This window comes from Flavobacterium sp. KACC 22763, assembly GCF_028736155.1.
GTDB lineage: Bacteria > Bacteroidota > Bacteroidia > Flavobacteriales > Flavobacteriaceae > Flavobacterium.
In genome coordinates this window covers 403,700-1,326,445 of the sequence record NZ_CP117879.1, presented here as the reverse complement: position 1 = coordinate 1,326,445, position 922,746 = coordinate 403,700, and the positions used below count along the sequence as shown (strand labels likewise).

Sequence of the window (922,746 nt, the reverse complement as noted above, 5' to 3'; positions counted from 1 at the left end):
ATCAGCATGCAGGAATGTGTGTAGATAATACAGAAACGCTTCAGGAAGCAAAAATGCTGGCTAGAGAATTAGAAGATGATATTGAAGATCGTATCAAACGTTATTCTAAATGTTTGAGCCAATGTAGTAAAAACTACCGCGAATGGCTGGTTGACGATTACAAACAAAGATTAACTTTATTAATCGGTAAAAAGTATCGTGAGAAAATCATGAATGAGCCGGATTGATAATTTAAAGTTTTATTTGTTTCAGGTTTCATGTTTCAAGTTGTTGGAATCTAAAACAGTATTATAATTTATAAAGGAGAAATAGCATTTCATAGTAAATGTAATTTCTCCTTTCAACTTATTAAGTTTTTGGTGTAACTTGAAACCTGAAACTTAACCCGAGGCAGAATGCCGAACGGGCGAAGCAAACAAAATTAAAGAACATGTCTAAACCATTCTCAACATTAGGAATTTCAGCTCCAATTTTAAAAGCTTTAAGCGAATTAAACATTGTTGAACCAACAGAAATTCAACAAAAAACAATTCCGTTATTTTTGGACGAAACCCGTGATATTGTTGGTTTAGCCAAGACAGGAACCGGAAAAACAGCTGCTTTTGGATTGCCTTTATTAAAATTGGTAAATGCAGAATCGACAACAGTTCAAGCCGTAATTTTAGTTCCAACAAGAGAACTGGGACAGCAGATTTTCAGAAATTTAGAAAGTTTTTCAAAATATATTGCGAATATATCTATTGCTTCAATTTGCGGAGGAACTCCAATAAAACCGCAAATAGAAAGATTAAAAGAAGGCGCTCAAATCGTTGTGGCAACGCCAGGTCGTTTAATTGATTTGATTCAGCGAAAAGCTATTGACATTAAAAAAGCTGAATATTTAGTTTTAGATGAAGCTGACGAAATGGTGGCGATTCTTAAAGAAAGTTTAGACGAAATTATCGCTGAATTGCCTAAAAAGCACCGCACATTATTGTTCTCGGCAACACTTCCTGGAACGATAAAACAGCTGATTCAGAATTATTTGAATAAAAATGCAGTTCAAATAAGCGCCAATATGGAAACTGTTGGTAATGAAGGAATTGATCACGAATATATTGTGGTTGATCCTATTGAAAAACTAGAAGTTTTAATGCATTTCTTGAACTCAAGAGATGGCGAAAGAGGTATTATTTTCTGTAAAACCAAAGCTGCTGTAAATAAATTAGCCAAAAATCTGGCAATTAACAAATTCTCTTCGGGAGCACTTCACGGAAGTTTGACACAAGGTATTCGTGACCGAATTATGGAGCAGTTTCGTGAAGGTCATATTAATATCTTGGTTGCTACCGATTTGGCTGCGAGAGGAATCGATGTAAAAGAAATCTCGTATGTCATTAATTATCATTTGCCTGACACTTACGAAAATTATGTGCACCGAAGTGGAAGAACCGCAAGGGCAGGAGCAAAAGGGCTTTCTTTAACAGTATTACAGCAAGAAGAAGTCTTTGAAATTGCTGATTTTGAAAGAGAGTTAGGAATTAAATTTTCTGAGTTTAAAAAACCTTCAGCGGCAAGTGTAGAAGAAAATAATATGCTTTTGTGGGCGAGACAAATCTTTAAAACAAAACCAAATCACGAACTTTCTGCAGATTTAAAAACGAAAGTAAAAACAGTTTTTCATCATTTAACGAAAGACGAACTAATCGAGAAATTAATGGCAAGTTATGTCTTACAGAACAAAATCGATATAGTTGAAAAAACAGTTAAAAAATTCAAAAAGTAATAAATATGACAATTGTCATTGCATATTAAAGTTGTATATTTATAAGGAATTATTTTATAATCCTACTTAATACAACATATATGAAAATAGTCATTATTGGAGGTGGGTTTGCAGGAATTAATCTTGCAAAAGAACTTGTAAATCAGCCTCAAATACAAGTAACACTTGTCGACAAGAATAATTATAACTTTTTTCCACCACTTATATATCAAGTTGCCACGGCATTTTTAGAACCTTCGAGCATTAGTTACCCTTTTAGAAAATTCTTTGCCGGTAAAAAAAATCTTAGTTTTCGTTTAGGCGAATTATTATCAGTTTCTCCAGCAGAAAAGAAAATCACGTTAAGCAATGGAGAGTTAGAATACGATTACCTTGTTTTTGCTACTGGCGCAGAAACGAGTTATTTTGGTATGGAAAACGTGATGAAAAACGCCATTCCGATGAAAACTTTAAATGATGCCATCGTAATGCGTAATACATTGCTTAAAAATCTTGAAAAAGCTGCTATTTGCAAAGATATTCGCAAACGTCGTAAATTATTAACGATTGTTGTCGCTGGAGGTGGACCAACTGGAGTTGAAGTTTCGGGAATGTTTGCCGAAATGAGAAAAAATATTCTATTAAAAGAATATCCGGAATTGGAAACCTCTGCGAGTAATGTTTACTTAGTCGATGGAGGAGATGCTCTATTGGCACCAATGAGCAAAGAATCGCAAAAAGATACTCTCGAAGCCCTTACAAAACTTGGTGTTGTTGTTAAATTGCACACTCGTGTTGTTGATTATGTTGATGATACGGTACATTTTGAAAACGGAGAAACTATAAAAACCAAAAATTTAATCTGGGCTGCAGGAGTTTCTGCCAAAATTTTCGAAGGAATGCCAAAGGAAAGTTACGGACGCGGCCGTAGAATGGCAACCGATGAATTCAACAAAGTAAATGGTGTTGACAATATTTATGCAATTGGTGACACAGCGATTTCTTCAGGAGATAAAAATTTCCCAGACGGACACCCGCAAGTGGCGCAAGTAGCTATTCAGCAAGGTTTAAATCTGGCTAAGAATTTTAAAGCCATGGTTGTCAATAAACCTCTTAAACCTTTTGCTTACAAAGATAAAGGATCAATGGCAATTATCGGAAAAGCAAAAGCTGTTGTAGATTTGCCAAGTCCAAAATGGCATTTTAAAGGTTTCTTCGCTTGGATTATTTGGCTATTCATTCACTTAATTTCGCTGATAACTTATAGAAACAGATTAAATACTTTCTGGAATTGGATGGTAGCATATTTCGCAAAAGATCAATCGCTTAGAATGATTATTCGTCCAGATAAAAAGACACAAAACTAAATTATAGAAATTCCAATTTTGAAATTCCAAATTCCAAAGCTGGAAAGCTTTAAATACTAAAAAAGGCAAAAAACACTTGTTTTTTGCCTTTTTTATTTTTCAACAAATTGGAATTTGGAATTTTAAAAATTTAAAAATTAACCATTTATTCCGCTGTAGTTGGGTCTATTATTCCTGTAACCTGATTTACTGAGTTGGCAGGAAAACCTCCTAATTTTGCGTGTTCATAAACCATTTCTTCATTTGGTGCTATATAAATGCAATACAATTTATCATTTGTAATATAGCTGTTTACCCATTGAATTTGAGTTCCTAGTTGATTAAGTACACCGCAGGAAGCCTGCGAAATACTTTTTAATTGATCAGATGTAAGTTTACCAGCATTTGGGATTTCTCTTTCAATAACATATTTAGGCATAATCTTTAGAAATTTATTCCTACTCATGTGGCTTTTCGGTTTCGCCCCGTTTTTAAAATGGTTTCTGGATTCCATTCCATTTTATGTCCTATAAAATTACAGAAATAAAACCGCAAAATCAATTATTACGTTTTGATTTTTAATCACTTACAATCTATATCAATGAACAGAAGCAATGCTGTCTTCTGCGGATAATTCTACTTTTTGTTTGATAAAACGTTTTCCTATATTTAAAATTATAAATGCCGTAATAGTTGTAGTCGTCATAATAACTACCATTGGAGTCACAGAATTTTTTACAAAAACACCAACTGCAAACGAAGCCAAAGCACCAATTCCAAGCTGAATTGCACCCATTAATGCCGAAGCGCTTCCAGTATTTTTAGCAAAAGGAGCGAGCGTTAATCCAGCAGTATTTGGATTTGAAATTCCTAAGCAAGCCAAGAATAAGAATAACATTCCGATAGTTTGATACAATCCTAAAAGATCATTTAAAGCCAAAATCAAGAATATAATACTGATTATAGATTGAGAAATTAAAGCGCCGAAAATCATCTGTTCGCTTGAAAATCGTTTTAACAGCATAGAATTTAACTGACTAGATCCAATAAAACTAACTGACATAAGGGCAAAAATCCATCCGTACGTTTTAGCATCGACTTTATAAATATCCATAAAAACAAGTGGAGAAGCTGCTACATAAGAAAATAATCCAGAGAAAGCGACAGCGCCTGTAAACGCATACGTATAAAACTGAGGCTCTTTTAAAACTAAAAGAAAATTAGATAAAATCGGTTTTGGCTTCAACGATATCGAAGTATCAGGTTTATATGTATTTGGAAGCCCAAATTGTGAAGCGGCCAAGATCACGATTCCCATACACATTAGTATAAAAAAGACAGCATGCCAGCCTAAATCTTCGGTAACATAACCGCCAATAGTAGGTGCCAGCATTGGAGAAAGCCCAACAACGAGCATTAAAAGAGAAAATACTTTTGGAATATCTTTTACAGGAAATAAATCACGAACCATAGCTACCGAAGCAACTGTAGCAGCGCAGCTTCCAATAGCCTGAATAAAACGAAGCATTATAAAAGCATCAATATCAGCAACATAAATGCATCCTAAAGAAGCGAGAATATAGATCAAAAGCCCAATAAATAAAGGTTTTTTACGTCCGAAACGGTCTAATAAAGGTCCATAAAGCAATTGTCCGGCAGAAATTCCGATAAAATAACTGGATAAACTCATAGAAACTTTTGCTGCAGAAGTATTTAGATCCTTTGCAATTCCTGAGAAACCAGGCAAATACATATCGATTGAAAAAGGACCAAGAGCTGTTAAAGAACCTAATATTAGAATCAGCTGAATATATTTTTTTGTTGTCATTATCTTAAAAAGTGGCTTATAATTTTCTGCAAAGGTAAAGATTTCATATCTTGTAGTATAACTTGATAAAGTTTATAACAATAAATTAAAGTAATTGCCAACATTATTTAGTGTTACTATTTATTAATCTTTAAATTAAAATTATGAAAAAGTACCTTTTATTAGCAGCAGTTTTATTCACAACGATTTCATTTGCTCAAACGATTACATCCAAACAAGAAGAAGCCAGTGTTGAGCAATATGAACTCTTAAAAAAAGTAAACCAGTATTATCCAGACATTACATTGAGCAAATCGGTTACCAATTTTTATGCTGATGGAAAAATTATCGATTCTCAGCAAGATTTTGATTTAAGAGGCACAAAATTTTCAAGTTACAAATTAGGTATCGAGCCAGGAAACAAAAAAGTAAAATTTGATTATACATCTAGTGAAGCTGGTCATGTATATGGCGAGGTTACCATTTTTAACGGGAATGCTTTACGAACTACGTTTAACGAAAAAAACAATCAAATTGATGTATCATTAAATGGAAAATCGGTTTATTTGAAAAAATTATAGATTTTGAAGAATTTAGAAAAAGCATCGCAAATTTGTGATGCTTTTTTGATTTATATTTGGTTCAGATTTTAATAAAACAAACTACAATGAAAAAATTTCTTTTCCTGGCATTTTTAATTTCCATGCAAGCATTCTCACAGCAAAACAAATTCTCAGGAACTTGGGGAAGCCAAAAATGCAAAGACTGTAAGAAAGAATATATTTTTAGAATTACGATAGCTCAGTCAAATTATAAGATTTTTGGAACCGCAGAAGTTACAAGCGAACACAAAGATTTAAATTCTGGAATTTTGGAAGTTACCGGACATGTTTATCCGCACGGCGATAAAGCGCAAATAAAATTAAAAGACAAAGACGGTATTTCGTCCAGCGCAGTTTTATTTGTAAAAGATGACGTAATTCAGTTTACAAAAAATGGTGGAGGCGATATTGTACCAAAAGAGATGATTTTGAATAAATTATATGAATAAGCCCCTTTTTAGGGTTATCTCAATTTGACCTATAATTTATACAAAGTTCTACTAAATCTACATTTTACTCCTTTTTTAAACTAAAAGCGAAACATTTTCTTACGTCATAGACTTATTTCTCACCAAAAATAAGATTCTATGAACCAAAGACAATTATTGCAATCGCAAACCGAATTCGATTGCAAATACCAAGAATTTTTAATAAAAGTTCAGTTAATGAACCATAATAAAAAATTCTGTATTCGAAATTTTACAAGAACAGTTTCACCGTTCTTTAAAACAATCCAACTTAATAGCTTATTCTTTCTTCGCTTTAAGGGAACAAAAAACTCCATAAAACTTCAATTGTTACCGCTTACGTGTAATGATATGTATGTTTTAGAAATTACTTCTGCAAAACATCGAACTAAGGTGTTTACATTTTGTGTGAGGTCTCACAAACATTTGCTTGAAAAATTAATTAAACACGACTTAGTATAATGGTCGAGTTTTTAAAACCTTTCGTTCCAGTTGATTATCAATTGAATGAAAAAGCGTTTTATCATTACCTTAAAACGCTTAACCAAAAGGAGTATCGAAATAATTTTATCATTCTCACTACTTATGAGAAAGGCCTGTCGCTTGTTGTCTATCACCAAAAGACAACAGATGTAAATTATTATCGCTGGGCAGATGTTAAAAGTCAAATTGATATTTATTACAACAAACCAAATCCAATTTTTCAGCAATTAGAATTACAATTTTAAAATTCCTCAAAGTCAAAAAAAGTTGCCGTTGGGTATAACGGCAACTAACTCACCCAAAACTATCAATAAACCATGATTTCATATAAAGAGCGTCACCAATCAAGAAGGCGACAAAAAAACATACAGTCCAAGAAAGTTCTTGTAAATATTGATTATTTGATTATCAATTTAGAGGGTCAACCGTTTGGTGACTTCTCCGAAGATTCTGATTTTAAAATGCATCAGTATGATTATGGAACAAAAATTTTTCAAAATAGAAGCGATGTATATTATAAAGATGAAAAAATCGGACAATATCTTGCATCTCCAAGAAGTGCAATAATAAATGAGAATTTGGCTCAATTCCAGTTTGAAAATCATTTATTCTACACAAAAACATTAAACGAATTAAAAACCATTTTAGATAAATTTTGCGATGAAACCAACAATTACTTTAAAGCCGTTAACAGACTTGATATATGTTTTGATAGATGTGACAAAGACCATACTTACCGTGACTTGTATAATAATATTAATAGAGGTCGATACCTTATTTCGGGGCGTCCTAAAAATATTCAAGCGTATTTTGAAACTTATAAAGGCACTTCTTTGCTTAATGGTTTTCAAATTGGTAAACGTACGAGCGAAAAACTTATAAGATGCTACAACAAAACCCTGTCACTACAATTAACAGAAAAACCATATATAAATAATTACTACAAAGCCAATGATTTTGTAAATGAGAACATTTGGCGTTTTGAGTATCAATTAAATGCTTCTTTTTTTAGAGGTCTACAAGAACATAGTAAACTCAATAAGGAAGTTACTCAGGCTATGACTTGGAATATTTTTGATAAAAATATGCTTCTTGAATTAACTCAAATTGCAAACAGAGGCTTCTTTGAACTTAAGGAAAATACTGGGAAAAGTCAAATCAATAAAGAGAAAACAATTGAATTTTTTGATTTCAAAAAGATTCAAAATGAAGTTTGCAAATATGCCCCAATAGTCAACAAAAAACCAAAAATAGACCTTTCTACAACTACTATCAAAAAGCGCCTTGCGAAAAGTTTGTTTAGAGAATACTACTCTAATAACCAAGAAGTAAGCTACATCGTTGCGTTAAATTTATTGTTAGAAGACAATGATTTGACTACAGATAAAAAATTGCTGACTTGGTTTAATAACAAATTCAGATTCTATCTACACGAGTTTAGAAACAAAGAAAAGATTAAAAATGATTTTGATTTTAAATTATTCGAAGAACAACAACTTTTATTTCTATAAGCCATGAAAACAAATAATACAAGCCAAAAAGTTTCTAAAACTCAGTTAATGTACATTCTCGAAGTAAGCTATCCAACTGCAAGAAAAGAATATCAAACTATTATCGATTCATTACAATTGAAACGTAAATATTTGACCATTTCTGATCTTATACAGTATGGTATTTTGTAAAAAAATAGAAAAAGATAGAAACAAATGAAAAATTATAGAAACGCTGAAAATTAAGCCATTGTAATCTTTGCAATGTAAAATTTAAACAATTAAAAAAATAAATTATGAAAATTGCATCGATTACAGGCGTTTCTAAAAGCCCTGAAATTTTAGTAACTAAATCTATTGGAAGCCTCGTTTTAGCATTGACTTTAAAACCAAGTCTTTTGGCAGATGAAAAAATTACAATTTACATTGAGAGAGGTAACGGCTCAAATGTCATTTTGGCAAATAAAGTAAAATTGAAAGATTTTATTTTGGCAAGTACTTACGGTAATGAAAGTATTCAAAGTCAAGCTGACGCATCTTATGCACGTAACACAATCGCACTTTGTGAATTATCTGAAAATGGTTCTATCTATTTAGCTGAAAAAGAATCAATCAAAATTCAATTGGAAGATTTAGATACTGACGAAACTTATGATTTGTATGGTATCGAAGAACCTTTGCAAAGCAATTTGGTTTATCATTTCGAGCAAAAAACTGTAGGGTCTGAAGAGTTTAACAAAAAAGTTGATGTCTCAGGATTCGATTTAGCAATCGTTACATTAAACGATACAATCAGCGACATTTCTTATCATTTCTCAAATGGTCAGGTTGTTAAATATCTTCCATTTGAATTGCTTACAATGTCTCGTGATTTAGACCCAATTCAAGCAATCGAAAGTGATGGAAAGGTTATTCAAAATCTTTCAGGAAGATTGTCTTTACCACTCGTAGAAGTTAACGCAATCGAAATCAACAAATCACAAGGTGAAATCGTGAATTTTGTTGTTCGTCAACTTAAAAACGTTCAGTAATATGGGATTCTTTAAAAAAATCGGGCAGTCCATTAAAAAAAATGTCTCGTTTAAAAACTTGGTAAAAGTAGCTACTACTGCTGTTGGTTTTGTTCCAGGCGTTGGTGGAATTGCTCAAACAGTAATCGGAAAGGTTACTGACGCTGTGGAAGCAAAAAAAATGGCTAAAGAAGCAGAAGCACAAGGTAAACAAGCGGAAGCAGATTATTGGAATGCTCAAACAAAAGCTTTAGAACAAAGTACGGCTAATACTGTTGGAGCTGTCGCAGGAGCAGGAGCAAATTTATTTGGTAAATCTGTGGTAGAGGGTGCTTATAATGGCCTCGATCAAGGTTTAAAAACTGGCGTTGCAAATGTTGGTGTTAGCGTTGTTGACATGACAATTTCAGGTTGGTTTAAAAAACATTGGAAATGGATTGCAGGAGTAGGAGCGGTAGTACTTGCTTTTATCCTGTGGAAAGTTTTCGGTCAGAAAAAAACAGGTACCAGACGTGCAAGAAGGTAAAAGAAATTACTATCGGATTTACTTAATAGTTTTTATAGTCGATTCGATAGTGATTATCCTAAAGAAAATTTCAGAAATAATTTTAATCATTAAAAATATACTTTATGGCTTATAATAATAGCTATCAAAATAGAGGTTATAGCAGTAATCGTTACAGTAACAACAACGGTTATCAAAGACAGCAGAAACCTAAAACTAAAAAATCAGGCGCAAAATTCACCAAATACACTCCACAAAGTGGTGCTAATGCTGGACAAGAACAGTATCTAACTACTGGTTGGAAAGTTTCAAATCGAGAATTAATCAGTATAAAAGCTGTAACAACCTCAAAAAGTCAATTATCTGAAAAAGGTTGGTTTGGCTCTGTAGCTGTGACATTTACAAATACTAAAACGGGTTCTCAGGCTTTTCATTGGGGAACAATGCAAAAAAGTACTGGTAAAGTAGTTGTTGATTCAATGGCATTTGTCATTAACCCAAAAGCAAAAAATGGCGGATACGCTGGAACTTTTTTAAGCAAATAAAAGATGTTCAGGTTTTTATTAAAGTTTCTACCCCTGATACTTCATGAGGGGGTAGATATGCTTAAAGAGCATTTAGAGAGAAAAAAGGAACAAAAGAAAATCATTAAAAACATTCAAAACAATGAATAAATTAAAAGGTGTTATTTCGGTTATTGGGATAATTGTTAAATACTCAGCTGTAGTTATGGCAATTATTAAAGGTGTTCAAGTCGTTTATGATGAATTGCAAAAACTTGATTTATCAGGCGATAAAAATGATACTAAACAATTAAAAGAAGAATCAGATGCGTAGTTTTTTAGGTCAAAAAAATTTATCTCGTGGTTTAAGAAATAATAATCCGGGTAATCTTATCATAACTCCATCTGCTTGGCAAGGAAAGATTGAAAAATCTAAAAATACCGATGGTCATTTTGAGCAGTTTAAAGAATTAAAGTACGGAATCAGAGCCATGTTGAAAGACATTATAAATGACATTTCAAAAGGTAAAAACACAATTCGTCTTTTAATTTCAGAGTATGCACCAGTTATTGAGAACAATACTGCGTTATATATTGATTTTATCTCAAAAAAAACTGGAATTGGCAAAGATGAAAAAATTCAAAATGTTGATTCATTATTTCTTATATCAATTGCCCGTGCAATTATGGAATATGAAAACGGTAAAGAATATGCTGATTTAATCTATGATTCGGACATTGACGATGCTATTGACATTTTAGGTGACATTAATTTAAAAGGTGTTACTGTGACAACTAAGCGAAGATTCAAATTCAATTATTTGATTATTCCCGTACTGCTTTTTTTTTATACTGTTTTAACCGTTATCGTTACAGTCTAAACAAACGAAAAACAAGAAGATAATTAACAATTTAAAAATATTATTATGTTACAAAAAGTAAAAGATTTCTACGCAAATAACAAAAAATTAGTTCTTATCGTTGGTGGTGCAATTGTTGTATTTATCGGCTTTAGACTTCTAAAAAAGAAGTAATGAATAGAACTCCTAAAACCTCTGAAAGCCAAGCCCCAAAAGTTTGGCTTTTAGACTTCTTAGAAAGATACTGGATCATCGTTTTGGCAATTATTTTCGGTTATCCTTTTATTAAAAGGTACATAGACGATCAAAAAGCAAACTACGCTTTAAATGATGCTGATAATGAAAAAGCAATGACAAGAGTAATTGCTGAAAATCCTGTAACACTTCAAGAAGCGTTATTAAAAATTACTACTCGAACAGAAGTTCATGATATAGCTAGAAGCATTGCAGTAGCATTTGGTACACATATCCAAACTGGCGATTCAAGTTTTTGGGACAAATTAAATCCTAAAGGATGGACTGAAAATGATTCAGAAGCATATCAACAACTTGCAAGAATTAAACAGCCTGCAACCGTAGAACTTGTTTCCAGATGCTACTACTTATTTACTCGTAGAGATTTAAGAAAAGATGTTCGTGAATTACTTGATTCAGAATACAAGAAAAAACTAACCTTATTTTAAAAAAATGAATTACATACAATACATAGATGATACCTACGCAGTTAAGGTTAAAGAAATTCCTTTCGACTATGAACAGGGATATGCTGTAAAAGAAATTCAAACACCATTTTTTATACTGGCATTATATGTTGATAATAAAAGAGTTACAGGTGTTCAATTTAACAATTACGATAGTTTACCAATGCTTGCAGTAATTAACGATTTAAGCAATATAGACTTGAATGTAATCCCCGAAAATCATTTTGCATTAGCTTATACAGAAATATATCTAAGTGTTCCTTATAGTAATGGCTCAGCATTAGAAATTTCAAACTTTAATGATTTTCAGAAAAAACCTCTTAGATATCTAAAAGAGTATGATTTACCACAATTTCGTATAGATGGCAGGTTTTCACAGGGGTCAGGCTATCAAGTAGATACTAGAGTTTATTCTTTTTTAAGATTTGGAACTATTCAAGGAGATAATAAATTTTATACTCTTGGAATTGACACATATAGAAATTCTACCCACGTAGATAATTTAGAATTTCAAGGTGAAAACCCGAATTATATCAAAAATGGTTATGATCTAGTAACATCTTTTCCAGTTCAAAACAACGGCAGTATAGTTCAATTCGGCGATTATTATGTAAAATTGACAACTTCAAAAACTGCATATCCTTACGGTTTACAGATTTGGATTTTTACAGATATTAGAACTAATGAATTTTGGCTTTTGGTCAATTATATCGAAAACGGTACAAGTATTATTAAAAAAGGTGAGTTCGATATTTCTACATTTGTTTGCGTTAACGGTGGTTTCAAAATCAAAAACTTACTTCAAGATGTAGAAGTTCAAATAAGTAAAGTTTATGGCTAATACTACGCCAACACCTTACAGCTGTACAGTTTTTCATAAAGATAAAAATGTAGCTCCTATAAAAATAGAATACTGCAAATCAATATTTTATTTACATAACTGGCTTAGAAAAGTTGGTTTTGACTACCATTATATTAATGTGTATCATCGAAAAACAGGTAGGTACTTGTCTAGACAATACTTTGATGAATTTATTAAAGATAAGCCTTTGTATTGATTTACAAAGGCTTATTTACTATAATTACGAAAAAATAAATTAATTACAGAAAATAAATTCTAATATAGCTTTACCACAATTAGGAAAAAAAAAATTAACTACAGAAAGTATAAATCCTAATACCGCTAATATTGGAGTTACAATTTTTGTAAAAATTTCAAATTTGTTTATAACATGCGCTTTATAAAAACCATTAGTTGTTATTTTAATGATCCCAACTGTAGTAATTTTTACCGTATTATAATCTGGATCTTTTGTAGTATTGGATTCTATTAAACTTTCATTCTCAAGGTATTTTAATAGGCTTTTTATATAATCTGATTTATTTAAAGCTTTTAGACCATGCGCCATATACTCTGTTACATCTTTAGTTTCATCTATTTCAGAATTAGTATTAAAAACATTTGCCATAAGTTCCTTTACTTTTACATCTTGACCATGGTAATGCAAAAGATATTTTAAAATTTTGTCTAAATCTTTAAATTGATTGTCATTCATAATGTTTTAATAAAATTTATTTATTCAAACTAATATAATTATTTATTCTTTTATAGCACTGCACAAAGTATAATTAAAATTATTGGCATTATATTTGAAAACTTTTAACACGTTTAATCTTAATCAAAATACCATGAAAAAAATTACTCTTTTATTTTTTTTAACGATTGCAATTTCAGTTCATTCTCAGGAAAAGAAATTTACAAGGTCTGTTCCCGAAAAATTAACTAGTGAGCAATTATCATTTATTAAATTAGTCAACAAATATTATCCTGAATTTTCTATTCCAAAAAATATTATTAATATATATGATGAGGAAAAGAATATTGCTGAAAGCTATTTGGAATATCCAACAGCACCAAATCAATGTGATGATTATGTAATAACTGTGCAATCTGATAATACAAGATTAGATTATGAATTTGACTATGGAGCAGGAAATGGAAACGCGGTATTTAGAGGTTCAATTTATGTTGTTGGAAATGACGTATATAAAGTTGATATTGCAACAAAAGGAAAGAGCAAGAATTTTTTTCAATTATTTAAGAACGGTAAAGAAGTTTTTAACGAAAATCCCTATAAAAGTTTGAATTAATTGTTAATCTAAAAGTTAATAGAAAATATGGAAATTACAGAAAATTTAGATCATTTAAAAAGTGTTACTTTTGAATACGCTCAACAGGAAAGACATAGATTAGTAGAAAAATACGGTATACAATATAGCAAAAGAAATAAGATACAAGGAATTTATATAGTTCCTGCAATAGTTAGTGAATTGCTACAATATCAACAAGATTTTGAAAATAAAAACTTCGATGATGAAATTGCTAAACAATATTCATCAAATAATAGATACACGTTATTTTGGAAAGAAATAGAATAATAGTTCAAATAATTAAACCCCAAAATATCGGGGTTTTTTTATGTTCAAATTTTTCTTTTATAAATACTTGCATAATTCAGTGAAAGTGTCTAACATTACAAAAGCAAAGTCAAATGACTGAGAAAACAAACAAAGCTTTAAAAATCAATAAATTAGAAGTTTTAAAGTGTATATATTGTGAACTATAATTTATATTATGTAAAATAGAAAATTTGAGAAACTACCTTATAAATCTTCTGTATGATATTAAAATGAAAATGTTTCTAAATATTGGAAATTTAGCTTCCTTACTTCTATACTTTATAACGAAACAATTTTGTTTTAAAAAATGGAAATTTCAAAACTCGTATAAATACGCTGTACGATTTTAATTTTAAAAAAATTTTCAAATATTGAAAAATTGACAGACTTGATTTATGCATACATCATCAATTAGAATATTTTTATTCAAAACTCAAATTGATCATAAATGCGCTGTATGATTTTAAAATTATCTTTTTTTCAAATATTAAAAATTCAAGCTGTTTGATTTAGGAACTTATGCATCAACTTAGCCATTTTTTCACTAAATTGAAATCGATTATAATTGCGCTATATAATTTTTAAAAAAAAATATTTTCAAATATCGCAAAATCATCAAGCATGTTTTTGGGCATTTAGTTTTTAATAAATGAAATGTCTTTTTTCAAAATCAGAAATATTCAAATTTTGAAAACATAAATTCTTTTTAAAGTCTTATTGCTATTATCTTTTAACATTTCTTTAAAATAATTAGTTTCTGCTAAAGATACTTTCATTGTAAGACTTTATTTTACTATTTTTACATTCGATACTTTAAAAATAAATTATCACTTATATGAATACAGTTGCTGAGCATATTGCAGATTTTTTAAAAGAATACAAACCGTTTGATAATTTAACCTTCCAGGAATTATCGGATATTGCCACGAATATTCGTGTCATCAATTTAGAAAAGCATGCGGTACTATTTCAAAATAACGATCCGCTTCATGAAAGTTTTTATGTTGTAGCTTCTGGTGTCATTAATCTAACTACTATTGCAGACGCCGAAGAAACCATTATAAATAAATGTCATGAAGGTGATATTTTTGGTTTACGCCCGTTTTTTGCTAAAAACAACTACATGATGACGGCTAAAGCACGTGAAGAAAGCATTATTTATGCTATTCCTATCGCTGTTTTCAGACCTTTTGTTGCTAATAATTCTGATGTATTGAACTTTCTATTGGAAAGTTTTGCTGTAAATTCACGTCATACAAAAGATAGTGTTAGCTCTAATGGCAAGCTAGTTTCTGACAGTGACTACATTGATCAGCAGACAGAAATGCAATACATTCAGTCACTTAACTATAATAATTCGCCTCTAACTACTCAGGCAAGCTCTATAATTAAAGATGTCGCGATTTTAATGACAGATTCAATGGTAGACAATATCATAATCTGCGGCGAGAAAAATCATCCAATTGGTATTGTTACCAATGCCGATTTATCATCAAAAATTGCAACAGGACGCTATCCTATTAGTGAAACCATTGACAAAATTATGTCGTCTCCTGTTGTTACGGTTTTAGAAAATGTCTCTTTGGCAGAAGCACAATTGCTAATGCTCAAACATAACGTAACTCACTTATGTGTAACTAAAGATGGCACGAGTAAATCTGTTGTAAAAGGAATTATTTCTGAACACGATCTTATTGTTGCTCAAGCTAGTAACCCAGGTGTGTTAATTAAAGAAATTAAGCGTTCGCAGCTTCCAAAAGATTTAAAACAAATACGCGATCGTCTATCTGATTTGATTCAGAATTCGATTCAAAAAAATATTCCAATCTCGCATGTCAGCAATATTGCAAGTGAGATTAATCTAGCAATTATAAAAAGAGCAGTAGAACTAGCAATTTTAGATTTAGGCTCCCCTCCTGCACGTTTTGCTTGGTTAAGCATTGGCAGTCAAGGGCGTAAGGAGCAGTTGTTGCTTACAGATCAGGATAGTATTTTAATTTTTGAAGATGTTACTCCTGAAAAATATAGAGAAGTAAAAGATTATTTCTTAAGATTAGCAAAACGCGCTACTTCTATATTAGAAAAAGTAGGTTATGATTATTGTCCAAACGGGCACATGGCAAGCAATATGCTTTGGTGTAAATCATTGAGTGACTGGACAAAACAATACAACAGCTGGATGAATACTCCAGGTGAAAATAGTAATGATTTGAGCAGCATTTTCTTTGATTATGAAATTGTTTTTGGAGAACCAAAAATTGAAGAAGCAATAGAAAACGTGATTTTCAAAAATGCCGTCAACAATACTTTATTCTTTGATTTCTTAGGAAATGATGCTTTAAAAAGAAATTCTCCTTTAAGTTTCTTCAAGAAGTTTATAACTGAAGAAGATGGTCCAAATAAAGATAAATTTGATATCAAAACCAGAGCTTTGATGCCTTTGATTGACGGAGCACGTTTATTAATACTAAATGCCAATATAAAAGGAATCCAGAATACTTATCTAAGATTCAAACAATTAGCTATTACAGATTCTAAAAATGCTGAAATTTATTTAAGCTGTGCAGAAGCTTTCTTGACACTTTCTAAATTTAGAACTGTTGAAGGATTAAAAAATGACGACTCTGGCCAATATATTAATTTAAGAGAAATGTCAAAATCTGACAAAGAGAAATTAAAAAATGCATTATCCCCAATGAAAGATCTGGAGGAACTTATTAAGAGTAAATTTCAATTGACACAATTCTCATAAAATATGCTAGACTGGCTGAAAAATATCAATAAAGACTATCCAGATTTCTGGAAAGACTATTTAACTAAATTCGAAACTAAACCTAACAAGTTTGTTGTATTATCAACTGAAACTTCTGGCTTAAATCCGGATAAGGATGTTGTATTATCACTTGGAGCCTTTTCAGTTATAGATGATAGCATTGTTATTAAAGAAAATTTTGAAACAGTCTTACTGCAGTACAAGTATCTTCAAGACAACGGACTTTCTAATGAATTCATCATTGAAAGCAAAATGATGAAAATGCCTGAACCTGATGCACTTGAGGCGTTTGTGAATTTTATTGGAAATTCTATTTTGGTTGGGCATCATATCAACTTTGATATTGAAATGCTAAACGCAGCTCTCGAGCGCCTAAATTGTGGAAGACTAAAAAATGAAGCTTTGGATGTTGATGTAATGTACAGAAAATTGACTGATATAAATGACAAACAATTTTCTCTTGATGATTTATGCGGAATTTATAAAATTCCAAAAAGTGATCGCAACTCTTCTTCTGAGGATGCTTATAGAATTGGACTTCTTTTCTTAAAATTGAAATCTCGATTGGGAATTAAATAAATTAAAAAAATAATCAATTTTTAAAATACCAAATTCCAATAAATATCATATAAAAAATGCCTTTTAATAATTTAAGAGGCATTTTTTATCAATAGAAGCTTTTAACAGAAAATTATAAGCTCATTCATTTTTCAAATTAAGTAAATCAGTAATTTTATGATAGAAATATTTATAAAGTTTGAACCATGAAAAATTTATTACTTATACTGCTATTACTATTTTCAGGATCAACAGTTTTCGCACAAGATCAAGATCCCTCTTCTAAACGCATTCTAGGAAATTGGTATTCAAATGCAAACCGAAATACAAAATGGAGTTTTACTCAAGATGGAAAAGTTTATAATTATGTAAACAACCAAATGAAAGTAATGTATAAATATACGATCTCAAACAGTTGCCAAAATTTTTCAGATGACACCACTGAATTTGTGACCTTTAGAGATAAAGATGGGAATGAGTTTTGTTTTAGAATAAATGGAATTAATGAAAATAAAAATGGAATTCTGTCACTTACAAACTTAAGCAATATGGAACAACTCACATTTATAAATGATGCAATTTTAAAAAAAACACAACAGCAATAAATGCCATAAAAAAAGCCTCTTATAAAATAGAGGCTTTTTTATGTTTATTTCAATTAAGAAATTCTATCCTTAATAATTTCGTCTACAATTTCTGGATTTAATAATGTTGAAGTATCACCAAAATTAGAATTATCTCCTTCTGCTATTTTACGTAAAATTCTACGCATAATTTTTCCAGAACGAGTTTTTGGCAAACCAGAAACGAATTGAATTTTATCCAATTTTGCAATTGGCCCGATGTGATCAGAAATATACTGATTAATCTCTTTACTCAAATTCGTCCTATCTCTAACTTCTCCCGTTTCTTTCAAAATAACATAACCATATAAGGCGTTTCCTTTAATGTCATGTGGGAATCCAACAATAGCAGATTCTGCTACAGCTGGGTGTTCGTTGATAGCATCTTCAATAGGTGCAGTTCCTAAATTATGACCAGAAACAATTACAACGTCATCTACTCTACCTGTAATTCTGTAGTAACCTACTTCATCTCTTAAAGCTCCGTCTCCTGTAAAATATTTTCCTGGGAAAGCAGAAAAATAGGTGTCTTTATAACGCTGATGGTCTCCCCAGATAGTTCTAGCAATTCCAGGCCAAGGAAATTTAATACATAAACTACCAACTACTTGGTTTCCTTCAATTTCATTACGTTTTTCATCCATCAGAACTGGCTGAATTCCAGGCAATGGCAACGTAGCATAAGTTGGTTTTGTTGGTGTTACAAAAGCAATTGGCGAAATCATGATTCCTCCAGTTTCTGTCTGCCACCAAGTATCTACAACTGGACATCTCTTATCTCCTACGTGGTCATTAAACCAGTGCCAAGCTTCTTCGTTGATTGGCTCTCCAACAGACCCAATAACTTTAAGTGATTTAAGAGGATATTTTTGAATATAATCTAAACTTTCTTTTGCTAATGAACGGATTGCTGTTGGCGCAGTATAGAATTGTGTAATTTTATGTTTTTCGATAATATCCCAAAAACGGCTAAAATCTGGGTAAGAAGGAACACCTTCAAAAATTACGGTTGTAGCTCCATTCAATAATGGTCCGTACAATATATAAGAGTGACCTGTAATCCATCCGATGTCTGCTGTACACCAGAAAATATCATTGTCTTCGTAATTGAAAACATTTTTAAAAGTATACGCAGTATAAACCATGTAACCAGCAGTCGTATGAACCATTCCTTTTGGTTTTCCTGTTGATCCTGAAGTATATAAAATAAACAAAGGATCTTCAGCATCCATAATTTCAGCAACACTATTGTCTAGAGCTGCATCTAATAATGGCTGCAACCAAATATCACGACCATCTTTCATTTTAACACTAGTATTTGTTCTTTTTGCAACTAATACTTTTGTAACAGAAGGGCAAGTTTCTAGAGCTTCGTCTACAATTCCTTTAAGATCGATTGTTTTGTTTCCTCTATAACCTCCGTCTGATGTAATTACCATTTTACACTCGCAATCGTTAATTCTTGCAGAAACTGCAGAAGCAGAAAATCCAGCAAAAATAACTGAGTGAATTGCTCCAATTCTAGCACAAGCTAAAACAGAAACAGCCAATTCTGGAATCATTGGCAAATAAATGCAAACTCTGTCTCCTTTGCGAACACCTTGCTCGCGAAGAACGTTTGCCATTTTTGAAACTCGCTCGTATAATTCATTATACGATATATGTAAAGCCTCTTCAGAAGGATCATTCGGTTCAAAAATAATAGCCGTCTTCTCTCCTCTTTTGCTTAAATGTCTATCAATACAGTTTTTGGTAATGTTAACCTTAGCATCTGTAAACCATTTTACTTCTGCTTCAGCCATATTAAAATCAACAACTTTTTCCCATTGCTGGTACCATGTAAAATTCTCCTCAGCTATTTTTCCCCAAAATTTTCTTGGCTCTCTTATTGACTTATTGTAATGTTTAAAGTATTGTTCTAAATTTTCAATTTTGTAATAGCTCATCGTTTGTTGAATTTTTTTATAAATGTATTAAATCTGAACGTATCCGTGAAATAATTTAATTCATAAATTTTATTAAAAAGAAATATTTATTTAATAAAATATGATAATTATCTGAAATTATTTTAAAACTTTAATTTCTATTATTACTTAAGGGCAAAAAAGGCATAATAAATAGATATTATGCCTTTTTTAATTTAACAAATTTCAATAACAATTAATTTTGTAACCGCACTGCGTGACTTTTTTCTATTTTGAAAATAGCAGCATCTTTATTAATTAAAACAGAAATTTCAACAAGTATATTTTTCTTCAAAATATACCCCATTTTAGGGATCCGCTTCACTTAACTTACTCACTCTCTGAAGTTAAGTGAATGCAATATGCATCTATATCTTTTTTCTTAATAAGTGCTTACTAATTCAAAATATTACAAATCATTGATACAGTGCAAATTCCGCAGAAAGAAATCTGTTCTGCGGAAGTTCCCAAATTTTATTATCCAATTTTTTTCATTGCTGTCATAGACTCTCTCAACCAAGCTCCTACTTCTTCGATAGGATGTTGACGAATTTCTCTGTTTACAGCGATAAGTACTGCATTATCTACTCCGTTTGAAGTTGAAAATGGCTTACCAATAATATTAGTTTCTACTTTTTTCATGAATTCAGTCAATAATGGCTTACAAGCATGATCAAATAAGTAACATCCGTATTCTGCAGTATCAGAAATTACACGGTTCATTTCGAATAATTTCTTTCTTGCGATTGTGTTTGCAATTAATGGCAATTCGTGTAATGACTCATAGTAAGCAGATTCTTCAATGATTCCAGCTTCTGTCATTGTTTCGAAAGCTAACTCAACACCAGCTTTTACCATTGCAATCATTAATACTCCATTGTCAAAATATTCTTGCTCTGAGATTGGAGCTTCTTGTGGAGCTGTTTTTTCGAAGTTAGTTTCTCCTGTCGCAGCTCTCCATTTCAATAAGTTAACATCATCATTAGCCCAGTCAATCATCATAGTTCTAGAGAATTCTCCAGAAATGATATCGTCTTGGTGTTTTTGGAATAATGGACGCATGATATCTTTCAATTCTTCAGCCAATTCGTAAGCTTCAATTTTAGAAGGATTATTTAAACGATCCATCATATTTGTAATACCACCGTGTTTCAAAGCCTCAGTGATAGTTTCCCATCCGTATTGGATTAATTTAGAAGCGTATGCAGCATCGATTCCTTTTTCAACCATTTTATCGAAACATAAAATAGATCCTGTTTGCAATAAACCACAAAGAATAGTTTGCTCACCCATTAAATCTGATTTTACTTCAGCTACGAAAGATGATCTTAGAACTCCAGCTCTATGTCCTCCAGTTGCTACAGCGTAAGCTTTTGCCTGATCTAAACCAAATCCGTTTGGATCATTTTCTGGGTGAACAGCGATAAGAGTTGGAACTCCAAATCCTCTTTTGTACTCTTCACGTACCTCAGAACCTGGACATTTAGGAGCACACATAACAACAGTGATGTCTTTACGAATCTGCATTCCTTCTTCTACAATGTTGAATCCGTGAGAGTAAGACAAAGTAGATCCCTGTTTCATTAATGGCATAATAGCAGTTACCACAGCAGTGTGTTGTTTGTCTGGTGTAAGGTTACAAACTAAATCTGCAGTTGGAATCAATTCTTCGTAAGTTCCTACTTTGAAACCATTTTCAGTTGCATTTTTATAAGAAGCTCTTTTTTCTGCAATTGCATCTGCACGCAATGCATAAGAAATGTCTAAACCAGAATCTCTCATGTTTAAACCTTGATTCAAACCTTGTGCTCCACAACCCACAATTACAACTTTTTTTCCAGCCAATGCTGCAATTCCGTCTGCAAATTCTGATTGCTCCATAAATTCGCAAACTCCTAATTGTTCTAATTGTAATCTAAGTGGTAATGTATTGAAATAATTTGCCATTTTTGTTTTAATATTTAATGAAATGAAATTTAATATTGATTATATATAACTAAGATTTTATTATTTAAAGGATTCTAATAATGTAGAAATCTCCATTTTTTGTTTAGAAACCGATATTCTTCCCGAACGTACAAACTGCATAATTCCGTATGGTTTGAACTTTTGGTATAATTCTTCAATTTCAGAACGTCTTCCTGATTTTGAAATCACAAAGAAATCACGAGAAACTGTCACAATTGTAGACTGGCTTTCTTTGATGATATTCTGAATTTGTTTTTCGTCAAACAACAAACTTGAAGCTATTTTAAACAAAGCATTTTCTAAGAAAATAGTCTCTTCATCTGTATGATAAAATGCTTTTATTACTTCAATTTGTTTTTCAATTTGGCCTACAATATTCTGAACCCATTTTTCAGTTGTATTTACTACAATGATAAATCTTGAAACATTCTCTATTTCTGATTCTGAAACATTTAGACTTAATATATTAATGTGACGCTTTAAGAATATTCCAGATATTCTATTTAATAAACCCACATTATTTTCTGAATATACCGATATGGTAAATGTTTTATCTTCCATGTTGTTTTTTAGTTTTATTTGTTTCAGGTTTCAAGTTTCAAGTTCTGATGAGAACATGGAACATGAAACTTGAAACCTGAAACTTTTTCCTTAACTTAATCTAATTTCTGATACACAAGCTCCTGTTGGAATCATTGGGAAAACGTTGTTTTCTTTTTCGACTACAACTTCTAAGAAATATGAATCTTTTGAAGCCAGCATCTCAGCGACCGCCGCGTCTAAATCTTCACGTTGTGTAACTTTTTTAGATTTGATATGGTATCCTTCAGCAATGGCAATGAAATTTGGATTTATCATTTTTGTTGAAGCATATCTGTTATCAAAGAATAATTCTTGCCATTGGCGAACCATTCCTAAGAATTCGTTGTTTAAAACCACAATCTTTACTGGAACTTCTGTTTGGAAGATTGTTCCAAGCTCCTGAATTGTCATCTGGAAGCCTCCATCACCAATAATCGCTACTACTTCACGTTCTGGTTTTCCCATTTTTGCTCCAATTGCAGCAGGCAATGCGAATCCCATAGTTCCTAAACCTCCCGAAGTAATATTACTTTTTGTCGAATTGAATTTAGCATAACGGCAAGCAAACATTTGATGCTGACCAACATCTGAAACAATGATTGCGTCTCCTTTTGAATGTTTGTTGATCATTTCGATAGTTTCTCCCATCGAAATTCCTTTACCGTTTGTTGGATTTAATTCTTCTTTTATTACGGAATCAAATTCAACTTTGCTTAATTCTTTGAATTCATTATGCCAAGCATCATGAGATTTTGCATCTAATAATGGTAGTAAAGCAGCTAAAGATTCTTTTACATCTCCTAAAACAGCAATTTCTGTTTTCACGTTTTTATCAACCTCTGCAGGATCAATTTCGAAGTGAACTACTTTTGCCTGTTTAGCATAAGTGCTTAATTTTCCTGTAACACGGTCGTCAAAACGCATTCCGAAAGCAATTAAAACATCACATTCGTTTGTTAGTAAATTTGGCGCATAATTTCCGTGCATTCCAAGCATACCAACATTCAAAGGATGGTCTGTCGGCAATGCTGATAAACCTAAAATTGTCCATGCTGCTGGAATTCCAGATTTTTCAACAACTGCTTTAAACTCAGCTTCTGCCTGACCCAAAATAACTCCTTGTCCAAAAACAATAAACGGTTTTTTTGCACTATTAATTAAAGCTGCAGCCTCAGCAACTTTATCTAAATTTAATTTCGGAACCGGAACATAGCTTCTAATTCCTGTACATTTTTCATAACTAAAATCTAACTCATCAAACTGAGCATTTTTAGTAATATCAACCAATACAGGCCCTGGGCGTCCAGAACGAGCAATATAAAATGCTTTTGCAATGATTTCAGGAATTTGAGACGCTTCAGTTACCTGAAAATTCCATTTTGTTACCGGAGTTGAAATTCCGATAATATCTGTTTCCTGAAATGCATCAGACCCTAATAAGTGTCTTCCAACTTGACCTGTAATACAAACCAATGGAGTTGAATCAATTTGAGCATCTGCAATACCAGTTACTAAGTTTGTAGCTCCTGGACCAGAAGTAGCAATTGCTACCCCAACTTTTCCTGTAGCTCTTGCATAACCTTGAGCTGCATGCGTTGCACCTTGTTCGTGACGTACTAAAACATGGTGCAATTGATCTTGAAATTTATATAATTCGTCGTAAACTGGCATTATAGCTCCACCTGGATAACCATAAATTAAATCTACTCCTTCTGCTAATAAACATCTTATAACGGCTTCTGCCCCTGATATTTTCATAGTATATTTTTTTTATCAATTTCAATGTTGCTGAAATTGATTTTTGATTTTTTTATAATTAATTATCGGTTACACATCCTGTAGATGCACTAGAAACCGACTTAGCGTATTTAAGTAAAACCCCTCTGTCAACTTTTAAAGCTGGCTTAACCCAAGCTGCTTTTCTTGCTGCAAATTCTTCGTCAGATATCTTCAGGTCGATTGTATTTTTCACAGCATCGATGGCAATTAAATCTCCATCTTTTACTAGTGCAATACCACCACCATCATATGCTTCTGGTGTAACGTGACCTACCACGAAACCGTGCGAACCGCCCGAGAATCTACCGTCTGTGATTAGTGCACAACTGCTTCCTAATCCAGCTCCAATAATCGCAGATGTAGGCTTCAGCATTTCAGGCATTCCCGGACCACCTTTTGGCCCACAACCTCTAATGACGACTACATTACCTGGTTTAATTTTTCCGGCTTGAAGACCTGGAATTACTTCAAATTCACCTTCAAATACAACAGCTGGACCTTCGAAATATTCTCCTTCTTTTCCGCTGATTTTTGCTACAGCACCTTCAGATGCAAGATTTCCGTATAAAACTTGGATATTCCCTGTTGGTTTTAATGCTTTTTGAATTTCATGAATAACTTCTTGTCCGTCTTGCAAATCTGGAGTTGAAGCTAAATTTTCAGCCACTGTTTTTCCTGTTACAGTTAAACAATCTCCGTGAATAAGTCCAACTTTCAATAAGTATTTCATAACTGCTGGAATACCTCCCACTTCGTGAATGTCTTCCATCATGTACTTACCACTTGGTTTCATGTCTGCCAATACTGGTGTTCTATCATTAATTGCTTGAAAATCATCTAAAGTAATTGTGATTCCAACTGAGTGAGCCATTGCGATTAAGTGCATAACCGCATTTGTAGAACCTCCTAAAACGGCTACAATTGTAATAGCGTTTTCGAAAGCCTTACGAGTCATAATATCTCTTGGCTTAATATCTTTTTCTAATAATATTTTGATTGCTTTTCCAGCTTCAAGACATTCGTCTCTTTTTTCCTGACTTAAAGCAGGGTTAGAAGAACTATAAGGCAAACTCATTCCTAATGCTTCAATTGCAGAAGACATTGTATTTGCAGTATACATACCACCACAAGCACCTGCTCCCGGACAAGCATTTTGGATAACACCTTTAAAATCTTCTGGAGTGATTTCCCCTTTTACTTTTTTTCCTAAAGCTTCAAAAGCAGAAACAATATTAAGAGATTCTCCTTTCCATTTTCCAGAGTGAATAGAACCACCGTAGATCATCATTGACGGACGGTTTAATCTTCCCATTGCGATTAATGCTCCAGGCATATTTTTGTCGCAACCAGGAATTGCAATAATACTATCATACCATTGCGCTCCAGCAACAGTTTCGATAGAATCTGCAATTACATCACGAGAAACTAGTGAGTAACGCATACCTTCAGTTCCGTTAGAAATACCGTCACTGACACCAATGGTATTAAAAATAAGTCCGACAAGATCTGCATCCCAAACACCTTTTTTAACATCTTTTGCTAAATCGTTCAAGTGCATGTTACAAGTGTTACCATCGTAACCCATGCTCACAATACCAACTTGTGCTTTTTTTAAATCTTCTTCAGTTAAACCAATTCCGTACAACATAGCTTGTGCCGCAGGCTGTGTTTGATCTTGTGTGATGGTCTTGCTGTACTTATTTAATTCCATTATTGTTTATATTAATTTTTAATTTTTATTCAAAAAAAAAACCTTCCAGTATTTGGAAGGTTTGTAATATAGTCTTTCAATTATATTTATAACATTCCCGATGCAGATGTGTGAATCACATTGACAACAACGACAGAAGTAATAATAATTGAGATTTGCATCATTTATTTTTTAGTGTTACAAAAGTAAAAAAACTTCTGGAAGTAAAAAAATAAAATCTCAACATTTACAATACTTCTTGTGATTATCTTCACATTTTAACAAAAAATATTAAACAATTGTAGATTGTCCAATACTTACATTATCATTATTAAAATACAGCAAATCGTCTTTGCTGAAAATAAAATTAGAAACGAACTCTCCTACTTCGTTAGTTCCGAATTTTGAATCTGGTTTCAAATCAACTGTAACTACTTTGTATTCAATTGCTTTTTCTACCGCTTTATAGATTACATGAGCTTCTTTCGTTAATCCAAAATGCTCTAATAAAAGCGCCGCCGCTAAAATCGAAGCAATCGGATTGGCAATGTTTTTTCCTTTTGCCTGCGGATATGATCCGTGAATTGGCTCAAACAAAGCGTTTTTCTCTCCTAAAGATACCGATGGCAATAAACCAATAGATCCTGTAATCACACTTGCTTCATCAGATAAAATATCTCCGAACAAATTTTCAGTCAAAATGACATCAAACTGTTTTGGATTTAAGATTAACTGCATTGCTGCATTATCGACAAATAAGAAATCAAGCTTAACATCTGGATAATTTTCGCTCACTTTCTGAACTACTTTTCTCCACAATCTTGAAGTCTCCAAAACATTTGCTTTGTCTACCATCGTTAGCTTTTTGCGTCGTTTTTGTGCCGATTGAAAAGCTAAATGTGCAATTCTGGTAATTTCTTCTTCTGAATATTCACATAAATCCGAAGCATGTGTTCCTTCTTCATTAAGTGTTTTTGTTCCAAAATAAGCTCCACCAGTTAATTCTCTAAAAATGGTGAAATCTGCTCCTTCAATAATTTCTCTTTTTAAAGGAGAAGATTCAATTAAGGCTTTATAAGGTTTTATAGGGCGAATATTAGCAAACAAGCCTAATTCTTTTCGCAGTTTCAACAATCCTTGTTCCGGACGAACCTTTGCATTTGGGTTGTTATCATACTTAGGATCTCCAATTGCGCCAAGCAAAACTGCATCTGTATTTAAGCACAGATTTAGAGTTTGTTCCGGCAACGGATTTCCTGTTTTATCGATAGCAACCGCTCCCATCAGCGCTTCTTCAAAAACAAATTCATGATTATACACTTCGCCAATGGCGTACAAAGCTTTCTTAGCCTGTAATATTACTTCAGGTCCAATTCCGTCTCCTGGTAAAACTGCAATTTTTAAATTCATAATCTCTCGCTATTTATGTCTTTAAATCCTTATTGTTCCTAGTTTATTTTTTAAATATTAACCTCTATTTTAGAAGCTTCTATAATTTGGTGGATATCTGCGTCTACAACTTCTTTTTTAATATCAGCGAATTTCAAGAATTCGATGTAAACGATATCCAATTGTACTTTTGTCAATTCGTAACCTACTTTTTTAGCACGGTAAGCCAAAGCAGCTCTTCCGCTTCTAGCTGTTAGGATGATTGAAGATTCATTTACGCCTACATCTAACGGATCCATGATTTCATAAGTAGCTCTGTTTTTGATTACACCATCTTGGTGAATTCCAGAACTGTGTGCAAAAGCATTTGCCCCTACGATTGCCTTATTTGGCTGCACAATCATACCCATACTTTCAGAAACTAAACGGCTCATTTCGTTTAATTCTCTTGTATTAATGTTTGTGTCTAAGTTTAAGTAAGGATGCTGTTTGAAAATCATTACCACTTCTTCAAGTGCTGTGTTTCCAGCTCTTTCACCAATACCATTAATAGTACATTCTATTTGTCTTGCTCCATTTATAGCTCCTGCGATTGAGTTTGCAGTTGCCATTCCTAAATCATTATGACAGTGACATGAAAGGATTACGTTTTCAATTCCTTTTACGTTTTCTTTTAAGTATTTAATTTTTGCTCCGTATTCTTCTGGAAGACAATATCCAGTAGTATCAGGAATGTTTAATACTGTAGCTCCAGATTTAATAACTTCTTCACAAACTTTTGCAAGGAAAGCATTGTCTGTTCTACCAGCATCTTCAGCGTAGAATTCAACATCTTCTACATAAGATTTAGCATGTGATACAGCAAATTTTGCTCTTGCAATAATATCTTCAGGCGTAGTTTGTAATTTGTGGAGTATATGAGATTCCGAAGTTCCGATTCCAGTATGGATTCTAGGTTTCTTAGCATGCTTTAAAGCAGCTGCAGCAACATCAATGTCGTTTTTTACGGCTCTTGTTAGTCCGCAGACGGTTGCATTTTCTACAATTTTACAAATCTCAGAGACCGATAAAAAATCGCCTGGACTTGACACAGGAAAGCCAGCTTCGATAATGTCAACTCCCATTTTGTCTAGTCGTTCTGCGATAACTAATTTTTGCTTAGTATCTAACTTACATCCTGGAACTTGTTCACCATCTCGCAAAGTGGTGTCAAAAATTTGAACTTTCTCTCTATTCATATTCATTAATTTAATGTAATTTCACATCTTGATAACAAATATATATTGTACTATTACAGTACGAAATTCATTTTAATGAAATTATACTGTTTATAAAACGATTTATACTTCATTAACTTACTTATAATCAATAAGTTATATTATTATTTTTTACAATGGCTAACCATCAAAAAGATTTCTTATTTGTTCTAATCAAATCACTTTCAAAATCAGAAAAAAGGCAGTTTAAAATTTTTGCAAGCCGATTAGAGACGAGTTCAAACACAAAATTTATCGAATTATTCAATATTTTAGATAAATCTGAAGTTTACGATGAAAAACTCATTCTGAAGAGTGGTGTTATCCAAAAAGTACAGTTATCTAACTTAAAATCATACTTATACAAACAGATCTTAGTGAGTATAAGATTAAATATTCCCAGCCAGAATATTCGTTATCAGCTACGTGAACAAATGGATTTTGCTGTTATTCTTTATAATAAAGGATTATACAAGCAGAGTTTAAAAATATTGGACAAAACAAAACAGCAGGCTCTTGAGAATGATGAAAAATATATGGCGTATGAAATTGTAGAATTCGAAAAATTAATCGAATCGCAATATATTACACGAAGTATTCAAGGCCGTGCTGACGAATTGGTTATTCAAGCCAAAGAATTAAATTACAGAAATACAATTTCAAGCAAATTGTCTAATTTATCGCTTCAGCTATACGGAATCATGCTAAAAACAGGTTACGTAAAAAATGATGAAGAATACAGATATATTGATGATTACTTCAATAAGCATATTTCTAAACTTGATGAGAGCAAGTTTGGTTTCCGCGAAAAATACTGGTTTTACAATGCCAATCTTTGGCGAAGCTTTTTAGTACAAGATTTTTTGGCGAGCTACAAATTTGCCTATAAATGGGTGCAGCTTTTTTATGATAATCCAAATATGATTTATCTGAATCCTGTATTTTTCTTAAAAGGAAATCACTATTTCTTAGAATCGCTTTATATGCTAAAATATACATCGAATTTCAAGAAATACCTAAATCTTCTGGAAGAAACCATTACAGATCCTAAATTTCCTGCAAATGATAATATTGCCTCTTTGTCATTTCTTTACGTTTATAACAACAAGTTAAATCTTCATATTTTAGAAGGTACTTTTGCAGAAAGCGAATATCTGATTCCTGAAATTCTAGAAAAACTGAAACTTCACAGCGAACATTTAGACGAACATCACGAAATGTTATTCTTCTATAAGTTTGCTTCTATTTATTTCGGAAACGAAAAATATAATGAGTGCATCAATTATCTGGATAAAATCATCAACAATAAAAACTTGACAATGCGCGAAGATTTAATGTGTTTTGCGAGATTATTGTCGCTTATTGCACATTATGAGCTTGGGAAAGATTATTATTTGGAGAATCATTTAAAAAGCACTTATAAGTTCTTATTGAAAATGAACGACTTGCATGAAGTCCAAAAAGAAATCATCAAGTTTTTAAGAAATTTAAATAACTTCTACCCTGCTGATATTAAAAAGGAATTCAAGAAAATGCACACTCGTTTTGTAGAGCTAGAAAAGAACACATACGAAAAAAGAGCTTTCTTATACTTAGATATTATTTCATGGTTGGAAAGTAAAATTGAAAACAGAAAAATTGCTGATATTATTAAGGAGAAAGCGAAATTGAATAATCGCTAAGATTAAATTTCAATAAAGAAATTCCAAATTCCAATAAAAAAGCACTGAAAACAACAAACCCGACAGGTTTTTAAAACCTGTCGGGTTTTAGAATCAAAAAAATCCCAAACTCCAACGAAATTGGAATTTGGGATTTTTTATATTGAAAATTAAAAGAATTTATTCGACTATATTAGATGTTGTTACATAGAAATCTTTATCTACTTCAAGTTTTCTGTCTTCATTATCTGTTTTCACAGATTGCCACTCTGTTGTTGGTTTTAGCCAAGTTTCAACACCGTTTAATTTTACTCTTACTGGCATATCAAACTTAGAAACACAGTTTGTCCAATGGTATCCGAAAGTTCCATTTTTAAATATGTATTCAAAAACCGGAATTTGAGTTGTAGTTAAATATTGTGCAAAAACTCTGTTGAAGTTAATTCCAGACTGCTCGTTAATATAATCTTGAATCTGTTTTCCGGTAACTGTCTGATGATAAAAAGTTTTATTCATACCTCTTAAAATCGATTTCCATTTAGCATCATCATTGATTACCTGACGAATCATATGAAGCATTGAAGCTCCTTTTGGATACATATCGCCAGAACCTTCATTATTTACATCATAATGTCCGATAATTGGCTTATCATTTTGAATATTTTTTCTGCACCCAATTACATATTCTGCTCCAGCATCTTTTCCGTAATAATACTCCACAAAAAGACTTTCAGAATAATTGGTAAAACTCTCGTGAACCCACATATCAGCAATATCTTTGTAGGTAATATTATTAGCGTACCATTCGTGACCAGATTCATGAATGATGATAAAGTCAAACTTTAATCCCCAGCCTGTACCGCTTAAATCACGTCCTAAATAACCGTTTTTATATTGGTTTCCGTATGTAACAGAACTTTGGTGCTCCATTCCTAAATACGGAACTTCAACCAATTTATAACTGTCTTCGTAGAACGGATAAGGCCCGAACCAGTTCTCAAAAGCTTTCAACATTCTCGGAGCATCTTTAAACTGCTCTTTTGCCAAAGCAAGATTATCTTTTAAAACATAATAATTACAGTCTAAATTTCCTTTTTCGCCTTTAAATACTTCTGAAAAATTAACGTAATCACCAATATTGATATTTACACCGTAGTTGTTGATAGGATTTGAAACGTACCAGTTGAAAGTTTTTGTTCCGTCTTTTTCTTTTTTAACGCTTTTTAATCTTCCGTTAGAAACCTCAGTTAAATCTCCAGGAACATTTACACTGATTAACATGTTTTCTACTTCATCATACATATGATCTTTACACGGCCACCAAACACTCGCGCCTAAACCTTGACAAGATGTAGCAATAAAATCTTTTCCGTTTTTATCTTTTTTCCAAGAAAAACCACCGTCCCATGGTGCTCTAACAGCTTCTTTAGGTTTTCCGTTAAACGAAATTTTAATCTCTTTTGTATCTCCAACTTTTTGCTTTTCATTTAAAGTAATAAAAAACGCATTTCCGTCTCTTTCAAATTTTAATTCTTTTCCATTCTGCGTTACTTTGGTAATGTTCATTGGTTGCTGCAAATCGATCTGCATACGGTTGTTTTCTGTCAAAACAGTATAACGAACTGTATTAAAACCTGAAATTGATTTTTCTTTCGGATTTACTTTTACATCAAGGTGATAATATTTTAAATCCCACCAAGCTCTTTCTTTTGTAATGCTTCCGCGTAAAGTATCCTGATGTGTAAAAACGGTTTCTGACTTACTTAAAAGTCCCTGAGCATTGGCAGTAAAACCAACCAAAAAGGCGAAAACTACGCCACCAAAGTATTTTTTCATTATTTTAGAATTTGAAATAATTAGGTAATTAAACCAGCTTAATCTTCAACAAATGTAAACATTCGAATTAAGTTTTTTAAAAAATTATCATTTCAATACAAATAAACAATATTCAAATTCATTATTCTTCTCTATTTTAGTACTTTCAAAATTTTAGATTTCATAATATGAGATTAACTACACTTGTTTTCTATTTAATTATAATGCTTTCGACAGTTGCCAATGCACAAACCATTCCTGTTCATAAAACAAATAAGCAAATAATAATTGACGGAAACTTATCTGATTGGAACGAACCATTTCTAGGTCCTTTTGTAATTCATAATTCTGGAGAAAAAGCATTGCAAAATACTTTTGTTTCACTTTCGTGGAATGATGAAAACTTATTCTTAGCCTATAAATGCAATGATTCTCAAATTATTGGAACATCACAAAAAAGAGACTCTCAGATATATAATACCGATGATTTAGTTGAAATTTTTCTCGATCCAGATGGAGACAGCCAGAATTATATTGAAATTGGAGTAAATGCATTCTCTACAAATTACGATTTACTTTTAAAATGTATTTCACCAGAATGCGGCGGCTGGAATACGTCAATGGACTTTGATATTAAAGGCCTAGAATCTGTGAGTAAAATAACTTCCGAAGGATATATTGTAGAAATTAAAATTCCGTTTTCTAGTCTTGAGAAAATTAAGAATGGTGGTTTTATAAAGCCAAAAATCGGAACGAAATGGAAAGGAAACGCTTTTAGAATTGATTACGGTAACACAACCGAATATCTTGCTTTACAGCCTTATAAGAGCTCAAAATTTGGATTCCATCAGCCTGAAGAATTTGCAGTTTTTGAATTTGTCGATTAATTATATAACGGGGAAAAATTGTACTTCTGTTGGCTTATAATACTCCGCGTCATCAACTAAAAACTTAAAAGCCGTATTCGTTTTTGTTATTTTATAAACTTCAAAAATTGATTTATTGCGTACGAAATTTATATTTTGATAAAACCTATCATTAAAATTTCCATAAAATGTATAGGTTTCCAAAAACATAGAAATCCCTTTCTTTAGAATTGTCGGGTTTAAAAATGCTTTAGGCAAGAATATATCAAGAAAGGTATTGTTATCTACATACAACTCTCCAGTGCTTTCATTAATTGGATAAAAATTCCCATATGGAGATCTTTCCAAAAACAAAATCATTCTCTGTCCTTTTTTTAGTTCTTTATTTCGGGGATCACATAGCCACTCTTTCCAGATTGCTACATTAATTTTTGAGTTCGATTTCCCTTTTATAAATTGACTTACAGTGAACTCATATTCATTTTTAGAAACTTTAGAAATAGTTCCATCAACAATCAAAACGGCTTTAGAGATAACCAATGAATATGGCATTACATCTTTCTTAAAGCCATAGTTTAAATTCGGAACCAAAAACAAAAACAAGTATACAGCTAATCGCATAAATTATTATTTAACACTAAAATAATAATTTTCTTTGTCATTTCGACCGAAGGGAGAAATCACACTTGTAAATCGATAAAGATTGAAGACATTCTTTGGGGAATTTCTAGTGTGGTTTCTCCCTTCGGTCGAAATGACAAGCTTATGTTATTTCTGACGTTTCTTTAAAACTTCAACAACATCATTCAATTGATATCCTTTTGCTTGAAGCAGAATTAAATAATGAAAAAGTAAATCCGCGCTTTCGCTAAGAAACAAATCATCATTATTATCTTTAGCTTCAATTACCACTTCTACTGCTTCTTCACCTACTTTTTGCGCAATTTTATTGATTCCTTTTTCGAATAAAGAAGCCACATAACTTTTCTCAGAATCAGCATTTTCTCTTCTAGTTTTGATCGTGTTTTCTAATTGTGAAATAAAACCATAATTTGCATCATTCGGTTCTTGCCAACATGTATCTGCGCCTGTATGACAAGTTGGTCCTACAGGTTTTGCTTGAATTAAAAGTGTATCTCCGTCACAGTCATTTTTAATACTTACTAAGTTCAAAAAGTTGCCACTCTCCTCACCTTTTGTCCAAAGTCTTTGTTTTGAACGGCTGAAAAAAGTTACTTTCTGCGTTTCTATTGTTTTTTGAAGCGATTCTTCGTTCATATAACCCAGCATCAAAACATTTTTTGTTTCTGAATCTTGGATTATTGCCGGAATTAATCCGTGTGCGCTTTTGATATCGATGTCCATGTCTATTTTAGATTTTAGATTTCAGATTTTAGATTCTAAGAACTGAAAATTTATTTTTTTTGATTTTTTGATATTGCTATTGATTGGAATTTGGCGCTTCAAAAATTGGAATTTTACAACCTTACTTCTATATTGTTATTTCTTAATTCTTGTTTTAAAGCTTTGATTTCGATTTCTTTAAAATGAAAAACACTCGCTGCTAATGCTGCATCGGCTTTTCCTTTTTGAAATGAATCAACGAAATGCTGTATGTTTCCTGCGCCTCCAGAAGCGATTATTGGAATATTTACTAATTCTGAAAGTTTCGCCAAAGCCTCATTTGCAAAACCGTTTTTAGTTCCATCATTATCCATTGAAGTGAAAAGAATTTCTCCTGCACCACGTTCTGCCACTTCAACAGCCCAATCAAACAGATTCAATTCAGTTGGCACTTTACCCCCAACTAAATGCACAATCCATTGTCCGTCAATTTGTTTAGCATCAATTGCTACAACAACGCACTGACTTCCAAATTTCTGAGCCAAATCATTAATCAATTGCGGATTTTTTACTGCAGATGAATTGATCGAAACTTTATCGGCTCCATTATTCAGCAGAATATCAACATCTTCTACAGATGAAATTCCGCCGCCAACTGTAAACGGAATATTGATTTTTTCTGCAACGCTTCGCACCATATTTACCAGTGTTTTACGTCTTTCTTCAGTTGCCGAAATATCAAGAAAAACCAATTCGTCTGCACCTTCAGCTGAGTAAATTTCAGCCAACTCCACAGGATCGCCTGCATCACGCAAGTCCACGAAATTAACGCCTTTTACGGTTCTTCCGTTTTTTATATCTAAGCAAGGTATGATTCTTTTTGCTAACATTTTTTTAATGTGTTAATTAGATAATTAGTCAATTAGATAATTACTTCACGTACTGTGCAAATTATCTAATTATCAAATTTTCTCATTTTCTAATTATAAAATCCTCTAATTGTTTCAAACTGATTCTCCCTTCGTAAATTGCTTTTCCGATAATTGTTCCTTCGCAACCTAATTCGGCTAGTTTTGGTAATTCGTCGAAAGTTGAAATTCCGCCAGAAGCAATTAATTTTATGCCGCCAGCTTCTGCTAAAATTTTGCTGTATAAATCAAAACTTGGACCTTGCAGCATTCCATCTTTCGCAATATCGGTGCAAATGACATATTGAATTCCTTTTGATTGATAATCCTGAATAAACGGAACCAAATCTTCATTTGATTCTTCTAACCAGCCAGAAACTGCGATTTTTTCGTCCTTCGCATCAGCGCCAAGAATAATTTTCTCGGAACCATATTCTGAAATCCATTTTTCGAAAATAGCTCTGTTTTTTACTGCAATACTTCCACCAGTTATTTGGTTTGCACCGTTTTCAAAAGCAATTCTCAAATCATCATCCGATTTTAATCCTCCACCGAAATCAATTTTTAAGCTGGTTTGCGTTGCAATCTGTTCTAAGATCTTATAATTGACAATCTTGCTTGATTTTGCACCGTCAAGATCCACTAAATGAAGATATTCAATTCCGTGCGCTTCAAATGATTTTGCCACTTCAAGCGGATTCTCATTGTAAATTATTTTGGTATCATAATCACCTTTGGACAAACGAACGCATTTTCCTTCAATGATGTCTATGGCTGGTATTATTCGCATTTAATTTTAGATTTTAGATTTTAGTCCCGATAGCTATCGGGATGATATTTTGATTGTTATTGATTTTTGAACTTTCAAATTGGAATTTGGGATTTAAGAAATTGGCATTTTTAGAAAATTGCCTAGAATTTTCTCTCCTACATCTCCGCTTTTTTCTGGGTGAAATTGAGTTCCATAAAAATTATCTTTTTGTAATGCCGATGCATACTCAATGCCGTAATTGGTTGTTGCGATAGATTCTGCACAATTTGGAGCATAAAAACTATGAACCAGATACATGAATTCATTTTCAGAAATATCTTTGAACAAATCGGTTTTTAAATCATAAATCTGATTCCAACCCATTTGCGGCACTTTTACGTTGTTTGAAAATTTCAAAACATCAACATCAAAAATCCCTAAACCTTGCGTATTTCCTTCTTCAGTCTTATTGCACATCAACTGCATTCCCAGACAAATTCCTAAGACAGGCTGTTTCAATTGTGGAATCAAACCATCTAAACCGCTTTCACGAAGTTTAGCCATCGCCGAGCTCGCCTCTCCCACGCCAGGAAAAATCACTTTATCAGCCGATTTAATTTCTTCTGGATTATTACTCAGAACAGCTTTGAAACCCAATCTTTCAATAGCAAACATAATGCTCTGAATATTTCCTGCTCCGTAATTTATAATTACTATTTTCATTTGTTTTTTGTTTGTTTTGTTTCAGGTTTCAGGTTTCAAGTTACTCAACAAAACGTGAAACCTGAAACCTGAAACTTGAAGCAAATTTTAAAGCATTCCCTTCGTTGAAGGCAAAATCATTTTTTCGGTATCTCTTTTTACGGCTACTTTTATGGCTTTCGCGAAAGCTTTAAAAATGGCCTCGATTTTATGATGTTCGTTGATTCCTTCTGCTTTGATATTTAAGTTCGCTTTTGCTCCGTCTGTAAACGATTTAAAGAAGTGATAAAACATTTCAGTCGGCATTTTTCCAACCATTTCACGTTTGAATTCGGTTTCCCAAATCAGCCAGTTTCTTCCACCAAAGTCAATTGCAGCTTGCGCTAAACAATCGTCCATTGGAAGGCAGAATCCGTAACGCTCGATTCCTAATTTATTTCCTAACGCTTTCGCAAAAACTTCCCCCAAAGCAATTGCTGTATCTTCGATGGTATGGTGTTCATCTACTTCTAAATCACCTTTTACGGTAATTTCCAAATCCATTTGACCGTGACGTGAAATTTGATCTAACATGTGGTCAAAAAAGGCAATTCCGGTGTCGATTTTACTTTTTCCGGTTCCATCAAGATTTAGATTGATATAAATATCGGTTTCGTTTGTTTTACGAGTAATTGAAGCCGAACGAGCTTCTAATTTTAAGAACTCATAGATTTTCTTCCAATCCATTGTTTGTAAAACAATTGTTCCGTTCAATTCTTCACGTTTTGATGAAATCTCATTGCTTCCAATTCCATCTGTATCGTTCATAAAAATGGCTTTTGCGCCTAGATTTTTAGCCAATTCCACATCTGTTAAACGGTCACCTAAAACAAAAGAATTTTCTAAATCATATTCTGGATTGTTCAAATATTTAGTCAACATTCCCGTTCTTGGCTTTCTTGTTGGTGCATTTTCCTCTGGAAAAGTTCTGTCTACAAAGATTTCATCAAAAACAACTCCTTCGTTTTCAAAAGCTTTTAAGATGAAATTCTGCGTTGGCCAAAACGTATCTTCAGGAAAACTTTCTGTTCCTAGTCCGTCTTGATTCGTTACCATTGCTAATTCATAATCTAATTCGTTAGCAATCTTAGCCAAATATTGAAATGCTTTCGGATAAAATTCTAATTTATCCAAGCTATCTAATTGATAATTTTCAGGTTCTAAAACAATCGTTCCGTCACGATCTATAAAAAGTACTTTTTTCATATTTTATGTATTTTGCCACAGATTAAAAGAATTAAAATGATTTTTCTTTTGCCACGAATTTGCTTCGCCTATTCGCTTTCGCTCGGGTCACAAATTTCACTAATTCAATTCGTATAAATTCGTGTAAATTCGTGGCAAAAAAATCATACAAACAGAATAAAAAAATCATTTTAATCTGTATAATCTGTGGCTAATATTTTTAGTTCAACAATTTTAATTCTCTAATTACAACTGCATTTTCTTCTTTTGTTCCAATTGTAAAACGAAGACAATTTTCGCATAAAGGCTGTGTTGTTCTATTGCGAATAACGATTCCCTTCTCAATTAATTGATCATATCTTTTGTTAGCGTCATCTACTTTTGCTAAGATAAAATTGGCTTCAGTTGGATATACTTTTTCTACAAAACCTACTTCAAGCAAAACTTTAAGTAATTCTTCTCTTTGTTCAATAATAGAAGCTATTTCTTGTTTTATTTTATCCGAATCTTTTAAACGTTCTTTCGCTCTTTGCTGCGTTAGTTCGTTTACGTTGTAAGGCGGTTTTATTTTATTCAAAATAGAAATTACTTCTTCAGAAGCATAACAAATCCCTAAACGAATTCCAGCCAAACCATAGGCTTTAGAAAGTGTTTGTGTAATAACCAAATTTGGATATTCGTCAATCTCCGTCAGCCAGCTTTCTTTCTCCGAGAAATCAATATAAGCTTCATCAATAACAACTAGGCCTTTGAAATTTTGAAGCAGTTTAACTACGCTTTCATCTGAAAATGAATTCCCTGTCGGATTGTTTGGCGAACATAAAAAGATGATTTTTGTATTCTCATCAACCACTTCTAAAATCTTCTCAACCTGTGGCTGAAAATCAGTAGTCAATAAAACTTCTCTGTTTTCAACAGCATTAATATTCGCTAAGACACCATACATTCCGTACGTTGGAGGCAACGAAATAATATTATCTTTATTAGGCTCGCAAAAAGCTCTAAAAAGCAAGTCTAAAACTTCATCACTTCCGTTTCCTAACAGAATCTGACTTTGTTTTACTAAATTATTCTTAGCTAAAATAGCCTTAACCGAATTCTGTTGTGGGTCTGGATAGCGATTTACTCCATTTTGAAATGGATTTTCATTGGCATCCAGAAAAATCATTTCGGCTGTGTCAAAATCTTCAAACTCGTCTCTCGCAGAAGAATATGGCTTTAAAGATTTTACGTTTTCACGTGTTATTGTATTTATATCGAAAGTACTCATTGTTTTTATTTTTTTTTTAGAGAGGAAAGAATCAAGATAAAAGAACAAAGACTTAAATCTTGGCTCTTGTCTCTTTCTTCTTTTTACCTTAACGAATTTAATCTCAGCGTCACAGCATTTTTATGTGCTTGTAATCCTTCGGCTTCGGCCATCAATTCTATTGCTTTTCCAATGTTCTGAATTCCCTTTTCTGAAATTTTTTGGAAGGTCATCGATTTCATAAAACTATCCAGATTTACACCACTATAATTCTTCGCATAACCATTTGTCGGCAAAGTATGGTTAGTTCCCGATGCGTAATCACCAGCACTTTCTGGAGTATAATTTCCGATAAAGACGGAACCTGCATTTACAATTCCGTTGCAATAGAAATCATCATATTCTGAGCAGATTATAAAGTGCTCTGGTCCATATTCATTGATTAAATCTAAAGCAATCTGATCATTTTCAACATAAATTAATTTTGAATTTTCAATCGCTTTTTCAGCAATGGCTTTTCTGGGAAGCAATTCCAATTGTGATTGAACTTCTTTTTCTACTTCTGCAATTAGTTTTTTGGAAGTCGAAACTAAAATCACTTGACTATCTGTTCCGTGTTCTGCCTGAGACAATAAATCTGAAGCTACAAAAGCTGGAACAGCAGTATTATCGGCAACGATTAGCAATTCAGAAGGGCCTGCAGGCATATCAATAGCCACACCAAACTGAGTAGCCAATTGTTTTGCTACAGTAACAAATTGATTGCCTGGTCCGAAAATCTTATATACTTTCGGAATTGACTGTGTTCCAAAAGTCATTCCTGCAACAGCTTGAATACCGCCAACTTTTAGAATTTTAGTTACTCCGCATAAATTTGCAGCATATAAAATTGCCGGATTAATTTTTCCTTTTTTATCTGGCGGAGAGCATAACACAATTTCTTTACAGCCAGCAATTTCTGCTGGAACTGCCAACATTAAAACAGTCGAAAACAAAGGTGCTGTTCCTCCTGGAATATATAAACCAATTTTTTGAATCGGTCTTTTTTCCTGCCAACAGTTTACTCCTTCTATAGTTTCAACAGAAACACGATCTGTTTTTTGAGCACTGTGAAATTTATAAATATTGTCTTTTGCTAATTCAATAGCTTCTTTCAGTTCAGTTGGAATCAAACTAATCGCCTCCTCAATTTCTTTTTGAGAGACTTCATAATTTTCTAACGAAATACCGTCAAAAATCGAAGTATATTTTGCAACAGCTTCATCTCCTTTTCTTTGAACTTCTTTGAAGATTTCTTTTACTGTAAGCTCAATGTCATCAACAGTCTTAGTCGGTCTTTTTAATATTTCTGACCAGATCTCTGGTTTTGGATTGTCTATTTTATTCATAATATTTTCAATATTAAATTCCAAATCTCTAAAATTCCAAATTCCAATTCTTTATTCTAAAAATTAACGATAAGTTTGGAATTTGAAATTTAAAAATTGAAATTTCTTTTATAGTACCATTTTCTCAATTGGACAAACTAAAATCCCCTCTGCCCCTACTTCTTTCAACTGGTCAATTACGTCCCAAAAAGTATCTTTGTCGATTACGGAGTGAACACTGCTCCAGCCTTCTTGCGCTAATGGAAGAACTGTTAAACTTCTCAAAACTGGAAGGATTTTTCCAACGGCTTCAATTTTATCGTTTGGAACGTTCATTAGGATATATTTTGAATTTCTAGCTCGCAAAACAGCTTGGATTCTAAATTTTAAAGTATCAATATGTTTTTGGATTTCTGGAGAAACCTTTGGAGAAACAGCTAAAACTGCCTCACTTTTTAAAATAACTTCAACTTCCTTTAAGTTATTTTTGAATAATGTGCTTCCGCTTGAAACAATATCAACAATTGCATCTGCAAGACCAATATTTGGGGCAATTTCTACAGAACCAGAGATTTGGTGTATATCTACAGTTATACCAAATTTATTAAAATATTCTGTTACTGTATTCGGATAAGAAGTAGCAATTCGAAGATTCGCTAGATCTTGTACAGAATTGTATTCAAAGGTTTTAGGAACAGCTACAGAAACTTTACATTTTGAAAATCCTAATTTTTGAACCACTTCGATTCCTTTTCCTTTTTCTACTAAAAGATTATCGCCAACAATGGCTAGATCAACAACTCCGTCAATTAAATATTGAGGAATATCTGAATTTCTCAGGTATAAAACTTCAAGAGGAAAATTTGAAGCTTCAGCTTTCAGCTGGTCGATACCGTTGTTTATTGAAATGCCACAGTCTTTTAGGATTTGAATGCTGTCTTCGTTTAAACGACCAGATTTTTGAATTGCAATTTTTAAAGTACTCATTTTTTAGTTGTTTGTTGGATTAATAGTTTGAGTACAAAGAGAGCTTAAATTAAAAAACCCGTTTGATGTACTCAAACGGGTTTTAAAATATGATGATTTACACGCATATCATTAACACATCGCTTGAGAGCAATAATGTAAATGATGATGATGTAATTGAATTGAAATCATGATTTGTTTTGTTTTTACTTCTTTGATTCGGTTGCAAATATACTAGATAAAATATTTAAAAAGCAATTTTTATTTTAACTTAACGATAGTTTATTGTTAAAAATCATTGCAGACGGCAATATGACTAATAATTTTAAAATTACTTTAACGAATTATCATATTCATCAAAAACCAATAGTACTTTAGTGCCTACCCCAATTTCACTTTCAATTTTAAACTTAATTTTAAGCAAATCTGTCATTCTTTTCACAATAAACAATCCAAGACCAGTTCCTTTAATTTCTGAATGACTTAGCGAATCTGATCTGAAAAAAGGATTTAAAATTGACTCAAGATCTTTTTTGGCAATTCCTATTCCATGATCCAAAATATTACAGATAATTTTCTGATTTTCTCTCGATAATGAAATTCTAACTTCACTGTCAGGTTTTGAATATTTTACCGCATTTGAAATTATATTTCGCAGAATTGTTACTGTTAAATAATTATCTGAGTAAATACAAAATTCTTCTGACGCTTCTAAAACTACATTTATTCCTCCTGATTTAATTTTCTCTGTATTTAACTTCAGAACGTCTAAAACAACAGCATTTAAGTAGACATTTTCTTTAAGAATATTCTGTTTTTGGTTCTCAAAACGAGCCATCATAAGTAACTGATCCACTAGAGAATTTAAGTGATCAACCTCATTAATACAATAGTTAATTTTCTCTTCGTATTCCTTATTATCTCGAGGTTTACGTATAAGCACTTCAAGTGTTCCTTTAATAACCGTAAGAGGTGTTCTTAGCTCATGAGAAGCATCAGAAGTAAATTGTTTTTCACGTTCAATAGCATCTTCAATACGGTTCAACAAATTATTAATGGTTTTAGAAAGCGTAAATAATTCATCTCTTGTTTTTGGCAATGGAATACGCGCTTTCAGATTGTCTTTCGTAATAATCTTAGCAGTCTGAATGATATTATTTATGGGTTTAATGCTTCGACCCGCATAAAATCTAGCCAAGAAAAACAATATCAGCAAAATGATGGGAAAAGTAATCAATAAAGCATCCATAAGATTATCTAAAACTTTTGAAGAATCTGACAGCGACATCGCAATAATCAAATAACCAACTTTTTTAGACTGCACATGGAGCGGAACCTGAATTTGACGAATTTTATTTCCTAATAGATGAGTATCAAAAGGATGGAAATCCTCTTTTTTTTGATAAAAAACAAGTTTCTCATTTTTTAAATTGGGAGATTTTTCGATAATCTGTTTGTTCAAATTTAAAAACTGAACAAAAATTGGATTTACGTCAACCGAATTATGTTCTCTTTCCTCCCATTCTTCGGCATCCATAAAGATTACAACACCTTTTTCTATTCTTAGTTCCTTAAAATGGTCTTGAACTTCTATGTTCAAATTTTCATCAATGTGATTATAAACGGTCAGTTTTACAATAAAATAAATGGCAGAAAAGACCACCAAAACTAGCAGTCCCGTTCCTACAATATAGTTTAATGCTATTCTGTTTTTAAAAGATAATGATGTCATTTGCTAATCATTGGCAATATATCCAATGCCTCGGATGGTTTTAATATAGTCTTCTTCAATTTTAAGGTTCAGTTTTTTTCGAATTGCATTCATAAAGACATCTATAACGCCAGTATCATACTCAAAACTAATCTCCCACACGTCTCTTAAAATCTGGTTTCTAGTGCAGACTTTTCCTTTATGCTGAATTAGGTATGCTAATAGCTCAAACTCTCGCTGGGTTAACGAAATTTCTTCGTCTCCTTTCAATACAATATGTCTAGATAAGTCCATTGTAATGTTTCCCAGTGTTAGAGTCTCAGTTTGTTTTTTATTTCTAAAATGAACTTTAATTCGCTCCACCAATTCCTCAAAACTGAAAGGTTTTTTAATATAATCGTTTGCACCGGCTTTCAGACCTTCAATAGTTTCTTGAACCGTGTCTTTTGCCGTCAAAAAAATGATTGGAGTCTCTTGATCTTTAACTCTAATAGCTTTGCACAAATCAAGACCATTAATCTTTGGCAACATCCAATCTAAAAGAATTAAGTCAAATTTTTGTTCCTGAACGAGTTCAAACCCTTTAGAACCATCAGCAGCAGTAGTTATTTGATATCCCTCTTCTTGCAACCCTTGTTTTAGAAATTGAACAATTCCTACTTCGTCTTCAACTATTAAAATATGCATTTATCGTATCTGATTAAATTTGAATTTCATTTTTGCCATTCAAAGATAGATAATTTAGCTCTCAGAAAGAATCCAACCCATCAATAAATAAAGAAAACCAGTGTCTTAAGCAAACTTTAAGTTAATGTTAAGTAAGGTAAAAGTCGAACTTAATCTGGCATTAATCATTCGAAATTAATTTTGTAAAAAAATAAGTCCGATGAATTTTTACAAAAAACTTTCTCCTTTTTACAACCTTGCTTTACTGTACTTTATAGTGAGTTTTACGCTTAGAATAGTATTGCTATTTCATCCTATTACCCAAAGTTCATTTACATTTGCAGAGAGCCTAAAAATATTTTCATTTGGTTTACTATCAGACTCTTTTGTATTTGTACTAGCTTCGGGCTTTTTGTGGCTTTACCTTATTTTTATTTCCAATTCAAAATACAACAAGCCTTACGGGTATATTATACTAGCAGGTTTTATGGCGCTTTTACTTTATATCGCCTCAGGGAAAAGCATTTTTGATGAATATGGCGGTGCTTTACCCAAAATCGTTTTGATTTTTGTTTCGTTAAAAACACTTTTGTTTGCACTTTTTCTTTTTCTTCCAAAACATAGAGATAAAATCAGGTTTTGGCTTTTTGCATTTGTGATCTTTTTATACGTTTTTGTTATTCTTCAGAATGCATTAAGTGAATTTTTCTTCTGGAATGAGTTTGGTGTAAAATACAACTTCATAGCTGTCAATTACTTGATTTACACCAATGAAGTTATCGGAAACATTATGCAGTCCTATCCAGTAATTCCGATATTTTCAGCTTTATTCATCATTACAGCAATCATCACTTATTTTATTATCAAGAAATCAAGAAATTATATTGATGAAATTCCAAGTTTTAGTGAGAAAATAAAAATTACAGCTCTTTATGCAGTACTATTTTTTGTGTCTTTAGTAGCTGTACCAGGATTAGCCAAAACAGAAAACTCTAAAAACGTCTTTGTTAATGAGTTACAATCTAACGGAATCTATAAATTCTATCTAGCTTTCCAGAATAACAAATTGGATTATTTTAAATTTTATAAAACAATTCCAAACGAAGAAGCATTTGCTCTGTTAAAGAAAGATTTCCCTTCTATATCTGGAAAAAACACATTACGAGAAATAAAAGAAGATTCTCTAGAACAGCATAAAAATGTGGTATTAATTACGATTGAAAGCTTAAGTGCTGATTTCATGAAAGTATATGGAAACGAACAAAACATTACGCCATTTTTAGACAGTCTTGCACAAAAAAGTTTACTCTTTACAAATATTTACGCCGCAGGAAATCGTACAGTTCGTGGACTTGAAGCTGTTACTTTATGTTTGCCTCCAACTGCTGGTGAAAGTGTTGTAAAAAGAGAAGACAATAAGAATAAATTCTCAACTGGATCAGTTTTCCTTAAAAAGGGCTACAATGTTAAATTTATGTACGGTGGCGATGCTTTTTTTGATAACATGCAGGACTTTTATACAGGAAACGGTTATCAGATTATGGACAAATCGAGTTTTGCTGAAAACGAAGTCACTTTTTCTAATGTTTGGGGAGTTTGCGATGAAGACATGTACAACAAAGCAATCAAAGTTATGAATGCTGAAGCCAAACAAAACAAACCTTTTTTCAATCATATTATGACCGTAAGTAATCACAGACCTTTTACTTACCCTAATAACAAAATTGATATTCCTGGAAATATTAAATCTCGCGATGGAGGTGTGAAATATACAGATTATGCACTTAAACAATTCTTTAATCAAGCCTCAAAACAGCCTTGGTTTAAAAATACAGTTTTTGTAATTATAGCTGATCATTGTGCTTCGAGTGCTGGAAAAACAGAACTTCCGTTAGACAAATACAGAATTCCTGCTTTAATATATTCGCCAGACATGAAGCCAGAAAAATTCAACAAACTAATGTCGCAGATTGATATTATGCCAACATTATTCGGACTTCTTAATTTTGACTACGAAAGCAAATTTTTTGGACAAGACGTATTCAAACCAAGTTATCAGCCAAGAGCTTTTATAGCAACTTATCAGGATCTGGGTTTAATAAAAGACAATGTTTTGACGATTTTGTCTCCAAAACAACAGATAAAGCAGTTTCAATTAAAACTTAATGAGAAAGCTGGAATTTCTCCTGAATTTCAAATTCATTACGATGAGATTCCGCTTAAAACTGAAAACAAGAATTTACTAGATGAAACTATCTCTTATTATCAATCAGCATCTTACGTCTTGAAAGAGAAAGAATATCAGTTTAAAGATTTAACGAATAAGAATAAAAAGTTATACGCAAACGTTCGTTAACTAAAGAACAAAAAAAAGCCTCAAATTCTTTAAGATTTGAGGCTTTTTCTTTTAGGCCGCTGCTCAATTTGAAACATAAAACCATAAAACTTGAAACAGAACATTAGTCATTTTGATTCTTCATTCCAAATAAATCTCCTTTTTGGTATAATTTTAAATCATCCTGCAAAAATTGATAATTTCTTTGTGTAACAGCTGGTGAATCTAAATCGCTTAGATCAGGTTTACCTGCATTTACCCAAGCAGTATACCAAAAACTTGCCGTTGCCGCAATTGCTTTTCTCATTTGGCTTTCAACCATTCCGTTCAATTGTTCGTGTAATTTTTTAGCATATTCATCAGAGAATTTAGAAGTATTGTATTTCGTTTTTGCGATTTTACCTTCTGCGTCCATTTCAAAAACTTTATTCTCTGGAGTTTCTACTCTCAGTTTTTTATCAATATCCAATAAAGGTTGCGCTAAGGTATGAGTGTTATTAATCATATCCCAGATTGCCTTGTGAACATTAGCATAATACTGTGCTTCAGGAACATTTAATTTGTAGTTCTTAACGAATAATTCTGGCAATCTGCTTTCCCAAAGAGAATGAATTCCTTTTTGGTCAGTCAATTGTCCGTCGTGATTTTTTGAAGTATGTAAAGGCATGTGAGCATCACCAACATAATGGCCTAAATCTGCTGCAAGAAATAAGATTTCTGCTCTATTTTTTTCTTTAAAAGCTTTAGTCAACTTTGTCATCATATCTTCAATATACCAAGGCAAAATTCCATTATCGCTTAAAAATTTAGCATCATATTTTTGTTTTGCTTCTTCTAATGTCTGTGGATAAGTGTCAGCAGGGCCGAAGTTTTCCATGTCAAAATAATGTCTTTGACCTTCTTCTTTATAATTTAAAGCATACTTACGGATATCTGGAACCGAAGCTTCTTGTGTAATAAAATCAATGTGATTGTAAAAAAAGATCTGTAATTGTTTTGGTAAAGCCATTACAGCAGCTTTGTTAATACGCTCATGGCCTACATTTCCCCATGACAACATAATAAACCCAATAACTAAAGCTCCGAAAGCGATTAGTTTTGGTCTCATTTGGATTTTCTTCATTTGTTTTTTTTATTAGAGGGAGCAAATTTAGCTTTAATTAAAGAATACGCAAAAAATACTGTAATTAAGATTTACTAAATTTAGATATTTGAGATTTTTCGCTCTAAAAGCACTATAAGTTCATATTAACAATATTTTTCTTTGTAAGTTTGTTTCAGTATTAAATCTTACCTATGCGCCATACTTTTCTTATTGCTGCTTGTTTTTTATCTAGCATTTGCTTTGCTCAAGAAATTGAATTAAACCCAGGCAAAGTAAACGACACAATTTTAAATCAAAAAAGAACTTTAAAAATAGCCGAACCTTTTAAAGCAAAAAAGGTAATGTGGGCGCTTTTTCCTGGCACAGAATATGGCAAACGCGACGGAAGCGGCTTCATTAGCTGGATCTGTAAAACATGTACGCCTTCTCCTTTTACTGATGTAAACGGTGTTGAAGGCGATCAGTTATTTCCATACACAGAAGGTGTTGCAACGAGACTTTTAGCCAATATTGACTATTCAAATTCAAAAGGCAATCAATTTAAAATATTGGCTTTTAATCATTCTGTCCATGATGAAGACGGACTTCAGACAGGACGTTTTTCTGGAGGATTGCTTGGTTTGGCAAAATTTGCAAAAAATGGCAATTCTTGGGACATGAGATCTTTTCAGCCTGCTGTTGCTGCTTTTGGCTCTTTTGCACAATGTCCAACTCCAAAATTGGTTGAGATTGGGGAAGATCAGTTTGCTTTTACATTATTGCATGTTAATGGCGGCGCAGGCGGCCCTTTTGAAGGATGGCTGTATCTGGTCGCTGGTTTTGATGGAAAATATCAGCCTATAATGGAAGTGAACGATTATCAGCTTACCAACGTTCAAAGCATAGAATGGTCTGGAACTTACACCGTTGTAAATGATAATACAAAAAAGCATTTTAGAGATATTATCATCAAAACAAAGGGATCTTTCAATAAAGCATTAAAAGCTCAAGATGAGTTTGAAACCAATGTTCCTGAAGAAATTGCTGCAATGGCAAAAACTAAAAAATCATTTAATTTTGAGATTGAAAGACGTTTTGCTTTCAAAGGAAAATTTTACAAAATGATTGATAAACCAATTGTAAAATTCTCCAATGTAAAGTAATATAGTTAAAAAACGTTGAGTATAGTTTTACCGCAAAGAGCGCAAAGTTTATTTGCATAAAATTTTGAATAAAACGCAAAGTTCGCAAAGCTTTGCACAAAAAACTTTGTGCTCTTTGCGTAATTCTTTGCGCTCTTTGCGGTTAAAAATATTAGCCTAAATAAAGAATTGATACTAAAGCCAAAACGGCTATAAAAATCCAAAGAAAAACACCTTGCAATAAAGGCTTTACTCCTACTGTTTTTAAAGTTGCAAAATTTAAAGTTGCTCCAATCAAGAACAAAGTTACCGTTAAACCAATTTTTGCAATTCCAACAAGATGACCAGTAAAAATGGCTGTTGACGGAACATAAGTATTCACCAGCATTGCTATAACAAACAAACCTATAAAGTAAGGAATTTTGATTTTTGAATTCTTGCTTTTAAAAAGAAAAGCGGTCAAGATTGAAATTGGGATAATCCATAAAGCTCTCGCCAATTTTACTGTTGTAGCAACTTGCAATGCTTCTGCTCCATATTTATTTGCCGCACCAACTACAGAGCTGGTATCATGAATTGCAATGGCACACCATAACCCAAAATCTTTTTGCGACAAATCTAATTGATGTCCGATGAATGGAAAAACAAATAATGCTATAGAATTCAGTATAAAAATAACTCCGAGAGCAATTGAAGTTTGATTTTCGTTTGATTTGATTACTGGCGAAATTGCCGCAATAGCACTTCCACCGCAGATCGCTGTTCCACAAGAAATTAAGTGAGACGTTTTTCTTTCTGTTTTAAGCCACTTTCCTAACAGTAATCCGAAAAGCAAGGTGCTAAAGATTGAAAAAACAGTTAAAACAAATCCTTCTTTTCCTGCTGAAACTGCGCTGTTGGCGTTCATTCCGAATCCTAAACCAACAACCGAAAACTGCAATAAAAATGTAATAGCTTTATGATTGAATTCTACAAATGGATTCCCGAAAAGATTCACAATTAAAACGCCTAATAAAAGCGCAATTGGCGGAGAAATGATCGAAAATAAACATAAAAGAATTACAGCCAGAAAAAGTACTTGCTGTAAAGATTGATTAATTTCAAATAATTGTGCTGTGGTTTGTTCTTTTGTTTTCAAAATAAATGGGTATTGATATTATATTGCAAAGTTCCGCCGTTTATATTGAAAACGCCAATCGTAAATTACAATTGGCTATAACTTCAAGTTATAATGATTTGCTAAATTTTGAATAAATAGTTCTGATAACGAATCTGATTTTCCTTGCAAAGTGGCTATGTAAAAATATCTTTCTATAGACAACTTCTCTACATCTAAAACAATCAATTCTTTATTTTTCAACTCCTTACTCACAGCATGAATAGACATAAAAGCAAAACAATCTGAGTTTAATAAATATGATTTTATGCTTTCTGTACTTCCAAGCTGCATTTCAATTTGTAGATCTGAAAATTTTAAACCTGCTTTTTTCAAGGCAAATTCTATAACTTCAAGTGTTCCAGATCCACGTTCTCGAGTTATGAATTTCATTGATTTTAAATCGCTTACCGAAATTTCGTTTTTCTTGACAAAAGGATTTTTGCTATTGCAAACCAAAACCAATTCGTCTTTTAAAAACGGAATGTATTTTATCGATTGATTTTTAGAATGCCCTTCTACAATTCCAATTTCGATTTCTTTATTGATTAAGGCGTTTTCAATTTGTTCTGTATTTCCATTCAGTAAATTGACTTTTATATCTTTTTGTTTTTGATGAAAACTAGCCAAAACTGGAGAAATAATATATTGCGAAATAGTTGTGCTCGCTCCTAACCTAAGCAAACCTTGACGTTCTGCATTAAACGAACTCATTTCAAAATCTATTTCGCGGTAAATATCAAAAATACTTTTAGTATATTTTAGAAGAATTTTTCCTGCGGGAGTTAAAGCGATTTTAGAACCGTTTCGTTCAAAAAGTTTGGTTTTATACGTTTCTTCTAGTTCTTGGATATGTTTGGAAACTGCTGGCTGCGTAATATACAATTCTGTTGCCGCTTTAGTAAAATTAAGGCGGAGCGCAACGGTGTAAAAAACTTTTAGCCTGAAGTCCATAACTATTGTTTGTTTTGTTTCATGTTTAAAGTTTCAAGTTATTGAAAAACTTTGAACCTTCGTCTCAATTCAACCTTTTTTTTTTATTATGCAACCTTATTGTATAGTCCCTACGGGACAATTTTACTTTGTGGTCGTTTTTTCTACCGATCTTAAACTCCTAACGGAGTTTTTGTTTCATAAATATTATTATAAACAATCTTTATTTTATCATATTGAAATTCATAAAACAGTTTTTGTTCAGCAAAATAATTAGCAAAATTCTAAAGATAAAAATCTCGTAGAGATTCAATAACGGTAACAGCTCTTAAGATATTGACCACATTTGTCCCATAGGGACTTTACATGATGAATTATAAAAGCCCATTATACTTTCTAACGAACCATTCAATTGTTAATAAAGCAACAATCAAAATCAATAACCAAACCCAATCAATAATTGGAGTTTTACTTGAGATGTTTTTCTCAATTGATTTGTATTCTTTACTCTCTAAAAGCATATTAATCAAATGATCAGATTGATTTTCGAAGAACGCTTTTCCGCCAGTCTGCTGAGCTAATTGCTGCAATTTAATTACATCAGGATTTACGAATTGTTTCTCAATATCAAAATCTAAAATTTCAAAATGACTTGCGTATGAAGTATTTGAATTTAATTCTTTTACTGTAAAGTTATATTTTCCTGCTGGAAGCCCTTCCAAATTAGCTGAGAAAGAATTACTTCCTTTTAGTAAATCATAATTTTTAGTTTGTTTGGTGGCTGCATTTACAACACTGATTGTAAGTCTGGCTTTTTCGTCAAACTCATAATTTTTATTGAAATATTGCGCGTTGATGATAATTTCTTCTCCAGAATTATAAAAACTTTCGTGCGTTACCACTAAAGATTTCTTTGAAGTCGATGATGCTAAATATTGAACTATTTTATCAATAAAAACATCATACTTTTCAAATGACTGATTGTCAACATGACTTTGTAAACGCCATTTCCAGCTATTTTCTCCTAAAAGAAAAGCGGTTCTTTTTCCTTGATTTTCGGCGAAAGCCAATAATGGAGCATTTGTAGAAACGTTTCTAATTTTTGACGAAAGCAAAACAGACACGTTTCCGTTTGTACTTATATTTCCGAACGGATTTTGTAAAGGTGGAAAATTTTCAAAACCAATATCGTCAATTGCAAACAGATTAAAATCAGAATGGAATTCATTAAGAAAATCTTCTCGCTGATTACTCATTTTAAAAATCAGATTGTTTTGCTGCTGATTTAGAAAATTGAAATCGGTATTGTTTCCTGTTATAATAAAGGTATTTGTTCCTTTTAATTTATTGTTGTCAAATATCGGTTTGAAAGCCGTTGTTGGCTGATACAAAACCAAAACAGAAGCATCTTGTAAGTCGTTAATTTGATTTGGTTTAACTAATATCACTTTACGCTGTGCATTAACCTCGATCGAACGTTTTAAAGAGGCAATATCCGGATGATTTATAGCCGAAACAATAGCAATTGTTGATTTCTGGTCAATAATTTCAACTGCAAAATTTTTGATATTGTTGTAACTGTTTTTTTCTTTTGCCGAAGATTGAATACTGGCTTTATAAATCTGCAATCCAACTTTATCTGCTGGCAATAGCAAGTTTAAAGAAGCTGTTTTTTTTGATGGTGAAAACGAAAGTTTTTCTTTTGCTACAACCGTATTTCCTTGTGAAATGGTAAATTCTGCATTGGCAGTTTTGTCGCCGGCGTATTGCAGAAAAACTTCAACAGGAAATTTATTTTTATGAAAAGCGTATTTGTTTACGTTAAGCTGATTGATTTTTAAATCAAAAAAAGTGGTTGTATCTCCCACAACCAAAGGATAAACTTTATTGACAGGATCGAATCTATACACATAGTCGTTTCCTGTAGTTTGATTTCCGTCTGTAATAATTACGGTTGGAAAAATCAGATTTTTGTTGATGCTTTTTAAACTCTTTGCCGCTTCGTCTAAATTGGTTTGATTTCCTTTAAAATCAAATTTATCTGAAGTTCTAAAATCGTTATCAAACTGATAAGACTGAATTTCGAACTTCTCTTTTAAAGCTGGATTTGAAACTAGTTTTTGATATAATTCGACTGCTTTTTTATCTGATTTTAAAGCAGCAATAGAACTAGAATTGTCTACCACAATTGCCAAAGGCGTTTTGGTAATCTCTAATGAGTTTTTAGAAATGATCGGATTAATCAATAATACCAATAATCCGAAAATGGCTAAAAAACGTAAAAAAGCCAAAAGTATCATCACATTGGATTTACTTTTGGCTTTGAAAAAATATTGAAAGTACGATAAACCACCAGCAATTACTAAAGAAAGCAATAATAAAAGAATCGTGTTTGTCGTCATATTTGTTTTTAGTTTATGGTTTTTAGTTTAAAGTTTATGGTTGTGAACTATAAACAACAAACCATCAACAATCAACTTATTAAGTAAGCATTCCTCCGCAAACATTAAGAACTTGTCCTGTAATGTATCCGCTCATGTCAGAAGCAAGGAATAAACAAGCATTTGCTACATCTTCAGGAGTTCCTCCGCGTTTCAACGGAATACCTTCTCTCCATCCTTTTACTACATCTTCGCTTAATTTTGCAGTCATTTCAGTTTCGATAAAACCTGGAGCAATTGCATTGCAACGAATGTTACGAGAACCTAACTCAAGAGCTACAGATTTAGTAAATCCGATTGCACCAGCTTTAGAAGCTGCGTAGTTTGTTTGACCTGCGTTTCCAGAAACTCCAACAACAGAACTAATATTAATGATAGATCCTGCTCTTTGTTTCAAGAAAGTTTTCTGAATCGCTTTTGTCATATTAAAAACCGACTTCAAGTTTACATCAATTACTTGGTCAAAATCTGCCTCAGACATACGCATTAATAGGTTGTCTTTTGTAATTCCGGCATTGTTGATTAAGATATCTACAGTTCCAAAATCTGCTAAAACAGCATCAACAAAGGTTTGAGCTTCGTTAAAATCTGCTGCGTTAGATTGGTATCCTTTTGCTTTAACTCCTAAACTATTTAATTCTGCTTCTAAAGCTTCTGCAGATGCTGCAGATGAGCTGTATGTAAAAGCAACGTTTGCTCCATGTTTAGCAAAAACTTCAGCAATTCCTTTTCCAATTCCACGGCTTGCACCAGTAATAATTGCAACTTTTCCTTCTAGTAATTTCATATTAAGGTATTCGTTTTATTTTTTGAATTACAAATATAGATTATTTGAGCATTTAATAAAATTTGTAATCCAAAAATTGGCTTAAGAATTTTAGATGCTGCTAAAACAAAAAAAACAGCTCATAAAAATGAGCTGTTCCCCCCAAAATAAAAAAACAAAACTAAAAACGTTTAAATGCGATTTTGCATTGCTTGATTCTATTCTTCTTTTTCTTCTCTATTCTCCTTAATTTTATCAATGACTATACAGCCAATCGCGACTATTATAGATACATATAAATAAGGCCTTAAGTATTCATAGTAATATTCATTTATAATCAAAAGACCTATTCCCCAAAAGAATATTGCAATTGTTGCTGGTGTCAATATTTTTTTAACCATACTATCTATATAATGAAAAGTTAGATTGTTTAATTCAGAAATTATGTTTGATAAAAAACAGAACTAAAAAGTTTAAATGTGATTTTGTTTCGTCACATAAAATATAAGAATCATGACTACCGCCATAATTAGCATTCTGAAAATCGAAGATCTAAATTCTTTTGTTTCTTCTGCTTTATCCTTTTTCCATTGTTTGATAAGATTCCAAATCATAAAAGGGAAAATCACAAGTATGGAGATATACAAATAGTAGCGAACGTATTCGTAGTAATATTGATTTATAAGTAAAAGAATAGTCCCCCATAAGAAAATTGCAATAGTCGCTGGTGTCAATATTTTTTTTATCATAATATTCATTAATAAAAGTTAGATTGTTTAATTCAGAAATTATGTTTGGTAAAAGCAGCTCAAAAAATGAGCTGCTTTCTGAAATAAAAATTATTCTTAACTAATTATTGGAACGCATATGTAGTAATTCTAAAACTGCTTGATGCACCGGCAAAAGTGTAGATTGTGTTAGAGAAACTTATTCTGAAGTTTTCTCTAGTAACATATAAACCTTTAGGATCCATCAATTTGTCATCAAGATTTTTAACCAAAGGATCTGCTGCAATCACTGCAGTTCCGTTATGCCATAATGAATGTTTTAGAATAATAGTTTTATTAACAGCATCTTCGGTAACAGTTGCTCTATGATATACGGTTGCTTTTCCTCCTGTAAAACTGTACATGATGTCTACAGTACGATTATTAAAGAAAGTAAATTGTACTCTGTTTACTTTTGCTGCTGATGCACTATTAATTTCATTTAATAAATAATTGCACAATTGCGAGTTTGTAGGCGCGTTTACTAGATTTACCGCAATATAGCCATAAGCTGTAGATGGAGCTCCAGCTGCTGGCAACGTCACTTTATAATCATCTGTAAGTCTTGGCGGTGCATTTGTATACATAATTGTAGCCTTAACCCCGTCTTTTCCAGTAGCAACAAAAGTATTTGTAGCACTGTCGTAAGCAAAGTCGGTAAGTTTTTGTCCTTTAACCTCTAAAGGAAGTTTTGAATAAGCTCCAATAGGATTAAATGAGAACGCAAGGTCATAACTCGTATTAACAGCTGGATCTAAAGAATATCCTGTACCAAAACGAGCACTAGCGTTATAACTAAAATCATAATTTTTAGTAGCTGTACCATCATTTATTGCTAATATTCTAAATAATGGGCTATACATATCACCTGTAATGGCTTTAATAATTGGAACGTTTCCTGGCAAATCAGCCCAATCTTTTGGTGTAGCTTTTACAAAACGAAGAAAGTGGCTATTTCTATTTGTTCTAAAGATAATGTCACCATTTTTTTGTCCATAGTAATAAAACTGAAAATCTCCTAAATACCCTTTTGCAAGAAGTGCTGCAGTTGGATAATTACTCGCATCTGATAAAAGGTGGATTCTATTTTGTGTACTAAAAACTAAACTCACAGTACTTCCTACTTGAAGATCGTACTGGCTTTGGTACGTTTTTGTGTCAATCTGACCATCTTTACCTGTGAAATCTGATGCCATATCTACTTTCATATTTGGCAAAAATTTAAACAAATGTGTCCATCCTCCTAATTGTGTACTATCAGTATAATAAACTGCTTTCCAACCATCTGCTGATGAAAGCAATAAATCGTTTAATTCCTTTTGACGTCCACTCAATCGATCAGTAGCATTTTGATCAAATTTTGCATCTACTTCTGGGCTAGAACATGATCCCAAAAGCAAAGCTGCAAAAGCGATCGTTAGGCACTTATATATATGTTTTACTTTCATAATATTGAATTTTATAAAAATTTATTGTCCTTAATTATTTATTACAGCATCTGTATTCTTTTGAGCTTCATCTCTTAATGCGTAAAAGTCTATATTGAAAGAATCTTTATAATATTTAACTACCAAAGCTTCTTTTGCTTTAATATTAGCTTTTGCAGTAGCGTCTGTTATACTTGCTAAAATGGCATCATATTCCGCTTTAGAACTTGTTAAGATTGTAGCAGCAGTTTCTGCGAAATCTTCGTATATGTTTAATCTCGCATAACTTGTAATAAAACCTAAAGATCTAGAAGTCGCAGTTGCTTCATTATACCATGTAGTGGTATATCCAGAAGGTGTCAATTTTGCCCAAGCTTGCTCATCAAAAGGTTTAGTTTGGTTTAAAATATGTACGTATTCATGCTGAATGGTATGAATAAATTGTGTTACGCTAGATCTGCTTTTTTTATTAAGATTATCAACCTGAAAAAGAGACACTCTTTGACCCGCTTCTGCAAGTCCAAGCGTTACAGTACCGTTTGTATTTAAGTTTACCCCACCAACAAGAACAAATTCTCTTGGAGCAATTTTTTTAACAAAATCCTTTCCTCCAATAGTGCTATAACTATCAATCCAGATTTTCTTTACAACTTCCATTGCAGGCTGCACTTTAGCTCCCTGTGGAGGATATAAATATCTATTTTCGTCTACTAAATTCTGGTTCCATTCGTAATACACATTGATATTGTATGGACTTAAGAAGTTTGCACCAATCCAATTGTCTAATTCTGTTTTTTGTGGTGTAGAAAAATCTAACTGGCTTTCTTTTGGCTGATCTTCGTGTGCACATGACGCAAGCAATAAGGCGCCTGCTATAACTACTGTTTTATATGTTTTGAATATCTTCATAATACTTTCTAATTAAAAATTTACCTAGGATTTTTTTCAATACCATTATCTGAAGCTCTAAGCGGTATTTGCAACGCTCTTCTTTTATCATCTTTTTCCAAGATGTTGTTTTTTACCACTTTTCCAAATTCAAGAGTATTATGCGTCACAACAAGATTAAATCGTTTGATATCAAACCATCTAAGACCTTCGCGGATAAAATCTCTTCTTCTTGCTTCGGCAATTGCTTTGATATACGATTTCTGAAGATCTGTTAATGCATAAAATGGCGTAAACTCATCTGCAATCGGCGGATATTTAGCAGTAACAATAGCTTCATTTAATATATCTGTTGCTGCATTGTATCCTGAAGTTCTAGTTCCTAAGAAATAACCTAATTCTGTATTCACTTCAGCAATTCTATTTTTCATCACCAATGCTTCAATACGGTTCAAATACATTTCATCATTACTAAATAATACAGAACCAGTGTAAGGCTCACCTGTACGAGATGTTAAATTCGTGAATTTAAAATACTCATATAGCTTCGGAACAAATACGTTTGTACCTCCAAAATACTGGCCGTTTGCTCTAATTAAATTAGGTTTTGCCCACATATTCGTTTGTGTCCCTAAGATTTCATCAGATCTATTTCCAGGAAGCGCAAATCTGTACGCTGCTGATCTGTTTGCAATTGAGTTTGGATACGCTACCAATAAATTAGTTTCTTGTTCAACTCTTGAATATTCAATTGGCATTTGAGCAAAAGCTACTGCATTAAAAGCTGTATAGTTTCTAATTTTTGTTGGTTTAGAACCAAGTCCTTCAGAATATTCTAATACCTTATCCCAATCTCCTTTTATTAAGTAAAAACGGCAAGCAAATGCTTTTGCAGCATCTACATTAAAGTGATATTTTGGCTCTTTATATTCACTTGTGATGTATTTCATTCCTTCATTGATATCTTGCTCAATAAAATCAAATACTTCTTTTACACTATTACGTTTATATTTAACCAATAATTCCGTTTCTGGCTTTGTTATATATGGAACTCCTAAATCTGTCGCCGCAGTAGCAGGATTATAACGATTTGCCCATAATGAAACTAGCATAAAATGATTGTAAGCTCTTGCTATTAAAGCTTCTCCTTTTAACGGATTAAGAGTCTCTTTGCCTCCAAGCTTTTCTATAGCCTCTAAAGCCTGATTCGCAGCAGCAATTGCCTCGTAAGATGACATCCAAAATGCGTTTTCACTATCAGTTCCAATTTGACTCTGCATTTCCCAGTTGAAGCTCTCCTCGTTAATTATGCTTACAGATTGTAATGATTCAGTATCAAAAACGTTATCTGACATTACTTCTGCAATCGGAAAGTATGATCTGTCTGGATAAGCAGTAACTAATAATTCTGATATTTTTTCTGGAGTATCTATCTGTGTTCTATTATCTGGCACTTCTGAAAGAAAATCGTCGCAACTGCTAATAGTAACCAGTAATAATAATGACAGTGCTATTTTTATATTTTTCATAATCAATTTAGTATTAGAATGAAATATTAATTGCAAAAGTATATTGTGCCGTAATTGGGAAAGCTACCCCTCCTGTGTTACGGAACTCAGGATCTTGTCCGTTTAATTTTTTATCTGAATAAATCAGCCAAGGATTAACCGCAGAACCTTTCAAGGTGAAAGTTGACAATCCTAATTTTCTCTTATAATCGCTTGGGAATTCCCAGCTTAAAGAGATGTTTTTTAAACGTACGAAATCACCGCTTGCAATTCTAACATCAGAGTAATTGTAAGTATTATAAGCAATCTGTAAGTCGCTTGCTCCATAATTTCTATTCATTAATTTGTCTGCAATAACAGGAACATTAGTATAATTTTCGTCTCCCGGATTAATCCATCTGTTTGCAAAATCTTTTGTAAATACTGTCTGATCTGTATACTTGTTGCTATACACAGGGTTTAATCTTACTTTGTTTCCTCCAGATCCAACAACAAATACATAAAGTGACCAGTTTTTGTATGTGAATGTGTTAGCAAAACCAATAGATTTGTTAGGCTCTACAGATCCTTCATATTTCAAATATTTAGTTACGTCATTAGTATCTTGGAAATTAGCATCTGTTATATTGTTTTCTGCTCCGTCTTGCAAAATAAAAGTTGGAAGACCTTCATTATTTAAACCTGTAAATTGGTAAGAATATAATGAGTTTCTAGGATGCCCTACTGTGTTTCCTCCGTTTGTAGCAATCAAATCAAATACAGCTGGTTTGTTAGCCAATTTTGTAATTTTTTGATCATAAACAGAGAAGTTTACTGTAGTAGACCATTTAAAATCTTTTGAAACAATGTTTTGAGTTGTAAAACCAACTTCAAGACCTTTAGTTTCCATATCTGCGTTATTACCTTGTTTAATAGACTCTCCGCCTACTCCAGATGTAATTACGTAATCGATCAAGTCGAATGCTTTACGACGATAAACATCTGTTGTAAACTGTACTCTATTTCTAAACATTCCAAGATCTACCCCAATATTTGTTTCATATTGTTTTTCCCAAGTCAAATCTTTATTCTGTAAATCTTCTATACGAATTGCATTTTCTCTATCTCCAACAGCAAAACGGTCTGTGATAAAGCTTTTATAAATTGCCAATGAGTTTGTTGCCGGCCCAGCAGTTGCTGTTAAACCATAAGAAGCTCTAAGTGCCAATGTATTAATAGGCTCAACATCTTTCATGAAGTTTTCCTCTTTAATATTCCACTTACCACTCACAGTATAAGTTGGCAACCATCTAGAAGAACCAACATCTCCTTGTCTATTCGAACCGTCATAACGACCTGTTAAAGAAGCTGTATAACGACGATCATAAGTATATCCTACTTTACCAAAGAAACCAACAGTACGCTCTCTTTCTGCTCCAAACTCATAGTAAGAGTTTCCTTCATTTACTAATTTTTCAATCAATTTAGGATCAACAAAAGAAGTAAGTCCTTTTTCGAACTGAATACCAGCCGCAGTAAAATTGTCATTATTTCTATCTACAGATCTAAACTCTGTACCAACAAATGCTTCTAATTCATGTTTTTCATTAAATGTATTTCTGTATGTAACACTATTTCTAACATTGTAAGAAGTCATATCATTAGTAAACTTTCTTAAGAATCCACCATTTGGCAATACTGAAACTTTAGGCGCTGTTAAATCATTTGGATTTTGATATAAAAACACGTTATCTTTCTGAATCTGAGTATTCAAAGTTGCACCAACTCCCGCATTGTACGCTCCCACTACGTTAGAATCTTCGTAGATTTTGTGTTCTCTTGAAGTATTAGCATAACGTGCTGATGCTGTTAGGTTATAAGATAAATTTTTATTGATTTTATAATCTAAATCAGCTTGAAAACGAATATCATTTACTTTAATATCTAAAGTGTTATTTTCCAATTCGTTAAGAATATTCATTGGCGCCCAGTTATTTTGGTAATATTCTAGGTTTCCATTATCATCGTAAGGTCTTAACGTTCTACTTGTACTCAATACATAATTAAATGGGTTGATATCAAAATCTCTAGTTACTTTACCAAAAACAAGATCATTCTTGCTATCGTAAGCACCTGGAGCTTCCTGATCACGCATCGATCCTAAAGTCGATAACGTAATATTTAACTTGTCGTTAATGTAGAATGTCCCTTTAATGTTAGCTGATAGCTGTTTTACATTATCTGCCACTGTCCATCCTGGATCTGTATAATAACCTAGAGAAGCATAAAAAGTATTGTTTTTTCCTCCGCCAGAAAAACTTAAAGAGTGATTTTGAGTAATTGAAGGTCTAAATAAAACTTTAAACCAATCTGTATTTGCTAACTCATATTTTTTCAAAAATTGATTAATGTATGGCTGCTCATTTCTAACTCCAAATTGTCCGTTAGAACTATCATATAAATTAATCTGTTTTGCCAAAATTCCATAAACTCCACTAAATCTTGCTGTTAATGAAGAACTTTGATCTAAATATCCTTTTGTTCTCATTTCTTGGAAAACACTCATAGATTCTTGAGAATTTAAGATATCAAACTGAGTATAGCTTGGCACCGTTCTAACCGTATTTTCTACAGAATAGTTAATTTTTAAAGGAGAATCTCTACGTCCTTGCTTTGTAGTAACAACTACAACCCCATTTAACGATCTTGAACCATAGATTGAGGTAGCAGACGCATCTTTAAGAATTTCAATACTTTGAATGTCATTTGCATTTAAACCTGCAACTGCAGAACTTAATAATGTAGCAGAGTTTCCAGATGCTAAATCTGCAAATGTTACATTGATAATATCTTCTTGAACCACACCATCAATAACCCATAAAGGTTTTGTATCACCAAAAATAGAAGAAGATCCACGAACTGTAATCTTTGGAGTAGCACCAAAAGATCCTGTTACGTTTTGCACAGTAACCCCCGCAGCTTTACCTTCAATCATTCTACTTACGTCTACAACACCATCAACTTTTAACTCAGCACCAGAAATTTTACTGATTGCTCCAGTAAATGTTCTTTTTGACGTTTTCTCATATCCTGTAGTAACTACAACTTCTTTAAGATTTTGTCCTGCCTCAGTTAAAACTACAGTTGGCGTAGGATTATTAATTCCGATTTCTTTTGTCTCCATACCCACATAAGAAATAACCAAACGATCTACATTTGCAGGCATTTCGATAGAGAAATTTCCATCAAAATCTGTCAATACAGCAGTTTTCGTTCCTTTTGCCATTACAGTAGCTCCTGGAAGAGGCGACCCACTTTGATCTGTAACTTTTCCTTTGATGATTGGTCCGAAAGTCAAGATTTCAAACAAAGAATCGTGATTATTTGCGTTAGAAAAAGAAACAGCACTTTTTTGAAGCACAATCTGATTACTCACTTCAGAAAAAGTAATATTAAAAGGAACCAATACTCTGCTCAAAATACTAGCCAGAGTTTCTTGATTTGCTTCTATACTTACTTTCTCTCCAAGCTGAGGAAGTCTTGAGTTATAAGAAAATTTTACATGAGCAGACTTTTCGATTTTCGATAAAGCATTGTCTAAAGTTAGATTATCAACTGTAATCGTGACTTTAGTATCTAGTTTTTTCTGCCCATTTACATTATTTGCGAGAGTAACACTTGAAAACACAAGCGCTAACACAAACTGAAACAGCGTTATTTTCATGATTTGGTGAAGTAATCGTTGCTTGACAACAGGTTTTTTCATAATTTTGGTTTGTTTTGATTAATACTATTCGAGTGTATTTTAAGAAACATCATAAATTGCCCTTTACAGAGAGTAATTTATTCAGATTTAAGTGTCGTTAATGTTACAGCATTCTCGGCACTTTTTTTATGTATTAGTTTTTTACATAGGCAGTTATAAATTATTTTTTAGTTTTTAATTAGTTTAATTTTGGTTTTATTTTATTTCGATTTTTAATTTAATTAAGAATTCTAGTTACAGCCAGAACTCGTAATTACAATTTGATTTCCATTCATTTCGTAATTAGTATCATTACCGATACTTTTACAAATTATTTTCAATTTTTCGGCAAGCGGCTGATCGCTCAATGAAGTAGTTAATCGGCAATCTTTCAATTTTTCATGTGGAAAATCAATATCTACCAAATAAGCCTGCTCTATAGTTTCAAGAATTTGTGCTACAGGAATGTCATTAAATTCAAAGCTTAACTGTTCGATATTCCTAACACTGCTAACTAAAATTGGATCTTGAGTAATATTAGTTATTTTATTAAAAACTAATTCTTTACGAGCAAAACGCAATGCCTGATTAGGAAGAAGAACAATTTCCTTGTTTTCAACATCATGAACTAAATTGTTAGATTTTACCTTAACTTTACCGGTGCGAACAAGAACTTCGACATTTTGCTGGTCTGGATAAGCCTTTATCCTAAAGCTTGTTCCAACAACGCGAGTTACAATTTCGTTAGCATAAACAAAAAAAGGCTTTTTAGGATTTTTACTAATTTCAAAGAAACCTTCGCCGGATAAATACACCTTTCTTTCGTTTCCGGTAAAGATTTTAGGGTAACTTAATTTACTGTTGGGCTGTAATAAAACCGAACTTCCATCAGATAAAGTAACTATCTGTGATTTCTCAGAATTGTTGGTTTGTTCTACCAAACCTTCATCATTATCCTGAATAAGTTCGTTATAAGTAACTATATTATCAGTAGTTATTATATTCATTTTAAAAAACCATACGGAAAATACCCCAACCAAAACAGCTGCCGCAACGCCGCTAATCCAGTATCTTTGTATTTTTAGTTTTTTAATTTTTGAAGTCTCTTGAGAAAGTTCTTCTCTATGTTCAATTTTACGCCAAGTTTCTTTTAAGGCTTCATGAACATCATTTGAAGACAAATGAGATTCTGGAACTCGCATTGCCAAAAGTACAAGTCTAGCATCTTCGACAAGTTTGGCTCTTTGCAGATTTTCCAAAGTCCATTCTTCCCAGCCTTGCTCATCAACTTTAGATAAAATCCATAATTGAAAAGATTCATCAGCTAGAAAGTCTTCTATTTCGATATAATTGTTACGTTTTTGCATCTTACTATTAAGGTTACAAAAACATAGAGGACAGTTTTTTTATTATATACTCACCTATTTAAGATTTTTTTTTAATTTTTTCTTAAATTTTTAAAAAACCCCTGAAGATATAAGGACTAGAAGCGGAATACTGCCTTTCCATTCCTTGCGAAGATTTAATAAACCGCGATGAAGAAGATTGCTTGCAGACTGATAATTCACCTCCAATAAATCGGCAATTTGATCTACGCTTAAACCTTGGTGATAACGTAAATACAATGCTTCTTTCTGGCGTCCAGGTAAATCATTTAATAGTTTATTTAAAAGAAGAACACGTTCGGCTGTGACTTCGTCTTCAACCAAATCATTTTCTATAGAAAAGTCAAAAAGGAACTCTAAAACATCGGTAGTTGTAGTTTTTCTAAAAACATGATCTCTTTCATGCAAACGAGCAATTCTCTTTCTAACGCTTGAAAGTAAATATGCCTTAACTACAACATTATCTTGAAGAGAATCTCGGTAAAGCCAAATATCAGCAAAAACATCTTGAATACAATCTTGCACCTTTTCAGCATATGGACAAAGCGAATTGCCGTAACTGATTAGGTCTCTATAATACTTTTCAAAAAGTAAAGAGAAAGATTTCTCATTACCATTTTTCAAATTATTCCATAGAATAAAATCATCTAAAACTTTGTTTTTTAAAATTTGGCTCATACAAAATACTTTGGGCAAAAAATCCAATTATTTACAATTACTTTAAAAGAAGATTTACTGCAAGAGATTAAAATTGTGATGTAAAAATTTAGTTTAAAAGACTCGTCTAGGATTCATAAACAAACTTTAATTTAACAAAAATTAAACAAGTATTTTACATTCCACAAGACTTTAGCTACTTCAGAAAGAACTAAATTTTAACATTATTTTTTGTTTTTGTGTGATAAATATAGAAAAGCAAATGATTAAAACCCAATAATCCTCTAAAATTTGCTTATTTTTTCAAATTCATCAGTATTTACCCTACTTTTTTGGTCAAACTTAAAATTTACTATAATTTAAATTTTAATTAACAGAATTGATCTGAACAATTCTATTTCTTATATATCAATATTTTTCTTTTCTCTCTAAAAAAAACCAAAGCTATTTTAACGTTCAATTTCATTATTTAAAATAAAAAAGCCTTACTTTTTTTTTTAAGTAAGGCTAACTATTCAATATTTTTTATTGCTTAAAAAGCTACATTCCATCTTGGCAATTTACCATTTTCATCTAAGAAGTTTTGTAAAACCTGTCCTTCTACAGCAGTTGGAATTGCTTTTACATCTCCAGCAAAAGTTTCGTACCAAACTACTTCTAACGCCTCAATATTCTCTAACTTCATTTGAGCTGGCCAAGAATATTTTCTTCCTGTTTTAGCAAATTGATGTCCGTTTACGATTTTGTCGTAAAGTCCACCATTTTTACTTTTTAAAGTTCCGTCATTTTGAACAGTTCCTGTAGAACCAACCATGATTAATTCTTTTTCTCCACCTTCAACAGCATATACAATAAAGACACCTGCACTTCCTTCTGGAGCGTTGCAAGCCTCTTCTAAACTATCATTTACAGTAAAAGTAAAACTGTTTGTTGCCTTAAATTTCTCTAATTCTTTGTACATATTTCTTTTTAAGCTTCTAAGATACTGAGGTTCTAAGATGCTAAGTTTTTTTTTATTTACGCCTCAGCTTTTAAAATGTAAAAAAGTCTCAACAGGATATTGAGACTTTTTTGGGAATTTGTTATTTTGAGACTTGAAGATTATCCAAGTACTTCTTTTACTTTTTTACCAATTTCAGCTGGTGAATCAACAACGTGAATTCCGTTGTCTCTCATGATTTGCTTTTTAGCAGCAGCTGTATCATCAGAACCACCAACGATTGCACCTGCGTGACCCATTGTTCTACCTGCAGGAGCAGTTTCTCCAGCGATAAAACCAATAACTGGTTTACGGTTACCATCAGCTTTAACCCATCTTGCAGCATCTGCTTCAAGTTGACCACCGATTTCACCAATCATGATGATAGCTTCAGTCTCTGGATCATTCATTAATAATTCAACAGCTTCTTTAGTTGTAGTTCCAATGATTGGGTCTCCACCAATTCCGATAGCTGTAGTGATACCTAAACCTTGTTTTACAACTTGGTCAGCAGCTTCGTAAGTTAAAGTTCCTGATTTAGAAACGATACCAACTGTACCTTTTTTGAAAACGAAACCTGGCATAATACCAACTTTAGCTTCACCTGGAGTAATTACACCTGGACAGTTTGGACCAATTAATCTTGAATTTCTTTCTTTAACATAATTATTTGCTTTAATCATATCTGCTACAGGAATTCCTTCTGTAATAGCAATAATTACTTTAATTCCAGCATCAGCAGCTTCCATAATTGCATCAGCAGCAAAAGCTGGCGGAACAAAAATGATAGAAGTATCAGCACCAGCTTGGTCAACAGCATCTTTTACTGTATTAAAAACTGGACGATCTAAATGGCTAGTACCACCTTTTCCTGGAGTAACACCTCCAACAACATTAGTACCGTACTCAATCATTTGAGAAGCATGGAAAGTACCTTCGCTTCCTGTAAATCCCTGAACAATTATTTTGGAATCTTTATTAACTAAAACACTCATGATATATATTTTATGTAGTTTTTAAATTTGTGTTGCAAAAATAAGGTTTTGTAATGTATTTTGACTCTTTTATTGTCAAAAAAATATTAAGAAAATTGACTCATTTGATAACCTCTATAAAGTTTATCATCTTTTATTTGCCAAATGGTTGCAAAATGTGCTAAAAGCATCTCTTCTCTCGGATTCTCGATCGTTTTTACAAAATGAGAGTAACGCACTGATACTAAATCATCTTCGCTAATAATATGGCTAATTCTCACCTTAGAACGCACATAAGCACGGCTAAGCTCGTTGGCCATTTCAATTATCGAATCATAATCCATCTGAATAAAACCTTTACTGCTGTTCCATTCAAGCGTAACGTCAGGATGCAGATATGTTTTTAAAATTTCGCTATCAATTAAGGCATCTGACTTATAAAATTTCTGAACAAATTCTTTAATAGACATATTACTTCAATTTACTTAAAATTTCAGGAATCTTTTTGATATTGGCTAATTGTTTCAATTTTTCTCTCGATTCTTCAATTGGAGTACCAAAATACGATTTTCCACCTTCAACCGATTTAGTCACACCAGTTTGTCCCATTACAACTGCTTTTGCTCCAATTGTAATACCACTTGTTGTTCCTACTTGTCCCCACAGCGTTACTTCATCTTCAATAATCACACATCCAGCGATCCCTGTTTGCGAAGCAATTAAGCATTTTTTACCTATTACAGTATCATGCCCAACATGCACTTGATTATCTAATTTAGAACCTGCACCAATAGTTGTATCGCCTGTAACACCTTTATCAATTGTACATAAAGCACCAATACCGACATTATCTTCAATGACAACTCTTCCGCCAGAAACTAATTGATCAAAGCCTTCTGGACGTTTTTTATAATAAAAAGCATCAGCTCCTAGAATAGTTCCAGCATGTATAATTACATTGTCTCCAATTACAGTATGATCGTAGATAGAAACATTAGAATGTATCAAGCAGTTCTTACCAATTTTAACATTATTACCAACAAAAGTATTTGGTTGAATTACCGTTCCCTCTCCTATTTCTGCAGAAGAAGCAATGGCAACATTAGCAAATTGGAATGGTTTAAAATGTTTCGTAAGAATATTGAAATCTCTAAACGGATCATCAGAGATTAAAAGCGCTTTACCTTCTGGGCATTCCACTTCTTTGTTTATCAAAACAATTGTCGCAGCCGATTGTAAAGCTTTGTCATAGTATTTTGGATGGTCAACAAAAACAATATCTCCAGGCTCTACAACGTGTATCTCGTTCATGCCTAAAACTTGAAAGTCTTTGTCTCCGATAAATTTGCAATTAAGCAAATTAGCAATTTCTTGTAAAGAATGACTCTTTGGAAATTTCATATAGTATAATTAGAAAACTTGTAAATTAGAAAATGAGTCAATTAGAATGTGAATATACAAAATTATGTCGATTCACTTATTATCTAATTGACTCATTGTCAAATTATCTTAATTAAAATAACTATTCTTTAACACGCTCCATGTATGAACCTGAAGCTGTATCAATTTTAATTTTATCTCCTTCATTGATAAACAAAGGAACGTTGATGTTTGCACCAGTTTCTACTGTAGCATTTTTTGTTGCGTTTGTAGCTGTATTTCCTTTTACGCCTGGCTCAGCGTACGTAACTTCAAGAATTACAGATGCTGGCATATCAACAGATAAAGGTAAATCTGTTTCTGTATTGATTTGTACCATTACGTTTGTTCCTTCTTTTAATAAATCTGGAGCATCCAAAATGTTTTTGTTTAAAGAAATCTGCTCAAACGTTTCAGCATTCATGAAGTGAAACTCGTCACCTTCTGGATATAAATATTGAAATGTATGTGTTTCAACACGAATAACGTCAATTTTATGACCTGCTGAGAAAGTATTATCTAATACTTTACCAGAAGTTAAACTTTTCAATTTTGTTCTTACGAAAGCTGGACCTTTTCCAGGCTTTACGTGAAGAAATTCAATAATTTTATAGATATCGTGATTAAATTTAATACACAATCCGTTTCTAATATCTGATGTAGATGCCATTTGTATTTTTTTATTTTAGATTTTAGAATGTAGATTTTAGATTCTAGACAAAGAATCAATCTTCATTTTTATTGTTATTTGTTATCTGTATCGTTTAGAAATCTAAAATCAGAAATCTAAACTCTAAAATTAATAGTTTCCTGAATAACCTTTCATAATTCCTCGAGAAGAATTTCTAATAAAATCTAGAATTTCATCTCTTTCTGGAGTCGCTTCCATTTCCGCTTCAATGATACTCAAAGCTTGAGTTGTATTATAATTCTTTTGGTATAAAATTCTGTAGATTTCCTGAATTTCTCTAATTTTTTCAGTTGTAAACCCTCTTCTTCTTAAACCAACAGAATTAATTCCAACATAAGATAATGGCTCTTTTGCCGCTTTTGTAAATGGAGGAACGTCTTTTCTAACCAAAGATCCTCCAGAAATCATAGCATGATCTCCAATATGAATAAACTGGTGAATCGCCGCTAAACCTCCAATAACTGCATGATTTCCAACAACTACGTGTCCAGCTAATGCAACACCATTTACAATAATTGCATTGTTTCCAATCTCACAGTCGTGTGCAATATGCGCATATGCCATTACTAAACAATTGTTTCCAATTACAGTCTGACCTGAAGCTATTGTTCCTCTATTTATAGTTACGCATTCTCTAATTGTACAATTATCACCGATAATTGCTAGAGAATCCTCACCTCCGAATTTTAAATCTTGTGGCACCGCAGAAATTACAGCTCCTGGAAAAATGTTACAATTTTTTCCAATTCGAGCACCTTCCATAATGGTCACGTTTGAACCAATCCAAGTACCATCACCAATAACAACATTATTGTGAATTGTTGTAAATGGCTCTATTACAACGTTTTTAGCGATTTTCGCGCCTGGATGAACATATGCTAATGGTTGATTCATCTGTATGTTTTATATTTTTAATTAAAATATTCTAATTTGAAGCAACAAACCTAAACAATAAATTTGATAATTTATTATTGTTTTCTTGCTATTTGTGCCATTAATTCTGCTTCAGTAACTAATTTACCATTTGCATAAGCGTTTGCTTGCATATGACAAATTCCTCTTCTGATAGGAGATATTAACTCACATTTAAAGATTAAAGTGTCTCCCGGTAACACTTTGTGTTTAAATTTAACATTGTCAATTTTCATGAAATATGTTAAATAGTTTTCAGGATCTGGAACAGTGCTTAATACTAGAATCCCTCCTGTTTGTGCCATTGCTTCTACAATTAATACACCAGGCATAACTGGAGCTTCTGGAAAGTGACCAACAAAGAAGTTCTCATTCATAGTAACATTTTTCAATCCTACTACGTGACGATCAGACATTTCGATAATTCTGTCAATCAACAAGAATGGAGGTCTGTGAGGCAACATAGACATGATTTTATGAATATCCATCAATGGTTCTTGATGTAAATCATAAGTAGGAACATGATTTCTCTGCTCTATTTTAATAATCTTAGCCAGTTTTTTAGCAAATTGAGTATTTACAAAGTGTCCTGGTTTGTTAGCAATAATTTTACCTTGAATACGAACTCCAATAAGAGATAAATCTCCAATAACATCAAGTAGTTTGTGTCTTGCGGCTTCGTTTGGATAATGCAAAGTTAAATTATCTAAAACACCGTTTGGTTTTACAGATATTTCTTCTTTCCCAAATGCTTTCTTCAAGTTTGCCATTGTAGACTCAGAGATTTCTTTATCTACATATACAATTGCATTGTTTAAATCTCCACCTTTAATAAGTCCGTGCTCCAACAATGATTCTAATTCATGTAGGAAGCTGAAAGTTCTAGAACTTGCAATTTCAGATTTAAAATCAGCTAAGCTTTTAAGAGTAGCATTTTGAGTACCTAAAACTTTTGTACCAAAATCTACCATTGTTGTAACCTGATATTCATCGCTTGGCATTACAAGAATTTCGCTTCCTGTTGCTTCGTCTGTAAAAGAGATTACTTCTTTTACTACGTAAACATTACGTTGCGCGTCTTGTTCTTCAATACCAGCGTTTTCAATAGCTTCAACAAAATATTTTGATGAACCATCCATAATTGGAAGTTCAGAGGCATTCAATTCAATAATAATATTATCCAAATCGCAGCCAACTACTGCAGCCAAAACGTGTTCTGGTGTTTGAATTTTCACACCAAGTTTCTCAAGATTTGTACCTCTTTGAGTATTAACAACATAATTAGCATCAGCCTCAATGACTGGTTGACCTTGCAAATCTACTCTTACAAAAGTGAAACCATTATTAACGGGTGCAGGTTTAAAAGTCATTGTAACTTCTTTTCCAGTGTGTAAACCAACTCCTGTTAGTGAAATTTCATTTTTGATGGTCTTCTGTTTAACCATTATTTCCATTTTTTGGGTTTATTATTTGTTTCTTTAATTCTTCAACTTCGGCCACAATTTTAGGCAGATTCTTAAAATGAACGTACGATTTATTAAAATCTGTATATCCAAGAGATGGAGTTCCTTGTAAAACTTCATCATCTTTAATGTTTCTGGCTACACCTGATTGGGCTTGAAGCCTAACATTATTTCCTATTGTTAAGTGACCTGCAATACCTACCTGCCCACCAATCATACAGTTTTCACCAATTTTTGTAGAACCCGCAACACCACTTTGAGCCGCTATTACCGTATTTTTTCCTATTTCTACATTATGGGCAATCTGAATCTGATTGTCTAACTTAACTCCTTTTCTAATTATTGTAGAACCAAGAGTTGCTCTGTCAATTGTAGTATTAGCACCAATATCTACATTATCTTCAATAATAACATTTCCAATCTGAGGTACTTTGCTATATTCTCCGTTTTCGTTTGGAGCAAATCCAAAACCATCTGCGCCTATAATAACACCAGAATGAACCGTGCAATTATTACCAATTACGGTTTCAGAATAAATTTTAGCACCTGCAAAAATGAACACATTATCGCCAATAACAACATTATCGCCAATAAAGCTATTTGGGTAAATTTTCACATTATTACCTAATACTACATTTTGCCCGATATAACTAAAACTCCCTAAATATAGATTCTCACCATATTTCGTTCCTTCAGACATATAGGACTGAGGCTCGATACCGTTTTTGTTTAATTTTACCTGATTATAAAAATGTAAAAGTTTAGAAAACGCCGCATAGGCATCTTCTACCTTTATAAGTGTAGTACTAATTTCCTGTTCCGGAATAAAGCTATCATTAACAATTGTTACTGTCGCTTTTGTAGTATATATATAATTGATATACTTAGGGTTAGCCAAAAAAGTAAGAGAACCTTCCTCTCCTTCTTCGATTTTAGAAAGCTTAGAAACTTCTGCATTGGGATTCCCAACAACTTCTCCTTCTAAAATTCCTGCTATTTGTTCTGCTGTAAATTTCATCGCGACAAAAATATAAAAAATAGATTTTAAATGTTAATTTTATATAAGTTGTTTTGGAAAACAGATATAATATTTTGTTACCAATTTAGATAACGATTTCAAATTCAGCTGGTCAGAAGCTTCAACAACATCTTCAATTGTTTTATCTTTTTTCAAAATACGAATTGGTTCTGCTTCTTTACTATACGCCTGATTTTTTATTTTACCTCTAAAAATAAAATAACCAGCGTCTACAGCCGAAATTTGATGCGCTTCTGCAAACTCTTCTTTTAAAGATTGTGATTCTTCCATCGGAATTTTTTCTGCGCTAAGCTTAATTTTCAATAAATCTCTATTGATAATCATTTTACTTAATGTAGAAAGTATAAAATCACTATGCTTCTGCCAAGCTTTTAGAGCGCTTATAATATCAAAATCATCTAACTGGGAGAATAAGTCTAATTTCTCAGCATCAAAATCTTCGAGCGTAATTTTATTCTGCATGAAATACATCAACGGTTCACTACAAGGCAGTTTAATACCTTTTAAAGTCAGTTCTTTTGCTCTTTTCAGCACCTTCATTAAAATTAATTCAGCTACTAAACTTGTTTTATGCAAATAAGCTTGCCAATACATCAACCTTCTCGAAAGCAGGAATTTCTCAACAGAATAAATTCCTTTTTCTTCAATTACCAATACATCGTTTTCTACATTCATCATCTGAATCAATCGCTCAGAATTTACATTTCCTTCCGCAACACCAGTATAAAAACTATCACGTTTTAAGTAGTCCATTCTATCCATATCCAACTGACTTGAAATCAATTGAAGCATAAATTTTCTATGGTATTCTCCTTTAAAAACCTGAATTGCCAAACTTAATCTTCCGTCAAACTCTTCATTCAGCTGATTCATAAACAATAGCGAAATAGCTTCATGATGCACATCTTCAACAATACTCTTTTCCATGGCATGCGAAAATGGTCCGTGTCCTATATCATGAAGCAAAATTGCGATCAAAAGCGCATTTTCTTCTTCTTCAGAAATAACAACATCTTTAAAGCGAAGTGTATCAATTGCCTTCTTCATCAAATGCATGCATCCTAAAGCATGATGAAAACGCGTATGATTAGCTCCTGGATATACCAAATACGACAATCCCATTTGAGAAATTCTACGAAGACGCTGAAAATACGGATGCTGAATTAAATCGTAAACCAACGCATTCGGAATCGTTATAAAACCATATATAGGATCGTTGAATATTTTAAGTTTGTTGATCTGAGTCACTATTGAGTTATTTTTTAGGTCAACAAATATAAGTAAATAACTATAAAGAGATTGGTGTTTTTTATTTAAAAATCATAATCTAAATTGCTATGATTATCAATAAAATACATCTAAAAATGTTAAAATTCAAATTAAAATCATGCCTAAACTTTGGTAATTTTATACTATTTTTAATACTTTTTAAGTTCTATAACTTTAAATTGCAGTAAAATTAAATTGATTTATGGATAAGATAAAAATACTTTGGGTCGACGATGAAATCGATCTTCTAAAGCCACACATATTATTTCTAGAAAAAAAGAATTACCAAGTTACGACTTGCAATAACGGACTCGATGCGATTGCCTTATTTGAAGAAGATAATTTTGATATTGTTTTTTTGGATGAAAACATGCCCGGAATGAGCGGATTGGAAACACTTTCTGAAATGAAAGAAAAAAAATCTGCTATTCCGATGATTATGATTACCAAGAGCGAGGAAGAATATATTATGGAAGAAGCCATTGGTTCTAAAATCGCTGATTATTTGATTAAGCCAGTAAATCCGAATCAGATTCTGTTGAGTTTGAAGAAAAATCTGGATGATTCGAGATTGATTACAGAAAAAACAACTTTAGATTATCAGAAAGAATTCAGAAAAATTTCCATGGAATTAGCAATGGTTAATTCTTATGAAGACTGGATTGAGCTGTATAAAAAATTGCTTTTTTGGGAATTAAAACTAGAAGACATCAATGATACAGCGATGATCGAAATTCTAGAATCTCAAAAAGTTGAAGCCAATTCGCAATTCGGAAAATATATTGAAAGAAATTATGAAGATTGGTTTGCACCAAAAGCAGACAAACCTATTCAATCAAATACTTTATTTAAAGAATTAGTAGTTCCTGAACTTAAAAAGAAAGACAAACCGATTCTTTTTGTTGTCATTGATAATCTGCGTTACGACCAATGGAAAGCTTTCGAAGGTGTAATTTCAAATTATTACAAACTAGAAAAAGAGGTTCCGTACTACTCTATTCTTCCAACTGCCACACAATATGCAAGAAATGCGATTTTTTCTGGTTTAATGCCTTTAGAAATGGAAAAACAGTTTCCTGAATATTGGAAAAATGATGTTGAAGACGGCGGAAAAAACCTTTATGAAGCAGAATTTTTATCGGCTCAACTGAAACGTTTAGGTTTAAATATTAAAGAAGATTATTTTAAAATCACCAATTATGCTGGAGGAAAAAAACTAGCAGAAAACTTCAAAGCTCTAAAAGGAAACGATCTGGTAACCGTTGTTTACAACTTCGTTGATATGCTTTCGCATGCGAAAACCGAAATGGAAGTGGTAAAAGAATTAGCTTCTGATGATAAAGCGTATCGTTCTCTAACATTAAGCTGGTTTAAAAATTCTCCTTTACTAGAGATTATTCAACAGGCGCAGCTTTTAGGTTTCAAATTGATTTTAACAACAGATCACGGAACTATTAATGTAAAAAATCCGTCGAAAGTTGTGGGAGATAAAAATACAAGTCTGAATCTGCGTTACAAAACTGGTCGCAGCTTGACTTACGAACAGAAAGATGTATATGTAGTTAAGGAACCAAAAACAATTGGTTTACCAGCCATAAATATGAGCAGCTCGTTTATTTTTGCCAAAAATGATTTTTTCTTGGCGTATGTAAACAACTACAATCATTATGTGAGCTATTACAAAAACACATATCAGCACGGAGGAATTTCTTTAGAAGAAATGATTATTCCATTTCTGGTATTTAACCCGAAATAAGAGTTTTCAGTTTCCAGCAGTGAATACAATTAAATAAAATATTTTTTGCCACAGATTTCACAGATTATCACTGATTAAAAAATCCTTTTTAATCTTTTAATCTGTGGCAATAAAAATAATTCGCGAAAATTTGCGAAATTCGTGGCAAAAATACACACAGCAATGAACATCGTTTTTTCATTAGATCAAATTCAAGAAGTTGCGGAGCAGATTATAGCTTCAAATCCTAATAAAATTATCCTTTTTAATGGAGAAATGGGAGTTGGAAAAACCACCCTAATCAAACAGTTATGCAAAAGCCTAGGAATTACTGACGCAACTAGCAGTCCAACTTTTTCTTTAGTAAACGAATATCAAATTCCAAACGGAAAAAAAGTCTATCATTTTGACTTTTACAGAATAAAACAAGAAACCGAAGCACTAGATATGGGAGTTGATGATTACCTATACTCTGGAAATTGGTGTTTTATTGAATGGTCTGAAAAAATTGCAAATTTGATTCCTGAAGAACATTCTACTATAAATATCGGATTGCTTTCTGACGGGAAAAGAGAATTGAAATTGATTTAAGATTATTTTAAAACAGTATCATTGAAGAAAAAATTACTTATTTTATTTGCCACTATCTTTGGTTTAATTGCACTTTTTTTTCTCTTTCTTTTAGGTATAACGACAGATTTTTTATCAGATGAAGTGGAAGCTTCTAAAATTGAAAAATGTAAAGAGATTGTTAGTATTATTGATCGAAATAGTAAATTTATCAATGACAGCCTTAGCATCGATGCCCCTGCAGATGGAAAGTGCATAAGGTATTACATTAAAAATAGCAATGACATTAACAATCTGTTTTCAAAGATTAAAACTTCCGACAAACAGAAACTTAAGCAATTGATTGATAGTAAATTTTGTGAATATATTGAAATTGGCGAGGCAGAAAATTGTATTATGTTTTGTATAAAAACATCGATACATAATTACAAAATTGTGGGAGCATATAAAAAAATGTTCATAATCTACGAAAAGAAACCTGAATGCAATTGCAAGGACAATCCTATTGGAGATCCAAATTACCCAGATTATGTAAAGACATTATCAAAAAATTGGTACCAGACAAAAGTAAATGTACCCAAGCGATATTTTGGGTGTTAAACAGAATCTTTAACATTCGGCTTGTAGTATTAGCACAATTTTTACACTATTTCTAAAACTTTTTACGTAATTTGTACTCTTAATTTTTTGCACTATCCATGTCAATCACGTTAACTCCATTTACAAAACAACAATTAATACCGCAGGAAGAAAAACTTGAGGTTGGTCGTTTTAAAAGAGAACTTTTTATAGGAATCCCTAAAGAAACAAGTTATCAAGAACGTCGTATCTGTCTTACGCCTGATGCAGTCGCTTCCTTAACTTATGAAGGGCATCGCGTCATGATAGAATCTGGTGCTGGAGAAAGTTCGAGTTATAGTGATAAAGAATATGCTGATGCCGGTGCAGAAATCACAAAAGATGCCAAAAGAGTTTTTGGCTGTCCGTTTCTATTAAAAGTAGAACCGCCAACTTTAACTGAAATCGAAATGATCAATCCAGAAACGGTTATTATTTCTGCTATTCAGCTAAAAACCAAAAAGAAAGAATACTTCGAAGCTTTAGCAAAAAAGAAAATCACCGCCTTAGCTTTTGAATATATAAAAGACGAAGACGGTTCTTATCCAGCAGTAAAATCTTTAAGCGAAATTGCCGGAACTGCTTCTATTTTAATTGCAGCCGAATTAATGATTACAAACGAGTTCGGAAAAGGGCTCTTATTCGGAAACATTATGGGCGTTCCTCCTACTGAGGTTGTAATTATTGGCGCTGGAACTGTTGGCGAATTTGCTGCTAAAACCGCAATTGGATTAGGAGCAAACGTAAAAGTTTTTGATAATTCGATTACAAAATTACGTCGTTTACAAAACAATTTAAATCAAAGAATTTTCACTTCTACCATACAGCAAAAAGGTTTATTAAAAGCTTTAAGACGCTGTGATGTAGCAATTGGCGCCATGCGCGGAAAAGAACGTTGTCCGATTGTGGTAAATGAAACAATGGTTGAACACATGAAAAAAGGTGCTGTAATTGTTGATGTCAGCATTGATACAGGTGGCTGTTTTGAAACTTCAGAAGTTACTACTCATGAAAAACCAACCTTTATAAAAAACAATGTTTTGCACTATTGTGTGCCAAACATTCCTTCACGATATTCCAAAACCGCCTCATTATCAATTAGTAACATCTTAACACCTTATCTGCATCAGATAGCCGAAGATGGTGGTATTGAAAGTGCCATTCGATGCAACAAAAGCCTCAAAAACGGAATTTATCTTTATCACGGAATCTTAACAAATAAAGCAATTGGCGATTGGTTCGATTTACCAGATAACGATATTAATTTACTTGTATTCTAAAGGAACTTTAATGTACCTTTGCAAAAATTTTATTTCATGAAGTTCGTACACCGTTTTGCATATTACCTGATTGGTCTCGTTATGGGATGTTTTATTGTATCAGGATTTTTTATCGGAAAAGACACCCGATGCAATTATTTTCCAAATGCCAGAGTTTTAAACAATCTTAGAACAAAACCTTTTCAATATTCTCCAAAAGCTGTTCAGACTTTAAACGAAAAATGGGTTGATACAGCAGATATCAAAAACACATTAACTTACGGTGATGTCGATTTTGACCAAAGTAACGTTCCATTCAACAAAGGAAAATTGTATATCATTGAAGGAAAAACAGTAAAAAATCAAGAAATTATTCTAAAAGTGGTGAATTACGAAAACAAAGCCGTTTTAGAAGAAATTGTAAAAAAATAAAAAGAAACCCAATAACATTAAAACAAGTTATTGGGTTTTCTTTTATAAAAACATTTCTCGCAAAGTCACAAAGACACAAAATTTCACCGTTTGCCACTTAGTAACTCAGAACATTGGCAACTTAAAAAAACTACCATTCAATTTCTTTTAATCCTTTAGATTTTAAAAAATTATTTGTTTGGCTAAAATGTTTATTTCCAAACCATTTCCCTTGATTGGCACTCATTGGCGATGGATGACCTGATTCTAAAATATAATGTTTTGATCGATCGATTTTTAATCCTTTTTTCTGAGCAAAACTTCCCCACAAAAGAAAAACAACATTTTCTTTCTGATCAGAAATAGCTTTAATAACAGCATCGGTAAATAAATTCCATTTTAAATGTTTATGACTATTTGGACTATCTTTACGAACTGTCAAAGAAGCATTAAGAAGTAAAACACCTTGCTGAGCCCATTTTTCAAGATTACCAGAAGTTGGCATAAAAATCGAATCAAAATCAGTGTTTATTTCTCTAAAAATATTTCGCAATGAAGGCGGTATTTTAATATCATCATTTACAGAAAAGCTTAATCCATTGGCTTCTCCTTCTCCATGATAAGGATCTTGACCAATAATAACAACCTTTACAGCATCAAAACTGCAATTGTTAAATGCTGAAAAAATCAACTCTGTAGGAGGGTAACAAGTATGCGTTTTATATTCAACATCAAGCGCTGTCATTAATTCCTGAAAATACGGTTTCTCTATTTCATCTTTTAAAACACCTTGCCAGTCTTGAGCTAAATTAATTTTCATTTTACAAATTTTATTACAAATAAAGCAAAGTTTTATTCAAACTACCAATTATTAGTGCCATTTAATTTTTAAAACTTTGTAACTTTGAAATCTTTACAACTTACGATATATAATGATATCTATTACAGAAAAAACATTACAAGATTTACAATTCCCAACGGTACTTGAAACCATTTCTGATGGTTGCAATACCGATATTGGAAAAGAAAAGGCTTTACAAATAAAACCATTTAGAGATAAGGAAGAACTTATGCAATCTCTGATGCAGACATCAGAGTATGTGTCTTCTTTCCAAAATAATAACGCCATTCCGAATCACGGATTTGACGCCATAACGCACGAAATTAAATTTCTTGCCATCGAAGACAGTTTTCTTGAAGTAGGAAGTTTTAGAAAAATCGCTAATCTTTCTGCTACAACAAATGTCTTATTAAATTTCCTTAAAAAATTCGACGATTATTATCCAAACTTAAACGCGAGGGCTTCAAGAGTAGAATTAACCAAAGACATTATAACTGCAATTGATGCCATTGTAGATAAATACGGAGAAATAAAAGACAATGCTTCTCCTGCCCTTTCTGGAATTCGCAAGAACATGAACCTGGTTCGCGGAAAAGTGAATCAAAGTTTTGGTGTAGCTCTAACTCAGTACAATAGTTTAGGATATTTGGACGACATCAAAGAAAGCTTTGTGCAAAACCGTAGAGTTTTGGCAGTTCTAGCGATGTATCGTCGTAAAGTAAAAGGTTCTATTTTAGGAAGCTCAAAAACTGGAAGCATTGCTTATATCGAACCTGAAGCTACTTTGAAATATTCGAGAGAATTAGCCAACTTAGAATACGAAGAGAAAGAAGAAATTACAAGAATTTTAAAAAATCTATCAAACGTAATTCGTCCTTATCTTCTTTTATTAATTGAATATCAAGATTTTTTAAGCGATATTGATGTTGTTGCAGGTAAAGCAAAATATGCTAATCGTATCAATGCAATCTTGCCAACAATTACAGAAGAAAGAAGATTATTCTTTAGAGAAGCATATCATCCTATTTTATATTTAAACAACAAACAGAAAAAAGAAGTTACGCATCCGCAAACCATTGAGTTAAAACAAGAAAACAGAATTATTGTAATTTCTGGACCAAATGCTGGAGGAAAAACCATTTCATTAAAAACGGTAGGACTATTACAATTAATGCTTCAATCTGGAATTTTGATTCCAGTTCACGAAAGAAGCGAAACTTTCTTGTTTGACAGAATCTTAACTGATATTGGAGATAATCAATCTATTGAAAATCATTTAAGTACATATAGTTATAGATTAAAAAACATGAATTACTTTTTAAAGAAATGTAATAAAAAAACCATGTTTTTAATCGATGAGTTTGGAACAGGTTCTGATCCTGAACTTGGAGGAGCTTTGGCTGAAATTTTCTTGGAAGAATTTTATCATCGTGAAGCTTTCGGTATTATTACGACGCATTATTCTAATTTAAAAATTCTGGCAAACGAATTGCCTTATGCGACAAATGCCAATATGATGTTCGATGAAAAATCTCTTGAACCCATGTATAAATTAGCTTTGGGTCAAGCAGGAAGTTCTTTTACTTTTGAGGTAGCTCAAAAAAATGGAATTCCGTTTGGATTAATTAATCGTGCGAAAAAGAAAATTGAAGTCGGAAAAGTTCGTTTTGATAAAACCATTGCTACTCTTCAAAAAGAACGTTCGAAGTTGGAAAAAACTTCTTTGAATTTAAAAGAAGAAGAAACTCGTGCTCGTGAAGAAAGTAAAAAGATGGAAAACATCAATACTAGAATCCAACAGAAATTAGAAAGCTATCAGGAATTGTACGACAGTAATCAAAAGATAATTTATATTGGACAAAAAATTGATGATATAGCCGAGAAGTATTTCAACAACAAAAATAAAAAAGAACTAATTGGTGAGTTTTTGAAAATTGTTGAAATTGAAAATTCGAAACGAAAAAAAGCAACTCCAAAAGAAGTCAAAGCAAAAGTTGAAAAACAAAAAGAAGTTTTGGCTGAAGTACAAGTGAAAGTTGAGGAAATTCGAAAAGAGAAAAAAGAGAAAAAACTAAAACCTGTTGTCGAAAAACCAAAACCAATCTTAAAAGTTGGTGACCGAGTAAGAATGCTTGACGGAAGATCTGTTGGAAGTATCGATTCGATCGAAAAAAACAAAGCAACTGTCAATTATGGTATTTTTACTTCGAAAGTAAATCTCGATGAACTAGAATTGGTAGAAGCTGTCAAAAAATAATTTTTCTCAGTCCAAAAAACAATAGCTTTTGAGTCTTTAAAAATGGTTAAAAAATATCAAAATTAAAATAAGCCGATTTAAGAAACGATTTTCGTTTTCGCATAAAATCACATCGCTATTTTTCAAAAACTCAATTAAAACAATTTATGTAAGTCGTTTTTAATTAATAGAATTTATCAAATAAGAAAAACAAATAACCAATATCTATAAATAATAAAAAACTTACAAATTATATTTTCGCTAGTTTTGTCATTGCGAGGAACGAAGCAATCACACTAAGTATGGTTGCTCTTCAAATTAACAAAACTTAAAAAAGAAAATATGAAACCAGGATTTGTATATATTATAACAAACAAATATCAAACAGTCGTGTATGTTGGAGTAACATCAAATCTTCCCAAAAGAATCTTAGAACATAAAAACAAAAAATATCCTAAATCATTTTCAGCAAAATACAATCTCAACATTCTAGTTTACTACGAACAATTTCAATGGATTGAGGATGCAATTGCAAGGGAAAAACAAATAAAGGCGGGATCTAGAGAAGCTAAAAATAATTTAATCCGTTCTATAAATCCAAAATGGGAAGATCTATTTGATGAAATTGAAAATATAATGACTATATAACAATAAAATTGTAATGGAAAAACATCGTGAGATTGCTTCGTACCTCGCAATGACTGCAAAAAACAAAAAAATAGTTCTTTTTGACGGAGTTTGTAACCTGTGCAGTTCTGCTGTACAATTTATTATAAACCATGACAAAAAAGACATTTTCAGATTTGTTTCATTGCAATCAGATTTGGGTGTTTTAATCTGTAAACATTTGGGAATCAGCTTTTCTAAAATGGACAGCATTATTTTGTATGATCCAAAAACAGCTTACTTTTATAAATCTTCAGCGATTATTGAAATTGCTAAAAATTTTGGAGGACTTTGGAAACTGACTCCGATTTTTAGAATTGTACCCATTTTTATCAGCGATAGAATTTATGATTATGTTGCAAAGAACAGATACAATTGGTATGGAAAGAAAGAAAGCTGCATGATTCCAACTCCGGAGTTGAAAGCTAAATTTCTTTAAGAAAAATGACAAATAAAACAGAAAAACCTAATAAAAACAAGAATCCCAAATTCACTTAAATTGGAATTTGGGATTTTTTATATTTAAAAATTTCAGACTCTTATCTGATTAATTTTCTGTATTTAATACGTTTTGGGGTTAAGTCATTACCTAGACGTTTCTTTTTGTTTTCTTCGTATTCAGTAAAACTTCCTTCAAAGAAATAAACTTCAGAATCTCCTTCAAAAGCTAAAATGTGTGTACAAATTCTATCCAAGAACCATCTGTCGTGAGAAATAATTACAGCACAACCAGCAAAATTCTCCAAACCTTCTTCAAGTGCACGAAGTGTATTTACGTCAAGGTCATTCGTAGGCTCATCCAGTAAAAGCACGTTTCCTTCTTCTTTCAATGTCATTGCTAAGTGTAAACGGTTACGTTCTCCACCTGAAAGCATTGAAACTTTTTTGTTTTGCTCTCCACCACCAAAGTTGAAACGTGATAAGTAAGCTCTCGAGTTAACTTGCTTTCCCCCCATCATAATCAATTCCTGACCATCGGCAAAATTCTCCCAGATTGATTTATTCGGATCAATGTTCGCGTGTGACTGATCTACGTAAGCAATTTTTACTGTGTCTCCAACTGAAAATTCCCCGCTGTCAGTAGCTTGCTCTCCCATAATCATTTTGAAAATAGTCGATTTACCAGCACCGTTTGGCCCAATAATTCCAACAATACCAGCTTGTGGCAAAGTAAAATTCAAATTGTCATACAATAATTTATCGCCAAAAGCTTTAGCAACATTTTTAGCTTCAATAACATTTGTTCCTAAACGAGGACCATTTGGAATATAAATCTCTAGTTTCTCATCCAATTGTTTTTGATCTTCATTCAATAATTTGTCGTAGTTCTGTAAACGCGCTTTTTGTTTTGTCTGGCGACCTTTTGCTCCTTGACGAACCCACTCCAACTCACGCTCTAAAGTTTTTCTACGTTTAGAAGCCACTTTTTCTTCTTGAGCCAAACGGTTTGATTTTTGATCCAACCAAGAAGAATAATTTCCTTTCCATGGAATACCTTCTCCTCTATCCAACTCAAGAATCCAGCCTGCCACATTATCTAAGAAATAACGGTCGTGCGTTACAGCAATTACAGTTCCTGAATATTGCGCTAAGTGCTGCTCTAACCATAAAACCGACTCAGCATCAAGGTGGTTGGTAGGCTCATCTAGTAACAATACATCTGGCTGTTGCAATAGCAAACGGCATAAAGCTACACGACGACGCTCTCCTCCTGAAAGGTTTTTAATTGGCGTATCACCTTCAGGCGTACGCAATGCATCCATTGCGATTTCTAATTTAGTATCGATTTCCCAAGCACCAAGAGCATCAATTTTATCTTGCAATGCTGCTTGACGGTCCATCAATTTATCCATTTTATCTGGATCTGAGTAATTTTCTTCAAGACCAAACAAATCATTAATTTGATTGTACTCTTCTAAAACTGCCATCGTTTCTGCAGCTCCTTCACGAACAATTTCGATAACTGTTTTAGAATCATCAAGAATTGGCTCTTGCTCCAAGTATCCAACCGTATAGCCTGGTTGAAAAACTACATCTCCCTGATAATTTTTATCAACTCCTGCAATAATTTTTAAAAGTGAAGATTTTCCAGAACCGTTAAGTCCTAAAATACCAATCTTAGCACCATAAAAGAAACTAAGGTAAATATTCTTAAGAACTGGTTTGTCTGCTCCTTGATAGGTTTTACTCAATTTCTGCATTGAGAAAATTACTTTCTTATCGTCTGACATATTATGTTATTATTTTTTGTTTATTGTTTTTTGTTTATTGTTTATTGTTGAATCACTTGAATTTAAGCCCCTTGAACTCACAATTTCTTAAATAATTCATCATTGCTCCTATCTTATTTTTTTCTATTTGAGCCATTTCATTTAATTTCAAGTGCTGCTCTTCTGAAATCAATTTTTTATCAAAAGCTCTGTAAGATTGTGATTTTACTTCTCCTGCTGAACCCTTTGCAATACTTAAAAATTGTAAAAATTCTCTGTTCCCATTTCTTTCAAAACCTTCTGCTATATTATCCATTATTGATCCTGAACTTCGATCGATTTGGTCTTTGAGTGAATAATTTGTTTTTAAAATTGTAGTCTGAATCAATAATTCGACATATTGGCATAATTCTCTGGCTTTTTGCCAAATTTCTAAATCTTCAAACCTATTTATTTTTGCCATAACAACAAACTATAAACTATAAATTACAAAACACTTTAAACTCTTCCTTTTAAAGCATTGAACACCCAGGCATTTGCAAAAAAACCAACTCCAACAGCAGCAAATCCCCAGCCTGAAACATCACTGTACCTAAAGATTCCAAGACCTATAAGCAACAATCCCATAAGCACCATTATTAAAGTAGCCCATCCTAAAATGGTATTTTTATTCATTCCCATAGTTTTATAAATATTTTAATGCAAGATTTTTAGAAAGGCAAATATCGTGAATTTTAACGGCTTAATTAAAAATTTTATACAGCATTTCTTTTAACAAATCAGATTGAGGTAAAGCATTAGCTCCCACACCTTTACTCTTAACATCAATATCACGTAAAGCACCAACAATTTGACTTACTTTTCGCATTGGATAATTTTTTACAGCCAAATCATACTCTTTTAAGAAATACGGATTAACTCCGAGCGCTGTTGCCACATTTTTAGCGCTTTTATCTTTTAACCCATGATATTTTAAAAGCTGAACAAAAAAACCAAATACCAAACCAGTCGTCATAACCAAAGGATATTCTTTTGGATTGTGAGCAAAATTTTCTGCTATCTTATACGCTTTCAACTGATTGCGTTCTCCAATTGCTTTTCTGAGTTCAAAAACATTGTAATCTTTACTAAAACCAATATTTTCTTCAATATGTTCCGCCGTAATCATGGTTCCTTGAGGTAAAATAATCTGCAGTTTTTCAAGCTCGTTATTAATTTTACTCAAATCTGTACCTAAAAACTCAACCAACATGGCATTAGCTTTAGGATCAATAGTATATTTTTTTCCAGCCAAAACACGTTTGATCCAATCTCCTACTTGATTTTCGTATAGTTTTTTACTCTCGTAAACAACACCTTTCTGAGCTAATAATTTGGTAACCTTTTTACGTTTATCAAGTGTTTTATATTTATAGCAAAAAACCAAAACGGTTGTTTGCATAGGATTATCTACATAAGATTCAATTTTATCAATTGTTCTGGATAAATCCTGCGCTTCTTTCACTATAACAACTTGACGTTCAGCCATCATAGGATAGCGCTTGGCCGTTGAAATAATATCATCTACAGAAACATCTCTTCCGTATAAAACTGTCTGATTAAAACCTTTCTCTTCTTCAGCTAATACATTCTGTTCAATGTATTCAGACAATTTATCTATATAATAAGGCTCTTCGCCCATTAAAAAATAAATCGGTTTTATATCTCCGGCTTTTATATCATTAACAATTTTTACTACTTCGTCCATTCAATCTTTTGTTTCACGTTTAAAGTTTCAAGTTCTGCTTCAAAACTTGAAACTTTAAACTTGAAACCTGAAACTATTTTTTATTTTTGCTTTATGCTTAAACTAAATTTCCCAGCTTACACTTTCCGATTCAAAAATAGCGAAAATAAAGTGTCTATTTTTGATGAAATCAGGAAAAAATTTATAATTCTCACGCCAGAAGAATGGGTTCGTCAACATGTAGTTCATTTTTTGATGCATGAAAAAAAATATCCAAAATCACTTATTAACGTAGAGAAAGTTTTAACTGTCAACGGATTACGAAAACGATACGATGTAGTAGTATTTAACTCAGATGGCTCTATACATATATTAGTAGAGTGTAAAGCACCTGAAGTTAAAATCTCGCAGGCAACTTTTGATCAAATTGCCCGTTACAATATGACAATGCAGGCACGGTTTTTGAATGTCACAAACGGACTGAACCACTTTTATTGTCAAATGGATTTTGAAAACGAACGATATGAGTTTTTAAGAAACCTTCCTGACTATAAAGAAAACCATTAACAAAGAATAAATAATTAAGTACTTTTGGATAAAATAGCAGTTGTCATTTTAAATTGGAACGGAGTAAAATTGCTGGAGCAATTTTTACCATCTGTTATTCAGTTTTCAGAAGGAGCAACAATTTACGTTGCTGATAATGACTCTACGGATAACTCTGTAGAATTCGTCCAACAAAATTTCCCTACGGTTAAAATTGTAAAAAACACAGGCAATCATGGTTTTGCAAAAGGCTATAATGATGCCCTACAACATATAGATGCAGAAATTTACGCTTTAGTAAATTCAGATATCGAAGTTACCCAGAACTGGCTTAAACCCATTCTTGAAACTTTCGAAAAAGAAAAACAAACCGCCATTATTCAGCCAAAAATTCTTGATTTTAAGAATAAGGAATATTTTGAATATGCTGGAGCTGCGGGTGGTTTTATTGATAAATATGGTTTTCCTTTCTGCAGAGGAAGAGTATTTGAAACCATCGAAAAAGATAACGGACAATATGATGATAACATTGAATTGTTCTGGGCTTCTGGCGCTTGCTTCTTTATAAGAAAAAAAGTCTATCACGAATTAGGAGGTTTTGACGAAAGCTTCTTTGCACATCAAGAAGAAATAGATTTATGCTGGAGAGCTGCAAATGAAGGACATATTATAAAATACAATTCTCAATCTGTTGTTTACCATGTTGGTGGTGCAACACTACAACAAGGGAATCCTAAGAAAACGTATTTGAATTTTAGAAATTCATTATTAATGATGGTCAAAAATCTGCCAAAAAGAGGATTATTCTGGGTGATATTCTTCCGTATGGTTTTAGATGGTATTGCTGGCATCCGTTTTCTTACACAAGGCAAGTTTGCCCATACTTTTGCCATTTTAAAAGCACATTTTTCATTTTATTGCTTATCTTTAAAATATCTCGGGAAACGAAAAGATTTTCAAATTCAGCAATACTATATGGTAAAAAGTGTCGTTTTCCTTTACTATATAAGAAAATTGGCCTTATTTAAAGAAATCTTTAACAGTATTCAAAATATTAAAAACTAAATTTGTAATTCAAGTCTAATTAAAATTAAATTTATGAGAAAAATAGTTATCGCACTATCAGTATTAATGGCTCTAACATCATGTGTTTCTAAAAAGAAATATGCTGAGTTGGAAGCTAAAAACAAAGAAACTCAAGATTTGTTAAACTCATGTACTGTAAAATTAAATACGTGCTTAGAAGAAAAAGCTGGATTAGCTGCTACAGCTGAAAGCTACAAACAACATAATCAAGATTTAATCAATAGTTCTAAAGATTTAACTATCTTAACTACTAAAGGTGCTGAAAACCTTGAAAAATCTCTTGAAAGTTTAAAAGAAAAAGATTTGAAAATCTCTAGACTTCAAGATGCTTTAACTAAAAAAGACAGTGTAACTTTAGCATTAGTTACAAGCTTGAAAGGCGCTGTAGGTATCAATGATCCAGACATCGAAATCAATGTTGAAAAAGGAGTTGTATTTATCTCTATCGCTGATAAATTATTATTCAAAAGCGGAAGCTACGACGTAAGTGATAAAGCTAAATCTGTATTAGCTAAAGTTGCTAAAGTTGTAAACGACAAACCTGATTTTGAGTGTATGGTTGAAGGACACACAGATGACGTTCCTTACAAAAGCAACGGAATTATCTTAGACAACTGGGATTTAAGTGTTAAACGTTCTACTTCTATCGTTCGTGTATTAACAAACGACCTTGGAGTTAACCCAGCTAAATTAATTGCTGCTGGTAGAAGCTCTTACGTACCATTAGTTGCTAATGATTCTGCTGAGAACAAAGCTCGTAACAGAAGAACTCGTATCGTAGTTATGCCAAAAATCGATCAATTCTATGATATGATTGAAAAAGAGATGAAAAAACAAGCGAAATAATTCTTGTTTTACATACTATAAAAACAGAAAAAGCAGGTCGTTTGACCTGCTTTTTGCTTTTGTATTCTTATTTTTTTTAACGCAAATTAAGAATAACATTATTTTTAAGTAACTAACTAAATTTTAACATAATAAAGTTACTCATTATTTTTTGCATTTTACGCTTTTAGTGTATTTTTTTACAAAATATCAATATCACCCTTACCTTCTCTTACTATAATTGGCTCATGTTCAGAAAGATCTATAATTGTTGACCCCACATTATCTCCATAGCCACCATCTATTACCATATCAACCAAATGCTGCCATTTTTCAAAAATCAATTCTGGATCTGTAGTGTATTCTATTACATCATCATCATCTCGAATAGAAGTCGAAACTACAGGATTTCCTAACTGGCGAACAATTTCTAAAATAATATTATTATCAGGAACACGAATACCAACAGTGGTTTTCTTTTTAAACTCTTTTGGCAAATTATTATTTCCTGGCAAAATGAAAGTATAAGGCCCAGGTAGTGCCCTTTTTAATATCTTAAACGTAGATGTATCGATCTGGCGTACATAATCTGACAGATTACTTAAGTCGTGACAGATAAAAGAGAAATTGGCTTTCTCTAACTTTACTCCCTTTATTTTTGCAATTTTTTCTAATGCACGCGAATTGGTAATATCACAACCTAAACCATAAACAGTATCTGTTGGATAAATTACCAAACCTCCATTCTGAAGCACTTTTACAACTTTTGCAATTGCAGCTTCACTAGGTTTATCTGGGTATATTTTTATAAATTCTGCCATGATTTTTTAGTTTATTTTGTTTCAAGTTTCAGGTTTCAGGTTTCAGATTGCTTCTTATAACGTGAAACCTGAAACTTGAAACATATTTTTTTATCCTACGACATCTAATTTAGCAAATCTTAACAACAATTTCTTGATTCCGCCCACTTCAAATTTAATTTCTGCTTTTCTGTCTGCTCCAACACCTTCAAGATTAATCACTTCACCTTTCCCAAAACGTTCATGCATAACGACATTTCCAACAGTCAGTTTACTGTCAAATAAATTCGAATTCCCATTACTTGGCGCATTTCCAGAAACTGGTTTAAGTTTTCTGATATTTAAATCAGGCTTTGGACTATTGTCTGTAATATGCTTTGGAGGAGTTCCGCCAACAGGTTTGTTTAATCTTAATTTTGACTTGTCTACATCGCCAAAAATATCACCATCAATTGGAGATTTATAGCGATAATTGGTTTCTGCAGGTGTTAAATATTCTAAATACTGATCTTCAATTTCTTCAATAAAACGAGATGGTTCACTATCTGTTAGTTTTCCCCAACGGTAACGAGACTGAGCATAAGTCAAATAAGCCTGATGTTCTGCACGAGTTAACGCTACATAAAATAATCGACGCTCTTCTTCTAGCTCACTTCTTGTACTCATACTCATGGCACTCGGAAACAAATCTTCTTCCATTCCCACCACAAATACGTGCGGAAACTCCAATCCTTTTGCTAAGTGAATAGTCATCAAAGCAACACGATCTTCATCATTCGTATCTTTATCCAAATCTGTTGCCAGAGCTACATCTTCCATAAATTCAGAAAGCGCACCTCTTGCTCCGTCAATTTCTCTCTGTCCTTCAGTAAAATCTTTAATACCGTTTAAAAGCTCTTCGATATTCTGAATCTTTGCCATTCCTTCAGGAGTTGCATCTTTCTTTAATTCCTGAACCAAACCAGTTTTCTTTGCAACGTGATCTGTCAAATAAAAAGCATCCTGATTTTGATCAATAACCTGAAAACTCTGAATCATTGTCACAAAATCTTTCAGCTTATTTTTAGTACCAGCATTCAGCTTCAAATCGATTTTATCGATATTGACCATTACTTCCCAAATCGAACGTTTGTAATGATTTGCCGCAATCGTTAGTTTTTCAACCGTTGTATCTCCAATTCCACGAGCTGGATAATTGATCACACGAATCAAAGCTTCTTCATCTTTTGGATTCAGAACCAAACGCAAATAGCATAAAACGTCTTTAATCTCTTTACGCTGATAGAATGACAATCCGCCATAAATTCTATACGGAATATCACGTTTTCTCAACGCGTCCTCCATAGCACGCGACTGCGCGTTGGTTCTATATAAAATCGCAAAAGCCCCATTATGAAGCTGATTCTGCATTTTCTGTTCAAAAATCGTGCTTGCTACAAAACGGCCTTCTTCGGCATCTGTCAAACTTCGGTGCACTTTTATTCTCGGACCAAACTCATTGGCCGTCCAAACTACTTTATCCAGCTTGGTTTTATTATGCTCCATAACCGTATTTGCCGCTTCCACAATATTACGTGTCGAGCGGTAATTCTGCTCTAAACGATACATTACTACCCCTTCATAATCTTTCTGGAAATTCAAAATGTTATTGATATTCGCTCCACGGAAAGCATAAATACTCTGCGCATCATCTCCAACCACACAAATATTCTGAAATTTATCAGACAAAGCCCTAACAATCAAATACTGAGAATGGTTCGTATCTTGGTACTCATCAACCAGAATGTAGCGGAAACGATTTTGATATTTTGCCAAAACCTCTGGAAAACGAGTCAATAATTCGTTGGTTTTCAACAACAAATCATCAAAATCCATTGCTCCGGCTTTAAAACAGCGCTCCACATATTGCTGATAGATTTCTCCCAATCTAGGCTTTTTGGCCATTGCATCGGCCTCCTGCAATTCAGGATTATTAAAGTACGCTTTTACCGTAATCAAGCTATTCTTATAACTTGATATACGTCCTAAAACCTGTTTTGGTTTATAAATATCACGATCCAGCTGCATTTCTTTGATAATCGAAGAAATTAGACGCGCCGAATCCTGAGAATCGTAAATGGTAAAATTGGAAGGATATCCTAAAAGTTCAGATTCTGCACGAAGAATACGAGCAAATATCGAGTGAAAAGTTCCCATCCAAAGATTCTTAGCTTCAGAGGCTCCTACAATATCCGAAATTCTATGCTTCATTTCTCTTGCCGCTTTATTGGTAAAAGTCAGCGACAAAATATTAAATGCATCAATTCCCTGATGCATCAAATAAGCAATTCTAATCGTCAAAACACGGGTCTTTCCCGAACCTGCACCAGCAATAATAATCATTGGCCCGTCTTTTTGTAAAACAGGCGCTCTCTGCGCTTCGTTGAGCTGGTCAATATATTTCTGCATGTAATTTATCTCCTTTTAGGCAAAAATAAGAATTTAAAGAGAAAGTTCCTAAGATACTGAGACGCTAAGGTTCTAAGTTTTTTTTTGAAGCCAAGCAATTGGCATTTTATTAAACATGGTTTCCCGCTTTCGGCTATATCTCTCCGCTCCGCTACGAGGATACCGCCTCAATCGGGGCTAAATTCAAACATTCTTTTTGAGAAGTTAAGCTACTAAGTTTCTGAGATTCTAAGTTTTTTTCACTCAAAAGAGAGAAAACACAGAATCTCAGCATCTTAGAACCTTAGTAACTTACTTAAAAAACACATCATAAGCAAAACGAATCAGTGTTCCTACAACCACAATTAAAAAGAAAATTCTAATAAATCCGTTGCCTTTATTGATTGCTAGTTTTGCGCCAAGCCAACCTCCTAGTCCGTTGCTGATTGCCATTGGAATTGCGATTGCCCAAATAATTTTCCCTTTAATGATAAACAAGCAAATCGAACCAAAATTGGTTGCTAGATTTACCATTTTAGCATTCGCGGAAGCGTGAAGAAAATCGAAACCTAGAAGCGCTATAAAAGCAACTACAAAGAAACTTCCTGTTCCGGGACCGATAAAACCATCATAGAATCCAACAATTATGCTAATGACAACTGCATACATAATTTGAGTTGCAGCAGAATGATCTTTTGCAACATGCTGTCCGAAATTTTTCTTGGCATAAGTATATACAAACAGCAAAGATAAAACCACCAATAAAAGCGGTTTCATAAAATCGTTGCTTACAAGAGTTAAAATCGTAGATCCCAAAAATGCTGACGGAACTGCCAAACACATCATAATAATCAAGAGTTTCCACTGAATTACTACTTTCTTCAAATATTGAAAAGCGGCAAAAGCGGTTCCGCTAAAAGCTGGAATTTTTAAAGTTCCAACTACTGTAGAAACTGGAAGATTTGGTAGTAAAATCAATCCCATTGGTGTCTGGATTAATCCGCCGCCGCCAACAATTGCATCAATAAAACCAGCAGCAAAAGCCGCTAAACAAAGAAAAAGTATTATGTATGAATCCATTAAGAATATATTTCGGTCTCAGTAAAAAACAAGTTGCAAAAGTACAGCTTCCTTTTTGTTTATTCCCATAAATTTAAAGTTGATTTTTGATCAAAAAGTATATTTTTGCTTAAAAATTATTTAAATGGATTTCAACAAAATAATAGAACTTGCGAGTTATACTTTACCAGCCTTAGTTACAGGAGTTGTAGCGTATCGTTTCTTTGAGCTACACATTAAAAACAACGATAGAAAACGTGCTTTTTTACTAAACAAACAAGCTCATAAAGAATCTCTTCCTGTACGTTTACAAGCATACGAGCGTATGACTTTGTTCTTAGAACGTATTAATTTGACCAAATTGTTAATTAGAATTGCTCCTATTTCGCAAAACAAAAATGATTACGAAAATTACTTAATTGACCTAATCGAGCAGGAATTTGAACACAATCTGACACAGCAGATTTATATGTCTGAAGAATGTTGGACAATCATTACAACTGCAAAAAATGCAACAATCCAAATGATTCGTAAAGCGGCTATGAGCGACAAAGTAGAAAATGCAGATAAACTTCGCGAAGTAATCTTAAATGATTTGTTAGAAAAACAATCGCCTAGTAATGCTGCTTTAAGTTTTATTAAAAGTGAAGTTGCAGAACTTTGGTATTAAATATTATGGCAGATTTTAGATTTAGAACATCCAATCTAAAATCTAAAATCTGCAATCTAAAATCTTAAATCAATATCTTATTATCGCTCATAACTTCCGATTTATTCTGAGCATATTCATAACCTTGCTTCCACCATTCTTTCATTACCTCTTTATTAAAAATCAAAGCATTATCGGTTAATTTTATGGGAGTGTAATATAAATTTAATTTTACATTCTTATTATTTGCCATAAGTTTTCCTATAGCGATATCATGTTTTTCTACTTGATCTAAAGCAATTCGGAACAAATCGATCATTAATGAGAATGGATTCTTTCCAATTACTGTTTTTGTTGTATTCACTTCCGTTTCAAGTACAATTACGTCTATTTCAGTAGCTCCTCTGTTGATTGCTTCACGAATTGGAACCAAGCTTGAAAATCCACCATCGCCATATTCGCAGTTGTTCTTTTCAACCAAACTCATAAAAGGAACATAATTGCTGGATATCCAAGACCATTCGCAAAATTCCTCGTATGTACAGTCTTTTACCGATTTATATTCAGATTCGTTTTTGGTAAAATTGGTAACCGTAACAATAACATCGGTTTTTAGCTTTTTGAGTTTATTAAAATCTGAAAGAGAAAAATTATTCTGAATATACTTTTTCAATCCTTTACTTTCTCCAAAAGTTCTCTTCCCTTTAAAAAACTGACGCAATACATTAAAGTGATTTATAGTTACAATATCAACTCCATCTTTCGTCTTTACCACAAACGGACAAATATTAAAAATGCTCGACATGGTAACATTGGTATAAACAGAATGGATTTTTTTGATATGACCTAGAGCTAAATGCGGAATCAATAAACTTCCTGTAGAAGTTCCTAAAAACAAGTCATATTCGTGTTTTTTTTCTTCTATCAAATATTGGGCAACACCGCCAGCAAATGCGCCTTTACTGCCACCACCTGAAATAACCAATGCTCTCATAAATTGTAATGTAGGTTTTGTTTTTTTGGGATACTTTTTTAAGACTTAATAAGAGGAAAGAAGCAAGAAGAAAGATATTCTGAGATATTGACTCTTGGTTCTTGCTTCTTTTATCTATCTACTCTAATATTTACTCTTTCAACAAACGATTCAATTGGAACTGTTCATCGGGTGTCAAATTAGGCAAAATTCTATTAAAAGAAGCACGCATTTCAGGATTTTTTAACAGAAGTCTTATTGTATCTCTTCCAAATTTCGAAAATTGCCACATGTGATGTGTTGTAGCTCCAACCAAATTACTCAAAACCTGATCGTTAATAATTTTAAAAGCAATCAATTTTTCTAGCGCATTTTGTCGTGTTGTAGCTTCGTATTTTGTTGAGGAAAATGCAATCAGTTCGTTTACTAAAGCGTCTTGCTCGTTAGTATAGTTTGGCGTTGACAAAGCAAGAGAAAGCCATAAAGTCCTTAGATTATAATCGTTGAAGCCAATCCAGTTTTTAGATTTATCCAGATATTCTGTTCTATGGTTAGGGAAATTTCTCCAAAGCCAATAAAGCGCTATTTCTTGCGTCTGATATGATTTATCATCCAAAAGCGTTTCGTAATTTGCTCTAAACTCTTCTGGAATCTGTGTTAAAGAACCAGCCAGATTCTGGCGTACTTTTATATTATTGGTTTGCAATGCTAAAAGCAAAAGAGCTTTTTTGTCTTCATACTTTTCATTTTCCAATTGATCAACAACAGCTTCTTTTACCGATTGATACACATCTGATTCTAAAGTACTTTTTAAAACATCCGCCTTTTCGGATAATGGCGTTTTTTTCAATTTATCGATTTCCAATCGTTTTTGAATCGTTTTGTTTTTGCTCAATAATGCATTTGCAGTCGGTGTATCAAAAGCTGTAGATTCCAACCAAGTTTTCTGAAATTTCTCCAAATCAAAATCAGAAACTTTTTTAATTTCATCGAAGAAATTCTGTGTGTTTACGGTTTGATAAGCATATTTATTCAGATAACTTTTTATTGCTTTTTTGAATGCTTTATCGCCAATTGATTCGTGCAAAACAAACAATGCCCAAGCTCCTTTTTCATAAAATGTAAGCGAACTCGCTTTTGCATTTAAAACTGGAATCGTATCCGTACGAGATGCAAATTTAATCTGCTGTGCCGTATCGTATAATTTCGAATAAAAATAATCTTCTCCATAAATGTCTTTTTCCGCCAATAATGCAAAATAGGTTGCAAATCCTTCTTGTAGCCAATGATGCGTACTGCTTTCGGCGGTAATAAGATCTCCAAACCAATGATGTGCCAACTCATGCGCGTCTACATTGGTATAATTTCGGTCACAAAAACCAATTGAATCTACTACATAGCGGGTTGCAAAAAGAGTCGAAGTTGTATTTTCCATTCCAGCATACAAAAAGTCTCTTACCGGAATCTGTCTGTTTATTTTCCATGGATATTTTACACCAATTTCTTTCTCAAGGAAGTCAAAAATGCGTTTCGAATATCGATAAGTTGGCTCAAAACGATCTGCATCTTTGGGTTCGTAATAATATTCTAACGGAACTCTGCTTTTAGATTTAAATTCTTTTTTATCAAATTTCCCAATAGCCAGCATCAATAAATACGAACTCATCGGTTTTTCCATTTCAAACTGCCAGTGATTTAAGCTTCCGTTTACTATTTTTTCTTTTAAAACTCCATTAGAAACTACCTGATAATCCTTATCGAAAGAAATTCCTAAGTTGAAAATCAGTTTTTCATTTACATCATCAAAACTCGGAAACCAATTGCTAGTGTATCTTCCTTGCCCCTGTGTCCAGATTTGCACTTCGTCATTGCCCATGTCAACAAAATACAGCGCTTGCTTTGGTTTTGCTGTATAATTGAATGTCAAATGATTTTGTCCTTTTTTAAAAGGAAAAACCAATTTTAGTTCTTTGCTAGTATTGATAAACATGATTTCATTTTCATTGATTTTTACATTCGAAAATTCCATGTTTTTAGCGTCAAGCAAAATCGTATCAGTTTCTTTCAATACCTCAAATTGAAAATCAACAGTTCCAGAAATTAGTTTGTCTTTTGGACTTACAGACAATTGTCCTGAAACCGATTTAAAGTCAACATGTTGTGTTTGCTGCGCAAATAGAAAACTGGTGAATAATAAAAGAATGTATTTCATTGAAACGAATGTTAAAGGCAAATTCCCAAAGTTACAAAGGTTTCCTTTACAAATAGAACGAATTTTGTAAGTTTACCATATAAAACAACCAAATCGTGTTTACACCCCAAAAAGCCTTATTTAACTGGAGCAGCGGAAAAGATTCTGCTCTTGCCTTATATAAAACATTACAAAATAATGATTTTCAAATTGAATGTTTGCTGACCAGCGTAAACCAGCAATATCAACGCATTTCTATGCACGGAATTCGTGTTGAATTATTAGAAGAGCAAGCTGAAAGCATCGGAATTCCACTAAAAATTCTAGAAGTGCCCGAAATGCCAACAATGGAAGTTTACGAAAAAGTGATGACTGAAACTTTAACTGAAATAAAGCAAAATGGTATAACGCATTCTATTTTTGGAGATATTTTTCTGGAAGATTTACGTCAATACCGTGAAAACCAATTGGCAAAGATTGGACTAACCGGCGTTTTCCCTATTTGGAAAATCCCAACTCAAGATTTAATTCAAGAATTTATTTCATTGGGTTTCAAAACCATTGTGGTTTGTGTCAACGAAAAGTATTTGGATAAAAGTTTTGTCGGCAGAATAATCGATCAGGATTTTATAAATGATTTACCAGAAAATGTTGATGTTTGCGGTGAAAACGGTGAATTTCACACCTTTACTTTTGATGGTCCAATATTTTCCAAACCTATTAATTTTGAAATTGGCGAAATTGTTTATAGAAAATATGAAAAGCCCAAAAAACAAGATTCATCAAATACAGCCTGCGATACAAATGATGAAACTGCCTTCGATTTTGGATTCTGGTATTGTGATTTAATTAAAAAATAAATGAAATTTTTCTTTAAATTAGTTTTACTAATCCTAGTTTCGTTTTCTCTTCAAAGCTGTTTAGTCAGCAGATGCGAGAGACCTCAAATAACAGGATATATTTATGATGCCGAAACAAAACTGCCTATTGCAAATTGTAAAGTTGGAGAAGTTTTAAGTCAGTCAAACGGTTATTTTTCATTAAAAGAAAAACGGTATCACCAATTTACCTTTTTGGGTTTTGAAGCGCCAACTTTGGCTGTAAATGAAATCGTTGAAAAAGAAAATTATGTATCTCAAAACATACAATTCATGCAGCCGTTTGGCGGTGGAATGAAAAAAGGGGCTTTTCATAATGCAGATACTATTTATATCAAGAAAAACATTTTAAAAACAAACTGATTATGGATTTAAAAGAAAATGATGAAGTAAAAAAAGTAGTTTTCTTTTTGAAAGAAATTGGAATTGATATTATCGAAAAAGAGCTTGGAGATACTTTTTTACCTGGATTGGACTTAGGTCCTGACTGCATTTATATCGATTATAATAAATTATTATATCCTGGCGATATTTTGCATGAAGCTGGGCATCTCGCTGTAACGGTTCCAGCGGAAAGAAAATTAGTTGGTACAGCGGAAATTCCCCAAGACTGGCCAACTCAAGGCGACGAAATTGCGACGCTTTTATGGTCTTACGCAGCGCTGCATCATTTACAGCTTTCACCTGAATTTGTATTTCATCCACATGGTTATAAAGGCAATTCTGAGTGGTTTATTTCAAATTTTACTTCAGGAAATTATATGGGTTTGCCTCTTTTAGAATGGATGGGATTATGTCTAGGAAACGAAAAAGCCGAAAAAGAACAAAAAATGCCTTTTCCAGCTATGCAAAAATGGATTCGAGATTAATATTAAGTCGATTGATCAACCAACGTTTTCAAGAACCATTTGTTCTCTTTTAATTCAAAGACATAATCAATATAAATTCCGTTATCAAGTCCGCGCTGTTCAAGAGTGGCTTTGTTTTTCTTTACTAATAATGTGCGTTTTAAATACTTCTCATCAGCTTTATTATTAAGATGAAGAACTTTATATCCTTCTTTTGCCATTGTATAATCTGATAATTCAAAATCGTCATTGTTCGCTTTGTATTTTAGAGGAAAAATAACTCTGCTGATTTGAAATTTAGTATCTGAATTGAACTTCTTAAAAAATTCATTAAAATCTTCTGAAGTCGCTTTTGAGGTTTGAGCCAGAGTCACTGAGCTTAACCCTAAAAGGAACATTATAAAAAAGCATTTTTTCATTATTCATTATACATTTTAAGCAAGTTGGTAACCGTATTCCAGTTTCGAATTGTTGCTGTTACATTTAATTTTTTTTCAATATATTTTTGGTCAAAACGGGTTTTTCCGGCACCAATATCATATTTTATAAAAATTCTATTTTCATCAATGCTGGCTTCATCTGGTTTGAACTGGCTAATTTTCAAATCGTTTATATTTTCTTTTTTCAATGTCGTTGAAACGAAAGCCACATAGAGTTTTTTCGTATCGATATCCTTTTCTTTCAAGAAGGGATTATTGGCAAAACACGATTCCAAGTTTTCTTTGGTAATCATCACGACAGGAACTTCGTGACCAAAAACTTTAAAGATTTCCTGTTTGATCATAAAACCAACTTTCGAAGCATCTTCTTCACTATCCACAAAAACATTCCCAGATTGCAGATAGGTTCTTATATTTTGAAAACCAAGATTCTCCAGCATTGCTTTCAAAGCTTCCATTTTCATCATATTATGCCCAGAAACATTGATTCCGCGTAAAAGCGCTAAATGTGTTTTCATTTTTTCTATTTTTTTTCAAAGATAAAAAACACTATTCATCTTCTTCACTGATTTCAATGCCAAACTTTACTAAAAAGTCGTTAAACTTTTGTTTATATTTTCTTTGCGTCTCTTCTACAATTTCATCCGCTTCTTCGTTGGTTTCTACTGCATTGAGATTAAATTCTTCTTTTACCCATTCACGAAATTCTTCTTTATTTTCGCTTTCTTCATAATATTCTTCGTCTTGATAAAAATAAGCTTTATCAAAATCAACAGAAATTTCGGTGTCCAAAGTCAGAAGCTGAATTAATTTTTGAGTGCTTTCTGCTACGACGTGAACTCCGCCTTCATCTCCAAAAACAACTATAGGGCAATTGTTCAAATCATTATCGATAATCCAATACGCATAAGAGCTCCCTGAACCGTTTGCACCTGCAAATTCGATAAAACTATTATAAAATTCTTCCTCTTCAGACCATGTTTTTATACCCGTTTTTTCTTCCGTTATAGTTAGTCCAAAACATTCCGAATACGTTTCTACTCCATACTCCTGTTCAAATTCATACAGTTTTACCAAATCTTCTGGTAGTTTGTAATTACCAAATTGAGAAGCATATTCTTCCAATGAAAATCTATTACTATAACCGGCATATTCTGTTTCATCTTCTTCGTCATCCTCCTCAACAACTTCAGCCGTCAATATTTCAAAAGTTTTCATGACAGCATTTTTTACGCAGAAAAATTCAATTCCTGGAGCGTTTTCGTCATTCATCCATTGGTATTTCGGATCTCCATTTTCATCTAGATATTCCAAAATAATCATGATTTCTTGATCTTCATGACACCATAAAGCACGCATTCTGATATTAAAACCATTCGAAATTTCTTCTGAAATCTGACTGTATTTCTTCCCTTCATAATCAAAAGGAATAAACAAACAAGTTGCTCCCGAGATATGTCTAACGATTTTTCCGTTTTCTTTTAGCTCTTCGGTTTCAGACAAAACTTCGACCATATTAATAAACTGATTTCGGAAATCAGCATACATGTACTTTTCTTTTTTATCGTAATCTAAGATTGAAAGTCCTTCTTTAAAAACATCTAAATAATTATTGCCTAATATTTCTTCGTTATAATCTGAAATTTCAATAAAAGAATCTTCAACAATATCAGACAGTTTATGGGTTGAAGGCAGATAGTTCTCAACGGTTATGATAGATCCGTCAGTATCTTGTACACTACTGCAAATTAGAATATCAGGTCTATTGGCACTGATAACTGCCTGAACATCTGTAAAACGTTCAAAATGAAACAGCATATCGTCGCTATAAATAAGCCATGCTGTAAGGTCACCTTTTACAAAAAGTTCTCCGTGATTGTATTCGCCAGCAAGTGTGTCGCATTGCAGGCCTCCGCCTAAATAATAAACACTTCCGAACAAATTAATATTGACTGTTGTGGTTTTTCCTAAAACGATCAAAGCAGGAGAATTATCAGTATCGTATGAGCTGATAAGCTTTGAAACTGTTAGATTTCCTTTAAAAATAAAACCTAAAATAAAAATATCAGGATGTTCTTCGGTACTGAAATCCATCTCAAATAAATCCATTTCAACATCATTCTCTGCTAACAGAAATATTGGATTTTCTTCGTAATCAGGAAAACGCCAAGTATCTTCAAAAACATTATAGACTTTATTATTGTTGAAATCGGTAAGATCTCCGATGATCTTATGCGCTTCGTGTCGGTTAATTACTTTAAAAGTAATTCCAGAAAATACCATTGTTTCAAAAGGAACTTTTTCTTCTTTAATCATAATTTGAGGCTTATAATTTAAATGTTTTAACAAATCTAATAATTATCTTTTTTTATTAAAATAATACTGATTGTAAAAGAAAAACTCCGTCAAAAAACGGAGCTTCAAAAAATCTGAATTAGTAAGCATTCAAAAAATTATTCCTTTTTATCATATACTAGCCTTGGACCATCGCATATAGTCCACGTTCCATACAATTTTCCGAAACTATTAATGATATATAAGTTTTCTTTTTTCTTAGAAGTGCAAGATGCCACTATATCGCTCTCTGCAGTATAACTTAGTTCAAACTGAGTTTGATCTGTCGTTTTCACTACAGAATACGTTCCTGAAATGGTTGTAATTTTACCATCTTTCTTTCTTGTTTTAGAGAATGTATTATTAGAATTAAAAGTATACGATTCCTCCCATTCTAAAATATATACCGAATTTGCTGCGGGATTACTGTTGCCCATTGCTGTAAGGATCCATTTTCCGTGATAGCTTTCGGTTGGTTTATTTTCATTGTCATCATTAGAACAAGAAACAAGCGAAATAAACAATACTATTAAAAGTCCAATTTTCTTCATTTTTATAGTTTTTAATGGTTAATTATTATTAAGATTTTACTTTCTTAAAATGGTTGCGTCTTCAATTTACAATTTTACGATAAGTTAACATTCAAGCACTTGAAAACAACAAATCATTTTCAAAATTCCCAATTAAAATCTATCTTCGCTTTCTAAAGATAAATGAACCAAGAAGCAAGAAATATTGAATATATTTTGTCTTTTTTCTTTCTTCTCGGTTCTTTTATCCTTGACTATATCAAAATCTAAATCTTCGAATGTCTAATAATCTTTTTGAAACTCCAATTGAATACTTAAAAGGTGTTGGTCCAAGCCGTGGTCAGCTGCTTCGCAAGGAATTGGGCATTCATAAATATGGAGATTTAGTCAATCTTTTTCCGAATCGATATATTGACAGAACGCGCTATTACAAGATTAATGAATTGCAGAATACGGGTTCTGAAGTTCAGATAATTGGTAAAATAATCAACATTAAAACGGTTGAATTTGCTAAAAACAAAAAGCGACTTGTAGCCAGTTTTGTTGATGAAACGGGACAAATTGATTTGAACTGGTTTCAAGGACATAAATGGATCCGCGAAAGTTTAAAACTCAATGAACCTTTGGTAATTTTTGGAAAATGTTCGCTGTATGGAAGCCAGTTTAGTATGGCGCATCCCGAAATTGAATTATTAAGCGAACACGAAAGAAGTTTGCGTTCCGCCATGCAGCCTGTTTACCCTTCAACAGAAGCTTTGGCCAACAAAGGCATTTCTAACCGAACGATTAATAAATTAATGGAACAGCTTTTCTTAGAAACACAAGCGTTGTTTACAGAAACTTTTCCGCCATTTTTAATCGAAGAACTGAAGCTGATTCCGAAACGTGCCGCATTATTCAATATTCATTTTCCGAAAAGCGCTGCCATTTTAGCGAAAGCGCAATTCAGACTAAAGTTTGAAGAACTGTTCTTTATTCAGTTGCAGTTAATCACTAAAAACCTTATTCGAAAACATAAAATAAAAGGGCATCCATTTGATAAAGTGGGCGAACTTTTTAATGAATTTTACAAAAACCATCTTCCTTTTGATTTAACGAATGCTCAAAAAAGAGTAATTAAAGAAATCAGAACCGATATGGGAAGCAATGCTCAAATGAATCGTCTTCTTCAAGGTGATGTGGGTTCTGGAAAAACAATTGTGGCTTTTATGAGCATGCTTTTGGCTATTGATAATGGCTTTCAAGCTTGTTTAATGGCGCCAACAGAAATCTTGGCCAATCAGCATTTTCTAGGTTTATCTGAATTTGCTAAAACCTTAAATATCAACATTCGGATATTAACGGGTTCTACTAAAACTTCTGAAAGAAAAATTATTCACGAAGAATTGGAAAGCGGAGAACTTAAAATTTTGATCGGAACTCACGCTTTACTGGAAGATAAAGTGCAGTTTCAGAATTTAGGTTTGGCTGTAATTGATGAACAGCATCGTTTTGGTGTAGAGCAAAGATCAAAATTGTGGAAGAAAAATGATATTCCGCCACACGTTTTAGTGATGACCGCCACTCCTATTCCGAGAACTTTGGCTATGAGCTTATACGGTGATTTGGATATTTCTGTTATTGATGAATTGCCTCCTGGAAGGAAACCAATTCAAACTGTGCATCGTTATGATACCAATCGTTTGAAGGTATGGAAATTCCTTCGTGATGAAATTGCAAAAGGTAGACAGATTTATATAGTTTATCCGTTGATTCAAGAATCGGAAAAAATGGATTATAAGGATTTAATGGACGGTTACGAAAGTATTTCTCGTGATTTTCCGCTTCCGCAATATTCTATTTCTATTCTTCATGGAAAAATGAAACCTGCAGATAAAGATTCCGAAATGAAGCGTTTCTCTGAAGGAAAAACTAATATCATGGTTGCCACAACTGTAATTGAAGTTGGTGTAAACGTGCCAAATGCCAGTGTAATGATTATAGAAAGTGCCGAAAGATTTGGACTTTCGCAACTGCATCAGCTGCGCGGACGTGTGGGTCGTGGCGCCGAACAAAGTTATTGTATTTTAATGACGGGGCATAAATTAAGCTCCGACAGCAAAACCAGAATGGAAACCATGGTTCAGACCAATGATGGTTTCGAAATTGCCGAGGTTGACCTTAAACTACGTGGTCCAGGCGACTTAATGGGAACACAGCAAAGCGGTGTTTTAAACCTGCAAATTGCAGATATTGTAAAAGACAGGGAAATTTTATCTCTAGCAAGAAATTACGCTATGAAAATCTTAAAAGAAGATTCGGCTCTACAAAAACCTGAGCATGCCATTTTAAGAAACATCTTCATAGAGTTGACTAAGAAAAAGAATATTTGGAATTATATTAGTTAAGGTGCAAAGGTACAGAGATACAAAGGCTCAAAGGTTTTGAAGGTTCTAGTTTAAACTTTGAACCTTTACTCCTTTGAGCCTTTGAACCTAAAATAAAAAAACTCCATTGCGTCCTTAATTTTATCATTCAGGTGATTTAGTTTTGCTGGGGGACAAATTTAAAGGGGATGAATATTTTTCCGGACACAATGAAGTATAGAGTCAATTATTTCTTTTTCACATCATTCTTTTTTTCAAAAATACCGCTGAACAAACCTTTGCTAATTTTGTTTTTATCATCTTTTCCAGTTGCAATCAAATGATCGATATATTCCATATAAGTCTTCTTTCTTTCTTCTAGAAAACCTACCAAATACTCTTCAGATGCGTGCATACCGCTAGTTTCTTCAATCTGCAAAAGTTTCTTGTACAAAGGTTCGATAAATTTTACAATAATCTCATTCGGAACCGATTTTCTGGTGCCAAAATAACCTACAATCTCACCATCTGTATCGGCAATGATTTTAAAATCGGTTACAACCCAGTAATAACGCCCAGTTTTGGCCATGTTCTTTATAATAACATGAATATTTTCGCTGGATTTAATACTGTCCCATAAAAATTTAAAAATAACCTTAGGCATATCCGGATGGCGAACTATATTGTGAGGCTGGCCGACAAGCTCAAATTCATCATAACCAGAAACATCTATAAAGTCTTCATTAGCATATAAAATGGTTCCTTTTTTATCAGTTTTACTTAGCAGTACTTTATTCTTATTCCAATCCACTTCTCTATCAGAAGGTGTCGGACGGTGCAATCTGGTATCCATAACTTTTACATTTAAATTAATTTACAATTCAATAAGTATAAAATGAATCCTTTAAACCATTTTTAATTTGACTCGATCTCCAAGACAAGGAGAATATTTCTGATTTTGCGAAAAACTGTTTCCAGTTCATTTTCCAGCCATTCAGGAATCTCATTATTAACCGCAAGATTAAGCTGGCGAATATCATTCATAATCTGAATTAGCTTTTTATACTGAAAATCAAGATCGTAAACATGTGAACTAGTTTGGTAATTTTTAAAAATCTCTTTTACCTCTCTTTCAAAATCAGATTGGACTTTAATTTTTTCAATCGAATCTAATGTTATGCTTTCATTCAAAAAATCTTCAATTATTTTTTTAAGATTATGCAGCGTAGGGACTGCAGTTGGTAAATCATACTTAAACATACAATTGGTTTAAAAAATATTAGTTTTGTTTTTGGGGGCTTGGTCTAAATTCTAACTCTTGCTGTTTGTCGATTTCACATGGATATCATTGACTAGATCATCAATTTTTTTAGCACTTTCTCTCATCATTTCAAGATAAGTAAGCAATTTATCATTATCTGTATGCCCTTTTGAGACATCAATAAGCTTTAAAACTGAATTGACAGGTAATTTCAAATCTAAAGTTGTTCTATGAATAAAATCATTATAGTCTTTTGTAGCCGACATTGAGCTGTACTTTGCAGAAGCCAATTTCATGTTTTCCAATTCATATTCGTCTGAAATTTTTGAGATGTGATTCTCGCTGTGCTCTTTAAAGTAATACGCCCAATAGCCGTTCATAAAAAATACTACAGCTGCCAAAACGGTATGGATGATCAAAGTTTCAAGATCAAAATTTACTTGAGAGAAATAAACCTGAAGGCCGTTTGCATCATTATAAATGTAATTTTGAAGATAAGCTAGTCCCGCGTGGTGCAGTACAACCAGCAAAGTAAGCGGAATTTGAAGTTTCCAGTTCTGATAAATAATCAAAATCGTACTGGCAATAAATACAGTAAAATGCATTTCGAACATTCCGTGCATTTGATAAATGTACTGTGCCATAAAAATAGCCAGAACAATAGATAGGACATACTGGTAAAATTTAGAATTTTTCATAAAAAATTTTGCCGAGTAGTACAAAAGAAGATTCAGCGTTCCAACGCCAACACCAATTTCAAAAGTATCGTATTTAAAAGACAGTCCGATACCCAAAAGAAAATATACTGCAAGTACATAATTGATAATTGTATCTGATTTTTGTGTCATTGTAGACATAAAACTGTGCAGATAATCTTGTTCGTTTAAGCTAGCTTTTGCTTTCATAGGTTAATAGATTTTGGTTTTTGGAAAATAGTTATTTAGTACATTTTGGTAATGAACATCCGTAAGCTCTTAGAGCTAAAGCATTAAAAGAAGGATTATCTTTTCTGCTAAGGAGAGAATCGATCGCCATTTGAGCATAATTACTTGAAGCATCCGTACAATATCTTGTTTTATTGTAATTGCCTCGATAGTACAAATTATGCGACTGATCTAGTAAAACTGCCTGAGGTGTTGAAATAACACCACAATTTTTAGCTATTGATTCATCAAAATAAACAGGAATTTTAGCGTCAAACTTTTGCTGAATTTCATCAATAGTAAAATTTTTCTGTTTGTTTAACACTACAATTTTAAAATTTATCTGATCTCCATACTTTTTTATCAAACTGCTAACATGTGGCACATTAAACCGCGAACAAGGACATTCGGGATTAAAAAAATGTATAAAAATAGGTTTATTATCAAATGCGCAACATGGGCCAAGTTCTACTTGAGATCCCATCGCAATAGCGTGATAATTTTTTGGAATAGGTGTTGGAAGACTGTATTTAAACTCGTTCTGCCAAAACAGATAACCAATTGAAAGAAGTAAAAATGTAAACCATAAACCTAGAAGTAATTTTTTCTTCATAAATTATTTTTTTTTATTATTCAACAACAAAAGAATAAACACTTGTTAACATAATTATTCATTATATATAACCAAACCCAAAAAAAACAACTTCTACATAGGGATTTTAACATAAATAACAAACACAACCGTTAGCTTTTATGCAAAATCTTTTCATTTTGTTTAACATATCAATGATACGAATAAAATCGATAAAGCGCAAAAAAAATCAGACAAATTGCTTAAAATTTTCTCTCTTCATAGAGAGAGTCTGCATTTGCGCAATATCGAAAACGGACTTCCTATTCAAGTTTTTTTATTTTCTATAGAAAAAATTAATATTCAATTAAACCTTTTCTCCAGCATGTAGTCTAAATGCCAACCTTTGTACATACAAATGTTAAATAAAAGCTAACAGCTTTCGATTTCATAGCAAAAAGTTAAATTTGTAAGCTTGCTAAAAACACAAAACCTAAAATCTATATTCACCTCAATTTTATGAAAGTAAAACATCTCATTTACACCCTTTTAATTATTACAATTGGAGGCTTCATTACCTATAGAATTATTTCTAACAAGGGTAAAAACGACGACTCTAAAAAATTTAACGATAAGAAATCTCCAACAACTGTTAACGGACTTGTAATAAAAACAGCAACTTTTGACAATAATTTAGCATTATCTGGATCTATTGAAGCAAATGAACAAGTCGAAATTCATAGTGAGGTTTCTGGAATTGTGGAAGGCATATTCTTTAACGAAGGTACAAACGTAACAAAAGGGCAAGTACTTTTAAAAGTAAATGATATTGAACTAAAAGCACAGTTAAGACAAGCTGTAACTAGAGAAGATTTAGCTGCCGAAAATGCAAGAAGAGCAAAATTACTGCTACAAAAAGAAGCCATTAGCCAGGAAGAAGCAGATGTGGCAAAAGCCGACCTTGCTTCTGCTCAAGCGCAAAGCCAATTAATTAGAGCTCAAATTTCTAAAACATCAGTAAGAGCGCCGTTTTCTGGAAAAATTGGTTTACGCAACATTTCTCCAGGAACTTACATCACTCCTACTGTTTTGGTAGCAAAACTGGTAAACACCAGCAAATTAAAAATTACTTTTTCGATTCCAGAAAAATACGCATCAGAAGTAAAATCGGGATCGGTAATCGATTTTAAGGTTTCTGGATCAGACAAAACTTATAATGCAAAAATCTATGCTATAGAACCAGAAGTTGCCGTTGCAACACGTACACTTCAGATTCGTGCACTTGCTGATAATAATGATGGAAAACTTTTTCCTGGAACTTTTGCAGACGTCAAACTACCTTTAAATATTATTAAAGATGCGATAGTTGTTCCTTCTCAGGCAATTATTCCAATTCAAGACGGTAAAAAAGTTTTTATCGCTAATAACGGACAGGCAAAAGAAGTGATGGTTGATGCAACAACAAGAACAGATTCTTCTATTCTAATTTTATCAGGATTAAAACCAGGAGACACTTTAATTACAAGTGGTGTTATGTCTTTAAAAGATGAAGCTCCGATTAAAGTTAAAGTAAAATAATTCAAAGTTATGAGTTTTGGGTTATGAATTATGAGTTTTAAAAACTCTTAGTTCTAAAATCTGAAGTCTAAAATCTAAAATTACAAATGAGTTTATCAACTACAAGTATTAGAAGACCTGTTTTAACAATAGTACTGAATCTATTAATTATCTTATTCGGTTTTATTGGTTATACTTTTCTAGGCGTTAGAGAATTTCCCTCTATTGACCCTGCTCAGGTATCCATTCGTACTAATTATACAGGTGCCAATGCCGATATTATTGAATCGCAAATTACAGAACCTCTTGAAAAAGCAGTAAATGCAATTGACGGAATTAGAAATATTACTTCATCTAGTAACCAAGGAAGCAGTAATATCACTATAGAATTTAATCTTGACAAAGACTTAGAAGAAGCAGCAAATGACGTTCGTGACAAAGTTTCGCAAGCCATTAGAAGCTTACCGCAAGATATTGACGCTGCTCCAGTTGTATCTAAAGCCGATGCAGATAGTGAGGCGATTATTTCGATGACTGTTCAAAGTGACACTAGAAGTTCATTAGAATTGAGTGATTACGCAGAGAACGTTATTTCGCAAAGATTAGAAACAATTCCTGGCGTAAGTGCTGTTCAGATCTGGGGACAAAAACGTTACGCAATGCGTTTATGGATTGATCCAGCAAAACTTTCTGCTTATGGATGTACAGTTTCAGATGTTCGTACGGCATTAAACTCACAAAATGTCGAATTGCCTTCTGGAAAACTTACAGGAGACAATACTGAATTAACAGTAAAAACAGTTGGAAATCTTTCTAAACCAGAAGAATTCAACAATATTATTATTCGTACAGATGGTGATAAAATTGTTCGTTTAAGTGATATCGGAGGAGCAGAATTAGGACCAGAAAACTTAGAAACAAAATTAAGTCAATCTGGACTTCCGTTAATTGGTCTTGCTATCGTTCCGATGCCTGGAGCAAATTATTTAGATATTTCAGCTGAGTTTTATAAAAAATATGAAGCTTTAAAGAAAGACCTTCCAAAAGACATTAAACTTAATATTGCACTTGATAATACCATTTTCGTAAAGAAATCAGTACTTGAAGTGGCTGAAACTTTAGGAATTTCAATCATTCTGGTTATCATTATTATTTATCTGTTTTTTAGAGACTGGGCTATTGCTTTCAGACCTTTAATTGATATTCCGGTTTCTTTGATTGCTACTTTCTTTATTATGTGGCTTTTTGGATTCTCTATCAACGTTTTAACCTTATTAGCTATCGTACTGGCAACAGGTCTTGTAGTTGATGATGGAATTGTGGTAACAGAAAATATCTTCAAAAAAGTTGAAGAAGGCATGACGCCTATTGAAGCTGCAATTAAGGGTTCTAATGAGATCTTTTATGCCGTAATTTCGATTTCAGTAACATTGGCTGCAGTATTCTTGCCTGTAATTTTCTTAGAAGGTTTCGTTGGACGACTCTTTAGGGAATTTGGGGTAGTAATTGGAGCTGCAGTATTAATTTCTGCCTTTGTATCATTGACATTAACTCCTATGTTAAATGCTTATTTAATGAAAGGCGGCGAGCAGAAAAAATCGAAGTTTTACATTAAAACTGAGCCTTTCTTTGAAAAAATGAATAGCAGTTATGCCGAAGCGCTGACAAATTTTATGGATAGAAAATGGATCAGTTTCCCTATCCTTATTGCTTGTTTTGGATTAATTTATTTATTCTTCACTATTCTTCCAAAAGAAACCGCTCCTTATGATGACCGAAGCGCTGTAACCATGCGTATGACGACTCCTGAAGGTTCTTCCTATGAATATACCGATAAATTTATGCAGGAGATTTCAAGACTAATAGATGACTCTATTCCAGAGAAAAAAGTTAGTTTGGTTATTACTTCGCCAGGATTCAGTTCAAACTCTGTAAACAGCGGATTGGTGCGACTTACTCTAAAAGATGTTGACGAAAGAAAAAAATCTCAGAAAGAGATTGCTGACGAATTAACTAAATGGACAAAACAATATCCAAATGCTAAAACTTCTGTAACACAGCAGCCAACAATTGCCGTAAACAGACGTGGCGGTCTGCCAATTCAATATATTATTCAGGCACCTAATTTTGATAAACTGAGAGAAAAAATTCCTCTTTTTATGAATGAAGTTGGAAAAAGTGATGTGTTTTCTACAACAGACGTAAACCTGAAATTTAATAAACCTGAAATTAATGTTAGTATTGACCGTGCAAAGGCAGAAAGTTTAGGAATTTCTATTCTTGATATTGCACAGACTTTACAGCTTTCTTTAAGTGGTCAGCGTTTTGGCTATTTCATTAAAAACGGAAAACAATATCAGGTAATTGGACAGTTTGACCAAAAAGACAGATCGAAACCTTTGGATTTGACTTCTATGTTTGTAAAAAACAAAAATGGAGAATTGATTCAGATGGATAACGTTGTAAGCGTTTACGAACAAAGTAATCCACCGCAATTGTATCACAATAACAGATATATGTCTGCGACCGTATCTGCTGGTTTAGCACCTGGAAAAAGCTTAGGAGAAGGTATCGAAGAAATGGACCGAATTAAGGCTAAAGTTTTAGATGAAAGTTTCACTACAGATTTAGCTGGAGAATCAAGAGATTTCGTAGAAAGTAGTTCTAATACTTCTTTTGCTTTCGGATTGGCTTTACTATTGATCTTCTTAATTCTAGCAGCGCAATTTGAAAGTTTCATTGATCCGTTTATCATCATTCTAACGGTTCCGATGGCTGTTGCGGGAGCATTATTCTCATTGTGGCTATTCAACCAAACTTGGAATATTTTCAGCCAGATTGGTACCGTAATGCTGATTGGTCTGGTAACCAAAAACGGTATTTTGATTGTAGAATTTGCCAATCAGTTGCGAGAACAGGGCAAACCTAAACTAGAAGCTATTTTAGAAGCTTCAGAAGCGCGTTTACGCCCAATTTTAATGACGAGTTTAGCCATTGCTTTAGGAGCGCTTCCAATTGCAATGTCACTTGGTGCTGCATCAACAAGTAGAATTGGTATGGGAGTTGTAATTGTAGGAGGAACTATATTTTCATTAGCATTAACGCTTTTTGTAATTCCTGCAATATATTTTATGTGGTCAAGAGCAAGAAAACATTATCCAGAATTTGATCATATCGAAGAATACGAGAGAGAAAGCATTAAATAGAAACCAGAACATAATGTTTGGTTAAAGAAAACGAATATGAATATCAAAAAAATATACTGTACAGTACTTATCCTGCTTTTTTGTGCAATTCAGACAAAAGCACAGGAAGTCCTTACTATTGAACAAGCTATGAGCATAGCTTTGGAGAATAATTTTGAGATTAAAATTGCTAAAAACAATTCCAAAATAAACGAAACAAATGTTACTATTGGAAATGCAGGAATGCTGCCTACAGCAACGGCAAATATTACTGACAACAACAGCATCACAAATTCTACACAAGTAAGACAAGACGGAACATCTACTTCCTTAGATAATGCCAAAAATAACAGTTTAACTTATGGCGTAAGTTTAGGTTGGACTGTTTTTGACGGAATGAAAATGTTTGCTAAACTGGATCAGTTAAAGGAGCTTCAAAAATTAGGCGATGCAGAACTTAAAAGAACTATTTTACTTAAAATTGCTCAAGTAAATTCTGCTTATTACGATTTAGTTTTACAACAGCAGCAGTTGGCTGCATTAGATACAACAATCGTAATTTCGAATCAGCGTTTAACTTTGGCTAAAAACCGTTTCAGTATTGGAAAAGCTTCAAAATTGGAGGTTTTAAACGCACAGGTCGATTTAAACTCAGATCAAGTGGCTTTGTTAAGACAAAAGGAATCTTATGCTAATGGCAAAATTTTATTGAACCAATATTTAGCGCGTGATCCAAAAATTGATTTCAAGGTTACAGACGAAGTAAAAGTGGACAATAAATTGGTGTTGGCTGATTTAATGGATTTAGCCCAAAAACAAAATCCAGGTCTAGAGACGCAAATTATCAATAAACGCATAGCCGAATTACAATTGAAACAGGTAAAAGCAGACCGCTACCCTACTTTAAGACTTACTTCGGGATATAATTTCTCTGAAAGCCAATCTAGTTTAGGTTTTACCAGTGAGACTTCTTCAAGAGGTTTAAATTATGGTTTTAATGCTTCTATGAACATATTTGATGGTTTCAATCAGCATCGAAATGAAAAAGTAGCCAAACTGCAGATTGAAAATTCGCAGATTGCCATAGAACAGCAAAACACGATTCTAAATACACAATTAAGCACCGCTTTTCAAACGTATTTAACCAATCTAGAGCTAATTGATTTAGAAGAAAACAATGAGGCTATCGCTAGACAGAATTTAGAAATCACACTAGACAAATTTAAAATTGGAACCATCACAACACTTGATTTTAGAACTGCTCAGCTAAATTATGTTAATGCAAAAGTACGTTACAGCAACGCACAGTACGAAGCAAAACTATCTGAAATCGCTCTAAAAGAATTAGCAGGAAATATTAATTTTTAATTCACTTACCTGTAAATAATTTCAACACATAGAAACATAGTCTTAGAACTTTAAAAAAAGGCGTTTCACTTACTTTAAAAAACATAGCTATATGTATTTATGTAAGTGAAACGCCTTTAATCGTTAGTCGAATTATGTTTCCATTTGTTGAAATATTTTTTTCCATTTTACGTTCAAAAGGTGATTTTTACTTTAAATTTGTTTCAAAACACGCTTCAATGATCACATACAATACCAAAGACTGGTTTACGTTTATTTTTCATTTTCATAAATCGGATACTGTTCGAAAACTGTTTACGATTATGATTGCAATTGGAATCTACGCAACCATAGTATGTTATCTCGAACTTCAATATTTTAAAGTAACCAAAAACGATTACATCCACAACATTCCAATGATGCACGGAATGCTTGGATTCGTTATTTCGCTTTTGCTTGTTTTTAGAACCAATACAGCTTATGACAGATGGTGGGAAGGACGCAAACTTTGGGGCGGACTAGTAAATAATAGCCGTAATCTAGCCATAAAACTTTCTGCGATTTTAAAAGATGAAAATGACAGAAAGTTTTTTAGAAAATTCATTCCCATGTATGCTGATATTCTGAATCAACACTTAAAAGATGAAGATACCAGCAAACAGCTTTTTGAAGATGTTGATTTGGAAATTGACCATCATAAACACAAACCAAATCAGTTAAAAAGAATCATGTATCATAAAATCAATGATTTGTATGATGCAGGAAAAATAACGGGAGAGCAGCTCATTACTTTAAATGATGAATTAGTTGCTTTTACAGATATCTGTGGCGCTTGCGAACGTATCAAAAATACGCCTATTCCCTACTCTTACAGCGCTTTTATAAAGAAATTCATCTTCTTTTACACCATGACGCTTCCGTTTGGATATTCTGTAAGTTTAGGTTATCTGGTAGCTCCTGTAGTGGTTTTCATATTTTATGTGTTGGCTAGCTTAGAGCTAATTGCCGAAGAAATTGAAGATCCGTTTGGAAATGACGAGAATGATCTTCCAACAAGAAAAATATCCGAAAACATCAAAAAACATGTGGAAGAACTGATTTAACAAAACGTTAAATCTGCCGTTTATATTTTTATTTTCATTAAATTTAGAGTCTTCACCAAAAAATAAATTTAATGAACAATCAACGATTTTTAGTCAATCCGCTTCAATTATCGCAAGAGAAATCATTAAAAACTCTTGTAGAAAACAGAACTATTTACAATCTTAATAATTGCGAATTAAATCTATTTGAAACTTACGAATCGACACATAAAGTTCCTTTGAAATTTAATGATTTGGTGGTCACCAGCATGCTGAGAGGCAAGAAAATAATGCATCTTTTTGATGATCCTGAATTTGTTTATCTTCCTGGCGAAACAGTTATTGTGCCATCAAATGTAGAAATGAAAATTGATTTTCCTGAAGCTTCAAAAAACAATCCTACACAATGTTTAGCATTGGCTATTGATCAGGATAAAATTGCAGAGATTCTAAACTTCCTAAACGAACAATATCCGAAGGAAGGAACCAATATGTACTGGCAGCTAAATTACCAGAACTATTTCTTTTACAATAATGTAGAAATGGCTGCAACAATCAATAAACTCATAAAGGAATGCATGAGCACATCGATTACTAAAGATATTTTTGCCGATTTGACTTTAAAAGAATTATTAATCAGAATTATTCAGACCCAAACAGTTAAATCTATTGACGAAGGAAAATTTTTAGATGCCAATAATCCAATAAAAGAAGTCACAGAATACATCAAAAAAAATCTGAAAGAAGATATCAGCTTAAAATCATTGAGTGAAAAAGCGTGTATGAGCACCACTTCTTTCTATCGTTTCTTTAAGCGTGAACTCGGAATGAGTCCGATTGAATATATTTTGAATGAGAAAATAAAATGCGCCAAAAATCTTTTGAAAAATCCAACATTGCAGATCAATGAAGTTTGTTATTTGGCTGGCTTTGAAGATGCCAATTACTTTATCAGATTATTTAAAAAACACGAGGGAATTACACCGAAACAGTATCAGTTACTTTATATCAATTAAGATACTAAGGTTCTAAGATGCTAAGATTCTAAGTTTTTCAACTTGAAACCTGAAACCTGAAACAAAAAACTCATTCAATCCTTGTAACCGGCTCTAGATTCAACTCCTCTTCTGGCGTGAAAATGCGGTATTCTATTTGAAAAGTCTTTTTTAGCGGAGTTTCTAATGAAAAACCTCCTACACCAAATGCATCAATTACTGTTAGCGTAAAATGAGCATGTTTCCAATATTCAAATAAATCTTTGTCGACCCAAAATTCGGTATGTTCAACAGTTCCTATGCAAACATCTCCAGTTCGCTGATAATAACCGCCTTTTTCAAAACATTGGGGTTGAGTGCCCTCACAGCATCCGCCAGCTTGATAAAACATTAGGTCGCCGTGTTTTTCCTTTAAAACTTTTATCAGTTCAATTGCTTTTTCAGTTGCATCAATTCGTTTAATCATCGCTTTCAAAATTAAAAAAAGCAGCAAATTCAATTAAGAATTTACTGCTTCAACATAAACCACCTATTTATGATTGTGCTATATCCAGCACTATTCTACCTTCTATTTCACCTTTTTTCATTTTGTCAAAAACATTGTTAATGTCTTCCAGTTTTGTAGGCGTTACAGTAGCTTTGACTTTTCCATCAACGGCAAATTCAATTGCTTCTTTCATATCTTTTCGAGTTCCGACAATAGAACCCCTAATGGTGATTCTATTTAAAACAGTATCGAAAATAGACAAATCAAAATTGCCTGGAGGAAGTCCGTTTAATGCCATTGTACCTTTTCTTCTCAATGTTTCAAGACCTTGCTTGAAAGCAATTGGAGAAACTGCGGTAACCAACGCCCCATGCATTCCACCGACTTCTTTCTTTAAGAATTCTCCAGGATTTTGATTTTTTGCATTCACCACCAAATCGGCGCCTAATTTTTTTGCCAGTTCCAATTTATCATCTCCAATATCAATTGCGGCCACATTCATTCCCATAGCTTTTGCATATTGTACAGCAACATGCCCTAAACCTCCAATTCCAGAAATTGCTACCCATTCGCCAGGTTTCACCTCAGTTTCTTTTAACCCTTTGTAAACTGTAACGCCAGCACATAAAATCGGAGCCATTTCGATAAAATTCACGTTAGAAGGTAAAATTCCAACATATCTGGCATCTGCAATTACATATTCTGCAAATCCGCCATCTACGCTGTAACCTCCATTCTGCTGGCTTTCGCATAAGGTTTCCCAACCCGTAATGCAATGATCACAACCACCACATGCACTATACAGCCAAGGCACACCAACAGCGTCTCCCTCTTTTACATTTTTTACTTCTGGTCCTACTGCAACAACATATCCGACAGCTTCATGTCCTGGAATTAATGGCATTTTAGGTTTAACCGGCCAATCGCCTTCTACAGCATGTAAATCGGTGTGACACACTCCGCTTGCAATTACTTTTACAAGAATTTCATTTCTACCTGGGCGTTTTACTTCGACTTCTTCAATTTTCAGAAGAGAACCAAATTCTCTAACGACCGCAGCTTTCATTGTTTTTGGAAGCATAATTCTATGATTTTAAGAGAATAGAAAACTTATGGCTTTCTATTCTCAAGTTTATATTCTCTTTAGAAGAATCCCAATTTCTTTTTATCGTAAGAAATCAGCATGTTTTTGGTTTGGCGATACTGACTCAGCATCATTTTATGGTTTTCACGACCAATTCCAGATTGTTTGTAGCCTCCAAACGGAGCGCCAGCAGGATAAGAATGATATTGATTAATCCAAACACGACCTGACTGAATTGCTCTAGGAACCTGATAAATTTCATGAGCATCGCGTGTCCAAACTCCAGCGCCTAAACCATACATGGTATCATTGGCAATTTCGATCGCTTCTTCGGTAGTTTTGAAAGTGGTAACCGCTAAAACAGGCCCGAAAATCTCTTCTTGGAAAATTCTCATTTTGTTGTGACCTTTAAACAGTGTTGGTTTAATATAATAACCACCTTCTAAATCTCCGCCCAATTTATTTTCATCACCTCCAGTCAGCAATTCTGCACCTTCTTCTTTTCCTAGTTTGATATAGGACATGATTTTTTCTTTCTGAACAATCGAAGTCTGAGCGCCAATCATAGTTGATTTATCTAACGGATTTCCAACAATAATGGCCTCGGTTCTTTCAATTACTTTTTTGATAAACTTGTCGTAAATATCTTCGTGAATTAATAATCTAGAAGGACAAGTACATATTTCGCCTTGATTTAAAGCGAATAATACCGCACCTTCTACAGCTTTGTCAAAGAAATCATCGTCATGATCTGCTACTGAAGGGAAGAAAATATTTGGAGATTTTCCGCCCAATTCTAATGTTACCGGAATAATATTTTCTGTGGCATATTGCATCACCAAACGCCCTGTCGTAGTAGAACCTGTAAATGCAGCTTTAGACACTTTTTTATTGGTTACTAACGGACGTCCTAATTCGGCTCCAAATCCGTTTACAATATTTAAAACACCTGGAGGAAGAATATCGCCAATTAATTCCATTAAAACCATTATAGAAATTGGCGTGCTTTCTGCTGGTTTCAAGACAATTGTATTTCCAGCCGCAAGAGCTGGAGCAATTTTCCAGACTGCCATTAAAATTGGGAAATTCCACGGAATAATCTGAGCCACAACACCAAGAGGTTCGCTCAAAGCGATTGAAACCGTCTGTGAATCTAGTTCAGAAATCGCACTTTCTTCTGCGCGAATTACACCGGCAAAGTATCTAAAGTGATCAATAGCTAACGGAATATCTGCCGCAAGTGTTTCGCGGATTGGTTTTCCGTTGTCTACCGTTTCAACTGCTGCAATATATTCTAAATTGTCTTCAATTTTTTGTGCAATCTTATTTAGTAAAATGCTTCTTTCAGTTACAGAAGTTTTTCCCCACGTTTTAAATGCTTCATAAGCAGTATCAACAGCCAATTCTAAGTCTTCTTTACCAGAATGCGCTGCTTTTGTAAATACTTTTCCATCAATAGGAGAAACTACATCAAAGTATTCTCCTGTAATTGGCGCTACAAATTTTCCACCTATATAGTTATCGTATTTTGCCTTAAATTCAGGTCTTTTTACTGCGGTACTCATAATATTCTTTTTTGATTTACTCCAAATTTAGTTTCATAAAAAGAAAAAGAATAGCATTATTCATTCATCTTGTAGCACAAAAATTACACATTCAGTTTTTTTAATCTTTTATACTAATCATTTATCAAAATTTTAATCTAAAATTTGCTAAATAATTAGTAGGCAGCATTTTTCGGTCAATTAAAAACAACTAGAAAAAACTACTCAATTTTTTCCTACTCCAACGCGCAATCCTTATATTTGTAACCTCATACAAAGAATTAAAGAACTACAATGAAAATATCTTACAACTGGTTAAAACAATTTATTAAAACAGATTGGACATCTGAGCAGACTTCTGAATTACTAACAGATTTAGGTTTAGAAGTTGAAGTTGTTGAAAAATACGAATCTATTAAAGGAGGTTTGGCAGGCGTTGTTGTTGGACACGTTTTGACATGCGAAAAACATCCTGATGCTGATAGATTGAAAGTTACTACAGTTAATATTGGTTTAGAAGCTCCCGTACAAATTGTGTGTGGCGCTGCAAACGTGGCTGCAGGACAAAAAGTGCCAGTTGCTACTATTGGAACCGTTTTATACGATAAAGAGGGTGCAGAATTTACCATTAAAAAAGGAAAAATTCGCGGACAGGAAAGTCACGGAATGATCTGTGCTGAAGATGAATTAGGTTTAGGAACTAGCCACGACGGAATTATGGTTTTGGCAGAAGATTTGGTTCCTGGAACTCCTGCTTCTGAAGTTTTCCAAATTGCAAATGATGAGGTTTTCGAAATCGGATTGACGCCAAACCGTGCCGATGCCATGAGCCATTTTGGAACTGCACGTGATTTAAGAGCAGGAATGCTACAACGTGGTGTAAACGTAGAATTGATTACGCCTTCTGTAAGCAATTTCAGAGTGGACATGCGTACGCTGAAAATTGACGTAAATGTTGAAGACAATCATTTAGCTCCGAGATACTGTGGTGTAACTATTTCTGGAATTTCTGTACATGAATCTCCAAGCTGGCTACAAGACCGTTTAAAAGCAATCGGATTAACTCCAAAAAATAATATTGTTGACGTTACGAATTATGTTCTTCATGAATTAGGACAGCCTTTACATGCTTTTGATGCTGCAAAAATCAACGGTAAAATAATTGTAAAGACAGTTGCTGAAGGAACTAAATTTGTTACTCTTGACGATGTTGAAAGAACGCTTCATAAAGAAGACTTAATGATTTGTGACGAAAAAGGTCCATTATGTATTGCTGGAGTTTTCGGAGGTAAAAAATCTGGAGTTACTGAAGGCACAACATCTATTTTCTTAGAAAGTGCTTATTTTGACCCTGTAAGCATTCGTAAAACGGCAAAAAGACATCAATTAAGTACTGACGCTTCTTTTAGATTTGAAAGAGGAATTGACCCAACGATTACAGAATATGCTTTGAAACGTGCAGCACTTCTAATTCAAGAAGTTGCCGGTGGAAAAATCACTTCTGATGTTGTTGAAGTTTATCCTAAAAAAGTGGAAGATTTCTCTGTTTTATTGAATTTCAGCCATGTTTCTAAAATCATCGGACAGGAAATTTCGAAAGATACCATCAAAAAGATTCTTGTTTCTTTAGACATTAAAGTAAACAGTGTTTCTGATACTGGTTTAGGTTTAACAATTCCTGCATACCGTGTAGATGTTCAGCGTGAAATTGACGTAATAGAAGAAATCCTGAGAGTTTACGGATACAACAATATTAACTTCTCTAAGAAATTTAATGCTACTGTAGCCAATTCGCCAAGAACAGAAGATTACAAAGTGCAAAACGTAATTGCTTCTCAATTGAATTCTCAAGGCTTTCACGAAATGATGGCTAATTCATTGACAACTGCGGCTTACGCGAAATTATCTGCTTCATTAAAAGAAGAACACAATGTATCGATGTTGAATCCGTTGAGTAGTGACTTAGCGACACTTCGCCAGTCTTTGTTGTTTTCTGGTTTAGAAGCGGTTTCATACAACATTAATAGAAAAAATTCGGATTTAAAATTATTTGAGTTCGGAAAAACATACCATAAGTATCTAAACGGATACGAAGAGCACAAACACCTTTCTTTATTAGTTTCCGGAAACAGAAACAAGGAAAGCTGGACAAGTCCGCAAAAAACAACAGATTTCTTCTTGTTGAAGGGATATGTAAAGGCGATTTTATCTCGTTTAGGAATTGAAAAAATTTCAAACGCACCTGTTCAATCAGATATTTATTCTGAAGGAACTGCAATTACTTACAATAATGATATTTTGGTTGAAATGGGCGTTATTAAAAAGCCTATTTTAAAGCATTTCGGTATTAAACAAGATGTTTATTACGCTGATTTTAACTGGGATTTGGTTCTAAAAATCATTACAGGAAAAATCAAATACACTGAAATCCCTAAATATCCAGAAGTTCGTAGAGATTTAGCTTTATTAATTGATCAAAGCACAACTTATGAAAGCATCTTCAATTTGGCTAAACAAACGGAAAAAACGCTTTTAAAAGATGTTAATTTATTTGACGTTTATCAAGGAGACAAATTGCCAGAAGGAAAAAAATCGTATGCTTTGAGTTTTACTATTCAAGACAATACGAAAACTTTAACTGACGCTCAAATCGACAAAATCATGTCTAAATTACAGCAGACATTTGAAACGGAACTTGGAGCAAGTTTAAGATAGATTATTTCAAATTCTAAAATATAAAACCCGACAGGTCTAAGATTTGTCGGGTTTATTTTTTGTTTCAAGTTTCAGGTTTCAGGTTTCAGGTTTCAGGTTGATATACTTTGAGTGTAGTTTTACCGCAAAGAGCGCTAAGATTTACGCAAAGATTCGCAAAGGTTTAATCTTAATAATTATCAATTTTTAATTTTTAATTCTTAAGCATATTTCTGATACGCTCTCATCAGCTTTTCATCGTATTTATTGGTTTTATAAGCTGGTCCGTTGTATTTTAGGGCAAACGAAGCCCAATTTTTATTTCGTAGCAATCCGATCAAATTATTCTTCTCAAGAAATCGTCCAAAAGCTTTGAGATGTTCCCCTTCATTCTGATTCATTTTATCTACAAACTCATCAATACTGCTATACCCTATAGAAACTGCATTAAAGCCCATAATTTGAAAAAGTCCCCAAGAAGCTGAACAATTTGCCGCATCAGCTATTTTTTTGTCTGAGCCAAGCTTCTTTGCCTTTTCTAAGCGTACGTATTCGGCTGTTCCACCAACATAATACTTCTTAGTATAATTTTCAAACAAAATATCCTGTGTATTTGCATTAACAAAAGTCTTCGGATCGATATTTCTTTTCTTCAATTCATTCCAAAAAATATGTCCTTCAAATAAAATTTTCGGACGTCCATCAATTAAAAAACCTTTTCCGTTGCTTTCAACTTCGTTAACCGCTTTTACAACTGCGAGTTCTAACTTAAACTGATTCGAAAAGTCGATTAAATCCTGTTCAGATAGCAATTTACTACTTGTCGACAAACCATTTTTGCTTTTTTCTAAAAGCGTCGACCAAGTTTTAAACCCCACTACTCCATCAACCACAAGACTGTTTTTCAACTGAAAATCCTTGATTGCTTTATCTGTTTCTTTTCCGAAATAATCGGAAACAATTACACTGTATTTTAATTTTGCCAAAAGCTCATTTAAGTAATAAACTTCAGGAGATTTTGTACCTGCTTTTATGGTTCTCATTATTTTATGTTTTTGGTTTTACTTGATGTTTGAAGAAATCAAGGAGATCATTTTGTCAAAATAATTGACTTTGTAGAAATCAGAATATTATTGTTCGCAGTACTTTTTGCAATAAAACTGAACAATATAAGGGTCGAGAATTTAGATTTTGATTGCAAAACAATCTAACTAAACTTAGAACTGATAATGGCCGTGATATAATCTCAAAAAAATAATTATTTAAGAAACTACCTTTTGAATGTCTGTTTTTTATCTCAAAACTGGCGATGTAAAATTATATTTTTATAAAATACTACACAACAGTACTTTAACCCGATTTTTTAGATAATTTTACTAAACAAAAAAGGGTATATTTCCCCTTGTCGAAATTTTCTGTTTCAGATAATTTTGTCCTGTAAACAAACTCAAAAAACTGTTAACTAAACATTTAAACCAATTAACAATAAAAAACTATGAAAAATCCACCTGCAAAACCTAGTCAATTGATTACAAAAGAATTTGCCAAACAATTAAATGCAAATTACAACAATAAAAGAGCTTCTCTTAGAGCTGGGATAGAGGAAAAAGAAGATGCTAATGCCATTTGGTATTCTCTAGAAGAATTAGAAAACTACATTCATTATATAAAAACTAATGGCGCAAAAGACGGTTACAATGTTGATGGAATCCGTTTTTATTTTGGAGTTTATCCTGAGGATGAAAAACATGGAGAAAAAGCAGGAATGACTACTTTGTTTCTGGTTCCAACAGGAAAAAAAGCAGAAAATAATACACAAGTACAAGGTTTTGCTTTAATGCAAGAAGCTTCTTCAGACCTACAAGACATTGAACCAATGAATTATGGAAACATTGGAAGACCACCAAGCCTAATTTACTAAAAAAAATATGTTCGAATTTTTAAGATCTTATATCATTTATTTGGCTTTATTGTCAGGAACTATTGGTTTGTTTGCATTACCAAAACTTCCTAGCAATAAAGCTAAATTTTTAGTACTTTTAATCTGGTTTTCTGTTGTAATAGAAATTGTAGGCTATTATTTTACCCAATGGACGGGTTTGCTGAATTTTCACGTTTATAATTTCTACATGTTTGCCAGCCTCTCTGCCTATATTTTACTTTTAAGAGCCCTACTTACTAAAAAAGATCACAGAATTTCGGCTGTTCTTTTTTTAATTCTGTTTATTGTTTCCTTTTTCTTAAATATTTTATATTTCAAAGAAGACATCAACCGTTCTTTTACCTATAGTTTTGCAATTGGTGTATTATTAGTTTTAATATTATCCTGCCTTTACCTGATCGAGATATTCAACTCAGAAAAAATATTGAATTTTAAAAAATCGGTTTTTTTCTGGTACATTCTAGGCATACTCGTTTTTCATGTTCCTTTTACACCTTTTATGCTGGCTATCAATTGGTTTTTAATAAAACAAGACGATTCTGTATTTAGCTTGGTCGTCTTTATTTTAAATTTTCTGGCGCATAGCTGTTTTATAATCGGATTTATATGGAGCGAAAAGAAATACAACTATTAGTTATTTCCCTGGGTATTGTTTTCTTTACCCTAATCGTTATTTTGCTCGTTATTTTCTTCTATTTTTTAAAGAAAAAAAATAAGTTTTTAGTCGAAAAAATGGAAGCTGATTTGTATTTCCAATCCGAATTGGTCAAAACAAGGATTGAGATAAAGGATCAAACTTTATGCGAAATCAGCAAGGAATTACACGATAATATTGGACAGATTATTTCGGTTGCTATTATGCAGCTCAATATCTGTATTAGCAGCAAGGATGTCCAAATGAACGAACTTAAAGATTTAAAAGCTCTACTCGCAAAATCTTTAGACGAATTACGAATTCTTTCTAGAATCATAAACAAAGACAATCTACTTCAAAATAACTTTCTTGAAGCTATTCAGCAGGATTTTGAAAGGATTAAAAAGCTCAAAAAGATTAAATTCAATTTTAGCCAAATTGGAGCAGTTCCCACAATAAACAAAGAACATGAACTCATTATTTACAGAATTTTCCAAGAAGCGCTTCATAACAGTTTAAAACATTCCAGAAGCGATTTATTTGATGTTCATATCGAAACTACTGATTCTCTTTTTATGTTGAAACTAAAAGACTTCGGAATTGGATATGACCTCGAAAAGTCAAATTCAGGAATCGGATTAAACAATATGAAATTAAGAGCCAAACTTATTGGCGCCGAATTAATTCTAAACTCAGACAGCACCGGAACCAGTGTAACTATCGAATATCCTTTACCCCTAAACCATGAAGACTAACTCTAAAAGAAAAATAATAATTGTAGACGATCATTTACTTTTTTCCCAGTCTCTTGAATTGCTGATTAAAAGTTTTGGCGATTATGAAGTTATAGAACGTTTTGAAAACGGAAAAGTTTTTATAGACTTTCTTGAAGAAAATAATTCCAATGAAACCGATCTTGTTCTGTTGGATGTCAATATGCCTGTCCTTGACGGATTAAGCACTATGCAATGGCTTAAAGACAACAGACCTGACCTAAAAGTAATTGCTTTGTCTGTAAATGACGACGAAGAAATTATAATTAAGATGATTACAAACGGAGCAAAAGGCTACCTACTGAAAGATACTTCGCCCGAGATATTCAAAGAAGCAATTGAATGCGTCATCGAAAAGGGTTTTTATTTTACCGAACTCGTTTCTGGAATGCTGATTAATAAAGTTAACAGCGATAACAAAAAGATCTGTCTAAAAGAAAAAGAGATTGTTTTTATCAAACATGCCTGCACTGAAATGACGTATAAAGAAATTGCATCAGAAATGTGTTTGAGCCCTAAAACCATTGACGGCTATAGAGAATCACTTTTTGATAAACTGGAAATAAAAACCCGAATCGGACTAGTACTTTATGCCATTAAGCATAAAATTGTTTTTGTTTAATACGTTAACGCTGCAAAAACAGGATATGCCGCAATTTTTTCTCTTCCGTTAAGGAAAGTCAGTTCCATCAGGAAATTGCATTGTACAATTTCGCCACCTAGTTTCTCTACTAATTCGCAAACTGCTTTAGCTGTCCCACCAGTAGCCAATACATCGTCATGAATTAAAACACGATCTCCTTTTTTGATGGCATCTGTATGCATTTCCAAGCTATCAGTTCCGTATTCTAACTCGTAGGAAGCCGAAATTGTATCAAACGGAAGCTTTTTGGGTTTCCTTACTGGAACAAATCCAGCATTTAATTCTTGAGCAAGCAACATTCCGAAGAAAAAACCACGTGATTCTGCACCGACAACCTTATCTATTTTTTGATTTTCTAAAGAGTTTACCAAAATTCTTAAGCAATTTGTTCGCGCTTCAGGGTTAATAAGCAAAGGTGTGATATCTTTAAATAAAATTCCTTCTTTTGGAAATCCCTGAATATCACGTATATAATTTTCTATCTTCATTTTTTTTAAATTTTCTGTTATTTTTTGCTTGTATATGTCACTTTTATGTCTATCTTTGCACCCGCAATAAGCAATCAACAAAGCTACAAAAAAATAGCTAATTGATAACAAAAAGGCCTCGTGGCGCAACTGAATAGCGCATCTGATTACGGCTCAGAAGGTTACAGGTTTGAATCCTGTCGAGGTCACAAAGCCAAATGGCGCCAATTGAAGACAATTGGCGCCATTTTTTTTTTAAACATAATTGCTGATGGACCGCAAGCTGAAAATTGATTTATTTCTATAGTCCGCCGATTAAAAATAAACCAAAAAAAAAAAAAAAAATCTGATCTTTTTTTTAATTTTGAATAAACCAACTGTTAAAATGAAGAAAATAGTATTTATGCTAATGCTTGTCTTTAGCGCGGCCGCATTCTCCCAAACCTCAAAAGAGCTGCTGGGCAAATGGAAACTTGTAAAACAGACAAAAAATGGACAGGTGACCCAGCCTGAGGATACCTATCAGGTATTTATGGACAATAATGTCTTCCAAGGGATCGCAGGGGATAAAACAAGAAAAGGCAAATGGAAACTGTCCAAAGACAATCAGTTTCTCACCATCAGCATCAGCGTGGTATCGGTCAGATTCAAAATCCTCTATTTTGACGCAGACAAAAGAACCATAAGCAGCCCCGAGCTAGGCACACTGGAATATGAAAAGGCAAACTGATGCATTTATGGTGAATTGCAAGAACTGTAACCACTCGTTCACCGGCAGATTCTGCAGCAACTGCGGACAGCCGGCCGACACCCACAAGATCAACCTGCACTTTCTTTGGCATGATATACAGCACGGCCTTTTCCATTTTGACAAAGGCGTTTTCTATACTGTCAAAGAGCTCTTCACAAGACCCGGGCACAGCATCAGGGAGTTTATTGAGGGCAGAAGAGTGAACCACTTCAAGCCCGTTTCAATGGTGATCCTTCTTGCGACCCTATACGGGCTGCTTTACCATCATTACGGCATCAATCTCTTTGTGCCGAGAACAGAAGACTCGAAAGAACTGTCTGAATATATCAACCATTGGACATCCAATCATTATTCGTGGTATACACTGGCCACCATCCCCCTATTCAGTCTGGGGACCTATATAAGCTTTAAAAGCCAGAAGTACAATTATTTTGAGTATCTGGTCTTAAATACCTTTAAAGCATCCCAGAGGCTGGTGCTCCATCTCGTAACTTTCCCCCTTCTGGTGTACTGCAATGGCAAGCCATCTTTGGATACCCTAATATATGCCTACTATGCTGCGGATCTATTTTTAATCTACTGGACCAATTTCCAGTTTTTCAATAAAATGGGCTGGTGGAAAGTATTGCTGCTATCCATTTGCAGCCACCTGATCATGGTATTCACCCTGATTTTAATTTTAACATCCATTATACTTATAATTTCCTAAACATTTTAAAACCATGAAAAACTTAACTATTCTCTTTGCCGTTCTGGCCCTGTCTTTTTCCAATGCCAATGCCCAAAAAATCAAAGATGGGGAAACCGTTGACCTAAACGGCCTGTCTGTAACATTCAGCATCACCAATAAAGAGTCCGTGACTGTAGGGGGCAAAAATTTTGAGCGCTATAAGGTAAGCGCCAATCTTGTCAATAATTCTGACAAAAGCTTCAACATCCGTATGAACACTTTCCCTCAGGTCACATCCAATGCCGGCCTTGTGGAATTGGACTGCATCAACGCGACAGGCGCGAAATTGACCTCAAAGAAAATTGAGCTCAAATTAAAAGCGCACAATGTAAGCACCACATACTGGTATTATAATAAAGAGGGCAAATACGTAAGCGGCGTGCTGCCTGTAATTGCAGGCTATTATTTAGATCCGGGAGACAGCGTAAATAACACCGCGATTTTTATTGTTCCTCAGGGAGAGGCACCTGATGTGACGCTTCGCAAACTTTAAAAAAACTCTGGCTGAGGTATAGATTTTAAAACTATATCTGGCAAGGAAAAAGTTAACAATAAATTAAACGAATGCTTTAAACCGGCGGTTTAAAGCTTTTTTTTATATTTAACCGAATGTGCACATTCGCCAATTTTTGATGCGCATGAAGAATATGAAGTTTTTATTTGTATTTTTCTAATCATTAGCACCGGTCTAGCATTCCATCATGCCTCACTGAAGCTTTTCAGCGCTTTGCTACTGAATGGGATTGCTTTTGTGCCGCATAAGCCTAAATTTTATAAAGCAATTCACAAAGCCAAAGAAAGACAATTCTTGCCTTAAGCTCAACAATCTTTTCAAATCCTCCATAAAATTTGTAAATTTATATATCAGTTTAATACAATAAATCAATTGAGTTTTTATAATTTTTTGCATCAATCCCCAACAGGACATCTAAACCAAATTCATAACGCCAATGAAAGACAGACACTACATATAGAAGGCCAATTTCTTCAAATCATCCAAAAATGATGTTGTAATTTGTCCTGTCCCCGTCACTACTAAAAAAACGTTAAAACCTATGTTTTAACGTTTTTTTTATGCTTTTTACCATGTTTTAACACGTTTTAACTTACTTTAGTAGACGGTTTAGACATCCTGTTGAGGTGACTACTCAGGATTTAAACCAAACTTAACACACTGATTTATAGTTACAAAAACATTTAACTTATCTTTACATTAAGAATAATTTAACATAAGAAAACTAAATTATGAATTATAGAGATGAGCAATACAAGGGGAAAATTTCTCCGGAAAAGGCACAAAGAATGCTTAAAAAAGAAGGAATGAATGTAACAGTTGAGCTTGCCGAAGAAATATTATATTTTCTTCGGAAGGTGGCTAATATACAAATACAACATTTTTTAGAAAAAAATGATAAAAAGAAAAAGGGATGATTACAAAACTATAAATCATATCTTTTTGTATCTTAAAAAGTTAAAACAGATTTATAAAATCAGAAAAAAGCCTGAAAGCGGAAAAACCGAAGTTCCTTCGGTTTTTCCGCTTATAATCCTTCTGACCTTAAAATTATCCATCACCTTATTCTATCTTCATTCCATGATTGTTGTTGTCTTTCAGGAACTGCTTTAGCTCAGGGTGCATTCCCGAAACTTTATTATCGATGTATTCCTGTATAAAAGGAGCGATTTCGTACTGGCAGTCCTCCGGAGGGTCCATTCCCATATCAAGATAGTCTTCAATATCCCCAGAACACAATAGGGCGGATTCCACCATCGAAATCGTAATTAGAAAAAAGGTTAATATATACGAAATCCTTGTATTGACATTTCCAAGATAAATATCCAACTGTGCATTGCTTGATCGTATCAGATTATGCTGGGAGAACTGCCTTCCATTATTGTGGACATAATTATTAAGCTTCCCTGTCAAAACCTTCCAGTAGCCCTGAAGGTTATAACCTGTCAGCACCTCCTTGATATTCTCATTCTGTTCAAGGACATTCATGTAATTCTTAAAACTTAATTTTCCCCTCACTCCCGCAGGGGCTTCCACAACTTTGTTGGTCAGCCATGCCTCGACAGCCTTTTCGTCATCGGTCATTACCTGATTAAATTCCAAAGATGAAAAACCTTCCACAAACGCCTCCAGATCATCCATTTTGAAATTATCAAGGGAATCTTGGGTAAAAGGTTTTCTTTGGTTCACAACCGCCAGCGTATAAACATAAAGCAGCAGGTCATCCCTTAATCTTCTTACTAAAGTATTGGCATCGGCAAAACTCCCAATGGAACAGCACAATTTGATGCTTCTTAGCGTCTGTACCGAATTCTCAATTACATGGCCACTGACATTTAGAAGCTCTTTATCGGTTATCAATGAAATTATTCTTCCGCTGAAGCTCAATAGATTTGAGAAATTTTCAAGAAAATCAGCATTGCTGTCATACTCTTTTTCAAATTTTTTAAAAGTCTCCGTTTCAATCATGGGAAGCTCGCCTTGATAATGAATTTTCATTTTTAAAGTTGTTTTTGATTAGTATAAATCCCACCAAAGAATAACACCTGCTTTCCGATTACCCTAAATAGAGTTCGGTACGCTAAAAAGCGTCTTACCCTGTATGCCAAGTAATTATCAAATTTAGGTATTATTTTGATTCAAAGATATTCAGCAGCTGCGCAGTTATTTTGCGCAGTAAGTCAAAATAAAAAATAAACACATTTAAGAAAATTTTCATATTCAAATTTGCTTTAATTAAATTTTATATCGTAATATTGCAATATAAATATAAAACGATGGGAGCAACAAAAACAGATCACTTTACAAAAAGCCAGAATGAGCTGGCTGTTCTAGCCAAAGCGTTAGGCCATCCTGCGCGTATCGCTATTATGGAATATTTATTAAAAGTGGATGCCTGCATCTGCGGAGATATTGTAAACGAACTTCCCCTTTCACAGCCGACAGTTTCACAACACTTGAAGGAATTGAAAAATGCAGGGCTGATAAAAGGAAACATTGAAGGAAATTCCATCTGCTATTGCATCAATGAGCCTGGACTTGAAAAGATAAAAGGTTTCTTTCAGCACATATCAGATCATTTGGCAAAGAAGAGAAGCGAATGCTGTTAATCTATAAAAATATGGAAATCAGAAAACTTTCAGACAAACACTGGGATCAGGTAAAAATAATCTACCAAAAAGGAATAGATACCGGCAATGCCACTTTCCAGACCAGCGCCCCTTCATGGGAAGACTGGGATCAGTCACATCTTACCTCTTGCCGAGTTGTGATGCAGGAAGATGGTAATGTAATTGGTTGGGCTGCCCTTACCCCTGTTTCTTCACGCTGCGTTTATGCAGGCGTTGCAGAAGTGAGCGTATATGTGGATCCAGCACATTCAGGAAAAGGAGTCGGGCTTACCCTTTTAAATGAACTTGTCCGACAGAGCGAAACAGAAGGAATCTGGACGCTTCAGGCAGGAATCTTTCCTGAGAACACGGCAAGTCTCCGTATCCATGAAAAAGCAGGTTTCAGGATACTTGGAACAAGGGAGAAAATCGGAAAACAAAATGGTATCTGGAGAGATACTGCGCTTCTTGAAAGAAGAAGCTCCGTTATTAATTAATAAAAATATAGTTTAACTAAATATAAAAAATTATGAAACTTTCAGAAATTAAAGAAGTGCTTAAAACAGTAGAAGCTGTAAATTTTGAACTGCCGGACGGCACATTTGTACCGGAATATTTTCACGTAACTGAAGTAGGCTTGGTTACCAAAAACTTCATCGACTGCGGAGGAACAGTAAGAAAAGAAACAGTTGTAAACTTCCAGCTTTGGGATGCCAATGACTACGAGCACAGGCTTAAACCTCAGAAACTGATCCACATCATTGAGCTTTCAGAAAAAGTATTGGGAATTGAAGACCATGAAATTGAAGTGGAGTACCAGAACACTACTATCGGCAAATACGATTTGGATTTTAACGGTAAAAACTTCACTCTACTTAACAAACAGACAGCCTGCCTTGCTCAGGAGCAGTGCGGTATTCCATCAGACAAGCCTAAAGTAAAATTATCTCAGTTAAATACTGACAATGCTAATTCATGCACTCCGGGCGGAGGATGCTGCTAATCAATAAACAGATAATCAATAACCCTTTACAGCCAAAAAAGTATGTTATATCCACAAATTGAGAATACCGTCAAATCATTTGATTTTAAGCAGATCTCCGAAGATCGCAAAGCAGTACTGCAGCCATTAATCGACTTCATTCAGACTAAAGTGGACAGTAATCTGGAAACCAGACTAAACCTAATCTGCACGCATAATTCCAGAAGAAGCCACTTATCGCAGGTTTGGGCGCAGACTGCGGCTGCCTATTACGGCATCAAAAACGTATCATGCTATTCAGGAGGAACAGAGGCTACCGCCCTTTTCCCAATGGCAGCGGAGACTTTGAAGGATTCAGGATTCAATATCAAAACGCTTTCAGAGGGATCAAACCCGGTTTATTCCATAAAATATTCAGCGGATGAGCTTCCAGTCGTAGGCTTTTCCAAAACCTATGATGATGATTTCAATCCTGAAAGCGGATTTGCCGCAATAATGACCTGCTCGCAGGCTGACGGCGGATGCCCGTTTATAGCAGGCGCAGAGAAAAGAATTCCGATTACCTTTGAAGATCCAAAAATTTCTGACGGAACGCCTCAGCAGAAAGAAACTTACCTGGAGCGCAGCCTGCAGATTGGAACTGAAATGTTTTACGTATTCTCACAAATAAAAAAATAAAATGTCAGCAAATAACTGTGCACCAGTCGTCGGACGCAAAAAGTTAAGCTTCCTTGACCGCTTCTTGACCCTTTGGATTTTCCTTGCCATGGCTATAGGAGTGGCAGTAGGATACTTTATTCCTTCAAGCGGAGATTTCATCAATTCTTTCTCCAGCGGAACAACAAACATTCCATTGGCAATAGGGCTTATCCTGATGATGTATCCGCCTCTGGCAAAAGTAAAATACGAACAGATGGGACAGGTTTTCAAAAACACTAAAGTCTTGGGCGCATCTTTATTCCTGAATTGGATTGTAGGACCTGTCTTAATGTTTTTATTGGCGCTACTGTTTTTGAACGGATATCCTGAATACATGATTGGGGTGATCCTGATCGGTCTGGCACGTTGTATCGCAATGGTAGTGGTATGGAACGATCTTGCCGATGGAAACCGTGAATATGCAGCAGGACTTATCGCCCTTAACAGTATTTTTCAGGTACTCCTTTACAGTGTATACGCTTACATTTTCATAACCATCCTTCCTCCCTATTTTGGATATGATGGTTTTGAAGTCAATATCAGCATTGCGCAGATTGCCGAGAGCGTCGGTATCTATCTAGGTATTCCTTTTGCTCTGGGAATCATAAGCCGTTATGCTTTGATAGCCCTAAAAGGTTCTGAATGGTTCGAAACTAAGTATGTGCCTTTTATCTCGCCGATTACTCTTATTTCATTGCTCTTTACAATTATTGTAATGTTCAGCCTGAAAGGGGAACTTATTGTTCAGATCCCTATGGACGTAGTGCGTATTGCAATACCGCTTGTCATATACTTTACTTTGATGTTTGTCATCAGTTTCTTTATCGGCAAATATTTTGGAGCTGACTATTCAAAGGCAACATCTATAGCATTTACAGCCACCGGCAATAATTTTGAACTTGCTATTGCCGTAGCAATCGGCGTGTTTGGAATAAACAGCGGTCAGGCTTTCGCAGGAGTTATTGGTCCTCTGGTAGAAGTGCCTGCTCTTATCGCATTAGTTAACCTTGCATTCTGGTTCAGAAAAAGATTTTATTTAAATCAGGCTTCGAGTCAATAAATGAATCTAAAAACAGGATATGAATGGAAAGCTTTAATTTGTTTTTAAAGAGCATTGCTCCTATCAGCGATCAGGAATTTGAAAATTACAGTCCGTATTTCAAAATAAGGACATTAGCCCGAAACAGTTATTTTGCTCAAATTGGTAAAATCTCACATGAAGCGGCTTTTATTAAAAAGGGGCTGCTGAGAACTTACTATATAAATGAAAAATCCGAAGAAGTGACTTCGTGCTTCTGTTCAGAAAATAATTTGACAACTTCCTACAAGAGCTTTATTTCACAGCAGCCTTCGGAACTTTCCATTCAGGCCGTAGAAGATACTGAACTTATAACAATCAGTTACAATGACCTGCAGATTCTCTATCAAAAAAGTCCTCTTTGGCAGAATATCGGAAGGACAATTGCCGAGCGGCAGTACATGGTAATGGAACAGTATGCAAGTGTTTTGTGCAATGAAAGCGCAAAGGAAAAATACATGCGTATGCTTAAGGAACAGCCCGCAGTTGTAAACAAGGCTTCAGTAAATGATATTGCAAGCTATCTAGGGATAACCCGCAGGACTTTGAGCAGAATAAGAAATGAGATAGCACAAAAATAGAGGACATTTGTCCTTAGTTTTAATTATGCTTCCCCATAGTTTTGCTTTTATAATCAATTAAAAATAAAATGGAAACAGCAATTATCATTTCATCCTTCTTTCTTGTTCTTTTTGCGGTCTTGGCCTTATATGATGGCTTCTATCTGCATATTTTCAAATACCAGCTTCACAATCGGGAAGAAAGTAAAACCGAGCACATTACCCATACATTCAGAGCTGTTTTCTTTCCGGCAATCCTTTATTTTTTATTCTTGAAACAAAATAATCATACGGCTTTTGTAATAGGCTTAACCATTGTCCTTTTAGACATACTGGTGCTTGGGTATGACGCTTTTATAGAAAAGGACAGCAGGCAGTTTATGGGAGGGCTTCCTCGCTGGGAATATATTGTTCATTTATTCGTAAATGGGTTTCATTTTGCGTCAATTGCGGTTTACCTCTCCATCAGACTTACTTTTCAAAATGGGGAAATAATGATTTCTAATACCAATCAATCTCCAGGCTACTTTAATTTGTTAATTGTAAATCTTTTACCGGGAGCTATCGTAATGGCGATTCTTCATGTTTTCTTATGCATGCCAAAAACAGCCCCTATCTGGAATAATTTCAGAGGCAAAATCAATTGTTGTTAATCCCGCTTTCTTCAAAAGCAGAACAAAAAAACTATGAGTTTGGAAATAAATACTATTCACAATCAGTTTTATATCATTTTGGGCAAATATATTAAGGCACGTATAAATGATACGGGCGATGCATCTGATGTTTTGCAGGAAGTTTTTATTAAGATAAACGAGAATTTAGGATCACTGACTGAAGAAAGTAAATTAAAAAGCTGGATTTTCACGATCACAAGAAATTCCATTATTGACTATTACCGAAAAAATTCCAATCATAAGAAATCAGAACTGACCGAATGTATGATGCAAAAAATAATGCATGAAACAGATTTTGATACTTCAGAAAGTCTGGACTGTTGTCTAATGAAATTCATTGAGCGGCTGCCGGAAGACTATCGGGATATTATCATGGATAGCGAAATCCATGGAATTAAACAGAAAAACTTAACAGAAAAATACAGCCTTGCCTACCCTTCCATACGATCTAGAGTGCAGAGAGGCAGATCCAAATTAAAGGAAATGCTTCTGGATTGCTGCAGTATTGAATTAGACCGCCGTGGAAATGTTATGAATGTTACGTCTAAAAAATCATGCAGCGGAGGAAAATGCTGATATCACCAAATCATTTTTGGAAACTTCATATATAAAAATTCAGGCTGTTAGAAAAAAAATCATCAAAGTCTGCATCATTTTTAGATTAGTACGTCTTAAGTAGTATTAATCATTAAAAATTAAAATTATGAAAAACAAAATGTACCTTACTCTTGCAGCATTGGTATTGTCTGCTGGAAGTATCTTCGCTTATGCGAACTTATCAAAAACTGATGCAAAGAAAAACTGCACTGAAAAATGTTCTACGCATTGCTGTAATGACGATTCTGGAACTTGTGCTCCGAAAGATTGCAAAAAGTAATATTTCACGTTACTACTTAAAAGACAACTCAAAAAGTTGTCTTTTTTTATGCGCAGGAATCATTCATAAATTTAATTCAAATGTTTTGTATTTTAGCATTTGCTTAAATAAGCAAATGATATATATTTGCATTATGGAAGATATAACTTGTATACGACAACAGGCAGATATAAAACAAATAGTCCGCTGTAAAGACAGAGTGCTAGAACTCAATGACTCTTTTGATTATTTATCCAATGGGCTTGAATTGGCTGGTAATAATGTGAGATTAAGAATTCTCTTTTTACTTTATGAAGAAAAACAGCTCTGTGTATGTGACATAAGTGATATTCTTGACATGAGTATTTCTTCAATTTCGCAGCATTTACGAAAACTAAAAGACAGAAAACTTATTGAAACTAAACGGGAAGCGCAAACCATTTTTTATTCATTGGCAAACGAATATGAAAAAATGCTAAAACCTTTCTTCGAAATTTTAGAAAAAATATGAAAACAGAGAATAAAATAATTGGAGCTGGATTTTTTACAGCAATAGCTGCTTCATTGTGCTGTATTACTCCCATATTAGCACTCGTTGCCGGAACAAGCGGGATTGCATCTGCTTTTTCATGGCTTGAGCCAATGAGACCTTATTTCATCGGCCTGACTGTTTTAATTATTGTTTTCTCTTGGTATCAAAAGCTGAAAACTAAAAAGCAGTTAGACTGTAACTGCGATACACAAGAAAAATCAAAATTCGTTAATTCTAAAATGTTTTTAGTAATTATCACCCTATTTGCAGCCCTTTTGCTTTCGTTTCCTTACTATTCAAATATTTTTTATTCAAATACAGAAAAGAAAATCTTAGTCTCCAATAAAACCAGCAGCCAAAAAGCTGAGTTTACAATTAGCGGAATGACTTGTGCCAGCTGTGAAAAACATGTGAATCACGAAGTGAATAAATTGATTGGAATAATAAATTCAAATGTAAATTATACTAATGGTAACGCAATTGTAGAATTTGATAATTCCAAAACTAGTATTAATGAAATTGAAAAAGCAATAAATTCAACAGGCTATACAGTAACTAACAAAAAATTAAAATGAAAATCGTTCTACAATCAATAATAACCTGCCCCCTTTGCTCCCACAGTAAAGAAGAAACTATGCCAACTGATGCATGCCAATTTTTTTACGAATGTGAGAACTGCAAACAAACTCTTAAACCAAATCAAGGTGATTGCTGTGTATATTGCAGTTATGGAACTGTGCCATGTCCACCAATTCAGCAAGATAAAAAATGTTGCTAAATTGAATAATTTCTAATGGACAGTAGATTATCATGCACAAATTTTGATTAGAAAATTTTAAGAATAATAATTTAAATTTACTGATGACATTTTTTTTTCACTCTCTTCAACTTAAATCTATAAGTTATTATGAAAGAAATCACATCTATTACTGAATTAACGATTTTTAACATTTAACCCTTACGATACATACAAACCGTTTCTCAACAAACTTTTAAAATAATTATCTTACAAATTCACTTGAAAATAAGCTAATTTCTTTAAATCGTTCATAGAATGATTTGTAAATTGTGAACTAAACGTCACCACATAGCCAAATAGCACCAATTGAAGACAATTGGTGCTATTTTTTTATTGTTTTTAATCAAATTATCAACCTATCTACGATGCATTTTATATTAAGGCATCAGAACTAAAAATAAAACCAAGCGGCCAATGCGATACCATGTAATTGTGCAAGTATCGCTTGCACAATTGAAAAATCAGTGCAAGGCTCAGAAAGGTTCTGCCGTATCTTCTATTTCAAAAAGAAAACCTCTACTTTCAGGAGAATAACTTGTCGAATCAGCATTGAATTGCCAATGATTTTTTAATGCAACAATTGGGTTGGACTATCAGTTCTCAAAAGAAGAAACAGGACTTCATAGCGGCCCTAGCCCCGATAGCAGTGAAAATCCTTTTGTGTCGGGGTTTGGCACAAAAGATTGAAAGGTATAGCGGGAAGAGCTCCTAAAAAACATTTAAGCATACCTACACTAATTTAAATAGCATTTCAATAGCTCCATCTTCGATTACTGCTTGCTGCTTAATCAGGCAAAAAAACAATTAATTCCAGTTTTTAATTTCCTATATCTATTTGGAAAGATTCAATTCGTTTTTAAAGAAACTATCAATTTCAAAAAATAGATGGCAGCTATTCGGTATTAATGATTTTCCTTCGGTGTCAAGTAATAGAAATTCTGGAGCGTAATCAGTATAATAATTTTCTGCGACGGTCTTTTTACTGTTTGGAAGTCCTGACAAATTATACCAAGTCATTTTTTCTTCTTCAACTGCTTGTTTCCATTTTTGAAAATCAGTGTCAATACTTAAATAAACGATGCTGACTTTATCTCCATATCGCTGTTCTATATTTTTTGCAAATTTGATCTCATACCTGCACGACTCGCAATCACTTGACCAGAAAACAACTAGCACGTATTTTTTGCCATTTAAAACCGATTTAAAATCATATGCAACCCCATTCACATCAAACCAATTAAAGCTTGTTGCAAATTCACCTTTTTGCAGCATTTTTATTTTACTTAGGTATTTTTTTATGGCAGCATAACTTCCAGAATTTTTCAATTCATCAGAAAACAATTCGATCATGCTAGCGATATCATCCGTTTGCAAACTTCCTCTTTGAAAATAAACGGCCTGCAATACACTGTAACTATCAGGATGTTTTTTAATAAAATCTTTATTTACATAGTGATAATTTAAATCATGTGTATTCAACCAACTGTACAACTTGTGCTCTTTTAAACCTATAGAGGAAACTTGAACATAAGGCATTCCAAGCCACTCGGGATAGGTACAACTGAGTTTTATATCCTCGTTTCCAACTAAAAACTCTCCATCATAGCCATACTCCTCAGAAAGCGCTGCGTCTTTGACTGCAAGATCAGTTATTTCTTCATTATTTTTTAACAGCACAATAGTTGTCATTCTTGTTTCCGGTACAGAAAAATGATACTCAAATTTCCCTCCTATAGCCTTTATGGTATCAATTGTCTCGACAGAATCTCCAAATTCTGCATAGCCTGTCATTTTTATTACGACATGATCAAAATAATTTTTAATTGGAGAAAGGTCAGCCGTTATTTTTCCTTCTCTCTTATTTGCAAATGACTTAAAAGAAAAAAAAGGCAATATTAAAATTAGTATTACTATATTTTTAATTTTCATAATATATTTATTGTGACAAAGTGTTAATTCAAAAACTAAAAAATTCGTAAATTTCTTACTTAATAAGTTATTTATTTACAATTTGAGCTATAATTAGCGATTCCATCTTTCCGCCAGTTAAAATGAGGAACTATATTTTTGTCCGTTTGAATACATTTAAGGTTGGGATTAAAATAGGCATGAAAATTCAGGTTTTGATTGTTTCCATTACTAATATTCAAACTCGTAAGTGAATTTGAGTTGCAATAGAGCGCATATATTTTCGGGTTTTGCGAAATATCCAAACTAACCAACTGATTGTTTGAACAAGTCAAACTGAGCAATAATGGATTTTGGCTTACATCAAGGGCAACCAACTTGTTGCTATAACAAACCAATTCGTTTAATGGAGCGTTGGATACATTTAATTTAAGCAGCTGATTTTTATAGCAGCTCAAGTACGTTAAATTTATATTTTTTGAGACATCAAGAGAGTTCAGTTTATTTTCGTCTAAATACGCTTTATTCAAAGCAATATTTTTGCTTAAATCCAAGTTGGTCAATGGCGTATTCATACAAACTAAATAACTCAAATAAATATTATGTGTTAGATCTAACTTGTTCAATGGATTATTACTACAAGAAAAATTCGACAAATAAAGATTTGCCGAAAGATCTATATCTGTTATTTGATTTTCAGAACATCCGAATGACATCAAATTAATATTATGTGATAAATCTAATGTCTTTAACTGATTGGTATTGCAGTAAAAATTAGCTAAAACTATATTTCTGCTTATATCTAAGGAAATTAATTTATTTTTTCCGCATCGCAATTCACGCAAACTTATATTTTTAGAAACATCTAGTTCATCTAATTGATTTCTCTCACAACTTAAAGATGTCAATTTCACACTTTGCTTTAAATCTAATGCAGTTATCCTGTTATTTGAACAATTCAAAGATATCAGAGCTTCATTTCTGCTAATATTCAATATGGTTAATTTGTTTTCTTCACAATTCAAAGTGGTTAATGCCAAATTATCAGATAAATCCAACTTGGTTAGCTTATTTTCTAAACAAATTAGTTTCTTTAATGAAACAAAATCATTTATACCGGTTAAATCTTTTATATCACGATTTCTAAGATGAAGTTCCGTTACTTTTGCAATATCAGCAGTAAGAACTTTTCCGTCTGGTACACCATCATCATAACCAGAATCCCTTAAAGCTTTTTCAAAATTAATATCAGGAATTAATGTGTATTTATTTGCATCTTGAGCCAAGATTGTATGGAAAAAAGGCAAAATAAATGAGAATACAGTAAAATAAATTCTCTGTTTTTTACTCTTTTTTGATGAATAGCTATTTGTAATTAACAACCTTTTTATTTTTTAAAATTAGTAAATTTTGTCTGACAACCTTTATTTCTTTTTTACTAAACTTAATAAATAAGAAATCCTATCTGTATAATATTTGGCATTTTTTTGATAAAAGATTCTGGCATCGAGTTTTAAAGCAGAATCATTATCCCACACAAATTTACCAGGATGCTTCACTTGAAACTCCTTCATGGTCTTTGCAAAATAATAATATGTTGTCTCTTTCCATTCCGCTTGTTTTTTTTCAAATGCTGCTCTTTCTTCTTCAGTTCTATTTCCATAAACAATTTCTAAAACAGCATTAAAAACTTCTGTTTCCCAGAACTGAAGTTCATGATAGTATTCTTTTCTGCAATTTAACTCTTCCTTGCTATTGGCTTTAATGCATTCATTAAGTTCTTTTTCAGCGGTTGGCAAAGGATCCGTAATATTTTGGCTAAAACAAGTTGTTAATGTTAAAATAAAAAATAAAATAAATTTCGAAGTCATTATTACAGTCAGTTTTTTTACAAATTTTGGTTTTGCAATTATAATAAAAACGAAGTTAGGAATTTTATCAACTGACAAAGAATCACTAATTGCCTTTTCTCTTAAATTAAGTCTACTGAGATAATTGTAACCATTTGTTTTTTTGCCCAATTATACTTGATTTCTTTTTGCTATAAATTTTCCATGTGTCTATTTTTAAATAAACAATTATCTTAGAATATTTATCTACGAATTATTTTGGAATTAAACAGATTTTTACATCAATCCCCAACAGGACATCTAAACCAAATTTACATAGCCAATGGAAGACAGACACTACATATAGTAAGCCAATCTCTTCAAATCATCCAAAAATGATGTTGTAATTTGTCCTGTCCCCGTCACTACTAAAAAAACGTTAAAACGTATGTTTTAGCGTTTTTTTTATGCTTTTTATTACATTTTAACACGTTTTACCTCACTTAAATTGACGGTTTAGACATCCTGTAGAGGTGACTAGTCAGGATTTAAACCAAACTTAACATACTGATTTACAAGTACAAAAACATTTAACTTATCTTTATATTAAGAATAATTTAACACTAAAAAACTAAATTATGAATTATAGAGATGAGCAAAACAAGGGAAAAATATCTCCAGAAAAAGCACAGAAAATGCTTAAAAAGGAAGGAATGAGTGTTACAGTTGAGCAGGCAGAAGAAATATTATATTTTCTTAGAAAGCTGGCTAATATGCATATGCAACATTATTTAGAGAAAAATACGAATAAGAAAAAGACAAATGATTAAAATTAAATCTCCACAAAACAATACCTGCCCACAATAAATTAAAAGAAAAAGCCACTGTTATAAAACAGCGACTTTTTAAATTATACCCAATTGACATCACTTTTCCTCACAAAAAAATGGCTTTTACATCCAATTTTTCTCCAAATTGATGGATAAATATCAATTAAACCTTTTTTATCAATAATATAGCTCCATTTAGGGCTTGCATCTGGCAACAAATTCAAAATTATTTTAGCTTTGCATCCACACGGACACTGAAAAGCTAAAGATTCAGGCAAATTACCATCTTGAACTATAAAAATAATACCTTCTACAATTTCATCTGGAGTATCATCAGCAAATTGGATTTTAAATTTTGCAGCATCTACAAAATTTGTAATATTGCATATATGCACCCAATAGGAACTAAATGTTGCAAAGATGCATCTCAAAAACATTATGATTTTTTTCATCACAATCCGGTTAATCTTAAAAAAGGCTTGTAATCTCCTCTACCGACCCACTTTTGAGCAGCAACATCTTGTTCAAAATTACTTTCAGCTTCATTAATAATACAGCCACCAGTATAATCCATCGTTATTTTAGCATAATTTTCCGGATCATCATCCTTAAATAAATGCAGGCGATTCAGTAATTCATTCACAGCCATGGCACTTATTTGCATGTTGATACTAATTACTGCAGGACGGTCAACATTTGCATTATGGACATAACCTTGCTTTAGTTGATCTTCAAAATCCGTCGGATTCTGGCGCTTTAAATTTTCGCTATACAGCCTCTCCTGTGTATACAATCTACGGCTAAATAATGTCGAACATCCAGGTTTAATAAAATGAACACTTGCTGTTATTCCTTTTATACCTCCTTTTCCGTCAGCGTCAAGACGTACTCCTAGATCAAAGAAAGGTATCAAATAAAAATTGGTCAGCTGCGCTATTAAATGTCTGCCATCTACACTGTCTACACATCCAAAAATAACATCACTCGTAATGAGCTCGTCCAATGCTTCGCGACTCTCGTAGAGATTAACACTATAGGTAACAACTTTAGTACCCAAATCCATTCTGTGAATAGTCTCAGCTAGCACTTCTGTTTTAAACCTAGAAGCGTCTGCATCCTGCTTGGTGGTATTTAAAATCCTGTTAAGATTCTTCCTTTCGACGGTATCAGGATCAACAATAACAATAGTCCCCACTCCTAAGCGAACCAACTGTTCAATTGTAGGGCTCCCAGTTCCAGAACATCCAACAATACCAACTTTCATTTTTTTCAGTTGATTGTAGGTAGCCTCACCAAATGCCTGTCTTGTGCGTATCGAAAAATCATCCAGTTCTACTGTACTGTTGTCAAAAATGCGGATCGAATCTCCAGCAACTGAAATCTTATCAAATGCGAAAGTTGCCATCGCTGGAGTAAAAACCCTGCCAAAAACCTGACCATCAGGCACCATAACTGCTGATCCATGCACGCCATCATGATCGCACCAGCCAAAAACGGATTGAAACAACTCACCATCGGACTGATCATCGGTATCAGAAAACTGCATATAACCGCCAGGATGGCTGTGAATCTTCAAAATAGCTAGATTCTCTTTTTCCGCACGTTCTAAAAAGGGAATAATCCTTTGGGTTCTCCAATGTACAAATTCAGGTTCACGTTCACATTCATCATAAGGTATGAGTTCTATCTGATGAGTGAGCAGAATGGATACACCATCTCTTTCATACCTTCCACATAAAGCTACCGCAACAGCCTCTTTCCCGTCTCCGGGAAAAAGATGTTGCTGTAGGCTTTTATAATGCTCACCAGCAATTCTAAGCTGATATAGCATGACCTGGTCTTTTTATGAATTCATTTTCCAGCCAAAAATCCGCCAGAGGAACATGGGTGCTCAAATTATCAACTTGCGGCCTCCATGGATTTGCAGGGGTACGATGTCTTGACCACTGCTGATAAGACTTTCCGTCCAATGCATGCGGTGTCAGCGCACCAATTGGCTTGCCATCTACCCTGCTTAAAGCAGGAAAAAAATAAACCATATCAAGACCTGCCGTTGGATATCCGCCGACCATCCTGATTCCCATAGATGCAGTGGCTACATTATAACCTTCCGGAATTGGATAATTATGAATTAACACCCAGTTTTCCTGTCCTAATTTAGCCGTTTCAAAAGGTAATTTCAGACCAGAAAGAAATGCCTGATCTTCGTCAAGCAGATCAAATTCAAAACGCAACTTTCTTGGCTCGCCTTCGGTTTGATCCAGTGGAATAGTTTTAAATTTTTCAATTCCAGGATCTGTAAAACAAACCTTCTGGTCATTTGCAATGGTCACAACGCTGCCATCTTTAAATTTCTGACGCAGCTGAAATCTATCAGGAGGAGTTTTATTAGTTAGCAACAATATCTCTCTACCGGTTAAACAAGCATCGTCAACCACATATGGCTCACGATCGATGCTTATTCTGTACTTGCAGTCTGGAGGTACAGGTTGTCCATTGTGGCAATGCTCGTGGACATCGATGATTTCAACTTCGTAAGATACAAACCTTGCACCGTTTTTTATCGCTACCTTATGCTCACGATCGTTTTTATACCCAATTTCAATTTCCCCCTCACGCTGTACTAGATAAAAGTCTTTTACTACTTTTCCTGCAGCTGCAAGGATTTTGTTCGGTGTCATAAATGATTCTGAAACCTGCACTGCGGCATCATCAACATAGATGATTAATTTGTCATAGGGTCTGGAGTAAAAGCCTTCCAAACCAGGTGCTCTTAAATCAATGATTTCTGAAAGTTGAATAGGCTCAAAACCATTTTCATTGACCTTAATTAGAAGTTCATAATCTTCTACTGGAACCAATCCGGCTCTTTGAAGGATTTGCATTCCAGTGATTTTTGAATCTTGAGATTCAAAGTTTTTATCGTTTAATCTATATTCTTGTGACATAGTCTTTACGTTTTAGTCTTTCGACATTAATAAAAAATACAAAAAGTAATCTCCATAGATTCTGTAGTAAAGGAGTATGTTTTATTTTACTACAGTGCAAAATCTTCGGGATTACTTGTACAGTTTAAATAAACGTTTAACTTTGTAACCACGAGATAAGAGGTTGACCTAGGTGATAAGCCTGTCAATGAGAAGTCCGTCAAAACTTTATTTCCTCGTAATGTAGCCCAGCGCCGGTGCAAACGGTTCTGGGTTTTTTCTTTTATCAGCTCTTTTTATTTAATTGTTATCATTATTTATTCGTAATTCTAGTTCCTGCCTTATTTTCACATTACCATGGATAAAACTAAAATTATTAAGTAATAATTTTAAAAGTTTACTCTGCAAATATATAAAAATCTAAATATATCAAGCAAGTATTTTTTATAAATTTAGATTTAGATTAGAATTTTGCTTGGTATATTAAGCAAATAATGTATATTTGCAAAAAAAACAATGATGAGTTCACTAGGAGCATCTTTAAAAGATGCAAGAAAAAATGTAGGGCTTACATTGAGACAAGTAGAAGAAATGACAGATATTTCTAATGCTTATCTTAGCCAGCTAGAAAATGATAAGATTAAAAACCCATCAGTTAATATCTTATCAAAACTATCATCTTTATATAAAGTGTCCCTAAAAACACTTCTTTCAAATGCAAAAATGATAGATAAGAAAGAAGCCCACCAAGAAGAAATTAATTTAAGCTTTGCTCAAAAAATAGCTTTTCGAGCAGAAGACCTAACGGAAGAAGAAAGAAATGATGTTTTAAAATATTTAGAATTTATTAAATCACGTAAAAGTAATATATGATAGATGATTTTACTCGTAAAGAAATTGAAAAAATATCACATAATATTTTAAAAGAAAGTAAATCTTTCGATATCTTCCCTACACCAGTAGACAAAATTTTATCATATTCCGATTTTGCGCTTGATAACAAAATAGACTTACAGAATATTGACGATTCTTTTTTTGACTCATTCAAAGAAAAACTAGTTGATCCTTCCAAAAAAGCCCTAATGCATGCTCTTTCGAAAATAAAAGGTTTTTTCTATCGAGAAGAGAAAACTATATACATTGATGCAGAGCTTGATAAAAATCTTGGCAAAAAGAATTTTGTAAAATTACATGAAATTGGTCATGGTGTTTTGTCATGGCAAAATGAAATCATCTTAGCTTTAGATAACGATGAAACTTTAAGTGAAGAGTATGATGAACAATTTGAAGCAGAAGCTAACTATTTCGCATCATTAACACTATTTCAACATGATCGATTTCTAGAAGAGTGCGAAAAGTTAAGTTTAGGACTAGGAGCTGTTATGGCAATAAGTAAAAAATTTGGCGCATCTGTACATTCCTCATTTAGAAATTATGTTCTACAATCAAAAAACAGATGTGCTTTACTTGTTTTAAACCATCCAGTAAATAAAAATGGTTTTGTAAATACATTGACTACGAGAGATTTATTTTACTCAAAAAAATTCCTAGAAGAGTTTGGTGAACTACAACTTCCAGATGAATTTGGATTTAAATGGTCTTTTGTTCAAGACTTTAAGTTTAAAAAGAAATTTCATGAAAATGGCGTAATTTCTTTAAACACAAAAGAAGGAGAAGACCTAAAAGCAAGCTATCATTTCTTTAATAATACTTATAACAGTTTTGTGTTTTTTTTTCCAAAAGGTGAAAAAAATAGAGCTAGAACTAAAATAATTTTACAATAATTTTTTTATCTGTTCTATTACATCTGTCATAATATATTATAAAAGAAGACCGTCACAGTCTTCTTTTATATTCAAGAAGCAGGATTTATCTGCTAAATTTTAATGATAATATGACACTGGCGCAAGCTTAATTTCCCCCTGTATAATCAGTTATACAAAACACTATAATTGTTAGCTAAAATTGCTGGTATTGGGCATATCACTTCATTCCTGCAATTTTATTCCTCTTCATGTTCCCTTAGTTTTTCCATAAATTCTGCATTCATTTCTCTAGTCTTTTCATCCACTTTCGCTTTTGAAATTGTTTGGATCATCCCTGAAACAGAATTTAGAATAACAGCATCACTTGCATTATTTCGAAGTTGATCCAATATTACATACGCATCAATAACTGAAGCATGCTTGCAGTTCGCCTTTAAGGAAGAAATCATTACCTTATCAGGGAATTTTTCTAATTGTTGGTCCGTGTATGCAGATTCCAAGTTTTTCATTTCGCTGATTAACTCAGCCCTCGATAACGATGCTAATTTCTCTTCGACTGTTTTCAAATATTCTTCCAGCCATTCATTGATATCATTTCCTAATTCTATTCTATCCATTGTATTTATTTATTATTCTTTAATTTAGCTTGATGTACTTCTTTTTTGAACTTCGGTCATTTTCTCTTTAATGGATTCTTTAAGTTCTTTAACCGCATCGTAGAAGCCTGTCCCTTTCATTAGCTTAAAAACCTCTTCTTTTAATGAATCGAGGTATTTCCCTTTGAGGGAATATTGAAACTTGTCCTTATTCTCCGACTGTTCATATACATCATAAACGATTGCTGTGTAGTTGCTTATCAAACTCTGGAGCTCACCTAAAAATTCTTGATTTTTGGTAATAATATCGTAATAAATATGCTGCAGCTCCCTTTCGATAAACTGTATGAAGTCCCTGTTTAAACCATACTTTCTCCTTATTAAGGAGGTTATTCCCAGAAAGGACATGATATCTCCCCTTCCACCACACTTTTGCTGCATACAAAAACAATCCTCAAAGCCAACATCAGCATCCTTTAGGAATTCTTTTAAATACAACGTTTGAAAAACACAGCCTGAAATCAGCCCCAGCAGCGCAAATGAAGTTTTATCATCATCCTGCAGCAAAACATCATATTGGATCGAAGGAAGCATCCTTACTCCTCCCTCCCATTTATGCTTGGAAATTGCAATTGCATGATAATTCGCCCACAGGTCATCAACTAAAAAATCAGGACTGTATTCAATTTCTATAAGGTCTACACATAGATGTCCTGTCTCATGCCATAAAAGACGTTCTAAATCAGTTCTAATTTCCATTTGATGATCTTTAAAGTTACTAATATAGGAATTTTACACAGGCAATCTCTAAAATATACCAAACTAACAACTTTACAAGCAACGTAGAGAAAAGAAAAGAACGGCAATCTCCATTATCAATTTTTTCTTATGCAGCATAATTGAGAGGGATTACATTTGTGCCACAAAACCTAAATAGCATAAAGTAATTCATAGAGCCAAAGAAAGACAATCCTTCCTTAACTTAAAACATTCTTCTAAAATCCTCCATAAATTTTGTAAATTTATATATTAGCTTAATGCGATGAACCAATTGAGTTTGTATAATTTTTGCATCAATCCCCAACAGGACATCTAAACCAAATTTACACAGCCAATGAAAGACAGACATTACATGTAGTAAGCCAATTTCTTCAAATCTTCCAAAAATGATGTTGTAATTTGTCCTGTCGAGGTCACTTAAGGAGACAACTATCAAATAGTTGTCTCTTTTTTTATGCCCTAATGTGTGGATTTTTCAAGCCTATACAACCTAACATTCTATGGTTAGATTTTTTCACAAGAAATTCTTAGTCTGTTTGAAATAAACAGTCTTAAAGTGGTGCTATCAGAGATTTAATCGAAGCTGAACGATGGTTCGAAATCCCGTTAAGGATATAGTTTTTTTCTCTTTTGGTTTATCATATTTTTTTGATATTAAATACAATAATTCCAAAATAATTTCAGCTACCTTCTCATCTACCTGAATGCCGTTTTTGGAAAGAATAATAACGGCTTTTTCTACTGAAACATTGTTCTCGATGAAATTCATCTTAAAAGGTGAAAATTTAAATCAGTAAAATGTATCCATTTTACCTTGATCTGTATCATTCACATGAATAATCAATTTTCTAATTTTGCATTATCTTAATCCAAGACTGTCATGGAAAAAAAAATATTGGACATATCTGAATTTACAAAATATCTTAATTTAAAGAGCATCAAAAATGAAGATCTTCATATTGCAAATTTTCAAAATGAAGAAAACGTTCTCCTAAAATCAGAGGCCGTTACAATCGATTTTTACCTTTTAGCCATAAAGCCGCCATTTGATAAAAATCTGGTTCAGCAGGAACTGCTGGAAGATCAGTCGAATTCTTATATGTATGTGGACTGCCCGCACAACTCCATAGGATGGGATATTGCTCCCCCTTCTTCAGGATATGCCATAATGGTAAGTGGCAAATATTTGAGTAAGATGGCTAAAAATTATAATTTCACCCATTATGACAGCCATCACGAAGCATTATTTCTAACCAAAGAAGAAGAAGCATTATTGTGGGATCTTTATAAAAAAGCATACAATGAATTTTCAAAGCAATATTATTCTAAAGATATTATCATTTCCTACATTACTCTTATACTAACTTATACACAGGCCTTTTATGACCGCCAGTTTGATACGAGAAGCAAGATCTATCATAAGGTAATTTCGGATTTCAACAATCACTTAGAAGATTTTTTCAATCAAGAAGACAGTATTGCGGGATTGCCGTCAGTGGCTTATTTTGCGCAGAAATCAAACTTATCTCCCAATTATTTTGGTGACCTGATCAAGCACTTTACAGGAAGTTCTCCAAGTGAACACATTCAGGATTTTGTTGTCCGATTGGCAAAAGACAAACTAAGTAATACAAACCTTTCTGTAAGCGAAATTTCATATAGTCTGGGATTTGACTATCCAAATTATTTTGCCCGCTTTTTTCGCAAGAAAACGGGACTTTCACCTAAAGTATTCCGTAATCAATAAGAAGAGAAATCATTTATACCCAAAAGCAGCTTAACGGCTGCTTTTTTTATTCTTGAAAATGAGAATCAGTAAAATGTATCTGTTTTTGAGTATTCTGTCTACGTTTTGAGCTTCTGTACCGATGTAACTTTGTATCAATGAAAAAGTTATATAAACTAAACAAATAGAAATCATGTCACAGAAAAAAGTAAGCTTCAAAAACAGCAACAATGGAAATATCTCAATGTCAGCTGTAATTAATTTTCCGGAAGGATTTAATGAAACCAAAAAGCATACTGCTATTGTAGTTTCACATCCAGGAGGCGGTGTAAAAGAACAGACCTCAGGTTTGTATGCTAAAAAACTTTCAGAAATGGGATTTCTTACCATTGCCTACGATGCTTCCTATCAGGGAGAAAGTACTGGGGAACCACGCCAATTGGAAAATCCATACATCCGTACAGAAGATGTAAGCGCCGTAATTGACTATTTAACTACATTGCCTTATGTAGATCAGCAGAATATTGGCGCTATGGGTATTTGTGCTGGTGCGGGATATACTGCCAACGCAGCAATCAATGACCATCGCATTAAAGCTGTTGGTATGGTAAGCGCAGTTAATATCGGATCTATGTTTCGCAATGGCTGGGAAAACAATGTAAAAGATGCTGATGCCCTTCCTTATCTTATTGCGGGTTCAAATGCCAGAACAAATGATGCAAGCGGTGCTGCCATTGCCACAATGCCTTTGGCTCCAATGAAAGAAGAAGATGCTCCAAATGCTGAATTAAGAGGCGCTTGGGAATATTATCACACTCCGCGATGCCAATATCCTACTGCTCCGGGTTTTGCCACTGCAAGAAGTCTTTCCCAAATCATTTCTTATGATGCTTACAACAAAGCCGAAGCTTTTTTTACACAACCTTTGCTTGCTGTAGTTGGAAGCAACGCTGGGAGTGCATGGATGAGCGATGACTTGCTTCATCGCGCAGCATCTGCAGATAAAACCAAATATATTGTAAAAGGTGCAGATCATATGGATCTTTATGATAAACAGAGTTATGTAAACGAAGCTGCTCTTGAACTTTCGGCATTCTTCAAAAAGAACCTTATTTAATTTCTAAATAAAAATTAGTTTAATATTAAAAATTAATCAAAATGAAAAAATCGGTAAGATTTAATGCAATGTATTGGGACATAGCGGCAGACTTATTGTTCCCTCCAAATTTTGACGAAAACAAAAAATACCCTGCCATCATTAGCACACACCCTATTGGTAGCTGTAAAGAGCAGACTTCAGGAAATGTATACGGGCAGGCATTTGCCGATGCAGGTTTTGTAGTATTGGTGCCAGATGCATCTTTTCAAGGTGAAAGCGGCGGTGAATTAAGATATTTAGAAGATCCTTCTTTTCGTGTAGAAGATTACAGCTATGCTTGTGACTACCTGGTAACATTACCTTTTGTAGATGAAAAACGTATTGGTGTTTTAGGCATCTGTGGTGCTGGCGGTTACTCCATCAATGCAACTATGAAAGAAAGACGCATCAAAGCCGTGGCAACAGTTACCGGTGCCAACTATGGCCGTGTAATGCGCGAATTTGGAGATCCTATCGCAAACCTTGAAGCAATTGCAGAACAAAGAACTGCAGAAGCTAGAGGTGCAACTTTAAGAGTAGACCAAGGCCTTTATCCTACCTATGAAATGGCAAAAGAACTTAACGCCGATATTGACCTTTTAGAAGCAACTGAATACTACCGTACTTCTCGTGGTCAAAGTGAAAACGGTGTAAACAAAACCCTGTTTTCTCACAATGCGGCCGCTCTGACATGGGACGCCTATAATCTTGCAGAAAAATTACTAACACAGCCATTATTGGTAATTGTGGGCAGAAAATCAGGAGCGTTTGGAGCTTACAGAGATGGTTTTGAAATAATTCGCCGTGCCGCTTCAACTAAAAAAGAATTGGTAGTTGTTGATGGTTGGTCACACTATGATTTATATGACAAACCCAAACCAGTCAAAATTGCGTTAGACAAATTGATTCCGTTCTACAAGGAAAACCTTTAATTTATTGAATTTGCAAAAGCCGAAACTTTTTCGGCTTTGCTTCTTAAAAACGTCTTATGGAAACAAAAAATATTTTAATACTAGGTGCCGGTGGAGCTATTGCTCAGCATGTTATAAAGTTCCTGAAAAATGATAACAAATTAAATCTTACGCTTTTTGCAAGAGATAAAGGCCAATTAGAAAATTTCCTTGATAACAAGATAAGTATTGTTACAGGTGATGTCATGAATGATGAACAGCTTAATAATGTGCTCAAAGGCCAAGATATAGTATATGCAAACCTGTCGGGAGAAGTAGATAAAATGGCTGCGAAAATTATTTCAGCTATGCAGCATAACAGTGTATCCAGACTCATTTTTGTGACTTCACTTGGCATCTACAATGAAATTCCTGGTGAATTTGGGAAATGGAACAATCGAATGATTGGCTCTGAATTGGTCAGATACAGAAATGCAGCAGATATAATCGAATCGAGTGAAGTCAATTATACAATTATCCGTCCTTCATGGCTAACCAATAAAGATGAAATCGAATTTGAGACTACACAAAAAGGAGAACCTTTTCTTGGTACTGAAGTTGCGAGAAAAGCGGTTGCCAGATATATTTCTGATATAATTGAAAATCCTGAAAAAGATGTAAACGCTAGTGTAGGTCTTAACAAACCAGGCGTGTATGGAAATAAACCCGATTTTTATTAATTTAAAATGAAAAAACAAAAACAGTAATGTTTACAAAAGAAATAAATCAATTTTTAACGTTTAACCCTTACTGTACATGCAAACCGTTTTAGAATTAAAATTCGAAATAATTATCTTACAAATTAAGAGAAAAATAGGCCAATTTCTTTAAATCGTTCATAAAATGGTTTGTAAATTGTTCAGTAAGGTCACTAAAAGAGACAAGTAGTTAATAGTTGTCTCTTTTTTTATGCTCTAATGTGTAGATTTTTCAAGCCTTCACAGCATAATATTTGTGGTTCGATTTTTTTACAAGAAATTCTTAGTCTGTTTGAAATAAACAGTCTTAAAGTGGCGCTATCAGATATTTAATCGAAGCTGAACGATGGTTCGAAATCCTGCTAAGGATATACATTATCCTAATTCCATTTTCACAATTATCTTTTATACAGAAAAAAGTCAAATTTAAATTATTGAAAATTTAATTTCTTCCCAACCTTTTAAACCAAATCGACATCTATAATTAAAAGACACATATTTAATTCTCGTGAATATGACATTTTTAAAAAGTCATTTTTTATTTTTATACTTTTAACTACCGTTTTTTACAATAAATAAAATCAAAGCTATAAAACCAAAATTTATATCATGGGAAAAACAATCTTGTTCATCTTATTTTTTATCACTTCAATATCCTTCGCACAAACAAAGGTAATAGCGCACAAAAGCCATAGTGGTTCTAAAAGTACATTTTCAAAAGCGTACAAGAAAAATTTGTTTGATATTAGAAATTCTAACTTTGGATTACCTACACATCACATTGTAATTTTAGACACTGTTATTGCTATAGACAAGTCTCGTTCCATATTAAAAATGAGGGTATCAATTGATGAGTATACAGAACAACAAAGACGTAATTATAAAAACTTAGATAATTATAAAAATTTAGGTAACTCAAACTTTAGATATAAAACTACAGTAATAAGTGATAGTTTATTTAACAAAAATAACTCCGTGGACTATATAAAACTTGCCCCTGCATACAGGTACCCAATCTATTTTGTGAATCCTATTGGAAGTGTAGTTTTTATAGGTTTTAAAAAACCTTTTTAATGAAAAGAATTGAAAATTTCATTTACCAAACATTGGTATTGTTCTCTTTTTTAGGAATTGTATTTATTCCCTTTTCTTTCCAGTATCTTAATATCCAATCTGTAACAACCAAACTTTTATTTCAGAATTTGATAGTCAATACGGTTACAAAAATGGAAAATATTACTATTTCAAATCCTGAAATTACGTCAGATTCAACGACACTTTATGGTCTATTTTTTGTTTTATTATTTCTGTCGTCAACTTTTACAATAGTATTTTCACTTTTTAATTTTTGGAGAATCCATAAAAATCAAATTAATAAGGTATTCCAAATCGTTTTAACCTATTATTTGGGCTGTGTAATGCTCAAATATGGTTTTGACAAAATCTTTAAAGTCCAGTTTTATTTTCCAGAACCTAATATACTTTATACTCCATTAGGAATGCTTGATAAAGACATTTTGTTTTGGAGCACAATGGGAACTTCTTACAGTTACAATATTTTCATGGGTTTAATGGAAGTTATTCCAGCCTTGATGCTGTTTTATAATAAAACCAGAATTCTTGGTCTTTTTATTCTTTTGGGGGTCTTAATGAATGTCGTTTTTATCAATTTTGGTTTCGACATTTCAGTAAAGTTGTATTCAATGTTCTTACTCCTGATTTGTTTTTTATTGCTTGTCCCGAATTTGAAAAAAATAATTCTTTTTTTTACATCAAACCAATCAATGAACTTATCACATTTTAAAGGCTCGGATATAATCACTTCAAAATCTGCGAGAATCATTATAAAAACATTAATTGTCTTTTTTATTTTTACGGAATCTCTTTTTCCATACATTCAAAACCAAAATTTCAAGAACGATAATACTATTCAAAATCCGCTTCATGGTGCATATGAAGTTATGAAAGTGGAAAAGAATGAAGCGAAGCAAAATTCTGTAAATTTGGAAATAAAACGCATTTTCATACATCGAGATAATTATATTATTTTTCAATATACAGATGATACTATGGAAGATTTTTATTTAGAAATTAATGAAACCAAAAATCAATTCATACTAACTAATTACAATGGTGAAAAAATAAAGTCGAATTACAAGTACCTTGAAAATTTAAAAACATTAACCATTTATTCTCCAGAATTAGGCATAAACATTTATTCTAAATCACTCCCTTGGAAAAAAATGCCATTATTACAGCCTCTTTTTCATTGGACAGTTGATGAAATTCGTTAAAACTAAAAAACTTCAATGAATGTTGAATAAATATCTATATATGAAAAAAAAGAAACTTTTTTTATCCTAATTCTATTTTCGCAATTATCCTTTGCACAAAACAGAATAGTTTATGGAGTAGTTAGAGATAGCACTGGACTTGGCTTGCGACGTATTCTTATCACTTTATGATAGTCACAATTTCTTTAAATCCTTTTGCCTGCGCATGCTGTAGCGGAGTTACTCCATCATGGTCAGGTATATCCATTCTTGATCCTGCATCTTTTAGAATCTGAACAATCTGCTGGTATTTTAAGCTTCCGTCTCCCAGCACGATAGCCTCCATTAAAGCAGTCCAACCTAAACGATTAACATGATCGATCGGAAAGTTCTTAGTATTGGCAAGTAATCTAACCGTTTCTACATGACCACGTTCGCATGCGGGTATAAGTGCCGAACCGTTGTAGCGATTGAAGATATCGAAGCGTGCACCATTGTTCAAAAATAAGCGTACCAGTTCTGTCTGTCCGCTTGCACCTGCATACAAAAATGGGCTGTCCCTGTTTTCTGCCTGCTGATTCACATCTGCCTTATGTTTTACTAATATCTTTGCCATTTCTGTCTGCTTACCCATTGTTGCAATTAGCAACAGAGAGCGCTTATTATTATCAACAGCATTTACATTTGCTCCATTTTCTAAAGCTTTCGCAACCCCAGAAATATCATTCTGATGTACTAGCTGCAGAATATCTTTTTGCATAATTTCATTTTTTTTAAAGGCCCAAACCGGCTGACAAGAACCAATAGGCATTATTAGTATTAATAAAACAATTATAGTTTTTTTCATAAACAGATAAATTAGAAAACGATATTCCCTTTGTAAATCAGAGATTTTATTGGCGATATGCGAGAAACTGCTTCTGCAGAACAGCTGGCATCGACAAGTATCAGATCGGCATCATCACCTTCTTTTGGCCATTGCTGCACACCTTTGTCATCTAACGGAATAGATCCTGCTGTTGCCAACTTGAGCATTCTAGACAATCCGAATTCAGAAACCTGTCCGTATAATTGCGCCGCTAGATTGGCTTTCTGCAATACGCTTCCGGTTCCCATAGTGCTCCAATAATCTACAATACTATCATTTCCTGTCATAACATTTACTCCGTGTTTTAATAATGTTGGAATCGGCATAATCGCCCCGCCAAAAGGTATTGTAGAAATAATCCCCACTTGTGCAGCAGCCAACTGTTCTGCAATTGCTTCCTGTTTGACTTTATCTAAAGTAGCAAGAGCAAAGGCATGGCTGACAAAGGTTTTTCCTTTTAGAACAGGGTTTTCATTCACTTTATTAATTAAGTATTCTATAGTATCAAGACCGGATTTTCCTGATTCATGCAAGTGGATGTCAATTCCTTTATTGTTGTCCAGAGCAAGCTGAATCGTGGTATCCATTGTTTTTTGAATTGAACCATCCACATTTGTAGGATCTAAGCCTCCTATAAAATCAATATCCATTTTTGCAGCTTCCTTCATATAAGGAAGTGAGTCTGTATAGTACAAACCGTGTTGCGGAAAAGCTACCAGCTCCGCTCCAAAACTATTCTTTTTGTTTGCCAGTGCAATTTGAAGATTTTTAAGTGAATCCAGTTTAGATGTTGGCTCAATATTGACATGGCTGCGGGCAAATCCTGTTCCGTGCGACTGCAATAATTCTATAAGTTTTTCAGCCTTATATGTAGAGTTTTTCAGCATATCAGGCAATGTTTTCTGCTCCAGTGCAATCATTCCCTTTATTCCTCCAGAACGACGTACTGCACGCCATTTTTCAGCATACAGCGTTTTGTCCAAATGAATGTGCATGTCTCTAAAAGACGGCAACATTAGCATTCCTTTAGCATCTATTGCTTCCTTACCAGTTACGTTAGAGCTAATTTTCTTTATTTTACCATTCTGAATTTCTACAGAAAAAAGCCCTGTTTTAGTTCCCACAACTTCTTCTCCTTCAAATTCAAAACCAGTTTCCAGACGAACATTTTTCAAAACATAAGAATTTCCCAATGCTGTTGTTTGATCTTTCTGCAAATGACTATTTTGCCCTTGTAGTATTGATGGCATAAAGGCAATACCTGCCAAACCTAATCCAGAACTCTTTAGAAAATCTTTACGTGAAATACCTCGCTTCTCCATATTCATTTTTATTTAATTAGGGGCTTTCTTTATTTTAACAAAAAAACAAGATAGCGTTTTTCAAATGTACAGATTTGCAAACCAGAAAACTTGCATGATTCCTACGGCAACTTGAAGAATTTATCTTTTTTTACGAAATTCAGTTGGTGATATTCCTGTATGGCTTTTAAAAAAATTAGAGAAGTAAGCATGGTCTACAAAACCCAGCTCAAAAGCAATTTGTTTTATGGATAAATCGGCACTTTCCAGTAATCTTTTAGCTTCTGTTTCTACACGCTGCTGTATAAGTTGTGTAGCAGATATTTTAAGATGCTTTTTACAGAGGACATTCAAGTAATTAGCAGAAATATTTAGCTTGGCAGCATAAAATGCTACAGATTTCTCCTGCTTGAAGAATTCATCTATGAGCATATTGAAAGCCGCTAATCGAGAATTGGACTGATACACTTTAAATTCAGTAAAAGCATATTCTGCTTCTCTACTAATAATGGATGCTATAACTGCTGCACGCGCATTAATCAGATAGGTCAGGAAATTTGAGCGTTTCAGCTCATTTTTGATTGCATCAAATTCATAATGTAACAGTTCAAAAGCAGTTTGAGATAATTGTATAACGGGATGATTCTGGTAATTGGTAAAAGAAAATCTAAAATATGGCGCGAATCTTTCAAAAAAAGTTCGTTCAATCATAAGCTGATAACCTACTGTTCCTTCCTTTATGTCCCATTTGTGCATCTGTCCTGGAAATAATACATGAACCTGATAATCACTAATAGGATAATCTATAGAATCGATAGAATGAACTCCATTTGCCTTTTCGAATAAACTGATAGTAAAGAAATCATGTGAATGAGGTTTTTCAATAATTCTTGCTCCATGTAGATCATTAAATAAAATCTCTACATTGCCTGCGAATTGGTCATCTCTAAATTCCTGTATACCGATCACCGATACAGAATGGTTTCTTTCAGATTTATCCATAATAAAAAAGTGAATTTCTTGTGAAGCTTTTTACATAAAGAAATCAGCTAAAAGGCATTAAATAAACAGCGAAATTTATAAAAAAACAATAAAAGTATAAATTCCTTCCTAGACTACTAATTATGATTTGCTCTTTTATCACTTTTAAGACTTTATTGGCTTTACACAAAAAACGTCTCTATATTATCTATAATTTTATTATAATTAGAATTCCAGCTAGCAGAAAATAGCTTAAATTAGTGCTTCATTTTTTAGCTGCATATCTGATTTTAAGACTAATTATAATCCCATATTATGACCCACGCATTTGCATCTGCAGCTAATAGCACAAAATTAGGTTTCAATGAAAAACAACCCTAAATTAATTAGTAATTATGAGTACAAGAAGTTCTTTCTTCCAGATATATCTACTCACAATCTATTTAATAATTCGAATGTACAATTGTATCGAATTGAAAAATATTTAAAGAAAATCGTAATTCCTGTTAACCCTTATCAAACCACTTTTAACTTTCTGATTTTTGTTACCAAAGGATACGTAAAACAGCAGTTGGAAACATCTGTTTTTGAAATCAATGCTAATCAAGCGCTTAGTATTAAACAAGGAAATTTTACGGCAACATTAGAACTTTCAGATGATGTTGAAGGCTTTTTTGTTATCTATGAGAATGAGGTCATTACTGAAATTTCATTAACAACAGGAGACTTAAACTTCTTTTACACTTCGCCTTTCTCTATTTTAAACCCTAATAAAATTAACTGGCTTATTCGTTTATTTGAATTGCTGGAAGAAGAATTAAACCAAGCTGAACATATTAATGCAATCACTACATCACTTCTTCAATCTGCATTATTAAAAATTATACGAACAGAAAACACTACGAACAAATCACTCAGCCGTGCAAGTTTTATCTCTTTTCAGTTTAGAGAATTGGTGCAAAAAAATCACATTGAGCATAAAAACATTGATTTTTATTCTAATGTACTAAAAATATCAGATAATTATTTGAACAAATGTGTTAAAGAAACCACAGGAAAGGCACCAAAACAATGGATAAACGAAATTACAATTCAACACAGCCAAATTCTTTTGCAAGATAATTCGAAAGAAATAGCAGAAATAGCATTTGAATTGCATTTTCAATCTCCTTCGTATTTTTCTCGCATGTTTAAAAAAGTGACAGGAGAGTCACCTTCTGAATATCGATCACAATTTTTAAAACATTAAAATTTACAATTCTTTCAAAAAAACGAAAACGCTTAAACAGGATGTTTAAAAATCCTGTTATAAGCGTTTTTTGTCTAAAAAAGACTCTACTTAAAAAATACAATTTTTAATTAAGCTGGCGTGCCTTCGCTGTTAGAAACTACAGCATCAATTTGGATTAAAGCATTCAAAGGAATTTCTGAAACTCCAATTACCGTTCTTGCTGGCAAATCTCCATTGAAAAATGAAGTATAGATTTCGTTTACAGCAGTAATATCAGCCACATTTTTAAGCTGAATGTTTATTTTAACAATGTCATCCATTTTGTGATCAATGCTTTCTACAATTGCTTTGATATTGTTTAAACATTGTACAGCTTGCTCTTTAATTCCACCGCTCACTATTTGATTGTTTTCTGAAACCAAAGGCAATTGACCCGAAATATGATTGTAATGTGAATAAGCAACTGTGTGTGAATATGGAACTTTTGGTGCATTTTCTGTGCTATTTGCTTCAATTACTAGAAAACGTGCATCTTCTGGAAGTTGGGGAGGTGTTCCGTCACCATGTGAGACTGCAGTATCAATCTGCACCAAAGCACCCATTGGCAAAGCAGAAGCACTAACAATTGTTCTAGCCGGAACATAGTTTGGGAAGAATTTTGCTAAAACTTCGTTTACAACTTCAGCATCTGAAATGTTCTTAAGAAAAATTGTAGTTTTAACCACATCGTTCATAACATGTCCAATGCTTTCTAAAATAGCTTTAATATTTTCTAAACATTGTTCTGCTTGCTCTTTTACACCACCCTCAACAATTTTACCAGATTGTGGATCAATAGGCAATTGAGCTGAAATATTACTATAGTGCGAAAAAGCTACGTTATGGGCGTGTATGCTCTTTGGTGCGTTTTCTGTATTTCTAGTTACTTTAACTAATTCCAAAGCTTTTTGCGGAGTTGTTCCCTCGCCGTTTGAGATAAGAGTATCTATCTGAATTAAAGCTCCTTCTAATGGCAAAGCATCTACGGCAACCGTTGTACGAGTTGGAAGATTGCTTTTGAAGAATGTTTTGTATACTTCGTCTACTGCTTCTATATCAGAAATATTCTTTAAGAAAATAGTTAGTTTTACAGCATCATCCATAACATGACCGATGCTTTCTACAATTGCTTGGATATTTGTCAAACATTGTTTTGCCTGTTCTTTAATATCGCCACTAACAATCTCTCCAGTTTTAGGATCGATAGGCAATTGTGCTGAAAAATTGTTGTAATGAGAAAACGCTACTGTTTGCGTTGAAAATGGGCTTTTTGGCGCATTTTCTGAGTTTCTCGAGTTCTTTTTAATTTCGCTCATAATTTGTTTGTTTTTCTGTTTTAATTATTACTTTTTTTATGGACTAATGAGTTGAGTGATATTGAATAAGATTTAATTTTAACACATAGACACATAGCTTTTTACTCCTTCTTTTAAGTTCACAGAAAAAGCAAGCTTTAACACATAGCTCTATGCGCCTTGAAATTAGTGAAACACCTTTTTTAACTTTACAAAAACTATGTTTCTATGTGTTTAAAATAATTTCACAAAATGTTTTAAGCACTAAGTTTTTCTAGTGGTTTATTATGCTCCGAAAGGATTTTTCCAAATTATATCTACGGCTAAATAATTCACGTCTGAAATATCAAATCCTTTACCAATAAGGTTATACATATAACCTACATCGAAAATAAATGGAATTTCATGTGGAGTAAGTGAGTAGTAAAGTGTGAGTCGGCTTTCTTTATAATCAAATTTTGACCATTCCTTCTCGGGCTCATTTTCTTTGCTTATTGCAAAAAGAACTTCGGCTCCGCCTATAATATGATGTGTTTTAGTGCTTCCTAAATCTAGGCTTAGTTGTGTTTTGAGGCGAGTACGTAACTGAAAATTTTCTTCGGTATTACTAAAATCAGGATTGAAAAATTTTCTAAATTCCTGTCTTATTGTATTTTTCCATTTCAGTCCGTTGCCTTCTGTGATATAAGAATAGCGTCCGTATAATCTAAATTCCTGTTCAATTGCAGGATTCAATTCTTCATAAGGCGCTTCAGAGTCATAATTATTGGATCGTCTATAACTTAACGCATACGAGTATTCCCAATTCTTGCTGTATCGATTGGAAATTTCCTCGTTTATTACCAGAATAGCCATTTTAGAAAATGGATTGTTCTCATCTGGACTACTCTTTAATCCATAACCTATATAAGTTGTCGATTCTTTCTGTTTAAGTGAATCTAAAGACTGTCTGATGCCAAAGGCAAACCAAGCTGCGTTTTTTCCTTCTCCTAAGCCTGGTGGACTTAACTGTGCGTATGTTTTACTAAATGTGACCACAAAAATGACCACTGCCAATAGCAATTTGCTTTTTGCAGACACGTTTTTCATATTTTCTAAAGTTTAAAATTTGTAGCTTATTCCGGCTTTTACAGCGAAAGGAGTTCCGGGAGTAAAACATAATTCTGATACTGAACTAGCTTCGTCTCTAAGTCTGGTTTCTGTTTCAAATTGCGCTTCATTCCATTTGGTATTAAATATGTTTTGAAACTGCATGTTTACTTCCCACTTTCTTTTTCCATAAGCCAAGACAAGATCATTAACGAAATAGCCTCGTGTTCTTACCGAATTATCTTCTATGGCAGGTCTAGAATCCATATAGCGGTATCTTAAATTTGCAGAAAACCCTGATGGAAGTTTTACTGCCACGCCTCCAGTACTGGTAAGAGTTGGTACTAACGGAATATAATCTTCTCCTTTTGGCTCATCAATAAAACGGGCATGGGCATAATTAAGGTCTCCGTCTAAATAAAGCCAAGAAATAGGCTGATATCTCAAACTCAAATCAAAACCCAAACGACGTGTTTTTCCTGACGGCTCTACCACTGCTTCGTCTCCAACATATACAAATTCCTGTTGCAAATACATGTGCCAGATCGCCGGCTGAATAATCATATTGGCAGTTGGACGAAGAATAACTCCAAGATCACTTCCAAAAGAGTACGGAAGAATGTCTTTTCCATCTTGCGCTACAACAACTCTTACGTCGTTGGAATGAAATCCAAAACCAGACTTAATATACCATTGCACATTTTGGTTCTGTGTATACGAAATATTCAATTTTGGACTTATTCTAGCCGCCGAAGCCTCTTTTGCAGCAGGTAAACTAGCAAGTCGATCATGAAGACTAAACGTAAAATAGTCTAACCTTACCGATGGATTGATGAGCCATTTCCCTACTCTATAATCAAGTGAAGTATAACCATGAACATTGACTTCTGTAGCAGATCCATCAGATAATCTATCTAACAATAAATCACGCTGATAGACATGATTTAATTGTAAGTCCTTGATATCATCAAAACGAAATCCCGCTCCTGATGTCCAAGTCATGTTGCTATTTTCAAATGCAAATCTTCGGACATACTTATTTTCAAGTCCATAAATAGAACGATTATCAGTTTGCTGAATCTCGTCTCCGTAAACAGGATCATTTAGAAAAAAAGTAAAATTTGAAAACAGATTAAAATTATATTTAGAATAGAATAAATTGCTTGAAAACTCTTCATTCTCATTGGCTAAGTATTTATAATTTATAGCAAGGTTTGTTCTCGAAGTCCTTCCGCCTTCAGTTGGATCTATAGATCCCCACCTGCTTATAATTCCTTCTTCTACTGCTCTTTCTGGAATCTGTCCCGAAGCATTCCAGTTTGAAGTAAAAGTAGATCCTAAAATAGAGATGTATTGTTTTTCATCAATCCACTGGCTGTACTTCGCCAAAAAATTAACGCGTGTAAAATCCTGTTTGACATCAAACGGTCCGTCTGTATAATTGAATTCTCCAGCAACATAAAAACTCTTATCCTTGTTGTTTTTATCTAAAAGATTAAGCATTGTAACCGCTCGCATCGTATTAAACGAACCTCCTTCAATTTTGAAAAGATTATTGTCCAATCTGTCAAAAGTGCTAAAATTGACGTAGCCTGAAGTATTAAAATCTCCTTTATCTGCATAATAAGATCCTTTACCAAAATCGATATCTTTGATTGTTTCTGGAATCAGAAAATGCAAATCGGCATATCCCTGTCCATGTGCATGTGAGACTATGTTTACTGGCATTCCGTCAGCCATAACGCTGATATCGGTTCCATGATCATTATCAAAACCTCGCAAAAATATTTGTTCTGCTTTACCGCCTCCGGCATGCTGGGCAATAAATAATCCTGGAACTTTTCGTAATAGATCCTGTGCAGAATTTACAGGTGACATTTTTAAATCGACTTTCATTATTTGTTTTCTGAAGTCGATATTACTAATTACTATTTTGCTCAGATGCACTGTATCTGCTTCTGATTTGTTTACTTCTATTTTTTTTGCTTCTGGCTTATTTACTTCTTGAGCAAATCCATTCTGCACCGCTAACAATACTATTACAATTGCTGTAAAAAGTTTGTTTCTCATTATTATTAATTTTCTTCTACAATTACCGTTTTACTTTCAAAACGGCCTACTATTTTTTTAAGGAAAACAATTACCCACATCGATAAAACAAATGGAAACGTAAGTGTAATCCATCCGTTATGCATCATAAAAATGTCAAAGTATGTTGCTATTACTACTGAAAGCAATACATATAATCCATCTCTTGGTTTTGTTCCGCTGCATGCAATTCCGCATAAAACAGCGTTGAAACTAAACATTCCATCTTCTATTAATTTTACAGAATCTTGATCAAAATGTGCAATCGCCGCTGCAATTACCGCCGCTAGAAATCCGTATAAAGCTGCTGTAGGGTTGTTGAGAAAAACCCCAATAAAAAACAGCAAACCTGCGGCAATAGTTCCTTGAAAAATCACTTCACTATAAGCATGTGCTGCTACTGCAAAATCTTCAAGTTCCTTCATCTCTACATTAACTGCAGGAATTCTTGCAACCGCTAATCCAAAGTGCTGAATACTCAAAACAGCAATTACCGTGATGACAATAAAAGGAAAGGTGAAAAAGGGAATCTTTTTACGAATAGAAAATTCCATTAGCAATGTGCTTAGTACAGATCCTAAAACAAGTAAAAACCATATTAACAGACTGGTTTCAAAGAAGAAAACTAATCCTACTCCGACTAACGTTGCATTAAATCCGTATAAACCTGCTTTTATATTTTCGTCACTGAAATTGCAAATTTTTGCTGTCGCAGTACCGATTATAGAACTCAGCAAAGCTGCAACTCCCATCAGGATAGAATCATAAGATATCGCAATTAAAAATAATAATCCTGTCCAAGCACTTTCTTGAAGCATGATTTGTCCAATGCCTTTAAGCACTGTTTCTACTATTGATTTTATTTTTTTCATTTGTGTTATTACTTCTAGAAATAAAAATTATTTGAATTACCAGCCTAAAAAAACCATCCCGACGCCACATGCTAAAACTACTGCTCCACTAATTGCTGGGGTATAACGCTCGAGTTTTTCTGTTTTGAAAAAAGAATATCCATATACCCCTAAAAGCACCATACCAAGCATAGTCAAAACAGTGCTTAATGTAAAAACACCAATGATTGTAGAAATTTCGCCAACAGAACGTTTCAAACCTGAATAGAACAATAAAGGAATTAGCGGTTCGCTTGGCCCCATTACAAAAATGGCAAACAAAACCAAAGGCGTTACTTTAACTCGATTCGTAGGCATAACTACTTCTCCATGTTTATGCGAAAACACAAATACATCTTCTCCCATTACGTCAAAATGTTTGTGCGCTTTGTTTTTGTAAGCAGCCCAAAGCCCATAGACAAGATAAATTGCACCAAATAACAGCAGTGCCCAGCTTGCAACATTGCCTCTAAAATCTTGGAAAAATGTTATTTTATTGATTTGCCATCCTAAAAAAACTCCAATAAATCCTAAAACTACCGAACTCAGAATATGTCCGAAACCGCAAACTATTGTAAGCATAATGGTCTTAGAAATGCTCCACTTTCTCGATCTGGATAAAACAATAAATGGCAAATAATGATCGGGACCCGAAGCCGTATGAAAAAAGCTGATGCTTATCGCTGTAATTGATAATGCTATTAAATTTGAATTCATAATCTGCTTAAATTTGTATTACTGCTTTTTCTTCCCAAAGCACATCCTGCACTTTTCTAAAGAAATCAAACATTTGCTCTCCTCCATTTCCTAGAATTCTAATGACAAAACCATTTGATTCTAATTCACTGATTCCAAATGCTACGTTTTCCAATCCTTCCAATTCTTTAAAAAAGAATTCGATATTCTCCTTCACATCCTCATTCCTTGTGTTTAGATAAACAAAAGTTCCTTGATGGGTAAAGCCTTCGAGCAAACCCATCGCGGCTAAGGGCATAATATCTGGTCTTAAGAGAACATTGTCTTTTAAAACCAGTCTATCGTGATGATAAACCTCTAAAAGGTTTTGAAAATGAGCATATTTAAAAGTTTCTCCGTGATGTTTACGTCCACAGGTAATAATTTCGCTAATCGTCAAATCACAGTCATCTTCAATGTAAATCTTATTATGACTTTTAAATGTTGAATCTTCATGAGGCACCACAGGGTGAGGAACATACGAAAAAGATGTTCCTTTTTCCATTGTGACATTCATGATTTGCGAAGCACTACCCTCCATATTAAACAATCGCTGATAGGATTGTGACTGCAATTGCAAACGAGCATTTTCTTTTACATTCACTTGAATATCGTAAACGTCACCGCTTAAAATTCCAGGTGATGAACTCATAATCATCAAATACGAAGCTCCATCAGATTTGTACTGTCCGACAGGCATAATCCTGAAGGGCTGTGTCACGTACGCATCTCTTAAAAATGATTCCCCATCCCTTTCTTCTATTTCTATTTTTAGGGTACTTACCATTTGATTAACGAACTAAATTTGGTTCTTCGATATCTTCTAGCAATGCATATTTCTTGATCCAGCCAATAACTTCATCAATTCCTTCTGTAGATCTAAGATTTGAAAATACAAACGGTGCCCCTTTTCTCATTCTACGTGCATCGTTTTCCATTACCTCTAAACTCGCTCCAACATAAGGCGCTAAGTCAATTTTATTAATCAAAAGCAAATCTGATCTTGTAATACCAGGTCCGCCTTTACGAGGGATTTTTTCTCCTTCTGCAACGTCAATTACGAAAATTGTCACATCGGCTAAATCTGGCGAGAAGGTTGCTGAAAGGTTATCTCCACCGCTTTCAATTAGAATTAATTCGATATCTGGAAAGCGCGAAACCAATTCATCTACTGCTTCCAAATTCATACTCGCATCTTCGCGAATCGCTGTGTGAGGGCAACCTCCAGTCTCTACTCCAATGATTTTTTCTTTTGGTAAAAGACTATTTTTTACCATAAATTCGGCATCTTCCTTTGTATAGATGTCATTGGTGATTACGCCTAAATTATAATCGTTTAGCATTTTTCGGCTCAAACGTTCTAACAATGCAGTTTTTCCTGATCCAACAGGTCCTGCCACTCCTACTTTTACATATTTTCTAGTTTCCATTTTCTTTTTGTTTTTCTTTCTTCTTTCTTCTTTTCTCTTTGTTACGACATGTACAATCTTGAATAAAGTCTCTCGTGCTGCATACATCGAATATCAAAAGCCATGCTGCAAAGACCTACAAGTTCCCTGTCTATTGTTAAGGTTTCTTTTGCTAATTTTTTAAGCAGTGGTTGCAATTCGAATAAAACATCTTGCCCATCTAATTGTCCTAGAGGCACCAGTTTAACCGAATTGGTAATCATTCCGATCGCGGCATTGTAATAGAATGCAAACAAAGCTTCGTCTAGTGGAATTTCCAGTAACTGCGCGTACAATCCAAAAGCGATGCAATAATGTGCTGTTGCTTCTTTATTGGCAATTGCTTGTTCATAATCGTTAATAAGATCAAAAGCTTTTTGTCTTCTAAAAATCTTAATTAATCGAATTCCCAGTTTCTGACTTGCCTCTCGTATTTCGCGTGGACTCTTTAAAGCACTGCATTCTTGATCTAGTTTTATTATGGTTTCCAAATCATTATTTGCAGCCGCTACATAAGCTAATTTCAAGAAAGATGCATCATTGTATTTAATATTATACATTAACATGTTTGACACAAACTCTTTTGCAGAAGCCACAGAATTTACCGCTTCATCCTGAACGTAAGTCTCCAATCCGTTAGAGTGTGTGTATCCTCCAATTGGCAAAGTCGGATCTGCCAGATGGAGAAGGCTTCCTAAATAAGTGTTTTCTATATTAGTCATTTGAAGAAGCCATGTTTAGGATTTTTGTAAAAAGAGACGAATTTCCGTGACCATGTGGCGCTACATTTGATTTTAGCAAATGCAAGAGCTTTATCTCCTGTTTTTCTGGTTTGTAACCACTCGCTTCGAGCCATCTAAACATTGGCATTTCAAAAGGCATCATAATCTGATCATTCTGAATGAATAACGGAAGATGTTTATTTCCAATTTCATAACAGATCGTACCCATTTCTAATAAAGACGAAGGTGTCATTACAATCGCTTCACAAGGTTTAATGTTTACAACAATCGCTTTTTTATCATCTTGATAAAGAATATCATCTTGATTCAATCGCTGTCCTTCCTGAATAAACTTAATCGCAATTTCAACTCCTGAATTTGTTCGCTTGCGCTGAATTCTCTTGGTAGTTTCAAACCACTCTATTTCCAGAAGATCTATCTCAAGACCTTCAATTGAATGTGTTTTTGTATTACCTATTATCTGTTGTATAATCATTATTTCGATTTTTTAAGGGAAATGTTTTTTGAAACTCCTAATCCGAATGTTGATCCATTTATTCCAGCAACAAATGTTCGATTGCTTGTTTTATTTGCATCATTTCCTGTAGTATTTTCATATGATAATTCACAGAATTTCGCTTTTAGTGCCCATCCATGACCAAGAAGTACGGCAACAATTGGGTATACTCTTCCCAGATAACCGTTATAGCTATAAGATCCTGGAGTATTCATAAGCGTATTTCCCCATACATAATGCGCGTCAGCCTGAGCGATGATGGCAAAATGATCTCCAATATTCCAAGAGTCACTGTAAAAAGGACCGATTTCGTGTTTAGAGTCGGTAAGATTTCCTGCTGCGTTTTTCTCTTGATCAAAAGCAAAATTCATCCCTGCAACAACGTGATCATTAAAAAAATATCCTACTCCGATTGGGTTTGCACCAAAACTGCTACCCGTATTATTATTGTCTTTATAAGTTAAAGAACCATAAAGCATTAAAGATCCTTTCTGTGCATGAACCGTTGTTAAAGACGTACATACTAAGAGAAGAATTAAACCCAAATTAATTTTCCAACTATTCATAAATTCTTTTTTTGTGTTTTTATTCTATTCTTACTGCAACAAACTAAATTGTCGCAGTAAGAAGTAGAATAACAGTTATTAATTAAAACAAATAGTATAATTGTGCTAATGGAAGTTTATCCACAGGTTCGCAAGTGATTTTTTCTCCATCGATTGTCACGGTATAGTTTTCAGCATTTACCATGATTTCTGGAGTTGCGTTGTTATGAATCATATCAGCCTTGCCAATATTTCTGCAATTTGAAACTGCTAGTAATTTCTTTTCCAAACCATATTCTTCGGCAATATTATTATTGATACCTGCCTGAGAAACAAAGGTGAAAACTGTTTTAGTTAAAGCTTTACCATAAGCTCCAAACATATTACGCATAATAATAGGTTGCGGTGTTGGAATAGAAGCATTAGCATCCCCCATTTTGCTTGCGGCAATAAAACCTCCTTTTACGATAATTTCTGGCTTAACTCCAAATAATGAAGGTTTCCAAATTACCAAGTCAGCAATTTTGCCTGCTTCTATTGATCCAACATAATTAGAAATTCCGTGCGCAATTGCAGGGTTGATAGTATATTTAGACACATATCTCTTTGCGCGATAGTTGTCATTTTTGTTTGCTGCATCTTCAGCCAAATATCCTTTCTGTTTCTTCATCTTATCGGCTGTTTGCCATGTACGAGTAATTACCTCTCCTACACGTCCCATAGCTTGAGAATCAGAACTCATGATACTAAATACTCCCATATCTTGAAGCACATCTTCTGCCGCAATAGTTTCAGGACGAATACGTGAATCGGCAAAAGCCACATCTTCTGGAATTTTTGGACTCAAGTGATGACAAACCATTAACATATCTAAGTGCTCATCTATAGTATTTGTCGTATAAGGTCTAGTTGGATTTGTAGATGCTGGCAATACATTCGGATACATTGCTGCCTTGATAATATCTGGTGCGTGGCCACCTCCTGCTCCTTCTGTATGGAAGGTATGAATAACACGTCCTGCAATAGCATTCATAGTATCTTCAAGAAATCCTCCTTCATTAAGTGTATCAGTATGAATGGCTACTTGCACATCATATTTGTCAGCCACTTTCAAAGAAGCATCAATTACAGCTGGAGTTGCTCCCCAATCTTCATGGATTTTTACTCCCAATGCTCCTGCTTCAATTTGTTCTTCAATTGGAGCTTCTGTAGCGACATTCCCTTTTCCGAAGAAACCAACATTTACAGGAAATGCTTCTGCGGCTTGTAACATTCTTTTAATATTATGTTTTCCTGGAGTAACCGTTGTCGCATTTGTTCCGTCAGCAGGCCCAGTTCCACCACCAATCATAGTAGTAACTCCACTATACAAAGCTGTTTCTATTTGTGTAGGGCTGATAAAGTGAATATGCGTGTCAATCCCTCCTGCTGTAACGATATACCCATGTCCACCATGAACTTCTGTTGAAGCTCCGATAATCATACCAGGAGTGATATTGTCCATAGTATCTGGATTTCCTGCTCTACCAACACCAACAATTTTTCCATCTTTAATACCAATATCCCCTTTTACAATTCCCCAGTGGTCAATAATTGTAGCACCAGTAATTACAAAATCGAGAACACCTTCATCACGCAAAGCTGTTGAAGATTGACACATCCCGTCTCTAACGGTTTTTCCTCCTCCAAATTTTGCTTCGTCTCCATAAGAGCAGAAATCTTTTTCAATTTCTATAATAATATCTGTATCTCCTAAACGTATTTGATCTCCTACGGTTGGGCCAAAAATACTTGTATAATTTTTTCTAGTTACTTCTAAACTCATGATTTCACATTTTTAAATTCGCCCTCTTTTAAACGTTCTAATGCAACAGCTTTGTTGTGCGGAGATAAGTCTCCATCTACTAAATTGTTGTGTCCAAAAAGACGTTGGTTTCCGCCAAACTCAGTCAGTTCAACTTCTTTCTCTTCTCCTGGTTCAAATCTTACTGCTGTACTGGCAATAATGTTTAATCGCATTCCAAATGCCTTTTCTCTGTCAAATGACATCATTCTATTCACTTCAAAAAAGTGAAAATGTGAACCTACCTGGATTGGTCTGTCTCCAGTATTGGTAACTTTTATGGTTAACGTTTCACGGCTATCATTACAAATAATAGTGCTATCTTTTAATATAATTTCTCCTGGAATCATCGCAGTATTTTTTAAGTTTATCGCACAGGATTGTGCACAGTTACTAATTTGGTGCCATCTGGAAATGTTGCTTCAATCTGAATATCATGAATCATTTCTGCAACACCATCCATTACATCTTCTTTGCGAAGCAGTGTCGCGCCATATTGCATCAATTCAGCTACCGTCTTTCCATCTCGTGCGCGTTCCATTAATTCACTGCTGATAAGAGCAATGGTTTCAGGATAATTTAATTTTAAGCCACGGGCTTTTCTCTTTTGAGCAAGTTCGCCAGCTGTATGCAGCATTAGCTTCTCAATTTCTCTTGGTGTTAAATGCATAATAAAATATTTTGGGTTATGTATATAGAGTTCCGCACAACTGATCTCTTGTTTTAGATCAATAATGTTTTCTTTAAATAATAAACATGGATTAGATAAGGCAATAACTGCCCTGTCCAATATAGAATAATCTATATGGATAAGTATGAAGGTGCATTTTTTACGATAAGATACATCTGTTATCTACTGCAAAATGTGGTATCCTACTTATAGATAATAAGTCTAGACTAAAATTTAGGCATAATTCTTCACTCTAGGTAAAAATCTACATTTTACCATGAACATAATATGCTAAATCCAATTAAGCAGTAAGCAATAAGAATTAAAAAATAATTAAATGTGGATTTTCAAGCTGTGAAATAGGATATTTCGTGACGTGTTTCTAAAAGGAGTTATGTTTCGTTCCCATAATCCTTGACTGTTCAATTTTATATTTTCTACATAAATAGAACAGTCCTCTTTTAAGTTTTTGAAATTTAAATCTAGCGGAGATGCTGGCAAAGAACTGTTAGATTTCTCCGTTTCAGAAGTATTCTCTAATAATACGAATTTTAACTCATCTGAATCTGAAAGTGCTTTATTAATTACAGTATTATTGGTAGTTAGCGCCTCAAGAACTGCTTCAGTTCCTGTGTGAGTATTTATTCTATTTACAATGCGGTTGCTGTAACTATTTGGGATAGTTAAAAAGCAAATTTGTAAAAAAATAATATAAGCTAACTTCATCGGGAAGATTTCAATTACTAAAGGATTATTCCTTGTATAATGGCAAATTTAGCAGTGTTGAAACACAATTGAGTAGCACAAATCTTGACTTTTCTTTTCCAAATTTCCCAATAACAAAAATTTAACACTTTTTCTTGTTTAATGATTTTGCTAATGAACCTTTATTTTGGAAACGTAATTTCTAAATACTTTTCAAAGAGCTTAAGCAAATGCCAAATTAAGGTTTATCCAATACACTTCTACCCCATCAAAAACACAAAAAAACTCAAAACCAGTATATTAACTGAATAAAAAAGGGGGATTTTCCCCTTTTTTGGTACATATGCATTTATCTAATTTAGTCGAATCTTAAAAGCACTATTAGAAGCCTGATTTCTAATTGCATTCTTCGCCCAGAATCTTATCTCTTCCAATAAATTTCATTTAGTATTTATAATAATTTTTATCAAAAGATGATTTTTGAAGTAATACAAATAATTACAGAACAAGTAAACAACTATCTCGAGGAAATTGGGTTGGACAAATCTGTTGTACCTGAGAATATTGCTTTTTTAGAATCTCAAAATGATGATATTACAGATGCATTAAAAAATGCTGTGGCGCTTACGATAATCAATTTAGATGAAGAAGCTACTTTAAAAAACTTCCCAAATCATATTATTGAAAATACGAAGACTATATATAAAAACAGTATTATCAATTTAAATCTCTTTATACTCTTTAGCGCCAATAGAGACAAGTATATCAACTCTCTTAAGGATATTTCAAAAATTATTGAATTTTTTCAGGGGAAAAAACTTTTTACCCAAGCCAATACCATCTTTAACAGAAACAGTAGCGCCATGAGCAATGTAGATAACTTTAGATTTACGGTTGAGCTCTACACGCCCACTTTTGAAGAATTAAATTATATCTGGGGAACACTTGGCGGAAAACAGCTTCCGTCGGCCTTATATAAAGTCAGCATGATCCAAATTGAACGCAACATTGCACAAGCAGAAGGAGAACTTATTGGTGAATTTACAGGTATAACTAAAAAGAAAGAACAGTCATGAGTTATTCTTCTACATATGGATTGTTGTTTCAAGTGACGTTTCTTCATAATTATTTTTTGAATAACGGAGAAGAAATTTTCACTAGTATGACTGATGATAAAAAAGAAAAAATGCTCCAGCAATTTAATGCAGATGCATTTATAGCCATAACGCCAACTTTAGAAACCATCACTGTACTCAAAAACTACAAAATGGTATTCAAAAAAAACAAAACAGGTTTTGGAGTATACATTAAATTAAAAGATGAATTGGACCCATTTATTAAAGTCCCTGACAATCTGAACCTAACGTTTTTAATTAACATTAATGATTATCAGTTTGAAAATTATACTAATCTTGATTTTGCTCTTACTCAAGCATATCTCTTCAGTAATGTAAAACCATTGACTGAACCCGTTTCATTTAAATATCTTCCAAAAATAAGTGACAACAAACTTATTTCAAACGCCTATTTGGTATCTGAAAAAACCACTGCCGATTTAATCTCGACACTGCAGCCGTCAGAACAGCAAAATGTCTTTGGAATTATTTCGCTTTCCGCTAAAGGTGACAACAGCTCAGAAAACATTATAGACGATTCGGATAAAATGTTAAGTCCGAATTTTAAAATTCATTTTGATAACCGAAAAACGTTTTGGAGATACATCAACCGTAAAGCAAAAACCGAAATTAAAACCAAGACCGCAAAACCATTAACACGATCTGGTTTTGTAGAGATTGACCCTATTAACGATTTGGATCCTTCGCAACCGGCAGAAAGTCAATATCCAAATCCGTCTGTAAAATCAATAACAAAAATCGATAGTGATTACTATTCAGAAATATTTATTTAATAATTAAAAAACAAATCAATTATGGCAACAACTTACAAAACGCCTGGAGTATATGTTGAGGAAATCGTAAAGTTTCCCCCTTCTGTTGCCCAGGTAGAAACTGCGATTCCATGCTTTATTGGCTATACTGAAAAAGCCATGAACAAGATTAATGGAGATTTGAAATTGAAACCGACAAGAATAACATCTCTTTTAGAATATGAACGCTTTTTTGGCTTTGCAAAACCAGAGACAACAATTAGTGTAACCATAAATGATGTTGCAACAGAGAATGGAGATACAAGATCTATTGTTGTGGATCAGCCAACTTCAAAACAGCCTTTTTTAATGTATTATTCTTTGCAGCTGTTCTTTGCAAATGGAGGTGGTCCTTGCTACATTATTTCGGTTGGGCGTTATGGAAATGATTTAGATGAAGAAGACGCTCCAGTCACAACAATCAATAGCATTGCTAAATTGGCTGAAGGATTGGCAGAATTAGAAAAGGTAGACGAACCAACTCTAATTCTATTTCCTGACGCGACAAAAGTAAGCGGAATAGATAAAGCTAATTTCTACGGATTGTACAATAGCGCATTATTGCAATGTCAAAATCTTCAGGATAGATTTACCTTAATAGACACTTTAAGTTATGATGAATCAAGTCCAACAGATCCAAATATAGATGATTTAAGAGGTGTAATTAGTGCTGAAAAAGACACTATTAAATACGGAGCAGCATATTATCCGCACTTAGAAACCATCTTGGACTATGCGTTTGACAGCAGTAAAATTGTACTAAAACATTACTCTTATACAGCAAAAGCGTATGATCAAATCGCTGTGGGACTAGAACCAATTGAAAATGCAACTACAGGAATTGATGCAACTGTTGCGAAATTGGTTGACGTTACCACTACTCCTGGAGATATTTCTGGACAAATAAGCGATTTATTTTTGCAAATGTACAGTGGCGGCGCAACTGGTTTTAATTTAGCCGTAACCTTTGAAAGCGACCCTGCGAAAAAAACAGCTTTCCTAGAAAAACTGAATGTTCTGCTTACTTCTTTAGAAAGTTTGTCTCTTTTGAGAAATTCGCTAAACGACGAAGCAAATGCTGCAATCAGTACGATATCTGATGAAGATATGGTTATTGCAAATAACATCACAAGTGCTTTGACTACATTTAATTCGAATTTTACGGCTGCAGATAAAATTGATTCCGTATATAAAAATCTGAAAGCGTTAAAGAAAAAAATACAGGACGAGAACGCAACGGCAAAACTGCTTAAAATTGTATCAACTGATCCTGTAAGTTTTGATAAAGAATTAAAAAAACTTGTAGAATACGATCCCTTTACTAGTCAAACGGGAATTACGGTATCTAAAAATACTTTTTCTCCTATTAAGGCAAACCTTCTTACACTATTAGATGCTATTAAATCTGTTAGCGGAAAAGATGTCAACAATGGAGCATTAAACGGAAGAAAATTAAGTACTTTAGAAACTATCGACAATGTGACTTTCAACAAAATCCTTACTGAAATCTATAATCTGCCAATAACACTTCCGCCAAGCTCTGCTATTGCAGGAATATATGCCAGAGTCGATAGAGACCGAGGCGTATGGAAAGCTCCTGCAAATGTAAGTTTGAACTATGTCATAAAACCAACAGTTAAAATAACAAATACCATTCAGGACAACTTAAATGTTGATACTGTCGCAGGTAAATCTATCAACGCTATCAGAACATTTACCGGTAAAGGAACCTTGGTTTGGGGGTCAAGAACCTTAGCCGGTAACGATAGTGAATGGCGTTATGTGCCTGTTCGCCGCTTCTTCAATATGGCAGAAGAATCTATTAAAAAAGCAACCGAACAGTTTGTTTTTGAACCTAACGATGCCAATACTTGGATCAGAGTAAGAGCTATGATTGAGAATTTCTTAATTCTTCAATGGAGAGCTGGAGCTTTGGCTGGGGCAAAACCAGAACAAGCATTTTATGTAAGAATTGGTCTGGGACAAACCATGTCTGCTATGGATATTTTAGACGGCAAAATGATTATCGAAATTGGTATGGCAGTAGTTCGTCCAGCTGAGTTTATCATTCTTCGTTTCTCTCACAAAATGCAGGAATCTTAATTAAAACATCATTAAAAAATATAAATCATGAGTTATCCGTTATCAAAGTTTCATTTCTCAGTTGACTGGGGTGGAACAAAAATAGGCTTTACAGAAGTTTCCGGATTAGATGTAGAAACTGAAGTTATTGAGTACCGTCAGGGCGCTAGTCCAGAGTACAGCAAAATTAAGATGCCAGGTATGCAAAAGTTCTCTAACATTACGATGAAAAGAGGAACTTTCAAAAGCGATAATGAATACTACGCTTGGTGGAATACGGTAAAACTAAATACCATCGAAAGAAGAGATATTACCATCAAATTGCTTAACGAAGAGCACGAACCAGTGATTACTTGGAAAGTAAAAAATGCGTGGCCAACAAAAGTGCAATCAACCGATTTAAAAGCCGATGGAAACGAAGTAGCCATTGAATCTATTGAATTGGTTCACGAAGGTTTATCTATTCAAAATGACTAATCATGGCTAATTATTACCCACCCGTAGGCTTTCATTTTCTAGTTGAATTTGATCAACTGGGCACAAAAGAAAAAGACCATCAATTTCAGTCAGTATCAGGACTTTCTGTAGATCTTGAAACAGAAGAATTTGTTGAGGGTGGAGAAAACAGATTCAAACACAAGCTTCCTGTAAAGACCAAATATCCCAATTTGGTTTTAAAAAGAGGAATTCTTATTGACTCTGAAGTAATTGAATGGTGCAGAAAAGCAATTGAAAATTTCGAATTTAAGCCCGTTGATTTAACGGTAAAGCTCTTAAATCAAGATCACGAGCCGTTAATGCACTGGAAAGTGGTACATGCTTATCCAGTAAAATGGGCTGTTGAAGATTTCAGTGCTTTGGAAAGCAAAATTGTTGTTGAAAGCTTTGAGCTTGCTTATAATCATTTCACCCTTCATAAAAAATAATGTAGCCATGCCAATTGAAATCAAAGAACTTCACATTAAAATAAATGTGAACGAAAGTCCAAGTTCGGGTGCAAAACCAGCTTCATCATCATCTTCTTCTTCTACAGAAAAAGATAGTGTAGCTGAATGTGTCGAACAAGTAATGAAGATTATTGAACGAAAAAAAGAACGCTGATATGACGACAACTGGTGAATTAAAAAAACTGAAGATTATTGCCTATAGCGATCCACAATTCAATAGTCCGATTTCAGATATTGAAGAGTTCATTACTTTGATGAATCCTGAAAAATACACTTTTCATTACAGAATAGAACAAGATACAACCCAAGCCGCTGGAACGAGCAGTCCTGCACCAAGATTTACAGCGATTGCTCCAGAGGAATTAGAATTGGATTTTGTTTTTGATCGAACTGGTGTTATTGCCGGCAAAGAAAGTACTGAAAATGGTGTTATTGAAGACATTGAGCATTTTAGAAAAGTAATTTTAGAATATAATGGCACAGAACATAAGCCAAACTATTTAAAAATTGCTTGGGGAAGTCTGCTTTTTAAAGGATCTCTCACCGAAATGACCATAGAATATAAACTTTTCAGGCCAGATGGAACGCCCATTAGAGCCATTGCAAAAGGTAAATTCAAAGGGGTTGTTGAAGATGAGCTAAGAGCAAAACAGCAGAACAATCAATCTCCTGATTTAACACACACTAGAACTGTAAAAGCAGGCGATACGCTTCCGCTAATGTCATTTAAAATCTACGGCGATTCAAAATATTATCTCGAAGTGGCAAGAGCCAACAAGCTCATCAATTTCAGAAAATTAAAAATTGGTCAAAAAATATTTTTCCCTCCTCTACAAAAACAACAATAGATGAACAATTCTGATGTCATACAAACCAGTAAAAGTGCCGATTTAGTAACGCACAAATTACTCATTGAGGGAACTGAGCTGTCTGGTGTTTACCAAGTAATGAGCATTGTAGTTCATAATGAGGTAAACAGAATACCTATGGCGCAGATTATTTTGACCGATGGAGATGCTGCGGCACGAGATTTTAAACTAAGCAACGAAGATTTACTTATTCCAGGAAAAAAGATTGAAATCAAAGCGGGCTATCACAGTGACGAAGAAACTATTTACAAAGGAATTGTTGTAAAACATTCCATAAAAATAAAAGACAAATCGTCCTTGTTGATTGTAGAATGTAAAGACGAAGCCGTAAAAATGACTATCGGAAGAAAAAGCAAATACTTTTATGACGTTAAAGACAGTGATGCTTTTGAAGACATTATTGGCACTTACGGATTGCAAAAAGATGTGGAAAGCACAAATTATAGCCACAAAGAGTTAGTGCAATATAATACATCCGATTGGGATTTTATTGTTTCTCGAGCACAGGCTAATGGAAAATTATGTTTTGTTGAAAATGGAAAAGTCTCGGTTAAAAAGCCAGATTTAGCTTCAGAATCAGTTGAAACGGTTGCTTTTGGCGCTACGATGCTAGATTTTGATGCTGAGATTGATGCTAGAAATCAGTTTGCCAAAGTTTCATCTTACAGCTGGAATGCATCCAATCAGGAATTACTAGAAATTGAAGCTAAAGATCCTAGCGTAAGTCTAAACGGAAATTTATCTGCTTCTGATTTATCCGATATCGTAAAGCTCGAAAATTTAGAATTACGTCACGGCGGTCACGTTACCGATACCGAATTGCAAGATTGGGCCGATGCTAAATTATTATTTCAACAGCTGTCAAAAGTTCGCGGAAGAGTAAAATTTCAAGGCATTCCCGCAGTAAAACCCAATACTATTATCACGCTTGAAGGTGTTGGAGATCGTTTTAACGGCAAAGCTTACATAACTGGAGTTTTCCATGAAATAGCAAACGGTAATTGGACTGTAAATGTGCAGTTTGGATTAAATCCTGAATGGTTCTCTGAAACGTATGATGTCAATACGCCATCAGCTTCTGGAATAATTCCGTCCATAAAAGGATTGCATATTGGCATTGTAACCCAACTTCAAGACGATCCCGATGGCGAAGACCGAATTTTGGTCAAAATCCCAATCATCAATAACGAAGAACAGGGAATTTGGTGCAGAGTCGCAGCTTTAGACGCAGGTGACAACAGAGGTACATTTTTTAGGCCAGAAATTGAAGACGAAGTAATTATTGGCTTCATCAATGAAGATCCGAATGATGCGATTGTTTTAGGAATGCTCCACAGCAGCGCAAAACCCGCTCCATTAAAAGCATCTGATGATAACCATCAAAAAGGGATTTTCACAAGAAGCGAAATGAAAGTGCTTTTTGATGATGATAAAAAATCGATTGCCATTGAAACTCCCGCAGGTAAAAAAATAACGCTCGACGAAGACAAAGGATCTATAGTTGTTGAAGATGAAAATTCGAATGTAATTACAATTGACAGCGCAGGAATAAAAATGGAAAGTGCAGGCGATATTTCGATAAAAGCAACAGGCGATGTAAAAATTGAAGGCACCAATGTCAACCTAAAAGCAACCGCCCAATTTAAAGCCGAAGGAAGTGCTGGCGCAGAAATGTCATCGGCTGCCGTAGCGATTGTAAAAGGTAGCATCGTACAGATTAACTAGGTCATCTTCTGTCTTCTATTACAAAATACTTAAACAAAAAGGTTAACTATAAAAAATAAGTAGTTATGGGAGCACCAGCAGCAAGAATTAACGATATGCATGTTTGCCCAATGGTAACTGGAACTGTACCTCATGTTGGTGGACCAATATTACCGCCAGGCTCACCAACAGTACTCATAGGCGGTCAGCCAGCCGCCTGTCTGGGAGATATGATAGTTTGTACAGGTCCTCCGGATAGTATTATTGCGGGCTCAGCCACAGTGCTAATTGGAGGAAAACCAGCCGCAAGAATGGGAGATTCAACTGCGCATGGAGGCACAATTGTATTAGGATGTCCAACCGTTTTAATAGGCTGATTATGGAAAATAAAGAAGCTTTTTTAGGTACTGGATGGAGTTTTCCGCCAGAGTTCAAGAAGAACAGTAAAGCAGTCGTAATGACGTCTGACGAGGCAGATATTAAAAGCAGTCTGGAGATATTGCTTTCTACCAAAATCGGCGAACGCATTATGTTGCCCAGATACGGATGCAATATGGACGAATTGCTTTTTGAAACATTAGACAGAACACTCAAAACCTATGTTTCAGAACTTATAAAAACGGCGATTTTATATTACGAACCGCGAATTGATGTTGAAAAAATCGATATCGCGCAAAGTGATGATTTAGAAGGAGAATTATTAGTCATAATCGATTATAGAATAAGAAGTACGAATTCAAGAAGCAATCTTGTTTTTCCTTTTTACAAAGAAGAAGGCACTAATGTTTAAAAGTTTATAAGCTATGAGCACCAACGGCAGCCAAATAGACAATGTTATTTTTAAAAGAAATGGAGTTAATCAGGAAGAACGCTTTAGTGATGCATTAGAGCCTAGCAACCTGAAACTTCATGATTTTACTATTGAAGACTGGCTGTTATTTGCTTATAATTTTGCAAAAGAAGTCAACTTTTTCGATACAAATAACGATAAAAAACCAGAAGGCAACTGGCAGGAGCTTTTCAATTATTTCGGCTTTTCAAAAGATAATCTTCCAAATGGCAGCATCCCGCAAAGAACAGATGAAAGATATGGCTATTTAAAAGAAAACATCACCAAAACATTATCAGCCGCCCATATCAATCAAGACCTTACTCCTCACCTAACCTTGTTTGTGTGTTTTTTAAAATTATTAGAATTATCTCAAAACAAACTTAATGGCATTACCAAAAAACATTTAGATTTTTTCTATAAAGACATACTTCAAATTCAAAAACTTCCTGCAAAAGCAGACAAAGTCAATATCATTTTTGAATTGGCAAAAAAAGTCGCCGAAGAAAAAATTGCTGTAAACACAGAACTCGACGCTGGAAAAGATCCTGACGGCAAAAAACTAATTTACAAAACCACAGAAGAATTTATTGCCAATAAAGCCCATATAGCGTATTTAAAAAGTGTATATAATGACATTAAGTTGGGGGAAATTAAATACAGCGAAATAGCCAATTCTTTAGACGGAAAAGGCGAACCTTTAAAAGAAGATTCTCCTTATTGGTTTCCTTTTGGATATACTTCTAAAGAAGAGAAATATCCAAAACTAGACGATGCTAAACTTGGTTTTGCAATAGCTTCGGAATTATTTAATCTTAAAGAAGGCGACAGAAATATTGACATCACAATTGATTTTGATGAGGTTTTAACTTTTCATGATCTATTGGACACAACTGATCTTTTGAAAAATATCAGCATTCTATATAGCGGTAAAAAGGGATGGATTGGAGATATTAAGCTTAGCTCAGACATCTCTTTTAAAAATGTGAGTCAATATACGAGCATTAGCAGCAACCAATTAAAATTGGTTTTTAAGATACCAAAAGATAGTCCCGCAATTGTTAACTACGATCAGAAGGTTTTAGGTGAATTTTTCTCGACAGAACTGCCTGTAATTCGATTTTTAATTAATACGCGAGATAAAAAAGGCCATACTCTTTTTAGAAGTCTAGTTACAAAACCAATAGCAGGCATTACGGCAAAAGTTGAGGTTAAGGATGTAAAATCACTTATCTTAGAAAGTGACACTGGAGCACTTAATGCGGCAAAACCCTTTTACCCTTTTACAACCCAACCCGAAAAAAACAGTTCGTTTATCATAAACTATCCTGAAATCTTTTCTAAAAATTGGACAGACGCCCATATTAACATAAAGTGGAAAAACACTCCTTTATCATTTGTAACTCATTATGCCGCTTACAAAAATAGTTTCCTTGAAACCATAAGCAAACAAAGTTTTCTTGATGCTTTTTTCCCAAAGGAGATCGTTAAAAAAATGACGGATGCCAAACAGCCAGAAGATGGAATTGCAGAAAAAAACAATTCCGACATAAAAGCTCCTGTAGAGATTAATGAGGAAATAGAAGCTGTTGACGAAATACCTGAACCGCCTGAAATAGAACCTGATGCTGGAATTGTTATCGAGAACTACTTTAAAGCAACCTTATCTGTTTTAGATAAAGAAGTTTGGGACGAACAAGATGAAACAGTCAATTTATTTGACGCTGATGATGAAGAAGATAATGCATTCGAATCGAATATCTATGTAAAAGGCGATTATGACCCTGGGAAAAGCGGACCTATACGATTGACCTTAAATCAGTCATTTTTGCATTCGTTATTTCCAAAAATATATACTTTGGCCATAATGAATGTGGCGGACGAGCCAACAACACCTATTCCAAATGAGCCTTACACACCTGTTGTAGAAAGTATCAGTCTGGATTATTCTGCTGAGGAAAGCATTTATTTTCCTGAAGAAAGCACTGATTTTACTCTTTCTGCCTACGAGTCTAACCGAATAAAACTATTTCACGAAGCGCCTTTTGGCCAACAGGAAGAGCATTCTTATTTGAAACAGCAAGCCATCTATAAAGAAATCTTAGATCCTTCTACTCCAATAACTAATTGTCTGGTTCCTGATTATTGCAATGGAGGCGAATTTTATGTAGGCTTTCAAGATGCCGAAATATCGCAGCAAATTTCATTATTATTTCAAATATTAGAAGGAAGCGAAAACACCAGCGTTGACACTTTTACAGGAACACAAAAGGTAGAATGGTACATATTATGCGATAATTATTGGAAAAATCTTGATAAGGATATTTTAGCAAATGGTATCGATAACTTTTTAAAATCGGGTATCGTAAAATTTAGCATTCCAAAACAGGCAACTAATGACAATACGCTGTTTCCTGCCAATACCATTTGGATCAAAGCAAAAATGCACAAAGATTACGATGCCGTTTGCAAAGTCATCGATGTAAAAACTCAAGTTGTTACCGCGCAATTTTTTGACAACAACAATAATTTAGCGCATTTAGAAAGTACATTACCTGCGAAAACAATATCTAAATTAATTACCAGAGTTCCGCAAATTAAAAGCATTGAACAGCCATTTAATTCATTTGATGGAAAACCATTAGAGTCAGATCCCTCCTATTATCTGCGTGTAAGCGAGCGCTTGCGCCACAAAAATAGAGCAATAACACTTTGGGATTATGAGCATCTTATTTTACAGGAATTCCCAAGTGTCTTTAAAGTAAAATGCCTTAATCATACTTTTATTTCGGGTACAAAAACCTCTTTTTTAGCTCCTGGAAAAGTAACACTGGTCGTAATTCCAGACATCGTAGACAAAAATGTATTTGATATTTATGAGCCAAGAGTAAGCACGGCGACTTTAAACAGCATTGAGAGTTTTATTAATTCTAAAAATTCAATGTTAGTTTCGGCAAAAGTCATTAATCCTGATTATGAAAAAGTTATAGTAAAACTGAAGGTAAAGTTTTATCCAGAATACGATGAGAATTTTTATAAAAAACAGCTTAATGAAGATCTTATAAAATTTCTATCTCCTTGGGCCTTTGATACCTCAAAACAAATCATATTCGGAGTTGAACTACAGCGCAGTGTTGTTATAGAATATATCGAAAATTTATATTACGTAGACTTTTTATCTATGCTAGAAATGGCAATATACATTGATAAAACAAATAAAGAAGAACCTAAAACATTAGAAGATACAGATAAAAATGATACCAAAGCTTATCTATTAGATTTTCAAACCACATTATCGCCTTCAAGTCCAAAAAACATTTTAGTCTCTGTTAAAAACCACATTATCAGCACCGATATAGATACTTGCAAAAAAATAACCCCACAAGAACCTGAAAAATGTCAATACTAAACCCACATATCACTATTTCTAAAAAATCAGCATCAGAAGACGATTTGGATTTCTTTTATTTAAGAAAAAAAGGAATCGAATATATCGAGTCTTTTGGCAGTAAATTTTGGACTGATTTTAACGAGCATGATCCAGGTATCACGATGCTAGAGATGCTTTCTTATGCCATTTCAGATCTTGGCATGAGACTTAATCTTCCTATAGAAAATATATTAGCATCTGACGATAGTAATAAAGGCATTCCAAAACAGTTTTTTAAAGCTTCAGAAGTATTATCATCAAGTCCGGTAACACAAAATGATTACCGAAAACTATTTATAGATATAGAAGGCGTTCGAAACTGCTGGCTCGCCAAACATGAGAAAAAAGTGTATGTGGACTGCAAAAAAAATCAGCTTTCTTATGATTTTAAAGATTATGAAAATCTACCAGATAACTTAAGAAAAACTTTTGAACTAAATGGTTTGTATGATTTGTATGTAGATTTTGAAAGTTCAAAACTCGCAGATATAGAAGCTGTTAAAGAAAAAATTAAAAAACAGTATCATGCTAACAGAAACCTTTGCGAAGATCTGGTGGACATCAAAAAAGTAGTTGACTATCCTATAAAAATATGTGCTGATATTGAAGTAAATACAGAAGCCGATGAGGAACTGGTTCATGCGAATGTTCTTCATGCCCTTGAAAGTTATTTATCTACAACTGTCAATTTTTATTCACTAAAGCAAATGATTGATAAAGGATATTCGACTTTGGAGATTTTTGATGGCCCTTCTTTAGAAAACGGTTTTATTGACACAAAAGAATTGCTCAAAGCCGATTTGAGAAACGAAGTCCGTCTTTCAGACATTATTAGAATAATTATGTCGGTGCCAGATGTAATCTTAATAAAAGATATTTCTTTAGGAAACTGCGGTGGTGATGATCTTGAAAACAAATGGCTTATCTGCCTTAAACCTTATCAAAAACCTGTTATCTGTGTCAAAAGTGTTTTCAACTACAACAAAGGATTATTGCCTCTTAACATCAATCAGGCGAAGGTAAAAAAATATTTAGACGCTATAAAAGCAGAAAAAGACAAAGCCACAACCAACGCCAGCCAGAATAAAGAATTAGAAATACCAAATGGCGAATATCTCAATACTGATTTTTATACCACCATACAAAATGATTTTCCTGAAACGTATGGCATTGGAGAAGTTGGCCTTCCAACGAGAGCCTCTGTCGAACGTAAATCTAAAGCCAAACAATTAAAAGGCTATCTCCTATTTTTTGATCAGATATTAGGAAGTTATTTTAAACAATTAGGTCAGGTAAGCGAATTGCTTTCTGTCAGCGGGAATTTGACTCGAACTCTCTTTACTCAAGTAGTTAAAGATATTGAAGGAGCAAATGACATTGTAGACGGATATGATAGTTACACTGACGATAGCATTACAGAACTGCTTTTTGACCAGCAAGACAATAATATCGAACGAAGAAATAAAATATTAGATCATCTATTATCTCGTTTTGCAGAGAATTTCTCAGAATATGTTTTTGTCAATAAAACCATTTACGGCAACACGGCAGATCAAGTGGTATTGCGCGACAAAGAAAACTTTTTGAAAGATTATAAAGTCGTAAGCAAAGATCGAGGCAATGCTTTTGATTATTATAAACAGCCTATTGCCGATTTATGGAATACAAATAATGTTTCAGGAGCAGAAAAAAGGATTTCGAGACTTATTGGTATCAAAGATTACAGCCGCAGGAATCTTTCCAATTCGTTTGTCCAGATGTACAACTTTATTGATACAGACAATCAATCGGTTTATAGATGGCGAATTGTCGATACAAATAATGAAATTGTACTTTCTTCAACCGCAGAATACTTTGACACCTCTGCTGCAAATAAAGAGCTTTATTTTGCTGTATTACAAATTATTCAGACTCGTGAATATAAAATAAAAGAGGCTTTTAAAAACGGTACTGTAAAAGATTTAGCTATTATCGATAATATTTTAATTCAGCAGTCAGATGCAGGAAAATATTCTTATGATATTATCAATCCAGCCATACCCATTAAAGACAAGAAAAATCCGGATCGCATTATTGCCCGCAGATTTGAATACTATACTAATCTGGCAGATTTAGAAAAATCGATTCTGGACTTGATTCAATTCATGAAAGAAGATTTTACCGAAGAAGGAATGTTTTTGGTCGAACACATGATGTTGCGTCCAGATGTAAACCAGACCACAGTAAATCCAGATACTTTCATGCCAATCTGTGCCGAAGAGTGTGGCGATTGCGAACCTATAGATCCTTACTCCTACCGCGTGAGCGTAGTACTGCCAGGATATACATTGCGATTTGCCAATACCGATTTTAGAAATTATATAGAAAAAATAATAAAAGAAGAATTGCCTGCTCATGTTCTGGCAAAGGTATGTTGGATTGGATATAGGGAAAAAGATGTAAAAGACCCCACAGAAAACCAGTTGGTTCAATTTGAAAAAACATACAAAGAATATTTAATCGCAAAAACCGATTTGAATCAAGAACAGCCAGAACCTCAATTAATCAGTTTTATTAAATCACTAACCAGTCTCGACAATGTTTACCCAACAGGACGACTGTTTGACTGCAGTGATGAAAACGAGCGATTGTCTGATAAAATTATACTAGGAAAAACGAATTTAGGATCACTATAAAAACTATTGCCATGTCAGCAAAACTTTCAACAATAACAACACAATACCGACGATTTACAAAAAATCAGGTACTTACAGAAGGAAACCTTAATGAGGTTGTAGATTTTTTTGACGACCAGGATCGCCTCTCCCGCGTTTACCTGAGTGGCGTTGGTATAGTTTGCGGACTTTATCCTGCTTATGATGAGGGTCAAAAAAACATTTCAATAACACAAGGAACTGGCATAACTACAGATGGTGATCTTTTTAAGTTATATCAGGCAGATGTATTGGGAAACAAAAAAATCGATTTTGATTCAAAAACCTATACGCACTGCAAAGTTTATGACAATACAAAAGCGGCGTATAAACCTTTTTTCTACGGAGGCGTAAACCAACAATTGCCTCTTTTTGAACTCTTGACAGAAGAACAGCAAAAAAAAGAAAAAGACCCCAATTTTGCTTTAGCAGAATTTACCGCAAATACCAAATTTGAGCTTAATGAGGCTGTAATTCTTTTGTATCTGGAGTCTTATGAAAAAGAATCAGACCTTTGCGTAAGCCTTTCTTGCGATAATCAGGGATTGGAAATTGTGGGCAATTATAAAGTTTTAATTGTTAGTAAAGACGTTGCCACAAAAATAATGAATTATGACAGTATGATTGGTAAAATCAATTATATCAATTTATACCATACATTACCAGATCTAAAATCAAACAGAATTGTACTAAAAAAAGAAGATTTTGTTCATCTTGAAGCATTAAAACAAACTTTTATAAAAGGGATTTTCAAAAACAATGTTGTTAAAAATCTACAGGAAGGCTATAATAAGCTGCTAACAGGCTTAAATATGCCAATCGTTTTAGAGTCTATTCAAAAAAAGATAACCGAACTATTTAATTTTGATGGAGATCTAGTACTTTCATCAGATTTTCAATATCGATATGATCTGCTAAATGATCTTGTTGACACCTACAATGAAACCAGAGCACTTTTACTCGACATAGAGGATAGTTATTGTTATCCTGATATTAATGCGTTTCCAAAACACTTAATGCTAGGCGAACTAATAAAAACAGAACCTTGTTTTGAATTTCGTCATGCTTTTTACAAATCGCCTTTGCTTACAGGAGAAAATCTTACCACTTGCAATGATTGCCTTGCAGATGAGAGCGCTCCTGTTATAGATTCAAAAGAAAAGAAAAAAATAAAAGCGGACGAAATAAAAGCAGATGAGATAAAAGTATGTTATGGCGAAAACACAGCCAGACAAAGAATGTACAGTCTTATTCTGAGAAGTACGGAATTACTAGAAAATTACAATGCATCGTATGATTATATAAAAATTACACCTTCTCTGCAATTGGGCAAATTAGGCAAAAAAGCCATTCCTTTTTACAATAATGTGAACAATTCGCTTATTAAAGCTTGGGATTTTGATAAAACCATTTTAGGGTTAGAAAAAAACAATGTTAGTTACCACGATGATCTATTGAATACCCAAAAACCGCTCGAAATACAGCTCGATAGTGACTTTTATAGAATTGAAGGTCATCAGGGATGCAATTACAAAGAAGCATTAAAAGCAATACAGCAAATTAGGCTAGATAATGGCCTAGGGTTCAATATAATGATATTGGCAGTAAATACTAATGAATTGGATAAAACCATTCAAAATTTCACCGAGTATTATCTTAACAAAAATCATGGTTACGAGCATAAAGCGGGTGTAATTCCAGGAGGCACATTTATAATGATTTATCTGGAAGAAAAAGTGCCCAATTACGATTATTACAAGATCCGCAGATCCTCTTTAACTAGAGATTTTGAAAAATTTAAAGAAAACATTCCAATTTTAAATCCAATTGTTGCCGATTTTTCTCTGCCTTATTTGTGCTGTGACGAAAACAACATAAGCCTGAGTTTGCCTGTAGATAAAATTTGTTTTGACAGCAAAACACCTCCTCTACCTTTTAAAGTATCTCCGTCGGGAGGTTTTGTAAAAGCTAATGTTGGACCTGATCAAAACGGAGGAATAGCCGTAAACGAATATGGCGCACTTGTTTTTGATCCAAATTTAGTCAGTAAAGAGTTAATTGGCCAGCCGATAACCTTTACAGTCAACAATTTTGATACGGATTGTAAGATCACCATTTTCGAAAAACCAGAATTCGATTTTACAGCTGTTCCTTCAAAATCTCCGGGAGCTGACGAAACCGAAGTCACTTTTACCATAACTGGTGAAAATATCGAAGGAAACAAATATACTTGGGACTTTGGAGACAAAACCGATTGGATTACAGATGATAAAACCGAAATAAAACACACCTACAAGTATAATAGCGAATCGCAAAAGGAATTCACATTTGATGTCACACTCTATGCAGACAATGGCAATTGCGATTTTAAAGTCACTCATCCTGTCACTTTTGAAATTCCAGATCCAAAAGTACTGGTTGATGGCAAATTAGTAAACGAAATATCTTTTTGCCGAAACGATAAACCTGTGGAGCTTACTCTAGAACCTAATATAAAAGGAGCACAAATTTTAGGAGAAGGAGTTCAAGTTACATTCGGAGAAAAATATATGTTTACACCAAGCGAGGTATCTAAGGATGTCCAAATCGTAACCATTTTTATAGACGATAAACCGTCCAATCTTACTATTACACTTTTAGAACTGCCTATTGCTAATTTTAGTTACAATGTAGATCCTACAACTGGAATTCTAACCCTAAACAACAATTCTCAAAATGCTGCGACCTATACTTGGCATATTGACAAGGAAGTAATTGTAACAGATAAAAAAGATCCAATATCACGACAAACTTCGATGTATAATGAATCTTCCATCTCTGTTTTATTAATTGCCGAAGGCAATTGTGGTTCGGTTACTGATGGTCCAAGGTTAATTGAAATTAGAAAACCGGTTGAAGGAAATAAATGTCTTGATACTGCTGATTTATTTTTAAACAACTCACTTGTAACAATTTACAATTTAAAAGAAATTGCTATAGCAAATAAATTCAATAGAGAAACTAATCGCTTAATTTCTGAAACGGAAAACAGATTTGTCGAAGTTCAAAAAAATATTGAGAGCTACATTGCTGGTAAATTAAATGATAATTTGTCTGAATTATTCACACAAGAAAACTTCAATTTAATATCGGCAGTTGTTGGCTCTGCCATTAAACTTCAAAATCCAGAACTAATTGCTGCGGTACAAACGCTTATATCGCTAAATACCTCATTGTTTTACACCATTTTGAGATGTCAAGATCCAGAAACGCTTAAAGCATCAGAAAAACAGATTATCCCAATAGAAATACTTTTCAATAATTTATTTAAAAGTTTTGTCGAAATAAAATTCAACAGCGATAAAGACGGAACATTGAAAGAGTTTTTGACAAGCATGCTGAAGGTATTTCCGAAAATCAATTTTATTATATCTTCTTTAAACCTACAAATAGAAGCTCTTACAGCTAATGCAAAACTTAAATAAACATATCATCAATAAAGTATTCCTTGAGATAAATACCAATTCTAAAGAAAAAGGATATTATCTCAAGGACAATATTGATGCGTTTTTGCAAAAAGAAGTATTCGCGCTTTTAGAAAATTATTTTACTGAAGTGGACTCCAAAAATCCTTTATACAGCATACAATTAGACAAACTCAATCTTGACATTGCTATAAATCAAAACTTAGATTTTGAAGATTTCAAAAAGCAGATTCTAAAAAAAATCACTACACAAGTCGAAGAAATTTTTGAAACAGAAGAAAAAAACATCGAAGGGTACAAACTCATTAAACCACAAGAAAAAGAAATAGAAAGCTTCTTTCATTTTCTAGAAACTGGCACGAATACTTGGTGGACAACTTTAGATAATAACTTCAAAATAGTTGAAGATAAAACAATTAACAAAATTATAAATGAAGAAAATTTCTTTTTCAAGTGGATAAATGCAATTCAAAAACCAATTGTGAGAACACGATTTATCAAACAATTTAGCGACAGCCAAATTGCAAACATTATTAAAAAAGGAGTATTACTCAAAAAAAACAGCACCGATAGCAGACCAAAAATAATCTCGATTAACGCCATACAAAAACACATTGAAACCTGTATTGCCAAAAATCAACTGATTCCAAATCAAAGATTCTTGATATGGGAAATAGTTCTTTTAAACCTTTTGGAGGCAAACAACACTAATAATTCAATTGTCAAGCAAAAACTTACTGAATTGATTTTAAGTGTATTTGAATTTCATAAAAAGAATCACTTTTTGCAACATAGAGAACTTCTAGTAAAGGAAATTGAAAATCAGATAGAAAACCAAAACGAATTGGAATTACTGGCTCATCTTGATGTTATTATTTCTATTATCGAAAAAAAACTAGACCTCATTATTTTAAAAGAAAAAGAAACAGAATTAAATACTCCCTCAAATAATCAAGTAACTATAAAAACTGACACAGAGTTAAAAAATGCAACAGAAACAGAAAATAGAATAAAAATCGAAAATGCGACGAAAGCTGAAAGTGAAACAGAAATAGAAAATGCAAAAAAAACAGAAAATCTAACAGAAGTAGAAAACGATACAAAAACAGAATCAGAAAGAAATCAGGAAAACAATGAAAATCTATCGCAAGACCAGAGTTCGATTTTGTTTAAAAGCAAAGATGCAACTATTAGCGATAGTGATAAAAATATCGAAACCCAGTCAAACAAATCAAAAGAAGAAATTAATGATAATCATGAAAAAGCAATTGACAAAAAGGATTCTGCTTTAGAGAAAGAAAAAGGTAAAAACGAGAACCGATTTGATGACAATGATAGTATTAGCGAATCTTATGTTGACAATGCGGGTTTAGTATTGATTCATCCTTTTTTGAAATCCCTTTTTGAAAATTGCAGACTGCTCGATAAAGACAATACTATAAATAATCCCGAAGTTGCCGCGCACCTCTTGCATTATGTAGCCACGGGAAAAGAACAGGATTATGAAAATGCTATGATTTTCGAAAAGTTTTTATGCAATATTCCGATTGCAGAACCTATTGAAAGAAACATTGTGCTCTCTGAAGAAATGAAAAAAGAAGCAGCCACAATGCTGCAAGCCGTGTTGAGCAATTGGGATATTATGAAAAAATCTTCGGCAGAATTGCTTCAAAACGAATTTTTACAGCGTCCCGGAAAACTGAATATTAACGGAGACGAAAGCCCTGTAATTACTATGGAGCGAAAAACACAAGATGTTTTACTGGACAAATTAAGCTGGAATTTGAGCATTATAAAATTGGCTTGGAAAAAACGAATCATATATGTGAACTGGTAAATATGAGAAAATGAATAGGGATGCTGATACGATCGGATATTCTCATTTTTTTGGAATGAAAAAATATGACAAATATGTTGTTGATGAAATTGAACTTCGACTCTCTAAAATATTTCCGTATTGGTACAAGCAAATAAAAAATGCATTAGAGAAAGAAGGTGTTATCGCAAATAAACCGCAGTTTGCTTATTGAAACAAATAAGTATTTCAAAATGATAAAATAACAATCATGAGAGAATTTGAACAAAAGAAAATAGCCAATCACTCCCCTTCTACTTTTTTTGGACCAAAAGTTCAAAAGAAACTAACTACGGGCGCTGTAGGAGATAAATATGAAGTTGAAGCCGACAATGTAGCCGATAAAGTAGTGAACAAACGCAAAACTGGAGGTTTATTGCAATCCCGAAGTGAAGAAGCCGTACAGCAAAAACCTATTGCCGAAAGCATTTCAACAGTTCAAAAAAAGGACTTGGCACAGGAACAGCCTCTGCAAAAAAAGGGAGAAAAAGAAGAGGATAAAAAAGTCCAAAAGAAATCGGATAAGGAAGAAGACAAAAAAGTACAGAAAAAAGGCGAAAAAGAGGAAGACAAAAAAGTACAAAAGAAATCGGATAAGGAAGAAGACAAAAAAGTACAGAAAAAAGGCGAAAAAGAGGAAGACAAAAAGGTGCAAAAGAAATCGGAAAAAGAAGAAGATAAAAAAGTACAGAAAAAGGGAGAAAAAGAAGAAGACAAGAAAGTTCAAAAGAAATCTGACAAGGAAGAAGATAAAAAAGTGCAGAAAAAATGCGCTGAATGTGAAAACGAAGATAAAAAAGCTCAGAAAAAAGAAGAAAAATCAGTTCAAGCAAAACTAAAGGAATCGAATTCTGTAAATGAAAACGTTGAGAACAATCTCAACAGCTCAAAAGGCGGAGGCAGCGCCATGGACAAAAACACAAAGCGCGAAATGGAATCTGGCTTTGGAGCCGATTTTAGCGGTGTAAACATCCATACCGACAGCAAAGCCGTTCAAATGAGCGAAGAACTGGGTGCACAAGCTTTCACACATGGTAACGATGTTTATTTCAATAAAGGAAAATACAATCCAAATTCCAAAGAAGGCAAACATCTGCTCGCACATGAACTCACACATACAATTCAGCAGACTGGATCTAAACAAAAATCAAGAACAATACAAAAATCATCTATAGAAAACCATCCGGAAGATTTACAAGCAGAGAGACCCGAAAACCCACAGTTTAAAGGCAATCCTCCGTTAGAAAAAGCCAATGATAATCAGATGCTTATTTCTACTGGACAAAAAGGGCAATATGTTTCAGAATTGCAGCAAGGTCTAATGAAAGCAGGTCAGAGTTTGCCCAAATTTGGAGCGGACGGCGATTTTGGAAGTGAAACACGAAATGCGGTAATAGGCTTTCAAGCAGAAAATGGTCTGAATAAAATTGACGGTATTGTAGGGCCGGAAACTATAGGAGCTTTAGACAATAAGCTGGTAGGACAAAAAGGCGGTGATAGCAATTGTTGCGGAGAAGCATTTCAACTACCGCAAAATAATAACGATTTTAATATCAATGATTCCGTTATGTCTTCCTCAACTTTTTGCTCAAAAGGCAATTTTAAAATAACCTCTACAGCAAATTGGGTTACTCCACATAATGCAAAACATTACAATATATTATTGACTGCCATACAAGGCGGAACAATACATAAAACTGGAAGAAGATATGATGTTGGAAGAACAGAAACACAATCATTTGCTGTAAAAACCAAAGATTGCATCTTCTTTAAAGTAGAAGTTCAAGTAATTAATCCTGGAGGTAGTCCAAATTTAAAAGGAAGTTTCAATGTAACCAATTAGAGATGCCAGCATTAAAGCAAATATCAAAATCAAATTCTCCGCACTCCGCGTCACATCATGACAAGGGGAAAGAATCTTTTTTTGGTGTTCAGGCAAAATTAAATATAGGGAAATCTAACGATAAATTTGAAGTAGAAGCCGACAGAGTCGCAGACCACGTAGTGGCCAATAAACAAACGCCAAAAGCAGAATCTTTCTTTTCGCCATCGCCAGTAGTGCAAAAGAAATTGGCGCGCAATGTTCAAAAGCAAGAAGAAAAAAATAAAGAAATACAGCGAAAAACTGGACCTCAAACCATAACACCTGTTGTACAGCTCAAAACGGATTTAATCCAAAACAAACTCGATTCTAGAGTAACCGAAAAACGAGAAGCTAATCCTGCTTTTTCTGGATCAAAATCATTAATTCAGCGCAAGCTAGAAGATAAAGTCCAGAAAAAAGAAGAAACTGTTCAGAATAAAAAAGAAGTTAAAAAACCAGAAACGGTTTCAAAAAGCACTCCATCAATCAAACCTTTAATTCAAAATAAAGGTGAAGAGGAAAATGTACAGCAGAAAAAAGAAGAAGAAAAACAAAACTCAGACGAAGAAAAACAACTGCAAAAAAGTGCGGCTGGCGATGCCAATCCCACCGATAATTCAAACATAGAATCCAAATTAAACAGCAGTAAAGGCGGAGGCTCTCCTCTATCCGGAAAAGTAAAAACCGAAATGGAATCTGGTATTGGAGCCGATTTCAGCAATGTCCGCATACATAATGATTCTAATGCTGTTCAAATGAATAAGCAATTGGGCGCTCAGGCTTTTGCAACTGGAAACAATATTTATTTTAACGAAGGAAAATACAATCCGAATTCAAAAGAAGGCAAACATTTACTTGCCCACGAATTAACGCATACCGTACAGCAGGGAGCGGCAATTAGAAAAAAACCTGAACCCATCTCCCCTGCTCCAGAAATGGTTCAAGAGTCATTACTATCCTTCGCGATTCCAGGTTTTGTAAAAAACAACGTTAGACATATTCCAGGTTATACGCTGCTTACAGTTGTAGCAGGTTACGACCCTCTGAATGATGTAAATGTCGAAAGAAATGCCATCAATCTTATTGAAGGATTTATGGGATTAATTCCGTTTGGGACAGCCATATTCGATAAATTGCAAGAATATGGTATTATTGATCGTGTTTTTGCTTGGGTCAACAGTCGTTTGAGCGAATTGGGTCTCAGCATGGATGCGTTACTTAAACTCGTTCAAGACGCGTGGGATGAATCTTCGGTTACAACTTTCATAGATGTTGTTAGAACTAAATTTAATGACTTAGTAAATCGAGTAACTACTTTTGCAACTTCGCTTGTTGATCAAATTATAACTTGGATAAAAGAAGCGCTGATTGATGTTGCAGAACCATTGTTAGCCGAAAACAAAGCGTATGCATTAATCAAAAAAATAATCAAATTTGATCCCTTACGCAATGTAGCAGTTACTGCCACAACAGTCGAAATATTAGAAGATTTCTTAATACTAATTGACAAGCAGACTGAGCTTGAGCAAATGCGCGAAAAAGGCACGCTGCAAAAAACCGCCGATTGGCTTGATACGCAAGTTGGAACTTTCGATTCTTTGTTAAGCGAACTTGGCGGACTCATAACTGCCGCTTGGAATGCTATTCAACCTTCAAATCTAGCCAATATTGGAGATAATCTCTCTGCACTTGCCGATCAGGCTGGAGATTTTTTACAAAGAGTTTGGGATTTTGCTTCAGGGGTTGCCCAAAAAGTACTAGAGCTTGTTAAAGATTCCTTATTAGCATGGTTGTCCTCTCAAGCCGCTACCGTAAGAGGTTATTCGCTTGTTAAAGTGATTATTGGTAAAGATCCTTTTACACAGGAAGTTGTGCCTCGCACAGTTCCAAATATGATAAGAGGTTTTATGAGCCTTATGGATGGCGGTGAAGAACAATATGCACAAATGGTAGAGTCTGGTGCAATAGCCAGAATTGCAGGCCAAATTGAAGCTGCTGTAGAGACGCTAAACATGACGCCACAGTCTATTATACAGCTCTTTACTGATATTTGGGATTCTATGACTATAGATGATCTCATTCATCCGATAGATGCTTTCATTAGAATCATTGAGAAATTTGGAGAACCTATAGGCCGACTAATTGCTTTTGTGGCAGAAATTGTCCGAATAGTTATTATGGCTATTCTCGAAATCATGAATTTCCCATTTGATCTCATCGGAAATATTATTACTAGAGCCTTAGAAGCTATTGATGACATTAAGAAAGATCCAATCGGTTTCTTGAAAAATATACTGCGAGCGCTTAAACAAGGATTTGTACAGTTCTTTGACAATATCGTCACCCACTTAATCAATGGTGTAACAGGCTGGCTAATGAGCGAATTAAAAGATGCCAATATTCCTGTACTTACTGATTTCTCTTTACGTGGTGTCATTACCTGGATATTAGAAGTGCTGAATATCTCAATGGAAAGAATCTGGGAAAAACTAGCCGCACATCCTCGCATTGGCCCTGCGAGAGTAGCTAGAATACGCAGTATGATTAATACGCTTGAAGGTATTTGGACATTTATCAAAGATGTTCAAGAACGCGGTATGGCGGCCATTTGGGACAAAATACAAGAACAGCTTAGCAATTTATGGAATACCGTTCTCGATGCCGTGAAAAACTTTGTCATGGAACGTATTGTCAATAGAATTACAGCCAGACTTTTAAGCATGTTAGATCCAACTGGAATCATGGCGGTAATAAACGGTGCAATGGCATTCTTTAATGCAATTCAAAGTTTTATCAAATACTTGCGTGAAATGCTCGAAGTGGTCAATTCGTTTGTCAATGGTGTAGCCGATTTAGCTCGAGGAAATGTCGCCACAGCAGCAGATTATCTAGAAAGAACCATGGGACAAGCTATGCCTGTCGTGATAGGTTTCTTAGCAAATCAAGTTGGTTTAACAGGTATTGGAGCAAGAATTGGCGAAATGCTAATTGCTGTTCGTCAAATGGTTGATGAGGCGTTGACTTGGTTGGTAAACAGAGCTGTAGATACAGGAATGGCATTGTTGGACAGAGCTATGGCAATGGGTGCAAGTGTAAGAGATGCTATTTTGGGATGGCTCGGAATAAGAAAAGAATTTGTTGCTGATAATGGCGAAAATCATACTCTATATTTTACTGGAGATGAAAATGCTCCTGTTTTAACCATAGCCAGTAATCCAACAGCATTTGCAACATTTATAGCTTCAGTTAATGTTGGTGATGATCCTGTGAAAACAAATTCTAAAGCTCAAGCCTTAATTATTGCTGGTCAAATTGATGCTAAAAAGAGAGAATCTGTTGCTGCACCAACTCCTGCGCAAGAAAATGCAAATAGCGAAAGAAAAAAACGAGAACTTGAGGCCTTACTAAACCAACTAAGTAACCATGCAAAATCTCTTTTTGGTGTATCAGATGCTGAATTACCCGAATCTGTAATTGATCAACAACAAGAAAGCAAAGGCGGTGATATTGTTGCTAAAAAAATGATCGCATCCATACTTACAAAAAAAGGTCCTGAAGGCTCAGAACCTACACAAAGAAGTCATGCTTTTTATGACAAACTTGCCAAACGCAAAAATGGAGGAAGTAGTTATTACATTAGAGGTCATTTATTAAATCATAATACACATGGCCCTGGAACATGGGAAAATATGACTCCATTGTCAAGAGAAGGAAACAGTGCACATGAAGGATCTGTTGAGTCACTTGTTAAAGCAGCTGTTCAATCAGGAGCAATAGTTTTTTACTCTGTCGAACCAAAAAATTATATTGGAAATTTAAGTACGCCAAATGATGCAGATCCTACAATTAAAGAAATTAGAGAAGCAGAACAGTTTGTACCGAGAACTTTAGATTGTAAAGCTGTATTACTTGAAAAAAATGGAAATAATTATACTGAAAAAGCTGGAGGTAATATTGCTACACTTTCTGTAAATAATCCAGTTGATACAAATATTAATTCATACGAAATAAGCACTACAAGCAGAGCAAGAGTTAGCATAATAAATAGTTCAATAAATGATTTAGTAAACAATACCGTTGGAATTAGAAGCGAAACGATGACTGCTATCCAAAACAAAGCAAAAACCATTGCAAATCTTAGATTGTATAATCAAATAAAAGACGAATTTCCTGATACACCTGAAAATGCAGTTATTAGAGCTGCTATTAACTCACTTCAAGCATTATCAAATGTCGTTATTAATTAAAAGAATAGACCCATGGAAAATATTTTTAACAAAATAGATTTAACCTTTCTAGAAATTAGCCAAAACGAAAAAATAAATAAACAAAAACAGGATTTTAATTCTTCTGCAAATAATGACCTCCTATTAGAAGGACAAAAAGTAGGCTTAGATCATAACACATTATCTTTTTTTAAAGAATCAAATGGGTATGAGATGAGTTGGGAAAAAGATTCTCAAAGCAATATTTTGGGAAAAATTAATATTTTAAAATTAGAGTACATTTTAAAAGGTATAAAAAGTAATTACCCTAGCTTATCAGATGAGGATCCTCTTTATAATTTCCATCCTATTGATCAATTTACAGATGAAGCTCATTGCGGTATTTTTATAAACAGCATCGCTAATAATCGAATGTTCTTTCACAGAGATGGAGAATCTGAAACTATTGATTTAATGATTGATTTTAATGCTTACATGGAGTTAGCATTAGAAGCAAGAGGATTTTTTTATTGGCAAAAATATATCATTGAAAAATTATATGATATTTCAAGTCCAGAAAGTGAAAGTTTTAAAAAACAGATGCCTGAAATATTTAGTGATTTTAAACTTGAAAGTTTTGATAATAAATATGAAAGCTTGAAACTTAAATAAAAAACACTCTTCTAAAAAAAGTCTTTAGGTTATAAAAAAAGAATATGCTAAAAAAGAAAAAATGATATACCCTCTATTAGTGAAACATAATAAAAACTGGAGAGGTTGTTTAGACAATAATTTTAAAACATTTAAAAAACATTAATCATGCAAAAAACATTCTACCAAAAAGAGCTGCTTCTTAAAGCAACACAACAAAGAAACGGAGCAAATAACAACAAGAAAGATGTCGAAAAAATTCAGTCTTGGCTTAATTTATTTGCTGCGCAGAATCCTGGTTCGGGAACGGCAACGGATATTGATGGAGATTTTGGTCCTGCGACTGAAAAAGCAGTATTTAATTTTCAGAAATTCAATGGTTTGCCTCAAAACGGAAATGTAGACCAAAGCTTGTTCGACAAATTGGCATCTCCGCTTAAAAAAGCTTTTGAAAGTCCAATATCTGGAAATAATCTGAGAGAATTGATTCTGAACACAGCCAAAAATCATCTTAAAAACCAACCTCTGGAGCTGGTTATAAACAACCAAAGCAATACAGGACCGTGGGTTCGAAGCTATATGGATGGACACGAAGGAACCGAATGGTTTTGGTGTATGGGTTTCGTTCAGTCCATTATTGATCAGGCGGCTTCTATTCAGGGAAAAAACTTTAAAAACCTAATGCCACTGACTTATAGCTGCGATACTGTTGGAACAACGGGTCTTCAGAAAAAAATACTAACACGTTATCAAACTGCCAGAACCAATTCGGCTTTGATAAAACCCGGAGATATATTTCTTCTTCAAAAAACGCCAAACGACTGGATTCATACCGGAATTGTAACTGCGGTTCATGCCGACACCATTGAGACTATTGAAGGCAACACTAATTCTGGCGGTTCTAATAACGGAAATGCTGTAATGGATAAAATCAGAAATTACAAACAATCTAAACTTGATTTTTTCTCAATTGACTCATTAGCATAGCAAATGGAAAATGTATTTACATATCTTAAAAACCAATTCGTATTTCAGCTTGATACTCTTTTTCACGTCGAAAATCCGACGGAAAAACCTGTTTTGAATCAGCTGGATGCGAATGGTTTTATTGACGAATTTATCATCGAAAATAATCTCTCAGAAATTGATATTCTTATTTTGGGATTGTCTCTAGTTCCGCATTTGAAGCCCGATTTTTTGAGTTCGATTATTGCAGAATATTTACCAAATGGCGGTGAACTGCCTGAGTTTGGCGGAATAAAAACTAAAAATCATCGCGGCATTCTGCCAACCGGTGAAACGGCTCAGTTTTTAATTGCTGGAAATGATCTCGAAAACCGAATTTCATTCTATAATTACTTGCACAATCAATCTTTTTTATACAAAAAGAGCATTGTTAAAGTGGAATCTGTTCCAAATGGCGAACCTAAACTAAGCGGTCTGTTGGTTTTAGAAGATGAATACATTGAAAAATTCATAACTGGAAAAATCCTAAAACCACAATTGAGCAGTATTTTCCCTGCGCAACTGATAGAAACGCAATTAGATTGGGAGGATTTGGTTTTGAATTCCAATACTTTAAACCAAATAAAAGAGATAGAAACTTGGCTTAAATTCAACGATATTCTGCTTCACGAATGGAATATGAAAGCCAAAATAAAACCCGGTTTTAGAGTTATGTTTTACGGCGCGCCTGGAACGGGAAAAACACTTACGGCTTCACTTTTAGGAAAATACACGCACAGAGATGTGTATAGAATAGATTTGTCTATGGTGATTTCAAAATATATTGGCGAAACCGAAAAAAATCTTTCTTCTCTTTTTGACAAAGCCACTGATAAAGATTGGATTCTGTTTTTTGATGAAGCCGATGCCGTTTTCGGAAAAAGAACCAATGTGCGAGATGCGCACGATAAATATGCCAATCAGGAAGTTTCGTATTTGCTACAGCGAATCGAAAACCATCCTGGATTAGTGATTTTGGCTTCTAACTTTAAAACCAATATTGATAGTGCTTTTACCCGTAGATTTCAATCTATAATCGAGTTTGAAGTGCCTTCTTATGGCGAACGTTTGAAATTGTGGCAAAATAATCTGCCAAAAGGAATTAAAATTGCTGAAGATGTAAACCTCCAAGAACTTTCAAAAAAATACGACATTACGGGAGCAAATATTGTCAACATTATTCAATATGCCTGTCTGCGAACTTTAGAAGATCAAAACAAAAGCATCAACTTAAATCATCTGCTACAGGGAATTAAAAAAGAATATGCAAAAGAGGGAAAAATGATGTAACTGAATAGGATTTAAAACAATATCGAAAGACCTTTGGTATATTTAAGAAACAGATCGACTGCAACCAGAATAATGATTACTAATATAAAAGCTATGAAAATTGCAATTCTTTCGGCCTTTTTGTCAAACTCAAAAGTTTTGGGATTAATAAAATTAGAAGTATAAACTACTGGAGAAATTTTCAAATGTGGACAAAATAAAGTAGCACCCTGCAGAAAATGAGCAATTAGCTCATATTTATTTTTTGGCACATAAGACAATCCATTTTCAGCTGTAGAAAAATGAATGGGAACTTTTACACCCTCTTTAAAACCAAAAATGTATGCTGGTGAATATTTTGTTCCTACTTTTCGATCAATATCATTTACATAACTTTCTCCACTCCTACCCAGTTCCTTGTACAAAATACTTTTAACTGTCCCATCATATTGATAATGGTGTACACCGTGCTGATCTACAGAAATCAAAATGACTTTTTTTTGCCTCTGTCGCAAATAATTTTTGTAAAGAGCCCAAATACCCCAAAACAGCAAAGGGAAATATATAAAATTGAAAATCATTTCTTCGTTTGACAAACGGCTATTATACTCCAACTGAAGGCTCAAAGGAATTCCAACAAATAAAACAAGCATCGCGATGCATAAAAGTCCAAACAGCATATAAATTGCTACAGTAGCTGCTGTATTGCGTTCAGAAGATATTTTTGGAAAGTTTTCTTTGCTGTAAATCATTAAGTTCTCAATACTAAAAAATGAATTATGTAAGATTTTACCGTTTTGTCAAATTAAAACAGAATAAATCAAAAAATAAAATTAAAGTATATTTTTTTTTAGCACGCAAGAATTTAAAAGGAAAGAAGCATGAAAGGCGTTCTATATATCATTTGTCCAATTAATTCTATTTACTTTTTATATAGAAAAAATGTTATTTTTATATTAAATCTATGTAGAAATGCCATGAAAAAAATATTACTATTGCCTTGTGTTTACTTGTTTCTATCTGCTGAATCTTATACTCCTTTTTTCAGTAGTCAGTACGCTAAAGAGTCTAGTGCCTATAAAGTGCAGGAAATTCCAGGAAAAATTGAATGCGAGTTTTATGACCTTGGCGGACAAGGAATAGCTTACTTTGATCAAGACAGTATCAATAACGGAAGTGGGAAACTTAATCCTGTAAATGGAAATCCTCTGAATGAATTCAGAATTAATGAAGGCGTTGATATTTCATATACAAAACCAGATAACATTGATGTTACTCCTTATAGCAAGGTTCCTGTAAAACTTGAACACTTTTATGTTGGTTGGACGCAGCCTGCTGAATGGATCAACTACACGGTTCAGGTAAAAAAGACTGGCAAATACAAAATAGGACTTCTCTACACTGCCAATGGAGATGGCGCAATCTCTTTTGATGTCAATGGAAAAGATGCTACCGGAAAGATGAAAATAACCTCTACGCATGACGATAAAGATCCTGTAGCATGGAGACAGTGGCATCATTGGAACAGTCAAGATAATATTGGAAGTATAACCCTTGAGAAAGGAAAACAGCTTCTCACATTGCATATTGTAGAAAACGGAAACATGAATTTAGATTATATCACTTTTACGCCTTATTAGTGTTTTTTCAGAACCCTTTGTTTTTTTTTAGTAAATATCGCATTTAAACATTGCTAATGTCAAAAATTGTAAACTTTCAATTCTTGACTGGCATTAAGTAAATAATGCACTACTTTTCACTATTTACTCTTTACTCTTTACCCTTTACTCTTTACCCTTTACTCTTTACCCTTTACTCTTTACCCTTTACTCTTTACCCTTTACTCTTTACTCTTTACTCTTTACTCTTTACTCTTTACTCTTTACTCTTTACTCTTTACTCTTTACTCTTTACTCTTTACTCTTTACTCTTTACTCTTTACTCTTTACTCTTTACTCTTTACTCTTTACTCTTTACTCTTTACTCTTTACTCTTTACTCTTTACTCTTCACTCTTCACTCTTTCTAAGCAACTATTTCAAATCAAGTATTTCTACCTAAACCCAGTTTATTCTATCTTCCTATATTAGTTTCATAAAATAATCGTCATTCTTAATTCTCTTATAAAAACATTATGAGTAATTTCTATCTTACTGCCCTATTACCAATACAAAAAGATTATCCTTTTCATGTTTTGCCTAATAGAAATTTTCTTCCATTTAATGGAATACCTATGTACCAGTATATGATTGAAAAATTACTGAAATTTACTCAATTTGAAAGTATCGTAATTAACACCGATTCAGATGAAGTTAAAGAATATTGCAAATGGAACGGCAGATTAAGAATAATTGACCGACCAAAATCATTAATTGGCGAGGACGTAAAATCAGATCTGATAACGGCTCATACTCTTGAGAAAATTTCGGGCGAACATTTTATCGAGTTTCAAAGTTTTAATCCTTTAGTAACAAATTATACCTTAGATAGTTTCATCAAACAATATATGGATCAAATCGTGGTTGGAGAATACTTTGATTCAGTTTTTAGTATACAGCGTTACGAGTTGAGAAATTATGATCTCGAAAAAAGGGAAATGAATGATGAATTTCAATTTTCAATAATCGAAAATGGAATTCTTCATGGTTTTACCCGTACTTCTTTTCGCAAACATGGAAAAAAGATTGGAAAAGTGGCTACAGCATTCGAAGTAAAAGAAATTGAAAATACACTTCTGGATTCGGATGCTAATTATGAATTAGCCAAGCTGGTTTTTGCTAATCAGGATAAATTTCCTGCTGTTTTTCATAGCGGTATTTAGTGAGAGCACCGCTATGAAACTGCTATCTATCAAAACCAGTCGGTTCTTTTTTTATGTGTGTAATAATTTTAAACTAAATACTATTTTTCCAATTATTTCTTAGATTGCCAAAATCTATCTTTCCCTTCTGCAATCCATTCTAGAGATTGTAAAATTCTTTTATTTCTAGTTTCATCTGTTTTTGCATCTGCAATCCAAATAATATAGTTTTTACGGAATGACGGCGATTTGCTTTCAAAAATTTCAGTCGCTTTAACATCCTTTTTTAAGGCATCTACAAATTCTTTAGGAGCCACCACTTCTGCCGTAGATTTTTCTTTTACCGGTTTGGGTTTAGCAGTTCCATTTTCATTAAAAACCATTGCCTCTTTGATGTATGCAGTTAATTTTTCTTTGCTTGGCAATTCAGACAAATCCTTAATCTTGTCCATATAGCCAAACTTTTTACCTGCTTTTACACTTGCCTGAATCTCCGCGTCTTTCATCAATTCAGCTTTATACAAACTAAAAGAGCAATGCTGTTTAAAACCGCCCATCATAACTAAATGATCACCTTTATAAGAATAATGTGGTGTTCCCCATTTTATATTTTCTTCTGCTTCGGGACAAGCACTAAAAATTACCTCTCGCAAATGATTTAAAATAGGTTTGGCAAAATCAGCCATTTTCGCAATGTAAGCCGTAACGTCTTTGTTATAATTTTCCATTGATTGAACTATTTAATTCGTTATAAAATTTCAAACTTTTTCAACACTAATATACTCTAATACAAATTGATACTGCATTATTTTTTCGAAGATATGACAAATCTAATTAAACGAACCTAATTCTTAAAACGCCATAAAAAAAATCCCATTTCATTAGAAACGGGATTTTCATAAACTACTTATTTTTTGGTTTTATAAACTTTATAAAATATAAAAAGAATACCCAACCAGATAGGAATTAATTCCACAGATAGCTTCATATCCGTCATCCACATGATGGATAAAATACCCAATAAAAATACGAAACAGATGTAATTACTTATTGGATAAAATATTGAGGCAAACTGAGTTTTTACATTTTCCCTGTCTTTTGCACGTCTAAATTGAAGATGCGTGTACGAAATCATAACCCAGTTAATAACCAAGCAAGACACTACTAAAGACATTAAAATACTAAAAGCCTCTTCTGGCATTACTTTATTGATTAAAATACAAATCGCTGCAAAACATGAAGAAATTAAAATGGCATTAACCGGCACTGAGTGTTTGTTCAGTTTCTTTAAAAACTTTGGAGCGCTACCTTGATCTGCTAAACCAAATAACATACGTGAATTGCTGTATACACTACTATTATAAACCGATAAAGCAGCAGTTAATACAATAAGATTAAGCACATTAGCTATAAGACGTGTAAAGTATATTTTGCTGCCAAACAGCTCAAATTCCATTCCGTTTAGATTCTGAAAAACCATTACAAACGGACTGCTGTCTGTAGTAATTTGTCTCCAAGGCGATAAAGCAAATAAAATTACCAATGCTCCAACATAAAATATAAGAATTCTATAAATAACCTGATTGGTTGCTTTTGGAATGTTTTTTTCTGGATTTTCTGCCTCAGCAGCGGTAATTCCTATTAGTTCTAAACCTCCAAAAGAGAACATAATTAGCGCCATTGCCGATAATAAACCTTGAAAACTGCCATTTGCTGTTTTTTCAAAGAAACCTTTTGGAAAGAAACCGCCATCGTTATATAAATTATGAATCGTAGCGTGCTCTCCTCCTGTTCCACTTATAAGCAAATAAGTACCAAAAAGAATCATAGCAATAATCGCTACTACTTTTATGATAGAAAACCAAAATTCAGTTTCTCCGTACACTTTTACAGAAGCAAAATTTAAAGCATTAATAACCAGAAAGAAAAACAAACTGGTTGCCCAAAGCGGAATTTCAGGCCACCAAAACTGCACATAAACCCCAATGGCTGTAAGTTCAGCCATACTAACTAAAATGTATAAAATCCAATAATTCCAACCTGATGCAAAACCTGCAAAAGAACCACAATATTTATAGGCAAAATAGCTAAAGCTTCCTGATACAGGCTCTTCAACAACCATTTCACCAAGCTGTCTCATAATAAAAAAGGCGATAATTCCAGCAATTGCATATCCTAAGATAACAGATGGACCTGCTAATACAGCCGCTGGGCCAATACCTAAGAAAAGACCTGTTCCTATTGATCCGCCAAGGGCAATTAATTGAATATGGCGGTTAGTTAGTCCGCGTTTAAGCTGGTTGTCTCCTGCGGCTTCATGATTTTTTTCCACAAATTCGGTTTTAAAGGATTTAAATGTTTTTCAGAAATCTATAATCAGCGAAGATAGGTTAAAAAAGGAATCGTACAAAACCATACTCAAAATTGTATGCTAGTTATAAATTGGCGAGCAGCTTCAAAGCTTCAAAAAAACAGTAAGAAATATCGGGAGTTTCATTATATTTATAATATATTTTTATTTCCATAAGACACTAAGCGCTTAAATTTCAACTCGTTCAAAATCACTATCGCATTAATATAAAATTATCTATGTCTTACAATATACCTGAACATCTCAAAGGACTTAACGATAACGAAGTAACCCTTTCAAGAAAAAAATACGGTTACAACCAAATAGACAATGCCGATAAAAATACGTGGCTAGAGCTTCTTATAAATATATTCAAAGAGCCAATGCTTGTTCTGCTGTTTGCTATTTCAATTATTTATCTTGCCATAGGAGATTATGGCGAGGCTCTTTTTATGTTTCTGGCCATTGCCACGGTTGCCGCCATTTCGTTATATCAGGATAATCGCAGCCGAAAAGCTTTAGAAGCATTAGAAAAACTCAATGAACCTTTAAGCAAGGTTATTCGCAATGCAAAAATTATTGAGATTCCGACTCACGAAATTACCGTTGGCGACCTTTGCATTGTTGAAGAAGGAAAGATGATTAATGCTGATGGTGAAATTATGCATAGCAATGATTTTTCTGTTAATGAGTCCTCTCTTACTGGCGAAAGTCTCTCTGTTTTTAAAAGCAGCGAAAGTGATGATAACAAGGTTTACAGCGGAACTTTAGCCGTTTCAGGATTAGCTGTAATCAAAGTCGAAAAAATAGGAAAAGAAACCCGTTTGGGCAAAATAGGCGTTTCTATTTCAGAAATAAAAGAAGAAACATCTCCTTTACAGCTTCAGATAGGACGGTTTGTCAAAGGAATGGCCATTGTGGGTATTATTGTGTTTGCAATGGTTTGCATCATTAGCTTTTATCATACGCGTAGCCTTCTGGACAGTCTGCTCAACGGACTTACACTGGCAATGTCTGTTTTGCCAGAAGAAATTCCCGTAGCTTTTTCGACCTTTATGGCATTGGGCGCTTGGAAGCTCATGCGTGAAGGCATTATTGTCAAACGAAGCAGCATAGTCGAAACATTGGGCAGTACAACAGTTATATGTACCGATAAAACTGGGACTATAACCGAAAATACGATGCAGCTCAAACATATCTACAATTTCGCTTCGGATAAAATTTTAGATGAAGACGATTTTAGCAATCCCGATCTCTCGACAATTATTGACTATGCCATGTGGAGCAGCGAGCCCGTACCATTTGATCCCATGGAAAAAACCTTGCATCGTTTGTATGAAAAGTCTAGAAAAGACGACCGACGCAAAGATTTTCAAATGATACACGAATATCCTCTTGAAGGCAAACCTCCAATGATGACGCATCTTTTTGAAAATACAGAAAAGGAACGCATTATAGCGGCAAAAGGTGCGCCTGAAGCTATTCTGAATGTTTCGACACTTAGCGAAAATGAAAAAAATAAAGTCCGCGATATTATTAAGAATCTTGGCAGTCAAGGATTTCGAATTTTAGGTGTGGCCAGATCCCATTTTGAAAGCAATAATTTTCCAGAAAAGCAGCAGGATTTCAAGTTTGATTTTCTTGGACTGGTAGTTTTCTATGATCCTCCAAAAAAAGGTATTCAAGAAGTTTTTAGCCATATTTATGATGCGGGAATCAAAGTAAAAGTAATTACGGGAGATAATGTCGATACCACCAGAAGCATAGCCTTACAAGCAGGAATAAAACAGACTTCTGAAGCTATTGAAGGCAAAGATATTATGGAATTTTCGGAAGAACAGCTTCTACAAGCAGCCGAAGAAAAAGTACTTTTTACAAGAATGTTTCCTGATGCCAAACTCGCTGTCGTAAATGCGCTGAAAAAACAAGGTGAAGTCGTTGCCATGCTTGGAGATGGCGTAAACGATTCGCCAGCTCTGAAAGCCGCTCATATAGGCGTTGCAATGGGAAGTAAAGGAACCGAAATCGCCAAAGCTGCCGCCGCGTTGGTAATTACCAATGATGATCTGGACAAACTAATTGTCGGAATTGCTTCTGGCAGAAGAATTTATGCCAATATCAAAAAAGCGGTTCAATATATCATTTCCATTCATATCCCTATTATTCTAACGGTTTCACTTCCATTGCTTTTAGGATGGGTATTTCCGCAGATATTTACTCCTGTTCACGTTATCTTTTTAGAACTGGTTATGGGTCCCACCTGCTCCATTGTGTATGAAAATGAGCCTATGGAACGCAATACCATGCAAAACAAACCGAGAAAAATGACCGATACTTTTCTTAATTGGAAAGAACTCTCTATCAGCATTATTCAAGGAGTATTGATAACAGCTGGCGTTCTCTTTGTTTATCAGCATACGGTTCAAAATGGCGGCAATGAAGAAAAAACCAGAGCAATGGTTTTCAGCACCTTAATTTTTGCTAATATTTTATTGAGCTTAACAAACCGCTCTTTTCATTACAGTCTTTTTGAAAGCTTTAAAAATAGAAACATTCTTTTTCCTATCGTCAGTTTTTCAACGCTCATCATGCTGTCAGCCATTTTATATGTCAATCCTTTCTCTGATTTTTTCCATCTCACTGGACTTACTATAAGAGAATTAGGATTAGCTGCTGGAATTGCTTCCCTATCTGTTTTATGGTTTGAAGGGTATAAATTCATTAAAAGAACTTCACGAAGAAAAAATTGAGTTGTACGAACGTATGTTGAAGGAGATAGATAAAATGAATGCAAGATTTAGAAATTGATAAATAAGCAATTATAAAAGCATAATTAATTTTAAAAAAGAGACTTTGAGGTCTCTTTTTTTGTTTTCGAACATTATTTTGCTTGTACAAAGTTCAGAAGATTCTTCTCAAAAACCTAATAGCCTGAAAACAAATAAGTTAATATTAGCAAGAAAATGATTATTTTCTACTAAATGTTAAATTGTAGTTTTTTCTTATTTTATCATTAAAAAATGTAAGAAAAATACATATATTTAAACCAAAATATATCTTACATACTTTCATGATTATTGGCAAAATTTTAGACAATTGGGGTGCGGTTAAACACTTTACTTACAAGATACAAAAAGGAGACACTCCTATTTCTGTAGCAGATAAGCTTGAAATAACACTCGACGAACTTAGGCATTATCATAACTTCAATTGCATTGAAGATCGCGATGTGATAAATGCTGATTTTCCAAGTCATTTAGAATTCCTTCTTTTAAAACCAAAAAAACAGGAATCGGATAATGAACAAGAAAATGCAAAGCCTATAAAAGTAATTTTTGATAATGGATTCAAAATACCTTTTCATAAAGTAAGAGGTAAAAATAGCTACATGGTGCTTCAGACAATTGAGAACGATAATATTTTACAAACCATAAAATGTAAACTAAGTGTAGAATATATCAAAAAAGATAAAAATGGATATTCTTTATTTGAAATTGATAGAGTATCTAAAGTATTTTTAAATAGTGCACAAACTGATGCCATAACCGATATTCTAGCAGAAAAAGTATCAAGTGTTCTATACCCACTACTAATTGTTGTTAATCCAGAAGGTAAATGGATCGATATCCATAATTTTTATGATATAAGCGAACGATGGGCAGCAAAAAGAAAAAGTATCCTAGAAAAAAATGAGGGCGAAGCTATAAACAAATATTTAAATGCTCTCGATTCTATACTAAATGAAGAAGAAAACCTACTTCAAAATTTATCCGATGATTGGTTTTTAAAAGTCTTCTTTAATGGAATCCATACTGCTTATACTTCAGATTTATCTATCATAACAGAGACAGATTTTGCCATTACACCTAAAAATGGTACTGTAATATTTAGCGTAACGCAAAAAATTGATGAGTATCTAAATGATGCAAATATGGTAGTTATTGAAAAAAAGGGCACATTGGCAAATACAGCAAAAGAAGACGCTCTTAGAAAAAATAATTTTTCTGGCAAATACCACTCCATTTACCATTTGAATCCAAATACCTATACCATCGAAAGCGCAAGCTTAGAATGTGATATCATTGGTGACTTTACAAAAAAAGCAACAGTCAAAATCTACAATCTCAATGACAAAAAAATTACAGCATCTGAGCAAAATCATGATTTTTTTGTAGGTGAAACGATAAAAAAAGAAAGCTTTTTTAAGGATCTATTTAAACTCCATTAATTAAAATAAGAGAAGATTATGAGCGAGAAACACATTGTTGTAAACGGTGCAATGCTAAAATGTAAGTTTAGCGTAGAGCCCAAACTTGATAAATTAAAAGTAAAAACGCAAAGTAAACATTATGCAAACGATAAAGATGGCAGTGCAAAACTTATAGCGACAGATAAAGAGATAGGTCAAACTCTAGAAAAAAATACTTTCGGCAAATGTAAAATGCAACCGAAAGGAAACGGAGATTATTTACCATGCCATGCGACAATTACCAAATGGAGTGGCTTTTATGAAAAAATAACCTTGTCAAATAATGGCAAAGCACTACTAGAAGACAGTAAAGCGACTTGTCCTATTGGCGGACCAGATTGTATTAAAGTTAAAAATCACGGGCAAATAGCTGAACCTAGTGAGCAAAACTTCATCAATGCGAATCCCGATGTACATAATCTAATAAATCCGATGTTTAATATGGGAGAATTTCAAAACGAATTAAACGGAATACCTGAAGCTAAAAAATAATAGTGATGAAATTTTATATCAAAGGTGATTCAAGGCCTATAATTGGCAAAAGTGTTTATTCGTTAATGTATACAAAGACGGCTAACGATCAAGCGAAAAAAGGAGTGCAATTGTATGTAAATGAAAAAGATGATAACCATAAAGAAGTAGATGGCTCTAAAATTGTAAAACAGCATTGGACACTTTTAAAAAACGGAAAACTGTTTTTAGATTTAGGCAGCGATGGCAGAGTTACTTTTAGTCAGGCAAGCATAGGAATCAATTACACAATTGCCGTTACTTTTACCGATATTCATGGAGCAAAAGATACTGCAAAACTGAATGTTACACCAGTTGCAGGAACGCCAAGCATAGAAGATCTTAAGTGGCAAGATCAATTTTATCGTGACCTAGACGGTAAAGCGATTGGTTATTCAGACAATGTTCGTTTGTTTATTCACACATTAAATATTCCAGTTGGAGACAGACTTCAAGTAACCATTTGGGAAGACGAAGGCATGGATGGACATGGTAATAATTCTCGAAATATGGGAACCTATACTACATCTCCTGTTGATAAATATGGAAAAGCAGAACTATACTTTAACAACATAAAAGTATATCAAAAAATACTGAACGATAAAGATTATAGAGATGAAAACGAACATGAATTTTATGCTCAAGTTAAGTATATAGGCAAAATTGACACTATACAAGACGCCATACAGCTTAAGATTATAAATGATCTCAAGAAAACAATTGAACCTCCTAAAAACAATAGTGTTGCAAAAGTTGCTGTTCCTGATAAGCAAAAGAAACCTGAGGAGAAAGTAGGTGTAAAAGTAACAGTTAATGTGTTTTTTGATGGTACTTTAAATAATATGAAAAATACTGAAGCCAGATTAGCTTATGAAAAGAAGAGAAAAGGAATACTATTAACTCCTAAAGAAGAAATAGCTGCAAAAGCTTTTGAGGATAATGATGAGAATGAAAGCAGTTATGATAACTACTATTCTAACATTGCGATTTTACACAACATAAACATTGCAGAAAACAGTGAGAATAAAGTAAAAGTTTACATTGAAGGAGAAGGTACGAGGGATCATGATAAAGATGATTTTTATGGATATGCTTTTGGAAGCGGTGATAAATCAGGAATTCCTGTTAAAGTAAACAAAGCTTTTATGGAGATAAAGAAAAAAATTGACAAACTCAAAGCTGATAAATTTATAAAAGAAAACCAATTTGTTAATGAAATAGATCTAACTGTTTTTGGTTTCAGTCGTGGCGCTGCTGCCGCAAGAAATTTTATATCACAAAGACGAAAGCTACAGGATATGTATGATCTAGAATCTAGCAAATTTAAAATACAATTTGTTGGGCTATTTGACACTGTTTCCTCCTATTCCGAAAGTTTTTCAACTTCGCCTAATTTTAACAATGACATACAAGAGTTAAATTTAAAATTAGAAGGAAATATTAAAAAAGTGATACATATTACCGCATCTGATGAATATCGTGAAAACTTTTCTCTTACCAACATAAAAAGCTCTATTGATGCTGGAATTGGCTATGAGCTTTCTATTCCTGGTGTTCATAGTGACATTGGCGGAGGTTACGCCGAAATTGAAAAGGAAATAAGAAAACTACATTTAGAAAAGGGCTTTGATAACATAAAAGAAACTTTAATAAAAGAAGGCTGGTATGAAAAAGAACAAATTGTAACCACAACAACTTCAAAAAAGGGAGTTTCATTTACTACACATATGGCAACTAGGAGAATACCTCTATCCTATCAATTTATCCCGCTTTCTATAATGGTTAAGCTTGCTGAAAATTATAAAATGATGTTTGATAACTCGCTAATGCAAAAAGGCAAAAAGGAGACTTACAAAGTCCCTGAAGACCTCGAAGAAGCAAAGAATTTGTTATTAAATTATGCAATTACAAATGATGGAGCACATAGTAAAACAGTAACGTTTAAAAATGAAAAATTGCATTTTATACGAAATAAATACCTTCATCGATCAACTTGTGATAGCTATGGAAAAGGAGGCAGATATGAAGACGGAAAGCCTTATAGAAAAAAAATTGATGGATAAATATAAACGAAATTTAAACAAAATGTCAGATCAAAATAAAAACAAAATATTATCAATATTCTTAATTGTATTCATTTCATTTTTATCCTACTTATTTTATCCTGATTATCTTGGTTATTCTTATAGATTAATACTAGTAATTCCTGTTCTAACTATCCTACTGGCAATCTATGCCTACATCCATGGATTTAAACGATTAATAACAAAAATAATATTCATACTCCTTATACTGACAAGTATTACAATACTATCAATAGCCTGGTATACGTACCTATTCATCAAAGGTATGAAGCCAAATTAAATTAATATTATGAAGATAAACAGTTTAAATAAATTGTATTTATTGATAGCGATAGTACTATCGCTACTACTACTTTCTAGATTAGGATATGACTTATGGAAAGAAAAAGAAATACCATTAACATATTATTTTTTAAATACAGAAAAACAAAAAGAAATGCTTACAAAAATAGAAAAATTTGAATGGCTAGCCGAAACAAGTGCCGATGAAACTTGTCCTGTAGAGGTTGTCTATGGTAGTTTTATTTTATCTGATAACACCACTGCATGGATACCAAGCGAACAATATCTAAACGATAGTTGGGGAGCTAGTAGCAGCGGTACTATGGTAGTTGGTGATGATAAAAAGAAAGTTCCAGAACGCATGCAAATAACTTGGTTTTCGTATGCTGAAAATAAGTTTTTTGCAGGTGATTTTGCATTGCCTCAAAAAAAAATGTACGATATCTTTAAAAAAGATTATGGAACTACAATGGGTATGGACGGTGTAGAATATAAAAATGAATATAATACACTAACCGTCGCCTTTGCTCCAGAAGGTTTGGTCACTTTATGGATTGGCGGGATTGGTAATAAAGAAATTGGAACATATCAAGGACATGAAACCTTTGACATTGAATGGGGTGATTTCAGTAAAAATTTAGATAGAAAGGAAGTCATAAAAAACTATCAAAAAGATATGCCTCTATTTGTTCAGGAAGAAATAGCCAATAATAAAATAAGCAATACTTATTTCAAAAATCGTCTTAAAAGATACAATTATAAAATTGGCACTAATAGAAAAGATTTTAGAATTTATGATTATGATATTCTTTTCATGAACAATGAAGTTATCAGTAATACTAATACTGGTTTAGAATTCCTTACTGACACCACAAATGGAAAAGCTGTACCTATAAGTTTTGTGATTTTTGTACAAGATCAATTTTCAAGACAATTTGAAGTTCGTATTTGGGTTGATTTACTCGACGGTAAAACAACTCATGAAAATGACTATTTAAAAAATCTAGAGAAACGTAATTTCAACAATCAATTAATGGAGCGCTTTAAAAAATTTTTCGATAAAAATGAAAATGTTGAGTTGTATATTAAATTCAATAAAGAAATTATAAAAAGCAGCATCAAAAAACCAGTCTATTCGGGGAAAATTTATTTAAAATCCCCAACTTCAGAAGTTGAAATACCAAACTCAAAAGTGGAAGTTTATGATGCCGAATAAACAAAATTCTGTTCTGCTTCAACTAATAAAGATCGAAAACCTAAAAGAAAAGTTATCGACGAGTAATCTTTTCAAACTAATTAATATTCACACTATACAACAAACCTATCTAAATAATGAAAAATAATATAATAAAACATCTAATACTTAGATTAGTCATTCCTGTCTTTTTATTATATCTAATATCGATATTCGGGGATGCTAATTATAGAGGTTTACAACAGATTTTTTTCTTTTCATTTGTTTCAAGTTTAACATTTTTTATATTTAACATATTTATAATAAAGGAAACTATATTTTTTCATCGACAGAAAAACCTAACATTAAGAAATATTAATATTGGTTTATTAATATTTTCTATTCCTTTTTTTGTTTTCATGGCAATTGTAAGCGTCGCAATGATTAATTTTTAATATTCGTGAATAACGAAGCATGTAAATAATGCAGAATAAAGTTGAAAATCCCATTTCCAATAAATGGGATTTTTTTATGCTTTTTTTGTAATCTTGATATTTTATTCTGTTAAAGCATCAATCAGATTTCTTTTCTTGATTTTCTCTACTCCCCTTTCTCTTATGAGTTCTGCTGCATCGAGCATTTTTATTACATGAATATAAGGCGTCGTTAAATCAGGGTCAGAATCTGCGGAATGTGGAGATAGCGAAAGCTCTAAGATTTGATATAAAAAAGATTCAAACTCTTCTAGCGTTCTTTCAGTAAATGCTTTTTGAAATACTATAAAAGGATTCTCGTATTCTTCTTTTGTTAGTGAAGAAAGATGAAAAACGGTTTCAGATCGCAGAGAATCTTTTATTATCCATTTTTTGCTTTTCTCTTTCAGACAGCAGCAAATTTTGAGGAAAGATTTGATAACAGTATACAAAACAAAAACATCTGAAGGATTGTCTTGTTTGCAGACTTTTGTTTTATAGCTGTAAAGTACCGCTTCGCTTAAACTCTGTTTGTAGTAATCGAGATGTGCAAAAGTAAAAAAGGCATCGATTGCCTTAAACGGATTTCCCGCTGCATATCCTGCCCAAAAGCTCGTTTCGAAAGTTGTTTTATTCTTTTTCATGGCTTATAGATTTAAAATTCTAAAGCGAAATTCTGTTCTTTCTAAAGGATAATCTATCCCAAATACAGATATAATATTCTTACAAAATAATTCTTCTTTGAAATATTTTTTTATCTTTGAAACTCATGATTTTTAGCCCAAATGGCTTTATCTTTGAATCTTCAGAAAACCAATATTCATTATGGAACAGAAAATACATCAGGGAAGAAACGTAAAACGTTTTAGAGAAATGCTTAACATAAAGCAGGAAGCTTTGGCTTATGATCTGGGCGAAGACTGGAACCAAAAGAAAATTTCTATGCTCGAGCAAAAAGATGTAATTGAAGAAAACCTACTAAAACAAATCTCAGCGGTATTGAAAATTCCTGTTGAAGCTTTTCAGAATTTTGATGAGGAACAAGCGATTAATATTATTTCTAATACTTTTCATGAAGGAGCAATAGCAGTTGGTAACAATTCTGGACATGTAAGTACTACTGTTAATCCTATTGATCAATTAATTAAACTTCATGAAGAAAAAATTGAGTTGTACGAACGTATGTTGAAGGAGAAAGATGAAATGATGGTTAGGTTGGAGAAATTGATTGGGAAATAAATTATTTTATAGTGATATATAATTAAAAAAGAGACTTTTAAAGTCTCTTTTCTGTTTTATAATATAGACATCGTATAAATATAAAATTGGGTGTATTATTCTAAAACCTAGAAATTAATTCAACAATACTTTTAGTTTACCTATTTCATTTCCTGCCTTCAATTGTATTTTTTTGTATTCTTCTGTAATTTGATCCTGACTTCTATTAGCAATAAAAAACAACAATTCAGATATTTTAAATAATATATTCTTTAATTCATTATTAGATATACTATTTATCATTATCCAATTTTCTAGTGCTGGTTTAGAAAGTCCTGATAATTGCATTTTAAAGCTCTTACTATTGACTATTTTTAAAACCTGTCTCTGCAAGTCCACCCTGCTGTTAAATTCTGCATTCATAACTTGTAAATATTTTGTCGAACCATTTTTCAATTGCATCGACTTGTTTAATAAACAAAGATAATTCAATCTCATCAATTTTATAGCTAATTCCTCGAGTAGAACTTATTCTTGCCATCATTAATAAATTTTTTATTTTATTGTCTAATATCAATGGAAAGTCATTAAGCTTTTCAAATGAATTTCTACTGAAAATCGGTTTTTCATAGCGCTCAAGAGAATAACATGTTGCAAAATTTCTCAATGCTAAAAATACCATTGCTAAATCAAAAACCAATGATAACTTATCCGATTGAATTGATTTTATACTATCCTGAAATAATTTGTAAAATTTATGCAAATCCAAAGAACAATTTTTATACGAATTGGGAATTTTTAGCTCTTTTAAAAAATCAACCCCATCAGAGTAAACAAGTTTTGACTCATAATGCAAATGCCAAGCAAAAGGGTTACCTTCACGGTACATTTCTTCAATTCTTGTAGGTGTATATAAAGAATATTTTTCTAAATCGATAAAATTCAATGTGTCATCTGTTATTAACAATAAATCAGTATCTGAGTACTGATCAATCTCTCCTCTTACAATTGAACCAAATATATATATATTTTTCATCGTCTATTGTATTTCTTAGTAATAATAGACATTAGTAAAGCAAAACTAACTAATCTCAAAATTGTAAGAGGTAATAAGATATAATTAGAGTATTCAAAATTTTCAACTTTTAAACCAAAATAAACAGATGGTATATTTACAAATAAGGTTTCCAAAAATTCAAGAAAACCATATTTACTTTCACTTGTAAAAACTTCAACAACACTTAACGCTAAAAAAACAATAAAATTAAAGCGAATTAATCTGCGTAAACTTTCTCCATTACCCCAGATAAAATCTAAAAAGTGAACTTTAGTCCACTTGTATAACTGTTTCATTCGCTTTTCAAATCCTCCAAATTTAATTGAATAATGTGGATCACCTGAAGACCAACTAGATCTCAAATGTCCTAATGTAGCTTGGAGTTCAACCGTAACTGCTTTAGATGCCTTAATATAATCACCTATAGAAGCATAATTTAACTTCAATGATCTTGCAAATCTAAATCTTAAGTTATCCCATTTAGGAGCGCATTCAAAGATTTCATAATCAACAAATGTTTTTTCAAAAGTTACATAATCAAAATTACAGTCTCTGAAATATGAACCTTGCAGATTACTATTTGAAAATTTTGCTCCTTCAAATTTACAATTTATAAATCTGCAGTCCTTCAAATAGCAGTTATCAAATATTGTTTTGGAAAAATCAATGTTTTTAAAAATAAAATCGGTAGCTACAGCTCTAACAAATAGATAATTAGAATATTTTAAATCTTCAATATAATAATATCTTTTGCCTTCAATAGTATCAAAATCTGTATTATAAAATTTAACATCTTTTCTCTCTATCCTACCAGTATGCATTAAACTTTTCTCTGATTTTTCGAATATAGATGTTAATTTTGCAATCTTTTCATCATCCTTTTCCTTTCCACTGTTAAGATATAGAGATTTTATTTGATTTTCTAAATCAGGATTTTTTGTACTTCGGCTATCTTGCATTTAATTTTTCCTTAATTAAAACATTAGTAAATCATCTTCTAAAAAACAAAATGATAAAAAATTAGATCCAAAATTAATCATAAAAAAAATCTAATCAGAAATAAAAACTAAATTAATTCCCACATTTTTACTACTGAATATATTATTTCTCCCAACCGGCTCGAAAAGAACTTTATTACTATCTTCATTAATTTATTGTAAATTAGTTTTTAAAAAACTAATTTACAATAAATTAATATTTTCATAAATTCTAAAAATAAATGGAAAATCAGAACAAACTTGATTGGAAAACCTATGAATTTATCACAAAATATATTTACGAAACATTAGGACAAAAGTATAATATCAATATTGAAGGATACGGACATAACTGTAAAATTAAAGGTAAATCAGGAGTAGAACATCAGATTGATGTATTAACTTCAGAGACAGACAATACTGGCACGTATCGAACTGCAATAGAATGTAAATATTGGAATAAAAAAGTTACCAAAGAAACCGTAATGAAGCTTTTAGCAATTATTAATGATACTGATATAGAAAGAGGAATTATAGTATCTAAAAGTGGTTATACTCCAGATGCTCAACAATTTGCTAAGTACTGTAACATATTAATTGTTCATCTAAGAGAAACTGGCGAAGAGGATAACGAATTACAAAAAGAATTTCATCTCTTTGATCTAAGAGTAAATATTAAAATGAATATCAAAAGTCCAGAAGTAATTAATATTATTGCAAAGGATTTAGATAATAATGTAATAGAGGTAAATGAAAACTACCAATATCATATTTTGATCGAGCAAGCTAATGGAAAAAGAACAAGATTGTTTGATGAAATAATGGTATTCAAAGAATATATAAATAAGCAGAAACCTTTTAAAACAGTGACTAAAACGTATGAATACGAAAATTCAAACCTACGCTTTCAAGACAGTATACAAAAAATAAAAAGTATTACTTACACAGGCTTATTAACTGTTCAGGATAAAAGTCAAAATAGCACATTTTCAATTGTAGATAATGTATGGCTAATAATGAAAAAAATTTTCGAAGAACAAACCTTTATTATTTCTGAAAGTGGATTGATTGCTCAATATTTGGGTAAAACAGAATAATATCAAGTTGGAGTATTTATTATAAAAACAATAAATTTACCCATAAAAAAACCAGTGAAATCAACTTCACTGGTTTTCTAATCATTTTATATAAATCATCATCCATTTAAAGATGAGTTATAGAACAGGTTTATTTTGTAATGCCAAACATCATGACCAATCTATCGTTTAGATAAAAATTAAGAGTTTGGTCTGCTACATCAAAACGTAGATCTTTATTGTTTAAATAAGACAATATTTTTTGCTCTGTTTTATTTCCTTCTTCACCAATACATGCCATTGCTGTAACTGCTACTTTATCAAAAGAAATAGTATCACCACTAGTTTCATAAGTTCCAGCAAAATTGTTGCAACCTGTATTTCCGCTTACTTTCTTTCCTGCTGGATCAAACTTAATTGAAGCTTTTCCGTAATCTTGCCCAACATTTTCTAGTGCAATTAGTTTCCAATTGTTTTTTGCAATAAAAGCCCACAGTTGGTCTTGAGTTGGAATCGAGAATTCCATAACCACTTTGTTCTTAGTATTTTTAAACTGTACTGTATTGTTTTTCTTTACAATTTTGAACTTTTTATTGGTTATTGCAGCGCTAAATTCTTGTTCCAATTTCATGCTTTCTTTGTCACAAGCCATCAAAGTTCCCATAGGAGAATTGGTCTTAATTTGATTCTTTGAAGAAAGCTTCGTGTATTTTACGTTGAAATTATTACATCCATTTTTACCGCTTATTGTACCAGTTTCATCGTTAATGGTGATAAATGCTTTTCCGCTGTTTATCTTTTTTCCGTTTAACTGGGTTAAAATCATTTTGGTATTATAAATTCCTTTTTCCTTATTTACAGGCGTTTTAGAAATGATGCTTTTCAGTTTATACTCGTACGCAGAAGCATCAGCTGGAATAGGTTCTGGTCTTTTTGTTCTTGTTACCAATAACTCATATCGATTTCCTTTTTCAAAATTAAAACCTTCAATATGATTATAAAATAACTGCCATTCTTTGTCATTGTCATACTTTACCTGTAGACATTCCATTGGGCCAACACCCGTACATGGCACTTTACTTTCTTTTACAAACATTTTTAAACTTTCCTGACCATATGTAAATGTTGATAATAACACTACTACAAAAACATACATACATTTAAATCTTTTCATTTATTTTAATTTTTTTAGAACACCGATTAAGCGCTCTGATTATTCAATGATTTTTTTGCAGGCAGGAATTGTGCCACTTTAAAATTAAGAATGCTTTTAACTTTTTTTTATCAGCACCGAATTCCATTTTTTCTTTAACAATTAATCTATTACAATACTGGCAATCAGCTTGTTTATCAAATATAACAAAAATTCTTCTTTTTGTTATATTTAACATTGTTTTTGTAGTATTTTTAGCTTATTAAAATTTAACTGCCACGATGGATAATAGTACTGCCTTTTGAATTAGGCCTAAAGAAAATAAAAAATAGTTGCTTAAGATTTAAGCGCACCAGATCGAGAGGAAAGACTAGAAAGCAATTCTAAAGGCTCTACATAATGTGGATTTTTGCTGATTTTTCCGTCCTTAATCACATACGGATGCGTAAGCAATATATCTGTAAGCGCCTTTTGGCTGAAACTGCTGATATCGTACATACAAATTAGTGAAACCGGATGTTGTGGCGTAAGCAGATTCAGTTTGGCTTCATACTCTAAAAGTTCATCAGTTCCTGGCAGGTTTTTGAGGGCCCAAACCATATCTCCACACGCTCTTACACTATCATAACCCGCTCTTGATGCCGACAATAAAGTCTGTTCGAGCATGGCATACATTTTATCTGCAGCAAATTTACCGCCATTGATATAAGTATTTTCAGAAGCTAGCACTTCCAATTGACCGATTGAGAGTTTCTCGGCAATAGAGATTCCGTTATCTGCCAGACAGCGGCAATGTTCGCTATGGCGGTTTCCTTCAAGGATGTTTATGACTTTATCATTGCTATCTAAACCTTCCAAAATATAAGGAATGATCACTTCATATTGCTGTTCTCTAGAATCGAAAAAACCGCAAATGTGCATTGGAGCCGACAATGATTCTCCACATACCGAAAAAGACGTCTGTTTGTTCATGTATCAAATATACGCAATTAGTGTTCATCAACAAATCAACAGCAATCGATATTCGCCATCATTTTCTACAGGTGCTCTATGTACACAAGGCAAAACTTCTTGTTTTGGGTGATCTACTGCCAAGCGCCAAAGATGTCCTAGTCCTAAATTAGTAGGTTCTGCATCTTCATGAAGCTGATAATGCAGATCAAAAAGTTTAATTTCTAAAAGCTATATAATGCATTCTTTTATAATGAATGCAAAAATAAACTTCTAGTTATTTAAAAATATTCATCTTCTCATCATAAACAGAACTTGTTATATTTAAAAAATTTAAAACACTGTGAAAAACATGGTTTTGTGATAATGTTTTATTAGTCTTAAGCTGCTTGGAATTATCAGATACCCAGACAATAAAAGGAATTTCATATTGTTCCTTTGGCGCAAAACTTATTGGTACTCCGTGCATGTACAGATTTTTCTCTCCTAAGGATTCCCCATGGTCTGAAACAAAAATCATAGCACTTTTATACTCTTTTAATTGTTTTAAATCTTCAATTACATTAGATAGAATATAATCTGTATAAACAATCGTATTATCATAAGCATTCAGTAGTTCTTCTCGCGAGCATTTTCCGAGTTCTACACTGTTGCAGACCGGTTTAAAAGTTTCAAACGCAGGCGGGTATTTCTTGCTATAGGTAGGTCCATGACTGGTGCTAGTATGCAATACTATTAATATTTTATTTTTTTTACTGGCCAATATCTGCTCTTTTAATCCACTCAAAAGAACTTCGTCATAATTAAATTCTTCGCCTTTGTAATTCTTTTTTAAAATATCTCTATTTTGATATTTCTCTATATGCACCGGAGGTTCTCCCCAGTTTGTTGTTCTCCAAACCACATCTACATTATTTCTATAGAGATAATTGGGCAGGATTTCATATAAATCATCAGAATTGGTGTGTTCCAGAATACATTTTACACCAGCGGTGGTGTATGTAGCACAGGAATTGGCATTAAAATGAAATAAATTTGGTATTTTGGAAAGAAGCGGATTGGTATTTTTCTTGTAACCGTACAACGAAAAATTCTCACTTCTTGCTGATTCTCCAATAACTAAAACAACTACTGCTTTCTGATTATCTTTAATTATGGCATTTGGCAGTAAAATTTCCTTTTCGTTCTTTTTGTATTTATGAATATAAAAAAGTGCTGTATTTACCGAATAACACCACGGCATTGCAAGACCTCCTAACTGTTTGGAGTTTTTATCTATCCAAAGCCAATTGCTTGCGTTGGCAAATACCAAAACGCCAATAAACAATAAAGTTAAAGAAGACAGTGTTAAGAATTTCCTGAAAGTAGCATTTATAATATCAACTTTAATGATATAAATACCTGGAAGAATGCCCAAAAAGATTATATGTACAATCAATTTAAAAGAGAAAAAACTACTGGACTCTTCATAATTGGTATTTAAAACATTACCAATCATGCTTTCATCTATGATAACACTATAAGTATTTACAAAATAAGTTGCAATTGCATTAATTATAAAGAATAAAACCAATAAAGTTTTTCCAACATATTTTGAAATAGAAAACAGTAAATAAAAAACAAAAGCATTTAAAACAAGCATCAGAATTATCAGACTTGCTATCAAAATTACACCATTAAAGCTTTTATAATCAACATTATTAAAGACGTAAGTATAAAAAGGCAAATGAAAGAATATAAAATTCAGACAACTCATTAATAAAACAAAATGAGTTATTTTTAAGCTACTTTTTGACATAGACGATTTTAGTTTCATAGAGCGAAATAGTAGTAATTTTATAAAGTGAAACAGCTAAACGAATAAATGCTAAATAAAAGATGCCTAAATCTTCTTTTATTATTTTATTGATGAGGCAAACACCGCAAATCAGAAACAACACTACGAATATCGGATAATATTTTTTATTATTAATCCAAGTGAATATTTTATATTCTCGGCTTATAAAAATCGTTGACAATCTCAAAACACATCCCATAATTCCTCCTAATATAACATCCCGCGGATAATGTGCCTCCACTCCCACTCTAGGAATACCAAGAAACAATCCTATCCTCAAAGTAAAAAAACATAAAATTTTCAATTTCAAATTTTGAAACATAAAGGCAAAAAAAATCTAACGAAGGACAATAGAAAGATTTATGATCTGAGGTATAAATGGGAAAATGAATTATAAAAAAAAGCTAAAAACGTAAGTTTTAGCTTTTTTTCCTTTATAATTTTATTTAATTAGTTCTGACTCTTAGTCAAAACTTTCCTCAACGTATTGTATCAACAATATCTTCAACAAATCAACAACAATCTATATTCGCCATCATTTTCTACAGGCGCTCTATGAACACAAGGCAAAACTTCTTGTTTTGGGTGATCTACTGCCAAGCGCCAAAGATGTCCTAATCCTAAATTAATAGGTTTTGCATCTTCATGAAGCTGATAATGCAGATCAAAGTAATTTTCTTTTAAAAAGTCTTCAAATTCCTCTTCTGCTCCATCATGCAGTTCTTTTAGCTTTTCTCTAATTTCAGGAATTAAGATTTTTTGTTCTGCTTGCGAATTAGCCACAATATCACTTGCCGCTCCGTGATAGGTGCATAAAAAAGTATCTGTTGCAATGGGCGAACGATCAACATGAAACGAATATACATCGGTCGAAATGAAATCAAATTCATCATCTCGTTCGTAACATTTCAGTAAATTAAGAGAAGGTGAAGCTCCAAAATCGGCTAATAATTGCAAATCGTTTAAGATTATTTCTCTAGCTATACTTCCTTTTTCTGAAAGTTGAAGCGCGATTAAATCCTCGGGAGAAACTTCGGTTATATTTTCTTTTAAAGACAGCTTGTTTACAATTTCCTTAAAATCGCCATCCAAATTTCTGTGCCAGCATAAGGCATTCATTTCTCCTTTGAAATTGGTATGCACTAGTCCAGAAAAAGTAGACACTACTCCTATTTGGCTATTATCAGAAAACGTATTGCTCATAGTAAACATAAGAAGCTACTGGCTTCAGACCTTACAAAATTATGCAATAGTAGGCAGTTGAAAAATATTTTAAACAGATCTTTTTGAGATAATATGCTGCTATTACTGCACTTTTCTTACTATTGAAATGCAACGAGCAAATAATACAACCGCAATTGATACTACTAAAACGGGTACGATAGAAAGTAAAATTGTATAGAAAAATTCTCTTTGAAAAATGTCAATACTCCATGAAGATTTGCGGTCAACAAAAATGGCGTAATTCAATAAAACCCAAATAGGAATTAAAACAATCATCTCAATTACGCTTTTTAAATAGATTTTTTTAATGAAAGAAAATACCAAAAACACTATTGTTAAGAAAATGGCTGTCAGTATAGACATTAAATACACATTTTCAACAAAAGAACAATCTAAAAAACCCAATGATATTCTTTCAGAAAAATTTCCCATAGACCAGCAAATCTCCATAAAAGTAATTGTAAAAAGTATTGCCCCCAACAATACTTTTTTCTTTAAACACCGAATGGTTTCATTCGGCATAATTTAGAGATATGTTTTATTCTTAAGCGGACTATTGTCATTCGTAAGCAAATCATTTGCAATCTGCACCATTCCGCTGTTGTTTGCTCCGCCCCAAACCGCTCTTCCAAAAATATAGCTCGTGGTATATTCTTTCCAAGTAGTACAGTATTTTTTCAAATCGGTATGGCATTTTTCTAAATATTCTTTCAGTTCATTTTCTGAAAGATAGCCCAAGTCATAACAGCAGCGTGCTAAAAAAGCGCCTCTTCCATAGTTCCAGCCACTGTCTTTGATCTTTCTTATTTGAGAAAAATCTGTGATAATGTTTTGTTCTATTAGTTCTGGAACAATATCATTTAGTGTTCTAAATAGCTCTATGTAATGTTCAAACAAGCCTTTTTCTTTTGGCAGGTTAGATTTTAAAACCTCAACATAATTTTCTCTATCCTCAAATGCTCTGTAAACAATTTCCATATTTACGTCTTGGTTTCTATCGTGCAGATTTTGAAGCGCTTCAATCGCTTGATCTCTGTTATATATTCCCCAGTAATCTCCGGTTAAGGTAACAATATCAGATCTGTTTAAACCCGTTTCATAAGAATTCAAATAGGCCGATTGCTGTTCTGCATACATGGAACCAACAAGCAAGTGGTCTAATAAATAACCTCTTACAGCGTTTTGGTTATTTAATTTTATACTTTGAAATGAATTTAAAATTTTTGAAAAGAATCCCATAACTCTTTATGCTACTTTTAAATTAGGCTTTCTGTTTTGTAAAATCGAGACAAATCTTTCGCCTACTACTTGATATTTGGCTCTCGTTTCCAATTGTTTTTTCAAGTTTAGCATATCTTCTGGAGCAGTTACATAATTAAGTCTATCATGAATTTCAAGCGATAATGGACTTCCGTCAATATAAAAAGTAATGATATGTGTTTTTGGCAAATATTCTTCTGAAGATTTAGAATAAACACCCAATTGCGATTTCAAAACGCCTCCATGTTCAAGTTTAGCATCTTCAATTCTGAAATTATCAAAAATAATATGTTCGTCCAATTCACCTACCGTATTGGTTGTAAAGAAATGCAAATCATTTCCGCTCAATACCCAAAAACAATCTGTTTCTACTCTTCTCAGTTTTACGCCAATTGTAGATAATGCAACATTTTTGAGACCATCAGTTACGATTTCCTGAACTTTGCTGCTTGTAGATTGAGGTACAGATGCAGAAGTAAAGGCGTCTATAGATTTGCCTTTCATCCAATGTTTTAATTGTGAAAAATCATTAGCCAATAATTCTTGCTTGTATTGGTCATATTTTGTTCGTTCAAAATTTAAATCAATTTCTCCTTTTGCAGTATTATGCTTCTTATTCACATAAATCATAAAAACTACTCCTGCAATTACCAATACAACTGGAATTAAAAATAATGTGCTCATGCTTTTTTTGTTTGATTAATTTGGTTTTAAATACTTGTTGGTTTTTACCATGTTGCTTAACAGCAAAGCGATATTAGAACACAAATTTTAGAAAAAAGAAAATGAGAATTTAATCAGATATAAATTCGCCTGAAATGATTGAATATCCGTAAATACATTTTATAAATCCGTTTTTTGATGTTCGTTTTTGACGAGCATTTTTTATCAGTTCGAATGATTGGAGCATAAAAAAAACTCTAAATCAAGATTTAGAGTTTTTTAGACGTTTTATTCGATATATTTAACTCATATCGATGAAAAATATTAATTTGATTTAAGACCAAGATTAGTATAATCCCAAGCTCTATCACCTGAAATCATCCATTCAGTCTTTAACTCCATTCTGGAAACTGAGTTCTGTTTAGATCCAATTTCTCAATCGCTTTCATATCAGCATCATCAAGTTTGAAATTAAATATATTAAGGTTTTCTAGAATATGTGCTTTTTGAGAAGATCTCGGAATAGCCACAATACCGCGCTGGAAATGCCATCTTAGACTTACCTGTGCAGTAGTTTTGTTATGCTTCTTAGCGATTTGAGCTAATGTTTCATTTGTAAAAAGACCATTACGTCCTTCTGCAAAAGGCGCCCAAGCTTGCATTTGTATATTACCCTGCTTTAGTACCTTATAATCATTTGTTTGTTGAAAATAAGCATGAGTCTCAATCTGATTTATAGCTGGTTTTACCTCTGCATAAGACAAAAGATCTGCCAATTGCGCAGGATCAAAATTGCTAATTCCAATAGCTTTTATTTTTCCTGCTTTGTAAAGCTCTTCCATTGCCTTCCAAGATCCTTTTACATCACCTCTCGGACGATGTATAAGATACAGATCCAAGTAGTCCACTTGTAACTTTCTTAACGTTTCTTCAAAACCTTTTTTAGCATTTTCGTAGCCAGCATCATCAACCCATAATTTTGAAGTAACAAAAAGCTGTTTTCTGTCTATTCCGCTTTGCTTTATTGCCTTTCCTACTTCTACTTCATTTCCGTATACTTTAGCAGTATCAATAAGACGATAACCTGAAGATATGGCTTCAACAACAGATTTCTGGCAAACCTCGCCGCTGAGTCCATAAGTTCCAAATCCGAGTATTGGCATTTTTAAGCCATTATTCAATTTAACATCTGGAATACCTTTAGCATCTTTGTCCATCAAGACATTTCCGAATAGTTTCGGCGTGCCTAAAATACCCAAGTAAATCCCAGCAGCCGCTAATGTAGTATTCTGCAAAAATTTACGTCGGTTTATTTCGTTCTTTTGGTTTTGAGAATTCATGTTTTTTTGGTCTATTAGTCAGTTAGTAATCAATTACTAAAAGTATATATTTTTTTAATAAAATGATTCATTTTTTCTAATACTAGTGATTGTTAGAAAAAAAAATTAGTTCACCGTAAGTGTAAATCCTTTAGATAAAACCGTCTTTCTTTGTTGTTTTTTCTCATTATAAAAATTAAATCGAACAGGACTAAATTTATAATTACCGACTGCTAATGGTTTTATTTTATATGTTCTTGTAGCTACTGTTTTTATTTTTTCGCCTTCGAAGATCGGTTCATTTTTTATTTCACTAGAAACAATTTCAAACGTTTTTGGAATAGTGAGCTTCGGTATAATTTCATCTTCAATATATCCTTCACCGTCTAGCTGTACATTAATTTCAATGATTTTATTCTTTCTTATTTTTGTGTTTTCAGGATAAAACACTTCTAATCTATAATCTCCAAATGATTGAATTTCATAAGGAAAATTAGAAGTTTTTTCCATTTTTTTGGCTTTAATTTTTTTTGAATCTACTGATAAAAATTTTTCAGAAATTATATTATCATCTCCTATTGCTGTTTTTTTTGTTTTGTATTCAATAGTCATTTTATTGTTAAGAGAGATTTCCGCTTGCTGTTTAAACCGAATCACATCTTTCTTTACTACAATACTATTGTATTCCTTTCCATCAACTATATCTTTATTAGCTGATTCTTCCTGAACAATAGAATAAATATAAAATTGATCTAAATATTCTTTATTAAAATCAAAGCTAATTGACGACGGTACAAAATCATCACAATAATATAGTTTGTATTCGATTGTTACTGGTTCATAACAAAACGGAGTATAATTGGAGATTTGAGCAGAAACAAAAATCTTGTCGTCCTTTTTTAAAGAATTATTTGTCAATGTTTCGCCTTTAACATATATGGTAACAGGCTCAGTTGAAAAAATTTTATCATTATACTCAAAAACTGCTCTGTCAATAATTAATTCACCTGTTCTTTTTGGTTTTAACACATAAGATATAACCGTTTTAGATGTCTTAGCATTGTTTGTGTAACTTGTTTCTATATTTATACTTTTATCCTTGTAGATTGTAAAATCGTCAAAATATGGTTCTCTAAGAGTAACATCTCCGCTATTAGCCTCAAAAGTTACTCTTACGACATCAAAATAACCAATAGTGTCTCTAGAAACTTTGGCACTTAATTTTAGATTATCCTGTGAAAACACAGTTAAGGTAAAAAGCGAGAAAAAGATAATTAATGAATTTTTCAATTTCATAAAGGCCATTTGTCTTTCTCCCCAAATTCGCATCTGGTCAATAAATGGAATTAATTCTTTACCGGTTTCAGAAAGACGGTATTCTACACGAGGCGGCACTTCCTTATAAACCTTTCTTATAATTAATTTATCTTCTTCTAATTCTCTTAGAGTTTGAGTAAGCATTTTGGGTGTTATTCCTTCTACAATTCTTTTTAACTCCCCATATCTCATAATGCCCTCTTTTAAATACCATAAAATTCTTCCTTTGTATTTACCTCCTATTCGTTGAAAAGCATAATCAACGGGACAATAAGCCGTTTTATTTTTTTTTATCATTTTTCAATTTTTTATATCCTGATAATCAGCATTAATATACTTTTAGTCTGTAGGATACCAAATTGTACCTACTTGTCGTAAAGATATTGTTTAATTTACTTTGTGTAAACATTTTAAATCGAAAAATATGGCTTACAATAATCTAGAAGACTCAGAAAATATTCAAGTTTTGGAAGTTCGTAATTATTTATTGAAACCAAATTTAGCCGACGCATTCAGTGATTTTTTTCATACGAAATTTGTTGAACCTATGCAGAAATTAGGCGGTTATACTTTGGGAGAATTTAAAATTGAGAACTCAAATGACCGATTCGTTTGGCTTCGTGGCTTTAAAGACATGAGCACGAGAGTAAAATTTTTAAATGATTTTTATTGTGAAAGTGCTGTCTGGAAGGAAAACGGAAAAGCAGCAAATGAAATGATGATAAACTCCGATAATGTTTATCTATTAAAACCACTATACAAAAGCTCAAATCTTAAAACGAATAAAGGTATTACAGTTATTGATTTCTATATCTGCAATAGCACATTAGAACGAGTAATAAAGCTATTTGAACAAGAGTACATTCCGTTTCTGAGTTCTATAAATAGTACTGATATCTCTTTTTGGATAAGCGAAATGAAAGAAAATGATTTTCCAAGGCTGCCTGTTTTCCAAGATAAAAATCTCTTGGTAACTATAACTCATTATAAAGACAAAAATGAATTTGAAATGAAACAGAAAGCGATTGACAATATGCCATCTTCATTAAAATTTTCAATACAGCAATTGGTTACCATACATTATAAATTATTACTTTTAAACCAACAAACTAATAATCAAAGAACTAAAAATGATGCAAACTGAAAATTTAGAAATACCAAAAATAAATTTTGATGCTAATGGAGAATTAATCATTACAGCTTCTCCAACTTCGTCGAAAGATGATTTTGATTTTTTTGAAGGAAAATGGAAACTTCGAAATAAAAAACTCAATTCCAGATTGTCTAATTGCACAGAATGGACAGAGTTTGAATCGACACAAGAAATGTACAAAGTTCTAAACGGAATTGGCAATATTGATAATTTTCTGGCCACTTTTGACGGACATCCATTTGAAGGAATGACTGTAAGATTATTTAATCCGAAAAATAGATTGTGGAGTATTTATTGGGCCGATTCTAATGAAGGAAAACTAGATCCTCCAGTATTAGGCTCTTTTGAAAATAATGTCGGCCATTTCGTTACTAAAGATACTTTTAACGGAAAAGATATTCTAGTAATTTTTCGCTGGGATGCGAGAGACAAAAATAATCCTGTATGGAGCCAAGCATTCTCTGAAGATAATGGCAATTCTTGGGAATGGAACTGGTATATGTATATGTCTAAGTTTAATCAGGAAAACTGATAAATATAAAAGCCGTATCAAACTCTCTGTTGACACGGCTTTGTTTTTTTTTCATTTCTTAATATTATTTAAAAATATTTCGAATCGCTTTTCCTATTTCTGCAAAATCATCATGACTACTTACAGATCTTTTTTCTGTATTGTTTGCAGCAGTTTTAGAAAAAGGATAAATAAGCATATAGTTATTGCTAATAAACCTATTGTTCAAAAGATCTGGAATATCTCTCATTTTAGGAAAATACGAATGCATTCCTCTATCTCCCATCATAATAACTAGACCTTCATTTTCCTCAATAGAAAGCGCCGTCTGTTCTGCATTTTCCCAATTTGAGTAAACATCAAATGTAGCTTCTATAGAGGCCTTTTTTGCAATTCTTTTTAGAATGTCGAGCGTTTTCTCTTTTCCGTAGAAACTCATTTTTGCTCCAGAATTACGGCCTATATTCCAAATTCTTAACATCGAATGAAAAAATCCTGCATCCATTTCGGCATCTGCCGGTATAAAGACCAAATATCTTTTAATCGTAGCAGCAGGCTGTACAGCATGATATACCATCAAATTAATGCTTTTATTTCGCAGATAACCATTATACAGATTATACACAAATGAAGCCGAAAAACCTTTTCCTCCTTCAAGTCCTACAATAAGATCTGTAATCTCTTTTTCTTTTATAACATTACTTATTCCGCTTGCTATATCATTATCATGACGCGTAATAGGGTGTAATTCTACATCGGCAGCAGAAGCGGCTTTAATGGCATTTTCTAATATTCGTTCAGCATTTTTTTCTGAAGATTCATTTGCATCATCATTAATTACATTAACAGCATAAAGCTGTTTATTAGACGAGGACTTTACCATTAGCCCAAGATTTACCATTTTTTCTACAGTAGCTTCATGATTTACTGCCAAAAGTATATTCTCTCGTTCCTCGTTTTTACCTGATACCGTATTGTCTTTATCTGCTTGTGCGATACGCTGAGCGCTTGCCATTGATACAAAAGACGATACCGTACAAGAAACAAGAATAAGAAGAATACTGCCGTTAAGTACATGTTCATTTAAAAGTCTTATAGGTTCTCCAGCATCATTTTCGCCAATAATTATATTATAACCCACCATTACTGAAGCCAGTGTAGCTGCCGCAGATGCCGAACTCAGTCCAAAAATCAATTGTCCTTCATCATTCGTAAGTTTAAATGTCTTTTTCGTCAGTATAGCGGCAACATATTTTCCTCCAATAGAAGCAATAAGCATAATTGATGCGACCCACAATGTTTCCCAACTTTGAATAAAGGCATTAAAATCAATCAGCATTCCTACGCTTATTAAAAAGAATGGGATAAAAATGGCATTTCCGACAAACTCCACTCTGTTCATCAATGATGACGTATGCGGAATCAATTTGTTTAAAGCTAATCCAGCAAAAAAAGCTCCAATGATAGATTCAATACCTGCCAATTCAGCGAGAAGCGCCGCCAAATAAATCATGACAAGCACAAAAAGATATTGAGAGATTTTATCTTCTACGTTTTTAAAAAACCATCTTGCAATTATCGGAAAAACCAATAATACAATTAAAGTAAAAATGACCATTGAAACCGATAGCTTAACCCAGAAAGCCGTTCCTACTTCTCCCTGAGACATTCCGACAATGGCGGCCAAAACGAGAAGCGAAAGCACATCTGTAATCATCGTTCCTCCAACGGTTATATTTACCGCGAGATTTTTAGCAATCCCAAGTCCGCTTACCATTGGGTAAACGATTAAGGTGTGCGACGAAAAAAGACTGGCGAAAAGAATTGAAGTAAGCAAAGAAAAGCCTAGTATATAATAACCCCCGACAAGTCCGAGAATAAAAGGAACGGCAAAAGTGAAAATGGAAAAAATGATACTCTTCCATTTGTTCTTTTTAAAATCGGCCATATCAATTTCCAGACCGGCTAAAAACATAATGTATAAAAGCCCAGTTGTTCCTGTAACTACGACACTACTGTCTCTAGAAAGCACTCCAAAACCGTTTGGACCTATAAGCGCACCGGCAATAATAAGACCAAGCAGATGCGGCACTTTAATTTTATTCAATAAAAGCGGAATGCATAAAATGATAATAATTTCGATAAGATACTTTAAAAGAGGATCTTCAATAGGAAAACTTATATGATGTATACTCAGTAGCATAAATTACTTTTTATTAGATGGAGTAAGTTCAACTGAGAATTTTGCAGTGCAATTATCCTGGCCTGTTATAGTCTGAGTGCCTTTAATGATATTCTTTTTAATATCATCTAGCACTACACTCACCTTTATTTTGTTTTTAGAAGAAGTTTCTTTTGCCGAATCAAGCACTATTTTGCTTTCTAAATATTGCCCCGTAAAAACACGTTTAATTTCACTATTGCTTAATACATTGGCATACATGCCCGTAGAATCAGATCGAAACTCCCATACCTCACTGCGTTGATCACCAATAACATAATTACTGCAATTCGATTCCTTGCATATCATTTTGCTGTTCCATGCAATTTTAAGCTCTTCTGGCCATTCTTTTATTTTAGAAAGCGTGTCTTTTACTTTAGTGATAGACAATAGGCTGTCTTTCATTTTTAAAAGCTTTTCATATTCTGCTTCTTTATCCTGAAACTGTTTCTCTCTTTCTAAAAGCGAGTTTTCGCGCACAATAAGCTCCTGCTCTTTTTTATTGCTGCAGGAATATAAAACAAATACAAAAAAGATAAGGAATAGTCTATTTATAGTCATAAAAATTGATTTTGGATTTTACAAGTTAAGCATAAAAATCCTTTTAATAGCCCAAAAGCTTGCAAAAAAGGGAAATTTGATTTTTACTTGTTGGAATAAAACCTGTCTTCTACTGTTTCACTTTTAATTAGCAATAAATACACTTTTAGACAAATTCAAAAGATTTATAGTAAAAACTGAAACACGGTTTTCGTAGTCCCATTTAATTTCGCTTTAAAGATATTCACCCAAACCGAATATCAATAAACCGATTACACTATGAAGAAAACCTTTAACCTATTTCTGGCATTTACATTTACCGCATTAAGTTCTTCTGCAAAACCTATTCAAGAAGATCCGTCACCACTTTGGTTTACAAAAACGACCGAAGTAATTCATTTTCAATTAAACAAAGCCGCACAAACTTACCAACCCGGAAAAAATCCGCGATCTGTTAATCCAGACGGAACTGTTCGTCTTGCAGGAATAACCGACTGGACAACGGGTTTCTTTCCTGGAAGTCTTTGGTATGGCTATGAACTTACAGGCGATAAAACAATGGCCGAAGAAGCGAAAAAATTTACCCTTGCCTTAGACTCCATCAGAAACATCAAGAACACACACGACGTAGGTTTTATGCTGTATTGCTCTTACGGAAATGCCTATAGAATTACAGGAGACAAAACATATCTTCCTGCTTTGGCTGATGGCGCGGCAAATCTTTATGCTCGTTTTAGTCCAGTAGTAGGCACTATCCGTTCTTGGGATTTTCCTTGGTTGCATTATCCTGTAATTATAGACAATATGATGAATTTGGAGTATTTATATTGGAGTGCCAATCAGTTTGATAAACCTGAATATGCAAAAGCCGCCAGTACACACGCTTTAACTACTATGAAAAATCATTTTAGAAAAGATTACAGCTCTTATCATTTAGTAGATTATGACCCAAAAACAGGTAAGGTCTTACACAAAGGAACTCATCAAGGTGTCACGCATGAATCTTCATGGGCGCGTGGACAGGCTTGGGGACTCTACGGTTATACGATGTGTTACGCAAATAGCAAAAATCCTAAGTTTTTGCAACAAGCAGAAAACATTGCATCTTTTATTATGAATCATCCAAGAATGCCAAAAGACAAAGTTCCTGTTTGGGATTTTGATGTGCATAATGCTTTAGACACTGCAGAACTTGCGCCACGCGATGCTTCGGCTGCTGCTGTTATTGCTTCTGCCCTTTTAGATTTAAGCACTCAGGTTAAGGACGGAAAAAAATACGTTGACTATGCCGAAGAAATACTAAAATCTTTATCATCTGATGCTTATCTGGCCAAACCAGGAGAAAATCATTTCTTTTTATTAAAACACAGCGTGGGCGCTTTTCTGTACAATTCAGAAATTGATACACCGCTAGATTATGCAGATTACTACTATCTTGAAGCATTAAAGAGATATGCTGCGATAAAAAAACTTGAAATCTAAATTAGATCAAAATGAGTCTTTCTGCAAAAACTTTCGCCTTACTCTTTGTTTTACTTTTAATGCAAAAAACTTTTGCACAAGAAGTTAAGATAACCAAATCTAGTTTTAATGCTATAAACCTTGATTACAAAGGACTTGAAAAAGTAAAAAAACTAGTTTCTTCATCGAAATATGAAGAAGCAGCAAACCGACTATTAGATTATTATCGAAATCGCACCGATGTTCAGCATTTGAATTTTAATGCAACTGATTTAGAAAAATTAAAAGGAAAAAAGGTTAACAACAATACCTTAGAACTTGCCAATAATATTCTGATACACAAATTTAAACCGCATAAAGGCTATCCAGCATATGATTACGGACAAGACATTAATTGGCAATATCGTCCGGTACAAGATCAGTTACTATCTACTTTTTTGCATAGAACTGCTTTCTGGGAATCACTAGGTATTGTTTACAATAGCTCTGGAGATGAAAAATATGCCAAAGAATGGGTTTTCGAAGTACGAGATTGGATTAAAAAAAACAAACAAGACACCTATCCTGACGAAAAAGATTTTGCGTGGAAAGCTTTTGTGGTTTCTTTCAGGCTTAATCATTGGTCTTCGTATTTCAATATGTTTTTGAATTCGCCAAACTTCACTCCTGCTTTTTTAATGGAATTTTTAAATTCTTATAATGAACAGGCCGAATATGTATCCAATAATTATACAGATGTTGGAAATCATAGATTGTATGAAGCTCTTCATATGATGTACGCAGGAAGCTTTTTCCCTGAAATGAAGAGTGCTGCCGCTTGGCGCAAAAGCGGAATTACTGTTTTAAATGAAGAAATTCAAAAACAAATATTACCTGATGGCGTCCAATTTGAACTTTCGCCTTCTTATCATATCGGTACCATTAAAATATTTTTAGATGCTTTACAGATAGCCCAATTAAACAAAATCGAAAATGAATTTCCTGAAAGCTATAGTAATCTAGTCGAAAAAATGGTGCTTGCGGTTGGTAAGTATTCATTCCCAGATTATACTTTTCCGTTGTATGGAAACTCTTTTTTAACAACGAAAAGTGCTATGCTAAAGAATTATCAGATCTGGGAGAAAGCTTTTCCAAAAAATGAAATTATTAAGTATTATGCATCAAACTTTAAATCAGGAAAAAAGCCTGACTATTTATCAAGCAGTCTTCCATATGCTGGTTTTTATGCTTTTAGAAATGGCCTAGATACCTCTGCAACTGTAATGCAGATTAAAGCTGGGCCTCCAGCTGAGTTTCATTCTCATCCTGACAATGGCAATTTTGTGCTTTGGATAAAAGGCCGAAATTTCACTCCAGATTCAGGTAGTTTTGTCTATGCGAATGTAGGCAATCAAGAAAATTCTAAAAGAGATTGGTATAGATCTACTAAAGCACACCAAACTTTAACACTTGATAATCAAAACATAACAAACGATGCCAAACTATTAGAATGGCAACCTGATGGAAACACTCAGATTTTGTCTTACAGCAATCCGAGTTACAAAGATTTAAACCACGAAAGAACTTTTCTTTTTATCGATAACACTTTTTTTCTCATTATTGATCGAGCAATTGGAGCCGCAACTGGCAATCTAGGAATTCATTATAATCTTAAAGAAGATAGTAAAGCTTCAAGCGATTCTTTAGACAATAGCATTACAACTCATTATGAAGATGGAAATAATCTATTGATACAAGTAGTTAATAAAGAAAAAATTGCTTTAAAAGATGAATCTAGTTTTGTTTCGTATGAATATCAAAAAGAAACACCAAGACCTGCTTTTACTTTTGAAAAAATAAAAAACAATCAGCAGACACAAGGCTTTATTACCTTATTACTCCCATTCGATGGTCAAAAAGCTCCAACAGTAAAAATAACCGAGAATCCAGAACATAATATTTCTCAAGGAAAAATTGATCTAAATATTACTATCAATGGAAAAGAAAGGCATATAAAGAAAAACCTTGTTCATTAGATCTAATCTGACGAAAAAATCAATCAAAACTATAGTTTTATTTGAGCTTTTTCCAAAATTAAAAACAATACAAAGCTATCTTTGATATGATAATATCAACGGGATAGCTTTTTAATTATAACAACAAATTATCTAACTCACTTAATTAAAAACCTAAATGAAGAATTTAAAGAAAACAGCCATCTTGTGCTTTCTCTTCCTGTCTTGGTTCTTGGGCAATGCACAAGAAAAACCGATAAAAAAAGAAAGCTTTGACATTATCAATCTAAACTACAAAGGCTTAGAAAAAGTAAACAGTCTTTTTAACGCTACCAAATACGATGAAGCAGCGCAAGAACTACTAGCGTATTATCGCAATAGAAAAACCTTTAAACATCCTGATTTTAATGCGGGAGACGAAAATAGATTTCGAGGAAAAGAAATTGGTAAGGCAAATCAGGAAAAAGCAGATAATGCTCTGGAACATAAATTTCAACCTCAAAAAGGGTATGGCTTTTATGATTACGGAAAAGATATTAACTGGGAATATTGGCCTGTAAAAGACAATGAAGTCCGTTGGCAATTGCACCGAGTTACATGGTGGCTGCCAATGGGAATGGCGTATCGCAGTTCTGGAGATGAAAAATATGCTAAAGAATGGATTTCACAGTTTCGCGATTGGGAGAAAAAGAACTATTTAGGAAGTTCTAAAGAAAATGATTCTTTTGCATGGCGTCCATTAGAGGTATCTGATCGTGTGCAAAGTCTACCTCCTACATTCAATCTATTTGTAAATTCTCCGAACTTTACTCCTGCTTTTTTAATGGAGTTTTTAAATTCTTATAACAAACAAGCCGCATATATTCCGGAACATTATAGTAAAGAAGGCAATCATTTATTGTTTGAAGCACAACGTATTTTGGGAGCAGGAGCATTTTTTCCTGAATTGAAGCAAGCTGATGCATGGCGCAAAAGCGGTATCGAAATCCTAAACCGTGAAATAAAACTGCAAGTACTTCCTGATGGCATACAATGGGAACTCTCTCCTATCTATCATGTTGCGTGCATCGATATTTTTCTGAAAGCATACAATTCAGCTAAAATGGCTGGCGTAGAAAAAGAATTTCCAGATACTTATTCGAAAACCATCGAAAAAATGATTTTAGCTTCGGCAAGTATGATGTTTCCTAATTACAACAATCCGATGTTTGGCGATTCTTGGCTAGTTGAAAAAGAAAGTCGCTTAAAACAGTTTAAGATTTGGTCTAAAGTGTTTCCCGAAAATGCACAAATCAAATATTTTGCAACTGACGGCGCAGAAGGAAAAAGCCCCGATTATTTATCGAATGCCTTACCAAACGGCGGATTCTATACTTTTAGAAACGGGTGGAACGACCAAGCTACCGTCATGATTGTAAAAGCGGGACCTCCAGCAGAATTTCATGCGCAGCCCGATAACGGAACTTTTGAACTTTGGATAAAAGGAAGAAATTTTACACCAGACACAGGCTGCTACATTTACAGCGGTGATGAAGAAGTTACTAAAAAAAGAAATTGGTTTCGTCAGACAAAAGTCCACAGCACTTTGACACTAGACGATCAGAATATGGTGATCACCAAAGCAGAACAAAACAAGTGGCAAACAGTCAAAAACCTTGATATTTTAACATATACTAATCCAAGTTATACAGACTTGAATCATCAGCGCAGTATTTTGTTTATTGACAACAAATACTTCCTAATAATCGATAAAGCAATCGGAAAAGCAACTGGCAAATTGGCCGTTCACTTTCAGTTAAAAGAAGATCGCAAACCTGTTTTTGATAAAGTAAATAACAGAGTATATACGACCTATGAAGATGGAAATAATCTCTTCATCCAATCTTTAAATACAGATAAAATTGCATTAAATGAAGAAACAGGAAAAGTTTCTTATGCTTACGCGAAAGAAGTAGCAAGACCAGCATTTGCTTTCGAAAAAGCTAAAAATGATGCAAAAACAGAATCATTTATCAGCATTGTTTATCCCTTTGCAGACAAAGCTCCAGATATCAAAATCCAGCCTAACAAAGACAACGATTTTGAAAAAGGAATCATTAGTTTAAACATTCTAATTGATGGCAAAAAAAGCGAGATTAAAACTCGACTAAACTAAACATTACAATTGCACTTCTTAAAAACGTCTAAAAGTAAATTTTAGGCGTTTTTTTTATTCAAAAAATTCATTCCGTAGGAATGTCTCGTCGGTAGAATTAAATATAAATCACGATTGTACGTTCCATAGGAACGTTTGATTAATCACCAGACATTTTTATTACCAAAAAAAAAGTGTCCCTACAGGACACTATACTCAACGCCATTATTTTTTTTCTACCAACCAGATATTCCTACGGAATATTAAATATTCTTATGAATACCGAATTTGTTTTTTATACCCCTCAAATCTGCATAAAGAAACATTTTTCTACTCTTTATTATTATACTATTTTCAATTAATAAGGTTAATCTGAAAATCTTCTTTCCAAACAAATCATCAACTCGAATTTAGATTTGTAAAGATAATTTTACGTAACATTTTACTTCATTTCGCTTAACTTATAATTTTTACGCAAACGATTTAGGGATTGCTCGTAATTACTAGCTTTGCATCAAAAATTAATTCAGTAAAACACCACTAAATTCAAATTAAACCCTGATTTTAAAGGACTTTAAACATTGTATTAATCAAATTCAATAGTATTTTGGACGCATTCAAAACTGTCATGGAAGCCCGATTTCTATATTTGTTTCAATTAAAAATCAAAAAAACATGACTAATCCAAAAAAAATGACCAGCCCTTTACAAAACTTAAATCTCTTTCCTAAACCTAAAATTCCGTTGCCCTTTTTTCAAGTTATTTAATTGTTATGATTTTCTCCACAACAGCTATCTAGAAAATATTGTGGTGATTTTTTAAACCAAAACCAACTTAGATAATATCAACAGGAATTCTACTTACTATCTAATTCCTCTTTTAAAGAAAAATTATGAAAAGGATTATATTTTTACTCTTACTGCTAACCACAAGTAAGATGATGTACGGGCAGGACAAAATAACCGTAAAAGGTAAAGTTACCGATGCCCAAAATCTGCCAATGCCGGGAGCAACTGTTACAGAAAAAGGAACTAAGAATGCTACCCTAACTTCAATGGACGGGGATTATCAAATTAAGGTAAAACCAAATGCCACGCTTGTGTTTTCTTTTATTGGTACCAAGACAAAAGAAGAGCAAGTTAAAAATAGAACAGAAATCAATACCAAACTCCTTGATGATACCAACAATCTTGACGAGGTAGTAGTTGTTGGCTACGGAACTAAAACCAGAAAAGATCTTACTGGAGCTATTTCTTCTGTAAAAGGTCAGGAATTGGCTAAAGTTCCTGTGCAGAACGTAGCACAGGCATTGCAAGGTCGTATTGCGGGTATGCAGGTAACCATGTCTGATGGAACTCCAGGATCTGAACCTTCATTAAAAATCAGAGGTGGAACTTCTATTACTCAAAGCAACGAACCTTTGTATGTTGTTGACGGAGTCGCACAAACGGGCGGATTAAGCTTTTTAGATCCAATGGACATCGAATCTATTGATGTTTTAAAAGATGCTGCATCGACTTCTATTTATGGCGCGCAAGGTGCAAACGGAGTTGTTCTGGTAACGACTAAAAAAGCTAAAGGTGGAAAACTTACGATAAGCTACGATACTTACGGCGGTATAAAAACGATTGCCAAAGAACTTCAGGTAATGAATCCTTACGACTACACTAAACTAATATACGAATCTGCTACAGACGATGCTAGAATGCAGAAATTTGTTAGCACTTATGGAACTTATGATGAGTTAGAAGGTTTATACAAAAACAGAAAAGGAATTAACTGGCAAGATGAAGTTTTTGGAAATGCTGTTGTAAATCAGTATCATAAAATTAGCATTAGCGGAGGCGAAAATGATACAAAATACAATGCTTTTTATTCTGTAAATGATGATGAAGGAATTATGCTTGGAACGGGTTCTGTAAAAAACATCGTGAAATTGAACGTAATTAATAACATCAGCAAAAAATTCTCTGTAAATGCCATTGTAAACTATTCGAATCAAAAAATTACTGGGCTTTCTACCAATGATGGCGGAAATGCAAGATTAAGTATGCTACAGAATTTATTGCAATACAGACCTACAATTGGAAAAACAGGTTCTGATGAAGATCTTAAAACTTTATTGGTAGATCCTTTAGACAATCAAGATTCGCCAACATTCCAAAGTCCGCTTATTACAATTGACAGCCAAAAAAGAGAAGCCATCAACAGATCGATCAACATGAGCTTGCAGCTGCAATATAATATTACACCAAAATTAATTTATCGCGGATTGGTAAGTTATACAGATAATAGTAATAAAAGTAAGTTTTTTAATGACTCGAGAGGTATTCAGGCTATTAGAGCTGGTGGTGCAAATGGAGGCGTAACGCATAATATTGGAACTCGTTTTAACTATAACAACGTTTTAACGTACAGCAATACTTTCAACAAAAACCATAAATTTGACGCTACCCTTGGACAAGAATACATCTACAATTATACAGAAGGCGTTACTGCAACTGCTTCTGCTTTTCCTAATGTAAACTTAAGCTGGGATAAATTACAGCTAGGAACTATTGCTGGAATTCCGACAACTTTTGCAGAAGATGATAAATTACTTTCTTTCTTCGGAAAAGCCAATTATGCCTTCAAAAACAAGTATTTATTCGCAGCTAGCTTAAGAGCAGATGGATCTTCAAAATTTGGAACCGAAAACCAATGGGGCTACTTCCCTTCTGCATCAGTTGCTTGGAGAGTTATTGAAGAGAATTTCATGCAGAAACTTCCTGTGTTTTCAGACTTAAAACTTCGTTTAAGCTATGGTGAAGCAGGAAACAATAGAATTGCTAATTATGCTGCTTTAGGAATTTTTAATTCTGGTTCTTATCCGTTAAACAACCAAACTAATATTACTGCTTTTCAAAACAATCTTCCTAATCCGTTCTTAAAATGGGAAGCTACAAAGTCGACTAATATTGGTCTTGATTTAGGATTTTTTAAACAAAGAATCTCGTTAACGACTGAATTGTATGAGAATAAATCAAAAGATCTGCTTTACAACACTCGTGTTCCAGCAAGTTCTGGTTTCAAAAAGCAATTTCAAAATATTGGAGCGACTTCTAACCGTGGTTTAGAATTTACGTTGAATACGATAAATGTTAAAAACGATAATTTTATCTGGAACACTACTTTTAATATTGCTTTCAATAAAACAAAAGTATTGGCATTAAGCGAAGGCGAAACTTCGTTAATTACAAACAGTTACACAGACAAAAACGACTATATTCTAAAAGTCGGTCAACCAGTTGGAACCATGTACGGATATGTAAATGATGGTTTATATCAGGTTAGCGATTTTGATTATAACGCAACTACAAAAGTGTATACTTTAAAATCGGGCGTTCCAAGCGATAATATTGTGGTACAGCCAGGATTTATCAAATTTAAAGACATAAGCGGCCCTGACGGAAAACCTGATGGCGTGATAAACGATTTGGACAGAACGATTATCGGAAATGCAAATCCAAAATATACTGGTGGTCTTAACAATACTTTCAGCTATAAAGGAATTGATTTGAGCGTTTTCCTTGATTTTACAGTGGGCAACGATATTTACAATGCCAACGTATTGAATAATTCAAGACTTAACTTAGACAACTTAAACACTTTTGCCATCTACGCTGATCGATGGACTACAATTAATGTTGCTGGACAGCGCGTTACCGATCCAGATGAATTAACAGCTTTAAACGTGGGCAAAAAGTATCCTGCTTTTAATGGTAATACTACTGGACGTTTGTACAGCGATATTATCGAAGATGGTTCTTTCTTAAGAATTAACAACATCAGTTTAGGTTATACATTGCCAAAAGATTGGCTTAAGAAATCTAAAATCTCAAACTTAAGAATCTATTTTACGGCGTATAACTTATATGTATTTACTAAATATTCTGGTTATGATCCTGAGGTAAATGTTCTTAACAATGCCATTACCAGAGGAGTCGATTTTAGTGCTTATCCTAGAAGTAAATCCTTTGTTACAGGATTAAATATTTCATTATAATTTAAAGTTTAAAAAGATGAAACACAATATATTTTCACGCAAAGCAATGGTTATCGCAGGTGTAGCCTGTCTCCTATTGCCTCTTAATTCCTGTGACAAAGATTTAGACGTTACTCCTTACTCTTACTTTACCACAGCCAACTTTTTTTCTGATGCAAACGAAGCCAATATGGCAACACTCGGAGTTTACGAATCAATGTCATCAATGGACAGTTATGGATGGAACATTTCATTAATTTTTGATGCTGATACCGATATTGAACAAATGTCGGGAATTGGTGCCGATGACTGGCGAACCATTGCACATTATCAAGGCATTTCACAAACTAACACCTTTTATCTGGCTTGGAGTAAATTGTACGAAGGAATTGACAGAGCAAATGTGGTTATAGAAAGAATTCCGCAAATGGAATTGTATACTAACGGAACAGAAACTCAAAAACAGCAATTAAACCGTTTTCTTGGCGAAGCTAAATTCCTTCGCGGATTTTACTATTCAGAACTGGTGCGTTTATGGGGAGATGTGCCATTTAAAACAAAAAGTTCACAATCTGGCGATAAACTTAGCGGTGCTTTGGTAGATCGTCAGGAAATATACACTCAGGTTATAAAAGACATGCAGGAAGCTGCTTTACTTCTGCCAGATCAGATACCAACAGACGAACGCATCAATAAATGGGGTGCAAAATCTATGTTGGCAAGAGTCGCTTTATTTGCTGGAGGATATTCTTTAGGCGCAGACGGTGTTATAAAACGTCCTGCCAATTATAAAGATTATTATAAAATTGCGCAAAAGGAAATCAATGATGTAATGGCACAAAATCCGTACAAATTGAATCCCTCTTATTCTAAAGTATTTAAAAACCAATGCCAGCATGTTTTAGAACCAACCGAAAATATTTTTCAAGTTGCCTTCTATAATCCATCAGGAAATATTGGAAATGCTTCATGGATTGGTAATTTTAATGGGCCAACAACTGCAAGCGGCGTATATCCGTCAAATATTGCTAGATGTTTAGTTCCGAAAACTTTTTACAACAGTTATAATGCTGCAGACCAAAGAAGAGATTTCTCAATTGCCACTTATCAAATTAATAATTTGGGGAATAAAATTCCGCTTTTGACTACCAATCAGGACGAAAGATGGACTGTTTCAAAATGGAACAGAGAATTTATGACTAATGCAACCGCAGAAAGAGTTTACACGCACATCAATTGGGTAATTATGCGTTATTCTGACTTGCTTTTAATGCGTGCAGAAGTAGAAAATGAATTAAACGAAGGTCCAAATGCACTTGCTTACGAAGCTATAAACCAAGTTCGAAAAAGAGCTTTTGGCGCTGACATTCAAGGAAGCCGAATTGCAATTGATTTAAAAACAAAAGGAACTGGCTATACCAATGCAGCAAATGTGGTTATTCAAATTACTGGCGGTGGCGGAACAGATGCTGCTGCCGCAGTCGTTAACCTTGCCAGCGGAGGCGTAAATACTATCGCAATGCTTCGTTCTGGAGATGGTTATACTTCTGTGCCAACGGTAACTATAACTAGCACAGACGGAAAAGGCACTGGAGCAACAGCCACAGCAAGATTATTGCCTAAACCAACAACTGCCGAAATAAACTTGCCAACCGGACTTGATAAAGTGGCATTCTTTAAAGCTTTACAGCAAGAAAGAGCTTGGGAGCTTTCTTTTGAAGGAATGCGCAGAGCCGATTTGATCAGATGGGGAATTCTAGCAGATAAACTGGCAGAAACAAGTGCAGCAGTAAAACAAATACGTCCAACCTACTTTTATCCTTCTATTACCAATTTTGTAACTGGAAAACACGAATTATATCCTTTTCCTCAAAATGAAACCGATGTCAATAAAAGTATTACACGTCAAAATCCAAAATACTAAGTGCTTACTATCTATTTTAGAAACCATTCATGTTTAATGTTAGTGCAGAGCTTCGGTTCTGCATTAACTGTTATTAAAGAAAGCTGATTTTAGATGAAAAAGCGTTGTTTTTAGCTAAATCTAATATCATTTTGAACAAATTCAAAACTATAAATAAACAAGGATTGGTATTTTCGTTTTTAGATTTAAAGCATTAAAATAAAAGAATCCACTAGTAAAATAGAGATGAAATTTCAAAAAAACATATTCGTTCTGTGCCTCTTAGGAATTTTAAATATTCCATTACTAAATCAGGCACAAAATGCTGACCGTCCGAACATTTTAATCATTATGACTGATCAGCAAACTGCTGATGCGATGAGCAACGCAGGAAATACAAACCTGCATACGCCTGCGATGGATAAACTGGCTCAAAATGGAGTTCGTTTTACTAAAGCCTATTGCGCACAGCCCTTGTGTTCGCCATCACGTTCTGCCATTATGAGCGGTAAAATGCCTTATGAGACTGGCTTTATTGGAAATGCCCCAGAAAAAGACGGACAATGGCCAGATGATTTATTGATGATGGGAAAAATTTTCCAAAACGGAGGATATAAAACAGGTTATGTTGGAAAATGGCATCTTCCCGTTCCTACTTCCAAAAAAAGTCAGCATGGTTTTGAATATATAGAAAACACCAATTTTCAGGATTACAACGATGCTGCGACGCCTTCTTTCTGTGCACGATTTATCAAAGAAAACAAAAACGCGCCTTTTTTACTTGTAGCCTCTTTTTTAAATCCGCATGACATTTGCGAATGGGCACGCGGAGAAGACCTAAAAATGGATGTTTTAGAAAATACTCCATCTCCAGACCAATGTCCGCCGCTCCCTGCCAACTGGAAAATTCCAGAATACGAACCCAAAATAGTGCGCGAACAGCAAAAAGTAAGTTTTAGAACTTATCCATCAGTAAATTGGACAGCCGATCAATGGCGTCAATATCGTTGGGCATACAATAGACTGATTGAAAAAGTAGACAGTTATATCGAAATGGTTTTGGCGTCACTCAAAAAATATGGCATCGAAAAAAATACAATCATTGTCTTTACTGCCGATCATGGCGACGGTTATGCAGGACACAGCTGGAATCAGAAACAGATTTTATATGAAGAATCGGCTAAAATACCGTTTATTATTTCCAAAATTGGAGAATGGAAACCAAGCACAGACGAAATGTTGGTTTGCAATGGAACAGACATTATTCCAACGATTTGTGGCTTTACTGGAGTTTCAAAACCATCTGATTTAAAAGGAATTGATTTAAGTAAAAAAATAGCAAATCCGGCTCTAAAACTTCGCGATACTTTGGTTATAGAAACCGATTTTGCCGATAACGAAGAACTTTTAGGAATTAGCGGACGTGCCGTAATTACTCAAAATTACAAATACATTGTTTACAATAAAGGCGATCTAAAAGAACAACTATTCAATCTAACCACAGATCCAGGCGAAATTACAAATCTAGCCGTAAACAAAACGTATAAAAAAGAATTGCTCAAAATGCGCCGTTATCTAAAAGAATGGTGCAAAAAGAATGGCGATTCATTTCAATCAGGACTTTAGATTATTCAATATAAATAAATGATTATGAAAAAGATATATATAATAGTGTTACTTTTGACAGCCTTCTCTGTTTTCAGTCAGAAACAGCAGGCTGTCATAAAGTTAACCGCTGAAAAATTACACTCAAGAGTACGCGAATGGCCTTATCCTGTAAACGGCATAACGGTTCCAACAAATGCTCCTGCCCTTCTCTGGCCTGGAACAAACGGAAAAGAAATGGTGAGACCTATGGAAAGCGGCAGTGCAATTCCCGAAGATCCAAATATTGGCAATGTACGTTATAAAGTTATGCTTGCCAGCGATAAAAATTTTACCAAAAATACAATTGCCAGCGGCGAACAGCGTTGGGCTGTTTATCCGCTGCATCAAGCATTAAAAGCTGGAAAATGGTATTGGAAATATGCTTATGCCTTAAAAAACAGCAATCAATGGACATGGTCACCCACTTACGATTTTGTAATTGATGCCAAATATGCAAACGAAAAAGTTTCTCCACCAGTAACCGAAGTTTTAAAACGAAATGAAGGAGCACATCCGCTTTTGTGGAATATGCGAACTATTGGCGACGATTTTTATCGCAACAACTTGAATAATCCAGAAGCTAAAAAATTTATCGCTTTCGCGGAAAAATTAATGCTGGCTCCTCTTCCAACTGAGAAACCACAACGCATTATTGATACAACGGGTAAAAATCCTTTAGAAAAAAAAATCATTATTGAGCGAATGTATCATGGTTTTGGAGATGCTGTTGGAACTCCTGTTCGTAATTTATGTATTGCCTATCAGCTTACTAAAGATGAGCGTTTTATCTTAGATGCCAAACGCAGAGCGATAAACATTGCCAACATGAATCCTGACGGACTAGCAACAGGTGATGACTTTACAGGCGGTGCCGTACTTGAAGCTTTAGGGTGGTTTTACGATGCTGGTTATGAATTTTTATCTCCGCAGGAAAAAGAACTTTTTAAAAACATTATTAAGCTTAGAGCCAAAAGAGTTTACGATCATTTACCTAATCGTTTTGAATTGCATGTAAGCGATAATCACGTTTGGCAGATTACCATGCGAAACCTTGCTATTGCAACAGTTGCGGTTATAAATGATGTGCCTGAAGCAAAAGAATGGCTTACGTATTTGTATGAAGTCTGGTCGGCGCGTTTCCCGGTTTTAGGCACAACAGATGGCGGCTGGCATGAAGGAAACGGCTATTTTAGAGTCAACTTTAAGTCGATAATTTATCTGTCTCAAATGTTTGGTGATTTTAGCGGAGTCGATTATTTTAAACTGCCTTGGATGCAGAATCTGCCTTACTATATGCTTTATACACATCCTAACAAATCGGCAAGTACTGCTATTGGTGACATGTGGGAGAACATTCCATACATTACAAAAGGCGAAGCTTGGTTTGCAGATGCGCTTACTTATAAAATTGACAATCCGTATTTGAACTGGTACGTTGACGGTATAAAAAGGGATTATTCAAAGTATTATCATGGTACAGACGACTATCTTCTTTTCCGCCTTTTAAATTATAAACCAAACCGAAATTTACCTGCTTCCTCGCCTTCTGTTTTACCAAAAACACGCAAATTTGGAGATGTCGGTGTTGTCGCGATGCACGAAGATTTAGCAAACGCTGATAAAACGTTAAGCAGTTATTTATTCAGCAGTCCGTTTGGTTCTTCTGGACATGGACACGCTTCGCAAAATGCCTTTACCATCAATTATAAAGGAAAAGTAATTTTTGGAGGAACGGGTTATTACAGTAATTTCAGCGACAAACACAATCTTCTCGATTATCGATCTACAAAAGCGTACAACACCATTTTAGCCGACAGTTTAAATCAGAAAATTGGTGAAGAAGGTTACGGATGGATTCCGAGAGCGATTGCCGGAAAACGCATTCAGTATGCTCTAGGAGATGCAAGCAATGCGTATGGCGAAATTAAAAGTGAATTTTGGCTGAATAGATTTGAACAAATCAAAGTAGTTCCGAGCAAAGAAAACGGTTACGGAGAATCTGGCGTAACCTTGTACAGAAGACATATGCTGCAATTAGAAGGCGGATATATTGTTTTATATGATGAATTGGAAGCCAAAACGCCAGTAAAATGGACAACTCAGTTTCATTGCCCTTATTACACAATTGAAGGCCAGAATTCAGAAAACTCAAATCAGCAGCAATTTGCAGTTAAAACAGATTTAGGAAATGTTACGGCGAATGTTTATGCTGAAAGTCCGTTAAAAATGGCGGTACACAATCAATTTTTTGAAGCTGCTGTAAACTGGAATAAAGTGACCAATGATGAAGGAGAAATTAAAGATTTTAAAGATCAATGGCACGCGGGAATCACTTCTCAGCCAAAACAAAAATTTAGATTCTTAACCATCATCCAAATTAAAGATGGCAAAACAGAAGTCATTAAAACACTATCCAACAAAGATGGATTTACAGCTTTACAAGTTGGAGAATGGAATATCAAAGCGCAATTAAACGGAGAAAAACCTGCGGCATTGCAAGTTTCAGGAAACGCGGTAAAATCGATGTTTAGCTACGGAAATCTGCCAATTCAATTTGAAGGGAAAAAATATACGCCAAACATCGATGGAAGTTCTTTGTTGCTTGAAATTGACCATGCTAAAGTAATACGACAAGAAACGATAGACGAATTGCCAGATGTGGCTAAATATGACAAAAATTAAAAAATGGTAAGACGCCTTCTTTTTCTTTAATTTAGAGCAATTGTTTCGCTCTCCTGCAAGGTTTTTAAAACCTTGTAGGTATTTTAAGAAATCGAAAAGAAGCATCAAAAAAGAAAAAATTATAGCACTAGTAATACCTACAAGGTTTTAAAAACCTTGCAGGAAAAAACAAGAATCATTTTAATAAACATGAGAAAAAAGATTGCCATAACAGTTCTTTTGTTCACCGTATTTTTTATAATAAAAGTTCACGGACAAGTGCAAGACCGCTATTTCCGAACCATTTCGGTTGATAAAGGCTTGTCGCAAAGTTCTGTTTTTGCCATTCAGCAGGATACCTTGGGTTTTATCTGGATTGGAACACAAGACGGATTAAATCGTTATGACAGTAAAGGTTTTAAAGTGTATCGCCCAATAAAAGACGTAAAAAACAGTCTGCAATCGTATTACATTCGAAGTTTGTTTACCGATCATAAAGGACAATTATGGGTTGGCGGCAATCAAGGCATTAGTGTTTACAATTACAATACGGATAGTTTTATCAATTATCCGCTTCCGCGAAATATTGGCGAATGGTACATTTCTGCCATTACCGAAGACAATCAGCATAGAATCTGGGCTTCTTCTATTGCAGGAGATGTTTTTGTGCTTTCTCCAAATGAAAAGAATTTTGTTCCGATAAAGTTTAATGCTTCTTCGCATGAAATCAAAAAAATCGCTTACATCGGCATTTGGCAAAAACAGATTTTATTGGGAACAGATGTTGGTCTTTTTCAGCTGAATTCCCAATCTCATCAGCTTTCAAAAATAAATCTGACTTCAAAAAAACCTTATATCAATGATGTTTTTATAGAAGGAAAAAAATTATGGATTGCTACAGAAGGCGAAGGTGTAATTGAATACAATGCACAAAACAAAACCCTTACTTCTCTCCTACATCATGCTGGAAATAACAGCATTGCCGACAATAACATTAGATGCATTAATAAAGATACCGAAGGAAATTTATGGTTTGGAACGTTTAAAGGTTTGAGCATTTATAACCTTAAAAACAACTCCTTTAGCAATTATTCGCACCAAATTTCACAGCCTTATACGATCAGCCAAAATTCGGTTCGATGTATTTTTAGAGACAAACAAAACGGAATCTGGTTAGGAACGTATTATGGAGGTTTGAACTATTATCATAAAAACGATATTAAGTTTAATCTTTTAAGCCAAAACTCAGGAAAACCATCTTTAAACGATGAAGTTATTGGCGTTATCAAACAAGATGCTAAAGGCAATTTCTGGATTGGTAGCAATGATAAAGGGCTGAATTATTGGAACAAAAATGCCAACACCATCAGTTATTATTCCAATAGCGAAAACAATCCGAACAGTTTAAGCTCGAACAATATTAAAGCCATTGAATTTGACAATAACGGAAATGTTTTGGTGGGAACGCATAACGGCGGATTAAATATTTTGAATCCGAATACGGGTTTGGTGCAGCGCTTTCGCCACGACGAAAACAATCCGAACAGTATTGCTGGAGATTTGGTTTATAGTTTACTAAAAGATTCTAAAGACAGAATTTGGGTCGGAACACGATCTGGATTGGATCAGTTTCATCCCGAAACCAAAACATTTACCCATATTCATTTGGATAAAGCAGGAAAAAGACCCGCTTCTGACGATATTACTTTTCTTTTTGAAGACAGCAAAAAACGAATTTGGATTGGTACAACCAATGGCGTAACGCTTTTTTATCCAGAAACACAATTGTTTGGTACTATTGGCCACGGAAAATTAAGCGATGATATTGTAAACTGCATTACCGAAGATCAAAAACACAGAATCTGGATTGGAACGCGAGAAGGTTTACGATTGTATGATGAAACACAGGAATCGTTTATTAGTTTTAAAGCCAGAAAAGATTTCTTCAAAGAAACGATTTACGGTATAATTCCAGACGATAATAACTTATGGATTTCAACCAACACAGGTTTAATCAAATTTAACCCTGACAAAGGCTCTGTGCAGACTTTTGACGAAAGTGATGGTTTACAGAACAAACAATTTAACGATTATGCATTCTGCAAGGCTAAGGACGGAATGCTGCTTTTTGGCGGTATAAAAGGTGTTTCGTATTTCTATCCATCCATGATTAAACAGAGTCCGTTACCTTTAAAGTTAAGTTTTACAGCTTTAGAAGTTCTCAACAAAACCGTTGCTGTAGACGATGAAACTGATATTCTGGAACAGCATCTTGATCAAGTTAAAGAATTGGAAATTGGACCAGAATACAAGCAGTTCAGTATCTTTTTTAATACATTCAATTACATTTCTTCCAACAGAACGTACTATTTCTACAAACTAGAAGGTATTGATAAAGACTGGCAAAGAACAGACGAATTGAAGGTAAGCTACAGCAATTTACCTGCTGGGAAATACAATTTTCAGATAAAAGCTGTTGGCCCAAATGGCGAAATGAGCGCTGTACGAAGTTTGCAAATTGTAATACTTCCGCCTTGGTACAAAACGATATGGTTTTCTTTGTTATTGCTTGCTATTATTGGCACAGCAGTTTATATCGGTTTTAAGATCATTAAAGAAAGAATTCAAGCCGAACAGCAGCTAAAACTGGAAAGAATTGAGAAGGAAAGAGTGAGTTATATCAACCAGATTAAAATGGACTTTTTTACTAATGTTTCTCATGAACTAAGAACGCCTTTAACGTTGATTCTAGCGCCTTTAGAAGAATTATTAAAAATGCCTTTTGCAGATAAAATCACCAAAAAGAAACATGAATTAATGTTTATAAACGCCAAAAGGCTTTACAATTTGGTTGATCAATTGTTTGAGTTTAGAAAAACAGAAATGGGAACGCGTCCGTTAAAAGTGGGTAAAAGTGATATTGTTCGTTTTACACAGGAAATTTTCGAATCGTTTAAACCGCTTTCAGAAAAAAACAACATTCATTATACTTTCCATTCAGCCGAACCGCAGCTTATATTTCTTTTTGATAAAGATGCGATGGAGAAAATTTTGTTCAATCTCTTGTCTAATGCTTTTAAATACACCAAAGAAGGACAAAGTATTCATGTGGAATTATTGAAAAAAAATGATTTGGTACAAATAAAAGTCGCTGACACGGGAGTCGGAATTAGTGCGGAGAATTTATCTAAAGTCTTTGATCGTTTTTATCAAGTAAACAACCGCGAAATGAATTTGGGCTCTGGTGTTGGTTTGGCTTTTACAAAACGTTTGGTCGAATTGCATCATGGCGAAATTAGCGCTGAAAGTGCCGAAGAGCAAGGAAGCACTTTTACAGTTGCCATTCCGATTTTGGATCAGGTTTATAAAAACGATCAGCAGATAGAAGAATCATTATACGATTTGTCTATTGTTAGCGATAACGAACTGGATAATGAAAGTGAAACAGAAGAAGAAAATGAAGTAATAGACAGCAATCAGCCAGTGAAATTACTAATTGTAGACGACAACAAAGAAATACTAGATTATCTGCAGGATTATTTTAGCAAAACTTACGATGTAACGGTTGCGTACAATGGCCAGATGGCATTAGATTTATTAGAAATTAATCCTTTTGATTTAATTATCAGCGATGTGATGATGCCTGAATTGGATGGTTTGCATTTTTGCAAACGTGTAAAACAAAACATTAATACCTCGCATATTCCGCTGATGCTTTTAACGGCGCGAAATGAAACCAGTCAACAGATAAAAGGTCTTGAAATGGGCGCTGATGATTATATTACAAAACCATTCTCGACGCCATTATTGGCTGCAAAAATCACCAATTTATTGCGCTCTCGTAAACGATTAAAAGAATATTATTCTGTTGGAAAAGAAATGGTTCCAGAGAATATTGCATTCAATACTTTAGATGAAGAATTTTTAAAAGAAGCCATTAGAATTGTCGAAGATCATTTGGCAGATTCTGAATTTACTGTAGATCATTTCAGCCGTGAAATCGGAATGAGCCGTTCGAATCTTTATATCAAATTAAAAGCAATTACGGGCGAATCAGCGATGGATTTTATAAAGAGAATCCGTTTTAAAAAAGCCGTTGAATTAATGCAGAGCAAGCGATATACAATTGCTCAAATAACCTATATGTGCGGTTTTAATTCGCCTTCTTATTTCTCGACAGCATTTAAACAGCATTATGGCTGTATGCCAAGCGAATATTTAGCCCGATTAGAAAATACAAAAGAATAACTTACAACAACACAACAAAACCTTAATGCAAACATTTCATCAATTGATCCTAAGAACCTAAAAACGGTTTAAACTAATTTTTTAAAACTCGAAAAATTTCATCCGAAAAAAAACTTTTACAAGTCGGACAGCCCAATCTATGCCTTAACTGAACCTATTCATTCAAAAAATATTCAAAACAAATCTCATGAAATTTTCACACTTTATCTTACTGTTTTGCGCTTTACCTTCTGCACTTATAGCTCAAAACAAGACTAGCATTACCATTACAAACCATTCTGCTCTAAACAGAAAAGAAACCGTGACAGCCATAAAATGGAAAGACATTCTTCTCTCCTATCCGCAGATTGATACTGCTAATTTTATAATCATTGATCCCAAAACAAAAAAGCAAATTCCGTTTCAATTGGAGCACAAAGGACAATCTGCGATTCAGAATGTATTGGTTCAAATAGACATTAAAGCAAAGAGTTCCCTGCAACTTTTCATTCAAAAAGGAAAACCAGAAAAATTTACACCCAAAACTTTTGCCCGATTTGTGCCTGAAAGATTGGACGATTTTGCTTGGGAAAATGATAAAATCGCTTTTCGCGCTTATGGAAAAGCTTTAGAAAAAACAGAAGGTGATGCTTACGGTTTTGATGTTTGGGTAAAAAATACTTCTAAATTGGTTCTAAATGATCGTTACAAACGCAATGATTATCATATCGATCACGGTGACGGGCTTGATTACTATCATGTTGGCTATACTTTGGGTGCAGGAAACATGGCTCCTTTTGTAAAAGATACCATTCGTTATTCTGGAAATTATCATCAATGGAAAATATTGGATAATGGCCCGCTTCGCACAACTTTTCAATTGATTTATGACAGCTGGAATGCTGGCGGAATAAAAGTGAAGGCTACAAAAACCATATCTATTGATGCCGGATCACAATTAAATCGCATTGAAAATATATACACTTTTGACGATAAAAGCCCTTTGCCTGTTGTGGTTGGGATTATAAGACGTGATAAGCAAGGCATAATGGGCTTAAACGAACAACAGGGAATTATGAGTTATTGGGAACCCACTTTTGAAAAAGAAGGAACTACGGCTGTAGGAACCATATTGAGCACTCCTGCCCAAAAAATGTGGGTAGATAAAGAACAGATGCTAGCCCTAACTTCGGTAAGAAATAACGAACCTATTGTTTATTATTCTGGTGCCGCTTGGGATAAAGCGGGGCAAATAACCAATTCTAAACAATGGCAGGATAATTTGGATCATTTCAATCAGGAACTTCAAAATCCTTTGATAGTAAATGTAAAAGAAGCATCAAAAACAAAAAAATAATTAAGAATACTATTAACCAAAAAACAAAAAAATGTCAATTAACTTATTTGATTTAACAGGGAAAACAGCACTAATTACTGGAGGAGTTCACGGATTAGGAATGGCAATGGCGAAAGGTCTTGGACATGCAGGTGCAAAAATTGTGGTAAACGATCATTCTTCGCAAGAGGCTGTAGACAGCGCAATTGCAGAATATAAAGCAGAAGGAATTGAAGCTTATGGCTATTTGTTTGATGTGACTGATGAAAACGCTGTAATAGCAGCAATCAGCAAAATTGAAGCTGAAGTTGGCCCTATCGATATTCTAATCAATAACGCTGGAATTATTAAAAGAACTCCAATTATCGAAATGGAAGTTGCCGATTTTGAAGCGGTTATAAAAGTAGATTTAACGGGTCCTTTTATTGTTTCTAAAAATGTTGTAAAAGGAATGATCAATCGCGGTGGCGGAAAAATCATTAATATGTGTTCTATGATGAGCGAACTGGGCAGAGATTCTGTAAGTGCGTACGCATCGGCAAAAGGCGGTTTGAAAATGCTGACTAAAAACATGGCTACAGAATGGGCTAAATTCAACATTCAGACTAATGGAATTGGTCCTGGTTATTTTGCTACAAGCCAGACAGCGCCAATTCGTGTAAACGGTCATCCGTTTAACGAGTTTATTATGGGAAGAACTCCTGCAGGACGTTGGGGAGATCCTGAAGATTTGCAAGGAGCGGCAATATTTTTAAGCTCAAAAGCTAGTGATTTTGTAAACGGGCATGTGGTTTATGTTGATGGCGGAATTCTAGCTACAATTGGAAAACCTTCAAACGAATAATTTCTATAACTGGTGCATTGGTTTATTGAAAATCGATGCACCAGTTTCATTTTATCGCTTAAAATTCAATTGACTAATCGGAAATAAAAAATACCTTTTCTAAAAATGGTCTTCCTAAATTGGTAAACACTTGATTTTATAAAAAAGCAAACTTTTTACATTCTTCTTAATTGTAGCTGGTTACAACTTCAAAAACATCCATAAAATCACAATATGCGATGTCGTAAATATTCTTAATAGCGCTCAGATAGTGAGTTTCTGATATAAACCCAAGAAGATTAAAAATTCTATTGGAGCCTCCATATCTATGAAACATCATCTATCAAATTTGATAAAAGTGATTATTTACACAAATTCAAAACATTTATATCCGAATTTGAAATATCATTTTCATTCCCGCATTTAACTTAGTCATCCAAAACCACAAAATCTCTTTGGCTATTAAATGCGATCCAAAGAAAAGCTTATTTACTAACTCAACCAAAACCAATTAATTATGAAAAAAAGTTTACTTGTTTTACTTTGTGTTTTTTCTTTATTAGAAATTAAGGCACAAAATTCCAATTGGGAATACAACTTTGGCATTACCTCCTCGATGCCATACGCTTCTACTGCTTATAGTTCAACTTATTTGCCTTCACCCACGGCTGGTGGAGGTACTGCTAGTGTAAGAGCTTCGTCTACTACTGAAGGTTTTGTTGAACTCACTTCTTCTAATTTGGCAGGAGGTTCGGGCGCCGAACTTAAAATGAATGGTGGTACAACCGTATCGGGTGCAAAATTTGGTTTGGGCCCTTTTACAGCTACAGCCGTTGCAGCGTTTGAATGCAAGATCAACATTACATCAGGAACTAATGGCAGATTCTTAATCTATTTTGGCAATGGCAGCAATTTTACCAACGGGAGCGGAATAAGTTTACCGCAAACATTTGCCGCTTTAAGATTGTCTCCTACTCCCACTGCTATAAGCCTCGATTGGCTTTCGTCTACGACAAGTCCAAACTATACCACAGCAGGACTTTCGCAGGTTACAATAAATAAAAGTCAGGTTTATGTTCTAAAATTTTTTATGAACAATAGCAATGCTGAAACTTCCTATACAACTGGAAGTGCGTCTAACTTAACTACTCATAACCTTGCCGCAGGAACTTTTGACATCTGGATCGACAATATCAAAGTGCTTACCAATGCTGACCCTGGAACTGGTTTTCTTCCGCAAGGCTCTAATATTAACAGTATGAATTTGCTGAATGTGGGAGCAGGATCATCAGCACCAGTATTGTATATTGATGATATCGTTTATTCTAACTCTTTAATTGCAACACCACCCACACCTCCTGCAACGATTACTGATACCCTTGTTACTGTTGACTATGAAAGTGGTACAGAGAACTCTGGAATTTCAAATTTAACTACAACACATGCTACTGCTACTGACGCCGAATACTTGGTAAGTCCTGGCCGTACTGGCAATTATGCTATAGCCCACCGCGTGACCATTGGAGATTCGGGATATTTTTCTGATAACCACTGGCGAAGCGAGGCAGCTACAGCTCAAATGCCTACAGACGGGAAATATTATCCCGGAGATGAACGCCGTTTTGAAGTGAGTTTATTGCTGAAAGATTGGGAATCTCATACTCCAGGAATGGCTCAAAATGGCGATATTATTTTCCAAGGCAAACAAAGTGGAGGAGAAAATCCTGCATGGTACTTAAGCGCAAAACGCAATAGTATTACCTTCCGTATACCTAACGACAATATTGAACCCTCTATCATAGATGATTTTCGTCCTTACATCAATCAATGGATTGATTTTAGGATTGATGCAAAAATGACAACTGATAATACTGGTTATTATAAGGTGTATTATAGGTTACCTGGACAAAATGATTATACATTGGCATGGCAGGTGAGCAATTTTAAAACTTTCAATCAGGATGTTCCTGAGACTAACCCTTCTGGATATTTGAAATGGGGCTTGTATCGTCCAGGACAGTCTATTACATCTGATCCTCCTAATGTAATGACACGTATTATTTATCATGATGACATTAAAATTTTTGAGCTAAATAACAATAGCGCACCTACACAGATTTGGGGTAACACTTTTACAGGAAATAATGTTGAATTTATCGCGCCTATTACGGCAGGAAACACCACAAATCCTAATATAATCAGTGACGGAAATACGGCACCAAATTTTTATTATGGCACTAGCGGCGGCCTCAATACAGCAGGTGTCATTAGTGGTCGTGTTTTACTAAATGGCTGGACCAGCAAAACAAATACTTCAGATCCAGCTACTTCATTTAATCCAGATCAGTATTTTGAATTCAAACTTCAACCTAAAAATGGCTATAAAATAAATTTTTCTAATCTTAAATTTACAGCTAGAAAAGGAAACACCGCTGATCCTAGCACATTCGTTATAAGATCCAGTGTAGACAACTTTACAAGTGATATTACGGCATCCCAAACCTTTACTGGAACTGCTGCAACTTTACTTACTTATGACTTAAGCCCTTTGACCAATATCAAAACCCCGATTACATTGCGTTTATACTGGTACGGATCAAACAGAACTTCTGGAACCTCTTTAGTAGGTATTGATGACTTTTCATTCAACGGTCAGGTTAAAACAGTACTTTATCTGCCTGAAATGTCAAATATTATCACTAACACTAATACGGGTTTACCTACCTATACAGCACAAGCCAATGAATTTGACATCACCGCATTAAACAACTGCAGTAACGTTGCTTATAGCTATTTGCTTACTGGAGCAACCTCTGCTACTGGTAATACTACATTAGCCAATAAAGTTTTTAATAAAGGAATTACAACTGTTACGTGGACAGCAGCCGATGGATGCAATAATAGTTCGACTTCTTTCACTATTACGATTAATGATACTGAAAAGCCTGTTTTTGCAATACCTGCTCCCATAACGCTCTCAAATGACGAAAATCAGTGTGGAGCAACATTTATATTAACTCAACCAATCGTTACCGATAATTGTGCTGTAGCAAGTATTATCAATAATGCACCGACAGTATTTCCTCATGGTACAACAACTGTAATATGGACGGCTACCGATGAAAATGGCAATACCGCCACAACCTCGCAAACGGTGACGGTTACGGATGCACAAAAACCAACTGTAAACTCAGTTACTTCTGTTGTTCTTTGTTATGAATCAAGCGGAAATTATAATATCCCATCCGCAACTGCTACCGATAATTGTACAATTGATACGGCTACTTACGCAATTACAGGTGCAACTACAAGAAACGGAAATGGATTAGATGCAAGTGGAAATTTCAACGTAGGAACATCCGTTATAACATGGACCGTTACTGATAACGCAGGAAATAACAGTACTAACACCTCAACAGTAACCATCAATAATCCGATTGCGGCTCTCATTCCAGATGTATATGCTGTAAATCCGGGAGGAGACGCTAATACTATTTACTTAGGATATGGCCCTACTTCTTTAACATTGAACGCAACGCCTACAAGTGGAACAGCACCTTTTACTTATTTGTGGAGTACCGGAGCTACAACAGATGCTATTTCTATTAATCTGTCAACACTGGGAGTTCACGACTACAGCGTAACTATTACTGATGCGAAAGGCTGCTATATTAACATAACAAAACAAATAAAAGTAATCGATATTAACTGTAATCCTCAAAAAGTGATAGTATGCCATACGAATAACAAAAATCTTTGCATTCCTGCCAATGCTGTACCAGCTCATTTAGCACATGGCTGTCATCTCGGTTCATGCGAAAACGCTTCACTATCAACCAATGCTGAAACCAAGATTTCAGAACAGCAAATTGATGATTTTATAGTCATTGCATCTCCAAATCCAACAAAAACAGAATTCCAAATAAACATTGCAGGAGGAGATGAAAAGCAAGCCATTTATGTTAATGTATTTGATATGTTAGGAAGAAAAATAGAGACTGTGAAATCAAATTATACATCATCCATAATAATAAAAAGCAACTTTAGTGCAGGAACATATCTTGCTGAAGTAAGCAACGGAACAAATAGAAAAACCATTAAGCTCATAAAACAATAATGTAATTCTTATTTGTAAAAATTCATCTAAAAAAAACTGCCCCGAAATAGTGTTTAGCTATCAGGGGCAGTTCCTATTTATTAACTTATTGCTTCTACTGTATTAAGCCTTTAAGTCGAATCGATCCAAATTCATCACTTTAGTCCATACTGCAATAAAATCATGAACAAATTTCTCATGTGCATCAGAAGCTGCATACACTTCTGCAATTGCTCTTAATTCTGAATTTGAACCAAAAACAAGGTCAGCACGTGTTCCAATCCATTTAGGCTGTCCGGTGCTTCTATCGTTTCCTGCATAAAGTTCTTGATCATTAGAAACCGATTGCCATTGCGTGTTCATATCTAGCAGATTTACAAAGAAATCGTTTGTCAAGCGACCTGGTCGAGTGGTAAAAACACCGTTTTTGCTTCCGTCAGCGTTGATATCCAAAACGCGAAGTCCTCCTAAAAGCACTGTTAATTCTGGTGCTGTAAGATTCAATAAATTAGCTTTATCTATAAGAAGTTCTTCTGTTAAAACAGATGATTTTGTTTTTCTATAATTTCTAAAACCATCCGCTTTAGGTTCAAGATAGCCAAAAGACTCAACATCTGTCTGCTCAGCAGATGCATCCATACGCCCAGGAGAAAAAGGCACAGAAGCTGAAGCTCCAGCATCTTTAGCTGCTTTTTCAATAGCTGCAGAACCTCCAAGAACTATTAAATCAGCCAATGAAACTTTTTTATTACCATTTGCAGCATTAAATTCTTTTTGAATAGCTTCTAATTTATCTAAAACCACTTTTAATGCAGCAGGATTATTTACTTCCCAGTCTTTTTGTGGTGCAAGTCTTATGCGTCCACCGTTTGCACCGCCTCGTTTATCTGATCCTCTAAACGTAGATGCAGAAGCCCATGCTGTTGAAACTAACTGAGAAATACTTAAACCTGAATTTAATATTTTCTCTTTCAACTGAGCTACATCCTGATCATTAATTAGTGTATGATTTACTTCTGGAATAGGATCTTGCCATAGCAATTCTTCCGCAGGCACATCAGATCCAAGATAAAGAGCTCTTGGCCCCATATCACGGTGTGTCAGTTTAAACCACGCACGAGCGAAAGCATCTGCAAATTCATCAGGATTTTCAAAAAAGCGTCGTGAGATTTTCTCATAAGCTGGATCTAATCTTAATGATAAATCGGTTGTAAGCATTGTTGGCAAGTGCTTTTTATTAGAATCGAAAGCATCAGGAATAATTGCCTCAGCATTCTTTGCCACCCATTGATGTGCCCCTGCAGGGCTTTTAGAAAGTTCCCATTCAAAACCAAATAAGTTTTCAAAAAAGTTATTGCTCCATTGTGTTGGCGTTTTAGTCCAAGTCACCTCAAGTCCACTTGTTATTGCGTCTGGGCCTTTTCCTGAACCGTAATTGTTTTTCCATCCCAATCCTTGCAATTCTAAACCAGCTGCTTCTGGTTCCTTGCCCACATTATCTGAGGAAGCAGCTCCGTGCGTTTTACCAAAAGTGTGTCCTCCAGCTATAAGTGCCACAGTTTCTTCATCATTCATTGCCATACGCCCAAAAGTATCTCTAATATCTTTGGCCGCTGCAATAGGATCAGGATTTCCATCTGGCCCTTCTGGATTTACATATATAAGTCCCATCTGCACTGCAGCAAGAGGTTTTTCTAGATTTCTGCTATGAATATTTCCATTTGCATCGTCATCTGATGAAACAACACCGTGATCCTTCGGAACACCTTCAGAACCATCTTTATAACGTTCATCACCTCCAAGCCAAGTCGTTTCAGATCCCCAATAAACAGATTCATCTGCTTCCCATACATCGGCACGTCCTCCCGCAAAACCAAATGTTTTAAAACCCATTGATTCCAAAGCAACATTCCCTGTTAAGATCATTAAATCGGCCCATGAGATTTTTTGCCCATATTTTTGTTTTATTGGCCAAAGCAATCTTCTTGCTTTATCAAGGCTTACATTATCAGGCCAACTGTTAAGAGGTGCAAATCGCTGCTGTCCAGCTCCAGCTCCTCCTCGACCGTCATGTACTCTGTAAGTACCCGCGCTGTGCCACGCCATTCTAATGAAAAGTCCGCCATAATGACCAAAATCAGCAGGCCACCAATCTTGTGAATCAGTCATAAGAGCATGTAAATCTTTCTTTACAGCTTCAAGATCCAGACTTTTAAACGCCTCTGAGTAATTAAAATCCTTGTCTAGCGGATTTGACAATACTGAATTTTGTCTCAGGATATTTACCTTTAACTGTTTAGGCCACCAGTCACGATTCTTTGTGCCTGAAGCTGCTTGCTTGTCCATGCTCCCATTATGAAAAGGGCATTTGCTGATGTCATTTGATTGATTATCCATAGTTGAAAAATTTTATTTTTGACTAAATTACAAACTAATGAAAGAGGAAATTAAGGCTATGGATTGTAAATACTACTTCTAAAATAGACAAAATCTATTCTCAAGCATTTTTCATATTTAAAATCCTTATAACTCAGATAGTTTTCCAAAAAAAAGATTTCTCTTAAAAAAGAACTTTTTTTATTATGAGATATTAACTACATAAATTTAATAAAAAGAATCTTTTCATTCATATAAAATTTTAGAGTACAGCTATTTGCAATAAACGCTTTAATTAACCGAAGTTTTCCGAAAGAAAATAAAGCTAAGAATTCTCCCTAAAACATAAGAAAAATACCGTCTGTATTTCTGTGTACGTAAAAACGTACTTTATTACTCCTCCCTAAAATTTATATTCTTCAATTTTACACTTTCGGTTCTCAAATACTACTATCTATTATTACTAACTATTAATCGTTTACTAACCTTAAAACTAAAAAGATGAAGAATTTTTTAAAATTAACCAGCGTATTATTTATTACAGCATTGGTGCTAAATTCTTGTGAAAAAGAACAAGAAGATTTAAATGGAAAGCAAACTGCTAAAAAAGAAGCTCAACAGCTTGTGAGCAAAGATACTCTCGCATCAAATGCTGCAATTGAAGGCAGTACTACAGCTAAAGGTACAGCTGGAGCAAGAACCATTACATTGCAGACTAATACATTATCTTGCCCTGGTGGTTTATGTACATCGTATGGCGTTTGGTCAACTGGCGTTTATACGGTTTGGTTCCAAATGAAATTTAATAACGGATTCTACTGGAGCCGAGGCGGAAAATGCGGATATGGTATCTTAATTGGTGATCAAAATACAGGTGGCGATGCTGCATGGGATGGAAATGGCGGAAGTGCCAGATTTATGTGGTATTGCCCAAATGGATCAAACACTGCTAAAGGAAGTGGCGCTTATCTTCAGCCTTATGTGTATTACAGAGATCAGCCAGGACAATATGGAAACGATTTTGGCAAAAAATACTATATTCAAGAAGGTGTGACTTACAACTGCCAAATATCTGTGAAATTGAATACAGGTTCTAATACAGATGGATACGTTAAATATTATGTAAATGGAACGGAGATATTAAATGAAAAAATTCGCTGGGTAACTAACGATTCTAAGCGAAATGTAAATGCTGTAAGTCTTCACACTTTCCGTGGCGGAAGTCAAGATTATTGGACAGCTCCGGTAACAAGTTCTATTTATTATCCGAGCGCTTCTTGGGATGCACTATAATGTATAGACTTTAAAACAATTTGGGCCGGAAAAAAAATAAACTCGCAACTTCGATGCTTTTATTATTTGCTAATAACAACATCGAAGTTGTTTTTTATTTAATAATCAAAAAGCAGTTCTTTTTTAAAACAAATACTGCTTTCGATTCCAGCATATTGTCCATAATTTTCAATAACTCCGTAACCACTTTTATTATATAGCTCTACCGCTTCTACCTGCACGTTGCTGGTTTCTAAAACGGTTGATGCATAACCTAATTCTTTTGCCCAATTTTCAAGTTCATTTAAAATTTTACGGGCAATACCTCTTCCTCTAAATTCTTCAGAAACAAACATTCGTTTTACCTCAGCAGATTTGTCATCAAATTGCTTTATAGCCCCGCAGCCTACCGCAATGCCATTTACATAAGCTATAATAACATGTTTGATCGCATCAATCTTATTAAATTGATTAAAGTATTCCTGCATCTCTCCATTTCTGCTTGCTAAATTGGCATCTAGTTTTACAATTAAATTGGAGAAATCTGTATTTTGAGAAGTAGTTCTTTCGAGCTTCAAATCTTCTGTATATCCGTATATATTCATGTCAACTAAATCTTTTTCTCTTTTTCTGTAATCTTTCTTTAAAAGTCCTTCGTATACAAATCCAGAACGTTCAGCTACTTTAATGCTTGCTGTGTTTTCTTCAGCAATTTTCATAAAAAGTCTACTAAACTTCTTTTCTGCAAAACACCAATTTTTAAATGCATTTAATGCCTCGGTTGCATAATTATTACCATTGTGCTGCTTAAAAATAAAATAGGCAAGTTCGCCTTTAGGTATTCTCCAATCAATTTCTCTGACAGATATATGTCCTATAAGTTCATTGTTTTCCTTTTTAAATATACCGCAGGCAAAACTTTTATTCTCTTTCCAATCCAAATCTTTCTGCTCGAAATATTTTTTTGTTGATTCCGAACTATCATTGACCTTTATCATATTAGCGAAATAATCATATAAATGATCGTGGTTGTCAGTCAAAGCTTTTAAGAAGCTTTCTGAATCTCCCTTTTCATAAGGTTTTATTATAAGGCGTTGGGTCGTGATCATTATTAGTATTTTATAAACAAAAAAGTATCAGATGCTATTTCAGAAGATAAAACTAAACAAAAACCTTATGCTTAAAAATGCTATTTTTTGATTTGTTAATGCTTTTTTCGCATTACTATTCTTATGTCCTTTTTAAACTATTCATTTAAAATAATTTATTAAATAGTTTCTATGCATAACGTGTTTTATTGACTTGGGTATGACTAGAGTTTTTTTTCACAAAACCTTATCTTTTTATAGAAAAAAAACAATAAAAAGTAATCTCTATACAAAAGGTAAATAAGATTCTATTTAAAGCGTCACTTTCATTATAGTTTTGTTTTATAATTAAATAAAGAGCTGTTTTAAAAGAATCTCAATATGATTGAAAAACCGAAATATACATTAAGTGAATTAATACTATATTTTTTAAAGCTTGGTACAATTGGCTTTGGCGGACCTGTGGCTTTGGTGGGTTATATGTACAAAGATTTAGTGGAAAACAAAAAATGGATTTCTGACGAAGAGTACAAAGAAGGTTTAGCATTGGCTCAATTGGCTCCAGGCCCTTTGGCAGCTCAGCTTGGAATATATGTAGGTTATGTTCATTATAATATTCTTGGGGCTACTTTAGCAGGTTTTGCCTTTATTACTCCGTCATTTCTTATGGTTTTACTTCTTGGAGTAATCTATCAAGCTTATGGAGGACTGTTATGGATTCAGTCCGTTTTTTATGGTGTAAGCGCGGCAGTTATCGGAATCATTACCCTAAGCTCTTATAAACTCACTATAAAATCCATAGGAAAATTGAATGTGAGTTCTTTTAAAGAAAAATGGATCTTATGGTTCTTCTTTGTCTCTGCCATCATAATAACTTACATCACAGAAAAAGAGCATATTTTATTATTTGTAGCCGCAGGACTCATTTATATGCTGATAAAGGCTCGTCCGTATTTTAAGATTGCCAAAACTACAAATGTCTTAATTCTTATTTCGTCTGGCTTTTGGACTTTTGAAAGTTCGACATTAATGAAAATTGCTATTTTCTTTACTAAAGCGGGTGCTTTTGTATTTGGTAGCGGTCTCGCAATTGTTCCTTTTTTACATTCGGGAGTCGTTGTTGAAAATAAGTGGCTCACAGAACAGCAGTTTCTAGATTCGGTCGCTATAGCCATGATTACACCTGGCCCAGTTGTAATAACTGTTGGTTTTATAGGATATTTGGTAAATGGACTTTTAGGCGCTATAACAGCGGCTTTAGCGACATTTTTGCCTTGCTATCTTTTTACCATTGCTTTGGCGCCATTTTTTAAGAAAATTGTAAACAACAAACCTGTCAAAGCATTTGTTGAAGGAATAACGGCCGCTGTAGTCGGAGCTTTAGTTGGTTCTGTCATCATTATTGCCAAAAGAAGCATTGTAGATGTTTCAACAATACTGATAGCTCTTGCAAGCATTCTTTCTTTAATTTATATCAAAAAAATTCAAGAACCGTATATTATTTTAATCGCTGCTGTCTTGGGTGTCTTAATTAAATTATCTTTTTAATAGATACCAAAATTCAATAAAAAAAGCCCTCGTTTCATCAACAGAGGGCTTTTCTTTCTTTATAAAAACTCATCGCCAACCCAAAGCAGGCGCAACATGTTCTAATATAGAGGATAGAATGTGTATGTTATAATCTACCCCTAAAGTATTCGGAATAGTCAGCAACAATGTATCTGCTTCCTGAATTGCTTCATCTTGGGCAAGTTCTTCAATCAATTTATCGGGTTCAGCCGTGTAGCTTTTACCGAAAATAGCTCTTTTGTCTTGTTCAATATAACCAAAGCTATCATTGCCTTTTGCTTGTCCGCCAAAATAATATTTATCCTGATCGTTGACTAGGGCAAAAATCGAACGGCTAACCGATACTCTCGCTTCACGCTGATGCCCTGCTTTCTTCCAAGCTTCTTTGTATAATCTTATCTGTTCTGCCTGCTGAACATGAAACGGCTTGCCATTTTCATCATATTTAAGTGTAGAACTTTGAAGATGCATTCCGTTTTCGGCTGCCCAAATAGCCGTGGCGTTTGACGCTGCTCCCCACCAGATTCTTTCTCTTAATCCTTCAGAATGTGGTTCAATACGCAACAACCCAGGCGGATTTGGAAACATCGGATACGGATTGGGTTCTGCAAATCCTTCTCCACTCAATTTATCCAAAAACTCTAAAGCTTTTTTACGCCCCATATCGGCATCGGTTTCACCTGCATCTGGTTCGTAACCAAAGTAACGCCATCCATCGATAACTTGCTCTGGCGATCCTCTGCTTATTCCGAGTTGCAGACGTCCTTCTGATATCAAATCTGCAGCTCCAGCATCTTCAACCATATACATCGGGTTTTCATACCGCATATCAATTACGCCTGTTCCTATTTCTATTTTACTAGTCTTAGCGCCTACAGCCGAAAGTAGAGGAAAAGGTGAAGCTAACTGCTGTGCAAAATGATGTACACGAAAATAAGCGCCATCTATTCCTATTTCTTCAGCCGCAACTGCCAAATCGATAGATTGCAACAAGGTATCTGCTGCAGTACGAGTTTTGTATGATGGATGATTAGACCAATGCCCAAATGATAAAAATCCTATTTTCTTCATAATGGCTTTTAATTTTTTATTCTCTCAAATATACGCATAACTAATAAAAAAAGAAAACCATGTCTTTTCACGAAAAGTACATGGTTTTGCTTATCTATAAAATTAATAAAGCAGGTAATATTGCCTTTTAATTTTTAATTTTTAATTTTTAATTTTTAATTTTTAATTTTTTAAAAATTTTATTGCTTAGGATCAACACTTAAAGGCGGAAGTGATAATTCTTTACTGTTCAACAATTGCTTAGCTTGCTCAATAGTTCTATACTTACCAATTTCCATTGGTCCTCCATAAGAACCACTTTGCTGTGGTCTTGGCGGAGTTGCAGCATACGTTTTCATCAGTTCAAGAGTAACTTGATCAAAAATTACCATTGTCCATGTTTTCTCTGTAAAGCTGTTCATGAAAAGGTCATAACGCTCTTGCGGATCTTGCCATAAATCGTAAACAGCAGGAACAGTTGCTACATAAGTCTGATCTCCTCTCCAGCCCAATTGCTGTCCTGGCGTATCGCTTCCTGCTTGCGCGCCATTATCTCCGCGTGTATTAAATACTGCTTTCCATTTCCCTATACGTACAGCTCCAGGAGATAATTCGTTTTCTGTAAAATAAAACCATCTGTCACGAAGCGGTTTTCCCTTTTTAAACAAAACATTAGACATGTCATAGCTATCAAAAATGATAGGTTTTCCTTCTCTATCATTTTTAGGCAATTCAACTCCAGCCAAAGCTGCAAATGTTGCCATTAAATCTAAACCACCCACAATATCATGACTTACACTTCCAGCTTCAATCTGGCCTGGCCACCATGCAATTGCAGGAACTCTGCTTCCTCCTTCACGATCTGTTCCTTTAGAACCTCTAAACGGCGTATAACCAGCATCTGGATGTACATCTTGCCAAGCTCCATTGTCAACAGTATAAATTACGATTGTATTATCTGCAATTCCAAGCTGACGGATTTTATCCATAATTCGTCCAACATTATAATCCATTTCTACAACAGCATCGCCATATTTGCTTTTTGCAGGAGATTTTCCAGCAAACTGTTTAGAAGGCAAGTTTGGCTGGTGATTTTTAGCAAAATTGATGCACATAAAAAATGGATCTTTTGATTTACCATACTCATCCAGCTGTTTTAAATTATTGTCAACCATATTCATATCCAGTTCGGCAATATTTTCTTCAGTTACCGGACTTACTTCTCTTGCTGGTTTTCCTGCTTCTCCTTCTAAAATTCCTTTAGTCGCTTTTTTTATGTAGTCGCTAATCTCAGGCGCCATGTCAGGATTCCATGATGGAAAGCAATAAGTGTAAGCATTCAAGTGGTACAATACTACATTTTGCATTTTATCAAAACCATGAGCAATTGGCATAGCATAATCTGCCTCTCCTAGGTGCCATTTTCCTGAAAAGTAGGTTTTATAATTTGCTTTTTTAAGTACAGATGCCAATGTCCATTCAGCTGCAGGAAGTCCTCCTCCCTGACCTTGAAAAGCAACTGTAGTCATACCACTTCTATTAGGAATACGGCCAGTAATCATGGCAGCTCTTCCAGGCGTACAGCTTGGTTGTCCGTAAAAGGACCAAAACTGCATTCCTTCTTTTGCCATTTTGTCTAGATTTGGTGTCGGCATTCCGCGTCCGACTCCTCCGCCGTAAACTCCTAAATCTCCCCAACCAGTATCATCAGAAATTACCATAATGATGTTAGGCTTCTTTTTGGTTTGCGCGCTTATGTATCCTATAAAAGTGAAACACAGCAAACCTGCAAAAATTAATTTTAAGGCATTTTTTTTCATGGTTTAAAATTTTAATTAAATGTAGTTTGTTTGAAATCTTAGCAAAAAAGCTTCAACAGAAATAACTAATAGCTCTACTTTTCTGAGAGACAATAGCCTTTTTCTTTTGATAGAGAAAATTACAATTAATAGAAAAGCAAGATTTTTTAAACTGGTTGCAAATTATAATATGAAACGAGAGCATATTTTTCTTAAATGCTCATTCTTGGAACTTAATTCATAAAACTTCTATTTATTTTATGAATTTTCACTTTAATATATTTTTTTTAAAAGTTCCTCTTGATTTACTTAAATTCCTAAAAACCTAGAGAAAATCTGCATAAATTCATTAATTATCAAAATGTTAAGTTGCAAGTTTTTTTGTTTCATATTATAACTTGGAACATGTCCATCTTCCATTTTATGCAATTATTCTCACTTTATGGCATATTTTTGAAAGACCTAACAAATCTGTTCTAAAAAAACTTCCCCAGTCTTCTTCCTACTCCTACGATTTACATAGTCAATTATTAATAAATCTATACTAAAAACAAATACTTATGGATTGGATTATTACTACATTAAAAGATTATCCCGAACTGGCCGTTTTTCTAACCTTATCGTTAGGCTACTTTATTGGAAAATTTAAAATAGGAAGCTTTTCTCTGGGGACTGTGACTAGTGTTTTGCTTGTGGGAGTTTTGGTCGGACAATTAGACATTGTCATTTCTCCTAACGTAAAATCAGTATTTTTTCTGATGTTTCTTTTCGCTGTCGGGTATAGCGTTGGACCCCAGTTTTTTGGAGGCCTAAAAAAAGATGGACTTCCTCAAATGCTTTATGCCGCAATTGTTTGTGTTTTATGTTTGATATGTCCTTATGTTATCGGTAAAATTATGGGATACGATATGGGTCTAACTGCAGGAATGCTTGCGGGCTCTCAAACCATATCTGCTGTAATTGGCGTTGCATCCGACACGATTAATCAGCTCGGAATTCCTGCTGATCAGAAAACGGCATTAATTAATAAAATCCCAGTGGCATACGCTGTTACTTATATTTTCGGAACTGCTGGATCTGCTTGGCTACTAGCTTCTATCGGACCAAAATTATTGGGAGGCAATTTGGTAGAAAAAGCAAAAGAACTTGAAATTCAGCTTGGTGGAGATGCCATTGGCGATGATCCAAGTATTGCCTCTGCTTATGATCGCGTAATATACAATGCTTATCAGATTGCTTCACACTCTTATGCCTGCAATAAAACGGTTTTAGAGATTGAAAATGAACTTGAAAGCAAAGGCAGACGCTTGTTTATACAACGAATCAGAAGAGGAAAAGAAATCATAGATGCTACTCCAGAATTTGTAATTCAAGAAAATGATGTTGTGGCGCTAGGCGGAAGAAGAGAATACATGATGAACTATGTCGCTGTAAATGAAAAAGAAGTGCTGGATATCGAGCTTCTTAATTTTCCAGTAGAAGTCTTAAGCGTATTAATCGTAAAAAAAGAAGTGATAGGCAAAACGCTTGCTGATTTACGTCATGTAAAATATATGCACGGTGTTGTAATAAGATCATTAAAAAGAGCTGGAATTCAGATGCCTATATTGCCCAATACGGTTATGCAAAAAGGTGACATGATAGAATTAGTGGGCATCAAACGAGATGTGGATCAAGTTGCCGTGCATATTGGTTATCCAGACCGTCCTACAAACTCAACTGATATGGCATTTGTTGGTTTAGGAATAGTTCTTGGCGGATTACTAGGTGCATTGACCGTTAAAATTAGCGGAGTGCCAATAAGTCTAAGTACCAGTGGAGGTGCCTTAATTTCTGGACTATTCTTCGGATGGTTAAGAGGTCAGCATCCTACTTTTGGGCGAATTCCAGAACCTGCTTTGTGGATTATGAATAATGTTGGATTAAACATTTTTATAGCCGTTGTGGGTATTACAGCTGGACCAAGCTTTATTGTTGGCTTTCAAGAAGCTGGTTGGGGACTTTTTATCGCAGGTGCTGCAGCAACGGCGATTCCGTTAATACTGGGACTTCTTATCGGAAGGTATATTTTCAAATTCCATCCTATCATCAACTTGGGATGCGCTGCCGGGGCAAGAACTACTACTGCTGCCTTAGGAGCTTTACAGGACGCTGTTAAGAGCAAAACCCCTGCATTGGGTTACACTGTGACCTATGCCGTTGGTAATACGCTGCTCATTATATGGGGTGTCGTCATTATTTTAATCATGAGTTAGTCGAATTTTTTATATAATCTCTAAAAAACATTTTAGTTATGGCAATTGATATTTCAAAAATAAAAACATCAAGAGAGGTAGAAAAAACACTTCAGACCCTCAGTCCATTTGAAATTAAAAATGAATTAATTCATCTGGCAGAAGAAAGCGCGCTTAAATCGACAGCGATAACGCTTAATGCAGGAAGAGGAAACCCAAACTGGATTGCTACCGTTCCTAGAGAAGCTTTTTTCCTTTTCGGACAATTTGCATTAGAAGAATGTCGCAATGTTATGGAAGAACAAGGCATTCTAGCCGGAATTGTACAAAACAAAAGCGGAGTATCTTCTCGCTTTGAAGCATTTTTAGCGAAACATAAAGATGCTCCTGCCGCATCGCTTTTAGAAAAAACATATCATTATGGTGTCGATAAACATGATTTTGATGGTGATGCGTGGATTCGTGAATGGATAGAAGCTGTAATCGGATTTAATTATCCTGTTCCTGATCGTATGCTAAGTCAGATAGAAATTATTGTTCATGACTATTTAGTGCAGGAAATGTGCGGTACAGGAAACGACAAAGGCAAATATGACATTTTTGCTGTTGAAGGCGGAACTGCGGCAATGTGCTATATTTTTGATTCGCTAATGCAAAACCATCTTACCGAGCGTGGTGATAAAATAGCATTGCTTACTCCTACTTTTACGCCATATATCGAAATTCCGGAATTAGATCGATACAAATTTGATGTCGTTTATGTAGAAGCAAGCGGAGTTGGCGAAAACGGATTCCATACTTGGCAATATCCAAATTCTGAATTGGACAAGCTAAAAGATCCAGCTGTAAAAGTTGCTTTTGTGGTAAATCCGAGCAATCCGCCATCTTCTGCAATGAGTATCGATACATTAAATTACATTGCTGATATTGTAAAAAATCATAATCCAGGATTGATGATTATTACGGATGATGTTTATGGAACATTCGTTAATAATTTTAGATCATTAATGGCCATTATTCCGCAAAATACCATCACAGTATATTCATTCTCAAAATATTTTGGATGTACAGGCTGGAGACTTGGAACAATCGCAGTTCATCAAGACAATATTTTCGATAAAAAAATTGCCAATTTAAGTCCAGAACTTAAAAAAGAACTACACGATCGCTATTCTTCTCTGACATTAGAGCCAGAAAAAATCAAGTTTATTGACAGACTTGTTGCCGATAGCCGTCAAGTAGCTTTAAACCACACAGCTGGGTTGTCACTACCTCAGCAATTTCAAATGATGCTTTTCTCTGCATTTTGTCTATTAGACACTCAAGATGTTTATAAAACGCTTACACAGTCTATTATTCACAAACGTCTTGGCTTATTATGGGAAGGACTAGAAGTGCCAATTCTTGAAGATCCAATGCGTGCAGGATATTATTCTGAAATTGATGTTATGGTGGCAGCAAAACACTTTTATGGTGACGATTTTGCCAATTGGCTGAAAACGAATTTTGAACCTGTTGATGTTTTATTCCGTTTGGCAGAAAAAACAGCCATTGTACTTTTAAATGGAGGGGGTTTTGCTGGTCCAGAATGGAGTATCAGAGTTTCTCTTGCCAATCTTCCAACGGATAGTTATCTGATTCTTGGAAAAAATATCCGTAAAATTCTATTGGAATACGTAACCAGCTGGGAAAACTCAAAAAAATAGTAGTAATCTGAAATTAAACACATTTGATCTATGAAAAATTTATTTACATTATTATTATCGGTTTTATTAGTAACGGGTATTTATGCTCAAAAATTACCTAGAATCAAAATACTGGCAACAGGAGGAACAATTGCGGGACAGGGCGCTTCAGCAGATCGTTCTGCTTATACCGCGGGACAATTGCCAATTAAAGATTTAATTGCTGCCGTTCCAGGAATTGACAAAGTTGCAGAAATTTCTGGAGAGCAGATTTCAAATGTGGGAAGTCAGGACATGACTGTCGATATTTGGATCAAGCTGAATAAAAGAATCAATGAGATTTATAAAAATAACGAAGCTGACGGAATCGTAATCACACACGGAACCGATACGCAAGAAGAAACAGCTTATTTTTTATCGCTAACCGTAAGATCTGACAAACCTGTAATCATTACTGGTTCTATGCGTCCAGCAACAGCCATAAGCGCAGATGGTCCAAAGAATTTATATGATGCAGTAACTCTTGCAGCTTCAAAACAAGCGGCGCACAGTGGTGTTTTATTAGTATTTAATGAATACATTTTTACAGGAAGAAGTGCCGTAAAAACTAGCACAACACACTTAAATGCATTTACAGCGCCTAACAATGGTCCAATCGGACAGGTTTATGATGGAAAAGTTTCTCTTTATGAAACTCCGGTAAGAAAAGCTAATAAAAGCACTCCTTTTGATATTACAGGTTTAACAACTTTACCAGATGTAGCTGTTGTAGAATTATATGCTGATACGCCTGCAACCGCAATAAATGCCTATGTGGCTTCTGGAGTAAAAGGAATTGTTACGGGCGGTTTAGGTAACGGAAATCTAAATAAAGTAAACTCAGATGCTGCGGCAAGCGCTGTTAAAAAGGGAATTGCTGTTGCAAGAGCTTCTAGAGTACCGTCTGGAAGAGTTACTTTATTTGATGAAACCGATGATCAAAAGCTTGGCACTATAGTCGCAGATGATTTAATTCCGCAAAAAGCGAGAATTTTATTGATGCTTGGTCTTACCCAAACTACTGACAGCAAAAAACTGCAGGAGTATTTCTTTGAGTATTAATCAATTGAAATTGTAAATTATGCGTGTCTTAACTTTTATAATTTTGAGCGTTTTTCTGTCAGCAGGTGCTTATGCACAGCAGGAAAAACAGACCGATACGATCCTAAATCATAAAACGCCTTTAATAAAAGCAACCAAAGTTGATTTGCTAAACAATGTTGATTTAATTTTTAATACTCAAGTAGGTTTTAACACCTATTTTGATGACGGAAATTACACTGGCAGTAAATTCGAAGTAAACCAATTTAGATTGGAAGTAAAAGGAAAAGTGTATAAGGACAAAGTATTCTTTAGATTTAGAGACCGATATACTAAAGAAACTGAACCGCAATCTACCGATAACATCAGCAGTTCTACTGACTTGGCTTTTATTGGATATAAAATATCTGAAAGAACAAGCATTGCAATTGGAAAAATGACAGCAAACTGGGGTGGTTACGAGTTTGATATGAACCCAATTGATATCTATCAGTACAATGATATTGTGGATAATTCAGACAACTTTTTAACTGGAGTTCAGGTGAACTGGAAACTAAATGCGAATCATGTTTTTTCTGGACAGATTTTAAACTCCAGAACCAAAACTTTTTCTGAACTATATCAAAATGTACCAGATGTTGAAGAAGCCAAATTTCCTGCCGCTTATGTTGGAAACTGGAATGGAAGTTTTTTAGACGGAAAATTTAAAACCATTTACAGTTTCAGTATTTTTCAGGAAGCCACAAAAAATGGAAGACCGGTAAATATGTATTATACAGCATTAGGAAATCAGTTTCGAAGCAAAAAATGGCTTTTTCAATATGATTTCAAATGGAGTAGCGAAGATTTAGATCGAACTGGAGTTGTGAGTACTATTATTCCAGATACTGTTTTAGATCACGCTGCAGAAAATGTGTATTATGTAGAACATTGGCTTAGAACTGTATATTCTCTAAATGAACAATGGAAACTTACGATTATCGGAATGACAAGTAAGGCTTCGTGGAAAGATATTCCCGATCCTTCTATAAGCTCGAACCGAATTCGTACTGCATATGGTATTATTCCGACTGTGGAATTTTATCCCATCAAAAACTTCAATTTAAAGTTTTTTGCTACTTATGTGCAGCGATTCTATAATTACAGCGATTATGCTAAAACAGATTTGGGACAATCTAATACCACAAGCGGAAGAATTATGCTTGGCGTAATTTCTCCTTTGGTGGTATTGTAATAATTTAAGTAACTAACTCAATTGGAAATGCTGGGACAAATCGTAAACACGATTTATTCCAGCATTTTTTTATTTGTTCTCTCGCAGATTTGGCAGATTAAACAGATTTAAGAATAATTCAAAACTCTTTAAGTGAGCTTTTTTTATGAGTAGCCTCCAGCTTCAGCTGGAGGTTTTTAATCATCGTAAGAATAAGGCTTTAGCCAAATCACGCATGTTTGGCTAAAGCCATTTTGATTTGCTTTATGTAAACTCCAGCTAAAGCTGGAGCCAATTCAAACTAATAATTGATTTATTCGCATATCACTCGTATCCCCGTAGTTGAAACCACGGGCTATGTTTTGAATATATTGTGTAATAATTAGATGATACTCATAACTCTTTAAGCTACGCTTTTTTGTGTATAGCCTCCAGCTTTAGCTGGAGGTTTTTAATGATTGCAAGAACAAGGCTTTAGCCAAATCACGTATGTTTGGCTAAAGCCATTTTGATTCCTTTTATTTAAACTCCAGCTAAAGCTGGAGCCAATTCAAACTAATAATTGATTTATACGCATATCACTCGTATCCCCGTGGTTGAAACCACGGGCTATGTTTTGAATATATTGTGTAATGATTAGGCGACACTCATAACTCATAACTCATAACTCTTTTTCAAATATTTTAAACGAACAAAACAGATTGTGCTGTAAAAAGCAAAAAGCAGTATAAGATGCAACAAAACAGATGGATTGTCCCATAAACTTGCACCCGATTGCACAATAGCGGTATACAAAACAATAAAAGGCGTTGTTGGCAAAAGATTAGACAACCACTGTAATGCCAAAGGAAGCGATTCAAACGGCCAACTGTATCCAGTAATCAAGAAAATCGGATAAGTAGAAAAAGCCATCATCTGCAAACAAAGCAATTGCGATTTGAACAAAGAGCCAATAAACTGCGCCATTGGAATTAAAGTCACGATGAACAAAAGCAATAATAAGCTTAATTCAAATCCGCTGCCTCTCATGGGCAAATTGAGCAGTTTGTAATTTACATTTAAAAAGAAAAAACCATACGAAGAAAAAAGTATCAGATAAAACAATCCTTTTCCCCAAATACCATTAGAAATACCCGAACCGAGCCATTCTCTTAATCTAGAACGCTGACGCTCGCCTGCCACACTTTCGCACAAACCAATTAATAAAGTTTGCTGCAAAATTAAGGCTAGCAATCCTGGCAATAAAAATGCACCATAACTCGATCTTTCATTAAATAAAGGGCGATAATCTAAATTTACAGGCATCACATTTTCCATCGCAATGGTAGTGCTCATACCTTCTTTTTTCTGATAATACTGAAGCCGCACTCCTGCTCCAATTGTCAGACATATCTGCTGTACATTTAATAACAAATCACTTGATGGAAGAAATCTTGCCGCGTTTATAGCCAATACTACATTGCTTTGTTTTAAACTCAGTAAATTGGCTTCTGTTCCTTCTGGAATATAAAAATAGCCTTGGCAATTGCCTTGATACATCTGCTCTTTTGCCTGTTCCAAATTCGAAAAATGAATCAATTCTACTATCGGAGAATCATCTATATTTTGCTGGAGCAAACGTGATAGTCTTGAGCCATCATCATCAACAACAGCCAATTTTACATCAAATTCTTCTTTATTGATATAAATACTTCCGTAAAAGAATGCATAAAGCAATGGAGCAATAAGAAGCGTAAGCAGCAAACTATGATCCTTTACAACTTGCGAAGCTTCCCTTAAAAAGAGATCAATCAGCGATTGTTGCGGTTTCTTTTTCATCTTTAATTGAATTAAATTGACGTTTAAACAACAACATCGCCGTCGGATACATTACGGCACAAAACAACAAGAGTTTCGCTACTTCTCCTTGAGCATATTTCAAAGGCAAATTCATATAATACACCTTAAAAAAACCGTCTAAAAAAGCGGTATAAGGCATAATAAGTGCATAATACTGATCGTACCAAGGCATCGCCCATCTCGGAAAAGTAAATCCGCTGAAAACAAAAGCGGGCGAAGTATAGAAAAGCGCAACATCTCCCGAAAGCATCACATCTTTAAACAAAGCCGATATAAACATTCCGATGCCAATACACGCTAGAGAAAGCATGGTATATAGTATAAAAAACTTTCCTGTAGCCACAGGAATGCCAATATCAAAAAAAGGAAAAATAATCCCTGTAATAATGATAAAATTAATCCAGCTAATGGCAAGATGAGCTATTGTTTTTCCAATAATTACAGCAATAACAGAGCCTTTTGATGAATCGAATAATTCGTTCATCGTCCCAGTAACCCATTCATAATTTAAAGCCAGCATAGAGCTGATAATCAAAATCATCTGCATTCCGACCGTTATTAAACCCGGAACCAAATATTCCTGATAATTGTAAGTTGGATTATAAAGCTGATAAGTTCTCAGACTAATCGGATTTGCAATCGCCATCGCCTGATCAGATTTCATTCCTGTTTTTACCAATTTCTGCAAAATTACGCCTGTGCTTCCTGTGATTACCACTTCGGCAACAGCCTTATAAACTAACTTCGCAGGAACAAGCGCAGCGGCATTGGTATACAAAGTCACATTGCTCGGATGGCGGCTGTAGATATTCTTCTGAAGATTGGCAGGAAAATGTACGGCACCTAGTATTTTTCCTTCTTGAATCAGTTTTTTAACTTCGGCTTCGCTGCTTACTCTTCTAGTAATCTGTAAGGTTTCTTTTTGTTCTAACAAAAAAATCAATTCTCGGCTTATGGCACTTTGATCTTCATCCCAAATTGCAAATGCTAAATTCTTAGCGTCTTGTTTCTGGTAAATAAAAGCATAGAAGAAAAACAAGGCCACAGGAACTACAAGCATTACCAAATAAAATACCTTTAGACTTAGAATGCGCTTCCATTCTCTAATAATTATATTTATCATCAAAATCATTGAGGAAGAATTAAAGAAGCAGTCATACCAGAACGAAGCCCTTTAATTTGTGCAAGGTTTTCGGGTTTTACTTCTATTGTAAAAGTTCTAAGTTCAAATTCTCCTTTATCTTTTGATGGGACCCAATTGGCAAATTCTAATGTAGGCGCAATAGAATGCACAACGGCATCAAAGGTTTCAGGTTCGCAACCTGGAACTTTAACCGCTGTCTTGCTCCCAACTTTAAGCAGATTTGATTTATCCTGTCTGATATTAAACTTAATTATAGTAGAGTTTTTCTTCTCTATGGTCATAATCGGATATCCTATAGAAATAATTTCTCCCTGATGTGTAACCAAATTCGAAATTACGCCATCTGCTGGCGCATAAACTCTAGTATTATCTCCAAGCGCTTTGGTTAATTCATACGCTTGTTCTGCTTGTTTTACGATAGCATTTGCAGTTTTTAGCAATTCGGGTCTTGTGCCATTTTTCAGCATTTGTAAATTTAACTGAGCGGTTTCCATTTCCTTTTTCGCGGCTTGAAACTTAAAATAGAAAACATCTTTTTCCTGTCCCGATATTACATCTTCATTATATAATCGTTCCATGCGATCATAAGTCGTGCTAAACAATTTATATTGCTCCTGACTGATTTGATACAATTTAGAAGTCGCTTCTATCAACTCTGGTCTTGCTCCTTGTGTAAGCAGTTCCTGCTGTCCTTTTGCCGCATCAATTGCCGATAATGCCTGCGCTTTTATGGCGTTTATTTCGTTAGATCGAAGTACAGCCAGCAATTGTCCTGTTTTTACAGTATCGCCCTGTTTTACAAGTAACGAATCTAATCTGCCTGGGAATTCGGCCGCAACGTCTACACTTGTTGCATCAACCATTCCTATAAAATTATCGTCTTCTTTGTTATTGTCTTTTAAGAAAAAAATCAGTCCTGCTATTACTACAAAGATTGGAATGATCAGCGCCCAGTAGTTTTTAAATATATCTTTCATCTATTTAATAAATTGCGTTATTTGACTTGGATTTCCTAAACTATTAAAATATTCAGCTAATGCCAGATAGTACCCTAAAACAGCGGTATAATACCCTTTTTCTATCTCTGTTTCTACCAACAAAGCATCATTAACGTCTTTTGGCGATGATAGCTGATTATTCATTCTTTTGGTAATTAAACTGCTGGTTGTATTAGCTTCTTTTCTCGCCGCATCCATAGCCATAACATCATTTTGCAGCGAACTCATTTTATTCTTTGCGACTCTCGACTGTACCTGAAGCATTAAACTAGAATTCTCCTCTCCTAACTTGGCTTCTTCTATTAATTGTTTTGCAGCTAAAGTCTTTTTGCTAGTCTGTCCGTTATACAAAGTCCATTGCAACTCCAGTCCTACAAACCAATCTGGAATCGAAACTGGTAAATCTTTCTGGTACAAATTGTAATTTCCAATAGCAAAAACATTCGGCAAAGCCAATGATTTGCTGATTTTTTCAGCAGTCTCTGCATAAGAGATTTTATTGCTTGCAATTCTATAAACCGGATTGGTAAGCCAATAATCTTTCATAGGTTTCTCTAGATTGATTTCGGCATATCTTAAAGTATCTGAAATCACTATTGTGGTGTCAAGATCAACTCCCATAAGCTTATTCAATTCAAGATGAGCATTTTGTTTATCCATCTTAATATTGTTATACTGACTCTGCGCCTGAATTAAAACCACATTCGTCCAGTTTTGTTGGTACGGAGGCAATATTTTATTTTTGACAAGTTCTTGGGCGTAATTTTTATTTTTGTCTAAAGCACTTACAATCTGTTCTTGTTTTTTAATTAAAGAGTTGAGGTATAATATTCTGAGGTATTGCACAGCAATTAAAAAATCAACTTCTTTACCTGCTATCTCAACACCAATTCCTGCTGAATTGGCTACTGATTGAGCTAAATCTATGCTCGAATTTATTTTGTTTCCAAGAAAAATAGGCTGACGAACTCCCACTCCTGCAATAAAATAAGACTGCTTGCTTAAACTAGGATTATAATCTGGATAAATACCGCCAATAACCGTTTTTGAGGCATTGTATATGCGGTCCTGCGCTGCCTGCGATAAGTTATTTCCCGTAATTTCATGATAAATTTCGTTTGCCGTATTCACACTTTGCTGTGATGAACCTTCAACAACTCCGTCTTTAACGGTCTGCAGATTTATCGTAAGCGGATTACTCAAATAAGAATAACTCGATAAAAGATCTACCTTAGGAAGATAACCTTTCTTTTCGGCCTGAAGATTATATTCGCCTGTCTTTAATGCAGATTTTGCTTGTTTTATGGTAATATTATTTTGCTGTGCTATAGAAAAACATTCTTCCAGAGAAGTGGTCTGCGCTTTTGTTTCCAGACCGAACAAAAAGCAAAACAAGATAAATGGCTTTAGAAAATTTAGTTTTATGTGCATCTATATAATATTCTTATAAATTGAAATTACTTTTAACTAGCGACTTCTTTGCTGTCTAATTAAAAACAGCAGGATAAAATAGAAATGAGATAAAAACTTATTATTCAGATAAATTCTGAAATTGTTTGAATGTATTTAAAATATACTGTTTACGAAAATTTGGGGTTCTTAACTTAAACAGCAAAAAAAGCATATAAACTGATATACCAATTAGTTAAAGATAAAGATTTTATTTTATAAGTGCTATTTTAATTTATGGAAAATATACTGCTTTTGGTTTTTATGAAAACTAGAAATATGAAACATTTTGATGTCGCTCCTCTGGAGCTTTTTGTCGCCTAAGATTTGAATCTTCTATAAATATTTTGCTCCACCAGAGCATTAAATCAATTGCCTCTAGCTTTAGCTAGAGGTTAGCAGGAATTTCAGCAGATAGGGCTTTAGCCAAATTTAAAATTCTCTATCAATATTTTGCTTCGCTGGCGCGTTTAAAGACAACTCTTTATAATTTTCACTTTTATAGCGCTCTTCTCCACTGGCACATTTCTTGGAAAAACATTCTTCATTATTAACTGATTTAAAACTATTTACCATGAAAATTACTTACTACGGGCATTCGTGTTTTTCGGTTTATGCCAACGGAAAACACCTTCTTTTTGATCCCTTTATTACACCAAACGAATTAGCCAAAGAGGTTGATGTTGATGCCATAAAAGCAGATTACATTTTTATTTCTCATGCGCATTATGATCATATTTTAGATGTTGAACGCATCGCAAAAAACACGGGAGCAAAAGTGCTTGGGAATTTTGAAATCTATAATTGGCTATTGAAAAACGGAATCGAAAATGCGCATCCTATCAACCCTGGCGGTAAATTTGATTTTGATTTTGGAACCGTAAAATGCGTGGTAGCTCAACATCCGAGCAGTTTTATCGATGGTTCTTATGGAGGAATTGCCTGTGGTTTTGTGCTAACAACTTCTGATGGCAATTTTTACTACAGTGGCGACACGGCTCTAACTTTAGATATGCAGCTTATTCCTAAATTTACAAAACTTGATTTTGCTGTTTTTCCTATTGGCGACGGTCTTACAATGGGAATCGAGGAAGCTATTGAAGCTTCAAAACTGGTCGGAGTAAACAAAATATTAGGCGTTCATTACGATACTTTCGGTTTTATTGTTATGGATCATCAAAAGGCTTTGGATTCATTTAAAAATGCTTCGCTCCAATTATTTCTTCCTAAAATAAACAGCACTATCGATATATAAATTGGAGATTTTCTTTGTTATATTTCGCTAAAAGACAGTTTTTAGCGAAATATCATCTGCAATTAATTTTGAGAAAAAAAAATCTGAAAACTTTTTACATAAAAAAAGGAATAGCTGCTGACACTATTCCTTTTGCATATAATCAAGTTCTGCTGATGAACTTAAATTATACGTATTCTACAAAATTGGTGATATACTGTGCTGTGAGTTCAGGATATTGATGTTGAGGTCCATGTCCTGTTGCAGAATATACAATCATCTGTGCGTTTGTCATTTGATTGATAATCGGATACCAGTTGTCAACCGCAAAACTAATATCATGATCGCCCGAAATTATTAATATAGGCGTTTTTATCTTCTTAAGCTGTTCCCTGAAATTAAGTGGATCTTCTCTAAAAGTATCCCCTCCGCCAAAATACAACTGAAAAACATCCATTGTCGAGGGAATCTTCTCTACCTCTATTCTTTTATGAATTCTATCATGTGAAGCTTTTGCGGCCAATCGGCTAGATTCTGATTTTGGTTCAAAAAACAAAACGATTTCATCATCAAAATCATTTAAAGGTTTTAGCGCGGCATCATAAAATACTTGTTCAATCGGAACCTCATTTTTCCCAGGCGGATTTGTTCCTACCAAAACAGCATGTGTCACTAGATTAGGATACAATAAAGTTGCCGTCTGCGCCACCAATCCACCATAAGACCATCCTAAAACAATAGCTGAATCTAGCTTTAAGAAATCCGCAAGATCTTTGACATCTTTGGCTACGACAGTAATATCTGGAGCGAGACTTCCTGTAGAAGAACCAATTCCAGAATAATCAAATACGATAACGTTGAATTTTTCTGCCATTTTTGCCACAAACAGCGGATCCCAAGTATCGAGCGTTCCTCTAAAACGGTTCACAAAAATTATTGCCTTTCCTTTTCCATACGAACGATAAGCAATGGTACGATCGTCCAATTCGGCGAAACTTGTTTCTGTGTCATAAATTTTTTCCATAATTATAATTTAAAGATTGAAACCATATTGTTTTTTTGAGGGAGACAAAGATTAAACCAAAACGCAGAACCTTTAAAATAAAGGATTTACAAGATTATTTTTTGTTTGGACTTATGATATTTCAAGAATCAAAACTTGTTTTTAACGATATATAATAATTCTACAAATATCTGTTTCAACAAAGCTTTTATAATCAATGCTTTACAAAAAAGGCACTTCTTTTGTTTTTCAATCTACGTGCCTTTTCTGAAATTAACCTAATAGCTTCGATATGATGTATTTATCTAATAAAAAAACCATTATGTTTATTACTGGAGCTTTTGTAAGTCATGCTTGCTGGAAAGAATGGATCGTTTTTTTTGAAAATAAAGGCTATAAAATAGTTGCTCCGCCCTGGCTACATAAAAATGAGTTTGCCGTTGATTTAAGACACCTCCATCCCAATTCAAAAATTGCCTCAATTCAATTAGCTGATTTACTGGATTATTATACCGAAATTATTGATAAACTTCCTGAAAAACCAATTTTAATCGGCCATTCTTATGGCGGTCTGTTAACACAGTTACTCATTCAGAAAGAACTTGGCTACGCAGGCATCTGCATCAATTCTATTCCGCCAAGCAATATATTTTATTGCAATTTTTCTCTCTGCAAAATAGTTTGGAACACTTCTGTCTTTTTTAGTTCTTCGAGCAAAACCTATTTGATGCCATTTAAAGTGTGGCAGCAGTTTTTTACCAACGAAATGACTTTTGAAGAACAGAAAGAAAGCTATGAAGCATTATTAATTCCAGAATCAAAATTAATTATGCGTGATATTTTTACTAAAACAGGGAAAATAGATTTTAAAAAGAAACACGATCCGCTTCTTTTTATTTCAGGTTCACAAGATGCTTTAATTCCCCCTTCTTTAAATTATTCCTACTTTAAAAAATACAAAAACCTGCATTCTATAACTTGTTACAAAGAATTTCAAGATTCAAATCATCTAAGTATAATTCAGGAAAACTGGGAAACTATTGCTGAATTTATAGCAAATTGGCTAACGAAAATTACTTAACATATTGCTAATCATTTTAAACACATAGCCCCGATAACTATCGGGGATAGTTTAAGTAAACTTAAAAAAGGCGTTTCACTAATCTAAATGCACATAGCAAACTATGTGAAAGAAATATGTTTCTCTTTGCCATCTTTTTACACATCAAAATATAAAATCTATGTTTCTATGTGTTTATTTTTTGAGATAAGGTTTAAATAATCCCTTTCTTAATTTCTAGCTTTTTAATTTTAGAATTCAAGGTAGAAGGATGAATATCTAAAATTTCGGCCGCGCCTCCAGCTCCAGAAATCTTTCCGTTGCATTTTTTAAGAATGTAAAGAATATAATCTCTTTCGTTTTCTAATATCGTTTTTATCGAAAATGATTCTGCTGGCTGTTCAGGATGCATTTTTGAAGACATCGAAAGCTCAATTTCTTTAATCGTATTTCCTTCTGTAAGCAAAATAGCACGCTGCATAACATGTTCCAGTTCACGTATATTTCCTGGCCAATTATAATTCATAATCTGCTGCAAAGCGGCATCAGAAAGAATTGGCGCTTTTCTGCCCATTTTATCACTGTAAACCCCAATAAAATGATTGGCTAAATCGGGAATGTCTTCTTTTCTCTTTTTTAATGGCGGAACCATAATCGGAAAAACGTGCAGACGATAATACAAATCCATTCTAAACCTTCCTGCTGCCACTTCTTCTTCAAGATTTTTGTTGGTTGCCGCGATGATTCTAACATCAACTTTCATAGGAGAACTACCGCCGACGCGCTCAATTTCTCTTTCCTGCAAAACACGCAACAATTTTACCTGAAGTTCAAGAGACATCTCTCCTACTTCGTCCAGAAAAATAGTCCCGCCATCGGCCAATTCAAACTTACCGATACGTTTATCCAATGCCCCTGTAAAAGCCCCTTTTTCATGTCCAAAAAGAAGCGATTCTGCAAGATTTTCAGGAATTGCACCACAGTTGATAATAACCAGAGGCTTCTCTTTTCTTGGTGATAAAGCATGAATGCTTTGGGCGATTTTTTCTTTTCCTGTCCCACTTTCGCCAAGAACCAAAACCGAAGTATCTGAAGGCGCTACTTTTCGGATATAATTAAACACAGAGTTCATTTGGGAACTATTGCCAATAATGCCACCGAAATCTTCTTCGGTATTAACAGGTTTAGCGTTTTTTATTTCAATTTTTTTCTGTGGCAGATTTAAATCTTCTTTCGAATAGATTTTTGCTATAAACTGGCAGAAAATAGGTTCTAGCGAATTCAAAATGCGTAAATGCTCCGGAGAATACACATTCAGGTTACGACTGTAAAAAGTAAAATGATAGCGCTGGATTTCAGAAATCAAAAGTGGAAAAACCAAATACGATTTTATTCCAAAATTATGCGCAATCAAAGCTTTCATCGGAGCTTCCTGAAGATTGTTTATCAGTGTTTCCGCACTATAAATAATAGGTTCTTTATCTGTTTTAGATTTCTTGTAGGTTTCATTTATTTCTTTCTCAGACAATTCTGTTATCTGAGTAAGTTTCTGCAGGTTAATAATCTGATACTGATCTATATTTCTACGGACAATGCCGAGATTATCATAATGTGTCGTGGTTACAAAACCCGTTTCTAAATAATCAAAAGGAATAAAAGTCTGAACCGCTTTTGCAAAAGCCAATAAAGCTTCTTCTTTCTTTACATTTGAATTTATAATTTCTGAAATTGATTTCTGAAGCTGAAATTGCTGTCTCAACTGGCTTTCTAAACTATATTGCTGACGATAAAAAGCGATTTCAAGAGTTGTGAGAACATCTTGAGCTCTAAACGGTTTTACAATAAACCCGTATGGCTGTGTGGTTTTTGCTTCGTCTAAAACACTTTTGCTGGAATTGGCCGAAATAAATATAAATCCGACATGTTTTTCTTTAAGAATATGTGCTAATTCTATACCATCTCGCTTGCCTTTTAGCATGATATCCAAAAAAACAAGATCAGGCTTTTCAAGCTCAATCTGTTCTAAAGCCTGCTCTACCGATCTCGCAATTCCTGTAACTTCATAATTGGCTTTTTCAAGAATAAGCTGTAAATCGTGTGCTTCAATAAACTGATCTTCAACAATTAAAATTCGTTTTTTTAATGCTGAAATTGCAGCTTCATATCCGTTATCGGCAGACTTTTTCATAAGTGAGTAAATTTTGTCCTACATTACACTTAATTAATTGATACAAAAATAGTTAATTATCATAATTAAAATTAAGCATTTCCAAATTTAGCTAAATAAAAATCACATTTTACCATAATTTTCGTGTTATTTTGCAATCCAAACCAAATTGTTTCTCTTTATATTTGTTAATTAAACACTTACTAAAATTTAATTCTAAATAAATCCATGAAGCTACTGTACACTTTTTGTCTGCTTTTCTTTATAACCCTTAATTCTGAAGCGCAAAATCATCCCGCAACAGTAGGCTATGATTTAAAAAAGAAGCGTTTATTAATACAAACCTGCTCTTCTTATTTATACAATTCAAATCAAGGATCAATAGATGCAGACAGTGCTGTGGTTTTAGCCTGCAAAGCCTACAAATTGCCAGTTTCTTTAGCTTACAATGAAGGCTTTAATGATGGCTCTTATCTAATTGGAAATGATTTGATAGAAAAAGGAAATATTGAGGCTGTTAAAAAACTTTATCACAAATCAAAAGACGTCGATAGAGTAAAACTAGCTCTGCAATTGGGAATTTTTTATTTATTTAAACCTTTTACCAAACCAGATGACATTAAAAATGCAAATTTTTATATCACCGAAGCTGTAAAAATTAGTAATAAGCTAAAAATTCAAAAATGGCAACATCAGAGTTTAATGCTTTTGGGAAAGTTTTATTTCCAGATCAACAATTATCCTGAAAGCAAAAAATGCTTTTCGCAAGTAGTAAATGAGTGTCGAAAACAAAATGACAAAGCCGCGCTGGCTGATGCATTATTCTATCAGGCAACAAATCTACACGATTTAGATCCCGAGAAAGAAAAAACTCTAAAAGAAGCAGAAGCTTTATACAAAACCTTGGGCTTTGAAGAAAAAAGAATAATCACAAAAGCAAGGATATGCACCATCTATTTCTGGCACGGAAAAATAAATGATGCCAAGAAAATATTATATCAAAACACTGCAGATATGCGAAAAATTGGTTTCAGACAGCAGCAATACATTGAAACCACGATTGCTTATATCGAGGGCGTGCAATTCAATATGAAGAATGCTCTTTATTATGCTCTAAAAAGTGTTGAAACCATGGAATCTACAAAGGATTACACCTTTGCTGATATTTTTTATATGCGATTGGGAATAATTTATTTAAACATGGGGCATATTGACGATGCAATGAAGGCCGCTGAAAAAAGCATTAAATACGGACAAAACTCCTATAATAGCGGTAGCTGGTATAAAAGTTTTATAACAGCCACAGCAGCCTTATCGATGAAAGGAAAAAACAAAGAGGCTGTTGAATATATGAACTCAATAACCAGCAAATATCCGCCTCCAAACAAGTTTGATAATATGCTTATGAATTTTGGTTATGCCAATTGTTATTGGCGAATTAAAAATTATAGAACAGCAGAAAAGTATTTTATAAAAGCCGGAGAAGATGCCGATGGCTTAGATTCACAGCAAACATATCGAGATGTATGCAACACCTATTCCTCTATTGCGTTGTTTTTCGCAAATCGAAAAAACCTACAGAAAACAAAACTGTATATCGATAAGATTGAAGCTGCTTCAAAAAAATACAACCAGAAATATAATTCAGAAGCGCTTCAGATGTCTCTATATAAATTAGATTCTTTAAATGGCGATTTTAGATTGGCATTAGAGCATCATAAATTGTATAAAAAAATGAGCGATTCACTTTTGGATTATGCAAAAAACAAACAGATTGAAGAACTTAGAATACAATATGAAACAGAAAATAAAGAACAGAAAATCGAACTTTTAGACAACGAAACTAATTTACAGGAAACAGCCTTAAAAAAATCAAAATTATTAAATACAGTTTCCATTTCTAGTTTGGTTTTATTGGCCCTTTTAATTGTCTTACTGTACAATCGATATCGTTTAAAACAGAGAACTAATGCCGAACTTGAACTGAAAGAAAAGGAAATCAACCAGAAAAATATCAATCTGAGACATTTGCTTGATGAAAAAGAGTGGCTTTTGAAAGAAATTCATCATCGAGTAAAAAATAATCTTCAGACTGTAATTAGTCTACTTAATTCGCAATCGGCTTATTTGGAAAATGATATGGCATTGTCGGCTATTAAAAACAGTCAGCATCGTATTCATTCGATGTCCTTGATTCATCAGAAATTATATAATTCGGAGAATATTTCTACGATTAATATGCCGAATTATATCAAAGAATTGGTCGAATATTTAAAAGAATCTTTCTCTTTAGGACAGCGTGTTCGTTTTGAACTCAAAATCGAGCCATTAGAATTAGACGTTGCACAAGCAGTTCCTCTTGGACTTATTCTAAACGAATCCATTACCAATTCCATAAAATATGCTTTTCCAGACAATCGAACTGGAATGATTTACGTGACATTGCAAGCTACATCTGAAAACAAATATCTGCTGACTATTGCCGATAACGGAGTTGGTTTTGATGCGATTATCAGGGATAAGAAAATCAATTCATTTGGTTTGAGCCTTATAAAAGGTTTAAGTGATGACTTGGATGCGACTTTTTCTATGGAAAACAATAACGGAACGATTCTTAAAATTGAATTTTCAAAAGAGTTTCCAATCAATGACAAAAGAAGATAATTTTAAATTGCTTTATAGCGAAATCTCACTAATCTAAATTTATTTAGCGATATATAACACTTACAAATCAACAAGTTGCACTAAAAAACCTTATTACTAAACCATACTTTGGCGTGGCATATAAATTGTTTTTTTGAGGGAAGGTTAATTTTTTAAAAAATTCCAAAAGAGAAATTTTCAAAGAGATTCTAACATAAATCAAATAAAATCATGTCAAAATCAAAAACGATTGTGCTTATTCACGGAAATTTTGTCAATGACAAAACTTGGGCCGATTGGAAAAAGTACTATGAGCAGAAAGGCTATACTGTTTATGCTCCCGCAAATCCTGGACACGATGGAAATCCTGCCGATTTAAGAGCAAAAGTTCATCCAGATTTAACTAAAACCGGATTTATAGATATTGTCAATAATATCAGTAAATTAATAGACACTTTACCAGAAAAGCCTTTGATAATTGGACATTCGATGGCTGGTATGGCTACATTAAAATTGGTCGAATTGAGCAAAGCAGCGGCTGGAGTAAGTATTGATGGTGCGCCTCCAAAAAATGTGTTTCCACCATTTCAAACTTTAAAAACGGTAATTCCAGCTTTTGGCTTTTTCTCTTCGGCTAAATATTTTATGGGAAGTCGAAAATGGTACGATTATGCCTTTTTTAATACCATTCCTGAAGCACAAAAAAGTATTGCTTTTGAGAAATTTGCTGTACCAGAAAGTTATAAGGTAAGCCGCGAATTGGTTTTAAATTCATTTTCTAATATTGATTTCAAAAAACCGCATGAACCAATTCTATTTGTTGGCGGTGGCAGTGATCATATTTTTCCTCCTAGCTTAACAGAAACAATTGCCAGCAGATACAAAGAAAATGCAGGACGTGTAGATCTTAAAATATTTGATGGCAAAAGCCATTTTATTTGTGGAGAACCTGGCTGGGAAAGTGTAGCTGATTATATTTTAAATTGGTACGAAAACCTATAAAAAAATTGTAAATCGGAAGTCCTGTATCTTTATTGATAGAGGACTTTTTGTTTATACTATTCGTTTTTAATCTCTTCAATTCCATTTTTATAATTTGTTACTACGAAATCTGGAAAACGCTTTCTAAATTTTGAGTCATCAAAAATATTATCATGCTCATATCTTGGAAGCAGTTCTTGTAATTCTTTTGCTTGTTTATTGAAAAGTGATCCTATTTTAAATACAAACTTTGGCATAACAGAATATTTTAACTCTTTCCCATATATTTCAGAAGCCAGAGCAACAAACTCTTTATAATTAATATGGCTTTCATCAACAGGCAAATGCCAAGTTTGTCCAAAAGCATCTGGTGTATTGCCTATTAACGCTGTCGCACGACTTGCATCGGGAGTCCAAATTAGGCTTCGTTTTTTAGTGTCACTCAAAGGCACTTTGAGTTTTTTGTTTTCTTTAATAGCATTGAATAGTAAAGTATTGGTAATACTCTGCGTTTTGGCTGGGCCGTAAAATTCTGGTGCTCGGCAAATAACTGCTTCTAACCCACCTGATTTTATTTCGTTTAAAACCATCTCAGCCATTTCTTTTCTGACTTTTCCTTTTCTGCCAACAGGCTCAAAAACGGTTTCTTCAGTAAGAACTCTGCCGTCTTGCGGATACATATACGTATTATCGAAAAACACCAGTTTCGTTTTGTTGATTTTACAGGCTTCGATAACATTACTTAAAATGAGCAGAAATTGCTTTTCCCATAAATCAGAATCCATCGGAAGGCCTAAGGTAAAATATGCGATTTCAGAGCCTTTAACAGCTTCTATTGCTTTTTCTTTAATAGCTAAATCTGCTGAAAAAACAGTATCTGTATCATTTATTTTTTGTGCTTTGCGACTTACAAGTCGAATATCTGAAGTATAATTTCTTTTTAGTTCTCTCGCCAGTTCTTCGCCAATCTGCCCGTTTGCTCCTAATATTGTCTGCATATTATTTCGCTTATTTCTATTAATCAGTTATCCGTTTTGTGTTTTCTTATAAGCTTCTAAATTATGGAAAATTGTAACAATATCTCCAAAACTTTAGTTCGTTTATATTGTAATTATTGCTAATTTAGAACTTGCTATAAATCAGTTAATTTACTTCTAAATTACAACAAAAAACGATATGCAGATTTTGCCATCCGCCAGTTTAGCGCCTTTTATCAAGAATTACACTGTTGTGACAATTGAAAAAGATCTCAACAATGAAGTATTTTATCCTAGCGGATATGTCGATTTGATTGTAAATATTTCTGGTGGATTTGCAGCTACTATTATCAACGGCAAACAAAAAGACACTCCTGCAATAGAATTACTAGGGCATCTCACGCTTCCAACACGTCTTTCTGTAGCAAAAGGAACATCTGTACTTATAGCAAGAATTTATCCGCATGCCAGTGCATTGTTTTTTTCAGATCCATTATCAGAGTTTACCAATTATGCTACCGATATGTATGATGTAGCTTTGGGAGAAAACAGAGATTTGTATGATCAGATTATGGAAAAGGACGATTTATTGTCTAAAATAAGTGTTTTAGAAACGTATTTTCTTCAAAAATTAAAGAAGAATGAAACTCGTCTAAAGAAAGTTTCAATAGTGCAGCATCTAAGTCAGGAACTTTTTCGCAATCATCAGCAATTGGATTTACCTTTCCTTGCCCGCAATTCAGGCCTATCAGAAAGGTATATCCAAAAACTTTATCTGTCTAATATTGGCATCAGTCCTGCTGCATTTACTTCTGTAATCCGATTTAATAAAAGTCTGGATTTAGTGCTCAATACGACAGAATCATTGACTACTATAGCTTACGACAATGGCTATTATGATCAAGCTCATTTTATTAAAGAATTCAAGAAATTTACCGGCATTACACCATCGGCATCTAGAAATTCGATGCTAAAAAACGACACCGATTTACAGCAGGCCGTTAACATTGGTTTTTAGCCTTGTTTTGCAGGATGATTGCTGCTAAACATATCACGATGCATTTTCCAGCCGTCTTTGGTTTTCTTCCAGATTACAATTACTTTTCCGTCATCTAGTTTTTTGCCATTCATATCAGTCATTTCATAAAAACTCTCTTCTGTAACGGCTGTTTTTGCATCTCCATAAAGATGCTGAATTGTGAATACAACATGCACTTGAGGTCCGCCTCTAAAAAAGGAATCAATTTGTTTTGCTCCGCATTTTGGTTCTCCATTTGGCGGAAATAGACAAGCATCATCCGTATATCTTGCAACAATAGAACCGTCGTTCTTGTTAGTAAAATCGGAGAACGTTTTGTTGCTGGCTTCAATAACTTTTTTTACCTCTTTTAAAGCAGGATCTGTCGTTTGGGCATTACACCAAAAAGTAAGCATCATGAATGTGCTTAAAATGATTTTTGTTTTCATGGTTTATATATTTTTTTACAAAGGAAATTATTCAGATAAGGCAAAAATTGTAAAATAACGAACAACTTTTTCTAATTCCTTTTACCTTTGAATACAATTCAGTCTAAAAAATGAGCCTAAATCACATTGAAATACATCGGGATGAAATGAAAACCATTGGGATAGATATTATTCCGATTGGAGCATTTTCAGAGAAAGCGCAGGCGCCTCATCGTGATGACCATTATATGTTTATTGTGCTGACTCAGGGTATTTTTAAATTGGAACTTGATTTTAAACACATTACAATGTCCAATCATTGCGCTTATTATGTTGCGCCTGGACAAGTGCATTCTTACCTCAATCAAAACAATTGCAAAGGATGGTATATTTTTATGGATTCACTTTTGATTTCTGAGAAATATACTCAAATCTTAAATACGCATTTAAACAGCAGACAGGGAATACAGTTGACGTCTGATAATTTGATTTTTTCTGTTATTCCGATACTTGAAAATCTGCTAAAACAAAAAAGAGAATTCTTTCAAGATCAAACTGAATATTCGCTGGCTGATGCTTTTTTAGGATTTTTTATCGGAGCACTTATACAAGAAGATTCTGCTAAAGAACTTATTGGCGGACAAAAGTATCAGGCCGTAAATACATTTAAACAACTTGTGCAATCAAAATTTAAAGAATGCAAGCAGGTTAAAGATTATGCTGCTTTATTAAATATAACGCCATTGTATTTAAATGAAATTGTAAAACAAGTTACAGGTTTCACTGTAAGTTATTGGATACAGCAGACCATTGCATTGGAAGCCAAACGTTTATTGTATTATACAGAACTAGATATTAAACAAATCGCTTTTGAATTGGGTTATGAAGATCATGCTTATTTTTCGCGTTTTATGAAAAAAAATATCGGAATGACTGCATCTGAATTCAGATTAAAAAACCATGATTTGTCCAACGAAACCCTTGCTATAGACAACCATTAAAAGGTAGCGCAGGCATAATTTTGCCTTTGTAAAATTATTAATATACAAAGTAAAATTATGACAGAAAGTACCACTACAAACAGTACTCCAAAATTAAACTCTGAATCGAATACCAAACTTTTAATTCCTATTGTGATAACGGTTTTGGCAGTTTATACCACAATCGGCATTTCTCTAGGCATACTGCCAAAATTTATAAAACAAGAATTAGGATTTGGCAATCTTGCCGTTGGCTTAGTTATTGGTTTACAGGCATTGGCAACACTGCTCACACGCGCTTATGCAGGAAAGACAACTGATGTTTTAGGTTCAAAAATCAGTACAACACGAGGCATTTTGCTGGTTCTATTAGCGGGTGTTTTATATATGTGCGCTTGTTCTGCAGTTTCAATTCCTTTATTATCGCTTTCATTATTGCTATTGTCCAGAATCGTTCACGGAATAGCTGAAAGTTTTCTGGTAACAGGAATGCTAACTTGGGGAATTGGACTTTTAGGACAGCAGAATTCGGGTAAAGTAATGACTTGGAACGGAATCGCCATGTATGCCGGAATCGCAATTGGTGCACCTTTCAGCCTGTGGATTGTCCAATTTGGAAGTACGTTTGCCTTTTCTTCAATTCTAGTTCTGGCATTTATAAGCTGGACAGCTTCCAAAGGATTGCCAATAGTTCCTGTGCACAAAGGACATTTAAGAACTCCTTTTTATAAAGTAATCGGAAAAGTGTTTCCGCAAGGAATTGCACTCGCCTTCTCTTCTATTGCTTTTGCCTGCATTGCATCATTTATCGCTTTATTGTTCAGTCAGAAAAATTGGGATGGAGCTTCTCTTGGATTTCTTTTTTTTGGGGGTTCTTATATTTTGACCCGCGTGTTTTTCTCTTCTTATCCAGATCGTTTTGGCGGGTTTAAAGTCGCTATGATTTCCTTTTTGATTGAAATTGCTGGACAGTTATGCATAGGTTTATCCACTAACGGCTGGACAGCTATTTTAGGATGCGCTCTTACCGGAATTGGGTTTTCGCTTGTTTTTCCATCTTTAGGCGTATTGGCTATCCAGAAAATAACACCGCAAATGAGAGGAACAGCTTTAGGCGCTTATGCGGCATTTTTTGATCTTTCGTTAGGAATTGCGGGGCCAACGGCAGGTCTAATTGCGGGATGGTTCAGTTACCAATCCATCTACTTTTTTGGGGCATTTAGCTGTGTTATTGCTATTGCAAGTCTTCTTCAGTCGGAACGAAAAGAAATTCAGGCAATTGTAAACTAAAATATCAAAGTAATTATGGATAAACTAATACGAAATGTAGCACGTTCTATTTTTGTAGTAAAAGAAAAAACGTTCGTTACACCACATTATATCAGGATAACTTTTAAAATGTCTGACGAACAAGTAAATCTTTTTCAGAATATGCGTTCTGGAAGCAATAATAAAATTTATATTCCTTCTGAAACTGCCATGTATTGCGACGATTATGAAGAATCCATCTGGAACTCTGTCTTTTTTATGGCAATGCGAACCTATACTACACGAAACATTGATTTCATTAATAAAACTCTCCAAATCGATTTTGTCACGCATGGCGATAACGGACCTGCTTCTAAATGGGCAGAAAATGCTAAATCGGGAGATTTTCTTGGAATTGCGATGAAGGAAAGCCAAAAACCGCTTGTTCCTTCATCTGAAAATTATTTTATTGTTGGAGATAGTACGGCGATTCCGGTTATTTCAGCTATTTTAGAAACTTTGTCTTCGAATGTAAATGTTATGCTTTTGCTCGAAGTGAATTCTTATAGAGATGTATTGATTCTAAATACCAAAGCAAATCTCAATGTAAAATGGATCTATAATCCTTCACCATTTGACGGTAGTAAACTAGCTGAAGAATGTATCGATTTATTAGCTAAAGAAAACCAGCAATATGTATTTGCCGCAGCAGAATTTGAGACAATCAGGAAAATAAGAAAACATCTGAAAGAAGAGCTTCAATTGGAACGTGACTGTTTTCATGCTGTTTCATACTGGAAACGCGGAAGTTCTGAAGAAGAATCAAATCAGGAAAGACAAAAACAGCGAATGGAATAATGCAAAAGCCCTATATCTTAGTTGATACAGGGCTTTTTGACTCAAAAAAACTCATTCCGTAGGAATGTTTGATCGGTAGAATTTTTCATTCCGTAGGAATGTTTCATTGGTAGAAATTAAATTCGGATTATGAATTTACGTTCCGTAGAACGTTTGATTAGACATTATACATATTATTTCCGCAAAAACAGGTGTCCCTACGGGACACTATGCATAACGTTCCATTTTTTTTCTACCAATCAGATATTCCTACGGAATATTAAAATATCAAAAAAAACAATGCAACTCATTCCGTAGGAATGTTTGGTCGGTAGAATTTTTCATTCCGTAGGAATGTTTCATTGGTAGAAATTAAATTCGGATTATCAATTTGCGTTCCGTAGGAACGTTTGATTAAACGTTAAATATATTCTTTCGTCAAAACAGGTGTCCCTACAGGACACTATGCATAACGTTCCATTTTTTTTCTACCAACCAGATATTCCTACGGAATATTATTTGCAAGCAAATTTATTTCACATCAAACCATAATTTGGTTGTCAATAAATCTTTTCCTTGATCTGCAACAGCAGCTTGATAACTTGCTCCGTTAAGAGATTGTTCTGTACCAGGATAAAAAAGACGCGAAGGTATTTTTCCATCCAAAACAGTAGCTGGACCAGCTTTTAATACTGGATAATCCAATCTTCTCCATTCTGTAAAAGCATCAAGACCTTGACCGAAGAAAGCAATCCATTTTTGCGTACCGATTGATTTAGCATAGTTTGAAGCATCATATTTTACACTTGCCTGATTCAGATACGTTGAAATAGTTGTTGGATTGTTAACTCCAAACTGAATCAATGATGCTGTAATAGCATTTTTGTAATACTGCTCTGCATCTCCAGAAATATAACCTCTTGCTGCAGCTTCTGCCAAATTAAACAAAGTTTCAGAGTAAGAAGCAATTACCGCAGGTGAAGCCGATGTAAGGAAATAAGTTCCCGGTTTTGATGTTTTAGCAAAACCTTGGCTGTTAGCATCACTATTTGATAATCCGTTAGCTCCTCCAACATATTTGCCTACACTTGCATCTGATGGCAATTGAGCAAAAATCGGCAAACGCGGATCTGATAATGCATATAATTGATCCACCATAGTTTTTGAAATACGGAAATCATCACGAGTTTCAAACCAAGCCGAAGCAGGGTTTTGCTGTGGCGAACTAGTGTAAGTAAACTTAAATGTTTCGCTTTCGCTACTGATTACTCCCGCGGCATCAGTTGTTGCATCAATGGCTGCTTGTTTTGCTAATACTGGTTCTTTATCTGATATTCTTAATGCAATTCTCAATCGAAGCGAATTCACAAACTTCTTCCATTTTGCTATATCCCCTTTGTAAACCAAATCTCCAGTAACAGAACCATTTGCAGAGTTTAATAAAGATTGCGCTTGCTTCAAATCTTCAAGCAAACCTGTGTAAACTTCTTTCTGCGTGTTATACGCAGGCGTTACATTTTGACCTGCTTCTTTGTACGGAATGCTTCCGTAAGCATCTGTCAGCAATAAAAATGTCCATGAACGCAGCGATAAAGCAATTCCTTTATAATTAGAGTTAGCCTGTGCATCTGGAAATTTTATAATCGTATTCAAATCTGTAATCAGAGTCGCATACCCCTTATCCCACAATGAAGTGAAAGAAGCATTTGAAACATCGTAACGATCTGGTTCTGTATATTGAATTTTAGCCCAATGCTGTACAAAAAGCAACGTTGAGTTAAAGTTGTTCGCATCTCCCCAATACAAATCTGCTCCTTGTTTTAATGTACCAGTCAAAAGATAAGGCGCCAACGGAGTTTCAGTTGCATTTGGATTTTTATTTATATCGTCAAGAGTATCACTGCAAGAGCTCAGTGCCAATGCAAACAGTATTGTATATGATAGTTTTTTTAGCATGATTCCGAGTTTTTAAAATTTAACATTAAGGTTAAGGCTGTAGTTTCTGGTTGTTGGCAACGCTAAACTTTCTAATCCTTGTGCATTTCCTGTATTGAAAGCCGTTTCAGGGTCAATATTTGGTGCATCTTTGTAGATAAAGAATAAGTTACGACCAGCAGCAGTAACGCTTGCTCCTTCTAATCCTAGTTTTTTAACCAGCTTTTTATTAAAATTATAAGTAAGCTTGATTTCTCTCATTTTTACAAAAGTTGAACTGTAGATATACGCTTCGCTAATGTTGTATGACGCTTTATAATATTCCTGTGCACTAATCACTTTATTATTAGGCGTTCCGTCTGCAAATACACCTCCGAAAATCATTCCGTCATCATAAACTGTCACACCGCTTGGAGCAGCTCCGCCAGCTACCAGAGTTTTCGGATTAGCCGTATTGTTTCCTGGATAATAGTAGCTTAAACCACCATTTTCAGCACCACGCCCTGGAAGAGTTTGTGCCAGAACTCCTGTATAGTTTCCTGTTCTGTTTGTTCCAGAGAAAAGTTCGCCACCAACGCTAGCATCAACAAGGAATGAAAGTTCAAGATTTTTATAAGTCAAAGTATTTGTAAGACCTGCTAAATAATCTGGCGTATAGTGTCCTAAAACTCTCTTTGTAGGGTCTGCCTTTGGAAGACCGTTTGCTCCTACCACAATATTACCGCTAGCATCGCGCTCATACGCAGTTCCATAAAGTGCTCCATAAGCTTGTCCAACAGATGCCAATACATCTACACCTCCAGAAGAACCAATTGTATAGTTTTTAATATCTCCTGCGTAATCTAGAATTTCTACTTTACTCTTATTTTTTGAATAATTTAAAGCCACATTCCATTTGAAGTTTTCAGTTTGAACCGGATTTCCGTCCAATTGTACCTCAATACCTTGGTTGTTAATTTTACCCGCATTGATTAACTGCGAAGTATAACCGCTTGATGCTGTAGTTTTAATTTCTAAAATTTGGTCGAAACTATTTGTATTGTAATACGCTACATCAAAATGAAGTCTGTTTTTCCAGAAAGAAGCTTCAAGACCTACCTCTGTAGAACGAGTTGTTTCTGGTTTTAAGTTTTCATTTAATTTCTTTTGAGAAGAAGTCTGGATCGGATTTCCGTCAAAAGCAGTTTGGAAATTGTAAACCGTAGCCAATTGGTACGGATCTGCATCATTACCTACTTCAGACCACCCACCTCGAACTTTTAAGAAATCAAGTGTACTGCTCTTGATATTCAATGCATCTGTTAAGATTACACTTCCGTTAAAAGACGGATAGAAATAAGAACGGTTGCTGCTTGGCAATGTCGAAGACCAGTCATTACGCGCCGTAACGTTCAAGAAAGCATAGTTTCTAAATCCTACCTGAGCAGAAGCATAAGCACTGTAAACTCTCAATCTCGATAATGAATTTGATGAAGTCAACGGATCTCTAGAGTTTGTCAATGTGTACAAATCTGGAACCGCTAAACGTGGCGCTTTCTGATAGTTGTTGGCATCGCTATGGTTACGAATATTGAAACCTGCAAGTGCATCTAAACTGAAATCATCATTTAGCTGTTTTGTATATTGAAATATACCCTCAGTATTTTGCTCATTTACAGTGTAAGCATCTTCTGCATACGATCCGAAAGGAGTTCCGTTTGTACCATACTTGATAGTATATTTTCTTCGGTCATTATAATAATCAACCCCTGTACGGAATCTGAAGTTCAATCCTTCTGCCAATTTCGCATCTAAGTGAACATCTCCAATGATACGGTTACGCTGCTGGCTTGTTGTATTGTAATACGCATTCCAATACGGGTTGCTATAGTAACTGTTGTTCCAGTTAGTTGACCAGTCTTTATCCAATTCATTGATATCAACCTGACGTCCGAACCAAAGAAACTGAAGCATTACACCCGCAGCACGTCCACCAGATGGACCTCCTGGCAATTGTGGAGCATTTGTTACAATATAATTAGCATTGACCCCAACTTTTACATTTTCAGAAATCTGATAATTGGTATTAACTGTAAAATTTGTTTTGTTTATTTCACTATTAGGCACCGTTCCAAGCTGTTTTTGATTGTTTACACCTAAACGGAAATCTGATTTTTCGTTAGATTTTGCAATAGAAACACTATTGTCGTAAGTAAGTCCCGTGTTAAAGAAATCTTTCACATTATTCGGATGTGCTACAAAAGGCACAGCTTCTCCTTTAGAATAAAATTGCGGAATAAGACGCCCATCCATTCTTGGTCCCCAGCTTTCGTCAACTCCATCATTAACTCCTCCTCCTTTTCCATCTACGTAGCTAAATCTTCCGTTAGAACCTTGTCCGAAAGTATTTTGGAAAGAAGGTAAAGTAGCCACTTGAGAAACAGTTATACCCGTATTAAAAGTAACCCCATATCCTGATTTTTGTCCTTTTCCAGATTTTGTGGTAATAAGCACCACACCATGCGCAGCACGCGATCCGTAAAGAGCGGCAGCATTCGGACCTTTTAAAACTGTCAACGTCTCAATATCCTGCGGATTTAAATCGGCAATGGCGTTTCTAAAATCACGTGTAGCTCCACCATAGTTCAATTGTGAGTTATCTACAGGAACTCCATCTACCACAAAAAGCGGCTGATTGTTTCCTGCAATAGAAGTTTCTCCACGAATAATAATACGCGAAGATCCCATATCTCCTTGTGAATTGGTAATACGAACACCCGCCAATTTACCCGAAAGTCCATTCAAAAAGTTGGTTTCTTTTGTAGTTGCCAATTCTTTTCCTTTTAATGCCTGAGTTGTATATCCAAGAGATTTCTTTTCTTTAGAAATTCCAAGTGCCGTAACCACTACTTCAGATAACGCATTCTGTTCTTCAGTAAGACTAATAGTTATAGCGTTTTTATTTACTACAACTTCTTCTTTTTTATATCCTAAATAACTAATTAAAAGTGTATAAGGGAATTTTTGTCCTGTTTGGAAGAAGAATTTTCCATCTGTATCTGTGATAACACCGTGTGTAGTCCCTTTAATGGTTACCGAAGCTCCAATAACTGGCTCTTTTGTAATGGCATCGACCACTGTTCCTTCCAGTTTAGACTGAATTAAAGGTTTAGTATCTTGAGCTTTAACCCCTATGGAAATCAACAAAATACATAGCCAAGCATATCTTTTTAATTTTTTTTTCATTACTTTGTTTTAGTTTAATAAATAAGGCGAGCCTAGAACAGTTTTACACTATTCTTACTTTCCTATTAGAGATGACAATTTCTTTAAACTCCAACCATTTCTGCTGCAACAGAAATGGTTTTTCTTTTTATCTGCAGCACATTCGTTTTTTCATTTTTACTTTTTTTAGATTATTATTTTATTTGGCCTATACAATTTTTATCCTTGTTCAGGATAGTGTTATTAAAAATCTATAATGAATTTAAAAAGAGGAATTTTAACCGTAGTGATGCATAAGTTGCAAATGTCCTATGCTTTTATATTTCAGAAAATGAAATGATAAGGTTTTAATCTCTGTATTTCTAACTAATTTTTAAACTCTACTAATTTGATAGAACAAAAGTATGTTAAAATTTTTAGTTCCCAAATTTTAATTAAACTTTTTGCAAAAAAAATGTTAATCAATTTAAATAGAAAACCTTAAACAATTAAAAATAAAATAGTTAGATAATATTAGATTTTTTATCATTTTATAAGAATTGTACTAAAAGCTGAATATTTCCCAACGATTTTAGTTCAAGCATATAAATCAAATAGGATAACTTTAATCTGCATAAATCTGATGAAATCTGCGAGAGATATTTTAATACAATTGATGGAAATAGACAAAAATAGTAGAGCTTTATCTATTGCCCCTAGTTTCAAGTAGGGGATTTTTTGAAGGATTGCCTGTTTATGGCTTTAGCCAAAATCGCTTTTCTTTGCATTTCTCTGATTGAAACCAAAGGGTATGTTTTAAACTTTGAGAAATTTGGCTAAAGCCATTTCAGGCTAATTTTATCTACCTCCATCTAAAGATGGAGGCAAATTAATTTTTTATAAAAAAAAGCTCCAAGATCATATGACCTTGGAGCTTCTATATTTAATTATTGAAATATTACAATTCGTTGAACTCGTGCAAAGATTTCAATGTAGTTTCATAAAACAAGATGGCTGCGATAAGATTTCCTTTATCAGAATACGGCATCATTTTTCTTTGAAAATCTACTGTAGTATCTAAGAAAACAGTTGTTCCCTCTGCTTGTCCATCTAAGATTTTTTTATTCTCGCCAGTGTCTGGAATACCTAAATCTGCCATTGTTACACCAGGTTTAGTAACCAAAGCAATGTAAGGAAGTGTTTTTACTAGAACTTTAATACGCTCAATGTACAATTCTAGAAGTTCTCCTTTTTGCATACCACTTAATTCTTTTTGATCATGGTATTTACGAATTAAAGCTGTTGTACTAATGATACTTCTTGGTGCATTTTTTGCCTGTGCAGAAACGGCAGCAGTCGTCAAGAAGAAAAGGACACATAATAAAATAATCTTGCTCTTCATTTTCTTAATAGATTTGGTTCTTGAATAAAAACAAAAATATATAAATTATGTTAAATTGCAACTTTTATAATTTCTTTTTCACAATAAAATTATAATTGTTACGTTGCGATAAGGAAAAGATTACTCTAAAGGCAGCATTTTAGGCTATTTCAGCACATTTTACCAAAAGTTAATTTTACTGTTTTATGACTTAATTATTCTGAAACGGCTCGGATATTTAATCCACAAGCTCTTTTTGTTTCCATAATAATCCATAAATTCTCCACATACAAAAACGGCATGCACTTTTGACCAGGCCACCACACCGCAATAATCTGTTCCTGATTCTTTTTTAAGCTTTTGAATTTGTTTTCCTAAAGCAAATCCTAGGTATTTGTAGATAGTTGGCGTATAAACTGTACCGTCTTCTAAATCCTCCAATGCTTTATCAAAAGTAGATTCTTTATCAATTATCTGCTTGTACTTTGCCATAACTGCATAAGTCAATTCTGCATAATCGGTAATTTTCTCACTGTCGCAATTGTCTTTAATATAAACAAAACCCGCTGATTGTTTTGCCTTATTTATTTCACTGCTATTCAAATTGAATGAAGCATTGTTTTTTAAAGTAATTCTATATAAATCGTCATTTAGCTTTTCGCTTACAAAAAGATTATCTAATCCGTAAACATTTAAGGAAGCTTTGATAAAAGCAATAGATGAACAATTGGTGCGTTCTCCCTGCTTAAAACTCTCGAATATTTTATCAGAGCTCAATTGCGAATAAGAACTTGAACAGACAAACATTAAAAGAAAAAAAACTGAAGTAACCGATTTCATGCCTTGTATTATATATTGTTTCCCAATTACTATTTGAGAGATTGTAATAGATTTTTACAAATCTATAAAAATCAAGTCATATTTTTTACTTCTTCACCTTTATCTCTTGAAAAAAGTCATTATAAAAGTATAAAATGAATTTTCAACGAAGAAAGCAGCACAAAAAAACGCCTCAAATAAACTTGAGACGTTCTCACATTATTTTTTTCTTCATTATTCAATTTATCATCGAGTTCAGGTTCTTGTCCTTTGAACTTTTTGGCATCAACATCATAATTTTTTATTATTTGTCAAAACTTCATATCCTATAAAACACTGGAAGTCATACCTTATAAAGATTAACGTTTTATTCTGACATCATTTAGTTATTTTTACACCTTTAAAACAAGCTACAACAGAATATGTGGACTATATGCCATGAATGCCAAGGACAGGGCAAAATAAATCGCGGACTCAGTAAAAAAGCGCAACGCCTTTATAAAACGGAATTGGCGGCATATGAGAATAAGCAGAGTAACATTGCTCCGATACGTCCGAAGGCGCATCTGCATTTGTGCACAAATTGTTCAGGATCTGGATTAATTCAATCTGAAAAGTATCTTGAACCCGATCTCACAAAACCGCATGTTGCCATTATTGGTGCAGGTATAGGCGGTGTCGCATTAGCGGTAGCCTGTTTACACCGCGGAATTCCTTTTACAATTTATGAAAGAGACAGCGACTTTGATGCAAGATCTCAAGGCTACGGACTTACTTTACAGCAAGCCAGTAAAGCCATGAAAGGTTTAGGAATTACTTCTTTAGACGGCGTAATTTCGACAAAACATATTGTACACAATACTGAGGGAAAAATATTAGGCGAATGGGGAACGAGAAAATGGCTGGAAACCGCCATTAAATCACCCACAAAACGTACCAACATACATATCGCAAGACAATCGCTTCGATTAGCTTTATTAGAACAGCTTGGAGGAAACAATGCTGTACAATGGGGACATCAATTAGTAAATCTAAGAGAATCTGAAGACGGTGTAGAACTAGACTTTCAGACAACCGGAGAAATAAAAACAGTAAAAGCCGATCTTGTTGTAGGTGCAGATGGCATTCGCAGTGCTGTTAGAAGACTCATAATTGGCGAGGAAACTACACCACTACGTTACTTAGATTGCATTGTAATATTAGGAATTTGTCCTTTAAGTTCTCTAGAAGGACTTGAAAGCGAATTACTAGATAGTGAAACAATATTTCAGACTGCCAACGGGAATGAACGTATTTATGTAATGCCCTATACAGCAGATTCTGTGATGTGGCAGCTTAGTTTTCCGATGTCTGAAAAAGAAGCCAAAGAATTGAGTGCAAAAGGGCCACAAGCCTTGAAAGAAGAAGCTTGCCGAAGAACGCAATGGCACACTCCTATTCCTCAGATTTTGGCAGCAACGCAAGAAAATTTAATTTCTGGATATCCAGTTTACGACCGCGAATTATTAAGTTCAGCATTATTAGAAAAGAATCAAAATATCACTTTAATTGGCGATGCAGCACATCCGATGAGTCCGTTTAAGGGACAAGGTGCTAATCAAGCTTTATTAGATGCTTTAAAATTGGCCAGAAAAATTTCGAAAGGCTGTAACGCAAAGTCAAAATGGAAAGAAAGAGGATTGAGAGAATGTGTGTTAAACGAATTTGAAACTGAAATGCTCGAACGCAGTGCTGCAAAAGTACAAGGTTCTGCAGATGCCGCACAGTTCTTACATTCTGAAATTATACTTCAAGAAGGCGATGAACCCCGAGGAAGATGCCTTAAGAGAAAGAAAGATTAAAGATTAAAGATGAGAGACTATACAAAAAATGCTAAACAATATGTTTAGCATTTTTTGTATAACGTTATTTTTCAATCTAATACATGCAAATTAAACAATAATTTAATATTATTTTATAATTAATTTTCATTGGTTATTTCTACTTTTATAATCTCATATACAAACAATTACAAATAATCACGTCATGAAAAATTTACAAATAAATTTCAGTCCAAACAATGAAACCTGCACTGACCGAACTTTGGTTTGTAATGGTGACAATAACGAATTAATATTCCGTAAAACTTATGTAGGAGATTGGGGAGATTGGGACGAAAAACCAGATGATGTTATAGAAGACAAGCCTCTTTATCTGGATCAAAATACAAGTTTTACAAGTGCAGTTTAATTCTGCGATATTAAACCTTACAATTGTACAGTTCTATCATATTATGCTAGAACACTAATTGTATTGCTTAAATTTTCTTTGTTTATAAAATCTAAAATAAATTCTTTTACTTCATTGCTTGCTTCTGTTTTGGTTGCAAACGAATTAATGTAAAATTCATCGTCCTTATCGCTAATATGGATAATTTCTGTGTAGCCTTTGGTAATTAAACTGCCTTTTAACTTAATTACGTTTACCTGCTGCTTCCCGTCAAGTTCTTTGCGAACCTGTAATTTTATAGCTCTTTCCATATTCAAATACTTTTAAATAATTAACTATCATTCAGTTACTAAATTTAAAACATTTAATCTATCGAAATCAGATTTTAACACAATCAGCAACGTATTATTTATCAACATATTATAAACATTTCTTCTTTTTTATAAAAGAAATGCCAAATGCCAGTAAAATCAAGTCTTTCGAGATTAGTTTCCTGTAAATTCTTTGTCGCTCAGGGTTTTCATAAATGCAAGAAGATTCTCTTTTTCTTGTTCGGTAAGCGGAATTCTATTGCCATTATTCTTAAAAATAGGATCTAGATTTTCTGCTTCCAAAACACCATTATCAAAATAATCCAAAACAGATTTTAGAGTCTCGAACTGACCAAAACTACCGTAAGGGGCTGTATATTCAACGTTACGCAGACTAGGAACCCTAAAACTCATAAAATCAGACGAAATTCCTGTTACTCTTCCTCTTCCCGCCTCGTTAGAATCTGTGTTTAAAGGAAAACCAATATTTCTAAAACTCTGGTCTGTAAACAATTCTGTACTATGACAGCTGGCGCATTTCTGCTGAAACGTTGCGTAACCCGCCGCTTCACTTTCTGTAAAAGACTGACCTTCTTTTCGTTTCACTTTATCGTATTTGCTGTTAGCAGAAATTAATGTGTATTCAAACTGAGCAATACTTTTATAAATCCTGTCAGCAGTAATTTCTTGATCTCCAAAAGCTTTTTTGAATAAGTCTTTATAAGATGCATCGTCTTTAATTTTTCCGATCACTTCCAGAATCGAAGAATCCATTTCTTCGTGGGTAATAATTGGTACTAAAGGTTGTGTTTCCAACTGCAGCCTGCTTCCATCCCAATTAAAGAACTTTAGAAACATTAAATTCTGAAGCGGTGGCGCATTTCTAAGTCCAACTCTTCCTTCAATGCCAATTGCTCGTGCATTATGATCTGCAAAAGCATTTCCTTGAATATGACAGCTTGAACACGAAATCGTATTGTCTGCGCTAAATCTTTTGTCAGAGAAAAGTTTTTCGCCCAATTCAACGCCATATTTTGTAGGCTTGTTCAAACTCACATAACTGTTTACTTCTGGAAAATCAGTCGGAATATGCAATGAAAGCTCAGGATTATCAAAATAAGTTTCATCAGAATCGCTACTGCTGCAAGAAGCGAAAAAGATTATGATTATAATGAAACTGACTATTTTTTTCATTTTAATGAATTTTAAAATAGAGCCGTCTTTTAATTTCAGACGGCTCATATAATTTAAATCAATAGATTAGATTTAGTTTTTCAATAGCCCCTAGTTTTAACTAGGGGATTTTAAAAATGTAAACGAACTAGGCTTTAGCCAAATTAACGGGTTTAGGCTAAAGCCCTAATTTTGCTAAATTTATTCACCTCCATCTAAAGATGGAGGCAATTAATTTTGTACATCAAAGCTTAGTTTAGTTTTCTACGCTAGTTACAGAAAACATTCCTGAAATATCATTTGTTCCGTTTCCTCCCAGATTGTCCACAAATTTTACCATTTGTGCAGCAGTATGCACATTTGGAGTGGCATTATCACCCATTCCTGTTCCTGTTGATAATGTAATTGTATTGATTTTTCCACTCAATAGCTTATCAAAATCAGCTTTAATTTTGATTTTCGGAGCTTTATTTCCAACTACAGCATTTGTAGTAAGACTTAATGTAACATCTCTATAGGCATTTACACCTTGAGTATAAGCACCTTCTGTTCCAGCAATAGTACTTCCGGTATGAATAGACATTACTTTATTATCTGCATCATAAAATCCTTCTACTTTTGTAAAGCGGTATCCTGTTCCCCACTCCCACATCATTGCTGTATCATTAGCTCCAGCAGCTGCATAAAATTTAGGAAATCTTGTTTGGTCTAATGTATTTTGTTCTGTTTTGATTCCTAAACCAAATTTAATCTGCTTGTACGTCGCAGATGGCACATTACTCAAAACATAACTTAAAGAAGCTGTTTTTGCTTGGTCGATTACTGTCGCACCTTTATCCAAATCATTTACATTGTAAGGCACTTCGCTTCCATCATCTTTTATTAGACGAATGTTACTGATTACATATTTTACCTCAGAGAAATGGTGAATTTGTCCTACTGCAGAAGTGTTTGACGTTGCAGAAGCCGAAGTCGCATCTCCTAAAACAATTGTTTTGTCTTTAAATGTATTATTGAATTCCAATGTTAGATTGTTTGCTGCGGGACTATTATCATCATTTGAACATGATGCAAATGTTAGTGCTGCTGCCAATAATAAAAAGTATTTTTTTAAAGTTTCCATATTGTGATTTTAATTTATTGTGTTTTATTTTATTTTAAACTATTGAGTTAATTATTCTAGCACATAGAAACATAGTTAGCTTAACTTTAAAAAAGGCGTTTCACTAATTTAAATTCACATAGCAAACTATGTGTTAGAAACTAGTTTCTTTCAATTCTTCCTTTTCAGCATCAATCCCGATAGCAATCGGGACTATGTCTCTATGTGTTTAAATTTAATTTTGATGTTTTGCTAATTAGAAATTCAATTTTAAAGACGTGAAAATATTGCGTCCCATTCTTGGGATATTTCCCCAATCGGCATACGTGCTGTAATATTCGTTTAATACATTCTCTGCGCCAATCTGTATCGTGCTTCTCACTTTATTGATTGTAAAAGAATAATTGGCAGAAATATTCCAAATGGCATAAGCAGCCGTTAAATCTTCTCCATATTCTGGACTGTAATTAATCTGCTCAAAATCGCCATTTACAGAAGTCTGGATTCCGAAATTTTTATACATATAATGCAATGAAGTCACATAACTCAAGGGACGAATAAATGGCAGATTTCCTCCTTTATTATCCATTCCACGAGCATAAGTAAGCGTTCCTTTCCAGTGCAAGTGTTCCAAAATATCATAGCTCACATTGGCAGATATGTTTAAAAGTGTAGCATAATCTAGAGAAGTATATCCTTTTACACCAACCGACTGATAATTCATTGGGCTACCTAAACTCAAGATTTTACCAATTATATAATTATCAATGTAGAAGTAATTAATTTTCCCTTGAATGCTTAATCTTTCGTTTTTAAAACCTGCGCTTGCATTTCCTTCATACGAAATTTCATTTTTCAGATTCGGATCTCCGATGTAATCATAACGGTCAAAACTATTGTAAATGTAATATCCGTAACCTTCAGAAACAGAAGGCGCTCTATGACCGTAGCCTGTTCCTACAGAGAAATTAAACTGGTCAACATTTAACTGATAACTGGCATTTAAACTTGGCAGAAATCTCGTTTTTTCCTGAGGTGCGCCAGGGTGAAAAATCCAGTTGAATTCTATATATTTAGAATAATTGTAATTCACTCCTAAAGAACCTCCCAAATTCACGGTGCTTTTTTCCGAAAGTTCCCAAGAATTATTCATAGAAAGTCCAGCAAAACGAGTCGTCACCCAAGGCCAACTATACGCAAACATTGTTCTTTTGCTTCTGTCTTGCGGATACATGCGCATTTCTGCAATCGATAAATTATCGTAAGCATTCAACTGAATTTCAGACGAATAATTATTCTTTTTCAAATTGGCTTTAGAAACCAATCCGTAAGTCGTGCTCCAGCCCGGCATATCCATGTGAACTAAATTTTCTGGTCGCGTTGTATCATCCATATAATGCTCAATGGCATTAAAATATATTTTTGTATCTACTACTCTAACCAATCCTTCTTCAAACAATTGTTTATAAGAAGCCGAAGTAATCAGTGCGCGCGAAAGCCATAAATCCATTGGCAAAGCGGGATAACCTACATCTTTTGCCACATCAAAAATCGCGTCTAATCGTAATGATGATAAATCGCTTGTTTTATACGCCAATCCCAATGAAGTGTTGAATTTATTATATTGCGAATGCTTCACTTCATTGTTATTTCCGTCATAGTAATTATCGGCAGTTCGGTACGAAATGCTTCCGTCTGCCACAAACTTAGTTCCCGAATAAGAGATATTTCCTAAATTGAAAAACTGCTTATTATTAAACTCAAATCCTGTCTGATACGCTCCATTCCATTTCTTTTGAAGACCAAACGGCGTGCTTTTTCTTTTTAAATCGATACTTCCCGCGATGGTTGAACCATGCAGACTTCCCTCCTGTCCCGATTTAATATCAATTGCCGCAAGATTATTACTTTCTACATAAGACGTAATCGGATCCATTTTATCGGTACAAGCGCCAAAAACATGCATTCCGTCAATGGTAACTGTAGAACGTTCTGTGCTCATGTTGTTCAACAAAGGTTCCCACGCATAAGCTCCACGTTTTATAAAACTGATATTCTCCGATGATGACAAAAATTCATCAACAGAAACGGCCATTTTCATTTCTGTCTCAATTTTCTTTTTCGTCCTATTTTTTACTGTTACTTCTCCTAAGTTTTTGATGCTGTCGTGATGTGCATGCTGATTTTGAGCTGTTACTGACAATCCCAAAAAAAGCAGCATTATAATATATTTCATGTTATTAGAATAAAGTATCAATATATAGTTCGCTTTTCACGCCTTCTACTCCAGGCGTATGATCAGTTGGAACTACGGTTCCTTTTACGATTAATCCGTTCTGATTCATCATAATTAAATTCAAGGTCCAGTTTCCTGTCATTGTGTAATTAACTACACCGTGATATAAACCATCATTTTCCTGCACCAAATCCTTGTTATTTGGCGAAGAATGATTTCCCATAGAAGGTTCAGGCATTCTAGGATCTAACTTTAAAGTATAACCCACTACTTTTGAATACGAAAATTGAGTTGGATCTGGAAAAGTTCCAGCAGGCGTTGTTGGTTTGTTGTATTTGTAAACTCCAGCCACAAGCGGATTTTTTGAAACAGTAGGTTTTTGAGGCGAAACGAGCGCGATTACATATTGCTCTCCATCACTTCCTGCAAAAGCCGTCATATTAAGGTTCTTATTGGTTTGTTGCGCTACAGAAACATCTTTGTTAATCTCATATTTTTGATTATCAGCCGTAAAACTGATGTACAGTTTCCAGCTTGCCGTAGTAGAGCTTTCACCAGTAAAAACAGAATACCCACTGTAATATTTATTTGCAGAATCGTATGCCACATTATATTCATGCGGACATGAACTTTTGCTTCCGTCAGCGTTGCTCAGAATAGGCAGAAAAGTTACAGCAGATGAAGTCAGCTCCTGATTGTTTTGCGTATTGACAATTTTTAAGTGAAGCTCATTATACCCTTTATAAAATGTTCCGTTTAAAGCTTCTATACTAATCTTATAGATGCCGCTAGTAAACGAAGTTGCTTCTTTAAAAACATAATTTTCAGGAACTTCAGAACCAGTTTCTGCTTCGTAATCTGTTTTATCAATTGTACAGGAAGTAACCGCAAACAATAGTGCGATTATCCAAAAATTAAAAGATTTCATTTGATGATGTGATAAAAAAAAGTTTAAACTGTAGCATTTTGATATAATTTTTCGAATACCAGAAAAGAGTCAAAATGCTGTGAATACCCCAAAAGAATGGCACCGTAACTGAAAATAGAAGAGTTTTCTTTTTCAATTACAAAAGAAGATCAAAATCAGTTTCAAAAAAGAAAAACAGATTATACAGAGCCAATCCAAGAGTTAGAATTTGGAGTTTAAAATATTTGGAATTTAAAACTAAAGTGACCTCTACGCTGTATAGAGCGGAGGATGAAAAGTAAGATTAGAAGCCGCGATTGGTTTCTTTACAGATAAAATAGAAGTATTCTCTTTTGATTCGATAACTGGAATCGCGCTAAAATTGATTTCAGCAGTATTTTGAACATACACAAGCTCTAGCTTATCTTTTAGACTGTCTTGCATTTTTCGTTCGTTATCAGAATATTTTTTAATGCTTTTTTGAAGTTCGCAACGACCATTACAGCTATTAAAAGCTTGTTTACGCTGAACGCAAATGGTTTTGGCTATTTCTTTCTGATTGATTTTAAAAGAAGCATAAACGAACAAGCTGCCAAAAGATGGCGACAAAATTAAAATAGAAAGCGCTATGATGATTACCCTTTTCAATTGCTTGTTCAATAGTTGCTGGCAAAAATACATACTATTTTGTATTTATTTTAAAGGATTTATCATTTTTTATCTATAAAAACTATTCAATCCAGTTTGCGGAAAAACGAACTCTTCACGAATTAACGAAATATCGCAAATAAAAAACGCTCTATTTTTAATAAAGCCTTTAAAATAAAGGCATTGCAAATAAGGCACGCTAATTGGCTAAAGTCTGGCATTATTAACAAATATAAAAAGACGAAATATGACAACTAATAAAAATCCTCCAGTATACAAGCCTCAGCGTATGTTAGACATTAAAAAAATCACTTCTTAATCTAGATTAACCAATTCAGATTTCACTCTGCAATACATTTGCAGTGTAATCATAACAAAACAAAACGCAATACCACTTATAAGTTTAAATTTTAAACCTATAAATCATTTTAAATTAAAAATATAAACAAATATTAATCATAAAATCGAAAACCATGAGCACATTTACAGTAAAAGACGGAGCAGAAATTTATTACAAAGATTGGGGAAAAGGACAGCCAATTGTTTTTCATCACGGATGGCCTTTATCAAGCGATGATTGGGACGCACAGATGATGTTTTTTCTTCAAAAAGGATATAGAGTTATTGCCCACGATCGCCGCGGACACGGGCGTTCAAGCCAAACTTCTGAAGGAAATAACATGGAAACTTACGCATCTGATATCGCTCAATTAGTTGAGGCTCTTGATTTAAAAGATGCTATTCACGTTGGTCACTCAACAGGAGGCGGTGAAGTAATTCGTTATGCAGCAAAATACGGAAAAGGACGTATCTCAAAAGCAGTAATCATCAGCGCTGTACCGCCAATTATGGTGCAAAGCGAATCGAATCCTGAAGGTGTGCCTTTGTCTGTTTTTGACGAAATTAGAAAAGGGACAGCTTTTACTAGATCACAATATTTTTATGATTTTCCAATTCCTTTTTATGGATGGAACCGTGAAGGCCAAACAGTTCAAGAAGGAATTAAGCAAAATTGGTGGCGTCAAGGAATGATGGGTTCTGTTTTGGCTCATTATGAAGGAATTAAAGCTTTCTCTGAAACCGATTTTAGAGAAGATCTTAAAAGTTTGGATATTCCAGTTTTGGTTTTGCACGGAGAAGATGACCAGATAGTTCCTTATCACCAAGCACCAAAATCGGCTGCATTGCTGAAAAACGGAAAATTGATCTCGTACCCAGGATTTCCTCATGGAATGCCAACTACAGAAGCAGAAACAATCAACAATGATATTCTAGCTTTTATAAAATAACTCTTAAAATATAGCTGTCTGCAAAACCTTTTGCAGACAGTTTAAACTTCCTAAACCATGAGTTCACTACAACAACCCTATTTTGAAACCGTTACAGAAGCTTTGCAATGGCTGAATGGACAAGGTTTTACAGAAAACTTTAATCTCGATTCAGATTGTATACGATACAATAACAATACGCTTAGTATGTCTCCTGAAGATTTCAAAATTGAGTATTTATTTCGTTTTGAAGGCGATACTGATCCTGGCGATGAAGACATTGTGTACGGCATAATCTCTGACATTTACAATGTAAAAGGTGTTCTAACTAGCGCCTTTGGAATTTATGCAGACTCTGTTTCTGCCGAAATGATTAAAAAGCTTTCTACACACTAATATAAAAATAACAGCATATCGCAAGAATAACGATATATCGCTAGTTCTCTCGGAACCTAAAAATAATCTTTTAACTAATTATAAATCTAAAAAATAATAAACATCATGAAACCATCCTCTAACTTATTAACTCCAGACAATCACGCTTTAGTCTTAATCGATTTTGAAGGGCAAATGGCTTTTGCTACAGTCAATCTTCCTGTACACGAATTACGTACCAATGTGGCAATCGTTTCTGGAGCATCAAAAATCTTCAATGTAGCAACAGTGGTAACTACAGTTGCAGAAGAAAGTTTTTCAGGTCCTGTTTTCCCTGAAGTTGAAGAATTTTATCCAATTGCTACTTCTGGATATATTGACAGAACCACTATGAATACTTGGGAAGATGAAAACGCTTACAAAGCTATTGTAGCGAAAAACAAAAAGAAACTCGTTCTAGCTGGTTTATGGACAAGCGTTTGTATTGTTGGGCCTGCAATGTCGGCTATTGAAGAAGGTTACGAAGTTTACATTATTACAGATGCTTGCGGCGATGTAAGCAAAGAAGCTCACGAACGTGCTGTACAGAGAATGGTGCAAGCCGGTGCAATTCCTATTACTTCTATCCAGTATTTGTTAGAACTTCAAAGAGACTGGGCGCGCGAAGCTACTTATGGACCTGTAACTTCTCTAATGAAAAAATATGGCGGTTCTTACGGTTTAGGCATTCAGTACGCACACAAGATGCTAAAACACTAATCAAGAAACCCAAATTTAGTATCAATCTCTTACGCTTCATTATGTTGGAATCAGCAAAATCCATATTATCCAAAATCCTTTTCATATGTATTGCTTCTTTTCTTTTAATAGGAAACACGGCATCGGCTCAAAACTTCAAGCTACTCCGTTACGATGAAAATTATGAATTTTTAAAAGATTCAAATCGAAACTTTTATGAACGATTAAAATTCATTCCATTAAATCAAAAGAAAGACATTTATATGTCAATTGGTGGTGAAGCTCGATATGAATATGTTGATTTCAACAATGAAGACTGGGGAAGATTTAATGTCGGACATAACAATTTCCTACTCCAGCGCTACGATCTTCATGCCGATATTCATTTAGGAAAAACCTTTAGAATATTTGCCCAATTAAGAAGTGCCTTAGAAGACGGTCGTACAAACGGAGCGCGCGGAATCGACGAAGATCAGCTGAATGTTCAGAATTTATTTTTGGATGTGAATGTCTGGCAGCAAAAAGATAAAAAAATAACGATCCGTGCCGGAAGACAAGAATTAGATTATGGCTCTGGAAGATTGATTTCTGTGCGAGAAGGTCCAAATGCAAGGCTTTATTTTACAGGAGGAAAACTAATGTATACTTCGTCAAGAGTATCTGTTGATGCTTTTGCGATGATGGCAGATACTGTTTATACAGGCGTTTTTGATAACAAAATGTCTAAACAGCTCAACCTTTGGGGAGCTTATTCTAAAATAATATTTCCGAAAGCAGGAAATCTCGATCTGTATTATCTCGGGTTCAGAAGAGATGCTTCTGTTTTTGAAGAAGGAATTGCTCCCGAAAGACGCCATACAATAGGTTCTAGATTATGGAAATACGGCGGCGGTTTTATTTACAATCTAGAAGCAGCGTATCAGTTTGGAACATTCGGATCGGGAGATATCAACGCTTGGACAGGATCTATCGATATTGGATACATGTTTGAAAATGTAAAATTCAAACCAACCATAAACCTTCGAAATGATTATATCTCAGGAGATAAAAATCAAGGTAACGGAAATCTCCAAACTTTTAATCCGCTATATCCAAAAGGAGGTTATTTTGGTTTTAGTCCGCAGGTTGGGCCAGTAAACCTTATCGATATTCATCCGTATGCCACATTTGATTTACTTTCAAATTTAAAGATGCAGGTCGATGTAGTTTTAAATTGGAGATATTCAACACAAGATGGAGTTTACAGACCAAGCGGTATTTTAAACCTTCGCGGAAGCGATTCTGATGAGAAATATATTGGAACGGCTTATCTCGCCAATTTTACATACGGTATCAACAAATATATTTCGGTTGTCAGCGGTATTCAGTACTTCAAAACAGGAGCTTTTATCAATGATGTCATTCCGAATTCTAAAGACGGCGTTTTCTTTAATGCCAGATTAACATTTAAGTTTTAATTAAAAAATAATTTTTAACACATAGAAACATAGTTTTTGGGAGCGTATAAAAGGCGTTTCACTTACATTAATACACATAGAGCTATGTGTTAGAAACTAGTTTCTTTCCCTACTCTTTTTTCAAAGTAAAGAAATCCTATGTTTCTATGTGTTTAAAAACTTTAAACCTAAACTCCACAAATAATGAAAACAAACACTTCAAAATATAGCTTTAGATATTCTTATCTGATGCTTCTAATTATAACATTTGCAGGCTCACTTAGTAACAATGCATTTGCACAAACCGCTTCAATTGGTTCTACAGTAACTTGGGGGAAAGTAGACGGAATTGCAGTTAACGGATTGGTTCAAGGGCCATCTGCAGCAGAAGCTGATTTACAAGTTGCCTGCGTTTTTGAATATACAGAAGGTGATATTTTTAACCCTCCTGCTCTTCCTGCAAACCTAAACGGAATGGTGCATTTAGACGATGCTTTAAAAGGCATTATTACAGAATTAAGAAAAAGCGGCAAATTTACAGGACATTCTCTAGAAACTTTATTGATTACGCCTCCAAAAGGCACTTTGGCATCCAAACAATTATTATTAATCGGATTAGGAGATCGTAATAAATTCACGCCCGATGTAATGATTAGTGTTGGAAGTACTGCGATGCGCGAAGCCTTACGTTTAGGCGTTTCAAATTATTCTTTTGCAAGCGATATTAAAGATGCAGGAATTGATTCTCCAACTGCTTTAGTAGCCGAAAATGTAGTTTTAGGTTCATTTGAAGCCTATAGAACTCAATCTTATTTAAAAGAAAAAAAGTTAACGGATTATAAGCCTTTAACAAAAATTATTCTTCTTGCAGGCCCTGCATATTATACTGTTGCAGGAGAAGGAATTAAAGAAGCAATTGCAAAATTAAACTCTAAATAATCGAATTATGAAAGCAGATTTAATTTTATTCAAGGGAAAAATTCATAGTTTCAATCCAGAAACTCCAGATGTAACAGCAGTTGCTATTAAGGACGGAAAATTTATTGCCGTTGGAAATGACAGCGACATTATGAGTTTTGCATCTGAAGAAACCAAAATAATTGATCTTCAGAATAAAAGAGTCGTTCCTGGAATCAACGATTCGCACATTCACCTTATTCGAGGCGGATTAAATTATAATCTTGAACTACGTTGGGATGGCGTTCCTTCTTTGGCAGATGCGCTTCGAATGCTGAAAGAGCAAGTAGATCGCACGCCAAATCCGCAATGGGTTCGTGTTGTTGGCGGTTGGTCTGAATTTCAATTTGCTGAACGCAGAATGCCAACCTTAGAAGAAATCAATGCTATTGCGCCAGATACTCCTGTTTTTATTCTGCATCTATACGACAGAGCCATTATGAACAGAGCGGCGTTGAGAGCGGTTGGATACAACAAAAATACTCCTGCCCCTCCAGGCGGACAAATAGAACGCGATTCAAACGGAGAACCAACAGGACTTATTATTGCAACGCCAAATGCAATGATTTTGTATTCGACTTTGGCTAAAGGCCCTACTCTTTCGTATGAACATCAGATTAATTCAACTCGTCATTTCATGAAAGAGCTGAATCGTTTCGGAATCACAAGTGTCATTGATGCTGGTGGCGGATTTCAGAATTTTCCAGACGATTATAAAGTGGTTAATGAATTGAACGAAAAGAAACAATTGACGGTTAGAATAGCCTACAATCTTTTCACACAAAAACCAAAACACGAATTTGAAGATTTCTCCGATTGGATTGATACTGTAAAATTATATCAAGGAAACGATATGTACCGCCACAACGGTGCTGGCGAAATGTTAGTTTTCTCTGCAGCCGATTTTGAAGATTTTCTACAGCCAAGACCAGATCTTCCAGAAAACATGGAAGCAGATTTAGAAAAAGTGGTTCGCCTTTTAGTAGAAAACCGTTGGCCATTTAGACTGCACGCAACTTACAATGAAAGTATTACCAGATTTCTGAATGTTTTCGAAAAAATCAATCAAGACATTCCTTTCAACGGACTTCCTTGGATATTTGACCACGCAGAAACTATTGATGAAAGAAACATCGAACGTGTAAAAGCTTTAGGAGGTGGAATCGCTATACAAAGCAGAATGGCTTATCAAGGTGAATATTTTACTGATCGTTACGGTGCAAAAGCAGCAGAAAACACACCGCCAATTAAGAAAATGCTCGAAATGGAAGTTCCTGTTGGCGCGGGTTCAGACGCTACACGTGTAAGCAGTTATAATCCATGGGTTTCTATGTATTGGATGACCGTTGGAAAAACTGTTGGCGGATTACAATTATACAATGAAACCAGATTGAACAGGCAAACTGCTTTAGAATTATATACCAGAGGAAGCGCATGGTTTTCGCAAGAACAAACTAAAAAAGGAGATATCAAAGTAGGAATGTTTGCCGATTTGGTGGTTCTCGACCGCGATTATTTTACAATTGAGGACGAAGACATCAAAAAAATCGAAGCTGACTTAACCATCGTAGACGGAAAAATTGTGTATGCCAATGGAGATTTTTCTTCTTTCTCCCCGCCTCATATTCCGATTCTGCCAGATTGGTCGCCAACGAATATTTATAACGGATATCCTATGAGAAGCGGTCTGCAAAGTGCTATTGAAAAAAATGCGAAAGCAGATGCAAAACCAAAATTAACATCGCAAATTCATAGTTGTTCAGGAAGTTGCGACGTTCATTTACACAATCACGATGCTGCACGATTAAGCAATGTTCCAGTTAACAATTATAATGCATTCTGGGGCGCTTTGGGCTGTTCTTGTTTTGCATTTTAAATCTCGAAAAATGATCGATATTATAAAACAAATCCTTTATTCCGATTTAGGAACATCATTCAACAATGCAGCGCTTTTAGTTTTTAGAGTTCTGCTAGCCATTGAATTATTCAGAGTACACGGAATGAAGAAATTCAGAGTCGAAGACGGACAAAAAGAACATGTCCCGAATCCGCTGCATTTACCTGAAAAACTAAATGGTTTAGTTGCGACGTTTTCAGATACTGTAATTCCATTTTTCATTATTCTGGGACTTGGAACAAGGCTCGCTGTCTTGCCTACAATTGGTGTAACGGCAATTGGCTATTTTGTGGTTCACAAAAACGATTCGCTCGAAGTGCGCGATGTGCCATACATGTACACTTTATCCTTATTACTGCTTCTTGCCCTTGGCGCAGGAACGTATTCACTTGATTATTATTTAATAACGTTTCTAAACAATTGATTTAAACACATAGAAACATAGTTTTTTGGAGCGGGTAAAAGGCGTTTCACTTGCATTAATACACATAGCTTTGTCAACTTTGTCAAAGTTCAAAACTTTGACAAAGTTCTCACAAAGAACTATGTGTGAGAAACTAGTTTCTTTCATTATTCTTTTTCAAAATCAAGAAAAATCTATGTTTCTATGTGTTTATTCATTTAGATTCCACCATAACTCAAAACTCATAACTCAAAACTCAAAACTCATAACTCATAACTCATAATTCATAACTCATAATTCATAATTCATAATTCATAACTCATAATTCATAACTTAATAAAACCCAATTCAAAAATGAAAGCAAACATCGGAATCAAACAAGAGAACATCTCAAAAATCGTAGAAATTTTGACTAAAGTTCTTGCAGACGAATTTATACTTTACACCAAAACAAAAAGAGCACACTGGAACGTTGAAGGTCCTGATTTTTATAACAAACATATTTTCTTCGAACAGCAATATGATGCCATTGACGAAATTGTAGATACTGTTGCAGAAAGAATCCGTTCTCTAGGTCATTATACTCCTGCAACTTTAAAAGATTTCTTAGCTTTAACACATCTTACTGAAGAATTACAGGAGAAAAATAACAGTAATGGTTTTATTAAAGAATTACTTCTAGATCACGAAAGCATTATTATTTATCTTCGAGAAAACATCAATCTAATTGCTAACGATCTTCAAGATGCAGGAACAAGCGATTTTATTACAGGCCTTGTAGAAAATCATGAAAAAATGGCGTGGATGCTTCGCGCTCATTTAAACTAAATCATATTATGGAAATAAAACAAAACAATATTTGGTACGTAACCCTGCTTCTGACAATCATAGCAGGGTATTGCGATACCGTAACCTTTGTCGCTGCCGATTCGATCTTTTCGGCTCATGTTACGGGCAACTTTATCGTATTTGCTTACCAGATTATCAAAGGCTCAGACCTACATGCGTGGATAAAACTGCTTACTTTTCCCATTTTTATTATTGCAGTCATTACGGGAGGAAGAATCGCATTAAAAGCCACTAATCGCTACACTATTTTATTTTGGGAAGGCATAATACTGGTTTTAAGCGGCATTGCTTCTTATGTTTTCGGTTATCTTCAGAATTTCGAAGAATGGACGATGTACACTGTTGCCATGACGACTGTATTTGCAATGGGACTTCAGAATGCTTTTGGAAAGCTTTACGCTAAAGAAACGCACGGCCCGACAACTATGATGACAGGAAATGTAACTCAGGCTTCTCTCGATTTAGGAAATCTTCTAAAAAACGGATTTAAAGACGCTGAAGTTTTATTAAGTTTTAAAAAGCAATTAGTTACTCTAATCGGATTTCTTGTCGGATGTTTTCTTGGAGCTGTTGCAGGAAAGTTTTTCGGATTAGGGACTTTAATTCTTCCAGGAACTGCTATGATCATTTGCTATTTATACCATCGAGATAGCCAGTAAACAAGCTTTTTTGAATTGCAGTTTACTAAATAATATAGTATCTTTAAAGAATGGTTTTATCTCTTTTTCCTAAAAAAGAAATTGCTGATATTAGGTATAAAACAAAAATACAACCCAATAAAATGGAAACAATAAAATTAGAATTAGACGAAAAAAAACACGGTGCTTTTAATCTCTATGTCGATGATAAAAAACTGGGCGAAATGACAGTAAGCATCAAACCTGATCTATTGACAGTTTATCACACTGGAGTTGAGCCGGAAGGAGAAGGAAAAGGTTATGCAAAGAAGCTTTTAGAAGAAATGGTGTCGTACGTTCGTGCCAACAATTTAAAAGTTTTACCCCTTTGTCCTTATGTACACGCGCAATTCAAAAGGCATCCAGATGAATATGAAGATATTTGGGAGAAATAGTAAAGTCTATAAATATTAAACATATAGAAACATAGTTTTCTTTCCTTAAAAAAAGAGATTAGAAAGAAACTAGTTTCTCACACATAGCTCTATGTTTTTTTTAAACAAAGTGAAACGCCTTCTATACATTCATAAAAGCTATGTTTCTATGTGTTTAAAATAAAAAACTGCAGATTAAAAAAATTAAAATCCTTATGAATACAGACATATTAACAGACGGAGTTCCTTTAAATGAAGCTAAAAAAGCTCTTATTATGATTCACGGACGCGGTGCGAGTGCTCATGATATTCTTTCTATTGCCAAACATCTTAAAGTTGAAGATTTTGCATTGGTTGCTCCTCAGGCAGAAAATAGAACTTGGTATCCATATTCGTTTCTGGCTCCGTTAAACGAAAACGAACCTTCATTTTCAAAATCTTTAGATGCAATTCATCAGGTTGTTGTCGCTATTCAACAAAACGGAATTGAGAAAGAAAATATCTATTTCTTAGGCTTTTCTCAAGGAGCTTGTCTTGCTTTGGAATTTACGACCCGAAATGCAGCAAAATATGGCGGAATCGTAGCTTTTACAGGCGGACTTATTGGTGATAAGGTGTATGAAAATCACTATTCTGGAAACTTTGAAAATACGCCTGTTTTTATTGGAACAAGCGATCCTGATTTTCATGTTCCTGTAGAAAGAGTAAATGATACCGAAGCGCTTATGGAAAAAATGGGTGCAGACGTAACTAAAAAAATCTATCCAAACATGGGACATACCATCAGTCAAGATGAAGTAGATTGCGCAAATGCATTGATTTTCAATAAAAAATAATGATCACTATAACTCGTGTTTACAGCGATGCTAACGGAGAAAGCCATTTTGAAGACTTTGAAGTTCCGTTGAAAAACAATGGCGATATTGGATTTTTATCTGAAGATGAACCTGTCAAATCTATTGTTTTTAGAGAAGTAAGTCCGTCTTACGATTACGATTTTCATAATGCGCCAGACCGCCAGTACATTGTTTTGCTGGAAGGAGGCGTAGAAATCGAAACTTCGCTGGGAGAAAAAAGAACATTTCCAACTGGTTCAATTTTATTGGTAGAAGACACTACAGGAAAAGGTCACAAAACTAAAAACATCGAGCCAAAACTTCGAAAATCAATATTTATAAAATTGTAGATCATATTCTGTTGGTTCAAATTCTCTAAATATACATCCTCCATTATCAAAATCACGATATATCGTGTAATATCAAATTGGCTTTTCCTTAAAAACCTTGAAAACAAAGCACTTAATCAAATGGAATGAGATTTGGTTATTCTTTGAAAATTTCAAAAACGCACCGTATTTCATTTCTTAATCTAGGTTAATCGATCCAGAAGCATAACGGACGTAAATTTGTAAAAGAAAAATCAAACAACAATTTAATATAACAAATACCATGGAAAATAAAATATTAGGCTTACACCATATTACTGCAATCGCAGGTGACGCTAAACGTAATTTTGACTTTTATTCTAAAGTTTTAGGATTAAGATTTATCAAAAAAACAGTAAACTTTGATGATCCTGGAACATACCATTTTTACTTTGGTGACGAAGTAGGAAGCGCTGGAACAATCTTAACTTTTTTCCCTTGGGGAGAAGGAATCCAGCAAGGAAGAAAAGGTTCTGGAATGGCAACTGAAATTGGTTATTCTGTTCCAAAAGGAAGTTTAGATTTCTGGCAGAAACGTTTTGAAAAATACAATGTGATTTACAATAAACCAGCAGAAAAGTTTGGAGAAAAATATTTGACATTCTTAGATCCAGACGGACTAAAACTAGAGTTAATCGAATCTAAAACAGAAGATAACAGAAAAGCTTGGGAAACTGATGAAGTAAAAGCTGATGTGGCTACAAAAGGTTTTCACAACATTACTTTGACTTTAAACAGCATCAAAGCAACTGCAGCCATCTTAACTGATATATTTGGATACAAACTAATCGATCAGGATGTTAACCGTTACCGTTATGCAACAGATGCTGTAGAAAATGCTGCCATTGTTGACTTGGTAGAACTACCAGAGGAAAAACGTGGTTTAAATGCAAACGGAACTATTCATCACGTAGCATTCCGTGTTCCAAATGATGAAATTTTGATGAAATTCAGAGAAAAAATCGAAGATTACGGATTGTCTATTACACCACAAATTGACAGACAGTATTTCCATTCTCTATATTTCAGAGAGCCAGGAGGCGTTTTATTCGAAATTGCAACCGATAATCCAGGGTTTACTGTCGACGAAAGCTTAGAAGAATTAGGTCAGAACTTAAAACTTCCTGCTCAATACGAACCTCAAAGAGCTGCTATTGAAGCTCATTTGGTTAAAATAAACTAATTCAAATGCTAAGCCGGTTTGTTTTAAACCGCAACACAACTATTTGAAAAAAGAGGTTTTCTCAAAAGAAAACCTCTTTTTTTGTAAACTTTCGAAAAGCAAAAAAATGTGTCGCTCCGCTGGAGCTTTTTTCCATTTGTCTTATTGGAATCTATAAATATTTTGCCCCGCTGGGGCATTACCTAACAATTTAAAATATAAAGCTTTGGAAGATTTCTCTTTATAAGCTTCGGAAAAGCGCAATATTTATAGCAAAAATTGAACATTTACAATATAAAGCTCCAGCGGAGCGATATATAAGAATTCAAAAAATGTCGCTCCGCTGGAGCTTTTTTCCATTCGTCTTATTGGAATCTATAAATATTTTGCCCCACTGGGGGCATTACCTAACAATTCACAATATAAAGCTTTAGAAGATTTCTCGTTACACGCTTCGGAGAAGCGGAATATTTATAGCAAAGATTGAACATTTACAATATAAAGCTCCAGCGGAGCGACATATTTTACCCCATTTCGAAATTTAATCTTCTGCTGCCATTAATTCTAGTTTTGCCATAATCAATGCAAGATTATTTTCAAGCTTAATTTTTCCGTCGCGCCATTCTTTTTTATTTGCTCTTCTTGAAATTCTAAAAATGAAATCGCCTGTAAAAACATATCCCCAAGTTTCCCTCATACTTTTTTTGGTTAGTCTTTTTTGTGCTTCTCTTAAATCCACTTTAATTTCAGCTCCATTTTTAAAAACAACAGTATCCAATCCGTCTAGACCTTTTCTAAATTCATGTCCGCGATATTGAATGAGTCTGATCAAAGCATTCATAAAACGTAAAGCCCGATCCAAGTTTTCTTTAGAAACATATAAATCCAAAATTTCCAACTTATCTAGCAGAATATCTTGATCTACAATTTTGCTTTCCCAATATTGCTTTGTGGACGCAATAATCTCAACTGGTTTTTCTAATGTATCGCTAACGCTTAAAGGAGCATGAACATCGTTTTTTATACTTTGAGTCAAATCAAGCAAAGGTGTAGATTTTAGAGGAACTCTAAGTTGCATTTCATAGGTCTTTTTTAAAATCGTAATCTCATTATTTCCATTAAAATTTAATGAAAGCTCTGGAATATTTTTCCTCTTATATTCTGGCCCAACCCAAAATCTGCTTTTTGGAAGTGGTATCTCCATTTTTTCACAGGCATTTTTGATTCCCATACTGGAAATCTCATAATGCTTTGCAATCTGCGGAATCGGAAATTTCCAAACCAAATCATAAAGTTCTGATCGGGTAAAAGTAATTTTGTCCATAAATCAGTAAATTCAATTCAAAAAGAAATTCACCACCTCTATAATTGCTTACAGAAATGGTGAATCATCAAAAATTAAGTGCTACTCTACTCCGCCGCCTAAAGCACGGTACAGGTTAATTGCTGCATTCAGCTTTTCGAGTTTTATTGTTACGAGATCCAATTCGTTTTGGAGCGAACTGTTCTGAGCTGCGATTACTTCAAGGTAATTTGCCATTCCACTTTTGTAAAGCAAAGAAGCATCTGAAGTGGCTTTGTCTAAAGATTCTGCTTTATCTTTTGCTAAAATCATACGTTCATCAGAATATTTCAACCTAGACATCGCATCGTTTACTTCGCCAACTGCCGTTATAAAAGATTGTTTAAATTGTACAACCGCTTTTTCCTGTTCGATAACGGCCACTTCATAAGCTGTTCGCAATGCTTTTTTTCTAAAAATTGGCTGCGCTAAATTGGCTGCAATCGTTTTGGTAACAGAACCTGGAAAATTAAACCAGTTTTCGAATTCAAAAGAATTAACTCCAATTGACGGATTCAAACTTAAAGTCGGATACATCGTTGCTTTTGCCAATCCTGTTTTAGCGTTAGCCGACATAACCGCATATTCGCTGGCTTTTACATCTGGCCTTCTGCTTAAAAGCGAAGCTGGAATTCCTGCTGGAAAAAGTACCGAAACTTCTGCTGCATCAATATTGCCTGCTCTTTCAATCTTATCAGGATATTCTCCGCACAAAATCTGCAAAGCATTTTCTTGAACTGCAATATTCGCTTTCGCTAAAGGCACTAGTAATTCAGCTGTTTTTTTCTGAGCTTCGGTCTGATTTACTGCCAAAGAACTAATCGAACCTGATTTGTATTGCAATTGCATCATGTTCAAAGTATTAGTACTCAATTCGATGTTTTTCTCTGCAATTTTCAATTGTTCATCTAAACCTAAGAGATTGTAGTACGACTGGGCAACTTGAACAATAATTCGGGTTTTTAACGCCGAAAGATTTTCTTTTTGAGCAAAATAAGCTGCTTTAGCATCTCTTTTCTGCATGGCTGCCTTTCCCCAAATATCTACTTCCCAAGAAAGACGGAGATTGGCGCTGTAATCATCCATATAGTCTTTACCAATAAACTGAGCACTTAATGACCCGTTTAATGAGTTTTTTGATTGATAAGAACGGCTCGCCCCGGCATCGAAATCTAGTGTGGGTAATAACGATAATTTGGCTTGTTTATAGCTGAGATCGAGCTGTTCCATGCTTTTCATGGCAATAATAACTTCATTGTTTTTTACCAAAGCTTTTTCAATCAAAGCAACGAGCAAAGGATCTTTATAATAGTTTTTCCACGGAAGCAAAACCGTGTCTCCAGTAACCGCTACCTCTTCGCGGAATTTTTCTGGAGCATTTAATTCTGTACGAGAATACTTTTTGCCCACCACACACGATGTCATAATCGCTGCGGAAAACAAAACCATTCCTATTTTATATAGTGTTTTCATTCTTATTCTTTTATCGTTTGAACTTGAGTTGCGATTTTCTTTCTTGACACTTTTTCCTGTAAATACTGAAATACAATGAAAAGCAACGGAATCACGAAAACACCCAACACAACACCGCTAAACATTCCGACTGCGGCACTCACACTGATAGATCGGTTCCCGACTGCCGTTCCACCAGAGGCAAACATCAACGGAATCATACCAACAATAAATGCCAGCGAAGTCATGATAATTGGTCTTAACCTAGATTTTGCCCCTTCAATTGCTGCATCGATTATAGTTAATCCAGCCAAACGTCTCTGCAAAGCAAATTCGACAATCAAAATGGCATTTTTAGCCAAAAGTCCAACAAGCATGATTAATCCGACCTGAACGTAAATATTGTTATCTAAACCAACTGCTTTAATTCCCGCAAAAGCTCCTAAAATTCCTGTTGGAATAGAAAGCAATACCGCAAGTGGCAGTAAATAACTTTCGTACTGCGCTGCTAATAAGAAGAATACAAACAATAGACATAATCCGAAAATAGCAACCGTTTGACTCCCTCCTGCTTTTTCCTCCAAACTTAAACCTGTCCATTCGTAACTATAATCAGCAGGAAGTTTATCTAAAACTTGCTCTAGATTAGCCATAATTTGTCCGTTACTGTAGCCAAGCAAAGCCATCGCTGTAATGTTTACCGAATTATAAAGATTGTAACGGTTTACTGATTCTGGCCCATACACTTTATGAAACTTTACGATTGATTTTACTGGAACCATCTGCATATCGTTATTTCTTACGAAAATTTCATTGAACGCATCTTCATCCATTCTAAAAATACCATCGGCTTTTACATTCACACGGTAAAACTTACCAAATCTCGAAAAGTCAGCAGATTGATCTCCTGCAAAATAGGTTTGAATATTTCCTAAAAGCTCTTTGATATTTACACCCATTTGGCGCGCTTTATCTTCGTCAACTTCCAATTCCAATTGCGGATAATCGGCTCTAAAAGTCGTGTAAGCATATTGTACTCCAGGCTGTTTCATAATCTGTGCGATTACTTTATCAGACATGGCTTTTAAAGTTTCTGGGCTTCTCGCCATTCTGTCCTGCAATACGATTTCGGCACCACTTGTCACACCAAAACCTTCTACCGGAGGCATTCTGAAAACCATAATCTGACCTTCTTTAATTTTTGCCAGTTTTCCGCTTACGATATTCATAATTTCTTCAATATCTTTAACTGCTCCCCTATCTTTCTTAGGTTTCAGTTTTATAAAACCTAATCCGTAAGCAGGGCTGGCACTATTACTCAAAATATTGAAGCCTGTAATACTCGTATTAACATCAATCGCTTCTATTGGAGCCAATTCTTTTTCTAATTTCTGAATTACAGCTGTAGTACGATCAAGCGCTGTTCCTGGTGGCATTGACAAACTGTACACCATAAAACCGTCATCTTCAAGAGGCACGAAACTTTTTGGTGTAGATGTCATCGTGTAAACTGCAATCGCAGTTATCCCTGCCACTAATCCCGCTGCGAGCCATTTTCTGCCAATTAAGAAACGAACGCCTTTGATATATCTTCCCGTTAAATTGTTGAAACTTGTATTGAATCCGACGAAAAAACGGTCTTTAAAGCTCGTTTTATGTTCGCTTTCCCCATGTTTATGTCCGTGATTCTTTAGCAAAAGTGCACATAATGCTGGAGTTAATGTCAAGGCATTTACAGCTGAGATAATAATCGCAATTGCCAATGTATAAGCAAATTGCTTATAGAAAATCCCAGAAGATCCTGTCATAAATCCGATTGGGATAAATACCGCGGACATCACCAAAGTAATCGAAATTACCGCTCCCGTAATTTCTGCCATCGCGCTGTGAGTTGCTTCTTTTGCAGAAATTCCTTCGTCTTCTTCCATTTTACTGTGCACGGCTTCGACGACTACAATCGCATCATCGACTACAATTCCAATCGCTAGAACTAAAGCAAAAAGCGTTAGGATATTAATCGTAAATCCGAAAACCAGCAGGAAGAAAAATGTTCCCACAATCGCAACTGGAACTGCAATAGCTGGAATTATCGTCGAGCGAATGTCCTGAAGGAAAATAAATACTACGATAAATACTAGAATAAAAGCTTCTAAAAGAGTCGATTTTACTTGCCCAGTTGCTTCGTCCAATCTTTCTTTGGTACTCATTACGTTTACGTATTTAATACCCGGAGGGAAAGATTTAGACAATCTTTCTACTTCTTTATTGATTCCGATTTCAATGTCGTTTGCATTAGAACCCGAAGTCTGTAAAATTGCCATCGTAACAGCATTTTTACTGTTCGATTTATTGTCTCCACTGTACGAAATAGAACCAAATTCTACTCTCGCTACATCTTTCAATCTTAAAACATTGCTGCCAACATTTTTAACGACAATATTTTCATATTGTTCTGGCTTGTTCTTTTTTCCTTTGTAACGAATTACATATTCTAATGCCGCTGAAGATTCTTCTCCCAATTTTCCTGGAGCCGATTCTAAACTCTGTTCTGCAATGGCTTGAGTTACATCTGATGGAACCAAACCTGCATTTGCCATTTTACGCGGATCTAGCCAAATACGCATTGAATAATCTTTCTGCCCGAAAATCTGAACCTGTCCTACTCCAGGAACACGTTTCATTTGAGGCACTAAGTTAATATTGGCATAGTTCTGAAGAAACAGCTCGTCGTATTTGCTATTATCATCTGTGTATAAGTTGAAAATAACAATCATACTATTCTGCTGTTTTGAAGTCGTAAGTCCCATTCGGATAACTTCTTGAGGCAGTTTTGGAGTTGCTTGCTGCACTCTGTTCTGCACGTTTACCGCAGCCTGATCTGGATCTACTCCTTGTTTGAAAATGACACTGATCGAAAAAGATCCGTCATTACTTGCAGTAGATTTAATATACTGCATATTTTCAACTCCGTTAATCTGCTCTTCTAAAGGTGTTACTACCGAACGGATAACGGTTTCACTATTTCCTCCCGGATACGAACCGCTTACCATAACAGTTGGTGGCGAAATATCTGGAAATCGCGTTACCGATAATCTGGTAAGACCTATAATCCCCAGTATAACCAGTACAATAGAGATAACTGTGGCCAATACTGGCCTGTCTATTATTTTCTTTAACATGGAAATGTTATTTTATTGAATGAAAAATTATTTACTGCTTGTATTTGCAGTGGCGTTTTTTGGAACGACTTCCATTTTATCGTAAAGCATGTCGATATTATTCAGCGCTACTTTATCTCCAGATTTCAATCCAGATTTTACGAAATAATCTGATCCGGAACTTCCAGCGATTTCAATTGGAACCATGGCTACTTTATTGCCTTCTTTTAAAACAAAAACAAAAAATTTATCCTGAATATCTTTTACACTTGCCATTGGAACTGTAATTACAGATGACAAACTTTTGTTCAAGACAATTCTTGCCGAACCACCTGAACGCAGTACTTTCTTCGGATTTGGGAAGATGGCTTTTAAAGCGATTGTTCCTGTTGCACGATCAATGTTTCCGCTGGCAACTTCCAGTTTTCCTTTTTGATCGTACTCACTGTCATCGGCCATAATTAAACTTACGGTCTGATTGTTTTTAGCATCTTTTGAAAAAGCCAAATAGTCTGCTTCTGTCAAAGAAAAATATACAAATACGCTATTTATCTCCGAAAGTGTAGTTAAGGGAACGGCGTCAGCTGGCGTAACCAAATTTCCAATTCGGTTTGGAATACGGCTAATATAGCCGCTTACAGGAGCTTTAATCAAAGAGAAATCGGCATTTAACTGAGATGATCCCAAAGCGGCTTTAGCCTGTGCTACTTGTGCTGTTGCGGCTTCGTAATTGGCTTGCGCGGTTTTTAACTGCATGTCTGAGAAAACTTTTCCTTCAACTAAAGGTTTGATTTTCTCTACTTCCAATTTCGCATTCGCTTGATTAGCCAAAGCGCTTTTGTAAGCTGCACGGCTGTTGTTTACTTGTTCTGCGTAAACATCGCCTTTTATTTTAAAAAGAGATTGTCCTTTGGTAACATAGTCTCCTTCTTTTACATAAATGGCTTCCAAATAGCCTGATACTTGCGCTTTTATATCGACGTTTACAGTACCTTCGACTGTTCCTGGATATTTCTTTTCTACTTCTCCCGTAGCCGAATTGGTCTGAAGAAAGTCTACTTCTGGCTTTGGAGGAGCCATTTGTGCATCTCCGCTTTTTCCGCATGATGCAAGAGAAATGGTTATCAATAAAATTGCAATCCTGCCAATTGCTTTATTATTTTTAAAAAACTGTTTTGTCATTTTACTTTTCATTTTTAAATGAATTACCTCAAATTTGGCAGCAAAATAACAGCGTAAAACCGCTTTTTTAAGGAAGAAATTTACCCAAACGACATATTTTGATACTGAAACGGATGATTCTTTTTGAGGTGCTAAGTGGCTAAGATGCTAAGGTTCTAAGTTTTTTATTTTGCCACGACCCGAGCGATAGCGAATAGGCGAAGCAATTCACGAATTTTCTCTAATTAAAATTGTTCTATAAATAATGCGAATATAATTTCTCGAATTTTTATAAGTAAGAATGGCAAAACACATAGTTTGTCATTTCGACGAAGGAGAAATCTTCGCGAGAAACTCTACAAAGATTGGCTATAGATTGTGGAGCTACTTGTGGAGATTTCTCCTTCGTCGAAATGGCAAAAATGAGAGTAAAACATCATAACTTCAAAAAGAAAATTAGCGAAAATTAGTGAATTGCTTCGCCTATTCGCTATCGCTCGGGTCGTGGCAAAAAACCTTCGCGTCTTAGCGCCTTCGTGGCAAAAAAAAAGCTTAGCATCTTAGCATCTCAGAACCTTAGCAACTTTCTTACCTATCCATCCACTGCTTAAAGAAAGGCGTTTTTTCACGACTAATGATTACCTCGCGTTCAGGATCTAGTTTAAGTTGGATTTTAAGTTTTGCGTTGAAGTAGTTCGCAATAGATTTAATGCTTTCTGCACGAATGAAAAACTGGCGATTGGCACGAAAAAAGAGATTCGGATCTAATTCCTGCTCCAGTTCTTCCATGGTTTGCGGAATAGAGATAACAACACCAGACTTTAGAAATAAATTGCTGGTTTTAAATTCAGAATAGATGAAATCAATATCGGAAACGTCTACGCTTTTATAACCGTCACGATAGGTTACTAAAAAGCGCATTCTGAAAACTGGTTTTTCAATCAGTTCTTTTAGAATTCCAGCGATATTGGTTACGTTGGATTCGTTTTTATTTAAAGATTTGAATTTTGTTAATGCAAACTCCAATTCCGTCTTTTCGATAGGTTTCATCAAATAATCGATGCTGTTTACCTTAAAAGCACGAATTGCATATTCGTCATATGCTGTAGTAAAAATGACTGGACAAGTGATATTAATTTCATCAAAAATGGCAAAACTCAGTCCGTCGGCTAAACGAATATCCATCGTAATTAAATCGGGAGTTGGATTTGAATTGAGCCAGGCAACAGTATCTACAACGGTATCAATAATACCTAGAATCTCACAATTGGGCTCCAATTCTTCCAACAGCCTTTTTAATCGGCTGGCGTTAATACTTTCATCTTCTACAATTAAAATTTTCATAACTCTTAAATTAATGGCAGGCGCACGTCATAATAACCGTTTGATTCACTGAAAATAGGCATTCTTTCAGATAAAATTTTATAACGAAATTTGATGTTTTTATTTCCTATTCCTGTTGAAACCAAAGTTTTTCCAGCGGTTCTCTGCAGATTATTTCGAACAATAATATCATCAGAATCAGAAAAAACAGTGATAGTAAGCGGATTAGCTAACGTTGCCATATTGTGTTTCACAGCATTTTCTACCAATAACTGCAAAGTCAGAGGCGGTAAATGAAGCGCTAAAGAGGAAGAATCCACTTCAATTTTTAAAGCGATTTTATCGCCTAGCCTTTTCTTTAATAAATAAAAATAAGCATTTAGGAATTCAATTTCCTCTTTTACTGTAATGGTATCTTTATTTGAATTTGAAATCATATAACGATATACTCTCGTTATATTTTCTAAAAAAGAAGCCGCTTCTTTCTGATCTTCATAAATCAATTCAGTCAAAGTGCTGAAATTATTGAATACAAAATGCGGATCTAATTGCATTTTTAAAGATTCTAACTTAGAACGCGTTACTGCTTCTTGCAATTCCGATGCTTTGACTTTTAATTCAGCGGTTTCAATAGCATTCAAACGCCATCTGTTTAACAGAAATATTCCGGTATGAATAGCACTTATGAATAATGAAATAATGGCTGCCATAATTTTAGACTGCCAAATGGTAACCAAATCATTTACTTCTAGAGCTGTACATGGATATAAATAATCCCAAAGCCAGGAAAAAAAGTAATTAAGAAGAATATTTCCAGCAATTAAGCAGATAAATTGGGCAATGGCCCTAAAAGCTGGATTTTGTTCCCAACTTATATAATAGTTTAATTTTCGGCCAACAAACAAAGTCAGCTCTGTAAGTATGGCGCAATAAAGCAAAATAATGAAGATATCGAAGGTCTGATCTAAGTCGAGCAAACCTTCTTCTTCAAAATTTCTATACGGATTTAGAAAATAATACGATGAAAGATAAACCAGAAAAACGGCTGGAATTACTATAACCCTGTAGTATTTATAGAAAAAATTCTTGCCTGATTTTTTATTTTGGTTTCTTCTACCCATTTATTCCCTCAACTGTAAAATTGAAAAATCCTATCTTAGTGTTCTACTAGAACGCCTTCTTCTTTTTTGCCTGCTTTTATAGTAGCAACTGGATTTTTCTCACGCATAACGCCCCATTTTAAGCACGTTGCACCCCAAGAAAATCCTGCTCCAAAAGTAGTGATCAATACATTTTGTCCTTCTTTAAAATCGTCTTTGAAATCCCACAAACACAACGGAACTGTTGCAGATGTCGTATTTCCGTAACGGTCAATATTTACTTTTACTTTTTCAAAATCAATACCTAAACTTTCGCCTACAGCAGTGATAATTCTTAAATTAGCCTGATGTGGAACTACCCAGTCAATTTGGTCTGATTCTAATTCGTTTTTTGCCAAAGCGTCTTGTGAAACCTGGCTCATTGCAGCAACGGCTCTTTTAAATACAAAAGCACCGTCTTGTTTTAAATAGTGCGTTCTGTGTAAAAGACTCTGCATAGAAGTTGGATTTCTAGAACCTCCAGCTGGCACAGCCAAAGAAGAAACTCCACTTCCGTCTGTTTTCAAAATCGTTTTCATTAAACCTGCATCAGATTCAGTTTTTTCTAATAAAACTGCTCCAGCTCCATCTCCGAAAAGAATACAAGTATTACGGTCTTCATAATCTACGATAGAACTCATTTTATCTGCTCCAACGATGATTAATTTTTTGTAGCGACCGCTTTCGATCATGTTTGCTCCCATTTCTAGTGCATACAAAAATCCGCTGCAAGCTGCATTCATGTCAATTCCAAAAGCATTTGTAAGTCCGCTTTTATCGCAAACAATACTTGCGGTTGGTGCTAAAATGTGATCTGGAGTGGCTGTTGCCACAAGCAAAGCCTCGATTTCATTGCGATCTACCTTATAATTTTCTAAAAGATTTTCAATCGCTGCTGCGGCAAGATCAGATGTTGCCGTGTCGTCGTCTGCGATTCTACGTTCTCTAATTCCAGTTCTTTTAATGATCCATTCCTCCGATGTATCAACTGTTTCTGAAATCTTTTTATTGGTCAAAATTGATGATGGCACGAAACCACCTATTGCTGTAATAACTGCGCTCATTGTTTTTTATTTTTTTTAAGCTTTGTACTCTTAGAACCCAATGCTTACTACTTTTCTCTTCTTTTCACAGTTCATTTAGAACTATGCAGGAAACATAATGTATTCCTTAAAAGCCGATTAAATCTGCTGACAATACTTTTTTATGAGAAATATTGTTTTCTTAAACCTGAACAAGCTAAAAACATTATATAAAATCCAACTAAAATAAATTAAAAATCTACACCAAGTGTTCTCTCGGTATTACGTGGAATAAAATCTTTAATTTATCTTATTTTTAAAATCATATAATGCTATTTCAGTTTGTAGATAATTCTCAATTATAGCTGTTGCCATACTGATAAAAAAACCTATCTGCATTAAGTTTTTAGAGTGCCACAAAATTAATTTAAAAATATCTGAAACCAGCAGACAATTAAGAATAATTAACAAAACTGCCCGAAATGTTAAGATATAATTTTGAAATTCTGCAACTAGCTCCAAAAATTATAGAATCCCTAAAATCAAAAAAAATCTGTTAAATTTTATTTTGATACTATTTCTTCAAAAAAACCTCTTAATTTTTATATCATTATTTTTAAATCAAATCAATCTTTAATAATTCGGAAACGACAATAATGGGATCTCAAGTCCTGCTGCCAGAACCCTAGTTTTACTTCTGTGAACCAAAGAATCCCAAAAACCGTATTTTTGAGGCACCATAATCAGCAAATCAGCCTTGTAATTCTTAATTTCTTTCCTGATTTCGTTAATAACAGCATTCGATCTTACCGTTTTATAAAGATATTTAACGTCTTCAAATTCTTTTTCGAGATTCGAATTCATCAAAATTCTATGCTGTTCTTCTTTCAAATCATCCAACTTGTCGTCTACGGTAAAAAATTCAATTTCGGCTTCAAAATCTCCTAAAGCATTTTTTATCCAGCTAAATTTTTTAATAGCTGAAAAACTCAAACTATCGCAAGCATACAAAACCTTTCTTATATTAAGGAAACGTGCGTTTTGAGGCACGGCCAAAACTGGAATCTGCAAATTTTTAATCGCCGTGGTCGTTGAATTTCCTAATAATTCTTGCTCAAAAGAACGCTCCGCCATTCCCATTACCACAACATCTGCATTTGTTTCTTTAATAATTTTTGGAAGTTCGTCTTCTAAAAAAGAATAGGTACAGATTGCTGCAGTTTCAATTCTAAACAAATCGCCCGTCTCCTTTGCTAAATTTTCCAGCTTAGCTATTGCTCTATCAATCTGCTTTTGCATTGCGTCTGCAGTTATATGCGAGTTTGCGCTGTGCACACTCAGAGAAAACGAATTAAATAAAACCAATTTTGCGCCAGTAGCTCTTGCAAGCCCTGCTGCATAAGCAACGGCATTATTTGCAATATCAGAAAAATTAGTCGCGGCGATTATAGTAAGAGGTGAAATCATAAAATAGTAATTAAGCTTTCTTGCAAAATTGCTCATTTAAATGCTTTAAACCATTTTTATATCACTGAATAATCATTTTTTACTCCCCAACCGTAAAATATCATTCCTGAAAAAACAGGCTTTCCTTTTTTGTTTCTTACTTTAAAAACGATAAAATGCAGTTGTGATTTAACCGCGAAGCACGCAAGGATTTTTACTCTTTGGGATTTATAAAAACGCAAAGGTCGCAAAGCTGTCTGTATAAAGCTGGTTTAAATTGCTCGCAAAGTCGCTAAGGATTATACTTTTAAAGCCACAGATTAATAAAATTAAAAGGATTCGTCTCTCGCAGATTTGGCAGATTCAGCTGATTTTTTTCATATTAAAAATATAATCTGCTCAATCTGCGAGAGGCAAAAAAACTTTGCGAGATTAAGTTTAAACACAAGCATAACCGCTAGTAAGACCTTCGCGAACTTAAAATCTCCAGCATTTATATAAAAACCCTTAGCGCACTTTGCGGTAAAAAACACCAACTCGCTCTCTGTCCATTTCATCCCAAAGTTTGTCCGTTTCACCAAGATTCCGATTTCGTTTTTAAGGCTTTCAACGCACATTTGTACCGTTAAATAACTTTAAATATCAAAATCATGAACTCAAAAACAACAAAAATTATCTATTGGACAGGCGCAGTATTAACTTCTTTATGGTTTGGCGCAAGCGGTTTCTTTGAACTTACAAACAATCCATTAGTTTGGGGAATTACACAACAATTGGGTTATCCAGCACATTTTATTTATATCCTTGGTGTTTTTAAAGTAGCCGGTGTCATTACGCTTTTAATTCCGAACAAATTATTACGATTGAAAGAATGGGTTTTCGCAGGCGTATTTTTCGATATCATCTTTGCTTTCTTTTCAAAAATTGCCGTTTTAGGTTTCGGTGCTGCAACCGATGCTGTCATTGCTTTTGTAATGGTAAGTGTGACTTATGCAATGTATAGAAAACTGTATACGGCAACTTATGTTCCTTCAGAAATCAATTAAAACAAAATTACATTAAAATAAAAATGCCTAATAATTGAATATTAGGCATTTTACTATTTTTTATTATTAATACAAATCAAAATGAAAAAGATTATCCTAATTCTCTGTTTTATACTTTCAGCTTTGTTCTTTATAAGCTGTTTTATGTTTCCTGGATTATAAAATCAAGCCAATTAATTTATCCAAATCAACCATGAATTAATTGGTTATCTATTTTCTAACCAGCTTAAAAATGCGGTTGCTTTCTCTTTTCCAACCAATAATTTTTCTTCTGTTGGAACACTTAGTTTTACAATTATCTTGCGGGAAAAATAATGTTCTGCTTCTCTAATTGAAGAAAAATTAACCAAATATTGTCTATTGATTCTAAAGAACTGAATTGGCGATAAAAGTTTATGAATTTCATCTAACGACTGTGTTAGCGGATATTCGTTTTTATCTAAAGTCATAATTGTTGGCGTTTCGTTTTTAATGAAAAAAAATGCAATATTCTCCGTTAAAACCGTTTGATATTTGTTGTTTTTGAAAACTAAAAAACTGCTTTTTCCTTTGTTTTCTCCATTTCGCGTAAGCAAATAATCAAAATCGGGCATCGCTTTTTTATTTCTCTGAAAGAAGTTTTTCAGTTCTCCAGCTTTCTTCAAAGCTTGCGAAATGCTATCTCTCGAAAAAGGTTTCAGCACATAATCAATTCCGTTTGACTTAAAAGCTTCAATCGCATAATCATCAAAAGCGGTACAGAAAATAACAGGCGATAAAACCTCAACATTCTTAAAAATCTCAAAACACTGACCGTCTGCCAGCTGAATATCCATAAAAATAAGATCTGGCTGATCATTTTCTAAAAGATAATCTACTGCGCCATCAATGCTTTGTATATACGACAAAATCTGAACATCGGGTCTGATGCTCAGAATTAGCTGACCAAGTGCTTTGGCTGTTTTTACTTCATCTTCAATTATTATGATAGTCATAATTAAGTGGTATTTTTACTTTAAAGGTAGTTTCGTCTTTGTCAATTTCAATTTCTTTGTGAATCAAGTGCATAAAACGCTGATTGATGTTATCTAAGCCAACACCTGTAGAAACCGCGCCTCTTTTGAGCTGAATTTTATTTTCAACTACCAAAAACTCGTTTTCTGTATAAAGTCTTATTTTTAAAGGTTTGTCTAAAGAAACGACATTATGTTTGATGCAGTTTTCAATCAATAATTGCAATGTGAAAGGCGGAATTGCCGAATCGTACTGTTTTGGATTTACTTCGTTTTCTAAAACAAATCCGTCTTCAAAACGTGCTTTCAACAGATAAACGTACGAATCTAAAATCTGAAGTTCTTCGCTTAGCGGAATCAAATCCATTTTTCGACTTTCAAGCGTAAAACGATAAAAATCGGATAATTTCAATATAAAATCTGAACTCTGCGGATCTTGGATATCAACCATAGATTTCAGCGTATTCAAACTATTAAACAAAAAATGCGGATTTACCTGCTGTTTTAATAATTCGTATTGAGCGCCTAAATTTACAGCTTTGGTACGTTCCAGCTCAACTCCCATTTGCTGTGTCTGATAGTTTTGAAAAAGCAAATGCAAAAACATATATACAATCAAGTTGATTAAAACTCCTCGAAGTTCAAACATGATTGGCGCATCCATTTTTGAAACCTGAAACAGTTCCTGATGTGCAATTACCAGAATCACCATCAGCACAATCCCTAGAATAACACTCAGTAAAAGCTTCCAATTAAAGAGACTTTTATTGGCATGATTTGCAGAAAATTTTGGCAAACTGTAAATGTTGTAATACCATATAAAAAGGGAAAACAGGAGTGTAATTGAAGAATTTATAATAAGATCTCCAGGTGTAGAATCGGCATCAAATAATTTAGGTATTGAAGCCATAACTGCCAATGCAATCGAACTTCCCCAAATGACTTTGAGCGAAACCTGAAAACGTTTTGTTTTTTCCATATTGTAATTGGTTTGTTATCCTGAGAATCAAAGATAGGTTTATTTGAAAAAGATTTCATGCAGATTTTATAGGATTTTAGCAGATTTTGCAGATAATTTCGATTTCCTTTTTTAATCTCGCAAAGACGCGGAGTCGCAAAGTTTTTATCCTCTTTTTTTGTGAAATGAGAAAATTTCTCTCGCAGATTTAGCAGATCTAGCGGATTCTTTTATCTGCATAATCTCCAAAATCTGCGAGAGAATATTTTAATACTAAAACTAAGCTCTCTTAACTCCCAAAATAGCACCTGAATTCATATCTTGAACAAAGCCAATAATTTCGAAATCCTGTGCATTATAATTTTTAGGAAGATGAATCGATGCTGTTCCTTTTTTGGATTTATTTAAATCTACAGATTGCAGATTACGAACAATTTGATAATGCGACAAAACCCTATGAGCATTCTCTCCTCTTTTCACATTGCTTTTAGCTTCTTTCTGAACAACAGCAATTAATAAACGACTGTTTCTTGAAGTGCTTTCTACATTATAATTTACAGAAAAGGAATTCGCATTTTGATTTGCTTCTAAACTTAAACTCGTCGAAACTGGTTTTGAAAGCGCCGATTTAATTCCGTTTCTGAGGCTTGTTTCCTGAGAACCGATATAATCTGTTTTTCCGTTAATGATTACTTGAGGCGTGTAGATTGGTTCTTTTCCTAGAAATTGAGCATAATCATATTGTCTTTTGGTGAAATCGGCACTGCTGAAAACATCTTTCCAACCTTGTTTGTCCCAATAATCGACATGATACGCCAATACATAAACGTTTTTATCACGGTATTCATTCTGAATTCTTCCCAGCAATTCATCTGCTGGCGGACAGCTCGAACAGCCTTCTGAAGTGTATAATTCTAAAAGTGCAAAACTTTTTGAATTGTTTTGGCTGAATATGCTATTTCCAATCAAAAGAAACAGCGAAAAAATCAATATTATTTTTATCCTTTTCATAATTTCTATTTAATTAAACCTGACAGGTTAGTTGAGAGTTGAGTTCTCGAATCAACTCATAACTCATAATTCATAACTTAAAACTCTTTTTAAAGAATATTAATCTCAACATTTATATTTCCTCTAGTAGCTTTAGAATACGGACAAGTCTGATGCGCTTGCGCCGCCAAAGCTTCTGCAGTTTGAATATCAATTCCAGGAAGGCTGATATTTAATCTTGCCTGAAGAGAATATTCTCCTTCTGTTACGCACAAATCCACTTCGGCATCTACAGCGGTTTCTGCTGGAAGCCTAACGCCAAGTTTAGAAGCCGCAATTCCTAAAGCTCCAATAAAACAAGCTGACCATCCCGCAGCAAACAACTGTTCTGGATTTGTTCCCGGACGTGAAGATCCCGGTGCACTTAATTTGATATTCAATTGTTCGTCTGAACTTTGAGAAGCTCCTTCTCTACCACCTGTTGTATGTGTTTTTCCTGTGTATAAAACTTTTGTTTCCACGATTTTAAACTTTAAATTATTGATATTAAATTATTTGATATTGATTTTTGACATTGTAATTGCCATTGAATTTTGGAATTTGGAATTTCAAAAAATTGGAATTTATTTAGAAACATCAATTATAGCTTGTGCAAATGCCTTTGGATCTTCTTGCGGAACATTGTGTCCGATTCCTTTTAAAATTCTGTGTTCGTATTTTCCTATGAATTTGTTTGCATACGCTTTTCCATCCGCGAAAGCGCCGTCAAAATCACTTCCTATTGTAATAGTTGGAACTTTAATTTCTGGTTTTGCTGCCAAACGTTTTTCTAGATTATCGTATTTAGCCTCACCTGCTTCTAGAGATTGTCTCCATCTGTAATTATGAATCACAATTGCTACGTGATCTGGATTATCAAAAGATTGAGCTGTTTGATCGTAAGTTGCTTTGTCAAAATTCCATAACGGTGAAGCGATTTTCCAGATTAGTTTATTAAAATCGTACGTGTTTTGAGTATAACCTTGTTTTCCTCTTTCGGTTGCGAAATAATATTGGTACCACCATCCTAACTCAGCTGTTGGAGGAAGAGGTTTTAAGTTTGCTTCTAAATTCACCACCAAATAACCACTTACAGAAACCAAACCTTTTACGCGTTCTGGCCAAAGTGCAGATACTACCACTGCTGTTCTTGCGCCCCAATCGAAACCACCAATTACGGCTTTGTCAATTTTAAGGGCGTCCATAAAAGCGATAATATCACTTGCTAAAGCAGCTTGCTGACCGTTTCTGAAAGTTTCTTTAGAAAGGAAAGTTGTAGTTCCAAATCCTCTTAAATAAGGTGTAAAAACGTGGTATCCTTTTGCCACCAAAATCGGAACGACTTCGTTGTAACTATGAATATCATAAGGCCAGCCGTGAAGCAAAATTACTGGAGTTCCGTTTGACGGACCTGCTTCAGTATAACCTACATTTAATAATCCAGCATTAATTTGTTTTAAAGTTCCTAAAGAACTGTTTACTTCAATTGTTTTTTGTGTTGAAGTCTGTGCTTGAGTGAAAGCTGCATTCATAAAAAGAATAGCGATTAGAATATTTGATAGTGTTTTCATAATTTTTATTTTTTGATTAGTTGATTATCAGTTAATTTCTTCGTCAAAGGTATCTTGACAATGCTTGTTTTAAAAGGTAAAAAAAGGTGAAGTGGACAAAGTTTGGGTTGAAGCGGACAGGGTAAGATTTTGTATCGCAGAGTTCGCAAAGGATTTTCGCAGAGTGCACAAAGTTTTTCTGAGTTGAAACTAAGTTTCTTTAAGTTCGCAAAACTGTGAGAATAAAACTTTGCGACTTCGCTCCCGATAGCTATCGGGATTGCGAGATTAAAAAGCCCAAGATTCACACAAAGCTTTGCGAACTTTGCGTATTTCAGCAGAAACCAATAGTAAAAAAACCTTTGCTCCCGATAGCTATCGGGATTGCGGTTAAAAATTTAATTCTTCATAGTCAAAATAGGTTTTCCTTTTTCCACTATATAAGTCGCCAGTTCTGATGCTTTAGCATTTGTATTATTTTTAGCAGAATGCACTACACCTGCTGGAATAAAAAGCACTTCTCCTGCTTTTAGTGTTACTGGTCTTTCACCTTCTATCTTATATTCCAACGAACCTTCAACCACATAAATTACTTCTTCGCCTGGATGAGAATGTTTCCCAAAAACTGAATGTCCGTCAAAATCGATTCGTGCCTGAACCATTTCTTTTCCTGGAGTACTTAGATCATGTTTTTGCAAATCGATACGTTTTACTCCTTGTGCGGTAATCTGATTCGGAACTAAAAAGGCAATGATTCCTAAAACAATTATTGCGATTATAACCCATGTTTTTTGTTTTTTCGTTTCCATAACTTCTGATTTAAATTATTTGTTTTTCTGTTAATTTCTTCGTCAAAAGTATTTCGATAACCCTTCATACGAAATCAGAAAATAGGTGAAACGGACAAACTCTAAGGTGAACTGGACAGCGTGTGAGTTGTGAGTTGTGAAATGTTTGAGAGATTAACCGCAAAGCACGCTAAGATTTACGCAAGACTCGCTAAGTTTTTTAATCTCGCAAAGACGCGAAGTCGTAAAGTTTTATTCTCACAAAGTTTTGCGTTCTTAACACTTTTAATAAGTTTAACTCTAAAAATATCCTTGTGTGCCTTGCGTATCCCGATAGCTATCGGGATTGCGAACTTTGCGGTTAATAAACAGCATGCAAAAAAAATCAGGATTAGCATTTTACCGCCATCCTGATTTTTCTGAATTATAACTAACTTTTATTTAAACTTTCGACTTTTTATCTTCTACCTCTAAAGCCTCCTCCGCCTCTAAAACCGCCACCGCCAAAGCCGCCTCCATTAAAACCTCCGCTTCTTTGGATATTTTGAAAATTTCTGGTTTGCATTTCACCACGGTCTCTTGACATAGCCGAACGGTCTAGATCATTTGTAATATCTGGACGTCCAGCTTCTCCAAGCGGTTTATTAGGCTGTCCGAGCGTTTGATCTGCTTTAGGGAAATTATCTCGTTGCATTCCATCACCCATTCGGGTTTCACCACCTAGATTTTGGTTGTCACGCTGCATTCGTTCTCCCGCTCCATTTGCTCCAAGTCCCTGATTGTTATCGCGCTGAATCCTTTCTCCTGCTCCATTTGCACCAAGCCCTTGATTATCGCGTTGAATTCGTTCTCCAGCGCCATTTGCTCCAAGTCCTTGGTTAGCTCTATTCTGAATCCCTTCACCCGCTTTTTTCGACGAACCCAAAGTTCCTGCTTGTGTCCAACCGCCGTTTCCATTATTATAATGACTCCAGTTTCCGTTGGCGTCTCTTTTATAAACATGTCCGTCGTGGCCTGCGTAAACATTATTATTGGTATGAATTGTAGTTCCTCCGCCTCTTCTGTGTGTAATTACACCTTTATTTCCGCCAGAAGTTTCATAACCAATCGCAGTTCCGCGTCTTGTGGTGATATGTCCCGTTTGTGCCCACTGATTTCCGTTTGTCGCAGCCGAATGTCCCCATTGCGCGTACGCATTATGTCCTTGATTGGTTCTCGCATAATTACCCGTCCACGGATTGTATGTGCTTGCAGCCGTGCGTCCGCCATACCAGCCTTGCACGCTTGCAGAACGCCCGTATCTTCCTGTTGCAGGATTGTACCAAGCCGAAGTTCCCGCTGCGCCATAAGGTCCGTAAACGCGTCTACCTGCGGCATAGCCTCCTGTCCACGGATTGTAAACCGCTCCACCTCCGTACGCATAAGGCCACGGACGATAAATTGGATACATTCCGCCGTAATACATATAAGGAGGATAATACCATCCTGTACCATATGTTAAGATAGCGCCGAATGTAGCACCAATAATAAAAGCGCCCAAATAACCCGCCGTTGCACTGCTTTCAACCGTTGTGTCGGTTGTGGTTTGCGTTACATACGTAACATTATATACTGGCGAACTTGGTGGAATCGTATAAATTTCTTTCGGAACAGAATCGCATGTTTTCCAAGGCCCATTCGGGCTTGTCGACATAAACCAAACTGCCTGAAAACACAAATAATACAAATCACCCACTTTTACGATCTTCTCTTGCGTATTGCTTGCATATTGCATTTTCGTTCCATCAATAGGTTTAAACTGAGGAGTTCCACCATCATACGATACTTTTACTTTTGCCTCAGCATCCGATTTCTTTAAAATAGCCGTTGTCGGAACCTGAGATAACATTACAGCATCATTTGCTTCCTGCGTTCCTGGCACAGATGACAATACATTCGCACGTGGAGAATCTTTCGGAATTTTAGCAAAATCGGCCGGAAGACTATTGCTGGCATAACTCCACGGACCTGTTAGTTCTTTAGACTTAAACCATCTTCCCGACAATAATACATAATACTGCCCTTTATTTTCGTCGGCAAAAACGTCATTTTCGGTATTATCAATGTATAACAATTTCGTTCCTGGAATTTTTTCAAACTTCGGACTTCCGTTTATAGCAATCAATTCAGCTGGTTTATTGCTGTAGAAAACCTCTGGAGCTCCGCCAGAAGACGGAGGCGGAATCATTTTCTTAACATCATCAAAATTCTGTCCCGAAGGCAGATTACTTAAACCCGAAGGCAATTTGGTTGTTTTGGTCCATTTGCCTGCTACATTTTTCGAAGTCAACCAGATATTCTCCACCAACAAATAATAATCTTTTGTCGTTTTATCAAAAAACAAATCCCAATTGGTATTTACTACATATTGAATATCTGTTTTTTCTACAGGCACCAAAACGGGTTCGCCTTGCACAATAAGCAAAATCGACGGATTCGTGCTATAAAAAATAGTTGGAGGATCGTTTTTACCCGCAATTCCCTTTGCCGGACTTTTGGTATGACTTAAATCTGCCAAAATACGATCTACTGAAATAGGATCTCCGCTCTGAGGCAACGTTTCTTTAAACAGCTTTTCCATTTCTGGCACTTTCTTTTTATCCAGAGCAGGAAAACGTATATCGGTTACCTGAAGATTTTTAATAAAAGCGCTTCGGTTGTCTTTGTCTACCAAAGTTTCTGCTTTTAATGAAGCCACGCCCAAAACCTGTTTTCCGTCTTTTGGAGTCAGCGAAAAAGCCACTCGAGCTGTGAGTTCTTTAAAATCTTTCCAATCGTCTACCTGAGGCTGATAATAAACCAGTTTTGTACCGTTATTCTCCGCTTCACGAGGCCAGCCACGATCTGCAATTAATGTAGAGTCGGCAGTTTCAGATTTTCCAGTATCAGAACTTGACTGCTCCGTATCTTTATCTTTTTTGCACGAGAACAAAACTGCACTCAAACAAACTCCAAGTATTAGAAAAGCATTTCTCATAAATTTAAAAGTTAGATTATTCATTGAAAACTTATTTTCTCGATCGTCGTATAAAATTCTTTCGTATAAAATTAGATTCACCGCATAAATAAAACTAGAAATCAGCAGCTTACTTTGTTTCACATTATAATTTGAAACCAAATAAGTACCTAAATGATTCTTCTTTTCTTGATTTAAGATTGTATTCTGCCACAAGTAAAGTGGACTAAAATGAAGTATTGATATTGATTAGGAGCTATTTCCTTCTATCCGCTATATCTTTTGTGGCGAACCCCGCCACAAAAGGATGCCGCTACTATCAGGGCTAGGGCATTCATTTTCAAAAGGAAGTTTTCGAAAAATTATTATTTAAAGTCTTTTGTGTTCTAACCTCAATCTAATCAATACTTATAAATTATTTTTATAAATACTAAAAATTATTAATTTGATTAATAAACACCTTCCCTATACCTTTGTCTCATCAAAATCAAAGAAATGATTTGAGCATCTAAAAAAATAACTTTAAAAAATAGAAATCATGAAATTTACAAGAAGAGCAAACGCAAACTGGAAAGGTACAGGAATGGAAGGAAAAGGAACCATCAGTACACAAAGCACAACTTTAGACAATGCGCAATTATCATTTAAAACTCGTTTTGAGCAAGGTGTCGGAACCAATCCTGAAGAATTAATCGCAGCGGCACATTCTGGATGTTTTACAATGCAGTTGAGCTTTTTATTATCTGAGGCTGGTTTTGTTCCAGAAGATTTAGATACCACTGCTAAAGTGACTTTTGAAGACGGAACTATTACTTTAATTGCTTTAGAACTTACAGGAAAAGTACCTGGAATTTCAGCAGAAGACTTTCAGCAAACTGCTCAAAAAGCAAAAGAAATTTGTCCAATTTCTAAATTACTGAATACGGAGATTACTTTATCAATCACTTTACTTTAAATAAATCCCAATACAAAAATCCCAAATTCCAAGCCTGAATGGAAAATTGGAATTTGGAATTTTCAAAATTGGAATTTCTATTCAAAATTTAAAATCTAAATAAAATGAAAACAATATTTAAAAGTTTTTTAGCATTCGCAGTACTAATTTTTAGTTTAGCATTCACAAACGTAAATGCACAAACTAATCCTAAAATTAAAAATGTCGTATTAGTTCACGGTGCCTTTGCAGATGGTTCTGGATGGCAAGGTTTATACAAGGTTTTGACTAAAAAAGGTTATAACGTAACCATTGTTCAGAATCCGTTGAGTTCTTTGGAAGATGACGTTCAAGCTACAAACTTAGCCTTAGACAAACAAGACGGACCAACTATTTTGGTGGGACATTCTTGGGGAGGAACTGTAATTACAGAAGCTGGAAATCACCCAAAAGTAGCAGCTTTGGTTTACGTAGCGGCTTTACAGCCTGATAATGGCGAAAATTCTGTTCAGTGGCTGCAAACTGCTCCTCCAGCTCCAGAAAATGGTGTATTGCCTCCAGATGAAAAAGGAATCGCTTATTATGACAAAGCTAAATTTCACGCTGGTTTTGCAGGAGATTTGAGCAAAGAACAAGCCGATTTTATGTATGCTTCACAAGGTGCTTTCCATGCGCAAGGCTTTTTAACACCAATAACTAAAGCCGCGTGGAGAACGAAACCTTCTTACGGAATCGTAGCGACTGAAGATAAAAGTATTGTTCCGAGTATTCAGCACGCCATGTACAAACGCTCTAACACAAAAATCACCGAAATTAAAGGTAGCCACGTGGTATTTATTTCTCAGCCAGAGAAAGTGGCGAATGTGATTATTGAAGCGAGTAAATAATTGTGAATGGTGAATTATTAATGGTTAATTGATAATTGATAATTGATAATTGTTAATTAATAATTGTTAATTAATAATTGTTAATTGATAATTGATAATCATAAATTCACATAATCTTGTCATTTCGACGAAGGAGACCCGAGCGATAGCGAACTGGCGAAGCAAATCTTCGCAAGGAACTCTACAAAGATTGGCGACATTCTAGACGGAGCTACTTGCGAAGATTTCTCCTTTCAGTCGAAATGACAAAACTGTATCTAAAATCCAAATTCCAATGGATTGGGGAAATTCCAATACTAAAATTCCAAATTCCAATTACTGTATGCTTGGAATTTGGAATTTTAGTATTGAAAATTTTTAAAGCTTGCTAATCGCTTTAATAAAATAAGGCGAATCGTTCCAATGGATTTTCTTATACGAGAAATCTTTTTTTAATGACTCAGGAAGGCAGTTCCAGATTGCTTCATTCATTTTCTCCAGTAATAATTTCTTGGAGAAGGAATCGGAAACTACTAGACTTATTTCTCTTACGGGAACAGGTTCTTTGAAAGGTTTAAAAAGTGCGCCTGTTTCGTTTAAAGTAGAAAGCTTTGGAATAATCGCAAATCCTAAATGGGCTCGAACTAGATTTTTTAAGGTTTCTATCGAATTAATATCGTACGTAAATTGTTCCTTTATTTTATCGGATGTTTTTAGTCCGCAGATGTCTAATAATTGTGCGTTGTAACAATATTCGTGATGCAGTAATAATAGTTCGGTTTTGTCGCCGGGCTGCATTTCGTAAAATTCATCATTCGCCATAGGATGCGTCTGATTTAAATAGGCAACAAACGGTTCTTTAAAAACAACATGTTCTATTAAATTCGGATTTCCTGTTGGCGTAGCCATAATCGCAACGTCAATTGCACCCGTTTCCAAATCGCGCATTAAATGCCCCGTATATCCTTCTTTAATAATAAAATGCACTTTGGGCGCCGCTTCTTTCATTGCCTGAATAAACAGTGGAATCAGATAAGGCGATAAAGTGGAAATAATGCCAAGTTTTAGTTCTCCTTCCAGCAGATTTTTTTCGTTGATCACAAAATCACGAATTTCATCCACTTCACGAAGTATCTTTTTGGCTTTATTAATAATTTCAATTCCTAAAACGGTTGGTGTCAACGGCACTTTATTTCGATCAAAAATCTTAATTCCGATTTCTTCTTCCAGATTTTTTAACTGAATGGTAAGTCCGGGCTGCGTTACCATACAAACTTCGGCAGCTCTTGCAAAATGCCGTTCTTCGTCTAAAGCGACTATATATTTTAACTGCTGAATTGTCATGTTTTCTAGTTTCTAAGGTACTGAGTTGCTAAGGTACTAAGTTGCCTTTTTTTTATTGTTAGTTTTTTAAGAAAACTTTGCTTTTGTTTTTATTTAGTGATTCTCGAAATACCCTATTCTATTATTTTTTTGTCTTTTAGAGGTAGTCGCTATTATTTCTTCCTGTCTATATTTACCATAATACCGCACTAAAAATACTGCGCATATACTAGCAGTAAATCCAACTACATTTTAGAAATCCCACTATTCTCCTCTATATCAAAAAAAGGATTGCAAAACTATTGCATCAAATTAACCTTAAAACAAACAGAATGAGATTTCTAGCAAACTACAAATCAACAAAGAAAAACGTACCAGCATGAGCAAATTCTAATGCTCTATCAATAGAACTGACCTTCAAAGAATCGATTTTCGGCAATGCCAAGTTCTTAAAAAATAGATTTCAATTTAACCAATCATTACCTTATTTAAATTTCTAAAAAATGTCAAAATTCACAGAACAGGTACATATTACTATAGAAGGCTTTACCCAAAATGTTATTTATTACAATCTCGAGCTTTCTCAAAAAATGGCAGACCATCATTATTTTTCTTTCTTTTGGCAATACACAGGAAAACCTATTATTGCCCCGCAGGATCAGGAAAAAGCCTTTAGCAATTATATTGGCAGCGAAGTCATATTTACCTTTAAAGTAAAAGGCATACGCTTAATGTCTAAAGGAAGAATTACAAAATTAGGCTCTATCGATCTGCACGGGAGCCCAGCTGGACTGCACGTAACAGGAACAAGTCATACCATTGCTCTTGATGATATGCTAAAATCCAGAATCTTTCGCGAGAAAAACCTCCAACAGATTGGACTCGAAATTTTAGCAGAAGAAAATTCGGGAGAATTCTATCAGAGAGAAGCCATTATGCCTACTTACACAAAAGAATTCAGCTTTAAGACTCAGTATAATGAAACAAGCTTTGATTTCCTTAAACGCCTTTCTGCACGTTATGCACAATGGTTTTATTTTGATGGAATGCGTATGCAGTTCGGTCAAATTAAAAATACCGAAATAAAACTTATAAACGAATCTTCGCTACATAACTTTAGCATCGAAGCCAACTTAGTTTCTCATAAAACTTCCTTCAGCAGTTATGACTACAAAAATGCTTCTAATATAAAAAATGGTGCAGAAAAAACCTCCGAAGGAAGCCGAGACCGATTTGCCACGCTAGCTGTTTTTAAGCAACCTTACATTGTAAGACCCGGACTCGAAAATGGCGCATATACAAGCAATGCTCAGAATAAGGATGAGATTGATGAAATGGTAAAAATGCAGACCGCAGGACGCGACGCCAACAGCATATTCTACAGCGGTACTTCTTATCTGCCTATAGGCTTGGGACAGACTTTTTCTATTGAAAACAAAAACGTAGAACATCATTTACTGGCTGTTGAAATTGTACACCGCTCTGAAGTAAACGGAAATTATACCTGCAAATTTAAAGCTATTCCTGCCGATGTCGCAGCGCCACACTACACAGACGTAACAGCATTTGCTCCCGCCGAAAGTCAGCCCGCAATAGTAATTGACAATAATGACCCCGAAAAAATGGGACGCATAAAAGTGGAGTTCTTCTGGAACGGCTGGACAAGCAAAAGTGATTGGATGCGTGTAGTACAGCCTTACTCTGGCTCTGGAAAAGGACTTTATTTTAGACCTGAAATTGGAGAAGAGGTTCAGGTAAGTTTTGAAGCCAACAATGCAGAACGCCCGTATATTTCTGGCACCTTTTATAACGGAAAAGAAATGCCCGATTTCTTTGATACAAAAAACCGAATTAAAGGCTGGAAACTCCCTTTTGGACAGCTTTTCAAGTTTATTGAAAAAGTGTGCATCATACTCTCTGACCCAAGTGGAAATGAAATTCAGCTAGATGAAGAAGGCAAAAATATTAATATTACCTCTCCTGAAACAGTTACCATACGCGCTAAAAATATTGTTTTTGAAGCGAGTGAAAGTATAACTTATGTAGCTGGAACTAATATCTCTGAAACAGCAATACTAAATAAAACTTCAAGTATTGGAGGAATTTTAGACACTAGTGTCGGATTGGACAAAATACTACATGTTGCTGGAGATAATCATATTAATATAGAAGGGAATTCAAACTCGGAGGTAAAAAAAGACCGAAACTTAGCTTCTGAGAGTAAAATAATTACTCAGAGCGATTTAGGTCACGAGTTCCATTCTGATAAGGATATTAAAAACAATAGTAGTGAGAAAACAAGACAAAACTAACTAAGATGGCAATAAAAACAATCTGCGGTATTACCATAATGGGAAGCATTGGCAATTACAGTTTTCACAACTCTAAAAACGGCGCTCATTTTTTATTGAAAGACAGCAATGTCAGTTATAGCGATCCTTATGGAAACCACATGACCAATCATGCCTGTCATATCCGAATTAATTTTGAGCCTTTTAGATTAGAAAAAATGGGCGATGAAATTAGAAAATCAGATGGCAGTCTCATTATCATGATGCCAAAAGAACAAATAGAAGAAATTGCTAACAAAACCTTTTATGCTGATGGGCAGTTTCATGCTATAGATTTTTTAACCTATACCATAACCGAAGAAAAATAATTTTATGTCAGAATATATTAGAGTAAAAGGAAACATTGTTGAGAAAACAGGTGGAGTTTCTAGAGTTTATGCCAAAGAAGGAATTGAACACAACTCAAACGGATTTATCGATTATTTTGCAGAAAATCATACCTATGGTGAACCAGAAAAGTATGTACCAAAACAGCCCGAAAACTCAGTAAATGTATATGTGGGAATGTTTTTTGACGGCACAGGAAACAATCGCTTCAACTCTGAAAGTGTCTATTATTCTAAAATTAAAAGTAATACCGACAGAATAGACCCAAAAGATATTCCTGCAAACAAAGAAACAGAAATTACAATAGAAGATAAGGACAAAAAAAGTAAAAAAATAAAAGTAAAAATTACAGATCGTGACAGCTACTGGAATCCTTATTCGAATATTGCCAAACTTTTTGATTTGTATAAAGAGATTAAAACGAAAGATTATGAAGATAAAAAAAAATATCCTGAATATGGAAAACATATAATTCTTAAACAATATGTAGAAGGTATCGGCACAAAACAAGGAAAGCCAGATGATATTTTGGGTTCAGGTTTGGCCAGAGATACTTGGGGTGTAATAAGCCGTGTACACGAGGGCATTGAAAAAGTAGTGCAAGATCAGTTTAGTGCAGTAACCAAAGACAAAAAAATCAATAAAATTGTAATTGATGTATTTGGCTTTAGCAGAGGAGCTGCTGCTGCAAGGCATTTTTGCAACGAAGTGATGAAAAAAGCCACGTACAGAAATGAAATGATCAATGATCCTTATGATAAATACCCTTTACCCTCTGGAAAAAAAATAATCGATAAACATGCCGGAGGAAAATTAGGATTTGAGCTTAGTGCAAAAGGGCATCTGCCTGTGGGAGAAACCTACAAAATCGAAATACGTTTTTTAGGAATTTTCGATACCGTAATATCCGATATGATTGTAAAAGAAAATATGGGCTACAAATTAGGGCTTGGCGGGTCCCTTATACCCTACTTATATCTTGCTCCCTTGGCTCAGGAAGTATTACCAGAAATAAAAACCAATATAGGAAGTCTTAAAATAGGTAAAGTTTTCCATATAAAAGCCTCTACAGAATGGCGGAAAAACTTTGCTTTTACCCCATCAGAACAAGGTTATACGCTAGGTATGATAGGCTCCCACTCCGATATTGGCGGAGGGTATGCAGAGTTAACCCATTATGAGCCTGTACTAAGTTATTTTGATGTACCGCTTGGCAATAAAGAAACCCTCTCCCAGATGCAGAAATTTAAGCAATTTTATACAGACAGATTTATTTGCAGTAATGAAGAGCTGCAATTTGTAAATACCTACGATCACGTTACCGAAACCAGCATTTCGCCAAATTCTATGGGAACAAGCGTATTTAGCAGAGAGATAAAAGCACCCAATGATTTTCCAGATGAGGGAAAAACCATCTCAAATAACCCAATGTATCAAGTATACCAAACCAAAAACTCAGATCACTATGTGCTTAAAGATTCTAGATATATTTCAAACAAGTATTCGCTCGTGCCCATGCAACTTATGCTAGAAAAGGCAATAGAAAATGATGTGCCATTCTTTAAAAGTTACGATGAAGCCTCTCCAAAGCCTCCATATAAATTTGAATACGAAATTCCCGAAACGGAATCATTTGATATATTGCGAAAGTATTTAGAAATTATGCGTGCTACTTCAAAAGAAGAAAACAAAGACAAAAATTCAACCTACGAGATAGATTACGAGATCTACAAACACATACACCACAATTACGTTCATTTATCAGCACATTATGGCGGTTTAGAAAATGATTTTTTAACAGTGCAAACAGGAGATCATCATTTTTTATCAGACTATGTTTTTATCAATGAGCCTGTTGAGCCAATTATAAAAGCGGATAAAGTAATTTATAAAAGAGAAGTTTATGCACCCAAAAGTTAGTTTTTTTTTATGCAATTTTTTAATCATTGGTTTATTTGTCAGCTGTCAGCCCAAAGATACATTCGACTGGAATGCTGGACTTTCTGGTCCAAAAAATTACCCATCAGGCGCACCTTTTGTAGAATATTTTTATCAAGGGAAAAGCATTGCTGGTGCTTCTTCTGGCACAGGAGCAGATCAAGGATGGGGCATTACTAGCGGCGGTTATGTTGGAGGCGACAAATACAAACCCGTTCCTGATAGTATGGCGGTAAAATGGGTCTGTTCAATCGACAACTTAGTATATAGAGGAGGTTTTAAATTGCCTAGAGAAAAAATTCTCGAATTGTTTAAAAAAAAAGTAATAGATTCTTATGGAGTTCAAAACGACTATGGCGTAATTGTTGCCGGAATGGCTCCTGGTGGTAATATAACTCTATGGATGCAGGGAGGGGATGCCAGTACTGAAATAGCAAAATTTAAAATTTTGAAAGGAGAAGAAGATCAAAATATAGATGATGACTACAAAAAAAAAGAGATAAAATCATGGGGCAATTATCTTGCTTATTGGAAAATTCACGGCATTCCTTATTCTATTTGGGAGAAAGAAGAAAAAGAATATGATTATGACATTGCGTTTTCAAGTGAAGAAGAAGATAAAAAAGATTATAGTATAGCCATTTCTGGCTATACCAAAGATGGTAGTGTAATATATTCAAATGAAGATCCGATTCCATATATAAAATGGAATGAGAATGTAAAGCTAAAAGTTGAAAAAGGTAAAAAGCTTCCTGTGCAATTTTGGATGCGATGGCATTCAAGAGATGGCAACGAATGGTATGAATCACAAATTGTTTTACCTATTAATTTAGATAAACAACTATTAAAATTTCAAGAACAATATGGAAAAGATGTATTTCTTGCTGTAGGAATGGATAAAGTTTCAAAAAATAAACCATACACATTTGGAAGGATATGGTTTGAAAATTCAAAAGAAAAAATTGAAATAATGAAATTTAGAGCATCTAAATTCAATTTAGAAAAAAATGATTTTGAAATATCGCAATACTCGCTTCCAAAAGATTTTGTATTCCCTAAATGGCAAGGCAGAGAACCTATTCAATTTCCAGAGTTCGATTATTGGCAGGAAAAGTAAAAGAAACTAAAAAATTAAATATGATCACATTAAATAAAAACAAGAAATCACTAAAGGCAAAAGTATTTTCAATTTTACTCTGTCACATTGTCCTTAACTTTGCATACTCACAAAAGGGTTATACCAATTTTGAAAATTTGAACAAAAAAGTAAATGTAAAAGAATTTTTTCTTGCAAATTTTGTGGATAAAGATTCTACCAAATATTTATTGCCCAATGAGAACAATATTTATAAAACGATAAATGCGAAAGAAGCATTTTCCAAATATTATGAAACACGATATGTTTCTATGAAAAACATATATGCTAACGAGTTAAACAATCAAATTAATTATACAGATGATGCGGAAAAAATAATTGGAAAAGTATTTTCTCTCAACAGATATACAGAAGATGATACATCATATTTCTATAAAAATTTAAGATTTAATCATTTTCAAATGATGTCAGATACTAATAACCTACTATTAGCTGTTATTTGCTATAATTCAAAAGAAAAGGAAACTGGTTATGAAAAATTATTATCAGAACTTAAACTAAAATTTCATTTTAGTGTAAAAGAAGACAACAGGAAAATAAGTACCATTTTTCAACTAAAAAACTATATACTAATAATAAATAAAATAAAAGCATCTTATTATAGTGAAAGTGAACCGATAGTACAAACATTAGATATGGAAACACCTCACAACATTGAAAAAACAATAAATCTAGAAGTAATAATGCAGTTCGATACATTAAATAATGACCAACAAAAATGGATTAATAATTTGCAAGAATATTAAAGAATCTTCCGAGCGTTTCGCTCGAACTAATGACCAACTTCACTACAAAAAAATAGCACTACTACCTTGAGCAATCATTTTCCGAAGAAGTAGTATTCTAAAAAAACATATTTCAAGAATTTTACTACTTTTAATACTATTAAACCAACTTCTTTTTTAATATATTTGCGCTTCCTAAATTACAGAATTATGATACTTAAAAAACTTCTTGCCCATGTGGTATGGTGGCGGCATTGGAAACAACCGTAACGCTTCTGTAAGCGTAGGACACCTAAGCTACATGGGTTTTATATTCCTAAATTACAGAGTTATGAGTACCAAAACCCTTTCAAAAGAAGCCGAAATTGGTCTAATGAATTTCTTCAACGACAGAATTGACCCACTCGATATGGCGAGAGCCATAAGACAGGTAAATCTAACCCTCGCATTGGGCGTTCTCAACGATCAAGAAAACATTCAGTTAAACGCTGCCAAACTTGGAGACAGCTTCTATTGGCTCAATGAACTAGCCGAAATTTTAGATCCTTATCTGGATTTGGAGTAAAGGTTTATTCTTTTTGAAAAAAATTAAAACCCTTGATCTTTGAGATTGAGGGTTTTGTTTTTTTTTATTTGCTTTTGGGAAAATACCGTATAAGTACTTATTGTTTTGGATTTTAATTATTGGTAGACTTGCCAATAAATGTAGGCAGATTACGGATTTCCATAATAGTATTAAATACAAAAGAAAAATCTTTGTACAAACAACAATAAAAATAATTGCATGATGAAAAATTTACTCTCAATTAGCTTAATTCTATTTTCTATTTTTTCTTATTCTCAAAAAGAAAATATAGAATCAACAACAAGACAATTTATTGACAAAGCTCAATTCACTAGAATTAATAAAGATTGGAATACTACAGCTGAGTTCAAATCTGGAATTGGTGAAGTGGTAAACTTTTATCCAATTGAAGTTATTGACTTAAAAGCAGGAACAAAAGTAAATGCTTTGCAAATAGATATGTATATTAAAAACCCAGACATTTATAAAACAGCCTGGATTGGCATCGATGAAATTGAAGAATTTATAAATTTTGTAGAAGATAATGTTATTCCAAACCTTGATTTAAAACTTAAGGATAAATCTTCTGAATTTATTTTCAAAGCTAAGGAAATGACAATGTATTATTTTGTTAATGAAAGAACCAGAAGAATTACGATAAAACTAAATAGCTATGATAATGATAAAATTTTAAATTATACATTTTGGACTGAAACTCAGGTTGATAAAATCCCAAAGCTTTTGACTGTTTTAAAGAAAATTAAATAGTCTTTAATAATTGATTATTATTGTATAAACAATTATCTTTTTAAGAGTAAACATCGATTTCAATTATCTTTATAATGACAAAAACTTTACTTACAAGAATCAGTATTTTAAGCCAATATAATTCTAAAAATGGAACCATCCTGTGGGAAGATCCTGCTAGCAATCGCTGGGATAATATATATGGACAACTAAAAGAAAATGATAACGCAATTTTTATTTCAAATGATAAATTACTTATAGGAAAAGTAAGTGAAGTTAACTTTGGAAAGAGTTTGTTGTGTATAAATATTGAGGAAATAAATTGCCAAAATGACCAATTTCTTAGACTAAATAGCGCATACCCTGAACTTATATCAAGGGTTAAGGCTAACTTTCAGCCTTTCATTCACCCTCTAAAGTTAGATCTAAACCAGCTTATAGCCGATGTAAATAAACAAAATTTCATTAACTTTTACATCTTATCATCACAAGAAAAATATAATGCACTATCTCAAACTTTTAAAGAACATGATCGTATTGTTATATTAGATGATAATTCAGGTTTTCAAAATGTCAAAAGTAATTCCAAAGAAGGCTTAATTGACTTTCCAAAAGAATTAGACATTAACATCAGCATAGAAGGACTGTTAATTGATGAAGTACTTCAGAAAAATAAAAACTATAAGCGTAAAAGTCTTAAATCGAACAATGTCTCAAGGATAGAGAAAATAAAAAAAGAAATTAATGATAATGGAATATTCAAGTTCACCTCTTTCTTCACATATCATGATACCTTATTCAACAAACGTGTTTATCAGAAAAAAGAAGGGAAATCTAAATTGAATGTAGTTGATTTAAATGATAATGAATCTATTTTTAAAGTTTCAATGAGTCCAAAGGATATTGATGATAAAGCCTTTACTTACTTTAACGACAACTATTTAATCATAGTTCATAGTCAAACCAAAGCAAAAGGAGTTTCTTCCCAAACGCAGGGAGAAACATTTGAAAAAGAAATGAAAATAGGAGATTACTTCTATATGTGCAGAGGTAACAGCAATTTAGAAGTAATAGGCAGAATAACGAGCGATGCTACCTATTGTGAATATGAAGATTTTGGTGATGATGGCTGGCTACAACGCTCCTATGAAATTATTTCGGAAGCAATTAAAGAAGAGCCTTATAATGATGAAAAAAAATGGTGGACACCCAATGATAATTCTACATGTATTATTATACCTACTAGAGAAGTAAAAGAAGCAAATACCAAATTATTTGTACCCTATTTTGACACTCAATTTGAGCTAAAAAACAATATTATTACAAGCACAAATATAACTAAAATTATGTCTGAAAATTTAAATCAAATTCTTTACGGCCCACCAGGAACTGGAAAAACCCATAAATTAAAGCATGATTTTTGTTCTCAATTTATTGAGAACAGTAAAGCTATTTCAAAAGAAGAGTTTTTAATAGAAAAAATAAGCAAATTAACTTGGTGGCAAGTTATTGCACTTACATTATATGTGGAAAACAAATTAATGTCAGTTCCACAAATCAAAGAACATCAATTTATAAAAATAAAACTTAATGCTTCTAATACTGAAAGTATTGACCAAACTTTATGGGGACAACTTTCACAGCATACAATAAAGGAGTCTAAAACTGTTGACTATACAAAACGTACAGATCCACTAATTTTTAATAAATTTTCTAATTCCCTTTGGAAGATAATTCCAGAAAAAAAAGAACTTATTACTAATATATGTGAATTAGGTAATGAAATTAAAAGTTTTAAAAATAAACGAGAAACAAAAAACAACTTTGAGTTTGTAACTTTTCATCAATCCTTTACATATGAAGATTTTATAGAGGGAATAAAGCCAAGATTAAATGAAGAGGATCAAGAAAATTCTGATTTAAGCTATTTTGTGAGAGATGGTATTTTTTACAAATGTTGCGATGAAGCTGCTAAATTAGCAGGGTTTTCAAGTTTGTCAGACTGCATTTTAAATTACACTAAAGAACAAAGAAGAGAAAAATTTAGTGGTGCTTCGCCTTTTGGATTATTCATTGACGAAATTAACAGAGGAAATGTTTCATCAATATTTGGCGAATTAATTACACTTATCGAAGCAGAAAAAAGACTAAGCCATGATGAAATAATTGTAAAACTACCGTATTCAGAAAGATATTTTTCAGTACCTCCTAATTTATTTATTATTGGGACAATGAATACTGCCGACAGAAGTATTGAAGCTCTGGACACCGCTTTACGAAGACGTTTTTGTTTTGAAGAAATGCCTCCTCTTTACGATTTAAAAGACTTGCAAAATAGTATTTATGGATATTCAGCTTCTGATATATTGAAAACGATCAATACAAGGATTGAAAAACTATTAGACAAAGATCATAAAATAGGACATTCTTACTTACTCAATAAAAATGAGAATTCAATAATAGAATCCTTTTATAAAAATATTATTCCTTTATTACAAGAATATTTCTTTGGGGATTATAATAAACTAGGTTTAGTATTAGGAAAGGGGTTTGTTCACTTACAAGAAGAGAAAGCCTCAACAAATATTTTTGCTGATTTTTATGATACTCCAGACGATTTCGACAACAAAAATATTTATAAAATTATTGATTACAGAAAAGACAAGGAGGTTATATTTAAAGATAAACATGGAGAAATTATGAGTTTTGAAAAAGCTCTTAAAATTCTAATGAATAAATAGTTTGGCTGAAATAAAAGAAAATATTGTCGTATTTGAACATGAAACTCTTCGTTTTGATAAAGGTGAAAAGAAAATCACCAAAGATCAATTTGAAGCTTTAGAACGTTATTATGGTAATGGAAAACCTTTTTATAAATTAGTCTACAATGGCGTTCAATTTAATGAACACGTTGGTGTTATTCAAGTTGGTAATACATTAATAGAAGTATTGCCAAAGGCAGACAAAATTCCTCACTCAAAAGAAGAAGACAAAAAATGGCGTAATTTATTAATTGGAATGCTAAGGACTGTGGGAAGTTTTGATATAAAATCTACAAGTAACAGCAACCTTAAAATAAAGCCCAATACTATTCTTGATTTGTATTTTGAACTATTTATTAAAGAAGTAGAATATCTATTCCATAATGGATTGGTCAAAAAATATAGAAAAAAAGAAGAAAATATTACTACTTTAAAAGGGAGTTTACAGTTTAGCAAACACATTCAACAGAATCTAATTCATAAAGAACGCTTTTATGTTCGTCATTCTATATATGATGTTGAACACACTTTACATTTCATTATTTACAAAACCTTAAGATTACTAAAACAAATCAATAGCAATAATGATTTACACAGTCGAATTGGTGTTTTATTATTGAATTTTCCTGAAATGCCAGATATAAAAGTTTCAGATTCTACTTTTGAAAAATTAATATACAATAGAAAAAACAAGCATTATCAAAAAGCCATAGAAATTGCAAAGTTATTACTTCTCAAATATCATCCAGATGTAACTAAAGGAAAAAACCATGTCTTGGCTCTGATGTTTGATATGAATCTTTTATGGGAACAATTTATATATGCGAGCTTAAAGAAAAATACAACTGATTTCATTAAAATAAAAGCGCAAACGTCAAAGTTTTTTTGGAAACCTGAAAATGGCAGAAGAACTGCGATGAAACCAGATATCTATATTGAAACTTATGATGGAAATATTGTATTAGATACAAAATGGAAAAATCTAAATGGTTTTAATCCTTCTCCAGATGACTTAAGACAAATGTACGTCTATCATGAATATTACGATGCTAATAAAGTAGCTTTGGTTTATCCAGGAGATAATAAAAATAGTAAAGCAGGAGTATATCTAAAAAAAGATGGCAAACATGATAGTAAAATATGCAGTGTTGTTTTGATTAATGTAGAAGATGAAGTATTAAAATGGCAAGAAGAAATTAGAAGAATTGTTAAACAATTTGCCAGTACAAAATAAAGTTTTATAAAAAAAAGAGCTTGTTTTCTACAAGCTCTATTTTTCAATTAAAAAAAATCCAAAACAAAATCACCCCAAACTCATCCCACCATCCATAATAACATCAGCTCCAGTCATAAACACCGCGGCATCACTACTTAGATAGGAAACCATTTGACCCACATCTTCTGCCCTTCCCATTTGTTTTAAAGGCACTTTTTCTACTACAACATCCATAATGCCTTTCACGGTGGTTTCGTCCAGACCTACTTTGTTCATGACTTCGGTTTGGGTTGGTCCTGGACTAACCGAATTAACACGAATCTTTCTGGGCGCTAATTCTAAAGCCGCCGATCTCATAAACGAATTCAAAGCCGTTTTACTCGCTGAATAAACCGAAGATCCTGGACCCGGCATACTCGCAGTATTCGAAGAAAGAAAAACCACCGAAGCACCGTCGTTCAGAATTGGGATAAATTTGCTTAAAGTGAAAAAAGCGCCTTTTAAGTTCACATTCATAATGCTGTCGTACAATTCTTCTGTGGTTTGTTCGATGGTTCCTAAACCCGCGATTCCCGCATTGATAAACAAAATATCAACCGAACCGAAATCGGCTTTTACCTTTTCTGCCAGTTTTTCGATATCCGAAATATTCGATTGGTCTGCTGTGATGGCGGTAACGCCTAGTTCTAAAGCGGCTTTTTCTATAGCTTCTTTTCTTCTTCCTGTAATAATTATGTTTGCGCCTTGCTCTTTTAATTGTTTGGCTGTTGCGTAACCTATTCCGCTGTTTCCGCCTGTGATGACGGCTGTTTTATTTTTTAGATTTTCCATCTTTCTGATTATTTAAAATTTATTTGGCAAATTTAAATTCAAATTGGTATAACTTTGTAACCAGTATCATGGAGTATACCAAACTAATTTGATTCTTCAATGGAAAAAATTATAGCCACGACTCGACCGAAGGGACAGACGAAGTAATTCACGAATTTATTTTTTATAATCTATGTCGAAAAATGTGATTAATTACACTAATTATTGATATTCAATCAATATAATTCGTAGGGAAAACTTTGAAAAAAAATTCGTGCATTCGTGGCGGAAAAACTTTGAAAAAAATTGAATACTATGGAAAGAAATCAGAAAGAAGAAGTACAGGCGCTTCAGGACACGCTGCATGTTTTAGGCGGAAAATGGCGTTTACCGATCATCAATTCAATCTGCAACGGAAATCATCGTTTCAGGGAAATCGAACGCAGTATTCCGGGAATTACGACTAGAATGCTTTCGCGAGAACTCAAAGAAATGGAATTGAATATGCTTATAAAAAGAACTGAAGATCGCGATGCCGAAATTCAGGTGAAATACGAGTCTACGCCGTATTGCAAATCTTTTGGTCCTGTAATCGAAGAAATGATCAAATGGGGAAAATCGCATCGAAAGGAGATTATTCGAAACTCTTAAAATATTCTCCCGCAGATTTTGCAGATTATACAAATCAAAAAAATCTGCTTTATCAGCTGAATCTGCGAGAGAAAAATAGAGAGACGCAAACAATTATTTTAAACACATAGAAACATAGATGCAGATTGTGTATAAAGGCGTTTCACTTACATTAATTCACATAGTTACTATGTGTTAGAAACTAGTTTCATTTTTTATTCTTTTTACGGATCAAAAAAAATCTATCCCGATAGTTATCGGGGCTATCTGTTTAAAATTATTCGACAAGAAAGTCAAAGTTTAAGCATTAAGGGAATAATCACATCGCTCGGAAATTATTAGAAATTTCTAAAAAAAAGTCAATCCAAAACTCCATCCTATCCAACCCAAAATATCTTTGCTGTTATTTTTAATTATAGTATAATTCTTAGTACGATCCTGAACAAATGTAGAAGTGTTTGCATTACCGTATTTATCTTGTTTCTCAGACCAATAAAAATTCAAAGAAGGGCCTGCAGATATTGCTACGCCTTTACACAATTGAAAAGAAAAAGAGGAATCAAATTTAGATAAGGAATTATAGATATCCCAGTTTCCTAGATAGAGATACTGCGTGCTAAATTCGGGATTAAAAGTGAAGCGTTTCCCCAACGGAATGTTTTTTCCTAATCCGATTCCAAAAGAAAATAACTTTTCTTCTTCTTTTCGATCGCTTCTTCCCGCCATTAAAATGGTATACATTTTATGATCTCCTGTTTTTACAGCAAGATTTATATCTGAGATTTCGTTACTCGTAATGCTGATTTTTTTATAACCGCCTTTTTTAAAGTTTAAGAGACCAAAACTATAACCAGATGGCGAATCTGTAATGTTGACTAATCCAAATTGGACTCCATTTAATTCTTTGGCATAATTAAAAAGTCCAGTAATTTGAGCGCCTCGCACGGTATCTTTTCCAATATTGTAAATTCCCGAAAGCTGTAATCCGTTTTGAGAACCTTTTACTGTATTACCAATTCCTGCAATTTGAAGTCCTTTAGAATCTTTATAAACGTTGTTATAAATACCGCCCATTTGCAAACCTATTTGCGAGCCTTTCACACTATTATGAATACCGCTTATCTGCAAGCCTCTTAAATTGCCAAAAACATTATTATAGATTCCAGCTAACTGAATTCCGTTTACAGATCCTCCAACAGTATTAAATATTCCGGCTATTTGAAGCGCATCGACATTCATACGGTTAATATTGTAAAGTCCAGCCATTTCTAATCCGCGAACTCCAGCATTATAACCTCCTAATATATTTAGCGAAAAATTATTGACAATCTGCGTATTCAGCATTCCTCGCGTGCTGATACTCGGAACTAAAGAAGCCTGTACGGGGACTTTAGAAATAAATCCGCCCAGATTGAGCGCTTGTATTCTTTGTTTGGAAGAAATAAAGAAACGTCCAATTCCTGATCTTTCAATTGCAGAAAAATCACCATCAATATAATCTGTTTTATTCTTTTTGTCTCCCATCTGAATTTTAATTTCAGAAAGAAACACCATCGTCACCGTTTTATAATTCTCCTTAACGGCTGTCAGTTCTATAGCTTGAGGCGCATTTTTTAATCGAAGTTCAAAAAAACCATCCTTATTGGTCAATGTAGACAGCAGTGCATTTTTCTCTAATACACTCACATTCTCAATACGATTGTTCGTTTTTGTATCTATAATATAACCAATTACAATTTGCTGTCCGTCACTCATAACGGTATTTTTTTCCAATACAAGAGCCAATTCTAACGGAGCATAACGCACAATAATGTATCCTGGCGATTCTTTATATTCATATTTAGCACCTAACAACTGATCTAAAGCTCCTTTTATGGTACTATTATCGGCATGGATGCTAACGATGCTATCTTTTACAGCCAGTTTGCCATAATAAGCAAATCTAAAACTTCCTTTTTCTTCCATTAACCCCAAAACACTGCCTAATGGTTTCTTGTCTGCATGAACAGATATTTCGTTTTCTAATATGGACTGAGCATTTACCTTAAAAAAGATACCCGAAATAAGCATCAATAAAATAACTGTCAAAACAAGCTTTATGTTACTTGGCATATAAAAGGGATATAATAATTTGATGTATTAAATCTTGGATCCAATGATTACATTTTCAAAATTACCTGAATTCCTATATTTTCAATACCCTTTCTTATATTTTTTTTATATAATTGGCATCACCAGTATTACAACGATTTAGTTGAAAAACAACGGTAATAAGCGTAATTTTCACACATAAAAAGTATCACAATAAAGACCAAAAGTGAACGATTTTACCCCTTATTTTTCAGCATTTTTCTCTAACTTAGCGGTCTACATTTTGAAATGTAAGATTAAAATAACCATTGTTTTTTGGCAAAACATTGAATGAAAAAGAATTACCATACTTTCTCTTACTTTTTGCTGCAAAAACATTCTTCTAATAATTTAGTTAATTGAAAACTATGAGCAAATTTGATTTTGGAATTGTAGGACTCGGCGTAATGGGTCGTAACCTACTTTTAAATATCGCCAGCCATAACTTTGCGGCTGCAGGTTTAGACTTAGACACCGAAAAAGTCAATTCTCTTCAACAAGAAGCCGATGCCAATCACACTATTGAAGCAACGACAGATGTAAAACATTTTGTGGAGCTTATTCAGCAGCCAAGAGCAATTATGTTATTGGTTCCTGCTGGAAAACCAGTTGACAGCGCCATTGCAAGTTTATTGCCTCACTTAGATAAAGGAGACATCATTATTGACGGCGGAAACACTTATTTTACTGATACTGACAGAAGATTTATTGAATTGTCTGAAAAGGGAATCCACTTCTTTGGAATGGGAATTTCGGGTGGTGAAAAAGGCGCACGTTTCGGTCCTGCTATGATGCCTGGTGGAGATCAGAAAGCTTATGAAAGATTACGTCCTATTTTTGAAGCAATTGCGGCAAAAGTAGATGGCGAACCTTGCGTAGAATATTTAGGAAACGGTTCTGCTGGAAACTATGTAAAAATGGTCCATAACGGAATTGAATACGGAATCATGCAATTAATCTCTGAGATTTATGACTTAATGAAAAGAGGTTATAATCTAGATGATGCAACGATTCAGAAAACTTTTGAAGAATGGAACCAGACTGATGATTTGAGATCGTATCTGATTGAAATCACAGGAAAAATCTTAAAACAAGAAGATACAGACGGAGGTCTTTTAATTAATAAAATTTCGGATTGGGCAAGATCTAAAGGAACAGGGAAATGGACTTCGCAAAATGCAATGGACTTGCAAGTTCCAGTTCCGACAATCGACGCAGCGGTTAACATGCGCGATATGTCTAAAACCAAACCAGAAAGAATTGAAGCTGCTAAAAAGTTAGTTTGGAACGCTGATGAAGCAAATGTTTCTCAAAACGAGGCAATTGCATCTTTAAAATCGGCTTTGTTCTTTTCTATCGTAGTAACTTACGCTCAAGGTTTAGCTCAGCTTCACACGGCTTCTAAAGAATATAATTACGGATTAAACTTAGAAACAGTTGCTAAAATCTGGCGTGGCGGATGTATTATTCGTGCGACTATTTTAGAAGATTTCAGAAAAGCATATGTCGCAAAATCAGACTTGCCAAACTTGCTTTTAGATTCTGAAATTGCTTCAAAACTAACCGAAAATCAAGCAGGAATGCGTTCTGTAATTCAGTTTGCAGTTCAAAAAGGATTGCCAGTTTCAGGATTAATGAATTCGTTATCGTATTTCGATGCTTACAGATCTGCAAATCTGCCAACAAACCTAATTCAGGCACAACGCGATTTCTTTGGAGCACACACTTACGAACGTATCGACAAAGAAGGCGTTTTCCATACCCAATGGACTGAATAAGACAACTAAAAAAACAACACAACTAAACCACACAATGACTAAAAATAAACTAAAGAATCCAACCATCATTGTTATTTTTGGAGGAACTGGGGATCTAGCAAAAAGAAAGCTCTTCCCCGCTTTTCAAAATCTGTACCTTGACGGACGCATGTCTGAAAAGTTTCAGATTATTGCTCTTGGAAGAGCTGAGAAAACCAATGAAGATTTTCGCGCTTATGTAGCAGAAAATCTAAATCTATTCTCAAGAAGAAAAGGCATTAATGATCCAGAAACAGAAAAGTTTCTTTCGCACATCACTTATCACAGTCTTGATATTGACAAGGAAGAATCGTATATCGGATTAAACGAGAAAATCAACAATTTTGATCTCGCTTTTGGCGAACGTTCAAACCGTCTTTTCTATCTTTCTATAACACCTTCTTTTATCTCGACCATTTCGAGCAATATCAAGAAAATTGGCCTTGCGGCGAATGCCAAACAGGATCGTATTATTATTGAAAAACCTTTTGGTTACGATAAAGCTTCTGCAATCGAGTTGAATGAAATGCTTTCGCAGACTTTCAAAGAAGAGCAGATTTATAGAATTGACCATTATTTAGGAAAAGAAACGGTTCAGAATATTTTGGCTTTCCGTTTTGGAAATTCAATGTTTGAGCCTTTATGGAGCCGTAATTTTATTGATTTCGTGCAGATTACCGTTGCAGAAGAAGTCGGCGTTGAAGAACGCGGCGGGTTCTATGAAGGTGTTGGTGCATTGAAAGACATGATTCAGAATCATTTGTTTCAGATTTTATGTATGACAGCTATGGAAGCGCCTGCTTCTTTGGCAGCAGACGACATTAGAAATCGTAAAGCAGATGTCTTGAAATCAATCCGCAGAATTAAACCGGAAGAAGTTGACCATTACATTGTAAGAGGTCAATACGACGCTGGAGAAATTAACGGAAAACCAGTTCCAGGTTACCGTCAGGATAAAGGAATTGCTCCAGATTCTAATACAGAAACGTATGTGGCAATGAAAATTTATCTGGACAACTGGAGATGGCAAGGAATTCCGTTCTATTTGCGTTCAGGAAAAAGAATGGAAGAAAAACAGTCTTCGATCATCATTCAGTTTAAACCAGTCCCGCATTCTTCATTTTCTTACGGAAAAGAAGGTATGACTCCTAACCGACTGATTATTAATATTCAGCCGTCTATGGACATCAAATTACAGTTTATGACTAAAAAACCAGGTTTGTCTATGTCTTTACGACCTGCTGAAATGGTTTTTGATTATTTTGAATGTTCTACGATGTCTCCAGAAGCTTACGAAACTTTGTTAGCCGATGCTTTGGCAGGAGATCCTACTCTATTTATGCGTTGGGATCAGGTGGAAGAAGCTTGGGATGCGATTGAAACGATTCAGCAAGTTTGGAAAACAACTGCTCCAACCAATTTCCCAAATTACAAAGCAGGAAGCTGGGGTCCAGAAGAAGCCGACGAATTATTGGCACGTCAAGGACACAAATGGATTCCGAATACACAAAACATTAAAAAAGAAGAAGAAATTCTAGATGGTACAGATATACAATAACACCGACGAAATTAATACTAAAGCAGCAGATCTTTTTGTAGAATCGGCTCAGAAGGCAATTGCTGCAAAAGACCAATTTACAGCTGTTCTTACAGGAGGTTCTTCTCCTGCTGGAATCTATAAATTATTGGCTTCTGATGCTTACAAAAATAAAATAGACTGGAGCAAAGTGTATATTTTTTGGGGTGACGAAAGATGGGTTCCGTTAAATGATGATTTGAGTAATGCTAAAATGTCTTATTCAACTTTATTAAGCCACGTTCCTATTCCGCAAGAAAACATTTTTGAAATGTACAAAGATGGTGTTACACCTGAGGCTTATGCAGCTAAATACGAAAAGTCTATCAGAACTCTTTTAGGTGAAGAAGGAAAATTTGATCTGATTCTTTTGGGCATGGGAGACGACGGACACACAGCTTCTCTTTTTCCAGGTGAAGCAGTTCTAGAAGAACAAACTAAATGGGTTGATGCTTATTATTTGGCTCCACAAAAAATGTATCGTATCACGCTTACAGCTCCATTAATCAATAAAGCAGAAAAAATTGTGGTTGTCGCTTTTGGAGAAAAGAAAGTTCACGCTTTGAAAGAAGTAACAACTGGCGAATACAATCCGACTTTATACCCAATGCAATTAATCAAACCCGTTTCGGGCGAATTATTGTTTTTGGTGGATAAAGTTGCTGCAGGAACAAACTAAGAAATTATTTATTTCCATATAATTTAAGGTCTATGCTGAAAAGTGTAGACCTTATTTTTTTGATTTTTTTTCTCTCGCAGATCTGGCAGATTTGGCAGATATTCTAATTAAAAAAATCTACTAAATCTGCAAAATCTGCGGGAGAACTTTTATGCTCAAAACAATTCAAAAGCCGACCACAAAACACTGAAAAACAAATATTTAAAAAACCTACTTCTTTTTTATTTAATTTTGTTTAATACTCTCCGTATCAAACTATTATACTATAAGCATCTTTTTTTATTCTTCTCGAGCTTTTACACTGATTATATAATTTCAAAACCATTTTGCAATGAAATATAATTACTTCCTAATTGCGGTTTTTCTTCTTTTTGTTTGCTGTAAAGAAAAAAACACAGAACCCAAATCAGTTAAAGTCAGTGCTTCGCAAGGGTGCTATATTCCGAAAACGAACGATAAAGATTGGTACACCCAAAACAAAAAAGCACCAAAATTTAAAGGTCTTGATGGTGTAAATTTTAAAATTACAACCCATAATCCCGAAGCACAGGAATACTTCAATCAAGGAATGATGCTGGCTTACGGATTCAATCATGCCGAAGCAGCAAGATCATTTTATGAAGCTTCACGTTTAGATCCGAATTGTGCTATGGCGTATTGGGGTTTTGCGTATGTTTTAGGTCCGAATTATAATGCGGGAATGGAAGAAGATAATTTTCAGCGTGCTTATGATGCGGCTCAAAAAGCTAAAAAACTTTCTGCCAAGTGTTCTCCGAAAGAAATTGCTATGATTGATGCATTATTAGTGCGTTATGCTAAAAATCCTCCCGCAGACAGAAAACCGCTTGACATTGCGTATTCCGAAGCGATGAAAAAAGTATACGCTCAGTTTCCTTCAGATCCAGATATTGGCGCGCTTTACGCGGAATCGCAGATGAATCTTCATCCGTGGGATTTGTATGAAAAAGGTACTGGAGTACCTAAAAAATGGACTCCCGAAATACTAGCTGTTCTAAACGAATTAATTAAAAAAAATCCGAAACATCCAGGCGCACATCATTTTTTGGTTCATGCTGTAGAAGCTTCTGCTCATCCAGAAAACGGACTCAAAAGTGCTAAATTACTAGAAACTTTAGTTCCTGGTTCGGGACATTTAGTTCACATGCCATCTCATATTTACATTCGTACGGGAGATTATCATGAGGGCACACTTTCTAACATTGAAGCGGTTAAAATTGATAGTTTGTATACAACTGCCTGCCATGCACAAGGCGCTTATCCTCTAGCCTATTATCCGCACAATTATCATTTTTTGGTAGCTACAGCGGCTTTAGAAGGAAATTCAAAATTAGCTTGGGAATCGGCACAAATATTACAGCAGCATATGTCTCCTAAAATCATGCGTGAGGCTGGCTGGGGAACATTACAGCATTATTATAGCATTCCGTATTATATCGCTGTAAAATTCTCGATGTGGGATAAAATCGTGGAGATTCCACAACCTGAAAAAGATCTCGTATATCCAAATGCAATTTGGCATTATGCCAGAGGAATGGCATATCTCGGAAAAAATGACATTGCCAATGCCGAAAAACAGCTTGCTTCTCTAAACCAATTAGCCAAAGATAAAACCTTAAAAGAGGTTACAATTTGGAATATCAATACGACTTATGATCTTGTTCAGATTGCTGCTAATGTGCTTTCAGCAGGTGTTGAGGCCAAAAAGAATAATTTGGATAAAGCCATTGTTCTTTTAAACAAAGCAATAGAAATTGAAGATCAGTTAAATTACAACGAACCGCCAGACTGGTTTTTCTCCGTTAGACATTATTTAGGCACTATTTTACTGAAAGCTGGAAAATACGCCGAAGCTGAAAAAGTATACAAACAAGATTTACAAACACTCCCGAAAAACGGCTTTGCCCTAATCGGACTTTACAACTCTTTAACACTACAGAAAAAAGAAAAAGAGGCTTTAAAAATTAAAACCTCTTTTAATGATGCTTGGCAGTATGCTGATTTTGAGATTAAGGGTTCTTCTAGTATTTTGGAGTGATTTTAGTTTTTAAGATGACATCTTAAAAAGTCGGAGACTTTTATCACGTTTAAAAATTCTAAGACCAAAAAAAATGCGCAAAGTCAGAGACATTTGCGCAGCTTTTTAATTTAAGTTTGAAACTCTTTTCAGATCAGCGAGGGGCTAAATCATTTTTTATCATAATTTATTATAAAACTATTTTCTATCAATTCTTTTATAGTAACTTCAAGTCGTCTATCTATAAGACTGTCCTTTAAAACTTCTTCCCATTTTTTGTTAGCAATAAACGTGGAATCATATATAAATATATATAATTTTTCATTTATCCCCATTGCATCTTCAATACATATTGGTCTTCCACCACCTGTAAAACGAATTTCTCCAATCTCTACATTTCCGTTACCAGCAAATGCAGCTACAGGCTTAAAATATGGATCCGAACGAAAGTCTCCTGACGGCATAAATGAATCAAATCCTCTATAGATATACAAGATCTTATCTGTATTGTTTTTAATTTTAATACTGTAATGACAATCACTTCTATCTTTTGGCTCTTGACAAGCACTTATCAGACTAAATGCAATCAATAATAATATTATCTTTTTCATATTATTTATAATTATTCTCCCAGCTCTCCGAAGTCTTCCCCACTAGTGCTGCACAAATGTCTCCGACTTTGCGCCATCCTAAATACTTCTTAAAAATCCAGATAGCGCGGATTTGCAATCCGTGCCCGTTACAATTATCAAATCTTATTTGTCCTAACAATTTTTATTTTTTTCTATCACTTTGTAGATATGCTTTAGGGATACGGGTTGCAAATCTTCTTTATAGGGAAATCATTATAAATAATTCACACAATTATTCAGCAAAAACTACTGGAATCTTATTTGATTCAATTGCGCCTGTAAATACCTTATAGTCTTTTTTTTTGAGAGACTCTATTATTTTTTTAACATAGCTCATATCTACAAACATTTCAGACAGTTTATACTTTAGTGATGCATAATATTTTTCCTTTCGGTCTACTAAAAAATAAGTAGTTTGTTGGTTACTGATATTTCTCTTTACTTTAAATTGTAACTTGAAATACAGTTTTTCCCTTGATTTTATTTCTACCAAAGTAAAACTCTGATTATTATTTAAATCAACATTACTTGCCTTTTCTGATATATCGGAAATTTTAAGAACCTCATTATTTTTTTTATCCTCTAAAACAAAATAGGGATTCAAAAAATAGTCGTTGTCATATTTTGCATCCGCTAAGAAAAGTGTATCAACCAAAATATAATAATTTTCTTTCGTGTGATTCTTTATAACAAAGTCGACATTTTGATTTTCAACAATTTTCTTGCTTAAAATTTTAATTGTTAAATCTTTGTTTTTTTGTGCATTTAAAATGAGTACATAAAACAAACAAAAGAAGGTAATTTTACTTTTCATAATTATATTATTCAGCATCAAAACTATCAATAATGAACCATTCCCCGCGCTATCAGACACAAAAGTTATTTGCAGATTTATAGATCTTTATAACTAAGCCTTTTAGAAAATGCTACGTCATTTTCACTAACTATAGAAACTTCCAGTTCATTATTACTTTTGATTAATTCTACAGCCTTTTTTTCAGCGCTCTCTAAGTCAAAAAACGACAATCTAGGAATATTTCCCTGCCCATCAAAATCATTAAATCTAGTTTTACAGTCTAACTCTAAAATAATTCCTGTGCGATATTCGCAAATCATTATAAAATACATATTTTCAATTTTATTTATCGCTAAGCCTTTGGACTTTTTCTCCTAAAACCTTATTGATAGAGCTTCTTCCTGCATATTGGAGTGATTTTTAATCACTATACTCTACAGTAAAATCAGATTTTCTTAATTCATTCAAACTAAAATCAAACCTTTTAGCAATAAGATAATCCCTTGTAATCTCTTCCCATTTTTTATTTCCTAATGCAACAGAATCGTAAACAAATAAATATATTTTTTCTTCATTCTGATATAAATCCTCAATGCACATTGGCTTTCCATTTCTTTGAAAATAGGCAGTTCCTATTTCTACATTATCATTACCTGCTTTCGCTTTTACAAGAGTATTGGTCGCATAAGGTCTAGGATCGCTATAATTATATAAAATTGTGTCTGATGATGTTTCGATATATAAAACTCTATCAGAGTTATTTTTAAATTTAATTTTGTAATGACAATTCATTGTGTCTTTTGGAGTACACGAAATAACTAACAATACTAAAAGCAATAAAAATCTTCCCTTTCTCATCTTAATTATTTATTATCAAGAGAAATAACTTCTATATTCACCTCTTGGCCATCTTTTAATTTTTCCTTGGTAAATGCTTCAGAAAATTCTGCAGAGCCATAAATATTGGGTCCGCGAAGCAAAAAATTATATCCTTCTGTTCCATCAAGCATAATTTTAACTGAACCAGTAGAATCTGTTGTGTATTCTGCCACTTTCTTAAAGGTCTTTTTTATAAAACCAAATCCTTCTGTTCTTACTTCGATTGTATCAAAAGTTTTAAGTCTTGGCAATTTCGTTTTACTATCAATTGAATGTACTGTGATAGTAATTGAGTCGCTCTTTTTATTACAATTAAAGAATAGCAAAATAAATATAAAAACACATATCAATTTTATTGCTCCAAGAACACTTGATTTCATAAGACACTTTTAAAATATTCAATTAAAAGTAATTTAATATCCAATGCAAAGACAACTTTCTGGAACAAAAAATGTACAACTTTCCAATTAAAGGCTGAATTTTTCCAATTCCAATCAATACTATCTCATAAAAAGAAAGGCACTAAAAAACCAACCCTCTAAAAACCACCCCCAATTATTATCAAATTTTTAAATCTCATAGTTTTTAGAAAATTTTAAGAACCCTTACTTTTCAAATTACTATATTTGGCGCACCTTAAAGAATAATTAATCCCACTTTCTAAGAAACAAAATTGTAATTCCTGCTGTAGTTGTATGAAACCCACTAAGTTCATATATATCGTTTTACTTTCGTTGCTTTGTTTTTTCAGAGGCACCGAAACGTATTCGCCGATTTATACTTTCAGCAGCTGTATTACCTTAGATAGCGTTGCGGCAGACGACACGCAGATTTTTTCTTCTGACTTTTCTTCTTCTAAAAATTTAGAAGTTCATTATAAGCTCAAAAAGAAAATGAAATGCAGAGCGACTACTTTGGAACAAAGTACGATCAAAGCTCCGTATCTCAGCAATTTGGTTAATTTTAAGCTTTATAAAGAAAGCTTAATCTATGGTATAGCTTCAATATACCATATCGAGAGGCATCCCCATCTTCATTTGTACCAACTTTTCTAGGCTGCAAAATTTCGTCGTTTTTATATTCTAGTATTCTGGAACAATACCTCATTTACGTATGTGATTGAGCTGATATTGCTATAAAAACAATTCTCTAAAACGGTACTTTTTTAAATAAGAAGCATCCGTAAGCCTTATTATTTTCAAAATCCAAATTCAGACTCCCCATATTTCAGTATCAAGGGAGCACATCTATTTATTCAAAAATTTAAACCTAATGATGAGCATTTATAAAAATCCATTCCTTTTATGCACCTTGGCTTTATTCGTTTTAGTCTCGTGCGGAGATAAAGCAAAAAAAGATTCAAACAACATAAAAACAGTTCCTATTTATAAGGTAACTCTTAAAGACACTATAGTTTCGAGCAAATTTGTTGCCGATGTACATGCTAAAAACAATGTAGAAATTCACGTGCGTATTCCAGGTCTATTAGACAAAGTTTACGTTAGCGAAGGACAAAAAGTAAAAAAAGGGCAAATCCTTTTTAAAATAAGCGATGTTGAACTTCAGATTCAACTTCTAAAAGCCGAAGCGGTTTACAAAAGCGCAAAAGCCGATTTAAGAATTGCAACGGTGGAATTGGAACAGGCGCAAACTCTTTTCAATAAAAAAGTAATTGCAGACAAAGAATTGGAATTATCTAAAGCAAAAAATGATGCCGCTTCCGCAAAATTGGCTCACGCAGCTGCAGAAAGAAAAGCAATCAACCAACAGATTAGCTTTACCACTATCCGCGCGCCATTTGACGGAACAATTGACCGTATTCCGTTCAAAGAAGGAAGCTTGGTAGAAAACGGTTCGTTATTGACCACGGTTTCTCAATTAGATGATGTTTATGCGTATTTCTCAATTCCAGAGAATACGTATTTCCAAATGATGGAAGACAAAACCTTAAACACTCAGGGCGATATCAAATTGGTATTGCCAAACGGACAAGTTTACGATCAAAAAGGAGAATTAAGAACTGCTGACGGAGAAATCGACAGACAAACTGGTTCTATTCAATACAAAGCAAAATTTCATAATCCGCAAGGATTTATCAAACACGGAACTTCTGGCAAACTCATTATTTCAGAGCCAAAAACCAATGCAATTTTAATTCCGCAGAAAGCTGTTTTTTCTATTCAGGACAAACAGTACGTTTTCCGCGTGAACAAAGATGGAGTAGTTAAAATGACAAATGTTACAATCGAAACCACTCTAGATGATGTGTACATCTTAAACGAAGGTCTAAAAAGCGATGACCTAATCGTGCAAGAAGGCACACAATCATTGAGAGACGGCGATAAAATCAACATGAAACAAATGTAGATTATCGATCTGTAAAACAGTTATTTAATTATTTATCTAAAACATTTAAAATGATAGAGTTATTTATCAGGAGGAAAATATTGTCATTAATCATCTCGGTTATGATAGTCCTTCTGGGATTGCTGGCATTATTTCAGCTCCCTATTACCCAATTCCCAGACATTGTACCACCGTCTGTAACCGTTACAGCAAAATATACAGGAGCAAACGCAGAGGTTTCGGCCAATGCCGTCGCCCTTCCGTTAGAAAGAGCCATAAATGGTGTGCCTGGAATGACCTATATGTCAACAGTAACTTCCAACGATGGTTTGACTTTAATTCAGGTTTTCTTTGAAGTAGGAACCGATCCCGATCTGGCTGCCGTAAACGTGCAGAACAGGGTTACCACGATTCTGGATGAGCTCCCAGAAGAGGTAATTCGCGCCGGAGTTACAACCGAAAAAGAGGTGAACAGTATGTTGATGTACTTGAATATTACTAGTACCGACAAAACTCAAGATGAACAGTTTATCTTCAACTTTACCGATATTAATATCCTTCAGGAATTAAAACGTATTGATGGTGTCGGACGTGCCGAAATCATGGGTCAGAAAGAATATTCAATGCGTGTTTGGCTAGATCCAGAAAAGATGCTTTCGTACAATATATCGGCAAATGAGGTTATTAATTCCCTTCAAAAACAAAACATTTCTGCTGCACCTGGTAAAGTTGGTGAAGGTTCGGGACAAATGAACAATCAGCTGCAATATGTAATTAAGTATGGTGGAAAATTCTTCGAACCAAAACAATATGAGGAAATTCCGTTAAGAGCGAATCCAGATGGAACTATTTTAAGATTAAAAGACATTTCGAAAATCGAATTTGGTGCGATGAGTTACGGAATGGTTTCTAAAACCGATGGAAAACCTTCTGCATCAATCATGCTAAAACAACGTCCAGGTTCGAATGCTTCTGAAGTTATTGCTAGCGTAAAAGAAAAAATGACCGAATTAAAAGGTTCTTCTTTTCCTCCTGGAATGGAATTTAATATTGCCTACGACGTTTCCCGTTTCCTTGACGCTTCGATTCATGAAGTATTGAGAACACTGGTTGAAGCCTTTATTTTAGTAGCGTTCGTTGTTTTCCTTTTCCTTCAAGATTGGAGATCGACTTTGATTCCAGTATTGGCAGTTCCTGTAGCACTTATTGGTTCGTTTACCTTTATGTCGATGATGGGATTCTCGATTAACTTATTGACACTTTTCGCTTTAGTACTTTCCATCGGAATTGTGGTCGATAATGCGATTGTCGTAGTCGAAGCCGTTCACGTAAAAATCTCCGAAGAACATATGTCGCCAATGGAAGCTACCATTAGCGCCATGAAAGAAATTACAGGTGCCGTTATTGCAATTACAATTGTAATGGCCGCGGTATTTATTCCCGTTGCTTTCTTAAGCGGTCCTGTCGGGGTTTTCTACAGGCAGTTCTCATTGACAATGGCAATTAGTATCGTGATTTCGGGTATTAACGCCCTTACCCTTACTCCTGCCCTTTGTGCTATTATGCTTAAAGCGCACGATCCAAACAAAGAGAAAAAATCGCTTTTAGACCGTTTCTTCCATAGATTCAATCATTGGTTTGATAATATTACGTCAAAATACATCAAAGTATTAGTAAAATTTGCTGATCGTAATACCGTTACTGTTGGTTTATTGGTGCTGTTTTGCGTATTAACTTGGGGAACAACAAAATTCTTAGCCTCAGGATTTATCCCAACTGAAGATCAGGGAATGGTTTACGTAAGTGTTACAACACCACAAGGAGCAACCGTAGAACGTACCGAAAAAGCTTTGGATGAAGTGACTAAAATTGCTCAAGGAATTAAAGGTGTAGACAACGTAACGACTCTTGCAGGATACAGTATTGTAACTGAAATCGCTGGAGCTTCGTACGGTATGGGAATGATCAACTTAAAAGACTGGAGTGAACGTGATATTTCGGTAACCGAATTCATGGCGGAACTTACAGAAAAAACCAAAAACATTACTGATGCGCAAATCGAGATTTTTGCACCGCCAACCGTTCCTGGTTTTGGTAACACGAGTGGTTTTGAGCTTCGTTTGCTGGATAAATCTGGAGGAAGCATTACCAATACCGATAAAGTGACCAAAGAATTTATAAAAGAACTAAATGCTTCGCCAGAAATTCAGAACTCTTTCTCAAGTTTTGATGCCACTTTCCCGCAGTATTTAATTCATATTGATTACGATTTGGCGGCCAAAAAAGGAATTTCGGTTGATAATGCCATGAGCACTTTGCAAACCATGTTAGGTTCATTTTATGCAACCAATTTTATCCGTTTCTCTCAAATGTATAAAGTAATGGTTCAGGCAAGTCCGCAATTCCGTCAAAACCCAGAAAGCATTCTGGATATGTATTTGAAGAATGATGCAGGCGAAATGGTTCCGTTTTCTACTTTCATCAAATTAGAAAGAGTTTACGGTCCTGAGGTTTTAACGCGTTACAACATGTACATGTCGGCTATGATTAACGGTGAACCAGCCGAAGGTTATAGCTCTGGAGATGCTATTGCTGCTGTAGAAAAAATTGCGGCTGAAAAACTGCCAAGCCGTTTCGAATTGGAATGGTCTGGTATGACACGTGAAGAGATTCTTTCTGGTAACCAAACCATATACATTTTTGCGCTTTGTATACTTTTTGTATACTTATTGCTTGCCGCTCAATACGAAAGTTTATTGCTTCCGTTTCCAGTATTATTAAGTCTACCGGTTGGAGTTTTTGGTTCTTACATTGCGCTTGTAATGGTTGGACTCGATAATAACATTTACGCTCAAGTAGCACTCGTCATGCTGATTGGTCTGCTCGCCAAGAACGCCATTCTGATTGTAGAGTTTGCTATGGCACAAAATAAACTCGGACGCGATATTGTCGAAGCGGCAATTGAAGGAGCAAGACTTCGTTTCCGTCCTATTTTGATGACCTCTTTTGCTTTTATTTCAGGATTGATTCCGTTGTGTATCGCTTCTGGTGCGGGTGCAATTGGTAACCGTTCGATCGGTACGGCAGCTGCAGGTGGAATGTTAATCGGAACTGTGTTTGGTCTTTTAATCATTCCTGGACTTTACATACTGTTTGCAAAATTGGAAAAACGAATGAGTAAATCTTAATGTGTAATTTTTTAAACACATAGAATCATAGGATTTGGAAAGCGTTTAAAGGCGTTTCACTTAACTTAAATAAACATAGCTGTATGGTAATCACCAGATCCCAAAGTTGAAACTTTGGACTATGTTCATTCAGCTATGTGTTAGAAACTAGTTTCTTTCAACTCCCTTTTGAAAAGAAAAATCTATGTTTCTATGTGTTAAAATAAAAATTTAGACAAAAGATTGAACAAATAAAATTAAACAATGAAAGAGATATTAAATCAATATAAAAATGCTGATGTGCAGTTTCTAAGGACAACCAAAAGTGCCGTTGTAATAACCGGAATTTTACTTTTGACAGCTTGTTCTGCACCTAAAGTCAGTACAAAACTAGACGCTGCAAAGCTTCCAGAAAATTTTGATGCACAAAGAAAAGAAGCATCAAACGAGACTTTTATTCCATTAAAAACAGAAACCTTTTTTAAAGACCCAAAATTAGAAGCTTTATTAAAGAAAGCCATTGCCAAGAATCCTGATTACTTAATTATGCAGGAAAGAATTTTAATTGCCAATTCACATTTAAAAGTGGCAAAACTGGCGCTTCTTCCTTCTTTAGATTTTGTGGCGGATGCTTCGGGAACGCATTACGGAAAATATACGATGGAAGGCGTTGGGAACTTTGATACTAACTTTTCTCAGAATATTACAGACAAACAAAAAATCAATGAAAATGTTTCTCCTAACTTTTTTCTAGGAGCAAAAGTTTCTTGGGAAGCGGATATCTGGGGAAAACTAAGCAACCGTAAAAAAGCAGCGCAACAGCGATTTTTTGCTTCACAACAAGGAATGCGATTTTTGCAAACACGTCTTTTAAGTGATGTTGCCGACTTGTATTTCAAGCTGATTGCTTTAGATAAACAAAAGTCGATTTACGATAACAACTTGAAAACGCAGGAAAGAGCTCTCGATATTGTTTCTGCACAAAGATCTGTTGGAAAAGCTACAGAATTGGCTGTACAGCAATTTAATGCGCAAAACAATAACATTCATGCCGAAGCCTCAGAACTGCATTTAAGCATTGATCAGACAGAGAAAGCTTTATTGACTCTTTTGGGGGAATATGGCGGAAAAATTGACCGAAGCAACGATTTCTTAGCTGGACATTTAGAAGTTTTAAACCAAAAAATAAGTGTAGATTCTATCATTCATAAAAGACCCGATGTATCTGAAGCTTACTTCGAATTATTAGCAAGTAACGCCGATGCTAAATCGGCTCGCGCTGCCTTTTTCCCAACAGTAAATCTAGGCGGTTATGCAGGATTCAACTCATTCTCATTCAACACTCTTTTTGACGCGGGTTCTTTTGCATGGCAGTTATTGGGCGGATTAACAGCTCCTGTTTTCAATAAAGGACAAATCAAACAGGAATTTTATGTTTCTAATAGAAGGCAGGAAATCTCATTCCTTCAATATCAAAACGCAGTGACGACAGCGTTCAACGAATTAAGTGCTTTACTGCACAGAAATGAAGCTTATGAAGATGTTTTAAAATATAAATTGAACGAAATTGATCATCTCGAAATTGCTGTAAATGTCTCAAACGACTTGTATTTGAGCGGTTATGCTAATTATCTGGAAATCATCAATGCGCAAAAAAATAAATTGCAAGCCGAATTGGATTTTGTTGATATCCAACTTCGAAATGCAAACTCTCAAGTATTGCTGTACAAAGCTTTAGGCGGAGGAATAAATTAGTTTATATGTTGGTCAAAAATGGCTTCTGTTTATAATAGCTCATCGCAGAGGTTGTTTTTAAGTCCCGTTTCTATTTTGAAACGGGATTTTTTTTTATAAAACCAACACTCATTTTACCGTTTACTTTTTACCTTTATTCCAAAATAATAAAATTCCGTTGATGGATATTTCCAAAATTCTCGATTACATACACCAACTTCCTGAGCAATCTAAGCTTGCTTTGCAAAACAATGTCACCGAAATTGCTTTTGCTAAAGGGCATATTTTGCTAAAAGCCAATAAAGTAGAATCTAATATTTATTTTATAAAAAAAGGATTAGTACGAGCTTATGTAGAAAGAGATAATGAAGTTACGTTTTGGTTTGGAAAAGAAGGCGAAACCATTATTTCGATGAAAAGTTATGTGGAAGATCAACCTGGTTATGAAACCATCGAACTTTTGGAAGACTGCGAATTGTACGAACTCAAAACGGAAAATCTTAGAAAACTCTTTAATGAAGATGTTCATATAGCCAATTGGGGACGAAAATTTGCAGAAAAAGAATTAATCAAAACCGAAGAACGTTTGATTTCTAAACAATTCAAAAATGCTTCTGAACGCTATTTGGAATTAATGAAAGATCATCCCGAACTCTTGCAAAGAGTTCAACTAGGACACATTGCTTCTTATTTGGGAATAACACAAGTCAGTTTAAGCAGAATTCGTGCAGAATTAAAATAACACAGTTAGTGGAAATTATTTTAACACATAGAAACATAGCTTTTAGAAACTTTAAAAAAGGCGTTTCACTAATTTCAATACACATAGCTATGTGTGAAAGCTAGCTTTTTCTCTAATCTTATTAAAAGGAGCAATTAAAAAATCTATGTTTATATGTGTTAAAATTAAATTTTGTTCTATTTCAATGGTAGTAAAATAACTTCATTTTTTATCATTTGTTAATTTTTTTCTGATTTCCATAAAAGAACTTTGCATCACAAAATTTTAACTATATGAACTGGATTATTTTAATCATCGCGGGTCTATTTGAAGTAGCCTTCGCATCATGTCTCGGAAAAGCAAAAGCAACTACTGGTACCGAAATGTACTATTGGTATATTGGCTTCTTTATATCTTTAACCATTAGTATGCTTTTACTAATGAAAGCTACAGAAACGCTTCCGCTAGGAACTGCTTATGCTGTGTGGACTGGAATTGGAGCTGTAGGAACTGTTTTAGTTGGAATATTTATTTTTAAAGAACCAGCAGCTTTCTGGAGATTGTTTTTCTTGGCTACTTTAGTTGGTTCTATTGTTGGGTTAAAGGCAGTTTCTCACTAAAAATATATTACACGAATTTGGATACAACTTTGTCAGAGCATTAGGCTTTGGCAAAGTTTTTTTGTTTTTTAAACACATAGAAACATAGATTTTTCTTTCTCAAAAAAAGGTAATTGAAAGAAACGAGTTTCTAACACATAGATAATAGCTATGTGATTTTTAGAAAAGTGAAACGCCTTTCTTAAGTCCTACAAACTATGTTTCTATGTGTTAAAAAAAATCCTCAATAAATTAATGCATTTTTCACATCACCTGATAAAAAAATAGCATTTTATATCATTACTAAGGCTTTTATCTTTGTCAAAAATTAAAGCCTAAAATTAAAAATGACATTCAGCCATTCCATTAAATCTTTTGACGAATTATCCAATCACGAATTGTACAATATGCTTCGGTTGAGAAGCGATGTTTTTGTAGTAGAACAAAACTGTCCATATCTCGATTTAGACAATAAAGACCAGAAAGGTTTTCATTTATTGTATTATGTCGATAACGAATTGGCAGGTGTGACTCGTTTACTTCCAAAAGGAGTATCGTATGATGAAGTTTCAATAGGAAGAGTTGTAATTGCCAAATCGCATCGCGGATTAGGTTTAGGAGTAAAACTAATGGAAGCTTCAATTGCGGGCTGTGAAGAAAAATTCGGAAAAGGTCCAATCCGAATTAGTGCGCAATATCATTTATCCAAATTCTATCAGTCTTTGGGATTTATAGAACAAGGTGAAGTGTATGATGAAGACGGAATTCCGCATATCGGAATGCTGAGAGCTTAACGGTTTACGGAATAATCAATTTCAAAACATTAGCCAGCACGGGATTATGATCTTCGGTTCTCCAATTGACATAAAGATCGGTTTCTAGCGGTAATTTGATAAATCGAATTCCTGGAATTTCATGAAAGACATACGAATCGGGTAAAATGGCTATTCCGAGTCCTTTTCGAACCAAAGCAATTATAGAAGAACCAAATTCAGACTGAAGATAGGCTTCTGGCGCGTTATCCAAAGAATTGAATAATCTCTGAATAAGGTCACTGTAACTGCTTCCTTCGTCATTGGTTGGCAAAATAAACTTTTGAGACGCAAGAGTTTCTTTAGTAAAATCCTCGGGCGTTCGATATGGATGATCTTCTGGAACTACAACTGCTAAGTGATCGGTATAGATTTTTTGAGATTGAATATCTTTTGCATTATTAATATCTCTGGTAATCGCCAGATCAATTTTATAATTTCGCAGAAAATCCTGCTGATTCTCGTACAATACCTGAACCAGTTTGATTTTTAATTTTGGAAAAGCTTCTGAAATGCGCGACAAAATTTCGGGCATTAGAGAAGCCGAAATAGAATCGGGATGAGAAATGGTAATCGTACCGCTCTCCCCTAGCTGAATTTGGCGGGCAGATTGATGAATAAACTCTAATTTACTCAATTCTACCTCCCATTTTTCTTTTAAGAACTGGCCTGCAGCAGTAAGTTTCACATTGCGTTTGTTGCGCTCAAACAACTGAACACCAAGCTGATTCTCAAGAGACTGAATCTGACGGCTAAGTGCCGATTGTGTAATGTTCATTTTTCCGGCGGTGTTCCAGAAATGAAGTTCGCGGGCTAAGGCCAAAAAATATTTAATCTGCTGTAAATCCATTGATGCAATTTACGCATTTATCACAAACAAAAAATAGCTTTTAACGCATTAAAGAAATAAGAAATGAACACGCTAAAAATAACCAAAGCCACAACTGATGACGTTTTAAAATTGCAATCAATTGGCAGACAAACCTTTTCTGAGACTTTTGCTGATGTCAACAGCGAAGAAAACATGAAAAAATATCTGGACGAAAGCTTCGCTATAGAAAAACTTACGACAGAATTAAACAATCCTTCATCGCATTTCTATTTAGCTGTTTTAGATGAAAAAATAGTTGGTTACTTAAAATTGAATACAGCTGATGCACAAACCGAAAAAGAAGATTTAAATGCCTTAGAAATTGAACGTATCTATGTTGCAAAAGAATTTCACGGTAAAAAAGTTGCTCAGGCGTTATACGCTCAAGCAGAAGAAATTGCCGAAGAAATAAAAGCTACTTACATGTGGCTTGGCGTTTGGGAAAAGAATTTTAGAGCAGTAAGTTTCTATACTAAAAATGGTTTCGTTCAATTTGATACGCATATTTTTAGATTAGGCAACGACGAGCAAACCGATTTAATGATGAAAAAAGTATTGATTTAAAATGGAAAGAAGACAGCTTTTATTGTTTTTATTAATTCTTGGCACTGCATTTTGGGGAGTATCTTACTCTGTTACGAAAATGGCAATTGGCCACTATTCGCTAAACGTATTTTTATTCTATCGTTTCTTGTTAGCTGTTGTGGTATTGAGTATTATTTTTTGGAAATATGTCAAAGACATTAATCGAGAAGCTATTAAAACAGGCTTTTTGCTTGCCGTTCCAATGTTTTTAGGTATTCAGCTTCAAACTGTTGGACTTAAATATACAGATGCCTCACAATGTTCTTTTATTGCAGGATTAACCGTAATTATTATTCCGTTATTAAAACTTGCAATTTATAAAACCAACGCTTCACTAAAAATCTGGATTGCAGCTTTGACGGCTTTAACTGGGTTATTTATTATTGCCATTCAGGATAAATTTACCATAAACTTTGGAGACTTATTTACCATTGCGGGAGCCTTTGCTTTTGCAGTTTATTTGATTGCTGTTGAAAAACATTCGGCCACCAAAAATCTTTTGTATTCTATTGTTCCAATGTTTGCGTTTTGTGCGCTTTTCACTTTTTTTATAGCGATAACAGACAGTACATCAGAATGGCTGCCACAAAATAATACGTTTTGGATGGGCGTAATTTACTGTGCTTTATTTTCTACCGCTTTTATGTATACGGTTTCAAACATTTCACAACGCTATTTATCGGCAGAGCGTGTAGCAGTTATTTATTTGTTTGAACCTGTTTTTGGCGCAATTGGAGCGTTCTTTATTTTAGGTGAAAATCTTTCATGGCGACTGCTTTTGGGCGGAACTTTGATTTTTTCTGCTACCATTATTTCTGAAGTGAATTTTAAAAATAATAAACTAAAAATTCTAACTAAGAAAATCTAATTCACTTTTCTGCAAAATTATAACACATAGAAACATAGTTTATTGGGCTTATTAAAGGCGTTTCACTAGCTAAAATACACATAGCTATGTGTTAGAAACTAGTTTCTTTCAATTGTCTTTTTTGAGAAAGAAAAATCTATGTTTCTATGTGTTTAAAAACAAAAACTTTCAAGAAACTATCAATCCTCAATCAAGCTAATCTCAAAAAATGTTTTGCCATTTTCGTTTTTATGCGAAATATAACCGCCATGTGCTTCAATAATATTTTTAGACAAAGTCAATCCAATTCCCGCTCCTTCGGTTCGGGTGGTGAAAAACGGAAGGAATATTTTGTCCTCAATTTCTTTTTCGATTCCTTTTCCAGAGTCTGAGACTTTTATAAAAATACGATTGTTTTTGGCTTCCGCCGAAATCGAAATTTGCTTCGTATTGCTATTTTCTAAAGCATTAATCGAATTCGTCAATAAATTAATCAATACTTGTTCTATCTGCTGCGAATCGACATTTATAAGATAATTTTGGGTAACAGCATTAATGACTTCGATATTACTTTTCCTAAATAACGGATTCATAACCTGAATGCAATTTTCAACCAGCTGTGGCAATGCTACTTTTTCTTTTTTAGGAGAAGGCAACATAGCTAGTTTTCGATACCCTTCAACAAATTTCTGCAAATGGTCGCTTCGTCTCAGCATCGTCTGCACACTGTTTTTTATATCTTCTAAATCTTCTGAAGAAAGCGAATCTTGTTCTACTAAATCCTCCAGATTCTGGCAGATCGAACGAATTGGCGTGATGGAATTTAGCAATTCATGCGAAATCACTTTCATCAAATTAATCCACGCATCTTTTTCTTTTTTCTCTACGACATTCTGAATAGAATCTAACAAAACAATAAAATAATCCTGACCAAAAATTTCAGTTCGCGAAGCCTGCAAAACAAACGTCTGTTTGCTTTGTTCATTTATGCTAAGCTCGATTGAAGTTTTTATTTCATGAAAATCATCTTCTTCGATAATTTCACACAAAGATGGTAGCTGATTTTTAAGATATTTCCATTTTGAAACTTTCGGAACATTAAAATGGCTCGAAAAATAATCGTTCATTAAAAAAATACTCCAATCGCTTTCCTGTCTCTGTAAAATAATAATGCCAGATTCTATATTATTTAAAATCGAACGGTAAATAATATCTCTCGTAACTTGCTCATTTTGTTTGTTTTTTAAAGTTTCATACAAAGTAAAAAGCTCATTATAAGTACTATTGAATTTATGTTTAGAAAAATCAGAACTAAAGTCATCCTGCAATATCGAAGAAATGGTTTTATTATAAATCAGCACCATATTTCTAACATAAAAATACATTTCCCTTCCTAGCAGAAAAACCATGCAGAGGCCAAAAATTCCCGTAAAAAGCAAACCAATTCTAAAGAAATACAGCGACAATTCGATTCCGATCACGATAAAAATTAATCGCAGAAAAAGGAGTTTATAAGTTTGTAAAGTCCGCAGCATAATTAGTCGATATTGATATTAAATTTCTCCAAACGTCTGTACAGCGCGCCTCTTGATAGTCCTAATTCTTCGGCAGTTTTACTAATATTATTGTTGTTTTTAAGAAGAGCTTTTTCAACTGCTGCTTTTTCAACCGAAGAAAGCTGAATATCATCTGAGTTTTCCTCGTAAGGCGTTATCGTTTCTAAATCCAGATCAGAAACGGTAATGGTGTTGTTTTCACAAAGAATAACCGCACGCTCAATCTTATTTTCCATTTCGCGGATATTTCCGTTCCAAGCGTGTTTTTCAATCTGTTCTAAGACTTTTTTGTCAAAAGTAATTTCGTCACGGCTATATTTTTCAATCATTTTATCCAAAAGATATTCGGCAAGCGGAATCTTATCTTCGTGGCGTTCTCTTAGCGGAGGCAAAACAATTTCCATCGTATTGATGCGATAATACAAGTCTTCACGGAAGTTTTTATCGGCAACTTCTAATTTTAAGTTCAAATTGGTTGCTGCAATAATTCTAACGTATAAAGGTCTTGCTTTAGTTTCTCCCAATCTTGTTATGGTTTTGGTCTGAATAACTTGCAAAAGTTTTGATTGTAAATGAAGCGGTACATTTCCTATTTCGTCTAAGAAAATAGTTCCATTTTGTGCCATTTCAAAACGTCCCGCTGTATCAGTTTTAGCATCGGTAAAAGCGCCTTTGGCATAACCAAACAATTCGCTTTCGAAAATGTTTGAATTCAAAGAACCCAAATCAACTGCGATAAACGGCTGATTTTTCCTTTCGGATTGGGTATGAATATGATGTGCCAAAACAAATTTTCCTGTTCCGTTTTCGCCCAAAATCAAAACATTAGCATCCGTTTTTGCAACTTTATCTGCTAGAGAATAAGCCTTTTTTATGATTTCAGAACTTCCAACAAAAAATTCTTCTTTTATCTCAACTTCCTTGTTTTTCTTCTGCTCTTTTCGGGCTTTATCGACTGCTTGTTTTACCGATTCTAAAAGCTTTTTATTTTCCCAAGGTTTTAGAATATAATCAAAAGCACCCGATTTTAAACCTTCAACAGCCGTTTCTACTTTTCCGAAAGCGGTCATTAGAATTACGACAGTTTTTGGCGAAAGCGTTTTTATTTCTTTCAATAAATACAAACCTTCTCTTCCATCTTCAAATCCTAATCTGTAATTCATGTCTAACAGTACAACATCAATGGCATTTTTTGCCAATAATTCGACAATGTTTTTCGGATTATTGAGCGTATAAATGTTCTCAAAATACTTTTTCAGATAGACTTTTGATGCAAAAAGAATGTCTTCCTGATCGTCGATGATTAAAATAGATGCGTTGGTCTTTTTCATTATTGTTCAGTTTTGGACGAAAGGTGTCCACTTATGGACAGTTTAAATTTATTCAGAAAAATAATCCTTTAAAAACAAGGTATTTACAAGGTTTAATTTACTGGCACGAAAATCACATTAGAACTTGTAAATCATTAATAATTAAACCCTTTCGGAAGTACAAATAACAAAATAAATAGCGATAAATTAAAAATAATTTATCTTAATTTTCAGACTTGTTTCTGTCATTTCCGAAGGCATAAAAATTTTAAAAGAAAATCAATCAAAAATTAAAACAGTCAAATTATGATTACCATTACAAAACTTTCAAAAGTATTTAGAACTGAGGAATTAGAAACCAAAGCATTAAGTGAAATTTCGTTAACCATCAATCAAGGCGATTTTGTCTCTATTATGGGACCGTCTGGAAGCGGGAAATCGACCTTATTGAACATTATCGGACTTTTAGACAGTGCTTCAAGCGGAAGTTATAAACTTCTAGATCAGGAAATGGTGGGTTTAAAGGAAAAACAAAAATCACAAGCCAGAAAAGAAAACATTGGATTCATCTTTCAGAACTTCAACTTAATTGATGAATTATCCGTTTTTGATAATATCGAACTGCCTTTAATTTATAACAATGTTCCTTCTGCCGAAAGAAAATCAAGAGTAAACGAAATGGCTAAAATCTTAGGAATTGCACATAGATTGAAGCATTTTCCGCAACAACTTTCAGGCGGACAACAGCAGCGTGTAGCCGTAGCAAGAGCTTTAATCAATAATCCGAAAATTATTTTGGCCGATGAGCCAACAGGAAATCTAGACAGCAGAAACGGAAATGAAGTAATGGAATTGTTGACCGATCTTCATGCCAGCGGATCAACAATCTTAATGGTAACACACTCAGATTACGATGCTTCTTTCTCGCAAAGAACAATTTTAATGAAAGATGGCGAAATCCTTTCTGAAAAAGTAAATCATAGAAATGTTGATGTTTTAGTAACTGCTAACAACTAGTTTATGCTTCAGAATTGGATTAATATATTTATTTATCAATTAAAGCATAACAAGCTTTTTACAGCTCTGAACATTCTAGGTCTGAGTATTGGAATTGCAGGTTTAATCTTTGCAACGCTGTATTGGAACGATGAATACTCGTATGATAAATGGAATCCTGAAAGGGATAAGACATTTATTGTTATGAATAATGTAGGAAAAGGAAATGTTTTTGCGACAAACTCTGCTATTACCGCACCATTATTGAAATCATCTACTCCATATGTAGAAAATTATTGTTATTTCAATGACTATTACACTAAGGAAACCGTACAATATAATGGCAAAATAGAAATCGTTGATAAGATCTTTTCTGCACAAAAAAGTTTCTTTTCTTTTTTTCCGTATGAATTCAAATATGGTAATGCAAAAACGGCGCTTCAAGAACCACAAAGCATTGTTTTTTCAGAGGAAACTGCTTTTCAATTATTTAAAAATGAAAACCCAGTTGGTAAGCAAGTAAAATATGCCGACAAAATGTATGTTGTTCGAGGCGTTTACAAAATACCTGGAAAATCTGTTGTGATGCCAAGCGCGGTTACCAACAGTATTGAAGAAGATCTTGAAAAACACAAAGACCATTGGGGCTTTAATTTTGGTTTAATCTTAAAATTGAAAAATAAGAGTGATGCTGGATTTGTAGCCAAATCTTTAGATGAAATATTTATAGAAAAAAACTATAAAAGACAAGCAAGAAATGAAGGAATGACGCTTGAATTGTTTATAAAAACATACGGAGAACCTTTGAAAACTATAGTTGTTCCTTTTGAAAATTCTAGACTTCACAATGAAAGTTATCCGTTTCCAGAAGGAACAGGAAATCTTCAGTTTTTACGAATCTTGATGGGTTTATCAATTGTGATTTTATTGCTGTCAATTGTAAATTATATCAATTTAGCTACAGCCAATGCTATAAAACGAGCAAAAGAAGTTGGCGTGAGAAAAATAATTGGTGCCACAAAAGGACAGATTGTTCTTCAATTTATATTTGAAACTGCCCTAACCATGCTTTTTGCTTTATTATTGGCACTTGTTATTGTGGAAGTTTCTCTGCCTTTTTACAATCAGTTTTTAAACAAAGAATTAGTTCTTATCGGATCTCAATTTTATTTACAGCTTGTTGTAATTTTTATTCTTGTGGTAATTGTGAGTGGTGTTTTTCCTGCAATTTACATTTCAAATTTTGAAGTTTTGAATGTTTTAAAAGGAAATTTTTCGCACAGCAAAAACGGTTTGTGGCTTAGAAACACTATGCTTGTTTTACAATTTTCGATCGCTGTTTTCTTTATTATCGGTTCTGTTATTGTATACCAACAAGTTCAATTTATGGTAGAAAAAGATTTGGGTTTTAACGGATCTCAAATAATGAACATCACTTTTAGAGCACAAAAGGACAAAGAACAATTTAAACGATATCAAACCATAAAGGAGGAAATAAAGAAATTTAAAGGTGTTGAAGCCGTTTCTGCTGGCGCTTTTGCTATTGGAGAAAATTGGTCTTCAAAAGGTGGATTACACTATAAAAGCATTCCAGAAGTTCTCGTTCAGCAATTGGGTTCTGATTTTGGAATGCTGGAAATGTTGGGTGTTAAACTAGTTAAAGGACGGTTTCTTACCGAAAAACTGGCTTCCGACACGATTTCTAATGTATTACTTAATGAAGTAGCAGTCAAAAAAATGAATGAAAAAAATCCTTTGGATAAAATTATTGACTGGCAAGGCCAAAAATACAAAGTTGTGGGAATCGTAAAAGACTTTCATTATTATGGCCTTGATTATGAAATTAGTCCAATGATTTTCTTTCATATCAATACTCAAAAATGGACACAAGGTAATATCGGATCTATTACAGTAAAAGTTTCACCAAAAGATATGCCTCAAACTATATCAGCACTTAAAAGTTATTGGTCTAAAAAAGTAGATTCAGAATATCCTTTTGAGTATAATTTCTTAGATAAAAATTTTGCGAAAACTTTTAAAAAGTACGAAGATCAAAGAAACTTATTTGCATTATTGAATGTTGTTGTGATTCTAATTGCCGTTTTCGGGCTGTTTGCCTTAGCTTCTTTTTCTATGGAAAGAAGACTCAAAGAAATTGCAATCAGAAAAACACTTGGCGCTGAAACCAATACTTTACTGAAAGAACTATCTAAACAATATATAATCTTCTGTATCATTAGTTTCTTTATCGGAATTGTTCCTGCTTATTTTTTATTGCAGAAATGGCTTAAAAATTTCCCTTTCCGAATTGATATTACTCTTCTACCCTTTATTCTTGCTTTTGTGTCTTTGCTTTTCCTTACACTGACAATAGTATTGCTAAAAGCCTATCAAGTAACAAAAGTGGATGTTTTAAAATACTTAAAATACGAGTAAGATGCTTAAAAATTGGACAAACATATTTGTTTATCATATAAAGAACAACAAATTCTTTACAGCCCTCAATATATTGGGCTTAAGTATAGGAATTGCAGGTTTAATCTTTGCCATTCTATACTGGAACGACGAACATTCTTACGATCAATGGAATCCTGAGAAAGATAAAATTTATAACGTAATGAACGATTTTGGCGGAGGAAATGTTTGGACATCAAACTCCCCGATTCCAGGAAGAATGTTAAGCGAAACTACTTCCTATTTAGACCAATACTGTTATTATAGATTGTATTACACAAAAGAAACAATTCAATATAACGGAAAAATAGAATTGGTTGACAAAATTTTTTCGGCTCAAAGAAGTTTCTTTTCTTTTTTCCCTTTTGAATTTGTACGAGGAAATGCTAAAACAGCTTTTAGCGACCGCAACAGCATGGTTCTTTCTCTGGAAACGGCTTCGCGCATTTTTAAGAATGAAAATCCTATGGGCAAACAAGTTAAGTATGCTGATCGCATTTTTGTAGTTCGCGGTATTTATAAAACACCCGAAAAATCATCGATAATGCCTGCTGTAATTACTCCAGTTGTAGAAGATGAATTAGAGCAAAACAAAGATAATTGGGGCTTTAGCTACGGATTAATGCTTAAGCTAAAAAGACCAAGCGATACTACGGCTGTTATTCAAAACTTAGATAAAATATTTCTCGAAAACAACTACAAAAAACAGGCAAAAGCTGAGGGATTATCTATTGAACAGTTTATAAAACAATATGGAGATCCTATAAAATCAAGGCTTCTTCCACTTTCAAGAGCAAGACTTTATCAAGGAAATTATGCTTTTCCTGAACAAAACGCCAATTTGCAGTTCTTAAAAATTGTAGTGGGTTTATCTATCTTAATTTTAATACTTTCAACTGTAAACTACATCAATATGGCTACTGCAAATGCGGTAAGACGTGCTAAAGAAGTTGGAGTTCGCAAGATAGTTGGCGCTTCAAAACCGCAAATTATTGCTCAGTTTGTTTTTGAAACCACGCTCATCACTTTGTTTTCTGTTTTACTGGCAATGGTAATCGTTGAGCTTTCGCTTCCGTTTTATAATGCTTTTTTAAATAAAAACTTAACGTTAATCGGAACTCAATTTTACTTTCAGCTTATTTTAATTTTCTTTTTTGTTATTATCGTTTCAGGAGTTTTTCCGGCAGTTTATATTTCGAATTTTGAAACGCTAAAAGTCTTAAAAGGCAATTTTTCTAGAAGCAAAAACGGTGTTTGGATTCGTAACGGAATGCTTGTTTTACAATTTTCTATTGCTACACTTTTCATTATCGGGTCGTTTATTGTTTACAAACAGGTAAACTTTATGATGGATAAAGATTTAGGTTTTAATGGCACTCAGGTTATGGACATTTCTTTTAAACCTCAAAAAGGAAAAAGTCAATACGAAAGGTATAAACTCATTAAACAAGAATTGCTGAAAATTAAAGGCGTTGAAGCTGTTTCTGCTGGAATGTTTTCTATTGGCAGCAACGAAAATTCTTGGCAGGGTCTTCATTATAAATCCAATAAAGAAGTCATAACACAGCAAATGCCAATGGATTTTGGACAATTAAATCTTTTAGGAATCCAAGTAATCAAAGGAAAAGATTTGAATCCTGAATTGGCAACAGACAGCATTTCTAGTGCTTTATTGAATGAAACCGCGGCAAAAACCCTAATGGTAAAAGACCCTGTAAATCAGGATATCACTTTTGGAGGAAAAAAATTTAAAGTTGTAGGTATTGTCAAAAACTTCCATTACATCGGAATGGAATATAACATTGCTCCAATGATTTTTTTCCATATCAAGGCTTTTGACTGGATAGATAACGAGATGCGCTTTATTTCTGTTAAAATATCTACCGATCAAATGCCTGAAACAATTGCTGCTATAGAAAAATTCTGGAAATCTAAAGTCGATCAGGAATATCCGTTTGAATATGGTTTTGTAGATAAAAACTTTGCTCGAACTTATAAAAAGTATCAAGATCAGAGAAACTTGTTTGCTTTACTGAATGTTGTCGTAATATTAATTGCTGTTTTCGGATTATTTGCTTTGGCTTCTTTTTCTATGGAAAGAAGATTACGCGAAATTGCCATCAGAAAAACGCTTGGCGCTGAAACCAATATTTTGCTAAAAGAATTATCTAAACAGTATGTTCTTTTCTGCATAATTGGTTTCCTTATCGGAATTGTTCCTGCTTATTTATTAATGCAGAAATGGCTAGAAAACTTTGCTTCTCGAATTGATATTCCGTTTCTGCCTTTTCTAATGGCTTTTGTTTCGCTGTTATTTTTAACGCTGACCATTGTTTTGGCAAAAGCTTATCAAGTGACCAAAGTAGACGTTTTAAAATATTTAAAATACGAGTAAACTAACTCCAAAACCAAAAAACACCAATAAAATGCTAAAGAACTGGATCAATATATTTATCTATCAAATCAAACACAGTAAGCTTTTTACTGCTCTCAATATTCTCGGATTATCAATAGGAATTTCGGGTTTAATTTTCGCGCTTCTATATTGGAACGACGAACACAGCTACAATGCTTGGAATCCAGAAAAAGACAAAGTTTATCAGGTTTTAGCGCAATTAAGCGATATGCCGGTAACGGCAAATAATCCTGTACGTTTAAAACCTCATTTAGAAAATGATCCTAACGTAGAAGCTGTTGTTTATGCAGATGAATGGTATCAAAAAGACAAAGTGGTTTACAATGGGCAAAAGGAATTTGTAGATAAAATCGTAAATGCCGAAAAAGACTTCTTCTCTCTTTTTCCCTTTAAGTTTATTTATGGAAATGCCAAATCGGCTATAAAAGACGAAAACAGTATTGCCATTTCAGAGAAACTTGCAGAACGTTTTTTTGGAAATAAAAACCCAATAGGCAAACAAATCAAATGTTTGGATGCTACGTTTACAATTTCAGGTGTTTATCGCATTCCAGGAAATTCATCGATCGCACCAAACATAGTGATAAACCGCATGAAAGACTTGGCAGATCCTGACAAAAACCCTGGCCTTTTTGTTCTAAAAGTATTAGTGAAACTAAAAAATCCATCAAAAGTAGAATCGACCAGAAAAATGCTTGATAAAGTATTTTATGACGAGGTTATTGTAAGAACTGCCAAACAAGCAGGTTTTACACCTGCCGAAATGGTCAAGAAAATGGGAAGTTTCAAAGTTTTGATGGAACCGCTTTCATCTGCTAGGCTGCATTCTGTTACTGATGGATATCCGGAAGGAAGAGGAAATTATCAGTTTCTGGTAATTATGGCTTGCTTATCAATTTTAATTCTTATTCTGTCTATTGTCAATTACATCAATTTGGCAACGGCAAATTCGATTAAAAGAGCTAAAGAAGTTGGAGTTCGTAAAGTTTTGGGAGCCTCCAAAAAGCAGATTGTTTGGCAATTCATTTTTGAAACCTTTTTAATGACAGCTTTTTCGGTTTTATTAGCGTTAATGATTGTAGAAATTGCTCTTCCTTATTACAATTCTTTTTTGGAGAAAAATTTAAGGATAATCGAAAGTCAATTTTATCTTCAATTAATACTAGTTTTCATTATAACCATTGTTTTTGCTGGAATATTTCCTGCTTTATATGTTGCTAATTTTGAGACTTTAAAAGTTTTAAGAGGCAATTATGCTCGAAGCAAAAGTGGCGTTTGGATTAGAAATGGAATGCTGATTTTTCAATTTGCCATTGCTTCCTTTTTTATTATTGGTTCTGTTGTTGTCTATCAGCAAATTAAATATCTAAACAATAAAGACCTTGGTTTTAAAGGCGATCAGGTTATGGCAATTTCGTTAAATCTTCCGTCTTCCTATTATCAGGGAGAAAATGTTGGAAAGAATATTTTTGAAAGATATAACACTATAAAACAGGAACTTTCAAAAATTAAAGGCGTTGAAAAAGTTTCAACTGGTCTTCTTTCTTTTGATGGAGAAGATGATTCACAATGGCCAATTTGGTATCGAGATGTGCTTTTCAAACAAAAAGCAATCGGACTTGATTATGACATGCTAAATCTGCTAAATATAAAAGTAATAAAAGGAAGAAATCTTAGTCCAAACATAGCTTCAGACACTATAAATTCTGTTTTAGTTAATGAAAAATCATTGGCTTTAATGCAGATAAAAGACCCTATTGGTAAAGAAATCAAAATTGGAAATCAGAAAATGAGGATTATTGGCGTGGTAAAAGATTTTAATCTTTTAAGTCCAGAAGTCGATGTTCCGCCGATTACTTTTTATCATATAAAATCTCTGGATATGGCCAATGAAATGAATCGAATCTACGTAAAATTAAAAGCAGATCAGATTCAAAGTAGTATTGCTGCAATTGAAAAATTCTGGAAAACAAAAGTCGATACCGAATATCCTTTTCAATATGATTTTGCCGATAAAGAATACGCCCGAACTTACGAGTCTTATGTAAAGCAGAAAAATTTGTTTTCTCTGCTCAATGTTATTGTAATTCTTATTGCCCTTTTCGGACTTTTTGCTCTCGCATCTTATTCCATTCAAAGAAGAATGAAAGAAATTGCGATTCGAAAAACTTTGGGCGCAGAGACCAATATCTTATTGAAAGAACTGTCTAAACAATATGTAGTGTATTGTGCAATAGGTTTTCTTATTGCTGTATTTCCTGCCTATGTTTTATTGCAGAAATGGTTGAATAATTTTGCTTTTAGAATCGAAATTCCGATGCTCCCGTTTCTACTTTCCTTTTTGCTTTTATTGTTTTTAACGCTATGTATTGTTTTAGCAAAAGCGTATCAAGCAACAAAAGTCGATGTGCTGAAATATTTAAAATATGAATAATTAGTTTTGAGTTTTTGTAAAAAGCTGTGCAAGTCTGAGCCCTTGCGCAGCTTTTTTTATTTTCGATTAAGCGTAAAATCGTTTTAAAATTTTCTTTGCACTGTCTGAAGCTACGATTAATCCGCCACTCATCATGATAATGTCTTTGAGAACCAAACGGCCTCCAACAGAAAGATACGGAAACCCAAACTCTGGTGTTGGAAAATCTCCGCCCAAATTTGGAACGTAAACTTCTGGCGTTGTGATTAAAAATGATAAGGTTACAAACGCCATTCCGAATGTCAGAAGTCCGCCCAAAAATCCGATTTTAGGAAACCAAATTCCTAAAAGAACCAACAAACCAATCGTAACAATAACAGTTCCTAATCCGTAAGAAAAAATATAAGTTCCATTGGCTTCATGCCATTTAATGTTTTTCTCAACAGTTTTACCTTCAACGTTTTTGTAAAGCGTGTAGGCTTTTACGGTTTTACCTTCATCATTTGTAACTTGTTTATTAGCATCTTTATAAAAGAAATCCATAAACGGACTATTCGCAACCAGCGGCACAATTCCGTCAGCCTCATATTTAAAGGCTTTTAATCCGCCAATCCATGCCATTACAACAAATATGGCAATTCTTAAAAAGTGAATAAAGTTGCTTTGTCCACCCGCAATAAATCGTATAAATTTTTCCATTTTGATTATGTTTTAAATACAAATCAAAATTACTTTATGCTTATCTGGATAAAAATGGACGTAAAGGAGTTTTCATGGACTATTTTGCCACGATAGAAATGCCAACTTCTTTTCTGAATTCTTTCGGCGAAATGCCTACGCTTTTCTTGAAATATCGGCTGAAATAAAATTCGTCTTCAAAATTAAGATCGTCTGCGATTTCTTTTATAGTCTTCGTAGTCAAATGCAGCAGTTTCTTAGCTTCCAAAACAATGCGATCTTGAATAAGCTGAGAAGGCGATTTTCCGAAATGCTTTTTTATTCTTTTACTGAAAGTATTGACGCTCAAATTGTATTTTGAGGCATAAAAAGCGACTTCTTTTGCTTCTAGAAAATGAGTATCTAACAAATGCTGAAACTTCAAAATATCAGCGTTTCCAATAGATTCCTGAATCTGAGGTGACATTTTGAGCTGTTTTTCTTTACTGCTTAAAGCGAGAATGACTTGTAAATAGGATTTTAGAATCGAATTATCATAATCCTGTTCAGAATCTTCTACCCTTTTCATTCTTTCCATAATGCTCGTGATTTCCTCGTAAATAAAATTGGAAACCGTTACAAAAGGTTCGCTGTAAATATCATTAAATAAAATTCCGTTGCAAGCCACTTCTTTTTTATGGTATTCAATGCAATAAAAATCTCCATGAAAACTGAGAATATTTATAAAAAGCGCTGTCGAACTTTTCCATTGCAATAACTGATACGGCGTTAAAAACAAAAGATTTTTTCCCTTGCAATCGTAATCGGTTAAATCAACAGAAAAAACTCCTTCTCCATCAAACATAAGAATGTTGTAATACGGTTCGTTGATTTCCTTTTCAAGAAAAGAAGATTGTTTCAGTTCGATTTTCATATTACTAAATTAACGCAAAGCCATCTATTGTACAATTTAAATCAAAAAAAATGCCCCAGAAAGTTAGCTTTTCTGGGAACATTTAGGATTGAACAATTCTAATTATTCAAAGCTGGTTTCGTAATATATTTTCTAATTCATGAAACAAGAATGCATTGGAAGTTGGTACAATTCTTCAAAATCTACGCCAGCAAGATTTAGGCTTTTAAAAAATGCTTTTGCTTTATCTTTTGCCTGTTTATCCAATCCTGTATAAAATATTTCATTGTCATTCTGCTTTTGGTTTATCATAGAAAGCACTTCTGGATTAACTATATTAAGAACCCTTATAACATGAGATTCTGGCAATAGCGATGCAATTATTTCTGATGAAGATTTTGCATTTGGCCTCAAGCATTCTAAGCTAAAAATTGGATTGCTCTCATGAATTATTATTTTTTCATTCATGTCTGGCAAGTCCGTTAGGAATAGTCCAACATCTTCACGCGGAATAAATAATATCAAAATACTGGCTTTTGCAGCTTCGTTTCTGCTTACCAATTTTACATTTTCTCCCATTTTTTTAGCCAGATCCTGAAACTGACGATTTTCGCGGGTGGAACTTAATAATACCTGATGTCCAGCCTCTACTGCCCTATTCACAAAATTCATTGTAAAACTGCATAAACCAATTACTCCTATCCTCATCTGTTTTGAACTTTGTTGTTTACCTTTTGAACAAATATAGCGTTACAAACCCTTACAGAGCCTGTTCTGAATGTACCAATACACCTACAACGTTGTAGATTTAAAACTACAAACGGCAATTTCTGATTTATGTTTTATAAGTTTGTATCCTATAAAATTAGTCAGATGTCTAAAATGACGGCTTTTGTTTCTTTTCGTTATGGTTGTTTTTTGCTGCTGCTCTTAACAACTAAAATGGTCTGCCAACAAAACTACAAGGCCAGATGGTACACTGCGGACAATAACGAACTGCAGCAGAATAGCATAAAGGCAATCGTTCAGGGCAAACATAATTTTATATGGATGACGACTGAAAATGGTATTGTGCGTTATGACGGAAATAATTTTCTGGTTTTCAATTCATCCAACACTTCGCTAGAGCACAATCGTTTCACTGATATTTTCGGAAGTATAGAAAAAGACAGCCTTACAAGTTATAACGAGAGCAAAAAAGAGCTAGTTTTTATTCGGAATGCCAAAGTTCAAATACTCAAAAAAAATGCTCCTCGTTCTAGTTTAGACCGAAACGGCAGACGCTTCTTTTTTCATGATGGCCTTCCTTCAAACTATACCATCAATCAGCATGAGCCTTATTATATCAAATTATCTACTGGAAATACATTTTTCGTAGACAATGAGAGGATTGAATTATGCGATTCTAAAATGAAAAGCATTTCTAAAACAGCTTTTAAAAACGATAATGTTTTTAATTTCTTTGCGCTGAATAATTCTCTTTTTTACCTCACTGATAATGGTGAATATCATTGTTTCTCACAAAAAGGCAAATCGTTTGGAAAGCTGAATATACAAGCGTCAGAAAACAACCGAAAGCTCTTTTGGAATATTACTACTGGACAGGTTTTTCTTTCTCTAAAAAATAAAATTTATCAGCTAAAAAATCAGAATGGCAAACTGACAGCCCAATTAATTGTTGAATACAAAGATTTTGAAGCAAGCAATATTATTGCGGTTTATTTTGATCAGAAAAATAGAAAGCTATATCTGGGAAGCAGTACAAATGGATTGTGCATCATTTCTTTCCCTGCTTTTAAATCTATAACCAAAAATACAGGAAGAGCCGAAGTCTATTATGCCGCACAAGCTTTCACCGACAGCACGATTGTCACTTCTGAAGGATTAATTATTAATGATAAAAAAGTTGTTGGCAATATTTCTTTTCCTAAAAGCGTTTTTTTGGAAGAGCGTCTAAATATTGCTCTTGACGATGATAAAAATATCTGGATCAGCCGAAACCTAAATGTGCTTTGCTATCTAAAAAACTCGGGCTACAAAAAACATCTCACTTATAGTTTTAATCAAAATCCGAAAACAATATTCAAAGACAATAGCAATACCATCTGGGTTTCTATGGGTATAGACGAATTTCATAAACCCAAATTGTATGCTATAAAAAACGGCATGGTAACGCTAAAAGCTGTTTTTAAAAAAAACATTAATTATATTGTCCAGCTCAAAAATGCACTTTATTTGGGTGGAGATCAAGGTTTATTTCAATATGATTTAAAAACTGAGAAGATACATTTTGAAAAAAATACTGAAAAATTAAATATTAGAAGTGTTTTTATCGACAGCCAGCAGAAAATTTGGCTTACCACATACGAAAAAGGCTTTTATCTCTACTCCGATCATGCTTTATATTCTTTCCCAACAGACGAAGAAAATTCGCTTAATTCTTCGCACTGCATCATTGAAGACAAAAATGGCTTTTTTTGGATATCAACCAACAAAGGACTTTTTCAGGTTTCAAGAAGAGTGCTGCTCAACTATTCTAAAAATAAAAATACCATAATATACTACCATCAATACAACAAATCGGATGGTTTCCTAATTAACGAATTTAATGGCGGATGCCAACCATGCGGCAATCTTCTTAAAAATAACACTATCGCTTTTCCGTCTATGAACGGAATTGTATTTTTTAATCCTGATAAAGTGACTCCTTTGCTGCCTAGTAAAGATCTTTTTATAGACAGGGTTGTTCTGGATCAGAAAACACTTTTGCCAAAAGATACTATTGTCTTAAAAAACAATTTTCAGAGGGTTAGTTTTCTCGTTTCTTATCCTTATTATGGCAATCCAAAAAACCTGACCATAGAAGCAAGAATGGACAAAATTGGCAGTGACCGCTGGGAAAGGCTGAGAGCCGATAAATCGATATCTTTTACTACGCTGCCACCAGGAACTTACAAACTTACTTTTAGAAGTTTGTCTGGTTTTGATGCCAATTATGCCTACAAAACTGTCATTCTTGTTGTGCCTGCAAAATTCTACCAGACTATCTGGTTTGCCATTCTTTGCTGTTTTCTTACTGCTGGTTTTGTAATTTCACTTTGGTACATACGATTGTATTATCAAAGAATGAAAAGAATGCAACTGGAAGAAGTCATTGCAAAAAAGACAAAAAAATTAGCTTCTACCGTTAAAAAACTTGAAAGGGCAGAAAACAATTTAAAACAAGAAATTAAACAGCACGAAATGTTGGTTAAAAGCATGAGCCACGATATCAAAAGTCCGCTGAAATTCCTGTCTTCTTCTATAAAACATCTTTTTGAAAACAGCATTATACAAGAAGATCCAAAACTCAAACAGCAATTGGGAACTTTGCAGACATCAACTTCTCAACTGTATGAGTATGTCGAAAATCTTATCAAATACTCTTCTATTTTTATTGAAGGAAAAAAACTGGAAGATGAATGTTATTCTTTACATGAACTCATCGAAGAAAGCATTCAGATTTTTGAAAAAATTGCAGAAGCCGAAAACAATACCATTATCAATAATGTCCCAACGGCTTTATTTGTGAAAACAAACAAAAAAGCCCTTTCCATCATTATTCATAATTTGATTGATAATGCCATAAAAAACACCAAAAATGGAAGAATTGCACTTTTATGCACTACACAGAATAACATTCTTAACTTAAAAATTATTGATAACGGCAAAGGAATGAGCAAAGAGCTTATTGATTATTATCACAATTTTTATAAAAATCCGATTTCAAAAAATTATCATCTCGGACTTCACATGATTATTGAACTTCTTATTCTAATTGAAGGAAACATCAATATTATTAGCGACATTGATAAGGGAACTACAATTGAAATTATGGTTGAGTACAATTAACTTTTAAACGTTTTGTACAAATTGATGAGCTCTACCAAGTTATTGACTTTTAGTTTCTCAAAAACTCTTGCTTTATACGTGCTCACGGTAGACATATGAATGTTGAGCTGGTTTGAAATTTCTAAATTGCCATTTCCCTGAACCAATAAATCTGTAATTTGAAGTTCTCTTTTGGATAAACCTTCTAACGGATTTAAAGTTTTTTTGCTGGTCTGAGTATTTACCAATTTACTAACCAATTCAGAAGAAATATACGTTCCCGATTCGAAAATTGATGTAATGGCAAACATGATTTTTTCTTCGCTGCAGAGTTTGTCTACATAACCGTTGGCGCCAGAAGAAAGGTATTTTAAAGCATATTGTTCTTCTTCGTGGGCAGAGAAAACCAATATTTTGACATCGGGCTGAATCGCTCTGATGTCGGTTATCATATCGGTATTTTTTCCTCCTGGAATATTAATATCTAAAATCACTAAGTCAAAAGGAAGATTTTTTAAAAGTGTAATCGCTTCAAAGAAATTTTCAGCATTCGAAATGGCAACATCATCAAACTGCCGTTCCAAAATCATGGCAACTCCATTTCGCACTACCAAATGATCATCTACTATTAAAATCTTCTTTGTCATCTTCATTATTTCTTGGTAAATCCTTTTCTGGTCATTTCGCCCCATCCTTTCGTTCCCATCATTTTTTCTTTATACCCAACCAAAGCAGCATAAACCGTAAGCGGATGAAAGTAAAACGGTTCAATAAAAGCCGCCATCAGCAATTTGAAAAAATCGGCTTGTTTTGGGTATTTGTGATAGGTTTTTTCTTCGCTGTACAAAGCAATAACAGAAAAGAGCACTGCAAATGTATACACAAAAAGCAATAGCAAGAAGAAAAAATGCCAGTTTAAAAGACCGAATACTATAAATACTGCAGTGATGACCAAACCAATAAATTCTATTGCAGGCGCAAGAAATTCAAACAAAGTCCAATATGGTACACTCAGCATTCCTAACAATTTATATTTAGGATTAAGAAACATTTTGCGGTGAATGCTTAAGGTTTCTATTGTTCCTCTCATCCAGCGAGAGCGCTGTTTTTTGAATATTTTAAAATCTTCAGGCGCTTCGGTCCAACAAAGCGGATCTGGAATATAGCTCACCGAATATGGCAGTTTATTATCTAGCATATAACGGCGCATTCTGACAATAAGTTCCATATCTTCTCCAACCGTCTTGGTGCTATAACCGCCAGAAAGTATGGCAATTTCTTTATCAAAAGCTCCAAAAGCACCGCTAATAAGCAATAATCCGTCCAGTTTTCCCCACGCCATTCTGCCTAAAAGAAATGCTCTTAAATATTCTAAAACCTGAATTCTCGATAGCATCACATCTGGAACATTTACTTCTACTAAACGTCCGTTTTTTATTACACATTGGTTCGCAATTCGCACTACTCCACCAGTTGCAATAATACGTTTTCCGTACGATTCTAAAAATGGTTTTGCGAGCTTTAAAAGTGAATCTTTATCTAAGATACAATCGACATCAATGCAAACCACATACGGATTCTGGGCAATATTAAGTCCGACATTTAAGGCGTCGGCTTTACCTCCATTTTCTTTATCAACTACAATCAATTTTTTGAAAGCGGCATTTCTTGAAGTATAAATGCCTCTGATTTTTTTGGTTTCAATTTTTGGATGGAATTCCAAATCGGTCAAAACCAGATCGTAGGTTTTGGTCAGGATTTCCATCGAATTGTCTTTGCTTCCGTCATTGACCACAATAACCTGATAATTGTTGTAATTCAGCGAAAGCAATGATTTTACATTTTCTTCAATCGTAAGGCCTTCATTATATGCGGGCGCAATAAGCGAAAGTTTTGGAGCAAACTCGCTAGTCAACAGCACATCGTAATCGACAAAACTGTTTCGTTTAAGGTATCTTCTAAGCTCTTTTGTAGAAATATAAGCCAATGCTAAATAAGAAGACATGATTAGTATGGCGTAACCAAGAATAAGGAGTATATATACATCCAAAAACCACGTTATTTCAGTATTAAAAAAAGTCATTTCTTGTTCAATTATACTGTTAATGCCTGCAAAAGACTCTGTGCTTTGTATTTAATTACAGTGTTCGAAGTATTCTCTGCCAAATGAACTACATGAGGAAGCTTCTGTGTTAGTTTAAGTTCTTTTATCAATTTTAAACCAAGTGCCACTACTGTCGTATTTTGCGATTCTAATAAATGTTCAATTCCGACTGTATCACCAACATCGTGTTTTTTGAAAGCGCCAATAATATTCAGCTGCATCCAATCATCAATAGGATCTGAATGTTCTACTAAATAGTTTACACTCTCCGTTCCTTCAAGTTTAATAGCCGCATTTAAGGCAACAATCTTTAATGTTTTTTTTTTGGCTTTAGAATAAACAATAATCTGATCAAATGCTTCTCTAATATTAAACTCAGACAACTCGCTAATTCCTTTACATTTTACTTCCCATTTTAAGCTTTTGAGTTTCTTAAATGAATCTTTTATCAATCCAGAATCTTTATAAAACTGTTCTAGTTTTTGAGCATATATACCTTCATAATTTTTGTGCAGATTGATAAGAGATTCGGTCAAAACTTCTCTAAAAAAAGAAGTGTCAAAAAGGACTAAAAAGTTTTTGTCTTTTTTTACTTCGGCAAAAGAAACATCTTGAAAAATGACAGCCGACATAATTTTGTCTATCAAAGCACTGTATTCTTTGCAAAGACGTTCTTTTTTGATTTTACTATTTCTGCTAGCAACAATAATAAGATATAGAATAAGAGAGGCCGCTACAAACAGATAAGTGGAGAAAGTAAGAAAAGGTACTTCCCACTGGCCGTTTTTATATAGTTCCCAGAAATCTCTCATCTTAAAAACGTTTTGTTACAATTAGCTGTACATTAAACTTGTTTCGGTATTCACTAGGAATATACTCTTCATATTCGTAAAGGAAAATTGGACGTACAAAAAACGAATCGCCAAAACGGTGCTGATATTGAAGTCCGACACGATATGCTTTTAATGGCTCTGTAAAATTATTGTAGAGATACAGATACGGAACGTTTCCATATTGCAATTCCAGTCTTATAAGGCGTTCTTTTTCTTCATTGACACGCTGAATGCTTAAAACATGAGAAAAAAGTTCGTTCGAAATATCATAATAAGGTCTATAAGCAAAACTATAAACTCTTGCATTGTAGGCTACTTGTCCTGTAAGCAAGGTAATATCGTCTGTCTCAAAATGCGTGAATCGTCCTCCAAGCGAAAAATCAAAATGTTTCTGTGGCTTAAAATAATATTCTAAACCCGCTTTGGCTACAGGAAAAATGGTTTCTCCTGTCGAAACGCCAGCATTTGCATACAAATAGCTTTTGTTTGAAAAGGTTTGGTAAAAATCGGTTTCAAAAAGCATTTGGGTTTCATTGCCGATATTTCCAATATTTGCCCTTCCTACAATTGCCGATTTGCTGAATTTATGTGAGTATTCAACATATCCATAATGAAATGGTTGCTGTCCTGGATCGGAAGTCGAAATATTTAAGTAAGAAGCCGAAACTGTATTTTTTGCTTTACGTCCAATAAGCGTACGTATTCCACTAAAAGCTTGAGTACTATTATCAATATAAGATGCTTTTTCTATTAAATCTAATGCTTCCTGATCTCGGTTTAATTTCTCTAGACAAGTAGCTTTAATCTTCAAAACCTCAACCGATTTTGGATCTATCGCAAGATATTTATCGCAATACGAAATACATTTTTCGTAATCTTCTGTCCAGAAGTAAATGTTTACAAGCGCTTGCAAAGCTTCTAGATTTGGATTATTTCTGTCTGCCATTGGAGACAAAATCTTTATTGCCGTTTTATAGTCTTTTTTCCAGCTGTAAATTCTTCCCGCGAAAGTTTGTATATCTTCATTTTCAGGATATTTGGCTCGAAGAGGCTCAATTATCGATAATGCTTTATCGTAATTTTCTTTTTCGACTTCACGCTTTACATTGGCTAAAGCCTCATCTATATTGATTTCTTGTCCAATTGCAATAGAGGAAATGAAAAGAAGGAAAATAGAATAATATACAAACTTCATTAGATTCGGGGTTTTAGTAATTTATTAATCCTCACTAAAAGTACAGCCGGACTTACTGGTTTAGCAATAAATTCGTTTGCTCCAATATCAAAAGAGTCAAGTTCGGTCTGCTCAACTCCCGAAGAAGTTAATATAATAACAGGAATATCAGATTTAAGATTCTCTCTAACGTGTTGGGTAATTTCCATTCCGCTAACACCTGGCATGTTTATATCGGTCAATATCAAGTCATAGTTTTCTTTTTCGATCGCTTCTAGCGCCTCTTTACCATCAGAAAACTGGTCAATACTAAATCCTTTAGACTCTAAGAAAAAAGACAACGATTTGCGTAGGATATCATTATCTTCGGCTACAATAATTCTCATTTTTTAATTTTTTCTCTTTGGGACAAACTAATTTATATCATCATTACTATAAAGCTAATGCATATTTTTATTATATCATAGCTCTTTTAAAATTTTAACGACTTCTTCGATTCCGCAGCTGAAAATATTTACTTTATCTAATGTTTCAGCAGTAAATTCGCCAGATGACGCTTCTTCTTCGATAATCGACAGACAATTGCTTAAATCCTGCAGCATAAAAATGTCCATGCTCGATTTCATATTATGCGCCAATTTTTTTACGTTGTCATAATCAATGTTCTTAAATGCCTCTTCCAACTGCGCTGCCTGAACTGGAATTTTTTCAATAAAAAGACCTATCATTTCTTTCTTAAATTCGGGATCGCCGCCAGACATTTCGTCAAGAAAAGACATATCAATAATTCTCTTATGATGCCCATCGCTATCTGGAGTCATAACCGTTTTTATGGCTTTTAGAAGAACAGCCTGTTTAAAAGGCTTTGGCACATAAGCATTCATTCCTACTTTGTAGCAACGCTCCTGCTCACCTACTAGCGAATGTGCTGTCATGGCAATAATCGGAATATTGGAATTCATTTCATTTCGAATATAATCAGTGGTTTGGTAGCCGTCTTTAACAGGCATTTGCAAATCCATTAAAACCAAATCGTATTTCTTTTGAGACAATAATTCAATTCCTTCCTCTCCATTCTGCGCGATATCCAAATCAAAACCAAAATTATTAATTACGCTTTTTGCCAGTTTTTGGTTTAAAACATTGTCTTCGCAAAGCAATATTTTAAGATGTCCTAAATCATTTTTAGAAACAGTTTTCACTTCTGTTTCTTCAGTATCTGACTTTTTGTACGAAAGGGTAAAGAAAAACTCTGAACCGCGATTTAAAGTGCTTTTTACATGAACTTCTCCTTTCTGAAGTTCTACTAATTGTTTTACAATATTAAGTCCAAGTCCTGTACCTCCAAAGGTTCGTGTTGTACTTTCCTCGCCTTGCGTAAATCTTTCAAAAATAGTTTCAAGCTTATCTTTCGGGATTCCGATTCCAGTGTCTTTTATAGAAAATTTAAACGTATAACTATCTTCTGTTTCCTCAATTTTCTTAACTGAAACCGTTACTTCTCCTTCATTTGTAAACTTAAGCGCATTCCCGATAAGATTCACTAATATCTGATTAAGTCTTCCTTGATCGCCAATCACCATATCTGGCAATTCGGCATCAAGAAAAAGATTAAACTCAACCTCTTTCTGCGCTTTTACTTTCAACAAACTATAAACGTGTTTGAGGGTTTTCTTCAAATTAAAAGATTCGGTTTCGATTGTCAAATTTCCAGATTCAATTTTTGAAAGATCCAGAATATCATTCACAATTAAAAGCAAATTTTCGCCTGCAATCTGAACGCTTCCAATATAATCGCGCTGTGTATCATTGAGTTCTGTCTGTGCAAGCAAATCGGTAAAACCAATAATTGCGTTTAAAGGAGTTCTAATTTCGTGGCTCATATTGGCCAAAAAACTGTCTCTTGCCAGAACAGCACGCTCTGCAATTTTTCTCTGCGTATATAGCTGATTGTTTTTTGTTCCTAATTCCAGCTGTGCAATAACATGTTTTGCAATAATCGAAAGTGCATTACGTTGATTATCATTTAATTCTTTTACAACATGATCAATAGCGCACAGCGTTCCAATATTATAGCCATCTGGTGTTGTAAGCGGTACACCGGCATAAAATCTTACATTGAAACCTCCTGTAACATTTGGATCATCTTTAAATCTTTCGTTGATATGAGTATCATTGATTTCTACAATTTCAGTATCTAAAATAGTGTAATTGCAGAACGTAATTTCTCTCGGCACTTCAGAAACTCCAATTCCAATCTCCGATTTAAACCATTGTCTATCCTCATCAATAAAAGAAATATGGGCAATTGGCACACCGCAGATATAAGAAACAAGCTTTGTTGCATCGTCAAAAGCATTGTCTGGAAGTGTATCTAGTATATTATAACGTTTAAGAGCCGCTAAACGCTGTAGTTCGTTCTCTGGAATGGGGTAATTCTTGTTCATTGCTTGGCGTGGTAAAGGTATAAAGATAAAGCAAAATAGTCGAAAACCCTTATTCAGCAAAGAGTTTATCATAAAATTATACCCAAAAAGACTTAAGTATTACGGTTTGGATTACTTATTTTATTCTATTTCAATTTCTCTACTTGTTATTTTTAGCAAATTTATGTTACAGTTTAAGAATGCTATTTAATTCCAAAATTGTCGTTCCTTCAGGAGACTCTTTTGGCGATTTTATTAATTTTTCAGCTAAAAATGCAGTTGTGATTGGTTTCAGGTTTTTGAAAAGTCCAATTGCATTAAAGAATTTTATAACTTTTACTGAAATCTTTTCGCCCAAACGATCTGTATTTTCTCGAATTAATGGCCCAGGCCTGAAAATAACATATTGAGGAAAATGAAGCTCTTGGAGATAGTCTTCTAGTTTTCCTTTCATCATAGAGTAATATACACTGCTTTTGGCTGACGCTCCGTAAGAAGAAACCAAAATCAAAGATTTTACATTGTTTTGTTTTGCAACAGCTGCAAAATCCGCGGGAATATCGTAGTCGATTTTCCATTGTTTTTCTTTTGATCCCGCATCTTTCAGCGTAGTTCCTAAACAAGAAAAAAGAATGTGTCCGGTAATTATTTCCTGAAAGGAATTGATATTTGAAAAATCAACAACATGCTCGGTCAATTTTGGATGTGATTTTCCTGTTGGACGTCTCACAAAAATGGAAACCGATTCATAATCATTGCTTTCTAAAAGCAGATTAACCAACTCTTTTCCTGTTGCGCCTGTGGCTCCAATTACCAATGCTTTCATAATGTTTGGAATTTTGTATTGTAAATATAATGATTGTTAACGATATGTTGTTCTACCAATATGTAGCTCCTACGGAGCAATTTTCTCTGGTTGTTCTATTTGCTACCGTTATCTTGCTCCTACGGAGCATTAAAAAAAGGCTGTCACCAAAGTGACAGCCTCTAATATTCAATTTTAAAACTTTATCTTTTAATAAATTTCTGTGTATATTTTGCTTTATCAGTTACAATATTGATAATATAAAATCCTTTGGCAAAATTACTTACATCAATTTGATTGTTGTTTAATTGAGTATTGATCGCTCTTCCATTAACATCATAAATCATAACATCGGTAATTTCATCTTCAGTACTAATATTCAGATAATCTGAAACTGGATTTGGATAAATTGATAATTGCACTTTCGTGAATTCGTCTCTGCCTAAAACCGCCGTATCAACTAAAATTGATTTTTCAACTATTTTTCCATTAGAATTAAAACTGATTACAATTGTTGCTTTTCCTCCTGTTTGTGGCGTTATAATCAGTTCTTCATTAGCGTTAATTTCTGCTGAAACAATATTCGAATCACTGTTTGATTTAATCGTTTTTACAATCGCTGCCGACAAATTATCTTCATCTGAAACCACTGCTTTTAAATCAATAATTGTTGGACTTCCAGTTGAAATTTCCGAAGGTAGAATTGCATTTACAACTGGTGCTGCATTGTCTGGAAATACCGTCATAGCAGGAAACCAGTAATAATCATTTAAAGTTTTTGTATCGATTAATTTTCCTGTATTGTCAAAAGTATGAATCCAATTTTTTTGGAAATGTGCTCCAAAACCACTTTCGGTTGTGTTTACAATAATCTGATCTGAAACAGGATCAATTCTCAATGCTGCTCCATAAGGAATTTGCTTAAAAGTTCCTGTTTGTCCTGGAAGTGTTGCAAAACTTTCGTTGAATTTCTTGGTTGCCACATCAAACTTTATAATTAGGACACCCGACGTAAATGCGTTGACAGAATTCATCCAATACAAAGCATTTTCTTTATTGCTGTAGGTAAAACTACCAGCATTCCATGCGCCCCAAGAACCTAAATATTGAGTGGTTGGTATGGCATATTCAATAGTTGCAAAAGTTACGGGATCAATATTAATTATTTTCTTGTTTTGAATTCCCCAAATGCTTCCGTCTTTAGACTGTGTAACGGAATGAAATGCGCCTGTAATGGTTTTAATTACGGTATTGGTTTTAGGATCAATGACCAAAATTCCACCATTTTGTTTTACTGCAAATACATATTGAGAAGTGCGAATCATGTTTCCAATCTGCCCCGCGTACTGACTTCCGCCACCAGTTCCTGCAATGACAGCTCCAACTTTCATATTGGCAATATCAAAAATAAAAACTCCGTTTGAAGCGCCTATATATCCCGTTTTTTCATCAACTCCAACAAAAGAACGTCCGTCTCCTCCTCCAACATTATCAAATTCTGCAAGGGTTTTCATAGTTAACGCATCTGCAACAACAAGCCTTCCGCCTGGAGTATATTGTGTATCGCCCCCATCTTTAGGCTGTTTAGAAACAAAATAAAATTTATCTCCGTAAATAGTGCCGTATTGTGTTGTCGCGCCAAAAGCTTTATTTTCATTTACATCGCTATACACTCTATAATTAATTTTCCCGTCATTGCTAACAAAATTTACAGATCCATTAGTGTGCCCAAACCACTCTTCGTTTACCATGAAATACCCTTTTGTAAAATCTATCGCATTAGTGTAAGCTGTTACAGGAGTAAATGCTGCAATGGGTTCTTCTGCAAACGAAACATTAAAATTCCAGACGTCCCAAGAACCATTTTGTAAAACTCGGCTCGATGCTCCTAATCCAGAATAGTCAAAACCATTATTTACATCATCTCTTACCCAATACGACCAATATCCTTTAGTTGTCCAGCCAGACTGCCAGTGATCTAAAGCATCAATTGGCGTGTATTCGTCAAAATCATAAGCCGCTGTATTTACAATACCACTTACGGGATAATAAGGATAAGTTAGATTTCCGCTTTTGTACAATCCAATTGTGTTGGCTCCATCCAAATCAAAACCAAATCCGCCAATTGCAGTTCCAAATTGAGTTCCCTGCAATAAAAGAGTGTAAAAACGAGGGTCGGCTTTTGCAATGGCTTTCATCATATCTTCGCCAGTTGCACTTCCATCCCATTTAAATCCCCAAATTAAAGCGTCAGCATTTTTTCCATCGTTCCATTGCACAGCAAATGCTGCTTTATTGGCACCTGTACCAACCCAAAACTGAATATCATCAAAAGTGGTTGCATTGGCACTTTTTGCGTTTAATTGTTTTTGCGTCGCTGTTTTTACTTTAATGTCATTTCTAGGAACACCTTGCACTTTTGTCTGTGCATGGGTTAGAAATGCAAAAAATAGCATTATTACTATAAAGTAGTTTTTCTTCATAATGTATTGGTTTTAAAATGTTGTGTTTGTAATTATTTTCTAACACATAGAGTCATAGATTTTAAATTATTGAAAAGAATAGTGAAAGAAACTAGTTTCTAACACATAGCTATGTGTTTTTAAACCAAGTGAAACGTCTTTCTAAGCTCCTACAATCTATGTCTCTATGTGTTAAAATTTTATTGTGTTAGTTAAGATGTAAATCGTAAGCGCCTGAAACTTCTGTTGAAACTTCTCCAAGCCAGCCCGCTTCCTGATTGATTGCGGTGTATATTTTTACGAAATCTATTCCGGGAAGTTTTACGTATTTTCCGTTTTTATCAACTGCCCAAGAAATATCAATATTCGAAGCTTCGTCATTATTTGGGGCATTATCGGCATAGCCAAATTCGAACGATTTGCCAACCCAATATGAGCCTTCACCGCTTTGATCGTAGAAATTATCGGCTATTCGTGTTCCTTTTAAAGTATACGAAGCATCGGCAATCCAAAGTGGATAATAATTTTGTTCATGAAACACATTTTGTGATTTATAACCTGAATTTCCAGCATTATCCTGCCATTTGATATATTCGGTATTAACCTGCCAAAATTCATTTCCTGCAACTGTCAATTTGTTTGGATCTGGTTTGAAATAAGTAATAGAATAGTTTTTTGTAGTCGTGTTTTTAAAGCATTCGCTTCCAGCTATTTCGTACCATTCGTCTTCGTCTGGTTTTCCGTTTTTATTCTTGTCATAAGCGACCATAATAATTCCGGGTTCGCAAGATCCTGCACGCGCTTCGTTGGCTTCATTTCCCCAAAAAGCATTTCCTAAAACCTTAAAATCTCGTCCGTCCATATTTGGAATCGTGTGATCAAAACCAAAAACCACATAACCGCCAAAACCGCCAAGCGAAATCATTGTGGTATTGGAACCTACAATTGCTTTTTTTGCTGCAGAAATCATATTGGCTTCTGTATTTCCTGCTGTATATTGTGGAATTTCGTTTGTAAACTGTCCAACCGCAGGACGAAAATCAAATACATTAGAAATATATTTACTGTATGTTGCTGTTTCTTTCGTGACATTGATAGACGAATTATAAATCTTCGTTTCTCCATTTATTTCAACTTTTAAAGTCAGCGGATAGTTTTTCTGAAACGGACTTATAAAATCCAAATCTGTATTTTCTGAAATAATCGAATCTTTAACACTCCAAATCAGTTTTGCTGTGCTTGGAAGGTTTGTTGCAATATTCAGGACTTTAAAACGGTCAATTGTATATGATTCTTTCAGGATTTCTGCAGGGAGCAGATTTTCATCATTATCATTGTCTTTATCGCAGGCCGCAAATCCCAAAAAGAGAATTGAAAACAAAGCGATTTTAAAAAGGTTTCTATCCAACATTTTTAATTTTTAATTTTTAATTTTTAATTTTTAATTTTTAATTTTTAATTTTTAGTTATAAAAGCAATATGGGCAGGAATATTTCCTGCGGTTGTTTTCCATTTTAGTTTTCCATCTGGCGTAAAACAATAGATGTAGCCCGTTACGACATAATTTTGAGCGTCGGTAATGTAGATTTCTTTGGTTTCGGGATTAACTTGAAGTCCGTACGGAATCATGATTTTTTTGTCGGTTCCGTCTGTGATAATTTGGTTGGTAATTATCTTTTTGGTTTTGGTGTCCAAAATTCCGTAACTCACTTTATTACTGCCTGATAGGTAACCCCAAGAAACACTGTAGTAATACAGTAAATCATCAACCAAACAAGTTCCAGAAACAGGAATATCCAATTGCATTTTCTTTTCATCCGTCTGCGTATCAATCACAAAAAGATTAGATGGCGTGTTGTAATAATCGCCGCGTGAACTCACATAAATATCGCCGCGACTGTCAATTTGCATACTGTACAAATTAATGCCCACATCTATTTTTTTTATTTCTGTGAAAGTCGCCAGATCAATCACCGAAACGGTTCTATCGTAATTTGGAACTCTGTAACCGCCCGAATTGGCCACATATAATTTTCCGTTATGAATAACCATTTGTTCAGGCTGATAACCAACTGTTACTTTTCTTTTTATTTCTAATGAAGTAGTATCAATTTCAGCTACAAAACCGATTTCCGCATTCGGATTAATGGCGACTGGTCCCGAATACGAACTCACATACGCTTTGTCTTTATAAAAAGCCACATAACGGCAATTGGGAATATCTATTTTTTTAATGCGTTTTGCGGTCCATTTTTCTAAAACCTCAACTTTGTTGGAGCAATTTATGACTGCATAAACCTTATTTCCGTAGATTTTAATATCGTTTCCAACATCTCCCAATTCTTTTACAACCGAAGGATTTCGTTCGGAATAAACATCTGTAGTGTAATTTCCTGTTCTGTAATTAAAAACATCGAGGCTGGCGCGATTCATTCCCATATTTCCTTCGTTTAAAAGATAAAAACCTTCTATATTTCCATCACTTCTTGGCGCAGCAACGCTCACATCTGAAGAAAGAAATATCGTTTCGTCTTCTCGGCAGGAAATCATTAAAACCGTTATGGCAAAAACGAATAGTATTTTTAAAAAGCTCTTTTTCATAACTCAAAACTGATTATAAATTTGAATGTTCGCCCTGGCATCGGATAATTGTAGATTACTTCATATTGCTGATTAAAAGCATTATTGACTTCAACCGTTCCGTTTAATCTGTAGTTTTTGAATGCGAAAGATTTCTGAACAGCCAAATCGTGTGTGTACCAAGGCTGAACTTCATTGACTTTGATATTATTGACATTTCCGTTGTAGCGTTTTCCGACATAAATAAAGCTGTAATTGAAGTTCCAAGATTCGTAGTTGGCATTTAAAATTCCAGATCCGCTATGCCAAGGCGTATACGGAATCTGATCTCCATAAGAAGACATTTCTAAACCTACAAACTTTGTAAAATCTTGGCTTTGAGAATAGGTATACGTTAAATTCGCATCAAGTTTTAGCTTATTAAAATGAGTTGCCATATTCAAAACCGTTTCGATTCCTTTTCCTTTCACCTGTCCGATATTGGTCATCATCCATCGAAATAAATTTCCGGTTGGAGCGGCAACAATTTTGTCTTTTGTATTGGTATAATAAGCATCTGCCTGAAAAGAAAATTTATCGAAAAAGCTTTCTCTTGTGGGGAAATTATATGTAAAACCAACATCGTACTGATTCATATATTCGGGTCTCAAAGTGCTCGAACCAATCATGGTATAATACAAATCATTGAAAGTTGGCATTCTGAAAATACGTTTGGCAAAAGCTCTTAAATTGAAATCGTATTTTTTAAAAGGTGTGTAACCCAAAAATATAGCGGGAGTAAATTCGGTTTTATTAGGAGCTTTGGCGTTGTACTTTACCTCTTCGATAATACGGGTTGCGAGTACATTTCCTAAAACTTTAAAACCTTCATATCGGTATGAAGTTGCGAGAGAAACAACCGCTGTATAACGTTGTGGAAAAGAGAATTGTGTTTGGATTCCTCTTCTTGTGGCATTTAATTTATTGTATTGAAAATCGGTTGACAGCGAAACATCCCAAGTGGGTAAAATGCTGTACATATTAACTGCCGAGAAATAGGCTTCTTGCTGGTAATAACTATCATCTGATTGTGCACCCTCAGTTACGGTTTCGCCTAAAACATTGGTAGTATCTCTTGCAATGTAATGCGTGTAATCGTAGGCAAATTTTCCTTTTAACTGGAATTTATATTTTTCTGAAACGTCTTTCGTTAAAGAAGACTGTCCGAAAAAATTCTTATCAAATTGTCTGAAACCGTCTTTAAACTTATTTTCTACAATGGCTCCTGGCGCGCCACGTTCAGAATCATAATAATATACTTTAGCGTCCCAAGTTCCTTTGTTTATTTTTCCATACAAACCAGATTCAAATCGGAAGGCTTCTATATCACTATTCCATCGTGTAGCTGTAGTATCGTAGGCAATGCTTCCGTCTTGATTTTTTCTTTTGTATCTAAATTTATACTGTCCGTTTGATTTGATGTATTCAGAACTTACGCTTAAACTCACTTTATCACTCAACTTTTGCTCCCATCTAAAAGAAGGATCGTGATAATTGACAGACATTGTTTTGTAACGAACCAGTAGATTTGTTTTTTTATTGCCTGTAAAAACAGGACGTTTGGTTCGCAAATAAATCGTGGAAGCTGATGCAAAGTCTTTCGCTGACTGGAAAATTTCGCTTTTCTGACCATTGTACATCGTAAGCGATTCCATGTCGTCAAGCGAATATTTTCCTAAATCGGTTACGCCGTTTTGGGCGTTTCCAAGCTGAATTCCGTCATAAAAAACACCAACATGATGCGTTCCCATATTTCGAACATCAACCGTTTTGAGTCCGCCGACTCCGCCATAATCTTTAATTTGAGTTCCGGCAAAATAGCGAAGCGCATCGGCAACATTATGACTGGAAAGATTTTCGAGCAGAACGCCCGAGAGACTTTGTACAGGAATCACTTCCTGATAAGGTTTTCCTTTTAGAATAACTTCTTTCAAAACCCGCGAACTGTCAGTCACTGCTTGGGAATGAAGCAAAAAAGGAATCAATAAAATAAAAGCTGCTAAAAGCGTTTTTTTACAATTATACATCACGATTTTATTAAATAAACTTTGCGTGATGCCGTAATTATATAACAGTAGTAATCCCGCTATGCAATAGCAGGTTATTCTCTTGTCATCAACTTCATACCACGAAAGTTTTAAACTATGTGATCGTGGCAGGTCTCCTGACTTATTCTATCTTTAAACGGCCTTCTCATCCCGCAAAGCGGAACAATGGCATTAATATGTTTAAAGACTTTGTGTAGAACTTACAGTAGCGGGTCTGTTCAGGATTTGCACCTGATTCCCTTTTAACTGCTTATTTCAGATTGAAAAAAGCAGACCAAAATCTGGCGCAAATATATGACGCAGGTATGGTGTCTGCAAATAAGAATTTGATTTTTTGGAAAAACAAAAAAACCACTCCTAAAAAAGAGTGGTTTTAAACAGTCATGAAGGTGTTACTAACTCTATTTAAAAAAATAACCGATCGTTATTTGAAAAACTTTATTCTTCATATCGCTGTTAATAATATAATTGGTGTTTGCTGTTACATCTTTAAACACATTGGTATAAGACAAATTATATCTTGCATCTGCATAAAACTTGTCTTTAAACTGATAACCCAATCCAAAATTTACAGAAGCATCTACTCCATTTGAATAATCTTTTAAATCCATTTTTTCATGGTTATCGTAACCTAAAAAATTGTCTTGGTATTTGTTGTTTGCTTTAAGCAAAATTCCGACTTGTGGTCCCGCCTGAATGCTTAAACCTTTCACTACATAATATTTCAACATTACAGGAATGTTTAAATAGTTTAAGGCAATAGTGCTTTTGTAATTTGAATTTTGCACTTCTGGATCAGAATAAGACAATTTCATTCCCTGCTGGCTATACAATAACTCTGGTTGTACCGAAAAGTTTTTTGCCAAAGGAATTTCTGCCATTAAACCTGCAGTAAATCCTGTTTTAGAAGATGAATCTAATTCGTTTTCATCAAATGATAGGCTCGAAATATTTAAACCTGCTTTTACGCCCAGTTTTACCTTTTCGGTTTGAGCCATTGCACTTGCGCACATTAACAGTGCACAGATTATTAGCTTTGATTTTTTCATCGTATTTTTTTGTTTTTAAGAAGAGCAGTTCTACATGAGAACTGCCGTTTCTATCTGTAAATTTGTTACTTTTTAATAATCTTAGCTGTGTACTTTTTACCTTGTACGGTACAATCTAAAATGTAAACTCCAGTAGTCAATTGACTTACATTTACACTTGATGGAACTGCACTGTAAGTTTTACTCCAAACCGCATTTCCTTCCATAGAATAAATTTTCATTTCAGCTTCGCCTTCTGCTTTTTCAGCCAAGAAAATGTTTACATTATCTGCCGCTGGATTTGGGAACACTCTGAAAGAATTTGTCAGTTTTCCAATAAGCAATCCTTTAGATTCAATTGGAGCAGACATGCTTGTACAGCCATGCGCATTGGTTACTTGAAGACTATAGCTTCCTTCCCAAATTGTAGCAACTGTTTTTTCGTTTGCATTTGGTAAAAGTCTTCCGTTTAAGTACCACTGGTAACCTTCAGCATCAGCAGAAGCTGTAATTTTATTTCCTTCTAATGCCTGAATCTCCGGAACTGTATTTTCAAGAACATTGATCGTAGTTGTAAAAATTTTACCTAATCCGTGTTCATTGTAAACTGTTACATAATACTCACCGCTTTCTGTAGTCGTGAAAGTTGGATCTGTAGAACCATCAAACCATTCGTATGCGGCATAGTTTCCTGGATTTAATACTACTTCTGGGCCGCAAACGTCACCGCTTGGAAGATTAGATTCGAAAGTATCAAATACTACTGTTACTTTTTCGGTAAGAGTGCATCCGTTTTCCAATGTTGCCGTTACGCTATAATCTCCTGCTTTATCAACATTGATCGAATTTGTGCTTTCACCTGAACTCCATTTGTATGAAGTCGCTTCTAACTCTCTAGCCACAAGATTTCTTTCTGCATCCAGATACACACTTTTACCTGCATAAGCATGGATAACAGACGTGTCAAACATTTTAAAATCTGATGGTACTCCTTGATATACATAATTCTTGATGTTATTATTTTGTTCAATAGCATCATTCTCCATTTTTGCATTAATGGCAAATACATGAGAATCTCCAGAATCATCTAATTTAGGCTGTTTGATAAAAGTATACTCGATACTTTCGCCAACCGGAATTCCTGATGCAATGGCTTCTGAAATTTTTTCTGATGTATTAACATATTCTAAATCTAACTGGATAGAATTTTCTTTAATAGCAACTTGTCCTTCGTTTGTAAGTCTAACTTTTACTTCGCTATTGCCGCAAATATCTTTTGGAGATAAAATTTGAACAGAAACATCTAAAACAGGCTCGCTCATTATTTTAAGGTCGTCTAAAACCATATAAGAATATCCATCTGATTTTGCATGTCTAAAACGGAACAATACTGATTTTCCAGCGTATTTCGTAATATTCAATGCTGCTTTTTGCCACTCTGTATCTACGTAAGTTCCTTGATTTGTTGCTCTCCAAGCTTCAGTCCATTCTCCGCCAACTGGCTTAATATCTACAATTAAAGCATCATTAACATTGCTTTGCATAGCATAGTAAAACTCTAAAGCTGTAGTACTTTCAGACAGTTTATAAAGTGGAGAAATTAATTCGCTATAGTAATAATATCCTTCTAACTGACTGTATAATAGTTTTCCGCCAGCGTCTCCCGTTCTATTCTTCAAAGGAAGCGTAAGATTGATATTATCTGGAGTGGTAACCGCTCTCCATGGATAATTTTCATCACTTTGATTAGAAATAAACCCTTTTGATCCAAATATTGAACCTTGTGTCAGGCTAGAGAAATTCTCTTCGCTTAACTCCAATGCTTTTTCAGCAACTTGGAAAGATGCGGTAAGGCTTTTAACATTTGTATTTACCTCTCCGTCGGCAGTTGCCTGCACTTTAATTTCATAATTTCCAGCTGCTAATTTTGGAAGACCGTCTATTTTATAAACAAGAGTTTCTCCTTGTCGTATTGTTTTGGTTCTTTCTAATGAAACTGGTTCACCAATAGCGTTTCCGTTCTGAAGAATCTGATATTTAAAAGTAACTTTCTCCAATGTTTTATAAGCTACATTTCTTGCATTAATGTAAAACTCATGTGTAGGCACATCTTCGTAAACGGTTTCTCCCACAACTAAATTCGATAATTGAAAATTACTTTTAGTTGGAGTGATTTCAATATTATCTACTGCAAAACCATTCGCAAAAAAGCCGTTATCATTTTGCTGAAAAGCAACCTGCACGCAAGAATTTCCAGCATACGCACTTAAATCAACATTATATCCAAACCAAGCGCCATAATAAGGCATTTTAAATACTTCTTTCCAAGTGGTTCCTCCGTCAGTACTTACTTTTACATAACCGTCCGACCATTGCTGAGGATCTCCAAAACCATCAAATGATAAATGTGCTTCTTTGTAATTGGTTAAATCAAATACGGGAGAAACCAGCATATCGTTGGAAGCATCGCAATTGCATTTGTCATCATTACTTGCCATAAATTTGGTATGATCTGCAATAAACCATCCAGGAGAACCTAGATCTGCACGTACACCATGTTTCCATCCTGCAGAACCTTTATTCTCAGAAGTTCTCCATCCTTTGTATTTAGAAGCATCTTCAAAGTCCATTTTGTACGGAAGTACAGAAACTTTCATGTCTTCGTTATTCCAATTATCGTAAGTTAATGTTACAGCATTGTTTCCTTGTTTAAGGTCTTTTGCCATGTCTACAGGAAAAACAGAAACCGAAATGGTATGCTCTCCAACATTCTTTAAATTAATATTAGGAATAGAATAATTTATCGTGTCTTTAAACCTAGCGAAGTTTAAAGTTGTTTTTTCGATTTTTGAAAAAACTTCGACTTTCGCTGCATCAAGAACTTTAGTTGTGATATTAACTTCCTGACTTGCCGTAGCAAAATTGTTTGTTACTTTGGCAACTACTGCAGCATTATTATTATTGATATCACATTTACCAGCGTCTAATTTTGCAGATACAACTTCTAAATCGTAAGGGGCATCGCTTACCAAAATGTTATCTATAAATCCGCCTAAGAAACCGTCATAATAGTCATCTGATTTTACATGGAAACGAATAGCCGCTTTCTTTCCTGCCAATTCATTTAAACGAATTTGATACGGATCTTTTTTCAGACTATTATTTACTCCCGTAAACCAAGCACCATCAAATAAATCATTATTATGTTCGATTTCTGGATAATTAACTGTATTTATTTTTTTCCAACTTTTCCCTTTATCTTCCGAATATTCAACAATTAAACCATCGTACGTTCTATGCAGTAAATAATACAAATCGAACTCTACATACGGAGAAACCACATTGGTAAAATCAAAGATTGGCGATTCTAAAACGAAATCAGAATTAAGTCCCATTCTGTCAGTTCCTTTAAAATCTACCATTCCCCACATATATTGTGATTTAACGGTTCTAAACGATGCAGGATAATTTTGAAATACAAACTTCTGATTCCCGCTTAAAGCTTTTGTGTTCCATCCACCAGGCGTTCTCTCGAACCCTTCAGTATAAGGGAATTGTGTTATTACATTGCTGTAAGCCGCATTTATAATGCTATTATTTGTTGTAATAGGATCTTTATCATAGGTTACATAGGCTTCATAAGTGTGTAACCCTGCAGCTGATAAATCGACAGCAGTATCAAAAGTTATTTTCATTTCTGAATTTGCTTTGAAAGCAGTCTGCAATGTCACATCTTTCCAAATCGTTGTGCTTCCAGCTTTTGTATTGGCATATCCAACTTTTAAAACAGTTCCTGCTGGAATATCCTGACAGCCTAAATTAAAGATCGTAATAGCCGGAGTATAACTTGTTGTAAGCAAATCTCCTGTATACATAGGAAGATCTAAAGCCGTAGCTTTGATATCAAAATCTTTTTGTGCAGTGCCAACGAATATACCTGTAACAAAAGAATATCCTTCTTTAACGCCAAAATCTACAATAGGGTCAAGATCTACTTTAACTTCTACATAGCTCGTTGCATTTACTTGATATGGTATTTTGCTTTTTATTGCCACAGTTGTTTCTTCTCCAATTCCTAAATCTTTCGTAAAAGGAACATTACCATCATTGGTATAAAAAGTAATAAGTTTGCCAAGTGCGCTTGCCATGGCTCTTAATTTGAAATTTAAGCCTCCATCAGCTTTAATGATCGTAGTTCCTGTGTTTCTTAGTGTAATATAAAAAGGCTCATCTCCTTTTAATGGTCCACAAGATGTTGACGGATTTTCTACCGAAACAATGGTTATTTGTCGATCTGAATAAGCTGTACCTACACCAATCGCATACCAAGCATTAGTAACTTGTTTAAACTCTTCAGAACCTAAACCATACAAATCTTCTACAGCCATCAAAGATGCCTGACGCATGTCGCTGAAATTTGATGAAGGTGACAAATATTCTGTAAGCGTTAAATAAGCAATTTTCTCAGCCTTAGCCAATCCGATAGGTTTAACACTATAACTATTATTTAGGTCATTTACGCCTTCTCCTCCTTCTACTAACAGATAATACCAGTAATTGGTAATTCCACTGTTTTGGTGCACACCGCCATTATCATAACTTGTATTTGCTGGGTTTGTCCAAAATTCACCTCCATAAGTATCTGGTTGACCAGCCGCTTTTGGATTTGCCATACTTCTCAAACTTCCGTGAGAGTACAATTCGTCACCCAACAACCAAATATCCCTTTTACTATCTTTTGCGGCATAAAGCTCAATTGAAATCCCGAAAATATCACTAAAAGATTCATTCATTGCTCCAGATTCTCCCTGATAAATCAATCCTGCAGAGAATTGTGTTACAGCATGAGTCATTTCGTGTCCAGTAATTCCTAAACTCACAAAAGGCTGTTTGTCTCCGTCTCCAAACTGTGCCCATCCTCCTGTCCAAGAGGCATTTTGAACATTAGTTCCTAAATGTGCCAATGCAAAAATGGTCATTCCTTTATCGTCAACACTATTACGGTCAAATTTTTCTTCGTAATAGTTCAAAGTCTTTTGAATTCCCCAATGAATATCAATTGCAGCTTCGTCATGATCATTATTGTACAAATCATTCCAGTTGTTGTCTTCGTCGATATATTCTGTCAATACTTCGTCTGATGCGTGCTCAGCATGATTCATATTCAAAGTATACATTGGTACTTTATACTTTCCTACTAAATCCTCCAATCTGTAACCATCTGCATATTGAGTAGTTCCAAAAGTAACATCTCCAGCAAATCTCGCTTTTCCTTTACCAATTGCACTTCTTCCGTCAGCAATAGGCGAAGATGATGAACGAAGATCTCTGCTTAAATCAATTTTTAAAATGACTTTTCCAGTATTAGCATCAACGTAAATCGTTTGGCTCGATTGCGGATTTGTAGCAAAAACATCGTATTTCCATGCCAAATGATATTCTGTTAATTCTGAAGAAAAATTAGGCCCTACATAAACCAATTCCCCTTGTGGTTTTGTACTGATTTTTTTATGGACTAAAGACGATAGTTTTTTGCTCTGCCAAACATATTCTTTAGCGTTTACAGTATTTAATGCGCTTTGTAAAGCAGCCGATGCGTTTACTTTATAATTACTGTTTGCAGGCAATTTTTTACTGATATGTCCAAATGCTTCAATTTTGTTCTTGTTATCTCTCACTTTATAAATCGCACCTTCAACAGGAACAGCATTATGCGTTTGCTGATACGTTGCCAAACTTCTGCCATGTTTGTCTGAAACCGATCTCAGTTGCATTTTGTCTGCATTTGAAAGTTCAAAATCTGCTTTTTTAACTTCAAATACATTACGGATAGTTAAATTAGAAGATTTTGCAAAAGATCTCACTTTTGTGCTGTCTGTAGTTTGAAAATTTTTAGCTGTTGAAGCGCTTTCGCTTTTATTAAAAAGCTTCTGGCTTGCTTTTAATCTCTTATTTACATCATCACTTTCTTCCTGCGAAAGCGGTTTTCCATTTATGCTTTTTTGCGTCAAAAGAATATTGGCATCATCCTCTTGATTAGCATTTGAATCGTTGTTTTTCTGATAAACTTGATTCATTTTCTGATTAGCAGCTGGCGATTGTAAAGCCGTCTGCGCATTAGATGTTTTGTTTTTTGGCAAAGGTGACTGAGCCATTCCGACGGAACAGACCAAGAAACCTAACAAAAGAAACAAATACCTGGGTTTAGAGTAAATCTGGTTCATTTTTTTTAAATTTAAAATTAGTATTAAGGCTGCGAGTTAATAGTGCAAAACGGTTCGCAGAAAACCACAAAAGCAAGTCCTTAGAATCAATTCGGCGGTTGATTCTTAGAACTTGCTTTCGTTATTTTTTGTAGAATTTTTAAGAGCGCACTCTTCTTTGTTTTTGTTTCTTCTAAAAGCTCTTCCAAACTTTTATTCGGTTCTTCTTTTTTCGTGGTATTCATCAAACGTATTTATTACAATCGTTTGGTAAAAGTAGATGGACACTATAAGGCTCGAAAAAAAAGGACTAATGCAAAAACACTCTCTGGCAGAAAAGTATCACCAAAAAAACACTCATTTTATTTTAAACTTAACAAAATCAAAACGTTACCTTAAAATTTAATTTACATGTTTTCGGGTTTAAAAGAGTTTAGATAAGTGGAAAGATTTACTTTTTCGTTGGTTAAATCGAACTTTTTACGCAATCTAGTTCTGGCATTTTCTATCGATTTAAAAGATTGCCCTGTAATTTGGGAAATTTCTTTTGTAGTTAAATCTAAATAAAGAAGCGCACAAAGTCGGCGTTCTTTTGGTGTAAGTGTCGGATAATCGATGGTCAATTTATCGAAAAATGATTTATGAACCTGTTCAAAACTAATTTCAAATTCTTTCCAGATATCAGTATTCAAATCTTTTTCCAGACGCTTTAGCACAATGTCTATTGCCTGCTGTAATTCTTTATTTGGTGTTTTGAGTTTGATCTTTTTAAGATCCGTCAGGATTTCATTGATATTGTCTGTTCTATGTATTTCTGACATGGCTTTGCCAACCAAAACCATATTCTTAGCCTCAAGACTTTGTTTCAATTCCTGTTCTTTTGCTTTTAGCTTTTCTTTCTCCAGCTGGTTTTTAATATTTCGGTTTCGATAACGGATCAGCAAAAGAATCAAAGTCAAAATTCCGACAACCAATATTAATCCGACCACATAGTATTTAAACCTAGTTTTCTCTTCGACTAAAGTTCGTATCTGACTGCGAACTTTATAATCTTGTTCCAGCCTGATTCTTTCCAGATTTACAGCCTTTTGCTCAATATTAATGCTGTCGCTTATTTTATTATACTGCTGAAAATAGTACACCGCATTTTTATAATCCTGTTTCCTTAGATAAGCTTCATAAAGCATTTTATTGAGTCGCATACTTGCAAAACCAAAGGCTTTGTCTTTATCCAATTCTAGAGCTTTCTTTGCATATAAAATTGCTTCATCTAGCTTTTTTTCCTCCAGATTATAAGAAGAAAGTGACTCATAAGCAAATGCTTTTAGGGAATTATCGATTGGCGTATCAATTAATGAAAATGCTTTTTGAAAATAAAAATCAGCATTTTTATGATCTTTTTTTAAACCATAAGCTCGTGCCAAATTGGTATAAACATAAACTTTCAAAGTATTATCGTTTAATGTTCTTGCAATCGCATCGGCTTTATGATAATAATAGAGCGAAGAATCTAAACTTTTGCCAAGGAAAGTCGTGCCAATGTTGTTTAAGATTTTTACCAACTTATCAGACTCGTTCTTAGATTTTTGATAACGATATACTTTCAGGAAATATTTAAGCGCTTTTTCTTCGTTATTGCTCTTGGCGTAAACAATGGCAAGATTATTTTCTACTCGAGCAATTTCATCTACAACATTATTGCTTTTGTAAATTTCATAAGCTTTGAGGTAATATTGCAAAGTAATGTCTATAACATCTTTTGCATCATAGATTTGAGCCGCTTCTGCATAAACTTTTGCTAATGTCAAATCGGATTTTTCCGTTTTTTTTGCCTCGGCTTCTGCAAGTTCAATATATTTTACAGCTCTTTCCCAATCAGAATCCTGAAGTTTAGAAGCAATTTTGAGAGCCAAATCCACTTTTTTCTCATGATTATCAATAGTATTCAAACTATCAATCCATTCTTTTGTTGAAGATTGTGGATAAATATAAAAGGTGGTAAAAATAAAAAATATGCAAAGTATTCGACCCATCGTGTGTAAAAATGATAAAGATGGATTCAAAATTATAGAAAATTATCAGTAATTAAGCACAAACAGATGAAATAAACATTATTCTAGACAAACTCAAAAGTTAATCATGATTTACCATTTGGCGAAAAAGCAGTAATGTTCCGCTATTATCTTTTTTCCAAACATTCATACTTTTTCCTTTTACATTTCCATGATTGTCGCCATCATGCCAATCTACACTGTAAAACCCAAATTCTATAATTGCTGTTCTAGCATAGATAATTCCCGAAGTGAGAATCGAAATTTCATCAACACTTAAAGTTCCTGGCTTTTCATGTTCTATAAAATAGTCTGTAATTTCTTTTTCACCAGAAAGAATTGGTGTGTAATAGGTCAGATACATGGCATCAGGCATAAACATTTTCGCATGCTCTGCTCCTTGTCTATTTTTAACAAAATCTCTAATGGTATTATTTCGCTCTTTAATTTCAGATGCTAATTTGTCAGAAAAACTATATTCTTCCATTTTTGGAACAGAAGAATCATCGATATTAGGAATATTTTTATCATCAAAAGAACTTGTGGAGCCCCAGATTTCGGCAGCAATTGTTGGAGGCAAGCTCCTATTTGAAGACTTTTTCCATAAAACCGCATATTTGCCCGTGTACAAAAATGCATTCTGTTCATTTAGATTTAAGTTTTCATCAAAAGTTCCGATTTCTAAAATATAATTTCCAAAATCCTGCAAGTCCAGAATTTTTCTTTCATAAGATGTAATTTTTGCCTGAGCCAGCCATTGCTTATAAAAGTCTCGAATCGTTTTGCTGCCCACACGCTCTCTGCTGTGTTCTGGCATAAATATGGTTTGATCTGTATAAGCTTTTACTAAATCGCCCTGACTTCCTTTTACGAGAGCATTTGAAAATGAAGTATTATACTCTTCAATTTGTTTTTTAATAACCGAATCCATTTTACTTCCTTGAGCAAAACCAGCGAATGCAAAAAGGAAAAAGATAAAATTAAACCTATTCATATCTGAAGTTATTTAATTGAACAACAAATATATAAAATATTAACATTCAATAAATTACAACCAAAACAGACCTGACTAATGAAATTAACTTTCAGACAAAATTTTCGGTTTCTTCTATTAAATTTCTGATGATAATTTCAGTTGAAACGTCACTAAAACTAGTAATAGATTGTCCCATCCAAATGCTTACAAAATCTGCGTTTTGCTCCATTTTAGCTGTTTTTCTCAACTCCGCAGTCAGCTTATTTTGATACGGATACGGCAGCACAAATTCAGAATTTTCAATTTCTTTTATAAAAGTATTTCTAATTCCTCGCGCATACTTTCCTGTAAAACTTTTGGTTAAAACAATTTCATTTTCTTTTATATTTCTAAGCCGGTGCTTTTCAAAATCCTGTAAAGCACTTTCAGCACTTCCTAAAAACAGACTTCCAATCTGGAAACCATCTGCTCCCAAAGTTTTGGCTGCCAATAAAGTTTTGGCATTATAAATTCCACCTCCATAAATTACAGGAATATTTACAGCTTCCGTCACTTGAGAAAGCAGCGATAACCCACCAATTTGCGGAATCGTTTCTTCTAGAAAACTTCCTCTATGTCCTCCAGCTTCAATACCTTGAACACAAATAATATCAATACCACTATTTTCCAATACGATAGCTTCCTGAACAGAAGTACAAGTTCCAATCAGAATCACTTTATTTTCTTTGAAAGTTGCAATACTTTCCTGATCCAAATTTCCAAAAGTGAAACTCACAATTTTGCAGTTTTCCAATAAAATAGCTTCAATCTGATCGTGATAATCTGTAAGTTTGATTTCCTTTATATCAGGAAAATCGGTTTCAATGCCCAGTTTCTCAGTAAGTTTCTGCAGATGCTTTTTCGTTTTAGCGTAATCAGCTTCCAACTTTGGCGTAATAGGATCTATTTTATGTACAAAAATATTTACTGCGAAAGGTTTATCAGTCAATTTTCTTGTCGCTCTAATTAATTCGATACATTTTTCCGCAGGAAGATCTCCTAAAGCCAACGATCCTAAGGCTCCAGCATTGCTTGCAGCCGCGACCATTTCTGGAGTTGTAACACCTAGCATTGGCGCTTGTATAATCGGATAATCCGTTTTAAATAAATCGGTAAGAACATTTTTCCATTCCATACTATTTCATTTTTATTTGAAGAAAAACCATTTTAAAACATAAGATCTTCAAAATTTCAACAGAACATAAAGATAAGTCAGTTTCAGCAGAAAACATTCGAATTTCGCGTATAAAGACGTTAATTTTTCGACAAAAAAAACTTAATGATGCAATATTTGGTTTTATAAAATGTTTATATATAAAAGATTATGATGCATCTAATTTTTTTAAAATCAATACCACACAAGATTAATAGTTTAAAAACATGAAAAAAATATTTTTGATAATTGCCTTTGCTTCTTTTTCACTGCACAGTTTTGCTCAGGAATTGGACAATAAATTTAAATCGATTCCCGCAAAAAAATCTCCTGTAAAAGAAGTTATTCCGCCAGCAGAAGCTGCTCCTAAAGAAAACCCGCCAGTGCCTATTGAGAAACCAGCGCCATTGCAGGTTAATCCAGACGAGTTATTTAAAAACACTAATCTTTATAAACCAGAAGCGAATGTTGAGGGAATATTTTATAGAAGAAATCAGTTTTTAGGCAATTTCAACACTACCGCTGTTACTTCTACTATAATGTACCGCGATGCAGCTTTTGTAGACGGCGATAAAGTAAAAGTATATTTGAATGATAAAGTTATTGAGCCTGAAGTTTTTTTGAACGGCGATTTTAAAAGCGTCAAAATAAACTTGGAAAAAGGAATCAATAAAATAGACATTGAAGCTTTGAACGAAGGTTTTGCTTCTCCAAACACAGCCGAATTTAAGGTTTATGACGATAAAGGTCAGGTTATTTCGTCAAGCGAATGGAATGTTGGTACGGGCTATAAAGCCGTTATTGTATTAGTTAAAGAATAAAGCCTTAATATTAACACATAGAAACATAGATTATTGTTTCGCTAAAAAAGGCGTTTCACTTTCATTAATAAACATAATCTATGTGTAAATGATTTGTCATTTATTTTAAATCTCTTTTAAAAAGTAAAACAAACTTATGTTACTATGTGTTTAAAAAAACTATAGTTTTTTATATAGAAATCATAAAAAACACTTAAAACTGCTGACTTCGGCAGTTTTTTGTTTGTATATATGTAGTTAACTACGTAGTTTTGTACTCATCTTTAATTTTGAAATGCCATGCAGATTAAACCTATACAAAATGAGTACGAAAATGAAATCGTTGATCTCATATTAAACATTCAGCAAAAAGAATTTAATGTTCCTATTACTTTAGAAGATCAGCCCGATTTACAGGATATTGCAAACTTTTACTTTAAGCCAGGCGGGATTTTTCTGGGTGCTTTTATTGATGGAAAATTGGTTGGTACAATAGCTTTGGTAAAATTTAATTCAGAAGCTGCCGCTATCAGAAAAATGTTCGTCAAGAAAGAATTCAGAGGGAAAGAATTTCAAATTGCCCAGCAATTATTGGAGCAATTAATTGAATACAGCAAAGAAAACGGAATTAAAGACTTATATTTAGGAACGGTTACTTTATTGCAGGCTGCCTTGCGTTTTTATGAAAAAAATAGTTTTATAACTATACCAAAAGAAGCGCTTCCTGTTGATTTTCCGTTAATGAAACCTGACAATGTTTTTTGCCATTTAAAATTAAATCCATAACGATGAATATAATTGACGAAATTGGCATCTTAGCCATATCAACACGTTTGCAGCGTCTGAGCGAGCAATTACGCAAGGACGGAGCGCAGATTTACAGTTATTTTAATATTGATTTTGAACCAAAATGGTTTCCAGTGATTTACACTCTGCATGTAAAAGAAATGCTGAGTGTCGTTGAAATTGCAAATGAAATTGGCTATAGCCATCCGTCGACCATCAGTTTATTGAAAGAATTGGAGAAAGAAAAAATTATCAGTTCTAAAAAAGACAAACAAGACGAACGTAAAAGGCTCATCATATTAACGGCAAAAGGAAAAGAACTGGTTTCAAAAATGCAACCAGTTTGGAGTATTATGACAATAACACTGAACGAAATTACTAATACGCAAAACAATCTTCTAAGAGCAATTGAAGAAGCAGAACAGAATCTAACTCGTCAAGGTTTTTTGCAAAGAGCTATTGAAATAAAAAGCAAAAGCTAATCTTTGCCTGTAATTTTCTTTCTATGGTTGTGCCCCCATTTTGCAAGAGAATCAATGACCTCTTTTAAGGTATGTCCGTATTCTGTTAATTGATACTCAACCGTAACAGGTTGCGTATTAAGAACAGTTCTCGTTACCAATTGATTTTCTTCAAGGTTTTTTAATTCCCTACTCAGCATTTTTCCAGAAATGCCTTCAACTTCTCGCAATAAGTCAGTAAATCTCAATGTATTGAAGCATAATGATGCTATAATAGAAATTTTCCATCTTCCGTTTAAAATATACATGGCGTCATGTACTGCCATAATATGCTGATTGCACGATTTTTTATCGTGTATAGGTTCTTTTATCATGCTCTATTAGTAGGTTACCTCAATGTTACAGTTACTTTTGGTAATCAGATGACAAAAATACACTTAAAGTTTTTACATTTGAATACAATTTTAATCAATTAAAAAAGATGGCCTTAATAGATGCACTAAAGTGGCGTTACGCTACAAAAAAAATGAACGGACAAGCGGTTCCGCAAGAAAAAGTAGATTATATTCTTGAAGCTGCAAAACTAGCTCCTTCTTCTTCTGGTTTACAGCCTTATAAAATCTTTGTTATCACAAACCAAGAACTTAAAGAAAAACTAAGAGCAGTAAGTTTTGATCAAAGTCAGGTTACAGATGCTTCTCACGTTTTGGTTTGGGCTGCTTGGGACGCTTACAGCTTAGAGAAAATTTCTGCTGTATTTGATAAAACTATTGCAGAAAGAGGAATTCCTGCTGATGCAATGGACGAGTACAAACAAAGACTTTGGGGAATGTACGAGCCTCTTGGTCAAGAATGGCACGCTCATCATGCTGCAAAACAAGCTTATATTTCGTTTGGTATCGCAATCGCTGCTGCTGCTGAACAGCAAGTAGACGCAACTCCAATGGAAGGTTTTATTCCTGCTGAAGTAGATAAACTTTTGGGCTTAAACGAACTTGGTTTAAATAGTGTTTTAGTTCTACCTCTTGGTTATAGAGATGATGCTAACGACTGGTTGGTAAACTTGAAAAAAGTAAGAACTGCTCAAGAAGAATTTATAACAGAAATCAAGTAAAAAATTATTTTTTGCTTAAATGAAAATGCTTTTGAGAGGCGCATAAACGCTTTTCAGAAGCATTTTTTAGTTTAATCATTTCATTTTCAAACCAAAACAAAATTCAGCTGAAAGAACAAAAAATTGATTTTATCAGCCTTATGTTATTTTTTAATTATTGTATAAAAAAAGGTACGCATTACGGATAATTAAATAATATTGTATCCCTAATTTTGCCTTTATCCAAAACAATTCAATCTTATTTACAACAACTAAAATTCTAACGTTATGTCTGATTTTTTAACTCAATTTGGGGAAGACCTAAAAAAGAACGTCCCTGGGTTCATCGCAGTTTCTGTAGCTGAAATTGCAAGCGGCATGTCATACTATTCTCAATCTGTAGTGGCAGATTTTGACCCTGAATTAGCATCGGCTTATAATCTGGAAGTGGTAAAAGCAAAAATGAACGCTATTAAAGCTTTAGGTTTAAAAGAACAGGTAATTGATAACATTATGATTACATTAAGTTCTCAAATGCACATCATTGATGTATCTGACAATCAGGAGTATTTTATTTACCTGGCTGTAGATTCTACAAAAGCTAATTTAGGTATGACAAAATCTATCCTTAATAAGTACAAAAAAGAAATCGTAGCTAAATTATAACACAATTTTTACCCTTCGTAAAAAGGAATATTCATGAACGAATATTCCTTTTTATTTTTTATACAAATTGTTATTCGTTTCTTTTAAAATATTTTATATTTCGAAACGTAAATATGAATTTGTATTAATGGAGTTACGCGCCTATTTTGAAAAATATTCTGATGAAGCAACTTGCATTGAAGAGCTTAAAAACAAGCGTTTAGAAAACGGAATTTTGTGCAGGAAATGCGGACATAATGTGCATTCTTTCCGTCAGAATGATTTAAAATTTCAGTGTCGCAAATGTGGCAGCCGCATAAGTCTCCGCTCAGGAACAGTAATGGAAAACTCCAATCTTCCTATTCGATACTGGATGATCTGCATTGAATTGATGACGCTTTCGCATAGAAAATTATCTATTCTGAAAATTCAATATTTATTAGGACATAAAAGATACGAACCCATCTGGCTTATGGTTCAGAAAATTCGCTTGGTCATGAAAATCAGGGACGAAAAATATAGATTAAGAGCCTATTCTGAATTTGACCCAGAGTTTCTTCAAAAAATTGATAAACTCGCGCTAAAGAAAAAGGCTGAAGAATTGTGAATGATTAATTGTAAATGGTTAATTGTAAATGGTTAATTGTGAAATACAAGACTCTAATATATAGCCACAGATTAAAGGATTAAAATGATTTTTAAAAATCTGTGCTAATCTTATAATCTGTGGCTTTATAATTCTATTTTCTGATTGCTTTGGAAAATTCACAATTAACCATTCACCATTCACAATTAGTCTTATTTTTTCTTGTTTTTCTTTGCTTTAGATCTTTTTGCTTTGTTTTTAGCGATCTTTTTAGCTTTTGCTTTTTCCTTCGCTTTTTTGGCTTTGGCTTTCTTTTTCGCTTTCGCTTTTAATTTTGCTTTTTTAGCCTTCTCTTTCTTCTTGTCTTTTGCTTTTTCTTTTTTCTTAGCAGCTACTTTTTTCTTTTTCTCTTTTTTCTCTTTTTCTTTGTCTTTCATCTTTTTATTTTTTTTAGATTTTGGCTGGTCTCCGTTTTCTTCTGATTCTGCCTCAGACACCGTTTCTTCAACTTCAGTTTCTATTGTTATTTCTTCAGTTGCCGTTTCTTTTTCAGCTGTTTTTTTTGGAGCCCTTTTAGGTTTTGGTTTTGATATTTCAACAGTCGATTCTGTTTCTGAAATCGTAGTCTCTTGCTGTTCGTTTTCTTTGTTTGAGATAACTGGAGCAACTTCTACTTCCTGATCGATTTCATTGGCAAGTACTTCTTTTGTCATTATTCTGTTAATTTTAAGAAATTGATTAAATTTATTTTTAATTAAACTAATTTTTAATGTTATTAAATCATTAAATTAACATCAAAAAATAATAAACAAAGATAGATTGAAAAACCTATTCGCCAATGTTAAGTTTTTCGTGGAAACAAAAAACCTAATGTACAACCCTAAAAATCAAACACTTATCCAATGTTAAGTTTTTCGAGGCTGTTTTTATGAATTCCAAAACACCTTTACAGCCTTTTTATCGTTGTTTTTTCTTTATCATAATGAATGCTGAATTTCATAATTTCACTTTAAATTTGATAAAATGATTCACGATTTAAAATATCAATCCATTAAACCCAGCAAAAATCTCTCAGATTTTGTAGATAGTTTTTGGTGTATGGAGAACAAATCGGATCAAACTATAGAGACAATCGGTCTTCCCGACGGACGAATTGATTTATCGGTTATAAAAACTCCTGAAACCTCCTTTCAAATTAGACTTCTAGGTTTAGGCACTCAGCAATATGAAAAAGGGAAAATTCCGGCTAACAGTCTAACCTTCGTTATCAGTTTTAAACTTCTTGCCACGGAATATATTTTTCATGAAAGCATTGAAGATCTTTTAAATTCTGGAAAAATACTGAATTCAGATTTTTGGGATTTTAATGAAAATGATTTAGAAAATTTTGAATTGTTCTGTGAAAAAGCCTCTGCAAAAATTCATTCCTTATTACTCAAAGAAGTAGACAACAGGAAACAAAAGCTATTTCATCTTATCTATGAAACCAAAGGAACAATGACCGTAAAAGAGCTATCTGAAAAAGCGAACTGGAGCAGCCGTCAAATCAACAGATATTTTAATCAATATTTTGGAATTTCGTTAAAAGCATATTGCTCCATACTTCGATTTCGAGCTTCTTTGGAACATATAGCAAAAGGCAAACTTTTTCCAGAAGAGAACTTCTCTGATCAGACTCATTTTATTAAAGAAGTCAAGAAAATTTCGGGTTCACTTCCGAAAGAACTTTTTCAAAACAAAAACGACCGATTTATACTATTATCGGCTCTCTCCTCTCAATAATTTTGCAACATAGATTTTAAATACAAAACTATGTTACTAGAAAATAAGCAAGTTGCCATTATTGGCGGTGGAATGGGCGGTTTAATGTTAGCCCGTCTTTTACAATTACAAAATAGTATTGTAAAGGTTTATGAAAGAGACCTCAACTCAGAAGTTCGTGTAAAGGGATCTCCATTAGATTTACATGAAGATTCAGGTTTGATAGCCATGAAGGAAGCTAATTTATTAGATGAATTTTATAAAAATATTAGACCAAATGCCAGCAAAGCTCGAATTGTGAATCAGAATTTTGAATTGAAATTTGACGAACACACTATTCAGAAAGGCATTTTTCAAACAAATTCAGAAAACCATCAAGATTCACTTCAAGATATTTCAAAACCACGTCCAGAAATAGACCGTTCTGTTCTTCGAAATATTTTATTAAACTCTCTTTCTCCTGATTCCATTGTTTGGGACAGCCAGTTTATTTCTATGGAAAAAGAAAATAACGGCTGGCGAGTGTATTTTAAGAATGGAACAAATCTTTATGCAGATTTGGTAATTGCTGCAGACGGCGCAAATTCAAAAGTGCGCCCTTATATAAGCACAGAAAAACCCATTTACTCTGGAATTACTATGATTGAGGGCACAATTTATAATGCCAAAGAAAATGCTCCCAATCTTTTTGAGTTTTCTAAAGGTGGAAAAGTTCTTGCCTTAGGAAAGGAACAAACCATTATGTACGGCACAAAAGGAGATGGCTCTCTGATGTTTCTACTTAGCAGTAAAATTCCCGAAAGTTGGATTGCAGAAAATGATTTGGATTTTAAAAACAATAAACAGATTTTCGATTGGTTTAAACAGATCTACAAAGATTGGGGCTCTGAATGGGATGAGTTGTTTAAGAGTAAAGAATTATACTTTATTCCGCGTCCGCAATATTATTTTCCGTTTAATCAATCTTGGGAAACGCAGGAAAACTTAACCATGATTGGCGACGCTGCACATAGAATGCCTCCTTTTGCTGGAAAAGGCGCTAATCTGGCTTTGCTCGATGCTTTTGAATTGGCTAATTGCTTAACAAATAATCAATTTTCTGATATGAAAACTGCTATTTCTTATTTTGAAAAGCGCATGCTGGAGAGAGCTGAAAAAGCCTTAGAAAATACTTTAAAAAACGCCAAACAACTGCATTCTGAAAATGCTTTAGAAAAACTACTTTCTATATTTGGCAAAACAGCTTAAACTTAATTCTTTTTATTTCAATTACTTATATTTTTTATCTAAATTTACAAATACCCAGAAGCATTTTTCTACGCCAATATAAGTTTCACCAAATAAATTTATTCCATGAGGTATTTTCTACTCTTTTTCCTTTTCGTTGTCTTTATACATTCTACTTTCGGACAAAAAAACGTCGATTCTATTCCGAAAAAAGAGAAAAAAATTGAACTGCGAGTAATGCCTTATCTGAGTTATAATCGAAACCTTGATTTTATGTTTGGCGCAATTCCGATGGCAATGTATAAATTGAATCATGCCGATACTATTTCTCCCAAATCATTGTCTGGAATGACAGCTATATATACAACCAACAAATCTTATATCTTGGCTCTCTTTAACAGATGGTATTTGAATGAAGATAAATGGCGAGTGAAGTTCTTCTTTCTTACCGGAAATCAGAATTCGCAGTTTTATGTTGACGATATTGATCAGCCTGATTTCTACGATTACGGAACCAAAACAACTGTATTAAGTTTTGGAGGCCAACGCAAAATTGTTGGAAAATTTTATGGTGGTTTGTCATATACCTATGCGCATTATAATACGGTTTATGAAGATAACATCTCTCCTTCATCTGTATCGCATAGTAATGCTCTAGTTGTAAATTTACTCTACGACACAAGAGATGCTGTTTATTATCCGACAAAGGGATACAAAATTAAACTGGACTGGTCTACCTATCCTGATTTTTTAGATAACGAATTGGCCTCTAACCGAATATCCTTTCAGGCCAATAGATATATTCCAACTAGAGATAATAAAGATGTTATTGCAGCTCGAGTCTTTGGGAAATTTGGTCTTGGAAATGTGGCATTTGAACAACAGAGTACTATTGGTGGAACAGATATTCGCGGTTATTCTGAAGGAAAATATAGAGGTGCTGGATTAATGGATATTCAAGGCGAATACCGCTACAACTTTGGAAAAAAAATGGGTCTAGTGGGCTTTTTTGGTATCGCAACCATTTACGGTTCTGACACTCCAAGCTTTGACTGGAAAATGTATCCAGGCGGCGGCGTTGGCTATCGATATAATCCATTTAAAAAGTCAAAATTCAATGTTGGTCTAGACGGTGCAGTTGGTAAAGGAGATTGGGGAGTTTATTTTAGAATTGGCGAAGCTTTTTAATTTCAAAAAACTCATACAAAGGACTGTCTCAAAAAAGATAGTCTTTTTTATTTAATTTCCGTAGCATCCGTTTAAGAGCTTTTTTAAGATTTCAAAAACTGAATTTCTTTCTTAAATACTTTATTTTACTCCTATCCTTTCAAAAACATCAAGCTAATTCGTTTTTCGAGCAAACGCCTCCTCACGTTACTGTAGTGCATTTTATTGTTCCAAAATCTATTTTTTGTGTTTCATTTTATAATCTGCAACATACAAAAAAAAATTTCATGGCTATCTTTCTTTAAATTTGAAGTAACCCCAAAATATATTCTAAATCTTAACTACGATTAATGCTAAAAATCAATTTATTAATTTAAGGTAGTTATAAATTTACTGTGCTGCCTTTTCATTCCTGATTGCTTATGGCACAATTTTATTTTTCTTGGAGAATTTGCACTTTATCAAAAAAACTGGCTTTTGCCGCCTTGTTGATTTTTCTTTCAATTTTTCAAACCAATGCACAAAACTGTTCTGTAAATGCTGGAGTACTAAATGTTACTATTTGCGAAACCGATGCGTTGGTTTTAACTGGAAACAATCCTTCTCCAATTACTGGCACAGTCAAATGGACACAAATTTCGGGTCCAGCAGTGACTATTAATTCGCCAACAAGCACAAGCACAACCGTTTCAGGCTATACTGGAGGCAATACTTATATTTTCAGATATAGTGCAACCTGCAGTGACGGTATTGTATCTTATCAGGATAAAGTGGTAAATGTTAAGCCTATAACCATGGCCAACGCTGGTGCCAATATTACAAGCTGCCCTAATAACAATGGAACATTAGCTATTATTGCAAACACTCCGCAAAATACTGGAGAAACAGGATATTGGGAAATTGTAGGCGCAAATAATGCTGGGGTTGTAATTAATTTTCCAAATTTAGCTACCTCAACAATTAGCCTCCCTGCAACAAGCTGTGGTGTTACGACACTTCAATGGGTTATTGAAGGACCTGAGTACGCCCCTGGACAGCGCTGTAGAACCACTTCTCAGATAACGGTAACTAATTATGGCGGAGTAAAACCTGTTTCGGCAGGTCCAGATCAGACTTTAAGCAATTGTTACACCACCACTCAAGCAACCAATTTAAATGCCACTTATGGCGGATGCGGACTTAACGGACAAAACGGACAATGGACATTTGTAAGTGGCCCTAATACACCTGTTATAAGCAACCCAAACGCTAATAATACGGGGGTTTCAAATTTGGTTGAGGGAACCTACACATTTAGATGGACTGTTTCTGGCGCTTGTGCTTCTGGAAATGATACCGTCGTAATTAATGTACCACCAGCAACTCAGGATGTAACACAGCTGCCTGGAGGAGACGAAAACATATTCTTCTGCGACAATACTATAAATCAGGTTACTCTGGTTGCACAGACTCCTCTATATGCCGGCGAAACTGTAGCTTGGTCACAAGTCTCTGGTGATAGTGGCGCTGTAATTGTTTCGCCAACAAACCCTACTACATTGGTAACCAATATTTTTCAGGGAGGAGATCCATACCGTTTCCGTTATACCCTTACAAATAATAATACGGGTTGTATTTTTACCAAAGATTACATCGTACAATATAATGGCCCAACTCGAACAATTCTGGCAAACAATGGAAATGACATGGTTGGAAGCTGTAATGCAACTGTTTTTACTATTCCGCTTACTGTAACAGGAACAGGTTCTAACCAATATCGCATTGTTAGTGGGCCTCCGCTTTCTCCTTTAGCTCCTTTTCCTACTCCCTTGACAGATGTTGGAAATTCGCTGACCTTAACACTTACTGCTCCAGGAGAATATACAGTCGAATTTGTTCGAAAACAGACTGGCGCATTAACTGTTGAATGCGATTATGGCTTTGACACTTTGGGCATTTTAGTTTCTGGAGACCCTACTCCATCTAATGCGGGAACCGATGTCAGTCTTCCATGCGGAGATACCACTACTGTTCTTTCAGGTGTCACCACAGATGACGGCCTACATTTTTGGAGTCAGCTTAGCGGTCCTAATACCGCAACAATCGCTGATAATTTTGCTGTCGATACATCAGTTAGTAATCTTATTTCAGGTACTTATGTTTTTCAATATATCACAAAAGGTGGCGGTGCTACGTGCGGATTTTCTGTAGCTACAGTTACTGTTTATGTCTCAGACAGCACAATTAGCAATGTCGACGCAGGAACAAATCAGGTAGTGTGTGCAAGTTCTCAAGTACCCCTACAAGCTGTTCCGCCTGCAAATGGTGAAATGGGAACCTGGAGTCAGGTTTCAGGCCCCGATACAATTACATTTTCAGATGTGAATAATCCGAATGCCATTGCATCTGGTTTTGCGACAGCGAATGCTTCTTACGAATTGCAATGGACAGTTTCTTATTCTCACCCTGGCCCATCCTGTGGTGCGGCAGTTTCTGACACCGTAACTATTAGTACAAATAATAATCAAGCACCTACAACATCAGATGCAGGGCCAAATGCCTGCTATACTTCTGGCACAACTACTTTTAACCTTAGCGGAAATAGTCCAGGATTTGGGGAATATGGAATTTGGTCAGTACAGCCCTCAGCTGGAGTCGTCTTTAATGACGTAGAAGATCCCAATACGATGGTAACCGTTCCAGGAAACGGAACTTATGTTTTTACATGGTCCATTAGTTCGAGACTAAGAACCTGTATTCCTAGCCAAAGCAGTGTATCTGTAACAGTTGCAGAAACTCCTCCAGTTGCTTCAGCTGGTCCTGACCAAGAAATTTGCGGTAATACAATTACTATGGCTGCTACACAAAGCGGTGGATCAATAGGTACATGGTCAAGAATTTCAGGTGTTGGAAATTATACTATAAGTGACATACATGATCCAAATGCTGTTTTTACCTTTTCTTACAGTGGATATTACATATTCAGATGGACAGTTGATGCTGGGATCTGCGGCCAGGCATTTGATGATATTAATCTAACTATCGGTCTTCCGCCTCATCAGGCTAATGCAGGACCAGATCAAAACATTTGCAACAACAGTACTGTAACCATGGCAGGAAGCTCCTATGACAGCTTTTTTGAGCTTGGACAATGGTCTGTACTTACGGGTTCTCCTAATCAGCCTACAATTGTAGACCCTTCTAATCCGAATACTGTAATTAATGGACTTATAGCAGGGACATATACTTTCAGATGGACTATAACGGCAAAAAGTATCTTTTTATGTCAGGGCAGTTTTGATGATGTAGTCGTGGTAGTTGATCCTGCTGCAAATGCAGGAATTGACCAGACATATTGTGACGTTACCAGTGTACAGCTTGTTGCCAATGAAAATTCAACAGGAATATGGTCACTAACCAGTACAACAGGAAATCCTAATGATGTTATAATCACACAATCACCTTCAAATAGTTATATTGCTAATGCAACGGTAGTTCCTGGCAATGATTATGTTTTTACATTTACTACCAATAGCACTACATTTCCAAATGGCGGTACATGTACTGGAACTTCAGATTCTGTAAATGTCACTATTTTTAACGGCGCCAGTATTGACCCAGACGCGGGGCCAGACCAAACCTTATGTATTAGTGATGTTGGCGGAGTTGCCACAATGAGCGGTAATACCCCTCCTCCTGATGTTACTTCGTTTGAGTGGCGATTTGTTTATCAGCCTGCAGGTAGTGTAGCCGTTATTGATACGCCTTCTGCACCATTAACTACGGTTTCAAATTTAACCGTTCCCGGACTTTATATTTTAGAATGGGTATTCAAAAGCAACGATTGCCGCTCTCTTTCTGATATTGTAAGGATAGAAATGAATGCCCCTCCAAGTTCTGCCAATGCAGGCCCTGATGATAATGTGGCCTGTCAGACTACTTATAAAACTGCTGCGGTTCCTCCTACAGTGGGTATAGGAACTTGGACATTTTCTTCTCAGCCTCCTGGCGGAAATGCAATAATTGACAACCCGAACAGTCCTGTTACCACTTTATCAAATATTAATGTTTTAGGCACTTACGTTTTAACATGGACAGTCAGCAATGGCCCATTTACAAATCCTTCTTTATGTCAACCTACTTCAGATGATGTGTCTATTACTTTTAATGATGTTCCTCCATCTATAGCCAATGCGGGCCCTGATCAAGAACTCTGTGATGTAAATACTGCTACCATGAATGCTGCCCCAGTGACATCAGGAGTGGGAGAATGGACTATGGTTTCTGGTCCAAATACAGCTGGAATAGGATCTCCAAACAGTGAAAATTCTCTAATGCTTGGTCTAATACCGGGTACTTATGAATTTAAATGGACCGTCACTACAGCCGCTTCAACTAGTTGTATATCTGAAGATACTGTCTTGGTGACCATATATGACCAACCTTCAACTGCCAATGCAGGACCTGATCAAATTAGACCTCAATTTTCTGCTATTAATATGAATGCGGTTGTTCCAACAATAGGAACTGGAAGCTGGATTCAAACCGCAGGTCCTAGTACAATAGGTTTTACTGATCCTACCAGCCCTACGACAGCTGTAACTGGAACAATTCCTGGCATTTATACACTTCAGTGGAATGTAACAAATGGAAATTGTGCCGTTTCATCAGATTCAATGAATCTTACAATTCGTGCCGTAGCCGATCTTGAATTAACTAAAACTGTAACGCCAACAACTGGTAGTGCTGGCGACGTGGTTACTTTTAACATAAATGTATTTAATAATAATGCATTAGGAGGATCTTCTACTGCTACCAATGTTGCTATACGCGACTTTATTCCGCTTGGTTTTGCGCTTGTTGCAGGATCTGTTAATTCTGGAGGAATATATAATGTTGGAGACAATACAATTACTTGGAGCGGTATAACAATTCCAAGCGGAAGCATTTTAAATTTATCATTCAAAGCCACAATATTGCCTACAGGGGGATCGTATGTCAATACAGCAGAGGTTATCGCATCTGACCAATTTGATCCTGATAGTACGCCAAACAATCAAAATCCTGCAGAAGATGACCAGGATAGCGCTACAGTAGTTCTAGATGTAGCAGATTTATCTCTGCGTAAAACGGTTTCTCCTAATACTGTAAGCATAAACGACAATGTTATTTTTACAATTTCTGTAACGAATAGCGGACCAAATAACGCGAGCGGAATAACGGTTTCAGATAAACTACCTCCAGGATATACTTATGTGAGTGATAATGGGGCTGGAAAATATAATAGCCTTACAGGAATATGGGATGTTGGAAATTTGAATAATGGAAACACACTTTCCTTACAGATTACCGCTAAAGTAAATGTCGTAACATCAATGAATGATTATTTTAATACGGCAGAAATTCAGACCGCACATCAGTTCGACCCAGATAGCACCCCAGGAAACGGACTGCCCGAAGATGATATATCTACAGCTTTTGTTTCTCTAAAACAAGCTGATTTGGAACTTACAAAATCTGTAACACCAACTTCAGCAGCAGCGGGCGAACAGGTTACTTTCACGATTAATGTGCTTAACAATGGCCCAGGAAATGCAACAGGAGTCGGCGTAAAAGATGTTATTCCTGTAGGTTATACACTTATTCCGGGATCGGTATCTGCTGGAGGCACCTATCAAGTTGCTACGGCTACACTTGAATGGAGAAACCTAGTATTACCTGCAAACTCAAATATTGATCTTACTTTTAATGCTTTTGTTAATCCTTTGGGAAGCTATCAGAATGTCGCTCAAGTTATAACCAGCGATTTACCAGACCCTGACAGTGTCCCTAATAACAATATTGCTTCTGAAGATGATCAGGATGATGCTGAAATCACTTTTATCGGCCCTTCTGCCGACTTATCTTTAGTCAAAAATGTAGTTACAGGCAATACAAGTCCTGTGGTTGGCAGTCAAGTTTCGTTTGAGCTTAAAATAACAAATGACGGCCCAAATAATGCAACTGGAGTGCAGGTAACTGATTTATTGCCTTCTGGCTTTCAGTACGTAAATTATAGTTCGTCTGCTGGAACATACGACAGTACTACTGGAATTTGGAATGTTGGTACAGTTGATGTTGGTGTTACAGAATCACTTATTCTAGATGCAAAAGTATTGCCAGCAGGAGATTACAAAAATATAGCGCAAGTTTCGGCAAGTAACCTTCCTGATCCAGACAGTACGCCTAATAATGACGATGGCGATCAGAGCGAAGATGATGAAGATAATGTGGTTTTAACTCCTATACCTCCAGCAGCTGATTTATCATTAACAAAAACAGTAAGCAATGCTACCCCTCTTGTTGGTTCTCTAGTAACGTTTACTATTATCACTACAAACAGTGGCCCTCAAGATGCTGCTCAAGTTCAAGTAACTGATTTACTGCCTTCTGGTTATACTTTTGCTACTTTTAGTGCAACAAGCGGAACATATGACAGTACAACTGGTCTTTGGACACTTGATATATTAGAAAGCAGTGAGTCTGAAACATTACAGATAAATGCTATAGTTAATCCAACAGGAGATTATACCAATATAGCAGAAGTTACCAATAGTGACACTCCAGATCCTGACTCGACACCAAATAATGGAGTGCCAACAGAAGATGATTATGGAACAGCAACCACTACTCCAATTCCGCAGTCTTCAGATTTATCTTTAGTTAAAACTGTTAATAACGCTGCCCCACTAGTAGGCTCAGTGGTTACTTTTGAAGTTGTGGTAACCAATAATGGCCCACAAGATAACTTTGGCGTACAGGTAACAGATGTGCTTCCGTCTGGCTATACTTTTACTGGATTTACGGTTTCTACTGGAACTTACGATACCACAACAGGAATATGGACTGTTGGTAATTTGGTTGCTGGTGACGCAGAAACACTTCAAATTGTGGCAAGAGTAAATCCGAGTGGCGATTACCTGAATAAAGCAGAAGTAACCGCAGCAAATCTTCCTGATCCTGACTCCACTCCAAACAACGGAATCACTACAGAAGATGATTATTCAGAAGCTACAACAGTGCCAGTTCCGACATCTGCAGATTTATCATTAACTAAAACTGTAAATAATCCTACTCCACTTGTGGGATCTCAGGTAATCTTCAGCGTCCAAATAACCAATTCTGGTCCTCAGGAAGCCAATGGCGTAACAGTTACCGATTTATTGCCTTCTGGATATACTTATGTATCATACAGCGCAACAACAGGAACTTATGATTCTACAACAGGGCTTTGGGATGTTGGAAATATGCCAATTACAGATTCTTATACTTTACAGATAACGGCTTTAGTTAATGCAACAGGAAACTACACTAATAGTGCAGAAATCACGGCCAGCAGCCAGCCTGACCCAGATTCTACTCCAAATAATGGAGTGACTACAGAAGATGATTATGCTGAAGCAACCACAGTTCCTGTTCCAACATCGGCAGATTTATCATTAACTAAAACAGTAAGTAATGCTACACCTCTTGTGGGCTCACAAGTAACTTTTAGCCTTCAGGTAAACAATGCAGGACCACAGGCTACAGACAATGTAACTGTAACCGATCTACTGCCTTCTGGTTATACTTATGTATCATACAGTGCGACAGCAGGAAACTATATCCCTGCTACAGGACTTTGGACTGTTGGAAATATGCCAGTTGGAGGAGCTCATACTTTACAAATAACAGCAGTTGTCAATGCAACTGGAAATTATACCAATAGTGCAGAAATAACAGCTAGCAGTCAGCCCGATCCTAATTCTACACCAAATAACGGTGTTACAACAGAAGACGATTATGCGACAGTAACTGTTACTCCTATATTACAATCTTCTGACTTATCTTTAACCAAAACGGTAAACAATACGGCTCCGCTAGCTGGTTCGCCGGTTACTTTTGCTGTTGTTGTGACCAATAACGGACCACAGGACAACTCAGGAGTTCAAATAACCGACTTATTACCTTCTGGTTATACTTATAGCAGTTTCACTCTTTCAACAGGAACTTATAATCCGATTACAGGATTGTGGAACATTGGTAATTTAGCAAACGGAGAATCTGAAACCCTGCAAATTACAGCCATCGTAAATGCATCAGGAGATTATCTAAATATTGCCGAAGTCACTGCGGCTAATCTTCCTGACCCTAATTCTACTCCAAATAATGGAATTCCTACGGAAAATGATTATGCTACAGCAACTATTACTCCAACAGCGCAATCTGCAGATTTATCATTGACCAAAACAGTAAGCAATAGTAATCCGCTAGTTGGCTCTTTAGTAACTTTTGAAGTGATTGTAACCAATAACGGACCTCAAGACACATCAGGGGTAACAGTTACAGATTTGCTTCCAAATGGTTATACATATTCTAACTTCACCATTTCTACAGGAACCTATAATCCCACAACTGGATTATGGACAGTTGGTAATTTGATTAACGGAAAATCAGAAACCTTACAGATTTTAGCTCTAGTAAATCCAGTAGGAAACTATGTAAATGTGGCGGAAGTGACTGCAAGTGCGCTTCCAGATCCTGACTCAACTCCTAACAATGGGGTTGCTACAGAAGACGATTATGCAACGGCAACAGTCACTCCAAATGCTCAAGCTGCAGATTTATCTTTAACTAAGACAGTAAACAATACTACTCCACTAGTAGGATCTCTTGTTATTTTTGAAATAATTGCAACAAACAATGGTCCTCAAAATACTACTGGAGTCGAAGTAACCGATTTATTGCCTTCTGGCTATACTTTTGCTAATTATAGCGCTACAAAAGGAACTTATAATGCCACAACAGGGAAATGGATAATTGGTTCATTCTTAAATGGAGATTCACAAGTACTTCGCATAACCGCTAGCGTAAATGCTACAGGAAATTATACAAATGTGGCTGAAGTAACAGCTAGCAGTCTTCCAGATCCAAATTCAACTCCAGGTAATGGCGTTCCTACTGAAAATGATTACGGTACAGCTACCACTTCTCCTTTAGGGCAAGCGGCAGATTTATCTTTAACCAAAACAGTGAATAATGCAACGCCATTAATTGGAACTCCAGTTACATTTGAAATAGTTATAACCAATCAAGGACCGCAAAATACAACAGGTGTTGAAGTAACAGATTTGCTTCCTTCAGGATATACATTCTCTAGTTTTACAGCAACAAAAGGAACTTATAACAATACAACTGGAAAATGGGCTATTGGTTCATTAATAAATGGAGATTCACAAACTCTTCAATTGACAGCCATTGTAAATGCTTCTGGGAATTATTTAAATACAACAGAAGTGACCGCAAGCAGTCTTCCCGATCCAAATTCAACACCAAATAACGGGGTTGTTACAGAGAATGATTATGCCAGCGTCACAACTACTCCGACACCTCCAATGGCTGACCTGTCACTTACAAAAGCAATTGTAGGTGGTAACTTCAATCCAATATTTGGTGCTACTGTTACTTTTGAAGTAACAGTAAAAAACAGCGGGCCACAAACTGCAACTGGGGTAAAAGTAATCGATATGCTGCCTAGCGGTTACGAATACGTAGTATACAGTTCAACAGCTGGACAATATTTTGATAACTCCGGAATCTGGGAAGTGGGAACAATACCTAATGGAGGATCAGAATCTTTGTTAATTGGGGCAAAAGTAAATACAACAGGCGATTATCTAAACATCGCTGAAGTTTACGCATCCAATGAATTAGATCCAGATTCGACACCAAATAATAATGCCACTGGCGAAGACGATATTAGTTCATTACTATTGACACCAGTTCCTGCAGTGGCTGATCTTTCTATTGAGAAAAAAGTAATTAACAACATACTTACTCCTGCAGTAGGTTCGCAGATATCATTCTCGATTACAGTAACCAATTCAGGTCCTAGCAATGCCACAGGTGTAACTATAAAAGATGTATTGCCTTCTGGGTATGACTACATTTTCTATAGTTCAACTTCAGGAGCTTATAATCCTGCAACTGGCGAATGGTCGCCTGGAATTATACTGCCTGGAAATAGCCATACTTTGATTTTAAATGTTTTTGTAAAAAGTCCAACAGGCACTACAGACGAATATTTAAATATTGCCGAAATCATGACCGCAGATCAGCATGATCCGGATAGTACACCAGGCAATGGAATTACGACTGAGGATGATTATGATAGTATTTCTGTTTCACCAGTAATTGTAATGGCAGATTTATCCATTAAAAAAACAGCTCTTAATCAAGATGCCATTCATGATGTAGGCTCAACGGTAATTTTTACAGTTACCGTTACTAATGATGGGCCTGCAGATGCATCTGGCGTAAGAGTCAAAGACTTGCTGCCTCCAGGATTTACTTATCAAACAAGTAGCCCTACAAGCGGTTTATACAACTACGTCACAGGTATTTGGAATGTCGGAAATATTCCTACCGGAACAGATCAGTCACTAGATATTTATACGACAGTAGATAAGCCAACGGGCGCAGCGTGCGAATACACAAATATAACCGAGGTTATTGCCAGTAACCTGCCCGATCCTGATTCGACTCCAAATAACGGAGTTACAACAGAAGATGATTATGACAGTTTACAAATCAAAATTGCCGTTGCCGATTTAAGTTTAGAAAAAACAGTCAGCAACAAAAACGCCAATGTAAACGAAGTTGTTACATTTACACTTCAGCTTAATAATGACGGGCCAAGCACTGCTACCGGTGTGGCTGTTGAAGACTTGATACCGCTTGGATTCAAGAATATTTCGAATATCAATAATGGAGGTATCTTCAGCAAAGACATTATAAAATGGGTCGATTTAACCGTTCCTGTAGGTGGTATTACACTAACGTACGAGGCAACTGTAGCCAACCCACTTGGCCTAGAAAGTACTGATTATGTTAATATTGCACAAGTAACTGCCAGCAATCAATTTGATCCAGATTCAACTCCAAATAATGATAACGGAGACCAAAGCGAAGACGATGAAGATTCTGAATTTATCAATGTTCCTTCTACAGATATAGCCATCAATAAAGAAGTCGATAAAACAGATGTTCCTATGGATACTCAAGTAACTTTTACCATAACAGCAGAAAATTTAGGCAATTTAACTGCAACAAACGTAGAAGTTCAAGATGCATTGCCTAAAGGATATTCATTAGTAAACTCAGCGGTAACTTCTGGAACTTACGATTCTAAAACAGGAATCTGGAGCATTCCAGCGATTAATAAAGGGACTATTCAAACATTAACACTAACTGTTAAGGTTATTGATTTTAATGATTATTTGAATAATGCTCATTTGGTTAAACTAGATCAGATAGACACCAATCCAGCAAACAATCAGGATAGCGCTACCGTTTCGCCAAACTGTCTAAAAATCTATAATGAGTTTTCACCAAATGACGACGGCCAAAACGATTTCTTCTACATTGATTGTATTGAAAGGTATCCAAATAATCAGCTGGAAATCTTTAACCGCTGGGGTAATCTGGTTTACTACCAAAAAGGCTATAAAAATACTTGGGATGGAAAAGCGGAAGGTTCTGCCAAAACGCTTCCTGAAGGCACCTATTTCTATATCCTTGATTTAGGAGACGGATCTAAAAAAACCTCTGGATGGCTTTACCTCAAATAAAACCATCCAGAAAATGAAAAGTTTAAGAATAGGATTAACCAAAATAGAATTGGCTATGATTAAAAATATAAAAAAGGTTTTCGCGATAATTACTCTATTCTCGGTATATGGAGCCTTTGCACAACAGGACCCGCAATACACGCAATATATGTACAATACAATGACCGTAAACTCAGCTTATGCCGGATCTCTTGGACATTTAACCGTAACAGGTCTTTTAAGAACGCAGTGGGTTGGTATCGAAGGCGCACCAGATACTCAAAGTTTTTCTCTCGATACACCAGTTGGAAAAAATGTGGGTCTTGGAATTTCAATCGTAAACGAAGAAATCGGGCCAACAGAAGAACAATACTTAGATGCTAACTTCTCTTATACCATTAAATCTGGAGAAAATCACAAACTTTCTTTTGGAGTAAAAGGCGGTGGACGTGTTATCAATATCGATTGGTCCAAAGGAAGTTATAAAGATCCCGATGTACAATTTCGTGAAAACATTACCAATAAATTCCTTCCTGTTATTGGAGCTGGATTGTATTGGCACGGAGAGAGAGATTATATAGGACTTTCTATTCCGAATTTTATGACCCGCGAACGTTATACTTATGATGATATTAGCGAAGATTTGGTCAATCAGAGAATACACGTTTATCTTATTGGAGGTTATGTTTTCGACCTTTCGGCGCATACCAAATTCAAACCTGCTCTTTTCTTGAAATATGTGGCTGGCGCTCCAATGATTGCCGATATATCTGCCAATTTTATGTTCAACAATGCTCTTACACTCGGTGTTTCCTATCGTACATCAGATTCTGTGAGCGGCCTTGTTGGAATACAAATCACGCCAATGCTTATGGCTGGTTACGCTTACGATTACACTACAACCGCTTTGCAGAATTACAACAGCGGTACGCACGAAATTATGCTTCGTTTTGAACTAGTTTCACGCAAAAAAGGACTAAAATCACCAAGATTCTTTTAATACGGATAGTCTATGAAAAGAACAATTACTATACTCGCATTATTGGTTATACAGCTGATTTATTCGCAAACCAAAAACAAAACTGCCGATGCTCTTTTTGATAAGATGTATTATGTTGAAGCCGCAAAATCGTATGAACTTTCCATCAACAATGGAGATGCTTCCAAAGAAACGCTTCAGCGACTTGGAGACGCTTATTATTTCAATACAAAAATGTCTAGTGCTTCAAAATGGTACGGAAAGCTAATTGCTGAATATCCGAACGAAGTCTCTGCCGAATATTTATTTCGTTACGCACAGTCGCTGCAAGGGGTTCAGAACTATGAACTGGCAAAAAAATGGATGAAAAATTTCTCCGAAAAACAAAAATCGACAGATCCAAGGGCTAAGAACTTTTCTCTTAAAAATGTCACTTTAGAAGATATTGAAAATATAAAACCTTCTTTTCTACTAGAAAATTTAGACATAAATACTGCTAATTCAGATTTTGGACCAATGTATTACAAAGGCAATTTAGTTTATTCTACTACTGCCGATTCTTCATATTTTAAAACTGAAAAATACGGTTGGAACGATCAGCCTTATCTGAATATGCAGTTAGGCAAAATAAGCGAAACACAATCGAACGTTACTTTTAAAGAGCGTTTTGCCAAAGATATCACCACAAAATATCACGAAGCCTGTATCGCCTTTTCTCCAGATGAAAAAACGATTTATTTCACCCGAAACAATTATAACGGAAAACTGAAACGTGACTCCAAAGGCATTAATAATCTTAAAATCTTTTCCGCTACGGCAACAGAAAACAGCAATGGCACCGTTTCTTGGAAAGATATTAAAGAATTGCCTTTTAACAGTGATAACTATTCCGTTGGACATCCATCCGTAAGCAAAGATGGTAAAAAGCTATATTTCGTTTCAGATATGCCAGGAACTATTGGTTCGACAGATATTTTTGTAGTCGATATTTTAGGCAATAATCAATTCTCTGAACCTAAAAATTTAGGCGAAAAAATAAATACAACTGGCCGCGAAATGTTTCCGTATATCACCGATCAGGCTCTATACTTTTCTTCTGACGGATTTTTAGGCTTAGGAGGTTTGGATGTTTTTGAAAGCCGATTAAATGATGGCGCTTTTGACACACCAGCCAATCTCGGTGCGCCATTAAACAGCAACAGAGATGATTTTGGTTACATCGTTAATGAAGCAACCAATAAAGGCTTTGTCTGTTCGAATAGAAAAACCGGAAAAGGTGATGATGATATTTACTCTTTTGAAAGATCCTGTAATCAAGCCATCAGCGGTTATGTTTTTGATGCCATTTCAAACAACAGAATTGCTGGAGCTATGGTAACGTTAAAAAATGCCAACGGAATTAAAGTAGCTGAAACCGTTTCTCAATTGGACGGAAAATACGATTTTAACAACAACGTAAATTGCAATACGCCGTATACTATTGAAGTCTCAAAAGAAAATTACAACAACAATACAAAAGCCATTGTAACAGCAAACAGTTCAGGAAATACCGAAGCTCTTGTTGGCTTGGATCCTGCTTTAATCGTTCGTGAAAATGGTCTTTTAAAAATAAAAATCGGAATTATTTACTTTGATTTAGATAAATCAGAAATTCGATATGATGCTGCAATAGAATTAAATAAAGTGGTTCTCTTAATGCATCAGTATAATACGGTTGTGATCAAAATTGAATCGCATACCGATTCAAGAGCCAATGATCAGTATAATCTCGAATTGTCAGATCGAAGAGCAAAAGCCACAAGAGATTATTTAATTTCTCAAGGAGTTGCTCCCGAAAGAATAGAAAGCGCAATTGGCTACGGAGAAACCCAGTTAATCAACAATTGCTCCAACGGAGTGCCGTGTACCGAAGCACAGCATCAAGTCAATCGCCGAAGCGAATTCATCATCACAAAAATGTAAAAAGAAAATATTTGTAAAACCCCAGCGGGATGAAATATTTATAGAATTACGATAATACAAATAGAAAAAGCTCCGGAGGAGTGACATATTTCTTAGTTAGATATGTCGCTCCTCCGGAGCTTTTTACTCTAAAATTTTATTCTAAGCTATAAATATTTCGCTTCTCAGAAGCTTAAAAAAAACTAGTTTTAAAAAGACTCTTTTCTAAACATCCACTAAATATTCTATTATCTAGCTTCTCGCTTCTATCGTCTTGCTTCTACTCTCTTACTGAAGCTTCACACACATCCACTCTCCTTTCATAATCAACCTATCTTCATCAAAAGCTTCACCCGACTGTTTTATGATTTTTTCGCTTGTGCGAATGTTTTTTACCACAAATTTAACGAGTTTATCGAACTCAACACCTCCAAAAAACTCAACCTTATCTAAACTAACCAAGCCAAAAACGCCATCTGCAATCCCTAAAAGTTTTATACCTGCACCGCCACACTGCGCCATTGCTTCAATTAAAATAGTTCCTGGAACAAAATTAAAATCGGGAAAACTGCCCTGAAGCCAAGCGTCTTTTTCTGTAAACGTCTTTAAACCAATGATTGTTTCTGTCGTATAAGAAATAATTTCATCCACAAAAAGGAATGGGGCACGATGCGGAATTAAATCTTCTATTTTTTTTGTCATGATCTGTAATTTTTAACAATGTACGAATCTGAACTGAAATAGACAATATTAAAATTGCATCTGTGTTAAAAGCGGGTTAAAATGTTAAAAAATGGGCAGACTCACTTTGGGCTAACAGCATTATCGACTCCGTTGGCCATAACATCTTTTTTTATTAATGATTAAACTATCTGCCATTTTTTCCAAGACCCAAACAAACCAAACACACACGACAAAGGCATTTTTTAACACCCTAACCAACAAAAAAGCAAAGAATCGACCTTTGTATCCAGATTAAACATTCAAGCCTTAAAATCGTTTTTAAATGACTTAAGCAAATTATCATTGCTTATAATTCTCTTCAGCAGTATAAATCATCTGAAACTAATTGTTCTATTAGAAATCTGTGACACCCAAAAACTTTTGCCTTTTATGCGTCTTCTTTCTTCAATGCTAAAGTGTTTTTTTCTATTTTCTTTAGTCCGAAGAAGTGTATACTTGAAAACCTTCTCCATTACAAGAATCTCCAATTGTTGCTAGGTACAGATAATAAACTCCATTTCCGTAAAAATTGTCAGATCTAAGAACAAGATTGGTTTCTCTTTTGAAACCTTTTTTAGCCGTTTCTTTCTCTTAAAAACAACAAATAAAAACACAAATCAGGCTTAATCGACTAAAATATTTTTTCATTACCCTTGTTAAACTTTTCATTTAATTAATTTAATTTAAAAACTAAAAATCAAATAGTTAAAACTAAACTATAGAAAATCTCTATAACAGAAATAATACATAAAAACAATAGTTCTATTGCAAAAGAGCTTTTCTGTTTCCTGAAAAAAAAAGATCGAAAATTTCTTTGTTTTAATGTTTCCCGATTCTAAATTTTCAACTCAAAAACCATTACTTTTCAACATAAAATTCATAGAAAGAAACTACATGATACCTCTCTCCTGCTTTTAAAGTTATTTGAGAGAGTTTTGGCTGATTGGCAAATCTGAAAAGTGCGGGACTTATAAAGCAAAAGCAGCCCTAAAATCATCCTTAGCACCTGGTTCAAAAATACTTTTACCACACATAAAATAAAACCTATAAAATTATATTTCAATAAATTAAATATAAACACCTAAAGAAACACATTAAACAATTATTCTTAATGCTACTGCACGAGCAAAGCCATCTTCTTTATTAGTATTTAGCCCATAATCGCGGTCATACCCTTTTTCGAATTTTAGCTGTTCGTCTTATTTTTCTATTCTTTCACTAATTTTATGTTTTAATGCAAAATCAAAAGGAGTTTTTTTTACCAATTTCAATTCTCCATCTTGATAATCTCTCAATTGAACAATTAGTCAATTACTACCAATATCAAATTGACGTAGCGTGGCTAATTAACTATTAGCGTCAGATTTTTTTGGATCATATAGCATAGCAGTACACAAACAGTTTTTTCTTTCCTTGCTTAATAAAATCGGGCAATTGATGCAGCTTTTGCAGTTCTCCCAAAAAAGTTCATCGTTTGGCAATTCTAAATAGGTTACGGGTTCAAAACCAAGATCATGATTCATTTTCATCACAGCAAGACCTGTTGTTAGGCTAAAAACAAGTGCTTCTGGATATTTTTTACGGCTAAGTTCAAAGGTTTTTCTTTTTATTCTTTTGGCTAAGCCAGTGTGTCTAAACTCAGGCGCAACAATTAATCCAGAATTAGAAACATATCTTCCGTTTTCCCAAGAAGAAATAAAAGCAAAACCTGCCCATTTTCCATCTGGCGCAAATGCAATAATAGCTTCTCCTTCTTTTATTTTTTTCTCGAGTAATTCTGGTGGTCGCCCTGAAATCCCAGTTCCACGGGCTTTGGCAGATAATAATGTCTCTTCACAAATATCATTTATATAGAAAACATGCTTAATCGTTGCCTCTTCAATAATAAAATCATACGAGTCACTAACTTTCTCATCAGAAGAAAAAACAGCTGTTTCTCCCCTATCCTGAATGGTTTTCATACTATGGCACTAAACTATTTTAGCGATAAGCATTACAGTAATAAAAAGAACTACCGTAAACACCATTAAGTTGACGAATCGATCTTTATTTCGTCTAGATTTATTTGAAAAATACGTTTTTGTGATTTCTTTATTTCTTTTGTTACTTGTTTTCATATTCTTTTAAATATTTTATAATTAAAGGCTCGTTTAATAATCCATAACATAAAAACAAAAGGCGTGCCACAGCAACTAAAACCACAATAACTCCCTCATTATAAAACAAATAATAAAAACAAACTTTAGTCAATTTATAAAAGCTTATCAAAATGATAAGATGATGCATTCAAAATGAAAGGCATAAAACAAAGAAAGCTCTAAATCGAAATTTAGAGCTTTCTTATTATATAATTGCCAGCAAATTAATCCCACTGATTGTTTTTAGAAACGGCATATTTACCCGCTCCAGTAAAGAACAATGCAAGAGCACCAAAAAGATAAAGCATTAATAATTCTAAAGCATAACCGCCGTGCTCGCTAATTGAGAAAATCTCCTGAGCATGAGCTGTCGCAACTGCTACAACACAAGTTATTGCCAAAAGAACTGCTGCAATTCTAGTTCTGAATCCTAATAAAATAGCAATTGGAGCTAAAACTTCGCCAATGTAAACTGCATATCCAAATGCGCCCATGTTTTCTACAAGGAACGAAATTCCGTGAATCAGTTTAGAAACACCGTGAAAAAGCATTAAGCCACCGGTACTTAAACGCAAAAGCAATAATCCAAGGTCTGTGTTTTTTGAAATCATAAATAATTTTGTTTAGGTTAAAAATTTATATTCAATTGGGTTTGTAAGCCGACGAAAATACAAAATTTTCTTATTTAAAAACAATATTATTTAAAACAATTCCAAATAGTCTTTTAAACCATTACTAACTCGATTTTAAGCTTTACAGCTTAATAGCAATCTTTCCAATTGTCTTTCCAGATTCCAAAAGTTCGTGCGCTTTCTTTAGGTTTTCGGCTGTAAGTCCTTGTAGTGTAGTATTTAAAGTTGTTTTTAAGATACCGTCGTCTAACAAATCTGCTACGATATTTAAGATATTATGCTGTTCTACCATGTCTTCTGTTTGATACATAGATCGGGTATACATTAATTCCCAAGAAAAAGAAACGCTTTTGCTTTTCAGTTTGGTTAATGCAACAAGATCGCTGCTTCCTGTAATTGAGGCAATATGACCTTGTGGTTTAATCAATTCTACCATTGTATCCCAATAAGCATTGGTATCCACAAAATCTAAAATAAAGTCAACATACTCAAAACCAGCTTCTCTAACAGAAGAAATCAAATCTTTATGATCTACCACAAAATCCGCTCCTTGCTGTTTGCACCAAGCAATTGTTTCAGAACGCGACGCTGTTGCAATAACCGTTAAACCCGCTATTTTCTTAGCTAGTTGAATGGCAATCGAGCCCACTCCTCCTGCTCCACCAATAATCAAAATTGATTTTCCTTTGTCTTTATCTGCCGTAATTCTGATTCTGTCAAATAGAATTTCCCAAGCAGTTAAAGCCGTTAACGGAATTACTGCTGATTCTTCCACACATAATGATTTAGGTTTTCTGCCCACGATCCTTTCGTCAATAATCTGATATTCGGCATTGCTTCCTTGTTTGGTAATATCTCCAGCATAATAAACAGGATCTCCTACTTCAAACAAAGTAACGTCTTGTCCGACAGCCTGAACGATTCCGACAGCGTCCCAGCCAATGATTTTTGGAGTTTCTAAAACAGTATCTTTTGCGCTATTCTGGCGAATCTTAAAATCGACGGGATTTACTGAAATCGCGTCAATTTTAACTAATAGATCGTGCGGTCCAGGAATGGGTTTTACAGCTTCAAATTCGATAAAACTTTCTGGGTTTTCTATGGGTAATGATGTTTTAAATCCTATTGCTTTCATTTCTTTTTAATGTTTAAATTAAAACTATACTACAAATATAAGACGAGTTGAAATCTCTTAATTGGTATATATTGAGCGTATATTTGTATATATTCGGCAGATTTTTTTGTTTCACGCAGATTCATAAAAGATAAATTACAAAGTTAGTTTGCGCATTTTTGTCATTTCGACGAAGGAGAAATCTCCACAAGTAGCTCCGTAAAGAAAGGCCAATCTATGTCGAGTTTCTTACGGAGATTTCTCCTTCGTCGAAATGACAATGATTGTGGTTACTTTTATGTAATGCTTAATTTCCCAAAATACTTGGTTTAAAACTTTCTCAAAGTCTAATCCACAAAGCTATGTGCATTCAGACAAGTGAAACGCCTTTAACCACAAACAAAGCTATGTTTCTATGTGTTCAAATAAAACTCTAAATTTGCTAAAAATACTACACTATGAATATAAGAAAAGCCGAAAAATCAGACTCAAAATATATTGCTCCCATATTATTATTAGCAATGGAAGATATCATTTATAAGTTTATTGCGAAAGAAGATTACGCTTCCGCGAAAGACTTTCTGCAGTATTTCGTTGAAAGTGAAAATAATCAGTATTCTTATCAAAACTGTTTTGTGGCTGAGGAAAACAGCGAAATCATTGGCGCAGTAAATATTTATAACGGCGCAGACATTGAAGAATTACGTGCTCCGATAGTCGAATATGTTCGAAAACACCATAATCCAGAATTCGACCCAGAATTGGAAACACGCGCTGGAGAGTATTACATTGACTCTTTAGGTGTGAATCCGAAACATCAGGGAAAAGGAATTGGTTCTCAATTATTGCAATTTTTGATTGATAAATACGTTCATAAAAATAAAGAGGTTTTAGGTCTTCTGGTTGAAGAAGACAATCCGAGTGCTAAAAAACTGTATTTAAAGCTTGGTTTTAAAGTAGTTGGAAACAAAACTTTGGTTAAGAAGAACCTGGAACATCTTCAAATCAAAAATTAATTATAGAATGAAAAACATCACAATATTAGAAGCAGGTTTAATTTTAAGAATAGTTTTAGGAATCACAATGCTTTCGGCCGTAGCAGACCGATTTGGAGTTTGGGGCGCACCGGGATCTCACCAAGTTGCCTGGGGAAATTGGGAAAACTTTGTAATCTACACACAAACCCTCAATTCATTTGCCAACAAAGCCACAGCAGAAATTCTGGCAGGAATTGCCACTTTCTTTGAAGTTTTACTGAGTCTTCTATTATTATTTGGTTTTAAAACGAGACTCGCCGCTTTAGGAACTACTATTTTAATGTTCTTTTTTGCTTTTGCCATGTCGGTTTCGGTTTCGGTAAAAGCACCTCTAGACTATTCGGTTTGGACAAGTTGTGCGGCGGCTTTACTACTTGCTAATATTGGTAAAACATCTTTCGCCGTTGATAATCGCATATAGTTTATAGTTGATGGTTGATGGTTGATGGTTGATGGTTGATGGCTACCTAAAAACTTTGCAGAAGTTAATTGCAACAAAAAAATAACGATCAACTACAAACTAAAAACCATAAACCAAAAACTATCAACCAAAAACATTTTTAAGGTATATTTAAGTTCATGAACAAATATGTATTCGTAAATTAGCAATTACAAAAACATATTTTAAATGACAATACTTACCTTTACGCTTATAATGATTCTAGGTGCTTTTTTAGCAGGTTTTATCGGTTCATTATCAGGCTTAGGAGGCGGTATCATTATTATTCCGCTTCTAACCATTATTCTCGGTGTCGATATTCATTATGCCATTGGAGCCGCTTTGGTTTCTGTTATCGCCACTTCTTCAGGTTCTGCCGCTGCTTATGTAAAAGAAGGAATTACCAACATGCGAATGGGGATTTTTCTCGAAATCGCTACTACAATCGGGGCGGTTTGCGGAGCATTGCTTTCTACAATTGCTCCTACCTCATTTATAGCCGTTTTGTTCGGCTTAACACTGATTTTTTCTGCTATCAATTCGCTTCGAAAAAAAGAAGAACATATCGTTTTGGAATCTAGTCCGCTGGCTAAAAAATTAAAATTAGACGGAACTTATCCTACTCACGATGGCGAAGTTGTCAAATACGGAACTAAAAACGTGCTTGGCGGTTTTAGTATGATGGGAGTTGCCGGAATGATGTCTGGTCTTCTCGGAATTGGTTCTGGCGCTTTTAAAGTGATTGCAATGGACAATATTATGCGTGTTCCATTTAAAGTTTCAACTACAACCAGTAATTTTATGATGGGCGTTACAGCAATGGCGAGTTCTGTAATTTATATTCAAAAAGGATATATCGAACCTGGAATCTGTATGCCGGTTGTAATTGGAGTTTTGTTTGGAGCTATGGCTGGAGCCAAAATCTTAGTGCGAACAAATCCGAAGAAATTGAGAATATTTTTTGCCTGCCTGATTTTTGTTTTGGCAATAAACATGATTTATAACGGACTAAATGGAAAAATCTAATATGGTACACGAAGAAAAATTTGGAGAAAAAGATTTTCAGACAATCATAGGAAACTTGCTTCGTTACGGAGTTTGGATTTCGTTATCAGTAGCTTTTATTGGCGGAATTGTTTATTTGCTTCATAATGGAAATCAGATTGAGGATTATTCTGTTTTTAAAGAAAATGACCGAAATATATTTGAAGTAATTGCGGCTGTTTACAACGGTGCAATACAAGGAAATGGTGAATCATTAATATTTACAGGAATTATTTTCTTGTTCATGACGCCTGTTTTACGTGTACTGCTTTCGCTATTTTCGTTTTTATTGGAAAAAGATTACTTGTATGTTGGCATTACATTAATTGTAATCCTAATTATCATTATAAGCATTTCATTTGGTTTCTCACATTAAGAAAATTTTAGACTGCAGATTGTAGATTTTGGAATTTGGAATTTAATTATTGGAATTTAGCTTTATTTTATGGAAATAGGAATAGACAGTTTTGCTTCGGCAATGTATGGCGATAACAACACTCTGAGCAGTGTTGATGCTATGGAGCAGCTATTGCAAAGAATTGAATTTGCAGATCAGGCTGGTCTAGATGTTTTCGGAATTGGAGAACATCATAAAAAAGAGTTTTTAGATTCTGCTACAGCTGTTATTTTGAGTGCAGCGGCGGCAAGGACAAAAAACATCCGACTGACAAGTGCTGTAACCGTTTTAAGCGCTGCAGATCCTGTGAGAGTTTATCAAAATTTTGCCACTTTAGATTTAATTTCAAAAGGAAGAACTGAGATTGTTGTCGGAAGAGGATCTGCCATTGAAGCTTATCCCCTTTTTGGATATGATTTGAGAGATTATGATGCTCTTTTTAAAGAAAAGCTAGAACTGCTTCTTCAAGTTAGAGATAATGAATTTGTTTCTTGGGAAGGAAAATTTCGTCCTGCTTTAAACAATTTGCCTGTTTACCCAAGAGCTTTACAAGAAAAATTGCCAATATGGCTTGGCGTTGGCGGTACGCCAGAATCTTTTATTAGAGCCGGTTCATTAGGCCTTCCGTTAATGGTTGCCGTAATTGGCGGACAAACACATCGTTTTAAACCTTTAGTTGATTTGTATAGAGAAGCAGGAAAAGCAGCAGGTTTTAAACCTAATGAATTAAAAGTAGGTTTGCATTCGCCTGGGTATGTGGGCAGCACAACGGAAAAAGCAATTGAAGAATACTATCCTGGTTACGCAGAATTATGGACAAAATTAGGATACGAAAGAGGTTGGCCTCCTGTAACCAAAGGCAAATTTGACGGTTTAATTGATGATTTGGGCGTTTTAATTGTCGGAGGTCCAGAAAGAGCGGCAGAGAAAATCCTTAGACATAGCGAAGCGCTGGGCGGTGTAGATCGATTTACTTTTCAGATGGATAATGCTGGATTGACGCACAAACAATTAATGAATGCGATTGAAAATTGATTGGTACAAAATTAATTCCTTTGATTAAGAAAGGATAAATTGTTAATCTGGCAATCCCGATAGCTATCGGGAGCTAAGATGCTAAGTTTTTTTTAAGCCACTCCCGATAGCTATCTGGATACACAGATTAAAAGGATTAAAAAAAATTGAATAGCGTCCAGCTTTAGCTGGATGGAAAATATAGCAAAAATCAAAAAGGCTTTAGCCAAACTAGATGAAGTTTGGCTAAAGCCTTTTTTAAATCTTAATTTTCATAACCTCCAGTTAAAACTGGAGGCAACTCAAAAAACTTTGAGCCTAAAAACCTTAGAACCTCAGCATCTCAGAACCTTAGCACCTTAAAAAAAAAAAAAGCACCTAACAATGAAGTCAGATGCTTTTTTGTGTGATTTGTAATTTTTCAACTAAAACAAATCGATTTAGAATTTATAAGTAACACCAACTCTAAAATTTCTTGGAGCTTCAGCTTGCCAGTAATAAGCATTTAACCAGCTGTAATATGAACCGCTATATAAATATTTATCTAAGATATTGAATACGTTTGCAGTAACTTTAACTTTACCTGTTTCATAAGATAAACCTCCATCCAATTTAAAGTAAGAAGGCAATTTTTGAAGACCTTCACTCCATGTGTCAGTTTGGCGTCCATCAAGGAAAGTTCCTCCAATAGAAGCACCAAAACCTTTTAATTTTCCATGCTGAAGCGTATAATTTAACCATGCATTTGCTGTGTGTTTAGCATAACCTGGCACAACATCACCTACGTTAATACCATTAGCTGCAGAAACAGCTGGATCAACTTTAGTTACCGTTGATTCTGTAAATGCGTAATTTGCAATAAGATTTAAGCCATCAAAGATTTTTCCTCTTACATCAAATTCAACACCGCGAGCTCTTTTTTCACCCAAAACAATTTTATACTGCTCGTTTGGCTGATTACTAGGATCTGCTGTTAGCTCATTCTTCTTTAAGATATTGTAAACCGATAAACTTGTATTCCAAGAACCGTCAAACCAATCTTTTTTAAGCCCAAATTCAACATTATTTCCAGTAAGAGGTTTTACATCACCGCTTCTCACTACTCCAGATTGAGGCGTAAAAGCTTGATCATATAAACCGTAAACTGCAAAATCATCAGTAATAGAATAACTTAAACCAGCACGAGGTGTAATATGGCTATCCTCAATTGGTTCTGCCTCATAGCTGCTAGTTTGGCTAATCCAAGTATATCTTGCAGCAAGAGTCAATCTTAATCTGTTTTCTAAAAAGCCAAGCTCATCTTGAACATAACCAGCCGCATACTTCGAACCATAAAGTCCGCCTGCTCTTTGGCTTAAAGGCGTATCATGGTCAAACTGCGGTAAACCATTTGATGGCGTACCATAATTTGGATTATAAACATTAAACGGATTATCAACAGTGTCTAAATCATGCGATTGTCCCCAATCTGCCATATAATCTTTGCTCCCTAAATCTACTCCTCCTAATATTTTATGAGAAACATTTCCTGTATTGAATTTTCCGTTTACGAAAATCTGTCCTAAATACATATTACTTTCCGCATCCCAAATACCAACATTTCTGATAATCTCACCAGCAGCAAGGTTTCCTTCAGGAACTCCATCAAAATTTCTATCAACTGGTCCAGGACCAACAACACCTGGCCAAGAGCTGTATCCTTGCTGAAGGTATTTAAAGTAAGAAGTTTGCGCTGTAAGCTTCCAATTTTCGTCAAACTTATGTTCGAACTGTAGATAACCGCTATGATCTTGAATGTTTGTATCTGGCAATCCTGGCTGTGTCATTGTAAAATTGCGAGGTAAAGTAGCATAACCTCCTGATTGTGGTCCAAAAACATAGTAAGAACCTACTTCGGTCATATTTGCATATTGAAAGTTGTATTCAAATGTCAATTTTGTTTTATCATCAATCTGATAAGAAATTACAGGAGCAATTACGTAACGGTCGTTATGCTCAAACGGACGGAATGATCCCTTCTTTTGTACAGCTCCGTTAAAACGGTATAATAATTTTCCTTTTTTATCTAATTTTCCGTCAAGGTCTAAACTTACTCTGTAGAAATCGTAGCTTCCTACCATAGCACTTACCTCACCTTTCGTTACACCTGTTGGCTTTTTAGTCACCACGTTATATAATCCGCTTGGGTCACCGCTTGAAAGCATGAAACCAGCAGGTCCTTTTACAAATTCGATATGATCTACAAAGCTCATATCTTCTGTTAATGGTCCCCAGAAAGAAGAAACTACGTTAAAACCGTTTCTAAAAGCCTGAATTTGAGAACCTCTCATTGTAATATTCGTATACAAATCTCCCCAGTGCTCCAAACGTACAGCACCACTCACATTACGAATTACACCGTCGCTCATACTTGTAATCTGCTGGTCTTTTAAAGTCTGACCGCTTACAATCTGTATATTTTGAGGAATTTCTAAAACTGGAGTCTGAAGACGCAATGACAATGAAGGCTTGTCTTGCTTGTATTTATTCTTTTTAATTACCACTTCATCAAGATCTTCCTGACTTTCAGAAAGAGAAAAATTCTTGGTTATCGTTTGTTTTGAATTGACAACAATTTTATCCTCAACAGGTTGAATTCCTACTCCATTTAAGACGATAGTATATGTTCCTGGCTTTACATTTTTAATTTCATAATGTCCTGAAACAGTTGTAATATCCGAATATTTTGTTCCTTTTAAAGCTACAGCTATATTTTCTGCTGGTTTATTGCCACTCAAAGAAACTTTTCCGTTTACAGTTCCAAGCTGTTGTGCCATCATATTTAGTGAGCTCAAAAACAGCACAAAAAGATAAACTCTGGCATTAAAAATTATTTTCATTTGGTTTTGATTTTAAATTGAGCGACAAAAGTATATGCAAATCTCAACTTTTCCAAATTATTTTAATTCATTCTAAATAAATAAAACAAAATAAACTAAATCAGTAGAATAAATTTGAAAACAGCCATCTCTAAGTTATTTCCTGATAATATTAATCTACATTAAGTTTCAAACCGAAATCTATTTCTATCTTTATACTTCTAAATTTCAAAACCAAAAAACAAATAACTTCCTGATATGAAATCAAATACAATAAGAAAAGTTGCCATTGTGGGCTATAACAGAATCCCTTTTGCAAGAGCTAATACGGCCTATTCTAACGTAGGAAATAAAGAAATGATGACCGCATCGCTCAATGGTCTTATTGATAAATACAATCTAAAGGGAAAGCTATTGGGAGAAGTTGCTGGAGGTGCTGTAATCAAACATACTTACGACAACAATTTAATTCGTGAATGTGTAATGCAGACCAGCCTCGACCCGGCAACACCTGCATGCGATTTGCAGCAAGCTTGTGACACGGGAATTGAAAGCGCTATTTATATTGCCAACAAAATTGCTCTCGGACAAATAGATTCTGGAATTGCTGGAGGTGTAGATTCTATCAGCGATATGCCAATTGCGGTTAGTGAGAAACTTCGGAAAATACTGCTTGATGCGCGAAAAGCAAAATCATTAGGCGAGAAAATTAAAACATTTCTAAAACTTCGTCCTAAAGATCTTAGTCCGCTAGTGCCTCGAAATGAAGAATCGCAAACAGGACTTTCTATGGGCGGACATACTGAAATTACTGCAAAATATTATAAAATTTCTCGCGAAGAACAAGACGAATTTGCCTTAAAAAGCCATTTGAATATGGCAAAAGCATATGACGAAGGCTTTTTTGATGATATGATTACTCCTTTCAACGGCTTAGAAAAAGATAATAATTTAAGAAGAGACAGCACAATTGAAAAACTAGCCAAACTAAGCCCTGCTTTTGATAAAGTAAACGGAACCCTTACCGCAGGAAATTCAACTCCATTAACAGATGGAGCTTCTTGTGTTCTTCTGGCTAGTGAAGAATGGGCAAAAGAGCAAGGACTTCCTATTTTGGCTTATATTACTTTTGCAGAAATTGCTGCAATTGAATACGTTAAAAATCAACAGAATCTTTTGTTAGCACCTTTATTTGCTGCTTCAAGAATGTTGGAAAAAGCAGAATTAAACCTGCAAGATTTTGACTTTTATGAAATTCACGAAGCTTTTGCTGCTCAGACATTAGCCACTTTAAAAATCTGGGAAAGCCCAGAACTAAGTGCCGAAATAGGTTTAAAGAAAACTTTAGGTGCCATTGATCGAAACAAACTGAATATAAAAGGAAGCAGTTTGGCCGCAGCACATCCTTTTGCAGCAACTGGCGGAAGAATTATTGGCGTAATGGCAAAACTTCTTAACGAAAAAGGATCTGGAAAAGGCTTAATTTCCATCTGTGCGGCAGGCGGTCAAGGAGTTACCATGATAATTGAGAAATAATTTTTCAAAAATATTTCAATTCGATTTTATAAATCTGCTGAATCTGCTAAATCTGCGGGAGTAATTTTTGCTCGCAGATTTAGCAGATTTTTTTGTCTCTATCAAATAAACCCGACAGGCTTTAAAAACCTGTCGGGTTTAACTTCAACATACAGCTATTTAACTTACTTAAAGTCCATTTTGTTTAAATATATTCATACAAAAACAACTAAATATCAATATTTTATGCTAAATTTAGTTTTCTATTAAAGCTTTTGTATCAATTCATTTTAAACCACTAAAAATGATGGAATCAAAAATACCCGAAGGTCCTCTTGCTGATAAATGGAGTCTTTACAAGTCTAAAGCCAAATTGGTCAATCCTGCAAATCGAAAAAAACTAAACATCATTGTAGTTGGAACTGGTCTTGCAGGTGCTTCGTGCGCTGCTTCTCTTGCTGAACAAGGCTATAACATAAAATCTTTCTGTTTTCAGGATTCTCCAAGACGCTCGCATTCTGTTGCCGCTCAAGGCGGAGTAAACGCTGCCAAAAACTACAAAAATGATGGCGACAGCACTTATAGAATGTTTTATGACACTATAAAAGGAGGCGATTTCAGATCTCGTGAAGCCAATGTTTATCGATTAGCGGAATGTTCTGCACATCTTATAGACCACGCAGTTGCTCAAGGTGTTCCATTTGCAAGGGAATATGCGGGATATTTAAACAACAGATCTTTTGGAGGCGTTCAGGTTTCTCGAACTTTTTATGCGAGAGGCCAAACCGGACAGCAGCTTTTATTGGGTGCTTATCAAGCCTTAGAACGTCAGGCATCTTTAGGAAAAGTGGCTTTATATACTCGTCACGAAATGCTCGAACTCGTGGTTATTGATGGCAAAGCCAAAGGCATAATTGCAAGAAATCTTGAAACTGGAATTTTAGAACGTCACGCTGCAGATGCCGTTGTTCTGGCTTCTGGAGGTTATGGAAAAGTATATTATCTATCTACTTTGGCAATGGGTTGTAACAGCTCTGCGATTTGGCGCGCGCACAAAAAAGGCGCTTATATGGCAGGCGTAAGCTGGATTCAGTTTCACCCTACTTCGCTTCCACAGCATGGTGAAAACCAATCAAAACTGACTTTAATGTCGGAATCACTGCGAAATGACGGAAGAATTTGGGTTCCTAAAAAAGCTGCAGATGATCGAAATGCAAACGCCATTCCCGAAGAGGAGCGCGATTATTACTTAGAACGCCGTTATCCTTCCTTTGGAAATCTAGCTCCACGAGATATTTCTTCACGAGCTGCCAAAGAAAGAATCGATGCCGGACATGGCGTTGGGCCAATGAAAAATGCCATTTATCTCGATTTCTCGGATGCGATCAAAGCGCAAGGAAAAGATAAAATCGAAGCCAAATACAGTAATCTTTTTGCCATGTACGAAAAGATTACAGGCATAAACGCTTACAAAGAACCCATGCTGATTTCACCTTCAGCGCATTTTACTATGGGCGGACTTTGGGTTGATTATGAGCTTATGACCACAATTCCTGGTTTATTTGCTGTAGGCGAAGCCAATTTTGCCGATCATGGTGCCAATCGATTAGGAGCAAATTCACTACTTCAAGCCTGTGTCGACGGTTATTTTATTGCTCCTTATACAATTCCAAACTATCTCGCTGGCGAATTAAATTCAACTAAACCTGATATTTCGCATCCAGCATTTGAGGAAGCTGAGAAAACAGTAAGAAGACAATTGGATCGCTTTTTACATACCAACGGAACACTTTCAGCAGATTATTTCCATAAAAAAATCGGACGTCTTCTTTATGAGAAATGCGGTCTTTCGCGAAGCAGACAAAAGCTGGAAGAGGCTTTAATCGAAATCCGTGAACTGAAAGCTTCTTTTGAAAAAGATCTTAGAATTACTGGTGATAATACGTTAAACAGCGAACTTGAAAAAGCCGGTCGAATTGCCGATTATATCGAATTAGCCGAATTAATGTGCTACGATGCCTTACAGCGTGAAGAATCCTGCGGCGCACACTTTAGAGAAGAATACCAAACCCCTGATGGCGAAGCTGTCCGCAACGACGTTGAATTCTGTTATGTATCGGCTTGGGAGTGGAAAGGTTTAAATAACGAACCAGAACTTCACAAAGAACCTTTAACCTTTGAATCAGTTGAACTCGCAGTAAGAAGCTATAAATAATGGTGAATATTAATTGTGAATTGTTAATTGTTAATTATTAATTCACAATACTCATTCATAATTAACAATTAACAATTCATAATTTACAATTATATATGAAACTTTATCTTAAAATATGGCGCCAGTTTAATTCTTCAACTAAAGGAGAAATGACAGATTATGAAATTGATGGAGTATCAGAACATATGTCGTTTTTGGAAATGTTGGATCTTTTGAACGAATCTCTAATTCAAAATGGAGAAAGAGTGATCGAGTTTGACCACGATTGTCGTGAAGGAATCTGCGGGCAATGCGGCGTTATGATAAACGGACGCGCTCATGGGCCTTTAAAAAATACTACAACCTGTCAGCTTCATATGAGAAGTTTTAAAGATGGAGACACTATTTATATTGAACCATTTCGTGCAAAAGCTTTTCCTGTTCTACGTGATTTAAAAATTGACCGAAAAGCATTTGATTCTATCATTGCTTCGGGAGGTTTTATTGGCGCTGCTACGGGTCAGGCGCCAGAAGCAAACAGTATTCCGATTTCGTATGAAACGGCAGAAGCCGCTTTTGATGCTGCTGCCTGTATTGGATGCGGAGCCTGTGTGGCTTCATGCAAAAATGCCAGCGCAGCCTTGTTTGTTGGAGCCAAAATAACACATCTGGCACTTTTACCTCAAGGAAAATTAGAAGCCCAAACACGTGCGGTTTCGATGGTAAAACAAATGGATGAAGAAGGTTTTGGAGCTTGTTCTGATACAAGAGCCTGCGAAATCGAATGTCCGCAAGGAATTTCGGTGCTTTCTATTGCTAAAATGAATTTAGAATATATGAAGGCTTTGACTTTTAGGAAGTAAATGAATTTCTCGCAAAGTCGCAAAGACGCAAAGTCTTTCTTTTTTTAAGTTTAAAAACTTTGCAACTTCGCGTCTTTGCGAGATTAAATATATTTTAATTATACTGTAAAATAAGGCGTCAGGATATCCTCGAAATTATATAATCCTTTTTCTTTCTCTTTTAGATTTTCGGCCACAAAAATAACTCCGTTTCCGAAAGCCTCTCTCGAAATTGATTCGTGAATTAAACGTACGGTTTGAAACGGAAAACCAAAAATAACCTCGTGTTTTCCAACGATTCCCCCTGCCCTAACCGAATTAATGTTTTCTTTGTCAACATCTAGTGCTTCAGCAATTTTTACCGCTGTCCCAGATGTTCCTTGTTTGGTTTTAAAGTGTTCTTCATTTACTTCGATATCAACCCACGGTGCAATTTTCTTTAGAAATTTAGCAGCAAACAACAAATAGTTTACACCCAAAGTAATATTAGGCGACCAAAATACTGTGGTTTTCTTAGCCAGTTTCTTTAAAAACTCTAGTTCTTTATCTTTATAATGCGAAATAGCAGAAATAATTTTTACCTGCTTCTTTGCCGCGACTTCTCCATACGTATAAATTCCCTGATGTGACGAGAAATCGATAATTACATCAACAGGATGCTTTTCTAATAATTCTTCAATAGAAGTTTTAGAACTAGAATAGATTAAGCCGGGTTCTTCTGACTGTACTCCAAAAAATTCTGGAACCGATCTGTGTTCTAAAACCGTACTTTGACGTAAAACCCATTCTAAGCAGAATTTTTTATTTTCTAATAATATTGAAGCTACTGATTTTCCAGTTTTTCCGAATCCGATTAATCCTATTTTCATAAGCATTTATTTTTTATGGGCGAAGCTTGCCCGGTTGAAAATATTGATATTGCAAGATGGTCAATATCAATCCTAATTTTAAAGAATTCAAGCCGTTTTAGAAACTGCCTGTTCATAAAAATAGAAAATTCATAACAGAATCACCAACTAAAACTTCATTTTATAACATTAAAATCATTTATTAATACGATTTTATCTGTTAATCCAAAATCAATCCATCTAATTTTACATATAATCGTATTTCTAAATAATTCGATTTAAATTGTTAAAAAATGACTTTAAAAAATGATTTGGAGGTTATACAAGTAAACATATTTTGACTAGATTTATGGCCTGATACCCCAAATAAATATCAGTAAGTAATGGCCTACAACAATAATGGACTGCTTCGTTTTTTAGATGCTCAGAATAAATTGTATCTGACCGCTTTGGACGAAATCAAGAATGGTAAAAAAGAATCTCCTTGGATGTGGTTTATATTTCCGCAGATAAAAGGAATGGGTTCTAATGATACTTCCAAATTTTACGAAATCAAAAATGCTGATGAAGCAATTGCTTTTCTGGAACATCCAATTTTAGGAAAACATCTTGTAGAAATCACTTCTGAATTAATCAAAAAGGAAGAAAATGTTTCTGATATTTTTGAAAGCATTGATTTAGAAAATCTTCAATCTTGTATGACATTGTTTGCTAGCGTTCAAAATACTGAACCTATCTTTCAGGAAGTGCTTCACAAACACTTTGACGGTTCATCTGATTTTCATACACTTCAATTATTGTATAGCAATCTTTGATGTTTTAACCGCAAAGTACGCAAGGTCATTTTATGTAGTTTCTTAAATACGCAAAGAACGCAAAGCTTTGTCTAAAAATCTTTGCGTTCTTTATGGCTTAATTAAGGGTAATAAATCTCAAAAGCCTCTAAGCCCTTTTCTATATAAAATGGGCTTTTTTTATTTCTAAATTTCATCTTTTCAATATATTTGTGGTCAACCAAACTTATACGCCATGTCATTATTAATTATTCCAAAAACCACAAATCATGAAAAGAAGTTTCTTCTTGCTCTTTCTTTCGGCAATTACCTCTTTAGGCATTGCTCAAAGTAAAAATTCAAATTCTAAGCCCAACATTATTATCATCAACATGGATGATATGGGTTATGGCGACACTGAACCGTACGGAATGACAGGAGTCAACACTCCTCATTTTAATCAAGTTGCCGAAGAAGGAATGCGTTTTACCAATTTCAATGCAGGACAAGCGATTTGTACAGCATCCAGAGCAGCTTTATTAACTGGCTGTTATCCAAACAGAATCGGAATGTCGGGTGTATTGCTTCCTGGAGCCAAACATGCTTTAAATCCAAATGAAGAAACTATTGCGTCACTTTTAAAGAAAAACGGATACAAAACGGCTAATTACGGAAAATGGCATTTAGGAAATCAACTTCCATATTGGCCAACTAATTATGGCTTTGATGAGTTTTTCGGAATTCCGTATTCACACGACGTATGGCCGATTGATTATGACGGTTATTCAAAAGTAACGGATGCTAAAGATATGCGTTCGAGCTTTCCTCCTCTCCCATTAATCAGCAATACAACCATTATTGATACGATTGAAAATATCAAAGACGCTTCAAAACTAACTACACTTTTTACCGAAAAAGCAATTGGTTTTATCAAGAAAAACAAAAAAGATCCGTTCTTTTTATATCTCACACATCCTTTGCCACACGCGCCTTTAGCGGTTTCAGACAAATTTAAAGGAAAAAGCGATTTAGGCCTTTTTGGAGATGTGATATTGGAACTGGATTGGTCAATTGGCGAAATCATAAATACGTTAGATACAGAAGGAATAGCTAAAAATACTGTCCTAATTATAACGAGTGATAATGGTCCTTGGCTTGTTTTTGGTGACAATGCAGGTTCATCGGGCGGTTTTAGAGAAGGAAAATCAACTACTTGGGAAGGTGGTACAAGGGTTCCGTTTTTGATACGTTGGCCAGGTAAAATAAAAAGCGGCTCTGTAAACAGTTCTCTTATGACCAATATGGATTTACTGCCTACAATTGCTTCAATAACAGGTTCTTCTTTACCAAAAAACCAAATTGACGGTTTGAATTTTCTTCCTGTTCTGACTGGAAAAACGGCTTCTGGCCCAAGAGAAGTTTTTTATTATTATTTCGGAGTTGGAAGCAATAATTTAGAAGCCATTCGATACAAACATTGGAAACTTGTTTTCCCACACAAAGGCACAACCTACAACAAAAAATTACAAGGAAAAGATGGTTATCGCGGAGAAGGCGCTTCCGCAGAATTTCCAATAGCGCTTTATGATTTAGCACATGATCCGGGAGAAGTTCGCGATGTACAGCAATTATATCCTGAAATTGTAGCCGAAATTCAGAAAATCGCTAATACTGCAAGAGAAGATCTTGGCGATGATTTGAATCAAAAGGTTGGAAAAAATGTTAGAAAACCTGCTACATATTAAAAACAAAAGCCCGACTACAATCGGGCTTTTGTTCTTTTAACGAGAAGATTACAAAATGAAAGTTTTTTTTTGATAATCTTACAACAATGTCAGTTTGTCTTTTTGTAACTTTAATAAAACATTTAGAAATGCAGTTTAACTTCAATCAATACTTATTTACTATCCTTTCATTGACGCCTAAAATAGCGCTACATCCTTGACATCAATAGCATTTTTTAAATTTGTTTATCATTCAAAAGAAGCTTTTTTCTTTTATAATAAATTATTGTCATGAGAATAGATCAGATACAAATTAAAACAAACGATATTCAAAAAGCGAAAGCTTTTTATCAGAACATTTTTGGGCTTTTCATTCTTGAAAATGACCAAAAATCGATAACGTTTCAAGCTGGAACTTCTATTTTAAAATTTGTCGAAGACAAAGAGTTTAATTCCATATATCATTTTGCTTTTAATATTCCCGAAAATCAGCTTGAAGAAGCCATTCAATGGTGTAAAGGCAAAGTTGATTTAATTGTTCTAGAAGATAAAAGTGTAGTTACAAATTTTGAAAATTGGAATGCACATTCTATTTATTTCTTTGATCATAATGGAAATTTACTCGAATTCATTGCGCGACATGATCTTAATAATGAACAAATTGGCGAATTCAACTCTGCTTCTATTTTAAGCATTAGCGAAATCGGAATTGTTACGGAAAGTCCATTACAATTAGGAAATCAATTAATCGAAGAACACGGATTGCATTTCTTTTCTCAAAATACAAACACTGATAAATTTGCTGCAATTGGCGATCATGAAGGTTTGTTGATTTTGGTGCAACCTACTAGAAATTGGTATCCAACTCAGATTCCTTCTGAAAGTAATCCAACACAAATTACATTAGAGAATAATGAAAATATAATTGAATTGCATTTTTAAAACACTCTGTGTCAAACACATAAAAATATAATTTGTATTTTCATCTTACAAAAGCTGAAAAATGATTATAAAGTATCTGAAACAATATGGGTTAGTTTTGCTGTTATTTAGTTTTAATGCTTCTAAAGGACAAAACAATCTTGCATACGAAACTTTAACTGCAGAAGCTTCGTTATTGCATCTTCAAAAAGATTATAAAAACGCTATTCCAAAACTAGAAAAGGCTTTTTCAATTGAAAAGCCCGATGCTTTAAATGCCTATAAAGCGGCTGGAATGTATTCGCTTGACGAAAATAAAACAAAAGCATTTCAGTATTTAGATTTATCATTGGATAAAGGTTGGACTGAAGCAGACCAATTATTGATTGAACCGTATTTTAATTTTATTAGAAATAATTATAGCAAAGAATGGCAAGCCATAGTGCAAAAAGCATATTTAAAAGAGCAGGAATACGAAAAGACATTACAGTTTCCTGAGCTTCGAAAGCAAATTATTGCAATGGGAATTGAAGACCAGAAAATCAGGTACGCTAAAATTCAAACTTCTGATCCTGCGCAATTGAATGAATTACAGCAGAAGATTAACGAATTAGATTTTAAAAATCTTTCTGCAGCAAAAGAGATTCTAAGAACCAACGGCTGGCCTAAAATATCTCAAATAGGAAAAGATGGCGCTCATAATTTCTGGCTGATTGTTCAGCACTCAGATCAAGATATTTTCTTCCAAAAAAAGGCTTTGGAAGAAATGGAAAAATTAAAAGGAACAGAAGAACTTGAAATTGAAAACTATGCATTTTTGTATGACAGAGTTCAATGTAATTTAAATTATAAACAGCTTTACGGAACGCAAGTAAATTGGACGCAAAATGGCGAAGCATCAGGTTTTAGAGGGATTTTAAAAGAAAATGACATCGATAAAAGACGAACCGCTTTAAGAATGATTCCATTAAAGATTTATGCGCTGAATTATGGTTTTAACTACACGCTCCCGACCGCTTCTGATGCTGCAAAAAAGGATAAAAAAGATAAAGAAGATACTTTAAACCTTATCGGCTTGGCTAAAAAAAATTATGAGGCAAAAGAATTTCAGAATGTGTATGAAAATTACAATAACGCCTCAATGATTTTAGGCGGAATGACTAGCGCTCAAAATTTTGAAGCTGCGGAACTTTTTGCAAAAATTTACAATCAGACCAATGAAGAACAATATCGAAGTATTGCTTTAGATTTTTTAAGTTTAAACCACCTTAGAGGCGATTTAAACTTAAAATCATTACTATCTAATGCTGCATTTCAAAAATTCTATTCCGAAAATAGATGGAAGGATATCGTTGGTAGTTTGTAATCTGTTAAAACCTCATTCTCTGAATTCTCACTGCATTCAATATCGCTAGTAAAGCCACGCCAACATCTGCAAAAACAGCTTCCCACATCGTGGCAAGTCCGCCAGCACCTAGAATTAAGACAAAAGCTTTTACTACAAAAGCCAATGTAATATTCTGCCAGACAATCTTTTTGGTTTGTTTTCCGATATTAATCGCCATTGCAATTTTGCTTGGTTTATCATCCTGAATCACAATATCGGCAGTTTCTATGGCAGCATCGCTTCCTAAACCTCCCATCGCAATTCCTACGGTGCTTAACGCAATTACAGGCGCATCATTTACACCATCACCCACAAAGGCAATTGTTTCGTTTTTAGCTTTAATTTCGTTGACTTTATCCACTTTATCTTCTGGAAGCAAATCACCAAAAGCTTTTGTTATTCCAAGTTTATCAGCCACAAACTGAACGACATTCGCTTTATCTCCGCTTAACATAGTCAATTTTACACCTAACGATTTTAGTTTAGAAACGGTTTCTTTCGCATCTGCTTTAATTTCATCAGCAATTGTAAGATACCCAGCAAATTTACCTTCGTAAGCAATGGCAATTGTAGTATAAACGATTGAAGATGGATCAATATCATACGAAATCGAAAATTTATCCAAGAGTTTAAAATTCCCAACAAACAATTCTTTTCCGTTGTGTATTGCTTTTAATCCATGTCCAGAAATTTCTTCGATTTCTTTCAATTCAACCGAAGAATCAATTGGGCCAACATGATTATGAATAGCTGTTGCAACAGGATGCGTGCTTCTGCTTTCTAGAGCATTAACCAGTTTTAAGATTTCATCTTTATCAAATTCAGGTTTTATAATGACTTCTTGAACTTTAAAAACACCTTCGGTCATAGTTCCTGTTTTGTCTACTACCACATTCTGAATTGTCGAAATACTGTCAAGGAAATTACTGCCTTTAAACAGGATTCCGTTTCTGCTTGCGGCACCGATTCCACCAAAATATCCAAGTGGAATACTAATAACCAAAGCACAAGGACAAGAAATCACAAGGAAAACCAACGATCTGTAAAGCCAATCTGTAAAAACATAATTATCAACAAAAAGCATTGGAATTATGCAAATTGCAATTGCAAGAAATACCACAATTGGCGTATAGATTTTAGCAAACTTTCTAATGAACAATTCCGCAGGCGCTTTTTTGGTTGTAGCGTTCTGCACCAATTCCAAAATTTTAGACAATTTACTATCGCTGTAAGCCGTTGTTACTTTTACTTCGGCGATTGTATTACCGTTTATCATTCCTGCTAAAACAGTATCGCCTTTCTTTTTCGTATCAGGTTTGCTTTCTCCGGTTAAAGCTGCAGTATTAAACGAAGCAGAATCAGATAATAATTCGCCATCCAAACCTAATTTTTCTCCTGCTTTAAGCTGAATAATGGCTCCTATCTGAACGTCTTTGGCTTTGACTTTTATCGCGACATTATTTTCTAATATATGAACCTCATCGGGACGCTGATCCAAAAGGCTCTTAATACTTGATTTTGCGTGGTTAACTGCCATTCCCTGAAAGGTTTCTCCAATGGTATAAAACAGCATAACAGCAACACCTTCTGGATATTCTCCAATAGCAAAAGCTCCAATTGTAGCAATGCACATGAGGAAAAACTCAGAAAAAATGTCTCCTTTTACAATGCTTTCATAAGCTTCTCTTATTACTGGAAGTCCAACTGGAAGATATGCAATCGCATACCACGCAATTCTAACATATCCTGTAAACCAATCTTGCGGAAAATAGTTATCAAAACCAATTCCGATAACCAGTAAAACAAAAGATATAATAGATGGCAAGAACAATTTAAACCAGCTTCCTTCTACATTGTGTTCATGATCATGACCTTCATGATCGTGCCCATCATTCTCAGAATGTACGGGTTCATCATGAGAACAGCAGCAGGAAGGTTTGGCTTTATTTTTTGTACTTTTTACTTCTTTATCTTGATGTATCATTTTTTTGTTTCATGTTTCAGGTTTCATGTTTTGAATGCCTGAAGTTTTTTGTTTAAATAATGTCCTAAATTTAAGCATTTTGTGGTAAAGTTTATTACGAGAAAGACACTAAGTTTTTATTTAACTGTGGCGAATTAATCTCGCAAAGTCGCAAAGACGCAAAGTTTTTTTGCCACAGATTAAAAGGATTAAAAAGATTAAAAAAATCCGCTAAATCTTTGCTAAATAAAAATCATGGTAATCCTTTAAATCTGTGGCAAAATTTATTTTTCAATTGCCTCCAGCTTTAGCTGGAGATTTATTTGAATCTAGTGTGAGGGCTTTAGCCTAAAATCTCAAGTTTGGCTAAAGCCCATTACAATCTTTTTAAACACCTCCAGCTAAAGCTGGAGGCAACTTATATTAATCTTATAAAATCTGTCTTGCGACTTCGCGTCTTTGCGAGATTCTTCTAATAAAACTTAGAACCTTAGAACCTTAGTAGCTTAGAATCTTAGTATCTTAGCATCTTTAAAAAATTTAATGCGTATGCTCTCCTCCGCCCTTCATTGCTGAAAGCAGATAAAATGCCCCTTTCGTTACAATTTTTGCGTTAGCTGGAATATCATTTACGAACTTCACTTCAGTAAAACCTAAATCGGTTGTTCCTGGCATAACTTCTATGGCTTTAAAGTGTACTTCTTTCTCGTGAGTCTCTTCCTTTTCTCCTGCTGCATGCTCGTGTTTTTCTTCTGCATGTTCTGCTTCTTCAATAAAAACGAAATACTTGTCTGCATTTTTGACTACTGCATCTTTTGGAAGCGCTGGAACTGTTGCATTCGTAATATTAATATTCGCCGAAACATACATTCCCGGGATTAGTCCTTTGGCATCAGCAGGATCAATTTTGGCATGTACAGCAACGGTTTTACTTTCGTTAGAAAAAGATTTATTAATTCCAAATATCTTTCCTTTGATCGATTTATTCGACTGATTAGTTAAAACAAAGTCAATTACCTGACCAATCGAAATTGAACCTAAATCTTTTTCATATACATTCAAATCCAAATGCATCTGACTATTATCTACCACTTCAAAAAGCGAAATCCCAGTGTTGGCAAAAGCTCCTTTCGCAATATTGATTTTTCCAACAAAACCATTTATTGGCGAAACAATTGGTACTACAGAGGTTGTTCCTTTTGTATTGACATGCAAAGCATCGAGTTTATTTTTTGCAGCTTGTGCACGAGCTCTTTCGGCAGCCAATTTGGCTTTTACTTCCTGAAAAGTCTTTCTCGGATTTACATTTTCGTCGCTTAATGTTTTCTGACGATTGTATTCTAACTGCAAATACTCAACATTGGCAACAGCCGACTGATAATCTTCCTGCATTCCTATAACTTCCAAATTCTGAATCGTTGCTAGAACTTTCCCTTTATTTACATACGTTCCTTCCAAAACAAAAATATCCTTTACTGTTCCGCCAATTAAAGTCGAAACTTCAGCTGAATTTTGCGGAGGAACTGTCGTGTAGCCATTGGCCTTGATGACTTTGTTAAGGTTTCTATCTTCTACAGAACCTGTTTCAATTCCGACAGTTTTGTATTGAGATTCCGTTAAAGCTACTTCTGTAGTTGACTTTTCTTCTTCCTGTGGTTCTTCAGTTTTCTTTTCATTGCAACTTGTTATAGAAATAACCGCAAAGAACGCAAAGACAAAGCGCAAGGCACGCAAGGAAATTAAACTTTGCGCTCTTTGCGTAAATCCTTTGCTCCCGATAGCTATCGGGATTGCGGTTAAATAACTACTAGATATATTTTTCATTTTTAATTGTTTTTGATGGTTAGAAATTGAAGTTCTATGGCACTTTGGTTATAACTGTGCGTTGCCTCGGCAAACTGTTTTTTAATATCAATCGCCTGATTCAGAAAACTGATGTACGACCAATAACTCATATCTCCATTGGCATAACTTTTTTGCGCTGTTTCTATAATCTGGTTTGCATATTGCTGGCCTACATTCTGGAAATAGGCTAAGTTTTTTTGCTGTTTTTCGAAGTTATTTTTCAATTCTTCACGTTGCAGATTCAGCATCATTTTGTTTTTATCTAAAGCCAATTGTGACTGCGAAATGCTAATTTCAGCCGCCTTTGCTTTTGTTGTATTAACGCCTCCAAATAACGGAATCTGCAATCCAGCTGTAAAGCCCTGAAAAAGCGATTCAGTATTAATAGTTTGCGCAAAATATCCCAAACCAACTTTTGGCGTACGTAAAGCTTTAAATGTTCCAGCTTCTTTCTGATAAACCGAAATCTGCTGTTGATAGAAATCAGTCATCAGAGCTTCAGCTTTTGTGTTTTCTTGATTCTCCATAAAAGTATATTGTAAAGCCGTATTTTGGTCAGGAACAATATTTTCATTTGTCTGAATAAAAAACTGCAATTGTTTCTGATAGATTGCCAAATCATACTCTAATTGCGCTTTCTGAGTTTCAATTTCTTTTACTTTAGCTTTAGCGCTAATTACTTCTATGTTTCCGCTTTCTCCCGTTTTAAAACGAAGTTCAGCGTTCTTCAAGAACTTCGTATAAATATCATTCAATTCTGAATTGAGTTTCTGAATAGAAACACCATATAGATATTGATAATAGGCCAGCGTAACCGCTTTTTCAATTTCATACGAAGACAGCGCTTTTTGTTTTTCGGCCAATTTTGCCAATTCTTCCTGCAATTGTCGATTCGCTTTTGTAATATTTCCTAACGGAAAAAACTGCTGTACCGAAACATTATGATCGTAATCGGCACTATTGAACTGACCGCCCTGATACTGTACTTGTAACGGATCTGGCTGAAAAGCTGCTTTTTTGAGAACGGTTTGCTTTTCGATTTCTTTATCGGCAATTTTTAAATCGATGTTGTTTGATTTTGCTAGTTCTATTGCTTTTTCTAGACTTATAGTTTGCTGTGCTTGTGAAGATATGGTAACCAATAGAAACGCAATTAACCGCAATCCCGATAGCCATCGGGAGCAAAACTTTTTTGATTGATTTTTATATATTGAATTTTTCATTTTTATCATTTTTGTCTCCCGCAGATCTTGCAGATTAAGCAGATTTTTTCTTTTTAAATTAATCTGCCAGATCTGCGAAATCTGCGAGAGAAATTATTTTAGATACACAGTAATAATTATCTAATTATCAAATTTTCTCATTTACTAATTATCTCTGCGGTTAAATCTCTCCAACAATAAATACAAAATCGGTAAAACTATTAAGGTTAATAGTGTGGCTGAGATTAATCCGCCGATTACTACGGTTGCCAAAGGTTTCTGTACTTCTGCCCCGCCGCTTGTCGACAATGCCATTGGCAGAAATCCTAATGAAGCTACGGCTGCGGTCATTAAAACAGGACGTAAACGTGTTTTGGTTCCGATCAGGATTCTCTGAAACGGATCTGAAATACCTTCTGTTTTTAATTGATTGAAATACGAAATCAGTACAATTCCGTTTAAAACCGCTATTCCGAATAAGGCAATAAAACCAATTCCGGCAGAAATACTAAACGGCATTCCTCTTAGCGAAAGCGCAAAAACACCTCCGATAGCTGATAACGGAATCGCACTAAAAATCAGCAGTGCTTGTTTGGCACTTTTGAAAGTAAAATATAGCAAGACCAAAATCAGTCCTAAAGCAATTGGTAAGGCTACAGAAAGTCTTTTTGAAGCTTCAATCAGATTTTCAAACTGTCCGCCATAAGTGACATAATAGCCTGAAGGAAGTTTAAAATTTTTATCCAATTTTACCTGGATTTCTTCTACAACGCTTTTAATATCTCTTCCACGAACATTTAATCCAACTGTGATTCTTCGTTTTCCGTCTTCGCGGATGACCTGCACAGGACCTTGTTCGTATTCAACAGAAGCCACCTGAGAAAGAGGTACTTGCTGTCCGTTCGGAAGCGGAATAAACAAATTGCTCACATCTGTGATATCGCCACGATTGTTTTCATCCATTCTCACCACAACATCAAATCGTTTGCTTTCATCGTAAATCTTTCCAGCGACTTCACCAGCAAAAGACGAGCGAATAATCTGGTTGATATCTGAAATATTCAATCCGTAAAGAGCGATTTTATCGTAATCGTATTTGATAGTAATTTGTGGTAAACCTGTTACTTTATCAGCTTTTAGATCTCCGATTCCTTCAATTCCTTTTATTTTCGAAATCAATTCTGCCGCTTTAGCATCCAAAATTTCCAAATCGTCACCAAAAATTTTGATCGCAATATCAGATCGGCTTCCCGTCATTAATTCGTTAAAACGCATTTGGATTGGCTGCGAAATTTCGATATTCGCTCCTGGAATAATTTCCATTTCTTCTTTCATCGCATTAGCCAGTTCTTCCCAATTACGATATTTGCTTCTCCATTCTTTTTTGTCTTTTAAAACAATAATTAAATCCCCACTTTCAATCGGCATAGGATCGGTCGGAATTTCACCGCTACCTATTTTGGTTACAATGGTTTTGATTTCAGGGAATTTTGCTTTTAGAATCTGTTCGTACTTTGTAGTCGTTTCCACCATTTGAGTAAGCGAACTTCCCGTCATAATGGTGGCATTGATTGCTAAATCGCCTTCTTCGATTGTTGGGATAAATTCACCACCCATATTTTGGAAAACAATAAAAGCAAAGGCAAATAATCCCACAGCAACTGAAAGCACCACTTTTTTAAACTCTAAAGCTTTATTCAATAAAGGTGTGTAACGGTTTTCTAGCCAAGCAATCATTCGGTCACTGAAGTTTTCTTTGTGTTCTGTTTTTTTCGAAAGAAACAAAGCACTCATCATCGGAATATAAGTCAGCGAAAGAATAAATGCTCCTATAATGGCAAAACCAACTGTCATAGCCATTGGTTTGAACATTTTTCCTTCTGTTCCAATTAAAGCTAGAATTGGCAGATATACGATCAAAATGATAATCTCGCCAAAAGCTGCACTATTCCTGATTTTTGAAGCCGAATTATAAACCTCATCGTCCATTTCTTCCTGCGTCAATTCTTTTTTGTTTTTGAATTTCTGCAGATGATGCATTGTGGCTTCGACAATGATTACGGCACCATCGACTATAATTCCGAAATCTATGGCACCTAAACTCATTAAGTTCCCACTTACGCCAAAGGCATTCATTAAAATAACGGCAAACAGCATTGCCAACGGAATCACAGAAGCGACAATTAATCCTGCGCGAAGATTTCCTAAGAATAATATCAAGACAAAAATTACGATTAACGCTCCCTCTAATAAATTCTTTGTAATTGTTTTAATGGAATTGTCAACGAGTTTTCCTCTATCAATAAAAGCTTCTGCAACAACTCCTTCTGGAAGGCTTTTGTTAATCTGGGCCATTTTTTCATGCACACGATTAACGACTGCGCTGGAGTTTTCTCCTTTTAACATCAAAACTAGTCCCGAAACAATTTCACCTTTTCCGTCTTTGGTTGATGCTCCGTAACGTAACGCAATGCCTTCACGTACCTGCGCTACATTGCGAACCAAAACAGGCGATCCGTTACGGTTTTTTACTACTACATTTTCAAGGTCTTTAATGCCTTTTGCCATTCCGACACCGCGGATAAAATACGTGTATTGGTCTTTTTCGATGTATGCTCCACCCGTATTCTGATTGTTTTTTTCTAAAGCCTCAAAAATTTCGGTAATTGTAACGCCCAAACTATTGAGCATATTTGGGTTTACGGCAATTTCAAACTGCTTGAGTTTTCCTCCCCAAGAACTTACTTCGGCAACTCCTTTAATTCCTTGCAATTGCGGAATAATAATCCAATCCTGAATTGTTCTCAGTTCAATTGCACTGTATTTGTTTTCATAGCCTTTTTTGGCGTAAACATCGTACTGATAAATTTCTCCCAGACCTGTAGAAATTGGTGCTAGCTCTGGAGAATCTACATAATCTGGTATATTTTCTTCCGCTTGTTTTAAGCGCTGAAAAATCTGCTCACGCGCCCAATAAATATCTACATCATCTTCGAAAACAACGGTTACAACCGATAATCCGAAACGAGAAATACTGCGGAGTTCTATAACATTTGGAACTGTTTTTACGGCCCTTTCTAAGGGATACGTAATTAATTGTTCTATTTCCTGACTTGCCAGTGTTGGTGCAGTTGTAATAATCTGAACCTGATTGTTGGTTACATCTGGCAGGGCATCGAGCGGTAATTTTTTAAGCGAATAGCTTCCCCAAGCAATGAGCGCAAGGGTAAATAATAATATGACGAATTTGTTTCGTATACTAAACTTGATAATTTTATCTAACATTTGAATATATAATGACGTGAGAAATTAGACAATTAAATTGTCTGTAAATGTGTGGAAAGTCCACAACTCTCTCGCCCGTTTTCGATCTTTATCGAACAGGCACAATCATTATGCTATCTGAGGGGGTTGCCAAATACTTCCGTAGAAATTGGAAATAAAAACAGAATTGTAACTTGGTAAAGCAATTGAAATTTGATTGTAAGTTTTAGGAAACTCAAAACTTACAGCAGAATGGTAACTTAAAACCTGTGCGCCACAGCAATTGCAGGCACAAAACGGAGAACATAAATCATTTGTTTTATCGTGAGAATGATTGTCTTCTGAAGCAAACTGAGCCGTTTTATGCATTGCACTGTTTACTTCCATATCTGCGCATGGCATATTAGACAATGCCAGCAGGTAAATTGATAATATGACTGTTATCCATTTCACAGCTGTAAAAATACAATTATTTTTTTAATTGGTAATTGATGGCAATAATTCCTAAAAGAAAAATACTTAAAAATATCCTAAAATTATTTTTAAAGCTTTTATCATTTTCTCATTTAATTTTTGTCGGAGGTAAGAAAATTTCGTTAACTTTAACACTAATTAACACATTCTTAAGCCTTAATATTTAATTCATAGTAAAACCTTTTAGCATACCAATAAAAAGATTCCCACAATAGCATTAGTACATATTTATTTTTCGCAGTTTAATTAATTAACATTAAAACACTCTAATCAATGAAATGTAACACACTGATATCAGCCTTTTTATTATTATTTAGCATGCAAATTTTTGGACAGGTTTATACCGATAAAATTGTAGGTAAAAAAAATGAAGATTTAAAAGATAGTCTTAAAGTCGAAAAATACCCGTACGCTCTACCAATCTGGGGAGAAAAAGTAGCTCAAAAAGGATATAAACTTCCCTACTCTGCCGGAGTATCTGTAAACTGGTTTTGGCAGGAATCAGAAATTGTAATCAATAATCTGCAAATTGGTTTTAATCATGGCCCGCAATATAATCTAGACGAAATTGTACGATTTAATAAATCGACAGTAGAAGCAAGTGCTCTAACAATTCGTCCTGATATCTGGCTTCTTCCGTTTTTAAATATTTATGGAATTTTTGGAAAAGCCAATACTTCAACAAAAATTAACGCAGGTATCTGGGTTCCTGATGCCAATAACAACTGGTCTGAAATAGCCACTTTTAGCACTAAAGCCAATTTTAATGCCACTACTTTTGGTCTTGGTATGACTCCTACAATCGGTATTGGTGGAGGCTGGTTTGCACTTGATATGAACATGGCTTGGACTGATATCAGCTCGCTTGATAAACCTGCTTTTTCGTATATTTTTGGTCCGAGATTCGGGAAAACTTTCAAATTCAACAAACCAGACACCAATATAGCGGTTTGGGTTGGAGGTTTTAGAGTTCATATCTCTGGTGATACTAATGGAGATCTACCATTATCTGATTTTATTGATTTAACCAATGCACAGGCGAAAGTGGATAGCGGTCTTCAAAAGGTGTCTGACAATCAAGCAAAAGTAGATACTTGGTGGGATGGCTTGACTCCAGCTGAGCAAAAAAATCCAGTCAATATTGCCAAACACAACACGGCAGACAGAGCTTTAGATAGAGCGGGGACAATTCTTGCCACTCTTGATGGGGCATTGAGTACAGCCGAAAGCTCTTCTGTGCAATACTCGCTTCAAAAAAGACCTAAAGATATGTGGAACTTTATTATAGGATCCCAGTATCAATTCAGTAAACATGTTATGTTTCGTGCAGAATGCGGTTTCTTAGGAAGTCGTACTCAAGTATTAGGAAGTTTACAATACCGTTTTGGACTGTAATTATCCATTTATATGAAAAAGATTTTATTAATCGTTTTTACTTTTTTTTGTATTAGTTCTGCCCAGTCTCAAGTCTTAATTTCCTTGATATTTGGAGACAAACTCAATTCGGAGTTTTTAGAGTTTGGTCTTGAAGGTGGTGCTAATTTTTCTACCATTTCAAATATGGGATCTTCTGCCCTAAATCCTGGTTTTAATCTTGGTTTTTACTTTGATTTCAGGTCTAAGAAAAATCCAGCTTGGATGATCAATACTGGTGTAATTGTAAAATCGCCTATGGGAGCCAAGGATATTCCAGTATATTCTTTAAACGATGAAAATCTGGATAATACTTTTGCTGGCGGACATGTAAACCGTGAAATTCGTTATTTTAATGTTCCAATATTAATTAAATATCAATTTAAAAATAATATCTACCTTAAAGCAGGTCCGCAATTTGGTTTGTTAGCCAAAGCATTTGATGAGTTTAAAAACGAAATCAATAACGATGATGTAGTCTACAAGAAAAACATTAGAGATCAAATTCATGTTATAGATGCTGGGCTTGCCTTTGGTACGGGTTATCACATGAATGTTGGTCATGGTTTAAATATTACCGTTCAATATTACTTGGGGCTCGTTACTGTAATGAAAGGAGATGGTCCAAACAATCAATTCAACAGATCTTTGTATGTTACTGCAGGACTTCCAATTGGAAAAGGTAAAGCAGCCCAAAGAAGAGCTGAAAAAGAAGCTGAATTGAATAAAGTCGTGCTTCCAGAAGACGAGAAAAAATAAGAGATTGAAGATTTTAGATTAAGGATTAACGATTTTTGATTTCTTCCATCTGAAATCAAAAATCATTAATCAAAAATCAGCAATATTAATTCCTTTTATAAACTCAAGAATTTCTTCGATATTTAAAACAAAATCTGGAACTGTATGCAGAATTGCATTGTTGGGCATAAAAGGCATATCTGCAGAAAGCGGATTCTGAACTACGCTTATTCCGCCCGCTGCCTGTATGGCTCTCAATCCAACTGTTCCATCCGAATTGGAACCCGAAAGCAATATTCCGATCAAATGTTCTCTATATATTTCCGCAGCAGACTCAAAAGAGACATCTATGCTTGGTCTACTGTAGTTTATTTTTTCTGAAGTATCTAATGAAAGCGTTTCGTTTTTCTCAAATAATAAATGATAATTGGACGGAGCGATATAAATAAATCCCGATTGGAGTTTTACTTTATCTTCTACTTCTTTTACTTTTATTTTTGATTTTAAAGCAATTAAGTCTTCTAGAGTTTGTTCGTCTGAGTTTTTTCTATGAACAACGATGACAATGGCAAAAGAAATCGGATTTTCTATAAAAGGCAAAATCTGCAATAATGCCTGTAAACTTCCTGCCGAACCGCCAATTATAACTACTTTACAATTTGTTATTCTTTTATTTTCCTCCATATTTTCTCTTTAGCAAATTGTTTGTATTTGGTTTGAGATATAGAATATTTTATCGTTTCTTTTGTTCCGAGTGCTAAGAAGCCTAGCACAGCCAAACTGTCGTCAAATAAGTTTACGACTCTTTTCTGTAGATTATTATCAAAATAAATTAAAACATTGCGACACAATATGAGATCAAACTCATTAAATGAAGTGTCTGAAACTAAATTATGCTGTGAGAAGACCATTTTTTCAGAAAGATTTTCGTTGAACTTTGCAAAGCCGTAATTGGCAATGTAATAATCTGAAAAATCCTGCTGTCCGCCAGCATCGCGATAATTATCAGCATAGTCTTTTATCATTCGCAACGGAAAAATACCGCTTTTGGCCGTTTCTAGTACCGAAGCGTTAATGTCTGTTGCATACAATATTGATTTGTGCAATAAACCTTCTTCTTTGAGCATAATGGCCATTGAATAAACTTCTTCTCCTGTAGAGCATCCTGCGTGCCAAATACGAATAAAAGGTTTTGTCCCTAACAACGGAAGAACTTCTTTTCGAAGTGTAAGATAAAATGACGGATCTCGAAACATCTCGGTTACATTAACCGTAATTTCGTCAATCATTCTTTTATAATACTCGGGATCTGTGCGGACTTTAGACAAAAAATCATGAAAATGCTTAAATCCTTCCAAAGCAAATACTCTGCTTACTCGTCTTTTTAGTGAGGCTCTTGAATAACTTCCAAAATCAAAACCATAATATTCGTAAACATCATTTATAAGGGTTTCTAGTTCAATATCTTCAATCATAATTCACTTTAATTTCCTCCCAAAATCTGAAGTAATTTGTCAACATCTACAGGTTTTGAGATGTAAGCATCTGCTCCAGCTTGCAAACATTTTTCTTTATCTCCTGACATCGCCTGTGCCGTTACAGCAATGATTAATGTAGATTCCTGAGACGGAATTGCCTTTATAAGCGGAATTGCTTCGTAGCCATCCATTTCTGGCATCATCATATCTAGTAAAACTACATCAATAGATGCGTCTTGACGCAATATTTTTAAGGCTTCTTCGGCACTTAGACAAGATATACAGTCATACGATTTTGCTTTTAAGGTATTTACCATAGCAAAAATATTTCTAGAATCATCATCTACAATCAACACTCGTTTTTTTCCCATTTACAGCATTTTAAAGATTAGATTTTATCGTACAGCCAAACTCTCAGCAACGATAATAGCTGGTCTACATCTACAGGTTTTGTAATATAATCTGAGGCTCCTGCCTTAATACATTTCTCCCTGTCGCCAGTCATAGCTTTGGCTGTTACCGCGATTACAGCTAAGTTAAGGAATTTAGGATTACTTCTTATCTTTTCGGCTGTTTCGTAGCCGTCCATGTTTGGCATCATCATGTCTAGCAATACCACATCTGTATCTGGGTTTTCATCCAAAATTTTAATCGCCTCTTTTCCATCAAAAGCCGTAATGACATTCATTTTAAATGCTTCTAAAGCTTTTGATAGCGAATATATATTTCGTACATCATCATCTACGATTAATACTTTTTTCTCAAATAGAATATTATTCAGCGAATTTAGTTTCTTGTGACTTTCTTTTTTATGGTCTCCATTCTTTTTTTCTTCTACCAAATGAAGGAAAAGCGAAACCTCATCGAGCATTCTCTGGTAAGAATGTGCTGTTTTTACAATAATGGAATCGGCATATTTTCTAATCTTCAATTCTTCTTTTATAGACAAGCTTTTTCCTGTAAAGACAATTACTGGCAGATTTTCTAATCCTGGACTTTTCTTTACTCCATCCAGAATTTCATAGGCCTGTTTGTCTGGAATTCCCATATCTAGAATTACACAATCAATGTCTTTTTTGGTTAAAGCCGATAAACCTGCTGAGACTTCACTTTTAATTTCAGAATTGATATTATACGTTTCTAAGAAATAAGCCAATGCTTTAGCATGTTTCGGGTTATCTTCAATAATTAAAACTTTTTGAGATTCTTTGTTTATGATGTGCTCAATACGCATAAAAACCTCTGGAATCTTGTCAAAAGCAACTGGTTTATCTAAGAAATCTACAGCCCCTTTTAACAGACTTTCCTGTTTCAATTTATGCGAAGACATTATGTGTACCGAAATATGTTTGGTTTGGGAATGATTTTTTAATTCTTCTAGAACCTCCCAGCCGCTCTTAATTGGAAGTTCGATATCCAATAAAATTCCGATTGGTTTGTAGATTAAAGCAAAATTCAAAGCATAATCTCCTCTTACAGCAACGACGCCTTTGTAGCCTTTTTTCTGTGTAAAAGCCAATAATGATTTAGCAAAGCTAATGTCATCTTCTACAATCAGGATCACTTTATCGCCTTCTGTAATTGAATGTCTGTCGTCTTCAATTTCTTCTGGAATAATATCGCTGATATATCTTGGTTTCTCTTCCTCATTTTCAGATTGAACTTCAATTTCTTCAGCTTCTGGAATTTTATTGATTGACACTTTATTGATTGCAAATCCTAAAACTGGCAGGCATAAAGTAAATGTACTTCCTTCGTTTACTTTACTGTGCAGAATGATTTCTCCTCGCAATAATTTAGCCAATTCACGACTGATTGACAATCCTAAACCTGTTCCGCCATATTTGCGTTTGGTAGAACCGTCTGCCTGCTGGAAGGCTTCAAAAATTAAAGGCTGTTTCTCTACCGGAATTCCGATTCCTGTATCTTTTACAATAAAGCAGATTATTTTATCATCGTCTGTATCTACTTTAATTTCAAGAGAAACGGTTCCTTTTTCAGTAAATTTAATGGCATTTGAAATCAGGTTTTTTAGAATCTGCTCCAAACGCATTTTATCTGTTTTAATAACAATTGGCGCTTCTTTGGCAATAATCTCAAAATCAATTCCCTTCTCTTTTGCCACCATATAAAACAAATTATGAAGGTTATCTGTGATTTCTTTAGTTGAAACATCCAAGAATTCCAGTTCCATTTTACCAGCTTCAATCTTAGAAAGATCCAGAATTTCATCAATTAGTCCTAGCAAACTATTTCCTGAACTCTGAATCACTTTTGCAAATTCAATTTCTTCATTGTTCATTGTCTGATTGTTATTTTCAGACAGCAGACGGCTCAACAGTAAAATCGAGTTCAATGGCGTTCTCAATTCGTGTGACATATTGGCCAAAAACTCAGATTTGTAACGGGTTGTCAATTCTAAAGCTTCTGATTTTTTCTGGATTTCAGTATTTTTTTCTTCCAATAAAACACTTCTTTCAGACAATTCTTCATTGGTTTGTTCCAATTCTTCTTGCTGTACGCGAAGTTCTTCTTCAGAAGCCTGCAATTTTTCGGTCTGTGCCTCTAATTCTGCATTTATCGCTTCCAATTCGCTATGTTGAATCTGAAGTTCTTCTGCTTGCGATTTCGTTTCTTCCAGAAGTTCCATTACCCTTTTACGGTTCTGAGTTGCTTTTAAAGCAATTCCGATATTATTGGCTACAATATTCAAAAACTCAAGCTGCAACATCGAAAATCCGTATATGCTAGCCAGCTCTACCGCTCCCTCAATCTTGAAATCCATTAAAGGTAATGCCACGATATGAGTTGGTTTTATTTCTCCTAATGCATAATTGATCTGAATATCTTCAGGAGAAAGTGTTTTTAGCTCCAACATTTTTCCAGAAACAATAGATTGTCCAATCAACCCCTCGCCTTTCTTAATTCGTTCTCTGTTTTTACTCGGTATATAGCTGTAACCTCCCGTAACAGTCAATTCTTCTCCATCTACAACATACAAAACTCCGGCACTGCTGTTGGTATATTGGCATAAAAATTCGATTACATCTTTAGATAATTTCTGAATTGTTTTTTCGCCAAGCATTTTATCATTCAAAGTTGCAACACCCGACTGAAGCCATTCTTTTTGAGATAGTAATTCGAAAGAATCCTTTAATGAATCTTTCATATTATGAATTGATGTTCCTAAAGCTCCTAAAGTGTCGGCTTTTCTATCATCTATCTGAACATCATAATTTCCTTTAGAAATTTGTGTGGCAATACCGCTTATTACTTTCAGCCTTTCAGCAGTTTCTTTATCTTTTTTCTCCAGCTCGCGCTGCAACAACGATCTTTCGTTATAATCTTTTAGGATTCTGATCATAAAAACAATCGAAATAAGAAAAGCAATAAAAAAGGCAATAACAATTAAAATCAAACTGTAGTTTCCGTAGCGTTCTGAATTTGAATTGCGTTCGTCTAAAAGTTTCTGTTCTGTATTTTCTACTTTCCTGATGATTGCTCTCATCTCATTCATCATGTTTCTGCCTTCATTCAAATCAAAAATCAGCGTTTCTTTGCTTAAACGCTTTTTTACAATCTGATTGTTTAAATATTTAAAGAAACCTGAACGTTTATTGCGTAATTCTTCTAGTAATTTTCTCTGCGCGGGATTGTCAACTGTAAGCTCATCCAATTTTTCGAAATAACTGTTTGACTTGGCTTCAGCTTCATTAAATCGGTCCACAAACTGTTCGTCTCCTGTAAGCAGATAGCCTCTCATGCTTGTCTGCGCTTCTGTAATAATTGCAGAACCTTCATTTAAGTTGTAGATTACATCCTGAGTATGATTGACCCAAAAGTTACTCTCTAACAAGCTTTTGATGCTAATGAAAGAAGCAACAGAACTAACCGTAAGTACAAGAAGGGAAACTAGCGAACTGATTAATAAGTTTCTTTTAAAATTACCATTCATATATTTCTAAATTATTTTTATTCGTATTTTAAGGGAAGTACAATGATAAAACTTGCGCCTTCTCCAAATTTGCTTTTTGCCGTGATCAATCCGTTGTGTTTTTCTATTATTTTTTTAGCAATTGCCAAACCAATTCCGGTTCCTTCGTAGGTTTGGCGGTCATTTAAGCTTTGGAAAATAATAAAAATTCGATCGAGATAAATTTCATCAAAACCAATTCCGTTGTCTTTTACTGTAATTCTGCAAAATTTCCCTTCGGGAGAAGTCGGACTATCAATTGATTTTTCTAAAATGGTTTCTGAAGTAATTTCGATTACCGGTTTTTCTTCATTTCCAGAAAATTTTAAAGCATTCCCTATCAGATTTTGAAAAACCTGTCGCATCTGACTGGGAATGCTATCAACTGTTGGAAGTTCGTTGGTTTTTATAATTGCATTTTTACGTTCTATTAGATAATCAAAATCTCCTAGCACTTCCTGCAAAACCACATTTAAATCTGTTTTTTCAGGTTTAACCTGTGCCGAAAGTCTAGAATAAGCCAAAAGATCGGTGATCAAAGTCTGCATTCTTTCTGCCGATTTTATGGTTCGGTCAACATAATCTAAAGCCTTGTCATCTGCTTTTAAGTAAAGGTCTTTTATAATTTTGATAAAGATTTGAATTTTTCTAATTGGCTCATTCAAATCGTGGGAAACAACCCAAGAAAACTGCTGCAATTCATGATTTCGAAGTTCCAATTCTTCATTTTTCTGAACCAGTTCTTTTGTTCTTTCTGCAATTTTGATTTCTAGATTGTCCTGTGCTTCTTTTCGAATTTTAATTTCTTTAGAAAGCAGATCTTTTATCGCTTTAAGTTCGTTTTGCTGTTCGTAAATTTTAATAAAGGTTTTTACTTTTAGAATCAGCAAATCGCTATCTACGGGTTTTGTAATGTATTCAACAGCTCCAGTTTCATATCCTTTAAAAATGTATTTTTTTTCTGTATTGATAGCTGAAAGAAAAATAACTGGAATATCTTTTGTGCGTTGATTTCCTGAAAGGATTTTAACCACTTCAAAGCCGTCAAGTCCAGGCATCTGAACATCCATAATAATCAGGCAATAATCTGTTTTTAGGATTTTTTTGAGAGCTTCTTCTCCAGACTCGGCACTATCAACATCGATATTATGCAGCTCTAATGTCTTTTGCAGAGCGATAATATTTGCCCTTATATCGTCTACAATTAATACCATGTCGAAAAGCTAAATCGGTTGTAAATCAAAACACTTAATTTTAAAATGAAATATAAAAATTTTCTTATTTTTTAAATAAATTGCAAATAAGCTGCTAAAAAATGATGCGGAAATTCTCAAATGTATAAAAAATTTAACGGGCAGGTTTTTTATTTAAATAGAAAATAGTTACAAAATTCCCATCTTTTACCTTCATTTTGTATCTATCGTATGATTGCTAACTTATTAGAAATTTCTTATTATTTTGACTTTTTAACTATTCGAAGTATTTTCATACAATATCTTTCTTTTTGATTTTTTTGAGGCAAACAAAATATCTTTTAGGATAAGCAAAATTGCTGGTATCGTCTAATTTTAAATGACATTAAAAGCTTAAAAAAGTAGATCATGAAAAAGAAACAGACATTTCCTGAGCAAAAACAAAATCTTCCTGGCAATGAGCACATGATGAATCCGGAGCCTGAGATTATACGAGAAAATTATGTTGGCAGCGGTAAATTACTAGGAAAAACAGCTTTTATTACAGGCGGTGACAGCGGTATTGGCCGAAGTGTTGCGGTACATTTTGCGAGAGAAGGAGCTAACATTGCAATTGTTTATTTGAAAGAAGATAAAGATGCACTCGAAACAAAAGCTATGATCGAGAAAGAAGGCCAGCAATGTCTTTTAATAAGCGGTGATCTTAAAGATGAAAAATTTTGCAAGAACGCAATTAAAAAATGTCATACCACTTTTAAGAGCCTTAATATCATTGTAAATAATGCTGCGACTCAATTTCCACAAAATGAGTTCGAAAAAATAACCCTTACCCAGCTTCATAAAACTTTTGAAACCAATATTTATCCTTTCTTTTATATTACGAAAGCTGCACTTGCTTTCTTAAAAGAAGGCGATACTATTATCAACACCACTTCTGTAACGGCTTTCCGAGGAAGCGAACACTTAGCAGATTATGCCAGTACAAAAGGCGCTATTGTAAGTTTTACTCGGTCGCTTTCGACGATGTTGGCAAAAAAGAAAATTCGTGTAAACGGTGTTGCTCCAGGACCAATCTGGACGCCTTTGATCGTAGCCAGTTTTGATAAATTATCTGATTTCGGAAAAGATAATCCAATGGAAAGAGCGGGACAGCCCTCTGAAGTTGCGCCTGCGTATGTATTTTTGGCGTGTGAAGACAGTAGTTATATTACTGGGCAATTTATTCATGTTAATGGCGGCGAATTGGTAGGTTAAAAAAGTTTCTAAGGTGCTGAGATGCTAAGATTCTAAGTTTTTTCTTTTTGCAATCTACTTAATGAGATAAACAACGAATACCTTAGAACCCTTAGCATCTTAGAAGCTCAGAACCTTAAAAAATAAAAAAATGAATTTTATTGATGCAATAGGACTTTTTGCGGGAGCATGTGTGACAATATCTACGATTCCGCAAATTCTGAAGGTTTGGAAAACAAAAAAGGTGAAACAGATTTCGCTTAAAATGTTTGGGACACTTACTTTCGGAATTGCTGTATGGGTAGTTTATGGCATTTTAAAAAATGATCTGCCTATTATTATCACAAACAGTATTTCGTTGATTTTAAATCTTACTATGGTTTATTTTATTCTATATTTTGAAAAAGAATAGAAAGAAAAAAAACAGCTCGATCGAAGCTGTTTTTTTTGAAAAGTGAAGGATATAATAATGCTTACTAGCTAGCTAATTTTTGGTTGTAAGGTTCTAATTCTAAGTATTTTTCTTTTAGAATTCTTGATTGTAAATTTCTTTTAAAAGACAGCATTGGCGTTACAATATGTCCGAAATTGATTTCTGAGAGTTTTTTAACTTCATTCATCCTTTTAGCAGCAAAATTCAAAATGGGTTCAAACGGAGTCAAATAATTGTAACTATGCTGCGCTATCTCCAACTCTAAAATTTCACGTAAAATGTTTTTCATTAGCAAATAACGAACTCTTCCCTGCTTTGGTAATGCTTTAATTTCTTGAAACTTCTCTCCTATTTTTGGATTCTCGGCTCCGATGTATAAATAATTTCCAGATTCGTTGGTAAATCTTTTTTTAACCTCAAAAGCAAAATCAGCATTTTCTATGGCATTCAGATTTGTTGGTATTGCGATCAATGAAAACTGAATCTGTTTATGGCTTTCAAAATACAAAACGCTATTAATTGCAGAAGAATTACTCATAATACCCGATTGCTGCTCTTTTAAGCCTTTAAGAGTGCCATTTGCTCCAAAACGGTGCAATACGTTTCCTTTTCCGCAATAAGCAAAGAAAACAGGCGCTAATGAATTAGATTCGATACTTAAATTAACATCCTGATTGAAAGTCAAATCGAAATTGAGATATGACATTTCTTTTTCAAAACGTACTCCAGAAATACTTCCTGTTGCCCATTTTGACTTAATTGTTAATCTATATTCGTTAGCGTTGCTCAATAAGTGTCCGCCAAAATTCTCTTTTAGATTATTAAAAACAGCATCAAAGCTTCCAGTATTTAAGTAAAGTTTTTTCATAATATAATACGGTTTGGTTATAAAGTGGCCAGTAATTATTTTACGTATAAAAACTAACCTTGGTTTTTACTTCATTTCTATAATCCAAATTTCGTTTATATTGTAAGTCAAACCTTTATAGAATTTTAGGGAGATATTTCATAATTATTATTTTCTAAGGTTCTGAGCTTCTAAGATGCTAAGACTCTAAGTCTCCTAGCACAAAAAAACTTAGTCCCTTAGAACCTTAGCATCTTAGCAACTCAAAAAAAAAAAAAGCTGCCTCAAATAAATTTGAAACAACTGCTCATCAGCAAAATAAAAATACCAATCTATTTTTATTTTTTTAAGTCAATTCGTTTATGTCTGCATTTTTAGAATAATTGGCTTTCGGAATATCTTTAAAAAATTCGGCTTCTTCCAAATCGGCCATTGGACCATATCCTAATAAATGTGTTCCTTTCCTTTTATCTTTTGTTTCGATAACATACAAAATCGACATATCATCAGGATCACTCATTCCTTCATATCGATGATGTGCTACAATAAATATATCTTCAGGATTATAGATTTCTTTAGTTTCCGTATCTACTAAACGATCATTTTCGAATATATAATTTGCAGTGTATCCCTCTTCTTGATACCTTTTGATATTATCGGTTTCATGTTTTGAATCTTCTCGTTTCATATCTTTTCAGTTTATCTGTTTATCAAATTTCTGTATAGAAACGAGATAAAATTAACTCAATTGATTTTAATGTTGCCTCATTCAAAAATTGGTTTTAAATGAGTAAAAACTATTTTTTTTGGCAAATAGAGAAGAAATGGGGACAACTTAACTGTGCTAAAGATTGGAGCAAAACGGCTGTTTGTTCAATAGAATTATGGATACAGAGTTTGCACACTATTTAAGCTTACAAAAAAACTGAAGTTTTCTAGCGTTTAAATACTGAACATACATGAAAAGATTCAGTCTTTACTATTTATATTCTAGATTTATCAGAAATTAGTATTTAAATACAAAATTAGATTGGGTCGGAATAAACTTTTCCCAATCAATCTTCATTGCATGTTCTATTGCTTTTATAATATCACTCATTAAAACAGGTTTGGTAATAAAGCAATTAGCTCCCAGTTTAAGACATTTCTCAATATTGCCTGGTTCGCTCGAAGTGGAATAAATGACTACTGGAATATCTTTTTTATCATCAGAATTTTTAAGTTCTTCTAAAACATCAAATCCATTTTTTCCCGGCATATTTAGATCCAAGAAAATCACGGATGGAATAACAGATGAATCAGAAATGGCATTTAAAAAATTCTGACTCCCAGAATACGTTTGAAGTTTGATATTGTGTGGTATAGATTCTACGGCATCAGCAAAAATACATAAATCGTCTTCGTCGTCATCGGTATAGAATATGGTGAAATCTGTCATTGTATTTTTGGCTTAGAATTTTAATATTCCCAAATATAATGCAATTTTATGTAACAAGCAGAAAGTTAGAATCAATTTCTTACAAACTAAATTGAAATATCACAATTTATAAGTTTAATTATATAATCTGTAAAAGGCTAAAAAGCACCAACTTTACTTTTACTATTTGTTTATCAAATAATTAATATAAAAAGAACTTAAAATATAACGTTATGGGCGATCATAAAGACCTTACAGATGAATTTGCAGTAGACAAAATAAAAGATCTGGCTGCACATATTAAAACGTGTATGTTTTGTACATATAACGAATACAGAATACAATCTCGACCTATGTCTGTTCAGAAAATTGATGATTTAGGAAACCTTTGGTTTTTATCAGATAGAAACAGTGGTCAGAATGCAGAAATTACCTTAAATCCAATGGTTGAAATTTTCTTTGCAGAACCGCATGACAAATTCTTAACGCTTCATGGCACAGCGAGCATTTCATACGATCGAGAAACTATCGAAAAATTATGGGATCCTGCAGTAAAAATCTGGATGCCAGGAGGCGTAGATGACCCAAACCTGAGTGTCATAAAATTTGTTCCTGAAGATGGTTATTATTGGAATAACAAAAACGGAAAAATGGTTGCCATTGCAAAAATGACAGCTGCATTTATTACTGGAAAAACTATGGATGACGGAATTGAAGGAAGTCTGAAATTGTAGTTTTTTCTAATTGAAAGCTTTTTTAACCGCAAAGAATGCAAAGAAATTTATCTTTTGTTCTTTGTGGTTATTTTTTTGTCATTAATACGATGATAAAATTCCCCCTGCACTACGAGACGGGTTATATGATTTCAAATTAAAACTTCACTATAAACATCTGTTAATTATAGAATTACACTTTGAAATATTATAATATATTCCATCAGTTTCATGCTAGCTTTGTATATATAACTATAAAAAACAGCTATCATGAATACTATAGATAAAAACAACAGTGCAAATAAGGATTTTAGAGAACATTTCTCAGATGACCGAAATCTGGCTGAAGATCTAAAAAACGATATCAAAAAACCCGACACTGATAATCGTGAAATTGCAGAACGAGGTTATACAGTAAGAAATGGTTATAATCCGAACCGACCTAATCCAGATCAAGAAGATTTTGCTGATGATGATTTGGACGATTTAAATGACGATTTTCATAAGGACAGAGATTTAGAAGATAACAGCGATGATATTTATGAAGTCGAATTGGAAGATGAGTTCGAAGAAAACGACGAATTTGACAATCCTTCAGATCTCATTGAAGATGAATATGATTTTAATGAAACTGAAGACGTTTTGGAAGATCTTGACGAAGACGATGATGAGTACGATGAAGATGAGTACATAGAAGAAGATATTGACGACGATGATACCGATTACATCGAAGATGATGTACAGGACGACGACGACGATGAAGAATAATCGGAAAATGATCAACGCTGATTGTAATATTTCTTGTTCTTAGAAAATAAAAAACCGTCTCATTGAATAACGAGACGGTTTTTTTGAGTTTAAAATTTAACACTAATCTCCAATAATTTCCAATACTGGAATATCGTCCATACGCGCCAAACGCTCGATCAATCCTGATCTTGCTTCATTGAGCTCTTGTTCGGCTTTTCCTAATTCTTTGTACCATTTTTCTTTACCGACTGGCGATGACTCTAATTTTCTGATAATTTCATAAATCTCGCCCTCCGCTTCCATTACTTTCAGTCTTTTGTAATACGTCAGGCTTTCGGTCATGTGTGCAAGCGCAATCATAGCCGTCAAAAACGGATGGTTATTGGTAACATTTACATCTTTTACTCTTCCATGCTCCAATTCTACTTTTAATGCAAAAGCAAATTCTTCCATATTAAAAGCTTCGTGTTTGCTCTTTGGATCTAAATAGGCTTTTATCGCATGCACATTGTTCATGGTCGAAAGATCTACATCTCTATGTTTTGTATCGTTCAAATCCTTAAAAACTACATTGGCAATAGCTCTTGCTTCGGCAATTGTGGGATCGTTTTTAGGATTTTCAAAATCACGTACCGACCAGTCCCAATTTTTTGCATGAACAGGCTTTATATATTTTTCACAAAAATCTGTGACGTCATTTTTCAGACTTACCATTTCATCTTCTCTTTTAATATAAACGTCCTGATAAGCACCGCTTTTTGTTCCCATGACTTGCTTTTTTTAATGAAACCACAAACGACACATCTAGTAAATGAGATATGTCGTTTTTGATTTGTTTGTATTTACTGATACTTCTTCTATACTCTTGTGGATCTTCCAGTTATTAAAGAAATAACGAAAAGAACTAAAAATATAAAGAATAAAATTTTAGCTATACTAGCGGCTCCAGCGGCAATTCCACCGAAACCAAATATTCCCGCCACTATGGCTAGAATAATAAAAGTGACTGTCCAACGTAACATAATAATAGTTTTTTAGTTAATAATGATTTTGTTTGCATTTCAAACTTTTAAGCTTTTTGAGAGATGCCCTAACTCTTTTATGAACAAGGCGTTTCTAAATTGATTTCATAATTCTGAATCAATTCAGAAAATGCTATTTCTGATTTTGTAAAATATTTTCGGGTGCTTCGACTTTTCTTCGCCATATCAAAATATTTCTGAATCGAGCCGTCTTCATAAGTCGAAATTAAAAGCGGATGAACGTAATAATCTTTGCATACTTTTCTAGTATTTCCGAGCGCTTCGGCTGTCAGATCAAAAGCTGTTATAATATTCTGTTTGCTTTCCTTTTCGTCTGAAGTTATTCCGAACTCCATTAAACTTTCGAAAAAAATAATCGAGGCTGCCCAAGTTCTAAAATCTTTTGCACTAAAATCTTCTCCCGAAATAGTATGCAGATACTCGTTTACCATATGGCTGTCGAGCACTTTCTTTTCGCCATTTTTATCGTAATATTTAAAGACTTCCCAACCTGGAATTTCTTCGCAACGACTTACCAGTTTGATCAATTGTTTATTTCGAGTCGTAATGGTATGCTGTTTTCCCTTTTTTCCAATAAATTCAAATCGTAGCGAATTCTTATTGATATTAATATGGCGTTTTCTTAAAGTCGAAAGTCCGTATGATTTGTTGTCTTGGGCATATTTCTCGTTTCCAATCCGAATATGTGTTTCTTCCATTAACCGAATTACCAAAGCGGTTACCTTTTCTTTAGACCATTCTTTTTGTTCCAAATCAAGATCAACTTGTTTTCTAATAGCGGGAAGTTTAGCTCCAAATTCTGCTATTTTATAAAACTTGGTTTGGTTCCTAATCAAATTCCATCTCGGATGATAACGATATTGTTTCCTATTTTTAAGATCGGTTCCTACTGCTTGTAAATGACCATTTGTAATATCTGTGATACGAACATTTTCCCAAGCTGGCGGAAGCACCAAACTATTAATGCGCTTAATTTCGCGCTTACTTTTTACATCTTTTCCGTTCTTTTTATAAACGAAATTCTCTCCCTCACGGCAACGTACAATTGTCAATTGATGATCATTAATGTATTCTAAGTCTAGTTTTTCGATTACTAGATGTGGCGCTTTAATAAGCTGATTCATTAAAATTTCTTTTCTGGCCGCATTCATGACATTTAATTTTTTATCGCATAATAGCCCTATCTAAAACTTTAGTTATTTCTTAAAGACTCAATTAAACCTCTTTTATTCATATAAGATCTTCCTTTTATGCCTACTTTACTGGCTTGTTTAAGAAGTTCTTCTTTTGTCCATTCTTCATAAGGCTTTGCTTTACCGCCTTTCACTCCCGCATCTGGAGTATTGGCAATACGAGCCGATTTTTCTTTGCTGTATCCTTTTTTCACCAATGCTTCATATTGCTTTTCATTTTTAATTCTTGGATCTGGCATGACTTTAAATTTTAAAAGAGTTAAATTCTAAAAATTCTCATAAGTCAAAGTTCTTTAAAAAGTAAGGCGTTTCTGTTATAAAATTTTGGTTCGAAATTTCATCATTGTAGCGTGGGAATTGTGAAAGCGGAAATGTAAATTTTTCTTTTTTGTGAAATCTAAAATGTTAGATGTAAAAAAAATCCCAACTCTTTTGGAGTTGGGACTTCGTTATTTTATTTGATTAATCACATTTAATCTTTTTGTAATCCTGTATTTTTTCGTCATATTCCATGCAGGTCTTTTTTAATAAAACCATTTTATTATTTTCGACTTTATATTCAGTTCTTTCTACGCTCCTGCCTGCGCAGCATTGATTATGCTCGTAGATTCTTTTGTTTTTGCTGTCAAATTCTAAAGAAGTTCCGCTAAAACCGCTCATAAAATATTTCCCTGTTTTTGGATTGTAAAGAAAATATATTCTTGAAGTATTCGGTCCGGCATAACTAGATTCAAAAACAGAAAACTCTTCAAATCCGTCAAAATTATAGTCTCCGACATTTATATTAAACAATCCCCAAAGCTGACATTCAACCTCAACTTTCTGAATTAATTTATCAGTCTTTTTTTCAATGATTTTTATTCCAGCAACCGTAGAAGAACCTTTTTCTTTCGAAATAACCAATTTAAAATACCTGTCTTTTAGAGAAAATGGCTGTAAAATTTCTCTTTCTGTCCATTCTTCATTATTACTGCGATTCAAATCAAACTCTTTTATCAAACTGATTTTAAGTTCTTTTCCTGAATTTAGGTCTTTCCAAATTCCGTTTAATTGATCGCTTTCTGGATTATATTTTTCAAAACTCAATTTTGCTGTTTCTTTTCCACTTTTATCTTTTTCCGTAAATACTAAAGTCTTTCCTGCAAGCTTGGCATTTAAAACAATCGGAGTATCAAAATTAGAATAAGCATAAATAGCCGTTCCTTGTCCGTCTGAATAAATATCGCTCACAAATTCAATCGGATATTTATCAATGAAACCTTTATAACTGATTTGTGCTGATAGAAAAGCTGTCGCTAGAAGAAATAGGAATGTAATTTTTTGTTTCATGAATAATCTTTCTGATCAAAAGTTTTAAATTAAAATCGCTTGACAAATCATTTAAGTGATCCGTCATCATTAATAAATTGAAATGAATAAGTATTATCTAAAATTTTACCTCCCATCCTAATAAATGTTCCAAATTGTCCTCTCCAATCTTCCAAATCATTCTCTTTGGCTGTATCCCAACAAATTATTCCAAATAAATTACTATCATTTAATTTATCTTTTATTACAACTCCAAATTCATTATCCAAAGAAACTTTCATACCATAAATAAAATCTTTTTCCATTTCAATTGATTTTAGGCTAATATAAAAATTTACATCTTAATCCTATAACAATCTCTAAAAATCCTGTAAGCCATTTCTTTAAGTTCTCAATAATTTTACATTATAACATTTAAATTATTAAAATCATGAAAAAGTTATTATTAGCCGGAAAAGCCATTTTAGGAGCAGGACTTATCATTATATTCCTTCAATCTTGTAAAAACGAAACCAAACAAGAAGATCCAAAAGAAGTTGCTGAAGATGCAAACGAAGCAAAATTTGATTCTATTGACAGTAAAGAAGATGATTCTGAATTTTTAGTAGATCAAGCCGAAATTAATTTAGCGGAAATCGAAATTGGTAAACTGGCGCAAACTAAAAGTACCAACCCTGAAGTGAAAAAATTTGGTAAAATGCTTGTTGATGAGCACACTAAATCGGCTTCTGAAGTAAGTGCTTTAGCAAAAGCGAAAAACTTTACTCTTCCAACCTCTTTAACTGAAGAAGGTCAAGAAGAATACAACAAATTAAACGAAAAATCGGGTATTGATTTTGATAAAAAATTCGCTGACATGATGATTGACGGTCACGAAAAAGCGATCAAAAAACTAGATAAAGCCGCAAAAGATGCTAACGATCAAGAAGTAAGAACTTGGGCTTCTACCAATATTGCAGGTTTAACAGCGCATTTGGAACACGCTAAATTGCTGAAACAAAACCTAGATAAAAAGTAAATGAATTAAGACGCTAAGATTCTAAGGTTCTGAGATTCTAAGTATAAAGTATCTAAGAACCTCAAATCTTTGCTAAAAATCCCCTCAAGAGTTGAATTGCTTGAGGGGGTTTCTTTTTTAAAGATGCTAAGATACTAAGTTGCTAAGTTTCTAAGATTTTCTCTTTGCAGCTTTTCAACTTAGTAACTTAGCATCTCAGAAACTTAGAGACTTATTTACCAGCTATCTTCTGCAGATGCTCTGGATATCTTGAACCTTCAATTGTGATTTTTGAAGCTGCGCTTTCGATTTCTGCAAGATCTTGTGCCGAAAGCACTAAATCTACTGCGCCAAGATTTTCTTCTAAGCGATGTAGCTTTGTTGTTCCAGGAATTGGTGCAATCCACGGTTTTTGCGCTAAAATCCAAGAAAGGGCAATTTGAGCATTTGTCGCTCCTTTTTCAGCAGCAATTTTAGAAAGCAATTCAACTAAAGCTTGGTTCACTTTTCTGGCTTCTGGCGTAAAACGAGGCAGTGTGTTTCTAAAATCGGTGCTGTCAAACTGTGTCTTTTCATCAATTTTAGCGGTTAAAAAACCTCTCCCTAACGGGCTAAAAGGCACGAAACCAATTCCTAATTCTTCTAATACTGGAAAAATTTCTTCTTCTGGTGTTCGCCACCAAAGTGAATATTCGCTTTGCAGTGCCGTTACAGGTTGAACCGCGTGCGCACGACGAATACTTTCTACTCCAGCTTCAGAGAGTCCAAAGTGTTTTACTTTTCCTTCCTGAATTAAATCTTTTATAGTTCCTGCAACATCTTCCATAGGCACATTCGGATCAACACGATGCTGATAGTACAAGTCGATTACATCGGTATTTAATCTTTTTAACGAACCTTCAATGCTTTTTCTAATCCATTCTGGACGACTGTCTAATCCTTTTTTAGAATCACCTTCCAAAAATCCGAATTTCGTTGCAATTACTACTTTATCGCGAAAAGGCGATAATGCCTCTCCTAATAACTCTTCGTTCAAAAATGGTCCGTAACATTCAGCTGTATCAAAAAAAGTAATTCCTTTTTCATAAGCAGAACGAAGCAGACTTATCATTTCCTTTTTATCATGAGCTGGACCATATCCAAAACTCATTCCCATGCAGCCAAGTCCCAACGCTGAGACTTCAAGACCGCTATTTCCTAGTTTACGTGTATGCATGTTTTTAAAGTTTCTAAGTTGCTGAGATACTAAGGTTCTAAGTTTTTTTTACTTTGAGCTGAATCCCAGCGTCTTGGATTATTAATTTCTAAAATAGCCAAGATTCTAGACACAAAAGAAAAACTTAGCATCTCAGAATCTTAGCAACTTAGCATCTTATTTAAGAGACGCCATATCAATCACAAAACGATATTTGATATCGCCTTTTAATAATCTTTCGTAGGCATTGTTTACATCATTTACACCAATGATTTCGATATCTGCTGTAATGTTGTGTTCTGCACAGAAATCAAGCATTTCTTGAGTTTCTGCAATTCCTCCTATAGCTGAACCAGCGAAGCTTCTTCTTCCTAAAATAAGACTGAAAGAAGTTACAGGAAGCGGATCCATTGGCGCGCCAACTAGCGTTAAAGTTCCGTCTACTTTTAATAAATTTAAGTAAGAATCGATACTGTGTTCTGCTGAAACGCAATCTAAAATAAAGTTCAAGCTTTTAGCATGTTTTGCCATTTGTTCAGGATCTGTAGACAAAACCACTTCGTCAGCTCCAAGTTCTTTTGCAGCGTCAAATTTTGACGGAGATGTCGTAAAAACAACAACATGAGCGCCCATAGCTTTTGCTAATTTGATTCCCATATGTCCTAAACCACCAATCCCGACAATACCAACTTTTTGACCAGGTCCAACTTTCCAATGTTTTAACGGAGAATAAGTTGTAATTCCTGCACATAATAACGGCGCAACTCCAGCAAGATCCAATTTATCTGAAATGTGCAATACATAGTTTTCATCAACAACAATACTTTGAGAATATCCTCCAAAAGTATGTCCGCCTAAATGTTTGTCTGGTGAATTGAATGTTAGAATACTTCCTTCATCACAATATTGCTCTAAATCATTTTTGCAATGATCACATTCTCTACAAGAATCAACCATACAGCCTACTCCTGCTAATTGACCAACTTTAAAGTTTTTTACGTGATCGCCAACTTTTACCACTCTACCTACAATTTCGTGTCCAGGAACGATTGGATACATTGTTCCGTGCCACTCATTTCTAGCTGAGTGCAAATCGGAATGGCAGATTCCGCAATATAAAATTTCGATTTCTACGTCATGCGCTTGTACAGCTCTTCTTTGTATATCTAAAGTTTTTAATGGTGCTTCGGCAGCTTCTGTACCAAAGGCTTTAATGTTTTTTGTTTCCATAATTTTATTGTTGTTTTTAGTTTTTTTGTTTCAAGTTATAGACCGTTGAAAAATTGCAATAGAGATTCGGCTGACTTGTACTGATTTACAATTAGTTATATAAATTTCGATTATTTTCATCTAATCAAAAAATATAATCTGTTATAAATCAGTAAAATCTGCGTAAAAAAAAACTTAGAATCTCAGTCCCGATAGCTATCGGGATAGAACCTTAGCATCTTTCAAAAGAATAATATTCTTCATCGGTAACGCTATTCAGCCAAGTTCCATGACCTTTATCTACCTCAGTAAAAATGGTAATATGAGAGTATTTCGTTTTTGGCGTTGCTCCGTACCAGTGCTCTATTCCAGGTAAAACTGTGATTACTTTTCCTTTTTCGATAAGATTAATTTGTCCGCCTCTTTCTTGGTAATACCCAACTCCATTCGTTACAATAATCAATTGCAGACTTGCATTAATACGCCAATTGCTTCTTGCTCCAGGCTCAAAAGAAACATCTTTTATAACGGTGTTTTCTGGGTGAATTTCGCTTGTCTGCTTCTTATATGACACTTCGCCTGTCATATAAGTATTTGGAATTTTACCTTCTTCGGTTACGGCAGTGAATTGTGTCGACATAATTTCGATTTTTTAGGTTAATAATTAATTTTAAAAATTCTTATAAGCTTATTTGAATGAAATAATCAGCACATCGAATCTCTTATAGAAGGAGATTGTTGATTTTAATTAATACTTTAAAAATTTTATATTTTTTCTATTATCAAAATTTAAAACTAAATGCAAAGCGGAGCATGCTTTTGTGAAGTGTTATTTAGTCATTAAAAAAACTGATACAAAGATTCGTTGTTTATTTCAGGGCAAATGTAGTGCAATACTACAATGCGGAAATAACAATATTCAAACAAAAAATTAAGAAATTGAAACAATTTACATTCGAAGTGATTTCGGAACCGTTCCAGTAAGTCTTTTAAAATAATTATTGAAGTAACTCGGATATTCAAATCCAAGCGAATAACCAATATCAGAAATACTCCAGTCTGTATGCTGCAGTAAAGCTTTTGCTTCGTTAACCACTCTCTCTGTAATGTGTGCCGTAGTTGGTTTTCCGGTAACTTCTTTTACAGAGCGATTTAAGTGATTCACATGCACAGAAAGACTTTGCGCGTAATCTTGAGGTGTTTTTAAAACCAACGGCTGATCTTTGGTCTCTATTGGAAATTGTCTTTCCAGTAATTCTAAAAATAAAGACGTAATTCTCGAAGAAGCATTTTTATGTTTAAAGAAACTCTCTGAAGGCTGCATTTTCATTGATTCATGAATAATCAAGTTGACGTAGCTGCGCATCAAATCGTCTTTGAATGCATAATCAGTTTCGTATTCTTCAATCATTTTTTGGAATAACGAATCAATAAACACCTTTTGTTCAGGCGTTAAAGTAAAGATTGGAGTTCCTCCTATTTTAAACAAAGGCGATTCCTGAAGGGTTTCTGATCGGTCTTTAGTTTTAAAAAATTCTTCGGTAAAAACACAAGCATAGCCTTCAAATTTCTCAGAGACCGTTTCCCAAGAATACGGAATAATCGGATTCCCAAAAAACAGAATCGTTCCGTCGGTTTCTATTCCGCGGTCAGCATATTGTATAATGCTTTTACTGGTGTTGATGCAGATTTTATAAAAATCTCTTCGGCTATAAACGGGAACTTTACTATAGTCTCCATTTATAGGATACACTTTAAATCCCTTCATTTTTAAATCTGAAGTAAAATCGCAATTCTGAGTTTCTGTCTGATTATTCATTTTGCAAAGTTATGAAAATCAAACATTATTCTTTTGTTATTTTTTTGTTTCAGGTTTAAAGTTTCAGGTTTGTTAATTTAACCGCAGAGTTCGCGAAGAATTACGCAATCCCGATAGCTATCAGGAGCAAAGGTTTTTATTTTGAGAGAAACAAATGCTCGCAAAGTCGCTAAGACGCAAAACTCTTTTTGAATTGCCTCCAGCTTTAGCTGGAGGTTTAAAAGAAACAAGCATAGAAAAGGCTTTAGCCAAACCAAGAACTGTTTGGCTAAAGCCCTGATAACATTCCAATCATTTCACATCCAGCTAAAGCTGGACGCAATTCATTTATAACTATTTTAAAAAGAGACTTTGTGTCTTAGCGACTTTGCGTGCATATTTCTCACAGTTGCCTAACTTGAAACCTGAAACTTAAAACTATTTTACAACTAAAGTTCCTGTGCGCAACCCTTTCGCAGAAGCAGACAAAACTACCTCTTTTGCATTTTCATCTTTCTGAATGATTATTTGTGCATAACCATTAAAAAGCTTTCTTTTCCAAGGCTCTGCAGGCGTGATAACTTGAATGATTCCAGGATCGGCATTCATAACATCCCAATCTTTTATTTTTTGCAAAGGTGTAGCCACAATGTGAATTGTATTTTTTCCTTCTTTCAAAATAGATGCATTCAAAACATATTTTTGAGAATCTTCTTTACTTGATTCTACTTTCTTTCCATTTATAAAAACCACGGTTTCAACTCCTATTTTTTTATAAAAGAAGCTCACCGTGTTAGAAGCCGAATTCCTTTTTAAATCAAATTCTCCTTTATAAATATATGAAGGCGCTTGATTTTTATAATCACGGTCTTTAAATGCATCTGTCCATTCATTTTCTGCATAATTGAGCAATTGTTGAGGCAGAGATACATTTGTTCCTCTTTGCTCTTTAAAATTACTTATAGCAACAAGTGCTATGTCATCAATAAATTGATCGCTTTCTAACGAAGTTGGATCTCCATTGCCAACTCCTAAAATTTTTCCTCCTTGTATTGAAAAGGTAATTTCTTCATTTGCCGTTGGAACGTGTAAACCATTTTTATCAGTAGTTTCAACCGTTACAACAGAAACATTCCCTTTTAAAACATTTTCTTTATCTAATGACAATTTGATGTTTTCAGGCTTTCCAGTTGTTTTTTGAATATCAGAAAGTACTTTTTTACCGTTTTTATATCCAACAGCTTCTAGAGTTCCAGCAGCATAATTTACTTTCCATTCTAAATGACCGTTTTGCTCCATTTTCTTTTTTCCTAAACTCTTTCTGTTGAGAAAAAGCTCCACTTCATCACAATTCGAATACGCCCAAACAGCTATTTCTTTTCCTTCCATTCCGTTCCAATTCCAATGTGGTAATAGATGCAGAACAGGTTCTTTCCCCCACCAAGATTTTAAATAAAAAACATTGTCTTTCGGGAAACCGCAAACATCCATCATTCCGAAATAAGAAGTTACAGACGGCCAGCCATACGGCGTAGGCTCGCCGCGATAATCAAAACCTGTCCAGATAAACATTCCTGCTAAATAAGGACGTTCAGCATAAAATTTCCAACCTTCTTCTATGCTATAAAAAGTTGGACGAGGCTTTTTATCGTAAGCGCTTTGATAATGCTTAGCATCATCTGCAAAATAAATGCCTCGCGTCGCAAAAGTTGAACCTTCCTCAGTTCCCATTCCTGGCTGTTGTTTAAACTGATTTCTATGCGCGTCTATATCTCCATTTCCAAGATAATTATACCCCATAATCTCAACTACAGAAGAAATCCCACTTTTAAATCCGCTGCTGATTCCTACTGTTACAGGTCTTGTCGGATCAATGCTCTTGCTAAAATCCTGCATGATATTGGTAATTCTTTCACCCGTAATTCCACCTTCAATCTGCCATTCTTCATTTCCAACCGACCAACAGAAAATACTTGGATGATTACGATCACGCTCCATCATTCGTTTTAAATCATTTAAATGATAGTCATTAATTCCCATTAAACGAGTTTCGTCAATAACCAACATTCCCAATTCGTCACAAGCTTTCAATAATTCAGGAGTCGGCGGATGGTGCGAACAGCGATACGCATTCGACCCCATTTCTTTCAGTTTTTTAATTCTGTAATATTGAATTTCATCTGGAAGCGCCGTTCCAATTCCTGCATGATCTTGATGATTGTTGGTTCCTTTTAGTTTTACATGTTTTCCGTTAAGGAAAAAACCATTTTCTGAATCAAATTTTATAGTTCTAATTCCAAATGAAGTTTTATAACTGTCAATTACTTTTCCTTCACTTTTTATTTCTGTGATTAATTGATATAAATTAGGAGAATCAATATCCCACAAAAGCGGATTAGTGACATTTAATTTTGAAGCATAACTATTTGTTTTATAGAATTCTGGAGCAGAAACATTTTCAGAAACAGTTGTAATCTGTTTTCCTGAAGCATCCAAAATAGTCTGGCTTATTTCAACATTTCCTTTAAAATGTCCTTTATTTTCCAATTTTACTTCTGCGGTAACTACAGCATTATTACTTTCGATTATAGAAGTTACATAAGTTCCGTTCTGTGCCACATGAAGCGGATTGGTTTTCTGCAAATAAACATGTCTATAAATTCCAGCGCCTTCATAAAACCAACCTTCTTCCATCGAAGCATCAACGCGAACTACAATTGTATTTTTGCCATCATAGTTTACGTATGCCGTTACATCATACTCAAAACCATTATAGCCGCTTTCTTCTGTTCCTAGGTAAAATCCGTTAAAAAAGACTTTTGAATTTCTAAAAACGCCATCAAATTTTAAAGAAATTATTTTCCCTAAATCTTCATTCGGAATCGCTATTTTCTTTCTATACCAACCAATGCTCTTTTCAGGATAGTTTTTTCCTTCTGCTTTAAAGCCGTGGCTGAAACTTGCGCTTTCGCTAAAAGGCTGTTCTACAGCCCAATCATGCGGTAAATCTAATTTTCTCCAAGCACGATCATCAAATCCAGAAGCCGCTGGCCCATCAGCAAATCCTGTTTTGGTCAAATAGGAAAAATAACCTTCTGCATGCCCAAAATCTTTTTTGGTATCGTACAAATGTCCAAATGAAAATCGCCAGTCTTTATCAATTAAAATAAGTTCTCTTCCTGATTTGTTTTGTGCGAAAGCAGGAATTGAACATAGAAATAAAAGACAAAAAATTGTTCGTAGGAGGAAATTGGTTTTCATAGGTTTGGTAGTTAGTAAAATCAAATAGCGATAAAAATAAAGCATTTAGAGAAGAAACATTAATAGTATTTTATCAAAATCTGATAACTCATTCATAACAAATGCTTCAAAAATGGGCTTTCAAAATTTAGAATGAATCTAATGGCTTCAGATTCGAAAATGATTTTCTTTTGATGTAATTTTATATTAAAATCACAAAAAAGCAATTACCATCATGAGTACTATTATTAACGAAAATAGACTCCAGACAACTTTTAAGAACCTCGATCATAAGATTAGTAAACTTAATGATCAAAAGATTGTCGCTTTTTTTGAATCTTTAGGATTGTTAGAAAGAAAAGATGTTCCGAAAGACTTTTTGAATTGGGAAAATATACTAATTGTTGTTCCAAATCGACATGTTTCTCACGAACTGAAATATTATAAATATACGATTTCACGAATTTCATTCTTAACTAATCCTTATGCAGATCAAATTCATATTTTTGATCTCAAAGATTGGAAAAGCGCATCGCAGAACAAAACGCAATTTCAGATCAGAGAAATGCTGAAAACGAGTTTTGGGGGTGTAAAGAAAGTGATTAAAGAGTCTTAAGAAAAGAACTAAAAAATTAAAAGCCTAATCATTAAGATTAGGCTTTTAATTTTACATAGCGTTTGTCATTTCGACGAAGGAGAAATCTTCGCAAGTAGCTCCGCAACAAATGTCTAATCTTTGTGGAGTTTCTCGTGGAGATTTCTCCTTCGTCGAAATGACAAACTATACCTTTAAATTAGAAAAATAACGAAAATTATTGAACCTCTAAAAGCTCTTTAATTTTAGCTTCTAAAGCCTGTCCATGAATGTTTTTTGCTAAGATAATTCCGTTTTTGTCAATTAAAAAGTTCAACGGAATAGATTGCAGCATATAATCTCCAATAACCGGAGATTGCCAGTATTTTAAGTCACTAACATTTGTCCAAGGCAATTTTGCTTTCGCAATTGCTCCTGTCCATAAAGGCTTTTTGGTATCCATAGAAACTCCATAGATCGATAATTTGTCTGGATAAGCATTGTGCAATTTTATTAATAAAGGCTGTTCTTTAATGCAAGGTCCGCACCAAGAAGCCCAAAAGTCTACCAAAACTAAAGTTCCTCTTAAAGAAGAAAGCGCTACTTTTTCTCCTTTTGTATCCGGAAGATCGATTTCTGGAGCAATATCTCCAACATCTACGCCTACAACTTGAGCTTTAGAATTGGTGATTACACAGCATAAGAATGCTAGAATGAGTACAGTTTTTTTCATAGTTAAGTTTATTTGATAAATACAGGGCTGTTTTAATCTCGCAAAGCCCCAGAGTCGCAAAGTTTTTAATTTTGCAATTGAATTGCCTCCAGCTTTAGCTGTAGATATACAAAATATAAGTTCACGAAGGCTTTAGCCAAAAATCTGTAGATTTTGCTAAAGCCTTTTTTATAACCTTCTGAATACCTCCAGTTAAAACTGAAGGCCTTTCAAAAATAACTTTGCGACTCCGTGACTTTGCGAGATTAATACATCAGCAAATATAAATTTCTTTCTTAAATCTTCTATCATTTTTACTTCATCATTCCCTCCTATATCACAAAATTATCCTAAATATTTTTCTTTAAATCCATATATCGGGAAAAGTCGATATATTTGCACCATGGAAACGATAGAAATTTTTAAAGCATTATCCAATAAATCCAGACTGCAAATGCTGGAATGGCTGAAAGAACCAGAAATCAACTTTCCGGGACAGCTAGAACATGCCGGATTTGAGCATGGAGTCTGCGTTGGGCAGATTCAAGCCAAAGCAGGTTTGACACAATCTACAGTATCTGAATATCTGTCTATTTTACAGCGCGCTGGTTTTATTGAAGCGAAACGCGTTGGACAATGGACTTATTATAAACGTAACGAAGGTGCCTTTGAAGCACTTAGTAAATTAATTCAATCTAATTTGTAAAATTACTATGAGTACAAACAACCTCTTTTCTGAATTTAACTTAAAGTCGTTAAATCTGAAAAACCGAATCGTAATGGCGCCAATGACGCGCTCTTTTTCTCCTAACGGAGTCCCGACTGATGAAGTCGCAGCTTACTACCAAAAAAGAGCTGAGGGCGAAGTTGGTTTAATTTTATCTGAAGGAACTGTTATTGACAGAAAATCTTCTTCTAATGATGCTAATGTTCCTCACTTTTATGGCGATCTAGCTTTAAACGGATGGAAAAAAGTGATTGATGAAGTTCATGCTGGGGGCGGAAAAATGGGGCCGCAAATCTGGCATATGGGAATTATGGACAATCATCATTCTGGATGGGTTCCTCCTGTTCCGTTTGAAGGTCCATCTGGATTAAACCGTCCTGATTTTAGAAATGGCGTTGCTATGTCTGAAAAAGATATCGAAGATACCATTCTTGCTTTTGGTAAAGCTGCTGCCGATGCTAAAAGATTAGGATTTGACACTGTCGAAATTCACGGTGCACACGGTTATTTAATCGATCAGTTCTTTAGAGCTGAAACTAACTTGCGTGATGATATTTATGGCGGAAAAACTTTGCCAGAACGTAACCGATTTGCTATTGAAGTAGTTAAAGAAGTTAGAAGACAAGTTGGTGATGATTTTGCTGTTATCATGCGATTCTCTCAATTTAAACCTTCTGATTACAATTATAAATTGGCTAAAAATCCACAGGAATTAGAAGCTTGGCTAACTCCTCTTGTTGATGCTGGAGTTGATATTATTCACGCTTCTCAACGTCGTTTCTGGGAACCAGAATTTGAAGGTTCTGATTTAAACTTTGCAGGATGGGCTAAAAAAGTAACGGGAGCTCCAACTATTACTGTAGGTTCTGTTGGTCTTTCTGGCGATTTCTTTGGCGCATTTGCTGGAGAAAGCTCTCAACCAACTTCTTTAGAAGAACTAAACAGACGTTTCGACAGAGGCGATTTTGATTTGGTTGCTGTTGGAAGACCTCTTTTATCAGATCCAAACTGGGTGGCTAAAATTAAAGCTGGAAAAACTGATGAGCTAAAAGGTTTCAGTAAAGAAGCTTTAGGGCAATTGGTTTTAGAATAATTTTTTAAAGATGCTAAGGTTCTGAGATGCTAAGATGCTAAGTTTTTTTACTGCTTCTTACTGAAAACCGAACTGTACTTAAATACGAAAGGGATGAAGTTTAAAACTTCATCCCTTTTTGAATATCTATAACTAACAAAATTTAGAAATTCAATTTTTTAAAAGACGCTAAGAAACTAAAATTCTAAGTGACTAAGTTTTATCTTAGAATCCTTTTTGACCAATCTTTATTATCTTAGAACCTTAGTTACTTAGAACCTCAGAAACTTTTTTTTTCTGAAATTTCTTCATCAGCCATTTTCTAACTGGTTCATCATATAATTTTAAACATACAAAAGCTAGAATTATACTTACGATTAAAACTCCAATTCCTTCTAAATAACCGTCTTCCATTGTTACTTTGTTGTCTACAACCCATGCTGTAAACCAATAAATTAATGGATAATGTGTGATATAAATTGGATAAGAGATATCTCCTAGAAGCTTACAGATTTTTAATGAAAATTCGTTTTTAATTTCTCCTCCTGCTCCAATTGCCACAATTATTGGGAAAATAAAAATAATACAGATTGATTCATACAAACCATTGATCCAAAGACTGTTTTCGTCTCCAAATCTTGGTAATGCCAAAACAATAGTGATCAAAATACTGCAAATCCAAAAAGCATTTTTTACATGGATTAATTTCCCTAAACGGCACAGTAAAACTCCAGCAAAAAACGGATACAATAATCGGGTAAAACCAACATATAATTGCTCTACATTGAATGACCATCCGCCGATAACGTCACCTTTTGGCCCAAAAACAGTATAATGAAATAACAGTCCGGCAAATAGCAGCACAAAAACTGACATTACTTTATTCGAAAATTTACGGAAGATAACGGCGTACAAGATGTTTGCAATATATTCGAAAAAAAGCGACCATGCCGGACCGTTTAAAGGATGCATTTCTCCCCAACCTCTAATTTCTAATGAAGGAGGAATTGGCAGCAATGTAAATCCGATGACCATTGTTAGAATAACTTTCCATACTTCCATTCCTGCAATTTGAGGGAAAAGTATATCTGAGGCTTGAAAGTAATAAAAGATAGCACCAATGATCATTCCCATGATTACCATTGGCTGTAAACGAATCAAACGGCGTTTGTAAAACTCCCATTGTCCCATTTTTACCCAACGATCGTCGTACGCATAAGCGACAACAAATCCGGACAAAAGGAAAAAGAAATCTACGGCAAGATATCCGTGATTTATAATTTGTTTAAAACGATTTCCGCCAGCAAAAGCTTCAAAAATATGAAACGCAACTACCAAAATAGCCGCTACACCACGCAGACCATCAAGTATTTCGTAATGTTTTTTTGGTTTAATATCAGATGAAATTGAACTCATTTGTTTTTGGTTTAAGGTTAAGTTATGATTTAAAGTTTAAGTTTTTGGAATTTGGAATTTAAAAATTGAAATTTAATCTATTGGTGATTTTTAAGCCATTCTAATCTTCTTTGGTCTGGCAAGTGTTTTACGGTGAAGTTTTCGAATTTTGCTTCAAAACCTTTTCCGTCTGGAGAAGCGGCCATTAAACCAACCATCACAGGCGTGTTATCTTGCAAAGGCGCATTTCTGGTCATGATATAATTTTTATCATCAAAAGAATAAAATATCTCAACAGCATCTAATCGTCGTACAGCTTTAATCCAGATAAAAGGCGGAACCTTATCTAGAGTCGTAACGCTCCAGTCACTTTTATCGTGTGTTACAACGGTGCTGACATTAAATTTTCCGTCAACAAACTCTACTCCTGTTTTAATGTAATTCTTTTCGTCGATACGAATCATCAATCCCATTTGGTCAAAACGGGCAATGTAATTCCCTGTCAATTTTACTTTTGCTTCAAATTCGCCACCATAAGTTGTGTAGTAAAAAGGCGCGTCATCGACTGTAAAACCATAATGCGAAATTCTCCAATAATCACTATTCGCAGTAACATTCATTATTAAAGCATTGTTTTTAATTTCCCATTTTTCAGGTTCATTAAACCATTGCATTTTATTTAGACTTTGTGCTGAAATATTCTTCGCAAAAAATAAAGTCAATATTGCGAGCGTAATTTTTTTCATATCCATTTTTTTAAAACCATTAAGATATTAAGAAAATTAAGCTCTTACTTCATGAACTTAGCTCAAAATATAAGACAATAAAGCTATTCTTTATGTTTCTTAATGTCTTAATGGTGAATTTAAACTAAAAGCAAAGCTGCAAATTTTTACACTTGCAGCTTTACAAACCAACCAATTTTTAGAAATAAAAAAACTTATTTAAGTGAAAAATTCACTTTAGATTTAATATCTGTTGAAGAAGCACCAATTATTGCTTCAAAATCGCCAGGTTCAGCAACCCAGTCGTGTTTTTTATCATCGAAGAAACTTAAAGCCGCTTTATCAACTGTAAAAGTTACTGTTTTTTCTTCTCCAGCTTTAAGGGCTACTTTCTCAAAACCTTTTAATTCTTTTACCGGACGTGGCAATGAAGATTTTAAATCTGCAATGTACAATTGCACTACTTCAGAACCTTCTCTGCTTCCTGTGTTTTTTACGTTTACTGAGAATGTGATTTTATCTCCAGCGTTTATTTGTTTTTTATCTGCTGTTACTTTTCCGTAAGCAAAAGTCGTGTAGCTTAAACCGTGCCCAAAAGAGAACAATGGTTTGATTTTGTTTTTATCTGCCCAACGGTAACCTACAAAAATTCCTTCATTGTATTTTACTGAATCACCACCTGGGAATTCTCCTAAAGCATGAGCTCCGTTATCAGATAATTTTACTGGGAAAGTGAAAGATAATTTTCCTGACGGATTCACATCTCCAACCAAAACATTTGCTAAAGCATTTCCAGCTTCAGTTCCTAGAAACCATCCTTGAACAATTCCAGGAACTTCTTTAATCCAAGGCATTGCGATTGCATTTCCAGAAATGTTTACGAAAACAATGTTTTTGTTTACTTTCGCTAAATCGCTGATTAATTTATCCTGACCATAAGATAAATTCAATTCATTACGATCATGTCCTTCGTCGTCTTGATTTGGACTTTTGTTCAATCCACCGATGAAAAGAACAATGTCAGCATCTTTTGCCACTTTTAAAGCTTCTGCAGTTAACTCAGCTGGAGAACGTTTGTCTTCTAAACTTACTTTAGCCACAACTCCGTTATAGTTACTTGTAGGATCTCCTACATAACCTCTTGCGTATACAATTTCAGCTTGATTTCCGATTCTTTTCTTCAAACCTTCTAATGGAGTGATTTCATATCTAGCTTTAAGTGAAGAACTTCCTCCACCAACAGTCATCATTTTAATCGCATTTTCTCCAATTACAGCAATCTTTTTAGTTTTAGAAAGATTGATTGGCAAAATGTTGTTGTTGTTTTGCAATAAAACAATTCCTTCTTCAGCAATTTTGCGTCCTGCAATAGCATGTTCTTCTGTTCCAAAAGATCCAAAAGGACGATTTCTATCCATTGTTGTCAAGAAAGACAAACGTAGAATACGACGTACTTTTTCGTCTAATTCCTTAGTTCCAACTTCTCCTTTTCTGATCATTTCAGAATATGGTTTTGCTAAATAATAGTTGTCATAAGCATTACTTGTTCCCCAAGACAAACCATTTGTCCAAGAACCAAATTCCATATCCAATCCATTATTTATAGCTTGTTTAGTATCGTTTACACCACCCCAGTCAGAAACTACAACTCCTTTGAAGCCCCATTCTCCGCGAAGAATATCGTTTAACAAATATTCGTTATGACAGCATTGCTGTCCTTTGTATTTATTGTAAGCTCCCATAATTGACCAAACATCACCTTCTTGAACTGCAGCTTTAAAAGCAGGAAGATAAATTTCGTACAATGCGCGATCGTCAACAATTACGTCAACAGAATTACGTTTAGTTTCCTGATTGTTTAATGCAAAATGTTTTACGCAAGCCGCAACTCCATTTGACTGAACTCCTTTAATATAAGGAACAACCATTTTTGAAGCTAAAAACGGATCTTCTCCCATATATTCGAAGTTACGCCCGTTTAACGGACTTCTGTAAATGTTTACACCAGGCCCTAATAATACATTTTTGTTACGGTAGCGCGCCTCTTCTCCAATAGATTTACCATATAAAGAAGCCAATTCTTTGTTCCATGTCGATGAAAGTGCAGTAAGCGCAGGAAAAGCAATACAAGAGTCGTTTGTCCAACCTGCCTGATCCCATTCGTCCCATTTTACCTCAGCACGAATTCCGTGTGGTCCATCGGTCATCCAGTTTTCTGGAATTCCAAGACGTTTTACACCTGGAGAACTAAATTTAGACTGCGCATGAATCATGGCAATTTTCTCTTCGGTAGTCATTCGTTTAAGCGCATCTTCCACACGCTCTTCAATCGGTTTTTTATCGTCTAGATAAACTGGAACTTTGTTCTGAGCATTCATTCCAACAGAACTTAGTAAAAGTAAAACAACAATTGTTTTAACGTTTTTTAACATAACAGTAATTATTAAAGCATTAGTTTATAATAGGGAAAGTCTTCTTGAGAAAAAAACTTTTTTATCATATTGTAAAACTAAAACGTTATCGTACAAGTTACATTTTTGGATAGAAAAAAGTAGTGAATTAAAAAATTAAATTACTGATTTACAGATTTTTAAATTTTCAAAAACAGTAAAAAAAGTAGTAGATTTAAAACGAATATTTATACTTTCAAAGACTTTGAGCCGATTTTCATGACCATTTCTTCGAAATCATTTCGCGAAACTGCGGCCTTATTTCGAGCTCTTGTGCGATAGTTGTAAATTGTGCTTAAAGAATAACGCAAAAATGCCGCTATTTTAACACTATCAGTAATTCCTAATCTGATTAAAGCAAAAATTCGAAGCTCGGTATTTAGCAACTCATTTTGCTTGAGAACAATCTGCTCTTCTGGGATTAATAAAGCATTAAAATCTTTTACGAATGTTGGATATAAGTTCAAAAAGATAATATCAAAATTCTTGTATAATTCTTCCAATTCATTATCAACCAAAGTAGTTGATTTTAGTATTTTATAAATCTCATCGAATTGTTTCGCCGTTGCTTTCTTGTTTAAAATAATACGATAATTCTCTAGCTTATTGATATAAGTTGAACAAAGATTGAAGAAATGCGCAATATATTCTTCTTTAACTAAATTAGCTTCAGACAATTGCAGATTACTTTCCTGAAGCTGACTGTTTGTTTCGGTAATATCTTTGTTTAATTCCGCTAATTTCTGACTGGTTTCGAAAAGTTCTGATCGAATTCTCGAAACCTTTTTCATCTGTATATAAACATAAATAACTGCAACGATCAAAAACAACGAAAGTAGACTGATGCAAAGCAAGTAAATCTGTAATTCGCTTTTTCTTTGTGCCTCACGTTCTAAATATACGGTATTGATGATAGAATAAACTTCTGACATTAAAAGTGTACGAAACTGGACATTGCAATAAAGCGCGTCTTCAATAGCCGATTGTGTAAGTTTATAAGCCATATCGACATCCCCTATTTCGTAAAAAACCAAAGCCAGTTCCTGTAAAGAAGCATTGTCTTTATTGGCGTTTTTAATATCTGAAGTAGCAGAAAGTGCGTAGTATCTTTTTCTGGCTTCCAAATCATGTGTCGCTTCGCCTATTTTCCCCAACAAGTAAGTAATCATGGCATAGTTTGGACTTTCGTCTTTTGTTTTACTCAATAAAGAGAGTAATTGCTTTTCAGATTCTTTATATTTTCTATGAATAAAAATTTCCTGTTGGATTCTGTTGATCTGATAATCTAAAGTATTCGGATTTAAAATCCCTAACAAAGAATCACGATATTTTCCAATCTGTTTTCTGTATTCTGCACTGTAACTATTAGCTGCATAATGCTCGAAAAACTCACGATACGAAATATAATAATTTGGGAGTAAGGAAGCCGGAAGGCTTTTTTTATTAATACTCTTTAAAATGGCTTCAGATTCACGGTATTTTCCAGAAGAAGAATAAAGCGTTACGAGTTGCAGTTGGGCTAAATTAAAAAGTTCTTTATTCTGAAGTTCTTCTGCAATTTTGATATTCTTTTTTACGTATTGAATTGCCGAATCGGAATTTAGTTTCTGATATTCTAAATACAGTGTTTTATTGTAATTATACTCCTGCTCTTTGGTAAGATTCTCCGATTTAATTTTCTTGAAGTTCGCAATTCGTTCTTCTTTAATCTTTACGTATTGCTGTTTGTTTTTGATTGCCTCATTTAATTCTTTTAATATAACATCTGTGCTCTCCGATGCAAAAAGAGGAAAGCTGATAAGAACTATAAAAACGGAAAGAAATAGATTTTTCAAACTGACAAAAAAATAAATAAGATATACAAATATAATAAAGTGTGTATTCTAAAATATTACAAGTAACCTTTTTTATAATTTTGTTACAACAAACCCTATAAAACTTAAAATTATGCCACACTTTATAATTGATTGCTCAGAAAATGTACTCCGCCGATTAGCTGCAGACGAAATAATGCAGGGAGTTTTTGATGCCGCTTTGTCAACTGATCTTTTCCCAGATTCTGAAATCAAAGTACGCATTAATCCTTTTACGTATTATAACAACGGAAATACCCTAAATGATTTTATTCATGTTTTCGGTTACATTATGGAAGGTAGAAATGACGAGCAAAAGAGCAATCTGTCAAAAGTAATCGTCACAAAACTAAATGCGCTACTTCCAGAAGTTTCTGTAATTTCTATTAATATTCAGGAATTTGAAAAGTCTAACTATTTCAATAAAACGATGATATAAAGATTTTTATGTTATCATCAATTTTATACCTTAAGCATTGATGATATAAAAAAAGCTTTGTCAAAATTCTAAATTCTGACAAAGCTTTTTTTAAAACTTATATTACTTTAATGGTTTAAAATCAAACCGCAATTGGCGCTGCTAAACAGCTTTCTGGAATATCAAAAGCATTTACTAAAGCCACAGCATCGGGACGAATATCCCAGCAAAGCTGATTTACAATTTTACGGACTGCTTTAGTTTTTACGGCTTCCATATAACCATCTTCCAAATACCAAGCTTTATTTTTTTCGATTGTAGAAAGTGCGTACAGCTGATTCAGTTTTGTCAAAATTGCTTTTGAAGGTTCGTCTTCAACGGTTTTTATTGCAATCTGAAATTGTTCTAAAACTATTCTTTCCAAATAGGCCTGTGCGACATCAATCATTTGATGCTGAACCACATTAAAAGCGTCATAAGGTTCTAATCCACTGTCAATTAATTTCTTGATGCGTCGCGCTGCAGAAGCCAAAATTGTCTTTTCTCTGTGAACAAATGCTTGAAGATGAAATTCTCCATCCAATAAATGCTCATCATCAGTTCTTCTAGTTGCGATTGGATTTTTTTCTGCAATGGCCGTTTTAGCATTCTCGTACACATAATTAATGATTCCCAGCGAGCCCATTTCTCCAAACGATTTTCTGAATTCTGCCAAACGATTTTTGGCTACCAATTGCATTAAAACCGTATTATCACCTTCAAAAGTGGTATAGATTTCAGTATCATTTTTAAGCGCATCGATTCGGTTTTCAGACAAATATCCTTTTCCTCCGCAGGCTTCACGACATTCCTGCAGAATATCTCTTGTGCTCCAAGTAGAATATGATTTCATTCCTGCCGCTAACGCCTCAATTTCTTGCATTTCAGCTTCGGTTCTGTTCAAAAATCTATTGGTTAGATATTGAAGTGCAAAATGGACAGCATAAGTTTTTGCTAAATGCGGCAATAATCTGCGCTGATGCATTCTATAATTTAGGATCGGAACTTCAGATCCGCCTTCTGGTCCGAATTGTCTTCTTTGATCGCTGTAGCGAATGGCAATTGTCAGTCCAGATTTCGCTGCCGCTAAAGCCGAACGCGGAATCCCAATTCTTCCTCCAACCAAAGTGCCTAACATAGTAAAAAAACGTCTATTGTCACTCGGAATCGGACTCTCAAATTCTCCTTTTTCATTTACCGAGGCAAAACGATCCAACATATCTTCTTTCGGAATTACTACATTATCGAAACTAATGGTTCCGTTATCTACACCATTCAATCCCATTTTATGACCACAATCGCCAATTGTTACGCCATTTACGACATTTCCATTTGGATCGCGTAACGGAACCACAAAGGCATTCACGCCGTAATCGTGATCGTCAATAATTAATTTCGCGAAAACAGTTGCTTTTTGTCCGTGAACGGCTGCATTGCCAATATATTCTTTTTGCGCATTTTTATTTGGTGTGTGAATGGTAAAAGTCTGATCGCTATGATTGTAAGTTGCTGTAGTTTCTAAACCTTTTACGTTCGATCCGTGATGTGTTTCGGTCATGGCAAAACAGCCTGGAAGTTTCAGCGAACCAATATCTTTTAAATATTTTGCATAATGCTTTTCAGTTCCTAAAGATTGAACGCTCATTCCCCAAAGTCCGAATTGAACACCAAATTTAATTACCAAACTCAAATCGTGATAACTCAGCGTTTCCATAATGGCAAAATAATCTTCGATATTTCCTCCTCCACCGTATTCTTTCGGATAAGCCATGCTTCCTAAATTTTCATCGGCTAGAATTTTGCACCATTTGTAAACTGTTTGTCTAAAAACGTTAATATCGGTAGACGTTTCATATGCAAATTCAGGTCTCGAAATCACAGATTTAACTCTTTCAATTATTGCAGCTTCTTTTCCGTCTAAAATTCGAGTGATTTTCTGAATATCAAAACTCGCATTGGTTTGAGAGTTGGCTGTAAAAGAACCTGCTTTGGTTTTAAAGTTTTGAAGCGCTTCTTCACCCAAAATTCCCAAATCATTTTCTAGTTTTTTGAAATCAGATTCGATTGGCGTCAAATCCAAATCACTGCCTGAAAGTGCTTTAGCAATATCAAAAATCGATTTTATAGAAGATTTATCCTGAATGCTTTTTTCAATATCTAATTTCCATTTTGTGAGTTCATTTCGCGAAGGCGGATTTGAAATATCTACTTTAGAAAGCAAATATTCTTTTTCGTCTGGAGATAACACATTTAGAGAATTTATAAATCCTTGTAAAGTTGTAAATTCTTTCTGTGTCAGTAAATCATCTGACCACACTAAATAAAATAACGGAGTAAAGGCTTGAAGTTTGGCTGGTTTCATATAATAAGTATTCGGTTCGTAATAGTTTTTTCTACCACTGATTAAACAGATTTTTTTGTTTGCCACGAATTACACGAATTTCCACGAATTAATTATTCTAAAATAGTGAACAAAATTTGTGGAAATTCGTGTAATTCGTGGCAACATTTTTTTGCCCAAAGAATATAATCCTTTTAATCTGTATAATCTGTGGCTAAATAATTTTTCTGTTTAGAACATAAAAAAACAGGAATGAAATATACTCATTCCTGTTTAAACATCCTGTTAAGATTCTGACAATTTTCGATTTTAAACCAATAAAAAATATGAAAACTAAGAATTAAGAACCTTTGGATATTGAGGTCATTTTTTGCTTTAGGGCAAAAATATGATGCGAATTAAAAACTAACACTGCGGTAAAAATGATACCGTATGCTGTAATCTGCAAAGGCGTGATGTTTTCTTTGAAAAAAAAGGCTGCCAAACCAAATGCAATCATCGGATTAATGTTTAATAACATTCCAACTGTCGAAGAGTTGATTCCTGAAAGTGCATATAAATTGAGAAATAACGGAATTATAGTAAATACAATTGCAATGGTTTCAATGCAGAAATAAAACTTAAATTCCGTTGGTACCGGTCCCCCAAAAACCGGATAAAACGGTAATAAAAACAATGCTGCCAATGTGATATGAAAAGTCAAAACAATAAACTTGTCAAAACCTCTATTAGCACGTTGGCTCACTAAATATGCAGCATAAGTAAGGCCTATAATAATACTGAAAAACATATCCATGATATCGCTATATGAAAGCAATAAACATCCCGAAATGCTTAATCCTACAGAAAGCCATTGCGTTTTTAGCAGTTTTTCGTTTAGTATAAAATAAGCTAATAATGTAGTCAAAATTGGGCAAACAAGATAAGCCAGAGAAGCGGCTTTTACGCTGATATGATTCACTACGTAAATGAACGTAAACCAATTGGCCATCAAAAATGCGCTTCCTCCAATATTTAAAAGAATTGATTTTCTTTTTTCTGATTTTGGCAAAGCTTTAAAAATATCACTGGTTTCTCTTATTTGTCTTCTTTTGAATAAAAAAGCAATCAAAAGCATTAAAATACCACAGCTAAAAACACGAAAAAACAGAATATCCAATGACGGATAATCATGTATCGGTTTTAAAACTAAGCTAAAAAGCCCCCATGTAATAAAGGCTGAAATGGCTGCTACGTAGTACTTTGTTGTTTTCACAAAATTCGCTTTTGAATTTATTTTCTTTTGATGAAGCAAATTTCTAAAAAATTAAACAGCAATACAGATACAGTTTTTGTAAATTGCAACATAACAGTTTTTATTTTTGCAATGAAAAATTCCAATTACTTATATCTTCAATTTGCTGACCTCATCGAAAAACAGATCAAGTCTGGACTTTTGAATGTAGGCGACAAACTGCCTTCTATTCGAGAAGTCTGCGCTGAAACGGGTTATAGTATGAGCACTGTCAGCAAAGCTTATTATGAAGTCGAAAGCCGTTCTTTGATCGAATCAAGACCACAATCGGGCTATTATGTAAGTAATATTTCGGCAAGAACAATTCCAGAACCATCTGCAAGTAAACCGCTTTTAACTCTTGAAAATATTGAACGCGAGGATTTAGTGGATTTGGTTTATGGCGATATGCGCAAAAAAGACATTACGATGCTTTCGCTTGGTTTTCCGTCCAATGAATTGCTTCCGATTGCGAAACTGAATAAAGGAATGGTTCAAGCCATGCGCCAATTGCCCAACAGCGGAACGAGTTATGAGGAAATTGAAGGAAATAGTCATTTAAGAAAAGAAATTGCGCGCTGGTCTTTTACTTGGGGCGGTTCTTTGACTGAAGATGATATTATAACTACACCAGGTTGTATTTCGGCCATTTCAGATTGTTTATTAACGCTGACTAAACCAGGAGACACCATTATTACAGAAAGCCCTGTTTACTTTGGAATTCTGCAATTGGCGAGATCTTTGGGTTTGTATGTAATGGAGCTTCCTACCAACATGACAACAGGAATTGAAATTGAAGCAGTAAAAAAAACACTTTCTACAAAGAAGGTAAAAGCCTGCGTTTTGATGAGCAATTTCAGTAATCCGTCGGGAAGCATGCTGCCAAACGAACATAAAAAGGAAATCGTCCGTTTAATGGATTTTTATAATGTTCCTTTAATTGAAGATGATATTCACGGCGATTTGTATTTTGGAACAAGTCGTCCAACAAACTGTAAAACGTATGATGAAAGCGGTATTGTTTTGTGCTGCAGTTCGGTTTCTAAAAGTCTAGCACCGGGCTATCGGGTGGGTTGGGTTTCTCCAGGGAAGTTTAAAAAAGAAGTTCTGAGAACCAAATTGTACCATACAATCTCCAATTCAACTATTACACACGAAGTGGTTGGAGATTTTCTAAAAAACGGCCGTTATGAAAACCATCTTAGAAAAATTCGCCAGATTTTGAATCGAAACTGCACCAATTATATCAATACTGTTTTAGAATCTTTTCCTGCGGGAACCAAAGTGAGTCAGCCTCAAGGCGGTTTCTTTCTTTGGGTCGAATTGGATAAAAAAATCGATACCGTAGCTTTTTATCATTTAGCACTGAAACATAATATTAGTATTGCTCCGGGAAGAATTTTCTCTTTTCAAAACCAATTTTCAAATTGCATGCGATTGAGTTTTGGATTGCCTTGGTCTAACGAATTGAGAACTGCTATTCAGACGTTGGGAAGATTGGCGAAGCAACTATAAAATCTTTTAAACACATAGAAGCATAGATTTTATTTTTGTAAAAAAAGAATAAAGAAAGAAACTAGTTTCTCACACATAGCTATGTGTATTCAAATAAGTGAAACGCCTTTTTGCATTCAAAGAACTATGCTTCTATGTGTTTAAATAAAAAAAAAACTGGACAGCGCAACTACACACTGTCCAGCCAACAATTAAAAGAAGACCAAAATTAAATAGTTATAAGACAAAATAAGCGTCTTTCTCGACTTTCTTAGGTTCGTCGTTTAATTCAAATTCTTTTAGGATATCAAATTCACTTTGATATTCGTTCAGCATTTGTTTGATATTTTTTTCAATTGTATTTGCAATTGCCGTAACTGGCGTATCTGTTGGTCGGTTTTCAAACGGATCTTGCAAATGAATCGCCATTCTTTCGATTAAAAAGAAAGCGGCACCAATTGCAGTAATCAATGGAATTGCGAACCAGCTCAAAACGCTTGTTAATCCGAAAGGCAATACAAAAATGAATAAACACAAAGTCAATCTAATGTACATGCTGTATGTGGTTGGGAAAATCGTGTTTTTAATTCGCTCACACTTCCCCATTTCATCACATAATCTTGACAAAGTATTGTCGATTTCAACCTGCTGATACATGTTGATTTTCTTTTCATTTTTAGCGGTTCTTAAATCTCTTGCGTGAAGCATCAAAATGGCATTCGGAACGTTTTGATGATTTTTGATGTATTTGATTTCTTCTTCGCTAATTAAACCTTCAAGCGGTTTTATGGGGTTTCTGTTTCTTAGTGATTCTCCTAAACTGTAGCACCAAGCAATTTGCCTTTTAGCAAAATTTTCTTTGAACTCACTTGCTTCAACAGAATAATCAGGATCATTGTAAAAGGTTAAAACTTGACGAATCAGTGTTCTCGAATCATTTACAACTGCTCCCCAAACTATTCTCGCTTCCCACCATCTATCGTAAGCTTGATTGGACTTAAAAGCTAATAATAAGGAAATAATGGTACCAATCATGGTTGGAATCGCAATTGGAATATCTACGGGAAGATTGATGAAATAATGATGAAAAATTTCAAATAGTACGGTATAAGCTAATACCAAAACAATTTCTACTTTAATTTTCCCGAGAACGTACTTCATTGGTATTCTTTTCTTTAATAACATATTTTCGGTTTTAAATTAATATTTTTAAGGTTCTAAGAAACTAAGGAGCTAAGATGCTAAGGCATTAAGGTCTACGAATTAAAAAACTTAGAAACTTAGAACCTCAGAAGCTTAGTGGCTTAGAAATCAAACCATCTCTTCGTACAATGAAAGAACCGGAAGCCCTAGTTTTTCGTTGACATTTTCTTTTTTAGATTTTTTAAATTTGATTTTTTCGCCTTTTCTAGTTTCCACCAACATATCAATATTATGTTTTGAAATGGCTTCTGATAAGAATGGAGCAACTTTTTCGTAGTCATCATCAAAACTGGCAGTCTGACTTACAATCTCAAAAGAGAAATTAGCGCTCAAGAAATCTTGAACATCTTTTACATGAATGTTCATACTAGAATTTTCTACATACAATGCTTTATGGAAAACCTCTTTATTGATTTCTGTACTGAGATGCAGAATAGGGCATTTCTGATTTCCTGCCAATTGCACCAAATATTGATGAATTCTTTTGGTTTCCTGCTTATAAGAATGTGTGAGAATAATGAGCTTTACAGAAAACGCCTCTATAAGACGTTTAAAAATCGGTGCTGAAAGTCCGTATTGGTTATGGACTTTTAGTTTAATATTTGAAGTATGTTCTATAATATAACGGCAAGTTTCCAGAACTTCTTCCTGGCTTTTGGTAAGTCCAGATTTCATTTCTCTTAAAAAACCCGAAGAAGAAAACGTATCAGGAGCTTCTGAAACTAATACTAAAATAATTTCCGATTCAGTATTCTTAGACTGATTTACCGCAGATTTAACAGCCGAAATAGTATCATCTTTTAAAGTTGTAGGTATAAGAAAATTTTTCATAAGTATATCTTTTAGTTTATACTTACAAAATAACTCTCGGCAAATTAGACCGTTATTAATCTAAAATTAGAATTTTCTAAAATTAAACATTAGATTTTTTAATGTTGCCTTTTTTGAAGATGATTGTAACGATTGTTCCTTTGTTTTGTTCCGATTGCACTTGAAGTTCCCCATCGTGCATTCTGATAATTTTAGAAGCTAAAGGAAGACCTAAACCATAACCAATGTATTTAGCAGCAATTTTTCCTCTAAAGAAAGGCTCATACAAATGCGGAATATCTTCTGGCGGAATTCCGATTCCAATATCATTAATCGCAATTTTGATCATTTCTTTATTGGCCGTAAGATTTACAAAGACTTCGTTGTTATCCGAATACTTTACTCCGTTCGTTATAATATTATTGATTGCCAATTCTAAAAGCGGTTTATTACATGGCAACAATAATAAATTAGAATCTTCTGGCGCAAAATTCAGTTTAATGCTTACGCGATTATCTGGATAAATTTTATCTAAATCTGATTTTACATCCAATAACAATTCGTCCATGCGGGCAATATCTGAAACTTGTTTTTGTCCATCATATCCTGTCTGCGTCAGCTTAAGAAGGCTTTCTGTCAAGTTTCCTAATCTTGAAGCTTGGCTATAAATATTTTGCAAAGATTCTACATATTCATGCTTTTCTCTCTCTTTCAGCAGCATAATCTCAGATTCGGCAATAATAGTGGTAATTGGCGTTTTTAACTCGTGAGAAGCATTGTTAATAAAGTTTGCCTGAATCTCAAAAGAAGTTTCTAGTCGATCCAGCATATTATTAAAAGTATTGGTCAAATCTGAAATTTCATCAGAGTTTTTAACTTCCGGAAGACGATTGTGTAGATTAGAAGCACTAATTCTCTTTACTTCCTTTGTAATTCTTGCTACGGGATTAATAACACGTTTTGCTAAATATCGACCTAAAAGAAAAGCTAGAATCACAAATCCGATACCGCCAAAAAGCATGATTTTGACAATATAAATTGTTGTGTCTTTTCCTTTACGGTCTCTTGCACCAACAATTACAATATATTTTTGATTGTTTTCTTGAAAAATCTGTCCTAAATAATATTTATTATCTCTTTCGTACGAGTCTTTTCCTGTACTTAAAATATTAGTATAAAAAGTATTTGGCAGATTTAGGTTTGTATTGTAATCAAAACTGTTGTGACTATTTATTTTGAGCACATACTCTTCTTCTTCGATCAATTCTTCAAGACCGTTTTTCTGAAGATTTTTATAGTATTTAATTTTCTCAGGGTCTTTTTGAAAATGAATTGAAGCTACAATTTTTGCCCTATCATCTAAACGCTTTAAAAAGTGGTAACGATTGTTTTCTCTGAACAAGAAAAACACGATGATACACAATAGCGAAGTGCTAAAGGTAGAAAGAGCAACATAATTGAAGGTGATTTTTTTCCTAATGTCCATATTATGGTTTTATTACATAACCCAAACCTTTCATGGTATGAATCAGTTTGGTTGAAAAAGGCTTGTCTATCTTTCTTCTTAAGTACGTAATGTATACATCGACAACATTGGTATTCATATCAAAATTGATATCCCAAACATTGTCCAAAATCTGATCGCGCGAAACAATGCGTCCCGTATTTTTAGCCAAATAATATAAAAGTTTAAATTCTTTCGCCGTTAATACTATATTTTCCCCATCTCTTTTAACGGTTTTGGCGCGTCCGTTTATTTCTAAATCAGCTATTGTGATCGTATCAATTTTTTCTGTTTCTTGCTGCGATCTTCTATATAAAGCATTTACTCTGGCGTCTAATTCTCCAAATTTAAAAGGTTTAACCAAATAATCATCCGCACCAGAATTAAGTCCAGTTACAATGTTTTCTGAAGTTCCTAAAGCAGTTAAAAGCAAAATTGGCACAAAGTTTTTTGCCGCGCGAAGTCTTCTGCAGATTTCAATTCCGTTAACATCAGGAAGCATTACGTCTAAAATTACCACATCGAAAGTATAATTATGAATCATTTCCATGGCCGTTTTACCATCCATAGCTACGCTTACTTCATTATTATTTTCTGCAAAACCTTTTCGTAAAATTGATAATAGATTTGGCTCGTCTTCGACTATCAGTAATTTCATATTAAGAAGTTTGTATATACAACAAAAATAAGAATACTATTTAAAATAATTTTAAACAACTTTACAAATTATGATTTTATTGTGAAGAATAAAAAAAGCAGACCCGATAGCCTGCTTATTGATATTATTTTACGTTTAAAGCTTGTAATTTTTAAAATTAAAAAGTCTCTCCAGCATTTAAATAAAAGCCTTTCGAGTTATTACCCCACGCCAAATCTGCAATAAGATTGGTTCTTGTTGCTTTATCAATTAAAATGCGAAGTCCGAAACCAAAAGCTGGCTGAACATATTGAAAAAGTTTTGTATTGGTATCTGGATTACTGGTTGTTACGAAGTTTGTAAAAACCGTTCCGCTGAACATTTGATCGCAACTAAGCGGAAACCTGAATTCTGTTGCTAGATAAACTAAATTTGTTCCTCTAAATAATCCCTGTGTATATCCCTCACCGCTTCGACTACGCTGATCCCAACCAATTGCAGGTAAATTCAAATACGGAACTTTTCCTTTGGTTACAAACTGTCCGTAAGTCCAGAGCGCTAGAATGTATCGTTTATCTTTTTGTGAAACTGGAATAAAATTTCGGTATTCGGCATACAAAACATTACTTACTTCCTGATTGTCAAATATTTCTGGATTAAAACGGTAATTTATATTAGCAAACCATCCATGTGTTGCATTTACTTGATTATCTCTAGAATCATAAACCAAATTAAGACTCACACCGTTTAAAAAATATTCTGATTCATCAAATCCATATTTTTGATTATAATTATAATGATAAGTAAGTTTTCCATTTGCAACATCAAGTTCTTTATCGACAATACTTGAATACCAATCGATATTTAGACCTCCTCCAACATAAAAATTTGGGCGAACTTGAAAGGAAACCGACTGATGAAATTTAAAGTAATTGTAATCCATTGGTTCAGCAATAGAATCAATACTGAAACCTGAATCTTGTTCACGTCGAGGCGGAATAATATTTGTTCCTAAACCATAATTGGGTTGCGAAAAAATATACAAACGGTAATCTCCACTCAAGAATATCTTGTTGTTTTTGAGCAAAATATTATTCTTGACATTTACCAGCCATTGTTTTTTTGTGGTATAAGTTATTCCAACATTTGCTATTGAATATTTATCGGCTGCTTCTTTTCCCTTGAAAGTATATTGCGCCACAGCACCATAAAAGAAACCTGTTGCTGGCTGGGAACCTATCGCGGGAATAATCAAGAAAAAGCTATTTTTTATGGGTTTAACAACATAAACAGAATCCTTTTTTTTGAAGATTTCTAATATTGTTTTAGGAGGACAGATATTTGGATTTTGATTTTCGGGATTTTGATTTTCTTCTTGAGCAAATAAATTGAAGGAAATAAAGAGTAATAATCCTAAGATTTTATACTTGTACTGAACGGCTTTATTTTCAAAAAAAATCACCATTTACAACGTTTGGTTTTAGAAATAAGATTACAATCTCATTGTAAATATAAGTCTTATTTTCAACATGTTAAACATTAAAACCGAATAAGTTTAAAATATTTTAACAAAAAAAGCCGTCAAAAAATATTTGACGGCTTTGATATATTATCCAAATGTTACTTCGTTATAAACTTTGGGTGAATTAAGTTTTCTAAAGAATAAATTTCATCCCACTTTTCCTGAGTAATTAATTTTCTTTCGAGAACTGCAATCTGATGTACGCTTTTACCTGTTTTTAAAGCTTCTCCTGCAATACTGGCACTTTCTTCATAACCTAAAATTGGATTCAATTGCGTTACAATTCCGATGCTGTTCATGACCATATTATAACAGTGATCCACATTTGCAGTGATTCCGTTAATACATTTATCGATTAAAGTCTGAATTGCATTTGAAAGATAATCCAAAGAAGTAAACATGGCAAAAGCAATAACAGGTTCCATTACATTCAATTGTAATTGTCCCGCTTCTGCAGCCATTGTAACCGTTAAATCCTGACCAATCACATAAAAACAGGTCTGATTTACCACTTCCGGAATTACCGGATTTACTTTCCCTGGCATAATAGATGAACCTGGCTGACGTGCTGGAAGATTGATTTCGTTAAAACCAGTTCTTGGCCCTGAACTCAATAATCGCAAATCATTACAGATTTTAGAAATCTTAACCGCAGAACGTTTTAAAGTTCCCATAATCTGAACGTAAGCGCCTGTATCAACCGTTGCTTCAATTAAATCTGGCGAAAGTGTTAATGGAATTCCAACCTCATCTGCTAAATATTTTACGCAAATTTCTGGATAACCTTCTGGTGCATTTACTTTTGTTCCAATAGCAGTTGCTCCCATATTGATTTCTAACAACAATTCCTGAGCATTTTTTAAACGCTGAATATCTTCTCCAATTGTTGTGGCATAAGCTTTAAACTCCTGTCCCAAAGTCATCGGAACCGCATCTTGCAATTGCGTTCTTCCCATTTTTAAAACTTCTTTAAACTCCTCTCCTTTTTTAGCAAAAGCTACTTCTAAACCAGCAAAAGTTTTAATAAAGCTTTCCATCTTCAAATACAAAGCAATTCTAAAAGCCGATGGATAAGCATCGTTTGTTGACTGAGAACAGTTTACATGATTGTTTGGGTGAAGAAACTGGTATTCGCCCTTTTTATGGCCTAAATATTCTAATCCGATATTGGCAATTACTTCATTGGCATTCATATTAACAGAAGTTCCTGCTCCACCCTGGATTAAATCGCTCACAAACTCCTGATCAAATTTACCAGCAATAACCTGATCACTTCCGTAACAGATTGCTTCGGCAATTTTAGAATCAATTGCGCCGCAGTCTTTATTGGCTAAAGCCGCCGCCTTTTTTACATACCCTAAAGCTTTGATAAATAAAGGTTCTTTTGAAATCGGAATTCCTGTGATATTAAAGTTCTCTACCGCTCTAAAAGTCTGAATTCCGTAGTATAAATGATTAGGAATTTCTAATTCTCCCAGAAAATCATGTTCTTTTCTTGTTGGTTCCATATAATAAAATTGATATGTTTTGACTTAAAAAATAAGTGTAAAGCTACATCAAATTATGCATTAAAAATGTGAATGAAATCAAAATCATTTATAATTTGTTCCCATTATTTTATCGTAAATTATTACCTTTTCACCTTCAAATAATTACAGAAAAGAGTTGAAAAAAGAAAGCGAATATTTTCTTGATAAAGAATACAATACGATTGTTTACGCCAAAGACGATTTGAATTTTAAGGACTTTGAATCTTGCGTTTTCAACAATTGTAATTTCTCCGCTTGTACTTTTCTTGCTGTTACTTTTATTGATTGCATTTTTAATGACTGCATTTTCAGCGAAGCAAAAATTAATTATGTGGCATTGAGAACCGTTACTTTTAATCGATGCGAAATTAAAGAAGTAAATTTCGCTATGTGCGACAAACTAATTTTTGAAGTTCATTTTAATGATTGCATTCTTGATTTTTCGAAATTCTACACTTTAAAATTAAAAGGAACTCCATTTACCAATTGCAGTCTAATAGCTGTAGATTTTATGGCTGCAGATTTAACCAACGCAATTTTCGATAATTGCGACTTATACCGTTCAGAATTTAACAAAGCCATCGCTAATAAAGCCGATTTTAAAACGAGTTATAATTATACTATTGATCCTTCTAAAACTAAATTGAAGAAAGCTATTTTTTCTTTAAAGGAAGTTAAAGGGCTATTGTTTACGCATGATGTGATTGTGAGTGATAATTAACTATGTTTTTTTTATAATAAATACTCTGCTCTATTTTTTATCCAAACTTTTACTTCAATTTTATCTTATCAGCAATTTGCTTAAACTCTTTAAAATAAACATAGTTTTTTGAAATATCTGTCCCAACAAATAAAATTACACCCTTTGTCGTTTGTTTTAAATATTGAAACATCTTTAGTTTTTTGCCCTGGTACACTCCTAACATTTCAACTGCAACAATTTCGTCTTGACCTTTTTTATAATTCTGCTCAGAAATTATTTCTATGCCAATATTTTTTTCTTTAAAGGCATTGTTTTGATATTTGGATATCAAATTATCACTATACTTTTTTAAATTGAAATCGTTCAAGTCATTTGGCAAAGTACTTACTATAAAATTATTAGCATAAGGATTATTAGATAGCAATTGCTCATTATTTATAGTATAAAAAGCCACATTACCAACTACATTTGATAATTTAAATTTTGAATCTTCTAACTGAAGATTAAATAGTAAGTTATCTCCTAACGTAATTTTCACATTTTTATCATAGTATGTACTAAGTACTAGTTTAACAATTTCGTTTCTTGATTTTTCGTTATTTTCAAAAACCCCCATAACTAATACCGAAAAAGAAGAATCTCCAAATCCTAAAATTATTTGTTCGGAATCCATACCTTGAGGAGCAAGGGCAAAGTATGCATTATAAATTCCTAATTTAAATTCTTTTTTAATCCTTAATTTACCACCTTGTTTTTCAAGATCATTAATCTTATTAATTACATTTGGCATTACTTTAAAATAATCTTGATTAGGAATTTCAATAATTTGGAAATAGTTCTCAGAATCCTTTTGAAACCTCTTTAACTCATCAAAGTATTTATACGAACCTGAACTGTCAATTAGTATTTTAGTACCCTTAACATTTATTTTATTCTGAATATTTGAAACTTCAATTTGGTCAGGAATATCTATTGATTGTCCTTTTAAATCACAACTGATTATTGAAAATATTAAAAAAAATATTATACTATATTTCATATTGTTACTATGCTTTTTTTTTCAATTAGGAGCTACTTAATTTTATAAAATAAGGTAGTCTTAAAGCTTCTTCCCCATCACATAATCTTCCATCAAATACCCATTTCCAATTTCTATATCAACGATTTCTTTAATTTGGAAACCTATTTTTTTATAAAAATCTAATGCTGTATTAAATCGGTTTACGTTTAATGATAATTGTTTTGAATTGTTTTCTAAAGCCAGTTTTTCTATAAAATCAAATACTTTTTTTCCATAACCTTTTCCTTGTGTTTCTGGTAACAAGTAGATTTTATGGATTTTCGTAATGGCTTCATTTTTATAATGATGCTCAATTCCTATAAAGCCAATTGTAGATTCAGAATCTAGAATAAGATAGAATAATTGTTCTTTATTCTCAATTTGTTTTGCCAAAGCCTCATCAGAATAAAACAAACCTAACATGTAATCTAATTGCGATTGAGATAAAATTTCACCGTATGTAATAGGCCAAGTGATGTTTGTAATTTTCTGAATTGTAGTGATATCACCTAACCCTGCTTCTGAAATGCTAATCATAATGTATTTTGAAGTATATTTTATTTTGTAAAAACTTGATTTTCCTGCTCGCTTACGCGGATAAAAGTCGTTCGTTTAGTCAATTCTTTTAATCTTGAGGCTCCAACATACGTACAAGTGCTTCTTATTCCTCCTAAAATATCCAAAACGGTGTGAATCACATCTCCTTTAAACGGAACTTGAACTGTTTTTCCTTCACTTGCTCTGTATTCTGCAACGCCTCCAGAATGCTTGTCCATTGCAGTTTTTGAACTCATTCCGTAAAACTGTTTGAATTTTTCGCCTTTTACTTCAATTAATTCACCGCCGCTTTCTGTGTGTCCTGCAAGCATTCCGCCTAACATTACAAAATCGGCTCCTGCACCAAAAGCTTTTGCAACATCCCCCGGAGTTGTACATCCACCATCGCTTATGATGTGTCCGCCTAAACCGTGAGCGGCATCAGCACATTCGATAATGGCCGATAACTGCGGATAACCAACACCTGTTTTAACGCGAGTTGTACAGACAGAACCCGGTCCAATTCCGACTTTTACAATATCAGCACCAGCCAATAATAGCTCTTCGGTCATTTCTCCTGTAACAACATTTCCTGCGATAATTATTTTGTCTGGATATTGTTTACGGGTTTTCTTTAAAAACTGAACAAAATGTTCTGAATAACCATTTGCAACATCAATGCAGATAAATTTCAATGACGGATTTGCAGTAATTATTTTTTCAATTTTGTCAAAATCTTCCTTTCCTGTTCCTGTACTTACAGCAATATAATCGTAGAAATCTGGAGTTGCATTTTTTAAGAAATTATTCCACTCTTCTAAAGTATAATGTTTATGAATAGCTGTAAAAAGCTTTTCTTTAGCCAAAACCTTTGCTATTTCAAAAGTTCCTACGGTATCCATATTGGCAGCCATAATCGGGACTCCTGTCCAATTTGCAGTACTGTGCAAAAATTTGAAATTTTGTTCTAAGGAAACTTCAGATCTGCTTTTGAGCGTTGATCTTTTAGGTCTAAACATTACGTCTTTAAATCCTAATTTAAGGTCCATTTCTATTCTCATAGTTCGAGATTTTGGTTACTCTCAAATGTAAGGAATTTTAGAATTTAGATTGTAGATTTTAGATTAAATCTAATCGCATAAATTGTGACGCGGATTAAACGGATTCGCTTTCGCGAAAACGCGGATTTATACCGATTTTTTTTTGCTTTGCGTGGGCTTCGACTCCGCTCAGCCTGACAAAAGAAACCCTTCCCAATTCCACAGAGATACACAAAGTTTTCAAACAAAAATGCATTTCGACATCGCTCAATGTGACAAACGTAAAACTGAAAACTGTCACTGCGACTGTGACTGACCACTAAAAAAACCTGAACACTAAAAAAAACTACCCGTGAATAGTTTCGTTTTTTCCGTAATTGGTAATGATAGATTCTTCAAATTCTAACCATTCTCTCCAACGTTTTTCAACATCGATTCCAACTCCGTATTTACGAGCATATGTAATGAAAGTTGTGTAATGTCCTGCTTCGCTTTCCATTAATTCTCTATAAAAAACAGATAATTCTTCGTCTTGAATATTTTCAGAAAGCACTTTAAAACGTTCACAACTTCTGGCTTCGATCATAGCTGAGAAAAGAAGTCTTTCTACAAGACCAGAAACACGGCTTCCGTCTCCGCTTCTTTTCATGTATTGATATAGTTCGTTTACATATTCATCTTTGCGCTCACGACCTAATTTTAGTCCTCTTTTGATGATGATATTATGCACTTGCTCAAAATGATCTACTTCTTCTTTTACTAAAGCCAATAAATCTTGAACTAAATCCTGATGTTCTGGATTGTTTGTAATAATTGTAATCGCATTTGTTGCTGCTTTTTGCTCGCACCAAGCGTGATCTGTTAAGATTTCTTCGATGTTTTTCTCAACAATATTTACCCATCTTGGGTCGGTTGGCAATTGTAATCTTAATACGCCCATTTTTTTTAAAATTTGTTTCAGGTTTATTTTGTTTCAAGTTTAAAGTTTTCATCCTAAATGAAAAAAGTTTAAAGTTTCATAATACGTTCAATTACGCATTACAAAACTTTAAACTTGAAACCTTAAACTTTAAACTAATTAATAAGCAAAAATCGGTCTTTCGCTCATCATATCGTTTACTTGTTCAGCAACTTCTTCGATAACAGCTTCATCTGTATGGTTAGATAAAACTTTATCGATAAGCGCTACAATAGTTTCCATATCTTTTTCAACTAAACCACGAGTTGTGATTGCAGCTGTTCCAACACGGATTCCAGAAGTGATAAATGGAGATTTATCATCAAAAGGAACCATGTTTTTATTTACTGTAATTTCAGCTTTTACTAATGCATTTTCAGCTTCTTTTCCAGAAATACCTTTATTTCTTAAATCAATAAGCATCATGTGGTTGTCTGTTCCGCCAGAGATAATGTTGTAACCTCTCTTTACGAAAGCATCAGCCATTGCATTTGCATTTTTTTGTAATTGCATTGCATAAGTAAAGAACTCATCTTTAAGAGCTTCACCAAAAGCAACCGCTTTAGCAGCAATAATATGCATTAAAGGTCCACCTTGGTTTCCTGGAAAAACAGCTAAGTCTAATAATGAAGACATCATTCTGATTTCTCCTTTTGGAGTTGTTAATCCTTGTGGATTTGGGAAATCTTTCCCCATTAAAATAAGACCTCCACGTGGTCCTCTTAATGTTTTATGAGTTGTTGTAGAAACAATATGACAATGTGGAATTGGATCGTTCATTAATCCTTTTGCAATAAGACCAGCTGGGTGAGAAATATCAGCAAATAAGATCGCTCCTACACTGTCAGCAATTTGTCTGAAACGAGCAAAATCCATATCACGAGAATAAGCAGAAGCTCCAGCGATGATTAATTTTGGCTGTTCTTTAGTTGCAATTTCTTGAATTTTATCATAATCTAAACGACCAGTTTCAGCATCTACACCGTAGAATACTGGACGATATAGACGTCCTGAGAAGTTTACTGGAGAACCGTGAGTTAAGTGACCTCCGTGAGATAAATCGAAACCTAAAATAGTATCACCTGGATTTAAACAAGCATGGTAAACAGATGTATTTGCCTGAGAACCTGAGTGAGGCTGTACGTTTGCATATTCAGCTCCAAATAATTCTTTAGCTCTGTCGATTGCAATTTGCTCAATAACGTCAACTACTTCGCAACCGCCGTAGTATCTTTTGCCAGGATAACCCTCAGCATATTTATTAGTTAAAACAGACCCTGCTGCTGCCATTACTTCATCACTTACAAAATTCTCAGAAGCAATAAGCTCTAGTCCGTGAATTTGTCTTTCTTTCTCCTCTTGGATAAGATCAAAAATTTGTTCGTCGCGTTGCATTTTTTTGTTTTTCGTTAATTTCACGCAAAAATACAAAAAAACGTTTGCCAAACAGCTAGATTATGATATATTTGACATGTAATTTTTCAACAAACAATTAACATTAAACATGCCAATAACCGCCAACGATACCAATAGAAAATCATGGTTAGAAGTGCCACAAAATAGCGACTTCCCTATTCAGAATATTCCTTTCGGTGTATTTCTTACCAAAGAAAATGTCGTTACTGTAGGAACAAGAATTGGCGATTATGCCATAGATTTAGGGGCTTTGCAGCAATTAAATTATTTTGAGGGAATAGAATTAACCGATGATATGTTTATGCAGGACACGCTAAATGATTTTATTTCTGATGGAAAAAAAACATGGCGTTTGGTTCGAAATCGCATCGCTGAGATTTTCGACGAGACTAATCCGCAGTTAAGAGATTCAACAAAACATCGCGATATTGTTATATTTAAGATCGAAGACGTAGAAATGCAATTGCCAGTTTTAATTGGTGATTATACTGACTTTTATTCAAGCAGAGAGCACGCTACAAACGTAGGTAAAATGTTCCGTGATCCAGAAAATGCATTATTGCCAAACTGGTTGCATATTCCAGTTGGATACCACGGAAGAAGCTCTACAATTGTGCCATCTGGAATTCCAGTTCACCGACCAATGGGACAGACTTTGCCTGCTGGTCATGACACGCCTGTTTTTGGTGCTTCTCGTTTAGTAGATTTCGAATTAGAAACTGCTTTTATCACTACAGATGTGAATGTAATGGGCGAAAATATTTCTACTTATGAAGCAGAAGATTATATTTTCGGAATGGTTTTACTAAATGACTGGAGCGCTCGTGATATTCAGAAATGGGAATATGTGCCGCTTGGACCATTTTTAGCTAAAAACTTCGCTACTTCAATTTCACCTTGGATTGTGACTATGGATGCTTTGGAACCTTTTAGAACAAAAGGACCTAAACAAGACCCAACACCGCTTCCATATTTACAGACTAAAGGAAAAAAAGCATTTGATATTCATTTGGAAGTTTCATTAAAACCTGAAAATCAAGAAGAAGAAACTGTGATTTCAAAATCTAACTTCAAATATCTGTATTGGTCTATGAGTCAGCAGTTAGCGCATCATACTTCTAATGGATGCCGTGTAAACTCTGGTGACATGATGGGTTCTGGAACAATTTCTGGTCCAACTCCTGATAGTTTTGGTTCTATGCTAGAATTAACTTGGGGAGGAAAAAATCCGTTGAAGTTAAAAGATGGAAGTGAACGTAAATTTATTGAAGATAATGACACTGTAATTATTCGTGGATTCTGTGAAAATACGGAAGTAAGAATTGGCTTTGGAGAAGTTTCTAGCCAATTGCTACCTCCTTTCATTAAACAATGAAGAGCAGAACAATCTGAAGAGATATAGAAAAACAAAAAACCTTGGTTTGTCGCCAAGGTTTTTTTATGCTTTATATTTAATCTTGAAAAAGTTGAAAGAAAAAGCTATTTATTCTAAAATCAACTTTACCCAAACCAAACGATGATCAGAACTTGATTCGCGTTTTTCAACTAATTCTGACATTGATTCACCTTTGGCAGGCCAGAACACGCCGCTGTCGACAAACTTAAAACCAAGTCTTGACGGTAGTACATAATCAGCACGCATTCTCCAAAAGGCAGTATGATTAATTCCAAAAGGATTTTCAGGACTAAATTCAACACCACCTTTACTCGCAGGCGTAAAGTCATTATTAATTTTCGAATCGTCTACTAAAGACTTTATTCCTTCTCTAATAGCATCTCCTTCAACTGGCGAAGCATTTTGATCACCCATTATGACAAATCGAGAATTTGGAGGTAAACCACCTTTTACACCTTTATCATCATAAATATATGAAGCCGAATTGTCTGAAATATAGTCTTTCCAGAATCGGATTTCATCATGATTTCTTTTTCCATTGCGATCTTCAGTACTATCAAAAGTAGGAGGAGTTGGATGGCTGACTAAAACATGAACTGTTTTATTACCAATTTCTACAGGAACATCCCAGTGAGATTTTGAAGATAACGGAAATTCTTTCCATGCTTTCTTGCTATACCAATCTGACCCATCTGCTTTTTTGGTAATCAATGCTCCTGGCATATCTTTCCATTTAAAATGCTGAAAAGTGCGAACCACATTAACATCAATAGGATATTTAGATAAAAGCATCATACCATATTGTCCAGGATACATACCAAACGCCCAAGCATCATTTCCAAAATTATCCAGCTTTCCATCATTATTCAAATCATAAGGGCTTGGCTGACCCGTATTCACTGTTGAATAATAGAAGTAAGGATAATCGATCGCCATAGCTCCGCCTTGGCTCACATTCAAATAGTTTTTTATAAACGCCTTTACACCAAGTTCAGGGTCTTTAATATAATCAAATTCGTTTAAAAGAATAACGTCTGGTCTAACGGTTTGAATAATCTGGGCAATATTTCTAATTTGAGTATTATGCCCTGAATTAAGCTGATAAATCAATATCTGCTCCGATTTTCCCATTGCGCCTTTAGGAGAATAATTATCAGATTCCATACTAACATTGTAGGTAGCAAATGTAAGTTCATTTTTGTCTTGTGAATCAGACTGTGAAAAAAGAGCTCCGGAAGAAAGCACGGAAAGGATAAAAAATATTTTCTTCATATAAAATTAAATCTGCATTTCTGCATTATTGAACATACGAATATAAGAAGGATGTTGGGACACACGGCAAATCTGTTTGTTAAATATACAACAAAAAAAAGCTGCCACTTTTGGTGACAGCTTAAATTACAGAAGAAAGTCTCTGTATATCTGATAATTTTATCACAGATTAAAAAAATCAAAACGATTATTTTATAATCTGTGACTACTATTTTTATGCAGGAATCTGCTGACTTAAACAATGTAAAGTTCCGAATCCCCATATGAAATCAATACAACTGATTCCGATAACTTCTCTATCAGGGAAACATTCTGCTAATATATTTAAAGCTACGCGGTCGTTGCTATCATTAAATGTTGGCACTAAAACGCAATTGTTCAAAATTAAGAAATTAGCATAACTTGCTGGCAATCTTAAATCTTCAAAATCTACACGCTTTGGCATTGGCAATGCCACAATAACTGGAGATTTTCCGTTTTCTAATTTTGCATTTTGCAGACGTTTCAAATTATCCTGTAAAGGTTTGTAGTTTGAATCATTTTTATCCGTCTCTACAATCGTTACAATCGTATCTTCATTTACAAATCGGCATAAATCGTCGATATGACCATGCGTATCATCTCCTTCTATTCCGTCTCCTAACCAAATTACATTCGTTACTCCAAGATATTCTTTAAAAACAGCTTCGTAATCTTCTTTTGTAAAACCAGGATTTCTTACTTGAATTGTTGGATGCATTAAACATTCCTCAGAAGTCAGTAACGTTCCCTTTCCGTTTACATCAATTGCTCCACCTTCAACAATTACCGGTTTTCCTTTGTACATTACCTGAGTTAGCGGAACGTCAATAAAATCAGCTACTTTACCTGGAACATACTTATCTAATTGATAATTTTTATATTTTGCCCAACCATTAAAATTGAAATTCAACGCTTCTCTTTTTGAACCATTTTTCACAATAATTGGTCCAGAGTCACGCATCCAGCTTCTGTTGGTTTTATGAATGATATATGAAACATTTTTAAGATTCACACGAGCTCTTTCAAGCATATCAGCAACTTTTTCTTTCAGTTTTTCATCGGCTACAACCAAAAAAACAGTTTCAAAAGTGGCTACTTTTTTTATAAACTCTACAAAAGCCCATTGAACTGCTTCGTATTTTCCTGGCCAATCGTTGCCATTGTGCGGAAAACACAATACAATTCCTTGCTGTTTTTCCCATTCTGCTGGAAATCTTCTATTATTTGTTGACATAAATAGGTTCTAATTTAGAAAGTGCAAAGATAAGCATTCGCTAGGATTATAAAACATTTGGTTGAAATTCCTCCTAATTTCACAAAACTTATCCTGCAAAATTTAAGTTAAAGATTAAATAATACACACTTAATATTTAACAGAGAGCTCAGAATTACTTTTGCCAAAACTAAAAACTAACACATGAAAAATTTATCTCTCTCATTATTAGCAGCTCTATTTGTATTGGCGAGCTGTAACAATGATGAAAATTCAAACACCGAACCAGAAGTTGTTGTAAACGAAAATCCTGGAACTTTTAAAGAAATTGGTTCTATTACAATCGGCGGAGAAGCTGCTGCAGAAATCTCTGCTTACTGCGAAAAAACAAAAAGACTTTTTACAGTAAACAATAGCGGCGTAAACCAGATTGATGTTATTGATATTAGTGATCCTGCAAAACCGCTTAAAATCGGAAAAATTGATTTAGTTGCTTACGAAGGCGCTGCAAACAGTGTTTCTGTTTTTGACGGAAAATTGGCTGTAGCTTTAGAATCTACTGTAAACAAACAAGGAAATGGAAAAGTAGTTGTTTTTAATACTTCAGATTACAGCTTAATCAAACAAGTAACAGTTGGTGCATTGCCAGATATGATTACTTTTTCTCCCGACGGAAAATTTATCATGACTGCCAATGAAGGCGAGCCAAATACAGATTATACACAAGATCCAAACGGAACTGTTTCTATTATTGAAACGAGCACTTATAATGTTACTACTTTAGATTTTGCTTCATTTGCTGGTCAGGCTGCGGCATTAGTAAAAGATGGTTTCAGAATTTCAAAATTTGCTAAAACTAGTTTTGCTCAGGATATCGAACCTGAATACATTACAATTTCAGATGATTCTAAAACGGCTTGGGTAACTTTACAAGAAAATAATGGTGTCGCAAAAGTTGACTTAGCTTCAAAAACCATCACTGCTATTTATCCATTAGGTTTAAAAGATTACAATACAGCCGAAAACGCAATTGATGTAAGCGATAGCGACAGCAAAATCGCTTTTAATCCATGGAAAGTAAAAGGTCTTTATATGCCAGATGCTATCAGTCATTTTACAGTAAATAATACACCATATTTTGTAACCGCTAATGAAGGTGACGCAAGAGAATATACAGCTTATACTGATGTAAAACGTATGAAGAGCATGACGCTTGATGCAACAGCTTTCCCTGATGCAGCTACTTTAAAATTAGATGCTAATATGGGAAGATTAAATCTTGTTGCCGATATGGGAGATACTGACGGAGACGGAGATTTAGATCAAATGGTAAGTTTTGGAGGAAGATCTTTTTCTATCTGGAACGGAAATACAGGAAAAATTGTTTTTGACAGCAAAAATGATGTTGACAAAAAAACAAACGAGTTAGGCACGTATGATGACAAGAGAAGTGACGATAAAGGTTCTGAGCCAGAAGCTGTGGTTGCTGCTAAAATGGGAAACCAAAACATTTTATTTGTTGGCTTAGAAAGATCTGATGCTTTTATGGTTTATGATGCTACAAATCCGACTTCTCCACAGTATTTACAAACTGTAAAAACTGGAGATGCTCCAGAAGGCATTCTTTTCATTCCGGCTTCAAAAAGCCCGACAAAAAGAAGCTTATTGGTAGTAAGCAGCGAAGGAGATGGATCTGTTAAAATTTATCAGCCTGATTTAAAATAATAACTCTTTTTTAGGATAGCAGAAAGGACAAAATGTGAATTTTGTCCTTTTTTTATGCATTCTATTGTACTTATTTTAACGTATTTACACAATTAAAAGCTAAAATATGGGAATTATGTAAGAGTATATACAACACTTTCTAGAATACGACTTCTAATTTTGTTTCAGAGTTTAAAATAAAAACAATTTAATTTTTGATATCATGAAAAAGAAATTAGTATCAGTATCCTTATTATTACTATCATTTGCTGCAGGCGCTCAAAATATGGCTACCACTTCTACCACACCTAGCGTAGATCAAGAATACAACAAATGGTCGATCGAACTGAATGGCGGGGTTAACAAACCAACCAGAACAATGACTCCAGGTTATACTACAGAATCATTAAACTTTTTCCACGGAGATCTAGGTGTTAGATATATGTTTAGTCCAAAGTTTGGGGTAAAATTAGATGTTGGTTACGACCAATTTAAAGAGAAAAAAAACACTCCAGATTTTGACAGCCGCTACGTTAGAGCAAGTTTACAAGGGGTTATCAATGTGGGACGTGCTTTAAACTTTGAAACTTGGACAAATACAATTGGACTTTTAGCTCATGGTGGTTTTGGGGTTTCTCAAATCAGTACCGAAACAGGATTTGGTGGACAGGATTACATGGCCCACGGAATCGCAGGTTTAACTGGACAAATTAGATTAAGCAACAGAGTAGCTTTAACTGGTGATCTTACCGGAATTGTAAACGGAAGACAAAATTGGAATTTTGACGGAATGGGAAATACTTCCACAGGTTCTTTTGATGGCGTTTTACTAAATGCTTCTGTAGGTTTAACTTTCTACCTAGGAAAAAACCAAAAACATGCTGACTGGGTTGGTGAAGAAGATAGAATTGGTGAATTGGAAAAAAGAGTGGACTTAATCGAAACTGGTCTTATAGATTCAGACAAAGATGGAGTTGCTGATTTATACGATTTAGAACCAAACAGTATTGCAGGAGTTGCTGTTAATACAAAAGGACAATCTATTGATACAAATCAAAATGGTGTGCCAGATGAGTTAGAAAGCTATTTAGATAAAACGTATGAGAAAAAAGGAGCTGGAACAGCTACAAACAACACTGTTGAAGAATTAATCAACGGAGGTTATGTAAATGTTTACTTCGATTTCAATTCGTCTAAACCAACAAACGCATCTTTATCTGGTGTTGATTTCTTAGTGAAATACTTAAAAAACAATCCAGGAAAATCGGCCGATATTATTGGTTATGCTGATGAAATTGGAAACACAAACTACAATGTTGAATTGTCTAGAAAAAGAGCGGAAGCTGTGAAAAAAGTAGCAGTAAATGCAGGAATAGACGCTTCAAGATTGAATGTAATTGCTAACGGAGAAGATACTTCTGTTAATAAAAGTTCTAAAGAGGCACGTCAGATCGTGAGACGAGTTACTTTCCAAGTGAAGTAATCTATATATAAAAGCTAAAAACAGAAAAGGGCAAAATATTAAATTTTGCCCTTTTTATATTTGAGATAAATCAAAATTATTTATCAATTGCTCTTTTTGTAATATCTCCAAAAGCATCAATTCTTCTGTCTCTGAAAAACGGCCAGTTTTGACGAACATTTTCCTGAAGATCTAAATCAACCTCAGCAATTAAGATTTCTTCTTTATCATGAGAAGCCTGAGCTAAAATTTCTCCTTGCGGTCCAGCAATAAAAGAAGCTCCCCAGAACTGAATTCCTTCTGTTCCTTCAAGGTATTTTTCAAGACCAATTCGGTTTGCAGCTGCAACGAAAACACCATTTGCAACAGCGTGACCTTTCATTACATTCATCCAAGCACCATACTGATTTTCTCCGTATTGCTCTTTTTCTTTTGGATGCCATCCAATTGCTGTTGGGTAGAATAAAACTTCAGCTCCTTTAAGCGCTGTAATACGAGCCGCTTCTGGATACCATTGATCCCAGCAGATTAATGTTCCAACAGTTCCTTTTTTAGTTTCGATTGCTTGGAAACCTAAATCTCCTGGAGTGAAATAGAATTTTTCATAGAAATGAGGATCGTCTGGAATGTGCATTTTACGGTATAAACCTGCTTCAGTTCCATCAGTGTCAATGATATAAGCACTGTTATGATAAATTCCAGCCATTCTCTTCTCGAAGAAAGGAACAATAATCACTACTCCTAATTCTTTTGCCAATTCACTGAATGCAATAAACGAAGTACTGTAAAGCGGTTCTGCTAATGCAAAATTGTCTACATCTTCACTTTGACAAAAATAATGACTGCTATATAATTCAGGCAATAAGATAACTTCTGCTCCTTGACTTGCAGCATCTCTTACCCAGCTGATACATTTTTTAAGATTATTTTCGGCAACATCATTCAGATTTAACTGAATAACCGATATTTTATACTTTCTTTTCGCCATGACATAAAATTTAAGAGTGCAAAAATAATACTTTTTAAAGGAATGGCAAAGCGAAGAAAAACCTTCTTCAAATCAACAGCATTTATTTCAAATTCGAAAACTCTTTTAATAGCAAGTTAACTTCTTCAACAATCTCATGCACATTATAAAATTCTGATTTAAAAATAAAACTCAAATGATAAATCATCTTTTCATGTTCAAGCTGATACTGAAAATTAACTTTAGAAAATTCATTATTCGAAGTGTTTTTATACCATTTATCAAATAATTTTTGCCTGAAATCTTGCTTAAAGTCAACACTGTCACAAACATAATTCAATATTATATCTGGGTTATCTTTAAAATAATTATTGATGATATTAGTTATCGTAATTTCTATTAAAGGATCATTAAAGAACTTTTGATTATTAGCTTCATAAAAATCCACTGAATATAAATTTTCAAAAAAAATATTATCAAAATCCATTTTTTGAAAACTGACAAAATATTCTAATCCATGTTTTGTTGTAAAATAAAAAAGAGGGTATAAACCCTCTTCTTGAATATATTGATACATAAAAGAAATACTATTTTTTCTTTAATCTTGCTATAACTTCTTTTCGATGTTCTTCTTTTAAATCAACCATTTTTTTAAGAACAGAAATTGTCTTAGCATCTGGCTTTATGATTATTGTTTTTTCCATGATTGTTTTTGATTTCAAATACAAATGTAAGAAAAAAAAGCCACATCTATTTCAAATCAATTTAATTAGCATTGTTTTTCAGAATTAAAAATTCTTACAATTTAATCAAAATTAAAAAAACCACTTTACATTAGCTTAAAATTAAGCCTTTGCAAAATGGCTTTTCAACCTAAAAAATATCAACCAAAAAAAGTTGTTATTCGATCACAACTTTCTGAGTTAAGAATTCTGTTTCTGATTTCTTGAATTTAATTTCGAAAGTTCCTTTTGTAGCAGATTTAAATTTATAAACTGTTTTTTTAGGATCTGGTATTTGCTGTGTACAAACATCTGAAGCATATTTTGCTATAACTTGCAATCCTTTGTCTGTACCAATTGTTGCCTCGGTAATTTTATCAAATTCTCCACAAGCGTTATCAACAACAAAAGTCACATCATAACTTAATTCTTCATTTACTTTTCCAGTTGCTGCACCTTTAATTTCGGTTACAAATGCTGTTTTTGTTTTAACAGTCGATTCTACTTTATCATCGTCGTTACTACAAGAAACAAATCCAATTGATAAAAATAATACTACTAAAGCTGTTTTTAATCTAAAACTTTTCATATAAAATAATAATTAATTGTTAATTACTATGAAGACATGGCATAATTGCAAAGGTTGCTTAGAAGAAATGTTAAAAAAATTAGACTAACAATTAATCAACTAAAAACCAACAACTTAATCAATGAAAAAATATTTAAAAAATACGGTTATTTCTTATAAAAATAAAAACTTTCTGGAATAGCCCCGATAGAAATGGCATCTTTTTGTTGTGGGGTTCACAACAAAAAATATAATGGATAGCGGGACTGAACTTTCTTTTAAAAACGAATTGATCTGCTCCTAAAAACAAAAAAACACCAGCGTTAACTGATGTTTTTTTACTATATTTTTAAAGCGGAATTAAGCCGTTTTCTTTTGAAATATCTTTTTGAAGAGATTTACGATTCCTAAAACAATAAAACCAATAATAAGTCCGATTGCAAACTCTTTTATAATAGAAGGAAAATTTGGTAAAAGATGGTGGAAAAATTCAATATTATGAACGAATAAACCTCCCGCAACCAAAATTAAGGCAATGGTTCCAATAACGGTCAACGCTTTAATAACTTTTGGAAGCGCCTGAACTAAAATGTTTCCGATAAACTTTAAAATACTATTTTCTTTTTTGCTGTGCTGAATCATTTTAAAACCTACTTCATCCATACGAACAATAAGCGCTACGATTCCGTAAACTCCAACTGTAGCAATCACTGCAATAATTGATACCGTAATAATCTGAGACGTTAATGGTTTTCCGATTACAGTTCCCAAAGCGATAATTACAATTTCTACAGAAAGGATAAAATCGGTAACGATTGCCGATTTTACTTTCTCTTTTTCGATTACTAAAATTTCTTCTTCGGTAAGCACTTCATCAGTAATTCCTTCCGATTCTTCATGTTTGTGAGGAACAATGAACTCATAGATTTTTTCTGCTCCTTCATAAGCTAAAAATAATCCGCCTAAAACTAAAATTACCATGATGGCAACTGGAAAAAATGCACTTAACAAAAATGCAATTGGAAGAATGATAATTTTATTCAGTAAAGAACCTTTACTGATTGCCCACAAAACCGGCAATTCTCGTGAAGATGCAAATCCAGAAGCTTTTTCTGCATTTACAGCTAAATCGTCGCCCAAAATTCCGGCAGTTTTCTTTGCAGCAACTTTACTCATTACTGCAACATCATCCATAATTGCTGCGATATCATCTAATAGTGCGAAAAAACCTGAACCCATTTTTTAAATTTATTTTTAGTGATGCGAATCTAGACATTTTGACTTAATCTGCCCAATAATATTACATGAAAATTTTTCTTTTTATTCATATTTTTCTGTAGATAAAATCTAACTGCATTGTCCTAAAAGAACCCAAAGAATAATAAAAACTATAATAGTTCCGAAACAGCCTCCACCTAACTTCTTAGCTCCATATCCTGCTAATAATCCTCTGAAAATATTGTTCATGATTTTAATTTTAAATTAATAATTTGCTGGTTTTTATCAATTTAAAATTGATTCTTTTTTAAAAATATATCGTTATATGAATTAGATAAAAAGTTTCAGAATTTTGAGCAAAAAAAAGCACCAGCTTTTTAAACTGATGCTTTTTCAAGATTAACTAAAAAAATAATTATTTAGCGGTCTGGTTTCTAAAGACCAAATTGCCATCGAAAGCATCTAATAAAATGATGCTGTCTGTTGTTATGTTTCCTGCCAAAATTTCTTTTGACAATTGATTCAACACTTCTCTTTGAACTACACGTTTCACAGGTCGAGCTCCAAAATGCGGATCGTAACCTTTATCGGCCAAGTAAGCAATAGCTTCTGGAGTTGCATCCATTGTAATGCCTTGCAACGCCAGCATTTTGGTAACGCTTTTTAACTGCAGACTTACAATTCTCGAAATATTCTCTACTGTAAGCGGCGTAAACATAACAATCTCGTCGATACGGTTGATAAACTCAGGACGAACAGTTTGCTTTAACAATCCTAAAACTTCGTTTTTAGCCGCTTCTGTTGCTGCTTCGACGCTTCCTTTCAGGTTTTCAAATTTCTCCTGAATAATATTACTTCCCATATTTGAGGTCATAATAATGATCGTATTTCTAAAATCGGCTAGACGACCTTTATTGTCTGTCAAACGTCCTTCGTCCAGAACCTGCAACAAAATATTGAATGTATCCGGATGCGCTTTTTCGATCTCGTCTAAAAGCACAACAGAATAAGGTTTTCTACGAACCGCTTCCGTCAACTGACCTCCTTCATCATAACCCACATATCCTGGAGGCGCACCCACCAAACGGCTCACACTGTGACGTTCTTGGTATTCACTCATATCGATACGAGTCATGGCATTTTCATCGTCAAAAAGATATTCGGCCAAAGCTTTTGCTAACTCTGTTTTTCCCACTCCGGTTGTTCCTAAGAATAAGAATGATCCAACAGGTTTTTTCATATCCTGCAAACCGGCACGGCTTCTGCGAACGGCATCACTCACGGCTTCTATCGCTTCTTCCTGACCTACTACACGTTTGTGCAATTCGTCTTCCAGATGCAATAGTTTTTCTCTTTCTGTTTGAAGCATTTTAGTAACTGGAATTCCTGTCCATTTTGCTACAACTTCTGCGATATCTTCTCTGGTAACTTCTTCTTTAATTAAAGAATTTCCAGATTGGAATTCTAGCAATTGTTTTTGCAAAGTTTCCTGACGTTCCTGCGCTTCTTTTATTTTTCCGTAACGAATTTCTGCTACTTTTCCGTAATCACCATCACGTTCTGCACGTTCTGCTTCGTATTTAAAGTCTTCAATTTCGTGTTTTACAGCTTGAATTCCGTCAACGATATCTTTTTCCTGTTTCCATTTTGCGTAGATTTCGTTTCGCTCTTCTTTCAGGTTGGCCAATTCCATTCCTAAAATTTTCAGCTTGCTTTCTTCTTTTTCACGTTTGATAGCTTCGATCTCGATTTCCAACTGCATGATTTTACGATCCAAAACATCTAATTCTTCAGGTTTTGAATTGATTTCCATACGCAGTTTAGAAGCTGCTTCGTCCATTAAGTCGATCGCTTTATCTGGTAAGAAACGATTTGTAATATAACGTTGCGAAAGCTCAACAGCCGCAATAATCGCTTCGTCTTTAATCTGAACTTTATGGTGCGTTTCGTATTTCTCTTTAATTCCACGAAGAATCGAAATCGCGCTTTCTGTATCTGGTTCGTCGATTAATACTTTTTGGAAACGTCTTTCTAGCGCTTTATCTTTTTCGAAATATTTTTGATATTCATCTAAAGTCGTTGCACCAATTGCTCTCAATTCTCCACGAGCCAAAGCTGGTTTCAAGATATTAGCCGCGTCCATTGCGCCTTCTCCTCCACCTGCACCAACAAGCGTATGAATCTCATCAATAAAAAGAACAATATCACCTTCTGCAGCTGTAACTTCTTTTACAACCGATTTTAAACGCTCTTCAAATTCTCCTTTGTATTTCGCTCCGGCAATCAAAGCTCCCATATCTAATGAGAAAACGATTTTTTCCTTTAAGTTTTCCGGAACGTCTCCATCAACAATTCTGTGCGCTAAACCTTCTGCAATTGCAGTTTTACCAACTCCTGGTTCACCAATAAGCATTGGGTTATTTTTTGTTCTACGAGTCAGAATCTGCAATACACGACGAATTTCTTCATCACGTCCGATAACTGGATCTAGTTTTCCTGTACGTGCTAATTCATTTAAGTTTTTAGCGAATTTATTTAGTGAATTATACGTTTCTTCTGCTGAAGCCGAAGTTACTCTTTCACCTTTTCTTAATTCTTCAATAGCCGCTTTCAAACCTTTTCCTGTAACGCCCTGATCTTTTAAAATCTGAGAAACTTTACTTTTTGAGTCAAAAATGGCTAAAATTAAATGCTCGATCGAAACGTATTCGTCGTTCATTTTTTGCGCAATGATTTCAGCTTCATTCAAAGCTTTATTCGCGTCTCTAGAAAGCATTAAATCTCCACCTGAAACTTTTGGAAAACTCTGAATTGTACTGTCCAAAATTTGAAGAAACAAAGGCACGTTTACATTCAATTTTTTCAAAATAAACGGCGCTACGTTTTCATCAACTTCAAAAATTGCTTTGAAAATGTGTTCATTTTCAATTTGCTGTTGGCCATTTCGCTGCGCTAATTGTTGCGACAACTGAATGGCTTCTTGTGATTTAATAGTAAACTTATTTATATTCATATTTTTACGATTTTGATTGATTTTATTTGTTTGACAATTTATAAGATTAAAGTTACGATTTATTGAGGTACTTTTTTAACTCAAATAATTTAACTTTGCATTCAAATATTCAAATTATATTCCACAGTAAAAAAACAGACAAAATGTCGTTAAAAATTAAAATTTCTTTATTTTAACACGTCAAAAAGTCATAAATCAAGTCAAATATGAGTTTTTTCAATTCAATCTTCGGAAGTTCAGAGAACTCAGAAGCAGCAAAAAGCAAAGTAAACTGGACAGAATTAACAGATATGCTTCAATTAATGGAAATCGAAGCCATTTCTAATGAAAAACCAGTTGTCATTTTTAAACACAGCACAAGATGCAGTATCAGCCGAATGGCTTTAAAACAATTTGAAAGAGAATTTGATCTCGAAGAAGCAGTTGATCCGTACTTTTTAGATTTAATCGCAAATAGAGATATTTCAAACGAAATTGCAAGCAAATTTGGAGTATATCACGAATCACCTCAATTGATTTTAATCAAAAACGGAAAAGCAGTTTACGATGTTTCACACAGTGACATTGATGCTGAAGCATTGAAAAGCAAGATCTAAGTTATAAATTATGAGTTATGAGTTAATTACTTAACTTAGAATACTACAAATTTTAAAAATTAAAAGCCTGAAATTATTTGTATAATTCCAGGCTTTTATATTTCTACGTCAAGTCTAATTTTAATTCAAATTAGCGCTCAACTCATAATTCATAATTAAACTTAAAAACTTCCCTCAGAGCCTCCACCGCTGAAGCCTCCTCCTCCAAATTCCATTGGAGAGCCTGTCTTAACTTCTGGTTTCATTCCGAAAGTTGAAGCCACAACTAAAGCTTCTGCATTTAATAAGTTATCTGAATGGTTAATTCTATCTGGTTTAAAGGTCAGACCGCTTTCTTTTTCTTTTAATTTTTTAATTGAGAAATAAGCAATTACAAATAAAACTACACCTCCAAGTGTTAATGCAACTTCGATTGGCAAAACAGAATGATAAAATCGAACCGTATAAATTGAAAATGCAATCGCCAAAAAGCTCAACCAAAGCATTATTCTATCTTTTGCTTTTAAAGCCTGAACCAAATAAAGCACTGGAACTATAAAAGTAAATACATAAAAGAAGTACGCAAACGGAATATCTGTTCCAGGTTTTACTTCTGTTCCTAATAGTTCTGCAGAAAGCTCTCTTACAACCAAATAATTACAAGAAAGATAAAATAAAACAAGACAAAAACTATTCGCCAGCAAAAGTCCATTGTAATAATAGCTTTCGTTTAAACGATTCATCATTTTTTTAGTCAAAAAATAAAATCCAGCTGCGAAAATCATTGCCAAAAATGGCAAAATAGCTTTTCCGATATCTCCAAATTCAAACATTCCGTAAAACAAAAACGCAGTTGCAGAAAGACAGAACACGAGCATTGATAGTACATGCAAATATCTTAAAAACATAAAAAGCGCTCCAACTGCTACAAAAAAAGCAATTACCATTTCATAACCTTCTGTTGTTATTCCTACTGCCACTCCTAAGCATAAAAGCGCATTCAATATAAAAGCATCGTCTAAACCGTGATTATGATACTCCTGATTCGCAAGCAATTCTACTCCCGCAAATCCAACTGCAGCAAAAATATAACAGCAGATTTTAAAAAATGTATTCTCAGCACTTAGTCCAAACAAAGAAATTGCTCCGCAAATTGAGCCGTACAATAAACAGCCTAGCAAAAAGAAACCTAATCTAACGAGAATATTATTCTGACTTTTTAAAACTGGCAGTTCTTTTTCTATAAATTTCTTCTGCTCTTTACTAATGAAACCTCCTTTATACAAAGCATCAGCTTCATCAACTAAAACTTCGTTATCTAATAATTGTTTGTTGTATACTATCATTCTGCTATTTCTTTGTGGAAGTTTTTAATCAGTTTAATGAACATTATAATCGAGCCGACAAAATATGCAGGCAATAGGAAGATTAATAATTCCCAAATATCTGAGAAGTCAACGTTTTCAAAAACTCTAAACAAAACAATGTTTCCGCCGATGTAAGCATAAACAATCATAAATACATATAACGACATGGCTTTGTATTGATAACTTACCTTATAAAAATAGTATGTTGAACCAGCTAAAATTAGAGCAAAAATTACCCAAATTAAGGCATCATAACCTGTTAGATTACTGATGGCAGCAATACTTACAATATGCAACGCAAAAGTGAGAAAAACTAAGCTAAAATGGGTTTTGAGCGAAATTCGCTGACTGTAGATTGTCCATAAAACCAATAAAACTCCAAGCATAACTGCAGAATAGCTCAAATTTTGGCTTGCGTACAAATTATTACTGTCATTAAATATATCTTGTGGCGTAACCGAAAGTCCAATATAAGCTGCTAAACCAGTAATAGCAATGGTTAAAACACTTCTATTATCAAAATAATAAGCACAAAAGAAACTTACTATTGTAGGAACCAAAGTAGCTAATCCGTAATGTTCACCAAAAGTTTTGTATTGAAATTGAAGATATCCAATAAAAATACAGGTTAAAATATTTCCTGCCAAAACCAAATATTCTAAAACAGGATGCTCAAAAGTTGTTTCTGTTTTCTGAAAACCTTTAGAATGCTTGAAACAATAAAAAAAGCAAACTGCAATCACAATTAAAAGCAATGACAAAATAGCAATATGTCCTATGGTATCAATATTTTCATAAATCAGAATTCCGATTCCTGAAGTAAACAATAATACTGATAAATAAAGAAATAGTTTTAATTCTGCGTTTAATGAAAAGATGTTTAGATTTCGATACGTTTTTACTTCTTCAAACTGATTTTCAGTAATTAAGCCTTTCTCAAAAAGATGGAGAGCAGACTGATCTTTGAATTTTTCCATTGATATGTTTTAAACTGGCACATCAAATATATGTATTTAGCATGAATTTTCTGCTTTTACTATAAAACCTTTCCATTTTTTAAACAATACTTCTGCAAATCACCATAAACAAAAGTGTAGAAATTACATTTATATTTCTATGAATCAAAACTTTAAAACATAAATATTTAATAAATTAATTTGAAATTAATCTGAATCTTTTACATTTGTGCAATCGATTACATTAACCGATAAAAACCACAAAAAACCACACTTAAAAATGAAAACAAAACTTATTTTACTAGCATTACTGCTACCTTGCTCCTTTCTATTTGCTCAAAATTATTTTATGAGTTCTCCAGAAGGATTTGGTGCTTCTGCAACCGGCGGAGGAAATGCAGCTCCAGTGACAGTTACTACTTTAGCCGATTTAACAGCAAAATTGAAATTAACTACTCCGCAAGTTATTTTAGTTTCAGGAACCATAAATTGTACCTATACCAGCCTACTAGTCAATGATAAAACTATAATTGGTCTTCCGGGTGCACGATTAATTAACTTGGATCAAACGGCTGCTGGCTCGGGAATTCTAAGTTTAAAACCTGGATCTAATAATATTATTATAAGAAACTTAATTTTTGAAGGACCTGGCGCATACGATGTTGACGGACGTGACAATCTAACCTCAGAAGCAACTAATATTTGGGTGGACCATTGTGAATTTCAGGACGGAATGGATGGCAATTTTGACAATAAAGGTGCAGCGGATAACGTAACGGTTTCTTGGTGTAAATTTATCTATTTGAAAGCACCAAAAGCTGGAGGCTCTGGCGGTGCTGATGATCATAGATTTTCAGATTTAGTTGGTTCTTCTAAAACCGATGCCCCTTCTGATGGTCATTACAGCATTACTTTTAAAAACTGCTATTGGGCAGAAGGTTGCAAAGAAAGAATGCCAAGGGCTAGAAATGCTGAACTTCATATTTTAAATTGCTATTACAATACTTCTGTATCAGGTTCATTGGCAATTGGTTTAGGTGGCGGAAGCAACAACACAACTTGTTATGTTGAAGGCACAGATTTTGCCAAAATCGGAACTGCTTTTAAAAGCTACGTAAGCACTGACGGCGGAACAATTGGAGTTGCTTTTACAGATTGTTTGAATGCTCCTGCAAATTCAGGAACTACAGTAACAAAACCTTCATATACTTATAGTGTTTTGCCTATTGCTAACGTTGCAGGATATATTTCGAACGCTTCATGCGGCGCTGGAGCAACACTTCAGGTTACTCCTCAAGGTGCACTTTCTACAAGCTGCAACAATTTGGGGCTTAATGATAATGTAAATAATCTCGATTTGAAGTATTACCCATCAGTTATAAATCGTCTGTTAAATATTGACTTTTCAAGTTCGGATAATGGTTTAGCTGAAGTGAATTTATTTTCTTCTAATGGATCAAAAATATATTCACATTCTCAAAATGTTTCTCCAGATGAAAAATTAGAATTAAACGTCGGAAATCTTGCAAAAGGTATTTATGTCTGTAAAGTACAAATTGACAATAGAAGCAAAACATTCAAATTAGTAAAAAACTAATTCTTTTATAAAACAAAAAGGTCATTGAAAATAAAATCAATGACCTTTTTACTTTTTACAGCTTACTTTTTACATTTAACAAAATTAAAAAGCAGCTTTCATTTTATCTTTAATTGCATCAAGACATAAGTTATTGATACTTCCTTCATGCGTGTGCCTTGTAGCTTTTGGCGACTGATACGTTCCTGCTTCTAACTGTTCAGCAACAGCTTTGTACGCATCTCTAAATGGCATTCCCGCGACAACCATTTCATTTAAAGTATCTACAGTAAACAAATAATCGTATTTTTTATCTTCTAAAATATGATCTTTAACCGTGATATCTTTTATTGAAAATATAGCAATATCTAAACAAGCTTTTAAGTTTTGAATCGCTGGAAATAAACCTTCTTTTAAAAGTTGCAAATCTCTATGATAACCGCTAGGAAGATTATTTGTAATTAAAGTGATTTCATAAGGAAGCGCCTGAATCTTGTTGCATTTTCCTCTGATTAATTCGAAAACGTCCGGATTCTTTTTATGAGGCATGATGCTCGAACCTGTTGTAAGAAGCGCCGGAAGACCAATAAAGTCAAAATTCTGGCTCATATACAAACAAACGTCCATTGCAAATTTTGACAAAGTTCCTGCAACGCTTGTCATCGCAAAAGCAACTGTTTTCTCCGCTTTTCCACGGCTCATTTGTGCTGCAACAGCATTGTATTTTAAGGTTTCGAAACCTAATTCTTTTGTTGTAAATGTTCTGTTGATTGGAAATGAACTTCCGTAACCTGCAGCAGATCCTAATGGATTCTGGTCTACAATTTTTGAAGCTGCATTCAGCATCGTTACATCATCAATCAAACTTTCGGCATAAGCAGAAAACCACATTCCGAAAGAAGATGGCATGGCGATTTGTAAATGCGTGTAACCTGGCAATAAAACGTTTTGGTGTTTTTCCGCCGATTCCATCAACAAATCGAACAATGTTTTTACCTGCTCTTTTATTGCTTTTAATTCGTCTCTTAAATACAAATGAACATCAACCAAAACCTGATCGTTACGAGAACGCGCGGTGTGGATTTTCTTTCCTGCATCGCCTAGCTTTACGGTTAACAGATATTCAATTTTAGAATGCACGTCTTCAAAACTGTCTTCGATTTCGAAATTTCCTACTACTATATCAGCAATAATTTCGTTTAATGCATCCACTAAAGAAGTTGTTTCTTCCTGAGTTAATAAGCCAATTTGCCCAAGCATTTTGGCGTGTGCAATTGAACCTAAAGCATCATATTTTGCTAAAACCAAATCCAGTTCACGGTCGTTTCCTACTGTGAATTGCTCAATTTGTTTATCTGTTGGTATTCCTTTTTCCCAAAGTTTCATAGGTACTGTTTTTTTTTCGCCACGAATTCACGAATTATTTTTTCAAATCTTTGCGATTATTTTTTTTCGAATTAATTCGAATTAATATCTCATTTAGATAGTAAAAAATAATTCGTGAATTCGTGGCGGTTTTTCTTTTCTTATAATTTAAAGAAATCAGTTAGTATTTTGATATACAAGTCGACTCCTTCTTCAATTTCATTTACAAAAATAAATTCGTCTGCTGAATGCGAACGTAATGTTTCTCCTGGCCCTAATTTTAAAGACTGACAGCTTAAAACCGACTGATCTGAAAGTGTTGGCGAGCCATAAGTTGTTCTTCCTAAAGCAATTCCTGCCAAAACTAATCCATGATTAACTGGAATAGACGAAGCATTTAAGTGCATTGATCTTGGTGTTACTTCGGCGTTTACATTTGCTTTTACAACTTCCAGAATTTCAGCATTGGTATAACGGTCAGTTACGCGAATATCTACTACCAAATCACATTCTGAAGGCACAACGTTATGCTGTTTTCCAGCATTAATCTGCGTTACGGTCATTTTTACGGGACCTAAAACGTCTGAGATTTTGTCGAATTTATAGTTTTTAAACCACTCCATTACTGGAATTGATTTGTATAAAGCATTATCATCGTTTTGATGTGCGGCGTGGCTTGCCGTTCCTTTTACTTTTACATCAAGAACTAAAAGTCCTTTTTCGGCAACTGCCAATTGCATTAAAGTTGGTTCTCCTACAATCGCGCAATCTAATTCTGGTAAATGCTTTAAAACGCTGTTTAAACCATTTTTTCCGCTGCTTTCTTCTTCCGCGGAAGCTACAATTACAATATTGTGAGAAAGGTTTTGATTTTCGTAAAAATGTACAAAAGTCGCCAGTAACGAAACTAAGCATCCTCCAGCGTCATTACTTCCTAAACCAAATAATTTTCCGTCTTTTTCAATTGCTTTAAACGGATCGTTGGTGTACGCTTGATTTGGACGTACAGTATCGTGATGTGAATTTAGTAAAAGTGTTGGTTTGTTTTCGTCGAAATATTTATTGAAAGCCCACACATTATTGTTTTCTCTCTTGAAAGGTATTTCATTCTGATTGAACCAATTTTCAATTAAAAGAGCCGTTTGATCTTCTTCACTTGAAAATGAAGGCGTTTCGATTAAGCTTTTTAATAAACTAATTGCTTCCTGGGTAAGCGTATCTATATTTTTCATTTTTGTTAGGTTCTGAGGCTATCCCGATAGCTATCGGGACTGAGATTCTAAGTTTTTTAAGCATGACCTTACCAATCTTAGCCAGAAAATTAATTTGCGCAAATTTCTTAAATTAATATTTAAAAGTACTGCGCAGTTCTCTTTTTTTGCCACTAATTGCACGAATTTTCACAAATTATCTTTTTGTAACAGATTTAAAATCAAAATAAACTTTTTACTGTCTGTTTAAAATTATTTTCTCTTTTTTAAGCCGAAAAAAATTAGTGCCAATTCATATAATTCGTGGCTATATCTTTACAACGTAATCGTTGTATGCGGAATATCTGAATTTTGAAGCATTCTGTGATGTCCAATTTTGATTTTCTGCACGCCTCTTGACAAACTGTTGAAACAGTTATCCAATTTTGGAATCATTCCAGAATGGATTATTTTTTCTTCTTTTAATTTATTATATAAAGCTTCGTTGATTTCTGTAATTACAGATGAATCGTCTTCTGAATCCATCAAAACACCTTGTTTTTCAAAACAATATGTCAATGTAACGTCAAAAACTTCAGATAAAGCAATCGATAATTCGCTTGCAATGGTGTCAGCATTTGTATTTAACAATTGTCCGTTTTTATCGTGTGTAATGGCACAAAATACAGGAACAACTCCAGCTTCCAATAAAGTTGCCAGTAATTTGGTGTTGACTTGTTTTACATCGCCTACAAATCCGTAATCGATTGTTGGATGGTTTCTTTTTGTGGACTGAATTAAATTTCCGTCAGCTCCAGAAAAACCAATTGCGTTATTGTCTTTCGCCTGTAACTGCGCTATAATATGCTTGTTGATTTGTCCTGCGTAAATCATCACGACAACATCAAGCATCGGAGCATTTGTAATTCGGCGTCCGTCAATCATCTGCGGAACCAAACCAATACTCTGTGCCATTTTCGTAGCCGATTTTCCACCACCGTGAACTAAAACTTTATAGCCTTCAATTTTAGAAAAATCGGTTAAAAATTGCTCTAATTCTGCTGGATTGTCAATGATGTTTCCACCTATTTTGATTACGGTAACTTTCATAAGATTCTAAGGTTCTGAGATTCTAAGATACTAAGTTTTTTCTGCGCAAAGTTTCTCAGCATCTTAGTAGCTTAGAATCTTAGCAACTTTAAAAATTTATATTTTTTTAAGAATCTTTTGTAAAACTAATTGTGCTGAATACGTTCTGTTATTTGCCTGCTCAATTACAATTGAATTTTCGCCATCCAAAACTTCATCGCTTACAATTACGTTACGACGAACTGGAAGACAGTGCATGAATTTTCCGTTATTGGTCAAAGCCATTTTTTCGGCAGTAACTGTCCAATTTGGATCGCTATTGGTTACTTTTCCGTAATCGTTGAAGTTGCTCCAGTTTTTTACGTAAACGAAATCAGCATTTTCGAAAGCTTTGTTTTGATCGTATTCAATTGTACAGTCTTTTGTAATTTCTGGACTTAGTTCATAACCTTCTGGATGAGTGATTACAAAATCCATATCCTTTTGCATCTGCATCATTTCTACGAATGAATTTGCTACAGCCTGCGGTAAAGCTTTTGGATGCGGCGCCCATGAAAGAACTACCTTTGGTTTGTCTTTGTGTCTAGGTTTGAATTCTTCCATTGTAATCGCATCTGCCAGTGACTGTAATGGGTGACGGATAGCGCTTTCCATATTCACGATTGGTACTGTAGCATATTTCAAAAATCCTGAAATTACTGTTTCTTGATAATCTTTTTCTTTATCAACCAAACCAGCAAAAGCACGGATTGCAATAATATCACAGTATTGAGAAACTACTTCTGCTGCTTCTTTAATATGTTCTGAAGCACCAGAATTCATCACAGCTCCGTCTTCAAATTCTAAAGTCCATCCTTCGTTGGTAAAGTTCATTACCATCACGTTCATTCCTAAGTTCATTGCCGCTTTTTGAGTACTCAAACGCGTTCTTAAACTTGGATTGAAGAATAACATCCCTAAAGTCTTATTCTTTCCTAAACTCTGATTTTTAAGCGGATTCTTTTTGATTTTGATCGCTTGTTTTACCCATTTTGATAATGAGTTTATGTCTTTTATTGAAATATAGTTCATTTTCTTTTTTTCTTATTGGTTTGTAAAAAATTAGACGCGGATTTTACTGATTCGCTATCGCGAAGACGCAGATTAACGCGGATTTTTTATATTCTTATTTTTCTACTGTTTTCAAATACTTTTCGTCTAAATTCTGGTTTTGTTCCAAAATTTAGAAGTAAACCTACTTCACAATTAGTGCCTTTTAAATAATTTAAAATTTGGTTTTCAAATTCTATTACTATGCAATTCGCAGCTTTTAATTCTAAAATAATTAAATCTTCAACTACTAAATCTGCATAATATTCGCCAACTTCGATTCCTTTATAATAAACTTTAATTTTCTTCTGAGCTTCAACATACAGACCTTTATTTTTCAATTCCAAATACAAGGAATTTTGATAAACTCTTTCTAAAAACCCATGTCCTAATTCATTATAAACTTCATAAAAAGTTTTGATAATGACTTCTGTTAACTCTCGATGCAATAATTCCATAAAAAACAAATTTGAATGAAATATACTACATAAAATTAAAACAAATATAAAAAATCAGTTTAAATCCGCGTCTTCGCGATAGCGAATCCGTTTCATCCGCGTTCTATCTACACAATTTTGGTAAAGGGAATTTCATCCTTCAAAGCTCGCAGAATAAAATTATCATTTAATCCATTGACAATCCAAGTTTCGATGTTGGCTGCTTTTGAAATTGCGGCTGCTTCTATTTTAGACTGCATCCCTCCTGTTCCGTGTGATGATTTTGAATCGCCGATTTCTTTCTCAAGCGTTTTTAAGTCATTTACCAATTTTATTGTTTCCGGAACCTCATTATGAATCGATTCTTTCGTATAAATTCCGTTTGTGTTGGTCGCAATAATCAGAATATCAACATTTAAAAGAACTGCCGTTAAAGCCGCTAATTTATCATTATCTCCAAAACGAATCTCGTCTGTTGCAACGGTATCATTTTCATTGATAATCGGAATGTAATTGTTTTTAACCAATACATTAATCGTATTTACAATATTCTTTTTGGTCTGCTCTTTTTCGAAATCAGAATAAGAAAGCAAACACTGAGAAGTGTTTAATCCTAAATCTTTAAAATTTTCATTGTAAATCCGCATTAAATGTGGCTGACCGATTGAAGCTAGAGCTTGTTTTACAAAAACATCTTTGTCTTGATTATCCAGCTTCACAAACTGCTTTGCTGCTGCAATTGCTCCTGAACTCACTATGATAAACTCATATTCGTCGTTTAAAGCTGCAATCTGTATTCCTAGGTCTTCAATCTTTCCCCGCGAAATATGATTGGTTTCTTTGGTTAAAGTATTACTTCCTATTTTTAATAAAATCCGTTTCTTACCCATTTTTTTTAAAGGTGCTAAGGTTCTAAGATGCTGAGATTCTAAGTTTTTTTAATCTAAAATCTGAACTCTAAAATCTAAAATTATCTAATCTGTCCTTCTCCGTAAACGTACCATTTATTGGTTACAAGATGTTGAAGGCCGATTGGACCGCGTTGATGGAGTTTATCAGTACTTATGGCTAATTCTCCGCCTAAACCAAACTGTCCGCCATCTGTGAAACGGGTTGAGGCATTTTGATAAACTGCAGCGGCATCGATCGATTCCATAAACTGCTGTGCCGCTTCATTATCTCTTGTAATAATTGCTGCAGAATGTCCTCCGCAGTATTTATTGATCATATTAATGGCATGCTCTTGAGAATCTATGGTTCCAATTACAATTTTATAATCTAAGAACTCTTCGTACCAAATATCTTCGTTTTGAAGTGTTTTAGTATTTTCGAAATTCTCTAACGATTTATCTACAATAACTTCTACTTTTGATTCAATTAAAGCTTCGATTAACATTGCAACGAAACCTTCAAAGTTTGGCAATTTGGAATCGATTAAAACTTTATCTAAAGCATTACAAGCCGAAATTTTAGATGTTTTAGCATTCAAAATTACTTTTAGAGCCAAATCAGTATCTGCTTTTTCGTGAACGTAAACAAAATTATTTCCTCGTCCGCTTACGATTACTGGGCAAGTCGCATGTGCTTTTACAAATTCAATAAGTTTTTCTCCTCCTCTTGGAACTATTAAATCAACTTTTTGAGTTGGTTTTTCTAAAAATGCCTGAGTTTCTGTTCGGTTGTAATTGAGATATTCTACCCAATCTTTTGAAACTCCGTTTTCTTCTAAAGCTTTATGCCAAAGACTTACGATTTTCAAGTTTGATTTTAAAGACTCTTTTCCTCCCTTTAATAAAATTTTATTTCCGGATTTAAAGGCAATTCCTCCCGCTTCAATGGTAACATCTGGGCGAGATTCGTATATGATTAAAATCGTTCCAAAAGCAGCGGTTTTATTCACCACTTTTATTCCATTATCATGTGTAAAATGAAAACGCTCAACGCCAACGGGATCTTCCTGAGAAGCTAACTGATTTAACGATAAAATCATTTCGTCGACTTTTTTATCATCTACTTTTAAACGTTCTTCCATCGCTAAATCTGAGCCATCGTAATCTGATAAATCTTCCTGATTGGTTAGGATTATCTGATTCCGCTCCTGCTCGACAAGCTTTGCCATAGTCCGCAAAACCGCATTGCGTGTTTCAATTGATAATGGTTTCATTTTTTTTGGTTTAATTGGTTAATCGCTAATTCGTTTAATCGATTAACCAGTTAAACGATTAAACGAATTAACAGTTATAGGCAAACTTAGTTTTTAAGTTCCTCTAAACTTTCTTTTAAAGCTTTTACGAAAGTATCGATATCTGCTTTTTTAACTGTAAGTGGCGGTAAAATTCTTAACAGATTTTTATTGTTGGCACTTCCTGTAAAAATGTGTTTTTCGATGATTAGTTTCTTTCTTAAAGCTGCAACATCAAAATCAAATTCTACTCCAAGCATTAATCCTTTTCCTTTTACTTGTTTGATTCCGTCAACTTCTTTGATTTTTTCTAAGAAATATTCGTAAACTTCATTTACATTTTTCTGTAAATCAAGTTTTTCAATTACGTCTAAAACAGCAATCCCTGCTGCACAAGATAAATGACTTCCGCCGAAAGTAGTTCCTAATAATCCGAAGCTTGCTTCGAATTTTGGAGAAATCAAAATCGCTCCAACTGGAAAACCGTTCCCCATTCCTTTTGCAACTGAGATAATATCAGCGTTGATTCCGTGGTGTTGGAAAGCGAAGAATTTCCCGCTTCTTCCGTATCCAGATTGCACTTCGTCTAAAATCAAAACAACATCATGTTTTTTACATACTTTTTCTAAAGCCTGGAAAAATTCAGTTGTTCCTTGATCTAAACCTCCAACTCCTTGAATTCCTTCGATAATTACTGCTGTAACATCTCCTTTAGCTAATTCAGCTTCAACCAATTCGATTTGGTTTAGAGGTAAAAACGTTACTTCTTGCTGTGCATTAATTGGCGCAACAATCTTTTTATTATCTGTAACTGCAACTGCCGCAGAAGTTCTTCCGTGGAAAGAATTATCAAAAGCCACAACTCTTGATTTTCCGTTATGGAAAGACGCTAATTTTAAAGCATTTTCGTTTGCTTCAGCTCCAGAACTGCACAAAAACAATTCATAATCCTCAAGACCAGAAAGTTTTCCTAATTTCTGAGCCAGTTCCACCTGCAAAGGGTTTTGAATCGCATTCGAATAAAAACCTAAGTTATCTATCTGATTTTTAAGTTTTTCTACATAATCTGGTTGTGTGTGCCCGATAGAAATCACACCATGTCCGCTGTATAAATCTAAATACTCTACTCCTTTGTCGTCAATGATTGTACAATCTACTGCTTTTACTGGAGTTATGTCGTATAATGGGTAAACGTTGAATAAGTTCATTTCTTTTTAAAGTTAAAAGGTTATTTGTTAAGAGTTAAGAGTTATTTAGCAGACTTTAAACTGCTTATAACTTTTTAACTCTGAAAAAAGTTATTTATAATAGGAGTTAGAAGTTTTAAAAGCAAGCAGTTATTAACGCTTAACCAATAACTCATAACTCATAACTTTTTTAAATTAAAATCCGCTTGGTTTCAAATGTAAACCTGTGGTTTCTTCTAATCCGAACATTAAATTCATGTTTTGAATTGCTTGTCCTGAAGCACCTTTGGTTAAGTTATCGATAATTGATGTTATGAGAACCCGGTTTCCTTTTTTCAATAAACTAATAATACATTTATTCGTTTGCACCACTTGTTTCATGTTGATGTTTGTCGTGGTAACAGTTACGAAAGGTTCGTTTTTATAGAACTCTTCGTATTTTGCAACCAATTGTTCCAAACTATCATCGCACAATGTATAAAGCGTAGCAAAAATTCCTCTTGGAAAATCTCCTCTGTTCGGAATAAAAAGCAATTCACTGTCAAAATCATCCTGCAATTGCACCAGACTTTCTGAAATTTCACCTAAATGCTGATGTTCAAAAGCTTTGTAATGTGACATATTATTGTTTCTCCAACTGAAATGAGACGTTTCAGAAAGACTTACTCCTGCTCCTGTGCTTCCAGTTGTAGCGTTAATGTGAACATCATTATTCAACAAATTATGTTTTGCCAAAGGCAATAAAGCCAACTGAATAGCAGTTGCAAAACAACCTGGATTTGCGATATAATTTGTCTTTTTGATTTCAGCTTTATTGATTTCAGGCAAACCGTAAACAAAATCTTTTCCTTCGAAATGAGCATCTTTATTCAATCTAAAATCATTTCCTAAATCGATGATTTTGGTATGACTTGCAAACTGATTTTCCTTCAAAAATGAAATCGATTTTCCGTGACCTAAACACAAGAAAACAACATTCACATTCGGATTGATTTCAGCTGTGAAATTCATTTCAATATCACCCATCAAATCATGATGCGCTACAGAAAGCGGTTTTCCAGCGTTTGTTGTACTGTAAACAAAATCGATGTTTACTTTTGGGTGATACATTAAAATTCTGATGAGTTCTCCGGCTGTGTAGCCCGAACCACCAATAATTCCGACATTAATCATGATCTAATTTGTTTACAGATGAGAATATGTTTTGCGCATTTCCTAAAATCTTGATAAATCCTTTTGCATCGTCAGATGTCCAAGCATTGTTCATTTCTCCGTACTGACCGAAACCTGTGTTCATCAAATCGTTTTCAGATTCGATTCCGTCAAGTGAGAAATGATATGGTTTTAAAGAAACTGTTACCGTTCCGTTTACTGTTTTTTGTGTGTCTTGCAAGAAAGTTTCAATATTTCTCATAACTGGATCCAAGAACTGACCTTCATGAAATAACATTCCGTACCAGTTTCCTAATTGCTCTTTCCAGTATTGCTGCCATTTTCCAAGAGTGTGTTTCTCTAATAAATGGTGCGCTTTGATGATAATTAATGGGGCAGCAGCTTCAAAACCAACTCTTCCTTTAATTCCGATAATCGTATCACCTACGTGAATATCTCTACCAATTGCATAAGCACTTGCGAGTTTTTCAAGAGCCACAATATTATTTGAAGGCTTATCTGTTTTTCCGTTTAAACCAACTAATTCTCCTTGTTCAAAATGAAGTGTTACTTTTTCTTCACCTTCTTTTTGCAATTGCGAAGGATAAGCTTCGCTTGGCAATGGCTGACTAGAAGTTAGCGTTTCTTTTCCTCCAACGCTTGTTCCCCAAAGTCCTTTATTAATAGAATATTGTGCTTTTTCCCAAGAATAGTGAACTCCATTTTGAGCCAAATAATCAACCTCTTCTTGTCTTGAAAGTTTTAAATCTCTAATTGGAGTAATAATTTCGATTTCTGGAGCAATCGTTTGGAAAATCAAATCAAAACGAATTTGATCATTTCCTGCACCAGTACTTCCGTGAGCGATTGCAGTAGCTCCTACTTTTTTCGCATATTTTATAGCTTCAATTGCTTGAAAAACACGCTCCGCACTTACTGATAATGGATATGTGTTGTTTTTTAATACATTTCCGAAAATCAAGTATTTGATAGCTTTATCGTAATATTTATCTAAAATTGTTAAGTTGGCGTGTTGTGCACTTCCTAACTCATAAGCTCTTTTTTCAATAGCTGTTAATTCTTCAGCAGAAAATCCTCCTGTGTCAACAAGAACAGTGTGAACTTCGTATCCTTTTTCATTTTTTAAATATTTCAAACAATACGAGGTATCTAATCCTCCGCTATAAGCTAATACTACTTTTTTCATTTTTTATAATTTAGGCTAATACTTTCGTATGTAGCAGTTTGAGATTTTTTCTAATTCATTTGACTTAAACGAACAATGACAAGATTTTGTTTAAGAATAAAGCTTGTTTTATTTTTCTAAGTCTGTTTAAAACAGCCTCGTTAAAAGGATGTCTTGGCGGTGTTTTTTGTTTTTCTTTTGGATCATATAACATTCCTGTACAAAGGCACATTTTGTTCTCTTTGCTTTGTAGAATATGATAATTTGTACACGTTTTACAACCCGCCCAGAAACTTGGATCGGTTGTCAATTCTGAGAACGGAACTGGTTTATAGCCTAATTCAGAGTTAATTTTCATTACCGCCAAACCAGTCGTAATTCCAAATATTTTAGCGTCTGGAAATCTTTTCAAAGAATACTCAAAAACCTTTGATTTTATCTTTTTGGCCAAACCATGACTTCTATAATCTGGATGTACAATTAACCCAGAATGCGCAACAAACTTTCCGTGCTGCCAGCTTTCTATATAACAAAAACCTGCAAACTTTCCGTCAGCCAAAGCAATCATTGCATCACCGTTTGCCATTTTTTTCTGAATGTACTCAGGAGTTCTTTTAGCAATCCCCGTGCCTCTTAACAAGGCAGATGATTCTATCGTATCGCAGATTTCTTGTGCGTATTTAAAGTGTTCTTCCTGGGTAACAACAATAGAGATCTTCATTTCAATTATTGAAGTTAGAGTTAAAAATTAAAGCATATTGATTCGTTTGAAATCCAGAATTGAATCCAATAAAATTAAGCAAAATAGAAGTAACATTCTCAAAATCAAAAACTTGATCAAGAAAATTTACAAAATAATAAATACTTTTAGGATATGTTTGTCCAATGGACAAATTATATGATTTCAAAATGAAAAATGGGTATGAATAAATATACGGCTATAAAACTCAGTGAACACTATAGAGATAGCGTCCGTACTTCGGGAGAAGTAATCGGTGAGTTTGTCCGTGACAAAGAAGTTATATGTAAACTTATTTTATTCATCGGTGCAAAATTACATTATTTTTTAATTCACAAAACAAAAAATTAAAATTCTAACATTTTTTTTACGTTTTGTTATTCTTTAAAGATTCTAAGACTCTAAGCTACTGAGGTTCTGAGTTTTTAATTCTTAAAAATTAAACAAAATAAACTTGAAACTTAAAAACAAAAGAAAACCCGATAGTTAAAATAACTATCGGGTTTTAAGTTTTTAGCTTTATTTCTATTATTTTCTAGTAAAAGGTATTACTTGACCATTTCCTAAAAGTATTAAATCGAAACCGTTTTTAGCATCATTAAATTTAATTTTTAAACCAGCTCTCGATGATTCGAATGTATCTTTTTCGTTTTCAACAGGCTTCAATGCAAATTTAGGATAGTTTGGAAGTTCAGCATTTAAAACACTGTTTTTCTCAGTCAATTCAATTGTCAAAGGCGATTTTGACGTAACATAGCTACCAACAAAAGGATCTAAAATAATATCTTTTTCAATTTTTCCTTTTCCTGCTGTCCAAACATTATTAGACGTATTATTATCTGGAAAAGCATTATCTGGATCTAAAGTAATACTTTCAATTTCTTCGGTAGAATTGTGTTTGAAAGACCAAGAATTATTTCTTTGCCAGATTTCTACCGGAAGATTAACTCTAGTCACTTTTCCGCTTTTTGTTTTCACATCTAAAACAATTGGCATTGGCATTTTGTCAAAGTTTTCAACTGTGATTACTGCACCTTTTGCTGGATCATTCTTTACATATTTTACTGAATTAACACCTTGGTCAAAACGCCAGTTATTTACGTACCAGCTTCTCCAAAACCAGCTTAAATCTTCACCAGCAACATTTTCCATAGATCTGAAGAAATCATCCGGTTGCGGGTGTTTGTATGCCCAACGCTCAATATAAGTTCTAAAAGCAGTATCAAAACGCTCTTTTCCTAAAATCTGCTCTCTTAAAATCACTAAACCTGCACTTGGCTTAAAGTAGCATAACATACCGATATTAGCCTCTTTCATATTATCAGGAGAGCTCATAATGGTTTCTAAATCTGGTCTAGTAAACGGTTCTGCCATTTCATGCAAATTTGTCGGCTCTTCTTTATACTCACCGTTGTTAAATGCAGCAGTACTTAATGAATTAATAAAGGTGTTAAATCCTTCATCCATCCAAGCAAATAGTCTTTCGTTTGAACCCACAATCATTGGGAACCAAATATGTCCAAATTCGTGATCTGTTACGCCCCAAAGATCTTGTCCTTTAGATTTCCATCCGCAGAAAACAATTCCAGGATATTCCATACCACCTTCATTTCCTGCAACGTTTGTAGCTGCTGGATAAGGATATTCAAACCATTGTTTTGAATAATGTTCAATAGACGCTTTTACATATTCTGTAGAACGTCCGTAAGCACCTTGCCCTGCACTTTCAACAGGATAAGCTGATAATGCTAATGATTTTTTACCGCTTGGAAGATTAATTTTTGCTCCATCTAAAATGAAAGCTGGAGACGATGCCCAAGAGAAATCACGTGCATTTTTGATTTTATAATGCCATGTTTTTTCTGTTCCTGCATTTGCATTTGAAGCTGAATTTACTTCTTGCTCAGAACGAATTGTTACCGTTTTATCACTGTTTGCAGCATCCTTATATTTTTTGAAATGATCTGCAGAAAGCACTTCTTGACCATTTAATAATTCACCAGAAGCTACTACAAAGTGATTTCCTGGAACAGTTAATTTCACATCAAAATCACCGTACTCTAAGTAAAACTCAGATGCACCTAAATAAGGAGCTGTATTCCATCCTCTCACATCATCATACACGCACATGCGTGGGTACCATTGTGCAATTGTAAAGATTTTTCCGTTTTTAGTTTCTAAAACCCCCATTCTATCAGATCCTTCAAAAGGCGCGATGAAAGAGAATTCAATTTTAACCTTTACAGAACCTCCTTTTGCCGCCAATTCCTGAGGAAGGAAAATCTGCATTCTGGTATCTGTAACGATATATTTAGCATCGACTTCAGTTTTGTTTTTTCCGCCAGAAATTACTTTTACAGATTTTATTTTATTTCCACCATCAAAAACTTGCCCTTGAGCTCCGTTACGGCTTCCTGTTAAAGGCACAACAGCATTTCCTCTAGAATCTTCTTTAAATAAGTTCTGATCTAAATTCAGCCAAAGAAATCCTAATTTATTAGGACTATTATTAGTGTAAGTAATTTCATCTGTCCCTACAATCTCGTTTGTAGTTCCGTTTAATTTTGCCGTAATCTGATAATCGGCTCTATTCTGCCAATACTCTATTCCTGGCTCACCGCTCGCAGTACGAGTCGATGTCGCATTTTTAGTGTAAAAATGAGGTCCAAAGGCATCATGATAATTGTAATTGTTTACTGGATTTGCTGTTGGTGCTGAAGGAGTTTGCTGCGCCCAAACTGAAGAAATCCCAAAAAATAAAGCCGCGGTTAAAATGGCTTTTGCAGATTGCTTTTTCATATTTTTTAGCTGTTTATGTAGCAAATTAATGAAAAAAAAAGCTATTTACAGAGAAATTTCAAAACATAAATTTAATTTTAGCATAATTTTATCAATAAAATAATTTAAGCCTTTTTCTTAAAAAACTAAATTTTATAAAATATATTTACATCTATCAAAAGAACATTCATTTTAGACTCAACATTGTGACTACAACCATTTCAAATTCTATATTAAAAGCTTCTATTAAACATGCTGGAGCTGAATTATTTTCGATAAAAGACAATCAAAACGACGAATATATATGGGAAGGCAATCCAGATTTTTGGGGCAAGCACTCTCCTGTTCTTTTTCCAATTGTAGGAACTTTAAAAAATAACACCTATACAATCAATGAAAAAGAATATCATCTGCCACGTCATGGTTTTGCTCGTGACATGGATTTTGAATTGATTGAAAAAACGGAAAACAAAGCCATCTTCTCTCTTAAATCTTCTGAAGAAACATTACAGAAATATCCTTTTGATTTTGAATTACAGCTTATTTACACTCTTATTGAAAACGCATTAGAACTTGAATATAAAGTAATAAATAAAGGAAAAGAAAAAATGCCTTTTTCAATTGGAGCACATCCAGCAATCGCACTTCCGGACAATTTTGAAGATTATGCTTTTCAATTCGAAAAAGAAGAAAATTTAAAGTATTATCTTCTTGAAAATGATTTGATTTCTTCTAAAACTAAAGTTCTGGAAACAAAAAATAATTTAGCCCCTTTAAATTATGAGCTTTTTAAGAATGACGCTTTAATTTTCAAAACATTAGAATCCAAATCATTGACTATTCTTAACAATTCAAAACCATATGTAAAAGTCAGCTATAATGACTTTCCAAGTTTAGGAATCTGGACAAAAGAAAATGCACCTTTTATCTGCATCGAACCTTGGCTAGGTTATTCTGATACTGATGAAAACACAGGCGATTTATACAAAAAAGAAGGAATTTTGATTCTGGATGAAAACAAAGATTTCAGCGCAAAATTTAGTATTACTATATTATAAAAATAACAAAATGTTAGATTTCAATTTTACTCCTTTTCCAATAATAGAAACAGAACGCTTAATTTTAGACAGGCTAACAGATAAAGATGTACAGGAAGTCTTTGACTTGCGTTCTAATCCTGAAAATATGAAATATATTCCGAGACCTCTGGCAAAAAACCACGAGGATGCTTTGGAACTCATTAAAATGATTGATGAAAAGATCGATACTAATGAAGGAATAAACTGGAGCGTCCGATTTAAAAATGATTCTAAATTAATTGGAATTATTGGATTCTACAGAATGCAGCCAGAGAATTATCGAGCTGAAATAGGCTATATCCTTTCACCTAACCATCATGGAAAAGGAATTATTACAGAAGCTGTTAACCACCTGATTAAATATGGTTTTGAAGATTTAAAACTTCATTCAATTGAAGCTGTAATTGATCCCGAAAATTATGCTTCTGAAAAGGTATTGCAAAAGTGCGGTTTTGTTAAAGAAGCCCATTTAAGAGAAGTAGAATTCTGGGATGGAAAATTTATAGACAAAGTAATCTATTCATTACTAGAAAAGTAAAACTTTCTACTTGTTAAAATAATCTTATAATTAATAGTTCTCAAGCATTATCTGTTATATTTGCGAGCAAAATCAGCAAAAAAAGTTGCTGATTTTGAATTCCAAAAAGTCCTTATGAAAAAAATACCTGCCCTAATTGTTCTTCTATTTTGTGTGCAAATGCAAAGTCAGACATTTGTAAAATTTAACGGAGCTACAGCTTTATTAGCCATTCCTAACATTGGCATTGAAACCAGTATAGGAGAAAAAACCACTTTTAGTGCCGACGTAATGGCTTCATTTTGGGAATCTTTTAATGGACACCATCCTATGAAGTTTGTTACTATTACTCCTGAAATTCGTTATCATTTTAAAGAGAAATATAATGGTTTCTATGCTGGAGCACATATAGGAGCTGATAAATATGAAATACAAAAGTGGAATTATTGGGATAGCAACCATTACGAAGATGGTTTCGGCTACAGAATTGGAGCAACAGTAGGCTACAATCTAAAACTAAGCGATAAATTTTTACTTGACTTTTTTGTAGGCGGTGGATGGCATCAAGGATTTTATCACGGATATTATAATGACGGAACCCCAGGAAGATATGACAAAGCAGTTCACTATAATAAAAGTGGCGAATGGCTTCCGTACCGCGGAGGAGTTATGATTTCGTATAAATTATAAAATCACCCTAACTTAGGAAGTGTTTTAATATAAAGTTCTTCTACTTTTTTACGTGCCCAATCTGTTTTTCTTAAAAAAGTAAGACTTGATTTTACACTTGGATTTGAATTAAAGCATTTTATCGGAATTAATTCACCTAAAGTATCAAAACCGTAATAGCCAACTAGCGTTTCGACTATTTTTTGAAGTGTAATTCCGTGTAATGGATCTTTGGATTGATTTTGCATCTTGTATTTTTTTAATAATATCAAAAAGACCGTACTTCAAAAAAGTACGGTCTTCTTTTTTCGCAAAATTACTAAATAGAATTTTACATTAATCAAATAAAGAATAAATTAGAATATGAATTTAAATCCAACAGAAATCGGGGTTGTTAAGTTTGGGGCACTTCCGCCTAATGCTGTGTTGTAATAAGAATCAACATTAGCTACATGAGCTAATCCAAAATTAGTAACAGTTGTTTTTTCTCCATTCTCTGGTTTTAGAGTTGTAGAAGTAAAGTTTACTAAATCATAAGAAAACTCTACTGAGAAATTCTTAGTTACAAAATAATCGAAACCTCCCGATACAGATACACCAACCTGATTTACTTTTAAGTTGCTTTCTTTTTCTTTTCCAGTAATAACAGGAATTGCTGCTTGTCCAAAGAAATATAAAGAACCTGCTACATTCCAGTATTTTCTAGCTAATGGCTGAATTACAATTAGGTCTGTATTCCCTAATGTTTTAAGATCGGGACTAACTTTATCATAACCTTCTGATTTAATGTTAATATAACCTATTCCCGCACCTACTGCTACAGATGGCGTAATAAATGTTCCAACAATTGGAAGCACTGATAGATTAGTTCCTTTTACATCTCCAGTTTTAGTCTGCTGATAACCAAACTGCGAAGTTGCAAACCAAGCTCCTTTTAACCCTTGAGATGAATCTTGAGCTTTAGCAGTTAAACCGATTAACACCATACTCACTAATGTTACAATCTTTTTCATTTTATTTCGTTTTTTTTTAATTACAGGACAAACTTATGAGTAAGGTTTCGGCTTAAGGATGATTTAAATCATGGATTAAAAAAAAATCTTTAATTAATTTTAACTGCTACATTTTTTCAATTTTCGTTACATTTGCAACCATGATAAAATCAGTCAATATACTTAACAAGAGAGCCCGATTCGATTATGAAATAATCGATACTTATACTGCTGGAATTGTTTTGGCAGGAACAGAAATTAAATCTATACGTTTAGGGAAAGCGAATATTACAGAAAGCTTTTGCGAATTTAGCGGAATGGAGCTTTTTGCTATTAATACTTATATTGAAGAGTATTCTTTTGGAAACCAATTCAATCATAAATCGAGAAGCGAAAGAAAATTGCTTTTGAACAAAAAGGAATTAAAAACACTTCATAAAAATGTTCAAGCAAAAGGTTTAACCATTATACCTTTAAAACTGTTTACAAACGAAAAAGGCTTAGCCAAACTACAGATTGGACTTTGTAAAGGGAAAAAGAACTATGATAAGCGTGAATCTTTAAAAGAACAAGATACTAAACGTGATTTGGACCGTATTAAAAAAGCTTACAATTAAAAGAAAATTTAATTTGCTCTGAATGATGTATTTATAATATTTTATTTGTTATTTTTATTACAAAATAATTTAACTGTAAAATATGAAAAAGTACTTAGTTTTGTTTTTCGCTATAGCAACGTTTTCAAGTTGCGGCAGTAATACTTCAATTGTAAACAGCTGGAGAGATCCAGATGTAACGATTACACAAGAACAATTTAAAAAGGTTTTGGTTGTTGCTTTAGTCAAAGACGAAGCTTCGAGACGAATTACTGAAAATAGAATTGCAGCAGGCAATCCGATTTTCAAAACTTCATATCAATATTTAAACGCAACTTCTCAATTAACACAAGAACAAAAACTAAAAGTTTTACAAGACGAAAATTTTGACGGGGTAATCAGCATGCGTTTGGTCAGCAAAGAAAAAGAAGTTAATTATGTTCCGGGCACGTACACCGGAATGTATTACGGAGGTTTTGACGGAATGTACACGGGAATGTATGGATATGGTTTTGGAAATTGGTACGGAATGTATTCTCCAAATTTTTATGACCCAGGGTATTATCAAGAAACTACTTCTTACATGGTAGAAACCAATGTTTTTTCATTAAAACAAAACAAATTAATCTGGACAGGAACCACAGAATCACAATATGTTACAGATTTAGGGCAAACAGTTGATGCCATCATGCAAGCTGTAGTTAAAGAAATGAGAAAAGACGGCTCTTTGCCTCCAAAATAACAATACAGAAAAAGCGATATTTAAATATCGCTTTTCTTTTGATTTAAAAATTGACTAAATTTGTCAAGACTAAAACTTTCATTAAAATGAAATCTTTATTAAAAAATGCCAGAGAACAGAAAGGTTTAAAAACGCGAGAATTGGCACAGCTTGCTGAAATTGATCAAGCCTTGATAAGTAAATTTGAATCGGGAACAAGAAAACCTACAAAGGATCAAATAATTAAACTTTCTCAGCTTTTAGAAATTGATTATGAAACTTTAATGATTGCTTGGCTTAAAGAAAAAATTCTTTATGAAATTGGCGATGATGATCTTGCTTTAAAGGCGCTAAAAGTTGCAGAAGACGAAATTAGGTACAATAAAACAGTCTCAAATTTCAAATTATCTACTTCACTAGAGAAAATTCTAAGAGAAATTGATATTTTAAAAGAAAAATTAGATTCTTATCGACAGTACGACAGTTTTAAAATAAAACAGGCTCTGGAATTAGAATATACCTTTGAAAGCAATAGAATTGAAGGAAATACCATGACGCTTCGTGAAACGGATATGGTTATCAACGAAGGTCTGACAATTTCTGGAAAAAGTATGCGCGAACATCTTGAAGCCATTAATCATCAAGAAGCTATTGGCTTTATAAAAGAGTTAATGACTAAAAACAATTCATTAAATGAACGTGATCTTTTATCCATTCATAATTTAATCTTACGTGGCATAATCCCAGAAGATGCTGGACGTTACAGAAAAGTTCAAGTTATGATTCAAGGAAGCAGTCACATGCCCCCTCAACCTTTAATGGTTCCACAAGAAATGGAAGAATATTTTACTTGGTATGAAATCAATAAAAATAAATTGCATCCCATTATTCTTGCTGCTGAAATGCATGAAAAATTAGTTACCATTCATCCATTTATTGACGGAAACGGAAGAACTTCACGATTGATAATGAACTTAATACTAATGCAAAAAGGCTATCCAATAGCCAATATCAAAGGTGATTACGAAACTCGAATGCAATATTACCAGTCTTTAGAAATTGCTCAAACCAAAAAAGACAAAGAAGACTTTTTTCTCTTTATAGCCCAAAAAGAGAAAGAAAGCTTAGAAAGATATATTTCAATTCTTACGCAATAAAAAAGCCCGTTCAAACGGGCTTTCTTTTAATTTTTATCTTCTAATAGAGGAACAAATCTAAATTCTCCAAACTCATGTTTTTCAAATTGAGTTTCGTTTTTCCTAATTAATAAAGTCATAATCTGAACATCTTCTCCCAACGGAATAACCAGTCTTCCTCCTATTTTAAGCTGAGCCATTAAAGGCTGTGGAATAAACGGCGCACCTGCAGTAACTATAATACTGTCAAATGGCGCAAAATTTGGCAATCCTTTATATCCATCTCCAAAAGTAACGTGTTTTGGACGAATATTTAACTTCGGAAATAAATTAGATGTCGTTTTAAACAACTCACTTTGTCTTTCAACCGTATATACTTTAGCTCCGAGCATAAACAAAACAGCAGTCTGGTAACCAGAACCAGTACCGATTTCAAGAATTTTGTGATCTCTTTTTACTTCTAACAACTGTGACTGAAAAGCAACCGTGTAAGGTTGCGAAATAGTCTGCCCGGCTCCAATAGGAAAAGCCTTATCTTGATAAGCATAATCTTCAAAACTTGAATTCAAAAAAAGGTGTCTCGGGATTTTTTTTATCGCATCCAAAACCGCTCTATCAGTAATTCCTTTTTGTTCTAAAGTCGTTACTAATTGATTGCGAAGTCCTTGATGTTTGGCAGTATCTTTCAAAATAGGTAGGTTTTATTTTCGCAAAAATAAGAAACAAAACAGGATTTCAAATATTGATTTTTAAATAATAAAGTGTAAAGTCAAAAGTCGAAAGCCCAAAGCTCACTATCTATCAGGCTAAGCGGAGTTGAAGTCCTTCAACCAGTATAGCCCTTCGACTTCTCTCAGAGTGACAAACTATAAAATTAAAAGGAGCAATCAACTGCAAACTTCAAACGACCAACAACCAATAATTCGCTAAATTCATTTTCACGTTAAACAAATAAATTATATTTTTGTTTAAAATACATTCTCATGTTAAAAGTAGGAGTTTTAGGTGCTGGTCATCTTGGTAAAATACATTTACGCTTATTACAACAATCTGACAAATACGAATTAGTTGGATTTTACGACGAAAATCAAGAAAATGCCGAAAAAATCTCAAAAGAGTTTGGCTATAAAAACTTCAGCACAATTGCAAAACTCATTCACGCTGTCGACGTGATTGATATTGTAACTCCAACCCTTTCGCACTATAAATGTGCAAAAGTTGCGATAAAATCTGGAAAACATATCTTTATTGAAAAACCAATTGCCAATACGGTAGAAGAAGCTGAAGAAATTATAGCTTTAGCCAAAGAATACAATGTAAAAGGACAAGTTGGTCACGTAGAGCGTTTTAATCCCGCTTTTATTGCTACAAAAAACATGATCGAAAATCCGATGTTTATAGAAACACATCGTTTGGCAGAATTTAATCCGCGTGGTACAGACGTTCCCGTGGTTTTAGATTTAATGATTCATGATATTGATGCTATTTTAAGTGTTGTTAATTCAAAAGTAAAAGACATTCATGCAAGCGGTGTATCGGTAATTAGTGATACTCCAGATATTGCCAATGCTAGAATCGAATTCGAAAATGGCTGTGTTGCCAATTTAACGGCAAGCAGAATTTCGTTGAAAAATATGCGTAAATCACGTTTCTTTCAAAAAGACGCTTATATTTCTGTTGACTTTTTAGAGAAAAAATGTGAAGTGGTTCGTATGAAAGATGCGCCAGAAGTTCCTGGGGATTTTGATATGATCCTTCAAAATGCTGAAGGCGTGAAAAAACAAATCTATTTCACGAATCCTGATGTAGAGCACAACAATGCCATTTTAGATGAGTTAAATTCATTTGCAGATGCCATTAATAATGATACAACTCCAGTTGTAACACTTGAGCAGGCAACTGATGCATTGCGCGTGGCTTATCAAATTATTGATTGTTTCAATAAATAGTTTTAAAAAAGTAAATCAAAATAAATAGCCACGAATTCACGAATTATTTGGTGAATTCGTGGCTAAATCATAAAAAAATATCTAGCATAAAATGAAAACAATAGCTGTAATTGGAGCGGGAACAATGGGTAACGGAATTGCTCATACCTTTGCGCAAAGCGGATTTACCGTAAAATTAATTGATGTTTCTGAAAAATCATTAGATAAAGGAATGGCAACAATTGCTGCCAACTTAGACCGTATGTTGTCTAAAGGAAGCATCACTCAAGAAGATGTTGCTAAAACTATTACTAACATTATTACGTATACAGACTTAAAAGACGGAGTTGTCGGCGTTGATTTAGTAGTTGAAGCAGCAACTGAAAACGTTGAATTAAAACTGAACATCTTCAAACAATTAAACGAATATTGTTCACACAATACGATTTTAGCAACCAATACATCTTCTATTTCTATTACACAAATTGGAGCTGTTGTAGCACACCCTGAGCGTGTTATCGGAATGCACTTTATGAATCCAGTGCCGATTATGAAATTGGTCGAAATCATCCGCGGTTATAACACAAGCGATGAAGTGACTAAAATCATCATGGATTTATCTGAAAAATTAGGTAAAGTTCCTGTAGAAGTAAACGATTATCCTGGTTTTGTGGCAAACAGAATTTTAATGCCAATGCTAAACGAAGCAATTGAAACGTTATACAATGGTGTTGCAGGAGTTTACGAAATTGACACGGTTATGAAATTAGGAATGGGTCACCCAATGGGACCTCTTCAATTAGCTGATTTTATTGGTCTTGATGTTTGTCTTGCCATTCTAAATGTAATGTACGACGGATTCAAAAACCCTAAATATGCTCCTTGCCCACTTTTAGTTAATATGGTTAGAGCTGGTAAACTGGGAGTAAAATCTGGTGAAGGGTTTTATGATTATAGCGAAAGCAAAAAAGCAGAGAAAATCTCTAAGCAGTTTTTATAAAAAGAAATATCATGTCGATTCAATCGAATTTAAATACAATTAAAGCAAGTTTACCTGAACATGTAACTCTTGTTGCCGTTTCAAAAACAAAACCTGTTTCAGATTTGATGCAGGCTTATGAAGCTGGACAGCGCATTTTTGGAGAAAACAAAATTCAGGAAATGACTGAAAAATGGGAACAAATGCCAAAAGATATCCAATGGCATATGATTGGTCATGTTCAGTCAAATAAAGTCAAATTTATGGCGCCGTATGTCACTTTGATTCACGGCGTTGACAGTTTGAAATTATTGCAAGAAATCAATAAACAAGCTTTAAAAAATAACAGAACCATAGATTGTCTTCTTCAAATTTATATTGCTGAAGAAGAATCTAAATTTGGTTTGGATGAAAACGAATTAAACGAACTTTTAACTTCTTCAGAATTTAAAGAATTAAAAAATATTCGTATCTTAGGTTTAATGGGAATGGCAACTTTCACCGAAGACCAAAACCAGATTAAAAAAGAATTTACCCAGTTGAAATCCATCTTTGATTCATTAAAAAGCATTGAGGGATATGGTAAAGACGCACTGCAGTGCGTCTCTACAATTTCAATGGGAATGTCTGGAGATTATCAATTAGCAATAGAATGCGGAAGTACAATGGTTCGCATTGGAAGCAGCATTTTTGGAGGAAGATAATTTTCCAAACCACAATCGTAAAGACGCACTTGTGTCTTTACAGAAAAACTGAACACTAATTTCGATTTCAATCGAATCTGAACACTGAATACTGAATTTGTACGCGATATTAGACATAGAAACAACCGGAGGGCAATTTAATGAAGAGGGAATTACTGAAATCGCTATCTACAAATTTGATGGGCATGAAGTAGTTGATCAATTCATCAGCCTTGTTAATCCTGAAATTCCCATTCAGCCTTTTGTTGTAAAACTGACAGGAATAAACAATGCAATGTTGCGCTCTGCTCCAAAATTCTACGAAGTTGCCAAACGAATTATAGAAATCACCCAAGACTGCGTTATTGTCGCTCACAACGCTTCATTTGACTATAGAATCCTACGCACAGAATTCAGACGTTTAGGCTACGATTTTGAAGCCAAGACACTTTGTACGGTAGAATTAGCAAAAAAACTAATTCCAGAACAGCCTTCTTACAGTTTAGGGAAACTAGTTCGTTCACTCGGAATCCCAATGGCCGACAGGCATCGTGCCAGCGGAGATGCTATGGCAACAACGAAGCTTTTCAAAATGCTTCTAGAAAAAGACACTGAGAAAACAATCGTAAAAGATTTTATAAAACTAGAAGTCGAAAAAGGCATTTCTCCAAAATTCTTGGACATTTTAAATCAAATGCCAGCTAAAACAGGTGTTTATTATATCTACAAAGAAGATGGGACTTTAATTTACATTGGCAAAAGCCAAAATATTAAAAAAAGAGTAAATCAGCACTTTACAGGAATTACAACCAAAAGCAAAAGAATCCAAGCAGAAGTTTTTACCATTACCTATGACGAAACTGGAAGTGAACTAATCGCACTTTTAAAGGAAAGTCAGGAAATAAAAATCAATCGTCCAAGATACAATCGTTCGCAAAAGAAAACCGTTTTTCCTTTCGCTTTATATGCAGAAAAAGATTCAAACGGCTATATCAATTTAAAACTAGAGAAAGCAGACGGACGAAAAAAAGAAATCACTTCTTTTGCTTCATTACAAGAAGGCAAAAATGCACTTTTCAGATTCACTTCAAAATACCATTTGTGCCAAAAACTCACAGGTTTATATCAAACCAAAAAAGAGTGCTTTCAGTACAAAATCAAAGAATGTGATGGAGCCTGTATTGGCGAAATCACTCCCGAAATTTACAATCTAAGAGTACAGCAGTTTATTTCTGAAAACAGTTTTGAGAACAAAAGTATGGTTCTGATAGACAGAGGAAGAAATGTAAACGAACGAAGCGCAATTCTGATCGAAGATGGAATTTACAAAGGTTATGCCTATTACGATCTCAATTATCAAATCACGAATATCGATATTTTAAAAAATATTCTGGTACCAATGCAGCATAATCGCGATGTAAAGAATATTATTCAGAATTATATCCGAAAAAGCAAATCATTAAAAATACTTCAATTTTAACAAATCGAAACTTTCATTATCTTTAAGGATATGAAAAACAATAAATCACAATACGAAATCTTTAGAGAAAAAGTCAAAATCGTTCTGTATGGCACCAATACCATATTAGGCAGAATGTTCGATTTAGTATTGCTGGGTTTAATTTTACTGAGCGTACTTTTAATAATGCTCGATACCGTTGAAGGTATAAGCTCAAAATATCACGATCAATTATTGATATGCGAATGGGTAATTACCGTATTTTTCACCATAGAATATGTCCTGAGAATTATTTCAATTCAAAAACCCGTCAAATACATTTTTAGCTTTTACGGAATCATCGATTTGCTGGCCGTTTTGCCTATGTATTTGTCCATCTTTTTCCCTGGTGCGAGCATTTTATCAATCGTAAGAGCATTACGTTTTCTCCGATTATTCAAAATTTTGCATATTCCGCAAATCAACCATCAATCCCTGCAATTAAAAGAAGCTATAGAAGCTAGTAAAGAAAAAATTCTGGTTTTCATTTATTTCGTCTTAATCAGCACCGTAATCATTGGCACAGTAATGTATCTAGTTGAAGGCCGAGAATCAGGTTTTACCAGTATTCCAATGGGAATTTATTGGACAATTGTAACCTTAACAACAGTAGGCTACGGAGATATTTCACCCCAAACACCTCTTGGACAATTTATAGCAGCTTTTGTAATGATTTTAGGTTATGGAATCATCGCTGTTCCAACCGGAATTGTAACAGCCGAATTTGCTAAAAGCAGCTTAAAAAACAATTCAGTAAGCGGGAAAAAAACATGCAGAAAATGTCAGTCTCAAGTCCATTTTGACAATGCCAAATATTGTTACGAATGTGGAACTGAACTGCCAAATAATTAATTTAAGAAGCTAATCCAGCTGTACATTCCAACTCCTCCTTATATTTGTAATTTTTTAAGGCATAAAAGGAGCTTCCGTTGGTCGCTCTTTTACACCAAAAAAATGTAACAAATATAAGTCCGGGGTTTCCATTTCCATCTGGGCTAAAAACTATGAAATACCTAATCACCATTGTCGGACCAACAGCTATAGGCAAAACAGCCTTGAGTATTGCTTTGGCGCAACATTTTAAATGCGAAATCGTTTCTTGCGACAGCCGTCAGTTTTTCAAAGAAATGACCATCGGAACAGCAGTTCCAAATCAAGAAGAATTAAACTCTGCCCAACATCATTTCATTCAAAACAAATCTATTTTTGAAAACTACACTGTTGGCGATTACGAAAAAGAAGCTTTAACCAAAATCGAAGAATTATTTCAAAACAATGATCTTGCAATTCTTATTGGCGGCTCAGGATTATATGTCGATGCTATTTTAAAAGGATTTGACGAGTTTCCAGAAATCGACCCAAAAGTTCGTACAGAAGTAAATTCGAACTACGAAAAACTCGGAATTGAATATCTTCAAGATCAGCTAAAAAATTTAGATCCTGATTATTATCAAAAAATCACTTTAGAAAATCCTCAGACTTTACAAAACCCACAACGAATGATGCGTTTTGTAGAAGTTTGTATTGGTTCTCAAAAACCATATTCTTCTTTTTTAAATCTGAAAAAAAACAACAGAAACTTTACTCCTATTCTAGTTGGTTTAGATGCCGACAGAGAAATCATTTACAGCAGAATCAACCAGCGTGTTGATATCATGATGAATGAAGGATTATTGAAAGAAGCCGAAGCACTTTATCCTAACAAAGCGTTAAATGCGCTCCAAACGGTCGGTTATCGAGAATTATTTAGTTATTTTGACGGAGAATTTACGTTACCTTTCGCAATTGAAGAAATAAAAAAGAACACAAGAAGATTCTCCAAAAGGCAATTAACGTGGTTCAAACGAAACGAAAATACAAAATGGTTTGATTACGCAACTGATAGAAAAGAAATCATAAATTACATAGAAAATCTTCTAAAGTAAAAGAAAGTCTTTCCTCTTTCATCGTTACTCTATTTTCCGCAGGAAAAATCTAAAATCAGAACTCTAAAATCTAAAATTAAAAAATGCCAATATCACCCAATTTCACATCAGTTTTAAGCAAAGACTGGGAAATCAATTTCACGCAATGCACGCCAACCGGATTTTTAAAATATACCGATTTGTGTAATATTCTACAATTAACTGCCGCTGCACATTCAGAAATTGGAGGAATTAGCTTTTATGACATGCAGGAATTTCACCAAGCTTGGGTTTTAAGCCGAATGCGTGTTGAAGTTCACGCTTTACCAAAATGGCAAGATGTTGTAACCGTAAAAACATGGATTAATAGCTTAGAAAATTCACGTTCTGTCCGTGCGTTGGAAATGTATGTTAACGGTAAAAAAATAGTAGGCTGTGAAACATATTGGGCTGTTTTTAACACACAAGCGCGTCGTCCTGAAGCTTTAGCACTTCCTTACGAACACTTCGAATTATTCCCAGAAAACAGAGCTACAAAAGAAGGCTTTTCAAAAATCAACATCAATCATGAAAAAGAAGCTGTTTTCGAAAAAACAGTTTATCTGTCAGATTTAGATATTGTAAATCACGTAAATAACGTAAAATATCTAGAATGGTGTTTGGATCATGTTGATCCCAAAAGAATCATGAAACAGGAAGTTAAAAGCTTCGAAATGAATTTCATGAAAGAACTTTCATTACAAGATAATGTGGTAATCCACGAAAGCGAAGACGACGATCATACTACAGCAACTTTCAGCATTACAAAAGGCGAAAAAACTTGTTTTGCTTTAGAATTGCATTGGAAGTAAATCTTGGCGGGCAACTGTCCTGCAAGGTTTTCAAAACCTTGTAGGTATTTCACTTTAGTTAAAAATGCTAGATTCTAAATAACAAACCTACAAGGTTTTGAAAACCTTGCAGGAAATTGTAATAAATAAAAAAAAAGATGCAAATTGCATCTTTTTTTTTATCAAAATCATTTCGATTTCTTTTTAGAACCTTTCTTAGATTTTTTCTCTTTCTTCTTTTTCAGCAAATCAATTTTATCTTTAATTCTTTTCTCAACCTCACTAATTCCCGAATCATAATCATGCTGAATAGAATATAATTTTGCCTGCTTAATTTCTTTTAAAGCATCTTTAAATTCATGTTGCACTTCTAGCAGAATTGCTTTCTTAAGATAAATCTCTGATTTATTAATTCCTTTTACCGTTAAGGCAAAATCAATAAGTTTTCGCGCTTCTTCGTAATCTTCGTTTAAAATCAACGTTTTTAAATAATAAGGATAAACTTCAAGAGCATGAATATTAATCGATAATGCTTGCTGAAAATAAGATTTAGCTTCTTCATAATTCATTAATTGCTCTGCCTGAATTCTTCCGTATAAACACAAAACCATTGTATTTTTATCATCATAAGAAAAAGCATAATCTAAAGATTCAATTGTTCCTTCAAGCCAAAACGGATAATTATCCAAGGCTTGAAAAAGGTATTTATCAGTTGTTTTCATTTCGTAAATCGTTTTTCAATTTCTGACGAGTTCCTTTGTAGCTTTTCTCTACTTTGTTCTTCTTAAAATCGCTTCCTGCAAAAACTCTCACTGGATTTCCACGCTCTACATTAAGCTGATTTTCCCATTGTTTTCCAACATGATTTTTAAGCTGAACTAATTTCTCGTCTTCTATTTTTTTTAATAATCTTTCTGTTGCCAGTTTTTTGTTTTGATGCTGAGAACGGCTGTCCATTGCCACAACTGCAATTCCAGTCGGAATATGTGTTGCCCGAATTGCCGAACTCACCTTGTTCACATGCTGGCCGCCAGCTCCTGAACTTCTCATGGCTTGATACTGAATATCATTTTCTGAAACTAAACTGCTTTCCTGCTGTTCAATTTCAAAAATTCCAACAAACCAGTTTTTGCGTTTGTTCATTTTCCTAAACTGACTTTGCCCAATCCATTGAATAGTTCCTATCCAAGATTTCACAAACATATCGGCATTTTTCCCTTTTACAGAAATAGATGCAGTTTCAATCGTTCCATTTTCTTCTCCTTTTTCTCTTTGGAGTAAAACCACATCCAAATTCTGATCTTCGGCTTCTTCCAAGACTTTTTTAAGCACTTGGGCAACAACCCAAGTGCATTCTGCAGGTCCGCGACCCGCTGTTATCTGAATTATTTTTTCCATTGCTTTTCCTTTCTTTAGCGATCCATTCTAACAATCTTTGGCGTAAAAGTTCCTAGAACTTCAACTAGATCGGTTTGGTTTGCCATTACTTTTTCAATGTCTTTATATGCCATTGGCGCTTCATCAATATTTCCTCCAATCAAAGTCACTTCATGTTTCTTCAATTCTTTATTGATTTGACTTTGTGTAAAACTGCTTTTGCATTTTGCTCTCGAAAACAAGCGTCCCGCACCATGCGAAGCAGAATTCAAACTTTCAGAATTCCCTTTTCCTTTCACAATAAAACCTGGCGCAGTCATTGAACCTGGAATAATTCCTAATTGTCCCTCACTAGCTGGAGTTGCTCCTTTTCTATGAACAATACATTCCTGACCATTAACCATTTCTTTCCAAGCAAAATTGTGGTGATTCTCAATTGTTACCACTACTCTTTTCCCTATCGCTTTAGCAATTCTTCTGTGAATATCATCATGGCAAGCTTTTGCATATTCTCCAGCCAAATTCATCGCCAGCCAGTATTCCTGACCGTCGTGCGTATTCAAATCTAACCACGCCAAATGCTGCACATTTTTGGGTAACGGACATTGTTTTGTTGCCAAATACGTATAATGTTTCGCAATATTCGCACCTAATCCACGAGAACCGCTATGCGAAAGAACCGCGAAATACTCACCTTTTTCAAGCTTCCATTCGTTCTCAGGATTTTCAATTTTAGCAATTCCAAATTCTACAAAATGATTTCCTCCTCCAGAAGTTCCTAATTGCTTATAGGCTTTTGGTAAAAGATTTTTCAATAATGGAATATCTTGAAATCCACTATTATAAAACACTTCATGATCTACTCTTGAAGCATGCGTTTCATACATTCCGAATTTGGTATTGTCTTTCAAAATAGCTTCCAATTGATGTTCTTTTCCTTTAAAATGAGAAGCTGGCAAATCAAAAATGGAAAGACTCATTCTGCATCCAATATCGACACCAACTCCATAAGGAATTACAGCATTGTCAGTCGCTAAAACTCCTCCAATTGGCAATCCGTAACCTGAGTGCGCGTCTGGCATCAAAGCCCCAGCAACAGAAATTGGCAGTTTCAACGAATCATATAGTTGAAATTTTGCCTGCTCATCGATTTCATTTTCGCCAAAAATTTTAAAAGGTGCTCTGGTATTTTTAAGCTGATGCATTCGAACTTGAACAGGCTTAATCAAACCTTCGGCAACTTTTCCCCAAGTTCCATTTCCTTCATACTTTTCAGGATTTAGCAAAACATCTTTTGCTTCTGTTAGAATAGATTCTTTTTTTTCTCTTTTCCTATATCTGTTTATCTGCCCTAAGGCAATGTTTATTGAATTGTTCTTTGGAAAACCTAATTTAATCAGGTCTTTTCCAGATAATTTATTTCCCATGATTTTCTATCATTTCATCTGCGTATTGCTGATACAAAGTGTGCAGACTTTTATTTTTAATTGGACTTATCTCTTTTGGATTTTCATTTTCATAGTAACTCCATTTATGAGAACTGCCGTGTATTAATCTATTTATTTTATTTCTCAGATTATGATTAACAATATAATTGTCAACTAGTTGAATTTGACTTTCTAAATCTGAATCGACCATTTTGGTGTGTGTTATCATATAAGGGCTAACACGAAGCACATATCGCCAAGGTTCATTAAATACGTAATGAATTTTGTATCGTTTGCAATTGCTGCACCAACGTTCCCTTTTATAAAAATGTGTTTTTTCTTTTTCGGTCAATTCCAGTTTAGAACTTCTCCATTCCCATTCTGAAAATTCTTTTACAGTCTGGAGTTTTTCAACATACACATGTTTTCTTTTTCTCTTTTTCTTTCTTTTAAAAGATTTTTCAGGAGAAAACTGCCATGTATTTATTTTTTCCAATAACTCTCTGTAAAATGTCGCTTCGCTTGATCTGGCAATATCGTCTCTTAATTTAAAATTGCGTTGCCAGCCTTTTTGATAAGGAATTTCTAAAGGAACCAATGGTAAGTCTCTACGCTTTTTCCAAAGCTCAACTTCAAGCTCTCTTAACTGAATTAATTGTTTTTCAAAATCTTCTTTTACTAATCTTTTCTTTTTTCGTTTACTTTTAAAACGAGCACATAATGCATACTCATCTACCGTATAATTTTCCATAAAAAAATTATCGCGCATTAAATTAGAGCCAAAAAGGCTTAAAAATTTTATCCTTACAGATAAATACTAAAATCGATTTTCGGGAAAATTTTGAAGTGTCTAGAATAAAAAAAGCCCGAAACTTATTGTCTTCGGGCTTTTTTATATATCTAAAAATATATTTCTAAGATTGAAATAAGCCACGAAGAATTGCTACACCAAATTCGTTTGGTGTGAAGCTTTGTGATGTCGATGTAAGTACAAACATTTTTTCTTCGTTTTTAAAGGGTTATTATTTTTTTCGTGTGCAAATATTCAGAATTGTTTTTTGATTTTCCAAATTTATTTTAAAGAAAATTCATCAAAATAAAATTCCTATTCTAAAAGAGAACATAGAACAAAAAACGTAAATAATTCGAAATCAAAACATTAAACTCAGTATTACCACCAAAAAGAATTTAATTAAAATGCATAAAAAAAGCTCTGATTTCTCAGAGCTTATATTATATTTCGGTGAATTAATTATTCAGAAACTTTGCTTTTTACTACCAATCTGAAACCTTCTCCGTGAATGTTCAAGATTTCAACGTCTTCATCAGCTTTTAAGTATTTTCTCAATTTAGCGATGTAAACGTCCATACTTCTTGAAGTAAAGTAGTTGTCATCTCTCCAAATTTTTGTTAACGCTAATTCTCTTGGCATTAAGTCATTTTCATGAAGAATTAACATTTTAAGCAATTCATTTTCTTTTGGAGATAATTTAATCGGTTCCTCATCTTGGAAAGTAAGGAATCTCAATTTTGAATTTAAGTGGAACTTACCAATATTAAATTCAAACTGTACTTGCTCTGCTTTTGTATCAGCTGATTTTCTTTGAATGATTGCTTTAATTTTCATTAAAAGAACTTCAGAATCAAAAGGTTTATTTAAATAGTCGTCAGCACCCGCTTTATATCCTTTTAACACATCTTCTTTCATAGATTTTGCTGTCAAGAATATAATTGGTACTTCACTGTTCTTCTCTCTAATTTCTTTGGCCAAAGTGTAACCATCTTTATAAGGCATCATTACATCAAGAATGCACAAATCGTATACATCCTTCTTGAATTTCTCGAAACCTTCCATACCGTTTTTAGCTAAAGTAACTTCAAAGTCATTTAACATTAGATAATCTTTAAGAACCGCCCCAAAATTTAGGTCATCTTCTACTAAAAGTATTCTTTTGTTAGTATTTTCCATATTTTAATTTATTAATGGTATTTTTATTATAAAGGTGCTACCTTTTCCTTTTTCGCTTTCTACATATACTTGACCGTTGTGATCTTCCACTATTCTTTTCACATATGCCAATCCTAAACCGTGTCCTTTTACATTATGAAGATCTCCGGTATGTTCTCGGTAAAACTTCTCAAAAACTCGTTTCTGAGCTATCTTACTCATTCCTAAACCATGATCTTTTACTTTTATCAGAATCATGTCCTTCACATTCTCAGTAAAAATTTCAATCTTAGGCGCATCTGGAGAATATTTGATTGCATTTTCTAAAATATTAACCAATACGTTTGTAAAATGAACTTCATTTATCAAAACTGTTGTTCTGGCTGCATTATAATGCTTTTCGACAGTTCCTTGTCTGTCTTCCAAAATTAGATTAACATGCTCAATTGCATCGTCAATAATGTCTGTTACTACAGTAGGTTCTTTTGTAATATCAAGCTCCCTTTTTTCTAGTTTAGAAATACGCAGAACATTTTCGACCTGAGCGTGCATTCTCTTATTTTCATCCCTAATCATTTGAAGATAACGATAAACTTTCTCTTTATCTTCAATAACCTTAGGGCTTCTAATCGCATCTAATGCTAAGTTAATAGTGGCAATTGGCGTTTTAAACTCATGCGTCATGTTATTAATGAAATCTGTTTTAATTTCAGAAATATGTTTCTGACGCAATAACTGATTTAAGGCACTCGTATATGCTACAATTATAATTAATGTAAAGACTATCGATAAGATAGTAATACTTAATAATTCGGACAATAAGAACTTCTTTTTATGAGGAAATGTCACAGAGAGTTCATATCTGCTGTTTCCTTCATTATCTGTATATATCGGAATACTGTAAGTAGCTTCTTTATCATAATGAAATCCGTCTGATTTTATCTTTGTCGGATTGCCACTGCTGTATATCCCAAATTCAAATTTGGTTTTTACGCCATATTCTTCGAGCTCTTTCTTTAATAATTTAAAAAGCTTATCTTTTGTTATTCTCCCTTCAATTGGAGTTAAAGAAGCAATGTCTTTATATTGAATTTGCTGCTGAACTTTATTTAATATATCTAAGCTTCCTGATTTTTCAATTTTAAGATCAGGAATAATACTTTGTCCTAAACTGTTATTATTATCAATTCCATTGTTGTTATTATAAACTTCAGTTACTCTTTTAGAACTAAAATTTTTAAAACGCTCACTGCTGAATTTTTTGTTAAAAACCGAACCATTGATATCATAATCTTCAGATGTCAAGGTATTAGAATAAACAATTGTTTTATTGGTTTTAGTATTTCTCTGAACGTAAAATACTTGCAATAAATCTTCTTTTTTTGGAATTTTACCCGTACTGTCTTTTATACGGTTATATTTGTCGTAGAAACTGTACTCTTCTTGTTGTTCCAGCTTATCTGCAACATTTCCAATTACTTGAGTAACGTGGTATTTAAACTGCTCTTCATTATTTTTGAACGAAGAATTGAACCAAAATACTTGAACCAGAATTATCCCTATCAAGGACAGACTCATCAATAAAACAAGTATTCTAAAAAATAATTTATTCATCGAAACAAAATTAATATTTTAACAATATACTAAATAATACATTAACCAAATATTAACATTTAAGACTGTTTTTGTTTTATATTTAAAATTTTAAGAATTTTAACAACTTCTTCTTTAGCATTTTTAAGATTATTGTTATTAATCACGAAATTGCTCTTAGAAATTCGTTTTTCATCATCCCACTGCATTTTCATTCTGCTTAAAACTTGCTCGCGGGTTGTTTTATCTCGTTTTATCACTCGCTCAACTCTAACTTCTATTGGAGCTGTCACAGTGATAATTACATCACAATCTTTATATCGGCCACTTTCAAATAAGATAGCAGCTTCATAAATTACATAATCATGATTTTTATGTTCTTTCACCCACTCTTCAAAATCTAATTTTACTGCGGGATGTACAATTGCATTCAATTTTGCTAATTGCTCTTTATCATTAAAAACAACCTGTGCTAATTTGGCACGATTTAAAATATCATCATCAAAAATGTTGCCACCAAAAGCAGATTTCACTTCTGCAAGGATATTTTTTGACTGCATTACTCTTTTAGCACCGTCATCAGCAATATAAACAGGAACGCCCATTTCTTCAAAATAGTTTGCAACAGTAGTTTTACCGCTGCCAATTCCTCCTGTAAGACCAATAACTTTTGTCATTCTTATAATGTAAAAAACATACGCGGAAAAGCTTCTTGCGGTTTTTTCTTTAACAAAATCACTTTTACATATGATTTTAAAAAACCTGTTCCGTAACCATAAAACTGTTTCCACACAGCTATCACAGACAAGTATCCAATTTTGATGCTTTTGTTTTGAACACTGGCTGTAAGAAAAATTATAACGAAATATACGAAATATAATTGTAATAAAATATCGATATTGAAAATTAACAATAAAAAAGCTAATAATAATCCGAGTATAAAAAATGTCGGAAAGAAAAAAGTCAATTTATTATGTTCTGGATACCAGCTATTTAAAATTGGTCTAGCAATTCCAAATTTATTAACCTGAATTGAAAATTTCTCCCAGTCAATTCTTCTTTTATGATACACGTAAGCTTCTTTAAAAAGCCTTGTTTCAAATCCAAGATTCCATAAACGGATAGATAGATCCGGATCTTCTCCTGGGTGTATGTTTCCAAAACCTTTTGAAGCCTCAAAAGCTTTCTTAGAAATTCCCATGTTAAAGCTACGGGGCTGGAACTTATTAATTTTCTCAGAGCCTCCTCTAATTCCTCCAGTTGTAAGAAATGAAGTCATAGCAAAATTGATAGCTTTCTGAATGTCTGAAAAACTATCAAGCGCTTTATCTGGCCCTCCAAAACAATCCACATAACTGGCATCTAATTCTTTACGAACTTCTGTCAAATATTGCGATGGAATAATACAATCTGAGTCAAAAATGATAAAATAATCACCTCTAGCCCTCTGCATACCAAAATTCCTAGAATCTCCAGGACCTGAGTTTTCTTTAAAGTAATATGAAATATTTAATTTTCCTTGATAATTCATCACCACATCTCTACATGGAACTGAAGATCCATCTTCGACAAGAACAATTTCAAAAGCTTCATTATAATCAGATTTTGAGAGACTTTCTAAAAGCTCATCAACTTCATCTGGACGATTATACACGGGTATAATTAAAGAAAAAATCATAGCAGAATGCGCGTTATTAAAGGGTATATTTTTAGTGTTGAAAAATTTTAACAAAGATAGGGTATATTCACAAAAAAACCATCAACTTTTGGCTGATGGTTTTTCGTTTACTGCTAGTAAAATATTATTATTTGATACTTTCGATCTCAACAACTTCATTTGTGTCTGCGTTGTAATCAACACCAGGAACTTCAAATCCGAATAAATTTAAGAAATCATTTCTGTATCCTGCTAAATCACCGATTTCTGGCAATGTTTCAGTTGTAGCTTCCAACCAAAGTTTAGCCACTTTTCCCTGAACATCTTCACGCATTTCCCAGTCGTCGATTCTGATTCTTCCTTTTTCATCAACAGGAACTTCAGAACCATTGTATAATCTGTCTTGGAATAAACGCTGGATTTGCTCAATACAACCTTCATGAATTCCTTCTTCTTTCATGATTTTGTATAAAAGAGAAATATATAATGGAATTACAGGAATTGCAGAACTTGCTTGCGTAACTAAAGCTTTATTTACAGAAACATATGCTTTTCCTCCGATAGATTGCAAAGAATCTGAAATAGTAAACGCTGTAGCTTCTAAGTGATCTTTTGCACGACCGATTGTTCCTTTACGGTAAACTGCCTCAGTTAACGCTGGCCCAATATAAGAATAAGCAACTGTTGTAGCTCCTTCAGCTAATAAATTTTCAGCTTTCAAAGCATCAATCCACATTGCCCAGTCTTCTCCACCCATAACAGCAACAGTATTTTCAATATCTTCTTCGTTTGCAGGAGCAATTGAAACATCTGAAACTTTTCCTGTATGGAAATCAACCGTTTTATTTGTGAATGTTTGTCCAATTGGTTTTAGAACTGAACGGTGTGTAACACCAGTATTTGGATTTGTACGTACTGGAGAAGCTAAACTATAAATTACAAGATCTACCTGACCTAAATCTGCTTTGATTAAATCTAGAGTTTCTCTCTTAATTTCGTTTGAGAATGCATCACCATTAATACTTTTTGCATATAAACCTGCTTTATGAGCTTCTTTTTCAAACGCTGCAGAATTGTACCATCCTGGAGAAGCTGTTTTTCCTTCAACTGGCGGTTTTTCAAAAAACACTCCAATTGTTGATGCACCAGAACCAAAAGCACTAGTAATTCTTGAAGCCAATCCGAAACCTGTAGAAGCACCAATAACTAAAACTTTTTTAGCACCAGCGATTTCTCCTTTAGATTTTACGTATTCGATTTGATTTTTTACATTTTGCTCAGCTCCCGTTGGATGGGCAGTCAAACAAATAAATCCTCTCATTCTAGGTTCTATAATCATACTTGTTTTATTTATTCGTTAATAAGCTATTTATTAAGTAAATGAGCGCTTATTACCGTTTGTTTACTTATTTTTTCGATGACAAATATAAAGTATTTCTTTAGTTCAACAAGGCTTTCGCGTGATTTAAAGCCGAATCAGAAACGACGGCGCCAGATAACATTTGAGCTATTTCTGTAACTCTTTCATCCTGAGACAGCAACTTTAATTCTGACTGAGTGTCATCGTCAATTGTTGCTTTAGAAACTTTAAAATGAGAATCTCCTTTTGCAGCAATTTGAGGCAAATGTGTAATGGCAAAAATCTGCATTGTTGCACTCATTTCTTTCATAATCTCTCCCATTCTAATCGCAATTTCCCCCGAAACTCCTGTATCAATTTCATCAAAAATTAAGGTTGGCAATTTAGAATATTTAGCCAAAATTGCTTTTACAGCCAGCATAATACGAGACATTTCTCCTCCTGAAGCTACTTTTTTCAGCAATCCAAAATCGGTTCCCTTGTTTGCAGAAAACAAAAATTGAAGTTCGTCTTTTCCGTTTTGGAAATAGTTTTCTGAAGGTAATAATTCCATATTAAAACGAGCATTTGGCATACCCAAAGTTTCCAGAATAGAAACAAGCTGCTCTGATAGTCTCGGAATTGCTTTTACCCTATTTTCATGTATTTTCGATGCGTAATCATCTAGCTCAATAGCCTTTTCTTCTATGATTTTAGATAAAGAAGCAATTTCTTCATCCATATTATCTAATTCTAATAAAGAATTACCTAAATCTGATTGAATTTGAAGAAGTTCATCAACAGAATTTGCTTGATGCTTTTTCTGCAGGTTATAAATCAATTGCAGTTTTTGATTTATAAGTTCTAACTGTGTAGGATCATTTAATAATTTCTCTGAACAATTTTCCAATTCTTTAGAAATATCATCAAACTCAATAGTGAGACTTGTAATTCTTTCAAATAAATTATGATATTCTGATGAAAAAGGAGCTACTTTTTGCAATGCATTTTTGATTTCATTCAAATTATGAAAAACGCCAAATTGTTCTTCATTAGCAATTGCTAAAGATTTATCTAAAGATTCTTTAATAATCTCCACATTGTTCAGTTTTTCGTAATCTGCTTCTAATTCTTCCTGCTCACCAGATTTTAATTGTGCCGCAACCAATTCATTCAACAAAAATGTATGATATTCTTGCTCTTTTCCTGCATCGCTTTGTTTTTTAAGCAACGCATTTAATTTGGACTTATCTGATTTATAAGATTTCAGAAGTTTTTGATATTCAGCAATTACATCTGAATTATTAGCAATAGCATCAATAATTTTAAATTGCACACTTTCATCTGACAGCTCTTGAGTTTGCTGCTGCGAATGAATATCAATTAAATACAAACTTAAATCCTGCAATTCCTGAAGATTAACCGGACTGTCATTTATAAAAGCACGAGATTTACCAGAAGGAAGAATTTCTCTTCTTATAATGGTCTCATCTTCATAATCTAAATCATTGGCTTCAAAAAATTCTTTAAGATTGTATTTTCCAATTTCAAACTGTGCTTCAATAACACATTTTTCTTCCTTATTTTTTAACGAAGTAAGATCAGCTCTTTTCCCCAAAACAAGACCAATAGCTCCTAAAATAATTGATTTTCCTGCACCTGTCTCACCTGTAATTATAGAAAAACCTTTAGAAAAATCTATAGAGAGCTTTTCAATAAGAGCATAATTTTTAATTGACAGTGATGTAATCATAGGGCAATTTTGTAAAAATGAGAAACAAAAAGTTTGAGTGGATAAAAAAAGAAACGAGATTAATATTTAATCTGTGACCATTTAGTAGAGTTTAACGGCGAAACCTTATTTAAGACATCTGTTAAATCTGTAATTGGAATGCTCGGTCCCCCAGAAAAAATAGAAACAATTTCATCTGATTTCGCATCAAAGAAAACTCGTGTGATAAAAGCATTTGGTTTCACTGAATTTAGTTTTCCGATTAAAAGTAAAGCATTTTTTATTTTTTCTTTTGCAGCTTTCTGATCCATAGTCATTGCATCCAACCCGGTATGATAAGCATAAGTGGTCTGACGTAAATCGCTATAAGTTGGTGCGATCATATCATTGATTAAATAGTAACGATTTTGAAGTCCATCAGATTGATTCCAACCTTTAAAACCACCTTGCTGCGCCACATTGGCAATGTTCTGTGCTGTTTGAAGATAAGGATTTCCTGCACCCATTTGAAAAGTATCAGCATCCATACCCAAAATCATATAACAATAAAAAGAAATTACAGAAACTAAATTCGAATCGTAAGTATTAGGATTAAATAATAATGGCTCGTATTCTGTATATCTGAAATTAAAATCTTTATCATTATAATTTAAAACCGGAGAAGAATATGTAGAATTAAAAATCAGTCTTGATGATTGCACCTGAATGGTTCCTGTAAACTGATCTGAACTATTTGACGACAAAGTGATGTACATCGAACAGTTTATTCTTTCATTTTGTTTCAAAACAGATCCTGTCCAGTCTGTTTTATTGACAAATTCAGCCAAAGAAGTCTGAAGTGTTTTAAAAACCTGATTATTAGGATTTGTTAATCGTTCTGTATTAATAGTCACTGTGCAATTTAGCTGTTGAGCTTGCACAAAACCAAAGCTTAAAAACACCAATAGTGTAACTATCTTATTCATAATCGTCTAGATATTAATTTTATAAACATAAGTTGTTCCCAATTTATGTTTTCGGCGTATATTCTAAATTTATGATTTTGAAAAATGCAGAATAACTTTATTCAGAATATCAACCGCTACAGATTCTTTTGATTTTAATTCCATTGGTTCTCTTTCAAAATTTTTATCAATAAAAGTAACTTTATTGGTTTCTTTTTTAAAACCAGCACCTTTATCTTGTAAGGAATTTAAAACAATCAAATCTAAGTTTTTTTTCTGAATTTTCAACTTAGCATTTTCAATTTCATTTTCAGTCTCTAATGCAAAGCCTATTAAAAACTGATTTTTTTTGATAGCACCCAAAGAAGACAATATATCTTTTGTCTTTTCCAGTTCTATCGAAAACTCTTCTGTATTCTTTTTAATCTTTTGATCTGCAACAAACTTTGGCCTATAATCTGCAACAGCTGCTGCTGCAATCGCCGCATCAACTTCGTTAAAATACTGATGGCACGCATCATACATTTCCTGAGCCGAAACAACATCAACCACTTTTATCAGACTATTTTGGGCTTTATAATGAGTAGGACCTGCAATTAAAAATACTTCTGCTCCTAAACTTGCCGCTTCATTGGCAATATCAAATCCCATTTTTCCAGAAGAATGATTTCCAATAAAACGTACAGGGTCTATCGCTTCGTATGTTGGACCAGCTGTAACCAGTATTTTTTTCCCTTTTAAAGGCAGCTTGCTTTCTAAATCAGCTTCTAAGAAAGCAACGATATTTTCAGGCTCAGCCATACGACCTTCTCCCGACAAACCACTTGCCAATTCACCGCTTTCAGCAGGAATCATAATATTTCCGTACTGTTTTAACGCAGCAAAACTTGATAAAGTTGAAGGATGTTTGTACATATCCAAGTCCATTGCAGGCGCAAAATAAACTGGACATTTTGCCGATAAATATGTAGCTATTAAAAGATTATCGCAGTTTCCTGTCGCCATTTTAGACAACGTATTTGCAGTAGCAGGCGCAATCAGCATAAAATCTGCCCAAAGAGCCAATTCTACATGATTGTTCCAAACCTCGTCTTCATCATCCTGATTAAAGAAACTTGAATGTACTGGATTTTTTGATAAGGTAGATAATGTAAGTGGGGTTACAAAATCCTTAGAAGCAGGTGTCATGATCACTTGGACATGTGCACCTGCTTTTATAAAAAGTCGTACTAAAGTGGCTGTTTTATAGGCTGCAATTCCACCGGAAACACCCAGTAAAATCTTTTTCCCGTTTAAAACTGACATTGTACTATTATTTGTTTGAACTTCTGTGGTAAGTTTTACCGTCTAACCATTCTTGAACAGCTAAAGCGTGTGGTTTTGGTAATTTTTCGTAAAATTTAGAAACTTCAATTTGTTCTTTATTTTCAAAAACTTCCTCTAGACTATCATTGTAAGTAGCAAACTCTTCTAATTTTTCAGTCAATTCTTTTTTAATCTCTGAATTAATTTGATTTGCTCTTTTAGCCATAATGGTAATTGCCTCATACACATTTCCTGTTGGCTCTTCAATAACTGTTTTGTTGTAAGTTATTGTGTTTACAGGAGCATTCGTCTTTTTTAAATCCATGACTTTATTTTATTTAGTAAATTTTTGTAAATCTGTTTCAACTCTGGCATTCATCTCGTCTGCCTTTTCTTTGTATTTTGTATCGCTTTTAAATTTCATCAAATTAGCATAAGCTGTTTGCGCAACATGCAAACGTTCTTCCATTTTTGAAGGAATACTGTTAATTGCCAATTTATATGCTGAATCATATTTGTAAAACAATGCATCTTCTTTGAAAGGTGTTCCAGGAAAATCAGCGATAAAATTATCAAAAGCAATTAGTGCCGATTTATAATCTGAAATTGTATTGTATCCTTTAGCATTCTCGTATGCTTTTTTCTCTAATTTACCATTTAGCTTTTGTACAGCCTCATTTGCTTGAGGAATGTATTCTGAGTTTGGATAATTATCAATGAAAGCTTGTAATTTCTCTAAAGCCTTTACTGTATCTGCCTGATCTAAACTGTAAACCGGCGACAACTTAGAGTAGCTATAAGCTCCCAAAAAAGCAGCCTCCTGCACTTTTTCACTTCGTGGATAACCTGAAACAAAAGCTTCAAACTGATAACCAGCTAGATAGTATTGTTTCGTTTTATAATACGATTGCGAAAACATGTAAAACAGCTTTTCTGCCTGAGGTTTTCCTCTGTAAGAAGTGGCTAATTGCTCAAAAAGACGAATCGCTTTTGTGTATTTACCGGCATCATACATTTTGGTTGCCATTTCAAATTTTGCTGCAACATCTTCATTTTTCAACGCTTTTTGATATTCTCCACAAGAATAAAAAAGAGTTACAACAATTAAAAGCAATAGTGTTTTTTTCATTTTCTTACTGTTATTACAATCTCTCAGACAATTATGCCAAAGTGAAATCGCACCGAAGTTTCGGTGGCAAATTTAGTTATTAATTTAGCTACTGCAAAATAATTTTTTAGTATCTTAAAATACTAACACTTTAACAATTATTTAATGCTGTTTTTTACAAAGTCATTTAGTCTTGTCGCTAAAGATTCATCAACAGAAACTAAAGGTAGACGAACAGTATTCTCAGCAATTCCAAGTGCTTGGAAAATTTGTTTGATTCCAGCTGGATTTCCCTGCTCAAAAATCATATCAATACTATCTGATAAAAAGTAATGTGTTTTGAAAGCGTCTGCTGCTTTTTTATTCAATCCTAAACGAATCATTTCTGAAAATTCTTTAGGAAAACCTTGTCCAATTACAGAAATAACGCCAGCTCCTCCTGCCAAAACGATTGGAAGCGCCAGCATATCGTCTCCAGAAATCACCAAGAAATCTTTTGGCGCGTTTTTAATAATCTGCATAGCTTGAGCCATATCTCCAGCAGCTTCTTTAATTGCTACCACGTTTTTAAAGTCGTTAGCCAAACGAACCACTGTTGAAGGAAGCATATTACTTGCCGTTCTTCCTGGAACATTATATAGGATTATTGGTACTGGAGAAGCTTCAGCAATTGCTTTAAAGTGCTGATAGATTCCTTCCTGTGTTGGCTTATTATAATAAGGTGAAACAGACAATATCGCTTCAAAAGCCGAAAAATCTCTTGTTTTCAACTCTTCTACAATCTGCATAGTATTGTTTCCTCCAACTCCAAGAACCAAAGGCAGTCTTCCTTTGTTCACATCGATTACAGTCTTTATAACCAATTCTTTCTCCTCTGCCGTAAGGGTTGCATTTTCTGCTGTTGTTCCCATTACAACAAGATACTCCACTCCGCCATCTATAGAAAAGTTTACAATTCGTTGTAAAGCTTCAATGTCAACTGAAAAATCTTTTTTAAATGGCGTTACAAGCGCAACACCAGTTCCTATTAATGATTGCATATTATTAATTATAATTTATTTTATATTTTTTAAATACCTAAACAATTCTGCTACGAATAGTTTATAGTTCCCTAATCCTGTATTGATCATCAAACGATTTAAATTTTGGTCTACAGCAGAAAATCCGACTTTAAACTTAGCTTTTGACTTGCTTGTGATGAACATTAAAAATATATTTTCAACATCATAATAGCTCAGCAAAAGATCAAATTCTGAATTTATAAATTCACTCAAGAAACCTTCTGTAATTTCGCCGTTCCAATTGATGTGTTTCTTACCAAAAGTCGGGCGCAAATAGGTCTCTTTTTCTTTAAATTTTTCTCTGTAGGCAAGAACTTTTATATTTTCTAAAGCGATTCCGTGGAGTGTTATCTCCTTAATTAATGCTTCTGAAGATTCAAAAGTGCTCTCATCTATCAATAAACCAATTGTTTGAACGTTTTTAGTAAATACATCGCTTTTTTCATTATTTAAATTAACATTTAATGATTTTTTTACAAAAAATTCCTTTATATAATTTAAAAACATAGTACTTTTACTAGATTACAAAATTAATTATTTAAGTTGCATTTAAAATGGTAAAACTAAAAAAGTATAACGGATTTTTAAAACTTTTTGTTATATTCTTAACACTTTTTTCAATCTCTTCTTGTAGTACGAAGAACTACAATTTAACTAAAATTGAAGGAAAACAAGTTCCAGTTACCGAAAAGGCTGGAGAAACTTCTGAAATTGAAAACTTTATTAAACCTTATCGCGATCACATTAATAAGGATTTGGATAATGTATTGGCATATTGCCCTGAAACTCTTGATAAAAGCACAGGAAAATGGCAAACTGGCATTGGAAGCTTGATGGCTGATGTTTGTGTGCAAAGAGGAAACATCGTTTTTAATGCTAGAGAAAAGAAAAATATTGATGTATGTCTTTTAAACCATGGTGGTATTCGTGCAATCCTTCCTAAAGGAAATGTTACAACCAGAACAGCTTTTGAAATTATGCCTTTTGAAAACAGTTTAGTTGTAATGGCTCTAAAAGGTGATCAGATTTTAGATATTGCAGCATATATTATTAAGGAGAAAAAACCTCAGCCATTATCTGGAATGACTTTTACTATTACAAAAGATAATAAGGCAAAGGATATCATGGTGCAAGGCAAACCGCTTGATTTAAACAAAACGTATTATGTTGCCACAAATGACTATTTAGCAAATGGCGGAGACAGCATGGCTTTCTTTGCAAAAAGCACTCAGAAGTTTGACTTAAATTACAAACTTAGAGATGTTCTAATTGACTATTTTAAAGAAGTAGACACGGTAGTTGCTCCAAAAAATATCAGAATTACAGAAGAATAAAAGAGTTTGCCGCGAATTACACCAATTTGCACAAATTTTTAAATGATTGAAAAACCAATTCGTGAAATTGGTGGCTAAAAAAAATTAAAACGACATAGTGCCTCTGGCAAAAAAATATATAAAATGAAAAGAAGAGAGTTTATCGAAAAAACAGCTGCAAGTACTGCCCTATTAAGTTTAGGATTGTCTTTAAGCAGTTTTGAAAGCAACGATATTAAGCATCTAACAATTCTACATACAAACGATGTGCATAGCCACATTGATCCTTTTCCTGCCGATGATCCACGTAATCCTAATAAAGGCGGTGTATCTCGCCGTGCAACATTAATTGAAGCTATCCGTAAAGAAAATCCGAACGTGCTTTTATTAGATGCTGGAGATATTTTTCAAGGAACTCCGTATTTTAATTATTATGGAGGTGAATTGGAATTTAAATTGATGAGCATGATGAAATATGATGCTTCGACAATTGGAAACCACGATTTTGACAATGGTCTTGACGGATTATATGCTCAGCTTCCGCATGCGACTTTTGACTTTATTAACTCTAATTATGATTTTAAAAACACGGTTATGGACGGGCATGTTAAACCGTACAAAATCTTTAATAAAAACGGAATTAAAGTTGGTGTTTTTGGAGTGGGAATTGAACTTCAAGGTTTGGTAGATAAAAAACTATACCTGGAAACAGTTTACAATAATCCTGTTGAAGTTGCTCAGGATATGACAAAACTTTTAAAACAAGAACAAAAATGTGATCTTGTTATTTGTCTTTCGCATTTAGGCTATAAGTATAAAGATGAGCCAACAAAAATTAGTGATTTGACATTTGCAGCACAAACTCAAGATATTGATTTAATTATCGGAGGACATACACACACCTTCTTAGACAAACCAACTGTTGTGAAAAACAAAGCTGGAAAAGATGTTCTGGTAAATCAAGTGGGATGTTACGGAATTAATTTAGGCCGTATTGATTTTTACTTTGACAAAGACAAAGCTCATACAAACCAAAGCGCCACTATTGTGGTATAGTCTTTTTTTGAATTCTAGCTTTTTCTAAAAAGTATTCCACCATAAAGAAATAAGCTAGAATTTGAGTTGTATCTCGTATTAGGACTAGAACAACCGAATACGAGAAATACTCATTAAAAATATAAAAGATATCAGAGAAGATATAACTTATTGCCATAAGCGACATTAGCAAAGCCATGTGTGTCCCTTTTGTAATGTAGGTGACAAAGCAGAAATAACTAAGTACACTCAAAACAATTCCGTATACAGTATAAAGTGTAATAAATTTTCTCATACTGTCAAGCTGTAAGCTTAAAACAGAGATCAATAAATAGACAATAAAAACTACTACGATAGAAATAGGCAAAATATCCCGTTTGGTTAGTTTTATTCTTTCGTGTTCCCGAATAAATATGGTCACGATTAAAGAATAGACAATCAGAAAACTGAGTACTCCTCCAATTTCAGAGCTCTCTACATCCATCAAATCATAAACCTGTCCAACAAAGCAAAAGAAGAAAATCAAACCTTCTGTTTTTCTGATTTGAAACTCACTGCTGATTAAATAATAAATAAAAATCGCAGGAAGCACAATTGCTTTTGCATAGGTCGCAAAAAAGTCCTGCTTTGTCCAATCAAAAATGATGGTACAAAACAGTCCCAGAAAAAACAAAATTAATGATGGTTTATTAGGCTTCATTTAATTTGTTTATAAAATCTTCTTCAGACAATATGGTGATGTTTAGCTTTGTTGCTTTTTCCAGTTTTGCTGGTCCCATATTATCTCCCGCAACTACAAAATCTGTTTTAGCAGAAATTGAGCTTCCTACTTTTCCTCCGTTATCTTCAATGGCTTTCTTTAGTTCGTCTCTAGAAAACTGACTAAAAACGCCAGAAACCACAAATGTTTTCCCAACAAATTTATCAGTAGCATTTGGGTTTATTTTTTCTTCAATTTCAAATTGAATTCCATAACTCTTTAATCGATCAATAATTTTTCTGTTTTCTTCATTTTCGAAGAACTCGATAACGCTTTTAGCAATTCTTTCTCCAATTTCATCAACCAAAACTAAATCCATTAAAGAAGCTTGAGCTAAAGCATCTATATTTTTATAATGTTTGGCTAGTTTTTTCGCCACAGTTTCTCCTACAAAACGAATTCCTAGTGCAAACAAAACACTCTCAAACGGAATTTCTTTTGATTTCTGAACTCCATTTACCAAATTTTCTGCTGATTTCTGAGCCATTCTTTCTAAATGCAGAATATCCTCAACTTTCAACTCATACAAATCTGCATAATTATGCACTAGATTATTTTTGAAAAGCAGCGCCACTGTTTCTCCTCCAAGCCCTTCAATATCCATTGCTTTTCTTGAAATGTAGTGCTGGATTCTTCCAATAATTTGTGGAGGACATCCGTAGAAATTAGGACAATAGTGATTGGCTTCTCCTTCGTTTCTAACCAGTTCCGTCTCACATTCAGGACAATGTGTAATATAATGTGTTTTTTCTGAATCTTCTGGACGTTTATCCAAATCTACTGCAATGATTTTTGGAATGATTTCTCCTCCTTTTTCAACAAAAACGGTATCGTTTATTCTGATGTCTAATTTTTCAATCTGATCAGCATTATGAAGAGAAGCTCTTTTTACAATAGTTCCCGCAAGCTGTACAGGCTCTAAATTGGCAACTGGTGTTATAGCTCCAGTTCTTCCGACTTGATATGAAATAGATTTTAATTTGGTTGAAACCTGTTCTGATTTGAATTTATATGCAATTGCCCAACGTGGCGATTTTGCTGTATAGCCTAATTCTTCCTGATGCTGAATGCTGTTCACTTTAATAACTACTCCATCTGTTTCGTATGGAAGATTATGACGATGAACATCCCAATAATCAATAAAGTCAAAAACTTCGTGCATGTTATTGACTAGTTTTGCTTCTTTTGGCACTTTAAAGCCCCAGCTTCTAGCCAATTCTAGTCCTTCATATTGCGTTTTAAATGGCAGATTGTTTCCAGTTACAAAATACAGCAAGCACTCAAGCGGACGTTTGGCAACCTCAGCACTATCTTGCAATTTTAAACTTCCAGAAGCTGTGTTTCTTGGATTTGAATAAGGTGTTTCACCAATTTCGATTAATTCCTGATTCATTTTTTCAAAACCAGCAAATGGCAAAATTATTTCTCCTCGGATATCAAATTTATCTGGATAATTTCCTTTTAAATGTAAAGGAACCGATTTTATAGTTTTAATATTGGTTGTTACCTCATCACCTTGAAAACCATCTCCACGTGTTAGCGCCTGAACCAATTTTCCATTTTCGTATGTAATGCTTATTGAAGCTCCATCGTATTTTAATTCGCAAGTGTACTGCAAACTAACGTTTCCTAAAACTTTCTGAATACGGTTTTCCCAATCTAAAAGATCTTCTTTAGAATAAGAATTGTCTAAAGAATACATTCTGTATTGATGTGCAACTGTTTTAAAATTTTTGGTCACAGCTCCACCTACTCTTTGCGTTGGCGAGTTTTCGTCAAAAAATTCTGGATGTTTATTCTCCAAATCCTGAAGCTCTTTCAGCTTAATATCAAAATCATAATCTGAAATAGTGGCATTGTCTAACACATAGTAATTATAGTTGTGCTGATTAAGTTCATTTCGTAATGCTTGAATGGTCTCTTGAATGCTCATAAATAGTAAAATATTGCAGATTATTGTAATGAAAAACTGAATATCAAAATTAGAATTTATTTTTGTTTCAATGCAGAAAAAATAAAAGTTTTAGAAAATCAAAAATCAGATTGCAAATTCATGCAATCTGATTTCCTCCTTGTCCATTATTCTTAAAAAAGAATTAAAAAAACCAACTTCCAAATGGTTTCAGCGTTTTATATTTTTAACTGATAATCAATATCTTACAGCGAAAATATAAAATTATTTTTGAATAATGATAAAGTCTGAACGTCTATTTAAGAGATGCTCTTCTTCAGAACATTTTACACCATTTTTACATTTATTAATTAATCGGCTTTCTCCGTAACCAATAGCACTTTCAATTCGAGACGAATCTATGCCTTGCGAAAGGATATAATCTCGTGTTGATTTTGCTCTATTGTCTGAAAGTTTCAAATTGTACGAATCTTTTCCGCGCGAATCGGTATGAGATTCTATTTTGATTCTGATGTTTGGAAACTTCTGCATGATGAAAACCACTTTAGACAATTCTTCTACTGCTTTTGGCGTAATATCATACTTGTCGTAGTCAAAATAAATAGGGTTTACATCCACTTTTTCGACTCCTTGTTTCTTTACAACCAAATCATCATAATTGCTCAACTCAAAGTTTACATCTTTTATTTCGCCACCGTTTTGACCAGTAGTTTCTACAGTTTTGTCATCACTGCTGTAATTTGGTTTTGCGGCAATCATTTTGATTACTTTGTTACAAGGAACTTCAATCGCATACTTTCCGTCAAAATTTGTTTTAGTTTCTCCTAAAACTTCACTAAAAGAGTTATATGCCATTATGGTAACATCTGTTAAAGGCTTTTTCGTTTTACGATCTATTGCCATTCCAGAAATGCTTTGGTTACAAACCGGTTTTCCTTTTGCAAAAGAATAGATATCGTCATCTCCTTTTCCTCCTGCTCTATTTGATGAAAAATAACCATAAGCATCTGTCTTGTCAATTATAAAAGAAAAGTCATCTTTGTTGCTGTTAATAGGTGCTCCAAGATTTTTTGGCACTGAAAAAGTTCCGTCTGCTTGTAATTTACTTTCGTAAACATCCAAATCTCCCCAGCCATAATGTCCGTCAGAAGAGAAGTATAAAACTCCGTTTTGGAAGAATGGAAACACTTCATTACCAATGGTATTAATGTTTGGCCCCAGATTTTGAGGTGAGCTCATAGTTCCGTCTGCCGCAATTTTTACCATGTATAAATCTGTTTCTCCTTGTCCGCCGGGCATGTCTGAAGCAAAGAAAAGCAATTTTCCATCTTCGCTAAGTGCTGGATGTCCAACGGAATAATCATCACTATCAAAAAAAACTTTCTCTGGATTTTCTAATTTATTGTTTACAATAGATCCTTTGACAATCTGGAAATTATTTACTCTACCTTCATCAACTACCAATTTGTTTTTCTTTACAATATTGGTCGAATAGTAAATTGTTTTCCCCTGAGCATCGAAACTTGCTGTAGCTTCATGATACTTCGTCATTATGTTCGGAAGAAAAACTGTTTCATTGAATAAACTTCCATCTGCTGGATTTCTTTCTGCGATATACAGATTAAGAAAAGGCTGATTGTTCCAAGTATACAATTTCTCACTGAACTTTGTAGTATCACGAGCCGATGTAAAGACAACATTGTCTTTAAAAAATGTAGCTCCAAAATCTGATTTACTAGTATTGATATCTAAATTTTTAATGGTATAAAGAGATTTTGCCTTTGCTACGCTGTCCATGTATTTCTTTTGGGCAACATATCTGTTAATTTCTGCCTTATCCCCTTTTTTATCTAAATATTCTTTTGTCATTTTATCTGCTTCATCATAATCCATAACTGCTTTCATAGATTGGATATAACGCAAATAGTAAATATCAGTTAGATTATTTCCTTGCACTTCATAAAGCTTTCTGTACCATTTGAGTGCATTTCTAGAATCAGAAATAAAATAGTAGGAATCTGCCGCATTCTTCAAAGTCTGCGCTGATGGATCTTTTATGTTTTGCAAACATTCTTCATACGCTTTAGAAGCATCCAAATAAGAAAAGCTTCTAAACAAAGCATCAGCTTTCTTTAAGTTAGTTTTTTGAGCGAAACTAAACGTAACGCTCAAAATTAAACATAGGATATATAGTTTTCTCATAAGTTTTGTTTTTAGAAGAATCGAGGAGATTTAATTTTACTTTGTTTTTGCACAAATTGATAACGTAAGATGAATTCGTGTGAACCATCGTTGTATTTATTCAATTGGCTTACAGTATAATCAAAAGAATATCCAAGAAAGAAACTTGGTGAAATTTGAAAACCTGCCAATATGCTTACCGAATCATCTGTTCGATATGCTCCTCCTATAACAAACTTTTCCTGAATCATGAAATTTGCCGATATATCTGCTGTAAGAGGCGCTCCACTTACTGCTTTTACTAAAAATGCTGGTTTAAATTTCAAATTTGGATTCAAATCAAAAACATAACCTCCCATTAAATAGTAATGCAAACGATCATAATCAATAGATTCGCGAACATCGTCATAATAATCATTCTGAATAAAACTCGGAATAGAAAATCCTACATACCATTTTTCTGTATAATAGTAAATCCCTGCTCCTACTGCTAGTTTCATCTGATTGTTAATGTTTTGATTTAACAAAACATCGTCATCATCATAATATCTTCCTTTAGACCAATCGATGTTTAACATTCTTGTACCAGCTTTAATACCAAAAGCCAATCTTTTTTCGTAACCAAGAGGCAAAGAATAAGAGAAGTTTCCATCAAGATATAGTTCATTTGAAGGTCCGATTTTATCATTTACAACACTCAAACCTACTCCTAGCTTTTCATTTCTAAGAGGAGAATGAACAGAGAAAGATTGCGTTTCTGGAGCTCCAGGCATTCCCACCCATTGAGAACGATATAAAAGTGCTGCCTCTATGGTTCCGGTAGATCCAGCATACGCTGGATTTACCGCCATAGTGTTATACATATACTGCGTATACTCCGGATCTTGCTGTGCCGAAGCGCAAACCGTAATAAAAGAACATATTAAAATGAAATATGTTTCTAATGATTTTATATATAGTTTCATAACGATACTTATTTAGTTTAATTAATTAGATGATTAATAGAAGTGGGTTATCTCATGATAGACAACCAGCCTTTTTTAACCGTTCCATCTCCAATGGTTATCACATAAAAATAAGTACCTGTTGGCAGCATATCTCCTCTATTAATTACACCGGATACATTTGCTGTTCCGTTCCAATCATTTTCATAATGTGCTTTACTATACACTAACGCTCCGTATCTGTTAAATACTTTCAACTCGTTGTTTGGATAAGACTCAATACAGTCTATTCTGAACAAATCGTTTTTACCATCATTATTTGGAGTAAACTCATTGTAAACAGTTAAACAAATTGGCTCTAATGTAACTGAAGCTGAATTATTTGAAGCATCAACATCTAAAGGAGTTGAAGTCTCTACAGTTGCTACACTTGTATAAGTACCGTTTGGCAATACTTCTGCAACAATTGTCAATACTACACTCTGACCTGCACTTAACGTTGGGATTGTCCAAAGCTGCGTTGCTGGGTCATACGTTCCTGATGTTGCAGATGAGCTCACTAATTGTAAACCGCTAGGAAGTAAATCGCTAACAAGAGTATTGATAAAATCTCCTTCACCTACATTATTTACAGTTATAGTAAATGTTACCTGATCACCAAAATTCGGAGTTGGATTATCAACTGTATGAGTAATCGTTAAATCTGAACAGCTTGCTACCGTAACATTTAGAGTCTTGATTGTTCTTTCGTCACAATTGTTAACATAAGCCACTGTTACAGTTCCTGGCCCAATATCTGACCAAGAAACGGTTACAGATCCATCGTTTGTACCACCTCCAGAAATAATAGTACCTCCGTTTATAGTCCATACATAATTAGATTTTCCATTTGCAATTGAATAGGTCACTCCTTTGAATACACATGGAGTATCATCTGTAGTAGCAAGTTGAACTGCAGCATCATTTTCAAATGCAATTGTAATTCCTAATCTTGGTCCGTTATCACAGCCATTAAATGTGTTAGCCAACGATCCTGCATAATAAGTAGTTGCCGTAAGCGGAGTTGTATTTGCTAATGGAGTCCCTCCAGTTGCAGACGCATACCAAACTACATTTGTTTCGTTTACCAAAATATTAGCTAATGTTGGCAATGCAGATAAACAGAATGTCTGAGTTGTTCTTGGTGTTGTAATTACACTTGGTGAATTTACATTTACCGTCACAGCCAATCTTGCTGGATTTTCGCAACCTATAGCACTTGAAACAGCACCATAATAAACGCCTGTTGTAAGAGCTGTTGTTGACGGAATCGCTGTTCCTCCTGTCGCTGTGTTATACCAAACTACATTTGCTTCATTTACTTGAATATTTGCCACTGTTGGCGAATTTAAAGTACAGAAGTTTTGAGTTGTATTAGCTGTCGTCGGTGTAGGAACTGGGTTAACTACCGTTACTGTCACTTGAAGACGAGTCGAGCTTTCGCAGCCTGCTGGATCAATAATGTTTCCAAAATATACTCCAGAAGTAAGTGCTGTTCCTGCTGGAATTGCTGTTCCTCCTGTTGCAGCTGTAAACCATGTTACATTGCTTTCGTTTACTTGAATATTTGCAATTGTCGGTGCGTTTACAGAACAGAAAGTCTGTGCTGTATTGTTTGTTGTTGGATTTATTGTATTACCGACTGTTACAGCCACTTGCAATCTTACACTGCTTTCGCATCCTGTTGCTGGATCTTTAATTGCTCCGAAATAAGTTGCCGTAGTAAGTGCGGTTGTTGAAGCTAAAGCTGTTCCTCCTGTTTGAGTTGTGTACCAAACTACATTGCTTTCATTCACTTGAATATTTGCCACTGTCGGATTTGTGCCTGTACAGAAAGTCTGTGCTGCAGCATTTGTTGTTGGTGTTGCTGGATCTGTTACATTCACATCAACTGTTAATCTTGAAGCACTTTCACAGCCTGTTGCTGGATCTGAAATTGCCGCAAAATATTGGCCTGTTGTTAAAGCTGTTGTTGGCGCAATTACTGTTCCGCCTGTTAAAGCTGTATACCAAACAATATTGGTTTGATTAAACTGAACACTTGCAAATGTTGGCGCATTTACCAGACAGAAGTTTTGTGTTCCCGCAGTCACCAATGTAGGAGTTCCCGGATCGCTTACAATTACATCAACTGTCAATCTTGAAGCGCTCTCGCAGCCTGTTACTGGATCTGAAATTGCTGCAAAATATTGGCCTGTTGTCAAAGCTGTTGTTGGAGCAATCACTGTTCCACCAGTCGAAGCTGTATACCAAACTATATTTGTTTGATTGAACTGTACGCTTGCAAATGTTGGAGCATTTGCCAAACAGAAGTTTTGAGTTCCTGCAGTCACCAATGTCGGAGTTCCTGGATCGTTTACAATCACATCAACCGTCAATCTTAAAGCGCTTTCGCAGCCTGTTGCTGGATCTAAAATTGCCGCAAAGTACTGACCTGTTGTTAAAACTGTAGAAGATGGAATCAATGTTCCGCCTGTTATAGCTGTATACCAAACTATGTTGGTTTCGTTTGTCTGAATGCTCGCAAATGTTGGAAGATCTTCTTTACAGAAATTTTGTGTTCCTGCAGTCACCAATGTTGGCGTTCCCGGATCATTTACAATCACATCAACTGTTAATCTTGTAGCACTCTCACAACCAGTTACTGGATCTGAAATTGCTGCAAAATATTGGCCTGTTGTCAAAGCTGTTGTTGGAGCAATCACTGTTCCGCCAGTCGAAGCTGTATACCAAACTATATTGGTTTGATTGAACTGAACGCTTGCAAATGTTGGCGCATTTACCAGACAGAAGTTCTGTACTCCCGCAGTGACCAATATTGGTGTTCCTGGATCGCTTACAATTACATCAACTGTTAATCTTGTAGCACTCTCACAACCAGTTACTGGATCTGAAATTGCTGCAAAATATTGGCCTGTTGTCAAAGCTGTTGTTGGAGCAATCACTGTTCCGCCAGTCGAAGCTGTATACCAAACTATATTGGTTTGATTGAACTGTACGCTTGCAAATGTTGGAGCATTTGCCAAACAGAAGTTTTGTGTTCCCGCAGTCACCAATGTCGGAGTTCCCGGATCATTTACAATCACATCAACTGTCAATCTTGAAGCGCTCTCGCAGCCTGTTGCTGGATCAAAGATTGCTGCAAAATATTGGCCTGTTGTTAAAACTGTAGAAGATGAAATCAATGTTCCGCCTGTTATAGCTGTATACCAAACTATGTTGGTTTCGTTTGTCTGAATGCTCGCAAATGTTGGAAGATCTTCTTTACAGAAATTTTGTGTTCCTGCAGTCACCAATGTCGGACTTCCCGGATTGCTTACGATCACATCAACCGTCAATCTTGAAGCGCTCTCGCATCCTGTTACTGGATCTGAGATTGCCGCAAAATATTGCCCTGTTGTTAGAGCTGTAGTAGATGGAATCAACGTTCCGCCTGTTATAGCTGTATACCAAACTATATTGGTTTCATTTGTCTGAATGCTTGCAAATGTCGGTGCGTTTGCCAGACAGAAGTTCTGTACTCCCGCAGTCACCAATGTTGGTGTTCCTGGATCATTTACAATCACATCAACTGTTAATCTTAAAGCACTTTCACAGCCTGTTATAGGATCTGAAATTGCTGCAAAATACTGCCCTGTTGTTAGAGCTGTTGTAGATGGAATCAACGTTCCGCCTGTTATAGCTGTATACCACACAATATTTGCTTGATTGAACTGAACACTTGCAAATGTCGGAAGGTCTTCCTTACAGAAGTTTTGCGTTCCAGCAGTCACCAATGTCGGAGTTCCTGGGTCATTCACAATCACATCAACTGTCAATCTTAAAGCGCTTTCGCAGCCCGTCAATGGATCTGAGATTGCAGCAAAATACTGGCCTGTTGTTAAAGCTGTAGTAGATGGAATCAATGTTCCGCCTGTTATCGCTGTATACCAAACTATGTTGGTTTCATTTGTCTGAATACTTGCAAATGTTGGAAGATCTTCTTTACAGAAACTTTGTGGCCCTGCCGTTACCAAAGTCGGTGTTCCCGGATCGCTTACAATTACATCAACTGTCAATCTTGAAACGCTCTCGCATCCTGTTGATGGATCTGAAATCGCTGCAAAATACTGACCTGTTGTAAGAGCCGTATTAGATGGAATCAACGTTCCGCCTGTTATGGCTGTATACCAAACAATATTTGCTTGATTGAACTGAACGCTTGCAAATGTCGGAAGATCTTCCTTACAGAAGTTTTGCACTCCTGCTGTTACTAATGTAGGTGTTCCTGGATCATTGACGTTAACAGTTACTTGCAATCTTAAAGAGCTTTCACATCCTGTAATCGCATCAGTTGCTGCTCCATAATAAATTCTGCTTACTAATGGAGTAGCCGAAGCAATTACATTTCCTCCTATCGCTGCATCATACCAAATCACATTGCTTTCATTAACTTGAATATTTGCAACAGTCGGTGCATTTATCAAACAGAAATTCTGAGTGCTATTTGAAGTTGTTGGCGTATTTGGATCGCTAACAATTATAACAGCATCTTGCAATGTTCCTGCTAAATTTTCGCAGGTATTAGCGCTTGCAACAGCTACATAATATGTTATTGGGCTTACTGCTTTTGTTAAACCTGTAGCGGTTAAAACACCAGCTGCATCTACAGCATAAGTAACTCCTGCTATTACAGCCCCATCTGTAATTGGCTGTGTTTTATTAGCATCTAAGTACCAAGTGAATACTGGACTATTTAATGTTGGAGCCGACGGAGTTAAAGATGCCGGAACACCATTACAAACTGTTACATCGTCAACTGTAATATCGTTTACTGTTGAAGAAGGCAAAATAGTGAATGTAATTTGTTTTCTGTCTGCTACCGCAGTTTCACAAAATTCATCTGAACTCACTCCTACAAAATAAGTATAAGTTCCAGGAGCCAATCCGTTTACTATTAACTGTGCAGTTGTTTCACCTGTTATTAACTGACTTGTTGTTCCATCAAAACGATACCAGTGATAAACAGGATTTGTTAAAACTGGCGTTCCGCTTAAACTTGTTGCCAAAGTAACAGTTCCAGAAGCAGCACAAATTGATGTTGTTGTTCCTCCGTTTAAAGTAATATCTGTTAAAGCATTTACTGGAGCAGAAGCTTTTACTTCGACAGTAACTTCTCCTCTTGCATAATCTTGACAGCCATAACGTACTGGCTGTACATAATATCTATAAATACCTGCTGTCAGGTCTGCTGGAACGGTAAAAGTTGGTCCGCTTCCTACTTGATTTCCTCCAGTCTCAGCATCATACCAAAGATAGGTTGAACAAGCTACTTCAGGAATTTGGAGCGTTATATCGGTTCCCGGACAGACCGTAATTTTATTCTGCGGATCAGCTCCAATGACCGTTGTATTGGCCGTTCTCTCTACAGTATGAACTCTTAAGAAATCTAACACTCCTACGGCACCGCCTAAACGGATTCTAACTCTATCGTAAATTTCTGTTGGTGAAGATACCAATACCATTGCCAAAGAATTTCCTGGCAATAATTTTATGCTTAACAAACTACTATTACTGTAGATTTCATTACCAACTGCCACATTTCCTAAATAGCGTTGAACTGAAAATCCTGTAAGCACACCAACAGTTAAAAGTGTCCCTGGTTTAGAAACCACAATTCTTAAGGTATCACTAAGAACAGAAGGTGTTTTAAATTGCACCGTTAGATCTGCTGCAGCCAAAGCGCCCACTCCATTATACATTGTTGCAAAAGTAGATACATCTTTATCTGCAATATTCCAAACATCACTTACTCCAACCAAAGCAGTTGCAGCTCCAATTCCTAAATCAGTTGCGCCATAAAAAATATCTTGAATATCCCCTGATGTACAAGTTACTGAAGTAACAGGCTTTTTATAATAAGCATCAAATACTTTTGTGTTTTGAGCAACACTTGCGATTGAAGATGATATAATACGAATACCATCATAATCTTGCGGACCTGATGCATCTGATGGAACAAAAGTAAATTCATAAGTGTTATCACCTGAAAGTAAATTTAATAATGATCCTTTTACTGACTGACCTGTACCGATAAGCACTCCATTTTTTGTACCTACCACTGATAAATTCTGACCAACAGCCAATAAACTATATTCAGAACCTAATTTAACTGTCACCGGAGTACCTTTCGCGATATTCGCTGGCCATGTTAAATTTTGCCATGTAGTACCAACTCCCAAAAGTCCTAAACCTGTAGTAATTGTTGAGAATGTCTGAGGATTACCATCAACTGCATTTGTATTGTTTGTAACATCCCCGCTAATTATAGTGCCTTCAGTTTGTCCTGTTGCATAAACTCGTTCTGTTAAGTTTTGACAGCTTGTAAGATCTATCACATTGATAATCTTAGTTGCAGTTACAATACAAGACCCATTAGTTGCGACAACTGTGTAAGTATAAACCCCAGGTGTATTTAATGGACCGGTTGTAAATGGAGGTCCTGCAATCGCGACTCCTTGCTGATTAAACCATGTAACAGTTCCTGTCGAAGTAGCTACTAATGAAACATCTGTTCCTACATTTACAGATTCTTGTGGATCAGTTACCGTTAAAGTAGGTAATACATCAATCGTAACTGTTACAGATTGTCTAGCAGATGGACAAGTACTTGTTGCACTTTGCGCTTCTATATAGTAAACGCCATTTACTGTAATATTAGATGCTTCTTCGGCAGTTATTAAAGTATTTGAAGAATTATAGAATGTATAAGTTACATTTGAATCGTAATTTGTGATTGCGTTTCTTAAATTCGCACTTCCACATGCTTGTAATGTCGCAGTGATATTTGGAGAAGGCGTAATGGAAGGTAAAGTAATTGTTACTTGTTTTAAATCTCCATTCACATTCTCACAAGTACCTCCGTTAACTGCAGATATATATAAATTGTAAGAAGCACTTAAACCAGTTAATGAAAGTACACCTGTAATAGGATCTTTTGCAAATGTTATAGTTCCATCTACGCTTCCATCTACAATTTCCGTTCCTTTATTTTGATCTTTATAATATCTAAATGTAGCTCCTGCAATTGTTGAAGTAGGTGCTATAGCCGCTGTTCCAGTACAAGTAGCTTCAATCGGACTTGCTATTACAATATTTGCCTCTGTTGGGATTTGTAAAACAGGAACAGTAACTGGCTGACGAACACTATTTATACATATTCCTCTTACCGCCTCTATATAAAAAGTAGTTGTTGCTGTTAATGCACCAGTATTATAAGTGCTTGTATTTGTTGCTAAAGCAGTTCCACCGCTCGCGTCAGCATACCAATTAATCGTATCTCCTGCAGTAGTAGTGGCAGTTAAATTTGCCGATTGTCCAGAACAAATTGCAGGCGATATACCCGTAATAGCAGCTTCTTTATATTTAAATGAAGCACCATAAATATCCAATTCGCTTAAAACTGAAGCAACCCCTCCTAAACGCACTTGCACTCCAGAGAAAGTATTCCCAGCAACAAAACTAGCTCTAAAACGATTTCCTCCTAAAAGCTGCACATTTAAAAGATTATTGATAGAGGCTCCGTCACCATTATTTGTTCCTCCATTATAACTTTCTAGAGTAATGTATGAAAGGGCACCAATATCTAAAACTCCCGTAGGCAAGCCAAGTTCTACTTCAATAATATCTCCTGCAAATCCAAAATTTGAAAAATCAAGTTTTTGCTGTATATAAGCTCCCACTCCAACTACGTTTCTAAGAGTTGTTGCAGTATCAAAATCATTGTCTACTGAATTTCCTTCAGTACCTAAAACAGCTGTACAACCAATACATAATCCATTTGTAGAAATTGTTTGCTGAAAAGGTCGTAAACAAGAAGTAATTACCGCTGGAGGAGTAACTACAACATTAATTGCTGTTCTAGTAGCGCTTACACAATCAGAATTATTTCTAGCAACAACATAAAATGTCTTGTCAGCTGTTAAAGCTGGTGATGGTGTGTAACTAGGGCTACCAGTTACGAGAGCTATTCCTCCTGTTGGTACATCATACCAGTCATAAGCAATTTGAGGAACAGGATTAGAAACTTGTAAAGTCACTACCTGTCCTGACTGAATAACTACTGTTGACGATGCTACAGTAGGCGCGGCTGGTAGTGGATTAACATTAAGCGTAACCTTAGTACGAGTTGGACTAGAACAATTTCCTATTACTCCTTCGACAAAATAATCTGTCGTCGCATTCAATGCAGGAGTTGTAAAGACATTGCCTGTAAATACTAAATTCCCGCCTACATCATACCAATTATATGTAGTCCCGGCCACAGGTGCCTGCACTGTAATAGTAGATGTCTGTCCCGCACAAAGATTTACTGGAGTTGGCGTAACAGCTGGCGCAACAGGATTATCGATCAATACCTGAACCGAAGATCTTTCGCTATTCACACAGCCGTTTCTTGTAACTTCAAGATAATAAGTCGCTGGCGCAGTTAAAGCTGGCGTTGTATAAGATGCTGTCGAGGCTAATGAAGTACCTCCTGTAGGAACATTATACCAATTAATTGTTTCCCCTATTGCAAGTGCCGCAGTTAAAGTAGTAGTTGTCCCGCTACAAATAGTGGTATTTCCAGAAACAGCCGGCGCTTTATAAGTATAAGCTGCCTGATAAATGTCTAAATTAGTTAAAAGACCTGCCACACCTCCTAAACGAACCTCTACACGGTCAAAATTAGCACCAGCCGTAATGCTAGCTCTATATTTAGTACCACTTAATAATTGCAAAGTAATAAGTGGATTATTAATCGCAACTCTATCATTATTATAAGTCGCCCCATTGTAGGTTGCCAAACTAATCACGCTTAATAACTGAACATCTGCTAAACCTCCTGGCAATTCTAAGTCAACATCAACACGATCTCCTGCTTTTCCAGGATTAGTAAATTGTAATGTTTGCTGCATAGACCCTACTACATTAGCAGGAATAGTAAGTCTTGCTGCAGTTGCAGGATTTCCGTCTACAGAGAAATTCGGATTTGTAGCATTACACAATAAACATATTCCTACTTGGCTAGTTACCTGACTGCTGGCTTCAAGACATCCTCCTAAAGCTGATGGTTGAACCGTAACAGTAACTGGTACCCTTGTAGCACTAACGCAATTTCCGTTTGGACTTTGCGCTTCAACATAATAGGTTTTAGTAGCTGTTAAAATTGGAGTTGTAAAAGTGGCTGTATTTGTTGCAACTGCTGTACCGCCGGTTGCAGTTTCGTACCAATTCAATTGTGCTCCAACATCAGTAGTTGTAGCACTTAAAGTTGCATTCTGCCCAGATTGTATAGTTACACTTTGAGTGAGAACTGTCGGTGTAACTGGTACAGCTGTAGAAACAACATCAATCTTAGTACGAGTCGGACTAATACAGCTTCCAATAGAAGCTTCTACATAAAATGAAGTCGTTCCTAAAGGCACTGTTGGAGAATAAGTAGTTCCACTCGCTAGAGATAAACCACCCGTTGGCGAAGAAAACCAATTATAGGTTGTTCCAGGCACAGCATTAACTAACGATAATGTAGTTTGTTGTGTTGCACCAGTAGAACAAACTGTGGTTCCCACATTGCTATAAGCAGGTGCAACTGGATTAGAAACATTTAAAACGACTGGTACACGAACATTCCCTTCGCAACCTGCGGCTCTAGTTATTCCTATATAATATGTCGTATTTCCTGTTAAAGCAGGAGTTGTATAAGTATTTCCCACTGCTAAAGCTGTCGTAGAAAATTCAGAACTATACCAAGCTAACGTAGTACCAGCAGCTGGAGTAGCTGTGAGAGTTATAGGAGCTCCAGCACAAACAGTCTGTGTTAAACCACCAGAGACAGTTGGTTGTGCAAATTCAAGTCTAACATCGTAAACTCTTAAGCTTGTTAGAAGAGCTAACACACCTCCTCCAACTTGAATTTGAATTTGGTTGGTATCACCCGTAATAGGAAATTTTGCAACGGCAACCGTATTGCCGCTTAGCAAACTTAAATTCAAAAGCGGACTATTTAAAGCCACACTTGAACCTACATTGGTTCCAGAATTTTTAGCCTGAACCGTGGCATTTGATAACAAACTTAAATCAAGCAATCCATTGCCAGTACCAATGTATATTGCAACTTGGTCACCGGCTCGGGCCGTTTGATTTAAGGTCAATGTTTCTTCTGCAAAACACCCAGCTACTGCAACACCATTTGATAAGGTCGCATAGGTGGATAAGCCAGCGCTATCAAAAGCATTGGCAGGACTGTTAACATCTACTCCTAAACACAAAAGCCCTCCTCCCGCACTATTTGTCTGAGACACAGGTCTACAAATAGTCTGAGAAAATGCATCCGTGCATATAAAGAATAAAGTTAAAAGTCCTAATAATCTCATTTGAGGATTGAGATTACAAAAAGTAAATTTTTTTTTCATAATTTGGAAGATTAGAAAATGGACAATAAAACACCTCTTGCAGTAGGTGCATGCACCTGTGCAATTAAACAATCAATTGAAAATAAACCAGTTAAAACAAAATATCACAACTTATTAAAAAGCCGTAAACTCTGTTTTGAAAAAAATTATGCTGAATTCAGTATATCGAAACATACCGGAGAACAAATTCGATCTCTCTGAGATAAAATAAGTTCCACTTTTTTTAAGGAAAAATGATTGTAGTCAGTTTTCCTAGAGGAGTGATTTGTTGCAGGTCTAATTTTCATAATGAAAATTTTTAGTTGAAAGTAGAACTGGGGAATTCTTATATAGTCAATTCTTTTTTTTTTTAGAGAAAGTTGATTAGTCATTCCTAAAATATCCAGTTGCAAAAACTAGATTAGAATCTACATTATATCCAATAAAGTTTTTACTCCTTATAATCAACACACCTAATGGGGTAATTACAAGACAGTAAACTAAAATGCAAACCTTTTGAAAAAAAATTAAATATTGGGTAACGATTAAAATTATCGTTGAGACGAAGTAAGCTTAGTAACGTAAAGAATAAAGCTAAAATAAAAGAAACAACTAAAGTAAATTTGATAAAGAAAGTAATTGTCAATTCCATACGCAGACCTATTAAGTTATTATTTAATTCTTCTAATTTCTATCTCAACAATTAGAAAAATAATTCTACACTACATTTAGAAAACCAAAAGAAAAACTTTGTTTAACTTTTGTTACCTAAAATTAGGAAAAACAAAAACATAAAACAAGCTTAAAAATCTTATAATTTATTCTTAAATCTTTAATTTCAAAATTAGGACCAACTGAAAACAATAGAAAAATCGCTACATTTAACATAATTTTCTTTTCAATTAATAGGTAAGCAAAATATTAAGTAAAATATGTTAAATCGATGTAATCAAAGTATATTCTTACAATTTATACAGATTTATCGCTAAAACTATGCGTTATAAAGACTAAATACAACAATATTTTACAAAAAAGTTCAATTTTTAAAATATATTGAAAAATTAAAAATAAACACGTAGAAATACGGGGTAAAAATTCACAAAAAAATTAAACAAAAGTTAAAAAAACAAAAAATGGCAAACAATTATTATTAATTGCTTGCCATCTTAAAAAAGTTATTAAACTAAATTACGATTCAATAATAGTATTGATTTGATTAAACAACTGTCCATCGCTTAAAAAAGCACCTTGTTTAATCAATTCAAAAATTGAAGAGTTTCGTTCTTCTGTAAACACCTTCTTTCCTACCTTCATTTCAATATTATCGGTAAACATATTATCGCTCAACCATTGCAATCCATCTTTAGTTAAAAAATCAACTTCAGGTGAAACCGATTTTAAAACAATCGATTGGATGTGAGTATCAAAACAGTGAAATAAAAAGATATGATTTTTAGAAAAATGCTCTAAATATTCTGCTCTACCTAATACACCTTCCCAAATCAAATCTGAAAAAACATCAAGTTCCTGTTCTGCAACTTCTGGTTTATTAACTTTAAGTTCTTCCCACTCTTTTCTGTCTATTGCTTGTGTAGCCAAAAAACTGGCAAATTCAGCATGCAATTCTTCAAATTGCTCTTTTGTTAATCTTGCGTATTTCATTTCATTTTAGGCTTTATCCTTTAGCTGTTAGCTATAAGTCTAATTATTACTATCGTTCTATATTAAACAAAAAAATCCCGATTTGCATCGGGATTTTAGTATAGATTTTAAAACTACTACTTTTCAGCAACAATTTCGTATGGTAACTCAACAATTACATCTCTGTGTAAACGAATACTTGCACTGTATTTTCCAGTACGTTTTACGATACCACTAGTGATGAATTTTCTGTCGATAGCGTTTCCAGATTTTTCTAAAGCTTCAGCAATGTCGATGTTTGTGATAGAACCAAAAAGTTTCTCTCCACCAGCTTTTGCAGAAATTTTAATTTCAAGAGCTTTAATTGCTTCAGCCAATGATTTAGCATCAGCAACAATTTTAGCTTCTTTGTGTGCTCTTTGTTTTAGGTTTTCAGCTAAAACTTTTTTAGCAGAAGGAGTTGCTAAAGTAGCAAAACCTTGAGGAATTAAAAAGTTACGACCGTAACCAGGTTTTACAGATACTACATCATCTTTAAATCCTAAGTTCTGTACGTCTTGTTTTAAAATAATTTCCATGTTGTTGTCCTTATATTTTAGAAGTTAGGTTCTGCTTCAACAGAAACCAGCGACTAGATTTTTATACTATTTTAATAAATCGGCCACGTATGGCATTAAAGCTAAGTGACGAGCTCTTTTTACAGCTACAGAAACTTTTCTTTGGTATTTTAATGAAGTTCCAGTTAAACGACGAGGAAGAATTTTTCCTTGCTCGTTAACGAATTTCAATAAGAAATCAGCATCTTTATAATCGATGTATTTGATTCCTGATTTTTTGAAACGGCAATACTTTTTAGTTTTGTTAGTTTCAATGTTTAAAGGCGTTAAATATCTGATATCTCCGTCTTTTTTTCCTTTTGCAGATTGCTCAATTGTAGACATAATAATTACGCTTTAGTAGATTTTAATTTTGCTCTTCTTCTCTCAGCCCATGAAATAGCATGTTTATCTAAACTTACAGTTAAGAAACGCATAACTCTTTCATCACGTCTGAATTCAGTTTCAAAAGCTAAAAGAACTTCTCCAGCTACTTTGAATTCGAATAAGTGATAAAAACCACTTTTTTTGTTTTGGATTTCGTAAGCCATTTTTTTAAGACCCCAATCCTCTTTCGATACCATTTCAGCTCCTCTACTAGTAAGAAATTCTTCAAATTTCGTTACTGTTTCCTTCACCTGAACCTCAGATAAAACGGGATTTAAAATGAAAACAGTTTCATAATGATTCATAAATAAAAAATTTATTTGTTAAAATTGGGTGCAAAAGTAAGCATTTAATTTATATATGCAACACTTTTTTCCTTTTATTCGTCATAATGCAAAAAAGATGCCTCAACTTTAGTTTTTTTTACAAAAAAATAATACATTTACTACTGCTATCCTGAATTTATTCTAAATATAAATGTTATGAAACTAAACTGTGTTGTTGTAGATGATAGTTCTATACAAAGGACAATTATTGCCAAATTGGTTAATAATCACCCAGGCTTGCATTTAATCGGGGATTTTTCTAATGCCATTGAAGCAAAAAGTTGTATCTCATTAAATAATATCGATTTAATATTTCTTGACATAGAAATGCCAGTAATTAACGGCTTTGATTTCCTTGACGGATTAAAATCAAAACCGCAGATTATATTTATCACTTCTAAAGCCGAATATGCCCTAAAAGCTTTCGACTATGATGCTACCGACTATCTTCAAAAACCAATTGCAGTAGATCGCTTTAACGCCTCTGTAAAAAGGGCAATCGATATGCATCTGCTAAAAAAAGACATCAAAGAAGAAGAAGGCGAGCATATTTTCATCAAAAGTAATCTAAAAAAACTTAAAATCTTTACTTCAAAAATAAAATGGATTGAAGCTTTTGGAGATTACGTAAGAGTAGTAACTGAAGATGACAGTAATCTGGTTCTTTCTACTATGAAATCTTTTGAAAATGATCTATCGAAAGACAAATTTATCCGTGTTCACAAATCGTACATCATTAATATAGATAAGGTCGAGCGCTTTAACAGTAAATTTGCCGAAATAGGAATTACTAAAATACCTTTAAGCAGAAATAAAAAAGAAGACTTAGTAAAAGCACTTTCAACTTCTTCTTAATTGCTGTTTAATAGAAATCTACATTAATCACAACTTTTATAGCTCTGTATTGAGCCACAACTTCAAAACTATTCAGCATTTTCTGAATAGTTTTTTTTGTGTTTCCTAAATGAAGATTATTCGGAATCTTAATCAAGATAGTCCTGATATATTCATTTCGTATTCTGCTTATAGCAGGCTCTTCTGGCCCTAAAACCGGCATTCCCAAATTCTGGCTCAAAACCTGATACAGCCACATCGCTCCTTCTTTTAGCTTATCAAAATCTTTGTGCTTTAGCGTAAGCTTTATAATCCTAAAATAAGGCGGATATCTATAAATCTGTCTATCATACAGCTGTTCCTTATACATTCCTATATAGTTATGGTCTGTAACCTGCTGAATTGTATTGTGATTTGGATTGTAAGTCTGAATAACAACTTTTCCCTGCTTTTCTGATCTTCCTGCTCTTCCTGCCACTTGTGTCATCATTTGAAAACTACGTTCAAAAGCCCTAAAATCGGGATGATGTAGCATATTGTCGGCATTCATAATTCCAACCAAACCTACATTATCAAAATCAAGTCCTTTGGCCAGCATTTGTGTGCCGACTAAAATATCAATCTCGCGATTTTTAAACGTATCAATTATTTTTTCAAAACCAAATTTACCTCTCGTAGTATCTTGATCCATTCTAGCCGTTTTTGCTTTAGGAAAAAGTGAAGATAACTCCTGCTCTATTTGTTCTGTCCCGAATCCTTTTGTGGTCAAATCTATACTCGAACAGTTATGGCAATTAGTAGGTTTTGCAATTGAATAACCGCAATAATGACAGCGAAGCTGGTTCTTATGTTTATGATAAGTCAAACTCACATCGCACTGCTGGCAATGCGGAACATGTCCGCAAGTTAAACATTCAATTATAGGCGAATATCCTCTCCTATTTTGAAATAAAATAACCTGCTCACCCAAAGACAACGATTCAGCTATTTCTTCAATTAAAAGATCGCTAAAATGCCCTGTCATTCTTTTTCTGAAATGCTTGTCTTTTATATCAACCAAAATCACTTCAGGCAAGCGGACATTTTTATAACGTTCAGAAAGCGTTACCAATCCGTACTTATTATTTTGCGTATTAAAATAGGTTTCAATGCTAGGCGTTGCCGAACCCAACAATACTTTTGCCTTATGAAAATTAGCCAAAACAATTGCCGCATCTCTAGCGTGGTATCTTGGTGCAGGATCTGTTTGTTTAAAAGTCTGCTCGTGCTCTTCATCAACAATAAGCAATCCTAAATCATTAAAAGGTAAAAACAGAGCCGATCTGGCTCCAATTACAATTTGAGCTTTTGGAGAATTTTCTAGCGTTTGCCTCCAAACCTCAACTCTTTCATTATTGCTATATTTAGAATGAAAAACAGCCACTTTATCTCCAAAATGAAGACGCAGTCTCGAAACCAACTGAGTAGTAAGAGCTATTTCTGGAAGCAGATACAAAACCTGTTTTCCCGTCTGCAGATATTCTTCGATTAACTTAATATAAATTTCAGTTTTTCCGCTCGAAGTTACGCCATGAAGTAGACACACTTCTTTCTCCAAAAAACTATTCTTAATTCCTGAAAAAGCATTTCCTTGAGCTTCACTTAAATGCAGTTCTTTATCTGATTTTTCTCCATCAAACGTAACACGGTCATGCTGTAAATAATATTCTTCAAATATTTCTTTTTCAACTAATGATTTTATCGCCGCCGCCCCTGCGTTTGAGACTTCTGTAAGCTTCTTTACCGTGATTGGCTTCTTTTCTGATGCGCTTATTTGAAAATATGCCAAAACAATTTCTTTTTGTTTATTAGCGTTTTTCAACACCATTAGCAATTCTTCTAAACCATTATCAGATTCGTATTTGGAATGTAATTTTACATATCGAACCAATTTTGGTTTGTATGTTTCTTTTATTTCTTCATCTAAAAAAATGATATCCTTCGCAATCAGTTTTTGCAGAATCGGAAGTATATTTTTTTTATTTAAAATCGAAGTAATTTCCTGAACCTTTAACGAACTCTGATGGTGCAAAGCTTCATAAATTAGAAATTCATCATCAGAAAGTTCGCTATCGTTTACCACAACATCTGGTTTATGCGAAATAATAGTTTCACTTTCCAGCAATAGTCCGCTTGGAAACGCTCCCCGATACACATCTCCAATGCCGCACATATAATAACTTGCCACCCAAAGCCAGTGCTTAATCTGAATTTCGGTCGCAATTGGTTTTTCATCTAAAATCTGATGAATTTCTTTCGCTTCATATAGAGTTGGAGCATTTTCATGAACATCTAAAACAAGTCCAGTATATATTTTGCTTTTACCAAATGGCACAGCAACGCGCATTCCTTTTTTAATGAAATGAAATTCAGCTTCAGAAATTCTATAGGTAAATGTTTTAGCTAAAGAAAGCGGTAAAATGACTTCGATGAAATGCATGATTTTTTTATAAGCCAGTAATTATTTTTGGCCAGTTTTAAGCGAAGCGTTTTTTGAAAGATTATAATCCTGAATCAGCTTCAAAGTATGATTTATAGATTTATTGGTTGTTCCTCCATCGTGTCCTGGAATAACATACTTCGGATTTTTAAATTTTGACTGAACTCTTTTTATTGATTTCTCCCATTCTTTAACATCGGCATCTCGTAAATAGCCTAAATCTTTTGCCTCAACACTTTTCACAAAGCATCCTCCGTAAAGAACTTTATCGTTCTCAAACCACACTACGATATTATCTGGCGCATGTCCTTTGCCAGGATAATACACTTCAAACCTGTATTGTCCAACCGTAAAAGTAGTATCATTTGGAATTATAAATTCAGCTCTTGGCTCATTCTTACTTTTTAGAATCTCATCAGTTAATTTAATTGAATAGGTTTTAATTCCTTTTTTTCTATAAAAATCAAATCCGCCCGCACGATCTTCATGAGAATGCGTGCCGAAAAGCATAACAACTTCTTTATTGTGTCTTGCTTTTATACTATCCAGCAAAGGCTGAAACTGCATTTTATCCCACGGTGCATCAAAAAGCACAACGCCTTTGTCTGTAACAACATACATGGCATTGGCAGAAATTAGTGTTCCATTATAATCATGAAACGTTTTATAAACATAAAAGTCACCCGTAAGATGACTTATTTGTAATGGTGAATTCTTAGATTGTCCAAAGCTATTTGAAACTATAATCAAGAATAAAACTATCGAAGCTAATTTTCGCATTAGATTTTAATTAATTTTTGACTCTCGTCCAGTATTGCGTTCTTCCCATTAAAGAAATTCCAACATAACCGCGAAGTTTCAATTTATCTGCAGATTCTAAAGTAACATAACATTTGTATTTTTTACCGCTTGTCGGATCCAAGATTGTTCCTCCATTATATTCAGAATCATCTTTTTTAAGTCCGTTTATAATAACCATTCCTAAAATTGGTTTGTTTTTTTCTGCGCCTTCACATTTTACACAAACATCTTTTTTGTGGCCTTCGCGAAGTATATCTACAATCTTGCCATATATTTTTCCAGATTTCTCATAAATCTCAACTACCGATTTGGCTTCTCCTGTTTCGTCGTCAATTGTCTTCCATTTTCCAATTACACTTTGACTTTGCATGGTTAGGGCAAAGAAGAACACTCCGATAGTTAGCATCAAATTTTTCATATTATTTTTCTTTTTTTTGTTTTAATTTTCTGATAGAAGCATTCAATTCGAACCCTAAAAGCAGAATCATACAGTTTATCCAAATATAAAACATTAGAATTAATAATGTTCCAATTGAACCATAAAGTTCGTTGTATTTTGAAAATTTTATAACCCAAATTCCAAAAAAGAACGAAGATATAACAATTAAGATCGTTGTAAAAACAGAACCAATGCTAATAAAAGGCACTTTATTATACTGTTTTGTACCATAACGCAATAATATTGAAGATGTTATCAGAATCATTAGGATAACGAATAAATATCGTCCTAAAATAATCAGAGGAATTCGATCGCTCAACACATCTTGAATAATTGTTTTTTGAATAAAAACCTCAAAAACAACAATTGTTGCCACCGTAACAAATAAAATTATAGTCATTACAAGCGAAATCGCCAAAGCAACCAAATATTGATGTAAAAATCCGCGTTTGTCAAAAACGTGTTTTGAGGATTCAAAACCGCTTAAAATTCCATTAATTCCATTTGCCATCAAAAAAATCGAAAGCAAAAATCCAGATGATAATAATCCTGAGTGACTATTATTTAAGATATCGCTGATAATTTTACTAATTGCATCAAACGTGTTTGGAGGAACGCTTTGCTGTACAAACTGCAAGAAATCTTCCTGAAAATTATCTATCGGAATAAATGGGATTAAGTTTAGAATAAATAGAGCAAAAGGAAATAATGCCATAAAAAAACTAAAAGAAACAGCACTTGCATGATACGAAAAAGCACCATCAATAATTCCGATGGTGTACATTTCCAACAAATCGTATAATGAAAATCCTTCCAGCCAAGGCAGTTTTATTTTCTTCAAAAGTCGGGCTAATGACCGCACCACAGGCAGTTTCTCAATCCGATCTTCTATCTCTTGCGACATATTTTCTGATTTTAGATTTTAGAGTTCTGTCCTGAAGCTATCGGGATAGATTTACAAAACTCATAACTTACAACTCAAAATTCATAACTCCATTAAAAAGCTTTCAAGCTCAAATCCATATTATATACAGAATGCGTTAAAGCGCCAGATGAAATATAATTTACGCCACACAAAGCATACTCGCGAACTGTTTTTTCACTGATATTTCCTGAAGATTCTGTCTGACATTTTGAACCAATCAAATTTACTGCCGTTTTCGTATCTTCATAATTAAAATTGTCTATCAGAATTCTATGAACTCCATCACTCAATAAAATTTCTCTGATTTCATCCAGATTACGAGCTTCAACAATAATTTTAAGATCAAGATTATTCTCTTTCAAATACTCTTTTGTTTTAGAAATTGCACGAGTAATACCGCCAGCAAAATCAATATGATTGTCTTTCAGCATAATCATATCATACAAAGCATAACGATGATTCTCGCCTCCGCCAATTTTTACAGCCCATTTTTCTGCAACTCTAAAGTTTGGAGTCGTTTTACGAGTATCTAATATTTTAGCATTTGTTCCTTCCAAAAGTCCCATTAAATGGTTTGTTTTTGTAGCAATCGCTGACATTCTCTGCATCGTATTCAAAACTACTCTTTCTGCTTTCAAAATAGATTGCGAACTTCCAGAAACTTCAAAAACGATTTCACCATATTCCACACGTGTTCCGTCCTCTATAAAAGTTTTCACTTTTAGTTTTGGGTCTACATGTTCAAATATCATTTTGGCAAGTTCAACTCCGGCAATGATTCCTTGATCTTTTACCAATAGTTTTGCCTTACCATGAGCAGTATCTGGAATACAAGCCAGCGAACTGTAATCGCCTTGTCCCACATCTTCTCTAATGGCATTACTGATTAAAAGTTGTAATTCTGCTTGAAATTGAGCTTCACTTATCATTTTTCTGTTTTTAATAATAATGCTAAATTAGGATATATTTTATGGATTTGAAAGTTCCTACAACATGAAAAATTACACAAAACATTAAATATCTCTTTTTTAACCATTAAGATATTCATAAAAATAAAGTTACAATTCTTAACAAAACTTAGTCTAATAATAAGTATTCAATTAAATATCTTTGAAATTCAATCAAGCAAAATTATGGGATTAATTAAAGACATTTACTCGGTTTCTTTTTACGAAAAATTTAGTCAGGCTGTTGTTGAAGTGTATCCAGCGTTCAACAAACATAAATTTATTGAAGCAATTTACGAAGGCGATTTTGCTCAAAAAGAATGGAAAGAAAGAATGAAGCATACAACAGTTGTGTTTCACCAATTTATGCCTCAAAATTTCCCTGAAGCCGTTATTTTAATTGATAAAACCATAGAAAACCTAAAGAAAAACAACTTCACAGACAGCAATTTGGCCTTCATTTTCTTTGCCGACTATATCGAAATGTATGGTTTAAACGATTTACAAACTTCGAAGAAAGCTTTTGTTTCTATAACTCAATTTATAAGCTGTGAATTTGCCGTTCGCCCTTTCATTTTAAAATATAAAGAACAAATGATTGATGAAATGATTAAGTGGTCATTGCACGAAAATCATCACGTGCGTCGATTAGCGAGCGAAGGTTCACGTCCGAGATTGCCTTGGGCAATGGCGATTCCGTTTTTGAAAAAAGATCCTTCTTCTATCCTCCCCATTTTGGAGAATTTAAAAAATGATCCTTCAGAATATGTTCGAAGAAGCGTTGCCAATAATTTAAATGACATCGCTAAAGACAATCCGCAAATTGTATTAGAAATCGCTGCAAGATGGAAAGGTCAGAGCAAAGAAACTGATGGAATTATAAAACACGGGTGCAGAACTTTATTAAAACAAGGTCATCCAGAAATTTTAAGCCATTATGGCTTAGAAAGTACTAATATTGAGCTTTCTTCTTTCGAAATCAAAACGCCAACTGTAAAAATTGGCGATTACCTCCAGTTTCAATTTCATTTAAATAATAAAAATGAAGAATCTAAAACAGTTCGTTTAGAATACGCCGTTCACTATAAAAAATCAAAAGGACATTTGGCGAAAAAAGTCTTCAAAATCAGCGAGAAGATTTATCATCCAAATCAGCTAACTAAGATTGAAAGAAACCAATCTTTTAAATTGATTACGACGCGTGTTTTTCATACAGGAAAACATCAATTGTCGATTATTATTAATGGAACTGAAAGTGATGTTTTGGAATTTGAGTTGGTTGAATAAAAACACATTTTTAGCTCATCGAACGTTTTAACCGTTTAGTTTGTCATTTCGACGAAGGAGAAATCTCCACGAGTAGCTCCGCAACGAAAACCCAATCTTTGTAGAGTTTCTTGCGAAGATTTCTCCTTCGTCGAAATGACAACAAAACGTGACAAATAAACTAATTTGAAAAAAACATACATTTTCCTTACTTTTATAACTAATACAAAAAACAACATTTCTTAATCTAAATTAAGTTACAGATTTCTATCACAACTGTAATTTTGTTTTCAAATCAAATAATACCACATGTCAAATATCAGTTTAATTATCGAAGAACGCGCTGCCAATATTGGCAATTTTATGGTTGGCAGATTACTGCCTTTCCGCGAAAAAAGAGCTGTCGGACCATTTGTATTTATCGATCATATGGGACCTGCACATTTAAGTGATCATGAAAATATGGATGTTCCTCCGCACCCGCATATCGGACTTTCAACGCTTACCTTTTTGTTTGAAGGAAGCATTATGCATCGCGATAGTCTAGGAACAGAACTAGAAATAAAACCAGGCGCTGTAAACTGGATGACCGCTGGAAAAGGAATTGTACATTCTGAAAGAACTCCAGAATATTTAAGACATACAGATAAAATGCTTCACGGATTGCAGATTTGGGTGGCACTCCCGAAAGAATTGGAACAAATGGATCCAAATTTTACACATGTTGAAGCAGACGATATTCCAGCTTGGGAAGAAGATGGAGTTTCATATAAATTAATTGCTGGTGAAGCTTTTGGGAAAAACTCTCCAGTTCCTGTTTATAGTCCATTGTATTTTATTGAAATTAAGAGCAAAGAAGCTAAGAAAATCAATATTGGGCATCATTTATTTGGCGAAAGCGGATTATATATTTTAGAAGGAAGCATTAAAAACGGTGAACATGTTTATGATCCAAGACAGATTTTAATTACAACTGAAGCTTCTCTTTGCGAATTTGAAATTGCTGCAAATTCAACTGTTTATATCTTTGGTGGAGAGCCTTTTCCTGAAGAACATTTTATCTTTTGGAATTTCGTTTCTTCGGATAAAAACCTCATCGAAAAAGCAAAACAAGACTGGACTGCTCAAACTTTCCCAAAAGTTCCGGGTGAAACCGAATTTGTTCCATTGCCAGAACCAAGAATTAAATAATTATGGATACAATTTCAGCAAAAATAGATACACGTTTGTATCGAACGGAAATTACCTCAGCCAGCGGAAATGTCTTAATTTCTGATGAACCCCAGCAATTGGGAGGCAAAAATTTAGGACTGAATCCAACAGAACTTTTGGCTTCATCATTGGCTTCTTGCACTTTGATTACTTTACGAATGTACATTAATCGTAAGCAATGGAATGTCGAGGAAATCAATATCAAGATTGATTTTGAAAGAGATTCAGAGAGAAATTGCACCTCATTTACTAGAAGAATTGAAGTAATAGGAGAAGTAGACGAAACGCAAAGACAAAGATTAGAAACGATTGCAAATAGTTGTCCAATTCATAAAACATTGACACATTCAATCGAAATTAAAACCACACTAATATAATTACAATGGAAATTCAACAAATAAACGATACAAGAAGAGGCTATTTTGAAGCAATAGAAGACAGAAAAGAGGCAGGAAAAATGACATATACTTGGGCAGGAGACTCAAAATTCATTATTGATCACACTGAAGTAAGTCCTGATTTTAACGGAAAAGGTGTGGGTAAAAAATTAGTTATGGCCGCTGTAGATTATGCAAGAGCAAACAACTTAAAAATTATTCCGCTTTGTCCTTTTGCTAAAAGCGTTTTTGATAAAGTTGAAGAAATTCGTGATGTACTTTTTTCTTAAAGTTTCTAAGGTTCTGAGATACTAAGCTTCTAAGTTTTTTTTAACTGCAAAGCGTGCAAAGGATTTTGCAAAGTTCGTAAAGTTTTAAAACAAAGCTTTGCGAACTTTGGGTTTTTATAAAGTTAAGCTTGGAATAAAACCTTGCGAACTTTGCGATAAATCTTAGCGCTCTTTGTGGTAAAAATTCAACACAACGAAATTCGGTTTTCAAATTTCCGCGGAAATTCCTATATTTGCGCGTAATTTAAACTTAGAGTATGACAAGGATAATTACGCTTTCCTGTATTTTTATAGCACAAATCGGCTTTTCTCAATCGGCTGAGAGTTATTTAGAAAAAATCAGAAATAATGAAGCTCTCTTAACAGCTTTCTTTCAACAAATGCCTAAAGGAGGCGATTTACACCACCATTTTTCAGGATCAGTTTATGCAGAACCTCTTTTAGAAAGAGCTATTGCAGAAGACTTTTATTTGAATCTGGAAACAATGGCGGTTTCAAAAACCAAACCTGCAAGCGGAAACTGGGAAAACTTTTCATCTCTTAAAAACAAAGGAAAATTAGAGTATTACGAACAGCAAATTATGCAGACTTGGTCGGTAAAAGATTATAATGGTTCTGTTCCGTCTGACGATCAGTTCTTTGATTCTTTTATGAAATTTGAGCCTACCATTCAAGGTCATTTTGCAGAAGGAATGCTTGAGTTGAAAAAGCGTGCTATTGCCGAAAATGTAACGTATATCGAAACACAATTATCAACAATTCCGTGCGATATGAATGTTTCTGATTTAGCTGATTTCAACACAAAACTTCGTCAGGCTGCAGAACAGAGAGACGAAAAAACAGTTCTAAAACTTTTGGACGAATTGAATAAATCACTTCAACAAAAAGAGGCTAAAAAATATGCTATCGATTTCAATAATAATTTCATAGCAAAACTGCACAAAGATTTAAAAATGGATGACGAAAAATTTACTATGCGTTATCAAAACTTTGTGCTTCGTTTTATGGAACCGGTAGATTTATTCAAAAATCTGGTTATTGCTTTTATTTCGTCAAGCGAAAATAAATTGACTGCAGGTGTAAATATCGTTTCTCCAGAACATGGTGAAAATTCTATGAAGGATTACTGGCTACACATGGTAATGTTTAAATACTGCCACTCTAAATTTCCAGATGTAAAATATACGCTTCACGCAGGCGAATTAACTTTAGGTTTGGTTCAGCCAGAAGAATTGACTTGGCATATTAATGATGCCATTTATGTTGCAGGTGCCAACAGAATTGGTCACGGAGTGGATATTGCTTATGAGGCTAATTCGTACGATTTATTGAAATATATGTCAAAAAACAATATTCCGATTGAAATCAATTTAGTGAGTAACGAATTCATTTTAAAAGTAAAAGAAAATAGACATCCTTTTACGCTTTACAAAGAATTTAATGTGCCAATTGTAATAAGTACAGATGATGCAGGGATTTTAAGAAGCAGCATGACAGAACAATATGTTTTATTGGCAAAAAGATATCCTGATGTAAATTATGAAACAATCAAAAAATACGTTTACAATAGTATCAATTACAGTTTTATTCAAGACGCATCGGTAAAAAAACAATTAATCAAAGATTTAGATAATCGTTTTAAAACTTTTGAAGCGAAATTTTCTAAAAACTAAAACGTCAATTTGCACGAAAGTTTCACGCAGATTTCAAACAGATTTAAGCCGATAATCACATATTCATTTTAAACAAAACAATAAAAATAAAATCAGCCAAATCTGCTAAATCTGCGAGAATATAATTTTTTCCCGCAGATCAAGCAGATAAAATTCATTTAAATATGATTCTAGAAGCCGCATTTCTATATGTAAAACCAGAATTAGCTAATTCATTTGAGGCTGATTTTGCAAAAGCAAGTCAATACATTTCATCAATCGATGGCTATTTAGGGTATCGATTAGAAAAATGTCTTGAAGTAGAAAATAAATATCTTTTATTAGTTGACTGGAATACGCTTGAAGATCATACAGTAGGCTTCAGAACTTCTAACGCATATTTGGAATGGAAAAAGATTTTACATCATTATTACGAACCCTTTCCGATTGTAGAACATTTCGAAACGGTTTTTGAGAATAAAAAACAATAAATAGCTTTGCGTAAACAATTAAACACATAGAAACATAGGCATAATTGTTTCCGTTTAAGATTACAGAAAAAGCAAGCTTTAACACATAGCTATGTATATTGCGGTTAGTGAAACGCCTTTTATAGACAAAGAAAGACTATGTCTCTATGTGTTTAAATTACCGCAATTCGTGGCAAAAACTTAGCAAATGAACATCAAACTTATCGCAATAGGCAAAACAGATAATAAATCGCTTCAAACTCTGATTGACGATTATACCAAACGTTTGTCTTTTTACATCAAATTTGAATTGGAAATTATTCCAGACATCAAAAACGTAAAAAACTTATCTGAAAGTCAGCAAAAAGAAAAAGAAGGCGAATTGATCCTGTCAAAACTTTCTGCCACCGATCAATTGATTTTATTGGATGAAAACGGAAAAACTTTCTCGAGCGTTGGTTTTTCTGAAGAATTGCAAAAGAAAATGAATTCTGGTGTAAAAACACTCGTTTTTGTTATTGGCGGTCCTTATGGCTTTTCTGAAACGGTTTATAAAAAGGCGCAAGGAAAAGTTTCGCTTTCGCTAATGACATTTTCGCATCAAATGGTTCGTTTGTTTTTTATTGAACAATTGTATCGCGGATTTACTATTTTACGAAATGAACCTTATCATCATCAATAAGTCTGTTTTTAGCTTTAGATTTCAAATTTAAAAATCTACAGCCTCTAAAACCATAAAAATTTAATAATCAACATTTTAAACCTTAAAACAAAAATAAAATCGTAAATTTATAGTGATTTATTAAATCTTAATAAAATTTAATAATTATAGTTTTTTGACCTTATTTCTAACCTAAAAGCATATAATTATGAAATCTTTATTCCGTCTTTTGGCAATCCTACTATTGCTTTTAATTGGAACTTCTTGTTCTAATGGGTATGACGACAATTACACACCACCTGTAATTGTGACATTTACTGCTAATTTGACCCCAGTTGCAGGTGCGACTTCTTCAGCTTCAGGTAGTGCTACTTTAAAATTAAATCAAACTGCAAAAACATTTGATCTTAAAGTAAATTTTTCAGGATTAGTACCAATACATGGACATATACATGCAGCAGACGGTACAATTGTTATTCCGTTTCCTGATGCCAATGTCTCTACCTCTCCAATATCTGTATCTGGTTCTATAACTGATGCGCAAATTACGGAGCTGATGGCTAATCATTATTACGTTAATTTACACACTACTGCTTATCCTAATGGAGAAATCAGCGGTACTCTGACAAAAACTGACACTTCTGGAGGCGGAGGCGGAGGCGGTGGTGGTGGATACTAATCACTAAATCACAAAAAAAGCCTTTCTTTTAGTAGAGAAAGGCTTTTAAATTTTACCGTTTATTTTACCGCGAGCTATTTAGAAAATAAATTCTACAGGAAGCTTATCAAGATTATGAGTCACATGTTTGTGCAATAAAATTTCATATTGAATATATTCTTCATAACTCATATCCTTATCAAATAAAAATACCAGATTAGGCACTCTATCAAATTTTATACTGTAAAACTGCTGCAGTATTTCTGTTATTTTTATTTCCTTATTTCCCATGAAAACCTGTTTTTTTCCTTTTTTAAAGTAAACCACAAAACTTCCTGCGGTAGGTTTCTCCATTTTATAGAATACTTTCGTGAAAGGCAAAAAAGCTAGATTTTTTCCAATAGAATCTGCGTAAGAATAATAGTTTTCAGATTCTTCGTTTTGATGCATTTTCTCGTTACGCTTTTTTTCCTGCATTTTTATTACCTGCGGAATTACCACTTTTAAGGGCAGGCGTTTGTCTATATTGAAAATCCAATTGGTTGATATAATGGCACTTTTTCGATTCAAATCGGCGATTGTATCTTTTCCATCAACTTTGAAAAAAAGGTAAATTGGCGAATGATCTTGTACATCTTTTACAATTGAAACATTTGATTTCGGCAACAAAACGTCTTCTTTTTTTCCGCAGGAAAATAGAAATAAAGCGATAATTAAAGTGAAGTATTTCATAATTTATAATTCATATTAGATAAAGTATGTCATTTCGATAAAGGAGAAGGCTTCTCAAGTAGCTCTCCAACAGGAATCCAATCTTTGTCGATTTAGCAACGAAGATTTGCTTCGCCTGTTCGCTGTTGCTCGAGTCTCCTTCGTCGAAATGACAAAGCTGGCTATTATAAACTCATTTTATTAAACAAAGTAACACATTCTACAGCTTCTTTCACATCATGAACACGAAGAATTTTCGCTCCTTTTGTCAATGCAATTGTATTTAGAAACGTTGTTCCGTTTAAGGCTTCTTGTGGTGTAATATCAAGTGTTTTATAAATCATTGATTTTCTAGAAATTCCGGCTAAAACAGGTAATTCAAAAATATTAAAAAGTTCCATTTTTTGCATTACTTCATAATTCTGATCGGTTGTTTTAGCAAAACCGAAACCAGGATCGAGAATCAAATCATTGATTCCTAAAGCTCTTGCTTTTTTTACTTTTTCTGAAAAATAGAACAGCATTTCTTTTATAATATCTTCGTATTGCGTCAAACTCTGCATTGTCTGCGGATTGCCTCGCATGTGCATCATGATATACGGAACGTTATAATGCGCAATTACATCAAACATTTTTTCGTCTAATTCGCCAGCCGCAATATCGTTTATAATTGCCGCGCCGCTTTCTATACTTGCTTTTGCAACCTCAGCTCTAAAGGTATCAATTGATAATAATGTTTTCGGAAAATGCTTTAAAATCAATTCAATTGCTGGAACAATTCTATCAATTTCTTCTTGTTCGGTTACAAATTCAGCGCTTGGTTTACTAGAATACGCTCCAATATCGATGAATGTTGCACCTTCAGAAAGCATTTTATCTACTTGCGAAATAATTTCGTCTTCGTTTTTATATTTTCCTCCGTCAAAGAAAGAATTTGGCGTAACATTGAGAATTCCCATTACTTTAGGAATTGATAAATCTATAAGTTCGCCTTTACAGTTAATTGTCATTGCTTGTTTTATTTTGTTTCAGGTTTCACGTTTCAAGTTGATGCAGATTTCGCAAGTTCTAGAACGTAAAACTTGAAACCTGAAACTTGAAACATTTTTCTGTTTCAAGTTGTCCGTTAACACTTTGTTTAGAAAAAACTTGAAACAAAGCGAACCTTAAACTTGAAACTCTTAAAAAATTATCCTTATTTTTGAAGAAATTTTAGCAAATATACAGCATATAAATGAAGAATACTTCCCAAGAGTTTGATAATGTTATCGCGGTTTGCCGAACATTGTTTATCAATAAAATGAAAGATTATGGCAGTGCGTGGAGAATCTTAAGATTGCCATCATTGACAGATCAGATTTTTATAAAAGCGCAAAGAATTAGAAGTTTACAGGAAAACGAAGTCCGTAAAGTAGATGAAGACGAAAAAGGAGAATTTATCGGAATCATTAATTATTCGATTATGGCTTTAATTCAATTAGAATTGGGCGTTGTAGATCAGCCAGATCTTGACGTAGAAAAAGCAACTGAATTATACGATGCTAAAGTAAAATTGACCAAAGACTTAATGGAAGCCAAAAATCACGATTACGGCGAAGCTTGGCGTGATATGCGCGTAAGTTCGTTAACCGATTTGATTTTGCAGAAACTCCTTCGCGTTAAGCAAATTGAAGATAATAAAGGAAAAACAATAGTATCTGAAGGAATCGATGCTAATTATCAGGATATGATTAATTATTCTGTTTTTGCTTTAATCCTAAACCCAATTACTAAATAAAAATTTCAAAAAAATAAAATCCCAAATTCCAACTTCAAAATTGGAGTTTGGGATTTAAAAAATTGGAATTTAAATCCTAAATATTTGCCATGAAAAACATCATTACTCAATTTTCCCGATTATTTGTCGGTGTCCTATTTATTATTTCCGGATTAATAAAGCTGAATGATCCTGTTGGATTCTCTTATAAACTGGCTGAATATTTCAGTGAACCAGTTTTCAATATGCCGTTTTTAGAGCCATTGGCTTTAGGATTGGCGATCTTTTTAGTGATCTTAGAAGTAGTTTTAGGTGTAATGCTGTTGGTTGGCTATAAATCAAAACTAACGATTTGGGCTTTATTACTATTGATCGTTTTCTTTACTTTCCTTACCTTCTACTCTGCTTATTTTGATGTGGTAAAAGATTGCGGATGTTTCGGAGATGCTTTACACTTAACACCTTGGCAATCATTCACAAAAGATGTTGTTTTACTATTCTTTATCTTGATTTTATTCATCAACAAAAAATTAGTAAAACCTTTATTTTCTAAATTGGTTACTAACATTATCACTTTAATCAGTATTATTTTATGTGTATTTATGGCGGTTTGGGTTATCAATCATAATCCGATCAAAGATTTCCGTCCATATAAAGTGGGAACAAACATCGAAAAAGGAATGGAAATTCCAGAAGGTGCTCCAAAATCAGTTGTAGAAATGATTTTTATCTATAAAGTAAACGGAGTTGATAAAGAATTTACTGAAAAAGATTTAATGAATATTCCTGAAGGAGCAGTATTTGTTGACAGAAAAGACAAGATAATCTCTGAAGGTTACGTGCCTCCTATTCATGATTTTACCATGACAAAAGATGATTCTGATTACAAAGAAGAATTATTAAAAGAGCCTAAATTACTGATTTATGTAACTTACGATTTGAATCTATCAAATCCAGAAGGAATGAAAAAATTAGCAAAAGTTACTGCAGACGCAAAAGCAAAAGGTTACAAAGTAATTGGAATGACTGCTTCTGGAGCTGACGAAATCGCTAAAGCGAAAAATGACTATGCTCTAGACATCGATTTCTATTTCTGCGATGGAACTGCTTTAAAAACAGTTGAAAGAGCAAATCCAAGTATTGTGGTTGTACATGACGGAACTATCGCTCAAAAAGTACATTACAATGATGTAGATGATTTGAAATTATAATATTTCAAAAAAATATAAATTTTAAGAACGCCAATTCAAATGAATTGGCGTTCTTCTTTTTGAGAAAACTCCTCCACAAAGAAGTAAGAAAAATATTAAAGTGATTATTAAGTTTATATATTTGTTAAAACCAATTAAAAAAACAAAACCTTTTTATGAGTTCACTTCAAAAAATCCTCTTTGTATTCTCCTTTATTTTTCTTTCAAACATCACATTTAGTCAAGAAAAAACTATCAATAAAGACCAACGTTACATTTTCTTTTTTCACAATAAATTTGTTGAAGAAAATGATTTAAATGCAGTTCATCCAGAATATGGCAGAGCAGAATACAATGAAATTTTAGAATCTTATAGAAAAGACAACTTTATTGTTTTTAGTGAAAAAAGAAAGAAAAACACTAACTCTGCTGAATATGCCGAGAAGATGGCAAAACAGATCAAAAAGCTTATAAAGAAAGGCGTCCCTCCAAATCATATCACAGTAATAGGGACTTCACAAGGTGGTTATATTGCTCAATTTGTTTCAACTTATCTCTCCAATCCAGATCTGAATTTTGTTTTTATTGGATGCTTTAGAGATGTTGATATTCAAGAAATTCCTGATATTAATTTCTGTGGCAATATTTTAACTATTTATGAAAAATCAGATATTTACGGAGTTTCTGCCATTAAAAGAAAAGAAACGTCTAAATGTAAAATAGAGCATTTTAAAGAAATTGAACTTAACACAGGTCTAAAACATGGCTTTTTGTATAAAGCTGCGGACAATTGGCTTACTCCAAGCAAAAAATGGGCAAATGGAAATTACGAACTGAATTAAGTTTCAAAAAAAGATAAAAAGCCTTCAATAAAATTTAAATTATTGAAGGATTTTTTGTTGAAATCTGACGTTTTTTTGCTTCATTTTTTTCGGTCCAAAACAAAAAAATTGCTTTTTAACTATTTCTAGAAAAAGTGTTTCTAAAAAATACATGATTTTCCAGCCAACTATTACGTTTTCATCTCACTTTTTTTCACCCAAATCCTTCATTTTGTTACAAAATAAAGGACTCTTCAAATTTTGTTAATGTACAATTGGCATTCCATTTGTTTGTTTAACTTTGTGAATTCAGTACCCTAATAAAAAATAATTTTAGTAAAATATGAAACAATTAGTCCTAGCCGTAATTGCATTTATCTCTTTTTCTTGCACACAAGCTCAGAAAACAGCTTTTTCGAAAGAGGCTTTATCTGAGAAATTACTAGCCTCTGACGGAAGTCAGGTTACTTTCAAAAACATCTTAAAAAAATACAAAGGAAAAACTTTGGTTATCGAAGTTTGGGCTTCTTGGTGTGGCGACTGTGTAAAAGCAATGCCAAAACTAAAAGAATTGCAAGCTAATAATCCTGATGTTTCTTACTTATTCATTTCTGCTGACAAAACAGCTGATAAATGGAAAGCTGGAATCGAAAAACACGAATTAAATAAAGGCGATCATTACATGATGAACGACGGTATGAAGGGGCTTTTCGGAAAAGCCATTGATTTAGATTGGATTCCAAGATATATCGTAGTTGACAAAACAGGAAAAATCGTTTTATACAGAGCGATCGAAACTGATTTTGAGAAAATCAATTCTACTTTACAATCATTGAAATAATTTTTCAATGATAAATTTCAAACAAAAAACAAAAAAATAATATAAAACTACCAAAATGAGAAAATCGATTGTTGCAGGAAACTGGAAAATGCATAAAAACGCTGCACAGACTGAAGAATTATTAAACGAATTAATTGCTAAAATTCCAGCAAAAACAAATGCACAAGTAATTGTAGCGCCAACTTTTGTAAACTTACAAGCGGCCGCTACAAAATTAAAAAACACAACTATTGGAGTTTCTGCTCAAAACGTTCACCAAGCTGAAGGTGGTGCTTTTACAGGAGAAATTTCTGCAGATATGTTAACAAGCATTGGTGTTAATACAGTAATCTTAGGTCATTCTGAGCGTAGAGCTATTTTTCACGAAACAGATGCTTTAATCGCAGACAAAGTTGATACAGCTTTAAAACATGACATGACCGTAATCTTCTGCTTCGGAGAAGAATTAAAAGACCGTCAATCTGGAAATCACTTCAACATTGTTGAAAACCAATTACGTGATGGTGTTTTTCATATCGCTAAAGAATCTTGGTCTAAAATCGTTTTAGCTTATGAGCCTGTTTGGGCTATCGGAACTGGAGAAACTGCTTCGCCAGAACAAGCACAAGAAATGCACGAATTTATCAGAGAAACTATCCGCAAAGCTTTTGGAGCTGAAATCGCTGATGAAGTTTCTATTTTATACGGTGGTTCTGTAAAACCAGAAAACGCTAAAGAAATCTTCTCTAAACCAGACGTAGACGGTGGTTTAATTGGAGGCGCTGCTTTAAAAGCTGACGATTTCTTAGCTATCGTTACAGCTATCTAATTTTAGATTTTAGATTTTAGATTTTAGATTTTAGATTTTAGATTTTAGATTTTAGATTTTAGATTTTAGATTTTAGATTTTAGATTTTACAAAAAACCATTCGCACAGCGAATGGTTTTTTCGTATTGGAATTTGGAATTTTTAAATTGAAAATTTATAATTTAAGAATTACCTTTGCAAAAATTTTTATTTATGTCAAACATCTATTTAGGATATCATTTTACGATTGAGCCGAAAGAATTGGGTTCTGAAATTTTAGTGGCTGAATTGGGCGAAAAAGCGTTTGAAAGTTTTACAGAAACTGAGAACGGTATTTCGGCTTTTGTGAAGAAGGATTTATGGGACGAAAATATCCTAGATGATATTTACATCTTACAATCTGAGGAGTTTAAAATTGAATATACTATTGAAGAAATCGATCAGGTAAACTGGAACGAAGAATGGGAAAAGAATTTTGAACCAATTGATGTTGACGGAAAATGCCATGTTCGCGCTCCTTTTCATGAAAAAACAGATGCTGAGTTTGATATTGTAATTGAACCAAAAATGAGTTTTGGAACCGGTCATCATGAAACTACACACATGATGATTCAGCATTTGCTAGAAATGGATGTAAAAGGTCTGAAAACTTTGGACATGGGATGCGGAACTGCCATTTTAGCCATTTTGGCTGAAATGAAAGGCGCTGAACCTATTGATGCCATTGATATCGACAACTGGTGCTACCTCAACTCTATCGAAAATGCTGAACGCAATAATTGCAAACACATCAGCGTTTATGAAGGCGATGCAGCATTGTTGGCAGGAAAAAAATATGATTTAATTATTGCCAATATCAACAGAAATATTTTGTTGAACGATATGCAGACCTATGTTGATGCTTTGAATCCAAAAGGCATTATTCTTTTTAGCGGTTTCTACGAAGAAGATATTCCATTTATTGACGCTTCTTGCGTAGAAAAAGGTTTAACTTATGTTAAAAAGTTTCAAAGAAATAACTGGGTATCTTTAAAATACGTAAATTAGATATTGATAATCAATTCAGTACAAAAACTATAACAATATGAGTACTAAAGAAAAAGTAAGAGAAAGAGTTGGCGAAAAAGAAGCCATTGCTTTTAATAACGAGATCATTGTTTACAATGATGATGTAAATACTTTTGATCACGTAATTGATACTCTTATGCGTGTTTGCAGCCATACTGCAGAACAAGCCGAGCAATGCTCTTTGATTGTACATTACAACGGAAAATGCACTGTAAAGACAGGCCCGATAGAAAAACTTAAACCTCAATGCACGCAACTTTTGGAAGCTGGTCTTAGCGCCGAAATTGTCTAATTGACTCATAATTTTAAAACGCATTCTGTTTTATTCTATACTAGAATTGAAGAGAATGCGTTTTTATTTGCATTAATTACAAATCATGAGAAATATCCTTTTTTTTATAATTCTGTTATTCTCTTTTATGACGAAAGGCCAATCAAAATTTGAGGCGATTCGCAAACAATTGATGGAAAATAAGACTTACGAATATGTTTATGGTTTTGAAAATGATTATGCCGTTTTTAGAACCTTTAAAGGAAAAATGGGATTAATTGATTCTCTAGGCAATGTGATTCTTAAGCCTAATTATGAATATATAGAGAACAGAAAAGATCTAAAAAACATATTTGAAGCAGGAATTATTGCAAATAAAAATTTCAAAAGAGGATATATTGATTTACAAGGCAACATTAAAATTCCTTTTGATTATGAAGATGTTTATTATTTAGGAAATAATCTAGTGCGAGTTTCAAAAAACAATAAAGCAGGAGTTGTTGACACTAAAAATAAAATCATTTTGCCTATTAAATATACTAGCATAATGGGCAGCGACGGAATTTTGTTTGTCCAGAATAACAACAGTATTGATCTATTTGATGCAAAAGGAAAACAAATTACGAATTTTCAAGCTTTTGATATTGAGTATTTCCAGCATAGAAGATCTATCGTTACGCTTCAAAATAAAAACACTTTAATAATTGACACTCTCGGAAATATTGTTTTGAATCCAGTCAAAAATCATCAGTTTGAGAGAATACTAGCTCAAGATGCTTTCCTTATTCTTAATACTATCACGAAGAAAAAAGGAATTATTAATTCAAATGGACAATATGAAATTGGATGCAAGTTTGATGAAATTTATCCTTCAAATTCAGTTTATATCGTAAAAAACAATGGGAAAGACGGAATAGTAGACGGTAAAGATTCTGTTTTGAAACCTTTAATTTATGATAATGTTTATGCAGTTTTTTCTAAAGACAGCATCTCTTTCAAAAATCACTATTCTGCTTATAAAAACAATTTGCAAGGTATTATTAATCCTTATGAAGAAAAGGAAATCATTCCGATATCATATAAATATATTGATCCTTTTTCTCATTACTATATTATAACGAATCAAGAAAATAAAGATGGAATGCTTTCTGCCAAAGGAGAAATTATAATTCCTGAAGCGTATAATTTTTATAGTATTGCTCAAAACAAAATTTTCGCCAATAAAAACTCAAAAAAATACCTTCTTACAGTTGAAAACAATAATTACAATGAAACTGAAATCTTTGTTGATGAGTTCATAAAAAACAATTCAAATTTTAAAGGATTTTTTAAGAGTAATTATCAGATTTTTAAAGACAAAAACAAATTTGGAGTTTATAGCAATAAGAACAAAATGGCAATTCCAGCAGAATATGATGCAATTACAGAGATTTACGGAACAGGAGAATTTGTTGTAAAGAAAAACAATAAATATGGTGTTATAAACGCTGATAATAAAATACAATTAGAATTAAAATACGACTCATTTCAAATTATTAAAGAAGTGGTTCGATTTAATATAAAAACTCCAAAAACCGTGAAGTCTTATCCGGTGAAATATCCTTTTGAACCTCAATAATTTGTATTTAGATTTTGAATAAATAATACATTCATAGCTCTTTAATTGCAAATAATTCAAAATGCATTCGTTTTTATTATATATTTGAATGAAATAGAATGCATTTTTTATGGAAGAATACGGAAAGATATTGATTATCGCAATGCCTGTTTTTTTAGCTTTAATTGTTATTGAAAAAATCTACGGCATTTATAAAAAGAACGATACTGCTCCATTGATAGATAGCGTATCAAGCATCAGTTCTGGCATTACCAATTCGGTAAAAGATGTTTTGGGTCTTAGCGTTACTTTTCTCTCTTATGAATGGCTGGTTTCCAAAATTGCATTACAACATTTAGAAGCCAATGTTCTCTCCTATTGCATTGCTTTTTTTGTTATCGATTTTTACGGTTATTGGAGCCATCGCCTGGCACATCAGATTAATTTTCTCTGGAACAAACATGCCATACATCACAGCAGTGAAGAATTTAATCTTGCCTGCGCGCTCCGTCAGCCTATTGCTAGTTTAGTCAATTTGTTTACTTTTTTATTGATTCCCGCAGCTTTACTTGGCGTTCCTGCCTCTGTAATTGCTATTACATTACCTATTCATTTATTTTTACAATTTTGGTATCATACCAAGCATATCAAAAAAATGGGATTTATTGAGCATATTTTGGTTACTCCATCACATCATCGTGTGCATCATGCAATTAATCCAGAATATCTAGACAAAAACCATTCTCAGATTTTTATCTTTTGGGATAAACTTTTTGGCACTTTTCAAGAAGAATTAGATGATGTTCCTCCTGTTTTTGGCATCACAAGACCAGCTAATACTTGGAATCCGATTAAAATAAATTTCCAGCATTTAAGTTTATTAATAAAAGATGCTTGGCGAGCACCAAAATGGAAAGACAAACTGAGCATTTGGTTCAAACCAACAGGCTGGCGTCCCGAAAACTTTGAAGAAAAATATCCTGTTAACAAAATTGAGAATGTTTTTAATTTTGAAAAATATGGCACGCAAAACTCTCAAAAACTTATATACTGGTCTGTTGCACAGGTTTTAATAACATTACTTTTTGTAAGCTATCTATTTCATAACATTGCCAAAATAGGTCTTCCAAATATTTTTATTTATGGCTTTTTTATTTTTCTAACGATATATAGCTACACAGAGTTAATGGATAAAAGTAAATATGCCGTTTTATGGGAAGGCTTCCGACTGGGAATTGTAATTTGTATTGTTGGCTATTATGGAGATTGGTTTGGTTTAAATCGCGTAATTCCAAGTAGTAATTATATTATTTTCGCTTACCTGATTTTATCTTTTTTAACGACATTTTATTTTGTTAATTTTGATTTTAAAACCTACCAAAACCAATATATCAATTCATAACCCCTATTATGAGAAACTCTTCTTTTTTTAAAATTTATGCTGCTTTTAGTATAGTGTACCTCATTATACTGCTTTCTGGTTACGAACGCTTTGATCTTTTTCTCAAACCTATTCTAATACCTATTATAGGGTTTGGAGCTTACTTTTACAGAAAATTTCAAAGTAAGAATATTTTATTGGCTGCACTTGTATTTTCATGGCTTGGAGATGTTATTTTGCTTTTTACAGACCTTGGCGAGATTTACTTTATTTTAGGACTAGTCTGTTTCCTAACAGCGCACATAATCTATTGCATACTTTTTAATAAACAGAAAAGAATTAGAAAAAAACAGAACAAACCTCTTTTTATATTTGGCAGCATTTTAATTGCATTTTACCTAATAGGAATGGTTTCTGTTTTAATGCCTTATTTAGGAGATCTTGAGATTCCCGTTTCTATTTATGCCTCAGTAATTTCAATTATGCTTTTATTTGCTTTCAACGGATTTTTAGTCTGGGAAAAACCGGGTAATCAGCTCGTATTTTTGGGTGCAGTTTTCTTTGTTATTTCAGATAGCATTCTGGCTTTAAATAAATTTTATGCTCCAATTCCAAAAAGTTCCTTTTTTATTATGCTGACGTATCTTCTGGCACAATATCTGATTGTAGTTGGTACACTAAAACTAAATCCAAAAAAAGTAGAACAGGCAGTTTAACACATATTTGAATCATGAAAAAAATAGCTTTTTTAATTGTTTTATTAATCAGTGCTTCTTCTTGCGTAAGTACCAAATCAACTTTAAAAAATGTCGATGACAACGCACCTGATTTAATTTTAAAGAAGGATAATACTTTTTCTATAACGCAATTCGCTAAAGACAAAAAATACGGTTACGATCCTGACTATCCGATTAATATATTTTTCCAGAACACCAACAATGAGGCTTTAAACGAAACTCGTTTCTTAAACGCTTTGGCTGGTCCAAATGGCGAAAAAATAACGTATACCAGATTAGAAACCTGCTGTCCGTTCCCAACCAAAAGAAGCAATATGGGAGCTGGATTTTTAAATGTCTACGAATTGAAATGGGAAGGACAGAAAAAGCCAGTTAAGCTTTATTTAAACATTTATGAAAAAGGAATTTTAATGGTTCCGATGGGATTGAGGCTGAAATAAATAGTCTCAATCTAAGATTATGCTTAATATACTACCGTTGCTGCTTATTATTCTACCTGTATTATCACAATTAATATTGGGAACAATTTCTATCTATAAACCTACCTCATTAAAATTTAGCCGAATTTCCTGGATCAATTTTATTCTGCAAATTTCACTCTCCTTTGTGGCTTTTAATATTGCAGATTATAATCTTACAAAACTCTATGAACCAAATCCAGTGAGATGCGGAATGCCACTTGTTGGAACTGCCGTTGTTTGCTTCTTTTTCTTTTTTATTCTGATTTTGATAATTCTAATCCAATTTTTGATTAAAAGATGGAGAGAAAATCGAAAAAAATAGATTAAAACAGCATTGAGCACAAAACTTTAGAACATGATAAATGTCATCTATTAGTTTAATTTCATGCTTTAATATTGCGTCGGAAAAAGCATTGAATCATTTAAAAGAAATTTTAAAAATTCATTAATTCTACTAAGCTCCTAGCCAGTTATTAGAGTTCTTAAAATAATCTTAAATCTTCATCTGCTATTCATAAATCATAACTACCTTTGCATTGCAAAAAAATAATTTTATGAACTTACAACATATTCCACAAATTAAGCATACTGACAGCGGAAATTTCTTTTTATTAGCAGGACCTTGCGCTATTGAAGGAGAAGAAATGGCTCTTAGAATTGCTGAAAAATTAGTTGGTATTACCGACAATCTTCAGATTCCTTATGTATTTAAAGGATCTTTTAAAAAAGCAAACCGTTCTAGAATTGACAGTTTTTCTGGTATCGGTGACGAAAAAGCATTAAAAATCTTAAGAAAAGTTTCTGAAACTTTTCACGTTCCAACTGTAACAGATATTCACACCAATGAAGACGCTGATATGGCTGCACAATATGTAGATGTATTGCAGATTCCTGCTTTCTTAGTTCGTCAGACTGATCTTGTTGTGGCTGCTGCCAACACAGGAAAAACAGTAAACTTGAAAAAAGGACAATTCATGAGTCCAGAAAGCATGAAACATGCCGTACAGAAAGTTTTAGACTGTAATAACGAGAATGTTATGGTTACAGATCGCGGTACTATGTTTGGTTACCAAGATATGATTGTTGATTTTAGAGGAATTCCTACTATGCAACAATATGCTTCTACAGTTCTAGACGTAACGCACTCTCTTCAACAGCCAAATCAAACAGCTGGAGTTACAGGTGGAAGACCTGACATGATCGAAACAGTAGCAAAAGCTGGTATTGCAGTTGGTGTTGATGGTATTTTTATTGAAACACATTTTGATCCTGCAAATGCAAAAAGTGATGGTGCTAATATGCTTCATTTAGACTATTTTGAAGGTTTAATGAACAAGTTGGTAGCCATCAAAAAAACTGTAAACGCCTTTTAATAATTTTATAATACTTAAGTTCTTTGAAAACAAAAATTTTATTTTTCTTACTGACTTGTGTTTCTTTAAACACATTTGCTCAGGAAGAAATACCAGTACAAAAATATGCTGCACACAACAAAGGTAAATTCTTTGTAATGTGGGGCGGTAATAGAGAAAGCTACTCAAAATCTGATGTAAACTTTAGAGGTAAAGATTACAACTTTACTGTTGAGAATATGTCTGCTCATGACAAACCAAAAGGATGGCACGTAGACTATGTTAATCCTGTAAATATGACTATTCCTCAAACTAATTTGAGACTTGGTTACTTTTTTAGCGATCATTATAGCGTTACAATTGGTGTTGACCACATGAAATATGTAATGTCACAGAACCAAATTGCAAATGTTACAGGAAACATCAATTTGCCTTCAGATGATCCTGCATCAATTTACAATGGTAATTACAACAATACTCCTGTCGATATGTCTCAAGGAGGAGCCAAAGAAGGTGGTTATGGTAATGGTGAAATAAATGTAAACGGCCCAGCTTTTTTAATGTACGAGCATACAGATGGATTAAACTACATTAATACTGAAGTTGCCAGATTTGATGATGTTTCTAAATGGTTTGGATTGCCAAATATTGACAAAGTTCAGATTAACTTAACTGAAGGTATTGGAGCTGGTGTTTTATATCCAAAAACTAATACTACAATTTTAGGTAAAGAACGTCATGATGATTTTCACGTTTCTGGTTATGGTGTTTCTGCAAAAGCTGGTTTAAATATTACCTTTTTTAAACATTTCTATGTTCAAGGAGAGTTAAAAGGTGGTTATATCAACATGCAGGATATTAAAACTACTACAAGTCCTGAGGATAAAGCTTCTCAGCACTTTACTTATTTCCAACGAATTATTGCAGTTGGAGGTATTTTTAGAATCTAATATTACGCAAAATATATTTAGAAAATAGCTGTCATTTTATTTGGCAGCTATTTTTTTTATCATTTACTTTGCAACTCAAAGTACTTTAAACTATACTTTATGAAAATCAAAAAATATCTATTCCCTATCATTACTTTTATCATAAGCTTTGGCTGTGCGCTATTTGTTGCTATAAAAGTTTTTCCAAATAATCCATTTACAGGAAGCAAAGAAGAAAAAGAAAAAACAATTGCTTCTAAATTTAAAGATGGTGATCTTATTTTTCAGACTTCGGAATCCAAACAATGCGAAGCGGTTCGAATTGCAACCAATTCAAAATTTTCTCATTGTGGTATTATTTATGACATTAACGGAAATTGGTTTGTTTTTGAAGCCGTTCAACCAGTAAAACTTACTCCACTTGAAGATTGGATTAAACATGGAAAAGATAGCAAATATGTGGTAAAAAGATTAAAAGACGATAGCATTTTAAATCCACAGATTTTACAAAAAATGAAAGATTACAGTCAGCAATTTGACGGCAAAGAATATGATGCTTATTTTGAATGGACTGACAATAGAATATATTGCTCTGAATTGATTTGGAAGATTTACAAAAATGCCGCAGGAATCGAATTGTCCAAACTCAGAGAGTTGAAAGATTTTAATTTGCAAGATCCGAGAGTTCAGAAAATACTAAAAGAGCGTTACGGTAACAATATTCCATTAGAGGAAAAAGTCGTTGCTCCTTCTGATATTGCCAATTCTAATATATTGAAAACAGTAGTAGACAATTATTAATATTCTAAAAGCTAGTCCATATTCATTCTAGCTTTTTTATTTGCTAATTAACTTTGAAATTCAAAGAACTTTTAAACCAATACTTTATGAGAGATTATTTGATTGAAAAACTGTATGAATGTTCTAAAAAACCATATCAAAAATATTTTAAAAGAAATGAACCTTGGGACATCGACAAGACTCACTTAATGAGCTATCCAGAAGAAAGCTTAGGATTTGGTTTGGGAAATTTTCTTTACAAGAACCACTTTGATATTCAGGAAAAACTAGAAGATCACGACATTATTCATGTTTTGACCAATACTGGAGTTTCAGTTTATGAAGAAATCGGTATGCAATATTATTTGCTTGGAAATGGAAAGAAAAGCTTGTATTTGTTCATGGTAATTATAACTGGAACTATTTTTTATCCAAAACGAATGAACTATTTCATTCAGCAATTTAAAAGAGGCAAAAAGGCAAATGCTTTCTATTATCTGGATTTTTCAAAAATGCTTTTTATGCCAATTCAAACTATTCAGCAAACTTTTAATATTTAAAATCATGAAAACAATACACAACCCTTCCGAAGAAAAACAATCTATCGAATTGGCAGTTGGCACATTTATAATCAGCACAATATTATTTATGCTTTATATTATTTCAAATGAAAGCCCAAATGTTTTGGTAATTGCGTGGCCATTTGCTTTAGCGGCTATTGTAGTCAATTTGATTATGTTTTTTCATTTAGCCGAAAAGTTTATTCATTTACCTCAACAACGAAAAGACATTGGTTTTAAAATCATATTGTTGCTTTCTAACATTCCAGTTACCTTTTTGTATTATCTGGTTGTAATGAGATCTTGATCTTTAAAATCATATTCATAAAAAAAGCCATAAGTAAAACTTATGGCTTTCGTTTTTTTATTTTGAATCTTAATTTGCTTTTTTAGTTTCGATTCCGTTTTGATCTAATAAATACATTAATGTAGTCATTGTTGCTGCACCAAGCTCTAATTCTCTTTTATTGATAGCATCAAATTTATCATTTGCAGCGTGGTGATAATCAAAATAACGCTGAGAATCTGGTTTCAAACCTGCTTTAACAATAGCTTGTGAGGTTAAATGATTAATATCTGAACCTGCGTGGCCAATTGTAAAACTGTGCACTAAATAAGGCTCAAAAAGATCTTTATAACCTTGTATCTTTTTCAAATTAACGTCGTCAGCTTCAATTGAAAATCCTCTTGGAGAAAATCCCCCTGAATCACTTTCCAATGCAAAAATATGATTCTCTTTATTTTGTTTTGAAACTTCTTCGTATTTAGCACCACCTTTTCCGCCATTTTCTTCATTCATAAACAACACAACACGAATCGTATTTTTAGGCTTGTAGTTTAAGTTTTTCAAAATACGAATTACTTCCATACTCTGCACTACTCCCGCTCCATCATCGTGAGAACCATCTGCTAAATCCCAAGAATCTAAATGCCCACCAACAACCATAATGTTTTCTGGAGTTACAGTTCCAGTCAATTCACCAATTACGTTATAAGACAATGCATCTGGCAAAGTCTCGCAAGATTGTTTGAAGTAAAATTTCAAAGCTGGATTTGCTTTTAATGACTTGCTCAACAATTCTGCTCCGTTTGTACTGATCGCGGCGGTTGGAATATATTGTGCTTTTGGCAAATCTCCATAACTTTGCGCTCCTGTATGAGGGAAATCATCTAGACGCAAATTCATAGAACGAACAATTGCTCCAACTGCTCCTAATTTTGCAGCTTCTTTTGCTCCTGCAAATCTTTGGTCTACACAAGCTCCGTAAGAAGTAAAAGTTTCAATATTTTCAGGATTCATTGGTCTGTTATAGAAAACAATTTTTCCTTTTACTTTGTCAGCTCCAAGTTCAGCTAATTCTTTTATTCCTTGAACTTCGATTATTTCTGCAGTAAGGCCTGTTTTTGGAGTTGCAACAGAACCTCCTAATGCGCAAATTGGTACAGTGGTTTTTACTTTTCCGTCAAGAATATAAGCTGTTTCTTTTTCGCCACGGACCCAGTGAGGCACCATAACTTCTTGCAAATAGACTTTATCAAGCCCTAGACTTTCTAATTGTCTTTTAGTATAGTCAACTGCTTGTTCTGCCCCTTTAGATCCAGACAAACGAGCGCCAATATCATTTGACAAATATTCTAGCCAAGTGTAGCATTTTGCTTCGGTTAAAGCTTTTTTGTAAAATAATTTAATGTTTTTTTCATCATTTGTCTGAGCAAAAGATGTCAATCCGTTTAAAACTAAAGCAGTTAAAAGAATCGTTTTTTTCATAGTTTCTGTAGTAATTTGGAGTTTAGTATACCAATGGTACATTCGCAAAGGAACAAAATTATCGACATTTCTGAAGTTTTTTTCTAAACCTTTTCTCAAAAAAAACTCCAATTGCAAATTTTTCAATTTCCAATCGGAGCTTTTACATATTCTATAAATAAAGATTATTTTACTTCAATAATCTTATTTTTTGTTCCAATGCCATTTTCATTAAAAGGCTCTATTGTAAAATAGTATTTTGTGCCTTTGTCCAAACCTCTAAAATCGTACGTACTATCACCATAAACCATAATGCTGTTGTACAATTTGTCAGGAGCAATTCCGTAATAAATGTTATACCCAATTGCATCAGACTGTTTTTTCCATGAAATCATAGCGTTTCTAGAATCTGCTTTGTTTCTGTCTACTTTAAAAGAAGCTACCGATTTTGGTTTTGCTCCTAAACCGTTTCCAAAAACTCTAAAATCAGAGATTGCAAATAAACCAGATGCATTGTGAATGTTCTCCATTTTAATGTAACGCGCTTTAATAGATTTTGAAAGCTCTACGTAATCATGCGGAGCATCTTTATCATTTTTAGATTTATCTACAACCAAAGTCCAATTCTGAGCATCATCAGACATGAATATTTTATATTGATAATAAATATCCATTGCTTTATTAAACTGATTTGCCTTATGATCTGCGTAGTTGATTTGAAGAGCATTAATTTCCATCTGTCTTCCTAAATCCATTTGAAGCCATTCACCTAGATTACTTGTCTTTGCAGACCAATAGGTTTGAATGTTTTCATCTGTCAAATTTTCAGGTCCGTAACAGAATTTCTCATAGACTTTTTTACCGCCATGATCCATTCTGTGAGTTTCCACTTCCATGCATTCCTCAGAAGAAGAAACGGTTACAGGCTTTTTATACGAAAGCAGCATCCATCCAGAAGAAGCGCCTTTTGTTTGGTCACGCTCACTTGTTGGCAATACAATTGGAAAATCTCCATAAGCTGTAATAGAATACATTACATCATCTTTGTCAAATCCGGCAGGAAACATATCTATACGGCGCTCAAAACGGTCTTTTATAGAAATTTTACACGTTCCTGTATTCCAATAATTTCCATAATTATCTGCAAAAGTATTTCCGTGTCCTGCTCCAATCACAAATCCGCCTGGTTTATAAGACATCGGATTGTGTTTCTGATACGTAAATGGCCCTAACGGATTATCGCCAACATGAACACCGTTTGCGTAACCTTTAAACTCGGTCGCAGGCGCCCCGTATTGCATATAATATTTTCCGTTATGTTTTGTCATCCAAGCTCCTTCAATAAAATTTCCCCAAGGTGCTGGTTCCATATCATTATTTGGGCCAAAACGCTCCCATCCGTGAGCCGAAGGATCTAAAATAGCAACTTCCTTAATTTGTCCGTAAGGTTTTTGAATATCTTCAACTTCTGTAGCTTTATATAATGTTGCATAATCTGCTTGATTTCCTTTTGGAAGCCAAGTTTTATAATCAACTTCAACGCCTACAAGCGGTAATTTTCCACTTGAACCGTAGTACATATATACTTTTTTATCGTCATCTTGAAAAATAGCTGGATCCCAAGTTGGCAGCATTGCTTTGTCTACGTGACGTGTCCATCTTCCTGATTTTGGGTCAGCTGTTTTCCAAATAGGATGATCTCTCTTCCAAGTTGAACCAACATAAAATAAAGTGTCATTTACAACCCAAGCAGCTGGAGCACATTGGTCATCATCGCCTGGTTGTCTTTGAAAACTTCCGTAAACAAAATTCCAGTCCGACATATCTTTACTCCAAAAGAAACCTGCCTGATTGGTGGCAAATAAGTAATATTCGCCTTTATAAGTAATAATTACAGGATCGGCGCTTGAACGGCGAGATTCTGGAATTCCGTTATGATTGTGGGTTGTAAAATTGTACCCAATATTTATCGGATTACAGTAGGTTGTTGCAGGTCTGCTCGGGTCAAACCATTCTGTTTTACCAGAATTTTGCGCCAAAAGATTGTTTCCGAAAAGCATCGAAAGCAATACAATAGGCGTTAGTTTTTTATATAATTTTTTCATGGTTAGATTTTCTTAAGTTAACTTTTAAAGACTATTTTTTAATCTCTTTTCTTTCCTTTAAAAGTTCGGGTTCATTTGTTGTAATGTAATTGAATTTATGAGTAATAATCCAATCCATATCTTTTGCATCATTAACAGTCCAAGCATTTAAGATAACCTTATGGTTTTTAGCTTCCTGAATCCATTCTGGGTGTTTTTGAAAGACTGAATAATGATAGTCAACCCCATTAATTTTATCTGCTTTGACTTCTTTCGGAGATTTGTTTCCTTCTAGATATTGCAGAGAAGTTTTAGAATCTATTTCTCTAATTTTTTTCAGAATATCATAATCAAAACTGATGTAGCAGGTATTTTTATCGGCTTTTAATTTTTTAATGGTTTCGACTGCTGCTACACCCGTTTTTTGTCCTCTTTCTTTACTAATTTCTGAAGGCTTGATTTCGCAAACCAAAAGCGTATGTTTATTATTTCGCATTCCTTCTGAAATATATTCATGAAGTGTTGGAAGCTTTTCTCCGTTTGAAAGTTTAAATTTTATCAAATCTGCATAATTGGTTTCTTCAATAAGCAGTTTATTATAATGTGCATCATGATTGATTACAAGCGAATCATCTGCCGTTCTCCAAACATCAAACTCTGAACCTGGTAGTTTTAAATCGATTGCATGCCTTAAAGATGCGATTGAATTTTCTGGTAGATTATTCTTTTTCCAAGCTCCTCGATGTGCGACAATTGCATTTTTTTGTGCATAGCTAGACGAAAAAGCAATAAGACACACTGCACTAAATATTTTAAAAGTATTCATATAATCGTAGTTAAAAAATTACAAAAAGGTCTGTAGATTTAGAAAAAAAGCCCTCCAAACGAAGGGCTTTTCACTAATCAAATAAACCAACTATTTAGTTAACTCAAAACTAACTTTCTTATCGGCATTTGAATTTCCTCCAACGAAAATATCAAACTGCCCAGGCTCTGCTACGAATTGTAAATCAGAGTTATAAAATTTTAAATCTTCAACAGTAATATCAAAGCTTACTGTTTGTTTTTCACCTTTTTTAAGTGCTATTTTTTGGAAACCTTTCAATTCTCTAACTGGTCTTGTTACTGAACCAACTAAATCTCTGATGTATAACTGAACAGTTTCTTTTCCATCGAAATTTCCTGTGTTTGTTACATCAACCGTAACTTTTAATTTCCCTGAAGCATTCATTTTATCAGAAGAAATTTTCAAGTTTGAATAATCAAAAGTGGTATAGCTTAAACCAAATCCGAATGGAAATAAAGGCTCATTTCTTTCGTCAATATAATTTGATCTGAATTTTTCGAATTTCCCTTCTGTGTTAGAAAGTGGTCTTCCTGTATTTTTGTGTGCATAATAAATTGGCAACTGTCCAACGCTTCTTGGGAAAGTTGAAGTCAATTTTCCTGAAGGGTTTACGTCTCCAAATAACACATCAGCAATAGCATAACCTGCTTCTGTACCAGCAAACCAAGCATTTAAAATGGCAGGAACTGTTTTTTCTTCGTCAGTAATTACTAACGGACGCCCGTCAAATAAAACTAAAACAACTGGTTTTCCAGTTTTTAATAAAGCGTTTAATAAATCTTTTTGCGCTTGAGGAATTTCTAAGTTTGTACGGCTGCTAGATTCCCCACTCATCTCTGCAGATTCACCTAAAGCGGCAACAATTACGTCTGACTGCTCAGCAACTTTTAAAGCTTCTGCTAATAATTCTTCTTTTGTACGAGCATCGCGGTGTAATGTTTTACCAAACATTGTCGCATTCGTTTCAAAAGTTTCATCATAATCTAAATTACTTCCTTTAGCGTATAAAACTTTCGTTCCAGCTCCGGCAACTTCTTTAATACCTCTCAATAATGAAACAGCATTTTCCATTTTTGTAGCAACACTCCAAGTTCCTGGCATGTTTTCCTTAGCATCTGCCAATGGTCCTATTAAACCAATTGTTCCAGATTTTTTAAGTGGCAACAACTGATTTTGGTTTTTTAGCAAAACCAATGATTGAGCTGCAATATCACGTGCTTCTTTTCTGCTATCTGTTGTAAAGATTTCAGTTTTAGCTCTTTTTTCATCACAGTATTTGTATGGATCTTGGAATAATCCTAAATCGTATTTTGCTTCTAAAATAAGTTTTACAGCATTATCGATAGTTTCGATTTTTACTTTTCCTTCATCTAAAGATTTTTTTAAAGTTCCTAAGAAACCTTCTCCAACCATATCCATTTCAACTCCAGCGTTTAATGCTAAAGCAGAAACATCTTGTAAATCTCCCATTCCGTGAGGAATCATTTCAGGAATACCAGTAAAGTCTGTTACTACAAATCCTTTGAAACCCCATTGTTTTCTTAAAACATCAGTCATTAACCATTTGTTTCCAGTTGCTGGAATTCCGTCAACTTCGTTGAAAGAAGCCATAACCGAACCTACACCTGCATCAACTGCAGCTTTGTAAGGAGGAAAATAGTCATTAAACATTCTGATGTGGCTCATATCAACTGTATTATAATCACGTCCGCCTTCTGGAGCACCATATAATGCGAAGTGTTTCACACAAGCTAAGATTGAGTTATTTTTAGTAAGATCGTGCTGTTGGTAACCGTTAACCATTGCTTTTGCAATTTGGCTTCCTAAATATGGATCTTCTCCTGAACCTTCAGAAACTCTTCCCCATCTTGGGTCACGAGAAATGTCAACCATTGGAGAAAATGTCCAGTTGATACCGTCTGCACTTGCTTCTTTTGCAGCGATTTGAGCACTTCTTTCAATTAAGCCCATATCCCAAGTACAAGATAATCCTAATGGAATTGGGAATGTTGTTTCGTAACCGTGAATAACGTCCATACCAAAAAGCAACGGAATTTTTAAACGGCTTTTTTCAACCGCAATTTTCTGTACTTCTTTGATTTTTTGAACTGATTTAATGTTGAACAAACCGCCCACTTTTCCTTCAGCAATATTTTTTGCCACATTTGAGCTGTTTGCCTGACCTGTTGTAATATCCCCAGATGTTGGCAAATTTAACTGGCCCAATTTCTCGTCTAAAGTCATTTTTGACATTAATTCCGCCACAAATTCAGACTTTGGTTTAATTTTCACTGTATTTTTAGCTGGCTTTTTTTGAGCATAACCCAAAACAGCACATCCTAAAAAAAGTAAGACTAATTTGTTTTTCATGTGTATTTAATATTTGTTTTTAATCGGAACATGGAATCACTTTTCTTCGTTTAGTTTTTTTGTTTGAATCAAAGTGATTTCATTCTATTCTATTTATTTGTTTGTATTCGTTTTTCTTTGCTGTAACATCCAGTCATAGATTTCTTGATTATCGTATACTTTTGTCCAGCTGTCATGACCTGCATCATCAAAAATGGTCAGCTTTACATCTTTTGCATTACATTTTTTCAATTCTTTGTAAATTGTGATTGCATAATTCACATTTACCACATCATCCAATAATCCATGAAAAATTCTGGTTGGAATATTGGCTATTTCACATGCTTTTTCTAACTGAATCAAATCTACAAAGCCAGCTACAGGTACATTTGCGGCAAATAGATCTGGATGTGCAAAAGCCAAATTCCAAGAAGCCCAACCTCCTGAGCTCAAACCAGTAACATATATTCTTTCTGAATCAATTTTATTTTCTTTCTGAATTTTTAAAATCAGCTGATAAATTGATTCTATATCCCAGTTCTCATCTTCTTTACATTGTGGAGCAAGAACGTAAGCATCTAATTGATGCGTTTTCAAATATTTTAAAGGACCGTGAATCTTCACTTTCTCAAGATCAGTTCCTTTTTCTCCATCTCCAGAAATAAAAACTATTAATGGCTTTTTTTCTTTTGTATTTGCTGGTTTATGCAGTACATAACCCAACTCATACTTTTCCATTATAACTGTATTTATTTTTCCAGTTGTTTCACTCTGGCTAAAGCCTAAAAGCGAAAACAAAAAAGATAAAAAAGCTAATTTGTATTTCATGTCAATTATTGAATCCCGTATTTTCCAGATTTAAATCCAAGTTTTGTTAAACCTTGTTTTACTTCTGGCGCGTTCATAAACAATTTCCATATCAATCCTGTTCTGTAATTTTCGATCATTACCAGTTCTGGACCTTGATCTATTGCTAAATAGCGTTTTGCCACCCATTTATTTCCTAAACTTAAAGCATCATAAAAACCAGCATCTCCCCAAGTTTCTTCTTTATGGTTTTCGTATAAATTTCTAATCACAGCCATAGATTCTTTTGGTGTATAAACAATTGAGCTGATTGCTGCTGTTGGAGAAATCACACCTTGATCGTTGCTTGGCATGTGTGCATTATAACCAATAGAGCCGTCAGGATTTCTTGAATAAGAAGCAGTTAAACCCCAATATTCAGGACCATAACCTGCATTTTTATTTGGATTTTGAACACAATACTCATAATTGATTTTAGTCTGATTCACATTTAAATCCCAGTAATTAGCATATTTATCGCTTAATTGGTTTGGATCTAAACCAACATAAGAATAATGAGCCCAGAATAACGGACCGCCAAATTCTTCTGCACCATTATGCTTTAAAATAAGAGGGATATTATATTTTGTTTTTGAAGAAACTATGCCACCGCTTCTCGCCCATCCTTCGTGATATGCTTTCGCATCGATTGTATGCGTTGGCGAAGACGCTGCCATTACGTAAGTAATAAGGCATTCGTTATATCCTTGTAGTGGGAAATTCATCTGCCATGCATAAGAAGGAGACCAATGCCAATATAATACGTTTTTGTTATTTGTATACCATTGCCAATCAACACCTTTCCAAAGTGCATCGTATTTTTGTGCTACGGCTTTTTCTTTTTCAGAACCATCTTTAAGATATTCACGAACCGTAATCATTCCTGCAACCAAAAATGAGGTTTCAACTAAATCACCACCATTATCCTTGGTTCCAAAAGGCTTTACTTTTCCTGTATTTCCGTCAATCCAATGTGACCATGCTCCGTGAAAACGATCTGCTTTGCCTAAAAAATCTGCAATTTTGTTAAGTCTCTCTACCCCTTGCTCTTTTGTAATATAACCTTGAGACATTCCTGAAACGAGCGCCATTAATCCGAAACCTGAACCACCTGTTGTTACAATATTTGAATCGTTTTCAGGATAAACTCCGTCCGGATGATAACGTTCTCTAGCTAATCCAGAATTTGGTTCTGCATAATCCCAGAAGTATTTAAAAGTTTGTTTTTGAACAGCGTCTAAAAGCTGCTCATCTGTTAATGCAGTAACGCCAGAAGTATTTTCCTGTACATTTTCTTTTGACTTATCGGCATTAGATCCACAACTAAAAAAAGTAAAAGCTAAAAATAAAACTGAAATTCTAACCATTATAAAAATTTAAGATTTTGATAAATAATCACTTCCTTCAGGAAATCTGAAGGAAGTGATTTTTAAGATTTTGATTAATAACCAGGGTTTTGTGTTGATAAACCATCTGCTTGCAAAATGAAGGACGCCGGAATAGGAAATAATTCATTTTTACCTACTGTAAATACTTTTCCATCTGCAGCAAAAGCACTTTCTGCTTGACCAGTTCTAACTAAATCAAAGAATCTGTCAAATTCAAAAGCAAGTTCAACTCTTCTTTCTTTCCAAATTGCAGTTCTAACAGCTGCTTGAGAAGTTGCCGGAGTATCTCCTAATTCTGCTCTATGTCTGATTTGGTTTAGCAAACCAATTGCTTCAGAAGTTTGTCCTAACTCATTTAATGCTTCAGCTTTCATTAAAAGCACTTCACCATATCTTAAATATTTGATATTTGCATCAGTTTCCCACGCATCAGTATATGAAGAAGAATATGCTTTAAAATTATACATAGGATTTTCTACCGTTTCTGGTACAACTCTTCCATCATATAAAGTTGAATTTCTAAAGATAATTGTAGCATTTTTTCTAACATCTCCAGGCTCATATGCATTTAATAAGCTTTGTGATGGAACGTTGAATCCCCATCCCCATCCACCGTTGCCACGCGCACCTTGTGTATTAGAGTATCCTGCAATTCCTTTAGTTGGTACAGCACCGTTTCCGTTTATTTCAAAAATTGACTCAATGTCATTTTCACCTTCTAATCTGAACATCTTAGCATAGCTTGGGTTAAGTGCATAACCTGTAATTTGATTACAGTTATCAATTACCTGCTGCCATTTCTTTTGATACAAGCTTACTTTTGCTAATAAAGCATAAGCTGCACCTTTTGAAGCTCTTGCTTTTTCATCTGCAGCATAAGCACTTCTATTTGGCAAAACTGCAATTGCCTCTTGCAAATCTTTTTCAATAAAAGCGTAAACTTCGGCTAGAGGTTTACGAGTAAGTAACATTTTTTTATCTTCCTCTGATGTTGGGTTTTGTAAACGATCAACAATTGGAACACCACCATAACATTTTACAAGAGTAAAGTACATGAAAGCTCTCAAAAATTTTGCTTCTCCCATTAATCTTTCTCTTAATGCAGGATCAGCTTTATCCAATTTAGGAATCATATTTAAAGCTTGATTACATCTGTTAATACCATCATACTGAGCAATGAAAGTACTTTCTGCTGATGGATTTGAAGAATTATAGGTTAATGCATCCAAAACGTCTTTATCTGTTCCAGTATCACCAGGAGAAGATCCTTTATCAGCATCATCAGAAGTAATACTTGCTAAACCAATCCATCCAAATGAACTCATATCCCAATCTAGGAATTTAGCATAAATTGAAGTTACAAATGTTTTTGCACCACTATCTGTATTGTAAAGCTCAACATCTGATGTTGGTATAGATTGTGTTGGAGCAACGTCTAAAAAATCATCTGCACATCCTGTAAAGAACAATGCTGACAATGCAAACATTGATATATATATCTTTTTCATAATATTAAAATTTTAAATTAGCACCAATAACGAAAGATCTTAAAGTAGGATAAGCATCGAGCTCAATTCCTTGAGTTCCGTATGGATCACCATTACCATTCAATTCTGGAGAGAAACCAGAGAATTTTTGAGTAATGAATGGGTTGATTGCATTAACATAAAGTCTACAATAGTTGATAAAACTTGTTTCAGTTAAAGGAAGTTTATATCCTAAAGTGATGTTGTTAATTCTAAAGAAATCTCCTGATTCCATGTAGTATGTTGAAGCAACTGGTACTTCATTAAATGGCTTAGGATTTGCTGCTGTAGTATTAGTCGGTGTCCAATAGTTGCTAGTTAAAGAAGCTTCAATGTTTTCACCTGTAAAACGCTGAGCTTTTTTACCATTATAAACTTTAGCACCACCAGTACCATAACCATCAACAGAAAAATCGATGTTTTTATAGTTTAATCCTAAAGTAACACCATAGTTGTTTTTAGGTAAAATAGAACCAACATATTTTTTATCTTTATTTGCATCAAGCAAGTTTTGAGTCACTTTATCACCAGCTGCATTATAATAAAGCATTTTACCATTTGCTGGATCGATACCTGCATACTCGTATAAATAGAAACTTCCTAAAGGCTGCCCTACTGAAGTTTTATTTAACATTTTAGTATCTTGACCATTACCTAAATTACCTCCAACAACAGGTGAAATATCAAAATCTTTTAAACCTGCTAGTTTGTTTGTATTGTGAGAGAAGTTTCCTCCAACCCAATAACTTAAGTTATCATTAATTTTATCATCCCAACGTAAAGCCACCTCAAAACCTTTATTAGACACCTCACCCACGTGCGCTGGAGTTGAAATTGTCATACCAGATGTCATGTATGGCTTCGTATTTAAAATAACATTGTTTGTGTTTTTGTCATACACATCAAAAGATCCTTTTAATCTGTTGCTTAAGAATTCAAAATCAACACCCGCAGAAGCCTCTTCTGTAATCTCCCAAGATAAGCTTGGATCAATTTGAGAGTTAATTGTTGTTCCTTGATATAAAAGTGAACCACCTAAGTAAGCATTAAGTCCTGAGGCATAAGCTTGAGTATTTAAAGGAACATTTTGATTTCCTAATCTACCCCAGCTACCTCTCAATTTAATTAAATCAACACCTTTAATATCTGATAAGAAACTTTCTTTCGTCATAACCCAACCAATACCAAAAGAAGGGAAAGTGCCCCAACGATAATCTTTAGCAAAGTTTGAAGATCCATCACGTCTAATTGTACCCGTAAATAAATATTTGTCCATTAATTTATACTGAACCCTTCCGAAATAAGAAGCTAATCTGCTTTCGTTGTATCTGATATCATATAAACTAGTAATATCAGCCACATAATCAACACCTTTGGCGTCTTTAGCATTATATAGAGACCAATAGTTAGAATTTTCGCTTACATTTTTTCTAGCAATTGTCAAAGTTTCTCTTGGTCCTTTTACAGAAGCTTCAATACCAGCAGTTACCTCAACATCATGAATGTTTGCGAAAACTTTATTGTAAGTAAAATAATTAGATAAATTCCAGTTAAAGTATTCTTCTCTACCCCTTGTTAATAAATTTACTGGATCTTTTTCATGAGTAGCAACATAATCTGCTTCAGTTTTATTAGGGTTAGCTGCCATCCAGATACCTTGCTTATCTTCGAAATTATATTGTTTCCAATTATAGTATTCACCATTAAACTGAGAAGTGAATTTTAAACCATCAATAATCTCCCAATCTAATTTTAATCCTCCTTGTAGAGTAACACTTCTTTGTTGTTCATCATAGAAATCTAGCTGAGCAACTGGATTTCCAACATTATTAAATGATGAACCTACTGGACCTGCTACACCATTAGCATCTACACGAGATACACCATATTGACCATCAGCAAAACGTACTGGTACTATAGGCGACTGTTTGTAAGCATTTGTAAAAGCTCCTAAAGGTTTTGGAGCAGATTTAGATGATGTAAAACTTAAATTTTGATTTAACGTTACTTTCTTAGATAATTTAAACTCATTATTGTTTCTGAAGGTAGTACGTGAGTAATCAAGGCCATTTAAGATTGCTTTTTCTTCATAGTTTCCAGCACTAAAGAAATATTTAATGTTTTCTGAAGCCCCTGAAACCGAAATGTTATTTTGAGTGTAAGATCCTGTTCTCGTAATTTCATCCAACCAATTTGTGTTAACAGGCTGATTTGTAGCAAAAGTGTTTGTACCTAATGCAGCATTTGAGTATGCAGCATATTGGTCTCCATTTGCCATTTTTACTTTTTTAAGTGGTGTTCTAACACCTGCAAAACTTTCAACCTCCACAGATACTTTATCTCCTTTACCTTTTTTAGTGGTAATAATGATAACTCCATTTGCTGCTCTTGTTCCATAAATAGCCAATGCAGACGCATCTTTCAAGATTTCATAAGAAGTAATATCATTTGTATTAATATTATTGATGTTTTCTGTTGGCATTCCATCAACAATGTATAAAGGATTTCTTCCTCCTAATGCAGTCCCTAAACCTCTAATTACAACAGAAGGCGTGCTTCCTGGAGCATCTGAAGAAGTTACCTGAACACCCGCAGCTTTACCTTGAATAGCTTGAGAAGCATTTAAAACTTTTGTTTTAGTAACATCCTCAGCTTTTAATGAAGCAACAGCCGAAGTGTTATCAATTTTCTTTCTTGTACCGTACCCAATTACAACTACTTCTTTTAAGGCAGTATCACCTGCTTCTTTTAAGGTAATTGTCATTGGTGCGGCTGTAGCCGGTACAGAAACCGAATCAAAGCCTAACATAGAGATTTTTAGAACATCTCCAGGTTTTGCATTAATTGTAAAGTTTCCGTCGAAATCTGCATCTGCAGTAGCTCTAGCATCAGCTGAAGCGATAATTGCTCCTGGAATTCCCATTCCATTACTGTCTACTACTTTTCCTTTAATTGCTTGAGCCTGCCCCATCATATATGTAGGCAGCAGCAAGAGCGCTAAAAAGCTAAAAATAAAATTTTTCATACAGTACGTAATCGTTTAAGTTAGTAGAGCCAAATTAAGCAATTACAACGTTGTAGTACATCAAACACCACTACAACATAGCTACATCAATGTGTTAAAATTTTATCTTATAATTATGATTATCAATACTATAAATGTTAACAAAATTCGTTTAACATAACATTATGATGTAGTAATGATGTATTGTAATTATATAAAAAATGATATGGAAAAATATAAATTCTGTAAAAAACAAAACCAAATCTTACAGAGTTAATAAAAACTTTGACAGGTTTTCGTCCTGAGTAAGGTTTAGTTTCTTTCTAAGGCGATATCTATGCAGTTCTACGCCTCTAAATGATATATTCATCATAGGGGCAATTTCTTTAGAAGAAAGGTTCATTTTAAGGTAAACACATAGTTTTATATCCTTTGGAGTTAGTTGCGGATATTTTTTAGACAGATTAATGATAAACTCATTATGGATTTGATTCAAATTGGTCTCAAATGTTTCCCATTCGTGTTTATTTACTTCATTAATCTTAATAGCTTTTCTAATTTCATTTTTAAGTTTACTAAAGTCTTTTTCGGTTTCTAAAATACCTTGAATTTTATCGATCATTTCAGTTTGTTTGGCAATCGATAATGACTTACCAGCAACTTCAGAAGATTTAGCCTGCAATTCTAATTCTAAAATGTGCTTTTCGTATTCTTGAATATTAAGTTCGTTTTCCTTTTTCAATTCCATTTCAAGAATTTCTCTTTGATGCTTTAATTCTTCAGCCTGCAATTTTAATTTTTGCATATAACGAAGCTTATTCCATTTATAATAGAAAAACAAAACTGCTCCGATTACAAGAAAATACAGCAGAATCATCCAAAATGAAAAATACCAAGGTTCTGCAACTTTAAATTTATATGATGAAACTGCATCATAGGTTGCTCCATCATGTTTGAATATTTCTACAGCATGATAACCACTGCTCAAATTATTCAAAACAATCAATCCATCTGAGATTGGAATAAACTCTTTTTCTTTGTCAAGCTTATAAAACAAATTTGGCCTGCTCGCTCCATAAATTCCAGAAATAACATTAATCTTTAATTCTGTATTGAATTTAATTTTTTCATCGCTCGGAATTAAAGCATCATCACTAAATGCTTCAATCTTTACTTCTGAATTTTGTTTGTTTTCATATTCTAGTTTAAGAGAAATAAATCCATCATCGAGATTAAACAAATAATAATTGTCTTTTTTAAAAATTCTGAGATTCTCATTAATCAATTTTCCTTTATAATATTTCTCCTGAATAATATTCCATACAAATTTGTTTCCTTGAGCATAAATATGGTACAAGATTCCATTTTGCAGAACCATAAAATGATCTTCGTCTATGGAAACTACATCTGTAACATTTCTGAAGTTTGTATTAAACAATTCATTTTCTTCCAATTTATTGGATATCGAATTGTAGGTATACCAAGAATTGTTAATCAAAAAAAGTATTTCTTTTCTAAATTCAAAAATCTTTATTCCAAAATCATTCTGTATTTTGCCTTGCTGTGTGACGTTTTCAACTTTTAATGTATTATAATTATCATCTAGCAAAACTCGGTACAAACCTCGATAATTGTCTGCCGCCCAGATTTCATTCTTTTTATTTTGAGCAACATATTTTATTGGCTTTGCCAGATCCTTTATAATTTTATAATGAGACATGTTTGATGGATCATCATAAACTAAAATACCGCTATAAGTCGATTGAAAATAAGTGTTGTTGATACTGCTTTTAGACATATTCCAGCCACCGCTGACACCATTTATTTTGGTCAAAGCATTATTTTCATATGAAAAAGTGCCGTCATTGTGGCCAATAATATATTTTCCATCAATTAAAGAAATATTCCAGCCTTGCCCTTGTGTATTAGGCATCATATTAAATTTTCCTGCACTGTACTCAAAAATACCGTGATTTGATGCAATTAAATAACCTTTATTAATTGCTGCCACAGCGTAAACAGATCCTAAAAGGCCAGAGTTATCATAAAAGAAAGAAATAGGGGAATTAACCTCAATATGAGCTATACCATTATCTAAACCAACCCACAAATCGTTCTCTTTATCCAATCCTATACTTAGGACCGAATTATTCATTAAAACATTATTACGCTCAATATTTTTATAGGAATTATTTTTCAAATCTAAAATGTAAATTCCGCGATTTCCAGTTCCAATAATCAACTTATCATTTTTGACAAATTTTGCCACATTGATGGTTGCAGCTTTTAAAGTTTCATTTATAGGATGATCCCAAGCTTTCAATCCATTTTTTTCTACAATGAAAACACCTTTTTTTTGTGTAAAAATATAAGTCGTATTTTGAAACTTTTCTATAGCGTGAACAACAGTATTTTTTAAAACGTCCCATCCCTTTGGATTGGAAATGTATTTACCGTTCATTTTATAAATTCCATCTTTAACAGAAGCAACATATAAATTTTTATCTACTCCAAAACAATATGAAATAAGAAAAGGAAACTTAATTTTCTTAACTGTTTTTCCATTGTAAATAAAAACATCGTTAAAAGATTGAAAATAAAGAGCGCCGTTAAATCTGAAAATTTTCCAAATCTCTTCATTATCTTTTTCATCAAATAATCTGAGATTTTTGGTAATTGAGACATAATGCATGGTACCATCTTTTCTGTACCAATAACCAAATTCTTTATATGAACCAGAATATATTTTATCTCCTTCAATCAGAATTGATCGAATAATAGTTTTATTCGGAAGTGTATATTTTTCCCATTTTACTCCGTCGTAACGAAGCAAATAATGGTTATTTGCAAAGTACATTGCATTATCGTTTCCTTGCACAACATTCCAGATTTGATTATCTCCCTGATAATCTGATTTGCTGTAATTTTCGACAAAAGGAAGTAATTCTTGTGCTTGAAGCTGTAAAGCGATGAAAAAGAAGAAAACGGATTTAAAAAGTATCGATTTCAAGATATTATTTTTTAAATTCAAAGATACTGACAAAAAACTTAAACTGAAAGTATAAAAAAGGCTCCATAAAGGAGCCTATAAGTAAGTAGAAAATAAAACTTTCTAATTTTCAAGCAATTGAAAAACCTGATTTGCAATTTCGTATTCTTCATCAGTCGGAACTACTAAAACTTTTACTTTAGACTTCTCTGAATTGATTTCTCTTAATTCTTTAGAACGCAGTTCATTTTTCCCTGTGTCAATTTCAATTCCGAAATAATTCATATCGGTACAAATCAAATTACGCATATAAGATGAGTTTTCTCCAATTCCTGCAGTAAAAACAATTGCATCTAATCCGTTTAGAGCGGCGGCATAAGCTCCAATTGTTTTTCGAATTCTGTACGCATTCATTTGTAAAGCTAATTGACAATCTTTGTTGCCTTTTTCTGCTTCGGCTTCAATATCACGCAAATCGCTGTAACCTGTAAGCCCAAGCATACCGCTTTGTTTCAACAAAACAGCATTTACTTCGTCTGGAGTATATCCTAAATTTTTAATCATATAAAATACCACTGACTGGTCAATATCTCCTGCTCTGGTCCCCATAATCAAACCGTTTGAAGGAGAAAATCCCATTGAAGTATCAATACATTTTCCGTTTTTCACAGCGGCCATACTACAACCATTTCCTAAGTGAATGGTAATTATTTTAGAATTATCTTTTAAATAATTAATAGCCTTTTCAGAAACATATTTGTGGCTCGTTCCATGAAAACCGTAAACACGTACTTTGTTTTCTGTCAAAAGATAATTCGGAATCGCATATTTATACGCTACCTCTGGCATAGTTTGATGAAAAGCGGTATCAAAAACAGCAATTTGTTCTGCAGAACTAAAGATTTCTTCTGCCACATTAATTCCTTCTAAATTGGCAGGATTGTGCAAAGGCGCCAATTCAAAAAGCTGTTTGATTTTTTCCTTAACTTTTTCATCAATTTTTACTGTTGCGCTAAAATCGCTTCCGCCGTGCACCACGCGATGACCAACAGCTGCAATCTCTGAAGTCGATTTAATTACTCCTTTTTCAGGATCCAAAAGCATATTAGCTACTTTCTGTAAACCTACTTTATGATTCGGAATCGGAAGTGTTTCTTCACGTGAGGAAGTGGCTGTTTTAAAAGTAATATTTGAAGTTTCTAAACCAATTCGGTCAATCATTCCAGAACAGATTACTTCGTTTTCTGGCATTACCATTAACTGGTATTTGATTGAAGAACTTCCTGAGTTTATAATTAGTATTTTCATTTTTTAAGTTGCTAAGGTACTAAGTCTCTAAGATGCTAAGTTTTCTTAAAAAGACATAAATCTTTATTTTTCTCTGTTCAAATTAGTACGCGGATGATGCAAATTTACTTCGTAAAGACGCGAATTAAAACGGTTTTTTATTCAATCAAAAATAAAATCCGTACAAATCTGCGTTCTCGCGATAGCGAATCAGTCTCATCTGCGTTCTATTTTTTTTAATTTTTAATTTTCTATTTTTAATTGAAATAAAAGCAATTTTTAAGGCAATGTTATAATTCACAATTTACCATTAACAATTCACAATTACCTACATTCCTTGTGCTTGAATCGCTGTAATTACTACTGTATTGATAATATCATCTACAGTACAGCCACGGCTTAAGTCGTTTACAGGCTTATTTAAACCTTGTAACATTGGACCAATTGCCAAAGCTCCTGTTTCTCTTTGAACGGCTTTGTAAGTATTATTTCCAGTATTTAAATCTGGGAAAATCAATACACTGGCCTGTCCTGCCACTTCTGAATCTGGCATTTTGCTTTTTCCAACACTTAAATCAACTGCTGCATCGTACTGAATTGGCCCTTCGATTTTTAAATCTGGTCTTTTTTCTTTTACGATTGCTGTAGCCGTTCTTACTTTGTCAACCTCATCTCCTTTTCCTGATGATCCCGAAGAATAAGAAAGCATGGCGATTTTTGGTTCAATTCCGAAAGCTAAGCTTGACTCAGCTGAAGAAATAGCGATTTCTGCCAATTGTTCTGCTGTTGGGTTTGGATTAATGGCACAATCACCAAAAACAGATACTCTGTCTTCTAGACACATAAAGAATACAGAAGAAACTACAGAAGAATTGGGTTTAGTTTTAATGAATTGCAATGCCGGTAAAATGGTATGCTGTGTCGTGTGCGCTGCACCAGAAACCATTCCGTCTGCATGACCTTTGTAGACCATCATAGTTCCGAAATACGATACATCTTCCATTAAATCTCTTGCCATTGTAATACTTACATTTTTAGCTTTTCTAAGCTCATAATAAGTATTAGCATAATCTTCATACATTTCAGATTCGATCGGATTGATGATATTCACTTTAGAAAAATCAAATGTAAGTCCAAGTTCTGCAACTTTACTTTCTATTTGTTTTTTATCTCCAATGATTGAAATATCTACTACATCCATATCCAGCAATCTCGATGCTGCTGTAATAATTCGGTCATCATTTCCTTCCGGCAGTACGATATGTTTACGGTGCTGTTTAGCTCTTTTAACCATGTTGTATTGAAACATTTTTGGTGTCATACCTTCAGGCTGAAAAGTAATTACTCTTTGCGATAAAGCTTCGATTTCGACGTACTTTTCAAAAGTATTAATTGAGGTTTCAATCTTATGTGTATTGTTGGCGTAAATCTCCGATTTTATAGAACCTATTTTATTGGTAATATGATACGTTCCACCATCAACAGCGATAATTGGTACGATCGCAGAAAGTCCTTCAATAAGCTTTAAAATACTTTCTTCTGGAACAATATTTCCTGTCAGGATAATTCCTGAAATCGTCGGGTAATTTGCCGATTCATTTGCCTGTAAAGCTCCTAAAATAATATCCGAACGGTCTCCTGGCGTAATTACAAGAGCGTTGTTATGCAGATGCACCAAATAGTTATGAAGTTGCATGGCACCTACACTGTAATGTCCGATTTCGTTATTCAGATAATTTTCTCCAAACAAGACTTTAGCATTCAATTCGTTTACAATTTCCTGCATAGTCGGATTATTCAAACTCGAAATAAGCGGAATTGTGTTGATCAATACGTTTGAAGGCAAACTTTTTTGCAAACTATTTGTCACCAATTCGATATTTTCCGGCTGTACTTTATTGGCAAAAACAGATAAAACTTCAACCTCTTTTACTTTGAAAGAATCATAGACTAAATACAAGCTATCTAAAAGCTCTTCTAAGGTTTTTCCAACTCCAGAACCTACAATTATGGTTGGAATTCCGAGGTTTTTGGCAATCAAAACATTCAAATCCAATTCGATTGAAGTTCCTTCTCCCGTAAAGCTGGTTCCTTCAACCAAAACAAAATCAAATCTTTCTTCTAGTTTTTTATACTTCTCAATAATCAGATCCAGAACCTCTCCTATCTTTCCTTTATTCTTTTTCTTGATTAATCTGCTTTTGGTAATAGCGTAAGCATCTTCAAACGCAATATCGAGGTTGAAATACGACAAAACGGTTTCAATATGATTATCTACCTCACCATCGACAAAATCTTCGATTATAGGTCTAAAATACCCTACTTTAGCTGTTTTACCAATTAAGATACTCATTAATCCGAGCGTAATAATTGATTTACCGCTATTATGATCGCTAGTGGCTATATATATTGCTTTACTCATAATTATTTATTTTTTATTCTAAATACCAAATTTATAAAATCACGTTTTTCAACTGTAAAACGGGCTTAAAACCAGCGCCGTTTTTTGAAATAAATGATTAGGGCTATTACCAGCAAAAACATTAAACCCATGACTACAAAATAGCCATTTTGCATTTTAAGTTCTGGCATGTTTTCAAAGTTCATTCCGTATACTCCAACAATAAAAGTAAGCGGAATAAATATGGCTGATATGATGGTCAGCGTTTTCATGATTTCGTTCATTTTTCGGCTTTGTTCCGAAAAATAAAAATTAGAAGCACTCTCTAAAGCGCTCATATCTGATTCTATTTGATCTAAAAGTTCTAAACTTTTCTGATGCAATCTGATAAAAAAATTGAATGTTTCTTTCTGGATTAATCCATTATCATCGTCGTCATCTTTTTTCGTTTTTAAATAATAAAGCGAATCTCGAAGCGGCACTATAGAGCGTTTTAAGAAGTTTAAGTTATCGCGATGGTTTTCAATTTTTTCTAAAATAACTGGTTTAGCGTCTTTTTTAGTTAAATTGATTAAATCTTCGATTTTATCTTCTTCATCTTCCAGCGTAATGTAGAAATTTTCCATTACAGCGTCTAAAAGTAAATACAAGAGATAATCTACCTTTTTGGTTCTAACAATTCCAGCATGCGTACGTAAACGCTCTCGAATATGGGTAAAGAAGTCGCTACGTTTTTCTTGAAAGGAAATTAAGATTCCGTCCTTCAAAATAAAGCTTAGTTGTTCAACACTTATGTTATCCGAATATTCAGAAGGAAGAAGCGATTTTATATTGAAGAACAGAATCTCTTGCTGATCTTCTAATTTGGTTCTTTTGGTAGTGTTTAAAATATCAGCAAGAAGAAAATCATCTAATTTAAAATGAGCACCAATCGTTTTTATAAGATTAATATCATGAAGTCCATGAATATTGAGCCAATTATTTTTTGTGTAATCAAAACAAGAATTTAGAGCCAAGACAGTAAATTTATCGTATTCGACAACATCTGCGTCATTATATACAAAAAGCTGCATCTCTGTTTCGTGCTCTCTATGCGTGCCAGTGTACTCTAAAGTAATATGTTGCAGCTTGCGCCCTTTCTTGTATTTAATCTTTCTCATTCATGAAAATTTACAATAGTAATATTACGAAAAAGAATCCGAACAGGAAATGACAATTATCAGTTTGTGGAAAACCTAGAGTTAGACGCACTACAGTGCGTCTCTACACAAAACTATACCATAAAAAAACCGAGCCACTTCTGACTCGGTTTATTTTGGTATATGCGAACAATATTTATTTTTAATTTCTAAAAGCTTACCATATTTCTTTGCAAATGCTTGTTTCAAATTGTTAGTCTCCGGACTTGAAAGTGGGTTTCGGGAACTAACAATAAATGCTAATCTTTTCTCTTTAGGAATTTTAATAATAGACGATTCAAAAACTGATATTGTATTTTCAATTTGACTTAAAGCTTTCTTTACATCTTTTCCTTTTAATTCTACAAAATAAAATTCGTTGTTAGAATGTCTAATAAAACCAAAATCACATTTTTGAAGTTCTTGAGAAGAAATCAGACAATTATCAATTTTAATCCTAGTAAAATCTTCATTTGTATTGATTTCAAATTTCATATTATTTTCAGAAGCCACTTTACTTTTTGTACAACAACCTTGATGAGCTTCAATCAATTCATCAAAATTATTGTGCATATCGTAACTCTGTTAATTTATCAAATTCCTCAGAAATAATATCTGAAACTTTATCAATTGCATTTGTATCAATACTTCTAAATTCTTCATTCTTGATTGAATAAACTATCCCATCATTTCGTACTTCATAAACAGAAATTTCATTATAATCAATCCACCTTTGTTCAAAAACTATTTTACTAATGACATCTTTTAAACTTGTATGCTCATCAAAGGTATTTTTCGCAAGTATTAATGTATCTAATGCCGAAAGTATATACGGGCTGTGTGTAGTAATTATAAGTTTATGATTTGTTTTACTTATATTTTGTATCAAATAATCAATTAATTTTTTTTGCTTTATAGGAAATAAATTCAATTCAGGCTCTTCTACTAAAAAATTTAATTCTGGTTTTAAAACTTCTGACCTTAATTCATGATTTAAGACTAAAAGAAGCGGTAATAATGATTGTATTCCGCTTGAAGCTTTATTTAATTGAAACTCACCACTAGGATTATATATCAATTCTTCATTATTAACAAAAGCATAACTAAAACCAAAATCTTCAAATGACACATTTTGTTTTTCTTTTCTTGCAACTTCATAATTTGCTGCAAAATTTTTAAAACAAACTGGAAGCGCTACATTATTAGCCCATAATCCAGAAATAGATGACCCTATCAAAGAAGTCAAAATTCTTTCAGGAGGAAAATAAATTGATTTTCTAGTATTATTAAGAAGCGACAACAGAGTTTTTTTCATTTCCAGATTATGAAAATCTCCGAGTGCCTCTAGATTTGATAACTTAATCTTCTCTGATCCATCCCTTATATTTGAAATTTTTTTCTTTTCAATTGTTATTAATAAATCAGAATTAGAAAATTCAAAGTAAGAATCCTCAAAATCAAAATCAATATTATAATTTTTTAATTGATTAGTTAAATCTAATTCTTTTTCATAATCTAAATCATCATATTTATTTCCCACAACATTGGAAAAATCCCTAAAAATAGAAATTAACTTCGCCAAAACACTTTTCCCAGTAGAAGTATCCCCAATAAACACCACATATTTAGTCAAATCTATTTCAGCTTCTTTTATTGGTCCGAAATTTTTAACAATCAACTTTTCCATTTTCTATTTTGTAATTACAATGTAAATATAACAAAAAAAACCGAGCCATTTCTGACTCGGTTTTCTATCTTAATACTTTGTACTAATTACTTAATACTAAAGAATTATTTCACCTCTTCGAATTCAACGTCTTCAACGTTATCTCCAGAAGACTGCTCTTGTTGTGGAGCAGCTTGTTGTCCTTCACCTCCTTGAGCGTACATTGCTTCTGTAGCTGTTTTCCAAGCTGCATTAACATTGTCTAATCCTTTTTGGATTGCATCAAGATCTTGAGATTGGTGAGCCATTCTCAATTCAGTTAAAGCGTATTCGATAGCTGTTTTTTGATCGTCTGTCAATTTATCTCCTAACTCTTTCAATTGAGATTCAGTTTGGAAGATAGTACTATCAGCTTCGTTCAATTTCTCAGCTCTTTCTTTTGCAATTCTGTCAGCATCAGCGTTAGCTTCAGCATCTTTTTTCATTTTTTCGATTTCTTCAGCTGTTAATCCAGAAGAAGCTTCGATACGGATATCATGAGATTTTCCTGTTCCTTTATCAGTTGCAGAAACTTTGATGATACCATTAGCATCGATATCGAAAGTTACTTCGATTTGAGGAACTCCTCTTGGTGCTGGTGGAATACCATCTAAGTGGAAACGACCGATAGTTTTGTTATCAGCAGCCATAGCTCTTTCTCCTTGTAAAACGTGAATTTCAACAGATGGTTGAGAATCAGCAGCAGTAGAGAATACTTGAGATTTTTTAGTTGGGATAGTTGTGTTAGACTCGATTAATTTAGTCAATACACCACCCATAGTTTCGATACCTAAAGAAAGAGGAGTTACATCAAGTAACAATACATCTTTTACATCTCCAGATAAAACTCCACCTTGAATAGCAGCTCCAATAGCAACAACCTCATCAGGGTTAACACCTTTAGAAGCTTTTTTACCGAAGAATTTTTCAACTTCGTCAGCGATTCTTGGCATACGAGTAGAACCTCCTACAAGGATTACTTCGTCGATATCAGATGTAGATAAACCTGCATCTTTTAATGCTTTAGCAACTGGCTCCATAGAACGTTTTACTAAAGAATCAGATAATTGCTCAAATTTAGCTCTAGATAATTTTTTCACTAAGTGTTTTGGTCCAGAAGCAGTAGCAGTTACGTATGGTAAGTTGATTTCTGTTTCAGCAGAAGATGATAATTCAATCTTAGCTTTCTCAGCAGCTTCTTTCAAACGCTGTAATGACATTGGGTCTAAACGTAAATCAATTCCTTCTTCAGATTTGAATTCGTCAGCTAACCAGTCAATAATAACTTGGTCAAAATCATCACCACCTAAGTGAGTATCACCATTTGTAGATAATACTTCAAATACACCGTCTCCTAATTCAAGAACAGAGATATCAAAAGTACCTCCACCTAAATCGTAAACAGCAATTTTTTGATCATTTCCTTTTTTATCTAATCCGTAAGCAAGTGCAGCAGCAGTTGGCTCGTTGATGATACGCATAACTTTAAGACCAGCGATTTCACCAGCTTCTTTTGTAGCTTGACGTTGCGCATCGTTAAAGTATGCAGGAACAGTAATAACTGCCTCAGTTACTGTTTGACCTAAATAGTCTTCAGCAGTTTTTTTCATTTTTTGAAGTGTCATTGCAGACAATTCTTGAGCAGTGTATAAACGACCGTCAATATCCACACGTGGAGTATTGTTGTCACCTTTTACAACACTGTAAGGAACTCTTTTTGCTTCTTCTTGAGTTTCAGCAAAAGTGTGTCCCATAAAACGTTTAATAGAAGCAATCGTTTTTGTAGGGTTAGTTACTGCTTGTCTTTTTGCAGGATCACCTACTTTAATTTCTCCACCTTCAACAAAAGCGATGATAGATGGTGTAGTTCTTTTTCCTTCTGCGTTAGGGATAACAACTGCTTCGTTACCTTCCATTACAGAAACACAAGAGTTCGTCGTACCTAAGTCAATTCCGATTATTTTACCCATTTTTTATATATTTAATTTTTGATTTTATTTTAATAACTCAGGTGGCATAAGTCAATCTTTGTGCCAAGATAAAAAACCAAATAAAATTGTCAGTTTTGCGTCAGTGCCCTAAAAACAATCTGACAACATGACATTTTTTAAGCCTGACAATCGTGGCACGACATATTTTTTCATGTCATTATGAAGGCTTTAAGAAGCTTATTCCCGCTATCCGCTATATCTTTTATGGTGAACCCCACCATAAAAGGATACCGCTCCTATCGGGGCTAGGGCATCTGTTTTCATAAGATGTTATTTCTATAAAATCAGAATACTTTCATTAAATTGAAATTAATTACATTAGCATTTCTCAAAATTAGAAGAATGGAAAACTACAGCCTTATCATCTTTATTCTTGCTATCGTAATTGGGCTGTCTGCCTTTGCAGACAAAGCCAAACTTCCCTACCCTATTCTGCTAGTTATTGTTGGAGTTGCCATCGGATTCATTCCAACGATAAATGAAATCGAAATCAATCCCGAAATCATTTTCCTTATTTTTCTTCCCCCGCTCTTATATGATGCTTCGTTTAATATTTCGCCAAAACATTTCAAAACCAATATAAGCACAATTAGTTCACTAGCAATACCATTAGTTTTTTTCACTACTTTTTGGATTGCAGTAGTTTCCCATTATATGATTCCCGGCATGACATGGCCTTTATCGTTTGTACTGGGAGCTGTACTTTCAGCAACCGATGCTGTAGCTGCGATAAACATCACAAAAGGACTCGGAATACCCCAAAAAACTTTAACTATACTCGAAGGCGAAAGCTTAATAAACGACGCCTCAGCTTTGGTTGCCTATCATTTTGCAGTTGCTGCCGTTATGGGGGCTACTTTTGTAATCTGGAAAGCCGCTTTTCAATTTGTTTTCTTATTGGCAGGAGGTTTTTTGGTAGGTGCGGTAATGGGGAAAATATTAGGAATCATACTAAGAACGGTTAGAAACAACATTAATGTCGTTGTGAGTTTTATGCTTTTAATGCCTTTTGTCACCTATCTTGTTGCCGAGCATTTGCACGTTTCTGGAGTTATAGCAGTTGTTTTCTTAGGTTTGGCAATGGCACGTTTAAGTAGTAAAGTTTTTCCTGAGCACCTAAAAAACAGTTCTAAAAGTCTTTGGGACGTTATTATCTTTTTACTCAACGGATTAATTTTTATCTTAATCGGACTCAATTTCAGATACGTTTTAGAAGATATAGAGAGCGATATGATTTTGCCTTATATTGGTTATGCAGTAATAATAACAATTGTAGCATTACTCACGAGAATGGTCCGAATATTTCTTCAAAAAATAAACCTCCAGAAAGCCTTTAAAAATAACGACAAGAAAAAGCGAAAAGTAAGCGAAAATGCTCTTCTCGACTTTGGAAACAGCTTAATTATTAGCTGGTCAGGAATGCGAGGTATTGTATCGCTGGCCATTGCAATCGGGTTACCAAAATTCTTAGAAGACGGAACGCCATTTCCACTTAGAAATGCAATTATTTTTATTTCCATTGCAGTTGTACTCCTTACTTTAATTGGGCAAGGATTAACACTGCCATGGATTGTTAAAAAAATAAACGAAAAAGCAGCGCAAAACAAAATTGACTCAACCTCATAAAGCTTAAAAAAACAAATTCAACTTTATCCTTTCTTTATTTTCATTATCTTCATAGTTTTTTAAACCACTATAAACAAATACTTTAAAAAACTATTTCCAAGAAACTAAAAAACAACATGAAAGAAAATATTGCGATTTATGGCGCGTATGGTCATACAGGGAAATTTATCGTTTCTGAACTTTACAGGCAAGGTTATAAAAATATTGTACTTTCTGGAAGAGATGAAGAAAAACTAAAAACACTGCAAAAACAATATCCAGATGCGGCAGTAAAAGCAGCTGATATACATGATGCTGCATCACTTGACAATGCCTTTTCTAATGCAATAATTATTGTAAACTGCGCTGGACCTTATCTCGACACAGCCGAACCTATTATAAAATCGGCTTTGCGCTTAGGAAGCCATTATATTGATTTAACTGCCGAACAAAAACCAGTACTAGATATATTTGAACAATTTTCTGAACAGGCAAGAAAAGATCAAATCCTTATCATTCCTGCTGCCGCATTTTACGGCGGACTTGGCGATTTGTTAAGCACAGCCATAACCAGTGACTGGAACGAAACTGAAGAAATAAACATTTATATTGGGCTTGACTCTTGGCATCCTACAAAAGGAACCCGATTGACAGGCGAACGAAACCATTACAAAAGACTTATTTTTAAAGATAAGCTTTTACAGGAATTTGAAGCAAAGCCAGCAATAAAATGGGATTTCAAAAATCCTATAGGAGTTAAGGAAATTATAGCCCTGCCTCTTTCAGAAATCATCACTATTTCTCGTCATTTGAATGTAAAAAATATTACCACTTATCTTAGTCAAAATTCTCTCGAAGAGCTAAGAAATGAAAACACGCCCGAACCAAAACCTGTCGATGATAAAAACAGATCGTCTCAGCAATTTGCTATAGAAGTAACTGCTTCCAATCAAAATACAACAAGAAGCATTACTGCTAAAGGTCAGGATATTTATGCCGTTACAGCCCCGCTGGTTGTCGAAGCAATCAACAGAATACTATCAGGACGAATAAATAAAACTGGTGTAACCACAATGGGTGAAGTATTTGATGCTTCGGATTTTTTAGAATCTTTGAATTCAGATGATATTACAATCTCACCAGTTACTGAATCTGTAAACATTTAAATTGTATCTATGTATAACCCATTGGGTGAATTAAAAAATAAAAGCATTTTAACACATAGAGACATAGTTTTTTGTGTCGAAAAAAGAAAATGGAAGAAACAAGTTTCCACACATAGCTAAACTATGTGCATTTAAACTAGTGAAACGCCTTTTTTAAGTTTAGTTAAACTATGTTTCTATGTGTTGAAAATAATTTTACCCAACGAATTAAGCATATTAATACGTTACAAATAATAAAATCGTACAAAATGACTTCAGAAATTCTTTCCACAACACCAGATTCAGAAATTGTGACTACAAGAATTCTGAATTTCCCCCAAGAACTTGTTTTTAAAGCATGGAGCAATCCGGATCATCTGAAAAATTGGTGGGGACCAAAAGGTTTCACCAATACTTTTCATGAATTTGATTTTTGCGAAGGCGGAATATGGAAATTTACCATGCATGGCCCAGAAAGAGGAAATTTTGAAAACGAATGCGAATTCATAAAAATTGACAAACCGAATCTTATTGCATGGAAACGTCATTCTAAACCGCTTTTTCAAATCTTAACGACTTTTGAAACTGTTGCTGAAAATGAAACCAAAGTAGTTTTCAAAATGCTTTTTGAAACTGTTGAAGAATGCCAGAAACTAAAACCTTATGTCGTTGATAAAAACGAAGAGAATTTTGACAAGCTTGAAGTTGAGTTATCAAAAATGGCATTATAAAACATAGCAAGATTTGGATTTTTTTGCTTCCTAACAAATATGATTTTTACTTAAAAAAAATTATGGAAGCAAATTTTAAAATCAAGCCTTTAAATCATACAGAATTTTCAGGCTACTTCAAATTAACAGATCTAGAACTAGAAAAAATTGGCGCAATCAGAATGACTGTCGACAAATTCCCCGGTTTTCCTTGCAGAATAAGTCTGGAAGATGCTCAAATTGGCGAAGAAGTCATTTTATTGCCATACCAACATCATCAAACAGCCTCACCTTATCAAGCAAGCGGGCCAATTTTTATACGAAAGAAAGTCACTACGCCTACATTCGAAACGAACCAGATTCCGCTTATGTTTAATCATAGATTGCTTTCGCTACGTGGTTATGATAAAAATGGCATGATGAAAGAAGCGTCTGTCGCAGAAGGAAATACCCTGAAAGAAAGCATTATCAAAACTTTTGAAAACGAAAAAATAGATTATATCCATATTCACAATGCAAGACCTGGCTGTTATAACTGTTTAGTAGAAAGAGCGTAATTGAAAAATGTTTCTTTTCACCCCTAAATGAAGAAAAAAAAATATGCATGCATAGTAATTTTATGATATTCGTTTATTTTTTATTCGTAATTTCGGTTTTCCAATAAAATCAATATTAAAAATGGCTTCATTTGTAAAAGAAATATCTTTCCGCTGGTCAGATCTTGACCCAAATTTTCACGTTCGACATAGCGCTTATTACGATTTTGGTGCGCAACATCGTATCGAAATCCTAGAGGAACTAGGTTTAACCTTAAAAGTAATGCAGACACAAGGTTTTGGGCCAGTTTTGTTTAGAGAAGAATGTGTTTTCAGAAAAGAATTAAAACTTTCAGACAAAATTTTTATTCATACTAAAACCTCAAAAATGAAAGCCGATGCGTCACGCTGGTCTATCATTCACGAATTTAGAAGAGAAGATGATACACTTTGCGCTACCATTACAGTAGACGGAGCATGGATGGATACCAAACTTAGAAAATTGGCTTCTCCTACTCCAGAAATTGCAATTCAAGCTTTGAGTATTTTTCCAAAAAGCGATGATTTTGTTGGGCTATAAACCAGCGATGTCATAACCTTATAAAAAATCCCAAAAACAACTACTGATATTGTTTTTGGGATTTTTTTTCTCAACAAACTTTATTTTTAATTTCGTTATTCAAACTTTAATCCAAAGTTTACTCTTTCGAAAGTGGTACTGCAGGAAAAGGCAAAACGTCCAACGTTCAACGTTCCAAAAATCCCTCCAAACGAATGTCCAGAATAAAATCCTCCAGCAGAAAATCGACGAACCTGATATTTTAAAGCAATATCATTTACTCTCGAACTCAATTGCCCAAAAGCAATCACATGAGGGATAATTTCATAACTTCCAAAAACTTTGGGAACCAGTTTTTTATAATAATCAAAACTTTCATCAGTATCATAATCAATTATAGATGAGTGTAAATTTTCTAAGTTTCCACCGATATAGGTGTTTTCAGAAAAATGCCATGAGATGCTAAAACCAGTAAAAGTTCCCTCATAACCACTTCTAGAATCGACATATCCTATCCCAATTGTAGCTCTAAATTTATCGCAAATCTTACCAATATACCCCACATAGGTACGATCGATTTCAGACTTGTCAATTCCGGCACCAAAAATAATATCGTCTTCACACATCGTAAGGGCGTACTGAAAATAAGCCGAATATTGGTCTTGATTTGCCGCGACAACGCTCCGGCCTTTATCAAGGTCTATATTTGCAGAAATTAAGGTCGAATTTATAACGGCGAAATCAAACGTATTGAGTTCTTGGGCAAATGTGGGGACTGTTAGCAGGAGCAAAAGTATTGTTTTTTTCATAATACTAATATTTAAGGCTTACAACATTCTGACACTAAGTTACATACATTTTTCCTATTAATAAAAAGAAGTTCCTTAAAGTGCTACATTACTCGTTAAAATACATTATTTTCATAATCAGTATCATTTAGTCGATAAAATTTTAATGAATCATCGATTATTGACATTAAAAACAACAAAATCATTTCAAAAGTTATTTTTCTGATAACTTTAAGATTTTAAGCTTTGTTTTAAAAACGGTTCGGTTTAATTTTATAAATCATAAAAACAATTGCCTCTCAAATGAAAATCTTAAAATTATTATTCATACTAATTCCTTTCTTAAGTTTTGGACAGCAAGGAAATATAAAAGCATTAGATATTAATTTAAGTAATTACGAATATCCTTTCCCTGTTCATTTTATCGAATTGAGCAATCAGCGCCAATACTTGAAAATGAGTTATATGGATGTTATTCCAGAAAATTACAATCAGAAAAATATTGTTTTACTGCACGGAAAAAATTTCAATGGCGCTTATTGGGAAACTACAATTAAAGCACTGACGAAAGAAGGTTATCGTGTAATTGTTCCTGATCAAATTGGTTTTGGAAAATCAACAAAGCCAGATCATTTTCAATACACTTTTCAACAGCTGGCAGAAAATACCAAGAAGCTTTTAGATCACTTAGGAATTAGCAAAACCATAGTTTTAGGACATTCTATGGGCGGAATGCTGGCAACGCGCTTTGCATTAATGTATCCAGAAACGACAGAAAAACTGGTTTTAGAAAACCCGATTGGTTTAGAAGACTGGAAATTAGTCGTGCCATACAAACCTGTTGATTGGTGGTACAAATCGGAATTAAAGCAGAATTATGAAGGCATCAAGCAATACCAAATGGCAAATTATTATGACGGAAAATGGAATGCCGATTATCAAAAATGGGCTGAACTTGGCGCTGGCTGGACCACTGCCGCAGATTATGATATTGTTGCCTGGAATTCGGCTCTTTTGTACGATATGATTTTTACGCAGCCCGTTTTGTATGAATTTAAAAATATTAGATGCCCGACGTTATTGATTATCGGAACGAGAGATAAAACAGCTTTAGGAAAACCATTGGTTTCTGAAGAAGTGAGAAAAACAATGGGAAATTATGCAGAATTGGGAAAAAAAACTCAGAAAGCAATTCCAAATGCAAAATTGGTAGAAATTCCAAATACAGGACATTTGCCACATATCGAATCTTTTGATTCGTTTATAAAATCATTAATCGTATTTTTGAAATAATTTTTTTTTTGCCACGAATTTCGAGAATTGACACTAATTAATTTTCCGAAATTTTTAAATAAAAAATTCGTGTAAATTCGTGCAATTCGTGGCAAACACTAACTTAAAAACCATATAAATATGTTTACAATAGAACAAATAAAAGAAGCCCATTCAAAAGTAAAAACAGGTGCAGATTTTCCAAATTACATTCAGGATTTAATCATTTTAGGAGTAAAAGGATATGACACTTACGTTCACGATGGAAGCACTGTTTACTACGGATTAAATAATTACACAGCTGCAGCTGAAGAAAAATATCCAGAAATTAAAGTTGCTGATTTTCCGAACAAAGAACTTTTTATCGAAAATTTGGTAAAACACCAACATGGAGAAACCGATTATATGACTTTCTGTAATCACTGTGCACAAGCTGGAATTGCAAAATGGCGTGTTGATATTGTCGAAATGACTTGCACTTATTTTGATAAATCTGAACATGAAATTTTAATCGAAAAAATCCCTTTATAATTCATTAGACATAAATGACTATTTGTAACCAAAACCACCAAACCTTTTTCAAAAGAAGCATTTTAGTTTTCCTTTTAACCTTTTCGCTATTTGGCTTTTCGCAAAAGAAAAAAGAAAATCCGAAATTTAATGTAATTGCTTTTTATACCGCAAAAAATGATCAGGCGCATATCAGTTTTGTGCATGAAGCCAATAAATACTTTCCGAAATTAGCAGCAGAAAATCATTTTCAGTATGATTCTACGAGCAATTGGGACAATTTAAACGCTAAGTTTTTGGCAAAATATCAAGTTGTTTTATTTCTAGACACACGTCCTGAAAAGAAAGAACAGCGTGATGCTTTTCAAAAATACATGGAAAATGGCGGTGGCTTCATTGGATTTCATTTTTCAGCATTTGCTTTAAACAATTCGAGCTACAATCAAGATTGGAACTGGTATCACAATACTTTTTTAGGTTCTGGCGAATATGGAAGCAATACGTGGAAACCAACTTCGGCAGTTTTAAGAGTAGAAAATCAGCATCCTGTAACCAAAAATCTGCCTAAAACTTTCTCTTCTGCTCCAAATGAGTGGTACAGATGGTCCAACGATTTAACCAAAAATCCAGACATTGAAATTTTATTGGCTATTGATGAATCCAGTTTTCCGTTAGGAACTGGTCCAAAAGCTCATGAAATTTGGCACAGTGGTTATTACCCTGTAGTTTGGACCAATAAAAAATATAAAATGCTGTACGTAAATATGGGGCACAACGACATTGATTATGAAGGCGGAACAAACAAAACCTTATCGTACACTTTTGAAAACAAAACACAAAGCCAATTAATTTTAAACGCCTTGCTTTGGCTTGGCAATTCAAAGAAAAAATAAAAAATGTCTATTACTCTTTCTCCCATAATTACGGCTCAAGAATTAATTGCCAATTCTAAAATCATTTTGATTGATGCAAGAGCTGGCGCAAATACTTTTGAAAATTATCAAAAAGAACATTTAAAAGGCGCTCGTTTTGTCGATTTAAATCGTGATCTGGCTGCAATTCCAGAAAACCCAGCCAATGGCGGAAGACATCCTTTGCCATCTCCAGAAGATTTTTCTAAAGTACTATCTTCATTAGGAGTTTCACCTTCTGATCATGTTGTCGTTTACGATGATAAAAATGGCTCTAATTTCGCAGCTCGTTTCTGGTGGATGATGCGCGCGGTTAGTCATGAAAAAATTCAGGTTTTAAATGGCGGTTATCAAGCAGCAATTCAAGTAGGTTTTCCAACCAATTCTGGAATTGAAACTTTTGAAAAAACAACCTATCCTTCTCAAGAATGGAAATTGCTTTTAGCGGATATTGAAGAAGTCGAAAAAGCCCGTAAAAATGATCAAAATATTGTGATCGATGTTCGTGATAAAAACAGATATGATGGCTTGGTAGAACCGCTGGATTTAATCGCAGGACATATTCCGGGAGCTATCAATGTTCCGCTAACGGAAAATCTGGATGAAAATGGATTCTTTAAACCTGCCAATGAATTGGCTGAAAAATACAAAGCCATTTTAAAAGATAAAAAACCAGAAAATACAATCGTTCATTGCGGTTCTGGAGTTACAGCCTGCCACACGTTATTAGCGATGGATTACGCTGGACTTCCAATTCCAAAATTATATGCTGGCTCTTGGAGCGAATGGTCAAGAAACGACCGCGAAATGGCAACTCGCCAAACTGAATAATTTTTAGCCATCGGTTTAATAGACTAAGAGGATTAAAAAAATGTGTTGCCACGAATTACACGAATTTTCACTAATTATAAAAGATAAAAAATTCGTGCGAATTCGTGTAATTCGTGGCTAAAAAAGATCACTTTAATCTGTGAATCCCGATAGCCATCGGGAGTGGCAAAAAAAAATAATACAAATAAAAATTACAATGCAACACTGGGATATACTTTTATCAAATCAGGTAAATAAAAAGAAATTAATAGACAATATATTAAATGGCGAAGCTACTGGAGAATTAGCCATTTTTAACAATCAAAAAGGAATACTGTTTTCTGATATTGCTATCGAAAAATTCATCGAAAAAGAATTTCAATATGACAGCGTAGAAGCTTCGCCAGATTCGCATAGACAGCTTCGAACTTTTTCTTCTGGCGAACGTAAAAAAGAATTTTTAAAATACTGCATCAATCAAAGACCAGATTACATAATTTTCGACAATCCTTTTGATCATTTGGATCAGGCCTCACGAGTAGTTTTAGCCGATTCCTTAAAAGATCTGACGAATGATATTGCCATTATTCAACTTTTAAATCGTACCGTCGATGTGCTTGAATTTGTGCCAAATAAAGCTCAAATTAAAGATAATACATTCGAACTGCATCCATTTAAAAAAACCGAAAATCATTTCAAAACATTAAATACAACTGCAATTCCAAAAGCAACAGAAACTCATACTTTTCCCGAAAACGAATTAATCAGACTTGAAAATGTTTCGGTGAGTTATGATGAAAGAAAGATTCTCAACAACATTTCTTGGGCAATCAAACAAGGCGAATTCTGGCAGTTAGTAGGTCCAAATGGTTCTGGAAAAAGTACTATTTTATCTTTGATTACAGGAGACAATCCAAAAGGCTTTGGACAGAATTTATTCTTATTTGGAAGAAAAAAAGGAACAGGAGAAAGCGTTTGGGACATAAAAAAACAAATCGGGATTTACGCTACTTCGATGATGGATTTGTTTCAAAAAGGACATACACTGGAACAAATGATTCTTTCTGGTTTCTTTGACCAAATAGGATTGTATACAGAACCTACAACACATCAAAAGAATATCGTGACGCAATGGCTTGAAGTGATCGAAATGTCTCATTTACGCAAAAAACGTTTTATAGATCTTTCTATTGGTCAGCAGCGCGTCGCATTAATTGTTCGTGCCGTCTTAAAACATCCGCCATTATTGATTTTAGATGAACCTGTAGAAGGTTTAGACGACGAAAATGTAGATTTGGTAATTCAGCTTATCAATACCATAAAACAAGAAACTAACGTTTCTATATTGTATGTTTCGCATCGAATCGAACAAGGCCTTGCCCCTACTTCTGTCTTTGAACTTTTACCAACTGAAACAGGTTCAATCGGAAAAATAAAATACCATTCAGAATTAAATTAAATGAAAATAAAATTTGCCCTATTTCTCCTTTTACAATTCATCTTGATTTCGTGTTCCAACACCATTTCAACAGTAAAAAAAGAATATACTTTAAAAAAATCAAAAGAGCTAAAATCAGATTGGACAATCGATTCTAAAGAATGGATTCTAAAAAATGACACACTTACAGGAAACGGCTCTCTTTCGCCATGGGGAGTTTTGGTTTCAAAAAAACAGCTTCCAGAAAACTATGAAATTGATTTTAAAGTAAACATGACCAATGCATCTTTATTCGAAATCATGCTCAATTTGGATAAAGGAAAATACATTAGAACATACTTATATCAAATTGACCAAAACATTGTAATTGGTGACGGAGTTTATGATAAAAATGATGATTCGTATGGCAAACGAGGCGGAAAAACGTTGTTTAGAAAACCAATGCAATTAGAAAACAACAAATGGTATGCTGTAAAAATTAAAGTTTTCAATAATCAACTATTCTTTTCTGTTGACGATAAAACAACTTTAGAATGTTCTCTTGAAAAAAGCAATCTAAACCAAAAAGGGAAATTAGGTTTCATAACCAACGGAGAAGTCAAAATAACGGATTTAACAATTAAATCTCTACAATAATTTAATTAGCGTAGAGGCGCACTGCAGTGCGTCTCCGCAACGAATATCCACAATACGTTAGACGCACTGCAGTGCGTCTCTACAGAATATTGGAACGATAAAAAAATGCGATAAAACAAAAAAAGCTCCTTTAGGGAGCTTTTTTATTATTATAAAAATTATCTAATTATCTAATTGACAAATTATCTAATTAACTTTCATCCTCAACATTATGCGACTTCACATAATTACGCCATTTCTCAATACAATCCTGAAAATCCTGAGGTAATTCTGTATCAAAACGCATTAATTCTCCCGTATTTGGGTGAACAAATCCAAGCGTTTTAGCATGTAACGCCTGACGTGGTAAAGCTTTAAAGCAATTCTCGATAAACTGCTTGTATTTGGTAAAAGTTGTTCCTTTCAAAATCAAATGACCACCATAACGCTCATCGTTAAATAATGGATGACCAATATGCTTCATATGCGCACGAATCTGGTGTGTTCTTCCTGTTTCCAATTTACAAGAAATAAGAGTTACATAACCAAAACGCTCCAAAACTTTATAATGCGTAATAGCAGGTTTTCCAATTTCTGGATCATCAAAAACTGCCATTTGCATTCTGTCTTTCAAATGTCTCGCTAAGTTTCCTTCAATTGTACCGCTGTCAGCCACAACATTTCCCCAAACTAGAGCAATATACTCGCGTTCGGTAGTTTTAGCTTCAAACTGCTTCGCTAAATGCGTCATAGCAGCTTCCGTTTTGGCTACAACCAAAAGACCAGAAGTATCTTTATCAATTCTATGAACCAAACCTGGGCGCTCGCTGCTATTCATTGGCAGATTTTCAAAATGAAATGCCAAAGCGTTGACCAAAGTTCCAGTATAATTTCCGTGACCTGGGTGTACAACCAATCCCGGTGGTTTATTGATAAGCAATAACGCATCATCTTCATAAACAATATCCAACGGAATATCTTCTGGATCTACCCTATTTTCAAATGGAGGATGCGACAACATAACCGTTATCACATCAAAAGGTTTTACTTTGTAATTTGATTTTACAGGAATATCATTTACAAAAATGTTTCCGTTTGTTGCCGCGTTCTGAATTTTATTTCGTGTGGCATTCGGAATCAAATACATTAAATATTTGTCAATACGTAAAAACGCTTGACCTTTTGGGACTTCAAATCTGTAGTGCTCAAATAATTCGTCTTCCAGATCTAAATTTTCTTCAATATTATTGTTCATCATTTGGGGTTTCTGTAGGCACCGCAGTACTATCTGTTGCCTGACTTTCATCTACATAACTTGCTTTTCCGTCTCCTAAAACCAAATCGATTTTAGACGCTTTCAAAACGCGGTCTCCCACCTTTAAGTTTCTTCCTTTTAAACGCATTTCCAAAACCATATCTTTTCCAAGATTCGGAATATACGTAATCGTACCTGGCTCAAGACCTAACGCTTTCAACGTTGGCACAGCTTCACGATATGTTTTTTCGATTAAATCTGGAATTTTCACAGAAGAAAAACCAGAAGCATTAATCTTAATATAAATTTTTCTACCCACTTTTACCATTGTCCCAGGCAACGGATCTTGCTCTACAACACTATATTTAGGATATTCACTTCTGTAATCAACACTATCCAATAGAACGTAATCCAAATCCAATTCGTCTAATTTGTTTTCCACTTGTTCCTCAGTCAATTTAGACAAATTCGGCACTGCAATTTCGTGTCCGTGATCTGTCGTAAAAGTTAACCAATGCATAAATAAATAACCAATAACCGCAATAATAGCTGCGGCCGCAAGCAATTGCAAGAAAAAAACTCGGCTTGTTAAATACTGACGTAAACTCATAAATTTATTTTTAATAGCGACAAAGATAAAGTATTTCGTTTCAAAAAAAATGATAATTTTGTTTAAAACAAGAAAGTGCCGTGATTGTCATCCTGAGCAAAGGCGAAGGATAATTTTCATGAGCTATTTCCTGCTATCCGCTGTATCTTTTGTGCCGAACCCCGGCACAAAAGGATGCCGCTTCTATCAGGGCTAGGGCACTCGGTTTCATAAGAACGTTATTTATTAAAAAAACATATATTAAATAAAGTTTCAAAACAGATTTAAACGATTTACGGCAAAACCTGAAACTTGAAACAAATTAAAAACTGAAACAAAAACATGAAAAACATTGCCATCATCATGGGCGGCTATTCCAGCGAATACAAAATATCATTAATCAGCGGGAATGTCGTGTATCAATATCTTGACAAAACAAAATACAACGGATTCCGTATTCACATTTTCAAAGAAAAATGGGTGTATGTAGACGAAAATGAAGCCGAATTTCCAATTGATAGAAATGATTTTTCTGTAACAGTAAACGGTGAGAAAATTACGTTTGACTGTGTTTTCAACGCCATCCACGGAACTCCGGGCGAGGACGGATTAATGCAAGCGTATTTCGAATTGATCGGAATGCCACAATCTTCTTGCGATTATTACCAATCGGCATTAACATTCAATAAAAGGGATTTATTATCTGTTTTAAAACCATACGGAATCAAAACAGCCATTTCTTATTATTTGAACAAAGGAGACGAAATCAACACGGCTGAAATAGTTAAGAAAGTAGGATTGCCATGTTTCGTAAAACCAAACAAAGCGGGTTCTAGTTTCGGAATCTCAAAAGTAAAAACTGAAGCTGAATTGCCAATTGCAATTGAAGTGGCGTATAAAGAAGATAACGAAATCATCATTGAAAGCTTCCTTGACGGAACTGAAGTTTCTGTGGGAGTTATCAACTACAAAGGCGAAATTATCGTTTTACCAATCACAGAAATTGTATCAGACAATGATTTCTTTGATTACGAAGCCAAATACGAAGGGAAATCACAAGAAATTACACCTGCCAGAATTTCTGATGAACTGACTAAAAAAGTCTCAGAAACTGCAAAACGTGCTTACGAAGTTTTAAAAATGAGAGGTTTCTCAAGAAGCGAATTCATCATTGTAAACGGAGAACCACACATGCTTGAGATGAATACCATTCCAGGTTTAACAACAGAAAGTTTAATTCCGCAACAAGCAAAAGCAGCTGGAATTTCATTGGAAGATTTATTCACAAATGCAATTGAATTAGCTTTAAAATAGATACTAAGATACTGAGGTGCTAAGATTCTAAGTTTTAGCACCTTATTTTTTTTTAAATAATTTAATTTTTACCTCTCTGAACCTTAACAAAATATGCTTTTTCTAGTAGGAACTCGGGATTCAAATGTAAAAAACGGGGTAATTTTAAATGAAAAATGTCCCAAATGCGAGATTGAAAACACATTGCATTTTAGTATATACAAAAAGTATACTCATATTACTATGATTCCTCTTTTTCCGGTCGGGAAATATGCAAACATACAATGTGGTAACTGTCAAACTTTATTTGATTACGATGATTTATCTTCCAGCGCACAAGAAAAATTACAGAATGAAAAATTAGAAAATTCAATTTGGATGTTTTCGGGAAGCATTATAATGCTTTTAGTTATTATTTATGGCATAAACGTTTATATTAACAACAATAAGAAAACTGCAGATTTAATAAAAAAACCAGAAGTTGGAGATGTATATAATTTAAAATTTTCTAATGGTTATTATTCAACCATGAAAATAGATAAAATAACAACCGACAGCATTTTTACAACACATAATGATTTTGATGCTTATCTACCTTATGAAGTAGATGATTTAGATAAAAAAGAAAACTATTCAGTTCGAAAAGTATCTTATTCAAAAAAAGCAATCATTGAACTTTATGAAAATAATGAAATAATAAAAATCAGACGAGCTAAATCCCCATTGGAAGCTGAAGAATTTGAATACAAAATTCCAGTAACAAAATAAAAACTTAGTATCTTAGAATCTTAGCAACTTAGAACCTTAAAAAAAATGCGAAAAGCCATATTCCCAGGATCGTTTGACCCAATTACATTAGGACACGAAGACATCATTAAAAGAGCCATTCCTTTATTTGACGAAATTGTAATCGCCATTGGTGTCAATGCCGAAAAAAAATACATGTTTTCATTAGAAGAAAGAAAACGTTTCATTGAAGAAACCTTCAAAGATGAGCCAAAAGTTTCAGTCATCACTTATGAAGGTCTAACAATTGATTTGGCTAAAAAACTAAAAGCCAATTTCATTCTAAGAGGTCTTCGCAACCCAGCCGATTTCGAATTCGAAAAAGCCATTGCACATACCAACAGAAAACTGTCTAAAATAGAAACCGTTTTCTTGCTAACAGCAGCAAGTACCTCATTTATCAGTTCAAGCATTGTGCGTGATGTATTGCGTCATGGTGGTGAATATGAGATGCTAGTTCCAGATGCGGTTAGAGTAAAAAATCAAAAATAATCCCATTAATTTATGACACTAACCAAAATAATTACCTCCTTTTTACTATTAATATTTTGTAACATTACTTTTGGTCAAAAATATTTTGGTCAAATAGTAACGGCAAAAAATGACACTTTAAGTGTTGAAATAAAACTCGATGCTTCATCTTTCAATGTTAATCGATTAATTTATTTACAAGATAAAATTACCGTTATCGAAAATGGGGTTACTAAAACTTATTTGCCAAAAGATCTAAAAAGCTTTAAAATTAGATTAGAAAAAGAAATAGTTCCTTTTGAAAGTGTTGACGAAACAACTTTTGCTCAAATTTTATATTCTAACAAAGTAAAGCTTTATAAAGTTTTAAATAAAATATCGCATAGCCATATAATAAGAATATATATCATTAAAAAAGCAGATAAAAATTATGCAAAAATGCCCGCAATGGGTTTAGGTCGATTAATTACCAAAAATGACATGCTCCCTGCAGTTGAAGATTGTAAAACTTCCTATGATAAAATTAATAATGACGAAATTAAAATAAAAAACGAAGAGGTATTAATAGAATTCATTAAAGATTACGAAGCTAATTGTTTTTCAAAATAAAACAATAAAACAACAAATTTGCCAGCGAAGCAAATTATAAGTAATTTCGCATTTTTAAAACAAACAACAAACAATGAGTATCGAGAGAGAATTAAGCAAACGAAGCGGGTCAAAATGTGAACTTTGCGGTAATGAAGAGAATTTAAAAGTTTATCAGGTTCTTCCAACTAGAAAAGGCGGAATTGACGAAGCTGTATTAGCCTGTAACACGTGTATTGACCAAATTGAAAATCCAGATAATGTAGATTTAAATCACTGGAGATGTCTTAACGACAGCATGTGGAACGAAAATATTCCTGTACAAGTTGTGGCTTGGAGAATGTTAAGCCGTATGCGCGCTGCAGGATGGCCACAAGAATTATTAGATATGATGTATCTAGATGAAGATACTCTAGAATGGGCAAAAGCAACAGGAGAAGGCGAAGATGATGAAAATAAATTAGTTCACCGCGACAGTAACGGCGTAGTACTACAACACGGAGATTCTGTAGTTTTAATCAAAGATCTTAAAGTAAAAGGTTCTAGTATGGTTGCCAAACAAGGAACTGCTGTGAGAAACATTCGTTTAGATCATGAAAACGCTGAATACATTGAAGGAAAAGTAGACGGACAGCAGATTGTGATTATTACACAGTACGTGAAGAAGATTTAATTTTTTAAGTTGCTAAGGTTCTGAGATGCTAAGATTCTAAGTTTTTTTTAGAATACCAACAATTTAACCGCAAAGCACACAATGATTTACGCAAAGTTCGCAAAGTTTTATTCACAAAGCTTTGCGAACTTTGCGCTTTTAAAAACCCTTTAAGTATAGAAAATTAGCTCCCGATAACTATCGGGATTACAGTAAAATTAAAGACAAAGTAAACAAACCTGAAACTTGAAACTAAAAAACTAAAAAACTAAAAAAAAGCCCGCTCATAAAACTGAACGGGCTTTTTTTTATTATTCTAACAATAAACTATTTCTGGAATAATTTACTGATTTGGTCTTTTACGAATGGCTCAGAAACATTGTTTGTATCTGCGTCTCTTTCTTTGCTAGAAACCATAAATTGTACAGTTGCTTTGTCTGGAACTACGTTTCCTGTGTAGTGCAACCAAATGTAGTTATTTGGCAATTCTAATTTGATATCGTACAAAGGCGTTGCTGTAAATCCTCCAACAATAATGTTATAAAGGTTGTTATAGGCATTATCGATGTTTTTGAATGAAAATTTTCTTAAGTTAGAAGAATCCTCATCGCTTTGGATAATAGTATAATATACCGTGTACTCATCTCCAATTTTTTGGATGTAATTGTTATTCACTTTTCCTAATTTCTCAACAGGAACTGTCTCTAGAACTTTAACTTGTCCAAATGATACAAAGCTAACGAACAGAATGGCAAGGGTAATAATGTTTTTCATACTGAATTTGGGGTTTACAATTTTACTGTAGCAAAAAAACATAGAATTATTGAAAAAACACCTATCAAATCATTATTTTTTTAACATAAAATTGTAAAACTTAGCCACACAATTATAAACTATTGAAATACAATAAAATAAATATTAAAAAACTCAAATTCTAAATTCCAAAATCCAAATCTTAACCTACATATCTACATCTTGCTTCTTACATCTTTCCTCTAATAATCAGAAATCAGTACTTCCCTTTCTTCTCGTCTTCTTCTTTCTTGATGACATTACGAGCAACTTCGATTTTAAACTTCTTGCCTTTCATTTTTTCATCTTTAATATTTTTCAAAAGATCTTTTACTTTATTGTATTTTACAGCTGCAAACGAAACGAAATCTTTCACTTCAATCAGACCCAAATCGTCTTTTTCCAGTTTTCCTTTTTGAGAAAAGAATCCAACAATATCAAATTTGTTCAGTTTTGTTTTCTTTCCGCCACTAATGTAAATAGTCTGAAATTTAGGCGGACTTGGAAGTGAAACTTTCCCTTCCACATCAAAAACCTCCATTTCGTAATCAATGTAATCCAATTGCTTTTCACTTTCGTGAATGATAACATACGCCGTTCCCGTTGCCTGCATACGTGCTGTACGACCATTACGATGCGTAAACTCGTCTTCTTTTAACGGAAGATGATAATGAATAACATGTTTCATTTCTGGAATATCCAAACCTCTAGCAGCCAAATCGGTTGTAACCAAATACGTCACACTTCCGTTTCTAAACTGAATTAAAGCCCTCTCACGCTCATCCTGATCCATTCCACCATGATAATACACCGAATAGATTCCTTTTTCGTTTAAAGTATCGCTGATACGTTCTGCAGCATCTCTGTGATTACAGAAAATAATAGCCGATTCTGATTTCAAAGAACAAATCAAGTTGAATAAACTCTGCAGTTTATCTTTTGCTGGCGAAATCACCATTTTCATAGAAAGATTCGTCTTTTCTTCTTCCTCAGGAATAAAATCTAAAACAGTCGGATTTACAACTCTCGTGTATTTCGGAATCTCAATATCTGAAGTTGCTGAAACCAAAACCCTTTTATTGACTTTTGGCAATCTACCAATGATAAAAGACATTTGTTCGTGAAACCCTAATTGAAGCGATTTATCAAATTCATCCAAAATCAAAGTCTGGATTTTATCGGTTCTAAAAGATTCTCTGTCAATATGATCGGCAATTCTTCCAGGCGTTCCAATTAAGACTGCTGGCGGATTGCTTAAGTTTTTCATTTCGGTTTCAATCGAGTGTCCGCCGTAACAAATGTTTACTTTGTACTGCGTTCCCATTTTCTTCCAAACCTGTTCGATCTGAAGTCCCAATTCGCGTGACGGAACCAAAATCAAACATTGAACCGATAAAATTTCTGGCTGCAATAATTCTAAAATTGGAAGCAAAAACGCTAATGTTTTTCCAGACCCTGTTGGAGAAAGCAATAAAACGTTGTTATCGTTCAGAATAACATCATGAGCAGTTTCCTGCATCTCGTTGAGGTTCTGAATCCCTAAATTCGAAAGTATATCGTTGGAATGGTGTTTTTTCATGCTGCAAAAGTAGACAAAAATAGTGGGCAGTTTACAGTTTTTAGTGTTCAGTTTACAGTCGCAGTCACAGTTTTCAGTCGCGAGAAAATGTTTTTTGCCACAAATTGCACAAATTTCCACTAATTAATTCGTGCTAATTCGTGAAATTCGTGGCTAACTTTTAAATCTAAATTTCTCTATATTTGATTCCTATTAAAACCAAAACCATGAAACTTTTTACATTTCTCTTTTCACTTTTCGCCATAACCCTTTTTGCACAAAACAATAAAAAATACGATACGTTTTTTGAGAAAGGAAACGGCAACCAATCGGCTTCTTATCAGGAAACTATCGCTTATTGGAAGATGCTTGCGGCCGATTTTCCAACCATCCAAATGAAAGAAATGGGATTGACTGATTCTGGTGAACCTCTGCACATGATTACTTTTAATCCCGATAAGGAATTTGATTTTGATAAAATCCAGAAAACCAAAGCTGTTCTGTTTGTAAATAACGGAATCCATGCGGGAGAACCTGACGGAATCGATGCCACAATGCAATTCTACAGAGATTTGGCAACAGGAAAAATGAAAGCGCCTAAAAACACCGTTTTGGTTACCATTCCAGTTTATAACATTGGCGGAGCTTTGAATAGAAATTCAACAACGCGCGCCAACCAAGACGGACCAGAAATTTATGGTTTTAGAGGAAATGCCAGAAATTACGATTTGAATCGTGATTTAATGAAATCGGATACCAGAAATACGAAGAGTTTTGTAGAAATTTTCCAGAAAATAAACGCCGATGTTTTTATCGATAATCACGTAAGCAACGGCTCTGATTATCAATATAAATTGACGTACATCATGACACAGCACAACAAACTGGGAACAGTTTTGGGCGATTTTATGAATAACGAAATGATGCCGGCTTTGGTAAAAGATCTTCAAAAAAAGAAAATTGAAACTACACCTTATGTTGATTCTTTTAAAGATACGCCAGATAAAGGTTTCGGACAATTTGTAGATAGTCCGCGATATACAACGGGTTATACTTCTTTGTTTAATACAATTGGTTTTGTGGTCGAAACGCACATGCTGAAAAAATATGCAGAACGCGTAAAAATGACGTACGAATACATGAAATCAACTTTGGATTTTACCGATGCAAACTATCAGAAAATAAAAGATTTAAGAGTAAAAAACTTAGAGCAATATCAGCCTAAAAAACCATACACTTTAAAATGGGAATTGGATAGCACAAAAGCGACTACTTTTTCGTTTTTAGGTTATGAAGCGGGTTACAAAAAAAGTGACGCTACAACAGGAAATCGTTTGTATTACGACCGAAGCAAACCGTATAAAAAAGATGTTCCGTACATCAAAGAATTTAAATCGGTTAAAGAAGTGGTGATACCGACGGCTTATATTATTCCTAGAGGATATTGGAATATTATTGATCTTTTGAAAAACAACAATATCTCGTTTAAACAAATTAAAAACGATACGATTATTGAAGTCGAAAGCTACAGAATTGCCGATTTTAAAACCGCTCCGTCTGCTTACGAGGGACATTATTTACACCGAAATACAACGGTAACTTCTAAAATGGTTAAAATGGCTTTCGCCAAAGGAGATTACATCGTACCAACCAACCAAAAAGGCGTAAAATATATTCTAGAAGCTTTTGAACCGGAAGGTGTTGATTCGTTTTTTAACTGGAATTTCTTCGACCCAATTTTACAGCAAAAAGAACATTACTCAGAATATATTTTTGAAGATACTGCGGCACAGCTTTTAAAAGAAAACCCGTCACTAAAAGCAGAATTAGAAGCTAAAAAACAAAACGATCGAGAATTTGCTAGAAGCGCCGAAGCACAATTGGATTGGATTTACAAGCATTCGGTTTATTACGAAAAGGCGCATATGCAGTATCCTGTTTATCGTGTTTTGTAGTTTTTTTTTAGTTATGTTTTTTTAACGCAAAGTACGCTAAGATTTTTTTATTTTGAGTGGGTTTTGTTTACGATAAGAACGCAAAGCTAGAAGTGTAGAACTTTGTCAAAATTCTTGCTCAAAGTTTTGTTGCACAACGTGTGTCATTTCGAGGAACGAGAAATCACACTCGTAGCTCGACAAAGATTGTCAATATTCTGTATGGAATTACTAGTGTGATTTCTCGTTCCTCGAAATGACAAAATATTCTGTAATTTTAAAAAAATTGAAAATGCCATACAAACTTTTTCTCGACGATATTAGAGATGTAAACATCGTTTACAAAAATCTAACTAATGATGATTTTGTTATAGTTAGAAATTTTGAGGATTTTAAAGCAGTAATTTTAGAAAGAGGACTTCCGGAATTAATTAGTTTTGACAATGATTTAGGTCTTGATGAAAATGATCAAGTTGCTGAAGATGGTTACGCTTGCGCCAAATGGCTGGTTTATGAATCTGGAATTGATTTGCAAAATTTAAAGTTTAATGTGCATTCTGCGAACCCTGTTGCTAGCCAGCAAATTCAAGGACTATTAGATAATTACATTAAACATTTGAAATCACAATAATTCAGATTTACAATCTTTTCATGTAACGAAAGCAAACATAAAAAGCGAGGATGTTTTACTGTTAAGGAACGGATTACAAATCCGCTCTATTGGATTTATGGTAATTTTGGTTCAACACCTACATCAAAAAAAACATAATCTTTATCTTTCTCGTGCGATATTTCAAAACCCTTTTCCTCATTCCCCATTGTTGGATTGACGTGTGAAATATTATAACCTTTACTGAACAGAGAATTCGCAATTTCAAGTGCGTATTTTCTTGCCTCTTCATTTCCTTGAGTTACACCAACAATTATTTTATAATTCTTAGGTAGATTGTTAGATATTAAATATTTATCTATTTTATTCATTAATTTCAACTGCGATTCATTATCAAATTTTCTTTGCACAGCATTATTAAATGTTACATCTCCAATGTTTTGTGTACCGTAATTTGGTGCATTATTTACATTTTTAGCAGCGATAGTCGTTACTGTTTTTTCATTTTGTTTAGTATTTACTGGTACTGAAATCTTTTCAATTTCAGGAACTTTTATGAACTGTGTATCAATTTTGATTTTGACAATTGTATCACTTACTTTTTTTTCTTCCTTTCCAACTTCAACATTACCAATTTTTAATGGAACTTTAGAAATAGCAAGAAAAATTATTGCGCAAAGAAGTAAAATAAAAATTAGCAATGTATATTTTGGATGTTCAGCAATTAGGTCGTAAATATTCCTGCCGTTTTTATTTCCATCATTATCAGCCATTCTTTTACAAAGTATTATAATTGGTTACTATAAACAAAATTACGATAATTTTATTAAAATGCATAAATTATAGATTTTGTTCCCCACGCTAGCGCGAGCGTCCCGCTCGTGAACGCAATCTAAGTCAAAACTAAAAAGGCACAAGCAAGACGCTCGCACCAGCTACAATAAACCAAATTAAAAAGCCTAATAAAAAACAATTTTTATTAGGCTTTCCTATATTCTAGAAAGAACAAAAAAACTTATTTATCCTTCAATATTTTTTCTAAATACTCCACTTTATCTTTTTCAGCTTGAACCAAACGTTCGTAAAGCTTTTTATTTTCTTCGTAAGCTTCAATCAATTTATCTAAAGGATTAAAAGTGCAATTATTATTAGTTCCGAAATTAGTCCCGTTACTATTATCATAGAAATTATTGAAATAATTAATTGCTGCTTCTTCTGAAAAGTTTTTTAGCGCTTCAACATTTACTCCCAAAGCTTTAGCAATCTGTTTTAGCTTTTCATCATCTATCGTTTCACTATTTTCTAAAGCAGATATAGCTTGTTGGTTTGTTCCTAAAGCTTGAGCCAAAGCTTCTTGTTTCATGTCACGAAGTTCACGAATACGGCTTATTTTTCTTCCTATGTGGCTTGGTTTTGCAAATGTGCTCATAATTGTAATGTATTGCTTATTGAACAAAAGTACGATTTTTGAGACATGAAATTAAATAAGTTTTAAGTTTCTGAGATTCTAAGCTGTTAAGTGGAACTTTGTCAAGGTTTAAAATTTTTGCAAAGTTGAATTAGATTTCAAAAAAAGTCTTATTTTGGTATCTAAACTTAATTTTAAAACGTAGAAACACAAAACTTTAGAAATTATGGATGTAAGCATAAAAGATTACGATTATACGTTGATGGCTTGGCAATTTTTTTGTTTCCTTTTTGCGATAGGAATATTTTACTTGATGTACAAAATTTATAAAAAAGTTAAATAAATTATATCAAATAACCCTATGATTTATAGGGGTGTTTTATTTAAGTTGAACTAAATAAACTAAAAAACCGAATACTAATCCTACTTTTAATTTGTATTTTCGTTTTACTTAACTTCTAACTTTTATTTTATGTCATTTCAAGGATACCTAAAAACGATTAAAGAAAAAACAGGAAATGGTCCAGCTGAGTTTAGAACTTTAGCTGAACAAAAAGAATTTACCGCAAACGGAGATTTAAAACCAGAAGTAAAAGCTGGAGATATTGTCAACTGGCTTAAAAATGATTTTAGTTTAGGGCAAGGACATGCAATGGCAATTTACGCACTGCTTAAAGGCATTAAAAACGAGGACAGCGAATAAAACTTAAGTAAAAAATCAAGAATTTTAATTTTATAATTATACAAGCCACAAAGAAATGGGACTATTCGATAATCTTTTTAAAAAGAAAGAAGAAAAAACAGAATCAACTACTAATCAGCAAAATGTTGCTAAACATTTTACCTCTGAAAATGATTTTTTAGAGAAATATGGAGCTTCAGCTTTAGAAAAACAAAGAAATCTCTATGCCGTAACAGGCGGACTTTCTTGGAATGTTAATATGGATGCTGAAGAAATTACTTTTGGTGATGATCTTACTTTTCCAATGCAGGTTTTGGGTTCATTTTCGCATTCTTCAGAAACTTGGCTTTGGCTTTGGGACAACAAAGCGGGCGGTTACGCCGAATCTGTTATGCAACAAGCGCTTTCATTAAAGAAATATGGAGAAGAAAATAATATTGATTTATTGAGCGTTGGAAAATTTGACGCTGTTCCAAATGATTTACACCTTATTGGAATGGTTGCTACTACAATGTTTAATTTGAGCGGTTATTATCTTGGAAATTACGGTCAGGGAACAATGGTTGTCACCCTTAAAGATGATTCAATTGACAATACTGAAAGCGAGGAATTCTCTAGAATTTTGACAGTTTTCCCAGAATTGATTTCGACTTTTGAAATTCAAAACCACAAAAATGCTTTTACGAATTATCTTTCTCAAAAAGGTTTTGAATTGAGTTCAAACGGAAATGAAGTCAAAGCAGAAAAAGATGGAAAAATAATTAATGCTACTTTTAATGAGAATAATCTTTTGGTAGATTTAAATGGTAATTCTTAATAATCGATTATGAAAATTTTAAATCTTATCCTTCTCGTTTTACTATTGAGTTTTTCAAACAATAAATTATTTGCACAAAAGGAAAATAAAGAACAGGCAATAAAAGCAGTTCAATTTGAAACAGATAAAATTATTTTAAATAATAAGCTCGCTTACAATTATAAAAAAGATGAAAATAATTTTTCTATTCTAGATCTCCAAAATAAAGAAATAATTTCAGGACAAATTACTTCGTTAGGAGATGGAAAATTTTCGAGTGTAATTACATTTACTGCTTCTGGTAAACAATTTTCGAATGAAAAAATTATTGGAAGAAATAATCTAATCTTTGCTTTAGCTGAATATAATGTCATTAACGAGGATTTCACAATTGATGAAGAAAGACTTTCTAGTTTTATTCTAAAATACAATCAATTGAAATAAATGATAAAGTGCTCTCCTGCGTGAGGGATAGAAGCAGGCTACCGAAGTAGCGCGGATAGCCCGACAGCAATAAAAAAAAGACCCAATGAACGCAAAGCTGATTGGGTCTTTTCTTTTATTGGTGGCACGTCCCAAATATTAAATTTTAAATTTTTAAATTCCAAATTCCAAATTCTAATTTAGAAACTTTAAATATCTTTTATTTTGGAATCTGGACCCGAGCGATAAGCAATGGGCGCAGCTATTTTTTCTATTGGTTTCTTTTCTTCTTCAAACAACAATTTGATGTTTTCGTAAGAATTTTTAAGTGCTTCTTTGATTTGTTCAGGGTTTAACCACGCTACTTTTTCGATTCCTTCTTCTAATTGTCCCTGTGGTGTTCCTTCAAAATCGGAAAACATTTCGAACCAATGCGTGATTTTAAGTTTGTATTTTCCGTTGCGTTTAAAGATATGATAGGTTTTTTGAAGTTTATTCGTAATACGAAGCTGGTTTACTCCTGTCTCCTCCTCTACCTCACGCATAGCCGTCGCTTCGATGTCTTCCCCTTTCTCGATTCCGCCTTTTGGCAAATCCCATTTTCCGTTTCTAAAGATAAACAAGACTTCGCCTTTCTTATTGTAGACAAAGCCTCCGCCCGCTTTATTTACCGGAATCTTGGCTTTTAGGGTTTTCATCATCTCACTTTCGTCGGGATGATATAGAATGGCTTTTTGAATTTTATTTTGAAAAATTTTTATAATAAGCTGTTCGATATCAATACTCTCCAACAAGAACAATTGGAAATCTGTTTCTTTCGAGATTTCATTTGTCAAAAAAAGTGGTTTGTCGTTTACAAAAACTTTATACATTTGTATTATGATTTTTAATAAAGATACTGCCGAAAAAACAGCCGAATTGCTTTTGCAAATAAATGCAATTAAATTGAATCCCGAAAATCCTTTTACATGGGCTTCTGGTTGGAAATCTCCTATTTACTGTGATAATAGGTTAATTCTTTCATTTCCGAGCATCAGAAACTATGTTCGTGATGAATTTGCCAAAAACATTGAAAAACAATTTGGAAAACCTGATGTGATTGCTGGTGTTGCTACTGGAGCCATTGGAGTTGGAATTTTGGTTGCCGAAAGTTTAGGACTTCCGTTCGTATACGTGCGTCCAGAACCTAAAAAACACGGTAGACAAAACCAAGTGGAAGGTTTTTTACAAAAAGGACAAAATGTTGTCGTTGTTGAAGACTTAATCAGTACTGGAAAAAGCAGTTTGCTGGCTGTTGAAGCTTTAAGAAACGAAGGTGCTAATGTTAAAGGTATGGCAGCTGTCTTTACTTATGGTTTTGGTGTTGCCGAAGAAAACTTCAAAGAAGCCAATGTTGATTTATTTACATTGAGCAACTACGAGAATCTATTAGATTTAGCAGTTCAGAAACAATACATCACCGAAGATCAGCAATCTACTCTTCAAGAATGGAGCGTAAGCCCATCTACTTGGGGACAGGAGTAAGATTTTAGATTTTAGATTTTAGATTTCTGTTCCATACGATCAAGATTTTTGGAATTTGGAATTTAAAAATTGGAATTTATTTTTAAACAAATAAATAATAAACAAAATATTATATGAACTTAGAAAGTCCAAAAGTTACAGTTCAGAAATCAGCACAAGATTTATTTGATCAACTGACTGACGTAAAGAATTTCGAAAAATTAATGCCAGACAATATCGCTAAATTTGAAGTGACTGGCGAAGACGCTTTTATTTTTGGATTGAAAGGAATGCCAGAAATCAAATTAAAAATGAAAGATAAAGTAGCTCCAAACAAAATCGTTTTGGGTGCTGCAAGTGATAAACTTCCGTTTACACTAACTTCAAACATTGACACTGTTTCTGATTCAGAAAGTGCTGTTCAATTGTTCTTTGAAGGTGAATTCAACGCTATGATGGCAATGATGGTTAAAGGTCCAATTAGTAAGTTTATTGAAACTTTAGCAAACAATATGAATAAACTTTAATAATGGTAAATTATTAATTGTGAATTATAAATTAAAATGCCCGATTTTTGTCGGGTATTTTTTTTATGCTCTCGCAAAGTCGCAGAGACGCAAAGTTTTTATTTCATCAATTGTTAGACGCACTGCAGTGCGTCTCTACAGAAAAACCTTTGTCACTCTGAACCTCTGTACCTTTGAACCTCTCAATAAAGCATCTTAACTTCTTTGATTTCAAATTCTACCACAGAATCATCTTCTAATAAAACCTGCAGTTTACCAATCGGAGAAACGCCTTGAATGATTCCCATGAAATCTTGGTCATTATTATCTCTGAATGCTGTTGGAACTCCTTTTTTAAACAAAAAATTAAAGTAATCGTCCCAAAAAATCTTTGCTGAGGTATTCCACAATTGGATCTTCTCTTTTAGCTTTTCAACTATTAGAATTGCTAATTCTTCTTTATCGAAAGTCTTCCCTGCAATCACTGACATAGAAGAAGCTGTTGGCAATTCGCTAAAATCAGTTTGGTTAACATTGATCCCGATTCCGGCAACTGACACGATCCTGCCATCACTTTTTAAGGTATTTTCGATTAATATGCCAACTAACTTCTTATTGTATGACAGAATGTCGTTTGGCCATTTAATACAAATATCAGGAATATTTAATGTTTTTAACACCTCTGCAACCGATAACGAAACAACAAGGCTTAAATTGAAAACTTCATCATTGGTAAACAGAAAATCTTTAACCAAAACGCTCATAGTTAAGTTTTTACCTTCTTCAGTCTTCCATACACCACCAACTTGCCCCTTTCCTTTTGTCTGATTTTCAGCTGTTACCGTTGTAAAATTCTCCAGTTCATCTTGACTTGCCAAAGCCTTCAGGAAGTCATTTGTAGAATCTATGGCATCGAGTTTGATTAGTTTCATTAAATAATTTAAATATCTTAATTTAATATTTTGTTAAGGTTCAAAAATAATCACAAAATTTGGTAACTTTACAAATTCATATAAAATAATTCATGGCGAAAAAGACTATTAATAATGATGTTCTACTGGCGAACATAATCAAAGGGATTGAGGAAGTAAAAGGAAATGATATCGACATTCTTGACTTAAGAGATATAGATACTGCTGTATGCGACTATTTTGTTATTTGCAACGGTAGCTCAAACACCCAAGTTAACGCCATCGTAAACTCAATTCAAAAAATTGTATCAAAAGACTTAAAAGATAAACCTTGGCACGTAGAAGGAACCGATAACGCAGAATGGGTTTTAATGGACTATGTACATATTGTGGTACACGTTTTCCAAAAACATATTCGCGAATATTACAACATCGAAAGCCTTTGGGGCGATGCCAAAATAACTTCAATCGAGAACAAATACTAAAGAAACTTTCATTAAATGGCTAAAGATAATAATCCAAATCCGAATAAATTTAAAATAAGTCCTTGGTTAATATACACCGCAATACTTTTAGTTTTTTTATTCATAAGTTTTGCCACAGGAGGATCAAGCTTAAGCGAACCTGCTCAATTAACTTCTTCTAAATTCAACACCCTTTTAGAAAAAGGCCAGATTGAAAAAGTAATTGTTTACAATAAAGCAGAAGCTGAGGTATATTTGAATGCTGCGGCTCTTAAAGACCCAGCAAATAAAAAGGTAGCTGAAGATATTTTCAAACAGCCAAACAAAGGTCCACACTATACTTTGGAAATTGGTAATGATCAAATCTTTCAGACTAAACTTGAAAAAGCAGTTAACGAACACAAACTAAAAGATTATAATTTCCTTCAAAAAAATAACTGGAGCGATATTTTAATCAGCTTACTTCCTATCATCATCATTGTTGGTGTATGGATTTTCATTATGCGTAAAATGTCTGGCGGAGGCGCTGGAGGTGGCGGACAGATTTTCAATATTGGAAAATCTAAAGCTAAACTTTTTGACGAAAAAACAGACATTAAAACTACGTTTAAAGATGTTGCAGGTTTAGAAGGTGCTAAAGAAGAAATTCAAGAAATTGTTGAATTCCTTAAAAACCCAGAAAAATATACAAACCTAGGAGGTAAAATTCCAAAAGGAGCTTTATTGGTAGGACCTCCGGGAACTGGTAAAACTTTATTGGCAAAAGCCGTTGCTGGTGAAGCGCAAGTACCGTTCTTCTCTCTTTCTGGTTCAGATTTCGTAGAGATGTTTGTAGGGGTTGGTGCTTCACGTGTACGTGACTTATTCAAACAAGCTAAAGAAAAATCTCCTGCTATTATCTTCATTGATGAGATCGATGCTGTTGGTAGAGCAAGAGGAAAAAGCAATATGTCAGGCGGAAACGACGAAAGAGAAAATACTTTGAACCAATTACTAACAGAAATGGACGGTTTTGGTACAAACTCTAACGTAATTGTTTTGGCAGCAACCAACAGAGCTGACGTTCTAGACAAAGCTTTAATGCGTGCTGGACGTTTTGACAGACAAATTTTTGTTGACTTACCAGACATTCGCGAAAGAGCTGAAATCTTCAAAGTGCACTTAGCTCCTATCAAAAAAGTTGAAGGTCTAGATTTAGATTTCTTAGCAAAACAAACTCCAGGTTTCTCCGGTGCTGATATTGCTAATGTTTGTAACGAAGCCGCATTAATTGCTGCAAGAAACAACAAAGCAGCAGTTGACAGACAAGATTTCCTTGATGCTGTAGATAGAATTATTGGTGGTCTTGAAAAGAAAAACAAAATTATCACTCCAGACGAAAAAAGAGCAATTGCAATTCACGAAGCGGGTCACGCTACTGTAAGCTGGATGTTAGAGCATGCTGCACCACTTATTAAAGTAACTATAGTACCACGTGGGCAAAGTTTAGGAGCTGCATGGTATTTGCCAGAAGAGAGACAAATCGTTAGAACTGATCAAATGTTAGACGAAATGTGTGCTACTATGGGTGGTAGAGCTGCTGAAAAAGTAACTTTTGACAGAATTTCTACTGGTGCATTAAGCGATTTAGAAAAAGTAACTCGTCAAGCTCGCGCAATGGTAACTATATACGGATTGAACGATAAAATCGGAAACGTGACGTATTACGATTCAACTGGACAGAGTGAATATAATTTCTCTAAACCATATTCTGACGAAACTGCAAAAATTATTGACAAAGAAATTTCAGATTTAATCGAAGGTCAATACCAAAGAGCAATTCAGATATTAGAAGAAAATAAAGACAAGTTAAACCAACTTGCTGATATTCTGATTGAAAAAGAAGTAATTTTTAAAGATGACTTAGAAAACATCTTCGGAAAACGTACTTTTGATAAAAATTTAGAAGAGGTAGTTTCATAAGAAATCACCAAATACATAATAATATTTTTCAAAATCTTAATTCAAAAGTCCCTTTTGAATTAAGATTTTTTTATCTTTGAACGTTTTCAATTAACATGTAAAGTATTTCATATAAAAAAATGAATTTTTTCAAAAAAATATTTGGCTCTAGTGAGGCCGCTTCTGATGAAGCGAACGAAAGCGAATATGCAGGAACTTCTGCGCAGAACAGTCATTTATCCTTAGATGAGCAATTTATTTTCAATTTCAAAAAAAATGGAGGTAAATTCTTGTACTGCGAAAACATGGGAGAAGTTTCTGAGCAGTTTGAAAACATTCTAGAAGAAAACGACTGGTTCGAACAAGAAGTTTTGTGCTATGAGCCTGCTTTATTTAGCTTATTGGACGAAAATAAATTATTTTACATTGCCCCTGTTAAACCAAAATTCTTACTGGCAAGCTGTGAGAACCTTATCGCTGATGAAGGTTCTATTTTATTTTCATCAAAACAAATTAGACAAAACAAACCAAACGAATTACCTGCAAATATTGTCATTATAGCCACTACCAGCCAAATCCTTCCAATGAAAAGCGACGGATTGAGTGCTATAAAACGTAAATACGAAAGAGACATACCTACTAATATCACTACCATAAAATATTTCGAAAAAGCGAAAGACGAAGATTTTACTCAATACGGAAGTGTTGCGAAAAACCTTTATTTACTGCTTTTAGAAGACCTTTAAGATGAACGAAACGCTGAAGAGAACCATTTCTGGTGCTGTTTATATCGCTTTATTATTAACTTCCATATTGTTTTCTACAGAAAGCTTCATTACCCTTTTTGGTGTTTTCCTGATTATCACGATATATGAATTTTCTAATATCGTAAACCTGAATAAAGTATTTTCTATTCTCTTCGGAACTTTAGTCTATACCGCAATTATTCTTGTAAGCCATTACAACAAACAGACGACAAAATTTATAAACGATACATTTAATTCTAATATCAGTTTAGAAACCAATATCAAGCAACTAGATTTAGTTCTTTTAGCCGTTACAATTGTCGTTTCTATAAAATGTATCATATTTTTATTTTATGATTCTGTACAAAAAGTAAGCACTTCTTCAAAATACTTATATCTTCTAGGATATATTACGCTTCCTTTTGTATTTATTGTAAAAATCTCTTTTGGAACAAATGATTATAATCCGAAAATTATTTTAGGCCTTTTTGTTTTGATTTGGACCAACGACACTTTTGCTTATTTGGTCGGAAAATCTATAGGAAAACACAAATTATTTGAACGTGTATCTCCTAAAAAAACAATTGAAGGCTTTCTTGGAGGTGTGGTATTTGCTGCTTTTGCTGGATTTTTGATTTCTAAACTCTATATTCAGCCTAAACCAGAATTTAGCAACACATCGATCTTAATCTGGACGATTATCGCATTAATTGTCAGCATTTTTGGAACTATCGGAGACTTAATAGAATCCAAATTTAAACGAATTGCTGGCATTAAAGATAGCGGTTCGATAATGCCTGGTCATGGAGGTATTTTAGATCGATTAGATAGTGTTATATTTGTAGCACCAATTATATTTTTATTTTATCAAATTTTATATTATGTTTCATAAAGAGGGAGGCCCGTCCATTTTATTAGGTACTGTATTTACTGTAGCTGTACTTTTAATTGCTGAAAGATTTATAGATATCAATTGGCTTAGAATGCTTATTCAAATTGCAGCGCTTGTAATTTTGATTATTATTTTACAATTCTTTAGAAATCCTAAGAGAATTGCAGTTAGAAACAGCGATCACATCCTAGCTCCTGTTGATGGAAAAGTGGTGGTTATCGAAGAAGTTTATGAAGGAGAATATTTTAAAGATAAGCGTTTACAAGTTTCTATTTTTATGTCACCAATCAATGTGCACGTAACACGTTACGCTATGGACGGTATTATTAAATTTAGCAAATATCATCCTGGTAAATTCTTAGTTGCTTGGCACCCAAAAGCAAGTGAGGAAAACGAAAGAACTACTGTAGTAATCGAAAACGAAACTTTCGGTGCTATTTTATACAGACAAATTGCTGGTGCTTTGGCTCGTAGAATTGTAAACTATGCCAAAGAAGGAATGCAGGTAGTTCAAGGAACTGACGCTGGTTTTATTAAATTTGGATCAAGAGTAGATTTATTTTTACCCTTAGGCACACCAATAAATGTTGAGTTAAATCAGAAAGCAATTGGTGGAAAAACAATTATTGCTACAAAAGCATAAATGGCTGATAAAGATTTAGATATTCGCTTTGCTAAAGCCGTAGAAGTCGCAATGACAATGACTCAGGCTACGCTGCCACAAGACGTGCAGTTAAGGCTTTATGCTTTTTACAAACAGGCTACCTTTGGAACAGCAGTTTACAATCAATCTCAAAATTTTGATTTACGAGATGCATTTAAAACGAATGCCTGGATGCAGATAAGCCATATGTCTGTAGACGAAGCCAAAGAAAACTATATCGAGATCATCAATTCATTAACATCAAAATAAAAACATTATGAAGAAAAACGTTGTTCTTTTCAGCACTTTAGCTTCATTTTTACTATTATTTTCTTGTAAAGAAGATAAGCTGGTTGAAGTAGTTGAAGTTCCTCTTCCAACAAAAGAAGAAAAAATAACTATCGGCTCACCAAATGATGTTAAGGCCGATCCTGGTTCTTTTGAAATGACAAAATTGCCATTTAATTATGATGCACTTGCGCCAGACATTAGAAGCTTAACTTTAGAAACACATTATTCTAAGCATTATTTGTCGTATACAAACAATTTCAATAAAGAGATTCTTTCGACTGAGTTTGAAAACATGCCTATTGAGGACATTTTAAAAAAAATGCCTCTTACCAATTTAAAACTTCGTCAGAATGCAGGCGGGTATTACAATCATACTTTGTATTTTAATATTCTTAGCCCGAAAGAACAAACTCCAAAAGATACTCTCGCTGGTTCGATAAATAAAGAATTTGGTTCTTTTAATAATCTGACGAATCAATTTAAAGCACAGTCAGAAAAGCAGTTTGGTTCTGGATGGGTTTGGCTAGTTGTGGACCGTTATGGCAAATTGCAAATCACAACAACAGACAATCAGGACAATCCATTGATGAAAAACGCTTTGATTCCAGGAACTCCAATTATGGGAATTGATCTTTGGGAACATGCTTATTATTTAGATTACCAAAACCGAAAAGGCAGTTATATTGATGCCTTTTATAATCATATAAATTGGGAAAAAGTAAACGAATATTACGTTGAAGCACTCAAAAAGGTTAAAAAAGTATAAAACAAAAAAGCTGATACAAATTGTATCAGTTTTTTTTTGCTTAAATTGTATCTCACATTTATTTCGACTAGTAAAACTGCAACAATCATGACAAAAGTCATACATTTACAAATTGCATATATTTACCTTAGTACCAGCATAATAACCCAAAAAAGAATATTTACTACATAGTAAAAAACTATAAATATTCTACATGATACATAAATAACAAAATTGAAAATCAAATCCATCTTTATTTATTTTACCTGTATAATATCCTTTTTTTCATGTCAAAATAAAGAGAGCGTCATTCCAAATAACAAATCTGCTACTAATCAGTTATTTGAAGCTTCTCGATTAAAAATTGATAATCAAAACTCAAAATCAGTTTTTGACCATGTAAAAACACTAAATACAGAATATTCATTAGAGCAACTAGACAATACCACAGGTTTATCTAACAGCTCTATTAATGCAATATTTCAGGATTCAGAAAACTTGCTTTGGATAGGAACCTGGGATGGCTTAAACCGTTACGATGGCAACAGTTTTGAAATTTTCAGACCAGAAATAAATAACAAAAATAGTCTGAGTAATCAGGTAATTCTAAAAATAGATGAAGATAACACTGGAAAGATCTGGATATTAACCCTACACGGAATTAACCGTTATGATAAAAAAAATAGTGTTTTTGAACATTATTATTTTTCAAGAGAAAATATTCCTCCTTTGTCTGAATCTGAATTTAATATGTCTCTTGATGCTTCTAAAAAAGTATTTTGTGCTGTAAAAGATTGGGGAATTGGTTACTTTGATGGCACTTCTTTTCAACTCTTAAACAATCAAAAGTTTTTAAAAAAAGCGGTAAAAAAAATGGAATTCACGTTGAGTGGAGAATTAGTAGTATTATTTGATGATAATAAACTCTATGCGATATCCTTTAAAAACAAACCAAACGAAAAACCTGCAATTTCTAAAATAGTATTAATTTCCAAAAACATCCAAACATTTGGAGTTGTTTCTAAAGAGAAAATATGTACCGTATCGCTTACTGGAGATAGTAATTTATATTCTTTTACAACTCATGAGAATACGCTTCTTCCTAAAAGAGACATTGAAAGTACTATTGGAAATATCCCTGAAGGGCTTGTTGTTTCAAGTAAAACTGGGCATTATATTATTGATGCTACTGGTAATACAATCAGTAATAATTGGCTAAAGCACCTGAATAAGCAAAAAACTACTACAATAATTAAAGGAAATGAAAACATTCTTTGGACAGGAACTGATGGTGACGGAATTATTAAAATGTTTCCTCTCGAGAAATCATTCAACTTAATTTCTAAATCGGAGGTTCCAGAATTAGATGGCGCAATTGTTAGAACTTTTTTGCCGGTTGATAAAAATTCCTTTTTAGTGGGCACAAAGGGAAAAGGCCTTTTCCGTTTCTCATCAAAATTTTATTTAGATCCCGAAAAACCTATTGAATATCAAAATTACAATGAAAATAATAGCCCCATTAATAATGCTGTGTTTTCATTATTTAAAGGCCAAAACAACTTAATTTTTATTGGAAGTGATGGCGAAGGAATTTCTGTTTTTGATCTTAAAAAATATAAGCTAATTAATTGGGCAGATATCATAGGCAGCAAAAACTGCAGCTACTTTAAATCTGTCTACTCAATCTATCAGGATGAAAATGGTTTTATTTGGCTAGGAACCAATGGATACGGAATGCTTCGATGCAAGATCGAAAGGTTGGGAGAAAATTTAAAAATTACTGACTTTAAACAATATCTTGCTGTTAATAATCAAAAAAATACTTTAAGCAGTAATATTATTTTTTCCATCATTCCTAAAAACAAAAATCAACTCTGGATTGGAACTCGATTAGGAGGTTTAAATTTATTTGATAAAAACTCAGAGCATTTTACAGTTTACAAAAACAATCCGAATGACGCTGCTAGTTTGTCTAATAATGATATTTTGTGCTTGCAAACCGATGCCGAAAACAGGCTTTGGATAGGCACTAGTTTTGGTCTTAATTTATTAAATTCTTCAAAAAATGGCTCAAAAGCATCTTTTAAAAGCTTTACTGTAAAAGATGGTCTTCCTAATAATACTATTCATGGTATTGTGTGTGATAAAAAAAATAATCTTTGGTTAAGTACGAATTTTGGTTTGTCTAATTTTAATCCTAAACAATTAAAATTTACTAATTATACTCGAAATGAAGGTCTTCAAAACAATGAATTTGCTGATGGTGCATTTTATCAGGACGTGGCATCTGAATTTATTTTTATGGGAGGCATTAAAGGTTTTAATTATTTTCGGCCACAAAAAATAAAAGAATCTAATGCAATTCCGGATCTTTTTATAGATAAAATTAGCGGTCAAAATCAATCAATCCCATATTATCAGGGTTTAATAATAACACCAGATTCTCATACATATCCGTCAATTGTTTTAAATCATAATCAGAACTTTTTTGATATCAAATTGACAGCTTTAACCTATATCAATACTGAAAAATGTCAATATGCCTATCAGTTAATGAATTTTGATAAAGGATGGAATACAATTAATAACCGCAAAATTATTTCTTTTACAAATGTGCCCAAAGGAAACTATTCTTTATGGGTAAAATGGTCTAATAGCGATGGCGTTTGGAGTAAACCGATTCATGCAATTGATATTCGTGTAAAGCCTATTTTTTGGCAGTCTAATCTTGCTATAATAATCTATTCCTTGCTGTTTTTGGCGTTTGTATTGTTTGTACTTAGTTACTATAGAAAACGTCAATCCTTGACTCAAAATATTCTTTTTAGACAAAGAGAAAAAGAACTACATGAAAACAGACTTACCTTTTTTACAGATATTGCGCATGAATTTCAAACACCTCTCACGCTAATCGTTGGGCCTATTCAGAAACTTTCTGAAGTGGCAAATCTTAACGAAAGGAATCAGAAATACATACAAATGATTCAACGAAATTCTTCACGTTTATTGTTCTTAACACAGCAATTACTTGAATTTAGAAAAGCAGAATACGATTATCTAGAAGTAACCGTGAAAAAATTTGATTTGGTAAATCTAACTGAACAAATTGCCGAATTGTTTGACGAATGGGCTTTAGATAATAATATTGAATACAGCCTTAGCATTCCTCCTACACTGCTAGGATGGTTTGACAAAGATAAAATTGAAAAAATAGTATTCAATCTAATGTCAAATGCTTTTAAGTATACGCCAGTAAATGGAAAAATAAATCTTAAATTTTGTATTCAGGACACCGATTCTAAAAAACTACACATAACAATAACAAACACAGGAAAAGGAATTCCAAAAGAAGAATTAGACTCAGTGTTTACCCAATTTTTCTTAGCCGATACCAATACCAAAGAAACCGATAACAATATGTTTAGAACTGGTATTGGTCTTGCCTATGTAAAAAAATTAGTAAGCGTATTAAAAGGCGAAATACAAGTTACAAGCACTCTAAATAAAGAAACTACCTTTACAATATTACTGCCTTGCAATAAAGAAGCTTTTAGTGAAAAGGAATTGGATACCGCAATAAGTCCAATTTTAATATCACATCATTTAAAAAATATTTTGGAAGAAAGCCCCATTAAATTGGAAGATACTCCAAATAAAGTTCTATCGCTAGAAGAACTTTCTGATAATCGAAAAGTAATACTAATAGTTGAAGATGAAAAAGATATTCATGTGCTTCTTAACGAATTACTGGGCGAAAAATACAAGCTTATTATAGCTTTCAATGGTATTGAGGCTTTAAAAACAATTGAAAATGTATTACCAGACATTATTATTAGCGATGTAATGATGCCATACATGGATGGTGTTGAACTTTGCAAAAGAATAAAAACCAATCTTAAAACCTGTAATATTCCCTTTATCATGCTAACCGCAAAAGATTCTGTTATACATAGAATTGAAGGAATTGAAAGCGGTGCGAATTCTTACATTCCAAAACCATTTTATCCAGATCATTTACTTATAAGGATTCAAAAGTTATTAGAAGAAAAAGAATTAATCTCAAAGCATTTTAAACAAGATACGCTAACCGAAAATCTGCCAAATCTTAATTTAAATCACGAGGAGAAAGATTTTATAAAAAAAGTTATTGAACTTATTCGTGATAATATTGATAATGAAAATCTTCAAAGTTTATTTATCGAGAAAGAACTCGGCATAAGCAATTCGCAATTATACAGAAAAACCAAACAACTTTTTGGTTTTACTCCAGGTGATTTAATTCGAACCATTCGATTAAAATATGCAGCAGAATTGTTAAGAAAAAACAAATTAACCGTTTCTGAAGTCTGCTATCAATCTGGCTTCAATAATCGCTCTTATTTTTATCGTGAATTCAAAAAATTATACGATTTAACGCCTAAAAATTATCAGCTCAAATACAAATCAAAGGGTTAAAAAACCACTAAAACCCTAATTTCCAAAAACATAAATCACAGTATACACTTTTGAAGAAATAGTGTACATGATTTTTTATGCCCTCAAACTAATTTTATGCCTGATAATTAATTCAAACGTTATCGTTAAAACCACAAAACAAAATTAACCTTAAAAAAACCACAAAAAAACAACCTAACTAGTAATCCAATTAACACTTTTTTATGATGATGAAAAAATTTATACTCCAATTATTCCTATTCGGAACAATTATGCTGGGCAGTATTATGCAGGCCCAAACTGTAAAAGGTACGGTCTCGGATGTCGACGGACTGATGCCACAGGTAAACGTGAATGAAAAAGGAACTTCAAATTATGCGACAACTGATTTTGATGGTAACTATAGTATAAAAACTACAAGCGAAAATGCTATTTTAGTTTTTAGTTATATAGGATACCAAACTCAGGAAGTAGCTGTTGCTGGCAAAAAAGAACTAAATGTTACTCTTATAACAGATACAAACACCTTAAATGAAGTGGTTGTTGTAGGATATACAAGCGAAAAAAAATCTGCGATAACAGGTGCTGTTGCTACAGTAGATATGGCTGAATTATCCAAAACAAAAGTAGCCGACGTTGGTCAGGCATTACAAGGTCAGGTTGCTGGTGTTTCTGTTTCAGCAAATACAGGCGCCCCTGGAGATGGACTTAAAATACGTATTAGAGGAGAAGGAACACTAGGCAACAATGAGGTTTTGTATGTTGTAGATGGTGTTGCTACACGCGATATCTCTTTCCTGAATATGTCTGATGTAAAATCGATGACGGTATTAAAAGATGCTGCTGCAACTGCAATATACGGGTCAAGATCTGCAGGAGGTGTTGTTATACTTACTACAAAAAATGGTGCAAAAGGAAAATCGAATATCGATGTCGAATATTATTCTGGAGTAAACTTTGCCACAAACCTACCTAAAATGCTAAATGCAAGTCAGTATCTAACAGTAATGGATCAGGCTTGGCATAATTCTAATAATAACCCTGCTAGCGCAGCAAGTCCATATAGTATTGATAGAGCCAACGGAAATGTTAATGGAATACCTTTTTCGGATACAAATTGGTTAAAACAACTATTTGGTGCAGGAAAAACAGACAATGTCCAGCTTTCGTTTAGTGGCGGTTCAGAAAAGACACAGTATTTAATATCTGGTGGTTATTTCGGACAAGATGGTATTATTGTAGGTGATAAAGATACTTACAAGCGTATTAATTTTAGAGCAAATATCAATACCGAAGTTACGGATCGTTTCAAAGTTGGAACAAATTTTCAAATTACAAGCAGCAAACAAGATAAACTGTCTTCAAGTGGAGACGCTCCAGGAGTAATTAGACATGCATTATTACGTCCTTCTGTATTGGGAGCTTACAAAGATATAAGCGATCCTACATACAAAGCAAATGATCCTTATACTGACCTTCCTTTTTACTTAAACAACAATCCAAATGGCGGATGGAGTAAAAACTATGAACTTACTTCTAATCCGCTTGCGATAGTTCACTTTACAGATGATGTTAGATCTGCATTTAAACTGTTTGGAAATGTATATGGCGAATATGCTTTCCTTGCTGATAAATCACTGAAATTCAGAAGTAATTTTGGAGCAGAAGTTACTTTTGATCACAACAAAGCTTTTGGAGAGAATTTTGGCGATGATAATGACAATGATCCAAATGAGTTGTACCCAGGTCAAGGTAGACAAAACAGACCTTCGAATTTAAATGAAAATCGTGGAGAAGCTACAACTTTTACTTTTACAAATACATTAAACTATACTAAAACTCTTGCCGAAAAACACAGTATCAATGCACTTTTAGGAGAAGAAACAGTTAGTTTCAATCAATCTGCTGTTGGCGGAAGCAGAACAAATTATAATAATACTACTGATCCTTTCCGTTATCTTGATTACGGTAGTGATATTGATAAAAACAGTTCAGGATCTGCTCAAATGTGGAATCTTATTTCCTTCTTTGGTTCTGCCAATTATGGGTATGATAATAAATATTTTGCTTCGGGAACGATAAGAGCTGATGGTTCGTCTCGTTTTGGTCCAAATAACAAATGGGGATTTTTCCCTTCAGTTTCAGGAGGCTGGGTAATGTCAAGAGAAAAATTCATGGAAAATACAAAATGGATTTCTAATTTAAAATGGAGAGCCAGCTGGGGACAATCAGGAAATCAAGAAATACCTAATAACGCATACGAAACTCTTGTTACAGAAACCGGAGGAATTATCAAGGTAGTTCGTTATGGCAATCCAGATTTAAAATGGGAAACAACTACACAAACCAACTTTGGTGTTGATTTAGGTATCTTAGACAACAAACTGACTTTCTCTGTTGATTATTTTGATAAAACAACAAACGATATTTTACTTGCCGTGGGCTTACCATCGGCAACCGTTGGCCAAATTGACAAAACTTATGTTAATGCAGGAATTGTAAGCAATAAAGGATTTGAGTTTGGAGCTAATTTTCAAAATAATGATCATGAATTCAAATACGGAATTAGCGGAAATATTGCAACTCTTAAAAACAATGTAGAACAGCTTCAACAATACGTTACAGAGATTCCTGATGACAAAACACATACAAAAACAGTTGTTGGACAGCCTATAAGTTCTTATTACGGATTAAAATTTGACGGAATTTATCAAAATCAAGCAGAAATAAATTCAACACTATACTCCAATTCAAACGGAGCTAAACCTGGTGATATTAAGTTTAAAGATTTAAATGGGGATGGACAGATTAATGCAGATGATAGAGCATTTATAGGAAGTCCAATTCCAAAAATAACATACGGTTTTTCATTTAATGCAGAATACAAAAGATTTGATATGTCATTTTTATTCCAAGGTGTTTCTGGTGTGGATCGCTACAATGATTTAAAACAAATTTTAGATTATGACAGCCGTCCTTTTAACTCAACAACTGCAGTTTTAAATGCATGGCATGGCGAAGGAACAAGTAATACAACTCCTCGCAATACAATGAATGACAACGGCGGTAGTCAGATTTCAAGCGTTTTTGTTGAAGATGCATCTTACTTAAGATTAAAAAATTTAGAAATTGGATATACGTTTGATCCTAAAATAATTGGTGATACTTATTTAAGATTGTATGTGTCAGGTCAAAATTTATTGACTTTTACAAAATATACAGGATTAGATCCTGAATCTACTTCTTTGATAGATCAAGGAACTTACCCTCAATCTACTTCAATATTAATGGGATTAAAATTTAAAATTTAATAAACAAACCATGAAAAACATATATATATCAGCGATCTTGATTTCGCTATTAGCATTAACAAGCTGTCAGGATGAACTTACGACAGAACCAATTGGCGGACAGACTCAGGAACAGGCTAATTCAAAACCAACATTAAAATCTGTAGAAACTTCCGTTACTTCATCTTATGATATGCTATCCAATAAACTAAATCAATTAGCAAATTGGGATTGGAATGGCGGTTTGGTATTTCAGAATGATATCATAATAGACGATTTAGCGTCTGATGATATGGAGAAAAAATGGGCTCCAGATGGAGATCAACCATGGATGGATGAAATCAATAATTTTACTTTTACTTCTACCAACGGAGGTCCAAACGGATTATGGAAATACGATTATGAGGGAATAAAAAGAACAAATATTGCATTAAATTTTCTTTTAAATCCAGATATTGAATCCATTACAGGAATTACTCCTGAAAGAAAAAATCAATTATTAGGAGAAGCTTATTTTTTACGTTCTTATTATTATTTCTCTTTGGTCACTAATTTTGGAGATGTTCCTTTAATTCTGTCTCCAATAAAAACATATCAGGAAGCTTTTGACAAAGCCGTAAGAGCGCCAAAAGAAGCAGTATGGAGTCAAATAAAAACTGATTTGGAAAAAGCAAAAACACTTTTGCCTAATTCAAAATATTCATCTGAAAAAGAACCATGGAGAGTATCAAAAGGGGCAGTTATTACGTTACTTGCCAAAACTGCTTTATATAATAAAGATTGGTCTGGTGTAATATCTTTGGTTTCAGAACTACAAGCCACTGGTTTTTATAGTTTAAATGCCAATTATTTTGATAACTTTAATATGAATACTGAATATACTGACAACGAAGTTATATTCTCATACAATCATGTTAAACAAGCAGATCCGAGAAGAGGAAATGGAATTTGTGCTCCTTTGGGATGGGGATTTTTTGTGCCAAGCAACGATTTTTTAGCTTCATTTGAACCAAATGATCCTCGAAAATTATACACCGTAAATGTGCCTGAACAATGGATTAATAAACTTTTAGGAACTACAAATGGAGGAAACAAAGGAGATGATGACGCTCCAAATAATAAAGTTTTTTTCCGTTATGCCGATGTTTTACTTTGGAAAGCAGAAGCACTTAACGAAACAGGAGGTTATTCAGATGCAATTGCAATTATAAATCAAATTAGAGCAAGAGCAAGAAATACAGTTACAACTGTTACTTCCATAACTCAAGATCCTAATTTTCCAGATAATCCAGCCAAAACGATTTCGGTTACAACAGTTGGACCACCGCCACCAGCAGGAACATTATTAGACCGACCTAATTCTGGTGACAAAGCAACTATAAAAGGCTGGCTAATTTCTGAACGAAGAGCTGAACTTGGTTTTGAAAACCAAAGAATGCCCGATTTAAAAAGATGGGGAATTGCTAAGGAAGTAATGAATGCACATGGGAAAAATTTTCAGGACAAACATATGTTATATCCAATTCCGCAATCAGAAATAGATGCTTCAGCAGGACTTTTAACTCAAAATCCTGGATATTAATTTAAAATTGAGACCTAACAGGTTATAAAGCCTGTTAGGATTTTATAATAATAAAGAAATCAAACAACATGAAAGACATAGCTAAACGTTTTACAGATAACCCATTATTATCACCTGCCGATATTCCTGCAAGTAGAGAAGGATTAGAAATTACCTGTTTATTAAATCCAGGAGTATTTCAATATGAAAATAAAACTTGGCTGGTAGTACGTGTTGCCGAAAGACCAAAACAAAAGGAAAATATAATTTCTTTCCCCATATTAACCGAAACCGGTTCTATTCAAATTATTGAAATAGCAAAAGATGATCCTGAATTAATAGCAACAGATGCAAGAGTAATCAATTACAAAGGCGTTGATTATTTAACAACACTCTCGCATTTACGCTTATTGTGCAGTGAAGATGGACATAATTTTTATGAACCTGAAAATTATCCCTCTTTGGTTGGAGAAGGAATGCTGGAAACATTTGGTATAGAAGATTGCCGAGTTGTCTTAATTGAAGGAACTTATTATTTAACTTTTACTTCGGTATCAGACAATGGTGTTGGAGTTGGTTTGCGTACTACCACAGATTGGAAAAGCTTCAAAAAACATGGTATGATCTTGCCTGCACATAATAAAGACTGTGCCATTTTTGAAGAAAAAATCAACGGATTGTTTTATGCTTTACACCGTCCGAGCAGTGTAGATATTGGCGGCAATTATATCTGGCTGGCTTCGTCTCCAGATGGCATTCACTGGGGAAATCACCATTGCATTATAAAAACTAGAAAAGAACATTGGGACAGTAAAAGAGTGGGCGCTGGAGCTTCTCCTATAAAAACAGAAAAAGGATGGCTAGAAATTTATCATGGCGCCAACGAAAATCATCAGTATTGTTTAGGTGCTTTTTTAATGGATTTAAATGATCCCTCAAAAGTAATTGCAAGAACCGAAGCGCCAATTATGGTTCCAACAACTCAATATGAATTAAGTGGATTTTTTGGCAACGTAGTATTTACCAACGGCCATGTTGTAGAACCAGATGGAGATACACTTACCATTTATTACGGAGCTTCAGATGAATTTGTCTGCGGTGCTCAATTTTCGATTCAAGAAATTCTTTTACTTTTAAAAAATAACTAATGTTTAAAAAACTTATATCAGAAATTGACCATTTTAAAAGCCAAACCCATAATTTTAGAATACTTATTTTTACCAACTTAGTTTACGCACTGGTATTACCAGTAATTGATATTTTTGTTGCAGCATATATCATGCGAAACTCAAATGACACTTCTAAAGTTGTTATTTATCAATTAGCCATTTATACTGGAATTCCGCTTACTTTTTTACTAAATGGTTTCTTGCTAAAGCATTTCAATATCAAAAAATTGTATTCTATAGGAATGATGCTTAGCGGTGTTTCAATGATTATCATGATGTCTTTAAAAACATTAGATTTATTAGGAATTGGAATTGCTGGAATCACAATGGGACTATCATTTGGTTTATATTGGTCAAACAGAGATTATCTCGCTTTGTCTATAACAAATGATAATAATCGAAATTATTATTACGGTTTAGAGACTTTTATATATACTATAATCGCCATTGCAATACCTGCTACAATTGGCTGGTTTATACAATCTAAAACTGGTGAAGATCAAAAACATCAGGCATATGTAATCATTACCGCAGTAGTCTTTTTAATTACAATTATAGCTTCAATAGTTTGTTACCGAGGTAAATTTGAAAATCCTACACAAAAAAAATACATCTTTTTCAAGTTTCATCCTTTATGGTACAAACTATTATCTCTGGCTACTTTTAAGGGTTTAGCACAAGGTTTCCTGGTAACAGCACCCGCAATGCTTATTTTTAAAATTTTAGGAGAAGAAGGAGCGCTAGGTCAGGCACAGTCTATAGGAGCTATTTTGGCAGCTATTATAATTTATTTTATTGGTCGTTTTTCTAAGCCTTCAGACAGAATCAAAACCTTTTCTGTTGGTTTGATTTTATTTGCTTTGGGAGCTTGTCTTAACGGAATTTTATTCGACAAAATGGGTGTAATAATCTTTTTGTTGTTGTTACTTATAGCAAAACCATTAATGGATTTAGCCTACTTCCCTATTCAATTAAAAGTAATTGATGTTGTTTCTAAAATAGAAAAAAGAGGTGAATTTGCGTATATCTTAAATCACGAAGCTGGCTTATATATTGGCAGACTTTTGGGTGCAGGAACTTTTTTAACGCTCTATTATGCCGTTTCTGAAGATTTTGCTTTAAGATACGCCATCGGAATTATTGCTCTGCTGCAGTTATGCTCCATTTTTATCAGCAAAAAAATTATTAAACAAGGAATCGAACTTTCTCCAGATGAAAATACAGAAACTAAAATTCTGGATGAAGTAATGGTAAACCAACTTTAAAGATCACAAAATGAATACATTTATAAAAATTACTACTTCTTGCCTATTTGTTTTAAGTCTTACTGCCAATGCTCAAGTAAAACAGCAACCAATACCAAGGGTCGATCAAATGCCAAATCTTCCGCAACCTTTGCAAATTATAGATTATAAAAAACTGGCTTTAGATTTTGACAAAACCGTTTATGATTTTAATGCCAAAGGTAAATTTTGGCCAATGGTTTGGATTGATGAAAGCCAAAAAAACTTTCCTCAAAATGTAGTTGGTTTGTATACTGCTGTAGCAGATGTAAGACAAGGGACTAACAATAAGGGAATGTTTCATGAAGCTCTCGCTACAATGGGCGCTACAATGGGTGCAACACTAGTAGGAATTGACAAAACCAATCAGCAGAACCTCAATTATGTTGCCATGTTGAAAAACTACTTCAACAAAGAAACCAACTGGAATATTATGATGAATAATACTTGCCCAGAAGTTGCTTTATTAGGCGGTGGTTATGGTCGTGACTGGTGGTACGATGTCTACCCTAACCTTTTGTTCTTTGCGGTTTATGACCAATATCCTAACGAGCCTGGTTTTACAGAAATAGCCAGAACTATTGCAGACAAATTTTATGAGGCCGATGTTATTTTAAACGGAAATTATAATTATTCGTATTTTGATTATAACAAGATGACACCAATGACCAACCATATCTGCACTCAGCCCGACGCCGCAGCTGGACATGCTTGGGTTTTATATATGGCATATAAAAAGTTCGGTGATGCTAAATATTTAAAAGGTGCAAAAAGTGCATTAGCAGCATTAGAATCGCAATCAAAAAATCCGACTTATGAAGTCTTAATGCCGTTTGGAGCTTATCTGGCCGCAAGAATTAATGCAGAAGAAAATTCAAAATACGATACCAGCAAAATGCTGGATTGGACTTTTGACGGAACACCAATTTGTCGTGAAGGTTGGGGAGCACTAGTGGGAAACTGGAACGGAATCGATATTTCGGGAACATTTGGAAGCACAGTTGATCATGGTGGCTACGGTTTTCTCATGAACACTTATGATGCCGCATGGCCATTGGTGCCAATGGTTAGATACGATCAATCGTATGCAGCTGCGATCGGGAAATGGATGCTGAATGCCGCCAATGCTTCTCGTTTTTTCTATCCGCAATATATGCCAAAAGAACATCAGACTATTCCTGAACTTGCCGATGTAACCAAAGGTGTAATTGCTTATGAAGGAATTATTAAACAATCGAGCTATAAAGAATACGAACACTTAAAAGGTCCCGTAGCACAAGGCGACGGTCCTCTTTGGGTACTTGGAAAAAATCCTAAAGAATCTCAATTTAGTGTTTACGGAAGCGGTCATGTTGGTATTTTTGGCAGTATCATCCGTGCTACAAATGTTACTGGAATACTACAGTTAAATTTATTAGCAACAGATTTTTATCACGAAAAAGCATATCCATCTTATTTATATTATAATCCATATTCAAAAAGTAAAACGGTTATTTTAAATACCGAAAAAGGTAAAAAAGTAGATTTATACAATACCGTTTCAGGAAGTTTTGTTGCAAGAAATGTTACATCATCTGCCAAAATAAAACTTGATCCTATACAAGCCGCTGTTATTGTATGTGTTCCCACAAATGGAAAAGTAACTTATCAAGGAGAAAAAATGCTGATTGATGATATTGTAGTAGATTATCAGGTTCAACCAAAAAAGTAAAATCAATAATTCTACAAGATTTATATGAGTATCCTAACAGGTTTTAAAAACCTGTTAGGTATTTTTTATATCCAAAATATAGCAATGACAAACGTAAAAAAACTATCTCATTCTTTTTCGAATTACACAATTATTAATCAGATTGCAATTTCATGAAATATAACTTATTGAAATACATATTCTTTTTTCTATTAATGCTAAACATAAATTCTTCTTTTGCTCAAAAAAAAACAATTGAAAAAAAATGGTGGAAAGAAGCTGTGTTTTATCAAATCTACATGCCAAGTTATGCTGACAGCAATGGCGATGGATATGGAGACTTTAAAGGAATGACTCAAAAACTAGATTATCTAGAAAATCTTGGCATAAAAGGTATCTGGCTCACTCCCTTTTTAACTTCTCCAAAAGTAGATAACGGATATGATGTTGCCAATTATTACGAAGTAGACCCAACTTACGGCACCAAAGCTGATTTTGATACTTTTTTAGATGAAGCACATAAAAGAGGAATAAAAGTAATTATAGATATGGTTTTTAATCATACTTCTACTGATTCTAAATGGTTTCAGGAATCTAGAAAATCAAAAGACAATCCGTATCGTGATTATTATATCTGGAAAGATGTTCCAAACAATTGGGAATCATTTTTTGGAGGAACAGCTTGGGAAAAAGATGTTGAAACGAATCAATATTACTATCATAAATTTGATAAAAGAATGGCCGATTTGAATTGGTCAAACCCCAAAGTAGTTGCTGAGATCCAAAATGTATTACGCTTTTGGCTCGATGCTGGTGTAGATGGTTTTCGATTGGATGTAATTAATTTTCTGACCACAAACGGAATCACAAAAGATAATCCGATGAAAGACGGAAAACAAGATCACATCAATGATATAGATCAAGAAGGTGTAAAAAATGCAATGCGTATTATAAAATCTACCGTTAATGAATACGAAAATCGTTTTATTGTCGGAGAAATTGGAAGCGATAATATTGAAATATTAAAACAATACCAATCGCAAGATTTATTAGATGTTGTTTTTAATTTCAACTTTGGAAGCATTAAAGAATTTTCGACTCAGCAAATTTTTGATGAGTTACAGAGCATGGAAAAAAACATGAGCAATTACCCAACTCTCTTTTTCGGAAGCCATGATATGCCCAGAATGATCGACCGTTTAGCTAATGGAGATACGGATCGTGCTGTGGCTTTAACTGCTTTGATACTAACCGCAAAAGGAGTTCCGTTTATTTATTATGGAGAATAAATTGGAATGCACAATATCGTCGCAGAAAACATAAATGAAATGGTAGATATACAAGGAAGAACACACTATAAATTGGCTATTGAAAAAGGCAAAAATGAAAAAGAGTCCCTTCTTGAAGCAAACGAGCATAATAGAGATAAATCACGAAGTCCGATGCAATGGAATTCAGATGCTTTTGCTGGATTTTCTACAGAAAAAATCTGGATTAAAATCAACGCCGACTATAAAAAAACAAATGTTGAGGTTCTAGAAAACCAAAAAAAATCTATTCTTAGCAGTTACAAAAAACTAATCACTTTAAGAAATAAAGAAAAAGTTTTGCAATACGGAAATTATGAAAATCTTGAATCATCAAAAGATCAAATCTCATTCACAAGGTCTTTTGAAGGAGAAAAAATTACGGTTACAATTAATTTTGGCATAAAAAAAGTAGCTACAGTTCCTGATAATGCTAAAATATTAATGGGAAACAAACTTCTAAAATCAAACAGCTTTATTGTATATAAACATTAAGGCTTAATTTACAATCCTAACAGGTTTTAAAAACCTGTTAGGTAATTTCGCAATATATAAATGTCAACAAATTTTTAAAACCCTATAAAAATCACTTAAGTTCGTAAATAAATGATTCTGAAGGTGCTATTTCAACTATAACAGTTCCTTCTCCATTCTTTACAGTCAAAACATTTTTATTCTTTAAATACAATTGCTCTGTAAGCATGTATTCACCGTCTTTTAAATTCCATTTAAGAATAATATCAGATGGAATTTTCAAATTAAACACACTCGTTTTCTCCGAAGAGAAATTTGTTACAATAATCAATTTTTGATTTTCAGACCAACGAACAAATGAATAAATCAATTCACCATAATTACTAGTGTTTTGACGATTTACAGTCTGAATTTCTTCAAAACTTCCCATTAAAGCACTACTATTAATAGTAAAGTTCAATAATCGTTTGTAAAAATCACGAAGTCTTTTTTCAGATTCCGAAAGCTGTCCTCCGTCAAACTTCCCTCCATTCATCCAACGCTGATGGTTTGGAACGCCGATATAATCAAAAATCGATGTTCTGGAGCGTTTTCCAAAACCTGCATCTTCGTTCCCCGCCTCTCCTACTTCCTGTCCGAAATAAATCATAGTTGGCGAAGTGCTGATTGTTGCAGAAACTACCATTAAAGGTTTTCCTCTCTCTGGCGTTCCTGCAAATTCTGGACTTGCCAAACGCTGTTCGTCATGATTGTCAAGAAAATGAAGCATGTGATGTTCTATATCTGACATTCCATTTTGAATACTTGTCAATTCGTCTGGAGAAGATTTTCCGCGAATAATATCTTTCAGTTTATCATAAGTCTCCACTTTATCATAGAGGTAATCCATTTTTCCTAAACGGATATAATTGCGATATTCATTCGGATTATAAACTTCTGCCAATAAAAACGCATTTGGATTTTTCGTTTTAATGGAAGAATTCATATAACTCCAAAACTCATACGGAACCATTTCTGCCATATCATAACGGAATCCATCAACACCTTTTGCTGTCCAGTACAGCGCAATATCTCTAAATTTTTTCCAAGAATCAGGAACGTCTTTATCTTGCCAGAAAGCAAAATGTTCTTGATACGTTTTCTGATCAAAACCAGCAGGAAGTTCAGGAAAATCTTTAGTTCCGTCGGGACGCACTCCGTAATTTACTTTTACAGTTTCATACCAATCATTTTGGTCTGGTTTAATTTTACGGGAGCCATTTCCAGTCCATTTCGCAGGATTTTCATCAAATTTTCCATCAATAAGCGGATTTTTCTCTCCATTTAAAGGAATGTCACCGTCAGGAATTTCAAAATGCTGCTGTGGAATGTAATAGAAATTATTGTTTCGTTTATATTCAACCGTAACATCATCACCTGCTCCAAAATCTTTTACTCCTTCCGGATTTGTTTTTCCTTCGTACTTTCTCGCAATGTGATTTGGAACAATATCAATGATCACTTTCAAACCTGCATTATGAGTTCGTTTGATTAAAGCTTCAAATTCTTCTAATCGTTTTGCAGGATTTACAGCCAAATCTGGATTTACATTATAGTAATCTTTTACTGCGTAAGGAGAACCTGCGCGTCCTTTTACTACTTCTGGATCATCATTTGAAATTCCATACGCCGTATAATCATGCACCAGAGCATGATGCGGAACTCCTGTATACCAAATATAGCTAACCCCTAAATCTTTTATTTCATGAAGCGCTTTATCCGTAAAATCATTAAATTTCCCTACACCATTTTCTTCAATAGTTCCCCAAGGTTTGTTGTTTGTATTTTTGTTTCCAAATAGGCGCGTAAAAACTTGATAAACTACAACTTTCTTTTCTGCTGCGGTTTGTTCTTTTGCTGTGCTCATTTTTATGTCTTTTGTTTTACAGGCTGAAAATAGTACCGTTAATGTTATTCCGGCTACGATTATTTTTTTACTTATCATATTTTTAGGCTATTCTTATCTTCCCTATTTGGTTTCAATACTAAAAAGCATCAAAACAATTTTCTAAAAATAGCTCATTTTTTAAAACTCCGAAAACGTTTTATCTAATTTACAATGTTTTCAGTCTAAAATACAAGCACTACAACGTGAGAGTTTGACATTTTGTTGAAAAATTAAATGACGCTTAAATCTGACTTTAGACTGTTGATGACTTATTATAAATTAATCCTAATATCAGCCACAGGTTCTAACCTTTTTTATAAATTTGACAAAAATTTAATCAGTTGAAGAAATCACTCTTTTTCATATTTATTTGTCTGTCTTTTTTAAGCGTTCAATTCACTTTCGCACAAGCAAAAAAACCTGCACAATCTCCGAAAACTATTGTCATCGAGAATGCTGACTTTTCTGATGTAGATCAGGTTAATGTACCTGATGCACTTTTACTTACTGGAAATGTAAAAGTAAACCACGATGGAGTTGTATTAACTTGCAATAAGGCCTATTTTTTTCAAAAAGAAAATTATCTAAAAGCATTCGGAAATGTACAATTAGTACAAGGAGACACTTTATTTCTGAATAGTAAATATGCTGAATATAGCGGTAATGCAAAAAAAGCTTTTGCTACAGGAAATGCCGTTTTAACTTCGCCAGATGCTACTTTGCAGACTGATACTATTAATTTTGACAGAAATGTTCAAGAAGCATTTTACAACACCAAAGGTACTATCATAAACAAAGACAATACATTGGTGAGTAAATCTGGAAGATATTTTGTAAAAGAAAAGAAATTCCAGTTTTTGACTGAAGTTACGATTACGAATCCGAAATATGTGATTAAATCGAACCATTTAGATTATTACAGCAATTCTGGTCACACCTATCTTCTTGGCCCATCCACTATTACGAGTAAAGCCAATTACATTTATACCGAAAAAGGTTTTTATGACACTAAGAAAAACTTAGCCCATTTTCTACGAAAATCATACATTAAATATGACGATAGGCGCATAGAAGGCGATAGTTTATTTTATAATCGAAATACCGAATTTGCTTCGGCAACCCGAAATGTAAAAATCACCGATTCTATCAATAAAGGAATTGTAAAAGGCCATTATGCAGAGCTTTATAAGCTGAAAGACTCAATGTTTGTAACTAAAAGAGCGGTTGCCATTAATCTTGTTGAAAATGATTCAGTCTACATTCACGGACAAAAATTAATGGTTACAGGAAAAGAAGGAGAAAGAATTTTGAGAGCATATAAAAATGTTCGTTTCTACAAAACAGACATGAGCGGTAAATGTGACTCAATACATTCTGATTCTAAAATTGCCTTAACAAAATTGATTGGAAATCCGATTCTTTGGAATGGCGACAACCAGATCACAGGAGATGTAATGCATTTGATTGGCGATAATAAAACAAGGAAAATTGACTCTTTAAAAGTGCTCAACAATACTTTCGTCATATCCAAGGACACGCTCGGAACAGGATTTAATCAAGTCAAGGGGCTCAATTTGTTTGGGAAATTCCGAGATGGAAAACTTCATGATGTTGATGTTATCAAAAACACCGAAGTAATTTATTATATGCGGAACGATGCCCATGAACTAATCGGAATCAATAAAAATGTTAGCAGTAAAATCAATATGATATTGGAAAATAATGCTATTGAAACGATTACGTTCTTCAATAAAGTCGACGGAGATATTTTTCCTGAAGATGAACTTCCCGAAAATGCTCGTAAACTAAGAGGTATGAATTGGCGTGGCGATGAAAGAATAAAATCGAAAGATGATATTTTTACCGCAGAAGAAAACGAAGAGAATAACAAACTGATTAAACAAGGAAAAGACGAAGAGGAAAAAGGTAAAAACGTTCCCTTAAAAGTCAGGAAAGAAACCTTAAATTACGATAAAAAGAATCCTACTGCTAAGACAGACACAAAAGCTAAAAGCAAATAGTTTTCAGTCGCGGTCACAGTTTACAATGCTTTGCGATTGTTTAAACCACAAAGTTAACTTAAGCGTAAAGTCAAAAACCTTAGAACCTCAGTACCTTTGCTACTTTGAACCTCAAAAAGTTTTCAGTCGCGGTCACAGTTTACAGTTAAAAACATAAAAGCTCAGAGTCTTAATATCTCAGCAATTTAGAAGCTAAAAGAAATGAATCCAGATTTTATAAAATACCAAGCGCAAACCTCTCCTTACCCACTCGGAATGGAAGTTTCGCATGCCATTGGTTCTTACATATACGATACAAACGATAAAAAATATTTAGATTTTGTTGCCGGAGTTTCGGCTTGTACTTTAGGACATCAGCATCCGAGAGTCAATCAAGCTATAAAAGATCAACTGGATAAATATTCGCACGTAATGGTTTACGGCGAATATTCTCAAAGTCCAGCTGTTCAATACTGCAAAATGATGGCTTCTCTGCTTCCAGAATCTTTAAACAAAACCTATTTGGTTAATTCTGGTACAGAAGCGATTGAAGGTTCATTAAAATTAGCCAAGCGTGTTACGGGACGCAGCCAGCTTATTTCATGTCACAATGCTTATCACGGAAACACTATGGGTTCTATGAGCGTTATGGGATTTGAAGAACGCAAACAAGCTTTTAGACCCCTACTTCCAGATGTTGATTTTATCACTTTCAACAACGAAGAAGATTTACAGAAGATAACCACTCGAACAGCCGCTATTCTTTTAGAAACCATTCAAGGTGGTGCAGGATTTATTCAGCCTGAAAATAACTTTTTGCAAAAAGTTCGTGAACGTTGCGATGAGGTTGGAGCTTTAATGATAGTTGATGAAATCCAACCAGGTTTTGGAAGAACGGGAAAACTTTTTGGTTTCCAAAATTATGATGTTGTTCCCGATATTGTGGTTATGGGCAAAGGAATGGGCGGCGGAATGCCAGTTGGAGCATTTACTGCCTCTGCTGAAAAAATGGATCTTTTAACAGAAAACCCAAAATTAGGACATATCACCACTTTTGGAGGTCACCCTGTCATTGCGTCAGCTTGTTTAGCTACTTTGCAAGAATTAACTGAAACAAATTTAATGGCAGAAACGCTAGAGAAGGAAAAACTCTTCAGATCACTTTTGGTACATCCTTTGATTACAGAAGTTAGAGGAAAAGGATTAATGCTTGCCGCCATGACAGAATCGGCAGATATTACCAACGAAGTCATTTTAACTTGTCAAGACAGAGGACTTATTTTATTCTGGCTTTTATTTGAAGGATGCGCAATCAGAATTACACCTCCTTTGATTATTTCTGAAGATGAAATTAGAGAAGGTTGTGCGATTATTTTAGACGTGATGGACGAAATAATGAAGAAGAACAATAACTAAATTATAAAATTATTTGAGCACTATTTTTAGTAAAACTGACAGAAATTAATGCTCAATTCCTATTTCAAAAAAGTCTTCTTATATAAATAAAAAAATGACAAAACCGAAGCTAATCCCTTAATAATAAAGGAGATTTCTTCCCAAAATAGAATAAAAAACGCCATATATTGTTAATTAAATTGTTCAAAACAATTAATTTCCTATCCTTACAGCGATTATATGGTTGCCTAAATTTATAACAGGCTAATTTCAAAAATACGAAGTATGCAATTAAGCAACGAAGAAGAAGATTATAACCTATCCCTATCCAAATTTGAGTCGATGTTAAAAACTAACAAAGTACTCTTTTTTGATTCTGAAGAATTCGAAGAAATAATTCTTCATTATTTAGACATAGGTAAGGCTAATTTAGCAAAAAAGGCCTTAAAACTTGCATTAGACCAGCATCCAAAATCTACAGGCTTAAAATTAGTACAAGTAGAAATGCTAGTTTATGATGACAAACTCGAGATCGCTGAAAAGCTTTTGAATGAGTTATACGCAATTGAACCTAACAACGAGGAAATCTACATCCAGAAAGCCAATATCTGTTCCAAAAGAGATCAGCACGAAAAAGCAGTTGAACTGTTAAAAATCGCGCTTCAATACACTGATGATTATGCAGATGTGTACAATTTAATTGGTATGGAATATCTTTTTATGGATAATCTCGAGCTGGCAAAGGAGAGTTTTATCAAATGTCTTGAAGAAGACTTAGAAGATCAATCTGCTCTCTATAACGTAGTATATTGTTTTGAATTTTTAGATCAAAACCAAGAAGCTATTGTATATCTTAACGAATATATCGACAGAAATCCGTACAGTGAAATTGCGTGGCATCAGCTTGGACGTCTACATTATGGCGTAAAAGAGTATGAAAATGCCATTCGCGCATTTGATTATGCAACGCTAATTGATGATGAATTTTTAGGAGCTTTCATGGAAAAAGCAAAAGCGTATGAGCGCCTTAAAAAGTACAATGAAGCAATTGAAAGTTATAACAGAACCATCGAATTGGACGATGCGACTTCGTACGCCCTTCTTCGAATTGGAAAATGTTATGAAAAACTTGGAAATTTAGCCAAGGCAATCCAATATTATAACCAAACTGTTCATGAAGATCCGCTTTTAGACAAAGGCTGGATTGCCATAACAGATTTTCACCTTCGCCAGAAAAACTATCAGAAAGCATTATTCTTTGTCAATAAAGCACTGGCAATCGATAATCAGAATCGTTTGTACTGGAAAAGATATGCTACAATCAACAAACAGATGAATTTCTTTGAAGAAGCCGAATTTGGTTTTAGAAAAGCGGTTGAGTTTGGAGATTATGCATTAGACACTTGGTTATTCTGGGTTGACATTCTTCAATTTTTAGGAGAATTTGAAACAGCTATCCAAACTTTATTACAGGCTACAGAATATTTCCCTGAAGAAAATGAAATCGAATATCGTTTGGCTGGATTATATTTTATGATTCAAGACAACACAAAAGCTAAATTTCACTTAAGCAATGGTTTACGCCTTAACTTTGACAACTATATTCTAATCGAAGATTTGTTTCCTGTGGTTTGGGCAAAAAAAACAGTAAAAAATTATATAGAAAAACATCGTAAATAAGAATGGTTGATATTTTATTAAGAAGACGTTTTGGATTATTAGGACGCAACATAAGCTACTCTTTTTCAAAAGGTTATTTTACAGAAAAATTTAATAATGAAGTTTTTGCTGGCAACAGCTATGAGAATTTTGACATTTCTGAGATTAATTACTTCACAGAATTAATTAAAAATAATCCTGATTTAAAGGGATTAAATGTTACCATTCCGTACAAAGAACAAGTTATTCCTTTCTTAGATAAATTATCAAAAAAAGCCGCTCTAATTGGCGCTGTCAATACAATTAAATTTACTAAAAGCGGTAAACTAAAAGGCTACAACACAGATTATTACGGATTTAAGAAGTCTTTAAAACCATTATTAGAGCCTCATCATAAAAAAGCCCTTATTTTAGGAACAGGAGGCGCTTCTAAAGGTGTTGCTTTTGCTTTGGACGAATTGGATATTCCGTACACTTTTGTTTCTAGAGAAGCAAAGGAAAACATTATTGATTATGATTTGATTAATGCAACAACTTTTGATAATTTTCAAATTATAATTAATTGCACACCAGTTGGAACGAGTCCGAATATTGAAGCTTGTCCAAATTTACCTTATGAATTCTTTACAGAAAAACATATCGCATACGATTTAATCTATAATCCTGCAGAAACCACTTTCTTGCGAAAAGCGAAAGAAAAAGGTGCTGTTATTAAAAACGGACATGATATGCTTATTTTTCAAGCCGAAAAAGCTTGGAAAATCTGGAACAAATAAAAAATTAAAATGTTAAAGTAATTTTCGTAAATTAGTCTACTCATTTGCAGACATTTATGAAAAAACAACTACTTTACTTTAGCATTTTTTTTCTTATTACATTTCTTGCAACAGCACAAGATGAAGATATAGACAGAAGCAATAGTCCCTTTGCTGAACCTCGATATCATTATTTTCTACAGACTATTCTACTGTACAATGAATACTTAGATACTAAAAATGGCTCGTATAATACTACAAATTTGCGTGTTTTACAACCAATTGGCAATAAAGCCTGGAATCTGAGATTTGATTTGCCTTTAATTTCAACCAATTCCAATTCTATCAATCAAACCGGACTTGGTGATGTTGGTGCTGGACTTAGTTTTATCCCTTATTTTAAAAAAAACAGCGGTATTGGTCTTAGAACCCGTGTTATCTCAAATTCTGCTGCAGACCCAAGTTTTGGTACAGGAAAATGGGTAGTAATTCCAGCTGGTATCTTTGCAAAATACTTCAATAAAAAGAAATTTTTATGGCTTGCGACCGTTGAACATTCCCAGAGTTTTGCAGGATCAAGCAATCGAAGCGATGTAAGCGTGACATTGCTAGAAAACAACTTATTATGGTTTTTTGGTAAAAATTGGATTGCTACCGATGTAGGTTTTAGATATAATTATGTTTTGGATGGTTTTCAGAATAATGCTTTTATGGAATTTGGACGAAAAATCACTCCAACAAATTTATTTTATGTACACCCTAGCGTGGCTTTTGGCGGAGAAAAATCATATAATTTTGGAATGGAAGTAGGACTGTTGGTTTTGTTTTGATTTAAAACTAACTATTGATTCGGCTTCACTTTTTACGATTATTTTCTTTTTTCATTGAAAAATCGCAAAAAATATTATTTCTATCTTATCAATTAAAATGACAAAAATTAATATATCATACTGCTAAATTGAATTAATCAATAAGAATTTCACCGTAAATTAGCGTATAAACAAAGGATTTATTTTGTATTTAGAAACACCTTTACTATCTTTCGCACTGTTTAGAATAAAAACCTTATACATTTTAAGATGTTAGAAGAAAAGAATGATAACCTGCATGAAGCAGACGGAAAAACTGGAATCGAAGTAAATGATTCTATAGCAAATGATGCAATTGAAACCTCAGATTCTGAAACTCTGACCGAAAATTTGGTTCCAGAAACTGAAAATAAATTAGCTAATCAAGGTGATGCTCATCAAGAAGCATTAGATGTTATTACCAATTCGAACGCTGCTGAAAGCGAAGACGAAACGCTAAAGGAGCGTCACGACATTCCTATGCAGGATTATAATACATTCTCTCTAGATGCTCTTGTTGATGAACTTAAAAAACTGGTGAATATAGACAAGGTAATGTCTGTAAAAGATCATATCGAAGAAATCAAAAAAGCTTTTCTGTTACAATATCACCATCTTATAGAGGAGAAAAAAGAAGAATTTTTAGCTTCTAATCCGGATCCTAGCGAAGAGTTTGAATATCATCTGCCTCTAAAATCAAAATTCGACGAATATTATAATGTTTTTAGAGAGAAAAGAAATGCTCATTTTAAACATTTACAGACTAATTTAAAAACCAATTTAGATAATCGTCTGGCTATTGTTGAAGAATTAAAGGAACTAATTAATCCACAGGAAAATATAAAGGACACTCTTAAGCATTTTAATGAATTAAGAGAAAGATGGAAAAATGCAGGAGCTATTCCGAAAGACAAATACAACCACGTTTGGAATAATTACCATTTCCATGTAGAAAATTTCTACGATTATCTTCATTTAGACCGTGAGGCTAGAGATTTAGATTTTAAACATAACTTAGAATTAAAACAAAAAATTATAGCTCGCGTCGAAGAATTGGTAAACGATGCTGATGTAAGTAAATCTTTCCGTGAATTACAGGATTTACATAGAATCTGGAAAGAAGAAATCGGACCTGTTTCTAAAGAGCACCGTGACGCGATCTGGAATCAATTTAGTGAATTGACTAAGAAAATACACGATAAGAGAGAACTTTTATTTGAGAGCCAAAGAGCAAATGAGCAAAAAAATCTTGAAGCCAAAAAAGAAATTATTGCCAAAATTGAAGCTCTTGGAAGCGAAAAAGTAAACTCTCATTCACAATGGCTTGTTCAGATTCAAAAAGTAGAAGACCTAAGAAATGAGTTTTTTGCTGCTGGAAAAGTTCCTTCTGAAGTTAATGAAGAAACTTGGGCTACTTTCAAAACTGCGGTTAGAAATTTCAATGCTTTCAAAAATTCGTTTTATAAAGACATTAAAAAAGATCAAAACGATAATTTAAATAAGAAACTGGCTCTTGTTGCAAAAGCTAAAGAATTACAGGAAAGCACAGATTTTCAAGCTACAACTCCTGTGATGAAACAAATCCAGGAAGAATGGAAACAAATTGGCCACGTTCCCAAAAAATATTCAGACAAAATCTGGAAAGAATTTAAGGATGCCTGCAACCATTATTTTGACAAATTAAAAGAACACAAGTCTGAAGAAAACAGTGAAGAGGTAGCTGCTTTTGACAATAAAAAAGCTTACTTAGATGTTTTAAGAGCTTTCCAATTAACTGGAGATCATAAAACAGATTTAGATGCAATTAAAGCTCATATTGAAACTTGGAAAGGATTCGGAAAAGTTCCTTTTTCTAGAAGACATATTGAAGGGAAATTCAATAAAATCTTAGATGCTCTTTTCGAAAAACTAAGCTTAAGCAAAAAAGAATCTGAAATGATGCGTTTTGCCAATCGTCTTGATTCTTTGTCTGACAGTAATGACACACGTAAATTAGACAATGAAAAGATCTTTATTATGCGTAAAATTGAAGAAGTTCAAAATGAAATTTTCCAGTTAGAAAACAACATTCAGTTCTTCACGAATACAAAAAATGCTAAAAAAGAGAATTCAATTGTTACAGAAGTACGCAAAAACATTGCTATTCACAAAGAAAGCCTTGATGTATGGAAAGATAAATTGAAGCAACTTCGAAACTTGGGACAAGAATAGATACTAGAAATTCCAATTTTTTAAATTCCAAATTCCAATTAACAATGCTTAATTGGAATTTGGATTTTTTTTTTTACACTTTAAAAGATGCGACGAATAATCATGGCATCTTTTTTTACCCACAAAGCCCGCAAAGCTTTTTTTGATTAGATTGTATTAACAAACGCAAGTTTCACGAAGCTTTACTTAAAAACTTTGCGAACTTTGCGTATCCCGATATCCATCAGTATTGTGTGCTTTGCGGTTAAACATCAGCATAACGAAAATACTAAAACTTAACAATCTCATTAAATTTCATAAAATTATTCTGCAAAATATTGATTATATTTGAGTTACCACTATTAAATAGCACTCAAACAAATAACATTTAATACTAATTTTTAAATAAGGAAAATATGAAATTTACAAGAAAAGCACACGCCAACTGGAAAGGAACCGGTATGGAAGGAAAAGGAACAATCAGCACACAAAGCACAACTTTAGATAATGCACAATTGTCTTTTAAAACAAGATTTGCTGACGGTGTGGGCACAAATCCAGAAGAATTGGTTGCTGCGGCTCATTCTGGCTGTTTTACGATGCAATTAAGCTTTTTGCTTAACGAAGCTGGTTTTACCGCCGATGATTTAACTACAGAAGCTACAGTAACTTTTGAAGACGGTTCAATCACTTTAATCCATTTAGACTTAAAAGGTAAAGTTCCTTCAATTTCTGCTGAACAATTTGCTGCAACAGCTGCCAAAGCAAAAGAAATCTGTCCGATTTCAAAACTGCTAAACACAACAATTACTTTATCTGCTGAGTTATTAAGCTAGAAAAATTAGACATAAAAAAAACCATTCACCGCGGTGTGAATGGTTTTTTTATTTATAAGAATCTCTAATTACATTTTTGCTTTTAAAGCTTTTGCTTCTGCAGTCATTTCAAGAGCATTGTAAACTCCTAATAATGTTTTAGAAACATCCTCGTTTTTAGGATCTAATTCATTTGCTTTTTTAAGGTAAGGAATTACCCCTTTGAAAACTGATTCTCTTTGCGCTTTTAAAACATCGTAACGTTTCATATCTTTAGCAGAAGTTCCCAATTTATTCATTTCATCAATAATTGGCTTTTCAGCTTCTAATTTTAAAGCAGCAAGATTTAAGTAAGCATTTGTGTAATCAGGGTTGATTTCGATTGCTCTTAAGTAATATTTTTCTGCGTCAGCAGTATTTTTAGCTCCAGCACTAATTACTCCTAAATTAAATACTAAATCAGCATTTTTAGGATCTTTCTCTAAAGCCTCATTAACTAATTTTTTGTACATATCGAAGTCTTTAGTCTCTAGATACAAATTAGCTTCTGTCAAAATTAAAGAAGTATCATCTGGATTTGCTTTTCTAGCGTCAGCAATTGCTTTTTTAGCATCTTCTGTACGTCCTTTTTGCACTAAGATTAATGCTAAGTTTTTGTAGATTTCACCTCTTTTAGAAGGAATAGCTTCAGTTTTAGGTTTTTCGTGAGTTCCTAATTTAACAGCTAAATCTCTTTCTTTAGCATTAGCAAAGTTATCTTCGTTTCCGTTAGCTTTGTTTGCAGCTAAGTACAAAGTTCCTTTTCCTGAATAGTTTAATTTTTTCAACTCTTCATACATTGGCAAAGCAAGGTCATAATCTTGTGAATTTACAGCTGTAGAAGCCGCATAATACAAGTTGATAGTATCCTTTTTGTCCAATTCATATGCTTGGTACAATTTCTTTGCACCATCAACATGTTTGTTTGCCTGTGTATCAGCAATTGCAGAATTGATCAATAATCCTTTAATATTAGTAATTGATGCAGCTGCTTGTGTTGAATATTTTTGCTTTCCAGAAGTTTTTTCAACATCAATTAATTTTTTGTAGCTATCTGCTGCTGCTAACAAGTTTTTACCTTCCTCAACTTTTTTGTTTGCAAGTTCAAGAAAAGCATTTCCTTGAACGAAATAATATTGAGCCTGCTCAGTATCTTTAGCATTTACAATTAAATTCTCTGCATCTTTTAATTGAGCAAGAGCACCTTGCGCATCTCCACCCTTTAATGCTTTTTCAGCATTTTTAATTTGATCTTTTTGAGCAAACGTAGCTACAGAGATCAGTAATGCTGATGCAAGTATTACATATTTACTTTTCATAATGATATTTGTTTGTATTTAATTTTTTGTTTTTACTTATTCTTCAGACTCTTCATCTTCTCCTTCAGCATCGTCTTCCTCTTCTACTTCATCATCAGAGTCTTCGTCCTCTTCTACAGATCCGTCATCTTCAAGAACTTCTAGATCTGGCTTAACTCTTTCAATTGCAGTTTCGATAACATTACCGTCTTCATCAACAATAACTTCTTCAGCATCGTCTTTCATTACCGTAGTTACAGCAGCGATAGAATCTTTACCTTTAAGGTTAATCAATCTAACACCTTGAGTAGCACGTCCCATAACACGTAAATCCTCGATCGCCATTCTGATGGTTAATCCAGATTTGTTGATAATCATTAAATCATCTGCATCTGTTACCGCATTAATAGAAATCAGTTTACCTGTTTTCTCCGTGATGTTAAGCGTTTTAACCCCTTTACCTCCACGGTTTGTAATTCTATAAACATCTTCTCCATCTTCGTCAACCAATTTAGTACGTTTTCCGTATCCATTTTCAGTTACAACTAAGATTTGAGATTCAGTAATATCATTTTTATCCACTGTAACCATTCCGATTACTTCATCAGTTTCATCTTTCAGCGTAATTCCACGAACTCCAGAAGCTGTTCTTCCCATCGGACGTGTTTTAGTTTCTTCAAAACGAACTAATTTACCAGATTTAACCGCTAAGATAATTTGGCTCTCTCCGTTTGTTAACTGAGCACCAAGTAACTCATCTCCTTCTTTAATTGTAATAGCCGCAACTCCATTTGCTCTTGGTTTAGAATATTTCTCTAAAGAAGTTTTCTTCACCTGACCTTGTTTTGTCACCATTACAAGATTATGCGTATTGATATAATCTTTGTCTTTTAAATCTTGTGTACAAATGAAAGCTTTTACTTTATCATCGCTTTCAATGTTTACTAAGTTCTGAATTGCTCTACCTTTTGCGGTTTTGCTTCCTTCTGGGATTTCATAAACACGCATCCAGAAACATTTTCCTTTTTGGGTAAAGAACATCATATATTGGTGGTTTGTCGCCACGAACATGTGCTCTAAGAAATCTTGATCTCTTGTACCAGCGCTCTTCTGTCCAACTCCACCTCTGTTTTGAGTTTTGTACTCAGATAAGTTTGTACGTTTGATATAACCTGCGTGCGAAATAGTAATTACTACATTCTCGTCAGCAATTAAATCTTCAATACTTACATCTCCTCCAGAATACTCAATTTGAGAACGACGGTCATCACCATATTTATCACGGATTTCTGTAAGCTCTTCTTTGATTAAATCGATTCTTAAATTTACATCTGCAAGTAAAGCTTTCAAATGCTCAATTAACTTCATCAACTCATCAAACTCAGCTCTTAATTTATCTTGCTCCAGACCTGTTAACTGACGTAAACGCATCTCAACAATTGCACGAGCCTGAATATCTGACAATTTAAATCTTTCGATTAATTTTTCTCTCGCTTCGTCCGTATTTTTAGACCCTCTAATTAACGCAATTACTTCATCGATATTATCAGAAGCAATGATTAATCCTTCTAAAATATGTGCTCTTTCTTCAGCCTTACGTAATTCAAACTGTGTTCTTCTAACTACTACATCATGACGGTGCTCAATAAAGTAATGAATCATATCTTTTAGATTCAATAATTGAGGACGTCCTTTTACTAATGCAATGTTATTTACACTAAAAGAAGATTGTAATTGAGTGTATTTGTATAAAGTATTTAAAACTACGTTTGGCGTAGCATCACGTTTTAAGATATAAACGATACGCATACCGCTTCTATCCGACTCGTCACGGATATTGGCAATACCTTCGATTTTTTTCTCGTTAACTAAATCAGCCGTACGTTTAATCATTTCGGCTTTGTTAACTTGATATGGAATCTCAGTAACGATGATACATTCTCTTCCGTCAACTTCTTCAAAACCAACTTTAGCACGCATTACAATACGCCCTCTACCCGTTTTAAAAGCTTCGCGAACACCTTCATAACCATAAATAATACCTCCAGTAGGGAAATCTGGAGCTTTAATATGAGTCATTAACTCATCTACTTCAATATCGTTATTATCAAGATACGCCAAAGTACCATTGATAACTTCAGTTAAATTGTGTGGCGGCATATTAGTTGCCATACCAACTGCAATACCAGTTGCTCCATTTACTAATAAAGTAGGAACTCTTGTTGGCATTACTTTTGGCTCATATATGGTATCGTCAAAGTTCAATTGAAAATCAACTGTTTCTTTTTCGATATCTGCCATAATCTCTTCAGAAATTTTGCGCATTCTGGCCTCAGTATAACGCATTGCTGCAGGACTGTCTCCATCGACAGAACCAAAATTACCTTGTCCGTCAACTAATAAATAACGCATACTCCATTCCTGCGCCATACGCACCATTGCGTCATAAACAGAGGTATCACCGTGCGGGTGATACTTACCCAGAACCTCCCCTACAATTCTCGCAGACTTTTTGTGGGCAGATCTTGATGTTACACCTAAATCATACATTCCGTAAAGAACTCTTCGATGCACTGGTTTCAAGCCATCTCTAACATCAGGAAGTGCTCTCGATACAATTACTGACATCGAATAATCGATGTAAGCTGACTTCATTTCATCCTCTATGTTAATAGGAATTAACTTTTCTCCTTCAGACATAAGTTGTTATATTAAATAATTATATTAGTTTTCAAAGCGTGCCAAGATACGTTTTTTTAAAATTTTTTCAGCTATTTCCTTACACTTATTTAAATGATTTATTAACAACTTTATTTTTGGTTTTAGTTAATAAATTAAACGTTTTTTAACGCTTTTATTGTCTATTTTTTCGTCTATTAGCTGACAGGAGATTTCGAAGGGTACGGTTTTTGTTTTTAAAACTGTAATTCACTAAATTTACAATACCAATTATATATTATGGATGATAATTTTTCACCAAGAGTAAAAGATGTTATTACGTACAGTAAGGAGGAAGCTCTACGTCTAGGGCACGACTTTATTGGTACAGAACATCTTATGCTAGGTATTTTAAGAGATGGTAACGGAAAAGCTATTCATATACTTAATAACCTAGCTGTCGATTTAGATCATTTACGCAGAAAAGTAGAAATACTGAGCCCTGCCAACCTGAGCGTTGAAGTAAATGCAGAAAAGAAAAACCTTCATCTTACCCGACAGGCCGAAAGAGCCCTGAAGACCACTTTTCTTGAAGCAAAAGTATTTCAAAGTTCATCGATTAGCACGGCACATTTGCTGTTATGTATCTTGAGAAACGAAAACGATCCAACAACCAAGCTGCTGAATAAACTAAAAATAGATTATGACGTAGCTAAAGAACAGTACTTAAATATGACTCCAAACGAAGAAGAATTCTTAGAAAACTTGCCAAGAAACGAATCGTACAATGACGATTCAGGACAAGATGACAGTCTAAAAGAAAGCAGCTTTAATAATCCCGCCAATAAGTCAAACAAAAAATCAAAAACTCCTGTTTTAGATAATTTTGGGAGAGATTTAACAGAAATGGCTGAAGAGGGAAAATTAGACCCTGTTGTAGGACGAGAAAAAGAAATTGAGCGTGTATCGCAAATTTTAAGCCGTAGAAAAAAGAACAATCCACTTCTTATTGGAGAACCTGGAGTTGGTAAATCTGCTATTGCAGAAGGACTTGCTCTACGCATCATCCAAAAGAAAGTGTCCCGTATTCTTTTCCATAAACGTGTTGTTACTCTTGATCTTGCAAGCTTAGTTGCGGGAACTAAATACAGAGGACAATTTGAAGAAAGAATGAAAGCCGTAATGAACGAGCTTGAGAAAAACGATGATATTATTCTTTTCATTGATGAGATCCATACTATTGTGGGAGCTGGTGGAGCAACAGGTTCGCTTGATGCTTCAAACATGTTCAAACCTGCATTAGCTAGAGGTGAAATCCAATGTATTGGCGCTACTACTCTTGACGAGTACAGACAATATATTGAAAAAGATGGCGCTTTAGAAAGACGTTTCCAGAAAGTAATCGTTGAACCAACTTCTGTTGAAGAAACGATTGCGATTTTGAACAACGTAAAAGACAAATACGAAGATCACCACAACGTAACATATACTCCAGAAGCTATTGAGGCCTGCGTTAAGCTAACAAACAGATATATGTCTGAGCGTTTCTTACCAGACAAAGCAATCGATGCAATGGACGAAGCTGGTTCTCGCGTACACATTACTAACATTGATGTTCCGAAACAAATTTTGGATCTAGAACGTCAGTTGGAAGAAGTTCGCGAAATGAAAAATATGGTTGTTAAAAAACAAAAATATGAAGAAGCAGCCAAACTTCGCGATGATGAAAAACGTATCGAAAAAGATCTTGCTTTAGCGCAAGAACAATGGGAAGAGGATTCTAAAAACAACCGAATTGAAGTTACAGAAGATAATGTAGCCGATGTTGTTTCTATGATGACAGGAATCCCTGTAAACAGAATTGCACAAACAGAAAGCAACAAATTGGCTCAATTACCTGAATTGATTCAGAATAAAGTAATCGGTCAAAATGAAGCAGTTCTTAAAATTGCTCGTTCTATTCAACGTAACAGAGCTGGACTTAAAGATCCGAACAAACCAATTGGTTCATTCATTTTCTTAGGTCAGACTGGGGTTGGTAAAACGCAATTGGCTAAAGTTTTAGCAAAAGAATTATTTGATTCTGAAGATGCTTTAGTTCGTATTGATATGAGCGAGTACATGGAGAAATTTGCTATTTCTCGTTTAGTTGGAGCGCCTCCAGGATATGTTGGTTACGAAGAAGGTGGTCAATTGACTGAGAAAGTTCGCAGAAAACCTTACTGTGTGGTTCTTTTAGATGAGATCGAAAAAGCGCATCCAGATGTATTCAACATGATGCTTCAAGTTTTAGATGACGGATATTTGACAGATAGTTTAGGTCGTAAAATTGACTTCAAAAATACTATCATTATCATGACCTCTAACGTTGGTGCACGTCAGTTGAAAGATTTCGGACAAGGTGTTGGATTCGGAACTGCCGCAAGAACAGCGCAAGCCGATGAAAATTCGAAAAGCATCATCGAAAATGCATTGAAGAAAACTTTTGCTCCTGAGTTCTTAAACAGAATTGATGACGTAATTGTATTTAACGCATTAGAAAAAGCTGATATTGATTTGATTATCGAAATCGAATTGAAAAAACTATATTCTCGTATTGCAGAGTTAGGCTACAAATTAAGCTTAACAGACAAAGCAAAAGCGTTTATTGCCGAAAAAGGTTTTGACAAACAGTTTGGAGCTAGACCGCTAAAAAGAGCAATTCAGAAATATGTTGAAGATTTGTTAGCCGAAGAAATCATCACTTCAAAAATTCATTCTGGCGATGAAATCATGATGGACTTAAAAGATGATTCACAAGAATTATCAGTAGAAATTCATAAAGCCGAAGAGCCGACGAATCAATAAATTAGTCAAAATTTATAACATTCATAATATGCCCGTTACGTTTTCATAACATAACGGGTATTTTTTTTATTAAAAATCACTATCTTTAGTAAAAGCAAATAGCTATTTTTGAATTTAAATTCTATAATAAAAAACAAAATATGCTTCAAAACAAAGTCATTTTAGGCAGCGAAGAATGGTGCTCATTTCCAGAACTAGGAATCCCGACAATTAAAGCTCGTGTAGATTCTGGTGCCAAAACTTCGGCAATGCACGCTTTAAACATAGCGCCTTTTATAAAAAATGATGCTAATTGGGTTAAATTCGACATTAATCCGATTCAGAATAATATCAAAACCATTATTCATTGTGAAGCACCTTTGGTTGACAAGCGAATTGTAAAAAGTTCAAGCGGATTTAGAGAACATCGTTATGTAATCCAAACCAGCTTAAAAATTGGCGATGCCAAATGGCCAATCGAAATGACTCTGACTAATCGTGATTCTATGGGATTTAGAATGCTTTTAGGGCGCGAAGCCATGAGTGGAAGGGTTTTAGTTGATCCTGAACAAAAATATCTTTTAGGACAGCCTACAGCGGAATCTCTAAAAGAATTATACCAAAATTCTGAAAAAGCAAAAACAGGTTTGCGAATTGGCCTTTTAGCCAGCAATCCAGAATTATATAGCAACAAAAGAATCATGGAAGCTGGCGAAATGCGCGGGCACGAAATGCATTTCTTAAATATTAAGGAATGCTACATGAAACTGGACGCTAAAAAACCTGAAATTCATTATAGAGGCGGAAAAATCTTAAACGAGTTTGATGCTATTATTCCGAGAATTCGTCCAAGCATAACTTTTTATGGCTGCGCTTTGACACGTCAGTTTGAAGCTTTAAAAGTTTTTGTACTAAATTCAGCTACAGCCATAACTCAATCTCGAGACAAACTATATTCTTTACAATTATTATTGAACAGCGGAATTGATATACCAACTACAGGGTTTGCCAATTCTCCACTTGATACAGACAACCTTATCAAAATGGTTGGCGGTTCGCCTTTAATTGTAAAATTATTGGAAGGAACACAAGGAAAAGGGGTTGTTTTGGCTGAAACCAAAAAAGCGGCAGAAAGTGTTATTAATGCTTTCAAAAGTTTAAATGCCAACATTTTAGTTCAAGAATTCATCAAAGAAGCAAACGGAAAAGACATTCGCTGTTTTGTAATCGACGGAAAAGTGGTTGCAGCTATTCAGCGTGAAGCTATGCCAGGCGAATTTAGAGCAAACATTCACCTTGGCGGAACGGCATCTGTAATCAAAGTTACAGCCGAAGAGAAAAAGATCGCTATAAAAGCGGCAAAAGCTATGGACTTAAAAGTAGCTGGAGTTGATATTATTCGTTCTTCTAAAGGCCCATTATTACTAGAAGTAAACTCTTCTCCAGGTCTTGAAGGAATTGAAGGTGCAACAAATAAAGATGTGGCAGGAGAAATGATTAGAGCAATTGAGAAGAATTTTAAACTATAATTAAGTTCATTTAAACTTAATATCACATAAATAATTTAGCAGCTTTGTCGAAGGTTAGAGCCAAGGATCTAAGAAACTTTCATAAAAAATAAATCATAAATTTCCGCATTTTTGTCATTTCGACGAAGGAGAAATCTCCGTTAGAAGCTCGACAAAGATTGGCCTTTCGATACGGAGTTACTTGCGGAGATTTCTCCTTCGTCGAAATGACAATGATTATGGTTAATTTGTGTAACATTAAAGTTCCTTAGTCTCTGGTTTAAAACTTTGGCAAAGCTTTTTTATTTAACTTTAAAATAAAAAAAATGACTTTTCCGTATTTAGATATAATCATACGAAGTGTTGCCGTCTATTTCTTCATGACAATTGCTTTACGAATATTCGGCAAAAAAGAACTTTCTCAATTAAATACTGCCGATATTATTCTCATTTTATTAATCAGCAACTCTGTCCAAAATGCAATGGTTGGTCCCGACACCAGTTTAATTGGAGGATTAATCGCCGCTTTGGTTTTGTTTTCAATTAATTTTGCCGTCAAAAAACTAACAAAAAGATTCAAAACTCTTGGCGATTTGCTACTTGACAAACCTGAAATCTTAATTTACGATGGCATATTAGATTTTAAAACATTAAGCAGATTGGATGTTTCGCACGAAGAATTAAAAGAAGCAGCGCGCGAGCACGGTTTAGAACATCTCACAGATATTAAACTTGCCATGCTTGAAATTGACGGAACTATAAGTATAATTTCGAAAGATCAAAAACATCTTAAACAAACACACTACAAACGAAAACACAATCATAAAAATCTTCAAAAACTTTGATTTTACTTCCCGACTTGAATTCTAACCGCGCCTAAACCATCTTTAAAATCATCTGCTTTTTCATATTTCGGAGCTACAATTTCTTTTCCTTCTTTGTCTACAAAACCGTATTTTCCGTCCAATTTCACTACAGCAATTCCATCTTTAAAAGATTCAATCAAATCATATTTTATAGAAGTGATTTCTTTTCCTGTTTTATCAATCAATCCGTATTTATAACCTGATTTCACTTGAATTAATTCATCATTCAAAACCATAAAATCATATTTTACTGGCACGATTTCTTTCCCATCATTATCCAAAACGCCATACTTGTTTTCCTGTTTTACAATTGACGCATTATCTTTAAAATAAAAATTCATATCGTACTTTATAGGAACTACAATTTTCCCTTCCTCACTAATCACCCCAAACTTATTATTCTGTTCTACAGTTGCAAAACCTTCCTTAAAATTCTGAACATGATCATAAATTGGAGGAACAACCTCTTTCCCAATCTGATCTACAATACCAAATTTGCCATTTAGTTTCACAACAGCAAATCGATCTGCAAAGTCAATTATTTCGTCATATTTCGGAGTTATCTCTTCTCCTACTACATCTATAAAACCCCATTTATTATTCAATTTTACAGCCGTTATTTCAGGCGATAAAGTTTTTGCATCATCGTATTTTTTAGTCAACAACACATCGGAAGATTTAATTAAATATTGGGCTTTAGCATTTTTATTGCTTACTACTATCCAATTCTGTTTGTTTACTATTTCATCATAAGCACAACGAATAACTTCTTTTCCGGTTTTATCCACTACACCGCTTTTGCCTTTTAATTGTACGACTGCAAAACCACTTTCAAATGCACTAATACCGTCATATTTACAAGGAACTATTTCTTTTCCTGTCTGATCGACAAAGCCATATTTAAAAGCTTTTTCTTTTGATTGAGCAAAACCAGTTTTTACAATCAGCATTAAAACCAATACAATTATTCTCTTCATTATTTTAAATATTAAACTATTTACAAAAGTCTGCAAAATCGGCTATTCCTATAGCCTCTAAAAGCTTTTATACTTTTACTTTAAAACAAATTAAAACAAAAAAAACCGATTTCAGATTTGAAATCGGTTTTCTATATTAACAAAATGTGATTTACTTTTCACATTTCACAATAATCATTTTATTAAATAAAGACGCTTAGAATAAAATAAACCAAACCTGCTAATAAAGCTGAAATTGGAATAGTTAAGATCCAAGCCCAGATTAAACTTACTGTAACTCCCCATCTAACGGCAGAAACACGTTTTGTTAATCCAACTCCAATAATAGATCCTGTAATCGTATGCGTTGTACTTACTGGAATTTTTAAGTGCTCTGTAAAGTAAAGTGTCAAAGCTCCTGCAGTTTCAGCAGCAACACCTTCAAACGAGCTTACTTTAGTGATTTTAGAACCCATTGTTTTCACAATTTTCCATCCACCACTTAAAGTTCCTGCAGCAATAGCAGAATAACACGCTAACGGAATCCAGCTTGGCATTACACCTTTAATACCTGCATCATCGTTTGGAAGGACAACATCTAACCAAGCATCCATGTGAACTCCTGGGTTTGTATTGATATAAACCGCTACAGCAGCAGCAATGATACCCATTACTTTTTGAGAATCGTTTCCTCCGTGACCTAAACTAAATGCCGCAGAAGATAATAACTGCATTTTCTTTAAAGCAGCATCTGCCTGATGAAGATTTAAACTACTGAATATTAAACAAAATCCACTTACAGTTAAGATAATGAATGCAACTAAGAACCATTTAATATTGTGAGAATCGAATACTACACTCCAGAAATGAGACTCAAAACGAGGTTTTCCGTGTTCTAGAATTTCTTCATAAGAAACCATTTGATAATACACAAAAACAATAGTAGCAATCATTAAAGCTACAGTAAAGATTTTAGGCCCAATTGTTTTACGAGAAGCATTTAGAAGCCAAATCGAAATTAAATAAGAAGCAAGCGCTCCAATTAATGGTGCTAAAACGATAAATGCAATGATAATAAGAACCCCCGAAGGCATTCCACCATCTTTACCAGCCTTATACCAGCTTACAATTTCATACCAGTAGTGAGTTGCTCCATCTTCTCCAACATAACCAGAGAAGCCGTGTACAGCGATAGCATGCGCTACTGCAGCTCCAGCAAAACCTCCAATAAGTGTATGCGAAGAACTTGAAGGAATTCCTAACCACCAAGTCAATAGATTCCAACAGATTGCAGCGATAACTCCAGCCAAAATTACGACTAGGTTAATTTCCATGGTATGCGCTGTTTTAGCAACAGTATCTGCAACACCAAATCCGAAAACCCAATACGCTAGAAAGTTAAAAAATGCTGCCCAGACTACCGCCTGAAAAGGTGTCAAAACCTTTGTTGCAACAACAGTCGCTATAGCATTTGCCGCATCATGAAAACCATTGATGTAATCAAAAATTAAGGCAAGTACTATAATTAATATAAGTATAGTCATAAGATTATAACTTCAGATTGAAAGATTGAATTAAGAATGTTTTACAGAAATAGATTCTAGTATGTTCGCAACACTCTTACATTTGTCTGTTGCTGATTCTAAAACAGATAACACTTCTTTATATTTAATAATATTTTTAGCGTCTGTTTCGTTTTCAAAAATTTCAAAAACTGCTTTGTTATAAACGTTATCAGATTTGTTTTCTAGTTTGTTAATTCTAGCACACGCATCTTTAATAACTTTAAAGTTTTGTAAGTTTCTCAACTCTTTTACTGCACTGTCGATGTTTTGACAAGCTTCAAGGTTGATTTCTGTCATCTTTCTGATAGATTTTGTAATCTTATCAACTTGATACAATCTCATACGGCTAGATGCACCGTGAAGGTAATCTGCAACGTTATCAATTGAAGTAATTAACGTATGAATATCTTCTCTGTCAAACGGAGTAATAAAATTTCTGCTTAACTCTAAGTTAGTCTGACGAGTAATGTCTTCTCCTTTTTGTTCTAATTCGTCAATCTTTTGAAAAAGAATCTCTCTTTCTTTTAATGGTAAATTTACAGCTTCGTGTAAGTTAGAAGCTAATTCAATTAAATTGCTAGAAGCCTCTTCAAAAAGTGGAAAGAATTTCTTGTCTTTCGGCACTAAAAATTGGAAAATACTGTTTATTGACATTGTTTTATTTTTGATAGTGCAAAATTACCTTCAATAACACGTTCCTGTGTTAAGCCATTGTTAACAAATCGTTTTCAATTTGAAAACTCGAAAGGAATAAAACCGTGTTTTCTATGTCATTATGTAAGATTCTATCTTCTTTTACCAAAGGCACAACTTCTCTATAGCTGCTTAAGAACATTTCGATAAAATCACTTGATTTTAGAGGCTCTCTGTAAGCAATCGCCTGAGAAGCATTCAATAATTCGATAGCCAAAATGCGCTCTAAATTATCTAAAATACGTAAGGCTTTTGTTGCTCCGTTTGCTCCCATACTCACGTGATCTTCTTGTCCGTTGCTTGAAACAATGCTATCGATACTCGCTGGAGTTGCCAATTGTTTGTTCTGACTTGCAATACTTGCTGCAGTATATTGCGGAATCATGAAACCTGAATTCAATCCTGGATTATCTACCAAAAATGCAGGAAGATTACGCAAACCAGAAATCAACTGATACGTTCTTCTTTCAGAAATGCTTCCTAATTCTGCCAAAGCAATTGCCATAAAGTCTAAAGCTAATGCTAAAGGCTGTCCATGGAAATTTCCACCAGAAATAATCTGATCGGCTTCTATAAATATATTAGGATTATCGGTTACAGAATTGATTTCTGTTTTGAATACTTTTCGAACATAATCAATCGCATCTTTTGAAGCGCCGTGAACCTGCGGCATACAACGGAAAGAATAAGGATCTTGAACGTGTTTCTTTTCTTGAGCAATAATTTCGCTTCCGTCCAAGAATTCGGTAATTCTCTGCGCCGTTACGATTTGTCCTTTATGCGGACGTATATAATGTATCAATTCGTTGAATGGCTCAATTCTTCCATCAAAACCTTCTAGAGAAATGGTTCCGATTAAATCTGCCAAATACGAATATTTATAAGCTTTAATTAAAATATGAGCTCCGTAAGCACTCATAAACTGAGTTCCATTCAATAAAGCCAAACCTTCTTTTGACTGTAAAACGATTGGTTCCCAATTAAACTGCTTCAAAATTTCAGCAGAAGCCACTTTTTTACCTTCAAACAATACAACTCCTTCTCCAATTAAAGGCAAAGATAAATGTGCCAGCGGCGCTAAATCTCCAGAAGCTCCAAGCGAACCTTGAGTATATATTATTGGAAGAATATCATTATTGTAAAAGTCAACCAAACGCTGTAAAGTGATCAATTGAACTCCTGAATGTCCATAACTTAAAGATTGGATTTTAAGCAACAGCATCATTTTTACAATTTCAGCAGGAACTTCCTCGCCAGTTCCGCAAGAGTGCGATTTTACTAAGTTTTCTTGAAGCTTAGATAAATTCTCATTAGAGATTTTCACACTATATAAAGACCCGAAACCTGTATTGATACCGTAAATTGGTGCCGTATGCGATGCCATTTTCTTATCTAAATAATCGCGGCATTTCTGAACATTTACTTTAGCTTCTTCAGATAATTCAAGTATTTTATTTTGGCTTAAAATTTCTTGTAATGTTTCTAAAGTAATCGTTTCCGAACTTATATAATGGATCTCTCTCATGATGATTGTAAATTTTAAACGCCAAAATTCAACAAATCAATATTAAAAAGCAACATTTTATCACAATAATTAAGATTTCTATAAAAGCTCTTAACATACTTTAAATCGCCATTCAAATCAAAATATCTCATTTTTACCCGTTTTTCATGTCTTTTTAAGCTCGACATCAATCCATTGCAAAGGTTCAATCTATAAAAATTGCTGTTCAAAATATGCCAAAACATCAATTTAACATATTCAATTTTAACAAATACTCAATATTGATTTATAGAGATTTGAATTATTAAAATATTCGTAAAAAAGCTTTTCGGGTTTTTAACTCTTGCAAAAAGCTGTACTTTTGAAAAATCAAAAATGAAAAGTAACAGCATAAAATATCAATCTACAATTATTACAACTCAAACAGGAGTTGCGATTGCTGCTACCATTATTACTACTACAACAACTACTACCCCTTAGGGGTATACATTTTTACATATAATCCTAGGTTACCTATACTTTTTTCTTGAAAGAAGAAAGTTATTGGATACATAAAAAACATTTACAAAGAAAAAAAAGTCGCAGTTTTCAGTTTCAGTTCACAGTTGATAACCTTTGAACCTTTGTCACTCAAAACCTTTGCACCTTATTAAAAAATATCACATAAAATGAAAGTATTAAAATTTGGCGGAACTTCGGTTGCCAATGCTCAAAATATAAAACTCGTTCTCGACATTGTAAACCAAAAAGCAAAACAGGATCAACTCGTTGTTGTAGTTTCAGCACTAAGCAAAGTGACAGATTTACTGCAATTAGCAGCCGCAAAAGCCGCAGCAAACGACGAAAGCTTTAGAGAAGTTGTGGCTGAAATCGAGAAAAAACACCTTGACACACTTAAAGAACTTATTCCGGTAAGCGAGCAAAGCAGTTTGCTGAGTCATGTAAAAAGAATCATCAACCATTTAGAAACTTTATTAGACGGCTGTTTCTTGCTTGGCGAATTATCTCCAAGAACTGCCGATACTATTTTAAGTTTTGGTGAATTGCTTTCTTCATTCATTATTGCTAAAGCCTATGAGCAAATCAGTAAAGATGCAGTTTACAAAGACAGTCGCGAATTAATTAAAACAGATAATAACTTCGGAAAAGCAGTGGTTAACTTCGAAGTTTCAAATAAATTAATTCAGGAATATTTTGGTTCAAATGAAGCAAAAATCAATATCATGCCTGGTTTTATAGCGCAGACTCTTGACGGAATCACTTCGACTTTAGGACGCGGAGGTTCAGATTATACTGCAGCTATTATCGCTGGAGCAATCAATGCTGAACAATTGGAAATCTGGACTGACGTAAACGGAATGTTTACTGCAAACCCAAAAATCGTTAAACAAGCACAGCCAATTGCGAATATCTCTTATCAAGAAGCGATGGAATTGTCGCATTTTGGAGCAAAAGTATTGTATCCACCAACAATTCAGCCAGTTTTAAGAAAAAACATTCCAATTTTAATCAAAAATACTTTTGAGCCAGAAGCTGAAGGGACTTTAATTTCGAATCAGGTTTCATCAAAAGATACTGTTGTAAAAGGAATTAGCCATATTGATCATATTTCGCTTGTAACTCTTGAAGGTCCAGGAATGATTGGAGTTGCAGGTTCATCAAGAAGATTATTCGAAGTATTATCTCAGGAAAAAATCAACGTGATTTTTATTACGCAAGCTTCTTCTGAGCATTCAATTTGTATCGGAATTCTGAATTCTGATGCTGATAATGCCGAAGCTGCGATTAACAGCGCTTTTGAAATCGAAATTTCACAGAACAAAATCGATCCTTGTTATGTAGAAAAAGACCTTTGCATTATTGCTCTAGTGGGTGAAAACATGAAAAATCACCAAGGTTTAAGCGGAAGAATGTTCAGCACTTTAGGAAAAAACAACGTAAACATTCGTGCCATTGCGCAAGGTGCTTCTGAAAGAAATATTTCAACTGTAATTAACGAAAGAGACGTTAAAAAAGCATTGAATACTTTGCACGAGAATTTCTTCGAAGAAAACACAAAACAGCTGAACCTATTTGTAATGGGAGTTGGAAATGTGGGTGAAAAATTCATCGAGCAGATTCATAACCAAAGAAAGTTCTTAAAAGATAATTTAAAGATCAACGTTCGCGTAATTGCTTTGTCAAACTCAAGAAAAATGATTTTTGATGAAGACGGAATTTCTTTAAAAAATTGGGATGCCGTTTTAGCAGAAGGTGAACCGGCAAGTATAGACGGATTCATCAAACGTGCCGAAGAACTGAATTTACGTAACAGTATTTTCGTAGACATCACTGCAAATGCAACGGTTTCTGAAGCTTACGAGAAATTCTTAAAAGAAAGTATTGCGGTTGTAACTTGTAATAAAATTGCTTGTTCTTCTGCCTACGACAATTATAAAAAATTAAAAAGCTTATCTCGCCAATACAACGCTCCTTTCTTATTTGAAACAAATGTTGGTGCGGGATTGCCAATTATTGATACTGTAAAAAATCTGATTGCATCTGGAGATAAAGTGCATAAAATTCAGGCGGTTTTATCTGGAAGTTTGAACTTTATTTTCAACAATTTTGACGAAAATAACTCTTTCCACGATGTGGTCAAAGAAGCTGGGGTTCAAGGTTTCACAGAACCAGATCCAAAAATCGACTTAAGCGGAATCGACGTTGCGCGTAAAATCCTGATTTTAATTCGTGAAAGCGGTTACGAAATGGACATCGACGCCATTGCAAACGAATCGTTCCTGCCTGCAGAATGTTTAGCAACAACAAACAACGAAGATTTCTTTGCTTCGTTAATCAAACATGCATCTCATTTTGATGGCATTTACAAAGAAGCTTTAGCCAAAGATTCAAGATTGAAATACGTAGCGCAATTCGAAAACGGAAAAGCAAGCGTTGGTCTGCAATTCATTCCAAAAGATCATCCTTTCTACAATTTAGAAGGAAAAGATAATATCGTGCTTTTCTACACAGATCGTTACGTAGATCAGCCTTTATTGATCAAAGGAGCCGGAGCAGGAGCTGCTGTAACAGCATCAGGGATTTTTGCAGACGTTATTAGAATAGGAAACGTGTAAAAGATACTAAGATGCTGAGTCGCTGAGATTCTAAGTTTTTTTCTTAACCAAACTTAGAATCTCAGAAACTTAGAATCTCAGAAACTCAAAAAAATAAAAAGTTGCAAAGAAATCTTAGAAACTCAGAATCTTAGCATCTTAGAAACTTTAAAAAGAAATGGAAATAAAATTATTCTGTCCCGCTACAATCGCCAACCTCTCATGCGGATTTGACGTACTCGGTCTTTGCTTAGACAATGCGGGCGATGAAATGATTGTTCGAAAAGTCGATCAAAAAGGAGTTCGAATCACTAAAATTGTCGGTGCTGATTTGCCTTTAGAAACCGAAAAAAACGTTTCTGGAGTTGCGGCTTTGGCAATGCTGGAAACTTTAGACGAATTAGACTTCGGATTCGAAATCGAAATTTATAAAAACATAAAAGCTGGAAGCGGAATCGGAAGCAGTGCTGCAAGTTCTGCTGGAGCGGTTTTCGGAATTAATGAATTATTGGGAAGACCGTATTCTCGTAAAGATTTAGTTCAGTTTGCGATGCAGGGCGAAAAATTAGCCAGCGGAAACGCGCATGCCGACAACGTTGCTCCTGCCCTTTTAGGCGGATTTACTTTGGTAAGAAGTTATGCGCCGCTTGATATTATCAGAATTGACAGTCCAGAGGAATTATACACAACAGTGGTTCATCCGCAAATTGAGTTGAAAACTTCTGATGCTCGTTCGGTTTTAAAACAAAACGTCTCCCTAAAAAGCGCCATCATGCAATGGGGAAATGTGGGCGGATTGGTTGCAGGTCTTTACACCAAAGATTACGAATTAATCGGACGTTCGCTTCATGACGAAATCGTTGAACCTTTAAGAAGTGTTTTGATTCCAGGTTTCGACCAAATCAAACAAACCGCTTACGAAAACGGCGCTTTAGGTTCTGGAATTTCAGGTTCTGGCCCATCGATTTTCGCTTTAAGCAAAGGAAAAAACACCGCCGACCAAATCGCAAAAGCCATGAGCGACGTTTACGAAAAAATGAATTTACCGTATGAAATTCACGTTTCGAAAATTAATCCAGACGGCGTAAGAATTTTGTAGAAAAGTATTAAGTACGAAGAATTAAGTATTAAGACAAAGCTTGTCAGACTGAGCCCTTCGTTCCTCAGGATAAACTCCGTCGAAGTCCACGCAAAGTAAGTCACACCCAGTTTGTCATTTCGAGGAACGAGAAATCTCCACGAGAAGCTCGACAAAGATTGGAATAACGTTGCGGAGTTACTTGCGAAGATTTCTCCTTACGTCGAAATGACAAACTTTGAGGATTTACGTTATGTCAATCCGTTGCGGGGCTTCGACTCCGCTCAGCCTGACAAAAGCAAAACATAATTGAAAATAATAAATTATTGGAATTTGGAATTTTAGTATTGGAATTTACTCTCCAAAAAATCTAAAATCTAAAGTCTAAAATCTAAAATTTAGAAATGAAATACTACAGTTTAAACCATAATGCCCCAAAAGTTTCTTTTCAAGAAGCTGTTATACAAGGATTAGCAACTGACAAAGGATTATATTTCCCAGAAAGCATCACGCCGCTTGATCCTTCTTTTTTTGATAAAATCGAAAGTTTAAGCCACGAAGAAATTGCTTTTGAAGCGATTAAACAATTTGTTGGTGACGAAATCCCAGCAGAAAAGCTAAAAGAAATCATTGCCGAAACTTTAGTTTTTGATTTTCCGGTGGTGAAAGTCGAAGACGGAATCTATTCGTTAGAATTATTCCACGGGCCAACAATGGCGTTTAAAGACGTTGGAGCGCGTTTTATGTCGCGTTGTTTGGGCTATTTCAACAAAGACAAAAAAGACGCTAAAAACACAGTTTTAGTAGCTACTTCTGGAGATACAGGTGGAGCGGTTGCCAGCGGATTTTTAGGCGTTGACGGTGTTGATGTTGTCATTTTATATCCGTCTGGAAAAGTGAGCGATATTCAGGAAAAACAATTGACCACTTTAGGGCAAAATATTAAAGCACTTGAAGTTGACGGTGTTTTTGACGATTGTCAGGATATGGTGAAAAAAGCATTTTTAGATGATACTTTAGCGCATAAAAACCTGACTTCGGCGAACTCGATTAATATTGCGCGCTGGTTACCGCAAATGTTCTATTTCTTCTTTGCTTACAAAGCGTTGAAAAGCCAAAACAAACCTTTAGTTTTCTCTTGCCCAAGCGGAAACTTCGGGAATATCTGCGCCGGAATTATGGCAAAGAAATTAGGTTTGCCAATTGAGCATTTTGTTGCGTCTACAAACGTAAACGACACCGTACCAAGATTCCTAGAAAACGGAAAATACGACCCAAAACCTTCTAAAGCCACAATCTCTAACGCCATGGACGTTGGAAACCCAAGTAACTTTATTAGAATTCAGGAATTGTACAATAATGATTTAAAAGCTTTCGAAAAAGACTTTTCTTCTTATAGCTATACCGATGAAGAAACTCTTGAAGCCCTAAAGAAAATTTATAACACAGACGGTTATATTGCAGAACCGCACGGCGCTGTTGGTTATTTAGGCTTGAAAAAGGAACTAGAAAAACATCCTAATGCAATTGGTATTTTCTTAGAAACGGCACATCCTATTAAATTTTTGGATGTTGTTGAACCTGCTTTGGGAATTACGCTTCCGATTCCTGCTCAAATTGAGAGTGTTATTAATGAAGAGAAGATTAGTGTGAAAATTGGGACTTATGAGGAGTTGAAGGATTTCTTAGGATAAAAAACATATTATAAATGATTAAAGCGAGTAAAAAGTTTTTTACTCGCTTTTTTGTACATAACATTGTAATTACTCTTGAAAATATATCGACTACGGAAACCCGTAAAAATTAGCAATAAAAAATAAATATATTTGAAAAGTATAAAAAAACTAAACAAACCTAAATACTAACTATCTATTTTTTTTATGAATGAGCCAACTATAACTTGGTTTAGTGCCACCAAAAATGCAATCCTGAAATTACAACAAGAATATAGTGTAAATAGAGGCATGATTTTAACTGAAGGAGATTTAGAGTGTCACTTGTTTTCAAAACTTATGCAAGAAGACACTTTGAAAGGATACCATAGTAGCAAAAATGATAGTTACTGGAAAACCAGTAACGGTTCTGATTATAAAACCAGTTATGTACATTCTCAGGTAACTTGGTTTAAACCAGACAAAAAATCAGGCTTTGAAGTTGACTTAACAATTTGTAAGCCAGAATTATTGGAAGTAATTAACATTGAATTATTTGAAGAATACACTAGTAAAGGTTTTGCTTATGATGGCCCATGTATTGCGATTGAAATCAAGTTCATTAGAGATATGCAAAAAGCTCACCAATACGGACAAGAAGATTTTCTAAAGCTTAGAGATAAACTAATACCTGCAAAAATCAAGAATATAAGATTAGAAAATTATAAACTAAGTAATATGGATAATACTGCTTTTATAAGTGTCGTTGGATGCAAGAATAAAGATTTGTTTGATAAAGCTAAACATTATTTAGGAAAACATTTGTTCCAAAAAAACAAACCTCTACCAAACAATTTATTTACATGCCTTTTTTATCAAGACGAAATAATTTGGGATCAAGACGAGTTAATAAGTGCTTATAATTCATATAATACAAACTTATAGAAGTTAGTATACTCATATCTTGGGAATTACGCTTTCGATTCAAAAACAAATTGAAAGTGTTATTCAGTGAGGGAAAAGTAAGTACGAATATTGAGATTTATGATGAGTTGAAAGTTTTATTGATTTAATCAATTATACAAATTTTATATCAGGAAAACTTTGAATTTCAAAAAACTATGGATAAAAAAACTTAATTCAAACACATGATTGTTTTTACTTTAAAAGCAAAAAAATATAACATTTATCTTATTATTGTAAAATAAAAAACAACAAATTACAAAACCAAAGTACACATGGAAAATTTAGAATTTGATGATATAATTTCAGATGATGAAGTAATAGAAATTCCTCATGAAGTTAGGAAAATTAATACTCAAGCTTATGACAAAAGTGTTTCTGATATAGTTCGTATGATTGAAGACGGTGATATAAATCTAAATCCTGAATATCAACGAAATTATATTTGGGATAATAAAAAATCATCTCTTTTAATTGAATCAATAATTCTAAATGTTCCTATTCCTGTAATATATGTATCACAAGAAGAAGATGATTCTTGGACTGTTATTGATGGTTTACAACGACTAAACTCGCTCTATCGTTATTTTCAACGCGATTATAAATTATCTGGTTTAGAAATACTGACAGAATTAAACAAAAGCGATATTAAAACTCTAAACCCGAAAGCGGTGAGAGTATTAAAAAATGGATTACTTCGAATAATAGTTATTTCTCATGACTCACATCCAGAAATAAAATATGATGTGTTCATGAGATTAAATACAGGGGCAGTAAAATTAAATGACCAAGAATTGAGAAATTGCCTTTATAGAGGGTCATTAAATGACAAATTAAAAAATATCGTTGCTAAACCTAATATATTAAAGTTATTCAATCTGGAGTCTCCACATAATAGAATGGCTGATTGTGAACTTATACTTAGATTTTTATCTTTATTAGATAATTATGATAAAACCAATGATCATATAAATAATTATAAGGGAAGAATGAAAAATTTTATTAACGAATATCTTTTAAAATATAAAAATCTTAATGCAGATGCACTAAAAAGATTAGATGATATGATTGAAGATACATCGAAAACAATAATAGAAATCTATACTGTAAATGCATTTAAAAGATTTAATTCTGAAGGACAATATGAATCTACATTAAATAGATCTTTAATGGATATATTATTTATTAGTACAACTGTCCTACCAAGTGACAGATTATTGAAAAATAAAGATAAAATATTTGCTCGTTATAAAGAACTCGTAATTAATGATACTGAATTCCGCAACAGTGTGACAATAGGAACATCAGACACAAAAGTTTTAAATTACAGACTTAATAGATGGATTTCAGAAATAAAGAAAATCATAAATGAATAATTTTGAATCCGTTAACGATTTTAGGGAAGCATTAAAAGAAATTCATATACTAATAGAGAATGCTATTTCTTCTATCGATGATAATCTACAGTATAGAACATTTAACAAATCTTCAATAGTATTACTGTGTGGAAAATTCGAATCCTTTTTAGAATGTTTTCTTGACGAATTTGGCTATTACATATTGAACAACTTCTCAAACAAGAAACTAGAGTCTTACATCAAAAATCATCTTATTGATGTATTAATTAAAGAATTAGAAATAAAAAAAAACAATAACGAAAAAAGAGAAGAGGTTTTGATGAAATTCGTCAAAATCCTTGGAGTAGAAGAAGTTTTATGTAACGAATTTAACCTAGATACCAAATTTAGTTATGGCAAACATGGGCAAAGTGAAGTTACAAAGCTTTTAAAAAAATTTGGATTTAATGAGTTTGCTGATTCTGAAGAAAACAAAATCTTTTATGAAAAATTTAATTCCTTAAATAATATCCGTAATAATATTTTACATCAAGATTCGACCCCTTCTTTAACTCATCAGGATGTAATAAGTTATCAAAATATAATAATAAATTTCGTTGAAAATTTATCTAATGAATCTATAAAAATTATTCAGGAAATGAACAATAATGGTATTGAATCAAACGAACAATTATCTACAGCATAAACTTAAAAATTATTCATACATATTGCTTTCATTACTATTATGGGTTCGTTGGAAAACAAAAAAAAGAGACCTCCATCAAAGGTCTCTTTTCAATTTAATATATCTTAAAAACGTTTATTTCCCATTCAACAACTTCTCCAAATACTCCACTTTATCTTTTTCAGCTTGCACCAAACGTTCGTAAAGTTCAACTACTTTATCTAAAGGATTAAAAGTACAATTGTAATCACCTGTTGTAATAATAGGAATAGTACCGTGATCTTGGAAAGTATTTCCAATAATATTAAAAACCGCTTCTTCTGAAAAGTTTTTAATTGCTTCAACAGAAACTCCAAGGGCTTTTGCAATCTCAATTAATCTTTGCTCGTCAACCGTTTCGCTGTTTTCAATATTCGAAACCATCTGCTGACTTATGCCTAAAGCCAATGCCAGTGCATCCTGCTTCATATCTTTAAGCTCTCTGATACGGCTTATATTTCTGCCGATATGTTTTGGTTTTGTTGCTGTACTCATAATTCAAAGATATTTAAAATTCTTAAACAAAAATAAATTCTTGTAAAAAACAAAAGCATTTTTGTAAGATACTTTTTTCATTATAAAGCAAAAATTCATGATCTGACAGTAAAAATTAAATATATTTGAAAACAGAACTATTCTCAAGTTTATCAAAATTTAAACAAAACAAAACTTTTATGCTTCAGGACTTATTAGACAACTACGGAATCTTTGGTGATGCCTTAGTTACTGATATTCATTATCACAATGGATATGACTTTTTCAATAATACATTTGGGCATCAAACCTTAAAAATATCAATCAGTTGCTTTAACAAAAACAGAAATTACGATCAAGAATTGATAACTATTTACTGTGATGAAGTTAGCCGTTTCATTTATGAAAAATGGGATGGAATGATTTATGAAGCTCTTCTAAAAGAAGAAAACGGAGAATTTATTCTTGATTTCGCTCATGAAAGTTCTCATCCATATTTTATCGTAAAATGTAAAAAAATAACTTATGAAGTAATTGCTCAAAAGTAAGAAAGAGTAAATTTCACAAGCTAGCGCGAGCATCCAATTCGTGAACACAAAGAAATTCAAAAGCCAATCAAAATGAAAAAAAATGTTTATTATGTTTTAGTGCTATTTACAATAAGTTTTTCGAGTATTGCTCAACATTCTTTAAATAGAATTTGGATAACCGATAGTATTTTGCCAATTCCTGAATCGGTATTATTCGACAAAGCAGATCAGATTTTATATACCTCTTTAATGGATGGTTCGCCGGCTGAACGTGACGGAAAAGGAAGCATAGGAAAATTAACTGTCGATGGAAAAATCATTAATCTAAATTGGATATCAGGTTTAAATGCCCCAAAAGGAATGGCAAAATTCAAGAATAAGTTATTTGTAGCCGACCTTACAGAAATTGTAATTATAGATATAAAGCAACAAAAAATACTCAAAAAAATAACCGTTGATGCTGCCAAAATATTAAACGACGTGACTGTAGATAAAAAAGGTGTTGTTTATGTTTCTGACCCAAAAGTGGGTAAGATTTTCAAATTAGAAAATGATATTGCAACTGTTTACTTAGAAAACCTAAACAAACCTAATGGTCTAAAATTTATAGATACCGATTTGTATTTTTTAGACAGTGGATCATTATACAAAACGGATTCTAAAAAGAATAAACAGCTTTTGGCAGAAGGCATGGATGAAAACACAGATGGAATTGAGCCAATAGCAGACAATGCGTTTATTGTGAGCTGCTGGACTGGAGTTATTTATTATGTACATAAAGATGGCTCAAAAGAAATTCTTTCAGATACCAGAAAAGAAGAATATTATTCAGCAGATATTGGTCTCGATAAGGAGAAAAAAATAGTCTATGTCCCTTCTCTTTTCAAAAAAACCATCGCAGCATATTCGCTTAAATAAAACAATAATAAAAGGCTGTATTTCCTTTTTAGATTATCTATTTTAAAAGCCCAATGAATAATTGAACATGTTTATGACTAATAAACTTTAAAATATTATAAAAAAATCTAAATTTTCAATTGCCTCCTGCTTTAGCTGGAGGTTTACTTTTTGAACAAGCTTCGGCTTTAGCCAAAAAACTCAAAAGATTAGGCTAAAGCCATTTTCTAATGTAATTTTGCTTCTCCAGCTAAAGCTGGAGGCAATTCAAATATTTTTCCATTTAAAACTGGAAACCATTTATACTCATAATACGATCAGCTTAACATGATTACAAAAGCAGCATTACAAGACATTCCAGCATTAACAACCTTAATAAACTCAGCATATAGAGGCGAAACTTCTAAAAAAGGCTGGACAACCGAAGCGCATTTACTAGAAGGAAAAAGAACCGACGAACAGGAAATGACAGAAATCTTTCTTGATCCAAAAAATACAATGCTGAAATTTACAGCGAATGACAAGATTATTGGTTCGGTTTTATTGGTGGAAAAAGGGCATCAATTGTATCTTGGAATGCTAACCGTTTCGCCAGAACTTCAAAACAGCGGAATCGGTAAAAAACTTTTGGCTGAAGCCGAAAATCATGCAAAATCTCTAGGATTGTCAAGTATTATTATGACGGTTATTTCGGTACGTGAAGAGCTTGTGGCTTGGTACAAACGTCACGGTTATGTAGATACCGGAAAACGTGAAGCTTTCCCTGAGAGTGAAATTCATACGACAGTTTCTGAAGTTCCTTTGGAGTTTATTTATTTGGAGAAAGTGTTGTAGGGTTATACCACAAAGATTCGCAAAGAATTACGCAGAGATTCGCTAAGTTTTGTTTCATGCATTATATACCCAATCTTGTCATTTCGAGGAACGAGACTCGAGCAATAACGAACAGGCAAAGCAAATCTTCGTAAGTAATTCCGCAACTAGAATCCAATCTTTGTAGAGCTTCTCGCGAAGATTTCTCGTTCCTCGAAATGACAAACTGTATGCAAACTTTGCCTAAAAAACTTTGCTAGATTCCTTTTTTAGACAAACCTTATCTTATATAACTTATATGGTTCAAAATAGTTACAATACGAGCTCTTCAAACAAACGCCAAATTGTTTTCTCTAAATAAAATATTCAATAAATGAACATACAGCTTCTCTCTAAAAAAAACACTAAACCCTCTATTTGGAGTGGCGGATTGACATATGAATATATGATTTATCCAAAAACCGCAATTTACGCCAATAGAGATTTCGCATTTAGAATAAGCAGTGCTACAATAGAACAAACACCTTCAGAATTCACCAAATTTAAAGGCTATCACCGATACTTGGTTATGCTTGATAACGACTTAGATGTTGAGGTAAACAAAGAAAAAAAAGCATACAAGAAGTATGAAATCATGGAATTTAATTCGGATGATGAAGTAACCTCTTTCACCAAAGGCACTGATTTTAATTGGATGGTTTCTGAAAAAATATCCCATCATAAACTGGAAATTGCAAATGGCAATCAGAATTGTAATGCTGAAGTGGTGATTGTATTTTCTTTATATAGAGCAATTATTACCATTAATGAAAAACCATACCATTTAGAACCTTATGATGTATTGGTTATTGAAAATCAAGAAAAGGAAAATGTAAGGCTTCATTTTTCTACTGAATGCCTTTTTGGAATATTGGATTTTTAATCAAGTTTTTTTGCCGCGAAGGCGCGAAGACTCGAAGTTTTTATTTTTAATCTCGCAGAGTCGCAAAGACGCAAAGTTTTTTGATAAAGTTCCCATGCAGTTTGTCATTTCGAGGAACGAGAAATCTTCGTTAGAAACTCTACAAAGATTGGATTATCGCTGCGGAGTTACTTGTGAAGATTTCTCGTTCCTCGAAATGACAAGATTACGTATAACTTTGAGATAAAAACTTTGCGCCTCTGCTCCCGATAGCTATCGGGATTGCGAGATTTTTTACGTAATATTAGACGCACTGCAGTGCGTCTCAACAGAAAAACCTTTGTCACTTTGAATCTTTGCACCTTTGAACCTCAAAAACTAAGAAACTGTTCTCTTTATCTTTGAAAGAAACTCGTGCGAAACACCCAAATATGAAGACAGATTCTTATTATTTATAGAACTTACCTTTTGCGGATAACGCTCTTTAAAATCGAGATAACGCTGTTTTGAGGTTTTATGTAGCACATCTAAAAGCCGCTGCTGAATAGCAACATTCGCCCGTTCGATCATTAAGACATGAAACTTTATGAGTTTGGGAATCATAGCAAACAGATACGCTTTTTGCATTTTACTGATAACTACTATTTCGCTGTCTTCTATGGCTTTAATATTGTATGTCGTCGGTTTCTGATGGTAGAAACTTTCCAAATCGCAAATCCATTCATTTTCGAATGAGAAGAAAATGACAGTTTCAGTTCCGTTTTCGTTTAAAATGTAGGTTTTGAATGATCCTTTCAAAATAAATCCTTCGTAACTGCTGTTTGAGTTCTGGACTTGTAAGAATTGATTCTTTTTAAGTTTAATGCGTTCTGCTTTTGAGACAATAATATCCCATTCTTCATCTGTGAGCGAAATCTTTCGCTCAATGTTTGCTCGTAGTAGGTTGTACATCTTGTGGTTTTTGTGGTTTTTGGTGAGGTCTAAATTTGTTTTTTCAACTCATTATTAATTAAGGGCTTAAATTAATGTAATCGATTACGTAAAAATAAACATAAAATGCATTTTTGTAAATTTAGAAGTGTTAAAAAAACATATTCAGTAGATTTTTTTATAAAAGTTTGAACTTGTTCAACTTTTTTCCTACAAATAATATTGAGTTTTGCGTTGTTAACTTATTAAATAACCAAACTTTAATTATGAATTTAAAATCAACACTTTCAATGTTCGCCGCAGCATTGATTTTCGGATTTACTGCATGTAACTCCGAAGAAATTGCTTCAAACACAGAAGCAAGTATTCAACCAACAAACGAAACAGCGATTGATGCTTCTGCAACCAATCCGACTGCTAAAATCGGAAACTGTGCTGAGGTTCCGGGATGGGCTTCGCAAAACGGGGGCACAACCGGAGGAGGTTCTTCTGCTGAAACCACAGTTACCACTTACGCTCAACTGAAATCGGCTGTAGAAAACACCGCTGTAAAAGTGATTAAGGTTTCAGGAACTATTACTATTACCGCAAGATTGTCATTTCAGGATCAAACCGGAAAAACTATTTATGGCGCAAGCGGTGCAAAATTAGTTTCTACTGACCAAACTAAAGATGGTTCTGGAATTTTCAACATCAAGAGATGCAAAAACATCATCATCAGAAACTTAATTTTTGAAGGCCCTGGTGCTTACGACACTGACGGATGGGATAATGCTGTTCTAGACGAATGTACAAATGTTTGGATAGATCACTGCGAATTTAGAGATGGCGTTGACGGAAACTTCGACATCAAAAACAAATCAGATTATATTTCGGTTACGTACACTAAATTCCATTACCTAAAACCTCCAAAAGCGGGCGGTTCTGGAGGATCAGATGATCATAGATATTCAAATTTAATTGGTTCAAGCGATGGCGCAACTGCTGATCGCGGTAAACTAAGAATCACTTTTGCAAGATGCTGGTGGGCTCCAGGCTGTAGAGAAAGAATGCCTAGAGTTCGTTTTGGACAAGTGCATATTGTAAACAGTTTCTTTAACAGCACCGTGAGCAATAAATGTATTGCAGCAGGATTTGAAGCAAATATTCGCGTAGAAAGCAATGTTTTTGAAGGCGTAAAAAATCCAATCGAATTAATGACTGGTTTTACAGCGGTTACATCAACTGATAATATTTTTACGAGCGTAACAGGAACTCAAGCAGGAAGCGGAACTGCTTTTACTCCGCCATATTCTATTCTAAAATTGGCTAATACTGCGGTTAAAGCTGATATTTCTGCGAATGCAGGACCTACTTTGGGCGGTAATGTTTGTGGTTCTTTCTAAAAAGAATCACCCTTAAAAATAAGTTATTTTCAGTTTTTAAACCACGGATTGCATTTCGATGTAGTTCGTGGTTTTTATTTAACCGCAAAGAGCGCAAAGAATTACGCAAAGTTCGCAAAGCTTTTACACATAGCTTTGCGAACTTTGCGGTTAAAAAACCTTTGTCACTCTGAACCTCTGCCCCTTTGAACCTTCTTAAAGAACTAACTCCTCAAACAAACGCTGAATCGTTTTCTCCAAATCCTGACTCAACCCAGGATGAGGTCTTGAGGTTTGAATTGCCGAACTTCTAATAGCGGTTAACCATCTAAAACGCTCCGGAATTTCAAATTCAGCAATTGGTCCTCCGTCTTTTGCTCCGTTGGCAATTTTTACCAATGAAGTCAGATTGCATTCTAATTGTTCGATGTCGAAATCGGCAGAAAGGGCTTGGATTTTTTCTTTATTTAAGTGAAATAAAACCTTTATAAATTTGGCTTTTTTGCAAAACAAAATGATTCCGATATTCAGGAATTCTTCGCGCTCTACCCTTGGTACAACACGAATCACAGCATATTCGTATAAGTGATTATCTTGCATTTTGAGCCTGATTTACAAATATTTCTGAATTCTCTAATCTTGTCTTTAAAAACTGCAAATAAACGTTTCGCAATCCTTCTGGCGTTTCGTCTGCATCTTCCCATTGCAGCCAGTCTAGCGGAATTGTATTGACAATTTCTTCTAAAATTTCTGAAGTTAAAATCGCTTTAAATTCAGCATCAACTTCTTTTAACATTGAAGCTTGCGGCAATAAAACGTGATCTTTTATCAATGCAAACGGACTTTTAGCATGCTGTTCCCAGTTGTGCCAAGAATGATGAAAATACAAACATGCACCGTGATCGATCAACCATAATTCTTTATGCCAGATCAGCATATTGGTGTTTCTGAAAGTTCTGTCAACATTGGTGATATAAGCGTCCAGCCAAACAATTTGTGAAGCTAATTTTGCATCTACAGTTGTCACCGCAGGATCGAAAGTTATAGCGCCAGATAAAAAGTGAAGTGCTAAGTTTAACCCCTGACTTCCTTGCAGTAAATCCTGAATTTCTTCATCTCCTTCTGTTCTTCCGAAAGCTTCGTCTAGGTTTGCGAATACTAATTCTGGTAATTGCAGTTTTAAGGCTTTTGCGATTTGTCCGCCAACTAATTCGGCGATTAAGGCTTTTACGCCGTGACCGGCACCTCTGAATTTTAATACATATTTAAAGTCGTCATCGGCTTCGGCTAAAGCGGGTAAAGAACCGCCTTCGCGCAGTGGCGTTATATAACGCATGACATTTACTGTTCTTAAGTCGAAATTTTTCATATTACAAACTTACAATTTTTGATTTTAGATTGTAGATTTTAGATTTTTTCTTCTTGTGACGTTTTTTGTAACGCAAAGTTCGCGGAGGTTTACGCAAAGAACGCTAAGTTTTTTTTAAGATTGCTTTGCTTTTTTTAAGTTCACAAGAATTTAATTACATAGTAATGCATTCGGCTTGTCACCATGAGCGAAGTCGAAAGGACACAAGTAGCTGGACAAAGAAACTAAACTTTGAGGAATATCTTTGCGTTCCTTCGACTTCGCTCAGGATGACAAAAATGAGAATAATTCTTTGTGATCTTAAGAAAGCAAACTCAAAAAAAAACTTTATAAACTTTGCGTAAACCTCTGCGAACTTTGCGTTACAATAACTTTTGCCTTAAACTTCTATACTTAAAAAAGCTTTTCCTAAATACTTAATAATCGTAGAGGCTGTAAAAGATTCATAACCTGTTTTAGGTAAGGCTAAATCAGCTGTCAAACCGTGGAGGTAGACGCCCATTTTGGAAGCATACTTTGGTTCGTAACCTTGCGCTAGAAGACTTGTGAGGATTCCGGTTAAGACATCGCCACTTCCTGCGGTTGCGAGTGCAGCATTTCCGCTTGTATTTTCGTAAACTGAGGTTCTGTTGATAATGTATGTCGGTGCGCCTTTCATGACCACAATGACTTTGTATTTTTCTGAAAAAGCAATTGTTTTTTGGAATTTCTCAGCTTCTGAATTCCATTTTCCTATCAAACGTTCTAATTCTTTTGGGTGTGGTGTTAGAATAGTGTCTTCTGGAACCAATTCTAACCATGAAATGTTTTCTGAAATAATATTTAAAGCATCAGCATCCAGAACCAAAGGCGCTTTATTGACTCTTAAAAACTCAAATAACGCTTTTTGCGTTCCAAGCTCCTTCCCTATTCCTGGGCCAATTCCGATAGCTTGCGGAATTAATGGCAGATGGATATTAGTAATAAAATTGGTGTTTTCGTCGGTTACCGTCATTACTTCTGGAATGGAGATTTGAAGGATTTGATAACCGCATTTGGGTATAAAAGTCGTTACGAGTCCGCAACCTGTTTTTAGGCAAGATTTTGAAGCTAGAACGGCTGCTCCTATTTTGCCATAACTTCCTGCAATAATCACCGCATGACCTTGTGTTCCTTTGTGAGTTTGAGGATTTACAGGTTTGTATAATTTCTGAAATTCTTCTTTATTAATTAAATACGGTGATTTCATCTAAACGCTTTTGGTTAGCCTTAATTAGTTTAAACACATAGAATCATAGTTTTACTTTACGAATAAAGGCATTTCACTTGTTTTAATAAACATAGCGAAACTTGAAAAGCATGATTTTATATAAAATTACATAAAAAATTGAAATCATGATTCTTCTAATGAAACTGTTACCCCTAGCCCTGATAGAAGCGGCATCCTTTTGCTTTTTTCTTTAAAAAGCAAAAGATATAGCGGATAGCAGGAAATAGCTCCAAATTATTGCGAAATTTATAATTTAAGGTCTTTTAATTTGATATTTTTTGAATAGATTTGCAAAACAATTTTATAAAACAACACAATGAAAAATACTGCGCTTACGCACATACATGAAGGTTTAGGAGCGAAAATGCTTCCTTTTGCTGGTTATAATATGCCTATCACTTATGAAGGGGTTAATGCTGAACACGAAACGGTTCGTAATGGTGTCGGCGTTTTTGACGTTTCACACATGGGTGAATTTTTATTGACTGGTCCAAATGCACTGGCTTTGATTCAGAAAGTGACTTCAAACGATGCATCTACTTTGACGATTGGAAGAGCACAATATTCTTGTCTTCCAAATAACGAAGGCGGAATTGTTGACGATTTGATTATTTATAAAATGAAAGAGGAAGAGTATTTACTGGTTGTAAATGCTTCTAATATTGAAAAAGACTGGAACTGGATTTCTTCTCACAATGATTTGGGAGTTGAGATGAAGAATCTTTCTGACGAATATTCATTATTGGCAATTCAAGGGCCAAAAGCGGTTGAAGCTATGCAGTCTTTGACTTCTGTTGATTTGTCTGCTATTGTTTATTATCATTTTGAAGTAGCTGATTTTGCAGGATTCAGCGATGTAATTATTTCTGCTACAGGATATACAGGTTCTGGCGGATTTGAAATTTACTGCAAAAATGCTGATGCTGAAGCTATCTGGAACAAAGTTTTTGAAGCGGGAGCTGCTTTCGGAATTAAACCGATTGGTCTTGCTGCTCGTGATACTTTACGTTTAGAAATGGGATTCTGCCTTTACGGAAATGATATTAACGATACTACTTCTCCACTTGAAGCTGGTTTAGGATGGATTACTAAATTTACTAAAGATTTTACTAATTCTGAGGCTCTTAAAAAACAAAAAGAAGCTGGTGTTACAAGAAAATTAATTGCTTTTGAAATGCAAGAGCGTGCTGTGCCAAGACATGATTACGAAATTGTTGATGGTTCTGGAGCGGTAATCGGAATTGTAACTTCTGGAACTATGTCTCCTTCTATGAATAAAGGAATTGGTTTAGGATATGTAACAGTTGCAAACAGTGCGGTTGACAGCGATATTTTTATTAGAATCAGAAAAAATGATGTTCCTGCAAAAGTGGTTAAATTACCTTTTTACAAGAAATAAGTTTTGACTTTATAATGTAAAAAATGCGTTACGGTTGTAACGCATTTTTTTTGCTTTAAAATAAACCAATTCAGGTTAATTTATTTGATGCCTATTCGTTTAACGGTTAAATGCTTTTGGTTGTCGATATTTTGCTAAAAATACTACAATTTGTAAAAAAATTAGTGTAACTTTAATCATGAACCATGAATTTCCATTTATGAAAAAGATTTCACTACTCCTTTTTTTGCTGACATCAACTATATCTATTGGTCAGAACAGCGCAGAAACTTGTGAAATATTAAACAAAATAAATGCGCTTATTCAAGCAGAACATTTAAGGCCAAAACCAGTTGATGATAGTTTATCTGTGTTCGTTTTTGACAACTTAATTAACGAACTTGACCCTTCTCGCAATATATTTTTTAAGAGCGAATATGATGAATTGGCTCAGAAATACCGTTATAACTTAGATGATCTAATCCTGAAGAACGATTGCAGTTTTCTTACCGATATAAAAGCTAAATATGTAAATGGTCTTTTACGCACCAAAAAAGTTTTAGAAAAAATTCAGACAATCCCGATAGATTATACTAAGAAAGATACAATTCGTTTTTATAAAAAGTCTTTTGCCTTTTATTTAAAGAAAGAAGATATCGAAAAGGTTTGGATAAAAAAACTACGCTATCAGATCTTAGATGATATTGCTGAAATGAGCGAAAATTTAGATTCTTTGAAAACGAATTTTAAATCAATTGAACAGGCTTCTAAAAATCAAATCGTTTCAAATGAAATCTGCCGATTTAGCACCTTACTAGAAACTAATGCTAAACAGGAAGAAAAACTGTATAATTTTTTCTGCACGTATTTTGATCCTCATACCGCCTATTTTAGTGATGATTCTAAAACCAGTTTTGTGGCTTCTTTATCAAAAGAACATTTATCGCTCGGAATGACAGTAAATCTCAATGAGAAAAACGAAATTATTATTGATGAGGTAGATCCAAACGGCCCTGCATATCAGACTGGACAAGTAAAAAAAGGCGATCAGATTATATCTATTTCCAATCAGAAAGAAACGCTTCAGGTTTCGTGCGCTTCTTTAGAATCTATTTCGACCATGATTTTATCTGAAAGCAACAAACATATTACGCTTACTTTAAAACGCAATTCGGGTAAGAGTTTTGATGTTTATATTGAGAAACAGATGATGAAAGATGAAGAAAATTCGGTTTTCAGTTTTATCATTGGCAAAGACAGTAAAATTGGTTATGTAAAAATTCCGAGTTTCTACGCAGATCTTGATGGCAGCAGCAGAAAAGGCTGTGCTGACGATGTTGCTCGTGAGGTTATAAAACTGCAGAGAGATAGTATAAAAGGTCTTGTTATTGACCTTATTGACAACGGCGGCGGTTCTATGGAAGAAGCCATAAAATTGGCTGGAATGTTTGTAGATTATGGTCCGCTTTCTATTGTAATTGACAGTAAAAAGGAGAAATCTGTAATTAATGATCCTTTCAAAGGAGTAATTTACAGAGGTCCAATTGTGGTTTTGGTTAATAGCAATACAGCTTCGGCAAGTGAATTTTTTGCTTCTATCATGCAAGATTACAATCGTGCACTTTTGTTAGGAAGCACTACATTAGGAAAAGCTACCATGCAGACTATTCTTCCGCTTGAAGAAGAAAAAAACACTGATTTCTTAAAGATAACCATCAATAAATTCTACAGAATAACGGGTAAAAGCCACCAATATATTGGGGTAAGGCCAGATGTTTTGCTTCCTGAATTTTATGAAGATATTTACCAAAAAGAAAGTGATTTTCCGACAGCTATAAAAAATGACAGCATCGAACCTTTCTTAAAATACAAAACATATGTGAAGCGAAATCTGATAGACAAAATTGCTAAAAACAGTTCGGCGAGGTTATCCGACAACTACTTTTTTGATAACATAAAAAAGATCAATCTTAAAATAGATCAGATTGTGAATGCTCCAAAAGCAGAAGTCCCTCTGACATTAACTGCAGTTTTCAATCAGAAAAAAACATTAAATGCGCTTTGGAAAGAGATCAATACTTTTAATGACGAAAACAATCCGCTTGATGTATACAATTCGAGTGTGAATCAGTTTCTTCTAGGAGCTTATCCAAATGATAAAACGATAAACCAATATCAGATGGATAATCTTAAAACCAATCCGTACCTCAACGAAGCCGTTAATATCATTAATGAATTTAATGGAGGGGCTAAATAGTTTTTTTTTAAGATGCTAAGATACTGAGATTCTAAGGTTCTAAGTTTTTTTTTCTGCAATGTCTACTTGGATATATATAAGGTTTGCAAAGTTTTATTCATTTAACTTTGCGAACTTTTTTATTCTATAGCCTAGTTTAAAAATTTCTTCGCGTGCTTTGCGTTCCCGATAGCTATCGGGATCGTGCACTTTGCGGTTAAATTCAACACAAATCAAGTAACTTGAAACCTGAAACTTGAAACAAAAAAGAACAATTTTGTTTTTGTAAAAATTAGGAAAACCGTATTTTTGCATCACAAAACTAAAAATTAGAAATGGGAAGAGCGTTCGAATTTAGAAAAGGAAGAAAAATGAAACGTTGGTCAGCAATGGCCAAAACATTTACCAGAATTGGTAAAGATATCGTAATGGCTGTTAAAGAAGGCGGACCAAACCCAGACGCCAATTCTAGATTAAGAGCTGTTATACAAAACGCGAAAGCCGCAAACATGCCTAAAGACAATGTGGAGCGCGCTATTAAAAATGCAAGTAATAAAGATACTGCTAACTATAAAGAAATTTTGTTTGAAGGATACGCTCCTCACGGAATTGCAATCTTAATTGAAACTGCTTCTGATAACAATAATAGAACTGTAGCTAACATCCGTAGTTATTTCAACAAATGTAACGGAACAATGGGAACTCAAGGTTCTGTTGAGTTTATGTTTGACCATACTTGCAACTTCAGAATTGCAAAAGATGGTATCGATGCTGAGGAATTAGAATTAGAATTAATTGATTTTGGTGCTGAAGAGGTTTTTGAAGACGAGGACGGAATCTTAATCTATGCTCCTTTTGGAAGTTTTGGTGCTTTACAGAAAGAATTAGAAAACAGAGGTCTTGAAATCCTTTCTTCTGGTTTTGAGCGTATTCCGCAAATCACTAAAGAATTGACTGAAGCTCAAATCGCCGACGTTGAGAAATTGATCGAAAAAATAGAAGAAGATGATGACGTAATGAACGTTTATCATACCATGAAAGAAGAATAGTCTTTCTATAAAATATATTTCAAAAGCTCTGGATTCTTCGGAGCTTTTTTTTTACCATAAACACAAATTCTTAGAAATAATGAATTCTTATTTTAGCAAATTTCAGAATGGAATATTCGCTGTCCTAAAATTAGATGGCAAACTATCTCTTTATTTTGGAGAAAACTCATGGTGGCTTTTAGACGATTGGGAAAATGACATTCTTAATGATAATTATTTTCAAGAAATAGAATCTTTAAAAATTGAATTTGAAAGTATACACAATGCATTTAAAACTGAATATTCAGATATAGATAAAAGCACTTATCTTCCTAGTTTGTATATAGACTTTGACCATAAGGAACTTTATAATAACTTTTTTGACCAAGCTTTAGAAAATAGAATTATTGAAGGCTGGAAAGGTATTTTTATAGAAAATCAGAATCAATTTTTAGAAATGATTCCTGAAAATTGCAGGTACTGGAAAATATAAAAATTGGAGTTTTTAAAACTTTTTTGTTTCAATTTATTTTGGTTTTAGTTTCAAATAAAAAATTATATTTGCTAATATCAGATGTAAAACCATTTAAATCTTCACTATGCAATCATCAAAATTTATGAAATTTGCTGTAATAGCGCTTGTAATCTTATTTATTGTCATTAGTGTTATTAGCTAAAAAAATATAAGTCTTTTGGTTTTCAAAAGACTTTTTTATTTAACCCAATCTTCCAAATGAAATTAATAGAAAACTTCTACTGTATTCAAACCGAAATATATGGAAATGGTACTGAAAAACTACTTTCTGAAGGTATTTGTAAAATCAAAACCGAATTGATTAGACCTGAAATTTTTCTTTTGTTAAAGGAAAATAAAGTTAAGGTAAAATATAATTTTTATCAAAGATTAAAAGAAAACCAATTTAGTAAAGAAGAAATGTTATTCTTTGAGAAACATTATGATGTAAAATTGGCTCAAAACCAAATATCTCCTGATAAACTAGTCTCAGATAATTCATTTCTAAACAAACTCTATGATACTGCAGCTAATGTTGTATACTTTGAAGATACCGAATCTAATCAAAAATTTTTATTGATAGAATTTCGTCGTTGGCAATATAATTATCAACCTAGAGGAGCGGGAGAAGATATGCTGGGAGAAGATATCACCTACATTCTTGGCATTTGGGAATCGCCATTACTGACAGATGAAATAGTTTCTAAAATTAAAGCAAGTAACTAAAAATGATAAAAGTATTAGAAAAAGATTGGGAAATTTTACATAAAAACTTCAGAATAAGGAGAGAAGAATTGTTTCTCATTTTTCCTTACAGAGCAAATTTTGAAGAGATGAAACAGTTACTTCTGGAATCAAAAACAGATTCTGTATTCAACAATCGATTTAATGCAATACTATGGAGATTTCCAATTTCTATGTCTGATAATGAATTTATGAAATTATTGCAATTCTTTTTATTAGAGAATTGGCATCATGATCATGAATTCATAATTAGTTCTTTTCAGGATACTTTTTATGACGATAAAGAGAACATCAAAATTTTAATGCAAGCCTTTTCTTCGCTTCCTGAGTTTTATAAATATGACGAGGCTCTTAAATATCCTTATATCCGTAAAATCATATACGCTATTGGTGCACAACCTGAGCCATACAATATTGAAGCATTAGAAACTATTTCGCAATCTGAAGACGAAGAAATAAAAGCATTAGCATTGCATCAAATTGAAAAAAGAAAACGATTGGGCAGATGGGAAGCAGAAAATGATCAATAATTTTTTCCATTAGAATTTCAACTGAACTTTTTTAGAACTAAATCATGATGCAACTCACAAAGATTACTAATTTAAACGACTTCAAAAGAGAAAACAAAAAAATTGAATTTATATACAAAGGCTGGGAAGAACCTAATAGAGGTCAAGAACTTGTCTATTATGCTTTGCTGATTGATGGAATAGATAAAACCAAAGAATTGTTCTCGGAAAACGCAATTCAATGTGTTATAAATGAAAAAATAGAAACCGAACATCCATCTAAAAATTTCGCATTTATTCCGAATAGAGATTTTCTTTTGCTTAACACTTTAGACTTTACCAAAACTAGCTTAAAAGTATATTTTAGAGAAGACGGATATACATTTCAAGACAGTTTGGTTGGGAGTTTCTTTTATCCAGAAAATCATTTATTAATCAATAAAAGAAGTTTGGTGTTGACCGATCTTCGAACTTTAGAAAACAAAAAAATAAAGTTTGATGAAGATGTTAATATCGAATGGGCTTTTTTGATTAATTCAACTCAACTGCAAGTTATTCAAGCTTTTTCAAATAGCTGTTTTGTATATGATTTAGAAGAGCAAAAAATTATTGAAAAAAGAAATATTGTTAATGAATCGCTTTATTCCAATATCTTTAGATGGATTTATAGAGGACAAAAATATCAATCCAATCAATTGCAACTGGAACTGATTCAGAAAAAGGAGAATAAATCTATTAGCACCTATTTTAAAAATGATTGATCAATTAGACAAAATAAAATTTCATTTTGGTTCAAATCTGATTAAGAGAGAAATTGCCCCTCAAATAAGTCAAAAACTTACTGATGAAGAAATTTTAATTCTTTCGCAAATTGGATTATCAAATGGTGTTTTAGATTTTCAGTTTACTGACGATCTTTGCGAATTATCAGAATCAGAAATTGTAATTGGAAAAACACTTTCTAATAACAATCTGATTTTAGATTTAGAATCTAGAGAGATAAAGAGAGATGGTCAGTTTTTTATTTCGAAATCACTTAAAAATTTGATCATACAGCTTTATACTTATGATAACTTATGGGAAAACGATATTCCCCAACAAAAGTTTGGCAACTATCGAAAGGATTCAAACCATAAAAAATATGCAAAATTTTTAGAAACAGAATTGCTGAAAATAGACGAAAATCTATTAAAAAGCGACAACGGATTATGGACTTCATTAATAGAAGATATTGAATTTGGTATTGTTGGCTAAAAAAATGAAGAAACGGGCATGTAATTCTTTATAATTGATTCTGCTTACAAATCATTCGAAAAATCATTATTAGCGTAATAATAGTTTTTAAAAAACAGAAGCAAGTCTTTTGCATCAAGTGATGCTTTATTTTTATTTAATATATTGCTGATCATATCGTTATCTTCATTTTTTTTCTATTTCCCAAATGTCATCTTCATTAACCAGTAATAGAAAAATCCATTCGTCAAGATATTTAGAACAGAAAGTTATTCTCTCCTTACCGTCTCTCTTTTTCTTATCCAAATGAACAAAACCTGTAAATCCAATCATTAGAAATTCTTCTTTTATTGTCATGCTTATTTTTAAATATTAAAGGTTTTAAAAATAAAATAAAAAATACTCAGATGATTATTTGAATTCATTTTAAACTAAATTTAAATACTTTTAAAGATAACATTTCGATTATATTTGCAACACCTCAAATATAATTTAAACTAAAAATGCAAACATCAAAAATCACTCGAATTGCTGTAGTAGCCCTAGTACTTTTGTTCTTAGTACTAAGCGTGATCAGCTGTAGCACACATGTACACACTCACGGCCACCCTCACCCTTCATCAGGAAAAAAAATACCACCAGGACAAGCCAAAAAAATGAATGGAGACCAAAGTGCCAAAGCTTATGCGCCAGGTCAACAGAAAAAAAGATAATTTACAAGCCTTCCAAAATCTGGAGGGCTTTTTTTTGAAGGAAAAGTGAAATTACTTTTTGTTTGAATTAATTACCTTAATCAAATATGTCCCTTCTGGCAAATCGGTAATATTAGAAGCATTAGCACTCATTATTTGTCTTCCTTGAGAGAAAACTTCAATAATTTTAGCACTTTTCTTAGTTTCAGCTGGGGCTGCAGGTAAAGAAGTTTTTCCAGCTATAGGCGCTGCAACAGCTTTTTTTGATGTATTTGAAGCCAAAGAATTTGAAACAGATGTTGTTTCGGCTACAGTCACATCATTTAGTTTCGAACTATTATAAGCTTCCCTCACTTGTTCGTCTGTCATGGCAACACTATACAATCTTAAATCGTCAATATCTACGTTAATACTTGTTGAGGTATTTAGCTTTCCAAGGTTCAAAATATATCCTTTTGCAGAACGCTGAATTCCTCCCACAGATTTTAGCAATTCGCCATTGCGATATATTTTTGACATATTTCCATCATAAGTGATACTATACATGTACCACGTTTCTTTTACTAACGGGACAGAAACTATGACATTGTTGGTATCTCCCCAGCCAACCAAACTTAAATCTGAATTGCTTCCAGACACAGGCTGCTGCACTAATCCGAAATACTGTCCGTTTACAGCCGCTCCATAACCCAAAATATAATTAGGAATATTTATGGCATTAAATTTTACCCAAACCGATATTGTTTTTGGTTTATTATCCTGAGGAAGCTCTCCTATTACTGCCTGATAAGCTTTTGTAACCCGCAAAGCACTTTTAGGGCTTCCCATTCTATCGTTTACAAAAACTGGAGCACCTAAAAAAGAAATAGTATTATCGGCACTGTTTAAATTTCCATTGAAGTTAAATTCCTGTACCGGATTTTGCGCATTCGCAGTTAAAAAATTTACAAACAATAAAGTGAGTAATATTTTTTTCATAGTTATAGCTTTTATCAGAATCGTTTTGGTTTAAGGCAATTAGCAATTTATTGCAAAATTTAAACATTATAGATTTTACAATTTTAAAATTTCGTTTATTATTTTTAGAAAATTTGTTAAAACTATAATTAAAATTCAACACCTCCAAACAATTCCTACACACAAATACATAATTCTCACAAAAAACACTTTACAGTTCAAACTACATTATTTCTAAAAATTTTTCAATTAACCCCCTTCTTACTTGCAGAATTTAACTGCATTACAACAGGATTTTTTTTTGATTCTCTCTAAAATTATGTTTTTATTTTTAACTTTAACATTATAAGCTGTAAATCAAAGAAATAAGCCTTAGCATGAAGAAAACCTTACTCTTATTTTTTCTTTTATTTTTCTTAAAGATCAATGCACAGATTTCTGATACTCTTGTACTAAAAAACAATGATATTATTATTGGCGAAATAAAGACAATGAACAAAGGTATTCTACAAATAGAAACCGACTACAGCAAAGAAGATTTCAAGTTAGAATGGAAACATGTTAAAAATATTAGTTCAGATCGAATTTATATTATAAATCTTTCGAATGGAGATTTGCTAAACGGAAAAATCATCAAAATTGAAACTCCTGGAAAATGCGAAATCACCAATATTGAAACACAAACCAAAAGCATTATTGATCTCGCTGATATTGTACGAATTAAACCTGTTGACGAGAGCTTTTGGGGAAGACTTGATGCTAGTTTCGACGCTGGAATCAAATTGACTAAAGCACAAAGCTTACAGCAACTAACTATAAATGTGAATTTAGGCTATACAGCGAAAAAATGGTACGGAACTGCAACGTACAAACAAATTCAATCTATACAAGATGATAGCGATCCTATACGAAGGATAGATACCGATGTCAGCTATATTCATTTACTGCCAAAAGACTATTTTATTCCATTATCAGTTGTTACTTTAAAAAATACAGAGCAGGATATTGACCTTCGTATTGTTTCAAAGGCCGGTTATGGAAAATATCTAATACATAACAACAAAAAATACTGGGGAGTTGCTTCTGGATTATCTTTCAACCACGAACGTTTTACAGGAGTAACAGAAGCGAATAAAAGTTTGGAGTTATTCTTGGGCAGTGATCTAAACTTATATGATATAGGAGATTTTAGCATTCAGTCTAAAGTGAATTTTTTTCCGAGTTTAACAGAAAGCAAAAGAATTCGTACCGATTTTTCTGTAGATACAAAATATGATTTACCATTAGATTTTTTCATCAAATTATCATTTATCTACAACTATGACAATAAACCTAAAGAAGGAGCATCAAAAGATGATTATGTATTTCAGACTACTTTTGGATGGAAATTAGACTAAAAAAAGCTTCCTGAACACAGAAAGCTTTCCTTACTATTCCAAAAACTCAATTGCTTACGCAATAAAAAAACTAACTAACATTTAAAAACAAACTAAAAAACCATTTATTTTGAGGTAATTTTTTTTGATGGAGTACTGGTAATTTTTAATAAATAAGTCCCTTCCGGAAGATCGGCTATATTTGCCGCATTGCTTCCCACTATTTTTTGTCCTTGCGAATAAACTTCGATGCTTTTTACTGTTCCGTTAACATCATCCGAAGTAATTATTGTTTGATTTGGTTTTGCTTTTACTGCAATTTTTGTCGTCTTCGCCTCTGCAGCCACTGTAAGTAAGCCAGATGCTTTTTCGCTCTCATATAACTCATTTACCTGATCTGGGGTCAAAGCTATATTATAGATCTTTAAATCATCTATATCAGCATTAATTCCCACCATTGTATTGATTTCGCCCAATCTAAAAATATTTCCGTTAGTAGATCGTGCCATACCTTCCAGATACTTTAATAATTTACCATCACGATATATCTTAGAAGTTGTACCTTCATATGTTATAGTATAATTATACCAAATATTCTTTTCTAAGGGTGTAGATACTATGACATCATTAGAAGCGCCCCAAGCAGCTAAACTTAAGTCAGAGTTAGAAGAAGTTGTTGCTTGCTGCAATAAACCACAATATTGAGCATTTAGTGGGTTTCCGTAGCCCCAGATATAGTTTGCATTTGAAATATCGTTGAATTTAACCCAAATACTAATTGTTCTTGAACTTTTTCCTTGAGGCAGATTATCTATCACAGCTTCTAAAGCTTTATTATTTAATCGCTGAGCTCCTTTTAAAACTCCTGCTCTATCAGCTACAAAATTATTGGTTCCAATGAATGAAATCGTATTTGCTGTATTATTTAAGGTACCATTAAAATTAAATTCCTGAATTGGTGTTTGTGCATTCACATTCAAAGAACTCACAAACAATACTGTTAGTAGTAATCTTATCATAATAGTAGATTTTAGGGATTAAACAACTTTCGTTATCTTAATACCTCAAAACTAGACCATTACATTTTTTAAAAGAAAAATTTCCGACAAAATACCTAAAAACTCGTTAAAATAACGTTTTCATGCATTTTGAGGGTAAAAAATTCTAAATAAAATTCAAAGATTTAGTTAAAACACTAAGTTTAAACCATTAAAAACCATCAATTTCTTACGTATAAATACGGTATATTTAAAAAAATAGTAAATTTTAACTTTAATAAAAAAAACATTCAAAACTCAAAAAAGTTTATACAAAAAAAAACTCCATTCTAAAACGAATGGAGTTTATATATTTTGAAAAGCATTTTTATTACTTTACGAATTCAATTTTTTGCGCTTCTTCTTCATTAACACTATCAAAGAAACCTTGCTCGTTCATCCAGTCATCACTGAATACTTTACTCATATAACGAGAACCATGATCTGGGAAAATAGCAATAATATTACTGTCTTTTGTAAATTCTCCTTCTTCAGCATACTGCTTAATAGCTTGCATTACCGCTCCTGAAGTATATCCAACAAATAAACCTTCTTTTCTAGTAACCTCTCTAGCAGAGTGAGCGCTTTCTTCGTCGGTTACTTTCATGAATTTATCAATAATATCAAAATCGGTAGCCGATGGAATTAAGTTTTTACCAAGACCTTCTATACGGTAAGGGTAAATTTCTTTGCTGTCGAATTCTCTTGTTTCGTGGTATTTTTTCAATACCGATCCAAAAGCATCAACTCCTAAGATTCTAATATTTGGATTTTTTTCTTTTAAGAATTTTGCAGTTCCAGAGATCGTTCCTCCTGTTCCGCTGCAAGCAACTAAGTGCGTAATTTGTCCTTTTGTTTGTTCCCAAATCTCTGGACCTGTAGTGTTGTAGTGAGCATCAATATTTAATTGGTTGAAATATTGATTAATATAGACAGAACCTTTTGTCTCTTCGTGCAAACGTTTTGCTACATTATAATAAGATCTTTCATCATCTGCAGAAACGTGAGCCGGACAGACATACACTTTGGCGCCTAAACTTCTCAACATGTCAATTTTGTCTTTAGATGATTTTGAGCTTACAGCCAAAATACAATTGTAACCTTTAATAATGCTTACCATTGCTAAACTAAATCCTGTATTACCAGATGTGGTTTCGATAATGGTATCTCCCGGAGATAGAATTCCTTTTCTTTCGGCTTCTTCAATAATATATAATGCTATTCTATCTTTTGAGGAATGACCTGGGTTGAAAGCTTCTACCTTTGCGTAGAAATTTCCTTCTAACTCTTCGGTAATTTTATTTAGCTTAATAAGGGGGGTATTTCCTATTAACTCTAAAACATTATTATAAGCAGTTATTTCTTCTTTCATAAAAAAATAGTTAATCAAAGGCCTTTTTAAATTAACCTTGATAGGTTGCAAATTTAACAAAAAATTTCTAATTAGCTTTTAATTTTTTCTAAATCTAATAAAAAACTAAATTCCTTTGCTAAGTCTTTTAAAGCCTCAAAACGTCCCGAAGCCCCACCATGACCTGCATCCATGTTGGTATCTAAAAACAAAAGCTTATTATCTGTTTTTAAATCCCTCAATTTCGCAACCCATTTAGCTGGTTCCCAATACTGTACCTGCGAATCATGCAATCCGGTAGAAACATACATGTTAGGATATTCCTGCGCTTTTACATTATCGTAAGGCGAATACGACAACATATAATCGTAATATTTTTTATTGTTTGGGTTTCCCCATTCGTCATACTCTCCAGTTGTAAGCGGAATACTGTCATCCAACATAGTTGTAATTACGTCTACAAAAGGCACCTGAGCGATAACGCCATTATATAATTCAGGAGCTTCATTTACGATTACTCCCATTAAAAGTCCGCCAGCAGATCCTCCTTCTGCATAAAGATGTTCCGGAGAAGTGTACTTTTGGTCAATTACAAATTTAGAGCAATCGATGAAATCTGTAAAGGTATTTTTCTTTTTTAACAGTTTTCCGTCCTCATACCATTGTCTTCCTAAGTCTTCCCCTCCTCTAATATGTGCAATAGCATAAACAAATCCGCGATCTAAGAGCGATAGTCGTGTTGAAGAAAAATAAGTATCCATTGTAATTCCGTACGAACCATACGCATATAACAACAACGGATTTTTACCATTTTTCTCTAATCCTTTTCTATAAACCATAGAAATTGGCACTTTTACGCCATCTCTAGCCGTTGCCCAAACTCGTTCTTCTACGTAGTTGTTTTTATCAAATTTCCCACCTAGAACCTCTTGTTCTTTCAAGATTTCTTTGGTTTTAGTCTTCATGTTAAAATCAATCACAGAAGACGGAGTTGCCAATGATTGATAGCTATAACGTAAAATATCGGTATCAAAATCAACATTTGTTGTGGTGTACGCATTATAGGTTTCACTGCCGAAAGGAAGATAATAATCTGGTTCATCATTCCAAGGCATGATTCTGATGTGATTCAATCCATTAGAGCGTTCTTCAACAACCAAATAGTTTTTAAATATCTCAATATCTTCCAACAAAACATCTTCTCTGTGCGGAATAAGATCAACCCAGTTTTTCTTTCCTGTTTTGCCTTCAGGCGTTTTCATTAACTTGAAATTCGTCGCCTTGTCTTTATTGGTTAAAATATAAAACGAATCTTCGTAATGAGAAATACTGTATTCTAATCCGCGAACACGTGGCTGAAAAACAACAAATTCTCCATCTGGATTGTCTGAATTCAAAATTCTATATTCTGTTGTCAAAGTACTTCCAGAACCAATAACAATATATTTTCTTGATTTTTCTTTACTGATTGACACATTAAAAGTATCATCAATTTCATCAAAAACCAAAATATCCTTTTCAGATGCAGTATTTAATTTGTGTCTAAAAACTTTATCAGCTCTTAGTGTTGTTTCATCTTGTCTAACGTAAAAAATAGTATTATTATCATTTGCCCAAACAGAAGCTCCCGTAACATTTTCTATTTTATCAGCTAATATTTCACCAGTTTCTAAGTTTTTAACCTGAATAGTATAGATTCTTCTCCCTACAATATCTATCCCGAAACTAGCAAATTTATTATCCGGACTAATGCTTAAACCTCCTAATTTGAAATAAGCGTGTCCTTTTGCCATTTCGTTACAGTCAAAAAGAATTTCTTCTTCTGCAGAAAGACTCCCTTTTTTTCTGGCAAAAATTGGGTAATCCTGACCTGTTTCAAAACGTGTTATATAAAAATATCCATTGTAGAAATAAGGAACCGAAGAATCATCTTCTTTAATTCTCCCTTTCATTTCTTCAAACAGATTATCTTGTAAAGTCTTTGTATGAGAAGTCATGCTTGCATAATAAGCATTTTCCTGATTTAGATAATCGATTACTTCTGAATTCTCTCTGTCATTAAGCCAGAAATAGTTGTCAATCCTAGTTTCTTTATGTTTTTTTAATGTCTTTGGAATTATTTTAGCCTTTGGAGCCGATATATCATTTTGCATTGATTGAGCATTAATTTTTAAATATGAAGACGCAAAAATAGCACAAACACAACAGAACAAAATTAATTTTTTCATAAAATATTCTATTGAATTAACACAGCAATATAGTAATTTTGTCTGAAATAATTTAAAAAATCAACAAAAATGGATTTAATGGGAATGATGGGTAAACTTAAAGAAACCCAGCAAAAAATTGAAGATACAAAAAAGCGTTTAGATACTGTTTTGATTGATGAACAAAGCGCTGACGGATTATTAAAAATTACGATTACTGGAAGCAGAAAAATAAAATCAATTTCTATTGATGATTCTTTATTGGAAGACAAAGAACAATTAGAAGATTACTTAATCGTAACGTTAAATAAAGCAATAGAAAAAGCTACAAGTGTAAACGAAAGAGAATTAGACGCTGTTGCAAGAATGGATATGCCTTCTATTCCTGGAATGGATAATTTGTTTAAATAATCTAGTAAAACATGAGCTTAACCTACAAAACCCTAGCTATTAGCTTTATTGGCTTGTTTCTATTTTCATGTTCCAATGATTCATCTACACCTCAAGAGAAAGACGACTTTAGTTATTTAGCAGTAACCTCTTCAGGCGAAATTAACAAAATAGGAAACAATAGCGGAAAAATATCAGCTTACGCTCAATTTGAGGGTACACAAACCACTACTATTAATCCTGGTACAATTGCATCAAATTCTGAAAAGATTTTTTTAACAGAACATTATCCGCCAAATGACAAACTTTTTGTTTTTGATAAAAATTCTAAAACTACTGCCTCAAAAACATTAGTTTTTCCAAAAGAAATCAAAGGAGACGAACCTACAATAAGTTCATTAGCATGGGACGATAATCAAAAAACACTTTACGGAATAGTTATTGGCTTTCCATATCTTGGCACTTTTGCTAATAATTCATTTCTAGTAAAAATCGATCCTACTACTTTTGAAGTTACTTATTTAGGCTTAAATTTTGACCAAACAGTATCTCTTTCAACTTTTATAAGCAATAAAAAATTGTACAGTTCCAGCCGCACGGAAACTTTTGAAATTGATTTAGAAAATTATTCTGCAAAGAAGATCTTGGTTAACAACGCTAATTTCACATTTTCACACGCCGCAGTTTATTCTAATACGGTGTATTGTTTAAAAAACAAAGCAGGAAATTTTGGTGTTACTATCAGCAAATTTAATTTAGCAGATAATACTTTTGAAGACTTTTTAGCTAATGAATCTCTAGGAATTATGCTTCCAAATGGAGTAGGTTTTATTGACAAAACGAATAATGAGTATGTATGCCACATGTTAAAAGATGGCTTTTTTGAGCTTGTAAAATTCAACATATCAACCAAAACATATCAACACATTAAACTTACGTCAGACAAATCGGTAAACAACAGTATATTTATTGTCGACAAAATAAATAACTAAAAAAAAGCAGGATTTTAAAATCCTGCTTTTTTTTAAAATTTCGAAAGTGTTTCTAAAACATACGTATGCATCACTTCTTTATAATCTAGATGTGTTACAATTCTGAGCTTATTATGCCCTAAAGAGCTTATTAGTATATTTTTCTGTTTTAATTTCTCAATTAATAATTGATCGCTATAACCTTCTGCAAGCGAAAAAATCAAAATATTAGTTTCTACAGGCTCGATAGATGAAATCCAAGGTTTTGTGCTTAGGATTTTTGCAATTTCTTTTGCTCTGCGGTGATCTTCTGCCAATCGTTCGATATTATGAGCCAACGCATATAATCCTGCCGCAGCCAAATACCCTACTTGACGCATTCCCCCACCCAATATCTTTCTGATTCTCAACGCTCTGTGGATATCAGCTTTACTTCCAAGCAGTACAGAACCTATTGGAGCGCCTAACCCTTTAGACAAACAAACTGAAATAGTATCGAAAATAGCTCCGAATTCTCTGGGATTCTGTCTTTTAGCTACTAACGCATTCCATATCCTAGCTCCGTCCAAATGAAACTTCAAATTATGAGCATCGCATACTTTTTTTATTTCTCTTAAATCTTCCAATTCGTAACACGCTCCACCTCCTTTATTGGTTGTGTTTTCCACACAAACCAAACTTGTTAGCGGACTATGATAAAACTCGGGATCATTTATTGCAGCTTTTACTTGTGCAGCAGTTATCATTCCGCGGTTTCCGTCTACTAAACAGCACGAAACACCGCTGTTAAAAGAAACCCCTCCTCCTTCATAATGATACACGTGAGCATATTTATCAGCAATTAGCTGTTCTCCAGGCTGCGTATGCAGTTTTATTGCAGTCTGGTTTGCCATAGTTCCAGACGGAAAGAAAAGACCAGCTTCCATACCAAAAAACTCTGCTGTCCTGTTTTCCAATTCAATCACCGTTGGGTCCTGTTTGTATACATCATCGCCAACATGGGCGTTAAACATATACTGCAGCATTTCATAAGTAGGCTTTGTTATGGTATCGCTGATTAAATTTATTTCCATATTCTAAAAACTATATCTTATTTTTGTATGCAAAATTACGTATTACTTATAGTTATTCTCAGCAAGTTTTGGTAAAATTTAACTCGCTGGTTTCTCTAGACCAAATTAACGTAATAATTCTAAAAAACATATAAAACCTATTAATTAATTTATGACAACAGCCGAACAAGTAAAAGGTATTGTGGAGCGCCTTGGTGCGTTGAGGAGGTATCTTTGACGTTGATGCCAAGCTAATAGAAATCGCAAACGAAGAAGAAAAAACGTTCGCTCCTGATTTTTGGAACAATCCAAAAGAAGCAGAAAACATTGTAAAAAATCTTCGAAACAAGAAAAAATGGATTGAAGATTATGATAAAGCAGTCGCTCTTACAGAAGAATTACAGCTGGCTTATGATTTTTACAAAGAAGGAGAACTTTCTGTAGAAGAATTGGATGAACAATATGAAGCCGCACAAGCACATATCGAAAATATCGAATTCAAAAACATGCTTTCTGATGAAGGTGACAGTTTAAGTGCTGTAGTTCAAATTACGGCAGGTGCTGGTGGAACGGAAAGCTGTGACTGGGCAGGAATGCTGATGCGTATGTACATGATGTGGGGAGAAAGTTATGGCTATAAAATTAAGGAGCTTAACTTTCAAGAAGGCGACGTTGCCGGAATTAAAACCGTAACTTTAGAATTTGAAGGTGATTATTCTTTTGGATATCTAAAAGGAGAAAACGGAGTTCACCGTTTAGTTCGAATCTCACCATTTGACAGTAACGCAAAACGTCATACTTCATTCGTATCGGTTTACGTTTATCCATTAGTTGATGATAGTATCGAAATCGACATTAATCCTGCCGATATCGAAATCACAACTTCTCGTTCGAGTGGTGCTGGTGGACAGAACGTAAACAAGGTTGAAACTAAAGTTCAGTTAGTTCACAAACCAACTGGAATCCAGATTCAATGTTCTGAAACGAGATCACAACAAGATAACAGACAGCGTGCTATGCAAATGCTTCGTTCTCAATTGTATGAAATTGAGTTGAAGAAACAACAAGCACAGCGTGCTGATATTGAAGCTGGAAAAATGAAAATTGAATGGGGTTCGCAAATTCGTAATTACGTAATGCAGCCTTATAAATTAGTAAAAGACGTTCGTACCGGCTACGAAACAAGCGATGTCGATGGTGTAATGAACGGAAATATTGATCCTTTCCTGAAAGCCTATCTTATGATGATGGGACAGAAAGAAGAGGAATAGTGTTCAGTTTTTTAGTGATCAGTCTCAGCTGACAGTCACAGTAAACCTGAAACTTGAAACTTGAAACTTTAAAACCAAAAAAGTTATGATAAAATGGGCAGACGTAATTCATTTTACAAATAAAGGAAATCCAACTCCAGACAAAAGAGTGGAGAAAACAGAGGACGAATGGAAACAGATTCTTACTCCAGAAGAATTTCAAGTTACGCGTTTAAAAGGAACTGAAAGATCTTTTAGCTCTGAACTATGCAGTTTATTTGATCCTGGAATTTACGAATGCAAATGCTGTGGAACGGTTCTTTTTGATGCAAGCGAAAAATTTGAATCAGGAACTGGCTGGCCTTCTTTTACACAGCCAATTAAAGAAAATGCGATTGGCTACCATGCCGACAAATCGTACGGAATGATTCGTGTTGAGGTTGTCTGCAATGTTTGCGATGCACATTTAGGCCACGTTTTTCCTGACGGTCCGCCGCCAAGCGGCTTACGTTATTGCATTAACGCAGTTTCATTATCAAAAATTAAAGAATAATTTATAAAAAGCGGTTCATTAAAAAATGAATCGCTTTTTTTATAATCTCTACTTAATAAATGATTTAACAAAACAAATGTAAGCTATAACTTAGCAATTAAATTATTTGTTTTCTTAATCTGAATTCTCATTTACTTTAGGCAAAATCACCAAGCCACTGCTATTCAATTCATTAAAAAAAACTCACTAAATTAATATCCAAAATGTTAATTTTGTAAAAATCCCCGTATTATTTTAAACATTTATTAAGAAACGAGAAAAAATAATTAGGTAATTAAAATCTAATTCATTTTATTTGGCAAAAAATAACCTTTTAGTCGATTAAAATTTGTCAATGAGATCCTATTCTATCCAAGAAATTAACGAAGTTATTAATGGCGTAATTTACGGCAGCACTTCACAAAGCATAACTGCAACAGAACAATTAGAAAAAGCAACAACTTCGGAAATCTCATTTATCGGAAACAAAAAATACGAAAAATACTGGTCGACATCTAACGCTTCAATAGCAGTTGTAAATGAAGACATTTCAATTGAACCTGGAGAAAACCGTGCTTTCATAAAGGTAAAAAATGCCGATTTGGCCATGTCACAAATCCTTGCCCTTTTTGCTCCCCCCGCCCCAATCTTTCATAACAATATTCATAAAACAGCCACTATAGACGAAACTGCTATAATTGGCGAAGGTGCTAAAATTGGCGCTGGCTGTTACATTGGCCCAAAAGTTGAAATTGGCGCTAATACAGTAATTTATCCGAATGTGACCATTTTAGATGAGTGCACAATCGGAAGAAACACAACTATCTGGTCTGGGACGGTTATTCGCGAACGTTGCCATATTGGAAGCGAATGCATCATTCACCCTAACGCAACAATTGGAGCAGATGGCTTCGGATTTCGTCCTTGTACAGAAAAAGGCTTGGTAAAAATTCCACAGATTGGAAATGTTATTATTGGCAACGGTGTAGAAATTGGAGCAAATTCTTGTGTAGACCGCGGTAAATTCAGTTCTACAATTCTTGATGATGGCTGTAAAATAGACAATTTAGTTCAGATTGGACATAACAGTAAACTAGGCAAGTTCTGTATTATGGCTGGAAACAGTGGTTTGGCAGGTTCAGTAACCTTAGGAAATGGAGTTATTATTGGCGGAAGCGCTTCTATAAAAGACCACACCACAATTGGAGATGGCGCTATAATTGGTGCTGGCTCTGGCGTTACTGGTGATGTTCCTGCCGGAAAAACTATGTTAGGATATCCTGCTGTCGAAGCGCGTGATGCTTTAAAGCAATGGGCTTTGTTAAAGCAAATGGTTTGTGGTCCAAAAAAATAATCTCAATTAAAAACACTAATAAAGAAACGTCCGCTAAAATGGATGTTTTTTTTTTATTTAATACTTTTTCTTAATTCACAAAGCAACTCGTTTATTTCAATTGATTTTGTAAATTAGCCAACACTATTTTATCAAATCAATACTACATCATGGATTTAAACTTCAATAAAAACGAAGATCACAATAAATTACTTCTTTCTGAACTAAAACAAAAATTAGCAAAAGTTAAATTAGGCGGAGGCGAAAAAAGAATCGAGAAATTGCATTCTGAAGGAAAAATGACAGCTCGCGAAAGAATTGCTTATTTATTGGACGAAAATTCTAAAAGTATTGAAATTGGAGGTTTTGCCGGAGAAGGAATGTACACTGAACATGGCGGATGTCCTTCAGGAGGTGTTGTGGTAAAAATTGGCTATATCAGAGGAAAACAATGTATCGTGGTTGCCAATGATGCTACTGTAAAAGCTGGAGCTTGGTTCCCGATAACAGGAAAGAAGAACCTACGAGCGCAGGAAATCGCAATGGAAAACCGACTTCCAATTATTTACCTTGTAGATAGCGCAGGAGTTTATCTACCTATGCAAGATGAAATTTTTCCAGATAAAGAACATTTCGGACGTATCTTTAGAAATAATGCACAAATGAGCAGTATGGGAATTACTCAAATCGCTGCCGTTATGGGAAGTTGTGTTGCTGGTGGTGCATATCTACCGATTATGAGCGACGAAGCTTTAATCGTTGACAAAACTGGAAGTATTTTCCTTGCTGGAAGCTATTTAGTAAAAGCTGCTATTGGCGAAACAATCGACAATGAAACTCTTGGCGGAGCAACAACTCATTGCGAAATTTCAGGTGTTACTGATTATAAAGCTAAAGACGATAAAGATGCTTTAGATAAAATCAAAAACATTGTAGATAAAATTGGCGATTTTGACAAAGCTGGCTACAGCAGAATCAAAGCCGAAAAACCTACTTTAGATCCAAACGAAATTTACGGAATTCTCCCTAGAGCGAGAACCGAACAATACGATATGATGGAAATCATTAAACGTTTGATTGATAATTCAGAATTTGAAGCTTATAAAGAAGGCTACGGACAATCTCTCATTACAGGTTATGCCAGAATTGATGGCTGGGCTGTCGGAATCGTTGCCAATCAGAGAAAAGTGGTAAAAACTAAAAAAGGCGAAATGCAGTTTGGTGGCGTTATTTATTCGGATAGCGCTGATAAGGCAACTCGTTTTATAGCCAATTGCAATCAGAAAAAAATTCCTTTAGTATTTTTACAAGACGTTACAGGCTTTATGGTGGGTTCAAAATCTGAACACGGCGGAATTATTAAAGACGGTGCCAAAATGGTAAATGCTGTGAGTAATTCTGTTGTTCCAAAATTCACTGTTATTGTTGGAAATTCATACGGAGCAGGAAATTATGCTATGTGCGGAAAAGCTTATGATCCTCGATTAATATTTGCCTGGCCAAGCGCAGAACTTGCCGTTATGGGCGGAACGCAAGCCGCAAAAGTACTGGCGCAAATTGAAGCTTCTTCTCTCAAAGCAAAAGGAGAAAAAGTCGATGAAGCAAAAGAAACCGAATTATTAGATAAAATAAAAGCCCGTTACGATGCACAAACATCGCCATATTACGCTGCTTCTAGACTTTGGACAGATGCCATCATTGACCCACTCGAAACCCGTAATTGGATTTCCATGGGAATCGAAGCAGCAAACCATGCTCCTATTCAAAAACCTTTTAATCTGGGAGTCATTCAAGTGTAACAATTTAAGAATTCTCAACAAGGCGTTAAATAAAAAGTAAAAAACTTATTTTCAAGGTGTTAAAAATAAATATTTAATTAAAAATTAGTAACTTAGTATATAATTTTTAATCACACAACATCATGGAAAATGTAAAAAGTTTGAATAAATGGGCAAATTCGCACACTTATTTACCAGTTGATTTAGTACGTATTGTTTTGGGTGGATTTTTATTTATGAAAGGTGTCTCTTTCGTCACCAATATTCAATACCTGCATGATTTGATTTCCCCTATCGATAAGTATGGCGGAGGCATGTTTATGCTGCATTACATTGCTCCTGCCCACATGATTGGTGGTATAATGATTATTTTTGGGCTTTTAACCCGATGGGCGATTGCGGCTCAATTACCCATTTTATTTGGTGCCGTTCTTGTCAACTCTATGGGAAGAATGCATTCTGAAAGTTTAGTTCTAGCTATAGTCGTTTTATTAGTCTGCATATTCTTCCTCTTTTATGGAAGTGGCAAACATTCTGCAGATTATTACTTTAAAATGCAACAATAACTTCATAGGTCCTCAGTTACGCTGAGGACTTTTTTTTGAGTGTTAATTAATTCTATAAAATTTCTTTAATTGCGTTTTATGACTTAAATTCGCCGACATGAATTGGATTCGTAAAACCGTTATTCTTATTACACTTATACTTGCAGGACTGTTTGCTTATCAGGCAGACCAAGCTTCTGTACAGGTAATTGAAACGGAAAAATCCGACACCAACTTCTGCAAAGACATTCCCGATTCATCTGCATTTATACAGCCACAGGGAAGTTATCAGCTTGCGGCAAATATCAAAACAAATCCAACTGGGATAATTAAATGTTTTGATACCCTTTTACCGCTTATTCCACAACATCAAACTGTTTCAGTTAGTACAGCATATACTAAACTCTTTACAACTCAAAGTAAAAAGGTTTTAGTCATACTTTATGCTTTCCATTTTTTCTGGTAAATAAATTCTTGATTTTTCATTAGAAGACTTATTCTTCAGCACGCACTTAGCCGTTTTCAAACCGAAAACTGTTATGCTTATCATTTATTTATTACATTAAAAACATTATGGAAACTACTACCACAATAATGGGTATTGTGATTTTAATTATTGTTGCTATCCCTATTTACTTTTCTGCGCGTTCATCAGCTGCAAGCAAATCAAGAATTTTAAATATCAAAAAAAGATTCAATCCAACTCATCCAGAAGATTTTGATTTGACAGAATCAATCAATAATAAGACTTTAACTATTGATCAGAAAAACAACAAGTTCATTTTGATGAATTTCAATCCGAATCAACAAGAGTCAATATATGTTGATTTAAATACAATTGCTTCATGCAAATTGATTCCAACAACAGACTCTGGTTCAGATACTATTATTAAGATAGATTTTGAATTTCAAGAAAAAGAAACATCGAAAAAATTAATTATTCCATTCTATGATTTTGATGACGATCGCATCAAGCAGATTAGCGTCTATCAAGATCATCAGTTTGCGAAAAAATGGCTTAAAATCATCCAAGATTCTATATCACGTTAGTTATTTAATTCAGAAAAGAGGCTCAATTTGAGTCTCTTTTTTTATGGGTTATATGATATTTGTCATTTTATGTCTTAGCCTAAAGTTTTAATTTTGATGTAAACTAAATCCGTCATTATGAAAATTTCTTTGACTCAAAAGTATAATGTTCCAGGTCCAAGATATACTAGTTACCCAACAGTTCCATATTGGAATGAAGCTGACTTTACATCCGAAAAATGGATTACTACTTTAAGGCAATCATTTTCTGAAAGCAATTCAAAAAACGGAATAAGTTTATACATTCACCTTCCTTTCTGTGAGAGTATGTGCACTTTTTGCGGGTGCAACAAACGTATTACAAAAAATCACTCGGTAGAAGAAAAATACATTCAGGCAGTTCTGAAAGAATGGAAAATGTATTGTGATTTGCTTCCTGAAAAACCCATAATTAAAGAAATTCATTTAGGAGGAGGAACTCCGACCTTCTTTTCAAAAGAAAATTTAGAGTGTCTTATTAACGGAATTTTTAATCATGCTGTAAAAGCAGAAAAACATGAATTTAGTTTTGAAGGACATCCAAATAACACCACTCACGAACAGCTTAAAAAATTATATGATTTAGGCTTTCGCCGAGTAAGTTTTGGCGTACAAGATTATTCACCTACAGTTCAAAAAGCAATCAATAGAATTCAGCCATTTCATAATGTTGCCAAAGTAACATTTTGGGCTAAAGAAATTGGCTACACTTCAATTGGGCACGATATTATTTTTGGCCTTCCATTTCAAACCATAGAAGATGTAGTTGATACTGTCGAAAAAACCAATTCACTAAAACCCGATAGATTGGCATTTTATAGCTATGCGCACGTGCCTTGGATAAAAGGAAACGGACAACGTGGTTTTAATGATGAAAACCTGCCAAAAGATGCCGAAAAGAGAAAACTATACGAAATTGGTAAAAAACTTCTTACCCAAAATGGCTATCACGAAATTGGCATGGATCATTTTGCCCTAAAAGATGACAGCTTATACAAAGCTGCGCACAATGGAAATCTTCATAGAAACTTTATGGGCTATAGCGCTTCTAAAACTCAAGTTATGATCGGTCTAGGTGTTTCTTCAATTAGCGACAGTTGGTACAGTTTTGCGCAAAACACTAAAAATTTAGAAGAGTATTACGAGATTTTAGAATCTGATAAACTTCCTGTTGTAAAAGGTCATATTTTAAACGATGAAGATCTTATCATTAGAAAACATATTCTGAATTTAACTTGCGAACTAGAAACTTCCTGGACTGCAGAATCTTTAAATTTTACCGAACTTCCTGAAGTGTTAACTGCTTTGAAAGAAATAGAAAATGATAATTTAATTGTTATTGAAAACAATAAAATTAAGATTACAGAAGAAGGAAGACCTTTTGTCCGCAATATCTGCATGGCATTTGATTTACATCTAAAAAGAAAGTCACCGGAAACAAATCTGTTTTCGATGACTGTATAATATCTTAAAATTATATTCTAGTGGCAGTTTGGAGTCTGCTGTACAAACAAACTCATGTTTGAAGGAGAAATATAAGGAATTCCCAATCCCAATCCACGAAGGATAAATAAAACACCAATTATAACGGCTACATAAGGAATTGCCTTTTGGATTTTGTTTCTGAAAGGCAGTTTTAATAATGAGTTGACATAAACCACAACTGTCATTAACGGTATCGTTCCTATTCCAAATAAAAGCATATAAAGAACTCCATAACCTGCACTTTGCATTGCAATTGCACCAAATAAAGCGACATAAACCATTCCGCATGGTAAAAAACCGTTTAAAAGACCAATTGTAAAAAGAGATTTATAACTCTTATTTTTAAACTGGCTTCCAAGATTAGCTTTAACTTTTGAAATGATTTTGTAAACAGGCTTAGAAAAATTGTATTGAGCAAATTTTTTCTCAGGAATCAACACCACAATAATCATGATTACCCCAATAATTATTGACATTTTCTGTTGTAATCCTGCCAGAAAAAAACCTCTTCCGAGCAATCCGAAAATCAATCCAATTGTTGAATAAGCTGTTAGTCGACCGAAGTGATACGTCATAATCTGCGTTGCTTTTTTAGCTTCATTTTGCCTGTCTACGGGAAGCATCATGGCAATTGGCCCGCACATTCCGACACAATGCAGACTACTAATTAAACCTAAAAAGAAAGCAGAGAATAACATTTTATTTTTAGTTTACGTAAATAACTTCTTTAGTTAGATATTTTTTACCCTCGTACTGCCATTCCATATTAACATCCCAGCGTCCTTTTATTAATTTTTTCTGCGGAATAATTATTTCTGAATTGGTTAAGGCAATTTGAGTATTAAAATCGAATTTTTTATTCGAAGGTCTGTACAATTGAATATTTCCTTTTACTTTATCACTTTCAAATCCTGCGGGAAAAATTACAGCAACACCTTCTCCTGTGTATTTGATAGATGGTTTATGCTGTAAATCGTGCGCATTCTGAATTCTTGCCATTTCTTCTTGAAAATGCGTATCATGTTTATAATATTCTTCTACAACCAAATCATTATCGTATTTAGAATTTGACTGTACTTCAAACACAAAATACAAGATAAATGTCATAAACAATCCGAATGCAATGACAATTCCAGTTCCCCAATTAAATTTCATATTTGTAGATTTTATTTGTTATTTTTCAAATATGTTGTCGCCTTTATTCTTTTGTTTTTGTTTCACAAAGTTTATTTTATGGCGATTTCATAATAGTATATTTTAATTAAAACTTCGCGGTCCTAAGAAATTTGTTGTTGTAGTTTCTAGAAGTTCAGAACCGTTGTATACTCCTATTTTTACTTTTGTTTTATCACTTTCTAATAAAACTTCATCAATTTCGATAAACAATGTTCCTTGAGAAATTCCTTCTTTAGCAACTTTAAAATGTCTTTTCCCTACATTTTTAATTTCTCCTTTTTGATCGATTAGTTCAAAATGAATATCGTTGTAGTCTTTCATTGTTTTGTTTACAATTTTATACGTGTAAACATTACTGATTTTTTCACCATCATGCTGAAACAACTGACCAGGCAAACGTAGAACAACTGCCTGAACATCTGTTCTTAAAAACAGCATACCAACAAAAATACTCAATAAAATAAAAAGAACAGCTGAATATCCTTTCATTCTTGATGTGAACTTGAAAGGTTCTTTTTTTGCAATTTCATCTTCAGAAGCATAGCGAATAAGACCTTTTGGCAATCCTACAGATTCCATAATATGATCACATTCATCTATACAAGCCGTACAGTTTGTACATTCTAACTGTGTTCCGTTTCTAATATCGATTCCCATTGGACAAACATGAACACATTGAAGACAATCAATACAATCTCCTTTTCCAGTTAATGCTCTATCTTCATTTTTTTTGAATTTTGCACGGCCTTCCTCTTTTTCACCACGAACAAAATCGTAAGCAACATTTATTGATTTATTGTCCAAAAGAACACCTTGCAATCTTCCGTATGGACAGGCTATAATACAAACCTGTTCACGAAACCATACAAAAACAAAGTAGAAGATTCCAGTAAATATAAGCAGTGCAATAAAATTACTAGCTTGAACAATAGGGCCTTGTTCTATCATCAAGAACAAAGTATCGCTTCCCACTAAATAAGCGAGAAAGATATTGGCAATCAGGAAAGAGATCAAGAAAAATATAGTCCATTTTAGAACTCGTTTTCTAATTTTCTCACTATTCCATTCCATTCTTGCTAAACGAGACTGAGAACCACGATCTCCATCAATCCAATATTCTATACGACGAAAAACCATTTCAAGGAAAATAGTCTGTGGACAGATCCAGCCACAAAATATTCTTCCGAAAACAACAGTAAATAAAATTATGAATACAACGCCGACAAGCATTGAAATTACAAAGAGATAAAAATCCTGTGGCCAGAATGGAAATCCAAAAATATTAAAACGACGTTCCAAGATATTGAACATCATAAACTGATTCCCATTAACCTTAATAAAAGGATTTATGAATAAAATTGCCAATAAAACATAGCTGACAATTTTCCTATAATCATAAAATTTACCAGACGGTTTTTTAGGAAATATAAATTTTCGTTTACCACCTTCATCTATTGTTCCAATGGTATCTCTAAAAGCTTCGTCTGGTAAATTTGACATGATATTCTAATTATTTTTTAACTTCTGTGGTATCTTTTGTGGTTGCGGCGGCGGCATCGGTTTTAGGAGCACTATCATCTACCCAAACTTCTCCTTCTGCCTCTTTAGGATCTTTAGGATTACTTCCTTGTAAAGACAGAATATAGCTTGCCACTTTTTGTATTTCTTTTGGCTTAAGGGTTCCTTTCCAGGCAATCATCCCTTTACCGTCTCGACCTCCATTTGTAATGGTGTGGAATAGATTTTTAATTCCTCCTCCTAAAATCCATTTATCATCTGTAAGGTTTGGTCCAATCTGCCCTCCTGCATCGGCACGGTGACAAGCAGCACAATTGGTTGTAAAGATTGTTTTACCTTCATCTAAACTTGGTGCATCTGTTAGCAAAACAACTGTTTTTTCGTCCATTAAATCTGGAGCTGTTTTCATGTACTCTTCAACATCAATTTTTGCCTGTGCCATTTCTTTTTTCAATTCCATTTCCTGATCATCCGCACCTAAAACATCGTAACGAACAACATAAATTACTCCAAAAATGATACATATGTAAAATAAATACACCCACCAAGGCGGTAAATTATTATCTAGCTCTTTGATTCCGTCATAATCATGATCCATCAATAAGTCACCTTCTTTTTCAATTGGTTCTGTTTTAGTCAATTTATGCATTAGGTTTTTAAACCAAGTGCTTTCTTTGAAGCTTAAACTTTCTTCAAGTTCTTTTTGAGCTTTTTCTTCTGGCGATAATAATTGGAACATCACTCGATTTACAGCGCTAAGCGTAATCTCAATGGCAATTAGAATAAACAAAAAGACAAATAAAAAGAGTGATACCATAGGATATTTTACAAAAGCTGGCTTGTCGCCTGAGTCTATAAAATATTCCATCAAAGCAAATACGATGAAGAAAATCAACGGTACTCTAACATATACTGGGAAAAACTTTTTCATTTTTATCTATCTTTTGTGATTACACTAAGTCCTTCATCTAAAGGTATATTACTCATTTCTTGAATTTTTTCTTTTCTATAAGAGAACACCCAAATGCCTAATCCTACAAAGAAGAAGAAGAAAATCAAGAGGGAAATAATCGGGTATAATTCTACACCCGATATTGTTTCCATATTGTGTTTTATCTGTTCAAACATAATGCTGTTATTTAGTTTCTTTTACTTTAATATCAGTACCAAGCCTTTGAATATAAGCGATCAAAGCAACGATTTCTCTTTCGTTCATCGGAATGAATTTCTCGCCTTTTGCAGCAGCTTTTTTACGGCTGTCTTCATAACTCTTAACGAAATCAGGATCGCTTTCTAAGCTTTTTTCTATCTTAACAGCCTGCTCTCTTAAAGTTCTCTGTGCATTTTCAACATCTTCTGGAGAATATGGCACTCCTAAAGAAATCATTGCCTGCATTTTCTTTTGTGTCAATGAAATGTCCATCGGTTTGTTATCGAACAGCCATTTGTAACCTGGCATGATAGATCCTGCAGATGTACTTTGCGGATTCCACATGTGGTTAAAGTGCCAGTTATCATTGTACTTACCACCTACTCTTAACAAGTCTGGCCCAGTACGTTTTGATCCCCATAAGAATGGATGGTCGTAAACAAACTCTCCCGCTTTTGACTGAACTCCGTAACGTTCTACCTCACTTCTAAATGGACGAACTGACTGTGAGTGACATCCAACACAACCTTCTCTGATATATAAGTCACGTCCTTCAAGTTCTAACGGTGTATATGGTTTTACACTCGAAATAGTTGGAATATTTGATTTCACCATAATTGTTGGCACAATCTGAATAATACCTCCAATTAAAATTGCGATTGTAGCTAGGATAGTTAACTGAATTGGTTTTCTTTCTAACCAAGAGTGGAATTTCTCTCCGCTTAATCTACCGCTTTTTATGGTTTGCAATGCTGGAGCCTGAGCCAATTCATCTTCAATTGTATTACCAGCTTTTACAGTCATAATAATATTATAGACTAAAGTCAGCATACCAATTAGATACAAACTACCACCGATAGCTCTCATCCAATACATTGGCATAATAGCAGTTACCGTTTCAAGGAAGTTTCCATAAGTTAAAGTACCATCTGGATTAAATTGTTTCCACATTGATGCTTGCTGGAAACCTGCCACATATAATGGAATTGTATATACAATAATACCTAAAGTCCCAATCCAGAAATGGAAGTTTGCTAGTTTCTTAGAGAACAACTCCGATTTTGTCATTCTTGGAATCAACCAATAGATAATACCAAACGACATGAAACCATTCCAAGCTAAAGCTCCTACGTGCACGTGCGCTACGATCCAGTCAGTATAGTGCGCAATAGCATTTACATTTTTTAAAGATAACATTGGACCTTCAAACGTTGCCATACCGTAACCAGTAATTGCCACAACGAAGAATTTTAAAACTGGTTCTTCACGAACTTTATCCCAAGCTCCTCTTAATGTAAGAAGACCATTGATCATACCTCCCCAAGATGGAGCAATTAACATTACTGAGAATGCAACCCCTAAATTCTGAGCCCAGTTTGGCAATGCAGAATACAATAAGTGGTGTGGCCCTGCCCAGATATATATAAAGATTAAAGACCAAAAGTGAATAATAGATAATCTATATGAATAAACAGGTCTGTTTGCAATCTTTGGAACGAAATAATACATTAATCCCAAAAACGGAGTTGTCAAGAAGAATGCAACCGCATTGTGCCCGTACCACCATTGTACAAGCGCATCCTGAACACCTGCATACACTGAGTAACTTTTTAAACCTGAAACAGGAATTTCTATATTATTAAAGATATGCAATACTGCTACTGTTACAAATGTTGCCAAATAAAACCAAATTGCAACATAAAGGTGACGCTCTCTACGACGCAGCATCGTACCAATCATATTGATCCCCATTACAACCCAAATTAAAGCGATTGCAATATCAATTGGCCACTCTAGCTCTGCATATTCTTTAGAAGAAGTATAACCTAACGGAAGTGTAATTGCCGCAGCTACAATAATCAGCTGCCAGCCCCAGAAATGAAGGTTACTTAAAAAATCACTAAACATTCTGGCTTTTAGCAATCTTTGCAGCGAGTAGTACATACCCGCAAAGAAGGCATTACCCACAAAGGCAAAAATAACCGCATTGGTGTGTAATGGTCTTAAACGGCCGTAACTAAGCCACGAAATCCCATCTGTCATGTTGGGAAAAAGGTACATTACCGCTAAGGTAAGCCCCACTAACATACCCACAACACCAAAGAGTATTGTGGCGTAAATGAATTTTTTTACAATTTTGTTGTCGTAATAAAACTGTTCCATTTCCATAATTATACTTGTTTTTCTTCGATTGGTAAATTATTATTTTGGGAATTAATTTTGGTTTCGTCATCAAAAAGAATTCTGACTGAAGGCGTATAATCATCGTCATACTGTCCAGACTTGACAGCTGCGATAAAGGCAATAAAGAAACAGATTGCCACAAAAATACTTACTGAAATTAATAGATAAATAACACTCATACCTTAGGATTTATGTTAACAAAATTAGTTTGTTAAAGGCGCATAAAATATGATAATTATCATAGACGATTAGTTATGTTAAATTTAATAAAATATGTCCTCCAATAATTTAAAATCATTCTAAATTTCTGTTGCTGAAATAGTTAGACATAAAAGTCACAAAACTTACAATCGTAATTGTACTCAATGGCATAATGATCGCAGCAACCAGTGGAAGCAGATTTCCTGTAACCGCAAATGCAAGTCCAACAACGTTATAGAGCAATGAAAGACCAAAACTCATCTTTATAATCAAAATTGCTTTGTGAGAAAGCTTTAAAAAGTAATTGAGACGCGAAAATTCTGTTGCATCCAAAATAGCATCACATGCAGGCGAAAAAACATTTACATTTTCTGATATCGAAATCCCAACATTGCCCTGTGCCAATGCTCCAGCATCATTTAATCCATCTCCTACCATCATTACATTTTGCCCTTTTTCTTGAAGCTGTTTGATATATTCGAGTTTTTGCTCTGGTTTTTGATTGAATATCAATTCGGTACCTTTTGGCAGTATAGCTTCCAGATTTGACCTTTCGCCATCATTGTCACCAGAAAGTACTTTTATTTGGTAATCTTTGCTCAGATTCGTGAAAAGTTTTTCTAAACCTTCTCTATATTGGTTCTGGAACGTAAACTTTCCAAAATACATCCCTTCTATCTTAATATGTAGTGCCGTTTTTTCTATTTCTGAACCGTCCACAACTATATCATCTACAAATTGTCCTGAACCAACTCTAATTTCTTTACCCTCAGCAACTGCTAAAATTCCTTTTCCTGTAATTTCTTGGAAATCTTCAATATTAATACGTTTAGCTTCTGGAAGAAAATCATAAAGCATTCGGCTTAACGGATGATTTGAACCTCGTAATACATTTTTTATCAATACAGTATCTGAATCTGAAATAAGATCACCTTCATACATTATATTTGATTTCTTGTTGGTCGTAATTGTTCCTGTTTTATCAAAAACAATAGTATCAACTTTGGCAAGCTGTTCGATTACCACAGCATTTTTTAAATAGAATTTCTTTTTACCTAAAATTCTTAATATGTTTCCAAAAGTAAACGGAGCAGTTAGAGCCAATGCACAAGGGCAAGCTACAATCAATACTGCTGTAAAAACATTAAAAGCAATATTTGCATCTATAAAAATCCAATAACCAAAACCAGCAAATGCAATGAGCAATAATATGGGGGTAAAATATCGGCTTATCGCATCTGTTATGGTTTTGTGCTTTTGGTCTACTTTTTTCTGAAAGATTTCGTTACTCCACAATTGGGTTAAATAACTTTGAGAAACCGAATGTAAAACTTCCATTTCGATCACTTTACCAATTTGCTTTCCTCCAGCAAAGACTTTATCACCAGATTTTTTAGTAATTGGGACTGCTTCTCCTGTAACAAAGCTATAATCAATTTCAGCGCTTTCGCTTATTAAAATTCCATCAACTGGAATAAGTTCCTGATTTCTTATTAGCAATCGGTCTCCTTTAAGAACATCATAAATGGCAACGTTTTCTTCTGAAGTATCTTTATTGATTTTGGTAACGGCGATTGGAAAATAGGATTTAAAATCCCTTTCGAAACTTAAAAAACTATAGGTTTTAATCTGAAACATTTTGCCAAGAAGCATAAAAAATATCAAGCTGGCCAAACTGTCAAAAAATCCTGGACCGTGATCCATCAGCATATCATATGTGCTACGAATAAACATCACGATAATTCCCAATGCGATCGGAATATCAATATTAAGCATTCTCGTTCTAATACTATGGTATGCAGAAACATAATATCCGCTCGCTGAGTATAAAAAAGTGGGTAATGCTAGGAGAAAAATAAGTAATCGAAAAAACGGTTTATAACTATCTAACCAGAATTCTTTCATTTCGAAATATTCTGGAAATGAAAGCAGCATAATATTTCCGAAACAGAAAAATGCAACACCCAATTTATAGGTTAAACTTCTGTCGACTTTTGCTTTTGCAGTTCCGTAATTTTCTAAACTAATATAAGGCTCATAACCTATAGAACTTAGAAGATAAACTATTTCTTTTAAAGAAACTACATCAGAATTAAACGTAATTCTAACTTTCTTTTCATGAAAGTTAACTTGAGAGGTACTAATTCCTGACTGAAGGCGATTTAGGTTTTCTAATATCCAAATACAAGAACTGCAGTGAATATGCGGAATATTTAATGAAACAATCGATGTGTTTCCTTCTTGAAACTCTAAAACCTTTGCGAGTATAGTTTCATTTTCTAAAAAATCATATTTCCCTTTAATGTCTTGCGGAGTGGCGCCTGGAGACTTTTCAAAATCATAATACGATGTCAGGTCATTGATGCTGAAAATTTCGTAAACTGTTTTACAGCCTGTGCAACAAAACTTCTTATCATCAAAATCAATTTCTTCATTTTGTTCAATAGTTAAACCACAATGAAAACAACTTTGCTCCCTCATAAACTTGTTTTTATTTCATGCAAATTTCCACTTAAAGCACAATTATTAAGATGATAATTGTCATGTTATTTTGAAATCGGATTCCTAAATTTATAAAATAAAAAGCTCAAATTGCAGTTAACCCTAATTTATAATAAATTTACCTTATAAAGGTGGTTAAAAACCCTCAAATATCCTTATTTTTGCAGCAAACAAATATTGTCATGAATAAATGTGATCAATGCATTGTACGCCAGCTAAGCTCATTAAAAGCCCTTAACAAAGAAGAAGTAATTAAATTAGCCAGCAGTAAAACGACCTATAAAATAAAAAAAGGTGAAGCTCTTTTTGAAGAAGGCGAAGTAACCAATGGCGTTTTCTGTGTAAAAGATGGCGTTGGAAAGCTTTCAAAATTGAGTGCAAACGGAAAAGATCAAATTGTAAAATTGGTCAAATCTGGAGAACTTCTTGGACAGCGTTCTATGATTAGCAATGAGCCTGCAAATTTGACTGCAAAAGCAATTGCCGACATGGAGGTTTGTTTTATTCCTAAAACTGAAATCATCAATTTCTTTAATAATAACAATCAGTTTTCTTTAAATATGATGCAGTCTGTTTGTGAAGATTTAAAGGAATCTGAGAACGAAAAAATTGCTTTAGTTCAAAAAACTGTTAAGCAGAGACTTGCCGAAACTTTACTCCATCTACATGATGAATTTGGTGAAGATGCTGACAAAACACTTAAAGTTCAGCTAACAAGAGAAGAACTTGCGGGTATCATTGGTACTGCAACAGAAAGCTGTATTCGTTTATTATCTGATTTTAATAAATTAGGATTAATAGAGTTAGTTGGCAAAAAAATTATGCTTAAAGATGTTCGCGCTTTAAAGAAATTGGCCGACAACTAAAGTTTTTTAGCTTCATTCCAAAAAACATCCATTTCTGTTAGTGTCATATCCATTAATGGTTTCCCTAATTCGTTGGCTTTACTTTCCAGGTACTGAAAACGTTTAATGAATTTTTTATTGGTTCTTTCTAAAGCATCTTCCGGATTTACATTCAAAAATCGAGCGTAATTAATCATCGAAAACAAAACATCTCCGAATTCATCTTCGATTTTGTCTTGGTTTCCCGATTTTACTTCGTCTTGTAATTCCTGTAATTCTTCTTGCACTTTATCCCAAACCTGATGAGGTTCTTCCCAATCAAACCCCACTCCTTTTACCTTATCTTGAATTCGACTTGCTTTCACTAAAGCAGGAAGACTTCTCGGAACGCCTTCTAAAACAGACTTCTTGCCTTCTTTAAGTTTTAATTTTTCCCAGTTTTGTTTTACCTCTTCTTCATTTTCTACTTTCACGTCTCCATAGATATGAGGATGACGATGAATCAATTTATCGCAGATTTCATTACAGACATCAGCAATATCAAAATCGTTAGTTTCACTGCCTATTTTGGCATAGAAAACAATGTGAAGCAGTAAATCTCCCAATTCTTTTTTAACTTCATTTAAATCATTATCCAGAATAGCATCTCCCAGTTCGTAAGTTTCTTCAATTGTCAAATGTCTTAATGTCTGGAGAGTTTGTTTTTTATCCCACGGACATTGCTCACGAAGTTCATCCATGATATTCAATAATCTCTCAAATGCTTTTAACTGGTTTTCTCTGCTCATTTTGAAGTTTCTTTTGATTTAAACTCGATTCTGTAAAATTAAAAAATCCTGTCAAGAAAACATCTTAACAGGATTATATATGTTTAAAGAAAAACTACTATTCTTCTTTTTTAGCTTTAGCTTTCTTAGCCGCTGGAGCTTTTTTAGGTTTTTCAGCAGCAACTGGAGCTTCTTCTTTTGGTTCTTCAGCTGCAGGAGCTAAATCTGTAACTAAACCTTTTGCTTGAAGCGTGTTGTACCAGCTTAATACTTTTTTGATATCCGATGGATAAACTCTTTCTTCGTCGTAATCTGGAAGAATTTGTTTAAAATATGCAGACAAAGTAGCATTATCTTCTTTATGAGAGATAGCTTGTCCTTTGTTTTCTTTAACGGCAATCTGCTGCATTACTTCAGTTAACGGTTTTTCGCCTTCATAAGTATAAATCGAAATTTCAGACAATAAACTTACATTGCTTTTTAGATTTACAGTAATCTTCTTCCCATCAATTAATGATTCCGCCACAAAACCTGTACGAGTTTGTACTTTTAATTCGTATAAACCTGGTTTTCCTGAAATGGCTAAAATTTTCGTTAAATTCATTTTTATTAAAATTAGTATTAAGAATTTTATTTATTTTTTGTTTCTAAGTATTTAGAAAACTTATCTTGCTTTTTTAGCTGCGAAAAATTTCATTCTATATTCTTGAGACGTTTTTCCTTCAGTAATGTTTTTCAATTTCTTTTGGATCAAACGCTTTTTAAGAGAAGAAATTTTATCTGTAAACAAGATTCCTTCAATATGATCATATTCGTGCTGGATAACTCTTGCGATTAATCCGTCAAAAACTTCCGTTTTCATTACGAAATCTTCTTCACAATACTCGATTGTAACAGTTGGTTTTCTGTAAACGTCTTCACGCACATCTGGAATACTCAAACAGCCTTCATTAAACCCCCACTCTTCTCCTTCTTCTTTAACGATTTTAGCATTGATAAAAGTCTTCTTGAAGCCTTTCAAATCTTTTTGTTCCTCTGAAGGAAGATCCTCATCATCACTAAAAGGCGTTGTATCTATCACAAACAAACGAATTGGCAGTCCAACTTGCGGTGCTGCAAGTCCAACTCCATACGCATTGTACATCGTCTCGTACATATTTGCGATCGTTTCTTTTAGGTTTGGATATTCTGGTGTAATATCTTGTCCAACTTTTCTTAAAACAGGATCACCGTATCCTACAATTGGTAAAATCATTTGTTTTTATTTATGTTTTAATGTGCTGAAAAACCAGAATTAAAGTTCTGATATTTCAGCTGGCAAAAATAGTAAAAAATAGTCAATGAATAATTCTTATACGGCATTATATCATATTTTTTACCTGTTACTAAAAATCTCATCCATAATTATGCCAAAATCACTCCTACAATTCTTACCTTTGTTAGTAAACCTCTTTTTATGATTGATAGAATTTCGAAATTTACTAACAGTACTTCCTTTCTCAATGCTTCTAAAGTAACTATTGCTTCTGTTGTTCCTGTTTTAGTTTTAAATTTTCTAGGTCATTTCGAAATTGGTTTTACAATTGCGCTTGGTGCATTTTATACGTATCCCAGCGATATTCCGAGTTCTCTTAGCCATAAGATAAAAGGGTTAATTGCAGCTTCTTTTATTGTTTCTGGAGTTAATCTTTTGGTAAATCTCGTTTATCCATTTCCCATACTTTTTTATATATTTTTAGGTTTCCTACTGTTTTTATGTTCTATGATTTCGGTTTACGGACAGCGAGCCACTTTAATTTCTTTCTCTGCCTTATTATCGATTTCCTTATCCTTCGGACATTTGCACGAAGGTTGGGAAGCTTTTGAATATTCAGGCTTCATTTTTATTGGAGGAATTCTATATTTAATAGTGTCTCTGGTTTTCCATTTTGTACAGCCTTATAAATATGTAGAATTACAAATTGCCGAAGGAATAAAACTTACTGCCAAATACCTCAAGTTAAGAGGTGATTTATGGAGTCCCGAGGCTAATAGAACCGCTATTATCGAAAAACAGCTGGCTGTACAGGTAGAATTGAATCTTATTCACGAAGATTTAAGAAAAATGCTTATCGGAAACCAGAATGCATCTGGAACTACAAGCCAAAACCGAAAAATGCTTTTGGTTTTTATCACTTTAGTAGAAATTCAAGAATTAGCGCTATATACTTCTTTCGACCACAGCAAACTTCATGAAAAATTTGCCAAGCATCCTGATGTTTTAAGAACATATCAGAATGTTGCATACAAATTGGCTTCAACTCTAAAAAAACTTTCGAAAAATGTCAGCCATATTAGCGTTTATGTTGACAAACATGATTTAAAAAATGAATTGGACGCACTGGAATTTGCCATTTTTGATTACGAAAAATCATTAGGAAAAGAAGAAGCCGCAGAAGGTGTTTTAATGCTGACCAATATGCTGAAATATGCTAAAAATCAGGTTGGAAAAATTAAAACGATTCAGCGTGCGCTTTCTTTGGCAATGCAATCCTACAAACTGAAAGATCAAGACAAAGAGCTTGAAAAATTCTTAACACCACAATATTATCCGTTACGAACTTTAATTGAAAACTTAAGCTATTCTTCTTCTATTTTCAGACATTCGATACGATTAACGATTACTATTTTGATTGGTTTCTTTCTCGGACAGGTTCTGCCATTTCAAAACGTATATTGGATTCTTCTTACTATTGTAGTAATCATGCGTCCTGGTTATGGTTTAACCAAAGAAAGATCATACAATAGAATGTTCGGTACTGTTTTGGGAGGAATTATAGCTTTCGGAATCGTATCTGTCATTCAGAACCATGTTGCATTGAGTATTTTCTCTATTATATGTATGCTTCTTGGAATTTCATTTACGCAAATCAATTACAAGATCAGTGCGACATTTGTTACGATGTATGTCGTTTTTATCTACGGAATTTTAACTCCAGACATCAATGAAGTTATTCAATACAGAATATTAGATACACTTGCAGGAGCAACTTTAGCTTTTATTGCCAATCAGTTTTTATGGCCTGCTTGGGAATTCATCAATACGCCTATTCATATTGAAAATACAATTCGCGCCAATAGAAATTACTTAAAAGAAATTGCCGATTTTTATAATAAAAAAGGTGAAGTGCCGACTTCGTATCGTCTAGCAAGAAAAAATGCGTTTGTTGAAATAGGGAATTTAATGACTTCTTTTCAGCGTATGATGCAGGAACCTAAGTCAAAACAAAAAACAATGCCATTGGTAAATAAGTTGGTGGTTTTAAATCACTCCTTATTGTCTGCTTTAGCATCGCTGTCAACTTATATCCAGTCGCACCAAACAACATCTGCATCAGATTCTTTCAATTATATTATCAAAACCATTCTAGCTAATCTAGATCATTCAATTTCCGTTTTAAGAAACGAAGTTGTGATACAAGATACTTTTTTCGAAAAAGAAGATGTGACTTTACAGTTTGAAGAATTAAAACGCAGACATTTTACTCGTTTAGCCGAAGATGATGATTTAGACAAAGAAACACGTCAAGCCAAAATGCAAGAAGCGCAAATGGTAATTGAACAATTAATCTGGATGAGCAATCTAGCAGAAAAGATTCTAAAAAACACAACCGACTTAAAAGCAACAAATCCAGATTAATTCATCTGGATTTGTTTTTAATATTGAAATATGAGAAGCTTAATTTAATTTTAAAACTTCCGCTGTTTGTTTTCTAAGCTGTTCTAAAAGCTCTGGCTTATCATTTAAAGTTTGTCCGTAAGACGGAATCATTGTTTTTAATTTTGCTTGCCATTCTGGTGTTTTAATTTGATTTGTAAAACATCTGCTTACCAAATCAACCATAATTGCTACAGCCGTAGATGCACCTGGAGAAGCACCTAATAGAACTGCTAAAGTTCCGTCATGCGTATTAATGACTTCTGTACCAAATTCTAAAACTCCACCTTCTTTTTCATCTTTTTTAATAACCTGAACACGCTGTCCTGCTTTTTCTAATTTCCAGTCTTTTGAGCGCGCTGTTGGAAGATATTCGCGTAAAGCTTTCATTCTGTCTTTTGGAGACTGACGCACCTGCTCGATCAAATATTTCGTTAATGGAATATTATGATATCCTGCAGCCAGCATCGGAATTAAATTGTTTGGTTTAATAGACATCGGCAAATCTAAATAAGAACCATTTTTAAGGAAACGTGTTGAAAATCCCGCAAATGGACCAAAAAGAAGTGCTTTTTCACCATCAATTACACGAGTGTCAATATGTGGAACAGACATTGGAGGAGCTCCAACGCTTGCTTTTCCGTATACTTTTGCTTGGTGTTTTGCAATTACTTCTGGATTTGTACATTTCAGCCATTGCCCACTTACTGGGAAACCTCCATATCCATTTCCTTCAGGAACATTTGCTTTTTCTAATAACGGAAGAGAACCTCCTCCTGCACCAATAAATACAAATTTAGTGTAGGCTTTACGAGTAGTTCCTGTTGATAAATCTTTAATCTTAATTCTCCAAGATTTGTCTTCACGCTGTCTTAGTTTTTTAACTTCATGATTGAAGAACAAAGAAACACCGTCTAGCTTTTCTAAGTAATTGAACATACTTCTTGTTAAAGCACCAAAATTGACATCGGTACCAATTTCCATATGTGTTGCTGCTAATTTCTCATCAGCATTTCTGCCTTCCATTACCAATGGCATCCATTTTTGAAGCTGTTCAAAATCGGTGCTAAAAGTCATGTCGGCAAAGATTGGATTGCTTTGTAGCGCTTCAAATCTCTTTTTTAAATAATTTACGTTTTTATCCCCCCACACAAAACTCATATGAGGCACGCTTTTAATAAAATTATCCGGAGACGGCACTTTATTCTGCTGTACTAAGTAAGACCAAAACTGGCGAGAAATCTCAAATGATTCTGCAATGCTTATTGCTTTTTTAGGATCTATGCTTCCGTCTGCCTTTTCTGGAGTATAATTTAGTTCACAAAAAGCAGAGTGTCCCGTTCCTGCATTATTCCAAGCATCAGAGCTTTCTGCTGCAGCAACATCTAATCTTTCGTAAATTTCAATTTTTATATCTGGTTGTAATTCTTTCAAAATTACTCCAAGAGTGGCACTCATTATTCCAGCGCCAATGAGTACTACATCACTATTTGAACGTATGGTTTCGTCAGGCATAACAGTATTTTTATTTAAAGTGCAAAGGTACTTTTTTAATTGCAAAAAAAAACTAATTTTTAGATGATAAAAGTTAGAATTTTCTAAAAACCATTAAATTATAAATAAAAAATACGACGAAGAGCGCTATTTTTTTGCGGAAAGATAATCTTGAAGCAGAATTGTGGCAGAAATTTCGTCTATTAAACCTTTGTTCTGACGCTGTTTTTTACTTAAACCACTGTCGATCATGGTTTGAAATGCCATTTTTGAAGTAAAACGCTCATCAACACGAATCACTTTCATGTCTGGAAAGATATTCGAAAAGTGAGTCACAAAACCATTAATTACAGAAGCGCTTTGAGATGGCTCTCCATTCATTTGCTTGGGTTCTCCAATCAAAACCGCTTCGACTTTTTCTTTAGCAAAATAATCTTTTAAAAAGTCAACCAAAGTATGGGTAGGAATTGTTGTTAAGCCTGAAGCAATAATCTGCATTTCGTCTGTAACTGCAATTCCCGTACGTTTTTGTCCGTAATCTATTGAAAGGATTCTTGGCATTTTGATTAGTTTTCAGCAAATTTAATTTAAAAAAGTCGATGTTTTAAAATACCAATCACATGAATAGTCTTTTGTTCGGAGTCAATTTTAAAAATAGTGGTATAACCTTTAAAAACATAATCCCTATAAGTTTCATTATCAAAATAAATGGATTTTTTAGAGTGAAATGGATTTTGTAAATCTTTTTTTAAATGTTTCAATAATTCATTTTTGAATTTTCTTGCCGCAATAGGTTTATCTTTCGCAATAAAGTACACAATATTTTTAAGATCATCATTAAATTCAACAGTTAACTTAATCTTCATATTTCTTAATTGTCTCCTCTAACAAAATATCCAACTCTTCAAAAGTAATATATTGAGCTGTCTGATTTTCTATTTTTTCAGCTCTTTCCTGCAAAATTTTCTTATTCTTTTCAAATTCTGGATCAGAAAAACTATCTTCTTGCACAATTTTCAATTCATCAGAAGAAAATGAACTTAATAATTTTAAGATTTTTTCTCTAATTTCTGGCTGAAATTCTAATCTAATCGCTTCCATAACACTTCAATTTTACAACACAAATATAAACCTTTTTAAATTCATGTTTTTTAAATTAAACTTAAAAAAAATCCGCCCTGAAAACTCAAGGCGGACTTTTATCCAAATATTCAAACCTAAAAAATAACTCAATTTATCTTCCGAACAAACGGCTGAAAAAACCTCTGTGTTCTTCTTCCTCTCCTGCATCCTCTTCTTCAGTATAATTAGCAAACTTAGATTGTGACTTTTCATGTTCGTAAATCAGCTCCTTAATATATTCGACATAAGTTCTCTTTTTCTCTTCTAAGAATCCGATCAAGTACTTTTCGCTAAATTCTACTCCGCTTGCCGCTTCGATCTGCAATAACTTTTTATACAAAGGTTCAATATGCAATGCAATTACCTCTTGTGGCACAGCTTGTCTTCTACCAAAAAAATTTACAATAACGTCGTTTTCATCTCGGGCAATTTCAAAATCTGTAATTACCCAATAGTATCTTCCAGACTTTGCAAGGTTTTTTACAATAGCGTGAAAGTTTTTTCCGTTTTTAAGATTTTCCCAAAGTACTTTAAAGATTACTTTCGGCATATCTGGGTGACGTATGATATTATGAGGCTGTCCCATTAACTCATAGTCTTCGTAACCACAGACATCTACAAATACTTCGTTGGCATATTCTATAATACCGTAGGCATTTGTTTTACTCATAATAACCTGAGTTTTATCCCAGCTTACTTCTTTGTCTATAATTACTCTGTTTTGAAGGTGATTTTCTTGATTCATATTTTACTGCTTATATGATTATTTATGGAATGGAATGTTGATCAACACTGCGAAAGTAAAGCGAAGAAAAAGCACAAATCCTGATTTTTGTCATATTTTGATATAAAAAAAACTTCTAGCGGTAATAACATTAAACAAAACATATACGAGTCCTACCAACTTTACAAATAAGAAACAAAAAGTTAAATCTGTAACATTTTCAAGTGGTTTTGCTTTTTTGCATTTCTACAAATACGTTATCTTTGCCAAAAAATTAAACGTATGAATTCTTTACAGACTATAATTGAACAAGCTTGGGAAAACAGAGCTTTATTGCAAGAAACTACAACTACTAATGCCATTAGAGAAGTTATCGAATTGGTAGACGCAGGAAAATTACGTGTTGCTGAACCAGTTGGTGACAAATGGCAAGTAAACGAATGGGTTAAGAAAGCAGTTGTGATGTATTTCCCGATTCAGAAAATGGAAACATGGGAATCTGGTATTTTTGAATACCACGATAAAATGTTGCTAAAAAGAAATTATGCTGAAAAAGGAATCCGTGTAGTACCAAATGCTGTTGCGCGTTATGGAGCTTACATCTCAAGCGGTGTAATCTTAATGCCAAGTTACGTAAACATTGGTGCTTATGTTGACGAAGGAACAATGGTTGATACTTGGGCAACTGTAGGAAGCTGTGCTCAAATTGGTAAAAACGTTCACTTAAGTGGTGGTGTTGGTATTGGTGGTGTTCTTGAGCCATTGCAAGCTGCTCCAGTAATCATTGAAGATGGTGCTTTTATTGGATCTCGTTGTATTGTTGTTGAAGGTGTTCACGTTGGTAAAGAAGCAGTTCTTGGTGCTAATGTATGCTTGACAGCATCAACTAAAATTATCGATGTTACAGGTGACGAACCAGTTGAAATGAAAGGTTATGTACCAGCACGTTCTGTGGTTATTCCGGGAAGCTACACAAAGAAATTTGCTGCTGGAGAATATCAAGTTCCTTGCGCTTTAATTATTGGAACTCGTAAACCATCTACAGATTTAAAAACTTCTTTAAACAATGCACTTCGTGAATACGATGTTGCTGTATAGGTTTTAAAAGATCTTAATATTAAAAATCCAAATTCCATTTTATTATTGGAATTTGGTTTTTTTTTACTTCTTATTTTTTTGAAGTTTTATAAGTTTAGCATACTTCATATAAGAGAAAAAAGCCTGAATCATTGCAATTGTCAATCCGTCAAGACCGTTGAAGATTCCTTTTTTGAAGAAATAACAGCGAACAAAAGCTACAGTTCCGTTAAGAACAGGCTTAAACGCGTTAATTCTTTTCCCTTGATCATATAATTGTTGCGCATGCCATCCGGAATATTGGTTCTTTTTTGCTATAATCTGATCAAAAGAATCCCATCCATAGTGCAAAATATGAACCGCAACTTTTTTCTCATTTTGAGCTACAATTTTCTGATGTACTTTAGAATCTGAAGGATGAGCTGTTTGTTTGTTAAAAAAACGAACTTTATGATCTGGATACCATCCTGAAAAATCAATTAATTTATCTGCCAAAAAGTTTTTTACTCTAAAACTCATGGCATCGTAGTTTCCTTCCAGATATTTTTTATTCAAAATAAATTCTTCAGCATCTTTATCTAGAAACTCATCAGCATCAAGATTTAAAATCCAGTCATTTTTACAAAAAGGCAATCCGTGTGTACGCTGCGGACCGTCTCCTAGAAATGCTTGCTGAATAACTTGTGCTCCTTTTTCTTGAGCTATTTCTACCGTACGATCTTTACTGAAAGAGTCTACAATAATAACTTCATCACAAACTTTAAATAAGGCATCTATACATTTTCCAATGTTTTTTTCTTCATTGAATGTAATAACCAAACCGCTAATTCCCATTGTTCATTTTAATTTGTTGAGCACAAAAATATAACTTTTTAATTTAGTTTAATCTTATTAATACCATCACTTGTACACTTCATAAAATAGTTTGTATTTTAGCCTTCTAATTGAACAAATACCCAAATGAGAATATTAGTCATTCAGCAAAAAAGAATCGGAGACGTCTTAACAAGTACAATTATCTGTAACAATCTTAAAGCCAAGTTTCCTGACTCAACAATTGACTATATGTGTTATCCTAATTCGATTGATGTTCTTTTAGAGAATCCGAATATTGATAACATTATACCAGTGACTAATAAAATCAGAAAATCGACTTTTGGGTTTATTAAGTTCATTTTTGAGATGCGAAGAAAAAAATACGATGCTGTAATAGATGTCTACAGTAAATTAGGAACTAGCCTAATCACATTTTTTTCTGGTGCAAAATATAAAGTTTCATACCATAAATGGTATTCTAATATTTTCTACAATTATAGCTATGAACGTTTTGATGCTATAAAATCAGAATTTGGTCTGGCGATTGAAAACAGATTATTGCTTCTTAAACCTTTTTTCTCTGAAAAGATAACAAACGTAAAACCGAAAATCTTTTTAAAAGAATCTGAGATTACCGAAGCAAAAAATATTTTAAAAAGCTATAATGTAGATTCTGAGAAACCATTGATCATGTTTGGAATTTTAGGAAGCGAGCACTATAAAACTTATCCGCTTGATGGAATGGCAAAAATTATTGATTTTACTGTAGCCAAAACAAACGCTACTATTCTCTTTAATTACATTCCGAACCAAAAAGAGCAGGCTCTGGAAGTATACAATCATTGCTCTGAAGAAACCAAAAAGCATATTATTTTTGATTTATACGCTACCGATTTACGTCAGTTTTTAGCATTGCTTTCTCAATGCGAAATGCTGATAGGAAACGAAGGTGGCGCTGTAAATATGGCAAAAGCACTTGAAATTCCAACCTTTTCTATCTTCACTCCTTCTGTTAGAAAAGAAACTTGGCAGCTGTTTGAAAATGAAGCAAAAAATGCTTCTATCCATTTAAAAGACTTAAAACCTGAAATCTACGAGAAGCATACAGAGCAATACATAAAAGAACATACTTTTGAATATTATGCTGAATATCCGCTGGAATTGATGCTTCAAAAGCTAGAAACTTATTTTCAAGAATATAAAAATTGAAAAAAGTAAAAGGAATCTCCAATGAATAGTGAAAAGCAGAAATTATCAGTTCTGATTATTACGCTTAACGAAGAACATCATATAAAATCGCTTCTTGAAGATGTAGATTTTGCTGATGAAATCATTGTTGTTGATTCCTATAGCACCGATAAAACAGTAAATATCGTTGAGTCTTTTGCCAATGTAAAACTAATTCAACATCATTTTACTAATTATACTTCTCAGCGAAATTTTGCCTTAGATCAAGCAAAAAACCAATGGATTTTATTTATTGATGCTGATGAAAAGCTAACATCTGAATTAAAATCTGAAATCGTTACAGCAATTAATTCTAAAAATGTGGCAAGCGCTTATTTTATCTATCGCATTTTTATGTTTAAAAATTGTCGACTGAATTTCAGCGGCTGGCAAACCGATAAGATTTTCAGGCTTTTTGATAAATCAAAGTGCCGATATAATGAGGAAAGAACCGTTCATGAAAAATTAATCGTCAGCGGAAAAATTGCTTCTTTAAAACACAAAATCATACATTTCTCTTATTCTTCTTATGAAGATTATAAATCAAAAATGTATAATTATGGCATTCTTAAAGCCAATGAAAAATTTGCAAAAGGAATAAAGCCTTATTTTTTAATGCAGCTTTTTCATCCTTTATACACTTTCTTGTACCAGTTTATAATCCGTTTTGGTTTTTTGGATGGCAGAAAAGGTATAATTATATGTTATTTGAATGCTTACAGCGTCTACATTCGCTATAAAGAATTAAGAAGAATTACTTCTTCCAGAATTTAAGCTTCTTTTTTAGGCGTTTTTTTCTATAAAACTTCTCTTGAAAATCTGAAGTATATTTCCATAAAGTCTCAAAAATCTTCTCTTCAGATTCTGCTTTATAATATTTAGCATATTCATTACTCATTGTCGCCACCATCTCTTTCAGCGGTGTCAAACGGCACAAGTTTTTCATACGCATTTCAAAAGACATCGAATTGTGAAATTCCATTCTGTTTAAGTCTACCAGAAAGAAATCATAATTTCCGCCGGCATTCTTTTTTATTAAAGTATTTCCTGGAGAATGATCTAGAAATTCAATTCCTTTTTCGTGAAGATCAAAACTAAATTTAGTAAATTGTCTTAAGATATTTTCACGATCTGAAAAATCAGGTATTTCTACCAATTCTCTATACGTAAGATCGCATTGCAATTGCTCGCTCACGTAAAAGCTCTTTTCTAAACCTAAGATTGATGAAAATTCGGCAAATGCAATAGGTTTTGGAGTTCCAACACCCAATTCCAACAATTTGTTTGCAAACTCAAAAGAGCGTTTTGCTTTTGATTTTCTGAAGTATTTATATGCAATTTTATTGATAAAGTGCGGAACTTTAAACGATTTTATGTTTATTTTTTCATCGTCTAAATCAAAAAGTTTTATCTGATTGCGCTGGCCAATTACAAAGTCCTCTCCTTTTGTATCGAAAAAACGAATATATTCAAGAAGAATACTTTCAAATTTTTCATATCCGCGATTTAATCTTAAAATCATAAAAATTGTTTCAGCAAATTTAGCTAGTTTTACCAACTAATAAAAACTATTTCGTAGATAATGCATATTACTCTTATAAGTTTAGACAACTGGGGACTTAACAAACATATAGCGGCAGACTTAGAAAAACAAGGCCATACGGTTCGTCATATCGATTTTAATAATTTCAAATTTAAATACCCTTCTGTATTTCATAAGGCATACAATGTAATCTTAAAAGCGTTTTTCAAAACAAATTTGAAACATCAGCATTACGGAAAAGAAATCATCAATGAATTAAAGAAAAACGATCAGATTCAAGATGTGATTTTAACCATAAAAGGAGATTTTATAACTCCCGAAAGCATTTTAGAATTTAAAAATTATACCAAAAAATCAATCGGATTTTTTAATGACAACATTTATCGTTGCCCAAAAATCAAACGTGTTCTTCATTGCTTTGATGAGGTTTTCTCATTTGAAAAAGAAGACTGCGAAAAATACAATTTAAAATTTGCTCCAAACTGGATTTATAATTCAGGAAACGCAATCCACAATAATCAATTTGAATTCGATGTTTTTAATATCAGTTCAATTGACAAGCGACTTCCAATACTAAAAAGAATTGCGGCTAATTTGGCTTCGCAGCATTCAAAATTCAAATTCATTGTTTATGATAAAAAACAGAAAGACAATGATCAAAATATCACTTATATAAAAAGCCACATGCCTTTGAGCGAAGTAAATGATTATATCAATCGTTCGAAAGTGCTTTTAGACATTAATCGACTTGGTCAAATCGGACTTACTTTCAGAGTTTTTGAGAGTTTGGGTCTAGATAAAAAGCTGATAACTACGAATGCAGATATCAAAAACTACGATTTTTACAATCCGAATAACATTTTGATTATTGATGAAAAAAATCCTGTTATACCTGTAGCTTTTTTTGAAAATGAATATGAGAAGATTCCAGATTCCATTTTGAGTCAATACACTTTAAAAGGCTGGACAAATCGTGTTATTTTTAAAGATAGCCCTACTTCATAATTATTACTAAAAACACTATTTTGCACTTGTAAGGATTTATATTTTGTTTAGGATAATTTTAACCATAATATTTTTGCTTTTGAAAATGTTTACTATTTTTGCCGAAACATTAAAAATTTGTTAAAAATCATCCGAATAAAAAACTATCCTTTCAAAAAATGACAGCTACTTTCTTGCTTTGTTCTTTCCTCATCTTATTTGCTCTAATTATTTCTGTAGTGTTTACTAATAGAGTGGTAAAAATTGATGTACAAGAAGTTCGCTATCCAGAAATTGATGGTTTAAGAGGTTATTTAGCATTTTTTGTTTTCTTGCATCATAGTTATATCTGGCGTTATTTTCTTCAAAAGGGCGAATGGGAAGAACCAAAATCTAATCTATTCAATCACTTTGGACAAACTACGGTTGCTTTTTTCTTTGTGATTACGGCTTTCTTATTTACTCTAAAATTAATCAACAGCAAAAACAAGCAAATCAACTGGTCTGCATATATCAATGCCCGTCTATATAGACTTTTCCCGATGTATCTTTTTTCAGTTGGGATTATTTTTTTAATTGCAGGTTATTTAACCAATTTCAAATCCAAAATTCCTTTCTCAGAAAACGTACTAACCATACTTTCCTGGATATTTTTTAATGTTAAAAAAGGATTAAACATCAACGGATTAGAAGATAGCTTCTTACTAAATGCTGGTGTAACTTGGACATTGCCCTATGAATGGGCTTTCTATTTTTTACTGCCTCTTATTGCACTATTTTTTAAGATTAAAGTAAATTATAAAATCATTGTGTCATTTACAATTACGGCGGCTCTTATAATGATCATCAATGGCGCATCCTTGAGACACTTTTTACCTTTTATTGGAGGTATTATTGCAGCTTTAGTAATTAGTAAAAATATATTTGGAGCTATTTTAAAACAAAAAAAATATACAGTTTTAGCTATTTTACTAATTATATGCTCTGTTTATTTTTTCAATAGCGGAAGAAAACCAATCCCAGTCATTATCACTTCAATTGTATTTATAATAATTGCTTCTGGAAATAACTTTTTTGGCATTCTTTCCAGTACTTTTTCACGAAAATTTGGACAAATAACATACAGCATTTATTTACTTCATGGTACGTTGTTATTTATCCTTTTTCATTTTATCATTGGTTATGAAAGAGCTAAAATGTTAACTGATTTTGAATTTTGGTCTATCATTGCCATGTCTATTCTCCCACTAATTCTTATCAGCCAATTAACATTCAAGTACATTGAGCACCCGCTTATGGAATTTGCAAAAACAAAATCAAAATCGACTTCTGTAAAATCATAAGTATTCCCTTTCTTCAAAACACTTTTTAAAGCTTTATAATTTCCATTTTACAAAGCCTTTAGAAAAACAATTACAAGTAAAATTTATAACTTTGCGGTCTTAATGAAGTAAATTATAATTTGTAAAATGAACGAGGAAATCATCAACGCATACGAAGTAATTAAAAACGGAGGCATAATCTTGTACCCAACTGATACCGTTTGGGGAATTGGCTGCGATGCTACAAATGCAGAAGCTGTTGCTAAAATCTATAAATTGAAACAGCGAGCAGAAACTCAAAGCATGATTGTTTTAATGAACAGCGAAAAAATGATGTATAATGTTTTTAAAGACATTCCTGAAGTTGCATGGCAAATTATGGATTTATCTGAAAAACCAACTACTCTAATTTTGGATGATGCAAGAAATGTTGCGCCAAACATCATTGCTGCCGACAAATCTCTTGGAGTTAGATTAGTCAAAGAACCTTTCTGCTATAAATTGATGGAAAGAATGAAAAAACCTTTGGTCTCTACTTCAGCTAATATTTCTGGACAGCCAACACCGCAAAGTTTCAAAGATATCAGCCCTGAAATTATCAATGGTGTGGATTATGTGGTAAAATTAAACCAAGATAAAGTAAACGGAAAATCTTCAACCATTATCAAATTGACCAAAGATTCGCAAGTAAAAGTAATTCGCAAGTAATTGTGAATTGTAAATTATAAATTGTTAATTCACTTTGAACCTTTGTCTCTTTGAGCCTTTGAACCTTAAAGAGTTTTCAAACTCTCAATTAGCCAATCGATATCTTCTTTGGTATTATAATGGCTAAATGAAATTCGGAGATTTGGTAATTTTAAATCGGTCTCCGAAAGCATTTCATTTAAGACATGCGAAGGTTTTATACTTCCAGATTGGCAAGCACTTCCTCTAGAAACTGCGATTCCTTTCATATCTAAACTAAAAAGCAGCATCGAAGTTTTGTCTGGTGAAAAAGGCAGAATAATATTAATGATATTATAGAAATCATCTTTTTTTCCGTTGATTCTAAAATCTGGAAAATGAATTTCTAACTGTTCAATCAGATAATTTTTTATTCCTAAAATATAAGTTCTTTCTTCATCTAGTTTTTCGTATGAAATAGATAAAGCTTTTGCCATTCCAGCAATCTGATGTACAGCTTCTGTTCCTGCGCGTAAACCTTTCTCTTGTTCACCTCCAAAAAGTAATGGCTGTAAACCAGAATTTTTTCGAATAAAAGCAAATCCAATTCCTTTTGGTCCGTGAAACTTATGTGCACTAGCCAAAATAAAGTCAACTGGAGTCTTTTGCAGGTCGATTTCAGTTTTCCCAATAGACTGAACCGTATCCGAATGAAACAAAGCGTTATACTGCTTGCAAATCAAACTAACGCGATCTAAATCTAAAATAGTTCCAGTTTCGTTGTTTACATGCATTAAACTCACTATCGTCTTTTTTTCATCAGACAATAAATTTGACAAATGCGTTAAATCTAAACTTCCGTCTGCGTTTACATTAACATAATCAACCTGAATATTGTATTCTTCCTGAAGCGCCCAAACGGTGTGTAAAACCGCATGATGTTCAATCTTTGAAGTAATGATCCTTTCAACTTTTAAATCCTCCACCGCAGAACGCAAAATCCAGTTGTCGGCTTCAGTTCCACCAGAAGTAAAAATGATTTCCTGAGCAGTGCAATTTAAATGCTTGGCGATGCTCTTTCTTGAAAGTTCTAATATTGTTTTACCGTTTCGCCCAAAGCTATGTGTAGACGATGGATTTCCGTAATCCTCAAGCATTATTTTTGTCATTTCCTGAATTACTTCAGGACGCATTGCTGTTGTTGAGGCATTATCTAGATATACTTTTTTCATTGTTGCAAAGTTAAGAAATATCAATTGTCAAATCTTAAATATCATTTGGCAATTTTTTCACTATTTTTGACCCAAATAAATTTTACGATGAAAAAATATGCTGCCCTCCTATTATTTGCTCTTTTCTTAAATGGATGCGATGATGGAGATTTGACTGTAGATAAAATAGATTTTGACGATATTGCAGAATCTCAAGCTTGTGATCCTACAACAAATACCTTGCTTTACAAACTTAAGCCTCAGGAAGCTCTACTACTTCAAATGCCAGAAGGAGCTATTAAAAATGATCCAGGAGACTATATTTATACTATAGATGCAAAAACATATAATGTTGTTTATAGAGCTTACGACGGAGCTGTTGCAAAAGAAAACATTTGCGGTTTAATTCCACCAAGCACTCCAAAAGTAACTGAAGAATGGCTTGCAACAAACGGTATAATTGAAATTTCAACAACTCAAAATGAAGAACCAAACAAGACTGACGATGGTACAAGAATAACAGGATATACTCATAGTATAATTTTCAAAAATATAACATTTGATAAACCGTCAGGATTACAAACACAGCCAGAATTTGAGTTTGGATTGTATAAAACTACAGTAACACCAGCCAATCTTACTTTTAGAACAAACCCAAATGGTTCGGCTTATGAGTGTGACGAAGTTGCTAGAGTTTACAATTATAACAATACGTTTTATTTATCTATTGATGATATTGATCCTGCTTTACTTGTCAATGTTGTTACTCCAAGTAACCAACCTCGCACAAGTTTAATAACAGCAACACAGAATAAAGTATTTTATAAAACTGCAAAAGAAGGAACTGGATCTATAACGCCATCTTTTGTTTGCTCCAAAATACAGCCATCGGCACCTGCAATTGAAGAGACATGGACAGGCCAACTTGGCGTTGCTAATGTAAGCGGAATTATAGAAGTAACCACTACTCAAATTGGGCAGCAGCAAGTTTACGAGCATACAATAGTGCTTAGAAACGTAGTTTTACAAAAAGGAAACAGCAGCTTTAAATTAGGAAGCAGTTTCGTTCTTGGAAAAGTTACTAGACCAGCCACAATCTAAAAAAATAGATTTTCTGAAAAGAAATCTACAAAAACAATTCTTACAAAAAAACGTCTGTTTTTTGAGATGATTTTGCAAACAAATCAAATCAAAAAACAAACGTTTTTTTTATGCTTTACAGTAAACTTTTTATGCTTTTAAAAGCTGTTTTTATTTATTGTTTTGTCTTATATAAACTTCGGTAGCACCAAGACCATATTTTTGATAATTGGCATCTTGAAAATCAATTCCGTCATAACGGCCCAATAAAAAATCAAGTTCGGCTTTTAAAATTCCTTCACCAACACCATGAATAAAAACGATTTTCGGAATGCGGTTTCGTATCGCAAATTCGATGTGTCTTTTTGCCGTTTCGGTCTGTAATGTCAAAATATCATAGTTTGACATTCCGCGTTTATTTGGAACCAATTTTTCGATATGCAAATCAAATTCTGGAACGCCAACTTCACGTTTATCCTTCTTTTCTTTAACAAAACTTCTCGGTTTTGGCTCCGTTTTCTCTTTTGAAACTTCATCTAAATTAATCCTTTTAATAGAATTCATTAAATTACTGGTTTCTTGAATTTTAAGTAATTCATTGACAAAAAATGTCATCGTAAATCCGTCCTCAGTTTCAATTAAAACTTCGTTATTTTTCACCGAAACAACAGTTCCGTTTATGGCTTCGTCGAGTACCGAAACCTTATCTCCTTTTACCAGCATCTAACTCTTCTTTATCGTTATTTTTACTTGGTGTTTTTGCACTAAGCTGCATCATTCCGAACATAAAAACTACAATTGCAGCAATCATGATATAGATGTTTTTTTCTTCCGAAACCTGTTCGTATAACGCAACCGAAATCGCAAGAATCATTATTATAATTTTAAAAGTTTTCATCCCTTCCATATTTTAAGATTTCAAAAGTATAAAACTTTCAAATAGTACTTCTATACTACTTCAAACGTTTGTCATATTTTTTTAGTAAAATTGCAAAAAAGAGTCACCATGAGTTTAGAGAAATATATGATTCCTTGCCTGTTCAAAACCGTATTTGGTTTTGACTGTTTAGGATGCGGATTTCAGCGGTCTTTATTCTTACTTTTTCAGGGCGAATTTTCAGCGGCTTTTAAAATGTATCCAGCCATTTATACTTGCCTTTTACTCTTCGTTTTTTCAGCATTTCATTTTTTAGACAAGTCCAGAAATTATAAAAAACTGATTTGGAGAATGGCCATTATAAACCTATTTTTTATGCTTGGCGGTTACTATTTTAAACACTTTTATTTTTAGATTTTAGATTTTAGATTTTCTAAAAGTCGCTTCGCTCTTTTTTGGAATTTGGGATTTCAAAAAATTGGAATTTTAAATATCTTTCACTTCTTAATCTGATCCAAAATATCGTTCATCATCTCGATTTGCACTTTTTGAATTTCGATTAATTCTTGCTGCTGATGCATAATCAAATGATCAATTTTATCATGAATCAATCTAATCTCCAATTCTGATTTTAGATTAATCATAAAATCTTTTTTAGCACGATTACGATCTTTCTCTTCTTGACGGTTTTGACTCATCATAATTACGGGTGCCTGCAAAGCTGCCACACAAGACAAAATTAGATTTAAGAGAATAAACGGATAGGGATCAAATCCTTTGTTCAAAAAAATAAAAACATTTGAGGCAATCCAAACCGTAATAAAAACAACAAATGAAATAATAAAAGTCCAACTTCCTCCAAAATCGGCCACTTTATCGGCCACTATCTGTCCTAGGTTCCTCGTTTCTTCCTCTTCTTCTACAATGCTTACAATTGATTTATCTTCTTTTAATGAAGAAATTACATTTTTCTCCATTGCAGAAAGCGCTCCAATTTCAGAAGAAAGATAATTTGAAATGTATTTTTGACGGTAAACATTTAATTCATTTATAGAAATGCAGTCTTCAGCATCAAAATCAGGATATTCTTTTTTAATTAATCCTAAAATAGGATCGTGAATTGCTCTTCCGTATATTTTTTCATTTTCAGGAAAAGAAATGCCCGAAATGTCACTTTTAAATGTTTGGTTATTTTTCATTTTAGTATATTTTAAAAGCTAATTTACGCAATAAACTTCTTAAGAATTGCATAAAAAAGAACAGTTTACAATTCGTTTTTTATCACAAATCAAACCTTGTAAAGAAAATTTCTTTAGTTAAATCATGGTTTTATTTCCAAAAAACGCCTTACTTTTAACGTTCCAAAATTATTCACTCATTTTTACCATTGTGACAAAAGACACTATCATACAAAATATAAGAGCTTTAAAGAGCCATTCACACATAAATTACGGCATAAAAACCAAAACGGAAGACTTTACAGAAAAGCTTTTTTACACGCTATTTGATTCTAATGCAGCGTTAGACGAGAGCATTGACGAATTGGAGTTTCGTTTTAAAGAAATTGCGGTTTTAGCCTGCAAAAAACCTCAAAATTTATGTGAATCTATTTGGGATCGTTTCTTAGAAAAACTTCCAGGAGTTTTAGAAAAGCTAAATCAGGATGCCGAATATATCCTTGAAAATGACCCTGCTTCAAACAGCATTGATGAAGTTTACTTGGGTTATCCTGGATTTTACGCCATTGCGATTTATAGATTAAGCCACGAATTATATCATCTCGATTTATTGCTCTTTTCTCGACTAATGAGCGAATACGCGCATAGAATTACAGGTACAGATATTCACGCAGGTGCCGATATTGCATCGCCATTTTTTATTGATCACGCGACAGGTATTGTAATTGGAGAAACCTCTGTTATTAAAAAGCATGTAAAAATTTATCAAGGAGTTACACTTGGTGCATTAAGCGTAAGCAAGGAAATGAAAAATGCAAAAAGACATCCGACTGTAGAAGCCAATGTCTGCATTTATGCCAATGCAACTATTCTGGGCGGAGAAACTGTAATTGGAAAAAACAGTATTATTGGAGGAAACGCCTGGATCACAAAATCGATTCCCGAAAATTCTATTGTAACCAACACTACTACCACTGAAGTCAAAATAAAAGAAAAAAAATAAAATGAATTCACATAAATTGTTAAACTTAATTGGCAACACTCCTTTGATGGAAACTGTCAATCTAGTTAAAAATAAAAATGTAAAACTTTTACTGAAACTGGAAGGAAACAATCCAGGAGGAAGTGTAAAAGACAGGGCTGCATACAACATGATTGCTGCTGCACTGGAACGTGGTGACATCAAAAAAGGAGATAAATTAATTGAGGCAACTAGCGGAAATACTGGCATTGCTTTGGCTATGATTGCACAGTTATTTGGCATCGAAATCGAATTGGTTTTACCGGAAGATTCAACCAAAGAGCGCACTCAAACTATGCGTGCTTATGGAGCCACAGTGATTCTTACACCTGCAAGCGAAGGAATTATTGGCTCTAGAGATTATGCAGATAAAAAAGTCGCTCAAGGCGGATATTTGATGCTAAATCAGTTTGCCAATGATGATAACTGGAAAGCACACTATAAAACAACAGGTCCTGAAATATGGAATGATACTGATGGAACAGTAACACATTTCGTTTCTGCCATGGGAACAACTGGAACCATTATTGGAACTTCGACTTATTTGAAAGAAAAGAATCCAAACGTACAGATTATTGGCGCACAACCAAGCGATGGCTCTCAGATTCCAGGAATTCGTAAATGGCCACAAGAGTACTTACCAAAAATATTTGATGCTTCTAAAGTAGATACCGTTATCGATGTAAGCGAGGAAGAAGCGCGCGCGATGACTAAGAGATTGGCTCTTGAAGAAGGCGTTTTTGCAGGAATGAGCAGCGGAGGTTCTGTTGCAGTTGCCTTAAAAATCGCTGAACAATTAGAGTCTGGAGTTGTAGTTGCCGTGATCTGCGATCGTGGTGATCGTTATTTGTCTTCGGATTTGTTTGATTAGCAAAGATGCTAAGTTGCTAAGACTCTAAGTCTTCTAAGTTGAAAAAACAACAAAAACTTAGTCACTTAGAGTCTTAGCAGCTTAGAAACTTAAGAGAAAAAACTTAGAATCTCAGCAACTTAGAACCTTAGAATCTTAAAAAAATGAACTACAGAAAACTAGGAAAAACAAACTTCAACATCTCTGAAATTTCACTTGGCACTTGGCAGGTTGGAGGAAAATGGGGATCTGGTTTTGATGATAAAACGGCCGATGAACTTTTGAATACGGCTATTGACAATGGCGTAAACTTTATTGACACTGCCGATGTTTACGAAAACGGATTAAGTGAAACTGCTGTTGGAAGAGTTGTTCGTTCTCGTTCTGAACGAATTTTTGTTGCCACAAAATGCGGACGCCAAATAAATCCGCATGTTAATGAAGGATATACTCCTAAAGTGCTTCAGAAATTTGTTGAAGATAGCTTAAAAAGAACTGGCTTAGAAACACTTGATTTAATTCAGTTGCATTGCCCTCCTACAGAAGTTTACTATCGACCAGAAATATTTGAACTTTTTGACCGATTAAAAGATCAAGGAAAAATTCTTAATCTTGGAGTAAGTGTTGAAAAAGTTGAAGAAGCTTTAAAAGCTATCGAATATTCGAACGTAACAACGGTTCAAATTATCTTCAATCTGTTTCGTCAGCGTCCTTCTGAGCTATTTTTCTCAGAAGCTAAAAAGAAAGACATTGGAATCATCGCAAGAGTTCCATTGGCAAGCGGGCTTTTAACGGGTAAATTTGATTCAAAAACTACTTTTGAACCTCAGGATCACCGAAACTTTAATCGTAACGGAGAAGCGTTTGATAAAGGCGAAACTTTTTCTGGAATTGATTATGAATTAGGTTTAAAAGCTGTTGAAGAACTAAAAGCTTTATTTCCTGAATCAAAAAATCTGGCAGCCATTGCCCTTCAGTGGATTTTGAGTTTTGACGAAGTAAGTTGCATTATTCCAGGCGCTTCAAAAACGGAACATGTTTTATCAAATTTATCAGTTTATGATACTCCAAAATTGACTTTAGAACAGATTGCTGCTATGAATAAAATCTACAACGATTTGATCAAATCTTCTGTTCATCAGATTTGGTAAACTATATAATTTAAAAAAAAATGCTGGGATTCCTTTTAATCTCAGCATTCTTAAAAGATTAAAATACGGGAGAAATAATTTCTTACAACTTTCACGCAACCTTTTCTCTATTAGTACATCTAATAATAAAACTAATCATAAAAATCACTAACCATGAAAAAATTAAGTTTTATATTATTCGTTCTATCACTAACATTCATTTCTTGCAACAACGACGATTCTTCAGCTACCCAAGAACAAGAGAAAGCAAAGTTAGACCGAATGTATGAGGAAATCGCGCAGCTTTCTGGCAATAATACTCAACAGTGTACAGATCCTAATGATTGGGGTTTTACAACTATTGCTCCATTAGCTTGTGGCGGAAATAGCTACATTGTTTACTCTAAGAAAACAAATACAACAGTTTTCTTAGACAAAGTAAAAGCATATAACCAATCTTATGCTGACTTTAATAAAAAATGGAATATTCTTATACTTTGCGATAATATGGTTATACAGCCAACAGGCGTAAAATGTGTTGATGGAAAACCGCAATTATCGTACGATCCTGTATTGTATTAAAAAATTAAAAAAAGCTGTTAGACTAAAATCTTAACAGCTTTTTTTCTTTTAAATATCAAATTCAATTCTAAATTCGGCGCCTTTATTTTTTCCTTTACTAGATGCAGTCAATTGCCCTTTATTTCTTTCAATGATTTTTTTGCACAAATAAAGTCCAATTCCCGTAGAACCTTCACTTGCAGTTCCAAGTCGGCTCATTTTTGTAAACTTTTTGAATAATTCTTCAATCTGATTTTTATCAAAGCCTATTCCGTGATCTTTTACAGTTATAATCAATTTTGAATTTTCCGAAAAGATTCTGACTTTTATTTCGCTTTCAAAATAAGAAAACTTAACTGCGTTGCTGATTAGATTTACCAAAACCTGAATTAAAAGTCCTTCATCAATTTTCAGCTTAGCTTCTGAACATTCTATTACCAAATCTAGTCTTATATTTTTATCTAATAATCGTTGTTCTACTTGTTCATTAATAAAAGGAAGGATATTATAAAACGAAATTATCTTAACTTCTTGACTTACTTTTGCGACATCGTCTTGTTCTTTGAGCAGCTTGATAAAATTCTCTATATATCTAAACTGAAGATCAGTCGACTCGCAAATCAATTCGGCCAGATTCTTAACCGATTCTGATGGATTTTCGCTAATAATCAATTGCGCCAAACCTTGCGGATTTCCGGCAAAATTTTTTAAATCGTGCGAAAGCATATAGATTAAATCCTGTTTCTCATTAATAAAATTCTCAGCCTCATTAATAGATTCTTGTATGTTGCATAAAAGCAATCCCGCTTCATCTGCATATTCTGTTGGCAAAGAAGACACTTTCCTTGAAGTTCTATAATCGTCCAAAGCTTTTGAAGCCGTAGCAATGGGTTTTATCAGTTTATTTAAAACCAAAAGCGTTATTGCCGTTGCCAGCAATGTCATGATTAAAGAAAAAATAAGAATTGAAGTCGATGACACCTCATGCTCAAAAAATAAAACAAAAAACAAAATCCCAATCAAAGGAATATGAATACCAATAAAAGCAACAAACAAAAATTTGAATGCATAACTTTTTTTAAGAAAGCTGATTTGCGAGAGTTTATGGTACAACTTCATAAAAAGATGAGAATAAGCATAGGTTAATAGCTGTTTTTACTGGGGTAATTGCTTAAACAAAATTAACTTTTATAGCCAATTAAACTAATATTTTAAAGAATTTCTAAATTTTTTCAAAAATTAAATTTGTAAAAGTTTTCAAAGGCTTATTTTTGCGCTATGGGAAGAAAAAATACAGACAAAGTTGTCTTTCATCAAATTCAAGTTCTTGATGCTGGTGCAAAAGGCGTTTCAGTAGCCAAAGCACCTGACGGAAAAGTAATCTTTATTCCGAATGTGGTACCTGGAGATGTTGTGGACGTACAGACATTAAAAAAGAGAAAAGCATATTACGAAGGTAAAGCTGTAAAATTTCATGAATTATCTGAATATAGAGTAGATCCGATCTGCGAGCATTTTGGAGTGTGCGGAGGCTGCAAATGGCAAAATATGAAATATAGCCAACAGCTTGCATTTAAACAAAATGAAGTTAAAAATCACTTACAAAGAATAGGGAAAATCGAACTTCCAGAATTTGAAGATATTTTAGGTTCTGAGAAACAGTTTTTCTATAGAAATAAAATGGAATTTTCTTTTTCTAACAGCCGTTGGCTTACCGAAAAAGAAATTGGAAGTACCGAAGATTTAGGAAACAGAAACGCTTTAGGCTTTCATATTCCGAAAATGTGGGATAAAATTCTGGACATCAACAAATGTCATTTACAAGAAGATCCTTCAAATGCTATTCGTAACGAAATCAGAGCTTTTGCTAACGAACATAATTTAGCGTTTTTTAATCCAAGAGAACATTCTGGATTATTAAGAACCGTTATGATTCGTACTGTTTCTACAGGAGAAATTATGGTTTTAATTCAGTTCTTTGAAGATGACAAAGAAAACAGAGAATTAATCCTTGACCATTTATACGAGAAGTTCCCTCAGATTACTTCATTGCAATATGTAGTAAACGGCAAGCAAAATGACACTATTTACGATCAAGACGTTGTTCTTTATAAAGGAAGAGATTACATCTTGGAAGAAATGGAAGGTTTAAAATTCAGCATTAATGCTAAATCTTTCTATCAGACTAATTCTGATCAAGCTTACGAATTATACAAAATAACACGAGATTTTGCTGATCTTACAGGAAACGAGACTGTTTATGACTTGTATACAGGAACAGGAACAATTGCTCAATTCGTTTCTAAAAAAGCAAAAAAAGTTATTGGAGTAGAAAGTGTTCCAGAAGCCATTATTGATGCAAAAGCCAATGCAGAACGCAATAATATTACAAATTGCGAGTTTTTTGTTGGTGACATGAAAGTAGTCTTTAATGAAGCTTTTATTGCACAGCATGGAAAACCAGACGTTATTATTACAGACCCGCCTCGTGACGGAATGCATAAAGATGTAGTAGAGCAAATTTTAAAAATTGCTCCAAAAAGAGTAGTTTATGTAAGCTGTAATTCTGCAACTCAGGCTCGTGATTTGGCTTTAATGGATGAAAAATACAAAGTGACACGTGTGAGACCTGTAGATATGTTTCCGCAGACACATCATGTTGAAAATGTTGTACTTTTAGAACTTCGATAAAAAATAGATGAAAAAACTAATTTCTCTTTTACTGCTCTTTACTTTTGGCTTATCTAGCTGCGAGAAAGATGATATCTGCGATGCCAATACGCCAACTACACCTAGATTGGTGATTACATTTTATGATATTGCAAATCCGACAAAAACTAAAAATGTAAGCAACTTAAAAGTCATTGGTGATGGAATGGAACAGGGAATTGTTTTTAATGAAAGTCTTGCCGTTGATGATTCATTACGATATGTAACCAATGCAAGCACTGTTATGATTCCGTTAAAAGTAAATGACAGTACAGTAACCTTCAAGTTTATTTACAATTCATTAAATCCCGCGGCGATTAATACAGACGTGATTAAATTTAACTATAGTACACAAAATGTATATGTTTCTAGGGCATGTGGATTTAAAACTATTTTTCAATTAAGAAACGTCCTTCCTTTTGTTCAAACTGATCCAGACGGAGATAGCATCTGGATGACCGACGTTATTTTAGAAAACCCTAACATTGAATCTGAAAATGAAACACACATTAAAGTTTATTTCTAGTCTTTCATTATTGTTTTCAATGTTTTTAGGTTACGCTCAGGATGTTCCAGAGATTTCTAAAAATTTGAAGGACACAGTAGTGACTAAAAAGCCAAAAACAGAAACTGTAAAAACGGCAAAACCAGAAATTCAGGAAGCTCAAACTCCAAAAGATAGCGTTGTAAAAACTGACCGCTACGGACTTCGTGTTGGTGTTGACTTGTACAAACTAACCCGCGGACTTTATGATAAGAATTATAAAGGAGTAGAATTTGTCGGAGACTGGCGTTTGACGAAAAAATACTATATAGCGGCAGAATTAGGGTATGAAGACAAAACTACAGAAGATGACCGATTAACATCTGCGGCAAATGGAACTTATCTAAAAGCAGGTTTTGATTACAACTTTTATCAAAACTGGCTAGATATGGAAAACCTAATTACGATAGGACTGCGTGGTGGTTTTAGTTCTTTTAGCCAAGAACTGATTAATTACAAAATCTACAATCCGAATCCGTATTGGGGAGAACTGCCTCCTATAACAGAAGGTCAAAAATACAACGGGCTTACAGCAACGTGGATCGAGGTTGCAATGGGATTAAAAGCACAAGTTTTTAGAAACGTCTTTGTTGGTTTCGGCGTACAGCTTAAACTTCTTACAACCAATAAAGAGCCAAATAATTTTGAAAACCTTTATATTCCAGGATTCAATAGAACTTATGACGGAAGCTTCGGAATTGGTTTCAACTACACGGTTTCTTACTTTATTCCTATTTACAAGAAAAAAACCATGGCATCTGAAATGGCAAAGAAAGAAGAGCCAAAGAAGAAAAAATAGTTTTAAGCTACTAAGTTGCTAAGCTTCTAAGGTACTAAGATTAAAAAAACGCTAAATTCAAATTGAATTTAGCGTTTTTTTATGATGTTTAGATACTGAAACTTAGAAACTTAGTGTCTTAGAAGCTCAGAGAGCTAACTGAAAATTAATTGCTGCTTGCGTGTGTATTAAAGTGGTATCAAAAATTGGCACATTTAAATCTCCTTCTTTTATTACCAGCGGAATTTCAGTACATCCTAAAATGATTCCCTCTGCTCCGTTTTGAATTAATTCATTTGCTATTTCTAGATAACGTTTTTTCGTTTCTTCTGTTGCAATTCCTCTTCCTAACTCTTCAAAAATTGTGTAATGAATAAAATCCTTCACTTCTTCACTCTCAGGAATTATTGTTTCAATTCCTTTTTCAGCCAGTTTATCTTTGAAGAAATCTAGTTCCATTGTAAATTTCGTCCCTAATAAGCCTACTTTCTTGAGCTGTTTGTTCTGAATTTGAATTGCTGTTTGTTCTGCAATATGAATAAGAGGAATATCAATTGCCTGCTGCAATCTATCAGCAACGAGATGCATGGTATTGGCGCATAAAAGAATTGCTTCTGCCCCGCCCGATTTCAAAACTTCTGCTGCTTTCAAAAGCATATTAAAAGTCGAATCCCAATCGTTGCTGTCGTTATTCTTTTTAATATCGGCATAATTAAAAGAGTAAATTAGACATTCGGAGAAATTTAATCCGCCGAGTTTTTCATTAATCCCTTTATTAATCAAAGTATAATAATCAGATGTAGAAACCCAGCTGATTCCGCCAATAAGTCCAATTTTCCTCATATACGTTTTAGATTATCCAATTTCTTTGATTCCTTTTATAAAAAGCCATTTCATAAAAAGCTTTTCACCATCTTTGGTTCTCACAGCTTGAAATTTAGGTCCGATAATAGTTCCAATTACAAATGCCGTCATCGGAATCCAAATTCCAGTTAATCCTGTATAAGCAGCAATCAAATATCTAAATAGAAGAAATAAGACCGCAAAAGCTGCCAATTGGTATAAAAAAGCTCGTAGTTGTAGTTTTGACATTTTTTTTAGAGTTGCTAAGGTTCTGAGATGCTAAGATTCTAAGTTTTCCTTTGATTCTTAAATAACAGAAACTTAATTATTTAAAATTTTATTCAATCTTTTTTTAGTTAGCTAAAATTCTTAGCATCTCAGAATCTTAGCAACTTAGAAGCTTAGACTTGAAACTTCGTTCTCTTGCTTCCTTCATACATTTCGTATTTCACCAAACGCGCTTCAAGGCTTCCGTTGAAAAGTTTGATTTTTCTTGAAGGTTTCAATCCAACAAATTTTAAAGCTTCAAGGTTTGCTGTAATAAACCAAGCGTTTGTTCCTGGATAATTCTTCTTTAATGTATCTCCAATGCTGGCGTAAAACCTTTCCATATGAATATCTAAACGCTCATCATACGGCGGATTAAAAACAACATGAAGCTTTCCTTCTGTTTCTTTTTCCGTATCAAAGAAATTCTCTTCGTAAACTTTAATATAATCCTCTAAATTGGCATTTCTGATATTATCTTTAGCTTTACTAACCGCACTTGGCGCTTTATCAAAACCTTTAATAGTATAATGAAACTCTCTTGTTTTTTTCATTAAACTATCCACAATTGTATCAAACAAATCATTATCCCAATCTTTCCATTTTTCAAAAGCAAACTCTTTTCTGTTAATGTTTGCTGGAATATTGCAGGCAATCATAGCGGCTTCTGCCAAGAAAGTTCCCGAACCACACATTGGATCTAGAAAATGGCTTTGTCCATCCCAGCCTGATAATAAAAGAATTCCAGCTGCTAACACCTCGTTAATAGGCGCAATATTCGTAGCCGTTCTATAGCCACGCTGATGAAGCGAAGCTCCAGAAGTATCCAAAGCAACAGAAACCTGATCTTTATCAATATGAATATTAATACGCAAATCAGGATATTGTTTATCAATACTTGGCCTTTGCCCAGTTCTTTCTCTAAACTGATCTACAATCGCATCTTTACATTTCTGAGAAACAAATTCAGAATGATTAAAATAAGTAGAATGCACAGTTGCATCGATCACAAAAGTCTGGTTCGCATTTAAATATTTTGACCAGTTTAAACCCGAAATACCTTTGTACAAAGCTTGCTCATTGTTTGCTCTAAAAGAATAAATTGGTTTTAAGACTTTAAGAGCCGTGCGCAAAGACAGATTGGCTTTATACATAAAACCTTTATCACCTTTAAAGCTTACCATTCTCACACCTTTTTCAACGTCCTGAGCGCCAAGTGTGCGTAATTCTTTTTCTAATATTTCTTCAAAGCCAAAAAAACATTTGGCAATCATTTTAAAATTTTCTTCCATTTTTTTTCAATTAAAAAAAGCCAATCGCCATAACATTTTATTATACTGGTATAAACACGTATCGAAGCGAAATAGTTATTTTTCGGCAAAAATACACTAAATTTGCCGGACTTTGAATTAATTGAAATAGAATAAATGTCTCAAGAACCTAACGCATCAATCCCAAATCACGAAGACGATAATCAAAACTGGTATTCTTCATGGTTTGACACGCCATATTATCACATTCTTTATAAGGATCGTAATTATCGTGAAGCTCAGGTTTTCATGGACAATTTAACGCATTACCTTAACTTGCCCGAAAAAGCAAAAGTATTGGACTTAGCATGCGGAAAAGGCCGTCATTCTATTTATTTAAATCAGTTGGGCTATGATGTTTTAGGAGCAGATTTGTCTGAAAACAGTATTGTAGAAGCCAGCAAAAATAGCAACGAAACACTGCATTTTAAAGTGCATGATATGCGCGAACCTTTTGAAGAAAAGTTTGATGCCATTTTCAACCTTTTCACCAGTTTTGGCTATTTTGAAAGCGACGACGACAATCTGACTACTTTAAAGGCAATTAAAGAAAGCCTATCTGAATATGGTTTTGCGGTTATCGATTTCATGAACGTGGCAAACGTTATTGAAAACCTTGTACCTGAAGAAGTAAAAACCGTTGACGAAATAGATTTTCACATCAAAAGATATGTTGAAGATGGACATATTTTCAAAGAAATTGATTTTGAAGACAAAGGCAGAAAATATCATTTTACAGAAAAAGTAAAAGCACTAACTTTGAAAGACTTTCAGGATTTAATGGACGAAGCTGGAATTTTCCTTCTGGACATTTTTGGAGACTACAAACTCAAAAAATTCCATAAAACCGAAAGCGAAAGATTAATCATGATTTTTAAATAGGTTTAATCGTTTAACCGTTAATTTGTTTAATCGCTAAACAAACTAACAAGAAATTCGATTAAACGATTAAACAAAAAAACGATTAAACAAAAAGATGAATTATCTACTACCCTTATTTTCTGTACTTTTAGGATATGGCGCGGCTTTGTTTATAAAACCCGAAAACAAAACCAATTTAAAATTACTACTGGCCTTCAGCGGTTCTTTTTTATTGTCATTAACCGTAATGCATCTTCTTCCTGATGTTTACGAATCGCACAATCATAACATCGGAATCTTTATAATGGTCGGAATTTTATTCCAGATCGTTCTCGAATTTTTCTCAAAAGGTGCCGAGCACGGACACGTACACGGACACGCAAAAATGTCTCAGATTCCGTGGCTCTTGTTCATCAGTCTTTGCATTCATGCCTTTTTAGAAGGTTTTCCTGTAAGTCACCATCACGGTTTAGCTGTCGGAATTGCCATTCATCATTTGCCAATTGCCGTTATTCTAACAACATTTTTTATCAATGCCGATTTAAACAAGAAAGCCATTTTTGCCTTCATGCTGACCTTTGCTATCATGACGCCACTAGGAACAATAGCATCTGAATATTTGCCTTTTTTAAGTAAATATTACACCGAAATAACAGCAATCGTAATCGGTATTTTATTCCATATTTCATCTACTATTATCTTTGAAAGCAGCGAAGGCCATAAATTCAATATCGCCAAAGTTTCGATGATCGTTCTCGGAATTTTATTGGCATTCTTTTTATAATGTGTCAATTAGAAAATGTGCCAATTTGAAAATTATCATTATCTAATTGGCACATTTTCTAATTATCTAATTTAGTTAGCTCTCTTTTTCTCATCCTGATTTCCAAAAGCACGCTCTTTTATGTTTATCTTTTTATTTCCAAAATTATAAACCACAGACAAACGCACAAATCGGTTACTATTGTTTTGATCGTAAACCTGTTTCACACCATTTACAACTGAAGTAAAATCTTTTAAGTAAGAAGTATTAAAAATATCATTTGCTAAAAATGCGATTTGCATCGTTTTATTAAGCAAATCTTGTTTAAAACCAATATCAAAACTTGATGTGTAACCTATTTTGTATAAACCGCTTTCATAAGGTGGCGTGTAACTAAAATCAATTTGAAGCTTAGAATTTTTCCCTAATACAAAAGTATTATTTGTAGAAAAATCTATTTCTAAACTATTTGACGGAGTTGCATTGATATCTTTAATAAATTCTGTTTTTGCGCCTAAAAAATACAAAGAATTTTCGCTTGTCCACCAATCTGCAAAAGTTGCCGAATATGTTTCTCCAACTCCATAATTCAAACTTTTAAAATAATTATCTCTGGTTACAATTTGTGTATTTGTTTCTGGATTTGAGGTAAACAAAACGCCATAGCCGTTTGTAATTGCATTGACAAAAACCGTAGTTCTCAAAATTTCTTTATAAGAATATCCAAGCTCAAAGTTGTCACTAAACGAAGGCTGTAAAAACGGATTTCCTTCTGAATAACTATTACTGCTTATATAAATTCGAAACGGATTCAATAAATCAAAACGTGGTCTGTTGATTCTTTTTCCATAATTTAAGGTAAAAGTATTGTTGTCGTTTTTCTTATAAGACGCAAAAACTGTTGGAAACAATTTCAAATAATTATTAACCGTTTCCTGATTTAAAGTTTCAGAGAAACCTTTCGTCTGCGTGTTTTCCAGTCTCAAACCAACTTGAAAATTCCATTTTTCATTGATTTTTTTATCTCCGTTAACATAAAACGCTTGATTATTTTCTGTGTAATTAAATCGGTTTGATTGTAAAGGATCTAATTCTGGAGTTCCTGTAATCGTGTTGTAATAAAGTAAATCGCTTACACTGTTTGTAAAACTCATTTTCGCGCCATAAGATAAATTCAAGACTTGAAGCGGATGTTCCATATCTGCCTTAAAACTCCAATTATGAATATCTTGATTTGAGATATTTCGCCCCGACTGATTCACATTAACAAAAGTTCCGTCTGCCAAATAGTCGTTTGCGATAAACTCACGATCAAATTTTGAATTGTAATTAAAATAATCCACATCAAAAGATAATTTTCGGTTCAGCGAATCCAGTTTTGTTATCAAATGCGCATTGTACGTTAAACTTCCAGATGCTCTGTCTGCGTAACTTTTATTGATGGTATAATTTTTTAATTGATTCTGAGTATCATATCTGTCTATCACAATATCCGATTGAAAATCCGGATTATTTCTGTCGTTTATAAATTGAAAACCCACTGTTGTTTTTTCTGAAAAATCGTAATCTAAAGCAAATTTCCCTGATAGATTTTCATTTTTCATTTTTGTCGTAGCGTTCAAATTTGAAATTCCGTCTTCAAAATATACTTTTGAAATTTCCTCTATATTCATATATCCCGTTTTTCCGTTGACGCTTGCCGAAAGGCGAAACTTATTTTTGTTATAAAAGAAATTATCTCTCAAAGTAAAAATTCCGTATTTATTTTGATCGTAAGAAGCTGTTGTGGTATTTTTCCACGAATCACGAACTCCTTTTTTCATAATAATATTAATCAATCCGCCAGTTCCTTCAGCTTCATACTTTGCAGGCGGGTTACTTATAATTTCTATATTTTTAATATCACTTGCCGAAATTGATTTTAAAAAATTATTCAATTCTTCGCCCGTTAATTCAATAATTCTTCCATCAATCATAACCCTCGAAGTTCCTTTTCCTAATATATTTATCGTATTGTTTTGCACTACAACACCAGGCGCGCTATTGATGGCGCTTAAGGCATCTCCTCCAACATTGGTTACATTATTTTCAAAATTATAGACCAAACGATCCGTTTTTTGCTCGATGGTTTTCTTTTTAGACTGAATCAAAACTTCAACTAATTTTGTTTCGTTTTCTTTAAGCGTCATAACCCCTAAATCTGTATCTTTTTCTAAGGAAATTTTATTTTCATAATCAGTAAACCCCAAAAGACTTATCCCTATTTTATAAGAACCATTTTTAAGATTGATTTCAAAAGAGCCATCTTGACTTGAAGTTGTTCCTTCAATAATTTTTCCTTCTAAATTTGAGATTGTTATTTCTGCCCATTCTAAAGGTTTTGTTTGGCTTGTTATTTTTCCTTTTAATTTTAATGTTGATTGTGCCAAACAAAATAAAGGCAATAATAAAAAGATAAGGAGGTTTGCTTTTTTCATGATTTCTAATTTTAAAACTTGTTTCGATTAATTTGAAGCAAAGTTGCCTTAGAAAATCTGCCTATGCGACCGACAAAAAAAGTCGAACCATTTTCTCTTAAAGAAATTGGTTCGACTTTTTTTAGCATAAAGTACGACTTTTTACAAACTACTAGTTATGAAGCGTTTCGATAAGCCGTAGGCGTTAAATTTGTATATTTTTTGAAAGAAGTATTGAACGATGATTTAGAATTAAATCCCACCTCATACAAGATTTCTAAAACAGTTAAATCTTTTTTGGAAGGATTTTTTAAAATTTCCATTGCTTTTTGAATACGATATTCATTCACAAAATCAAAAAAATGCTGATCCATATGATGATTAATTAAAACAGACAAATCCCGAACTGAAATTTCAATTTGATTGGCCAGTTCCTGAATCGTAAGCGACGGATCAAGATATGGCTCCTTCTCAATCATATAATTTTTTAATTCTGAAATCTGAGCAGAAACAGCTTCATCCTGATTATTTGCAATTTCGATGGTTTCATTGTTTTCTTTAGGAAGAAAGTCTTTAGTTAATGTCAATCTTGAATTAATTCCTCTAAAAAGTTCCGGATGATTTAATGCTTTCATCACAAACCAGCATATTACGCTTAAGGCCATAATCACCATAAGAACATTTCCCCAAAGAAAAGTATCTCTGGAAGCAGTATAACGCAACAAATTTTTTGAAGCTGTAATACTATGCATTACCGCAAAAACACAGTTCATCTGAAAAAGCCATTTGTAGGTAGAGGTACTCGGATTTGTATAATTTTCGAGGTAGATTTTCTTGTATTTTCTTAAAATCAAAAATATGCTGATAATATAAAACCAATATTGGCATTCGATTAAAATCTGAAAAAAATACACTTCAGGCATGTTACTGAAATTGGCCAAAAAATGTTCTCTTACAATACCTGATTCTAAATAAAATCGAGGCATTAAAACTAAATTCATTACTACAAATGGAGTTGTATATATTAAGTGTTTCCATTTTAATCGAAAATCAGAATAACAGACTGCTAAAACGTACAAATAAATCAGAGGCATTTCCAGCAAACAAAATGTACTTCTCAAAATCGTTAAATAAATATATTCTGTCGGAAATGAAAAATCAAGAAGGCCACTGAAATCAATTGCTGAAAAAGTTATAAAAGAGGCAAATAATCGATTTGCTAATTTATTCTCTGTCTTTACGGTAAGCAAAAAAAGTGCAAGTAATAACGAAACAAAAACAGCAATACGGGCAACACTATCTAAAAATCCTAATTTATCCATTTATCTTTTTATATTAAACAAATATAATATTTTAGTTTATGTAACAAAGTCACATTTTAACCGTCTTTATGCAGAAAAAATAGAAGAAAAAAAATGATTTTAAATCTCTGAGACTTTGCAAGATTGATATAAAATATATTAATTTTGACGAGTCTAAATAATGATAAAATGACATTTACGAAAACTACTGAACAAGCATCAAAATATGAACATTTAGAGAAAATGTCTGTTCATGAATTGTTATCTAATATTAACCAAGAAGACAAAACTGTTCCTTATGCAGTAGAAAAAGCTTTACCACAAATCGAAGCTTTGATTCCTCAGATAGTTGACAAATTAAAGCTGGGTGGTAGATTGTTTTATATTGGAGCAGGAACTTCTGGCCGACTTGGTGTTGTCGATGCTTCAGAATGCCCGCCTACATTTGGTGTTCCTTTTGATTTGGTAAATGGTATTATTGCTGGGGGCGATACAGCGATAAGACGTGCAGTTGAAAATGCCGAAGACAGCACAACAAATGCTTGGATCGATCTTCAAAATCATAATATCCATTCAAATGATGTCGTAATCGGAATTGCAGCTTCTGGTACAACTCCTTATGTTATTAGTGGTTTAGAAGCTTGCAATGCAAATAACATTGTTACCGGATGCATTACGTGTAATGCGGGAAGTCCGTTAGCACTGACAGCGCAATTCCCGATCGAAGTTGTAGTGGGACCTGAATTTGTTACAGGAAGTTCAAGGATGAAAGCCGGAACTGCACAGAAATTGGTTTTAAATATGATTTCGACCGCCGCAATGATTCAGCTTGGAAAAGTAAGAGGCAACAAAATGGTCGATATGCAGTTAAGCAATGTCAAGCTCGTTGATCGTGGTGTAAAAATGATTATGGATGAGATTTCAGTTTCTTACGAAGAAGCTTCTGAATTATTAAAAAAATACGGCAGCGTGAGAAATGCTGTTGATAATTATAATAAGTAAAAAGTTTTTTGTAAGATGTTGTGTCAAACTACAACTTGAAACAAAGAAAACTTTAAACAAAAAACAAAATGGCAACAAACAAAGAATTACTAAAAAAAGGAGTGAAATATTTATCAGGCGCTTTACCCTTAATGTTTCTCGGGCCAACATTGATTTATAATGCTTTTCAAAATCAAGGCAACAACTGGCACTATCTTGTTTTAGGAATCGGAATTGTGGCTTGTCTTTCTTCTATGCTTTTGATCTTTTTGGGATTGAAAATCATTATGAAAGGTATATTTAATGACTAAATTCGATGGATATAGAAAAAGATCTTAAATGGATCCATCAAGAAATTGAAAAAATAAAAGAGCCACAAACGCTCAAAAAGTTAAAAAGACTTCTTGAATGCATTAATTATCCTAACAATAATTCTATAGAGTCTTACAATTTAGATATAGAAAATTCCATCAAAAATATTAGTGAAGGAAAACTTTATTCTGAAGATCAAGCAAGAAAGATCATTTTTTCAAAAAAATAATATAATATAAAATGGAAAGTCTAATTCACATTCAGAAAACATTTGAGAAAGTTGTTTATATTGATAAGAAAATAAACAATCGCGAGTTTGAAGATTGTGTGTTTAAGAACTGTGATTTTTCCAATAGTAATTTCAATTCCAATACTTTTCTTGATTGCGAATTTATTGACTGCAATCTCTCTATGACGAGTTTAGCAGGAACAAGTTTAAAAAATGTCACTTTTAAAAACTGCAAACTTCTCGGAATTGCTTTTAACGAATGTGACGATTTCTTATTTCAGGTTTATTTTGAAGATTGCGTTTTGGATTATGCTCTTTTTTCAAATAAAAAAATGCCTAAAACCAAGTTTATCAATTCTTCTGTGCGCGAAGTGACTTTTATAGGAACCAATTTAACGAGTTCTGTTTTTGACAATTGCAATCTTGACGGCGCTATTTTTAACGAAACGCAATTGGCGGGAGTTAACTTTAAAACAGCTTATAATTATAAAATTGATCCTGAATTTAATCCGATGAAAAAAGCGCAATTTTCTACCGATGGAATTGTTGGATTATTGGATAAATACGATATCAAAATTATATAATAAATTATTTTTTTATTGTTCTGAGCGCTTTTTTAATGATATAAAGTGTTTCTTTTGTTGGACTTTGTTTCTCCCATTTTTCACATAAATCTTTTACAAAATCTGGTCTTGTTTTACTGGCATCATTTAGCCAATTTCCAACACTGTCTTGCACATATTTTGAAGGATCACTTTTTAAAGAATCTAGAATTTTTAAAGCCAATTCTGGTTCTTGTTTTAGTTTTTGTATATGCTCGCACCAAACTCCTCTTGGTCTGGTCGCTTCGGTCGCAAAACGTCTTATATTCTCATCTTCATTAAAAGTCCATTCCAATAAAATTTCAAGGCTTTCTTCTAAATTGTTTATAATATTAGATCGAATTGCTAACCATGAAATTTCTCTGACACCAAAATGCTTATCGGCTGATAGAAACTGTATTTCCTTTAAAATTGCTTTAATTTTAAGCTCTTGATTTTTTCCAATTGTATAAGCAAACCAGCATCTCACTACATCCGATTTGTGTCTCGCCATTATTGAAAGTATATCAGAATCATTATTAAGAATTGATTCTGTCAATATTCCTGTTCCAATTGTTTCATTTATGGTGTTGACTGTTTGTTTTTTCAAATTTCTGATATCTGTCAAAATAGGTTCCAAATATTGAATTCGATTACTTTCTTTCAATAGATTCCCTAAAAGCGTCGTTTGATTCACAGCAAGCCATTCTACCAGATTAGCAGTTTCAATTTCTCCTTTATTGAGCTGTTCTAAAACAAAAGCAGGAATATCTTTTGCCGATCTAGCTCCTTTACGTTTTATATCTTCCATAGTTTTTACTTTGATACAATTGATCTTTTATTATGCTTAAAATTTTGATTATTTTTGTAAAGATCGGAAAGCCTGATAACACTGGCAATACCGCATATTTTTATCCCATAGGGATATAAAAGTCAATTTTATGCAAACAAAGGAACGAAACGCCGAAAATAAAATTTGTCCATTAGAAATTGCTGTAAATTCCATTAGCGGAAAATGGAAAATTCCGATTGTCTGGCAGATAAATGATGGCAAAAAAAGACCTAGTGAATTTTTACGTGGCATTGCAAAAGTGGACCGACGTGTTTTAAATCAGCAGTTAAATGAAATGGTTGAAGATGGCATATTGATAAAACATTCTTTTAACGAACTTCCTCCGCGGGTTGAATACACTTTAACCGAAACTGGAAAACAATTAGTAGAGATTCTTTGGAAACTAAATGACTGGGGAAAAATATTGATGCAGGAAAACAAAATCGAACTTCAATCTTAAAATAGCAAATCATGAAAGCTGATGAATCTTACCTAGAAAGTGTTAAAAAGCAATTTTTGTATTATAAAATGCTTGGCGAAAAGGCAATCGATCAGATCGAACCTGAACAGCTTTTTGTTTCTTTTAATGACGACACCAACAGTATAGCAACAATCATAAAACATATTTCTGGCAATATGCTTTCGCGCTGGACTGATTTTCTAACTTCCGACGGAGAAAAAGAATGGCGAAACCGTGATGCCGAATTTGAAAACGATATACAATCTAAAGAAGAGGTTTTAGATATCTGGAATAAAGGGTGGAATTGTCTCGAAAATGCTTTAGAAAACTTAAAAGCAGATCAGCTTTCAGATATCATTTACATTAGAAATGAAGGCCATACAGTTATTGAAGCCATTAATCGCCAGTTGGCACATTATCCTTATCATGTTGGGCAGATTGTTTTTTATGCTAAACAACTGAAAAACAGCGAATGGAATAGTTTATCGATTCCTAAGAATAAATCGGGAAATTATAATGCCGAAAAGTTTGCCAAAGAAAAAGAAATCAAGAACTTTACCGATGATGAATTAAAGAGGTTGAAATAATCTATCTTTCTAAATATGAAATCAAAAGATAACGAAACACATCACTTTTTACCAAGCGGAGAATGGGAAGGATTTTATTGCTATTCTAATTCGTCCTCACAACATAAAATGTCTATTGAATTAAGTTTTGCAAATTCAATTATTACGGGTTCTGGAATTGATGATGTGGACTCATTTCGATGGAACGGTTCTTATAATTTGGAACATTTTAAACTTAAAATGGTCAAAACTTATCCAACTCATATCATTAATTATGCTGGAGATATAGACGAAAATGGCATTTGGGGTGTTTGGGATAATCCTGAAGACTTGAGTTTTTTTGCTGATTTTTCGCCAAACGTTCTTCAACAAATTAAAGCGATGACAAAAGGAGGTTTTCATATCTGGCCAAAAGCAAACAAAAGTGAGTCTAGAGAAGAAATGAGAGAAGAAGTCAAAGAATCTAAAAAACTGAAAGAGTTTTATATTCAAAAAGTTTAAATTATATTCAAGTGTTTCTTGTTATCCTAATGCCCTAGCCCCGATTGCAATGGAAATCCTTTTTATTTTTTCTTTAAAAATAAAAAGATTGAAATGGAAAGCGGGATTAGCTCCTAAAAAACAACTTAATTAAAATGAAAAAAATAGTATTCTTATTTCCGGTACTGGCTTTAGTATCTTGTTATAATGCTGAACACAATTGCAAGGATTTTAAAACTGGAAAATTCAAATTTGAGACAGAAGTCAACGGCGAGAAAAAAACAACTTATTTTGAACGCAAAGATGATATTGAAATCGAAACTTTTGAAGGCAAAACAGATACGGCAACCATTCGTTGGGTAAGCGATTGCGAATATGTGTTGCAGAAAAAACATCCGAAAAATATGGCTGAAGAAAAGGCCATCAGCATGAAGATTTTAACGACTTCTAAAGATTCTTATACTTTTGAATTTGGCTTGGTTGGTTCTGAAGAGAAACAGCGCGGAACAGTTTATAAAGTTGATTAAGACATAATTTAAAATATTGAAGGCTCCAATTTTGGAGCTTTTTTTATTGCAAAACTTTGTTGAGCTACTTGCGGAGATCCCTCGTTCCTCGGGATGACAAAACTGTGAGGAAAATCTTTGTTGCTTTGTAACTCTGTCCCTTTGCAACTCAAAAAACAAAAATGTTTCTTTTACATTTCTATTTTAAATAGTACATTAGAACTTTAATCCAACCAAATGAAAAATACCATTTCGCAAAGAGTTGCAGACTTTTTAAAGAATTATCCGCCGTTTAATTTTCTGCATCAGAGAGATTTAGAAAAACTGTCTGAACAGATTTCTATTATTTATAAAGAAAAGGATGCTGTAATTTTTTCCGAAAATGACAAAACGCACGATTCTTTTTATGTCGTACATAAAGGCGCTGTCGCTTTGAAAAAAAGCACTAAAAATACGGTTTTAGACATGTGTGATGAAGGCGATATTTTTGGACTTCGTCCGCTTTTGGCGCAAGAAAACTATATTATGGAAGCTGTGGCGCATGAAGAAACTATTCTTTACGCTATTCCTATTTCCGTTTTCAAGCCTTATGCATTAGAAAACAGAAACATTGGTAATTTCCTGATTGAGAGTTATGCTTCAAACACCCGAAATCCGTATTCGGATATTCATAAAGACAAATTATATGGTGATGATCAGCTGAATGAAAATCTGCATTCGAGCAATCATTCTTTCGATTTATCGCCAATAAAATATTCTAAAAAAATAGTTACCTGCAGTCAGTCAACGACAGTTAAGGAAGTGGCAAAGATTATGAATAAAAAGAAAGTTGGCGCGATATTGATTGTTGATGAAATGCTTCCGATTGGTATTTTGACTGATAAAGACCTTCGAAATAAAATTGTTACAGGCGATTTTCCGATAACCACAACTGCAGAAACGATCATGACCAAACCGGTTATTACGTATCCCAAAAAAATGACGGTCACCGAGGCGCAAATGGCCATGATGAAAAGCAACATCAGCCATTTATGTTTAACGAAAGATGGGACAGTAAATACAAAAGCGGTTGGAATTTTATCAAAACACGATGTAATGGTAGCGCTTGGAAATAATCCAGCTGTTTTGATAAAAGCGCTGAAACGCACCAAAAAAATCAAGGAAATAAAACCAATCCGAAACCGAATCATGCAACTGCTTCAAGGTTATTTGGATCAAAATATTCCGATGACTTTGATTACCAAAATCATTACAGAATTGAACGAGGCCTGCACAACTCGAGTTATCGAAATCTGTTTAGAAAAAATGAGTAGTCCACCGCCTGTAAAATTTGCCTGGCTAGCGCTTGGAAGTCAAGGACGTGGCGAGCAAATGCTTCACACAGATCAGGACAATGCAATTGTGTATGAAAATGTCAATGAAGTTTTTAGGGATGAAACTAAAATCTATTTCTTAAAATTTGCCGGACTTGTCAATAAAGGCCTTTTTGAAATTGGTTACGATTATTGTCCTGCCGACATGATGGCTTCAAGTCCGAAATGGTGCATGAGTCTAGATGAATGGAAAGCCCAAGTACATCATTGGATTACAAATCCTGGTAAAAATGAAGTTTTACTTTCGTTTATTTTCTTTGATTACAGCAAAACTTATGGCGATTCTGAAATCGTTAATGAATTGTCTGATTCTATTTTTGAAAACGTAAAAGCAAATCCGATTTTTTATATGCATTTGGTGAGTGGTGCTTTGCAAAGTCCTTCTCCTACTGGATTTTTTAGACAATTTCTGGTTGAACAAGATGGTGCAAACAAAGATAATTTCGATATTAAACGAAGAGCTTTAATGCCATTGACCGACGCCGCACGTGTTTTAATTTTATCGCATTCGGTAAAAGGAATCAGCAATACAGCAGAGCGTTTTGAGAAATTGGCAGAACTGGAACCAAATAACAGAGAATTGTATTTGTCTTGTTCATATTCGTTTAAAGCTTTACTGAAATTTAGAACCAAACAAGGATTGTTACACCATGATTCGGGTCAGTTTATCGAACTGGAATCTTTAACCAAAATGGAAAAAATTAAACTGAAACGTACTTTTAAAACCATAAAAGAACTTCAGGAACTTATTTCAGTACGTTTTAATATCTCAAATCTGGTATAATAATGAGTTTATTCAATTTTTGGAAGAAAGAAGAAAATAATCTATTCGATGAAAATATTACGATCGAAGAAACTCGTTTTGTGGTTTTAGATACTGAAACTACAGGTTTTGATTATGATAACGATCGTATTTTGTGCATTGGCGCATTGGTTCTTCAAAACGGAATTATTAATGTTCAGGAAAGCTTTGAAGTTTATCTGGAACAAGATCATTATGATAAATTGACCGCTCAGATTCATGGCATTTTGAAAGATCTGCTTGTAAAACGTCCGACCGAACTAGAAGCTTTGCAACAGTTTTTGGAGTTTTTAGGAGATTCCATAATCATTGCTCATCATACCATTTTTGACGTTACTATGATTAATAAGGCTTTGGAAAGAAACGGGCTTCCACATTTAACCAACAAAACTTTAGATACCGCTTATTTATATAAAAAGACTTTGATTCAGTCCCATTTATTTGAAAGGAAAGATCATTACACTTTAGATGATTTGGCTGACAAATTTGATATTTCAAAGAAAGACCGTCATACTGCTTTGGGAGATGCTTATATTACTGCGATTGCATTTCTTAAGATTGTTAAAAAACTGAAAGAGAAGAAAGCAACCAATTTAAATCAGCTATTTAAATAATATTAAGATTTTTTTAAGAATATTAAATTTACATTCGAAACCTTTAATTTACTTTTTCATAATACAAGACTTACATTTATTAGCATTAAGAAAAAATTAACATAACGTGTACTTTGTTTTAGAGAGATAGCTTTGCCTTAATCAAAAAAAATAAAAAACACTTTATGAAAGCTAACTTTTTAAAATCAATTACCTTGCTTGGACTTGCTGGTCTTTCTGCAATAGGCTGTCAAAATGATGACAAAGATTCAAAAAACGATGTAAACGCAAGTATCGATTTTACTTCACATTCAAAAGTACCTCCTTTTGTTTATGCTCAAACAGGTTTTGAAAACTTAAAAATCAGTACTTTAATTACAAGTGCAGATGTTCTTCCAAATTCACCTTCTTTTGTTTACGGAGCACAGCCTGACGGAGCTGGATTAATGAAAGATCCAAATGGTGACGGATACATTATGATTACCAACCACGAAATTATCCAATCTGTATCAAGAGTATATTTAGATAAAACCTTCAAACCTGTAAAAGGAGATTATATCGTTGATGGTGTTGGAGGTCTTACTCGTTTATGTTCTGCTACTTTGGCAACTCCAGAAATCCACGGATTTGGACCAATCTTTTTAACTGCCGGGGAAAGCGGTCAAGAAAGTATGGTTCACGGAATTAATCCTCTTGGATTATCAACTGACAAAGCAAGAACTGATAGAGTTTTACCAGCTTTAGGAAAAGCAAGTATGGAAAACGCGGTTCCGCTTCCAAAAGAGGCTTATCCTGGAAAAACAGTTATTTTAATTGGTGAAGATCAATCTTATGCTACTTCTCACGTAAGTGCTGGTCAGTTAATTATGTATGTTAGTACAGTTGGTGATTTATCTAACGGAAAATTATACGCTTTAAAAAGAACTGATGGGAATCAGGTTGAAACGACTATGAAGTTAAACAATTCATACCCAGTTGAATTTGTTGAAATTCCGAATGCTAAAAACTTAACTGGTGCTGTAATCAATACAACAGTTAATGATTTAAAAGCAATTCGTTTTTCAAGAGTTGAAGACGTAGATTACAGAAAAGGAAGCGCAAGCAACAATAGAGAAATCTATTTTACAGCTACAGGTCAAGCAACAAATAATGCTCCTGTTGAAGGTTACACGATGTGGGGAAGAGTGTATAAAGTAAAATTAGACGCAACAAACCCATTAAAAGGAACTTTAGAATTGGCTGTTGAAGGTGACAGTACTCCTGGAACCGGAATCATCAATCCTGATAACTTATGTGTGACTGAAAACTACGTTTACATTCAAGAAGATGGTGATAGTTATTATGCAGATGCAAAACACGATTCATACATCTGGCAATACAATATTGCTACAAAACAAAATAAAGCGTGGTTAAACATGAACCACAAAAGAACAGATACAGCTTGGAACACACTTTATAACCAAACTGGCGAAATGAGATTTGGAAGCTGGGAATTTGGAGCTATGCAAGACATTTCAGATATCATTGGTGTTCCAGATACTTTCACGGTAAATATTCACCCTCATACTTGGCAAAGTGATGCATTTAAAAATGCTGATGGTTCAGGAACTCAAACTAACAAAGAGGGAGGACAAACTGTAATTATTAGAAACGTACAACGCTAATAATTCTACCAAAATCTATTGACAACCCTTATTTTCCGATAAGGGTTGTTTCTATTACAACTCCACTATGAAATTAAAATATTTTACCTTTCTATTCCTACTGTTTTCTTTTTTCTATTCATGCAAAGAAAGCGAAGCCTCAAAACCAACGGTCAAACAAGAATTGCTTGTAGACTTAAGTAAACTTAATAATGAAATTACTCAATTTCAAACGCTTGTAAAAAGCAATTCTTCACAAAAAGAAATTGTAGAACAATTTAAAAAGTCACGCCTAGCATACAAAAAAGTCGAATGGGCAGTTGAATATTTTATTCCTGAAACTGCTCGATTTATGAATGGTCCTGCTCTTGACGAAATGGAATTGGAAGAAAACCGATCTTTTGAGCCTCATGGTTTTCAGGTTATGGAAGAAATGATTTATCCTGAATACAATCTTGAAAGCAAAGAAGATTTAACGAGAGAATTAAATATTTTTCAATCGAATATCAAACAGCTCAAAAGCACTTTTGAAGTTATTACCATTAGCGATGATTACGTTCTGGATGCCATACAGCAGAATGTTTTTAGAGTTATTGCTCTAGGAATTACCGGTTTTGATAGTCCGATTTTGCAATCTTCAATTCCAGAAGCTGGACAGAGCTTAATCTCAATTCCGGAAACGCTTGAAAAGATTGATGCTGGTAATAAATCGGTATCTGAATTGAGAGAGTTAACAAAAAATGCACAAAAGTACTGTGCCGAAAATAATAATTTCAACGCTTTCAATCGTGCTGTTTTTATAACTGAATATCTCAATCCAATTTCGAAAAAACTGAAAACTTTCCAGAAAGAAGAAAACATTAAAAATGTAAAGAAAAGCAGTCCGCTAAAACCAACAATTGAAACTTTATTTGATAAAGACGCTTTTGATGTAAATGCTTTTGTGCTTTCTAAAGAATATAATTTTACTAAAGAAAAAGCGGTTTTAGGAGAAAAATTGTTTTATGATACAAGTCTTTCCAAAAACAATGACCGAAGCTGCGCGACTTGTCATAATCCTGAAAAAGCTTTTACTGATGGATTAAAAACAAATGTTTCGCTTACTGGAATGAATTTGCCAAGGAACACTCCTACTCTAACCTATGCTTCTTTGCAGAATGCTCAATTTTGGGATATGCGTCAGTTGGATCTAGAAAAACAAAGTGTCGACGTGATTCAGAATAAAGACGAAATGCATGGCTCAATGGAAAATATTCATGCTAAAATTCAGCTGGATAAGGAGTATGTAACACTATTCAAAAAAGCTTATCCAAAAATATCAAAACCAGAAGCATGGCAGATTCAAAATGCTATTGCGAGTTATGTACGCTCCTTAAACGCTTTCTATTCCAGATTTGATGAATACATGAGAGGAAATAAAAACGTTCTGAACAATGAAGAAATTGAAGGAATGAACTTATTTATGGGAAAAGCAAAATGCGCCACTTGCCATTTTACACCATTATTTAACGGAACAGTTCCGCCAAGTTATTCCAAAACCGAACACGAAGTTATTGGAACTCCAAATGAAGCTTCAGGAAAATCTTTAAGTCCAGATAAAGGCCGTTACATTTATAACCAAATGCCACAGTTAATTGGTGCTTTTAAAACGCCTACTGTCAGAAATGCTGCAGTTACAGCTCCATACATGCACAACGGAGTTTTTAAAACGTTAGAAGAAGTGGTTTCTTTCTACAATAAAGGTGGTGGAGTTGGTTTAGGCTACAAAGTAGAAAACCAAACACTTCCTTTTGACAAATTAAATTTAACGGTAAAAGAAGAAAAAGCTCTTGTTGATTTTATAAAAACGCTTACAGATAAAAAATACCAGTAAAACCAAAATAAATCTCTATTAAACAAAAACGCCGAAAAATAATTTTTCGGCGTTTTCTAATTTTTTATTCCTCTATGAAAAGTCGATAAGGAAATACATTTGATGATCTGTTTTTTAAGTTCTTTATAAAACTTTCGCACAGATAATCCCATTCTGTAGCCAATAAATAATTTCTCTCTGTTGCATTTATTTTTAAATAAATATCTACTGTTCTACTAAAACCTGCTTTTACAGAAATTTCTTTTCGCGTTCCTTTTTCTATTCTGATATCTGCTACACAGCTTTTAAAATGATTAAATCCAAACGCTTTTATATCTGCAAATGTTACGATTCTACCACGAGTAAGCAAAGCATTTCGATAAGCCAAAATACGATCTTTATTGTTCTGCTTGTTCATACCGCCAACAGTATTGGTAACCAAAACTGCTTCTTTACTTACAAACAGCAAATCCTCTTTCGATTCTAAAATAGTTCCGGCTTTGATATCATTTCCTTCTTCTGCACAAGTAGACCAATAATGTATTCCAAATGACTTTCCTATAGATTCATCAATCTTTGGCTTAATCATCAGGTAAGGATCATTATTTTTAGAAAAACTGCTTTCTCTTGCCTGCTGTTCCACAGAGGCTAAAAGCTGATTAATTTCAACCAAAGAACTGTTCATAAAGTCTTTACCCAAACCGGCAAAAGAGGAACTTTCGTCCTTTAGCAAGTCTAATACATTTTGAAGCAATTCTGATGCACTTCTAGAATCGAATCTAGAAACACCGCCAGTTCTTAATACGGCGTTTCCTTCCTCAAGCACACCATCTTTAAATTCTTTTATTTCATAATGATTATTGAATCCGTCGATAACGGTATCAACATCCAGATAGAAATTATTGTCTGTTTCTAATGCGATATAAGACAAGAAATTACCCAATGTTTTATTTATAATATGCTTCTTTTTATTAATTACAGGAAAGCAGTTTGCCGTAAAAGAAACATTATCTAATATTTGCGGAATTAACGATTCTGGAAAAATCATTTTTACCCAAATAATCGGATTATCATTTCTTTCTGTTACAGCTTCAAAGCATTTATATTCTGCACTGTATTCATTAAGATGTTTATACTTTAAAGCCCCTTTCAGCGTATAAAAATTATCAAAATAAAACTCATTTACTTCCTGCATAATTTCACTCAAATGCGTGTAATTACGATTGATGATATTCTCGATATCAATATTGTTTACAGGAACATTGTAACCTTCTTCTACTGCGATTTGCACCTCATCCTGAAAGCATTTCATCTGTTTTAAATAGTAATGAAACATCTCTTTCTGATGTATATTTTTAATGTCAATGTATAACATTAAATCTTCGATGTCTTCAACTTTCGGATTTGTTAATTCAATCCCTAAAAACACTACACCAGAAGGTAGTGAATTCTTATAATCTCTTATGGAATCTTTGTAAAAAAGATTCGAAATCTCAAACAAATTACGCTCATAAGCCACATATTTTATCTCTGCAGACGAGAGCTTTACTTCTAATGTTGGCGACAGCGCAATCTCTTTAGTAATTGGCGCCAAAGGATTGTAAATATTATGAATTCTTCGATTTGCCGACATCTGATTCTGCAACGAAACTTTCATATTATTCTCTATTGGCAACGCATGCAAAATTGCTCTTGCAGGTTTTACTCCTGTCGTAACTTCGGGAAACATAATTTCCAATACCCTTTCTACAACTCTTGTTTTAGAGTCTTCAAGTTCATGGGCTACTTTTTCTAATTCGTAAGACAATGCATTAAGCATCATTGATACTACAGGATCAAATGATGTTTCCATCTCAACATCTGAAAAGCCCCATGACCTAGCTGCTCTTTTTAGCACTCTGTCTTTTATTCGATCTTGTCTCATTGTGTTATTTTACTTCTACTTTTGTAATAAACATAATATTTTCACAAAATACTTTTCAGTAAACTGTATCCCTTATAAAAATCATATTTCAACTAATTCAGCCATTTAGTTTTTTACAACATCAATTCTTCCAGTTTTTGAATCGATCTTTGCTAAATATACCAAATGAGGATTTTCAACCCCTCTTTTATCTAAAATAGTGGCATAGCCAATATAATATGATCTTCCTTCAATATAGATTACTTTATTATAATGCTTAAAAAAATCTTCACTAATTTTTAATTTCATTAATTTTTCAAATTTTTTGTCATAAAGCTTATTGGCCACATCTACTTTTATTGAAAAATTTGTTTCAATATCTTTAAAATTTGAATCATTAGGATAATACTTTTTATTAGTACATCCTAGAAAGGAAAATATCCCAATTAGAATAACTATCTTTTTCATCTATTTACATTTAATGTACCCTGCTGGCGCTAGCATCCCGCTCGAAAGTTCAATTAAGTTATTCTTTGCGTTCACGAGCGAGACGCTCGTGAACGCAAGAAGTGAATACATTTTACTTCACATTAAAATGATTAATTATTCACTTTATATTTTACAATCCACTAACTAATACATATATGTATTAGTTAGTGGATGGCATTGTTATTTTTTTAATGCTTTTTTTATAAACTTATCTAATTCTTTTGATTCAAAAAAATTAAAACAGCTGCAAAAAACAATGTTTTTATCACCTGTTTCAAAGTGTAAATTATTCTTTTGAGAGTAATATTTATCAGTTACAGAAATAGTATAATCTATTATTCTATTCTTTAAATCATCATCTTGCAAAAAATTACCATCAATTGATATTTGAACTGCTGAAGCATCTTTATAAACATGATAAAAAGTTGAATCAATTTTCTGATAATTATAATCTAAACATTTACTAAAGGCATATTTTTTTAATTCTATAACCTTATTCTGTCCTAGACTTTTTAAGGAAATCAACAACAACATTGACATACTTGTTCTTATGCTATTTTTTCTCAAAAATAATTTCCTTTTCACCCTCCTTGCCTAATATTTTTATAACTTTTGTAACTTCTGCTGATGCATCATCTATCTCAACAATAAACATCCCAACGTTTTCTTTATATTTTCCTCTATAACGCAAATTCCAAGTTCCTTTTTTTGTTTTCTCATCGAAAGATCTATTTACAAAAGTAAAATCCGAAAATAGATCAGCTTCATTTTTTTTTAAAAACTCTAATATATCTTCAATTATAATTTTGAATGGTTTATCATAATCAATTTCTTTAACTAGCTTTCCACTTTCATCAAACTCATACCAAATGCCAATCTCACAATCATCTTTAAATTTTGGTCCTTTTGCTTGAATATTCCCATTAGCATAGAAAGCTTTCCCTACTGAATATAAAGATTTTCCATTACTGCATTCAGAAAAATAACCTCTTTCTTTATATCCAAATTCTCTAATTCTTGAACCATCCATCAAAGTGTAAATATAATCTTCAGCTTCATCTTTATTTTTATCAAATCGTTTGATATCAAATACTTCAAAATCTTTTGTAACTAATGTGTTATATTCATGTTTGCTTTCCATTTCGTAATGCTTTATTTTTTCACCTTCTATTTGGCTTTTAGTTTGTGGTTTACAACTAAAAACAATAAAAGCTAAACCTATTATCCATATTTTTTTCATTTTTCTACATCTTTTGTTGCTCTTTGCCATAATTTAGTCCATTGCCAATGATATAAACTTATTACAGGTATAGCAGGTGTAGCTGTATCTGAATAATCCATAATATTATCTGTTTTGAAAATTTCAAAAGTAAAATCACTATTATTATCAAATGTATGATATAATCCCATAGAATGTAGTGTTTCATGAGCAACAGTACTATCTGCGAATCCTATTGCATAAACTAAAATAGTTCTAAAATCATCAGCTTTATTTATTGATCTACCAATACCATACAATCCTCCGGCACTTTCATTTATAAAATAAACTTTAAAATGATTTTGATACTTTTTATAACTGTAAGTTTTATATAATTCAGTATTTAAGAATTTGTAAATATCATCAATAGCTCCATCTGGAATTTTAGGTTTAATTCCACCTATAGCATGAGATATATTATTAAAATTAGTTTTCCTATTTGTAACTTTTTTAGTTATTGGATCTATGTCAACACTTAAGTCTAAATTTACTTTTTCAAATGTTGGATTTACCAAACCTTGATTTAAGTACTTTCTTAACTCTTTGTCTCTATTAATAGTTGCTCCTTTATTAGGTTTTGCAGCATTGTTAATATTAGTCCAGACATTAACAAAAAGAACGTCTACCTTATATCTATCTTTATTCCTAAGTACTTTTATTTTTCCAGCTAAAGATTTTTCTAGTTTACCCGCTGCATCTTTATAGGTCGCAACAACCTTTATAGGCTGATCTGTACTAAACTCTTTTAAACATGTTATAGTCATCTCTATTTCATGCTTTCCAACAGATAATGGAAAAGCAGGATTAACTATTTTAAATAACTTAGTGTCGTAGTCTAATTCTAACTTCTCTGGTTGCTTATCTATTACAAGAATAGTTTTTAATGTTGCAGTAGTATTTTTAAACCCAGATTTAATCTCTGTTGGTTTTAGTGTTCCGTCCTTTTGTTTTACTTGTTTTACAATACTTTCAGGGTACAAACATAGCCATGGAACACAATAATTTACTCCTTTCTTTTTACCGCTTTTGTCTTTTATAAAAAATGTATGAGGATTAAATTTAGACATTAATTTTCTATATTCATCATTACTTTGTGTAAGTACCCCTCCTTGTGAAGCATACACAGCCCCATACTTGCCAATTATTGGCTTGTAATTAGTATCCCCTTTTATTTTAGTATCACCAGTTCTTACCCAATCAAATCCATAATTCTCTCCATTCCAATTATCCTTTGGCCTAAAATGAACCAAGCATTTTTCATTGATATATATAGCAACCATTTTGGGCTTTCCAGAACTAACTCCTTTTTCATCTCCAGTTACTTTAATAGTTTTTTCAGAGTTTATCTCAATATTTTCTTTTGCATAAGACTTGATATCACCTTTAGCATTAACAATTAATTTCCCTCCTACTATAGATTTGTACGACATAATTAAAAGAAATTAGATTTTTCAGCACTATTCAATTTTACTTCTTTTTGTGAATGCTTTTGTATTTCTCCACTAGATGAATACTCCATTCCCATTTGACTATTGAAAGTTATTTCCTTTTCTGTATGTAATTCTTTGTTTCCCTCAATATTTTCCATGAAATTCCCAGTAACCGACAACATACTGTCACCTCCAACAGTTACATTATGCATCATTCCAATTGTGGTCGACTTATCAACTCCGGCGCTCTCACTTATATTCATTCCCGCAGATAAACTGATATTTTGAGAAGCATTCATAATAATATCAGTCGCTGTTATAGTTATTACTTTTGGTGCAGTAATATTTATGTTTCCACCCACTGTATCTAAATGAATTTCGTTGCCAATTTTATCAGTTATGGTAATACTTTCATCCTCAGTGAATTTAATAATGTGTCCGCTACGAGTATGAATTGCTTTTATGTTATTCTGTGCATCAGCATAACCGCTTGAATCTTGTCCGTTATATTGGGCTCCAATCACATAAGGATTCTGCACATTGTTACCTTCAAAACCAATTAAGACCTCTTCTCCAATTTCTGGCACAAAATAAAATCCTTTTCCTGAACCAGAATAAGGCTGTACCATTCTTATCCAATCTGTCACTGCCGTACCGCTTGCCCCGTAAAATTCGACTCTTACGCGTCCTAACCCTTCTGGGTCATTATTTTCTTTTACGTGTGCTGGCTGCGTCTCGGCTTTACCGTAAACAAATACATCGGTGTAATGCGGTGCAGATACATCTGCAGGAATTGCTTTAAATTCGCAAGAATAATTTCCATGTACTTGAGAATGATGTACCACTTCAATAGCTATTAATTCGTGCTGTACCGTCTGATTTTGAATGGTAAAAACCTGTCCTAAACCAATTGGAAAATAAGAAATACCGCTATAATATACGCTGTTGGCATCACTGCCTGCAGTTTGCAGTTTTACCATTTCATCAAGTTCGTCTTTATTTGTTGCATTCGCAGTATAAGAGCCATTACTTAAATCAGAATTTGCTACAGTCCCTTGATTATACCCTACAATAGCAGCAAAACTGTCTTTACTGCCAGATGAAGTTTTAGTCGCTGCTTCACGAAAAGTCGATACGTTTTTATAATCGTAACCATTCAGCGAAATTTTATGCGAGCTCATATTAGCCTGTATCTTGAAACTATGCAATGAAGCGCCATTGATCAATTTGGTCTGACTGTTTTTTGTTTGCCCAAACTGCATACGCATTCCATCAAAATAAAACCATTGTCCATAACGTGCCGCTATTCTTTTTAAGAACTCAAAGCTTGTTTCGTTATACTGCAAAAGATTATTGAATTCCTTAAGATAGGTTGATTTAATAGACTCTCTCTGATAAAATTCTCCTGGTCCTTCAGCAAAAATACTCAGTACGATATCATCCATACTGCGGTCTTTAAATGTTCTTGCTTTTTTCATGTCATCAATAACAATACTGTGACTTACGCCTGAGACGTGTAATCCTGCTGGGCTTCCATCAACATCAATAGAAGAAAGTTCTGTAATTATACCTTTGCTCATTAGTCTAATTCCTGTAAGACTTTTAAAAGTAAAAATTACCTCATCTCCTAGATAGGTTCTCAGTGCTTTAGCTTGATCTGCAGGATTAATTACTGCTTTACCTGTATATTGCCAAATGAAAGAAAAATGATGATGGTCGGCCATTTTTTGAGATAGCTTTAGATCATAATAAACAACGTTTTGAGTAAAACCACCTATGGTTATATGTACTTGTTCCGAAAAATGTGCCATAATAATGTTTCCTGTTTTTAATTAGCTTTTAAACAATTAATCTAAAGCAATCCAATTATTTGAGAATTTAGCATCTCCAAAAGTCAATTCTTTTGCAACTAATTCCATGGTAATTCTCATTGGGATTTCGGTAGTGCTTGTAAATTGCTCATTATAACCAACACAAAATGCTTTCGTAAACTTAAGTTCTTTCATTTTACTTAATGCATCTCTTCTATAAAAAACAATTTTGCCGTCTTTGGTCAAATCTCCATTCAACATCCAAGCCAAAAAATGACTGTTCTGACTTGCTTCAATTATCATTTTTATAACTCCGCCCTTAGCGTTTCCTGTAGGCTTACTTGTTGTGTCAATTTCTTGTTTAAAACCAATATTAAATTCGAGAACATTAAATTCTTCTCCGTCTATATGTAATTTAGATAAAAAACTCATTTTGTAGATTTATTTGATGATTAAAATTTAGGCAATGTTTGTATGTTTTTTTTTAGAAGTAAAAAACAAAAAAGGAAGTCTAAGTTAATAGACTCCCTTTAATAACTTAATAAAGATTGATAAAGTCCAAAGGATTATACCCAAGCATTATCAAATTCTCCTCCACCCATCGAAATTTTGCGAGCAGAAATCATAAAAGTTTCAGTTAATGGATTTTCACTGTTATGATCAAAGTTTTCTTTGTACTTAACCATGTAAGCTTCTGTAAACTTTAGCTCTTTTAAAGTAGCGTTTGAATCACGTTTGATGAATTTTACTGACCCGTCTTTTCTTTCGAAATTGTTAGTCATCCACTCAAACAATTCAGTACTTCCAGTTGATTCAACTTCAATCATAATTCTTCCTCCACGAGTTACTGTAGATGGACGCCCAGAAGCATCTGTTTCTTGAGCTAAATCATAACTTACGTTTAATACTTTGTAATCTTTTCCTGCTACTGTTAATGATGTTAAAAACGACATAATGAAAAATTTTTAATTATTAATTTATTTATTTATGCTGTAAATATATAAATAAAATCTTATATTAATATATTTTTTAATAAAACTTTATTTACATTATCTAAATAACAAGTAATCAAACCTTTAAAAAACAACAAACTCTTTTTAAAAGCGATTGAAATAAAATTATTACTAAAAAAATATCTATTTATAGGATAGTGGCCCAACAAAAAAGTATCCTCTAAAGTCAAAATCACGATTTGTACTTTTTATTGTAGCCTCAATTATTATATCAACTTTCTTTTTTGATCTGCTGACATCATCAACAAAATACATTGTTTCTGATAATTCGACGATAAGCTCTTTCACTTTTATTCGCTTTTCATGAAAAGCCAAAGACTGTTTCATTGTCTTTGAGATAATTTCTTTTAGCGTATTTTCATTCATCAGTAAATCAAAATCGATTTCCCAGATTTTTGACCCAAACGTTTCATCAAACTTGCACTCACCAAATGTCGTAGTGGCCAGTAAAATGACCTGTTGCGCAATAGAATGCTCAATAGAGGTTTTTTCTAACTCTTTTTTTTGCATTACGCTATTAAAATCTATTGGAAGTTTGTAAAATGCTCCTTTCATATTTTACTTTTTAAATATAAATCAACTTATTAGCTCGACCTTTTTTATCTGTCTCCATCTTCTTAGAAACCTGTTTACGTTTTATGATGTGCAGTTTAACTGATGGTGTCAATTTTAAAAATTTTTCCCTGTACAGTATATCTCCAATAAACCGCTGTCCTTTTTTCTCATCAACAATTACAAAATAGCTTATTCCTTTCTCTACTTTTAGTGCATTAATATCACCTGCAAAAAGTTGGATGTTTTGTTCACCTTTCTGAAAAGTATAGGTAAGCTTATCTTCATTTAACTTTCTGTATCGTGAAATATCATACGTTTCCATTTCTTCTTTTAAAGGTTCAAAAGGGATATTTTCAAAAAGAAAGTTATTTGGAGCTAAGAATTTTAAACCCAGAAAACTCCATAATCCTTTTTTCTTTGTTTGTTCTTTATAGAAAAAAGTATCACGAGTAACTTTATACACTTCTTTCTCGTTTGTTTTATCGTCTGTAACTATCATTTGATAAACAGGAACTTCAATTTCAGCTGGAATTTCGGTACCTTCTAAATGCGTATTCAAATAAACCGATCCAACCTCCTGTTCTGAAATCGTGATATTGATACTATGCTTTTTTAAAGCAGAATCTGTTTTTACAATTACTTTTCCTTCTCCGCTTCCTGCATAAAAAACAGAACCGTCGTTATCTGTAAGTCCTAATGAAAGGTTCAATTCTGGAAATGGCATATCTTATTTTTTATAGATTATAGTACTGTCAAAAATTAACTCAATTAAATTCTATTTTTTCTTTCTCACTTTGTAGAGTTTTAGACAGTGCAGATAAAACCTTATATTTTGATTATCAACTTCTGTAGGGCTAAATTCATAGTCTTTTTTGAGCGTAAAAAACTTTATAGTGTTTATGGAGTTAGACATTAATTTTTTAATATCTTTTCTTCTAAGCTCTAAAGCCGCAGTACCATCGCAATTAACCTGAAAACTATTTTTTAATAAATAGCGATCTCCGTTTTTAAAATATAATTCAAGAGGCTGTTCTTTTTTTACACAAACATTATCTGTGAAAATTTTAAAATATAAGTAGATGCTGCTTTTTCTTTTACCTAACTGAAAAACAGCATATTCGTAATCTTCGTTGTATACACGAAGCAAAATTGGTGTCGCACTTGCAAATAACTTTCCTGAAAGCAATAAATCATTTTGCGTAATAGGACAGCTTAAAGTATCAATCTGATTTACTTTTTGTGCTTTAATCGAATTTGATAGTGAAAACAAACCGACTAAAAGTAAAATTTTAAGTACGTTCATGAATTTGAATTATTTGGTTTGATCATTCAAAAGATCAATGTTTTGTTGAAAAAGGAAGCACAATTTTATGTGCTTCCTTTTTTTATTTACTGTACAATTATTTTTGTTCGTAATCTGTATCCCATTCTGTTCCGTCATCACCTTTGTGACCATCCATTTTAATAAGGAAGTTTTTAGCAGGGAAATACGGTTTCATATGGATATCCATATAGATTCTGTCTTTTTGAATTGGATCTTGTTCAAATCTGCGGATTTCAAAATTCTCAATTAATTTATCTGGACCAGTGATTCCGTCAAGGAAAGCAACGATCTGATTCATAATTTCTTTACGTGTTTTTGCAGTAAAGTTTTCGAAAGCACGACGGTTAAGGAAATCCATCAATACTTTAGTCACATAATCAAATACACGAACTACAGAATACGTTTGTAATCCTAAGTTATCTCCGCTGAATAATGTTTTAGCAGAGAAAGCCATTACTTTACCGTATTCATTTACCATCGGGACCAATCCTAAGTTTTCAAGATTAGCAATTTCGCTTTTCTTAAGATCAAACTTCACTCCGTCAACTTCATTAATTCCTCCGAATTTCTTACCAGCAGTAACCTGAGACATTAATGTCTTGTAAATTTTTCCTGCTAATGCAGCCGAAGGTGCAACGTGTAAATCTTCGTTTTCTCCAATTTGATCAAATCTGCCACGTCCAACAAGCCAGTTGCAAGTCATTATTACGTTAGAACGGTAAACATCTCCCCCTGTTAAAGAAGCAGCATCGAACATTTCCATTACATCATCCGGTTCATCAAGGTGTTCGAAATCTGTAACCAGCATCACTTTGTTTTCATGTGCAATTTTTGCCCATTTTTCGATTACTTTATTAGATCCTAAATATCCTGGAATTACCAAAATACCGTAGTTATTTTTAAGGTCTAAACGATCGTAATTATCAACCAATTCTGCATGAATCGCATCAATAAAACGAGTATTGTCAAGATCTTTTAACTGATCTAATTCTGCGTTTACAATCGTAACATTTTTTACTTTATCCGATTCTGTGTTTTTAAAGAATAAAGCTAACGTTCTGTAAGCAGCTTCAATTTCTCTTGTATCTTCAACAGCTTTAGCAAGGTTTTTTTGCAATAAAGCTTCAGACTCTTTGCATTTGTCTTCACTTTGCGCCACCATATCAGTCAAAGCTTCATTGTTGCTTAAAACTGAAGACCAAAGTTCTAAAGTCTTTAAAAGTGTTTCTCTTTCTTTTGCTTTGTTTACTTCGCCTAAAAAGATTTTTCTTCTTGCTTTTCTGTCTGGATTAAGGTTTTGAACTCCTTCAATTGCCATTTCCAATAAATCAAAACCACCGTATTTAGCCAGTTTTTCAACATTCTTTTCAATTGAAATTGCTTTAACTACTTTAGGTTCTAATACCGCCGTATCTAGATCTCCTTTATATGCTTCTTTACTTGACATATCTATATTTTTTTAATTTCTTATTTGTTCTCTTTTAACTCATTGATCAATGCTCCAAGGCTTTCTAGCAAAGCTTGTTTTGCTTCTCCGTCTTCTAAAGCCGCTTTTAAAATTTTATTTGATTTTAACTGACGGATAATTTTTTGATATTGATCTTTTTCTGTTTCAAGATCAGATAAAAAGCTGCTTTGTGTTGTGATTCCTTTTATACCAAAATCTCCTAAGTTTTTAAAGTTTAAAGGCTCAACTTTAGTAGCACCATCAGCAGTTTCAAAATTTACTTTTACTTCTGGTTTAAAGTGTTCGAATGCTTTTTCGATGCTTGTAATTCCTTCTACCAATTCTGGTTTTACAGGAGCATCTACTGTTAATTTTTGAGCAACAAGTGTTCTGTTCTGAGGGATTGCAGTGATCGCTTCATCTGCATCAATTTTTACTTCATTACCTCCAATTCCATAGTTTGACAACATAATTTCAAATTTTTAAATGATTAGTTTATTAATTTCTTTATTCTAAATTTCTAATTATTGATTTTGGTAAACCTGGCGACATACATCTAAGTCCCTGCTTACTTTTTCTAATTCTTCTTTGTACGTTTTAGCCGACTGGTTCAAACTGTCTATTAAGTGCGAATTGTGCGTAAGACTCCTAATTTGTTTTTTGTAATCAATGATATTCTTGTAGGCTAGGATAACATTGTTATATAATTTTTTGTTTTCGGTAGTGTCTTTGGGAACTTTTTGATAAATATTGGCAATCATAACATTTGCCAAACGCTGCTGAAAATCGTTATCTACTTTTGGCGAATTGATTGAATCGATTGTCATTCTGATACTGTCAATTTTAACCGAAAAATTAGTTTGATAATCGTATTCTCTTTTCATCATTTCATTTTCTGCTTTCAGCATTTTGTTTTCTGCTACGGGCATGTAAAAGTTGAACGAAACTGCAATCAGCATAACCGAAAAAGTCAGGATAAAGGCAATTAAAAAAGCAATAAATGCTTTTTGGCGTTCTTGTTTATTTAATACTTCCATAATTATATTACTATTTATTTTTTTAGTCTTTTATAAAGAAACCGTGACGTTTCGGATTGTGAACGATGTCTTTTTTCTCTGTTTCGGCAACAAACAATTCGATGTTTTCTTTTTTCTTACCGATGTAATCCAGTTTGCTTAGTGTTTCGAATAATCTCTCTATTCTGTTTAAAGCATTTATAGCCAATGAAGCCGTTTTATCGATATGCACGTGATCGTAGCCAGCATTTATAAGGGTCGTAAACAATATTTCGAAATCTCCTTGCGAAATATCACACCATTCGGCAAAATAGTTTAACAGCTCTTCTTTTCCCGCTCCCGATTTTGAATCGATAAAATTCTTCATCACTCTGGCAAATGCTACCACTGTGCTTAACATTGAAGCTGGATGCTGGTGCAATGAAAACCAACGGAACTGCGTTAAACAGCTGCCTAAATAATATCCCGTATTATCTGCCAATTGCATTACGGTTTGCGGTAAAAGTCCTGTCTGCTGTCCTCTGTTTATTTTTTGAGAAATCTGAACTGAGTAAATCTCAATCTGGCCAAACGAACGGGCAATCTGTGCCTGCATATCAACCAGTTTTGGATGACAGGATACGGTTACAGAAGACGGAATATAGTCTTCGTCTAAAACTGTCGTATCTCCAATAAGGATTTTACCAATTGCGAGATAGAAACCGCCGTATCCAATTCCTGAGCGAAACTCCTCAGCTTTAATTAAATGCAGTTTGTATTCTGGCTGTGTGTACGGATATCTTGGCGGTACTTCATCTGGATCTGGTTCGCCAAAAGGAATTCTCTTTTTAGAATTAACCGAAATACAAGCCAATAAAACCAGTTGTTCCCCTTCTTTTATTTCATAAGTATCTTCCGGGTACGGAACCTGAAGATCTAATGTATCTGTATTGCTTTTACTGATTTCGATTCTGGATCCATTTGGTGTTATGGCGTGGCATTCTTCTACACGAACGCGAAGCAGTTTGTGATTATCGATTCCTAAAGTGATTTTTGTAGCCTCCTTGTTTTGGTTTCCAGAATCCAACAGACCATAACTTATAGGTGTGGTATGAATACCAATTGCATCATTTACCAACTCAGAAACGTTGTCCTGAATAGATAAAAAATGGCTCTTATTTATCTTCATCCCATCAATCCAGTTTACGGGAAAATGACTTAATTTTTCTATCATAATTCTATAGTTTTTATTTTGAAATGAGAATCTTTCGTTTCTCTTTTTGTTGGTTTAGACTTTAATTATTAGTGTTGTTTATTATTATAACAAGATTTTACGGGTTAAATAGATACAATTATGCGCACTGAGCCTGATTTTCACCTTCTCTCTTGGATTTATATTTTAGTTTATAAAGACTTATTAAAGCTTTTTATTTAAAAATGTTTTTAATTTATGGATTGTAGTTTAGTTTTATAAACATATCCTTTGTTTCCAGAATTTGTTTTTATGAGCCACCAATTTTCTGAATCATCTAAAATTTCAACCTTTTCACCAGATTTAATTTTTTCAATTATAACTGATGTACTGTTTTTATCTTTTCTCAAATTAGTATAACCATCAGGATCTATAACTTTACCATAAGAAATTTCATTTTCTTCTGACATTAATAAATACTTTTTAGTATAACTGTCAATTAATGGATATCCATAAAATTTTTGAGATTTAAATCTGTCTAACATCTTAGGATTTTGAATATAAAAATTATTAAGTAAACTGTAACCTTTATTATCATCCAAATCCTTATCTTCATAATGCTGTAATTCAACTTCTATTAAAAAAGCTAGTGTGGCATCAATCAATGCGCCATCTGTTTTCTCTTTAATTTTATTAGAATTATTATTTAGAAAATAAGCTAAATCAAAAATAAAATCAGGCTTTTTATTAGCTATATCTTGCAATATTTTTTTTCTAATTACATCTGGTTTTGTTTTATTATTATACCATAAAAGATGCCATTTAAAACTTTCATTATAATTGTCAACCTTCTTTATATTCTTCACAAATGAATTACTTAAAAGATTGTTTTTTTCATAATTTAAATACACTACAATATCTTCAACTTTATCTTTATCTATGTTGACTTTTGATATTGCAGATAAATCATCATTAAATAAAACCTTATTGTAGTTTATAAAATCAATATTATAGTCATTATTTGATCCGTCTTTGAGAATATCTGCAAAAGCATCTCCAGCTCCATCAATTACACCTCTATCAACTTGATAAGTATCGATAAACCCTTCATTACTTAAAGCCGTGTACCCAAGGCCACTTTCTAAATAAACATCATTAAATTTTGCATTATCAATATCAACTCCAAAATATTCAATAACTTTATTTTTAAATACACTATGTTCTAAGAATTTGTAATTATTATTTTTTAGCAAATCTCTCATTAATGGTGTATATTCAGCATATAACTTATCTTCATTTTTCTTTATTGATTCTGTTCTTTTCTCTTTTGTCTGAGAATTGCAAGAGCTAAAGCTCACAATAGAAACAACTAAAATGGAAATCATTAAACTTCTCATAATTATTTTTTATAATTTTTAATTCCCTCAGCTAACAAAAGCATAAACCTTTTGTCAGCTGGGGCTTTTCTTTTCAATATGTCAAGGAGCATGTATACTAACTACTTAAATCATTCAGCTTTTATCTTGGTTTTATAAACATATCCTTTGTTTCCAGAACTTGTTTTGATCAGCCACCAATTACCTGAATCGTCTAATACTTCAACTTCAGTATTATTATTTATTTTTTGTAAAATTTCTGATGAAGAATTTTTCTCTTTTCTAAGATTCGTAAATCCATCTGGGTCCGAGATTTTAAAAATCTTACTTACTTCATCAGAATCTGAATCTCCTCCATAAACAATTTCTACATACTCTTTCAGTCTCATAAGATTAAAGTAATTATTTTCCTTTAAAAAAGTTTTATACTTTTTATTCTCACTCAAATTAGATTCTATATGACCTACTACACAGACTCTTAAATCTTTTTCATATAAGAAAGCAATGTATTTTTCTGCATCCAAGTAGTTGTTTGGATTACTTCTTATTTTTTCAATTATATCAGAGAAACTATTATAGCCATTACCTTCTTTTGCTTCTGTATAGCCTTCAACTGTTCCTTTATAGACAATACTTTCAATATCATTTAGAATACTTTCTCTTAAAATATATTTTTTAGATTTTACATCGTATGTAAAAATCAAATCATGGAATGAAACACTATCATCAAAATCGTAATTTTTAAATACAAATTTCACCAACTCTTTATCAGAATTATAGCCGTATTGTACAACTAAATCTATTAACTGCTGTTTATAACGAGACTTCAACCAATTAAATGCAATTTTATCCTCATAGAATACATAAGAATTATAATAAAATTCAAGGTTTTCATTAATAGCATTTTCACTGCCATCGGTTTCTTGATCTTCAATTAAGATAAATCTACTTTCTTTAATCGCAATTTCAGTAAACATTGCTGGTCTCAAAACAATAATATTGTTTTTATAATCGTACAAATTTATTTTAAAGACCTCTAAAGTTCTTTTTTTAAATGTCTGTTCATCTGGAAATTTAAAATTACTCTTTATGAGGCTTGTTTTCACCTTGTTAATATAATCTATAGACAAAGTATCATAATTAAACTTTTTACCATCTCCTAAATCTGTTAAATTATAAGGAGCCTCTTTTGAACCATTAGAATTACCTAAATTATTTTTTTTGCTGTCTGTTTTTCCTGTACAGGAAATTAGCAATAGAACTAGTAAAGAAATTATATTTTTCATCTTTTTTCATTAATTCCCCAAGCTAACAAAAGCGTAAAACTCCTGCTAGCTGGGGCTTTTCTTTTCAATATGTCAAGGAACCTTTTCTATATTTTCTTTTATTCAGATTTTATTTTCGTCTTGTAGACATATCCTTTATTACCCGATTTAGCTTGGATAAACCACCAATTTCCAGAATCATCCAATACGTCTATTTCTTCGCCAGATTTAATTTTTCCAACTATCTCTGAGTTACTATTTTTATCTTTTCTTATATTAGAGTAACCATCCGAATCTTGAATATAATATTTTTTTATTTCTGAATTTTGATCACTATTATTTTGTATAGTATGGAATACTTTTATAAAAAAAGCTAAATCTGCATGTCCGTAATAATTTATTCTTTCAAAAGAATTAATAATATTAGGATGAGACGTAAGAAGATTGTTTAAAAGTCTATATGACATATCATTATCTGTATCTATATCTTCATTTGATTTACCTTCAAGTCCAAGATTTAATAAGTAAGCAATAGCTTCATCAATTTTTTCTGTTGATAACTTATTGGCATTTATTATACTCTTTCTATTATCAGCTAAATAAAAAGTCAAGTGATATATAAGCTCTTGTTTTTTTGAAAGATATTTAAGGATTTTCTTTCTAATAGTACGATCTCTATTATAAAAGACCATTGATAATTTGAAATTATTTGAAAAATCATCCCAATCACCAATATTATCAACAACTTTCTTTATTAAAGATTCATTTTTTTCGTAATTAAATAATACAACCACATCTCTTGCCAAATCAATATCCTTTAGACTAGTCCCTAAAGTAGAAGCCATATCATTTAAATATAGAATTTTATTTAAATTTATTAGAGATTTCATATATGGATAACTTATAAGCTTATCTTCTTTGATGTTATCTATATCTGGTAAAATGTCTTCTCCTATTTTAATATATTTCCCTTCCTTACATATTTGGTAATCTATAGATTCACCAAGAATCTTAATCTCATTATAACCTTCTTTCAAATTACGAGTATCAATACCAATAATGTCTTTATTAACATTTTCAAAATTTTCGATGGTATTTTTGTAATTCGATTTATTTAAAACATTGGTAAACATCTGTATTTCTTTTTTTTCATTTCTTTTCTCTTTTGTCTGAGAATTACAAGAACTAAAGCTTACAATAGAAACTAATAAAACTAATATCTGCAGCATTTTCATAATCTTTTCTTTTTAATTCCCTCAGCTAACAAAAGCGTAAAACTCCTGCTAGCTGGGGCTTTTCTTTTCAATATGTCAAGGAGCTTTTTCTCTTTTTATTACTAATTATTCTTCTTTAATTTTAGTTTTATATACATACCCTTTTTTACCATCTCTTGACTCAACAAGCCACCAATCACCAGAATTATCTAACACAATAATTTCTTCTCCCGTAGTTATTTTTTGCAAAATTTCAGAAGATGCACTTTTGTCTTTTCTTAAATTTGTATACCCATCTGAATCATTAATAACATAGCCTAAACTGGTGTACTTTTTTAAAATCGGTAATATGTATGACTTATAATACAAATTTTCTCGAGTTGTCAATTTTTGAGTAACTGCTTTAGTAAATAAAGAATAGATATTTGTAAAATAAATTGTTTTACTTTCCCAGGCTGTATAAGAAGAAGGTGAAAACATAGCTTCAACTTTAGGTAATTTTTTTAATGTATTTTTGAAATTGGCATTAAATTCTTTTTCTTTTTCTGGATACAACAACATCTGTTGACTTTCTAAATTAATACTAGCAATATTATCTTTAAAAAAATTTTCGTCTGCTATAAATTCATCTAATGAATTTGAAATACTTTTAATAATAGTTGAATCATTATATTTACTTCCTTGTTGAACATAGAACATAGGATTTTCAATGAAGAATTTCAATAAAGTCTCTTGATATAATTCTATTCCATTATAAGATACTCTATCATTTTTTGAAATCTCAGATAATATATAAAAAGCATCAGTATCAGACAATTGTATCATCCTAATAATCAACAACTGGGAAACCAAAGTCGATTTAAAACTATCATCTTCATTTTTTGTGATTAATAAAAACTTAATAAAATCATCTCTATAATTTTTATCTAATAAATCATTTATATTAATGTTTTCAATTAATACTCCATTGAATTTATATTTCTTAAGATCAATGTCTTTATTACTAAATATAGAATTATCTAAAGTTATCCCGTCTATTAGTGTTCCCTTTTTCATTTGATCTTTTATTATGTTTTCTTTCTTTTCTGAATTACAAGAATTAAAAAATAACACCAAAAAAAGCAGAATAGGATTTATTATTTTTTTCATTAAATTTTGCATTTATTAATTCCCGCAGCTAACAAAAGCATAGGACTCCTGCTAGCTGGGGCTTTTCTTTTCAATATGTCAAGGAGCTTATTTTTAAATTAATTTATTTTTAGTATTTCAACATTGAAGTTCAAAATATTTAGTTTTTTAATTGTTGATTTTTTCTTTTATTTTATCAATATCAAAATCATTAAAAAGTATCTTTCCAAATACTTCTTTACCATATGTGAAAGTTTTATCATTTTCACCATCAACACTAATTAATTCAACACTGTATTTGTGCAATACAATTTCATTGGATTTTAAGTCATACTTAAATGTTATATAGTCATTACCTCTAACTTCTCCTGCTTGATTATTTTCTTCAAATGTGAAATAATTGTCTTTAACTACTAAATCTTGAAGACCTTCTGCCATTGAGTTAAAAAAAGAAGTGTAAATAATATTTTTATTTTCATAAATATTATAGCCCTTTTCTTTTTTGATAAAAACACAAACAGGTGATTCTTTTGTTAGTTCATTATTAGCTATTTGAGAAGGCTCAAAAATGATAATTTTATCCATTTGACCATCCATATTTAAATCGCAATCTTTTTCAACTCTTAGATTATATTTTTTTTCTTTATATTTTGCTTTATAATCCTCAATGTAATCTTTTGTTTTATTAACACTTAAAGTATCACTTACTATCTCTTTAGTATCTCTTTCTTTAACATCTAAATCTTTTTCCTTCTTTTGATTACAAGAAATTAAACATAACGTTAAGATGATAATCTTAAAAAAAAACTTTTTTCCCATTTCAATTTTTTATTTTTATTCTACTTTTATGTACAAACCCAACTAATCCTTTATTCGTTTGGATAAACCACCAATCTTCGGAATTATCTAAAACATTTATAATTTCATTATTTTCTATTTTTCCTATAACATCAGATTTGGAATTACTGTATTTTCTCAAATTACAATAGCCATCTTTATCAAAAATTTGATATTTATTTAATTTTCTATGTTCATCACTATCATTACTCCTTTCTTTTTTCAATATATTAAAAACAAACATTGCTTTCTCTTTCATGGAAACATTAAGAATAGTATATAGTTTTTGCGAATAAATTAAATTTTCAATATCAAAATAAAAGCGCCAGAAATCATTCAAATCTTTATCATCCAATGTTTGCAGCATTTTATCAAAATTTTCATCCTTTTCAACCAATAAAACTAAATTCATATGAAAATAATTAACCGCATCAGCTTCCCATTTAGCTTTACATGCAATTTTTATAATCTTCTTTTTGCAATTCTCATTGCTAGATGACAATTCAAAAAAATATTTTATAAAGTCATTCGCTTCACTATATAATACATTTGGTTTATCCAATTTATCATTCCAACCAAAAGTTGATTTAAAATCTTTAAAATTATTGGGGAAATTATCTATAAATACTTTTTTGTTTTTAGTATTATATCCTTCCTTAAGTTGTTGAATGTTTAAATTATTTTGTGCACTTATATTGTATACAACTAATAATAAAAAAGCTACAAGATATTTATTCATATTTTGCTGCTATTATAATTTTTGCTCCCTCAACACCTTTCTCTTTAACATAATCATTTATTTCTTTGACTTTTGCTTTACTATCACCTACAAAATCCGTAGATTTTGTACTTCCTGGCAACAAACACCCCTCAGTATCTGCTGCTGTATTTCCTGAATGTATTAAAATAGCCCTGTCCTCAGACACATTACTATTATACAATTTCAAAACTCCTTTTTTCTTAGTTCCATTATGCCATTTTAAATTGTAAGTCCCCACAGGAACTCTTTGTTCGATACCCGAAACTGTTGTATCTGGTCCTTTCTCCTCTAGTATATACCCTTTTATATCAGAATCATCAATTGTAAATTCTCCAATAGTAGATTTTTTTGTTTCCCATTTCCTAATTAATCTAATCGTAACTCCTTTTCCCGTATCTTTCTTTTCATCCTTATTTACTACTGCACTTCCATATTTGCAAGCATCTATAGAAAAAGTCTTTGAAGTAAAATCATCAAAAGCTTCTTGTTTCTCATCATGATTAGTTTTTCCATTTTCAAGTGGTACATCATTTCCAATCATTGGAGCAATTTTGTTTTTAACATCTTTACACTTGTTTGCCTTTTTATTAACTCCATACATATCAAAATATGCCATAGATGATAAAACTGCGATTTTAATATTTTTTGCAACCAAATCCGAATTCTTAACTATATCAGCATTTTCATATTTTAAAGTATATTTATTTGCATTTTCATAGTTAGTTCTCCCTGTTAATTGTATACATCCTTTCCCTCTAAAATTCCATCCATCACCTGATTCAATTCCTTTATTTCCCACTCTATTAGCATAGACGCGATTCGCTATCGCTTGTTGATCAGCTATTTGAGTAACTACTTTTTTTCCATTCTTTATTTCTTCTATTCTACCGTATTTATAAGCCTCATCTTTCCTTGTTTTAAAATATGAAAATATAGTAACATACTTTTTCTTTTTTGGATTCCATCTACCTAAATATAGATCATCAGCCAAATAATTCATTCCTTCTCCTTCTTTTAATTTAAAGCTTTTTCCACTTTCAACTATAGCCTGTGCAAAAAAATGAGCTTTATTCCAACAGGTATCCATTTTTAATGCTTTCATATGTTTTGTATATGTTTCTGCAATAGTTTTTAAAGTTTCTTTGTCAGCTTTTGGAAATAAATCTTCTAATTGTTTTACGGTTACGGGATCAATACATTTTTGACAGACTACTTTATCTTTGTCTTTATTATCATCTTTAGTATCACCAACTTTCGCAACCTTATTAGTATGCTCTACAGGATCTGGTTTAAAAACTTTAGCATCTACATCTACAACTTCACTCTTTTTTAAATCATTTGTCTGCAACACTTTAACTTCTGCAAACAACTCCTGTTCTGCACCTTCAGTCCAAAAGTTACCTCCAAGGCTTCGAGGAATTGTATCTAGAGGTACAACAATCGCATGCAAATCAGATTTTAGCGTAAATTCCTGTTGAAACAGTAAATCGTTGCTAGCTACATCTTCGTCATATAATTTTAGGCTGATATCCTTTCCTTTTAGCCCCGTTGAGTTGATCCAAACTTTAATCTGTTTTTCTTTAAATACTCCTTTAATCTTATTTCCAACTGTATCAGTAAGATTCACTGAATTGATTCGACCCTTTTCTTTTTTAGCACCCGATGCATCTTGCTTTGGAGAATCTTTCTTGGGAGGAGTGCTTGGCTTTTCAGCTTCTTTTGGTGTTGTCTTTCCCTTATAAGGAGCTACAGGAGCTTCAATATCATTTACGTTTACATTGTTACTTGCAATTTTATTTTTGTTAAAATCAACGGTAACATAGTACTCATGAATTTTTCCTTCTTCTGGACCGTTTTGTTTTGCAATTTTCGCAAAACTTGGTCTCAGTAAAAAGTCAACATCTGCTTTACCATTTTTAACAACTCCTGAAAGTGTTTGTATTATATTTTTTTCATTGGCTTTATTGTGTCCTGCACCAGCTGCATCATCTTCCCAAAGGGTAACATATACTTTGTGTTTTTCCATATGAAGACAGTTAACCCTAGCTTTTAGAGTCTGTCCATAAGAAAGCGGTTTCGCAGGTTTTTGTCCATTTTTATCAAGCAGTTCTATGCTTTCAATTTTTGGTTTTTCCGCAGGATGTGAAGTTATATTAAGGCGTGCCACATCTTCTCCTCTTCTTGCCAGAATACGGATGCCTTTTCTTTCTAAACTTTTTTGAAGAAAGGTATAAGAAATTCTTTTTCCAGTTTTATCATTTTCTTTAGTCTTACGCCATCTTCCGTTTTCAAGAATGTATATTTCCCATTTTACAGGCTGTTCAAAACTATTATTAGAAGCTGAATTTTGAAAAGGCAGAATACTCGGTAAAAAAGTATTTACTGAGTAGAATTCTTCCTTACCTACAACAGGATCCGGATTTCCAATTATTTTAAAATCTGACATACTATTTTATTTTATTTACAAATAGAATCACTCTCTTCTAAACTCTCTTGAAATTTTGAGGTATTAACCAAAGGATTTATTTGATTATTTACCTGTGGCTTCGCTTTTTTAGCATTTTGTTTGCTCGCTTCTGCTTTTTGACCGTGTTTGTCTACTTCTATACAATCTGGTCCTCCAATCGGGCAAGTTCCTTTACTGTCTTCCAATAGAATTTTTCCTTGATTGCTTAAGGTTACTTTTTCGTAAAAAGCACTCCACTTTGTTATTGTGGCCTGACACGGCAAATAATCTCCGCTTCCGTTTGGCTGCATTTTGCATTTACCAAACGTATTTTTCTCTAATGTCTGCCCAATTTCTTTGTCGGTCGCAATGAGTTTTTTCTCAGCTTCTTTATCATTAGCATAATGCTTATCCTGCGATTTTACTTTTAATATATCTTTTTTGGGTTCTACGCTAAATTTACATTTTAGTGAAGCTCCCTGAACTACTATATGTTTCTCACTCATTGCCTTACCATTTATAAATATTACATTCGCTTAACTACTCTGTTTTATCTCTTTAATTTTGAGTTTCTTCTTTCTTTAAAGATTCAATTTGTACGATCACTTTTATTGGCTCATCATACTCGATATTGCATTCTAAATTTATCTTTTCGATACAATAACTATGTTCATCCAGAAAATACGAAGCGTTGAATTTTCCTTTCCACGGGTCAAATCCAAAACTGGCTTCACTTCCAGAATCTATATAATCTCCTTTTAGTTCTACTTTAACCAAATTTGATTCATCCAAAATCGAATCTATCTTTTGCTGAACCGCAAACTTCGATTCTTCGTCTTTCTCTAATGGAAAAAAGATTTCATTTTGAAACGAATAATTTGAGGTATAACCAACGTAAATACCACTAAAAAAAGCCCTTAAAAAATAATCTGAAGCCAGAGAATTAAGTAATGTTTCAGAATTTTCTAAAGCATATTCTGTATGTTCAATATAATTTTCTGCAACCTCACCTTCAAAATAATCCAGAACTTCTTCTTTTGTATCTTTCCATCGGTTTTCTATTTCATCATAATTGTAAATATCAACCCACTTTCCAGATTCATTCACCACAATTTTTAAGGGATATAAAACAGCAGCAGTTTTAGCGGCCAGTTCATCCATAATGGTATCTGGTATACTATTATTGACATAAATAGATCCTTTATTTATCTCAAACAAATGATAATTATTTCTATCAGTAGCAAGCCATTTTACACTTGCTTTCATTTCTATTGTATCAACAGCATCTCCAAAAACAGTGGTATAGCTAACCTGGTAATCATTATCAATTTTGTCTGCAACAAATGGCAATGTATAATTACTTGCTAAACTAACTTTTTGAGGCTTTTTTTCTGTTTGTTCCTTTTGCTCTTCAATAGTTTTTTCAGGTGCTAAAATCAAATACTCTAAGTAACTTTTAAAATCGGCTTCTATTAAATCAGGAATTTCACAGTATATATTATGATATCTTCTAAGTTCCTGAGCATCGATGCCAAGATCACGAGCAACACTTTCGAGTGTATCTCCTTTCTTAATTTTATAAGTACGAAACTTGTCGTATGATGGCTTTTCAGGTTTATCTATGTAATACATAATATCTCAATAAACATTAAACTGCTAACTCTTCTTCCTTCGCTTTCTCTTTCTTTTCAAGCTTAGGTTCATACATAAACCCTTCTTTCTCCTTACCTTTTTTATTTACTTTGGTTTCTTCTTTTTTCTGTCTTTTACAAATAATCACTGAATTCTCCGTAATACCATTCATACCCAAAGTATATTTTGCATCTACATATTTGGCTGTTTGATACCATTTTGGCTGTAAAAAGAATACCCAGCTGCAATTTTCACCGTTTTCTTTTAAATCAATTTTACTTTCAGCATTATGCTCATTATATCCCGAAACGGTATGATAGAATAACGCTCCAAAATCAATTCTCACGGGACCTTTAGATCGTAATGAGGTATATTTTGTATCACTTTCTTTTTTCTGAATCAATAAAGTAATCAGCAATAAATCTTTCATTTCAAAGTTTTCAATCTCGGGAAAAGGATTTTTTCTTTCCGGAATTTTCCATGTAACATATTCTTTAGGAGGAATCTGCATCATATAGTTAAAAACTGCGTAAACGCCTGTTGGAACAATAAATACTAAGAAATGAGAGCACATTAAAAATGTTAGCGCAATTCCGTTTAAGGCGGTATAAATAATGACAAATAATACGCTTGAATAAAGTGTTATTAAAAATGAAAACAATAATTCGATACCCACAACGCCTTTTAGGTTAAACTCGTTAAAGTACCATCGATACAAGTAAACATTAAGGATTCCAAATAGCAGTGACGCAATTTGATAAAATCGAAATTCGTCTGAAAGCTCTGTAAATAGTTTGTTGTAGCCTAAAAAACCAACCAGAGCATAAATCAATACAAATGAAAAAATATAGATGTAAAATTTTCTTTTATATTGTGCTGCAAATTCTTTTATTTTATCGCTGAATACCATAGTAAGTATAGCGCTTACTGCTATGATTACTACTAAAAATACAATAAGCCTAATATCAATAAGGGCTAATAAATGCTTTTTTACCATTACTAAATTCGTGTTGTATACCCTAACACAGGTTCTTTACTAAAATTAAACTCTTCTGTTTCTTTATTAATCAATAACACTGTTTTTACGTCGACTTCCATTGGAAAAAAATGCTCGCAAAAACAATCTATAAATATTTTTATATCGCCGTTTTTAAGATATTGCTGATAAGGTTTATTGGTAACAGGACCAATTTCTATCCTTAAGTTCATAGAATAATCCATGTAATCTTTTCCAGTAATAAAATCGACTCCCAATCTATTTTCTCCTAACCTGACCTGTTCTCCTTCTTCGCTATATTCTTTAGAACTTGTTGTTGTATAGGTTACTTTTTCTTCTATAATGCTTGATAAACATTGGCAAGCGAGCTCAATGTCTCCCACTATTTTGTATGCATAAGGCAGCAGCTGTATAAATTTTGAAACTAAAATTTCAGGGTAAATGTGTGATAATCCCCAAAAATCATAGAAAAAATCCAACGGTTTGCTTCCGTTCAGTTTATATAAAAAATTCCTTTCAACACTTTCTATTTTAGTACGATAATGAAAAATTTCGTTTTCAAAAGGAGTAAAAAAAACACGAGCTTCGGCTTCTTGCTTTTTCTGGTGTTTATGCTCCTTTATCATCTGTTTTACAGACTTATCAGAATTATTCTCTGTCAAACTATGTACAAAACCTTCTGGAAGCGCATCATACATACTATCGCGCGATAATCGTATATTTAGATATTCTTGTTTATCATAATTATCATCCTGAATTACTGCCTCCAAAATGTCACTTCTGTACGCACGCGAGAATTGTCCCTGATTAGAAACCGTAATTTCATCCTGCACAATTGCTTTGGACTCAAGAAGTTCATTAGCAATAACTTCAGCCCTAATGTCATACGAAATATTCTCAATTTCGAATGCAAGATCTTCAAGACTTTTTTTACTTCTTCTTTCCATCCTCGTTAATTCGTCCTGCGCCTATGTATCGTAACTGAAAATATTCATCATTGAAATTATATATTGCAAGACCTTTGTCTGTACAAGCCAGGATTCGGTCATTATGCAGGTACAGACCAACATCAGATATCGGATGATCTTTATCGTATCGAAAGAAAACAAGATCGCCTTCGGCAAGAAAACTTCGTCCAGTAAAAATTTGTATCGATTTAGACTTCCACATACCTGCTGGATCTTTTGGAAGCGTAACCTTGTAAACGTCACTGTATAAAGACTGCAGAAAATAAGAACAGTCAATTCCTTTTTTAGAAAAGCTTTTCTCTTTATATGGCGTATTAAGCCACGGATCTATGTAGGAGTATAATTTGTAGTTGGTAATTTTATTTGGCATTACAGCCAGAATAATGGAGTATTTTTCTTTTAGAGCAAGCATTTCGTCACTTAAATTCTCTGAATTATCATTGACGATGGTTTTATTTTTTAAACCTGTTTCATTCATTTGAGCCTGTTTTTTTAACAGCTCCAAAGAATAATCATATTTGAAGGGGATCTGCGAAATATATTTTTGAGCATGGCATTCCGTAAATAAATGCATCATAAAAATCATTATAACAAACTGCCTCATAAAAAATATTATTTAGTACTCTTTTTTTAGATAATTAAACTTTATTTCAAACCCAAAATGGATCTTTTTTAAATTTTTAAGCAACATAAAAAACAAACTTTTCAGCTTATTTTCACTTTTCAAACCTGAGAAAATTCTTCTTTTTGAACGTAACTCCTTTATAATGAATTTATTTACATTTTTGGATGTGATAGCTACAAACCTAACAAAATATTTTGTAAGAATACAAATAAAATTTGTAAAATTTATATTATAAAATATAGCTTTTTTAAAATAAATAAAATTACATTTGCTTCCAATTTTTGTTAAAATTATCTTACATAGTAAAATATCAAAATGAATCAAAAAAATATTGATGTTAGAGTTGTATTTTTTTTTGCACTTCTCTTATTAGCTGGAATCATTGCATTTATCATCCAATTTTTTAACCATGTCGATTGTGAAGATGCCAAGTTTTACATTTTTGCAGATCATTCACAATCAGAGGAATCGATAGAATTTTATGACAAAACTCCTAATGCAAAATCATGGATTTGGGACTTCGGGGACGGGTCAGAAAAAGATGTCAGAAAACACACTTTTCACATTTATAAAAATCCGGGAAAATACTATGTGACTTTAACAATAAATGGCAATTGTACCCATACAAAAGAAATCACTATAAAAGACAAATTTGCTGCTGATAAAATAGGCACGCCAAAAATTATTGCACCCAAAACCATTACAGTTGGACAGCCCGCGTATTTTAAATCAATTTCTGATGATGCGCGAACTTGGGAATGGGCGTTTGGTGAAAATAAAGGCATTGATGAAACCTCCTCTAATCCTGTTTACAGCTTTATAACACCAGGTGAAAAAACAATTACTTTAGTTATAAACGGAGATTTTAGCCGTGTGGCAAAAAAGATTATTTATGTGCATCCAAGAGTAATTAAAAAGACTAATCCACTGGATGTAAGCTCATATGAATTTGAAAAAAAAGCAGAGGCTTTTGCATTGCCTCGAGGATCTGTAAAAAAAGATCCGTTGGAAGAAATGCTGCAATATGTTCCAGTTGCGCCAAAAACCAAAACAGTAAAAGACACTACTGCTGTACCAAAAAAAGCGCCTAAAATGTCTGAAGATCAGTTTGAAATTTTATTCAAAAAAGTAGCAGAAGGCAGTAAAACAAAAGATGATTTTGCAGAATTCCTGTGTGATGATTTAGATGTTCCTGTGGTAAAAAATGATAACGATCTTTTGACTTTTTCTCAATTATGCGCTTCTGTAAAAGGGAAAAAGATAAAGATTGAATCAATACGTTTAAACAAAGACAAACAAACTAACTGCATTAAAGGATTAAATATCAGCTATAAAGTAAAAAAATACCTGATATGGTCTAAAGATTAAATTTTGATATGGAAGAAGAAAAAAACGTTTTCAGTGCAGAATTATTAAGTGCACTAGAAATTGCCAAGAAAATTGCTAAAACCAATTCAAATAAATACTATTCAGCATCCCATTTATTAAAAGCCATTTTAAACAGAGATTTATCACTTTTGAAACGGCTCGAAGCTATGGGCAAAGATGTCTATTATCTTGATGAATGGGCAGAAGTTCGAATCGAAGAAGAACCTAAAACCACTCATGTTCTCGATGCTGAACCAAGCGATTTGATCGACGATATTATAAAAGAAGCAGAATCGGTACGAATTGCTTTGAATGAAGATGAAATTAGCCTCTATGCCATTATAACCGCTTTAAGTTCTCCCGGTGTAGGTTTCAACTTCGATCAGATGAAATCCTACCCCATCTCTAGAAATGAATTGCTAGAAGATCAAATTGTTATTCCACAAACGGAAAACGGTATAAAACAAGAAGTAAAAAAAGGCTTTTTGAGCAAATATTGCGTTCATAAAAACCTAGAAAAAAATAAAAAAAGAGTATCCGCAATTGGGCGTGAAGCCGAATTGAATGCCATAAAAGAAATACTCTGCCGATTTTCTAAACCCAATGTTTTGCTTATTGGCGATCGCGGCATTGGAAAATCAATTTTAATTGATACTCTTATTCAAGATGTAACTGCCAATCAAGTTCCAGATATTTTAAACAAGGTACAGCTGTTTGAACTTGATCTTTCCTCACTTATTGCTGGAGCTTCATACAAAGGCGAAATAGAAGATCGATTAAAAAACTGTATTCAGGAACTTAAACAATATCCGAGAGCTATACTAATTATTGAAGAAATTCATATTTTACTTGATAAAAATGGAGGAGATTCAGGCGTTTCAAATGTTCTTAAAGGCGAGCTAGCAAAAGGGCTAAATATTATTGCCACCTCTACAATTGACGAATATTCTAAAAGAATTGAAAAAGAGCAAGGACTTGCTGGAATGTTTGAAATTGTAAAACTGGAAGAAGCTGATGATGAAACTCTGTTTCGTATGATTCGCGAATCTATCAAAACCTATCAAGAACATCATAAAATACAAATAGATGATGAAACGATTTCAGAATCTATTCGATTATCTAAACGGTATTTAAAGGAAAAAAGTCTTCCTGAATCAGCCATTAATTTGATTGACCATACGATGTCTGTTCTAAAAACTTCGGGAGAATCTTTTCTTAATGAGAAGCAGTCTATTACCAATAAGTTAAATCTATTAAAAGAGAACAAAGACAATTTATCAGAAAATCAATTACTAAAAGAGTATAATTGGTTTCTAAATGATTTAACAAACAAAACAGCGTTTTTGATAGATGTTGATGAGCAAAATGAAAAACTAAATTTTGAAACATCAGAATCGATTCTAAGTTATATTGAAAACCTTATTAGCACACTTGAAGAAAAAGCGCTTGACAAACGCTCCCATATTGAGGCTTTTGATTTGTCTTTGATAATCGCTAAAAAAACGGGTATTCCTGCGGGAAAACTTAAAGAAGAAGAGAAACAGAAACTTAATAACATTGAGGAAGTTTTAGGCCGAAGAGTAATTGGACAGGATCATTGTATTGAGACTGTTGCCGGTTCTATTTTAGAATCACGATCGGGTTTAAGCAAAGCAGGACAGCCAATTGCTTCTTTCTTTTTCCTAGGCCCAACAGGAACAGGAAAAACCGAATTGGCTAAAAGTTTGGCTGAATTTCTTTTTCAGGATGAAAATGCTATTATTCGTTTTGATATGTCTGAATTTAAAGAAGAACATTCGGCTGCATTGTTATACGGTGCGCCTCCAGGATATGTTGGTTATGAAGAAGGCGGATTACTAGTAAACAAGATTAGACAAAAACCGTATTCTATTGTTTTGTTTGATGAAATTGAAAAGGCACATCCTTCCGTTTTTGACGTATTTCTTCAGATTATGGATGAAGGAAAACTGCACGATCGTTTAGGAAAAGAAGGTGATTTCTCCAATGCCATCATTCTATTTACGTCGAATATTGGTGCAGATCATATCGTTAATACATTTAATAATGGTGAAATTCCAGCATCTAGTTCGTTAATGGAAATTATGGCAAATTATTTCAGGCCTGAATTTTTAGGACGTTTGACTGAGATTGTACCTTTTGCTCCAATCAATAAAGAAAATGCTCTAAAAATATTTGAGATCCATCTAAAAAAGGAATTCATTGATTTATTAAAGAATAGTAAAATGACAGTAGAAATTCCTTTAGAAACTAAACTATATCTAGCCGAAAATGGTTACAATGCAAAATATGGCGCAAGACCTATCAAAAACATCATTAGAACACATTTAAGAAGACCGCTGGCTAAAAAGATAATTTCTGGGGAAGTTAAAGACAACGACAGCATCTCAGTAATTATTGAAAACAACGAAGTGAAATGGATTATAGCAGAATCTGTTTCGGTTGAGAATTAATTTAACCTATAAAAAAACGCTAAGAACTAAATCTTAGCGTTTTTTATTTATTATTCTAAAACCAAACCTATTTGGCCATCATCATCTAATTCTGTTTCCACTGCATCATCTTCCAGAATTTCAGGTCTTTCTGGAATTTCTTCGACAGGTTCTTCATAAGGTAGTGGTTCTAATAAATTTACTTGTCTTAATTTATCAGTCGTCAATTGGTTTCCTAAAGCTTTAAAACCTTTTACAGCTATAAAGTCTTCAACATCAATATGAAGATCATCTTTTTGAACTCCTTTTACTTTTGCAAAAACCAATTGCGCTACAGGACGATAATCTGTCGAAACGATTTCCAATTGCGAATTCGGATGGTCGGTAATAAAGCTTTCTTCTTTTCCTTCATTTTCAACCAAGAAACGTTTTAAGAAATAACGCTCTTTTTCTCCATCATAGTAAATCGCAGAAATCGGTTTTTTAGGTTTCCATTTCTCCAGAACAATCATATCTTCATCAAAATGAGTAGATAATTCCGGAATAAGCACTTTTAATTTACCAGACTGATTAATTACTAAGATTTTATCTGTCGGTTTAAATTCTCCTAACAATTCTCCTCTTGCGTCAACATTTAAACGTTTTACGGTATCATCAAACCAAACTTTTCTTGGCAGCAAAGTCGAAATTCCTTTTTCTTTTAATTCGATTTTCTTAATCGGATATTTGGTCACTAAGTTTCCTTTAGAACCTCGTCCTTTAATTGCCAGTTTAGCAAAATCAATATCAAATTTCAATTTCTTGATCGTTCCAACTTGACGCAATAAAATAGTTACAACCTCAGCTTCTCCATTTGGATTATGCGAGAAATAAACAACCTGAGAACCGTTTGTTCCATTTGTTAAATCGTACGCTTTATCACGGGTTACTCCAGTAACATTAAAACGTTTGATATAAGACGGTCCTGATTTACCATCGCGGTACATCATATTGTAAATGGTACGTTTATCGTTTTTATCAAAAACGGCAGCGTGTATAATATCTTTCCCTATAAAAGTTTTGGCATCGACTTTTGTGATCATCAATGTTCCATCTCGCAAAAACACGATAACATCATCAATATCGGAACAATCGCCTACATATTCGTCTTTCTTTAAACTTGTTCCTACGAAACCTTCTTCACGGTTTACATATAGTTTTGTATTTCTTAAAACAACTTTGGTTGCCTCAACGTTATCAAACACACGAAGTTCAGTCTGACGCTCGCGTCCTTTTCCGTATTTCTCTTTTAATTTGGTAAAGTAAGCAATAGCAAAATCTGTAAGATGTTCTAAATTGTATTCTACCTCTTTCATTTCTTCTTCTAACCTTGAAATCAATTCATCGGCTTTATCAGAGTCGAAACGCGTAATACGAATCATCGGGATCTGAGTCAAACGCTGTAAATCATCGTCATTGATTTCTCTAACAAATGATTTCTTGAAAGGCTCAAAACGATCATATAAATATTTGTAAAGTGATTCTCTGTCTCCGTATAATTTGAAGTCAATATACATTTCTTCACGGATGAAGATTTTTTCTAAAGTAGAGAAATGCCACTTATTTTTTAATTCTTCAAGCTGAATTTCAAGCTCTTGCTTAAGCAAATCAACTGTTCTTTCTGTTGAAATTTTCAACATTTGTGAAACTCCGATAAACAACGGCTTATTGTCTTCAATAACGCATCCTAAAGGTGCTACAGAAGTTTCGCAGGCTGTAAAGGCAAACAATGCGTCAATTGTCTTATCTGGCGAAACACCTGGGAAAAGGTGAATTAAAATCTCAACATCGGCCGCAGTATTGTCTTCAATTTTCTTGATTTTGATTTTGCCTTTTTCATTGGCTTTCAAAATACTGTCAATTAAACTCGATGTATTGGTAGAAAACGGAATCTGCGTAATCACCAAGGTATTTTTGTCTAACTGCGAAATTTTAGCACGCACACGCACACGTCCGCCACGCATTCCGTCGTTATAATTCGAAACATCAGCAATACCCTGCGTCATAAAATCAGGATAAAGCGTAAACGGCTTCCCTTTTAAGATTTTAATCGAAGCATCAATTAATTCATTGAAGTTATGAGGCAAAACTTTCGTTGATAAACCAACCGCAATACCTTCCGCCCCTTGCGCTAAAAGCAATGGAAATTTTACTGGAAGATTAATTGGTTCAGCTTTTCTACCGTCATACGACAGTCCCCATTCTGTGATTTTTGGAGAATACAAAACCTCCAAAGCAAATTTAGATAAACGTGCCTCAATATAACGGGGCGCTGCCGCACCGTCACCTGTTAAAATATTTCCCCAGTTTCCTTGGCAGTCAATCAATAAATCTTTTTGACCAATTTGCACCATTGCATCACCAATACTCGCATCTCCGTGTGGGTGATACTGCATGGTGTGACCAACAACATTGGCAACTTTGTTATAACGACCATCATCCAGCTCTTTTAAAGAGTGCATAATACGACGCTGAACAGGTTTGAATCCGTCCTCGATAGCAGGAACTGCACGTTCTAAAATTACATACGAAGCATAATCTAAGAACCAATCTTTGTACATTCCTGTTACTTTCGTAATAACATCTTCACCCTCTTCTTCCTGATTTTCGTAAAAATGCTGTCCTTCAAAATGCTTCGCATCTACGTCGATAATCTCATCGTCATCTCCATCCTGACTGTCATCCATCAGGTTTTCATCTTGATTATTCTCGTCGTCGTTTGGAATTATGTTATCGTCTTCTTCGTCTTTCATATATTTTGTTCAGTATAACTACTAAAAAATTCTTCTTCTTTAATTTTAAGCCTCCTCAAGCTCATCAATCTCCACCTTCAAATTCTTGATAATAAACTCTTGTCTGTCTGGCGTGTTTTTCCCCATGTAGAAAGATAACAATTGCTCAATCGAAGTATGTTTATCCATCATAACCGGATCAAGGCGAATTGTGTCTCCAATAAAGTTCTTGAACTCATCTGGCGAAATCTCTCCCAAACCTTTGAATCGAGTGATTTCTGGTTTTGGTTTTAGTTTCTCAATCGCGTCTTTTCTTTCTTCTTCAGAATAACAATAAATCGTTTCTTTTTTGTTTCGAACCCTGAAAAGAGGTGTCTGTAAAATATACAAATGCCCTTCTTTTATTAACTCAGGGAAAAACTGTAAAAAGAAAGTAATCAAAAGCAAACGAATGTGCATTCCGTCGACATCGGCATCGGTTGCGATTACGATATTGTTATAACGTAGTTTTTCTAGTCCGTCTTCGATATCAAGTGCAGCTTGCAATAAATTGAATTCTTCATTTTCATACACAATCTTTTTAGACATTCCGTATGAATTCAGAGGTTTACCACGTAAACTGAAAACCGCTTGTGTGTTTACGTCACGCGACTTTGTAATCGATCCAGAAGCCGAATCTCCCTCGGTAATAAAAAGCGTGCTTTCTAAGTTTCTAGGATTTTTAGTGTCAGGAAGATGCGCACGGCAATCTCTTAATTTTTTATTATGAAGATTGGCTTTTTTAGCACGATCTGTCGCCAGTTTTCTAATTCCTGACAATTCTTTTCTTTCGCGTTCTGCCTGAAGAATTTTACGCAATAAAGCTTCAGCTGTCGGCGGATTTTTATGTAGATAATTATCTAGTTTCGTTTTGATAAAATCATTAACGAAAGTACGAACAGAAACTGCTGGTGTTCCGTCGTCAGAACCCATATCGGTAGAACCTAATTTTGTTTTGGTCTGAGACTCAAAAACTGGTTCCATCACCTTAATACTAATCGCACTTACAATCGATTTTCGAACGTCAGACGCATCAAAATTCTTATTATAAAATTCACGTATTGTTTTTACAACAGCTTCACGGTAAGCCGCTAAGTGCGTTCCTCCTTGTGTTGTATTCTGACCGTTTACGAAAGAGTGATATTCTTCACTGTATTGAGTTTTACTATGTGTCAATGCCACCTCAATATCATGGTCTTTCAAATGAATAATTGGGTATTCTAAATCTTCTTCGCTGATAGTTTCTTCTAACAAATCACGAAGTCCGTTTTCTGAATAGTATTTTTCTCCATTAAAAATAATCGTCAAACCATTGTTTAGATAACAATAATTTTTGACCATTTTGATAACATATTCTAAACGGAATTTATAGTTTTTGAAAATCGTTTCGTCTGGCGTAAAAGTTACTTTTGTTCCTTTACGTTTTGTAGTATCGATTATATCTTCTTCTAAAACTAAATTTCCAGCAGAAAACTCTGCTCCTTTTTGTTTATCATCACGTACCGATTCTACACGAAAAAAAGTAGAAAGCGCATTAACCGCTTTTGTTCCGACACCATTTAAACCAACTGATTTCTGGAAAGCTTTAGAATCGTATTTACCTCCCGTGTTCATCTTCGACACTACATCGACCACTTTCCCTAACGGAATACCACGTCCGTAATCACGAACAGTAACCGTTTTTTCTTTGATACTTACCTCAATAGTTTTTCCTGAGCCCATTACGAACTCATCGATACAGTTATCTAAAACCTCTTTTAGAAGAATGTAAATACCATCATCTGGAGAAGAACCGTCTCCAAGCTTTCCGATATACATTCCAGGACGCATACGGATATGTTCTTTCCAATCAAGCGAACGAATATTATCTTCGGTATATTGATTTTGCTCTAGCATATATGATTTTAGGATTTTTTGCTAATGTACCATTTCTTAACAAAAAATGAAAGCGTATTTTCTTTTTGTTATGAATAATAACAGTTTAAAATCTATTTAAGCTGATTTTAAAATAAAACGAGTATCGAAGTTATAAAAAAATGCATTTTCAGCAAAAAAACACTACTTTATTCCAAGAACTTCTTTTGCCAAAGCAATCATTTCGGGCGTTCCCGTATTTTTGTTCTTTTCATCAGACAGTTTCACAACACCTTGCCAATGCAAATTATCGGGCTTTGTATCTGTTAATTTAATCACCATATTCATTGGAGGAAGCCCCACATCGTTGGTAAAATTGGTTCCAATTCCAAATGACATTTTTATTTTGTCCTGACAGAAATCGACAATCTTTTTTACTTTATCGTAATTGAGCGAATCTGAAAAAACAATGGCTTTTGATTTTGGATCTATTCCCATTTTAATGTAATGGGAAATCACTTTTTGGGCAAACTCAATTGGATCACCACTGTCATGTCGAACGCCATCAAAAAGTTTGGAATATTTTTTATCAAACTGATTGAAAAATATTTCTGTAGTATAAGTATCTGTTAAAGCGATTCCGAGATCTCCGCTATAAACTTGTGTCCAATGTTCTAGACTGATGGAATTTGCCATTTTAAAGCCATATTGCGCCGCATGAAACATAAACCATTCATGAGCATGCGTGCCTAAAGGTCTTCGATTATTTACCATTGCAAAATGCACATTGCTTGTACCAATGAAGCTTTGTCCGCCATAAGTACGCAAAGTTTCATTTACAAGATTTTGGACATCATAAGAGTGACGTCGCCTTGTTCCAAACTCCAAAATAGAAACACCAAGTTTATTGTAATTCTCTATTTTTTCTTTCGTAAGACTTTTTACAGCTTCATCATTTAAACGAATTAAATGATTTGCTTTGTAAAAAAGTTCCGAAATCAAAGCCATTAAAGGCACTTCCCATAAAATGGTTCTATACCAAAATCCTTCAACAGTTACTGTTATTTCCGAACCTTCTTGACTAATCTGAACTTCAGACGGATCAAAACTATATCCTTGCAGAAAATCTAAATAAGTGGGATCGAGATATGGGCAATAATGAGCGAGATAATTCTTTTCTTCCTTTGTTAAACGTAAATCTGCCATTGCATCAACAGAATTTCGAAGTAAATCTGCAAAACCTTCTGGAAAAATATGTTTCCCGCGGTTTATAAATCCATAACGAACCTTTGCTTTTGGAAAAAGTTTAATTACAGCATGCTGCATTGTAAATTTGTAGAAATCATTATCTAAGATTGATTTCAGAAAAGTCGCTTCCATAGTGTTCAAATTCGGATCATTCCTTGCTAAGATACGGCAATTTCAGAAAAGATGAAAATTGAATAATCCTTAAATAAATTATTTCGAAACTACTTTAAAAGAGACCACACTATTACCATCCACAAAAACAGTAATATAATCTCCAATATTGTTATCGATGCCCATTTGGAATTCTAATCCCCCTCGTTTTTCTTTTGGATTCTGAACTTTAACAGCTTTATTGTATTTATTCAAATAAAAAACCTGATTCGATTTTGAGAGATTTTTGATTTCAACTGTAATTTTATCACCATTTCGAGCTTCAATTATTCCAGAATCAGGCGATTTAATTTTATAATCTTTTTCGATTGTAGTATTGTAAATTAAAGGGCCATTCAGAAAATCTTCTTTACTTAATCTGTTTCCCAAATAAGAACCTGAATCTGGAAAATGCTTCGCAAAGAAATAATCGGGATCTGTATCAAAATAAGCAGGATTAAAATCGTTGACCATTCTTCCTTTACTGCTGTCATAATAGCCTTGCCCCCATGTCACATCCAAAAGACGCCATTTTTTATCAATCAAAACCATATTCCAAGCATGATTGGATGAAGTAGTTTTCCTGCCGATATCTCTTACTGAAATCTTAGAATCACCACGAATGATTTCGCATTTAATTCCCATCAAAGATGCCAAATGCTGATACAAAGCCGTAAAACCTTCGCAGACCGCTTTTTTAGATTTAAAAGCTTTCTGAATCAAATTATCATTCAGCTGTTTTATTTTTCGCTGTTTTTCAGCTTCAGAAGAATAGCTGAAACCTTGCGTTCTCGGCGGATTCAAATACGCATTATAATCGTATCTTATATTGAAGGCAATCCAGCTGTAAATAGCACGCGCACGATCATAATCCGAATCAAAATCCTTTTCGATTCTGTCGGCTAATTTTTCGGTGCTATCGAAGCTTTTTGGATATTTTGCAACTATTTTATCGACTTCACTGATCTTTTGAGCAAAAGTGAAATTGATGAAAATACTATTTAATAAAAGGAAAATAAGAGCAATCTTTTTTTGTGGCATTTAAAAATTTGATTTAATAATATCTTTCAGTTCTTGATCTAATTCAGGATTAGAGATTTTATTTTCTTGTAAATCAAAATTCGAGCCAAATGCTGGTAATGAGAAACTTCCTTTAATTTCTGCACCATAACGCGGGAAAAGATTCTGCGCAATTCCTAAAACAGATGCGCCTCCTCTACCGCCTGGAGAAGTTGCCAATAATAACATTGGTTTATGTTGGAAAACGTCTTTTTCGATTCTAGAACTCCAATCGAAAACATTTTTGAAAGCAACAGAATAATTTCCGTTATTTTCTGCCATTGAAACCACTAGAATATCAGCTTCTTTAAGTTTATTCAAGAATGCTTGCGCCACTTCATGCTGACCAATTTCTTTTTCTAGATCTACGCTAAAAACCGGCATTGCAAAATCGTTCAAATCTAAAACTTCGACATCTACATTTTCAAACAAGCTTGATGCATAAGTTGCAAAACGTTTGTTGATTGATTGCTTACTGTTGCTTCCTCCAAAGGCTACTATTTTCATATTTGTGGTATTTTTTTAAAACCATATAAGTAATATAAGAAAATTTAAGTTTGACATCTTTAATTTAAAGACATAGCTTTTTAAATGAACTTATATCACTTATATGGTTTAATATTAATTTTCTATTTCAAAAATCTCCTTTTGTATTTCTACAGAATAATCATTTGGTGAAATACTTCCGCCAAAAGCTTTTGCATAGACTTTAGTAAATTCTGCTCCAAAATATAAAATAATGGCCGAATAATACACCCAAACCAAAATTATAATTACAGAACCTGCTGCGCCATAAACGCTTGCAACAGTTGAATTTCCCAAGTACAATCCAATTGCAAATTTACCTATCATAAATAAAATTGCTGTGCAGGAAGCTCCAATAAAAGCATCTTTCCATTTGATAACTCCGTCTGGTAAAGTTCGGAATATAATAGCAAAAAGCAATGTAATACTAGCAAAAACAATCACCAAATTAACCACATAAAAAAAGTAAACTGTTGTGTCCGGAAAATAGAGTTTTAAACGTGCATTTAAAACGTCGAGTGTAGCATTGACTATTAGACTAACCAGCATCAAAAATCCAACTGAAACTATCATAGAAAATGACATCAATCTGTTTTGAATAAATTTTTTCAATCCTTTATTTGGTTTTGCACGAAGTCCCCAAATATAATTGATTGAACTCTGAATTTCGGCAAAAACTCCTGATGCCCCAATCAGCAACATGACAACCCCAAAAACGGTTACAAAAACATTACTGTCTGATAATTGAACATTTTTGATTGCCTCCTGAATCTGTACCGCAGCATTATTCCCGACCAATCGATTTATCTGACCGTATAACTGCCCCGTGACTGCCTCTTCCCCAAAAAAGAAGCCACAAATGGTAATTATAATAATCAACAAAGGAGGCAAAGCAAAAATAGTATAATAAGATAACGCTGCACTGAGCTTGATAGCATTGTCATCATTGAATTCTAAAAATGTTGTTTTTAATAAATACCAAGTTTTTGAAAAGATGTTATGATTTTTCATTTGCTTATTTTTTGATATTCACTCAAATTTAAGCATTAATGAAAATTTTTAACTTCTTGGATTTTGTTAGAATTTTATATTTTTTCCATATATGATATTTAATTCCTAGCGGAATAATTGTGCTGGGAACGCATTATAATTTTACCAATATTTAATTCCTAACGGAATATTTTTCTCAGGGCTGAATTCTCGATTTACCGATATGCTATTCCTAACGGAATATCTTCCCAGAGTTCAATTCTTGATTTACCGATATGTAATTCCTAACGGAATACTACTTTTTAGATCCATGATTTGAATGAACAATATTAAATCCTTAACAAAAAATCTCGTAGAGATTTAATATTGGTAACTCAAAAAAACGACACTTTAACTGTCCCGTAGGGACTTAACATCAAAAAATCATTTATAATGACAAAAAATCCCTTTATCATAAACCGTCCATAAACTTGCTTTTTGGTTAGCCGCCTTTAAAGCATTGTTTGCCCAAGTATTGCAAGTATAGAAAAGACTATAGCTCCCTCTTGCTTCATAGAAAGCATCTTTTTTTCCATAACTGTGACCTTCAATCCATTGTGGATGAATTGGATCACTAAAACTATTTGAAATATAATTGACTAAGTTTTGATAATTTTCTTTTGAAACTAAAATTCGTTTGCAGTCTTCACCTTCTCTTAATTGCTTAAAAAACGTCGCATGTACAGCGGAAGAACTGATTCCGAATGCAGCTTTGAAAGCTGTACTTGCTTTTAAATCTGACCATTCTGGCGTTTCCAAATAAAAGCCTTTATCTCCCCAGCCAAAAGCGATATAATTCATTAAAGAATCTTTTGATTGTGTCTGGCTAAATTGAATTTCGCTTCGCCAATCTTTAATTTCATTTTTTATCGGAACCACAATATCAGTATGAACTCCATTTGATAGAATATAAATAGGAATTGCATTTTGTTCTTCGACCTGAGCGACATCTGAATTTACCGTAATTTTAGAAATGATTAAAACAGAAGAAATGTACAAAGCAAGAAAACTGAAAATTCCGAAAAGCATCCAGCCTAGAATTTTGAATGATTTTTTTAGCATTTTGATTGATTGATTTTAGATTAGTAATTGGTTAATTTTTCTGTAACCAATTTTTGAGCCAAAAATTTTCAGTTGCTAAAATGGGACGCGGATTTTACTGATTCGCTTTCGCGAAAGCGCAGATTTAAACAGATTTTTTTTTATTTCTATCCTCGTTCTTTTTCTTCCTGAGCGAAGTCGAAGGACACATTAGAAATTCCCTAAAGTATTTCCAATCTTTGTGCGGGCTTGGACTTCGCTCAGCCTGACAAAAGAGAACTTTAATTTTAAGTATAAAAAAACTGCTGAATCCCTCCAGCAGTTTTACTCTATTATCTTTCTTCTTTACTCTTTTATCTCAAGAAAAAAAGACTAAACGTTAAAACGGAAATGCATTACATCACCATCTTTCACGATATATTCTTTTCCTTCAACTCTGAATTTTCCAGCTTCTTTTGCTTTTGCTTCAGAACCGTATTGAACGTAATCATCGTATGAAATCACCTCAGCACGGATAAATCCTTTTTCAAAATCTGTGTGGATAACTCCAGCTGCTTGTGGCGCTGTAGCTCCGATATTGATTGTCCAAGCACGAACTTCTTTTACACCAGCTGTAAAATACGTTTGCTGTTTTAATAATTTGTAAGCTGCACGAATTAAAACTGATGCTCCTGGCTCTTCTAATCCCATATCTTCAAGAAAAACCTGACGCTCTTCGTAGCTTTCTAATTCTGTGATATCAGCTTCTGCTCCTACTGAAAGCACAATAACTTCAGCTTCTTCATCTTTTACTAATTCACGAACTTGATCCACATATTTGTTTCCGTTTACTGCAGAACTTTCGTCAACGTTACAAACGTATAAAACTGGTTTTGCAGTGATTAATTGGAAACTTTCCATAAGAACTTCTTCGTCATTATTTTGAGGAACAATTGTTCTTGCAGATTTTGCTTGCAATAATGCTTCTCTAATTCTGTTCAATAAAGCTTCTTCTGTTTGAGCCTCTTTATTTCCTGTTTTTGCAGCACGTTTTACTTTCTCTAAACGTTTTTCGATTGTTTCTAAATCTTTTAACTGCAATTCGATATCGATAGTTTCTTTATCACGAATTGGGTTTACGTTTCCGTCAACGTGCACAATATTATCATTATCAAAACAACGTAAAACGTGAATGATAGCATTACACTCTCTAATGTTTCCTAAAAACTGGTTTCCAAGACCTTCACCTTTACTTGCTCCTTTTACCAAACCTGCAATATCAACGATATCTACAGTTGCCATTTGAACGCGCTCTGGTTTTACCAATTCTTCCAATTTATTGATTCTTGGATCTGGAACGTTTACAACACCAATATTTGGCTCGATTGTACAAAACGGAAAGTTCGCACTCTGCGCTTTTGCATTAGATAAACAATTAAATAATGTTGATTTTCCAACATTTGGTAATCCTACAATTCCTGCTTTCATCTGTTTGTTTCTATTTATTTTATGCGAGCCTTCAAATTCAGCCCTTAACATTAAACCCTGTGATTTAATGCCTTATGATTTACCTGTTTTTATTATTTTCTGCCAAAATGCTATTTTTTGGCTTTAAAATTTTGCAAATATAAGATTTAATAGCTCTTGCACGAAGTAAAAATGGCCAATAATATAATTTTAGATATACGTAATGAAATTTTTAAACATTTTATTAAATTTTTGTTAAAAAACATTACTTTTATAAAACTGATTAACAAAAAACAAACCAATAAACCAACAACTATGAAAAAGATTGCATTATTACTATTTCTGCTGAATTCAGCATTTCTTTTTGCACAAAAAGAGGTCTCGGGTCTTGTAAAAGATAAAACTGGAAACCCACTTCCAGGTGTTAATATTGTCGAAAAAGGAACTTCTAATGGTGTTTCTACCGATTTTGAGGGAAGCTTCAGAATAAAAGTTAAAGAAGGCGCAACTTTGGTTTTCAGTTATGTAGGATTTACAACAGTTGAAAAAACAGCTTCTGGAGATAAAATAAATGTTACATTAAGTGAAAATGATGGTCAGGTTTTAAATGACGTTGTTGTGGTTGGTTCCAGAAATGCTAAGAGAACCGTTGTAAATTCGGCAGTTCCTATTGATGTAATCAATGTAAAAGATGTTACGACGCAAAGCGGAAAAATCGAAATTAATCAGCTATTGCAATACGTCGCTCCCTCATTTAATGCCAATAAACAATCGGGATCTGATGGTGCCGACCACGTTGACCCTGCTTCTTTGAGAGGTATGGGACCAGATCAGACCTTGGTTTTGATTAACGGAAAAAGAAGGCATCAATCTTCTCTAATCAATTTATTTGGAACGCGCGGGCGCGGTAATACAGGAACAGATTTGAATGCGATTCCTGCCGCATCTATTAAAAGAATTGAAATTCTGCGCGACGGTGCCTCTGCTCAATATGGTTCTGATGCCATTGCCGGAGTTATTAATATTGTGACAAATGACAACGTTGACGAATTAACAGGCTCTGTTACGTATGGTGTTTTTAACACACATGCCAAAGGCGAATTCTTGCCAGGGACTCCAAATACAAAAGGATTTAGATTGGATCAGAATGGAAACGGAAACTCTTATGGAAAAGATCAGGATTTCGATGGAGGTTCAGTAAGAGTAGCAGCAAACTACGGAACAGGAATTGGCTCTAAAGGCGGTTATGTAAATGTTACGGGAGAATTTTTAAGCAAAAACAAAACGCTAAGACCTGCTTACGATTTTAGAAAAGGTTTTGGAGATGCTGAAATGACAGGCGTTAACTTGTTCGCCAATTTAGCAATTCCTATTTCTGAAAAAACTGAATTTTACGCTTTTGGCGGAAGCAATTTTAGAGATACAGATGCTTATGCTTTTACCAGAAATGATGGCGAAAGAGTTGTAGAATCTGTTTATCCAGGTGGATACACGCCAAGAATTACTTCTAAAATTAATGATAATTCTATCGCAGCAGGAATTAGAACTGAATCTTCTGGCGGATGGAAATTTGATTTGAGCAATACTTTTGGTAAAAACAAATTCCAATACGATATTAAAGGAACTATAAATGCTTCTCTTGAAGAAAAATCTCCTCATGAATTTGATGCTGGAGGACACAGTTTACTTCAAAACACCACAAATTTTGATATTTCTAAAAATTATGGAGATGTTTTAAAAGGTTTAAATATTGCTTTTGGAGCTGAATTTAGAGTGGAGCAATTTGAAATTTTTGCTGGCGAAGAAGGTTCATACGCAACTTATGATACAAACGGAAAACCTATTACCGATCCGACAACGCAAAGCGCACCAATTGACCCTGTAACTGGAGAACCAAGACCTGGAGGTTCGCAAGGTTTCCCTGGATACAGCCCTGCCAACGAAGTAAATAAAGACAGAACTAACTTCTCTCTTTATACTGATGCCGAATTGGATGTTACTGAAGCTTGGATGTTAAGCGGAGCTTTACGTTTTGAAAATTACAGTGATTTTGGAAGTACACTAAACGGAAAATTAGCCTCAAGGCTTAAACTTACAGATCATATCAACGCTAGAGGATCGATAAGCACAGGTTTCCGTGCGCCATCTTTAGCTCAAATTTATTATAATTTACGTTTTACCAACTTTAATGCCAGCGGGGCAACAGAAGTATTATTGGCACCAAACGATAGCCCAGTAACAAGAGCGTTCGGAATTCAGAAATTGAATGAAGAAAAAGCAGTAAATGCTTCTTTAGGTTTTACGGCATCTTTTGGCGATTTTACAGCTACAGTTGACGGCTATTATATTCAGGTAAAAGACCGTATTGTTTTGACTGGATATTTTGATGCCAGTTCTTTAAATCTTGGTGTTTCCGAAGCTCAATTTTTCGTAAATGGAGTTGACACAAGCACACATGGTTTGGATTTGGTTTTCTCTTGGAAGAAAAACTTTGATTTCGGCCAATTTGGTGCCACTTTAGTAGGAAACATCAACGACATGAAAATTGACAAGGTTAAAAATGGCACTCTTGACGAAGCTATTTTCTTCGGAAAACGCGAAAAAGCATTTTTACTGGCTTCTGCTCCAGACAATAAATTTGGTTTAAACCTTACTTATGCAAAAAACAAATTTGATGCAGGATTAGCTTTTACTCGTTTCAGCAAAGTAGTTTTGGTTGATTATGCTGATGAAGACGATGTTTACAACCCAAGATTGATTACTGATTTAACTGTTGGATATCAATTTACAAAAAGCTTAAAACTGACTTTAGGAAGCAACAACTTATTTAATGTATACCCAACTAAACAGGACGAACAAGGAAATACAGAAGCTGGAGGTTATTGGGATGCTGTACAAATGGGTTTCAGCGGAGCTTATTACTATGCAAGACTTGGATTTAATTTTTAAAAAAAGGCTTCGAATTTGCTTAGCCTGACATAAAACAAAAAAAATCCTGAACATAATGTTCAGGATTTTTCATTTCTATTTATAATTACAATTTAAACTCTAAAGATGCGATGATTGCTTTTTCTTCATCGGTAGCTGTAAATCCTGAAATGTCCCAATAATTGGTCAGGATTTTGTTTTTCTTATTAAAAAGCGATTTTTCTTTAAAGACGTCACTTTCATTATAAGTAAAATTCTGTTTATTAAAACCTGTTGTAACAAAACTATTTCTTACTTGAATATTTTTAGTTTTATCCTTCAAAACAAGATTATAGCCAATTTCTTCATTGGAGCTCAATAAGTAGTAATCAGTTCCATCCCATCTATAATTTACTTTAACAAATGATTTTGTCATGTTTTTATCACCTTCTTTTGTCTTCTCTTCCACTTTATCAAGAGTTGCAGGCGTAACAGAAATAGTAAATTCCACAATAATCTTTTTTAAAGGATCATAAATGATTTCAAAATTATCAATTGCTTCTTTAGCTTTATCCAGCGGAACAACTGACATTACGTAGTAATCTTTATTTTTAGAATGTCCTTTAGTTGTAAAATCATATTCCTTTTTGGCTTTTGAATCCAATAAAGGTTTTAAGTATTTAAAATTCGAATAATTCTCCATTATATCATTCAAATTATACCCTTTCAAATCAGCACTTACATCTGCTTCTAATAATCCGTAAGAACGATTTTGCTCCACCAGTAAAGTGGTTTCATTATTATTTTTATCAAATTGAAAATTCACCAAACCATCATTATAATACGTGTACTGATTGTCGAGCATAAAAAACTCTCTCACATATACTTTCTGTCTATGGGAAATGCTAATTTTCTTTGTAGAATTGTTAACCAATTTCTGAAGTGTTTTTTCTGGAGATTCCTTAGACAAAACTACTTCATCTAATTTATTGTTTTTGCTCTTTAAATAAACAACAAATTTTTGCTCTCCGTTCAAAGAAGTCCAGCGTACGGTCAAATCTTCATAATTAGTTTCAGAAACCTGAACATTAGATCCACCAGTTAGCATAAAAGTAACTTTTCCTTCTTCATTGCTCAATAAAATTTGCTGTGTTTTCATTATTTTAACCGTAGCATTTTGTATTGGCTCCATGGTTTCTATATCCTTAACAATAATAGAATACTCTTCCTTTTGTGCAAAAACGCTTAAATAGTTAAGTAAAACGATAAATAAAAGTAGCAATTTCTTCATAGGCATTGTTATTTTTTCAACTAAAGTATTATTTTTCTAACAATAAAGCAACAGTCCAAAAAATAAAACATTCGCTATCAAGAGACTAACTTTTACAAATACCTGAAATCAGGGCAAAAAAAATCCTGAGTTTTTCAACTCAGGATTCTATATTAATTAAACAGCGTTTTTTTACTCGTTATGTAAAAAAGCTTGTCTCTCTAACAAAGTTTCTTCGTCTTCAACGTGATTATCATCAGGTACACAACAGTCAACAGGACAAACAGCAGCACATTGAGGCTCATCGTGAAAACCTTTACATTCTGTACATTTTCCTGGTACGATATAATAGATTTCGTCAGAAATTGGAGTCTGCGCATCATCAGCGTCAACTTCAGTTCCGTCAGGTAAAACTATTTTTCCAGAAAGACTTGTTCCGTCTTTATATCTCCAATCATCTGCTCCTTCATATATTGCTGTATTTGGGCACTCTGGTTCGCAAGCCCCACAATTGATGCATTCGTCAGTTATAATAATTGCCATCTTTTTAGTCTTAAAGTTTAAAAGTCATAAAGTCTAAAGTCATAAAATATGTCATAAAGTTTGAAAGTATTAAAGTTAAAAGTATAAAAGCCTTTTCAACTTTCGACTTTGGACTTTGGACTTTTGTCTTTCGACTTAATTATGCTTATTTTTGTGCAAAATTACAATCAAAACAATTCATAAACAAACATTATGACATTAGAAACAAAAAAAAGTGTTTTTGTTGAATTAGGAAAATTTTTAAGTCAGTTTTCTGAAAGTGCTTCCGCGCAAAAATCTGACGTTTTATATAACGATATCTTTTTTGAAGATTTCGAAAATCTAATTCATTTATCGCAATCTCATAATGGATGGTATACTCCCGAACAAGTATATTTCTCTATACAATCTTGGGCGGAAGCTTTAACAAAAGAAAATATAGACAAATGGCTTTCTTCATATAAAATTGAGGAAAATGATGAAAATCCAAAAACTATCGCTCTAATCTTAGCTGGAAATATTCCGTTAGTAGGTTTTCACGATTTCTTATCTGTTTTAATAACTGGAAATAAAGCTTTAATCAAGACTTCGTCAAATGATCAGCATTTACTGCCGTTTTTAGCTAAATATTTAATTGCTGTTGATGAAACTCTGAAAGACAGAATCACTTTCGTAGAAGGAAAACTAGAAAACTTTGATGCTGTAATTGCAACTGGAAGCAACAATACTGCTCGTTATTTTGAATATTATTTTAAAGACAAACCTTCAATTATTCGTAAAAACAGAAATTCGGCTGCGATTTTAACTGGAAAAGAAACTAATGAAGAGTTAGAAGCACTTGGTGAAGATATTTTCAGATACTTTGGTTTAGGATGTCGAAATGTTTCAAAATTGTATATTCCGAAAGGCTATTCTTTTGAAGCTTTTTTTCAGGCAATGTTCAAATATCAAGATGTCATTCATTATGAAAAATTCGCTAATAATTATGATTACAATAAGGCTGTTTTCTTAATGAGTAATTTCAAATTATTAGATAACGGATTTTTAACTTTAAAAGAAGATTCGAGTTATGCTTCGCCTATTTCGAGTGTATTTTATGAATACTACGAAAACCTACAAGAACTCCAAAAACGTCTTCAGGAAGACGCAGATCAAATTCAATGCATCGTCAGCAATAATTTAACTGCAAATAGTATCGCATTTGGAGAAACCCAAAAACCTCAATTGTGGGATTACGCAGACAATGTGGATACTATAACGTTTTTGTTAACAACAAAGTAATAAATTGTTTAATTATTTCGAATATTTTAACGCTTTTTCGGCTCTTATTGCCGAAATTTGCGTCTTTAAAATTTTCGACTATTAACAACAACCATGAAAAAACACAACTACAGCGCAGGACCAAGTATTTTACCTCAGGAAGTTTTTGAGAAGGCATCTAAAGCAATTTTAAATTTTAATGATTCAGGATTATCTATCCTTGAAATCTCGCACCGAAGCAAAGACTTCGTTGCAGTTATGGAGGAAGCTCGTTCCCTTGCTTTAGAATTATTAGGTCTTCAAGGAAAAGGTTATCAAGCTTTATTTTTACAAGGTGGTGCCAGCACAGCATTCTTAATGGCTCCATACAACTTAATGAAAGAAAACGGAAAAGCGGCTTATTTAGATTCTGGAACGTGGGCAACTGCGGCGATCAAAGAAGCTAAACTTTTCGGTGAAACTGTTGTCGTAGCTTCTTCAAAAGAAGACAATTATACTTATGTTCCTAAAGGTTACGAAATTCCAGCTGATGCTGACTATTTCCACTGCACAAGTAACAATACCATCTTTGGAACTCAAATGAAAGAATTCCCAGCAACAAATGTTCCTGTTGTATGCGATATGAGTTCTGATATTTTTTCACGTGAATTAGATTTCTCTAAATTTGATTTAATCTACGCTGGTGCTCAAAAAAATATGGGCCCTGCAGGAACTACTCTAGTAGTGGTTAAAGAAGAAATCTTAGGCAAAAACGGAAAAACTATTCCGAGTATGCTAGATTATGCTAAACACATTAAAGGCGAAAGTATGTACAATACTCCACCTGTATTTGCTGTTTACGTTTCTCTTTTAACTTTACAATGGATTAAAGAAAAAGGCGGAATCGCTGCTGTTGAAAAATTAAACAACGCTAAAGCTGAATTACTTTACGCTGAAATCGACAGAAATCCATTATTTAAAGGTGCAGCTGCTGTAGAAGATCGTTCAAACATGAACGTAACTTTCTTACTGACAAACCCTGATCATACAGAAACTTTTGATGCTTTATGGAAAGCGGCAAACATTTCTGGATTGCCAGGACACCGTTCTGTTGGCGGTTACAGAGCTTCTATCTACAACGCTATGCCAATTGAAAGCGTTCAGGTTTTGGTTGACGTAATGAAAGCATTGGAAAGCAAAGTTTAATTTTTTTTTCGGTTAATCGTTAATTTGTTTAACTGTTTAATCGACAAAAAAATGCTTTAAAATATCAAAAAAGAAAAATCAAATAGTTGGATTATCGGTTAAACAAATAAACGGTTAAGCGATTAAACCAAACAAAAAAATAAACCCTGCAATGAAAGTATTAGCAAATGATGGAATTTCTAAAAGCGGAATTCTAGCCTTAGAAAAAGGCGGTTTTGAAGTTATCACTACAAAAGTAGCTCAAGAACAAGTAGCTAACTATATAAATGATAACAATATTGACGTAATTTTAGTTCGTAGTGCAACTAAAGTTCGTAAAGATATTATCGATTCTTGTCCTGGAATCAAAATCATCGGTCGTGGTGGTGTTGGTATGGATAATATCGATGTGGATTATGCAAAAAGCAAAGGAATCCATGTAATTAATACTCCTGCTTCATCTTCAGAGTCTGTTGCAGAATTAGTATTCGGACACTTATTTTCTGGTGTACGTTTTTTACATGATTCTAACAGAAATATGCCTCTTGAAGGAGATTCAAACTTTGACGGTTTGAAAAAAGCTTACGCAAACGGAACTGAATTAAGAGGAAAAACTTTAGGTATTGTTGGTATTGGTCGTATCGGACAAGCTACTGCAAAAATGGCTCTTGGTTTAGGTATGAAAGTTATCGCTGCAGATAGCTTTATTCCTGAAGTAGATGTAAAAGTTGAGTTTTTTGACGGACAGTCAATTACAACTAAAATCGTTTCTCAATCTTTAGAGTCTTTATTTAAAGAAGCAGATTTCATCACATTACACGTTCCTGCTCAAGATGGATATATCATTGGAGAGAAAGAACTTGAAATCATGAAAGACGGAGTTGGAATCGTAAACTGTGCTCGTGGAGGCGTTATTGATGAAGTAGCTTTAGTAAAAGCTTTAGATTCAGGAAAAGTTGCTTTTGCTGGTTTAGATGTTTTCGAAAGCGAGCCAAAACCAGAAATGGCAATCTTAATGCACTCTAAAATCTCTTTGACTCCTCACATTGGGGCTGCTACAGGAGAAGCACAAGATAGAATTGGTACAGAATTAGCTTCACAAATTATTACCTTGTTGAGCTAACAAAATTATAATATTCTTATTCAAAAGGGATTTACTTCTATATGTAGTAAATCCCTTTCTTTTTTACTATTTTTGGCATCAGCTTTATCTAATATGACGAAAATTTATAAAAAAAATTCTGTTCAAAAATGGACTACTCTTTTAATAGCATCTATTGCTTTAATTGCTTTATTCTATACAAATATCTTTGCTAACATATTTTCACTTATCATTGAAAAAGAGTATTTCATTCCGAAACAATCTTCAATTTTTACTTTTAAAGAAACTATTCAAAATGATGGTTCAAGTGATGTCTGGAGATATGGGGAAGACTGTAATAATTACTATTATAATCTGAGTACATTTCATAATGATGTTTTATTTTTTCCGAAAAACAAAACCAAATCTTGCCCAGGATTTAATTCTAAAAATGTAACTACTTGGTGCGGAGTAAAAATTTAATACTAACTCTTATTTAAAATCAAACAAATAACGCTCAACCATCTCATTAAGCTAATTAACTATAATTAAATCACTTAAAAGGGATTTATTAACACAGTTTAATAAATCCCTTTCTTTTTTTGTTTAAATTTGATTTGTAATCTAAACCCTAAATATCATGTTTGAACAATTAACCCAATTAGTACAGCAATACGGAGGCGATGCTGTTGTAAACAATAAAGCTGTCCCAAATGAGCATAATGACGCCGTAATAAGCGAAACAAGCAGTTCTATTTTTGAAGGATTAAAAAAGATTGTTTCTGAAGGAAACACAGATCAGATTGCCGGATTATTTAACGGAAATTCTCCAATAGATAGTTCTAATCCTGTTGTTCAGCAAATTCAACAGCAATTGAGTGGCAATCTTGGCGAAAAATTTGGTTTGAGCAGTGCTGATTCAAATGGAGTAGCTTCCAATTTGATTCCGCAGATTTTAGGTTCTTTAGTCAATAAAGCAAAAGACCCAAACGATAGCAGTTTTCAAATCTCAGATATTATAAATTCCATTTCAGGAAACAGCGGACAAGCTTCTGGAATAATGGATACTATTTCTAAATACGGAATGCAATTCGGACTTGACCAAAACAGTGACGGAAAAGTTGACGTTGCAGATGTACTTGTAGTTACCAAAAGTAAAGGAGGAATTGCAGGTTTTATCGGGAAACTATTTGGGAGTAAATAGTTAAGACACTAAGACACTAAGTTTCTAAGATACTAAGCTTTTAAAGCTGTTTGCTCGCAAACAGCTTTTTACTTTTATGCACACAACCAAAAAGAAAGCTTAGAAGCTTAGCAACTTAGAACCTTCAAAAGAATGTTAAACCTTTGTTACTTTAAACCTTTGCCTCTCTGAACCAAAAAAAATATTCGTAAATTTATGCTATGAAAAAATGCGTTTCCATATTAATTGTTTTACTCACTATTATGGCTTGCTCTTCTGCTTCTCAGAATATTGCAAGCACAGATACTGCATCTTCATCAAATAAAAAAATAAGCGATACCGTTAGAATTGCAAATGATTCACTTGAATACGAAGTTATTATTATTGATAATGGCTTTAGCAATTGGCTTGTTTCTAGAGCTTACCCTCGAAATTATCATTCATTAGAATATCTTGAAAACAAAAACAAACTGTATGTAACAGAATGGAATAATCGTGTTTTGCAGCCACAGCGATATAACCCAAATCTATATGAAATGTCAATTGACTATCGTCCTGACATTCATTACGGCTATGAAGTAAATTACCTAATTTACAATTACATGATTTATTTTCAAAATACTTACAAACAAAAGCTTTGGGGTTATGTTCCGTCAAGATAATGTACTATATTTGTAATCATTACAAATAGCAATGAACAGATTAAAAAAACGCTGGGGAATCACCTCCAATTTACAAGCCGTAATTATATTTATCGTTTTTGCCATCACAGGATCGGCATCTGCTTGGCTGTCTAAACCCTTCTGCGTTTGGCTAGGAATTACTAAAGAAGATTTTGGTGGCTGGTTTACACTTATTCGCCTTATTGTCATCTTCCCGATTTATCAAGTGCTATTGGTTGCTATCGGAACTATTTTTGGGCAATTTAAATTCTTTTGGAACTTTGAAAAGAAAATGCTTAAAAACATGGGACTTGGATTTTTGTTTAAAGATTAGTTTTCTTCTCCCTCTCTTTTAAATTTCAAAAACCGTTCTGGTTAAAATTTTCCTTCATTCTCATTTTTTAGTTTCTTTTTTATTTTCTTCAATTAATTATATTTTATAAGCTTTATTTGGATCAATCCCTGTATTTATCAGATATCGAGTATTAAAAAAATTAGCCTAAAAGAAGGGAACGATCTTGTTTTTTGTCTAGATTTCATAATAATACATCAAGCAGAACAGCATTGTGCAGGATAGTTTTATTTTAAGTAATAATAAACTTTACAAAAGTCGAAATTAATTATTCAAAACTGACAATCAGTCCGTTAATTTCTTCGACATACATTATTGCTTACTAACCAAACCACAATTTGACATGCTGAAAAATTACTTAAAACTCTCCGTAGTAGCGGCAGTAATCTGCCTAATTACGTCGGTAAACAAGATTTTTGCCCAAAATCCGATTGTAAAAATTGATTTTGATCAGTCAGGAAGACCTAAAGCAGAAGTAAACGACCCTGATTATACTGCTTGGGTAATCGCTTCTGGCAACACTAGCACTTATTCTGAAAATGGAGTTACGTTTACCATTACTCGCGTTGGAAACAATGGAGATAACTTAGGAACCAATTGGTACAAAGCAGGAATTCAAGCTCCTTATTATGCCCGATTGGTCTCTGACGGACTTACCGTAAAGGGCACAACTGCAAATCTAGGCGCGCAGATCGAACTTAAAATAAGCGGTTTAGCAACTGGCGAACATACATTATTAGCCTTTTTTAATAATGTAGACAGTCCAACAACCAATACCTTTAGTCCAATAGATATTTCTGTCAATGGAAATTTAGTAGTAGATAATTTAATTCCATCAGTTCGAGCAACTAAAACTGCTGATGCTAAATCTACTTATTTAAAATTTCAAGCGACAGCAGGAACTGATGTTGTGATTCTAATGGCAGCTGAAACTTCTGGAACAGAAAATGTCAAAAACTTCATTCTTAATGGTTTTGAGTTAAATACGCCTAATATTTTTTATCAAGCTACAAATCCAAACCCAAAACAAAATGACGAACATGTCGAATTAACCTCTAGCGGAAAATTATTGCAATGGACAGCCGCTGCAAATGCTGTTTCTCATAATATTTATTTTGGAACAGACCAAACAGCTGTTGACAATGCTACAACATCTTCTCCAGAATTTAAAGGAAACCAAGCTTTAGCTAGCAATTCTTATCAAGTAAGCGGATTATATACAGGCGCGACATACTATTGGCGTATTGACGAAGTTTTAGCAAACGGAGTTGAAAAGGGAAATGTTTGGCGCTTTCGTCCCGCACAGCTTGCTTTTCCTGAAGCCGAAGGATATGGCCGTTTTGCGCGCGGAGGGCGCGGAGGAAAAGTAATTGCCGTTACCAATCTAAACGACAGTGGTCCAGGAAGTTTTCGCGAAGCCGTTACAAATGATATCGGCCCAAGAACAATTGTTTTTAATACTTCTGGAGTGATTCAATTGCAATCTCGACTTGTTTTAAGCCAGCCTTATGTAACTGTAGCTGGACAAACTGCACCAGGAAAAGGAATCTGTATTCGTTCTGCTCCTTTTGGCGTGACAGGAAATGATGCAGTTGTACAAAACTTAAGAGTTAGAATTGGCGCTGGACCTACTTATGACGGAATGGGACTTACTGGTGCTGATAATAGCATCATTGATCATTGCTCTATTAGTTGGACAATTGACGAATCTTTCAGTTCAAGATCTGGAAAAAATATAACTCTTCAGAGAACACTTATTTCTGAAGCTCTAAACGCCGCAAACCATCAAAATTACCCAGCAGGAACAGAACACGGCTATGCTGCCACAATTGGCGGTGATATTGGAAGTTTTCATCATAACCTATTAGCGCATTGTTATGGCAGAAACTGGAGTCTTGGTGGCGGATTAGACGGCAGTGGTGCTTATACAGGACGAATGGATATTACCAATAACGTGGTTTACAACTGGGGAGGAAGAACAACCGACGGAGGAACAAAAGAAGTTAACTTCGTAAACAACTATTATAAACCGGGAGCTGGATCAAAAATATTTGTCGCTTTCAATCAGCAAAATGAAGGCGTTGGAACAGGAATGCAGCGATGCTATTTTAACGGAAATGTAATGCCGGGCTATTTCGATGAAAGCAATCAGACACTGGGCAGAAAAGCTTCGGGTAATACGGTTCCTTATGATAACTTTGTAGACACGCCGTTTTTTCCTTCTTATGTAACGACTCAATCTGCAAAAAATGCTTATAAGATTGTTCTTTCTGATGTTGGATGCACACAGCCTGAATTTGACGATCATGATCAGCGAATCATCTCAGAAACATTAAACGGAACATATTCTGCAGTTGGAAGTGTAACAGGAAAACCTGGATTCCCTGATAACGAAGCTGATGTAGGGGGTTTCGAAAGTTATCCAGCAGAAGTTAGAGATTCAAATTGGGACACAGATCAGGACGGACTGCCAAATTGGTGGGAAAACATCATTGGAACAAATGTAAACTCTGCGATTGGAGACTTCTCAGACGCTAATGCAGATCCTGATTTAGATGGTTATACCAATCTGGACAAATATTTACAATGGATGTCTTTGCCTCATTATGAATCTCCAAACGGAAACAAAATAGACATCAATATTCAAAAATTATCTAGAGGTTTTACAAGTGGAGTTTCTTACGCAATTTCAAATGTAATAAACGGAAACGCAACGCTAAATACTGATGTTGTTGCCTTTACTCCCGCTTCAAACGGATTATGCTCTTTTGAATTTACTGTAACCGATTCTGAAGGAGGAACCATGAAAAGAAAGGTAAACGTTATAAGCGGACAAAGTTTAACTTTAGGAACAGACGATATTATTAAAGAAAATAAAAATAATGCGTTTAACATTTGGCCAATTCCAAGTAAAGGAACTTTCTCGGTACTCATTGAGAGCGAAGAAACGGAAGTTTCAGATTTAAAAATTTATGATGTTTTTGGAAAAGAATTGTTAAAGCAAAAAATTAGAGGAAACACACAAGAAAATATTCAATTGCACTCAAAAGGAGTTTTCTTGATCAAAGTCGTAAATCCTCAGACAAAGAAAACACAATACGTAAAGAAAATAATTATACAATAGCAACATCCAGAAAAAGACGGCTTAAAGCCGTCTTTTCTATTTTTTCTGAAAAAAATAAGTGTAAATCCATGTCAAAGTGAAAGACGGAATTACATCTGTAAAAGGCAATATCTCTTCAAGAAAAGTCAAAACACCAGCAACTTTCCCTACTCTTCCTTTATACATTCTTGCCATAATTATCGCAGCAATAGGTGCCCAAACCACATCTGAAAATTCACCAAGAAACGGAATCGAAAAAGAAATCATACCTATTCCGTCCAAAACCAACCCAATAAGCAGTTTTGACATTCTATCATCTTCTGCAACTTCTAAATCTTGCATAACACATTCACTTTTAAGTTAATCGAAATTAAAAATAATTCTTCAAAGTAGTTTTACTTATTTATTAAATTTAATTTCCAACTTTCCCATATCAATTTATATACCAATTGTTTATTTCTAAAATAGTCACTTTCTTTTTGAAATTTGAGATTTGGAATTTAAAAATATTGGAATTTGATTATAATGATAATCTTCGTTTCTTTGTAAAAACAGTTTCAGTACATGATACACGCAAAAAACATACATAAATTCTACGACAAACTTGAAGTTCTTAAAGGAGTCGATCTACATATCAAAAAAGGTGAAATTGTTTCTATTGTTGGTGCTTCGGGTGCTGGTAAAACGACATTATTGCAGATTTTAGGAACTTTAGACAAACCAGACCATAATCCAGAATCATCTTTGACTATAAATGGCAGAAATGTCTTGGAGTTACAAAACATTAAAAACGAAAGCTCAAATCAAGAAAAAGCGTTTAAAATCATTACTTGGTTAGGAGCCCTTTATTTTATTTTATTGGCAGTATTTGTATTGTTTTTTAGAAGTAAAATAGAAAACGATATTTTTGGCTACGGAACGTGGGCAATAGTACTTGCGCCTACTCTTTTATTGCTGGTTTACTATAACCGTTACTTCAAAAAGAAAAGCAAGCAAGACAAGGTTTTATCCGACTTTAGAAACTTAAATTTAGGTTTTATTTTTCAATTTCATCAGCTTTTACCTGAGTTTACTGCCTTAGAAAACGTTTGTATTCCAGCTCATATTGCAGGCAAAAAAACAGCCGAAACAGAAGAAGAAGCAAAAAAACTCCTTTCTTATCTAGGACTTTCGCATAGAATCAATCATAAACCTAGCGAACTTTCGGGTGGTGAACAGCAGCGCGTTGCCGTTGCGAGAGCTTTAATCAATAAACCAGATGTCATTTTTGCCGATGAACCTTCTGGAAACTTAGATACACATTCTGCCGAAAATCTGCATCAATTATTTTTTCAGCTTCGAGACGAATTCGGACAAACTTTTGTCATTGTAACACACAACGAAGAATTGGCCAACATGGCTGATAGAAAATTAGTAATGGTCGACGGACAGATTAGCAATTAAAATAATCAGGAGCTAATTCCTGCTGTCCGCTATATCTTTTGTGGCGAACCCCGCCACAAAAGGATGCCGCTCCCATCAGGGCTAGGGCATTCCGTTAAACAAGAAGATTTCATTCAAAATGAACCAAAAAGAACTCAAAGAATTTCTAGACGAAAAAGTCATTCAATATAACAATCAGGACTTTATAGAAAGTGATCCTGTACAGATTCCGCATCTCTTTACCCAAAAAGAAGATATCGAAATCGCAGGTTTTCTGAGCGCTTCTATTGCTTGGGGAAACCGCAAAATGATTATCAAGAATTCTCATAAAATGATGGAATTAATGGGCAACACACCTTACGATTTCGTTATGTCACATTCTGATGAAGATTTGGCTAAACTGGAAACTTTTGTACACAGAACTTTTAACGGACATGATTTTGCAGGCTTTATAAAAGGCTTAAAAAACATCTACCAAAACCACAACGGACTGGAAGCTGTTTTTGCTAAAAATCAAGAAAAAGACAGCTTGCAGAAAAGCATCAGTGAATTCAAAAAAATATTCTTCGAAACAGATCATTTAGCTCGAACTCAAAAACACATTTCAGATCCGCTAAACAATTCAGCAGCCAAGAGAATCAACATGTACCTGCGCTGGATGGTGCGTCAAGATGCAAAAGGAGTCGATTTAGGAATCTGGAAAAGCATTTCACCTTCTGTTTTATCTTGCCCGTTAGACGTCCATTCTGGAAATGTTGCCCGCAAACTTGGAATTCTTTCGCGAAAGCAAAATGATGCAAAAGCTTTATTAGAATTAGACACCAAATTAAGAGAAATGGATGCAAAAGATCCTGTAAAATATGATTTTGCTTTGTTTGGATTAGGGGTTTTTGAAGGGTTTTAAATTTTGAAATAACTAATCTATTTCAAGTACTCTAAATGCAAATAGTTCCAGTCTAAAAAAACTTCTTTCCCTGAATCAGCTTTCCAGCCTTCAGAGTTTAGATATTTATATATAAAATCATATTCAATCCATAGAGTTTCGTCTCCTAATTTCGAATTTTTAAGTTCTTCAATGGTCGAAGTAGAGACTCCAAAATTGTCGGCTACATAATTAGACTTCCTTATAAGTACATTATTTTCAATAACTTCTTCATAAAAATATTTTTCGTAGTAAGACAATTCTAGTTGCCCATTTTTAAATTTCGCCAATCTTCCTTCACCAACAGTAGATTGATAATAAACTAACAAAACCTCTGTCTTCAGATTTTTTGAAATTCGCTTTAAAATCTCATCAAAAAAATATAATCCGTCCTGAAAGTCTAGCTCCACTTCAACCCAATCTTTGGTTAGATTTTGGGAAACTATTAATGTTAGTTTTTGACCTTCAAAAGAATTTTCTTCATGCGGCACATTATAAAACCACCATTTATTAGTTTCAAGCCATATTTCTCTCCCAATTGGTAAGTATTTCTTTAATTCCCTTACTATAACTTCAATATTATCACACTTAATACTTGTTTGTGAAAATGTCCCCATCTTATTTATTTGGTATTCGTCTTTTACTTTCTTTTCAAAAATATTAAAAAATCCCGCTACCATTTTAGTTTATCTGATACTTTTAATCACGAATAAAAACATTTTAAAAACTGAAAATCAAATAATTAAACAAACAAAATTTTAGATGATTCGAAAAATCTTGTGTTCTAACCATCATTTTAACGTACATTTGCACAAAATTTAAAGCAAATGAGCACTTTCGAAAAATTTAATCTTCCAAAATCATTACAAAAAGCAGTTGACGAATTAGGATTTGTTACGCCTACTCCTATTCAAGAAAAATCTTTTTCTGTAATCATGTCTGGACGTGATATGATGGGAATTGCACAGACCGGAACCGGTAAAACATTTGCTTATTTACTGCCTCTTTTAAAGCTTTATAAATTCACGCACACCAATACGCCAAAAATCGTAATTCTAGTTCCAACCCGCGAATTAGTTGTTCAAGTAGTTGAAGAAGTGGAAAAACTGACTACATACATGTCGGTTAAAACTTTAGGAATTTATGGTGGTGTAAACATTAATACGCAGAAAAAAGCCGTTTACGAAGGTGTTGATATTTTAGTTGGGACGCCTGGACGTACAATGGACTTGGCGCTAGATGCTGTTGTTCGTTTTGACGAAACACAAAAACTGGTTATCGACGAGTTTGACGAAATGTTGAATTTAGGTTTCAGACCACAGCTGACTTCGCTTTTTGCGATGATGAAAACCAAACGTCAAAATATTCTGTTCTCGGCAACGATGACAGATGAAGTTGATGATCTTTTAAACGATTATTTTGATTTTCCTGAAGAAGTAACATTAGCACCATCAGGAACTCCTCTTGAAAAAATTACGCAGATCACTTATAATGTTCCGAATTTCAACACCAAAGTAAATCTGTTGAAACATTTATTGGAAACCGACGAAAGCATGAGTCGTATTTTGGTTTTCGTAAACAACAAAAAGATTTCAGATATGCTTTTCAATCGTATTGATGAGCTTTTTGATGGACAATTTGGTGTTATTCACTCCAACAAATCTCAAAATTACCGTTTGAGTACAATGGCTGAATTCCAAGAAGGAAATCTTCGCGGTTTAATTACTACGGACGTTATGGCAAGAGGTTTGGACATTTCGAATATTACACACGTAATTAACTTCGAACTTCCAGAAGAGCCTGAATTGTACATGCACAGAATTGGACGTACAGGTCGTGCAGATGCAACAGGAACTGCAATCAGTTTTGTTACTCCTAGAGAAGAAGAATTCAAAATTGCAACAGAACTTTTAATGGATCAAGAGCTTGAAGTAGCTGATTTCCCTGAAGAAGTTGAAATCTCAGAAAAACTTATTGAAGCTGAAAAAGATAGATTGCCAAGAAAGTTTTTAATGAAAAAACCGAAATTGGAAGGTGACGGCGCTTTTCACGAAAAATCTAAAAAGAACCAAAAAGTCAATCTTGGAGGCCCTTCAAAAACCAAAAAGAAAACACATGGTTCTGTCAACAGAAATATGTTGAAGACAAGAAACGAGAAGAAAAAGAAAAAATAATTCTTTTTTTAGATACTAAGCTACTAAGTTGCTAAGATTCTAAGTTTTTATATAACACTAAAAAAGGGTAAAGATTCTTTGAATCTTTACCCTTTTTTTAACCTTAGAAACTTAGTATCTCAGCACCTTAGAACCTTTTTTACTAAATTTTCGTAAACAAAAGCCCCACTGGCGAACACATTTGTATTCTTCTACCCGTATCTACAATTTTTCCTGTTGCAATATCTCTTTTAAAAATAACTATATCATTAGTATACTGATGCCCTACTAAAAGGTAATTTCCTGTTGGATCAATGGCAAAATCACGCGGACCTTTCCCTAAAGTGCTTTGCTGTTCTACCAATTCCAAACTTCCTGTTTTAGAAATTTTGTATACAGAAATAGCATTAGCATCTACACGATCAGTAACATATAAAAAGTTTCCGTCTGGAGAAAGTTTGATTGCCGCTGCTCCAGTTCCTCCTTTGAAGTCTTTTGGAAGAATGCTTGTTTCGGCAACTATTTTTAAACTTCCAGTTTTATCCCAGCTTAAAGTTGTTAAAGTTCCATCCAATTCCTGAACTAAATAGACAAATTTTCCATCTTTGCTGAAAGTTAAGTGTCTTGGTCCGCTTCCAGGCTTCACGTCAACACTTCCTTTTAAAGTCAAGATTTCATTTTTTGCAGTTGGATTGTATTTGTAAATAAACACTTTATCCAAACCTAAATCATTTGACAATACAAACTTTTTGTCTGGAGAAAACATAACCATGTGCACATGCGCTTTTTCCTGACGTGCCACATTTGGTCCTTTTCCTTCATGCTGAACCAGCTGCTGCGCCTCTGTAATGCTTCCATCTGGATTTTTCTTAAAAACAGCAATACTTCCACCAGAGTAATTGGCAGCAATTACATTTTTATCATCATTTATTAAATGGCAAGGATCTGCTCCTAATGCATCATTTTTATTTATAAGGCTGATCTTGCCCGTTTGCGAATCATAAGAAAAAGAACTTACCGTACTTTGTGTCCCGTTTTCGTTTACAGCATAAATAAATTTATTATCTGCTGAAACCGATAAATAACTTGGACTGACAACACTCTCTGATGATTTTTTTAACTTATAATCGCCTGTAGAAGCATCAAATTCATATACATAAATACCGTTGCTTTGGCAAGTATTGGTATAAGTTCCTACCAGTAAATTGAATTTGTTTTGAGCTTTAACCGCGGTTAATGATAAAGCAGAAAATAATACTAGGTATATTTTTTTCATAGTTTATTTTTGTTTTTTGAATTAGCTAAAATAAGTAATAATATCTGTTTGAAGGAGCTTCTAAGTTACAAAGAAATTACAAAAGTTACATTTTTTGATATTTTTCCACTACCCGATTGTCCATTAATACATTTTCAATTTATAATTTACAATTCATAATTCTCCTACTTATATGGTTTAATAATTTTAATTTGTATTTTTGACCTGCATCTTCGCGAAAAACAAAACGTAGTGAAGTAAATCGAAGCCAGAATGCATTTTAAACATCCCGAAATTCTATACTTTCTGTTTTTATTGATCGTTCCAATTTTGGTTCACTTATTTCAATTAAGACGATTTAAAACTTCCTATTTCACCAACGTTCGATTCTTAAAAGAACTTGCAATTCAGACTCGTAAGAGTTCTAAAATCAAAAAACGTCTTTTATTAGCGACACGTTTATTATTGCTTGCCTGTGCCATTATCGCTTTTGCACAACCTTTTTTTGAAGCCGCCGACAGTAAGAACGCATCAAATGAGATGTATATTGTATTGGATAATTCTTTCAGTATGCAGGCAAAAGGCAAAAAAGGAGAATTACTGAAAAGAGCTGTTCAGGAATTGCTTGAAAACACTCCAGAAAACACACAATTTTCGCTTTTAACCAACACCGAAAATTTCTGGAATACCGATATTAAATCATCTAAAAGTGCTTTACAAAACTTAAAATACAGCGCTTCTCCTTTTGATCTTTCGGCAATTACAGCCAAAATTAAAGCACACAAATCAGCTCATAAAAAAGATATTGTCATTATTACCGATGCTGTTGGTTTAAAAGAAAAAGATATTGCAACTATAGATTTCGAAGAAAAACCGTACTTTATTGTTCCAGAAGCAGAACAGAAAAACAATGTTTCAATTGACAGCGTTTATATCAATCAGACTTTAGAAAACTTCTACGAAATTGGCATCAATTTATCAGCTTATGGCGAAGATTTCAAACCAGTTTCTACAGCTCTTTACAATCAAAACAAACTAATTGCAAAGACCATTGTCAATTTTGACACGAAGAAAAAGACAATCAATTTTACTATTCCAAAAGAAGCTTTTCACGGATATGTAACAATTGAAGATAATGGGTTGACTTACGATAACAAATTGTTTTTCAGCATTTCAAAAAACAAAAAAACAAACGTTATCAGCATTGGCGAACCTGAAAAAAGCAATTTTTTATCGAGAATTTATACTTCAGCAGAATTCAACTATAACAATTATCCAATCGGTTCTTTAGATTATAATAGTTTAGAAAAGCAAAATACTATTATTCTAAACGAATTGGCTGATATTCCGCAAGCATTGCAAACGACTTTAAAAGCTTTTGTCTCTAAAGGCGGAAATTTAGTTGTGATTCCGTCTGAGAAAACTTCTCTTTCAAGCTTAAATGCATTATTAGGGAATTTCGGAAAAATTCAATTTGGGAATTTAGAAACCAACAGTAAATTAATCACTAAAATTAATTTTGATCATCCTTTATTTTCAGGCGTTTTCGAAAATAAGATAACCAATTTCCAATATCCAAAAGTAAACAGTTCGTTTGCCGTTTCAAGTTCTTATCCAGCCGTTCTTTCGTTTGAAGATCAGACTGCATTTGTAACTGCCGTTCAAAATCAAGTTTCTGGAATAACGGTCTTTACAGCTCCAATTAATAGTGCGAACTCTAATTTTCAGCAATCGCCTTTAATCGTTCCGTTATTTTACAAAATTGCTCAGAACAATCAGAAAACCGGTGTAAATGCTTTAACAATTGGAAACAATCAGCCTTATTTTGTTGACGTTTTATTGACTAAAGATGCCATTTTGGAAGTAAAAGGAGCAGACGATTCGTTTATTCCAATTCAGCAGATTTTGAATAACAAAGTTAAACTAACCTTTAATGATTTCCCTGAAACAGCTGGAAATTACAGCATTTTTGACAAAAAAGAATGGGTTGAAAATATCAGTTTTAATTACAAAAGAACCGAAAGCGATTTGAGTCAGGTAAATACCAATGTAGTTTCAGATTTCAAAACTGCCGATACAATTTCGACCATTTTCAATACGTTACAAACAGAAAGAACAGACAGCCAAATTTGGAAATGGTTTGTTATCTTTGCACTGTTATTTTTAGCATTAGAAATGGCAATTATAAAATTTGTAAAATGATTTTTTTTCACCATTAAGGCATTAAGATTATTAAGTTTTTCCTTTATGATCTTATTCTAAATGTCCAAAAAATTAAGTTTTTCACTTTATGAACTTAATTTCTTTATGGTAGTAAATAAAAAACATTTAATGTTTTAATAAAATAAATATTCAAAATATGAAACTAATCATCAAAAGCGCCAAAATTATCGACTCAAAAAGTCCGTTTCACAATCAGACCGTTGATCTTTTAATTGCAGATGGTGTAATAGAAAAAATAGGAGTTTCTCTTCCAAACGATGATGCAGAAGTAGTACGTTTTGAAAATCTTCATGTTTCTCAAGGCTGGTTTGACAGCAGTGTTTCCCTTGGAGAGCCAGGCTACGAAGACAGAGAAACTATCGCAAACGGATTGAATGTGGCAGCAAAAAGCGGATTCACAGCAATCGCATTACAGCCGAATTCGTTGCCAATTATTGACAATCAATCTCAGGTAAATTTTGTAAAAAACAAAGCAAATGGTTCTGCTACAGAAATTTTCCCAATCGGTGCTTTAACTAAAGCTAGTGAAGGAAAAGATATGGCAGAGCTTTTTGACATGAAAAACTCGGGAGCAATCGCTTTTGGAGATTATAACAAAAGCATCGATAATGCTAATATTCTGAAAATTGCTTTACAGTATGTACAAGATTTTGACGGATTGGTAATTGCCTACTCTCAAGATCCAAACATAAAAGGAAATGGAGTTGCTAATGAAGGAATTGTTTCTACAAGATTAGGATTGAAAGGAATTCCGAATCTAGCCGAAGAACTGCAAATTTCGAGAAACTTATTTTTGCTGGAATATACAGGCGGAAAACTTCATATTCCAACAATTTCTACAGCAAAATCGGTTGAATTGATTAGAGAAGCTAAAGCGAAAGGCTTAAATGTTACTGCAAGTGTTTCAGTTCATCATTTGGTTTTAACTGATGAAAAACTAGACGGATTTGACACTCGCTTTAAAGTTACACCACCATTAAGAACAGAAGTTGACAGACAGGCTCTATTAAACGGAATTGCTGACGGCACAATCGACATGATTACTTCAGACCATAATCCTATTGATATTGAATTCAAAAAAATGGAATTTGATACTGCTAAAAACGGAACAATTGGCCTAGAAAGTGCTTTCGGAGCTTTATTAACGGTTTTACCAGCTGAAACGGTTGTTTCTAAATTAACGGCTGCCAGAACTGTTTTTGGTTTAGAAAACAATATTATTGAAGAAGGCGCAAAAGCAAACCTAACTTTGTTTACAACAGAAGGAAAATCAACTTTTACAAAAGAAAACATTCTTTCAAAATCAAAAAATTCTGCTTTTTTAGGAACCGAGCTTAAAGGTTCTGTGTACGGAATTTTAAATCAAAATCAATTAGTTACAAAATAATAAAATGAATAATAATTCAGTCGAAGAAGGAAAACCAATTGCTATTACCAGTTACATTTTAATCATTGGTGTTTTAATTGCCATGAGCATGAACTCTGAGAACAAAAACAGTTTTGCTTCTTTTCATATCCGTCAATCTTTAGGGTTGTCTCTAACCTTCATTTCTTTCGGAGCTATCATCAGCAATTTTGACAGCTTTTTTATCACTTTCCCAATGTGGATTTGTATTTCAATTCTATGGACTTTTGGAATTTTTAATGCCATTCAAGGACAAATGAGACCAATTCCTTTGGTTGGGGAATTGTTTCAAAAATGGTTTAAGAAAATCGGATAAAATTTACAATTCACAATTCACAATTGACAATTTACAATTTACAATTAAAAATGAATCTATCTTTAGAATATAAAATAAGAGAACCAAAGGTAATTTTAGACAAAAATCCGTTATTGCTTTTATTGCATGGATATGGCAGCAATGAAGCCGATTTATTCTCTTTTGCTTCTGAACTTCCAGATAATTATTACATCATTTCTGCGAGAGCTCCTTACGATTTGCAATATGGCGCTTACGCTTGGTATGCCATCAACTTTGATGCTGATCAGAATAAATTTTCAGACAACGAACAAGCTAGAACTTCAAGAGATGTAATTGCAACTTTTATTGATGAACTAGTAGCAAATTATCCAATTGATGCTAACAACGTTACATTAATTGGATTCAGCCAAGGATCTATTTTAAGTTATGCAACAGCACTTTCTTATCCTGAAAAAATTCAGAGAGTTGTGGCAATGAGCGGTTATTTTAATGAAGAAATCATCAAAGAAGGTTTTAAAAACAATGATTTCAAAAACTTAAAATTTTTCGCTTCACACGGAACTGTAGATCAAGTTATTCCAATTGAATGGGCAAGAAAAACACCCGCTGCTTTAGAAAAATTAAATATTCCGCTTACTTATAAAGAATATCCTGTTGGACATGGAGTTGCTCCTCAGAATTTCTTTGATTTTAAGAATTGGTTGGCTTCTTAAAAGCTTTAAAAAGAAAGAAAAAACTTATTTTTTTTTAAATATTTCTAAATTATATTACTTATTTTAGTCTTATAAAAGATTAACAATAATTAAATACCCAAAAGTTTCCTTAAAAAGAAACTTTTGGGTATTTTTGTAATATAGAGAGAATGGAAAAAAATTTTGATGTAATCTTTCTAGAAGAAGTATTTGCCTTTTTAAAAGAATTAAAACCAAAACATTCAGAAAAAATAATCTATAATATCCGAAAATCACAAGCAAAAAATGATCCTGAACTCTTCAAAAAGCTAAATAATGAAATTTGGGAGTTTCGAACTTTATTTCAAGGAAATCAATATCGGCTATTAGCGTTTTGGGACAAAAGCAATACACAAAACACTCTTGTAATTTCTACACATGGCTTTGTAAAGAAACAAGGAAAAGTACCTGAGAAAGAAATATTAAAAGCGCAAAAACTAAGATTGCAATATTTTAAAGATAAAGATTCAATTTAAAAATATGAAAACATATACTTTAAATCAAGTGACGGATGAGATCGTTGGCAAAATTGGAACTCCTGCCAGAGATCAATTTGAATATGATTTGCAAATGGATTTAATTGGAAATGCCATTAAACAAACTCGTAAAGAACGTAATTTAACCCAAGAAGAATTAGGAAAACTTATTGGTGTTCAAAAAGCACAAATATCCAAACTTGAAAAAAATGCCGGAAATGTAACATTGGAAACAGTAATAAAAGTGTTTACAGCACTAAAAGCTACAGTCAAATTTCAAATAGAACTAAAAGACTTAACGATCAGTTTAGATAAATAAATTTCACTCTTTTATAACTACAATACTTTATAAATGAACCCAACAAAACTTAATAATCCCGCATTAATTTTAATTGACATTCAGAAAGGTTTTCACGATGTTGCCTATTGGGGAGGAGACCGTAATAATGTTACGGCAGAAGAAAAAGCTGGTGAGCTTCTGGAAATCTGGCGAAGCAAAAAACTCCCTATTTTTCATGTACAGCATTGTTCATCAAATCCAAATTCAATTTTAAACGAAACAAATCCTGGAAATGAATTTCAAGATGTCGTAAAACCTCTTGAAGGAGAAACCATCATCAAAAAGAATGTCAATAGTGCTTTTATCGGAACTAATTTAAAAGAGCTTCTTGATAATGCCAAAATCACTAATCTGGTAATTGTTGGTTTAACTACAGATCACTGCGTTTCTACTACAACGAGAATGGCTGGAAATTTTGGCTACAACGTTTATCTAGTTTCTGATGCAACAGCAACTTTCAATAAAAAAGGTTTAAACGGAGAAGATTTCTCTGCTGAATTAATACATCAGACAGCTTTAGCAAGCTTAAATGAAGAATTTGCTCAGGTGGTAGATTCTGAGTTTATTAAAGAGATTGTTTAGTATTCAAGCCACGATCGCAATTTTCAGTCTTGAATTGTGAAAAACTTTGTCAAAGTTTCAAATTTTGACAAAGTTTTTCAGATTTCATCTTTGGAATTTGGAATTTCAAAAAATTGGAATTTAAATTTATTCTCCCGTATAAAGAATCTTTCCTCCTTTTTTCAAAACATATCCTTTCCAAGCAATTAACTGCCAATCGCCGTTAACCCACGAATCACCTTCTGATTTTCTTTCAAGAATAATGGATTCCTTTTGAGTATCTAAAAAAAGTTCTGCTTTATTTCCATCAAAAATTACATAGGAAACAGTAGAATACGTTTTTCCATCTTCAGCATGATTTAGCCTTGTGCTATTTTCAAAAACTCGGATACATTCTTTTTTCAAAACTGACCAAGTATATCCTGCTGAACCTTTACAGCCATGAGAATCTGAGTCTCCTCCTACAGCAACTTCTCTTTGTGGCTCTTTCGGAGTTGTACTTTCTTGAGAAACTTTTTTTCCGCAAGAAATTGCACTTGCCATAATCAAAAACAAAAACATCTTTTTCATAATCCTAAATTTATTTAAAGGTCAAAAAAAATAGGATTTTATAATCCTATTTTTGATATAACCAAGTTTGATTTACTTCAAAGGTAATATTATCATCGTTATCAACAAAGTATTTTAACAAGACTTCTCCCCATAATTCACCATTACTATAATCTGCAATGATCCAACGGTGGTTTAAAATTTTTACTTTATTGATAATAAATTTATTCGGCCCAATCTGATCTTGCCCTGTATAAGGGTTTCCTTTTGGATTTGAATTGAAATCTAATAGTTTTTCAGTTACAACTGGAATCAGTTTTTCATACAAAATCACTTTCCCGCCAGAAGCACTGTTATCAAAGTAATTTTGTGCATTTTCGTTATGCTCTAAAGAAAAATAATCTGCTTCTGCCAACTTATTTTTCATAAGACTAATGCTGTCTCTTAATTTCTTAGTTGTTTTATCATATCTATTTTCTGCAAATTTCACTTCTCCGCTATAAAACGAATAGGTAAAAACATTCATTAAAATGGCAAGAATAAAAAGATAAAGCATTAAGGATTTTTTCATTGTGTGGTATAATTAAATTGTAATTTCTAAATTATCGTAAGCTAAGAAAACATTTTCTGGAAGTTTTTGCTGCACTTCTTCATGAAAACCTAAAACATGGCTAATATGGGTTAAATACGCTCTTTCAGGTTTAACCAAATCAATAAAATCAAGCGCTTCTTGCAGATTAAAATGAGTATCGTGAGGTTCAACACGTAAAGCATTTACTACCAGAACTTTTATTCCCTTGAGTTTCTCAACTTCAGCTTGTTCAATAGTTTTTACATCGGTTAAATAGGCAAAATCCTCTATTCTGTATCCAAAAACCTGTAAATCACCGTGCATTGCGTTTATCGGAATTGCCATTTTATCTCCAACGGCAAAAGGTGCATTATTTTGCACTTCGATTGTTTTTACACTTGGAGCTCCTGGATATTTATTTACAGTTTCAAAAACATAATCAAAACGGCGTCGCAGATTATCTAAAACGCGTTTATGTCCGTAAATCGGAATTTCTCCCTGTCTGAAATTAAATGGACGAATATCATCTAACCCAGCAGTATGATCGGAGTGTTCGTGTGTAAAAAGAATTGCATCGAGTTTACGGCATCCGCATGAAAGCATTTGCTGTCTGAAATCGGGACCGCAATCAATCACATACGAATGCTCGTCCCATGTTATCCAAATGGACACACGAAGCCTTTTATCCTTAGCATCAGTGCTTTTACAAACTGGATGATCGATTCCGATAATTGGAATACCTTGAGAAGTACCTGTACCTAAAAAATAAACCTTCAATTGAACTTAATTTTTTTACAAAAATAGGATTATTTCTCTTTCATTAGACTCCTAATTTACTAACTTTGTAACAAATCTATTTAAAACAAAATGGGTACAGAAATAAAACTCAAAGGTGACAAGGTCATCGAACAGATTCCTTCTATAAAAGACAAAGCATTACGCATTAATTTAAACGAGAATATTTACGGAACATTTGCTGAGATTGGTGCTGGACAAGAGACAGTTAGGCATTTTTTCAGATCCGGAGGTTCTTCAGGAACTATTGCAAAAGCGATGTCTGCCTATGATAAAGATTTTAGCGACGCCGTTTATGGTGCTGAAACTGATGGAAGATATGTTACCGAAGAGCGTTTAAAAAAAATGCTTACCCATGAAAGCCAGATTATTGAAGAGCGTTTAAGCAGAGAAAAACACCCAACAAAACTTTTCTTTAGTTACGCTAACACTGTTGCGACAATAGATTTTGCCAAACAGTTTAAAGGTCACGGATGGGTTGGAATTCGTTACCAAATTGAGCCAGATGAAGCTTACAACGAAATTATCCTTCATATTCGTTTTAAAGAGACTGACGCAAGATTACAACAAGAAACACTTGGTATTTTGGGAGTTAACTTAATTTACGGTGCTTTTTACAAATATAACGATCCAAAACGATTACTTCGCTACTTATATGATCACTTAGACAAAGATCAATTAGAGATCGATACCATTAACTTTTCTGGGCCTCGTTTTGCTGATGTAGACAATCGTTTGATGAGTTTGCAATTGGTTAAAAACGGAATGACAGATGCTGTAATGTTTAACCCTGAAGGGAAAAATATTCTTCCGGCTGCTATATTATACAAAAAGAACCTTTTAGCTTTAAGAGGAAGTTTCCGTCCTGTTACTAAAGTAAACATGGATATGTATGAGAAATCTTTGGAAATGTTTCTTAAAGAAAATAAGGTTGAAAAAAATAATACTCTTGTAATTTTTGAAATTACACTTTCGAATTTACGTTCAGATGGTGAAATTGACGAAAGAGACTTTATGGATAGAGCCGAATTGCTTTGTTCTCTTGGTCAAACGGTTATGATTTCGAATTTCCAAGAATATTATAAAGTTGTAGAATACTTCGCAAACTACACCAAAGCTCGTATGGGATTGGCAATGGGTGTAAATAACCTTGTTGATATTTTTGACGAGAAGTACTACCGCCATTTAAGCGGTGGAATTCTGGAAGCTTTCGGAAAATTATTCTATCGCGATATGAAAGTATTCTTATATCCAATGTTAGATGAAGATGGCTCATTGATGAATTCGAACAACTTAAAAGTTCATCCTAGAATGAAAGAATTATACAAGTTCTTTAAATTCAACGGAAAAGTGGTTGATATTGAAGATTATGATCCAAATATTCTAGATGTTTTCTCTAGAGAAATTTTAAAAATGATTAATCAAGGCAAAACGGGTTGGGAACCAATGCTTCCTCCTGGTATTCCAGAAATCATAAAAGAACATCATCTTTTTGGATATCATCCGCAGAAAGAATTAGAACAAAATAAATAATAAAAAAAGTCCCTTTGTTGGGACTTTTTTTTGTTTCAAGTTTTTTTCGTTTCAAGTTTCAAGTTATTCTTGGAGTTTTTTTTTACCGCAAAGCACGCTAAGTTTTCTTGTCTCCGTTTATGCTAAAAATGCAAAGTTCGCAAAGCTTAATCTATATAAAGCTTTGCGAACTTTGCGTATATCTTAGCGTTCTTTGCGTTTAAATATAAGCCACAACAGATAACTTGAAACTTGAAACTTGAAACCTGAAACCTGAAACAAAAAAAAGCTATTTCAAAATCTGAGAAGCGTGCTCTTTTGTTTTCACTTTTTCAATTACTTCTTCTATAATTCCTTTTTCGTTGATTACGAAAGTAGTTCTATGAATTCCATCATATTCTCTTCCCATGAATTTCTTTGGTCCCCAAACTCCAAATGCATTGATAACCGATTTGTCTTCGTCTGCGATTAATGGAAAAGGCAATTCATATTTATCCTTAAACTTGATTTGTGCTTTTGCACTATCGGCACTTACTCCTAAAAGCTCGTAATTATTAGCTTGAAAACGGTGAAAATTATCTCTCAAATCACAGGCCTCAGCTGTGCATCCAGGTGTGCTTGCTTTTGGATAAAAGAAAACAACCAGTTTCTTTCCTACGTAATCTGCCAGTTTATGTGCTTTTCCTTCTTGATCTGTTCCTGAAAAATTTGGTGCTTTATCTCCGGCTTTTAATGTTGTCATATCTTTTTATTTTAGATTGTTGATTTTAGATTTTAGATTATTCACAAAGATAACTCATAACTTATAATTCATAACTTTTTTCATGCCCCAGATTGAAGTGAAAACCCCGGAATTATGATAGCTTACATTTTTTGTATTTAAAAAGCGACCAACGGAAGCTCTTTTAAATACTTAAAAATGTTGCTAGCATAATGAGGAGTTGAAACGGAAAGCTGGATTAGGCACATCATTAAAATTATACTATTTTTACAGTATTAAAAACACGGAAATGAATAAAGAAGCTCGCGTACAATTTGTTATCGACACCTTAAAAGAACTCTACCCTACTATACCTGTTCCGCTTGACCATAAAGATCCTTACACGCTTTTGATTGCAGTTTTACTTTCTGCTCAATGCACAGACGTTCGTGTGAACCAGATTACACCGCTACTTTTTGCAAAAGCTGACAATCCGTATGATATGGTTAAAATGTCGGTCGAGGAAATCAAGGAAATTATTCGTCCGTGTGGTTTATCTCCTATGAAATCGAAAGGGATTCATGGGTTATCCGAAATTTTGATTGAAAAACACAACGGAGAAGTTCCTCAAAGTTTTGAAGCGCTTGAAGCTTTACCAGCCGTTGGACATAAAACGGCCAGCGTGGTAATGTCGCAAGCTTTTGGAGTTCCTGCTTTTCCTGTTGACACACATATTCATAGATTGATGTACAGATGGAATTTATCTAACGGAAAAAATGTAGCGCAAACCGAGAAAGATGCTAAAAGATTATTCCCTAGAGAATTATGGAATGACTTGCATTTGCAGATTATTTGGTACGGCCGAGAATATTCTCCAGCTCGTGGGTGGAATCTTGAAAAAGACATTATTACTAAGACTGTCGGAAAGAAATCTCTAATTGAAGAACTAGAAAAAACAGTTTCAAAAAAATAAAGCACAAAGATTAAAAATCTTTGTGCTTTAATGTGCCAATTATAAAATTAGACAATGTGTTCGGAATCTGTAGAAATTTTCTAATTATCAAATTTTCTAATTATCAAATTTTCTCATTACCCAATTTATTTACATTCCCGCTTTTAGAGCATTATATTCAGCTGTCATGTCAAGCGATCTATAAACACCTAGCAATGTTTTTGTTGCATCTGGATTTTTTGGTTCTAGTGTAAGTACTTTTTTCAGATACGGAATTGCACTTCTTGTAATATCATCTTTTCTAGCATTAAGCTTATCGTACTTCTGCATCTCAGCTGGCGTAGTTCCCAATGAAGATATTTCATCGGCCAAGTCTTTCTTCATTTGCAGCTTTAAGTAAGCCAAATTAATATAGGCATCCACATAATTTGGATTCAATTCTAAAACATAATTATACACCGTTTCAGCTTTAGAATACTCTTTTCTTTCAAGGTAGGCATAAGCAAGATTATTGTTTACTTCTATTTTTTTAGAAGGTACAGATTCTGTTCTTGGTTTTTCATAGAACCCTTGTTGAATTGCTGATTCTCTAGCTTTTGGCGAAACGAAAGCGTCTTCTTCTTTTGTTTTCTTGTTTGTAGCATAATACAAAACTCCTTTTCCAGAGAAATTAATCTTTTTCAAAAGTTCGTAATAGGTAACTGCTGCGTTGAAATCTTTTGCATTTATAGACGAAGATGCCGCGTTATACAAGTTGATGGTATCTTTCTTATCGAATAAATACACTTTATAGCTTTTCTCGGCACTTTCTTTAAATTTTCCGGCGTTAAAATCAGCCATTGCGCCATTTACAAGACTGGCTTTCATATCTTTTAAAGCCATATTAGCTTTAATTGTCCATTTAAATTTGCCTGATTCATTCTCGTACAAGAATACGTCTTGATATGATTGCGATGCCAATGTAAAATTATTAGCTGCATCTACATTTTTTACAGCCAAATCTTTTAAGACATTACCTTTTAAATAGTAATAATCAGATTTGTCTTCGTCGGATGCGTTAAGTATAAGGTATTCGGTTTTGGTTAAAATTGCCAAAGCTTCTTGGCTATTTCCTTTATCAAATAAAGACTGTGCTTCTTTAATTTTGTCTTTTTGAGCAAATGCGCCAATACTTATCATTAATAAGCATGACAACATTTTAATGTTCTCTTTCATTTTGCGGTTAAGTTTTGGTGATTAAATGATTTTCTTAGCTTGTTTTGAGGTACAGTAAAAGAGATAATTAAACTGGTTCAAAAATTATCTTTTATTACCATTTCATGAGTAACATTTGCTGGTCCAAATAGTCTCTCAAAAAATCAAACAAACATCAAACTTAACAAAATAAAGCAGGGTAGTTTTTCTTCATAAACAATCTGTTTTTGGGGTTAAATATTTAATTCTTAATGTATTATTTTTACAATTCTTAGCTAAAACCAACCTTTCAATACGAATAACACTTAATAAACGCATTTATAACGACTAAAAAATTAGTTTTTTAACTAAAATAGAATTAAAAACCAAATAAACCCATAAAATCTAATCAAAATATTAAATTTTAACAAATAGAGAGAAAAATGCTGTAAAAACCTTATATTTTTTACACAAAAAAGCAGAAACAAAAAAACTCACAACTTGTATAAAATATACAAACTGTGAGTTCTTAAACCAAAACGACCATTTGGTTTGTTTTTTTATAAACATCCGACAGGAGCAGTGGGCTGTTTAGTTAGCTATAATCTCAAAATTTTTATCGTCAATCTTAACAACAGTCAAGGCTTTCGAGTAATTCAGTAAAAAAGAAACGACTTCTTTTTTAGGTTTAAGATTTTTAGAAGCTTGTGCTTTTTTTGAGTAAATTTTCCCCATACTATCAGAATGTTTTATACTAATATAACGAGGTTATTATCAAAATAGTATTAGTTGGTTAAAATAATTTGATGTTTATCTATTATTTTTCTCAAATTCATTAGAGCATAACGCATTCTTCCAAGTGCTGTATTGATGCTTACGCCTGTTACTTCTGAGATTTCTTTAAAGCTCATATCTTGGTACATACGCATTACAAGTACCTCTTTTTGATCTTCAGGAAGTTCTTCGATTAGCTTTTTTAAATCAAGCTCTACCTGATCTACAATCATTTTGCCTTCAATTGTAAGCGCATCGTCTGACATAATAGAGAAGATAGAAAATTCTTCTGTTTCTCTATACATTGGCATTTTTTTGGTCTTACGAAAATGATCAACAATTAAGTTATGAGAAATACGCATTACCCAAGGCAAAAATTTACCTTCTTCGTTGTACGAATTGCTTTTTAAAGTTTTAATAACTTTAATAAATGTGTCTTGAAAAATATCATTTGAAATATCTCTATCAGCTATCTTAGAATATATAAATCCATATATCTTAGATTCGTGCCTTTTTATTAATGTTGCCAGAGCAGCTTCGCTACCGTCAACATAATTTTTTACTAATAGAGCGTCTGGAGTATGCAGATCAGCCATAATAACTACTTTTTTTAGTTTTATTTTAAAATTTGGAGTATTTTCTAAAAAGTAGTTTTTTTATATAGGCGTATCTTTTTTGGTTATGTTAATATTGCGACCAAATTTAACAAATTTTACTTTTAAAAAGCAAATAAAATCATTAATTATTATTAGTAAAACTTTTATTAATGTACAATAAACATAAAATTTACCTAAAAAGAGCTAAAAATCCGTAAAACAAAAGCTCTCAAAAAATGTTAAAAAACAAACGTAAATAACTTACAATTAGCAAGATAAATTTTAATCATTACATTAAATCTGAATTTAAATTACAATTTTTCCTCTAATAAATAAACAAATACTCGATAATTTTCTAAAAAAACCTTTAAACTGCATCTTTTCACCTTTCAAAAACTGATTTTTTTCTGACAAAAGGGATCCATCAGGAAGTTTTTTTTACGATAAAATAGTTAAGATTTGGAACTAAATCCTTAACTAAATCCAATTCAAAATTGATTACTTTTGTAAAAATTGACTTTTTTATGCAAATTGACCTTTCTAAAATAGATCCAAAATCAAATATTATAATTAAAGGAGCGCAAGTACATAATTTAAAAAATGTAGACGTTGTTATTCCGAGAAATAAACTGGTTGTTATTACAGGTCTTTCAGGATCAGGAAAATCGAGTTTAGCTTTTGATACTTTATATGCTGAAGGACAAAGACGTTATGTAGAAAGTCTGTCGTCTTATGCGCGTCAGTTTTTAGGCCGTTTAGACAAACCGAAAGTAGAATATATTAAAGGTATTGCTCCCGCAATTGCTATAGAGCAAAAAGTAAATACGACCAATGCCCGTTCTACTGTTGGAACTTCTACAGAAATATACGATTACATCAAACTTTTGTTTGCCAGAATTGGACGCACGTACTCTCCTATTTCTGGACAGGAAGTCAAAAAAAATACAGTTACAGATGTTATCTCTGATGTTAAGGGCCTTCCTCTTGACAGCAGATGGCTGTTGCTTGCTCCTATTCATCTTGAAGAAGGCAGACAGCTGGAAGACAAACTGAAAGTACTTTTACAGCAAGGTTTTGCTCGTATTTTGGTTGATAACGAAATGATTCGTCTGGATGAATTTTCTGCTTCAGATTTACATCAATTCGACAATAAAGACATACTTCTTATAATTGACCGTATTGTAGTTAAAGAGGAAGAAGAATTCTACAATCGTCTAGCCGACGCCGTTCAAACTGCATTTTTTGAAGGAAAAGGAATTTGTTTCCTTCAAGAATTAAATGGTGAAAAAAGATTTTCTTACTCTAATAATTTTGAGCTTGACGGAATAACTTTTCTAGAGCCAAATGTTCATTTATTCAGTTTCAACAATCCATACGGAGCATGTCCCGTTTGCGAGGGCTACGGAAATATAATTGGTATTGATGCCGACCTTGTGGTTCCAAACACTGCATTGTCTATTTATGAAAGTGCCATTTATCCTTGGCGTGGCGAAAGCATGAGCTGGTATAAAGATGAATTGGTAAAACATGCCTATAAATTTGATTTCCCAATTCACAAACCTTATTTCCAATTAACTGAAGAGCAAAAAGATTTAATCTGGACTGGAAATCAATATTTTCAAGGATTGAATGATTTCTTTAGAGAATTAGAAGAAAAAAATTATAAGATTCAAAACCGAGTAATGTTATCACGTTACCGCGGTAAAACCAAATGTCATGCTTGCAAAGGCAAACGCTTACGCGAAGAAGCGTCTTATGTAAAAATCAACGGAAAAACAGTTTCTGATTTGGTTGATTTACCAATTAAACATTTGGTTACATTCTTCAAAAACATCGAATTAAATCAATACGAACAGCAGATCGCTAAACGACTAATGATCGAAATCAATAATCGTTTGTCTTTTTTATCTGAAGTTGGTTTAGACTATCTTACCTTAAATAGAAATTCTGCCACTCTTTCTGGAGGTGAATCGCAGCGAATTAACTTGGCTACTTCTCTTGGTAGTAGTTTAGTAGGATCGATGTATATTCTAGATGAACCAAGTATTGGTCTGCATCCTAAAGATTCTGAAAGATTAATCAAAGTACTGCTTTCTCTTCGTGATCTTGGCAACACTGTAATTGTGGTTGAACATGATGAAGATATCATGAAAGCTGCCGATATGATTATTGACATTGGTCCTGAAGCTGGAACTTTTGGAGGAAAATTGGTTGCTCAAGGAACTTATGATGAAATTCTAAAGTCTGATTCTTTGACAGCGAAATATCTTAATGGAGACTTAGAAATTTCTATTCCAAAGAGAAGAAGAAAATTCAAAAACCATATAGATATTATAGGCGCGCGCGAAAACAACTTAAAAAATATTGATGTTACTTTTCCTTTAGATGTTCTAACTGTTGTAACGGGAGTATCTGGAAGTGGAAAAAGTACTTTAATTAAGAAAATTTTGTTTCCTGCCGTTCAGAAAAAACTAGAAAGCGCTGCTGAAAAAGCAGGGCAATTTACCGAGATTTCAGGATCTTTTTCTCACATTAAACATATTGAATATGTAGATCAAAATCCTATTGGAAGAAGCTCTAGATCAAATCCGGTTACCTATATCAAAGCTTATGATGATATTCGTGATTTGTATGCCAAAGAAAAACTGTCAAAAATAAGAGGTTATCAGGCCAAACACTTTTCTTTTAATGTTGATGGAGGCCGATGCGAAACTTGTAAAGGAGAAGGTTCTATCAATGTCGAAATGGTTTTCATGGCCGATGTTTCGCTTCCTTGTGAAACCTGCGGAGGAAAACGATTTAAAAAAGAGATTTTAGAAGTAACTTTTGACAATCAAAACATCAATGATATTCTTACAATGACCATTGACGATGCTATTGCTTTTTTCGAGAAAAACAAGCAAGCAAAAATCACTCAAAAATTACAGCCTTTGCAAGATGTTGGTTTAGGGTATGTTCAATTAGGGCAGTCTTCTTCTACTTTATCTGGCGGAGAGGCACAGCGTATTAAGTTGGCTTCTTTCCTTGTAAAAGGGGCAACAAAAGAAAAAGCCTTATTTGTTTTTGACGAACCTACAACTGGTCTTCACTTTCATGATATTAAAAAACTTTTGGCTTCGTTTGATGCTTTAATAGAAAAAGGACATTCGATAATTGTCATCGAACATAATCTAGATCTAATAAAATGTGCCGACTGGATCCTTGATTTAGGCCCTGAAGGCGGAGAAAACGGAGGACGTTTATTGGCGTCTGGAACTCCAGAAGACATTCTAAAAGTAAAAGAATCTGTAACGGGAGTTTATTTAAAAGATAAATTATAAGACATCTAACCGTTTTCAATTAACAAAGCCATAAATACAATTGATTAGTTTGTATTTATGGCTTTATATTTTATTTCTCTTTTTTTAATGTTTTTAAGCTACTAAACATCTTTCCTCAAAAGGAAGACCATCTTCATCAATAGCTACTAAGATCTTTTTCTGTTTTGAAGCCTCAAAAGTAAGATAAAGCCATGCAAATGACCACAAACCTAGAGTTAAACAGAAAATCATAAAATTTAAACTGTGATTCACCACTTTTCCGCCTTTAGATAAGACTGCAAAAAGAAGTTCATCATTTCTTTCTTCTAAAGTAAATCCGTTATGAACTTTGTTTGATATCATATTAGAAAATACTTGCATGCTTTGTTCATGGCTGAGATGATTGTACTTCATAATTACTAATCTACAATTAATTCTGGTTACACTTTTATTCGTACTTTACTGCAAAAATATTTAATTCTAAAAAATTAAAAAAATGCCTGCATTTAATCGTTTAGTTAGAAAAAAAACTGCATTTTGAGCAAAGTACTGCTAAACATTCATGATAAAGTTAATTTTTATTAAATTAATTACAAAGAATTCAAGTGTTAAAGTTTTAAATTTAATCACTCGTTATCAATTATTTAACCTTTGTTTTTAATATTAAAGAAAGGTGCTTCGTAATCTTCTTTCAGATAATTTGGCGGAATCGTCGTGGTGTTTCCGTCTCGTAAAGCGCTGTAATGTGGCGACATGATCTCGATACCTGCAGCATTAAAAGAATCTTGAATATTCTGATGAAGCGAAGAATAAATCCTAGGCTGTTTCGTTGGCTCTTTGGTATACACATTGATTTGATACGATACATAAAAATCGTCCAAACTGGTTTGAAGCACAAACGGTTTAGGTTCTTTTTCTGTCATTTCTGTTTTTCCAGCAGCATCAATCAAAGCAGCATGAATGTCTTTCCAAGGCACATCATATCCGATTGTTACTGTGGTATGAATTAATAATCCGTTGGTCGACTGATTTGTATTTGCAGAATAATTTGTAGAAGTACTCGACAAAACGGTCGCATTTGGAATTGTAATGTCTTCAAATTTTGGTGTCCTGATTCGGGTAACCAAAGCCGTTTTTTCTATCACTTCCCCACTTACATCACCAATTTTTATAAAATCTCCAATCTTAAACGGACGCATATAGGTAATAACCAAACCTGCTACCATATTGGCAATCGCATTAGAAGAACCAAGCGAAAATAAAACCCCTACAAATACTGAAACTCCTTTAAAAATTGGAGAATCTGAACCTGGCAAGTACGGAAAAATAATCACCAGCATAAAAGCATACATCAAAAGACGAATAATGTTGAATGTCGGCAATGCCCAATCGCTATAAAAACCACTAATCTTAATATTCTCTGATTTTATTTCATAAAAGAAAAACTTAATTATTTTGATCGAATATTTAAAAATAACGATGATTACAATTATAGTAAATAAGCTAGGAAGAAAACCAACAAATCCCATAAAGGCAGATTTTGCAGGTGTTAAGATCCATCTGAGTAATGTTGTAGTATAGTCTTTTGTTGCTGGAAAAATGCTAAATAAAACAGGAAGCGAAAGATAGACTATTAAAATAAGCGTTATTATTTTTATAACACCAAAGATTCGAAGTAATAAAACCAGTTGTTTCTCTGGAGATAATATTTTAATGGAATTATAGCTTACTCCTTTAAAATACTTTGCTCTATTTTTTACAATATATTTTTTAATAAAATTAAATATCCTAGAGGTCAAAAATAAAACTATACCAATTATAAGAACCAATAGCGCTGTATAGCCAATTCGTTTTGGCAATTGTGAATAATTTTCATTCTGATAAAGTATTGCGCTTTTAATTTTATCCAGATTGCGATTGGCAATAACCTTTATCGTAGTATTTTCTGCTTTTGCATCAGCTTCTAAAACAGACATTATTACCAAATCGCTTTGATACACAATATCCATAGAAACATCAGAAGGAATAACTTTTATAGAGTCTTTTTCAAAAAAAGACTCATTGTACAACCTTTTAATCTTATCTGTAATGTATTGTGCCCTTTCTTTTGCAGAAAAGGATCCAACATTATGATAAATAAAAAAAAGTGTATCGTTAAAAGGCTTTACAGGATAACCTTTTAGTTTTACTGTTATAGAATCTTTTCCAGCGCTTTTCAGATTATTTTTCTGGGCAATTACAGAAAAAGAAAACAAGACAAAAAAGAGAGCTAATAACCTAAGTACTTTTATTTTCATATTCAATTAGAAATAAATTAGTTATCCTTTCTAACAAATATAAAAACAAAAAAGCTACAATTTTTTTAAATCTCTTTCTTTTTTAAAGAAAAATCAGATCAAATTTTAAAACCTAACTTTTTGAAAATAGAATCAATAACATTATTGATATCTGAAGAAATCTTGAACTTATAGTTTAAATACAGATATAAAATAGTCACCAATATCGATTTTAAAGCAATACTGATTAATTGGAAAAATGGAAATTCCCAGAAATAAAACAGTAAAAACAACGCAAATGTAAGCAGTATTGAATGAATTGTCTGCTTTGTAAAAGGATACAAATCAAGCTTCTTAACTACAAAAAGTAATTTTGCCAAACTATACAAAGTAATAGACAAAAGTGTCGCAAATGCTGAACCCATAATTCCAAAATCAGGAATGAACAACATGTTTAAAATCACGGTTAAAACAACTAGCATTAATCCTAAATACAATACCATTCGGTAATATTTGGTATTGAAAATAATGGCGTTATTATTTCCTAAAATCAGATCAAAATATTTAGAAAGACCAATCATAAATACAACTGAGATACCGCCGCTGTATTCTTTTGGAACCAATTCATATAATTGCCTAATATTCACAAAAATGCACAGCATTACAAATCCGCCGACAATCTGTAAATTAATTGACGTTTTTTTATACAGCTGATTCAATTCGTCGTGTTTATTTTCATGCATTAACTTAGCTGTAATTGGATATACGATTTGGTGCATGGCGCGGCTCGGCACCGAAATAACCAAAGCGATATAAGTTGCCACAGAATAGTACGCAATATTCTCGATCTTCATATATTGATTTAGCATCAGCTTATCACCATCTAGAAGCAAATTGGCTACGCTTCCTGATAAGATAATATAAAAAGTATACTCCATTACTGCCTTTACATTTTCAGGTATTGTAATCTGGAAATTAGGCTTTTTGATATAAAAGGCATAAAACATAGTGATCAAAAAAGCAAAAAAATAGATTCCTGCTGTTATGTACACAAATCCTACCAATGAAATCCAATTGAAATACAATCCGATCAAAGCAAATGTAGAAAGTAGCCTTAAACCGACTTCTTTAATAAAGTTCCCAAAGACCGAATGCATATGCACTCTCGCCCAGGCATAAAAAATTTCAAAATAAGCCATACAGATTCCGATAAACGGAATAAGAAGCATGAACTCACGAACAACTGGGTTTTCTTTTGAAACAAAATCGGTTATGTCGTCGTAGAAAAAGATTCCGATAAGTCCTAACGGAATACACATTAAAATAGGAAACAGCGCCGTAAAGGACAAAAACTGCTCTCTTTCTTCTTCTGTTTTATATTGCGAATAAAATTTTACAAGCGTATTTTGCATTCCGATAGCAAACAAAGGCATGATTACGTTTGCCGCAGAAGTAATGTAATTTGTTAATGCGTAATAAGTTGCCCCAAGAAAAACGGGATAAAGATATAATGTATTAATGGCTCCGATACCAAAACCAATGTATGTAATTATAGTATTTTTAAAAGACTGATTTAAGACAATACCCATTTCTTGAGTTTAGATTGTATTTGATGTTTAATTGATTATCCTTTAATCAGCTGGGCTAATTGTTTGGTTAGGTTTTTTCTCGAATATTGCTGTAAACCAATCCCATGCGATTGTAATTTCCCTTCCAAAAACTGATTAAAAAAGTCCAAAATTACACTTTTTAATTTCGCTTTTTCAGAATAATCAAAAAATACTCCAGTATTGGTCTGTGTAACGATATCGGCAAAGTCAGAACCTTGAGGCCCAATAGCAATTATTGGACGGTTTGACACCATATATTCGAATAACTTTCCTGGAATAATGCTTTTAGTATCCTCAGAATTAATTTCTATTAAAAGCAATACTTGAGATTTTCTTTGGTGTGCAACAGCTTCTTTATGAGAAACGTAACCAACCAAATTTAAATAATCCTTTAATTGATGTTCTTGAATAGCATCTAAAACTTCCTGACTTACAGCGCCAATTAATTTAATTTCTAAATGAGATTTAAATTCTGGTACTTCTTTAAGTAATTCAACCAAAACTTCCCATAAAAATGGCGGGTTTCTATCAGACAAGAAAGAACCAATATGAGCTAAAGTGAATTTTGTATCTAAAGTTTGTTTCTCTACAGTTTCAACATCGTAACCGTTCGTAATTACCGTAATTGGTTTATTGGTAATCGCTTCAAATTCGGCTTTTGTTGTTTTACTAGTTACAATGATTTCGTCTGCAGAATTAAGTACTTTGTGCTCTAAGCTCTTATGCTTTTTTTCTGCATAAGAAGATAGACGAAGTGCTTTATGATATCCGATTGTTGTCCAAGGATCACGGAAATCGGCAAACCATTTTACTTTTAATTTCTGCTGCAATTCTAAACCAATTAAATGCAAACTGTGCGGTGGTCCAGAAGTTACAATTGTATCGATATTATTTTCTTGAATGTATTTTTCTAAATAAGAAACTGATGGTTTTACCCAAAAAACGCGGGCATCTGGAATAAAAAGATTTCCTCGAACCCAAAGAAACGTTTTGTCCAGAAAAGTTTGTTTTTTCTTTTGCGGAAAAATTCCAGAACTGATTTTCTTGGTTTTATTCTTCGAAAAAATGGAAGCCAATTGGTAAGGCTCCCAAATTTTATTTTTTAAAACAATTACTTTATCTGATATTTCGCTCACCAATCCTTCGTCAACAATTGGATAAGTCGGGTTTTCTGGAACATAAACTATTGGCTGAACGTCAAATTCAGGAAGATATTTTACAAATTTTAGCCAGCGCTGTACACCTGGCCCACCCGCAGGCGGAAAGTAATAGGTAATTATTAAAAGTTTTTTTTGTTCCATATTTAAATTACACAGAGATTCACAAAGTCAGCACTGAGTATCACAAAGATTTTTTTTAATTATTTTGAGTATCTCTGTGACTTTTTTGCGAATCTTTGCGGTAGAATTTCTCAAAATAAATCCCTCCAACTAAAAGCAACAGCATTCCAATTGAACTTATTAAAGTAATTGTTCCTCCAGTTTTAATAATCTGAGGCTCAAATTTAAATTCAATAGTATGTTTTCCGGCAGGAATTTCCATTGCTCTTAAAACATAATCAACTGGGAAATGATCTGTCAATTTTCCGTCAATATAAGCGTTCCAACCATTTTTATAATACATTTCAGAAAAAACAGCTAAACCATCTCCTTTATTTTCTGATTTGTATTTGATATAATTTGGCTTGTAAGCAACAACTTTAATAGTTCCTGTTGTATCAAAAGCTTTCTTCAATCTTGCATTTTGGAATTTGCTTTCATGTTCGTGAACATTGAAAACTGCAACTTTTTTAGTATCTAAAGTATTCAGCGCTTTCATTACGTCATCTGGTTTGTTTACCAGTTTTACCGACTCCACAAACCAAGCATT

At 33.8% G+C, this 922,746-nt stretch carries 794 protein-coding genes, 1 tRNA gene, 6 pseudogenes and 1 riboswitch (2 of these 802 only partly in view); of the genes and pseudogenes, 394 read left to right on the top strand and 407 right to left on the bottom strand.

Translation table 11 applies throughout. The features are described 5' to 3' along the window. The 3 genes from PQ463_RS05750 to PQ463_RS05740 form a co-directional block, all read left to right on the top strand. Positions 1 to 227: the final stretch of a DEAD/DEAH box helicase gene (locus PQ463_RS05750; protein ID WP_111424910.1), read on the top strand. Its footprint begins 1,309 nt before the window's first position; the window shows 227 of its 1,536 coding nt (coding positions 1,310–1,536); its start codon lies beyond the left edge, outside the window; its stop codon occupies positions 225 to 227. A gap of 203 nt (positions 228 to 430) precedes the next feature. Further along, entirely contained in the window at positions 431 to 1,765 is a 1,335-nt protein-coding gene (locus tag PQ463_RS05745; RefSeq protein ID WP_274256741.1) for a DEAD/DEAH box helicase, read from the top strand. 80 nt (positions 1,766 to 1,845) lie between these two features. Further along, entirely contained in the window at positions 1,846 to 3,111 is a 1,266-nt protein-coding gene (locus tag PQ463_RS05740; protein ID WP_274256740.1) for an NAD(P)/FAD-dependent oxidoreductase, read from the top strand. 145 nt (positions 3,112 to 3,256) lie between these two features. Here PQ463_RS05740 and PQ463_RS05735 read toward each other — a convergent pair whose 3' ends face one another. Further along, positions 3,257 to 3,556 (bottom strand): DUF4242 domain-containing protein, encoded by a 300-nt coding sequence (locus PQ463_RS05735; RefSeq protein WP_238989964.1) that lies wholly within the window; start codon positions 3,554 to 3,556, stop codon positions 3,257 to 3,259. Positions 3,557 to 3,688: 132 nt separating this feature from the next. After that, positions 3,689 to 4,918, bottom strand: coding sequence for a multidrug effflux MFS transporter (locus PQ463_RS05730; RefSeq protein WP_274256739.1), 1,230 nt, complete (start codon positions 4,916 to 4,918; stop codon positions 3,689 to 3,691). Positions 4,919 to 5,061: 143 nt separating this feature from the next. Between PQ463_RS05730 and PQ463_RS05725 the strand changes: the two genes are divergently transcribed. The 12 genes from PQ463_RS05725 to PQ463_RS05670 all read left to right on the top strand — a co-directional run bounded on the left by PQ463_RS05725 (position 5,062) and on the right by PQ463_RS05670 (position 12,359). After that, positions 5,062 to 5,478 (top strand): hypothetical protein, encoded by a 417-nt coding sequence (locus PQ463_RS05725; RefSeq protein WP_274256738.1) that lies wholly within the window; start codon positions 5,062 to 5,064, stop codon positions 5,476 to 5,478. A gap of 86 nt (positions 5,479 to 5,564) precedes the next feature. Beyond that, entirely contained in the window at positions 5,565 to 5,948 is a 384-nt protein-coding gene (locus tag PQ463_RS05720) for a hypothetical protein (protein ID WP_274256736.1), read from the top strand. Between the two features lie 479 nt (positions 5,949 to 6,427). Then, positions 6,428 to 6,694 (top strand): hypothetical protein, encoded by a 267-nt coding sequence (locus tag PQ463_RS05715; protein ID WP_274256734.1) that lies wholly within the window; start codon positions 6,428 to 6,430, stop codon positions 6,692 to 6,694. Between the two features lie 72 nt (positions 6,695 to 6,766). Further along, the gene (locus PQ463_RS05710) at positions 6,767 to 7,960 is read left to right on the top strand and encodes a hypothetical protein (RefSeq protein WP_274256733.1); all 1,194 of its coding nucleotides are present in this window, start codon (positions 6,767 to 6,769) and stop codon (positions 7,958 to 7,960) included. 3 nt (positions 7,961 to 7,963) lie between these two features. Further along, a complete protein-coding gene (locus PQ463_RS05705) occupies positions 7,964 to 8,131 on the top strand; it encodes a hypothetical protein (protein ID WP_274256732.1) in 168 nt (55 codons plus the stop codon). Positions 8,132 to 8,235: 104 nt separating this feature from the next. Further along, on the top strand, positions 8,236 to 8,970 hold the full coding sequence (locus tag PQ463_RS05700) for a hypothetical protein (RefSeq protein ID WP_274256731.1): 735 nt from the start codon (positions 8,236 to 8,238) through the stop codon (positions 8,968 to 8,970). Between the two features lies 1 nt (position 8,971). Continuing rightward, positions 8,972 to 9,475: a hypothetical protein gene (locus PQ463_RS05695; RefSeq protein ID WP_274256730.1), complete on the top strand. Its 504-nt coding sequence runs from the start codon at positions 8,972 to 8,974 to the stop codon at positions 9,473 to 9,475. Positions 9,476 to 9,579: 104 nt separating this feature from the next. Beyond that, the gene (locus PQ463_RS05690) at positions 9,580 to 9,999 is read left to right on the top strand and encodes a hypothetical protein (RefSeq protein WP_274256729.1); all 420 of its coding nucleotides are present in this window, start codon (positions 9,580 to 9,582) and stop codon (positions 9,997 to 9,999) included. Positions 10,000 to 10,120: 121 nt separating this feature from the next. After that, positions 10,121 to 10,291 (top strand): hypothetical protein, encoded by a 171-nt coding sequence (locus PQ463_RS05685; RefSeq protein WP_274256728.1) that lies wholly within the window; start codon positions 10,121 to 10,123, stop codon positions 10,289 to 10,291. Further along, on the top strand, positions 10,284 to 10,838 hold the full coding sequence (locus PQ463_RS05680; protein WP_274256727.1) for a hypothetical protein: 555 nt from the start codon (positions 10,284 to 10,286) through the stop codon (positions 10,836 to 10,838). Before PQ463_RS05685 ends, PQ463_RS05680 begins: the two co-directional genes overlap by 8 nt. Before the next feature lie 152 nt (positions 10,839 to 10,990). Next, on the top strand, positions 10,991 to 11,500 hold the full coding sequence (locus PQ463_RS05675) for a hypothetical protein (RefSeq protein WP_274256726.1): 510 nt from the start codon (positions 10,991 to 10,993) through the stop codon (positions 11,498 to 11,500). A gap of 4 nt (positions 11,501 to 11,504) precedes the next feature. Next, a complete protein-coding gene (locus tag PQ463_RS05670; RefSeq protein ID WP_274256724.1) occupies positions 11,505 to 12,359 on the top strand; it encodes a hypothetical protein in 855 nt (284 codons plus the stop codon). 256 nt (positions 12,360 to 12,615) lie between these two features. On the opposite strand, the gene PQ463_RS05665 is transcribed toward PQ463_RS05670, so the two are convergent. Further along, complete coding sequence (locus tag PQ463_RS05665) at positions 12,616 to 13,074, bottom strand: hypothetical protein (RefSeq protein WP_274256723.1); 459 nt, start codon at positions 13,072 to 13,074, stop codon at positions 12,616 to 12,618. Positions 13,075 to 13,207: 133 nt separating this feature from the next. On the opposite strand from PQ463_RS05665, the gene PQ463_RS05660 reads away from it, so the two are divergent. The 5 genes from PQ463_RS05660 to PQ463_RS05640 all read left to right on the top strand — a co-directional run bounded on the left by PQ463_RS05660 (position 13,208) and on the right by PQ463_RS05640 (position 17,914). Continuing rightward, positions 13,208 to 13,669 (top strand): hypothetical protein, encoded by a 462-nt coding sequence (locus PQ463_RS05660; protein ID WP_274256722.1) that lies wholly within the window; start codon positions 13,208 to 13,210, stop codon positions 13,667 to 13,669. Positions 13,670 to 13,696: 27 nt separating this feature from the next. Then, positions 13,697 to 13,957, top strand: a complete 261-nt coding sequence (locus PQ463_RS05655) for a hypothetical protein (protein WP_274256721.1) — start codon at positions 13,697 to 13,699, stop codon at positions 13,955 to 13,957. A gap of 856 nt (positions 13,958 to 14,813) precedes the next feature. Next, on the top strand, positions 14,814 to 16,730 hold the full coding sequence (locus tag PQ463_RS05650; protein ID WP_274256720.1) for a DUF294 nucleotidyltransferase-like domain-containing protein: 1,917 nt from the start codon (positions 14,814 to 14,816) through the stop codon (positions 16,728 to 16,730). A 3-nt stretch (positions 16,731 to 16,733) separates the two neighbouring features. Next, positions 16,734 to 17,330: a 3'-5' exonuclease gene (locus PQ463_RS05645; protein ID WP_111378040.1), complete on the top strand. Its 597-nt coding sequence runs from the start codon at positions 16,734 to 16,736 to the stop codon at positions 17,328 to 17,330. A 185-nt stretch (positions 17,331 to 17,515) separates the two neighbouring features. Then, a complete protein-coding gene (locus PQ463_RS05640) occupies positions 17,516 to 17,914 on the top strand; it encodes a hypothetical protein (RefSeq protein ID WP_274256719.1) in 399 nt (132 codons plus the stop codon). A gap of 53 nt (positions 17,915 to 17,967) precedes the next feature. Here the strand turns inward: PQ463_RS05640 and acs are convergent, their stop codons facing one another. From acs to PQ463_RS05605, 7 genes are all read right to left on the bottom strand, one after another. Further along, a complete protein-coding gene (gene acs, locus PQ463_RS05635; protein ID WP_274256718.1) occupies positions 17,968 to 19,878 on the bottom strand; it encodes an acetate--CoA ligase in 1,911 nt (636 codons plus the stop codon). A 495-nt stretch (positions 19,879 to 20,373) separates the two neighbouring features. Further along, entirely contained in the window at positions 20,374 to 21,843 is a 1,470-nt protein-coding gene (gene ilvC, locus PQ463_RS05630; protein ID WP_111378043.1) for a ketol-acid reductoisomerase, read from the bottom strand. Positions 21,844 to 21,903: 60 nt separating this feature from the next. Next, complete coding sequence (gene ilvN, locus PQ463_RS05625) at positions 21,904 to 22,425, bottom strand: acetolactate synthase small subunit (RefSeq protein ID WP_095929307.1); 522 nt, start codon at positions 22,423 to 22,425, stop codon at positions 21,904 to 21,906. A gap of 90 nt (positions 22,426 to 22,515) precedes the next feature. After that, positions 22,516 to 24,204 (bottom strand): biosynthetic-type acetolactate synthase large subunit, encoded by a 1,689-nt coding sequence (ilvB, locus tag PQ463_RS05620; protein ID WP_111378044.1) that lies wholly within the window; start codon positions 24,202 to 24,204, stop codon positions 22,516 to 22,518. A 58-nt stretch (positions 24,205 to 24,262) separates the two neighbouring features. Beyond that, complete coding sequence (gene ilvD, locus PQ463_RS05615) at positions 24,263 to 25,936, bottom strand: dihydroxy-acid dehydratase (protein ID WP_111378208.1); 1,674 nt, start codon at positions 25,934 to 25,936, stop codon at positions 24,263 to 24,265. A 270-nt stretch (positions 25,937 to 26,206) separates the two neighbouring features. Further along, positions 26,207 to 27,325 carry a 3-isopropylmalate dehydrogenase gene (gene leuB / locus PQ463_RS05610; RefSeq protein ID WP_274256715.1) on the bottom strand — a complete coding sequence of 373 codons (1,119 nt, stop codon included), beginning with the start codon at positions 27,323 to 27,325 and terminating at the stop codon, positions 26,207 to 26,209. Between the two features lie 50 nt (positions 27,326 to 27,375). Next, positions 27,376 to 28,542, bottom strand: coding sequence for a 2-isopropylmalate synthase (locus PQ463_RS05605; protein WP_111378209.1), 1,167 nt, complete (start codon positions 28,540 to 28,542; stop codon positions 27,376 to 27,378). Positions 28,543 to 28,697: 155 nt separating this feature from the next. Between PQ463_RS05605 and PQ463_RS05600 the strand changes: the two genes are divergently transcribed. Continuing rightward, on the top strand, positions 28,698 to 30,242 hold the full coding sequence (locus PQ463_RS05600) for a hypothetical protein (protein WP_111378046.1): 1,545 nt from the start codon (positions 28,698 to 28,700) through the stop codon (positions 30,240 to 30,242). 159 nt (positions 30,243 to 30,401) lie between these two features. Here the strand turns inward: PQ463_RS05600 and PQ463_RS05595 are convergent, their stop codons facing one another. Further along, positions 30,402 to 32,057, bottom strand: a complete 1,656-nt coding sequence (locus PQ463_RS05595; RefSeq protein WP_274256714.1) for a M1 family metallopeptidase — start codon at positions 32,055 to 32,057, stop codon at positions 30,402 to 30,404. A gap of 167 nt (positions 32,058 to 32,224) precedes the next feature. On the opposite strand from PQ463_RS05595, the gene PQ463_RS05590 reads away from it, so the two are divergent. After that, positions 32,225 to 32,923 carry a carbohydrate-binding family 9-like protein gene (locus PQ463_RS05590; RefSeq protein ID WP_274256712.1) on the top strand — a complete coding sequence of 233 codons (699 nt, stop codon included), beginning with the start codon at positions 32,225 to 32,227 and terminating at the stop codon, positions 32,921 to 32,923. Here the strand turns inward: PQ463_RS05590 and PQ463_RS05585 are convergent, their stop codons facing one another. The 11 genes from PQ463_RS05585 to PQ463_RS05535 form a co-directional block, all read right to left on the bottom strand. Continuing rightward, entirely contained in the window at positions 32,924 to 33,523 is a 600-nt protein-coding gene (locus tag PQ463_RS05585; protein WP_274256711.1) for a hypothetical protein, read from the bottom strand. Positions 33,524 to 33,670: 147 nt separating this feature from the next. After that, a complete protein-coding gene (gene hisIE, locus PQ463_RS05580; RefSeq protein ID WP_274256710.1) occupies positions 33,671 to 34,267 on the bottom strand; it encodes a bifunctional phosphoribosyl-AMP cyclohydrolase/phosphoribosyl-ATP diphosphatase HisIE in 597 nt (198 codons plus the stop codon). A gap of 113 nt (positions 34,268 to 34,380) precedes the next feature. Then, positions 34,381 to 35,136, bottom strand: a complete 756-nt coding sequence (hisF, locus tag PQ463_RS05575; RefSeq protein ID WP_274256709.1) for an imidazole glycerol phosphate synthase subunit HisF — start codon at positions 35,134 to 35,136, stop codon at positions 34,381 to 34,383. 82 nt (positions 35,137 to 35,218) lie between these two features. Further along, entirely contained in the window at positions 35,219 to 35,944 is a 726-nt protein-coding gene (hisA, locus tag PQ463_RS05570; RefSeq protein WP_274256708.1) for a 1-(5-phosphoribosyl)-5-[(5-phosphoribosylamino)methylideneamino]imidazole-4-carboxamide isomerase, read from the bottom strand. 93 nt (positions 35,945 to 36,037) lie between these two features. Beyond that, positions 36,038 to 36,628, bottom strand: coding sequence for an imidazole glycerol phosphate synthase subunit HisH (hisH, locus tag PQ463_RS05565; protein ID WP_274256707.1), 591 nt, complete (start codon positions 36,626 to 36,628; stop codon positions 36,038 to 36,040). A gap of 87 nt (positions 36,629 to 36,715) precedes the next feature. Next, a complete protein-coding gene (hisB, locus tag PQ463_RS05560; RefSeq protein WP_274256706.1) occupies positions 36,716 to 37,852 on the bottom strand; it encodes a bifunctional histidinol-phosphatase/imidazoleglycerol-phosphate dehydratase HisB in 1,137 nt (378 codons plus the stop codon). Positions 37,853 to 38,051: 199 nt separating this feature from the next. After that, complete coding sequence (gene hisC / locus PQ463_RS05555; RefSeq protein WP_274256705.1) at positions 38,052 to 39,101, bottom strand: histidinol-phosphate transaminase; 1,050 nt, start codon at positions 39,099 to 39,101, stop codon at positions 38,052 to 38,054. A gap of 83 nt (positions 39,102 to 39,184) precedes the next feature. Beyond that, positions 39,185 to 40,468: a histidinol dehydrogenase gene (gene hisD / locus PQ463_RS05550; protein WP_274256704.1), complete on the bottom strand. Its 1,284-nt coding sequence runs from the start codon at positions 40,466 to 40,468 to the stop codon at positions 39,185 to 39,187. Between the two features lie 108 nt (positions 40,469 to 40,576). Then, positions 40,577 to 41,434, bottom strand: a complete 858-nt coding sequence (gene hisG, locus PQ463_RS05545; protein ID WP_274256703.1) for an ATP phosphoribosyltransferase — start codon at positions 41,432 to 41,434, stop codon at positions 40,577 to 40,579. Between the two features lie 310 nt (positions 41,435 to 41,744). Then, positions 41,745 to 43,145: a sensor histidine kinase gene (locus PQ463_RS05540; RefSeq protein WP_274256702.1), complete on the bottom strand. Its 1,401-nt coding sequence runs from the start codon at positions 43,143 to 43,145 to the stop codon at positions 41,745 to 41,747. Positions 43,146 to 43,148: 3 nt separating this feature from the next. Then, complete coding sequence (locus PQ463_RS05535) at positions 43,149 to 43,811, bottom strand: response regulator transcription factor (RefSeq protein WP_274256701.1); 663 nt, start codon at positions 43,809 to 43,811, stop codon at positions 43,149 to 43,151. Positions 43,812 to 44,010: 199 nt separating this feature from the next. Here PQ463_RS05535 and PQ463_RS05530 point away from each other — a divergent pair, with 199 nt between their 5' ends. Beyond that, positions 44,011 to 46,146 carry an LTA synthase family protein gene (locus PQ463_RS05530; protein ID WP_274256700.1) on the top strand — a complete coding sequence of 712 codons (2,136 nt, stop codon included), beginning with the start codon at positions 44,011 to 44,013 and terminating at the stop codon, positions 46,144 to 46,146. A gap of 103 nt (positions 46,147 to 46,249) precedes the next feature. Here PQ463_RS05530 and PQ463_RS05525 read toward each other — a convergent pair whose 3' ends face one another. Beyond that, entirely contained in the window at positions 46,250 to 47,248 is a 999-nt protein-coding gene (locus PQ463_RS05525; RefSeq protein ID WP_274256699.1) for a zinc dependent phospholipase C family protein, read from the bottom strand. Positions 47,249 to 47,421: 173 nt separating this feature from the next. Here PQ463_RS05525 and PQ463_RS05520 point away from each other — a divergent pair, with 173 nt between their 5' ends. Beyond that, positions 47,422 to 48,372 carry a hypothetical protein gene (locus PQ463_RS05520; RefSeq protein ID WP_274256698.1) on the top strand — a complete coding sequence of 317 codons (951 nt, stop codon included), beginning with the start codon at positions 47,422 to 47,424 and terminating at the stop codon, positions 48,370 to 48,372. A 151-nt stretch (positions 48,373 to 48,523) separates the two neighbouring features. On the opposite strand, the gene PQ463_RS05515 is transcribed toward PQ463_RS05520, so the two are convergent. The 20 genes from PQ463_RS05515 to PQ463_RS05420 all read right to left on the bottom strand — a co-directional run bounded on the left by PQ463_RS05515 (position 48,524) and on the right by PQ463_RS05420 (position 72,728). After that, entirely contained in the window at positions 48,524 to 49,489 is a 966-nt protein-coding gene (locus PQ463_RS05515; protein WP_274256697.1) for a YeiH family protein, read from the bottom strand. Between the two features lie 75 nt (positions 49,490 to 49,564). Continuing rightward, positions 49,565 to 50,461 carry a LysR family transcriptional regulator gene (locus PQ463_RS05510; protein ID WP_274256696.1) on the bottom strand — a complete coding sequence of 299 codons (897 nt, stop codon included), beginning with the start codon at positions 50,459 to 50,461 and terminating at the stop codon, positions 49,565 to 49,567. Positions 50,462 to 50,814: 353 nt separating this feature from the next. Then, the gene (locus PQ463_RS05505; RefSeq protein WP_274256695.1) at positions 50,815 to 52,842 is read right to left on the bottom strand and encodes a hypothetical protein; all 2,028 of its coding nucleotides are present in this window, start codon (positions 52,840 to 52,842) and stop codon (positions 50,815 to 50,817) included. A 79-nt stretch (positions 52,843 to 52,921) separates the two neighbouring features. After that, entirely contained in the window at positions 52,922 to 53,668 is a 747-nt protein-coding gene (gene fabG, locus PQ463_RS05500; protein ID WP_111369193.1) for a 3-oxoacyl-[acyl-carrier-protein] reductase, read from the bottom strand. A 452-nt stretch (positions 53,669 to 54,120) separates the two neighbouring features. After that, entirely contained in the window at positions 54,121 to 54,405 is a 285-nt protein-coding gene (locus PQ463_RS05495) for a hypothetical protein (protein ID WP_274256694.1), read from the bottom strand. A gap of 95 nt (positions 54,406 to 54,500) precedes the next feature. Beyond that, on the bottom strand, positions 54,501 to 55,862 hold the full coding sequence (locus tag PQ463_RS05490; protein ID WP_274256693.1) for a DUF4302 domain-containing protein: 1,362 nt from the start codon (positions 55,860 to 55,862) through the stop codon (positions 54,501 to 54,503). Positions 55,863 to 55,892: 30 nt separating this feature from the next. Next, entirely contained in the window at positions 55,893 to 56,750 is an 858-nt protein-coding gene (locus tag PQ463_RS05485; protein ID WP_274256692.1) for a zinc-binding metallopeptidase, read from the bottom strand. Positions 56,751 to 56,770: 20 nt separating this feature from the next. Then, the gene (locus PQ463_RS05480) at positions 56,771 to 58,258 is read right to left on the bottom strand and encodes a RagB/SusD family nutrient uptake outer membrane protein (protein ID WP_274256691.1); all 1,488 of its coding nucleotides are present in this window, start codon (positions 58,256 to 58,258) and stop codon (positions 56,771 to 56,773) included. A 13-nt stretch (positions 58,259 to 58,271) separates the two neighbouring features. Beyond that, positions 58,272 to 61,982 (bottom strand): SusC/RagA family TonB-linked outer membrane protein, encoded by a 3,711-nt coding sequence (locus tag PQ463_RS05475; protein ID WP_274256690.1) that lies wholly within the window; start codon positions 61,980 to 61,982, stop codon positions 58,272 to 58,274. Positions 61,983 to 62,212: 230 nt separating this feature from the next. Next, positions 62,213 to 63,328, bottom strand: a complete 1,116-nt coding sequence (locus PQ463_RS05470) for a FecR family protein (protein ID WP_274256689.1) — start codon at positions 63,326 to 63,328, stop codon at positions 62,213 to 62,215. A gap of 90 nt (positions 63,329 to 63,418) precedes the next feature. Beyond that, entirely contained in the window at positions 63,419 to 64,024 is a 606-nt protein-coding gene (locus PQ463_RS05465) for an RNA polymerase sigma factor (RefSeq protein WP_111424871.1), read from the bottom strand. A 511-nt stretch (positions 64,025 to 64,535) separates the two neighbouring features. Next, positions 64,536 to 64,964, bottom strand: coding sequence for a hypothetical protein (locus PQ463_RS05460; protein ID WP_274256688.1), 429 nt, complete (start codon positions 64,962 to 64,964; stop codon positions 64,536 to 64,538). Positions 64,965 to 65,104: 140 nt separating this feature from the next. Beyond that, complete coding sequence (gene sucD / locus PQ463_RS05455) at positions 65,105 to 65,977, bottom strand: succinate--CoA ligase subunit alpha (protein WP_057118027.1); 873 nt, start codon at positions 65,975 to 65,977, stop codon at positions 65,105 to 65,107. Between the two features lie 86 nt (positions 65,978 to 66,063). After that, positions 66,064 to 66,426 carry a nuclear transport factor 2 family protein gene (locus tag PQ463_RS05450; protein WP_008464044.1) on the bottom strand — a complete coding sequence of 121 codons (363 nt, stop codon included), beginning with the start codon at positions 66,424 to 66,426 and terminating at the stop codon, positions 66,064 to 66,066. Between the two features lies 1 nt (position 66,427). Then, complete coding sequence (locus tag PQ463_RS05445) at positions 66,428 to 67,357, bottom strand: UDP-3-O-(3-hydroxymyristoyl)glucosamine N-acyltransferase (RefSeq protein ID WP_274256686.1); 930 nt, start codon at positions 67,355 to 67,357, stop codon at positions 66,428 to 66,430. A 121-nt stretch (positions 67,358 to 67,478) separates the two neighbouring features. After that, complete coding sequence (efp, locus tag PQ463_RS05440) at positions 67,479 to 68,045, bottom strand: elongation factor P (RefSeq protein WP_095929274.1); 567 nt, start codon at positions 68,043 to 68,045, stop codon at positions 67,479 to 67,481. A 129-nt stretch (positions 68,046 to 68,174) separates the two neighbouring features. Next, entirely contained in the window at positions 68,175 to 68,960 is a 786-nt protein-coding gene (lpxA, locus tag PQ463_RS05435; protein ID WP_091497682.1) for an acyl-ACP--UDP-N-acetylglucosamine O-acyltransferase, read from the bottom strand. Between the two features lie 74 nt (positions 68,961 to 69,034). Then, positions 69,035 to 70,423, bottom strand: a complete 1,389-nt coding sequence (locus PQ463_RS05430; RefSeq protein WP_274256683.1) for a bifunctional UDP-3-O-[3-hydroxymyristoyl] N-acetylglucosamine deacetylase/3-hydroxyacyl-ACP dehydratase — start codon at positions 70,421 to 70,423, stop codon at positions 69,035 to 69,037. Further along, on the bottom strand, positions 70,416 to 71,459 hold the full coding sequence (lpxD, locus tag PQ463_RS05425) for a UDP-3-O-(3-hydroxymyristoyl)glucosamine N-acyltransferase (RefSeq protein WP_274256681.1): 1,044 nt from the start codon (positions 71,457 to 71,459) through the stop codon (positions 70,416 to 70,418). The genes PQ463_RS05430 and lpxD (PQ463_RS05425) overlap by 8 nt, the downstream gene beginning before the upstream one ends. A gap of 39 nt (positions 71,460 to 71,498) precedes the next feature. Further along, positions 71,499 to 72,728, bottom strand: a complete 1,230-nt coding sequence (locus PQ463_RS05420) for an HD domain-containing protein (protein WP_274256680.1) — start codon at positions 72,726 to 72,728, stop codon at positions 71,499 to 71,501. Between the two features lie 223 nt (positions 72,729 to 72,951). Here PQ463_RS05420 and porX point away from each other — a divergent pair, with 223 nt between their 5' ends. The 5 genes from porX to PQ463_RS05395 all read left to right on the top strand — a co-directional run bounded on the left by porX (position 72,952) and on the right by PQ463_RS05395 (position 77,363). Next, complete coding sequence (gene porX / locus PQ463_RS05415) at positions 72,952 to 74,505, top strand: T9SS response regulator signal transducer PorX (RefSeq protein ID WP_274256679.1); 1,554 nt, start codon at positions 72,952 to 72,954, stop codon at positions 74,503 to 74,505. Between the two features lie 162 nt (positions 74,506 to 74,667). Then, positions 74,668 to 75,075: a tRNA (adenosine(37)-N6)-threonylcarbamoyltransferase complex ATPase subunit type 1 TsaE gene (gene tsaE / locus PQ463_RS05410; protein WP_274256678.1), complete on the top strand. Its 408-nt coding sequence runs from the start codon at positions 74,668 to 74,670 to the stop codon at positions 75,073 to 75,075. A gap of 21 nt (positions 75,076 to 75,096) precedes the next feature. Next, positions 75,097 to 75,654, top strand: coding sequence for a hypothetical protein (locus PQ463_RS05405; RefSeq protein WP_274256677.1), 558 nt, complete (start codon positions 75,097 to 75,099; stop codon positions 75,652 to 75,654). 98 nt (positions 75,655 to 75,752) lie between these two features. Beyond that, positions 75,753 to 76,952, top strand: a complete 1,200-nt coding sequence (locus PQ463_RS05400) for an alanine dehydrogenase (RefSeq protein WP_274256676.1) — start codon at positions 75,753 to 75,755, stop codon at positions 76,950 to 76,952. Positions 76,953 to 76,988: 36 nt separating this feature from the next. Further along, complete coding sequence (locus tag PQ463_RS05395; RefSeq protein WP_274256675.1) at positions 76,989 to 77,363, top strand: DUF4258 domain-containing protein; 375 nt, start codon at positions 76,989 to 76,991, stop codon at positions 77,361 to 77,363. A 130-nt stretch (positions 77,364 to 77,493) separates the two neighbouring features. On the opposite strand, the gene PQ463_RS05390 is transcribed toward PQ463_RS05395, so the two are convergent. Further along, positions 77,494 to 78,162: a uracil-DNA glycosylase gene (locus tag PQ463_RS05390; RefSeq protein WP_274256674.1), complete on the bottom strand. Its 669-nt coding sequence runs from the start codon at positions 78,160 to 78,162 to the stop codon at positions 77,494 to 77,496. 112 nt (positions 78,163 to 78,274) lie between these two features. On the opposite strand from PQ463_RS05390, the gene PQ463_RS05385 reads away from it, so the two are divergent. The 3 genes from PQ463_RS05385 to PQ463_RS05375 all read left to right on the top strand — a co-directional run bounded on the left by PQ463_RS05385 (position 78,275) and on the right by PQ463_RS05375 (position 81,524). Further along, on the top strand, positions 78,275 to 80,440 hold the full coding sequence (locus PQ463_RS05385) for an endonuclease MutS2 (RefSeq protein WP_274256672.1): 2,166 nt from the start codon (positions 78,275 to 78,277) through the stop codon (positions 80,438 to 80,440). A 321-nt stretch (positions 80,441 to 80,761) separates the two neighbouring features. Continuing rightward, a complete protein-coding gene (locus tag PQ463_RS05380) occupies positions 80,762 to 81,067 on the top strand; it encodes a GIY-YIG nuclease family protein (RefSeq protein WP_274256671.1) in 306 nt (101 codons plus the stop codon). Between the two features lie 13 nt (positions 81,068 to 81,080). Then, positions 81,081 to 81,524: a thiol-disulfide oxidoreductase DCC family protein gene (locus PQ463_RS05375; protein WP_274256670.1), complete on the top strand. Its 444-nt coding sequence runs from the start codon at positions 81,081 to 81,083 to the stop codon at positions 81,522 to 81,524. Positions 81,525 to 81,624: 100 nt separating this feature from the next. Here PQ463_RS05375 and ettA read toward each other — a convergent pair whose 3' ends face one another. From ettA to holA, 4 genes are all read right to left on the bottom strand, one after another. Beyond that, on the bottom strand, positions 81,625 to 83,316 hold the full coding sequence (gene ettA, locus PQ463_RS05370; RefSeq protein ID WP_274256669.1) for an energy-dependent translational throttle protein EttA: 1,692 nt from the start codon (positions 83,314 to 83,316) through the stop codon (positions 81,625 to 81,627). A 52-nt stretch (positions 83,317 to 83,368) separates the two neighbouring features. Further along, entirely contained in the window at positions 83,369 to 83,758 is a 390-nt protein-coding gene (locus PQ463_RS05365; protein WP_274256668.1) for a four helix bundle protein, read from the bottom strand. Between the two features lie 35 nt (positions 83,759 to 83,793). After that, positions 83,794 to 83,976 carry a CAL67264 family membrane protein gene (locus PQ463_RS05360; protein WP_035643908.1) on the bottom strand — a complete coding sequence of 61 codons (183 nt, stop codon included), beginning with the start codon at positions 83,974 to 83,976 and terminating at the stop codon, positions 83,794 to 83,796. Between the two features lie 61 nt (positions 83,977 to 84,037). Then, positions 84,038 to 85,042: a DNA polymerase III subunit delta gene (gene holA, locus PQ463_RS05355; RefSeq protein ID WP_274256667.1), complete on the bottom strand. Its 1,005-nt coding sequence runs from the start codon at positions 85,040 to 85,042 to the stop codon at positions 84,038 to 84,040. Between the two features lie 93 nt (positions 85,043 to 85,135). Here holA and PQ463_RS05350 point away from each other — a divergent pair, with 93 nt between their 5' ends. From PQ463_RS05350 to PQ463_RS05340, 3 genes are read left to right on the top strand one after another with little or no spacing between them, the layout of a single operon-like run. Then, entirely contained in the window at positions 85,136 to 85,588 is a 453-nt protein-coding gene (locus PQ463_RS05350) for a type I restriction enzyme HsdR N-terminal domain-containing protein (RefSeq protein WP_274256666.1), read from the top strand. 24 nt (positions 85,589 to 85,612) lie between these two features. Next, positions 85,613 to 86,632 carry a glycosyltransferase family 2 protein gene (locus PQ463_RS05345; protein WP_274256665.1) on the top strand — a complete coding sequence of 340 codons (1,020 nt, stop codon included), beginning with the start codon at positions 85,613 to 85,615 and terminating at the stop codon, positions 86,630 to 86,632. A gap of 33 nt (positions 86,633 to 86,665) precedes the next feature. Further along, the gene (locus tag PQ463_RS05340; protein WP_111424856.1) at positions 86,666 to 87,499 is read left to right on the top strand and encodes an OmpA/MotB family protein; all 834 of its coding nucleotides are present in this window, start codon (positions 86,666 to 86,668) and stop codon (positions 87,497 to 87,499) included. Positions 87,500 to 87,678: 179 nt separating this feature from the next. Here the strand turns inward: PQ463_RS05340 and PQ463_RS05335 are convergent, their stop codons facing one another. The 3 genes from PQ463_RS05335 to PQ463_RS05325 all read right to left on the bottom strand — a co-directional run bounded on the left by PQ463_RS05335 (position 87,679) and on the right by PQ463_RS05325 (position 91,785). Next, a complete protein-coding gene (locus tag PQ463_RS05335) occupies positions 87,679 to 88,299 on the bottom strand; it encodes an L-threonylcarbamoyladenylate synthase (RefSeq protein WP_274256664.1) in 621 nt (206 codons plus the stop codon). A gap of 90 nt (positions 88,300 to 88,389) precedes the next feature. Next, positions 88,390 to 90,726 carry an ATP-dependent helicase gene (locus PQ463_RS05330; protein ID WP_274256663.1) on the bottom strand — a complete coding sequence of 779 codons (2,337 nt, stop codon included), beginning with the start codon at positions 90,724 to 90,726 and terminating at the stop codon, positions 88,390 to 88,392. Positions 90,727 to 91,017: 291 nt separating this feature from the next. Next, the gene (locus PQ463_RS05325; RefSeq protein WP_274256662.1) at positions 91,018 to 91,785 is read right to left on the bottom strand and encodes a sulfite exporter TauE/SafE family protein; all 768 of its coding nucleotides are present in this window, start codon (positions 91,783 to 91,785) and stop codon (positions 91,018 to 91,020) included. 124 nt (positions 91,786 to 91,909) lie between these two features. Between PQ463_RS05325 and PQ463_RS05320 the strand changes: the two genes are divergently transcribed. Then, a complete protein-coding gene (locus tag PQ463_RS05320; RefSeq protein ID WP_111378093.1) occupies positions 91,910 to 92,434 on the top strand; it encodes a DUF7935 family protein in 525 nt (174 codons plus the stop codon). A gap of 64 nt (positions 92,435 to 92,498) precedes the next feature. On the opposite strand, the gene PQ463_RS05315 is transcribed toward PQ463_RS05320, so the two are convergent. Continuing rightward, entirely contained in the window at positions 92,499 to 93,407 is a 909-nt protein-coding gene (locus PQ463_RS05315; protein WP_111378094.1) for a patatin-like phospholipase family protein, read from the bottom strand. A gap of 130 nt (positions 93,408 to 93,537) precedes the next feature. Beyond that, positions 93,538 to 95,598 carry a M1 family metallopeptidase gene (locus tag PQ463_RS05310; protein WP_274256661.1) on the bottom strand — a complete coding sequence of 687 codons (2,061 nt, stop codon included), beginning with the start codon at positions 95,596 to 95,598 and terminating at the stop codon, positions 93,538 to 93,540. 95 nt (positions 95,599 to 95,693) lie between these two features. Between PQ463_RS05310 and PQ463_RS05305 the strand changes: the two genes are divergently transcribed. Genes PQ463_RS05305 through PQ463_RS05295 form a run of 3 tightly spaced genes read left to right on the top strand, consistent with a single transcriptional unit; the run spans position 95,694 to position 97,324 of the window. Beyond that, a complete protein-coding gene (locus PQ463_RS05305) occupies positions 95,694 to 96,437 on the top strand; it encodes a Dph6-related ATP pyrophosphatase (protein ID WP_274256660.1) in 744 nt (247 codons plus the stop codon). Beyond that, the gene (locus tag PQ463_RS05300) at positions 96,438 to 96,818 is read left to right on the top strand and encodes a hypothetical protein (RefSeq protein ID WP_274256659.1); all 381 of its coding nucleotides are present in this window, start codon (positions 96,438 to 96,440) and stop codon (positions 96,816 to 96,818) included. It begins immediately after the preceding gene. A 2-nt stretch (positions 96,819 to 96,820) separates the two neighbouring features. After that, positions 96,821 to 97,324 (top strand): hypothetical protein, encoded by a 504-nt coding sequence (locus PQ463_RS05295; RefSeq protein ID WP_274256658.1) that lies wholly within the window; start codon positions 96,821 to 96,823, stop codon positions 97,322 to 97,324. 2 nt (positions 97,325 to 97,326) lie between these two features. On the opposite strand, the gene PQ463_RS05290 is transcribed toward PQ463_RS05295, so the two are convergent. The 4 genes from PQ463_RS05290 to PQ463_RS05275 all read right to left on the bottom strand — a co-directional run bounded on the left by PQ463_RS05290 (position 97,327) and on the right by PQ463_RS05275 (position 100,628). Next, positions 97,327 to 97,722 (bottom strand): DUF4348 domain-containing protein, encoded by a 396-nt coding sequence (locus tag PQ463_RS05290; RefSeq protein WP_274256657.1) that lies wholly within the window; start codon positions 97,720 to 97,722, stop codon positions 97,327 to 97,329. Continuing rightward, complete coding sequence (locus PQ463_RS05285; RefSeq protein ID WP_274256656.1) at positions 97,722 to 98,261, bottom strand: DUF1697 domain-containing protein; 540 nt, start codon at positions 98,259 to 98,261, stop codon at positions 97,722 to 97,724. Before PQ463_RS05285 ends, PQ463_RS05290 begins: the two co-directional genes overlap by 1 nt. Positions 98,262 to 98,292: 31 nt before the next feature. Beyond that, positions 98,293 to 100,059 (bottom strand): hypothetical protein, encoded by a 1,767-nt coding sequence (locus PQ463_RS05280; protein ID WP_274256655.1) that lies wholly within the window; start codon positions 100,057 to 100,059, stop codon positions 98,293 to 98,295. 137 nt (positions 100,060 to 100,196) lie between these two features. Next, entirely contained in the window at positions 100,197 to 100,628 is a 432-nt protein-coding gene (locus PQ463_RS05275; RefSeq protein WP_274256654.1) for a hypothetical protein, read from the bottom strand. 257 nt (positions 100,629 to 100,885) lie between these two features. Between PQ463_RS05275 and recG the strand changes: the two genes are divergently transcribed. Beyond that, positions 100,886 to 102,994 carry an ATP-dependent DNA helicase RecG gene (recG, locus tag PQ463_RS05270; RefSeq protein ID WP_274256653.1) on the top strand — a complete coding sequence of 703 codons (2,109 nt, stop codon included), beginning with the start codon at positions 100,886 to 100,888 and terminating at the stop codon, positions 102,992 to 102,994. Positions 102,995 to 103,199: 205 nt separating this feature from the next. Here recG and PQ463_RS05265 read toward each other — a convergent pair whose 3' ends face one another. The 4 genes from PQ463_RS05265 to PQ463_RS05250 all read right to left on the bottom strand — a co-directional run bounded on the left by PQ463_RS05265 (position 103,200) and on the right by PQ463_RS05250 (position 105,749). Continuing rightward, positions 103,200 to 103,805 (bottom strand): PAS domain-containing protein, encoded by a 606-nt coding sequence (locus tag PQ463_RS05265; RefSeq protein WP_111424841.1) that lies wholly within the window; start codon positions 103,803 to 103,805, stop codon positions 103,200 to 103,202. Between the two features lie 62 nt (positions 103,806 to 103,867). Further along, positions 103,868 to 104,212: a hypothetical protein gene (locus PQ463_RS05260; RefSeq protein ID WP_274256651.1), complete on the bottom strand. Its 345-nt coding sequence runs from the start codon at positions 104,210 to 104,212 to the stop codon at positions 103,868 to 103,870. A 51-nt stretch (positions 104,213 to 104,263) separates the two neighbouring features. Continuing rightward, a complete protein-coding gene (locus tag PQ463_RS05255) occupies positions 104,264 to 105,118 on the bottom strand; it encodes a hypothetical protein (RefSeq protein ID WP_111424839.1) in 855 nt (284 codons plus the stop codon). Positions 105,119 to 105,149: 31 nt separating this feature from the next. After that, positions 105,150 to 105,749: a DUF6436 domain-containing protein gene (locus PQ463_RS05250; protein WP_274256650.1), complete on the bottom strand. Its 600-nt coding sequence runs from the start codon at positions 105,747 to 105,749 to the stop codon at positions 105,150 to 105,152. Between the two features lie 477 nt (positions 105,750 to 106,226). Between PQ463_RS05250 and PQ463_RS05245 the strand changes: the two genes are divergently transcribed. The 5 genes from PQ463_RS05245 (at position 106,227) to PQ463_RS05225 (ending at position 113,894) form a co-directional block, all read left to right on the top strand. Then, on the top strand, positions 106,227 to 107,285 hold the full coding sequence (locus PQ463_RS05245) for an efflux RND transporter periplasmic adaptor subunit (RefSeq protein WP_111378106.1): 1,059 nt from the start codon (positions 106,227 to 106,229) through the stop codon (positions 107,283 to 107,285). 86 nt (positions 107,286 to 107,371) lie between these two features. Further along, positions 107,372 to 110,470, top strand: coding sequence for an efflux RND transporter permease subunit (locus PQ463_RS05240; protein WP_274256649.1), 3,099 nt, complete (start codon positions 107,372 to 107,374; stop codon positions 110,468 to 110,470). A 36-nt stretch (positions 110,471 to 110,506) separates the two neighbouring features. Continuing rightward, positions 110,507 to 111,817, top strand: coding sequence for a TolC family protein (locus PQ463_RS05235; RefSeq protein ID WP_111378108.1), 1,311 nt, complete (start codon positions 110,507 to 110,509; stop codon positions 111,815 to 111,817). A 218-nt stretch (positions 111,818 to 112,035) separates the two neighbouring features. Beyond that, positions 112,036 to 112,899: a bestrophin family protein gene (locus tag PQ463_RS05230; protein ID WP_274256647.1), complete on the top strand. Its 864-nt coding sequence runs from the start codon at positions 112,036 to 112,038 to the stop codon at positions 112,897 to 112,899. 71 nt (positions 112,900 to 112,970) lie between these two features. Next, positions 112,971 to 113,894, top strand: coding sequence for an AraC family transcriptional regulator (locus PQ463_RS05225; RefSeq protein ID WP_274256646.1), 924 nt, complete (start codon positions 112,971 to 112,973; stop codon positions 113,892 to 113,894). Positions 113,895 to 113,964: 70 nt separating this feature from the next. Here the strand turns inward: PQ463_RS05225 and PQ463_RS05220 are convergent, their stop codons facing one another. The 3 genes from PQ463_RS05220 to PQ463_RS05210 form a co-directional block, all read right to left on the bottom strand. Then, positions 113,965 to 114,339 carry a DUF779 domain-containing protein gene (locus PQ463_RS05220; protein WP_274256644.1) on the bottom strand — a complete coding sequence of 125 codons (375 nt, stop codon included), beginning with the start codon at positions 114,337 to 114,339 and terminating at the stop codon, positions 113,965 to 113,967. Positions 114,340 to 114,406: 67 nt separating this feature from the next. After that, positions 114,407 to 115,441 (bottom strand): alcohol dehydrogenase AdhP, encoded by a 1,035-nt coding sequence (gene adhP / locus PQ463_RS05215; RefSeq protein WP_274256643.1) that lies wholly within the window; start codon positions 115,439 to 115,441, stop codon positions 114,407 to 114,409. Between the two features lie 62 nt (positions 115,442 to 115,503). Next, positions 115,504 to 117,009, bottom strand: coding sequence for an aldehyde dehydrogenase family protein (locus PQ463_RS05210; protein WP_274256642.1), 1,506 nt, complete (start codon positions 117,007 to 117,009; stop codon positions 115,504 to 115,506). Positions 117,010 to 117,282: 273 nt separating this feature from the next. Between PQ463_RS05210 and pheT the strand changes: the two genes are divergently transcribed. Then, positions 117,283 to 119,703 (top strand): phenylalanine--tRNA ligase subunit beta, encoded by a 2,421-nt coding sequence (gene pheT / locus PQ463_RS05205; protein WP_274256641.1) that lies wholly within the window; start codon positions 117,283 to 117,285, stop codon positions 119,701 to 119,703. 200 nt (positions 119,704 to 119,903) lie between these two features. Here the strand turns inward: pheT and PQ463_RS05200 are convergent, their stop codons facing one another. Further along, positions 119,904 to 120,725, bottom strand: a complete 822-nt coding sequence (locus PQ463_RS05200) for an N-acetylmuramidase domain-containing protein (RefSeq protein ID WP_274256640.1) — start codon at positions 120,723 to 120,725, stop codon at positions 119,904 to 119,906. 452 nt (positions 120,726 to 121,177) lie between these two features. On the opposite strand from PQ463_RS05200, the gene PQ463_RS05195 reads away from it, so the two are divergent. The 4 genes from PQ463_RS05195 to PQ463_RS05180 all read left to right on the top strand — a co-directional run bounded on the left by PQ463_RS05195 (position 121,178) and on the right by PQ463_RS05180 (position 123,653). Beyond that, entirely contained in the window at positions 121,178 to 121,603 is a 426-nt protein-coding gene (locus PQ463_RS05195) for a hypothetical protein (RefSeq protein WP_274256639.1), read from the top strand. A 7-nt stretch (positions 121,604 to 121,610) separates the two neighbouring features. Then, positions 121,611 to 122,258 (top strand): hypothetical protein, encoded by a 648-nt coding sequence (locus tag PQ463_RS05190; protein ID WP_274256638.1) that lies wholly within the window; start codon positions 121,611 to 121,613, stop codon positions 122,256 to 122,258. 98 nt (positions 122,259 to 122,356) lie between these two features. Then, positions 122,357 to 123,013, top strand: coding sequence for a sensor histidine kinase (locus PQ463_RS05185; RefSeq protein ID WP_274256637.1), 657 nt, complete (start codon positions 122,357 to 122,359; stop codon positions 123,011 to 123,013). Continuing rightward, entirely contained in the window at positions 123,003 to 123,653 is a 651-nt protein-coding gene (locus tag PQ463_RS05180) for a response regulator transcription factor (protein ID WP_274256636.1), read from the top strand. Before PQ463_RS05185 ends, PQ463_RS05180 begins: the two co-directional genes overlap by 11 nt. On the opposite strand, the gene PQ463_RS05175 is transcribed toward PQ463_RS05180, so the two are convergent. Then, positions 123,650 to 124,162, bottom strand: coding sequence for an adenine phosphoribosyltransferase (locus PQ463_RS05175; RefSeq protein WP_274256635.1), 513 nt, complete (start codon positions 124,160 to 124,162; stop codon positions 123,650 to 123,652). The genes PQ463_RS05180 and PQ463_RS05175 overlap by 4 nt on opposite strands. Positions 124,163 to 124,276: 114 nt before the next feature. Between PQ463_RS05175 and PQ463_RS05170 the strand changes: the two genes are divergently transcribed. From PQ463_RS05170 to PQ463_RS05150, 5 genes are all read left to right on the top strand, one after another. Further along, positions 124,277 to 124,350: transfer RNA gene (locus PQ463_RS05170), tRNA-Arg, on the top strand. 176 nt (positions 124,351 to 124,526) lie between these two features. Then, positions 124,527 to 124,871, top strand: a complete 345-nt coding sequence (locus PQ463_RS05165) for a hypothetical protein (protein ID WP_274256634.1) — start codon at positions 124,527 to 124,529, stop codon at positions 124,869 to 124,871. Beyond that, on the top strand, positions 124,855 to 125,601 hold the full coding sequence (locus tag PQ463_RS05160) for a DUF3667 domain-containing protein (protein ID WP_274256633.1): 747 nt from the start codon (positions 124,855 to 124,857) through the stop codon (positions 125,599 to 125,601). Before PQ463_RS05165 ends, PQ463_RS05160 begins: the two co-directional genes overlap by 17 nt. 13 nt (positions 125,602 to 125,614) lie before the next feature. Continuing rightward, positions 125,615 to 126,115 (top strand): hypothetical protein, encoded by a 501-nt coding sequence (locus PQ463_RS05155; protein ID WP_274256632.1) that lies wholly within the window; start codon positions 125,615 to 125,617, stop codon positions 126,113 to 126,115. Positions 126,116 to 126,867: 752 nt separating this feature from the next. Further along, on the top strand, positions 126,868 to 127,053 hold the full coding sequence (locus tag PQ463_RS05150) for a hypothetical protein (RefSeq protein ID WP_111378119.1): 186 nt from the start codon (positions 126,868 to 126,870) through the stop codon (positions 127,051 to 127,053). A 145-nt stretch (positions 127,054 to 127,198) separates the two neighbouring features. Here PQ463_RS05150 and PQ463_RS05145 read toward each other — a convergent pair whose 3' ends face one another. Beyond that, complete coding sequence (locus tag PQ463_RS05145) at positions 127,199 to 128,134, bottom strand: hypothetical protein (protein WP_274256631.1); 936 nt, start codon at positions 128,132 to 128,134, stop codon at positions 127,199 to 127,201. A gap of 278 nt (positions 128,135 to 128,412) precedes the next feature. On the opposite strand from PQ463_RS05145, the gene PQ463_RS05140 reads away from it, so the two are divergent. The 12 genes from PQ463_RS05140 to PQ463_RS05085 all read left to right on the top strand — a co-directional run bounded on the left by PQ463_RS05140 (position 128,413) and on the right by PQ463_RS05085 (position 134,904). After that, positions 128,413 to 128,745, top strand: coding sequence for an ArsR/SmtB family transcription factor (locus PQ463_RS05140; RefSeq protein ID WP_274256630.1), 333 nt, complete (start codon positions 128,413 to 128,415; stop codon positions 128,743 to 128,745). Further along, entirely contained in the window at positions 128,736 to 129,242 is a 507-nt protein-coding gene (locus tag PQ463_RS05135) for a GNAT family N-acetyltransferase (RefSeq protein ID WP_414656180.1), read from the top strand. Before PQ463_RS05140 ends, PQ463_RS05135 begins: the two co-directional genes overlap by 10 nt. Before the next feature lie 32 nt (positions 129,243 to 129,274). Then, positions 129,275 to 129,748, top strand: a complete 474-nt coding sequence (locus tag PQ463_RS05130; RefSeq protein WP_111378123.1) for a DUF6428 family protein — start codon at positions 129,275 to 129,277, stop codon at positions 129,746 to 129,748. A 42-nt stretch (positions 129,749 to 129,790) separates the two neighbouring features. Continuing rightward, positions 129,791 to 130,405 carry an arsenate-mycothiol transferase ArsC gene (locus PQ463_RS05125; RefSeq protein WP_274256628.1) on the top strand — a complete coding sequence of 205 codons (615 nt, stop codon included), beginning with the start codon at positions 129,791 to 129,793 and terminating at the stop codon, positions 130,403 to 130,405. Between the two features lies 1 nt (position 130,406). Next, on the top strand, positions 130,407 to 131,486 hold the full coding sequence (gene arsB, locus PQ463_RS05120; protein ID WP_111378125.1) for an ACR3 family arsenite efflux transporter: 1,080 nt from the start codon (positions 130,407 to 130,409) through the stop codon (positions 131,484 to 131,486). Positions 131,487 to 131,509: 23 nt separating this feature from the next. Next, positions 131,510 to 132,085 (top strand): Crp/Fnr family transcriptional regulator, encoded by a 576-nt coding sequence (locus tag PQ463_RS05115; RefSeq protein ID WP_111378126.1) that lies wholly within the window; start codon positions 131,510 to 131,512, stop codon positions 132,083 to 132,085. A gap of 68 nt (positions 132,086 to 132,153) precedes the next feature. Then, entirely contained in the window at positions 132,154 to 132,717 is a 564-nt protein-coding gene (locus PQ463_RS05110; protein ID WP_111378127.1) for a hypothetical protein, read from the top strand. Between the two features lie 33 nt (positions 132,718 to 132,750). Next, positions 132,751 to 133,314 (top strand): RNA polymerase sigma factor SigZ, encoded by a 564-nt coding sequence (gene sigZ / locus PQ463_RS05105; RefSeq protein ID WP_111378128.1) that lies wholly within the window; start codon positions 132,751 to 132,753, stop codon positions 133,312 to 133,314. A gap of 127 nt (positions 133,315 to 133,441) precedes the next feature. Next, positions 133,442 to 133,615: a hypothetical protein gene (locus tag PQ463_RS05100; RefSeq protein ID WP_274256627.1), complete on the top strand. Its 174-nt coding sequence runs from the start codon at positions 133,442 to 133,444 to the stop codon at positions 133,613 to 133,615. 133 nt (positions 133,616 to 133,748) lie between these two features. Further along, complete coding sequence (locus PQ463_RS05095; RefSeq protein ID WP_111378218.1) at positions 133,749 to 134,105, top strand: ArsR/SmtB family transcription factor; 357 nt, start codon at positions 133,749 to 133,751, stop codon at positions 134,103 to 134,105. Continuing rightward, on the top strand, positions 134,102 to 134,701 hold the full coding sequence (merTP, locus tag PQ463_RS05090) for a mercuric transport protein MerTP (protein WP_111378129.1): 600 nt from the start codon (positions 134,102 to 134,104) through the stop codon (positions 134,699 to 134,701). Before PQ463_RS05095 ends, merTP begins: the two co-directional genes overlap by 4 nt. Further along, positions 134,698 to 134,904, top strand: coding sequence for a GDCCVxC domain-containing (seleno)protein (locus tag PQ463_RS05085; protein ID WP_012025078.1), 207 nt, complete (start codon positions 134,698 to 134,700; stop codon positions 134,902 to 134,904). The genes merTP and PQ463_RS05085 overlap by 4 nt, the downstream gene beginning before the upstream one ends. A gap of 852 nt (positions 134,905 to 135,756) precedes the next feature. Here PQ463_RS05085 and PQ463_RS05080 read toward each other — a convergent pair. The 3 genes from PQ463_RS05080 to PQ463_RS05070 all read right to left on the bottom strand — a co-directional run bounded on the left by PQ463_RS05080 (position 135,757) and on the right by PQ463_RS05070 (position 138,704). Then, on the bottom strand, positions 135,757 to 136,854 hold the full coding sequence (locus PQ463_RS05080) for a TlpA family protein disulfide reductase (protein WP_111378130.1): 1,098 nt from the start codon (positions 136,852 to 136,854) through the stop codon (positions 135,757 to 135,759). A gap of 71 nt (positions 136,855 to 136,925) precedes the next feature. Next, entirely contained in the window at positions 136,926 to 138,215 is a 1,290-nt protein-coding gene (locus PQ463_RS05075) for a leucine-rich repeat domain-containing protein (RefSeq protein ID WP_274256626.1), read from the bottom strand. Positions 138,216 to 138,257: 42 nt separating this feature from the next. Then, positions 138,258 to 138,704: a hypothetical protein gene (locus tag PQ463_RS05070; protein WP_111378132.1), complete on the bottom strand. Its 447-nt coding sequence runs from the start codon at positions 138,702 to 138,704 to the stop codon at positions 138,258 to 138,260. A 596-nt stretch (positions 138,705 to 139,300) separates the two neighbouring features. Here PQ463_RS05070 and PQ463_RS05065 point away from each other — a divergent pair. Continuing rightward, on the top strand, positions 139,301 to 139,492 hold the full coding sequence (locus tag PQ463_RS05065) for a hypothetical protein (RefSeq protein ID WP_274256625.1): 192 nt from the start codon (positions 139,301 to 139,303) through the stop codon (positions 139,490 to 139,492). 80 nt (positions 139,493 to 139,572) lie between these two features. Here PQ463_RS05065 and PQ463_RS05060 read toward each other — a convergent pair whose 3' ends face one another. Genes PQ463_RS05060 through PQ463_RS05050 form a run of 3 tightly spaced genes read right to left on the bottom strand, consistent with a single transcriptional unit; the run spans position 139,573 to position 142,440 of the window. Then, positions 139,573 to 139,944: a ubiquitination-like system serine protease family protein gene (locus PQ463_RS05060; RefSeq protein WP_274256624.1), complete on the bottom strand. Its 372-nt coding sequence runs from the start codon at positions 139,942 to 139,944 to the stop codon at positions 139,573 to 139,575. Further along, positions 139,944 to 141,323, bottom strand: coding sequence for a ThiF family adenylyltransferase (locus tag PQ463_RS05055; protein ID WP_274256623.1), 1,380 nt, complete (start codon positions 141,321 to 141,323; stop codon positions 139,944 to 139,946). The genes PQ463_RS05060 and PQ463_RS05055 overlap by 1 nt, the downstream gene beginning before the upstream one ends. After that, on the bottom strand, positions 141,307 to 142,440 hold the full coding sequence (locus tag PQ463_RS05050) for a multiubiquitin domain-containing protein (protein ID WP_274256621.1): 1,134 nt from the start codon (positions 142,438 to 142,440) through the stop codon (positions 141,307 to 141,309). Before PQ463_RS05050 ends, PQ463_RS05055 begins: the two co-directional genes overlap by 17 nt. A gap of 498 nt (positions 142,441 to 142,938) precedes the next feature. Between PQ463_RS05050 and PQ463_RS05045 the strand changes: the two genes are divergently transcribed. After that, complete coding sequence (locus PQ463_RS05045; RefSeq protein ID WP_274256620.1) at positions 142,939 to 143,292, top strand: helix-turn-helix domain-containing protein; 354 nt, start codon at positions 142,939 to 142,941, stop codon at positions 143,290 to 143,292. Further along, positions 143,289 to 144,203 carry an ImmA/IrrE family metallo-endopeptidase gene (locus PQ463_RS05040; RefSeq protein ID WP_274256618.1) on the top strand — a complete coding sequence of 305 codons (915 nt, stop codon included), beginning with the start codon at positions 143,289 to 143,291 and terminating at the stop codon, positions 144,201 to 144,203. The genes PQ463_RS05045 and PQ463_RS05040 overlap by 4 nt, the downstream gene beginning before the upstream one ends. Before the next feature lie 218 nt (positions 144,204 to 144,421). Here the strand turns inward: PQ463_RS05040 and PQ463_RS05035 are convergent, their stop codons facing one another. The 3 genes from PQ463_RS05035 to PQ463_RS05025 form a co-directional block, all read right to left on the bottom strand. Then, positions 144,422 to 144,802, bottom strand: coding sequence for a hypothetical protein (locus PQ463_RS05035; protein ID WP_274256617.1), 381 nt, complete (start codon positions 144,800 to 144,802; stop codon positions 144,422 to 144,424). Positions 144,803 to 144,826: 24 nt separating this feature from the next. After that, positions 144,827 to 145,540: a hypothetical protein gene (locus PQ463_RS05030; RefSeq protein ID WP_274256616.1), complete on the bottom strand. Its 714-nt coding sequence runs from the start codon at positions 145,538 to 145,540 to the stop codon at positions 144,827 to 144,829. Between the two features lie 586 nt (positions 145,541 to 146,126). Next, the gene (locus PQ463_RS05025) at positions 146,127 to 146,330 is read right to left on the bottom strand and encodes a PTS sugar transporter subunit IIBC (protein ID WP_274256615.1); all 204 of its coding nucleotides are present in this window, start codon (positions 146,328 to 146,330) and stop codon (positions 146,127 to 146,129) included. Positions 146,331 to 146,441: 111 nt separating this feature from the next. Here PQ463_RS05025 and PQ463_RS05020 point away from each other — a divergent pair, with 111 nt between their 5' ends. The 6 genes from PQ463_RS05020 (at position 146,442) to PQ463_RS04995 (ending at position 152,367) form a co-directional block, all read left to right on the top strand. Next, positions 146,442 to 147,308: a helix-turn-helix domain-containing protein gene (locus PQ463_RS05020; protein WP_274256614.1), complete on the top strand. Its 867-nt coding sequence runs from the start codon at positions 146,442 to 146,444 to the stop codon at positions 147,306 to 147,308. A 172-nt stretch (positions 147,309 to 147,480) separates the two neighbouring features. Further along, positions 147,481 to 148,404 carry an alpha/beta hydrolase gene (locus PQ463_RS05015; RefSeq protein ID WP_274256612.1) on the top strand — a complete coding sequence of 308 codons (924 nt, stop codon included), beginning with the start codon at positions 147,481 to 147,483 and terminating at the stop codon, positions 148,402 to 148,404. A gap of 41 nt (positions 148,405 to 148,445) precedes the next feature. Continuing rightward, complete coding sequence (locus tag PQ463_RS05010) at positions 148,446 to 149,357, top strand: alpha/beta hydrolase (protein ID WP_274256611.1); 912 nt, start codon at positions 148,446 to 148,448, stop codon at positions 149,355 to 149,357. Positions 149,358 to 149,413: 56 nt separating this feature from the next. Then, the gene (locus PQ463_RS05005) at positions 149,414 to 150,055 is read left to right on the top strand and encodes an NAD(P)H-binding protein (RefSeq protein ID WP_274256610.1); all 642 of its coding nucleotides are present in this window, start codon (positions 149,414 to 149,416) and stop codon (positions 150,053 to 150,055) included. 627 nt (positions 150,056 to 150,682) lie between these two features. Then, positions 150,683 to 151,147: a hypothetical protein gene (locus tag PQ463_RS05000; RefSeq protein ID WP_274256609.1), complete on the top strand. Its 465-nt coding sequence runs from the start codon at positions 150,683 to 150,685 to the stop codon at positions 151,145 to 151,147. Next, the gene (locus tag PQ463_RS04995; protein WP_274256608.1) at positions 151,147 to 152,367 is read left to right on the top strand and encodes a hypothetical protein; all 1,221 of its coding nucleotides are present in this window, start codon (positions 151,147 to 151,149) and stop codon (positions 152,365 to 152,367) included. Before PQ463_RS05000 ends, PQ463_RS04995 begins: the two co-directional genes overlap by 1 nt. 160 nt (positions 152,368 to 152,527) lie before the next feature. On the opposite strand, the gene PQ463_RS04990 is transcribed toward PQ463_RS04995, so the two are convergent. The 3 genes from PQ463_RS04990 to PQ463_RS04980 form a co-directional block, all read right to left on the bottom strand. Further along, positions 152,528 to 153,193 carry an ankyrin repeat domain-containing protein gene (locus PQ463_RS04990; protein ID WP_274256607.1) on the bottom strand — a complete coding sequence of 222 codons (666 nt, stop codon included), beginning with the start codon at positions 153,191 to 153,193 and terminating at the stop codon, positions 152,528 to 152,530. 11 nt (positions 153,194 to 153,204) lie between these two features. Further along, positions 153,205 to 154,536, bottom strand: coding sequence for an amidohydrolase (locus PQ463_RS04985; protein ID WP_274256606.1), 1,332 nt, complete (start codon positions 154,534 to 154,536; stop codon positions 153,205 to 153,207). Positions 154,537 to 154,656: 120 nt separating this feature from the next. Beyond that, the gene (locus PQ463_RS04980) at positions 154,657 to 155,517 is read right to left on the bottom strand and encodes a helix-turn-helix domain-containing protein (protein WP_274256605.1); all 861 of its coding nucleotides are present in this window, start codon (positions 155,515 to 155,517) and stop codon (positions 154,657 to 154,659) included. Positions 155,518 to 155,860: 343 nt separating this feature from the next. Between PQ463_RS04980 and PQ463_RS04975 the strand changes: the two genes are divergently transcribed. After that, positions 155,861 to 156,745: a helix-turn-helix domain-containing protein gene (locus tag PQ463_RS04975; RefSeq protein ID WP_274256604.1), complete on the top strand. Its 885-nt coding sequence runs from the start codon at positions 155,861 to 155,863 to the stop codon at positions 156,743 to 156,745. A gap of 110 nt (positions 156,746 to 156,855) precedes the next feature. Here PQ463_RS04975 and PQ463_RS04970 read toward each other — a convergent pair whose 3' ends face one another. The 14 genes from PQ463_RS04970 to PQ463_RS04905 form a co-directional block, all read right to left on the bottom strand. Then, complete coding sequence (locus PQ463_RS04970) at positions 156,856 to 158,082, bottom strand: RidA family protein (protein ID WP_274256603.1); 1,227 nt, start codon at positions 158,080 to 158,082, stop codon at positions 156,856 to 156,858. 264 nt (positions 158,083 to 158,346) lie between these two features. Then, complete coding sequence (locus PQ463_RS04965; RefSeq protein ID WP_274256602.1) at positions 158,347 to 159,150, bottom strand: DUF2490 domain-containing protein; 804 nt, start codon at positions 159,148 to 159,150, stop codon at positions 158,347 to 158,349. 12 nt (positions 159,151 to 159,162) lie between these two features. Continuing rightward, positions 159,163 to 161,220, bottom strand: a complete 2,058-nt coding sequence (locus PQ463_RS04960) for a TonB-dependent receptor (protein ID WP_274256601.1) — start codon at positions 161,218 to 161,220, stop codon at positions 159,163 to 159,165. A 5-nt stretch (positions 161,221 to 161,225) separates the two neighbouring features. Beyond that, a complete protein-coding gene (locus PQ463_RS04955) occupies positions 161,226 to 162,110 on the bottom strand; it encodes an urea transporter (protein WP_274256600.1) in 885 nt (294 codons plus the stop codon). Positions 162,111 to 162,146: 36 nt separating this feature from the next. Further along, positions 162,147 to 162,845 (bottom strand): hypothetical protein, encoded by a 699-nt coding sequence (locus PQ463_RS04950; RefSeq protein WP_274256599.1) that lies wholly within the window; start codon positions 162,843 to 162,845, stop codon positions 162,147 to 162,149. Between the two features lie 7 nt (positions 162,846 to 162,852). After that, complete coding sequence (locus PQ463_RS04945; protein ID WP_274256598.1) at positions 162,853 to 163,650, bottom strand: urease accessory protein UreD; 798 nt, start codon at positions 163,648 to 163,650, stop codon at positions 162,853 to 162,855. A 4-nt stretch (positions 163,651 to 163,654) separates the two neighbouring features. Then, on the bottom strand, positions 163,655 to 164,293 hold the full coding sequence (ureG, locus tag PQ463_RS04940; RefSeq protein WP_144213159.1) for an urease accessory protein UreG: 639 nt from the start codon (positions 164,291 to 164,293) through the stop codon (positions 163,655 to 163,657). A 41-nt stretch (positions 164,294 to 164,334) separates the two neighbouring features. Then, a complete protein-coding gene (locus PQ463_RS04935; RefSeq protein ID WP_274257927.1) occupies positions 164,335 to 165,024 on the bottom strand; it encodes an urease accessory protein UreF in 690 nt (229 codons plus the stop codon). Position 165,025: 1 nt separating this feature from the next. Further along, complete coding sequence (gene ureE / locus PQ463_RS04930) at positions 165,026 to 165,529, bottom strand: urease accessory protein UreE (protein WP_274256597.1); 504 nt, start codon at positions 165,527 to 165,529, stop codon at positions 165,026 to 165,028. Then, positions 165,529 to 166,116 carry a hypothetical protein gene (locus PQ463_RS04925; RefSeq protein ID WP_274256596.1) on the bottom strand — a complete coding sequence of 196 codons (588 nt, stop codon included), beginning with the start codon at positions 166,114 to 166,116 and terminating at the stop codon, positions 165,529 to 165,531. The genes ureE and PQ463_RS04925 overlap by 1 nt, the downstream gene beginning before the upstream one ends. An 82-nt stretch (positions 166,117 to 166,198) precedes the next feature. Then, positions 166,199 to 167,920, bottom strand: a complete 1,722-nt coding sequence (ureC, locus tag PQ463_RS04920) for an urease subunit alpha (RefSeq protein ID WP_274256595.1) — start codon at positions 167,918 to 167,920, stop codon at positions 166,199 to 166,201. Next, on the bottom strand, positions 167,917 to 168,288 hold the full coding sequence (gene ureB, locus PQ463_RS04915; protein WP_274256594.1) for an urease subunit beta: 372 nt from the start codon (positions 168,286 to 168,288) through the stop codon (positions 167,917 to 167,919). Before ureB ends, ureC begins: the two co-directional genes overlap by 4 nt. Positions 168,289 to 168,305: 17 nt before the next feature. After that, on the bottom strand, positions 168,306 to 168,608 hold the full coding sequence (gene ureA / locus PQ463_RS04910; RefSeq protein WP_198857246.1) for an urease subunit gamma: 303 nt from the start codon (positions 168,606 to 168,608) through the stop codon (positions 168,306 to 168,308). 333 nt (positions 168,609 to 168,941) lie between these two features. Next, positions 168,942 to 169,334 (bottom strand): hypothetical protein, encoded by a 393-nt coding sequence (locus PQ463_RS04905; RefSeq protein ID WP_274256593.1) that lies wholly within the window; start codon positions 169,332 to 169,334, stop codon positions 168,942 to 168,944. A 452-nt stretch (positions 169,335 to 169,786) separates the two neighbouring features. Here PQ463_RS04905 and PQ463_RS04900 point away from each other — a divergent pair, with 452 nt between their 5' ends. The 20 genes from PQ463_RS04900 (at position 169,787) to PQ463_RS04805 (ending at position 198,128) form a co-directional block, all read left to right on the top strand. Continuing rightward, positions 169,787 to 170,389 carry a Pvc16 family protein gene (locus tag PQ463_RS04900; protein ID WP_111378150.1) on the top strand — a complete coding sequence of 201 codons (603 nt, stop codon included), beginning with the start codon at positions 169,787 to 169,789 and terminating at the stop codon, positions 170,387 to 170,389. Next, a complete protein-coding gene (locus PQ463_RS04895) occupies positions 170,386 to 171,222 on the top strand; it encodes a hypothetical protein (RefSeq protein WP_274256592.1) in 837 nt (278 codons plus the stop codon). Before PQ463_RS04900 ends, PQ463_RS04895 begins: the two co-directional genes overlap by 4 nt. 21 nt (positions 171,223 to 171,243) lie before the next feature. Beyond that, positions 171,244 to 173,343, top strand: coding sequence for a phage tail sheath C-terminal domain-containing protein (locus PQ463_RS04890; RefSeq protein WP_274256591.1), 2,100 nt, complete (start codon positions 171,244 to 171,246; stop codon positions 173,341 to 173,343). Between the two features lie 27 nt (positions 173,344 to 173,370). Next, a complete protein-coding gene (locus PQ463_RS04885) occupies positions 173,371 to 173,799 on the top strand; it encodes a phage tail protein (protein ID WP_008463601.1) in 429 nt (142 codons plus the stop codon). A gap of 2 nt (positions 173,800 to 173,801) precedes the next feature. Then, a complete protein-coding gene (locus PQ463_RS04880; protein ID WP_111378153.1) occupies positions 173,802 to 174,248 on the top strand; it encodes a phage tail protein in 447 nt (148 codons plus the stop codon). A gap of 7 nt (positions 174,249 to 174,255) precedes the next feature. After that, positions 174,256 to 174,423 (top strand): DUF5908 family protein, encoded by a 168-nt coding sequence (locus PQ463_RS04875; RefSeq protein ID WP_167511678.1) that lies wholly within the window; start codon positions 174,256 to 174,258, stop codon positions 174,421 to 174,423. 1 nt (position 174,424) lies between these two features. Continuing rightward, the gene (locus PQ463_RS04870) at positions 174,425 to 175,117 is read left to right on the top strand and encodes a CIS tube protein (protein ID WP_111378154.1); all 693 of its coding nucleotides are present in this window, start codon (positions 174,425 to 174,427) and stop codon (positions 175,115 to 175,117) included. Next, a complete protein-coding gene (vgrG, locus tag PQ463_RS04865; protein ID WP_274256590.1) occupies positions 175,118 to 176,863 on the top strand; it encodes a type VI secretion system tip protein VgrG in 1,746 nt (581 codons plus the stop codon). A gap of 65 nt (positions 176,864 to 176,928) precedes the next feature. Then, positions 176,929 to 177,219, top strand: a complete 291-nt coding sequence (locus tag PQ463_RS04860) for a PAAR domain-containing protein (protein WP_111378156.1) — start codon at positions 176,929 to 176,931, stop codon at positions 177,217 to 177,219. Between the two features lie 2 nt (positions 177,220 to 177,221). Further along, positions 177,222 to 177,632 carry a GPW/gp25 family protein gene (locus PQ463_RS04855; RefSeq protein WP_274256588.1) on the top strand — a complete coding sequence of 137 codons (411 nt, stop codon included), beginning with the start codon at positions 177,222 to 177,224 and terminating at the stop codon, positions 177,630 to 177,632. Positions 177,633 to 177,645: 13 nt separating this feature from the next. Then, complete coding sequence (locus PQ463_RS04850; protein ID WP_274256587.1) at positions 177,646 to 181,080, top strand: baseplate J/gp47 family protein; 3,435 nt, start codon at positions 177,646 to 177,648, stop codon at positions 181,078 to 181,080. Beyond that, positions 181,068 to 183,776 (top strand): baseplate wedge protein, encoded by a 2,709-nt coding sequence (locus PQ463_RS04845; protein ID WP_274256586.1) that lies wholly within the window; start codon positions 181,068 to 181,070, stop codon positions 183,774 to 183,776. Before PQ463_RS04850 ends, PQ463_RS04845 begins: the two co-directional genes overlap by 13 nt. A gap of 11 nt (positions 183,777 to 183,787) precedes the next feature. Next, positions 183,788 to 187,258 (top strand): hypothetical protein, encoded by a 3,471-nt coding sequence (locus tag PQ463_RS04840; protein ID WP_274256584.1) that lies wholly within the window; start codon positions 183,788 to 183,790, stop codon positions 187,256 to 187,258. Beyond that, positions 187,242 to 189,095, top strand: a complete 1,854-nt coding sequence (locus PQ463_RS04835) for a contractile injection system tape measure protein (RefSeq protein ID WP_274256583.1) — start codon at positions 187,242 to 187,244, stop codon at positions 189,093 to 189,095. Before PQ463_RS04840 ends, PQ463_RS04835 begins: the two co-directional genes overlap by 17 nt. A gap of 10 nt (positions 189,096 to 189,105) precedes the next feature. After that, positions 189,106 to 189,288: a hypothetical protein gene (locus PQ463_RS04830; RefSeq protein ID WP_274256582.1), complete on the top strand. Its 183-nt coding sequence runs from the start codon at positions 189,106 to 189,108 to the stop codon at positions 189,286 to 189,288. 36 nt (positions 189,289 to 189,324) lie between these two features. Then, complete coding sequence (locus PQ463_RS04825; RefSeq protein ID WP_274256580.1) at positions 189,325 to 190,956, top strand: eCIS core domain-containing protein; 1,632 nt, start codon at positions 189,325 to 189,327, stop codon at positions 190,954 to 190,956. A 2-nt stretch (positions 190,957 to 190,958) separates the two neighbouring features. Further along, a complete protein-coding gene (locus PQ463_RS04820) occupies positions 190,959 to 195,224 on the top strand; it encodes an eCIS core domain-containing protein (RefSeq protein WP_274256579.1) in 4,266 nt (1,421 codons plus the stop codon). 12 nt (positions 195,225 to 195,236) lie between these two features. Then, complete coding sequence (locus PQ463_RS04815) at positions 195,237 to 195,854, top strand: hypothetical protein (protein WP_274256577.1); 618 nt, start codon at positions 195,237 to 195,239, stop codon at positions 195,852 to 195,854. Between the two features lie 147 nt (positions 195,855 to 196,001). Beyond that, positions 196,002 to 196,820 (top strand): peptidoglycan-binding protein, encoded by an 819-nt coding sequence (locus tag PQ463_RS04810; RefSeq protein WP_274256575.1) that lies wholly within the window; start codon positions 196,002 to 196,004, stop codon positions 196,818 to 196,820. A 3-nt stretch (positions 196,821 to 196,823) separates the two neighbouring features. Further along, a complete protein-coding gene (locus tag PQ463_RS04805; RefSeq protein ID WP_274256573.1) occupies positions 196,824 to 198,128 on the top strand; it encodes an ATP-binding protein in 1,305 nt (434 codons plus the stop codon). 11 nt (positions 198,129 to 198,139) lie between these two features. Here the strand turns inward: PQ463_RS04805 and PQ463_RS04800 are convergent, their stop codons facing one another. Continuing rightward, the gene (locus tag PQ463_RS04800; protein ID WP_274256571.1) at positions 198,140 to 198,859 is read right to left on the bottom strand and encodes a hypothetical protein; all 720 of its coding nucleotides are present in this window, start codon (positions 198,857 to 198,859) and stop codon (positions 198,140 to 198,142) included. 225 nt (positions 198,860 to 199,084) lie between these two features. Between PQ463_RS04800 and PQ463_RS04795 the strand changes: the two genes are divergently transcribed. Both PQ463_RS04795 and PQ463_RS04790 read left to right on the top strand, forming a co-directional pair. Beyond that, a complete protein-coding gene (locus tag PQ463_RS04795; protein WP_274256570.1) occupies positions 199,085 to 199,747 on the top strand; it encodes a carbohydrate-binding protein in 663 nt (220 codons plus the stop codon). A gap of 493 nt (positions 199,748 to 200,240) precedes the next feature. Continuing rightward, complete coding sequence (locus PQ463_RS04790; RefSeq protein WP_274256569.1) at positions 200,241 to 200,927, top strand: cytidylyltransferase domain-containing protein; 687 nt, start codon at positions 200,241 to 200,243, stop codon at positions 200,925 to 200,927. A 92-nt stretch (positions 200,928 to 201,019) separates the two neighbouring features. Here PQ463_RS04790 and PQ463_RS04785 read toward each other — a convergent pair whose 3' ends face one another. Continuing rightward, entirely contained in the window at positions 201,020 to 201,634 is a 615-nt protein-coding gene (locus PQ463_RS04785) for a YdeI/OmpD-associated family protein (protein ID WP_274256568.1), read from the bottom strand. A gap of 179 nt (positions 201,635 to 201,813) precedes the next feature. Next, entirely contained in the window at positions 201,814 to 203,238 is a 1,425-nt protein-coding gene (locus PQ463_RS04780) for an amino acid permease (protein WP_274256567.1), read from the bottom strand. Between the two features lie 257 nt (positions 203,239 to 203,495). Here PQ463_RS04780 and PQ463_RS04775 point away from each other — a divergent pair, with 257 nt between their 5' ends. The 5 genes from PQ463_RS04775 (at position 203,496) to PQ463_RS04755 (ending at position 211,597) form a co-directional block, all read left to right on the top strand. Continuing rightward, on the top strand, positions 203,496 to 206,006 hold the full coding sequence (locus tag PQ463_RS04775) for a cation-translocating P-type ATPase (RefSeq protein WP_274256566.1): 2,511 nt from the start codon (positions 203,496 to 203,498) through the stop codon (positions 206,004 to 206,006). 320 nt (positions 206,007 to 206,326) lie between these two features. Beyond that, complete coding sequence (locus PQ463_RS04770; protein WP_274256565.1) at positions 206,327 to 207,484, top strand: hypothetical protein; 1,158 nt, start codon at positions 206,327 to 206,329, stop codon at positions 207,482 to 207,484. Between the two features lie 18 nt (positions 207,485 to 207,502). Further along, complete coding sequence (locus PQ463_RS04765) at positions 207,503 to 207,997, top strand: DUF4280 domain-containing protein (protein ID WP_274256564.1); 495 nt, start codon at positions 207,503 to 207,505, stop codon at positions 207,995 to 207,997. A gap of 5 nt (positions 207,998 to 208,002) precedes the next feature. Next, positions 208,003 to 210,078 (top strand): phospholipase effector Tle1 domain-containing protein, encoded by a 2,076-nt coding sequence (locus tag PQ463_RS04760; RefSeq protein ID WP_274256562.1) that lies wholly within the window; start codon positions 208,003 to 208,005, stop codon positions 210,076 to 210,078. Positions 210,079 to 210,388: 310 nt separating this feature from the next. Beyond that, positions 210,389 to 211,597, top strand: a complete 1,209-nt coding sequence (locus tag PQ463_RS04755) for a DUF2931 family protein (protein WP_274256560.1) — start codon at positions 210,389 to 210,391, stop codon at positions 211,595 to 211,597. Between the two features lie 514 nt (positions 211,598 to 212,111). Here the strand turns inward: PQ463_RS04755 and PQ463_RS04750 are convergent. Beyond that, entirely contained in the window at positions 212,112 to 212,672 is a 561-nt protein-coding gene (locus PQ463_RS04750; protein ID WP_274256558.1) for a hypothetical protein, read from the bottom strand. Between the two features lie 181 nt (positions 212,673 to 212,853). Here PQ463_RS04750 and PQ463_RS04745 point away from each other — a divergent pair, with 181 nt between their 5' ends. Further along, entirely contained in the window at positions 212,854 to 213,267 is a 414-nt protein-coding gene (locus PQ463_RS04745; RefSeq protein ID WP_274256557.1) for a helix-turn-helix domain-containing protein, read from the top strand. A 114-nt stretch (positions 213,268 to 213,381) separates the two neighbouring features. On the opposite strand, the gene PQ463_RS04740 is transcribed toward PQ463_RS04745, so the two are convergent. From PQ463_RS04740 to PQ463_RS04730, 3 genes are read right to left on the bottom strand one after another with little or no spacing between them, the layout of a single operon-like run. Next, positions 213,382 to 213,669 (bottom strand): hypothetical protein, encoded by a 288-nt coding sequence (locus PQ463_RS04740; protein ID WP_274256556.1) that lies wholly within the window; start codon positions 213,667 to 213,669, stop codon positions 213,382 to 213,384. Then, positions 213,653 to 214,282, bottom strand: a complete 630-nt coding sequence (locus PQ463_RS04735) for a nucleotidyltransferase domain-containing protein (RefSeq protein ID WP_274256555.1) — start codon at positions 214,280 to 214,282, stop codon at positions 213,653 to 213,655. Before PQ463_RS04735 ends, PQ463_RS04740 begins: the two co-directional genes overlap by 17 nt. Further along, the gene (locus PQ463_RS04730; RefSeq protein WP_274256554.1) at positions 214,279 to 215,262 is read right to left on the bottom strand and encodes a pentapeptide repeat-containing protein; all 984 of its coding nucleotides are present in this window, start codon (positions 215,260 to 215,262) and stop codon (positions 214,279 to 214,281) included. Before PQ463_RS04730 ends, PQ463_RS04735 begins: the two co-directional genes overlap by 4 nt. 260 nt (positions 215,263 to 215,522) lie before the next feature. Between PQ463_RS04730 and PQ463_RS04725 the strand changes: the two genes are divergently transcribed. Continuing rightward, complete coding sequence (locus PQ463_RS04725; RefSeq protein WP_274256553.1) at positions 215,523 to 216,377, top strand: restriction endonuclease; 855 nt, start codon at positions 215,523 to 215,525, stop codon at positions 216,375 to 216,377. 130 nt (positions 216,378 to 216,507) lie between these two features. Here the strand turns inward: PQ463_RS04725 and PQ463_RS04720 are convergent, their stop codons facing one another. From PQ463_RS04720 to PQ463_RS04675, 10 genes and pseudogenes are all read right to left on the bottom strand, one after another. Then, a complete protein-coding gene (locus tag PQ463_RS04720; protein WP_274256552.1) occupies positions 216,508 to 217,530 on the bottom strand; it encodes an META domain-containing protein in 1,023 nt (340 codons plus the stop codon). Positions 217,531 to 217,845: 315 nt separating this feature from the next. Beyond that, a complete protein-coding gene (locus tag PQ463_RS04715; protein ID WP_274256551.1) occupies positions 217,846 to 218,481 on the bottom strand; it encodes an MEDS domain-containing protein in 636 nt (211 codons plus the stop codon). Between the two features lie 27 nt (positions 218,482 to 218,508). Beyond that, positions 218,509 to 218,688 (bottom strand): annotated as a pseudogene (locus PQ463_RS04710) (DUF1826 domain-containing protein); the annotation flags it as partial. A gap of 49 nt (positions 218,689 to 218,737) precedes the next feature. Continuing rightward, complete coding sequence (gene eptA, locus PQ463_RS04705; protein ID WP_274256550.1) at positions 218,738 to 220,258, bottom strand: phosphoethanolamine--lipid A transferase EptA; 1,521 nt, start codon at positions 220,256 to 220,258, stop codon at positions 218,738 to 218,740. Positions 220,259 to 220,801: 543 nt separating this feature from the next. Next, positions 220,802 to 221,500 carry a DUF1826 domain-containing protein gene (locus PQ463_RS04700; protein WP_274256549.1) on the bottom strand — a complete coding sequence of 233 codons (699 nt, stop codon included), beginning with the start codon at positions 221,498 to 221,500 and terminating at the stop codon, positions 220,802 to 220,804. Positions 221,501 to 221,602: 102 nt separating this feature from the next. Beyond that, on the bottom strand, positions 221,603 to 222,043 hold the full coding sequence (locus PQ463_RS04695; protein ID WP_274256548.1) for a hypothetical protein: 441 nt from the start codon (positions 222,041 to 222,043) through the stop codon (positions 221,603 to 221,605). Positions 222,044 to 222,046: 3 nt separating this feature from the next. Beyond that, positions 222,047 to 222,760, bottom strand: a complete 714-nt coding sequence (locus PQ463_RS04690) for a DUF1266 domain-containing protein (RefSeq protein WP_274256547.1) — start codon at positions 222,758 to 222,760, stop codon at positions 222,047 to 222,049. 6 nt (positions 222,761 to 222,766) lie between these two features. Further along, on the bottom strand, positions 222,767 to 223,465 hold the full coding sequence (locus PQ463_RS04685) for a hypothetical protein (RefSeq protein ID WP_274256546.1): 699 nt from the start codon (positions 223,463 to 223,465) through the stop codon (positions 222,767 to 222,769). A 371-nt stretch (positions 223,466 to 223,836) separates the two neighbouring features. Continuing rightward, on the bottom strand, positions 223,837 to 224,784 hold the full coding sequence (locus PQ463_RS04680) for an aldo/keto reductase (RefSeq protein ID WP_274256544.1): 948 nt from the start codon (positions 224,782 to 224,784) through the stop codon (positions 223,837 to 223,839). 105 nt (positions 224,785 to 224,889) lie between these two features. Next, positions 224,890 to 226,377: a winged helix-turn-helix transcriptional regulator gene (locus tag PQ463_RS04675; RefSeq protein WP_443135190.1), complete on the bottom strand. Its 1,488-nt coding sequence runs from the start codon at positions 226,375 to 226,377 to the stop codon at positions 224,890 to 224,892. Between the two features lie 127 nt (positions 226,378 to 226,504). Here PQ463_RS04675 and PQ463_RS04665 point away from each other — a divergent pair, with 127 nt between their 5' ends. Together PQ463_RS04665 and PQ463_RS04660 are read left to right on the top strand one after the other, a co-directional pair. Further along, a complete protein-coding gene (locus PQ463_RS04665; RefSeq protein WP_274256543.1) occupies positions 226,505 to 227,224 on the top strand; it encodes a hypothetical protein in 720 nt (239 codons plus the stop codon). Further along, on the top strand, positions 227,211 to 227,765 hold the full coding sequence (locus tag PQ463_RS04660) for a hypothetical protein (RefSeq protein ID WP_274256542.1): 555 nt from the start codon (positions 227,211 to 227,213) through the stop codon (positions 227,763 to 227,765). The genes PQ463_RS04665 and PQ463_RS04660 overlap by 14 nt, the downstream gene beginning before the upstream one ends. A gap of 64 nt (positions 227,766 to 227,829) precedes the next feature. On the opposite strand, the gene PQ463_RS04655 is transcribed toward PQ463_RS04660, so the two are convergent. Further along, the gene (locus PQ463_RS04655; protein ID WP_274256540.1) at positions 227,830 to 229,947 is read right to left on the bottom strand and encodes a cation:proton antiporter; all 2,118 of its coding nucleotides are present in this window, start codon (positions 229,945 to 229,947) and stop codon (positions 227,830 to 227,832) included. 3 nt (positions 229,948 to 229,950) lie between these two features. Then, the gene (locus PQ463_RS04650) at positions 229,951 to 230,526 is read right to left on the bottom strand and encodes a hypothetical protein (protein WP_274256538.1); all 576 of its coding nucleotides are present in this window, start codon (positions 230,524 to 230,526) and stop codon (positions 229,951 to 229,953) included. Positions 230,527 to 230,784: 258 nt separating this feature from the next. Here PQ463_RS04650 and PQ463_RS04645 point away from each other — a divergent pair, with 258 nt between their 5' ends. From PQ463_RS04645 to PQ463_RS04595, 11 genes are all read left to right on the top strand, one after another. Next, positions 230,785 to 231,987 carry a glycoside hydrolase family 88 protein gene (locus tag PQ463_RS04645; RefSeq protein WP_274256537.1) on the top strand — a complete coding sequence of 401 codons (1,203 nt, stop codon included), beginning with the start codon at positions 230,785 to 230,787 and terminating at the stop codon, positions 231,985 to 231,987. A gap of 11 nt (positions 231,988 to 231,998) precedes the next feature. After that, on the top strand, positions 231,999 to 233,981 hold the full coding sequence (gene hepC / locus PQ463_RS04640) for a heparin-sulfate lyase HepC (RefSeq protein ID WP_274256536.1): 1,983 nt from the start codon (positions 231,999 to 232,001) through the stop codon (positions 233,979 to 233,981). Positions 233,982 to 234,138: 157 nt separating this feature from the next. Beyond that, on the top strand, positions 234,139 to 236,115 hold the full coding sequence (gene hepC / locus PQ463_RS04635) for a heparin-sulfate lyase HepC (protein ID WP_274256535.1): 1,977 nt from the start codon (positions 234,139 to 234,141) through the stop codon (positions 236,113 to 236,115). An 872-nt stretch (positions 236,116 to 236,987) separates the two neighbouring features. Next, positions 236,988 to 240,140, top strand: coding sequence for a SusC/RagA family TonB-linked outer membrane protein (locus tag PQ463_RS04630; protein WP_274256534.1), 3,153 nt, complete (start codon positions 236,988 to 236,990; stop codon positions 240,138 to 240,140). A 16-nt stretch (positions 240,141 to 240,156) separates the two neighbouring features. Further along, positions 240,157 to 242,043 (top strand): RagB/SusD family nutrient uptake outer membrane protein, encoded by a 1,887-nt coding sequence (locus tag PQ463_RS04625; protein ID WP_274256533.1) that lies wholly within the window; start codon positions 240,157 to 240,159, stop codon positions 242,041 to 242,043. Positions 242,044 to 242,268: 225 nt separating this feature from the next. After that, positions 242,269 to 243,648: a sulfatase family protein gene (locus PQ463_RS04620; RefSeq protein ID WP_274256531.1), complete on the top strand. Its 1,380-nt coding sequence runs from the start codon at positions 242,269 to 242,271 to the stop codon at positions 243,646 to 243,648. Between the two features lie 24 nt (positions 243,649 to 243,672). Then, positions 243,673 to 246,351 carry a DUF4962 domain-containing protein gene (locus tag PQ463_RS04615; protein ID WP_274256530.1) on the top strand — a complete coding sequence of 893 codons (2,679 nt, stop codon included), beginning with the start codon at positions 243,673 to 243,675 and terminating at the stop codon, positions 246,349 to 246,351. A gap of 189 nt (positions 246,352 to 246,540) precedes the next feature. Continuing rightward, a complete protein-coding gene (locus PQ463_RS04610) occupies positions 246,541 to 250,578 on the top strand; it encodes a hybrid sensor histidine kinase/response regulator transcription factor (RefSeq protein WP_274256529.1) in 4,038 nt (1,345 codons plus the stop codon). 187 nt (positions 250,579 to 250,765) lie between these two features. Beyond that, positions 250,766 to 251,914: a BT3233 family polysaccharide utilization protein gene (locus PQ463_RS04605; RefSeq protein WP_274256528.1), complete on the top strand. Its 1,149-nt coding sequence runs from the start codon at positions 250,766 to 250,768 to the stop codon at positions 251,912 to 251,914. A gap of 31 nt (positions 251,915 to 251,945) precedes the next feature. Next, positions 251,946 to 252,737, top strand: a complete 792-nt coding sequence (locus PQ463_RS04600) for a gluconate 5-dehydrogenase (RefSeq protein WP_274256527.1) — start codon at positions 251,946 to 251,948, stop codon at positions 252,735 to 252,737. 496 nt (positions 252,738 to 253,233) lie between these two features. Continuing rightward, positions 253,234 to 256,833: a heparin lyase I family protein gene (locus PQ463_RS04595; RefSeq protein ID WP_274256526.1), complete on the top strand. Its 3,600-nt coding sequence runs from the start codon at positions 253,234 to 253,236 to the stop codon at positions 256,831 to 256,833. 102 nt (positions 256,834 to 256,935) lie between these two features. Here PQ463_RS04595 and katG read toward each other — a convergent pair whose 3' ends face one another. After that, positions 256,936 to 259,209: a catalase/peroxidase HPI gene (katG, locus tag PQ463_RS04590; protein WP_274256524.1), complete on the bottom strand. Its 2,274-nt coding sequence runs from the start codon at positions 259,207 to 259,209 to the stop codon at positions 256,936 to 256,938. Positions 259,210 to 259,689: 480 nt separating this feature from the next. Between katG and PQ463_RS04585 the strand changes: the two genes are divergently transcribed. After that, positions 259,690 to 260,481, top strand: a complete 792-nt coding sequence (locus PQ463_RS04585; protein ID WP_274256522.1) for a polysaccharide lyase — start codon at positions 259,690 to 259,692, stop codon at positions 260,479 to 260,481. Between the two features lie 98 nt (positions 260,482 to 260,579). On the opposite strand, the gene PQ463_RS23400 is transcribed toward PQ463_RS04585, so the two are convergent. Beyond that, positions 260,580 to 261,569 carry a GNAT family N-acetyltransferase gene (locus PQ463_RS23400; protein WP_337992879.1) on the bottom strand — a complete coding sequence of 330 codons (990 nt, stop codon included), beginning with the start codon at positions 261,567 to 261,569 and terminating at the stop codon, positions 260,580 to 260,582. A 360-nt stretch (positions 261,570 to 261,929) separates the two neighbouring features. Here PQ463_RS23400 and PQ463_RS04570 point away from each other — a divergent pair, with 360 nt between their 5' ends. Then, positions 261,930 to 263,096 (top strand): chromate transporter, encoded by a 1,167-nt coding sequence (locus PQ463_RS04570; RefSeq protein ID WP_274256521.1) that lies wholly within the window; start codon positions 261,930 to 261,932, stop codon positions 263,094 to 263,096. A gap of 69 nt (positions 263,097 to 263,165) precedes the next feature. On the opposite strand, the gene PQ463_RS04565 is transcribed toward PQ463_RS04570, so the two are convergent. Then, positions 263,166 to 264,188, bottom strand: coding sequence for an LLM class flavin-dependent oxidoreductase (locus tag PQ463_RS04565; RefSeq protein WP_274256520.1), 1,023 nt, complete (start codon positions 264,186 to 264,188; stop codon positions 263,166 to 263,168). Between the two features lie 179 nt (positions 264,189 to 264,367). Beyond that, positions 264,368 to 265,987, bottom strand: a complete 1,620-nt coding sequence (locus tag PQ463_RS04560; protein WP_274256519.1) for an arylsulfatase — start codon at positions 265,985 to 265,987, stop codon at positions 264,368 to 264,370. 539 nt (positions 265,988 to 266,526) lie between these two features. Here PQ463_RS04560 and aspT point away from each other — a divergent pair. The 4 genes from aspT to PQ463_RS04540 are packed head-to-tail and all read left to right on the top strand — an operon-like array spanning position 266,527 to position 272,199. Then, a complete protein-coding gene (gene aspT, locus PQ463_RS04555) occupies positions 266,527 to 268,221 on the top strand; it encodes an aspartate-alanine antiporter (RefSeq protein WP_274256518.1) in 1,695 nt (564 codons plus the stop codon). Positions 268,222 to 268,259: 38 nt separating this feature from the next. Beyond that, complete coding sequence (gene aspD, locus PQ463_RS04550; protein ID WP_274256517.1) at positions 268,260 to 269,906, top strand: aspartate 4-decarboxylase; 1,647 nt, start codon at positions 268,260 to 268,262, stop codon at positions 269,904 to 269,906. Positions 269,907 to 269,936: 30 nt separating this feature from the next. Then, positions 269,937 to 270,986 (top strand): type II asparaginase, encoded by a 1,050-nt coding sequence (locus PQ463_RS04545; protein ID WP_274256515.1) that lies wholly within the window; start codon positions 269,937 to 269,939, stop codon positions 270,984 to 270,986. A 19-nt stretch (positions 270,987 to 271,005) separates the two neighbouring features. Beyond that, on the top strand, positions 271,006 to 272,199 hold the full coding sequence (locus PQ463_RS04540) for a porin (protein ID WP_274256514.1): 1,194 nt from the start codon (positions 271,006 to 271,008) through the stop codon (positions 272,197 to 272,199). A 633-nt stretch (positions 272,200 to 272,832) separates the two neighbouring features. Here PQ463_RS04540 and PQ463_RS04535 read toward each other — a convergent pair. The 4 genes from PQ463_RS04535 to PQ463_RS04520 are packed head-to-tail and all read right to left on the bottom strand — an operon-like array spanning position 272,833 to position 277,590. Next, positions 272,833 to 273,996, bottom strand: a complete 1,164-nt coding sequence (locus PQ463_RS04535) for an ABC transporter permease (RefSeq protein ID WP_274256513.1) — start codon at positions 273,994 to 273,996, stop codon at positions 272,833 to 272,835. After that, positions 273,965 to 275,140, bottom strand: a complete 1,176-nt coding sequence (locus PQ463_RS04530) for an ABC transporter permease (RefSeq protein ID WP_274256512.1) — start codon at positions 275,138 to 275,140, stop codon at positions 273,965 to 273,967. Before PQ463_RS04530 ends, PQ463_RS04535 begins: the two co-directional genes overlap by 32 nt. 5 nt (positions 275,141 to 275,145) lie before the next feature. Then, positions 275,146 to 276,138, bottom strand: coding sequence for an HlyD family secretion protein (locus tag PQ463_RS04525; protein WP_274256511.1), 993 nt, complete (start codon positions 276,136 to 276,138; stop codon positions 275,146 to 275,148). Beyond that, positions 276,139 to 277,590, bottom strand: coding sequence for a TolC family protein (locus PQ463_RS04520; protein WP_274256510.1), 1,452 nt, complete (start codon positions 277,588 to 277,590; stop codon positions 276,139 to 276,141). 592 nt (positions 277,591 to 278,182) lie between these two features. On the opposite strand from PQ463_RS04520, the gene PQ463_RS04515 reads away from it, so the two are divergent. After that, a complete protein-coding gene (locus tag PQ463_RS04515; protein WP_274256509.1) occupies positions 278,183 to 278,863 on the top strand; it encodes a metal-dependent hydrolase in 681 nt (226 codons plus the stop codon). Between the two features lie 166 nt (positions 278,864 to 279,029). Here PQ463_RS04515 and PQ463_RS04510 read toward each other — a convergent pair whose 3' ends face one another. Continuing rightward, positions 279,030 to 279,866 (bottom strand): alpha/beta fold hydrolase, encoded by an 837-nt coding sequence (locus tag PQ463_RS04510; RefSeq protein ID WP_274256507.1) that lies wholly within the window; start codon positions 279,864 to 279,866, stop codon positions 279,030 to 279,032. Between the two features lie 271 nt (positions 279,867 to 280,137). Between PQ463_RS04510 and PQ463_RS04505 the strand changes: the two genes are divergently transcribed. Continuing rightward, positions 280,138 to 280,926, top strand: coding sequence for an alpha/beta hydrolase (locus tag PQ463_RS04505; protein WP_274256506.1), 789 nt, complete (start codon positions 280,138 to 280,140; stop codon positions 280,924 to 280,926). A gap of 193 nt (positions 280,927 to 281,119) precedes the next feature. On the opposite strand, the gene PQ463_RS04500 is transcribed toward PQ463_RS04505, so the two are convergent. After that, positions 281,120 to 283,093, bottom strand: coding sequence for a sigma 54-interacting response regulator (locus tag PQ463_RS04500; RefSeq protein ID WP_274256505.1), 1,974 nt, complete (start codon positions 283,091 to 283,093; stop codon positions 281,120 to 281,122). 207 nt (positions 283,094 to 283,300) lie between these two features. Between PQ463_RS04500 and PQ463_RS04495 the strand changes: the two genes are divergently transcribed. Continuing rightward, entirely contained in the window at positions 283,301 to 285,736 is a 2,436-nt protein-coding gene (locus PQ463_RS04495) for a sensor histidine kinase (protein ID WP_274256504.1), read from the top strand. A 210-nt stretch (positions 285,737 to 285,946) separates the two neighbouring features. After that, positions 285,947 to 286,717 carry an alpha/beta hydrolase gene (locus tag PQ463_RS04490; RefSeq protein WP_274256503.1) on the top strand — a complete coding sequence of 257 codons (771 nt, stop codon included), beginning with the start codon at positions 285,947 to 285,949 and terminating at the stop codon, positions 286,715 to 286,717. A 56-nt stretch (positions 286,718 to 286,773) separates the two neighbouring features. Here PQ463_RS04490 and PQ463_RS04485 read toward each other — a convergent pair whose 3' ends face one another. Then, entirely contained in the window at positions 286,774 to 287,694 is a 921-nt protein-coding gene (locus tag PQ463_RS04485; protein ID WP_274256502.1) for an NAD-dependent epimerase/dehydratase family protein, read from the bottom strand. A gap of 178 nt (positions 287,695 to 287,872) precedes the next feature. On the opposite strand from PQ463_RS04485, the gene PQ463_RS04480 reads away from it, so the two are divergent. After that, on the top strand, positions 287,873 to 288,691 hold the full coding sequence (locus PQ463_RS04480; RefSeq protein WP_111375962.1) for a helix-turn-helix transcriptional regulator: 819 nt from the start codon (positions 287,873 to 287,875) through the stop codon (positions 288,689 to 288,691). Here PQ463_RS04480 and PQ463_RS04475 read toward each other — a convergent pair. Beyond that, positions 288,688 to 289,140 (bottom strand): YybH family protein, encoded by a 453-nt coding sequence (locus PQ463_RS04475; RefSeq protein WP_239457772.1) that lies wholly within the window; start codon positions 289,138 to 289,140, stop codon positions 288,688 to 288,690. The genes PQ463_RS04480 and PQ463_RS04475 overlap by 4 nt on opposite strands. A gap of 110 nt (positions 289,141 to 289,250) precedes the next feature. Here PQ463_RS04475 and PQ463_RS04470 point away from each other — a divergent pair, with 110 nt between their 5' ends. The 3 genes from PQ463_RS04470 to PQ463_RS04460 are packed head-to-tail and all read left to right on the top strand — an operon-like array spanning position 289,251 to position 292,205. Next, entirely contained in the window at positions 289,251 to 290,120 is an 870-nt protein-coding gene (locus PQ463_RS04470) for a helix-turn-helix domain-containing protein (protein ID WP_274256501.1), read from the top strand. 57 nt (positions 290,121 to 290,177) lie between these two features. After that, a complete protein-coding gene (locus PQ463_RS04465; RefSeq protein ID WP_274256500.1) occupies positions 290,178 to 291,389 on the top strand; it encodes an MFS transporter in 1,212 nt (403 codons plus the stop codon). A gap of 15 nt (positions 291,390 to 291,404) precedes the next feature. Beyond that, positions 291,405 to 292,205: a siderophore-interacting protein gene (locus PQ463_RS04460; protein ID WP_274256499.1), complete on the top strand. Its 801-nt coding sequence runs from the start codon at positions 291,405 to 291,407 to the stop codon at positions 292,203 to 292,205. 510 nt (positions 292,206 to 292,715) lie between these two features. On the opposite strand, the gene PQ463_RS04455 is transcribed toward PQ463_RS04460, so the two are convergent. The 4 genes from PQ463_RS04455 to PQ463_RS04440 all read right to left on the bottom strand — a co-directional run bounded on the left by PQ463_RS04455 (position 292,716) and on the right by PQ463_RS04440 (position 299,523). Continuing rightward, positions 292,716 to 294,140 carry a SusD/RagB family nutrient-binding outer membrane lipoprotein gene (locus tag PQ463_RS04455; RefSeq protein ID WP_274256497.1) on the bottom strand — a complete coding sequence of 475 codons (1,425 nt, stop codon included), beginning with the start codon at positions 294,138 to 294,140 and terminating at the stop codon, positions 292,716 to 292,718. Positions 294,141 to 294,152: 12 nt separating this feature from the next. Further along, positions 294,153 to 297,344, bottom strand: coding sequence for a SusC/RagA family TonB-linked outer membrane protein (locus PQ463_RS04450; RefSeq protein WP_274256496.1), 3,192 nt, complete (start codon positions 297,342 to 297,344; stop codon positions 294,153 to 294,155). A gap of 916 nt (positions 297,345 to 298,260) precedes the next feature. Beyond that, positions 298,261 to 298,704 (bottom strand): hypothetical protein, encoded by a 444-nt coding sequence (locus PQ463_RS04445; RefSeq protein WP_111375968.1) that lies wholly within the window; start codon positions 298,702 to 298,704, stop codon positions 298,261 to 298,263. Positions 298,705 to 298,887: 183 nt separating this feature from the next. Next, the gene (locus PQ463_RS04440) at positions 298,888 to 299,523 is read right to left on the bottom strand and encodes a hypothetical protein (RefSeq protein ID WP_274256494.1); all 636 of its coding nucleotides are present in this window, start codon (positions 299,521 to 299,523) and stop codon (positions 298,888 to 298,890) included. Positions 299,524 to 299,924: 401 nt separating this feature from the next. On the opposite strand from PQ463_RS04440, the gene PQ463_RS04435 reads away from it, so the two are divergent. Both PQ463_RS04435 and PQ463_RS04430 read left to right on the top strand, forming a co-directional pair. Beyond that, on the top strand, positions 299,925 to 301,343 hold the full coding sequence (locus PQ463_RS04435) for an FAD-dependent oxidoreductase (protein WP_274256492.1): 1,419 nt from the start codon (positions 299,925 to 299,927) through the stop codon (positions 301,341 to 301,343). Positions 301,344 to 301,527: 184 nt separating this feature from the next. After that, on the top strand, positions 301,528 to 301,731 hold the full coding sequence (locus PQ463_RS04430; protein WP_111375971.1) for a hypothetical protein: 204 nt from the start codon (positions 301,528 to 301,530) through the stop codon (positions 301,729 to 301,731). Positions 301,732 to 301,772: 41 nt separating this feature from the next. On the opposite strand, the gene PQ463_RS04425 is transcribed toward PQ463_RS04430, so the two are convergent. The 6 genes from PQ463_RS04425 to PQ463_RS04400 all read right to left on the bottom strand — a co-directional run bounded on the left by PQ463_RS04425 (position 301,773) and on the right by PQ463_RS04400 (position 308,120). Beyond that, positions 301,773 to 302,021 (bottom strand): hypothetical protein, encoded by a 249-nt coding sequence (locus PQ463_RS04425; protein ID WP_111369468.1) that lies wholly within the window; start codon positions 302,019 to 302,021, stop codon positions 301,773 to 301,775. 174 nt (positions 302,022 to 302,195) lie between these two features. Continuing rightward, positions 302,196 to 303,215: a cytochrome-c peroxidase gene (locus PQ463_RS04420; RefSeq protein ID WP_274256491.1), complete on the bottom strand. Its 1,020-nt coding sequence runs from the start codon at positions 303,213 to 303,215 to the stop codon at positions 302,196 to 302,198. Positions 303,216 to 303,450: 235 nt separating this feature from the next. Continuing rightward, on the bottom strand, positions 303,451 to 304,317 hold the full coding sequence (locus PQ463_RS04415; RefSeq protein ID WP_274256490.1) for an MbnP family protein: 867 nt from the start codon (positions 304,315 to 304,317) through the stop codon (positions 303,451 to 303,453). A 235-nt stretch (positions 304,318 to 304,552) separates the two neighbouring features. Further along, positions 304,553 to 306,532, bottom strand: a complete 1,980-nt coding sequence (locus tag PQ463_RS04410) for a TonB-dependent receptor plug domain-containing protein (RefSeq protein WP_274256489.1) — start codon at positions 306,530 to 306,532, stop codon at positions 304,553 to 304,555. Between the two features lie 4 nt (positions 306,533 to 306,536). After that, on the bottom strand, positions 306,537 to 307,460 hold the full coding sequence (locus PQ463_RS04405; RefSeq protein WP_274256488.1) for a hypothetical protein: 924 nt from the start codon (positions 307,458 to 307,460) through the stop codon (positions 306,537 to 306,539). Positions 307,461 to 307,709: 249 nt separating this feature from the next. Beyond that, positions 307,710 to 308,120, bottom strand: coding sequence for a hypothetical protein (locus PQ463_RS04400; RefSeq protein ID WP_274256486.1), 411 nt, complete (start codon positions 308,118 to 308,120; stop codon positions 307,710 to 307,712). Between the two features lie 440 nt (positions 308,121 to 308,560). On the opposite strand from PQ463_RS04400, the gene PQ463_RS04395 reads away from it, so the two are divergent. From PQ463_RS04395 to PQ463_RS04335, 13 genes are all read left to right on the top strand, one after another. Continuing rightward, positions 308,561 to 309,376, top strand: coding sequence for an alpha/beta fold hydrolase (locus tag PQ463_RS04395; protein ID WP_111424722.1), 816 nt, complete (start codon positions 308,561 to 308,563; stop codon positions 309,374 to 309,376). Positions 309,377 to 309,433: 57 nt separating this feature from the next. Continuing rightward, positions 309,434 to 309,751 (top strand): phosphoribosylpyrophosphate synthetase, encoded by a 318-nt coding sequence (locus PQ463_RS04390; RefSeq protein WP_111375975.1) that lies wholly within the window; start codon positions 309,434 to 309,436, stop codon positions 309,749 to 309,751. Between the two features lie 105 nt (positions 309,752 to 309,856). Continuing rightward, entirely contained in the window at positions 309,857 to 310,489 is a 633-nt protein-coding gene (locus PQ463_RS04385; RefSeq protein ID WP_274256484.1) for a hydrolase, read from the top strand. 41 nt (positions 310,490 to 310,530) lie between these two features. Then, a complete protein-coding gene (locus PQ463_RS04380) occupies positions 310,531 to 311,925 on the top strand; it encodes an alginate export family protein (protein WP_274256483.1) in 1,395 nt (464 codons plus the stop codon). Between the two features lie 183 nt (positions 311,926 to 312,108). After that, positions 312,109 to 312,843, top strand: coding sequence for a M17 family peptidase N-terminal domain-containing protein (locus PQ463_RS04375; protein ID WP_274256482.1), 735 nt, complete (start codon positions 312,109 to 312,111; stop codon positions 312,841 to 312,843). Between the two features lie 7 nt (positions 312,844 to 312,850). Next, complete coding sequence (locus PQ463_RS04370; protein ID WP_274256481.1) at positions 312,851 to 314,737, top strand: amidohydrolase; 1,887 nt, start codon at positions 312,851 to 312,853, stop codon at positions 314,735 to 314,737. Between the two features lie 10 nt (positions 314,738 to 314,747). Then, the gene (locus tag PQ463_RS04365; RefSeq protein ID WP_274256480.1) at positions 314,748 to 315,182 is read left to right on the top strand and encodes a DoxX family protein; all 435 of its coding nucleotides are present in this window, start codon (positions 314,748 to 314,750) and stop codon (positions 315,180 to 315,182) included. Between the two features lie 333 nt (positions 315,183 to 315,515). Then, complete coding sequence (locus tag PQ463_RS04360) at positions 315,516 to 315,989, top strand: Dps family protein (RefSeq protein WP_274256479.1); 474 nt, start codon at positions 315,516 to 315,518, stop codon at positions 315,987 to 315,989. 8 nt (positions 315,990 to 315,997) lie between these two features. Further along, positions 315,998 to 316,669, top strand: a complete 672-nt coding sequence (locus tag PQ463_RS04355) for a YoaK family protein (protein ID WP_274256478.1) — start codon at positions 315,998 to 316,000, stop codon at positions 316,667 to 316,669. Between the two features lie 122 nt (positions 316,670 to 316,791). Beyond that, positions 316,792 to 317,082: a GNAT family N-acetyltransferase gene (locus PQ463_RS04350; protein WP_274256477.1), complete on the top strand. Its 291-nt coding sequence runs from the start codon at positions 316,792 to 316,794 to the stop codon at positions 317,080 to 317,082. Between the two features lie 194 nt (positions 317,083 to 317,276). Then, a complete protein-coding gene (locus tag PQ463_RS04345) occupies positions 317,277 to 317,897 on the top strand; it encodes an alpha/beta hydrolase (protein ID WP_274256476.1) in 621 nt (206 codons plus the stop codon). Beyond that, positions 317,897 to 318,247 carry a cupin domain-containing protein gene (locus PQ463_RS04340; RefSeq protein WP_274256475.1) on the top strand — a complete coding sequence of 117 codons (351 nt, stop codon included), beginning with the start codon at positions 317,897 to 317,899 and terminating at the stop codon, positions 318,245 to 318,247. Before PQ463_RS04345 ends, PQ463_RS04340 begins: the two co-directional genes overlap by 1 nt. 262 nt (positions 318,248 to 318,509) lie before the next feature. Further along, positions 318,510 to 319,448 carry a ring-cleaving dioxygenase gene (locus tag PQ463_RS04335; RefSeq protein WP_274256474.1) on the top strand — a complete coding sequence of 313 codons (939 nt, stop codon included), beginning with the start codon at positions 318,510 to 318,512 and terminating at the stop codon, positions 319,446 to 319,448. Positions 319,449 to 319,968: 520 nt separating this feature from the next. On the opposite strand, the gene PQ463_RS04330 is transcribed toward PQ463_RS04335, so the two are convergent. The 8 genes from PQ463_RS04330 to PQ463_RS04295 form a co-directional block, all read right to left on the bottom strand. Beyond that, positions 319,969 to 320,751, bottom strand: coding sequence for a hypothetical protein (locus tag PQ463_RS04330; RefSeq protein ID WP_274256473.1), 783 nt, complete (start codon positions 320,749 to 320,751; stop codon positions 319,969 to 319,971). An 81-nt stretch (positions 320,752 to 320,832) separates the two neighbouring features. Beyond that, positions 320,833 to 322,242, bottom strand: coding sequence for an efflux transporter outer membrane subunit (locus tag PQ463_RS04325; protein WP_274256472.1), 1,410 nt, complete (start codon positions 322,240 to 322,242; stop codon positions 320,833 to 320,835). 2 nt (positions 322,243 to 322,244) lie between these two features. Beyond that, the gene (locus PQ463_RS04320; protein WP_274256471.1) at positions 322,245 to 325,400 is read right to left on the bottom strand and encodes an efflux RND transporter permease subunit; all 3,156 of its coding nucleotides are present in this window, start codon (positions 325,398 to 325,400) and stop codon (positions 322,245 to 322,247) included. A gap of 27 nt (positions 325,401 to 325,427) precedes the next feature. Continuing rightward, entirely contained in the window at positions 325,428 to 326,561 is a 1,134-nt protein-coding gene (locus PQ463_RS04315; protein WP_274256469.1) for an efflux RND transporter periplasmic adaptor subunit, read from the bottom strand. 567 nt (positions 326,562 to 327,128) lie between these two features. Continuing rightward, complete coding sequence (locus tag PQ463_RS04310; RefSeq protein WP_274256468.1) at positions 327,129 to 327,884, bottom strand: LytR/AlgR family response regulator transcription factor; 756 nt, start codon at positions 327,882 to 327,884, stop codon at positions 327,129 to 327,131. Between the two features lie 5 nt (positions 327,885 to 327,889). Next, complete coding sequence (locus PQ463_RS04305; RefSeq protein ID WP_274256467.1) at positions 327,890 to 328,984, bottom strand: sensor histidine kinase; 1,095 nt, start codon at positions 328,982 to 328,984, stop codon at positions 327,890 to 327,892. Between the two features lie 35 nt (positions 328,985 to 329,019). Continuing rightward, complete coding sequence (locus PQ463_RS04300; RefSeq protein WP_111376407.1) at positions 329,020 to 330,066, bottom strand: beta-ketoacyl-ACP synthase III; 1,047 nt, start codon at positions 330,064 to 330,066, stop codon at positions 329,020 to 329,022. A gap of 591 nt (positions 330,067 to 330,657) precedes the next feature. After that, positions 330,658 to 331,527 (bottom strand): universal stress protein, encoded by an 870-nt coding sequence (locus PQ463_RS04295; protein WP_239457796.1) that lies wholly within the window; start codon positions 331,525 to 331,527, stop codon positions 330,658 to 330,660. A 593-nt stretch (positions 331,528 to 332,120) separates the two neighbouring features. Here PQ463_RS04295 and PQ463_RS04290 point away from each other — a divergent pair. Then, positions 332,121 to 332,516: a DoxX family protein gene (locus tag PQ463_RS04290; RefSeq protein ID WP_274256466.1), complete on the top strand. Its 396-nt coding sequence runs from the start codon at positions 332,121 to 332,123 to the stop codon at positions 332,514 to 332,516. A 206-nt stretch (positions 332,517 to 332,722) separates the two neighbouring features. Here PQ463_RS04290 and PQ463_RS04285 read toward each other — a convergent pair whose 3' ends face one another. From PQ463_RS04285 to PQ463_RS04255, 7 genes are all read right to left on the bottom strand, one after another. Beyond that, positions 332,723 to 333,490, bottom strand: coding sequence for a LytR/AlgR family response regulator transcription factor (locus tag PQ463_RS04285; RefSeq protein WP_274256465.1), 768 nt, complete (start codon positions 333,488 to 333,490; stop codon positions 332,723 to 332,725). Beyond that, on the bottom strand, positions 333,471 to 334,487 hold the full coding sequence (locus tag PQ463_RS04280) for a sensor histidine kinase (protein ID WP_274256464.1): 1,017 nt from the start codon (positions 334,485 to 334,487) through the stop codon (positions 333,471 to 333,473). Before PQ463_RS04280 ends, PQ463_RS04285 begins: the two co-directional genes overlap by 20 nt. A 258-nt stretch (positions 334,488 to 334,745) precedes the next feature. Beyond that, complete coding sequence (locus tag PQ463_RS04275) at positions 334,746 to 335,477, bottom strand: DUF1223 domain-containing protein (RefSeq protein ID WP_274256463.1); 732 nt, start codon at positions 335,475 to 335,477, stop codon at positions 334,746 to 334,748. A gap of 89 nt (positions 335,478 to 335,566) precedes the next feature. Beyond that, positions 335,567 to 335,977, bottom strand: a complete 411-nt coding sequence (locus PQ463_RS04270; RefSeq protein ID WP_274256462.1) for an organic hydroperoxide resistance protein — start codon at positions 335,975 to 335,977, stop codon at positions 335,567 to 335,569. A gap of 102 nt (positions 335,978 to 336,079) precedes the next feature. Further along, a complete protein-coding gene (locus PQ463_RS04265; RefSeq protein ID WP_274256461.1) occupies positions 336,080 to 337,066 on the bottom strand; it encodes an alpha/beta fold hydrolase in 987 nt (328 codons plus the stop codon). A gap of 377 nt (positions 337,067 to 337,443) precedes the next feature. Then, complete coding sequence (locus PQ463_RS04260) at positions 337,444 to 337,854, bottom strand: cupin domain-containing protein (RefSeq protein ID WP_274256460.1); 411 nt, start codon at positions 337,852 to 337,854, stop codon at positions 337,444 to 337,446. Between the two features lie 436 nt (positions 337,855 to 338,290). Next, positions 338,291 to 340,849, bottom strand: a complete 2,559-nt coding sequence (locus PQ463_RS04255; protein ID WP_274256459.1) for a dermokine domain-containing protein — start codon at positions 340,847 to 340,849, stop codon at positions 338,291 to 338,293. A gap of 517 nt (positions 340,850 to 341,366) precedes the next feature. Between PQ463_RS04255 and PQ463_RS04250 the strand changes: the two genes are divergently transcribed. After that, positions 341,367 to 341,783: an OsmC family protein gene (locus tag PQ463_RS04250; protein WP_111376417.1), complete on the top strand. Its 417-nt coding sequence runs from the start codon at positions 341,367 to 341,369 to the stop codon at positions 341,781 to 341,783. A 104-nt stretch (positions 341,784 to 341,887) separates the two neighbouring features. Continuing rightward, complete coding sequence (locus PQ463_RS04245) at positions 341,888 to 342,649, top strand: alpha/beta hydrolase (RefSeq protein WP_274256458.1); 762 nt, start codon at positions 341,888 to 341,890, stop codon at positions 342,647 to 342,649. 357 nt (positions 342,650 to 343,006) lie between these two features. On the opposite strand, the gene PQ463_RS04240 is transcribed toward PQ463_RS04245, so the two are convergent. Further along, positions 343,007 to 343,972: a hydrogen peroxide-inducible genes activator gene (locus PQ463_RS04240; RefSeq protein WP_274256456.1), complete on the bottom strand. Its 966-nt coding sequence runs from the start codon at positions 343,970 to 343,972 to the stop codon at positions 343,007 to 343,009. 482 nt (positions 343,973 to 344,454) lie between these two features. Between PQ463_RS04240 and PQ463_RS04235 the strand changes: the two genes are divergently transcribed. From PQ463_RS04235 to PQ463_RS04195, 9 genes are all read left to right on the top strand, one after another. Further along, positions 344,455 to 346,263, top strand: a complete 1,809-nt coding sequence (locus tag PQ463_RS04235; RefSeq protein WP_274256455.1) for a type VI secretion system Vgr family protein — start codon at positions 344,455 to 344,457, stop codon at positions 346,261 to 346,263. Positions 346,264 to 346,268: 5 nt separating this feature from the next. Next, the gene (locus PQ463_RS04230) at positions 346,269 to 346,610 is read left to right on the top strand and encodes a hypothetical protein (RefSeq protein ID WP_274256454.1); all 342 of its coding nucleotides are present in this window, start codon (positions 346,269 to 346,271) and stop codon (positions 346,608 to 346,610) included. Positions 346,611 to 346,614: 4 nt separating this feature from the next. Then, the gene (locus tag PQ463_RS04225) at positions 346,615 to 348,549 is read left to right on the top strand and encodes a phospholipase effector Tle1 domain-containing protein (protein WP_274256453.1); all 1,935 of its coding nucleotides are present in this window, start codon (positions 346,615 to 346,617) and stop codon (positions 348,547 to 348,549) included. Beyond that, complete coding sequence (locus PQ463_RS04220) at positions 348,533 to 349,684, top strand: DUF2931 family protein (protein WP_274256452.1); 1,152 nt, start codon at positions 348,533 to 348,535, stop codon at positions 349,682 to 349,684. The genes PQ463_RS04225 and PQ463_RS04220 overlap by 17 nt, the downstream gene beginning before the upstream one ends. A gap of 20 nt (positions 349,685 to 349,704) precedes the next feature. After that, entirely contained in the window at positions 349,705 to 350,469 is a 765-nt protein-coding gene (locus tag PQ463_RS04215) for a hypothetical protein (protein WP_274256451.1), read from the top strand. 310 nt (positions 350,470 to 350,779) lie between these two features. Next, positions 350,780 to 351,013: a hypothetical protein gene (locus tag PQ463_RS04210; RefSeq protein WP_095931884.1), complete on the top strand. Its 234-nt coding sequence runs from the start codon at positions 350,780 to 350,782 to the stop codon at positions 351,011 to 351,013. A 219-nt stretch (positions 351,014 to 351,232) separates the two neighbouring features. Further along, on the top strand, positions 351,233 to 351,781 hold the full coding sequence (locus PQ463_RS04205) for a hypothetical protein (protein WP_274256450.1): 549 nt from the start codon (positions 351,233 to 351,235) through the stop codon (positions 351,779 to 351,781). Positions 351,782 to 351,855: 74 nt separating this feature from the next. Further along, on the top strand, positions 351,856 to 354,501 hold the full coding sequence (locus PQ463_RS04200) for an McrB family protein (RefSeq protein WP_274256448.1): 2,646 nt from the start codon (positions 351,856 to 351,858) through the stop codon (positions 354,499 to 354,501). 1 nt (position 354,502) lies between these two features. Then, positions 354,503 to 355,756, top strand: coding sequence for an McrC family protein (locus PQ463_RS04195; RefSeq protein WP_274256447.1), 1,254 nt, complete (start codon positions 354,503 to 354,505; stop codon positions 355,754 to 355,756). A 69-nt stretch (positions 355,757 to 355,825) separates the two neighbouring features. Here the strand turns inward: PQ463_RS04195 and PQ463_RS04190 are convergent, their stop codons facing one another. Beyond that, positions 355,826 to 356,569, bottom strand: coding sequence for an SDR family oxidoreductase (locus PQ463_RS04190; protein WP_274256446.1), 744 nt, complete (start codon positions 356,567 to 356,569; stop codon positions 355,826 to 355,828). 294 nt (positions 356,570 to 356,863) lie between these two features. Between PQ463_RS04190 and PQ463_RS04185 the strand changes: the two genes are divergently transcribed. Next, positions 356,864 to 357,199 (top strand): winged helix-turn-helix transcriptional regulator, encoded by a 336-nt coding sequence (locus PQ463_RS04185; protein ID WP_177209806.1) that lies wholly within the window; start codon positions 356,864 to 356,866, stop codon positions 357,197 to 357,199. A gap of 327 nt (positions 357,200 to 357,526) precedes the next feature. On the opposite strand, the gene PQ463_RS04180 is transcribed toward PQ463_RS04185, so the two are convergent. Continuing rightward, positions 357,527 to 359,290 carry a peptidase associated/transthyretin-like domain-containing protein gene (locus tag PQ463_RS04180; protein WP_274256445.1) on the bottom strand — a complete coding sequence of 588 codons (1,764 nt, stop codon included), beginning with the start codon at positions 359,288 to 359,290 and terminating at the stop codon, positions 357,527 to 357,529. 386 nt (positions 359,291 to 359,676) lie between these two features. Here PQ463_RS04180 and gnd point away from each other — a divergent pair, with 386 nt between their 5' ends. The 4 genes from gnd to PQ463_RS04160 all read left to right on the top strand — a co-directional run bounded on the left by gnd (position 359,677) and on the right by PQ463_RS04160 (position 365,415). After that, a complete protein-coding gene (gene gnd, locus PQ463_RS04175) occupies positions 359,677 to 361,086 on the top strand; it encodes an NADP-dependent phosphogluconate dehydrogenase (RefSeq protein WP_274256444.1) in 1,410 nt (469 codons plus the stop codon). A 34-nt stretch (positions 361,087 to 361,120) separates the two neighbouring features. Beyond that, complete coding sequence (gene zwf / locus PQ463_RS04170; protein WP_274256443.1) at positions 361,121 to 362,662, top strand: glucose-6-phosphate dehydrogenase; 1,542 nt, start codon at positions 361,121 to 361,123, stop codon at positions 362,660 to 362,662. Next, positions 362,643 to 363,359, top strand: a complete 717-nt coding sequence (pgl, locus tag PQ463_RS04165; protein WP_274256442.1) for a 6-phosphogluconolactonase — start codon at positions 362,643 to 362,645, stop codon at positions 363,357 to 363,359. Before zwf ends, pgl begins: the two co-directional genes overlap by 20 nt. Before the next feature lie 331 nt (positions 363,360 to 363,690). Next, positions 363,691 to 365,415: a tetratricopeptide repeat protein gene (locus tag PQ463_RS04160; protein WP_274256441.1), complete on the top strand. Its 1,725-nt coding sequence runs from the start codon at positions 363,691 to 363,693 to the stop codon at positions 365,413 to 365,415. Between the two features lie 149 nt (positions 365,416 to 365,564). Here PQ463_RS04160 and PQ463_RS04155 read toward each other — a convergent pair whose 3' ends face one another. The 5 genes from PQ463_RS04155 to PQ463_RS04135 form a co-directional block, all read right to left on the bottom strand. Then, positions 365,565 to 366,005 (bottom strand): hypothetical protein, encoded by a 441-nt coding sequence (locus PQ463_RS04155; protein ID WP_274256440.1) that lies wholly within the window; start codon positions 366,003 to 366,005, stop codon positions 365,565 to 365,567. A gap of 253 nt (positions 366,006 to 366,258) precedes the next feature. Next, positions 366,259 to 366,840, bottom strand: a complete 582-nt coding sequence (locus tag PQ463_RS04150; RefSeq protein ID WP_274256438.1) for a hypothetical protein — start codon at positions 366,838 to 366,840, stop codon at positions 366,259 to 366,261. 77 nt (positions 366,841 to 366,917) lie between these two features. After that, the gene (locus PQ463_RS04145; RefSeq protein WP_274256437.1) at positions 366,918 to 367,154 is read right to left on the bottom strand and encodes a hypothetical protein; all 237 of its coding nucleotides are present in this window, start codon (positions 367,152 to 367,154) and stop codon (positions 366,918 to 366,920) included. Between the two features lie 88 nt (positions 367,155 to 367,242). Beyond that, positions 367,243 to 367,680, bottom strand: coding sequence for a hypothetical protein (locus tag PQ463_RS04140; RefSeq protein WP_274256436.1), 438 nt, complete (start codon positions 367,678 to 367,680; stop codon positions 367,243 to 367,245). Between the two features lie 5 nt (positions 367,681 to 367,685). Beyond that, positions 367,686 to 368,081, bottom strand: a complete 396-nt coding sequence (locus tag PQ463_RS04135) for a hypothetical protein (protein WP_274256435.1) — start codon at positions 368,079 to 368,081, stop codon at positions 367,686 to 367,688. An 892-nt stretch (positions 368,082 to 368,973) separates the two neighbouring features. On the opposite strand from PQ463_RS04135, the gene PQ463_RS04130 reads away from it, so the two are divergent. The 6 genes from PQ463_RS04130 (at position 368,974) to PQ463_RS04105 (ending at position 377,062) form a co-directional block, all read left to right on the top strand. Further along, positions 368,974 to 370,068, top strand: a complete 1,095-nt coding sequence (locus PQ463_RS04130; RefSeq protein ID WP_274256434.1) for an efflux RND transporter periplasmic adaptor subunit — start codon at positions 368,974 to 368,976, stop codon at positions 370,066 to 370,068. A gap of 50 nt (positions 370,069 to 370,118) precedes the next feature. Beyond that, positions 370,119 to 373,235, top strand: a complete 3,117-nt coding sequence (locus PQ463_RS04125; RefSeq protein WP_274256433.1) for an efflux RND transporter permease subunit — start codon at positions 370,119 to 370,121, stop codon at positions 373,233 to 373,235. Between the two features lie 243 nt (positions 373,236 to 373,478). Beyond that, a complete protein-coding gene (locus PQ463_RS04120) occupies positions 373,479 to 374,969 on the top strand; it encodes a TolC family protein (protein WP_274256432.1) in 1,491 nt (496 codons plus the stop codon). A 160-nt stretch (positions 374,970 to 375,129) separates the two neighbouring features. Continuing rightward, a complete protein-coding gene (locus PQ463_RS04115) occupies positions 375,130 to 375,690 on the top strand; it encodes a Crp/Fnr family transcriptional regulator (RefSeq protein WP_202001976.1) in 561 nt (186 codons plus the stop codon). Positions 375,691 to 375,962: 272 nt separating this feature from the next. Continuing rightward, positions 375,963 to 376,289, top strand: coding sequence for a DMT family transporter (locus PQ463_RS04110; protein ID WP_111376437.1), 327 nt, complete (start codon positions 375,963 to 375,965; stop codon positions 376,287 to 376,289). Positions 376,290 to 376,615: 326 nt separating this feature from the next. Then, positions 376,616 to 377,062, top strand: a complete 447-nt coding sequence (locus tag PQ463_RS04105; protein WP_274256431.1) for a GNAT family N-acetyltransferase — start codon at positions 376,616 to 376,618, stop codon at positions 377,060 to 377,062. A gap of 4 nt (positions 377,063 to 377,066) precedes the next feature. Here the strand turns inward: PQ463_RS04105 and PQ463_RS04100 are convergent, their stop codons facing one another. Beyond that, positions 377,067 to 377,930 (bottom strand): LysR family transcriptional regulator, encoded by an 864-nt coding sequence (locus PQ463_RS04100; protein WP_274256430.1) that lies wholly within the window; start codon positions 377,928 to 377,930, stop codon positions 377,067 to 377,069. Positions 377,931 to 377,993: 63 nt separating this feature from the next. Here PQ463_RS04100 and PQ463_RS04095 point away from each other — a divergent pair, with 63 nt between their 5' ends. Both PQ463_RS04095 and PQ463_RS04090 read left to right on the top strand, forming a co-directional pair. Further along, positions 377,994 to 378,515, top strand: a complete 522-nt coding sequence (locus PQ463_RS04095; RefSeq protein ID WP_274256429.1) for a GNAT family N-acetyltransferase — start codon at positions 377,994 to 377,996, stop codon at positions 378,513 to 378,515. 1 nt (position 378,516) lies between these two features. After that, positions 378,517 to 379,404 carry a DMT family transporter gene (locus tag PQ463_RS04090; RefSeq protein ID WP_274256428.1) on the top strand — a complete coding sequence of 296 codons (888 nt, stop codon included), beginning with the start codon at positions 378,517 to 378,519 and terminating at the stop codon, positions 379,402 to 379,404. 179 nt (positions 379,405 to 379,583) lie between these two features. On the opposite strand, the gene PQ463_RS04085 is transcribed toward PQ463_RS04090, so the two are convergent. Next, positions 379,584 to 380,918, bottom strand: coding sequence for a sensor histidine kinase (locus tag PQ463_RS04085; protein WP_274256427.1), 1,335 nt, complete (start codon positions 380,916 to 380,918; stop codon positions 379,584 to 379,586). Between the two features lie 2 nt (positions 380,919 to 380,920). Then, positions 380,921 to 382,270, bottom strand: a complete 1,350-nt coding sequence (locus tag PQ463_RS04080) for a sigma-54-dependent transcriptional regulator (protein ID WP_274256426.1) — start codon at positions 382,268 to 382,270, stop codon at positions 380,921 to 380,923. Between the two features lie 285 nt (positions 382,271 to 382,555). On the opposite strand from PQ463_RS04080, the gene PQ463_RS04075 reads away from it, so the two are divergent. From PQ463_RS04075 to PQ463_RS04060, 4 genes are read left to right on the top strand one after another with little or no spacing between them, the layout of a single operon-like run. Continuing rightward, positions 382,556 to 383,266, top strand: coding sequence for an ABC transporter ATP-binding protein (locus PQ463_RS04075; RefSeq protein WP_274256425.1), 711 nt, complete (start codon positions 382,556 to 382,558; stop codon positions 383,264 to 383,266). 3 nt (positions 383,267 to 383,269) lie between these two features. Further along, positions 383,270 to 385,681, top strand: coding sequence for an ABC transporter permease (locus PQ463_RS04070; RefSeq protein WP_274256424.1), 2,412 nt, complete (start codon positions 383,270 to 383,272; stop codon positions 385,679 to 385,681). 1 nt (position 385,682) lies between these two features. Then, a complete protein-coding gene (locus PQ463_RS04065) occupies positions 385,683 to 388,094 on the top strand; it encodes an ABC transporter permease (protein WP_274256423.1) in 2,412 nt (803 codons plus the stop codon). A gap of 31 nt (positions 388,095 to 388,125) precedes the next feature. After that, a complete protein-coding gene (locus PQ463_RS04060; protein ID WP_274256421.1) occupies positions 388,126 to 390,549 on the top strand; it encodes an ABC transporter permease in 2,424 nt (807 codons plus the stop codon). Between the two features lie 66 nt (positions 390,550 to 390,615). Here PQ463_RS04060 and PQ463_RS04055 read toward each other — a convergent pair whose 3' ends face one another. The 3 genes from PQ463_RS04055 to PQ463_RS04045 all read right to left on the bottom strand — a co-directional run bounded on the left by PQ463_RS04055 (position 390,616) and on the right by PQ463_RS04045 (position 392,806). After that, positions 390,616 to 391,227 carry a DUF417 family protein gene (locus PQ463_RS04055; protein ID WP_274256420.1) on the bottom strand — a complete coding sequence of 204 codons (612 nt, stop codon included), beginning with the start codon at positions 391,225 to 391,227 and terminating at the stop codon, positions 390,616 to 390,618. Between the two features lie 79 nt (positions 391,228 to 391,306). Continuing rightward, on the bottom strand, positions 391,307 to 392,119 hold the full coding sequence (locus PQ463_RS04050) for a helix-turn-helix domain-containing protein (protein WP_274256418.1): 813 nt from the start codon (positions 392,117 to 392,119) through the stop codon (positions 391,307 to 391,309). Between the two features lie 132 nt (positions 392,120 to 392,251). Beyond that, positions 392,252 to 392,806 (bottom strand): NAD(P)-binding domain-containing protein, encoded by a 555-nt coding sequence (locus PQ463_RS04045; RefSeq protein WP_274256417.1) that lies wholly within the window; start codon positions 392,804 to 392,806, stop codon positions 392,252 to 392,254. A 234-nt stretch (positions 392,807 to 393,040) separates the two neighbouring features. Between PQ463_RS04045 and PQ463_RS04040 the strand changes: the two genes are divergently transcribed. Then, complete coding sequence (locus tag PQ463_RS04040) at positions 393,041 to 395,989, top strand: sensor histidine kinase (protein ID WP_274256416.1); 2,949 nt, start codon at positions 393,041 to 393,043, stop codon at positions 395,987 to 395,989. Here PQ463_RS04040 and PQ463_RS04035 read toward each other — a convergent pair. The 16 genes from PQ463_RS04035 to PQ463_RS03960 all read right to left on the bottom strand — a co-directional run bounded on the left by PQ463_RS04035 (position 395,986) and on the right by PQ463_RS03960 (position 421,871). Beyond that, the gene (locus tag PQ463_RS04035; protein ID WP_274256415.1) at positions 395,986 to 396,615 is read right to left on the bottom strand and encodes a response regulator; all 630 of its coding nucleotides are present in this window, start codon (positions 396,613 to 396,615) and stop codon (positions 395,986 to 395,988) included. The two genes, PQ463_RS04040 and PQ463_RS04035, sit on opposite strands and share 4 nt — an antisense overlap. A gap of 5 nt (positions 396,616 to 396,620) precedes the next feature. Beyond that, a complete protein-coding gene (locus tag PQ463_RS04030) occupies positions 396,621 to 398,051 on the bottom strand; it encodes a glycosyltransferase family 2 protein (RefSeq protein WP_274256414.1) in 1,431 nt (476 codons plus the stop codon). A gap of 11 nt (positions 398,052 to 398,062) precedes the next feature. Next, positions 398,063 to 398,884, bottom strand: coding sequence for a hypothetical protein (locus PQ463_RS04025; RefSeq protein WP_274256413.1), 822 nt, complete (start codon positions 398,882 to 398,884; stop codon positions 398,063 to 398,065). 1 nt (position 398,885) lies between these two features. Continuing rightward, positions 398,886 to 400,100, bottom strand: a complete 1,215-nt coding sequence (locus PQ463_RS04020) for a tetratricopeptide repeat protein (RefSeq protein WP_274256412.1) — start codon at positions 400,098 to 400,100, stop codon at positions 398,886 to 398,888. Beyond that, the gene (locus PQ463_RS04015) at positions 400,100 to 400,465 is read right to left on the bottom strand and encodes a response regulator transcription factor (RefSeq protein ID WP_274256411.1); all 366 of its coding nucleotides are present in this window, start codon (positions 400,463 to 400,465) and stop codon (positions 400,100 to 400,102) included. Before PQ463_RS04015 ends, PQ463_RS04020 begins: the two co-directional genes overlap by 1 nt. A gap of 75 nt (positions 400,466 to 400,540) precedes the next feature. Further along, on the bottom strand, positions 400,541 to 402,526 hold the full coding sequence (locus PQ463_RS04010; protein WP_274256410.1) for a GAF domain-containing hybrid sensor histidine kinase/response regulator: 1,986 nt from the start codon (positions 402,524 to 402,526) through the stop codon (positions 400,541 to 400,543). A gap of 166 nt (positions 402,527 to 402,692) precedes the next feature. Next, on the bottom strand, positions 402,693 to 403,331 hold the full coding sequence (locus PQ463_RS04005; RefSeq protein WP_274256409.1) for an NAD(P)H-binding protein: 639 nt from the start codon (positions 403,329 to 403,331) through the stop codon (positions 402,693 to 402,695). Positions 403,332 to 403,513: 182 nt separating this feature from the next. Further along, entirely contained in the window at positions 403,514 to 405,793 is a 2,280-nt protein-coding gene (locus tag PQ463_RS04000; RefSeq protein ID WP_274256408.1) for a T9SS type A sorting domain-containing protein, read from the bottom strand. 187 nt (positions 405,794 to 405,980) lie between these two features. Beyond that, positions 405,981 to 407,183, bottom strand: coding sequence for a cell surface protein (locus PQ463_RS03995; RefSeq protein ID WP_274256407.1), 1,203 nt, complete (start codon positions 407,181 to 407,183; stop codon positions 405,981 to 405,983). Positions 407,184 to 407,227: 44 nt separating this feature from the next. Beyond that, positions 407,228 to 408,373 carry a YncE family protein gene (locus PQ463_RS03990; RefSeq protein WP_274256406.1) on the bottom strand — a complete coding sequence of 382 codons (1,146 nt, stop codon included), beginning with the start codon at positions 408,371 to 408,373 and terminating at the stop codon, positions 407,228 to 407,230. Next, positions 408,370 to 410,418, bottom strand: coding sequence for a TonB-dependent receptor (locus tag PQ463_RS03985; protein WP_274256405.1), 2,049 nt, complete (start codon positions 410,416 to 410,418; stop codon positions 408,370 to 408,372). Before PQ463_RS03985 ends, PQ463_RS03990 begins: the two co-directional genes overlap by 4 nt. A 110-nt stretch (positions 410,419 to 410,528) precedes the next feature. Then, positions 410,529 to 410,733: riboswitch (cobalamin riboswitch) on the bottom strand. A gap of 107 nt (positions 410,734 to 410,840) precedes the next feature. Further along, positions 410,841 to 411,488, bottom strand: a complete 648-nt coding sequence (locus PQ463_RS03980) for a porin family protein (RefSeq protein ID WP_274256404.1) — start codon at positions 411,486 to 411,488, stop codon at positions 410,841 to 410,843. Between the two features lie 65 nt (positions 411,489 to 411,553). Next, positions 411,554 to 417,691 carry a M4 family metallopeptidase gene (locus PQ463_RS03975; protein ID WP_274256403.1) on the bottom strand — a complete coding sequence of 2,046 codons (6,138 nt, stop codon included), beginning with the start codon at positions 417,689 to 417,691 and terminating at the stop codon, positions 411,554 to 411,556. A 386-nt stretch (positions 417,692 to 418,077) separates the two neighbouring features. Further along, complete coding sequence (locus PQ463_RS03970; RefSeq protein ID WP_274256402.1) at positions 418,078 to 419,703, bottom strand: tetratricopeptide repeat protein; 1,626 nt, start codon at positions 419,701 to 419,703, stop codon at positions 418,078 to 418,080. Between the two features lie 100 nt (positions 419,704 to 419,803). Further along, positions 419,804 to 420,715: a Cif family virulence factor gene (locus tag PQ463_RS03965; protein WP_274256401.1), complete on the bottom strand. Its 912-nt coding sequence runs from the start codon at positions 420,713 to 420,715 to the stop codon at positions 419,804 to 419,806. Positions 420,716 to 420,806: 91 nt separating this feature from the next. Continuing rightward, a complete protein-coding gene (locus PQ463_RS03960; RefSeq protein WP_274256400.1) occupies positions 420,807 to 421,871 on the bottom strand; it encodes an NAD(P)H-dependent flavin oxidoreductase in 1,065 nt (354 codons plus the stop codon). Between the two features lie 245 nt (positions 421,872 to 422,116). Between PQ463_RS03960 and PQ463_RS03955 the strand changes: the two genes are divergently transcribed. The 3 genes from PQ463_RS03955 (at position 422,117) to PQ463_RS03945 (ending at position 423,957) form a co-directional block, all read left to right on the top strand. Continuing rightward, positions 422,117 to 422,710 carry a hypothetical protein gene (locus tag PQ463_RS03955; protein WP_274256398.1) on the top strand — a complete coding sequence of 198 codons (594 nt, stop codon included), beginning with the start codon at positions 422,117 to 422,119 and terminating at the stop codon, positions 422,708 to 422,710. Positions 422,711 to 422,989: 279 nt separating this feature from the next. Continuing rightward, a complete protein-coding gene (locus tag PQ463_RS03950; RefSeq protein WP_274256397.1) occupies positions 422,990 to 423,475 on the top strand; it encodes a GNAT family N-acetyltransferase in 486 nt (161 codons plus the stop codon). 2 nt (positions 423,476 to 423,477) lie between these two features. Then, complete coding sequence (locus PQ463_RS03945; protein WP_274256395.1) at positions 423,478 to 423,957, top strand: MarR family winged helix-turn-helix transcriptional regulator; 480 nt, start codon at positions 423,478 to 423,480, stop codon at positions 423,955 to 423,957. Here PQ463_RS03945 and PQ463_RS03940 read toward each other — a convergent pair. Then, entirely contained in the window at positions 423,954 to 424,310 is a 357-nt protein-coding gene (locus PQ463_RS03940; RefSeq protein ID WP_274256394.1) for a winged helix-turn-helix transcriptional regulator, read from the bottom strand. The genes PQ463_RS03945 and PQ463_RS03940 overlap by 4 nt on opposite strands. Positions 424,311 to 424,417: 107 nt before the next feature. Here PQ463_RS03940 and PQ463_RS03935 point away from each other — a divergent pair, with 107 nt between their 5' ends. From PQ463_RS03935 to PQ463_RS03925, 3 genes and pseudogenes are all read left to right on the top strand, one after another. Then, the gene (locus PQ463_RS03935) at positions 424,418 to 425,050 is read left to right on the top strand and encodes a nitroreductase family protein (protein ID WP_274256393.1); all 633 of its coding nucleotides are present in this window, start codon (positions 424,418 to 424,420) and stop codon (positions 425,048 to 425,050) included. 267 nt (positions 425,051 to 425,317) lie between these two features. Next, complete coding sequence (locus tag PQ463_RS03930; RefSeq protein ID WP_111376464.1) at positions 425,318 to 425,695, top strand: hypothetical protein; 378 nt, start codon at positions 425,318 to 425,320, stop codon at positions 425,693 to 425,695. A gap of 127 nt (positions 425,696 to 425,822) precedes the next feature. Beyond that, positions 425,823 to 426,272 (top strand): annotated as a pseudogene (locus PQ463_RS03925) (transposase); the annotation flags it as partial. Positions 426,273 to 426,472: 200 nt separating this feature from the next. Here the strand turns inward: PQ463_RS03925 and PQ463_RS03920 are convergent. Continuing rightward, a complete protein-coding gene (locus tag PQ463_RS03920) occupies positions 426,473 to 426,973 on the bottom strand; it encodes a hypothetical protein (RefSeq protein WP_274256392.1) in 501 nt (166 codons plus the stop codon). A 310-nt stretch (positions 426,974 to 427,283) separates the two neighbouring features. Here PQ463_RS03920 and PQ463_RS03915 point away from each other — a divergent pair, with 310 nt between their 5' ends. The 6 genes from PQ463_RS03915 (at position 427,284) to PQ463_RS03890 (ending at position 444,962) form a co-directional block, all read left to right on the top strand. After that, entirely contained in the window at positions 427,284 to 428,042 is a 759-nt protein-coding gene (locus PQ463_RS03915) for a helix-turn-helix domain-containing protein (protein ID WP_274256391.1), read from the top strand. A 30-nt stretch (positions 428,043 to 428,072) separates the two neighbouring features. Beyond that, positions 428,073 to 429,269, top strand: coding sequence for an FAD-dependent oxidoreductase (locus tag PQ463_RS03910; RefSeq protein ID WP_274256390.1), 1,197 nt, complete (start codon positions 428,073 to 428,075; stop codon positions 429,267 to 429,269). A 105-nt stretch (positions 429,270 to 429,374) separates the two neighbouring features. Next, complete coding sequence (locus PQ463_RS03905; RefSeq protein WP_274256389.1) at positions 429,375 to 430,436, top strand: BamA/TamA family outer membrane protein; 1,062 nt, start codon at positions 429,375 to 429,377, stop codon at positions 430,434 to 430,436. Between the two features lie 401 nt (positions 430,437 to 430,837). After that, complete coding sequence (locus PQ463_RS03900; RefSeq protein ID WP_274256388.1) at positions 430,838 to 442,042, top strand: PKD domain-containing protein; 11,205 nt, start codon at positions 430,838 to 430,840, stop codon at positions 442,040 to 442,042. Between the two features lie 13 nt (positions 442,043 to 442,055). Further along, positions 442,056 to 443,021, top strand: a complete 966-nt coding sequence (locus PQ463_RS03895) for a PorP/SprF family type IX secretion system membrane protein (protein WP_274256387.1) — start codon at positions 442,056 to 442,058, stop codon at positions 443,019 to 443,021. A 12-nt stretch (positions 443,022 to 443,033) separates the two neighbouring features. Continuing rightward, on the top strand, positions 443,034 to 444,962 hold the full coding sequence (locus tag PQ463_RS03890; protein WP_274256386.1) for an OmpA family protein: 1,929 nt from the start codon (positions 443,034 to 443,036) through the stop codon (positions 444,960 to 444,962). A gap of 267 nt (positions 444,963 to 445,229) precedes the next feature. Here PQ463_RS03890 and PQ463_RS03885 read toward each other — a convergent pair whose 3' ends face one another. The 4 genes from PQ463_RS03885 to PQ463_RS03870 form a co-directional block, all read right to left on the bottom strand. Next, positions 445,230 to 445,643: a 3-hydroxyacyl-ACP dehydratase FabZ family protein gene (locus tag PQ463_RS03885; RefSeq protein ID WP_111376945.1), complete on the bottom strand. Its 414-nt coding sequence runs from the start codon at positions 445,641 to 445,643 to the stop codon at positions 445,230 to 445,232. A 1,367-nt stretch (positions 445,644 to 447,010) separates the two neighbouring features. After that, on the bottom strand, positions 447,011 to 447,625 hold the full coding sequence (locus PQ463_RS03880) for a GNAT family N-acetyltransferase (RefSeq protein WP_274256385.1): 615 nt from the start codon (positions 447,623 to 447,625) through the stop codon (positions 447,011 to 447,013). Positions 447,626 to 448,026: 401 nt separating this feature from the next. After that, positions 448,027 to 448,413, bottom strand: a complete 387-nt coding sequence (locus PQ463_RS03875; protein WP_274256384.1) for a DoxX family protein — start codon at positions 448,411 to 448,413, stop codon at positions 448,027 to 448,029. Positions 448,414 to 448,555: 142 nt separating this feature from the next. Beyond that, the gene (locus tag PQ463_RS03870; RefSeq protein ID WP_274256383.1) at positions 448,556 to 449,569 is read right to left on the bottom strand and encodes a zinc-binding alcohol dehydrogenase family protein; all 1,014 of its coding nucleotides are present in this window, start codon (positions 449,567 to 449,569) and stop codon (positions 448,556 to 448,558) included. A gap of 437 nt (positions 449,570 to 450,006) precedes the next feature. Between PQ463_RS03870 and PQ463_RS03865 the strand changes: the two genes are divergently transcribed. From PQ463_RS03865 to PQ463_RS03845, 5 genes and pseudogenes are all read left to right on the top strand, one after another. Continuing rightward, positions 450,007 to 450,564, top strand: coding sequence for a GNAT family N-acetyltransferase (locus PQ463_RS03865; RefSeq protein WP_111376939.1), 558 nt, complete (start codon positions 450,007 to 450,009; stop codon positions 450,562 to 450,564). 7 nt (positions 450,565 to 450,571) lie between these two features. Further along, positions 450,572 to 451,006, top strand: coding sequence for a DoxX family membrane protein (locus tag PQ463_RS03860; protein WP_111376938.1), 435 nt, complete (start codon positions 450,572 to 450,574; stop codon positions 451,004 to 451,006). Between the two features lie 207 nt (positions 451,007 to 451,213). Continuing rightward, positions 451,214 to 452,050, top strand: a complete 837-nt coding sequence (locus PQ463_RS03855; RefSeq protein WP_111423554.1) for a sulfite exporter TauE/SafE family protein — start codon at positions 451,214 to 451,216, stop codon at positions 452,048 to 452,050. Further along, positions 452,037 to 452,444: a DUF1634 domain-containing protein gene (locus tag PQ463_RS03850; RefSeq protein ID WP_274256382.1), complete on the top strand. Its 408-nt coding sequence runs from the start codon at positions 452,037 to 452,039 to the stop codon at positions 452,442 to 452,444. Before PQ463_RS03855 ends, PQ463_RS03850 begins: the two co-directional genes overlap by 14 nt. 69 nt (positions 452,445 to 452,513) lie before the next feature. Then, positions 452,514 to 453,538: pseudogene (locus PQ463_RS03845) on the top strand (LLM class flavin-dependent oxidoreductase). 381 nt (positions 453,539 to 453,919) lie between these two features. Here the strand turns inward: PQ463_RS03845 and PQ463_RS03840 are convergent. Then, complete coding sequence (locus PQ463_RS03840) at positions 453,920 to 456,358, bottom strand: TonB-dependent receptor (RefSeq protein ID WP_274256380.1); 2,439 nt, start codon at positions 456,356 to 456,358, stop codon at positions 453,920 to 453,922. Positions 456,359 to 456,595: 237 nt separating this feature from the next. Here PQ463_RS03840 and PQ463_RS03835 point away from each other — a divergent pair, with 237 nt between their 5' ends. From PQ463_RS03835 to PQ463_RS03825, 3 genes are all read left to right on the top strand, one after another. After that, entirely contained in the window at positions 456,596 to 457,873 is a 1,278-nt protein-coding gene (locus PQ463_RS03835; RefSeq protein ID WP_274256379.1) for an acetyl-CoA C-acetyltransferase, read from the top strand. 283 nt (positions 457,874 to 458,156) lie between these two features. Next, positions 458,157 to 460,067 carry a fumarate reductase/succinate dehydrogenase flavoprotein subunit gene (locus tag PQ463_RS03830; RefSeq protein ID WP_274256378.1) on the top strand — a complete coding sequence of 637 codons (1,911 nt, stop codon included), beginning with the start codon at positions 458,157 to 458,159 and terminating at the stop codon, positions 460,065 to 460,067. A 95-nt stretch (positions 460,068 to 460,162) separates the two neighbouring features. After that, a complete protein-coding gene (locus PQ463_RS03825; protein WP_111376931.1) occupies positions 460,163 to 460,909 on the top strand; it encodes a succinate dehydrogenase/fumarate reductase iron-sulfur subunit in 747 nt (248 codons plus the stop codon). A gap of 98 nt (positions 460,910 to 461,007) precedes the next feature. On the opposite strand, the gene PQ463_RS03820 is transcribed toward PQ463_RS03825, so the two are convergent. Next, the gene (locus PQ463_RS03820) at positions 461,008 to 461,757 is read right to left on the bottom strand and encodes a 4-hydroxy-tetrahydrodipicolinate reductase (RefSeq protein ID WP_274256377.1); all 750 of its coding nucleotides are present in this window, start codon (positions 461,755 to 461,757) and stop codon (positions 461,008 to 461,010) included. Between the two features lie 362 nt (positions 461,758 to 462,119). On the opposite strand from PQ463_RS03820, the gene PQ463_RS03815 reads away from it, so the two are divergent. The 4 genes from PQ463_RS03815 to PQ463_RS03800 all read left to right on the top strand — a co-directional run bounded on the left by PQ463_RS03815 (position 462,120) and on the right by PQ463_RS03800 (position 466,520). Beyond that, the gene (locus PQ463_RS03815) at positions 462,120 to 462,551 is read left to right on the top strand and encodes a DUF1810 domain-containing protein (protein ID WP_111376930.1); all 432 of its coding nucleotides are present in this window, start codon (positions 462,120 to 462,122) and stop codon (positions 462,549 to 462,551) included. A gap of 248 nt (positions 462,552 to 462,799) precedes the next feature. Continuing rightward, on the top strand, positions 462,800 to 464,254 hold the full coding sequence (locus PQ463_RS03810; RefSeq protein WP_274256376.1) for a sulfatase family protein: 1,455 nt from the start codon (positions 462,800 to 462,802) through the stop codon (positions 464,252 to 464,254). Between the two features lie 270 nt (positions 464,255 to 464,524). Beyond that, entirely contained in the window at positions 464,525 to 465,175 is a 651-nt protein-coding gene (locus tag PQ463_RS03805; protein WP_274256375.1) for a VOC family protein, read from the top strand. A gap of 61 nt (positions 465,176 to 465,236) precedes the next feature. Beyond that, positions 465,237 to 466,520: a DUF6624 domain-containing protein gene (locus PQ463_RS03800; protein ID WP_274256373.1), complete on the top strand. Its 1,284-nt coding sequence runs from the start codon at positions 465,237 to 465,239 to the stop codon at positions 466,518 to 466,520. A gap of 4 nt (positions 466,521 to 466,524) precedes the next feature. On the opposite strand, the gene PQ463_RS03795 is transcribed toward PQ463_RS03800, so the two are convergent. The 5 genes from PQ463_RS03795 to PQ463_RS03775 all read right to left on the bottom strand — a co-directional run bounded on the left by PQ463_RS03795 (position 466,525) and on the right by PQ463_RS03775 (position 475,217). Next, entirely contained in the window at positions 466,525 to 468,525 is a 2,001-nt protein-coding gene (locus PQ463_RS03795) for a heavy metal translocating P-type ATPase (RefSeq protein ID WP_274256372.1), read from the bottom strand. A gap of 519 nt (positions 468,526 to 469,044) precedes the next feature. Beyond that, positions 469,045 to 470,328, bottom strand: a complete 1,284-nt coding sequence (locus PQ463_RS03790) for an efflux RND transporter periplasmic adaptor subunit (protein ID WP_274256371.1) — start codon at positions 470,326 to 470,328, stop codon at positions 469,045 to 469,047. A 2-nt stretch (positions 470,329 to 470,330) separates the two neighbouring features. Next, positions 470,331 to 471,572: a TolC family protein gene (locus PQ463_RS03785; protein WP_274256370.1), complete on the bottom strand. Its 1,242-nt coding sequence runs from the start codon at positions 471,570 to 471,572 to the stop codon at positions 470,331 to 470,333. Positions 471,573 to 471,716: 144 nt separating this feature from the next. Then, positions 471,717 to 474,836, bottom strand: coding sequence for an efflux RND transporter permease subunit (locus PQ463_RS03780; protein ID WP_274256369.1), 3,120 nt, complete (start codon positions 474,834 to 474,836; stop codon positions 471,717 to 471,719). A 108-nt stretch (positions 474,837 to 474,944) separates the two neighbouring features. Beyond that, on the bottom strand, positions 474,945 to 475,217 hold the full coding sequence (locus tag PQ463_RS03775) for a hypothetical protein (protein ID WP_185957080.1): 273 nt from the start codon (positions 475,215 to 475,217) through the stop codon (positions 474,945 to 474,947). Positions 475,218 to 475,562: 345 nt separating this feature from the next. Between PQ463_RS03775 and PQ463_RS03770 the strand changes: the two genes are divergently transcribed. Next, positions 475,563 to 476,684 carry a hypothetical protein gene (locus PQ463_RS03770; RefSeq protein WP_274256368.1) on the top strand — a complete coding sequence of 374 codons (1,122 nt, stop codon included), beginning with the start codon at positions 475,563 to 475,565 and terminating at the stop codon, positions 476,682 to 476,684. A 12-nt stretch (positions 476,685 to 476,696) separates the two neighbouring features. Next, positions 476,697 to 477,461 (top strand): porin family protein, encoded by a 765-nt coding sequence (locus tag PQ463_RS03765; protein WP_274256367.1) that lies wholly within the window; start codon positions 476,697 to 476,699, stop codon positions 477,459 to 477,461. 69 nt (positions 477,462 to 477,530) lie between these two features. On the opposite strand, the gene PQ463_RS03760 is transcribed toward PQ463_RS03765, so the two are convergent. Genes PQ463_RS03760 through PQ463_RS03740 form a run of 5 tightly spaced genes read right to left on the bottom strand, consistent with a single transcriptional unit; the run spans position 477,531 to position 484,105 of the window. Further along, the gene (locus tag PQ463_RS03760; RefSeq protein WP_274256366.1) at positions 477,531 to 478,124 is read right to left on the bottom strand and encodes a chemotaxis protein CheB; all 594 of its coding nucleotides are present in this window, start codon (positions 478,122 to 478,124) and stop codon (positions 477,531 to 477,533) included. Then, complete coding sequence (locus tag PQ463_RS03755; RefSeq protein ID WP_111376920.1) at positions 478,103 to 478,915, bottom strand: CheR family methyltransferase; 813 nt, start codon at positions 478,913 to 478,915, stop codon at positions 478,103 to 478,105. The genes PQ463_RS03760 and PQ463_RS03755 overlap by 22 nt, the downstream gene beginning before the upstream one ends. Positions 478,916 to 478,923: 8 nt before the next feature. Then, positions 478,924 to 479,289: a response regulator gene (locus PQ463_RS03750; protein WP_274256365.1), complete on the bottom strand. Its 366-nt coding sequence runs from the start codon at positions 479,287 to 479,289 to the stop codon at positions 478,924 to 478,926. A 17-nt stretch (positions 479,290 to 479,306) separates the two neighbouring features. Further along, the gene (locus PQ463_RS03745; protein WP_274256364.1) at positions 479,307 to 482,873 is read right to left on the bottom strand and encodes a response regulator; all 3,567 of its coding nucleotides are present in this window, start codon (positions 482,871 to 482,873) and stop codon (positions 479,307 to 479,309) included. A gap of 17 nt (positions 482,874 to 482,890) precedes the next feature. Then, positions 482,891 to 484,105 carry a hybrid sensor histidine kinase/response regulator gene (locus tag PQ463_RS03740; RefSeq protein ID WP_111376917.1) on the bottom strand — a complete coding sequence of 405 codons (1,215 nt, stop codon included), beginning with the start codon at positions 484,103 to 484,105 and terminating at the stop codon, positions 482,891 to 482,893. A gap of 387 nt (positions 484,106 to 484,492) precedes the next feature. On the opposite strand from PQ463_RS03740, the gene PQ463_RS03735 reads away from it, so the two are divergent. Together PQ463_RS03735 and PQ463_RS03730 are read left to right on the top strand one after the other, a co-directional pair. Next, positions 484,493 to 485,338, top strand: coding sequence for an SDR family oxidoreductase (locus PQ463_RS03735; RefSeq protein WP_274256363.1), 846 nt, complete (start codon positions 484,493 to 484,495; stop codon positions 485,336 to 485,338). A 130-nt stretch (positions 485,339 to 485,468) separates the two neighbouring features. Further along, on the top strand, positions 485,469 to 485,729 hold the full coding sequence (locus PQ463_RS03730; RefSeq protein ID WP_274256362.1) for a SemiSWEET family sugar transporter: 261 nt from the start codon (positions 485,469 to 485,471) through the stop codon (positions 485,727 to 485,729). 64 nt (positions 485,730 to 485,793) lie between these two features. Here the strand turns inward: PQ463_RS03730 and PQ463_RS03725 are convergent, their stop codons facing one another. The 3 genes from PQ463_RS03725 to PQ463_RS03715 form a co-directional block, all read right to left on the bottom strand. Next, positions 485,794 to 486,618 (bottom strand): hypothetical protein, encoded by an 825-nt coding sequence (locus PQ463_RS03725; RefSeq protein WP_274256361.1) that lies wholly within the window; start codon positions 486,616 to 486,618, stop codon positions 485,794 to 485,796. Between the two features lie 325 nt (positions 486,619 to 486,943). Then, the gene (locus tag PQ463_RS03720; protein WP_111423510.1) at positions 486,944 to 487,285 is read right to left on the bottom strand and encodes a hypothetical protein; all 342 of its coding nucleotides are present in this window, start codon (positions 487,283 to 487,285) and stop codon (positions 486,944 to 486,946) included. Positions 487,286 to 487,603: 318 nt separating this feature from the next. Beyond that, positions 487,604 to 488,035 carry a response regulator gene (locus PQ463_RS03715; RefSeq protein ID WP_274256360.1) on the bottom strand — a complete coding sequence of 144 codons (432 nt, stop codon included), beginning with the start codon at positions 488,033 to 488,035 and terminating at the stop codon, positions 487,604 to 487,606. Positions 488,036 to 488,247: 212 nt separating this feature from the next. On the opposite strand from PQ463_RS03715, the gene PQ463_RS03710 reads away from it, so the two are divergent. Together PQ463_RS03710 and PQ463_RS03705 are read left to right on the top strand one after the other, a co-directional pair. Beyond that, complete coding sequence (locus PQ463_RS03710) at positions 488,248 to 488,748, top strand: pyridoxamine 5'-phosphate oxidase family protein (protein ID WP_274256359.1); 501 nt, start codon at positions 488,248 to 488,250, stop codon at positions 488,746 to 488,748. 249 nt (positions 488,749 to 488,997) lie between these two features. Continuing rightward, positions 488,998 to 489,495 (top strand): hypothetical protein, encoded by a 498-nt coding sequence (locus PQ463_RS03705; RefSeq protein WP_274256358.1) that lies wholly within the window; start codon positions 488,998 to 489,000, stop codon positions 489,493 to 489,495. A gap of 102 nt (positions 489,496 to 489,597) precedes the next feature. Here PQ463_RS03705 and PQ463_RS03700 read toward each other — a convergent pair whose 3' ends face one another. From PQ463_RS03700 to PQ463_RS03675, 6 genes are all read right to left on the bottom strand, one after another. Next, positions 489,598 to 490,245, bottom strand: coding sequence for a DUF5661 family protein (locus PQ463_RS03700; protein ID WP_274256357.1), 648 nt, complete (start codon positions 490,243 to 490,245; stop codon positions 489,598 to 489,600). An 89-nt stretch (positions 490,246 to 490,334) separates the two neighbouring features. Then, positions 490,335 to 490,499: a DUF1328 domain-containing protein gene (locus tag PQ463_RS03695; protein ID WP_111423502.1), complete on the bottom strand. Its 165-nt coding sequence runs from the start codon at positions 490,497 to 490,499 to the stop codon at positions 490,335 to 490,337. 77 nt (positions 490,500 to 490,576) lie between these two features. Then, positions 490,577 to 491,671 (bottom strand): DNA topoisomerase IB, encoded by a 1,095-nt coding sequence (locus tag PQ463_RS03690; RefSeq protein WP_274256356.1) that lies wholly within the window; start codon positions 491,669 to 491,671, stop codon positions 490,577 to 490,579. 41 nt (positions 491,672 to 491,712) lie between these two features. Further along, positions 491,713 to 491,952: a DUF7218 family protein gene (locus PQ463_RS03685; protein WP_274256355.1), complete on the bottom strand. Its 240-nt coding sequence runs from the start codon at positions 491,950 to 491,952 to the stop codon at positions 491,713 to 491,715. 223 nt (positions 491,953 to 492,175) lie between these two features. Further along, the gene (locus tag PQ463_RS03680) at positions 492,176 to 493,042 is read right to left on the bottom strand and encodes an XAC2610-related protein (protein ID WP_274256354.1); all 867 of its coding nucleotides are present in this window, start codon (positions 493,040 to 493,042) and stop codon (positions 492,176 to 492,178) included. A 47-nt stretch (positions 493,043 to 493,089) separates the two neighbouring features. Then, complete coding sequence (locus tag PQ463_RS03675) at positions 493,090 to 493,326, bottom strand: hypothetical protein (protein ID WP_274256353.1); 237 nt, start codon at positions 493,324 to 493,326, stop codon at positions 493,090 to 493,092. Between the two features lie 125 nt (positions 493,327 to 493,451). Between PQ463_RS03675 and PQ463_RS03670 the strand changes: the two genes are divergently transcribed. After that, positions 493,452 to 494,039 carry a DUF4142 domain-containing protein gene (locus PQ463_RS03670; RefSeq protein WP_274256352.1) on the top strand — a complete coding sequence of 196 codons (588 nt, stop codon included), beginning with the start codon at positions 493,452 to 493,454 and terminating at the stop codon, positions 494,037 to 494,039. Between the two features lie 211 nt (positions 494,040 to 494,250). On the opposite strand, the gene PQ463_RS03665 is transcribed toward PQ463_RS03670, so the two are convergent. From PQ463_RS03665 to galA, 5 genes are all read right to left on the bottom strand, one after another. Then, a complete protein-coding gene (locus tag PQ463_RS03665) occupies positions 494,251 to 495,234 on the bottom strand; it encodes an aldo/keto reductase (protein WP_274256351.1) in 984 nt (327 codons plus the stop codon). A gap of 156 nt (positions 495,235 to 495,390) precedes the next feature. Beyond that, the gene (locus PQ463_RS03660; RefSeq protein ID WP_274256350.1) at positions 495,391 to 496,443 is read right to left on the bottom strand and encodes an NAD(P)-dependent alcohol dehydrogenase; all 1,053 of its coding nucleotides are present in this window, start codon (positions 496,441 to 496,443) and stop codon (positions 495,391 to 495,393) included. 211 nt (positions 496,444 to 496,654) lie between these two features. Further along, a complete protein-coding gene (locus tag PQ463_RS03655; protein WP_274256349.1) occupies positions 496,655 to 497,062 on the bottom strand; it encodes a cupin domain-containing protein in 408 nt (135 codons plus the stop codon). A 309-nt stretch (positions 497,063 to 497,371) separates the two neighbouring features. Next, the gene (locus PQ463_RS03650; RefSeq protein WP_274256348.1) at positions 497,372 to 498,241 is read right to left on the bottom strand and encodes a helix-turn-helix domain-containing protein; all 870 of its coding nucleotides are present in this window, start codon (positions 498,239 to 498,241) and stop codon (positions 497,372 to 497,374) included. Between the two features lie 417 nt (positions 498,242 to 498,658). Then, positions 498,659 to 501,481, bottom strand: a complete 2,823-nt coding sequence (gene galA, locus PQ463_RS03645; RefSeq protein WP_274256347.1) for a beta-galactosidase GalA — start codon at positions 501,479 to 501,481, stop codon at positions 498,659 to 498,661. Positions 501,482 to 501,695: 214 nt separating this feature from the next. Between galA and PQ463_RS03640 the strand changes: the two genes are divergently transcribed. Continuing rightward, positions 501,696 to 502,076: a hypothetical protein gene (locus PQ463_RS03640; RefSeq protein WP_111376903.1), complete on the top strand. Its 381-nt coding sequence runs from the start codon at positions 501,696 to 501,698 to the stop codon at positions 502,074 to 502,076. 196 nt (positions 502,077 to 502,272) lie between these two features. Here the strand turns inward: PQ463_RS03640 and PQ463_RS03635 are convergent, their stop codons facing one another. Beyond that, the gene (locus PQ463_RS03635) at positions 502,273 to 502,767 is read right to left on the bottom strand and encodes a TlpA family protein disulfide reductase (RefSeq protein WP_274256346.1); all 495 of its coding nucleotides are present in this window, start codon (positions 502,765 to 502,767) and stop codon (positions 502,273 to 502,275) included. 382 nt (positions 502,768 to 503,149) lie between these two features. Between PQ463_RS03635 and PQ463_RS03630 the strand changes: the two genes are divergently transcribed. Together PQ463_RS03630 and PQ463_RS03625 are read left to right on the top strand one after the other, a co-directional pair. Next, on the top strand, positions 503,150 to 503,452 hold the full coding sequence (locus PQ463_RS03630; protein ID WP_091496855.1) for an ArsR/SmtB family transcription factor: 303 nt from the start codon (positions 503,150 to 503,152) through the stop codon (positions 503,450 to 503,452). Between the two features lie 7 nt (positions 503,453 to 503,459). After that, positions 503,460 to 504,566 carry an NADH:flavin oxidoreductase gene (locus tag PQ463_RS03625; protein WP_274256345.1) on the top strand — a complete coding sequence of 369 codons (1,107 nt, stop codon included), beginning with the start codon at positions 503,460 to 503,462 and terminating at the stop codon, positions 504,564 to 504,566. A 243-nt stretch (positions 504,567 to 504,809) separates the two neighbouring features. On the opposite strand, the gene PQ463_RS03620 is transcribed toward PQ463_RS03625, so the two are convergent. From PQ463_RS03620 to susR, 4 genes are all read right to left on the bottom strand, one after another. Continuing rightward, the gene (locus PQ463_RS03620) at positions 504,810 to 505,961 is read right to left on the bottom strand and encodes an acyltransferase family protein (protein WP_274256344.1); all 1,152 of its coding nucleotides are present in this window, start codon (positions 505,959 to 505,961) and stop codon (positions 504,810 to 504,812) included. Positions 505,962 to 506,038: 77 nt separating this feature from the next. After that, on the bottom strand, positions 506,039 to 506,686 hold the full coding sequence (locus tag PQ463_RS03615; RefSeq protein ID WP_274256343.1) for a DUF1349 domain-containing protein: 648 nt from the start codon (positions 506,684 to 506,686) through the stop codon (positions 506,039 to 506,041). A gap of 194 nt (positions 506,687 to 506,880) precedes the next feature. After that, positions 506,881 to 509,097, bottom strand: coding sequence for a glycoside hydrolase family 3 C-terminal domain-containing protein (locus PQ463_RS03610; protein ID WP_274256342.1), 2,217 nt, complete (start codon positions 509,095 to 509,097; stop codon positions 506,881 to 506,883). 206 nt (positions 509,098 to 509,303) lie between these two features. Next, positions 509,304 to 510,950: a SusR family glycan utilization regulator gene (gene susR / locus PQ463_RS03605; RefSeq protein WP_274256341.1), complete on the bottom strand. Its 1,647-nt coding sequence runs from the start codon at positions 510,948 to 510,950 to the stop codon at positions 509,304 to 509,306. 112 nt (positions 510,951 to 511,062) lie between these two features. Here susR and PQ463_RS03600 point away from each other — a divergent pair, with 112 nt between their 5' ends. After that, positions 511,063 to 511,407 (top strand): 5-carboxymethyl-2-hydroxymuconate Delta-isomerase, encoded by a 345-nt coding sequence (locus PQ463_RS03600; RefSeq protein ID WP_274256340.1) that lies wholly within the window; start codon positions 511,063 to 511,065, stop codon positions 511,405 to 511,407. Positions 511,408 to 511,528: 121 nt separating this feature from the next. On the opposite strand, the gene PQ463_RS03595 is transcribed toward PQ463_RS03600, so the two are convergent. Together PQ463_RS03595 and PQ463_RS03590 are read right to left on the bottom strand one after the other, a co-directional pair. Then, positions 511,529 to 513,787, bottom strand: coding sequence for an acyl-CoA dehydrogenase family protein (locus tag PQ463_RS03595; RefSeq protein WP_274256339.1), 2,259 nt, complete (start codon positions 513,785 to 513,787; stop codon positions 511,529 to 511,531). Between the two features lie 319 nt (positions 513,788 to 514,106). Continuing rightward, positions 514,107 to 515,021, bottom strand: a complete 915-nt coding sequence (locus PQ463_RS03590; RefSeq protein ID WP_274256338.1) for an EamA family transporter — start codon at positions 515,019 to 515,021, stop codon at positions 514,107 to 514,109. A 111-nt stretch (positions 515,022 to 515,132) separates the two neighbouring features. Between PQ463_RS03590 and PQ463_RS03585 the strand changes: the two genes are divergently transcribed. Then, positions 515,133 to 516,554, top strand: a complete 1,422-nt coding sequence (locus tag PQ463_RS03585; protein ID WP_274258009.1) for an aminotransferase-like domain-containing protein — start codon at positions 515,133 to 515,135, stop codon at positions 516,552 to 516,554. 216 nt (positions 516,555 to 516,770) lie between these two features. Here PQ463_RS03585 and PQ463_RS03580 read toward each other — a convergent pair whose 3' ends face one another. The 6 genes from PQ463_RS03580 to aspA all read right to left on the bottom strand — a co-directional run bounded on the left by PQ463_RS03580 (position 516,771) and on the right by aspA (position 523,717). Then, a complete protein-coding gene (locus tag PQ463_RS03580) occupies positions 516,771 to 517,718 on the bottom strand; it encodes a bestrophin family protein (protein WP_337992876.1) in 948 nt (315 codons plus the stop codon). Between the two features lie 126 nt (positions 517,719 to 517,844). Continuing rightward, a complete protein-coding gene (locus PQ463_RS03575; protein WP_274256336.1) occupies positions 517,845 to 518,567 on the bottom strand; it encodes an adenine nucleotide alpha hydrolase family protein in 723 nt (240 codons plus the stop codon). 82 nt (positions 518,568 to 518,649) lie between these two features. Further along, on the bottom strand, positions 518,650 to 520,032 hold the full coding sequence (locus tag PQ463_RS03570) for a HAMP domain-containing sensor histidine kinase (RefSeq protein ID WP_274256335.1): 1,383 nt from the start codon (positions 520,030 to 520,032) through the stop codon (positions 518,650 to 518,652). Position 520,033: 1 nt separating this feature from the next. After that, the gene (locus tag PQ463_RS03565) at positions 520,034 to 520,708 is read right to left on the bottom strand and encodes a response regulator transcription factor (protein WP_111369662.1); all 675 of its coding nucleotides are present in this window, start codon (positions 520,706 to 520,708) and stop codon (positions 520,034 to 520,036) included. Positions 520,709 to 520,865: 157 nt separating this feature from the next. Next, positions 520,866 to 522,152 (bottom strand): BamA/TamA family outer membrane protein, encoded by a 1,287-nt coding sequence (locus PQ463_RS03560; RefSeq protein ID WP_274256334.1) that lies wholly within the window; start codon positions 522,150 to 522,152, stop codon positions 520,866 to 520,868. Positions 522,153 to 522,307: 155 nt separating this feature from the next. Then, positions 522,308 to 523,717: an aspartate ammonia-lyase gene (gene aspA / locus PQ463_RS03555; RefSeq protein WP_274256333.1), complete on the bottom strand. Its 1,410-nt coding sequence runs from the start codon at positions 523,715 to 523,717 to the stop codon at positions 522,308 to 522,310. Between the two features lie 157 nt (positions 523,718 to 523,874). Here aspA and PQ463_RS03550 point away from each other — a divergent pair, with 157 nt between their 5' ends. Further along, positions 523,875 to 524,459 (top strand): pentapeptide repeat-containing protein, encoded by a 585-nt coding sequence (locus tag PQ463_RS03550; protein ID WP_274256332.1) that lies wholly within the window; start codon positions 523,875 to 523,877, stop codon positions 524,457 to 524,459. Positions 524,460 to 524,508: 49 nt separating this feature from the next. Here PQ463_RS03550 and PQ463_RS03545 read toward each other — a convergent pair whose 3' ends face one another. The 5 genes from PQ463_RS03545 to glyA form a co-directional block, all read right to left on the bottom strand. Continuing rightward, entirely contained in the window at positions 524,509 to 525,480 is a 972-nt protein-coding gene (locus tag PQ463_RS03545) for a hypothetical protein (protein ID WP_274256331.1), read from the bottom strand. A gap of 60 nt (positions 525,481 to 525,540) precedes the next feature. Further along, positions 525,541 to 526,038 carry a GNAT family N-acetyltransferase gene (locus PQ463_RS03540; protein ID WP_274256330.1) on the bottom strand — a complete coding sequence of 166 codons (498 nt, stop codon included), beginning with the start codon at positions 526,036 to 526,038 and terminating at the stop codon, positions 525,541 to 525,543. A gap of 20 nt (positions 526,039 to 526,058) precedes the next feature. Next, a complete protein-coding gene (locus PQ463_RS03535; protein ID WP_274256329.1) occupies positions 526,059 to 527,099 on the bottom strand; it encodes a GMP reductase in 1,041 nt (346 codons plus the stop codon). Positions 527,100 to 527,424: 325 nt separating this feature from the next. Continuing rightward, entirely contained in the window at positions 527,425 to 528,018 is a 594-nt protein-coding gene (locus tag PQ463_RS03530; RefSeq protein ID WP_274256327.1) for a MiaE family protein, read from the bottom strand. A 138-nt stretch (positions 528,019 to 528,156) separates the two neighbouring features. After that, complete coding sequence (gene glyA, locus PQ463_RS03525; protein ID WP_274256326.1) at positions 528,157 to 529,431, bottom strand: serine hydroxymethyltransferase; 1,275 nt, start codon at positions 529,429 to 529,431, stop codon at positions 528,157 to 528,159. A gap of 109 nt (positions 529,432 to 529,540) precedes the next feature. Here glyA and fahA point away from each other — a divergent pair, with 109 nt between their 5' ends. Further along, a complete protein-coding gene (gene fahA, locus PQ463_RS03520; protein WP_274256325.1) occupies positions 529,541 to 530,827 on the top strand; it encodes a fumarylacetoacetase in 1,287 nt (428 codons plus the stop codon). A 108-nt stretch (positions 530,828 to 530,935) separates the two neighbouring features. Here fahA and PQ463_RS03515 read toward each other — a convergent pair whose 3' ends face one another. Beyond that, positions 530,936 to 532,120: an endonuclease/exonuclease/phosphatase family protein gene (locus PQ463_RS03515; RefSeq protein WP_274256324.1), complete on the bottom strand. Its 1,185-nt coding sequence runs from the start codon at positions 532,118 to 532,120 to the stop codon at positions 530,936 to 530,938. 214 nt (positions 532,121 to 532,334) lie between these two features. Then, positions 532,335 to 533,375, bottom strand: coding sequence for an agmatine deiminase family protein (locus tag PQ463_RS03510; protein WP_274256323.1), 1,041 nt, complete (start codon positions 533,373 to 533,375; stop codon positions 532,335 to 532,337). 183 nt (positions 533,376 to 533,558) lie between these two features. Here PQ463_RS03510 and PQ463_RS03505 point away from each other — a divergent pair, with 183 nt between their 5' ends. Both PQ463_RS03505 and PQ463_RS03500 read left to right on the top strand, forming a co-directional pair. Further along, positions 533,559 to 535,079 (top strand): choice-of-anchor I family protein, encoded by a 1,521-nt coding sequence (locus tag PQ463_RS03505; RefSeq protein ID WP_274256322.1) that lies wholly within the window; start codon positions 533,559 to 533,561, stop codon positions 535,077 to 535,079. A gap of 202 nt (positions 535,080 to 535,281) precedes the next feature. After that, complete coding sequence (locus PQ463_RS03500) at positions 535,282 to 536,541, top strand: OmpA family protein (protein ID WP_274256321.1); 1,260 nt, start codon at positions 535,282 to 535,284, stop codon at positions 536,539 to 536,541. Positions 536,542 to 536,617: 76 nt separating this feature from the next. On the opposite strand, the gene PQ463_RS03495 is transcribed toward PQ463_RS03500, so the two are convergent. From PQ463_RS03495 to clpB, 5 genes are all read right to left on the bottom strand, one after another. Continuing rightward, positions 536,618 to 537,508, bottom strand: coding sequence for a carbon-nitrogen hydrolase (locus PQ463_RS03495; RefSeq protein ID WP_095927649.1), 891 nt, complete (start codon positions 537,506 to 537,508; stop codon positions 536,618 to 536,620). 82 nt (positions 537,509 to 537,590) lie between these two features. After that, complete coding sequence (locus PQ463_RS03490; RefSeq protein WP_274256320.1) at positions 537,591 to 538,064, bottom strand: DUF6169 family protein; 474 nt, start codon at positions 538,062 to 538,064, stop codon at positions 537,591 to 537,593. Positions 538,065 to 538,387: 323 nt separating this feature from the next. Next, entirely contained in the window at positions 538,388 to 538,798 is a 411-nt protein-coding gene (locus tag PQ463_RS03485; RefSeq protein ID WP_274256319.1) for a hypothetical protein, read from the bottom strand. A gap of 339 nt (positions 538,799 to 539,137) precedes the next feature. Continuing rightward, positions 539,138 to 540,016, bottom strand: coding sequence for a DUF808 domain-containing protein (locus PQ463_RS03480; RefSeq protein WP_274256318.1), 879 nt, complete (start codon positions 540,014 to 540,016; stop codon positions 539,138 to 539,140). Positions 540,017 to 540,410: 394 nt separating this feature from the next. Then, positions 540,411 to 543,008, bottom strand: a complete 2,598-nt coding sequence (gene clpB / locus PQ463_RS03475; protein WP_274256317.1) for an ATP-dependent chaperone ClpB — start codon at positions 543,006 to 543,008, stop codon at positions 540,411 to 540,413. A gap of 206 nt (positions 543,009 to 543,214) precedes the next feature. Here clpB and ytxJ point away from each other — a divergent pair, with 206 nt between their 5' ends. After that, entirely contained in the window at positions 543,215 to 543,604 is a 390-nt protein-coding gene (ytxJ, locus tag PQ463_RS03470; RefSeq protein ID WP_111376872.1) for a bacillithiol system redox-active protein YtxJ, read from the top strand. Positions 543,605 to 543,765: 161 nt separating this feature from the next. Here the strand turns inward: ytxJ and PQ463_RS03465 are convergent, their stop codons facing one another. Together PQ463_RS03465 and PQ463_RS03460 are read right to left on the bottom strand one after the other, a co-directional pair. Then, the gene (locus tag PQ463_RS03465) at positions 543,766 to 544,929 is read right to left on the bottom strand and encodes a hypothetical protein (protein WP_274256316.1); all 1,164 of its coding nucleotides are present in this window, start codon (positions 544,927 to 544,929) and stop codon (positions 543,766 to 543,768) included. Continuing rightward, a complete protein-coding gene (locus tag PQ463_RS03460; RefSeq protein WP_274256315.1) occupies positions 544,926 to 545,927 on the bottom strand; it encodes a DUF2157 domain-containing protein in 1,002 nt (333 codons plus the stop codon). The genes PQ463_RS03465 and PQ463_RS03460 overlap by 4 nt, the downstream gene beginning before the upstream one ends. A gap of 259 nt (positions 545,928 to 546,186) precedes the next feature. Between PQ463_RS03460 and PQ463_RS03455 the strand changes: the two genes are divergently transcribed. Next, positions 546,187 to 547,503 (top strand): pectate lyase family protein, encoded by a 1,317-nt coding sequence (locus PQ463_RS03455; protein ID WP_274256314.1) that lies wholly within the window; start codon positions 546,187 to 546,189, stop codon positions 547,501 to 547,503. Between the two features lie 84 nt (positions 547,504 to 547,587). Here the strand turns inward: PQ463_RS03455 and argH are convergent, their stop codons facing one another. The 11 genes from argH to PQ463_RS03400 all read right to left on the bottom strand — a co-directional run bounded on the left by argH (position 547,588) and on the right by PQ463_RS03400 (position 559,080). Next, complete coding sequence (argH, locus tag PQ463_RS03450) at positions 547,588 to 548,868, bottom strand: argininosuccinate lyase (RefSeq protein ID WP_274256313.1); 1,281 nt, start codon at positions 548,866 to 548,868, stop codon at positions 547,588 to 547,590. A gap of 140 nt (positions 548,869 to 549,008) precedes the next feature. Beyond that, positions 549,009 to 550,079, bottom strand: coding sequence for a M20 family metallo-hydrolase (locus tag PQ463_RS03445; protein ID WP_274256312.1), 1,071 nt, complete (start codon positions 550,077 to 550,079; stop codon positions 549,009 to 549,011). A 294-nt stretch (positions 550,080 to 550,373) separates the two neighbouring features. Beyond that, the gene (argB, locus tag PQ463_RS03440) at positions 550,374 to 551,147 is read right to left on the bottom strand and encodes an acetylglutamate kinase (protein WP_274256311.1); all 774 of its coding nucleotides are present in this window, start codon (positions 551,145 to 551,147) and stop codon (positions 550,374 to 550,376) included. 96 nt (positions 551,148 to 551,243) lie between these two features. Continuing rightward, positions 551,244 to 552,197, bottom strand: coding sequence for an N-acetylornithine carbamoyltransferase (locus tag PQ463_RS03435; RefSeq protein WP_274256310.1), 954 nt, complete (start codon positions 552,195 to 552,197; stop codon positions 551,244 to 551,246). Between the two features lie 86 nt (positions 552,198 to 552,283). Further along, on the bottom strand, positions 552,284 to 552,673 hold the full coding sequence (locus tag PQ463_RS03430; protein WP_073482098.1) for a GxxExxY protein: 390 nt from the start codon (positions 552,671 to 552,673) through the stop codon (positions 552,284 to 552,286). 107 nt (positions 552,674 to 552,780) lie between these two features. Then, positions 552,781 to 553,542 carry a glutamate 5-kinase gene (proB, locus tag PQ463_RS03425; RefSeq protein WP_274256309.1) on the bottom strand — a complete coding sequence of 254 codons (762 nt, stop codon included), beginning with the start codon at positions 553,540 to 553,542 and terminating at the stop codon, positions 552,781 to 552,783. 80 nt (positions 553,543 to 553,622) lie between these two features. Further along, complete coding sequence (locus tag PQ463_RS03420) at positions 553,623 to 554,816, bottom strand: glutamate-5-semialdehyde dehydrogenase (protein ID WP_274256308.1); 1,194 nt, start codon at positions 554,814 to 554,816, stop codon at positions 553,623 to 553,625. An 86-nt stretch (positions 554,817 to 554,902) separates the two neighbouring features. Then, positions 554,903 to 556,042, bottom strand: coding sequence for an aspartate aminotransferase family protein (locus PQ463_RS03415; RefSeq protein WP_274256307.1), 1,140 nt, complete (start codon positions 556,040 to 556,042; stop codon positions 554,903 to 554,905). Between the two features lie 174 nt (positions 556,043 to 556,216). Then, positions 556,217 to 557,194, bottom strand: a complete 978-nt coding sequence (gene argC, locus PQ463_RS03410; RefSeq protein WP_109192894.1) for an N-acetyl-gamma-glutamyl-phosphate reductase — start codon at positions 557,192 to 557,194, stop codon at positions 556,217 to 556,219. Further along, positions 557,187 to 558,380, bottom strand: a complete 1,194-nt coding sequence (locus tag PQ463_RS03405; RefSeq protein ID WP_073409232.1) for an argininosuccinate synthase — start codon at positions 558,378 to 558,380, stop codon at positions 557,187 to 557,189. The genes argC and PQ463_RS03405 overlap by 8 nt, the downstream gene beginning before the upstream one ends. A gap of 64 nt (positions 558,381 to 558,444) precedes the next feature. Further along, complete coding sequence (locus PQ463_RS03400; protein WP_111423417.1) at positions 558,445 to 559,080, bottom strand: GNAT family N-acetyltransferase; 636 nt, start codon at positions 559,078 to 559,080, stop codon at positions 558,445 to 558,447. 201 nt (positions 559,081 to 559,281) lie between these two features. Here PQ463_RS03400 and PQ463_RS03395 point away from each other — a divergent pair, with 201 nt between their 5' ends. After that, positions 559,282 to 559,449 (top strand): hypothetical protein, encoded by a 168-nt coding sequence (locus tag PQ463_RS03395; RefSeq protein WP_162847920.1) that lies wholly within the window; start codon positions 559,282 to 559,284, stop codon positions 559,447 to 559,449. 177 nt (positions 559,450 to 559,626) lie between these two features. Here the strand turns inward: PQ463_RS03395 and PQ463_RS03390 are convergent, their stop codons facing one another. Then, on the bottom strand, positions 559,627 to 561,897 hold the full coding sequence (locus PQ463_RS03390; protein ID WP_274256306.1) for a M1 family metallopeptidase: 2,271 nt from the start codon (positions 561,895 to 561,897) through the stop codon (positions 559,627 to 559,629). A gap of 185 nt (positions 561,898 to 562,082) precedes the next feature. On the opposite strand from PQ463_RS03390, the gene PQ463_RS03385 reads away from it, so the two are divergent. The 3 genes from PQ463_RS03385 to PQ463_RS03375 all read left to right on the top strand — a co-directional run bounded on the left by PQ463_RS03385 (position 562,083) and on the right by PQ463_RS03375 (position 564,162). Continuing rightward, a complete protein-coding gene (locus PQ463_RS03385) occupies positions 562,083 to 562,934 on the top strand; it encodes an aldose 1-epimerase family protein (RefSeq protein ID WP_274256305.1) in 852 nt (283 codons plus the stop codon). A 10-nt stretch (positions 562,935 to 562,944) separates the two neighbouring features. Then, a complete protein-coding gene (locus tag PQ463_RS03380; protein WP_274256304.1) occupies positions 562,945 to 563,493 on the top strand; it encodes a GNAT family N-acetyltransferase in 549 nt (182 codons plus the stop codon). Positions 563,494 to 563,607: 114 nt separating this feature from the next. Beyond that, complete coding sequence (locus tag PQ463_RS03375) at positions 563,608 to 564,162, top strand: DUF3575 domain-containing protein (RefSeq protein ID WP_274256303.1); 555 nt, start codon at positions 563,608 to 563,610, stop codon at positions 564,160 to 564,162. A 2-nt stretch (positions 564,163 to 564,164) separates the two neighbouring features. Here PQ463_RS03375 and PQ463_RS03370 read toward each other — a convergent pair whose 3' ends face one another. After that, positions 564,165 to 564,389 (bottom strand): VF530 family protein, encoded by a 225-nt coding sequence (locus PQ463_RS03370; protein WP_274256302.1) that lies wholly within the window; start codon positions 564,387 to 564,389, stop codon positions 564,165 to 564,167. A 108-nt stretch (positions 564,390 to 564,497) separates the two neighbouring features. Further along, positions 564,498 to 565,154 carry a hypothetical protein gene (locus tag PQ463_RS03365; RefSeq protein WP_274256301.1) on the bottom strand — a complete coding sequence of 219 codons (657 nt, stop codon included), beginning with the start codon at positions 565,152 to 565,154 and terminating at the stop codon, positions 564,498 to 564,500. Positions 565,155 to 565,294: 140 nt separating this feature from the next. Between PQ463_RS03365 and smpB the strand changes: the two genes are divergently transcribed. The 3 genes from smpB (at position 565,295) to PQ463_RS03350 (ending at position 567,607) form a co-directional block, all read left to right on the top strand. Beyond that, positions 565,295 to 565,750, top strand: coding sequence for an SsrA-binding protein SmpB (smpB, locus tag PQ463_RS03360; RefSeq protein WP_008463103.1), 456 nt, complete (start codon positions 565,295 to 565,297; stop codon positions 565,748 to 565,750). Between the two features lie 82 nt (positions 565,751 to 565,832). Next, positions 565,833 to 566,471, top strand: coding sequence for a hypothetical protein (locus tag PQ463_RS03355; protein ID WP_274256300.1), 639 nt, complete (start codon positions 565,833 to 565,835; stop codon positions 566,469 to 566,471). Positions 566,472 to 566,557: 86 nt separating this feature from the next. Continuing rightward, the gene (locus tag PQ463_RS03350; RefSeq protein ID WP_274256299.1) at positions 566,558 to 567,607 is read left to right on the top strand and encodes a Fic family protein; all 1,050 of its coding nucleotides are present in this window, start codon (positions 566,558 to 566,560) and stop codon (positions 567,605 to 567,607) included. Positions 567,608 to 567,633: 26 nt separating this feature from the next. On the opposite strand, the gene PQ463_RS03345 is transcribed toward PQ463_RS03350, so the two are convergent. Next, a complete protein-coding gene (locus tag PQ463_RS03345; protein ID WP_111376854.1) occupies positions 567,634 to 568,275 on the bottom strand; it encodes a protein-L-isoaspartate(D-aspartate) O-methyltransferase in 642 nt (213 codons plus the stop codon). Between the two features lie 294 nt (positions 568,276 to 568,569). Here PQ463_RS03345 and PQ463_RS03340 point away from each other — a divergent pair, with 294 nt between their 5' ends. The 7 genes from PQ463_RS03340 (at position 568,570) to PQ463_RS03310 (ending at position 575,429) form a co-directional block, all read left to right on the top strand. Further along, positions 568,570 to 569,535, top strand: coding sequence for a Gfo/Idh/MocA family protein (locus PQ463_RS03340; RefSeq protein ID WP_274256298.1), 966 nt, complete (start codon positions 568,570 to 568,572; stop codon positions 569,533 to 569,535). Positions 569,536 to 569,626: 91 nt separating this feature from the next. Then, positions 569,627 to 570,514, top strand: coding sequence for a 3-hydroxyacyl-CoA dehydrogenase family protein (locus PQ463_RS03335; protein WP_111376852.1), 888 nt, complete (start codon positions 569,627 to 569,629; stop codon positions 570,512 to 570,514). Positions 570,515 to 570,525: 11 nt separating this feature from the next. Next, positions 570,526 to 571,197: a YggS family pyridoxal phosphate-dependent enzyme gene (locus tag PQ463_RS03330; RefSeq protein WP_274256297.1), complete on the top strand. Its 672-nt coding sequence runs from the start codon at positions 570,526 to 570,528 to the stop codon at positions 571,195 to 571,197. 97 nt (positions 571,198 to 571,294) lie between these two features. After that, a complete protein-coding gene (locus tag PQ463_RS03325; RefSeq protein WP_274256296.1) occupies positions 571,295 to 572,656 on the top strand; it encodes an exonuclease domain-containing protein in 1,362 nt (453 codons plus the stop codon). Positions 572,657 to 572,686: 30 nt separating this feature from the next. Continuing rightward, positions 572,687 to 573,526, top strand: a complete 840-nt coding sequence (locus tag PQ463_RS03320) for an ion transporter (protein WP_274256295.1) — start codon at positions 572,687 to 572,689, stop codon at positions 573,524 to 573,526. A gap of 152 nt (positions 573,527 to 573,678) precedes the next feature. Further along, positions 573,679 to 574,599, top strand: a complete 921-nt coding sequence (gene miaA, locus PQ463_RS03315; RefSeq protein WP_274256294.1) for a tRNA (adenosine(37)-N6)-dimethylallyltransferase MiaA — start codon at positions 573,679 to 573,681, stop codon at positions 574,597 to 574,599. An 83-nt stretch (positions 574,600 to 574,682) separates the two neighbouring features. Then, the gene (locus PQ463_RS03310; protein ID WP_274256293.1) at positions 574,683 to 575,429 is read left to right on the top strand and encodes an acyl-[acyl-carrier-protein] thioesterase; all 747 of its coding nucleotides are present in this window, start codon (positions 574,683 to 574,685) and stop codon (positions 575,427 to 575,429) included. 167 nt (positions 575,430 to 575,596) lie between these two features. Here PQ463_RS03310 and PQ463_RS03305 read toward each other — a convergent pair whose 3' ends face one another. The 16 genes from PQ463_RS03305 to PQ463_RS03230 form a co-directional block, all read right to left on the bottom strand. Further along, complete coding sequence (locus PQ463_RS03305) at positions 575,597 to 576,130, bottom strand: hypothetical protein (RefSeq protein WP_111376847.1); 534 nt, start codon at positions 576,128 to 576,130, stop codon at positions 575,597 to 575,599. Then, on the bottom strand, positions 576,117 to 576,806 hold the full coding sequence (prfH, locus tag PQ463_RS03300; protein WP_274256292.1) for a peptide chain release factor H: 690 nt from the start codon (positions 576,804 to 576,806) through the stop codon (positions 576,117 to 576,119). Before prfH ends, PQ463_RS03305 begins: the two co-directional genes overlap by 14 nt. A gap of 14 nt (positions 576,807 to 576,820) precedes the next feature. Further along, the gene (locus tag PQ463_RS03295) at positions 576,821 to 578,212 is read right to left on the bottom strand and encodes an RtcB family protein (RefSeq protein WP_274256291.1); all 1,392 of its coding nucleotides are present in this window, start codon (positions 578,210 to 578,212) and stop codon (positions 576,821 to 576,823) included. Further along, positions 578,202 to 578,963, bottom strand: coding sequence for a hypothetical protein (locus PQ463_RS03290; protein WP_274256290.1), 762 nt, complete (start codon positions 578,961 to 578,963; stop codon positions 578,202 to 578,204). Before PQ463_RS03290 ends, PQ463_RS03295 begins: the two co-directional genes overlap by 11 nt. A gap of 501 nt (positions 578,964 to 579,464) precedes the next feature. After that, complete coding sequence (locus tag PQ463_RS03285; protein ID WP_008463080.1) at positions 579,465 to 580,181, bottom strand: response regulator transcription factor; 717 nt, start codon at positions 580,179 to 580,181, stop codon at positions 579,465 to 579,467. Positions 580,182 to 580,184: 3 nt separating this feature from the next. Continuing rightward, on the bottom strand, positions 580,185 to 581,774 hold the full coding sequence (locus PQ463_RS03280) for a sensor histidine kinase (RefSeq protein WP_111423380.1): 1,590 nt from the start codon (positions 581,772 to 581,774) through the stop codon (positions 580,185 to 580,187). 59 nt (positions 581,775 to 581,833) lie between these two features. Further along, positions 581,834 to 582,430 carry a dephospho-CoA kinase gene (gene coaE, locus PQ463_RS03275; protein ID WP_274256289.1) on the bottom strand — a complete coding sequence of 199 codons (597 nt, stop codon included), beginning with the start codon at positions 582,428 to 582,430 and terminating at the stop codon, positions 581,834 to 581,836. 2 nt (positions 582,431 to 582,432) lie between these two features. After that, positions 582,433 to 583,431: a glycosyltransferase family 2 protein gene (locus PQ463_RS03270; RefSeq protein ID WP_274256288.1), complete on the bottom strand. Its 999-nt coding sequence runs from the start codon at positions 583,429 to 583,431 to the stop codon at positions 582,433 to 582,435. A gap of 127 nt (positions 583,432 to 583,558) precedes the next feature. Continuing rightward, positions 583,559 to 584,749: an enoyl-ACP reductase FabV gene (fabV, locus tag PQ463_RS03265; protein ID WP_274256287.1), complete on the bottom strand. Its 1,191-nt coding sequence runs from the start codon at positions 584,747 to 584,749 to the stop codon at positions 583,559 to 583,561. A 100-nt stretch (positions 584,750 to 584,849) separates the two neighbouring features. Continuing rightward, positions 584,850 to 586,502 carry a DNA repair protein RecN gene (gene recN, locus PQ463_RS03260; RefSeq protein ID WP_274256286.1) on the bottom strand — a complete coding sequence of 551 codons (1,653 nt, stop codon included), beginning with the start codon at positions 586,500 to 586,502 and terminating at the stop codon, positions 584,850 to 584,852. A gap of 59 nt (positions 586,503 to 586,561) precedes the next feature. Continuing rightward, entirely contained in the window at positions 586,562 to 587,446 is an 885-nt protein-coding gene (gene porD / locus PQ463_RS03255) for a type IX secretion system protein PorD (protein WP_111376838.1), read from the bottom strand. Positions 587,447 to 587,515: 69 nt separating this feature from the next. Beyond that, entirely contained in the window at positions 587,516 to 588,730 is a 1,215-nt protein-coding gene (gene coaBC / locus PQ463_RS03250; protein ID WP_274256285.1) for a bifunctional phosphopantothenoylcysteine decarboxylase/phosphopantothenate--cysteine ligase CoaBC, read from the bottom strand. Between the two features lie 7 nt (positions 588,731 to 588,737). Next, complete coding sequence (locus PQ463_RS03245) at positions 588,738 to 589,055, bottom strand: DNA-directed RNA polymerase subunit omega (protein WP_008463064.1); 318 nt, start codon at positions 589,053 to 589,055, stop codon at positions 588,738 to 588,740. A 9-nt stretch (positions 589,056 to 589,064) separates the two neighbouring features. Then, on the bottom strand, positions 589,065 to 589,859 hold the full coding sequence (locus PQ463_RS03240) for an outer membrane protein assembly factor BamD (RefSeq protein WP_111369722.1): 795 nt from the start codon (positions 589,857 to 589,859) through the stop codon (positions 589,065 to 589,067). A gap of 137 nt (positions 589,860 to 589,996) precedes the next feature. After that, positions 589,997 to 590,878 carry a 4-hydroxy-tetrahydrodipicolinate synthase gene (dapA, locus tag PQ463_RS03235; RefSeq protein WP_274256283.1) on the bottom strand — a complete coding sequence of 294 codons (882 nt, stop codon included), beginning with the start codon at positions 590,876 to 590,878 and terminating at the stop codon, positions 589,997 to 589,999. Between the two features lie 15 nt (positions 590,879 to 590,893). Then, entirely contained in the window at positions 590,894 to 591,406 is a 513-nt protein-coding gene (locus PQ463_RS03230) for a DUF6913 domain-containing protein (protein ID WP_274256282.1), read from the bottom strand. Positions 591,407 to 591,453: 47 nt separating this feature from the next. Between PQ463_RS03230 and PQ463_RS03225 the strand changes: the two genes are divergently transcribed. Both PQ463_RS03225 and PQ463_RS03220 read left to right on the top strand, forming a co-directional pair. Next, positions 591,454 to 592,233, top strand: a complete 780-nt coding sequence (locus PQ463_RS03225) for a 5'-nucleotidase C-terminal domain-containing protein (protein WP_274256281.1) — start codon at positions 591,454 to 591,456, stop codon at positions 592,231 to 592,233. 123 nt (positions 592,234 to 592,356) lie between these two features. Further along, positions 592,357 to 593,268 carry a bifunctional metallophosphatase/5'-nucleotidase gene (locus PQ463_RS03220; RefSeq protein ID WP_274256280.1) on the top strand — a complete coding sequence of 304 codons (912 nt, stop codon included), beginning with the start codon at positions 592,357 to 592,359 and terminating at the stop codon, positions 593,266 to 593,268. Here the strand turns inward: PQ463_RS03220 and PQ463_RS03215 are convergent. The 9 genes from PQ463_RS03215 to rpsF form a co-directional block, all read right to left on the bottom strand. Further along, entirely contained in the window at positions 593,255 to 593,947 is a 693-nt protein-coding gene (locus PQ463_RS03215; protein WP_274256279.1) for a hypothetical protein, read from the bottom strand. The two genes, PQ463_RS03220 and PQ463_RS03215, sit on opposite strands and share 14 nt — an antisense overlap. Then, entirely contained in the window at positions 593,937 to 595,940 is a 2,004-nt protein-coding gene (ligA, locus tag PQ463_RS03210) for an NAD-dependent DNA ligase LigA (RefSeq protein WP_274256278.1), read from the bottom strand. Before ligA ends, PQ463_RS03215 begins: the two co-directional genes overlap by 11 nt. A gap of 243 nt (positions 595,941 to 596,183) precedes the next feature. After that, complete coding sequence (locus PQ463_RS03205) at positions 596,184 to 598,121, bottom strand: OmpA family protein (protein WP_274256277.1); 1,938 nt, start codon at positions 598,119 to 598,121, stop codon at positions 596,184 to 596,186. A gap of 11 nt (positions 598,122 to 598,132) precedes the next feature. After that, positions 598,133 to 599,065, bottom strand: coding sequence for a PorP/SprF family type IX secretion system membrane protein (locus tag PQ463_RS03200; protein ID WP_274256276.1), 933 nt, complete (start codon positions 599,063 to 599,065; stop codon positions 598,133 to 598,135). A 47-nt stretch (positions 599,066 to 599,112) separates the two neighbouring features. Beyond that, on the bottom strand, positions 599,113 to 609,516 hold the full coding sequence (locus PQ463_RS03195; protein ID WP_274256274.1) for an Ig-like domain-containing protein: 10,404 nt from the start codon (positions 609,514 to 609,516) through the stop codon (positions 599,113 to 599,115). Between the two features lie 1,167 nt (positions 609,517 to 610,683). Next, positions 610,684 to 611,157 carry a DUF6495 family protein gene (locus tag PQ463_RS03190; RefSeq protein WP_274256272.1) on the bottom strand — a complete coding sequence of 158 codons (474 nt, stop codon included), beginning with the start codon at positions 611,155 to 611,157 and terminating at the stop codon, positions 610,684 to 610,686. Between the two features lie 116 nt (positions 611,158 to 611,273). Beyond that, positions 611,274 to 611,714: a 50S ribosomal protein L9 gene (rplI, locus tag PQ463_RS03185; RefSeq protein WP_111366389.1), complete on the bottom strand. Its 441-nt coding sequence runs from the start codon at positions 611,712 to 611,714 to the stop codon at positions 611,274 to 611,276. A gap of 66 nt (positions 611,715 to 611,780) precedes the next feature. Next, on the bottom strand, positions 611,781 to 612,077 hold the full coding sequence (gene rpsR / locus PQ463_RS03180) for a 30S ribosomal protein S18 (protein WP_002987043.1): 297 nt from the start codon (positions 612,075 to 612,077) through the stop codon (positions 611,781 to 611,783). A gap of 5 nt (positions 612,078 to 612,082) precedes the next feature. Beyond that, on the bottom strand, positions 612,083 to 612,424 hold the full coding sequence (rpsF, locus tag PQ463_RS03175; RefSeq protein ID WP_068842999.1) for a 30S ribosomal protein S6: 342 nt from the start codon (positions 612,422 to 612,424) through the stop codon (positions 612,083 to 612,085). Positions 612,425 to 612,601: 177 nt separating this feature from the next. Here rpsF and PQ463_RS03170 point away from each other — a divergent pair, with 177 nt between their 5' ends. Further along, positions 612,602 to 613,300, top strand: a complete 699-nt coding sequence (locus PQ463_RS03170) for a LytR/AlgR family response regulator transcription factor (protein ID WP_008463025.1) — start codon at positions 612,602 to 612,604, stop codon at positions 613,298 to 613,300. Positions 613,301 to 613,307: 7 nt separating this feature from the next. Here PQ463_RS03170 and priA read toward each other — a convergent pair whose 3' ends face one another. The 5 genes from priA to nadC form a co-directional block, all read right to left on the bottom strand. Next, positions 613,308 to 615,758: a replication restart helicase PriA gene (gene priA, locus PQ463_RS03165; RefSeq protein WP_274256271.1), complete on the bottom strand. Its 2,451-nt coding sequence runs from the start codon at positions 615,756 to 615,758 to the stop codon at positions 613,308 to 613,310. Positions 615,759 to 615,779: 21 nt separating this feature from the next. After that, entirely contained in the window at positions 615,780 to 616,538 is a 759-nt protein-coding gene (gene bla-B1-FLAV, locus PQ463_RS03160; RefSeq protein WP_274256270.1) for a subclass B1 metallo-beta-lactamase, read from the bottom strand. Between the two features lie 10 nt (positions 616,539 to 616,548). Further along, the gene (locus PQ463_RS03155) at positions 616,549 to 616,977 is read right to left on the bottom strand and encodes a DUF2147 domain-containing protein (protein WP_274256269.1); all 429 of its coding nucleotides are present in this window, start codon (positions 616,975 to 616,977) and stop codon (positions 616,549 to 616,551) included. Position 616,978: 1 nt separating this feature from the next. Beyond that, complete coding sequence (locus PQ463_RS03150) at positions 616,979 to 617,902, bottom strand: YihY/virulence factor BrkB family protein (protein WP_274256268.1); 924 nt, start codon at positions 617,900 to 617,902, stop codon at positions 616,979 to 616,981. Between the two features lie 92 nt (positions 617,903 to 617,994). After that, positions 617,995 to 618,852, bottom strand: a complete 858-nt coding sequence (gene nadC, locus PQ463_RS03145) for a carboxylating nicotinate-nucleotide diphosphorylase (protein ID WP_111424301.1) — start codon at positions 618,850 to 618,852, stop codon at positions 617,995 to 617,997. 204 nt (positions 618,853 to 619,056) lie between these two features. Here nadC and PQ463_RS03140 point away from each other — a divergent pair, with 204 nt between their 5' ends. From PQ463_RS03140 to PQ463_RS03105, 8 genes are all read left to right on the top strand, one after another. Next, on the top strand, positions 619,057 to 620,157 hold the full coding sequence (locus PQ463_RS03140; protein ID WP_274256267.1) for a DNA alkylation repair protein: 1,101 nt from the start codon (positions 619,057 to 619,059) through the stop codon (positions 620,155 to 620,157). Positions 620,158 to 620,445: 288 nt separating this feature from the next. Further along, positions 620,446 to 621,327: a pirin family protein gene (locus PQ463_RS03135; RefSeq protein ID WP_274256266.1), complete on the top strand. Its 882-nt coding sequence runs from the start codon at positions 620,446 to 620,448 to the stop codon at positions 621,325 to 621,327. A 2-nt stretch (positions 621,328 to 621,329) separates the two neighbouring features. Beyond that, positions 621,330 to 621,725, top strand: coding sequence for an OsmC family protein (locus PQ463_RS03130; protein WP_111376967.1), 396 nt, complete (start codon positions 621,330 to 621,332; stop codon positions 621,723 to 621,725). 5 nt (positions 621,726 to 621,730) lie between these two features. Further along, a complete protein-coding gene (locus PQ463_RS03125; RefSeq protein WP_274256265.1) occupies positions 621,731 to 622,015 on the top strand; it encodes a GNAT family N-acetyltransferase in 285 nt (94 codons plus the stop codon). A gap of 257 nt (positions 622,016 to 622,272) precedes the next feature. Then, positions 622,273 to 623,688: an amidohydrolase family protein gene (locus tag PQ463_RS03120; RefSeq protein ID WP_274256264.1), complete on the top strand. Its 1,416-nt coding sequence runs from the start codon at positions 622,273 to 622,275 to the stop codon at positions 623,686 to 623,688. 164 nt (positions 623,689 to 623,852) lie between these two features. After that, complete coding sequence (locus PQ463_RS03115) at positions 623,853 to 624,158, top strand: antibiotic biosynthesis monooxygenase family protein (RefSeq protein ID WP_274256263.1); 306 nt, start codon at positions 623,853 to 623,855, stop codon at positions 624,156 to 624,158. 187 nt (positions 624,159 to 624,345) lie between these two features. Next, a complete protein-coding gene (rlmH, locus tag PQ463_RS03110) occupies positions 624,346 to 624,819 on the top strand; it encodes a 23S rRNA (pseudouridine(1915)-N(3))-methyltransferase RlmH (RefSeq protein WP_111283719.1) in 474 nt (157 codons plus the stop codon). A 187-nt stretch (positions 624,820 to 625,006) separates the two neighbouring features. Further along, a complete protein-coding gene (locus PQ463_RS03105; RefSeq protein WP_274256262.1) occupies positions 625,007 to 625,477 on the top strand; it encodes a CHRD domain-containing protein in 471 nt (156 codons plus the stop codon). 78 nt (positions 625,478 to 625,555) lie between these two features. Here PQ463_RS03105 and PQ463_RS03100 read toward each other — a convergent pair whose 3' ends face one another. Both PQ463_RS03100 and folP read right to left on the bottom strand, forming a co-directional pair. After that, the gene (locus PQ463_RS03100) at positions 625,556 to 626,188 is read right to left on the bottom strand and encodes a hypothetical protein (protein WP_274256261.1); all 633 of its coding nucleotides are present in this window, start codon (positions 626,186 to 626,188) and stop codon (positions 625,556 to 625,558) included. A 164-nt stretch (positions 626,189 to 626,352) separates the two neighbouring features. After that, positions 626,353 to 627,177: a dihydropteroate synthase gene (gene folP, locus PQ463_RS03095; protein WP_274256260.1), complete on the bottom strand. Its 825-nt coding sequence runs from the start codon at positions 627,175 to 627,177 to the stop codon at positions 626,353 to 626,355. Positions 627,178 to 627,401: 224 nt separating this feature from the next. On the opposite strand from folP, the gene PQ463_RS03090 reads away from it, so the two are divergent. The 16 genes from PQ463_RS03090 (at position 627,402) to PQ463_RS03015 (ending at position 641,005) form a co-directional block, all read left to right on the top strand. After that, entirely contained in the window at positions 627,402 to 627,944 is a 543-nt protein-coding gene (locus PQ463_RS03090) for a DUF1599 domain-containing protein (protein ID WP_111283711.1), read from the top strand. An 89-nt stretch (positions 627,945 to 628,033) separates the two neighbouring features. Next, the gene (locus PQ463_RS03085; protein WP_274256259.1) at positions 628,034 to 629,134 is read left to right on the top strand and encodes a BT_3928 family protein; all 1,101 of its coding nucleotides are present in this window, start codon (positions 628,034 to 628,036) and stop codon (positions 629,132 to 629,134) included. Positions 629,135 to 629,289: 155 nt separating this feature from the next. Next, positions 629,290 to 629,955: an alpha/beta hydrolase gene (locus PQ463_RS03080; RefSeq protein ID WP_274256258.1), complete on the top strand. Its 666-nt coding sequence runs from the start codon at positions 629,290 to 629,292 to the stop codon at positions 629,953 to 629,955. Positions 629,956 to 630,277: 322 nt separating this feature from the next. Continuing rightward, a complete protein-coding gene (locus PQ463_RS03075; protein ID WP_274256257.1) occupies positions 630,278 to 630,775 on the top strand; it encodes a TlpA family protein disulfide reductase in 498 nt (165 codons plus the stop codon). A 55-nt stretch (positions 630,776 to 630,830) separates the two neighbouring features. Beyond that, positions 630,831 to 631,583, top strand: coding sequence for a triose-phosphate isomerase (gene tpiA, locus PQ463_RS03070; protein WP_111424288.1), 753 nt, complete (start codon positions 630,831 to 630,833; stop codon positions 631,581 to 631,583). Between the two features lie 192 nt (positions 631,584 to 631,775). Next, on the top strand, positions 631,776 to 632,609 hold the full coding sequence (gene prmA, locus PQ463_RS03065; RefSeq protein WP_274256256.1) for a 50S ribosomal protein L11 methyltransferase: 834 nt from the start codon (positions 631,776 to 631,778) through the stop codon (positions 632,607 to 632,609). Positions 632,610 to 632,646: 37 nt separating this feature from the next. Then, on the top strand, positions 632,647 to 632,922 hold the full coding sequence (locus tag PQ463_RS03060) for an ATP-dependent Clp protease adaptor ClpS (RefSeq protein WP_274256255.1): 276 nt from the start codon (positions 632,647 to 632,649) through the stop codon (positions 632,920 to 632,922). A gap of 85 nt (positions 632,923 to 633,007) precedes the next feature. Beyond that, entirely contained in the window at positions 633,008 to 634,519 is a 1,512-nt protein-coding gene (locus PQ463_RS03055; RefSeq protein ID WP_274256254.1) for a WG repeat-containing protein, read from the top strand. Between the two features lie 109 nt (positions 634,520 to 634,628). Further along, a complete protein-coding gene (locus tag PQ463_RS03050; protein ID WP_274256253.1) occupies positions 634,629 to 635,900 on the top strand; it encodes a sterol desaturase family protein in 1,272 nt (423 codons plus the stop codon). An 8-nt stretch (positions 635,901 to 635,908) separates the two neighbouring features. Continuing rightward, entirely contained in the window at positions 635,909 to 636,595 is a 687-nt protein-coding gene (locus tag PQ463_RS03045) for a lysoplasmalogenase (protein WP_274256252.1), read from the top strand. Between the two features lie 14 nt (positions 636,596 to 636,609). Further along, entirely contained in the window at positions 636,610 to 637,056 is a 447-nt protein-coding gene (locus PQ463_RS03040) for a 2-dehydro-3-deoxyphosphooctonate aldolase (RefSeq protein WP_111424281.1), read from the top strand. A gap of 575 nt (positions 637,057 to 637,631) precedes the next feature. Continuing rightward, positions 637,632 to 638,450, top strand: a complete 819-nt coding sequence (kdsA, locus tag PQ463_RS03035; protein ID WP_274256251.1) for a 3-deoxy-8-phosphooctulonate synthase — start codon at positions 637,632 to 637,634, stop codon at positions 638,448 to 638,450. Between the two features lie 23 nt (positions 638,451 to 638,473). Further along, positions 638,474 to 639,379: a hypothetical protein gene (locus PQ463_RS03030; RefSeq protein WP_274256250.1), complete on the top strand. Its 906-nt coding sequence runs from the start codon at positions 638,474 to 638,476 to the stop codon at positions 639,377 to 639,379. A 99-nt stretch (positions 639,380 to 639,478) separates the two neighbouring features. Further along, positions 639,479 to 640,159, top strand: a complete 681-nt coding sequence (locus PQ463_RS03025) for a YiiX family permuted papain-like enzyme (RefSeq protein ID WP_274256249.1) — start codon at positions 639,479 to 639,481, stop codon at positions 640,157 to 640,159. Positions 640,160 to 640,245: 86 nt separating this feature from the next. Then, on the top strand, positions 640,246 to 640,698 hold the full coding sequence (locus PQ463_RS03020; RefSeq protein WP_274256248.1) for a hypothetical protein: 453 nt from the start codon (positions 640,246 to 640,248) through the stop codon (positions 640,696 to 640,698). A 4-nt stretch (positions 640,699 to 640,702) separates the two neighbouring features. Next, a complete protein-coding gene (locus PQ463_RS03015) occupies positions 640,703 to 641,005 on the top strand; it encodes a hypothetical protein (protein WP_274256247.1) in 303 nt (100 codons plus the stop codon). Positions 641,006 to 641,074: 69 nt separating this feature from the next. Here the strand turns inward: PQ463_RS03015 and PQ463_RS03010 are convergent, their stop codons facing one another. From PQ463_RS03010 to dnaK, 15 genes are all read right to left on the bottom strand, one after another. Then, entirely contained in the window at positions 641,075 to 642,466 is a 1,392-nt protein-coding gene (locus PQ463_RS03010) for a M20/M25/M40 family metallo-hydrolase (RefSeq protein WP_274256246.1), read from the bottom strand. Positions 642,467 to 642,630: 164 nt separating this feature from the next. Further along, positions 642,631 to 644,550, bottom strand: a complete 1,920-nt coding sequence (locus PQ463_RS03005; RefSeq protein ID WP_274256245.1) for a discoidin domain-containing protein — start codon at positions 644,548 to 644,550, stop codon at positions 642,631 to 642,633. 31 nt (positions 644,551 to 644,581) lie between these two features. Next, positions 644,582 to 645,355 carry a glycerophosphodiester phosphodiesterase family protein gene (locus tag PQ463_RS03000; protein WP_274256244.1) on the bottom strand — a complete coding sequence of 258 codons (774 nt, stop codon included), beginning with the start codon at positions 645,353 to 645,355 and terminating at the stop codon, positions 644,582 to 644,584. 90 nt (positions 645,356 to 645,445) lie between these two features. After that, positions 645,446 to 647,746, bottom strand: a complete 2,301-nt coding sequence (bglX, locus tag PQ463_RS02995; protein WP_274256243.1) for a beta-glucosidase BglX — start codon at positions 647,744 to 647,746, stop codon at positions 645,446 to 645,448. 93 nt (positions 647,747 to 647,839) lie between these two features. Further along, positions 647,840 to 648,553, bottom strand: a complete 714-nt coding sequence (locus PQ463_RS02990) for a carboxylesterase family protein (RefSeq protein ID WP_274256242.1) — start codon at positions 648,551 to 648,553, stop codon at positions 647,840 to 647,842. A gap of 5 nt (positions 648,554 to 648,558) precedes the next feature. Next, complete coding sequence (locus PQ463_RS02985; RefSeq protein ID WP_274256240.1) at positions 648,559 to 649,938, bottom strand: glucoamylase family protein; 1,380 nt, start codon at positions 649,936 to 649,938, stop codon at positions 648,559 to 648,561. Positions 649,939 to 650,012: 74 nt separating this feature from the next. Then, a complete protein-coding gene (locus PQ463_RS02980; protein ID WP_274256239.1) occupies positions 650,013 to 651,467 on the bottom strand; it encodes a RagB/SusD family nutrient uptake outer membrane protein in 1,455 nt (484 codons plus the stop codon). Between the two features lie 4 nt (positions 651,468 to 651,471). Then, entirely contained in the window at positions 651,472 to 654,510 is a 3,039-nt protein-coding gene (locus PQ463_RS02975; protein ID WP_274256238.1) for a SusC/RagA family TonB-linked outer membrane protein, read from the bottom strand. 244 nt (positions 654,511 to 654,754) lie between these two features. After that, positions 654,755 to 657,499 carry a helix-turn-helix and ligand-binding sensor domain-containing protein gene (locus tag PQ463_RS02970; RefSeq protein WP_274256237.1) on the bottom strand — a complete coding sequence of 915 codons (2,745 nt, stop codon included), beginning with the start codon at positions 657,497 to 657,499 and terminating at the stop codon, positions 654,755 to 654,757. 102 nt (positions 657,500 to 657,601) lie between these two features. Then, positions 657,602 to 658,786 (bottom strand): acetate/propionate family kinase, encoded by a 1,185-nt coding sequence (locus PQ463_RS02965; RefSeq protein ID WP_274256236.1) that lies wholly within the window; start codon positions 658,784 to 658,786, stop codon positions 657,602 to 657,604. A gap of 307 nt (positions 658,787 to 659,093) precedes the next feature. Continuing rightward, on the bottom strand, positions 659,094 to 661,187 hold the full coding sequence (gene pta, locus PQ463_RS02960; RefSeq protein WP_274256235.1) for a phosphate acetyltransferase: 2,094 nt from the start codon (positions 661,185 to 661,187) through the stop codon (positions 659,094 to 659,096). A 65-nt stretch (positions 661,188 to 661,252) separates the two neighbouring features. Next, positions 661,253 to 662,326, bottom strand: coding sequence for a magnesium/cobalt transporter CorA (gene corA / locus PQ463_RS02955; protein ID WP_274256234.1), 1,074 nt, complete (start codon positions 662,324 to 662,326; stop codon positions 661,253 to 661,255). Positions 662,327 to 662,476: 150 nt separating this feature from the next. Next, positions 662,477 to 662,917: a hypothetical protein gene (locus PQ463_RS02950; protein ID WP_274256233.1), complete on the bottom strand. Its 441-nt coding sequence runs from the start codon at positions 662,915 to 662,917 to the stop codon at positions 662,477 to 662,479. Then, positions 662,907 to 664,031: an AAA family ATPase gene (locus PQ463_RS02945; RefSeq protein ID WP_274256232.1), complete on the bottom strand. Its 1,125-nt coding sequence runs from the start codon at positions 664,029 to 664,031 to the stop codon at positions 662,907 to 662,909. Before PQ463_RS02945 ends, PQ463_RS02950 begins: the two co-directional genes overlap by 11 nt. Before the next feature lie 104 nt (positions 664,032 to 664,135). Then, the gene (dnaK, locus tag PQ463_RS02940) at positions 664,136 to 666,019 is read right to left on the bottom strand and encodes a molecular chaperone DnaK (RefSeq protein WP_111377066.1); all 1,884 of its coding nucleotides are present in this window, start codon (positions 666,017 to 666,019) and stop codon (positions 664,136 to 664,138) included. 363 nt (positions 666,020 to 666,382) lie between these two features. Between dnaK and PQ463_RS02935 the strand changes: the two genes are divergently transcribed. From PQ463_RS02935 to PQ463_RS02915, 5 genes are all read left to right on the top strand, one after another. Further along, complete coding sequence (locus PQ463_RS02935; RefSeq protein WP_274256231.1) at positions 666,383 to 667,666, top strand: Na+/H+ antiporter; 1,284 nt, start codon at positions 666,383 to 666,385, stop codon at positions 667,664 to 667,666. A gap of 116 nt (positions 667,667 to 667,782) precedes the next feature. After that, on the top strand, positions 667,783 to 668,811 hold the full coding sequence (locus tag PQ463_RS02930; RefSeq protein ID WP_274256230.1) for a saccharopine dehydrogenase family protein: 1,029 nt from the start codon (positions 667,783 to 667,785) through the stop codon (positions 668,809 to 668,811). A 248-nt stretch (positions 668,812 to 669,059) separates the two neighbouring features. Beyond that, complete coding sequence (locus PQ463_RS02925) at positions 669,060 to 669,521, top strand: SRPBCC family protein (protein WP_274256229.1); 462 nt, start codon at positions 669,060 to 669,062, stop codon at positions 669,519 to 669,521. 62 nt (positions 669,522 to 669,583) lie between these two features. Next, entirely contained in the window at positions 669,584 to 670,057 is a 474-nt protein-coding gene (locus PQ463_RS02920) for a DUF1203 domain-containing protein (RefSeq protein ID WP_274256228.1), read from the top strand. A 121-nt stretch (positions 670,058 to 670,178) separates the two neighbouring features. After that, on the top strand, positions 670,179 to 670,616 hold the full coding sequence (locus PQ463_RS02915; protein ID WP_111366488.1) for an acyl-CoA thioesterase: 438 nt from the start codon (positions 670,179 to 670,181) through the stop codon (positions 670,614 to 670,616). Between the two features lie 95 nt (positions 670,617 to 670,711). On the opposite strand, the gene PQ463_RS02910 is transcribed toward PQ463_RS02915, so the two are convergent. Further along, entirely contained in the window at positions 670,712 to 671,404 is a 693-nt protein-coding gene (locus PQ463_RS02910; protein ID WP_111377072.1) for a hypothetical protein, read from the bottom strand. 282 nt (positions 671,405 to 671,686) lie between these two features. Between PQ463_RS02910 and PQ463_RS02905 the strand changes: the two genes are divergently transcribed. The 6 genes from PQ463_RS02905 to PQ463_RS02880 all read left to right on the top strand — a co-directional run bounded on the left by PQ463_RS02905 (position 671,687) and on the right by PQ463_RS02880 (position 676,960). Further along, positions 671,687 to 672,676, top strand: coding sequence for an alpha/beta fold hydrolase (locus PQ463_RS02905; protein WP_274256227.1), 990 nt, complete (start codon positions 671,687 to 671,689; stop codon positions 672,674 to 672,676). A 120-nt stretch (positions 672,677 to 672,796) separates the two neighbouring features. After that, entirely contained in the window at positions 672,797 to 673,186 is a 390-nt protein-coding gene (locus tag PQ463_RS02900; RefSeq protein WP_111377074.1) for a DUF1398 domain-containing protein, read from the top strand. Between the two features lie 14 nt (positions 673,187 to 673,200). Continuing rightward, complete coding sequence (locus PQ463_RS02895; RefSeq protein WP_274256226.1) at positions 673,201 to 674,058, top strand: ThuA domain-containing protein; 858 nt, start codon at positions 673,201 to 673,203, stop codon at positions 674,056 to 674,058. A 3-nt stretch (positions 674,059 to 674,061) separates the two neighbouring features. After that, positions 674,062 to 674,907: a sulfurtransferase gene (locus PQ463_RS02890; RefSeq protein WP_274256225.1), complete on the top strand. Its 846-nt coding sequence runs from the start codon at positions 674,062 to 674,064 to the stop codon at positions 674,905 to 674,907. Positions 674,908 to 675,103: 196 nt separating this feature from the next. Further along, positions 675,104 to 676,345, top strand: a complete 1,242-nt coding sequence (locus PQ463_RS02885; RefSeq protein WP_274256224.1) for an ATP-binding cassette domain-containing protein — start codon at positions 675,104 to 675,106, stop codon at positions 676,343 to 676,345. Then, entirely contained in the window at positions 676,346 to 676,960 is a 615-nt protein-coding gene (locus tag PQ463_RS02880; RefSeq protein WP_274256223.1) for a 3-keto-alpha-glucoside-1,2-lyase-like domain-containing protein, read from the top strand. It begins immediately after the preceding gene. 190 nt (positions 676,961 to 677,150) lie between these two features. Here the strand turns inward: PQ463_RS02880 and PQ463_RS02875 are convergent, their stop codons facing one another. Continuing rightward, complete coding sequence (locus tag PQ463_RS02875) at positions 677,151 to 678,194, bottom strand: RluA family pseudouridine synthase (RefSeq protein WP_274258008.1); 1,044 nt, start codon at positions 678,192 to 678,194, stop codon at positions 677,151 to 677,153. Further along, positions 678,184 to 678,804, bottom strand: coding sequence for a PASTA domain-containing protein (locus PQ463_RS02870; protein ID WP_274256222.1), 621 nt, complete (start codon positions 678,802 to 678,804; stop codon positions 678,184 to 678,186). Before PQ463_RS02870 ends, PQ463_RS02875 begins: the two co-directional genes overlap by 11 nt. Positions 678,805 to 679,125: 321 nt before the next feature. On the opposite strand from PQ463_RS02870, the gene PQ463_RS02865 reads away from it, so the two are divergent. The 5 genes from PQ463_RS02865 (at position 679,126) to PQ463_RS02845 (ending at position 682,594) form a co-directional block, all read left to right on the top strand. Beyond that, positions 679,126 to 680,097: a D-alanine--D-alanine ligase gene (locus tag PQ463_RS02865; RefSeq protein WP_274256221.1), complete on the top strand. Its 972-nt coding sequence runs from the start codon at positions 679,126 to 679,128 to the stop codon at positions 680,095 to 680,097. A gap of 93 nt (positions 680,098 to 680,190) precedes the next feature. Further along, positions 680,191 to 680,844 (top strand): zinc ribbon domain-containing protein, encoded by a 654-nt coding sequence (locus PQ463_RS02860; protein WP_274256220.1) that lies wholly within the window; start codon positions 680,191 to 680,193, stop codon positions 680,842 to 680,844. Between the two features lie 45 nt (positions 680,845 to 680,889). Next, positions 680,890 to 681,354: a pantetheine-phosphate adenylyltransferase gene (gene coaD / locus PQ463_RS02855; protein WP_274256219.1), complete on the top strand. Its 465-nt coding sequence runs from the start codon at positions 680,890 to 680,892 to the stop codon at positions 681,352 to 681,354. 12 nt (positions 681,355 to 681,366) lie between these two features. Next, entirely contained in the window at positions 681,367 to 681,942 is a 576-nt protein-coding gene (locus PQ463_RS02850; protein WP_274256218.1) for a hypothetical protein, read from the top strand. Between the two features lie 73 nt (positions 681,943 to 682,015). Next, on the top strand, positions 682,016 to 682,594 hold the full coding sequence (locus PQ463_RS02845) for a PhnA domain-containing protein (RefSeq protein ID WP_111377085.1): 579 nt from the start codon (positions 682,016 to 682,018) through the stop codon (positions 682,592 to 682,594). Positions 682,595 to 682,900: 306 nt separating this feature from the next. Here the strand turns inward: PQ463_RS02845 and PQ463_RS02840 are convergent, their stop codons facing one another. Together PQ463_RS02840 and PQ463_RS02835 are read right to left on the bottom strand one after the other, a co-directional pair. Then, complete coding sequence (locus PQ463_RS02840; RefSeq protein WP_111424246.1) at positions 682,901 to 683,347, bottom strand: hypothetical protein; 447 nt, start codon at positions 683,345 to 683,347, stop codon at positions 682,901 to 682,903. A gap of 235 nt (positions 683,348 to 683,582) precedes the next feature. Further along, positions 683,583 to 684,944 (bottom strand): DEAD/DEAH box helicase, encoded by a 1,362-nt coding sequence (locus PQ463_RS02835; RefSeq protein WP_274256217.1) that lies wholly within the window; start codon positions 684,942 to 684,944, stop codon positions 683,583 to 683,585. Positions 684,945 to 685,150: 206 nt separating this feature from the next. Between PQ463_RS02835 and PQ463_RS02830 the strand changes: the two genes are divergently transcribed. Continuing rightward, entirely contained in the window at positions 685,151 to 686,878 is a 1,728-nt protein-coding gene (locus PQ463_RS02830; protein ID WP_274256216.1) for a M14 family metallopeptidase, read from the top strand. Between the two features lie 271 nt (positions 686,879 to 687,149). Next, the gene (locus tag PQ463_RS02825; RefSeq protein ID WP_274256215.1) at positions 687,150 to 687,488 is read left to right on the top strand and encodes a cyclic-phosphate processing receiver domain-containing protein; all 339 of its coding nucleotides are present in this window, start codon (positions 687,150 to 687,152) and stop codon (positions 687,486 to 687,488) included. Positions 687,489 to 687,583: 95 nt separating this feature from the next. Here the strand turns inward: PQ463_RS02825 and PQ463_RS02820 are convergent, their stop codons facing one another. Together PQ463_RS02820 and PQ463_RS02815 are read right to left on the bottom strand one after the other, a co-directional pair. Next, a complete protein-coding gene (locus PQ463_RS02820) occupies positions 687,584 to 688,240 on the bottom strand; it encodes a hypothetical protein (RefSeq protein WP_274256214.1) in 657 nt (218 codons plus the stop codon). A gap of 242 nt (positions 688,241 to 688,482) precedes the next feature. Next, complete coding sequence (locus tag PQ463_RS02815; protein ID WP_274256213.1) at positions 688,483 to 688,896, bottom strand: helix-turn-helix domain-containing protein; 414 nt, start codon at positions 688,894 to 688,896, stop codon at positions 688,483 to 688,485. A gap of 451 nt (positions 688,897 to 689,347) precedes the next feature. Here PQ463_RS02815 and PQ463_RS02810 point away from each other — a divergent pair, with 451 nt between their 5' ends. From PQ463_RS02810 to PQ463_RS02800, 3 genes are read left to right on the top strand one after another with little or no spacing between them, the layout of a single operon-like run. Then, positions 689,348 to 689,578, top strand: coding sequence for a DUF4287 domain-containing protein (locus PQ463_RS02810; RefSeq protein ID WP_274256212.1), 231 nt, complete (start codon positions 689,348 to 689,350; stop codon positions 689,576 to 689,578). A 55-nt stretch (positions 689,579 to 689,633) separates the two neighbouring features. After that, on the top strand, positions 689,634 to 690,374 hold the full coding sequence (locus PQ463_RS02805; protein WP_274256211.1) for a DUF6882 domain-containing protein: 741 nt from the start codon (positions 689,634 to 689,636) through the stop codon (positions 690,372 to 690,374). 9 nt (positions 690,375 to 690,383) lie between these two features. After that, positions 690,384 to 690,797, top strand: coding sequence for a hypothetical protein (locus PQ463_RS02800; RefSeq protein ID WP_274256210.1), 414 nt, complete (start codon positions 690,384 to 690,386; stop codon positions 690,795 to 690,797). Between the two features lie 188 nt (positions 690,798 to 690,985). Here PQ463_RS02800 and PQ463_RS02795 read toward each other — a convergent pair whose 3' ends face one another. Continuing rightward, positions 690,986 to 691,648 (bottom strand): NUDIX hydrolase, encoded by a 663-nt coding sequence (locus tag PQ463_RS02795; RefSeq protein ID WP_274256209.1) that lies wholly within the window; start codon positions 691,646 to 691,648, stop codon positions 690,986 to 690,988. Between the two features lie 7 nt (positions 691,649 to 691,655). On the opposite strand from PQ463_RS02795, the gene pyrE reads away from it, so the two are divergent. After that, positions 691,656 to 692,300, top strand: coding sequence for an orotate phosphoribosyltransferase (gene pyrE, locus PQ463_RS02790; protein ID WP_091130212.1), 645 nt, complete (start codon positions 691,656 to 691,658; stop codon positions 692,298 to 692,300). A 113-nt stretch (positions 692,301 to 692,413) separates the two neighbouring features. Beyond that, positions 692,414 to 692,806, top strand: a complete 393-nt coding sequence (locus PQ463_RS02785; RefSeq protein WP_111283220.1) for an SRPBCC family protein — start codon at positions 692,414 to 692,416, stop codon at positions 692,804 to 692,806. Between the two features lie 182 nt (positions 692,807 to 692,988). Here PQ463_RS02785 and PQ463_RS02780 read toward each other — a convergent pair whose 3' ends face one another. After that, positions 692,989 to 693,717 carry a biotin--[acetyl-CoA-carboxylase] ligase gene (locus tag PQ463_RS02780; protein WP_274256208.1) on the bottom strand — a complete coding sequence of 243 codons (729 nt, stop codon included), beginning with the start codon at positions 693,715 to 693,717 and terminating at the stop codon, positions 692,989 to 692,991. Between the two features lie 92 nt (positions 693,718 to 693,809). Between PQ463_RS02780 and rsfS the strand changes: the two genes are divergently transcribed. The 14 genes and pseudogenes from rsfS to PQ463_RS02710 all read left to right on the top strand — a co-directional run bounded on the left by rsfS (position 693,810) and on the right by PQ463_RS02710 (position 714,647). Continuing rightward, positions 693,810 to 694,181 (top strand): ribosome silencing factor, encoded by a 372-nt coding sequence (gene rsfS, locus PQ463_RS02775; RefSeq protein ID WP_111366534.1) that lies wholly within the window; start codon positions 693,810 to 693,812, stop codon positions 694,179 to 694,181. A gap of 15 nt (positions 694,182 to 694,196) precedes the next feature. Further along, positions 694,197 to 696,122, top strand: a complete 1,926-nt coding sequence (gene ftsH / locus PQ463_RS02770; RefSeq protein WP_111378460.1) for an ATP-dependent zinc metalloprotease FtsH — start codon at positions 694,197 to 694,199, stop codon at positions 696,120 to 696,122. A gap of 119 nt (positions 696,123 to 696,241) precedes the next feature. Continuing rightward, on the top strand, positions 696,242 to 696,847 hold the full coding sequence (locus tag PQ463_RS02765; protein WP_111424235.1) for a lactate utilization protein B/C: 606 nt from the start codon (positions 696,242 to 696,244) through the stop codon (positions 696,845 to 696,847). A gap of 1 nt (position 696,848) precedes the next feature. Then, positions 696,849 to 697,739 carry a phosphatidate cytidylyltransferase gene (locus tag PQ463_RS02760; protein ID WP_274256207.1) on the top strand — a complete coding sequence of 297 codons (891 nt, stop codon included), beginning with the start codon at positions 696,849 to 696,851 and terminating at the stop codon, positions 697,737 to 697,739. Next, the gene (locus PQ463_RS02755; protein ID WP_111366542.1) at positions 697,729 to 698,382 is read left to right on the top strand and encodes a phosphatidylserine decarboxylase family protein; all 654 of its coding nucleotides are present in this window, start codon (positions 697,729 to 697,731) and stop codon (positions 698,380 to 698,382) included. The genes PQ463_RS02760 and PQ463_RS02755 overlap by 11 nt, the downstream gene beginning before the upstream one ends. Further along, a complete protein-coding gene (locus tag PQ463_RS02750) occupies positions 698,383 to 698,652 on the top strand; it encodes an acyl-CoA-binding protein (protein ID WP_111424233.1) in 270 nt (89 codons plus the stop codon). It begins immediately after the preceding gene. Between the two features lie 7 nt (positions 698,653 to 698,659). Next, positions 698,660 to 699,439 carry a superoxide dismutase gene (locus PQ463_RS02745; RefSeq protein ID WP_008462756.1) on the top strand — a complete coding sequence of 260 codons (780 nt, stop codon included), beginning with the start codon at positions 698,660 to 698,662 and terminating at the stop codon, positions 699,437 to 699,439. A 213-nt stretch (positions 699,440 to 699,652) separates the two neighbouring features. After that, entirely contained in the window at positions 699,653 to 703,873 is a 4,221-nt protein-coding gene (locus tag PQ463_RS02740) for a hybrid sensor histidine kinase/response regulator transcription factor (RefSeq protein ID WP_274256206.1), read from the top strand. 203 nt (positions 703,874 to 704,076) lie between these two features. Beyond that, positions 704,077 to 707,163 carry a SusC/RagA family TonB-linked outer membrane protein gene (locus PQ463_RS02735; RefSeq protein ID WP_274256205.1) on the top strand — a complete coding sequence of 1,029 codons (3,087 nt, stop codon included), beginning with the start codon at positions 704,077 to 704,079 and terminating at the stop codon, positions 707,161 to 707,163. Positions 707,164 to 707,173: 10 nt separating this feature from the next. Next, positions 707,174 to 708,724 (top strand): RagB/SusD family nutrient uptake outer membrane protein, encoded by a 1,551-nt coding sequence (locus tag PQ463_RS02730; protein ID WP_274256204.1) that lies wholly within the window; start codon positions 707,174 to 707,176, stop codon positions 708,722 to 708,724. Between the two features lie 68 nt (positions 708,725 to 708,792). After that, positions 708,793 to 709,851 carry a glycoside hydrolase family 130 protein gene (locus PQ463_RS02725; protein WP_274256203.1) on the top strand — a complete coding sequence of 353 codons (1,059 nt, stop codon included), beginning with the start codon at positions 708,793 to 708,795 and terminating at the stop codon, positions 709,849 to 709,851. After that, positions 709,851 to 711,137, top strand: a complete 1,287-nt coding sequence (locus PQ463_RS02720; RefSeq protein ID WP_274256202.1) for an MFS transporter — start codon at positions 709,851 to 709,853, stop codon at positions 711,135 to 711,137. Before PQ463_RS02725 ends, PQ463_RS02720 begins: the two co-directional genes overlap by 1 nt. A 10-nt stretch (positions 711,138 to 711,147) precedes the next feature. After that, a complete protein-coding gene (locus tag PQ463_RS02715) occupies positions 711,148 to 712,866 on the top strand; it encodes a hypothetical protein (RefSeq protein ID WP_274256201.1) in 1,719 nt (572 codons plus the stop codon). 152 nt (positions 712,867 to 713,018) lie between these two features. Then, a pseudogene (locus PQ463_RS02710) lies at positions 713,019 to 714,647 on the top strand (alpha-glucosidase). Between the two features lie 91 nt (positions 714,648 to 714,738). Here PQ463_RS02710 and PQ463_RS02700 read toward each other — a convergent pair. Next, a complete protein-coding gene (locus PQ463_RS02700; RefSeq protein WP_274256198.1) occupies positions 714,739 to 716,610 on the bottom strand; it encodes an alpha-amylase family glycosyl hydrolase in 1,872 nt (623 codons plus the stop codon). Positions 716,611 to 716,894: 284 nt separating this feature from the next. Here PQ463_RS02700 and PQ463_RS02695 point away from each other — a divergent pair, with 284 nt between their 5' ends. The 7 genes from PQ463_RS02695 to PQ463_RS02665 all read left to right on the top strand — a co-directional run bounded on the left by PQ463_RS02695 (position 716,895) and on the right by PQ463_RS02665 (position 726,236). After that, on the top strand, positions 716,895 to 718,574 hold the full coding sequence (locus PQ463_RS02695) for an OstA-like protein (RefSeq protein ID WP_274256197.1): 1,680 nt from the start codon (positions 716,895 to 716,897) through the stop codon (positions 718,572 to 718,574). A 201-nt stretch (positions 718,575 to 718,775) separates the two neighbouring features. Beyond that, positions 718,776 to 719,969, top strand: coding sequence for an aspartate aminotransferase family protein (locus PQ463_RS02690; RefSeq protein WP_274256196.1), 1,194 nt, complete (start codon positions 718,776 to 718,778; stop codon positions 719,967 to 719,969). 264 nt (positions 719,970 to 720,233) lie between these two features. Then, complete coding sequence (locus tag PQ463_RS02685) at positions 720,234 to 721,628, top strand: tetratricopeptide repeat protein (protein WP_111378468.1); 1,395 nt, start codon at positions 720,234 to 720,236, stop codon at positions 721,626 to 721,628. A gap of 2 nt (positions 721,629 to 721,630) precedes the next feature. After that, the gene (locus PQ463_RS02680; protein WP_111378469.1) at positions 721,631 to 722,383 is read left to right on the top strand and encodes a shikimate dehydrogenase family protein; all 753 of its coding nucleotides are present in this window, start codon (positions 721,631 to 721,633) and stop codon (positions 722,381 to 722,383) included. Positions 722,384 to 722,439: 56 nt separating this feature from the next. Next, a complete protein-coding gene (locus PQ463_RS02675; RefSeq protein ID WP_274256195.1) occupies positions 722,440 to 723,192 on the top strand; it encodes a lipid A phosphoethanolamine transferase in 753 nt (250 codons plus the stop codon). 249 nt (positions 723,193 to 723,441) lie between these two features. Beyond that, positions 723,442 to 725,421 carry a DUF349 domain-containing protein gene (locus tag PQ463_RS02670; protein ID WP_274256193.1) on the top strand — a complete coding sequence of 660 codons (1,980 nt, stop codon included), beginning with the start codon at positions 723,442 to 723,444 and terminating at the stop codon, positions 725,419 to 725,421. A 395-nt stretch (positions 725,422 to 725,816) separates the two neighbouring features. After that, positions 725,817 to 726,236 (top strand): OsmC family protein, encoded by a 420-nt coding sequence (locus PQ463_RS02665; protein ID WP_274256192.1) that lies wholly within the window; start codon positions 725,817 to 725,819, stop codon positions 726,234 to 726,236. Between the two features lie 68 nt (positions 726,237 to 726,304). Here the strand turns inward: PQ463_RS02665 and PQ463_RS02660 are convergent, their stop codons facing one another. Then, a complete protein-coding gene (locus PQ463_RS02660) occupies positions 726,305 to 727,573 on the bottom strand; it encodes a tetratricopeptide repeat protein (RefSeq protein WP_274256191.1) in 1,269 nt (422 codons plus the stop codon). A 36-nt stretch (positions 727,574 to 727,609) separates the two neighbouring features. Then, positions 727,610 to 730,252, bottom strand: a complete 2,643-nt coding sequence (gene gyrA / locus PQ463_RS02655) for a DNA gyrase subunit A (RefSeq protein WP_274256190.1) — start codon at positions 730,250 to 730,252, stop codon at positions 727,610 to 727,612. 258 nt (positions 730,253 to 730,510) lie between these two features. On the opposite strand from gyrA, the gene PQ463_RS02650 reads away from it, so the two are divergent. From PQ463_RS02650 to PQ463_RS02640, 3 genes are all read left to right on the top strand, one after another. Beyond that, positions 730,511 to 733,057: an ATP-dependent Clp protease ATP-binding subunit gene (locus PQ463_RS02650; protein ID WP_119789945.1), complete on the top strand. Its 2,547-nt coding sequence runs from the start codon at positions 730,511 to 730,513 to the stop codon at positions 733,055 to 733,057. A 140-nt stretch (positions 733,058 to 733,197) separates the two neighbouring features. Continuing rightward, positions 733,198 to 734,565, top strand: a complete 1,368-nt coding sequence (rimK, locus tag PQ463_RS02645) for a 30S ribosomal protein S6--L-glutamate ligase (protein ID WP_111424222.1) — start codon at positions 733,198 to 733,200, stop codon at positions 734,563 to 734,565. Between the two features lie 305 nt (positions 734,566 to 734,870). Next, entirely contained in the window at positions 734,871 to 735,389 is a 519-nt protein-coding gene (locus tag PQ463_RS02640; RefSeq protein WP_274256189.1) for a DUF421 domain-containing protein, read from the top strand. A 2-nt stretch (positions 735,390 to 735,391) separates the two neighbouring features. On the opposite strand, the gene PQ463_RS02635 is transcribed toward PQ463_RS02640, so the two are convergent. The 4 genes from PQ463_RS02635 to hutH all read right to left on the bottom strand — a co-directional run bounded on the left by PQ463_RS02635 (position 735,392) and on the right by hutH (position 740,149). After that, positions 735,392 to 736,387, bottom strand: a complete 996-nt coding sequence (locus PQ463_RS02635; RefSeq protein ID WP_274256188.1) for a WG repeat-containing protein — start codon at positions 736,385 to 736,387, stop codon at positions 735,392 to 735,394. A gap of 182 nt (positions 736,388 to 736,569) precedes the next feature. Then, on the bottom strand, positions 736,570 to 737,910 hold the full coding sequence (locus PQ463_RS02630; RefSeq protein ID WP_274256187.1) for an inorganic phosphate transporter: 1,341 nt from the start codon (positions 737,908 to 737,910) through the stop codon (positions 736,570 to 736,572). A gap of 30 nt (positions 737,911 to 737,940) precedes the next feature. Beyond that, positions 737,941 to 738,585, bottom strand: a complete 645-nt coding sequence (locus PQ463_RS02625) for a DUF47 domain-containing protein (protein WP_008462731.1) — start codon at positions 738,583 to 738,585, stop codon at positions 737,941 to 737,943. Positions 738,586 to 738,634: 49 nt separating this feature from the next. After that, positions 738,635 to 740,149, bottom strand: coding sequence for a histidine ammonia-lyase (hutH, locus tag PQ463_RS02620; protein WP_274256186.1), 1,515 nt, complete (start codon positions 740,147 to 740,149; stop codon positions 738,635 to 738,637). A gap of 647 nt (positions 740,150 to 740,796) precedes the next feature. On the opposite strand from hutH, the gene thrA reads away from it, so the two are divergent. The 6 genes from thrA (at position 740,797) to PQ463_RS02590 (ending at position 748,959) form a co-directional block, all read left to right on the top strand. Beyond that, the gene (thrA, locus tag PQ463_RS02615) at positions 740,797 to 743,244 is read left to right on the top strand and encodes a bifunctional aspartate kinase/homoserine dehydrogenase I (RefSeq protein ID WP_274256185.1); all 2,448 of its coding nucleotides are present in this window, start codon (positions 740,797 to 740,799) and stop codon (positions 743,242 to 743,244) included. 157 nt (positions 743,245 to 743,401) lie between these two features. Further along, positions 743,402 to 744,322, top strand: coding sequence for a homoserine kinase (locus PQ463_RS02610; RefSeq protein ID WP_274256184.1), 921 nt, complete (start codon positions 743,402 to 743,404; stop codon positions 744,320 to 744,322). A gap of 383 nt (positions 744,323 to 744,705) precedes the next feature. Then, positions 744,706 to 745,995, top strand: a complete 1,290-nt coding sequence (gene thrC / locus PQ463_RS02605; RefSeq protein ID WP_274256183.1) for a threonine synthase — start codon at positions 744,706 to 744,708, stop codon at positions 745,993 to 745,995. Between the two features lie 186 nt (positions 745,996 to 746,181). Then, positions 746,182 to 746,898: a hypothetical protein gene (locus PQ463_RS02600; protein ID WP_274256182.1), complete on the top strand. Its 717-nt coding sequence runs from the start codon at positions 746,182 to 746,184 to the stop codon at positions 746,896 to 746,898. Between the two features lie 293 nt (positions 746,899 to 747,191). Continuing rightward, positions 747,192 to 748,292, top strand: coding sequence for a DUF262 domain-containing protein (locus PQ463_RS02595; protein WP_274256181.1), 1,101 nt, complete (start codon positions 747,192 to 747,194; stop codon positions 748,290 to 748,292). Continuing rightward, a complete protein-coding gene (locus tag PQ463_RS02590) occupies positions 748,285 to 748,959 on the top strand; it encodes a HEPN domain-containing protein (RefSeq protein WP_274256180.1) in 675 nt (224 codons plus the stop codon). The genes PQ463_RS02595 and PQ463_RS02590 overlap by 8 nt, the downstream gene beginning before the upstream one ends. A gap of 114 nt (positions 748,960 to 749,073) precedes the next feature. On the opposite strand, the gene PQ463_RS02585 is transcribed toward PQ463_RS02590, so the two are convergent. Continuing rightward, entirely contained in the window at positions 749,074 to 749,472 is a 399-nt protein-coding gene (locus tag PQ463_RS02585; protein WP_274256179.1) for a helix-turn-helix domain-containing protein, read from the bottom strand. Between the two features lie 125 nt (positions 749,473 to 749,597). On the opposite strand from PQ463_RS02585, the gene PQ463_RS02580 reads away from it, so the two are divergent. The 4 genes from PQ463_RS02580 to PQ463_RS02565 all read left to right on the top strand — a co-directional run bounded on the left by PQ463_RS02580 (position 749,598) and on the right by PQ463_RS02565 (position 752,613). After that, positions 749,598 to 749,999, top strand: coding sequence for a hypothetical protein (locus PQ463_RS02580; protein ID WP_274256178.1), 402 nt, complete (start codon positions 749,598 to 749,600; stop codon positions 749,997 to 749,999). Positions 750,000 to 750,071: 72 nt separating this feature from the next. Beyond that, complete coding sequence (locus PQ463_RS02575; RefSeq protein ID WP_274256177.1) at positions 750,072 to 750,899, top strand: SMP-30/gluconolactonase/LRE family protein; 828 nt, start codon at positions 750,072 to 750,074, stop codon at positions 750,897 to 750,899. Positions 750,900 to 751,205: 306 nt separating this feature from the next. Next, positions 751,206 to 751,712: a GNAT family N-acetyltransferase gene (locus tag PQ463_RS02570; RefSeq protein ID WP_274256176.1), complete on the top strand. Its 507-nt coding sequence runs from the start codon at positions 751,206 to 751,208 to the stop codon at positions 751,710 to 751,712. Between the two features lie 352 nt (positions 751,713 to 752,064). Further along, positions 752,065 to 752,613 (top strand): HutD family protein, encoded by a 549-nt coding sequence (locus PQ463_RS02565; protein WP_274256175.1) that lies wholly within the window; start codon positions 752,065 to 752,067, stop codon positions 752,611 to 752,613. 357 nt (positions 752,614 to 752,970) lie between these two features. Here PQ463_RS02565 and PQ463_RS02560 read toward each other — a convergent pair whose 3' ends face one another. After that, complete coding sequence (locus PQ463_RS02560) at positions 752,971 to 753,543, bottom strand: Crp/Fnr family transcriptional regulator (RefSeq protein ID WP_274256174.1); 573 nt, start codon at positions 753,541 to 753,543, stop codon at positions 752,971 to 752,973. Between the two features lie 245 nt (positions 753,544 to 753,788). On the opposite strand from PQ463_RS02560, the gene PQ463_RS02555 reads away from it, so the two are divergent. After that, on the top strand, positions 753,789 to 754,907 hold the full coding sequence (locus PQ463_RS02555; RefSeq protein WP_274256173.1) for a pectate lyase family protein: 1,119 nt from the start codon (positions 753,789 to 753,791) through the stop codon (positions 754,905 to 754,907). Positions 754,908 to 755,102: 195 nt separating this feature from the next. Here PQ463_RS02555 and PQ463_RS02550 read toward each other — a convergent pair whose 3' ends face one another. The 3 genes from PQ463_RS02550 to PQ463_RS02540 all read right to left on the bottom strand — a co-directional run bounded on the left by PQ463_RS02550 (position 755,103) and on the right by PQ463_RS02540 (position 757,483). After that, complete coding sequence (locus PQ463_RS02550; protein ID WP_274256172.1) at positions 755,103 to 755,486, bottom strand: DUF3037 domain-containing protein; 384 nt, start codon at positions 755,484 to 755,486, stop codon at positions 755,103 to 755,105. Then, positions 755,476 to 756,255, bottom strand: coding sequence for a HipA family kinase (locus PQ463_RS02545; RefSeq protein ID WP_274256171.1), 780 nt, complete (start codon positions 756,253 to 756,255; stop codon positions 755,476 to 755,478). The genes PQ463_RS02550 and PQ463_RS02545 overlap by 11 nt, the downstream gene beginning before the upstream one ends. Positions 756,256 to 756,634: 379 nt before the next feature. Next, entirely contained in the window at positions 756,635 to 757,483 is an 849-nt protein-coding gene (locus tag PQ463_RS02540; RefSeq protein WP_274256170.1) for an NAD(P)H-hydrate dehydratase, read from the bottom strand. 337 nt (positions 757,484 to 757,820) lie between these two features. Here PQ463_RS02540 and gcvT point away from each other — a divergent pair, with 337 nt between their 5' ends. The 8 genes from gcvT (at position 757,821) to PQ463_RS02500 (ending at position 765,167) form a co-directional block, all read left to right on the top strand. Then, the gene (gene gcvT, locus PQ463_RS02535; protein WP_274256169.1) at positions 757,821 to 758,903 is read left to right on the top strand and encodes a glycine cleavage system aminomethyltransferase GcvT; all 1,083 of its coding nucleotides are present in this window, start codon (positions 757,821 to 757,823) and stop codon (positions 758,901 to 758,903) included. A gap of 199 nt (positions 758,904 to 759,102) precedes the next feature. Beyond that, positions 759,103 to 761,139, top strand: a complete 2,037-nt coding sequence (locus PQ463_RS02530; RefSeq protein ID WP_274256168.1) for a S41 family peptidase — start codon at positions 759,103 to 759,105, stop codon at positions 761,137 to 761,139. Between the two features lie 314 nt (positions 761,140 to 761,453). After that, a complete protein-coding gene (locus PQ463_RS02525) occupies positions 761,454 to 762,167 on the top strand; it encodes a YebC/PmpR family DNA-binding transcriptional regulator (protein WP_012024626.1) in 714 nt (237 codons plus the stop codon). Positions 762,168 to 762,246: 79 nt separating this feature from the next. Next, entirely contained in the window at positions 762,247 to 762,639 is a 393-nt protein-coding gene (locus PQ463_RS02520; RefSeq protein ID WP_274256167.1) for a hypothetical protein, read from the top strand. A 240-nt stretch (positions 762,640 to 762,879) separates the two neighbouring features. After that, entirely contained in the window at positions 762,880 to 763,386 is a 507-nt protein-coding gene (locus tag PQ463_RS02515) for a hypothetical protein (protein ID WP_274256166.1), read from the top strand. A gap of 2 nt (positions 763,387 to 763,388) precedes the next feature. Further along, a complete protein-coding gene (locus PQ463_RS02510) occupies positions 763,389 to 763,934 on the top strand; it encodes a hypothetical protein (RefSeq protein ID WP_198857173.1) in 546 nt (181 codons plus the stop codon). A 44-nt stretch (positions 763,935 to 763,978) separates the two neighbouring features. Then, a complete protein-coding gene (locus PQ463_RS02505) occupies positions 763,979 to 764,674 on the top strand; it encodes a hypothetical protein (RefSeq protein WP_274256165.1) in 696 nt (231 codons plus the stop codon). Beyond that, a complete protein-coding gene (locus tag PQ463_RS02500; protein WP_274256164.1) occupies positions 764,667 to 765,167 on the top strand; it encodes a hypothetical protein in 501 nt (166 codons plus the stop codon). The genes PQ463_RS02505 and PQ463_RS02500 overlap by 8 nt, the downstream gene beginning before the upstream one ends. Positions 765,168 to 765,332: 165 nt before the next feature. On the opposite strand, the gene PQ463_RS02495 is transcribed toward PQ463_RS02500, so the two are convergent. After that, positions 765,333 to 765,503 (bottom strand): hypothetical protein, encoded by a 171-nt coding sequence (locus tag PQ463_RS02495; protein WP_274256163.1) that lies wholly within the window; start codon positions 765,501 to 765,503, stop codon positions 765,333 to 765,335. Between the two features lie 407 nt (positions 765,504 to 765,910). Then, positions 765,911 to 766,816 carry a LamG domain-containing protein gene (locus tag PQ463_RS02485; protein WP_274256161.1) on the bottom strand — a complete coding sequence of 302 codons (906 nt, stop codon included), beginning with the start codon at positions 766,814 to 766,816 and terminating at the stop codon, positions 765,911 to 765,913. Between the two features lie 356 nt (positions 766,817 to 767,172). Here PQ463_RS02485 and PQ463_RS02480 point away from each other — a divergent pair, with 356 nt between their 5' ends. Next, positions 767,173 to 768,192 (top strand): DUF481 domain-containing protein, encoded by a 1,020-nt coding sequence (locus PQ463_RS02480; RefSeq protein WP_274256160.1) that lies wholly within the window; start codon positions 767,173 to 767,175, stop codon positions 768,190 to 768,192. 104 nt (positions 768,193 to 768,296) lie between these two features. Here the strand turns inward: PQ463_RS02480 and PQ463_RS02475 are convergent, their stop codons facing one another. The 3 genes from PQ463_RS02475 to PQ463_RS02465 form a co-directional block, all read right to left on the bottom strand. Beyond that, positions 768,297 to 769,190, bottom strand: coding sequence for a LamG-like jellyroll fold domain-containing protein (locus PQ463_RS02475; RefSeq protein ID WP_274256159.1), 894 nt, complete (start codon positions 769,188 to 769,190; stop codon positions 768,297 to 768,299). Positions 769,191 to 769,539: 349 nt separating this feature from the next. Then, positions 769,540 to 770,580 carry a cysteate synthase gene (gene capA / locus PQ463_RS02470; protein WP_111378514.1) on the bottom strand — a complete coding sequence of 347 codons (1,041 nt, stop codon included), beginning with the start codon at positions 770,578 to 770,580 and terminating at the stop codon, positions 769,540 to 769,542. A gap of 71 nt (positions 770,581 to 770,651) precedes the next feature. Continuing rightward, the gene (locus PQ463_RS02465; RefSeq protein ID WP_274256158.1) at positions 770,652 to 772,787 is read right to left on the bottom strand and encodes a S9 family peptidase; all 2,136 of its coding nucleotides are present in this window, start codon (positions 772,785 to 772,787) and stop codon (positions 770,652 to 770,654) included. A gap of 69 nt (positions 772,788 to 772,856) precedes the next feature. Between PQ463_RS02465 and PQ463_RS02460 the strand changes: the two genes are divergently transcribed. Beyond that, a complete protein-coding gene (locus PQ463_RS02460) occupies positions 772,857 to 773,177 on the top strand; it encodes a YbaB/EbfC family nucleoid-associated protein (RefSeq protein ID WP_274256157.1) in 321 nt (106 codons plus the stop codon). 11 nt (positions 773,178 to 773,188) lie between these two features. Beyond that, complete coding sequence (locus tag PQ463_RS02455) at positions 773,189 to 774,148, top strand: hypothetical protein (RefSeq protein ID WP_274256156.1); 960 nt, start codon at positions 773,189 to 773,191, stop codon at positions 774,146 to 774,148. Positions 774,149 to 774,180: 32 nt separating this feature from the next. On the opposite strand, the gene PQ463_RS02450 is transcribed toward PQ463_RS02455, so the two are convergent. Then, positions 774,181 to 775,200: a threonine aldolase family protein gene (locus PQ463_RS02450; protein ID WP_274256155.1), complete on the bottom strand. Its 1,020-nt coding sequence runs from the start codon at positions 775,198 to 775,200 to the stop codon at positions 774,181 to 774,183. A gap of 151 nt (positions 775,201 to 775,351) precedes the next feature. On the opposite strand from PQ463_RS02450, the gene prfB reads away from it, so the two are divergent. The 8 genes from prfB to hemN all read left to right on the top strand — a co-directional run bounded on the left by prfB (position 775,352) and on the right by hemN (position 783,149). Further along, a protein-coding gene (gene prfB / locus PQ463_RS02445) for a peptide chain release factor 2 (protein WP_111378517.1) occupies positions 775,352 to 776,450 on the top strand; the annotation gives its coding sequence in 2 pieces (ribosomal slippage) (positions 775,352 to 775,414 and positions 775,416 to 776,450; 1,098 coding nt in all). A gap of 85 nt (positions 776,451 to 776,535) precedes the next feature. Beyond that, positions 776,536 to 776,982, top strand: coding sequence for a peptide-methionine (R)-S-oxide reductase MsrB (gene msrB, locus PQ463_RS02440; protein ID WP_274256154.1), 447 nt, complete (start codon positions 776,536 to 776,538; stop codon positions 776,980 to 776,982). A gap of 334 nt (positions 776,983 to 777,316) precedes the next feature. Then, complete coding sequence (gene lpxD / locus PQ463_RS02435; RefSeq protein WP_274256153.1) at positions 777,317 to 778,315, top strand: UDP-3-O-(3-hydroxymyristoyl)glucosamine N-acyltransferase; 999 nt, start codon at positions 777,317 to 777,319, stop codon at positions 778,313 to 778,315. A 149-nt stretch (positions 778,316 to 778,464) separates the two neighbouring features. Next, a complete protein-coding gene (locus PQ463_RS02430) occupies positions 778,465 to 780,093 on the top strand; it encodes an acyl-CoA carboxylase subunit beta (protein WP_274256152.1) in 1,629 nt (542 codons plus the stop codon). Positions 780,094 to 780,215: 122 nt separating this feature from the next. Further along, entirely contained in the window at positions 780,216 to 780,638 is a 423-nt protein-coding gene (locus PQ463_RS02425) for a DoxX family protein (RefSeq protein WP_111378521.1), read from the top strand. A gap of 97 nt (positions 780,639 to 780,735) precedes the next feature. After that, the gene (locus PQ463_RS02420) at positions 780,736 to 781,083 is read left to right on the top strand and encodes a hypothetical protein (protein ID WP_274256151.1); all 348 of its coding nucleotides are present in this window, start codon (positions 780,736 to 780,738) and stop codon (positions 781,081 to 781,083) included. Positions 781,084 to 781,190: 107 nt separating this feature from the next. Next, complete coding sequence (locus PQ463_RS02415) at positions 781,191 to 781,667, top strand: hypothetical protein (protein WP_177210144.1); 477 nt, start codon at positions 781,191 to 781,193, stop codon at positions 781,665 to 781,667. Between the two features lie 117 nt (positions 781,668 to 781,784). After that, positions 781,785 to 783,149, top strand: coding sequence for an oxygen-independent coproporphyrinogen III oxidase (hemN, locus tag PQ463_RS02410; protein ID WP_274256150.1), 1,365 nt, complete (start codon positions 781,785 to 781,787; stop codon positions 783,147 to 783,149). A 17-nt stretch (positions 783,150 to 783,166) separates the two neighbouring features. On the opposite strand, the gene PQ463_RS02405 is transcribed toward hemN, so the two are convergent. From PQ463_RS02405 to PQ463_RS02370, 8 genes are all read right to left on the bottom strand, one after another. Next, positions 783,167 to 783,868, bottom strand: a complete 702-nt coding sequence (locus tag PQ463_RS02405; RefSeq protein WP_274256149.1) for a sulfite exporter TauE/SafE family protein — start codon at positions 783,866 to 783,868, stop codon at positions 783,167 to 783,169. Between the two features lie 7 nt (positions 783,869 to 783,875). Next, a complete protein-coding gene (locus tag PQ463_RS02400) occupies positions 783,876 to 784,325 on the bottom strand; it encodes a FixH family protein (RefSeq protein WP_008462668.1) in 450 nt (149 codons plus the stop codon). 102 nt (positions 784,326 to 784,427) lie between these two features. Next, positions 784,428 to 785,846 carry a cytochrome c oxidase accessory protein CcoG gene (ccoG, locus tag PQ463_RS02395; protein ID WP_274256148.1) on the bottom strand — a complete coding sequence of 473 codons (1,419 nt, stop codon included), beginning with the start codon at positions 785,844 to 785,846 and terminating at the stop codon, positions 784,428 to 784,430. Positions 785,847 to 785,856: 10 nt separating this feature from the next. Then, entirely contained in the window at positions 785,857 to 786,795 is a 939-nt protein-coding gene (locus PQ463_RS02390) for a cbb3-type cytochrome c oxidase N-terminal domain-containing protein (RefSeq protein WP_274256147.1), read from the bottom strand. Between the two features lie 2 nt (positions 786,796 to 786,797). Continuing rightward, positions 786,798 to 786,992, bottom strand: a complete 195-nt coding sequence (locus PQ463_RS02385) for a CcoQ/FixQ family Cbb3-type cytochrome c oxidase assembly chaperone (RefSeq protein WP_111378528.1) — start codon at positions 786,990 to 786,992, stop codon at positions 786,798 to 786,800. 7 nt (positions 786,993 to 786,999) lie between these two features. Next, complete coding sequence (gene ccoN / locus PQ463_RS02380; protein WP_274256146.1) at positions 787,000 to 789,183, bottom strand: cytochrome-c oxidase, cbb3-type subunit I; 2,184 nt, start codon at positions 789,181 to 789,183, stop codon at positions 787,000 to 787,002. Between the two features lie 2 nt (positions 789,184 to 789,185). Next, positions 789,186 to 789,377: a cbb3-type cytochrome oxidase assembly protein CcoS gene (gene ccoS / locus PQ463_RS02375; RefSeq protein WP_125719535.1), complete on the bottom strand. Its 192-nt coding sequence runs from the start codon at positions 789,375 to 789,377 to the stop codon at positions 789,186 to 789,188. Between the two features lie 115 nt (positions 789,378 to 789,492). Next, complete coding sequence (locus PQ463_RS02370; protein WP_274256145.1) at positions 789,493 to 791,880, bottom strand: heavy metal translocating P-type ATPase; 2,388 nt, start codon at positions 791,878 to 791,880, stop codon at positions 789,493 to 789,495. Positions 791,881 to 792,083: 203 nt separating this feature from the next. Between PQ463_RS02370 and PQ463_RS02365 the strand changes: the two genes are divergently transcribed. After that, positions 792,084 to 792,767, top strand: coding sequence for a Crp/Fnr family transcriptional regulator (locus tag PQ463_RS02365; protein ID WP_111366650.1), 684 nt, complete (start codon positions 792,084 to 792,086; stop codon positions 792,765 to 792,767). Here the strand turns inward: PQ463_RS02365 and mazG are convergent. The 3 genes from mazG to def form a co-directional block, all read right to left on the bottom strand. Further along, the gene (mazG, locus tag PQ463_RS02360; RefSeq protein ID WP_274256144.1) at positions 792,764 to 793,534 is read right to left on the bottom strand and encodes a nucleoside triphosphate pyrophosphohydrolase; all 771 of its coding nucleotides are present in this window, start codon (positions 793,532 to 793,534) and stop codon (positions 792,764 to 792,766) included. The genes PQ463_RS02365 and mazG overlap by 4 nt on opposite strands. Before the next feature lie 97 nt (positions 793,535 to 793,631). Further along, positions 793,632 to 794,117, bottom strand: a complete 486-nt coding sequence (locus tag PQ463_RS02355) for a DUF5606 family protein (RefSeq protein ID WP_008462651.1) — start codon at positions 794,115 to 794,117, stop codon at positions 793,632 to 793,634. Positions 794,118 to 794,177: 60 nt separating this feature from the next. Beyond that, complete coding sequence (gene def / locus PQ463_RS02350; RefSeq protein ID WP_008462650.1) at positions 794,178 to 794,768, bottom strand: peptide deformylase; 591 nt, start codon at positions 794,766 to 794,768, stop codon at positions 794,178 to 794,180. A 201-nt stretch (positions 794,769 to 794,969) separates the two neighbouring features. On the opposite strand from def, the gene PQ463_RS02345 reads away from it, so the two are divergent. Next, entirely contained in the window at positions 794,970 to 797,192 is a 2,223-nt protein-coding gene (locus PQ463_RS02345; RefSeq protein ID WP_274256143.1) for an FUSC family protein, read from the top strand. Between the two features lie 39 nt (positions 797,193 to 797,231). Here the strand turns inward: PQ463_RS02345 and PQ463_RS02340 are convergent, their stop codons facing one another. The 5 genes from PQ463_RS02340 to PQ463_RS02320 form a co-directional block, all read right to left on the bottom strand. Then, positions 797,232 to 798,725 carry a malate:quinone oxidoreductase gene (locus PQ463_RS02340; RefSeq protein ID WP_274256142.1) on the bottom strand — a complete coding sequence of 498 codons (1,494 nt, stop codon included), beginning with the start codon at positions 798,723 to 798,725 and terminating at the stop codon, positions 797,232 to 797,234. A gap of 126 nt (positions 798,726 to 798,851) precedes the next feature. Beyond that, on the bottom strand, positions 798,852 to 799,265 hold the full coding sequence (gene ruvX, locus PQ463_RS02335) for a Holliday junction resolvase RuvX (protein ID WP_274256141.1): 414 nt from the start codon (positions 799,263 to 799,265) through the stop codon (positions 798,852 to 798,854). A gap of 26 nt (positions 799,266 to 799,291) precedes the next feature. After that, on the bottom strand, positions 799,292 to 799,570 hold the full coding sequence (locus PQ463_RS02330) for a type II toxin-antitoxin system RelE/ParE family toxin (RefSeq protein WP_274256139.1): 279 nt from the start codon (positions 799,568 to 799,570) through the stop codon (positions 799,292 to 799,294). After that, complete coding sequence (locus PQ463_RS02325) at positions 799,560 to 799,805, bottom strand: hypothetical protein (RefSeq protein WP_274256138.1); 246 nt, start codon at positions 799,803 to 799,805, stop codon at positions 799,560 to 799,562. The genes PQ463_RS02330 and PQ463_RS02325 overlap by 11 nt, the downstream gene beginning before the upstream one ends. 133 nt (positions 799,806 to 799,938) lie before the next feature. Beyond that, complete coding sequence (locus PQ463_RS02320; protein WP_274256137.1) at positions 799,939 to 800,571, bottom strand: PAS domain-containing protein; 633 nt, start codon at positions 800,569 to 800,571, stop codon at positions 799,939 to 799,941. A 261-nt stretch (positions 800,572 to 800,832) separates the two neighbouring features. Here PQ463_RS02320 and PQ463_RS02315 point away from each other — a divergent pair, with 261 nt between their 5' ends. Next, entirely contained in the window at positions 800,833 to 801,648 is an 816-nt protein-coding gene (locus tag PQ463_RS02315; protein WP_111424171.1) for a 2,3,4,5-tetrahydropyridine-2,6-dicarboxylate N-succinyltransferase, read from the top strand. Positions 801,649 to 801,711: 63 nt separating this feature from the next. On the opposite strand, the gene PQ463_RS02310 is transcribed toward PQ463_RS02315, so the two are convergent. Continuing rightward, positions 801,712 to 802,461 carry a glycosyltransferase family 2 protein gene (locus tag PQ463_RS02310; RefSeq protein WP_274256136.1) on the bottom strand — a complete coding sequence of 250 codons (750 nt, stop codon included), beginning with the start codon at positions 802,459 to 802,461 and terminating at the stop codon, positions 801,712 to 801,714. 126 nt (positions 802,462 to 802,587) lie between these two features. On the opposite strand from PQ463_RS02310, the gene PQ463_RS02305 reads away from it, so the two are divergent. Continuing rightward, positions 802,588 to 803,652 carry a glycosyltransferase family 9 protein gene (locus tag PQ463_RS02305; protein WP_274256135.1) on the top strand — a complete coding sequence of 355 codons (1,065 nt, stop codon included), beginning with the start codon at positions 802,588 to 802,590 and terminating at the stop codon, positions 803,650 to 803,652. 21 nt (positions 803,653 to 803,673) lie between these two features. Continuing rightward, positions 803,674 to 804,444 carry a glycosyltransferase family 2 protein gene (locus tag PQ463_RS02300; RefSeq protein WP_274256134.1) on the top strand — a complete coding sequence of 257 codons (771 nt, stop codon included), beginning with the start codon at positions 803,674 to 803,676 and terminating at the stop codon, positions 804,442 to 804,444. Here the strand turns inward: PQ463_RS02300 and PQ463_RS02295 are convergent. Beyond that, positions 804,425 to 805,192, bottom strand: coding sequence for a lipopolysaccharide kinase InaA family protein (locus tag PQ463_RS02295; protein WP_274256133.1), 768 nt, complete (start codon positions 805,190 to 805,192; stop codon positions 804,425 to 804,427). The two genes, PQ463_RS02300 and PQ463_RS02295, sit on opposite strands and share 20 nt — an antisense overlap. 60 nt (positions 805,193 to 805,252) lie before the next feature. Between PQ463_RS02295 and PQ463_RS02290 the strand changes: the two genes are divergently transcribed. The 3 genes from PQ463_RS02290 (at position 805,253) to PQ463_RS02280 (ending at position 808,227) form a co-directional block, all read left to right on the top strand. Continuing rightward, complete coding sequence (locus PQ463_RS02290) at positions 805,253 to 806,218, top strand: WaaS/CpsH family glycosyltransferase (protein WP_274256132.1); 966 nt, start codon at positions 805,253 to 805,255, stop codon at positions 806,216 to 806,218. A 158-nt stretch (positions 806,219 to 806,376) separates the two neighbouring features. After that, the gene (locus PQ463_RS02285; RefSeq protein WP_274256131.1) at positions 806,377 to 807,540 is read left to right on the top strand and encodes an acyltransferase family protein; all 1,164 of its coding nucleotides are present in this window, start codon (positions 806,377 to 806,379) and stop codon (positions 807,538 to 807,540) included. Between the two features lie 126 nt (positions 807,541 to 807,666). Continuing rightward, entirely contained in the window at positions 807,667 to 808,227 is a 561-nt protein-coding gene (locus tag PQ463_RS02280) for an L-threonylcarbamoyladenylate synthase (protein ID WP_260669478.1), read from the top strand. A 65-nt stretch (positions 808,228 to 808,292) separates the two neighbouring features. Here the strand turns inward: PQ463_RS02280 and PQ463_RS02275 are convergent, their stop codons facing one another. Next, positions 808,293 to 809,417 (bottom strand): cysteine desulfurase family protein, encoded by a 1,125-nt coding sequence (locus PQ463_RS02275; RefSeq protein ID WP_274256130.1) that lies wholly within the window; start codon positions 809,415 to 809,417, stop codon positions 808,293 to 808,295. 87 nt (positions 809,418 to 809,504) lie between these two features. Here PQ463_RS02275 and PQ463_RS02270 point away from each other — a divergent pair, with 87 nt between their 5' ends. Further along, positions 809,505 to 810,497 (top strand): hypothetical protein, encoded by a 993-nt coding sequence (locus PQ463_RS02270; RefSeq protein WP_274256129.1) that lies wholly within the window; start codon positions 809,505 to 809,507, stop codon positions 810,495 to 810,497. Between the two features lie 150 nt (positions 810,498 to 810,647). On the opposite strand, the gene PQ463_RS02265 is transcribed toward PQ463_RS02270, so the two are convergent. Next, the gene (locus PQ463_RS02265) at positions 810,648 to 811,199 is read right to left on the bottom strand and encodes a DUF8465 domain-containing protein (RefSeq protein WP_274256128.1); all 552 of its coding nucleotides are present in this window, start codon (positions 811,197 to 811,199) and stop codon (positions 810,648 to 810,650) included. Beyond that, positions 811,180 to 811,374 (bottom strand): hypothetical protein, encoded by a 195-nt coding sequence (locus PQ463_RS02260; protein ID WP_274256127.1) that lies wholly within the window; start codon positions 811,372 to 811,374, stop codon positions 811,180 to 811,182. Before PQ463_RS02260 ends, PQ463_RS02265 begins: the two co-directional genes overlap by 20 nt. Before the next feature lie 108 nt (positions 811,375 to 811,482). On the opposite strand from PQ463_RS02260, the gene PQ463_RS02255 reads away from it, so the two are divergent. After that, positions 811,483 to 811,767 (top strand): DUF2752 domain-containing protein, encoded by a 285-nt coding sequence (locus PQ463_RS02255; protein ID WP_337992875.1) that lies wholly within the window; start codon positions 811,483 to 811,485, stop codon positions 811,765 to 811,767. 83 nt (positions 811,768 to 811,850) lie between these two features. Here the strand turns inward: PQ463_RS02255 and PQ463_RS02250 are convergent, their stop codons facing one another. Then, positions 811,851 to 812,552 carry a DUF1003 domain-containing protein gene (locus PQ463_RS02250; RefSeq protein ID WP_111424160.1) on the bottom strand — a complete coding sequence of 234 codons (702 nt, stop codon included), beginning with the start codon at positions 812,550 to 812,552 and terminating at the stop codon, positions 811,851 to 811,853. A 190-nt stretch (positions 812,553 to 812,742) separates the two neighbouring features. Between PQ463_RS02250 and epsC the strand changes: the two genes are divergently transcribed. From epsC to PQ463_RS02230, 4 genes are all read left to right on the top strand, one after another. Continuing rightward, a complete protein-coding gene (gene epsC / locus PQ463_RS02245) occupies positions 812,743 to 813,534 on the top strand; it encodes a serine O-acetyltransferase EpsC (RefSeq protein ID WP_274258004.1) in 792 nt (263 codons plus the stop codon). 1 nt (position 813,535) lies between these two features. After that, positions 813,536 to 814,423 (top strand): cysteine synthase CysM, encoded by an 888-nt coding sequence (gene cysM, locus PQ463_RS02240; protein ID WP_111378561.1) that lies wholly within the window; start codon positions 813,536 to 813,538, stop codon positions 814,421 to 814,423. Positions 814,424 to 814,566: 143 nt separating this feature from the next. After that, complete coding sequence (locus tag PQ463_RS02235) at positions 814,567 to 815,553, top strand: aldo/keto reductase (protein ID WP_274256126.1); 987 nt, start codon at positions 814,567 to 814,569, stop codon at positions 815,551 to 815,553. 153 nt (positions 815,554 to 815,706) lie between these two features. Then, a complete protein-coding gene (locus tag PQ463_RS02230) occupies positions 815,707 to 816,114 on the top strand; it encodes a hypothetical protein (protein WP_274256125.1) in 408 nt (135 codons plus the stop codon). Positions 816,115 to 816,162: 48 nt separating this feature from the next. On the opposite strand, the gene PQ463_RS02225 is transcribed toward PQ463_RS02230, so the two are convergent. Beyond that, positions 816,163 to 817,212 carry a sensor histidine kinase gene (locus tag PQ463_RS02225; protein ID WP_274256124.1) on the bottom strand — a complete coding sequence of 350 codons (1,050 nt, stop codon included), beginning with the start codon at positions 817,210 to 817,212 and terminating at the stop codon, positions 816,163 to 816,165. A gap of 159 nt (positions 817,213 to 817,371) precedes the next feature. Here PQ463_RS02225 and rlmD point away from each other — a divergent pair, with 159 nt between their 5' ends. Genes rlmD through PQ463_RS02210 form a run of 3 tightly spaced genes read left to right on the top strand, consistent with a single transcriptional unit; the run spans position 817,372 to position 820,145 of the window. Next, positions 817,372 to 818,784, top strand: coding sequence for a 23S rRNA (uracil(1939)-C(5))-methyltransferase RlmD (gene rlmD, locus PQ463_RS02220; RefSeq protein WP_274256123.1), 1,413 nt, complete (start codon positions 817,372 to 817,374; stop codon positions 818,782 to 818,784). A gap of 7 nt (positions 818,785 to 818,791) precedes the next feature. Beyond that, positions 818,792 to 819,328, top strand: a complete 537-nt coding sequence (locus tag PQ463_RS02215; RefSeq protein ID WP_274256122.1) for a DUF6452 family protein — start codon at positions 818,792 to 818,794, stop codon at positions 819,326 to 819,328. Beyond that, a complete protein-coding gene (locus tag PQ463_RS02210) occupies positions 819,300 to 820,145 on the top strand; it encodes a DUF6048 family protein (protein WP_274256121.1) in 846 nt (281 codons plus the stop codon). The genes PQ463_RS02215 and PQ463_RS02210 overlap by 29 nt, the downstream gene beginning before the upstream one ends. A 126-nt stretch (positions 820,146 to 820,271) precedes the next feature. On the opposite strand, the gene PQ463_RS02205 is transcribed toward PQ463_RS02210, so the two are convergent. The 3 genes from PQ463_RS02205 to PQ463_RS02195 form a co-directional block, all read right to left on the bottom strand. Next, positions 820,272 to 820,967 (bottom strand): aspartate/glutamate racemase family protein, encoded by a 696-nt coding sequence (locus PQ463_RS02205; protein ID WP_274256120.1) that lies wholly within the window; start codon positions 820,965 to 820,967, stop codon positions 820,272 to 820,274. 12 nt (positions 820,968 to 820,979) lie between these two features. After that, complete coding sequence (locus PQ463_RS02200) at positions 820,980 to 821,216, bottom strand: hypothetical protein (protein ID WP_111378569.1); 237 nt, start codon at positions 821,214 to 821,216, stop codon at positions 820,980 to 820,982. Positions 821,217 to 821,368: 152 nt separating this feature from the next. Continuing rightward, entirely contained in the window at positions 821,369 to 822,526 is a 1,158-nt protein-coding gene (locus tag PQ463_RS02195; protein WP_274256118.1) for a THUMP domain-containing class I SAM-dependent RNA methyltransferase, read from the bottom strand. Positions 822,527 to 822,661: 135 nt separating this feature from the next. Between PQ463_RS02195 and PQ463_RS02190 the strand changes: the two genes are divergently transcribed. Both PQ463_RS02190 and PQ463_RS02185 read left to right on the top strand, forming a co-directional pair. After that, positions 822,662 to 823,426 (top strand): class I SAM-dependent methyltransferase, encoded by a 765-nt coding sequence (locus tag PQ463_RS02190; protein WP_111378571.1) that lies wholly within the window; start codon positions 822,662 to 822,664, stop codon positions 823,424 to 823,426. Positions 823,427 to 823,520: 94 nt separating this feature from the next. After that, the gene (locus PQ463_RS02185; protein ID WP_274256115.1) at positions 823,521 to 824,189 is read left to right on the top strand and encodes a ZIP family metal transporter; all 669 of its coding nucleotides are present in this window, start codon (positions 823,521 to 823,523) and stop codon (positions 824,187 to 824,189) included. Between the two features lie 71 nt (positions 824,190 to 824,260). On the opposite strand, the gene PQ463_RS02180 is transcribed toward PQ463_RS02185, so the two are convergent. Next, the gene (locus PQ463_RS02180; RefSeq protein WP_274256114.1) at positions 824,261 to 826,645 is read right to left on the bottom strand and encodes a TonB-dependent receptor; all 2,385 of its coding nucleotides are present in this window, start codon (positions 826,643 to 826,645) and stop codon (positions 824,261 to 824,263) included. Between the two features lie 155 nt (positions 826,646 to 826,800). Beyond that, complete coding sequence (locus PQ463_RS02175; RefSeq protein WP_274256113.1) at positions 826,801 to 827,946, bottom strand: helix-turn-helix domain-containing protein; 1,146 nt, start codon at positions 827,944 to 827,946, stop codon at positions 826,801 to 826,803. A gap of 168 nt (positions 827,947 to 828,114) precedes the next feature. On the opposite strand from PQ463_RS02175, the gene murQ reads away from it, so the two are divergent. The 4 genes from murQ to PQ463_RS02155 all read left to right on the top strand — a co-directional run bounded on the left by murQ (position 828,115) and on the right by PQ463_RS02155 (position 830,031). Continuing rightward, positions 828,115 to 828,927, top strand: a complete 813-nt coding sequence (gene murQ, locus PQ463_RS02170) for an N-acetylmuramic acid 6-phosphate etherase (RefSeq protein WP_274256112.1) — start codon at positions 828,115 to 828,117, stop codon at positions 828,925 to 828,927. 68 nt (positions 828,928 to 828,995) lie between these two features. Further along, positions 828,996 to 829,217, top strand: coding sequence for a DUF6095 family protein (locus PQ463_RS02165; protein ID WP_111378576.1), 222 nt, complete (start codon positions 828,996 to 828,998; stop codon positions 829,215 to 829,217). A 5-nt stretch (positions 829,218 to 829,222) separates the two neighbouring features. Then, positions 829,223 to 829,447, top strand: coding sequence for a hypothetical protein (locus PQ463_RS02160; RefSeq protein WP_274256111.1), 225 nt, complete (start codon positions 829,223 to 829,225; stop codon positions 829,445 to 829,447). Positions 829,448 to 829,458: 11 nt separating this feature from the next. Further along, positions 829,459 to 830,031 carry a pentapeptide repeat-containing protein gene (locus PQ463_RS02155; protein WP_274256110.1) on the top strand — a complete coding sequence of 191 codons (573 nt, stop codon included), beginning with the start codon at positions 829,459 to 829,461 and terminating at the stop codon, positions 830,029 to 830,031. Between the two features lie 4 nt (positions 830,032 to 830,035). On the opposite strand, the gene PQ463_RS02150 is transcribed toward PQ463_RS02155, so the two are convergent. Beyond that, the gene (locus PQ463_RS02150; protein ID WP_274256109.1) at positions 830,036 to 830,839 is read right to left on the bottom strand and encodes a DNA alkylation repair protein; all 804 of its coding nucleotides are present in this window, start codon (positions 830,837 to 830,839) and stop codon (positions 830,036 to 830,038) included. A 130-nt stretch (positions 830,840 to 830,969) separates the two neighbouring features. On the opposite strand from PQ463_RS02150, the gene PQ463_RS02145 reads away from it, so the two are divergent. The 8 genes from PQ463_RS02145 to PQ463_RS02110 all read left to right on the top strand — a co-directional run bounded on the left by PQ463_RS02145 (position 830,970) and on the right by PQ463_RS02110 (position 839,156). Then, on the top strand, positions 830,970 to 831,320 hold the full coding sequence (locus PQ463_RS02145) for a winged helix-turn-helix transcriptional regulator (protein WP_274256108.1): 351 nt from the start codon (positions 830,970 to 830,972) through the stop codon (positions 831,318 to 831,320). Positions 831,321 to 831,331: 11 nt separating this feature from the next. After that, entirely contained in the window at positions 831,332 to 831,907 is a 576-nt protein-coding gene (locus tag PQ463_RS02140) for a DUF1572 family protein (protein ID WP_274256107.1), read from the top strand. Positions 831,908 to 831,922: 15 nt separating this feature from the next. Continuing rightward, the gene (locus PQ463_RS02135; RefSeq protein WP_274256106.1) at positions 831,923 to 832,387 is read left to right on the top strand and encodes a hypothetical protein; all 465 of its coding nucleotides are present in this window, start codon (positions 831,923 to 831,925) and stop codon (positions 832,385 to 832,387) included. 134 nt (positions 832,388 to 832,521) lie between these two features. Continuing rightward, positions 832,522 to 832,893 (top strand): DNA topoisomerase IV, encoded by a 372-nt coding sequence (locus PQ463_RS02130; protein WP_111424136.1) that lies wholly within the window; start codon positions 832,522 to 832,524, stop codon positions 832,891 to 832,893. Positions 832,894 to 833,109: 216 nt separating this feature from the next. Beyond that, positions 833,110 to 835,029: a DUF294 nucleotidyltransferase-like domain-containing protein gene (locus PQ463_RS02125; protein WP_274256104.1), complete on the top strand. Its 1,920-nt coding sequence runs from the start codon at positions 833,110 to 833,112 to the stop codon at positions 835,027 to 835,029. A gap of 2 nt (positions 835,030 to 835,031) precedes the next feature. Continuing rightward, positions 835,032 to 835,661: a 3'-5' exonuclease gene (locus tag PQ463_RS02120; RefSeq protein WP_274256102.1), complete on the top strand. Its 630-nt coding sequence runs from the start codon at positions 835,032 to 835,034 to the stop codon at positions 835,659 to 835,661. A gap of 164 nt (positions 835,662 to 835,825) precedes the next feature. Then, positions 835,826 to 837,304 (top strand): PhoX family protein, encoded by a 1,479-nt coding sequence (locus PQ463_RS02115; protein ID WP_274256101.1) that lies wholly within the window; start codon positions 835,826 to 835,828, stop codon positions 837,302 to 837,304. Positions 837,305 to 837,371: 67 nt separating this feature from the next. Beyond that, positions 837,372 to 839,156, top strand: coding sequence for a cytochrome-c peroxidase (locus tag PQ463_RS02110; RefSeq protein ID WP_274256100.1), 1,785 nt, complete (start codon positions 837,372 to 837,374; stop codon positions 839,154 to 839,156). A gap of 64 nt (positions 839,157 to 839,220) precedes the next feature. Here the strand turns inward: PQ463_RS02110 and PQ463_RS02105 are convergent, their stop codons facing one another. The 27 genes from PQ463_RS02105 to PQ463_RS01975 all read right to left on the bottom strand — a co-directional run bounded on the left by PQ463_RS02105 (position 839,221) and on the right by PQ463_RS01975 (position 865,779). After that, the gene (locus PQ463_RS02105; RefSeq protein WP_274256099.1) at positions 839,221 to 841,059 is read right to left on the bottom strand and encodes a type VI secretion system baseplate subunit TssF; all 1,839 of its coding nucleotides are present in this window, start codon (positions 841,057 to 841,059) and stop codon (positions 839,221 to 839,223) included. Positions 841,060 to 841,164: 105 nt separating this feature from the next. Continuing rightward, positions 841,165 to 841,506, bottom strand: coding sequence for a hypothetical protein (locus PQ463_RS02100; protein WP_274256098.1), 342 nt, complete (start codon positions 841,504 to 841,506; stop codon positions 841,165 to 841,167). Positions 841,507 to 841,707: 201 nt separating this feature from the next. Further along, positions 841,708 to 842,094, bottom strand: coding sequence for a hypothetical protein (locus PQ463_RS02095; RefSeq protein WP_274256097.1), 387 nt, complete (start codon positions 842,092 to 842,094; stop codon positions 841,708 to 841,710). Further along, positions 842,081 to 842,767 (bottom strand): toxin-antitoxin system YwqK family antitoxin, encoded by a 687-nt coding sequence (locus PQ463_RS02090; RefSeq protein ID WP_274256096.1) that lies wholly within the window; start codon positions 842,765 to 842,767, stop codon positions 842,081 to 842,083. The genes PQ463_RS02095 and PQ463_RS02090 overlap by 14 nt, the downstream gene beginning before the upstream one ends. Continuing rightward, positions 842,764 to 844,215: a zinc metalloprotease gene (locus PQ463_RS02085; RefSeq protein WP_274256095.1), complete on the bottom strand. Its 1,452-nt coding sequence runs from the start codon at positions 844,213 to 844,215 to the stop codon at positions 842,764 to 842,766. The genes PQ463_RS02090 and PQ463_RS02085 overlap by 4 nt, the downstream gene beginning before the upstream one ends. 2 nt (positions 844,216 to 844,217) lie before the next feature. Then, complete coding sequence (locus PQ463_RS02080) at positions 844,218 to 846,026, bottom strand: type VI secretion system Vgr family protein (RefSeq protein ID WP_274256093.1); 1,809 nt, start codon at positions 846,024 to 846,026, stop codon at positions 844,218 to 844,220. A gap of 36 nt (positions 846,027 to 846,062) precedes the next feature. After that, on the bottom strand, positions 846,063 to 846,458 hold the full coding sequence (gene tssD / locus PQ463_RS02075; RefSeq protein ID WP_160782448.1) for a type VI secretion system tube protein TssD: 396 nt from the start codon (positions 846,456 to 846,458) through the stop codon (positions 846,063 to 846,065). Between the two features lie 134 nt (positions 846,459 to 846,592). Then, on the bottom strand, positions 846,593 to 846,979 hold the full coding sequence (tssD, locus tag PQ463_RS02070; RefSeq protein ID WP_012025247.1) for a type VI secretion system tube protein TssD: 387 nt from the start codon (positions 846,977 to 846,979) through the stop codon (positions 846,593 to 846,595). A gap of 183 nt (positions 846,980 to 847,162) precedes the next feature. Beyond that, the gene (locus tag PQ463_RS02065; protein ID WP_274256091.1) at positions 847,163 to 847,594 is read right to left on the bottom strand and encodes a GPW/gp25 family protein; all 432 of its coding nucleotides are present in this window, start codon (positions 847,592 to 847,594) and stop codon (positions 847,163 to 847,165) included. Between the two features lie 10 nt (positions 847,595 to 847,604). Beyond that, positions 847,605 to 848,318 carry a hypothetical protein gene (locus tag PQ463_RS02060; protein ID WP_274256089.1) on the bottom strand — a complete coding sequence of 238 codons (714 nt, stop codon included), beginning with the start codon at positions 848,316 to 848,318 and terminating at the stop codon, positions 847,605 to 847,607. 51 nt (positions 848,319 to 848,369) lie between these two features. Next, complete coding sequence (locus PQ463_RS02055; protein WP_274256088.1) at positions 848,370 to 848,897, bottom strand: hypothetical protein; 528 nt, start codon at positions 848,895 to 848,897, stop codon at positions 848,370 to 848,372. Positions 848,898 to 848,994: 97 nt separating this feature from the next. After that, on the bottom strand, positions 848,995 to 850,365 hold the full coding sequence (locus PQ463_RS02050; RefSeq protein ID WP_274256086.1) for a DUF5458 family protein: 1,371 nt from the start codon (positions 850,363 to 850,365) through the stop codon (positions 848,995 to 848,997). 20 nt (positions 850,366 to 850,385) lie between these two features. Next, complete coding sequence (locus PQ463_RS02045) at positions 850,386 to 850,835, bottom strand: hypothetical protein (protein ID WP_012025252.1); 450 nt, start codon at positions 850,833 to 850,835, stop codon at positions 850,386 to 850,388. 54 nt (positions 850,836 to 850,889) lie between these two features. Next, positions 850,890 to 851,402, bottom strand: coding sequence for a type VI secretion system TssO (gene tssO / locus PQ463_RS02040; protein WP_111424122.1), 513 nt, complete (start codon positions 851,400 to 851,402; stop codon positions 850,890 to 850,892). Positions 851,403 to 851,424: 22 nt separating this feature from the next. Then, positions 851,425 to 852,594 carry a hypothetical protein gene (locus PQ463_RS02035; protein ID WP_274256085.1) on the bottom strand — a complete coding sequence of 390 codons (1,170 nt, stop codon included), beginning with the start codon at positions 852,592 to 852,594 and terminating at the stop codon, positions 851,425 to 851,427. A 209-nt stretch (positions 852,595 to 852,803) separates the two neighbouring features. Continuing rightward, entirely contained in the window at positions 852,804 to 853,949 is a 1,146-nt protein-coding gene (locus tag PQ463_RS02030) for an SH3 domain-containing protein (protein ID WP_274256084.1), read from the bottom strand. Positions 853,950 to 854,059: 110 nt separating this feature from the next. Beyond that, positions 854,060 to 855,214 carry an SH3 domain-containing protein gene (locus tag PQ463_RS02025; RefSeq protein ID WP_274256083.1) on the bottom strand — a complete coding sequence of 385 codons (1,155 nt, stop codon included), beginning with the start codon at positions 855,212 to 855,214 and terminating at the stop codon, positions 854,060 to 854,062. Positions 855,215 to 855,312: 98 nt separating this feature from the next. Then, a complete protein-coding gene (locus PQ463_RS02020; protein ID WP_274256082.1) occupies positions 855,313 to 856,428 on the bottom strand; it encodes an SH3 domain-containing protein in 1,116 nt (371 codons plus the stop codon). Positions 856,429 to 856,533: 105 nt separating this feature from the next. Then, positions 856,534 to 857,556 carry an SH3 domain-containing protein gene (locus PQ463_RS02015; protein ID WP_274256080.1) on the bottom strand — a complete coding sequence of 341 codons (1,023 nt, stop codon included), beginning with the start codon at positions 857,554 to 857,556 and terminating at the stop codon, positions 856,534 to 856,536. 147 nt (positions 857,557 to 857,703) lie between these two features. After that, positions 857,704 to 858,354 carry a hypothetical protein gene (locus PQ463_RS02010; RefSeq protein ID WP_274256079.1) on the bottom strand — a complete coding sequence of 217 codons (651 nt, stop codon included), beginning with the start codon at positions 858,352 to 858,354 and terminating at the stop codon, positions 857,704 to 857,706. A gap of 1 nt (position 858,355) precedes the next feature. Next, positions 858,356 to 859,111: an SH3 domain-containing protein gene (locus PQ463_RS02005; protein WP_274256078.1), complete on the bottom strand. Its 756-nt coding sequence runs from the start codon at positions 859,109 to 859,111 to the stop codon at positions 858,356 to 858,358. Then, the gene (locus PQ463_RS02000) at positions 859,104 to 861,578 is read right to left on the bottom strand and encodes a DUF5675 family protein (RefSeq protein WP_274256077.1); all 2,475 of its coding nucleotides are present in this window, start codon (positions 861,576 to 861,578) and stop codon (positions 859,104 to 859,106) included. Before PQ463_RS02000 ends, PQ463_RS02005 begins: the two co-directional genes overlap by 8 nt. Before the next feature lie 11 nt (positions 861,579 to 861,589). Further along, a complete protein-coding gene (locus tag PQ463_RS01995; RefSeq protein WP_274256076.1) occupies positions 861,590 to 862,084 on the bottom strand; it encodes a DUF4280 domain-containing protein in 495 nt (164 codons plus the stop codon). Positions 862,085 to 862,136: 52 nt separating this feature from the next. After that, positions 862,137 to 863,210 carry a LysM peptidoglycan-binding domain-containing protein gene (locus tag PQ463_RS01990; RefSeq protein ID WP_274256075.1) on the bottom strand — a complete coding sequence of 358 codons (1,074 nt, stop codon included), beginning with the start codon at positions 863,208 to 863,210 and terminating at the stop codon, positions 862,137 to 862,139. Positions 863,211 to 863,226: 16 nt separating this feature from the next. After that, positions 863,227 to 864,207: a TssN family type VI secretion system protein gene (locus PQ463_RS01985; protein ID WP_274256074.1), complete on the bottom strand. Its 981-nt coding sequence runs from the start codon at positions 864,205 to 864,207 to the stop codon at positions 863,227 to 863,229. A gap of 2 nt (positions 864,208 to 864,209) precedes the next feature. Next, positions 864,210 to 865,154, bottom strand: coding sequence for a type VI secretion system baseplate subunit TssG (locus PQ463_RS01980; protein ID WP_160782431.1), 945 nt, complete (start codon positions 865,152 to 865,154; stop codon positions 864,210 to 864,212). Further along, entirely contained in the window at positions 865,138 to 865,779 is a 642-nt protein-coding gene (locus PQ463_RS01975; protein WP_274256073.1) for a C40 family peptidase, read from the bottom strand. Before PQ463_RS01975 ends, PQ463_RS01980 begins: the two co-directional genes overlap by 17 nt. A 336-nt stretch (positions 865,780 to 866,115) precedes the next feature. On the opposite strand from PQ463_RS01975, the gene PQ463_RS01970 reads away from it, so the two are divergent. Further along, positions 866,116 to 867,168 carry a PKD domain-containing protein gene (locus PQ463_RS01970; protein ID WP_274256072.1) on the top strand — a complete coding sequence of 351 codons (1,053 nt, stop codon included), beginning with the start codon at positions 866,116 to 866,118 and terminating at the stop codon, positions 867,166 to 867,168. Positions 867,169 to 867,176: 8 nt separating this feature from the next. Continuing rightward, on the top strand, positions 867,177 to 869,639 hold the full coding sequence (locus tag PQ463_RS01965) for an AAA family ATPase (RefSeq protein WP_274256070.1): 2,463 nt from the start codon (positions 867,177 to 867,179) through the stop codon (positions 869,637 to 869,639). Positions 869,640 to 869,689: 50 nt separating this feature from the next. Here the strand turns inward: PQ463_RS01965 and PQ463_RS01960 are convergent, their stop codons facing one another. From PQ463_RS01960 to ychF, 8 genes are all read right to left on the bottom strand, one after another. Next, positions 869,690 to 872,410 (bottom strand): DNA gyrase/topoisomerase IV subunit A, encoded by a 2,721-nt coding sequence (locus PQ463_RS01960; protein ID WP_274256069.1) that lies wholly within the window; start codon positions 872,408 to 872,410, stop codon positions 869,690 to 869,692. Positions 872,411 to 872,455: 45 nt separating this feature from the next. Continuing rightward, positions 872,456 to 874,324 carry a DNA topoisomerase IV subunit B gene (locus tag PQ463_RS01955; protein ID WP_274256068.1) on the bottom strand — a complete coding sequence of 623 codons (1,869 nt, stop codon included), beginning with the start codon at positions 874,322 to 874,324 and terminating at the stop codon, positions 872,456 to 872,458. Between the two features lie 162 nt (positions 874,325 to 874,486). Next, positions 874,487 to 875,662 carry a nicotinate phosphoribosyltransferase gene (gene pncB, locus PQ463_RS01950; RefSeq protein WP_274256066.1) on the bottom strand — a complete coding sequence of 392 codons (1,176 nt, stop codon included), beginning with the start codon at positions 875,660 to 875,662 and terminating at the stop codon, positions 874,487 to 874,489. 78 nt (positions 875,663 to 875,740) lie between these two features. Next, the gene (locus PQ463_RS01945; protein WP_274256065.1) at positions 875,741 to 876,721 is read right to left on the bottom strand and encodes a transglutaminase domain-containing protein; all 981 of its coding nucleotides are present in this window, start codon (positions 876,719 to 876,721) and stop codon (positions 875,741 to 875,743) included. Further along, positions 876,722 to 877,246, bottom strand: coding sequence for an NADPH-dependent FMN reductase (locus PQ463_RS01940; RefSeq protein ID WP_274256064.1), 525 nt, complete (start codon positions 877,244 to 877,246; stop codon positions 876,722 to 876,724). Between the two features lie 114 nt (positions 877,247 to 877,360). Further along, complete coding sequence (locus PQ463_RS01935) at positions 877,361 to 878,275, bottom strand: YihY/virulence factor BrkB family protein (RefSeq protein WP_274256063.1); 915 nt, start codon at positions 878,273 to 878,275, stop codon at positions 877,361 to 877,363. A 402-nt stretch (positions 878,276 to 878,677) separates the two neighbouring features. Beyond that, on the bottom strand, positions 878,678 to 879,355 hold the full coding sequence (locus PQ463_RS01930; RefSeq protein WP_274256062.1) for a TIGR02117 family protein: 678 nt from the start codon (positions 879,353 to 879,355) through the stop codon (positions 878,678 to 878,680). Between the two features lie 351 nt (positions 879,356 to 879,706). Then, entirely contained in the window at positions 879,707 to 880,801 is a 1,095-nt protein-coding gene (gene ychF / locus PQ463_RS01925; RefSeq protein ID WP_111424099.1) for a redox-regulated ATPase YchF, read from the bottom strand. Between the two features lie 294 nt (positions 880,802 to 881,095). Between ychF and PQ463_RS01920 the strand changes: the two genes are divergently transcribed. After that, a complete protein-coding gene (locus PQ463_RS01920) occupies positions 881,096 to 883,729 on the top strand; it encodes a TonB-dependent receptor (RefSeq protein ID WP_274256059.1) in 2,634 nt (877 codons plus the stop codon). Between the two features lie 85 nt (positions 883,730 to 883,814). Here the strand turns inward: PQ463_RS01920 and PQ463_RS01915 are convergent, their stop codons facing one another. Both PQ463_RS01915 and PQ463_RS01910 read right to left on the bottom strand, forming a co-directional pair. Beyond that, positions 883,815 to 884,978: a hypothetical protein gene (locus PQ463_RS01915; RefSeq protein ID WP_274256057.1), complete on the bottom strand. Its 1,164-nt coding sequence runs from the start codon at positions 884,976 to 884,978 to the stop codon at positions 883,815 to 883,817. A gap of 171 nt (positions 884,979 to 885,149) precedes the next feature. Further along, positions 885,150 to 885,500: a 4Fe-4S dicluster domain-containing protein gene (locus tag PQ463_RS01910; RefSeq protein WP_111366760.1), complete on the bottom strand. Its 351-nt coding sequence runs from the start codon at positions 885,498 to 885,500 to the stop codon at positions 885,150 to 885,152. 192 nt (positions 885,501 to 885,692) lie between these two features. Between PQ463_RS01910 and PQ463_RS01905 the strand changes: the two genes are divergently transcribed. The 8 genes from PQ463_RS01905 (at position 885,693) to PQ463_RS01870 (ending at position 894,305) form a co-directional block, all read left to right on the top strand. Beyond that, on the top strand, positions 885,693 to 886,760 hold the full coding sequence (locus tag PQ463_RS01905; RefSeq protein ID WP_274256055.1) for an acyl-CoA reductase: 1,068 nt from the start codon (positions 885,693 to 885,695) through the stop codon (positions 886,758 to 886,760). Between the two features lie 93 nt (positions 886,761 to 886,853). Next, positions 886,854 to 887,924 (top strand): 3-phosphoserine/phosphohydroxythreonine transaminase, encoded by a 1,071-nt coding sequence (serC, locus tag PQ463_RS01900; RefSeq protein WP_111424096.1) that lies wholly within the window; start codon positions 886,854 to 886,856, stop codon positions 887,922 to 887,924. A 151-nt stretch (positions 887,925 to 888,075) separates the two neighbouring features. Continuing rightward, complete coding sequence (locus PQ463_RS01895) at positions 888,076 to 889,026, top strand: D-2-hydroxyacid dehydrogenase (protein ID WP_274256054.1); 951 nt, start codon at positions 888,076 to 888,078, stop codon at positions 889,024 to 889,026. Positions 889,027 to 889,119: 93 nt separating this feature from the next. Further along, positions 889,120 to 889,467 (top strand): hypothetical protein, encoded by a 348-nt coding sequence (locus PQ463_RS01890; RefSeq protein ID WP_274256052.1) that lies wholly within the window; start codon positions 889,120 to 889,122, stop codon positions 889,465 to 889,467. A gap of 157 nt (positions 889,468 to 889,624) precedes the next feature. After that, complete coding sequence (locus tag PQ463_RS01885; protein WP_274256050.1) at positions 889,625 to 890,188, top strand: DUF937 domain-containing protein; 564 nt, start codon at positions 889,625 to 889,627, stop codon at positions 890,186 to 890,188. Positions 890,189 to 890,388: 200 nt separating this feature from the next. Then, positions 890,389 to 890,829 (top strand): DUF6146 family protein, encoded by a 441-nt coding sequence (locus tag PQ463_RS01880; protein ID WP_274256048.1) that lies wholly within the window; start codon positions 890,389 to 890,391, stop codon positions 890,827 to 890,829. Positions 890,830 to 890,860: 31 nt separating this feature from the next. After that, positions 890,861 to 891,163 (top strand): DUF6787 family protein, encoded by a 303-nt coding sequence (locus PQ463_RS01875; protein ID WP_274256045.1) that lies wholly within the window; start codon positions 890,861 to 890,863, stop codon positions 891,161 to 891,163. 361 nt (positions 891,164 to 891,524) lie between these two features. Beyond that, positions 891,525 to 894,305 carry a T9SS type A sorting domain-containing protein gene (locus tag PQ463_RS01870; RefSeq protein ID WP_274256043.1) on the top strand — a complete coding sequence of 927 codons (2,781 nt, stop codon included), beginning with the start codon at positions 891,525 to 891,527 and terminating at the stop codon, positions 894,303 to 894,305. 36 nt (positions 894,306 to 894,341) lie between these two features. On the opposite strand, the gene PQ463_RS01865 is transcribed toward PQ463_RS01870, so the two are convergent. Then, positions 894,342 to 894,626 (bottom strand): hypothetical protein, encoded by a 285-nt coding sequence (locus PQ463_RS01865; protein WP_177210209.1) that lies wholly within the window; start codon positions 894,624 to 894,626, stop codon positions 894,342 to 894,344. Positions 894,627 to 894,848: 222 nt separating this feature from the next. On the opposite strand from PQ463_RS01865, the pseudogene PQ463_RS01860 reads away from it, so the two are divergent. The 3 genes and pseudogenes from PQ463_RS01860 to PQ463_RS01850 form a co-directional block, all read left to right on the top strand. Next, positions 894,849 to 895,061 (top strand): annotated as a pseudogene (locus tag PQ463_RS01860) (ATP-binding cassette domain-containing protein); the annotation flags it as partial. Positions 895,062 to 895,277: 216 nt separating this feature from the next. After that, positions 895,278 to 895,727, top strand: a pseudogene (locus PQ463_RS01855) (ABC transporter ATP-binding protein); the annotation flags it as partial. Positions 895,728 to 895,845: 118 nt separating this feature from the next. Further along, positions 895,846 to 896,610, top strand: coding sequence for a TIGR02757 family protein (locus PQ463_RS01850; RefSeq protein ID WP_274256040.1), 765 nt, complete (start codon positions 895,846 to 895,848; stop codon positions 896,608 to 896,610). 17 nt (positions 896,611 to 896,627) lie between these two features. Here the strand turns inward: PQ463_RS01850 and PQ463_RS01845 are convergent, their stop codons facing one another. Beyond that, positions 896,628 to 897,308: a hypothetical protein gene (locus PQ463_RS01845; protein WP_274256037.1), complete on the bottom strand. Its 681-nt coding sequence runs from the start codon at positions 897,306 to 897,308 to the stop codon at positions 896,628 to 896,630. 147 nt (positions 897,309 to 897,455) lie between these two features. On the opposite strand from PQ463_RS01845, the gene PQ463_RS01840 reads away from it, so the two are divergent. Continuing rightward, positions 897,456 to 898,802 (top strand): DEAD/DEAH box helicase, encoded by a 1,347-nt coding sequence (locus tag PQ463_RS01840; protein ID WP_274256035.1) that lies wholly within the window; start codon positions 897,456 to 897,458, stop codon positions 898,800 to 898,802. 142 nt (positions 898,803 to 898,944) lie between these two features. Here PQ463_RS01840 and PQ463_RS01835 read toward each other — a convergent pair whose 3' ends face one another. Further along, positions 898,945 to 900,057, bottom strand: coding sequence for a lactonase family protein (locus PQ463_RS01835; protein ID WP_274256033.1), 1,113 nt, complete (start codon positions 900,055 to 900,057; stop codon positions 898,945 to 898,947). A 252-nt stretch (positions 900,058 to 900,309) separates the two neighbouring features. Here PQ463_RS01835 and PQ463_RS01830 point away from each other — a divergent pair, with 252 nt between their 5' ends. The 7 genes from PQ463_RS01830 to PQ463_RS01800 all read left to right on the top strand — a co-directional run bounded on the left by PQ463_RS01830 (position 900,310) and on the right by PQ463_RS01800 (position 906,091). Next, the gene (locus PQ463_RS01830) at positions 900,310 to 902,238 is read left to right on the top strand and encodes a vWA domain-containing protein (protein WP_274256032.1); all 1,929 of its coding nucleotides are present in this window, start codon (positions 900,310 to 900,312) and stop codon (positions 902,236 to 902,238) included. 157 nt (positions 902,239 to 902,395) lie between these two features. Continuing rightward, complete coding sequence (locus tag PQ463_RS01825; protein ID WP_274256031.1) at positions 902,396 to 903,646, top strand: dihydroorotase; 1,251 nt, start codon at positions 902,396 to 902,398, stop codon at positions 903,644 to 903,646. Positions 903,647 to 903,650: 4 nt separating this feature from the next. Then, complete coding sequence (locus PQ463_RS01820) at positions 903,651 to 903,980, top strand: hypothetical protein (protein WP_274256030.1); 330 nt, start codon at positions 903,651 to 903,653, stop codon at positions 903,978 to 903,980. 50 nt (positions 903,981 to 904,030) lie between these two features. Continuing rightward, on the top strand, positions 904,031 to 904,675 hold the full coding sequence (locus tag PQ463_RS01815; protein WP_274256029.1) for an alpha/beta hydrolase: 645 nt from the start codon (positions 904,031 to 904,033) through the stop codon (positions 904,673 to 904,675). Positions 904,676 to 904,824: 149 nt separating this feature from the next. Then, positions 904,825 to 905,169 (top strand): type II toxin-antitoxin system RelE/ParE family toxin, encoded by a 345-nt coding sequence (locus tag PQ463_RS01810; protein ID WP_274256028.1) that lies wholly within the window; start codon positions 904,825 to 904,827, stop codon positions 905,167 to 905,169. Between the two features lie 4 nt (positions 905,170 to 905,173). Next, the gene (locus tag PQ463_RS01805; RefSeq protein WP_091130516.1) at positions 905,174 to 905,488 is read left to right on the top strand and encodes a helix-turn-helix transcriptional regulator; all 315 of its coding nucleotides are present in this window, start codon (positions 905,174 to 905,176) and stop codon (positions 905,486 to 905,488) included. A 33-nt stretch (positions 905,489 to 905,521) separates the two neighbouring features. Next, on the top strand, positions 905,522 to 906,091 hold the full coding sequence (locus PQ463_RS01800) for a cysteine hydrolase family protein (RefSeq protein WP_274256027.1): 570 nt from the start codon (positions 905,522 to 905,524) through the stop codon (positions 906,089 to 906,091). A 126-nt stretch (positions 906,092 to 906,217) separates the two neighbouring features. On the opposite strand, the gene PQ463_RS01795 is transcribed toward PQ463_RS01800, so the two are convergent. The 3 genes from PQ463_RS01795 to PQ463_RS01785 are packed head-to-tail and all read right to left on the bottom strand — an operon-like array spanning position 906,218 to position 907,967. Next, complete coding sequence (locus tag PQ463_RS01795) at positions 906,218 to 906,640, bottom strand: hypothetical protein (protein ID WP_274256026.1); 423 nt, start codon at positions 906,638 to 906,640, stop codon at positions 906,218 to 906,220. 46 nt (positions 906,641 to 906,686) lie between these two features. Next, entirely contained in the window at positions 906,687 to 907,190 is a 504-nt protein-coding gene (locus tag PQ463_RS01790; RefSeq protein WP_111424081.1) for a hypothetical protein, read from the bottom strand. A gap of 12 nt (positions 907,191 to 907,202) precedes the next feature. After that, positions 907,203 to 907,967, bottom strand: a complete 765-nt coding sequence (locus tag PQ463_RS01785) for an MBL fold metallo-hydrolase (RefSeq protein ID WP_274256025.1) — start codon at positions 907,965 to 907,967, stop codon at positions 907,203 to 907,205. A gap of 90 nt (positions 907,968 to 908,057) precedes the next feature. Between PQ463_RS01785 and PQ463_RS01780 the strand changes: the two genes are divergently transcribed. Next, the gene (locus tag PQ463_RS01780; RefSeq protein WP_111378617.1) at positions 908,058 to 909,518 is read left to right on the top strand and encodes a TonB-dependent receptor; all 1,461 of its coding nucleotides are present in this window, start codon (positions 908,058 to 908,060) and stop codon (positions 909,516 to 909,518) included. A 268-nt stretch (positions 909,519 to 909,786) separates the two neighbouring features. On the opposite strand, the gene bcp is transcribed toward PQ463_RS01780, so the two are convergent. Next, on the bottom strand, positions 909,787 to 910,239 hold the full coding sequence (gene bcp, locus PQ463_RS01775) for a thioredoxin-dependent thiol peroxidase (RefSeq protein WP_274256024.1): 453 nt from the start codon (positions 910,237 to 910,239) through the stop codon (positions 909,787 to 909,789). A 268-nt stretch (positions 910,240 to 910,507) separates the two neighbouring features. On the opposite strand from bcp, the gene PQ463_RS01770 reads away from it, so the two are divergent. Next, positions 910,508 to 911,170 (top strand): endonuclease III domain-containing protein, encoded by a 663-nt coding sequence (locus PQ463_RS01770; RefSeq protein ID WP_111424077.1) that lies wholly within the window; start codon positions 910,508 to 910,510, stop codon positions 911,168 to 911,170. 129 nt (positions 911,171 to 911,299) lie between these two features. Here PQ463_RS01770 and PQ463_RS01765 read toward each other — a convergent pair whose 3' ends face one another. Then, the gene (locus PQ463_RS01765) at positions 911,300 to 912,364 is read right to left on the bottom strand and encodes a tetratricopeptide repeat protein (RefSeq protein ID WP_274256022.1); all 1,065 of its coding nucleotides are present in this window, start codon (positions 912,362 to 912,364) and stop codon (positions 911,300 to 911,302) included. Between the two features lie 743 nt (positions 912,365 to 913,107). Next, on the bottom strand, positions 913,108 to 913,692 hold the full coding sequence (locus PQ463_RS01760) for an RNA polymerase sigma factor (RefSeq protein WP_111378620.1): 585 nt from the start codon (positions 913,690 to 913,692) through the stop codon (positions 913,108 to 913,110). Between the two features lie 524 nt (positions 913,693 to 914,216). Here PQ463_RS01760 and uvrA point away from each other — a divergent pair. Next, positions 914,217 to 917,012 carry an excinuclease ABC subunit UvrA gene (gene uvrA / locus PQ463_RS01755; protein WP_274256021.1) on the top strand — a complete coding sequence of 932 codons (2,796 nt, stop codon included), beginning with the start codon at positions 914,217 to 914,219 and terminating at the stop codon, positions 917,010 to 917,012. 93 nt (positions 917,013 to 917,105) lie between these two features. Here the strand turns inward: uvrA and PQ463_RS01750 are convergent, their stop codons facing one another. The 5 genes from PQ463_RS01750 to PQ463_RS01730 all read right to left on the bottom strand — a co-directional run. After that, the gene (locus tag PQ463_RS01750) at positions 917,106 to 917,354 is read right to left on the bottom strand and encodes a hypothetical protein (RefSeq protein ID WP_236940403.1); all 249 of its coding nucleotides are present in this window, start codon (positions 917,352 to 917,354) and stop codon (positions 917,106 to 917,108) included. A gap of 281 nt (positions 917,355 to 917,635) precedes the next feature. Then, positions 917,636 to 919,288 carry a mechanosensitive ion channel family protein gene (locus PQ463_RS01745; RefSeq protein ID WP_274256020.1) on the bottom strand — a complete coding sequence of 551 codons (1,653 nt, stop codon included), beginning with the start codon at positions 919,286 to 919,288 and terminating at the stop codon, positions 917,636 to 917,638. Between the two features lie 98 nt (positions 919,289 to 919,386). Next, on the bottom strand, positions 919,387 to 920,856 hold the full coding sequence (locus PQ463_RS01740) for an oligosaccharide flippase family protein (RefSeq protein ID WP_274256019.1): 1,470 nt from the start codon (positions 920,854 to 920,856) through the stop codon (positions 919,387 to 919,389). A gap of 35 nt (positions 920,857 to 920,891) precedes the next feature. Further along, the gene (locus PQ463_RS01735) at positions 920,892 to 922,178 is read right to left on the bottom strand and encodes a glycosyltransferase family 4 protein (protein WP_274256018.1); all 1,287 of its coding nucleotides are present in this window, start codon (positions 922,176 to 922,178) and stop codon (positions 920,892 to 920,894) included. A gap of 55 nt (positions 922,179 to 922,233) precedes the next feature. After that, positions 922,234 to 922,746: the end of a YfhO family protein gene (locus PQ463_RS01730; protein ID WP_274256017.1), read on the bottom strand. It continues 1,947 nt past the right edge of the window; the window shows 513 of its 2,460 coding nt (coding positions 1,948–2,460); the start codon falls outside the window, past its right edge — the gene reads right to left on this strand; the stop codon is at positions 922,234 to 922,236.

Excerpts from the sequence above, each read along its gene's own strand:
- PQ463_RS02180 (WP_274256114.1), bottom strand. The coding sequence starts at position 826,645 with ATGAAAAAAGCAAACCTCCTTATCTTTTTATTATTGCCTTTATTTTGT.
- PQ463_RS02205 (WP_274256120.1), bottom strand. The coding sequence starts at position 820,967 with ATGAGGAAAATTGGACTTATTGGCGGAATCAGCTGGGTTTCTACATCT.
- PQ463_RS04845 (WP_274256586.1), top strand. The coding sequence starts at position 181,068 with ATGTCAATACTAAACCCACATATCACTATTTCTAAAAAATCAGCATCA.
- PQ463_RS03025 (WP_274256249.1), top strand. The coding sequence starts at position 639,479 with ATGAAAATCAAAAAATATCTATTCCCTATCATTACTTTTATCATAAGC.
- PQ463_RS05595 (WP_274256714.1), bottom strand. The coding sequence starts at position 32,057 with ATGAAAAAATACTTTGGTGGCGTAGTTTTCGCCTTTTTGGTTGGTTTT.
- PQ463_RS03785 (WP_274256370.1), bottom strand. The coding sequence starts at position 471,572 with ATGAAAAATTCAATATATAAAAATCAATCAAAAAAGTTTTGCTCCCGA.
- aspD (WP_274256517.1), top strand. The coding sequence starts at position 268,260 with ATGGCAATTGATATTTCAAAAATAAAAACATCAAGAGAGGTAGAAAAA.
- PQ463_RS04875 (WP_167511678.1), top strand. The coding sequence starts at position 174,256 with ATGCCAATTGAAATCAAAGAACTTCACATTAAAATAAATGTGAACGAA.
- PQ463_RS04645 (WP_274256537.1), top strand. The coding sequence starts at position 230,785 with ATGAAGAAAACCTTTAACCTATTTCTGGCATTTACATTTACCGCATTA.
- msrB (WP_274256154.1), top strand. The coding sequence starts at position 776,536 with ATGATAAAATGGGCAGACGTAATTCATTTTACAAATAAAGGAAATCCA.
- PQ463_RS04115 (WP_202001976.1), top strand. The coding sequence starts at position 375,130 with ATGGATATTTCCAAAATTCTCGATTACATACACCAACTTCCTGAGCAA.
- PQ463_RS03600 (WP_274256340.1), top strand. The coding sequence starts at position 511,063 with ATGCCACACTTTATAATTGATTGCTCAGAAAATGTACTCCGCCGATTA.
- tssO (WP_111424122.1), bottom strand. The coding sequence starts at position 851,402 with ATGGAAGTATTAAATAAACAAGAACGCCAAAAAGCATTTATTGCTTTT.
- PQ463_RS04795 (WP_274256570.1), top strand. The coding sequence starts at position 199,085 with ATGAAAAAAATATTACTATTGCCTTGTGTTTACTTGTTTCTATCTGCT.
- PQ463_RS05275 (WP_274256654.1), bottom strand. The coding sequence starts at position 100,628 with ATGAAGAAAATTGGACTTTTAATAGTATTGTTTATTTCGCTTGTTTCT.
- ilvB (WP_111378044.1), bottom strand. The coding sequence starts at position 24,204 with ATGAAAATATCAGGGGCAGAAGCCGTTATAAGATGTTTATTAGCAGAA.
- PQ463_RS03830 (WP_274256378.1), top strand. The coding sequence starts at position 458,157 with ATGATGGAATCAAAAATACCCGAAGGTCCTCTTGCTGATAAATGGAGT.
- sucD (WP_057118027.1), bottom strand. The coding sequence starts at position 65,977 with ATGAGTGTTTTAGTTAATAAAGATTCCAAAATAATTGTTCAGGGATTT.
- PQ463_RS03540 (WP_274256330.1), bottom strand. The coding sequence starts at position 526,038 with ATGATTAGCATTTCAGAAGCAGGGTTAGGTGATATCACTACAATTCAG.
- PQ463_RS03755 (WP_111376920.1), bottom strand. The coding sequence starts at position 478,915 with ATGATTGAAGATATTGAACTAGAAACCCTTATAAATGATGTTTACGAA.
- PQ463_RS03780 (WP_274256369.1), bottom strand. The coding sequence starts at position 474,836 with ATGTTAGATAAAATTATCAAGTTTAGTATACGAAACAAATTCGTCATA.
- PQ463_RS03055 (WP_274256254.1), top strand. The coding sequence starts at position 633,008 with ATGAGAAATATCCTTTTTTTTATAATTCTGTTATTCTCTTTTATGACG.
- PQ463_RS01865 (WP_177210209.1), bottom strand. The coding sequence starts at position 894,626 with ATGCAAGATTTAGAAGTTGCAGAAGATGATAGAATGTCAAAACTGCTT.
- PQ463_RS02610 (WP_274256184.1), top strand. The coding sequence starts at position 743,402 with ATGGAAATAAAATTATTCTGTCCCGCTACAATCGCCAACCTCTCATGC.
- PQ463_RS02275 (WP_274256130.1), bottom strand. The coding sequence starts at position 809,417 with ATGAAAAAAGTATATCTAGATAATGCCTCAACAACAGCAATGCGTCCT.
- PQ463_RS05700 (WP_274256731.1), top strand. The coding sequence starts at position 8,236 with ATGAAAATTGCATCGATTACAGGCGTTTCTAAAAGCCCTGAAATTTTA.
- PQ463_RS03120 (WP_274256264.1), top strand. The coding sequence starts at position 622,273 with ATGACAAGGATAATTACGCTTTCCTGTATTTTTATAGCACAAATCGGC.
- PQ463_RS04020 (WP_274256412.1), bottom strand. The coding sequence starts at position 400,100 with ATGAAGTTTGTATATTATTCTATTTTCCTTCTTTTCATTTCCTCTATT.
- PQ463_RS04870 (WP_111378154.1), top strand. The coding sequence starts at position 174,425 with ATGACGACAACTGGTGAATTAAAAAAACTGAAGATTATTGCCTATAGC.
- PQ463_RS02315 (WP_111424171.1), top strand. The coding sequence starts at position 800,833 with ATGAATTCTTTACAGACTATAATTGAACAAGCTTGGGAAAACAGAGCT.
- PQ463_RS05340 (WP_111424856.1), top strand. The coding sequence starts at position 86,666 with ATGAGAAAAATAGTTATCGCACTATCAGTATTAATGGCTCTAACATCA.
- hisC (WP_274256705.1), bottom strand. The coding sequence starts at position 39,101 with ATGAGTACTTTCGATATAAATACAATAACACGTGAAAACGTAAAATCT.
- PQ463_RS03725 (WP_274256361.1), bottom strand. The coding sequence starts at position 486,618 with ATGAAAAAACTTTACTTAAATACTGGAAGCTTTGATGCTGTTTTTAAT.
- PQ463_RS05065 (WP_274256625.1), top strand. The coding sequence starts at position 139,301 with ATGAATTATAGAGATGAGCAAAACAAGGGAAAAATATCTCCAGAAAAA.
- PQ463_RS05675 (WP_274256726.1), top strand. The coding sequence starts at position 10,991 with ATGAATAGAACTCCTAAAACCTCTGAAAGCCAAGCCCCAAAAGTTTGG.
- tpiA (WP_111424288.1), top strand. The coding sequence starts at position 630,831 with ATGAGAAAATCGATTGTTGCAGGAAACTGGAAAATGCATAAAAACGCT.
- PQ463_RS04480 (WP_111375962.1), top strand. The coding sequence starts at position 287,873 with ATGCAGATTTTGCCATCCGCCAGTTTAGCGCCTTTTATCAAGAATTAC.
- PQ463_RS04985 (WP_274256606.1), bottom strand. The coding sequence starts at position 154,536 with ATGGAGAAGCGAGGTATTTCACGTAAAGATTTTCTAAAGAGTTCTGGA.
- PQ463_RS03040 (WP_111424281.1), top strand. The coding sequence starts at position 636,610 with ATGAAAAAAATAGCTTTTTTAATTGTTTTATTAATCAGTGCTTCTTCT.
- PQ463_RS02420 (WP_274256151.1), top strand. The coding sequence starts at position 780,736 with ATGAATTGGATTCGTAAAACCGTTATTCTTATTACACTTATACTTGCA.
- porX (WP_274256679.1), top strand. The coding sequence starts at position 72,952 with ATGGATAAGATAAAAATACTTTGGGTCGACGATGAAATCGATCTTCTA.
- PQ463_RS03045 (WP_274256252.1), top strand. The coding sequence starts at position 635,909 with ATGAGAAACTCTTCTTTTTTTAAAATTTATGCTGCTTTTAGTATAGTG.
- ettA (WP_274256669.1), bottom strand. The coding sequence starts at position 83,316 with ATGTCAGACGATAAGAAAGTAATTTTCTCAATGCAGAAATTGAGTAAA.
- prfH (WP_274256292.1), bottom strand. The coding sequence starts at position 576,806 with ATGGAAAAAATAATTCAGATAACAGCGGGTCGCGGACCTGCAGAATGC.
- PQ463_RS04405 (WP_274256488.1), bottom strand. The coding sequence starts at position 307,460 with ATGAAATCTTTTAATTTTTGGATAATCGCACTATTGTTTGCGGTTACT.
- PQ463_RS03340 (WP_274256298.1), top strand. The coding sequence starts at position 568,570 with ATGTTAAAAGTAGGAGTTTTAGGTGCTGGTCATCTTGGTAAAATACAT.
- PQ463_RS05605 (WP_111378209.1), bottom strand. The coding sequence starts at position 28,542 with ATGAATAGAGAGAAAGTTCAAATTTTTGACACCACTTTGCGAGATGGT.
- PQ463_RS02225 (WP_274256124.1), bottom strand. The coding sequence starts at position 817,212 with ATGAAGTTGTACCATAAACTCTCGCAAATCAGCTTTCTTAAAAAAAGT.
- PQ463_RS03195 (WP_274256274.1), bottom strand. The coding sequence starts at position 609,516 with ATGAAAAAAAAATTTACTTTTTGTAATCTCAATCCTCAAATGAGATTA.
- PQ463_RS02305 (WP_274256135.1), top strand. The coding sequence starts at position 802,588 with ATGAGAATATTAGTCATTCAGCAAAAAAGAATCGGAGACGTCTTAACA.
- PQ463_RS02595 (WP_274256181.1), top strand. The coding sequence starts at position 747,192 with ATGGAAAATTTAGAATTTGATGATATAATTTCAGATGATGAAGTAATA.
- bla-B1-FLAV (WP_274256270.1), bottom strand. The coding sequence starts at position 616,538 with ATGCGAAAATTAGCTTCGATAGTTTTATTCTTGATTATAGTTTCAAAT.
- PQ463_RS02965 (WP_274256236.1), bottom strand. The coding sequence starts at position 658,786 with ATGAAAATACTAATTATAAACTCAGGAAGTTCTTCAATCAAATACCAG.
- PQ463_RS01970 (WP_274256072.1), top strand. The coding sequence starts at position 866,116 with ATGAATCAAAAAAATATTGATGTTAGAGTTGTATTTTTTTTTGCACTT.
- PQ463_RS02385 (WP_111378528.1), bottom strand. The coding sequence starts at position 786,992 with ATGTTTGAACAGATAAAACACAATATGGAAACAATATCGGGTGTAGAA.
- PQ463_RS03985 (WP_274256405.1), bottom strand. The coding sequence starts at position 410,418 with ATGTATAATTGTAAAAAAACGCTTTTAGCAGCTTTTATTTTATTGATT.
- tsaE (WP_274256678.1), top strand. The coding sequence starts at position 74,668 with ATGAACATCGTTTTTTCATTAGATCAAATTCAAGAAGTTGCGGAGCAG.
- PQ463_RS05005 (WP_274256610.1), top strand. The coding sequence starts at position 149,414 with ATGGAAACAAAAAATATTTTAATACTAGGTGCCGGTGGAGCTATTGCT.
- PQ463_RS02870 (WP_274256222.1), bottom strand. The coding sequence starts at position 678,804 with ATGAGTTTACGTCAGTATTTAACAAGCCGAGTTTTTTTCTTGCAATTG.
- PQ463_RS05070 (WP_111378132.1), bottom strand. The coding sequence starts at position 138,704 with ATGACTTCGAAATTTATTTTATTTTTTATTTTAACATTAACAACTTGT.
- PQ463_RS03855 (WP_111423554.1), top strand. The coding sequence starts at position 451,214 with ATGACAATACTTACCTTTACGCTTATAATGATTCTAGGTGCTTTTTTA.
- PQ463_RS03840 (WP_274256380.1), bottom strand. The coding sequence starts at position 456,358 with ATGAAAATAATTTTTAATGCCAGAGTTTATCTTTTTGTGCTGTTTTTG.
- PQ463_RS05320 (WP_111378093.1), top strand. The coding sequence starts at position 91,910 with ATGGATTTCAACAAAATAATAGAACTTGCGAGTTATACTTTACCAGCC.
- PQ463_RS03955 (WP_274256398.1), top strand. The coding sequence starts at position 422,117 with ATGAAAAAAATATTTTTGATAATTGCCTTTGCTTCTTTTTCACTGCAC.
- PQ463_RS02480 (WP_274256160.1), top strand. The coding sequence starts at position 767,173 with ATGAAGAAAACCTTACTCTTATTTTTTCTTTTATTTTTCTTAAAGATC.
- PQ463_RS03430 (WP_073482098.1), bottom strand. The coding sequence starts at position 552,673 with ATGGAATTATTGCATCGAGAGTTAACAGAAGTCATTATCAAAACTTTT.
- PQ463_RS02540 (WP_274256170.1), bottom strand. The coding sequence starts at position 757,483 with ATGAAATCACCGTATTTAATTAATAAAGAAGAATTTCAGAAATTATAC.
- PQ463_RS03890 (WP_274256386.1), top strand. The coding sequence starts at position 443,034 with ATGAAAAGAACAATTACTATACTCGCATTATTGGTTATACAGCTGATT.
- PQ463_RS05245 (WP_111378106.1), top strand. The coding sequence starts at position 106,227 with ATGAAAGTAAAACATCTCATTTACACCCTTTTAATTATTACAATTGGA.
- PQ463_RS01850 (WP_274256040.1), top strand. The coding sequence starts at position 895,846 with ATGAACCAAAAAGAACTCAAAGAATTTCTAGACGAAAAAGTCATTCAA.
- PQ463_RS05315 (WP_111378094.1), bottom strand. The coding sequence starts at position 93,407 with ATGAGAGCATTGGTTATTTCAGGTGGTGGCAGTAAAGGCGCATTTGCT.
- PQ463_RS02295 (WP_274256133.1), bottom strand. The coding sequence starts at position 805,192 with ATGATTTTAAGATTAAATCGCGGATATGAAAAATTTGAAAGTATTCTT.
- PQ463_RS02215 (WP_274256122.1), top strand. The coding sequence starts at position 818,792 with ATGAAAAAACTAATTTCTCTTTTACTGCTCTTTACTTTTGGCTTATCT.
- PQ463_RS04075 (WP_274256425.1), top strand. The coding sequence starts at position 382,556 with ATGATTACCATTACAAAACTTTCAAAAGTATTTAGAACTGAGGAATTA.
- def (WP_008462650.1), bottom strand. The coding sequence starts at position 794,768 with ATGATTTTACCAATTGTAGGATACGGTGATCCTGTTTTAAGAAAAGTT.
- ureA (WP_198857246.1), bottom strand. The coding sequence starts at position 168,608 with ATGCATTTAACACCAAGAGAAATTGAGAAGCTAATGCTGCATACAGCT.
- PQ463_RS02265 (WP_274256128.1), bottom strand. The coding sequence starts at position 811,199 with ATGCTGGTAAAAGGAGATAAGGTTTCGGTACTCGACGAAGCCATAAAC.
- PQ463_RS04760 (WP_274256562.1), top strand. The coding sequence starts at position 208,003 with ATGAAATTTTATATCAAAGGTGATTCAAGGCCTATAATTGGCAAAAGT.
- PQ463_RS02405 (WP_274256149.1), bottom strand. The coding sequence starts at position 783,868 with ATGTTATTCTCTGCTTTCTTTTTAGGTTTAATTAGTAGTCTGCATTGT.
- PQ463_RS02755 (WP_111366542.1), top strand. The coding sequence starts at position 697,729 with ATGTTTCATAAAGAGGGAGGCCCGTCCATTTTATTAGGTACTGTATTT.
- PQ463_RS01790 (WP_111424081.1), bottom strand. The coding sequence starts at position 907,190 with ATGAAAAAATCCTTAATGCTTTATCTTTTTATTCTTGCCATTTTAATG.
- galA (WP_274256347.1), bottom strand. The coding sequence starts at position 501,481 with ATGAAAACCAATTTCCTCCTACGAACAATTTTTTGTCTTTTATTTCTA.
- PQ463_RS04235 (WP_274256455.1), top strand. The coding sequence starts at position 344,455 with ATGTCAAAATTCACAGAACAGGTACATATTACTATAGAAGGCTTTACC.
- PQ463_RS03220 (WP_274256280.1), top strand. The coding sequence starts at position 592,357 with ATGAAAAGAAGAGAGTTTATCGAAAAAACAGCTGCAAGTACTGCCCTA.
- PQ463_RS02785 (WP_111283220.1), top strand. The coding sequence starts at position 692,414 with ATGAACTTAGAAAGTCCAAAAGTTACAGTTCAGAAATCAGCACAAGAT.
- PQ463_RS02720 (WP_274256202.1), top strand. The coding sequence starts at position 709,851 with ATGTTTAAAAAACTTATATCAGAAATTGACCATTTTAAAAGCCAAACC.
- PQ463_RS04050 (WP_274256418.1), bottom strand. The coding sequence starts at position 392,119 with ATGAAAATCGAACTGAAACAATCTTCTTTTCTTGAAAAGGAAATCAAC.
- PQ463_RS04955 (WP_274256600.1), bottom strand. The coding sequence starts at position 162,110 with ATGAAAAAAATAAAATCAATAGTAGAAACAGTGCTTAAAGGCATTGGA.
- PQ463_RS03945 (WP_274256395.1), top strand. The coding sequence starts at position 423,478 with ATGAATATAATTGACGAAATTGGCATCTTAGCCATATCAACACGTTTG.
- PQ463_RS04600 (WP_274256527.1), top strand. The coding sequence starts at position 251,946 with ATGTCAATTAACTTATTTGATTTAACAGGGAAAACAGCACTAATTACT.
- acs (WP_274256718.1), bottom strand. The coding sequence starts at position 19,878 with ATGAGCTATTACAAAATTGAAAATTTAGAACAATACTTTAAACATTAC.
- PQ463_RS05475 (WP_274256690.1), bottom strand. The coding sequence starts at position 61,982 with ATGAAAAAACCTGTTGTCAAGCAACGATTACTTCACCAAATCATGAAA.
- PQ463_RS03505 (WP_274256322.1), top strand. The coding sequence starts at position 533,559 with ATGAAAAATTTATCTCTCTCATTATTAGCAGCTCTATTTGTATTGGCG.
- PQ463_RS01820 (WP_274256030.1), top strand. The coding sequence starts at position 903,651 with ATGAATAATAATTCAGTCGAAGAAGGAAAACCAATTGCTATTACCAGT.
- PQ463_RS02810 (WP_274256212.1), top strand. The coding sequence starts at position 689,348 with ATGTCATTTCAAGGATACCTAAAAACGATTAAAGAAAAAACAGGAAAT.
- PQ463_RS02795 (WP_274256209.1), bottom strand. The coding sequence starts at position 691,648 with ATGTATAAAGTTTTTGTAAACGACAAACCACTTTTTTTGACAAATGAA.
- PQ463_RS05350 (WP_274256666.1), top strand. The coding sequence starts at position 85,136 with ATGCTTAAACTAAATTTCCCAGCTTACACTTTCCGATTCAAAAATAGC.
- PQ463_RS05460 (WP_274256688.1), bottom strand. The coding sequence starts at position 64,964 with ATGTACAAAGAATTAGAGAAATTTAAGGCAACAAACAGTTTTACTTTT.
- PQ463_RS03770 (WP_274256368.1), top strand. The coding sequence starts at position 475,563 with ATGAAATGTAACACACTGATATCAGCCTTTTTATTATTATTTAGCATG.
- PQ463_RS02685 (WP_111378468.1), top strand. The coding sequence starts at position 720,234 with ATGCAATTAAGCAACGAAGAAGAAGATTATAACCTATCCCTATCCAAA.
- PQ463_RS05665 (WP_274256723.1), bottom strand. The coding sequence starts at position 13,074 with ATGAATGACAATCAATTTAAAGATTTAGACAAAATTTTAAAATATCTT.
- PQ463_RS02085 (WP_274256095.1), bottom strand. The coding sequence starts at position 844,215 with ATGTCGTACAAATCTATAGTAGGAGGGAAATTAATTGTTAATGCTAAA.
- PQ463_RS03820 (WP_274256377.1), bottom strand. The coding sequence starts at position 461,757 with ATGAAAATAGGATTAATCGGATTCGGAAAAACTGGAAAATCAGTAGCT.
- PQ463_RS04835 (WP_274256583.1), top strand. The coding sequence starts at position 187,242 with ATGCAAAACTTAAATAAACATATCATCAATAAAGTATTCCTTGAGATA.
- PQ463_RS04565 (WP_274256520.1), bottom strand. The coding sequence starts at position 264,188 with ATGAAGAAAATAGGATTTTTATCATTTGGGCATTGGTCTAATCATCCA.
- PQ463_RS02945 (WP_274256232.1), bottom strand. The coding sequence starts at position 664,031 with ATGGAAAAGTTGATTGTTAAAAATTTCGGACCAATAAAAGAAGCTGAA.
- thrA (WP_274256185.1), top strand. The coding sequence starts at position 740,797 with ATGAAAGTATTAAAATTTGGCGGAACTTCGGTTGCCAATGCTCAAAAT.
- PQ463_RS04000 (WP_274256408.1), bottom strand. The coding sequence starts at position 405,793 with ATGAAGAAAAACTACTTTATAGTAATAATGCTATTTTTTGCATTTCTA.
- PQ463_RS05390 (WP_274256674.1), bottom strand. The coding sequence starts at position 78,162 with ATGAAAATTAATTTAGCTCAAGACTGGCAAGGTGTTTTAAAAGATGAA.
- PQ463_RS03580 (WP_337992876.1), bottom strand. The coding sequence starts at position 517,718 with ATGTTATTAAAGAAAAGAATACCAATGAAGTACGTTCTCGGGAAAATT.
- PQ463_RS02845 (WP_111377085.1), top strand. The coding sequence starts at position 682,016 with ATGAGTATCGAGAGAGAATTAAGCAAACGAAGCGGGTCAAAATGTGAA.
- PQ463_RS04210 (WP_095931884.1), top strand. The coding sequence starts at position 350,780 with ATGAGTACCAAAACCCTTTCAAAAGAAGCCGAAATTGGTCTAATGAAT.
- PQ463_RS03615 (WP_274256343.1), bottom strand. The coding sequence starts at position 506,686 with ATGAAAAAAATTACGCTCGCAATATTGACTTTATTTTTTGCGAAGAAT.
- PQ463_RS05255 (WP_111424839.1), bottom strand. The coding sequence starts at position 105,118 with ATGAAAGCAAAAGCTAGCTTAAACGAACAAGATTATCTGCACAGTTTT.
- PQ463_RS04060 (WP_274256421.1), top strand. The coding sequence starts at position 388,126 with ATGCTAAAGAACTGGATCAATATATTTATCTATCAAATCAAACACAGT.
- PQ463_RS04470 (WP_274256501.1), top strand. The coding sequence starts at position 289,251 with ATGAGCCTAAATCACATTGAAATACATCGGGATGAAATGAAAACCATT.
- PQ463_RS04185 (WP_177209806.1), top strand. The coding sequence starts at position 356,864 with ATGGAAAGAAATCAGAAAGAAGAAGTACAGGCGCTTCAGGACACGCTG.
- PQ463_RS02400 (WP_008462668.1), bottom strand. The coding sequence starts at position 784,325 with ATGAAATTTAATTGGGGAACTGGAATTGTCATTGCATTCGGATTGTTT.
- PQ463_RS05720 (WP_274256736.1), top strand. The coding sequence starts at position 5,565 with ATGAAAAAATTTCTTTTCCTGGCATTTTTAATTTCCATGCAAGCATTC.
- PQ463_RS05050 (WP_274256621.1), bottom strand. The coding sequence starts at position 142,440 with ATGTCACAAGAATATAGATTAAACGATAAAAACTTTGAATCTCAAGAT.
- ftsH (WP_111378460.1), top strand. The coding sequence starts at position 694,197 with ATGGCTAAAGATAATAATCCAAATCCGAATAAATTTAAAATAAGTCCT.
- PQ463_RS03375 (WP_274256303.1), top strand. The coding sequence starts at position 563,608 with ATGAAAAAAATACCTGCCCTAATTGTTCTTCTATTTTGTGTGCAAATG.
- PQ463_RS04475 (WP_239457772.1), bottom strand. The coding sequence starts at position 289,140 with ATGAAAACAAAAATCATTTTAAGCACATTCATGATGCTTACTTTTTGG.
- PQ463_RS04430 (WP_111375971.1), top strand. The coding sequence starts at position 301,528 with ATGAAAAATTTACAAATAAATTTCAGTCCAAACAATGAAACCTGCACT.
- PQ463_RS01770 (WP_111424077.1), top strand. The coding sequence starts at position 910,508 with ATGAATAAAGAAGCTCGCGTACAATTTGTTATCGACACCTTAAAAGAA.
- PQ463_RS04290 (WP_274256466.1), top strand. The coding sequence starts at position 332,121 with ATGAACTCAAAAACAACAAAAATTATCTATTGGACAGGCGCAGTATTA.
- PQ463_RS05360 (WP_035643908.1), bottom strand. The coding sequence starts at position 83,976 with ATGGGAATGAATAAAAATACCATTTTAGGATGGGCTACTTTAATAATG.
- PQ463_RS02820 (WP_274256214.1), bottom strand. The coding sequence starts at position 688,240 with ATGGCTGATAATGATGGAAATAAAAACGGCAGGAATATTTACGACCTA.
- PQ463_RS04140 (WP_274256436.1), bottom strand. The coding sequence starts at position 367,680 with ATGAGAAAGGGAAGATTTTTATTGCTTTTAGTATTGTTAGTTATTTCG.
- PQ463_RS05015 (WP_274256612.1), top strand. The coding sequence starts at position 147,481 with ATGTCACAGAAAAAAGTAAGCTTCAAAAACAGCAACAATGGAAATATC.
- PQ463_RS03225 (WP_274256281.1), top strand. The coding sequence starts at position 591,454 with ATGGTAAAACTAAAAAAGTATAACGGATTTTTAAAACTTTTTGTTATA.
- PQ463_RS01890 (WP_274256052.1), top strand. The coding sequence starts at position 889,120 with ATGACGAAAATTTATAAAAAAAATTCTGTTCAAAAATGGACTACTCTT.
- PQ463_RS01905 (WP_274256055.1), top strand. The coding sequence starts at position 885,693 with ATGACATTAGAAACAAAAAAAAGTGTTTTTGTTGAATTAGGAAAATTT.
- PQ463_RS02505 (WP_274256165.1), top strand. The coding sequence starts at position 763,979 with ATGATGCAACTCACAAAGATTACTAATTTAAACGACTTCAAAAGAGAA.
- fabG (WP_111369193.1), bottom strand. The coding sequence starts at position 53,668 with ATGAAATTACTAGAAGGAAAAGTTGCAATTATTACTGGTGCAAGCCGT.
- PQ463_RS04560 (WP_274256519.1), bottom strand. The coding sequence starts at position 265,987 with ATGAAAAAAAATGCCTTAAAATTAATTTTTGCAGGTTTGCTGTGTTTC.
- PQ463_RS05510 (WP_274256696.1), bottom strand. The coding sequence starts at position 50,461 with ATGGACTTCAGGCTAAAAGTTTTTTACACCGTTGCGCTCCGCCTTAAT.
- PQ463_RS04495 (WP_274256504.1), top strand. The coding sequence starts at position 283,301 with ATGAAGCTACTGTACACTTTTTGTCTGCTTTTCTTTATAACCCTTAAT.
- PQ463_RS02210 (WP_274256121.1), top strand. The coding sequence starts at position 819,300 with ATGAAACACACATTAAAGTTTATTTCTAGTCTTTCATTATTGTTTTCA.
- hisD (WP_274256704.1), bottom strand. The coding sequence starts at position 40,468 with ATGAATAAAATAGACAATCCAAAACCAGAGATCTGGTCAGAAATATTA.
- PQ463_RS04355 (WP_274256478.1), top strand. The coding sequence starts at position 315,998 with ATGGAAATAAAACAAAACAATATTTGGTACGTAACCCTGCTTCTGACA.
- PQ463_RS03885 (WP_111376945.1), bottom strand. The coding sequence starts at position 445,643 with ATGACAAAAAAAATAGAAGATTTAATTCCGCATCGTGCCCCATTCCTT.
- PQ463_RS02115 (WP_274256101.1), top strand. The coding sequence starts at position 835,826 with ATGAAAGCTAACTTTTTAAAATCAATTACCTTGCTTGGACTTGCTGGT.
- PQ463_RS03865 (WP_111376939.1), top strand. The coding sequence starts at position 450,007 with ATGAATATAAGAAAAGCCGAAAAATCAGACTCAAAATATATTGCTCCC.
- PQ463_RS05260 (WP_274256651.1), bottom strand. The coding sequence starts at position 104,212 with ATGTTTAAGTATGATTTACCAACTGCAGTCCCTACGCTGCATAATCTT.
- PQ463_RS03640 (WP_111376903.1), top strand. The coding sequence starts at position 501,696 with ATGAGTACTATTATTAACGAAAATAGACTCCAGACAACTTTTAAGAAC.
- PQ463_RS02760 (WP_274256207.1), top strand. The coding sequence starts at position 696,849 with ATGAACGAAACGCTGAAGAGAACCATTTCTGGTGCTGTTTATATCGCT.
- PQ463_RS01870 (WP_274256043.1), top strand. The coding sequence starts at position 891,525 with ATGCTGAAAAATTACTTAAAACTCTCCGTAGTAGCGGCAGTAATCTGC.
- PQ463_RS04625 (WP_274256533.1), top strand. The coding sequence starts at position 240,157 with ATGAAACACAATATATTTTCACGCAAAGCAATGGTTATCGCAGGTGTA.
- PQ463_RS04990 (WP_274256607.1), bottom strand. The coding sequence starts at position 153,193 with ATGAAAAAAACTATAATTGTTTTATTAATACTAATAATGCCTATTGGT.
- PQ463_RS02875 (WP_274258008.1), bottom strand. The coding sequence starts at position 678,194 with ATGAACAATAATATTGAAGAAAATTTAGATCTGGAAGACGAATTATTT.
- PQ463_RS02450 (WP_274256155.1), bottom strand. The coding sequence starts at position 775,200 with ATGGAAATAAATTTAATCAGCGATACCATAACAAAGCCTACTTATGAA.
- PQ463_RS04485 (WP_274256502.1), bottom strand. The coding sequence starts at position 287,694 with ATGCAGACAATATTAGGAGCAAACGGGCAGATTGGCGAAGAACTGGCG.
- PQ463_RS03990 (WP_274256406.1), bottom strand. The coding sequence starts at position 408,373 with ATGAAAAAGAGCTTTTTAAAAATACTATTCGTTTTTGCCATAACGGTT.
- PQ463_RS02735 (WP_274256205.1), top strand. The coding sequence starts at position 704,077 with ATGATGATGAAAAAATTTATACTCCAATTATTCCTATTCGGAACAATT.
- PQ463_RS04330 (WP_274256473.1), bottom strand. The coding sequence starts at position 320,751 with ATGGACAAAATTACTTTTACCCGATCAGAACTTTATGATTTGGTTTGG.
- PQ463_RS03005 (WP_274256245.1), bottom strand. The coding sequence starts at position 644,550 with ATGAAAAAATTATATAAAAAACTAACGCCTATTGTATTGCTTTCGATG.
- kdsA (WP_274256251.1), top strand. The coding sequence starts at position 637,632 with ATGAACTTACAACATATTCCACAAATTAAGCATACTGACAGCGGAAAT.
- PQ463_RS04320 (WP_274256471.1), bottom strand. The coding sequence starts at position 325,400 with ATGTTAAAGAAAATAATAGACAGGCCAGTATTGGCCACAGTTATCTCT.
- PQ463_RS03510 (WP_274256323.1), bottom strand. The coding sequence starts at position 533,375 with ATGTCAACAAATAATAGAAGATTTCCAGCAGAATGGGAAAAACAGCAA.
- PQ463_RS04370 (WP_274256481.1), top strand. The coding sequence starts at position 312,851 with ATGAAAGCAGATTTAATTTTATTCAAGGGAAAAATTCATAGTTTCAAT.
- tssD (WP_160782448.1), bottom strand. The coding sequence starts at position 846,458 with ATGAGTTTTTTATCTAAATTACATATAGACGGAGAAGAATTTAATGTT.
- PQ463_RS02900 (WP_111377074.1), top strand. The coding sequence starts at position 672,797 with ATGTTTACAATAGAACAAATAAAAGAAGCCCATTCAAAAGTAAAAACA.
- dapA (WP_274256283.1), bottom strand. The coding sequence starts at position 590,878 with ATGCAATCATTAATAGGAACTGGTGTTGCGCTTGTAACGCCATTTAAA.
- PQ463_RS03935 (WP_274256393.1), top strand. The coding sequence starts at position 424,418 with ATGGCCTTAATAGATGCACTAAAGTGGCGTTACGCTACAAAAAAAATG.
- PQ463_RS03355 (WP_274256300.1), top strand. The coding sequence starts at position 565,833 with ATGAAAAAGTACTTAGTTTTGTTTTTCGCTATAGCAACGTTTTCAAGT.
- PQ463_RS04730 (WP_274256554.1), bottom strand. The coding sequence starts at position 215,262 with ATGCAAGATAGCCGAAGTACAAAAAATCCTGATTTAGAAAATCAAATA.
- PQ463_RS03895 (WP_274256387.1), top strand. The coding sequence starts at position 442,056 with ATGAAAAGTTTAAGAATAGGATTAACCAAAATAGAATTGGCTATGATT.
- PQ463_RS02805 (WP_274256211.1), top strand. The coding sequence starts at position 689,634 with ATGGGACTATTCGATAATCTTTTTAAAAAGAAAGAAGAAAAAACAGAA.
- PQ463_RS04755 (WP_274256560.1), top strand. The coding sequence starts at position 210,389 with ATGAAGATAAACAGTTTAAATAAATTGTATTTATTGATAGCGATAGTA.
- PQ463_RS04420 (WP_274256491.1), bottom strand. The coding sequence starts at position 303,215 with ATGAAAAAAATAGTCAGTTTCATTATAATCATAATCTTTTTCGCTTCT.
- PQ463_RS03295 (WP_274256291.1), bottom strand. The coding sequence starts at position 578,212 with ATGGGAAATAAATTATCTGGAAAAGACCTGATTAAATTAGGTTTTCCA.
- efp (WP_095929274.1), bottom strand. The coding sequence starts at position 68,045 with ATGGCATCTACATCAGATATTAGAAACGGATTGTGTATTAAATTTAAT.
- PQ463_RS04005 (WP_274256409.1), bottom strand. The coding sequence starts at position 403,331 with ATGAAAGCATTGGTAATTGGAGCCACAGGCGCAACAGGAAAAGAGTTG.
- PQ463_RS05155 (WP_274256632.1), top strand. The coding sequence starts at position 125,615 with ATGAAAAACTTAACTATTCTCTTTGCCGTTCTGGCCCTGTCTTTTTCC.
- fahA (WP_274256325.1), top strand. The coding sequence starts at position 529,541 with ATGCCAATAACCGCCAACGATACCAATAGAAAATCATGGTTAGAAGTG.
- PQ463_RS03565 (WP_111369662.1), bottom strand. The coding sequence starts at position 520,708 with ATGAAATTACTGATAGTCGAAGACGAGCCAAATCTATTATCAATTTTA.
- PQ463_RS03155 (WP_274256269.1), bottom strand. The coding sequence starts at position 616,977 with ATGAAAAATTTGATGCTAACTATCGGAGTGTTCTTCTTTGCCCTAACC.
- PQ463_RS05150 (WP_111378119.1), top strand. The coding sequence starts at position 126,868 with ATGAATTATAGAGATGAGCAATACAAGGGGAAAATTTCTCCGGAAAAG.
- PQ463_RS02915 (WP_111366488.1), top strand. The coding sequence starts at position 670,179 with ATGGCTTCATTTGTAAAAGAAATATCTTTCCGCTGGTCAGATCTTGAC.
- aspT (WP_274256518.1), top strand. The coding sequence starts at position 266,527 with ATGGATTGGATTATTACTACATTAAAAGATTATCCCGAACTGGCCGTT.
- PQ463_RS03745 (WP_274256364.1), bottom strand. The coding sequence starts at position 482,873 with ATGAATGGTAATTTTAAAAGAAACTTATTAATCAGTTCGCTAGTTTCC.
- PQ463_RS04465 (WP_274256500.1), top strand. The coding sequence starts at position 290,178 with ATGACAGAAAGTACCACTACAAACAGTACTCCAAAATTAAACTCTGAA.
- PQ463_RS03720 (WP_111423510.1), bottom strand. The coding sequence starts at position 487,285 with ATGAAACGAGAAGATTCAAAACATGAAACCGATAATATCAAAAGGTAT.
- PQ463_RS05145 (WP_274256631.1), bottom strand. The coding sequence starts at position 128,134 with ATGAAAATTCATTATCAAGGCGAGCTTCCCATGATTGAAACGGAGACT.
- PQ463_RS01910 (WP_111366760.1), bottom strand. The coding sequence starts at position 885,500 with ATGGCAATTATTATAACTGACGAATGCATCAATTGTGGGGCTTGCGAA.
- PQ463_RS04535 (WP_274256513.1), bottom strand. The coding sequence starts at position 273,996 with ATGAAAAAGAAACCGCAACAATCGCTGATTGATCTCTTTTTAAGGGAA.
- PQ463_RS03335 (WP_111376852.1), top strand. The coding sequence starts at position 569,627 with ATGAAAACAATAGCTGTAATTGGAGCGGGAACAATGGGTAACGGAATT.
- rpsR (WP_002987043.1), bottom strand. The coding sequence starts at position 612,077 with ATGTCTACAATTGAGCAATCTGCAAAAGGAAAAAAAGACGGAGATATC.
- PQ463_RS04295 (WP_239457796.1), bottom strand. The coding sequence starts at position 331,527 with ATGAGCAATTTTGCAAGAAAGCTTAATTACTATTTTATGATTTCACCT.
- PQ463_RS01780 (WP_111378617.1), top strand. The coding sequence starts at position 908,058 with ATGGGTACAGAAATAAAACTCAAAGGTGACAAGGTCATCGAACAGATT.
- merTP (WP_111378129.1), top strand. The coding sequence starts at position 134,102 with ATGAAAACAGAGAATAAAATAATTGGAGCTGGATTTTTTACAGCAATA.
- PQ463_RS04650 (WP_274256538.1), bottom strand. The coding sequence starts at position 230,526 with ATGACTATAAATAGACTATTCCTTATCTTTTTTGTATTTGTTTTATAT.
- PQ463_RS04100 (WP_274256430.1), bottom strand. The coding sequence starts at position 377,930 with ATGGATTTACAGCAGATTAAATATTTTTTGGCCTTAGCCCGCGAACTT.
- PQ463_RS02430 (WP_274256152.1), top strand. The coding sequence starts at position 778,465 with ATGGATTTAAACTTCAATAAAAACGAAGATCACAATAAATTACTTCTT.
- PQ463_RS03870 (WP_274256383.1), bottom strand. The coding sequence starts at position 449,569 with ATGAAAGCAATAGGATTTAAAACATCATTACCCATAGAAAACCCAGAA.
- PQ463_RS04860 (WP_111378156.1), top strand. The coding sequence starts at position 176,929 with ATGGGAGCACCAGCAGCAAGAATTAACGATATGCATGTTTGCCCAATG.
- PQ463_RS02680 (WP_111378469.1), top strand. The coding sequence starts at position 721,631 with ATGGTTGATATTTTATTAAGAAGACGTTTTGGATTATTAGGACGCAAC.
- PQ463_RS01960 (WP_274256069.1), bottom strand. The coding sequence starts at position 872,410 with ATGAAAGACGAAGAAGACGATAACATAATTCCAAACGACGACGAGAAT.
- bcp (WP_274256024.1), bottom strand. The coding sequence starts at position 910,239 with ATGACAACATTAAAAGCCGGAGATAAAGCACCAAATTTTTCAGGAACA.
- PQ463_RS04520 (WP_274256510.1), bottom strand. The coding sequence starts at position 277,590 with ATGCACATAAAACTAAATTTTCTAAAGCCATTTATCTTGTTTTGCTTT.
- PQ463_RS04230 (WP_274256454.1), top strand. The coding sequence starts at position 346,269 with ATGGCAATAAAAACAATCTGCGGTATTACCATAATGGGAAGCATTGGC.
- PQ463_RS05530 (WP_274256700.1), top strand. The coding sequence starts at position 44,011 with ATGAATTTTTACAAAAAACTTTCTCCTTTTTACAACCTTGCTTTACTG.
- PQ463_RS04200 (WP_274256448.1), top strand. The coding sequence starts at position 351,856 with ATGACAAAAACTTTACTTACAAGAATCAGTATTTTAAGCCAATATAAT.
- PQ463_RS01810 (WP_274256028.1), top strand. The coding sequence starts at position 904,825 with ATGGAAAAAAATTTTGATGTAATCTTTCTAGAAGAAGTATTTGCCTTT.
- PQ463_RS04155 (WP_274256440.1), bottom strand. The coding sequence starts at position 366,005 with ATGAAAAAGATAATATTATTATTGATTGCATTTAGTCTGATAAGTGCT.
- PQ463_RS05100 (WP_274256627.1), top strand. The coding sequence starts at position 133,442 with ATGAAAAACAAAATGTACCTTACTCTTGCAGCATTGGTATTGTCTGCT.
- PQ463_RS03620 (WP_274256344.1), bottom strand. The coding sequence starts at position 505,961 with ATGAGTTCAATTTCATCTGATATTAAACCAAAAAAACATTACGAAATA.
- PQ463_RS02485 (WP_274256161.1), bottom strand. The coding sequence starts at position 766,816 with ATGAAAAAAATATTACTCACTTTATTGTTTGTAAATTTTTTAACTGCG.
- porD (WP_111376838.1), bottom strand. The coding sequence starts at position 587,446 with ATGAATAAGATAGTTACACTATTGGTGTTTTTAAGCTTTGGTTTTGTG.
- PQ463_RS04180 (WP_274256445.1), bottom strand. The coding sequence starts at position 359,290 with ATGCCAAGTAACATAAAGCTTGTTTTGACAGTTATTTTATTGATGCTT.
- PQ463_RS02045 (WP_012025252.1), bottom strand. The coding sequence starts at position 850,835 with ATGTTGTCAAACTATGGAATTGGAGGTAATGAAGTAAAAATTGATGCA.
- PQ463_RS04285 (WP_274256465.1), bottom strand. The coding sequence starts at position 333,490 with ATGACTATCATAATAATTGAAGATGAAGTAAAAACAGCCAAAGCACTT.
- PQ463_RS05235 (WP_111378108.1), top strand. The coding sequence starts at position 110,507 with ATGAATATCAAAAAAATATACTGTACAGTACTTATCCTGCTTTTTTGT.
- PQ463_RS03760 (WP_274256366.1), bottom strand. The coding sequence starts at position 478,124 with ATGGAGGAAAATAAAAGAATAACAAATTGTAAAGTAGTTATAATTGGC.
- PQ463_RS03200 (WP_274256276.1), bottom strand. The coding sequence starts at position 599,065 with ATGAAACTATATATAAAATCATTAGAAACATATTTCATTTTAATATGT.
- PQ463_RS03460 (WP_274256315.1), bottom strand. The coding sequence starts at position 545,927 with ATGGAAAAATTCAAAGATCAGTCTGCTCTCCATCTTTTTGAGAAAGGC.
- PQ463_RS05375 (WP_274256670.1), top strand. The coding sequence starts at position 81,081 with ATGGAAAAACATCGTGAGATTGCTTCGTACCTCGCAATGACTGCAAAA.
- PQ463_RS03000 (WP_274256244.1), bottom strand. The coding sequence starts at position 645,355 with ATGAATACTTTTAAAATATTTAGTGCAGTGTGTCTTATTGCTTTTTCG.
- ilvC (WP_111378043.1), bottom strand. The coding sequence starts at position 21,843 with ATGGCAAATTATTTCAATACATTACCACTTAGATTACAATTAGAACAA.
- PQ463_RS04035 (WP_274256415.1), bottom strand. The coding sequence starts at position 396,615 with ATGACAAAGAAGATTTTAATAGTAGATGATCATTTGGTAGTGCGAAAT.
- PQ463_RS03980 (WP_274256404.1), bottom strand. The coding sequence starts at position 411,488 with ATGAAAAAATCAAAGCTAATAATCTGTGCACTGTTAATGTGCGCAAGT.
- PQ463_RS02250 (WP_111424160.1), bottom strand. The coding sequence starts at position 812,552 with ATGAAAAATAACCAAACATTTAAAAGTGACATTTCGGGCATTTCTTTT.
- PQ463_RS04105 (WP_274256431.1), top strand. The coding sequence starts at position 376,616 with ATGACATTCAGCCATTCCATTAAATCTTTTGACGAATTATCCAATCAC.
- PQ463_RS05285 (WP_274256656.1), bottom strand. The coding sequence starts at position 98,261 with ATGAAAACACATTTAGCGCTTTTACGCGGAATCAATGTTTCTGGGCAT.
- PQ463_RS05025 (WP_274256615.1), bottom strand. The coding sequence starts at position 146,330 with ATGAATTTCATCGAGAACAATGTTTCAGTAGAAAAAGCCGTTATTATT.
- PQ463_RS02015 (WP_274256080.1), bottom strand. The coding sequence starts at position 857,556 with ATGAAAAAAATAATAAATCCTATTCTGCTTTTTTTGGTGTTATTTTTT.
- PQ463_RS04400 (WP_274256486.1), bottom strand. The coding sequence starts at position 308,120 with ATGTATTTTTGCCAGCAACTATTGAACAAGCAATTGAAAAGGGTAATC.
- PQ463_RS04220 (WP_274256452.1), top strand. The coding sequence starts at position 348,533 with ATGCACCCAAAAGTTAGTTTTTTTTTATGCAATTTTTTAATCATTGGT.
- PQ463_RS05495 (WP_274256694.1), bottom strand. The coding sequence starts at position 54,405 with ATGAATATTATGATAAAAAAAATATTGACACCAGCGACTATTGCAATT.
- PQ463_RS05130 (WP_111378123.1), top strand. The coding sequence starts at position 129,275 with ATGAAACTTTCAGAAATTAAAGAAGTGCTTAAAACAGTAGAAGCTGTA.
- PQ463_RS01920 (WP_274256059.1), top strand. The coding sequence starts at position 881,096 with ATGAAAAAGATTGCATTATTACTATTTCTGCTGAATTCAGCATTTCTT.
- PQ463_RS04685 (WP_274256546.1), bottom strand. The coding sequence starts at position 223,465 with ATGAGCACATTATTTTTAATTCCAGTTGTATTGGTAATTGCAGGAGTA.
- PQ463_RS04620 (WP_274256531.1), top strand. The coding sequence starts at position 242,269 with ATGAAATTTCAAAAAAACATATTCGTTCTGTGCCTCTTAGGAATTTTA.
- PQ463_RS05280 (WP_274256655.1), bottom strand. The coding sequence starts at position 100,059 with ATGATTAAAGAAGAAAAAGTTCCTTTTGAAACAATGGTATTTTCTGGA.
- fabV (WP_274256287.1), bottom strand. The coding sequence starts at position 584,749 with ATGATTATAGAACCTAGAATGAGAGGATTTATTTGTTTGACTGCCCAT.
- PQ463_RS03080 (WP_274256258.1), top strand. The coding sequence starts at position 629,290 with ATGAGTTCACTTCAAAAAATCCTCTTTGTATTCTCCTTTATTTTTCTT.
- PQ463_RS03805 (WP_274256375.1), top strand. The coding sequence starts at position 464,525 with ATGAGAATAGATCAGATACAAATTAAAACAAACGATATTCAAAAAGCG.
- corA (WP_274256234.1), bottom strand. The coding sequence starts at position 662,326 with ATGAGAAAGATTAAATACAAGAAAGGGCGCAAGCTGCAACATATTACT.
- PQ463_RS04700 (WP_274256549.1), bottom strand. The coding sequence starts at position 221,500 with ATGAGCAATACGTTTTCTGATAATAGCCAAATAGGAGTAGTGTCTACT.
- PQ463_RS02565 (WP_274256175.1), top strand. The coding sequence starts at position 752,065 with ATGAACATACAGCTTCTCTCTAAAAAAAACACTAAACCCTCTATTTGG.
- PQ463_RS03455 (WP_274256314.1), top strand. The coding sequence starts at position 546,187 with ATGAAAACAAAACTTATTTTACTAGCATTACTGCTACCTTGCTCCTTT.
- PQ463_RS02185 (WP_274256115.1), top strand. The coding sequence starts at position 823,521 with ATGAATTATCTACTACCCTTATTTTCTGTACTTTTAGGATATGGCGCG.
- hepC (WP_274256536.1), top strand. The coding sequence starts at position 231,999 with ATGAGTCTTTCTGCAAAAACTTTCGCCTTACTCTTTGTTTTACTTTTA.
- PQ463_RS03310 (WP_274256293.1), top strand. The coding sequence starts at position 574,683 with ATGCCAATATCACCCAATTTCACATCAGTTTTAAGCAAAGACTGGGAA.
- PQ463_RS03320 (WP_274256295.1), top strand. The coding sequence starts at position 572,687 with ATGAAAAACAATAAATCACAATACGAAATCTTTAGAGAAAAAGTCAAA.
- PQ463_RS01995 (WP_274256076.1), bottom strand. The coding sequence starts at position 862,084 with ATGAGTGAGAAACATATAGTAGTTCAGGGAGCTTCACTAAAATGTAAA.
- PQ463_RS03015 (WP_274256247.1), top strand. The coding sequence starts at position 640,703 with ATGAAAACAATACACAACCCTTCCGAAGAAAAACAATCTATCGAATTG.
- PQ463_RS04120 (WP_274256432.1), top strand. The coding sequence starts at position 373,479 with ATGAAAGAGATATTAAATCAATATAAAAATGCTGATGTGCAGTTTCTA.
- PQ463_RS04825 (WP_274256580.1), top strand. The coding sequence starts at position 189,325 with ATGAGAGAATTTGAACAAAAGAAAATAGCCAATCACTCCCCTTCTACT.
- PQ463_RS04055 (WP_274256420.1), bottom strand. The coding sequence starts at position 391,227 with ATGGAAAAATTTATACGATTTATTGCGGGTGGACAAAGCAACTTTATT.
- PQ463_RS04735 (WP_274256555.1), bottom strand. The coding sequence starts at position 214,282 with ATGAAAAATATATATATATTTGGTTCAATTGTAAGAGGAGAGATTGAT.
- PQ463_RS02280 (WP_260669478.1), top strand. The coding sequence starts at position 807,667 with ATGAACGAGGAAATCATCAACGCATACGAAGTAATTAAAAACGGAGGC.
- PQ463_RS04885 (WP_008463601.1), top strand. The coding sequence starts at position 173,371 with ATGAGTTATCCGTTATCAAAGTTTCATTTCTCAGTTGACTGGGGTGGA.
- lpxD (WP_274256153.1), top strand. The coding sequence starts at position 777,317 with ATGAGATCCTATTCTATCCAAGAAATTAACGAAGTTATTAATGGCGTA.
- PQ463_RS05195 (WP_274256639.1), top strand. The coding sequence starts at position 121,178 with ATGAAAAATCCACCTGCAAAACCTAGTCAATTGATTACAAAAGAATTT.
- PQ463_RS02000 (WP_274256077.1), bottom strand. The coding sequence starts at position 861,578 with ATGTCAGATTTTAAAATAATTGGAAATCCGGATCCTGTTGTAGGTAAG.
- PQ463_RS02475 (WP_274256159.1), bottom strand. The coding sequence starts at position 769,190 with ATGATAAGATTACTACTAACAGTATTGTTTGTGAGTTCTTTGAATGTG.
- PQ463_RS03130 (WP_111376967.1), top strand. The coding sequence starts at position 621,330 with ATGGATACAATTTCAGCAAAAATAGATACACGTTTGTATCGAACGGAA.
- mazG (WP_274256144.1), bottom strand. The coding sequence starts at position 793,534 with ATGAGCAGAGAAAACCAGTTAAAAGCATTTGAGAGATTATTGAATATC.
- PQ463_RS04540 (WP_274256514.1), top strand. The coding sequence starts at position 271,006 with ATGCGTGTCTTAACTTTTATAATTTTGAGCGTTTTTCTGTCAGCAGGT.
- PQ463_RS02930 (WP_274256230.1), top strand. The coding sequence starts at position 667,783 with ATGAAAGAAAATATTGCGATTTATGGCGCGTATGGTCATACAGGGAAA.
- clpB (WP_274256317.1), bottom strand. The coding sequence starts at position 543,008 with ATGAATATAAATAAGTTTACTATTAAATCACAAGAAGCCATTCAGTTG.
- katG (WP_274256524.1), bottom strand. The coding sequence starts at position 259,209 with ATGGATAATCAATCAAATGACATCAGCAAATGCCCTTTTCATAATGGG.
- PQ463_RS05310 (WP_274256661.1), bottom strand. The coding sequence starts at position 95,598 with ATGAAATACATTCTTTTATTATTCACCAGTTTTCTATTTGCGCAGCAA.
- PQ463_RS03705 (WP_274256358.1), top strand. The coding sequence starts at position 488,998 with ATGAATACTATAGATAAAAACAACAGTGCAAATAAGGATTTTAGAGAA.
- PQ463_RS04070 (WP_274256424.1), top strand. The coding sequence starts at position 383,270 with ATGCTTCAGAATTGGATTAATATATTTATTTATCAATTAAAGCATAAC.
- PQ463_RS05010 (WP_274256611.1), top strand. The coding sequence starts at position 148,446 with ATGAAAAAATCGGTAAGATTTAATGCAATGTATTGGGACATAGCGGCA.
- PQ463_RS05450 (WP_008464044.1), bottom strand. The coding sequence starts at position 66,426 with ATGTCTATTAAAGAATTTGTTCAGAAATTTTATAAGTCAGATGCCTTA.
- PQ463_RS02155 (WP_274256110.1), top strand. The coding sequence starts at position 829,459 with ATGGAAAGTCTAATTCACATTCAGAAAACATTTGAGAAAGTTGTTTAT.
- PQ463_RS04655 (WP_274256540.1), bottom strand. The coding sequence starts at position 229,947 with ATGCTACTGAGTATACATCATATAAGTTTTCCTATTGAAGATCCTCTT.
- PQ463_RS04415 (WP_274256490.1), bottom strand. The coding sequence starts at position 304,317 with ATGGAAACTTTAAAAAAATACTTTTTATTATTGGCAGCAGCACTAACA.
- PQ463_RS04300 (WP_111376407.1), bottom strand. The coding sequence starts at position 330,066 with ATGAGCGCAGTTATTACAGCAATAGGTGGTTTCGTGCCATCATCAATT.
- PQ463_RS04545 (WP_274256515.1), top strand. The coding sequence starts at position 269,937 with ATGAAAAATTTATTTACATTATTATTATCGGTTTTATTAGTAACGGGT.
- PQ463_RS02725 (WP_274256203.1), top strand. The coding sequence starts at position 708,793 with ATGAAAGACATAGCTAAACGTTTTACAGATAACCCATTATTATCACCT.
- PQ463_RS03610 (WP_274256342.1), bottom strand. The coding sequence starts at position 509,097 with ATGTTAAAAAACGTTAAAACAATTGTTGTTTTACTTTTACTAAGTTCT.
- PQ463_RS02590 (WP_274256180.1), top strand. The coding sequence starts at position 748,285 with ATGAATAATTTTGAATCCGTTAACGATTTTAGGGAAGCATTAAAAGAA.
- PQ463_RS04740 (WP_274256556.1), bottom strand. The coding sequence starts at position 213,669 with ATGAATGCAGAATTTAACAGCAGGGTGGACTTGCAGAGACAGGTTTTA.
- PQ463_RS03290 (WP_274256290.1), bottom strand. The coding sequence starts at position 578,963 with ATGGAAAATTATACGGTAGATGAGTATGCATTATGTGCTCGTTTTAAA.
- PQ463_RS02570 (WP_274256176.1), top strand. The coding sequence starts at position 751,206 with ATGATTACAAAAGCAGCATTACAAGACATTCCAGCATTAACAACCTTA.
- PQ463_RS01845 (WP_274256037.1), bottom strand. The coding sequence starts at position 897,308 with ATGGTAGCGGGATTTTTTAATATTTTTGAAAAGAAAGTAAAAGACGAA.
- PQ463_RS05220 (WP_274256644.1), bottom strand. The coding sequence starts at position 114,339 with ATGATTAAACGAATTGATGCAACTGAAAAAGCAATTGAACTGATAAAA.
- PQ463_RS03305 (WP_111376847.1), bottom strand. The coding sequence starts at position 576,130 with ATGAAAACAACTGATAAATACCTTTTTCAAGCCTTGGATAATTATCCG.
- pheT (WP_274256641.1), top strand. The coding sequence starts at position 117,283 with ATGAAAATATCTTACAACTGGTTAAAACAATTTATTAAAACAGATTGG.
- PQ463_RS04995 (WP_274256608.1), top strand. The coding sequence starts at position 151,147 with ATGAAAAGAATTGAAAATTTCATTTACCAAACATTGGTATTGTTCTCT.
- PQ463_RS04375 (WP_274256482.1), top strand. The coding sequence starts at position 312,109 with ATGAAAACAAACACTTCAAAATATAGCTTTAGATATTCTTATCTGATG.
- PQ463_RS03970 (WP_274256402.1), bottom strand. The coding sequence starts at position 419,703 with ATGGGTCGAATACTTTGCATATTTTTTATTTTTACCACCTTTTATATT.
- PQ463_RS05035 (WP_274256617.1), bottom strand. The coding sequence starts at position 144,802 with ATGGATAGAATAGAATTAGGAAATGATATCAATGAATGGCTGGAAGAA.
- PQ463_RS04570 (WP_274256521.1), top strand. The coding sequence starts at position 261,930 with ATGATTGAAAAACCGAAATATACATTAAGTGAATTAATACTATATTTT.
- ychF (WP_111424099.1), bottom strand. The coding sequence starts at position 880,801 with ATGAAAGCAGGAATTGTAGGATTACCAAATGTTGGAAAATCAACATTA.
- PQ463_RS04765 (WP_274256564.1), top strand. The coding sequence starts at position 207,503 with ATGAGCGAGAAACACATTGTTGTAAACGGTGCAATGCTAAAATGTAAG.
- PQ463_RS01885 (WP_274256050.1), top strand. The coding sequence starts at position 889,625 with ATGTTTGAACAATTAACCCAATTAGTACAGCAATACGGAGGCGATGCT.
- PQ463_RS03825 (WP_111376931.1), top strand. The coding sequence starts at position 460,163 with ATGAAACTTTATCTTAAAATATGGCGCCAGTTTAATTCTTCAACTAAA.
- PQ463_RS03380 (WP_274256304.1), top strand. The coding sequence starts at position 562,945 with ATGTTAGATTTCAATTTTACTCCTTTTCCAATAATAGAAACAGAACGC.
- dnaK (WP_111377066.1), bottom strand. The coding sequence starts at position 666,019 with ATGGGTAAAATAATCGGAATTGACTTAGGTACGACGAACTCTTGTGTT.
- PQ463_RS01945 (WP_274256065.1), bottom strand. The coding sequence starts at position 876,721 with ATGCCACAAAAAAAGATTGCTCTTATTTTCCTTTTATTAAATAGTATT.
- PQ463_RS02630 (WP_274256187.1), bottom strand. The coding sequence starts at position 737,910 with ATGACTATACTTATATTAATTATAGTACTTGCCTTAATTTTTGATTAC.
- PQ463_RS02495 (WP_274256163.1), bottom strand. The coding sequence starts at position 765,503 with ATGACAATAAAAGAAGAATTTCTAATGATTGGATTTACAGGTTTTGTT.
- PQ463_RS04010 (WP_274256410.1), bottom strand. The coding sequence starts at position 402,526 with ATGAACAAGAATTACCCCATTCCAGAGAACGAACTACAGCGTTTAGCG.
- PQ463_RS03205 (WP_274256277.1), bottom strand. The coding sequence starts at position 598,121 with ATGAGAAAACTATATATCCTATGTTTAATTTTGAGCGTTACGTTTAGT.
- PQ463_RS04110 (WP_111376437.1), top strand. The coding sequence starts at position 375,963 with ATGAACTGGATTATTTTAATCATCGCGGGTCTATTTGAAGTAGCCTTC.
- glyA (WP_274256326.1), bottom strand. The coding sequence starts at position 529,431 with ATGCAACGCGACGAACAAATTTTTGATCTTATCCAAGAGGAGAAAGAA.
- PQ463_RS04505 (WP_274256506.1), top strand. The coding sequence starts at position 280,138 with ATGATGTATTTATCTAATAAAAAAACCATTATGTTTATTACTGGAGCT.
- PQ463_RS02715 (WP_274256201.1), top strand. The coding sequence starts at position 711,148 with ATGAATACATTTATAAAAATTACTACTTCTTGCCTATTTGTTTTAAGT.
- PQ463_RS04150 (WP_274256438.1), bottom strand. The coding sequence starts at position 366,840 with ATGAAAAGTAAAATTACCTTCTTTTGTTTGTTTTATGTACTCATTTTA.
- PQ463_RS04080 (WP_274256426.1), bottom strand. The coding sequence starts at position 382,270 with ATGAAAAAGACCAACGCATCTATTTTAATCATCGACGATCAGGAAGAC.
- PQ463_RS03480 (WP_274256318.1), bottom strand. The coding sequence starts at position 540,016 with ATGGGTTCAGGTTTTTTCGCACTATTAGATGATATCGCAGCAATTATG.
- PQ463_RS04775 (WP_274256566.1), top strand. The coding sequence starts at position 203,496 with ATGTCTTACAATATACCTGAACATCTCAAAGGACTTAACGATAACGAA.
- PQ463_RS04960 (WP_274256601.1), bottom strand. The coding sequence starts at position 161,220 with ATGAGAAACAAACTTTTTACAGCAATTGTAATAGTATTGTTAGCGGTG.
- PQ463_RS02910 (WP_111377072.1), bottom strand. The coding sequence starts at position 671,404 with ATGAAAAAAACAATACTTTTGCTCCTGCTAACAGTCCCCACATTTGCC.
- PQ463_RS03535 (WP_274256329.1), bottom strand. The coding sequence starts at position 527,099 with ATGAGAATAGAAATGGACCTTAAATTAGGATTTAAAGACGTAATGTTT.
- PQ463_RS02100 (WP_274256098.1), bottom strand. The coding sequence starts at position 841,506 with ATGAAAAAGATAGTTATTCTAATTGGGATATTTTCCTTTCTAGGATGT.
- argC (WP_109192894.1), bottom strand. The coding sequence starts at position 557,194 with ATGATTAATGTCGGAATTATTGGTGGTTCGGGCTACACAGCCGGAGAA.
- PQ463_RS05660 (WP_274256722.1), top strand. The coding sequence starts at position 13,208 with ATGAAAAAAATTACTCTTTTATTTTTTTTAACGATTGCAATTTCAGTT.
- PQ463_RS04145 (WP_274256437.1), bottom strand. The coding sequence starts at position 367,154 with ATGTATTTTATAATGATTTGCGAATATCGCACAGGAATTATTTTAGAG.
- PQ463_RS04260 (WP_274256460.1), bottom strand. The coding sequence starts at position 337,854 with ATGGAAACGAAAAAACAAAAAACATGGGTTATAATCGCAATAATTGTT.
- PQ463_RS05000 (WP_274256609.1), top strand. The coding sequence starts at position 150,683 with ATGGGAAAAACAATCTTGTTCATCTTATTTTTTATCACTTCAATATCC.
- PQ463_RS04255 (WP_274256459.1), bottom strand. The coding sequence starts at position 340,849 with ATGAGAAATGCTTTTCTAATACTTGGAGTTTGTTTGAGTGCAGTTTTG.
- PQ463_RS04160 (WP_274256441.1), top strand. The coding sequence starts at position 363,691 with ATGAAATATAATTACTTCCTAATTGCGGTTTTTCTTCTTTTTGTTTGC.
- PQ463_RS02025 (WP_274256083.1), bottom strand. The coding sequence starts at position 855,214 with ATGAAAAATATAATTTCTTTACTAGTTCTATTGCTAATTTCCTGTACA.
- PQ463_RS03695 (WP_111423502.1), bottom strand. The coding sequence starts at position 490,499 with ATGTTACGTTGGACAGTCACTTTTATTATTCTAGCCATAGTGGCGGGA.
- PQ463_RS02190 (WP_111378571.1), top strand. The coding sequence starts at position 822,662 with ATGTCTCAAGAACCTAACGCATCAATCCCAAATCACGAAGACGATAAT.
- PQ463_RS02745 (WP_008462756.1), top strand. The coding sequence starts at position 698,660 with ATGAAGAAAAACGTTGTTCTTTTCAGCACTTTAGCTTCATTTTTACTA.
- PQ463_RS04720 (WP_274256552.1), bottom strand. The coding sequence starts at position 217,530 with ATGAAAAGATTTAAATGTATGTATGTTTTTGTAGTAGTGTTATTATCA.
- PQ463_RS02050 (WP_274256086.1), bottom strand. The coding sequence starts at position 850,365 with ATGTCAAGTAAAGAAGCATATAAAGGAGATCTAGATACGGCGGTATTA.
- PQ463_RS05240 (WP_274256649.1), top strand. The coding sequence starts at position 107,372 with ATGAGTTTATCAACTACAAGTATTAGAAGACCTGTTTTAACAATAGTA.
- PQ463_RS04530 (WP_274256512.1), bottom strand. The coding sequence starts at position 275,140 with ATGATAAATATAATTATTAGAGAATGGAAGCGCATTCTAAGTCTAAAG.
- PQ463_RS03860 (WP_111376938.1), top strand. The coding sequence starts at position 450,572 with ATGAAAAACATCACAATATTAGAAGCAGGTTTAATTTTAAGAATAGTT.
- capA (WP_111378514.1), bottom strand. The coding sequence starts at position 770,580 with ATGAAAGAAGAAATAACTGCTTATAATAATGTTTTAGAGTTAATAGGA.
- PQ463_RS03715 (WP_274256360.1), bottom strand. The coding sequence starts at position 488,035 with ATGACAGATTTCACCATATTCTATACCGATGACGACGAAGACGATTTA.
- PQ463_RS02030 (WP_274256084.1), bottom strand. The coding sequence starts at position 853,949 with ATGAGAAGTTTAATGATTTCCATTTTAGTTGTTTCTATTGTGAGCTTT.
- PQ463_RS03020 (WP_274256248.1), top strand. The coding sequence starts at position 640,246 with ATGAGAGATTATTTGATTGAAAAACTGTATGAATGTTCTAAAAAACCA.
- PQ463_RS04065 (WP_274256423.1), top strand. The coding sequence starts at position 385,683 with ATGCTTAAAAATTGGACAAACATATTTGTTTATCATATAAAGAACAAC.
- PQ463_RS01740 (WP_274256019.1), bottom strand. The coding sequence starts at position 920,856 with ATGGGTATTGTCTTAAATCAGTCTTTTAAAAATACTATAATTACATAC.
- folP (WP_274256260.1), bottom strand. The coding sequence starts at position 627,177 with ATGACAATTAACTGTAAAGGCGAACTTATAGATTTATCAATTCCTAAA.
- PQ463_RS03920 (WP_274256392.1), bottom strand. The coding sequence starts at position 426,973 with ATGACAAAAGAAGTACTTGCCAATGAAATCGATCAGGAAGTAGAAGTT.
- PQ463_RS02365 (WP_111366650.1), top strand. The coding sequence starts at position 792,084 with ATGAATAAATGTGATCAATGCATTGTACGCCAGCTAAGCTCATTAAAA.
- PQ463_RS01800 (WP_274256027.1), top strand. The coding sequence starts at position 905,522 with ATGAACCCAACAAAACTTAATAATCCCGCATTAATTTTAATTGACATT.
- PQ463_RS05585 (WP_274256711.1), bottom strand. The coding sequence starts at position 33,523 with ATGCGATTAGCTGTATACTTGTTTTTGTTTTTGGTTCCGAATTTAAAC.
- PQ463_RS05725 (WP_274256738.1), top strand. The coding sequence starts at position 5,062 with ATGAAAAAGTACCTTTTATTAGCAGCAGTTTTATTCACAACGATTTCA.
- PQ463_RS04125 (WP_274256433.1), top strand. The coding sequence starts at position 370,119 with ATGATAGAGTTATTTATCAGGAGGAAAATATTGTCATTAATCATCTCG.
- PQ463_RS03950 (WP_274256397.1), top strand. The coding sequence starts at position 422,990 with ATGCAGATTAAACCTATACAAAATGAGTACGAAAATGAAATCGTTGAT.
- adhP (WP_274256643.1), bottom strand. The coding sequence starts at position 115,441 with ATGCTTCCAAAAACAATGAAAGCTGCGGTCGTTAGAGAATTTGGTTCT.
- PQ463_RS03270 (WP_274256288.1), bottom strand. The coding sequence starts at position 583,431 with ATGATTTTTTCTTTAATTATACCCGTGTATAATCGTCCAGATGAAGTT.
- PQ463_RS02055 (WP_274256088.1), bottom strand. The coding sequence starts at position 848,897 with ATGAACGTACTTAAAATTTTACTTTTAGTCGGTTTGTTTTCACTATCA.
- PQ463_RS02850 (WP_274256218.1), top strand. The coding sequence starts at position 681,367 with ATGACACTAACCAAAATAATTACCTCCTTTTTACTATTAATATTTTGT.
- PQ463_RS05300 (WP_274256659.1), top strand. The coding sequence starts at position 96,438 with ATGAAATTTTTCTTTAAATTAGTTTTACTAATCCTAGTTTCGTTTTCT.
- PQ463_RS03940 (WP_274256394.1), bottom strand. The coding sequence starts at position 424,310 with ATGATAAAAGAACCTATACACGATAAAAAATCGTGCAATCAGCATATT.
- PQ463_RS05490 (WP_274256693.1), bottom strand. The coding sequence starts at position 55,862 with ATGAAAGTAAAACATATATATAAGTGCCTAACGATCGCTTTTGCAGCT.
- PQ463_RS03960 (WP_274256400.1), bottom strand. The coding sequence starts at position 421,871 with ATGGAATGGAAAAATGTTCTTACCGATTTATTTAAAACGGATTATCCG.
- PQ463_RS03560 (WP_274256334.1), bottom strand. The coding sequence starts at position 522,152 with ATGGTGATTTTTTTTGAAAATAAAGCCGTTCAGTACAAGTATAAAATC.
- PQ463_RS01985 (WP_274256074.1), bottom strand. The coding sequence starts at position 864,207 with ATGGTAAAAAAGCATTTATTAGCCCTTATTGATATTAGGCTTATTGTA.
- PQ463_RS03635 (WP_274256346.1), bottom strand. The coding sequence starts at position 502,767 with ATGAAAAAAACTGTACTCATTCTAGCATTCTTATGCTGTGTAATCACC.
- PQ463_RS04750 (WP_274256558.1), bottom strand. The coding sequence starts at position 212,672 with ATGAAAAAGAATAAAACAACTTTCGAAACGAGCTTTTGGGCAGGATAT.
- smpB (WP_008463103.1), top strand. The coding sequence starts at position 565,295 with ATGATAAAATCAGTCAATATACTTAACAAGAGAGCCCGATTCGATTAT.
- pgl (WP_274256442.1), top strand. The coding sequence starts at position 362,643 with ATGGTACAGATATACAATAACACCGACGAAATTAATACTAAAGCAGCA.
- PQ463_RS04905 (WP_274256593.1), bottom strand. The coding sequence starts at position 169,334 with ATGAAGTTAGCTTATATTATTTTTTTACAAATTTGCTTTTTAACTATC.
- PQ463_RS04785 (WP_274256568.1), bottom strand. The coding sequence starts at position 201,634 with ATGGAAAATTATAACAAAGACGTTACGGCTTACATTGCGAAAATGGCT.
- PQ463_RS02340 (WP_274256142.1), bottom strand. The coding sequence starts at position 798,725 with ATGCCTGACGAAACCATACGTTCAAATAGTGATGTAGTACTCATTGGC.
- tssD (WP_012025247.1), bottom strand. The coding sequence starts at position 846,979 with ATGTCGTTTTTAACATCATTAACAGTAGCAGGAAAAGATTACAAAGTA.
- PQ463_RS04725 (WP_274256553.1), top strand. The coding sequence starts at position 215,523 with ATGGAAAATCAGAACAAACTTGATTGGAAAACCTATGAATTTATCACA.
- hisH (WP_274256707.1), bottom strand. The coding sequence starts at position 36,628 with ATGAAAATAGTAATTATAAATTACGGAGCAGGAAATATTCAGAGCATT.
- PQ463_RS02750 (WP_111424233.1), top strand. The coding sequence starts at position 698,383 with ATGGCTGATAAAGATTTAGATATTCGCTTTGCTAAAGCCGTAGAAGTC.
- PQ463_RS02200 (WP_111378569.1), bottom strand. The coding sequence starts at position 821,216 with ATGTCAAAACTACAACTACGAGCTTTTTTATACCAATTGGCAGCTTTT.
- PQ463_RS03140 (WP_274256267.1), top strand. The coding sequence starts at position 619,057 with ATGGGATTAATTAAAGACATTTACTCGGTTTCTTTTTACGAAAAATTT.
- PQ463_RS03285 (WP_008463080.1), bottom strand. The coding sequence starts at position 580,181 with ATGGAAAATACTAACAAAAGAATACTTTTAGTAGAAGATGACCTAAAT.
- PQ463_RS02415 (WP_177210144.1), top strand. The coding sequence starts at position 781,191 with ATGGAAACTACTACCACAATAATGGGTATTGTGATTTTAATTATTGTT.
- PQ463_RS02510 (WP_198857173.1), top strand. The coding sequence starts at position 763,389 with ATGATAAAAGTATTAGAAAAAGATTGGGAAATTTTACATAAAAACTTC.
- PQ463_RS02325 (WP_274256138.1), bottom strand. The coding sequence starts at position 799,805 with ATGGAAGCGATTAGATTAGAATTTCAGCCAGAAATTAGAGAAAAAATC.
- PQ463_RS03775 (WP_185957080.1), bottom strand. The coding sequence starts at position 475,217 with ATGCCATGCGCAGATATGGAAGTAAACAGTGCAATGCATAAAACGGCT.
- PQ463_RS05060 (WP_274256624.1), bottom strand. The coding sequence starts at position 139,944 with ATGAAAAAAATCATAATGTTTTTGAGATGCATCTTTGCAACATTTAGT.
- hepC (WP_274256535.1), top strand. The coding sequence starts at position 234,139 with ATGAAGAATTTAAAGAAAACAGCCATCTTGTGCTTTCTCTTCCTGTCT.
- PQ463_RS05695 (WP_274256730.1), top strand. The coding sequence starts at position 8,972 with ATGGGATTCTTTAAAAAAATCGGGCAGTCCATTAAAAAAAATGTCTCG.
- PQ463_RS04690 (WP_274256547.1), bottom strand. The coding sequence starts at position 222,760 with ATGGGATTCTTTTCAAAAATTTTAAATTCATTTCAAAGTATAAAATTA.
- PQ463_RS02600 (WP_274256182.1), top strand. The coding sequence starts at position 746,182 with ATGAATGAGCCAACTATAACTTGGTTTAGTGCCACCAAAAATGCAATC.
- PQ463_RS04660 (WP_274256542.1), top strand. The coding sequence starts at position 227,211 with ATGATGCAAACTGAAAATTTAGAAATACCAAAAATAAATTTTGATGCT.
- ilvD (WP_111378208.1), bottom strand. The coding sequence starts at position 25,936 with ATGGAATTAAATAAGTACAGCAAGACCATCACACAAGATCAAACACAG.
- PQ463_RS04085 (WP_274256427.1), bottom strand. The coding sequence starts at position 380,918 with ATGCTGCGGACTTTACAAACTTATAAACTCCTTTTTCTGCGATTAATT.
- PQ463_RS05480 (WP_274256691.1), bottom strand. The coding sequence starts at position 58,258 with ATGAAAAATATAAAAATAGCACTGTCATTATTATTACTGGTTACTATT.
- PQ463_RS03630 (WP_091496855.1), top strand. The coding sequence starts at position 503,150 with ATGGAAACGATAGAAATTTTTAAAGCATTATCCAATAAATCCAGACTG.
- PQ463_RS04880 (WP_111378153.1), top strand. The coding sequence starts at position 173,802 with ATGGCTAATTATTACCCACCCGTAGGCTTTCATTTTCTAGTTGAATTT.
- murQ (WP_274256112.1), top strand. The coding sequence starts at position 828,115 with ATGACATTTACGAAAACTACTGAACAAGCATCAAAATATGAACATTTA.
- PQ463_RS04095 (WP_274256429.1), top strand. The coding sequence starts at position 377,994 with ATGAACACGCTAAAAATAACCAAAGCCACAACTGATGACGTTTTAAAA.
- PQ463_RS03690 (WP_274256356.1), bottom strand. The coding sequence starts at position 491,671 with ATGAATGCGGCCAGAAAAGAAATTTTAATGAATCAGCTTATTAAAGCG.
- PQ463_RS05200 (WP_274256640.1), bottom strand. The coding sequence starts at position 120,725 with ATGAGAACCATAAAAGCAGGTACAAAATCTCCTGAAGTTTATTACTTA.
- PQ463_RS02345 (WP_274256143.1), top strand. The coding sequence starts at position 794,970 with ATGATTGATAGAATTTCGAAATTTACTAACAGTACTTCCTTTCTCAAT.
- PQ463_RS03905 (WP_274256389.1), top strand. The coding sequence starts at position 429,375 with ATGAGGTATTTTCTACTCTTTTTCCTTTTCGTTGTCTTTATACATTCT.
- PQ463_RS02135 (WP_274256106.1), top strand. The coding sequence starts at position 831,923 with ATGAAATCAAAAGATAACGAAACACATCACTTTTTACCAAGCGGAGAA.
- PQ463_RS02235 (WP_274256126.1), top strand. The coding sequence starts at position 814,567 with ATGAACTACAGAAAACTAGGAAAAACAAACTTCAACATCTCTGAAATT.
- PQ463_RS04215 (WP_274256451.1), top strand. The coding sequence starts at position 349,705 with ATGATCACATTAAATAAAAACAAGAAATCACTAAAGGCAAAAGTATTT.
- priA (WP_274256271.1), bottom strand. The coding sequence starts at position 615,758 with ATGCATTTCATCGAAGTCATTTTACCGCTTTCTTTAGCTAAAACATTT.
- PQ463_RS04490 (WP_274256503.1), top strand. The coding sequence starts at position 285,947 with ATGTCAAAATCAAAAACGATTGTGCTTATTCACGGAAATTTTGTCAAT.
- PQ463_RS04820 (WP_274256579.1), top strand. The coding sequence starts at position 190,959 with ATGCCAGCATTAAAGCAAATATCAAAATCAAATTCTCCGCACTCCGCG.
- PQ463_RS05295 (WP_274256658.1), top strand. The coding sequence starts at position 96,821 with ATGGATTTAAAAGAAAATGATGAAGTAAAAAAAGTAGTTTTCTTTTTG.
- PQ463_RS04770 (WP_274256565.1), top strand. The coding sequence starts at position 206,327 with ATGATTATTGGCAAAATTTTAGACAATTGGGGTGCGGTTAAACACTTT.
- PQ463_RS03665 (WP_274256351.1), bottom strand. The coding sequence starts at position 495,234 with ATGCATACACGTAAACTAGGAAATAGCGGTCTTGAAGTCTCAGCGTTG.
- PQ463_RS02835 (WP_274256217.1), bottom strand. The coding sequence starts at position 684,944 with ATGAAAAAACACCATTCCAACGATATACTTTCGAATTTAGGGATTCAG.
- rplI (WP_111366389.1), bottom strand. The coding sequence starts at position 611,714 with ATGGAAATTATTTTAAAACAAGACGTACAGAACTTAGGATTTAAAGAT.
- rimK (WP_111424222.1), top strand. The coding sequence starts at position 733,198 with ATGCTTCAAAACAAAGTCATTTTAGGCAGCGAAGAATGGTGCTCATTT.
- PQ463_RS04850 (WP_274256587.1), top strand. The coding sequence starts at position 177,646 with ATGAGCACCAACGGCAGCCAAATAGACAATGTTATTTTTAAAAGAAAT.
- PQ463_RS05045 (WP_274256620.1), top strand. The coding sequence starts at position 142,939 with ATGAGTTCACTAGGAGCATCTTTAAAAGATGCAAGAAAAAATGTAGGG.
- hutH (WP_274256186.1), bottom strand. The coding sequence starts at position 740,149 with ATGAGAGAGATCCATTATATAAGTTCGGAAACGATTACTTTAGAAACA.
- PQ463_RS03570 (WP_274256335.1), bottom strand. The coding sequence starts at position 520,032 with ATGGACATTAGGAAAAAAATCACCTTCAATTATGTTGCTCTTTCTACC.
- PQ463_RS03545 (WP_274256331.1), bottom strand. The coding sequence starts at position 525,480 with ATGAAATATAGTATAATATTTTTTTTAATATTTTCAATAATCAGTTGT.
- PQ463_RS03085 (WP_274256259.1), top strand. The coding sequence starts at position 628,034 with ATGAAAAACATCATTACTCAATTTTCCCGATTATTTGTCGGTGTCCTA.
- PQ463_RS03390 (WP_274256306.1), bottom strand. The coding sequence starts at position 561,897 with ATGAAAAAGCAATCTGCAAAAGCCATTTTAACCGCGGCTTTATTTTTT.
- PQ463_RS02390 (WP_274256147.1), bottom strand. The coding sequence starts at position 786,795 with ATGAAAAAGTTTTTCCCAGTATATGTTAGAGTACCGTTGATTTTCTTC.
- PQ463_RS03585 (WP_274258009.1), top strand. The coding sequence starts at position 515,133 with ATGAAAAATTCCAATTACTTATATCTTCAATTTGCTGACCTCATCGAA.
- PQ463_RS05590 (WP_274256712.1), top strand. The coding sequence starts at position 32,225 with ATGAGATTAACTACACTTGTTTTCTATTTAATTATAATGCTTTCGACA.
- PQ463_RS03735 (WP_274256363.1), top strand. The coding sequence starts at position 484,493 with ATGAAAAAGAAACAGACATTTCCTGAGCAAAAACAAAATCTTCCTGGC.
- PQ463_RS02990 (WP_274256242.1), bottom strand. The coding sequence starts at position 648,553 with ATGAAATACAAATTAGCTTTTTTATCTTTTTTGTTTTCGCTTTTAGGC.
- PQ463_RS02300 (WP_274256134.1), top strand. The coding sequence starts at position 803,674 with ATGAATAGTGAAAAGCAGAAATTATCAGTTCTGATTATTACGCTTAAC.
- PQ463_RS01840 (WP_274256035.1), top strand. The coding sequence starts at position 897,456 with ATGAGCACTTTCGAAAAATTTAATCTTCCAAAATCATTACAAAAAGCA.
- PQ463_RS02730 (WP_274256204.1), top strand. The coding sequence starts at position 707,174 with ATGAAAAACATATATATATCAGCGATCTTGATTTCGCTATTAGCATTA.
- PQ463_RS02140 (WP_274256107.1), top strand. The coding sequence starts at position 831,332 with ATGAAAGCTGATGAATCTTACCTAGAAAGTGTTAAAAAGCAATTTTTG.
- PQ463_RS04715 (WP_274256551.1), bottom strand. The coding sequence starts at position 218,481 with ATGAACAAACAGACGTCTTTTTCGGTATGTGGAGAATCATTGTCGGCT.
- PQ463_RS05265 (WP_111424841.1), bottom strand. The coding sequence starts at position 103,805 with ATGGATACCAGATTGCACCGTCCGACACCTTCTGATAGAGAAGTGGAT.
- PQ463_RS04810 (WP_274256575.1), top strand. The coding sequence starts at position 196,002 with ATGCAAAAAACATTCTACCAAAAAGAGCTGCTTCTTAAAGCAACACAA.
- PQ463_RS02985 (WP_274256240.1), bottom strand. The coding sequence starts at position 649,938 with ATGGTTAGAATTTCAGTTTTATTTTTAGCTTTTACTTTTTTTAGTTGT.
- PQ463_RS01980 (WP_160782431.1), bottom strand. The coding sequence starts at position 865,154 with ATGGAAAGAAGAAGTAAAAAAAGTCTTGAAGATCTTGCATTCGAAATT.
- PQ463_RS05335 (WP_274256664.1), bottom strand. The coding sequence starts at position 88,299 with ATGGCAGAATTTATAAAAATATACCCAGATAAACCTAGTGAAGCTGCA.
- PQ463_RS03680 (WP_274256354.1), bottom strand. The coding sequence starts at position 493,042 with ATGAAACAAAAAATTACATTCCTATTTCTTCTAGCGACAGCTTTTCTA.
- PQ463_RS05380 (WP_274256671.1), top strand. The coding sequence starts at position 80,762 with ATGAAACCAGGATTTGTATATATTATAACAAACAAATATCAAACAGTC.
- PQ463_RS02290 (WP_274256132.1), top strand. The coding sequence starts at position 805,253 with ATGCATATTACTCTTATAAGTTTAGACAACTGGGGACTTAACAAACAT.
- PQ463_RS03880 (WP_274256385.1), bottom strand. The coding sequence starts at position 447,625 with ATGAAAACCATTCAGGATAGGGGAGAAACAGCTGTTTTTTCTTCTGAT.
- PQ463_RS03010 (WP_274256246.1), bottom strand. The coding sequence starts at position 642,466 with ATGAAAAAAACGATTCTTTTAACTGCTTTAGTTTTAAACGGATTGACA.
- PQ463_RS01745 (WP_274256020.1), bottom strand. The coding sequence starts at position 919,288 with ATGAAAATAAAAGTACTTAGGTTATTAGCTCTCTTTTTTGTCTTGTTT.
- hisG (WP_274256703.1), bottom strand. The coding sequence starts at position 41,434 with ATGAGTACTTTAAAAATTGCAATTCAAAAATCTGGTCGTTTAAACGAA.
- PQ463_RS03915 (WP_274256391.1), top strand. The coding sequence starts at position 427,284 with ATGATTCACGATTTAAAATATCAATCCATTAAACCCAGCAAAAATCTC.
- PQ463_RS02690 (WP_274256196.1), top strand. The coding sequence starts at position 718,776 with ATGAATCCAGATTTTATAAAATACCAAGCGCAAACCTCTCCTTACCCA.
- PQ463_RS02650 (WP_119789945.1), top strand. The coding sequence starts at position 730,511 with ATGGATGATAATTTTTCACCAAGAGTAAAAGATGTTATTACGTACAGT.
- pta (WP_274256235.1), bottom strand. The coding sequence starts at position 661,187 with ATGAGTAAAGCAATATATATAGCCACTAGCGATCATAATAGCGGTAAA.
- PQ463_RS03700 (WP_274256357.1), bottom strand. The coding sequence starts at position 490,245 with ATGGGAACAAAAAGCGGTGCTTATCAGGACGTTTATATTAAAAGAGAA.
- PQ463_RS02880 (WP_274256223.1), top strand. The coding sequence starts at position 676,346 with ATGAAAATAAAATTTGCCCTATTTCTCCTTTTACAATTCATCTTGATT.
- PQ463_RS03395 (WP_162847920.1), top strand. The coding sequence starts at position 559,282 with ATGAATAAATATACGGCTATAAAACTCAGTGAACACTATAGAGATAGC.
- PQ463_RS05115 (WP_111378126.1), top strand. The coding sequence starts at position 131,510 with ATGGAAAGCTTTAATTTGTTTTTAAAGAGCATTGCTCCTATCAGCGAT.
- PQ463_RS04350 (WP_274256477.1), top strand. The coding sequence starts at position 316,792 with ATGGAAACAATAAAATTAGAATTAGACGAAAAAAAACACGGTGCTTTT.
- aspA (WP_274256333.1), bottom strand. The coding sequence starts at position 523,717 with ATGGAACCAACAAGAAAAGAACATGATTTTCTGGGAGAATTAGAAATT.
- PQ463_RS05680 (WP_274256727.1), top strand. The coding sequence starts at position 10,284 with ATGCGTAGTTTTTTAGGTCAAAAAAATTTATCTCGTGGTTTAAGAAAT.
- PQ463_RS05470 (WP_274256689.1), bottom strand. The coding sequence starts at position 63,328 with ATGCAAAAACGTAACAATTATATCGAAATAGAAGACTTTCTAGCTGAT.
- coaD (WP_274256219.1), top strand. The coding sequence starts at position 680,890 with ATGCGAAAAGCCATATTCCCAGGATCGTTTGACCCAATTACATTAGGA.
- PQ463_RS05020 (WP_274256614.1), top strand. The coding sequence starts at position 146,442 with ATGGAAAAAAAAATATTGGACATATCTGAATTTACAAAATATCTTAAT.
- PQ463_RS05365 (WP_274256668.1), bottom strand. The coding sequence starts at position 83,758 with ATGGCAAAAATAAATAGGTTTGAAGATTTAGAAATTTGGCAAAAAGCC.
- PQ463_RS03975 (WP_274256403.1), bottom strand. The coding sequence starts at position 417,691 with ATGAACCAGATTTACTCTAAACCCAGGTATTTGTTTCTTTTGTTAGGT.
- PQ463_RS02355 (WP_008462651.1), bottom strand. The coding sequence starts at position 794,117 with ATGAATTTAACGAAAATTTTAGCCATTTCAGGAAAACCAGGTTTATAC.
- PQ463_RS02625 (WP_008462731.1), bottom strand. The coding sequence starts at position 738,585 with ATGTCAATAAACAGTATTTTCCAATTTTTAGTGCCGAAAGACAAGAAA.
- recN (WP_274256286.1), bottom strand. The coding sequence starts at position 586,502 with ATGATTACATCACTGTCAATTAAAAATTATGCTCTTATTGAAAAGCTC.
- PQ463_RS03730 (WP_274256362.1), top strand. The coding sequence starts at position 485,469 with ATGAATTTTATTGATGCAATAGGACTTTTTGCGGGAGCATGTGTGACA.
- PQ463_RS05040 (WP_274256618.1), top strand. The coding sequence starts at position 143,289 with ATGATAGATGATTTTACTCGTAAAGAAATTGAAAAAATATCACATAAT.
- PQ463_RS05645 (WP_111378040.1), top strand. The coding sequence starts at position 16,734 with ATGCTAGACTGGCTGAAAAATATCAATAAAGACTATCCAGATTTCTGG.
- PQ463_RS03815 (WP_111376930.1), top strand. The coding sequence starts at position 462,120 with ATGGCCTACAACAATAATGGACTGCTTCGTTTTTTAGATGCTCAGAAT.
- PQ463_RS05325 (WP_274256662.1), bottom strand. The coding sequence starts at position 91,785 with ATGGATTCATACATAATACTTTTTCTTTGTTTAGCGGCTTTTGCTGCT.
- arsB (WP_111378125.1), top strand. The coding sequence starts at position 130,407 with ATGTCAGCAAATAACTGTGCACCAGTCGTCGGACGCAAAAAGTTAAGC.
- PQ463_RS05540 (WP_274256702.1), bottom strand. The coding sequence starts at position 43,145 with ATGACATCATTATCTTTTAAAAACAGAATAGCATTAAACTATATTGTA.
- PQ463_RS01805 (WP_091130516.1), top strand. The coding sequence starts at position 905,174 with ATGAAAACATATACTTTAAATCAAGTGACGGATGAGATCGTTGGCAAA.
- PQ463_RS05505 (WP_274256695.1), bottom strand. The coding sequence starts at position 52,842 with ATGACGACAAACACGATTCTTTTATTATTGCTTTCTTTAGTAATTGCT.
- PQ463_RS03490 (WP_274256320.1), bottom strand. The coding sequence starts at position 538,064 with ATGTATCAATATATTCAAGAAGAGGGTTTATACCCTCTTTTTTATTTT.
- PQ463_RS01815 (WP_274256029.1), top strand. The coding sequence starts at position 904,031 with ATGAATCTATCTTTAGAATATAAAATAAGAGAACCAAAGGTAATTTTA.
- PQ463_RS02905 (WP_274256227.1), top strand. The coding sequence starts at position 671,687 with ATGAAAATCTTAAAATTATTATTCATACTAATTCCTTTCTTAAGTTTT.
- PQ463_RS04815 (WP_274256577.1), top strand. The coding sequence starts at position 195,237 with ATGGAAAATATTTTTAACAAAATAGATTTAACCTTTCTAGAAATTAGC.
- holA (WP_274256667.1), bottom strand. The coding sequence starts at position 85,042 with ATGGACGAAGTAGTAAAAATTGTTAATGATATAAAAGCCGGAGATATA.
- PQ463_RS02460 (WP_274256157.1), top strand. The coding sequence starts at position 772,857 with ATGGATTTAATGGGAATGATGGGTAAACTTAAAGAAACCCAGCAAAAA.
- PQ463_RS04440 (WP_274256494.1), bottom strand. The coding sequence starts at position 299,523 with ATGAAATCGGTTACTTCAGTTTTTTTTCTTTTAATGTTTGTCTGTTCA.
- PQ463_RS03415 (WP_274256307.1), bottom strand. The coding sequence starts at position 556,042 with ATGAACTTATTCAACGTTTACCCATTATACGACATAACTCCAGTAAAA.
- PQ463_RS03150 (WP_274256268.1), bottom strand. The coding sequence starts at position 617,902 with ATGTCGCAAGAGATAGAAGATCGGATTGAGAAACTGCCTGTGGTGCGG.
- PQ463_RS02515 (WP_274256166.1), top strand. The coding sequence starts at position 762,880 with ATGAAATTAATAGAAAACTTCTACTGTATTCAAACCGAAATATATGGA.
- hisB (WP_274256706.1), bottom strand. The coding sequence starts at position 37,852 with ATGAAAAAAGTACTTTTTATAGATCGTGACGGAACGATTGTTTTAGAA.
- PQ463_RS04500 (WP_274256505.1), bottom strand. The coding sequence starts at position 283,093 with ATGAAAAAGTCTGCCGATAACGGATATGAAGCTGCAATTTCAGCATTA.
- PQ463_RS01915 (WP_274256057.1), bottom strand. The coding sequence starts at position 884,978 with ATGAAGAAATTGCTACTTTTATTTATCGTTTTACTTAACTATTTAAGC.
- PQ463_RS02975 (WP_274256238.1), bottom strand. The coding sequence starts at position 654,510 with ATGAAAAATTTTATTTTTAGCTTTTTAGCGCTCTTGCTGCTGCCTACA.
- PQ463_RS04265 (WP_274256461.1), bottom strand. The coding sequence starts at position 337,066 with ATGAAAACACTATCAAATATTCTAATCGCTATTCTTTTTATGAATGCA.
- PQ463_RS04305 (WP_274256467.1), bottom strand. The coding sequence starts at position 328,984 with ATGGGTAGAAGAAACCAAAATAAAAAATCAGGCAAGAATTTTTTCTAT.
- PQ463_RS02830 (WP_274256216.1), top strand. The coding sequence starts at position 685,151 with ATGAAACTTTTTACATTTCTCTTTTCACTTTTCGCCATAACCCTTTTT.
- PQ463_RS03135 (WP_274256266.1), top strand. The coding sequence starts at position 620,446 with ATGTCAAATATCAGTTTAATTATCGAAGAACGCGCTGCCAATATTGGC.
- PQ463_RS03930 (WP_111376464.1), top strand. The coding sequence starts at position 425,318 with ATGTCTGATTTTTTAACTCAATTTGGGGAAGACCTAAAAAAGAACGTC.
- PQ463_RS04525 (WP_274256511.1), bottom strand. The coding sequence starts at position 276,138 with ATGAAAGATATATTTAAAAACTACTGGGCGCTGATCATTCCAATCTTT.
- PQ463_RS04800 (WP_274256571.1), bottom strand. The coding sequence starts at position 198,859 with ATGATTTACAGCAAAGAAAACTTTCCAAAAATATCTTCTGAACGCAAT.
- PQ463_RS04445 (WP_111375968.1), bottom strand. The coding sequence starts at position 298,704 with ATGAAGAGCAAGATTATTTTATTATGTGTCCTTTTCTTCTTGACGACT.
- PQ463_RS01940 (WP_274256064.1), bottom strand. The coding sequence starts at position 877,246 with ATGAAAATAGTAGCCTTTGGAGGAAGCAACAGTAAGCAATCAATCAAC.
- PQ463_RS04205 (WP_274256450.1), top strand. The coding sequence starts at position 351,233 with ATGATGAAAAATTTACTCTCAATTAGCTTAATTCTATTTTCTATTTTT.
- PQ463_RS03465 (WP_274256316.1), bottom strand. The coding sequence starts at position 544,929 with ATGATAGTATACAACAAACAATTATTAGATAACGAAGTTTTAGTTGAT.
- PQ463_RS03240 (WP_111369722.1), bottom strand. The coding sequence starts at position 589,859 with ATGAAAAAAACACTATTGCTTTTAATTGTTGTAACTCTTTTTTATTCT.
- PQ463_RS05210 (WP_274256642.1), bottom strand. The coding sequence starts at position 117,009 with ATGAGTACCGCAGTAAAAAGACCTGAATTTAAGGCAAAATACGATAAC.
- PQ463_RS01765 (WP_274256022.1), bottom strand. The coding sequence starts at position 912,364 with ATGAAAGAGAACATTAAAATGTTGTCATGCTTATTAATGATAAGTATT.
- PQ463_RS04615 (WP_274256530.1), top strand. The coding sequence starts at position 243,673 with ATGAAAAAGATATATATAATAGTGTTACTTTTGACAGCCTTCTCTGTT.
- PQ463_RS04190 (WP_274256446.1), bottom strand. The coding sequence starts at position 356,569 with ATGGAAAATCTAAAAAATAAAACAGCCGTCATCACAGGCGGAAACAGC.
- PQ463_RS03060 (WP_274256255.1), top strand. The coding sequence starts at position 632,647 with ATGAGTACTAAAGAAAAAGTAAGAGAAAGAGTTGGCGAAAAAGAAGCC.
- PQ463_RS01795 (WP_274256026.1), bottom strand. The coding sequence starts at position 906,640 with ATGAAAAAGATGTTTTTGTTTTTGATTATGGCAAGTGCAATTTCTTGC.
- PQ463_RS04410 (WP_274256489.1), bottom strand. The coding sequence starts at position 306,532 with ATGAAATATATTATAATGCTGCTTTTTTTGGGATTGTCAGTAACAGCT.
- PQ463_RS04890 (WP_274256591.1), top strand. The coding sequence starts at position 171,244 with ATGGCAACAACTTACAAAACGCCTGGAGTATATGTTGAGGAAATCGTA.
- PQ463_RS03790 (WP_274256371.1), bottom strand. The coding sequence starts at position 470,328 with ATGAAAAATATATCTAGTAGTTATTTAACCGCAATCCCGATAGCTATC.
- PQ463_RS05730 (WP_274256739.1), bottom strand. The coding sequence starts at position 4,918 with ATGACAACAAAAAAATATATTCAGCTGATTCTAATATTAGGTTCTTTA.
- PQ463_RS05165 (WP_274256634.1), top strand. The coding sequence starts at position 124,527 with ATGAAGAAAATAGTATTTATGCTAATGCTTGTCTTTAGCGCGGCCGCA.
- PQ463_RS02090 (WP_274256096.1), bottom strand. The coding sequence starts at position 842,767 with ATGAAAAAAATATGGATAATAGGTTTAGCTTTTATTGTTTTTAGTTGT.
- PQ463_RS02425 (WP_111378521.1), top strand. The coding sequence starts at position 780,216 with ATGGAAAATGTAAAAAGTTTGAATAAATGGGCAAATTCGCACACTTAT.
- PQ463_RS04950 (WP_274256599.1), bottom strand. The coding sequence starts at position 162,845 with ATGAATTCAAATTTAATAGCATTATCAATTACAGCGATAAGCATCAGC.
- PQ463_RS02550 (WP_274256172.1), bottom strand. The coding sequence starts at position 755,486 with ATGCAAGATAATCACTTATACGAATATGCTGTGATTCGTGTTGTACCA.
- PQ463_RS03900 (WP_274256388.1), top strand. The coding sequence starts at position 430,838 with ATGGCACAATTTTATTTTTCTTGGAGAATTTGCACTTTATCAAAAAAA.
- PQ463_RS05535 (WP_274256701.1), bottom strand. The coding sequence starts at position 43,811 with ATGCATATTTTAATAGTTGAAGACGAAGTAGGAATTGTTCAATTTCTA.
- PQ463_RS04310 (WP_274256468.1), bottom strand. The coding sequence starts at position 327,884 with ATGAAAATTTTAATTGTAGAAGATGAAAGTATTAACGCCAGCCGATTA.
- PQ463_RS05095 (WP_111378218.1), top strand. The coding sequence starts at position 133,749 with ATGGAAGATATAACTTGTATACGACAACAGGCAGATATAAAACAAATA.
- PQ463_RS02560 (WP_274256174.1), bottom strand. The coding sequence starts at position 753,543 with ATGTACAACCTACTACGAGCAAACATTGAGCGAAAGATTTCGCTCACA.
- PQ463_RS03575 (WP_274256336.1), bottom strand. The coding sequence starts at position 518,567 with ATGAAAAATTTTCTTATACCTACAACTTTAAAAGATGATACTATTTCG.
- ccoS (WP_125719535.1), bottom strand. The coding sequence starts at position 789,377 with ATGAGTGTTATTTATCTATTAATTTCAGTAAGTATTTTTGTGGCAATC.
- PQ463_RS02860 (WP_274256220.1), top strand. The coding sequence starts at position 680,191 with ATGCTTTTTCTAGTAGGAACTCGGGATTCAAATGTAAAAAACGGGGTA.
- PQ463_RS02125 (WP_274256104.1), top strand. The coding sequence starts at position 833,110 with ATGAAAAATACCATTTCGCAAAGAGTTGCAGACTTTTTAAAGAATTAT.
- PQ463_RS05250 (WP_274256650.1), bottom strand. The coding sequence starts at position 105,749 with ATGAAGAAAAAATTACTTCTAGGTTTATGGTTTACATTTTTACTTCTT.
- PQ463_RS04805 (WP_274256573.1), top strand. The coding sequence starts at position 196,824 with ATGGAAAATGTATTTACATATCTTAAAAACCAATTCGTATTTCAGCTT.
- PQ463_RS01835 (WP_274256033.1), bottom strand. The coding sequence starts at position 900,057 with ATGAAAAAAATATACCTAGTATTATTTTCTGCTTTATCATTAACCGCG.
- PQ463_RS04610 (WP_274256529.1), top strand. The coding sequence starts at position 246,541 with ATGAGAAAAAAGATTGCCATAACAGTTCTTTTGTTCACCGTATTTTTT.
- PQ463_RS03495 (WP_095927649.1), bottom strand. The coding sequence starts at position 537,508 with ATGGCGAAAAGAAAGTATAAAATATCGGTTATTCAGTTAAATCTGAAT.
- PQ463_RS03800 (WP_274256373.1), top strand. The coding sequence starts at position 465,237 with ATGATTATAAAGTATCTGAAACAATATGGGTTAGTTTTGCTGTTATTT.
- ilvN (WP_095929307.1), bottom strand. The coding sequence starts at position 22,425 with ATGGAAGATAAAACATTTACCATATCGGTATATTCAGAAAATAATGTG.
- PQ463_RS04360 (WP_274256479.1), top strand. The coding sequence starts at position 315,516 with ATGAAAGCAAACATCGGAATCAAACAAGAGAACATCTCAAAAATCGTA.
- PQ463_RS02035 (WP_274256085.1), bottom strand. The coding sequence starts at position 852,594 with ATGATAGAAAAATTAAGTCATTTTCCCGTAAACTGGATTGATGGGATG.
- PQ463_RS05670 (WP_274256724.1), top strand. The coding sequence starts at position 11,505 with ATGAATTACATACAATACATAGATGATACCTACGCAGTTAAGGTTAAA.
- vgrG (WP_274256590.1), top strand. The coding sequence starts at position 175,118 with ATGAACAATTCTGATGTCATACAAACCAGTAAAAGTGCCGATTTAGTA.
- PQ463_RS05705 (WP_274256732.1), top strand. The coding sequence starts at position 7,964 with ATGAAAACAAATAATACAAGCCAAAAAGTTTCTAAAACTCAGTTAATG.
- PQ463_RS05655 (WP_274256721.1), top strand. The coding sequence starts at position 13,697 with ATGGAAATTACAGAAAATTTAGATCATTTAAAAAGTGTTACTTTTGAA.
- PQ463_RS04680 (WP_274256544.1), bottom strand. The coding sequence starts at position 224,784 with ATGAATTCTCAAAACCAAAAGAACGAAATAAACCGACGTAAATTTTTG.
- PQ463_RS05225 (WP_274256646.1), top strand. The coding sequence starts at position 112,971 with ATGAACAATCAACGATTTTTAGTCAATCCGCTTCAATTATCGCAAGAG.
- PQ463_RS04790 (WP_274256569.1), top strand. The coding sequence starts at position 200,241 with ATGAGTAATTTCTATCTTACTGCCCTATTACCAATACAAAAAGATTAT.
- PQ463_RS02885 (WP_274256224.1), top strand. The coding sequence starts at position 675,104 with ATGCAACACTGGGATATACTTTTATCAAATCAGGTAAATAAAAAGAAA.
- coaBC (WP_274256285.1), bottom strand. The coding sequence starts at position 588,730 with ATGTCAGTTTTAAACGGGAAAAAGATTTTACTGGGTGTTTCCGGTGGA.
- hisIE (WP_274256710.1), bottom strand. The coding sequence starts at position 34,267 with ATGGACATCGATATCAAAAGCGCACACGGATTAATTCCGGCAATAATC.
- PQ463_RS04675 (WP_443135190.1), bottom strand. The coding sequence starts at position 226,377 with ATGATAAAAAAAAATAAAACGGCTTATTGTCCCGTTGATTATGCTTTT.
- PQ463_RS04980 (WP_274256605.1), bottom strand. The coding sequence starts at position 155,517 with ATGGATAAATCTGAAAGAAACCATTCTGTATCGGTGATCGGTATACAG.
- ureG (WP_144213159.1), bottom strand. The coding sequence starts at position 164,293 with ATGGAAACTAGAAAATATGTAAAAGTAGGAGTGGCAGGACCTGTTGGA.
- PQ463_RS03660 (WP_274256350.1), bottom strand. The coding sequence starts at position 496,443 with ATGGAAACAAAAAACATTAAAGCCTTTGGTACAGAAGCTGCCGAAGCA.
- miaA (WP_274256294.1), top strand. The coding sequence starts at position 573,679 with ATGAAATACCTAATCACCATTGTCGGACCAACAGCTATAGGCAAAACA.
- PQ463_RS03330 (WP_274256297.1), top strand. The coding sequence starts at position 570,526 with ATGTCGATTCAATCGAATTTAAATACAATTAAAGCAAGTTTACCTGAA.
- PQ463_RS03740 (WP_111376917.1), bottom strand. The coding sequence starts at position 484,105 with ATGGTATTAATTGTAGACGATATAAGGGCAAATATTATCGCTCTGCAA.
- PQ463_RS03965 (WP_274256401.1), bottom strand. The coding sequence starts at position 420,715 with ATGAATAGGTTTAATTTTATCTTTTTCCTTTTTGCATTCGCTGGTTTT.
- PQ463_RS02840 (WP_111424246.1), bottom strand. The coding sequence starts at position 683,347 with ATGAAAAACATTATTACCCTTGCCATTCTGTTCGTTAGCTTTGTATCA.
- lpxA (WP_091497682.1), bottom strand. The coding sequence starts at position 68,960 with ATGAATCAACCATTAGCATATGTTCATCCAGGCGCGAAAATCGCTAAA.
- PQ463_RS04630 (WP_274256534.1), top strand. The coding sequence starts at position 236,988 with ATGAAAAGGATTATATTTTTACTCTTACTGCTAACCACAAGTAAGATG.
- PQ463_RS05740 (WP_274256740.1), top strand. The coding sequence starts at position 1,846 with ATGAAAATAGTCATTATTGGAGGTGGGTTTGCAGGAATTAATCTTGCA.
- PQ463_RS02670 (WP_274256193.1), top strand. The coding sequence starts at position 723,442 with ATGTTAGAAGAAAAGAATGATAACCTGCATGAAGCAGACGGAAAAACT.
- PQ463_RS04315 (WP_274256469.1), bottom strand. The coding sequence starts at position 326,561 with ATGACAAAACAGTTTTTTAAAAATAATAAAGCAATTGGCAGGATTGCA.
- PQ463_RS02780 (WP_274256208.1), bottom strand. The coding sequence starts at position 693,717 with ATGAAACTAATCAAACTCGATGCCATAGATTCTACAAATGACTTCCTG.
- PQ463_RS04225 (WP_274256453.1), top strand. The coding sequence starts at position 346,615 with ATGTCAGAATATATTAGAGTAAAAGGAAACATTGTTGAGAAAACAGGT.
- PQ463_RS05230 (WP_274256647.1), top strand. The coding sequence starts at position 112,036 with ATGATCACATACAATACCAAAGACTGGTTTACGTTTATTTTTCATTTT.
- gcvT (WP_274256169.1), top strand. The coding sequence starts at position 757,821 with ATGAAAAATACTGCGCTTACGCACATACATGAAGGTTTAGGAGCGAAA.
- PQ463_RS03655 (WP_274256349.1), bottom strand. The coding sequence starts at position 497,062 with ATGTCGACACAATTCACTGCCGTAACCGAAGAAGGTAAAATTCCAAAT.
- pncB (WP_274256066.1), bottom strand. The coding sequence starts at position 875,662 with ATGGAAGCGACTTTTCTGAAATCAATCTTAGATAATGATTTCTACAAA.
- cysM (WP_111378561.1), top strand. The coding sequence starts at position 813,536 with ATGAATTCACATAAATTGTTAAACTTAATTGGCAACACTCCTTTGATG.
- PQ463_RS04975 (WP_274256604.1), top strand. The coding sequence starts at position 155,861 with ATGAAAAACAACCCTAAATTAATTAGTAATTATGAGTACAAGAAGTTC.
- PQ463_RS05485 (WP_274256692.1), bottom strand. The coding sequence starts at position 56,750 with ATGAAGATATTCAAAACATATAAAACAGTAGTTATAGCAGGCGCCTTA.
- PQ463_RS04245 (WP_274256458.1), top strand. The coding sequence starts at position 341,888 with ATGAAAACAATATTTAAAAGTTTTTTAGCATTCGCAGTACTAATTTTT.
- ureB (WP_274256594.1), bottom strand. The coding sequence starts at position 168,288 with ATGATTCCAGGAGAAATTATATTAAAAGATAGCACTATTATTTGTAAT.
- nadC (WP_111424301.1), bottom strand. The coding sequence starts at position 618,852 with ATGATAAGTGAAGCTCAATTTCAAGCAGAATTACAACTTTTAATCAGT.
- PQ463_RS02195 (WP_274256118.1), bottom strand. The coding sequence starts at position 822,526 with ATGGAAGAAAATTTTAAAATGATTGCCAAATGTTTTTTTGGCTTTGAA.
- serC (WP_111424096.1), top strand. The coding sequence starts at position 886,854 with ATGAAAAAACACAACTACAGCGCAGGACCAAGTATTTTACCTCAGGAA.
- PQ463_RS04045 (WP_274256417.1), bottom strand. The coding sequence starts at position 392,806 with ATGAGGATAGGAGTAATTGGTTTATGCAGTTTTACAATGAATTTTGTG.
- PQ463_RS02080 (WP_274256093.1), bottom strand. The coding sequence starts at position 846,026 with ATGGCACATTTTTCGGAACAAGTACATATAACCATAGGTGGTTTTACT.
- PQ463_RS03350 (WP_274256299.1), top strand. The coding sequence starts at position 566,558 with ATGAAATCTTTATTAAAAAATGCCAGAGAACAGAAAGGTTTAAAAACG.
- PQ463_RS04335 (WP_274256474.1), top strand. The coding sequence starts at position 318,510 with ATGGAAAATAAAATATTAGGCTTACACCATATTACTGCAATCGCAGGT.
- PQ463_RS04030 (WP_274256414.1), bottom strand. The coding sequence starts at position 398,051 with ATGACTTTTTTTAATACTGAAATAACGTGGTTTTTGGATGTATATATA.
- PQ463_RS04130 (WP_274256434.1), top strand. The coding sequence starts at position 368,974 with ATGATGAGCATTTATAAAAATCCATTCCTTTTATGCACCTTGGCTTTA.
- PQ463_RS01830 (WP_274256032.1), top strand. The coding sequence starts at position 900,310 with ATGCATTTTAAACATCCCGAAATTCTATACTTTCTGTTTTTATTGATC.
- PQ463_RS02285 (WP_274256131.1), top strand. The coding sequence starts at position 806,377 with ATGACAGCTACTTTCTTGCTTTGTTCTTTCCTCATCTTATTTGCTCTA.
- PQ463_RS01935 (WP_274256063.1), bottom strand. The coding sequence starts at position 878,275 with ATGAAAAATCATAACATCTTTTCAAAAACTTGGTATTTATTAAAAACA.
- PQ463_RS04325 (WP_274256472.1), bottom strand. The coding sequence starts at position 322,242 with ATGAAAACACTATATAAAATAGGAATGGTTTTGTTTTCCGCAGCGATT.
- PQ463_RS04250 (WP_111376417.1), top strand. The coding sequence starts at position 341,367 with ATGAAATTTACAAGAAGAGCAAACGCAAACTGGAAAGGTACAGGAATG.
- PQ463_RS04510 (WP_274256507.1), bottom strand. The coding sequence starts at position 279,866 with ATGGAAAAAATTTATGACACAGAAACAAGTTTCGCCGAATTGGACGAT.
- PQ463_RS03910 (WP_274256390.1), top strand. The coding sequence starts at position 428,073 with ATGTTACTAGAAAATAAGCAAGTTGCCATTATTGGCGGTGGAATGGGC.
- PQ463_RS04275 (WP_274256463.1), bottom strand. The coding sequence starts at position 335,477 with ATGAAAAGGATAAAAATAATATTGATTTTTTCGCTGTTTCTTTTGATT.
- PQ463_RS04395 (WP_111424722.1), top strand. The coding sequence starts at position 308,561 with ATGAGCACATTTACAGTAAAAGACGGAGCAGAAATTTATTACAAAGAT.
- eptA (WP_274256550.1), bottom strand. The coding sequence starts at position 220,258 with ATGTCAAAAAGTAGCTTAAAAATAACTCATTTTGTTTTATTAATGAGT.
- PQ463_RS05125 (WP_274256628.1), top strand. The coding sequence starts at position 129,791 with ATGTTATATCCACAAATTGAGAATACCGTCAAATCATTTGATTTTAAG.
- PQ463_RS02815 (WP_274256213.1), bottom strand. The coding sequence starts at position 688,896 with ATGAGCACATTTGCAAAACCAAGCCACATAGGAAGAAAAATAAGCCGT.
- PQ463_RS02455 (WP_274256156.1), top strand. The coding sequence starts at position 773,189 with ATGAGCTTAACCTACAAAACCCTAGCTATTAGCTTTATTGGCTTGTTT.
- PQ463_RS02165 (WP_111378576.1), top strand. The coding sequence starts at position 828,996 with ATGGCAACAAACAAAGAATTACTAAAAAAAGGAGTGAAATATTTATCA.
- PQ463_RS04390 (WP_111375975.1), top strand. The coding sequence starts at position 309,434 with ATGAGTTCACTACAACAACCCTATTTTGAAACCGTTACAGAAGCTTTG.
- PQ463_RS05400 (WP_274256676.1), top strand. The coding sequence starts at position 75,753 with ATGTCAATCACGTTAACTCCATTTACAAAACAACAATTAATACCGCAG.
- PQ463_RS03810 (WP_274256376.1), top strand. The coding sequence starts at position 462,800 with ATGAAAAGAAGTTTCTTCTTGCTCTTTCTTTCGGCAATTACCTCTTTA.
- PQ463_RS03190 (WP_274256272.1), bottom strand. The coding sequence starts at position 611,157 with ATGAAATACGCAAGATTAACAAAAGAGCAATTTGAAGAATTGCATGCT.
- PQ463_RS02065 (WP_274256091.1), bottom strand. The coding sequence starts at position 847,594 with ATGAAAGGAGCATTTTACAAACTTCCAATAGATTTTAATAGCGTAATG.
- PQ463_RS03435 (WP_274256310.1), bottom strand. The coding sequence starts at position 552,197 with ATGAACTATATTTCAATAAAAGACATAAACTCATTATCAAAATGGGTA.
- PQ463_RS02575 (WP_274256177.1), top strand. The coding sequence starts at position 750,072 with ATGAAAAAAAATGTTTATTATGTTTTAGTGCTATTTACAATAAGTTTT.
- PQ463_RS01880 (WP_274256048.1), top strand. The coding sequence starts at position 890,389 with ATGAAAAAATGCGTTTCCATATTAATTGTTTTACTCACTATTATGGCT.
- PQ463_RS05735 (WP_238989964.1), bottom strand. The coding sequence starts at position 3,556 with ATGAGTAGGAATAAATTTCTAAAGATTATGCCTAAATATGTTATTGAA.
- PQ463_RS05600 (WP_111378046.1), top strand. The coding sequence starts at position 28,698 with ATGGCTAACCATCAAAAAGATTTCTTATTTGTTCTAATCAAATCACTT.
- PQ463_RS02150 (WP_274256109.1), bottom strand. The coding sequence starts at position 830,839 with ATGGAAGATATAAAACGTAAAGGAGCTAGATCGGCAAAAGATATTCCT.
- PQ463_RS04015 (WP_274256411.1), bottom strand. The coding sequence starts at position 400,465 with ATGAGAATTATTGTAGCCGAAGATAATGATATCCTACGCAAATCGTTG.
- PQ463_RS02640 (WP_274256189.1), top strand. The coding sequence starts at position 734,871 with ATGACTTTTCCGTATTTAGATATAATCATACGAAGTGTTGCCGTCTAT.
- PQ463_RS04340 (WP_274256475.1), top strand. The coding sequence starts at position 317,897 with ATGATCACTATAACTCGTGTTTACAGCGATGCTAACGGAGAAAGCCAT.
- PQ463_RS02260 (WP_274256127.1), bottom strand. The coding sequence starts at position 811,374 with ATGAAAACTTTTAAAATTATAATAATGATTCTTGCGATTTCGGTTGCG.
- PQ463_RS03795 (WP_274256372.1), bottom strand. The coding sequence starts at position 468,525 with ATGATACATCAAGATAAAGAAGTAAAAAGTACAAAAAATAAAGCCAAA.
- PQ463_RS05330 (WP_274256663.1), bottom strand. The coding sequence starts at position 90,726 with ATGCAGAAATATATTGACCAGCTCAACGAAGCGCAGAGAGCGCCTGTT.
- thrC (WP_274256183.1), top strand. The coding sequence starts at position 744,706 with ATGAAATACTACAGTTTAAACCATAATGCCCCAAAAGTTTCTTTTCAA.
- PQ463_RS04365 (WP_274256480.1), top strand. The coding sequence starts at position 314,748 with ATGATCGATATTATAAAACAAATCCTTTATTCCGATTTAGGAACATCA.
- PQ463_RS02110 (WP_274256100.1), top strand. The coding sequence starts at position 837,372 with ATGAAATTAAAATATTTTACCTTTCTATTCCTACTGTTTTCTTTTTTC.
- PQ463_RS02555 (WP_274256173.1), top strand. The coding sequence starts at position 753,789 with ATGAATTTAAAATCAACACTTTCAATGTTCGCCGCAGCATTGATTTTC.
- PQ463_RS03835 (WP_274256379.1), top strand. The coding sequence starts at position 456,596 with ATGAAATCAAATACAATAAGAAAAGTTGCCATTGTGGGCTATAACAGA.
- PQ463_RS03420 (WP_274256308.1), bottom strand. The coding sequence starts at position 554,816 with ATGAAACCATTATCAATTGAAACACGCAATGCGGTTTTGCGGACTATG.
- PQ463_RS02890 (WP_274256225.1), top strand. The coding sequence starts at position 674,062 with ATGTCTATTACTCTTTCTCCCATAATTACGGCTCAAGAATTAATTGCC.
- PQ463_RS05650 (WP_274256720.1), top strand. The coding sequence starts at position 14,814 with ATGAATACAGTTGCTGAGCATATTGCAGATTTTTTAAAAGAATACAAA.
- PQ463_RS02105 (WP_274256099.1), bottom strand. The coding sequence starts at position 841,059 with ATGAGACAAGATCGAATAAAAGACAGAGTGCTAAAAAGAGCAGCTAGG.
- PQ463_RS02465 (WP_274256158.1), bottom strand. The coding sequence starts at position 772,787 with ATGAAAAAATTAATTTTGTTCTGTTGTGTTTGTGCTATTTTTGCGTCT.
- PQ463_RS04090 (WP_274256428.1), top strand. The coding sequence starts at position 378,517 with ATGGAAAGAAGACAGCTTTTATTGTTTTTATTAATTCTTGGCACTGCA.
- PQ463_RS02370 (WP_274256145.1), bottom strand. The coding sequence starts at position 791,880 with ATGAGGGAGCAAAGTTGTTTTCATTGTGGTTTAACTATTGAACAAAAT.
- PQ463_RS03230 (WP_274256282.1), bottom strand. The coding sequence starts at position 591,406 with ATGTTTTTAAATTATATAAAGGAATTTTTTGTAAAAAAATCATTAAAT.
- zwf (WP_274256443.1), top strand. The coding sequence starts at position 361,121 with ATGACTAAAAATAAACTAAAGAATCCAACCATCATTGTTATTTTTGGA.
- PQ463_RS04965 (WP_274256602.1), bottom strand. The coding sequence starts at position 159,150 with ATGAAAAACGTGTCTGCAAAAAGCAAATTGCTATTGGCAGTGGTCATT.
- PQ463_RS03370 (WP_274256302.1), bottom strand. The coding sequence starts at position 564,389 with ATGCAAAATCAATCCAAAGATCCATTACACGGAATTACACTTCAAAAA.
- PQ463_RS02665 (WP_274256192.1), top strand. The coding sequence starts at position 725,817 with ATGAAATTTACAAGAAAAGCACACGCCAACTGGAAAGGAACCGGTATG.
- PQ463_RS03595 (WP_274256339.1), bottom strand. The coding sequence starts at position 513,787 with ATGAAACCAGCCAAACTTCAAGCCTTTACTCCGTTATTTTATTTAGTG.
- PQ463_RS04745 (WP_274256557.1), top strand. The coding sequence starts at position 212,854 with ATGGAACAGAAAATACATCAGGGAAGAAACGTAAAACGTTTTAGAGAA.
- PQ463_RS05715 (WP_274256734.1), top strand. The coding sequence starts at position 6,428 with ATGGTCGAGTTTTTAAAACCTTTCGTTCCAGTTGATTATCAATTGAAT.
- ytxJ (WP_111376872.1), top strand. The coding sequence starts at position 543,215 with ATGAGTTTTTTCAATTCAATCTTCGGAAGTTCAGAGAACTCAGAAGCA.
- PQ463_RS02920 (WP_274256228.1), top strand. The coding sequence starts at position 669,584 with ATGGAAGCAAATTTTAAAATCAAGCCTTTAAATCATACAGAATTTTCA.
- PQ463_RS03105 (WP_274256262.1), top strand. The coding sequence starts at position 625,007 with ATGAAATCTTTATTCCGTCTTTTGGCAATCCTACTATTGCTTTTAATT.
- uvrA (WP_274256021.1), top strand. The coding sequence starts at position 914,217 with ATGCAAATTGACCTTTCTAAAATAGATCCAAAATCAAATATTATAATT.
- PQ463_RS03850 (WP_274256382.1), top strand. The coding sequence starts at position 452,037 with ATGGAAAAATCTAATATGGTACACGAAGAAAAATTTGGAGAAAAAGAT.
- gnd (WP_274256444.1), top strand. The coding sequence starts at position 359,677 with ATGAGCAAATTTGATTTTGGAATTGTAGGACTCGGCGTAATGGGTCGT.
- PQ463_RS03515 (WP_274256324.1), bottom strand. The coding sequence starts at position 532,120 with ATGAAGAAAATATTTTTTATCCTTTCCGTGCTTTCTTCCGGAGCTCTT.
- PQ463_RS02230 (WP_274256125.1), top strand. The coding sequence starts at position 815,707 with ATGAAAAAATTAAGTTTTATATTATTCGTTCTATCACTAACATTCATT.
- PQ463_RS02700 (WP_274256198.1), bottom strand. The coding sequence starts at position 716,610 with ATGATAAGTAAAAAAATAATCGTAGCCGGAATAACATTAACGGTACTA.
- PQ463_RS01750 (WP_236940403.1), bottom strand. The coding sequence starts at position 917,354 with ATGATATCAAACAAAGTTCATAACGGATTTACTTTAGAAGAAAGAAAT.
- PQ463_RS05140 (WP_274256630.1), top strand. The coding sequence starts at position 128,413 with ATGGGAGCAACAAAAACAGATCACTTTACAAAAAGCCAGAATGAGCTG.
- pyrE (WP_091130212.1), top strand. The coding sequence starts at position 691,656 with ATGATTTTTAATAAAGATACTGCCGAAAAAACAGCCGAATTGCTTTTG.
- PQ463_RS05690 (WP_274256729.1), top strand. The coding sequence starts at position 9,580 with ATGGCTTATAATAATAGCTATCAAAATAGAGGTTATAGCAGTAATCGT.
- PQ463_RS03500 (WP_274256321.1), top strand. The coding sequence starts at position 535,282 with ATGAAAAAGAAATTAGTATCAGTATCCTTATTATTACTATCATTTGCT.
- PQ463_RS04855 (WP_274256588.1), top strand. The coding sequence starts at position 177,222 with ATGGAAAATAAAGAAGCTTTTTTAGGTACTGGATGGAGTTTTCCGCCA.
- argB (WP_274256311.1), bottom strand. The coding sequence starts at position 551,147 with ATGAAAGTTACCGTAATCAAAATAGGTGGAAACATCATTGACAATCCA.
- PQ463_RS04135 (WP_274256435.1), bottom strand. The coding sequence starts at position 368,081 with ATGAAATCAAGTGTTCTTGGAGCAATAAAATTGATATGTGTTTTTATA.
- PQ463_RS02660 (WP_274256191.1), bottom strand. The coding sequence starts at position 727,573 with ATGAAAAGTAAATATGTAATACTTGCATCAGCATTACTGATCTCTGTA.
- PQ463_RS04840 (WP_274256584.1), top strand. The coding sequence starts at position 183,788 with ATGTCAGCAAAACTTTCAACAATAACAACACAATACCGACGATTTACA.
- PQ463_RS04345 (WP_274256476.1), top strand. The coding sequence starts at position 317,277 with ATGAATACAGACATATTAACAGACGGAGTTCCTTTAAATGAAGCTAAA.
- PQ463_RS01895 (WP_274256054.1), top strand. The coding sequence starts at position 888,076 with ATGAAAGTATTAGCAAATGATGGAATTTCTAAAAGCGGAATTCTAGCC.
- PQ463_RS03670 (WP_274256352.1), top strand. The coding sequence starts at position 493,452 with ATGAAAAAGTTATTATTAGCCGGAAAAGCCATTTTAGGAGCAGGACTT.
- PQ463_RS02545 (WP_274256171.1), bottom strand. The coding sequence starts at position 756,255 with ATGAAAAATTTCGACTTAAGAACAGTAAATGTCATGCGTTATATAACG.
- PQ463_RS04970 (WP_274256603.1), bottom strand. The coding sequence starts at position 158,082 with ATGAGCGAAATTAAAAAGAACTCGAGAAACTCAGAAAATGCGCCAAAA.
- PQ463_RS01735 (WP_274256018.1), bottom strand. The coding sequence starts at position 922,178 with ATGGAACAAAAAAAACTTTTAATAATTACCTATTACTTTCCGCCTGCG.
- PQ463_RS02925 (WP_274256229.1), top strand. The coding sequence starts at position 669,060 with ATGACTTCAGAAATTCTTTCCACAACACCAGATTCAGAAATTGTGACT.
- PQ463_RS03485 (WP_274256319.1), bottom strand. The coding sequence starts at position 538,798 with ATGAAAAGTTTTAGATTAAAAACAGCTTTAGTAGTATTATTTTTATCA.
- PQ463_RS04895 (WP_274256592.1), top strand. The coding sequence starts at position 170,386 with ATGAGTTATTCTTCTACATATGGATTGTTGTTTCAAGTGACGTTTCTT.
- hemN (WP_274256150.1), top strand. The coding sequence starts at position 781,785 with ATGAAAATTTCTTTGACTCAAAAGTATAATGTTCCAGGTCCAAGATAT.
- PQ463_RS04900 (WP_111378150.1), top strand. The coding sequence starts at position 169,787 with ATGATTTTTGAAGTAATACAAATAATTACAGAACAAGTAAACAACTAT.
- PQ463_RS04380 (WP_274256483.1), top strand. The coding sequence starts at position 310,531 with ATGTTGGAATCAGCAAAATCCATATTATCCAAAATCCTTTTCATATGT.
- ureE (WP_274256597.1), bottom strand. The coding sequence starts at position 165,529 with ATGATTATACAACAGATAATAGGTAATACAAAAACACATTCAATTGAA.
- hisF (WP_274256709.1), bottom strand. The coding sequence starts at position 35,136 with ATGTTAGCAAAAAGAATCATACCTTGCTTAGATATAAAAAACGGAAGA.
- PQ463_RS04025 (WP_274256413.1), bottom strand. The coding sequence starts at position 398,884 with ATGAGAGATTTCTGGGAACTATATAAAAACGGCCAGTGGGAAGTACCT.
- PQ463_RS02175 (WP_274256113.1), bottom strand. The coding sequence starts at position 827,946 with ATGGATAAATTAGGATTTTTAGATAGTGTTGCCCGTATTGCTGTTTTT.
- PQ463_RS05640 (WP_274256719.1), top strand. The coding sequence starts at position 17,516 with ATGAAAAATTTATTACTTATACTGCTATTACTATTTTCAGGATCAACA.
- PQ463_RS05395 (WP_274256675.1), top strand. The coding sequence starts at position 76,989 with ATGAAGTTCGTACACCGTTTTGCATATTACCTGATTGGTCTCGTTATG.
- PQ463_RS01975 (WP_274256073.1), bottom strand. The coding sequence starts at position 865,779 with ATGAGGCAGTTTGTTATAATGATTTTTATGATGCATTTATTTACGGAA.
- PQ463_RS23400 (WP_337992879.1), bottom strand. The coding sequence starts at position 261,569 with ATGATCACGACCCAACGCCTTATAATAAAACCTTATGAAAAGGGAGAT.
- PQ463_RS02020 (WP_274256082.1), bottom strand. The coding sequence starts at position 856,428 with ATGAAAATGCTGCAGATATTAGTTTTATTAGTTTCTATTGTAAGCTTT.
- coaE (WP_274256289.1), bottom strand. The coding sequence starts at position 582,430 with ATGACAAAAGTTATTGGTCTTACAGGAGGAATTGGCAGCGGTAAAACT.
- PQ463_RS01760 (WP_111378620.1), bottom strand. The coding sequence starts at position 913,692 with ATGGCTGATCTGCATACTCCAGACGCTCTATTAGTAAAAAATTATGTT.
- PQ463_RS02800 (WP_274256210.1), top strand. The coding sequence starts at position 690,384 with ATGAAAATTTTAAATCTTATCCTTCTCGTTTTACTATTGAGTTTTTCA.
- PQ463_RS05085 (WP_012025078.1), top strand. The coding sequence starts at position 134,698 with ATGAAAATCGTTCTACAATCAATAATAACCTGCCCCCTTTGCTCCCAC.
- PQ463_RS05180 (WP_274256636.1), top strand. The coding sequence starts at position 123,003 with ATGAAGACTAACTCTAAAAGAAAAATAATAATTGTAGACGATCATTTA.
- PQ463_RS01875 (WP_274256045.1), top strand. The coding sequence starts at position 890,861 with ATGAACAGATTAAAAAAACGCTGGGGAATCACCTCCAATTTACAAGCC.
- PQ463_RS03685 (WP_274256355.1), bottom strand. The coding sequence starts at position 491,952 with ATGCCAGATCCAAGAATTAAAAATGAAAAGCAATATGAAGCATTGGTG.
- PQ463_RS02585 (WP_274256179.1), bottom strand. The coding sequence starts at position 749,472 with ATGAGTACAGCAACAAAACCAAAACATATCGGCAGAAATATAAGCCGT.
- sigZ (WP_111378128.1), top strand. The coding sequence starts at position 132,751 with ATGAGTTTGGAAATAAATACTATTCACAATCAGTTTTATATCATTTTG.
- PQ463_RS04605 (WP_274256528.1), top strand. The coding sequence starts at position 250,766 with ATGAAATTTTCACACTTTATCTTACTGTTTTGCGCTTTACCTTCTGCA.
- PQ463_RS04450 (WP_274256496.1), bottom strand. The coding sequence starts at position 297,344 with ATGAAAAAAAAATTAAAAAGATATGCTTGGCTATGTATTTTGTTGATT.
- PQ463_RS03400 (WP_111423417.1), bottom strand. The coding sequence starts at position 559,080 with ATGAAGATCTCTATTGTTGTTACCCAGGAAGAACACTTTAAATACGCA.
- PQ463_RS03995 (WP_274256407.1), bottom strand. The coding sequence starts at position 407,183 with ATGTTGGATAGAAACCTTTTTAAAATCGCTTTGTTTTCAATTCTCTTT.
- PQ463_RS02010 (WP_274256079.1), bottom strand. The coding sequence starts at position 858,354 with ATGGGAAAAAAGTTTTTTTTTAAGATTATCATCTTAACGTTATGTTTA.
- rlmH (WP_111283719.1), top strand. The coding sequence starts at position 624,346 with ATGAACATCAAACTTATCGCAATAGGCAAAACAGATAATAAATCGCTT.
- PQ463_RS04425 (WP_111369468.1), bottom strand. The coding sequence starts at position 302,021 with ATGGAAAGAGCTATAAAATTACAGGTTCGCAAAGAACTTGACGGGAAG.
- PQ463_RS02675 (WP_274256195.1), top strand. The coding sequence starts at position 722,440 with ATGAAAAAACAACTACTTTACTTTAGCATTTTTTTTCTTATTACATTT.
- PQ463_RS05080 (WP_111378130.1), bottom strand. The coding sequence starts at position 136,854 with ATGAAAATTAAAAATATAGTAATACTAATTTTAATATTGCCTTTTTTT.
- bglX (WP_274256243.1), bottom strand. The coding sequence starts at position 647,746 with ATGAAAAACAAATTAGTCTTACTTTTTTTAGGATGTGCTGTTTTGGGT.
- PQ463_RS02330 (WP_274256139.1), bottom strand. The coding sequence starts at position 799,570 with ATGAAGATTAAGTTAACTGTTGAATTTAATGATGATCTTAAAAATATT.
- PQ463_RS04455 (WP_274256497.1), bottom strand. The coding sequence starts at position 294,140 with ATGCTAAAAAAACTATCATATACAATACTGTTTGCATTGGCACTGAGC.
- PQ463_RS01965 (WP_274256070.1), top strand. The coding sequence starts at position 867,177 with ATGGAAGAAGAAAAAAACGTTTTCAGTGCAGAATTATTAAGTGCACTA.
- PQ463_RS03090 (WP_111283711.1), top strand. The coding sequence starts at position 627,402 with ATGAAGAATACTTCCCAAGAGTTTGATAATGTTATCGCGGTTTGCCGA.
- PQ463_RS02935 (WP_274256231.1), top strand. The coding sequence starts at position 666,383 with ATGGAAAACTACAGCCTTATCATCTTTATTCTTGCTATCGTAATTGGG.
- PQ463_RS01955 (WP_274256068.1), bottom strand. The coding sequence starts at position 874,324 with ATGCTAGAGCAAAATCAATATACCGAAGATAATATTCGTTCGCTTGAT.
- PQ463_RS02145 (WP_274256108.1), top strand. The coding sequence starts at position 830,970 with ATGCAAACAAAGGAACGAAACGCCGAAAATAAAATTTGTCCATTAGAA.
- PQ463_RS04385 (WP_274256484.1), top strand. The coding sequence starts at position 309,857 with ATGAAACCATCCTCTAACTTATTAACTCCAGACAATCACGCTTTAGTC.
- PQ463_RS05465 (WP_111424871.1), bottom strand. The coding sequence starts at position 64,024 with ATGAGCCAAATTTTAAAAAACAAAGTTTTAGATGATTTTATTCTATGG.
- PQ463_RS02530 (WP_274256168.1), top strand. The coding sequence starts at position 759,103 with ATGAAAAAGATTTCACTACTCCTTTTTTTGCTGACATCAACTATATCT.
- PQ463_RS03675 (WP_274256353.1), bottom strand. The coding sequence starts at position 493,326 with ATGGAAAAAGATTTTATTTATGGTATGAAAGTTTCTTTGGATAATGAA.
- PQ463_RS01990 (WP_274256075.1), bottom strand. The coding sequence starts at position 863,210 with ATGTATTACATAGATAAACCTGAAAAGCCATCATACGACAAGTTTCGT.
- PQ463_RS03530 (WP_274256327.1), bottom strand. The coding sequence starts at position 528,018 with ATGGGCGTATTAAGATTACAATTGCCAACCGACCCAAGATGGGTAAAT.
- PQ463_RS05110 (WP_111378127.1), top strand. The coding sequence starts at position 132,154 with ATGGAAACAGCAATTATCATTTCATCCTTCTTTCTTGTTCTTTTTGCG.
- PQ463_RS03245 (WP_008463064.1), bottom strand. The coding sequence starts at position 589,055 with ATGGATTTAAAAAAGACGAATGCTCCTGTAAACACAATAACTTACAAC.
- PQ463_RS04280 (WP_274256464.1), bottom strand. The coding sequence starts at position 334,487 with ATGGAAAAAACAAAACGTTTTCAGGTTTCGCTCAAAGTCATTTGGGGA.
- PQ463_RS03075 (WP_274256257.1), top strand. The coding sequence starts at position 630,278 with ATGAAACAATTAGTCCTAGCCGTAATTGCATTTATCTCTTTTTCTTGC.
- PQ463_RS03765 (WP_274256367.1), top strand. The coding sequence starts at position 476,697 with ATGAAAAAGATTTTATTAATCGTTTTTACTTTTTTTTGTATTAGTTCT.
- PQ463_RS03710 (WP_274256359.1), top strand. The coding sequence starts at position 488,248 with ATGGGCGATCATAAAGACCTTACAGATGAATTTGCAGTAGACAAAATA.
- PQ463_RS02270 (WP_274256129.1), top strand. The coding sequence starts at position 809,505 with ATGAAAAAATATGCTGCCCTCCTATTATTTGCTCTTTTCTTAAATGGA.
- PQ463_RS02765 (WP_111424235.1), top strand. The coding sequence starts at position 696,242 with ATGAATTTTTTCAAAAAAATATTTGGCTCTAGTGAGGCCGCTTCTGAT.
- PQ463_RS05685 (WP_274256728.1), top strand. The coding sequence starts at position 10,121 with ATGAATAAATTAAAAGGTGTTATTTCGGTTATTGGGATAATTGTTAAA.
- PQ463_RS04925 (WP_274256596.1), bottom strand. The coding sequence starts at position 166,116 with ATGAATAGTTGGAAAATTAATTTGGGTTTAATTCTTCTCTTAGTATGT.
- PQ463_RS03445 (WP_274256312.1), bottom strand. The coding sequence starts at position 550,079 with ATGAAAAATATAGATACGCTTACCCAGGAAGCAATTAGTTTATTAAAA.
- PQ463_RS04595 (WP_274256526.1), top strand. The coding sequence starts at position 253,234 with ATGAAAAAAAGTTTACTTGTTTTACTTTGTGTTTTTTCTTTATTAGAA.
- PQ463_RS04665 (WP_274256543.1), top strand. The coding sequence starts at position 226,505 with ATGGCTTACAATAATCTAGAAGACTCAGAAAATATTCAAGTTTTGGAA.
- PQ463_RS02980 (WP_274256239.1), bottom strand. The coding sequence starts at position 651,467 with ATGAAAAAGATATATATATCAATGTTTGCATTGTCAGCATTGTTCTTT.
- PQ463_RS05055 (WP_274256623.1), bottom strand. The coding sequence starts at position 141,323 with ATGCTATATCAGCTTAGAATTGCTGGTGAGCATTATAAAAGCCTACAG.
- proB (WP_274256309.1), bottom strand. The coding sequence starts at position 553,542 with ATGGGTAAGAAACGGATTTTATTAAAAATAGGAAGTAATACTTTAACC.
- PQ463_RS03170 (WP_008463025.1), top strand. The coding sequence starts at position 612,602 with ATGAAACTAAACTGTGTTGTTGTAGATGATAGTTCTATACAAAGGACA.
- PQ463_RS02525 (WP_012024626.1), top strand. The coding sequence starts at position 761,454 with ATGGGAAGAGCGTTCGAATTTAGAAAAGGAAGAAAAATGAAACGTTGG.
- PQ463_RS02895 (WP_274256226.1), top strand. The coding sequence starts at position 673,201 with ATGACTATTTGTAACCAAAACCACCAAACCTTTTTCAAAAGAAGCATT.
- ccoN (WP_274256146.1), bottom strand. The coding sequence starts at position 789,183 with ATGGAAATGGAACAGTTTTATTACGACAACAAAATTGTAAAAAAATTC.
- PQ463_RS05175 (WP_274256635.1), bottom strand. The coding sequence starts at position 124,162 with ATGAAGATAGAAAATTATATACGTGATATTCAGGGATTTCCAAAAGAA.
- PQ463_RS03875 (WP_274256384.1), bottom strand. The coding sequence starts at position 448,413 with ATGATTTCAAAAAACACAGACCTTGGATTATTGCTTTTGCGTTTAAGT.
- PQ463_RS05160 (WP_274256633.1), top strand. The coding sequence starts at position 124,855 with ATGAAAAGGCAAACTGATGCATTTATGGTGAATTGCAAGAACTGTAAC.
- PQ463_RS03650 (WP_274256348.1), bottom strand. The coding sequence starts at position 498,241 with ATGAATAATCAGACAGAAACTCAGAATTGCGATTTTACTTCAGATTTA.
- PQ463_RS04585 (WP_274256522.1), top strand. The coding sequence starts at position 259,690 with ATGAAGAATTTTTTAAAATTAACCAGCGTATTATTTATTACAGCATTG.
- PQ463_RS02500 (WP_274256164.1), top strand. The coding sequence starts at position 764,667 with ATGATTGATCAATTAGACAAAATAAAATTTCATTTTGGTTCAAATCTG.
- PQ463_RS01825 (WP_274256031.1), top strand. The coding sequence starts at position 902,396 with ATGAAACTAATCATCAAAAGCGCCAAAATTATCGACTCAAAAAGTCCG.
- PQ463_RS05030 (WP_274256616.1), bottom strand. The coding sequence starts at position 145,540 with ATGGAAATTAGAACTGATTTAGAACGTCTTTTATGGCATGAGACAGGA.
- PQ463_RS05445 (WP_274256686.1), bottom strand. The coding sequence starts at position 67,357 with ATGAAATTTCCAAAGAGTCATTCTTTACAAGAAATTGCTAATTTGCTT.
- PQ463_RS05190 (WP_274256638.1), top strand. The coding sequence starts at position 121,611 with ATGTTCGAATTTTTAAGATCTTATATCATTTATTTGGCTTTATTGTCA.
- PQ463_RS02520 (WP_274256167.1), top strand. The coding sequence starts at position 762,247 with ATGAATTCTTATTTTAGCAAATTTCAGAATGGAATATTCGCTGTCCTA.
- PQ463_RS03100 (WP_274256261.1), bottom strand. The coding sequence starts at position 626,188 with ATGAAATACTTCACTTTAATTATCGCTTTATTTCTATTTTCCTGCGGA.
- PQ463_RS02130 (WP_111424136.1), top strand. The coding sequence starts at position 832,522 with ATGAAAAAAATAGTATTCTTATTTCCGGTACTGGCTTTAGTATCTTGT.
- PQ463_RS02120 (WP_274256102.1), top strand. The coding sequence starts at position 835,032 with ATGAGTTTATTCAATTTTTGGAAGAAAGAAGAAAATAATCTATTCGAT.
- PQ463_RS02060 (WP_274256089.1), bottom strand. The coding sequence starts at position 848,318 with ATGCCATTTCCAGAATTGAACCTTTCATTAGGACTTACAGATAACGAC.
- PQ463_RS05430 (WP_274256683.1), bottom strand. The coding sequence starts at position 70,423 with ATGGTTAAACAGAAGACCATCAAAAATGAAATTTCACTAACAGGAGTT.
- rpsF (WP_068842999.1), bottom strand. The coding sequence starts at position 612,424 with ATGAATCATTATGAAACTGTTTTCATTTTAAATCCCGTTTTATCTGAG.
- PQ463_RS02005 (WP_274256078.1), bottom strand. The coding sequence starts at position 859,111 with ATGAATAAATATCTTGTAGCTTTTTTATTATTAGTTGTATACAATATA.
- PQ463_RS02160 (WP_274256111.1), top strand. The coding sequence starts at position 829,223 with ATGGATATAGAAAAAGATCTTAAATGGATCCATCAAGAAATTGAAAAA.
- PQ463_RS04695 (WP_274256548.1), bottom strand. The coding sequence starts at position 222,043 with ATGCCGAATGAAACCATTCGGTGTTTAAAGAAAAAAGTATTGTTGGGG.
- PQ463_RS03115 (WP_274256263.1), top strand. The coding sequence starts at position 623,853 with ATGATTCTAGAAGCCGCATTTCTATATGTAAAACCAGAATTAGCTAAT.
- lpxD (WP_274256681.1), bottom strand. The coding sequence starts at position 71,459 with ATGAAATTTACAGCAGAACAAATAGCAGGAATTTTAGAAGGAGAAGTT.
- ccoG (WP_274256148.1), bottom strand. The coding sequence starts at position 785,846 with ATGTCAAATTTACCAGACGAAGCTTTTAGAGATACCATTGGAACAATA.
- argH (WP_274256313.1), bottom strand. The coding sequence starts at position 548,868 with ATGAAACTTTGGGAAAAAGGAATACCAACAGATAAACAAATTGAGCAA.
- PQ463_RS04830 (WP_274256582.1), top strand. The coding sequence starts at position 189,106 with ATGAATAGGGATGCTGATACGATCGGATATTCTCATTTTTTTGGAATG.
- prmA (WP_274256256.1), top strand. The coding sequence starts at position 631,776 with ATGTCAAACATCTATTTAGGATATCATTTTACGATTGAGCCGAAAGAA.
- PQ463_RS03365 (WP_274256301.1), bottom strand. The coding sequence starts at position 565,154 with ATGAAAAAGATTGTAACATTAGTGAGTATGGTGTTAATCGGTTTAACT.
- rsfS (WP_111366534.1), top strand. The coding sequence starts at position 693,810 with ATGGCGAAAAAGACTATTAATAATGATGTTCTACTGGCGAACATAATC.
- PQ463_RS04040 (WP_274256416.1), top strand. The coding sequence starts at position 393,041 with ATGGTCTGCCAACAAAACTACAAGGCCAGATGGTACACTGCGGACAAT.
- ureC (WP_274256595.1), bottom strand. The coding sequence starts at position 167,920 with ATGAGTTTAGAAGTAACTAGAAAAAATTATACAAGTATTTTTGGCCCA.
- PQ463_RS02320 (WP_274256137.1), bottom strand. The coding sequence starts at position 800,571 with ATGAATCAAGAAAATCACCTTCAAAACAGAGTAATTATAGACAAAGAA.
- PQ463_RS03215 (WP_274256279.1), bottom strand. The coding sequence starts at position 593,947 with ATGAAGCCTAATAAACCATCATTAATTTTGTTTTTTCTGGGACTGTTT.
- rlmD (WP_274256123.1), top strand. The coding sequence starts at position 817,372 with ATGGGAAGAAAAAATACAGACAAAGTTGTCTTTCATCAAATTCAAGTT.
- PQ463_RS03280 (WP_111423380.1), bottom strand. The coding sequence starts at position 581,774 with ATGAATAAATTATTTTTTAGAATACTTGTTTTATTGATGAGTCTGTCC.
- PQ463_RS02635 (WP_274256188.1), bottom strand. The coding sequence starts at position 736,387 with ATGAAGAGAATAATTGTATTGGTTTTAATGCTGATTGTAAAAACTGGT.
- PQ463_RS03625 (WP_274256345.1), top strand. The coding sequence starts at position 503,460 with ATGAGTACAAACAACCTCTTTTCTGAATTTAACTTAAAGTCGTTAAAT.
- PQ463_RS01930 (WP_274256062.1), bottom strand. The coding sequence starts at position 879,355 with ATGCTAAAAAAATCATTCAAAATTCTAGGCTGGATGCTTTTCGGAATT.
- PQ463_RS05135 (WP_414656180.1), top strand. The coding sequence starts at position 128,736 with ATGCTGTTAATCTATAAAAATATGGAAATCAGAAAACTTTCAGACAAA.
- PQ463_RS05710 (WP_274256733.1), top strand. The coding sequence starts at position 6,767 with ATGATTTCATATAAAGAGCGTCACCAATCAAGAAGGCGACAAAAAAAC.
- PQ463_RS03405 (WP_073409232.1), bottom strand. The coding sequence starts at position 558,380 with ATGAAAAAAGTAGTATTAGCTTATAGCGGAGGATTAGATACCTCGTAT.
- ruvX (WP_274256141.1), bottom strand. The coding sequence starts at position 799,265 with ATGCCAAGAATCCTTTCAATAGATTACGGACAAAAACGTACGGGAATT.
- PQ463_RS02825 (WP_274256215.1), top strand. The coding sequence starts at position 687,150 with ATGCCATACAAACTTTTTCTCGACGATATTAGAGATGTAAACATCGTT.
- PQ463_RS05185 (WP_274256637.1), top strand. The coding sequence starts at position 122,357 with ATGGAAGCTGATTTGTATTTCCAATCCGAATTGGTCAAAACAAGGATT.
- PQ463_RS04515 (WP_274256509.1), top strand. The coding sequence starts at position 278,183 with ATGAAAATTACTTACTACGGGCATTCGTGTTTTTCGGTTTATGCCAAC.
- PQ463_RS03050 (WP_274256253.1), top strand. The coding sequence starts at position 634,629 with ATGGAAGAATACGGAAAGATATTGATTATCGCAATGCCTGTTTTTTTA.
- gyrA (WP_274256190.1), bottom strand. The coding sequence starts at position 730,252 with ATGTCTGAAGGAGAAAAGTTAATTCCTATTAACATAGAGGATGAAATG.
- PQ463_RS05290 (WP_274256657.1), bottom strand. The coding sequence starts at position 97,722 with ATGAAAAAATGCTTTTTTATAATGTTCCTTTTAGGGTTAAGCTCAGTG.
- PQ463_RS05525 (WP_274256699.1), bottom strand. The coding sequence starts at position 47,248 with ATGAAGAAAATCCAAATGAGACCAAAACTAATCGCTTTCGGAGCTTTA.
- recG (WP_274256653.1), top strand. The coding sequence starts at position 100,886 with ATGTCTAATAATCTTTTTGAAACTCCAATTGAATACTTAAAAGGTGTT.
- PQ463_RS04945 (WP_274256598.1), bottom strand. The coding sequence starts at position 163,650 with ATGGTAAGTACCCTAAAAATAGAAATAGAAGAAAGGGATGGGGAATCA.
- PQ463_RS03750 (WP_274256365.1), bottom strand. The coding sequence starts at position 479,289 with ATGGGAAAAAAACGAGTGTTGATTGTAGATGATGATTCTAGAAATATT.
- PQ463_RS04435 (WP_274256492.1), top strand. The coding sequence starts at position 299,925 with ATGTGGACTATATGCCATGAATGCCAAGGACAGGGCAAAATAAATCGC.
- PQ463_RS02310 (WP_274256136.1), bottom strand. The coding sequence starts at position 802,461 with ATGGGAATTAGCGGTTTGGTTATTACATTCAATGAAGAAAAAAACATT.
- PQ463_RS02950 (WP_274256233.1), bottom strand. The coding sequence starts at position 662,917 with ATGCACAATAATTTTGATGAATTGATTGAAGCTCATCAAGGTTGTTGT.
- PQ463_RS04460 (WP_274256499.1), top strand. The coding sequence starts at position 291,405 with ATGGATAAACTAATACGAAATGTAGCACGTTCTATTTTTGTAGTAAAA.
- hisA (WP_274256708.1), bottom strand. The coding sequence starts at position 35,944 with ATGCGAATAATACCAGCCATAGACATCATTGAAGGAAAATGCGTTCGT.
- PQ463_RS05745 (WP_274256741.1), top strand. The coding sequence starts at position 431 with ATGTCTAAACCATTCTCAACATTAGGAATTTCAGCTCCAATTTTAAAA.
- ligA (WP_274256278.1), bottom strand. The coding sequence starts at position 595,940 with ATGAGCATTCAAGAGACCATTCAAGCATTACGAAATGAACTTAATCAG.
- PQ463_RS02865 (WP_274256221.1), top strand. The coding sequence starts at position 679,126 with ATGAAAAACATTGCCATCATCATGGGCGGCTATTCCAGCGAATACAAA.
- PQ463_RS05520 (WP_274256698.1), top strand. The coding sequence starts at position 47,422 with ATGCGCCATACTTTTCTTATTGCTGCTTGTTTTTTATCTAGCATTTGC.
- PQ463_RS05385 (WP_274256672.1), top strand. The coding sequence starts at position 78,275 with ATGATATCTATTACAGAAAAAACATTACAAGATTTACAATTCCCAACG.
- PQ463_RS03125 (WP_274256265.1), top strand. The coding sequence starts at position 621,731 with ATGGAAATTCAACAAATAAACGATACAAGAAGAGGCTATTTTGAAGCA.
- PQ463_RS04240 (WP_274256456.1), bottom strand. The coding sequence starts at position 343,972 with ATGACAATTCAGCAGTTAAAATATATAGTCGCTTTAGACGAAGAACGG.
- leuB (WP_274256715.1), bottom strand. The coding sequence starts at position 27,325 with ATGAATTTAAAAATTGCAGTTTTACCAGGAGACGGAATTGGACCTGAA.
- PQ463_RS02255 (WP_337992875.1), top strand. The coding sequence starts at position 811,483 with ATGAGTTTAGAGAAATATATGATTCCTTGCCTGTTCAAAACCGTATTT.